Source organism: Pseudomonas sp. THAF187a (genome assembly GCF_009363395.1).
Lineage (GTDB): Bacteria > Pseudomonadota > Gammaproteobacteria > Pseudomonadales > Pseudomonadaceae > Aquipseudomonas > Aquipseudomonas khazarica.
This window is the reverse complement of record NZ_CP045349.1, coordinates 1197942-2106945: the sequence shown is the minus strand read 5'-3', so window position 1 is coordinate 2106945 and position 909004 is coordinate 1197942. Positions and strand designations below refer to the sequence as shown.

837 protein-coding genes, 11 tRNA genes, 1 other RNA gene, 12 pseudogenes and 4 riboswitches (2 of these 865 only partly in view) are annotated in these 909004 nt (G+C 64.6%); of the genes and pseudogenes, 337 read left to right on the top strand and 524 right to left on the bottom strand.

The features are described from left to right. The 26 genes from FIV02_RS09755 to mtnA all read right to left on the bottom strand — a co-directional run. Positions 1 to 906 carry the 5' portion of an NAD-dependent epimerase/dehydratase family protein gene (locus tag FIV02_RS09755; RefSeq protein WP_152488498.1) on the bottom strand. It extends 48 nt beyond the left edge of the window, so 906 of the gene's 954 nt are visible here — the first part of the coding sequence; it begins with the start codon at positions 904 to 906; the stop codon falls past the left edge of the window. Next, positions 899 to 1861, bottom strand: a complete 963-nt coding sequence (locus FIV02_RS09750; protein ID WP_152488497.1) for a glycosyltransferase — start codon at positions 1859 to 1861, stop codon at positions 899 to 901. The genes FIV02_RS09755 and FIV02_RS09750 overlap by 8 nt, the downstream gene beginning before the upstream one ends. After that, positions 1862 to 2986, bottom strand: coding sequence for a glycosyltransferase family 4 protein (locus FIV02_RS09745; protein WP_152488496.1), 1125 nt, complete (start codon positions 2984 to 2986; stop codon positions 1862 to 1864). A gap of 134 nt (positions 2987 to 3120) precedes the next feature. Then, positions 3121 to 4086 (bottom strand): glycosyltransferase family 2 protein, encoded by a 966-nt coding sequence (locus tag FIV02_RS09740; RefSeq protein ID WP_152488495.1) that lies wholly within the window; start codon positions 4084 to 4086, stop codon positions 3121 to 3123. A gap of 6 nt (positions 4087 to 4092) precedes the next feature. Then, positions 4093 to 4761, bottom strand: a complete 669-nt coding sequence (locus FIV02_RS09735) for a bifunctional 2-polyprenyl-6-hydroxyphenol methylase/3-demethylubiquinol 3-O-methyltransferase UbiG (protein ID WP_172979146.1) — start codon at positions 4759 to 4761, stop codon at positions 4093 to 4095. Position 4762: 1 nt separating this feature from the next. Then, positions 4763 to 5887 (bottom strand): glycoside hydrolase family 99-like domain-containing protein, encoded by a 1125-nt coding sequence (locus FIV02_RS09730; RefSeq protein WP_152488493.1) that lies wholly within the window; start codon positions 5885 to 5887, stop codon positions 4763 to 4765. Further along, positions 5884 to 6459: a DapH/DapD/GlmU-related protein gene (locus tag FIV02_RS09725; RefSeq protein WP_172979145.1), complete on the bottom strand. Its 576-nt coding sequence runs from the start codon at positions 6457 to 6459 to the stop codon at positions 5884 to 5886. Before FIV02_RS09725 ends, FIV02_RS09730 begins: the two co-directional genes overlap by 4 nt. A gap of 108 nt (positions 6460 to 6567) precedes the next feature. Next, a complete protein-coding gene (gene murJ, locus FIV02_RS09720; RefSeq protein ID WP_152488491.1) occupies positions 6568 to 8118 on the bottom strand; it encodes a murein biosynthesis integral membrane protein MurJ in 1551 nt (516 codons plus the stop codon). Then, a complete protein-coding gene (locus tag FIV02_RS09715) occupies positions 8115 to 9323 on the bottom strand; it encodes a glycosyltransferase (RefSeq protein ID WP_172979144.1) in 1209 nt (402 codons plus the stop codon). The genes murJ and FIV02_RS09715 overlap by 4 nt, the downstream gene beginning before the upstream one ends. Positions 9324 to 9373: 50 nt before the next feature. After that, positions 9374 to 9706 carry a nuclear transport factor 2 family protein gene (locus FIV02_RS09710; protein WP_152488489.1) on the bottom strand — a complete coding sequence of 111 codons (333 nt, stop codon included), beginning with the start codon at positions 9704 to 9706 and terminating at the stop codon, positions 9374 to 9376. Then, positions 9703 to 10833 (bottom strand): bifunctional 2-polyprenyl-6-hydroxyphenol methylase/3-demethylubiquinol 3-O-methyltransferase UbiG, encoded by a 1131-nt coding sequence (locus FIV02_RS09705; protein ID WP_152488488.1) that lies wholly within the window; start codon positions 10831 to 10833, stop codon positions 9703 to 9705. The genes FIV02_RS09710 and FIV02_RS09705 overlap by 4 nt, the downstream gene beginning before the upstream one ends. Positions 10834 to 10893: 60 nt before the next feature. Continuing rightward, entirely contained in the window at positions 10894 to 12459 is a 1566-nt protein-coding gene (locus FIV02_RS09700) for a phosphotransferase (protein WP_152488487.1), read from the bottom strand. Then, positions 12456 to 12812 carry a cupin domain-containing protein gene (locus tag FIV02_RS09695; RefSeq protein ID WP_107328384.1) on the bottom strand — a complete coding sequence of 119 codons (357 nt, stop codon included), beginning with the start codon at positions 12810 to 12812 and terminating at the stop codon, positions 12456 to 12458. Before FIV02_RS09695 ends, FIV02_RS09700 begins: the two co-directional genes overlap by 4 nt. Positions 12813 to 12823: 11 nt before the next feature. Next, positions 12824 to 13648 carry a hypothetical protein gene (locus tag FIV02_RS09690; protein ID WP_107328385.1) on the bottom strand — a complete coding sequence of 275 codons (825 nt, stop codon included), beginning with the start codon at positions 13646 to 13648 and terminating at the stop codon, positions 12824 to 12826. Continuing rightward, complete coding sequence (locus tag FIV02_RS09685) at positions 13645 to 14814, bottom strand: class II D-tagatose-bisphosphate aldolase non-catalytic subunit (RefSeq protein WP_152488486.1); 1170 nt, start codon at positions 14812 to 14814, stop codon at positions 13645 to 13647. The genes FIV02_RS09690 and FIV02_RS09685 overlap by 4 nt, the downstream gene beginning before the upstream one ends. Next, complete coding sequence (locus tag FIV02_RS09680; RefSeq protein WP_152488485.1) at positions 14811 to 15353, bottom strand: HAD hydrolase family protein; 543 nt, start codon at positions 15351 to 15353, stop codon at positions 14811 to 14813. The genes FIV02_RS09685 and FIV02_RS09680 overlap by 4 nt, the downstream gene beginning before the upstream one ends. A 129-nt stretch (positions 15354 to 15482) precedes the next feature. After that, a complete protein-coding gene (locus FIV02_RS09675; protein ID WP_218571705.1) occupies positions 15483 to 16928 on the bottom strand; it encodes a mannose-1-phosphate guanylyltransferase/mannose-6-phosphate isomerase in 1446 nt (481 codons plus the stop codon). A 981-nt stretch (positions 16929 to 17909) separates the two neighbouring features. Next, entirely contained in the window at positions 17910 to 18194 is a 285-nt protein-coding gene (gene ihfB / locus FIV02_RS09670) for an integration host factor subunit beta (RefSeq protein ID WP_003243558.1), read from the bottom strand. Positions 18195 to 18460: 266 nt separating this feature from the next. Continuing rightward, complete coding sequence (gene rpsA / locus FIV02_RS09665; RefSeq protein WP_047588966.1) at positions 18461 to 20143, bottom strand: 30S ribosomal protein S1; 1683 nt, start codon at positions 20141 to 20143, stop codon at positions 18461 to 18463. A gap of 148 nt (positions 20144 to 20291) precedes the next feature. Further along, a complete protein-coding gene (gene cmk, locus FIV02_RS09660) occupies positions 20292 to 20957 on the bottom strand; it encodes a (d)CMP kinase (RefSeq protein WP_037054123.1) in 666 nt (221 codons plus the stop codon). Further along, positions 20954 to 23194 carry a bifunctional prephenate dehydrogenase/3-phosphoshikimate 1-carboxyvinyltransferase gene (locus tag FIV02_RS09655; RefSeq protein ID WP_134678180.1) on the bottom strand — a complete coding sequence of 747 codons (2241 nt, stop codon included), beginning with the start codon at positions 23192 to 23194 and terminating at the stop codon, positions 20954 to 20956. The genes cmk and FIV02_RS09655 overlap by 4 nt, the downstream gene beginning before the upstream one ends. Further along, entirely contained in the window at positions 23191 to 24300 is a 1110-nt protein-coding gene (gene hisC / locus FIV02_RS09650) for a histidinol-phosphate transaminase (protein ID WP_134678181.1), read from the bottom strand. The genes FIV02_RS09655 and hisC overlap by 4 nt, the downstream gene beginning before the upstream one ends. Before the next feature lie 94 nt (positions 24301 to 24394). Further along, on the bottom strand, positions 24395 to 25489 hold the full coding sequence (gene pheA, locus FIV02_RS09645; protein WP_037054127.1) for a prephenate dehydratase: 1095 nt from the start codon (positions 25487 to 25489) through the stop codon (positions 24395 to 24397). 1 nt (position 25490) lies between these two features. After that, on the bottom strand, positions 25491 to 26576 hold the full coding sequence (gene serC, locus FIV02_RS09640) for a 3-phosphoserine/phosphohydroxythreonine transaminase (protein WP_037054129.1): 1086 nt from the start codon (positions 26574 to 26576) through the stop codon (positions 25491 to 25493). A 119-nt stretch (positions 26577 to 26695) separates the two neighbouring features. Continuing rightward, on the bottom strand, positions 26696 to 29467 hold the full coding sequence (gyrA, locus tag FIV02_RS09635) for a DNA gyrase subunit A (protein ID WP_152488484.1): 2772 nt from the start codon (positions 29465 to 29467) through the stop codon (positions 26696 to 26698). A gap of 224 nt (positions 29468 to 29691) precedes the next feature. After that, positions 29692 to 30768 carry an S-methyl-5-thioribose-1-phosphate isomerase gene (gene mtnA / locus FIV02_RS09630; protein ID WP_152488483.1) on the bottom strand — a complete coding sequence of 359 codons (1077 nt, stop codon included), beginning with the start codon at positions 30766 to 30768 and terminating at the stop codon, positions 29692 to 29694. 159 nt (positions 30769 to 30927) lie between these two features. Here mtnA and FIV02_RS09625 point away from each other — a divergent pair, with 159 nt between their 5' ends. From FIV02_RS09625 to FIV02_RS09605, 5 genes are all read left to right on the top strand, one after another. Further along, positions 30928 to 32268: a TRZ/ATZ family hydrolase gene (locus FIV02_RS09625; protein ID WP_152488482.1), complete on the top strand. Its 1341-nt coding sequence runs from the start codon at positions 30928 to 30930 to the stop codon at positions 32266 to 32268. A gap of 91 nt (positions 32269 to 32359) precedes the next feature. Then, positions 32360 to 33058: a bifunctional 2-polyprenyl-6-hydroxyphenol methylase/3-demethylubiquinol 3-O-methyltransferase UbiG gene (gene ubiG, locus FIV02_RS09620; protein ID WP_152488481.1), complete on the top strand. Its 699-nt coding sequence runs from the start codon at positions 32360 to 32362 to the stop codon at positions 33056 to 33058. Next, positions 33058 to 33729, top strand: a complete 672-nt coding sequence (gene mupP / locus FIV02_RS09615) for an N-acetylmuramic acid 6-phosphate phosphatase MupP (RefSeq protein ID WP_037054143.1) — start codon at positions 33058 to 33060, stop codon at positions 33727 to 33729. Before ubiG ends, mupP begins: the two co-directional genes overlap by 1 nt. Before the next feature lie 105 nt (positions 33730 to 33834). Next, positions 33835 to 34575: a YciK family oxidoreductase gene (locus tag FIV02_RS09610; protein WP_152488480.1), complete on the top strand. Its 741-nt coding sequence runs from the start codon at positions 33835 to 33837 to the stop codon at positions 34573 to 34575. A 241-nt stretch (positions 34576 to 34816) separates the two neighbouring features. Next, positions 34817 to 35743, top strand: a complete 927-nt coding sequence (locus FIV02_RS09605; RefSeq protein WP_152488479.1) for a GGDEF domain-containing protein — start codon at positions 34817 to 34819, stop codon at positions 35741 to 35743. A gap of 56 nt (positions 35744 to 35799) precedes the next feature. Here the strand turns inward: FIV02_RS09605 and rluB are convergent, their stop codons facing one another. Next, positions 35800 to 36915, bottom strand: coding sequence for a 23S rRNA pseudouridine(2605) synthase RluB (gene rluB / locus FIV02_RS09600; protein ID WP_152488478.1), 1116 nt, complete (start codon positions 36913 to 36915; stop codon positions 35800 to 35802). Positions 36916 to 37079: 164 nt separating this feature from the next. Between rluB and FIV02_RS09595 the strand changes: the two genes are divergently transcribed. Genes FIV02_RS09595 through gltS form a run of 3 tightly spaced genes read left to right on the top strand, consistent with a single transcriptional unit; the run spans position 37080 to position 40014 of the window. Next, positions 37080 to 37805 carry an IclR family transcriptional regulator gene (locus tag FIV02_RS09595; protein ID WP_152488477.1) on the top strand — a complete coding sequence of 242 codons (726 nt, stop codon included), beginning with the start codon at positions 37080 to 37082 and terminating at the stop codon, positions 37803 to 37805. A 20-nt stretch (positions 37806 to 37825) separates the two neighbouring features. Further along, positions 37826 to 38767, top strand: coding sequence for a formimidoylglutamase (gene hutG, locus FIV02_RS09590; RefSeq protein ID WP_152488476.1), 942 nt, complete (start codon positions 37826 to 37828; stop codon positions 38765 to 38767). 35 nt (positions 38768 to 38802) lie between these two features. Further along, entirely contained in the window at positions 38803 to 40014 is a 1212-nt protein-coding gene (gltS, locus tag FIV02_RS09585) for a sodium/glutamate symporter (protein ID WP_152488475.1), read from the top strand. 18 nt (positions 40015 to 40032) lie between these two features. On the opposite strand, the gene scpB is transcribed toward gltS, so the two are convergent. The 7 genes and pseudogenes from scpB to FIV02_RS09555 all read right to left on the bottom strand — a co-directional run. Beyond that, on the bottom strand, positions 40033 to 40830 hold the full coding sequence (scpB, locus tag FIV02_RS09580) for an SMC-Scp complex subunit ScpB (RefSeq protein WP_152488474.1): 798 nt from the start codon (positions 40828 to 40830) through the stop codon (positions 40033 to 40035). 81 nt (positions 40831 to 40911) lie between these two features. Continuing rightward, positions 40912 to 41805, bottom strand: coding sequence for a DUF4261 domain-containing protein (locus tag FIV02_RS09575; RefSeq protein ID WP_037054166.1), 894 nt, complete (start codon positions 41803 to 41805; stop codon positions 40912 to 40914). 43 nt (positions 41806 to 41848) lie between these two features. Continuing rightward, positions 41849 to 42562: a ScpA family protein gene (locus tag FIV02_RS09570; protein ID WP_167494400.1), complete on the bottom strand. Its 714-nt coding sequence runs from the start codon at positions 42560 to 42562 to the stop codon at positions 41849 to 41851. Positions 42563 to 42701: 139 nt separating this feature from the next. Continuing rightward, positions 42702 to 43877, bottom strand: coding sequence for a tryptophan--tRNA ligase (locus tag FIV02_RS09565; protein WP_037054170.1), 1176 nt, complete (start codon positions 43875 to 43877; stop codon positions 42702 to 42704). A 121-nt stretch (positions 43878 to 43998) separates the two neighbouring features. After that, positions 43999 to 44625, bottom strand: coding sequence for an L-threonylcarbamoyladenylate synthase (locus tag FIV02_RS09560; RefSeq protein ID WP_037054172.1), 627 nt, complete (start codon positions 44623 to 44625; stop codon positions 43999 to 44001). Continuing rightward, complete coding sequence (locus tag FIV02_RS25215; protein ID WP_371923277.1) at positions 44622 to 44684, bottom strand: CxxxxCH/CxxCH domain-containing protein; 63 nt, start codon at positions 44682 to 44684, stop codon at positions 44622 to 44624. Before FIV02_RS25215 ends, FIV02_RS09560 begins: the two co-directional genes overlap by 4 nt. Continuing rightward, positions 44672 to 45505 (bottom strand): annotated as a pseudogene (locus tag FIV02_RS09555) (PHP domain-containing protein); the annotation flags it as partial. The gene FIV02_RS25215 and the pseudogene FIV02_RS09555, both read right to left, overlap by 13 nt. Before the next feature lie 119 nt (positions 45506 to 45624). Here FIV02_RS09555 and FIV02_RS09550 point away from each other — a divergent pair. The 5 genes from FIV02_RS09550 (at position 45625) to FIV02_RS09530 (ending at position 48973) form a co-directional block, all read left to right on the top strand. After that, positions 45625 to 45924, top strand: coding sequence for a YciI family protein (locus FIV02_RS09550; RefSeq protein WP_037054175.1), 300 nt, complete (start codon positions 45625 to 45627; stop codon positions 45922 to 45924). Positions 45925 to 45965: 41 nt separating this feature from the next. After that, entirely contained in the window at positions 45966 to 46346 is a 381-nt protein-coding gene (locus FIV02_RS09545) for a translation initiation factor 2 (IF-2, GTPase) (RefSeq protein WP_152488473.1), read from the top strand. A 3-nt stretch (positions 46347 to 46349) separates the two neighbouring features. Then, the gene (locus tag FIV02_RS09540) at positions 46350 to 47027 is read left to right on the top strand and encodes a response regulator transcription factor (RefSeq protein WP_037054180.1); all 678 of its coding nucleotides are present in this window, start codon (positions 46350 to 46352) and stop codon (positions 47025 to 47027) included. A 138-nt stretch (positions 47028 to 47165) separates the two neighbouring features. Further along, positions 47166 to 47579 carry a Spy/CpxP family protein refolding chaperone gene (locus FIV02_RS09535; protein WP_152488472.1) on the top strand — a complete coding sequence of 138 codons (414 nt, stop codon included), beginning with the start codon at positions 47166 to 47168 and terminating at the stop codon, positions 47577 to 47579. A 65-nt stretch (positions 47580 to 47644) separates the two neighbouring features. Further along, entirely contained in the window at positions 47645 to 48973 is a 1329-nt protein-coding gene (locus FIV02_RS09530; RefSeq protein WP_152488471.1) for a HAMP domain-containing sensor histidine kinase, read from the top strand. 12 nt (positions 48974 to 48985) lie between these two features. On the opposite strand, the gene FIV02_RS09525 is transcribed toward FIV02_RS09530, so the two are convergent. Together FIV02_RS09525 and FIV02_RS09520 are read right to left on the bottom strand one after the other, a co-directional pair. Next, complete coding sequence (locus FIV02_RS09525) at positions 48986 to 49546, bottom strand: nitroreductase (RefSeq protein ID WP_152488470.1); 561 nt, start codon at positions 49544 to 49546, stop codon at positions 48986 to 48988. A gap of 116 nt (positions 49547 to 49662) precedes the next feature. Continuing rightward, positions 49663 to 50034 carry a YkgJ family cysteine cluster protein gene (locus tag FIV02_RS09520; protein ID WP_152488469.1) on the bottom strand — a complete coding sequence of 124 codons (372 nt, stop codon included), beginning with the start codon at positions 50032 to 50034 and terminating at the stop codon, positions 49663 to 49665. Between the two features lie 298 nt (positions 50035 to 50332). On the opposite strand from FIV02_RS09520, the gene FIV02_RS09515 reads away from it, so the two are divergent. Beyond that, positions 50333 to 51787, top strand: coding sequence for a TrkH family potassium uptake protein (locus FIV02_RS09515; protein WP_152488468.1), 1455 nt, complete (start codon positions 50333 to 50335; stop codon positions 51785 to 51787). A gap of 3 nt (positions 51788 to 51790) precedes the next feature. Further along, positions 51791 to 53245, top strand: coding sequence for a TrkH family potassium uptake protein (locus FIV02_RS09510; RefSeq protein ID WP_037054195.1), 1455 nt, complete (start codon positions 51791 to 51793; stop codon positions 53243 to 53245). An 18-nt stretch (positions 53246 to 53263) separates the two neighbouring features. On the opposite strand, the gene FIV02_RS09505 is transcribed toward FIV02_RS09510, so the two are convergent. Next, positions 53264 to 54277, bottom strand: a complete 1014-nt coding sequence (locus FIV02_RS09505) for an AraC family transcriptional regulator (RefSeq protein WP_037054198.1) — start codon at positions 54275 to 54277, stop codon at positions 53264 to 53266. A gap of 133 nt (positions 54278 to 54410) precedes the next feature. Between FIV02_RS09505 and FIV02_RS09500 the strand changes: the two genes are divergently transcribed. The 3 genes from FIV02_RS09500 (at position 54411) to FIV02_RS09490 (ending at position 56903) form a co-directional block, all read left to right on the top strand. Beyond that, complete coding sequence (locus FIV02_RS09500; RefSeq protein WP_152488467.1) at positions 54411 to 54728, top strand: Mpo1-like protein; 318 nt, start codon at positions 54411 to 54413, stop codon at positions 54726 to 54728. Positions 54729 to 54767: 39 nt separating this feature from the next. Next, on the top strand, positions 54768 to 55355 hold the full coding sequence (locus tag FIV02_RS09495; RefSeq protein WP_152488466.1) for an HD domain-containing protein: 588 nt from the start codon (positions 54768 to 54770) through the stop codon (positions 55353 to 55355). Between the two features lie 159 nt (positions 55356 to 55514). Then, complete coding sequence (locus tag FIV02_RS09490; RefSeq protein WP_047584563.1) at positions 55515 to 56903, top strand: adenylate/guanylate cyclase domain-containing protein; 1389 nt, start codon at positions 55515 to 55517, stop codon at positions 56901 to 56903. Between the two features lie 55 nt (positions 56904 to 56958). Here FIV02_RS09490 and FIV02_RS09485 read toward each other — a convergent pair whose 3' ends face one another. Continuing rightward, the gene (locus FIV02_RS09485) at positions 56959 to 57999 is read right to left on the bottom strand and encodes a glycosyltransferase family 1 protein (RefSeq protein WP_152488465.1); all 1041 of its coding nucleotides are present in this window, start codon (positions 57997 to 57999) and stop codon (positions 56959 to 56961) included. Further along, positions 57996 to 58814, bottom strand: a complete 819-nt coding sequence (locus FIV02_RS09480; protein ID WP_152488464.1) for a UDP-2,3-diacylglucosamine diphosphatase — start codon at positions 58812 to 58814, stop codon at positions 57996 to 57998. Before FIV02_RS09480 ends, FIV02_RS09485 begins: the two co-directional genes overlap by 4 nt. Before the next feature lie 134 nt (positions 58815 to 58948). Between FIV02_RS09480 and FIV02_RS09475 the strand changes: the two genes are divergently transcribed. From FIV02_RS09475 to FIV02_RS09465, 3 genes are all read left to right on the top strand, one after another. Further along, positions 58949 to 59713, top strand: coding sequence for an AraC family transcriptional regulator (locus FIV02_RS09475; RefSeq protein ID WP_152488463.1), 765 nt, complete (start codon positions 58949 to 58951; stop codon positions 59711 to 59713). An 86-nt stretch (positions 59714 to 59799) separates the two neighbouring features. Next, complete coding sequence (locus tag FIV02_RS09470; RefSeq protein ID WP_037054214.1) at positions 59800 to 60135, top strand: tRNA-binding protein; 336 nt, start codon at positions 59800 to 59802, stop codon at positions 60133 to 60135. Beyond that, the gene (locus tag FIV02_RS09465) at positions 60132 to 60983 is read left to right on the top strand and encodes a DMT family transporter (RefSeq protein WP_152488462.1); all 852 of its coding nucleotides are present in this window, start codon (positions 60132 to 60134) and stop codon (positions 60981 to 60983) included. The genes FIV02_RS09470 and FIV02_RS09465 overlap by 4 nt, the downstream gene beginning before the upstream one ends. A gap of 54 nt (positions 60984 to 61037) precedes the next feature. On the opposite strand, the gene FIV02_RS09460 is transcribed toward FIV02_RS09465, so the two are convergent. Both FIV02_RS09460 and FIV02_RS09455 read right to left on the bottom strand, forming a co-directional pair. After that, positions 61038 to 61538, bottom strand: coding sequence for a hypothetical protein (locus FIV02_RS09460; RefSeq protein WP_152488461.1), 501 nt, complete (start codon positions 61536 to 61538; stop codon positions 61038 to 61040). Positions 61539 to 61652: 114 nt separating this feature from the next. Beyond that, the gene (locus FIV02_RS09455; protein ID WP_134678199.1) at positions 61653 to 61937 is read right to left on the bottom strand and encodes a SelT/SelW/SelH family protein; all 285 of its coding nucleotides are present in this window, start codon (positions 61935 to 61937) and stop codon (positions 61653 to 61655) included. Positions 61938 to 62009: 72 nt separating this feature from the next. Here FIV02_RS09455 and FIV02_RS09450 point away from each other — a divergent pair, with 72 nt between their 5' ends. Further along, on the top strand, positions 62010 to 64196 hold the full coding sequence (locus FIV02_RS09450; protein ID WP_152488460.1) for a patatin-like phospholipase family protein: 2187 nt from the start codon (positions 62010 to 62012) through the stop codon (positions 64194 to 64196). 60 nt (positions 64197 to 64256) lie between these two features. On the opposite strand, the gene FIV02_RS09445 is transcribed toward FIV02_RS09450, so the two are convergent. The 4 genes from FIV02_RS09445 to recQ all read right to left on the bottom strand — a co-directional run bounded on the left by FIV02_RS09445 (position 64257) and on the right by recQ (position 70549). Then, the gene (locus FIV02_RS09445) at positions 64257 to 66293 is read right to left on the bottom strand and encodes a FimV/HubP family polar landmark protein (protein WP_152490102.1); all 2037 of its coding nucleotides are present in this window, start codon (positions 66291 to 66293) and stop codon (positions 64257 to 64259) included. Positions 66294 to 66627: 334 nt separating this feature from the next. Further along, a complete protein-coding gene (locus tag FIV02_RS09440; RefSeq protein ID WP_037054223.1) occupies positions 66628 to 67059 on the bottom strand; it encodes a MarR family transcriptional regulator in 432 nt (143 codons plus the stop codon). Between the two features lie 122 nt (positions 67060 to 67181). Further along, positions 67182 to 68342 carry a diguanylate cyclase gene (locus tag FIV02_RS09435; RefSeq protein WP_152488459.1) on the bottom strand — a complete coding sequence of 387 codons (1161 nt, stop codon included), beginning with the start codon at positions 68340 to 68342 and terminating at the stop codon, positions 67182 to 67184. 74 nt (positions 68343 to 68416) lie between these two features. Further along, positions 68417 to 70549 (bottom strand): DNA helicase RecQ, encoded by a 2133-nt coding sequence (gene recQ, locus FIV02_RS09430; protein ID WP_047587487.1) that lies wholly within the window; start codon positions 70547 to 70549, stop codon positions 68417 to 68419. A gap of 167 nt (positions 70550 to 70716) precedes the next feature. On the opposite strand from recQ, the gene FIV02_RS09425 reads away from it, so the two are divergent. The 4 genes from FIV02_RS09425 (at position 70717) to lapD (ending at position 74447) form a co-directional block, all read left to right on the top strand. Then, complete coding sequence (locus FIV02_RS09425) at positions 70717 to 71301, top strand: YecA family protein (protein ID WP_152488458.1); 585 nt, start codon at positions 70717 to 70719, stop codon at positions 71299 to 71301. A 37-nt stretch (positions 71302 to 71338) separates the two neighbouring features. Next, entirely contained in the window at positions 71339 to 71737 is a 399-nt protein-coding gene (locus tag FIV02_RS09420) for a YbaN family protein (RefSeq protein ID WP_037054230.1), read from the top strand. 72 nt (positions 71738 to 71809) lie between these two features. Continuing rightward, positions 71810 to 72490: a cysteine protease LapG gene (gene lapG / locus FIV02_RS09415; protein WP_047587481.1), complete on the top strand. Its 681-nt coding sequence runs from the start codon at positions 71810 to 71812 to the stop codon at positions 72488 to 72490. A 10-nt stretch (positions 72491 to 72500) separates the two neighbouring features. Next, the gene (gene lapD, locus FIV02_RS09410; protein ID WP_152488457.1) at positions 72501 to 74447 is read left to right on the top strand and encodes a cyclic di-GMP receptor LapD; all 1947 of its coding nucleotides are present in this window, start codon (positions 72501 to 72503) and stop codon (positions 74445 to 74447) included. Between the two features lie 60 nt (positions 74448 to 74507). On the opposite strand, the gene FIV02_RS09405 is transcribed toward lapD, so the two are convergent. Both FIV02_RS09405 and FIV02_RS09400 read right to left on the bottom strand, forming a co-directional pair. After that, positions 74508 to 74849 (bottom strand): hypothetical protein, encoded by a 342-nt coding sequence (locus FIV02_RS09405; protein ID WP_037054237.1) that lies wholly within the window; start codon positions 74847 to 74849, stop codon positions 74508 to 74510. A 69-nt stretch (positions 74850 to 74918) separates the two neighbouring features. After that, positions 74919 to 84347 carry a retention module-containing protein gene (locus tag FIV02_RS09400; RefSeq protein WP_152494741.1) on the bottom strand — a complete coding sequence of 3143 codons (9429 nt, stop codon included), beginning with the start codon at positions 84345 to 84347 and terminating at the stop codon, positions 74919 to 74921. Between the two features lie 447 nt (positions 84348 to 84794). On the opposite strand from FIV02_RS09400, the gene FIV02_RS09395 reads away from it, so the two are divergent. Genes FIV02_RS09395 through FIV02_RS09385 form a run of 3 tightly spaced genes read left to right on the top strand, consistent with a single transcriptional unit; the run spans position 84795 to position 89703 of the window. Beyond that, positions 84795 to 86150, top strand: a complete 1356-nt coding sequence (locus FIV02_RS09395; RefSeq protein ID WP_037053415.1) for a TolC family outer membrane protein — start codon at positions 84795 to 84797, stop codon at positions 86148 to 86150. A 22-nt stretch (positions 86151 to 86172) separates the two neighbouring features. Then, a complete protein-coding gene (locus FIV02_RS09390; RefSeq protein WP_134677990.1) occupies positions 86173 to 88332 on the top strand; it encodes a type I secretion system permease/ATPase in 2160 nt (719 codons plus the stop codon). A gap of 12 nt (positions 88333 to 88344) precedes the next feature. Further along, entirely contained in the window at positions 88345 to 89703 is a 1359-nt protein-coding gene (locus FIV02_RS09385) for an HlyD family type I secretion periplasmic adaptor subunit (protein ID WP_047584828.1), read from the top strand. 77 nt (positions 89704 to 89780) lie between these two features. Here FIV02_RS09385 and FIV02_RS09380 read toward each other — a convergent pair whose 3' ends face one another. From FIV02_RS09380 to FIV02_RS09370, 4 genes and pseudogenes are all read right to left on the bottom strand, one after another. Beyond that, positions 89781 to 90374: a tRNA-uridine aminocarboxypropyltransferase gene (locus FIV02_RS09380; RefSeq protein WP_152488455.1), complete on the bottom strand. Its 594-nt coding sequence runs from the start codon at positions 90372 to 90374 to the stop codon at positions 89781 to 89783. Positions 90375 to 90446: 72 nt separating this feature from the next. Then, positions 90447 to 91487, bottom strand: a complete 1041-nt coding sequence (locus FIV02_RS09375; RefSeq protein ID WP_371923276.1) for a methyl-accepting chemotaxis protein — start codon at positions 91485 to 91487, stop codon at positions 90447 to 90449. A gap of 243 nt (positions 91488 to 91730) precedes the next feature. Then, positions 91731 to 92012: pseudogene (locus FIV02_RS25210) on the bottom strand (PAS domain-containing protein); the annotation flags it as partial. 118 nt (positions 92013 to 92130) lie between these two features. Further along, positions 92131 to 93024, bottom strand: coding sequence for a LysR family transcriptional regulator (locus FIV02_RS09370; RefSeq protein WP_037053424.1), 894 nt, complete (start codon positions 93022 to 93024; stop codon positions 92131 to 92133). A gap of 246 nt (positions 93025 to 93270) precedes the next feature. On the opposite strand from FIV02_RS09370, the gene FIV02_RS09365 reads away from it, so the two are divergent. From FIV02_RS09365 to FIV02_RS09320, 10 genes are all read left to right on the top strand, one after another. After that, the gene (locus FIV02_RS09365; protein ID WP_152488453.1) at positions 93271 to 94113 is read left to right on the top strand and encodes a sugar phosphate isomerase/epimerase; all 843 of its coding nucleotides are present in this window, start codon (positions 93271 to 93273) and stop codon (positions 94111 to 94113) included. A gap of 6 nt (positions 94114 to 94119) precedes the next feature. Then, positions 94120 to 95157 carry an isopenicillin N synthase family oxygenase gene (locus FIV02_RS09360; protein WP_152488452.1) on the top strand — a complete coding sequence of 346 codons (1038 nt, stop codon included), beginning with the start codon at positions 94120 to 94122 and terminating at the stop codon, positions 95155 to 95157. A 42-nt stretch (positions 95158 to 95199) separates the two neighbouring features. Beyond that, complete coding sequence (locus FIV02_RS09355) at positions 95200 to 96000, top strand: ABC transporter substrate-binding protein (protein WP_152488451.1); 801 nt, start codon at positions 95200 to 95202, stop codon at positions 95998 to 96000. Between the two features lie 48 nt (positions 96001 to 96048). Further along, positions 96049 to 97563 carry an amino acid ABC transporter permease/ATP-binding protein gene (locus tag FIV02_RS09350; protein WP_150609182.1) on the top strand — a complete coding sequence of 505 codons (1515 nt, stop codon included), beginning with the start codon at positions 96049 to 96051 and terminating at the stop codon, positions 97561 to 97563. Continuing rightward, entirely contained in the window at positions 97560 to 98282 is a 723-nt protein-coding gene (locus FIV02_RS09345) for a class II aldolase/adducin family protein (protein ID WP_152488450.1), read from the top strand. The genes FIV02_RS09350 and FIV02_RS09345 overlap by 4 nt, the downstream gene beginning before the upstream one ends. A gap of 159 nt (positions 98283 to 98441) precedes the next feature. Then, positions 98442 to 99401 carry an agmatinase gene (gene speB / locus FIV02_RS09340; RefSeq protein WP_037053439.1) on the top strand — a complete coding sequence of 320 codons (960 nt, stop codon included), beginning with the start codon at positions 98442 to 98444 and terminating at the stop codon, positions 99399 to 99401. A 66-nt stretch (positions 99402 to 99467) separates the two neighbouring features. Next, positions 99468 to 100862 (top strand): YjiH family protein, encoded by a 1395-nt coding sequence (locus FIV02_RS09335; protein WP_152488449.1) that lies wholly within the window; start codon positions 99468 to 99470, stop codon positions 100860 to 100862. Between the two features lie 16 nt (positions 100863 to 100878). Further along, complete coding sequence (locus FIV02_RS09330) at positions 100879 to 102480, top strand: 5-guanidino-2-oxopentanoate decarboxylase (protein ID WP_152488448.1); 1602 nt, start codon at positions 100879 to 100881, stop codon at positions 102478 to 102480. A 201-nt stretch (positions 102481 to 102681) separates the two neighbouring features. Further along, on the top strand, positions 102682 to 104022 hold the full coding sequence (locus FIV02_RS09325) for a cytosine permease (protein WP_152488447.1): 1341 nt from the start codon (positions 102682 to 102684) through the stop codon (positions 104020 to 104022). A gap of 92 nt (positions 104023 to 104114) precedes the next feature. Beyond that, positions 104115 to 104846, top strand: coding sequence for an MBL fold metallo-hydrolase (locus tag FIV02_RS09320; RefSeq protein ID WP_152488446.1), 732 nt, complete (start codon positions 104115 to 104117; stop codon positions 104844 to 104846). Between the two features lie 18 nt (positions 104847 to 104864). On the opposite strand, the gene FIV02_RS24965 is transcribed toward FIV02_RS09320, so the two are convergent. Further along, on the bottom strand, positions 104865 to 104996 hold the full coding sequence (locus FIV02_RS24965) for a PA1414 family protein (RefSeq protein ID WP_256663112.1): 132 nt from the start codon (positions 104994 to 104996) through the stop codon (positions 104865 to 104867). Positions 104997 to 105088: 92 nt separating this feature from the next. Further along, positions 105089 to 106807: a bifunctional isocitrate dehydrogenase kinase/phosphatase gene (gene aceK, locus FIV02_RS09315; RefSeq protein ID WP_152488445.1), complete on the bottom strand. Its 1719-nt coding sequence runs from the start codon at positions 106805 to 106807 to the stop codon at positions 105089 to 105091. A 194-nt stretch (positions 106808 to 107001) separates the two neighbouring features. On the opposite strand from aceK, the gene FIV02_RS09310 reads away from it, so the two are divergent. Then, entirely contained in the window at positions 107002 to 107892 is an 891-nt protein-coding gene (locus tag FIV02_RS09310; RefSeq protein ID WP_152488444.1) for a DMT family transporter, read from the top strand. Between the two features lie 171 nt (positions 107893 to 108063). On the opposite strand, the gene cysK is transcribed toward FIV02_RS09310, so the two are convergent. Next, positions 108064 to 109035 carry a cysteine synthase A gene (cysK, locus tag FIV02_RS09305; protein ID WP_037053461.1) on the bottom strand — a complete coding sequence of 324 codons (972 nt, stop codon included), beginning with the start codon at positions 109033 to 109035 and terminating at the stop codon, positions 108064 to 108066. Between the two features lie 204 nt (positions 109036 to 109239). On the opposite strand from cysK, the gene FIV02_RS09300 reads away from it, so the two are divergent. The 3 genes from FIV02_RS09300 (at position 109240) to FIV02_RS09290 (ending at position 111831) form a co-directional block, all read left to right on the top strand. Next, a complete protein-coding gene (locus FIV02_RS09300) occupies positions 109240 to 110085 on the top strand; it encodes a MoxR family ATPase (protein WP_152488443.1) in 846 nt (281 codons plus the stop codon). 138 nt (positions 110086 to 110223) lie between these two features. Then, complete coding sequence (locus FIV02_RS09295) at positions 110224 to 110619, top strand: GFA family protein (protein WP_150609148.1); 396 nt, start codon at positions 110224 to 110226, stop codon at positions 110617 to 110619. A gap of 33 nt (positions 110620 to 110652) precedes the next feature. Then, positions 110653 to 111831: a VWA domain-containing protein gene (locus FIV02_RS09290; protein WP_152488442.1), complete on the top strand. Its 1179-nt coding sequence runs from the start codon at positions 110653 to 110655 to the stop codon at positions 111829 to 111831. 87 nt (positions 111832 to 111918) lie between these two features. On the opposite strand, the gene FIV02_RS09285 is transcribed toward FIV02_RS09290, so the two are convergent. From FIV02_RS09285 to FIV02_RS09265, 5 genes are all read right to left on the bottom strand, one after another. After that, a complete protein-coding gene (locus FIV02_RS09285) occupies positions 111919 to 112974 on the bottom strand; it encodes a DUF2167 domain-containing protein (RefSeq protein ID WP_152488441.1) in 1056 nt (351 codons plus the stop codon). Positions 112975 to 113116: 142 nt separating this feature from the next. Then, the gene (locus FIV02_RS09280; protein WP_134677975.1) at positions 113117 to 113641 is read right to left on the bottom strand and encodes a DUF2937 family protein; all 525 of its coding nucleotides are present in this window, start codon (positions 113639 to 113641) and stop codon (positions 113117 to 113119) included. 16 nt (positions 113642 to 113657) lie between these two features. Next, positions 113658 to 114431, bottom strand: coding sequence for a class II glutamine amidotransferase (locus FIV02_RS09275; RefSeq protein WP_037053469.1), 774 nt, complete (start codon positions 114429 to 114431; stop codon positions 113658 to 113660). Positions 114432 to 114435: 4 nt separating this feature from the next. Then, entirely contained in the window at positions 114436 to 114882 is a 447-nt protein-coding gene (locus FIV02_RS09270) for an HIT family protein (protein WP_047586609.1), read from the bottom strand. 63 nt (positions 114883 to 114945) lie between these two features. Beyond that, positions 114946 to 115419: a hypothetical protein gene (locus FIV02_RS09265; RefSeq protein WP_047586607.1), complete on the bottom strand. Its 474-nt coding sequence runs from the start codon at positions 115417 to 115419 to the stop codon at positions 114946 to 114948. A 101-nt stretch (positions 115420 to 115520) separates the two neighbouring features. Between FIV02_RS09265 and FIV02_RS09260 the strand changes: the two genes are divergently transcribed. The 4 genes from FIV02_RS09260 (at position 115521) to FIV02_RS09245 (ending at position 121396) form a co-directional block, all read left to right on the top strand. Beyond that, positions 115521 to 117557: a S9 family peptidase gene (locus tag FIV02_RS09260; protein WP_152488440.1), complete on the top strand. Its 2037-nt coding sequence runs from the start codon at positions 115521 to 115523 to the stop codon at positions 117555 to 117557. Continuing rightward, positions 117557 to 118921 carry a TIGR01777 family oxidoreductase gene (locus tag FIV02_RS09255; protein ID WP_152488439.1) on the top strand — a complete coding sequence of 455 codons (1365 nt, stop codon included), beginning with the start codon at positions 117557 to 117559 and terminating at the stop codon, positions 118919 to 118921. The genes FIV02_RS09260 and FIV02_RS09255 overlap by 1 nt, the downstream gene beginning before the upstream one ends. Before the next feature lie 239 nt (positions 118922 to 119160). After that, entirely contained in the window at positions 119161 to 120783 is a 1623-nt protein-coding gene (locus FIV02_RS09250) for a methyl-accepting chemotaxis protein (RefSeq protein WP_152488438.1), read from the top strand. 142 nt (positions 120784 to 120925) lie between these two features. Then, the gene (locus tag FIV02_RS09245; RefSeq protein WP_152488437.1) at positions 120926 to 121396 is read left to right on the top strand and encodes a Crp/Fnr family transcriptional regulator; all 471 of its coding nucleotides are present in this window, start codon (positions 120926 to 120928) and stop codon (positions 121394 to 121396) included. Here the strand turns inward: FIV02_RS09245 and FIV02_RS09240 are convergent. After that, positions 121393 to 121701: a hypothetical protein gene (locus tag FIV02_RS09240; protein ID WP_152488436.1), complete on the bottom strand. Its 309-nt coding sequence runs from the start codon at positions 121699 to 121701 to the stop codon at positions 121393 to 121395. The two genes, FIV02_RS09245 and FIV02_RS09240, sit on opposite strands and share 4 nt — an antisense overlap. A 75-nt stretch (positions 121702 to 121776) precedes the next feature. On the opposite strand from FIV02_RS09240, the gene FIV02_RS09235 reads away from it, so the two are divergent. Next, positions 121777 to 122127: a YajD family HNH nuclease gene (locus tag FIV02_RS09235; RefSeq protein ID WP_037053485.1), complete on the top strand. Its 351-nt coding sequence runs from the start codon at positions 121777 to 121779 to the stop codon at positions 122125 to 122127. Between the two features lie 3 nt (positions 122128 to 122130). On the opposite strand, the gene FIV02_RS09230 is transcribed toward FIV02_RS09235, so the two are convergent. From FIV02_RS09230 to rnd, 8 genes are all read right to left on the bottom strand, one after another. Next, the gene (locus tag FIV02_RS09230) at positions 122131 to 124668 is read right to left on the bottom strand and encodes a TonB-dependent receptor (RefSeq protein ID WP_152488435.1); all 2538 of its coding nucleotides are present in this window, start codon (positions 124666 to 124668) and stop codon (positions 122131 to 122133) included. Positions 124669 to 124766: 98 nt separating this feature from the next. Next, complete coding sequence (locus FIV02_RS09225) at positions 124767 to 125717, bottom strand: FecR domain-containing protein (RefSeq protein ID WP_152488434.1); 951 nt, start codon at positions 125715 to 125717, stop codon at positions 124767 to 124769. After that, positions 125714 to 126238: an RNA polymerase sigma factor gene (locus tag FIV02_RS09220; RefSeq protein ID WP_037053494.1), complete on the bottom strand. Its 525-nt coding sequence runs from the start codon at positions 126236 to 126238 to the stop codon at positions 125714 to 125716. The genes FIV02_RS09225 and FIV02_RS09220 overlap by 4 nt, the downstream gene beginning before the upstream one ends. 127 nt (positions 126239 to 126365) lie before the next feature. Further along, positions 126366 to 127592, bottom strand: coding sequence for a hypothetical protein (locus FIV02_RS09215; protein ID WP_152488433.1), 1227 nt, complete (start codon positions 127590 to 127592; stop codon positions 126366 to 126368). Positions 127593 to 127692: 100 nt separating this feature from the next. Then, positions 127693 to 128142, bottom strand: a complete 450-nt coding sequence (locus tag FIV02_RS09210; protein WP_047589724.1) for a YcgN family cysteine cluster protein — start codon at positions 128140 to 128142, stop codon at positions 127693 to 127695. A gap of 86 nt (positions 128143 to 128228) precedes the next feature. Further along, entirely contained in the window at positions 128229 to 129161 is a 933-nt protein-coding gene (locus FIV02_RS09205) for a D-2-hydroxyacid dehydrogenase (protein WP_152488432.1), read from the bottom strand. Between the two features lie 3 nt (positions 129162 to 129164). After that, positions 129165 to 129458, bottom strand: a complete 294-nt coding sequence (locus FIV02_RS09200) for a YcgL domain-containing protein (RefSeq protein ID WP_047589720.1) — start codon at positions 129456 to 129458, stop codon at positions 129165 to 129167. Beyond that, on the bottom strand, positions 129455 to 130588 hold the full coding sequence (rnd, locus tag FIV02_RS09195; protein WP_134677964.1) for a ribonuclease D: 1134 nt from the start codon (positions 130586 to 130588) through the stop codon (positions 129455 to 129457). The genes FIV02_RS09200 and rnd overlap by 4 nt, the downstream gene beginning before the upstream one ends. Positions 130589 to 130719: 131 nt before the next feature. On the opposite strand from rnd, the gene FIV02_RS09190 reads away from it, so the two are divergent. Then, a complete protein-coding gene (locus tag FIV02_RS09190; protein WP_152490101.1) occupies positions 130720 to 131781 on the top strand; it encodes an SMP-30/gluconolactonase/LRE family protein in 1062 nt (353 codons plus the stop codon). A gap of 42 nt (positions 131782 to 131823) precedes the next feature. Here FIV02_RS09190 and FIV02_RS09185 read toward each other — a convergent pair whose 3' ends face one another. Together FIV02_RS09185 and gdhA are read right to left on the bottom strand one after the other, a co-directional pair. After that, complete coding sequence (locus FIV02_RS09185; protein ID WP_150609132.1) at positions 131824 to 132504, bottom strand: spermidine synthase; 681 nt, start codon at positions 132502 to 132504, stop codon at positions 131824 to 131826. A gap of 92 nt (positions 132505 to 132596) precedes the next feature. After that, positions 132597 to 133934, bottom strand: a complete 1338-nt coding sequence (gene gdhA, locus FIV02_RS09180) for an NADP-specific glutamate dehydrogenase (protein WP_152488431.1) — start codon at positions 133932 to 133934, stop codon at positions 132597 to 132599. A 358-nt stretch (positions 133935 to 134292) separates the two neighbouring features. Between gdhA and FIV02_RS09175 the strand changes: the two genes are divergently transcribed. The 4 genes from FIV02_RS09175 to FIV02_RS09160 all read left to right on the top strand — a co-directional run bounded on the left by FIV02_RS09175 (position 134293) and on the right by FIV02_RS09160 (position 137929). After that, entirely contained in the window at positions 134293 to 135147 is an 855-nt protein-coding gene (locus FIV02_RS09175; RefSeq protein WP_152488430.1) for a sulfurtransferase, read from the top strand. Between the two features lie 200 nt (positions 135148 to 135347). After that, complete coding sequence (locus tag FIV02_RS09170; RefSeq protein ID WP_037053528.1) at positions 135348 to 135827, top strand: hypothetical protein; 480 nt, start codon at positions 135348 to 135350, stop codon at positions 135825 to 135827. A 152-nt stretch (positions 135828 to 135979) separates the two neighbouring features. Continuing rightward, positions 135980 to 137254 (top strand): OmpP1/FadL family transporter, encoded by a 1275-nt coding sequence (locus FIV02_RS09165; protein WP_037053532.1) that lies wholly within the window; start codon positions 135980 to 135982, stop codon positions 137252 to 137254. Between the two features lie 63 nt (positions 137255 to 137317). Next, positions 137318 to 137929 (top strand): response regulator, encoded by a 612-nt coding sequence (locus FIV02_RS09160; protein ID WP_037053534.1) that lies wholly within the window; start codon positions 137318 to 137320, stop codon positions 137927 to 137929. Here FIV02_RS09160 and FIV02_RS09155 read toward each other — a convergent pair whose 3' ends face one another. The 24 genes from FIV02_RS09155 to moaB all read right to left on the bottom strand — a co-directional run bounded on the left by FIV02_RS09155 (position 137930) and on the right by moaB (position 158809). Then, positions 137930 to 139678 (bottom strand): hybrid sensor histidine kinase/response regulator, encoded by a 1749-nt coding sequence (locus tag FIV02_RS09155; protein ID WP_152488429.1) that lies wholly within the window; start codon positions 139676 to 139678, stop codon positions 137930 to 137932. A gap of 12 nt (positions 139679 to 139690) precedes the next feature. Further along, on the bottom strand, positions 139691 to 140752 hold the full coding sequence (locus tag FIV02_RS09150) for a lipase secretion chaperone (protein ID WP_152488428.1): 1062 nt from the start codon (positions 140750 to 140752) through the stop codon (positions 139691 to 139693). A gap of 45 nt (positions 140753 to 140797) precedes the next feature. After that, positions 140798 to 141727, bottom strand: a complete 930-nt coding sequence (locus tag FIV02_RS09145) for a triacylglycerol lipase (RefSeq protein ID WP_152488427.1) — start codon at positions 141725 to 141727, stop codon at positions 140798 to 140800. Between the two features lie 126 nt (positions 141728 to 141853). Then, complete coding sequence (locus FIV02_RS09140; RefSeq protein WP_037053543.1) at positions 141854 to 142405, bottom strand: glutathione peroxidase; 552 nt, start codon at positions 142403 to 142405, stop codon at positions 141854 to 141856. A 62-nt stretch (positions 142406 to 142467) separates the two neighbouring features. After that, entirely contained in the window at positions 142468 to 142593 is a 126-nt protein-coding gene (locus tag FIV02_RS24960) for a hypothetical protein (protein ID WP_256663111.1), read from the bottom strand. Further along, positions 142590 to 143795: an MFS transporter gene (locus FIV02_RS09135; RefSeq protein WP_037053546.1), complete on the bottom strand. Its 1206-nt coding sequence runs from the start codon at positions 143793 to 143795 to the stop codon at positions 142590 to 142592. The genes FIV02_RS24960 and FIV02_RS09135 overlap by 4 nt, the downstream gene beginning before the upstream one ends. 58 nt (positions 143796 to 143853) lie before the next feature. Beyond that, on the bottom strand, positions 143854 to 144258 hold the full coding sequence (locus tag FIV02_RS09130) for a MarR family winged helix-turn-helix transcriptional regulator (RefSeq protein WP_037053548.1): 405 nt from the start codon (positions 144256 to 144258) through the stop codon (positions 143854 to 143856). A 73-nt stretch (positions 144259 to 144331) separates the two neighbouring features. Continuing rightward, the gene (locus FIV02_RS09125; RefSeq protein WP_152488426.1) at positions 144332 to 145063 is read right to left on the bottom strand and encodes an adenosylcobinamide-GDP ribazoletransferase; all 732 of its coding nucleotides are present in this window, start codon (positions 145061 to 145063) and stop codon (positions 144332 to 144334) included. Then, on the bottom strand, positions 145060 to 145632 hold the full coding sequence (locus FIV02_RS09120; protein WP_152488425.1) for a histidine phosphatase family protein: 573 nt from the start codon (positions 145630 to 145632) through the stop codon (positions 145060 to 145062). The genes FIV02_RS09125 and FIV02_RS09120 overlap by 4 nt, the downstream gene beginning before the upstream one ends. Continuing rightward, positions 145632 to 146687, bottom strand: coding sequence for a nicotinate-nucleotide--dimethylbenzimidazole phosphoribosyltransferase (cobT, locus tag FIV02_RS09115; RefSeq protein WP_152488424.1), 1056 nt, complete (start codon positions 146685 to 146687; stop codon positions 145632 to 145634). The genes FIV02_RS09120 and cobT overlap by 1 nt, the downstream gene beginning before the upstream one ends. Continuing rightward, entirely contained in the window at positions 146684 to 147205 is a 522-nt protein-coding gene (gene cobU, locus FIV02_RS09110; RefSeq protein WP_152488423.1) for a bifunctional adenosylcobinamide kinase/adenosylcobinamide-phosphate guanylyltransferase, read from the bottom strand. The genes cobT and cobU overlap by 4 nt, the downstream gene beginning before the upstream one ends. Before the next feature lie 54 nt (positions 147206 to 147259). Then, positions 147260 to 148711, bottom strand: a complete 1452-nt coding sequence (locus FIV02_RS09105) for a cobyric acid synthase (protein WP_152488422.1) — start codon at positions 148709 to 148711, stop codon at positions 147260 to 147262. After that, complete coding sequence (cobD, locus tag FIV02_RS09100) at positions 148711 to 149721, bottom strand: threonine-phosphate decarboxylase CobD (protein ID WP_150609114.1); 1011 nt, start codon at positions 149719 to 149721, stop codon at positions 148711 to 148713. The genes FIV02_RS09105 and cobD overlap by 1 nt, the downstream gene beginning before the upstream one ends. Next, positions 149714 to 150622 (bottom strand): adenosylcobinamide-phosphate synthase CbiB, encoded by a 909-nt coding sequence (cbiB, locus tag FIV02_RS09095; protein WP_152488421.1) that lies wholly within the window; start codon positions 150620 to 150622, stop codon positions 149714 to 149716. Before cbiB ends, cobD begins: the two co-directional genes overlap by 8 nt. A gap of 3 nt (positions 150623 to 150625) precedes the next feature. Beyond that, complete coding sequence (gene bluB, locus FIV02_RS09090; protein WP_134677949.1) at positions 150626 to 151279, bottom strand: 5,6-dimethylbenzimidazole synthase; 654 nt, start codon at positions 151277 to 151279, stop codon at positions 150626 to 150628. Next, positions 151276 to 152568, bottom strand: coding sequence for a cobyrinate a,c-diamide synthase (locus tag FIV02_RS09085; protein ID WP_152488420.1), 1293 nt, complete (start codon positions 152566 to 152568; stop codon positions 151276 to 151278). Before FIV02_RS09085 ends, bluB begins: the two co-directional genes overlap by 4 nt. Continuing rightward, positions 152568 to 153179 carry a cob(I)yrinic acid a,c-diamide adenosyltransferase gene (gene cobO / locus FIV02_RS09080; RefSeq protein WP_047592834.1) on the bottom strand — a complete coding sequence of 204 codons (612 nt, stop codon included), beginning with the start codon at positions 153177 to 153179 and terminating at the stop codon, positions 152568 to 152570. Before cobO ends, FIV02_RS09085 begins: the two co-directional genes overlap by 1 nt. A 179-nt stretch (positions 153180 to 153358) precedes the next feature. Then, a riboswitch (cobalamin riboswitch) is annotated at positions 153359 to 153569 on the bottom strand. Positions 153570 to 153604: 35 nt separating this feature from the next. After that, positions 153605 to 154258 (bottom strand): DUF799 domain-containing protein, encoded by a 654-nt coding sequence (locus tag FIV02_RS09075; protein WP_371923275.1) that lies wholly within the window; start codon positions 154256 to 154258, stop codon positions 153605 to 153607. A gap of 5 nt (positions 154259 to 154263) precedes the next feature. Continuing rightward, the gene (locus FIV02_RS09070) at positions 154264 to 154620 is read right to left on the bottom strand and encodes a DUF4810 domain-containing protein (RefSeq protein WP_256663110.1); all 357 of its coding nucleotides are present in this window, start codon (positions 154618 to 154620) and stop codon (positions 154264 to 154266) included. Between the two features lie 16 nt (positions 154621 to 154636). Continuing rightward, positions 154637 to 155305, bottom strand: a complete 669-nt coding sequence (locus FIV02_RS09065) for a CsgG/HfaB family protein (protein WP_150609101.1) — start codon at positions 155303 to 155305, stop codon at positions 154637 to 154639. A 373-nt stretch (positions 155306 to 155678) separates the two neighbouring features. Further along, positions 155679 to 156203 carry a C40 family peptidase gene (locus FIV02_RS09060; RefSeq protein WP_152488419.1) on the bottom strand — a complete coding sequence of 175 codons (525 nt, stop codon included), beginning with the start codon at positions 156201 to 156203 and terminating at the stop codon, positions 155679 to 155681. Positions 156204 to 156285: 82 nt separating this feature from the next. After that, positions 156286 to 156909, bottom strand: coding sequence for a C40 family peptidase (locus FIV02_RS09055; RefSeq protein ID WP_150609098.1), 624 nt, complete (start codon positions 156907 to 156909; stop codon positions 156286 to 156288). Positions 156910 to 157058: 149 nt separating this feature from the next. After that, positions 157059 to 158273, bottom strand: coding sequence for a gephyrin-like molybdotransferase Glp (gene glp, locus FIV02_RS09050; protein ID WP_152488418.1), 1215 nt, complete (start codon positions 158271 to 158273; stop codon positions 157059 to 157061). After that, positions 158270 to 158809, bottom strand: a complete 540-nt coding sequence (gene moaB, locus FIV02_RS09045; RefSeq protein ID WP_037053578.1) for a molybdenum cofactor biosynthesis protein B — start codon at positions 158807 to 158809, stop codon at positions 158270 to 158272. The genes glp and moaB overlap by 4 nt, the downstream gene beginning before the upstream one ends. Positions 158810 to 158875: 66 nt before the next feature. Between moaB and mobA the strand changes: the two genes are divergently transcribed. From mobA to FIV02_RS09030, 3 genes are all read left to right on the top strand, one after another. After that, complete coding sequence (mobA, locus tag FIV02_RS09040; RefSeq protein ID WP_150609094.1) at positions 158876 to 159460, top strand: molybdenum cofactor guanylyltransferase MobA; 585 nt, start codon at positions 158876 to 158878, stop codon at positions 159458 to 159460. 91 nt (positions 159461 to 159551) lie between these two features. After that, complete coding sequence (locus tag FIV02_RS09035; protein ID WP_037053581.1) at positions 159552 to 159773, top strand: YgdI/YgdR family lipoprotein; 222 nt, start codon at positions 159552 to 159554, stop codon at positions 159771 to 159773. A 122-nt stretch (positions 159774 to 159895) separates the two neighbouring features. After that, a tRNA-Pro gene (locus tag FIV02_RS09030) sits at positions 159896 to 159972 on the top strand. 94 nt (positions 159973 to 160066) lie between these two features. On the opposite strand, the gene FIV02_RS09025 is transcribed toward FIV02_RS09030, so the two are convergent. Beyond that, positions 160067 to 160303 carry a glutaredoxin family protein gene (locus tag FIV02_RS09025; protein WP_047592840.1) on the bottom strand — a complete coding sequence of 79 codons (237 nt, stop codon included), beginning with the start codon at positions 160301 to 160303 and terminating at the stop codon, positions 160067 to 160069. A 48-nt stretch (positions 160304 to 160351) separates the two neighbouring features. After that, the gene (locus FIV02_RS09020) at positions 160352 to 161530 is read right to left on the bottom strand and encodes a DUF5610 domain-containing protein (RefSeq protein ID WP_152488417.1); all 1179 of its coding nucleotides are present in this window, start codon (positions 161528 to 161530) and stop codon (positions 160352 to 160354) included. A 321-nt stretch (positions 161531 to 161851) separates the two neighbouring features. Between FIV02_RS09020 and FIV02_RS09015 the strand changes: the two genes are divergently transcribed. Both FIV02_RS09015 and FIV02_RS09010 read left to right on the top strand, forming a co-directional pair. Continuing rightward, positions 161852 to 163099, top strand: a complete 1248-nt coding sequence (locus FIV02_RS09015; RefSeq protein ID WP_152488416.1) for an OprD family porin — start codon at positions 161852 to 161854, stop codon at positions 163097 to 163099. 130 nt (positions 163100 to 163229) lie between these two features. Further along, the gene (locus tag FIV02_RS09010) at positions 163230 to 163502 is read left to right on the top strand and encodes a Rho-binding antiterminator (protein WP_037053586.1); all 273 of its coding nucleotides are present in this window, start codon (positions 163230 to 163232) and stop codon (positions 163500 to 163502) included. A 32-nt stretch (positions 163503 to 163534) separates the two neighbouring features. Here the strand turns inward: FIV02_RS09010 and FIV02_RS09005 are convergent, their stop codons facing one another. From FIV02_RS09005 to FIV02_RS08980, 6 genes are all read right to left on the bottom strand, one after another. Beyond that, positions 163535 to 164074: a DUF2058 domain-containing protein gene (locus FIV02_RS09005; protein ID WP_047592844.1), complete on the bottom strand. Its 540-nt coding sequence runs from the start codon at positions 164072 to 164074 to the stop codon at positions 163535 to 163537. A gap of 126 nt (positions 164075 to 164200) precedes the next feature. Beyond that, entirely contained in the window at positions 164201 to 165031 is an 831-nt protein-coding gene (mazG, locus tag FIV02_RS09000; protein ID WP_037053589.1) for a nucleoside triphosphate pyrophosphohydrolase, read from the bottom strand. Positions 165032 to 165124: 93 nt separating this feature from the next. Further along, the gene (gene relA / locus FIV02_RS08995) at positions 165125 to 167368 is read right to left on the bottom strand and encodes a GTP diphosphokinase (RefSeq protein WP_047592847.1); all 2244 of its coding nucleotides are present in this window, start codon (positions 167366 to 167368) and stop codon (positions 165125 to 165127) included. 133 nt (positions 167369 to 167501) lie between these two features. Continuing rightward, positions 167502 to 168860, bottom strand: coding sequence for a 23S rRNA (uracil(1939)-C(5))-methyltransferase RlmD (gene rlmD, locus FIV02_RS08990; RefSeq protein WP_152488415.1), 1359 nt, complete (start codon positions 168858 to 168860; stop codon positions 167502 to 167504). Further along, a complete protein-coding gene (gene cysM, locus FIV02_RS08985) occupies positions 168860 to 169765 on the bottom strand; it encodes a cysteine synthase CysM (RefSeq protein WP_037053597.1) in 906 nt (301 codons plus the stop codon). The genes rlmD and cysM overlap by 1 nt, the downstream gene beginning before the upstream one ends. A 122-nt stretch (positions 169766 to 169887) precedes the next feature. Continuing rightward, on the bottom strand, positions 169888 to 170850 hold the full coding sequence (locus FIV02_RS08980) for a siderophore ABC transporter substrate-binding protein (RefSeq protein WP_152488414.1): 963 nt from the start codon (positions 170848 to 170850) through the stop codon (positions 169888 to 169890). Between the two features lie 466 nt (positions 170851 to 171316). On the opposite strand from FIV02_RS08980, the gene FIV02_RS08975 reads away from it, so the two are divergent. Next, on the top strand, positions 171317 to 173401 hold the full coding sequence (locus FIV02_RS08975) for a TonB-dependent receptor domain-containing protein (protein ID WP_152488413.1): 2085 nt from the start codon (positions 171317 to 171319) through the stop codon (positions 173399 to 173401). Positions 173402 to 173530: 129 nt separating this feature from the next. Here FIV02_RS08975 and FIV02_RS08970 read toward each other — a convergent pair whose 3' ends face one another. Beyond that, positions 173531 to 174931, bottom strand: a complete 1401-nt coding sequence (locus FIV02_RS08970) for a sensor histidine kinase (RefSeq protein WP_152488412.1) — start codon at positions 174929 to 174931, stop codon at positions 173531 to 173533. Next, positions 174928 to 175638 (bottom strand): response regulator transcription factor, encoded by a 711-nt coding sequence (locus FIV02_RS08965; RefSeq protein WP_152488411.1) that lies wholly within the window; start codon positions 175636 to 175638, stop codon positions 174928 to 174930. The genes FIV02_RS08970 and FIV02_RS08965 overlap by 4 nt, the downstream gene beginning before the upstream one ends. Positions 175639 to 175753: 115 nt before the next feature. On the opposite strand from FIV02_RS08965, the gene FIV02_RS08960 reads away from it, so the two are divergent. From FIV02_RS08960 to FIV02_RS08945, 4 genes are read left to right on the top strand one after another with little or no spacing between them, the layout of a single operon-like run. Further along, positions 175754 to 178504 carry a response regulator gene (locus FIV02_RS08960; RefSeq protein ID WP_152488410.1) on the top strand — a complete coding sequence of 917 codons (2751 nt, stop codon included), beginning with the start codon at positions 175754 to 175756 and terminating at the stop codon, positions 178502 to 178504. A 9-nt stretch (positions 178505 to 178513) separates the two neighbouring features. Then, positions 178514 to 179509 (top strand): 2-hydroxyacid dehydrogenase, encoded by a 996-nt coding sequence (locus FIV02_RS08955; protein ID WP_152488409.1) that lies wholly within the window; start codon positions 178514 to 178516, stop codon positions 179507 to 179509. 27 nt (positions 179510 to 179536) lie between these two features. Beyond that, positions 179537 to 179968 carry a hypothetical protein gene (locus FIV02_RS08950; protein ID WP_047590002.1) on the top strand — a complete coding sequence of 144 codons (432 nt, stop codon included), beginning with the start codon at positions 179537 to 179539 and terminating at the stop codon, positions 179966 to 179968. Between the two features lie 2 nt (positions 179969 to 179970). Beyond that, a complete protein-coding gene (locus FIV02_RS08945; protein WP_047590001.1) occupies positions 179971 to 180369 on the top strand; it encodes an META domain-containing protein in 399 nt (132 codons plus the stop codon). 58 nt (positions 180370 to 180427) lie between these two features. On the opposite strand, the gene dinB is transcribed toward FIV02_RS08945, so the two are convergent. Beyond that, positions 180428 to 181486: a DNA polymerase IV gene (gene dinB, locus FIV02_RS08940; RefSeq protein WP_152488408.1), complete on the bottom strand. Its 1059-nt coding sequence runs from the start codon at positions 181484 to 181486 to the stop codon at positions 180428 to 180430. 80 nt (positions 181487 to 181566) lie between these two features. Next, positions 181567 to 182163: a TetR/AcrR family transcriptional regulator gene (locus tag FIV02_RS08935; protein ID WP_172979142.1), complete on the bottom strand. Its 597-nt coding sequence runs from the start codon at positions 182161 to 182163 to the stop codon at positions 181567 to 181569. Positions 182164 to 182359: 196 nt separating this feature from the next. Between FIV02_RS08935 and FIV02_RS08930 the strand changes: the two genes are divergently transcribed. From FIV02_RS08930 to FIV02_RS08920, 3 genes are read left to right on the top strand one after another with little or no spacing between them, the layout of a single operon-like run. Then, a complete protein-coding gene (locus FIV02_RS08930) occupies positions 182360 to 183820 on the top strand; it encodes an efflux transporter outer membrane subunit (protein WP_152488406.1) in 1461 nt (486 codons plus the stop codon). Beyond that, the gene (locus tag FIV02_RS08925) at positions 183820 to 184968 is read left to right on the top strand and encodes an HlyD family efflux transporter periplasmic adaptor subunit (protein WP_152488405.1); all 1149 of its coding nucleotides are present in this window, start codon (positions 183820 to 183822) and stop codon (positions 184966 to 184968) included. Before FIV02_RS08930 ends, FIV02_RS08925 begins: the two co-directional genes overlap by 1 nt. Before the next feature lie 29 nt (positions 184969 to 184997). Beyond that, positions 184998 to 186518 carry a DHA2 family efflux MFS transporter permease subunit gene (locus FIV02_RS08920; RefSeq protein WP_218571704.1) on the top strand — a complete coding sequence of 507 codons (1521 nt, stop codon included), beginning with the start codon at positions 184998 to 185000 and terminating at the stop codon, positions 186516 to 186518. A 120-nt stretch (positions 186519 to 186638) separates the two neighbouring features. Here FIV02_RS08920 and maiA (FIV02_RS08915) read toward each other — a convergent pair whose 3' ends face one another. The 4 genes from maiA (FIV02_RS08915) to FIV02_RS08900 all read right to left on the bottom strand — a co-directional run bounded on the left by maiA (FIV02_RS08915) (position 186639) and on the right by FIV02_RS08900 (position 191385). Next, the gene (gene maiA, locus FIV02_RS08915) at positions 186639 to 187286 is read right to left on the bottom strand and encodes a maleylacetoacetate isomerase (RefSeq protein WP_152488403.1); all 648 of its coding nucleotides are present in this window, start codon (positions 187284 to 187286) and stop codon (positions 186639 to 186641) included. A gap of 18 nt (positions 187287 to 187304) precedes the next feature. Beyond that, a complete protein-coding gene (gene fahA, locus FIV02_RS08910) occupies positions 187305 to 188615 on the bottom strand; it encodes a fumarylacetoacetase (protein WP_152488402.1) in 1311 nt (436 codons plus the stop codon). Between the two features lie 18 nt (positions 188616 to 188633). Next, entirely contained in the window at positions 188634 to 189941 is a 1308-nt protein-coding gene (gene hmgA / locus FIV02_RS08905) for a homogentisate 1,2-dioxygenase (protein WP_152488401.1), read from the bottom strand. A gap of 82 nt (positions 189942 to 190023) precedes the next feature. Beyond that, positions 190024 to 191385 carry an aromatic acid/H+ symport family MFS transporter gene (locus FIV02_RS08900; protein WP_152488400.1) on the bottom strand — a complete coding sequence of 454 codons (1362 nt, stop codon included), beginning with the start codon at positions 191383 to 191385 and terminating at the stop codon, positions 190024 to 190026. Between the two features lie 208 nt (positions 191386 to 191593). Between FIV02_RS08900 and FIV02_RS08895 the strand changes: the two genes are divergently transcribed. Further along, positions 191594 to 192508: a LysR family transcriptional regulator gene (locus FIV02_RS08895; RefSeq protein ID WP_152488399.1), complete on the top strand. Its 915-nt coding sequence runs from the start codon at positions 191594 to 191596 to the stop codon at positions 192506 to 192508. A gap of 47 nt (positions 192509 to 192555) precedes the next feature. Here FIV02_RS08895 and FIV02_RS08890 read toward each other — a convergent pair whose 3' ends face one another. Genes FIV02_RS08890 through FIV02_RS08875 form a run of 4 tightly spaced genes read right to left on the bottom strand, consistent with a single transcriptional unit; the run spans position 192556 to position 198618 of the window. Continuing rightward, positions 192556 to 193953, bottom strand: a complete 1398-nt coding sequence (locus FIV02_RS08890; protein WP_152488398.1) for a DUF1254 domain-containing protein — start codon at positions 193951 to 193953, stop codon at positions 192556 to 192558. 25 nt (positions 193954 to 193978) lie between these two features. Next, positions 193979 to 195370, bottom strand: coding sequence for a DUF1254 domain-containing protein (locus FIV02_RS08885; RefSeq protein WP_152488397.1), 1392 nt, complete (start codon positions 195368 to 195370; stop codon positions 193979 to 193981). 13 nt (positions 195371 to 195383) lie between these two features. Continuing rightward, positions 195384 to 196742, bottom strand: coding sequence for a DUF1329 domain-containing protein (locus tag FIV02_RS08880; protein WP_152488396.1), 1359 nt, complete (start codon positions 196740 to 196742; stop codon positions 195384 to 195386). 13 nt (positions 196743 to 196755) lie between these two features. Beyond that, positions 196756 to 198618 (bottom strand): DUF1302 domain-containing protein, encoded by a 1863-nt coding sequence (locus tag FIV02_RS08875; RefSeq protein WP_152488395.1) that lies wholly within the window; start codon positions 198616 to 198618, stop codon positions 196756 to 196758. A 326-nt stretch (positions 198619 to 198944) separates the two neighbouring features. On the opposite strand from FIV02_RS08875, the gene FIV02_RS08870 reads away from it, so the two are divergent. Beyond that, the gene (locus FIV02_RS08870) at positions 198945 to 199901 is read left to right on the top strand and encodes an AraC family transcriptional regulator ligand-binding domain-containing protein (RefSeq protein ID WP_152488394.1); all 957 of its coding nucleotides are present in this window, start codon (positions 198945 to 198947) and stop codon (positions 199899 to 199901) included. A gap of 13 nt (positions 199902 to 199914) precedes the next feature. On the opposite strand, the gene FIV02_RS08865 is transcribed toward FIV02_RS08870, so the two are convergent. From FIV02_RS08865 to FIV02_RS08845, 5 genes are all read right to left on the bottom strand, one after another. Next, positions 199915 to 200874: a LysR family transcriptional regulator gene (locus tag FIV02_RS08865; RefSeq protein ID WP_152488393.1), complete on the bottom strand. Its 960-nt coding sequence runs from the start codon at positions 200872 to 200874 to the stop codon at positions 199915 to 199917. A 46-nt stretch (positions 200875 to 200920) separates the two neighbouring features. Continuing rightward, positions 200921 to 201874, bottom strand: a complete 954-nt coding sequence (locus FIV02_RS08860) for a LysR family transcriptional regulator (RefSeq protein WP_152488392.1) — start codon at positions 201872 to 201874, stop codon at positions 200921 to 200923. Between the two features lie 213 nt (positions 201875 to 202087). Further along, complete coding sequence (locus tag FIV02_RS08855; RefSeq protein WP_152488391.1) at positions 202088 to 203014, bottom strand: hypothetical protein; 927 nt, start codon at positions 203012 to 203014, stop codon at positions 202088 to 202090. Positions 203015 to 203081: 67 nt separating this feature from the next. After that, entirely contained in the window at positions 203082 to 206444 is a 3363-nt protein-coding gene (locus FIV02_RS08850) for a YadA family autotransporter adhesin (protein WP_172979141.1), read from the bottom strand. Positions 206445 to 206657: 213 nt separating this feature from the next. Then, the gene (locus FIV02_RS08845) at positions 206658 to 207878 is read right to left on the bottom strand and encodes an EAL domain-containing protein (protein ID WP_172979140.1); all 1221 of its coding nucleotides are present in this window, start codon (positions 207876 to 207878) and stop codon (positions 206658 to 206660) included. A 611-nt stretch (positions 207879 to 208489) separates the two neighbouring features. On the opposite strand from FIV02_RS08845, the gene FIV02_RS08840 reads away from it, so the two are divergent. From FIV02_RS08840 to FIV02_RS08805, 8 genes are all read left to right on the top strand, one after another. Beyond that, positions 208490 to 208566, top strand: a tRNA-Met gene (locus tag FIV02_RS08840). Between the two features lie 115 nt (positions 208567 to 208681). Continuing rightward, a tRNA-Met gene (locus FIV02_RS08835) sits at positions 208682 to 208758 on the top strand. A 134-nt stretch (positions 208759 to 208892) separates the two neighbouring features. Next, positions 208893 to 209441, top strand: a complete 549-nt coding sequence (locus FIV02_RS08830; RefSeq protein ID WP_152488388.1) for a cytochrome b — start codon at positions 208893 to 208895, stop codon at positions 209439 to 209441. A gap of 95 nt (positions 209442 to 209536) precedes the next feature. Continuing rightward, the gene (gene rimO, locus FIV02_RS08825) at positions 209537 to 210859 is read left to right on the top strand and encodes a 30S ribosomal protein S12 methylthiotransferase RimO (RefSeq protein WP_152488387.1); all 1323 of its coding nucleotides are present in this window, start codon (positions 209537 to 209539) and stop codon (positions 210857 to 210859) included. Between the two features lie 73 nt (positions 210860 to 210932). Beyond that, a complete protein-coding gene (locus FIV02_RS08820) occupies positions 210933 to 211646 on the top strand; it encodes an rRNA pseudouridine synthase (RefSeq protein WP_152488386.1) in 714 nt (237 codons plus the stop codon). A gap of 43 nt (positions 211647 to 211689) precedes the next feature. Beyond that, positions 211690 to 211896 (top strand): hypothetical protein, encoded by a 207-nt coding sequence (locus tag FIV02_RS08815; RefSeq protein ID WP_152488385.1) that lies wholly within the window; start codon positions 211690 to 211692, stop codon positions 211894 to 211896. 10 nt (positions 211897 to 211906) lie between these two features. After that, a complete protein-coding gene (gene tsaA / locus FIV02_RS08810; protein WP_152488384.1) occupies positions 211907 to 212605 on the top strand; it encodes a tRNA (N6-threonylcarbamoyladenosine(37)-N6)-methyltransferase TrmO in 699 nt (232 codons plus the stop codon). 97 nt (positions 212606 to 212702) lie between these two features. Next, positions 212703 to 213476: an SDR family oxidoreductase gene (locus FIV02_RS08805; RefSeq protein WP_152488383.1), complete on the top strand. Its 774-nt coding sequence runs from the start codon at positions 212703 to 212705 to the stop codon at positions 213474 to 213476. Positions 213477 to 213522: 46 nt separating this feature from the next. Here the strand turns inward: FIV02_RS08805 and FIV02_RS08800 are convergent, their stop codons facing one another. Beyond that, on the bottom strand, positions 213523 to 213825 hold the full coding sequence (locus FIV02_RS08800) for a putative quinol monooxygenase (RefSeq protein ID WP_047587822.1): 303 nt from the start codon (positions 213823 to 213825) through the stop codon (positions 213523 to 213525). Between the two features lie 61 nt (positions 213826 to 213886). On the opposite strand from FIV02_RS08800, the gene FIV02_RS08795 reads away from it, so the two are divergent. Further along, on the top strand, positions 213887 to 214300 hold the full coding sequence (locus FIV02_RS08795; RefSeq protein WP_037056894.1) for a VOC family protein: 414 nt from the start codon (positions 213887 to 213889) through the stop codon (positions 214298 to 214300). A gap of 23 nt (positions 214301 to 214323) precedes the next feature. Here FIV02_RS08795 and FIV02_RS25205 read toward each other — a convergent pair whose 3' ends face one another. From FIV02_RS25205 to FIV02_RS08755, 9 genes and pseudogenes are all read right to left on the bottom strand, one after another. Further along, complete coding sequence (locus FIV02_RS25205) at positions 214324 to 215028, bottom strand: methyl-accepting chemotaxis protein (RefSeq protein WP_371923274.1); 705 nt, start codon at positions 215026 to 215028, stop codon at positions 214324 to 214326. Between the two features lie 201 nt (positions 215029 to 215229). Beyond that, positions 215230 to 215367 (bottom strand): annotated as a pseudogene (locus FIV02_RS25200) (hypothetical protein); the annotation flags it as partial. 1227 nt (positions 215368 to 216594) lie between these two features. After that, positions 216595 to 218055, bottom strand: a complete 1461-nt coding sequence (locus FIV02_RS08785) for a sodium-dependent transporter (protein ID WP_047587824.1) — start codon at positions 218053 to 218055, stop codon at positions 216595 to 216597. A 91-nt stretch (positions 218056 to 218146) separates the two neighbouring features. Then, positions 218147 to 218797, bottom strand: a complete 651-nt coding sequence (gene maiA, locus FIV02_RS08780; RefSeq protein WP_037056904.1) for a maleylacetoacetate isomerase — start codon at positions 218795 to 218797, stop codon at positions 218147 to 218149. A gap of 99 nt (positions 218798 to 218896) precedes the next feature. Beyond that, positions 218897 to 219883 carry a fumarylacetoacetate hydrolase family protein gene (locus FIV02_RS08775; protein ID WP_134678299.1) on the bottom strand — a complete coding sequence of 329 codons (987 nt, stop codon included), beginning with the start codon at positions 219881 to 219883 and terminating at the stop codon, positions 218897 to 218899. A gap of 78 nt (positions 219884 to 219961) precedes the next feature. Beyond that, a complete protein-coding gene (locus FIV02_RS08770) occupies positions 219962 to 221101 on the bottom strand; it encodes a homogentisate 1,2-dioxygenase (protein ID WP_037056909.1) in 1140 nt (379 codons plus the stop codon). Positions 221102 to 221105: 4 nt separating this feature from the next. Beyond that, the gene (gene hppD, locus FIV02_RS08765) at positions 221106 to 222191 is read right to left on the bottom strand and encodes a 4-hydroxyphenylpyruvate dioxygenase (RefSeq protein WP_047587829.1); all 1086 of its coding nucleotides are present in this window, start codon (positions 222189 to 222191) and stop codon (positions 221106 to 221108) included. 234 nt (positions 222192 to 222425) lie between these two features. Further along, positions 222426 to 222752, bottom strand: a complete 327-nt coding sequence (locus FIV02_RS08760; protein ID WP_047587832.1) for an antibiotic biosynthesis monooxygenase — start codon at positions 222750 to 222752, stop codon at positions 222426 to 222428. Beyond that, entirely contained in the window at positions 222749 to 223486 is a 738-nt protein-coding gene (locus FIV02_RS08755) for a CTP synthase (RefSeq protein ID WP_047587861.1), read from the bottom strand. The genes FIV02_RS08760 and FIV02_RS08755 overlap by 4 nt, the downstream gene beginning before the upstream one ends. A 95-nt stretch (positions 223487 to 223581) precedes the next feature. Here FIV02_RS08755 and FIV02_RS08750 point away from each other — a divergent pair, with 95 nt between their 5' ends. Further along, entirely contained in the window at positions 223582 to 224445 is an 864-nt protein-coding gene (locus tag FIV02_RS08750; RefSeq protein ID WP_152488381.1) for a LysR family transcriptional regulator, read from the top strand. A 772-nt stretch (positions 224446 to 225217) separates the two neighbouring features. On the opposite strand, the gene FIV02_RS08745 is transcribed toward FIV02_RS08750, so the two are convergent. The 5 genes from FIV02_RS08745 to FIV02_RS08725 form a co-directional block, all read right to left on the bottom strand. Beyond that, the gene (locus FIV02_RS08745) at positions 225218 to 226999 is read right to left on the bottom strand and encodes an ABC transporter ATP-binding protein (RefSeq protein WP_152488380.1); all 1782 of its coding nucleotides are present in this window, start codon (positions 226997 to 226999) and stop codon (positions 225218 to 225220) included. Beyond that, positions 226992 to 227624 (bottom strand): DsbA family protein, encoded by a 633-nt coding sequence (locus FIV02_RS08740; protein ID WP_152488379.1) that lies wholly within the window; start codon positions 227622 to 227624, stop codon positions 226992 to 226994. The genes FIV02_RS08745 and FIV02_RS08740 overlap by 8 nt, the downstream gene beginning before the upstream one ends. Positions 227625 to 227627: 3 nt before the next feature. Next, positions 227628 to 228566: a rhodanese-related sulfurtransferase gene (locus FIV02_RS08735; RefSeq protein ID WP_152488378.1), complete on the bottom strand. Its 939-nt coding sequence runs from the start codon at positions 228564 to 228566 to the stop codon at positions 227628 to 227630. A 274-nt stretch (positions 228567 to 228840) separates the two neighbouring features. Further along, entirely contained in the window at positions 228841 to 229134 is a 294-nt protein-coding gene (locus FIV02_RS08730; RefSeq protein WP_037056937.1) for a BolA family transcriptional regulator, read from the bottom strand. 11 nt (positions 229135 to 229145) lie between these two features. After that, positions 229146 to 229643 carry a DUF2059 domain-containing protein gene (locus tag FIV02_RS08725; RefSeq protein WP_047587844.1) on the bottom strand — a complete coding sequence of 166 codons (498 nt, stop codon included), beginning with the start codon at positions 229641 to 229643 and terminating at the stop codon, positions 229146 to 229148. A 277-nt stretch (positions 229644 to 229920) separates the two neighbouring features. Between FIV02_RS08725 and FIV02_RS08720 the strand changes: the two genes are divergently transcribed. The 3 genes from FIV02_RS08720 (at position 229921) to FIV02_RS08710 (ending at position 233021) form a co-directional block, all read left to right on the top strand. Then, entirely contained in the window at positions 229921 to 230931 is a 1011-nt protein-coding gene (locus FIV02_RS08720; protein ID WP_047587846.1) for a DUF2804 domain-containing protein, read from the top strand. Positions 230932 to 231016: 85 nt separating this feature from the next. Then, the gene (locus tag FIV02_RS08715; RefSeq protein WP_037056931.1) at positions 231017 to 232411 is read left to right on the top strand and encodes a class II fumarate hydratase; all 1395 of its coding nucleotides are present in this window, start codon (positions 231017 to 231019) and stop codon (positions 232409 to 232411) included. Beyond that, complete coding sequence (locus tag FIV02_RS08710; RefSeq protein WP_047587849.1) at positions 232404 to 233021, top strand: NAD(P)H-dependent oxidoreductase; 618 nt, start codon at positions 232404 to 232406, stop codon at positions 233019 to 233021. The genes FIV02_RS08715 and FIV02_RS08710 overlap by 8 nt, the downstream gene beginning before the upstream one ends. Positions 233022 to 233333: 312 nt before the next feature. On the opposite strand, the gene phnP is transcribed toward FIV02_RS08710, so the two are convergent. The 13 genes from phnP to phnC form a co-directional block, all read right to left on the bottom strand. Next, entirely contained in the window at positions 233334 to 234083 is a 750-nt protein-coding gene (phnP, locus tag FIV02_RS08705) for a phosphonate metabolism protein PhnP (RefSeq protein WP_047587851.1), read from the bottom strand. Next, positions 234074 to 234652, bottom strand: a complete 579-nt coding sequence (phnN, locus tag FIV02_RS08700; RefSeq protein ID WP_152488377.1) for a phosphonate metabolism protein/1,5-bisphosphokinase (PRPP-forming) PhnN — start codon at positions 234650 to 234652, stop codon at positions 234074 to 234076. Before phnN ends, phnP begins: the two co-directional genes overlap by 10 nt. Further along, a complete protein-coding gene (locus FIV02_RS08695; protein WP_152488376.1) occupies positions 234652 to 235797 on the bottom strand; it encodes an alpha-D-ribose 1-methylphosphonate 5-triphosphate diphosphatase in 1146 nt (381 codons plus the stop codon). The genes phnN and FIV02_RS08695 overlap by 1 nt, the downstream gene beginning before the upstream one ends. Then, the gene (phnL, locus tag FIV02_RS08690) at positions 235787 to 236503 is read right to left on the bottom strand and encodes a phosphonate C-P lyase system protein PhnL (RefSeq protein WP_037057166.1); all 717 of its coding nucleotides are present in this window, start codon (positions 236501 to 236503) and stop codon (positions 235787 to 235789) included. The genes FIV02_RS08695 and phnL overlap by 11 nt, the downstream gene beginning before the upstream one ends. A gap of 170 nt (positions 236504 to 236673) precedes the next feature. Beyond that, a complete protein-coding gene (gene phnK, locus FIV02_RS08685; protein WP_150609004.1) occupies positions 236674 to 237483 on the bottom strand; it encodes a phosphonate C-P lyase system protein PhnK in 810 nt (269 codons plus the stop codon). Continuing rightward, positions 237480 to 238349: an alpha-D-ribose 1-methylphosphonate 5-phosphate C-P-lyase PhnJ gene (locus tag FIV02_RS08680; RefSeq protein WP_037057161.1), complete on the bottom strand. Its 870-nt coding sequence runs from the start codon at positions 238347 to 238349 to the stop codon at positions 237480 to 237482. Before FIV02_RS08680 ends, phnK begins: the two co-directional genes overlap by 4 nt. Further along, entirely contained in the window at positions 238349 to 239425 is a 1077-nt protein-coding gene (locus tag FIV02_RS08675; protein ID WP_152488375.1) for a carbon-phosphorus lyase complex subunit PhnI, read from the bottom strand. The genes FIV02_RS08680 and FIV02_RS08675 overlap by 1 nt, the downstream gene beginning before the upstream one ends. Beyond that, on the bottom strand, positions 239425 to 240036 hold the full coding sequence (gene phnH, locus FIV02_RS08670) for a phosphonate C-P lyase system protein PhnH (protein WP_152488374.1): 612 nt from the start codon (positions 240034 to 240036) through the stop codon (positions 239425 to 239427). The genes FIV02_RS08675 and phnH overlap by 1 nt, the downstream gene beginning before the upstream one ends. Further along, positions 240036 to 240485 (bottom strand): phosphonate C-P lyase system protein PhnG, encoded by a 450-nt coding sequence (gene phnG / locus FIV02_RS08665; protein ID WP_150609000.1) that lies wholly within the window; start codon positions 240483 to 240485, stop codon positions 240036 to 240038. Before phnG ends, phnH begins: the two co-directional genes overlap by 1 nt. Before the next feature lie 11 nt (positions 240486 to 240496). Then, positions 240497 to 241219: a phosphonate metabolism transcriptional regulator PhnF gene (gene phnF, locus FIV02_RS08660; protein ID WP_080757062.1), complete on the bottom strand. Its 723-nt coding sequence runs from the start codon at positions 241217 to 241219 to the stop codon at positions 240497 to 240499. Between the two features lie 20 nt (positions 241220 to 241239). Then, positions 241240 to 242031 (bottom strand): phosphonate ABC transporter, permease protein PhnE, encoded by a 792-nt coding sequence (phnE, locus tag FIV02_RS08655; protein WP_037057140.1) that lies wholly within the window; start codon positions 242029 to 242031, stop codon positions 241240 to 241242. 195 nt (positions 242032 to 242226) lie between these two features. Further along, entirely contained in the window at positions 242227 to 243228 is a 1002-nt protein-coding gene (phnD, locus tag FIV02_RS08650) for a phosphonate ABC transporter substrate-binding protein (RefSeq protein WP_037057138.1), read from the bottom strand. Positions 243229 to 243282: 54 nt separating this feature from the next. Beyond that, on the bottom strand, positions 243283 to 244107 hold the full coding sequence (gene phnC, locus FIV02_RS08645; RefSeq protein WP_037057134.1) for a phosphonate ABC transporter ATP-binding protein: 825 nt from the start codon (positions 244105 to 244107) through the stop codon (positions 243283 to 243285). Positions 244108 to 244493: 386 nt separating this feature from the next. Here phnC and FIV02_RS08640 point away from each other — a divergent pair, with 386 nt between their 5' ends. Further along, a complete protein-coding gene (locus tag FIV02_RS08640) occupies positions 244494 to 244820 on the top strand; it encodes an Arc family DNA-binding protein (protein WP_037057131.1) in 327 nt (108 codons plus the stop codon). A gap of 70 nt (positions 244821 to 244890) precedes the next feature. Here FIV02_RS08640 and FIV02_RS08635 read toward each other — a convergent pair whose 3' ends face one another. The 4 genes from FIV02_RS08635 to mgtE all read right to left on the bottom strand — a co-directional run bounded on the left by FIV02_RS08635 (position 244891) and on the right by mgtE (position 250016). Then, positions 244891 to 246027 (bottom strand): sodium ion-translocating decarboxylase subunit beta, encoded by a 1137-nt coding sequence (locus FIV02_RS08635; protein WP_037057128.1) that lies wholly within the window; start codon positions 246025 to 246027, stop codon positions 244891 to 244893. Between the two features lie 10 nt (positions 246028 to 246037). Further along, positions 246038 to 247816 carry a sodium-extruding oxaloacetate decarboxylase subunit alpha gene (oadA, locus tag FIV02_RS08630; protein ID WP_152488373.1) on the bottom strand — a complete coding sequence of 593 codons (1779 nt, stop codon included), beginning with the start codon at positions 247814 to 247816 and terminating at the stop codon, positions 246038 to 246040. Between the two features lie 23 nt (positions 247817 to 247839). Next, entirely contained in the window at positions 247840 to 248091 is a 252-nt protein-coding gene (locus tag FIV02_RS08625; protein ID WP_047589573.1) for an OadG family protein, read from the bottom strand. A 482-nt stretch (positions 248092 to 248573) separates the two neighbouring features. After that, positions 248574 to 250016 (bottom strand): magnesium transporter, encoded by a 1443-nt coding sequence (gene mgtE, locus FIV02_RS08620; RefSeq protein ID WP_037057120.1) that lies wholly within the window; start codon positions 250014 to 250016, stop codon positions 248574 to 248576. 322 nt (positions 250017 to 250338) lie between these two features. Here mgtE and FIV02_RS24955 point away from each other — a divergent pair, with 322 nt between their 5' ends. Then, positions 250339 to 250827: a DUF4124 domain-containing protein gene (locus FIV02_RS24955; RefSeq protein WP_152488372.1), complete on the top strand. Its 489-nt coding sequence runs from the start codon at positions 250339 to 250341 to the stop codon at positions 250825 to 250827. Between the two features lie 44 nt (positions 250828 to 250871). On the opposite strand, the gene FIV02_RS08610 is transcribed toward FIV02_RS24955, so the two are convergent. The 38 genes from FIV02_RS08610 to FIV02_RS08425 all read right to left on the bottom strand — a co-directional run bounded on the left by FIV02_RS08610 (position 250872) and on the right by FIV02_RS08425 (position 309090). After that, a tRNA-Arg gene (locus FIV02_RS08610) sits at positions 250872 to 250948 on the bottom strand. A 70-nt stretch (positions 250949 to 251018) separates the two neighbouring features. Next, positions 251019 to 251095: transfer RNA gene (locus tag FIV02_RS08605), tRNA-Arg, on the bottom strand. Between the two features lie 110 nt (positions 251096 to 251205). Next, positions 251206 to 251282 (bottom strand) — tRNA-Arg (locus FIV02_RS08600). A 71-nt stretch (positions 251283 to 251353) separates the two neighbouring features. Then, positions 251354 to 251444, bottom strand: a tRNA-Ser gene (locus FIV02_RS08595). 61 nt (positions 251445 to 251505) lie between these two features. Continuing rightward, on the bottom strand, positions 251506 to 251691 hold the full coding sequence (csrA, locus tag FIV02_RS08590; RefSeq protein WP_003244478.1) for a carbon storage regulator CsrA: 186 nt from the start codon (positions 251689 to 251691) through the stop codon (positions 251506 to 251508). Positions 251692 to 251876: 185 nt separating this feature from the next. Beyond that, positions 251877 to 253115: an aspartate kinase gene (locus tag FIV02_RS08585; protein WP_047586507.1), complete on the bottom strand. Its 1239-nt coding sequence runs from the start codon at positions 253113 to 253115 to the stop codon at positions 251877 to 251879. A gap of 102 nt (positions 253116 to 253217) precedes the next feature. Next, on the bottom strand, positions 253218 to 255842 hold the full coding sequence (gene alaS, locus FIV02_RS08580; protein ID WP_152488371.1) for an alanine--tRNA ligase: 2625 nt from the start codon (positions 255840 to 255842) through the stop codon (positions 253218 to 253220). Positions 255843 to 256125: 283 nt separating this feature from the next. Then, positions 256126 to 257130: a low-specificity L-threonine aldolase gene (gene ltaE, locus FIV02_RS08575; protein WP_152488370.1), complete on the bottom strand. Its 1005-nt coding sequence runs from the start codon at positions 257128 to 257130 to the stop codon at positions 256126 to 256128. Positions 257131 to 257374: 244 nt separating this feature from the next. Next, on the bottom strand, positions 257375 to 258388 hold the full coding sequence (astE, locus tag FIV02_RS08570) for a succinylglutamate desuccinylase (RefSeq protein ID WP_152488369.1): 1014 nt from the start codon (positions 258386 to 258388) through the stop codon (positions 257375 to 257377). Positions 258389 to 258455: 67 nt separating this feature from the next. Then, on the bottom strand, positions 258456 to 258731 hold the full coding sequence (locus tag FIV02_RS08565; RefSeq protein WP_152488368.1) for a topoisomerase II: 276 nt from the start codon (positions 258729 to 258731) through the stop codon (positions 258456 to 258458). 19 nt (positions 258732 to 258750) lie between these two features. After that, positions 258751 to 260097 (bottom strand): N-succinylarginine dihydrolase, encoded by a 1347-nt coding sequence (gene astB, locus FIV02_RS08560; RefSeq protein ID WP_037048414.1) that lies wholly within the window; start codon positions 260095 to 260097, stop codon positions 258751 to 258753. Then, positions 260097 to 261560 (bottom strand): succinylglutamate-semialdehyde dehydrogenase, encoded by a 1464-nt coding sequence (gene astD / locus FIV02_RS08555; protein WP_152488367.1) that lies wholly within the window; start codon positions 261558 to 261560, stop codon positions 260097 to 260099. Before astD ends, astB begins: the two co-directional genes overlap by 1 nt. A gap of 63 nt (positions 261561 to 261623) precedes the next feature. Continuing rightward, positions 261624 to 262640, bottom strand: a complete 1017-nt coding sequence (astA, locus tag FIV02_RS08550; RefSeq protein WP_037048419.1) for an arginine N-succinyltransferase — start codon at positions 262638 to 262640, stop codon at positions 261624 to 261626. 81 nt (positions 262641 to 262721) lie between these two features. Next, positions 262722 to 263738, bottom strand: coding sequence for an arginine/ornithine succinyltransferase subunit alpha (gene aruF, locus FIV02_RS08545; RefSeq protein ID WP_150608980.1), 1017 nt, complete (start codon positions 263736 to 263738; stop codon positions 262722 to 262724). Between the two features lie 136 nt (positions 263739 to 263874). Next, positions 263875 to 265095: an aspartate aminotransferase family protein gene (locus tag FIV02_RS08540; protein ID WP_152488366.1), complete on the bottom strand. Its 1221-nt coding sequence runs from the start codon at positions 265093 to 265095 to the stop codon at positions 263875 to 263877. A gap of 335 nt (positions 265096 to 265430) precedes the next feature. Beyond that, complete coding sequence (gene argR / locus FIV02_RS08535) at positions 265431 to 266411, bottom strand: transcriptional regulator ArgR (protein ID WP_037048434.1); 981 nt, start codon at positions 266409 to 266411, stop codon at positions 265431 to 265433. A gap of 98 nt (positions 266412 to 266509) precedes the next feature. Continuing rightward, positions 266510 to 267274, bottom strand: a complete 765-nt coding sequence (locus FIV02_RS08530; RefSeq protein ID WP_037048436.1) for an ABC transporter ATP-binding protein — start codon at positions 267272 to 267274, stop codon at positions 266510 to 266512. A 28-nt stretch (positions 267275 to 267302) separates the two neighbouring features. Next, positions 267303 to 268001, bottom strand: a complete 699-nt coding sequence (locus FIV02_RS08525) for an ABC transporter permease (protein WP_047590917.1) — start codon at positions 267999 to 268001, stop codon at positions 267303 to 267305. 10 nt (positions 268002 to 268011) lie between these two features. Beyond that, on the bottom strand, positions 268012 to 268701 hold the full coding sequence (locus tag FIV02_RS08520) for an ABC transporter permease (RefSeq protein WP_037048443.1): 690 nt from the start codon (positions 268699 to 268701) through the stop codon (positions 268012 to 268014). Between the two features lie 186 nt (positions 268702 to 268887). Further along, positions 268888 to 269661: an ABC transporter substrate-binding protein gene (locus FIV02_RS08515; RefSeq protein WP_037048446.1), complete on the bottom strand. Its 774-nt coding sequence runs from the start codon at positions 269659 to 269661 to the stop codon at positions 268888 to 268890. Between the two features lie 475 nt (positions 269662 to 270136). Beyond that, positions 270137 to 270658: a type II secretion system protein M gene (locus tag FIV02_RS08510; protein WP_152488365.1), complete on the bottom strand. Its 522-nt coding sequence runs from the start codon at positions 270656 to 270658 to the stop codon at positions 270137 to 270139. Continuing rightward, the gene (gspL, locus tag FIV02_RS08505; RefSeq protein WP_152488364.1) at positions 270655 to 271794 is read right to left on the bottom strand and encodes a type II secretion system protein GspL; all 1140 of its coding nucleotides are present in this window, start codon (positions 271792 to 271794) and stop codon (positions 270655 to 270657) included. Before gspL ends, FIV02_RS08510 begins: the two co-directional genes overlap by 4 nt. Beyond that, entirely contained in the window at positions 271791 to 272765 is a 975-nt protein-coding gene (gspK, locus tag FIV02_RS08500) for a type II secretion system minor pseudopilin GspK (protein ID WP_134676198.1), read from the bottom strand. The genes gspL and gspK overlap by 4 nt, the downstream gene beginning before the upstream one ends. Further along, on the bottom strand, positions 272762 to 273439 hold the full coding sequence (gene gspJ / locus FIV02_RS08495) for a type II secretion system minor pseudopilin GspJ (RefSeq protein ID WP_152488363.1): 678 nt from the start codon (positions 273437 to 273439) through the stop codon (positions 272762 to 272764). The genes gspK and gspJ overlap by 4 nt, the downstream gene beginning before the upstream one ends. Then, positions 273436 to 273822: a type II secretion system minor pseudopilin GspI gene (gspI, locus tag FIV02_RS08490; RefSeq protein ID WP_152488362.1), complete on the bottom strand. Its 387-nt coding sequence runs from the start codon at positions 273820 to 273822 to the stop codon at positions 273436 to 273438. The genes gspJ and gspI overlap by 4 nt, the downstream gene beginning before the upstream one ends. Beyond that, positions 273819 to 274382 (bottom strand): type II secretion system minor pseudopilin GspH, encoded by a 564-nt coding sequence (gene gspH, locus FIV02_RS08485; RefSeq protein ID WP_256663106.1) that lies wholly within the window; start codon positions 274380 to 274382, stop codon positions 273819 to 273821. The genes gspI and gspH overlap by 4 nt, the downstream gene beginning before the upstream one ends. Before the next feature lie 7 nt (positions 274383 to 274389). Continuing rightward, positions 274390 to 274776, bottom strand: a complete 387-nt coding sequence (gene gspG / locus FIV02_RS08480; RefSeq protein WP_051800539.1) for a type II secretion system major pseudopilin GspG — start codon at positions 274774 to 274776, stop codon at positions 274390 to 274392. Between the two features lie 42 nt (positions 274777 to 274818). Further along, positions 274819 to 276036 carry a GspF family T2SS innner membrane protein variant XcpS gene (gene xcpS, locus FIV02_RS08475; RefSeq protein ID WP_037048462.1) on the bottom strand — a complete coding sequence of 406 codons (1218 nt, stop codon included), beginning with the start codon at positions 276034 to 276036 and terminating at the stop codon, positions 274819 to 274821. Positions 276037 to 276141: 105 nt separating this feature from the next. Continuing rightward, the gene (gene gspE / locus FIV02_RS08470; protein ID WP_152488361.1) at positions 276142 to 277629 is read right to left on the bottom strand and encodes a type II secretion system ATPase GspE; all 1488 of its coding nucleotides are present in this window, start codon (positions 277627 to 277629) and stop codon (positions 276142 to 276144) included. Positions 277630 to 277864: 235 nt separating this feature from the next. Then, positions 277865 to 283819, bottom strand: coding sequence for a calcium-binding protein (locus FIV02_RS08465; protein WP_152488360.1), 5955 nt, complete (start codon positions 283817 to 283819; stop codon positions 277865 to 277867). Positions 283820 to 284087: 268 nt separating this feature from the next. Next, the gene (locus tag FIV02_RS08460) at positions 284088 to 284540 is read right to left on the bottom strand and encodes a hypothetical protein (protein ID WP_152488359.1); all 453 of its coding nucleotides are present in this window, start codon (positions 284538 to 284540) and stop codon (positions 284088 to 284090) included. Further along, complete coding sequence (locus FIV02_RS08455) at positions 284537 to 288646, bottom strand: RHS repeat domain-containing protein (protein WP_172979139.1); 4110 nt, start codon at positions 288644 to 288646, stop codon at positions 284537 to 284539. Before FIV02_RS08455 ends, FIV02_RS08460 begins: the two co-directional genes overlap by 4 nt. A 284-nt stretch (positions 288647 to 288930) precedes the next feature. Beyond that, a complete protein-coding gene (locus FIV02_RS08450) occupies positions 288931 to 304119 on the bottom strand; it encodes an Ig-like domain-containing protein (protein WP_152488357.1) in 15189 nt (5062 codons plus the stop codon). Between the two features lie 293 nt (positions 304120 to 304412). Then, a complete protein-coding gene (locus FIV02_RS08445) occupies positions 304413 to 305219 on the bottom strand; it encodes a transglutaminase-like domain-containing protein (protein ID WP_152488356.1) in 807 nt (268 codons plus the stop codon). Continuing rightward, positions 305182 to 305892 (bottom strand): hypothetical protein, encoded by a 711-nt coding sequence (locus FIV02_RS08440; protein ID WP_152488355.1) that lies wholly within the window; start codon positions 305890 to 305892, stop codon positions 305182 to 305184. The genes FIV02_RS08445 and FIV02_RS08440 overlap by 38 nt, the downstream gene beginning before the upstream one ends. After that, complete coding sequence (gene gspD / locus FIV02_RS08435) at positions 305873 to 307684, bottom strand: type II secretion system secretin GspD (RefSeq protein WP_152488354.1); 1812 nt, start codon at positions 307682 to 307684, stop codon at positions 305873 to 305875. Before gspD (FIV02_RS08435) ends, FIV02_RS08440 begins: the two co-directional genes overlap by 20 nt. Continuing rightward, positions 307684 to 308256 carry a type II secretion system protein N gene (locus tag FIV02_RS08430; protein WP_172979138.1) on the bottom strand — a complete coding sequence of 191 codons (573 nt, stop codon included), beginning with the start codon at positions 308254 to 308256 and terminating at the stop codon, positions 307684 to 307686. The genes gspD (FIV02_RS08435) and FIV02_RS08430 overlap by 1 nt, the downstream gene beginning before the upstream one ends. Before the next feature lie 228 nt (positions 308257 to 308484). After that, on the bottom strand, positions 308485 to 309090 hold the full coding sequence (locus tag FIV02_RS08425) for a hypothetical protein (protein ID WP_152488352.1): 606 nt from the start codon (positions 309088 to 309090) through the stop codon (positions 308485 to 308487). Between the two features lie 434 nt (positions 309091 to 309524). Here FIV02_RS08425 and FIV02_RS08420 point away from each other — a divergent pair, with 434 nt between their 5' ends. Both FIV02_RS08420 and gspD (FIV02_RS08415) read left to right on the top strand, forming a co-directional pair. Further along, complete coding sequence (locus FIV02_RS08420; RefSeq protein ID WP_256663105.1) at positions 309525 to 310148, top strand: type II secretion system protein N; 624 nt, start codon at positions 309525 to 309527, stop codon at positions 310146 to 310148. Between the two features lie 4 nt (positions 310149 to 310152). Continuing rightward, entirely contained in the window at positions 310153 to 312096 is a 1944-nt protein-coding gene (gspD, locus tag FIV02_RS08415; protein ID WP_152488350.1) for a type II secretion system secretin GspD, read from the top strand. Between the two features lie 123 nt (positions 312097 to 312219). Here the strand turns inward: gspD (FIV02_RS08415) and FIV02_RS08410 are convergent, their stop codons facing one another. Both FIV02_RS08410 and FIV02_RS24885 read right to left on the bottom strand, forming a co-directional pair. Continuing rightward, complete coding sequence (locus FIV02_RS08410; RefSeq protein ID WP_152488349.1) at positions 312220 to 313923, bottom strand: amidase; 1704 nt, start codon at positions 313921 to 313923, stop codon at positions 312220 to 312222. Between the two features lie 146 nt (positions 313924 to 314069). Next, positions 314070 to 314261: a hypothetical protein gene (locus tag FIV02_RS24885; RefSeq protein ID WP_178114234.1), complete on the bottom strand. Its 192-nt coding sequence runs from the start codon at positions 314259 to 314261 to the stop codon at positions 314070 to 314072. A 167-nt stretch (positions 314262 to 314428) separates the two neighbouring features. Here FIV02_RS24885 and FIV02_RS08400 point away from each other — a divergent pair, with 167 nt between their 5' ends. Then, positions 314429 to 314818, top strand: a complete 390-nt coding sequence (locus tag FIV02_RS08400; RefSeq protein ID WP_037048476.1) for a GFA family protein — start codon at positions 314429 to 314431, stop codon at positions 314816 to 314818. 25 nt (positions 314819 to 314843) lie between these two features. Here FIV02_RS08400 and FIV02_RS08395 read toward each other — a convergent pair whose 3' ends face one another. Next, positions 314844 to 315548, bottom strand: coding sequence for a class I SAM-dependent methyltransferase (locus tag FIV02_RS08395; protein ID WP_152488348.1), 705 nt, complete (start codon positions 315546 to 315548; stop codon positions 314844 to 314846). 203 nt (positions 315549 to 315751) lie between these two features. Here FIV02_RS08395 and FIV02_RS08390 point away from each other — a divergent pair, with 203 nt between their 5' ends. Beyond that, positions 315752 to 316813, top strand: a complete 1062-nt coding sequence (locus tag FIV02_RS08390) for an AI-2E family transporter (protein ID WP_152490099.1) — start codon at positions 315752 to 315754, stop codon at positions 316811 to 316813. Between the two features lie 88 nt (positions 316814 to 316901). Then, the gene (locus FIV02_RS08385) at positions 316902 to 317714 is read left to right on the top strand and encodes an alpha/beta fold hydrolase (protein ID WP_152488347.1); all 813 of its coding nucleotides are present in this window, start codon (positions 316902 to 316904) and stop codon (positions 317712 to 317714) included. 123 nt (positions 317715 to 317837) lie between these two features. Here the strand turns inward: FIV02_RS08385 and FIV02_RS08380 are convergent, their stop codons facing one another. Both FIV02_RS08380 and FIV02_RS08375 read right to left on the bottom strand, forming a co-directional pair. Continuing rightward, complete coding sequence (locus FIV02_RS08380; RefSeq protein ID WP_037048481.1) at positions 317838 to 318047, bottom strand: 4-oxalocrotonate tautomerase family protein; 210 nt, start codon at positions 318045 to 318047, stop codon at positions 317838 to 317840. A gap of 69 nt (positions 318048 to 318116) precedes the next feature. Further along, a complete protein-coding gene (locus FIV02_RS08375; protein WP_152488346.1) occupies positions 318117 to 318851 on the bottom strand; it encodes an SDR family NAD(P)-dependent oxidoreductase in 735 nt (244 codons plus the stop codon). 115 nt (positions 318852 to 318966) lie between these two features. Here FIV02_RS08375 and FIV02_RS08370 point away from each other — a divergent pair, with 115 nt between their 5' ends. After that, positions 318967 to 319887 (top strand): LysR family transcriptional regulator, encoded by a 921-nt coding sequence (locus tag FIV02_RS08370; protein WP_152488345.1) that lies wholly within the window; start codon positions 318967 to 318969, stop codon positions 319885 to 319887. 12 nt (positions 319888 to 319899) lie between these two features. Here FIV02_RS08370 and FIV02_RS08365 read toward each other — a convergent pair whose 3' ends face one another. Both FIV02_RS08365 and FIV02_RS08360 read right to left on the bottom strand, forming a co-directional pair. Then, entirely contained in the window at positions 319900 to 320208 is a 309-nt protein-coding gene (locus FIV02_RS08365; RefSeq protein ID WP_037048490.1) for a chorismate mutase, read from the bottom strand. A gap of 102 nt (positions 320209 to 320310) precedes the next feature. Further along, positions 320311 to 322011, bottom strand: coding sequence for a sensor domain-containing diguanylate cyclase (locus tag FIV02_RS08360; protein WP_152488344.1), 1701 nt, complete (start codon positions 322009 to 322011; stop codon positions 320311 to 320313). A 335-nt stretch (positions 322012 to 322346) separates the two neighbouring features. Here FIV02_RS08360 and FIV02_RS08355 point away from each other — a divergent pair, with 335 nt between their 5' ends. Beyond that, positions 322347 to 324395: a TonB-dependent receptor gene (locus tag FIV02_RS08355; protein WP_152488343.1), complete on the top strand. Its 2049-nt coding sequence runs from the start codon at positions 322347 to 322349 to the stop codon at positions 324393 to 324395. A gap of 94 nt (positions 324396 to 324489) precedes the next feature. On the opposite strand, the gene FIV02_RS08350 is transcribed toward FIV02_RS08355, so the two are convergent. The 8 genes from FIV02_RS08350 to FIV02_RS08315 form a co-directional block, all read right to left on the bottom strand. Next, a complete protein-coding gene (locus FIV02_RS08350) occupies positions 324490 to 325629 on the bottom strand; it encodes a DUF1624 domain-containing protein (RefSeq protein WP_152488342.1) in 1140 nt (379 codons plus the stop codon). Between the two features lie 87 nt (positions 325630 to 325716). Next, the gene (locus tag FIV02_RS08345) at positions 325717 to 326040 is read right to left on the bottom strand and encodes a low molecular weight protein tyrosine phosphatase family protein (protein WP_134676215.1); all 324 of its coding nucleotides are present in this window, start codon (positions 326038 to 326040) and stop codon (positions 325717 to 325719) included. Next, positions 326037 to 326567, bottom strand: a complete 531-nt coding sequence (locus FIV02_RS08340; RefSeq protein WP_152488341.1) for a GNAT family N-acetyltransferase — start codon at positions 326565 to 326567, stop codon at positions 326037 to 326039. The genes FIV02_RS08345 and FIV02_RS08340 overlap by 4 nt, the downstream gene beginning before the upstream one ends. A 22-nt stretch (positions 326568 to 326589) precedes the next feature. Further along, positions 326590 to 327159 (bottom strand): DUF1285 domain-containing protein, encoded by a 570-nt coding sequence (locus FIV02_RS08335; protein ID WP_134676217.1) that lies wholly within the window; start codon positions 327157 to 327159, stop codon positions 326590 to 326592. 112 nt (positions 327160 to 327271) lie between these two features. Further along, on the bottom strand, positions 327272 to 327874 hold the full coding sequence (locus FIV02_RS08330) for a DUF4823 domain-containing protein (protein WP_152488340.1): 603 nt from the start codon (positions 327872 to 327874) through the stop codon (positions 327272 to 327274). 73 nt (positions 327875 to 327947) lie between these two features. Further along, positions 327948 to 328841 (bottom strand): radical SAM protein, encoded by an 894-nt coding sequence (locus tag FIV02_RS08325; protein ID WP_152488339.1) that lies wholly within the window; start codon positions 328839 to 328841, stop codon positions 327948 to 327950. Between the two features lie 98 nt (positions 328842 to 328939). Continuing rightward, positions 328940 to 329908: a GTP 3',8-cyclase MoaA gene (locus FIV02_RS08320; protein ID WP_047591247.1), complete on the bottom strand. Its 969-nt coding sequence runs from the start codon at positions 329906 to 329908 to the stop codon at positions 328940 to 328942. Positions 329909 to 329987: 79 nt separating this feature from the next. Next, positions 329988 to 330611 (bottom strand): TetR/AcrR family transcriptional regulator, encoded by a 624-nt coding sequence (locus FIV02_RS08315; protein ID WP_037048515.1) that lies wholly within the window; start codon positions 330609 to 330611, stop codon positions 329988 to 329990. A 75-nt stretch (positions 330612 to 330686) separates the two neighbouring features. Between FIV02_RS08315 and FIV02_RS08310 the strand changes: the two genes are divergently transcribed. Beyond that, a complete protein-coding gene (locus FIV02_RS08310; protein ID WP_152488338.1) occupies positions 330687 to 331820 on the top strand; it encodes an aminotransferase class V-fold PLP-dependent enzyme in 1134 nt (377 codons plus the stop codon). 256 nt (positions 331821 to 332076) lie between these two features. Here the strand turns inward: FIV02_RS08310 and FIV02_RS08305 are convergent, their stop codons facing one another. The 13 genes from FIV02_RS08305 to FIV02_RS08245 form a co-directional block, all read right to left on the bottom strand. Continuing rightward, positions 332077 to 332859 (bottom strand): TatD family hydrolase, encoded by a 783-nt coding sequence (locus FIV02_RS08305; protein WP_152488337.1) that lies wholly within the window; start codon positions 332857 to 332859, stop codon positions 332077 to 332079. Positions 332860 to 332968: 109 nt separating this feature from the next. Continuing rightward, entirely contained in the window at positions 332969 to 333325 is a 357-nt protein-coding gene (locus FIV02_RS08300; protein WP_003245164.1) for a PilZ domain-containing protein, read from the bottom strand. Positions 333326 to 333450: 125 nt separating this feature from the next. Beyond that, positions 333451 to 334443, bottom strand: coding sequence for a DNA polymerase III subunit delta' (locus FIV02_RS08295; protein ID WP_152488336.1), 993 nt, complete (start codon positions 334441 to 334443; stop codon positions 333451 to 333453). After that, positions 334436 to 335068: a dTMP kinase gene (tmk, locus tag FIV02_RS08290; protein WP_037048525.1), complete on the bottom strand. Its 633-nt coding sequence runs from the start codon at positions 335066 to 335068 to the stop codon at positions 334436 to 334438. The genes FIV02_RS08295 and tmk overlap by 8 nt, the downstream gene beginning before the upstream one ends. Positions 335069 to 335077: 9 nt before the next feature. Then, entirely contained in the window at positions 335078 to 336133 is a 1056-nt protein-coding gene (gene mltG / locus FIV02_RS08285; protein ID WP_047591261.1) for an endolytic transglycosylase MltG, read from the bottom strand. Positions 336134 to 336136: 3 nt separating this feature from the next. Next, positions 336137 to 336952, bottom strand: coding sequence for an aminodeoxychorismate lyase (gene pabC / locus FIV02_RS08280; RefSeq protein WP_152488335.1), 816 nt, complete (start codon positions 336950 to 336952; stop codon positions 336137 to 336139). After that, complete coding sequence (gene fabF / locus FIV02_RS08275; protein WP_037048531.1) at positions 336952 to 338196, bottom strand: beta-ketoacyl-ACP synthase II; 1245 nt, start codon at positions 338194 to 338196, stop codon at positions 336952 to 336954. The genes pabC and fabF overlap by 1 nt, the downstream gene beginning before the upstream one ends. 111 nt (positions 338197 to 338307) lie before the next feature. After that, the gene (gene acpP / locus FIV02_RS08270) at positions 338308 to 338544 is read right to left on the bottom strand and encodes an acyl carrier protein (RefSeq protein WP_003245177.1); all 237 of its coding nucleotides are present in this window, start codon (positions 338542 to 338544) and stop codon (positions 338308 to 338310) included. A gap of 196 nt (positions 338545 to 338740) precedes the next feature. Next, positions 338741 to 339484, bottom strand: coding sequence for a 3-oxoacyl-ACP reductase FabG (fabG, locus tag FIV02_RS08265; RefSeq protein WP_037048534.1), 744 nt, complete (start codon positions 339482 to 339484; stop codon positions 338741 to 338743). A 24-nt stretch (positions 339485 to 339508) separates the two neighbouring features. Then, positions 339509 to 340447: an ACP S-malonyltransferase gene (fabD, locus tag FIV02_RS08260; protein ID WP_152488334.1), complete on the bottom strand. Its 939-nt coding sequence runs from the start codon at positions 340445 to 340447 to the stop codon at positions 339509 to 339511. Between the two features lie 125 nt (positions 340448 to 340572). After that, a complete protein-coding gene (plsX, locus tag FIV02_RS08255) occupies positions 340573 to 341583 on the bottom strand; it encodes a phosphate acyltransferase PlsX (RefSeq protein WP_081876437.1) in 1011 nt (336 codons plus the stop codon). 3 nt (positions 341584 to 341586) lie between these two features. Then, positions 341587 to 341769, bottom strand: coding sequence for a 50S ribosomal protein L32 (gene rpmF / locus FIV02_RS08250; protein ID WP_037048542.1), 183 nt, complete (start codon positions 341767 to 341769; stop codon positions 341587 to 341589). 13 nt (positions 341770 to 341782) lie between these two features. Next, on the bottom strand, positions 341783 to 342310 hold the full coding sequence (locus FIV02_RS08245) for a YceD family protein (RefSeq protein WP_037048544.1): 528 nt from the start codon (positions 342308 to 342310) through the stop codon (positions 341783 to 341785). A gap of 109 nt (positions 342311 to 342419) precedes the next feature. On the opposite strand from FIV02_RS08245, the gene FIV02_RS08240 reads away from it, so the two are divergent. Further along, positions 342420 to 343001, top strand: coding sequence for a nucleoside triphosphate pyrophosphatase (locus FIV02_RS08240; RefSeq protein WP_152488333.1), 582 nt, complete (start codon positions 342420 to 342422; stop codon positions 342999 to 343001). 59 nt (positions 343002 to 343060) lie between these two features. Here FIV02_RS08240 and sppA read toward each other — a convergent pair whose 3' ends face one another. The 3 genes from sppA to rluC are packed head-to-tail and all read right to left on the bottom strand — an operon-like array spanning position 343061 to position 345669. Then, positions 343061 to 344038, bottom strand: coding sequence for a signal peptide peptidase SppA (gene sppA / locus FIV02_RS08235; protein WP_037048549.1), 978 nt, complete (start codon positions 344036 to 344038; stop codon positions 343061 to 343063). Beyond that, a complete protein-coding gene (locus tag FIV02_RS08230; protein WP_152488332.1) occupies positions 344028 to 344723 on the bottom strand; it encodes an HAD-IA family hydrolase in 696 nt (231 codons plus the stop codon). Before FIV02_RS08230 ends, sppA begins: the two co-directional genes overlap by 11 nt. Next, positions 344716 to 345669: a 23S rRNA pseudouridine(955/2504/2580) synthase RluC gene (gene rluC, locus FIV02_RS08225; RefSeq protein ID WP_047591277.1), complete on the bottom strand. Its 954-nt coding sequence runs from the start codon at positions 345667 to 345669 to the stop codon at positions 344716 to 344718. Before rluC ends, FIV02_RS08230 begins: the two co-directional genes overlap by 8 nt. Before the next feature lie 578 nt (positions 345670 to 346247). Here rluC and rne point away from each other — a divergent pair. Continuing rightward, positions 346248 to 349298 carry a ribonuclease E gene (gene rne, locus FIV02_RS08220; RefSeq protein ID WP_152488331.1) on the top strand — a complete coding sequence of 1017 codons (3051 nt, stop codon included), beginning with the start codon at positions 346248 to 346250 and terminating at the stop codon, positions 349296 to 349298. A 107-nt stretch (positions 349299 to 349405) separates the two neighbouring features. On the opposite strand, the gene murB is transcribed toward rne, so the two are convergent. The 8 genes from murB to FIV02_RS08180 form a co-directional block, all read right to left on the bottom strand. Then, on the bottom strand, positions 349406 to 350425 hold the full coding sequence (murB, locus tag FIV02_RS08215; RefSeq protein WP_152488330.1) for a UDP-N-acetylmuramate dehydrogenase: 1020 nt from the start codon (positions 350423 to 350425) through the stop codon (positions 349406 to 349408). After that, a complete protein-coding gene (locus FIV02_RS08210; RefSeq protein ID WP_152488329.1) occupies positions 350422 to 350886 on the bottom strand; it encodes a low molecular weight protein-tyrosine-phosphatase in 465 nt (154 codons plus the stop codon). The genes murB and FIV02_RS08210 overlap by 4 nt, the downstream gene beginning before the upstream one ends. After that, entirely contained in the window at positions 350886 to 351650 is a 765-nt protein-coding gene (gene kdsB, locus FIV02_RS08205; protein ID WP_152488328.1) for a 3-deoxy-manno-octulosonate cytidylyltransferase, read from the bottom strand. The genes FIV02_RS08210 and kdsB overlap by 1 nt, the downstream gene beginning before the upstream one ends. Next, entirely contained in the window at positions 351651 to 351836 is a 186-nt protein-coding gene (locus tag FIV02_RS08200) for a Trm112 family protein (protein ID WP_003245207.1), read from the bottom strand. A 20-nt stretch (positions 351837 to 351856) separates the two neighbouring features. Beyond that, entirely contained in the window at positions 351857 to 352861 is a 1005-nt protein-coding gene (lpxK, locus tag FIV02_RS08195; protein WP_152488327.1) for a tetraacyldisaccharide 4'-kinase, read from the bottom strand. After that, a complete protein-coding gene (locus FIV02_RS08190; protein WP_152488326.1) occupies positions 352862 to 353290 on the bottom strand; it encodes a biopolymer transporter ExbD in 429 nt (142 codons plus the stop codon). After that, complete coding sequence (locus FIV02_RS08185) at positions 353287 to 353919, bottom strand: MotA/TolQ/ExbB proton channel family protein (RefSeq protein WP_037048580.1); 633 nt, start codon at positions 353917 to 353919, stop codon at positions 353287 to 353289. Before FIV02_RS08185 ends, FIV02_RS08190 begins: the two co-directional genes overlap by 4 nt. Before the next feature lie 72 nt (positions 353920 to 353991). Continuing rightward, a complete protein-coding gene (locus FIV02_RS08180; protein WP_256663103.1) occupies positions 353992 to 356217 on the bottom strand; it encodes a DNA internalization-related competence protein ComEC/Rec2 in 2226 nt (741 codons plus the stop codon). Between the two features lie 126 nt (positions 356218 to 356343). Here FIV02_RS08180 and FIV02_RS08175 point away from each other — a divergent pair, with 126 nt between their 5' ends. From FIV02_RS08175 to FIV02_RS08165, 3 genes are all read left to right on the top strand, one after another. Then, the gene (locus FIV02_RS08175; RefSeq protein ID WP_047589826.1) at positions 356344 to 356868 is read left to right on the top strand and encodes a DUF2062 domain-containing protein; all 525 of its coding nucleotides are present in this window, start codon (positions 356344 to 356346) and stop codon (positions 356866 to 356868) included. A gap of 40 nt (positions 356869 to 356908) precedes the next feature. Then, entirely contained in the window at positions 356909 to 357718 is an 810-nt protein-coding gene (locus tag FIV02_RS08170; RefSeq protein ID WP_152488325.1) for an AraC family transcriptional regulator, read from the top strand. Between the two features lie 132 nt (positions 357719 to 357850). After that, positions 357851 to 358459 (top strand): LysE family translocator, encoded by a 609-nt coding sequence (locus FIV02_RS08165; RefSeq protein ID WP_152488324.1) that lies wholly within the window; start codon positions 357851 to 357853, stop codon positions 358457 to 358459. Positions 358460 to 358465: 6 nt separating this feature from the next. Here FIV02_RS08165 and FIV02_RS08160 read toward each other — a convergent pair whose 3' ends face one another. The 3 genes from FIV02_RS08160 to FIV02_RS08150 are packed head-to-tail and all read right to left on the bottom strand — an operon-like array spanning position 358466 to position 361663. Continuing rightward, positions 358466 to 359710: a lipoprotein-releasing ABC transporter permease subunit gene (locus FIV02_RS08160; protein WP_047589828.1), complete on the bottom strand. Its 1245-nt coding sequence runs from the start codon at positions 359708 to 359710 to the stop codon at positions 358466 to 358468. After that, on the bottom strand, positions 359710 to 360396 hold the full coding sequence (gene lolD / locus FIV02_RS08155) for a lipoprotein-releasing ABC transporter ATP-binding protein LolD (RefSeq protein WP_371923236.1): 687 nt from the start codon (positions 360394 to 360396) through the stop codon (positions 359710 to 359712). The genes FIV02_RS08160 and lolD overlap by 1 nt, the downstream gene beginning before the upstream one ends. A 19-nt stretch (positions 360397 to 360415) precedes the next feature. Continuing rightward, on the bottom strand, positions 360416 to 361663 hold the full coding sequence (locus tag FIV02_RS08150) for a lipoprotein-releasing ABC transporter permease subunit (RefSeq protein WP_047589830.1): 1248 nt from the start codon (positions 361661 to 361663) through the stop codon (positions 360416 to 360418). A gap of 234 nt (positions 361664 to 361897) precedes the next feature. Here FIV02_RS08150 and FIV02_RS08145 point away from each other — a divergent pair, with 234 nt between their 5' ends. The 3 genes from FIV02_RS08145 to FIV02_RS08135 are packed head-to-tail and all read left to right on the top strand — an operon-like array spanning position 361898 to position 363508. Beyond that, a complete protein-coding gene (locus FIV02_RS08145; protein ID WP_037049118.1) occupies positions 361898 to 362464 on the top strand; it encodes a PilZ domain-containing protein in 567 nt (188 codons plus the stop codon). Between the two features lie 19 nt (positions 362465 to 362483). Further along, a complete protein-coding gene (locus tag FIV02_RS08140) occupies positions 362484 to 362792 on the top strand; it encodes a hypothetical protein (protein WP_047589832.1) in 309 nt (102 codons plus the stop codon). After that, on the top strand, positions 362789 to 363508 hold the full coding sequence (locus tag FIV02_RS08135) for a glycerophosphodiester phosphodiesterase family protein (RefSeq protein ID WP_150608880.1): 720 nt from the start codon (positions 362789 to 362791) through the stop codon (positions 363506 to 363508). Before FIV02_RS08140 ends, FIV02_RS08135 begins: the two co-directional genes overlap by 4 nt. 185 nt (positions 363509 to 363693) lie before the next feature. Here FIV02_RS08135 and sthA read toward each other — a convergent pair whose 3' ends face one another. The 10 genes from sthA to FIV02_RS08085 all read right to left on the bottom strand — a co-directional run bounded on the left by sthA (position 363694) and on the right by FIV02_RS08085 (position 374140). Beyond that, positions 363694 to 365088: a Si-specific NAD(P)(+) transhydrogenase gene (gene sthA / locus FIV02_RS08130; protein ID WP_037048600.1), complete on the bottom strand. Its 1395-nt coding sequence runs from the start codon at positions 365086 to 365088 to the stop codon at positions 363694 to 363696. 97 nt (positions 365089 to 365185) lie between these two features. Next, a complete protein-coding gene (gene nqrM / locus FIV02_RS08125) occupies positions 365186 to 365416 on the bottom strand; it encodes a (Na+)-NQR maturation NqrM (RefSeq protein ID WP_037048601.1) in 231 nt (76 codons plus the stop codon). Continuing rightward, positions 365413 to 366336 (bottom strand): FAD:protein FMN transferase, encoded by a 924-nt coding sequence (locus FIV02_RS08120; protein WP_152488323.1) that lies wholly within the window; start codon positions 366334 to 366336, stop codon positions 365413 to 365415. Before FIV02_RS08120 ends, nqrM begins: the two co-directional genes overlap by 4 nt. Before the next feature lie 104 nt (positions 366337 to 366440). Continuing rightward, positions 366441 to 367664, bottom strand: a complete 1224-nt coding sequence (gene nqrF / locus FIV02_RS08115; RefSeq protein WP_037048607.1) for an NADH:ubiquinone reductase (Na(+)-transporting) subunit F — start codon at positions 367662 to 367664, stop codon at positions 366441 to 366443. Positions 367665 to 367679: 15 nt separating this feature from the next. Continuing rightward, positions 367680 to 368288 (bottom strand): NADH:ubiquinone reductase (Na(+)-transporting) subunit E, encoded by a 609-nt coding sequence (nqrE, locus tag FIV02_RS08110; RefSeq protein ID WP_037048611.1) that lies wholly within the window; start codon positions 368286 to 368288, stop codon positions 367680 to 367682. Beyond that, positions 368288 to 368962 (bottom strand): NADH:ubiquinone reductase (Na(+)-transporting) subunit D, encoded by a 675-nt coding sequence (locus FIV02_RS08105; RefSeq protein ID WP_172979207.1) that lies wholly within the window; start codon positions 368960 to 368962, stop codon positions 368288 to 368290. Before FIV02_RS08105 ends, nqrE begins: the two co-directional genes overlap by 1 nt. Further along, complete coding sequence (locus FIV02_RS08100) at positions 368959 to 369747, bottom strand: Na(+)-translocating NADH-quinone reductase subunit C (RefSeq protein WP_047589840.1); 789 nt, start codon at positions 369745 to 369747, stop codon at positions 368959 to 368961. The genes FIV02_RS08105 and FIV02_RS08100 overlap by 4 nt, the downstream gene beginning before the upstream one ends. After that, positions 369740 to 370951: an NADH:ubiquinone reductase (Na(+)-transporting) subunit B gene (locus FIV02_RS08095; protein WP_037048619.1), complete on the bottom strand. Its 1212-nt coding sequence runs from the start codon at positions 370949 to 370951 to the stop codon at positions 369740 to 369742. The genes FIV02_RS08100 and FIV02_RS08095 overlap by 8 nt, the downstream gene beginning before the upstream one ends. Positions 370952 to 370954: 3 nt before the next feature. After that, positions 370955 to 372292, bottom strand: coding sequence for a Na(+)-translocating NADH-quinone reductase subunit A (locus FIV02_RS08090; protein ID WP_152488322.1), 1338 nt, complete (start codon positions 372290 to 372292; stop codon positions 370955 to 370957). Between the two features lie 381 nt (positions 372293 to 372673). Beyond that, entirely contained in the window at positions 372674 to 374140 is a 1467-nt protein-coding gene (locus tag FIV02_RS08085; protein ID WP_047589845.1) for a glyceraldehyde-3-phosphate dehydrogenase, read from the bottom strand. Positions 374141 to 374271: 131 nt separating this feature from the next. Here FIV02_RS08085 and mfd point away from each other — a divergent pair, with 131 nt between their 5' ends. Further along, entirely contained in the window at positions 374272 to 377709 is a 3438-nt protein-coding gene (gene mfd / locus FIV02_RS08080; RefSeq protein ID WP_152488321.1) for a transcription-repair coupling factor, read from the top strand. 11 nt (positions 377710 to 377720) lie between these two features. Further along, a complete protein-coding gene (locus tag FIV02_RS08075; protein WP_037048640.1) occupies positions 377721 to 378242 on the top strand; it encodes a CsiV family protein in 522 nt (173 codons plus the stop codon). 61 nt (positions 378243 to 378303) lie between these two features. Here the strand turns inward: FIV02_RS08075 and FIV02_RS08070 are convergent, their stop codons facing one another. The 4 genes from FIV02_RS08070 to FIV02_RS08055 are packed head-to-tail and all read right to left on the bottom strand — an operon-like array spanning position 378304 to position 381346. Beyond that, positions 378304 to 379041: an S-methyl-5'-thioinosine phosphorylase gene (locus FIV02_RS08070; RefSeq protein WP_152488320.1), complete on the bottom strand. Its 738-nt coding sequence runs from the start codon at positions 379039 to 379041 to the stop codon at positions 378304 to 378306. A 10-nt stretch (positions 379042 to 379051) separates the two neighbouring features. Next, positions 379052 to 380050 (bottom strand): beta-N-acetylhexosaminidase, encoded by a 999-nt coding sequence (gene nagZ, locus FIV02_RS08065; RefSeq protein WP_047586412.1) that lies wholly within the window; start codon positions 380048 to 380050, stop codon positions 379052 to 379054. A gap of 11 nt (positions 380051 to 380061) precedes the next feature. Then, the gene (locus FIV02_RS08060) at positions 380062 to 380589 is read right to left on the bottom strand and encodes a L,D-transpeptidase (RefSeq protein WP_152488319.1); all 528 of its coding nucleotides are present in this window, start codon (positions 380587 to 380589) and stop codon (positions 380062 to 380064) included. A 49-nt stretch (positions 380590 to 380638) separates the two neighbouring features. Then, positions 380639 to 381346 carry a TetR/AcrR family transcriptional regulator gene (locus tag FIV02_RS08055; RefSeq protein ID WP_037048647.1) on the bottom strand — a complete coding sequence of 236 codons (708 nt, stop codon included), beginning with the start codon at positions 381344 to 381346 and terminating at the stop codon, positions 380639 to 380641. A gap of 227 nt (positions 381347 to 381573) precedes the next feature. Here FIV02_RS08055 and lexA point away from each other — a divergent pair, with 227 nt between their 5' ends. Together lexA and sulA are read left to right on the top strand one after the other, a co-directional pair. Then, positions 381574 to 382188 (top strand): transcriptional repressor LexA, encoded by a 615-nt coding sequence (gene lexA / locus FIV02_RS08050; RefSeq protein WP_037048649.1) that lies wholly within the window; start codon positions 381574 to 381576, stop codon positions 382186 to 382188. A 9-nt stretch (positions 382189 to 382197) separates the two neighbouring features. After that, a complete protein-coding gene (gene sulA, locus FIV02_RS08045) occupies positions 382198 to 382659 on the top strand; it encodes an SOS-induced cell division inhibitor SulA (protein ID WP_152488318.1) in 462 nt (153 codons plus the stop codon). Between the two features lie 64 nt (positions 382660 to 382723). On the opposite strand, the gene FIV02_RS08040 is transcribed toward sulA, so the two are convergent. The 6 genes from FIV02_RS08040 to fadB form a co-directional block, all read right to left on the bottom strand. Next, entirely contained in the window at positions 382724 to 382960 is a 237-nt protein-coding gene (locus FIV02_RS08040; RefSeq protein WP_037048652.1) for a hypothetical protein, read from the bottom strand. A gap of 80 nt (positions 382961 to 383040) precedes the next feature. Then, entirely contained in the window at positions 383041 to 383559 is a 519-nt protein-coding gene (locus FIV02_RS08035; RefSeq protein WP_152488317.1) for a DUF6586 family protein, read from the bottom strand. Positions 383560 to 383638: 79 nt separating this feature from the next. Next, positions 383639 to 386245 carry a type I DNA topoisomerase gene (topA, locus tag FIV02_RS08030; RefSeq protein ID WP_152488316.1) on the bottom strand — a complete coding sequence of 869 codons (2607 nt, stop codon included), beginning with the start codon at positions 386243 to 386245 and terminating at the stop codon, positions 383639 to 383641. Positions 386246 to 386487: 242 nt separating this feature from the next. Next, positions 386488 to 386730 carry a DUF1653 domain-containing protein gene (locus FIV02_RS08025; protein WP_037048657.1) on the bottom strand — a complete coding sequence of 81 codons (243 nt, stop codon included), beginning with the start codon at positions 386728 to 386730 and terminating at the stop codon, positions 386488 to 386490. Between the two features lie 76 nt (positions 386731 to 386806). After that, on the bottom strand, positions 386807 to 387982 hold the full coding sequence (gene fadA, locus FIV02_RS08020) for an acetyl-CoA C-acyltransferase FadA (RefSeq protein ID WP_152488315.1): 1176 nt from the start codon (positions 387980 to 387982) through the stop codon (positions 386807 to 386809). A gap of 30 nt (positions 387983 to 388012) precedes the next feature. Beyond that, positions 388013 to 390160, bottom strand: coding sequence for a fatty acid oxidation complex subunit alpha FadB (fadB, locus tag FIV02_RS08015; RefSeq protein WP_134676243.1), 2148 nt, complete (start codon positions 390158 to 390160; stop codon positions 388013 to 388015). A 467-nt stretch (positions 390161 to 390627) separates the two neighbouring features. Between fadB and FIV02_RS08005 the strand changes: the two genes are divergently transcribed. Both FIV02_RS08005 and FIV02_RS08000 read left to right on the top strand, forming a co-directional pair. After that, on the top strand, positions 390628 to 391449 hold the full coding sequence (locus FIV02_RS08005) for a hypothetical protein (RefSeq protein WP_152488314.1): 822 nt from the start codon (positions 390628 to 390630) through the stop codon (positions 391447 to 391449). A gap of 144 nt (positions 391450 to 391593) precedes the next feature. Beyond that, positions 391594 to 392043, top strand: a complete 450-nt coding sequence (locus FIV02_RS08000; RefSeq protein ID WP_037048672.1) for a universal stress protein — start codon at positions 391594 to 391596, stop codon at positions 392041 to 392043. Between the two features lie 60 nt (positions 392044 to 392103). Here the strand turns inward: FIV02_RS08000 and FIV02_RS07995 are convergent, their stop codons facing one another. Both FIV02_RS07995 and FIV02_RS07990 read right to left on the bottom strand, forming a co-directional pair. Continuing rightward, the gene (locus FIV02_RS07995) at positions 392104 to 392790 is read right to left on the bottom strand and encodes a hypothetical protein (RefSeq protein WP_047586426.1); all 687 of its coding nucleotides are present in this window, start codon (positions 392788 to 392790) and stop codon (positions 392104 to 392106) included. 17 nt (positions 392791 to 392807) lie between these two features. Then, entirely contained in the window at positions 392808 to 394733 is a 1926-nt protein-coding gene (locus tag FIV02_RS07990) for an ATP-binding cassette domain-containing protein (RefSeq protein WP_152488313.1), read from the bottom strand. 234 nt (positions 394734 to 394967) lie between these two features. Between FIV02_RS07990 and FIV02_RS07985 the strand changes: the two genes are divergently transcribed. Beyond that, a complete protein-coding gene (locus FIV02_RS07985; protein WP_134676245.1) occupies positions 394968 to 396896 on the top strand; it encodes a transglycosylase SLT domain-containing protein in 1929 nt (642 codons plus the stop codon). A gap of 74 nt (positions 396897 to 396970) precedes the next feature. Here FIV02_RS07985 and FIV02_RS07980 read toward each other — a convergent pair whose 3' ends face one another. The 3 genes from FIV02_RS07980 to yegS form a co-directional block, all read right to left on the bottom strand. Further along, positions 396971 to 397777 (bottom strand): MOSC domain-containing protein, encoded by an 807-nt coding sequence (locus FIV02_RS07980; RefSeq protein WP_047586432.1) that lies wholly within the window; start codon positions 397775 to 397777, stop codon positions 396971 to 396973. Positions 397778 to 397951: 174 nt separating this feature from the next. Continuing rightward, on the bottom strand, positions 397952 to 398884 hold the full coding sequence (locus tag FIV02_RS07975; RefSeq protein WP_037048692.1) for a chemotaxis protein CheV: 933 nt from the start codon (positions 398882 to 398884) through the stop codon (positions 397952 to 397954). A 98-nt stretch (positions 398885 to 398982) separates the two neighbouring features. Continuing rightward, positions 398983 to 399897 (bottom strand): lipid kinase YegS, encoded by a 915-nt coding sequence (gene yegS / locus FIV02_RS07970; protein WP_152488312.1) that lies wholly within the window; start codon positions 399895 to 399897, stop codon positions 398983 to 398985. Positions 399898 to 400072: 175 nt separating this feature from the next. Here yegS and FIV02_RS07965 point away from each other — a divergent pair, with 175 nt between their 5' ends. After that, positions 400073 to 400771: a pirin family protein gene (locus FIV02_RS07965; RefSeq protein ID WP_152488311.1), complete on the top strand. Its 699-nt coding sequence runs from the start codon at positions 400073 to 400075 to the stop codon at positions 400769 to 400771. Positions 400772 to 400808: 37 nt separating this feature from the next. Here the strand turns inward: FIV02_RS07965 and FIV02_RS07960 are convergent, their stop codons facing one another. From FIV02_RS07960 to FIV02_RS07950, 3 genes are all read right to left on the bottom strand, one after another. Next, complete coding sequence (locus FIV02_RS07960; protein ID WP_371923235.1) at positions 400809 to 402392, bottom strand: FGGY-family carbohydrate kinase; 1584 nt, start codon at positions 402390 to 402392, stop codon at positions 400809 to 400811. A 95-nt stretch (positions 402393 to 402487) separates the two neighbouring features. Continuing rightward, positions 402488 to 404065 (bottom strand): glycerol-3-phosphate dehydrogenase/oxidase, encoded by a 1578-nt coding sequence (locus FIV02_RS07955; RefSeq protein WP_152488309.1) that lies wholly within the window; start codon positions 404063 to 404065, stop codon positions 402488 to 402490. Between the two features lie 2 nt (positions 404066 to 404067). Next, on the bottom strand, positions 404068 to 405663 hold the full coding sequence (locus FIV02_RS07950; RefSeq protein ID WP_047589463.1) for an FAD-binding oxidoreductase: 1596 nt from the start codon (positions 405661 to 405663) through the stop codon (positions 404068 to 404070). 137 nt (positions 405664 to 405800) lie between these two features. On the opposite strand from FIV02_RS07950, the gene FIV02_RS07945 reads away from it, so the two are divergent. Next, positions 405801 to 406835, top strand: a complete 1035-nt coding sequence (locus FIV02_RS07945) for an AraC family transcriptional regulator (protein WP_152488308.1) — start codon at positions 405801 to 405803, stop codon at positions 406833 to 406835. Here FIV02_RS07945 and FIV02_RS07940 read toward each other — a convergent pair. The 7 genes from FIV02_RS07940 to FIV02_RS07910 form a co-directional block, all read right to left on the bottom strand. Then, entirely contained in the window at positions 406832 to 407440 is a 609-nt protein-coding gene (locus FIV02_RS07940) for a DoxX family protein (protein WP_037048706.1), read from the bottom strand. The genes FIV02_RS07945 and FIV02_RS07940 overlap by 4 nt on opposite strands. Positions 407441 to 407445: 5 nt before the next feature. Beyond that, positions 407446 to 408156 (bottom strand): DUF2063 domain-containing protein, encoded by a 711-nt coding sequence (locus FIV02_RS07935; RefSeq protein ID WP_152488307.1) that lies wholly within the window; start codon positions 408154 to 408156, stop codon positions 407446 to 407448. Next, positions 408153 to 408995 carry a DUF692 domain-containing protein gene (locus FIV02_RS07930; RefSeq protein ID WP_152488306.1) on the bottom strand — a complete coding sequence of 281 codons (843 nt, stop codon included), beginning with the start codon at positions 408993 to 408995 and terminating at the stop codon, positions 408153 to 408155. The genes FIV02_RS07935 and FIV02_RS07930 overlap by 4 nt, the downstream gene beginning before the upstream one ends. 16 nt (positions 408996 to 409011) lie before the next feature. Further along, positions 409012 to 409305 (bottom strand): hypothetical protein, encoded by a 294-nt coding sequence (locus FIV02_RS07925; RefSeq protein ID WP_037048714.1) that lies wholly within the window; start codon positions 409303 to 409305, stop codon positions 409012 to 409014. 260 nt (positions 409306 to 409565) lie between these two features. Continuing rightward, complete coding sequence (locus tag FIV02_RS07920) at positions 409566 to 409799, bottom strand: anti-sigma factor (protein WP_037048717.1); 234 nt, start codon at positions 409797 to 409799, stop codon at positions 409566 to 409568. Further along, positions 409793 to 410395 (bottom strand): RNA polymerase sigma factor, encoded by a 603-nt coding sequence (locus tag FIV02_RS07915; protein WP_037048720.1) that lies wholly within the window; start codon positions 410393 to 410395, stop codon positions 409793 to 409795. Before FIV02_RS07915 ends, FIV02_RS07920 begins: the two co-directional genes overlap by 7 nt. A 71-nt stretch (positions 410396 to 410466) precedes the next feature. Next, on the bottom strand, positions 410467 to 411588 hold the full coding sequence (locus FIV02_RS07910) for a beta-ketoacyl-ACP synthase III (protein WP_037049126.1): 1122 nt from the start codon (positions 411586 to 411588) through the stop codon (positions 410467 to 410469). Positions 411589 to 411830: 242 nt separating this feature from the next. On the opposite strand from FIV02_RS07910, the gene FIV02_RS07905 reads away from it, so the two are divergent. Then, positions 411831 to 413441 (top strand): FMN-binding glutamate synthase family protein, encoded by a 1611-nt coding sequence (locus FIV02_RS07905; RefSeq protein ID WP_152488305.1) that lies wholly within the window; start codon positions 411831 to 411833, stop codon positions 413439 to 413441. An 11-nt stretch (positions 413442 to 413452) separates the two neighbouring features. Further along, the gene (locus tag FIV02_RS07900; protein WP_152488304.1) at positions 413453 to 414232 is read left to right on the top strand and encodes an ABC transporter substrate-binding protein; all 780 of its coding nucleotides are present in this window, start codon (positions 413453 to 413455) and stop codon (positions 414230 to 414232) included. Here the strand turns inward: FIV02_RS07900 and FIV02_RS07895 are convergent. The 3 genes from FIV02_RS07895 to pnuC form a co-directional block, all read right to left on the bottom strand. Beyond that, complete coding sequence (locus tag FIV02_RS07895) at positions 414229 to 415176, bottom strand: IS481 family transposase (RefSeq protein ID WP_152488303.1); 948 nt, start codon at positions 415174 to 415176, stop codon at positions 414229 to 414231. The genes FIV02_RS07900 and FIV02_RS07895 overlap by 4 nt on opposite strands. A gap of 83 nt (positions 415177 to 415259) precedes the next feature. Then, positions 415260 to 416291: an AAA family ATPase gene (locus FIV02_RS07890; protein WP_152488302.1), complete on the bottom strand. Its 1032-nt coding sequence runs from the start codon at positions 416289 to 416291 to the stop codon at positions 415260 to 415262. Position 416292: 1 nt separating this feature from the next. Next, positions 416293 to 416865, bottom strand: coding sequence for a nicotinamide riboside transporter PnuC (gene pnuC / locus FIV02_RS07885; RefSeq protein ID WP_152488301.1), 573 nt, complete (start codon positions 416863 to 416865; stop codon positions 416293 to 416295). A 141-nt stretch (positions 416866 to 417006) separates the two neighbouring features. On the opposite strand from pnuC, the gene FIV02_RS07880 reads away from it, so the two are divergent. The 4 genes from FIV02_RS07880 (at position 417007) to FIV02_RS07865 (ending at position 420609) form a co-directional block, all read left to right on the top strand. After that, a complete protein-coding gene (locus FIV02_RS07880) occupies positions 417007 to 417759 on the top strand; it encodes a tetratricopeptide repeat protein (protein ID WP_152488300.1) in 753 nt (250 codons plus the stop codon). Between the two features lie 97 nt (positions 417760 to 417856). Further along, positions 417857 to 419293 (top strand): hypothetical protein, encoded by a 1437-nt coding sequence (locus FIV02_RS07875; protein ID WP_256663097.1) that lies wholly within the window; start codon positions 417857 to 417859, stop codon positions 419291 to 419293. Between the two features lie 12 nt (positions 419294 to 419305). Next, on the top strand, positions 419306 to 419782 hold the full coding sequence (locus FIV02_RS07870) for a DUF2247 family protein (RefSeq protein WP_152488299.1): 477 nt from the start codon (positions 419306 to 419308) through the stop codon (positions 419780 to 419782). Positions 419783 to 420204: 422 nt separating this feature from the next. Then, the gene (locus FIV02_RS07865) at positions 420205 to 420609 is read left to right on the top strand and encodes a hypothetical protein (protein ID WP_152488298.1); all 405 of its coding nucleotides are present in this window, start codon (positions 420205 to 420207) and stop codon (positions 420607 to 420609) included. 79 nt (positions 420610 to 420688) lie between these two features. Here the strand turns inward: FIV02_RS07865 and FIV02_RS07860 are convergent, their stop codons facing one another. Further along, positions 420689 to 421972, bottom strand: coding sequence for an NAD(P)/FAD-dependent oxidoreductase (locus FIV02_RS07860; protein ID WP_152488297.1), 1284 nt, complete (start codon positions 421970 to 421972; stop codon positions 420689 to 420691). 81 nt (positions 421973 to 422053) lie between these two features. After that, positions 422054 to 422812, bottom strand: a complete 759-nt coding sequence (locus FIV02_RS07855) for an SDR family NAD(P)-dependent oxidoreductase (protein WP_152488296.1) — start codon at positions 422810 to 422812, stop codon at positions 422054 to 422056. Between the two features lie 120 nt (positions 422813 to 422932). Here FIV02_RS07855 and FIV02_RS07850 point away from each other — a divergent pair, with 120 nt between their 5' ends. Beyond that, complete coding sequence (locus tag FIV02_RS07850; protein ID WP_152488295.1) at positions 422933 to 423838, top strand: LysR family transcriptional regulator; 906 nt, start codon at positions 422933 to 422935, stop codon at positions 423836 to 423838. A 24-nt stretch (positions 423839 to 423862) separates the two neighbouring features. Here FIV02_RS07850 and FIV02_RS07845 read toward each other — a convergent pair whose 3' ends face one another. Beyond that, entirely contained in the window at positions 423863 to 424288 is a 426-nt protein-coding gene (locus FIV02_RS07845; protein ID WP_152488294.1) for a 3-isopropylmalate dehydratase, read from the bottom strand. Positions 424289 to 424472: 184 nt separating this feature from the next. Between FIV02_RS07845 and FIV02_RS07840 the strand changes: the two genes are divergently transcribed. Then, on the top strand, positions 424473 to 424739 hold the full coding sequence (locus tag FIV02_RS07840; RefSeq protein ID WP_037048746.1) for a DUF2790 domain-containing protein: 267 nt from the start codon (positions 424473 to 424475) through the stop codon (positions 424737 to 424739). Positions 424740 to 424797: 58 nt separating this feature from the next. Here the strand turns inward: FIV02_RS07840 and FIV02_RS07835 are convergent, their stop codons facing one another. Next, on the bottom strand, positions 424798 to 425235 hold the full coding sequence (locus FIV02_RS07835; protein ID WP_134676266.1) for an HIT family protein: 438 nt from the start codon (positions 425233 to 425235) through the stop codon (positions 424798 to 424800). 173 nt (positions 425236 to 425408) lie between these two features. On the opposite strand from FIV02_RS07835, the gene FIV02_RS07830 reads away from it, so the two are divergent. The 3 genes from FIV02_RS07830 (at position 425409) to FIV02_RS07820 (ending at position 428155) form a co-directional block, all read left to right on the top strand. Continuing rightward, the gene (locus FIV02_RS07830; protein WP_152488293.1) at positions 425409 to 426110 is read left to right on the top strand and encodes a glutathione S-transferase N-terminal domain-containing protein; all 702 of its coding nucleotides are present in this window, start codon (positions 425409 to 425411) and stop codon (positions 426108 to 426110) included. A gap of 224 nt (positions 426111 to 426334) precedes the next feature. Continuing rightward, on the top strand, positions 426335 to 427534 hold the full coding sequence (locus tag FIV02_RS07825; protein WP_152488292.1) for an MFS transporter: 1200 nt from the start codon (positions 426335 to 426337) through the stop codon (positions 427532 to 427534). Between the two features lie 63 nt (positions 427535 to 427597). Next, on the top strand, positions 427598 to 428155 hold the full coding sequence (locus FIV02_RS07820) for a hypothetical protein (RefSeq protein ID WP_150608813.1): 558 nt from the start codon (positions 427598 to 427600) through the stop codon (positions 428153 to 428155). A gap of 72 nt (positions 428156 to 428227) precedes the next feature. Here the strand turns inward: FIV02_RS07820 and FIV02_RS07815 are convergent, their stop codons facing one another. Together FIV02_RS07815 and FIV02_RS07810 are read right to left on the bottom strand one after the other, a co-directional pair. Continuing rightward, positions 428228 to 429529 (bottom strand): SLC13 family permease, encoded by a 1302-nt coding sequence (locus FIV02_RS07815; protein WP_047585022.1) that lies wholly within the window; start codon positions 429527 to 429529, stop codon positions 428228 to 428230. A gap of 32 nt (positions 429530 to 429561) precedes the next feature. After that, the gene (locus tag FIV02_RS07810; RefSeq protein ID WP_152488291.1) at positions 429562 to 430392 is read right to left on the bottom strand and encodes an amidohydrolase; all 831 of its coding nucleotides are present in this window, start codon (positions 430390 to 430392) and stop codon (positions 429562 to 429564) included. A gap of 170 nt (positions 430393 to 430562) precedes the next feature. Between FIV02_RS07810 and FIV02_RS07805 the strand changes: the two genes are divergently transcribed. Continuing rightward, positions 430563 to 431300, top strand: a complete 738-nt coding sequence (locus FIV02_RS07805) for a GntR family transcriptional regulator (protein ID WP_152488290.1) — start codon at positions 430563 to 430565, stop codon at positions 431298 to 431300. 68 nt (positions 431301 to 431368) lie between these two features. On the opposite strand, the gene FIV02_RS07800 is transcribed toward FIV02_RS07805, so the two are convergent. From FIV02_RS07800 to FIV02_RS07790, 3 genes are all read right to left on the bottom strand, one after another. Further along, positions 431369 to 432679, bottom strand: coding sequence for a CitMHS family transporter (locus FIV02_RS07800; RefSeq protein ID WP_152488289.1), 1311 nt, complete (start codon positions 432677 to 432679; stop codon positions 431369 to 431371). A gap of 157 nt (positions 432680 to 432836) precedes the next feature. Continuing rightward, on the bottom strand, positions 432837 to 433580 hold the full coding sequence (locus FIV02_RS07795) for an SDR family NAD(P)-dependent oxidoreductase (protein WP_152488288.1): 744 nt from the start codon (positions 433578 to 433580) through the stop codon (positions 432837 to 432839). Positions 433581 to 433640: 60 nt separating this feature from the next. After that, the gene (locus tag FIV02_RS07790) at positions 433641 to 433988 is read right to left on the bottom strand and encodes a hypothetical protein (protein ID WP_047585030.1); all 348 of its coding nucleotides are present in this window, start codon (positions 433986 to 433988) and stop codon (positions 433641 to 433643) included. 411 nt (positions 433989 to 434399) lie between these two features. Between FIV02_RS07790 and FIV02_RS07785 the strand changes: the two genes are divergently transcribed. Continuing rightward, entirely contained in the window at positions 434400 to 435974 is a 1575-nt protein-coding gene (locus tag FIV02_RS07785; protein WP_152488287.1) for a sensor domain-containing diguanylate cyclase, read from the top strand. 43 nt (positions 435975 to 436017) lie between these two features. On the opposite strand, the gene FIV02_RS07780 is transcribed toward FIV02_RS07785, so the two are convergent. Further along, entirely contained in the window at positions 436018 to 436545 is a 528-nt protein-coding gene (locus FIV02_RS07780; RefSeq protein WP_152488286.1) for a DUF3087 domain-containing protein, read from the bottom strand. 86 nt (positions 436546 to 436631) lie between these two features. Further along, complete coding sequence (locus FIV02_RS07775; RefSeq protein WP_152488285.1) at positions 436632 to 437240, bottom strand: DJ-1/PfpI family protein; 609 nt, start codon at positions 437238 to 437240, stop codon at positions 436632 to 436634. Between the two features lie 86 nt (positions 437241 to 437326). Between FIV02_RS07775 and FIV02_RS07770 the strand changes: the two genes are divergently transcribed. After that, positions 437327 to 438661, top strand: a complete 1335-nt coding sequence (locus FIV02_RS07770; protein WP_152488284.1) for a PLP-dependent aminotransferase family protein — start codon at positions 437327 to 437329, stop codon at positions 438659 to 438661. On the opposite strand, the gene FIV02_RS07765 is transcribed toward FIV02_RS07770, so the two are convergent. Beyond that, the gene (locus FIV02_RS07765) at positions 438655 to 439512 is read right to left on the bottom strand and encodes an AraC family transcriptional regulator (protein ID WP_256663095.1); all 858 of its coding nucleotides are present in this window, start codon (positions 439510 to 439512) and stop codon (positions 438655 to 438657) included. The two genes, FIV02_RS07770 and FIV02_RS07765, sit on opposite strands and share 7 nt — an antisense overlap. Before the next feature lie 96 nt (positions 439513 to 439608). On the opposite strand from FIV02_RS07765, the gene FIV02_RS07760 reads away from it, so the two are divergent. The 3 genes from FIV02_RS07760 (at position 439609) to FIV02_RS07750 (ending at position 442329) form a co-directional block, all read left to right on the top strand. Beyond that, entirely contained in the window at positions 439609 to 440127 is a 519-nt protein-coding gene (locus FIV02_RS07760; protein ID WP_037048781.1) for a carboxymuconolactone decarboxylase family protein, read from the top strand. Between the two features lie 17 nt (positions 440128 to 440144). Then, positions 440145 to 440399, top strand: a complete 255-nt coding sequence (grxC, locus tag FIV02_RS07755; RefSeq protein WP_047585046.1) for a glutaredoxin 3 — start codon at positions 440145 to 440147, stop codon at positions 440397 to 440399. A 283-nt stretch (positions 440400 to 440682) separates the two neighbouring features. Beyond that, positions 440683 to 442329, top strand: a complete 1647-nt coding sequence (locus FIV02_RS07750; protein ID WP_152488283.1) for a methyl-accepting chemotaxis protein — start codon at positions 440683 to 440685, stop codon at positions 442327 to 442329. A 43-nt stretch (positions 442330 to 442372) separates the two neighbouring features. Here FIV02_RS07750 and FIV02_RS07745 read toward each other — a convergent pair whose 3' ends face one another. Further along, positions 442373 to 443821, bottom strand: coding sequence for a carboxylesterase (locus FIV02_RS07745; protein WP_152488282.1), 1449 nt, complete (start codon positions 443819 to 443821; stop codon positions 442373 to 442375). A 298-nt stretch (positions 443822 to 444119) separates the two neighbouring features. On the opposite strand from FIV02_RS07745, the gene FIV02_RS07735 reads away from it, so the two are divergent. From FIV02_RS07735 to FIV02_RS07715, 5 genes and pseudogenes are all read left to right on the top strand, one after another. Further along, positions 444120 to 444476: a metalloregulator ArsR/SmtB family transcription factor gene (locus tag FIV02_RS07735; protein WP_037048789.1), complete on the top strand. Its 357-nt coding sequence runs from the start codon at positions 444120 to 444122 to the stop codon at positions 444474 to 444476. 9 nt (positions 444477 to 444485) lie between these two features. Beyond that, a complete protein-coding gene (locus tag FIV02_RS07730) occupies positions 444486 to 445769 on the top strand; it encodes an arsenic transporter (protein ID WP_152488281.1) in 1284 nt (427 codons plus the stop codon). Between the two features lie 17 nt (positions 445770 to 445786). Next, the gene (locus FIV02_RS07725) at positions 445787 to 446257 is read left to right on the top strand and encodes an arsenate reductase ArsC (protein WP_152488280.1); all 471 of its coding nucleotides are present in this window, start codon (positions 445787 to 445789) and stop codon (positions 446255 to 446257) included. Between the two features lie 10 nt (positions 446258 to 446267). Next, positions 446268 to 446957: an arsenical resistance protein ArsH gene (gene arsH, locus FIV02_RS07720; protein ID WP_152488279.1), complete on the top strand. Its 690-nt coding sequence runs from the start codon at positions 446268 to 446270 to the stop codon at positions 446955 to 446957. Positions 446958 to 447036: 79 nt separating this feature from the next. Next, positions 447037 to 447369 (top strand): annotated as a pseudogene (locus FIV02_RS07715) (nucleotidyltransferase family protein); the annotation flags it as partial. Here FIV02_RS07715 and FIV02_RS07710 read toward each other — a convergent pair. Continuing rightward, the gene (locus FIV02_RS07710; RefSeq protein WP_152487592.1) at positions 447365 to 448312 is read right to left on the bottom strand and encodes an IS481 family transposase; all 948 of its coding nucleotides are present in this window, start codon (positions 448310 to 448312) and stop codon (positions 447365 to 447367) included. The pseudogene FIV02_RS07715 and the gene FIV02_RS07710 overlap by 5 nt on opposite strands. 79 nt (positions 448313 to 448391) lie before the next feature. Between FIV02_RS07710 and FIV02_RS07705 the strand changes: the two are divergent. Further along, positions 448392 to 448622, top strand: a pseudogene (locus FIV02_RS07705) (nucleotidyltransferase family protein); the annotation flags it as partial. Between the two features lie 373 nt (positions 448623 to 448995). Here the strand turns inward: FIV02_RS07705 and cyoE are convergent. The 9 genes from cyoE to FIV02_RS07660 form a co-directional block, all read right to left on the bottom strand. Then, positions 448996 to 449952: a heme o synthase gene (cyoE, locus tag FIV02_RS07700; protein ID WP_047585551.1), complete on the bottom strand. Its 957-nt coding sequence runs from the start codon at positions 449950 to 449952 to the stop codon at positions 448996 to 448998. After that, positions 449952 to 450287 (bottom strand): cytochrome o ubiquinol oxidase subunit IV, encoded by a 336-nt coding sequence (gene cyoD, locus FIV02_RS07695; protein ID WP_037048819.1) that lies wholly within the window; start codon positions 450285 to 450287, stop codon positions 449952 to 449954. Before cyoD ends, cyoE begins: the two co-directional genes overlap by 1 nt. Further along, positions 450288 to 450914, bottom strand: coding sequence for a cytochrome o ubiquinol oxidase subunit III (gene cyoC, locus FIV02_RS07690; protein WP_037048821.1), 627 nt, complete (start codon positions 450912 to 450914; stop codon positions 450288 to 450290). A 2-nt stretch (positions 450915 to 450916) separates the two neighbouring features. After that, positions 450917 to 452905: a cytochrome o ubiquinol oxidase subunit I gene (cyoB, locus tag FIV02_RS07685; RefSeq protein WP_037048823.1), complete on the bottom strand. Its 1989-nt coding sequence runs from the start codon at positions 452903 to 452905 to the stop codon at positions 450917 to 450919. 2 nt (positions 452906 to 452907) lie between these two features. Next, positions 452908 to 453825 (bottom strand): ubiquinol oxidase subunit II, encoded by a 918-nt coding sequence (gene cyoA / locus FIV02_RS07680; RefSeq protein WP_037048826.1) that lies wholly within the window; start codon positions 453823 to 453825, stop codon positions 452908 to 452910. A gap of 1078 nt (positions 453826 to 454903) precedes the next feature. Beyond that, positions 454904 to 455479: a DUF6436 domain-containing protein gene (locus tag FIV02_RS07675; protein ID WP_037048830.1), complete on the bottom strand. Its 576-nt coding sequence runs from the start codon at positions 455477 to 455479 to the stop codon at positions 454904 to 454906. Continuing rightward, positions 455476 to 455739 carry a hypothetical protein gene (locus FIV02_RS07670; RefSeq protein ID WP_047586290.1) on the bottom strand — a complete coding sequence of 88 codons (264 nt, stop codon included), beginning with the start codon at positions 455737 to 455739 and terminating at the stop codon, positions 455476 to 455478. The genes FIV02_RS07675 and FIV02_RS07670 overlap by 4 nt, the downstream gene beginning before the upstream one ends. 77 nt (positions 455740 to 455816) lie before the next feature. Next, a complete protein-coding gene (gene hrpA / locus FIV02_RS07665) occupies positions 455817 to 459860 on the bottom strand; it encodes an ATP-dependent RNA helicase HrpA (protein ID WP_152488276.1) in 4044 nt (1347 codons plus the stop codon). A 145-nt stretch (positions 459861 to 460005) separates the two neighbouring features. After that, entirely contained in the window at positions 460006 to 460494 is a 489-nt protein-coding gene (locus FIV02_RS07660) for an Lrp/AsnC family transcriptional regulator (RefSeq protein WP_172979135.1), read from the bottom strand. Between the two features lie 143 nt (positions 460495 to 460637). On the opposite strand from FIV02_RS07660, the gene FIV02_RS07655 reads away from it, so the two are divergent. Beyond that, positions 460638 to 461267: a LysE family translocator gene (locus FIV02_RS07655; RefSeq protein ID WP_152488274.1), complete on the top strand. Its 630-nt coding sequence runs from the start codon at positions 460638 to 460640 to the stop codon at positions 461265 to 461267. Positions 461268 to 461431: 164 nt separating this feature from the next. Here the strand turns inward: FIV02_RS07655 and FIV02_RS07650 are convergent, their stop codons facing one another. Further along, the gene (locus FIV02_RS07650; RefSeq protein ID WP_152488273.1) at positions 461432 to 462598 is read right to left on the bottom strand and encodes an MFS transporter; all 1167 of its coding nucleotides are present in this window, start codon (positions 462596 to 462598) and stop codon (positions 461432 to 461434) included. A gap of 95 nt (positions 462599 to 462693) precedes the next feature. Between FIV02_RS07650 and FIV02_RS07645 the strand changes: the two genes are divergently transcribed. After that, positions 462694 to 463587 carry a LysR family transcriptional regulator gene (locus tag FIV02_RS07645; protein WP_047586302.1) on the top strand — a complete coding sequence of 298 codons (894 nt, stop codon included), beginning with the start codon at positions 462694 to 462696 and terminating at the stop codon, positions 463585 to 463587. 125 nt (positions 463588 to 463712) lie between these two features. Here FIV02_RS07645 and FIV02_RS07640 read toward each other — a convergent pair whose 3' ends face one another. Both FIV02_RS07640 and FIV02_RS07635 read right to left on the bottom strand, forming a co-directional pair. After that, on the bottom strand, positions 463713 to 464582 hold the full coding sequence (locus FIV02_RS07640; RefSeq protein ID WP_152488272.1) for a GyrI-like domain-containing protein: 870 nt from the start codon (positions 464580 to 464582) through the stop codon (positions 463713 to 463715). Between the two features lie 128 nt (positions 464583 to 464710). Then, complete coding sequence (locus tag FIV02_RS07635; RefSeq protein WP_150608780.1) at positions 464711 to 465223, bottom strand: MarR family winged helix-turn-helix transcriptional regulator; 513 nt, start codon at positions 465221 to 465223, stop codon at positions 464711 to 464713. Between the two features lie 85 nt (positions 465224 to 465308). Here FIV02_RS07635 and FIV02_RS07630 point away from each other — a divergent pair, with 85 nt between their 5' ends. Beyond that, on the top strand, positions 465309 to 466211 hold the full coding sequence (locus FIV02_RS07630) for a DMT family transporter (protein ID WP_152488271.1): 903 nt from the start codon (positions 465309 to 465311) through the stop codon (positions 466209 to 466211). Further along, positions 466208 to 467380 (top strand): cyanate transporter, encoded by a 1173-nt coding sequence (locus FIV02_RS07625; protein ID WP_152488270.1) that lies wholly within the window; start codon positions 466208 to 466210, stop codon positions 467378 to 467380. The genes FIV02_RS07630 and FIV02_RS07625 overlap by 4 nt, the downstream gene beginning before the upstream one ends. Positions 467381 to 467392: 12 nt before the next feature. Here the strand turns inward: FIV02_RS07625 and FIV02_RS25195 are convergent. The 4 genes and pseudogenes from FIV02_RS25195 to fadD2 form a co-directional block, all read right to left on the bottom strand. After that, positions 467393 to 467983: pseudogene (locus FIV02_RS25195) on the bottom strand (methyl-accepting chemotaxis protein); the annotation flags it as partial. Positions 467984 to 468298: 315 nt separating this feature from the next. After that, positions 468299 to 469078 (bottom strand): annotated as a pseudogene (locus tag FIV02_RS25190) (cache domain-containing protein); the annotation flags it as partial. A 313-nt stretch (positions 469079 to 469391) separates the two neighbouring features. Continuing rightward, positions 469392 to 471080, bottom strand: a complete 1689-nt coding sequence (fadD1, locus tag FIV02_RS07615; RefSeq protein ID WP_152488268.1) for a long-chain-fatty-acid--CoA ligase FadD1 — start codon at positions 471078 to 471080, stop codon at positions 469392 to 469394. 404 nt (positions 471081 to 471484) lie between these two features. Continuing rightward, positions 471485 to 473173 carry a long-chain-fatty-acid--CoA ligase FadD2 gene (gene fadD2, locus FIV02_RS07610; protein WP_037048861.1) on the bottom strand — a complete coding sequence of 563 codons (1689 nt, stop codon included), beginning with the start codon at positions 473171 to 473173 and terminating at the stop codon, positions 471485 to 471487. 217 nt (positions 473174 to 473390) lie between these two features. On the opposite strand from fadD2, the gene FIV02_RS07605 reads away from it, so the two are divergent. From FIV02_RS07605 to codA, 5 genes are all read left to right on the top strand, one after another. After that, positions 473391 to 474341: an alpha/beta hydrolase gene (locus FIV02_RS07605; protein WP_152488267.1), complete on the top strand. Its 951-nt coding sequence runs from the start codon at positions 473391 to 473393 to the stop codon at positions 474339 to 474341. Beyond that, a complete protein-coding gene (locus tag FIV02_RS07600; protein ID WP_047587550.1) occupies positions 474338 to 474808 on the top strand; it encodes a MaoC family dehydratase in 471 nt (156 codons plus the stop codon). The genes FIV02_RS07605 and FIV02_RS07600 overlap by 4 nt, the downstream gene beginning before the upstream one ends. A gap of 207 nt (positions 474809 to 475015) precedes the next feature. Then, a complete protein-coding gene (gene codB / locus FIV02_RS07595) occupies positions 475016 to 476287 on the top strand; it encodes a cytosine permease (protein WP_150608770.1) in 1272 nt (423 codons plus the stop codon). Beyond that, positions 476284 to 477507 (top strand): PucR family transcriptional regulator, encoded by a 1224-nt coding sequence (locus FIV02_RS07590; RefSeq protein ID WP_152488266.1) that lies wholly within the window; start codon positions 476284 to 476286, stop codon positions 477505 to 477507. Before codB ends, FIV02_RS07590 begins: the two co-directional genes overlap by 4 nt. 12 nt (positions 477508 to 477519) lie before the next feature. Then, the gene (gene codA, locus FIV02_RS07585; protein ID WP_134676297.1) at positions 477520 to 478755 is read left to right on the top strand and encodes a cytosine deaminase; all 1236 of its coding nucleotides are present in this window, start codon (positions 477520 to 477522) and stop codon (positions 478753 to 478755) included. A 650-nt stretch (positions 478756 to 479405) separates the two neighbouring features. On the opposite strand, the gene FIV02_RS07580 is transcribed toward codA, so the two are convergent. The 4 genes from FIV02_RS07580 to ccoM all read right to left on the bottom strand — a co-directional run bounded on the left by FIV02_RS07580 (position 479406) and on the right by ccoM (position 482772). Continuing rightward, positions 479406 to 480257: an HlyD family secretion protein gene (locus FIV02_RS07580; protein ID WP_152488265.1), complete on the bottom strand. Its 852-nt coding sequence runs from the start codon at positions 480255 to 480257 to the stop codon at positions 479406 to 479408. A gap of 10 nt (positions 480258 to 480267) precedes the next feature. Further along, the gene (locus tag FIV02_RS07575) at positions 480268 to 480471 is read right to left on the bottom strand and encodes a DUF1656 domain-containing protein (RefSeq protein WP_152488264.1); all 204 of its coding nucleotides are present in this window, start codon (positions 480469 to 480471) and stop codon (positions 480268 to 480270) included. After that, positions 480458 to 482446: an FUSC family protein gene (locus FIV02_RS07570; protein ID WP_152488263.1), complete on the bottom strand. Its 1989-nt coding sequence runs from the start codon at positions 482444 to 482446 to the stop codon at positions 480458 to 480460. Before FIV02_RS07570 ends, FIV02_RS07575 begins: the two co-directional genes overlap by 14 nt. 209 nt (positions 482447 to 482655) lie before the next feature. Continuing rightward, positions 482656 to 482772, bottom strand: coding sequence for a cytochrome c oxidase subunit CcoM (gene ccoM / locus FIV02_RS25100; protein WP_017361612.1), 117 nt, complete (start codon positions 482770 to 482772; stop codon positions 482656 to 482658). 262 nt (positions 482773 to 483034) lie between these two features. Between ccoM and FIV02_RS07565 the strand changes: the two genes are divergently transcribed. From FIV02_RS07565 to FIV02_RS07550, 4 genes are read left to right on the top strand one after another with little or no spacing between them, the layout of a single operon-like run. Next, on the top strand, positions 483035 to 483676 hold the full coding sequence (locus tag FIV02_RS07565) for a TetR/AcrR family transcriptional regulator (protein ID WP_152488262.1): 642 nt from the start codon (positions 483035 to 483037) through the stop codon (positions 483674 to 483676). Continuing rightward, complete coding sequence (locus tag FIV02_RS07560; RefSeq protein ID WP_152488261.1) at positions 483666 to 484628, top strand: HlyD family secretion protein; 963 nt, start codon at positions 483666 to 483668, stop codon at positions 484626 to 484628. Before FIV02_RS07565 ends, FIV02_RS07560 begins: the two co-directional genes overlap by 11 nt. Continuing rightward, positions 484621 to 485559: an ABC transporter ATP-binding protein gene (locus tag FIV02_RS07555; protein ID WP_218571703.1), complete on the top strand. Its 939-nt coding sequence runs from the start codon at positions 484621 to 484623 to the stop codon at positions 485557 to 485559. The genes FIV02_RS07560 and FIV02_RS07555 overlap by 8 nt, the downstream gene beginning before the upstream one ends. Beyond that, positions 485556 to 486641, top strand: a complete 1086-nt coding sequence (locus FIV02_RS07550) for an ABC transporter permease (protein ID WP_152488260.1) — start codon at positions 485556 to 485558, stop codon at positions 486639 to 486641. The genes FIV02_RS07555 and FIV02_RS07550 overlap by 4 nt, the downstream gene beginning before the upstream one ends. Before the next feature lie 13 nt (positions 486642 to 486654). Here FIV02_RS07550 and FIV02_RS24795 read toward each other — a convergent pair whose 3' ends face one another. From FIV02_RS24795 to FIV02_RS07540, 3 genes are read right to left on the bottom strand one after another with little or no spacing between them, the layout of a single operon-like run. Beyond that, entirely contained in the window at positions 486655 to 486816 is a 162-nt protein-coding gene (locus FIV02_RS24795; protein ID WP_167494330.1) for a hypothetical protein, read from the bottom strand. Beyond that, positions 486813 to 487412 (bottom strand): alpha-ketoglutarate-dependent dioxygenase AlkB, encoded by a 600-nt coding sequence (locus FIV02_RS07545; protein WP_152488259.1) that lies wholly within the window; start codon positions 487410 to 487412, stop codon positions 486813 to 486815. The genes FIV02_RS24795 and FIV02_RS07545 overlap by 4 nt, the downstream gene beginning before the upstream one ends. A gap of 34 nt (positions 487413 to 487446) precedes the next feature. Next, positions 487447 to 487740 carry a hypothetical protein gene (locus FIV02_RS07540; protein ID WP_037048908.1) on the bottom strand — a complete coding sequence of 98 codons (294 nt, stop codon included), beginning with the start codon at positions 487738 to 487740 and terminating at the stop codon, positions 487447 to 487449. 324 nt (positions 487741 to 488064) lie between these two features. On the opposite strand from FIV02_RS07540, the gene rapA reads away from it, so the two are divergent. Beyond that, a complete protein-coding gene (rapA, locus tag FIV02_RS07535) occupies positions 488065 to 490908 on the top strand; it encodes an RNA polymerase-associated protein RapA (RefSeq protein ID WP_152488258.1) in 2844 nt (947 codons plus the stop codon). A gap of 138 nt (positions 490909 to 491046) precedes the next feature. On the opposite strand, the gene FIV02_RS07530 is transcribed toward rapA, so the two are convergent. Further along, positions 491047 to 492282, bottom strand: a complete 1236-nt coding sequence (locus tag FIV02_RS07530) for an RNA polymerase sigma factor (RefSeq protein ID WP_152488257.1) — start codon at positions 492280 to 492282, stop codon at positions 491047 to 491049. Between the two features lie 154 nt (positions 492283 to 492436). Here FIV02_RS07530 and FIV02_RS07525 point away from each other — a divergent pair, with 154 nt between their 5' ends. The 3 genes from FIV02_RS07525 to cmoB all read left to right on the top strand — a co-directional run bounded on the left by FIV02_RS07525 (position 492437) and on the right by cmoB (position 494875). Continuing rightward, complete coding sequence (locus FIV02_RS07525) at positions 492437 to 493075, top strand: lysoplasmalogenase (protein WP_152488256.1); 639 nt, start codon at positions 492437 to 492439, stop codon at positions 493073 to 493075. 91 nt (positions 493076 to 493166) lie between these two features. Beyond that, entirely contained in the window at positions 493167 to 493910 is a 744-nt protein-coding gene (cmoA, locus tag FIV02_RS07520; RefSeq protein WP_037048917.1) for a carboxy-S-adenosyl-L-methionine synthase CmoA, read from the top strand. Next, positions 493907 to 494875: a tRNA 5-methoxyuridine(34)/uridine 5-oxyacetic acid(34) synthase CmoB gene (gene cmoB, locus FIV02_RS07515; protein ID WP_152488255.1), complete on the top strand. Its 969-nt coding sequence runs from the start codon at positions 493907 to 493909 to the stop codon at positions 494873 to 494875. The genes cmoA and cmoB overlap by 4 nt, the downstream gene beginning before the upstream one ends. A gap of 3 nt (positions 494876 to 494878) precedes the next feature. Here the strand turns inward: cmoB and FIV02_RS07510 are convergent, their stop codons facing one another. Beyond that, a complete protein-coding gene (locus tag FIV02_RS07510) occupies positions 494879 to 495163 on the bottom strand; it encodes a hypothetical protein (RefSeq protein ID WP_152488254.1) in 285 nt (94 codons plus the stop codon). Positions 495164 to 495280: 117 nt separating this feature from the next. On the opposite strand from FIV02_RS07510, the gene FIV02_RS07505 reads away from it, so the two are divergent. Beyond that, positions 495281 to 496165 (top strand): LysR substrate-binding domain-containing protein, encoded by an 885-nt coding sequence (locus FIV02_RS07505; protein WP_134676304.1) that lies wholly within the window; start codon positions 495281 to 495283, stop codon positions 496163 to 496165. A 66-nt stretch (positions 496166 to 496231) separates the two neighbouring features. Here FIV02_RS07505 and pdxJ read toward each other — a convergent pair whose 3' ends face one another. From pdxJ to rpoE, 12 genes are all read right to left on the bottom strand, one after another. After that, positions 496232 to 496978, bottom strand: coding sequence for a pyridoxine 5'-phosphate synthase (gene pdxJ / locus FIV02_RS07500; RefSeq protein WP_037048930.1), 747 nt, complete (start codon positions 496976 to 496978; stop codon positions 496232 to 496234). After that, positions 496971 to 497660 carry a DNA repair protein RecO gene (recO, locus tag FIV02_RS07495; protein WP_047592070.1) on the bottom strand — a complete coding sequence of 230 codons (690 nt, stop codon included), beginning with the start codon at positions 497658 to 497660 and terminating at the stop codon, positions 496971 to 496973. Before recO ends, pdxJ begins: the two co-directional genes overlap by 8 nt. Before the next feature lie 54 nt (positions 497661 to 497714). After that, on the bottom strand, positions 497715 to 498614 hold the full coding sequence (era, locus tag FIV02_RS07490) for a GTPase Era (protein ID WP_047592068.1): 900 nt from the start codon (positions 498612 to 498614) through the stop codon (positions 497715 to 497717). Continuing rightward, positions 498607 to 499296, bottom strand: a complete 690-nt coding sequence (rnc, locus tag FIV02_RS07485) for a ribonuclease III (protein WP_152488253.1) — start codon at positions 499294 to 499296, stop codon at positions 498607 to 498609. Before rnc ends, era begins: the two co-directional genes overlap by 8 nt. Next, positions 499293 to 499670: a DUF4845 domain-containing protein gene (locus FIV02_RS07480; RefSeq protein ID WP_047592093.1), complete on the bottom strand. Its 378-nt coding sequence runs from the start codon at positions 499668 to 499670 to the stop codon at positions 499293 to 499295. The genes rnc and FIV02_RS07480 overlap by 4 nt, the downstream gene beginning before the upstream one ends. 88 nt (positions 499671 to 499758) lie before the next feature. Further along, positions 499759 to 500613 carry a signal peptidase I gene (gene lepB / locus FIV02_RS07475; protein WP_037048943.1) on the bottom strand — a complete coding sequence of 285 codons (855 nt, stop codon included), beginning with the start codon at positions 500611 to 500613 and terminating at the stop codon, positions 499759 to 499761. 6 nt (positions 500614 to 500619) lie between these two features. Further along, entirely contained in the window at positions 500620 to 502419 is a 1800-nt protein-coding gene (gene lepA, locus FIV02_RS07470) for a translation elongation factor 4 (RefSeq protein ID WP_152488252.1), read from the bottom strand. Positions 502420 to 502574: 155 nt separating this feature from the next. Further along, on the bottom strand, positions 502575 to 503966 hold the full coding sequence (locus FIV02_RS07465) for a DegQ family serine endoprotease (RefSeq protein WP_371923273.1): 1392 nt from the start codon (positions 503964 to 503966) through the stop codon (positions 502575 to 502577). A gap of 74 nt (positions 503967 to 504040) precedes the next feature. Beyond that, a complete protein-coding gene (locus FIV02_RS07460) occupies positions 504041 to 504487 on the bottom strand; it encodes a SoxR reducing system RseC family protein (RefSeq protein ID WP_037048951.1) in 447 nt (148 codons plus the stop codon). Beyond that, positions 504484 to 505446 (bottom strand): MucB/RseB C-terminal domain-containing protein, encoded by a 963-nt coding sequence (locus FIV02_RS07455; protein WP_152488250.1) that lies wholly within the window; start codon positions 505444 to 505446, stop codon positions 504484 to 504486. Before FIV02_RS07455 ends, FIV02_RS07460 begins: the two co-directional genes overlap by 4 nt. A gap of 8 nt (positions 505447 to 505454) precedes the next feature. Then, on the bottom strand, positions 505455 to 506027 hold the full coding sequence (locus tag FIV02_RS07450; protein WP_152488249.1) for a sigma-E factor negative regulatory protein: 573 nt from the start codon (positions 506025 to 506027) through the stop codon (positions 505455 to 505457). Positions 506028 to 506057: 30 nt separating this feature from the next. Further along, positions 506058 to 506639: an RNA polymerase sigma factor RpoE gene (rpoE, locus tag FIV02_RS07445; protein ID WP_037048967.1), complete on the bottom strand. Its 582-nt coding sequence runs from the start codon at positions 506637 to 506639 to the stop codon at positions 506058 to 506060. Positions 506640 to 507144: 505 nt separating this feature from the next. Between rpoE and nadB the strand changes: the two genes are divergently transcribed. Next, positions 507145 to 508776 carry an L-aspartate oxidase gene (nadB, locus tag FIV02_RS07440; protein ID WP_152488248.1) on the top strand — a complete coding sequence of 544 codons (1632 nt, stop codon included), beginning with the start codon at positions 507145 to 507147 and terminating at the stop codon, positions 508774 to 508776. On the opposite strand, the gene FIV02_RS07435 is transcribed toward nadB, so the two are convergent. Beyond that, positions 508730 to 509197, bottom strand: a complete 468-nt coding sequence (locus FIV02_RS07435) for a protein YgfX (RefSeq protein ID WP_152488247.1) — start codon at positions 509195 to 509197, stop codon at positions 508730 to 508732. The two genes, nadB and FIV02_RS07435, sit on opposite strands and share 47 nt — an antisense overlap. After that, positions 509181 to 509435 carry a succinate dehydrogenase assembly factor 2 gene (locus FIV02_RS07430; RefSeq protein ID WP_037048972.1) on the bottom strand — a complete coding sequence of 85 codons (255 nt, stop codon included), beginning with the start codon at positions 509433 to 509435 and terminating at the stop codon, positions 509181 to 509183. The genes FIV02_RS07435 and FIV02_RS07430 overlap by 17 nt, the downstream gene beginning before the upstream one ends. 144 nt (positions 509436 to 509579) lie before the next feature. Here FIV02_RS07430 and FIV02_RS07425 point away from each other — a divergent pair, with 144 nt between their 5' ends. The 3 genes from FIV02_RS07425 to FIV02_RS07415 all read left to right on the top strand — a co-directional run bounded on the left by FIV02_RS07425 (position 509580) and on the right by FIV02_RS07415 (position 512221). Beyond that, complete coding sequence (locus FIV02_RS07425; protein WP_152488246.1) at positions 509580 to 510521, top strand: folate-binding protein YgfZ; 942 nt, start codon at positions 509580 to 509582, stop codon at positions 510519 to 510521. 45 nt (positions 510522 to 510566) lie between these two features. Then, on the top strand, positions 510567 to 511403 hold the full coding sequence (locus FIV02_RS07420; protein WP_152488245.1) for an HDOD domain-containing protein: 837 nt from the start codon (positions 510567 to 510569) through the stop codon (positions 511401 to 511403). Positions 511404 to 511468: 65 nt separating this feature from the next. Next, positions 511469 to 512221 carry an ABC transporter substrate-binding protein gene (locus FIV02_RS07415; RefSeq protein WP_152488244.1) on the top strand — a complete coding sequence of 251 codons (753 nt, stop codon included), beginning with the start codon at positions 511469 to 511471 and terminating at the stop codon, positions 512219 to 512221. Here FIV02_RS07415 and FIV02_RS07410 read toward each other — a convergent pair. Together FIV02_RS07410 and FIV02_RS07405 are read right to left on the bottom strand one after the other, a co-directional pair. Next, entirely contained in the window at positions 512207 to 513601 is a 1395-nt protein-coding gene (locus FIV02_RS07410) for a sensor histidine kinase (RefSeq protein ID WP_152494740.1), read from the bottom strand. The two genes, FIV02_RS07415 and FIV02_RS07410, sit on opposite strands and share 15 nt — an antisense overlap. Beyond that, complete coding sequence (locus FIV02_RS07405) at positions 513598 to 514269, bottom strand: response regulator (protein ID WP_047592876.1); 672 nt, start codon at positions 514267 to 514269, stop codon at positions 513598 to 513600. The genes FIV02_RS07410 and FIV02_RS07405 overlap by 4 nt, the downstream gene beginning before the upstream one ends. A gap of 259 nt (positions 514270 to 514528) precedes the next feature. Here FIV02_RS07405 and FIV02_RS07400 point away from each other — a divergent pair, with 259 nt between their 5' ends. The 5 genes and pseudogenes from FIV02_RS07400 to FIV02_RS07380 all read left to right on the top strand — a co-directional run bounded on the left by FIV02_RS07400 (position 514529) and on the right by FIV02_RS07380 (position 519875). Then, a complete protein-coding gene (locus FIV02_RS07400) occupies positions 514529 to 515791 on the top strand; it encodes an OprD family porin (RefSeq protein WP_047592864.1) in 1263 nt (420 codons plus the stop codon). A gap of 32 nt (positions 515792 to 515823) precedes the next feature. Beyond that, positions 515824 to 516801, top strand: a pseudogene (locus FIV02_RS07395) (Bug family tripartite tricarboxylate transporter substrate binding protein). Between the two features lie 102 nt (positions 516802 to 516903). Further along, positions 516904 to 517347, top strand: coding sequence for a tripartite tricarboxylate transporter TctB family protein (locus FIV02_RS07390; RefSeq protein WP_037048992.1), 444 nt, complete (start codon positions 516904 to 516906; stop codon positions 517345 to 517347). A gap of 1 nt (position 517348) precedes the next feature. Further along, the gene (locus FIV02_RS07385; protein WP_037048995.1) at positions 517349 to 518869 is read left to right on the top strand and encodes a tripartite tricarboxylate transporter permease; all 1521 of its coding nucleotides are present in this window, start codon (positions 517349 to 517351) and stop codon (positions 518867 to 518869) included. Further along, the gene (locus FIV02_RS07380) at positions 518853 to 519875 is read left to right on the top strand and encodes an AbrB family transcriptional regulator (protein WP_152488242.1); all 1023 of its coding nucleotides are present in this window, start codon (positions 518853 to 518855) and stop codon (positions 519873 to 519875) included. The genes FIV02_RS07385 and FIV02_RS07380 overlap by 17 nt, the downstream gene beginning before the upstream one ends. 51 nt (positions 519876 to 519926) lie before the next feature. Here FIV02_RS07380 and FIV02_RS07375 read toward each other — a convergent pair whose 3' ends face one another. After that, complete coding sequence (locus tag FIV02_RS07375) at positions 519927 to 520808, bottom strand: RluA family pseudouridine synthase (RefSeq protein ID WP_152488241.1); 882 nt, start codon at positions 520806 to 520808, stop codon at positions 519927 to 519929. Between the two features lie 123 nt (positions 520809 to 520931). Here FIV02_RS07375 and FIV02_RS07370 point away from each other — a divergent pair, with 123 nt between their 5' ends. The 3 genes from FIV02_RS07370 to FIV02_RS07360 all read left to right on the top strand — a co-directional run bounded on the left by FIV02_RS07370 (position 520932) and on the right by FIV02_RS07360 (position 524517). After that, a complete protein-coding gene (locus FIV02_RS07370; protein WP_152488240.1) occupies positions 520932 to 521603 on the top strand; it encodes a COG3650 family protein in 672 nt (223 codons plus the stop codon). 147 nt (positions 521604 to 521750) lie between these two features. Next, the gene (gene gap, locus FIV02_RS07365; protein ID WP_037049004.1) at positions 521751 to 522770 is read left to right on the top strand and encodes a type I glyceraldehyde-3-phosphate dehydrogenase; all 1020 of its coding nucleotides are present in this window, start codon (positions 521751 to 521753) and stop codon (positions 522768 to 522770) included. A 130-nt stretch (positions 522771 to 522900) separates the two neighbouring features. Continuing rightward, positions 522901 to 524517, top strand: coding sequence for an NAD(P)/FAD-dependent oxidoreductase (locus FIV02_RS07360; RefSeq protein WP_152488239.1), 1617 nt, complete (start codon positions 522901 to 522903; stop codon positions 524515 to 524517). An 18-nt stretch (positions 524518 to 524535) separates the two neighbouring features. Here the strand turns inward: FIV02_RS07360 and FIV02_RS07355 are convergent, their stop codons facing one another. The 18 genes from FIV02_RS07355 to dinG all read right to left on the bottom strand — a co-directional run bounded on the left by FIV02_RS07355 (position 524536) and on the right by dinG (position 543263). After that, the gene (locus tag FIV02_RS07355; RefSeq protein ID WP_152488238.1) at positions 524536 to 524919 is read right to left on the bottom strand and encodes a hypothetical protein; all 384 of its coding nucleotides are present in this window, start codon (positions 524917 to 524919) and stop codon (positions 524536 to 524538) included. Continuing rightward, the gene (locus tag FIV02_RS07350; RefSeq protein WP_152488237.1) at positions 524916 to 525425 is read right to left on the bottom strand and encodes a GNAT family N-acetyltransferase; all 510 of its coding nucleotides are present in this window, start codon (positions 525423 to 525425) and stop codon (positions 524916 to 524918) included. The genes FIV02_RS07355 and FIV02_RS07350 overlap by 4 nt, the downstream gene beginning before the upstream one ends. Positions 525426 to 525533: 108 nt before the next feature. Next, the gene (locus FIV02_RS07345; protein ID WP_037049012.1) at positions 525534 to 525866 is read right to left on the bottom strand and encodes a Na+/H+ antiporter subunit G; all 333 of its coding nucleotides are present in this window, start codon (positions 525864 to 525866) and stop codon (positions 525534 to 525536) included. A 12-nt stretch (positions 525867 to 525878) separates the two neighbouring features. Then, on the bottom strand, positions 525879 to 526148 hold the full coding sequence (locus FIV02_RS07340) for a K+/H+ antiporter subunit F (RefSeq protein WP_037049014.1): 270 nt from the start codon (positions 526146 to 526148) through the stop codon (positions 525879 to 525881). After that, positions 526133 to 526636: a Na+/H+ antiporter subunit E gene (locus tag FIV02_RS07335; RefSeq protein ID WP_037049016.1), complete on the bottom strand. Its 504-nt coding sequence runs from the start codon at positions 526634 to 526636 to the stop codon at positions 526133 to 526135. Before FIV02_RS07335 ends, FIV02_RS07340 begins: the two co-directional genes overlap by 16 nt. Then, positions 526633 to 528138, bottom strand: coding sequence for a monovalent cation/H+ antiporter subunit D (locus tag FIV02_RS07330; RefSeq protein ID WP_152488236.1), 1506 nt, complete (start codon positions 528136 to 528138; stop codon positions 526633 to 526635). Before FIV02_RS07330 ends, FIV02_RS07335 begins: the two co-directional genes overlap by 4 nt. Further along, on the bottom strand, positions 528135 to 528464 hold the full coding sequence (locus FIV02_RS07325; protein ID WP_037049020.1) for a Na+/H+ antiporter subunit C: 330 nt from the start codon (positions 528462 to 528464) through the stop codon (positions 528135 to 528137). Before FIV02_RS07325 ends, FIV02_RS07330 begins: the two co-directional genes overlap by 4 nt. A gap of 1 nt (position 528465) precedes the next feature. After that, entirely contained in the window at positions 528466 to 531258 is a 2793-nt protein-coding gene (locus FIV02_RS07320; RefSeq protein WP_150608718.1) for a monovalent cation/H+ antiporter subunit A, read from the bottom strand. Between the two features lie 360 nt (positions 531259 to 531618). Further along, positions 531619 to 532080 carry a membrane protein gene (locus FIV02_RS07315; protein ID WP_047584369.1) on the bottom strand — a complete coding sequence of 154 codons (462 nt, stop codon included), beginning with the start codon at positions 532078 to 532080 and terminating at the stop codon, positions 531619 to 531621. 114 nt (positions 532081 to 532194) lie between these two features. Continuing rightward, a complete protein-coding gene (locus FIV02_RS07310; RefSeq protein WP_152488235.1) occupies positions 532195 to 533328 on the bottom strand; it encodes a glycerate kinase in 1134 nt (377 codons plus the stop codon). Positions 533329 to 533383: 55 nt separating this feature from the next. Next, positions 533384 to 534751: a GntP family permease gene (locus FIV02_RS07305; RefSeq protein WP_047590515.1), complete on the bottom strand. Its 1368-nt coding sequence runs from the start codon at positions 534749 to 534751 to the stop codon at positions 533384 to 533386. Positions 534752 to 534926: 175 nt separating this feature from the next. Continuing rightward, entirely contained in the window at positions 534927 to 536060 is a 1134-nt protein-coding gene (locus FIV02_RS07300) for a sugar diacid recognition domain-containing protein (RefSeq protein ID WP_152488234.1), read from the bottom strand. 97 nt (positions 536061 to 536157) lie between these two features. Further along, positions 536158 to 536682: a ProQ/FinO family protein gene (locus FIV02_RS07295; protein WP_152488233.1), complete on the bottom strand. Its 525-nt coding sequence runs from the start codon at positions 536680 to 536682 to the stop codon at positions 536158 to 536160. A 244-nt stretch (positions 536683 to 536926) separates the two neighbouring features. Next, complete coding sequence (locus FIV02_RS07290; RefSeq protein ID WP_152488232.1) at positions 536927 to 538207, bottom strand: PD-(D/E)XK nuclease family protein; 1281 nt, start codon at positions 538205 to 538207, stop codon at positions 536927 to 536929. A 140-nt stretch (positions 538208 to 538347) separates the two neighbouring features. Next, positions 538348 to 538995: a pyridoxamine 5'-phosphate oxidase gene (gene pdxH, locus FIV02_RS07285; RefSeq protein ID WP_047591956.1), complete on the bottom strand. Its 648-nt coding sequence runs from the start codon at positions 538993 to 538995 to the stop codon at positions 538348 to 538350. Between the two features lie 90 nt (positions 538996 to 539085). Further along, positions 539086 to 539739: an OmpA family protein gene (locus FIV02_RS07280; protein WP_150608704.1), complete on the bottom strand. Its 654-nt coding sequence runs from the start codon at positions 539737 to 539739 to the stop codon at positions 539086 to 539088. An 83-nt stretch (positions 539740 to 539822) separates the two neighbouring features. Continuing rightward, on the bottom strand, positions 539823 to 540968 hold the full coding sequence (locus FIV02_RS07275) for a serine hydrolase domain-containing protein (RefSeq protein ID WP_152488231.1): 1146 nt from the start codon (positions 540966 to 540968) through the stop codon (positions 539823 to 539825). A gap of 150 nt (positions 540969 to 541118) precedes the next feature. Beyond that, positions 541119 to 543263 (bottom strand): ATP-dependent DNA helicase DinG, encoded by a 2145-nt coding sequence (dinG, locus tag FIV02_RS07270; protein ID WP_152488230.1) that lies wholly within the window; start codon positions 543261 to 543263, stop codon positions 541119 to 541121. A 140-nt stretch (positions 543264 to 543403) separates the two neighbouring features. Between dinG and FIV02_RS07265 the strand changes: the two genes are divergently transcribed. Continuing rightward, positions 543404 to 543868 (top strand): CopD family protein, encoded by a 465-nt coding sequence (locus FIV02_RS07265; protein ID WP_150608700.1) that lies wholly within the window; start codon positions 543404 to 543406, stop codon positions 543866 to 543868. Positions 543869 to 543908: 40 nt separating this feature from the next. Here the strand turns inward: FIV02_RS07265 and FIV02_RS07260 are convergent, their stop codons facing one another. The 4 genes and pseudogenes from FIV02_RS07260 to FIV02_RS24950 form a co-directional block, all read right to left on the bottom strand. After that, a complete protein-coding gene (locus tag FIV02_RS07260; protein WP_047586064.1) occupies positions 543909 to 544670 on the bottom strand; it encodes a hypothetical protein in 762 nt (253 codons plus the stop codon). Continuing rightward, positions 544663 to 544968, bottom strand: coding sequence for a DUF1145 domain-containing protein (locus FIV02_RS07255; RefSeq protein WP_152488229.1), 306 nt, complete (start codon positions 544966 to 544968; stop codon positions 544663 to 544665). Before FIV02_RS07255 ends, FIV02_RS07260 begins: the two co-directional genes overlap by 8 nt. Positions 544969 to 545126: 158 nt before the next feature. After that, positions 545127 to 545861, bottom strand: coding sequence for an OmpA family protein (locus FIV02_RS07250; RefSeq protein ID WP_051800543.1), 735 nt, complete (start codon positions 545859 to 545861; stop codon positions 545127 to 545129). A 137-nt stretch (positions 545862 to 545998) separates the two neighbouring features. After that, positions 545999 to 546361: pseudogene (locus FIV02_RS24950) on the bottom strand (OmpA family protein); the annotation flags it as partial. A 427-nt stretch (positions 546362 to 546788) separates the two neighbouring features. On the opposite strand from FIV02_RS24950, the gene FIV02_RS07240 reads away from it, so the two are divergent. The 3 genes from FIV02_RS07240 to FIV02_RS07230 all read left to right on the top strand — a co-directional run bounded on the left by FIV02_RS07240 (position 546789) and on the right by FIV02_RS07230 (position 548953). Further along, positions 546789 to 547286, top strand: a complete 498-nt coding sequence (locus FIV02_RS07240) for a DUF6231 family protein (RefSeq protein ID WP_152488228.1) — start codon at positions 546789 to 546791, stop codon at positions 547284 to 547286. A 2-nt stretch (positions 547287 to 547288) separates the two neighbouring features. Continuing rightward, complete coding sequence (locus FIV02_RS07235) at positions 547289 to 547771, top strand: YchJ family protein (protein ID WP_037049069.1); 483 nt, start codon at positions 547289 to 547291, stop codon at positions 547769 to 547771. A 66-nt stretch (positions 547772 to 547837) separates the two neighbouring features. Next, the gene (locus FIV02_RS07230) at positions 547838 to 548953 is read left to right on the top strand and encodes a hypothetical protein (RefSeq protein WP_152488227.1); all 1116 of its coding nucleotides are present in this window, start codon (positions 547838 to 547840) and stop codon (positions 548951 to 548953) included. A 34-nt stretch (positions 548954 to 548987) separates the two neighbouring features. Here the strand turns inward: FIV02_RS07230 and FIV02_RS07225 are convergent, their stop codons facing one another. Further along, positions 548988 to 549566, bottom strand: a complete 579-nt coding sequence (locus tag FIV02_RS07225) for a hypothetical protein (protein ID WP_152488226.1) — start codon at positions 549564 to 549566, stop codon at positions 548988 to 548990. Positions 549567 to 549758: 192 nt separating this feature from the next. Here FIV02_RS07225 and FIV02_RS07220 point away from each other — a divergent pair, with 192 nt between their 5' ends. The 4 genes from FIV02_RS07220 to FIV02_RS07205 all read left to right on the top strand — a co-directional run bounded on the left by FIV02_RS07220 (position 549759) and on the right by FIV02_RS07205 (position 553537). Further along, a complete protein-coding gene (locus tag FIV02_RS07220) occupies positions 549759 to 550256 on the top strand; it encodes an LEA type 2 family protein (protein ID WP_080756995.1) in 498 nt (165 codons plus the stop codon). 5 nt (positions 550257 to 550261) lie between these two features. Further along, on the top strand, positions 550262 to 550456 hold the full coding sequence (locus FIV02_RS07215) for an SEC-C metal-binding domain-containing protein (protein ID WP_037049080.1): 195 nt from the start codon (positions 550262 to 550264) through the stop codon (positions 550454 to 550456). Between the two features lie 7 nt (positions 550457 to 550463). Next, positions 550464 to 550928, top strand: a complete 465-nt coding sequence (locus tag FIV02_RS07210) for a DUF2489 domain-containing protein (protein WP_152488225.1) — start codon at positions 550464 to 550466, stop codon at positions 550926 to 550928. 95 nt (positions 550929 to 551023) lie between these two features. After that, a complete protein-coding gene (locus FIV02_RS07205) occupies positions 551024 to 553537 on the top strand; it encodes a penicillin acylase family protein (RefSeq protein ID WP_152488224.1) in 2514 nt (837 codons plus the stop codon). A 247-nt stretch (positions 553538 to 553784) separates the two neighbouring features. On the opposite strand, the gene FIV02_RS07200 is transcribed toward FIV02_RS07205, so the two are convergent. After that, positions 553785 to 554477, bottom strand: coding sequence for an NUDIX hydrolase (locus tag FIV02_RS07200; protein WP_037049091.1), 693 nt, complete (start codon positions 554475 to 554477; stop codon positions 553785 to 553787). Between the two features lie 141 nt (positions 554478 to 554618). On the opposite strand from FIV02_RS07200, the gene FIV02_RS07195 reads away from it, so the two are divergent. From FIV02_RS07195 to nadE, 3 genes are read left to right on the top strand one after another with little or no spacing between them, the layout of a single operon-like run. Beyond that, positions 554619 to 555263 carry a nicotinamidase gene (locus FIV02_RS07195; RefSeq protein ID WP_047586569.1) on the top strand — a complete coding sequence of 215 codons (645 nt, stop codon included), beginning with the start codon at positions 554619 to 554621 and terminating at the stop codon, positions 555261 to 555263. Beyond that, positions 555260 to 556459: a nicotinate phosphoribosyltransferase gene (pncB, locus tag FIV02_RS07190; RefSeq protein WP_037049097.1), complete on the top strand. Its 1200-nt coding sequence runs from the start codon at positions 555260 to 555262 to the stop codon at positions 556457 to 556459. The genes FIV02_RS07195 and pncB overlap by 4 nt, the downstream gene beginning before the upstream one ends. Positions 556460 to 556469: 10 nt before the next feature. Beyond that, the gene (nadE, locus tag FIV02_RS07185; protein WP_152488223.1) at positions 556470 to 557297 is read left to right on the top strand and encodes an ammonia-dependent NAD(+) synthetase; all 828 of its coding nucleotides are present in this window, start codon (positions 556470 to 556472) and stop codon (positions 557295 to 557297) included. Positions 557298 to 557353: 56 nt separating this feature from the next. Here nadE and dcd read toward each other — a convergent pair whose 3' ends face one another. Further along, positions 557354 to 557920, bottom strand: a complete 567-nt coding sequence (dcd, locus tag FIV02_RS07180) for a dCTP deaminase (RefSeq protein ID WP_013714599.1) — start codon at positions 557918 to 557920, stop codon at positions 557354 to 557356. Between the two features lie 301 nt (positions 557921 to 558221). Between dcd and FIV02_RS07175 the strand changes: the two genes are divergently transcribed. After that, on the top strand, positions 558222 to 558434 hold the full coding sequence (locus tag FIV02_RS07175) for a cold-shock protein (RefSeq protein WP_037049100.1): 213 nt from the start codon (positions 558222 to 558224) through the stop codon (positions 558432 to 558434). Between the two features lie 403 nt (positions 558435 to 558837). On the opposite strand, the gene apbC is transcribed toward FIV02_RS07175, so the two are convergent. Next, positions 558838 to 559926, bottom strand: a complete 1089-nt coding sequence (apbC, locus tag FIV02_RS07170; protein WP_134676333.1) for an iron-sulfur cluster carrier protein ApbC — start codon at positions 559924 to 559926, stop codon at positions 558838 to 558840. A gap of 171 nt (positions 559927 to 560097) precedes the next feature. Here apbC and metG point away from each other — a divergent pair, with 171 nt between their 5' ends. The 10 genes from metG (at position 560098) to FIV02_RS07120 (ending at position 570394) form a co-directional block, all read left to right on the top strand. Further along, entirely contained in the window at positions 560098 to 562134 is a 2037-nt protein-coding gene (metG, locus tag FIV02_RS07165) for a methionine--tRNA ligase (protein ID WP_047593052.1), read from the top strand. Positions 562135 to 562155: 21 nt separating this feature from the next. Beyond that, the gene (locus FIV02_RS07160; RefSeq protein ID WP_152488222.1) at positions 562156 to 562923 is read left to right on the top strand and encodes a DUF4349 domain-containing protein; all 768 of its coding nucleotides are present in this window, start codon (positions 562156 to 562158) and stop codon (positions 562921 to 562923) included. 124 nt (positions 562924 to 563047) lie between these two features. Next, a complete protein-coding gene (rsxA, locus tag FIV02_RS07155; RefSeq protein WP_037049106.1) occupies positions 563048 to 563632 on the top strand; it encodes an electron transport complex subunit RsxA in 585 nt (194 codons plus the stop codon). After that, a complete protein-coding gene (rsxB, locus tag FIV02_RS07150; RefSeq protein ID WP_134676336.1) occupies positions 563629 to 564204 on the top strand; it encodes an electron transport complex subunit RsxB in 576 nt (191 codons plus the stop codon). The genes rsxA and rsxB overlap by 4 nt, the downstream gene beginning before the upstream one ends. Then, positions 564201 to 566852: an electron transport complex subunit RsxC gene (gene rsxC / locus FIV02_RS07145; RefSeq protein ID WP_256663088.1), complete on the top strand. Its 2652-nt coding sequence runs from the start codon at positions 564201 to 564203 to the stop codon at positions 566850 to 566852. Before rsxB ends, rsxC begins: the two co-directional genes overlap by 4 nt. Positions 566853 to 566988: 136 nt before the next feature. Continuing rightward, positions 566989 to 568020 carry an RnfABCDGE type electron transport complex subunit D gene (locus tag FIV02_RS07140; protein ID WP_152488221.1) on the top strand — a complete coding sequence of 344 codons (1032 nt, stop codon included), beginning with the start codon at positions 566989 to 566991 and terminating at the stop codon, positions 568018 to 568020. 2 nt (positions 568021 to 568022) lie between these two features. After that, positions 568023 to 568658 carry an electron transport complex subunit RsxG gene (rsxG, locus tag FIV02_RS07135; RefSeq protein ID WP_037055496.1) on the top strand — a complete coding sequence of 212 codons (636 nt, stop codon included), beginning with the start codon at positions 568023 to 568025 and terminating at the stop codon, positions 568656 to 568658. Next, positions 568655 to 569362, top strand: a complete 708-nt coding sequence (locus FIV02_RS07130; RefSeq protein ID WP_152488220.1) for an electron transport complex subunit E — start codon at positions 568655 to 568657, stop codon at positions 569360 to 569362. Before rsxG ends, FIV02_RS07130 begins: the two co-directional genes overlap by 4 nt. Before the next feature lie 101 nt (positions 569363 to 569463). Continuing rightward, positions 569464 to 570102: an endonuclease III gene (gene nth, locus FIV02_RS07125; RefSeq protein WP_037055492.1), complete on the top strand. Its 639-nt coding sequence runs from the start codon at positions 569464 to 569466 to the stop codon at positions 570100 to 570102. Between the two features lie 112 nt (positions 570103 to 570214). Beyond that, the gene (locus FIV02_RS07120; RefSeq protein WP_004423730.1) at positions 570215 to 570394 is read left to right on the top strand and encodes a PA3496 family putative envelope integrity protein; all 180 of its coding nucleotides are present in this window, start codon (positions 570215 to 570217) and stop codon (positions 570392 to 570394) included. A gap of 52 nt (positions 570395 to 570446) precedes the next feature. On the opposite strand, the gene gloA is transcribed toward FIV02_RS07120, so the two are convergent. The 3 genes from gloA to FIV02_RS07105 form a co-directional block, all read right to left on the bottom strand. Next, on the bottom strand, positions 570447 to 570839 hold the full coding sequence (gene gloA / locus FIV02_RS07115; RefSeq protein WP_037055490.1) for a lactoylglutathione lyase: 393 nt from the start codon (positions 570837 to 570839) through the stop codon (positions 570447 to 570449). Between the two features lie 92 nt (positions 570840 to 570931). Further along, entirely contained in the window at positions 570932 to 572149 is a 1218-nt protein-coding gene (locus FIV02_RS07110) for an argininosuccinate synthase (RefSeq protein WP_037055488.1), read from the bottom strand. A gap of 178 nt (positions 572150 to 572327) precedes the next feature. Then, a complete protein-coding gene (locus FIV02_RS07105) occupies positions 572328 to 573263 on the bottom strand; it encodes an OmpA family protein (RefSeq protein WP_037055486.1) in 936 nt (311 codons plus the stop codon). A 152-nt stretch (positions 573264 to 573415) separates the two neighbouring features. Between FIV02_RS07105 and pyrC the strand changes: the two genes are divergently transcribed. The 3 genes from pyrC to FIV02_RS07090 all read left to right on the top strand — a co-directional run bounded on the left by pyrC (position 573416) and on the right by FIV02_RS07090 (position 575532). Next, a complete protein-coding gene (pyrC, locus tag FIV02_RS07100; protein ID WP_152488219.1) occupies positions 573416 to 574462 on the top strand; it encodes a dihydroorotase in 1047 nt (348 codons plus the stop codon). Then, positions 574459 to 575133, top strand: coding sequence for a ribonuclease T (rnt, locus tag FIV02_RS07095; protein ID WP_047584482.1), 675 nt, complete (start codon positions 574459 to 574461; stop codon positions 575131 to 575133). Before pyrC ends, rnt begins: the two co-directional genes overlap by 4 nt. Before the next feature lie 180 nt (positions 575134 to 575313). After that, on the top strand, positions 575314 to 575532 hold the full coding sequence (locus FIV02_RS07090; protein WP_037055480.1) for a bacterioferritin-associated ferredoxin: 219 nt from the start codon (positions 575314 to 575316) through the stop codon (positions 575530 to 575532). 107 nt (positions 575533 to 575639) lie between these two features. Here the strand turns inward: FIV02_RS07090 and FIV02_RS07085 are convergent, their stop codons facing one another. After that, positions 575640 to 576008, bottom strand: a complete 369-nt coding sequence (locus FIV02_RS07085; protein ID WP_047584483.1) for a DUF5064 family protein — start codon at positions 576006 to 576008, stop codon at positions 575640 to 575642. 91 nt (positions 576009 to 576099) lie between these two features. Then, positions 576100 to 576417, bottom strand: a complete 318-nt coding sequence (locus FIV02_RS07080; protein ID WP_037055475.1) for a DUF2288 domain-containing protein — start codon at positions 576415 to 576417, stop codon at positions 576100 to 576102. A gap of 294 nt (positions 576418 to 576711) precedes the next feature. On the opposite strand from FIV02_RS07080, the gene FIV02_RS07075 reads away from it, so the two are divergent. From FIV02_RS07075 to FIV02_RS07050, 6 genes are all read left to right on the top strand, one after another. Then, positions 576712 to 577833 carry a branched-chain amino acid ABC transporter substrate-binding protein gene (locus FIV02_RS07075; protein ID WP_037055470.1) on the top strand — a complete coding sequence of 374 codons (1122 nt, stop codon included), beginning with the start codon at positions 576712 to 576714 and terminating at the stop codon, positions 577831 to 577833. A gap of 117 nt (positions 577834 to 577950) precedes the next feature. Continuing rightward, on the top strand, positions 577951 to 578874 hold the full coding sequence (gene livH, locus FIV02_RS07070) for a high-affinity branched-chain amino acid ABC transporter permease LivH (RefSeq protein WP_037055468.1): 924 nt from the start codon (positions 577951 to 577953) through the stop codon (positions 578872 to 578874). After that, positions 578871 to 580139 (top strand): high-affinity branched-chain amino acid ABC transporter permease LivM, encoded by a 1269-nt coding sequence (locus FIV02_RS07065; RefSeq protein WP_152488218.1) that lies wholly within the window; start codon positions 578871 to 578873, stop codon positions 580137 to 580139. Before livH ends, FIV02_RS07065 begins: the two co-directional genes overlap by 4 nt. Further along, positions 580136 to 580903, top strand: coding sequence for a high-affinity branched-chain amino acid ABC transporter ATP-binding protein LivG (gene livG, locus FIV02_RS07060; protein WP_037055463.1), 768 nt, complete (start codon positions 580136 to 580138; stop codon positions 580901 to 580903). The genes FIV02_RS07065 and livG overlap by 4 nt, the downstream gene beginning before the upstream one ends. 3 nt (positions 580904 to 580906) lie before the next feature. Next, complete coding sequence (locus tag FIV02_RS07055; protein WP_037055462.1) at positions 580907 to 581608, top strand: ABC transporter ATP-binding protein; 702 nt, start codon at positions 580907 to 580909, stop codon at positions 581606 to 581608. A 175-nt stretch (positions 581609 to 581783) separates the two neighbouring features. Then, a complete protein-coding gene (locus FIV02_RS07050; protein WP_152488217.1) occupies positions 581784 to 582644 on the top strand; it encodes a DUF6279 family lipoprotein in 861 nt (286 codons plus the stop codon). 16 nt (positions 582645 to 582660) lie between these two features. On the opposite strand, the gene ung is transcribed toward FIV02_RS07050, so the two are convergent. Further along, positions 582661 to 583350: a uracil-DNA glycosylase gene (ung, locus tag FIV02_RS07045; protein WP_152488216.1), complete on the bottom strand. Its 690-nt coding sequence runs from the start codon at positions 583348 to 583350 to the stop codon at positions 582661 to 582663. A 140-nt stretch (positions 583351 to 583490) separates the two neighbouring features. Between ung and FIV02_RS07040 the strand changes: the two genes are divergently transcribed. Then, positions 583491 to 584303, top strand: coding sequence for an HDOD domain-containing protein (locus FIV02_RS07040; RefSeq protein ID WP_152488215.1), 813 nt, complete (start codon positions 583491 to 583493; stop codon positions 584301 to 584303). Between the two features lie 96 nt (positions 584304 to 584399). Beyond that, positions 584400 to 584813, top strand: coding sequence for a PaaI family thioesterase (locus FIV02_RS07035; RefSeq protein ID WP_152488214.1), 414 nt, complete (start codon positions 584400 to 584402; stop codon positions 584811 to 584813). A 10-nt stretch (positions 584814 to 584823) separates the two neighbouring features. Here the strand turns inward: FIV02_RS07035 and FIV02_RS07030 are convergent, their stop codons facing one another. Beyond that, positions 584824 to 585705 carry an AraC family transcriptional regulator gene (locus tag FIV02_RS07030; protein WP_037055453.1) on the bottom strand — a complete coding sequence of 294 codons (882 nt, stop codon included), beginning with the start codon at positions 585703 to 585705 and terminating at the stop codon, positions 584824 to 584826. A 124-nt stretch (positions 585706 to 585829) separates the two neighbouring features. On the opposite strand from FIV02_RS07030, the gene FIV02_RS07025 reads away from it, so the two are divergent. The 6 genes from FIV02_RS07025 (at position 585830) to mmsB (ending at position 592869) form a co-directional block, all read left to right on the top strand. Next, positions 585830 to 587326 (top strand): CoA-acylating methylmalonate-semialdehyde dehydrogenase, encoded by a 1497-nt coding sequence (locus FIV02_RS07025; RefSeq protein WP_152488213.1) that lies wholly within the window; start codon positions 585830 to 585832, stop codon positions 587324 to 587326. A 97-nt stretch (positions 587327 to 587423) separates the two neighbouring features. Continuing rightward, positions 587424 to 588671, top strand: a complete 1248-nt coding sequence (locus FIV02_RS07020; RefSeq protein ID WP_047584491.1) for an ABC transporter substrate-binding protein — start codon at positions 587424 to 587426, stop codon at positions 588669 to 588671. A gap of 6 nt (positions 588672 to 588677) precedes the next feature. Next, complete coding sequence (locus tag FIV02_RS07015; RefSeq protein WP_152488212.1) at positions 588678 to 589841, top strand: isobutyryl-CoA dehydrogenase; 1164 nt, start codon at positions 588678 to 588680, stop codon at positions 589839 to 589841. An 18-nt stretch (positions 589842 to 589859) separates the two neighbouring features. Continuing rightward, complete coding sequence (locus FIV02_RS07010; RefSeq protein ID WP_047584493.1) at positions 589860 to 590678, top strand: enoyl-CoA hydratase; 819 nt, start codon at positions 589860 to 589862, stop codon at positions 590676 to 590678. Positions 590679 to 590778: 100 nt separating this feature from the next. Beyond that, positions 590779 to 591882, top strand: a complete 1104-nt coding sequence (locus FIV02_RS07005; RefSeq protein ID WP_152488211.1) for an enoyl-CoA hydratase/isomerase family protein — start codon at positions 590779 to 590781, stop codon at positions 591880 to 591882. 102 nt (positions 591883 to 591984) lie between these two features. Continuing rightward, on the top strand, positions 591985 to 592869 hold the full coding sequence (gene mmsB / locus FIV02_RS07000) for a 3-hydroxyisobutyrate dehydrogenase (protein WP_037055442.1): 885 nt from the start codon (positions 591985 to 591987) through the stop codon (positions 592867 to 592869). 99 nt (positions 592870 to 592968) lie between these two features. Here the strand turns inward: mmsB and FIV02_RS06995 are convergent, their stop codons facing one another. Together FIV02_RS06995 and FIV02_RS06990 are read right to left on the bottom strand one after the other, a co-directional pair. Then, positions 592969 to 593154 carry a DUF1145 domain-containing protein gene (locus FIV02_RS06995; RefSeq protein ID WP_152488210.1) on the bottom strand — a complete coding sequence of 62 codons (186 nt, stop codon included), beginning with the start codon at positions 593152 to 593154 and terminating at the stop codon, positions 592969 to 592971. 124 nt (positions 593155 to 593278) lie between these two features. Beyond that, a complete protein-coding gene (locus tag FIV02_RS06990) occupies positions 593279 to 595066 on the bottom strand; it encodes an alkyl/aryl-sulfatase (protein WP_047584507.1) in 1788 nt (595 codons plus the stop codon). Between the two features lie 96 nt (positions 595067 to 595162). Here FIV02_RS06990 and FIV02_RS06985 point away from each other — a divergent pair, with 96 nt between their 5' ends. Then, positions 595163 to 596083, top strand: a complete 921-nt coding sequence (locus FIV02_RS06985; protein WP_047584497.1) for a LysR family transcriptional regulator — start codon at positions 595163 to 595165, stop codon at positions 596081 to 596083. Positions 596084 to 596089: 6 nt separating this feature from the next. Here FIV02_RS06985 and FIV02_RS06980 read toward each other — a convergent pair whose 3' ends face one another. The 3 genes from FIV02_RS06980 to FIV02_RS06975 are packed head-to-tail and all read right to left on the bottom strand — an operon-like array spanning position 596090 to position 596893. Then, a complete protein-coding gene (locus tag FIV02_RS06980; protein WP_134676346.1) occupies positions 596090 to 596518 on the bottom strand; it encodes a hypothetical protein in 429 nt (142 codons plus the stop codon). A gap of 43 nt (positions 596519 to 596561) precedes the next feature. Continuing rightward, positions 596562 to 596714, bottom strand: coding sequence for a hypothetical protein (locus FIV02_RS24790; RefSeq protein WP_172979134.1), 153 nt, complete (start codon positions 596712 to 596714; stop codon positions 596562 to 596564). Beyond that, on the bottom strand, positions 596714 to 596893 hold the full coding sequence (locus FIV02_RS06975; RefSeq protein WP_037055432.1) for a hypothetical protein: 180 nt from the start codon (positions 596891 to 596893) through the stop codon (positions 596714 to 596716). Before FIV02_RS06975 ends, FIV02_RS24790 begins: the two co-directional genes overlap by 1 nt. 203 nt (positions 596894 to 597096) lie before the next feature. After that, positions 597097 to 597213: riboswitch (guanidine-I (ykkC/yxkD leader) on the top strand. Positions 597214 to 597265: 52 nt separating this feature from the next. Between FIV02_RS06975 and FIV02_RS06970 the strand changes: the two genes are divergently transcribed. From FIV02_RS06970 to FIV02_RS06960, 3 genes are all read left to right on the top strand, one after another. Beyond that, positions 597266 to 598327 carry a putative urea ABC transporter substrate-binding protein gene (locus FIV02_RS06970; protein WP_152488209.1) on the top strand — a complete coding sequence of 354 codons (1062 nt, stop codon included), beginning with the start codon at positions 597266 to 597268 and terminating at the stop codon, positions 598325 to 598327. A 173-nt stretch (positions 598328 to 598500) separates the two neighbouring features. Continuing rightward, positions 598501 to 598601: riboswitch (guanidine-I (ykkC/yxkD leader) on the top strand. A 179-nt stretch (positions 598602 to 598780) separates the two neighbouring features. Beyond that, on the top strand, positions 598781 to 599596 hold the full coding sequence (locus tag FIV02_RS06965; protein WP_152488208.1) for an ABC transporter permease: 816 nt from the start codon (positions 598781 to 598783) through the stop codon (positions 599594 to 599596). A 41-nt stretch (positions 599597 to 599637) separates the two neighbouring features. Beyond that, entirely contained in the window at positions 599638 to 600450 is an 813-nt protein-coding gene (locus FIV02_RS06960; protein WP_152490094.1) for an ABC transporter ATP-binding protein, read from the top strand. Between the two features lie 431 nt (positions 600451 to 600881). Here the strand turns inward: FIV02_RS06960 and FIV02_RS06955 are convergent, their stop codons facing one another. Together FIV02_RS06955 and FIV02_RS06950 are read right to left on the bottom strand one after the other, a co-directional pair. Continuing rightward, positions 600882 to 601817, bottom strand: coding sequence for a hypothetical protein (locus FIV02_RS06955; RefSeq protein WP_152488207.1), 936 nt, complete (start codon positions 601815 to 601817; stop codon positions 600882 to 600884). Then, a complete protein-coding gene (locus FIV02_RS06950) occupies positions 601814 to 602839 on the bottom strand; it encodes an isopenicillin N synthase family oxygenase (protein ID WP_152488206.1) in 1026 nt (341 codons plus the stop codon). Before FIV02_RS06950 ends, FIV02_RS06955 begins: the two co-directional genes overlap by 4 nt. 333 nt (positions 602840 to 603172) lie before the next feature. Beyond that, positions 603173 to 603272: riboswitch (guanidine-I (ykkC/yxkD leader) on the top strand. A 67-nt stretch (positions 603273 to 603339) separates the two neighbouring features. On the opposite strand from FIV02_RS06950, the gene FIV02_RS06945 reads away from it, so the two are divergent. From FIV02_RS06945 to FIV02_RS06900, 10 genes are all read left to right on the top strand, one after another. Further along, complete coding sequence (locus tag FIV02_RS06945) at positions 603340 to 604407, top strand: putative urea ABC transporter substrate-binding protein (RefSeq protein ID WP_152488205.1); 1068 nt, start codon at positions 603340 to 603342, stop codon at positions 604405 to 604407. Positions 604408 to 604478: 71 nt separating this feature from the next. Beyond that, on the top strand, positions 604479 to 605207 hold the full coding sequence (locus FIV02_RS06940; protein WP_150608656.1) for an urea amidolyase associated protein UAAP1: 729 nt from the start codon (positions 604479 to 604481) through the stop codon (positions 605205 to 605207). Between the two features lie 10 nt (positions 605208 to 605217). Then, complete coding sequence (locus FIV02_RS06935; RefSeq protein WP_152488204.1) at positions 605218 to 605853, top strand: urea amidolyase associated protein UAAP2; 636 nt, start codon at positions 605218 to 605220, stop codon at positions 605851 to 605853. 191 nt (positions 605854 to 606044) lie between these two features. Then, positions 606045 to 609671, top strand: a complete 3627-nt coding sequence (gene uca / locus FIV02_RS06930) for an urea carboxylase (protein WP_152488203.1) — start codon at positions 606045 to 606047, stop codon at positions 609669 to 609671. Positions 609672 to 610238: 567 nt separating this feature from the next. After that, positions 610239 to 611705, top strand: a complete 1467-nt coding sequence (locus FIV02_RS06925) for a sensor domain-containing diguanylate cyclase (RefSeq protein ID WP_152488202.1) — start codon at positions 610239 to 610241, stop codon at positions 611703 to 611705. After that, the gene (locus FIV02_RS06920; protein WP_152488201.1) at positions 611705 to 611911 is read left to right on the top strand and encodes a cysteine-rich CWC family protein; all 207 of its coding nucleotides are present in this window, start codon (positions 611705 to 611707) and stop codon (positions 611909 to 611911) included. The genes FIV02_RS06925 and FIV02_RS06920 overlap by 1 nt, the downstream gene beginning before the upstream one ends. 3 nt (positions 611912 to 611914) lie before the next feature. Continuing rightward, positions 611915 to 612607 carry a pseudouridine synthase gene (locus tag FIV02_RS06915; RefSeq protein ID WP_152488200.1) on the top strand — a complete coding sequence of 231 codons (693 nt, stop codon included), beginning with the start codon at positions 611915 to 611917 and terminating at the stop codon, positions 612605 to 612607. 393 nt (positions 612608 to 613000) lie between these two features. Continuing rightward, entirely contained in the window at positions 613001 to 613888 is an 888-nt protein-coding gene (locus tag FIV02_RS06910) for an alpha/beta fold hydrolase (RefSeq protein WP_152488199.1), read from the top strand. 85 nt (positions 613889 to 613973) lie between these two features. Beyond that, positions 613974 to 614047 (top strand) — tRNA-Gly (locus FIV02_RS06905). 313 nt (positions 614048 to 614360) lie between these two features. Further along, positions 614361 to 614903 carry a hypothetical protein gene (locus FIV02_RS06900; protein WP_152488198.1) on the top strand — a complete coding sequence of 181 codons (543 nt, stop codon included), beginning with the start codon at positions 614361 to 614363 and terminating at the stop codon, positions 614901 to 614903. 216 nt (positions 614904 to 615119) lie between these two features. Here the strand turns inward: FIV02_RS06900 and FIV02_RS06895 are convergent, their stop codons facing one another. The 8 genes from FIV02_RS06895 to FIV02_RS25185 form a co-directional block, all read right to left on the bottom strand. Beyond that, on the bottom strand, positions 615120 to 615527 hold the full coding sequence (locus FIV02_RS06895; protein WP_152488197.1) for a hypothetical protein: 408 nt from the start codon (positions 615525 to 615527) through the stop codon (positions 615120 to 615122). Positions 615528 to 615624: 97 nt separating this feature from the next. After that, positions 615625 to 615996 carry a M48 family metallopeptidase gene (locus FIV02_RS06890; RefSeq protein ID WP_152488196.1) on the bottom strand — a complete coding sequence of 124 codons (372 nt, stop codon included), beginning with the start codon at positions 615994 to 615996 and terminating at the stop codon, positions 615625 to 615627. Positions 615997 to 616086: 90 nt separating this feature from the next. Continuing rightward, positions 616087 to 616536, bottom strand: coding sequence for an SRPBCC family protein (locus FIV02_RS06885; protein WP_152488195.1), 450 nt, complete (start codon positions 616534 to 616536; stop codon positions 616087 to 616089). 727 nt (positions 616537 to 617263) lie between these two features. Beyond that, positions 617264 to 617878: a hypothetical protein gene (locus FIV02_RS06880; protein WP_152488194.1), complete on the bottom strand. Its 615-nt coding sequence runs from the start codon at positions 617876 to 617878 to the stop codon at positions 617264 to 617266. A 102-nt stretch (positions 617879 to 617980) separates the two neighbouring features. Continuing rightward, complete coding sequence (locus FIV02_RS06875) at positions 617981 to 618373, bottom strand: hypothetical protein (protein ID WP_152488193.1); 393 nt, start codon at positions 618371 to 618373, stop codon at positions 617981 to 617983. Positions 618374 to 618499: 126 nt separating this feature from the next. Next, positions 618500 to 618970, bottom strand: a complete 471-nt coding sequence (locus FIV02_RS06870; RefSeq protein ID WP_152488192.1) for an HAD family hydrolase — start codon at positions 618968 to 618970, stop codon at positions 618500 to 618502. A 90-nt stretch (positions 618971 to 619060) separates the two neighbouring features. After that, on the bottom strand, positions 619061 to 619468 hold the full coding sequence (locus tag FIV02_RS06865; RefSeq protein ID WP_152488191.1) for a lysozyme inhibitor LprI family protein: 408 nt from the start codon (positions 619466 to 619468) through the stop codon (positions 619061 to 619063). 588 nt (positions 619469 to 620056) lie between these two features. Then, entirely contained in the window at positions 620057 to 620395 is a 339-nt protein-coding gene (locus tag FIV02_RS25185) for a DUF6869 domain-containing protein (protein WP_371923272.1), read from the bottom strand. A gap of 2206 nt (positions 620396 to 622601) precedes the next feature. On the opposite strand from FIV02_RS25185, the gene FIV02_RS06860 reads away from it, so the two are divergent. The 4 genes from FIV02_RS06860 (at position 622602) to FIV02_RS06845 (ending at position 626783) form a co-directional block, all read left to right on the top strand. Next, the gene (locus FIV02_RS06860; RefSeq protein WP_152488190.1) at positions 622602 to 622829 is read left to right on the top strand and encodes a hypothetical protein; all 228 of its coding nucleotides are present in this window, start codon (positions 622602 to 622604) and stop codon (positions 622827 to 622829) included. A gap of 143 nt (positions 622830 to 622972) precedes the next feature. Beyond that, positions 622973 to 624106, top strand: coding sequence for a mechanosensitive ion channel family protein (locus FIV02_RS06855; RefSeq protein WP_152488189.1), 1134 nt, complete (start codon positions 622973 to 622975; stop codon positions 624104 to 624106). Between the two features lie 408 nt (positions 624107 to 624514). Next, positions 624515 to 625972 carry a sodium:solute symporter family protein gene (locus FIV02_RS06850; RefSeq protein WP_152488188.1) on the top strand — a complete coding sequence of 486 codons (1458 nt, stop codon included), beginning with the start codon at positions 624515 to 624517 and terminating at the stop codon, positions 625970 to 625972. A gap of 112 nt (positions 625973 to 626084) precedes the next feature. Then, positions 626085 to 626783, top strand: a complete 699-nt coding sequence (locus tag FIV02_RS06845; protein ID WP_152488187.1) for an endonuclease — start codon at positions 626085 to 626087, stop codon at positions 626781 to 626783. Between the two features lie 128 nt (positions 626784 to 626911). On the opposite strand, the gene FIV02_RS06840 is transcribed toward FIV02_RS06845, so the two are convergent. Beyond that, a complete protein-coding gene (locus FIV02_RS06840) occupies positions 626912 to 627109 on the bottom strand; it encodes a hypothetical protein (protein ID WP_152488186.1) in 198 nt (65 codons plus the stop codon). A 76-nt stretch (positions 627110 to 627185) separates the two neighbouring features. On the opposite strand from FIV02_RS06840, the gene FIV02_RS06835 reads away from it, so the two are divergent. Then, the gene (locus FIV02_RS06835; protein ID WP_152488185.1) at positions 627186 to 628706 is read left to right on the top strand and encodes a sigma-54-dependent transcriptional regulator; all 1521 of its coding nucleotides are present in this window, start codon (positions 627186 to 627188) and stop codon (positions 628704 to 628706) included. 153 nt (positions 628707 to 628859) lie between these two features. Here the strand turns inward: FIV02_RS06835 and sodC are convergent, their stop codons facing one another. Beyond that, complete coding sequence (sodC, locus tag FIV02_RS06830) at positions 628860 to 629399, bottom strand: superoxide dismutase family protein (RefSeq protein WP_037055370.1); 540 nt, start codon at positions 629397 to 629399, stop codon at positions 628860 to 628862. Positions 629400 to 629742: 343 nt separating this feature from the next. On the opposite strand from sodC, the gene gcvH reads away from it, so the two are divergent. The 4 genes from gcvH to gcvT all read left to right on the top strand — a co-directional run bounded on the left by gcvH (position 629743) and on the right by gcvT (position 635629). Next, the gene (gene gcvH, locus FIV02_RS06825) at positions 629743 to 630126 is read left to right on the top strand and encodes a glycine cleavage system protein GcvH (protein WP_037055368.1); all 384 of its coding nucleotides are present in this window, start codon (positions 629743 to 629745) and stop codon (positions 630124 to 630126) included. 9 nt (positions 630127 to 630135) lie between these two features. Beyond that, positions 630136 to 632988: an aminomethyl-transferring glycine dehydrogenase gene (gene gcvP / locus FIV02_RS06820; RefSeq protein WP_152488184.1), complete on the top strand. Its 2853-nt coding sequence runs from the start codon at positions 630136 to 630138 to the stop codon at positions 632986 to 632988. A gap of 193 nt (positions 632989 to 633181) precedes the next feature. After that, on the top strand, positions 633182 to 634435 hold the full coding sequence (gene glyA / locus FIV02_RS06815; protein WP_152488183.1) for a serine hydroxymethyltransferase: 1254 nt from the start codon (positions 633182 to 633184) through the stop codon (positions 634433 to 634435). 69 nt (positions 634436 to 634504) lie between these two features. Beyond that, positions 634505 to 635629, top strand: coding sequence for a glycine cleavage system aminomethyltransferase GcvT (gene gcvT / locus FIV02_RS06810; protein WP_037056998.1), 1125 nt, complete (start codon positions 634505 to 634507; stop codon positions 635627 to 635629). Between the two features lie 90 nt (positions 635630 to 635719). Here gcvT and FIV02_RS06805 read toward each other — a convergent pair whose 3' ends face one another. Beyond that, positions 635720 to 636334, bottom strand: coding sequence for an NADPH-dependent FMN reductase (locus FIV02_RS06805; protein WP_230622741.1), 615 nt, complete (start codon positions 636332 to 636334; stop codon positions 635720 to 635722). Between the two features lie 42 nt (positions 636335 to 636376). Between FIV02_RS06805 and soxR the strand changes: the two genes are divergently transcribed. Continuing rightward, complete coding sequence (soxR, locus tag FIV02_RS06800; protein ID WP_037056995.1) at positions 636377 to 636835, top strand: redox-sensitive transcriptional activator SoxR; 459 nt, start codon at positions 636377 to 636379, stop codon at positions 636833 to 636835. Between the two features lie 18 nt (positions 636836 to 636853). Here the strand turns inward: soxR and FIV02_RS06795 are convergent, their stop codons facing one another. After that, the gene (locus FIV02_RS06795) at positions 636854 to 637207 is read right to left on the bottom strand and encodes a 5-carboxymethyl-2-hydroxymuconate Delta-isomerase (RefSeq protein WP_152488182.1); all 354 of its coding nucleotides are present in this window, start codon (positions 637205 to 637207) and stop codon (positions 636854 to 636856) included. 482 nt (positions 637208 to 637689) lie between these two features. Here FIV02_RS06795 and FIV02_RS06790 point away from each other — a divergent pair, with 482 nt between their 5' ends. After that, the gene (locus FIV02_RS06790) at positions 637690 to 638949 is read left to right on the top strand and encodes an OprD family porin (RefSeq protein WP_152488181.1); all 1260 of its coding nucleotides are present in this window, start codon (positions 637690 to 637692) and stop codon (positions 638947 to 638949) included. A 133-nt stretch (positions 638950 to 639082) separates the two neighbouring features. On the opposite strand, the gene FIV02_RS06785 is transcribed toward FIV02_RS06790, so the two are convergent. Continuing rightward, positions 639083 to 640210, bottom strand: a complete 1128-nt coding sequence (locus tag FIV02_RS06785) for a M14-type cytosolic carboxypeptidase (RefSeq protein WP_152490093.1) — start codon at positions 640208 to 640210, stop codon at positions 639083 to 639085. Between the two features lie 144 nt (positions 640211 to 640354). Here FIV02_RS06785 and FIV02_RS06780 point away from each other — a divergent pair, with 144 nt between their 5' ends. Further along, a complete protein-coding gene (locus FIV02_RS06780; RefSeq protein WP_134677402.1) occupies positions 640355 to 640891 on the top strand; it encodes a tetratricopeptide repeat protein in 537 nt (178 codons plus the stop codon). An 80-nt stretch (positions 640892 to 640971) separates the two neighbouring features. Here FIV02_RS06780 and FIV02_RS06775 read toward each other — a convergent pair whose 3' ends face one another. From FIV02_RS06775 to FIV02_RS06760, 4 genes are all read right to left on the bottom strand, one after another. Then, a complete protein-coding gene (locus FIV02_RS06775; RefSeq protein WP_152488180.1) occupies positions 640972 to 641394 on the bottom strand; it encodes a nuclear transport factor 2 family protein in 423 nt (140 codons plus the stop codon). 16 nt (positions 641395 to 641410) lie between these two features. Further along, the gene (locus FIV02_RS06770) at positions 641411 to 642199 is read right to left on the bottom strand and encodes a DUF899 domain-containing protein (protein WP_152488179.1); all 789 of its coding nucleotides are present in this window, start codon (positions 642197 to 642199) and stop codon (positions 641411 to 641413) included. Between the two features lie 31 nt (positions 642200 to 642230). Further along, entirely contained in the window at positions 642231 to 642593 is a 363-nt protein-coding gene (locus FIV02_RS06765; RefSeq protein WP_037056978.1) for a YciI family protein, read from the bottom strand. A gap of 109 nt (positions 642594 to 642702) precedes the next feature. Beyond that, the gene (locus FIV02_RS06760; protein ID WP_037056975.1) at positions 642703 to 643419 is read right to left on the bottom strand and encodes a UTRA domain-containing protein; all 717 of its coding nucleotides are present in this window, start codon (positions 643417 to 643419) and stop codon (positions 642703 to 642705) included. A gap of 316 nt (positions 643420 to 643735) precedes the next feature. Between FIV02_RS06760 and FIV02_RS06755 the strand changes: the two genes are divergently transcribed. From FIV02_RS06755 to FIV02_RS06730, 6 genes are all read left to right on the top strand, one after another. Beyond that, positions 643736 to 644794: an ABC transporter substrate-binding protein gene (locus FIV02_RS06755; protein WP_037056973.1), complete on the top strand. Its 1059-nt coding sequence runs from the start codon at positions 643736 to 643738 to the stop codon at positions 644792 to 644794. Positions 644795 to 644980: 186 nt separating this feature from the next. Continuing rightward, complete coding sequence (locus tag FIV02_RS06750; RefSeq protein ID WP_152488178.1) at positions 644981 to 645787, top strand: alkaline phosphatase family protein; 807 nt, start codon at positions 644981 to 644983, stop codon at positions 645785 to 645787. Beyond that, positions 645784 to 646629 carry an ABC transporter permease subunit gene (locus tag FIV02_RS06745; RefSeq protein ID WP_152488177.1) on the top strand — a complete coding sequence of 282 codons (846 nt, stop codon included), beginning with the start codon at positions 645784 to 645786 and terminating at the stop codon, positions 646627 to 646629. The genes FIV02_RS06750 and FIV02_RS06745 overlap by 4 nt, the downstream gene beginning before the upstream one ends. Beyond that, positions 646616 to 647413, top strand: a complete 798-nt coding sequence (locus tag FIV02_RS06740) for an ABC transporter permease (protein ID WP_152488176.1) — start codon at positions 646616 to 646618, stop codon at positions 647411 to 647413. Before FIV02_RS06745 ends, FIV02_RS06740 begins: the two co-directional genes overlap by 14 nt. Then, on the top strand, positions 647410 to 648396 hold the full coding sequence (locus FIV02_RS06735) for an ABC transporter ATP-binding protein (RefSeq protein WP_037056963.1): 987 nt from the start codon (positions 647410 to 647412) through the stop codon (positions 648394 to 648396). The genes FIV02_RS06740 and FIV02_RS06735 overlap by 4 nt, the downstream gene beginning before the upstream one ends. Then, positions 648396 to 649049, top strand: a complete 654-nt coding sequence (locus FIV02_RS06730) for an HAD family phosphatase (protein WP_037056961.1) — start codon at positions 648396 to 648398, stop codon at positions 649047 to 649049. The genes FIV02_RS06735 and FIV02_RS06730 overlap by 1 nt, the downstream gene beginning before the upstream one ends. Here FIV02_RS06730 and FIV02_RS06725 read toward each other — a convergent pair. Next, positions 649036 to 649914 (bottom strand): LysR substrate-binding domain-containing protein, encoded by an 879-nt coding sequence (locus FIV02_RS06725; protein ID WP_047587649.1) that lies wholly within the window; start codon positions 649912 to 649914, stop codon positions 649036 to 649038. The two genes, FIV02_RS06730 and FIV02_RS06725, sit on opposite strands and share 14 nt — an antisense overlap. 142 nt (positions 649915 to 650056) lie before the next feature. Here FIV02_RS06725 and FIV02_RS06720 point away from each other — a divergent pair, with 142 nt between their 5' ends. Further along, the gene (locus FIV02_RS06720; protein WP_037056954.1) at positions 650057 to 650899 is read left to right on the top strand and encodes a bifunctional allantoicase/(S)-ureidoglycine aminohydrolase; all 843 of its coding nucleotides are present in this window, start codon (positions 650057 to 650059) and stop codon (positions 650897 to 650899) included. 191 nt (positions 650900 to 651090) lie between these two features. Here FIV02_RS06720 and ahpF read toward each other — a convergent pair whose 3' ends face one another. The 3 genes from ahpF to FIV02_RS06705 form a co-directional block, all read right to left on the bottom strand. Beyond that, on the bottom strand, positions 651091 to 652647 hold the full coding sequence (gene ahpF / locus FIV02_RS06715) for an alkyl hydroperoxide reductase subunit F (RefSeq protein ID WP_152488175.1): 1557 nt from the start codon (positions 652645 to 652647) through the stop codon (positions 651091 to 651093). A 256-nt stretch (positions 652648 to 652903) separates the two neighbouring features. After that, the gene (gene ahpC / locus FIV02_RS06710; RefSeq protein ID WP_037004971.1) at positions 652904 to 653467 is read right to left on the bottom strand and encodes an alkyl hydroperoxide reductase subunit C; all 564 of its coding nucleotides are present in this window, start codon (positions 653465 to 653467) and stop codon (positions 652904 to 652906) included. 155 nt (positions 653468 to 653622) lie between these two features. Continuing rightward, the gene (locus FIV02_RS06705) at positions 653623 to 654585 is read right to left on the bottom strand and encodes an NAD(P)H-quinone oxidoreductase (RefSeq protein WP_152488174.1); all 963 of its coding nucleotides are present in this window, start codon (positions 654583 to 654585) and stop codon (positions 653623 to 653625) included. A 128-nt stretch (positions 654586 to 654713) separates the two neighbouring features. Between FIV02_RS06705 and FIV02_RS06700 the strand changes: the two genes are divergently transcribed. Continuing rightward, positions 654714 to 656792, top strand: a complete 2079-nt coding sequence (locus FIV02_RS06700; RefSeq protein WP_172979133.1) for a carboxy terminal-processing peptidase — start codon at positions 654714 to 654716, stop codon at positions 656790 to 656792. A 101-nt stretch (positions 656793 to 656893) separates the two neighbouring features. Next, positions 656894 to 658651 carry a bifunctional diguanylate cyclase/phosphodiesterase gene (locus FIV02_RS06695; protein WP_037057446.1) on the top strand — a complete coding sequence of 586 codons (1758 nt, stop codon included), beginning with the start codon at positions 656894 to 656896 and terminating at the stop codon, positions 658649 to 658651. On the opposite strand, the gene FIV02_RS06690 is transcribed toward FIV02_RS06695, so the two are convergent. The 7 genes from FIV02_RS06690 to FIV02_RS06660 all read right to left on the bottom strand — a co-directional run bounded on the left by FIV02_RS06690 (position 658640) and on the right by FIV02_RS06660 (position 661795). Further along, a complete protein-coding gene (locus FIV02_RS06690; RefSeq protein ID WP_152488172.1) occupies positions 658640 to 659125 on the bottom strand; it encodes a tetratricopeptide repeat protein in 486 nt (161 codons plus the stop codon). The genes FIV02_RS06695 and FIV02_RS06690 overlap by 12 nt on opposite strands. Beyond that, the gene (locus FIV02_RS06685) at positions 659118 to 659483 is read right to left on the bottom strand and encodes a hypothetical protein (protein WP_037057444.1); all 366 of its coding nucleotides are present in this window, start codon (positions 659481 to 659483) and stop codon (positions 659118 to 659120) included. Before FIV02_RS06685 ends, FIV02_RS06690 begins: the two co-directional genes overlap by 8 nt. Continuing rightward, complete coding sequence (locus tag FIV02_RS06680; protein WP_152488171.1) at positions 659480 to 659803, bottom strand: helix-turn-helix domain-containing protein; 324 nt, start codon at positions 659801 to 659803, stop codon at positions 659480 to 659482. Before FIV02_RS06680 ends, FIV02_RS06685 begins: the two co-directional genes overlap by 4 nt. A 143-nt stretch (positions 659804 to 659946) precedes the next feature. After that, a complete protein-coding gene (locus tag FIV02_RS06675) occupies positions 659947 to 660378 on the bottom strand; it encodes a YkvA family protein (protein WP_037057442.1) in 432 nt (143 codons plus the stop codon). A 326-nt stretch (positions 660379 to 660704) separates the two neighbouring features. Continuing rightward, positions 660705 to 661439, bottom strand: a complete 735-nt coding sequence (locus FIV02_RS06670; protein ID WP_134677383.1) for an FKBP-type peptidyl-prolyl cis-trans isomerase — start codon at positions 661437 to 661439, stop codon at positions 660705 to 660707. 188 nt (positions 661440 to 661627) lie between these two features. Continuing rightward, positions 661628 to 661704: transfer RNA gene (locus FIV02_RS06665), tRNA-Asp, on the bottom strand. Positions 661705 to 661719: 15 nt separating this feature from the next. Further along, a tRNA-Val gene (locus FIV02_RS06660) sits at positions 661720 to 661795 on the bottom strand. Positions 661796 to 662090: 295 nt separating this feature from the next. Between FIV02_RS06660 and rdgC the strand changes: the two genes are divergently transcribed. Then, positions 662091 to 663011 (top strand): recombination-associated protein RdgC, encoded by a 921-nt coding sequence (rdgC, locus tag FIV02_RS06655; protein ID WP_037047431.1) that lies wholly within the window; start codon positions 662091 to 662093, stop codon positions 663009 to 663011. A gap of 82 nt (positions 663012 to 663093) precedes the next feature. Here rdgC and edd read toward each other — a convergent pair whose 3' ends face one another. Beyond that, positions 663094 to 664917, bottom strand: a complete 1824-nt coding sequence (edd, locus tag FIV02_RS06650) for a phosphogluconate dehydratase (RefSeq protein ID WP_152488170.1) — start codon at positions 664915 to 664917, stop codon at positions 663094 to 663096. A 130-nt stretch (positions 664918 to 665047) separates the two neighbouring features. Here edd and gap (FIV02_RS06645) point away from each other — a divergent pair, with 130 nt between their 5' ends. Then, positions 665048 to 666049, top strand: a complete 1002-nt coding sequence (gene gap, locus FIV02_RS06645; RefSeq protein WP_152488169.1) for a type I glyceraldehyde-3-phosphate dehydrogenase — start codon at positions 665048 to 665050, stop codon at positions 666047 to 666049. Between the two features lie 13 nt (positions 666050 to 666062). After that, positions 666063 to 666527: a methylglyoxal synthase gene (locus FIV02_RS06640; protein ID WP_134677377.1), complete on the top strand. Its 465-nt coding sequence runs from the start codon at positions 666063 to 666065 to the stop codon at positions 666525 to 666527. 8 nt (positions 666528 to 666535) lie between these two features. Here the strand turns inward: FIV02_RS06640 and arfB are convergent, their stop codons facing one another. Then, on the bottom strand, positions 666536 to 666949 hold the full coding sequence (gene arfB / locus FIV02_RS06635; RefSeq protein WP_152488168.1) for an alternative ribosome rescue aminoacyl-tRNA hydrolase ArfB: 414 nt from the start codon (positions 666947 to 666949) through the stop codon (positions 666536 to 666538). Positions 666950 to 667080: 131 nt separating this feature from the next. Here arfB and FIV02_RS06630 point away from each other — a divergent pair, with 131 nt between their 5' ends. Together FIV02_RS06630 and FIV02_RS06625 are read left to right on the top strand one after the other, a co-directional pair. Then, positions 667081 to 668145 (top strand): metal-dependent hydrolase, encoded by a 1065-nt coding sequence (locus FIV02_RS06630; RefSeq protein ID WP_152488167.1) that lies wholly within the window; start codon positions 667081 to 667083, stop codon positions 668143 to 668145. 45 nt (positions 668146 to 668190) lie between these two features. Next, positions 668191 to 670026, top strand: a complete 1836-nt coding sequence (locus tag FIV02_RS06625; protein ID WP_152488166.1) for an ABC transporter ATP-binding protein — start codon at positions 668191 to 668193, stop codon at positions 670024 to 670026. Positions 670027 to 670234: 208 nt separating this feature from the next. Here the strand turns inward: FIV02_RS06625 and FIV02_RS06620 are convergent, their stop codons facing one another. After that, positions 670235 to 671560 (bottom strand): DEAD/DEAH box helicase, encoded by a 1326-nt coding sequence (locus tag FIV02_RS06620; RefSeq protein WP_152488165.1) that lies wholly within the window; start codon positions 671558 to 671560, stop codon positions 670235 to 670237. 186 nt (positions 671561 to 671746) lie between these two features. Between FIV02_RS06620 and FIV02_RS06615 the strand changes: the two genes are divergently transcribed. Both FIV02_RS06615 and FIV02_RS06610 read left to right on the top strand, forming a co-directional pair. After that, entirely contained in the window at positions 671747 to 672160 is a 414-nt protein-coding gene (locus tag FIV02_RS06615) for an anti-virulence regulator CigR family protein (RefSeq protein ID WP_152488164.1), read from the top strand. A 98-nt stretch (positions 672161 to 672258) separates the two neighbouring features. Beyond that, complete coding sequence (locus FIV02_RS06610) at positions 672259 to 672828, top strand: dihydrofolate reductase family protein (protein ID WP_037047338.1); 570 nt, start codon at positions 672259 to 672261, stop codon at positions 672826 to 672828. 5 nt (positions 672829 to 672833) lie between these two features. On the opposite strand, the gene rarD is transcribed toward FIV02_RS06610, so the two are convergent. From rarD to FIV02_RS06590, 4 genes are all read right to left on the bottom strand, one after another. Further along, a complete protein-coding gene (rarD, locus tag FIV02_RS06605; RefSeq protein ID WP_152488163.1) occupies positions 672834 to 673721 on the bottom strand; it encodes an EamA family transporter RarD in 888 nt (295 codons plus the stop codon). Next, on the bottom strand, positions 673721 to 674584 hold the full coding sequence (locus FIV02_RS06600; RefSeq protein ID WP_152488162.1) for a carboxylate/amino acid/amine transporter: 864 nt from the start codon (positions 674582 to 674584) through the stop codon (positions 673721 to 673723). Before FIV02_RS06600 ends, rarD begins: the two co-directional genes overlap by 1 nt. 159 nt (positions 674585 to 674743) lie before the next feature. Then, a complete protein-coding gene (locus FIV02_RS06595) occupies positions 674744 to 675343 on the bottom strand; it encodes an FMN-dependent NADH-azoreductase (protein ID WP_152488161.1) in 600 nt (199 codons plus the stop codon). A gap of 135 nt (positions 675344 to 675478) precedes the next feature. After that, positions 675479 to 675793 carry a hypothetical protein gene (locus tag FIV02_RS06590; RefSeq protein WP_037047329.1) on the bottom strand — a complete coding sequence of 105 codons (315 nt, stop codon included), beginning with the start codon at positions 675791 to 675793 and terminating at the stop codon, positions 675479 to 675481. Between the two features lie 74 nt (positions 675794 to 675867). Here FIV02_RS06590 and FIV02_RS06585 point away from each other — a divergent pair, with 74 nt between their 5' ends. From FIV02_RS06585 to FIV02_RS06575, 3 genes are read left to right on the top strand one after another with little or no spacing between them, the layout of a single operon-like run. Next, positions 675868 to 676794, top strand: a complete 927-nt coding sequence (locus FIV02_RS06585; protein WP_037047327.1) for a LysR family transcriptional regulator — start codon at positions 675868 to 675870, stop codon at positions 676792 to 676794. Between the two features lie 10 nt (positions 676795 to 676804). Further along, positions 676805 to 677611, top strand: a complete 807-nt coding sequence (locus tag FIV02_RS06580) for an alpha/beta fold hydrolase (protein ID WP_152488160.1) — start codon at positions 676805 to 676807, stop codon at positions 677609 to 677611. A 5-nt stretch (positions 677612 to 677616) separates the two neighbouring features. Next, positions 677617 to 678171 carry a peptidylprolyl isomerase gene (locus FIV02_RS06575; protein ID WP_150608583.1) on the top strand — a complete coding sequence of 185 codons (555 nt, stop codon included), beginning with the start codon at positions 677617 to 677619 and terminating at the stop codon, positions 678169 to 678171. Positions 678172 to 678228: 57 nt separating this feature from the next. Here FIV02_RS06575 and fpr read toward each other — a convergent pair whose 3' ends face one another. Next, on the bottom strand, positions 678229 to 679008 hold the full coding sequence (gene fpr / locus FIV02_RS06570; RefSeq protein ID WP_037047321.1) for a ferredoxin-NADP reductase: 780 nt from the start codon (positions 679006 to 679008) through the stop codon (positions 678229 to 678231). A gap of 114 nt (positions 679009 to 679122) precedes the next feature. On the opposite strand from fpr, the gene FIV02_RS06565 reads away from it, so the two are divergent. Further along, positions 679123 to 680049: a LysR family transcriptional regulator gene (locus tag FIV02_RS06565; protein ID WP_037047319.1), complete on the top strand. Its 927-nt coding sequence runs from the start codon at positions 679123 to 679125 to the stop codon at positions 680047 to 680049. Between the two features lie 12 nt (positions 680050 to 680061). Here FIV02_RS06565 and erdR read toward each other — a convergent pair whose 3' ends face one another. Beyond that, positions 680062 to 680709, bottom strand: a complete 648-nt coding sequence (gene erdR / locus FIV02_RS06560; RefSeq protein ID WP_037047317.1) for a response regulator transcription factor ErdR — start codon at positions 680707 to 680709, stop codon at positions 680062 to 680064. A 203-nt stretch (positions 680710 to 680912) separates the two neighbouring features. Here erdR and FIV02_RS06555 point away from each other — a divergent pair, with 203 nt between their 5' ends. Continuing rightward, positions 680913 to 681839, top strand: coding sequence for a DMT family transporter (locus FIV02_RS06555; RefSeq protein WP_037047315.1), 927 nt, complete (start codon positions 680913 to 680915; stop codon positions 681837 to 681839). On the opposite strand, the gene FIV02_RS06550 is transcribed toward FIV02_RS06555, so the two are convergent. Together FIV02_RS06550 and FIV02_RS06545 are read right to left on the bottom strand one after the other, a co-directional pair. Next, positions 681799 to 682521 (bottom strand): tRNA-uridine aminocarboxypropyltransferase, encoded by a 723-nt coding sequence (locus tag FIV02_RS06550; protein ID WP_152488159.1) that lies wholly within the window; start codon positions 682519 to 682521, stop codon positions 681799 to 681801. The two genes, FIV02_RS06555 and FIV02_RS06550, sit on opposite strands and share 41 nt — an antisense overlap. Before the next feature lie 60 nt (positions 682522 to 682581). Continuing rightward, positions 682582 to 684279 carry an OmpP1/FadL family transporter gene (locus FIV02_RS06545; protein WP_152488158.1) on the bottom strand — a complete coding sequence of 566 codons (1698 nt, stop codon included), beginning with the start codon at positions 684277 to 684279 and terminating at the stop codon, positions 682582 to 682584. Between the two features lie 285 nt (positions 684280 to 684564). Between FIV02_RS06545 and FIV02_RS06540 the strand changes: the two genes are divergently transcribed. Further along, complete coding sequence (locus tag FIV02_RS06540; protein WP_037047310.1) at positions 684565 to 684966, top strand: quorum-sensing-regulated virulence factor family protein; 402 nt, start codon at positions 684565 to 684567, stop codon at positions 684964 to 684966. A 13-nt stretch (positions 684967 to 684979) separates the two neighbouring features. Here FIV02_RS06540 and FIV02_RS06535 read toward each other — a convergent pair whose 3' ends face one another. Then, the gene (locus FIV02_RS06535) at positions 684980 to 685174 is read right to left on the bottom strand and encodes a hypothetical protein (protein ID WP_037047308.1); all 195 of its coding nucleotides are present in this window, start codon (positions 685172 to 685174) and stop codon (positions 684980 to 684982) included. A 361-nt stretch (positions 685175 to 685535) separates the two neighbouring features. On the opposite strand from FIV02_RS06535, the gene FIV02_RS06530 reads away from it, so the two are divergent. Together FIV02_RS06530 and FIV02_RS06525 are read left to right on the top strand one after the other, a co-directional pair. Continuing rightward, complete coding sequence (locus FIV02_RS06530) at positions 685536 to 686939, top strand: MBL fold metallo-hydrolase RNA specificity domain-containing protein (protein ID WP_152488157.1); 1404 nt, start codon at positions 685536 to 685538, stop codon at positions 686937 to 686939. An 82-nt stretch (positions 686940 to 687021) separates the two neighbouring features. After that, entirely contained in the window at positions 687022 to 688101 is a 1080-nt protein-coding gene (locus FIV02_RS06525; RefSeq protein WP_047592716.1) for an LOG family protein, read from the top strand. A 72-nt stretch (positions 688102 to 688173) separates the two neighbouring features. Here the strand turns inward: FIV02_RS06525 and nadA are convergent, their stop codons facing one another. The 16 genes from nadA to aspS all read right to left on the bottom strand — a co-directional run bounded on the left by nadA (position 688174) and on the right by aspS (position 701481). Further along, positions 688174 to 689232 (bottom strand): quinolinate synthase NadA, encoded by a 1059-nt coding sequence (gene nadA, locus FIV02_RS06520; protein WP_150608573.1) that lies wholly within the window; start codon positions 689230 to 689232, stop codon positions 688174 to 688176. 141 nt (positions 689233 to 689373) lie between these two features. Beyond that, positions 689374 to 689449 (bottom strand) — tRNA-Lys (locus FIV02_RS06515). A 58-nt stretch (positions 689450 to 689507) separates the two neighbouring features. Next, positions 689508 to 690182, bottom strand: a complete 675-nt coding sequence (gene queC / locus FIV02_RS06510) for a 7-cyano-7-deazaguanine synthase QueC (protein ID WP_134677361.1) — start codon at positions 690180 to 690182, stop codon at positions 689508 to 689510. 2 nt (positions 690183 to 690184) lie between these two features. Next, complete coding sequence (queE, locus tag FIV02_RS06505) at positions 690185 to 690832, bottom strand: 7-carboxy-7-deazaguanine synthase QueE (protein WP_037047300.1); 648 nt, start codon at positions 690830 to 690832, stop codon at positions 690185 to 690187. A gap of 221 nt (positions 690833 to 691053) precedes the next feature. Next, positions 691054 to 691863 carry a tol-pal system protein YbgF gene (gene ybgF / locus FIV02_RS06500; protein ID WP_134677357.1) on the bottom strand — a complete coding sequence of 270 codons (810 nt, stop codon included), beginning with the start codon at positions 691861 to 691863 and terminating at the stop codon, positions 691054 to 691056. A gap of 6 nt (positions 691864 to 691869) precedes the next feature. Beyond that, entirely contained in the window at positions 691870 to 692367 is a 498-nt protein-coding gene (gene pal, locus FIV02_RS06495; protein WP_037047296.1) for a peptidoglycan-associated lipoprotein Pal, read from the bottom strand. Between the two features lie 55 nt (positions 692368 to 692422). Next, on the bottom strand, positions 692423 to 693721 hold the full coding sequence (gene tolB, locus FIV02_RS06490) for a Tol-Pal system beta propeller repeat protein TolB (protein ID WP_152488156.1): 1299 nt from the start codon (positions 693719 to 693721) through the stop codon (positions 692423 to 692425). Between the two features lie 5 nt (positions 693722 to 693726). After that, the gene (gene tolA, locus FIV02_RS06485; RefSeq protein WP_152488155.1) at positions 693727 to 694680 is read right to left on the bottom strand and encodes a cell envelope integrity protein TolA; all 954 of its coding nucleotides are present in this window, start codon (positions 694678 to 694680) and stop codon (positions 693727 to 693729) included. Next, a complete protein-coding gene (gene tolR / locus FIV02_RS06480; protein WP_037047288.1) occupies positions 694680 to 695132 on the bottom strand; it encodes a protein TolR in 453 nt (150 codons plus the stop codon). Before tolR ends, tolA begins: the two co-directional genes overlap by 1 nt. A gap of 15 nt (positions 695133 to 695147) precedes the next feature. After that, positions 695148 to 695843, bottom strand: a complete 696-nt coding sequence (tolQ, locus tag FIV02_RS06475; RefSeq protein ID WP_037047286.1) for a protein TolQ — start codon at positions 695841 to 695843, stop codon at positions 695148 to 695150. A gap of 20 nt (positions 695844 to 695863) precedes the next feature. Next, on the bottom strand, positions 695864 to 696298 hold the full coding sequence (gene ybgC / locus FIV02_RS06470) for a tol-pal system-associated acyl-CoA thioesterase (RefSeq protein WP_037047284.1): 435 nt from the start codon (positions 696296 to 696298) through the stop codon (positions 695864 to 695866). A 53-nt stretch (positions 696299 to 696351) separates the two neighbouring features. Beyond that, on the bottom strand, positions 696352 to 697404 hold the full coding sequence (gene ruvB / locus FIV02_RS06465; RefSeq protein WP_152488154.1) for a Holliday junction branch migration DNA helicase RuvB: 1053 nt from the start codon (positions 697402 to 697404) through the stop codon (positions 696352 to 696354). Between the two features lie 84 nt (positions 697405 to 697488). Next, complete coding sequence (gene ruvA / locus FIV02_RS06460) at positions 697489 to 698094, bottom strand: Holliday junction branch migration protein RuvA (protein WP_134677349.1); 606 nt, start codon at positions 698092 to 698094, stop codon at positions 697489 to 697491. 18 nt (positions 698095 to 698112) lie between these two features. Further along, entirely contained in the window at positions 698113 to 698637 is a 525-nt protein-coding gene (gene ruvC / locus FIV02_RS06455) for a crossover junction endodeoxyribonuclease RuvC (RefSeq protein ID WP_047592699.1), read from the bottom strand. 149 nt (positions 698638 to 698786) lie between these two features. Continuing rightward, positions 698787 to 699536 carry a YebC/PmpR family DNA-binding transcriptional regulator gene (locus tag FIV02_RS06450; RefSeq protein WP_037047274.1) on the bottom strand — a complete coding sequence of 250 codons (750 nt, stop codon included), beginning with the start codon at positions 699534 to 699536 and terminating at the stop codon, positions 698787 to 698789. Between the two features lie 169 nt (positions 699537 to 699705). After that, positions 699706 to 701481: an aspartate--tRNA ligase gene (aspS, locus tag FIV02_RS06445; RefSeq protein ID WP_037047271.1), complete on the bottom strand. Its 1776-nt coding sequence runs from the start codon at positions 701479 to 701481 to the stop codon at positions 699706 to 699708. Positions 701482 to 701673: 192 nt separating this feature from the next. On the opposite strand from aspS, the gene FIV02_RS06440 reads away from it, so the two are divergent. The 5 genes and pseudogenes from FIV02_RS06440 to FIV02_RS24785 all read left to right on the top strand — a co-directional run bounded on the left by FIV02_RS06440 (position 701674) and on the right by FIV02_RS24785 (position 705505). Next, positions 701674 to 702792: an HD domain-containing phosphohydrolase gene (locus FIV02_RS06440; RefSeq protein WP_152488153.1), complete on the top strand. Its 1119-nt coding sequence runs from the start codon at positions 701674 to 701676 to the stop codon at positions 702790 to 702792. Between the two features lie 299 nt (positions 702793 to 703091). Then, positions 703092 to 703562, top strand: coding sequence for a Dps family protein (locus FIV02_RS06435; RefSeq protein ID WP_037047267.1), 471 nt, complete (start codon positions 703092 to 703094; stop codon positions 703560 to 703562). Between the two features lie 96 nt (positions 703563 to 703658). After that, positions 703659 to 704726: a GGDEF domain-containing protein gene (locus FIV02_RS06430; protein ID WP_172979132.1), complete on the top strand. Its 1068-nt coding sequence runs from the start codon at positions 703659 to 703661 to the stop codon at positions 704724 to 704726. A gap of 173 nt (positions 704727 to 704899) precedes the next feature. After that, positions 704900 to 705157 (top strand): annotated as a pseudogene (locus tag FIV02_RS25095) (cold shock domain-containing protein membrane protein); the annotation flags it as partial. A 147-nt stretch (positions 705158 to 705304) separates the two neighbouring features. After that, positions 705305 to 705505 carry a cold shock domain-containing protein gene (locus FIV02_RS24785; RefSeq protein ID WP_230622853.1) on the top strand — a complete coding sequence of 67 codons (201 nt, stop codon included), beginning with the start codon at positions 705305 to 705307 and terminating at the stop codon, positions 705503 to 705505. 40 nt (positions 705506 to 705545) lie between these two features. Here FIV02_RS24785 and FIV02_RS06420 read toward each other — a convergent pair whose 3' ends face one another. After that, the gene (locus tag FIV02_RS06420; protein ID WP_037047258.1) at positions 705546 to 705752 is read right to left on the bottom strand and encodes a SlyX family protein; all 207 of its coding nucleotides are present in this window, start codon (positions 705750 to 705752) and stop codon (positions 705546 to 705548) included. Next, positions 705749 to 706180 (bottom strand): HIT domain-containing protein, encoded by a 432-nt coding sequence (locus FIV02_RS06415; RefSeq protein WP_037047255.1) that lies wholly within the window; start codon positions 706178 to 706180, stop codon positions 705749 to 705751. The genes FIV02_RS06420 and FIV02_RS06415 overlap by 4 nt, the downstream gene beginning before the upstream one ends. Before the next feature lie 655 nt (positions 706181 to 706835). Between FIV02_RS06415 and FIV02_RS06410 the strand changes: the two genes are divergently transcribed. Next, the gene (locus FIV02_RS06410) at positions 706836 to 708092 is read left to right on the top strand and encodes an OprD family porin (RefSeq protein ID WP_152488151.1); all 1257 of its coding nucleotides are present in this window, start codon (positions 706836 to 706838) and stop codon (positions 708090 to 708092) included. Between the two features lie 69 nt (positions 708093 to 708161). On the opposite strand, the gene FIV02_RS06405 is transcribed toward FIV02_RS06410, so the two are convergent. After that, positions 708162 to 708569, bottom strand: a complete 408-nt coding sequence (locus FIV02_RS06405; protein WP_134677430.1) for a PaaI family thioesterase — start codon at positions 708567 to 708569, stop codon at positions 708162 to 708164. 143 nt (positions 708570 to 708712) lie between these two features. Between FIV02_RS06405 and FIV02_RS06400 the strand changes: the two genes are divergently transcribed. After that, positions 708713 to 710428, top strand: a complete 1716-nt coding sequence (locus FIV02_RS06400) for a proline--tRNA ligase (RefSeq protein ID WP_037047250.1) — start codon at positions 708713 to 708715, stop codon at positions 710426 to 710428. A gap of 20 nt (positions 710429 to 710448) precedes the next feature. Then, positions 710449 to 711405, top strand: a complete 957-nt coding sequence (locus FIV02_RS06395; protein ID WP_037047249.1) for a hypothetical protein — start codon at positions 710449 to 710451, stop codon at positions 711403 to 711405. A 26-nt stretch (positions 711406 to 711431) separates the two neighbouring features. On the opposite strand, the gene FIV02_RS06390 is transcribed toward FIV02_RS06395, so the two are convergent. Both FIV02_RS06390 and FIV02_RS06385 read right to left on the bottom strand, forming a co-directional pair. After that, complete coding sequence (locus tag FIV02_RS06390; RefSeq protein WP_152488150.1) at positions 711432 to 712253, bottom strand: aldo/keto reductase; 822 nt, start codon at positions 712251 to 712253, stop codon at positions 711432 to 711434. Between the two features lie 61 nt (positions 712254 to 712314). Beyond that, complete coding sequence (locus FIV02_RS06385; protein ID WP_152488149.1) at positions 712315 to 712995, bottom strand: bifunctional 2-polyprenyl-6-hydroxyphenol methylase/3-demethylubiquinol 3-O-methyltransferase UbiG; 681 nt, start codon at positions 712993 to 712995, stop codon at positions 712315 to 712317. Positions 712996 to 713166: 171 nt separating this feature from the next. On the opposite strand from FIV02_RS06385, the gene FIV02_RS06380 reads away from it, so the two are divergent. Together FIV02_RS06380 and FIV02_RS06375 are read left to right on the top strand one after the other, a co-directional pair. Further along, complete coding sequence (locus FIV02_RS06380) at positions 713167 to 716265, top strand: transglycosylase domain-containing protein (protein WP_152488148.1); 3099 nt, start codon at positions 713167 to 713169, stop codon at positions 716263 to 716265. Positions 716266 to 716360: 95 nt separating this feature from the next. Further along, positions 716361 to 717245 carry an alpha/beta hydrolase gene (locus tag FIV02_RS06375; protein ID WP_047592682.1) on the top strand — a complete coding sequence of 295 codons (885 nt, stop codon included), beginning with the start codon at positions 716361 to 716363 and terminating at the stop codon, positions 717243 to 717245. A gap of 6 nt (positions 717246 to 717251) precedes the next feature. Here the strand turns inward: FIV02_RS06375 and FIV02_RS06370 are convergent, their stop codons facing one another. The 3 genes from FIV02_RS06370 to FIV02_RS06360 form a co-directional block, all read right to left on the bottom strand. Beyond that, on the bottom strand, positions 717252 to 717464 hold the full coding sequence (locus FIV02_RS06370; RefSeq protein WP_152488147.1) for a VF530 family DNA-binding protein: 213 nt from the start codon (positions 717462 to 717464) through the stop codon (positions 717252 to 717254). Between the two features lie 103 nt (positions 717465 to 717567). Beyond that, a complete protein-coding gene (putP, locus tag FIV02_RS06365) occupies positions 717568 to 719052 on the bottom strand; it encodes a sodium/proline symporter PutP (RefSeq protein WP_037047237.1) in 1485 nt (494 codons plus the stop codon). A gap of 411 nt (positions 719053 to 719463) precedes the next feature. Continuing rightward, a complete protein-coding gene (locus FIV02_RS06360) occupies positions 719464 to 720597 on the bottom strand; it encodes a GNAT family N-acetyltransferase (protein ID WP_152488146.1) in 1134 nt (377 codons plus the stop codon). 103 nt (positions 720598 to 720700) lie between these two features. Here FIV02_RS06360 and FIV02_RS06355 point away from each other — a divergent pair, with 103 nt between their 5' ends. Then, positions 720701 to 721306, top strand: a complete 606-nt coding sequence (locus tag FIV02_RS06355) for an inorganic diphosphatase (RefSeq protein ID WP_152488145.1) — start codon at positions 720701 to 720703, stop codon at positions 721304 to 721306. Between the two features lie 56 nt (positions 721307 to 721362). Here the strand turns inward: FIV02_RS06355 and FIV02_RS06350 are convergent, their stop codons facing one another. From FIV02_RS06350 to FIV02_RS06320, 7 genes are all read right to left on the bottom strand, one after another. After that, positions 721363 to 722292 carry a ParB/Srx family N-terminal domain-containing protein gene (locus FIV02_RS06350; protein ID WP_152488144.1) on the bottom strand — a complete coding sequence of 310 codons (930 nt, stop codon included), beginning with the start codon at positions 722290 to 722292 and terminating at the stop codon, positions 721363 to 721365. Between the two features lie 86 nt (positions 722293 to 722378). Beyond that, a complete protein-coding gene (locus FIV02_RS06345) occupies positions 722379 to 723677 on the bottom strand; it encodes an OprO/OprP family phosphate-selective porin (protein WP_150608549.1) in 1299 nt (432 codons plus the stop codon). A 157-nt stretch (positions 723678 to 723834) separates the two neighbouring features. Continuing rightward, complete coding sequence (locus FIV02_RS06340) at positions 723835 to 724167, bottom strand: YnfA family protein (protein ID WP_152488143.1); 333 nt, start codon at positions 724165 to 724167, stop codon at positions 723835 to 723837. A 9-nt stretch (positions 724168 to 724176) separates the two neighbouring features. Continuing rightward, positions 724177 to 724605, bottom strand: a complete 429-nt coding sequence (locus FIV02_RS06335) for a hypothetical protein (RefSeq protein WP_037047227.1) — start codon at positions 724603 to 724605, stop codon at positions 724177 to 724179. A 72-nt stretch (positions 724606 to 724677) separates the two neighbouring features. Beyond that, complete coding sequence (locus FIV02_RS06330) at positions 724678 to 725811, bottom strand: CynX/NimT family MFS transporter (RefSeq protein WP_152490092.1); 1134 nt, start codon at positions 725809 to 725811, stop codon at positions 724678 to 724680. A gap of 130 nt (positions 725812 to 725941) precedes the next feature. Next, complete coding sequence (locus FIV02_RS06325) at positions 725942 to 726754, bottom strand: SDR family oxidoreductase (RefSeq protein ID WP_037047221.1); 813 nt, start codon at positions 726752 to 726754, stop codon at positions 725942 to 725944. A gap of 119 nt (positions 726755 to 726873) precedes the next feature. Further along, entirely contained in the window at positions 726874 to 727203 is a 330-nt protein-coding gene (locus tag FIV02_RS06320) for a DHCW motif cupin fold protein (RefSeq protein WP_152488142.1), read from the bottom strand. 198 nt (positions 727204 to 727401) lie between these two features. On the opposite strand from FIV02_RS06320, the gene FIV02_RS06315 reads away from it, so the two are divergent. The 4 genes from FIV02_RS06315 to FIV02_RS06300 all read left to right on the top strand — a co-directional run bounded on the left by FIV02_RS06315 (position 727402) and on the right by FIV02_RS06300 (position 730822). Beyond that, positions 727402 to 727623 carry a DUF2061 domain-containing protein gene (locus FIV02_RS06315; protein ID WP_037047218.1) on the top strand — a complete coding sequence of 74 codons (222 nt, stop codon included), beginning with the start codon at positions 727402 to 727404 and terminating at the stop codon, positions 727621 to 727623. 169 nt (positions 727624 to 727792) lie between these two features. Next, on the top strand, positions 727793 to 729091 hold the full coding sequence (locus FIV02_RS06310; protein ID WP_047592665.1) for a serine/threonine protein kinase: 1299 nt from the start codon (positions 727793 to 727795) through the stop codon (positions 729089 to 729091). Beyond that, on the top strand, positions 729084 to 729851 hold the full coding sequence (locus FIV02_RS06305; RefSeq protein ID WP_047592663.1) for a VacJ family lipoprotein: 768 nt from the start codon (positions 729084 to 729086) through the stop codon (positions 729849 to 729851). The genes FIV02_RS06310 and FIV02_RS06305 overlap by 8 nt, the downstream gene beginning before the upstream one ends. Before the next feature lie 116 nt (positions 729852 to 729967). After that, positions 729968 to 730822, top strand: coding sequence for a pirin family protein (locus FIV02_RS06300; protein WP_152488141.1), 855 nt, complete (start codon positions 729968 to 729970; stop codon positions 730820 to 730822). A 6-nt stretch (positions 730823 to 730828) separates the two neighbouring features. Here the strand turns inward: FIV02_RS06300 and FIV02_RS06295 are convergent, their stop codons facing one another. Both FIV02_RS06295 and FIV02_RS06290 read right to left on the bottom strand, forming a co-directional pair. Next, complete coding sequence (locus FIV02_RS06295; RefSeq protein WP_037047201.1) at positions 730829 to 732010, bottom strand: patatin-like phospholipase family protein; 1182 nt, start codon at positions 732008 to 732010, stop codon at positions 730829 to 730831. Between the two features lie 35 nt (positions 732011 to 732045). Next, on the bottom strand, positions 732046 to 732978 hold the full coding sequence (locus FIV02_RS06290) for a lipid A biosynthesis lauroyl acyltransferase (RefSeq protein ID WP_152488140.1): 933 nt from the start codon (positions 732976 to 732978) through the stop codon (positions 732046 to 732048). 202 nt (positions 732979 to 733180) lie between these two features. Between FIV02_RS06290 and minC the strand changes: the two genes are divergently transcribed. The 8 genes from minC to FIV02_RS06250 all read left to right on the top strand — a co-directional run bounded on the left by minC (position 733181) and on the right by FIV02_RS06250 (position 740237). Then, positions 733181 to 733909: a septum site-determining protein MinC gene (minC, locus tag FIV02_RS06285; protein ID WP_150608539.1), complete on the top strand. Its 729-nt coding sequence runs from the start codon at positions 733181 to 733183 to the stop codon at positions 733907 to 733909. Positions 733910 to 734009: 100 nt separating this feature from the next. Further along, positions 734010 to 734825, top strand: coding sequence for a septum site-determining protein MinD (gene minD, locus FIV02_RS06280; protein ID WP_037047179.1), 816 nt, complete (start codon positions 734010 to 734012; stop codon positions 734823 to 734825). Next, positions 734822 to 735076 (top strand): cell division topological specificity factor MinE, encoded by a 255-nt coding sequence (minE, locus tag FIV02_RS06275; RefSeq protein ID WP_037047177.1) that lies wholly within the window; start codon positions 734822 to 734824, stop codon positions 735074 to 735076. The genes minD and minE overlap by 4 nt, the downstream gene beginning before the upstream one ends. Before the next feature lie 140 nt (positions 735077 to 735216). Further along, complete coding sequence (locus FIV02_RS06270) at positions 735217 to 735852, top strand: RluA family pseudouridine synthase (protein ID WP_037047175.1); 636 nt, start codon at positions 735217 to 735219, stop codon at positions 735850 to 735852. Between the two features lie 70 nt (positions 735853 to 735922). Next, positions 735923 to 737212, top strand: coding sequence for a M18 family aminopeptidase (locus FIV02_RS06265; RefSeq protein WP_152488139.1), 1290 nt, complete (start codon positions 735923 to 735925; stop codon positions 737210 to 737212). A 164-nt stretch (positions 737213 to 737376) separates the two neighbouring features. Continuing rightward, positions 737377 to 737964, top strand: coding sequence for a D-sedoheptulose 7-phosphate isomerase (gene lpcA / locus FIV02_RS06260; protein WP_152488138.1), 588 nt, complete (start codon positions 737377 to 737379; stop codon positions 737962 to 737964). Between the two features lie 241 nt (positions 737965 to 738205). Next, complete coding sequence (locus FIV02_RS06255) at positions 738206 to 739078, top strand: RNA ligase family protein (RefSeq protein ID WP_152488137.1); 873 nt, start codon at positions 738206 to 738208, stop codon at positions 739076 to 739078. Between the two features lies 1 nt (position 739079). Next, complete coding sequence (locus FIV02_RS06250; protein ID WP_152488136.1) at positions 739080 to 740237, top strand: AAA family ATPase; 1158 nt, start codon at positions 739080 to 739082, stop codon at positions 740235 to 740237. A gap of 7 nt (positions 740238 to 740244) precedes the next feature. Here the strand turns inward: FIV02_RS06250 and FIV02_RS06245 are convergent, their stop codons facing one another. After that, the gene (locus tag FIV02_RS06245) at positions 740245 to 740994 is read right to left on the bottom strand and encodes an AraC family transcriptional regulator (RefSeq protein WP_134677311.1); all 750 of its coding nucleotides are present in this window, start codon (positions 740992 to 740994) and stop codon (positions 740245 to 740247) included. 251 nt (positions 740995 to 741245) lie between these two features. Here FIV02_RS06245 and FIV02_RS06240 point away from each other — a divergent pair, with 251 nt between their 5' ends. The 3 genes from FIV02_RS06240 (at position 741246) to FIV02_RS06230 (ending at position 744927) form a co-directional block, all read left to right on the top strand. Beyond that, positions 741246 to 741950: a hypothetical protein gene (locus FIV02_RS06240; RefSeq protein WP_152488135.1), complete on the top strand. Its 705-nt coding sequence runs from the start codon at positions 741246 to 741248 to the stop codon at positions 741948 to 741950. 61 nt (positions 741951 to 742011) lie between these two features. Continuing rightward, positions 742012 to 744408 (top strand): endopeptidase La, encoded by a 2397-nt coding sequence (lon, locus tag FIV02_RS06235; RefSeq protein ID WP_037047164.1) that lies wholly within the window; start codon positions 742012 to 742014, stop codon positions 744406 to 744408. A gap of 126 nt (positions 744409 to 744534) precedes the next feature. Beyond that, entirely contained in the window at positions 744535 to 744927 is a 393-nt protein-coding gene (locus FIV02_RS06230; protein ID WP_037047429.1) for a protease inhibitor I42 family protein, read from the top strand. Positions 744928 to 745197: 270 nt separating this feature from the next. On the opposite strand, the gene FIV02_RS06225 is transcribed toward FIV02_RS06230, so the two are convergent. From FIV02_RS06225 to kdgD, 8 genes are all read right to left on the bottom strand, one after another. After that, positions 745198 to 745959, bottom strand: coding sequence for an ABC transporter permease (locus FIV02_RS06225; protein WP_037047162.1), 762 nt, complete (start codon positions 745957 to 745959; stop codon positions 745198 to 745200). After that, positions 745956 to 746885, bottom strand: coding sequence for an ABC transporter ATP-binding protein (locus tag FIV02_RS06220; protein ID WP_047591735.1), 930 nt, complete (start codon positions 746883 to 746885; stop codon positions 745956 to 745958). The genes FIV02_RS06225 and FIV02_RS06220 overlap by 4 nt, the downstream gene beginning before the upstream one ends. A gap of 239 nt (positions 746886 to 747124) precedes the next feature. Continuing rightward, entirely contained in the window at positions 747125 to 748063 is a 939-nt protein-coding gene (locus FIV02_RS06215; RefSeq protein ID WP_152488134.1) for a 2-hydroxyacid dehydrogenase, read from the bottom strand. A gap of 58 nt (positions 748064 to 748121) precedes the next feature. Next, entirely contained in the window at positions 748122 to 749540 is a 1419-nt protein-coding gene (locus FIV02_RS06210; protein WP_152488133.1) for an FAD-binding oxidoreductase, read from the bottom strand. Position 749541: 1 nt separating this feature from the next. After that, positions 749542 to 751098: a galactarate dehydratase gene (garD, locus tag FIV02_RS06205; protein ID WP_152488132.1), complete on the bottom strand. Its 1557-nt coding sequence runs from the start codon at positions 751096 to 751098 to the stop codon at positions 749542 to 749544. Positions 751099 to 751121: 23 nt separating this feature from the next. Then, the gene (locus tag FIV02_RS06200; protein ID WP_152488131.1) at positions 751122 to 752447 is read right to left on the bottom strand and encodes an MFS transporter; all 1326 of its coding nucleotides are present in this window, start codon (positions 752445 to 752447) and stop codon (positions 751122 to 751124) included. Between the two features lie 55 nt (positions 752448 to 752502). Then, a complete protein-coding gene (gene gudD / locus FIV02_RS06195; RefSeq protein WP_152488130.1) occupies positions 752503 to 753852 on the bottom strand; it encodes a glucarate dehydratase in 1350 nt (449 codons plus the stop codon). 100 nt (positions 753853 to 753952) lie between these two features. Beyond that, the gene (gene kdgD, locus FIV02_RS06190; RefSeq protein WP_152488129.1) at positions 753953 to 754864 is read right to left on the bottom strand and encodes a 5-dehydro-4-deoxyglucarate dehydratase; all 912 of its coding nucleotides are present in this window, start codon (positions 754862 to 754864) and stop codon (positions 753953 to 753955) included. A gap of 546 nt (positions 754865 to 755410) precedes the next feature. Between kdgD and FIV02_RS06185 the strand changes: the two genes are divergently transcribed. The 5 genes from FIV02_RS06185 to FIV02_RS06165 all read left to right on the top strand — a co-directional run bounded on the left by FIV02_RS06185 (position 755411) and on the right by FIV02_RS06165 (position 761363). Beyond that, positions 755411 to 756805, top strand: a complete 1395-nt coding sequence (locus FIV02_RS06185) for an enolase C-terminal domain-like protein (protein ID WP_152488128.1) — start codon at positions 755411 to 755413, stop codon at positions 756803 to 756805. 34 nt (positions 756806 to 756839) lie between these two features. Beyond that, on the top strand, positions 756840 to 757817 hold the full coding sequence (locus FIV02_RS06180; protein ID WP_037047135.1) for a tripartite tricarboxylate transporter substrate binding protein: 978 nt from the start codon (positions 756840 to 756842) through the stop codon (positions 757815 to 757817). Positions 757818 to 757883: 66 nt separating this feature from the next. Then, positions 757884 to 758393: a tripartite tricarboxylate transporter TctB family protein gene (locus FIV02_RS06175; RefSeq protein WP_134677295.1), complete on the top strand. Its 510-nt coding sequence runs from the start codon at positions 757884 to 757886 to the stop codon at positions 758391 to 758393. A 9-nt stretch (positions 758394 to 758402) separates the two neighbouring features. After that, positions 758403 to 759923: a tripartite tricarboxylate transporter permease gene (locus FIV02_RS06170; RefSeq protein WP_047588753.1), complete on the top strand. Its 1521-nt coding sequence runs from the start codon at positions 758403 to 758405 to the stop codon at positions 759921 to 759923. Positions 759924 to 760103: 180 nt separating this feature from the next. Continuing rightward, on the top strand, positions 760104 to 761363 hold the full coding sequence (locus tag FIV02_RS06165) for a hypothetical protein (RefSeq protein WP_152488127.1): 1260 nt from the start codon (positions 760104 to 760106) through the stop codon (positions 761361 to 761363). Positions 761364 to 761433: 70 nt separating this feature from the next. On the opposite strand, the gene FIV02_RS06160 is transcribed toward FIV02_RS06165, so the two are convergent. After that, entirely contained in the window at positions 761434 to 762579 is a 1146-nt protein-coding gene (locus FIV02_RS06160) for a mandelate racemase/muconate lactonizing enzyme family protein (RefSeq protein WP_152488126.1), read from the bottom strand. A 113-nt stretch (positions 762580 to 762692) separates the two neighbouring features. On the opposite strand from FIV02_RS06160, the gene FIV02_RS06155 reads away from it, so the two are divergent. Continuing rightward, entirely contained in the window at positions 762693 to 763598 is a 906-nt protein-coding gene (locus FIV02_RS06155; protein WP_037047125.1) for a LysR family transcriptional regulator, read from the top strand. 3 nt (positions 763599 to 763601) lie between these two features. On the opposite strand, the gene FIV02_RS06150 is transcribed toward FIV02_RS06155, so the two are convergent. Beyond that, complete coding sequence (locus FIV02_RS06150; protein ID WP_152488125.1) at positions 763602 to 764756, bottom strand: mandelate racemase/muconate lactonizing enzyme family protein; 1155 nt, start codon at positions 764754 to 764756, stop codon at positions 763602 to 763604. 309 nt (positions 764757 to 765065) lie between these two features. Between FIV02_RS06150 and FIV02_RS06145 the strand changes: the two genes are divergently transcribed. The 4 genes from FIV02_RS06145 to FIV02_RS06130 all read left to right on the top strand — a co-directional run bounded on the left by FIV02_RS06145 (position 765066) and on the right by FIV02_RS06130 (position 771647). Continuing rightward, positions 765066 to 766691: a methyl-accepting chemotaxis protein gene (locus FIV02_RS06145; protein WP_037047120.1), complete on the top strand. Its 1626-nt coding sequence runs from the start codon at positions 765066 to 765068 to the stop codon at positions 766689 to 766691. A gap of 145 nt (positions 766692 to 766836) precedes the next feature. Continuing rightward, positions 766837 to 767994, top strand: coding sequence for an efflux RND transporter periplasmic adaptor subunit (locus FIV02_RS06140; RefSeq protein ID WP_047588743.1), 1158 nt, complete (start codon positions 766837 to 766839; stop codon positions 767992 to 767994). Between the two features lie 194 nt (positions 767995 to 768188). Further along, the gene (locus tag FIV02_RS06135; RefSeq protein WP_047588741.1) at positions 768189 to 771248 is read left to right on the top strand and encodes a multidrug efflux RND transporter permease subunit; all 3060 of its coding nucleotides are present in this window, start codon (positions 768189 to 768191) and stop codon (positions 771246 to 771248) included. 171 nt (positions 771249 to 771419) lie between these two features. Further along, positions 771420 to 771647 carry a hypothetical protein gene (locus FIV02_RS06130; RefSeq protein ID WP_037047109.1) on the top strand — a complete coding sequence of 76 codons (228 nt, stop codon included), beginning with the start codon at positions 771420 to 771422 and terminating at the stop codon, positions 771645 to 771647. A gap of 160 nt (positions 771648 to 771807) precedes the next feature. Here FIV02_RS06130 and FIV02_RS06125 read toward each other — a convergent pair whose 3' ends face one another. After that, positions 771808 to 772437, bottom strand: coding sequence for an FKBP-type peptidyl-prolyl cis-trans isomerase (locus FIV02_RS06125; RefSeq protein ID WP_047588739.1), 630 nt, complete (start codon positions 772435 to 772437; stop codon positions 771808 to 771810). Positions 772438 to 772647: 210 nt separating this feature from the next. Here FIV02_RS06125 and FIV02_RS06120 point away from each other — a divergent pair, with 210 nt between their 5' ends. From FIV02_RS06120 to FIV02_RS06110, 3 genes are all read left to right on the top strand, one after another. Then, positions 772648 to 775137 (top strand): ATP-binding protein, encoded by a 2490-nt coding sequence (locus tag FIV02_RS06120; RefSeq protein ID WP_152488124.1) that lies wholly within the window; start codon positions 772648 to 772650, stop codon positions 775135 to 775137. Then, entirely contained in the window at positions 775127 to 776197 is a 1071-nt protein-coding gene (locus FIV02_RS06115) for an HD domain-containing phosphohydrolase (RefSeq protein WP_152488123.1), read from the top strand. Before FIV02_RS06120 ends, FIV02_RS06115 begins: the two co-directional genes overlap by 11 nt. Before the next feature lie 61 nt (positions 776198 to 776258). After that, positions 776259 to 777884, top strand: a complete 1626-nt coding sequence (locus FIV02_RS06110; protein WP_152488122.1) for a methyl-accepting chemotaxis protein — start codon at positions 776259 to 776261, stop codon at positions 777882 to 777884. Here the strand turns inward: FIV02_RS06110 and FIV02_RS06105 are convergent. From FIV02_RS06105 to FIV02_RS06080, 6 genes are all read right to left on the bottom strand, one after another. After that, positions 777875 to 778021, bottom strand: a complete 147-nt coding sequence (locus FIV02_RS06105) for a DUF2256 domain-containing protein (protein ID WP_152488121.1) — start codon at positions 778019 to 778021, stop codon at positions 777875 to 777877. The genes FIV02_RS06110 and FIV02_RS06105 overlap by 10 nt on opposite strands. Next, entirely contained in the window at positions 778018 to 779577 is a 1560-nt protein-coding gene (locus FIV02_RS06100; RefSeq protein WP_152488120.1) for a cryptochrome/photolyase family protein, read from the bottom strand. The genes FIV02_RS06105 and FIV02_RS06100 overlap by 4 nt, the downstream gene beginning before the upstream one ends. After that, positions 779574 to 779876, bottom strand: a complete 303-nt coding sequence (locus FIV02_RS06095) for a DUF6482 family protein (RefSeq protein ID WP_152488119.1) — start codon at positions 779874 to 779876, stop codon at positions 779574 to 779576. Before FIV02_RS06095 ends, FIV02_RS06100 begins: the two co-directional genes overlap by 4 nt. A gap of 128 nt (positions 779877 to 780004) precedes the next feature. Next, positions 780005 to 780502: a TIGR00645 family protein gene (locus tag FIV02_RS06090; protein ID WP_037047085.1), complete on the bottom strand. Its 498-nt coding sequence runs from the start codon at positions 780500 to 780502 to the stop codon at positions 780005 to 780007. A gap of 128 nt (positions 780503 to 780630) precedes the next feature. Next, the gene (locus FIV02_RS06085; RefSeq protein ID WP_150608517.1) at positions 780631 to 780984 is read right to left on the bottom strand and encodes a hypothetical protein; all 354 of its coding nucleotides are present in this window, start codon (positions 780982 to 780984) and stop codon (positions 780631 to 780633) included. Between the two features lie 164 nt (positions 780985 to 781148). Next, positions 781149 to 783641: a Lon protease family protein gene (locus tag FIV02_RS06080; protein ID WP_037047080.1), complete on the bottom strand. Its 2493-nt coding sequence runs from the start codon at positions 783639 to 783641 to the stop codon at positions 781149 to 781151. A 183-nt stretch (positions 783642 to 783824) separates the two neighbouring features. Here FIV02_RS06080 and FIV02_RS06075 point away from each other — a divergent pair, with 183 nt between their 5' ends. Further along, positions 783825 to 785465 carry a cation:proton antiporter gene (locus FIV02_RS06075; protein WP_150608513.1) on the top strand — a complete coding sequence of 547 codons (1641 nt, stop codon included), beginning with the start codon at positions 783825 to 783827 and terminating at the stop codon, positions 785463 to 785465. Here FIV02_RS06075 and FIV02_RS06070 read toward each other — a convergent pair. Continuing rightward, the gene (locus tag FIV02_RS06070) at positions 785458 to 785769 is read right to left on the bottom strand and encodes a TraR/DksA C4-type zinc finger protein (protein ID WP_037047077.1); all 312 of its coding nucleotides are present in this window, start codon (positions 785767 to 785769) and stop codon (positions 785458 to 785460) included. The two genes, FIV02_RS06075 and FIV02_RS06070, sit on opposite strands and share 8 nt — an antisense overlap. A 118-nt stretch (positions 785770 to 785887) precedes the next feature. Between FIV02_RS06070 and FIV02_RS06065 the strand changes: the two genes are divergently transcribed. Beyond that, positions 785888 to 787768 (top strand): DUF4105 domain-containing protein, encoded by a 1881-nt coding sequence (locus tag FIV02_RS06065; RefSeq protein ID WP_152488118.1) that lies wholly within the window; start codon positions 785888 to 785890, stop codon positions 787766 to 787768. On the opposite strand, the gene rtcR is transcribed toward FIV02_RS06065, so the two are convergent. After that, positions 787762 to 789363 carry an RNA repair transcriptional activator RtcR gene (gene rtcR / locus FIV02_RS06060; RefSeq protein WP_152488117.1) on the bottom strand — a complete coding sequence of 534 codons (1602 nt, stop codon included), beginning with the start codon at positions 789361 to 789363 and terminating at the stop codon, positions 787762 to 787764. The two genes, FIV02_RS06065 and rtcR, sit on opposite strands and share 7 nt — an antisense overlap. Positions 789364 to 789582: 219 nt before the next feature. Here rtcR and FIV02_RS06055 point away from each other — a divergent pair, with 219 nt between their 5' ends. From FIV02_RS06055 to FIV02_RS06030, 6 genes are all read left to right on the top strand, one after another. Then, complete coding sequence (locus tag FIV02_RS06055) at positions 789583 to 791133, top strand: TROVE domain-containing protein (protein ID WP_152488116.1); 1551 nt, start codon at positions 789583 to 789585, stop codon at positions 791131 to 791133. 678 nt (positions 791134 to 791811) lie between these two features. Next, on the top strand, positions 791812 to 793038 hold the full coding sequence (locus tag FIV02_RS06050) for an RtcB family protein (RefSeq protein ID WP_037047427.1): 1227 nt from the start codon (positions 791812 to 791814) through the stop codon (positions 793036 to 793038). A 4-nt stretch (positions 793039 to 793042) separates the two neighbouring features. After that, positions 793043 to 794386 carry a PBS lyase gene (locus tag FIV02_RS06045; protein ID WP_152488115.1) on the top strand — a complete coding sequence of 448 codons (1344 nt, stop codon included), beginning with the start codon at positions 793043 to 793045 and terminating at the stop codon, positions 794384 to 794386. 20 nt (positions 794387 to 794406) lie between these two features. After that, the gene (locus FIV02_RS06040) at positions 794407 to 795195 is read left to right on the top strand and encodes a nucleotidyltransferase domain-containing protein (protein ID WP_152488114.1); all 789 of its coding nucleotides are present in this window, start codon (positions 794407 to 794409) and stop codon (positions 795193 to 795195) included. Positions 795196 to 795256: 61 nt separating this feature from the next. Next, positions 795257 to 796279 (top strand): RNA 3'-terminal phosphate cyclase, encoded by a 1023-nt coding sequence (gene rtcA / locus FIV02_RS06035; RefSeq protein WP_152488113.1) that lies wholly within the window; start codon positions 795257 to 795259, stop codon positions 796277 to 796279. Between the two features lie 78 nt (positions 796280 to 796357). After that, positions 796358 to 796603, top strand: coding sequence for a hypothetical protein (locus FIV02_RS06030; protein WP_037047057.1), 246 nt, complete (start codon positions 796358 to 796360; stop codon positions 796601 to 796603). 27 nt (positions 796604 to 796630) lie between these two features. On the opposite strand, the gene FIV02_RS06025 is transcribed toward FIV02_RS06030, so the two are convergent. Further along, on the bottom strand, positions 796631 to 799546 hold the full coding sequence (locus FIV02_RS06025; protein ID WP_152488112.1) for an ATP-binding protein: 2916 nt from the start codon (positions 799544 to 799546) through the stop codon (positions 796631 to 796633). A 130-nt stretch (positions 799547 to 799676) separates the two neighbouring features. Here FIV02_RS06025 and ssrA point away from each other — a divergent pair. Continuing rightward, positions 799677 to 800033, top strand: a transfer-messenger RNA (tmRNA) gene (ssrA, locus tag FIV02_RS06020). 84 nt (positions 800034 to 800117) lie between these two features. On the opposite strand, the gene FIV02_RS06015 is transcribed toward ssrA, so the two are convergent. The 8 genes from FIV02_RS06015 to FIV02_RS05975 form a co-directional block, all read right to left on the bottom strand. Continuing rightward, positions 800118 to 800405: a DUF3892 domain-containing protein gene (locus tag FIV02_RS06015; RefSeq protein ID WP_152488111.1), complete on the bottom strand. Its 288-nt coding sequence runs from the start codon at positions 800403 to 800405 to the stop codon at positions 800118 to 800120. 65 nt (positions 800406 to 800470) lie between these two features. Then, a complete protein-coding gene (locus FIV02_RS06010; RefSeq protein WP_152488110.1) occupies positions 800471 to 801466 on the bottom strand; it encodes a tyrosine-type recombinase/integrase in 996 nt (331 codons plus the stop codon). Next, positions 801466 to 802743, bottom strand: coding sequence for a hypothetical protein (locus FIV02_RS06005; RefSeq protein WP_152488109.1), 1278 nt, complete (start codon positions 802741 to 802743; stop codon positions 801466 to 801468). The genes FIV02_RS06010 and FIV02_RS06005 overlap by 1 nt, the downstream gene beginning before the upstream one ends. Positions 802744 to 802921: 178 nt before the next feature. After that, positions 802922 to 803149, bottom strand: a complete 228-nt coding sequence (locus FIV02_RS06000) for a hypothetical protein (RefSeq protein WP_152488108.1) — start codon at positions 803147 to 803149, stop codon at positions 802922 to 802924. A 108-nt stretch (positions 803150 to 803257) separates the two neighbouring features. Beyond that, positions 803258 to 803656, bottom strand: a complete 399-nt coding sequence (locus FIV02_RS05990) for a hypothetical protein (protein ID WP_152488107.1) — start codon at positions 803654 to 803656, stop codon at positions 803258 to 803260. Continuing rightward, a complete protein-coding gene (locus FIV02_RS05985; protein WP_152488106.1) occupies positions 803649 to 804002 on the bottom strand; it encodes a hypothetical protein in 354 nt (117 codons plus the stop codon). The genes FIV02_RS05990 and FIV02_RS05985 overlap by 8 nt, the downstream gene beginning before the upstream one ends. Next, positions 803995 to 804210, bottom strand: coding sequence for a hypothetical protein (locus FIV02_RS05980; protein ID WP_152488105.1), 216 nt, complete (start codon positions 804208 to 804210; stop codon positions 803995 to 803997). The genes FIV02_RS05985 and FIV02_RS05980 overlap by 8 nt, the downstream gene beginning before the upstream one ends. Continuing rightward, the gene (locus FIV02_RS05975; protein ID WP_150608010.1) at positions 804207 to 804425 is read right to left on the bottom strand and encodes a helix-turn-helix domain-containing protein; all 219 of its coding nucleotides are present in this window, start codon (positions 804423 to 804425) and stop codon (positions 804207 to 804209) included. Before FIV02_RS05975 ends, FIV02_RS05980 begins: the two co-directional genes overlap by 4 nt. A 146-nt stretch (positions 804426 to 804571) precedes the next feature. Between FIV02_RS05975 and FIV02_RS24945 the strand changes: the two genes are divergently transcribed. Together FIV02_RS24945 and FIV02_RS05965 are read left to right on the top strand one after the other, a co-directional pair. After that, a complete protein-coding gene (locus FIV02_RS24945) occupies positions 804572 to 804844 on the top strand; it encodes a hypothetical protein (RefSeq protein ID WP_152488104.1) in 273 nt (90 codons plus the stop codon). Between the two features lie 57 nt (positions 804845 to 804901). Next, positions 804902 to 805474, top strand: coding sequence for a hypothetical protein (locus FIV02_RS05965; RefSeq protein WP_152488103.1), 573 nt, complete (start codon positions 804902 to 804904; stop codon positions 805472 to 805474). A gap of 153 nt (positions 805475 to 805627) precedes the next feature. On the opposite strand, the gene FIV02_RS05960 is transcribed toward FIV02_RS05965, so the two are convergent. From FIV02_RS05960 to FIV02_RS05920, 9 genes and pseudogenes are all read right to left on the bottom strand, one after another. Further along, a complete protein-coding gene (locus FIV02_RS05960; RefSeq protein WP_152488102.1) occupies positions 805628 to 805999 on the bottom strand; it encodes a DUF2513 domain-containing protein in 372 nt (123 codons plus the stop codon). Positions 806000 to 806131: 132 nt separating this feature from the next. After that, positions 806132 to 806974, bottom strand: coding sequence for a DUF4393 domain-containing protein (locus FIV02_RS05955; RefSeq protein WP_152488101.1), 843 nt, complete (start codon positions 806972 to 806974; stop codon positions 806132 to 806134). Positions 806975 to 806999: 25 nt separating this feature from the next. Beyond that, entirely contained in the window at positions 807000 to 807344 is a 345-nt protein-coding gene (locus FIV02_RS05950) for a threonyl-tRNA synthetase (protein ID WP_152488100.1), read from the bottom strand. Further along, on the bottom strand, positions 807337 to 807669 hold the full coding sequence (locus FIV02_RS05945) for an HNH endonuclease (RefSeq protein WP_152488099.1): 333 nt from the start codon (positions 807667 to 807669) through the stop codon (positions 807337 to 807339). Before FIV02_RS05945 ends, FIV02_RS05950 begins: the two co-directional genes overlap by 8 nt. Before the next feature lie 98 nt (positions 807670 to 807767). Beyond that, complete coding sequence (locus FIV02_RS05940; RefSeq protein WP_152488098.1) at positions 807768 to 808112, bottom strand: hypothetical protein; 345 nt, start codon at positions 808110 to 808112, stop codon at positions 807768 to 807770. An 818-nt stretch (positions 808113 to 808930) separates the two neighbouring features. Continuing rightward, positions 808931 to 809209 (bottom strand): annotated as a pseudogene (locus FIV02_RS24890) (hypothetical protein); the annotation flags it as partial. Positions 809210 to 809406: 197 nt separating this feature from the next. Beyond that, positions 809407 to 809961 (bottom strand): YbhB/YbcL family Raf kinase inhibitor-like protein, encoded by a 555-nt coding sequence (locus FIV02_RS05930; RefSeq protein ID WP_152488096.1) that lies wholly within the window; start codon positions 809959 to 809961, stop codon positions 809407 to 809409. Positions 809962 to 810021: 60 nt separating this feature from the next. Then, entirely contained in the window at positions 810022 to 810948 is a 927-nt protein-coding gene (locus tag FIV02_RS05925; RefSeq protein WP_152488095.1) for an AraC family transcriptional regulator, read from the bottom strand. Between the two features lie 117 nt (positions 810949 to 811065). Then, positions 811066 to 811962, bottom strand: coding sequence for a LysR family transcriptional regulator (locus FIV02_RS05920; RefSeq protein ID WP_152488094.1), 897 nt, complete (start codon positions 811960 to 811962; stop codon positions 811066 to 811068). A gap of 96 nt (positions 811963 to 812058) precedes the next feature. On the opposite strand from FIV02_RS05920, the gene FIV02_RS05915 reads away from it, so the two are divergent. The 5 genes from FIV02_RS05915 to FIV02_RS05895 are packed head-to-tail and all read left to right on the top strand — an operon-like array spanning position 812059 to position 815693. Continuing rightward, positions 812059 to 812730: an SDR family oxidoreductase gene (locus tag FIV02_RS05915; RefSeq protein WP_134677694.1), complete on the top strand. Its 672-nt coding sequence runs from the start codon at positions 812059 to 812061 to the stop codon at positions 812728 to 812730. 18 nt (positions 812731 to 812748) lie between these two features. After that, positions 812749 to 813867 carry an alkene reductase gene (locus FIV02_RS05910; protein ID WP_152488093.1) on the top strand — a complete coding sequence of 373 codons (1119 nt, stop codon included), beginning with the start codon at positions 812749 to 812751 and terminating at the stop codon, positions 813865 to 813867. Next, the gene (locus FIV02_RS05905; protein WP_218571702.1) at positions 813864 to 814355 is read left to right on the top strand and encodes a VOC family protein; all 492 of its coding nucleotides are present in this window, start codon (positions 813864 to 813866) and stop codon (positions 814353 to 814355) included. Before FIV02_RS05910 ends, FIV02_RS05905 begins: the two co-directional genes overlap by 4 nt. A gap of 36 nt (positions 814356 to 814391) precedes the next feature. After that, positions 814392 to 815198, top strand: a complete 807-nt coding sequence (locus FIV02_RS05900) for a glycine betaine ABC transporter substrate-binding protein (RefSeq protein WP_152488092.1) — start codon at positions 814392 to 814394, stop codon at positions 815196 to 815198. A 24-nt stretch (positions 815199 to 815222) separates the two neighbouring features. Continuing rightward, positions 815223 to 815693 carry an Atu1372/SO_1960 family protein gene (locus FIV02_RS05895; protein ID WP_152488091.1) on the top strand — a complete coding sequence of 157 codons (471 nt, stop codon included), beginning with the start codon at positions 815223 to 815225 and terminating at the stop codon, positions 815691 to 815693. A gap of 221 nt (positions 815694 to 815914) precedes the next feature. On the opposite strand, the gene FIV02_RS05890 is transcribed toward FIV02_RS05895, so the two are convergent. The 8 genes from FIV02_RS05890 to FIV02_RS05855 all read right to left on the bottom strand — a co-directional run bounded on the left by FIV02_RS05890 (position 815915) and on the right by FIV02_RS05855 (position 824431). Beyond that, complete coding sequence (locus FIV02_RS05890; protein ID WP_134677698.1) at positions 815915 to 816298, bottom strand: hypothetical protein; 384 nt, start codon at positions 816296 to 816298, stop codon at positions 815915 to 815917. 130 nt (positions 816299 to 816428) lie between these two features. After that, positions 816429 to 817634 carry a CmlA/FloR family chloramphenicol efflux MFS transporter gene (gene cml, locus FIV02_RS05885; protein ID WP_152488090.1) on the bottom strand — a complete coding sequence of 402 codons (1206 nt, stop codon included), beginning with the start codon at positions 817632 to 817634 and terminating at the stop codon, positions 816429 to 816431. A gap of 230 nt (positions 817635 to 817864) precedes the next feature. Further along, complete coding sequence (locus tag FIV02_RS05880; RefSeq protein ID WP_134677700.1) at positions 817865 to 818611, bottom strand: SDR family NAD(P)-dependent oxidoreductase; 747 nt, start codon at positions 818609 to 818611, stop codon at positions 817865 to 817867. 2 nt (positions 818612 to 818613) lie between these two features. Next, positions 818614 to 819429, bottom strand: coding sequence for an ABC transporter permease (locus FIV02_RS05875; RefSeq protein ID WP_134677701.1), 816 nt, complete (start codon positions 819427 to 819429; stop codon positions 818614 to 818616). Between the two features lie 13 nt (positions 819430 to 819442). Beyond that, entirely contained in the window at positions 819443 to 820606 is a 1164-nt protein-coding gene (locus tag FIV02_RS05870; protein ID WP_256663081.1) for an ABC transporter permease, read from the bottom strand. Between the two features lie 180 nt (positions 820607 to 820786). Continuing rightward, positions 820787 to 821827, bottom strand: coding sequence for an ABC transporter substrate-binding protein (locus FIV02_RS05865; protein WP_134677703.1), 1041 nt, complete (start codon positions 821825 to 821827; stop codon positions 820787 to 820789). Between the two features lie 175 nt (positions 821828 to 822002). Next, positions 822003 to 823106 carry an ABC transporter ATP-binding protein gene (locus FIV02_RS05860; protein ID WP_152488088.1) on the bottom strand — a complete coding sequence of 368 codons (1104 nt, stop codon included), beginning with the start codon at positions 823104 to 823106 and terminating at the stop codon, positions 822003 to 822005. Then, a complete protein-coding gene (locus FIV02_RS05855) occupies positions 823103 to 824431 on the bottom strand; it encodes an aminotransferase (RefSeq protein ID WP_256663080.1) in 1329 nt (442 codons plus the stop codon). Before FIV02_RS05855 ends, FIV02_RS05860 begins: the two co-directional genes overlap by 4 nt. A gap of 259 nt (positions 824432 to 824690) precedes the next feature. On the opposite strand from FIV02_RS05855, the gene FIV02_RS05850 reads away from it, so the two are divergent. The 5 genes from FIV02_RS05850 (at position 824691) to FIV02_RS05830 (ending at position 830548) form a co-directional block, all read left to right on the top strand. Further along, positions 824691 to 825581 (top strand): transketolase, encoded by an 891-nt coding sequence (locus tag FIV02_RS05850; RefSeq protein ID WP_152488086.1) that lies wholly within the window; start codon positions 824691 to 824693, stop codon positions 825579 to 825581. Further along, positions 825578 to 826576, top strand: a complete 999-nt coding sequence (locus FIV02_RS05845) for a transketolase family protein (RefSeq protein WP_152488085.1) — start codon at positions 825578 to 825580, stop codon at positions 826574 to 826576. Before FIV02_RS05850 ends, FIV02_RS05845 begins: the two co-directional genes overlap by 4 nt. Then, positions 826566 to 827858, top strand: coding sequence for an aspartate aminotransferase family protein (locus FIV02_RS05840; protein ID WP_152488084.1), 1293 nt, complete (start codon positions 826566 to 826568; stop codon positions 827856 to 827858). Before FIV02_RS05845 ends, FIV02_RS05840 begins: the two co-directional genes overlap by 11 nt. A 107-nt stretch (positions 827859 to 827965) precedes the next feature. After that, the gene (locus tag FIV02_RS05835) at positions 827966 to 828643 is read left to right on the top strand and encodes a GntR family transcriptional regulator (RefSeq protein ID WP_150608416.1); all 678 of its coding nucleotides are present in this window, start codon (positions 827966 to 827968) and stop codon (positions 828641 to 828643) included. An 84-nt stretch (positions 828644 to 828727) separates the two neighbouring features. Beyond that, positions 828728 to 830548 carry an ABC transporter ATP-binding protein/permease gene (locus FIV02_RS05830; RefSeq protein WP_152488083.1) on the top strand — a complete coding sequence of 607 codons (1821 nt, stop codon included), beginning with the start codon at positions 828728 to 828730 and terminating at the stop codon, positions 830546 to 830548. Between the two features lie 287 nt (positions 830549 to 830835). Here the strand turns inward: FIV02_RS05830 and FIV02_RS05825 are convergent, their stop codons facing one another. From FIV02_RS05825 to FIV02_RS05735, 19 genes and pseudogenes are all read right to left on the bottom strand, one after another. Further along, complete coding sequence (locus tag FIV02_RS05825; RefSeq protein ID WP_134677711.1) at positions 830836 to 831156, bottom strand: DUF2149 domain-containing protein; 321 nt, start codon at positions 831154 to 831156, stop codon at positions 830836 to 830838. Beyond that, positions 831156 to 831632: a MotA/TolQ/ExbB proton channel family protein gene (locus FIV02_RS05820; protein WP_152488082.1), complete on the bottom strand. Its 477-nt coding sequence runs from the start codon at positions 831630 to 831632 to the stop codon at positions 831156 to 831158. Before FIV02_RS05820 ends, FIV02_RS05825 begins: the two co-directional genes overlap by 1 nt. Continuing rightward, on the bottom strand, positions 831629 to 835483 hold the full coding sequence (gene cobN / locus FIV02_RS05815; RefSeq protein ID WP_152488081.1) for a cobaltochelatase subunit CobN: 3855 nt from the start codon (positions 835481 to 835483) through the stop codon (positions 831629 to 831631). Before cobN ends, FIV02_RS05820 begins: the two co-directional genes overlap by 4 nt. Further along, complete coding sequence (locus FIV02_RS05810; RefSeq protein ID WP_152488080.1) at positions 835483 to 837438, bottom strand: TonB-dependent receptor domain-containing protein; 1956 nt, start codon at positions 837436 to 837438, stop codon at positions 835483 to 835485. Before FIV02_RS05810 ends, cobN begins: the two co-directional genes overlap by 1 nt. Positions 837439 to 837977: 539 nt before the next feature. Then, positions 837978 to 838862: pseudogene (locus FIV02_RS05805) on the bottom strand (Rieske 2Fe-2S domain-containing protein); the annotation flags it as partial. Beyond that, on the bottom strand, positions 838862 to 840100 hold the full coding sequence (locus tag FIV02_RS05800; protein ID WP_152488078.1) for a helix-turn-helix transcriptional regulator: 1239 nt from the start codon (positions 840098 to 840100) through the stop codon (positions 838862 to 838864). The pseudogene FIV02_RS05805 and the gene FIV02_RS05800, both read right to left, overlap by 1 nt. 726 nt (positions 840101 to 840826) lie before the next feature. Beyond that, positions 840827 to 842029: an acetyl-CoA C-acyltransferase gene (locus FIV02_RS05795; RefSeq protein WP_152488077.1), complete on the bottom strand. Its 1203-nt coding sequence runs from the start codon at positions 842027 to 842029 to the stop codon at positions 840827 to 840829. An 8-nt stretch (positions 842030 to 842037) separates the two neighbouring features. Then, the gene (locus tag FIV02_RS05790; protein WP_150608407.1) at positions 842038 to 842508 is read right to left on the bottom strand and encodes a MaoC family dehydratase; all 471 of its coding nucleotides are present in this window, start codon (positions 842506 to 842508) and stop codon (positions 842038 to 842040) included. 10 nt (positions 842509 to 842518) lie between these two features. Beyond that, on the bottom strand, positions 842519 to 843304 hold the full coding sequence (locus tag FIV02_RS05785) for an SDR family oxidoreductase (RefSeq protein ID WP_152488076.1): 786 nt from the start codon (positions 843302 to 843304) through the stop codon (positions 842519 to 842521). A 149-nt stretch (positions 843305 to 843453) separates the two neighbouring features. Next, positions 843454 to 844338: an SDR family oxidoreductase gene (locus FIV02_RS05780; RefSeq protein ID WP_152488075.1), complete on the bottom strand. Its 885-nt coding sequence runs from the start codon at positions 844336 to 844338 to the stop codon at positions 843454 to 843456. Between the two features lie 45 nt (positions 844339 to 844383). Continuing rightward, positions 844384 to 845535, bottom strand: coding sequence for an acetyl-CoA C-acetyltransferase (locus FIV02_RS05775; protein WP_152488074.1), 1152 nt, complete (start codon positions 845533 to 845535; stop codon positions 844384 to 844386). A 3-nt stretch (positions 845536 to 845538) separates the two neighbouring features. Further along, positions 845539 to 846588, bottom strand: a complete 1050-nt coding sequence (locus FIV02_RS05770; RefSeq protein WP_152488073.1) for an acyl-CoA dehydrogenase family protein — start codon at positions 846586 to 846588, stop codon at positions 845539 to 845541. Between the two features lie 10 nt (positions 846589 to 846598). Continuing rightward, a complete protein-coding gene (locus FIV02_RS05765; RefSeq protein WP_152488072.1) occupies positions 846599 to 847765 on the bottom strand; it encodes an acyl-CoA dehydrogenase family protein in 1167 nt (388 codons plus the stop codon). An 8-nt stretch (positions 847766 to 847773) separates the two neighbouring features. Beyond that, positions 847774 to 848526 carry an enoyl-CoA hydratase family protein gene (locus FIV02_RS05760; RefSeq protein ID WP_152488071.1) on the bottom strand — a complete coding sequence of 251 codons (753 nt, stop codon included), beginning with the start codon at positions 848524 to 848526 and terminating at the stop codon, positions 847774 to 847776. Next, on the bottom strand, positions 848523 to 849626 hold the full coding sequence (locus FIV02_RS05755; protein WP_152488070.1) for a nitronate monooxygenase family protein: 1104 nt from the start codon (positions 849624 to 849626) through the stop codon (positions 848523 to 848525). Before FIV02_RS05755 ends, FIV02_RS05760 begins: the two co-directional genes overlap by 4 nt. Next, a complete protein-coding gene (locus FIV02_RS05750; RefSeq protein ID WP_152488069.1) occupies positions 849623 to 850519 on the bottom strand; it encodes an enoyl-CoA hydratase in 897 nt (298 codons plus the stop codon). Before FIV02_RS05750 ends, FIV02_RS05755 begins: the two co-directional genes overlap by 4 nt. Next, entirely contained in the window at positions 850512 to 851330 is an 819-nt protein-coding gene (locus FIV02_RS05745; RefSeq protein WP_152488068.1) for a CoA-transferase subunit beta, read from the bottom strand. The genes FIV02_RS05750 and FIV02_RS05745 overlap by 8 nt, the downstream gene beginning before the upstream one ends. A 10-nt stretch (positions 851331 to 851340) precedes the next feature. After that, positions 851341 to 852219: a CoA transferase subunit A gene (locus FIV02_RS05740; protein WP_152488067.1), complete on the bottom strand. Its 879-nt coding sequence runs from the start codon at positions 852217 to 852219 to the stop codon at positions 851341 to 851343. 9 nt (positions 852220 to 852228) lie between these two features. After that, entirely contained in the window at positions 852229 to 853122 is an 894-nt protein-coding gene (locus FIV02_RS05735) for a VOC family protein (RefSeq protein WP_152488066.1), read from the bottom strand. A 179-nt stretch (positions 853123 to 853301) separates the two neighbouring features. Here FIV02_RS05735 and FIV02_RS05730 point away from each other — a divergent pair, with 179 nt between their 5' ends. Continuing rightward, the gene (locus FIV02_RS05730) at positions 853302 to 854462 is read left to right on the top strand and encodes an acyl-CoA dehydrogenase family protein (protein WP_152488065.1); all 1161 of its coding nucleotides are present in this window, start codon (positions 853302 to 853304) and stop codon (positions 854460 to 854462) included. After that, positions 854459 to 855652, top strand: coding sequence for an acyl-CoA dehydrogenase family protein (locus FIV02_RS05725; protein WP_152488064.1), 1194 nt, complete (start codon positions 854459 to 854461; stop codon positions 855650 to 855652). Before FIV02_RS05730 ends, FIV02_RS05725 begins: the two co-directional genes overlap by 4 nt. Before the next feature lie 382 nt (positions 855653 to 856034). On the opposite strand, the gene FIV02_RS05720 is transcribed toward FIV02_RS05725, so the two are convergent. The 5 genes from FIV02_RS05720 to FIV02_RS05700 all read right to left on the bottom strand — a co-directional run bounded on the left by FIV02_RS05720 (position 856035) and on the right by FIV02_RS05700 (position 862571). Further along, the gene (locus FIV02_RS05720; protein WP_152488063.1) at positions 856035 to 856811 is read right to left on the bottom strand and encodes an SDR family oxidoreductase; all 777 of its coding nucleotides are present in this window, start codon (positions 856809 to 856811) and stop codon (positions 856035 to 856037) included. 74 nt (positions 856812 to 856885) lie between these two features. After that, a complete protein-coding gene (locus FIV02_RS05715; protein ID WP_371923271.1) occupies positions 856886 to 858433 on the bottom strand; it encodes a FadD3 family acyl-CoA ligase in 1548 nt (515 codons plus the stop codon). Positions 858434 to 858515: 82 nt separating this feature from the next. Continuing rightward, entirely contained in the window at positions 858516 to 859538 is a 1023-nt protein-coding gene (locus tag FIV02_RS05710) for a ferredoxin--NADP reductase (RefSeq protein ID WP_152488061.1), read from the bottom strand. A gap of 11 nt (positions 859539 to 859549) precedes the next feature. Beyond that, positions 859550 to 861301, bottom strand: coding sequence for an FAD-dependent oxidoreductase (locus tag FIV02_RS05705; protein WP_152488060.1), 1752 nt, complete (start codon positions 861299 to 861301; stop codon positions 859550 to 859552). A gap of 82 nt (positions 861302 to 861383) precedes the next feature. After that, positions 861384 to 862571 carry an acyl-CoA dehydrogenase family protein gene (locus FIV02_RS05700; RefSeq protein WP_152488059.1) on the bottom strand — a complete coding sequence of 396 codons (1188 nt, stop codon included), beginning with the start codon at positions 862569 to 862571 and terminating at the stop codon, positions 861384 to 861386. A 203-nt stretch (positions 862572 to 862774) separates the two neighbouring features. Here FIV02_RS05700 and FIV02_RS05695 point away from each other — a divergent pair, with 203 nt between their 5' ends. From FIV02_RS05695 to FIV02_RS05685, 3 genes are all read left to right on the top strand, one after another. Continuing rightward, positions 862775 to 863752 (top strand): flavin reductase, encoded by a 978-nt coding sequence (locus FIV02_RS05695; protein ID WP_152488058.1) that lies wholly within the window; start codon positions 862775 to 862777, stop codon positions 863750 to 863752. 123 nt (positions 863753 to 863875) lie between these two features. Further along, entirely contained in the window at positions 863876 to 866074 is a 2199-nt protein-coding gene (locus FIV02_RS05690; RefSeq protein ID WP_152488057.1) for an OsmC domain/YcaO domain-containing protein, read from the top strand. Between the two features lie 2 nt (positions 866075 to 866076). Beyond that, positions 866077 to 866658 carry an NTP transferase domain-containing protein gene (locus FIV02_RS05685; protein WP_152488056.1) on the top strand — a complete coding sequence of 194 codons (582 nt, stop codon included), beginning with the start codon at positions 866077 to 866079 and terminating at the stop codon, positions 866656 to 866658. A 7-nt stretch (positions 866659 to 866665) separates the two neighbouring features. Here FIV02_RS05685 and FIV02_RS05680 read toward each other — a convergent pair whose 3' ends face one another. After that, positions 866666 to 867550 carry a LysR family transcriptional regulator gene (locus tag FIV02_RS05680; protein ID WP_152488055.1) on the bottom strand — a complete coding sequence of 295 codons (885 nt, stop codon included), beginning with the start codon at positions 867548 to 867550 and terminating at the stop codon, positions 866666 to 866668. Between the two features lie 119 nt (positions 867551 to 867669). Here FIV02_RS05680 and FIV02_RS05675 point away from each other — a divergent pair, with 119 nt between their 5' ends. The 4 genes from FIV02_RS05675 to FIV02_RS05660 all read left to right on the top strand — a co-directional run bounded on the left by FIV02_RS05675 (position 867670) and on the right by FIV02_RS05660 (position 872193). Next, positions 867670 to 868368, top strand: coding sequence for a CoA transferase subunit A (locus FIV02_RS05675; protein ID WP_037047024.1), 699 nt, complete (start codon positions 867670 to 867672; stop codon positions 868366 to 868368). A gap of 153 nt (positions 868369 to 868521) precedes the next feature. Continuing rightward, entirely contained in the window at positions 868522 to 869178 is a 657-nt protein-coding gene (locus FIV02_RS05670) for a CoA transferase subunit B (protein ID WP_152488054.1), read from the top strand. Between the two features lie 147 nt (positions 869179 to 869325). Next, a complete protein-coding gene (locus FIV02_RS05665; protein WP_152488053.1) occupies positions 869326 to 870504 on the top strand; it encodes an acetyl-CoA C-acetyltransferase in 1179 nt (392 codons plus the stop codon). Between the two features lie 345 nt (positions 870505 to 870849). After that, positions 870850 to 872193, top strand: coding sequence for a short-chain fatty acid transporter (locus FIV02_RS05660; protein WP_037047010.1), 1344 nt, complete (start codon positions 870850 to 870852; stop codon positions 872191 to 872193). A gap of 113 nt (positions 872194 to 872306) precedes the next feature. Here FIV02_RS05660 and FIV02_RS05655 read toward each other — a convergent pair whose 3' ends face one another. The 3 genes from FIV02_RS05655 to FIV02_RS05645 form a co-directional block, all read right to left on the bottom strand. Further along, entirely contained in the window at positions 872307 to 874919 is a 2613-nt protein-coding gene (locus FIV02_RS05655; protein ID WP_152488052.1) for a LuxR C-terminal-related transcriptional regulator, read from the bottom strand. Between the two features lie 168 nt (positions 874920 to 875087). Then, positions 875088 to 876455, bottom strand: coding sequence for a DUF1329 domain-containing protein (locus tag FIV02_RS05650; protein ID WP_256663077.1), 1368 nt, complete (start codon positions 876453 to 876455; stop codon positions 875088 to 875090). 27 nt (positions 876456 to 876482) lie between these two features. Then, positions 876483 to 878276: a DUF1302 domain-containing protein gene (locus FIV02_RS05645; protein WP_152488050.1), complete on the bottom strand. Its 1794-nt coding sequence runs from the start codon at positions 878274 to 878276 to the stop codon at positions 876483 to 876485. Positions 878277 to 878516: 240 nt separating this feature from the next. On the opposite strand from FIV02_RS05645, the gene FIV02_RS05640 reads away from it, so the two are divergent. Beyond that, entirely contained in the window at positions 878517 to 878798 is a 282-nt protein-coding gene (locus FIV02_RS05640) for a hypothetical protein (protein WP_047585162.1), read from the top strand. A 6-nt stretch (positions 878799 to 878804) separates the two neighbouring features. Here the strand turns inward: FIV02_RS05640 and FIV02_RS05635 are convergent, their stop codons facing one another. The 5 genes from FIV02_RS05635 to FIV02_RS05615 form a co-directional block, all read right to left on the bottom strand. Continuing rightward, complete coding sequence (locus tag FIV02_RS05635; RefSeq protein WP_256663076.1) at positions 878805 to 879959, bottom strand: phosphatidylserine/phosphatidylglycerophosphate/cardiolipin synthase family protein; 1155 nt, start codon at positions 879957 to 879959, stop codon at positions 878805 to 878807. A gap of 246 nt (positions 879960 to 880205) precedes the next feature. Continuing rightward, complete coding sequence (locus FIV02_RS05630; RefSeq protein ID WP_150608345.1) at positions 880206 to 880526, bottom strand: amidase; 321 nt, start codon at positions 880524 to 880526, stop codon at positions 880206 to 880208. After that, positions 880523 to 881641, bottom strand: a complete 1119-nt coding sequence (locus tag FIV02_RS05625) for a serine hydrolase (RefSeq protein ID WP_152488048.1) — start codon at positions 881639 to 881641, stop codon at positions 880523 to 880525. Before FIV02_RS05625 ends, FIV02_RS05630 begins: the two co-directional genes overlap by 4 nt. 84 nt (positions 881642 to 881725) lie before the next feature. Then, positions 881726 to 882511, bottom strand: coding sequence for an MBL fold metallo-hydrolase (locus FIV02_RS05620; protein WP_037046995.1), 786 nt, complete (start codon positions 882509 to 882511; stop codon positions 881726 to 881728). 66 nt (positions 882512 to 882577) lie between these two features. Next, positions 882578 to 883468, bottom strand: coding sequence for an acyl-CoA dehydrogenase family protein (locus FIV02_RS05615; RefSeq protein ID WP_152488047.1), 891 nt, complete (start codon positions 883466 to 883468; stop codon positions 882578 to 882580). Positions 883469 to 883614: 146 nt separating this feature from the next. Here FIV02_RS05615 and olsB point away from each other — a divergent pair, with 146 nt between their 5' ends. Together olsB and FIV02_RS05605 are read left to right on the top strand one after the other, a co-directional pair. After that, a complete protein-coding gene (gene olsB / locus FIV02_RS05610; protein WP_037046991.1) occupies positions 883615 to 884346 on the top strand; it encodes an L-ornithine N(alpha)-acyltransferase in 732 nt (243 codons plus the stop codon). Between the two features lie 116 nt (positions 884347 to 884462). Further along, a complete protein-coding gene (locus FIV02_RS05605; protein ID WP_152488046.1) occupies positions 884463 to 885236 on the top strand; it encodes a lysophospholipid acyltransferase family protein in 774 nt (257 codons plus the stop codon). A 10-nt stretch (positions 885237 to 885246) separates the two neighbouring features. Here FIV02_RS05605 and FIV02_RS05600 read toward each other — a convergent pair whose 3' ends face one another. Beyond that, positions 885247 to 886095 carry a universal stress protein gene (locus tag FIV02_RS05600; protein ID WP_037046986.1) on the bottom strand — a complete coding sequence of 283 codons (849 nt, stop codon included), beginning with the start codon at positions 886093 to 886095 and terminating at the stop codon, positions 885247 to 885249. Between the two features lie 157 nt (positions 886096 to 886252). Between FIV02_RS05600 and FIV02_RS05595 the strand changes: the two genes are divergently transcribed. After that, on the top strand, positions 886253 to 888970 hold the full coding sequence (locus FIV02_RS05595) for a cation-transporting P-type ATPase (protein WP_152488045.1): 2718 nt from the start codon (positions 886253 to 886255) through the stop codon (positions 888968 to 888970). Positions 888971 to 888979: 9 nt separating this feature from the next. Here the strand turns inward: FIV02_RS05595 and FIV02_RS05590 are convergent, their stop codons facing one another. Further along, positions 888980 to 889564, bottom strand: coding sequence for an ACP phosphodiesterase (locus FIV02_RS05590; RefSeq protein WP_037046980.1), 585 nt, complete (start codon positions 889562 to 889564; stop codon positions 888980 to 888982). A gap of 126 nt (positions 889565 to 889690) precedes the next feature. On the opposite strand from FIV02_RS05590, the gene FIV02_RS05585 reads away from it, so the two are divergent. Together FIV02_RS05585 and FIV02_RS05580 are read left to right on the top strand one after the other, a co-directional pair. Then, the gene (locus FIV02_RS05585; RefSeq protein ID WP_037047412.1) at positions 889691 to 889993 is read left to right on the top strand and encodes a helix-turn-helix transcriptional regulator; all 303 of its coding nucleotides are present in this window, start codon (positions 889691 to 889693) and stop codon (positions 889991 to 889993) included. A 16-nt stretch (positions 889994 to 890009) separates the two neighbouring features. Beyond that, the gene (locus FIV02_RS05580) at positions 890010 to 891059 is read left to right on the top strand and encodes an alkene reductase (protein WP_152488043.1); all 1050 of its coding nucleotides are present in this window, start codon (positions 890010 to 890012) and stop codon (positions 891057 to 891059) included. Between the two features lie 105 nt (positions 891060 to 891164). On the opposite strand, the gene FIV02_RS05575 is transcribed toward FIV02_RS05580, so the two are convergent. Then, complete coding sequence (locus FIV02_RS05575; protein ID WP_152488042.1) at positions 891165 to 892013, bottom strand: ATPase; 849 nt, start codon at positions 892011 to 892013, stop codon at positions 891165 to 891167. Positions 892014 to 892515: 502 nt separating this feature from the next. Between FIV02_RS05575 and FIV02_RS05570 the strand changes: the two genes are divergently transcribed. Further along, entirely contained in the window at positions 892516 to 892803 is a 288-nt protein-coding gene (locus FIV02_RS05570) for a hypothetical protein (protein ID WP_037046969.1), read from the top strand. Here FIV02_RS05570 and FIV02_RS05565 read toward each other — a convergent pair. Further along, positions 892794 to 893795, bottom strand: coding sequence for an NAD(P)-dependent oxidoreductase (locus FIV02_RS05565; protein ID WP_152488041.1), 1002 nt, complete (start codon positions 893793 to 893795; stop codon positions 892794 to 892796). The two genes, FIV02_RS05570 and FIV02_RS05565, sit on opposite strands and share 10 nt — an antisense overlap. A gap of 105 nt (positions 893796 to 893900) precedes the next feature. Next, complete coding sequence (locus tag FIV02_RS05560; protein WP_134677731.1) at positions 893901 to 894800, bottom strand: LysR family transcriptional regulator ArgP; 900 nt, start codon at positions 894798 to 894800, stop codon at positions 893901 to 893903. Between the two features lie 93 nt (positions 894801 to 894893). Here FIV02_RS05560 and FIV02_RS05555 point away from each other — a divergent pair, with 93 nt between their 5' ends. From FIV02_RS05555 to FIV02_RS05505, 11 genes are all read left to right on the top strand, one after another. Beyond that, positions 894894 to 895307 (top strand): ACT domain-containing protein, encoded by a 414-nt coding sequence (locus FIV02_RS05555; RefSeq protein WP_047587431.1) that lies wholly within the window; start codon positions 894894 to 894896, stop codon positions 895305 to 895307. Further along, on the top strand, positions 895307 to 895909 hold the full coding sequence (locus FIV02_RS05550; protein WP_134677732.1) for a LysE/ArgO family amino acid transporter: 603 nt from the start codon (positions 895307 to 895309) through the stop codon (positions 895907 to 895909). Before FIV02_RS05555 ends, FIV02_RS05550 begins: the two co-directional genes overlap by 1 nt. A 40-nt stretch (positions 895910 to 895949) precedes the next feature. Next, a complete protein-coding gene (locus tag FIV02_RS05545) occupies positions 895950 to 896906 on the top strand; it encodes a LysR family transcriptional regulator (RefSeq protein ID WP_037046953.1) in 957 nt (318 codons plus the stop codon). Between the two features lie 89 nt (positions 896907 to 896995). Beyond that, positions 896996 to 897181 (top strand): hypothetical protein, encoded by a 186-nt coding sequence (locus FIV02_RS05540; protein ID WP_152488040.1) that lies wholly within the window; start codon positions 896996 to 896998, stop codon positions 897179 to 897181. Between the two features lie 134 nt (positions 897182 to 897315). Further along, the gene (locus FIV02_RS05535) at positions 897316 to 897543 is read left to right on the top strand and encodes a DUF2790 domain-containing protein (RefSeq protein ID WP_152488039.1); all 228 of its coding nucleotides are present in this window, start codon (positions 897316 to 897318) and stop codon (positions 897541 to 897543) included. A 401-nt stretch (positions 897544 to 897944) separates the two neighbouring features. Beyond that, on the top strand, positions 897945 to 901880 hold the full coding sequence (putA, locus tag FIV02_RS05530; protein ID WP_152488038.1) for a trifunctional transcriptional regulator/proline dehydrogenase/L-glutamate gamma-semialdehyde dehydrogenase: 3936 nt from the start codon (positions 897945 to 897947) through the stop codon (positions 901878 to 901880). Positions 901881 to 902316: 436 nt separating this feature from the next. Then, positions 902317 to 903744, top strand: a complete 1428-nt coding sequence (gene arcD / locus FIV02_RS05525; RefSeq protein ID WP_134677736.1) for an arginine-ornithine antiporter — start codon at positions 902317 to 902319, stop codon at positions 903742 to 903744. A 16-nt stretch (positions 903745 to 903760) separates the two neighbouring features. Beyond that, positions 903761 to 905011 carry an arginine deiminase gene (gene arcA, locus FIV02_RS05520; RefSeq protein WP_152488037.1) on the top strand — a complete coding sequence of 417 codons (1251 nt, stop codon included), beginning with the start codon at positions 903761 to 903763 and terminating at the stop codon, positions 905009 to 905011. 63 nt (positions 905012 to 905074) lie between these two features. Beyond that, positions 905075 to 906085 carry an ornithine carbamoyltransferase gene (locus FIV02_RS05515; RefSeq protein ID WP_037046943.1) on the top strand — a complete coding sequence of 337 codons (1011 nt, stop codon included), beginning with the start codon at positions 905075 to 905077 and terminating at the stop codon, positions 906083 to 906085. Positions 906086 to 906172: 87 nt separating this feature from the next. Further along, the gene (arcC, locus tag FIV02_RS05510) at positions 906173 to 907099 is read left to right on the top strand and encodes a carbamate kinase (protein ID WP_037046941.1); all 927 of its coding nucleotides are present in this window, start codon (positions 906173 to 906175) and stop codon (positions 907097 to 907099) included. A gap of 14 nt (positions 907100 to 907113) precedes the next feature. Beyond that, entirely contained in the window at positions 907114 to 907479 is a 366-nt protein-coding gene (locus FIV02_RS05505) for a DUF5064 family protein (RefSeq protein ID WP_037046939.1), read from the top strand. Between the two features lie 57 nt (positions 907480 to 907536). Here FIV02_RS05505 and lpdA read toward each other — a convergent pair whose 3' ends face one another. Both lpdA and FIV02_RS05495 read right to left on the bottom strand, forming a co-directional pair. Continuing rightward, the gene (gene lpdA, locus FIV02_RS05500) at positions 907537 to 908937 is read right to left on the bottom strand and encodes a dihydrolipoyl dehydrogenase (protein ID WP_152488036.1); all 1401 of its coding nucleotides are present in this window, start codon (positions 908935 to 908937) and stop codon (positions 907537 to 907539) included. A 15-nt stretch (positions 908938 to 908952) separates the two neighbouring features. After that, on the bottom strand, positions 908953 to 909004 hold the final stretch of the coding sequence (locus FIV02_RS05495) for an MFS transporter (protein WP_152488035.1). Its footprint extends 1148 nt past the window's final position; only the last 52 of its 1200 coding nucleotides appear in the window; its start codon lies beyond the right edge, outside the window; it ends in the stop codon at positions 908953 to 908955.

The following is a 909004-nucleotide window of genomic DNA, read 5'->3' as shown; positions in this document are numbered from 1 at the left end:
GAGCGGTCGCCAATCCAGCGTCTCGCACGTGTGCGAGATATCTACTTGCAGCGAGCCCAGCAAACGCTGAGCCATCGCTTTTCGCCCCAGCAACGCAGCACCAAACTGCAGGACACCGGCCGGCACGGGCACAAGGCGTGAAGGTCGCCCCATCGCCTCTCCCACCAGACGCAGCAACTCGGTCGTCGACAGATCTCGGCCGTCGCCAGCCAGAAAGACGTTATTGGCAGCGGCGGGATGACCTACGCAACGAACGATGAGGTCCACGAGGTTGTCGAGACCGATCAGTGTACGCCGATTGTGAATGGACCCAAGCGGCAGTGGAATGCCCTTCCCGACCCAGCGCATCAAGCTCCCGAAGTTACCCGGTGCCCTTGGGCCGTACACCAGGGGGGGACGAATGATCACCACCTCCATCCCTGTCTCCCGCTGAACCTGCCAAAGCCCCTGCTCAGCCTCCCATTTGGACTGGGCATATGGCTCCGCCGGATGCGGAAGATCTTCTGCGGTGAACGGCCGAGTATTGGCGTTTCCGTTGACACCGATAGAGCTGATGAAAACGAAACGCTTCACACCTGCGGCAGCAGCTTGACGAGCGAGTGTCAGCGCGCCGTCGACATTGGTCATACGCAAGCGTGCGAGTTGCTCGCCCGGGCTAACATGCGGCACATGGGCCACCGCAGCGGCATGCACGACGGCGTGGACACCCTGCAACGCCTGCGACCAGTCGGTATCGGCTTTCACCTCCCCTACCGACACCACCCTGACACCCTCCGCGAAAGGCTGCTTTAGCCTCCGAACAGACGCAACGACCTGCCACATGGGCTCAGCCACGAGACGGGCTACCAGCGCCGAACCGATAAATCCCGAAGCGCCAGTTACCAGCACTGTTCCGCGCTCAATCATTACCGGCCCCCTTGAGCATCAGCGCCCAGCAGATCAGGGCAAAGAACGCCTTGTCCCGCAATCGGCGTCGGCACTGCCAAGCACGCAACGACAAGCCGAACAGAGCAAAGCGATATGAGGTATCCAGACGAGAGATCAAAGGCAACTCCTGCGCATCCAGGATACTGGCGATCAAACGCACCTGGGCCAGCCACCAACCATTGAATACCTGCCTGGCTCGCGACTGCAGCGCCTTAACCCCGGTATTGGCACCAACCTGATTGTTCTCATGCTGGCGATACAACATCGAGGGCACAGGATCGATATACCAGCTATAGCCTTTGCTGCGAGCGAATGCGTAACAGAACCAGTCGTGCAAGGCGACGTGCTCGACACGCTCCTGGCAACCGAGCACGCACTGCTTGATCGCCTCCGCCAATGGTGCCGTCATCACGTAGGTGCAGCCGGGGCCTGCAGCTTCAAAGTGGTGATCCCACTTCATCTGCGCCTGGGATTTGTTCACCAGAACACGCCGCCCGTCGGGCCAGAAAGCCGTCACATTCGACGAGTAGCCATCACAACCACGAGACACGATATGGCGATGAGCGGTGTTGAGCTTGTCCGGCAGCCAGATGTCATCCTGATCGGCAAATGCGATGTAATCGAACGGTTCGAGGTCGACGTCACGCAACAGGCGGAAGAAGTTCTTCGCGGCACCGCCAAACACCTCTCCGTACGTCAACGGCACGACCCTCGGGTCAGTATCTGCAACATCGCACACCCAGGCATACGTGCCATCACTGGACCTGTCGGTGCTCACATACACCGTGACATCCACTCCAACCTGGCTGAGGATCGAATCAAGCTGTTCCGGCAGCCACTGCATGCCGTTGTATGCGGCAAGCAGAACGGCAAATCTGGGACAAGGGGAAGCGGACTCCTCCAGCACGCCTGCCTGGGCAAGCTCCGTACCCATTCAATGCACCTGCTGAAAAGGTTTGGGAGACATATGATTGAGGGCCTGCAAATCAGTCACCACGCGCTCAGATATCTCGCTATCGTCCACAACAACCAAACGCGATGTCGGCTCGATGCCCTCAGCACCAACGGGGGTGGAAACGACGGTTGCGCCGGCCTCCAGCATCTGCAGCACCTTTATCTTTACACCCGCACCGAATAACAACGGTGCGACACAAAGAGTTGCCGCCTGGAACGCTGGGGTGGGGTCGTCGACTGCCCCCGTAACCTTCACGCCCGGAACCAGTTTCCCCAATGCTCGCAAGAACAAACCAGGCGCAAGTCCGATCACCCATAATTGCGCATCAGGAAATACCCGACGAATTCTGCGCCACTTGAACAGAGCGAAATGAGTAATTGAGCGGCTGTTTTCAGGACGCCCCATGTTGCCAAAAAAGACCAGATTCGGCCCCGGTCCGAACTGAGCCAAAACGCTGGTGATTGAGCGAGCACCATCGACTTCCCCAACACCCAACCCCTGCACCCCCCATACCTCTGCACTACCGCCAAACTGCAGATGTCGAAGAAGTTGCTCATCTTTTTCCGACAGCAGGTAACAGCGCTTCACCTTGCTTAGCAGTGAAGCCTCGACCTTCTGCACCCAGGGAAACAACAGGCGCTTGAGCGGTGATCGAACAACCTTCTGACTGACAACGTCATGAACAAAATAGTGAACCGGTAACCTCTCAGCGTAACGTGCGAAACCAAGCGAAGAAGGGAAATCGATCCATAGCTCGGTAGGCTGATGCTGCTCAATGGCAACCTTCAGCGCGGCGACTGCCTGCGGCGATGTACGGGTGAAAAACCAAGGCGCTAGAACAGCACCGGAAAACACATGACGAAACAACCCCGCCAGCGCGGTCCAACGTGATGCCGGTACTTCTGTATAGGAATTGCACCAGGAATCCGCCGCAGCGTTCTTACGCTGATAACGGGGAGCGATGGCCAAGACATCCACTTGCGCGCCCTCATCTCGCAGGCGTCGCAACGTCTCGACACTGATGGCCTCGCCCGCACCAATATAACCACTGGCACCTGGATGAAAGGAGGTAACGAACAACACCTTGCGACGTGGCGTTAACATGCGGCCACCTCAATCAGACTTACAGCGAACAAAGCGTCCTCCCCTAGTACCCACATATCCGGCGACAGGCACTTCCGAGAAAAAGTTGCCATACAGACGACGAGATAAAATTATAAATTGCTACGGCGACGACGCTATCCACTAAACGTCCGACGACCAGCAATAATACACAGCACGTTCCAGGCTTTCTTTGCCTCGCCGCGCCGCAAACGATTTAACAATGCAACGAATAATCCGAGCCAGACCGTGACGATGTATTTACGATCATTCTTCCAGGTGTAGACCAGGCGATTTCTCAACACGTAAAAATCGGCCAAGAGCCCTCTTCCCCCGCCGGTGCTAGCGCCTTCCTTGTGATAGACCACGCTTGCTGTCGCCATGCCGATGGAGTACTTGCCACGCGCGCGACGAGCCAGATCTATTTCTTCGAAGTAGAGAAAATAATCTTCTTCCAACAGCCCGATATCCCTGAGCAAGCTGGTGCGGACAAACAACGACGCGCCAACGATGTAATCAATGTGCGTGTCCACTTCATCATCTTGGTAGGGCACCGCACTGCTCTGGTTTATCTTGTAGTGCCGGCTGATGGCCAGCCAGGGGTTGAAAACTCCGCCAAGACCTTGAATCAGACTACGGTCGTGGTGGTAGACCAATTTCGAACCACAGATACCGATGTCCGGCCGAGCCCGGCAGCGCTCGACTAATCGCTGCAGACTGTCGGGTTCGGCTTCGGTGTCGTTATTCAACAGCCAAACGAATTCGGCCTGCGGATCGGTCAGGGCGAGTCGTATGCCTACGTTGTTCCCTCCCGAGTACCCCAGATTGGCGCCGGTCTGAACCAGGTACAAAGCCGGCGGCGCCTCAGGCGACAGCTGCTCTGCCTCTTTACGCGTCAGTTCGCGCAAGGGATGCGCACGCAGATATGCATGATCGTCACGATGTGACTGTATCCAATCGCGAATGCACTCGTACGAGCCATCAGCGGAGCCGTTATCGCAGACAATTATCCGGAACGCTGCACCTTGCACGCCCATCAACGATTGCAGGCAGGCGATCGTGTCGTCTGCACCACGCCAGTTCAGCACCACGATATAAATCATGGACCGCTATGCCTCCGCCCCAGCACTGCGAACCTTGATCAGATACTGGTACTCGAACAGAGGCCTGCATAGCCCCAAGGTGGCCCAGTTCAGATAGCGGGTTTTACGGCCCTTCTCAAGGCCCGTAGAACTAACCGCCTCGAGAGTCAAGCCGGACGAGGTCATAAGCTCGATGGCAGTTTGCCTGGTAAAAAAGCGTAAATGAGTACGATCGAGAATCCCGGAGCTCTCGTACTGCCAGCGCCCCTGCAACAACAACGGCAACACCACGCGGAAATAACGCACATTAGGGATGCTCGTAATGATGCTCCCCCCTGGTGCGAGTAGATTGCCAATACGCGCCAGCGCTTTCCAAGGGTCGACAAAGTGCTCAAGCACATCGAGGCACAAGATCACATCGAAACCGCTGAAGCTCTCCGGCAGCGGAAGCGTTTCAAAATCGCCACAAAGCACATGATCGACCTTGCTTCTGGCCGCATCGGCAGAGTCGGCGAACAGCTCGATGCCATAGGTGCTCTGTGTATTGCCGAGGCTCTTCAACCAAGCCAAGGTATCGCCACGGCCGCAGCCAATTTCCAGGACCCGGTCAATATCAGCCGGCAGCAGCTGGGCAATTTCACCGCGGATATGTGAGTAGTAATCGCTGTTATCACCGGCGGTCATTTCTGCAAGCATCTCAGTTCTCCTCAGGTACCTGACCGAACACTCGGCGCACGGCCTCAAGAAAACTCTTGCCGTTTCGCAAATCCGGCTCGAGGTGACAGCCTTCCGCCCATTCGTTCCAGGCATTGATGAACACCAGCTGCTCCTCCTGCGGATAGTCCACTACACGACTGGCAGCATCACGCAGCCAGACCTCGAACAGTCGGGGATCATTGTTCTGAATGACCGTGGCTCCGGAACTACGCCTTGCTGAGTTATCCCAGCTGGGAATCACGCATGGAAACAAGCGCTGCGACGAACGCTCGGCAGCCATGGCGGTACGCGCCAGGGCGCGATAATCGAAACGATTCATTACTGCGAGTTCGGAGATACGATCAGTAAGTTTCAGACGGCGCAGCAGGTAGTTGATGGCACGTGGCACAAAGTTGCGCGCATAGCCCAGCGCGCTCTGGCGCAGCATCGTACGCGAATGAGGCTCGAACCCCACTAACGCATCAAACCCCAGCGCGGTGGTCTGTTCGTCGCTAAGGGTATGCATATGGCTACGGACCGCACACAGGTAAATGCCCGGCAGCCCCTGAGCTGCGGCCGCCTCACGCCAACGACTGATGGTAGTGGCAATGTCCGGGAACTGATCAATGCGGTAAATCAAGAATACTGGTTTGCCGGCCACCTTGATGTAACGACTATCAGCAAAGGCGCTGGCCAGATAAGCGAAATGCGCCTCGGGATCGTAGGTTTCCAGATCCTGGCCAATAAGGATCTCATGCTCTTGCCCGTCCCAGCGGCGACTCCACGTCTCGTTGGCCCAGCATACGCAGAACGGCAGGTCCGGCTGCTGTTCAGCCAGTACGGTTTCCAACGGACGCTCAAGCAGCAGCTGGCCATTGAACCAGTAGTGGTAATAGCAGAATCCACCTACGCCGTGCTCCCTGGCCATTTCCGCCTGAGCGATCTGGGTTTCCAGCAGCCGCAGATCATAAAAGCCCAGGTCAGCCGGAATATGCGGCTGGTAGTGCCCACTGAAACGCGGTTTGGCTTTGGCGACGTTGGTCCACTCCGTGAAGCCCTTGCCCCACCAACGATCGTTCTCGGGCGTTGGATGAAATTGTGGGAGATAAAATGCAATGGCTTTCATAAGGTCCCAGAGGTTTGCTTTTCCATGTGTTTAATCAATCTGGCAGGTGATCCTGCCACAACCGTGCATTCCGGAACGTCTCGGGTTACCACCGAGTTGGCACCGATAATGGCGTGATCACCAATAGTGACCCCCGATAGAATCACCACCCCCTCGCCGATCCAGACCCCGGAACCGATGCGCACTGGCCCCTTTGAATGGAGACGACGTTTGGCCGGAGGGACGGCGGGGTCCAGTGAATTCGTATCGCCGTGGGCATGGTCCGCGATGAATACCCGACTGGCAATTAACACATCATTGCCGATGCTGACTTCATCGATACAGCCCACGTGACAATGGTAACCGAACGACACCCGGTCACCGATCGTGATTCTGGGCGCGTAACGTTCTCCGGCGAACTCACAGAACGCTTCGATAATCAGCCCCGTTTCAGCAACAACCGATTGCCCCAGGCAAATACACTGCGGGTTGTGAATGCTGGCAACGGAGCGCAGATAGGTGCCCTCACCTACTGCGGAAAAACCACGCGCTCGAATGCTCCAGGCCATATAGGCAAAAAAACTGCTGAACAACCGGGGTAACCGGCCAGGTACGCACGCCGCAACCGCACGAGCAAGCACTCTGACAGATGATCTAGGAAGCGACATGCCAACTCTCCAACGGAATAAACATCGGCCCAGTCACTGCACGGACCTCCGTAACACCCAATGAGTGAACAGCGCTACAGAGTCCAGTCTGATCAGCAGACAAAGTGGGATGAATACCAACAAGAACAGACTGCAGGAGAACACCAGATAGAGCAGCGGCACCGAGACGACAAAGCTGATCAACGGCAGCACGCCCCAGACCACTAGCAAGGAGATCGCACTAGCAGCGATTACCTTGGACAGTTCCCCAAATACCGACCTGATCGGCGCCTGCGGCAAGTAAACCCATACAATAATGAAACCGAACGGAAGGAAATACAGGACCTCAACGAGCAGTTTGGCCGCTGGCAGGCCGATATAGCCAAACAACGCAACAGCCACGAATACAGACCCCATCATCGCCAAATGTCCCAGAGAGCCAAACAGCGAAGGCATTTTGGTTTTATGCAGAGCCAAGGAAACACGGCCGTTGATGGTAAAGAGCACAATGCATGGAATTACCAGCGAGAACACCTGCAAAGCGTGGGCGGTAATCGCGAGGCTCTCGGCCGAGTACTTTCCTCGACCCAGTAGCACAGAGGTTATTTCTGGTGAATTGAACGCCATCAATACGCTCAATGGCACCATGACCACCATTGCCACTTTCATGGCTACTGCATAGAGCGCACCCAGTGCATCCATCTGCTCGCTGGCCGCCAGCATAGACAGTCGCGTATTCAGCACCTCGATAACTGGCAAGGCAAGCAGCGCAATTGGCAGGGTGTAAATTTTCTGCGCGAATACCAGTGCGGTCAACTGTCCAGCGGGCAGGCCACTGGCGACATAGTCAAAAAAGAATACCGACATCATGCTAATAATGCTGGCCAGCCAGAAGGGCTTAACCACTCGCAGAAATTCAACCATGTCGCTTTTTGCGCCTAGCTGCGGTCTCGGCAAGCAACCGACGGTCTTCATACGCCAGAGTAGAAACGCAAATTGCACGATCCTCGACGCCGCCGCACTGATCGCCAAGCTTTCATAGCCAACGATACTCGCCATCGCCCAAACGCCCAGCACATTGACCGCCGGCTGCAAGACAATGCTTTGCGCTGCGGGAACAAACGCTTCTTTGGCCTGCAATAACACACGCAAGTAGTCGTTCAGCACGGTAAGAGCGAAGACAATCGAAAAATAGCGAAGTATCCGTTCGTTGTCAGCCAACAGTTCCAGATTGAATCGGGACACCACAGCGAATAAATGAACAGGGAAAAGCAGAATAATCACTGCCCCGCACACGGACAGAATCGCCAGATAGAACAGAAAGGCATTGGCAAAAGCACCGGCACGCGCCTGGTCCCCCGCGTGCACCAGCCGGATGTACAACGGAAGGAAGACTGCACTGAATACCGTGGTAATCAGCGCGGCAACCACCACCACAAACCCCGAGGCGAAAACAAAAACATCTGTTTGCGCCGTGGCACCAAACATATAGGCCACAAGCACAAAAGACAGATATGTAAGAATCGAGCCGGCCGCACTTATCGCCAAGTTACCCAGAGCGACAGAAAACAATGAGCGCTTGGGCAAGTCGCTTGCCGGTGTCATGGCCGCGGCAGCATCCGTTCGAGCGAGGCAAGAAACTTTGAATAGACCGAAGTACTGCTCAGTGTCGTATGGGCAATCTGATAACCCTGCTCAGCGATCTGCTCAAGTTCGTCGGCATGCTGTTGGTAGTAAGCAACCCGTTCCAGCAGATGCTCCAATGTGCCATCATACGCCACATAATGAACCCCAGGAACCATACCGATATCGCGGTACATTGGGTTATCCAACCCAAAATACGCAGCACCACAAGCCATTCCCTCGATAAAGCTGATACCTGGAAGATCGCAGACCTCCTCAGGCACGGCGAACATACGATAGGAATTGAAGAATTCAACAATGTCAGCATTGTAGTAGTTACGTTGCTGAACCAGGGCACGTGCCTCAGATGAATCATGCCCCTTGGCCTCCGAACCACAGACCTCTTGCACACGGCGGGACTCATCAAGGTCGTAGATAAATGAATCGACGAAATTAGAGAGCTCATTCTGCCGACCATAGATTTTTCGGCGCATTGGCTGCAATTCATTGTGCCCATAAAAATCAAAAAATTCGGTCGCTTTCATTTTATACGTGATCGACCCCGTCACCCCCAGTTTATTGGAGCGCGCCCTAAAATCTACTTTGCGTTGAAAGCGTGGAGCTGCGACGTAGGGCAAGAGCTGAAAATCACCAGAAACATTACCAAAGTACTTGTTAAAAAACGGGGAATTCCTCTTGAGATCATTCTCCGCAATAAGAAGATCCGGAGAAAGAATACGTAAATTCTCACTCCCCAGCCTAGGATTATAAGCAAAGTGAGTCATGTGAACGATTTTCAGAATGGAAAAACCAGACAATCGCTGAGCCAATAGCCTGCCTTGCTCAGCCACAGCAGTTGACTCATGAGTAAAACACCCATAATGCATTAAAAAAACAGCGTCCGCCTTATGCAACTGCTTAGACGTAAAAATCAAGCGAACCTTAAACAAATTAATTCTATTCAAAAGAGCCCAAAGAATAAGCCTTAAGGAATCTTTTAGCAGATCAACTAAACCCAGAATACCCGGCCGAAACCATAGTGCCGTCGAAATTGACGCAGAGCCATTTTCAGACAAATAATCAAACAACCCCGAGTATTTGTTTGGCAATTTTTGTCGGCTTAAGATTCGGCGCGTAGGATTTTTAAACCAAATATCGGAAAATGGCCGATAAAACACAATATTCATAAAGCTTCCAAAAAAAAGACAAACCATCCAGCAAGATTTTATCTTTTCAACTATCCCTTGAACGCTCTGATGGATAAGATCTTACCAACAGCATCAAACTCCAAAACGTCCATAACCAGAAGCGGCGCTCCACCATCAAACGAAATCTCCAGCTCAGCCGATACCGTACTACCATCCAAGTAAAGAGCGACGACAACCACATCGATAGTGCGGGAGCTAGCAAAAATCGAAGCTGTCGCTGCCAACACATCGTCGATACCTTGCCGACTGATCTCCCAATCTCGCAGAACTACGTTCGCTGCCAGAGACTCTCTTACGCCATTTATATCTCGAGAGGAAAATGCATTAAAATATTTGCCAGCCAGATCTTTTAGATTATTCACTGAAGAAACTCCGTTGTCGGATTGAGGGCCGTTATCTGCTCAATGATTTCCTGAGTAAAAGTACCTGCTCGAATGATTACAATAGGCCGATCGATCCCTACCAGAGCTGAAGGAAGCGCAACATTCAAATTGGTACCATAAAGACGCTTACCGGTCTTGTTTTTGTCATTATCTAGGACAGCCTTGATTCTCGAAACATCCAATCCAAAGCCAATCAAGTACTGAGCCTGCACATGCGCACCAAAGAGATATACGTCTCGCCCCTGCTCAAACGAAACCCTCTCGTTAATGGAGTCAATAAGCGCCTTATGGTAGCTGACATAATCGAGATAGAGCTTTTTGTTCTCCTGATACAACGAAGCACTTAATGTGGCACCCGATAATTCGTCATCACGGACCGCCGAATAGAAAATACTATGGTCATCTCTAAAATACTGTTTCTGCTCCAGGCGGAACCCATTACTGGCTAACAAAAAGTCTATATATTGCTCAGAAAGGTAGATCGTATGTTCAAAATTCAAGCAATTGGTGAATTTACGTTCAACCATAACCTTCATATTGGGCACAGAAAAGATCAGTCTTTTCCCAACCTCAATAAACTTTTTCAGGTCCCGCAAAAATTCAAGAGGCTCGTAAATGTGCTCAAACAAATGCGAGTGAACGACGGCATCGACCCCACCTTCGAGGGTAAAATTCGAATCAAAAAAACCTTTTAAAACGGTGGCCTTACACTCTGGGATAGGTGTTGGATTTGGCTCTAAAATTGTCCATGGAATCTGTTTCAGGCCCGCATACTTGACCGAAAGTATGCCATGCCCACCACCAACCTCTAGGACGGAAGCTGGTGAATAGCTCGCAATAAATTCAGCAAACGCCTGATGGTGAGCCTCCCAAGACGCACCAATAAAACCTGCTCCGTGCGACTCTGGGTAGAGAACCTCCAGAGGAACCAGTGGATTGAGCTGAATCATTCCACTGCTACGGCTAATATGAAATGACATATCAGCACAGACATCATCGGTTACGGGGTGTCTTACGCAGCCCATAAAAACTGGAAATTTCTCGAAACTGAACAACGGCTCAAGATCTTTCTCGCCCAGAATTACATCATGGTCACGGCGTATCATAATATTGCCCAATCCAATTTATATTAAGTAACGCATTAAAATTGTAAATCATAGCTAGACTTAGCTTGCCAGTTCGCTATGCAACATAGACTTGCCCAACGAATACAGCAGCAATGTATAAGGATGGTGGTGCAGCGGGGCAATATTCAAGTAAATAAGTGCCGTCAGGACACGAACCTTGCGGACGTCATAGCCATGATTCGCCAGCCACACTTCGAAGTAACGCTCGCAATCAACCAGCGACTGCCGACGATGTACATCAAATGCAATCTGGTCGGCCTGCCAGTCAGTATGGTACAGATCGAGATTGATCAACTCATGGTTGATGATCAGACCATGAAGTATCTTGGCCAAATCGTAGTAAACGTCACCGATGGTCAGGTCCCCGCCGAAGTCCTGCCGCCAGTCGAGAAAGACGAATTGTTCCTGCTCCGTCACGATAATGTTTTCAAAATGGAAATCACCGTGGAAGCGCCCTGGTAGCCCTTGCGCCAACCAGTTCCAGTCCACGCGACCCAGCAGATCACGCAGGGCTGGCATTGCTACGCCATTGATGGCCTCGGTACCATCCCCTTTACCGCAGGTGCTGTAGAACAGCTCCACGCGCTCCAGCGTCTTATCTCGATAAAAACGCAGGCAGTTTTCTTCAAACGCGCTTTTTTGCTCAGTGCTGAGCTGTTTGGCAGCCCAAAAACCTTGGCTGAACTCCAGCAACCGATGGAATCGGGGCAGCGTGACCACTTCGGAAAGTACCCGGCCCGTGACCTTGCCGTACCGATACATGTTCTCGCCGAAAGCCGTGATCTGCGGAACATAACCTTGTAGTTCCGCGACCCGTTTGATTCGGTTGGCGATAAACTTCTTGTCATCAGAGAACTTGATCACCGCATCACCAACGAACCAGATGGCCTCATTGGCCTTGTCTAGAATGTTCGGCTCATCCGGCTCGCGAAAATGTTCACGCGCAGCTGCAAGAGCTGGCAGGTTACCCGTGTCATGCCAGGTAAAACGCCGCGCCTTGATGCCGTGTTCGAGCAGCCGCCGCAGCCCGTAGGCCTCACCAGTGTCAATTGCCATGGAACCGCCCTGCTCCATGGCCAGCCAGAAGGCAGCAAAATCCTGAATACCGGCGAGCCCTATATACGGCTTATGGGTAGCAGGCTCACCAATACCCTTTTCACAGATATCAGCTACGTCATTACCCTTCAATGCCACGGTGCGGTAGGCGCTGATATCGTCAGCTTCGGCAAAACCCATCCAATTTTCATCGGGCGCAGGAATAGCCTCATCAGTCAGCGTATCGCAGGACATGAAGATGAAGGGTTGCTGCAAGTACTCACGACAGGCAAGCAGACTGAGCCCAAGACCCGAACCAGGCCCCTCAAAAGGCGCAACAACGGCAAAATGGAAGGTCCGCTCCGGATACGCCAGCTCAAGGTACTCCCTGACCAAGTGCCCTTTATGGCCTAGAGCGATAACGAACTCTACATCTTCAGGAAAGCGCTCTATGAGGTGAGACAGCGTCGGGCGGTTAGCAATACTGACCAGCGACTTGTTCAGAAAGCGAGTGAGCTCTCCCAGGCGAGATCCAGTGCCCGCGCATGGTATGCAAACCCGATAACTCATTGCGGAGCACGCTGGTAGTCATCGACCAGACGTACCACATCATCCATTTCTGGAGTGGAAGCTTCGAGGTATACGCTATCCTCAACACCCTCCATGCGATGAATGAGACCAGGCGGAATGGTGATGGTATCGCCGGCGCGGTACAGCTTTTCTTCCAGTGCGTCCTGGCTGGTACCCTGAACGATTTTCAGCACACCAGACAGCACATAGATCGTTTCTTTCTTGAAGTTATGGTACTGCAGACTGCAACGGTGACCGGCCCACATGGTCAATTTCTTGACCATGTACTTATCGTTGATTTCGACGACTTCTTCCTTGCCCCAAGGCTTTTCAATAACTTTGTATTCGCTCATGACTCGCTCACTCAAACTTTGTATTGGGCATATTCGGGGTGGAACTCAAAGAACTTGTCGTAGAAGCCTTTGACGTACTGCTGCATCGACCACTGGCTAGGAAAACCGTACTTACGGCGCATCCAACGGCGGCCTTCGGCGACGTACAGCTGAAGGTTCTCTTCGTACCCTTCGGTTTTGATTTCGTCCGCATGATCCAACAAATAGGACTCGTTCTCTCCCGCCCACACCTCGGCGGTAATGGCAGCCGCCCAGTCGTTGGCGTAAGCCTTAGCAATCAACTCATGCTCCGACCCATAACCACGGAAGTTGCTTCCGTCAAACAGAAAGTTCATCTCATCCGGTTCGTCGGTTTCGCAAATACTCTCAATGAACTGACGGCGCAATAAATAAGCGTTGTTATGAATAAACCAGAAATATTTGGTGGTTTCCTGCTTCAGCAACAGACGTTCGCCCCAGCGCTCGGAGCATGGCGAGAGAATACCAATACGCGGCTGCTCCGCAAGAATACGAAGCAGTGGCGCCAGGGTCGGCCCGGCCCGCAACTCTGTGTCGTTGGACAGCAGAAAGAACGCGTCATATTTGGAAAAACGTTCTTCCTTCAGCAACTGGACCAAGCCATAGTTCATACCGCGACTGTAACGCAGGCCATTCTGCATGACTTCCGGGCTATTGGCGTGCCAGGTGGCATGGCGGCTGAGCTTGTCAGCATCGGAGCCGGCTTCTACAACATAGATATCGGTCAACTCGCCATCGTGCTCAAGCAAATGTTCGTACAACCGATCAGTTACATCTGGCAGATTACGATTCAGGATGATGGTTGCGACTGATTTCATGCTGACCTCACCAGACGGAAGCTACGCAGATAGCGCAGGATACTGTTCTTGACCTGCTGCTTGAGATGCGCTTCCAGATCAATTTGTTTACGAGCCAGTAACTGGGCAGCCTCGACTTTCAACTCTTTGCACTCAGGTGTCGAAAATACATAGTGCCCAGCAATCAACGAGCGATCACGATCGGTGGCAGTAGTGCCATCAAGCATCCACTTATCCCACTTGTTCGACTCGTAAGCCAGTGCTAGAAAGCGTGTTGCCAGCTCATGAAGACCATTGTCCTCAAGCACTCCGACCAAAGCCTTGCTCTCTGCCACGCCAAATTCGGGTGCAACGTTGGCCGCGTGAATACCCAGACGCGGATGCCATTGCAACGCCTCATCGGAAAGATAATCGGTGTTGTGCTCTTTCATGAAGATGCCATGACGATTACAGATCTCAATCATCTTCGGCAGCTGGATTTCAGCAGGAATTTCATTGGCCACACGCACGGGTGAATCGAACGACCCCACGTTGCGCATTTCCATTACCCGTGTGCCGCATTGAATAACTACAAATGCGGGCGGATCAAACCTGTTCTTGCGACAAAACTTGTTGATCTCGTTCAGCGTGTAGTCGAGCTCTTCTTGAGAGTTCGTGCTTCCGCTCTGTTCTTCGGTGCCCACCTCGAAAATGATCTCACGATTATGCTGCTGCGCCTGTGACCAGCAATAATCGTAAAGATCAAACACGCGGTCCAGAACCTCATCAACATCTGGCTGACCATGGATATCAACACTGGGGTCGATGTGCAGCACCTGGAAACCCGCAGCAATGTCCGAGCGATAAGACGACTTAGCCGATTCCATAGCGCGGCGCAACCCTAACTGAGCGTCCTTCTCACGGGTATTCTGCCATGGGCCACCGTGATCACGCGCCAAGAGGATCTTGCCTTTCTTGTCCTTATCCGTGACATAACGAGCAAACTCTTCAGTGGTCCAGTTATTCACGTAGCCACCGCCAAACTCTTCCGAATCGATCTGACGCCGACTGGCAATCATCAGGATCGGAACCTCGTGCTCGTTGGCCAACTCGATGGTTGCATCAACACAGTTGACGCTCATCGGTCCAACACCGAGAAGTGTGCAGTGTCTTTTCTGCAAAAAAGATTGCAAGCGCTGATGAATCATACGGTCCACTCTCCAGAGAGTTTCTGCTGGGCGTTAGGCAGTTGCTCAGGGTTGAAAGGGGTAAAGAACTTTTCCAAGAGATGCAGAGCGGCCTCTGCAACGGCACGATCACCGCCCGATCGCTCAGTGATGTAGGAGGCATATGCCTTAGCATTTTTATCTGCATTGGCTGGCGCGATGCTATAACCGACCTTTGCCATCACATAGTGGTCAAAGATTCCGTCTCCCATATAAATGACAGACTCAAGGGGATAGCGCTCGGCGATCCACTCAGCACGACGCACCGTACTGACGATATCCAGCTCAAACCCCATATCGTCAACAATACGTTTTTTACTGATCGGAAAGCCTTTCTTGTCTCCAGTGACAAATCGGATATCTACGAACCCTTTAAGCAAAGACAGACCGTCATTGTCATCCGGGCCAAATATTTTCATGACCTTACCCTCGGCAGTGTACAAAAAATGCCCAGTAGTCATTACACCATCAACATCAAGAATAAAAACTTTCTTTTCAGGAAGCTTAAGTTCATCACCCATATAACCCTACCTCAACAGCCTGATAACACTATTGTTCGCACGAGAGACTTCTAATACCTAACGACCTTGCCAAATACTCCCTGTCCCTCAATTACTTTCACCTCTAGAACCTCAGTGATGAACAGCATGCTATCCCCGCCCATACTCATCATCATAACGAACAATGTCGTCCTCCCCGAGGTAGCTTCCGGACTGTACCTCAATAATCTCTAGAGGTGTTGAGCCGACGTTGGCGAGGCGATGCACTTCCCCCAACGGGATGTAGGTGCTCTGGTTTTCAGTAAGCAGCAGTGTTTCGTCCCCCCGCGTAATTTCCGCGGTACCTCGCACGACGATCCAATGCTCAGCTCGGTGATGATGCTTTTGCAAGCTGAGGCTCGCCTTGGGGTTGACCTGTATACGCTTGACCTTGAAGCGCCCACCTTCATCAATGCTGTCATACCAACCCCACGGGCGATGCACCTTCCGATGCAGGGCATGCTCTTCGCGTGACTGCTGGTTAAGCAGGGTCACAATCCGCTTAACATCCTGACAGCGCGTCCTGTCTGCAACCAGAACAGCGTCTGCCGTTTCAATCACCACAAGATTCTCGACACCGGCCAGCGCGACGAGACGACTACTGGCGTGTACAAGCGAGTTGCCGCTGTCGATTATCAACACATCACCATGAAGGGCGTTGCCCCGGTCATCCTTGGGTGACACTTTCCACACAGCGTCCCAGGCCCCCAAGTCACTCCAACCTGCATCCAGGGGCAGCATCCTTATGGGGAAATTACTTCCAGGGCACTTCTCCATGACAGCGTAATCAATCGACTCACTGGGAACTGCCGTAAAGAGCTCTTTATCAGGACGAATGAAAGCACCATCTATTCGCTTACCCTCCCAGCTCTTCCTGGATGCCTGGAGAATGTCCGGACGGAAAGCGCTCAACGCCTCTAACCATACGGAGGCCCTCAGTACGAATAAGCCTGCATTCCAGTAATAATCGCCTTCGTCCAGATAACGCTGGGCAGTTTCCTGATCAGGTTTTTCTACAAAGCGCTCGACAACAGATACCAATTCATCGTCGGGAGCTACCTTGATATAGCCATATCCCGTTTCGGGGCTGTCAGGAACGATACCGAGAATAACGATGTTGCCTTCAAGCGCAGACTCGGCTGCCTGAAGTATCGCAAGACGGAAAGCCTCGTTGTCGTTGATCGCTTGATCAGCCGGAGCCACCACCAAGACGGGATCCGCCCCCCCTTCACACGCCGCCAGCGCAGCCAAAGTGAGTGCCGGAGCAGTATTGCGCCCAACAGGCTCGAGTAGGAATGTTGCATCCTTGACCTCAAGCTCCCTGAGTTGCTCCTGGGCCAGAAAGCGGTGCTCATCATTGCAGATGATATAGGGAGAGCGAACCGCGTCGCTCGCCGCCGCTCCTCCCAGGAGCCGCCTTACAGACTGCTGGAACAAACTTTCATTGCCAGTCAGGCACAGGAACTGTTTCGGAAAACCTGACCGAGAAAGCGGCCACAAACGTGTACCTGCCCCACCGCAAAGCACGACTGGTTGAATGGAATTAACTGGCATCATGAAGCGGCGAACCTGAGTAATGGGTATTTCTTGAGGCAATGACAAACTGCTCCGCCGAGCCCCAAATCCAGAATGACATTGCGTTCATCAACGAAAGACGTGAACTGACTCCACCCTCATCCGCCATCGCCTCCTGATCGCATGGCAGCACTTCTGAACGACTTAAGGCCGGACGTGCTACACCGCAAACCACCCTGCGTCGTCCCATATGAGCAGGACAACCTCTGATGGTATGTACTTGCACACAAAAGTCATAGCGCTCTCCGTCATTTTCCACGTAGCCATCACCTGGGGCAAAACACCGACTCCGGCATAGGCGCGCCTTCCACCTGGCAACTGACGAGTAGCGCGCAGTACTTCCCATCGACCGACGTACCGCTGAGGCAACTGACAGCACGGTCGCCTGGAAAAAGGCCACTGCCGAGAGCCAGCACTTGCAAGGAGCGCCCCCAAGCGGCCGCCAGATCGATTCGAGACTACGTAAAAATTGTTGTTGATTGCGACCAACGCGCCCCTTGAGGGCGTATCCCCGAGCGAGCAGGAGAAACCTGCCTGATCGCTCAGCGCGGAGAATTTCACCATTCAAGCCGGTAGCATTACTACAGGGAGCACGCCCAACATGGTCGACACGAGCATGATCCATGCTCATGTTCCAGACGCCAGGTCAGGACAACTCGGTGGAGGGGGGCACAAAACCGTATGCTCATCATCTATCTGCCATCGATGGCATGAGCTTGTAGCACCTATGGCAGCAGCAAGATGAGGGTACCGCAAAGGTCAATCCCTTAACGACAGAAGCCTAAAGGGACTCGGCCCAGTAGTACGGGTTAGATTCAGCCTTTGCGGAAGCAATGTGGTCAGTAAGACTGGCCAACTAGGCAGCGATATGAAAACCCGCACATTTTCCCGGTTTTCTGTTATTTCGCAACCATGACAAAGGGATGACGCCGGCAAGCGGTTCAGCAGGCCCTGCGGATCAGGTCACTCGTCTTCGTTGACCCGATCCCGCAGCTCCTTGCCTGGCTTGAAATGCGGCACGAACTTGCCATCCAGACGTACCGACTGACCGGTTTTCGGGTTGCGCCCTACGCGCGGGGCGCGGTAGTGCAGGGAGAAGCTACCGAAGCCACGGATCTCGATGCGATCCCCTGTCGCCAGCGCCTGGGACATCTGCTCCAGCATGGTCTTGATGGCCAGCTCGACATCCTTGGAGGAGAGCTGACCCTGGTGAGTGACGATTCGTTCGATCAACTCCGACTTGGTCATGGTTTTCCCTTCTTTTTCAAGCGGCTAGAAGACTCGATGGATCGGTTTTAGCACGCTGGTCAGCTTTTGAACAGCCCAAAAAACAAGGTGTTAGCGCAATATCCGGATTGAGAGTTGATGACTCAGGCATAAGCGCCGCATCACGCACACATTCAGCGGGCGCAGCGAGTGCCGCCAGCCACTGCATGGCAACGGACCGATGAGCGCTGCAGAAACGAAAAAGGGCGGCCCGAGGGCCGCCCTTTTCTTCGATGAATTACCTGAACTTAGTTCTGGTTTTCCATCTGAGCACGGATCAGATCACCAATGGTGGTCGGGCCGGTGCTTTCAGCGTCTTGCTTGCTGCGCAGTTCCTTCATCGCATCCTTCTCGTCCTCGACGTCTTTCGACTTGATGGACAGGCTGATAACGCGGGACTTGCGGTCAACGCTGATGATCTTGGCTTCTACTTCGTCGCCTTCCTTCAGGACGTTGCGCGCGTCTTCAACGCGGTCACGGCTGATTTCGGAAGCTTTCAGAGTGGCTTCGATCTCGTTGCCCAGGTCGATGATGGCGCCCTTGGCATCCACTTCCTTCACAACGCCGCGGACGATGGTGCCCTTGTCGTTGAGGGAGACGTAGTTGCTGAACGGATCGTCTTCCAGCTGCTTGATGCCCAGGGAGATGCGCTCGCGCTCCGGGTCGACCGACAGGATGACGGTTTCCAGCTCGTCGCCCTTCTTGAAGCGACGCACGGCTTCTTCGCCGGCTTCGTTCCAGGAGATGTCGGACAGGTGAACCAGGCCGTCGATGCCGCCGTCCAGACCAATGAAGATACCGAAATCGGTGATCGACTTGATGGTGCCGGAGATCTTGTCACCCTTGTTGAACTGACCGGAGAAGTCTTCCCACGGGTTGGTCTTGCACTGCTTGATACCCAGGGAGATACGACGACGCTCTTCGTCGATGTCCAGAACCATGACTTCCACTTCGTCGCCGACGTTGACGACTTTCGACGGGTGGATGTTCTTGTTGGTCCAGTCCATTTCGGAAACGTGCACCAGACCTTCAACGCCTTCTTCCAGCTCAGCGAAGCAGCCGTAGTCGGTCAGGTTGGTGACGCGCGCCATGACGCGGGTGTTTTCCGGGTAACGGGCTTTGATGGCAACCCATGGGTCTTCGCCCAGTTGCTTCAGGCCCAGGGATACGCGGTTGCGCTCGCGGTCGTACTTCAGAACCTTGACGTCGATCTCGTCGCCAACGTTGACGATTTCGGACGGGTGCTTGATGCGCTTCCAGGCCATGTCGGTGATGTGCAGCAGACCATCTACGCCGCCCAGGTCAACGAACGCACCGTAGTCGGTGAGGTTCTTGACGATACCTTTGACCTGCTGGCCTTCCTGCAGGGATTCCAGCAGAGCTTCGCGCTCGGCGCTGTTCTCGGCTTCCAGGACACTGCGACGAGAAACGACAACGTTGTTGCGCTTCTGGTCCAGCTTGATGACCTTGAATTCCAGCTCTTTGCCTTCCAGGTGAGTGGTATCACGCACCGGACGGACGTCGACCAGGGAACCCGGCAGGAACGCGCGGATGCCGTTGACGTCAACGGTGAAGCCGCCTTTGACCTTACCGTTGATAACGCCCTTGACCACTTCTTCAGCGTTGAACGCAGCTTCCAGAACCAGCCAGGATTCAGCGCGCTTGGCTTTCTCGCGGGACAGCTTGGTTTCACCGAAGCCATCTTCAACCGCGTCCAGCGCAACGTGGACTTCGTCACCGACCTTGATGGTCAGCTCGCCTTGTTCGTTGAAGAACTGGTCGAGCGGGATGACGCCCTCGGACTTCAGGCCGGCGTGTACGGTAACCCAGTCACCGTCGATGTCGACCACGATACCGGTGATGATGGCACCCGGCTGCATGTCGAGGGATTTCAGGCTTTCTTCAAATAGTTCTGCAAAGCTTTCGCTCATGTTGATTCCTGTTGATCAAGGGCGGGGATTCGCCCAAACCACATTCCAGACCATGTGGGTTCGTTCATGTAAAAAGAGGCCTGCGGGACAAGGACTGGTCTCCCGCATGCCTCCTTGCGAGCTTTCCGACTTAGGACAGCCGGAGCTCTTACCCGGCGAGATCGCGCTCGGCGACCTCACGCAGAATTCGTTCTAGCACTTGCTCGATGGAAAGCTCGGTCGAATCCAGCAGGATTGCGTCTGCGGCAGGCTTCAGCGGTGCCACTGCGCGCTGGGTATCGCGCTCATCGCGCGCCCGAATCTCATCGAGAAGACTCGCGAGATTAACATCATCGCCCTTGGCCTTCAACTGCAGGTAGCGGCGGCGAGCACGTTCCTCGGCGCTGGCCGTGAGGAAAACCTTCAGCGGCGCCTCGGTGAACACCACCGTTCCCATGTCGCGGCCATCGGCGACCAGCCCCGGCATTTCCTGGAACGCACGCTGGCGCTGCAGCAGCGCTTCACGCACCGCCGGCAGCGAGGCGACCATGGAAGCGCCCGCCCCCACCTGCTCGTTGCGAATGGCGTCGGTGACCTCCTCGCCTTCGAGGATGATGCGTTTGTCGATGAACTGCACATCCAGATGCGCCGCCAGTTGCTTGAGCGCTTCCTCGTTGGTCAGGTCGATGCCGTGATTACCGGCGGCGAAGGCCAGCAGGCGATACAGGGCGCCGGAGTCGAGCAGGTTCCAGCCCAACTGCTTGGCCAGCAGCGCGCAGAGCGTGCCCTTGCCCGAGCCGCTCGGCCCGTCGACGGTGATGACCGGGGCGCTCATGCCTTGCCCTCTTCTGCCACGTTGATGCCCACTTCGGCCGCCAGGGCGAGGAAGTTGGGGAAGGAGGTGGCGACGTTGGCGCAGTCGTGAATGCGGATCGGCGCGCTGGCACGCAGCGAGGCGACGCTGAAGGACATGGCAATGCGGTGATCGCCATGCGCCCAGACCTCACCACCACCAATGGCGCCGCCTTCGATGACGATACCGTCCGGAGTCGGCTCGGCCTTGACGCCCAGCGCGACCAGACCATCGGCCATGACCTGGATACGATCGGACTCCTTGACCCGCAGCTCTTCGGCGCCGCGCAGCACGGTGCGGCCTTCGGCGCAAGCAGCAGCCACGAACAGCACGGGGAACTCGTCGATGGCCAGCGGCACCAGGTCTTCCGGGATATCGATGCCCTTGAGCCTGGCCGCGCGCACACGGATGTCCGCAACCGGCTCGCCGCCGACTTCACGCTGGTTCTCCAAGGTGATGTCGCCGCCCATCAGCTTGAGGATGTCGATCACACCGGTACGGGTCGGGTTGATGCCCACATGCTCGAGCACCAGCTCGGAACCCTCGGCGATGCTGGCAGCGACCAGGAAGAAGGCCGCCGAGGAAATGTCGGCGGGCACCTCGATACGGGTCGCACTGAGCTTGTGCCCGGACTCGACGCACGCCGTGGCGCCCTCGACGCTGACGGGATAGCCGAAGCCGCGCAGCATGCGCTCGGTGTGGTCGCGAGTCGGCGCCGGCTCGGTCACCGAGGTGCTGCCAGCGGCGTACAGGCCGGCCAGCAGCAGGCAGGACTTGACCTGAGCACTGGCCATCGGCATCTCGTATGCCATGCCGGTCAGGCGCTGACCACCCTTGATGGTCAGCGGCGGACGACCTTCCGGAGCGGTCTCGATCACCGCGCCCATTTCCCGCAGCGGCTTGGCCACGCGATTCATCGGGCGCTTGGACAGCGAGGCATCGCCGGTCAGGGTGGTATCGAACGGCTGCGCGGCCAGCAGCCCCGAGAGCAGGCGCATGGAGGTACCGGAGTTCCCCATGTACAGCGGGCCGGCCGGCGCCTTCAGGCCATTGAGCCCGACACCATGGATGGTCACGCGGCCATGATGCGGGCCTTCGATGACCACGCCCATGTCGCGAAACGCCTGCAGGGTAGCCAGGGCATCTTCACCCTCGAGGAAACCCTCGACCTCGGTCGTGCCTTCGGCCAGCGAACCCAGCATGATCGAACGATGCGAGATGGATTTGTCACCGGGTACGCGAATACGGCCGGCCAGCGAGCTACCGGGTTTTGCCAGGAAAATCAGATCGGTCGAGTGCATAGCGTCCACATAGGCCCTGCGGGCCAGAATTTTGCTGAAATGTTCGCGGGCCACGCGGGCGCGGGTGAACACGCCCAGCAGTTGATGCCCATCCCCAGCGTCGACCGCGTCGCGCAGAGCGTCGAGGTCGTCGCGAAACGTGTCCAGCGTACGCAGCACGGCCTCGCGATTGGCGAGGAAGATATCGTGCCACATCACCGGATCACTGCCGGCGATCCGCGTGAAATCGCGGAAACCACCAGCGGCGTAACGGAAAATCTCCAGGTTCTCGCTGCGCTTGGCCAGCGAGTCGACCAGGGTGAAAGCCAGCAGATGCGGGAGATGACTGGTCGCGGCGAGCACCTGGTCATGATGCTCCACCTCCATCACCTCGACAGCCGCCCCCAGCTCGCGCCACAGGCTCTCGACCAGTGCCACGGCTGACTCATCGCTGTGCTCGCAAGGCGTGAGGATGACCTTGTGCCGGCGGAACAAGCCGGCGTTGGCAGCCTCCACACCGCTCTGTTCGGAACCGGCGATCGGGTGCCCGGGCACCAGGCGCACGTGCTTGCCGGCGAACGCCAGGCGCGCGGCACGCACGACATTGCCCTTGGCACTGCCGACATCGGTCAGCACCGCCGTGCCGAGATCGAGCTTCGCCAGCTCGGCGAGCAGCTTCTCCATGGCCAGGATAGGCACTGCCAGCTGGATGACATCGGCCCCCTGACAGGCGGTGGCCAGGTCAGACTCGCAGCGATCGACCACCCCCAGCTGCACGGCCAGTCGCCGCGACTCGGCATCCAGGTCGACCCCCACCACTTCGCGACACAGGCCACGCTCACGCAGCCCCTTGGCGAAGGAGCCACCGATCAACCCGAGGCCCACCACCACGAGGCGGCCGATCTTAGGGGCATTCGATTGCACGGCCGTTACAGTCACGCCGAGAGCACCTTGGCCAGCGCCTCGAGGAAGCGCGCATTCTCCCTCGGCAAACCGATGGAAACGCGCAGGAAGTTCGGCATGCGGTAGCCCGCCATCGGCCGCACGATCACCCCTTCGCGCAGCAGCGCCTGGTTGATCGCGGCCGTGTCGCGCCCGAAGTCGACGGCAATGAAGTTGCCCTTGGACGGAATCCAGCCGAGCCCCAGGGCGCGCAAGCCGTCTTCCAGCTGCTGCATGCCGGCGTCATTGAGACGACGGCTCTCGGCCAGGTAGTCGCTATCGGCCAGGGCCGCGCAGGCGGCGGCCAGCGCCAGGCTGTTGACGTTGAACGGCTGCCGCACCCGGTTGAGCACGTCGGCGATGGCCGGCGAGCTGATCGCGTAGCCGACCCGCAGCGACGCCAGGCCATAGGCCTTGGAGAAGGTACGCGAGACCAGCAGATTGGGATAACGCGCCAGGTAGTCCAGACCATCCGGCAGCTCATCACCCTCGGCATACTCGATGTAGGCCTCGTCCAGCACCACCAGTACCGACTCCGGCACCTTGGCCAGGAAGGCTTCCAGCGCCTCGGGGCCGAACCAGGTACCGGTCGGGTTGTTGGGGTTGGCGATGAACACGACGCGGGTGTCGTCGTCGATCGCGGCGAGCATCGCGTCCAGGTCGTGACCATAGTCCCGGGCCGGCACGATCTTGCCCTGGGCACCGACAGCCTGGGTGGCGATGGGGTACACGGCGAAGGCGTAGTCGCTGAACACGGCATTGAGGCCCGGCGCCAGGTAGGCGCGAGCGACCAGCTCGAGGATGTCGTTGGAGCCATTGCCCAGGGTGACCTGCGCCGCATCGACAGCGTAGCGGCTGGCCAGGGCAGCCTTGAGGGTGAAACCGTTGCCATCCGGATAGCGGGTCAGCTCATCCAGTTCGGCACGAATCGCCGCCAGCACCTTGTCGCTGGGGCCCAGCGGGTTCTCGTTGCTGGCCAGCTTGACGATACCGGCCGGATCGAGCCCCAGCTCGCGGGCCAGCTCATCGACCGGCTTGCCTGGCACGTAGGGGGAAAGCTTCTGCACGCCTGGCTGGGCCAGGGTCAGGAAATCACAAGTCATCACAAACCTCGTTATCTCGACCGAGCAGAGGGTTTCGCAAGAGCGGCTTCGGTCGCCAATTCGCGGCTGAAGCCGCTCCTACACGAACCCTGGCTTACAGTACCGCCTTCGGATAGGAACCCAGCACCTTCAGCGCCACGGCCTCCTGAGCCAGTTTTTCCAGCACGTCCTTGATCAGCGGATCGCGATGGTGGCCGATGAAGTCGATGAAGAACACATAGGTCCACTTGCCGCTGCGCGACGGACGGGTCTCGATGCGGGTCAGGTCGATGCCGTTGTTGTGGAACGGCACCAGCAGCTCGTGCAAGGCACCCGGCTTGTTGCGCATGGAGACGATGATCGACGTCTTGTCGTCGCCGGTCGGTGGCACTTCCTGGCTGCCGATGATGAGGAAGCGCGTGGAGTTGTCCGGGCGATCCTCGATCTTCTCGGCCAGCTTGGTCAGGCCATACAGGTTGGCGGCCATGTCACCGGCGATGGCCGCGCTGTTCCACTCGCTCTTCACGCGCTTGGCCGCATCGGCATTGCTGGAAACCGCCACGCGCTCGACGTTGGGGTAATGCGCATCCAGCCACTTGCGGCACTGCGCCAGCGACTGGGCATGGGAATAGATACGGGTGATCTTGTCGGTCTTGGTGGTCTCGCCCACCAGCAGGTGGTGGTGAATGCGCAGCTCCACCTCACCGCAGATGACCATGTCGTGTTCGAGAAAGCTGTCCAGCGTGTGGTTGATCGCCCCTTCGGTGGAGTTCTCCACCGGCACCACGCCGAAGTTCACCGCGCCGGCGGCGACCTCGCGGAACACCTCGTCGATGGCGGCCATCGGCACGCTGACCACCGCGTGACCGAAGTGCTTCATCGCCGCCGCCTGGCTGAAGGTGCCTTCCGGGCCGAGGTAGGCGACTTTCAGCGGGTTCTCCAGGGCCAGGCAGGAGGACATGATTTCGCGGAACAGCCGCGCCATCTCCTCGTTGCCCAACGGCCCCTGGTTGCGCTCCATCACGCGCTTGAGCACCTGGGCTTCACGCTCGGGACGGTAGAAGACGGGCGACTCGCCCTCCTTCAGTTCCTTCATCTTCACCCGCGCGACTTCTTCGGCGCAGCGCGCACGGTCGCTGATCAGCTCGAGGATGCGCTCGTCGAGGTTGTCGATGCGAACCCGCAGCGCTTGCAGTTCCTGCTCGGACATGTCAGCCATGCTCCTTCTCGAACTCGACCATGTAGGCCACCAGCGCCTCGACCGCATCCAGGCCGACGGCGTTGTAGATGGAGGCACGCATGCCCCCCACCGAGCGGTGCCCCTTGAGGTTGAGCAGGCCACGCTCGTCGGCGCCGGCCAGGAACACCTTGTCCAGCTTCTCGTCGGCCAGACGGAACGGCACGTTCATCCAGGAGCGCGCATTGTGCGCGACCGGGTTGCTGTAGAAGTCGCTGTCGTCGATGGTCTTGTACAGCAGGTCTTTCTTGGCGCGGTTGATGCGCTCCATGGCCTCGACACCGCCCTGCTCCTTCAGCCACTGGAACACCAGGCCGGAGAGGTACCAGGAATAGGTCGCCGGGGTGTTGTACATCGAGCCGTTGTCCGCCGAGACCTTGTAGTCGAGCATGGTCGGGCAGCTCGAACGCGCGCGGCCGAGCAGGTCTTCGCGGACGATCACCACCACCAGGCCGCTGGGGCCGATGTTCTTCTGCGCACCGGCGTAGATCAGACCGAACTGCGAGACGTCCAGCGGACGCGAGAGGATGTCCGAGGACATGTCCGCCACCAGGGGCGTGTCACCCACCTGCGGAATCCAGTCGAACTGCAGGCCGCCGATGGTTTCGTTGCTGCAGTAATGCACGTAGGCGGCATCTTTCGACAGCTGCCAGTCGTTCTGCCCGGGAATGGCGAAATAGTCGTGCGCCTTGGCGCTGGCGGCGACATTGATGGCACCATAGCGACGCGCCTCTTCGATGGCCTTCTTCGACCAGATACCGGTCTCGACGTAATCCGCCACGCCGTCTTCCGGCAGCAGGTTCAGCGGGATCTCGGCGAACTGCTGGCTGGCACCGCCCTGCAGGAACAGCACCTTGTAATCACTGGGCACAGCGAGCAGATCGCGCAGGTCCTGTTCGGCCTGACTGGCGATGGCCACGTACTCGTCGCTACGGTGACTCATCTCCATGACCGACAGGCCCTTGCCCTGCCAGTCGAGCATTTCGGCCTGGGCACGTTGCAGTACAGCGGTCGGCAGCGCGGCCGGGCCCGCGCAGAAGTTAAAAGCTCGCTTGCTCACTTCTCTTCTCTCAATTCATTTCGATGGGTTCACCCCATCCTATGACCTGAACCTGCGATCTGTGGGAGGGGCTTCAGCGGCGACAGTCGCGGCTGAAGCCCCTCCCACGAGGCGCGTATCTATTCCTCGCTGCCTTCCTCGGCGTCGGTGAGCGGTGCCTCGGCGCCTTCTTCGGCGACCTCGACGCCCTCCTCACCTTCGAGCAGTTCGTCGTCCTCGACCGGCGTCGGCTCCTGCACACGCTCCAGACCGACCAGGGTTTCATCCTTGGCCAGCTTGATCAGCGTCACGCCCTGGGTGTTACGACCCGAGCTGGAGACTTCGTCGACGCGGGTACGCACCAGCGTGCCCTGGTCGGAGATCAACATGATTTCCTCGCCGTCCTGCACCTGGATGGCACCGACCAGCTTGCCGTTGCGCTCGCTGGTCACCATGCCGATGACGCCCTGGCCACCACGACCGCGACGCGGGAACTTGCCCAGGCCGGTGCGCTTGCCGAAGCCGCGCTCGGATGCCGTGAGGATCTGCGCACCCGACTCGGGGATGAGCATGGAGATCAGTTCCTGATCCTTGCCCAGGCGCATGCCACGCACACCGCGCGCAGTACGACCCATGGTGCGTACCTTGCTTTCGGCGAAACGCAGCACCTTGCCAGCGTCGGAGAACAGCATGACTTCCTTGGCGCCATCGGTGATCGCGGCGGCGATCAGGGTGTCACCCTCTTCCAGGCGCAGTGCGATCAGGCCGGCGCTGCGCGGACGGCTGAACTGCACCAGCGGCGTCTTCTTCACGGTACCGAAGGCGGTGGCCATGAAGATGTAGGCGCCTGTCGGCTCGGCGACCAGCTCGGGGGTTTCGCCCTCGACTTCCTCGACTTCCTCGACCTCGGCGACTTCGACGGCTTCGCCTTCGATCACCACGCCTTCTTCGTCCAGGTCCTCGTCGGCACCGGCGCTCTGCTGCAGGGCCTCGAGGTCGATCTGCAGCATGGCGGTGATGCGCTCACCCTCGTCCAGCGGCAGCAGGTTGACCAGCGGGCGGCCGCGCGCGGTGCGCGACGCCTCGGGGATCTCGAACGTGCGCAGCCAGTACACCTTGCCCTTGCTGGAGAACAGCAGCAGGGTGGCATGGCTGTTGGCGACCAGCAGGTGCTCGACGTAGTCCTCGTCCTTCACCCCGGTGGCCGACTTGCCCTTGCCGCCACGGCGCTGGGCCTCGTAGGCCGCCAGCGGCTGGCTCTTGGCATAACCGCCGTGGGAGATGGTGACGACGCGCTCTTCCTCGGTGATCAGGTCGGCGATGGTCAGGTCCTGACGCGAGGCGATGATCTCGGTACGACGGGCGTCACCGAACTCGGCCTTGACCTTCTCCAGCTCCTCGCGGATGACTTCCATCAGGCGCTCGGGGCTGGTCAGGATACGGATCAGCTCACCGATCAGGGCGAGGATTTCCTGGTACTCGGCCAGCAGCTTCTCGTGCTCCAGGCCGGTCAGGCGGTGCAGACGCAGCTCCAGAATGGCTTGCGCCTGTTCCGGCGACAGGTAGTACTTGCCGTCACGCAGACCGTATTGCTCGTCCAGCCCTTCCGGGCGGCAGGAGTCGGCGCCGGCGCGCTCGACCATGGCTTCCACCGCACTGGATTCCCAGGCCGTGGCAAGCAGGCGTTCCTTGGCCTCGGCCGGCGTCGGCGAGGCCTTGATCAGCTCGATCACCGGGTCGATGTTGGACAGCGCCACGGCCTGGCCTTCGAGGATGTGGCCACGCTCGCGAGCCTTGCGCAGCTCGTAGACGGTGCGACGGGTCACCACTTCACGGCGGTGACGGACGAACACCTCGAGCATTTCCTTGAGGTTCAGGGTCTTCGGCTGACCATCGACCAGCGCCACCACGTTGATGCCGAACACGCTCTGCATCTGGGTCTGGGCGTAGAGGTTGTTCAGCACCACGTCCGGCACTTCGCCACGACGCAGCTCGATCACCACGCGCATGCCGTCCTTGTCGGACTCGTCACGCAGCTCGGTGATGCCTTCGATCTTCTTCTCTTTGACCAGCTCGGCGATCTTCTCGATCAGACGCGCCTTGTTCAGCTGGTACGGCAGTTCGGTGACCACCAGCTGCTGGCGGTTGCCGGACTTGTCGATGTCCTCGACCTCGACGCGGGCACGGATGTAGATGCGCCCGCGACCGGTACGGTAGGCCTCGATGATCCCGGCACGGCCGTTGATGATGCCGGCAGTGGGGAAGTCAGGGCCCGGGATGTACTGCATCAGGTCATCGACGCTCAGCTCGGCGTTGTCGATCAGCGCCAGGCAGCCATCGATCACCTCGGTGAGGTTGTGCGGCGGGATGTTGGTGGCCATGCCCACGGCGATACCCGACGAGCCGTTGACCAGCAGGTTCGGCACCTTGGTCGGCATCACCGCCGGAATCTGCTCGGTGCCGTCGTAGTTCGGCACCCAGTCCACGGTTTCCTTGTCCAGGTCGGCCAGCAGCTCGTGGGCCAGCTTGGTCATGCGCACTTCGGTGTAACGCATGGCGGCGGCGTTGTCGCCGTCCACCGAACCGAAGTTGCCCTGACCGTCGACCAGCAGGTAACGCAGGGAGAAGTCCTGCGCCATCCGCACGATGGTGTCGTACACCGCGGTGTCGCCGTGCGGGTGGTATTTACCGATCACGTCACCGACCACACGGGCGGATTTCTTGTAGGGCTTGTTCCAGTCGTTGCCCAGTTCGCTCATGGCGTACAGCACACGACGGTGGACGGGCTTCAAGCCATCGCGCGCATCCGGCAGCGCACGCCCGACGATCACGCTCATCGCGTAGTCGAGGTAGGACTGTTTCAGCTCGTCTTCGATATTGACCGGGAGGATTTCTTTGGCCAGTTCGCCCATGAGAAGCCTGGTTCCTTTTTCTGGTGAAACTCCGCGTCATTCTTCCTGAACGCCATGGAGCACGTCGCGATAGCTTCGAGCCATCAGCGACTCACGACAAATCAACGAGTTATGTCACGATTCGATGCAGTGAAGGCGGCTGTGACCAGCCCCCCTGAAAACTGCCGGAGATTACCACAAAGCGTGCCGCACACCTACCCCGCGACAGGGAGCGCGCGGCGCACTCAGTGCAGGCGCTTGCGGCACATCAGTTGCGCCATCTTCGCGCTGTCCGGACGCTCGACCACGCCCTTTTCGGTCACGATGTAGTCGACCAGGTCAGCTGGCGTCACGTCGAACACCGGATTGACCGCATGCACATCCGCCGCCATCCGGTGCCCGGCAACATCCAGCAGCTCACGCCCATCGCGCTCCTCGAGCAGGATGTCCTCGCCGCTTTCCAGGTTCATGTCGATGGTCGAACTGGGTGCCACCACCATCAGCCGCACGCCATGGTGCATGGCGTTGACCGCTAGCTGATAGGTCCCGATCTTGTTGGCCACGTCGCCATTGGCAGTGATGCGATCGGCGCCGACTATCACCCAGGTGATGCCCTTGGTCTTCATCAGGTGCGCGGCCGCCGCATCGGCGTTGAGACTGACCGGCACGCCGTCGCCAGCCAGCTCCCAGGCGGTCAGGCGCGCGCCCTGCAGCCAGGGACGGGTCTCGTCGACATAGACATGCTCGACCAGCCCCTCCAGGTGCGCAGCGCGGATCACCCCGAGCGCGGTGCCAAAACCGCCGGTGGCCAGCGCCCCGGCATTGCAATGGGTCAGCAGCACCTGCGGATTGCCCTGGTGCTTGCGAATCAGCTCCATGCCGAGCTGCGCCATGGTCAGGTTGGCCTCACGATCACTGGCGTGAATGCCGACCGCCTCGGCCTCCAGCTGCTGCAGCGCCTGCTCGTCATCCTTGAGCCGCGCCAGGCGCTCGCGCATGCGCTGCAGGGCCCAGGACAGGTTCACAGCAGTAGGACGCGCCTGCTCCAGACGAGCGAAGTCGGCCTCCAGCGCAGCGCGCCAGTCACCGCCTGCCTGCAGCCTGGAGCGCGCCGCCAGCACCAGGCCATAGGCCGCCGCGATACCGATCGCCGGCGCACCGCGCACCACCATGTCGCGAATCGCATCCGCCACCGCTGCCGCGGAGTCGTAGCGCAGCCAGGTCTGCCGATGCGGCAACAGGCGCTGGTCGAGCAGATAAAGCGCACCATCGCGCCACTCGATCGCCTGGACCTTCTCCACCGCCAGCAATTGCTCGCGCATCGCGCACCCCACCCTTAACCATCAAAAAATCGCGGATTATACGCAGAGAAGCAGGCGCCAACCGAACAATCCAGCAGCCCCGGCGACTTCAAGCAACGCGCGTTCATCTATACACTGGCGGCCTTCCATGCAGCCTTCAAGCCAGACGGACACGCTCCCATGCCCCAAGCCCCTCTCGACCTTCTGCTCCTGCCGACCTGGCTGGTGCCCGTGGAGCCGGCTGGCGTGGTGCTGCGCGAGCACGGCCTGGGCATTCGCGACGGGCACATCGTGCTGATCGCCCCGCGCGCCGAGGCCCTGCGCCATCCCGCCAGCGAGGTGCGCGAACTGCCGGACTGCCTGCTCGCCCCCGGCCTGATCAACGCCCACGGCCATGCGGCGATGACCCTGCTGCGCGGCATCGCCGACGACCTGCCGCTGATGACCTGGCTGCACGAGCACATCTGGCCGACCGAGGGCAAATGGGTCGATGAGGCCTTCGTCCGCGACGGCACCGACCTGGCCATCGCCGAACAGATCAAGGGCGGCATCAGCTGCTTCTCCGACATGTACTTCTACCCGCAGACGGCCGTCGAGTGCGTGCACAAGGCAGGCGTACGTGCGCAGATCACCGTCCCCGTGCTGGACTTCCCCGTCCCCGGCGCGCTCAACGCCGCCGAGGCGCTGCGCAAGGGCCTGCAACTGTTCGACGACCTCAAGCAGCACCCGCGCATCCGCATCGCCTTCGGCCCGCACGCACCCTACACGGTCAGCGACGACAAGCTCGAACAGGTGCGCATGCTGGCCGACGAGCTGGATGCCGGCATTCACATGCACGTGCATGAAACCGCGCAGGAAGTGGCCGAGGCCGTCGCCAAGCACGGCGAGCGCCCCCTGGCCCGCCTGGCCCGCCTGGGCCTGCTCGGCCCGCGCTTCCAGGCCGTGCACATGACCCAGATCGACGACGACGACCTGGCCCTGCTGGTCGAGCACAACTGCAGCATCGTCCATTGCCCGGAGTCCAACCTCAAGCTGGCCAGCGGCTTCTGCCCGGTCGAGCGCCTGTGGCAGGCCGGCGTCAACGTCGCCATCGGCACCGACGGCGCCGCCAGCAACAACGACCTGGACCTGCTCGGCGAAACGCGCACCGCCGCCCTGCTGGCCAAGGCCGTATCGGGCTCGGCCACGGCCCTGAACGCCCACAGCGCACTGCGCATGGCCACGCTCAACGGCGCCCGCGCCCTCGGCCTGGATGCTCAGGTCGGCTCGCTGGAAACCGGCAAGCTGGCCGACCTCGTCGCCTTCGACCTCTCCGGCCTGGCCCAGCAACCGGTCTACGATCCGGTATCGCAGCTTGTCTACGCCAGCGCTCGCGACTGCGTAAAACACCTCTGGGTGGGCGGCAAGCAATTGCTGGACGAGGGCCGTCTGACCCGCATGGACGAGCGCGAACTGATCGCCAGGGCCAGGGACTGGGGCAGGAAAATCGGCAGAGGCTCGCCCGAACCTGCGACAAACTGACATACATTGAACGAACCCGCGCCGCCCCACGCCAGGACTTAAACTGGCAACATGACGGCGATACGCTTTCCATGCTTTGAAAGAGATGCTTATGAGCAACGTCGACCGCGCCGAAATCGCCAAATTCGAGGCCCTGGCACACCGCTGGTGGGACCGCGAGAGCGAGTTCAAACCCCTGCACGACATCAACCCGCTGCGGGTCAACTGGATCGATGAACGCGTCAGCCTGGCCGGCAAGCGCGTACTGGACGTCGGTTGCGGCGGCGGCATCCTCAGCGAGGCCATGGCCCAGCGCGGCGCGACGGTCACCGGCATCGACATGGGCGAAGCCCCGCTCTCCGTCGCCCAGCTGCACCAGCTGGAGTCCGGCGTCGAGGTCGAATACCGGCAGACCACCGCCGAAGCCATGGCCGAGGAAATGCCCGGCCAGTTCGACGTGGTCACCTGCCTGGAGATGCTCGAGCACGTACCGGACCCCTCCTCCGTGATTCGTGCCTGCCACAAGCTGGTCAAGCCGGGCGGCCAGGTGTTCTTCTCCACCATCAACCGCAACCCCAAGGCCTACCTGTTCGCCGTCATCGGCGCCGAGTACATCCTGCGCCTGCTGCCACGCGGCACCCACGACTTCAAGAAGTTCATCCGCCCCTCCGAGCTCGGCGCCTGGAGCCGCGCGGCGGGCCTCGAGGTCAAGGACATCATCGGCCTGACCTACAACCCGCTGACCAAGCACTACAAGCTGGAAGCGGATGTCGACGTCAACTACATGATCCAGACGCTGAGGAAAGACTGATGCGTTTGCGCGCAGTTCTGTTCGACATGGACGGCACCCTCCTCGATTCGGCGCCGGACTTCATCGCCATCACCCAGGCCATGCGCGCCGCTCGTGGCCTGCCGCCACTGGCGGACAAGGCCATTCGTGACCAGGTTTCCGGCGGTGCTCGCGCCATGGTCGCCTGCGCCTTCGACGAGGACCCGGATTCCGCGGCCTTCGAGACCCTGCGCCAGGAGTTTCTCGAGCGCTACCAGGAACACTGCGCGGTCCTGACGCGCCCGTTCGACGGCATCGAGGCACTGCTCGGCGACATCGAGCTGGCCCGCCTGCAGTGGGGCGTCGCCACCAACAAGCCGGTGCGCTACGCCGAGCCGATCATGCAACGCCTGAATCTCGCCGAGCGCTCGGCGGTGCTGGTCTGCCCGGATCACGTCAAGCAGAGCAAGCCGGCCCCGGACATGCTGCTGCTCGCCTGCCAGCAGATGAACGTCAAGCCCGAGGAAGTGCTGTTCATCGGTGATGACGCCCGCGACATCGAATCGGGTCGCGCCGCTGGCTGCCGTACCGCCGCCGTGACCTACGGCTATATCCACCCCGAAGACAACCCGCGCAACTGGGGGGCCGACGTCGTGGTCGACCACCCGCAGGAACTGCGCGCGGTGCTCGACCGCGCCCTGTGCGGCTGCTGACGCAGCCGCCGCACGCGCTACACCAGGCATGCTGCCTGCCCCCGTCTTTCGCTTTATCTTGAGACCTGCAGCCCGAGGCTTGCAGCTCGCCGAAGGAGATTGTTCATGTTCGATTACAGCGCCCGCCCAGACCTGCTCAAGGATCGCGTCATCCTGATCACTGGCGCCGGCCGGGGTATCGGTGCCGCCGCCGCCAAGAGCTTCGCGGCCCACGGCGCGACCGTGCTGCTGCTGGGCAAGACCGAAGCCAACCTGAGCCAGGTCTATGACGAGATCGAGGCGGCCGATCACCCGCAGCCGGTGGTGATCCCCTTCAACCTGGAAACCGCCCTGCCGCACCAGTACGACGAGCTGGCGGTGATGATCGAGAACGAGTTCGGGCGCCTCGACGGCCTGCTGCACAACGCCTCGGTCCTCGGCCCGCGCACGCCGCTGGAACAACTCTCCGGCGACAACTTCATGCGCGTGATGCACATCAACGTCAACGCCATGTTCATGCTCAGCAGCACCCTGCTGCCTCTGCTCAAGCTGTCGCAGGACGCCTCCGTCGCCTTCACCTCCAGCAGCGTCGGCCGCAAGGGGCGCGCCTACTGGGGCGCCTACGCGGTCTCCAAGTTCGCCACCGAAGGGCTGATGCAGGTGATGGCCGACGAACTGGACGGCATCAGCAACGTGCGCGCCAACAGCATCAACCCCGGCGCCACCCGCACCGCCATGCGTGCCCAGGCCTATCCGGGGGAAAACCCGGCCACCCGCCCGCTGCCCGAAGACATCATGCCGCTGTACCTCTACCTGATGGGGCCGGACAGCCAAGGGGTCAACGGTCAGGCCTTCGACGCCCAGTGACCCGCCCACTGCGGGCCGCAGGCACCTGCGGCCCGCCACATGACAGAAATCTGCCACCACCCTGCCCTGGCGGCAGCACATTGCCAGCATCGGCGTCAGACAACCGGCAAACGCTTGCCACGTGACATTTTTTCAACCAGCTAAGTGACTGACTTCACAGGAGTTTCAGCTCACTTGAACCACTTGGCATGATATTCGCTCTAACCCTCTCGTCGCACCATCGCGCCAGAGGTTCTGCTCCATGGTCCCCCCCAGCCGTTCCAACACCATCGATTTCGACGCGGCCAAGCTGCAGCGTCTCGGCTTCACCGGCAATCGCAACCTGCCGCTCAAGCCCGCCAGCCTTGTGGAGCTGTACCATCAGCTGAGCCTGCAACTGCAGACCAGCCTGGATGCGGAGCGCATCCTCAACCTGTTCTTCCGCGAAGTGCAGCGCCTGGTGCCACTCGACGCCCTGGCCTTCCAGCACCCGTCACAGGACCTGCGCCTGGAACTGGGGGAACGCGCACCGCACTCGGCCGGCTATCGCCTGAGCCATGAGGGGGAATACCTGGGCGAACTGATCTTCAGGCGCAAGCAGCGCTTCTCCGAAGAGGAGCTGATGCAGCTGGAGGCGCTGCTGGCGTGCCTGCTGTTCCCGCTGCGCAATGCCCTGCTCTACCGTACCGCCCTGCAGAGCGCGCTGCGCGACCCGCTGACCGACACCGGCAACCGCATCGCCATGGACCAGGTGCTGCAGCGCGAGGTGGATCTGGCCCGCCGCAACCTGCAGCCGCTGTCCCTGCTGATGCTGGACATCGACCACTTCAAGTCGATCAACGACAACCATGGCCACGCACTGGGCGACGAAGTGCTCAAGGCCGTGGCCCAGACCCTGAAGAACCAGCTGCGCAACATCGACATGGTGTTCCGCTTCGGCGGCGAGGAATTCCTGGTCGTGCTCTCGGGCACCAGTCGCGAAGGCGCGGCCCTGGTCGGCGAACGCCTGCGCTTCGCGGTGATGGAGCTGCAATGCCTGGACGCCGGTCGCCCCATCGACGTGTCGATCAGCCTTGGCTGCGCCTGCCTGCTGCCCGGCGAGTCGAGTGACAGCCTGCTGCGCCGCGCCGACAACGCCCTCTACGTGGCCAAGCGCGAAGGACGCAATCGCCTGTCGATGGCAGGCTGAACGCGCGCCACGCCGGCAATGAAAAAGGGACTCCATGGAGTCCCTTTTTTCATCACTCAGCGCTTGCGGCCGAAGCCTGGGCGCTGACCATCGCCAGTGGGCGAGCGCTTGTCCGGCCCTGCCGGGCGCGGCTTGCGGGCGGGGCGATCGGCGAGTTCGACCGCCGGGCGCGGCTGGCGCTTCTTGGTATCGCCTGGACGCTCGGCGACCGGCGTACCACGCCCGCCCTCACGGCGTTCATCGGCACCCTTGCGCGGCGCACGCCCCGGACGGGCCTCGCCAGCGGCTTCGTCCTTGGCCGGACGCAGCACGCGCTTGCCGCGCACGTCCACCGGCTTGGCCGACTTGCGCTGCAGGCGGTCGAGCTTCTCGCGGGTCTTTTCCTTCATCGCCGGCAACGCCTGCGGGGTGAGCCCGACTTCGGCGCTGAGGATGTCGACCTCGCGCTGATCCATCTCGCGCCAGCGCCCCATGGTCAGGTTGGAGGTCAGGAACACCGGGCCGAAGCGCACGCGCTTCAGACGGCTGACCACCAGCCCCTGGGACTCCCACAGACGGCGCACCTCGCGGTTGCGGCCTTCCATCACCACGCAGTGGTACCAGTGGTTGAAACCTTCACCGCCAGGCGCTTCCTTGATGTCGGTGAACTTGGCCGGACCGTCCTCGAGCATGACGCCCTTCTTCAGGTTCTCGAGCATTTCCTCGGTCACCTCGCCGCGTACCCGCACCGCGTATTCGCGGTCCATCTGGTAGGACGGGTGCATCAGGCGGTTGGCCAGCTCACCGTCGGTGGTGAACAGCAGCAGGCCGGTGGTGTTGATGTCGAGGCGACCGATGTTGATCCAGCGGCCTTCCTTCGGTCGCGGCAAGCGGTCGAAAACGGTCGGACGGCCTTCCGGATCATCGCGGGTGCAGATCTCGCCATCGGGCTTGTTGTAGATCAGCACGCGGCGTACCGAGCCGGCGATCTCTTCGCGCTTGAGCAGGCGCCCATCGAGCGCGATGGCGTCGTGACTGTCGACGCGCTGGCCGAGGGTCGCGGCAACGCCATTGACCTTGACGCGGCCTTCGCCGATCCAGGTCTCGATCTCACGACGCGAGGCCAGCCCCATGCGGGCCAGGACTTTCTGCAGTTTCTCGCCTGCAGGGCGTGGTTGTTCGTGTTCGTTCATCTGGGCACCTCCCGGTGTGACAAGGGTAGAAACGGGCGCGAATCATACGCCTGTGGGCTCCTGAAGCCTAGCAGGCCAGGCGCAAGCGGGGAAAATCGCTAAAAATTCCCACCCAGCGGGAAGCTGATTTCACTAGACGAAAAAAATCATCAAGGATGCCGAGCATGAACTATTCGAACCCCACCGACCGCCTGCTGCAGATTCTCGTCACCCTGGGCCGCTCGCCACAGGCGCTGTCGGCCAAGGAACTGTCGGCCAGCCTGGGCCAGCCGCTGAGCAGCACCTACCGGCACCTCAACACCCTGCTGCGCTGGGGTCTGGCCGAAGACCAGGGCCACGGCCGCTACCTGCCGGGACCGGCCTGCCTGCTGCTGGCCAAGCGCTTCGACCGCGACTCGACCCTGGTCAGCCTGGCCAAGCCCGAGCTGCGGCGCCTGGCCGAGCTGAGCAAGGAAAGCGTCGGGCTGATGCTGCCGAGCAACGGCCAGGTGATCTGCGTGGAGCTGATCGACAGCCCGCAGCCGCTGCGCTGCTGCTACCAGAAAGGCCTGGCCCAGCCGCTGCTGCACGGCGCCTCGGCCAAGACCCTGCTGGCTCACCTGGAGCCTACCGAGCTCGAGGCGCTGCTGACCCAGCAGGGGCTGGACGCCAATCAACACGCAGCGCTGCGCGAAGAGCTGGAGCAGATTCGCGCCTGCGGCTACAGCACCAGCCTGGGCGAAATCGACGAGGGCGTGTGGGGCGTGAGCGCCGCCCTGCTCGACAGCCGTGGCCGCCTGCACGGCGCGCTGAGCCTGATGGGCCCGGCCAGCCGCGTGCAGGCGCGCGCAGAGCAGCTGCAACGCTGGACCCTGGAGAGCGCCGCGCGAGTCAGCGCGCGCCTGGACTGAGACGAGAGAGAACGAACCCCATGCACGCACACCTGGACATGACCCCCTGGCAAGGCCGCATCGACGCCGGCGAAGGCAGCGGCGCCCGGCGCTGGCACCAGTGGGTACAGCCACTGGACCACGCGCCGCAGCCCCCAGGCGTGGCCCTGCTGGGCTTCGCCTGCGACGAGGGCGTGCAGCGCAACCAGGGTCGCCCCGGTGCCTGCGAAGGCCCGCTGGCCCTGCGCCGGGCCCTGGCCAATCTCGCCTGGCACGCGCCCCATGCCCTCTACGATGCCGGTGACGTGCGCTGCGAGGATGCCGACCTGGAGCAGGCCCAGCAGCGCTTTGCCGCCGATATCCGCCACCTGCTCGACGCCGGCCACCTGCCGCTGGGCCTCGGCGGCGGCCATGAGATCGCCTTCGCCAGCTACAGCGGCCTGGCCGATCACCTGGCCGAGCACGCCCCCGAGGCACGCATCGGCATCCTCAACTTCGATGCCCATTTCGACCTGCGCCACGCCGAGCGGGCCTCCTCGGGCACGCCGTTTCGCCAGATCGCCGAGCGCTGCGCGCGCCAGGGCCAGCCTTTCCACTACTGCTGCCTGGGTGTCAGCCGGCCCAACAACACCGCCGCGCTGTTCGCCGAGGCCGAGCGCCTCGAGGTGCGCTACCTGCTCGACCACCAGATGCATGCCGGCAACCAGGCGCAGATCGAGCAGACCCTGGAGCGTTTTCTCGGCGAGATCGACCAGCTCTACCTGACCCTGTGCCTGGACGTGCTGCCCGCCGCCCAGGCGCCCGGCGTCAGCGCCCCGTCCGCGCATGGCGTGGAACTGGCGCTGGTGGAGCGCCTGCTGCGCCTGGTCAAGGCCAGCGGCAAGCTGCGCCTGGCCGACATCGCCGAACTCAACCCGCGTCTGGACATCGACGCCCATACCGCTCGCTGCGCCGCACGCCTGGCCGCCTGCCTGCTCGAGTGACCCCTGCCACCGCCCACCCCTAGAGAACAATGACAATGATGACTCTGAACCTCGACGCCCTGACCACCACGGCGCTCGCCTTGCTGCTGCTCGGCGGCGGCGTGCTGCTCAAGCGCCACAGCCGCGTGCTGACCTTCCTCTGCGTACCGGCACCGGTGGTCGCCGGTTTCGGCTTCGCCCTGCTGATCTGGCTGCTGCGCAAGCTCGGCGTGCTCGAGCTGACCCTCGACACCGCCCTGCAAGGCCCGCTGATGGTGGCCTTCTTCACCACCGTCGGCCTCGGCGGCAGCCTCGGCCTGCTGCGCCACGGCGGCAAGACGCTGTTCATCTACCTCGGCGCCTGCTGGGCGCTGGCCATCCTGCAGAACCTGGTCGGCGTCGGCGCCGCCGGGCTGTTCAACCTCGACCCGCTGCTGGGCCTGATGGCCGGCGCGGTGTCGCTCGAAGGCGGCTTCGGTGCGGCGGCGGCATTCGGCCCGGTGGCCGAAGGGCTCGGCGCCCAGGGCGCGGCCACCGCGGCGCTGGCTGCGGCCACCTTCGGCATGGTCGCTGGCGGCCTGCTCGGCACACCGGTGGCACGCTGGCTGATCAGCCGCCACCAGCTGCGCCTGGACAGCCACAACAGCGCCGAGCTGAGCCAGCTCGAACGCGCCAGCCAGGGCAGCGTGGGCACGCTCGACAGCGCCACCCTGCTGCGCCTGCTGACCTGCATCCTGGTGATCATGGTGCTGGGTTTCTGGCTCGGTGGCGCGCTCGATGCGCACCTGGGCGTGGTCCTGCCGAGCTACGTCGGCGCCATGTTCGTGGCCATCATCGTGCGCAACCTGAATGACCGCATGCGCCTGCTGGAACTGCCCGACAGCGCCATCAGCACCCTGGGAGACGTCAGCCTCGGGTTGTTCCTGACCATGGCGATGATGAGCCTGAAATTCTGGGAGCTGGAACAACTCGGCCTGCCGCTGCTGGGCGTGCTGCTGATCCAGGTGGTGATCATGCTGCTGCTGACCGTGTTCGTGCTGTTCCGCCTGCTCGGCCGCGACTACGACGCCGCCGTGCTCTGCGCCGGCTTCATGGGCCACGGCCTGGGCGCAACGCCCAACGCGGTGGCGAACATGGGCGCGGTCTGCGAGCACTACAAGGTGTTTTCCTACAAGGCGTTCATCATCGTGCCGCTGTGCGGCGCCGTGCTGATCGATATCGTCGCGCTGCCGGCGATCACCTGGTTCATCAACGCCTTCGCCGGTTGATACAGCGGGCGGCGGACCTCAGTCGTCCGCCGCTGGCCGTGGCTCGGGCTCGGCCGCTTCCAGCGCCTCGGGTTCGGGCTCGGACTCCGGCTCGGGCAAGTCGTCGAAATCGGTCTTGAGCCCCAGCTCCATGGTGTCGAGTTCGGCCAGCAGGCTGCGGAAACTGGTTTCCTCCCGCGGCTCGGCGGCCTCGCCCTCCTCCTGCAGCGCCAGATCGGCGCGCGCCTGCAGCCCTTCCGGCACTTCCGCCTCGTCATCCAGCGCCAGTTGCGGCTCAGGCTCCAGCTCCCGCAGCGCGGCCAGCGGCGGCAGTTCGTCGAGGCTCCTGAGGTTGAAGTGATCGAGAAAGCCCTTGGTGGTGGCGAACATGGCCGGCCGCCCCGGGACGTCGCGATAGCCCACCACGCGAATCCACTCGCGCTCGAGCAGGGTCTTGGTGATGTTGCTGTTGACCGCCACGCCGCGTACATCCTCGATCTCGCCACGGGTGATCGGCTGCCGATAGGCGATCAGCGCCAGGGTTTCCAGCAGCGCGCGCGAGTAGCGCTGCGGCCGCTCCTCCCACAGCCGTCCGACCCAGGGGGCGAAGCGCTCACGCACTTGCAGGCGGTAGCCCGAAGCGACTTCCTTCAGTTCGAATGCACGCCCCTCGCAGCTGCGCGCCAGGATGCCCAGGGCCTCGCGAAAGACGCCGCTGTCCGGACGCTCGTGCTCCTCGAACAGCTCGAACAGGCGCTCCAGGGACATGGGCTTGCCCGCCGCCAGGAGCAGGCCTTCGAGCACGGTGGCAAGCTGGTGCGGATCGGACAGCGTCATGATCTGGCAAACCTGGGGGCAAGAAGTGAAAGGGGCCACATTAAATGCGGCCCGGCAGTCTAGCAAATGCCGAAGAGCGCTTCAGGCCGGATTGGCCTCGTGCGCCGCGATGATCTCGGCGACCAGCAGCGGGTCCGGCCCGTCGAGAAAGTATTCCTCGGCCAGCGGCGCCCGCAGGCGCATGAAGGCGTCCTCGCCGACCTGCAGGGTGTGCCCGGGGGCCATCTGCGCGCCGCTGCTCAGCAGGTAGCTCATCACGTTGTCGAACAGCTCCGAGTAGCGTTCGCCCTCATGATGCCCCTCGGCCAGCACGGCGAAGTCGGCGATACCGAACACGCCACCGCCGTAGGTACGCATCCAGGTGCCCTGCACGCCTTCGACGTCGTATTTGACGAAGCCGCAGTAGAGCGCGGTCAGCGGCATGCCGCGCAGCACGTCCAGGCTCTCGCGCCCCAGCCCCTGGTCATTGAAGATCGCTGCGGGCAAGGAGGTCCTGCCACTCTCGTTGAGCACCGCGATGGCACCGAAATGCGCCAGCGCACCGGCGACCGCGGCCAGCACCACGTACTGCTCCAGGGGGTCGTCGTCATGCCCGGCGTAGTACAGCAGGACATGGCTGGCATGGGCGCGCACCTCATCCTTGAGCGCCTGCGGGTAATGCGCGGGGGCCACGCAGGACTCCAGCGATTGCGCAGGGAACGGCGCATCGAAGCCGAGCAGTCGCACCACGTGCTCTCCCCAGCCGGCCAGGGCGAAGAACTGCTCGACTTCGTCGGACACCTCGCAGCTCGCTGCGGCCATTTCCGGGTGATAGGCACGCAGGACGCGGGTCAGCTCGTCCTGATCCAGCTGCAGCGCGGCCGGGAACAGCACCTGCAGGCTGACTCGCCCCTCGCTGGCGGGATTGGCGACCAGACGGGCCGGCTCTGCGGCAGCGTCGTCGCGGCGACCGAAGAAACGCGAAAAGATACTCACCTGAAACTCCCTTTGTTCAACGCTTCCCAGGACGACTCGCGCGTTACGCCTCCACATCCTGCTCGATGCGGGCTCGTACATGGATGGCGGCAAACGGCGCATTCTGCACCAGTTCGACCAGCGATTCCTTGATCAACTCGAGAATTGCCATGAAGGTCACAACCACGCCGAGCCGCCCTTCCTCCGCAGCGAACAGCTCGACGAAGGGCACGAACGCGCCGCCCTTGAGACGCTCCAGCACCTCGCTCATGCGCTCGCGGGTAGACAGCGCCTCACGGGTGACCTGATGGCTTTCGAACATGTCGGCACGGCGCAACACCTCGGCCATCGACAGCAGCACCTCTTCCAGGCTGACATCCGGCAGCAGCTTGCGCGCCCTGGCCTCGGGGGCATCCAGCCTGGGCACGATGACGTCGCGGCCGACTCGCGGCAGCTCGTCGAGGTCTTCGGCGGCCGCCTTGAAGCGCTCGTACTCCTGCAGGCGGCGGATCAGCTCCGCGCGCGGGTCATCCTCTTCGTCCTCGGTCTCGGTCGAGCGCGGCAGCAGCATGCGCGACTTGATCTCGGCGAGCATGGCAGCCATCACCAGGTACTCGGCGGCCAGTTCCAGGCGCACCGACTTCATCAGCTCGACATAGCCCATGTACTGCTTGGTGATTTCCGCGACGGGGATGTCGAGGATGTCAATGTTCTGCTTGCGGATCAGATAGAGCAGCAGGTCCAGCGGCCCCTCGAACGCCTCGAGAAACACCTCCAGGGCGTCCGGGGGGATGTACAGGTCCAGCGGCAGTTCGGTGACCGCTTCGCCATATACCAGGGCGAACGGCAGTTCCTGCTGGGCACCAGCCTGGTTGTCCATCGACGGCGTGACGGGTTCACTCACGGCGAGCGCTCCTTCAGCGGTAGTTCAGGCCCATGGCCATGCGCACCTCGGCCAGGGTGTCGCGTGCCTCGTCACGTGCGCGCTCGGCCCCTTCGGCGAGGATGCTGCGGACCAGGTCCGGGCTGTCCTCGTAGTCGATCGCACGCCGCTGCAAGGGCGCCAGCTCGCTCTGCAGCGAGGAGCACAGGCGGCTCTTGCAGTCGAGGCAGCCGATCGCGGCGCTGCGGCAGCCTTCGATGACCCAGTGCAACTGCTCGTCGCTGGAGTACAGCTGGTGCAGCGACCACACCGGGCAGCGCTGCGGCTCGCCCGGATCGTCGCGGTGCACGCGCGCCGGATCGGTGGGCATGCGCCGCAGTTTTTCCTCCAACTCGGCATCACTGTCGCGCAGGAATATCGCATTGCCGCTGGACTTGGCCATTTTCTGCCCGTCCAGGCCCGGCACCCGCGAGAACTCGGCGAGAATCGGCTGCGGCTCGGCCAGGATCACCTTGCCACCGCCCTCCAGATAGCCGAACAGGCGCTCCTGGTCCCCCAGGGTGAGGGTGCTCTGCTCCTTGAGCAGGGCGCGGGCGGTTTCCAGCGCCTGCGCATCGCCCTGCTCCTGGTAGGCCTTGCGCAGGTTGCTGTAAAGCTTGCCGAGCTTCTTGCCGAGTTTGCCGATGGCCGCCTCGGCCTTCACTTCGAAATCCGGCTCGCTGCCATACAGATGGTTGAAACGCCGTGCCACTTCGCGGGCGAACTCGATGTGCGGCAGCTGGTCCGCGCCGACCGGGACCTGCCCTGCCCGATACAGCAGGATGTCGGCGGCCTGCAGCAGCGGATAACCGAGGAAGCCGTAGGTGGAAAGGTCCTTGCCGGACTGACCGTCCTGCTGCTCCTTGTAGGACGGCACGCGTTCCAGCCAGCTCAGCGGGCAGATCATCGACAGCAGCAGGTGCAGCTCGGCGTGCTCGGGCACCTGCGACTGCACGAACAGCGTCGCCGAACTGGGGCTGACGCCGGCCGACAGCCAGTCGACCGCCATGTCCATGACGTGCTGGGACAGCTGACCGACCTCCGCGTACTCGGTGGTCAGCGCATGCCAGTCGACGATGCAGAAGAAGCAGTCGTACTCGTGCTGCAACCTGACCCAGTTCTTCAGCACGCCGTGATAGTGCCCGAGGTGCAGACGACCGCTCGGACGCATTCCAGAAAGCACCCGACGTTCGGAGTCGTTAAGGCTCAAACCGTTCTACCCAAAATCCAGACAAGGCCACGGAGTATAGGGCAGCAGCGGTCACAACGGAAAAGCCGCGTGACAGGCCGTCTCAGAGATCGTGAAACGGCGCGGGATCGCCGCAGCCGACCCGCACGACCTCGGGGCTGTCGTCCGCCAGATTGACCACGGTGGAGGCCTCCAGCCCGCCGAAGCCGCCGTCGATGATCAGGTCGACATGATGCTCGAGCACCTGGCGCATCTCGTACGGGTCGGACATCGGCAGCTCGTCGCCCGGCATGATCAGGCTGACGCTCATCAGCGGTTCGCCGAGCTGCTCCAGCAGCGCCAGGGCGATGGGATGGCTGGGCACCCGGATACCGATGGTGCGGCGCTTGGGGTGCAGGAGCATGCGCGGCACTTCGCGCGTGGCATTGAGGATGAAGGTATAGGGGCCGGGGGTGTGATTCTTCAGCAGGCGGAAGGCGGCGGTATCGACCTTGGCGAACAGGCCGATCTGCGACAGGTCGCGGCAGACCAGGGTGAAGTTGTGCTTGTCGTCGAGCTGGCGCAGGCGACGAATGCGCTCGACCGCATTCTTGTCGCCGATGGCACAACCCAGGGCATAGGACGAGTCGGTCGGATAGACCACCACGCCGCCGCCACGAATGATCTCCACGGCCTGTTTGATCAGGCGTGCCTGGGGGTTTTCCGGGTGCACCTGGAAAAATTGACTCACGCTTGCTCCCTGCTCATTGAGTGACAGCGGATGGCTGTGCATGTTCGAAGCGCTCCCAGAGCGCCGTCAGGTCATCGGGCAACGGGCGGTACATGCCCAGTTCGGACCAGTCGCCCGGCGCATGGAAATCGCTGCCGACACTGGCCATCAAGCCAAATTCACGCGCCAGGATCGCCAGGCCACCGACCTGCTCGGCCGGCTGCATGCCATTCACCACTTCCAGTGCATGCCCACCCAATGCCGCGAAGTCGGCCACCAGGCGTCGACGCTTACTGCGAGTAAAGTCGTACTGCCACGGATGCGCCAGGCTGATCCAGGCCCTGGCCGAACGCAAGGTGGCGAGGGTTTCCTCCAGCGTTGGCCAATGCTGTTTGACATCGCCCAGCTTGCCCGAGCCCAGCCACTTGCGAAACGCCTCGGCGCGGTCACGCACATGGCCGGCGCGCACGAGGAATTCGGCGAAATGCGGCCGCGCCGGCGCATTGCCACTGTCGCCCAGCTCCTGCTGCACGGCCCGGGCGCCCTGCAGCGCACCCGGCATGCCCTTGGCCGCCAGGCGCCGGTCGATTTCCTCGGCGCGCTGCCAGCGCCCATGGTGCAGGGCCTCGATGGCATCGCGCAGCGCCGGCGCCTCGCGCTCGAAGGCATAGCCGAGCACGTGGATGGTCGCACCACCCCAGGTGCAGGACAGCTCGATGCCGTTGATCAGGCGCATGTCCAGAGCAGTCGCCGCACGCCGCGCCTCGTCGAGGCCTTCCAGGGTGTCGTGATCGGTGAGCGCCAGCACCCGCACGCCACGCTCATGCGCCCGGGCCACCAGTACGGCGGGGGCCAGGGCGCCATCGGAGGCGGTGCTGTGGCAATGCAGGTCGACAATCATGGCGGCGCTTTCGTTGAGATTGATGTTTGTTATTATGCCCCACATCCGCGCCAACGCTGTCGCCGTATGGCGCAAATGCTTCATCCCTCCCCCGCTTCGACCCTGAATTAAGGATTGAGATGCTCTACGCCATCATCGCCACCGACGTCGAAAACTCCCTGGAAAACCGCCTGGCCGCGCGCCCTGCGCACCTCGCCCGCCTGGAACAGCTGAAGCAGGAAGGCCGCCTGCTGCTGGCCGGTCCGCACCCGGCGATCGACAGCAACGATCCGGGCCCGGCAGGTTTCAGCGGCAGCCTGATCGTTGCCGAGTTCGACTCTCTGGAAGCGGCGCAGAGCTGGGCCGACGCCGACCCGTACCGTGCCGCGGGCGTCTATGCCAACGTGCTGGTCAAACCCTTCAAGAAAGTGCTGCCCTGAACGGACAGCCGCCACGCTGCTCGCGTCTACAAGGAATCGCCATGCGCTCGATCCCGTTGTCCCTGCTGGTCGCCCTGGTGCTGATCAGCTCTGCGGCACAGGCAGAAGAGGAAACCGTTCCGCCTGCTCCTGCGCCAGTCAGCGTCGACGCCGACCACCAGGCGCTCGAACAGCGCCTGGCGCAAAGCGAACAACTGCGCAGCGAGCAAGAGGCGAGCAGCACCGTGCAGTTGCAGCGCCTGCGCCAGGAGAACCAGCGCCTGCGCATGCAGCTCAAGGAAAGCCAGGCGCAGGTGCAACCCAGCCTGCTGAGCGACACGCAGACCTGGTTCGCCCTGGGCGCCGGGCTCAGCCTGGTCTCGATCTTCGTCGGCGCGTTGCTGCGCGGCAATCGCAAGAGCCGCCGCGAGTGGATCAACTGAACCATGAGCCGACTGCTGCTGATCGACGACGACCAGGAACTCTGCGAGCTGCTCGCCAGCTGGCTGACCCAGGAAGGCTTCCAGGTCACCGCCTGCCATGAAGCCGGCAGCGCCCGCCAGGCCCTCGCCTCGCAGGCGCCCGACGCCGTGGTGCTGGACGTGATGCTGCCGGACGGCAGCGGCCTGGAGCTGCTCAAGCAGCTGCGCGGTGAACATGCGGAGCTGCCGGTGCTGATGCTCTCGGCCCGAGGCGAGCCGCTGGACCGCATTCTCGGCCTGGAACTGGGCGCCGACGACTACCTGGCCAAACCCTGCGACCCACGCGAGCTGACCGCCCGCCTGCGCGCCGTGCTGCGGCGCACGGCGCCCGCACCGGCGAGCAGCCAGCTGGAGCTGGGCGACCTCAGCTTCAGCCCCAATCGCGGCGTGGTCAGCATCGCCGAACATGACGTGCCGCTGACCCTGTCCGAGAGTCGCCTGCTGGAGGCTCTGCTGCGTCAGCCCGGCGAGCCGGTGGACAAGCAGGCCCTGGCGCAGCTCGCCCTGGGCCGCAAGCTGACGCTCTACGACCGCAGTCTGGACATGCACGTCAGCAACCTGCGCAAGAAGCTCGGCCCGCACCCGGATGGCCGCCCGCGCATCGTCGCCCTGCGCAGCCGTGGCTATTACTACGCCCCCTGAAGGCGCTGCCGGCGCTGCGTAAACAGCCTGCAACATCGCCTTTACCCAAGCTTTACCGTCGCCTGACCGCCCTTGACCTTGACCGCCGCATACTGAGCCCATCCGGTCGTTACCGGTTTCGAGACAAGGAGAATCACCATGCGCAAGACCCTCACCGCCCTGCTGTTCGCCGCGACCCTGCCGACCCTGGCTTTCGCCATGCCCATGGAAGACGGTGGCCCGCGTCATCACGACCGTGGCCCCGACATGTTCAAGGAGCTGAACCTGAGCAAGGAGCAGCGCCAGGAGTTCCGCAAGCTGATGGGCGAGCAGATGAAGAGTCATCGCGACATCACCAAGCGCTACCTGGACAAGCTGCCGGAAGCCGAGAAGCAGGCCATGAAGAAAGAGCTGGACAAGGCCCGCGCCGACCAGCACAAGGCCCTGCGTGACCTGCTCAACCCGGAACAGCAGAAGGCGTTCGACGAGCACCAGAAGAAGATGGAGGCACGTCGCGCCGAAATCGCCGAGTTCAAGGCCTGGAAGGCCGACAAGGACAAGAACGCCAACTGACATCCATCTCCATCGATCCGCCGCCGCGCCCTCTGGGCCCGGCGGCTTCTGCATGAGGACATCGCGTGCGTTCATTGTTCTGGCGCATCCTGGCGACATTCTGGCTGGCCATCGCCCTGGTGGCCGGCCTGTTCCTGCTGCTGGGCCGCGCCCTCAACCAGGACGCCTGGGTCCTCAGCATGCACCCGGGCCTGGACGGCCTCGACAGCGAGTGGGTCCGGCGCTATGAGCACGATGGGCAGGAGGCCGCCCAGGACTTCCTCGAACAGCGCAAGCGCCGCTACCGCATCGACACCCAGGTGCTCGGCGAAAGCGGACAGTCGCTGGTCAGGGGCACCTTTCCATCACGCGCCGCCGCCTTCGAGGCGCGCCAGCACGATGAACGACGCCTGCCCTGGCGCCGCCTGACGGCCGAGTACACCAGCCCGGAAAGCGGCGAGAGCTACCTGTTCATCTACCGTATCCCGCACCCCGAACTCGCCGCCTGGCACCGGGGCAGCCTGTTCTGGCCGCTCAGCGCGCTGGCGATCGCCCTGGTGGTACTGACGCTGTTCAGCCTGCTGCTGACGCTGTCGATCACCCGTCCGCTGGACCGCCTGCGCGGCGCCGTGCACGACCTGGGGCAGACCGCCTACCAGCAGAACAGCCTGGCGCGTCTGGCCACGCGCCGCGACGAACTGGGCCTGCTGGCCAAGGACTTCAACCGTATGGGCGAACGCCTGCAAGGACTGATTGGCAGCCAGCGCCAGTTGCTGCGCGACGTTTCCCACGAGCTGCGCTCGCCCCTGGCCCGCCTGCGCATCGCCCTGGCCCTGGCGGAACGGGCCAGCCCGGCAGAACGGGACAAGCTGTGGCCGCGTCTCAGCCAGGAATGCGATCGCCTGGAAGCACTGATCAGCGAGATCCTGGCCCTCGCCCGCCTGGATGCCGACACGGGTGCAGCGCAGCCGGTCGACCTCGCCGCCCTGCTCGACAAGCTGCAGGAGGACGCGCGCCTGACCGCTCCCGAACAGCGACTGCAGATCGACCTGGAACCGGGCATTCAGCTCATGGGCTGGCCGGACATGCTCGAACGTGCGCTCGACAACCTGCTGCGCAATGCCCTGCGCTTCAATCCACCCGAGCAGCCGGTGCTGATCCGGGTGCAGCGCCAGCAACAGCGCCTGCTGCTGAGCGTGCGCGACCACGGCCCAGGCGTTGCCGAGGCACACCTGCAGCAGCTGGGCAAGCCGTTCTTTCGCGCGCCGGGTCAGAGCGCAGCCGGGCATGGCCTGGGGCTGGCCATCGCCCGCCGCGCGGCACAGCGCCACAGTGGCGAGCTGCTGCTGGCCAATCACCCGGAGGGCGGCTTCATCGCCACCCTCAGCCTGCCGCTCAAGCAGCAGGCGGGCTGATCAGCGCAGCGCTCAGCCGTTCCAGGCGCTGACGAAATCCTCGAGCGCCGGCTCCGGCGCGCGACGCAGCTCGCGCTCCGCTGTGCCGAGGTAGAGATAGGCGATGATCTGCTCGTCCGCCGCCAGGCCCAGGCCCTTGCCGACATGCGCGTCGTAGGCCATGTCGCCGGTGCGCCAGACGGCACCGATACCCTGGGCATGAGCGGCCAGCAGCATGCCGTGCGCCGCACACCCGGCGGCGATCACCTGCTCGGACTCGGGAACCTTGGGATGCGCCTGGACCCGTGCGATCACCACCACCAGCAGCGGCGCACGCAGCGGCATGCCACGGGCCTTGCTCAGCGCCTCGGGCGTTGCCTGGGAATCCTTCACCTGCAGCGCCTCGGCGAACAATTCGCCCATGCGCCCACGCGCCTCGCCCTCGATGGTGAGAAAGCGCCACGGACGCAGTTGCCCGTGATCAGGGGCACGCAGGGCGGCGCGGAACAGCAGCTCACGCTGCGCCGCATCCGGCGCCGGGTCGACCAGACGGGGAACGGAAACACGGTTGAGCAGAGCGTCGAGAGCCTCCATCGGCCACCTCCTTGAAACGAAGAACGCGCATTCTCGGTGCTGCACGCTACAGGCTGCAAGCTCAGGCGGAGGCCTGAAGCCCGGCACTGCGGCGCAGGCGCTGCTGGAGGCGACTGTCAGGCGACCCGGTCGGGCGATATCACCGGCTTCACCGGTGGCGTCAGCGGCGGCAGCCCATGTGCCTTGCGGGCCTCGTCACAACGCGGGTTGTGCACGCCGTTCTCCCAGGAGGCCTGGAAGTCGCGGCAACTGCTCGAACGCTGCTCGTACAGGGTGCAGCGCACGCCGCAGCCGACATCGCCGAGCAGCTGGACACAACGTGCCGGCTTGCTCTCGGTGCCACGCATCGCGACATAGTGAGGGCTGATCTGGATCACCTGTTCATCGGGGACGCTGCCGCCAGCGGATTGGCATTCGCCCCAGAAGAAGGACACACGAAAGAACGCGCAGCAGGCGCCGCACGTGAGGCAGGGATTAGCTTCGGACATTTTGGGGAAGGACTCGGAAACCGACGGACGCCAGCAACGGACGGCTATTCTATGCGCGGCCATGCGCTTGTAAAGCCCCCTCCCCCAGCTCGCGAGAAAAGCGCTGCAAGCGGCCCTGCCCGGGCGCTGAGAGGCGCATGCGCGAGCACGCTGGAGAGGCTCGTTTACACTGTCCGCAAAGCGCGTTCTCGCCTGCCAGCGCCACGCCCGCCTGGTTTTCACCCAGCCGGGTTGCAGCGGTTTACAGCCGCCCGTCGGTGGGTAGAATGGCGCATTTCCAACCGCCAGAGCCCCCTACATGGCCTTGCCGACGCTGCGCATCATCGGATTCATCATCGGCATATTCCTGATTACCCTGGCGGTGAGCATGGCCATCCCCATGCTGACCCTGCTGATCTTCGAGCATCCCGAAGACCTCAACGCCTTCCTCTGGTCCAGCCTGATCACCCTGATTGCCGGCCTGGCGCTGGTCATCCCCGGACGTCCGCAGAACGCCCAGCTGCGCCCACGTGACATGTACCTGCTCACCACGGGCAGCTGGAGCGTGGTGTGCAGCTTCGCCGCGCTGCCCATGATGCTGATCGCGCACATCAGCTACACCGATGCGGTTTTCGAGACCATGTCGGGTATCACCACCACCGGTTCCACGGTGCTGACGGGGCTGGATCACCTGTCGCCAGGCATCCTCATCTGGCGCTCCATGCTGCAGTGGCTCGGCGGCATCGGCTTCATCGGCATGGCGGTGGCGATCCTGCCGCTGCTGCGCGTGGGCGGCATGCGCCTGTTCCAGACCGAATCGTCGGACTGGGGCGAGAAAGTGATGCCGCGCTCGCACGTGGCTGCCAAGTACCTGCTGCTGGTGTACGTGGCCCTCACCCTGCTGGGCATTCTGGCCTACTGGGCTGCCGGCATGAACCTGTTCGATGCCGTCAACCATGCCATGACCTCGATTTCCACCGGTGGCTACTCCACCTCGGACTCGTCGCTGGCCAACTGGCCACAACCGGCCGTGCACTGGACGGCCGTCGTCCTGATGCTGCTCGGCGGCATGCCCTTCATGCTCTACGTCGCCTTCGTCCGGGGCAACCGCCAGGCCTTGTTCAAGGATCATCAGGTGCGCGGCTTCATCGGTTTCCTGCTGCTGACCTGGCTGGTGTTCGGCACCTGGCTGTGGATCAACTCGGAATACGCCTGGCTGGACGCCCTCCGCATCGTCGCGGTGAACGTCACCTCGGTGGTCACCACCACCGGCTTCGCCCTCGGCGACTACACCACCTGGGGCAGCTTCGCGGTCCTGCTGTTCTTCTACCTGACCTTCATGGGCGGCTGCTCCGGCTCGACCTCGGGCGGCCTGAAGATCTTCCGCTTCCAGGTCGCCTACGTGCTGCTCAAGGCCAACCTGATGCAGCTGGTGCACCCACGGGCGGTGATCAAGCAGCAGTACAACAACCACAACCTGGACGAGGAGATCGTGCGCTCGCTGATCACCTTCTCCTTCTTCTTCACCATCACCATCGGCGTCCTCGCCTTGGCACTGACCCTGACCGGCCTGGACTGGGTCACCGCCCTGACCGGCGCCGCCACCGCGGTGTGCAACGTCGGGCCGGGCCTCGGCCCGATCATCGGCCCGGCCGGCAACTTCGCCAGCCTGCCCGACTCGGCCAAATGGCTGCTGTCCATCGGCATGCTGCTGGGCCGCCTGGAAATCCTTACCGTCCTGGTGCTGGTCACCCGCAGCTTCTGGAAACACTGATCGATGCCTCTGTCCAGCCTGCGCATTCTCGCCTTCATCAACGGCATTTTCCTCATCACCCTGGCGCTGAGCATGCTGGTGCCGGTGATCACCCTGCTGATCTTCGAGCAGCCACAGGGCATCAATGCCTTCCTCTGGTCCAGCCTGATCACCGCCCTGACCGGTATCGTCATGATCGCCCAGGGCCGACCGCAGCAGACCCAGCTGCGCCCGCGCGACATGTACATGCTGACGGTCTCGAGCTGGGTGATGGTGTCGATCTTCGCCGCCTTGCCGTTCATCTTCGCCGAGCGAGCGAGCATCACCGACGCCTACTTCGAGAGCATGTCCGGCATCACCGCCACCGGCGCGACGGTCTTCAGCGGCCTGGACGACATGTCGCCGGGTACGCTGATCTGGCGCTCGCTGCTGCACTGGCTCGGCGGCATCGGCTTCATCGCCATGGCCGTGGCGATCCTGCCGATGCTGCGCATCGGTGGCATGCGCCTGTTCCAGACCGAGTCCTCGGACCGCTCGGAGAAGGTCATGCCGCGCTCGCACATGGTCGCCAAGTACATGGTGCTGGCCTACGTCGGCCTCAGCGCCATCGCCGTACTGGCCTTCTGGCTGGCCGGGATGGGCCTGTTCGACTCGATCAACCACGCCATGTCGGCCATCGCCACCGGCGGCTTCTCCACCTCCGACTCGTCGCTGGGCAAATGGCAGCAGCCCGCCATCCACTGGGTCGCGGTGCTGGTGATGATTCTCGGCAGCTTGCCCTTCGTCCTCTACGTCACGGCGATGCGCGGCAATTACCGGCCCCTGCTGCGGGATGCCCAGGTGCACGGCTTCCTGCTCCTGCTGCTGGGCAGCTGGCTGGTGCTGGCCTGCTGGAAATGGATGACCACCGACCTCTACTGGCTCGATGCCCTGCGCCTGGTGGCGGTGAACATCACCTCAATCATGACCACCACCGGCTTCGCCGTCGGCGACTACCACCTGTGGGGCCCCTTCGCCAGCATGATCTTTTTCTACCTGGGCTTCGTCGGCGGCTGTTCCGGCTCGACCGCCGGCGGCCTCAAGGTGTTCCGTTTCCAGGTGGCCTACATCCTGCTCAAGGCCAACCTCAAGCAGCTGATCCACCCGCGCGCGGTGATCAAGCAGCAGTACAACCGCCACCGCCTGGACGAGGACATCGTTCGCTCGATCCTCGCCTTCGCCTTCTTCTACACCATCACCATCGCGACGCTGGCGCTGGCCGTGGCCATGTGCGGAGTGGACTGGATCACCTCGCTCACCGGCGCCGCCGCCATGGTCTCCGGGGTGGGCCCGGGGATGGGCGAGATGGTCGGCCCGGCAGGCAACTACGCCGGCATTCCCGACCTGGCCAAGTGGCTGCTGACCCTGGGCATGCTCCTCGGGCGCCTGGAGATCCTCACCGTGCTGGTGCTGCTGTTCCCCGCCTTCTGGCGCCACTGAGACGGTAGCCCGCCCCTGTCACTGGCCGGGCACACGCCGGCTGCGGTATTCCCCCGGCGTCTCGCCGAACCAGCGGCGAAACGCCCTGAAGAAGTTGCTGGGGTCGGCAAAGCCGAGCAGATAGGCGACCTCCAGCAGCGTCAGATCGACCTGCCCCAGGTACTGCTCGGCCAGCTCGCGGCGGGTGTCGTCGAGCAACTGCTGGTAGCTGGTGCCCTCCTCCTGCAGCCGTCGCTGCAAGGTGCGCTGCGACAGGTGCAGCGCCTGCGCCACCACCTCGCGTCGCGGCTCCCCCTGCGGCAACAGGCGGCACAGCACCTGGCGCGCCTGATGGGTCACCCGGCTGCTGCAAAAGCGCGCCAGGTACTCCCCGGCAAAGCGGTCGTGCAACTGCGCCAGGGCCTCGTTGGCGCTGGGCAGCGGGGCCTCCAGGTCGGCACGCTCGAAGATCAGCCCGTAGTGCTCGGCATTGAAGCGCAGCGGCGCCTGGAACACCTGCTGATAGGGCGCCAGGTCGGCAGGCGCCGGGCCTTGCAGGCGGATTTCACGCGGGCGGATGAGCTTGCCGGTCATCCAGCGACAGAATGCCAGGCAGTAGGCCAGCGAGGCCTCGGCGCTCTGCCGCGCCGGTGGCAGGCGGTCGCCATGGATGGCCAGGGTCAGTGCGTAACCGTCGGGCTGCGCCAGGAAATTCAGGTCGGCCCCTTCGCCGATGATGCGTTGGTAGCGCACCAGGCGGGTGAAGCCGTCGCGCAGGTTGCGGCTGGACATCAGCGCGTAACCCACCACATGGAAGGACGCAGGACGCACCACCTGCGCCATGTTCAGACCGATCGCCGGGTTGCCGGACAGGGCCACGGCGCGCTGCCACAGGCGGGTCATGCCATCTTGCGGAAAGCGCGCATCCGGGTCGTTCAGCGCGGCGTAGTCCATGCCCAGTTCGGCGAACAGCCCGGCACAGTCGACACCGCCCAGCTCCAGTGCCTGCACGATGGCCAAGGCCCAGTTGGAAGATGTGGTTCTTTCACTCATCGTCTTGTTCTTATGTAGATCAGGCCAGCAAGGTCAGAGTTGGCGGCCCAAGGATACTAGACTGGCACCTTAAGTCAGTGGCCCATGGAGACAGCCGCTCTAGACTGACACTGACAATAACAGGAGGTGCGCCATGACCGCCCAGACCACCGAACGCTTCCAGAGCTTCGCCGCGTTCTACCCCTACTACCTGCAGGAACACAGCAACCTGGTGTGCCGTCGCCTGCACTATGTCGGCAGCCTGCTGGTGCTGACGATCCTCGCCTACGCCCTGGCCACCCAGCAATGGCTGTGGCTGCTGGCCATGCCGCTGGCCGGCTATGGCTTCGCCTGGGTCGGCCACTTCGTCTTCGAGAAGAACCGCCCCGCCACCTTCCAGTACCCGCTCTACAGCCTGATGGGCGACTGGGTGATGCTGAAGGACGCCTTCACCGGGCGGATTCGCTTCTGACCCCGGCACCAATCCAGAACAACAAGAACGAGAACGACCATGAATAGCCGAGCCCGCTTCACCCACATGGAAGACGGCCAGGCCGAGGACTGGGCCATCATCGCCCAGGATTTCGCCGCCTATGCCGCCCAGCTGCCTGCGCGCATTCTCGACCACCTGCGCCTGCTCGATGGCGACTTCGGCGGCTTCCCCGTCGACCGCCTGACCCACTCGCTGCAGACCGCCACCCGCGCGCACCGCGACGGGCGTGACGAGGAATACGTGGTCTGCGCCCTGCTCCACGACATTGGCGATACCCTCGGCAGCTACAACCACCCGGATATCGCGGCGGCGATCCTCAAGCCCTTCGTCAGCGCCGAGAACCACTGGATGGTGGAGAAACACGGGATCTTCCAGGGCTACTACTTCTTCCATCACCTGGGCATGGATCGTCACCTGCGCGAGCAGTTCAAGGACCACCCGCAGTACCAGGCGACCATCGAGTTCTGCGCCCGCTACGATGCCGCCGCCTTCGATCCGGACTACGAAAGCCTGCCCCTGAGCTACTTCGAACCCATGCTGCAACGGGTCTTCGCCAGGCCGAAGAACTCCATCTACCTGGCGGCCATGGACGACGCGGACGCCTGACCGCCGGCCACTGTTACGCCACCGTTCGGCGGTCATGCTTGGCTGGCCGCCGTACCCTTGGTTATGATCCCTGCCCTGTAGAGCCTCTGGCTCAGGTCTTGCAGACCAGCCAGGCGTCCAGCAGAGACGCCAGAATTCCAGCAGGGACAGTTCCAGCAGATGAAGTCAGTCACCCTCAGCCGTGCCAACGGGCTGCCGACGCCGCCGTTGCGCGAATACTATTCGCGCGTGCTGGCCTATATCGCCACGGCCGCGGCCATCGCCGCCGGAACCTACGTCGGGCATTTCACCTACGATGTCCTCTGGATGGTGCCCTACGCGCTGCTCTACCCGCACCTGGCGCACAACCTCAGCCGCCGCTTCAAGCGCGACTATCCGCAACAGACCGACCTCACCCTGCTGTTCCTCGATGCCATCCACGCTGGCGCGGCCTGCGTGCTGCTGGGGTTCTCCACGGTACCCAGCCTGATGTTCATGCTGACCCTGTGCTTCAGCGCCCTGGTCATCGGCGGCCTGCGCTATCTGGGGCTGGCGCTGCTGGTCGCCGGTAGCGGCATGGCGCTGTGTGCGGCGCTGGTGGAGATCCACCCCAATACCAGCACGCCGACTCCCGTGGCCCTGGTCAGCATTCTCTTCGCCACCTTCTACATCTGCATCACCGCCTATTTCGTCAACCAGCAGGGATTGCGCCTGGCGCAGGTGCGCAGCGAGATCAAGCGCGAACAGGAAAAGGCCGCACGCCTGGCCCGCAACCTGGCCAAGTACCTGTCCCCGCAGGTGTGGGAGTCGATCTTCACCGGCAAGAAGACCGTGCGCCTGGAGACCCAGCGCAAGAAACTCACCGTGTTCTTCTCCGACATCAAGGGTTTCACCGAGCTCTCCGAAGAGCTGGAAGCCGAAGCGCTGACCGACCTGCTCAACACCTACCTCAACGAGATGTCGAAGATCTGCCTGAAGTACGGCGGCACCATCGACAAGTTCATCGGCGACTGCGTCATGGTGTTCTTCGGCGACCCCAGCAGCAACGGCGCCAAGAAGGATGCGGTAGCGGCGGTTTCCATGGCCATCGCCATGCGCAAGCACATGAAGGTGCTGCGCCAGCAGTGGCGTGCCCAGGGCATCACCAAGCCGCTGGAAATCCGCATGGGCCTCAACACCGGCTACTGCACGGTGGGCAACTTCGGCGCCGACACGCGCATGGACTACACCATCATCGGCCGCGACGTGAACCTCGCCAGCCGCCTGGAAAGCGCGGCGGAATCCGGCGAGATCCTCATCTCCCATGAGACCTACTCGCTGGTCAAGGACGTGATCATGTGCCGCGACAAGGGCCAGATCACGGTCAAGGGCTTCACCCGTCCGGTACAGATCTACCAGGTGGTGGATTTCCGTCGCGACCTGGGCGCCACCTCCAGCTACGTCGAGCACGAGCTGCCGGGCTTCTCCATGTACCTCGACACCAACGGCATCCAGAACTTCGACAAGGAACGCGTGATCCAGGCGCTCAACCAGGCGGCCGAGAAACTGCGCGACAAGGTCATTCTCTGAGGTGAACCCTCCGGGCAGCTGCGCTGCCCGGCCCCCGGCGTAGCCAGGACAGTGCCTAGAGCGCGGTATCCGCCAGGGCCTCGTCCAGCACCACCGGCTCACCGTCGATCAGCGGCTGCAGCGCCAGGAATTCCAGCGCCGAGGCGCGCCAGGACTGTGCCGCCGCCAGCTCGGCGCAACGCCCGCGATCCAGTTCCAGGGCCGCCAGGCAGGCCGCTCCCAGGTCCTCGTCCATCACGCCACTGAGTCCCTGCTGCAACACGTCCAGCGGCCCTGCGACGGGGAACGCGGCAACCGGCGTGCCACAGGCCAGCGCCTCCAGCATCACCAGGCCATAGGTATCGGTGCGCGAAGGGAAGACCAGCACCGAGGCGTCCTGATAAGCCTCGGCCAGCGCCTGGCCACGGCGATAGCCGAGAAAGCTCACCTGCGGGTAGCGCAGCTGCAGCGCTTCACGCTGCGGGCCATCGCCTACCACACGCTTCTCGCCGGGCAGAGCCAGGTCGAGAAACGCCTGCAGGTTCTTTTCCGGCGCGATACGCCCCACGTAGAGAAACACCGGCTGCGCCTTCGGCTGGCGCATCCCGTTCGGGCTGAACAGGCCGGTATCCACGCCCTTGCGCCACAGTTGCAGGCGCTGCAGGTCCCACCCGGCGAACTCTTCGCGCAGGCGTTCGGTGGTCACCAGCACCGCCTGGCTCGGGCGATGGAAGGCGCGCAGTAGGGCATAGCCCCAGCGCGGCGCGATCCAGGGCCAGCGGGTGCTGACATACTCGGGGAAGCGCGTGTGGATCGCCGTGGAGAAGGCCAGGTCACGCTTGACCAGCCAGCGCCGCGCCGCCCAGCCCAGCGGCCCTTCGGTCGCCAGGTGCACGCAGTCGGGGCGAAAGTCGCGAATCAGCGCGCCGACCCGCCAGAGATTCCACACCAGCGGAATCTCCGGGTAGGTCGGGCACGGCACGGAACGGAAGTCGGCGGGCGACAGCAGCTTGACCTGATGACCGAGGCCGCGCAGCTCGCTGATCAGCGCCGCCAGGCTGGTGACCACACCATTGACCTGAGGCGCCCAGGCATCGGAGACGATCAGTATTCTCATGCACTGGTCTCGAGCGCCACGGCCTGCGCGTCGCTGGCTCCGCGTGCCTGCGCCTCGGCCAGGCGGTAGAGCTCGATCTGCCCGTCCCAGTGCTCGATCAGTGCCGTGCAGGACTCCACCCAGTCACCGCAGTTCATGTACTCGACACCACTCACCTGGCGGATCTCGGCGTGGTGGATATGACCGCAGACGACGCCCTGCAGGCCACGTTTGACGCACTCGTGCGCGATGGCTTCCTCGAAGTCGCTGATGAAGTTCACCGCCGTCTTGACCTTGTGCTTGAGGTACGCCGACAGCGACCAGTAGCCGTAGCCCCAGCGGCTGCGCCAGTGGTTCAGCCAGCGGTTGAGGGTCAGGGTGAATTCGTAGGCCGAGTCGCCGAGAAACGCCAGCCAGCGGTGGTAGCGGGTGATCACGTCGAACTGATCGCCATGAATGACCAGCAGCTGGCGGCCATCGGCGGTGACGTGCACGGCCTCGTCCACCAGCTGGATGTTGCCCAGCAGCAGGCTCGAATAACGGCGCAGGAACTCGTCGTGGTTACCGGTGACGTAGATCACCTCGGTGCCCCGCTTGCTCATGGTCAGCAGGCGGCGAATGACGTTGGTGTGCGCCTGCGGCCAGTAGATACCGCCGCGCAGCTTCCAGCCGTCGATGATGTCGCCCACCAGGTAGATGCGGTCGGCGTGATAGCGCTTGAGGAAGGCCGCCAGGTGCTCGGCCTGACAGTCGCGAGTGCCGAGATGCACGTCGGAGATCCACAGGGTGCGGACACGTTGCTTGCGGGTGGGCTTGGCGAGCTGGGCGCTGGTCATGGGCTGCCTCCGGCTGGGTTTAGACGAGCTTGAGGCGTGGCGGTGAAAGGATTGTGACGGGCAAAAGACCGTTCGATGACGCAGCACGCCGTCGCCCCAAGGCGTTACACTCCTGCGTTCACCGAGGAACCGCCATGCTCCCTGCCCTGTCCCTGCGCCACTACAGCCATGAAGTGCTCTGCCACAGCCATGACCACGCCCAGTTGGTGTTCGGCCTGACGGGTGAGCTGCAGTTCGAGGTGGAGGGCCTGGGCAGCCGCGTGCTGCGTCATCACCTGGCGGTGGTACCGGCCGAGGCCCGCCACACCTGCGGCAGCCCGCGTGGCAGCCAGTGCCTGGTGCTGGACCTGCCAGCCAACGACTGGCTCGCACGGCAGCTCGGCCATCACGCGGACAACATCCAGCGCCTGCTCGAACGCCCCGGCGCCCTGCAGCTCGACCCGGCCCAGGGCCAGTTGCTCAACTGGCTGGCCAACGGCCCGATCAACGATGCGGTGATCGCCGGCCAGGGCGCCGCCCTGCTGCTCGGCAGCCTGGCGTGCCAGCAGCCCGCCGGCGAAGCGGCACGCTTGCCACTGTCGGCGCTTGACCACTACATCGAGCAGCATGTCGCCCATCCCTTGCAGGTTGCCGACCTGGCCCGACTGGCCGGCCTGTCGGTCGCCCGCTTCCATGCCCGCTTTCTCGCCGATACCGGGCGCACGCCCATGGAGCACATTCGCCAGTTGCGCCTGCAACGGGCCGAACAGCTGCTGCGCGACAGCGAACTGCCCGTCGGCGAGATCGCTGCCCGCGTCGGCTACACCTCGCAAAGTGCATTCACCGCCGCGCTGTCCCGCCACCTGGGCATGACCCCACGGCAACTGCGGCGCGATCGCCAGGCCCTGCACCACGGCTGAGAGCCTCGCGACAAAAGCCGTCACTCCCGCGACAGACAGCCATCGCCAGCCCCTCTAGACTGCGCGGCATCACCGAGGAGTACCCCATGCAAACCATCGAATGGCAGGATTTCGAAAAAGTGGAGCTGCGCGTCGGCACCATTCGCAGCGCCCGCCCCAACGAAAAAGCGCTGAAACCCGCCTACGTGCTGGAAGTGGATCTTGGCGAGCTGGGCATCAGAACCTCCAGCGCGCAGATCACCGCGCACTATGACTGCGACGGCCTGATCGGCCGTCAGGTGCTGTGCGTCTGCAACTTCGCCGCCAAGCGTATCGCCGGCGTGCGCTCCGAAGTGCTGGTCACGGGCGTCTACGACAGCGAAAACCGCGTGGTACTCGCCGGCTTCGACAAGCCGCTCGACAACGGTGCGCGTCTGGCATGAAGGAACGTAACGCCCTGCTGGCGATTCACCTGGGCGCCCTGCTGTTCGGCCTGTCGGGCATCTTCGGCAAACTGGCAGCGACCACACCGGACATGATTGCCGGCGGTCGCGCTTTCTTCGCCGTGCTTGCCCTCGGCCTCGCAACCCTGCTCTGGTGCCGCACCAACTCCTCTCGCCCCAGCTGGCCCCAACTGGCCCGGCTGGTGCTCGGCGGCCTGCTGCTCGGCAGCCACTGGCTGGCCTTCTTCGAGGCGGTGAAAATCTCCGGCGTGGCCATTGCCACCCTGGGCTTCGCCAGCTTCCCGGCGTTCACCGTACTGCTCGAAGGCACCCTGTTCCGCGAGCGCACACGCCCCGTCGAATTCCTCATGGTCGCCCTGGTGTGCCTGGGGCTGATCCTGGTGACACCCGAGTTCAGCCTGGGCAGCGATGCCACCGTGGGCTTGCTCTGGGCCGTCCTGTCGGGCCTGCTGTTCGCCCTGCTATCGCTGCTCAATCGGGCCAGCACGCATGGCCTCGACCCGATACAGGCGGCCCTGTACCAGAACGTCACCGTGCTCGTCGTGCTCATGCCCCTCGCGGCCCCGCTGGTGCCTAGCCTGCGCCCGCTGGACTGGCTCTGGCTGGCGATGCTGGGGATATTCTGCACGGGCCTGGCGCACAGCCTGTTCGTCGCCAGCCTGCGTGTGCTCAAGGCACGCACCACGGCGGTGATCTTCGCCCTGGAGCCGGTCTACGGGATTCTCTTCGCCTGGTGGCTGTTCAGCGAACAGCCCACCCTGCGCATGCTCGCGGGTGGCTTGCTGATCATCAGTGCCATCTTCGTCTCGGCACGGATGGCGCGCTGAGCCTGCCGGCATCAGGCTGCAGCGCGCAGCGACCCCGCCAAGGACGTCAGCCGCTCAGTTGACGCTGTAGCCACGCCCCGTCAGGCAGGCGCCCAGGGCGCGACGGTAACGCTCGGTGGAGTCGGCCCCCACCGGGCGGGTCGCCGTGGCGGGGTCGAAACCGCTCTGCCCCACCGCCCAGCTGTGGCACTCGTAGCGATCACGCCCCTGCAGCTCGGTGCTCTGGCCGTTGGCCGGGTAGGCGATCACTTCATAGCTGGCGACGCTGTTGCCCTGCACCGCAGGTGGCGGCGTGACCACGACGTAGCGCTGGGCATTGGCGTTCCACAGGTAATAGGTGCCAGCGGCGACGAAATACAGCGCGCTGCCGATCCACAGTTCACGGGCGCCGTCCGGCAGGCCGTGGCGATGTCCACCAGCCGGACCGGGACCCGCATTGCCCCAGCCCGGCCCACCAGGGCCACCCGAACCTCCAGGCCCAGGCGGACCGGCCAGGGCCTGGGTAGACAGCACCAGGGTCATCAAGGCCAGGATCATTGAACGTTGCAGCGACATGTTTCACCTCTTCACGTGACGGCCTGATCGGCCCGAGGCAAATTATTCGCGCGCCGCCGTGGCAGCGGGGTAAGCCCTGTGTAAAGAGGGGGTAAAACTCCTGATACACGGTTCTCAGGGACGGTCGTTGTGCCCCAGGTCACGCGCCGGATCGATCAGGTCGCGCACCCGCCGCTTGAGCTCCTTGGCTTCGGGAAAACCGCCGTCGGCCTTGCGCTCCCAGACCTGCTGGCCATCGCACAGGATGCGGAACACCCCTCCCGTGCCCGGCTCCAGGCTGACTCGTCCCAGCTCGTCGGAGAAGGTGCTGAGCAGTTCCTGGGCCAGCCAGGCGGCGCGCAGCAGCCATTGGCACTGGGTGCAGTAAGTGATGATGACTTCTGGCTTGTTATCGGACATGGAGAGGCTCTGGGACTGGACGGACGGTGCCTATAATAGCGGCCCTCGAATACGTCTCGCCCGGTATCTGTCATGCGCCGCCTGCTCTGCTCGCTGTTCTGTCTCCTCGCCCTTCACGGCCTGCCCAGCCACGCTGCCGAACGCGTCGGCCTGGTGCTCTCCGGTGGCGCGGCTCGAGGCCTGGCGCACATCGGCGTGCTCAAGGCGCTCGAGGAGCAAGGCATCCGCATCGACGCCATCGCCGGCACCAGCATGGGCGCCATCGTCGGCGGGCTGTACGCCGCCGGCTATTCGGTGGAAGAACTGGAGCGTCTGGCCCTGGAGCTGGATTGGCAGCAGGCGCTGTCCGATTCACCGCCACGCGAGGACATCCCCTTTCGCCGCAAGCAGGATGACCGCGACTTCCTGATCAAGCAGAAGCTCAGTTTCCGCGACGACGGCAGCCTCGGCCTGCCGCTGGGCGTGATCCAGGGGCAGAACCTGGCACTGCTGCTGGAAAGCCTGCTGGTGCACCGCAGCGCCACCCGCGACTTCGACAAACTGCCGATTCCCTACCGGGCCGTGGCCACCGACGTGGTCAGCGGTGAGCAGGTGGTTATGCGCAGCGGCCACCTGCCGCAGGTCATGCGCGCCAGTATGTCGATTCCTGCCGTGTTCGCGCCGACGGAAGTCGACGGCCGCCTGCTGGTCGATGGCGGCATGCTCAACAACGTACCGATCGACGTGGCACGGCAGATGGGGGTGGACCATGTCATCGTGGTCGACCTCGGCATGCCGCTGAAGCCGGCCGACGAACTGCATACCGTGGTCGATGTGATGAACCAGTCGATCAACCTGATGATGCGCAGGAACTCCGAAGAACAGCTGGCCACCCTGGTCGATGACGACGTGCTGATCCAGCCGGCGCTGGCCGGCTTCGGGGTCGCCGATTTCAATCGCGGCGAGCAGATGATCCTCGCCGGCTATCGCGCCACGCAGATCAAGGCCGAAAGCCTCGCCCGCCTGCGCACCAGCAACGCCGGCAGCCCGGCACTGGCCATGGCGCGCTCGCGCGAGCAGCGCAACCCGGTGATCCGTGAAATCCACGTGGAGAACGATTCCAAGGTCGGCGACGAGGTCATCCGTAGCCACATCCGCCAGCCCCTGGGCGAACCCCTCGACGTGGAGCGTCTGCAGAAGGACATGGGGACGCTGTACGGCCTGGACTACTTCGAGCGCGTGCAGTACCGCGTGGAGGCGCTGGACCAGCGCGGCAGCGCCCTGGTGATCGATGCCCGCGGCAGGCGCACCGGCACCGACTACCTGCGCCTGGGGCTGAACCTGTCCGATGACATGCGCGGCGACAGCGCCTTCAACATCGGTGCCAGCTACCGCGTCAACGGCATCAACACCCTCGGCGCCGAATGGCTCACCCGCCTGCAGCTGGGTGACCGCCAGGAGCTGTACAGCGAGTTCTACCAGCCGCTCGACGCCGGCTCACGCTACTTCGTCGCCCCCTACCTGTTCGGCGAGGCGCAGAACGTCGAGGCGATACTGGATAACGACCCCATCGCCGAATACCGCCTGGAGCGCTATGGCTACGGCCTCAATCTCGGCCGACAGATCGCCAACAACGGCGAGATCCGCTTCGGCATCGGCCAGGCCTGGGGCGAGGCCGACGTGCGCGTGGGCGAGCGTGACCTGCCCAGTTTCAGCTTCAGCGAGGGCTACTACGAACTGAAGTACTCCTTCGACACCCTGGACAACCTCGACTTCCCGATCAAGGGCGAAGACATCGGCCTGCTGTTGCGCCAGTACGACAAGGGCCTGGGCTCGGACGACGAGTACAGGCAGTGGCAGCTGGAGCTGAACAAGGCGCTGACCCACGGCCCCAACACCTGGCTCCTGGGTGGTCGCTACGGACGCACGCTGGACGAAGCCGAGGTGGTGACATCCGGCTTCATCCTCGGTGGTGCCCAGGAACTCTCCGGTTTTCGCCAGGACTCCCTGAGCGGGCAGAACATGGCCCTGGCGCGCATGATCTACTACCGCCGCCTGACGCAGAGCTCGCTGCTGCCACTGGACCTGCCGCTCTACCTGGGTTTCTCGCTGGAACGGGGCCGCGCCTGGAACAACGACAATGCCTTCGACAGCGGCTACATCAACGCCGCCAGTGTCTTCCTCGGCCTGGACACGCCCCTGGGGCCGCTGAACTTCAGCTACGGCTTCAACGACGAGCGCGAGAAAGCGCTGTACCTCAACCTCGGCAAGAGTTTCTGAGGCCAGTAACGACCAGGCCGCGCATGAGCGCGGCCTGGTCGGCTAGCACGGTGAATGGGCTCAGGCGATTTCCGCCAGCAACTGGCGAGCGGCCCGCTTCTGCTCGTCATCGCCCTGATCGATCACCTCGTTGAGGATGTCACACGCGGTGGCGACATCGCCCTGCTTGATGTACGCCAGGGCCTGATTGAGCTTGGCCATGTGCGCGGGGTTGCCGGCCAGGTGGTCGAAATCCCCCTGCAGCGCGGCGGTGGCATCGGCATCGCCGGCGAACGCATCGAGGAAGTTGTCGTCCAGCTGCTCCTCGTCGTCGAGCAGGACCATCTCCATCTCGCCAAACGCGCTCAGTTGCTCATCCTCGTGCGGCAGCTCGAAGACCTCCGGCAGCTCCTGCAGGTTGCTGGAGAACGACGCGTCGAGCTCAGGCTCGGCGGCCGCCTTGGGCTTGGCCTGGACGGTGGTCGAGAACGGGCTGACCAGGTCCCAGTCGGCATCCAGGGACAGATCATCGAGATTGAGCTGAAAGTCGGGCTCGGTGACCGGCTCGTCCGGTGCTGGCGCCACTGCCTGAACGACAGGCTCGCTCGGCTCGGGTTGCGCCGTCCGCAGGTTGGGATGCCTGGCTTGCAGGGCGTCGAGACGCGCCTCGTCGAACCCCTCGGCGCGCAGAACCGCTTCTTCGCGGGCGAAGGCCTGGCCATCGCCCTGCTGCGCCAGGACTTCCAGCAGGCGGAAGCGCAGGTCACTGCGTTGCGGCTCCTGCAGCAGCGCCTTGTTCAACTCGCCGCGCGCCTCGCTGAGGCGGCCATAGGCGATGTAGACGTTAGCCGCCTCCAGCGGATCGGTCGGTGCCTGCGGGCGCTGCACGACCGGGGCCGGAGTCACCTTGGCGGCCGGCGCCACGGCGGCGACAGGCGCGGCCTCGACGACCCTGGGGCGAGTCACAGGCTGCGCCTTGGCGGCAACCTGCACCACCGGCGAGGCCTTCTCGCGACGCCGGGCGGCCCAGAACAGCGCACCGAGCAGCAGCAACAGACCTGCGCCACCGGCGAGCAGCGTGGAGAACCAGCCACCTGTTTCCGTGGCCGGTGCCTGCGGCTCGGCCGGCACCTCGGCTGCGGGTTGCACGACAGGCGCTTGCGGCGTGCGCTCGGCGGCGAGCTCGGCCAGTTGTGCGTCTTTCGCCGCCAGCTGGTCCTGCAGTTGCTGAACCTGCAGCTGCAACTCGGCCAGGCCCTGCTGCAGTTGCAGGTTCTCGGCAGCCTGGCTGGCCAGTTCCAGATCGACCTGGCGCTGTTTCTCGGCCAGCAGTTGCAGGCTGTCCGTCTGCTCCGGCGTCGGCTCCAGCGCGGTCAGCGGCGCACTCACCGGCCCCTCGGCACTGAGGCTGCTCTCGGCAACGGGCTCCGCTGCTTGCTCCGCCACGGGCGCGGTCGGCGCGCTGGCCGCAGCGGCGCGCGCGGCATCGGGCAGCAGCAAGTCGGCACCGGCCTGCAGCAGGCCTGGGTCGCCGCCGATGAACGCCCCCGGATTGAGGGCAAGAATGCCTTCCATCAGCGCCTGCTGAGACAGCCCGCTGCCCTCCTCGCGCAGACGCGCCGCGATCGACCACAGGCTGTCGCCGCGCACCACCTGATGACGATGCCCCGCCACGGCAGCCGGCGGCGTCACGCTACGTATCGACGATGCCGGTACGGCCTGGCGAGGCGCCTGGGCAACGGGCGCCGCAGTGGAGGCTGCCACCGAGGAATAGGCGGAGGAGCCCGGCGGATCGAGCAGTACGGTGTATTCACGCAGCAACTGGCCGTTGGGCCGTGCCACCTCGACGATGAAGTTCAGATAGGGTTCACGGACCGGGCGACTGGACACCACCCGGATCACGCTGCGCGAGCCGCGCAACAGCGGTGTGAAGCGCAGGTCGTTGAGAAAGTACAGGCGCTCGACACCCGAGCGACTGAATACCTCGGCAGGCGCCAGGCCGACGCGTACGTCCTGCGCACCCAGGTCGCCGACCTCGAGCAACTCGATCTCGGCCTCCAACGGCTGATTCAACGCCGAATGCAGCGTAATATCACCCAACCCAAGCGCCGGTGCCATTCCCGAATAGAGAGCGGAACCCGACGCCAAACCCAACATCAACTGACGCACCCGAGCCATGTGACCTCCAGGGTTATCCAGGCTCGAACGCCGCCTCCTCGACTTCCTGTCCGGGCTTCCCTTGGCCGGGAGGCTGGCGCCCTCGAAAAACGCAAAGGACGATCAACAGAGTCCCTGTCCAGACCGTCCTGAATTGCATTATGGCTACTAATTCACAAAGTAGCGGATTAGGCGTCAGTTTGCCGACGAAAGCACAGTGCCATCAACCAACTTCAGTCAAAAGTAAGGCACAAAAAGCGCTTGACCGAGCGGGCATGAAAATGCCAACCAGGTCTCATTTCACCAGGTTGGCCAGCACCCGCGCGTGGACCTGCTGGCAGCGCCGCAGGTCGTCTTCGTCGATACCGGCGAAGACCTCATGGCGCAGTTGGGTGGAAATCGCTTCGATCTTCTCGATCAGCGGCTGCGCCTTGGGTTGCAGCGCGATCTTCTTGGCGCGGCGGTCCTCGGGTACCGCCACGCGGGTCACCAGTTCCTGACTTTCCAGGCTGTCGAGCAGGCGCGCCAGGGTTGGCCCCTCCACGCCCACGCTCTGCGCGAGCTCGCGCTGGGTGGGCATCTCAGTGAAGCGGGCCAGGTGCAGCAGCACCAGCCAGCGGGCCTGGGACAGTCCCAGGCCGACCAGGCGGCGGTCCAGTTCCGAGCGCCACGCGCGTGACAGTTGGGCGACTTGCATGGCAAAGCGATGTTGATCGGGGTAAGACATGGGCAAGCGAACTCATACAAAGGTAAAAAACTAATTATTAGCCAGCTAGCCATAACCCGACGCGCAGAGCAAGCGCGGATTTCGCCGGTCCGTTGCAGAATACGACGGCGACGCCCTCTGACTCAGGCCGCGACCTGATTGCGCCCGAACGCCTTGGCCTCGTAGAGCGCACGGTCCGCCTGCTCGTAGAGTTGCCCCAGTTCGGCCTGGACGCCCGGAGTCAGGCACGCGACGCCGATGGACATGGTCAGCACCTCGGCGCTGTCGGAGCCGCGATGGACGATGGCCGCCGCTTCCAGCGACTGGCGCAGGGCCTCGGCACGCTGCCGGGCCTCGTCGGCAGCGATGTCGAACAGCAGCAAGGCGAACTCCTCGCCACCCAGGCGCACGCCCATGTCCAGCGGGCGCCGTGCCGCCTGCTCGATGAGCATGCCCACGCGCTGCAGGGCCGCATCGCCGGCCTGGTGGCCGTAGCAGTCGTTGTAGGCCTTGAAGTGGTCGATATCGCACAGCAGCAGAGCCAGCGGCTTGCCGTCACGTTGCGCCTGGCGCCACAGGCGCTCGAACTGGCGGTTGAAGCTGCGCCGGTTGTGCAGGCCGGTCAGGCTGTCGTGATAGGCGAGCAGACGCATCAGTCGACTGACCAGAAAGTGCTCGCGCGATTTGTATTCGAGCAGGTAGCAACCGACGGCGCCGGTGAGATTGCCGAACGCAAGGAACAGCACATTGTTGATCAGCCTCGCCGCCGGCAAGCCGGCGAGCAGTTCCGCCACCACGTAAGCCGTCAGCACGACCAGCGAACAGGCGAGCGCCTCGCTCAGGCGCAGTCCCACCAGGAAATAGGCAGCCATGCTCACCAGCAGCAGCCCTTCGTAGGGATAGCCGGGATCGACCTGATGGACGATGCCGACGATCAGCGCGGCCCCCACGCCCAGGGTGAGGATACACGCCATGCTCAACGGCAGCAGCAGATGGGTATGGCGACGCTGCAGGATCAGTGCGGCACAGACCAGCAGGATGACCAGCACCACGAACCTCACGCCGAGCACCCAGGCGAGGTGCGACGCAGGCACCACCAGCAGGTCCAGCACCGCCAGTGCCAGCCAGATGACCATGGCGACACTCAGTGCGAAACGCTTGAGTTCGAAGCTGTCGTCGAGCAGGTGGGCGCGGTATTCACGCTCCAGCGCGCGCGAGAAGCGCAGACCACGAAACCCCAGGCTCAGCTGGTCTGCGTAGGGGCTCGGGCGGACTTCATCGAGCCAGGCGTGAAAGTTGGGCACTGCTACCTCGTCGTCAGGCGGCCTGCCCCACACCTTAGCCGCGTCATCGTGATGCCGCCAGAAACAGCCAACCGCTAGAGTTCGAACTCGGCCTGCAGGGCCGCGCGCACGCAGTACAGCACCGCCTCGTCGACCCGCCCGGCGAACAGCGGCGCGATCTCACTGACCGCCGGCAACTCGCCCTCACCGTCGAGGAAACTCTCCTGGATCTCGCCCAGCAGCTCTTCCGGCAGGTCCAGCGCCTGCTCCAGACTCAGTTGCTGCTGCGCGATGGCTTCGGCGAGCAGGCTGTAGACATTCTTCTCGCTGCAATTGAGCTGGCCGGCGATCTGCGCCGGGGTCATGCCGGCGCGTGCCAGGCTGACCAGCTCGTGACGCAGGTCCGCGACCGGCGCCGGTGCCTCGTCCTGGGCGTTGCCAGCCAGCACTTCGAGGAAGGCCTGACCATAACGCTCCAGCTTGCGCGCGCCCACGCCGCTGACCTCGGCCATCTCGCTCAGCGAACCCGGCTGACTGCGCAGCATCTCCAGCAGGGTGGCGTCGGGGAAGATCACATAGGGCGGCACGCTGTGCTCCTCGGCCAGCTTGCGGCGCAGGCTGCGCAAGGCTTCCCACATCTCCCGCTCATGCCCCTGCACCAGCTGGCTGGCCGCACTGCTGGAGGCCTTGACCGCCTGCGCCGGCTTGGGTTCGCGACGCAGTTGCAGGGTAACCTCGCCTCGCAGCAGCGGCCGGCAGCTCTCGTCCAGGCGCAGGCCACCGAAGCCCTCGAGGTCGACATCGGCCAGGCCACGCGCGACCAGCTGGCGGAACAGGGTGCGCCACTCGACCTCGGAGAAGCCCTTGCCCACGCCGAACACCGCCAGGTGCTGATGACCGGAGGCGCGGATCTTCTCGTTGTCACGCCCCAGCAGGATGTCCACCAAGTGGCCGACGCCGTAGCGCTGGCCGCTGCGATAGATGGCCGACAGCGCCTGCCGCGCCGGCTCGGTGGCGTCCCAGGTTTCGACGCCGTCGATGCAGTTGTCGCAATGCCCGCAGGGCTGCTCCAGCACCTCGTCGAAATAGGCCAGCAGCGCCTGGCGCCGGCAGCGGGTCTCCTCGCAGAGGGCCAGCATGGCGTCGAGCTTGTGCTGCTCGATGCGTTTGTGGCGCTCGTCGCCCTCGGAGTTGTTGAGCATCTGCTTGAGGAAGATCACATCCTGCAGGCCGTAGGCCATCCAGGCATCGGCAGGCAGGCCGTCACGCCCGGCACGACCGGTTTCCTGGTAATAGGCTTCCAGCGACTTGGGCAGATCCAGGTGGCAGACGAAACGCACGTTGGGTTTGTCGATGCCCATGCCGAAGGCAATGGTGGCCACCATGATCAGGCCTTCTTCATTGAGGAAGCGCTTCTGGTGGTAGGCCCGCAGCTCGTTGGGCAAGCCCGCGTGATAAGGCAGCGCCGGGAAGCCCTGGCTGCTGAGGAAATCGGCGACCTCCTCGACCTTCTTGCGCGACAGGCAGTAGACGATGCCGGCATCGCCCTTGCGCGCCGCCAGAAAGCCCAGCAACTGCTTGCGTGGCTGATCCTTGGGCTGGATGCGATAGAAGATGTTGGGCCGGTCGAAGCTGGAGAGAAAGCGCTCGGCATGCTCCAGGTGCAGGCGCTGGACGATCTCCTCGCGGGTACGCTTGTCCGCCGTGGCGGTCAGGGCGATGCGCGGCACCGCCGGGAACAGTTCGGCGAGCTGGCCGAGCTGCAGGTACTCCGGCCGGAAATCATGCCCCCACTGCGACACGCAGTGCGCCTCGTCGATGGCGAACAGGGCGATGTCGAGGCCCTGCAGGAAATTCAGCATCCGCGCCTGCACCAGGCGTTCCGGAGCCAGGTAGAGCATCTTGATCTGGCCACGGCGGATGCGATCGGCGATTTCGCGCTGCTCATCGGGGCTCAGCGTGGAGTTCAGCGCCACGGCCGCCACACCCAGCTCATCCAGCGTCGCGACCTGGTCGTCCATCAACGCGATCAACGGCGACACCACCACGGCCAGGCCGTCGCGCATCAGCGCGGGAACCTGATAGCACAGCGACTTGCCGCCGCCCGTGGGCATCAGCACCAGGGCATCGCCGCCACCGGCCACGCGCTCGATGATCGCGGATTGATTGCCGCGAAAGGCGTCGTAGCCGAAAACGTCTTTGAGAATGCGCTGGGCGTGGTCGAGCATGAAGGCCTCCGAATGAAGCCGGCTATTATGCCGCACTCTTGCCGGTGACGGTTCCTCACCCCGTCCGAAGCCGTTCTTTTTCTACCCCCTCGGACTTGCCGCTATGGCCGCAAGGCCCCGTGTAGACTAGAATCCAGCCTCGTTTAATCCTTCAAGGTAGCCCCACGATGTCCTTCGCTGAGCAACTGTCCCGCCTGCAAGCCTTCCTCGATGCCGACGAGCTGCACGAAGAAGCGCTGGACTATGTGGCCGCCCATGGCTACCTCACCGCCCTGTCGATCTGCCCGGACCAGGTGCCCGAGCGCGAGTGGATCGACGCCCTGTTCGCCGAGCCGCCGCATTACCGCAGCGACGCCGAGCGCGAAGAGATCGAAAGCACCCTGGTTCACCTCAAGGCGCATATCGCCCGTCAGCTGGCTGGCGAGGAAGAACCCGAGCTGCCCTGCGACCTGGACCTGGGCGACGAGCCGGACGACTCCGACCTGCGCGGCTGGTGCATCGGTTTCATGGAAGGTGTGTTCCTGCGCGAAGCCGTATGGTTCGAGGACGCCGAAGACGAAGTCAGCGAGCTGCTGCTGCCGATCATGGTCGGCTCCGGCCTGTTCGACGAGCAGCAGGAATTCTCCGAGATCGCCCGTGACCGCGACCTGGTCGACAGCATGATCGACCAGATCCCGGAATTGCTCACCGCCCTGTTCCTGCTGTGCCAGGCACCGGAAGAAAAGCCGGCGCTGCTCAAGCCCCGCCACTGATTGGCCACGGCCGGGGTCAACCCGGCTGTTTCCGCCCATGCCACGTGATATCCAGCCCAGTCGCCACCGCAGCGTCCGTTACCTGTTGCTGGGCATCGGCTGGCTGAGCGTGGCCCTGGGCGTCATCGGCATCTTCCTGCCGGTACTGCCCACCACCCCGTTCCTGCTCCTGGCCGCGGCCTGCTTCGTGCGCAGCTCACGGCGCTTCTACATCTGGCTGGTCACTCATCGGCACCTCGGCCCCTGGATTCGCGACTACCTCGAAGGCCAGGGCATTCCGCTCAAGGGCAAGGTCTATGCCCTGCTGCTGATGTGGGCGAGCATCGCCCTCTCCTGCTACCTGGTGCCGCTGCCCTGGGCGCGTGCCTTCATGCTGACCAGCGCCGTGCTGGTCAGCCTGTACATCCTCAAGCAGAAAACCCTGCGCACCCGCTGACGGCGTCTGGCGGCCGGCAGATTGCCAGCCCATCGCCTAGACTTCCTCGATCAGACCCAGAGACCCGACCCCATGCGACGGCTACGCGTTCAGGGATGGCGGTGGCGGCTGCTGATCCTCTCGATCGGCGGCGGGTTGCTGGCCGGCCTGTCGCTGGCGGACTGGGATTTCGCGCTGATTCTCAAGAATGCCGAGAGTCGCTACGGTAGCCTCGGCCCGGCGCGCGAACGCATCCTCGACTGGGAGGCGTTGATCAAGAGCAGCGCGGCGCTGACCGAGGCCGACAAGCTCAACGAGGTCAATCGCTTCTTCAACCGCAAGTTCCGCTTCGTCGACGACATCAAGCTGTGGCGCGAGAACGACTACTGGGCCACGCCGGTCGAGGCGCTGGTCAAGGGTGCCGGTGACTGCGAGGACTACTCCCTGGCCAAGTACTTCACCCTGCGCCGACTCGGCATTCCCAGCGAGAAGCTGCGCATCACCTACGTCAAGGCCCTGAACTACAACCAGGCGCACATGGTGCTGACCTACTACGCCAGCCCGACGGCCGAGCCGCTGGTGCTCGACAACCTGATCAACGACATCCGTCCCGCGTCTCAGCGCAAGGACCTGCTCCCGGTGTACGCCTTCAACGCCGAAGGGCTCTACCTGCCGGGTTCGAACGCCCGCAAGAGCGACTCGAAGAAGCTCTCGCGCTGGCAGGACGTCCTGAAAAAAATGCGTGCCGAGGGCTTCGCCGTGGGCGAAGGCTAGGAGGAAAGACATGTCTCTACTCAAGCAACTGTTCCTGGCCATCTGCCTGTTTCTCGTGGTGGCCTTCACCGGCAGCTTCGTGGCCAGCGTCGAGACCTCGCGCGAGCAACTGCTCAGCCAGCTGCGCTCGCACGCCCAGGACGCCGCCACCGCCCTGGGGCTGTCGATGGCACCGCATGTCGACGACCCGGCGATGCTCGAGCTGATGGTCAGTTCGATCTTCGACAGCGGTTATTTCGCCAGCATCCGCGTGGTCGACATCGCCGACGGCAAGGTGGTGGTCGAACGCAGCAACGACGCCCGGCCGGAGAACGTTCCGGGCTGGTTCATCGACCTGGTGAACCTGCAACCCGAGGGCGGCGATGCGCTGATCATGCGCGGCTGGGAGCAGGCCGCGCGGGTCGAGGTGCTCAGTCATCCGCAGTTCGCCCTGGCCAGGCTCTGGGACAGTGCCATCGGCAGCCTGCTCTGGCTGCTGCTCTGCGGCCTGGTCAGTGCCATCCTCGGCGGCTGGCTGCTGCGCACGCAGCTGCGTCCGCTGGACAACATGGTGCGTCAGGCACAGGCCATCACCCGTCGGGAGTTCCTCACCCTGCCACGGGTACCACGCACGCCGGAGCTCAAGCGCGTGGTACTGGCGATGAACCAGATGGTCGACAAGCTGAAGACGCTGTTCGCCGAGGAAGCCGCGCGCAGCGAGAAGCTGCGGGCCGAGGCCTACCAGGACAGCCTCACCGGGCTGGCCAACCGCCGCCAGTTCGATATCCGCCTGAACAATCAGCTGGTGCAGAGCGAACAGAACGCCGAGGGTTACCTGCTGCTGCTGCGCGTTAACGACCTCGCCGGCCTCAACCAGCGCCTGGGCGGACAACGCACCGACGCCCTGATCGAGGCACTGGGCGAACAACTGCGCAACCTGCTGAGCGCCCCGGGGCGCAGCAAGTGGCTGGCATCGCGCAACCGTGGCGGCGAGTTCACCCTGCTCGCCCCGGGCCTGAGCGGCGACGATGCGGACCACCTGGCGAACGAGATCAGCGACGCGCTGCACAGCCTGAAGCAGACCGGTGCCAGCGACTGCGAGCCGGTCGCGCACCTGGGCATCGCCGCCTTTCGCCCCGGCGAGCAGGCCACTGCGGTCCTCGGCCGCGCCGATCAGGCCCTGGCCCAGGCGCAGAGCCACACGGACAGATGCTGGGCACGCCTGGACGACTTCACGGCGCAGAGCAACCAGGGCCTGCACGACTGGCGCGGCTGGATCGACGACGCGCTGAACCAGGGCAAGCTGCAGCTGTATTTCCAGCCGGTAGCCGAATGCCACGGCGGCACGGTGATGCAGTACAAGGTACTGGCGCGCCTGCTCGACGCGCAGGGCGAGGCGGTCACTGCCGGCCGCTTCCTGCCCTGGATCGAGCGCCTGGGCTGGTCCACGCGCTTCGACCTGGCGATGCTCGAACACAGCCTGCAGCACCTGGCGCGACATCCCAGACCGCTGGCCCTGAGCCTGTCTGCGGCCACGCTGCGCAACGCCACGGACAAGGCCCGCCTGCTGGAAGTCCTCGCCCGTCATGCCGAGCTGGCGCACCTGATGACGCTGGAGATCGACGAACACTATCTGCCACCGCCTGCCGAGCTGGAGGCCCTGAGCCAGAGCATTCGGGGGCTTGGTTTCAACCTGGGGCTGCAGCACTTCGGTGGTCGTTTCAGCCTGATCGGCAACCTGACGCACCTGGGCCTGGCCTACCTGAAGATCGACGGCACCTACATCCGGGCCATCGATCAGGAAAGCGACAAGCGGCTGTTCATCGAAGCCATCTATCGCGCGACCAACAGCATCGACCTGCCATTGATCGCCGAGATGGTGGAAACACAGGGAGAGCTCGCGGTGCTGGCGGAACTTGGCATCCACGGGGCCATGGGCCGACTGATCGGTGCGCCCACACCCTGGAGCGATCGCTAGAGACCGGCGGCAGCGGCATGGCCCTCGTGTGCTGCGGGGCAGGCGCTGCAGTGCCGGGAATCAGACCAGATGGTGCTCGTCGTCGCCGAGCAGGCCGCTGAGACCTTCGATCTCGGCACGGGCGATGGCACGCTGGTCGAGCTTCTGGCGCGCCGCTTCAGGCAGGTCCGTGTAGCGAATGACACCGCGCTCCACCAGCACGCTGACGACGTCCTCGAGTACCCGCACCAGCTCCAGGTCGGATTGTTTCAGGCTATCCAGGCGGGCCTTGACCTCCTCCTTGGCGGCCAGCCAGTTGTGCAGTTCTTCGCTTTCGACTGCCAGGTTTTCCGTCATGCCCTCGAAGGGTTCGTATTCGACTCGCAGCAAACGCCCGGCGGCGTCACGCTGTACATAGACCATGCCTGCTCTCTCCCGGCCAAAAAAAACCCGCTACCTGAAAAGGTAGCGGGTCGATCATATAAGTGAAGGTCAGACCGTATCTACATTTAAAGTACCGTCATTGAGCATGGCCAGGATCACGCTACCGGTATCCCCCCCGGCACCGTATCCACCCACGCCGCTGTCACCCAGCAGGTTGACGTCCTGCAACACGATGGTCTGATCCGGGCTGCTGAAGTCGCCCGTGCCCATGGCACTGATCTTGATCGTCGTATCCCAGGCCGAAGTCCCCTGGCCGGGCAGCTCACTGGAGGTGATCTGCAGGTAGTCGAGCAGGTTGCCGATATCGCCGGAGGAGCCATTCTCGCCGACCAGCAGGTCGGAGAGATCCAGGCGATCACCGTCGCCCCCCGCGTTGAAGTTGCGCACGAAGTTGAGCACCGTATCGATACCCGTGTCGCCGTTGAGCCAGACGAAGGAGTCCTGGCCACTGCTGTTGACCAACGACCCACCGCTCATGGTGTCGTTGCCGCGACCGCCGATCAGCACATCGTTACCGCCGCCACCGTACAGCGTGTCGTTGCCCAACAGGCCGCCGAGCACGTTGTCCTGGTTGCCGCCAACGAGAGTGTCGTTGAAGTTCGAACCGATCAGGTTCTCGATACTGCTCAACTGATCACCCGAGGCCCAGCCACTCACGCTACCGCCACTGGCGTTGCCGGAGTTGTTCAGCGTGATGTTCACCCCACTGGTGGCATCGATGTAGCTGGCCGTGTCATTGCCATCGCCACCGTTGAGCGTGTCGCTGCCCGTACCGCCCACCAGGATGTCGTTTCCGTCACCGCCATTGAGCGTGTCACTGCCGCCATTGCCGATCAGGATGTCGTCACCACTGTTGCCGTTGAGAGTCCTGCCGCTGTCGCCATCGATGAGTATCTCGTCGAGGAAATCACCGTCCAGCGAACCGCTGGTGTCGACATCGAGGATCGTCACCTTGGCCTGTGCAGTCTGGCCTCCGGCCTGGCTCTGGTAGACGAAGGACTCACCATCGCTGGCCGACGACACCGCGACCGAGGAACTGCCGTGAACTGCCGTCAGGCCTGCAGTCGAGACGATGCTGGTGATCGCCTGGATCGAGCTGTTGGGCCCACCGTCATTGGCCAGCAGGGCCCAGTCCGGGATGTCGAAGCTGTTGCTGCGTGCGATCACATAGTCATCGCGCGCCACCATCGGGCCGTCCGCCGGATCGACCGTGATGGTCAGGTTCGCCAGGCCGCTCTGGTCGCCATCGTTGTCGATCAGGATGAAGCCGACCTGCTGGGTGGTGCCGCTACCCACGTTGGCGGCAGACACATAGCTGTACTCGCCCGTCGCCATGTTCACCGAGAGCATCGCCCCGGCGGCCAAGACCAGATTCAGGGTCATGCCATTGACCACACTGCCGTCCGAACCGGTGATGGTCGGGTTGACACCGACATTGAAGGTGTAGGTCACGCCATTGACCACCACCGACTTGACCCGCCCGCCATCGGCACCGAAGCCATTGACGCCGTCGGTCAGATTGCCGCTGATCGGTGTCGCCTGCGCGGTCTGGACCAGAACATCTTCCAGATCGGCGAAGTCGTTCACCGCGATGGCATTGGTGTTGCTCCCTGAAGTGCCATCGTAGGCGATCGGATCGAGCTGATCGTTGTTGCTGTAGTTGCCGGGGGGGTTGTCATTGACCTCTGCCGCCGGTCCCATGCCCAGGGCGTAGGACTGGATGTGCTGGGCATTGAGGAAGTCGATCCATTCGGCCTCCTCGGCAGGGTTGATACCCGCGCTGCCATCCGGCTGGTTCGGCACACCGTCCGACAGGAAGTACGAGACGTTCTGCAGCGGCTCGCCCGGGTTGTCGGTGAGCGTCAGCTTGCCAGCCGACTGCCAGGCACTCATCGCCGTGTCCAACGCGGCATCGTAGTTGGTCGTCGCACTGTTGGAGGATTCCGGGAAGCCGATCACCGCCGCCTTGGCAGCATCCACCGTCATCCAGGTGGTGCCGTAGGCAGCCGCGCCGCTGGCGAATGTCACCAACCTCACCTTCACGTCACCCATCGCCTCGTACTGCTCCAGCAGTTCGAGCACCGCCAGCTTGGCAGCCTCCAGGCGCGACAGACCGCCGAAGTCAGCGGAGCTGTTCATGCTGCCGGAAACGTCCAGCACCACCAGCAGGTTGGTGTTGACGTCGCCGGACGCCTCGCGGCTCTGGCTGAGGTTCTGGGCCAGCGGCGAGTCGTCATCCACGGAGATTTCCAGCACACCCTCGGCTGGCGAACCATTGCCGTCGACCATCTGGTAGTCGAACTCGAAGTTCAGGTTGTTCTCCACGCTCCCGGAGCCCGGGGCCGGATGGTCCAGAGGCTCGAACAGCTGGAACTGGAAGCCACCCGTTGCCGGATTGGTGAGCGTCACGGTGAACACCGGCTGTCCGCTGCCTTCGATCTGCGCGGTCAGCACCTGGCCATTGCCACTGACCACATACTCGACCGTCTGACCACCCGAGGTGATGCTCGGCAGGTCGTCCGTCAGCCAGGTGAAGCTGCCGAAGCCATCGCCACCGTAGTCGTAGCCCAGACTGCCGGTCACCGTGGTGGCAGCCCCGGCATCGTCCTCGACGCCACCGATGATGCCGCCGGACAGCCCTTCCTCGTCGACCAGGTCGAACGCGTAGCCGCCAGTCGGCGTGTCATCGACGAAGCAGACATCGAGCTGCGTGCTCACCGTATCGTTGTCGCCGTCGACGACATCGATCTGGAAGGACAGGTCGAGGTCTGGAGGCAGGAATGTCTGCTCCAGGGTGATTTCCTGAATCCGATAGTCACCGTCATTGGAGCCGAAGGTCAGCTTGATGAAGCCATTCAACAGCGACGCTGCCGAACCGGTGGTGAAGTCGGAATCGGCCAGGTTGAAGCTGAACAGCGAGCTCTCGGAGCCCTGGCCGGTGTAGGTACCCGCCGCCACCAGGACGTCGTTGCTGTCATAGGCCTGCCAGAACAGCTCGTCACCGGAGGACAGCTTCTGCACATCCACCTCCGCCGAGTAGACGGTGGCGCTGAAGGTCATGTGCAGCTCTTCGCCGACGTCGATGAGGTTGTTGCCACCGACACCGACCCCCTGTGTGGACGGATTGACCAGGCCGTTACCCGTCAGGGTGACCGCAAGGCCCTCGCCGCTCTCCACGTAGAAGGACGGCTGCGGCTGCCCCGCAGAGATGCCCGTCAGGTTGAAGTCGGCGGTGGTGACCGGACGCGAATTGACGATCTCCAGCTGGTAGTTGTTGCCGTTGCCGAGCGCATCGGGGTCGTCATACACGGTGAGGATGAAGAACGTCTCACCGCTGGCGTCACCGACCGTTGCGGTCAGCGTCGTCACGCCGTTCAGCTTGACCACGGTATAGAACAGGCCATCCGCGGTCGGCCCGCCATTGGCGGAGAGGTCGAAGCCACCGCCGTCACTGCCGTAGTCGGCTTCGATGACACCTTGCGTGACGTAGCCGTTGACCTCCTCGACTTCGGCGCACTCAGGCGGAGTCACGGTCGGGCCATCGTCGTCGAAGCTCAGGATCGAGCCTTGTTCGTCAGCCAGCACCAGGGTTTCCGAGGCGGTGATCTGGTCGCCATCGCCATCGGTGCGCACCACTTCGTAGGTCAGGCCCAGGCTGGCACCGTCGTCACCGAGCAGCAGGTTCAGCGCTTCGTCTAACGTGGTGGTGGTGCCGTCATGGCGGATCGCTTCGTACAGGGTGGTCTGCAGTTGCGGATTGGTCGCCGGGTCGATGATTTCCAGGCGGAAGACCACGTGGCCGTCGCCGTCCACACCCACCACATCGTCACCGTCCATCTGCAGCACGATGGCGCCGCCATCGGTGGCTTCCAGGTTGGTGCTCAGCTCGCCGCCCGCCGGGATGCCGCTGAAGTACAGGCTGGTGCTGACGCTGCCGGCACCGTCCTGGCCATAGTCGCCACTGGCGGTGAACAGACTGACCAGGCCGCCACCGCCCAGCGCGGTGGTCGAGCGACCCAGGTAGCCGCCACCGTCATCGCCGTTGCCATCGGCCGTTTCACCCGGGGCTGCACGATCCACGCCCAGGGTTTCATCCACTTCCATCGCCAGCAGATCAGCCGAGGCCCCTTGGGCCAGGCCAACGTTCTGGGTCGGGCCATCGTCGTCGAAGCTCAGGATCGAGCCTTGTTCGTCAGCCAGTATCAGGGTTTCCGAGGCGGTGATCTGGTCGCCATCGCCATCGGTGCGTACCACTTCGTAGGTCAGGCCCAGGCTGGCACCGTCGTCACCGAGCAGCAGGTTCAGCGCTTCGTCGAACGTGGTGGTGGTGCCGTCATGGCGGATCGCTTCGTACAGGGTGGTCTGCAGTTGCGGATTGGTCGCCGGGTCGATGATTTCCAGGCGGAAGACCACGTGGCCGTCGCCGTCCACACCCACCACATCGTCACCGTCCATCTGCAGCACGATGGCGCCGCCATCGGTGGCTTCCAGGTTGGTGCTCAGCTCGCCACCCGCCGGGATGCCGCTGAAGTACAGGCTGGTGCTGACGCTGCCGGCACCGTCCTGGCCATAGTCACCACTGGCGGTGAACAGACTGACCAGGCCGCCACCGCCCAGCGCGGTGGTCGAGCGACCCAGGTAGCCGCCACCGTCATCGCCATTGCCATCGGCCGTTTCACCCGGGGCTGCACGATCCACGCCCAGGGTTTCATCCACTTCCATCGCCAGCAGATCAGCCGAGGCCCCTTGGGCCAGGCCAACGTTCTGGGTCGGGCCGTCGTCGTCGAAGGTCAGGATCGAGCCTTGTTCGTCAGCCAGTACCAGGGTTTCCGAGGCGGTGACCTGGTCGCCATCGCCATCGGTGCGTACCACTTCGTAGGTCAGGCCCAGGCTGGCACCGTCGTCACCGAGCAGCAGGTTCAGCGCTTCGTCGAACGTGGTGGTGGTGCCGTCATGGCGGATCGCTTCGTACAGGGTGGTCTGCAGTTGCGGACCGGTCGCCGAGTCGACGATTTCCAGGCGGAAGACCACGTGGCCGTCGCCGTCCACACCCACCACATCGTCACCATCCATCTGCAGCACGATGGCGCCGCCATCGGTGGCTTCCAGGTTGGTGCTCAGCTCGCCGCCCGCCGGGATGCCGCTGAAGTACAGGCTGGTGCTGACGCTGCCGGCACCGTCCTGGCCATAGTCACCACTGGCGGTGAACAGGCCGACCAGGCCGCCACCGCCCAGCGCGGTGGTCGAGCGACCCAGGTAGCCGCCACCGTCATCGCCATTGCCATCGGCCGTTTCACCCGGGGCTGCACGATCCACGCCCAGGGTTTCATCCACTTCCATCGCCAGCAGATCAGCCGAGGCCCCTTGGGCCAGGCCAACGTTCTGGGTCGGGCCGTCGTCGTCGAAGGTCAGGATCGAGCCTTGTTCGTCAGCCAGTACCAGGGTTTCCGAGGCGGTGACCTGGTCGCCATCGCCATCGGTGCGTACCACTTCGTAGGTCAGGCCCAGGCTGGCACCGTCGTCACCGAGCAGCAGGTTCAGCGCTTCGTCGAACGTGGTGGTGGTGCCGTCATGGCGGATCGCTTCGTACAGGGTGGTCTGCAGTTGCGGACCGGTCGCCGAGTCGACGATTTCCAGGCGGAAGACCACGTGGCCGTCGCCGTCCACACCCACCACATCGTCACCATCCATCTGCAGCACGATGGCGCCGCCATCGGTGGCTTCCAGGTTGGTGCTCAGCTCGCCACCCGCCGGGATGCCGCTGAAGTACAGGCTGGTGCTGACGCTGCCGGCACCGTCCTGGCCATAGTCACCACTGGCGGTGAACAGGCCGACCAGGCCACCACCGCCCAGCGCGGTGGTCGAGCGACCCAGGTAGCCGGCACCGTCATCGCCGTTGCCATCGGCCGTTTCGCCCGGGGCCGCACGATCCACGCCCAGGGTTTCATCCACTTCCATCGCCAGCAGATCAGCCGAGGCCCCTTGGGCCAGGCCAACGTTCTGGGTCGGGCCGTCGTCGTCGAAGGTCAGGATCGAGCCTTGTTCGTCAGCCAGTACCAGGGTTTCCGAGGCGGTGACCTGGTCGCCATCGCCATCGGTGCGTACCACTTCGTAGGTCAGGCCCAGGCTGGCACCGTCGTCACCGAGCAGCAGGTTCAGCGCTTCGTCGAACGTGGTGGTGGTGCCGTCATGGCGGATCGCTTCGTACAGGGTGGTCTGCAGTTGCGGACCGGTCGCCGAGTCGACGATTTCCAGGCGGAAGACCACGTGGCCGTCGCCGTCCACACCCACCACATCGTCACCATCCATCTGCAGCACGATGGCGCCGCCATCGGTGGCTTCCAGGTTGGTGCTCAGCTCGCCACCCGCCGGGATGCCGCTGAAGTACAGGCTGGTGCTGACGCTGCCGGCACCGTCCTGGCCATAGTCACCACTGGCGGTGAACAGGCCGACCAGGCCACCACCGCCCAGCGCGGTGGTCGAGCGACCCAGGTAGCCGGCACCGTCATCGCCGTTGCCATCGGCCGTTTCGCCCGGGGCCGCACGATCCACGCCCAGGGTTTCATCCACTTCCATCGCCAGCAGATCAGCCGAGGCCCCTTGGGCCAGGCCAACGTTCTGGGTCGGGCCGTCGTCGTCGAAGGTCAGGATCGAGCCTTGTTCGTCAGCCAGTACCAGGGTTTCCGAGGCGGTGACCTGGTCGCCATCGCCATCGGTGCGTACCACTTCGTAGGTCAGGCCCAGGCTGGCACCGTCGTCACCGAGCAGCAGGTTCAGCGCTTCGTCGAACGTGGTGGTGGTGCCGTCATGGCGGATCGCTTCGTACAGGGTGGTCTGCAGTTGCGGACCGGTCGCCGAGTCGACGATTTCCAGGCGGAAGACCACGTGGCCGTCGCCGTCCACACCCACCACATCGTCACCATCCATCTGCAGCACGATGGCGCCGCCATCGGTGGCTTCCAGGTTGGTGCTCAGCTCGCCACCCGCCGGGATGCCGCTGAAGTACAGGCTGGTGCTGACGCTGCCGGCACCGTCCTGGCCATAGTCACCACTGGCGGTGAACAGGCCGACCAGGCCGCCACCGCCCAGCGCGGTGGTCGAGCGACCCAGGTAGCCGGCACCGTCATCGCCATTGCCATCGGCCGTTTCACCCGGGGCTGCACGATCCACGCCCACGGTTTCATCCACTTCCATCGCCAGCAGATCAGCCGAGGCCCCTTGGGCCAGGCCAACGTTCTGGGTCGGGCCGTCGTCGTCGAAGGTCAGGATCGAGCCTTGTTCGTCAGCCAGTACCAGGGTTTCCGAGGCGGTGACCTGGTCGCCATCGCCATCGGTGCGTACCACTTCGTAGGTCAGGCCCAGGCTGGCACCGTCGTCACCGAGCAGCAGGTTCAGCGCTTCGTCGAACGTGGTGGTGGTGCCGTCATGGCGGATCGCTTCGTACAGGGTGGTCTGCAGTTGCGGACCGGTCGCCGAGTCGACGATTTCCAGGCGGAAGACCACGTGGCCGTCGCCGTCCACACCCACCACATCGTCACCATCCATCTGCAGCACGATGGCGCCGCCATCGGTGGCTTCCAGGTTGGTGCTCAGCTCGCCGCCCGCCGGGATGCCGCTGAAGTACAGGCTGGTGCTGACGCTGCCGGCACCGTCCTGGCCATAGTCACCACTGGCGGTGAACAGGCCGACCAGGCCGCCACCGCCCAGCGCGGTGGTCGAGCGACCCAGGTAGCCGGCACCGTCATCGCCATTGCCATCGGCCGTTTCACCCGGGGCTGCACGATCCACGCCCACGGTTTCATCCACTTCCATCGCCAGCAGATCAGCCGAGGCCCCTTGGGCCAGGCCAACGTTCTGGGTCGGGCCATCGTCGTCGAAGGTCAGGATCGAGCCTTGTTCGTCAGCCAGTACCAGGGTTTCCGAGGCGGTGACCTGGTCGCCATCGCCATCGGTGCGTACCACTTCGTAGGTCAGGCCCAGGCTGGCACCGTCGTCACCGAGCAGCAGGTTCAGCGCTTCGTCGAACGTGGTGGTGGTGCCGTCATGGCGGATCGCTTCGTACAGGGTGGTCTGCAGTTGCGGACCGGTCGCCGAGTCGACGATTTCCAGGCGGAAGACCACGTGGCCGTCGCCGTCCACACCCACCACATCGTCACCATCCATCTGCAGCACGATGGCGCCGCCATCGGTGGCTTCCAGGTTGGTGCTCAGCTCGCCACCCGCCGGGATGCCGGTGAAGTAGAAGTTCTCGGTCAGGCTGCCAGGACCATCCTGGCCGTAGCCACCACCAACGGTGAACAGACTGACCAGGCCGCCACCACCCAGCGCGGTGGTCGCACGGCCCAGGTAGCCGGCGCCATCATCGTCGTTGCCATCGGCCGTTTCACCCGGAGCTTCGCGGTCGACACCCACGGTCTCATCCAGCTGCAGGTTAAGGCCCCGGCCCTCCATCTCTTCGTTGAGCCCGACGGTCAGCGTCGGGCTGTCATCGTCCACCAGAATGCTCAGGCTGCCCGTCGCCGGGGTGCCGTTGCCGTCGGTGATGGTGTAGTTGAACAGGTAGACGATGTCGTTCTCGTCGCTCCCCCCTTCCTCCGGTGCCGCATGGTCCAGTGCGGCCAGCAGGTCGAACTGGTAAGAGCCGGTCGCCAGGTCAGTGACCTGAGCGACGAATACCACGGTAGCCCCGGCGAAAGCCGTGAGCGTCAGGCCGTCTGCACTCACTTCATAGGTGAGCGGAACCCCGCCCGAGCTGATGCCCATCGCAGCCAGACCGGCAGTGGACCAGACGAACGCGCCAGGGCCGTCGGGGCCAAAGCTGTAACCCAGCACACCTGTGACCTGGGTGGCCTCACCATCCAGGTCGTTCACGCCGCCGACGATGCCGTCGGGCAGGCCTTCTTCATCCACCTGGTTGGAGGCGGTGCCACCGGTGGGAATGCCATCGACTGCCGGGTCGGCCAGCGCAATGGGTTCGGCTTCGGGGAATTCAGGGCCGCTGTTGAGGCCCTCGGTTGGATAACCGATGACCGGATCGAGTGCGCCGCCCACTTCGGTCAGCAGCACGAAGGAGTTGCCACCGCCGGCACCACCCGCGCCACCTGCACCGGCACCCGGACCGGCGGCGGTCGCCTCGCCCTGCAGGGTCGGGTCATCGCCAGCCTCGATCGCGGCCTGCAAGCGCTCGACGTCGGTCAGGTCATCGTCGGTGGGAGGCTGTGGCGCCTCGACCACCGGTGCCTGGGTTTCACCCCGGTACGCGAGCATCTGTGCGTCGAGCGTGATGCTGCTATCGCGGCCAAGGGTCAGTTGCTGACCGTTGGTCATGGAGACTGCCACGGCGCCGGTTGCTCCGGTCACCAGTTGCTCTCCTGCGTAGACGCGATCGCCCTCGCTGACAGGCCGGCGCGATCCGTCGCTCGCTACCGCGAAAACCTCGCCGACAACCTGACTGACGATACCGATGAGAGTAGCCATGATTCCATCCTCACTACAGCTGCCGACCACCGCCGACACGTACCTACCGAAAGGGTCAGAACACCTTTTCGAAGTCGGGGGACAAGCCCTGACAGCTGATTGAAATGGAACGGCGCAAAATCCAGAAAAACGCGACTGACAATAAAATGTCACCACAGCATGCGTCGAACTACTCCATCAGATGAATCCCCGATTTTTGATGCCTGACTGCTCACTGCAACTGCGCAACCCACGAAAAATGAGCACTTACGCAGCTAGCACCTTCAAACAATGTGCTGCTTTTCGCAGACTTCATAAGACTTTTTCCGAATAGGGGTTGTGAAAAAATCATCTTAGGTCCTCCGAAAGTTGTTCTTAGCTCTGATGTTACAAGCCTGAAACGGTTTGACAGGACAAAACGCCATTTTTATGGCGACAGGATAAGAACTTCAGTAAGGAGAAACGCCAATGCGCACCCTATCCCCTCTATGGAGCGCCATGCTTTTGGCGACGGTCTGCAGTCAGGCATACGCCATGAACCTCACGGAAGCGATCCAGAGCACGCTAGACAACCATCCGGAGATTCACGCCGCGACCAACAGCCGCCTGGCATCGGATGAGGATGTGAAATTCGCCAAGGGTGGCTACCTGCCGACCGTCGATCTGCTGGTCGGCTACGGCCGGCAGAACACCGACAGCCCCAGCACCCGTGACCTGGGCGACCACAACACGGAAACCCTCAACTACCGCAACGCGGAGCTGCGCCTGCGGCAGATGCTGTTCGACGGTTTCAACACGCCCAATGAAGTCGCCCGTACCGAGGCCGTGGTCAACTCCCGCGCCTATCGCTTGCTGGGCACCTCCGAAAGCCTCGCCCTGCGTACCGTCGAGGTCTACCTGGATGTGCTGATGCGCCGCGAGATGGTCTCCCTGGCGCGCAACAACCTGCAGGCGCACCAGCGCATCAACGACCAGATCGGGCTGCGCAGCCGTCAGGGTGTCGGCAGCACCGCCGACCTCGACCAGTCCGAAGCCCGTCTGGCTCTGGCGCAGAACAACCTCTATACCGAGGAGGTCAACCTGGCCGACGCCGAAGCCAACTTCTTCAGCGCGGTCGGTCGTCTGCCGGATCAGCTAGAGTCGCCCGCCACGATCAAGGGCAACATGCCGGAAGACCTGCTCGCAGCCCGGCAGACGGTGATGGACAACAACCCCTTCCTGAAATCGGCACAAGCCGACGTCCAGGCTGCCGAGAAGCAGTACGAAGTCGCCAAGTCGCCGTTCTACCCGCGCTTCGACGTGGAGCTGGCCACCTCGGCCGACGACAACGTGCAGGGTGACGAAGGCCACTACAGCACCTGGCGGGCCGCCGTGGTGATGAATTACAACCTGTTCAACGGCATGCGCGACAAGGCCCGCCTGCAATCCGCCGCGCACCAGATCAACGAGTCGATGGACATTCGCAACAACGCGCTGCGGGTGCTCAACGAGAACCTCTCGCTGGCCTGGAACGCCATGGAAAACGCGCGCCTGCAAACCCCCAAGGCACGTGACTATGCCGATTACACCGCACGTGTGCGCGAGGCCTATCAACAGCAGTTCAGCCTGGGGCAGCGCACCTTGCTCGACCTGCTCGACAGCGAGAACGAACTGTTCACGGCCAACCGCCGCTACACGGAAGTGCGCTATGGCGAAGAGTTCTCGATGTATCGCGTCGTTGCAGCGATGGGTGATCTGCTGCGTCAGCAGCAGGTCGTGGTCCCGGCGGAAGCGGTAGCCCTCACCGAGGTGAAGAGCGAGGCGCGCCTGCCAGAAATGAAGTAAGCCGTAGCGGCAGGAGTAGTAGATGACCACCATGGAACGGCCAGGACCGGCCAGCGATCCGCGGCTCAGCCACGATGATCCCCTGCTCGATGGCCTGCTGATTCTCTGCAGGCTGCATGGCTGCTCCGTCAGCCGCGGCACACTGAGTGCAGGCTTGCCCCTGCCGGAACAGCGCCTGAGTGCCGACCTGCTGCCGCGCGCTGCGGCGCGGGCCGGCCTGCAGGGGCGTCTGCTGCAGCGCAAGCTGGCCAGCATCTCGCCGCTCAGCCTGCCGGTGCTGCTGTTGCTCAAGGACGGCCGCAGCGCCGTGCTGCGCCAGTGGGGGCCGAAGCAGCAGGCGCAGATCCTGCCCTGCGAGACGGATGGCGGCGAACAGTGGGTCAGCCGCGAACAGCTGGCCGCCGAGTACAGCGGCCAGGCGTTCTTCGCCCGCCCACGGCATGAGCTGGAAGAAGCCCGCACTCCGCTGGTGCCGCGCATCGAGGCCTGGTTCCGCGACACCCTGAAGCTGTCACGCTGGCTCTATACGGACGCCGTGCTGGCCAGTCTGCTGATCAACCTGCTGGGCCTGATGGTGCCGCTGTTCGTCATGCAGACCTACGATCGCGTGGTGCCCAACCAGGCCACCGCGACGCTCTGGGTCCTGGCCATCGGCCTGTTGATCGGCACCGGCTTCGAGCTGTTGCTCAAGGTGTTGCGCGCCCACCTGCTGGACACGGCGGGCAAGAAGACCGACGTGGTGCTCTCGGCCACCCTGTTCGAGCGCATCACCGGCATGTCGATGAAAGCCAGGCCGGCTACCGTCGGCGGCTTCGCCCAGAGCATCCACGACTTCCAGGGGCTGCGCGACTTCCTCACCGCCGTGACGCTGACCAGCCTGATCGACCTGCCCTTCTCCCTGCTGATGCTGCTGGTGATCGGCCTGATCGGCGGCCCCCTGGTATTCATCCCGATGCTGGCGTTCCCGCTGACCGCGCTGTTCGCCTTCATCATCCAGGCGCGCCTGCGCGACACGGTGCAGAAGAGCCTGCAACTCGGCTCGCAGCGCCAGGCGCTGCTGATCGAGACCCTGGGCGGCCTGGAGATGCTCAAGGCCTGCAGCGCCGAGAGCGAACGCCAGCATCAGTGGGAGCAGACCCACGGCGCCCTCACCCGTCTGGACGCTCACGCCAAGTTCCTCGCCGCGCTGGCCACCAACGGTACGCTGTTCCTGCAACAGTTCGCCGGCATGGCCACCATAGTTGGCGGGGTGTACCTGATCATCGCCGGCAACCTCAGCGTCGGTGCGCTGGTGGCCTGCTACATGCTCGGCAGTCGTATTCTCTCGCCGCTGGGGCAGATCGCCGGACTGATCACCCGCTACCAGCAGGCGCGCCTGACCATGACCAGCACCGACGCGCTGATGGCCCTGCCGCAGGAACGCCAGGAGAAGCAGCGCCCGCTGGACCGCACCCAGCTCAAGGGGGCACTGGAGCTGCGCCAGATCAGCTTCACCTACCCGGGGCAGAGTGCGCCGGCCCTGAACAACGTCAGCCTGCGCCTCGGCGCCGGCGAGCGCCTCGGCATCATCGGCCGCAGCGGTTCGGGCAAGAGCACCCTCGCCCGTCTGCTGATGGCCTTCTATAGCGCGGACGAGGGGCAGATCCTCCTGGACAACCTCGACCTGCGCCAGCTCGATGTCGCCGACCTGCGCCACCAGATCGGCTACGTGTCCCATGACCTGCCGCTGCTGGCTGGCAGCCTGCGTGACAACCTGACCCTGGGCGCGCGCTACGTCGACGATTCGCGCATGCTCGAAGTGGCGGAGCTGACCGGCGTGGTCGAACTCGCCCGCCAGCATCCCCAGGGCTTCGACCGCCCCGTCGGCGAGCGCGGGCAATTGCTCTCCGGCGGCCAGCGCCAGGCGGTGCTGCTGGCTCGCGCCCTGCTCCTCGACCCGCCGATCCTGGTGCTGGACGAGCCCACCAGCGCCATGGACAACACCAGCGAAGACCTGCTGCGCCAGCGTCTGCAGCCCTATGTGCAGGGCAAGACGCTGATCATCATCACCCACCGTGCCTCCATGCTCAGCCTGGTCGAACGCCTCGCGGTCCTGGACAACGGCCGGGTCGTGGCGGATGGACCGAAGGAGTCGGTGATCGAAGCCCTGCGCAAGGGCCGCGTCGGCCCGGCCAGCCTGTAGGAGCGACCCGCAATGCAAGCGACGCAGAATCTCGGCAACTACCTCGGCAGCCTGCGCGAAAAGCGCCAGGACACCGAGTTCATGCCGGAAGTGGAAGGCGCCATTCTCGAGGACTCACCCTGGCTGACGCGGCTCACCGTGTGGTCGGTCTGCGCCTGCCTGCTGGCGGCACTGGTGTGGGCACACTTCGCCGTGCTGGAGGAAGTCACCACCGGCCAGGGCAAGGCCATCCCGTCGAGCAAGGTGCAGGTGATCCAGAACCTGGAAGGCGGCATCGTCAGCGAGATATTCGTCCGCGAAGGCCAGGTGGTGAACAAGGGCGACACGCTGCTGCGCCTCGATGACACCCGGTTTCTCTCCAACCAGGGCGAGACCGAAGCCGACCGCCTGGCCCTGATCGCACGCATCGAACGCCTCACCGCCGAAGCCGAGGGCCGCGCCCCGGCACTGCCGGAAGAGGTCAGCCGCGACGCTCCGCAGCTCGCCGAGGACGAACTGGCGCTGTACCGCTCGCGCCAGCAGCGCCTGGAGAGCGAGCAGCGCACGCTCGGCGAGCAGTACCGGCAGAAGGAGCAGGAGCTTGCCGAGTTCCGCTCCAAGGCCCAGCAGTACCGCTCCAGCCTGGGCCTGCTGCAACAGGAACTGAACATGTCGCAGCCACTGGTGGCCTCGGGCGCCATCTCGCAGGTCGAGCTGCTGCGCCTGCGCCGCAGCCTGGTGGAACAACGTGGCGCCCTGGAAGCGACCAACCTGGCCATTCCACGTGCCGAAGCGGCCATGGCGGAGATCAAGAGCAAGATGCAGGAGTCGCAGCTGGCCTTTCGCGCCGAGGCGTTCAAGGAGCTCAACGAGGTGCGCACCGAGCTGCAGAAGATCAATGCCACCAGCGTCGCGATCCAGGACAAGGTCACCCGCACCACGGTGACCTCACCGGTGCGCGGGGTGATCAAGCAGCTCAAGGTCAACACCATCGGCGGCGTGGTGCAGCCCGGTAGCGACATGCTGGAGATCGTGCCGCTGGACGACAGCCTGCTGATCGAGGCCAAGGTACGGCCGCAGGATGTCGCCTTTCTCCATCCGGGGCAGAAGGCCATGGTCAAGTTCACGGCCTACGACTACACCATCTACGGCGGGCTCAAGGCCAACCTGGAGCTGATCAGCGCCGACACCATCACCGACGAGGAAGGCAACAGCTTCTACCTGATCCAGGTGCGTACCGAGAAGAGCCACCTGGGCAGCGACGAGAACCCGCTGCTGATCATCCCCGGCATGGTCGCCAGTGTGGACATCATCACCGGCGAGAAAAGCGTGCTGGCCTACCTGCTCAAACCGGTGCTGAAGGCCCGCTCCGAAGCCATGCGCGAGCGCTGAGCCCCACATTCACGTAGCCCGGATGCAATCCGGGGCCGACCCCCGACAGCATCCGAACGCCGGCTAACCGCTCAGGCCTAACGCAGATGGTTGCGGGTAAAGACCTCCTCGCCCATCGCGGCGATCTGCCCGTCGATCAGCGCATCGAAGGGCTTCAGCAGCGCCTCGAAACGCTGCGGTGCCTCCAGCGCATCCAGCGCCGCGACGATCGCCTCCACGGTCGACAACGCCCCCTCTCCCGGAGCCTTACGCAGGCGATAGCGTGACGGCGCGACGCTGCCCAGGCTCACCCGTGGCAAGCCGGCCAGCAGCGGATTGAGGTGCAGCAGCTTGCGTGCCTTGCGCCAGGTGCCGTCGGGCACCACCAGCAGCAGCGGCTGCTCAGCGGGTGCATAGGCGGTCAGCGCCACGGCATCGTCGCCGGGAAACAGCAGGCAGGCCCGGTAACCGGGCTGTGCCAGCCACTGCGGCAGATCGTCGAAGACTTCCCCCACGCGCAGTTCGGCATTGGCCAGGCCGAGTGCCGCCAGGCGTGCAGTGTTGAGGGCGTGGCCAGCCTCGCTCGGGTGCTGCAGGATGAGCACGCGCGTACGGCTGTCGAGATCAGGAATCAGCGCGCACAGGCAATGGCCGAGCGGGCGCTGGCAGCGGGAGCAGGTTGGACGGGGCATGCCGCGCAGTGTGCCATGAACGCCACGCGCCGCGCAGCCCGGATGCATACCGGGCTGCACGCGACCTCTCGCTCAGCGGTTGAAGCGCTCCGCCAGGCTGTGCAGGTAGTCGGCCATCTGCTCCAGCTCGAGGCTGATGGATGCGCCCTGGTGGGCCTGACCGGCGCTGTGATCCGACAGCTGCGCGATCCGCGTGATCTGCCGGCTGATGTCGTCGGCGACGTGGCTCTGTTGCTCGGACGCGGCGGCCATCTGCTGACTCATCCCGGTGATGCGCGTGACGGCGGAGCTGATGCCCTCCAGCGCATCGCGCACCGACTCCACGCTCTGCACGCTGCCACGGGAAATGTCCTCGCCCTTGCCCGCCGTCACCACCGCGCGCTCGGCTCCCGCACGCAAGTCGGAAATGATCTGGTGAATCTGCTCGGTGGACTCCCGCGTGCGCGAGGCCAGCGAACGCACCTCATCGGCCACCACGGCGAACCCGCGCCCCTGCTCCCCGGCCCGGGCCGCCTCGATGGCCGCGTTGAGCGCCAGCAGGTTGGTCTGTTCGGCGATCGACGTGATCACATCGGCCACGCTGCCAATGGACTGAGTGGAGTTGGCCAGTTCGTTGACCGCCTGACCGATATCGCTCACCGCCTTGGCCATCTGGCGCATGGACTCCAGGCTCCCCACCGCCAGATCACGCCCCTCGCGCGCCAGGCGATCGGCCTCCTCGGCGGCATGCGAGGTGCTCTGCACGTTGTGCGCGACCTCCTGGATGGTCGCGGCCATCTGGTTGATGGCGGTCGCCGACTGATCCGTCTCGGCCCGCTGCTGGTCGAGCAGCTGCGAGCTGGAGCGCGACAGTTCGGCCGACTGCGACGCCCGCTTCTTGACGTTCACCCCGGCGTCTTCCAGCCGCGTGAGCGCCGTCTGCAGGCGCGCTTCCTCGCTGATCATCGCCATGTCCAGCAACGCCTGGGCACCGCGGTTGTCGCTGTAGGTCAGCGCCACCAGGGCACTGGTGAAGGCCTTGGGATGCTCGGCCAGCGTGCGCCGGATCAACTGCCGCTTGCTGTACAGCTGATAGGCGCCGAGGGCGAACAGGGTGACGATGACGAAGCCCATCAGCCAGAAACCCGACAGTATCCAGTGGGCCGCCAACATCAGGGCCGCAGCCATGATCAGCGGCCAGGAACGCACCAGGTCGTAGGTCCAGTACTCGAGCGCGGAAACCGGCGGCTTGCCCGAGCGCAGACGGGCATAGAGCTTCTCCGCCCGGCGCTTCTGCATCTCGCTCGGCACCGAACGCACCGACTCGTAACCGGACACCCGACCGTTCTCGTAGATCGGCGTGACATAGGCACTGACCCAGTAGTAATCGCCGTTCTTCGCCCGATTCTTGACGATGCCCATCCACGGCTTGCCCTGCTTGATGGTGTCCCACATGTGCCCGAAGACGCCTGGCGGCATGTCCGGATGGCGCACCAGGTTGTGCGGCTGACCGATCAGCTCCTCCCGGGTGAAACCGCTGATCTCGACGAAGGCATCGTTGCAGTAGGTGATCTTGCTGCTGAGATCGGTCGTGAAAATCAGGCGTTCTTCAGCAGGGAAAGTTCTTTCCCGCTGGGTCACGGGTAGGTTCTGGCGCATCGAGGCATCCCTGTTCGAGTTGGAAGTTGGTACAGACGTATGAATAAGTACTAGCACAGCGAAATCCCTGCGCCAGGTGTGGTTTCTACGTCTTTCGGAGAATAGAGGCGACCCTGTTTCAGATCTGATTCAGTTGCGTCTTCAACAGATCACGAAACGTCTGGATCAGCGGCTCACGCGTACGACCCCGGCGCAGGATCAGCGAGAAAGGTGCCTGATAACCGAAGGTCGCCGGTGACAGAACCCGCAGCTGGTTCTGCTCGACCCAGTGCTGGGCATAGTGCTCCGGCAGGTAGCCGATATAGGCCCCGGACAGCACCAGGATCAGCTGCGCCTCCATCGACTCCACCGTCGCGGCACTGTGCTTGAAGCCATGCCGCGCCAGCTCGGCCTGGCTCCAGTAGCCACGGCCCACCATGCGCTGCTGGGTGATCAGCTCCACCGGAATGCGCCGCTGACCGAACAGCGCATGCCGTTCGCTGCAGTACAGCCAGTGCTGCTCGCGGTACAGCGGCTGGTAGACCAGCCCGTTCATGCGTGTGGAGAAGGCGCCGATGGCCAGGTCGAGGCGGTTGTCCAGCACCGCCAGCTGCAGCTCGTAAGGGCTCATCACCGACAGGTGCAGGTGCACGCCTGGGTGCTCCTGGCTGTAGGCCCCGATCACCTCGGCCAGCGGCAGTGCCGGATCGCTGACGGTGGAGTCCAGCACGCCGAGATTGAGGGTACCGCGCAGCTCGCCCTTGAGCGCCGCCGAGTAGCGTTCGAACCCCTCCAGCTCCCCGAGCAGGCGCAAGGTCTCCTGATGGAACAACTCGCCCTTGCTGGTCAGGCTGAAACCACCACGCCCTCGATGGCAGAGCACGATGCCCAGCTGACTTTCCAGCTGACTCATGTAAGTGCTGATGGCCGACGTGGAGAGATTCAGCTCCTGCTGCGCCGCAGCGAAGCCCTGGTGACGGACCACGGCGACGAAGATCTTCAGCAGTTTCAGGTCGGGCAAGGCGAAGGACATGGGCGGCTACGGCAGTCGGTGGGCGGACAGTGTAGCGCCCTGCGCCGTCCAGACACATCCGCGATGACAGCCCATTAGTTCAGCGATTGCTGAACTGATTTTTTGCTCGCAACGATTTAACCGAGCCGAGCCCTGGGCAAACAATGCGGCCCATAACAAGGCGCCGGCTCGAATCGGACGCCACCGGGCACGACTCACGCCCCTTGCCAATCTGCCGCAGACCCTCGCCCTCTCCAGGAGACGGCCATGCGACTGGATATCTTCCGCTCCCTCTGGGGCTATCGCGGCAGTTGGCAACAAGCGCTCGACGAAGCGTTCAGCGCCGGCTTCGACGGCCTCGAGGCGCGAATCCCCGAAACCGCCGCGCAGCGCAGCGCCAATGCCCGCATCCTGCGGGACAACGACGCCCCCTACATCGCCACCCTGTTCACCTCCACGCCCGTACTGCCGCGGCAGAGCGACAGCCCGCAGGTGCACCTGGAAGACCTGCGCATGAAGCTCGACTGGGCCGCCGAACTCGGCCCGCGCCTGGTCAACGTGCTGCCCGGCAACGACCGCTGGGCACTCGGCGAGCAGGTCGACTTCTTCGCCCGCGCCGTCGAACTGGCAGACGCCAGCGACCTGCACGTCTGCTTCGAGATTCACCGGGGGCGCTCGCTGTACAACCCCTGGGTCACCCTCGAAGTGATTCGCCAGGTCCCCGAACTGCGCTTCACCAGCGACATCAGCCACTGGCTGGTGACCTGCGAGCGTCTGCTCGACGACCCCGCCGATGACCTCTCGGCCTTCGTCGAGCGGGTCGACCATATCCAGGCCCGCGTCGGCTACGACCAGGGGCCGCAGGTGCCGCATCCGGGTGCACCGGAATACGCCGAGCACCTCGCCTTCCACCAGCGCCACTGGGAGCGCATCTGGCGCAGCCAGGAGCAGCGCGGCCGCCAGGTCACCACGCTGACCCCCGAATTCGGCCCCGACGGCTACCTGCACCACCTGCCGTTCACCGACGTGCCGGTGGCCGACCTGTGGCAGCTCAACCAGTGGATGGCGCGCTGCGAGCGCCAGCACTTCCACCGTTTCACCAGCCGCTGAGGGCTCATGATGACCAGCAAGCACTTCACCGAAATTCCCGTGGTCGACATCGCCGGCCTGTTCAGCGGCGACCCTGCCGAGCGCAACGCCGTGGCCGCAGAACTGGGCCGTGCGGCACGCCAGGTGGGCTTCCTCTACATCAGCGGGCACGGCATCGAGCAGTCGCTCATCGATGGCCTGCACCAGGCGGCCGAGGCCTACTTCGCCCAGAGCCTGGACGACAAGATGCGCCATTACATCGGTGCCTCGGACAGTCACAAGGGCTTCGTGCCCGAGGGTGAGGAGCGCTACAGCGCCGGCAAGCCCGACCACAAGGAAGCCTTCGATATCGGCTTCGAAGTCCCGGCCGACAACCCGCTGGTACTGGCCGGCACGCCGCTGCTGGGGCCGAACCACTGGCCCGCCCTGCCCGGTTTCAGGGAGGCCGTGCAGGCCTACTATGCGCGCATCTTCCAGCTTGGCCGCACCCTGTTCCGCGGTTTCGCCCTGGCCCTGGGCCTGCCGGAGAACACCTTCGACGAGATGGCCAGCTTCCCGCCATCGAAGCTGCGCCTGATCCACTATCCCTGCGATGGCGAAGCGCAGGACGCTCCCGGTATCGGTGCGCATACCGACTACGAGTGCTTCACCATCCTGCTCGCCGACCGTCCGGGGCTGGAAGTGATGAACGACCTCGGCCAGTGGATCGACGCACCGCCGAAGCCGGGCACCTTCGTGGTCAACATCGGCGACATGCTCGAAGTCATGAGTGCCGGCACCTTCGTCGCCACTTCGCACCGCGTGCGCAAGGTCAGCCAGGAGCGCTACTCCTTCCCCTTCTTCTATGCCTGCGACTACCACACGCAGATCCGCCCGTTGCCGCAGTTCGAGGCAGCCGGTCAGGCCTACGAGACCATCAGCATCGGCGAGCACATGTGGAGCCAGGCGCTGCAGACCTACCAATACCTGAAGAAGCGCGTCGAGGACGGCCAGCTGCAGCTGCCCGAACGCGCCCGTCGCCCGTCCAGCTTCGGCCATCTGAAGCACCAGCTGAGCGCGCTGTGATTTCCCCCTGCCAACCCAACACCTGATCCGGAGATAACCACAATGGCAATCCGCAACCCGCTGCGCACCACCCTGCTGGCCCTCGCGTGCACCCTCGCCAGCAGCCTGAGCCAGGCCGCCGAAGCACCCAAGACCCTGTCCAGTGGCGAACTGAAGGTAGGCATGGAGATTTCCTACCCACCGTTCGAGTACTACGAAGGCGACAAGGTACTGGGCTTCGACCCGGAAGTGTCCGCTGCCCTGGCCAGACACCTGGGCCTGGAAGCGAGCTTCAGTGACATCAGCTTCCCCAACCTGATCCTCGGTCTCGACGCGGGCCGCTTCGACACCATCATCTCCGGCATGTACATCCTTCCCGAACGCCTGGAAAAGGCCGACGCCATTCCCTACGCCAAGACCGGCGCGGCGATCATGGTACGCAGCGACGCCGAGAAGAAGCCGGCCACCCCCGAAGACCTGTGCGGCCTGACCGTCGGCCTGCAGCAGGGCACTTCGTGGATTCCGGCACTGCAGAAGGTCTCCGACGGTTACTGCAAGGCGCAAGGCGCCGCCGCCATCACCATCAACCAGTACCCGACCACCGCGGAAACCACCCAGGCCCTGCTCTCCGGCCACATCCAGGCGCACCTGGAGATCGACGCAGCCTCGTTGCGCATCGTCGAACGCGCCAAGGGCCGCATCGCCATCAGTTCCAGCAGTGCGATCTATCCGCAGGTGCTGGGCATCTACGTGAAAAAGGGCAACGCCCAGTTGCTCGACGCACTGAAAGCCGCGCTGGACGACTTCAAGGCCAGTGGCGAGTACAGCGCGCTGCTGAAGAAATACAACCTGGAAGAAGCCTGAGAAACAGCCACAGGCGGCAAGCCGCCTGTGGCGCACCGGAGATGACACATGCCGTTCGAATGGAGCTATTTCTTCTCCCTGTTTTCCATGCCGGCCTTCTGGGCGGCATGCTGGACGGTGGTGAAACTCAGCAGCCTGGCCTGGCTGATCGGCCTGCTGCTGGGCTTCGCCCTGGCCAGTGCCAAACAGGCTGCCAGCCGCTGGCTCAGCGCACCGGCATCGCTCTACGTCTGGTTCTTTCGCAGCGTGCCGCTGCTGGTGCTGCTGATCTTCGTCTACAACCTGCCACAGCTGGTGCCCGCCAGCGGCAAGCTGTTGTCCAACCCCTTCTATGCCGGCCTGATCGCCCTGGTCCTGACCGAGGCGGCCTACATGGCGGAAATTCACCGGGGCGGCCTGCTCTCGGTGGCCAAGGGCCAACGCGAAGCGGCTCGCGCACTGGGCATCGGTCGTCTCGGCGCACAACGTCTGATCGTGGTGCCGCAGGCGTTCCGTATCGCCCTGCCGACCCTGACCAACGAGTACGTCACCATCGTCAAACTGACCTCGCTGGTCTCGGTGATCTCGCTCAGCGAACTGCTGCTGGTCGGCCAGCGTCTCTATGCGCAGAACTTCCTGGTGCTGGAAACCCTGGGCGCGGTAGCCGTGTACTACGTGCTGATCGTCAGCCTGTTCGGCTGGGGCCTGCAGTACCTCGAGCGGCATCTCGACCTCGCCAGACGCAAGCCGGGCACCCTCGGCGACGAGCAACTGGCCGGCCTGCGACGCGACCTGCCGGCGGCCGCCAGCCGCGAGGTCCAGGCCCGGACGCCCGGTACTCCGGCGGCGCTGCACCTGAGCAACATCCACAAGCACTATGGCAATCATCACGTGCTCAAGGGCATCGACCTGAGCGTCCAGCCTGGCGAGGTCATCTCCATCATCGGGCCCTCCGGCTCCGGCAAGACCTCGCTGATCCGCACCATCAACGGCCTGGAGAGCATCGATGAAGGCGAAATCGTGCTGTTCGGCGAGAGCTTCATCCAGGCCGGCGACCGCCCGGACAATCGTCGCCAGCGCGCAGGCGTGCGACGCATCGGCATGGTGTTCCAGAACTTCAACCTGTTCCCGCACCGCACCATCGCCGACAACGTCATGCTCGCCCCGCTCCATCACGGTCTGGGCACTCGCGTCGAACTGCGCAGGCAGGCGCTGGCCCTGCTCGACAAGGTCGGCCTGCTGGCCCATGCCGACAAGTACCCGCACCAGTTGTCCGGCGGCCAGCAGCAACGTGTGGCCATCGCCCGCGCGCTGGCGATGAAACCGCAGGTGATGCTCTTCGACGAACCCACCTCGGCACTCGACCCGGAGCTGGTCGGCGACGTGCTGGCGGTGATCCGCGACCTGGCCCGCGAAGGCATGACCATGCTCATCGTCACCCACGAGATGGACTTCGCCCTGTCCATCTCCGACCGCGTGCTGTTCATGGAGGACGGTCACGTTCAGCTCGACGCCTCGCCCGCTGCCATCCGCACCGGCGACCACCCGCGCGTACGCCGATTCATCGGCCTGGAGAACGCATGAACGATATCGCCACCCTGCGCCGCGACCTCGCCGCGGCCTATCGCCTGGCTGCCCTGTTTGGCTGGGACGACACCCTCTACACGCACTTTTCCATACGCCTGCCCGGCAGCGGAGAACCGCGCTTTCTGATCAACCCCTTCGGCCTGTTCTTCGAGGAGGTCCGCGCCAGCGACCTGATCGTGGTGGACATGCAGGGCAAGGTGGTCGAGGGCGACGCTGACTACAACGTCGCCGGCTTCACCATTCACAGTGCCGTGCACATGGCCCGTGACGACGCTCATTGCGTGATCCACACCCACACCCTGGCGGGCATGGCGGTTGCCGCGCAGGATGCCGGCCTGTTGCAACTCAACCAGATCAGCACCGAATTCCACCAGCGCCTGGGCTACCACGCCTACGAAGGCGTGGCGCTGGACCTGGACGAACGCAGCCGCATCCAGCGCTCGCTGGGCGACAACATCGCCCTGGTGCTGCGCCACCACGGCCTGCTCAGCGTCGGCGCCAGCGTCGCCGATGCCTTCTATGTCATGTACTACCTGAACCGTGCCTGCGAAATCCAGCTCGCCAGCACCGGCGGCGGCCAGGCCTGCAGCGAGATCCCGGAGCCGCTGTCGCGCCACGCCTGCGAACAGTTGCAAGGCGCCGAATGGCAGTGCCAGCTGCTGTGGCAGGCCTGGCTGCGCAAGCTCGATCGCCTCGATCCCGGATACCGCGACTGACACATCACCGTCGTCCGGGTGCAGCCAAACCCCCATGAATCGGGGGATCAGGCACTTACTTCAGACAATCCTGAAGTAAGTTTTTGCCCCTGCCGATTCTTCCCGACACCTGGCCGGCCAAGAATCCCGCCACAACCAGAACAAGCCTGAGGCCCTCCCATGGACAAGAAACTCCACCAGCCCCTGGGTGGCAACGAAATGCCACGCTTCGGCGGCATCGCCACCATGATGCGTCTGCCGCACATCCAGAGCGTCGAGGAAAAGCGCCAGCTGGACGCCGCCTTCATCGGCGTACCGCTGGACATCGGCACCTCGCTGCGCTCCGGTACCCGCTTCGGCCCGCGCGAGATCCGCGCCCAGTCGGTGATGATCCGCCCGTACAACATGGCCACCGGCGCCGCACCGTTCGACTCGATCAACGTGGCCGATATCGGTGACGTGGCGATCAACACCTTCAACCTGCTCGACGCCGTGCGCATCATCGAAGAGGCCTACGACGAGATCGTCGAGCTCGGCATCACGCCACTGACCCTTGGCGGCGACCACACCATCACCCTGCCGATCCTGCGGGCGCTGCACAAGAAGTACGGCAAGATCGGCCTGGTCCACATCGACGCCCATGCCGATGTCAACGACCACATGTTCGGCGAGAAGATCGCCCACGGCACCACCTTCCGCCGCGCTCAGGAAGAAGGCCTGCTCGACAGCCAGCGCGTGGTGCAGATCGGCCTGCGTGCCCAGGGTTACACCGCCGAGGACTTCAACTGGAGCCGCAAGCAGGGTTTCCGCGTGGTGCAGGCCGAAGAATGCTGGCACCAGTCGCTGGCTCCGCTGATGGCCGAAGTGCGGGAAAAGGTCGGCGGCGGCCCGGTCTACCTGTCGTTCGATATCGACGGCATCGACCCCGCCTGGGCGCCGGGCACCGGCACCCCGGAAATCGGCGGCCTGACCACCATCCAGGCCATGGAAATCATCCGTGGCTGCGAGGGCCTGGAGCTGATCGGCGCGGACCTGGTGGAGGTCTCCCCACCTTACGACACCACCGGCAACACCTCGCTGCTCGGTGCCAACCTGCTTTACGAAATGCTCTGCGTGATGCCTGGCGTCACAAAACGCTGATCGCCGAATCCGGGTGCCCTCGACGGCACCCGGAACATCCATACAACAACAATTCGGATGCCTGCCATGAATCATGATGAATCCATGCCCCTGCTCGACGACCAACCCGGCGCGAGCACGCCCTTCAGCCTGCGTCAGCTGCTGATCTTCCTGATCCCCTCGCTGCTCGGCGTACTGCTGTTTCTCACCCCCATCGTCTACGAGGAAAAGGTCACCATCGGTCTCGGCGTGATGGCCGATGCGCTCAAGGCGGCGTTCAACGACCACCTGCCGGCCATCGCCACCGCCCTGCTGCTGGCATCCGCCGCGCTCGGCCTGCTCGGCAGCCTGTTCAAGCCACGCTGGCTGACCCAGCGTCCGGCACTCAACGAACTGTTCAATCTGCCGCCGCTGTGGCTCGGCCTGCGTGTGCTCGGTGCGCTGTTCGCGGCGATGACCTTCTGGCAGTTCGGCCCTGAATGGGTCTGGGGCGCCAACACCGGGGGCGTGGTGCTCAAGGACCTGGCGCCGGTGCTGATCACCTTCTTCCTGGTGGCGGGGCTGATCCTGCCGCTGCTCACCGACTACGGCCTGATGGAATTCTGCGGCACCCTGGTGCGCAACGTGTTCCGCAAGATCTTCGGTCTGCCGGGGCGCTCGGCCATCGACGCCATCGCCAGCTGGCTCGGTTCCGGCACCGTCGGCGTGCTGATCACCGCGCAGCAGTACCAGAAGGGTTTCTACAGCGCTCGCGAAGCGGCGGTGATCGCCACCAACTTCTCCATCGCCTCAATCGCCTTCAGCCTGCTGATCACCAGTTTCATGAAGCTCGACCACCTGTTCGTGCCCTTCTACCTCACCGTGGTGGTGGCTGGCCTGGCGGCGGCGATCATCACCCCGCGCATTCCGCCGCTGTCGTGGAAGAAGGAAGAATACGTCGCCGGTGTCGGCAAGCAGATCCGCGAGGAAGTCCCGGCGGGTACCTCGCTGCTGCGCTGGGGCCTGGCCCAGGCCGTGCGTCGCGCCAACGCCAACCCGTCGCCGCTGCAGATGGTGCGCATCGGCGTGCACAACGTGGTCGACATCTGGCTCGGCCTGCTGCCGCTGGTGATGGCCATCGGCACCCTGTCGCTGGCCATCGCCGAGTTCACTCCGATCTTCAACTGGCTGTCCTACCCGCTGGTGCCGCTGCTCGAAGCCCTGCAACTGCCGGAAGCGGCCAAGGCCGCGCCGGCCCTGCTGGTAGGCTTCGCCGACATGTTCCTGCCGGCGGTGCTGGGCAAGGGCATCGAGAGCGAGCTGACCCGCTTCGTGGTCGCCTGCATCTCGCTGACCCAGCTGATCTACATGTCCGAGGTCGGCGTGCTGATCCTCAAGGCCAAGCTGCCGCTGAGCCTGCTGGAGCTGTTCGTCATCTTCGTCCTGCGTACCCTGATCACCCTGCCGATCATCGCCCTGATGGCGCACTGGATCGTCGGCTAAGCCACAAGGAGAGAGCATGACCACCTGCGGTGAGTTTCTCGTCAAGCAGCTCCAGGCCTGGGGTGTCGACACCGTGTTCGGCATCCCCGGTGTTCACACCGTCGAGCTGTATCGCGGCCTGCCCGGCAGCGGCATCCGCCACATCACGCCGCGCCACGAACAGGGCGCGGGCTTCATGGCCGACGGCTATGCGCGCGTCTCGGGCAAGCCGGGGGTGTGCTTCATCATCACCGGTCCGGGGATGACCAACATCCTCACCGCCATGGGCCAGGCCTATGCCGACTCGATTCCGATGCTGGTGATTTCCAGCGTCAACGAGCGCGAGCGCCTCGGCCTGGGCAAGGGCTACCTGCACGAGCTGCCCAACCAGCGTGCGATGACCGCGGGTGTCAGCGCCTTCAGCCACACGCTGATGAGCGTCGAGGAACTGCCCGGTGTACTGGCCCGGGCCTTCTCGGTGTTCGAGGGCGAGCGGCCACGCCCGGTGCACATCGAGCTGCCACTGGACATCATCACCGCCGACGCCTCGCACATGGCCCTGGCCCCACGTCCGGTGGTGCGTCGCCCGGCGCCCAACCGCACGCTGATCCGCGAGGCGGCCGGGTTGCTCAAGCAAGCCGAGCGTCCGCTGCTGCTGCTCGGTGGCGGCTGCGTCGCCGCCGAGGCCGAGGCCCGCGCCCTGGCCGCCGCCCTGGATGCACCGACGGCCCTGACCATCAACGCCAAGGGGCTGCTGCCGCCTGGCCATCCGCTGCTGCTCGGCAGCAACCAGTCGCTGCGTCCGGTACGCGACCTGGCGCTGGAAGCCGATGTGGTCGTGGCCATCGGCACCGAGCTGGGCGAAACCGACTACGACGTGGTGTTCGATGGCGACTTCCGCCTGCCGGGCCGCCTGATCCGCATCGACATCGACGCCCAGCAGCTGCACCGCAACTTCACCCCGCACCTGGCCATTCAGGGCGATGCGCGAGTGGCCATGCGCATGCTGCTGGCCGAGTTCAACCCACGCGAGGCCGACCCCGGCAGCCCCGGCGCTCGCCGCGCCCTGGCCGTGCAGGCCCGCCTGAACGAAGATATCAGCGGCTGGACGCACTACCGCGAGCTGTTCGCGACGCTGCTGCAGGCCCTGCCCGAGGCGCGCTTCGTCGGCGACTCGACGCAGACGGTGTACAGCGGCAACCACCTGGTGGAACTGGACGGCGCGCGGCGCTGGTTCAACTCCTCCACCGGCTACGGCACCCTGGGCTACGGCCTGCCGGCGGCCATCGGCGCCAAGCTGGCCGAGCCGAGCCGCCCGGTGATCAGCCTGATGGGCGACGGTGGCATCCAGTTCACCCTGCCCGAACTGGCCAGCGCCGTGGAAGCCGGCGTCGGCATCATCGTGCTGCTGTGGAACAACGCCGGTTACGGCGAGATCAAGCGTTACATGGAGCGCCGTGACATCGAGCCGATCGGCGTCGACATCTACACCCCGGACCTGCTGGCCATCGCCCGGGGCTTCGGTTGCGCCGCCGAGCGCGCCCGTGACCACGCGCACCTGGCCGAGCTGCTGCGCAGCGCGCCGGCAGACCGCCCGCTGATCATCGAAGTGCAGGAGGCCGCGCCCTTTCACCCCTGAGCGGATCGATCACGGCTGAAACCGCTCCTGCAGAATGCGACCGCTGCGTAGGGTGGATGAAAAAGGCCTCATCCGCCCTGCCCGATTGAGCCAACCCGTGGCCCCGCTTGCATCCGGGCCACGGACATAACAAGAAGATTGCGTTTCCTCACTGACTGCCACCCTACCAACACCAATAATCAAGCACCGGGGAGTCATTCCATGTTCAAGAACCTAAGCCAGCATTTCGGCCAGGATGGCCTCGCCCCCACGGACGCCAGCCATCGCAGCCTCGGCCTCGGTGGCACCATCGCCTTGTGGCTGGGCGCCAACGTCGTGGTCACCACCATCCTCACCGGCATGCTGCTGGTGCCCGACCTGCCGTTCAGCCAGGCCATGCTGATCGTGCTGATCGGCTCGGGGCTTGGCATTCTGCCGCTGGTACTGGTCGGCCTGATGGGCCAGCGCAGCGGCCTCACCACCATGGTCCTGGCGCGCGGCAGCTACGGCTCGCAGGGCGCCAAGCTGCCCTCGCTGGTCAATCTGCTGACCCTGCTGGCCTGGAGCTGGATCCAGGCACTGCTGGCAGGCATGAGCCTGAACTACGCCGTGGAGCACCTGACCGGCTACTCCAACCTGCCGCTGTTCACCATCCTCTGTGAAACCCTGGTGCTGCTGATCGCCCTGCGCGGCCACCTGGGCATCGAGCGGGTCGAGCGCTGGGCGGCCATCGGCATGCTGTTGCTGGCAGGCGCGGTGTTCTACGTGATGGGGCAGAAGTTCGAGTTCGCCAGCCTCCTGGCCATGCCGGCCGAGCCGCGCAACGACATCACCCCGGGGATCGCCTTCGATATCGTCATCGCCACCGCCTTCTCCTGGATTCCACTGGCAGCCGACTACAACCGCAACTGCCGCAGCCAAGGCGTGGCCGGTGTCGGCACCTGGGTCGGCTACGTGCTCGCCACCCTGCTGGCCATGGGCCTGGGCGCCACCGTATCGGGCTTCTCGGTGATGACCGGCATGGAACAGACCTACGACCCCGCCGTGCTGCTCGCCGGCTTCGGCTTCGGTCTGCCAGCGGCCATCGTGGTGTTCCTCTCGGTGATGACCACCAACGTCATGTGCGTCTACAGCGCCTCGCTGTCGTACCTCAACATCAGCCCGAAGACCCCGTTCTGGAAACCGGCGCTGTGCATCGGCGTGCTGTCGATCCTCGGCTCGCAGATCCCCGGCATTCTCGACAACTTCCAGAACTTCCTGCTGGTGATCGGCAGTGTGTTCATCCCCGCCTTCGCCGTGCTGATCGCCGACTACTTCCTGATTCACAAGGGCGACTACGCGGTGGACGAACTGCTCAGCGAGGATGGCGGCCGCTACCGTTACCTGGCGGGTTTCAACCCCGCCGCCTTCGTCGCCTACGGCTTCGGCGCCGTGCTGGCCTACTACTGGGGCTGGGTCTCGCCGCTGGCCTGGGGGGCATCGCTGCCGGTGTTCCTGATCACCGCCGCCAGCTATGCCGTGCTGCGCCGCTGGCTGCTGGTGCCTCGCGCGCAACTGGCGTAGCGTGATGAATGTCGTGGCGGGTTGCACCCGCCCTACTCGTCATACGAACCTGGAGGGCGGGTGCAACCCGCCAACGAGACACGTTTCCCGCCATGAAAATCGTCAGTCGCGACCGCTGGTTCGAGGTGGAACACCGCCACGATGGCATCTGCCTGATCCACGAGCCCTACGTGCGTCCCTTCTACCGCTGCAACATGTGGCACGTGCAGGGGCGCGAGCATGATGTGCTGATCGACTCCGGCTCAGGCCTGGTCAGCCTGCGCGAGCAGTTGCCCTGGCTGACCGAGAAGCCGCTGCTGGCGGTGGCCAGTCACTGCCACTTCGACCATATCGCCGGACATCACGAGTTCAGCGAGCGCCTGGTGCATCCGGCCGAGGCGGACATTCTCGCCGCACCGGACGGCGCCAACACGCTGGCTACCGACTTCGTCGGCGACGACATGTTCGAGGCGCATCCGGATTGCCCGCTGTGCTACGCCGAATACCGTGTGCGCGCCGCGCCGGCTACTCGTCTGATCGAGGATGGCGACGTTGTGGATCTGGGCGACAGGGTGTTGCAGGTGCTGCATACGCCCGGTCATTCGCCGGGCGGCATCAGCCTGTGGGAAGCGAGGACGCAGACGCTGTTTTCCGGCGATATCCTCTACGACGGCCCGCTGATCGAGGATGCCTACCATTCCAACCTGGAAGACTATGCACACAGCCTGATGCGCCTGCGCGACCTACCGGTGCGCAGCGTGCATGGCGGGCATTTCGCGAGTTTCTCCGGCGAACGCATGCGCGAGCTGATCGACGCCTGGTTCGACGCCCACCGGCTCGCCTGATGCGCTCGGACGCTGCAATCAGCGGCGCTGACGTGCCTCGCGACGCAGGCGCTCCTGCTCGGCCTCGCTGATGCGAATCGGCTGAGGTTGCGGGATGAGGCCAAGGGCCTGCAGCAAGGTATGCAGTTGTTCTTGCAGCTTGGCGAGCATGGGTACGACCTCCTGCCAAGTAGATGGGAGAGCACGCTGGCGTGCTCTCCTATGAGATTAGGCCTGGCAAGGCGGATTTCAACCAGGGCCGATCAAATCACCGGACTTTTGCGCCGATAGGGGAACACATCGATCACCTTGCCGGCACGGATCGCATCCTGCAGTTGCTTCCAGTAGTCGGCGTCATACAGGTTGCCGTGCAGCCTGCTGAACAGCTGGCGCTGCTTGATATCGGCGAACAGGAAGGGCGGAAACTCCTCGGGGAACACATCGTTGGGCGCCACCGAGTACCAGGGTTCGGCGCTCATCTCGTCCTCGGGGAAGCGCGGCGGTGGAATCCTGCGGAAGTTCACCTCGGTGAGAAAGCAGATCTCGTCGTAGTCGTAGAACACCACCCGGCCATGACGGGTCACGCCGAAGTTCTTCAGCAGCATGTCGCCGGGGAAGATGTTCGCCGCCGCCAGTTGCTTGATGGCCAGGCCGTAATCGTCCAGCGCCTCGCGCACCTGCGCCTCGCTGGCACTTTCCAGATAGAGATTGAGCGGTGTCATGCGCCGCTCGGTCCAGCAGTGGCGCACCAGCACGCTGTCGCCCTCCAGCACCACGGTCGAGGGTGCCACCTCGAGCAACTCGGCCAGGCACTGCGGCTCGAACTTGGCCCTGGGAAAACGAAAATCGGCGAATTCCTGGGTATCGGCCATGCGCCCGACACGGTCGACGCTCTTCACCAGGCGATACTTCTCGATCACCGTGTTGCGATCCACCGTCTTGGCGTGGGCGAAGCGGTCCTTGATGATCTTGAACACCGTGTTGAAGCCCGGCAGGGTGAACACGCTCATGACCATGCCGCGCACGCCAGGCGCCATCACGAAGCGGTCGTCGCTGCTGGCCAGGTGGCCGATGAGCGAGCGATAGAACTCGCTCTTGCCGTGCTTGTAGAAGCCGATCGAGGTATACAGCTCGGCAATGTGCTTGCCCGGCAGGATGCGCCGCAGGAAACCGATGAAGTCGGCCGGGATGGCGACATCGACCATGAAGTAGCTGCGGGTGAAGGAGAAGATGATCGACACCTCCGCCTCGTCGGTGATCGCCGCATCGACCTGAATGCCCTGCCCTTCGCGATGCAGCAAGGGAATCGCCAGCGGCCATTGCTCGTCGCGGGTGTAGATGCGCCCGACCAGGTAGGCGCCCTTGTTGCGATACAGCACCGAGGAAAACAGCTCGACGCACAGCTCCGGGTCCTTGCAGATCCAGTCCGGCAGGCTCGCCCGCAGCTGCGCTTCCAGGCGCTGCAGGTCACGCGGCAGGTCTTCGTAGGCGGCATCGAAGGCGTAGTCCTCGAAGATCGCCCGCAGCGCCTCGTCCAGCGCGCCGTCGGGCCGGTAGCGGCGGGTCTGCGCGGCGCCCGAGCGGCTGCGCAGCGATGGCCGCGTGGTGTGGATGAACATGCAGCCATCGCTGATCAGGTCATGGCTGAACAGGCTGCAGAAGATCGAGTTGAACCAGGTCTCCGCCAGCTCGTCGTCGAGGCGCAGGTCGATCAGCGCGATATAGGCACTCTTCACCAGCGGCCACTGGCTGGCCTCCAGCAGCGCGGCATCGAAGCCCTGCTGCAGACGCTCGCGTGTCTGCGCCACCTTGTCCTCGTAGAGGTTGATGCGCGCGGCCGAGGCCTGTTGCGCCTCCTGCCACAGCGCCTGCTCGAAGCGGGCACGCGCGCCATCGGTGATCTGGCGGAACTGCTCGCGATAATCGTCGAAGCCATCGAGGATCAGGCGGGCGATCCCGTCGGCCGGCCATTGCTGCCCCATGCGCATACCCTGTCAATGCGGTGAATGAGCCGAGCTTAGCCGACAAACCCGGCCCGGATGCAAGTCGCCATGCCGGCAAGGCGTTTGCCGCTTGCAGCCGGCCAGCTACGGCGCACTTCGAAAGCGCGATGCGGATTGCCAGAACGCCGTCCAGCGGCAACACTCTCGCCCCCACCCCTGCCGGATAATCCATCGTGCGCACCGCCGACCTGCTTCGCCTGCTGCTGCTCGCCGCCATCTGGGGCGCCAGCTTCCTGTTCATGCGGGTCGCCGCCCCCGTGCTGGGCAGCATGCCGACCGCCTTCTTCCGCGCCAGCTTCGGCACCCTGGGACTGCTGGCCCTGCTGTTGCTGCTGCGCACCGACTGGGACTTTCGTGGCAAATTCCGCATCTGCCTGGTGCTGGGAATGATCAACGCCGGCTTGCCATCGACCATGTACTGCCTGGCGGCGCTGATCCTGCCGGCTGGCTACTCGGCGATCTTCAATGCCACGACACCCCTGATGGGCGTACTGATCGGCGCGCTGTTCTTCCACGAGGGCATCACCCCGAGCAAGGCCGCCGGCGTGTTTCTCGGCCTGCTCGGCGTGGCGGTGCTGACCCGCACCGGCCCGGTCGCCTTCGACATGCAATTGCTGCTGGGTGCCGGTGCCTGCCTGGTGGCCACGACCTGCTACGGCTTCGCCGGCTTCCTCACGCGACGCTGGATCGGCCAGCAAGGCGGCCTGGACAATCGCCTGACCGCCTTCGCCAGCCTGGTCGGGGCCAGCCTGTTCCTGCTGCCGCTGTTCGCCGGCAGCCTCGCGCTGCAGGCACCGGCGAGCTGGGGCGGCATCGAGGTATGGCTGTCCCTGGCCGGTCTCGGCCTGCTCTGCACCGCCTTCGCCTATGTGCTGTATTTCCGCCTGCTCAGCGATATCGGGCCGATCAAGGCCAGCACCACCACCTTCCTGATCCCACCGTTCGGGGTGCTCTGGGGGGCGCTGCTGCTGGACGAGCCACTGAGCTGGGACTACCTGCCGGGCTGCCTGCTGATCGCACTGGCCCTGTGGCTGGTGGTACGGCCAACTACTGCCAGGGCCTAGCGTGGCTCGCGCCTCATCGGTCCAGCGCCCGGCAGCTCAGAGCACAGACGTGGAAGCGCCTGAGCGCACAGCCTGAGCGAGCGGATTCAGCCGCACGAAACACCGTGGCCATCAGCGCAGGCTGCGCCAATCATCCATGCGCAGCCACGGCAACGGCCCTCGCATGACGCGTTACTGCTGCAGTTCCTGCTCGGTGAACAGGCCGTCGAACAGCATCGAGGTCAGGTAGCGTTCACCGGAGTCCGGCAGGATCACCACGATGGTCTTGCCCTGCATGTCGGGCTTCTGCGCCAGGCGCACGGCAGCCACCATCGCCGCACCGCAGGAGATGCCGCAGAGAATGCCTTCTTCGCGCATCAGGCGCAGGGCCATGGCCTTGGCATCGTCATCGGCGACCTGCTCGACCTGATCGACCATGGCCAGATCGAGGTTCTTCGGCACGAACCCGGCACCGATGCCCTGGATCTTGTGCGGAGCCGGCTTGACCTCGTCACCGGCCAGGGTCTGGCTGATGACCGGCGAGCCCACCGGTTCCACCGCCACCGAGAGGATCGGCTTGCCCTGGGTCTGCTTGATGTAGCGCGATACCCCGGTGATGGTGCCACCCGTACCGACACCGGCCACCAGCACGTCGATGGCGCCGTCGGTGTCCCGCCAGATTTCCGGGCCGGTGGTCTTTTCATGGATGGCCGGGTTGGCCGGGTTTTCGAACTGCTGCGGCAGGTAGTAGTCGGGGTTGGCGGCGGCCAGCTCGTTGGCCTTCTCGATCGCGCCCTTCATGCCCTTGGCCGGTTCGGTCAGCACCAGCTCGGCGCCAAGCGCCTTGAGCACCTTGCGTCGCTCCAGGCTCATCGAGGCGGGCATGGTCAGCACCAGCTTGTAGCCGCGCGCCGCCGCGACGAAGGCCAGGCCGATACCGGTATTTCCGGAAGTCGGCTCGACGATGGTCATGCCCGGCTTGAGCACGCCGCGTTCCTCGGCATCCCAGATCATGTTGGCGCCGATGCGGCACTTGACCGAGTACGCCGGGTTACGTCCTTCGATCTTGGCCAGGATGGTCACGCCTTTCGGGCCCAGGCGATTGATCATCACCAGCGGCGTATTGCCGATGGCCTGGGCGTTGTCTGCGAAGATACGACTCATGATGGAAGTCCTTGCGGGCAGGAAAAACCCCAAGCCTATGCCGCCGCCCGCTGGCCGTCCAGCAGGCAGACCGAAAGCCGGGTGACCCGCCATTCAGTGACTGAATACTGCGTCTGCGTTCACAGCCACCAAGGCTGCGCGTTATAGTCGCGCTCTGAATTTCTGCTGCGGGCCGCCCCGCGCTATCGCTCCGAGGATTTTCCGATGAAGTTCGAAGGTACCCAGTCCTACGTCGCCACCGACGACCTCAAGCTGGCAGTCAACGCTGCCATCACCTTGCAGCGCCCGTTGCTGGTCAAGGGTGAGCCGGGCACCGGCAAGACCATGCTCGCCGAGCAACTGGCCGAAGCCTTCGGCGCCCGCCTCATCACCTGGCACATCAAGTCGACCACCAAGGCGCATCAGGGCCTCTACGAGTACGACGCGGTCAGCCGCCTGCGTGACTCGCAGCTCGATTCCGACAAGGTCCACGACGTTCGCAACTACATCAAGAAAGGCAAGTTGTGGGAGGCGTTCGAGTCCGACGAGCGCGTGATCCTGCTGATCGACGAGATCGACAAGGCCGACATCGAGTTCCCCAACGACCTGTTGCAGGAACTCGACAAGATGGAGTTCTACGTTTACGAGACCGACGAGACGATCAAGGCCAAGCAGCGCCCGATCATCATCATCACCTCGAACAACGAGAAGGAGCTGCCGGACGCCTTCCTGCGTCGCTGCTTCTTCCACTACATCGCCTTCCCCGATCGCGACACGCTGAAGAAGATCGTCGACGTGCACTACCCCAGCATCAGCAGCGAGCTGGTGGCCGAAGCGCTGGACGTGTTCTTCGACGTGCGCAAGGTGCCGGGCCTGAAGAAGAAGCCCTCGACCAGCGAACTGGTGGACTGGCTGAAACTGCTGATGGCCGACAACATCGGCGAAGCCGTACTGCGCGAGCGCGATCCGACCAAGGCCATCCCGCCACTGGCCGGCGCCCTGGTGAAGAACGAGCAGGACGTGCAGCTGCTCGAGCGCCTGGCCTTCATGGCACGCCGCGCTTCTCGCTGAGCGGCCTACCGCCCTTCTCCCGCTTCCGGGGTGAGGGTGGGAAACGCGAAGCACTGCGCCCACTTGAGCGCCCCAGGACCGAAAGGCCGTGGCGCCAGGCTGAGCCGGGAACCTAGCCCCCCCTGGAGCGTATGAACCATGCATCACGGCAGTTGTCTCTGTGGCGCGGTGAAGTACCGCATCGACGCGCCCATCAAGTCCGCGACCCATTGCCACTGCAGCCAGTGCCGCAAGGGACACGGTGCGGCCTTCGCCAGCTACGGCAACGTGCGACGTGAGCACTTTCACTTCACTCATGGGCTGGAGCTGGTCACCGAGTATCGCTCCTCTCCCGGAGTGGCCCGCAGTTTCTGCCGCCAGTGCGGCAGCAATCTGCAGTGGTTCGCTGACTACCCTCACCCTGACTGGGTGTCGGTAGCGCTCGGTACGCTGGATTCGGCGCTGGACGAAATTCCGCAGAAACACATCTATCCCGAGTCCAAGGCAGATTGGTACGCCATCGCCGACGGCCTGCCTCAGGAACGCCGCTCCTGAGGTCCATCAGATAAACAGCCGAGGGCACCTGTCATGCTGCTCAACCTATTCAACGAAATGCGCGCGGCCAAGGTGCCGGTGTCGGTGCGTGAGTTGCTCGACCTGATCAACGCGCTCAAGCACAACGTCGTGTTCGCCGACATGGACGAGTTCTATTACCTGGCGCGGGCGATCCTGGTGAAGGACGAGCGTCACTTCGACAAGTTCGACCGCGCCTTCGGGGCCTACTTCAAGGGCCTGGAAAACCTCAACGAACACATCGAGGCGATGATCCCCGAGGAGTGGCTGCGCAAGGAATTCGAACGTCTGCTGAGCGACGAGGAGAAAGCGCAGATCCAGAGCCTCGGCGGCCTCGACAAGCTCATCGAGGAGTTCAAGAAGCGCCTCGAAGAGCAGAAGGGAAAGCACGCCGGCGGCAACAAGTGGATCGGTACCGGCGGCACCAGCCCGTTCGGCTCCGGTGGCTACAACCCGGAAGGCATCCGAGTCGGCGATGCCGGCAAGCGCCAGGGCAAGGCCGCCAAGGTGTGGGACCAGCGCGAGTACAAGAACCTCGACGACCAGGTCGAACTGGGTACGCGCAACATCAAGGTGGCCCTGCGCCGCCTGCGCAAGTTCGCCCGCCAGGGTGCGGCCGAAGAGCTGGACCTGGACGGCACCATCGACCACACCGCGAAGGACGGCGGCCTGCTCAACATCCAGATGCGCCCGGAGCGCCGCAACACGGTGAAGCTCCTCCTGCTGCTGGATATCGGCGGCTCGATGGACGCCCACGTCAAGGTCTGCGAGGAGCTGTTCTCGGCGTGCAAGACCGAGTTCAAGCACCTGGAGTACTTCTACTTCCACAACTTCATCTACGAGAGCGTGTGGAAGAACAACATGCGCCGCACCAGCGAACGCACCTCGACCCTGGACCTGCTGCACAAGTACGGTGCCGACTACAAGGTGGTGTTCGTCGGCGATGCGGCCATGGCGCCCTACGAGATCACCCAGGCAGGCGGCAGCGTCGAGCACTGGAACGAGGAAGCCGGCTACGTCTGGATGAAGCGCTTCACCGAGAAGTTCAAGAAGATCATCTGGATCAACCCCTACCCCAAGGACACCTGGAACTACACCGCCTCCACCGGCCTGGTACGCGAGCTGATCGAAGAACGCATGTACCCGCTGACCCTGCAGGGCCTGGAAGACGGCATGAAGTACCTGTCCAAATAGCCCGGCTGCAACGAAAACGCCGCGACCCCTTCACAGGTGTCGCGGCGTTTTTCCTTGCCCGGAGTACCTCCGGGCCCGGCGTCGGAATCAGCGCTTGTCGGCATCGTCCGGCTTGTTCAGGTCCATCACCGTCTGCGCTGGTGTCTGCGGTGGTTCCTCCGGCTTGCGCTCGGCAGCCGCAGGCGCGGCCGGGGCGCTCTCCTCCACGCTCGGCGCAGGGTCTTTCTTGCGCAGGCCCAGGCGCTTGCCCAGCCAGCCGAACAGCACCACCGGGATGAACCAGAACTTCTTCAGCAGCACCAGCAACATGGCCACCAGGCCAGTCTTGGCCGCCACCTTGCCCGCCACCAGCGCACCCAGGCCGTAGGCCGCAACGGTATCCAGGTCCGGGTTGAACTCGGCGTAACGCTGGCCAGGATTGAACTCGGTAGCCGCCAGCACCGCCGGCACGTTGGCTTCGATTTCCGCCAGCTGGTCCATGTTGGCGACGAAGTTCAGCACCAGCACGCCCTTGCGACCCAGCACACGGATGTTGTAGTTGAGGGTGTTGATGTCGCTGTCGCCGAACTTCAGCTCCTTGGCCCAGTGCAGCTTCTTGCCTTCGGCGTCGTAGCGTGGCTCGGCGGCCCAGCCGACCAGCTGCACCGTCTCGTAGCCGTTTTCCTCGCGCCAGGCGTTGGACTCGCGCATGTCGGACTGCATGTCTTCGAGCATGTCGCCGTAGTCGATATCGGCGGCGTCCTCGTCGGAGACGTAGCCACTGTCCTCGTACTCGACCGTCACACCCCAGGACTCATCGGCCAGCGGCGAGATACCAGCCGGCAGGATCATCCCCAGTGGCGGCACGTCGTCCGGCGGATTGCCCCAGCCGTCCACCAGCAGGCGCTGGGCATTGTCACTGTCGAGAAACACCAGCGAATCGGGCAGGTTCAGCGTCGCCAGGTCATTGCCCAGCACCACGCGACCGCTCTTGAACTCCAGGCTGGCGACGAACGCTTCGGGACTGCTCCATTGCCCGTCTTCATCGACTTCGGCAACCGCAGCGGCAGGCTCCGGCTCAGCCGTGGAATCGGCATGGGCAACGGACAGGAAAGGCAGGACGGCAGCCAGCGCGGCTGCCAGGATCGAATCCTTGATCGGCATGGAAACTCCAGAGATACACTGAGGCGATTAAATGTAACGCCGTATTACATTAACACGCGCCACCCGCCGCGCAGGCGAACCAGTGCAAATTTCTGCGCGATGCCAGCCAGGGACAGCCGCCCTGCGCCCGTCTCCGTCCCGCTCAGCGCCAGTGTCGCTGCTGCGTCTGCCGGGTTCGTCCAGCGCCGGACATCCAGCCGAGCGTGAGGATCAGCAACTCGACCAGCCAGGCCAGCAGCAAGGCGCAGACCAGGCCCCAGAGAATCGCCTCCGGGGTGAACAGCACCTGGTAGCGGTACGCCTGCAGCGTCTCCTCGAACAGCCCGCGGTCGGCCCCCGTGGCCAGGTGCCAGGCCTGTTCGTACCAGGCCCCCTGCATGGCCTGCCATTCGCGCTCGAGCAGGGCCGCGCGCTCTACCAGGTGGGCGACGCTCTGCGCATCGCTGCGCATCACCGGGTCGTCACTCACGCGGTAGTGCGCCACCAGCGCGTCCATGTCGCCCTTGAAGAACTTGCTGGCGGTGTCCTGAAAGCCCTTGAGACTCTGTTGCGACTCCAGGCGATGCGCCTCGACGCGCTTGGCGTAATCATCGACGAACCCCGGTACCTGCACGCCCAGCAGCAGGCCGAAGGCGAACAGCGTCAGCCGCAGATAGCTTCTCAACATGCCTTGTTCCCCTCTCTCAGGCCTTGCCGCTGGCGACGCACTCGCCACGACGCCACAACCGCCACTCGCCCGGTTCGTAGCGTGACCATTGCTCATTGTCGGTCAGCGGTTCGGTGGCGATCACCGTGACCACGTCGTCAGGCGTGGTTTCCGCCTGGAAATCCACCTTCAGGTCGGCATCCTTGAGCTGCGCAGGGCCGAAGGGCGCACGCCGGGTGATGTGCGCCAGCTTGCTCGAACAGAAGCTGAACAGCCAGTCGCCATCGCTGAGCAGGCAGTTGAACACGCCGAGCTGACGATAGCTGGAACAGGCCGCGACCAGCACGGGCAGCAGCACCTCGACCGACACCGGCTCGGGAAAGGCCCGGCGCACACGATTGAGCAGGTCGCAGAAGGCCGCTTCGCTGTCGGTATCGCCGACCGGGCGATAGAAACTGCTGGAGCCGGTGAGCCCCGCCAGCTGGCCATTGTGCGCGAAGCACCAGTTGCGCCCCCACAGCTCGCGGCTGAACGGATGGGTGTTGACCAGGCACACCTTGCCGACGTTGGCCTGGCGAATGTGGCCGATCACCACCTCGCTCTTGATCGGATAGCGCTGCACCAGCTGCGCCACCTCCGACTCGCTGCTCGCCTGCGGGTCCTGGAAGATGCGCAAGCCCCGGCCCTCGTAGAAGCCGATGCCCCAGCCATCGCGATGCGGCCCGGTACGGCCACCGCGCTGCATGAGGCCGGTGAAGCTGAACACGATATCGGTCGGAACGTTGGCGCTCATGCCGAGCAATTCGCACATCGAATCAATTCTCCTTGGCGAGGATCAGGCGCAGGCGATCGGCTTCATCCTGCAGGCGCGCTTCGATGCGCTTGCGCCCCAGCGGCAGAAAACGCGTCAGCAGCCGCCAGAGCAATGCCGGCAGGTCACCCGGCCGGCGTGGAATCAGGTGCAGATGAAGATGGGGGACGTGCTGATTGGCGTCCGGGCCGTCGTTGAGCAACAGGTTGATGCCCTGGCCACCGTAGCCTGCCTGACGCAGCGCCGCAGCCACCCGCTCGGCCAGGGGCAGCAGGCGCTCAGCGAGCGCAGGCGGCAGATCGCGCAGAAAAGGCGCATGCCGGCGACTGACGATCAACACATGGGCCGGCCGCATGGGGAAGATATCCAGCAGCACGATGAAATCATCGTCTTCGTACAGGTGGTGGGCCGGCAGCCGTCGCTCGGCAATGGCGCAGAACACGCAATCCATCGAGCCTCCCTTGCACTGGGCCAGCCGGCCTTGCGCCTGCAGCGGCAGGCGCAAGGCGGCAGATCAGATACGCGGTTCCAGACGACCGGAACGGTCGTGGCCGTAGTCACGCAGCGGCAGGTCGTCGTCCTCTTCCATCCGCTCGCGCAGCGTACGCGAATCGTTGTCGACCTCACTCACCTGCTCCTCACGGCGACCTTGCCACCAGCGTTCGATGGGCCAGCGGATGGCGACGAAGAGCAGGTACAGGGCGAAGGCGATCAGGCCATACAGCGACAGGTCGGCCACCGCACGCCAGGCGTTGTTGCCGACCTTGAGCAGCAGGTCCATGGCGGTGACGGCAATCGCCGGGGCGAACAGCTCACGCGCCGGGTCGACGATGGTCGGACTGAACAGCAGCACGGCCACCAGCACCCGCAGCGGCTCACGCGCATAGCGCCACATCCAGGTGGTCATGCGCATCCACACCAGCAGGCAGCCCAGGGCGGCAACACCGTATGCGGCCCAGGCCATGAGGTAGTCGTTTTCGTTCATCATAAGCAGTCGCCGGCGTGGCAGGTGTGGCAAAGGGGCGCTTATGATAACGGCTTTTGCTCGCCCCGGCGCCCCTGTCGGGCACCCAGTTCTGGAGTTTCAGCATGTCCACTGCCCCTCGTGCCCGCCAGGAAGCCGGCACAGATCCCTACCGCTGGCTGGAAAACCGCGACAGCGAGGAGGTGCTGGCCTACCTGCAAGCGGAAAACGCCTACCTGGAAAGCACCCTGGCCCCGCAGCATGCCCTGCGCGAGCAGTTGTTCGAGGAGATCAAGGGGCGCATCCGCGAAACCGATCTGTCGCTGCCCACGCCCTGGGGGGACTATCTCTATTACCAGCGCACCACGGCAGGCGACGAGTACCCGCGCCACTACCGCTGCGCCCGCCCGGCGGGCGCTTCGCTCGAGGTCGACGCGGCCAGCGAGACGCTGCTGCTGGACCCCAACGAACTGGCCGCCGGCGGTTTTCTCTCGGTGGGCGCGTTCAGCATCAGCCCCGACCAGCGGCGCCTGGCCTACAGCCTGGATACCAGCGGTGACGAAATCTACCGCCTGTTCGTGAAGGAACTCGACAGCGGCGCGATACGCGAGCTGCCCTTCGACGACTGCGACGGCAGCATGACCTGGGCGAACGACAGCCAGACCCTGTTCTTCACCGAACTGGACGACACCCACCGCCCGTACAGGCTGCACCGCCACCGCCTCGGCGATGACGCGGCCGAAGCGGTGTTCGAGGAAGCCGACGGTCGCTTCTTCCTGCACTGCTACCGGTCCAGCTCCGAACGTCAGCTGATCCTGCAACTGGGCAGCAAGACCACCAGCGAAGTCTGGGTGCTGGACGCCGACACGCCGCAAGCAGCATTCGCCTGCCTGGCACCGCGCGAGGAAGGCCACGAGTACGACGCCGACCACGGCATGCTCGACGGCCAGTGGTGCTGGCTGATCCGCAGCAACCAGAGCGGCATCAATTTCGCCCTGTACCGCGCCGCCGAAGACCAGCCGCAACGCCCGCACTGGCAGCAGATTCGCGCGCACGATGCGCAGGTGATGCTCGAAGGCGCGACCCTGAATCAGAGCGCCATCGTCCTCGCCTTGCGCGAAGGCGGCCTGCCCGTGCTCGAGGTGCAGCCGCAGGGAGCGGCCAGCTACCGCGTCGCCCTGCCGGATGCCGCCTACAGCCTCTACGTGCAGGACGGCCTGGAGTTCCACAGTACGGTGATCCGCCTGCGCTACGAGGCCCTCGGCCGCCCTGCCCAGGTACGCCAGCTGGAGCTGGCCAGCGGCGAGCAGCAGGTGCTCAAGCAAACGCCGGTGGAAGGTCCGTTCGACGCCGACGCCTACGAGAGCCGCCGCCTCTGGGCCACCGCGGGTGACGGTACATTGGTGCCGATCAGCCTGGTGGCGCGCCGCGAGGTCTTCACCGCCGGCCAGCCGGCACCGCTCTATCTCTATGGCTACGGCGCCTACGGCGCGAGCCTCGACCCCTGGTTCTCCCACGCCCGCCTGAGCCTGCTGGAGCGCGGTTTCATCTTCGCCATCGCCCACGTGCGCGGCGGCGGCGAGATGGGCGAAGCCTGGTACCGTGCCGGCAAGCTCGAGCACAAGCAGAACACCTTCGACGACTTCATCGCCTGCGCCGAACGCCTGATCGCCGAGGGCCTGACCAGCCCCGCACGCCTGGCGATCAGCGGCGGCAGCGCCGGTGGCCTGCTGATCGGCGCGGTGCTCAACCAGCGCCCAGAACTGTTCGCCGCCGCCATCGCCGAGGTGCCCTTCGTCGACGTGCTCAACACCATGCTCAACCCGGACCTGCCGCTGACCGTCACCGAGTACGACGAATGGGGCGACCCCAACCAGCCCGAGGTCTTCGCCCGGCTGCAGGGCTACGCCCCCTACGAGAACGTCCGCGCCCAGGCCTACCCGGCCATCCTCGCCGTCGCCGGCTACAACGACAGCCGCGTGCAGTACTGGGAAGCCGCCAAATGGGTGGCCAGGCTGCGCGAGCGCAAGACCGACGACAACCTGCTGCTGCTCAAGACCGACCTGGACGCCGGCCACGGCGGCATGAGCGGTCGCTATCAAGGGATCCGCGACGTGGCGCTGGAGTACGCCTTCCTCTTGCGCGTACTGGATATCCGCTGATGCAGGGCCTGCTGTATCGCTGGCTGTTGCTGATGGGCGCGGGGCACGTGCTGCTGGGCATCGTGCTGGCCTTTGCCGCCCACCTGCCGCTGACCCAGGGGTACTTCGACTACCTGTACGCCGCCCGTGGCCTGCCCCTGCCGAGCCCCGAGCAGCAGGTGCCGCTGCGCACCCTGGTCGGCCTGTTCGGGCCCACCGTGGCCAGCTGGGGCCTGCTGTTCTGCGCGCTGCTGGTGATCTACCGTCGCCACGGCCTGGGCCTGATCAAACCCGTGCTGATCGCCGCCCTGCTGCTGTGGAGCCTGCTCGACAGTGCCTTCTCTATCGCCTTCGGCTTCACCCTGCACGCCTACCTCAACGGCGCGGCCGCTCTGGCCATGGGCATCCCGTTGCTGGCCCTGAGGCCCGCCACCCGGCCACGTTCGCCGGCGCTGACACTGCGCCATGACAGCGGGCGCCGCCTGCGTGTGCTGATCACCGGCGGCAGTGGTTTCATCGGCAGCCCGCTGGCCACGGCGCTGAGCCAGGCCGGCCATGAGGTACTGATCCTGACCCGCGACCTGGCCAGTCTCGGCCAGGTGCGCGGGCGCATCAGTGCGCTGACCGACCTGGCGCAGATCGCCAGCGATGAGCGCATCGACTGCCTGATCAACCTGGCTGGCGAGCCATTGGCCGGGCAACGCTGGAACCCTGCGCGCAAACAACGCTTCCTGAGCAGCCGGCTCGACACCACCGACGCACTGCTGCAACTGGTGCAGCGCCTGGAGCACAAGCCCGAGGTGCTGCTCAGCGGCTCCGCCGTCGGCTACTACGGGCACTGGCAGGACGAGCCGCTCGATGAAGACAGCGAGGCGCACGACGGTTTCTCCCATCGGCTGTGCGCTCAATGGGAAGCCAGAGCCCTGCAGATGCAGGCGCTTGGCCTGCGCGTGTGCCTGCTGCGTATCGGCATCGTCCTGGGTCGCGATGGCGGCCCCCTGGCCGAGTTCAAGCGCCCCTTCGAACTGGGTGTGGCCAGCCAGCTGGGCGACGGCCGGCAATGGATGCCCTGGATACACCTGGACGATGTTCTGGATATCTGCAGCTACCTGATGCACACGCCACTCAGCGGCCCGATCAACCTCACCGCCCCCGAGCCGGTCAGCCACCAGGACTTCTGCCAGGCGTTGCAGCGCCAGGTGCCCTGGGCGCGCCTGCGACTGAAGGTGCCGGCCGCGCTGGTACGCCTGCTGCTGGGCGAGATGGCCGACGAAGTCCTGCTCACCGGCCAGCGCGTGGTGCCGACCCGCCTGCTGCAGAGCGGCTACCGTTTCCGCTACCCGCAGCTGCAACCCGCACTCCAGCAGCTGCTCGCCAGGCGCTAGCCGCGCGCAGCGGCGGCCAAGGCTGGGCCAGCACCCTAAGCGGGTGCTGGCGCGGTTCTCTCTCTGACGTCAAAGCCCCGCCACACCTGGCCTGCTGCCACTTTTCAGCGACGAACGGTAACAAACCTGACCGTTCGACCAACTCGCCGCGCTGGCGGCGAAATCTGATCTAGGCTGAACGCACGGCGCTTGGCAATGGCCATGAGCCACCCTTTCCTGCTGCCAAGGAAGACCCTGCCATGAAGAGTTGGAAGATACGCACTCACCTGTTGCTGCTCGCCAGCGTTCTGCTCACCGCGCTGCTGGCCGTCGGCCTGCTCGGCCTGCATGGCCTCAAGACCACCGTCGGCGGCCTGCAGACCGTCTACTTGGACCGCGTGGTACCGCTGCGCGACCTCAAGCAGATTGCCGACCTCTACGCGGTGAACATCGTCGACGCCACACAGAAGGCGCGCAGCGGCACCCTCAGCGGCAACGCCGCGCAACAGATGATCGAGCAGGCCCAGCAGCGTATCGCCGAGATCTGGAAAGCCTACCTGGCCACCCAGCTGATCGCCGACGAGCGGCGCCTGATCGACGAGATCACCCCCCTGATGAGCAAGGCACAGCAGCCCCTTGAGCAGTTGCAGAGCCAGCTCATCCGAGGTGACCGGGGCGAAATCGAGCGCTTCGCCAGCAACGACCTGTACCCGTTGATCGACCCGCTGTCGGCCAAGTTTTCCGAGCTGATCGAAGTCCAGCTCGGCGAGGCCAAGCGCCAGTACCTGCTGGGTGAGGCGGCCTACGCCAGGAGCCTGCGCCTGAGCCTGTTGCTGCTGGTGGTCGCGCTGCTGCTGGGCAGCGTGCACGTGCTCTACTTCAGCCGCCTGCTCGGCCGCCAGCTGGGTGCCGAACCCGGTGAGCTGGAGGCGATCAGCGCCCGCATCGCCTCCGGCCGCCTCGACGGCGCGCAGCAGGACGGCGGTGGCAGCAGCGGCGTGATGAAGTCGGTGCAGGCGATGCGCCACGGCCTGCACGACGTGATCGGCAACATCGGCGAAGCCTCCGAGGAAATCGAGTGCGCCACCCTGCAACTGGCCGCTTCCTCCGAACAGGTGCTCAACAGCGCCAATATCCAGAGCGACACCGCAGCGGCGATGGCCGCCACGGTCGAGCAACTGGCGGTGAGCATCAACCACATCGCGGAGAGCGCCCAGCACACCCACGACCGCGCCCGCCAGGCCGGCGAGCTGACCGACAGCGGCCTGCAGGTGACCACCCAGGCCATCGAGGAAATCCGCCGCATCGCCTCGCTGGTGACGCAGTGCTCCGGCGATGTCGAGCAACTCGCCGCACAGTCCGGCAACATCGGCGCCATCGTCGACGTGATCCGTGGCATCGCCGAACAGACCAACCTGCTCGCCCTCAACGCCGCCATCGAGGCCGCCCGCGCCGGTGAACAGGGCCGTGGCTTCGCCGTGGTGGCCGACGAGGTGCGCAGCCTGGCCGCGCGCACCGCACAGTCCACCACCGAGATCGTCGCCCTGGTCGAGGCCATCCACAATGGCGTCTGCCAGGCCCGCGACAGCATGTCCGCCACCTGCTCGCGGGTGGACACCGGCCTGCAACTGGTGGAGAACAGCGCCACCACCATGGGCGAGATCCGCGTGGCACTGGACGAGTCGCTGCAGTCGGTGGGGCTCATCGCCACCGCCCTGCAGCAGCAACGCGCCGCCAGCGAACAGGTGGCGCAGAACGTCGAACAGGTCGCGCAGATCGTCGAGGAGAACTCCGCCGCGCAAGGCGGCATCGTCCAGGCCATTCGTGCCTTGCAGGGCATGTCCGAGCGCTTGCAGGGGGTGATGCGCCGCTTCAGTTTCTAGGGTGTCAGCGGGCGGCGCCGGTGAACGCGACGCCGCCCTGCCGGGTTTGCCTGCTGCCCGTCACATCGGCAGGAAGACGGGATTGGCAACGCCGAACGCAGACGCTAAGGTCGCCAGCTCGTTCTTTCAGCGTGACACCCCAATGTCCGATACCTCCCACCTGATCGACGCGATCCGCGACATGCTGCTCGACTGCGGCCTGTTCGACACCCTGGATCGCAGCGACGTGCAGACCGCCGCCGGCTACTTCAACCTCAATCGCATCAACGAGGGGACGGCGATCTTCAGCGAAGGCGACGCCGGTACCTTCATGTGCATCCTGGTCCAGGGCAGTGTCTCGATCCGCAAGAGCAATGCCAGCGGCGAAGAGGTCGAGGTGACCCGCCTGCGCCGTGGCCGAGCCTTCGGCGAGATGGCCGTGCTCGACGGCGAACGCCGCTCGGCCAGTTGCGTGGCCACCTGCGACTGCGTGCTGCTGTCGCTGGGCAAGGACGCGCTGGACAAGATGCTGCAGGAAAGCCCGAGGACGGCCGCCCAGGTGATCCGCGCCATCGCCGTCGGCATGTCCAGGCGCCTGCGCATGGCCGACGGGCGCCTGGTCAACCAGCCCTAGTCGGTCTTCCGCGTCTCGCTCGCGCCTGGGCTGCGGCGCTCGTTGCCACCCTGCTGATTGCGCTGCAACTGCTGCTGCAGCGACTCCAGCGGCAGGTCCTTCGCCGGTGCGGAGCGCGGCGCCGGCAACAGCGGCGCCAACCCCGAGCGCCCGGCAGGCGTCTGTGCCGGCCTTGCATAAGGCTGGCTGGTGGTGGGCTGCGTCGACGTTTCCGGCATGCGCAGCAGCGGTGCGGATTGCCCCTCGGCCAGGGCCTGCCCCGCGAGCAACAGCAGAGTGGCCAGCCAGGGCCTGACATGCTTCATCGAAGACCTCCTGCGCGATGCGCTTTCGTTCTATTCTGGCAACACCCACCCACGAACGTTCCAGTGAAACGACTCATGACCACCAGCAAGCTCGACAAGATTCTCGCCGAGGCCCAGCAGCGCCGCGAAACCAGCTACCGGGAAAAGGCGCTGCGCATGTACCCGCACTTCTGTGGCCGTTGCGGTCGCGAGTTCAGCGGCAAGCGCCTGAGCGAGCTGACCGTGCACCACCGCGACCACAATCACGACAACAACCCGGAAGACGGCTCCAACTGGGAGCTGCTGTGCCTGTACTGCCACGACAACGAGCACCAGCGCCAGGTCGACCTGCACTACCAGAAAGAGGAAGCGGCCAGCGCCGGCTCTGGCAGCAAGGTCACGCACAAGGGCCTGGCCGGCCTGGCGGATCTGCTGAAGAAGTCCTGATCGTCAGAAGAAGCGCGTCACGCTGATCTTGGCATTGCGCCCCTGGCTGTAGGCACCGTCGCCGCTCAGCGCCGGTCGATAGAAGCGGTTGAACAGGTTGTCCACGGTCAGGTTGACCCGCGTGCCCTTGAGCCCCTTCATCGTCGGCGCCCATTCCGCGAACAGCCGGTGGGTGTCGTAGCTGTCGTTGTCGTGCTGATCCCACACGCTCTCGCCGGAGACATCGTAGAAGTCGCTGGGCAAGCGGTCGGTCTTGCGCACGAACTCGCCCTGCCAGCCCATCAGCAGGTCCGCCTCGGGCACCTTCAGGCCCAGCGTCGCGACCCACTTCGCCGGCGGCACATCACGGGCCCAGACGTCCGGCCCCCAGGGGTTGCTGTAGGCACCGTCGTGCTTGCCGCTGACCCAGGCATAGGTGAGGCTGCCGAACAGGCGGTCGCTGTCGTAGTAGGTCTCCACCTCGAACCCCTTGAGCGTCACGCCCGGCAGGTTGCGGTAGTTGGACAACGGCAGGTATTCGCCGCACTTCGCGGAAATGGAGCCCCCCTCCGCAGCCTGGCGCTCGCAGGCGATGCTGCGCAGCTTGAAGATCTCGTCCTCGATCCGGTGGTGGAACACCGTCGTGCGAACCTGCAGGCTGTCGCCCTCGCGCAGCAGATTGCCGAGGCTGACCACGCTGCCTGCACGCAAGGCGCGGATACGCTCGGCGTCCAGGCCGCGACTGGTTCCGCCGATGGTCGTGCTGTTCTGCAGCTCGTACTGCTCGTCGATCACCGGCGCGCGCCAGGTCCGGGCGTAGTCGGCGAACAGGGCGAACTCGTCGGTGACCCGCCAGAACAGCGACAGGCGCGGCGACCAGCCCGTGTAGGTCTGCGCCCGATAGTCATGCCCGCGCTCGGGGTTGTTGTAGTTCGATGCCAGGTTTTCCTTGCCCTGGTTGCGCACCGTGTCGAAGCGCAATGACGGAGTGATGGTGAGGTCGCCCAGGGTGATCGCGTCCTGCAGGTAGGCACTGCGCGACGTCTGCGAGCCGCGCGGCATGAAGTAAGGCTGGAACCAGCCATAGTTGTACTGCGGACGGTTGTAGGTGGAACCCGGCAGGTACATCAGCACGTCCCGCTTGTGGCCGTGCCAGGCCACCCCTGCGGTCAGCTCGTGGCCGAGTACGCCGGTGTCGAAGCGACTGGTGTTGCGCAGCTCGACGACCCGGTCCTGATAGTCCGTGCGCATCCACTTGCCACCGGTGGCCAGCGAGTAGCTGGCATCCTCACCGCGCTCGTCGATCTGCTCGGTTTCGGACCAGGAGGCCTTCAGTTCGAGGTCGATCCAGGGGTTGTCCAGCGGCTGGTAGCGATAGCGGCCGGCCCAGGTGGTGTCAGTCACCTTGCGATCGGCCATCAGCCGGCGCATGGCCGCCTCCAGGCTGCCGTAGCGGTCGATGCTGTACTTGCTCGGCAACAGGAAGCTGGCCGCGCTGAAGGGGACGAACTCGTCACTGCGCGAACGCATGAACGTCAGGCCGAAGCTGTGCTCGTCGTTCGGGCGGAAGTTGCCCTTGAGCAAGGCGCCATCGAGTTTCTTGTCGGTGAACGGATAGCGCTGCGGGTACTCGTACTCGGGTTCGAGCTGGATGTTCCCGGCCAGCTTCATGTCGCGGCCATCGCGTGTGGTCAGGTAGGCCAGGCCGTCGAAGCGGGCATCCTCGCTGCGGCCGTAGACCGCGCCGCTGTAGAGCTTCTGCTGGTCGTTGCTGTGATAGCCGTACTTGAGCATGGCGCCCAGGTCACGTCCCTCCTCGAGCAGGTCCGGGGCGTCCTTCGTCTCCATGTGCACGGTACCGCCGAAGCCGCCGTTGCCGGTGAACACCGAATAAGGCCCCTTCTCGACCTCGATGCGCTTGATCAGCTCGGGCTCGATGAACACCGTACCCTGCTGGTAGCGCTCGAAGCCGCTCTTGGACGCGCCGTCGAGGCTGAACGGAACGTCCTCGGCATCACCCAGCCCCCAGATGTTGACCGTCTGCCCGCCCTGCTTGGACGACCCGCCCATGCTCACGCCCGGCAGCGTCTGCAGCAGGCTGGGAATGTTCTCCGCCTGCTGACGCTCGATCTCCTTGCGCGTCAGCGTCGAGCGCCCGACGCTGGCCGAGTCGACCTGGCGACCGTCGCCCACGATGCTGACGGAGCCCAGCTCGATGGCGTTGGCCTCGTTCGTCGAGACCGGCATGCGGCGCACCACGAAACTCCCCGCGGCCTCCACCAGCTCCAGGCCGCTGCCGCGCAGCAACTGCCGCAGCGCCTCGACGGGTTCGTAGCGCCCGCGCAGCGCGGGCCCCTGCAGCCCCTGGACCTGATCGCTCTCGAAGAAGATCTGCAGCTGCCCTTGCCGGGCCAGGGCCGTCAGCGCGCTGCCCAGGGGCTGCGCGGCCAGATCGAAATCACGTGGCTGCGCCTGGGCGGCTGCCCCCATCAGGCAGCCGATCATCAGGGCGGCACCGGTGCGGGAACGCCACCAGGCACTGGGCGAAATGCGGGTTTTCATGCGGGTCTCCACTGCTTGCAACACCACCACGGCATGAGGTGGTTGGCATGGAAGACGCTTAAATGAAAAATATCCGCATATGAGAATGAAAATATTTTTTAATCTGGTGTACTGATGAGCCGAACGCTGCCATCGTCCAGCGGCTCGACCTTCACCGGCAGGAGCACCGGCAAGGCACTGAGGAAGTCGTCGGGCCGCGCCAGATCGACGCTGCCGGACACCTGCCTGGCGGCCAGCGCGGCATCGCCGAACGACACCGGCGTCGCGCCGTACTGCGACAGCTCATCGAGCAGCTGTGCCAGTGGCCATTGCTGGAAGACCAGCCGCCCGGAGCGCCAGCTGGCCACTTCACCGTCGGCGACCCGCGAGCGCAGCAAGGTGCCCCGGCCGCCGTCGTAGACCGCGCGATCCCCTGCCAGCAGCTCGACCAGCGGGGCATCCGCGCGTGGCTGCAGGGCGACCCGCCCGCTCTCCACGCTCACGGCCAGCAGCTCGCGGCCACGGCGCACGTCGAAGCGCGTACCGAGCACCTGCACGCTCCCCTCCCCGGCCTGCACCCGGAACGGCCGTTGCACATCCCTGGCCACCTCGAAGAACGCCTGCCCCTGCACCAGCTCGACCTCGCGCCGCTCCGCCAGCAGGCGCACCTCCAGGCGCGTGTTGCGATTGAGATGGATACGGCTGCCATCCTCCAGGGTCACCTCGCGGGGCGTCTGCGGCCCGCTGACCAGGGTGAGCGCCCCATCCGGCGAGACATCCAGCCAGGCCGGCAGCAGCGCCAGCAGCACCAGGCAGGCGGCTGCCGCCAGCGAACGCCAGCGCCGCCGGGGCGCCGGGCGTTCAGCCGGAATCGGCGGCCTGGGTAGTTGGGCCATGTCCTGCCAGAGCAGCTGCAGGTCGGCGTACGCCTCGGCATGGGCGGGGTCGGCCGCCAGCCAGGCCTGCAGGTCGGCTTCGTCGCGGGCGCCGAAGGCATCGCCATGGCGCCGGGCGAACCAGAGGGCGGCCTGCTCGTCAGGCGACGTCGGGTCGACTCGATGCTCGCTCATTGCTCATCCTTCCCTGTGTCAGGCGTCAGTTGCTGCCGGCAATGCAGCAGGGCGGCGGCGATGTGTTTTTCCACCATGCTCAGCGAGATGCCCATGCGCTCAGCCACCTGGCTCTGCGACAGGCCCTCGAAGCGGTGCAGGATCAGCGCCTCGCGCCGTCGCGGTGGCAGGCCCTCCAGGGCACGGGCCAGCTGTCGCAGGCGCTGCTGCTGGTCGAGGCGCTCCAGTGGACTCGCTTGCGTGGCGGCGGTATCCGCGATCGCTTCCAGCGGCTCGCGCTGGCCCTGGCGCTGCTGGCGACGCCAGTGGTCACGCAGCAGGTTGCGCGCGATGTGAAAGAGAAAGGCGCGCGGCTGCTCGACGCCAGCGCGATCCCGCCAGCCCAGCCACTGGGCGAATGCGTCCTGAGCCAGATCGGCGGCATCGGCCTGGCTTTCCAGGCGTTTGCGGAAGAAGCGCGTCAGTTCCGTGTGGACGCTGCGGTAGACCGACGAGAAGGTGCCGCGAAACTGCTCATCCACGGGCGGCACCAGCGGGCGCGGTGCAACAGACTGCCTGCACGAGGCCCCCTAACTGCATGAGGCGCCCGAAGGCGCCAATTAATGATAATAAATATCATTTAATAGCAGTTATCGTATGCAGGTCAACTCAACGCAGCAGGCGCGTATCCAGCGTCTTCGACGGACCACCGATGACATTCTCGGTGATGTCGATGAAATCCTGGGTACTGACCCGGTCCAGGCGCATGAGCCCGCGGGTCACGTCGTCCAGTGACAGGTTGCCCTTGTCCTTGGTCTTCTGCCGAATCTCGCGGTCCAGTTCCTGCAGCAGCAGCACCGCACGCGCCGTCACCGGCCCGGTGGCGTGATCGGTGCGCAGGCTGTTGACCGGCTTGCTCCAGTCGATCAGCTGCTCGCGGATCTTCTGGTAACGCTCCTCGCTGATGCCGCCCGCGCGGCGCACCAGTTCGATGGCGTAGTACTCGGCCAGGCCCTCGGCGATCCAGTCGCTGCGCTCGCGCCCGTAGATGCGCCCGAAGACATGCACCAGCTCGTGCACCAGGGAGCTGGTGCCGTTCTCGCTGACCAGCGGACGATCGGCGTGCATGTAGTAGGAATTGGCCGCCGACAGGCCGCCACGCCACATCGGATCGCCGGCCCCGACGATCAGCAGCTTGTTCGGATCACGCGGGAATACCTGCTGCAACTGCGGCCAGACGAAGGTGAGGAAGGTCATGATATCCATGCGCCGCATGCCCTCGCCCACCGGCGCGGAGATGGCGACTTCGGTATCGCCCAGGCGCGTGCGCCGGGTGCCGAGCTTGCCGGCGAGCATCCAGCCGGTCGGGCGGTCGAACTTGCGCTGCGCATTGTCGACGCGAAAGCGGTTCTTGCCGATGCGTGGCCAACCGGTTTCCACGCTCTTCCAGCCCTTGGGCAGGTCGAACTGCAGGCGCGACACCAGTTCGGTCTTGTCCTGCTGATCGAGCTTGGCCGCCGGCACCAGGTCGTCGCCACGCAGCAGCACCCAGTCCTTGGTCATCCGCGCGTCATAGCGCCCCGACTTGCGCTCATGGTCGATCTGCACCCGGTAGCTGAGCACGCTCTTGCCCTTGCCCGGCTGCCACTTGCCGCGCCCGGCGACGTCCTGTGACCACTGGCCGTCGGTCTCGAAGTCGCTGTAGCGCCCGTCGTCACCCAGGTTGAAATCCAGGCTGCGGACGCGCTCCCCCTTCTCCAGGGTGATGCTGACCTCGGCCTGATCGCTGTCCGGCAGGAAGCGCACGCGATAATCCAGATCGACCTTCTGGGTCGCGGCGAAGGCCGGCAGGCTCAGAAGCAGCAGAGACGATAACAACGGCAAGCGAAGGGACATCGAGCAACACTCCTGGTGCGGGAACTGGCGGCATATGACCGCGACGCCCCGGGGCAATTCCATGGGCGCCCGACAGATTTGCCACGAAGTGGCGAGGCAATCAACCCGCGCGGAAGATCAGGTGCTCTTCCCAGTCGTCCTCGGCGACGCTGTTCTCGCTGAGCATGCGTCCAGCCTGGGAGATACGCTCGATATGCACCGCCTCCGGGTCACCGCATACCAGGTGATGCCACAGGGGCAGGTCCTTGCCCTCGCTGACCAGGCGATAGGCGCAGGTCGGCGGCAGCCACTGGAACTGGTCGGCCTGCGCCGGCGTGAGCTGGATGCAATCGGGCACGTGCCTGACCCGATTGGCGTAGTCGCTGCAGCGGCAGGTCTGCAGGTCCAGCAACTTGCAGGCGATGCGCGTGTAGTAGACGGCGCCGTCGTCTTCATCCTCGAGTTTCTGCAGGCAGCACAGGCCGCAACCGTCGCACAGCGATTCCCACTCGTTCTGGTCGAGTTGGGCGAGGGTCTTGCGTTTCCAGAAGGGTTCGACTTTGGCGGCCATGACGGCAGTATGGACTCGGCGGAGAAAAGCGCGGCAGTCTAGCTCGTGCGCCCGTCCGGGCCAAGCCGCGCGGGGCGAACGGCAGGTCAATAGCCGCGACTGAAGTCCACCTCACCGCGCAGGGGCGCTGCGGCCTGCCAGCGCGACAGGTTGTCGAGGAACAGCGCGCTCATCAGCAACGGGTCGGTCGGTGCCGAACTGTGCCCGGTCAGCAACAGGCGCGGTGCCGCCCAGAACGGATGCCCGGCCGGCAAGGGCTCCTCGCGGCACACGTCGATCACCGCCCCCGCCAGCTGCTGCCGTTCCAGCGCGGCCACCAGGTCGGCATCGACCACCGCCGTGCCGCGTCCGGCGTTGATCAGCAGCGCCTGCGGGCAGAAACGGGCGAACAGCGACGCGTCGTAGAGGTCACGGGTCGCGGGCGTGTCCGGCAGCAGATTGACCACGTAGTCGGCCCAGGCGCTCAAGCGGGGCAGCTCGTTCAGCGCCGCCACCTCGAGGAAGGGTGCCTGCTCGCGCGCCTGACTGGCCAGACCACGCAGTTCCACGCCGAACGGCGCGAGAAACTCGGCCACGGCCTGGCCGATGTCACCGCAGCCGACCACCAGCACCCGGCGCCCGCGCAGGCTGCGTGGCAGGCCGTTGTCCCACTGCTGCGCGACCTGCGCCGCCAGCCGGGCGAACAAGCGGCGTTCATGCGCCAGCATGTGCCCGAGCACGTACTCGGCCATGACCTGGCCGAAGATGCCGACGGCGCGGGTCAGGCGGTAATCACGTGGCAGGTCGGTCGCCAGCAGCGGCGTGATGCCGGCCCAGGTCGACTGCAACCAGTGCGGGCGCAAACCCTCGCGCAGCAGCGGCGTGAGCAGGTCCGGCTGGCCCAGCCAGACTTCGCACTGCCCGGCGGCCTCGCGCAAGCGCGCCGGCTCGGCGCTCGCCACCAGCTGCAGATCGGGGCACGCACTGCGGACCTGCTCGGCATACAGCGCGTGCTTGTCTTCGGCGATCAGCAGGCGCATGACTCAGACCGGATCGTTACGGCACAGCAGCTCATCGGGCAGGTGCTGGATGTAATCCTCTTCGGGCGGCGGCATCTGCAGGTGATAGCCCTGCTTCTCGAGGTTCTCCAGTACCTGGGCGATGTCCTCGCGCGCCAGCTGACGCTCGGGGCTGAGCACCAGGTCGAAGGCATGCGCGGGCGGGCCGAACACGGCGAGCAGACCTTCGGGCACGCGGGTCAGGGCATCGGCCTTGAGCACGTAGAGGTACATCTCGTTCTTGCGCGGGCTTTTGTAGATCGAGCAGATGCGTTTCACGCGGATTCTCCTTCGCTGGCCAGGCAGTCGAGCAGCGCCTGGCCCATCAACTCCCGGCGCCAGCCGCGCAGGGAATCGGGCAGTTGGTACGGACCGTTGGGGAAACCCGTTTTCAGCAGGGCTTCCAGGGTTTTCTTGCGCAGCATCAGCTCCGGCACGATATCCAGGCGCTCGCCCTCGCGCTGGCCGACGGCGCGCAGTTTCTTCAGCAGTGCCGAGGCCTCGATCGGCAGCGGCTCGGGCAACGCCTCGGGCCATTGTTCGGGCGGCAATGCCGCCGCATCGCGAATCAGCTGCAGCAGGGTTTCACCATCCTGACGCACGGTCTTCGGGTGCATGTCCTCGATGCGCGCCAGGGCGACCAGGTTGTCGGGCTGCGTACGCGCCAGCGGCCACAGCGAATGCTCGCGCAACACACGATTGCGCGGCTGGTTGCGCGCACGCGCCTGCCGCTCGCGCCAGGCACACAGGGCGCGCAGCACCGCCTGCTGCTGACGGGAAAGCTTCCAGGCCAGCTTGGCATCGCGCCAGGCGTCTTCCGGATCGACTTCGCGGTGCAGGTTGCCCACCAGTTCGGCACCGTCCTCCAGCACCCACTCGACCTTCTGCGGCGCCAGGCGGGCGGACAGGGCGCGGTACACCTCCACCAGATGCAGCACATCCTCGGCGGCATAGCGCACCTGCAACGCCGACAGCGGCCGCTGCAACCAGTCGGAACGGGTCTCGCCCTTGGGCAGCTCGATGTCGAGCAAGGCCAGGACCAGGCGCGAATAGCCCATGGAGAAACCGAGATTGAGATAACCGGCCGCCAGTTGCGTGTCGAACAGCGGCGCCGGCAGGCTGCCGGTCAGGCGCAGGAACACCTCCAGGTCCTCGCTGCACGAATGCAGCACCTTGACCACGCTGGGCGCTTCGAGCAGCGCGGCGAATGGCGCCCAGTCGCTGATGCGCAGCGGGTCGATCAGGTAGGCGCCGTCGCCGCCGCTGACCTGCAGCAGCCCGGCGATGGGATAGAAGGTGTCGACGCGCATGAACTCGGTGTCCAGCGCGACGAAGGGCAGCGTCTGCCAGACGGCGCAGTGCTCGGCCAGGCTGGCGTCGTCGAGAATCCAGTGTATGTCGTTAGCCACGCGGCTCTCCCATGAACAATGGCGCGCAGTATATATGCCCTGGCCACTCGACGGGCAGCGAGCTGCCGCCGGAGGCTCGATCTGTGTAACCTGTGCCGCGCATCGCCCTCCGACACGGAAGAACAACAATGCTGAAGAAACTGCTCGCCCTGCCCGTCCTGCTGTTGCTCGCGGCAGCGCTCTACCTGGCGCTCACGCCCAGCCCCATCGACCCCTTGCCCTGGGAAGCGCCCGAGGCACCACCGATGACCGCTGTACTGGAGCCCAACGACACCCTGATGAAAGCCGAGCTGCTGGCGCGCGGTCAGATCCACGGCCCGGAGGACACCGCAGTCGATGCCCAGGGCCGGGTGTACGCAGGCCTGCATGATGGACGCGTCGTCCGCGTGCTGGCCGACGACAGCGTGGAAACCTTCGCCGATACCGGAGGCCGCCCGCTGGGCATGGACTTCGATGCCGCCGGCAACCTGATCCTCGCGGATGCCTACAAGGGCCTGCTGCGCATCGATCCGCAGGGCCGCATCGAGGTGCTGAGCACAGAGGCCGACGGCCTGCCCTTCGCCTTCACCGACGACCTGGATATCGCCAGCGACGGCATCATCTACTTCAGCGACGCCTCATCGCGCTTCCAGCAACCGGACTACCTGCTCGACCTGCTCGAAGCGCGCCCGCATGGACGCCTGCTCAGCTATGACCCGAGCACCGGCGAAACCCGCGTGCTGCTCGATGACCTGTACTTCGCCAATGGCGTGGCGCTGTCGGCCAACGAGGACTTCGTGCTGGTCAACGAAACCTATCGCTATCGCATCACCCGTTACTGGCTCAAGGGCGAGCGGGCCGGTCAGCATGAGGTGTTCATCGACAACCTGCCGGGCCTGCCGGACAACCTGCAAGGCGACCGCAAGGGCACCTTCTGGGTGGCCCTGCCGACGCCGCGCAAGGCGGATGCCGACTTCCTCCATCGCCACCCCTGGCTCAAGGCGCAACTGGCCAAGCTGCCGCGCGCACTGTGGCCGAAGGCGATTCCCTATGGCTTCGCCATCGCCCTCGACGAGAACGGCAAGATCGTCCGCAGCCTGCATGACACCAGCGGCACGCACCTGCGCATGGTCACGTCGGTGAAACCGGTGGGTGACTACCTGTACTTCGGCAGCCTGGACAACGACCGCATCGGCAAGCTGCCGCTTCACTGAGCGACGAAGCGGCCCTGCCCGTTGCAGGCACGGGCCGCTTGTTCAGACCTTCCGGGCGATCCAGATGGTGTGCCGCGTGCCGCGATTGCCGTGGGCATACACCTGCACCGCCTCACCCTTGAAGCCCGCCTTGCGCACTTTCTCCGAGAAGGCCCGGTCGGCGCTGGACGACCACACCGCCAGCATGCCCCCGGGGCGCAGCGCCCTGGCGCACTGATACAGTCCGGGCATGCTGTACAGCCAGTCATTGCCCTTCTGGGTCAGCCCTTCCGGGCCATTGTCGACATCCAGCATGATCGCGTCGTAGCGTTGCTCGGCAGCCTGCAGCAGCTTGGCGACGTCCTCCTGAATGATCAGCGCACGCGGGTCGCGCAGCGGATGACCGGCTTTCGCGCCCAGCGCGCCACGGTTCCACTCGACCACTCCCGGCACCAGCTCGGCGACCTCGACCTCGGCGTCAGCCCCCAGGTGCTGCAGAGCCGAGGCCAGGGTAAACCCCATGCCCAGGCCGCCAATCAGCACCCGCGCCTGCGGGCGCCCGGCAATCTGCTTGCAGGGAATCGCGGCCAGGGCATCTTCCGAGCCGTGCATGCGTGTATTCATCAGTTGCCCGCCATCACCGCCGGCAATCTTGATGACGAAATCGTCCCCGTATTCGAACAGGTTCAATGCACCGTCCGTACCCGGGATCGGAGCGGTGTCGAGCAAAACGAAGCGTTTCATGCGGAGCGCAAACCTGCGTGACGAGCGATAAGGCAGGCAGCATGCCTGAATCGCTCGCCCGGCACAGCAACGTCATCTGCAGCGGGGGGCGCTCAGACCACACCCTGCGCCAGCATGGCGTCGGCGACCTTGACGAAGCCGGCGACATTGGCGCCCTTGACGTAGTTGATCCGGCCATTCTCCTCGCCGTGGTGCACGCAGGCGTGGTGGATGTTCTGCATGATGCCGTGCAGGCGCTCGTCCACCTCACCGGCACTCCAGTGCAGGCGCATGGCGTTCTGGCTCATTTCCAGGCCGCTGGTGGCCACACCACCGGCGTTGGAGGCCTTGCCCGGTGCGTAGCAGATGCCGGCCTCGAGGAACAGGTCCACGGCCTCCAGGGTCGAGGGCATGTTGGCGCCTTCGGCCACGCAGATGCAGCCGTTGCCCAGCAACGCACGGGCATCCGTGCCGTTCAGCTCGTTCTGCGTCGCACAGGGCAGCGCGATGTCGCACGCCAGGTTCCATGGGCGCTGCCCCGCGAGGAACTGCAGGCCATAGTGCTCGGCCATCTCGCGCAGCCGACCGCGACGCACGTTCTTCAGCTCCATCAGGTAGTGCCACTGCTCGGCGCTCAGGCCGGCCTCGGCATACAGCGTGCCCTCGGAATCGGACAGCGAAATGACCCGACCGCCCAGGTCCATGACCTTCTGCGCCGCGTACTGGGCGACGTTGCCGGAGCCGGAGATGGCCACCCGCTTGTCTGCGAAACCCTGCCCGACGCGCTTGAGCATCTCCTGGGCGAAGTACACGCAGCCGTAGCCCGTGGCCTCCGGGCGGATCAGGCTGCCGCCGTAGCTCAGGCCCTTGCCCGTCAGCACCGAGGTGAACTGGTTGGAGAGACGCTTGTACTGGCCGAACAGATAGCCGATCTCACGAGCGCCGACACCGATGTCACCGGCCGGCACATCCAGGTCGGCGCCGATGTGGCGGTACAGCTCGCTCATGAACGACTGGCAGAAGCGCATCACCTCGCCTTCGCTGCGGCCCTTGGGGTCGAAGTCCGCACCGCCCTTGCCGCCGCCCATGGGCAATGAGGTCAGGGAGTTCTTGAACACCTGCTCGAACGCGAGGAACTTGAGCACGCCGAGGTTCACCGAAGGGTGAAAGCGCAGGCCACCCTTGTAGGGCCCGATGGCGCTGCTCATCTGGATGCGAAAGCCGCGATTGACCTGCACCTGGCCGCGATCATCCACCCAGGGCACGCGGAACAGGATGGCCCGCTCCGGCTCGACCATGCGCTCGAGAATGCCGGCATCGCGATAACGCGGGTTGGCTTCGAGGAAGGGCCACAGGCTGCGCACCACCTCCTCCACCGCCTGATGGAATTCTGGCTGATCAGGATCGCGCTGTTTCAGGCGCGCCAGGAAAGAATCGACGGACAACGACATGCGGCACCTCGACGCCACGCAGACAAAGTGGCCGGCACTCTATCAGGCGAAAAGGCACCAAAACAGATCAAAATGTCGCCCTGATGAAACTTTAAGGTGCACAGCGACATGAAACAGCAATGGATCGCCGGTTTACAGGTGCCTGCAGCGCCCTTATGCGCACCAAAAATACACATCAGGTTGCACTATTTTTGCCCGAAGGTTCACAAGGCGGCGCGACGGAGCAGGTTCGCGCCTTGCGCGATGGGTTGCAGGCCCGGCATGAAATGGCTCCTTCCTGGCGGGACATCGAACTGCGTGCGCCGGATTGGCCAGGCGGTATGATGCCGGCAAACGCGTACACGACACCGGAGGCTCCATGCCACTCGCTCAACTGATCAGCGCGCAACAGCTTCGCCAACGTCTGGGCCAGGAGAACCTGCTGCTCCTGGACTGCCGCTTCGCCCTCGAAGACCCGAGCTACGGGCGCCGCAGCTACCTCGACGGGCATCTTCCCGAGGCGCATTTCGTCGACCTGGAGCAGGACCTGTCCGCACCTGTGGTCAAGGGCGTCACCGGTCGCCATCCGCTGCCGGACCCCAGCACCCTGGTCGAACGCCTGCGCGCCTTTGGCCTGCGCAGCGACAGCCAGGTGGTGCTGTATGACGATGGCCCCGGTGCCTACGCCGCACGCGCCTGGTGGCTGCTGCTCTGGCTCGGCAAGCGCGATCACCTGTACCTGCTCGATGGCGGCCTCAAGGCCTGGCGCGAGGCCGACTTCGAGCTGACCACGGCGCAGCCAGACAGCACCCCCGGCGATTTCCCCGCGCAACCCGACAGCAGCCTGCTGCTGAGCGCCGAACAACTGGCGGCACGCCTGGACAATCCCGACCTGACCCTGCTCGATGCCCGCGCACTGCCGCGCTTTCGCGGTGAAGTCGAGCCGCTCGACCCGGTTGCCGGGCACATTCCGCGGGCCCAGTGCGCGGCCTTCACCGACAACCTCGGGGCCGATGGCCGCTTCCTGCCCGCCGCCGCGCTGCGCGAACGCTTCGACGCGCTGCGCGGCGAGCGCCCGCTGGACGACCTGGTGGCCTACTGCGGTTCCGGCGTCACCGCCTGCCACAACCTGTTCGCCATGAGCCTCGCCGGCTACCCGCTGGCCGCGCTGTATGCCGGCTCCTGGAGCGAGTGGATCACCAACCCGGCGCATCCGATCGCCACCGGCGACTGAGCCCTGGCGCTAAGCACCAAAGGAAATATGCCCAATAACTGAAATCCGGAATCAATTTAAAAAACAGCCCTTTACGGCTGAAATATCGCACTAGACTTGAAAATGAGCGGCTAACCCCGCTCCCGGTGGGGCCTTTATCGAAGAGCCACTAGAACAGCTGCCACGCGCCCGGCCCCACCGGCACCTTTCGCGAGGATGCCATGGGAATAGCCGCCTGCGACCTCAGCCAGCATGTGATCCGCCCTACCCTGCTCTACCTGCAACGTCACAGCGCAACGGCCGAAGCCCTGCTGCTGGGTGCCGCGGCCTGTCAGTCGGACCTCGGCAGCGCACTCGACACCCCGCACGGCCATGGTCTCTATCGCATCAGCGAGCAACGCCACTTGGCGCTCTGGGACCAGCACCTGGCCCGTGACCCGGAGCTGGCCAGCCGGGTACGCGGCCTGGCCAGCCAGCACGCCTTCCTCGAGGCCCCGCACCTGGAGCTGACGGTCAACCTGCGCTACGCCACGGCCATCGCCTGGCTGCTGGTGGAAGCCGAGCAACTGGAGCTGCCGGCGGCCGACGACGTCCCCGCCCTGGGGCGGATCTGGTGCAAGGTGTTCCAGCCCTGCGGGCGCCAGACCGACTTTCTCGATGCCTGGCACCGGCACATCGACCAGGTCAGCCAGGTAGCCTGACCGATCGGACATGAAAGCATTGCGCCCATATCTGCGCAAAATTCAGACAATTGTCCGACAATGCACTCTATTTCGGGAACTTAAGCGCCTTGGCACAGGTCAGGAAAAACTGTAGCGTGCTCCCCCCTCGCCCCACCACAGGAGCTTCCCCCGTGAGCAAACGCCTTCTCAAGACAGGCCTGGCCGTCGCCATCACCGCCACGTCGAGCCATGGCTTCGCCAGTGGCTTCACCCTCAACGAGCAAAGCATTTCCGGTATGGGCACCTCGTTCGCAGGGCGCTCGTCGTCCGCCGATGACGCCAGCACCGTATTCGGCAACCCGGCCGGCATGTCGCGCCTCAAGCGCAGCGAGGTGTACTTCGGCGCCGCAGCCATTCATGCCAAGACCGATATCAGCCATGCCAGCGCCAGCGCCGGCCCGCTCTCCCTGTCGGGCAGCAACGATGGCGACATGGTGCCGACCACCGGCGTGCCCATGGGTTACTTCGTCAAGCCACTGGATGACAAGGTCGCATTCGGCCTCGGCATCTATGCGCCCTTCGGCCTGATGACCGACTACGAGAACGGCTTCCAGGGGCGCTACTACGCCAACAAGAGCTACGTGCGCGTGATCACCATCCAGCCGACGCTGAGCTATCGCTTCAACGACCAGCTGTCGGTCGGTTTCGGCCCGACCTTCAACCATATCGAAGGCGAGCTCAGTTCTTCCCTGCTCAACCCGCTGAGCCCCGGCCGCAACGATGGCGAGGTGAGGGTCAAGGGCGACGATACCGCCGTCGGCTTCAATGCCGGTGTGCTCTACGAGTTCAGCCCCCGCACCCGCGCCGGCCTGACCTATCACTCGCGCGTGAAATACGAGCTGGAAGGCGACACCCGGGTCTCCGCCAGCGGTGCACTGGCCGGCCTGTCTGGCAAGTACGACGCCAGCCTGGACCTGACCACGCCCGAGTCGGTGGACCTGTCGATCACCCATGACCTCACCGACGCCCTGACGCTGCACCTGGGCAGTACCTGGACGCGCTGGAGCCGCTTCAAGGAAATCCGTGTGGAGAACGATGCCGCCACGCTGCCGGCGAACCTCTCCACCATCGTCGAGGAGCAGAACTGGCACGACACCTGGGCCCACGCGATCGGCCTGTCGTACCGGGTCAGCCCGCAATGGACGCTGCGCACCGGTATCGCCGTCGACCAGTCGCCGATCAACAACACAGACCGCTCGCCGCGCGTGCCGTCCGGCGACCGCACCATCTTCAGCCTTGGCGCCGGCTGGAGCCCGACCCAGGACATGACCATCGACGTGGCCTATTCCTACCTGCAGGAAGAGACGGTGGACGTGAACCACCAGAGCTCGACCCGCGGCAGCTACAGCGCGCGCTACAAGAACAGCGCTCACGGCCTGGGGGCATCGCTCAGCTACCGCTTCTAATCGACGCCCGGCATTGGCTAAACTCACGCGGCAGAACAACAAGAAAAGCCGCGTGAGTACATCATGACTGCCCTCTGCACCACCCTGCCCGAACACCTCCGCCTGTTGCTGGTCGACGACCACCGCATCTTCCTCGATGGCCTGTCCCTGGCCCTGTCGCCCCTCAGCCAGAACCTGCTTATCCACACCGCGCACAGCGCCGCGGAGGCGGAACAGTGCCTGCGCCAGCATGCATACGACCTGATCCTGCTCGACCTGCGCCTGCCTGACGAACCGGGCCTGGAGCTGTTGCAGCGCTGGCTGTCCCGGGGCGAAAGCACACCGGTGGCCATCCTCAGCGCCAGCGACTCGTCACTGGATGCCCAGGCCGCGCTGGCCGCCGGCGCCCTCGGTTTCATTCCCAAGAGTGCCGACGGCAACGCCCTGCGCCAGGCGGTGACGCGCGTTCTGCTCGGTGAAACGCTGCCGGCGCCGAGCAATGCCTCTCCGCTCACCCCGCGCCAGCTGGAAATCCTCCAGCTGCTGGCCGAAGGCCTGCCGAACAAGGCCATCAGCCGCCAGCTGGGGCTGGCCGAAGACACGGTGAAGACCCACCTCAAGACGCTGTTCGAAACCTTCGCCGTGCACACCCGTACCGCCTGCGTCAGCGCCGCCCGGCAGCGCGGCTGGCTGTGATCAGCTGACGGCCTGGCGCACCTGCAACTGGGTCGCCAGCACCTGACGCAGGCGGGCCGGCAGCAGCGGCTTGGCCAGCGGCATGACATGCGCCGGCAGGCAGCGCTCATGCAGCTCGGGGCTCAGGTCGGCGCTGATCAGCAAGGCCGGCAGCATCTGCCCGGCCGCCTCGCGCAAGCGCTCGATGGCCTGCAGGCCATCCTCCCGCCCGCCAAGGCGGTAGTCGCTGATCACCAGCTGCGGCACTTCCCGGCTTGCCGCCTGCAGCGCCGCCGTCAGGTCGGCACAGGCCTGTACCTCGCAGCCCCAGCGGCGCAGCAGGCCGGCCAGTGCCTCGCGCCCGGTAGCGTCGTCCTCGAGCAACAGGACCCGCCCGCGCAACGCCGTCGTCCCCTCACCGCGCGCGACCGGCAGCGGAATCCCGGCAAGCGGCAGACGCAGAACGAAGCGCGCCCCAGCGCCAGGCCGTGAATCCAGGCGCAGCGGGTGATCCAGTACCTGCGCCAGCTGCCTGACGATCGCCAGGCCGAGCCCCAGCCCGCGCTCGGCGTTGCGCCCGGGGTTGTCCAGCTGACGAAACTCTTCGAACACCAGCGCCTGCTCGGCCTCGCTCAGGCCCCGACCATCGTCCGCTATCTGCAGCACCACGGCATCGCCGTCAGCCCGTGCGGTCACCTGCAGGTGCCGAGCCTGCGCGTGCAGCAGCGCGTTGTTGAGCAGGTTGCGCAGCAGGCGTTCCAGCAGCAGCGGGTCACTGCACACCCCCAGCTCAGCGCACTGCAGGTCGAGTTGCAGCCCCTGCTGGCGTGCCTCCGGGGCCAACTCGGCGAGCAGACGTTCGAGCAGCGGGCGCAGCGCGAAGGCATGTGGCCGCGCCTGCACACCACCCGGCAAGGTCAGCCGGGTGTAGTCGAGCAACGACTGCAGCAGGCGCCCGAGCTGCTCCACTGATGCGGCCAGGCGCGCACTGATACGCCGGGTCTGCTGGTCACCGCCCTGCTCCACCAGGTGTTCGGCATACAGGCCCATGGCATTGAGCGGCTGGCGCAGATCGTGACTGGCCGCCGCCAGCAGCCGCAGCTTGCGTGCGTCATCGGCCTCTGCCCGCTGGCGCGCCAGATCCAGCAGACGCAGGTTGAGCCAGGCGCCGCGCTGGCCATGTTCCTGCATGTAGGCGCCGACCGTACCGATCAGGTTGGCGCAGAACAGGAACAGCCCCTGATAGGCCAGTGCACCACCGGTTTCGCCGAACACCGCGCCAAGGCCGACGAACAGCAGGCAGAAGCTCCAGCTGCACAGGCTGATCGCGCGAAACGACAGCCCCAGCAGCGCATAGCCGAACAGCAGGATGAGAAACAGGCCGTCATAGGGCATCGCCACGCCCTGCAGCCAGCACAGGTGCACGATCAGCGCGACGCTGACGCCATTGATCCAGTAAGCCGCCGCATAGACCGGCGGCACCCAGGCGAGTGGCGCAGCGGCACGGCGACAGTAGAGAAACGACAGCAGGACAGCCGTCAGCGCCAGCACCCGCAACGGCAGGACCGACAGGCTGACCGGCAGCGGCATGAGCAGGAAGTCCAGCAGTGCATAGATCACCTGGAACAGCGCGGCAGTGGCGGCGATCAGCGGCAGGCGCCGACGAATGCGCTGCACCCGGTGTTCGGCGAAGCCCGCCTCCAGCGGTGCGACGAAGCGCAGCGAACGATGGCCACGGCGCTGCTGGGCCAGCAACTGCTGCTCGCTCAACGCAGACGCTCCTCAGGGCGCGCCCGGCGACTCCAGCTGTTTGGCGGCGATGGCGTCATAGGTTTCCACACGGTATCGGTCTTCACTGGCGAACAGCCGCTCACGCAACTGGCGCTGCAGTTGCTCGCCATCCGTCGCACTCAGCCCCTGGCCCTGCAGGCCAGCCAGTTCGCTGCGGTAGGCCTGGTAGCGCTGCTGCCAGTCACGCTCGCGACGCTGCTCGACCAGCAGGCGCTGCACGGTATCCGGATCATAGGTCATCGCCAGGAACTCGCGCACCTGTTGCTCGTCCGCCCCGTCGCGCCACAGCTGCTCGCTGTGCTGCAGCTGCTGCAACGCCAGTTGCTGGCGCTGTTCGCTCTCGCGCAGCGCCGTCGGCAGGCGCTCGCGCAACTGTTCGAGCAGTTGTGCACGCTGCCCCGCGTCGAGGTCGTCGCGCTGCTGCAAGGCCAGGCTGTCCAGGGTGTAGCGGGCGTAGGCCTGCTCCGCACCGAACAGCGCCTCCTGCGCCGCCGCGGAAAAATGGCCGCAGCGCAGCTCGTCGAGCTGAGCGAGGGCCGCCTGCAGCACCTGCAGCTGTGCCTGCGGATCGGCTTGCTGCCTGCTCTGCAGCGGCTGCTGCAGCAACGCCATGCTGGCGCGCTTGTAGTCCAGGTAGTCACCCAGCAGGCCGATCAGCTGGCCGAGGGCCGGTTCCTCCAGACGAGCGCCGGCGTCGGCCAGCAGCACCTCGATCACCGCATCGAGACCGGACTGGTCGACGGCACTGAGGAAGTAGTCGAAGTAATCGCGCACGGCCAGGTCCAGCACCAGGTTGCCGGCCGCGTCGCTGCGCAGCTGGCCATCCACCGTGGTGCCGGCCAGGCTCGGCAGCGCCGTGGCGGCAGGTACCTGGGCCATGCCGGAACCCCGCGCGGGGGCCACCGGCACCTCAGGCGACTGCACGGGCGCAGCGCCGGGCTCAGCGCGCGCGGCAGGTGTTGCTGGCGGCAGCGGGGCGGGCCAGCGCCAGTAGAACGTGAGGCCGCCGGCCAGGAGCACGGCAGCCAGGGAAAAACCGAGGAATCTGGACATGTCGCCTCGCTGCGGCGGAGCCAGGCCCCGCCGCACTCTTCAGGATCAGACGCCCTTGTTCTTCAGGCGGTTGGCATGCTGGCGATACAGCGACACCGGTTCGGTCCAGCCGCGAATCCCGAACAGGTGGTTGATCGCGTCGACGTGATTCATGTTGTAGCTGTCGCCGATCACCTGCCCCAGGTAGGTCGAGCAGACGCCGACCAGGCCGTCGTTCTTCTCGCTGCCGAAGACCAGGCCGGTGAACGCCAGGAACGGGTCGGCCGCGTCGAACACGTTGGTGTAGGCCGAGTTCCCCGTCCACGAGTAGTAGCGGATGCTGTAGCCACGAACGTTCTGCACCTCACTGGACTTGGCGCAGTAGCTGCTGCTGTTCACACCCCAGGGATGGCGCGCATTGAGCGCGGTGGTCCCGGCCGTGGTCAGCGTGGCCAGGGCGTCGATGCCGCTCTGCGGATTGCTCGAGCCGGAGAGCAGGTTGATCAGGGCGCCCAGCGCGTTGGCGATGGCATTGGCACCGCCTTCGATGCCGCTGCCAGGCGGGATCACGCCACGCACCACATCGGCCACCTTGGAGCCCTTGTTGACCCCGTTGACCGAGGTGACCGACGCCACCAGGTCAGGGCGCAGCGACGCCGCCACCCGTGAGGTCGGCGAGCCCTGGCTGTGGCCGATCAGGTTGACCTTGCCACCACCGGCCGCCGCCCAGGGCACGATCTGCCGCGCCAGCTCGGCGCCACGTTGCTCGCTGTCGTTGAACGCAGCGACGCTGGCGACATAGACCCGGGCACCGTCACGTTCGAGGTTCCAGGGGATGGTGTGGAAGTAGTTGACCAGGCCGCCGATGGTGTTGAAGCCGGTCACGCCGTGCACCAGCACGATCGGGTACCTGGTCCTGGTGTAGTCGCCCGCCTGGGCCTCGACGGCGCCGAGCAGAGCGAGGGTGGCGATGGCAGCGGTATAGACGCGACGCATGGGTGCCTCCTTATTGTTCTTGTGGGCACGCCGGGGAACTGCGTCCGGCGCCTGGCCAGTCTAGGCAGGCGAGCGGATGCGGCCCATCGCCCAGATGGGTGAAGGGCCGTACAGCGAAGAGTGGGCTCAGGGTTGCGAGGCGATGGCCTTTTCCACGGCGGCGATCAACTCGGGATCGTCCGGCTTGGTCAGGCTGGAGAAGCTCGCCACCACCTTGCCCTGACGGTCGACCACGTACTTGAAGAAGTTCCAGCGTGGCTGCCGGCTCTGCTCGGCGAGACCCTTGAACAGGGCGATGGCGTCATCACCGGACACCGGCTGCGGTTCGGTCATGGTGAAAGTGACGCCGTAGTTGACGTAGCAGACGGTGGCGGTTTCCGCGCTGTCGTCCGACTCCTGGCGAAAGTCGTCGGAGGGCACGCCAAGCACTTCCAGGCCCTGGTCCTGGTAACGCTGGTACAGCGCTTCGAGACCTTTGAACTGCGGCGTGAAACCGCAGAAGCTGGCGGTGTTGACCACCACCAGCGGCTTGCCGGCGAACTGACAGAGATCGACGCTGGCGCCCTTGCTGCGCAGCTTGGGCAGTTCGCCCTGCAACAGCGCCGGGCATTCGGCGGCCAGCAGGGGCAGCGCGAGGCTGGAGAGCAGCAGGGAGCAGGCGATGTGACGCAGTGACATGGCAGGAATCTCGGACGATGATGCGATCCGTTCACGCTACTCGCAGGCCGCGCCTCAGGCAACTAGCAGATGCCGACGCCCAGTTGCAGCAGGGCCAGGCCACCCTGGCGCCAGCCCCACCAGGCCAGGGCCAGGAGCGCCCCCAGGCCCAGTGCCACGGCCGCGCAGAGCGTGACCTTGCTGCTCACGCCGGCACCGCCTGCAGGCGGGCCACCGGCACCTCGCGCACCGGCCAGTTCAGCGCGGCAGCCATCACGCTCAGGCCGATGGAAATCTGCCAGACCAGGTCGTAGCTGCCGGTATGGTCGTACAGATAGCCCCCCAGCCAGCCGCCCAGGAACGAGCCGATCTGGTGGAACAGGAAGACGATACCGCCCAGCATCGACAGGTTGCGCACACCGAACAGCGTCGCCACGGTGCCGTTGGTCAGCGGCACCGTCGACAACCACAGCAGGCCCATCGCGATGCCGAACAGGTAGGCGCTCCACTGCGTCAGCGGTGCTACCAGGAACAGGCTGATGACCACCCCGCGCAGCAGGTACAGGGCACTGAGCAGACGTGGCTTGGCCATGCGCCCGCCGAGCCAGCCAGCGATGTAGGTACCGAAGATGTTGAACAGCCCGACCAGGGCCAGCACTGTGGTGCCGGTCAGCGCCGGCAGGCCGTGATCCACCAGATAGGCCGGCAGGTGCACGGCGACGAACACCACCTGGAAGCCGCAGACGAAGAAGCCCAGCGCCAGCAGCCAGAAGCCGGAGTGGCTGGTGGCTTCACGCAGCGCCTCGACCAGCGTCTGCTCCGGACCGTTGCTGGCCGGCGGCGGAGTCTCCCGGATCATGGCCGCCAGCGGAATCATCAACGCCACCAGCAGCCCCAGCGCCAGCAGGGCGGACGACCAGCCCAACCAGCCGATCAAGCCCAGGGAGCCCGGCAGCATGGCGAACTGGCCGAAGGAGCCGGCCGCGGCGGCAATGCCCATGGCCATGCTGCGTTTTTCCACCGGTACGGCGCGGCCCACCACGCCGAGAATCACCGAGAACGAGGTGCCGGACAGGCCGATACCGATCAGCAGGCCGGCGCTGAGCGACAGGCTCAGCGGCGAATCGGCCATGCCCATGAATATCAGCCCGAGCATGTACAGCACACCGCCGATGACCACGGCCTTGCGTGCCCCGAAGCGATCGGCCAGCGCCCCGGTGATCGGCTGCGCCAGGCCCCAGATCAGGTTCTGCAGGGCGATGGCGAAGGCGAACACTTCACGTCCCCAGCCGAACTCGGCGCTCATCGGCGGCAGGAACAGGCCGAAGCCATGCCGGGTGCCGAGCGACAACGCGAGAATCAGCGATGCGCCGAGCAACAGCCAGGTGGAAGAACGCCATGCAGTTGTCATTGTTGTCTCCAGCGAGCGGCCGTCAGTGGCCGCATGGGCAGTAAAAATCAGTCGACCCTCAGGCCAGGGCTTCCAGCAGTTGCATCAGTTCGGCACGCCGGCCCTCACCCAGTTGCAGGTTCAACTCCTGCTGCACCTGCTCCCAGAGCGGCAGCGCCTGGGCGATGCGTCGCTCTCCGGCATCGGTGAGGCTGACCTCACGGGCACGCAGATCGCGCGCCTCGCTCAGCTGCAGCAACGCCTGCTCCTCGAGCACCCGCAGATTGCGCCCCAGGGTGCTGCGGTCCAGCCCCATGGCCTCGGCCAATGCGGAAATGCTCGGCTGGCCGAGACGCTGGACATGCCGCAGCAGGGAAAACTGTGCGGCGCCCAGGCCGACGGCAGCGAGTGCGTCGTCATAGCGGCGGGTCACGCCGCGACTGGCGCGGCGCAATTGGGTACAGAGGCAAGAGGTCGGCAACATGGATACAGGTATATACCCGCATCACCGATTCACACTCATACAGTTACAGGGCGTGTCGGCATAACAGTTGCGCTCAGAGGCTCAACGCGAGGACCAGCAGCATGCCGCACTCGGCCAGCTCGACCAGCGCGCCGGCGGTGTCCCCCGTCGTGCCGCCCAGGCGACGCAGCAACGCGCGACGCGTCCAGGCGAACAGCAACAAGGCGCTGGCCACGGCAAGCAGCGCCGGCCAGCCGAACGCCAGCATCAGCAGCAGATGCGCGGCCAGCACCCAGGGCAGTTGCTGGCGCGGTGCATGCTCGACCAGCGCCTGCCCCAGGCCGCCGGCGCGCACGTAGGGCGTGGTCACCAGCAGCAGCGGCAGCAGGCTGCGCCCCAGCCAGGGCAGCAGAATCAGGCAGGCGCCCTGCCCGGCCTGCAGCAGCGTCAGCAGCGCGGCGTACTTAAGCAACAGCAGCAGCACCAGCACGACCACGGCAATCGGTCCGCTGCGCGGGTCCTTCATGATCGCCAGGGTCCGCTCGCGGTCGCCGAAACCACCCGCCCAGGCGTCGGCGGTATCGGCCAGGCCGTCCAGGTGCAGCCCGCCACTGAGGCCGACCCAGAGGGCCAGAATGATCGCTGCCTGCAGCGCCATCGAGGTCTGCCCCAGCAGCAGGTGCGCGCCCCACAGCAACACGCCGAGGAGCAGCCCCACCAGCGGATACCAGAGCAGCGAGCGCCCCACCTGCGCGGGCGTCGGCATGCCGGGAAGACTGACCGGCAGGCGGGTCAGGAACTGCAGCGCGATCAGGAATGCACTCATGGCAACTCCAGCCACTGGCCATCGGCAGCGAGGCGCAGGCGGAAACGCTCGGCATAGCCGACGTTGACCTGCAACAGGTCCTTTCTGGGTAGGCCACGCACCCGCGCCAGCAGCAGGCGCATCACCCCGCCGTGGGTCACCAGCAGCAGGCGCTGACCGTCATGCGCCTGCACCAGGCGCTGCAGGCTGCCCAGCACCCGCGCCTCGAAGCGCGGCAGGGGTTCACCATTGGGCGGCGTGAAGGCATAGGGGTCGGCCCAGAATTGCCCGAGTGCCTCGGCATCGCTGTGCATCAGCTCGGCGGCACTGCGCCCTTCCCAGTCGCCGAAGTGCAGCTCCTGCAAGTCGCGCTCGTAGTCCAACGGCAGCGCCCGGGCCGCCGCCAGCTCTTCGGCGAAACGCGCACAGCGTTGCAACGGCGAACTGATCAGGCGATCCCAGGGGCCCGCCTCCTGCACGGACCTGCGCAACTGCGCCCAGCCCTGCTCGGTCAGGGCATCGTCGAGGCTGCCACGCAGCCCGCCGCCCTGCTCGGTCTCGCCGTGGCGCAACAACTCCAGGTACAGCATCAGGCCGGTTTCTCCGCCACGGCCGCCTCGGCGAAGGTGGCCATCTGGCCATGCAGCGCGCAGGCCATGCGCAGCAGCGGCACCGCCAGCGCCGCACCACTGCCCTCGCCGAGACGCAAGCCCAGCTCCAGCAGAGGCTCGGCGCCCAACGCCTGCAGCACACGCACGTGCCCCGGCTCGGCGCCATGGTGGGCGAACAGCAGCCAGTCACGGCACCCCGGATTCAGGCGCACCGCCAGCAGGGCCGCGACGCTGCAGATGAAGCCGTCGACCAGCACCACCACGCCCTGCTGCGCCGCCGCGACATAGGCACCGACCAGCGCGGCGATCTCGAAACCGCCGAGGTGCAGCAAGGCCTCCAGCGGCCCGTCGAGTCGCTGCCGATGCAGCGCCAGCGCCGCATCGATGACCCGCGCCTTGTGCGCCACACCGGCGGGGTCCAGCCCGGTACCGGGGCCGGCCAGTTCGCTCGCCGGGCACTCCAGCAGCCAGCAGGCCAGCGCCGCCGCCGCCGTGGTGTTGCCGATGCCCATCTCGCCACCGACGAACAGGTCGCAGCCGGCGCCGCGCGCACGCTCGATGCTGTCGCGGCCGGCCTCCAGGCAGATCAGCGCCTGGGCCAGGGTCATGGCCGGCTCGCGCGCGAAGTTCTGCGTACCGGCGCCGACGTGCAGGTGGCGCACGCCCGGCAATTGCGCCAGCGGCTCGGCAGTGCCCAGGTCGATCACCTCCAGCGCCGCGTCCAGTTCACGCGCCAGCACGCTGATCGCTGCGCCGCCGCCGACGAAGTTGGCCAGCATCTGCCCGGTCACCGCCTGCGGATAGGCGGAAACCCCTTCGGCCACCACGCCATGGTCGCCGGCGAAGATGGCGATCCACAGTTTTTCCAGGCCCGGCCGCTCGCGGCCCTGCAACGCGGCCAGATGAATGGCGATGTGTTCCAGCCGACCCAGCGAGCCCGTGGGCTTGGTCAATTGCTGTTGCCGTGCTTCGGCCTTGCTTCGCGCAACCCGATCACTGGGCTGACAAGGCCCCTGCCACCAGTGCAGACTCATAGCGCTTCCCCCTTCAGAACCATGGGCAGGCCAGCCACGCTGAACACCACGCGCTGGCTGCGCTCGGCCAGCGCCTGATGCAACCAGCCGGCCTCATCGACATAACGGCGGGTCAGCTCACCCAGCGGCACCACCCCCAGTCCGCTTTCGTTGCTGACCAGCAGGATGCGCCCAGGCAACTGCCCGATGCAGGCCAGCAGCGCCTCGCGCTCGACCGTCAGCCGCTGCGTATCCTCGAGCAGCAGCAGGTTGGTCAGCCACAGCGTCAGGCAATCCACCAGCAGGCAACGATTCGGCGCCGCCTGCTCGCGCAGCACGCGGGCCAGCGCCAGCGGCTCTTCGACCAGGGCCCAGTGCCCAGGCCGGCGCGCCCGGTGCTCGGCGACGCGCGCCGTCATCTCGCCGTCGAGCGCCTGGCTGGTGGCGACGTAGACCACCTCCAGGCCCGACTCGTCGGCCAGTTTCTCGGCCAGGCGGCTCTTGCCGGACCGGGCGCCGCCGAGGATCAGTTCAAGCATTTCCACTCCGTAAGGTGCGCGCTGCGCACCGTTCAATAGCTCTGCCGCGCGGCCCTACTCCAGGCCGCACAATGCCCTGAGCCTGGCGCTATCCAGGTGCTGTTCCACCTGGTCGGCCAGGCGTTCGATGTCACGCTCGCGCAGGGCCTGGTAATCCACGTGCTGCACCTCGCGCAAGCCGGCCCAGCGCAACAGCGCCGCCAACGCCGCCGGCTGTTCGAACAGGCCATGCAGGTAGGTGCCGAGGACTTGTCCATCGGCGCTCAGCCCCCCGTCGCCGCGCCCGTCCTCGAGCCGTACGGCGCCGTTGAGTCCCGGCCCCCGGCTGACCCCGGCATGGATTTCGTAGCCGCTGACCTCGGCCTGCTCCAGGCACAGCTGGCCACGTACGTTGCGCAGCTGTTTCTCCGGCTCCAGCAGCGTCTCGAAATCCAGCAGGGCGAGGCCGTCGCTGCTGCCAGCGGCACCCTCGAGGCCATGCGGGTCATGGATCTGCCGGCCGAGCATCTGCAACCCGCCGCAGATGCCCAGCAGCTTGCCGCCGTAGCGCAGGTGCCGGGCGATGGCCGCATCCCAACCCTGCTCGCGCAACCGCGCCAGATCGGCGCGCACGCTCTTGGAGCCGGGCAGAATGATCAGGTCGGCCGGCGGTATCGCCTGCCCCGGCCCGACGAAGCTCAGTTGCACCTGCGGATGCAGGCGCAGCGGATCGAAATCGGTGTGATTGCTGATGCGCGGCAGCACCGGCACCACGACGCGCAGGGCCTGTTCGTCCTTGCGCTGCTGGCGGGTGTCGACGGCGTCCTCGGCTTCCAGGTGGAAGTCCATCAGGTACGGCAGCACGCCAAGCACCGGTTTGCCGGTGCGCTGCTCCAGCCAGTCCAGCCCCGGCTTGAGCAAGGCGATGTCGCCACGAAAACGATTGATCACGAAGCCCTTGACCCGCGCCTGCTCGCTCGCACTGAGCAGCTCCAGGGTGCCGACCAGATGGGCGAACACGCCGCCCTTGTCGATATCGGCGATGAGGATCACCGGGCAATCCACCGCTTCGGCAAAGCCCATGTTGGCGATGTCGCCGGCACGCAGGTTGATTTCCGCCGGCGAGCCGGCCCCCTCGACCAGTACCAGTCGGTAGCCCTCGACCAGCCGCGCGTGGGACTCCAGCACCGCCGCCATGGCCACTGGCTTGTAGCCGTGGTAGCTCAACGCCTGCATGTTGCCGATGGCACGCCCGTGGATGATCACCTGGGCGCCCATGTCGCTGTTGGGCTTGAGCAACACCGGATTCATGTCGGTATGCGGCGCCAACCCGGCGGCCTGGGCCTGCACGGCCTGCGCCCGGCCGATCTCGCCACCGTCGGCGGTCACCGCCGAGTTGAGCGCCATGTTCTGCGGCTTGAACGGCACCACGGCGACGCCCTGACGCCGCGCCCAGCGGCACAGGGCGGTGACCAGCGTGCTCTTGCCGGCATCGGACGTGGTGCCCTGCACCATCAGCGTGGTCATCAGGGCGTCTCCTCGAGATTGGCCAGCATCGGCGCGCACTCCAGCAGGCCCTGCTCCAGGCGCTGCCAGCCACACTCGTCCGCCGGCAGACCGAAGCGCAGGCTGTCCAGCTCGGCGAACAGGCGCACCAGGATGCCGCGCCGCGCCAGCAGCTCGGCACAGGGCACCGCCCGCCGCGTGCAGCAGAACTGGAACAGCGCCGAGCCGCCGGTTGGCGGCATGCCGCAATCGCGCAGCAACGCGGCCAGGCGCTCGCCGTCGACCTGCAGGCGTTCGCGCTGGCGGCGCTGGCCCTCATGGTCGTTGAGCAGCGTCAGGGCCACGCTGCGCGCCGGGCCGCTGACCGCCCAGGGACCGAGCAGGCTTTCCAGCTCGTCCAGCAGCGCCTGCGCCGCGAGCACGAACCCCAGGCGCAGGCCGGCCAGGCCGAAGAACTTGCCGAACGAGCGCAACAGGATCAGCCCCGGCATGTCGCTGTACGCCGCCAGGCTGTGCTGTGGGGTGCAATCCATGAAGGCTTCGTCGACCACCAGCCAGCCACCGCGCTCGGCCAGTTGGTCATGCCAGTCGAGCAGGCGCGCCGGTTCGATCAGGCGCCCCGTCGGGTTGTTCGGGTTGACCAGCAGCAGCACATCGAGCTGCGGCAGGGCACGGTGCACCGAACCCTCGCTGAGCCTGGTAATGCGATGCCCTTCGCGTCGCCAGGCCGCCGCATGCTCGGCATAGGTGGGGGCCAGAATGCCGACATTGCCTGGCTTGCGCAGACGCGGCAGGGCCTGGATCGCCGCCTGCGACCCCGCCACCGGCAGCAGGCTGGCGGCACCGTAGTAGTCGCGCGCCGCCTGCTCCAGGCCATCGTTCACCTCAGGCAGCCGCGCCCAGGCAGAACCGGGCACGGCGGGCAGCTCCCAGCCGTAGGGCGCCACACCGGTCGACAGGTCCAGCCAGTCTTCCAGGGCAATCCCGTAACGCTGCGCCGCGGCGCGCAGCCGACCACCATGCTCAAGCAATCCCTACCTCCCACAGCGTCAGGCACAGCAGCCACAGCGCTACGCCGGCAACGACCCGATTCATCGCCCGCTCGATATCTCGCGCTCGCGGAGCCGGCCCCTCGCCCAGTCGTGGACGCTCATGCACCTCGCCGTGATACTCCGCCGCACCGCCCAGGCTGACGCCCAGGCTGCCGGCCCCCGACGCCATCACCGGGCCAGCATTGGGACTGTCCCACATCGGCGCCTGTCGACGCCAGCAGCGCAGCGCCAGGGCCACGTTGCCGAACAGTGCGTAGGTCAGCGCCACCAGGCGCGCCGGGATGTAGTTGAGGACATCGTCGATCTTCGCGGCGGCCCAGCCGAAACGCTCGAAGCGCTCGTTGCGATAGCCCCACATGGCATCGAGCGTATTGCTCAGGCGATACAGCACGACGCCGGGCGCCCCCGCGACGATGAACCAGAACAGCGCGGCGAATACCGCGTCTGAACCATTCTCCAGGACCGATTCGGTACCGGCGCGCGCCACGCCCGTCGTATCCAGCGCGGCGGTGTTGCGGCTGACCATCCAGCCCACGCGTTCACGCGCGAGCGACAGGTCACCCAGGCGCAGCGCCTGCGCCACCGGCAGCGCATGCTCGTACAGGCTGCGCAGCCCGAGGGCGAAGTACAGCGCGAAGATATCCACCGCCCAGACCAGGGAGGTCACCTGGGTCAGCAGCCAGGTGAGCAGTGTCAACGGCAGCACCGCCAGGCACCAGGCCGTGACACCGTGACTGCGCCAGCCACCGCCGGCCGGATTGAAACGCTGTTCGAGGCGGCTGGCCAGGCGCCCGAAGGCAACCAGCGGATGCGCCCGGCGTGGCTCGCCCAGGGCGGCATCCAGAGCAACGCCCGCGCAGGTGATCAGGGCCAGGCTCATCGCTCAGTCACCACGGACACCCCAACGGTTCTCGAACAACAGCTCCGCCAGTGGTCGCGGCGTCGCCCAGCCCTGCTCCACCAGCATGGGCTTTTCATAGAACGCCTCGACCGGCCCCAGGCACAGCAGCGCGACCGGCTTGCTGCCTGCGGGCATGCCCAGCAGCTCGGCCAGCGCAGCGGGATCGAACAGCGACACCCAGCCCAGCCCCAGGCCTTCGGCGCGTGCCGCCAGCCACAGGTTCTGGATGGCGCAGGCGACCGAGGCCATGTCCATCTCCGGCAAGGTGCGTCGCCCGAAGATGTGCTTCTCGCGGCCGTCCATCAGCGCCACCGCGAGCAGCTCGGCACAGTCACGAATGCCCTCGACCTTCAGACGCATGAACGCGTCCGAGCGCTCGCCCAGGGCTTCGGCGGTACGCACCCGCTCCGCCTCCACCAGTTCATGCGCCTGCTGGCGCAGCTGCGGATCGCTGATGCGCAGGAAGCGCCAGGGCTGCATCAGGCCGACGCTGGGCGCGTGGTGCGCGGCCTCCAGCAGGCGTGCCAGCACCTCGGGCGGCACCTGGCCACCGGCAAAGTGGCGCATGTCACGGCGCTCGCCAATGGCGCGGTACACCGCCGCACGCTCCAGCGCAGAGAAGGCGTGATCGCTCATGGACGCAACAGCGCGGCGGCCGCCTCCGGATTGGATGGCAGGTAGAAATGGATGTAGCTGGCGGTGAGCCGGCCGAGCCGATAGACCGCCTCGGCCACCGGCTTGCCATTCGGGCAGCGCGCCTGCGCGTGCGGCGTGAGCGGGCTGTCCAGCCGTGAGTGGTGATAGGTGTGACCGCGCAGCAGGCCTTCCGCCAGCTCGACTTCCTGCAACGCCAGCGCGGTCAGGCGCGGCTGCAGGGCCGCGCTGCCGGCAAGCAGGCCGAGCATGCGGCCACTGGCGCCCTGCTTGTCACGCAGCTCATCGAGCAGGTAGAGCATGCCGCCGCATTCGGCGAGCAGCGGCTTGCCGGCCTGGTGATGGGCACGAATCGCCGCCGCCATGGCCTGGTTGGCTTCCAGCTCGGCGAGGTACAGCTCGGGGTAGCCACCTGGCAGGTAGAGGCTGTCCACCTCGGGCAAGGCGCTGTCGGCGAGCGGCGAGAAGTAGCGCAGCTCGGCGCCCAGCATCTGCAACAGGTCGAGGTTGGCCTGGTACAGGAAGGCGAATGCCGCGTCCCGCGCCACGCCGATGCGCACGCCGGCAAGCAGGGAGCCTGGCTCATCGATCACTGGTGCGGCGAAGCTCACTGACGGCGGCAAATCGACGTCGGCACTGGCCGCCAGGGCATCGGCGGCGGCATCCAGCCGGGCATCGAGATCGGCCAACTCGGCGGCCTGCACCAACCCCAGGTGGCGGCTGGGCAGTTCCACCGCCGCGCTGCGTGGCAGCGCACCGAACCAGCGGATCGTCTCCGGCAGGGCATCACGCAGGATCTCGCCGTGGCGCGTGCTGGCGACGCGGTTGCCGAGCACGCCGGCAAACGGCAGGTCCGGTTGGAAGGTAGCCAGGCCATGGGCCAGCGCGCCGAAGGTCTGCGCCATGGCGGCGCCATCGATCACCGCCAGCACCGCTACGCCGAAGTGACGCGCCAGGTCGGCCGCCGAGGGCTTGCCGTCGAACAGGCCCATCACGCCTTCGATCAGGATCAGGTCGGCCTCGCCGGCGGCCTGCCACAACAGGCGGCGACTCTCGGCCTCGCCGACCATGGCCAGGTCGAGCTGGTACACCGGCGCGCCGCTGGCACGGGCATGGATCATCGGGTCGAGGAAGTCCGGGCCGCACTTGAACACCCGCACCCGCCGCCCCTGGCGCGTATGCAGGCGCGCCAGCGCAGCGGTGACAGTGGTCTTGCCCTGACCGGAGGCCGGCGCGGCGATCAACAGCGCCGGACATTGACGTGCGCTCATCAGAATTCGATGCCCTTCTGCGCCTTCACCCCGGCCTTGAACGCATGCTTGACCAGGTTCATCTCGGTGACCGTATCGGCGGCCTCGATCATCTCCGGCAAGGCGCCCCGCCCCGTCACCACCACATGCTGCAGCAGTGGCCGGGCTTCGATATCGGCCAGTACCGTGGGCAGGTCGAGATAACCGTGCTTGAGGGCGATGTTCAGCTCGTCCAGCACCACCAGGCCGACAGACTCGTCGGCGAGCAGGCGCCGCGCCACATTCCAGGCGTCCTGCGCCTTGGCGATGTCACGCTGACGGTCCTGGGTCTCCCAGGTGAACCCCTCGCCCATCACGTGATAGCTGACTTCCTCGGGGAAACGGCGGAAGAAGCTTTCCTCCCCGGTGCTGGCTGCGCCCTTGATGAACTGCACCACGCCGACCCTGATGCCATGCCCGAGGGCCCGGGCGACCATGCCGAATGCGCTGCTGCTCTTGCCCTTGCCATTGCCGCTGTGCACCAGCAGCAGACCGTACTCGTCCTGGGCCTGGGCGATCTTCTCGTCGATCAGGGCTTTCTTGCGCTGCATGCGCGCCTTGTGGCGCTCATCACGTTCGACGGACTCGCTCATGCTCTGCTCCTGTACATCACGCGCCGGCAAGGTCGTGCACGGCGCGAACGGCAACCAGAAGAAGAGACGACGATGCGCACGTCCCATCCAGGCGCCAATGGCTGGTCGGGCATGCGGAAGACAGAAAACACGAACGCCCCGGTGCAACCGGAGCGCTGGCCGGACAACGCCCTCCGCGATGCCGTGAAACTGCGACAGGCCGGTCTCCGGGCTCGTGAGCGAACCAAAGGTTCAACGCCGCGCCTTCCCGTGCACTGCACAGTGGCCTATAGCGGCGTACGACTCACCTACCGTTGCGGGGGCAGCGCCGGCATTGGAACCGGCTTCCCTGTTTCACCCTATCGACCGCCGCTGGCGGCGATTCAGGGCACCTGAAGCAAGGCGCGCAGGTTAGAGGCTGTCCGCCCTGCGCGTCAACGCTCAGCTCAACGAGCCGCCTCGGGGCGCGCGCGCGGGCCTGGCAGGATGCCATTGGTGGTATTGCTCGACAGCAGACGCACGCTGGTGATACCGGCAATCTCGTGACCACGGTCGCTGAGGGTGTTCACCACCTGGTCGACCAGCGCCACGATCAGCATGCCAACCAGGCCACCGCCATTGTTCTGCTGCTGCTCGGCGCTGCTGGCACGGGCCGAGCCCTCCCACAGCAGCTTGCCGCTACGCAGATCGACCAGCTTGGCCGTGGCGGTAACCGCCACCTCGCTGGTGATGATCTTGTAGCTGCTGCCGTACTCGGTCACGTCCAGGTACAGCACGCTGTCGGCACCGAAGATTTCCCGCAGTTTCTCGGGCGAGGCCTGACGGACCTCCTCGGCATTCATCAGGCCATTCTGCTTGAAGGTCTCGTCGACCAGGCCCACCGGCATCACGTAGTAGCCGGCCTCGCTGAGCGGCAGAGTGACCTGCGAATAGAGGCTGTAGGAAGCTTTGACATCCGGCGACTGGTTGACCGGAGGCAGCACCAGGATCGACGCCGGCTTGCTCTCGAGGAAAGCGGTGTAGTCATAGCTCTTGGGGGTCGCGCAGCCGCCCAGGGCGGCGAGCAGAGCACCGATTGCCAGCACTCGCAGGGAAGACAGCATGTTCATTGGTCGAATTTCCGCATGAGAAAGTCCATGTAGGTGGCGGACTCGGGGTACAGCGCCTTCTCGGTCTCGAACTCCTGGCGTACCTGATCGAGCTTGCCGGCATCGGCATAGAGCATGCCCAGGTGCGCATGGAAACCGGGCGGCAGCGCACGGTCGGCGGCACGCGCCTGCTGCACGCTGGCCTCCAGCGCAGCGATCTGCTCCTCGGTGCTGCTCGTGCCATCGAAGCGCTGGTAGACCTGCTGCTGGTAACCATCCCAGTAGTACAGGGGCTGCGGGCCAGCGGCACAGCCCGCCAGCAGGCCGAGCAGCAGGATTGCGGACACCGTGGTCCATCGGCGTGAAACGATCATGTTCGTCATGTCCTTATTACTTGGCGGGGTGCCACGCGCCACTGTCGACGCCATTGACCAGGTTGTTCACCGCCTCGCGGATCGCCAGGTCGAGCACCTTGCCATTGAGGGTGGAGTCATAGCTGGCAGTACCACCGAAGCCGACGATCTCCCGATTGGAGAGGCTGTATTCACCGGCGCCCTGCGTGGAAAACACCACCTCGGACGTCTTCACATCGACGATGTTGAGGTTGACCTTGGCATAGGCGATCTGCTGCTTGCCGCGGCCGAGAATGCCGAACAACTGATGGTCACCGACTTCCTTGCGACCGAACTCGGTAACGTCGCCGGTCACCACGTAACTGGCACCACGCACCTGTTGCGCCTGCTTGGAGAAACCGGACTCCTGCTGCAGTTCGGCGAGGTTGTCGCGATCGAGCACGTTGAAGCGGTTGGACTGCTGCAGGTGCGTGATCAGAATGGTCTTGGCCTGGCCACCCAGACGGTCGACGCTGTCGGTGAAAATACCGCGCATGTAGCTGGACCGGTTGTCGAACTTGCCCACGGAAATAGGGCTACGCGGGCCGGAGTAGGACAGGTTTGCCGTGTTTACCTTGGCGACTTCCAGCGTACGGGACTGCTCTGTCGCACAACCGGCGAGCAGCATGAACAAACCGGCGAGACCACCGGCAAGGATCTTTTTCATACAAACCTCATTTGGAATGACTGATACGCCCATTCAGCACATGCCGACAGACAATGAGGCAGGAACACGTCAGCCGAAGCGTATTGACGAGACAGGAGAGACGAAGAAAGAGAAGAAGTCTGTCCATGACGTTCGGCCCCACGAAACCAGGGCCTCGGTGCATCCTGCAGGCGCGGCGATTCTAACGGGACAATCGGCGTTTTGCCATCTATTGGCCATCAGATTGCGATCATGCGGACCAGCGCCTCGAGAGCGACTTGTCTGTGCTGGGTCGTCAGGCCATACCGGGCACGAGCGAACACCCGGAAGCCACCCGCCAGGAACACCTCATACAGTCTGGACAGCCCTGCCCTGACCGACCGTCGCCCACCGCTCAGGGGTTGTGCGCCAGCTCCGGCGTGATGACCCGCTTGGCATCGAGATAGACACGCTGCCAGTAGACGTTGTCGAGGCTGTCCAGGCGCACGGTGCCGCCGCTGGACGGCGCATGCACGAAGCGGCCCTCGCCGACATAGATGCCGGCGTGACTGACGCTGCGCCCGCCGTTGGTGGCGAAGAACACCAGGTCGCCACTTTGCAGGGCATCGCGGCGGACATCGGGGGTGCGCATGGCACTGAGCTCACGCGTCGAGCGAGGCAGGCTGATACCGGCGGCGTCGCGGTAGACATAGCCGATCAGGCCACTGCAATCGAAGCCGCCCTCGGGCGTGTTGCCGCCATAACGGTAAGGCGTACCGACCAGGCCGAGCGCACGAAACAGGACATCCTCGGTACCGCCCTGATAGGCCGAGGAAGCGCTTGGCGGTGTGTAGACGGGCTGGGGAGCGGGAGCGTGGCTGCTGCAGGCACTCAGCAGCAGCGTGAAGGAAACGAGGGCAACACGGGTCGTGACGGGCATGAGCGAGGCGATCCTGAGCCTGGACAGGCTCTACTCTGCCGCCTCGGGCGTGGTGGCGCAACCCTGCGGTTACGCCGCTCCCTCAGGGATGGGCCTTGGTCGAGGCCTGCTCGTCTTCTGTCGAAGCCAGCGCCAGCACGCGCTTGGCCTCCATGTAGCTGCGCTTCCAGTAGCTGTCGTCCAGGCTGTCGATGCGCACGCCACCGCTGCGGCTGCTGCTGGAATGGATGAACTGGTCATCGCCCAGGTAGATGCCGGCGTGGCTGACGCGACCACGACCCCGGTTGTTGAACAGGATCAGGTCACCCGGCTCCAGGTCGGCACGCGCCACCTTGGGCGCATCCAGCTTGATCAGCTCGCGGGTGGAGCGCGGCAGCTCCAGACCCACTTCTTCGCGGAACAGGTAGCCGACGAAGCCGCTGCAATCGAAACCGGACTGTACCGAGGTGCCGCCGTAGCGATAGCGGGTGCCAATCAGCGAACGCCCGAGATCGAGCAGGCTGTCGGCCAACTGCGGCATTTCATAGGGTTTGTCGTCGACCAGTGCGGCAACGTCATCCTCTGCCGGCTCGCTCTGCTGAGCCTGTACAGGGGCGGCGGGCCGGGCCGAGGTTTCGCCGCTCTGCGGCTGCGGCGCATGGCCCGCGCAGGCGGCGAGGAACAGGGTGAGTGCAACAGGCACGAGGGGTGCGAAGCGCTTCAGCATGGGCACGACCGTGTCGAGGGAATTCATATAAGTGCGCGACTATGCCCTCTATATGACCCATTTGCAAATTCTATCGTTGCAATTGTGACTCCGTAGTCTCGCCACACCATCTAACGCGCCCAGCCAGGCAATGGTCGGGCGCGTGTTGCTCAGCCCAGAATCTCGCTCAGCGGGATGAAACGCAGCATGTCCCCTTCGGCGAGGGTGCTGCCCTCCATGACTTCCGCCAGGCCCTCGGCCCAGGCCGCACTGCGCAGCACGCCGGAACTCTGATTGGCGTAAGGCACCACCCGGCCATGCTCCAGCCGCGCCCGCAGGTACTCGCGGCGCATGCCCGGCTTGCTCCAGGTGAAGCCCGCCGGCAGCGGGAAGCCCAGCGGCTCGACCCGCTGAACGCCAAGGCGGCGCAGCATGTAGGGGCGCGCGAGCAGGCCGAAGGTGACCAGCGTCGAGGCCGGATTGCCCGGCAGGCCAATTACCGGCACGCCCTGGTAATGACCGAAGGTCAGCGGCTTGCCCGGCTTGATCGCCAGCTTCCACAGCGCCAGCTCGCCCGCCTCGCGCAGGGCCAGGCCGAGGAAGTCAGCCTCCCCGACGGAAACGCCACCGGTGGACAGGATCAGGTCGACCTCGCCCAGGGCACCCAGCGCCGCGCGGGTACGCGGCAGGTCGTCCGGCAGAATCCCGGCGTCGGTCACCGCACAGCCCAGGCGTTGCAACCAGGCGATCAACAGGCGTCGGTTGCTGTTGTAGATCTGCCCCGGCCCCAGTGCCTGGCCTGGCTCCACCAGCTCATCGCCGGTGGAGAGCACCGCCACGCGCAGACGCCGGCGCACCGGCAGTTGCGCCACGCCAAGCGATGCCGCCAGCCCCAGTTCGACCGGGCCCAGACGGGTACCTGCCGGCAGCACGCACTCGCCCCTGCGCGTTTCCTGGCCTTGCGCACGCACGTTCTGGCCGACCCTCAGCGTTTCGCGGAACACGGCCCGCCCGGCATCGTCCAGGTCGACGTTCTCCTGCATTTCCACCGTGTCGGCACCCTGCGGCAGCGGCGCACCGGTGAAGATCCGCGCACAGCTGCCCGGCTGCAGCGGCTCGGGCGCCGACCCGGCCTGAATGCGTTGACTCACGGGCAGCGCCTGGCCATTCCAGTCGGCCAGGCACAGGGCATAACCGTCCATGGCGCTGTTGGCCCAGGGCGGCAGATCCAGCGCCGCGATCAGCGGCTCGGCCAGCACGCGGCCATCCGCCTCGGCCAGCGCGACCGACTCGATCTGTTCCACCGGCGCCGCGTCGGCCAGCGCCAGAAGGCGCTCCAGTGCCGCCTCCATGGGCAGCAGGCCGGGCTTGTCGCCAGCACTCATCCGCGCGTCTCGCAGGCGCCGACCTCTTTCAGGTGCGGCACGAAGTTGCACGGACGATGACGCGCATCCAGCTGCTCGGCGAGGATGCCGTCCCATGCAGTACGACAGGCGTTGGTCGAACCCGGCAGGCAACAGACCAGCGTACCGTTGGCCAGGCCGGCCAGCGCGCGCGACTGGATGGTGGAGGTGCCGATATCGGCCACGGATATCTGCCGGAACAGCTCGCCAAAACCATCGACCTGCTTGTCCAGCAGACAGGCGACGGCCTCGGGAGTACTGTCACGCCCAGTGAAACCGGTGCCGCCGGTGATCACCACGACCTGCACCTGATCCTCGGCGATCCAGGTCGCGACCTGGGCGCGGATGCGGTACAGATCGTCCTTGAGCAGGACGCGCGCCGCCAGCTGGTGCCCGGCAGCGCTCAGGCGATCGACCAGCAATTGCCCGGAGGTATCGGTATCCAGAGTGCGCGTGTCGCTGACGGTCAGTACGGCAATGTTCAGCGGCACGAAAACCGCGTCGGCCTTGTGGTTCATGGCAGGCATCCAATTGGTAGACAATGGGCGACGTTATATCACACCGCCCGCCCCGGAGACCGCCGCATGCCTACGCCCAATGCCCTTGCCAACTGTTCGGTGCTGTTGCTCTCCGGTGGTCGCGGGCAACGCATGGGCGGGCAGGACAAAGGCCTGCTGCACTGGCACGGCCGCCCGCTGATCGCCTGGCTGCATGAACTGGCCAGGCCGCTCAGCGATGACCTGATCATTTCCTGCAACCGCAACAACGAGCGCTATGCCCCCTACGCCGACCAGCTGGTGGCCGATCAGGAGCAGGATTTCCAGGGCCCCCTGGCGGGCATCCGCGCCGGCATGGCCGCCGCTCGCCATCCACAGATGCTGGTACTGCCCTGCGACGCCCCCCTCGTCGACGCAGCGCTGCTCGACGCCCTGCTCGCGCAGGCGGGCAGCCGGCCGGTGGTCGTCCGCCAGGGCGCGTACTGGCAACCGCTGTTCTGCCTGCTCCCCACTCACCTGCGGGACGACCTCGAGCGCGCCTGGCAGTCGGGTGAGCGCAGTCCCCAGCGCTGGTTCGGCAGGCTCGACCCCATTGCCGTCGACTGCCCGCTGGACGACCCACGCCTGGCCAACCTCAACACGCCGGAAATTCTTGCCGCCACCGCACGCTGACGCTGAAACCGACGCCCTCAGCGGAACTCATGCGGCCGTTTCACGTCAGAGCGAAGGTATGGCACCCCATTCGTACCCAAGGAGACAGACCATGACCAAACGGACCCTTCCCGCCCTGCTGCTGGTGATCGGTTTCGCGGCCCTCGCCGGTTGCGCTTCGCCGTCGGTGATCACCCTCAACGATGGCCGTGAGATCCAGACCGTGGACAAGCCGACATATGACGAAGAGTCGGGCTTCTACGAGTTCGAACAGCTCGATGGCAAGCGCGCCACGATCAACAAGGATCAGGTTCAGACGGTCAAGGAACTCTGAGGCGAGGCGCTACCGACACGCACCTGGCACCAAGCCTGAACGGATGATGGCCATGCCGGCCGGAAGTTTTTTCAGGCTAACCCCTTGTGCAGTAAAAGTTTTTCGGTAGAATACGCCTCATTCGGAGTGTAGCGCAGCTTGGTAGCGCGTCTCGTTCGGGACGAGAAGGTCGCAGGTTCGAATCCTGTCTCTCCGACCAAATCAAAAACCCGCCTGTCAAGGCGGGTTTTTTTATGCCTGGCATTCCTGCCAGCCGCAGATCGGTACGGCGTCAGCTCGCTGCCAGCGGGCCTTCAGCGCAGAAAGGCCACCACTTCCTCGGCATCGAACGGCCAGTTCAGCTCAGCGCCGGTATCGCAGCGGCGCAGCACCGGAATGCGCAGGCCGTACGACTCGACCAGCCCTTCATGCTCGGCGATATCGATCAGCTCGACCAGCAGGCCGTTCTCGACGAACGGCATGAGCAGCGCCTCGGCCACCTCGCACAGATGGCAACCCAGGGTTCCGAAAAGTTGGCATTCAGGCTTCATGAGCGCACCTCACTGTCAGCAAGGTGCGCAGTCTAGCACCGCGCGGCATCAGCTCGCGTCGTCGCCACTCTCGCCAGCCTCGCCAGCCTCGCCAGCCTCGCCAGCCTCGCCAGCCTCGCCGGCGAGCAGCGACTGCAGGCCGTCGAGCAGGTTGCGGTTGAGACTGTCGGCCTTCTCCAGGCGCGGCAGGTCGAAGCGCTCGTCGAGCGAGAAGCCACCCTTGAGCAGATCCTTGAGCATGCCACCGGCATCCTGAGCCAGGTCGCCAGCGCTGCGCAGTGCATCGAGCAGGCCCTGGGCGTAGTCCTGCAAGCCGCTGTTGACCGCACTGGCGCCCTGCCCGCCCACGGCGCCGTAGGCATCGGTGGCCTGACGCACGCTGGTCTGGGTCAGGCGCAACGACATCGATGCCAGCTGCTCGCCGTCCATGTCCAGCGCCATGGCGCGGTCGAAGGCTCCAGACAGATCACCGGCATAGAACTTGTCGGAGAGGTCCTGCACCTGGCTGAACAGCTTTTCCAAGGCCTTGATCTCGTCATCGTCCAGCTCACCTTCCACACTGACCTGCCAGCCGCCGATCTGCAGGCTGCCGGACTGACTGCTGGCCACCAGGCTACTGGAACTGCCGTCGCTCGCCGCGGCGAAGCTGCTTTGCGACCAGCTGGCCGAAGCCTGTGCCACGGAGACACGCAGGCGATCGCCATCGCGCGTGGTGATGGCCAGGTCGAAGGTTTCCGCCTGCGCACTGAAACGCTCGCTGTAACCAGCGACCGCAACGCTGTCCGCGGTGCTCGGGGTTGCCGCGCCAAAGCGCTTGTCGAGATCGCCCAGGCCATCCTGGATACGCGAGTAGGTGTCATCGATGTCACTGGCCACCTGGCCACCCAGCACACCCATGCCATCGAGAATCTTGCGGGCATCGGCGAAACCCTTCTCGATACCTTCGCGCGCCTGCGCCAGCAGTTGCTCCAGCCGGGCCGGATCAGCCCCGGCCGCGGCCTCGCTCTGCAGGCGCTGCTCGACGAAGCCAAGCACACGCCCCGCCACCTTCTCCGGCGTGTAGTCGTCACGCTTGCCATTGAGCGCCCCGGGCTGCAGCCCCAGCTTGTCGGCGAGACGGTTGGCCAGCGTCGCCTGTGCATCGGCGGCGTTGTTGCGCGCAGCGGCCGACTGGCTGGCATGCGCGGTGCGTGAAGCGGCGGAGTTGAAGGAGCTCAGAGGATTCATGACCGGGTACCCAGGCAGGTGATCTGCCGAACTTAACGGCCGCGCAGCAGCAAGCTTTAGGGCTGATCGACCAACGGTTGGCGGTTTTTTCTCGCTGCCCGTGCACTCAACGGCGCTTTCCCGATCGGCGGTCGAAGCGCGAAAGGCGCCCGTCACCACGCGCTAGAGCCTCGCAGCCCTGAAAGCCCCGGCAGGCCCCAGGCCCCGCCAGACTAAAGTCTTACAGTCGCCGAATAACCGAAGTGCTTTATTTCATGGCGCCGTAACGGGTCGGTCACAGAGTGGCCGCCCGCTAATAACAACAACGAGGAGACAACAATAATGAGCAAGACTCCCCTCGCCCGCGCCGTGGCCCTCGCCACGCTGGGCGCCAGCCTCACACTCCCCGGCCTGGCACAGGCCGACTTCATCGGTGACAGCAAGGCCACACTCGAACTGCGCAACTTCTACATGAACCGCGACCTGCGCGACACCACCGCCGCGCAGCAGTCCAAGCGCGAAGAATGGGCGCAAGGCTTCATTCTCAAGGCCGAATCAGGCTTTACCGAAGGCACCGTGGGTTTCGGTCTGGACGCTTATGCCGGCCTGGGTCTGAAGCTCGACTCCTCGGACGAACGTGCCGGCACCAACCTGCTGCCCAACGGTTTCGGCGATGAAGGCCCGGACGAATATTCCGAGGCGACCGGCGCGGTCAAGGTGCGCATCTCCAAGACCATCGGCAAGGTCGGCGGCCTGATGCCCAAGCTGCCGATCGTCTCCTCCGGCGACTCGCGTCTGCTGCCGCAGGTGTTCACCGGTGGCATGATCACCTCGCAGGAACTCGCCGGACTGACCGTCAACGGCGGCCAGCTGCGTGAAGTGAACTTCCGCAACTCCACCGACAGCCAGGACATCACCGCGAGCAACGTCGGCGGCAAGAGCGACCGCTACAACTTCGCCGGCGGCGACTACAAGTTCAACGGCGGCAATACCACCGTCGGCCTGTGGTACGGCGAGCTGGAAGACATCTACGACCAGAAGCTCTACAACCTGATCCACGTGCAGCCCATCGGCGACTGGAAGCTGGGCGCCAACCTGGCCTACTTCGATTCCCAGGACAACGGCCGCAAGCTCGGCGGCGACGTGGACAACGACCTGACCTCGGTCAACCTCTGGGCCGGCATCGGTGCGCACACCTTCCGCCTGGGCTACCAGAAGGTCGGCGGCGACAACGCCTTCCCCTTCCTCTCCGAAACCGATCCTTACATCGTCAACTACCTGCAGATCCTCGACTTCACCCGCAAGGACGAGAAATCCTGGCAGGCCCGCTATGACATCAACTTCGCCAGCTATGGCGTCCCGGGGCTGAGTGCGTTCGTTCGCTATGTGACCGGCGACGGCTTCGATGGCGTGGGTGGCGCGAGCGGCAAGGAATGGGAACGCGACGTGGACATCAGCTACATCATCCAGGAAGGTCCGCTGAAGAACCTGGGCGTGCGCTGGCGTAACGCGATGGTGCGCTCCAACGCGAGCATCGGCGACCTCGACGAGAACCGCCTGATCGTCAGCTACACCATTCCCCTGCTGTAACCGCCCCGGCACCGACGAAGCGCCGCGACCTGCTGCAGGTCGCGGCGCTTTTCATGGCGAAGAAGACGGCAGAGCGTGCTGCTCGAGCGGTTCCCGGCTAGGCTCAGCGCAGAGCACGAGGAGTGACGCGATGGACGACTACCAACCGCTGGCCTGCGACCTCTACGACTACCTGGAGATCGCCTGCCTGCATGGCTATCAGCTGGACGTGGAGCTGGTCGACGGCACGCGCCTGCAAGGCCGCGCGCTGACCACGGAAACCGCGGCGAGCAAGGAAGAGTTCCTGCTCCTGCGCACGGCCGACGGCGAACAGCGCCTGCGCATGGATCGCCTGCTGGCGATCACACCGCAGGACGCAGGCGCCAGCTTCGGCCGCGTGCTGCTGGGCGGCAAGCGCTGCTGAGCGCTACGCGCCCGACACCCCGCGCCGAAGCGTCACCACATCAGATCGTCAGGAATCTGGTAGGCCGCGTAGGGATCGTCGGCATCCGGCTCTTCGACATGGGTATTGAGCAGGACGATGCGCGAGGCATCGCGCTCCTGGATCTTCAGCGCCGCCTCGCGCGGGATGACTTCATAACCGCCGCCGTGGCGCACGATGGCCAGCCAGCCGTTGGACAGCTTGTTGCGCACCATGTTGTTGACCGGCAGGCGCTTGACCTTCTTGTCGTCGACGAAGTTGTAGTAGTCCTCGCCATCGAGCTTGGGCAGGCGCGAGCGCTCGATCAGTTGTTTGATCTGCGCCACACGGGCCTTCTGCTCGGCCTTCTCCTGCTGCTGACGATTCAGCTCCTGGTCGCGCGCCGCCTTCTCCGCCTGCGCCTGCAGGGCCGCCTGGCGGGTGCTGTCATCCAGCTCAGCCTGCCCCTTGTGCGCCAGACGTTTCTGCTTCTGCTGCTGCTTGCCAACCTGCTTGGCCTGTTTTTCATTGACCAGCCCGGCTTTGAGCAGCTGGTCGCGCAGGGAAAGACCCATGACTAAAGATCCCGAACATGATGTTGTTGCAGCGGCGCGCGGCACCGCCATTTCGAAGCGCCCAGCATAATGGCTAACCGGCCCTGGCTCCAGCCGCACGGGCCGGATGCATGCCGGGATACCTGATCAGCAACCGGGCGCCAGCTTCTCCAGCTTCTTCGCTTCGCCCCAGAGCGCGTCCAGCTCCTCCAGCGAGCAGCCATCCAGACGCCGTCCGGCTTCGCGCACGCTCTGCTCGATGAAGCGGAAGCGCCGCTCGAACTTGCCATTGGCGGCGCGCAGCGCAGCCTCGGGATCGACCTTGAGGTGACGCGCCAGGTTGGTGACGACGAACAGCAGATCGCCGATTTCCTCGGCCACCGCCTCGGCATCGTTCTCGCTCATGGCCTCCAGCACTTCGTCCAGCTCCTCGCGCACCTTGTCCACCACCGGCAGGGCCTCGGGCCAGTCGAAGCCGACCTGCGCCGCACGCTTCTGCAGCTTGGCCGCGCGGCTCAGCGCCGGCAACGCGGTCGGCACGTCATCGAGCAGGGACAGCTGCTCGGGCACGGCGGCCTTCTCGGCGCGCTCCTCGGCCTTGAGCTCCTCCCAGCGCTGCTTGACCGCCGCCTCCTGCAGCCTGGCTGCATCCGGCGCGCCATACAGGTCGCCGTCGGGAAACACGTGCGGATGCCGGCGGATCAGCTTGGCGGTGATGCCATCGACCACCCTGGCGAAGTCGAAACGCCCCTCCTCCTGCGCCAGCTGGCTGTAGTAGACCACCTGGAACAACAGGTCGCCGAGCTCCCCCGGCAGATGCGCGAAGTCACCGCGCTCGATGGCATCGGCGACCTCGTAGGCCTCTTCCAGGGTGTAGGGCACGATGCTCGCGTAGCTCTGCTTGAGGTCCCAGGGGCAGCCGTGCTGTGGGTCACGCAGGCGCGCCATGAGGTGCAGCAGGTCGTCGAGTTGGTACATGGAAACTCCTGGGCGGCAAGCTGAAAGCTTCAAGCCACAAGAGAAAGCGGCGGGTCGCCTTTCTCTTGCAGCTTGTTGCTCGAGGCCTGCCGCTCAATTGGCGCGGTGACGGCGCGCCTCGATGATGTTGGGCAACTGGCCGATACGCGCCAGCAGGCGGCCGAGCGCATCCAGGCCGGGGATCTCCACGGTGATCGACATGGAGGCGGTGTTGTCCTCCTTGTTCGAGCGGGTGTTGACCGCCAGCACGTTGAGCTTCTCGTTGAGCAGCACCTGGGTCACGTCACGCAGCAGACCGGAGCGGTCGTAGGCCTTGATGACGATCTCCACCGGGTAGGTCTGCACCGGCACCGGGCCCCAGCTCACCTGGATCATCCGTTCCGGCTCGCGCCCGGCCTGTTGCAGCGCCGTCGGGCAGTCCTGGCGGTGAATGGTGACGCCGCGCCCCAGAGTGATGTAGCCGACGATGGGATCGCCCGGCAGTGGCTGGCAGCAACCGGCCATCTGCGTCAGCAGGTTGCCGACCCCCTGGATCTGGATGTCGCCACGCTTGCCCGGCTTGAAGCCCTGGGCCTTGCGCGGGATCAGCTCGAGCTGCTCGCTGCTGCGCTCCGGCTCGACCAGCTGCTGGGCCAGGTTGACCGCATGGGCCAGGCGCACATCGCCTGCGCCCATGGCCGCGAACAGGTCCTCGGCGGTCTTCAGGTTGGCCTTTTCCGCCAGCTTGTCGAAGTCCACGCCGAGCAGCGCCAGACGTGCCAGCTCGCGTTCGAGCAGTTGCTTGCCGGCCGCGACGTTCTGGTCGCGGTCCTGCAGCTTGAACCAGTGCACGATCTTCGCCCGCGCCCGGCTGGTGGTGACGTAGCCCAGGTTGGGGTTGAGCCAGTCGCGGCTCGGCGAGCCCTGCTTGCTGGTGATGATCTCCACCTGCTCGCCGGTCTGCAGGCTGTAGGTCAGCGGCACGATGCGCCCGTTGATCTTGGCGCCACGGCAGTTGTGGCCGATCTCGGTGTGCACGCGGTAGGCGAAGTCCAGTGGCGTGGCGCCCTTGGGCAGGTCGATGGCATGGCCGTCGGGCGTGAACACGTAGACCCGGTCCGGCTCGATGTCGACGCGCAGCTGCTCGGCCAGGCCGCCGATGTCGCCCAGTTCCTCGTGCCACTCGATGACCTGACGCAGCCAGGAAATCTTCTCTTCGTAGTGGTTGGAGCCGGATTTGACGTCGGTGCCCTTGTAGCGCCAGTGTGCGCAGACGCCCAGCTCGGCCTCCTCGTGCATGGCGTGGGTGCGGATCTGCACCTCCAGCACCTTGCCTTCCGGGCCAAGCACGGCGGTGTGCAGCGAGCGGTAGCCGTTCTCCTTGGGGTTGGCGATGTAGTCGTCGAACTCCTTGGGAATGTGCCGCCACAGGGTGTGCACGATACCCAGCGTGGTGTAGCAGTCGCGCACCTCCGGCACCAGCACACGCACCGCGCGCACGTCGTAGATCTGGCTGAACTGCAGGCCCTTGCGCTGCATCTTGCGCCAGATCGAATAGATATGTTTCGCCCGGCCGCTGATGTCGGCCTTGATGCCGGTGGCTTCCAGCTCCTGACGCAGGTGATCCATGGCGTCGTTGATGTACTGCTCGCGATCCAGACGACGCTCGTGCAGCAGCTTGGCGATCTGCTTGTACTGGTCGGGCTCCAGGTAACGGAAGGACAGGTCCTCCAGCTCCCACTTGATATGGCCGATGCCGAGGCGATGGGCCAGCGGCGCATAGATGTCGAACACCTCGCGCGCCACCCGCTGGCGCTTCTCTTCGTCGGCCTCCTTGACCGCGCGAATCGCGCAGGTGCGCTCGGCCAGCTTGATCAGTGCCACGCGCACGTCGTCGACCATGGCCACGAGCATCTTGCGCAGGTTCTCCACCTGCGTCTGCGAGCCGACCACCACCGATTCGCGCGGGTTGATACTGGCGCTGATCGCCGCCATGCGCAGCACGCCTTCGATCAGCTTGGCCACCACCGGGCCGAAACGCTGGTGCACCGCGGCCAGGGTAATCTTGCCCTCGCGTACGCCGCGATAGATGATCGCGGCGACCAGGGAATCCTGATCGAGCTTGAGATCGGCGAGGATTTCCGCGATGTCGAGGCCGGCACGGAAGGTCGAGCCGCCTTCGCTCCAGTGATGCGGGGTGGTGTTGGCCTGCTGCTCCAGATCGCGGGCGAACTCGCAGGCCTCGTGCAGTGCCTGACGATCCAGCGCCGGGTCGACGCTGGTGACATGATCCAACCAGGCCTCGAGATTGATGCTGCCGTCATCGTTGACTGGCTGATGCGCTCTCACCTGAACCATCGTCTTACCTTCCCTACGGTGCGCATACGCCGCACCGAGCAGTCGCCGGCCTTCTCTGAGCCGGTCGGATTAACTGAAAGAACGTGCATCCTGCACATCCCTGCGACACCGAACGTGCCGCCTTGTCCCGAACCTAAGGCTCGGCTATCTCGAATAACGCCATCGCCTCGACATGCGCGGTCTGCGCGAACATGTCGAGAATCCCGGCACGTCGCAGGCGGTATCCCTGCCGGACCAGTTCGGCGGCATCGCGCGCCAGGGTGGTCGGGTTGCAGGATACATAGACCAGGCGCCGGGCGCCCAGCTCGCGCATGCCGCGCACGACCTGCAGCGCACCGTCGCGCGGCGGGTCGAGCAGCACCGCGGAGAAACCGCCGCGCGCCCAGGCCTCGTCGGCCAGCGGCTTGGACAGGTCGGCACGGAAAAAGTGCGCATTGCCCAGGCCATTGTTCGCGGCGTTGGCGGCGGCTCGCGCCACCATCGCCTCGACCCCTTCCACGGCCACCACCTCGGCAGCCTGACGCGCCAGCGGCAGGGCGAAATTGCCCAGCCCGCAGAACAGATCCAGCACCCGTTCATCCGCCTGCACTGCCAACCAGTCTAGCGCCTGCGCGACCATCGCCTCGTTGACCGGACCGTTGACCTGCACGAAATCCCCGGGGCGATAGGCCAGTCGCAGCTGCCAGCGCGGCAGCTCGAAGCCCAGTTCGGCGGCCGTGTCGTCCGCCTGTGGCTGCCCGTCGCCCTGCAACCAGAGCTGCGCGGCATGCTCGCGGCAGAAGCGGCGCAGACGGGCCAGATCGGCATCGGTCAGCGCTGCGGTATGCCGCAGCAGGACGGCTTCGGCGGTGCCACTGAACAGCTCGACGTGACCGACTGCCTGGGGTTTCTCCAGGCTGTGCAGCAGCGCCGGCAATGCCTGGAAAATGGGTTGCAAGGGCTGTACCAGTACCGGGCAGTCGTCGATGGCGACGATCTCCTGGCTGGCCTCGGCGCGGAACCCGACCTGCAGCTGACGCGCCTTGGCATCCCAGCGCACGGCAACGCGTGCCCGGCGCCGGTAGCCCAGCTCGGGGCCGACCAGCGGCGCCGCCCACGCCTCCGGCTGCACGCCACCCAGGCGCGACAGCTGCTCGGCCAGCGTGCGCTGTTTCAGGGCAAGCTGCTCGGCATGAGGCAGGTGCTGCAGGTTGCAGCCGCCGCAGCGCTCGGCATGCGCACAGGGCGCGACACGTCGTTCGCTGCTGGCGGCGATGATGCGTTCGGCACGGGCCTCGACGGTCTGGCTGCGCGCGCTCAGCACCCGCGCCTCGACCTCTTCGCCAGCCAGGGCACCGCTGACGAACCAGGTACGCCCGGCCTCGAAGGCGATGCCGCGACCGTCACCCGCCAGCCGCTCGATGGTGAGTTTCTGCTTCTTGCCGACCGGTACCTGCGTCGCCCGACTGCCGCCACTGGGCTGGAAGCGCAGGTTGGAGCTGCGTCTGGCCATCAGTTCGTCGGTTCTTCGTAAACGCCAGTGGACAGGTAGCGGTCGCCGCGGTCGCAGATGATCGCCACCAGCACGGCGTTCTCCACCTGCTGCGACAGGCGCAGCATGCCGGCCACCGAACCGCCGGAGGAAACGCCGCAGAAGATGCCTTCTTCACGCGCCAGACGCCGCATCACGTGCTCGGCCTCGGCCTGGCCCATGTCCATCACCTGATCGACACGCTCGGCCTGGTAGATCTTCGGCAGGTATTCCTGCGGCCAGCGACGGATGCCGGGAATGGCCGAGCCTTCCTGCGGTTGCAGGCCGACGATCTGGATCGCCGGGTTCTGCTCCTTGAGGTAGCGCGAGGTCCCCATGATGGTGCCGGTGGTGCCCATCGAGCTGATGAAGTGGGTGATGGTTCCGCCGGTCTGGCGCCAGATTTCCGGGCCGGTGCCGCTGTAGTGCGCCTCGGGGTTGTCGCCGTTGGCGAACTGGTCGAGCACCTTGCCACGGCCTTCGGCCTGCAGTTTCTCCGCCAGGTCACGCGCGCCCTCCATGCCCTCCTCCTTGCTGACCAGAATCAGCTCGGCGCCGTAGGCGGTCATCGCCCACTTGCGCTCGGCAGTGGAGTTGTCGGGCATGATCAGGATCATCTTGTAACCCTTGATCGCCGCCGCCATCGCCAGGGCGATGCCGGTGTTGCCGCTGGTGGCTTCGATCAGGGTGTCGCCTGGCTGGATGTCGCCACGCAGCTCGGCACGGTTGATCATCGACAGCGCCGGGCGATCCTTGACCGACCCGGCCGGGTTGTTGCCTTCCAGCTTGACCAGCAGGGTGTTGCTGGTCTCGCCAGCCAGGCGTTGCAGGCGCACCAGAGGCGTATTGCCGATGCAGTCGGCGATGGTGGGGAATTGCAGGCTCATGGGGTGTGCGAATCCAGACTGACGCAAAGGGGCGTCATGATACGCCGAACCCGTGGCTTCATCACGCCATGATCCATGTCAGGGCGTGATGAAGCCGATGCCCGCAGCGGCAGGCGCTGGCTTCACGGCACCGCCGCGAAATCCTCCAGGGTCTTCATCAGTCCCTGATAACCCCCCGTGGCGATGTACCAGGTGGCCGGATCGAGATAGAACACCCGGCCCTCGGTCCAGGCCGTGCTGGCGGCGACAGCCGGGTGCGCGGCGAGCGTCTGCGCCGCCTTGCCCTCGCCACCGGTCGCGGCACCGCGATCCAGGATCACCAGCCAGTCCGGCTCGGCCTGCAGGGCGGCAGCCAGGCGCGCCTTGTGCCGTTCGCGCAGTTGCATGGCCTCCGGCGAACCGGGCGCCGGGCGGCCCTGCGACAGGGATGCCGGGTCGACCGGCGGGGCAACGGACGTCGTGCCCAGCACCTCGGCGAGCATGCCGAAACGCTCGCCTGGCGCATGCACCATCAGCGCATCGTTGACGGTGAACAGCGTCAGCGTAGCGAGCCCCTGGCTCTTATCGTGCGTCGCCGCCAGCGCCTGCTGCAGCTCGGCATCCAGCCGGGCGGCCCGCGCCTGGCGGTCGAAGATGTCGCCCAGCAGCCGCAGACTCTGCCGTACCCCGGCGACGAAGGCATCCGGCGCGATGCTCAGGTCGAGGGTCGGCGCCAGCTGCGCGAGTTTCGCGTAAGCGCCACTGGAACGCCCGGCAATGATGATCAGGTCCGGGCGGAGGGCTTCCAGCGCGGCGTAGTCCGGCTCGAACAGGGTGCCGACATTGACCGCCTCACGCCCCGCGTAGGCGTCTTTCAGGTACTCGGGGCCGGCCATCTGCGGCACCCCGGCCGCCGACACGCCGAGTGCATCCAGCGTATCCAGGGTGGCCAGGTCGAACACGGCAACCCGTTTGGGAACCTCGTTCAGCGTCAGGCCACCCTGCGCATGATTGACCGTCAGTGGATAGGCGCCATGGGCAGACGCCAGGGCCAGCAGGGCGAACGCGGCGACCAGGTAGGTCACGGCGGAGCGAAGCGACGACATCTCACTCTCCTCGTTGCAATGGACAGGTAGCGGGCGCGTACGCCGCATGCGGGCGTCGCCTCGGCTACATGCGCCCCGCCCAGGCGCCGTCGAGGGTACAGCAGCGATTTCGCAATTGATATTGAGCCGCATTCGGATTTACACCTCGCCGGAACCAGGCCCACGAGCCCTCTGCCGTGCAGGGCTGCCGGGGTGCGCGGAATTTACAAAGTGCAAATGTATAGTTTGTAAATCACATTTACTCGCAGATGAGTATTCATATCATTTGCAACCTGTCCGCAGCTTACCGGCAGATTGCCAGCGGCAAGACCTGCCCGGACATGGGCGCCCAAGCAGCACTCGCCCGTATCGCGTCACGCCTCCGAACAGCCGCCGGGACGATCTGCCCTGCGCCGCCGGAGCAGCGCCGTCGTTCTGCAAGCACGCCGACACCCGGGCCATCCTGATTTCCGTAGGAGCTATTCGCATGTCACGCACGCGCCACCCGTTCACTGCTCGTTGCAACCCACAGTTCCAGAAAACCCTGCTGGCCGTCGCACTGACCTCGGTCGCCTGCACGACCGCCGCCGCGCAGGCATCCGATCAGGTGAAGCTCAATGACGTGGTCGTGACCGCCTCGGGCTTCGAGCAGAGCATCAAGGATGCGCCGGCCAGCATCAGCGTGATCTCGGCCGAAGAACTGAAGAAGCGCTCCTATACCGATGTCACCGATGCGCTGAAGAATGTCGCCGGCGTGCAGATCGCCGGGGGCGGCGTCGAGCGCTCGATCATGATCCGCGGCATGACGGCCGGCTATACCCTGTTCCTGATCGATGGCCGTCCGGTGCAGGGCAACGACGCCTTCGGCCTGAATGGCAGCCAGGCGGGCACGCCGATCAACTTCCTGCCGCCGATCGAGGCCATCGAGCGTATCGAGGTCATCCGCGGCCCGGCATCCTCGCTCTATGGCTCCGACGCCATGGGCGGCGTGGTCAACATCATCACCAAGCGGATCCACAACGAGTTCGGTGGCAGCATCACCGCCGAATACTCGATGGCCGACAGCAAGAACGACGTCAACGAGGATGGCTACCAGACCAGCGCCTACCTGAATGCGCCGCTGATCCGCGATGCGCTGTCCCTGCAGCTCAATGGCTCGTTCCTGCACCAGGATGAGAGCCACCTCATCGGGGAGGACGACAGCGGCGCCACCGACCCACGCTACAGACGCAGCAACGCTGGCGGCAAGCTGGGCTGGAACATCGATGAACAGAACCTTGTTACCTTCAACTACAACGAGGGCCGCCAACGGCGCTGGGCCAACCCCGGCAAGAGCCTGCCCCAGGCGGACGACGCCACCTTCACCGACTCCATCCAGCGCACGTACGCGATCACCCACGAAGGCCGCTACGGCAACCTGCTGAGCGACAGCTACATCAATTACGACCACTCCGAGAACCTCAGCCGCCTGAACGCCACGACCGGTGAAGGCATCGAGTACAGCGTGCTGACGGCCAATACCCAGGCGACCTACTTCGCCGGCTCGCACGCCCTCACCGCGGGCCTGACGCACAAGTACGAGAAGCTCGAGGACGGCGCCAGCAGCGGGCTGCGCGAGCCGGTGGTGGCGGACGCCAACGCGGTGGTGGAGATGGATCGCTACCAGAACTCCCTGTTCCTGGAGGACAACTGGAGCCTGACCGATGCCCTGACCCTGACCCTGAGCGGTCGTTTCGATGACAACCAGGCCTATGGCAGCGAGTTCAGCCCGAAGGTCTACGCGGTCTATCGCCTGAATGACAATTTCACCCTCAAGGGCGGCGTGACCACCGGCTACAAGGCGCCGGCCCTGCGCCAGAGCGCCACCGACTACGGCGCCACCTCGAGGGGCGGGGTGATCATCGGCAACCCCGATCTGATCCCGGAAACCAGCGTCAACCGCGAACTGGGGATAGGCTACGAGAACTTCGACCTGGGCCTCAGCAGCACCCTGACCGTCTACCAGATCGACTACGAGGACAAGATCAACCGCACCGGCCGCATCTGCGCCCAGAACGTCGCCTGTACCTACAACGGCACCACCTATCCCGCCCACCAGTACGGGTATACCGCCTACGAGAACGTCGACGAGGCCGAACTGAGAGGCGTCGAGTTCACCCTCGACTACCAGATTCTCGACAACCTCACCTACCGCCACAGCTACACCTACACCAGCACCGAGCAGAAGTCCGGGCAGTACAAGGGAGAGCCGCTCAACGACGTGGCCAAGCACATGTTCAATGCCTCGCTGGACTGGCAGGCGAGCGAGAAACTGAACCTGTGGACCCAGATCAACTACCGTGGCGAGACCTCCGGTCGCTGGCAGACCGGCACCAGCGGCTCCAGCAGCAACGGCGTGACCTACCCCGCCTACACCTTCGCCGACGTCGGCCTGGTGTACAAACCCAGCCGCGACCTGAGCCTCAAGTTCGGTATCTACAACGTCACCAACAAAGAGGTCACCACCGATGAGGACTTCGCCTACAACCTCGATGGCCGGCGCTACGTGTTCGGCCTGACGCAGAACTTCTGAGGCGACGGGACCCGCCCTGCACGCAGGGCGGACGTCCATGCACAGACGCATCGTCAAGCCGTCGCCGGGTTCGAGTGGCGGCCGCCGTATCCAGGTCGATAACCGGCTGGCGCAGCCCAGTCAGGTGAGTCAACCGAGCGCCGAATTCGCCCGGGCCGCCACTGGCGCCTGCTGTTGAGGTGCGGACTCGCCTGGGTCCGCCGGCAGGCGCAGATGGATGCGCAACCCCGCTTCCGGGCTCTCTGCCCACAACTGGCCGCCCTGCAGTTGCACCATGCTGCGCGCGATGGCCAGGCCGAGGCCGTAGCCATCGCCACCTGGGCGCGCCGCGTTGAGGCGGGTGAAGGGACGAAAGATCGCTTCCAGCGCCTGTTGCGGTACACCTGGCCCCTGGTCCTCGACGCACAGCCACCAATGATCCCCTTCGCGCCGACCGCTCAGGCGCACCACCCCGCCCTCGGGGGAGTGGCGAATCGCGTTGCGCAACACGTTCTCCAGCGCCTGCGCCAGGCCGTTGAGGTGCCCGCGCACGACGCAGTCGGCTGGCAGCTCGCAGGGTAGTCGCTGGATGTCCCAGCCCGACTCGAAGCCGGCATTCTCGCGCAGCACTTCCCAGAGCCGGCCGATATCGATCGGCTCCAGCGGCAGGCTGGGCCGTTCGGTATCCAGCCAGACCAGCTCGAGGGTGTCGCCGATCAGCTTCTCCATGCCGTCGACCTCACGCTCCAGGCGTTGGCGCAGGGCGACGATATCCTGCTCGTGCTCGCCGGCGACACGTAGACGGCTCAGCGGCGTGCGCAGCTCATGCGACAGGTCACGCAGCAGCTGACGCTGAAAGGTCAGCGTATTCTGCAGGCGCCCGGCCATATGATCGAAGGTCCGCGCCAGCTCTCCCAGCTCATCCTGGCGCCCGCCCACCCCCGGACCGACCCGGGCATCCAGGTCGCCGGCACTCAGTGCCACCGCCTGGCGGCGCAGGATCGCCAGCGGCGCGATCAGCACGCGGTACAACAGCAGGCCGAGCAATACCGCGAGCACGGCCGGCAGCACCCGCTGCAGCAGGACTTCCCAGATATCGTTGTAGCGACGCGGGTTCAGGCGCTGCGGCAGCTCCATGATCAGGCGCGCCTGGTCGTCGCTGAACGGAATGGAAAACGCCGGTGTGCCCCCGGGACGTCCGACGGAGAAATCGAGCGCACGCACGAAATCCAGGCGCTGCCGCGCCTCCCCGTCCAGCGGCTGCGAGGACAGCGAACGCAGCTCGGCGTCGACCACCACCGCCCAGACCTGCTCGCGTTCACGCAATGCCCGCAGAAAACCATCGACGCCCTCGGCCCCGTCTTCACGCCAGGCACGCTCGGCGGCATGCGCATAATCGCCGAGCACCGCCTTGGTCGAGTCAGACAGGTAGGAAGTGTTCTGCAGCAGGAGGCGACCGATATCGACATGCAGGCCGACCAGCAACAGGCAGAACAGCGCCAGTGCACCGCTCAGTTTCCACAGCAGCGAGTGCCGCCCCGGCAGGCTCATGGGCTGACCTGCACCATCACGTAGCCCTTGCCCCAAGCGGTGTCCACCCGCGCATCGGCATAGCCGATGGCCTGCAGCTTGCGGCGCACGTGGCTGACATGCATGTCCAGGCTGCGATCATGCTGGGCATAGGCGCGACGCAACGCCTGCTGATAGAGGAAGGGCTTGCTCAGGACTTCCTCGCGGTTGCGCCAAAGCAGTTCCAGCACCCGGTACTCGCTGGGTGTCAACCCGGCCCACTGCCCGGCATGCGAGACATCGCTGCGCCCCTCGTCGAAGCTCAGCCCCTCGTCGCTCCTGGGGGCCTGCTGCTCGTACCGTTCGTAGGCCACGCGGCGCAGGATCGCTTCGATCCGCACGCTCAGCTCACCCAGGCTGAACGGCTTGGGCAGATAGTCGTCCGCCCCCTGGCTGAAGCCGGCGATGCGGTTCTGCTCGTCACCCAGCGCCGACATCAGCAACACCGGCACCCGGCGACGCTGGCGCAAACGCTGCAGGGCCTCCAGGCCGTTGGTGCCCGGCAGCATGATGTCCATCAGCACCAGGTCGAAGTCCTCGCGCTCGGCCAGGCTCAGCCCCTCGCTGCCATCGTGGCTCAGGGTCACCTCATAGCCGCGGCGCATCAGGTCGGCCTGCAGGTGGCTGGCCAGCAGAGGGTCATCTTCGACGGCGAGAATGCGGGCAGACACGGGAGAATGAGCCATCATCGGGGACCACGGAATAAAATGAGAATAATTCTACCTCCTAAACGACAACCGCTCACCTGAAGATTCCGTCGCGCCGAATCGCTACACTGCCCGGATGTCATTACGGAGAGACATCGTGTTCAAGGATCTCGGCATCAAAGGGCGTGTACTGCTGCTCACCCTGCTTCCCACCAGCCTGCTGGCTCTGGTCCTGGGCGGCTATTTCACCTGGGTGCAGCTGTCCAACCTGCAGGCGCAACTGCTGCAGCGTGGGGAGATGCTGGTCGAACACCTGGCGCCCTTGGCCGCACCGGCCCTGCAGCAACAGAACAAGGCCCTGCTCGAGCGCATCGCCCAGCAGGCGCTGGACCACCCCGACGTGCGCGTGGTCAGCTTCCTCGCACCGGAGCGCACGGCCCTGGCGCACGCCGGCCCCAGCATGCTCAACCCCGCCCCCGACAGCCAGACCGAGATCAGCCTGCTCAGCGGCCAGGACGCCACGCGGTTCCTGCTTCCGGTCTACGACCAGCACCTGGTGCTCAGCGACGTGAGCGAAACGGAAAAGCCTCCGCAGCTGCTCGGCTGGGTGGAACTGGAGCTGTCGCACCAGGGCACGCTGCTCAGCGGCTACCGCAGCCTGTTCGCCAGCCTGCTGCTGATCGTCGGCGGCCTGGCCGTCACCGCCCTGCTCGCCCTGCGCATGAGCCGCACCATCAATGAACCGCTGCGTGCGATCAAGGCCGGTGTCGCCCAGCTCAAGGACGGCAACCTGGAAACCCGCCTGCCGCCACTGGGCAGCCACGAGATGGACGAGCTGGCAGCCGGCATCAACCGCATGGCCGAAGCCCTGCAGAATGCCCAGGAAGAGCTGCAGCACAGCATCGAACAGGCCACCGAGGACGTCCGGCAGAACCTGGAGACCATCGAGATCCAGAACATCGAACTGGACTTCGCCCGCAAGGAGGCGCTGGAAGCCAGCCGCATCAAGTCGGAATTCCTCGCCAACATGAGCCACGAGATCCGCACGCCGCTCAACGGCATCCTGGGCTTCACCAACCTGCTGCAGAAAAGCGAACTCAGCCCGCGCCAGCAGGACTACCTGACGACCATCGAAAAGTCCGCCGACAGCCTGCTCGGCATCATCAACGAGGTCCTCGACTTCTCCAAGATCGAGGCGGGCAAACTGGCGCTGGAGTCGATTCCCTTCAATCTGCGCGATTTGCTCCAGGACACCCTGACCATCCTCGCGCCCGCCGCCCACGAGAAGCAGCTGGAGCTGGTCAGCCTGATCTATCGCGACACCCCGCTGGCCCTGCGCGGCGACCCGCAGCGCCTCAAGCAGGTGCTCACCAACCTGGTCAGCAACGCGATCAAGTTCACCCACGAAGGCACCATCGTCATGCGCGCGATGGTCGAGGACGAAAGCCCCGACAGCGCGCAATTGCGCATCAGCGTGATGGACACCGGCATCGGCCTGTCGGACGAGGAGCTGCGCGCGCTGTTCCAGGCCTTCAGCCAGGCCGACAACTCGCTGACCCGGCAGACCGGCGGTACCGGCCTCGGCCTGGTGATCTCCAAGCGCCTGATCGAACAGATGGGCGGCGAAATCGGCGTCGACAGCACCCCGGGTGAAGGCTCGGAGTTCTGGATCAGCCTGGCGCTGCCCAAGGCGCGCGACGATGCCGAGGACCTGCCCCGTACCGCGCTGCTCGGTCATCGCGTGGCCATTCTCGAAAGCCATGAACTGGCACGTCAGGCCCTGGCCCACCAGCTGGAGGACTGCGGTCTGGAAGTGGAGAGCTTCGCCGATGCCGGCGCGCTGTTCGATGCCGTCTGCACCCAGCAGCATCAGACGCGACCGCTGACCCTGGCCGTCCTGGGCATCACCGCCGGGCAGATGCCACCCGACACCCTCGGCCAGCGCATCCAGGAACTCGACCGCCTTGGCTGCAAGGCCCTGGTGCTCTGCCCGACCACCGAGCTGGGGACCTTCCACAGCACGCTGCCGGATGCCTACACCCAGCTGCAGGCCAAGCCGCCCTGCACGCGCAAGCTGCACAAGGCGCTGGTCGAACTGGTCAACCCGCAGCGCCCGCTCAACGAACCGCTGCTGATCAACGACACGCGCCGGCCGCACATCCTCTGCGTCGACGACAACCCGGCCAACCTGTTGCTGGTGCGCACCCTGCTCGATGACATGGGCGCCCAGGTCACGGCGGTGGACAGCGGCTACGCGGCGATCGATGCGGTCAAGCACGGCAATTTCGACCTGGTATTCATGGACGTGCAGATGCCCGGCATGGACGGCCGCGAGGCCACGGAAGCCATCCGCTACTGGGAGAACGAACAGGGGCACAGCGCCACCCCGATCATCGCCCTGACCGCCCATGCCCTGGCCAACGAAAAACGTGCCCTGCTGCAGAGCGGCATGGACGACTACCTGACCAAACCGATCAACGAACGCCAGTTGGCCCAGGTGGTGCTGAAATGGACCGGCCTGAACCTGCGCAACCAGCCGGCCAGCAAGGCCGCCCCGCCGGCGCCGGCGCAATCCCAGAGCAAGGTGCTCGACGCCGAAGAAGGGCTGCGCCTGGCCGCTGGCAAGGCCGACCTGGCCGCAGACATGCTGAGCATGCTGCTGGCCGGCCTGCCGGGTGATCGCCAGGCCATCCGCCAGGCCCGGGAGGCCGGCGAGCGCACGGCGCTGATCGAGCGCGTGCACCGCCTGCACGGCGCGACACGCTACTGCGGCGTGCCGCAACTACGCGCGGCCTGCCAGCGTAGCGAGACGCTGCTGAAACAGGATGACCCGGAAGCGCAGCAGGCCCTGGACGAGCTGGATGCCGCCATCTCCCGCCTGACCGAAGCCGCGGCGCAGAGTGCCTGAGGAACCGCCATGCGTATCTGTCTGTTCAGCAGCAAACCCTACGACCGGGAATCCTTCCTCGCGGCCGGCGCGCCATCCGACTGGCAGCTGCACTTTCACGAGGCGCGCCTGACCCTGGACAGCTCGGCGCTGGCCGCTGGCAGCGAGGTGGTCTGCGCCTTCATCAACGACGAGCTGTCCGCCCCGGTGCTGGAGCGCCTGGCCGCCCAGGGCACACGCCTGATCGCCCTGCGTTCGGCCGGCTACAACCATGTCGACCTGCAGGCGGCGCAACGCCTGGGGCTGCCGGTGGTGCGGGTGCCGGCCTATTCGCCGCACGCGGTGGCCGAACACGCCGCTGCCCTGGTGCTGGCCCTGAACCGACGCATCCATCGCGCCTTCAACCGTACCCGCGAAGGTGATTTCTCCCTGCATGGGCTGACCGGTTTCGACCTCCACGGCAAGACCGTGGGCGTGGTCGGGGGCGGCAAGATCGGCCAGGCCTTCGCCCGCATCATGCACGGCTTCGGCTGCCAGGTACTGATCTACGACCCCTACCCGCTAGCCGGGCTCGAGGCCCTCGGCGCCCGCCAGGCCACGCTCGATGAGGTGATCGCCGGCAGCGACATCCTCAGCCTGCACTGCCCGCTGACCGAGGCCAGCCACCACCTGATCGACAGCGCCCGCCTGGCACAGATGAAACCCGGCGTGATGCTGATCAATACCGGCCGTGGTGCGCTGGTCGACGCACCCGCGCTGATCGCCGCGCTGAAGAGCGGCCAGCTCGGCTACCTGGGGCTGGATGTCTATGAAGAGGAATCCGAGCTGTTCTTCGAGGACCACTCCGACCGCCCGCTGCAGGACGACACCCTGGCCCGGCTGCTGACCTTCCCCAACGTCATCATCACCGCGCATCAGGCCTTTCTGACCCGCGAAGCGCTCGGCGCCATCGCCCGCACCACGCTGGACAACATCGCCGCCTGGGTCGCGGGCACGCCGAGCAATGAGGTCAAGGCCGGCGCGTGATAGCATGCCGGCTGATCCGGAGGACCCATGGCCGAACACGATTTCCGCTACACCCTGCTCAACCCGCAACACACCCTCACCGAATGCCGCGCGCTGGCGCCGGGCCGCTACCAGGTCACCGGCAACGGCGGCTCGATCCAGGCCAACGACGTCCTGCTGGTCACCCTCAAGGGCAGCCGTGACCTGCACATGCGCCTGCAGGTGGAGAAGGTCCGTCACCTGATCAATCCGCCCGGCCAATGGCTGGCCGTGTGCAAAGGCCCGCAGTTCAAGGAGCTGGCCATTCACAACTGGCAGGTCAACTGCGATGGCTGCGGCAAGCAGCTGGATTTCGAATTCGCCGTCGACGCGGCGCTTGGCAAGGCCGCCCAGGCCCCGGCTGCCGAGGCGCGCATCGCCGAACTGGGCTGGCGCAACGACGCCGGTCGTCATCTGTGCCGCACCTGCCAGGAGGCCTGACCATGCACCGCGCCCTGCCCCTCGCCCTGCTGACGACGACGCTGGTCGGTTGCGCCAGCGATGCACCGCAACTGGAAACCGAGCACAGCTACCGCGTCGAATGGATCGGTGAACGCCCGCTGATCGACCGCAGCCACCTGACCATCACCTTCGCCGCCGACGGTCGTGCCCACGGCAACGCGGGCTGCAACCATTGGTTCGCCGGTTACACGCTGGCTGGCGAACACCTGCGCTTCGAGGCCCCCGGCAGCACGCGCAAGCTGTGCGCCCCGGCCCTGATGGAGCAGGAACAGCGCTTCCTCGCCGCATTGGGCCAGGTGCAGCGCTGGGACTTCAACGCCATCGGCCAGCTGCAACTGTGGCCGGCCAGCGGCAAGCCGATCCGCCTCTGGGCCGAGTGAGGCCACTGTAGGCGGCGTTCAGCGACAACGCCGTTGTCGCTGAGCGCCCCGCTCCCTGTCAGGCGAACAGATCCAGCTGTTCCTGGCGCCCACGCATGTCGTGCAAGCGAACGCCGACCCCAAGCAGACGCACGGGCCTTTCGCCCCGGGCGAAGGCGTTGCTCAGCAGCAGCCGGTAGCTGTCCAGATCGAGACTGGCGCCCGCCTGCTCCAGGGTGGTCTGGGTGAAGTCGTGGAACTTGACCTTGACGAAGGGCTTGTCCGGCCGATAGCTGGCGTCCAGACGCAGCAGGCGACCGTTCATCTCCTCGAGCAGCGCCGGCAACCTCTGCAGGCAACTCTCCAGGTCCGGCAGATCCTGATCGAAGGTGTGCTCGACGCTCAATGACTGGCGTCGGCTGTCCACCTGCACGGCGCGCTCGTCGATGCCATGCGCCAGACGCCACAGGCGCTCGCCGAAACTGCCAAACTCACGCACCAGCGCCAGCTTGTTCCAGTCGCGCAGGTCCATGCAGGTGCGGATGCCCAGACGCGTCAGCTTGTCCGCCGTGACCTTGCCGACCCCGTGCAGCTTGTTCACCGGCAATTCGGCGACGAAGTCGTCGACCTGATCCGGCGTGATGACGAACAGCCCGTTGGGCTTGCGCCAGTCACTGGCGATCTTGGCCAGGAACTTGTTCGGCGCCACGCCCGCCGATACGGTGATGTGCAGCTCCTGCGCCACGCGCCGACGGATTTCCTGGGCGATGCGCGTGGCACTGCCGGAAAAATGCGGCGAGTCGCTGACATCGAGATAGGCCTCGTCCAGCGACAGCGGCTCGATCAGATCGGTGAACTGGCGAAAGATGGCGTGGATCTCACGGGAAACCGCGCGATAGGCCTCGAAACGTGGTTTGACGATCAGCAGGTCAGGACACAGCTTCAGCGCATGTCGCGAGGACATCGCCGAGCGCACACCATACGCCCGCGCCTCGTAGTTGCAGGTGGCGATCACCCCACGCCGATCAGCAGAACCGCCCACCGCCAGCGGGCGGCTGGCCAGGCTCGGGTCGTCGCGCATCTCGATTGCCGCATAGAAGCAGTCGCAGTCGACGTGGATAATTTTTCGCTGGCTCATAGGGCGTCGATTTTACGTGCATGCCCCCATGAAAGACGACAGCTGAATACCGCCCTTCATCCCTGCGCAGCAGCCCCGGATCAGGCACGGTACGCGCGCAGGAAGGTATCCACCGCCGCCGCCACCGCCTGCCTGAAGTCAACGACGGCCGGTTGCGCGCCACACAGCAGCGGGTCCTTGATGCCCGCCTCGAGCAACCCCTTCAGGTGCAGGGCCGCCAGGTCCGGGTCAGCGGCGCGAAGAACCTGCTGCGCCATGAAGCGAGCCAGGTAGGCACTGATGGCGATTTCCGCACGGCGCGGACCATTGTCGAAGAGCGCCTTGTACAGCTCGGGATTTCCGTTCTCCACGATGGTGCAGCGGGTGACTGCCAGGCACTCCGGGGAGGTGATAATGTCGACGTAGGCCTCGCCGAAGCGCTGCAACGACTCAGCGACGTCTGCACTGCCGTCATCCAGGATGCCCAGCAGTGCATCGCATTGTGCCTCCACCGACTCGAGCATCACCGCCGCGAACAGCTCTTCCTTGGATTTGAAGTAGCTGTAGAGAGTCGCCTTGGAGCCACCGACCTTGTTCGAGATCATCGCCATACTGGTGCGCTCGTAGCCGATCTCCTGGAAGATTTCCCGCGACGCGTCGATTATCGACTGGCGCCGCTCGTTGGTTTTCACCCTCATTACCACCTCACCTTCAAACTGCTGAGCCTGCGCGAGCATCGGGACTCATGCTTCCCCTTGACGCATCGCTGCCTGGTGACAGGTACCTGCGGTGCAAGGCACCCACCGTCTTTTCTGAACCGAACTGTACATTCTTATTGACGGCCCAGGCCAGCCTCTATATTAATACCGTACAGTTCATTTATAGGAGGCACTCATGAGCCGCCACAGCCCTTCGCATCCCCTGACCACGGCATGCGGATCGATAGTCCTGACGGTCGGGCTGACCATGCTGCCCGGTTGCGAGAGCATTCCTGATCTGGGCCCCGAGCCCTCGCCGGCGAAAGCATCGGCCTTCGACTCGAACGCAAGCCTGCCCGACGCCGCTGGCGCGTGGCCCGTGGAAGGCTGGTGGAAACGCTTCGACGACGCTCAGTTGAATGCCCTGATTGCGGAGGGACTGGCGGGATCACCCGATATTGCCGTCGCCGCTGCACGAGTGCGGGCGGCGGACGCGCTGGCACAACAGGTCGGGGCCGCACTGCTGCCCAGTGTCGGGGCAGAGGCCAGCGCCGGAGGCGTGCAGCAGAGCGAGAACATGTCGCCTCAGCCGCAGTTCGTGCCCAATGGCATCGACGATGTTGGCCAGGTGAATGCGACCTTCAGTTTCGATATCGATCTGTGGGGACGCAACCGCGCCGCACTTGCCGCCGCAACGTCCGAAGCTGAGGCGACGCGCATCGATGCGGCACAGGCTCGGCTAATGCTGAGCACCGAAATAGCCTCCGCCTATGCGGATCTCGCCGCCTATCACAATGCGCTGGACGTCGCGAACAGGGCCGTCCAGGTGCGCACCGCCAGCGCGACCCTGACCAGGGACCGCGTGCGCACCGGGCTCGAAAACCGAGCCTCGGAGAAACAGGCTGAAAGCCGCGAAGCCTCTGCGCATGCGGACGTGGAAACCCTAAACGAAGCACTCGCGACGACGCGCAATCGCCTCGCCGCCCTGCTCGGCGCGGGACCTGATCGTGGCCGGCACATCACTCGACCAACCCTGGCGTCACCGCGACTCGCCCTCCCCGCCGACGCCGGGATCGAGCTGATCGGCCGCCGCCCCGACATCGCTGCGGCGCGTCTGCGTGCCGAAGCAGCCGCGAAGCGAATCAAGGTCGCGCGCACCGAGTTCTATCCAAACGTCAACCTGTCGGCTCTGGTCGGCGTCCAGTCGCTGGGCATTTCGACACTGTTCGGTTCGGGTTCCAGCTACGGCAATGCGGGGCTCGCGATCAGCCTGCCGATCTTCCAGGGCGGGCGATTGCAGGGGCGCTACCGAGGTGCCCGTGCCGACTACGACGTGGCGGTCGCAAGCTACGACGGCACCCTGGTCGCAGCCCTGCGCAGCGTCGCCGACATCGTCGCCGTGCGTGCGGCGACCGACCGCCAGCTCGCCAGCCGCCACGACGCTGCGGAGGCGGCGCGAGAAGCCGCCAGGCTCACGGGACTGCGTTATCGGGCGGGGCTCGACAACCAGATCGTCCACCTGACGGCAGAAGACAGCATGGTCGCCCTCGATCGCTCGGTGGTCGAGCTCGAGGGCCGCAGGTTACAGCTCGATATCGCTCTGATCCGCGCACTCGGCGGCGGATACCAGGAGCCCCAGACAGTAGGGAAAAGATGATGACTCAAGAAACGACGAACACCCTTGAGGATGCACCAGCAGCACTGGAAGCGCAGAACCTGGCGAAGCGCAAAAGACTGTTCCCGCTGCTATTGCTCGTGATCCTGCTGATCGCCGGGCTCTTTGCCGCCTGGTACGTCATCACCCAGCAAGGACGAGTGCGTACCGACAATGCCTATGTGGGTGCCGACTCCGCGCAGATCACCGCCCTGGTCGCGGGTCCCATCCAGGCCGTTCCCGTGGCGGACACCCAGGAGGTCAGGAAGGGCGAGATCCTGGTGGTTCTCGACGATGCCGAATATCAGGTGGCCGTCGCTGAAGCCAGGGCGGCACTGGCGCAGGCCCGCCAACACTACCGGCAGGCGGAGGCCAGCACCAGTGCGGCGCAGGCCCGCGTAACGGCGAGGGATGCGGAGATACTGCAGGCGAAAGCCCAGCTGCGCGACAGCAAGGCGGCAGTCGAGCGTACACGCGCCGAACTCGCCCGGCGAGAGAGCATCGCCGGAACCGGGGCGGTCTCTGCCGAAGACCTGACGGCGGCGCGCACGGCGTACCAGTCGGCACTGGCCGCACGTGACCTTGCCGAGGCGGCGATCAATTCCGCACAGGCGGTTCGCGGCTCCGCCGACGGCGACTTCGGGGCGGCCGAGGTCCTCACGCTCGGGCTGACCATCGACACCTCGCCGAATGTCGCCATGGCCAAAGCACGGCTCGACAGAGCGGAGCTCGATCTGTCACGGACCGTCATCCGCGCGCCGTTCGACGGCGTCGTCACCAACAAGCAGGTGCAGGTTGGCGAGCGTGTTGCTGCAGGCGCACCGCTGATGATCGTGGTGCCGGTGGCCAGCGTCTATGTCGATGCCAACTTCAAGGAAAGCCAGTTCGAGCGCCTGCGTATTGGACAGCCCGCCGAGCTGACCTCGGACTACCACGGCAGCGGGGTCACCTACCGGGGCACTGTCGTCGGCTTCAACGGTGGCACGGGAGCGGCCTTCGCGCTGATCCCTGCACAGAATGCGACCGGCAACTGGATCAAGGTGGTGCAACGCCTGCCCGTGCGAATCGCCCTGGAACCCGATGACCTGAAGGCCTATCCGCTGCGCGTGGGGTTGTCGATGGACGTCACTGTCGATACACGCGGAGAGTAGCCATGAGCAGCACTGCATCTGCCGAAGCCATGGCCATCACGCCCCAGCCGCTGCAAGGCATACGCCTCGCGGCCGCGGCTTTCGCGCTCGGGCTGGCCAACTTCGTCGTCGTCCTCGACACCACCATTGCCAACGTCGCGGTGCCGCATATCGCCGGTGGGCTGGCCGCCTCCGCGACGCAGGGAACCTGGGTGATCACCAGCTACGCGGTTGCCGATGCCATCGCCGTCCCCCTCACCGGCTGGCTCGCCATGCGCTTCGGCACGGTTCGCTGGTTCCTGTTCTCCATCATTGGCTTCGGCCTTTTCTCGCTGCTGTGCGGCCTTGCCCAGTCGATCGAGCAGTTGCTCGCGTTCCGTGTCCTGCAGGGGTTTGCCGGGGGCCCGCTGATGCCGCTCTCGCAGATTCTGCTGATGCAGATATTTCCCAAGGAGAAGGCTGGAGCGGGCCTGGGCATCTGGGCGATGACCACCACCACCGCGCCGATTCTGGGCCCCATTCTCGGCGGCACGCTAAGCGACAACTGGTCCTGGCCCTGGATCTTCTTCATCAACCTTCCGGTGGTCGCCATCGTCGTCATGGGTTGCCTGGCGTTCATGAAGCCGTTCGAGACCCGACGCATCAAGGCACGGATCGACGTCATCGGGCTGATCCTGCTCGTCCTGTCGGTGGGCTCGTTCCAGATCATGATCGATGAAGGTCGCCTGCAGGACTGGTTCAGCTCGAACCTGATCATCGTGCTCGCCATCGTCGCCGCCATCTCCTTCGCTGCGTTCGTACTCTGGGAGTTGACCGCGAGCAACCCGGTGGTCGACCTGCGCGTGTTCCGCCATCGCGGTTTCACCTTCGCCGCGCTCGCCATGTCGCTGGGGTTCGCCGCCTTCTTCTCGCAGGTGGTACTGACGCCGCTCTGGCTGCAGCAGACGGCAGGCTATACCGCGACGCATGCCGGCTATGTCGTCGGTTGGCTGGGCTTCTTCGCCGTCCTGACCTCGCCCATCGCCGCCGGTCTGATCGGCAAGGTCGATCCACGCGTCACGATCTCGATCGGCCTGCTCTGGATGGCGTTCGTCTCGACCCTGCGGGCGGACTGGAACACCGATGTCGGCTACTGGACGCTGGTCATGCCCCACCTTCTGCATGGTCTGGGCATGTCCCTGTTCTTCGTCGGGCTCAGTGCCCTCGCCGTCAGCAGCGTTCCTGAAAAGGAGCAGACATCCGCCGCTGGCCTGCTCAGTTTTCTTCGCACGCTCGCCAGTGCCATCGGCACGGCAGTGGCGATGACCGCCTGGGATTGGCAGGGCCGCACGTCTCGCTCCGAGCTGACTGCGAGTCTGAACGACCCTGAAGGGGCGATGAGTCTGCTGCAGCAGGCGGGTCTGAGCTTCGAGCAGGCACGTGTAGCGCTCGAACAGCTGGTCGAAGTGCAGGCTGCGACGCTGGGAGTGCTCAACCTCTCCATGGCCGCCGCCGTCGGCTTCGTGCTGGCCGCCATCGCGGTGTGGCTGGCGCCCAAGCCCAGGAGCGTGACACTGGGCAGCGGCCACTGAGGCAAGCGGCCAACCGGCACATCAGAAGTGGTAACCGATGTTCAGGTTGGTCCGCAGCATCCGTTCGTCACGGTGCGTGGCGATGGTGCCGGTGCCACGTTTCCCTCGCCGGATGGCCGCTCACTCGGCGTCCGGCTGCGCCTCGGGGGCGGCCGACTGGAAAGGCTCCAGCTGCCGGCACTGCTCGACGATCCGCCGTATCGTCGGATAGGCGCTCAGCGGCACCCTGAAACGCTCGGCATTGAAGACCTGCGGCAGCAGGCAGCAATCCGCCAGCGAGGGCGTGTCGCCATGGCAGAAGCGACCGGTGTCGGGGGACTCGGCCAGCATGCGTTCCACGGCGCTGAAGCCACGTTCGACCCAGTGCCGATACCAGGCGTTGCGGCCGTCGGCATCGACATCGAGTTGCCGCTCCAGATAGCGCAACACCCGCAGGTTGTTCAGCGGGTGGACCTCGCAGGCGATCGTCTGAGCCAGCGCCCGCACGCGCGCGCGCCCCAGCGGATCTGCCGGGAGCAGTGGCGGCTGAGGATGGCACTCGTCCAGGTACTCGATGATGGCCAGCGACTGCACCAGGGTCGCATCGCCATCGCTCAGGACAGGCACCAGCTCATTCGGGTTGAGCGCGGCGAAATCGGGCACATGCTGCTGGCCACCGTCCTTCAGCAGGTGCACCGGCACAGCATCCCAGGCCAGCCCCTTGAGGTTGAGCGCGATACGCACGCGGTACGACGCCGAGCTGCGGAAATAGGTGTAGAGCTTGAGCACGCTTCAGGCCCCCATCGCTCAGGCCAGCGCCGGCAGCAAGGTGGCCGCGCACTCGCCAAAGCCGATGCGCGCAGCGCCAGCCCTCTCACACCAGCCGCGCAGTTCCATGCGATCGCCATCCTCCACGAAGGTGCGCTGCTCACCATTGGGCAGCACGACAGGCTGCTTGCCGCCCACCGTGAGCTCGATCAGCGCGGCCGCCTGGTCGAGCGTCGGGCCGGACAGCGTGCCGGTGCCCAGGATGTCGCCCGCGCGCAGGTTGCAGCCATTGACCGTGTGATGCGCGACCATCTGCCCCAGGGTCCAGTAGGCGTGGCGGTAGTTGGTGGCACTCAGCCGCGTGGCGACCTGCTCTTCGGCGCGCATCCGCGCCGTCTGCATCAGGACTTCCAGCTGGATGTCGAGCGCGCCTTCCTCACGGTCGCCAGGGGCGTTCAGGTAAGGCAGCAGCTCTGGGTCCTCGGCGTCACGTACGGGTGGTGCGGTGCGGTATGGGGCCAGCGCCTCCAGGGTGACGATCCATGGCGACAGCGTGGACGCGAAGTTCTTGGCCAGGAACGGACCGAGCGGCTGGTATTCCCAGGCCTGGATGTCACGCGCCGACCAGTCGTTGAGTAGCGACACGCCAAACACATGGCTCTCGGCCTCGGCCAGGGGAATGGCATGGCCATGGGCGTTGCCCCGCCCGATGTACACCGCCAGCTCCAGTTCGATGTCCAGCTTCCTGCTGGCCGCGAAGACCGGTGCGCTGGCGCCTGGCGGCAGGATCTGCCCGCAGGGACGATGGAAGTTCTCGCCGGACACGATCAGGCTGGAGGCACGCCCGTGGTAGCCGATGGGAATCCATTTGTAGTTGGGCATCAGCGGGTTGTCGGGGCGGAACAGCCGCCCGATGTTGGTCGCATGGTGCACCGAGGTGTAGAAATCGGTGTAGTCGCCGACCTGCGCCGGCAGGCTGTATTCGGCATCGGCCTGCGCGACCAGGCAGCGATGCAGCACAACGGCCTCGCGTGCTCCGGGGCGCAGCGCCCGCGACAGTGCCAGACGCAGGTCGGACCATGCCGCCGGGCCCATGTCCATCAAGCGGTTCAGGCTGGCCTCGCCTGCGGCGGCGGCCGCATCACCGCTGAAGATGCCGGCGGCGAAGGCGGCGTGCATGTCGAGAATCTGCTCGCCGATGGCGACGCCGCCGCGCCAGGGTTCGTCGCTGCCGCGGCGGCGGAAAACCGCGAACGGCAGATTCTGGATGGGGAAGTCGCTGCCCTTCAGGTTGGCGGACTCGACCCAGCTGACGAGCGAGGGGTCATGGGTTTCGTTCAAGGTAACCATGTGTCGATTGTCCTGCGCTTACTTGCGGTCCGGGTTGAAGTGCTTTTTCAGGCCCTGCCAGCACTGTGCGTAGTCGCGCTGCAGTTGCGGCGACTGCATCGCGTAGGGCGTGGGGATCAGGGGCATCGGCGTCTCGAACATGAAGGCCATCGTGTCCTTGATGTAGTCCGGCTGATCGATGTTGCGCGTGGATGAGCTCTCGAAGGTCTCGGCGTCGGGCCCATGGCCGGTGAAGCGGTTGTGCAGGCTGCTGCCGCCCGGGGCGAAGCCCCCGGCCTTGGCGTCGTAGACACCGTGAATCAGGCCCATGAACTCGGACGCCACATTGCGGTGGAACCAGGGGGCGCGGAAGGTATGCGCCATCGCCAGGGTACGCGGTGGGAAGATCACGAAATCCAGGGTGCCCAGCCCCGGCACGGCAGTGGGCGCGGACAGGACCAGGAAGATGCTCGGGTCCGGGTGGTCGTAGCTGATCGAGCCGATTGCGTTGAAGCGCCGCAGGTCGTACTTGTACGGGACATGGCTGCCTTGCCAGGCCACGACATCGAACGGCGAGTGGCCCATCTTCGCGCGCCACAGGTTGCCGCTGAACTTGGCGATCAGCTCGTGCTCACCCTCGACGTCCTCGTACCAGGCGACAGGCGCCTGGAAATGCCGCGCCGCTGCCAGGCCATTGGAGCCGATCACACCCAGGTCCGGCAGCCTCAGGTCCGCACCGAAGTTCTCGCAGATGTAGCCGCGCGCACTGCCATCCGGCAGGCCGACACGAAAACGGACGCCGCGCGGGATCAGCACGACCTCCTGCGGCTCGGCGTCGATCAGGCCGAACTCCGTGGTGATGTGCAGGCGGCCTTGCTCCGGCACGATCAGCATCTGCGCATCCGCGTTGTAGAAGGCACGCCGACCCATCGACTGATTCGCCGCATACAGATGCACCGCGATATCGACGTTGCCGGCCATCGTGACCATGCCCTGGAGGAAGTCCGTAGGCTCGCTCGGCAGCGGCAATGGGTTCCAGCGGAACTGGTTGGGCGAAGCCTCGGTGTCACTGAAATCACTGACCAGCTGGCCGTTGTCGATGCGCTCGAATGGCTGGTGCATCGACGACGGCCGGATGCGGTACAGCCAGGAGCGCCTGTTGAGATGGCGCTGCGCCGTGAATGCCGTCCCCGAGAACTGCTCGGCGTACAGCCCATAGGGGCACTGCTGCGGCGAGTTCTGTTCGCTTGGCAGTGCACCTGCCAGCGCCTCGCTGCTGAACTCGTTGCCGAAGCCGTGCAGGTAGCACAGGTCGTCACGGGTTACGGAATCAGGTTTGACGGTCATGATTTCACTCCTTCAATGCGAGATGACGACCTGCCCCGCCAGGCGGCCGTCAGGAACGTGGAGCAGAGGCTGGCTCCGGCCATCAGTGCACGATGTCGCCGTCGACCCGTGCTGCAGGTGCAGACGCAGTACCTCCCGTATGGGCGAACAGGAACAGCATCAACGCGGCGATCACCGTGGGGACGGCCATCGCCAGGAAAATCTCGCTGTTGCTCCACTCGAACTGGATCAGCAGGCCGCCGAGCACGGGACCGGCGATGGAGCCCCAGCGCCCGATGCCCAGGCTCCAGCCCAGGCCGGTGGAACGCAGCGCGGTCGGGTAGTAGGTCGCGGCCAGGGCGTTGACCGCCGGCTGGCCGCCGATGATGCAGAAACCGGTCACCGTCACCACGAGGAACAGCAGGGGCAAGCCGATGCCCGGCTGCCCGATGAGCGCGATGCTGAGTGCGGCAAGGGCGAAGCACGGCACCAGTACCTTGAAAAAGCCGATGCGGTCGATCACCGGCCCCATCAGCAAGGTGCCGAGCACACCCCCGACCTGCAGCGTGGTGCCCACCATGACGGCCGTCGAGGTGGACAGGCCGGCACTGGTGGCGATGGTCGGCAACCAGCTCGAGAGGAAGTACAGGTTCAGCAGGTTCATGAAGTTCACCACCCACAGCAGGACAGTCGCCACGCCGCGTCCCTCGCGAAACAGCTCCACGACCGGGGCGCTACCCTGCGCGGTCTCCGCCAGGGCATAGCGGGTACTGCCATCCACTTTCAGCGAGGGGTCGATCCTGCGCAGCGTCCTGCCCACTTCATCCAGGCGTCGGCCCTTGACCACCAGAAACTGCATGGACTCGGGCACGAACACGTACATCAGCGCCGCGATCAGCAGCGGGAAGATGCCGCCGAGATAAAACACCGACTGCCAACCCCAAAGGGGAATCATCCACGCCGACACCAGGCCTCCCAGCACAGCGCCGATGGTGTAACCGCAGGACACCAGCATCATCAGGGTGACGCGCTTGTTCCGGGGGCTGAATTCGCCCACCAGCGCCAGTGCGTTCGGCATGATGGCGCCGAGGCCAAGGCCGGTGACGAAGCGGATAACCTGCAACTGGCCAATGCTCGTCACGTGAGCCGTCACCAGCATGCACAGCGAGAAGAACACCGTGGCCCAGATGAGTACGGGGCGGCGGCCGATCTTGTCGGCCAGCACGCTCAACGTCAGCGAACCCACCAGCATGCCGAAGAGCCCTGCGCCGAACACCGGCCCCAGCTCGGCCTTGCTCACGCCCCAGTCGGCAATGATGGCCGGGGCCACGTAGCCCATCGACTGCACGTCGAAGCCATCCATGACCACGGTGAGCCCCACCATCATCAGGATCAAGAGCTGGCTGCGGCTGAGCCTGTTGCTGTCGATGACCGAAGGAATATCGATGGTCTGCACGGCGCTCATACGCGAGGTCCTTGTGCAGATGACGCTTGCTCGAGGAACGGCGATGGACCGCCAGTGTCACGGCGTTCAGGGCAGGTGCGCCCTGCATTGCCCGGCGTTGGATCATTGAACATGACTTGTCTCCGCTTAACCGAGATACGTGTACATTGGATAATCGATGCACTTATCGGACAAATTGTATTTTTCGATCCACTTATCGGGACAAGCGATGAATGTCACCTTGCGCCAGTTGCGCGCCTTCGTCACGCTGGCCAAGCTCGGGAGCTTCACCGAAGCCGCCACGGCCCTGCACATCACCCAACCCACGCTCAGTGGCCTGATCAAGGAGCTCGAGCAGGCGCTGGGGGTGCAGATCGTCAACCGCACGACGCGCAAGGTAGAGCTGTCCAGCGTCGGCAAAGAGTTCCTGCCGCTGACCGCACGCATCCTTCAGGACCTCGACGAAGCACTTCGGGCCATCACGGATATCAAGGAACTCAAGTCGGGTACCGTGCGCGTCGCGGCGCCTCAACTGATGGCCTGCACGCTGCTCACCGATGTGGTCAGCTCGTTCTCGCAGCTGTACCCAGGGGTCGACGTGCGCCTGTCCGACAGCCTGGTCGAGGACGTGCTGCCGAGGGTACAGGGTGGTGAAGTGGATTTCGGAATCGGCCCGGAGCGCACGGAAAACCGGGACATCGCGGCGCACCTGCTGTTCGACATGCCCTTCGTCGCCGTGCTGCCACAACAGCATCCGCTTACCCGGCATGAGCACCTGACCTGGGCGGAGTTTCTGGGCCACCCGCTCATCTCTCTGGAAGGCGAGTACACGCAGATCCTCCGCCGGGAACTGCACGCGGCGTCGGACCAGCTCAACTACGCGCCGGCGAAGGAAGTCTCCTTCATGACCACGGCGCTGAGCATGGCCAGCGCCGGCCTGGGTGTAACGGTATGCCTGCCCTATGCACGCTCCCTGCTCAGCCTCTACCAGCTGCAGACCCGGACCCTGAGCGAGCCCACGGTGCGCCGCAAGTTCCACCTGCTGGTGCGCAAGGATCGTGTGATCTCACCCGCCGCCCAGGCTTTTTTCGACTACCTGCTGGCCTACGTCGCGCAACAGAAATGGGGTTCCATGGCGCAGTAACGAGGCCATCGTGCCCATGCGATGCGACGCTACCGGCGTGTCGGTCCTCACAGGCGCTCGATAGCCGGCATGTGCCACTGACCGTCGAGCAGGCGCCGCTCCGGCAGGTAGATGCGCCCGGTCAGGCTGAACGGCCCGCTGGCTGGAATCGGCAGCCAGTTGCCCTGCTGCTCGGCGGCCGGCGTCTCGTGCTGCAGCCACAGGTCGAGCGAGCCGTCGGCGTTGTAGCGCAGCGGGTCGCGGTCACCCAGCGCATAGCGACCCTGCGGGTTGGCGATCAGGTAACCGTCACCGTCATAGGCCGTCACCGACCAGAACGCCCTGGCCGGCGGCAGCTCACCGGCGGCGAAATGCAGGCGGTAGCGTCGTCCCCCCTGCAGCGGCTGGCCCTGGCCATCGAGATTGGCGTTCGGGTAGATCGCGTCGGCTGCCAGGTTCGCACCGAAACCCACCATCGCCACCACCGCGCGCAGCCCGTAATCCGTGCCGTAGTCGCCGATGTGCAGCGGTGCTTCGCGCCAACCGTTGACCAGCCCTTGCGGGTCCTGCAGCGCCCGTTGCATCTCGCGCCCGGCCAGCCAGATACCCAGGCGCACGGCCTGTCGCTGCAGCCAGTTCCACTGCGGCGCTGCGCCAGCGTGTACGCCGAGCTGGCGCAGCTCGGCGACGGCGGCGCTATCGGCAGGCGCAGCGGGATTGTCCTGCAGCAGAGTGGCCAGGCGAGCGAAGAAGTCCTGCGCGCTCAGCGCCCGCATCTGGTACAGCGGAGATGGCCTGGAACTCTGCGGCATGGCGAATGGCAGCGCCGGGCTGGCGCTACCCTGCTGCCAGTCCTGCAGGCTGCGCAAGCGCACGCTGGCCTGGATCGCGTGCACGCTCGGGTAGTCGGCCTTGCCGTTGGTCTGGATACGTCCCAGCAACCAGGCGAGACGCGTCGGTGAACGCAGCAGGGTCAGCCCTGCCGGCACCTGCCCGTCCCAGTGCGGGCCGACCAGCAGGAAGCTTCCGCCCTGGCTGCCGAGCGTGCGACTGCCAAGGCTGGCGAAGACGTTGCTCCAGGCATCGAGAAACTGCATCAGCAGGTAGCGCTGGCTGGCCGGCACCTCGAACACCCAGGGCCCGGCATCCAGATCCAGCCAGGCCTGGGTGTAGAGGGTGTCCACGTTGGGACGCACGAACACGCGGTAGTCCGCGTCGGGAAAGGCCGGCATGTGCAGCAGGCGATTGGCCGGCGCGATGTCGCTGACGAAGTCGTGCCGGGTAAGGTCAGCCAGCACCAGCGGATAGCCGAACACATAGCCGCGGGCCGCCAGGCCCAGGGTTTCGCGCTGGCTCCACGCCAGGCCGCCGCTCAGCAGCGCAGCCAGCACGCCCAGAAGCAGCAGGCGACGCCACAGCGTACACGGTTTACGCAGAAGGCAGGGGGACAGCTTCAACTCGTTCATGAACGTTTTTCCGTATTCAGGTTGCTCATGGCAAACGCTGGATGGCCGGCGGCACCCACTGTTTGTCCAGCACCGACGCCTTGGGCCAGTACAGGCGCAGGAACAGGCTGAAATCCTCCGCCGGGGCCGGCAGCCAGTTGCTCAGCTGTTCGGGCGCCTGGGGCTGCTCGTGCTGCACGTACAGATCGAGCGAGCCATCGGCGTTGTAACGCAGGTCGCTGTCACCGCTGAGGGCATAGCGCTTGAGCGCATTGGCACTGAGAAACTGCTGGCCGTTGTACAGGGTCAGCGACCAGAAGGCGCGCACCGGCGGCAGTTGCTCCTTGCCGAAGTGCAGCACGTAGCGATGCGCGCCCGTGAGCGGCTGGCCCTGCGGGTCATTCCACAGGTTGGGGTAGATCGCGTCCGCCGCCAGGTTGGCGCCCAGGGCGACCTTGGCCACGATCGCCCGCTGCTCGTAGCGGGTGCCGTAATCGCCCAGGTCGTAGCCGATCCGCCAGCCGTTGTAGGTCGGCAACTGTTCCAGCACTTGCTTGCTGTTGGCCATTACCTGCAGCACCTTCTCGTAACCAAGGGCACTGCCGAGCCGCTGCAAGGGTGACAGGCGCGCCAGGCAACCAGGGCCGAACAGGCCGGTAGCCCGGATGCGCTGCATCATCGGCGCATCGGCGGCGCTCGGCGGGTTGTCCTTGAGTAACTGGCAGAAGGTGGCGAAGAACTCGTCCTGGCTCCAGCTGGCGACCTGGCGATCCGGTGACGGGCTCAGCGCCAGTCGCGGCAGCTCGACCATGGCCACCGGCGCCGCCGCTCCAGCCGGCTGTCCCTGCCAGGTGCTCAGTGGCATCAGCCTGAAGCGCTCCTGCAACTGGGTGACCGCCTGGTACTCCTGCTGATTGGCGGTTCTGATGCGGCCGATCAGCCAGGCCAGCTGGGTCGGCACCCGGATCAGTTCCAGCCCGGCGGGTGTCTCGCCCTGCCAATCCGGCCCGGCCACCAGATAGCGCCTGGCGGCCGTGCCGATGGTGCGGGTGCCGGGGCTGGTCACCACATTGCTCCAGGCATCCATGATCTGCATCATGTAGAAATGCCCACGGGTATCGGGAATCTCCATCACCAGCGGCTCGCGGCGCAGGTCGAAGTGGCTGATGCTGTAGAGCGTGTCGATGTTCGGCGACACCACGCCATTGAACTCCGGATCAGGGAAGCGCTTGGCGTGGTTGAAGCGGTTCATCGCACTGGTGCCGATCAGCATCTGGTGCTGCTTGGTGACCTCCATCATCACCAGAGGGAAACCGAACAGGTAGGCCTGCGCGGTGTCCCTGGCCTGCTGGATCAGGTTGTAGCCAGCCAGACCCACGCCCCCCAGCACAGCGGCAGCGATGCCCAGCCCCAGGCGCCATTTCTTGTTCAGTGACATGTCAGGCTCTCCTTCAGCGGACGCCGGCATTGCGCAGCGCAGTTGGGGTGTACTCGGCGGCCAGCGCTTCGAAGCCGAACTCCAGGCCGCCGCGCTCCTCGTTGCGCATGCCCGAGGCGATGTAGCGACCATTGAGCAGGTCATACAGCGCCTCGATGCCCATCCAGGGAATCTGCTGGTCGTAGCGGTAGCTGCTGTAGCCCTCACCGACGCGCCACAGCGTACCGCGTGCGTCGTAATGGTCGGCCAGGGCGATCTGCCAGGTATCTTCATCGATATACAGCTCGCGCTTGGCATAGATGTGGCGCTGCCCTTCCTTGAGCGTGGCCTGCACCACCCAGACGCGGTGCTTCTCGTAGCGGGTCAGGTCGGAGTTGATGTGCCCGGGCTTGACCAGGTCGGCGTACTTCAGCTGCGGCGAATCGAGCTGGTAGTTGTTGTAGGGGATGTAGATTTCCTTCTTGCCCAGCAGCTTCCAGTCGTAGCGATCCGGCGCGCCGTTGAACATGTCCAGGTTGTCCGCCACGCGCTGGCCTTCGGAGGCCGGATAGGGGCCGTCGTAGGCCACCTGCGGGGCGCGCCGCACACGCCGTTGGCCGGCACTGTAGAGCCAGGCCATGCGCGGCTCCCTGACCTGATCGAGGGTCTCGTGGACCAGCACCACGTCACCGGAAAGACGCGCCGGCGCGGTCACCATCTGTTTGTAGTAGAACAGCACGTTGCCCGGGTTCTGCGGGTCATAGCCCTTGATCTTGTCGCGATAGCTGAGCTGCTGCCGGAAGTGCACCGGGGTGAAGGTGCCACTGGCCAGCGGCGTGGCCTGCACGTGAGTGCGCCGGGCACTGCCACCGCGGTAGCGGGTGATGTGGTTCCACAGCACTTCCAGCCCGCTCTGCGGGATCGGGAAGGGATAGGCGGTGTCGAGGTCCTGCAGACCATTGCCCCCTTCCACCAGCCTGGCCTGGCGCGCGTTGCGGGCAATGGCCTGGTAGACCTGGTCCGGCAAAGCGGCACTGCGGTGGGTGGGGAAAACCCGCAGGCGATAGCTGTCCGGGTAGCGCTTGAGCATCGCCATCTGCCCGGCACTCAAGTGCTCGCGGTGCTGCTCGGCGTTCTGCGCCGTGATGACCAACAGCGGCTGCTCGGCTTCGAATGGATTGCTCAGGAAGCCGGCGGCATCGAGGCGGCCGGCATCCTTCGGCAGGCCACCCGTCCACTCCGGAATCGAGCCGTCGGCATTGCCGGCGCGCTCCGCGCCGACCGGGGTCAGGCGGGTGCCGAGCGTGGCGGCTGCTTCGGCGGAGACGGCTGCCTGCGCGTTGCCACAGATCAGGGCGGCCAGTACGGCAAGGATCAGAGGTGTCTTGTTCATGTTCGGTCTCCGCTCAGAATGACACGCCAACGCTCAGCGCCACGAAATCGCGGTCCACGTTGACGTTGTAATCACCGCCGAAAAAGTCGGTGTACGACAGGCTGGCGCTGTAGGTGCTGAGGTAGCTGGCGTCGACGCCCAGGCTGATGGCCTTGGCCCCTTCGTTGAAGCCCGGCTCCGGGCCGTAGCCGCTGACATCTTGGGACCAGGCCAGATTGGGGTTGAGCTGGACACCGGGGATCAGGTTGCTGAACTCCCAGATCGCCCGCACCCGATAGCCCCAGGCATGGCGTGTGGTGAAGCCTTCGTCGGTGCAGTTGCCTGGCGAACTGGCGTTGGTGGCACCGGTGCAGATGGCATTGTCGGGGTACAGCTCACCCGCCCCGTAGAGCGTGCTGCGGCCATAACGCACGCCACCCTTGCCCTCCAGCCCGCCGACCCAGGTGCTGGCGACCTCACCGACCAGTATCAGCCGGTCGGCACCCATCACCTGATCGAAGAAATGCGTGGCGGTGATCTGCGCCTGGGTGACTTCCTTGCGGCGGTAGCCATAGATGTCCATGTCGTTGCCCAGCACTGTGTCGCCGGAGCTCACCAGCGGCGTGGCGGCGCCCGTCCCGAGCACTGCCAGCACCTGGTCCAGCGGGTTGATCTGCACCGGCATGTTCGGCCGGTAGCTGATCTCGCCCGCCAGCGTGGTACCGCTGTCCAGGCTGGTATTGAAGCTCAGGCCATAGAGGCGGATGTCTTCCGGAAAGGCGGCGAAGTAACGCGCGCTTCCCAGGCGGTATGCCTGCACCAGGCCCTGCCCCGCAGCACTGCCGATGAAACCGGCGCAACCCGGCCCGGGAATGCCGAGGTTGCCGCACAGCTGCGGAGCGAAATCGAGATTGCGGGTGTTCGGCCCGGTCGTGGTGCTGAAATACGGCTGACGGCTGTGGTAGTTGATGAAGTAGCCGGCGAATTCACTGTTCAACTGTGGGGCGAACCAGCGCAACGCCACTCCCCACTGGCCGCTGTCACGCGCATCGCGGTCGGCACTGCGCGGCACCTTGACGCCTTCCCCCGTCAACTCGATGCCGAACGGGGCAAGCGCCGCCTGGGCGGTGGCGTTCTGATCGAGAGCCGGCCCCGTGTGCAGCTGATCGCAGCCCTCGGCGATCACGTCGTTCTGGGAGAAGAAGGTGCCGCAGTTGTCGACCACGGTCTGATCCCACTCCAGCTGATAGAAGCCCTCCACAGAGAGGTCATCGGTGATGTTCTGCGACAGGTAGAACAGGTTCACCGGTATCAGGCCTTCCTTGATTTCCGCACCCGGGCGGCGGACTGCGGCAACGTCCAGCGGATTGATGCTGTTGATGCCTCCCTGGATGAAGGTGCTCTCGCCCCAGCTGACCACCTGCTTGCCAAGGCGCACCGCGCCCGGCAGCTCGCCGATCAGGTAGTTGTGATAGATGAAGGCATCGAGCAACTGGGCGCCAGCGGACTTGGCCCCCGCCTTCGCCTCGCGGTCGTCGATTGCCTTGTACTCACGATGCTCGTCCTTGAGCTCGACGTCGTACCAGTACTTGCCGCGCAGGAACACACCGCTGTCGCCGTACCTGAGTTCCAGGTCGTGAACGCCCTTGAAGATCTTCGAGAAGGTCTTGCCCTGCTCGAAGTTGCGCCGACCATCGTCGCCGCTGTGGTAGACGATCAGTTCCGGCTTGGGGTTGCGCAGCGCCCAAGCCGCGCCGACCGAGAGGTTCGAGTCGAACTGGCCTTCGATTTCGCCGAGCTGGAAGGTCAGCGCCGATGCTGGCAAGGAGGCGAAACTGGCAAGACTGGCGGCAACGGCAAGGCGTGCCTGCCGCCAGGGCAGATGATGGGCGTTCATGGGGTGGGTACCTCTTGTTCTTGTAGGTTGCAACAGACGGTTCTTCCGCAGCTCGCAGCTCGAGTCGAGCTCGGCCGGTCGATCCGCAAACCGTGACGCCCCGACGACTTCGCTCGGTTGACGAGCGTCGCCATCACTGTTGTAGGCAGGGGTCCATGGAAATCGATGGCGTCTGGACGCAGCTCGTAACGAGCCTGGGCCACAACGACGCATGTCGGGTTTTCGGTGAGTAGGTGCGTGCTCCTGACAGGTTCTTGCCGGTTTGCCCAACTGGGCGATACACGGATAATGAAAGCCTGTAGAGCTCACTCAGTGGCAGGCGCGAAATGGACAGAATTCCCTTAAGAGTGGCCAATCTGCAGCGCTATCACCGCGGCGCACTGGGAGAGGTACTGGAACGCTACCTGCGTGGCACTCAGCGCTGCCGCGAGGGCGACTACAGCATGTTCACCCTGGAGCAACTGCTGGCCGAAGCGCAGCGTCATGACCCTGCCATCGGCCTGAACCTGTTCGCCCACTTCAGCGCACAGGATCGCCACATGCTGGCGCATGCCTGCAAGTACTGCGCGAACGTCGACGAAGCGCTGCGTTTCTGGGCCCGTTATGCGCGGCTGGCATCGGACATGGACAATGTGCGCTATGTCGAGGAGCAGTCCGGCGCCGCGCTGGAGGTGTGGGTAGAGGCACCGGAAACGCTGGCGCGCTTCACCGTCGAGCACTACTTCACCATGTGCATCACGCTGGCCAACGAGACCAACTCAGGCCAGCTGCGCCCCATACGGATCGATTTCGCTCATGCTCGCCCGAGCTATCACGAGCACTATGGACGGATCTTCGGTGAATCCGTGCGCTTCGGCTGTCCAAGCAACCTGCTGGTCTACGCGAGTGAAGACCTGAAGGTACCGCTACAGACTCGTCATGCCGGGATGTTCGAGGTGATCTGCCAGGAGCTGGACCGCTGCCTGGCGCGCCAACACCAGCTCAGCGGCTGGGCAGGCAAAGCAGCCCAGAGCATGCGCCGCACACTGAGTGAGGGGCGCGTGCCCGGACTGGAGGAACAAGCCAGTGCCTTGCACCTGAGCTCGCGGACGTTGCGCCGGCGCCTGGAACAGCAGGGGCTGAGCTTCCGCCAGTTGCTCGACCTGGTACGCCTGGAGCTGGAACAGCAACTGCAGTTGCAGGGCGTGGCGCCTGCGGAGATTGCCACCCGCCTGGGCTACAGCGATCTCGATGCCTACCAGCATGCGCGGCGGCGTTGGCGAGGGGATGAGCCCCAGACCTGACACCAGCAACGCTCTAGGGTGTCGCCCCCCGCCCTGCATTACCGATCACCGCGAGGTCGTGCGGACGCAGGTGCAACTTGGCGTCGTTGCTCATCATCTGAAAGGCCCAATCGACAAAGGTCCGGACCCTGGCCGACAGAAAGCGACTGGCCGGATAGACGATGTGCACCGGCTGCGGCCGCAGGTGCCACTGAGGCAATACCGGAACCAGGCGGCCCTGCCTCACCAGATGCTCCACGGCAAACGGAGAGGCAGGCGTGATACCAGCGCCCATCGTGGCGGCGGCAACTGCGGACTCCGGGTCATCCAGCAGCAGCCTCGGCGTGCGCTTCAGATCGTACGCGGATGCACCCGAGCGCAGGAACCAGGGCCTGGGCGTATTGGTTCTCGGGTCGAACCAGCCCACCAGGTCGGCCCGCTCGAGCACCTCTGGCTCTGCAGTGGGCCCGAAATCCTGCATGTAGCCCGGACTGGCATAAAGGCCGGCATGCACATCCATCACGTGGAGCGCACTGAGCGAAGAGTCATCGACAGGACCTCCGCGGATGGCACAATCGATTCCGTCTTCGAGCAGGTTTCTCACCTGATGGTGGGCACCGAGCAATACCTGTATCTGCGGGTAGCGATCGCGAAACTCGATCAGCTTCGGAGACAGTATCCACCGGCTGAACGCCGTCTGCGTCTCCACTCGCAAGCGTCCCTTGGGCGAACTCGTCACGCCCATGACGCGCGCCTCGAGCTCCTCGATGCTGTCCAGCACCTGCCGGCACTGTTCGGCATACGCCAGGCCATCGGCAGTCAGGCTGATGGCCCGGCTGGTACGGTTCAGCAAGCGCACACCCAGCGCTTTCTCCAGATCGGCGACCCGCTGGGACACCCGGGCCTTGGGTATGCCGAGTACATCGGCAGCCCGGCTGAACGATCCGTGCTCGACCACACAGCTGAAGGTCCTCATCGCACTCAACTTGTCCATATGAGTCACCTTGAACGACAACGATAGACAGGCAAGGGACGCCGCCTCACCCAGGGCGCCGGTCCGGCGCCAATTGGGCGCGTGCCTGGGGAGACCGGGGAAATGCCCCGTCCGGGCACATCACTTCAACGGCCCAATCGACGAAGGCCCGAACCCGAGCCGAAAGATGGCGGCTGGTCGGGTAGACGATATGCACCGGCTGCGCCTTGAAATGCCATGCCGGAAGCACGGGGACCAACTGCCCCTGGCTGATATAGCCTTCCACGGCAAAGCGCGGAGCGAGGGTTATCCCGCCCCCCACCAGCGCCGCAGAAACCGCAGACTCTGGGTCGTCGAACACCAACCTGGGCGACTTCTTCAGGTCGTATTCGGCATCCTCCGAGTGCAAGCACCAGGGTTTTGCAGCATTCGACTCGGAGTTGAACCAGCCGAGCAAGTCGGCTTGCTCCAGCCCCCCCGGGGAATCCAGCACACCGAAGCGCTCCAGGTATCTCGGGCTTGCATACAGCTGGAACGACACATTCATGAGGTGGCGGGCGATGAGTGAGGAGTCGCTGAGGTGCCCCCCTCGTATGGCACAGTCGATGCCGTTTTCCAGCAGATGCCGAGTCCGATCATAGCCCCCCAGATGCAGCTGGATCATGGGATAGCGGCGACGAAACTCGGCTAGCCGGGGAGCGATAATCCAACGACAGATCGAGGTCTGGGCATCCACCCGCAGGTAGCCTTTCGGAACATTGACCGCACCGCTCATGCTCGCTTCGAGTTCATCGACATCGTCCAGGATCTGCCGACATCGCTCCACGTAGGCCGCACCGTCGACGGTCAGCTTCATGACCCGCGTGCTTCGCTGCAGAAGCCGTACTCCCAGCTCGCTCTCCAGGTCGGATACGAGTTGTGAAATCCGCGTACTGGGAACACCGAGGGAGTTGGCGGCCTGACTGAACGAGCCCAGGTCCACCACCCGGCAGAGGATGCGCATCGCGCCAAACTTATCCATAGGAGCCACTCCACGCGCTCAAGGGTCAGGGTTAGGCGGCCTTGCCTACAGTGGGGTGATACTTCCTCAGGTCAAGCGTAGTCCAGGTGCAAAGTGGGGATGACACGCGGAGCAAGGGGTGTCGGGTACGGCCGCAATACGCGGCAGCAGGATGGTTTCCAGGGCGACACCGTTTCATCTCGGGATAAGGCGCGGTGCTGCCGCAGGAATACCTCAAGGCTGTTGCTCGACACTCGGCGCCAGCAAACCATCGATCGCCGGTTCGAAGTAGGCCACCTGCAACGGATAGGCCTGCCCCATCAGCTCACCCTGGCCGTACCAGATCACGCCATTCTGGCGCAGGGTCATGCCGTCACGGCCGTACTCGAACAGACTGCCCACCGAGCTGCTGAAGGCGAAGCGATCAGTGTCCATCTGCAGCAGCTTGTACGTGGAGCCCGCCGGTGGCAGCTGCGCCTCAATGCACTCGAGATAGACCGACGCGAGCCTCTCGAACAACTGCGTTGCCTGCTCGCGGTACTCGTTGACCGTAAGGCCAGGACGACGCTGCAACTCGGCAGCGATCAGCACAAACACATCGGCGTTGGCGCGTGCCGCCGCCAGCTTGAGCGGCAGCACGTTGGCAAGACGGGCGCTGTCGACCTGCAGGACGGGCTGGCTACCCTGTTCGGGCGCCTTGCTCTGCGTCTCAGCCTGAGGGACAGCCACCGTCAACTCGGACACGTCCACCGGCGACAGCACCGTGGTCGCCAGGTATGCGGCACAGGCAGAGGCCTGCGCAGAGCGGTCAGAATTGACCAGCAACGACAGGTCGTGACCGTGCTTGGGAACATGGGCCACATCGACATGCTGTTGAGCGAGAAATGCGTTGACCTGCTCCTGCTTGGCCTGTCCACGCGCCAATCCACATACCTGCATCATCACGGCATGGTTGCGTTGCCCGGCGAAGGTCGGCGACAACGAAAACACGGCATCCTGAATGATCGGCAGCGCCGGAATGTTCACCCAGTTGCGCGGAACGGATGCTGTGGCGGGTTGCTCGCTCCGGCAGCCAGCGAGACTGCTCAGCATCAGCAGAAGGGTGATGCCGATGGGGCGCAGCAGCGGGCTTTTCCCGCTCGGAACGGTCATGTTCAGCATAGGTGCCTCTGGTTCTCGAATGTTGGAAAGTCCGGGCTACAGCGGATCTGCGCGAAGGAAAGAAAGGTCACCACTGGTAGCCGACACCGACCGACAGCCCCAGCTCGCCCTGGCTGTTGGTGTTGCCCTGCAGCTTGGTCACCCAACTGCCACTGTCGGAAATGCGCGACACACCGATGGCCAGGGCGGACTGGCCGCGATAGCTGCTCAGCCCCGCCGCAGTCATGCTGGCGCCCGGGACGTAGGGCTGCGGCAGGCTGGCCATTGCCATGGCACCGGCAATCCCGGCGCTGAGGATGTCGTCCTGCTTGCGCAGGTCGCTCTTCAGTTCGGCAAAACGCTGGTCGGTATAGCTGTTGGCGTTGCTGGTGATGCCGTTGATGCTGCTGTTCAGCTGAGCGAGGTTGACCGCATCCGTGTCCCGAGTGCCGGCCGCGACGTTGGTGATCTGGCGCTCCGCGCCGGCGCTGCCGACCGAGACACTGTTGTCACGATCCGCTACCGAGTTGCTCCCCAGGGCCACGGAATTGTCCCGGATGGCGCTGGCGCTGGTGCCAATGGCGACGCTGTTGCCAGCCGACGCCACGGCTCCCGAGCCACCGGCGACCGAGTTCAGCCCCTCAGCCTTGGGCGCGACCGGAGCATTGCTCTGATTGACCCGAAACATGCCGGCATCACCGCGCTCGACCTGGGTGACACGCGCATCGATGATCTGCACCTCGTTCGTTACCTGGCTCACATCGCCAGTGACGGCGGCGATCTTCTGGTCGACGCCCTTGAGCTGGGCGACGTTCACCGCATCGCTGTCCTCGGAGCCGGCAGCCACCCCGGTGATCTGGCGATTCCCTGCGGCAGTGCCGACACCGACTTCACCCACGGAAGTCTGCGTTTCGCTCAGCGCGAAGGCGGCGTAGTTCGCCTGTGCCCCGCGATCAGCCAACGAGCCTGCCCCCAGCGCCACCGAATTGGCCTGGCTGGCACTGGCATTGGCGCCAATGGCCACGCTGCTGTCGCCAGTCGCCTGGGCAGCGCTGCCCACGGCTGTCGCACCCTGGCCCGACGCCTCGGCCTCGTTCCCCATTGCCACGGCACTGGAACCGCTGGCCCGGGCATCGGGCCCCACAGCGACCGAGTCCGTACCACTTGCCACCGCGTCGGCCTTGTTCGAGCTGGCGCGAAAGTACTTGATGCCGCCGCCATTGTTGAGCGTGGCCAGGGATCCCTCGAGCGTGCTGACCCGACCATCGATCAGGGTGATCTGCTGGTTGGTCTCGTTGAGCTGGGACAGGTTGACCGCATCGCTGTCATTCACACCGCGAGCGACGTTGGTGAGCGTGGTGCCACCGCGTCCGGTGAGGCTGTCGTAGGCGCTGCCCGCCAGGGTGATGGTGTTGTAATCGATGGTTCCGCCACCGTTGAGGTCGTACTTCACCGAACCACCGCTGGCAGCGTTCAGTTGAGCGACGGTGGCGGCATCGCTGCCATTCACGCCGGCCGCAAGATTCACGATGCGGGTGCCGGCAGCGTCGATGCCGCTGACGGTGAGACTCGGCCCTCCCACGATGCTCAGGCCATTGCTGTCGAGCAGGGCGTTCCCGGCGGACAGCGATGTCACCGCAAGGTCATCGCTCAGATCGAAGGTCACCTCCTCACGGCCGTTGCGGGTCGTATGAGCGATGACCAGGTTGCCATCGGCGTTACCCAGGTTGACCTCACCACCTGGCGCCACGTTACTCGCGCCCCCTACTCCGGCACTCAGTCCCCACCCTGCATAGGCCGCCGTGCTGACGCTGCGCAACTGCGCCACGTTGACCGCATCACTGTCTTCGGTGCCGGCAGCCACACCGGTGATCTGACGAAAGAGCCCGTTCCCAGCGTCGCCCACGGCCAGCGCCCCGGAGGTGCTTTCAGTCGCGGCGATGCGCGCATCCAGGCGGTCGATGGCATTACTGGCCGGGTTGTAGCCCGCCATTCCCATGCCGGTATCCGCGATGGAGCCATTACCCAGGGCTATGCCTCCGGCCACTGTGACATCAGCCACATTGCCGATCACGAAAGCGTTGGCCACATCCAGGTCGTTGCCGTTACCGATGATGCGACTACCGGTAGCCGTTGCCTGCAACTTGCTGTCGTTGCCAAACACCCCTGCATTGTCGGCACGGATGTCGTTGTCGTTGCCCAGCGAATAGGACCCCGTCCCGGAAACGGTCGTCGGGTCGCCAATGGCACCGGACTTGCTGCCACTGACCCGGTTGCCGAAACCGATACTGATCGCTCGACCGCCTGACGCCTGCGCATCGGTACCGATGGCGATGGCATTGCTCGCGGATGCCCTGGCCTGATAGCCAACCGAAACGCTGCTCCACGCCTCGATCCCGGAGCCGGCACGAACGCCCAGGGCGATATTGGCGACACCCGTCACGTTATTGCCGGCCTGCAACCCGATGGCAACGTTGTTGTCGCCCGTTACACCCTGCCCGGCCCGATAGCCTGTCGCGACATTGGCACTGCCGGTCGAATCCCTGCCTGCATCGTTTCCACCGGCGAAGTTGTAAGACCCCACCAGATTGATTCCGGCATCCAGACCAATGGCGGTATTGGCATCGCCGGTGACATTGTGACCAGCCCAGGCACCGAATGCCGAGTTGTAATCGCCGACCACCCTGTTCGAGGCGAAATGCCCCATGCCGGTATTGCTTTGTCCCTCGCTGTAGGACCCCGCATCGAAGCCGACGAAGGCGTTGTCGATACCCAGCAGCTGCTGACCCGCACTCTGCCCAACGAGGATGTTTCGCTCGCCCACCGCTCCCGACCCGGCCAGCGTGCCGATGACGACCATGCCATCGGACTGGGCCTGCGCCTCACCTCCCAACGCCAGGCTGGATGAACCAACGGCATTGGCATAGGCACCAAGGGCCACGGAAGACTCGCCCAGTGCCTGGGACTCCCCTCCCAGGGCCATCGCATTCAGTGCCATGGCCTGAGCGCTGGTACCGAGGTAGATGGCGTTGCCAGCCATCGCCTGGCCTTGCATGCCGATGCCAATCGAGTTGGAGCCAGCGGACAGGCTGGAATTACCCCCGATATTGATCGCATTGATATTGCTGGCCTGGGACTGCGAGCCGATGGCGATACCGCCCATGCCGGTGACCGTCGCGGTACTGCCAATGGCAATGGCCGCATCCTCGCAAGCGTTGGCTCCGTCCCCGATCGCGATGCGGTCATCGGCAGACGTCACGCAGTCGGTAGCGCCTGCCACCTCATAGGCCTCAACCGAGGGAAGAGAGACGACGCCGCCAATCAGCCCAATGACCAGCAGCCCACGCTGTACAACAACCGAACGGGACAGGCTGCAACGCATTCCCCACGCGGATGCAACCCTGACAGGCCCGCAAAAGATATTCCAAACAACGTATTCAATTGGACTCATAAGTTCCCTTATCGAGAGAAACTCTCTATCTATCTGCAACACCAATAAGGGCCACTCCGACCAACATGAAGTTGCGCATTGAAATTCGAGACGAACAGGCGCCTTCATTCACGCAACAACAAGCCATTCGACTTGAACTCGCCAGACGGCAACTGCCAAGCCTGAAAGGTTTACAAGAGGGATCGTGCAGAATCTGCCACTAGTCAGGAGCACTCATAACGACGAACTCCGAATAAAAAGAGGATGACGCGACCAACTCGGCCACAACTGAGGAGCCTTGAATATATTTCCCTGCGCCCAGGCTGCAGATGTTCCTCTGGCCAAGGCAAGGTCTTCTTCGTTCTCGACACCCTCGATGACGACATCCGGCGCGAACGTTGATGAAATGCTGACCAGATTATTCAGCACTTCCGCAGACCGTTCGTTTTCGCGCGCCCGATGAAGATAGCCCGCATGGATCTTTATGATATCCGGCTGAACGCGCCTGACGAAATCCAGTGTCGTGAACCCCGAACCGAAATCATCTATTGCGATCCTGCATCCCAACACTTGTAGACGTCGAACAAAGTCAACCGCTGTTTCAGGATGGAGCATCGGCAAGTACTCGGTAATTTCCACCGTCAGCCTGGACGCCAGATCCGGTTGCAGCGCCAGCAATTCCATAATGGATATCCACCAGGAGTCATCCACCGCACTGCTCGAGGATATGTTGCAGCCAAGCTTCACCTGAGGCTCCTGGCGCAACATAGCCAGCAGGCTCAACACCACGCTGCGATCAAGACGACGAATCAAGCCCAGCTTCTCCAGCGTGCTTATCGTCTCCTCCCCTGTGGTGGCGCGCTGCGTGAAAGTCTCGACGGAGCGCAACAGGCCTTCTTCGTACAGTGCCTGCCGCCCCTCGCCAAGCGAGACCACCGGCTGGAAGGCAAGCGCGAAATCCTGCCTGCCCAGCCCCCGGTAGAAGGAAGCCGCGAACTCCATATCACTCTCGTAGGAGAGCCGCCAGTCAATGGAACACTGCACTTCCGGCAATGGCATCGGCGCTGGCGGAGACATTTGATTGATTTCCGCAAGCGACGGCGTACCAAACAGATCGAGCGTGACAAAGCCGACCGAGAGCACCGGAAATATTGCAATGCCCTCTATTTCAAATGGCGGAGCACTCAGAATCAATTGCCACCGTTCAAGTTCCTGCAAGGCAAGGCAATAACTGGTTGGAAAGCCCACATGCATATGCATGAGAAAAGCGCCTTCGCCGACCATGGAGATAATCGCGCCCCGGCTATGCCCACGAAATGAAATCTCGTTGACCAGGGCATGCACGAAATCGTCGCCATAAACCGTGCGAACATGTTCGAGATTTCGCAACACGACAAAGATATGCGTAAACCCGGCAAGCCCTGTGTCAATGCAAGAATCACCCAACTTAGACATCTCTATCCTCCCTGGCCATTCCCGCCTCGTTTCGTCTGACATCCAAGCCTGTTGTCATAACCACTGGCAAAAGTTGTTTCATACAGGGCAGCACTTCCCCAGGCCGGCAAGACATAAACAGAGATGCCTCACAACCCGCCTAGCACGATTCAGGATTTGTTTCAGTTCACGGTAATTACTTTCAAATTCACCATCAATATCGAAAACCGAGAATCACCGTTAAACATTGTTGAACAAACGACCAGCGCTTGCGTCAAGTCAGACTTCGCGCTGCGCTACCTGCACAAGAACCTGTTTGATGCCCCAGCGTGAGAGGACCTTGGGGGCAGAGGCGCCTCGACAGGGTTCTGGTGATCCGCGCCGGTGAGCCACCTATGGCTTCAGCGTCACACCAGGCTGTTGCCGACCGCCGGCTGGAGTGGCGCCCATGCAGCGGGGTTGAACAAGCACCTGGATTCGCTGTGCAGAACCCGCCTCGAGGCCTCGCCCAGCCTGGCCTGGAACCCTGAAGCCCAACGAGCGTTTGACGCTAAGCATCTGAGTTGAAAACAGTTTTCTAGCAAATAGCGGTTGACAGGAAGATATCTGCCGGTAGAATGCCGCCCCACAGACGCGGGATGGAGCAGTCTGGTAGCTCGTCGGGCTCATAACCCGAAGGTCGTAGGTTCAAATCCTGCTCCCGCAACCAGCTTCACGGAAAGGCCACTCAATGAGTGGCCTTTTTGCTTTGGCGAAAAATTAACTTTTTCGATCAAAAGCAACAAATCGATTGACAACCTCTCAAGCAAGCGTAGAATTGCCGGCGCGGGATGGAGCAGTCTGGTAGCTCGTCGGGCTCATAACCCGAAGGTCGTAGGTTCAAATCCTGCTCCCGCAACCACCTTCAGAAAAAGGCCACTCATCGAGTGGCCTTTTTCGTTTCCGGCATTGACCTCCCTCAGCTTCGCTTAAGGCAATCGGCCTATTCTTGGCGTACCTGCCACAGACGCAGGACATTGACCGAGGAAAGCCTGAATGAACTGGAAGAACACCCCACCACGCTATGGAAGCCTGTCCATTGGCCTGCACTGGCTGATGCTGATCCTGATCGCCGCCGTCTACGCCTGCATCGAACTCAAGGGCAACTTTCCCAAGGGCAGCGATACCCGCGAACTGCTCAAGCAATGGCACTTCATGCTCGGCCTCGGCGTTTTCGCTCTGGTCTGGCTGCGCCTGCTGGCCCGGGCCCTGGGCAGCACACCGGCGATCGTACCGCCGCAGCCATCCTGGCAGGCACTAGCCGCGAAGCTGATGCACCTGGCGCTGTACGCCCTGATGATCGGCGCACCGTTGGCCGGCTGGCTGATCCTCAGCGCCGCCGGTAAACCCATCCCCTTCTTCGGCCTCGAGCTTCCCGCACTGATCGGCCCGGACAAGGCACTGGCCGGGCAGATCAAGGAGCTGCACGAGCTGGGCGGCACCGCCGGCTACTGGCTGATCGGCCTGCATGCCGTCGCGGGTCTGTACCATCACTACGTGATGCGCGACAACACCCTGACGCGCATGCTGCCCGGACGCAATTGAGGTGAAGACGCCTCTGGTCAAGCGCCCTGAGCGCCGCTAGAATTGCGCACTTTTTGATCAGAGGCGCCCGCAGGCGCCCGTAGAGGTTAGCCCGCATGCCCACCGCCACACCCAAAGTCGGTTTCGTCTCTCTTGGCTGCCCCAAGGCGACCGTCGACTCCGAACGCATCCTGACCCAGCTGCGCATGGAAGGTTACGAGATCGTGCCGACCTACCAGGATGCCGACGTGGTGGTGGTCAACACCTGCGGCTTCATCGACAGCGCCAAGGCCGAATCCCTGGATGCCATCGGCGAGGCGATCGCCGAGAACGGCAAGGTGATCGTCACCGGCTGCATGGGCGTGGCCGAGAACAGCATCCGTGACGTGCACCCCAGCGTGCTGGCCGTGACCGGCCCGCAGCAGTACGAGCAGGTGGTCAGTGCGGTGCACGAGGTGATTCCTCCGAAAACCGAGCACAACCCGCTGATCGATCTGGTGCCGCCACAGGGCATCAAGCTGACACCGCGTCATTACGCGTACCTGAAGATTTCCGAAGGCTGCAACCACAGCTGCAGCTTCTGCATCATCCCGTCGATGCGCGGCAAGCTGGTCAGCCGCCCGGTCGGCGACGTGCTCAGCGAAGCCGAGCGCCTGGTCAAGGCCGGCGTGAAGGAACTGCTGGTGATCAGCCAGGACACCAGTGCCTACGGCGTGGACCTGAAGTACAAGCTGGACTTCTGGAACGGGCAGCCGGTCAAGACCCGCATGCTCGAACTGTGCGAGGCCCTGTCGGCCATGGGTGTATGGGTGCGCCTGCACTACGTCTACCCCTACCCCAACGTTGACGACGTGATCCCGCTGATGGCGGCCGGCAAACTGTTGCCCTACCTCGACATTCCTTTCCAGCACGCCAGCCCGAAAGTGCTCAAGTCGATGAAGCGCCCGGCCTTCGAAGACAAGACCCTGGCCCGTATCAAGAAGTGGCGCGAGATCTGCCCCGAGCTGACCATCCGCTCCACCTTCATCGTCGGCTTCCCGGGCGAGACCGAGGAAGACTTCCAGTACCTGCTCGACTGGCTGACCGAAGCCCAGCTCGACCGTGTCGGCTGCTTCCAGTACTCGCCGGTGGAAGGCGCCCCGGCCAACGACCTGGGCCTGGAGCCGGTGCCGGATGACATCAAGCAGGACCGCTGGGAGCGCTTCATGGCGCACCAGCAGGCCATCAGCTCGGCACGCCTGCAGGCCAAGATCGGCCTGGAGATGGACGTGCTGGTCGACGAAGTGGACGGCGAAGGCGCCGTCGCCCGCTCCTGGGCCGACGCTCCGGAGATCGACGGCAGCGTGTTCATCGACTCCACCAACGTGAAGCCCGGTGACAAGGTGCGCGTGCGCATCGTCGATGCCGATGAATACGACATGTGGGGCGAGCTGGTCTGAGCCTCCTGCCTGCAAGCCCCGCCTCGGCGGGGCTTGTTCTTTCTATCCCCCATTTGCCTGTCCGAGCCCTGCCATGAGCGAACCCACCCGTCTGTCCAAACGCGTCATCGAACTGCTCGGCTGCTCGCGCCGCGAAGCCGACCTGTACATCACCGGCGGCTGGATCAGCGTCGACGGCCAGGTGATCGAGGCGCCGCAACACAAGGTGGACGAGCAGCAGCGCGTGGAGCTGCTGCCCGGTGCCAGCCTCGATCCGGTGGAGCCGGTCAGCCTGCTGCTGCACGTCCCCGCCGGCAGCAGTGGCGGCGCCCTGCTGCGCCTGCCGACGCGTGACAACCATTGGGAGTCCGATCCGCACGCACAGCGCATCCTGCACGGCCACTTCCTGCGCCAGGAACAGAGCCTGCCACTGCAGAACGGCGCCAGCGGCCTGGTGGTGCTCAGTCAGGACTGGCGTGCCCAGCGCAAGCTGCGCGAGGACGGCGCCAGGCTGGAACAGGAATACCTGGTCGAGGTCAGCGGCGAGATGCCCGCCAACGGCCTGGAGCGTCTGAAGAAAGGCCTGCTGCACAGGGGCGTGCAATACCCGCCGTGCAAGGCCAGCTGGCAGAGCGAGCAACGCCTGCGCTTCGCCCTGAAGAACCCGGCGCCGGATCTGCTGCGCACGCTGTGCACTGCGCTTGGCCTGCAGGTACGGGAGATGAAGCGCATCCGCATCGGCGGTGTGCCGATGGCCAAGCTGCCGCTCGGGCAGTGGCGCTACCTGGGCGACAAGGAACGCTTCTGAGGCCGTGTTAGGCTGTGCCCATCACGCTCTGGAGACCACCATCATGCGTACCCTGCTCCTCACCGCCCTGCTTGCCCTGAGCCTGCCCGGCCTCGCTGCGCCAGCGCCGTTCTTCCTCTGGCAGAGCAAGAGCGACGGCCACCTGACCTGCGCCCAGACCAGCCCGGGCGAAGGCTGGATCCGCTTCACCGGGCCGTTCCGCGATGCGGGCTGCCGGGTGGCGTATGACGCCCCGGTCAGCAGGCGCTGAGAGTCGGGCCATGCAGCACCTGGTTTCCCCGGTCGGTATCGTCCACTCCTGCTTCAAGGAAAAGTTCGCCATCCCGCGCCAACCGCATCTGGCCCCCGCCGCACGCGGCGTGCTGGAGCTGCTGCCGCCCTTTGATCAGGGTGATGCCGTGCAGGGGCTGGAACAGGTCAGCCATGTCTGGCTGCTGTTTCTTTTTCACCAGGCACTGGAAGACAGGCCGCGCCTGAAGGTGCGCCCGCCGCGCCTGGGCGGCAACCAGTCGGTGGGCGTGTTCAGCACCCGCGCCACCCATCGCCCGAATGGTATCGGTCAGTCCGTGGTGCGCCTGGAACGGGTCGAACCAGGGCGCCTGCACCTGTCCGGCATCGACCTGCTCGACGGCACACCGGTGCTGGATATCAAACCCTACGTGCCCTACGCCGACAGCGTGGCCGAGGCGCACAACGGCATGGCCGACGCGCCACCGCCACTGATTCCGGTGGACTGGCAGGACGCCGCCCTGCAGCAGGCACAGCAGCAGGCCCTGCGCCTTGGCGAACCCCTGGTGGAGCTGATCGAACAGTGCCTGGCCCAGGACCCGCGCCCGGCCTACCAGCAACCCCAGCCGGACCGGCGCTACGGCGCGCGCTTCTGGGACCTGGACGTGCACTGGCACTACCCGGAGCCGGGGCGAATTCGGGTACTCGATGTGCAGACGGCCGCCACCTGATCAGACACATGAGCAGGCATTTCGGTTGGCAATGATGCCTGCTTTACCTGCTGCAACGCCCTAGGGTGAAGGCCTCAATATCCTGCGAGGCCTTTTCATGCATCCGTACTTTTCTCTTGCCGGGCGTACCGCCCTGGTCACCGGCGGCACCCGCGGCATCGGCCTGATGATCGCCAAGGCCTTCGTCGAAGCCGGCGCCCATGTCTATGTCTGCGCACGTGACGGCGAGGCCTGCGCACAAACTGCCACCGATCTGTCGCAGCTCGGCCAGTGCACCGGCATCGCCGCCAACCTGGCCAGCGAAGAAGGCGTGCAGGCGCTGGCCCGGGAGCTGGGCGAACGCATCCAGCGCCTGGATATCCTGGTCAACAATGCCGGCACCACCTGGGGCGCGCCGCTGGAGAGCTACCCGGCCAAGGGCTGGGAGAAGGTCATGCAGCTCAACGTCACCTCGGTGTTCGGCTGCATCCAGCAGATGCTGCCCCTGCTGCGCGAGGCTGGTTCGGCAGCGTGCCCGGCGCGGGTGATCAACATCGGTTCGGTGGCCGGGATCAGCGCCATGGGCGAACAGGCCTATGCCTACGGACCGAGCAAGGCCGCGCTGCATCAGCTGTCACGCATGCTGGCCAAGGAACTGGTGAGCGAGCATATCAACGTCAACGTGATCGCTCCGGGGCGCTTCCCGAGCAAGATGACCCGCTTCATCACCGAGGATGAGGCCGCCCTGGCCGCCGATACCGCCGTGATTCCGATGCAGCGCTGGGGCCGTGAGGAAGAGATGGCCGCCCTGGCCCTGACCCTGGCCGGCAGCGCAGGTGCCTACATGACCGGTACGGTCATCCCCATCGACGGCGGTTTTCATCTGGGCTGAAGGCTGTACCGGCGGCCGCGCTGCGCATGACGCAGCCGTGCGCCCTTCAGCGCGACGGATTGAGCGCCAGCATATCGGCCTCGATAGCGTCCTGACGCTCGATCAGTGGCTCCACCAGCGGGCGGCTGGCCAGGAAATGCGCAGTATGCGTATGCACCTCGAAAGCCGCCTCGTCGACATACACCTCGTACAGCCAGACCAGATCGGGATCGCTGCGGTCACGCATCAGGTCGAAGGTCAGGCAGCCCGGCTCATCACGCACCGAGGCGGCGGCATTGACCTGCATGGCAGACATGAACGCGTCGAACCGGCCAGGCTTGAGTCTGGTCTTGAGCAATAGCACGTACACTGCACCCTCCAATATGTTTTATATTTGAAGAATTATTGTATACATAATGGAGTGCAAAGAAATGCTCGAACGCCCGTCCCGCCTCAATGGCCTGCGCCACCTGGCCCTGCTGGTACCCAACCTGGAAGCCTGCGAGCGTTTCTATGTGGATGTGCTGGGCATGCAAGTGCTGCACCGCGCCAACGAGGACCTGGTCTACCTGACCTGTGGCAACGACAACCTTTCGCTCGGCCGCGCCTACGCCGAGAGCCATGGCGTGCCGCTGGTCGATCATTACGGTTTCATCGTCGACAGCGTCGAGGAGCTGGATGCCTGGTACCACTACCTCAAGGCCTGCGGCGTGACACTGCTGGACAGCCCGTTCGAGCATGGCGACGGCGCGCGCAGCTTTCACCTGCTGGACCCTGCCGGCAACAAGGTCCAGCCGCTCTATCACCCGGCGATATCGGGCCAGCGCTTCAGCCCGGCTGCCTGATCAGGCAGCCGCAAGCGGGTCACTCAGGTACGGAACTGCCCGACCAGGCCCTGCAGTTCCACGCCCAGACGCGCCAGCTCGGCACTGGAGGAAGCGGTCTGCTCGGTCGCCGTGGCGCTCTGCTCGCCGATGTCGCGCACCCGGGTGACGCTCTCGTTGATCGCCTCGGCCACCGCGCTCTGCTCTTCGGCAGCCGCGGCGATCTGCTGGTTCATCTGCTCGATGGTGCTGACCGCCTGCGTGATGCGCCCCAGGGCATCCCCCGCCTCGCCGGCCAGCTCCACGGTGCGGCGGGTCAGGTCGCGGCTGCTGTCCATCTGCTGCACGGCGTCCTTGGCCATGCGCTGCAGGCTGGCGATCAGGGTCTCGATTTCCTCGGTGCTGTCCTGCGCACGCTTGGCCAGCGCCCGTACCTCATCGGCGACCACCGCGAAGCCGCGCCCCTGCTCACCGGCACGCGCCGCCTCGATGGCAGCATTGAGCGCCAGCAGGTTGGTCTGCTCGGCGACGTTGCGGATCACCTCCAGCACGCTGCCGATGCGTGCGCTCTCCTTGTTCAGCGCGGCGATGGCCTCAGCGGAGTGCTCCACTTCACCGGCCAGGCTGTCGATCTGCTCGACGGCCTGCTGCACCACGCGATTGCCCTGCTGCGCCTCCAGGTCCGCGTCACGTGCGGCCAGCGAAGCCTGCTCGGCGTTCTGCGCCACTTCCTGCACGGTGGCGGCCATCTGGTGCATGGCCGTGGCGGTCTGTTCGGTTTCCAGCTTCTGCGTCTGCACACCGGCGCTGGTCTGCGCGGTGATCGCCGACAACTGATCGGCCGCTGCCGCGATCTGCCCGACGCCACCGCCGATGCGCCCCACCAGATTGCGCAGGCTCAGGGTCATGCCCTGCATCGCCGCGAGCAGTTGCCCGACCTCGTCGCGGCGGTCCTGCGGGATGTCCTGGCTGAGATCACCGGAGGCGATACGCTGGGCGAAGCTCACGCTCTGGCGCAGCGGGCCGACGATCAGGCGGGTGATCAGCAAAGCGGCGCAGATACCCAGCACGATGGCCGCAGCGCCCATGACGCCGAGCATCAGCAAGGCACGCTGACTGCCACCGAGCATGCTTTGCTCAGCGCTGACCTGGGCCGACTCGGCCAGGTCGACCACCGAGCGCGCGCGCTCGATCATGGCCTTCTCGGTCGTATGGTTCTGTTCGCGCAGCTGCTGGTAGTAGAGGAAGGAGCGCTGGTACAGGGTCAGTGCCTGCAAGGCGGTATCGATGGCCGCCTTCTGATCGTCGTTGAGCCAGACGGTGAGGCTGCGGGCGACGGTCTGCAGGTCTTCGCTGACGTACTCCCACTCTTCCAGCGCCTTGGGTGAGCCGTCGATGATGTAGAGGCTTTCCTGGCCGCGCAGATCGAGCATGCGCTTGCTCAGGCCGGAGGCGGTTTCCGCCAGGGTCAGCGGATCGCTGCCGCGCAGCCGGTCACCTTGCAGGCGCAGTTCGCGCACGGCGTCATACATGTCCAGTTCGATCACTTCGAACTGGTCGCGCGCCTCGGCGGCAGCGGTGCGCATGTCCTGGCGGGCTTCGCGCGCCTTGCCCTGCTGTTCGACGTAGTTATCGAACTGCTTGAGGTATTCGGCGGTGGCCTGCTGCATGGTCTGTACGCGGCTGCTTTCCACGCTCTGCTGGGCCAGTTGCTCGAGCATGCCCTGCACCTTGCGCAGGCTCTCGCGTACACGCTCGGCGCTCTCCGGGCTCTGCTCGATGGCGAAGTTGCGCTCCAGACGACGCGCCTGGAGGATTTCCTGATTGACCTGCGCCAGCTGGCCGACCTGCGCGTGCCCCTGGAGCACGGCCTGGACAGCGAGATAACCACTGCCGGTCATGGCGGCGGTGAGCAGCAGCACGAGACCGAAACCGATGAGGAGTTTCTTGCCCACGGCAAGGTTGGCAAACAGACGCGCGGCAGGCTTGAACATATGGGGGTCGCTCCAGTTCTTCTTATTGCAGTCGCACCTCGTGGGGGCGACCTGATCGACTGAACAGGCAACTGCTGTGCCATGCCGAGAACAACCTATCGGCAGGCACCTGGCACCGCTTGAGTGCTGGCAATTGGCCAAACGCACAGTCTGAGGATAGCCACTGTCCGCTCGCCGGCAGGCGCATTTCGGCAAATATCCGCTTACTGGCGCCGAATAACTGGCGACTTCCCGCCCCCTCTGCCGCGCGCCACACGGCAAATGAAAAAGGCGCAGCTCCATCAGAAGCTGCGCCTTGGCTGACACCCTACCTGCCTGTGTTCAGCGGCCGGCAAGCACCGGCATCACGCGTGGACGCAATACCTCACCCACCACGGCCAGAGCGCCGATCGCACCGGCGATCCAGTACCACTGCGCGACCGGGTCGAACAGCAGCCAGCCCAGCGCATGCAGGAACACCACCATGATCAGCACGGGGCTGACGTAGCGCACCATGAACAGCCACAGCGCATAGCCGGCCGGCGGCAGGTCGAGCTCGTCGCGCATGATCTCGCCACGCAGCGCATAGCCCGCGAGAATCACCATGAAGATACCGCCCAGGGGCATCATCCAGCGCGAGGTCAGGTAGTCCAGCCAGTCGAAGAAGTTCTTGCCCAGCGGCGTCCAGCCGGACAGCAGGTTGAACGACAGCATCGCCAGCAGGCTGATCAGCAGCAGCACCGCCCCGGACACCATGGCGGCGCGCAGGCGACTGACGCCGTGCTTCTCGTTCAGGTAGGCCACGGTGGCCTCGATCATGGAGATCGCCGAGGTCAGCGCAGCGATCGAGACCATGGCGAAGAACAGCACGCCGAAGGCCGTGCCGAACGGCATCTGCTGGAACGCCAGCGGAAGGCTCATGAAGATCAGCCCCGGGCCCGCACTCGGGCTCATGCCGTTGGCGAAGATGATCGGGAAGATCGCCAGGCCGGCGAGCAGCGCCACGCAGGTGTCGCAGATGGCCACCATGAAGGTGGTGCGGGCGATGGACTGGCCGTCAGGGATGTAGGAGCCGTAGGTGAGGATTGCCCCGGAGGCCAGGCTCAGGGTGAAGAAGGCATGGCCCAGCGCCGCCAGCAGCGCTTCGCCCGTGATCTTCGAGGCATCGAAATGGAACAGGAAACCGAAGCCGGCGCTGAAGCTGCCGCTGGTCAGGGCGTAGCCGACCAGCACGATGAGCATCAGGGCCAGGCCCGGCATCATCCAGCGCACCGCATTCTCGATGCCCTTCTGCACGCCCTTGGCCACGATCCACAGGGTCAGCAGCGCCACCAGCACGCTCCAGCCACCCAGCTGCCAGGGGTTGGCGTTATGCGCCTCGAACACCCCACCGAGCGCTTCCACGCTGGTGGCCGCCAGGGAACCGTCGAGCATCTTCCAGGTGTAGGCGAAGGCCCAGCCAGCGACGACCACGTAGAAACACAGGATCATGAAGCCGGCGAGCATGGACATGCCGCCGACGGCCTTCCACAGCGGGCTGCCGTTGTTCTCGCGCACCACGCGACCGATGGCGTCGATGGGGCTGCCACGGCCACGCCGGCCGATGGCGATCTCGGTCATCATCACCGGAATGCCGATGGCCAGGATGCACGCCAGGTACATCAGCACGAAGGCACCGCCGCCGTACTCACCGGTGATATAGGGGAATTTCCAGATGTTGCCCAGGCCGACGGCCGAGCCGGTTGCTGCGAGGATGAAGCCCCAGCGCGAGAGCCAGAGATTCTTCGGTTTTTCACGAGTCATGCGTCACCTGTTTGTTTTTATCTGTGACGGGATCGGACCCGCCGTGCTTGTGGCACGGCGGAATGCAAGGCTTGGATGAAAGCCGGAGGTGTCACTGAGCGTCGGGCTGCACCTCCGGGGCGGCCAGTCGGAAGGCCTCCAGGGGTTCGCAGCGCGCCGCCATGGCGACAATGCGTGGGTACGCGGCAAGGTCACAGTTAAAACGCCGCGCATTATACAGCTGCGGGATCAGACAGGCTTCCAGATAACCCGGATGCGCGCCGAGCGACAGGCGCCCGTCGAACGGCGCCAGCCCTTCCTCCACCGCGGCCAGGCCCAGCGCGACCCAGTGCCGGTACCAGGCGTTCTTCGCCGCGTCATCGGCGCCCAGCTGGTTGCCCAGGTATTGCAGCACGCGCAGGTTGTTCAGCGGATGCACGTCGCAGGCGATGTGCAGGGCCAGCGCCCTGACCTGCGCACGTTCGGCCGGATCGGCGGGCAACAGCGAGGGTACCGGGAAGATCTCTTCCAAGTACTCGAGGATCGCCAGCGACTGGGCGATGCGCACGCCGCCATTCTGTTCGTCGACCAGCAGCGGCAGCAGGCCCTGCGGGTTCAGTGCGCGGTATTCGGCGGCATGCTGCTCGCCACCGTCACGCAGCAGGTGCACCGGCAACTGCTGGTAGGCCAGGCCCTTGAGATTGAGGGCGATACGCACGCGGTAGGCGGCGCTGGAGCGCCAGTAGCCATAGAGTTTCAACATTGCGAATTCCTTTCGAAACGCAACCTGCGTGGGAGCGGCTGCAGCCGCGATTCAACCGAACATCGCGGCGAAAGCCGCTCCTGCAGTCGCGCCGATGGATCAGCGGGCGTCGTAACGCTCCACCACCTGATCGATGGCACCGAAGATGGTCTGGCCGCTGGCGTCGAACATCTCGATACGCACCCGGTCACCGAAGGCCAGGAAAGGCGTCTTCGCCTCGCCCTGTTCGACGATCTCCAGCATGCGTTTTTCCGCGAGGCAGGAAGAACCAGCGCTGCGGTCGTAGTTCGACACGGTGCCCGAGCCGATGATGCTGCCGGCCCCCAGCGGACGGGTCTTGGCGGCATGGGCGACCAGGGTCGGGAAGTTGAAGGTCATGTCCACGCCGGCGTTCGGCTGGCCGAACAGCGCGCCGTTGATGTGCGACACCAGCGGCCGATGCACCTTGCCATCCCTCCAGCTGTCGCCCAGTTCGTCCGGGGTCACGGCCACCGGCGAGAAGCTCGACGACGGCTTGCTCTGGTAGAAACCGAAGCCCTTGGCCAGTTCGCCGGGGATCAGGTTGCGCAGCGACACGTCGTTGACCAGCATCAGCAGGCGGATGTGGCCCGCCGCTTCGGCCGGCGTGGCACCCATCGGCACGTCGTCGGTGACCACCGCCAGTTCGGCCTCCAGATCGATGCCCCAGGCTGCGTCGGCCAGGCGAATCGGGCTGTGCGGTGGGATGAAGGCATCGGCACCGCCCTGGTACATCAGCGGGTCATGCCAGAAGCTTTCCGGCATCTCGGCGCCGCGGGCCTTGCGTACCAGCTCCACGTGATTGACGTAGGCACTGCCATCGGCCCAGTGGTAGGCACGCGGCAGCGGGCTGTGACAGGCCGCCTGGTCGAAGGCGAAGGCGCCCTCCTCCATACCGTCGTTGAGACGCTGATAGACCGCCTCCAGCCTGGGCCGCAGCGCGTTCCAGTCGTCCAGTGCGGCCTGCAGGGTGGCGGCGACCTGCGGCACGCGCACGGCGCGGCTCAGGTCACGGGAGACCACGACGAGAACACCGTCACGGCCCTGATTCAGTGATGCGAGTTTCATGCTTGCTACCTATTCGTCTGTTGGCGTGCGGGCAGCCCCGCTCCCTCTCGCGGGAGCGGGGCGATCGATGCCCGCCCCTTAACCCTGGGTACCCGGCGCGCGCCAGGAATTGACGTACTCGGGCACGTCCACGGCTGCGGCGGCCTCGCCCACCTCCAGCGCACGACGGGTGTCGATCATCACCGCCACCTCGTCGATGAAGGTCGCCGGATCGACCTGGCTTTTCTTCAGCGCCTTGGGATGCGGGCCATGGGGGAAGCCGCACGGGTGCAGCGTGACCATGCCCTGCTCGATGTTGTCGCGGCTGAAGAAGTTGCCACGGTGGTAGAACAGCACCTCGTCGTAGTCGTCGTTGTTGTGGAAGAACGGCACCTTGAGCGCGCCCGCATCGGACTCCACCGGGCGTGGGGTGAAGGTGCAGATCACGAAACCGTTGGCCACGAAGGTGGTGTGCACCGACGGAGGCAGGTGGTAGCGATGGCTGATCAGCGGGCGTATGTCGCGCCAGTTGAGACGCACCACGGTGTTGTCGCCATGCCAGCCGACCACGTCCAGCGGGTTGTAGGGATAGGTCACGGTACTGATCTGGTCGCGCCGCTTGATGCGGATCTGCCAGGTGTTCTCGTCCTGCTGCGCCTTGAAGGCATCATCGATGTGCGGATGTTCCAGCACCGCCGGGTCGAAGATCGCCTGCGGGCCGAGCAGGCCCTTGTCCGGCAGCTGGTAGGCACCGTCGGTGTTCTCGATCAGCAGGAAGTAGCTCGGCGTGCTCGCCTCGATGCGCCAGGCGGTCCCGCGCGGTATCAGCAGGTAATCGCCGTCACGGTACGGCAGATGGCCGAAGTCGCAATACAGGTGCCCGGCCCCTTCATGGACGAACAGCAGCTCGTCGCCATCGGCGTTGCGCACCAGGTGGCGCATGGCGCCGTGGGTACGCCAGACGCGCAACTTGACGTCGGCATTGTGCAGGGTCAGCGGCGCAGCCAGCGGGCAGTCTCGCTCGCTGGGCACCTCGTTGAAGTCGAAGGCGTGCGGGCGCAGCGGCCCTTCCCAGTCGATCCAGCCCGTCGGCGCATGCTTGTGATGCAGGTGCGCGGTGGGGCCGAAGAACCCCTCGCGGCCCATCTCGCGCTCATAGGTGTCCTGCGGCAGGTCGCAATGCGCCTGCCGCGAACAGTCGCCCTCACGCAGGGGAAAGCTGATCCATTTGCGGCTCATGGAATCACTCCTCGGCCTTGATCACGCCGCGCCGCAGCTGGTCCTCTTCGATGGATTCGAACAGCGCCTTGAAGTTGCCCTCGCCGAAGCCCTGGTTACCCTTGCGCTGGATGATCTCGAAGAAGATCGGGCCGATCACCGTGTTGGTGAAGATCTGCAGCAGGATGCCGTCATCGCCCGGTGCGCCATCGATCAGCAGGTTCAGCTCGCGCAGCTGGTCCAGTGGCTCGCCATGACCGGCGACGCGGCTGTCGACCTTCTCGTAGTAGGTCTCCGGGGTGGTCATGAAGTCCACGCCATTGGCGCGCAGCTGGCGCACGGTGGCGTAGATGTCGTCGGTGCTCAGGGCGATGTGCTGGATACCCTCGCCATGGTATTCGCGGATGAATTCCTCGATCTGCGATTTGTCGTCGGCCGACTCGTTGATCGGGATGCGGATCTTGCCGCAAGGCGCGGTCATGGCGCGGGAGAACAGGCCGGTGAGCTTGCCCTCGATATCGAAGTAGCGAATCTCGCGGAAGTTGGCGATGCGCTCGTAGAAGCCGGACCACACGTCCATCTGGCCGCGACGCACGTTGTGGGTCAGGTGGTCGATGCACTGCAGGCCGACGGCATTGTCGTTGGGGCTACGGCCCTCGATGTACTCGAAGTCGACGTCGTAGATGTTCTTGTCGCCATAGCGATCCACGAGGTACAGCAAGGAGCCGCCGATGCCCTCGACACAGGGGATGTTCAGTTCGCCGAAGTTGGCGTGGCTGCCGACCAGCGTGGCGCCCTGCTGCTCGACGTAGGCGGCCGCCTGGGCCGCATTCTTCACGCGGAACGCCATGGCGCAGGCACTCGGCCCGTGTTTCTCGCCGAAGGCACGGACATGACCGGTAGGGCTGCCATTGAGGACGATGTTGATGTCGTTCTGCTGGAACAGCCAGACTTCCTTCGAACGATGCTTGGCGGTTTCGGTAAAGCCCATGGCCGTGAACAACTGACGCAGTTGCTCGATGCCTTCGGCGCTCGGTGCGGTGAATTCGACGAACTCGAAACCGTCGGTCCCGATGGGGTTGTGCTGCTCGATCTTGGCCACGGCGTTCATTCTGCCTCCTGATTGTCATTGTTATGGCAAGCGCACGAATGCGTTGCGGACAACCTCATGACAACCGAGCGCAGAGCCGCTCTCAAGATGGCTTGCGGCATCTCGCCGCGGTGGCCGAGTGCAGCAATGGCAATTATTCCTTACAGCCCTGAAAACCTGGCGGGCGGAGCATCCACAGCCCCGTAAAACGTAAGCTTTTATTTACAGCGTGGTGAGTGGGCTTGCCGCTGGCCGTCAGTCCGGGCGCGCGAAAGCGTAGGCGCGCTCCACCTTGGCCACGCGCGTGACGAAAGCCGAGTACCAGGTGCTGCGTCCCTGCTCGCGGACCTGCGTGTGTTCGGCATGCTCGCGCCAGGCGCGAATGGCCTCCTCGCTCTGCCAGTACGACAGGGTGATCCCCAGCCCGTCGCTGCGCGCCGACTCCACGCCGAGAAAGCCAGGCTGCCGGGCGGCCAGTTCGAGCATGCGCTGCGCCGCCTCGGCGTAGCCGGCATCGACCGGCGTCCGCTGCGAGGTGAACATCACCACGTAATAGGGTGGTTCCGGCGTGGCCGCGATCACGAAGCCTGCTCCAGATGGGCCTCGTGCACCGATTGCACCGCGCAGGCCCCGACCAGCCCGGCCACCAGCGGCGGCAGACGCCCTTGCAGCGCGGCCCGCTCGGGCTGGAACAGGGTCGCGATGAAGAACGGATGGTCCTCCAGCTCGATGGCGCGCACCGCGCCGGCCTCGTCATGCCCGGAGGCCTTCAGCGCCTGCGCCATCAGCGGCTCGACGAAGGCATCGACCAGGCCATAACGGCACAGGTACTGCTCGCTGATTTCGCGCACACCGTACAGCTCGGCGATACGCGATCCCGAAACCAGGTGCACACGCTCGCTGACATCCTGCAGGGCACAGGCCAGCGGCGCGATCAACGGCGTCTGCGCCTGCGGCGACAGCTCGGCGTGTTCGGCATCCGCCCAGCCCAGGCGATTGCGCGCGTATTCGAGCAGCGCATGCTGGAAACCACCGCAGGTGCCGAGGAATGGTACGCCCTGCTCACGGGCGAAGCGGATCGCACGCAATGCCCCATCGGCACTGACATAGGGGCTGCCCGGTACGCACCAGATGCCGTCATAGGCCATCAGGGCCGCATCGTCGACGATGCTGTCGGTGCCCAGCCAGTCGTGTTCGACCGCCACGCCCAGGGCTTCGGCAGCCAGCCGCAGCGCCTCGGGAATGGCCCGGTGCGCGGTGATCGCCGCATTGAATTCACCCACCAGGGCGACCCTGACTCGACACTTGCTGTACATGCGCATCTCCCCCTCTTGCATGGCGGTTTACCTGCCACTATAAGAGGGCGCTTACGCAATAATAATTGGCAAACTGACAAGCAGGAATTGCAGCGATGCAATATCAGATCGACCACGCCGACCTTTCCCTGGTACTCGCCCTGGTGCGTGGCCGCTCCCTGGCCCGTGCCGCCGAACTGCTGCAGGTGGACGTCTCGACAGTGTTTCGCGCCGTACGGCGCCTGGAGGCCGCACTGGGCGTGGCGCTGTTCGAGAAAAGCCGGCGCGGCTACGAGCCCAGCGAGACCGCGCGGGCCCTGGCCGAGCAGGCCGAGCACGCCGAACAGGCACTGGACGCCGCCCGCGTGGCCCTGGAACAGGGCAAGCACGTGGTCAGTGGCACGGTGCGCCTGACCTGCACCGACGCGGTCCTGAGCAGCCTGCTGCTGCCGGCACTCGCGCGCTTCATGCCCAACTACCCGGCACTGTCGCTGGAGCTGGTGACCTCCAACGACTTCGCCAACCTGAGCAGGCGCGATGCCGACCTGGCGCTGCGTCTGACCAACCAGCCACCGGAGCACCTGGTTGGCCGGCGGCTGGCGAAGGTGTCCTACGTGGTCTGCGCACGTGACGACGGGCAGGACCGCAGCGACCTGGCGCGGCAGAGCTGGATCGCCCCGGACGAGTCGATGCCGGACCACGCCACCGTGCTCTGGCGCCTGCGCGAGTTGCCCGGGGTCATGCCCAGCTACCGCTGCAGCAGCATGTACGCCGTGTCTCAGCTGACCCGTGCCGGGCTCGGCGTTGCCGCCCTGCCCGACTTCGTCCTGCGCAGCCAGCCCGACCTGCGGGCGCTCAGCGAACCCCTGGCCGGCTGCGACACCGAACTCTGGCTGCTGACCCGCCCCGACTGCCGCGCCTTGCGCTCGGTGCAGACGCTGTTCGAGGAACTGGGCAAGGCGCTGAAGACCAGCGCCTGAGACAAGCACTCGCAGATGTCCGCCTGCACCGCACCCCGGATTGCATCCGGGCTACGAAGCGGTAGCCCGGATGCAATCTGCGGGGATCGGGTGCGCAAAAGAGCATCGCGGCTGAAGCCGCTCCTACGACGCTATTGCACGAAGCAGAGCAGCCGGACACCCCACGTGGGAGGGGCTTCAGCCGCGACAGGCCAGTGCCCGCGGGTATCCGTCTGCACAGCGCCCCGGATTGCATCCGGGCTACGAAGCGGTAGCCCGGATGTAATCTGCGGGGATCGGGTGCGCAAAAGAGCATCGCGGCTGAAGCCGCTCCTACGACGCTACTGAACGAAACAGAGCAGCCGGACACCCCATGTGGGAGGGGCTTCAGCCGCGACAGGCCAGTTCCCGCGGGTATCCGCCTGCACGGCGCCCCGGATTGCATCCGGGCTACGAAGCGGCACCCCGGATGCAATCTGCGGGGGTCGGGTACGCAAAAGAGCATCGCGGCTGAAGCCGCTCCTACGACGCTCCTGAGCGAAACAGAGCAGCCGTACACCCCACGTGGGAGGGGTTTCAGCCGCGACAGTCCAGTTCCCGCGGGTATCAGCCTGCACGGCACCCCGGATTACATCCGGGCTACGTGATTCGAGCCGCGTTGTAGCCCGGATGAAATCCGGGGCCTCAGTGGTAGCGGTCAAGTCAACATCGTCCACCTGCAGGAGCGGCTGGGCGGCATTCCGCTGCAGCCGCGAAACCCCGCTTGCAGCACCGCGCCAAAGCCCCTGCCGGCTCAGCCCTGCTGCAGGTGCCCGTACAGCTTGGCGTACAGCCCGCCCTCGGCGATCAGCTGCTGGTGGTCGCCATCCTCGGCGATGCTGCCGCCATCGAACACCAGCACGCGGTCGGCCTGCTTCACCGCACTCAGACGGTGGGCAATGATCAGCGTGGTGCGCCCCTCGAGGAACTGCGCCAGGGCTTCGTGCAGGGCATATTCGGTCGCGGCGTCCAGCGCCGAGGTGGCTTCGTCGAGGATCACCACCTTGGGCTCGGCCAGCACCATGCGGGCAATCGCCAGGCGCTGGCGCTGCCCGCCGGACAGGCGCACGCCGCTGCGCCCGACCACGCTGTCGAGGCCCTGCGGCAGCAGCGCGATGGTGTCGGCCAGCTGGGCGATACGCAGCGCCTGCCAGCAGGCTTCGTCACTGCGCTCGCGGCCCATCGTCAGGTTGGCGCGCACCGTATCGTTGAACAGCGCCGGATGCTGCAGCACCACGGCGACGTTGTCGCGCACGCAATCCAGGCCGATTTCCTCCAGGCTGCTGCCGCCGAAGCGAATGGTGCCGGCCTGCGCCGTGTACAAGCCGAGCAGCAGCTGCACCAGGGTGCTCTTGCCGCCGCCCGAGGCGCCGACGATGGCCACCTTCTCGCCGGGGCCGATGGACAGATCGAGTCGATCCAGCACCGGTTCGTCACCATAGGCGAAGGTCAGCCCCTGCACCTCGATGCCGACGGTGTCGCGGCCCTTGAACGGGTCGACCTGGCCGACGTACTGCGGCTCGTCCTGGCGCGCCAGCAGCTCGTTGATGCGCGTCAGCGCACCGCCCGCGGCATAGAAGGCGTACTGCAGGCTGAGCAGCTGCTCGACCGGGCCGATCATGAACCACAGGTAGCTGAAAACGGCGAGCATCTGGCCGATGGACAGGTCGGAGAACAGCACGGTAAGCATCGCCGCCGCGCGGAACACATCGATACCGAACTGGAACAGCAGGCCACTGGCGCGGCTGGACGCATCGCTCTTCCACTGCGAGGCCACGGCATAGTCACGCACCTCGCGGGCACGACCGCCGAGACGCCCGAGGAAATACCCCTGGCGGTTGCCGGCGCGCACTTCCTGAATCGCTTCCAGGGTTTCGGTCAGCGCCTGGGTGAAGCGCGAGGTGCTGTCGTTCTCCAGCTTCTTCAGGTGCTTGACGCGCTTGCCCAGCAGCACCGTGGCGTAGATCACCAGCGGGTTGAACAGGAGGATCAGCAGCGCCAGCTGCCAGTGCATCCAGATGAGGATGGCCGACGTGCCGAGCAGGGTCAGCATCGCCACCAGAAAGCGGCTCAGGGTCTCGCCGACGAACTTGTCCAGGGTGTCCAGGTCGGTGACCAGGTGGGTGGTCACGGTGCCGCCGCCCAGGCTCTCGTACTCGCCGAGGGAAATGCGCTTGAGGCGCTCGATCAGGCGCACGCGGATGCGATAGACGATGTCCTTCGACAACCTGGCGAACAGGCGCGCCTGCAACACGTTGAAGATCAGCGCGGAGCTGCGCAGCAGCAGGGTCAGCAACAGCATCAGGCCGATGTAGCCGGCCGCCGTTTCCCAGCCGGCGGGCAGGAAGCGGTCCATCACCTGGAGCGCGGCGTTGCCATCATGCAGCAGCACTTCGTCGACCAGCAGCGGCAACAACAGGGGAATCGGTACGCTGCACAGGGTCGCCAGCACCGCCACCAGGTTGGCCAGCAGCAGCGCCTTCTTGTGACGCAGGGCCAGGCGCCGAATCTGCGCCCAGCTCAACCTATCAGGCATGGCCGGCACGCTCCAGCCAGCGTCCCAGCAGGGGTGAAAGGGCTTCCAGCGGCTGATAACCGTTGGTCAGCAGCGCCAGCTGGCCGTCGCGCTCGGCGAGCAGGGTGGGAAAGCCGGCGATGCCGAGGTCCTGCACCCAGGTGAAGTCGGCCAGCGTGGCATCGTGCATCGCCTGGCTGTCGAACGCCTCGGCGAACTCGATGCGCGGGATGCCCGCCTGCTCCGCCAGTTGCACCAGCACGCCAGCCTGTGTGACATCAGCACCCTCGGTGTAGAAGGCCTGCTGGATCAGCTTGAGCAGTGTCCAGGCACTGTCCGCATCCAGGCTGCGTGCGGTGACCAGGGCGCGACAGGCCGGCTCGGTGTCGTACACCAGGCCCTCCGGCAGGCCACGCTCGAAGTCGAACAGCTGCCCGGTGCTGGCATTGACCGCCTGCCAGTACCCCAGGTAACGCACTCGCGCTGCCGCATCGACCGCAATCCGGTCACGCCGCAGGCCACCTACCACGATCTGCAACGCCACACCGGCTGCGGCGGCCTGCTCGGCAAGCGCTTCGGCGACGGGCGCAAAGCCCCAGCACCAGGAACACATCGGGTCCATCACGTAGAGCAGGCGGCTGGTCATGCATCAGGCCTCGTTCAGTTGGCGGGGGTCTCGGCCAATCGGGTGTGGCTGGTTACGCTGACGCGCCAGCTCGATCTGCTTCTGCCGCTCGCGCGCGCCTTCACGGGTCTTCTCCGGCAGCGAGTCCCAGCAATGCGGGCAACTGACGCCAGGGCTGTAGAACTCGGACTGGCGCTCTTCCACGGAAATCGGCGTGCGGCAGGCATGGCACTGATCGTAGTCGCCTTCCGACAGGTCGTGGCGCACGGTCACGCGGTTGTCGAAGACGAAGCAGTCGCCCTGCCACTTGGTCTCTTCCTGCGGTACGTCCTCGAGGTATTTGAGGATGCCGCCCTTGAGGTGGTACACCTCCTCGAAACCTTCGCCGAGCATGTAGCTGGAGGCCTTCTCGCAGCGGATGCCGCCGGTGCAGAACATCGCCACCTTCTTGTGCTTGCTCGGGTCGAAGTGCTGGCGGATGTACTCGGGAAACTCGCGGAACGTCTTGGTCCTGGGGTCGATCGCACCCTCGAAGGTACCGATCGACACCTCGTAGTCGTTGCGCGTATCGATCAGCAGCACCTCGGGGTCGCTGATCAGGGCATTCCAGTCCTTGGCCTCGACGTAGGTACCGACACGCTGATTGGGATCGACGCCCGGCACACCGAGGGTGACGATCTCCTTCTTCAGCTTGACCTTGGTGCGATAGAACGGCTGTTCGTCGCAGTAGGATTCCTTGTGGTCGATATCGGCCAGACGGGCATCCTGGCGGAACCAGGCGAGCAGCGCATCGATGGCCGCGCGGGTGCCGGAAACGGTGCCGTTGATGCCCTCTTCGGCGAGCAGCAGGGTGCCCTTGATACCGTTGTCGAGCAGGGTTTTCAGCAGGGGTTCGCGCAGCGCCTGATAATCCGTCAGGGAGACGAATTTATACAGCGCCGCCACGACGATCTTGTCTGTCATGAACAGTTCTCTCAGTAGTCGCCCACGTAAAGGGCGGACCGGGTGACATGAAAAACGCCGGCATGGGCCGGCGCGGGGGCGATTGTAGCAAAGCGGTCAATCAGCGGGGAAAGTTGGCGACAGGGCGCGACAGCCTGCCGCGTAGCCCGGATGCAATCCGGGAATGCTCGCCGCCCCGGATTGCGTCTTCGGCTAGCCCGGCATTGACCTGTTTGAGCGCAGCGCCACCCGGGAAATCTGCGGCAATGCTGCCGCAGGTTTCATCCGGGCCAGGTCAATGCCCGCCGCGGCAGGTCGGCGAAGCGGGCGCCGTGCCCTGCGCGGCCCACTCCTCCGGGGTGTAGGTGTGCAGCGCCAGCGCGTGGATCTGGCCCATCAACTCACCGACCGTGGCATAGACCTTCTGATGCCGCTTGACCGCGTTCAACCCGGCGAACGCCGGGCTGACGATCACCGCCTTGTAGTGGGTTTCCAGGCCACGGCTGTGCATGTGGCTCTCGTCCAGCACCTCGAGGTGCTCGGGCTGCAGCCCGGCCAGGGCGGTGACGATCAGGTCTTGCTTGGACATCTTGGGCTCCATCAGGGCTGTTTCGGCAGGCCGAGCTCGTTGCTCATGTCGGCCAGCAGCTTGTTCACTTCAGGCACGGCGGTTTCCAGCTTGCCCTGGGTGATCTGTGCCGATTGCGCCGTCAGCATCGGCATCTTCTGCAACACCTTCTGCCCCAGCGGCGACTCGTAGAAACGGATCAGCTCCTTGAGCTCCTTCTCGTCGAAGTTGCTGGTGTAGAGCTTGACCATGTCCGGCTTCAGCTTGTCCCAGCCCACGGCCTTGTCCAGTGCGGCATTGGCCTTGGCCTGGTAGCTCTCCAGCACGGCCTGTTTGCCTTCCGGCGCCTGGGCGAAACGCTGGGCGAACATCTGCTGCACCTGGCCGTACACCGGCACGGTCAGCTTGTCAGCGTGGGCCAGCTTGAGGAAACGCTCGGCATCGGCGGCATGGCTGGCGGCATCGGCCATGGCCAGGGACGAGCCGGCGGCGAGCAGTACGGCGGCACACAACTGGTGGAAACGGGGCATGAGAGGTTCCAACGGTGATGAATGAGTCTGGGTAGACTACGGTGCCGGCATTTTGTGCCCTGCGCCAATTTCGCTCAAGCGTCGCGAACTGTGCGCTGGCTCACAGCCGTGTTGCCCACCGGCGCACCCACTGGTCAGTTGCCAAAGTGCCAGTACTTGCTCATGCTTGGGCAGGCTCGGCATTCTGTCTGCCTCCAGCCATTATCTCCAGCAAGGCGTGCGCACCCTACGACACGGCAATTGATCGCCAGCCCGCGCACAAACATGGATGTGCTCGATGAACAGCTTCGCCTCACATGCGCCCTTTCGGCTCCAGCCGCTCTGCGACAGCAAGGGCAAGCTGCTGGACGAAGCCATTGGCTGGTCCAATCGCCCCCTCGTCGACTGCGCCCTGCGGGGTCATGCCGGACGGCGCAAGCGCTGGAATCACTGGTGCATCACCACCCCGCAGTGGATGCTCTCGCTGACCCTGGCCGATCTCGACTACCTCGGCTACGGCGCCGCCTACTTCCTCGACCTGGAAAGCGGCCAGGCAGTGGCCCACACCCAGCTCCGCCCCTTCGCCCTCGGTTGCCAGCTGCCCGACCTGCCCCTGGAAAGCCACTCCTTCAGCCACTCCCGGCTGCAGCTGCGCATCGACGAGCACTCCGGCCGCCTGCGCCTGACCGCTGCGGCGCCCGATATCGGTGGCCAGCCCATGCAGGTGGCGCTGGATATCCAGCGCCCGGCCCACCTGGAATCGGTCAATCTGGTCGCGCCCATGCAGAATGGCGGCTTCCACGCCACCAGCCGGCAACTGGGACTGCCCACCGCCGGCAGCCTGCAACTGGGGCGCAAGCACTACAGTTGCACGCCGGGGCAGAGTTTTGCCGCCCTCGATTTCGGCCGGGGCGTCTGGCCGCTGAACAGCTACTGGCAACGCGCCGCGTTCGCCGCCGCTGGCGGCATCGCCGGCAACTTCGGTTCAGGCTGGCTGGACCACAGCGGCCTGTCGGAAAACTCGCTGTGGTTCGGCGGCGAAGTGCAGCAACTGGGCAGTCCGATGCATATCGAGCGGACCTCCCACGCGCCCCTCACCCCCTGGCGCCTGGACAGCGAAGACGACCGCGTATCCCTGCGCTTCGCTCCACGCCAGCTGCACAAGGCCTGCCCCAAGATCGGCCCGTTCCATGCCAACACCGTCCAGCACTTCGGTCATTTCACCGGCGTGCTGCGCGGGCCCAAGGGCGAGCGGGTACCGGTGGACGGCGCGCTGGGCTGGCTGGGAGAGACTCACGCCCGCTGGTAATCGGGGCGATAGAGAAGTTGCGGAACCAGTCTCCGGCAGCGCGACCTAAACTGCCAGCACCCTCGCATTTGCCCCGGAGAACGCCATGAGCCGCACCGAAACCGACAGCATCGGCCCCATCGAAGTCCCCACCGACGCCTACTGGGGCGCGCAGACCCAACGCTCGCTGATCAACTTCGCCATTGGCCAGGAACGCATGCCGCTGGCCGTGCTGCACGCCCTGGCCCTGATCAAGAAGGCCGCTGCGCGGGTCAACAGCCGCAACGGCGAACTGCCAGCCGACATCGCCCGACTGATCGAGCAGGCCGCCGACGAAGTGCTCGAAGGCCAGCACGACGCGCAGTTCCCGCTGGTGGTCTGGCAGACCGGCAGCGGCACGCAGAGCAACATGAACGTCAACGAGGTGATCGCCGGCCGCGCCAACGAACTGGCTGGCGGCCAGCGCGGCGGCAAGACCCCGGTGCACCCCAACGACCACGTCAATCGCGCGCAGAGCTCCAACGACTGCTTCCCCACCGCCATGCACATCGCCGCGGTGCAGGACGTTCGCCATTGCCTGCTGCCGGCCCTGGCCGAACTGCGCGACGGCCTGCAGGAGCAGGCGCAGCGCCACGCCAGCCTGGTCAAGACTGGGCGCACGCACATGATGGACGCCACGCCGATCACCTTCGGCCAGGAGCTGTCCGCCTTCGTCGCCCAGCTCGGCCACGCCGAGGCCGCCATCCGCGCAGCGCTGCCTGCGGTGTGCGAACTGGCCCAGGGCGGCACCGCCGTCGGCACCGGCCTGAATGCCCCGGCCGGCTTCGCCGAAGCGATGGCCGCCGAACTGGCGGCGCTGTCCGGCATGCCGCTGACCAGCGCCCCGAACAAGTTCGCCGCCCTCGCCGGCCATGAGCCGCTGGTGCAGCTTTCCGGCGCGCTGAAGACCCTGGCCGTGGCCCTGATGAAGCTGGCCAACGATCTGCGCCTACTGGGTTCCGGGCCGCGCGCCGGTCTCGCCGAGGTGCGCCTGCCCGCCAACGAACCGGGCAGCTCGATCATGCCCGGCAAGGTCAACCCGACCCAGTGCGAGGCGCTGTCGATGCTCGCCTGCCAGGTGCTGGGCAACGACAGCACCATCAGCTTCGCTGCCAGCCAGGGTCATCTGCAGCTCAACGTGTTCAAGCCGGTGATCATCCACAACCTGCTGCAGTCGATCCGCCTGCTGGCCGACGGCTGCCGCAACTTCCAGCAGCACTGTGTCGCCGACCTGCAGCCGGACGCCGCGCAGATGGCCGCCCACCTGGAGAACGGCCTGATGCTGGTCACCGCGCTCAACCCGCACATCGGCTACGACAAGGCCGCCGAGATCGCCAAGAAGGCCTACAACGAAGGCAGCACGCTGCGCCAGGCCGCGCTGCAGCTCGGCTACCTGAACGACGAGCAGTTCGACCAGTGGGTACGCCCACAGGACATGCTCGGAGCCGGCTGGCATGAGTGAGGGCAAGAGCGGCGCAACGCCGCTGGAAGGAGACGGCAAGCGCATCCTGCTGATTCTCGGCTCGCCGAAGCAGGACAGCCTCTGCCACGCCCTGGCCGAAGCGTTCAGCCACGGCGCACGCGGCAAGGGACACGTGGTGCGCCAGCTCAGGCTCGGGGAAATGCAGTTCGATCCGATACTGCGCGACGGTTATGACCAGAGCCAGAACCTGGAACCGGACCTGCTCGAAGCGCAGCGCCTGATCCACTGGGCCGAACACCTGGTGTTCGTCTACCCCGTCTGGTGGGGTGGCGTGCCGGCCTTGCTCAAGGGCTTCTTCGACCGCGTGTTCCTGCCCGGCTTCGCTTTCAGGTACCGCAATCGCTCGCAGCTCTGGGACAAGCTGCTCAGCGGACGCAGCGCCGACCTGCTGGTGACCATGGACACGCCGCGCTGGTATTTCCGCTGGATCTACGGCGCCCCGGCGCATCGGCAGATGGTGCGCACCATTCTCGGTTTCTGCGGTATCAGGACCCGTCGCCTGAGCGAGTTCGCCCCGGTGCGGCCATCCACCGAAGAGCAGCGCCAGGGCTGGCTGCGCAAGGCCGAAATACTGGGCGCCCGAACCTAGGGTGGATGACGCTCCACCTATCCACCACAGCGATTCGCTGCCGAGCACCCACCCCCGCACATCCCCGGATTGCATCCGGGCTACGCGCAAGATTTACGGATGTATCAGACCGTAGGGTGGATGACGCTCTACCCATCCACCACAGCGCTTCGCTGCCGAACACCCTCACCGCGCATACCCCCGGATTGCATCCGGGCTACGCGCACGATTTACGGATGTATCAGGTCGTAGGGTGGATGATGCTCTACCCATCCACCACAGCGATTCGCTGCCGGACACCTACACCGCGCATACCCCCGGAGTTTATCCGGGCTACAGCACCAGGCCGTCACTGGCCAGGCTGACGCCTGCCGGCAAGGCATCGGGGTGGTCCAGCAGCCAGGCATCGAAGCTGTGACCGATGTGCGTCAGCACCGCATGGGCCGGCTGCAGGCGAGCGATGATCTCCAGCGCGCGGGTCAGGTCGTTGTGATTGCGCGGCGCCACCGGTTGCGGCGCGGTGGAGCAATCGAGCACCAGCAGATCCAGCGGCGCCCGCTGCAGCTCGGCGCAACTGGCTTCGGGCACTCCGACGGTGTCGGTGAGGTAGGCGATGCGCCTGCCCTGCCCCTGCAACAGGTAGCCGAAGGTCGGCCTGGAGTGGGTCAGCGGCACGGCAGTGACGGTCAGCTCGCCCAGCTGGCGACGCTCGAAGGCCGCGAAGGGCTGGCTGAAATCGAGGATGCCGGGGTGCTTGTACAGATCGGCCAGACCCTCCGGGTCATCCGGGCCATGCACCGGGATCACCAGGCCCTGGCCCCAGCGCAGGTGCAGCAGCCCCTGGGCGTGGTCGGCGTGGTAATGCGTCTGCAGGATGCCATTGAAGCTGTGCGGCGGAAAGCGCTCGGTCAGGTCGCTCAGGCCGCTGTCGATCAGCCAGCGCTGCGCCCCGCATTCGATCAATGCCGAACAGGGCCGGCGGCGGCGTGACGGGTAGACCTGCGCCGCGTCGCAGGCTGCACAGCTGCAGTTGTACACCGGCACCTGGCGGGCATCGCCGGTGCCGAGCAGGGTCAGGCGCATTGGCGCGCCTCGTCGAGCAATTGCAGCAGGCGGCTGACGGTCTGTGGCAACGGCCCGGAGTTGTCCAGCACGCAGAGTGGTTGCCCTGACGCTGCAACGCCCTCCTGGCCCCCGGCGGCGAAGCTGCGGCTGCGCGCCAGGCGCTGCTCGATCTGCTCCGGCGTCTCCCGGCCACGGGCCAGCAGGCGTTGGCGCAGCACTGACTCGTCGACCCGCAGGAGGATCGCCAGCAGTTGCGGGTAGCGCTGACGGGCAGCCTCGAGATGGCCGCGCGAACCGTTGATCAGCACGTCCTGCCCGCTGTCCAGCCAGGCGTCGATCTCAACCGGGATGCCATAGGCCAGGCCGTTGGCACACCAGCTCAGGGCGAAGGCACCCTCGCCTTCCAGGCGCTCGAATTCGGCCGGGGTCACGCCCACGGCGTCCTCGCCCACCGACTCGGCGCTACGGGTGATCACCCGCCTGGCGAAACGGCAGCCGTGCGCCTCCAGCGGCGCACGCGCGGCCTGCAACAGGCTGTCCTTGCCCGAGCCCGAAGGCCCCATCAGATAGATCAACCTGCCCTGCATCAGAACACCCTTCGTGCTTGCCGCCATACCTGCTGGATCACCGGCTGTTCGCCATGCGCCCTGGCCTGCAGCAGGTCGGCGCGCAACCCTACGCGAATCTCGCCACGGTCGTCCAGGCCGGCCGCCCTGGCCGGTGCGCGGCTCACGGTGGCGATGGCCGCAGGCAGATCATAGTCGTTGTCCTGCCCCGCCAGCAGCCAGGCGGCGTGCAGCAGGCTGGCCGGATAGTAGTCACTGGAAAGGATATCCAGCACACCGTGACGCGCCAGTTCGGCGGCGGCGATATTGCCGGAGTGCGAACCGCCTCGCACCACGTTCGGCGCCCCCATCAGCACCTTCAGGCCCAGTTGGTGGCTGGCCTCGGCCGCCTCCAGGGTGGTCGGGAACTCGGCGATGGCCATGCCGAAGTCGGCCGACTCCTGCACATGGGCCAGGGTGGCGTCGTCATGGCTGGCCACCGAGATGCCCCGGCCATGGCAGTCCTCGACGATGGCGCGGCGCTGGCGGTCGCTGTACTGGCGCGAATTGGCGATCTGCTCCTGGAGGAACTCCTCCATCTCCGCCGGGCTCAGGTGGTACTTGCCCATGTAGTACTCGCGATACTTCTCCACCTTGGCGAACTGGCGCTGGCCCGGCGAGTGATCCATCACCGACACCAGCGACACCAGCGGGTGCTCCACCAGATCGCGATAGAGGCTCAGCGCATCGGGGTGGCACAGCTCGCAGCGCAGGTGCAGGCGGTGCTCGGCGCGGGTCTGCCCGGCCGTCTCGGCGGCGGCGATGGCCTCGATCATCGCCGGCAATTGCTGCATGCGCCGACCACGCGGGTTGATGTCACCGATAGACAGCGCATCGAACACCGTGGTGATCCCGGCGGCCACGATCTGGGCGTCGTGGGTGAGCACCGCCGACGCCGACGGCCAGTCCACCCCGGGACGCGGGCTCATGTGTTTCTCCAGGTTGTCGGTGTGCAGTTCCACCAACCCCGGCAACAGGTAGTCACCCCCCAGGTCCTGGGCCTGCGCCAGCTGGCTGGCGCCCTCGTCGACAGCGGCGATCAGCCCGTCGCGCAGCAGCACGGAGCCGAGGAACTCGCGATCGGCGGTGACGATGCGGGCATTGCTGAGAATCTGTTCAGACGACATACACGTACTCCGGTTGCGCCGCGGCGGCGCTCATGTCCAGGTAACGATCGGCCACCGCCTCGCGGGCAGCACGGTCGTGGAAGATGCCGATCAGTGCGCTGCCGGCGGCCTTGGCCTCTGCGATCAGCTGCAGCACCACCTGGCGGTTGGTCTCGTCCAGCGAGGCGGTGGGCTCGTCGAGCAGCAGCAGCGGCCACTCGACCATGAAGCCGCGGGCGATATTGACGCGCTGCTGCTCGCCGCCGGAGAAGGTGCCCGGCGCCAGTTGCCAGAGCGCCTCGGGGATGTTCAGCCGGGTCAGCAGCGCCTTGGCCCGCGCCTCGGCATCGCTGCGCGCCCAGCCGCGCGACAGGGCCGGCTCCATCACCACGTCCAGGGTCGAGACCCGCGGGATGACCCGCAGGAACTGGCTGACGTAGCCCAGGCTCTGCCGGCGTACCGCCAGCACCTGGCGCGGCTCGGCGCCGACCAGCTCCACCGCTTCGCCCTGATGACGGATGCGGATGCTGCCGCCGGCAGCCAGGTAGTTGCCGTACAGGGTGCGCAGCAGGGTCGACTTGCCTGCGCCGGACTGGCCGTGCAGCACCAGGCACTCGCCGCCGCGCACGCTGAAGTTCAGGTCACGCAGCACCTGCAGGACGACGCCGTTCTGCTGGTGCAGGGTGAAGGTCTTGCTGAGGCCGGTGACCTCGATCAGGTTGTTCATACACACCTCGAATACGCTAGGCACGGTCTGCCCCCTCCCCCAGTCGCGGGAGAGGGGAGAAACGCCCATCTGTCGTAGGGTGGATGGCGCTTTATCCATCCACCGGTGGTGATTCGCTGGTGGATGAGAAGAGCGTCATCCACCCTACGTTTCCCCAGTGCGCGGCACGTTCAGGGCTGCAGCACCGACGACACCAGCAGCTGCGAATAGGGATGCTGCGGATCGTCGAGGATCTGGTCGGTCAGCCCCGCTTCCACCACATGCGAGCGGCGCATCACCATCAGTCGGTCGGCGAGCAGCCGCGCCACCGCCAGGTCGTGGGTGACGATCACCACCGCCAGGTCCAGCTCGCGTACCAGGCCGCGCAGCAGGTCGAGCAGGCGAGCCTGCACCGACACGTCCAGCCCGCCGGTCGGCTCGTCCATGAACACCAGGCGCGGCGCGGAGACTAGGTTGCGGGCGATCTGCAGGCGCTGCTGCATGCCGCCGGAGAAGGTGCGCGGCAGGTCGTCGATGCGTGCCGGGTCGATCTCCACCTGGCTCAGCCAGTCGAGCCCGGCGGCGCGCAGCTCGCCGTAATGGCGCACGCCCTGGGCCATCAGCCGTTCGCCGATGTTGGCGCCGGCCGACACCGCCATGCGCAGGCCGTCACGCGGGTTCTGCTCGACGAAGCCCCACTCGGTGCGCAGCAGGGTGCGCCGCTCGGCTTCGCTGGCGCTGTAGAGGTCGAGCCATTGCCCCGTGCGACCGCGATAGCGCACCGCGCCGCGATCCGGCAGGCAGCGCCCGGACAGCAGGCTGAGCAAGGTGGACTTGCCCGAACCGGACTCGCCGACGATGCCCAGCACTTCGCCGGGATAGAGGTCGAAGCTCACGCCCTGGCAGCCCTTCTCCGGGCCGTACAGGCGGGTCAGGTCACGCGCCGAGAACAGCGGCTCGGCCGTTTCCAGGGCAGGTTGCAGACGTTCGGCGGCGCTCATTGCAGGCTCTCCTCGGTGCGCTGGCGGCAGTAGTCGGTGTCGGAGCAGACGTAGCGCTTGCTGCCGGCGTCGTCGACGATCAGCTCGTCGAGGAACGACTCGCTGCTGCCACAGAACGCGCAGCACTCGTCCCACTGCTGCACGGCGAAGGGGTGATCCTCGAAGTCCAGGCTGACGACACGGGTATAGGGCGGCACCGCGTACAGGCGCTTCTCACGGCCGGCACCGAACAGCATCAGTGCCGGGCTCATGTCCAGCTTGGGGTTGTCGAACTTGGGGATCGGCGACGGATCCATCACGTAGCGCTCGTCCACCGTCACCGGGTAGGCGTAGGCCGTGGCGATGTGGCCGAACGTGGCGATGTCCTCGTACAGCTTCACGTGCATCACCCCGTAGTCCTCCAGCGCATGCATGGTGCGCGTCTCGCTCTCCGACGGTTCGATGAAGCGCAGCGGCTCGGGAATCGGCACCTGGTAGACCATGATCTGCCCGGCTGCGAGCGGCGTTTCCGGAATGCGGTGGCGGGTCTGGATGACGCTGGCCTCCCGCGTGCGCTCGGTGGTGGCGACACCTGCGGTACGCGCGAAGAAGCGACGGATCGAGACCGCGTTGGTGGTGTCGTCGGCGCCCTGGTCGATGACCTTGAGCACGTCGTCACGACCGAGAATGGCGGCGGTCAGCTGCATGCCACCGGTGCCCCAGCCATAAGGCAGCGGCATCTCGCGGCCGCCGAACGGCACCTGGTAGCCGGGGATCGCCACGGCCTTGAGCAGGCCGCGACGGATCATGCGCTTGGTCTGTTCGTCCAGGTAGGCGAAGTTGTACGCGGACGCCTCGCGGGCGCCGCTGGTGGTCGAAGGGTTCATCAGCGGTTCTCCTCTGCCGGCGCCTGGCGACGCAGCTTGCGGATCAGTTCCAGTTCGGCCTGGAAGTCGACGTAGTGCGGCAACTTCAGGTGCGAGACGAAGCCGGCGGCCTCGACGTTGTCGCAGTGCATCAGCACGAATTCCTCTTCCTGCGCGGGGCCTTGCACCTCCTCGCCGTACTCGCCGGCGCGCAGGGCACGGTCGACCAGCGCCATGCCCATGGCCTTGCGCTCGGCGTAGCCGAAGGCCAGGCCGTAGCCACGGGTGAACTGCGCCTGCTCGGGACTCTCGCCGACGAACTGGTTGACCATCTCGCACTCGGTCACTTCGATGTCGCCCAGCGGCACGGCGAAGCCCAGCTCGCCCGGCGTCATCCACACCTCGATGTCACCGATGCGGATCTCCCCGGCGAAGGGGTGGTTGCGCCCGTAGCCGCGCTGGGTGGAATAGCCCAGCGCCAGGAGGAAGCCCTCGTCACCCCGCGCCAGTGCCTGCAGGCGCTCGGCGCGGCTGGAGGGGAACGCCAGCGGCTCGCGGGTGATGTCCGGCACCGGCGCGGCATCGTCCTGTTCGCGCGCCATCAGCCCCTCCTCGGCGAGGAAATCCAGCACCCGCGGGCAGGGCCTCGGCTCGTCCTGCGCGCCGGACGGCGGCGGCGGATACTCGCCCTCGGCCAGCAGCGCGAAGTCCAGCAGGCGATGGGTGTAGTCGAAGGTCGGGCCGAGCAGCTGGCCGCCGGGCAGGTCCTTGAAGGTCGCGGAGATGCGTCGCTCCAGCTGCATCTGCGTGGTGTTCAGCGGCTCGCTGGCACCGAAGCGCGGCAAGGTGGTGCGGTAGGCGCGCAGCAGGAAGATGGCCTCCATCAGGTCACCTGCGGCCTGCTTGATGGCCAGCGCGGCCAGTTCTTCGTCGTACAGCGAGCCTTCGCTCATCACACGGGCGACGGCCAGTGGCAGTTGCTGGCGAATCTGCTCCACCTCCAGTTCGGCGATGCTGCTATCGCCGCGACGGCGGCTGGCCAGGAGCTGGTGGGCGTTGTCGATGGCGCGTTCGCCACCTTTGACGGCGACATACATCAGGCGGCCTCCTCGGTTTCGATCAGCACATGGGTGCTGCGCGGCAGGCCGATGACCTCGGCGCCTGCAGCGAAGAAGCAGTCCAGCCCGCGCGGGAATGCGCTACGGGCCTGGCGCTGCGGCCAGAAGCCGGCCGGCAGCTGCAGGCTGACGCTGCGCACGTCCTTGATGCCCGGCCCGCGCCAGCGCAGGGCCGCGCCGGCGTGCAGGTCATCGAGCTGGATCAGCAGCGTGCAGGACTGGTCGGGGTAACGCTCGCTGCCGTTGTCGAAGTCGGACAGGTCGACCAGCTCGCTCTCGTCGAGCAGGGCGAACAGAGCGATCTCGCGGTCGTCGACGATCGGGCAGCCGCAGTGAAAGGCCAGGTTGGCGCGAATCAGTGGCGTATCGAAACGCGGTGCCAGCCACAGCGGCGTGTCACTGTCGAGAAAGGCCAGGCACAGGCCATAGGTGGCCGGTGCCAGATCACCGAGTGGGTGAGCGCGATCCATGGCGCGCGGCTGTCCTGGCTCGGCCAGGGCATTGAGTGCGGCGCGAAAACTGACCTGGGCATCCAGCACCGGGTCATCGAAAGCCGGTTGCAGCCAGTGCGAGCTGTGCGGCGTGTTCATCAATCCTCTCCTCTGACCAGGGTGAAGAACTCCACCTGGGTGGTGGCGGTGCGGGCGGCCCGGGCCAGGCGCTGTTCGCGCTGCTGGCGGGCCAGGGGTTCGATCAGGTCGCTGAGCCAGCGGGCCTGGTCGCTGCCCTGCAGATGGGCATCGGCCAGGGCCGCCAGCTCGGCGCGGCGCTTGTCGCGGCCGGCCAGGTAGCTGTAGCCGGTACGGCCGTCAGCCAGGCGCACCACGCAGCGCGTGACGGTCATCTCGCCCAGGTTGAAGGCGCTGCCGGTGCCGCCCATGCGCCCGCGCACCAGGGTCATGCCCACCTCGGGCGCGCGGATCAGTTGGTAGGCGCTATCCCTGAGCGCCGCTTCATGGGCATCGAGGGCCTGGCCGGCGCGGGCCAGCACCCCCATCCAGCGCTGGCGCGCGACGGTGTTCGAGTCAAGGTCGTTCATGCGGGTCTCCATCAGGTCGCTACCTGGTACTGGAAGCGGTCGGCGCGGCTGCTGGACTGCGCCAGCTCCACCGCTCGACCAGAAGGATCGCGGGACAGGGTGAGCACGCTGAGCAGCGGCGCATGGCGCGGCATCAGCAGATGCGCGGCCTCCTCGCGGCTGGGCAGGCGCGCGCCGATCAGGCTGAAGGTGCGCACCAGCGGCAGGTCGCGCTCGGCCAGGTACTGGCGCAGCGAGCCACCCTGGTAGTCCGCCAGCAGCGGCGCCAGGCTGGCGCAGAAGCGGTGGCGAATCAGGCTCAGCGGCTGGCCGTCGAGCAGGCGCAGGGTGGCCAGTTCGATCAGCTCGCTGCCATCGGGCAACTGCAGATGACGGCACTCCTCGCTGCTGCCGGTGCGGCACAGGCGCTCGATCAGGCGTGCCTCGACCCGGTGCCCGAGGGCCGACAGCGACTGGCTGAAGGCGCTGCCCGCCTCCACGGGATAGACCAGCGGCCTGGCCAGCACCTGGGTGCCCTTGCCCTGACGGCGCAACAGGCGGCCTTCGAGGACCAGTTCGTCCACCGCCCGGCGCAGGGTGTGGCGGTTGACGGAAAAGCGCGCGGCCAGTTGCATCTCGCCCGGCAGGTAGTCGCCCGGGCTCATGCGCTGCAGTTCCTCGCGCAGCACGCCAGCCAGTTCGCGGTACAGCGGCTCGTTTTGTCTAGACAAGTTCATCGTTCGAAAAGGGCGCACACAGGCGCCCTCCTTCTCCTTCAGATAAAGAGCTTGCGCAGGCGTTGAGAGAGGATGTCGATGGAGCTCACCACCAGGATGATCACGATCAGCACGGCGCAGGTCTGGCCGAACTGGAAGCCGCGAATGGCCTCCCAGAGGATCACGCCGATACCACCGGCACCGACCATGCCGACCACCGTGGCCGAACGCACGTTGGACTCGAAGCGGTACAGCGAGTAGGAGATCCACAGCGGCAGGACCTGCGGGATGACCCCGAAGATCACCTCCTGCAGCGCGCTGGCACCAGTGGCACGCACGCCTTCCACCGGGCCCGGGTCGATGGCCTCGACCGCCTCGGCGAAGAGCTTGGCCAGCACCCCGGTGGTGCTGATGAACAGCGCCAGCACGCCGGCGAAGGGGCCGAGGCCGACCGCGACGACGAAGAGCATGGCGAAGACCATTTCGTTGATCGACCGGCAGGCGTCCATCACCCGGCGTACCGGCTGGTAGACCCACCAGGGCACGATGTTCTCGGAACAGAGGATGCCCAGCGGGATGGCGCAGACGATGGCCAGTACGGTGCCCCACAGGGCGATCTGTACGGTGACCACCATCTCCTTGAGATAGTGCCGCCAGTTGCTGAAGTCCGGCGGGAAGAAATCGGCGGCGAAGGTGGACATGTTGCCAGCATCGCGCACCAGCGCCAGCGGGTTCATTTCCGCGCCCTGCCAGGACCAGGCAAGCACGGCGAAGAACAGCCCCCAGCCGATCAGCTGCAGCCAGCTGCGCTTGCCATCGGCGATCGGGGTGGCGGTGGTCAATGTAGTCATGGGTAACTCTCGATCACTCATTCAGAACCTGTTCACAACCTGCTGCGCGTCGGCCCTGTTGCTGCAAAACCGGGCTCGGAGTGCTCTCGCCTGTATCTGCGGGGGCCGCCATCGGCGTTGCAGGGATCCAGCTCGTAAGGTCATGGACAGGTTCGCGGAACGAGCCGTCCCGCCAGGGCGGGACGGCTCTCGGGGTCAGCCGGCGCTGGCGCCACTCTTCTTCTCGAGTTCGGCCATGCGTTGCTGCAGCTTGGCCAGCTCGGCATCCAGCTCCTTGAGCTGAGCCTGCTTGTCGGCCTCGTTGAGCGTGGTGCTGTTGGCCACTTCGGTGCGCTTCTTGAACAGCTCGAGCTGACGGATCGGCAGCAACTGGTCGTTATCCGAAGCGCGGAACTGGCCCCACTGCAGACCGGCGAGCACCTTCTTCTCCTCCGGCTTGGCGCCGTAGGTCATGAAGAAATTGCGCAGCTTGTCGCGGGTTTCCTGAGGCAGGTTCTTGCGCCAGACGATGGGGTCGGACGGAATCAGCGGCGACTTCCAGATGACCTTCAGCTGTGCGGCCTTGTCCGGTGCGGTGACTTCCAGGCGCTCCATCCCTTCGCTGTTGAAGGTGCCGACATCGACCTGCTTGTTGGCGACCGACAGGGCATTGACCTCATGGCTGCCGTTGAGCGAGCGCTTGAAGATCTTGCCGGCGTCGGCGTTGTTCTGGGCGAACACGTAGTAGCCCGGCACCAGGTAGCCGGAGGTGGAGTTCGGATCACCGTTGGCGAAGGTCAGGTTCGCGGCATTCTTGAGCATGTCCTCGACCGAGTTGATCGGGCTGTCCTTGTGCGCCACCAGCAGGCTGTAGTAGCCTTGGGCGCCGTTGGCGGCGACGGTCTGGGCGAAGATCTCGCCACCGGCACGGTCCACCGCTTCCATGGCCGACTTGTTGCCGTACCAGGCCACGTCGACCTTGTCGAAGCGCATGCCCTGGATGATCCCGGCGTAGTCAGGAGCGAAGAAGGCGTTGATCTTCACGCCAGTCTGCTTGCTCATGTCGGCCAGGAAGGGATCCCACATGGATTTCAGGTTCTGCGAGGACTCGGTGGAGATGATGCCGAAGTTGAGTTCCTCGGCAGCCTGGGCCGAGCCCAGCAGGGAACCGGTTACGAGCGCAGAGGCAGCCAGCACCTGGCCGATGCGTTTGAACATGGAGCACACTCCTGTTGCGGGTTGGCGTTGTTGTTTCGAATGGAGGCAGCGGCGTCAGGCCTTGGCCAGTGCCAGGGGACGCTCCAGCGCACGCGGGCGCTGGCCTTGCGGCAGCAGCAGACTGATGTCGAGGTCGCCGCCGTAGAGGTCGTTGAGGAAATCGGGATTGAAGTCCTGGGTCGGGCCGTCGAAATGAATGCGCCCGCCCTTGAGGGCCACCGCGCGCTGGCAATAGCGCACGGCGTAGTCGACTTGATGCAGGGTCACCACCACGGTCTTGCCGTCGCGGCGATTGATGTCGGCGAGAATCTCCATCACCTTGCGCGCCGACTCGGGGTCGAGCGAGGCGATGGGTTCGTCGGCGAGAATCACCTCGGCCTGCTGGCACAACGCTCGGGCGATCGCCACCCGCTGCTGCTGGCCACCGGACAGGGTCGAAGCCCGCTGCGCGGCGAATTCGGCGAGGCCGACGCGCTCCAGCGCGTCCATGGCCCGCTGCTTCTCCTCGGCGCTGAACAGGCTGAGGCTGCCACGCCAGCGCGGCATGCGCCCCAGGCCGCCAAGCAGCACGTTCTGCAGCACGCTGAGGCGACCGACCAGGTTGAACTGCTGGAAGATGTAGCCGATGTCGGCGCGCAGACGGCGCACATCGCCGCTCAGGCGACCTTCGGCCTGCACCTGGCGGCCGAGCACCTCGATGCAACCATCGTCGCCACGCGCCAGGCCGGCCAGGTGCCGCAGCAGGGTCGACTTGCCCGAGCCGGACGCCCCGATCAGGGCGACCATCTCCCCTGGCTGCACGGAAAGCGCCAGGTCGAACAGGGCCTGCTTGCGCCCGAAGGTCTTGTTGAGACGGTCGACTCGAATGGCTGCGCTCATATGCTGGCTCTCTACTATCATTGTCGATATGAGAAGGCAGCACCCGGCTGCCATCTGGTGTAGACCAAGGTAGCCAGAGCCTGTGTCAGCCCAGTGAACCGGGGATGACAATTGAGTGACCGAAACTTTAAATTTCAAATACCGAGCACAGCACGAACGCGACTTCTGCCGAATACTGCGCAATTCTGACAGTCGGTGCTGGCATAAAGCCTCCACCTGCACCACAATGCGACACGTATTTGGCGTCAAGGAACTGTTCAGATGACCGAATGGTCATAACGACGCAGAACGCGGTACCGGTTGAACGGCTAGTGCGAAACACTGTCAAACCGGTGACAATCTCGACACTGACCACCAGTATCGCTCCCTGAACTAACCGGTAATGTATGCGCCCTATGAAACAGGCTACTTATTCCAGCCGCACGGCTGACAAATTCGTCGTTCGCTTGCCAGATGGCATGCGTGAGCGTATCGCTGACGTAGCACGCAACCATCACCGCAGCATGAACTCTGAAATCATCGCCCGTCTGGAGCAGAGCATGCTTCAGGAAGGCGCTCTGGATGAGGATCTCAGCCTGCGTCTCGACAGCCCCGAGCTGAGCCTGCACGAGCGTGAGCTGCTGCAGCGCTTCCGCCAGCTGTCGCGCCGTCAGCAGAACGCCCTGGTCGCGCTGATCGCCCATGACGTGGAAATGGCCGCCGAAGAAGCCTGAAGCGAACCCATGAAAAAAACCGGCCTTGAGCCGGTTTTTTTATGCCTGCGACACGACGGTCGCCTGTCGGTCAGCCGACGAAGCTGAGCAGCACCCCCGCCGCCACCGCCGAACCGATCACCCCCGCCACGTTCGGACCCATGGCGTGCATCAGCAGGAAGTTCTGCGGGTTGGACTCCAGCCCGACCTTGTTCGAGACCCGCGCAGCCATCGGTACAGCGGATACCCCGGCCGAACCGATCAACGGATTGACCTTGTTGCTGCTGAACAGATTCATCAGCTTGGCCATCAGCACACCGGCCGCGGTGCCGGCACAGAAGGCGACCATGCCCAGCAGCAGGATGCCCAGGGTCTTGAGCTGCAGGAAGGCTTCCGCCGACAGCTTGGAACCCACGGTCAGGCCAAGGAAGATGGTGACGATGTTGATCAGCGCGTTGCGCGAAGTATCGGCCAGGCGTTCGACCACACCGCACTCACGCAGCAGGTTGCCGAGGGCGAACATGCCGATCAGCGGCGCTGCGTCCGGCAGCAGCATGCCGATCAGGATGCACAGCACGATGGGGAAGATGATCTTCTCGGTCTGCCCCACCGGACGCAGCTGCTGCATCACGATCGAGCGCTCTTCCTTGGTGGTCAGGGCGCGCATGATCGGTGGCTGCAACAGCGGCACCAGGGCCATGTAGGCGTATGCCGCGACGGCAATGGGGCCGAGCAGGTCAGGCGCCAGCTTGGAGGTGACGAAGATCGAGGTGGGCCCGTCCGCCCCACCGATGATGGCGATGGACGCAGCCTCCTTGAGGGTGAACTCCATGCCCGGAATACCCAGCGCCGTGATCGCCAGCGCCCCCATCAGGGTGCCGAAGATACCGAACTGCGCCGCGGCGCCGAGCAGCAGGGTCTTGGGGTTGGCCAGCATCGGCCCGAAGTCGGTCATGGCGCCGACACCGAGGAAGATCAGCAGCGGGAAGATGCTGGTCGGCAGGCCCACTTCGTAGATCAGGTGCAGGAACCCCGCGCCTTCGGCCATGTTGGCCACCGGGATGTTCGACAGCAGCCCGCCGAAGCCGATAGGCACCAGCAACAGCGGTTCGAAGCCCTTCTTCACGGCCAGGTAGATCAGCAGCAGACACACCGCGATCATGAAGGCCTGGCCAGGTTCCAGGTGGTACAGGCCGGTGCTCTGCCAGAGCTTGAGCAGCTTTTCCATGGCGCGCCCCTCAGCCGATGGTCAGCAGGCTGTCGCCCACCGCCACCGCATCACCGACCTTGACGTTGACCGCCCCGACCGTGCCGGCCTTGAAGGCGCGGATTTCGGTTTCCATCTTCATCGCTTCGAGGATGATCACCAGTTGCCCCTCCTCCACGGCCTGGCCTGGCTGCACCAGCACCTTGAAGATGTTGCCGGCCAGTGGCGCCGCCTGCGGCTCGCCAGCGCCGGCAGTCACCGCTGCTGCTGCCGGCGCAGCGCTCGACGCGCCACCGACGGGCTTGAGCCCCTCGATGTCGCCGCCTTCGTTGACCTGCACGACGAAGGCCTTGCCGTTCACCTCGACGGTGTAGACCTCGGGCTTGCCCGGCTCGCGGGCCAGGCTTTCCTTGCCGGTCGGCACCGGCTCGAAGGCGGCCGGATTGCCACGGTTTTCCAGGAACTTCAGGCCGATCTGCGGGAACAGGGCGTAGGTCAGCACATCGTCGATGGCGTCGGCGGCGAGCTTGATGCCCTTCTCCTGAGCGATGCCCTTGAGCTCGGAGGTGAGCTTGTCCATCTCGGCCTCGAGCAGGTCGGCGGGACGGCAAGTGATCGCCTCGGCGCCATCGAGCACACGCGCCTGCAACTCGGCATTGAAGGCTGCCGGCGCCGCGCCGTACTCGCCCTTGAGCACGCCGGCGGTTTCCTTGGTCACGGACTTGTAGCGCTCGCCGGTGAGCACGTTGATCACCGCCTGGGTGCCGACGATCTGCGAGGTCGGCGTCACCAGCGGAATGAAGCCGAGGTCTTCGCGAACCCGGGGTATCTCGGCCAGCACCTGGTCGAACTTGTCCTGGGCGCCCTGCTCCTTGAGCTGGCTCTCCATGTTGGTGAGCATGCCACCCGGCACCTGGGCGACCAGGATGCGCGAGTCGACGCCCTTGAGGTTGCCCTCGAACTTCGCGTATTTCTTGCGCACCTCACGGAAGTAGGCGGCGATTTCCTCGAGCAGTTCCAGGTCGAGCCCGGTATCGCGCTCGGTGCCCTGGAACATCGCCACCACCGATTCGGTAGGCGAATGGCCGTAGGTCATCGACAGCGAGGAGATTGCCGTGTCGACGTTGTCGATACCGGCCTCCACCGCCTTGAGAATGGCCACCGAGGACAGCCCCGCCGTGGCGTGGCACTGCATGTGGATCGGGATCGCCAGGCTGCTCTTCAGGCGCGACACCAGCTCGAACGCGGTATAGGGCGTGAGAATGCCGGCCATGTCCTTGATGGCCACCGAGTCGGCGCCCATGTCCTCAATCTGCTTGGCCAGGTCGACCCACATCTGCAGGGTGTGCACCGGGCTGGTGGTGTAGGAGATGGTGCCCTGGGCATGCCGCCCCTGCTGCTTCACGGCCTTGAGGGCCGTTTCCAGGTTGCGCGGGTCGTTCATCGCATCGAAGACACGGAACACGTCGACGCCATTGACCGCCGCACGTTCGACAAACTTCTCCACCACGTCGTCGGCATAGTGCCGGTAGCCCAGCAGGTTCTGCCCACGCAGCAGCATCTGCTGACGCGTATTGGGCATCGCCTTCTTCAGCTCGCGGATGCGCTCCCAGGGGTCTTCGCCGAGGTAACGAATGCAGGCATCGAAGGTCGCGCCGCCCCAGGACTCCACCGACCAGAAGCCGACCTGATCGAGCTTGGGCGCGATCGGCAGCATGTCTTCGAGGCGCAGGCGGGTCGCGAGGATCGACTGATGGGCGTCACGCAGCACCACATCGGTAATGCCGAGTGCTTGTTTTACGGCTGTCATACAGGTACTCCCTCTGAACCTGATCAACCGCGACGCGCGCGGTGCTGGGCAATGGCGGATTGAATGGCGGCCAGCGTCTGCGCATCCGGCTCGTGACTGGCCGGCCTGGCAACGGATACCGGGGTGGGGGCTGCAGCAGCGGGCGCTGCGAAGACGCCAATCATGCGTGACATCAGGCTGACCACACCGACCAGCAGTACCAGAAAGGCAAACACGAAACCCATGCCGAACAGCATGAGCTCGACACCCTCGAGAAGAAGTTCACTGGGGGTCATCTTGGCTCCTTTTGGCCAGCAGCTCATGGGCTGCATTCGTTATCGATTAGGAGCGTCCGGGGTCAGCGCCTGGACAGAGCTGCCGAACCTTAGCCTGAAACGCGCGTTTGAGGCAAACCTCCAGCCGGCCTGAAATACCTGATATGTAGTGTTTTTCTCACAAGCACTACCAAAGGAGGAGAAGCGCCCCGAAACGCCGCCTGAACCAGGCCACCCCACCTCCCGCGCCACGTCGGGGTTGGACGAGCGGAAGCGCATGACCGACGCGGACCTCAGGCAGTGCATCGTCGCGCATCCAGGCAGCGACAATCTGACGCCGGGCGCCACTGCCGGCGACGGCCCATACCAGGCTGCCAGGGGCAGCAAGTGCCTCAGGTCATCGCTCGACGGGAGTGGCAAGCGACTGCCAGGACCGGCAATCGCGGCAGGGGCAGACGGCTCGCAGCACACGAACCGTCCGAATGGCCGGGCGGTGGCGCGATCTACAGCAGGAAGATCGACGCCATGCCCAGGAAGATGAAGAAACCGCCGCTGTCGGTCATGGCGGTGATCATCACGCTGGCGCCCATGGCCGGGTCGCGCCCGAGGCGCGCCAGGGTCATGGGGATCAGCACCCCCATCAGCGCCGCCAGCAGCAGGTTGAGCGTCATCGCCGCCGTCATCACCACACCCAGCGACCAACTGCCGTAGAGGGAGTAGGCGACGCCGCCGATCACCCCGCCCCAGAGGATGCCGTTGATCAGGGAAACCCCCAGCTCCTTGCGCACCAGCCGCGCGGTGTTGCCGGTGCTGATCTGCCCCAGCGCCATGGCGCGCACGATCATGGTGATGGTCTGGTTACCGGAGTTGCCGCCGATGCCAGCCACGATGGGCATCAGTGCCGCCAGCGCCACCAGCTTCTCGATGGAGCCCTCGAACAGGCCGATCACCCGCGAGGCGAGGAAAGCCGTCACCAGGTTGATCGCCAGCCAGGCCCAGCGGTTGCGGACCGACTTCCACACCGAGGCGAAGATGTCTTCCTCCTCGCGCAGACCGGCCATGTTCAGCACTTCGCTTTCGCTTTCCTCACGGATCAGGTCGACCATCTCGTCGATGGTCAGACGGCCGATCAGCTTGCCGTTCTTGTCCACCACGGGCGCGGAAATCAGATCGTAGCGTTCGAAGGCCTGAGCGGCGTCGTAGCCGTCCTCGTCCGGGTGGAAGCTCACCGGATCGTCGGCCATGACTTCGCCGACCTGCTTCTCCGGATCATTGACCAGCAGGCGCTTGATCGGCAGGACACCCTTGAGCACGCCGTCGTAGTCGACCACGAACAGCTTGTCGGTATGGCCCGGCAGCTCCTTAAGGCGGCGCAGGTAGCGCAGCACCACCTCCAGGCTGACGTCCTCGCGGATGGTGACCATCTCGAAGTCCATCAGCGCGCCGACCTGATCCTCTTCGTAGGACAGGGCCGAACGCACGCGCTCACGCTGCTGCGCATCGAGCGATTCCATGAGTTCATGGACGACGTCGCGCGGCAGTTCGGGGGCCAGGTCGGCCAGCTCATCGGCGTCCAGGTCCTTGGCCGCCGCGAGAATCTCGTGATCGTCCATGTCGGCGATCAGGGTTTCCCGTACGGCGTCGGAGACTTCCAGCAGGATGTCGCCATCGCGCTCGGCCTTGACCAGCTGCCAGACGGTCAGACGGTCGTCGAGCGGCAGGGCCTCGAGGATGTGGGCGATGTCGGCGGGGTGCACATCATCGAGCTTGCGCTGCAGCTCGGCGAGATTCTGTCGGTGTACCAGGCTCTCGACCCGGTCATGGTGCTGGCCTTCCTGACGGTGGGTCAGGTCCTCGACCAGCTTGTGCCGATGCAGCAGTTCGACCACCTGCGCCAGGCGATCCTGCAAGCTTTCCTGCGGCTTTTTGGCTTCTACTTCAGTCATAGCGCGCTCCACCCCCAGTTGGCGGGCACGCCAAAGGGGATCAATCAGGTGTTACACGATTGTGCGATGGGAGTATTGAGTAACTACTGGGTAAGTCCATGGTGGTATTCCACAAGCCCCGGCGGGGCTGACGCGGCGAATGATAACACCGCAGAACCGCTTTGTACGTGACAAAAGCGCGGCAAGAACAATTGCTTGCATCGCAAACTTCGATCCCGCGTGAAAACCTGAGTCAGTGACGCCAGTCACTAGGCCCAGGACACCCTGACGAAAGAGAAATAACCGCTTAAGCTGGCCCGGTGAACGTCAAGGAGGACGAATCATGCGAGGACTGCACATCGCGGCGCTGTGCGCTGCCGCCCTGCTCCACCCTATTCAAGACAGCTCGGCCACCAGCGTGTTCCGTTGCGAAGACGCCAACGGGCAGATCACCTTCACCCGCCACGGCTGCGCACCCGAGCAGACGCAGTACAGGCAGGAGGTGCGCAACCACTCCCCCGGCAGCGGCAAACCCATCCCCCTGGCCGTCCCCAGGGCGCGCACCGCGACACCCACGACGCGCTCCAGGGCGCCCGTGATCGTCGGCGAGCAGGATGACGGCTGCGGCAACCTGCTCAGCAGCAGCGAAAAGCGCCAGGCGATCATCCGCCGCGAGGTGCGCAGCGGCATGAGCAGCGCCGACGCGGAAAGCAGCCTGGGCAAGCCGGACAGGATCACCCGGCAGAACGGCAGGCAGCGCTATCACTACCGCGACAAGCGCGGCGACAACCAGCTGATCAGCTTCGACGAGGCCGGCTGCGTGAAGAAATGACGCGCAAAGAAAAAGGGCCTGCATCGCTGCAGGCCCTTTTGGTATGGCGGACTCAGGAGGATTCGAACCTCCGACCGCTCGGTTCGTAGCCGAGTACTCTATCCAGCTGAGCTATGAGTCCGGTCGGTGCTTTTATACCAGATCACCTCTGGTTGACGCATGACCCCGCATCGCTGCAGTGCCATTCGATATGGCGGACTCAGGAGGATTCGAACCTCCGACCGCTCGGTTCGTAGCCGAGTACTCTATCCAGCTGAGCTATGAGTCCGTTGCAGATCACTCGAAAGCCACTGCGCTTTCGTGCGACCCTTGGCGCTTTTAGACCAGATCACCGCTGGTTGAAACAAAATGGCTTGCAGCGATGCAAGCCATTGAATATGGCGGACTCAGGAGGATTCGAACCTCCGACCGCTCGGTTCGTAGCCGAGTACTCTATCCAGCTGAGCTATGAGTCCGGTCGGTGCTTTTATACCAGATCACCTCTGGTTGATCCGCCAGCCCGGCTTGCACCCGGCTCGCTGAATAATGGCGGAGAAGGGGGGATTCGAACCCCCGACACCCTTTTGAGGTGTACTCCCTTAGCAGGGGAGCGCCTTCGGCCACTCGGCCACCTCTCCGCAACACGGGGCGCATGATAAACATGTTTTCCCCGTTTGCAAACAAAAATTTGTAGAAAAATTAGTGGCTTGGTTCGTCACCCTTCTCTTTCTGGATGCGTTGGTAGATTTCCTCACGGTGCACGGCAACCTCTTTGGGCGCATTGACGCCAATGCGCACCTGGTTACCTTTCACGCCCAACACGGTGACAGTCACATCATCACCGACCATCAGGGTCTCTCCGACCCGGCGAGTCAGAATCAGCATTCCTTTCTCCTCACGGATTACATTTTCAGGACAACAGTCTGCAAAAAAGAAAATGGTGCCAGCTTCCTGCTTGTTCAAGCCTGGAAACCTCCACCCAAGTATTGACCAGCCCGCGCAGAAAGAAAGTTCCCGCCTGCCAGTCAAAAAAACGAAAGGCGCGGAACCAGCCGCGCCTTTCGGATAGATCACTCGCCCTGTCGAGCCGGGGCGTCGAGCTCGAAAGCCGTGTGCAGTGCACGCACGGCCAGCTCCAGGTACTTCTCTTCGATCACCACGGAAACCTTGATCTCGGACGTGGAGATCATCTGGATGTTGATGGTTTCCTTGGCCAGTGCCTCGAACATGCGGCTGGCCACGCCTGCGTGAGAGCGCATGCCGACGCCGACGATGGACACCTTGGCGATGTCGGTGTCGCCGACCACTTCGCGAGCACCCAGCTCGTCCGCAGTCTTCTGCAGGACGTTCAGGGCATTGTTGTAGTCGTTGCGGTGCACGGTGAAGGTGAAATCGGTGGTGTTATCGTGCGCCACGTTCTGCACGATCATGTCGACTTCGATGTTGGCAGCGCTGATCGGGCCGAGAATCTTGAAAGCCACGCCCGGCAGGTCCGGCACGCCACGGATGGTCAGCTTGGCTTCGTCGCGGTTGAAGGCGATGCCGGAAATGATCGGCTGTTCCATGGATTCCTCTTCATCAAGGGTAATGAGGGTGCCCGGCCCCTCCTGGAAGCTGTGCAGGACGCGCAGCGGGACGTTGTACTTGCCGGCGAACTCCACCGAACGGATCTGCAGCACCTTGGAGCCCAGGCTGGCCATTTCCAGCATTTCTTCGAAGGTGATCTTTTCCAGGCGCTGGGCCTTGGGCACCACGCGCGGGTCGGTGGTGTAGACGCCATCGACGTCGGTGTAGATCTGGCACTCGTCGGCCTTCAGGGCCGCAGCCAGGGCCACGCCGGTGGTGTCGGAACCGCCACGGCCGAGCGTGGTGATGCTGCCGTGCTCGTCGACCCCCTGGAAACCGGCGACGACGACGACACGCCCGGCCTTGAGGTCAGCGCGAATCTTCTGGTCATCGATCTGCAGAATGCGCGCCTTGTTGTAGGCGCTGTCGGTGAGGATGCGCACCTGGCTGCCGGTATAGGACACCGCCGGCACGCCGCGCTTGATCAGCGCCATGGCCAGCAGAGCGATGGTCACCTGCTCGCCGGTGGACACCATGACATCCAGTTCGCGCGAGACCGGTTCGCCGTCGGTGATCTGTTTGGCCAGATCGATCAGGCGGTTGGTTTCACCGCTCATGGCGGAAACCACCACGACGATGTCGTCACCGTTCTCGCGGAATTTCTTCACCTTGTCGGCCACCTGCTGGATACGCTCGATGGTGCCGACGGAGGTGCCCCCAAACTTCTGTACGATCAAAGCCATTTCAAAAAGCCGCCTGAATCCTCGAAGGGCGCCCATTAAACCCGCATCGGGTCATACTGCCAAGGCCCGCCGGACGCACTGCGGGCCCCGCTTTCTCACTCGTTACGAAGCCTGCTCGACCAGGGTAGCGGCCAGGGCCAGGGCCTCGTCCAGTTTGCCGGCATCGACGCCGCCGCCCTGGGCCATGTCCGGACGACCACCGCCCTTGCCGCCCACGGCTGCTGCAGCCTGACGCATCAGGTCACCGGCCTTGAGCTTGCCGGTCAGGTCCTGGGTGACACCGGCGACCAGCACCACTTTCTCGTCGAACACGCCGCCGAGCAGGATCACCGCGCTACCCAGCTTGTTCTTCAGCTGATCGACCAGCGCCAGCAGCGCCTTGCCATCCAGGCCGTCGAGACGCGCCGCCAGCACCTTGGTGCCCTTCACGTCCACCGCCGAGGCAGCCAGGTCGTTGCCCGCCGCGCTGGCGGCCTTGGCCTTGAGCTGTTCCAGCTCCTTCTCCAGCTGACGGTTGCGTTCCAGCAGTGCGGACAGCTTGTCCAGCACGTTGTCGCGATTGCCCTTGACCAGGGAAGCGGCTTCCTTGAGCTGCTCCTCGGCACCGTTCAGGTAGGCCAGCGCTTGCGCGCCAGTGACCGCTTCGATACGGCGCACGCCGGCGGCCACACCGCCTTCGCTGACGATCTTGAACAGGCCGATGTCGCCGGTGCGAGCCACGTGGGTACCGCCGCACAGCTCGACGGAGAAGTCGCCGCCCATGCTCAGTACACGCACCTGGTCACCATACTTCTCGCCGAACAGGGCCATGGCGCCCTTGGCCTTGGCCGTCTCGATATCGGTGATTTCGGTTTCCACCGCCGAGTTCTCGCGCACCACGCGGTTGACGATGTCCTCGAGCTGCTTGAGCTGCTCGGGCTTGATCGCCTCGAAGTGGCTGAAGTCGAAGCGCAGGCGCTGGCTGTTGACCAGCGAGCCCTTCTGCTGCACGTGATCACCGAGCACGATGCGCAGGGCTTCGTGCAGCAGGTGGGTAGCGGAGTGGTTCAGTGCCGTGGCCTGGCGCACCTCGGCCTCGACTTCGGCCTTGACGCTGGTGCCGACGTTGAGCCCGCCGCGTACCACCACGCCGTGATGCAGGAAGGCGCCGCCAGCTTTGGTGGTGTCGCGCACGTCGAAACGCACGCCGGCACCTTCGAGGTAACCGCAGTCACCGACCTGGCCGCCTGACTCGGCGTAGAACGGGGTCTGATCCAGCACCACCACGCCCTCCTCGCCCTCGGCGAGGCTGTCCACCGCAGCGCCGGCCTTGAACAGGGCGATGATCTGGCCACTGCCGCTGGTGCCTTCGTAACCAAGGAAATGGGTGTCGGTGTCGACCTTGACCAGGGTGTTGTAGTCCATGCCGAAGGCGCTGGCGGAGCGGGCGCGCTCGCGCTGCGCTTCCATCTCGCGCTCGAAGCCTGCTTCATCCACCGACAACTCGCGCTCACGGGCGATGTCGGCGGTCAGGTCGACCGGGAAGCCGTAGGTGTCGTACAGCTTGAACACCACGTCGCCGGGAATGACCTTGCCTTTCAGCTCGACCAGGTCCTGCTCGAGGATCTTCAGGCCCTGCTCCAGGGTCTTGGCGAACTGCTCTTCTTCGGTTTTCAGCACGCGCTCGATGTGCGCCTGCTGCTGCTTGAGCTCGGGGAAGGCCTCGCCCATCTCGGCCACCAGGGCGGCGACGATCTGGTAGAAGAAACTGCCCTTGGCGCCCAGCTTGTTGCCGTGACGGCAGGCGCGGCGAATGATGCGGCGCAGCACGTAGCCACGGCCTTCGTTGGACGGCGTCACGCCATCGGCGATCAGGAAGCTGCAGGAACGAATGTGGTCAGCCACCACCTTCAGCGACGCCTCGCCGGCGTTGGCGCAGCCGATGGCCTTGGCGGAAGCGGCCAGCAGGTTCTGGAACAGGTCGATCTCGTAGTTCGAGTTGACGTGCTGCAGCACGGCGCTGATGCGCTCCAGGCCCATGCCGGTGTCCACGCTTGGCGCCGGCAGCGGGTGCAGCACGCCATCGGCAGTCCGGTTGAACTGCATGAATACGTTGTTCCAGATCTCGATGTAGCGGTCGCCGTCTTCCTCGGGCGAACCGGGCGGGCCGCCCCAGATGTGCTCGCCATGGTCGAAGAAGATCTCGGTGCACGGACCGCACGGGCCGGTGTCACCCATCGCCCAGAAGTTGTCGGAAGCGTACGGCGCACCCTTGTTGTCGCCGATGCGGATCATTCGCTCGGTGGGAACGCCGACTTCCTTGGTCCAGATGTCGTAGGCCTCGTCATCGGTGGCGTAGACGGTGACCCAGAGTTTTTCCTTGGGCAGCTTCAGCCACTTCTCGGAGGTCAGGAACTCCCAGGCGTAGTGGATGGCATCGCGCTTGAAGTAGTCGCCGAAGCTGAAGTTGCCCAGCATTTCGAAGAAAGTGTGGTGGCGCGCGGTGTAGCCGACGTTTTCCAGGTCGTTGTGCTTGCCGCCGGCACGCACGCACTTCTGGCTGGTGGTGGCGCGGGTGTAGGCACGCTTCTCCAGGCCCAGGAAGCAGTCCTTGAACTGGTTCATCCCCGCGTTGGTGAACAGCAGGGTCGGGTCGTTCGCCGGAATCAGCGAGCTGGAAGCGACACGGGTGTGCCCTTTTTCTTCGAAGAAGCTCAGGAAGGCTTCACGGATTTCTGCGCTTTTCATAGGGGTCATCCACGGAATCAGGCGGCCACGACAGAGCCGGCGAAGCAGACGACGCGAGAACGTGGCGAGCGACGGTCAGGCAAGGCAGGAAACGACAACGCATGCAACGTCGGCACATCCGTGGTTGCGGATGCCGAACGAGCATTTCGATGCCGTTTCCAACGCAGCATGGCCGAGCGCGGCCGTTGTCACGCAGTCTGCAAAGGGACGCATTATATCGGTCCATTCGCCCGCGGCTAGTGCCTTGTTGATAGCCGACCGCTATGGGCGGTCGGCAGCAGGATCAATGATCACGGAAAGCGGCGAATGCCTCGATCACCCGCTCGACGCCCTCGGAACCGACATCCAGATGGGTAACCAGGCGCAGACGCGGCGCCGCGCTGACGACAATGCGCCGCTCGGCCATGAAGGCGCCGACCTGGCTGGCACGCTCGCCGAGCTGCACGTAGACCATGTTGGTCTGCACCGGCTCGACGCTGTAACCCAGCGCACGCAGCGCCTCGCCCAGGTGCGCCGCCTTGGCGTGGTCCTCGGCCAGGCGCTCGACCTGATGCTGCAGCGCATAGAGGCCGGCCGCCGCCAGCACGCCGGCCTGGCGCATGCCGCCACCGACCATCTTGCGCAGGCGCCGCGCCCTGGCGATCAGCGCGGCGCTGCCGCACAGCACCGAGCCGACCGGCGCCCCGAGGCCCTTGGACAGGCACACCGAGACGGAATCGAAGTGCTGGGTGATCTCGCGCGCCGGCACGCCCAGCTTGACCGCCGCGTTGTACAGGCGGGCGCCATCCAGATGCAGGCTCAGGCCCCGCCGGCGCGTCAGTTCACGCGCCGCCGCCAGGTAGTCGAGCGGCAACACCTTGCCCTGCATGGTGTTTTCCAGGGCCAGCAGACGCGTGCGGGCGAAATGGAAGTCATCCTGCTTGATCGCTGCCTCGACCCGGCCCAGGTCCAGCGAACCATCGGCCTCGCCTTCGATCGGCTGCGGCTGGATCGAACCGAGCACGGCGGCGCCGCCACCCTCGTACTTATAGGTGTGCGCCTGCTGGCCGACGATGTACTCGTCTCCGCGCTCGCAGTGCGCCATCAGGCCCAGCAGGTTGCTCATGGTCCCGGTGGGAACGAACAGCGCCGCCTCGAAGCCCAGCTCCTTGGCCAGCCAGGCTTCCAGATGGTTGACGCTGGGGTCTTCACCGTAGACGTCATCGCCCAGTTCGGCGGCCATCATGGCTTCGCGCATGGCGGCGGTGGGTTGGGTGACGGTGTCGCTACGCAGGTCGATCAGGGGCATGGCAGGCTTTCCCGTTCATTGGCGAAAGGGCCATGCTAAAGAGGTCGCGAAGGGGGCCACAAGATACAGTTGGCGCAAAATCCGGCGGAACGGCGAGCGAGCCGACTGTCCTTGCTGACAGTCGGCGTGTGGCCAGAGGGAGAGGCGTATCGCGGCTGAAGCCGCTCCTACGGGATGCGGCGTTTGACCCAGGTGCGGCTTCAGCCGCGATGCCGCCCGGATACCCAGGCAGATGGCGCGCTGGCTACACCAGGCTGGCACCGTCGTCCGGGACGATGAGGATGCCGGCGCGCAGGCCGTTCTTGACCCTGGGGTTGGGGAAGATGATGCGGGCGCCCTGCTCTTCCACCAGCCAGCGGGTGTCGGCGATGTCCTCGGCGAGCAGATAGCCCGGCTTGAGCTCGGTGAAGTTCTCGATATCCGCAGGCAGGTGCAGCTGGAAGCTGTCACTGTGCTTGATGATCTCCCGCGACACGGCGAACAGCTGCAAACCATCCAGGGTCGGTTCGCCGTTGACCACCTCACGCCCCTCGATCAGCGCCTGCAAGGCGTTCTCCAGCAGATCGAGATTGACCAGCTGGTTCTGCCCGAACGCACGCGCCTTGCCCAGTTCCAGGGTAAAGGCCTCGGCCCCGAGCTGCGCATAGGTGTAGGCACTGAAGGTGATGGACGGCTTGTTCTGCAGCAGCACGGCCTCGATCCCGGCGGCGCGCAGACGCTCCAGCTCTCGCCGCGAATGGGCGCGACCCTCCTGCCAGGGGTAGAGAGCGAACTGCTCGATCTTCGAACCGCGAATCGCGGTATGCAGGTCGTAGTGCAGGCGCGTGCGGCCCGTTTCCTTGCCGAAGAAGGTGGCCGACAGATGCTCCAGGTCACAGGCACGAATGGCCTCGAAACCACTGGATTGCTCATGGCGACCGCTGAACAGGCGGTTGATGTCCTGCTCGACGAAACGCTCGCCACGGCGCATGGCCTCGGGATTGCCGAACAGGAAGAGAATGCGTGCGGCCGGGCGCAGCTCGTTGCGTGCGATGCCGCGCAGCAGACGATCGAGCATCTCGATCGGCGCGGTCTCGTTGCCGTGAATACCGGCGGACAGCAGCAGATCGAGGCCGTTGTCACGCGCCGCTGGCGGGGTCACCTCCAGCGCGCCTTCATCCAGCCAGCGCAGGCGCGTGCCATCGGGGGTCAGTTGAATCTTCGCCGACGGCTCGTGGCCGGCCAGGGTCAGTTCAAGCAGCTTGCCGAGGACCAGCATGGCGACTCCTTGCTTTACAGCACTTCGTGCAGGCGCGAGCGGCAGCCGCGCCTACATGGCTCGACGATCAGTGGTTGCAGTCGGGGCCATGGACATGATCGTCATCATCGTCCGCCGGCTCCATTTCCAGCTGCAGGCTGACCAGGTTGGTGGCCTGCGGACGCAGCAGCAGGTTGGCATACTCGGTATCCCCCTCCTCCACGTCGACGCCGATCAGCAACTGATCGCCAACGGCCTGAACCCAGAGTTCCTTGCCCTGCCAGACCACCGCAAAGCGGGTGCAGGACGTCTCCAGCTGGGTGCCGTCGTTATCTTCGAGAATCAGTTGCAGCGCGTCGCTCATAAAATCTCCGGGGTTGGGGTCAGTTCAGTTGGAAAGGATAGACCGAGCCCAGTTTAAGGATCTGCGTCAGTTCATCCAATGCCGTGCGGCATTCGCCGAGCAATTGCGGATCGGCAAGATCGGCCTCGCTCAGGCGATCGCGATAGTGCTTGTCGACCCAGGCCACCAGGGTGTCATGCAGCGCGTGGCTCATCACCACGCCCGGATTGACCGCCGCCAGCTCCTGCTCCTTGAGCGCCACGCGCAAGCGCAGGCACGCCGGGCCGCCGCCATTCTGCATGCTCTGCTTGAGGTCGAACACGCGCACCTCGCGGATCGGCCCGCCGCTGGCGGTCAGTTGCTCGAGGTAGCGCCAGACGCTGGCATTGTTGCGACATTCTTCCGGCACCACCAGCAGCATGCTGCCATCGGCGCGTGTGAGCAGTTGGCTGTTGAACAGGTACGAACGCACCGCATCCTGCACGCTCACCGCCGAGCCCGGCACGCAGACGGCCTGGAAGTTGCCGCCGCGCCGCGCCAGTTTGTCGCCCAGTTCGGCCAGCACCTTGTCGGTCTCGAGGAAGGCGTCCTGGTGGTAGAACAGCACCTCGCCGTTGCCCACCGCGATCACATCGTTGTGGAACACGCCCTGATCGATCACCGCCGGGTTCTGCTGGGCGTAGACCACGCCCGCGTCACTCAGCCCGTGCAGGCGCGCGACCGCCTGGCTGGCCTCCAGGGTCTGCCGCGCCGGGTAGCGCGCCGGCGCCGGATAGCGCGTATCGAAGGCACTGCGCCCGTAGACGAAGAACTCCACGCCGGCGTCGCCATAGCCCTTGCAAAAACGCGTGTGGTTGGCCGCGCCCTCGTCACCGAACTGCGCCACCGCCGGCAACGCCGGGTGGTGGGCGAAGTGCGCGTCGTTGGCGAACATGGCCTGCAGCACGCGACTGGTGGTCGGGTGCTCGATACTGCGGTGGAACTTGCAGTTGAGGTTGGCAGCGGTGAAGTGCACGCGACCATCGGCCGTGTCGGCACTGGGGCTGACGGTGCAGGAGTTGGCCGTCCACATGCTCGATGCCGAGCAGCTCGCCACCAGCAGCGGCATGGCCTCGCGCGCGGCGCGGGCGATGACCTCGGCGTCGCTGCCGGTAAAGCCCAGGCGTCGCAACGCGCCGACATCCGGACGTTCCTGCGGGGCCAGCACGCCCTGCTTGAAGCCCATGTCCATCAGCGCCTTCATCTTGGCCAGCCCTTGCTTGGCGGCCTCCCTGGGGCTGGATACCACCTGGCTGTTGCTCTGCGATGCCACGTTGCCGTAGGACAGACCGCCGTAGTTGTGCGTCGGCCCGACCAGGCCGTCGAAGTTCATTTCATAGGCGGACATCACAGGGTCACTCCCGGGGTCAGGGTCGCAGGCAGGGCCAGGGTCTCGCTCTCCAGCGACGCCACCGGGTAAGCGCAGTAGTCGGCCGCATAGTAGGCACTGGCGCGATGGTTGCCGGAGGCGCCGATGCCGCCGAACGGGGCACTGCTGGCAGCGCCGGTGAGCTGCTTGTTCCAGTTGACGATGCCGGCACGGCTATGCAGCCAGAACTGCTCGTAGCGGGCCCGCGAATCGGACAGCAAACCGGCAGCCAGGCCATAGGCCGTCGCATTGGCTTCCTCGATGGCCGCGTCGAAATCGGCGTAGCGGACCACCTGCAGCAACGGGCCGAAGAATTCTTCGTCCGGGCGTTCGGCCACGGCGGTGACATCCACGATGCCGGGCGTCAGCAGCGCCGCATCGGCCTGCGGCTGCGTCATCGCCAGCAGCACGCTGGCGCCCTTGGCCTGCAGATCGGCCTGTGCCTGCATCAGCTGTGCGGCGGCCTGCAGGGAAATCACCGAGCCCATGAAGGGCGCCGGCTGCTCGTCGAAACGCCCCACCCGGATCTGCCCGGCGACCTGCACCAGGCGCGCCAGCAGGGCATCGCCCCAGGCGCCCTGCGGCACCAGCAGACGGCGCGCGCAGGTGCAGCGCTGCCCCGCGCTGATGAAGGCGGATTGCACGATGGTGTAGACGGCGGCATCGACATCGGCCACCTGATCGACGATCAGCGGGTTGTTGCCACCCATCTCCAGCGCCAGGATCTTGTCCGGGCGTCCGGCGAACTGCGCGTGCAGCAGGTTGCCGGTGCGGCTGGAGCCGGTGAAGAACAGGCCATCGATACCGGGATGCCCGGCCAGGGCCACGCCGGTTTCACGGCCGCCCTGCAACAGGTTGAGCACGCCTGCCGGCAGACCGGCTTCGATCCAGCATTGCAGGGTCAGCTCGGCCACCCTGGGCGTCAGTTCGCTGGGCTTGAACAGCACGCAGTTACCGGCCAGCAGCGCCGGCACGATATGCCCGTTGGGCAGGTGCCCGGGGAAGTTGTACGGACCGAATACCGCCACCACGCCATGCGGCTTGTGCCGCAGCACCGCCGTGGCATCGGCCAACGGACCACTCTTCTCACCGGTGCGCTCGCGATAGCTCTGGATGGAAATGGCCACCTTGTTGACCATGCTGGTCACCTCGGTGGCGGCCTCCCACAGGGGCTTGCCGGTCTCTTCACCGATCGCCCGCGCCACCTCGTCGGCACGCGTCTTCAGGCAGGCAGCGAAACGCTCCAGCACGGCGATACGCCCGTCCAGCGAATGCGCGGCCCATAACGAGAACGCGCCACGCGCGGCGCTGACAGCCGCATCGACCTGTGCGGCAGTGGCGCCCTGGCCTTCCCAGACGACGGCCTGGCTGACCGGGTCAAGCGACTGCAGCGGCTCGCCCTGACCGGGCTGCCACTGACCTGCGATGTAATGAGTGTTCATCTTGTTCTACCACTCCCAGCATTCAGCGGCGGCCGTCGAGAGCCACCGCGCAAAACAGAAATCTCAGCCGTGCGCCGCCAGCGGCACGGCGCGCACCTGATCGCCCGCCGACAGGCGCAGACGCTTGGCCGTCAGCGGATCGACCACCAGGGTACCGGCCGCCAGGCGTGCCGGCGCGGCGGTGATGCGGCAGTCCTGGCGCTTGCGGTTGTGCACCAGGAAGGGTTCGGCGTCGTCCCCCGGCGTACCGATGGCCAGCACCAGGTTCTGACTGTCGCGTACGGCGCGAATCTTCGCGGTTTCCGCCTCGATGGCCGGCCCGGCATCGAAGATGTCGACGTAGCCCTGGTAGCTGAAACCCTCGGCCTTGAGCATGGCCAGTGCCGGCTCGGTGTCCGGGTGCACGCGACCGATCACCCCGCGCGCGTCCTCGGAGAGGAAGCAGGCATAGAGCGGGAACTTGGGCATCAGCTCGGCGATGAAGGCCTTGTTGCCGACACCGGTGAGATAGTCCGCCTGGGAGAACTCCATCTTGAAGAAGTGCCGGCCCAGGCTTTCCCAGAACGGCGAACGCCCACGCTCGTCGGACACACCGCGCATCTCGGCGATCACCTTGTCGCCGAACAGCTCGCGGAATTCGGCGATGAACAGAAAGCGCGCCTTCGACAGCAGGCGACCGTTGAGGCCAGTGCGGTAACCGGCATGCAGGAAAAGCGAGCACAGCTCGGAGTTGCCGGTCAGGTCGTTGGCCATGAACAGGGTCGGCACCTGGCGATGGATGTTCAGCTCCTGCGAGGCGCTGACGGTCAGGCCCACACGGTAGTTGTACCAGGGCTCGCGCAGGCCCACGGCGCCGGCGACCGCCGAGATGCCCACCACCTTGCCGGCATCGTCCTCGAGCACGAACAGGTAGTCGGCATCGGCCCGTTCGGCCTCACCGCGAAAGGCCTTCTCCGCCCAGCCGACCCGGTGCGCCAGGCGCGCCTCGTTGGCCGGCAGCGTGGTCAGGCCAGCGCCGGTACTGCGAGCCAGGTCGATCAGGGCCGGCAAGTCGGCACTGCGCACGGGACGAACGATCATAAATCCTCCAGATTCCTCGAGAGTGCCGACGGCACCCTCACCCGCCCCGAAGGGCGCCCTCTGCTACCGGAGCAGGGCCTGTTAAACCGCGACCAACCTGACGCTGGCACCTTCACCGACGCCCAGCGCCTCGGCCGCCTCCGCACTGAGCAGCACGGGCTTGCCGGGCACCCAGTCGAGATCGGCGACGATGGCGCGGAAATCCTGCAGCTGGCCGTTGCTCACCAGGTACTGGCGCCCGCCGCCCTCGGCCTCACCGATCTTCACCGGCACCAGGCGGCTCTGCGCGATGCTGCGAATGCCCGAGGTGCGCGCGTGCAGGGTCGGACCACCGTCGAAGATGTCGATGTAGTGGTCCGTCTCGAAGCCTTCACGCATGAGGATGTCGAAGGTGATCTGCGCACGCGGATGCACCTGGCCCATCGCCTCCTGCGCCTCGTCCGAGAGCAGCGGCACGTAGATGGGGTAATGCGGCATCAGTTCGGCGAGGAAGGTGCGGCTTTTCAGCCCGCACAGGCGCTCGGCCTCGGCGTAGGTCATGTCGAAGAAGTTGCGCCCGACCGCATCCCAGAACGGCGAATCACCGCCCTCGTCGCTGTGGCCGACGATCTCCACCACCACCGCGTCGGCGAAGCGCTCCGGGTGGCCGGCCATGAACAGCAGGCGACCGCGCGAATTGAGTTCGGCGAAGGCGCTGCCGACCAGCGGCCGCTCGACGTAGAAGCTGGTGAGCAGGCTGTTGCCGGTCAGGTCGTGACAGAGCGACAGCACGTGGATCTTGTTGTGAATCTTCAGCTCGCGCGAGTTGTGCACGAAGGTTTCATTGCGAAAGCTGTAGAAGGGTTCGGAATAGCCGGCCGACGCGACGATGCCGGAGCAGCCGACCAGGCGACCGCTCGCGCTGTCTTCGAGCACGAAGAAATAGCTTTCTTCACCGTTGAAGCTGACCTCGGCGGCGAAGGACGCCTCCGAGGCGGCGATCTTGTCGCCCAGCCGGCCTGCGTCGTCCGGCAACGAAGTGACCCCCACCGGACTGTCAGCAGCCAGTCGCTGCACATCCGCCAGGTCCGCCATTTGCGCAGGGCGCATCACCAGCATGGGTCACTCCTTCTAAACACAGAATCGTTGCGACAGGCAGGCCGACGACCTGCCCGACGGATCGGCGATGAAACGGGAGGGTCCTGGCCAGCCGCTGTCGCGACCAGCCCCCCTCCCGGTATCAGCCCGCAAACACTCAGGCCGCCGGCAGTTTGCTCAGCGCTCGTTCGAAACGCGCCAGGCCTTCCTCGATGTCGGCATCGTCGACCACCAGGCTCGGGGCGAAACGCACCACATCCGGCCCGGCCTGCAGAATCATCAGGCCTTCGGCCGTGGCGGCGTCGAGCACCTGCTTGGCCTTGCCCTTCCAGGCATCGTTGAGCACGCAACCGAGCAGCAGGCCCATGCCACGTACCTGCTCGAACAGGCCGTACTGCTTGCCCAGCGCCTCGAGGCGGACCTTGAACTGTTCGCTCTTGGCCTGCACGCCGTCCAGGGTCTGGCGGGTATTGACGATATCCAGCACGGCCTCGCCGACCGCACAGGCCAGCGGGTTGCCGCCATAGGTGGTGCCATGGGTGCCGGGAACGAAGTGCTTGGCCAGGTCGGTGGTGGTGAGCATCGCCGCGATGGGGAAACCACCGCCCAGGCTCTTGGCGCTGGACAGGATGTCCGGCACCACGCCGTAGTTCATGTAGGCGAACAGCTCGCCGGTACGGCCCATGCCGCTCTGCACTTCATCGAAGACCAGCAGCGCGTCGTGTGCGTTGCACAGCGCGCGGGCGCCCTCCAGATAGGCCTTGTCCGCCGGCAGCACGCCGCCCTCGCCCTGCACGGGTTCCAGCACCACGGCGCAGGTCTTGTCGGAAATGGCCGCCTTCAGGGCGTCCAGATCGTTGTAGGGGACATGGGTGATGCCCTGGATCTTCGGCCCGAAACCATCGGAATACTTCGGCTGGCCGCCCACGCTGACGGTGAACAGCGTCCGCCCGTGGAAGCTGTTGATAGCAGCGATGATCTCGTGCTTCTCCGGACCGAAACGGTCATGGGCGACACGCCGGGCCAGCTTGAACGCGGCCTCGTTGGCCTCGGCGCCGGAGTTGCAGAAGAACACGCGCTCGGCGAAGGTCGCCTCGACCAGCTTCTTGCCCAGGCGCAGCGCCGGCTCATTGGTGAACACGTTGGAGATGTGCCACAGGGTATTGGCCTGTTCGGTCAGAGCCGCGACCAGCGCCGGGTGGCAATGACCCAGCACGTTGACCGCGATGCCGCCGGCGAAGTCGATCAGCTCTCGCCCGCTCTGATCCCAGACTCGCGAACCCAGACCACGCACGGGCACGAAGGCGGCAGGGGCGTAGTTGGGAACCATGAACTGGTCGAAATCGGCGCGTTGCACCGCATCGTGCTGAACGGACATCAAAGCTCTCCTGATGAGAAGTACCAGTCGCAGACCGGCGACAAAGCGCCCGAAACGACAGGGAATGCAAGGATTGTAGGGACTGAAACGGGGGCGGCATTGCCGCCATGCGACAACTTCTTACAGCGCCACCCCGGGTTTTCCGCGGGTTGTCGCCCAAGCGACAGAAAGCATCGGAAAGGCGCAGTTTAATCGCAGATCGTCGCCCGGAGCACGTGGCCGGAAAAAATCTCCGCAGGCTGACCGGCCGGTATCGAAATCATCGCCGGCGTGGCCACTGAGCACCCGGCAAGCGCGCTGGAGATCGCCCGGATGCCTCCGGGCGAGCGCCCGTGTCAGCCACGCTCGACCGGGGTGGAGGTCAGCTCGAAGGGGCTGTTGCTGCGGCGCTGATTGCGATCGTCACGCGGCGTGGCGCCGAAGAAGTTGCGGTAGGCGCTGGAGAAATGCGGCCCCGAGGAGAAGCCGCAGGACAGGCCGATCTGGATGATCGACTTGCTGGTCTGCATCAGCAGCTGGCGCGCCTTGTTCAGGCGCAGTTCCAGGTAGTACTGACTGGGCACGCGATTGAGGTACTGCTTGAAGATACGCTCCAGCTGCCGGCGCGAGACGCAGACATGCTGGGCGATCTCGTCGGTGGTCAGCGGCTCCTCGATATTGGCCTCCATCAGCAGCACGGCCTGGGTCAGCTTCGGATGGCTGGAGCCGAGGCGATTCTGCAGCGGAATGCGCTGGCGCTCGCCCCCTTCACGGATGCGCTCGACCACCAGCTCCTCGCTCACCGCACCGGCCAGTTCGGCGCCGTGGTCGCGCGCCAGCACCGCCAGCAGCAGGTCGAGCACCGCCAGGCCGCCACACGCGGTGAGCCGGTCACGGTCCCAGTCGAACAGGTGACTGGTGGCGATGACTTTGGGGAAACGTTCGGAGAAATCGTCCTGCCAGCGCCAGTGCACCGCCGCACGGTAGCCGTCGAGCAGACCCAGCTGGGCCAGCGGATAGACCCCAGCGGACAGGCCGCCGATCACGCAGCCTCCACGCACCTGCTGCTTGAGCGCAGCGGCCAGGCCGGCAGAGACCTGGGCCGGCGGCGTATCGGCCAGCAGAAACAGCTTGTCCAGGCCATCCAGATGCCCGGCCCAGGGCTCGCCCGGCAGGCGCCAGTCACCCGCGACCAGTGGTTCGGCCTGGAGGAAAACCAGCTCGTACACCACTTCCGGGTGGACGCGCTGGGCGACACGCAAGGCTTCCTCGGCCAGGGACAGGGTCAGGGCCTTGGTGCCGGGCCAGTAGAGAAAGCCGATTCGATGGGGGGTCATGGGTCTATGTTCAGGTTTGCCTTGCACCAGTTCAGGGCGTCTGCAAAAACCGGCAGCGGTCTCGAGCGCACCCTAAAAGGGCAAAGTCTAGCTGCTTATTATTTGAGGCTACCGGAAAGGAACTGCTTGAGACGCTCGGATTGTGGATTGACCAGCACATCCTTCGGACAGCCGCGCTCTTCCACCAGGCCCTTGTGCAGGAATACCAGCTGGTTCGACACCTCACGGGCGAAGCCCATCTCGTGGGTCACCACCACCATGGTGCGACCTTCGGTCGCCAGGTCCTGCATCACCTTGAGTACCTCGCCGACCAGCTCCGGATCGAGCGCCGAGGTCGGTTCGTCGAACAGCATCACCTCCGGCTCCATGGCCAGGGCACGGGCGATGGCCACGCGCTGCTGCTCGCCGCCGGACATGTGCGCCGGATAGGCATCCTTGCGATGGGCCACGCCAACCTTGGCCAGGTAGTGCTCAGCCTTGTCGCGGGCCTCGGCCTTGCTCACGCCGAGCACGTGCACCGGCGCCTCCATCACATTCTCCAGGGCACTCATGTGCGACCACAGGTTGAAATGCTGGAACACCATGGCCAGGCGCGAGCGCATGCGCTGCAACTGCCTGGCATCGGCGGCGCGCAGCGAACCGTCCTTGGCCGGCACCAGCTTCAGCTCTTCGCCGTTGAGCAGGATCTTGCCGGCGTGCGGCTGCTCCAGCAGGTTGAGGCAGCGCAGGAAGGTGCTCTTGCCCGAACCACTGGAGCCGATGATGCTGATCACGTCGCCCGCCTTGGCCGACATCGACACGCCCTTGATCACCTCATGGCTGCCGTAGCGCTTGTGCAGGTCCTGAACTTCGAGTTTGTACATGTTCGGGTTCTCTTGAATCGTCATGGCATCAGCCCTTGCGCGGGGCCATGTAGGCCAGCCAGCGGCGCTCGGCCAGCTTGAACAGGCGCACGAGGATGAAGGTCAGCACCAGGTAGAACAGGCCGGCGGTGATGTAGGCCTCGAACGGCAGGTAGTACTGCGAGCTGACGGTCTTGGCAGCGCCGGTGATGTCGATGAGGGTCACCACCGAGGCCAGGCTGGTGGTGTGCAGCATCATGATCACTTCATTGCTGTACTGCGGCAGCGCCCGTCGCAATGCCGACGGCAGCAGGATGCGCCGATACAGCTTGCCGCGCGACATACCCATGGCCTTGGCCGCCTCGATCTCGCCGTGCGGCGTGGCCTTGAGGCTGCCCGCCAGGATCTCGGCCGTGTAGGCACTGGTGTTGATGGCGAATGCCAGGCAGGCACAGAAGGTGGCGCTGGACAGGTAGGGCCACATGAAACTCTCGCGCACGGCCTCGAACTGGGCCAGGCCGTAGTACAGCAGGTACAGCTGCACCAGCATCGGCGTGCCACGGATCACGTAGGTGTAGAGCCAGGCCGGGAAGTTGACCAGCGCCTGCTTGGACACCCGCATCACCGCCAGCGGCACCGCCAGCAGCAGGCCCACGGCCAGGGCGATGAGCAACAGCTTGAGGGTCACCAGCACGCCACCGAAGTACAGCGGCAGGCTGTCGAGTACCACGTTGTAATCGAAAAGCATGGTGACTCCCTCAGATCTCGGCGGCTTTGACGCCGACCGAATAGCGGCGCTCGAGATAGCGCAATACCAGCAGCGACACGCTCGTGATCACCAGGTACACCGCCGCCGCCAGGAGGATGTAGGTGAACGGCTCGCGGGTCGCGTCACCGGCGCTCTTGGCGCGGGCCATCATGTCCTGCAGACCGACCAGGGAGATCAACGCAGTGGCCTTGACCAGCACCAGCCAGTTGTTGGTCAGGCCGGGAATCGCCAGGCGGATCATCTGCGGCACGAGGATGCGGAAGAACACCCGCAGCGGGCTCATGCCATAGGCCATGCCCGCCTCGCCCTGCCCCTTGGGGATGGCCATGAAGGCACCGCGGAAGGTCTCCGACAGGTAGGCGCCATAGATGAAGCCCAGGGTGCCGACACCCGCCACGAAGGGATTGATGTCGATGTAGTCCTCATAGCCCAGCAGCGGGGCGATGCGGTTGACCAGGTCCTGGCCGCCGAAGAAGATCAGCAGGATCAGCACCAGCTCGGGAATCCCACGGATCACCGTGGCGTAGGTCTCGCCCATCAGCGCCAGCCACCTCACCGGCGACAGACGGAAGGCCGCACCGAGCAGGCCGAGCGCGATGGCGACCGCCATCGACAGCAACGCCAGCGACACGGTAAGCCAGGCACCCTCGAGAATGGTCGAGCCGTAGCCTTGAAGCATGCGCCAATACCTCTCAGGCACCACGATGGCGCCATCTAGCACAAAGGAAATTCATGTCGCCCGAGCGACCGACAACGCCTGAGCGCCAGCGCGGGCGAGCCGCCAGCCGGTCGCTACAGGATGAACCAAGAAAAAAGTGGCACAACCTCCGGGAAGGTTAGTGCCACTTTGTCCATCTGCGATCGCTTACTCGCCGTAAACGTCGAAGTCGAAGTACTTGTCCTGCACGGCCTTGTACTTGCCATTGGCGCGAATGGCCAGGATGGCAGCACTGATCTTGTCGGCCAGCGCCTTGTCGCCCTTGCGCACGGCGATGCCCTGGCCTTCGCCGAAGTATTTCACGTCGGTGAAGTCCGGGCCGGTGAAGGCGAAGCCCTTGCCGGCGTCGGTCTTGAGGAAGCCGTCATCGATGTTCACCGAGTCGGCCAGGGTGGCATCCAGACGACCGGACTGCATGTCCAGGAAGATTTCGTTCTGCGAGCTGTAACGCACGACCTCGATGCCCGCCGGAGCGAACAGGTCGGTGGCGTAACGGTCGTAGACGGACGAACGCTGAACGCCGACCTTCTTGCCTTTCAGGTCGACCAGCGGGTCCTTGACCTCGGTGCCGGCCTTCATCGCCAGCTTGGCCGGCGTTGCATAGTACTTGCCGGTGAAATCGACGGATTTCTTCCGGTCTTCGGTGATCGACATGGACGACAGCACGGCGTCGAACTTGCGGACCTTGAGGGCCGGGATCAGGCCATCGAACTCCTGCTCGATCCACTTGCACTCGACCTTCATCTCTTCGCACAGGGCGTTGCCGATGTCGTAGTCGAAGCCGGAGATCTGGCCATCGGGAGTCTTGAATGCGAAGGGAGGGTAAGCCGCTTCGATACCGATGCGCAGCGGTTTCTCGGCCATGGCCAGAGGCGACATCAGGGACAGCGCCAGGGCGCCGAGCAGTGCGATCTTCTTCATTCTTTGCTCCTTCGAATTGGGTATGGCATCGATGGCAGTGAGGGGCCCGGGCCTTGTAAGGATTGTAGAAGGCGGTGCAGCGTCATCCGTGTAGGACGAGCGACGAAAGGGCCTTGGCTGGGTGAGCGGCATTCTAGCGGCAGCCAATGAGGCGATATTTCCTTAATGCGACAAGTAATTACAGAAGCACAGGAAGCGCCGAGGGCAGATATTGACAGCTCGCAAAAGGAGTGATCAAGCAGAAAAGGGTAAACGGATAATCTCAGCAAGACTCAGGCCAGAAAGCATCAAACGCCCACAGCATGGGCACTGGAGACGCCGCGCAGTTTTCCCGCACGCCCGCGACGGCACCTTATCGGCGCATCGGCGTTTCCTATGCGCCCAATCGGGTGCGCGATGTTACCTGTCGGGACAGCGGGCGTGCCCGCTGCGCCATCAAGCCCTGCCGGCACGCGCAAGCGAACCCGCGCCACCGTCACTCGCCGGCACGCAAGCTCAGCCGCGCCATCACGCGATTCTCCTCGGCGCGGTCCAGCCCGGCCTCCTCCACGCGCACGCCCTGCCCCTCCAGTGTCTCGATCCAGCGCAGCAGCTGGGCAAAGGCCACCGGTTGCAGGTTGACCTGCACGGCGCCGTAGCCCTCGGCATCCAGGCGCTCGATCACCACGCCCTGCTCCGCAGCCGTTGCCGTGACCAGGCCCTGCAGGCGCTCCGGGTCGAGGCTCGCGCGCGGTTGCGGGTCCCGCCCGCGCAGCTGTGGCGCGCGGCTCTGCAGGTAGGCATACAACGCCCGCTGCTCCTCGAACGCGGCACGCGCCGCCTGCGCATGGCGCTGCGCGGGCTGCCACAACGCCAGGTAGAACAGCACCAGCAACAGGAACAGGCCCAGCGCCAGCAACGCCAGGCGATCACGCGACGGCAGCACCTGCCAGCGCTGCGCCAGGGGTGAACGCTGCCAATGCTGCTGCAACTTCTCGCTCATCGCCATGCCGCTCATCCTCCGATCACCACACGTGCGCTGACGCCCTGCGCCTCACGACTGGCCGAGCCCATCTGCACCGACAGACCGGCCTGCTGCAGGCGCTCGCGCAGCCCTTCCAGTTCGGCGAAGCCGGGCGCCTGCAATTGCAGTGACAGGTCGCCACGCACCGCGCTGTAATCGAGCTGATTGACCTGCACCTGCGGTTCTCCCTCGGCGTACAGCGCGGCAGACACCTCGCCAAGCAGACCGAGCAGCGCGCTGCCTGCGGTCGACGACTGCGCCAGGTGCTGATCCAGCTGCGCCCTCAGGTTGATCAGCTTGCTGTCCTGCGGAAACAGTTCGCGATACAGCGCCTCACTGGAGGCCGCGTAGGCATCAGCCTCACGCTGCAGGTACCAGCCTTGCGCCAGATTGAACCCCCATTGCAACAGCACACAGAGCGCCAGCACGGCCGCCAGCGGGCGCCAGCGCTGCCAGCCGTCATTACCCTGACGCAGCGCGAACGCCCCCTGTGCCAGGTCGATACCGCCGCCCTGCTCGACCAGCCACAGGTGCGCATCCTCGAGCGGGTGCTGCTCATCGTGCGGCTCGGGCGCTGACTGCTCGGCCGCCACCCTGACCATTCGCGGCTGCGGGCACGACTCGGCCAGCGCAGACCAGTCGGCGGCCTGCACTGCCAGCCGCCAGGGTGCCTCGCCCCCCAGCACCCAGCGCGACTGCAGCCACAGCAGCTGGCTGCCCTGATGCGGCAGCATGTCGGCATCCATGCGGATCGCCTGCGGCGGTTGCGCGGCGAACAGCGCCAGGCAGTCACGCAGCCAGTCTGCACGCAGCGCATAGACGCGATGACGACCATCGGCCAGTTGCTCGCCCAGCGCCAGATGCATCGATTCGACATCCTCGGCGAGCAGCTCCTCCACCGCGAACGGCAGTGCCTGGCGTACCCAGCGCGCCTTCTGCGTGGGCAATTGCACGGCGCAGGCGGTCACCGCCTCCACCGGCAGCACCAGCTGCCAGTGCGCCGGCAGGTCCGACAAGGCATCGGCCAGGCTCAGCGTCCGGCTCTCGCCTGGCGCGACCCACTGCACCGGCAATTCCGGCGAGACTCCCTGGCAGGCCTCGGGCGGCAGAAAAATCCATAACGGCTTCATTCTTGCTCTTCCTCAACGGGCTCCGGCGGCATGCCGCCCTGCCCCAGATCACGCGCCAGGACACGAACCTGGCCATCATTGCCGCGCTGCAGCAGGCTGCGCAAGACCACCCTGCGCTCGCCCAGGCTGACCTCGCTGAACACCTCGAAATACTGGCTGCCGACCGCCAGGCCCTGCGCCACCTGCTCCCCCAGCCCGGCAAGCGCAGGCTGGGCAGCGAAGGCAGCCGGGCTGGCGTAGCCCTCCGAGCCCCGCGCCGCGATCAGCGACAGCGCCGCATCCGGGCTGAGGCCATCGGACAGGGTAGAAAGCACCATGGCGCTGGCGGTGTTGACGTTGAGCAACGTGCCGCTGGGCAGCGCACTGACGAAGGGCAGCAGGCGGCGATAGTCGGCCTCGTCCATCTCCAGCAACAGGCGCAACTCGGAAACGTCACTGATCTCGCGATTGGCGCTGCGATAAGGCGGTGCAGCCAGGAGGTACTGAGCATCCTCGGCGCCGTTACCACCCAGCGTCTCGCTGTCGCGATCCAGCCAGTCGAGCAAGCGCTCGGCGTAAGGCTTGCCGATGTCCAGGCGCAGCAACAGACGGCGCAAGCGCATGACCGCCAGCTCGTTGGGCCGGCCCTGGCTCACCAGATTGTTGAGATTGAAGCGGCCGCTGGGGTCGACGATGCGCACACGCAGCTCCCCGCCCTCATCCAGCGGAAAGGGCGGCAATGGCCTGGCCCAGGGTTCCAGCAGGTGGTCCACCGGTTGCCGCGGATCACCCTGGCGCAGATCCCGTTCGAGCATCGCCTTGGCCAGGGTCTCGCCACCCAGCGCGTAGTGCCAGGCCTGGGTCACGTGCAGCTGATTGGCGCTGCTGCGGATCGACAGCTGCTGACGGGCGATCAACCCGGCGCAGACCACCGTGACCACGGCCACCACCAGCAGCACAGTGATCAGCGCGACACCCTGCTGGCGCCTCATGACTGCGGCTCCTCGCCCTGCTCGCCTTGCTCCCCCTGCGGCGGCGCCGGCTGCCCCTGCGCCGGCAGATCCGGCAGGCGCAACAGACGCCGCAACTCGCCATAGCGCCGGTGCTGCAGGCGCAGCTCCAGCGCACGCGGCAGCTCGGTGAACGACGCATCGCCAGTGGCATTGGCCGGCGGCCAGTCAGGCTGCCACTGGCCGTCCTTGTCCAGGTAGCGCAGGCTCAGCGACTCGACGCCGTCGAGCGCCTGCTGCACCTGTGGCGCGCTGTCCTGGGCGCGGTCGAGCACCCGCCAGTAGCGACGCTGCCATTGCTCGCCACTCAGTTGCCAGCGCACCCGCTGCACTTCGGCACGCGGCTGGCCCAGTGGATTGCGCCAGCCGGCACGGCTCAGCTCCAGCGCCGTGGCATCGGCCAGGTCGCTGTGCAGTGCCGGCTGCGGGTCGCCAAAGGCATCTCGAATCGGCCGCACCGTGACCTGCCGCAGGTCACGCTCGAACGCCGACAACGCCCGCGTCAGCTCACGGAGCTGACGCTCGTGTTCACGGGTCACGGCATCGGCACTGAGCACGCTGTCGAGCATGCGGTAGGTCGCCAGCCCCAGCAGCGCAAAGATGGCGATGGCGATCAGCAGCTCCAGCAGGGTGAAACCGCGCTGCCCGTACCTCATCGCGGCACCCCGAGAAAACCGCTGAAGCTGACCACGGCCCGCTCGCGCAGATCACTCCGGGCGCCGCGCTCATCGACCGCGACCCACAGCGTCACGCGGCGCATGGCCGGCTCGCTGGTGGCCTCGATCTCGCTTTGCCACGACCAGCGGCGCCCGGCGAACTCCACCTGGCCCTGATCTCGGCCGTCGGCGGGCGGTGTTTCGGCCAGTTGCAACTCCGTCATACGGTTGTCGGCCACCCACATGGCCAGGGTCTTGTCCTCCAGCTGGCTGGCGGTGCGCACGCTGCGCGCACTGGCGGTCAGCACGCTGGCGGCGACCAGGGCGAAGATGGCCAGGGCCACCAGCACCTCGAGCAGGGTGAAGCCTCGTGCCGATTTCATCCGGCACGCCCCGCGCCCAGTTCCTCGACACGCGGCAGCGTGAAACCGTCGCTGGAGAGCTGCATACGCAGGCCATCACGGCGTCGTTCAGCGAGACGCAGGCGGAACGGGGTCAGCTCGCCACTGGACAGAATCAGCAACTGCGGCGCCGCCGCATCCGCCTCGCCCGGCAGCGTAGGCTCTTCGCCCTCCAGTTCGAGCGTCAGCTCGGCCCACTCCGGCAGACGATGGGCCTGGCGGTCCAGCGCCTGCCATTCGGCGCGTTGCGAGTCGTAGCGCAGCACACGGTAACCTTCGCGGGTAAAGCTCAGGCCATACTCGCGGTTATCCAGCACCGCCTCGTCGAGCAGCACGCCGATCAATCCACTGAGGCGCTCGGCCTCGCCACGCAGTTCACGCGCCGGACCGGCGATGCCCGTGCTGAACACCGCGAGGCCGATCAGGCTGCCGAGAATCACCAGCACCACCAGCAGCTCGATCAGGGTGAACCCGCGCTGGCCATGCGCCACGAGCGCCTGTGCGCTGCGCGTGCGAGGGCGCCAACAGGTGAAGGCCAGCATCGGCAGCTCAGAGGTCCCAGTTACCGATATCGGCGTTCAGCTCACTGCCGCCCTGCTTGCCATCGGCGCCGAACGAATAGAGATCGAAGGCCCCCTTGGTGCCGGGCGCCAGGTACTGATAGGGATTGCCCCAGGGATCGACGGGCAGACGCTTGAGGTAGCCGTCCTTGTTCCAGTTCTTCGCCGGCGGGTTGCCGCTCGGCTTGCTCACCAGCGCCTCCACACCCTGCTGGGTGCTGGGGTAGTTGTGATTGTCCAGCTTGTACATGTCCAGTGCGGCACCGATGGCGCGGATGTCGTTCTGCGCGGCAGTGACCTTGGCCTGGTCCGGCCGGCTCATCACCTGCGGCACGACCAGCGCCGCCAGGATGCCGAGGATGACCACCACCACCATGATTTCGATGAGCGTGAAGCCCGCCTGAGATTTTCTCACCTGCTATCCCACCATTTGGTTCAAAGAAAGAATCGGCAACAGGATGGCCAGCACGATCACCAGCACCACTGCCCCCATGAAGACCAGCATGAACGGCTCGAACAACCCGACCAGCAGGGCGATCTGCGCGCTGAGGTCGTTTTCCTGGTTCTTCGCCGTACGCGCCAGCATCTGATCCAGCTCCCCGGAGCGCTCGCCGCTGGCGATCATATGCAACATCATCGGCGGAAACTGCCCGGTCGCCTCCAGCGAACGGGTCAGGCTACCGCCCTCACGGACCTTCTGCGCCGCCACCAGCACCTCGGCGCGAATCACCCGGTTGCCGATCACCTCGCCGGCAATCGCCAGCGCCTCCACCAGCGGCACGCCGCTGCGGGTGAGGATCGCCAGGGTCGAGGCGAAGCGTGCGCAATCGGTGGCGCGGCCCAGCCCCCCCAGCAGCGGGATGCGCAACAGGAAACGATGCCAGCGCAGGCGAAATGCCTCGTCACGCAGCGCGGCACGCAAGGCGATAACCGCCAGTACCAGCGCCACCACCGCCAGCAGCCCCCAGGCCTTGACCCAGTCACTCAGGGCGATGAGCCCACGGGTCAGTGCCGGCAGGGTCTGCCCGGAGTCGACGAAGACCTTGACCACGTCCGGCACCACGTAGCCGAGCAGAAAACCGACGATCAGCAACGACGCGCACATCAGGATCACCGGATAGAGCAGCGCCAGTTGCACCTTCTGCCGCGACTGCTGGCGCTGCTCGGTGTAGTCCGCCAACTGTTCCAGCACCGGCCCGAGATGCCCGGCGTGCTCGCCAGCGGCCACCGTGGCGCGATACAGCTCGGGAAACGCTGCGGGAAACTCCTTGAGGCTGGCGGCCAGGCTGTGCCCCTCCAGCACCCGCGCGCGCACCGCCAGCAGCATGCCCTGGATGCGCGAACGGGTGGATTGCGCGGCGGCGGCGCGCAACGCCTCTTCGATGGGCAGCGCCGCCTGGATCAGCGTCGCCAGCTGGCGGGTGACCAATGCCAGGTCACGTGCCGACAGACCACGGGCAAAGCCCAGGCGCACCTGGCCAGCGCCCTGCTCGCGACTGCGCGTGGCCTTGACCTCGAGCGGCGCCAGCTGGCGTTCACGCAGCAGCTGCCGCACCTGCCGGGCGCTGTCGGCCTCCAGCACGCCCTTCTGCTGGCGGCCACTGCCGTCCAGGGCGATGTATTCAAAGGCGGCCATCGGCAAATCGCTCCCGTCGTTCCCGTGGAAGCGGCTTCTGCCGCGATCTGCGCCGACCCGCAGCCGAAGCCGCCGCTACAGCCGATGCCCATATCACGCTCGCCATCATTCCTCTCGCGTCACGCGCAACACTTCCTCGACCGTGGTCACCCCTTCCAGCACCTTGCGCCGACCATCGTCGCGAATGCTCGGCCCCAGGGTGCGGGCGTGGCGGATCATGTCCTGTTCGGCAGCGCGGCTGTGCACCAGGCTGCGCATGGTCTCGTCGAACACCACCAGCTCGTAGATACCGGTACGCCCACGATAGCCCTGCTGATGGCAGTGCGCACAGCCACGGGCGTGGTACAGCGTCGGCGCCTGATCGAGCGACGCCCCCAGCAGCGCGCACTCGGCCGCATCGGCGCTGTAGGGCTCCTTGCATGCCGGACAGAGCACCCGTACCAGGCGCTGCGCCAGCACGCCGAGCAGCGATGACGACAGCAGGAAGGGCTCCACGCCCATGTCCACCAGACGGGTGATCGCGCCGATGGCACTGTTGGTGTGCAGGGTCGAAAGCACCAGGTGACCGGTCAGCGACGCCTGCACGGCGATCTCGGCGGTTTCCTTGTCGCGAATCTCACCGACCATCACCACGTCCGGGTCCTGGCGCAGGATGGCGCGCAGGCCACGGGCGAAGGTCATGTCCACCTTGGTGTTGACCTGGGTCTGGCCGATGCCTTCGAGGTGATACTCGATGGGGTCCTCGACGGTGAGGATGTTGCGCGTGTGGTCGTTGAGGCTGACCAGGCTGGCATACAGCGTGGTGGTCTTGCCCGAGCCGGTGGGCCCGGTGACCAGCAGGATGCCATGCGGCTTGCGCACGGTGTCTTCCATCAGCGCACGATCTTCGCTGCGCATCCCAAGGTGCTGCAGCGACAGGCGCCCGGCCTGCTTGTCGAGCAGGCGCAGCACCACCCGCTCGCCGTTGGCCGACGGCAGCGTGGACACGCGGATGTCCACCTCGCGCCCCCCCACCTTGAGCGAGATACGCCCGTCCTGCGGGATACGTTTCTCGGCGATATCCAGCCGCGCCATCACCTTGACCCGCGAGACCAGCAAGGTCGCCAGCTCGCGCTTGGGTTCGAGCACTTCACGCAGGATGCCGTCCACGCGAAAACGCACCACCAGGCGCTTCTCGAAGGTTTCCAGGTGAATGTCGGAGGCGTTCTCCTTGATCGCTTCGCCGAGAATCGCGTTGATCAGGCGGATGATCGGTGCGTCGTCCTCCTGTTCCAGCAGGTCCTCGGTTTCCGGCACCTGATCGGCCAGCGACGCCAGATCGAGGCTGCCGCCGATGTCCTCGGCCAGCTGCATGGATGCGGAGTCATGCTGATAGGCCGCCCCCAATGCCTGGGCGAACTCGCTGGCGCTCATCGCCTGCAGCGGCAGGCTGCGCCCGGCGAAACGCTGCGCCTCGGCCAATGCCACCAACTCCGCGTCGGAGCGATAGCCCAGGCTCGGTGATCCATCAGTACTCAGCATCACGACCCCATGACGCTTGGCAAAGCTGAAAGGTAAACGCCGCACAAGAGTTTCCGTCAACATCGCATCCATGATCGATAGCCTCTGCCGGGCTAAACCCGGCAGAGGCATTAGAGTTTCCAGCTGCTGATTGTCTTATTTTGCCGAAAGAAGAGCCACAGGGCTAAACAGGTTAAGCGGAGTGAGCTCCCGTCCGCACTAATTCAGCGGACTGCATACCTGCCAATCAGCAGCATTCTGTATACGCAGGCTCGTACCGACATACTCCGTGGACATCCAAGCGCGATGCCCACGGAGCTGGTCATCACTACGGCATTACCCAGGCTTCGTTCAACGCTTTCACAAGCCGTTCCTGATCGGCGGCCTTACGCTTACTGGACATGCGGTTCATACCCTTCATGACTGCCAGCAATGCATCCACACGCTCCACCGGCAAATAAGCGCCATCCTCACGCTCGATGCGAGCAATACGATTACCTGGCTGGCTGAACCATTTGACGATGGTGATTCGGTCAGTCGCCCCCTCGAACAGCAACTGCAGATTGCTACCGCTTTTCACCAACCAGATCTGTTGTGGCTCCAGTGCCAGATGCATGACCAGCCGATCATGATCATCGACCAAGCCGCGATCCTCGATGAAATCACGCCCTCCCTCATAGTGGTAAACATCACTACCCGCTCCACCATACAGATAGTCGTTGCCCATGCCTCCGCGCAGCACATCGTCACCTGGGCCACCGTACAACTGATTGCTCTTGCTGTCGCCCAGCAGAACGTCGTTACCAGCGCTCCCGAACACCGGACTGTTGGAAAACGCCTGGATGTGCGCGATGTTACGCAACTCGCTCTCGGAGAAATCAAAGGTCCGCCTAACGCCTCTGGCACTCTTGGCATGAATCACATTGGCGCCATCCCGGCCATCGATGAGCTCCAGGCGATAGTTGCCATCGAAGCGTTCAAGCTTGATGACATCGTCGCCATCACTACCGAGGATGCTGTCGCTCCCCTCACCGCCGACGAATGTGGTGATTCCGGATTCGGCAGAAACCAGAAAGATATCGTCTCCCCCCTGCCCGTCCAGGATGCTGTTTCCAGAGCCAACCTTGAAGAAGTCCGCCTCCTGGCTGCCGGTAATCTGGTCATTCCCTCCTGCGCCATCGATGAGTGCAATAGCCTGCAGATGGATGCCGGAGAAATTGAGCACATCCTTGCCAGCAGTACCGCGAATGATGTTGTAGCCACCATTGCCGTCGACCTCTTCGATCGAGTTGGCCGCAGAGAACTTGTTGAGCAGCAAGACATCGTCACCTGCGCTACCCAGCAAACGGTCATGACCAGGGCCACCATTGTATTCGTTGAGTTCGCTTGCCTCGCCTCTGAACAAGAACGTGTCATCGCCCGGGCCACCGTTCAATCGGTTGCGCCCGGCACCACCGTCTATCACATCGTTGCCCGCGCTACCGGTGATGACATCATCGCCTGCGCCACCCTCGATCACGTCGATATTGATGAGTTCGGTCTTGCTGAAATCCAGGGTGTTGTCGTTGTCATCACCACTGATGACATTGCGCCCCCCACCACCATCGATACGTTCGACGGTGAACCCTTTGGCGAAGTAGCTCAAGCCGATACGATCATCCTCATCGCCCCCCAGAATCTGGTCGGAGCCTGAGCCTCCGCTGATCTTGTCGAAGCCTTGATCCTGCCCCGACACCAGGAAGGTATCATCGCCGCCCTCGCCATAGAGTTCGTCATTGCCAGGACCGCCAACGATTACATCACTTGCCCGACTCCCTCGAATCAAGTCATCTCCACTCAATCCATGAATGGACTCGATATTGCGCAGCTCGGTCTTGCGGAAATCCAGGCTGTCAGGTCCTGCCGTTCCCTCGATACGGTTGACACCACCGCTACCGTCTATGAGTTCGACATGGTACTTGCCGGTGAACCGGGTCATGCGAATGACATCATCACCTTCACCACCAAGAATACGGTCGTGGCCACTACCGCCGATGAAATGCTTGGGTGACGGGTCGTTACCCTCGACGATGAACGTGTCATTGCCCGAACCACCATCCAGCGTATCTTCACCGGCTCGACCGATCAGCACATCGTTGCCGCCCCCACCCACCAGGTGATCGTCGCCAGCGCCACCACTCAGGATGTCGTCCTTGCTGGTACCAACCAGTTCACCACCGGCATCGCCCAGCTCGCTGACTGGCGCCAGAGCCCCCGGCTCGATCGTCCAATGCAAACGGTTGAACTGCACAGGCTGATCTGCCGGCTGACTGAGGACGATGCGATCGGGACTCTGGCTCCGAATACCGGTAAGCACTTTGTCGAAACGCACACGACTGGCGCCCGAGAGAACGATATCCCCCCCCTGCACCGACGCACTTGCAGTGGCGCTGAGCAGGGCTGCGCCAGTATTGAGCAACTCAGGCCGCAAGGTGATGTCGACCATGCCATCGGCACGGACTGCACTACGAGAAATCACCTGGTAATGGCACACGAACAACGTCTGGCCTTCGACTTCATTGTCCATGGTCGTCAGCACGACATCCTGAGGGTCCAGCCCATCGAAATCAGGGTCGCTGCTGTGCAAAGGCAATAACTGAAGCCCCACAGGTTGAGCCCCATCGATGGCGCAGTCATCGACACCCTGGACGCGGATGCGCTGCGGGGTCTGCCAATTTTCCGCCGTGAAATAGAGGAACGGCGGATCATTGAGCACGCGAGCCTCACTCGGATCATCGACGGCCAAGTTGAGAGTCACGCTGGCCCCCGGCATTGGTTGACGGTCGAGACTCACCTCGATCTCGGCTACCACCTCACCGTACTCATCCAGTTCCAGACTGGACAGCGGGGTAACTCGCACCTCAGGTGCCGGCTGCTGCACGGTGATCGAACAACAGGCTTGCGCCCACACTTCGCTGGTGTCGTCGCGTATCACCGCCTTGATCCGGTAAGTACCTGGCTCGACGCCTGCCAGGGACCACTCGAAACGGTCCGCATCACCGTCAGCGTCTTCATCCAGACCTGAGGCGATCAACACGTCATTGGCATACAGATCGATCTTCGCAGAGCTATCCGGATCCGCATCGACCCACTGGATGACAACCATGCCGCCACTCAAGACCCGATCTCCGTCCGGCTGCACGAAGCTCAGGGAGGGGGCATCATCAACACCGTTCTCGTTGACGAAGAAACGCAACTCCTCACTCCAAGCCGAATACAGCCCCGTGGAATCCAACGCCCGTACACGCCAGCGATACCAGCTGTTGTCCGTCAATGTCAGAGAGGGAGTCCAATACGCTTCCCCCACAAGCTGGCTGGCCATAGGACTCTCGCCGGCGTCGCTGTACAGCTCGAACTGATAGCTGACCGCATCACCATCAGGGTCACGCACAGGGTGTACGGAAAACCGCGGCCGGATCACTTCGACCCAGGCGCCAGGGGCCGGATTATCGACGACCGGCAGCGCGGGTGACTCCTGGAACTGGTTGACCTGGAAGCTGCCAGCCAGCCACTCCGACTCCAACTCACCATCGCTCGCTCGCGCGCGCCAGTGATACACGCGGTTTTCCTGCAACGCCTGCGGCACCTGCCACTGGATACCCTCGGCGCTAGCACTGAACCAAGCGGAGTCGAGGCGTTCTGCGCCGTCGAAACGCTCGTTGTCGTCCAGCTGGATACGATATTGCAACGGTCGACGCTCAGGGTCGGTAGCTGCATCCAGGCGCAACACCACCCCTTCACTCTCGGCGATACGCTGCCCCTGCAGCGGCCAGGCCAAACCAGGCGTACTTGGCGCCTTGTTACTCAGGCTGACACCAAAGAGGCTCGGCTCGCTGGCCGTGATGGCGCCATGTGGGTCGCGCGCGTCGACCAACCAGAAGTAGAACTTGCCGTCCTCCAGTTGTACGGGCACTTGCCAGCTCGTCACCCCATCGGGGCCAGGCAGCAATCCGCTAACCTCGGCCAGGGGTTGCTTGAAGTCATCGTCGTCTTCACCAAACACCCGTACCCGATACGTCAGCGGGTCTTCGTCCACGTCCTGACTGCTGTTGAAGCGGAACACGGGCTGAGTATCAGCCACCAAGCCCATGGGTGTCGGATTGAGCAGCACAGGCGCACTGGGAGCGTCATTGGCGGTATTGATGAAGAAACGGCCGTTCAACCATTCACTACTGCCCTTGTCGTTGCTGACCCTGACCCGCCAGTAATAGCGACGGTTGTCATGCAGATCAGCTTCCGGCTCCAGCTGATCGGCCTTGACCACCCACTCGGTGCTATTGCTTCCAGGGTTGATCCCCTCGGATCGTGCCAGCAGCTCGCTCATACCCTCATCGGCATACAGCTCGAACCAATAGTGCAGCCCCTGGCCATTGTCCTGAGTCGGGCTATTGGATACCCGCAGAGCCGGGTACAGGTCACTGACCTGGGCATTGTCGGCAGGGCTCAACAACTGCGGCGGCAACGGCGTGGCATCGGCCACCTTGGGGTCGGTACGATTGAGGAACTCATCCAGATCGGAAACCCCGTCACCGTCGAAATCACCGGAGCCATCACGGTCCAGATTGCCGAAGTGCTCCAACTCCCAATCGTCATCCAGACCGTCGCCGTCGCTGTCACCCTGACGAAACACCTGAATGCCAACCGGCAGGCTGGACTCCAGCAAACCGTCACTGGCCTTGAAGTTCACCACATAGCGCCCGGCCTGACCCTGCAACGGCGCCCAGAGAAAAGTACCGCGCCCCTGACCTTCATCCTTGAAGCTGGCACCCGTGGGCAGCCCCTCGACCGAGAGCATGGGGACAGTGCCATTGGGATCACTGGCACGAACCAGAAAACCTACCTGCCCGCCTTCATGCACACTACGATCCGAGATGTACTGAAATACCGGGGCCTTGGGTTCCTGGCTCAATTCACCGAACTCGACACTGTACTGAGCATCCGGCTGAGTTTCGAAGATATTGAGGTAGTAATTGAACGTACGGCCGTCACCTGCACGCTCCTTGCTCAACCAGGCGTTGTAAGGCGACAGTGGCAGACCATTGCTGCGCAGTACACGCTGCAAACCCTTGGTCCCCTGATAGGGATCCGTCACTCGCACATAACCAAAACCTGGCTGAACGTCGACGTCCAGCGTGCGCAGTGTAGAAGCGCCAGACAGGTTGCCGCTCAGGCGCTGCACAGGCGAGCAATCCAGGCAGGGCGCGTTGTCCGCCTGGCCGGTCCGGTCGGATTCGAAGACATAGAGGTCATCCCCGACCATGGCGAGAAAATCACGCACTGCGTCGCGAGCCGGCAAGTCGACCAGCACGTCACGCAACAGAAAACGCGCGTGGGCCGCGTCGAGCAGAGAGGTCAGGCGGCCGCCAAGTTCATCGGGGTGACTGAAGGAGGCGCTGAAATCGATGAACTCACCGGACAGAGTACTTTCCATGATCCAGCGCCCATGCCGATTGCTGCCGGGGGCGATCTGACCGAAATCCAGCAACAGCGTAGGCGCAGCAGGTGCTTCATCGACAAAACTGTTGGTGATGCGGAAATTGATTGCCAGGCCCAGCTCGTTACCGATGATGCGTGGCTGCGCCGACTCCAGCTTGACACCCTTTACCTCGCCACGGCCACTATTGTGGATGCGCACGCCCAGGGTGTATGGCTCTGGCGCCTCGATCTCGGGGGTAAAGGCGTCGTCGGCGATCACCTCACGGGTGAGGAAGTAATCCAGGGTCAACTGAGGTTGGGGTTTGACCGTGATGGTGTCGGGGGTCACCGTCATCGACTCGACCTTGCCGCCGGCGTTATAGCTCAGGGCGGCGCCAACGTTGTAGCGCTTGCCGTCGATACCCTCACCCGCCGCACCGGCTGTGGGGATGATCAGCCAACGCAGCACGCCACTGGCCTTGGCCGGCACTTGGCCATTGGTCACCGAGCCGTCTGCCCCTGACTGAACACTATTGACGTTCTGCGAGTCGTCCAGGCGGATAAAGAAGGCGGCATCCGTAGCGTTGGGGTCGGAGCTGGCCTTGATCACGTTGCCCTGATCGTCCTCGAACGACACCTGCACCTGCAACTGATCCAGGGCAATGCTATCCAGGCCGTTATTGATGCGCATGGTGGCCTCGAAGGCCTGGCGCTCGAAGCTCAGCTCCTGGGCGATCTCGATCAATACCACGGCGCAGAGCTGATCCTCCGCCCAGGCCCCCACACTCCAGAGCGCCAGCAAACCGGCCATCCATTGCTTAACCATCATTCCCCCAACTCCCCAATGGCGGGCAATAGGCCCACCGAATTTAAAAGCGATGATATGTAGGAAGGTTCAAAGACCCGCCATCCAACAGGCACTACGATCACTGTGACCGCCATAAAACCGTAGGGCGGGTTAATCCAGTAGCGGCGAAACTCGGCAAGCTATTTCTACCGCAGCGTCAACTCCGAGAACATGGCTGTTAATCGTGGCCTGTCTCCGTTTACCAGTACCAGCAATCAATCAGCGCGAGTCACGACCCGCCATACTTGGCTCATGGCTGCAATGATCGCCTGTAATAGTATCGCGACACTGAACTAGACTCGGAAATATCCACCCAGAATAAATCAGGATCAATCCAATTAAATATCTGAAACCCTAGGTCACCACCACGCCAAAGAATAACGCTCTGCTCTCCTTCAGTAGAGATTACATCATAAGAAAAACTCGCATCATAAGGTTCAATATAACCCTTCCTCCCCATAGAGGCGCACTCACCGCCCCTCAAAAAATAACGCCCCTTACCATCAGAAAACTCAAGACCTGATAGCTCCGCAGTGCACTTAAAAATATCAACCTCCACCTCATCTCGACTTGAAAAATTCTGATCAAAGGAGAAAGTTAACGACCCATCCACCACCCAAACCCCATCCAACTTCCATGGCAAAGAAAAGCAATAACCAGAAAAACCAAAGAACAATAAAAAGCAAAATACTAACTTATTCATACACACAACCCTGCTTGCCATTTTTCAAAAGTACAATTAGGTGTTAACTCATCTGGAGGTGGAGTCCCATTTCCAGATGGATCAGATGGATCAGATGGATCAGATGGATCAGATGGATCAGATGGGCCTCCACCACTCACACAGTTCGAAAGCGCGCCATATTTCGATTCACATTTCACAATACAAGGCCCAGCAAGTAGAGGTTTTCTCCCACACAAAGTGCGACATGCTTTTAACTTAACTAGACAAGGATCATCAACACAAGGCTCCAAACCATAAGGATCAGAAAACCTTACAACCATACTCTTCACATAGATATATCGATCATTTATGCGGCCAAGCAGGTCTGAACTGACCGTGTTGGTAGCTATTCCCCAAACACCAAGCTCTTTATAATCTTTCAATATCCCAATCGGATCACTCTGCACATATCGACCAATTTGCGGGTCATAGTCCCTGAAGTAGTTCTGATACAGCCCCGTTTCTTCGTCGAAGTACTGCCCCGGAAACTTCAGCTTATTATCGATAGTGTTGAGCTGGATTTGCGTCTCTCCAAACGCCTGCGCCTTGGCCCGCCAGGTCACTTCCCCGCTCTTCTCGAACGCCACTTCCGGTGCGCCCAGATGACTGGTGCCGAAGTAACTCACTGCCCATACCTGGGTGTCATTGCGCTGGGCTCGAGTAAACAACGGCTGGCTCATCCAGGGCGCGGTCGGATCGTAGGCATATTCCTGTTTGAGGTTGCCTTGCTGGTCGTATACCCCTACCAGCCCTTCTTCGCTGTAGAGGAAGTAAGTGGTCTGGTTGCTCGGTAGCAAGGTCTTGCTGATGCGCTGGCCCAGGGGGTTGTAGGCGTATTTGACCAGCGGCTGGCCGTTCTTCTGCACTGCAACCAGGCGTTCGCGGCTGTCGTACTGGTACTGCCAGTGGTCGATGCTGCCGCTCTGGACCAAACTGCCGTTTTCCTGCAGCGCGCCCTTTTCGATCAGGTGGCCATCGGCGTTGTAGCGGTAGCCGATGCCGTCATGGCTGGCCAGTTGGTTATGGGCGTTGTATTGCCACTGGCCGATATCCAGTTCGGCTTTGCTGGTTTTTTCATCCAGCCGGTTTCCCACGCCGTCGTAGGCGTAAGCTTCATTGCGTCTGCTATCGCCCTCGGGGTATTGCGCTTCGGTCAGGCGGTAGAGTTTGTCGTAGCCATACTGCTGGGCACCACTCTCAGTCTCGATGGCGGTGATATTACCCACCGCATCGTACTGGTAGCGGTGGCTCTGGATCGGGTTGCCCGCCTGGTCGCTGAGGATACGGCTGGTGTAGCGCAGTAGACCGTCATGGACGATCTGCAGGGCGCTGCCGCCCGGGTAGAGGATGTTCTGCGGCTGCATCCAGTTGTAGTTACCCAGACTGATGCTGCCCTCCCCCGGTATGCTCAGACCGCTCAGTTGGCCATGGGCGCTGTAGCCGTAACTGTAGGTCTGTTGTTCCGGGTTGGTATAGCTCGCCTTGCGCCCATTGGCGTCGTAGCTGTAGGCGAGGGTCTTGCTGAACGCTGGGCTGGCCGTTTTGTAGGTAACAGTCAGTTGAGTCACTCGCCCGAGCACATCGTGCTGGTAGACCGCCTTGCTCTCCTCATCCTCGTAGCTCGTTAGGCGGTTCAGGTCGCTATAGCTGTAGGTGGTAGTGCGTTCGGCGTAACCATTGTTCGCCTGGCCGGCATTGACGAAGTGCTGGGTCTGAATCAGGCGATTGCCATCGTCGTATTGGTACTGACTGACTCGGCCATCCGGGGTGATGCTCTGCTTGAGATTGCCCACCGCGTCGTAGCTGTAGCGGCGTTCGGTACGCGGGGTGCTGTCATCACCTGGTTTGATCTCGGCGATCACTGCGTCGCGGGTATCGTGATGGAACTGGGTGACGCGCCCGGCGGGGTCGGTGACCTGGATCAGGTTACCCCGTTTGTCGTAGGCAAAGCGGGTGATGCCGCCTTCGGCATCGATACTGCTGGTCAGCCGGCCCTGGGCGTCGTAGCCATTGCCGGTGGGATTGTTGGCGGCATCCAGGTGTTGTTCCAGCAGGCCGTTGGCCAGGTAGCGGTAGTGCTCGGTCTGGCTTTTGTCGGTGTCGCCTTCGCGGTATTCCTGGGTCTGGCTTTGGATGCGTTCGCGACTGTCGTACTGGTAGCGCTCTTTGTAGGTCGGATAGTCGATGCCGCTCAGGCGGTCCTTGTCGTACTGGTACTGGATGCGGTTGTCAGCGGCGTCCTGCTGGCTGAGCAAACGGCCGCGGGCGTCGTACTGGCGCTGGCTTCTGTTGCCCAAAGGGTCGATCACCGCCACCAGGCGCTGGTTGGCGTCGTATTCGAACTCGGTCTTGGCGCTGGCGGCGTCGGTGATGCTGATGGGCAGGCCGGCGGCGTTATAGGTGGTAACCATGGCCGCGCCGTTAGAGGCGAGGGTCTGGGTGCGCTGGCCCAGTTTGTCGTACTGGTAGGTAACCGTCTGATCAAGCGGCGTGGTCAGGCTGGTGAGGTTACCAGCGGCGTCATAGCTGCTGGTCCAGGTCTTACCCAGGGCGTTGGTCAGGGTCAGCACATTGCCCAGCACGTCGTGGGTGTAGCTGGTGCCGTGGTTGAGCGGGTCGATGCTTTTGCTGCGGTTGCCCTTGGCGTCGTACTGGTACTGCCAGGTGGCGGCCGGGGTCTCGCCGCTGGCCGGAGTGCTCTGCTCGGTCAGTTGGCCCAGGGCGTTGTAGACGTAGGTGGTGGTGCTGGCTTCAGGGGTGCCGGCGGCGTCGATGCGCTCGATCAGGTTGCCCTGGGCGTCGTAGCGGTACTGGGTCTTGTTGCCGCGCTCGTCGATTTCTTCGCTGACGCGGTTGGTGCGTGGGTCGTAGCTCTTTTTGACCTCACTGCCATCGGCGTACTGGATGCGGATGACCTGGCTGTACTGGTTGTACTCGGTGGTGGTGCGGTTGCCCTGGGCGTCCTGCTCGATCATCTGCGCCACATAGGGCGACGGCGCCCTGCCCTGGCGTTGGGAGATCTCGCGGGTCACGGCCAGGCTGCGACCGGTCAGGCGGTAGGCTTCGGCGATCTTGCTGACGTCGCTGGAGCGGTCGGAGAGCAGGTACTGGCGGATCAGTCGGGTTTCCCCAGCTTCCTGCTGGCGCACCAGTTGGCCCAGGCGGTCGTACCAGCGTTCCTTGACCAGGCCGGCCTGGTCGATCTGCCGTACGTAGTATTCTTCGCTGTTCTGGTCGTAGCCGTAGCTGTATTTGATCCAGCGGCCGTCGGGCTGTTTGATCTCCTGCACGCTGTCGCTCTTGCCTAACACGTAGGTGGTGCGCTGGCCCAGGGGGTCGGTGTAGCCGGCAAGGCCGTTGCCGTCGTAGTGGTATTGCCAGCGCTGGCCGACCACGTCGATCACCGCGCTGAGGCGCTCGCCGCTGTACTCGTAGCGGACTTCGCGGCCGCTGTAGTCGCGAACAGAGGTAAGGTTGGCGCCGGTGTAGGTCAGGGTCACCAGTTGCTCGCCGTGGTGATCCTTGACCCCGATCGCCCGCCCTTCATCGTCGCGCACCAGGTTGACCCGATGGCCCTGGCGGTTCTGGTAGCCGGTCATGCGTCCTTGGGCATCGTAGTCGACACGGTTACCCTGCACGTCTTCCCAGCGGTAACCGGCCAGGCCGCGCTGCAACGCGGTAAGGCGGCGCTTGGGCAGGTTGTTGAAGGTCACGTCCTGGCCCTGCACCGTGCTGTTGGCACGCAGGTAGCTCTGCCCGCCGCGCACCACGGCGTAAGGACGGTCGGCATTGAGGCTATCGGCAGCGCCACCCGGGGCGCTGGGGTCGGCCGGGCCGAGTATCTTCAGGTCCTCCCAGCGCTCGTTCCACACCCACTGGCCGTTCTTCCAGCTGCGCAGCATGCGGATCGGGCTGCCCAGCGCCTGCACCTGCAGATCCAGCACGTCAAGCTGCAGCGCCTCGGTGTTGTAGTGAGGGCCGCGGTACTGGTGATCCAGGCCGGGTTTGGCCTGCAACGCGCCGCTGAACAGGGCCAAAGCCGCCCCCAAGCAAAGGCCCAAGCGGCCAAAAACCTTGCGATCCAATCCTTTCTCCTTGTTAACGGGCATGCCGCGAGAGGCACCCCGAATGATGAAAGCCTGCGCGGCATGCCCCTCATCCGGCGCTTCGCGCCACCTTCTCCCGGTGGGAGAAGGGCATCAAAGAGGGCGTCGCTACGCGACTTTCACGCTAGCCGTAGGGGCGCTATATAAGCCAGCACAGCTGAAAACCCGGGCGGGTAGAGCCGCCCTTTCCAAAAGTCCGTATAAGCCTGTGAATCTCGTTGAGGCGCGGGCCTAACGGCGGGTCTTGACCCGCCGCCCTACGTTTAATCGCCGCCGCCGTTACCGCCGCCGCAATTGCCGTTGTCGCAATCTGGTGGTGGTACGCACTGCTTGGTCGAGGTCAAGGGGGTCGGCCGCGGAATGAAACCATTCCCCCATGAACCGCCCCAACCGCCCCAGCCGCTGGCACCACCACCACCGATACTGCCACCACCACCGCCGCCACAGCTTCCGGTACGCCCATTCGCGCTCCAAGCCACATTGGCTCGCCCCGGAATGATCTGGCCATTGACGCACTGGCTTTCGTAGTTCACCACACCCTGGTAATTGAAACTCCAGCAGCCGGCCGCTCCGTTGAGCTCGTCATCCGGGTCGAAACTCTGCAGCGCCACGATGCGATATGGCACCACCAGCACATCTCCCGCTTCCAGCGTCTCCGGCACCGTCCGTAGGTATTCGATACGCGTGCGCGCATCCCCCGTCGGCAAGCTCGCTTGCACCTTGTCGGCACGGATCAATCCGTAGTTCGTAAGCGTCAACTCACCCTGGAACACATCTCCCTTGCGCATCATCGGCAGGTTGATCGACAACGGCTCGATCATCACCAACGCGGTCGGGACGTTGGTCTTGAACGTCGCGTTGAGGATGATTTCGTAGCGATCCTCGACGGTGATTTCCTTCACCGACCACTCCACGGTGACCAGTTTGCTCATCAGGAAAACCCGCTCATCGCCGACTACACCCGGCTTGATCCACAGCTGCCCCGACAGATCATCGTGATCCCACGCAGAGATACGGTAGCTGTATTCACCGGCAGGAATGTTCTCCAGCAGTACCTGGCCACGATCATCGGTGGTCGCACTGAACTCACTGCTCAGTACGTTGCGGTTCTGCAGCTTGATCTTGGCGCCCTTGAGCCCCAAAACCCGCTGCCCCTGCTCGTTCAACGTGCCGGTGTAGATGTCTTCCACCTGGAAAATCACCCCACCCTGCCCTGACTGGGTAACCGATGCACTCATCGGCACATTGGCCACCGGCGCGTTATCGCTTTCGATGCGCAGGGTGAAGTAGTAGTCGCCTTCCGCCACGGCGGCGTCGGGACTGAACGCGACCCCTATCAACTGACTGGCACTCACAGGCAAATCGCCCAAACGCTCAGCAGTTCGCAGGCTAACCCAGCCAGGTGCTGCGCCGCCCTGCTCATCGAGCAGGCTGACGCGAACGTTGCGCAGCACATCCTGACCCGGGTTGCTAAGGGTTACCTGCTCAACCTGCTCAGCCTCACGCGAGACGCCGGTTCGGATCTGCGTCGGAGCGACTCGGACCAACGGCTGGGCTTGCACAAGCTTGTACTGGATACGCACCTGCCCTATAGGCCGCTCCAGACCGTCGGCGACGATGCGATAATCCAGCAACCCAGACTCAGCCGCGCCGTTGTCCCCACTGATGCGCAGAGTCAAATTGCCGCGTTGCTTGGCAATCAGGTTGAGCGCACCACCCTGCTGCACCTTGAGCCCTGTCGGCAAGCCGCTGCTGCCGTCAGGTTGTACATATTCCAACCTGACGTTCGCCAGCGGTGAGTCATGGCCCGCCTCCACCACCACCGTGACGGTTTGCTCATAGTTACGCGGGAAGCTGGTATTCACCGACGCAGGCGAGAACGCAGCGCCCTGCACCAGGAAGCGTCCATGTTGCGGACGCAGCTGGATACTTGGGTGAATCAACGACAGCAAGTACTCCCCGGAGTCGCTGGAGGCCGTATCGAACACATACTCAAAGACACCTTGCTCGTCGGTATTGACGCTCACCACGTGCTCGAAGCCTCGGACGTTGAGCACCAGCTTCAGCGCCACTCCTGCTAGCGGTTGGGCATCATCACGCCCCAATGCTCGGCCACGAATCGTCACGCTGTCACCCGCCTGCACTTGCTCTGGGCTGATCGCGGTGATTTCTCCTCGATAGGGGGCTTCCACCAGGCTCAACTCATGACTGCTACGCAGACCACCCAACTTCAGCTCACCTGGTAGCCCAGTCTGATAGTGAAGGAAGTCCGCTTCCAGTCGCACACGTACTCGATCCGGTGCAGCCACCGGTACATCGATGCTGAATGGCCCGGTTTCCAGCACGTCATAGCCCCCTACCCGAGCGACAGTTCGCCCGTCGCGGACAGTGATCAAGCCATTGCCCACGGAGGCTTTGACCGACTGACTCGCCAGCACGTTGCCCTGCAAGTCTTCCAGTATCAGGCGCATCTCGTCCGATACTTGGTTGCCGTTACTGCGCGCAGTGATCAACTCCGTTGCGATGGCGCTAGGGTTCTCCAGACGGACACGAACACTGCCACTACCACCACGAGTGAACTCGTCGGGCAACAACTGCACCAACAGGGTGTTCTCACCTGCAGTGATCGTCTCATTGCGCTGAATGCTGACCGACTCACCCTCTTGTGGTGCCTGCACTATCTCCACACTCAGCGGTACGACACCTGGCAGATCTTTATATCCAGCAACCACGACCGCTACTTCGGACACAGAACCAGCACCAACATCGAAGTAGTCGGACAGATGCTGCTTGACCTGCCCTTCGCTGCTGACGTCGACACGCAAACGCAAACGTTTGACAGCAACGGAGCCACTGTTAAGAACTCGGTAATGGAGCTGATTGAAAACACCTCGCTCGAGTTTTTGCTCAGCTCGCAGCTCTGCTTTCAGAGCAGGTAACAACAACGTATGTGGCAAGCTCTCCACACCCTGAGCATCGACAGCCGTCACGCTGTACTGACGCTCGGCACTAAAGGGCAGCGCGACACGGTGATCAACGAAACTGGTGCTCGTAATCAAGGTCTCGTTGAGCTTCTCCGAAGAGGTGCCGGCATAGACGTTGTAGCCGACCACATCCTGACCAGAGTGGTCCCACTGCAACTGTGGCGCCTGCCCTTCAGCCAAGTGGACCGACAGGTCACGTACCGGTAGCAGACCGGCATTGAGGTACACACTTGTCGCCGGTGCCGACTCATTACCAGCAGCATCCACTGCCGTCACGGTATAGGCATGCTCGACATCAGACGGGCGACTATCCAGTGCAATGCGCTCCGGAATATCACTCTGCAGCGGAGCGAGCCCCTCGATATCGATAGGCTGATCCTGCCCGACATTGGCACGATACAGGTTGTAGCTAACCACCTGGCCTGCCTCGGGAGCCAACCAGCGCAATACGATTCCTGCACCGTTGAGCTCGATGGACAGATCAGTCGGTGCCCCCGGCGCTTGGCTCAGCACGTCCACCTTGATCGAATCACTGGGCAGACTGACCGCCTCTTTATCATCGTGCTCGCGGATACTGGCCACACGATAGTGGTAAGCCCCATCGGCCAACCCCGCAACCGGCAGGTTGTCCTCGAAGGCCTGTTCACGCACACGCCCCAGGGCGACGAAGTCGCTATCAGCATCACCACGACGATACACCTGGTAGGCGCTTGCCTCCGCCACCTCTTTCCAACTCAGAGCCACTCGCCCCGCCGACAACGCCTTACCGCTCAAGCCTTGAGGGATATCCAGTGGCGGCAGGTCTCCCTTATACACCTGAAAATCACGGCGTCCCAGAATGCGCTCACTGGTATTACCAAGGTCATCGCTGGCCCGATAATCGAAGCTCAGAAGCTGGACACTCTGCTGCCCCGCGTCGACTGGTAAACGGAAACGTCCGGTGTAGATGGGTGCCCCTGGCTGCGACTGGGCATCCAGGCTCAGAGCAAGCGGGCCAGGCTGGCTGACCAATGCCTGGCCATCGAGGCGTGGCGTCAGCTCTGGCAATGCGATCGGGTCCTTGCTCAGGCGCAGAACAACCTGAACCTCTCGCCCCTGATTGCCGTCGACCAGATTTTCCACCGGGCTTTCTGGCAACAGCGACAGCTGCTGCAAGTCAGGCCCCTGTGTGTCCACACGCAAGGTCTTGCCCTCAACAACCTCCGTTCCTTCATTACCCACTGGGTCATGCGCAGAAACCCGCGCATAGAGCAACCCGGACGGTACGGCAGCGCTCAGATCAAAACTCCCGAGGTAAGACAGCGGATCATTCGCCGCCTGAGTCAGACGCACAGGAATCGATGCCCCCTGCGGTACATCCAGGCTGAAGAAGGGAGCGTTACGAAGCGCCTCACTCATGCGCAGGCGGACGTCCACACGCCCAGGCGCAAAGCGTCCATCACCGGAGACCTGCCCCAGACTGCTGTATAGCGCCTCTTCCACCTTGGGTGGTGTGCTGTCTGCAGTAACCGACTGCGGCACCGACAAGGCACTTTGCGAGCCAAGCGTGTTGACGCTGCTGACACGGTAATAGTAGGTGCCATCAGCCGTTGTCTGATGCTGGTAGCTGGAGCTGGTCAGTGCCTTGCTGTTGAGTTTGCTCACCCCTGCATCAGTCACCGAGGTGAACGGCTGGTTGGCCGCGTACAGGTCGTAGCCCGACACTCCGTTCACAGCAGCCCAGCTCAGGTTCACGATACCTTGTGCCTTGGCGATGGCCTGAAGACTCCCTGGCGTATCAGGCAAGGCGCTGTCCAGATTGACGCGCAGTGGTTCACTCGCCGCACCGAACTGCTCCCGACTACCGTAACGCAGGCGTGCGGTAAGTTGGTTATCACCTTCTACCAGGGTCAAAGGCACCTGGGCCTGACCACTGCCGTCAAGCACGACCAAGTCACCCAAGTCGCTACCGTTGTGGCTGATTTGAGCCAGGCTGTTGGCCTGGCCACGAACGATCAGCACCTGCTGCGGCGCATTGGTCTTGCTGGCCTTGCTCTGCAGACTCAGGCTCGGAGCCGCTGGCGGAGCCAGCTCAACCTGCACGGCCACTTCAAGCTGTGATTGGTTATCGAGGGTGTCGTACAGACTCACTTGCAACTGGTGGGGACCATCAGCCACCTGAACCAGACTCCAGGCCTGACGGTAATAGTCACCTGCCCGAGTCGCCATGCCCATGGGTTGCCCGTCAAGGCTCAACTCGACGCGACCAATGCCAGATTCGTCCTTGGCCTGAATCCTCAGCTCACCCAACTGAGCCAGCACACCACCTGCACGAATATCCTGATTCGATGATCCATCATGCCAGGTCAGAGCAGTCAGCTCCGGTCCGTCCGAATCGGCAACAGGCTTGACGCTGAGCGACTGCACTTGCGGATTCTCTCCACCAGATGCATTCACCACCGTAACTGCTACGTGGTAAGCCTTGTTATTCAGCAAGCCGCCGATCGACGTGCTGACCTGCCCTACCCCCACCTTGGCTTTGGGCGACATGCCTTGAATGGAAGTGAACGGCTCATCTGCCACATACAACCTGTAGCCACTGACCCATTCGCTTGGCTGGACGGCTTTCCACTGTGCCTCAAACCGATTGGAGAGCGCTTGCAGTTGCAGATCCTGCGGATTACCCAACCAGGTGATACCTGGATTGCGTACTCCTGCACTCTCGTTGCCATCTCCATCTACAGCGACCAATCGCAGTGGATGAGCCGAACCCGCCGCGAGCCCCGTGAGGCTATAACTCAAGCCATCAACGAGGGCAGGCAGCGGAAGATCGATGCGCTGTACGCCACCGTCACCGACATAGAGCACATAACCCGAAAGATCACCCGCGAGGTTGACACTGGCTTGCCAGCTCAGCTCGAGCCGATCCTCAAAGGAGCGCACATTGAAGCCGCTCGCGTCTGCAGGAGGCTGGATATCTTGTGGAGTTGCCGCTTGAGATAGCAGCTCATCGACCAGCAAGCCTTGCTGATCCACCGCAACCACTGCGAAGTGTCGCGTTTCTGCGCGCGGCAAGTTCTTCACCACGGCCTGACGCGTTCCTCCAGGCACCGTCATCGTAAGTTGCGCTTCGGCAACACGAGTGAACGGCTGAACGGCTGAATAGATGCGGTACTGCTGGATATCGTTGCCGTTGGCGACTTCATCGTAGTTCGGCCATGCCAGCTTGACTTCGGTACCGCTACCCTGAGGGTCGATACTGAAAAGAACCGGCCCTGGAGCTTCATTGTCGAAACGCACCTGAATGGAGGTACGCGGGCTCACGTTACCCGCTACATCTCGCTGCTCGAGGGTAAACAGGTTATCACCCGGCACCAGATTGATATCCCAGTTCCAGTTGGTGCCACCTCCCGACATGCTACCAACGGCCTGCTCGGCGGCATTACGCAAGATCAACGAGCTTCCGTTTTCCTTGGTAATGCTCAACCGCAGTACATTGACCGTGGTAACGGCAGGGTATGCCGCCAACACAGGTGCCAATGGAGGGGTGTAGTCAAGCGCGAAAGAAAAGGTCGTGGTACTCAGGTTACCGGCCCGGTCTTTCAAGCTCACAGCAACACTGTACTGTCCCTCCAGAAGGGTGCTGCTAGGCGTCAAGCGAAGCGTGTTGCCTTCCAGGCTCAACTGTCCGGCTATCAGGTCGTTGCCACGTTTGAGTACCAGGCTGCTGTTGGCGAAGTCCAACCCACTCCCAGCCTCGACGAAGCGAACCCAGACAGAGTCCGGCACAGTATTGATAGATCCGCCATGGGAATACTGCTGGAAGCTCGGGCGCGTACTATCGACACTCAGCTTCACCACACTTGCGGGAGACAGATTGCCTGCCGCATCGCGTGCTTGAATCTGCAGGTCGCTGTCACCCTCGACAGGAACGTAGTCACTGATCGTCCAGGCACCGTTGCCGAGCGCAACTTGCACAACCCCATTGACCAGAATGGCTGTTTGCGACTCTCGCTCGCCAGTCAGGGTGACACGGCGAACATTGATAGAGTTGATCGCAGGAGCAACCAATGGGCTTGTGACTACAGGCGCCAATGGTGCCTGACGGTCGATCACGAACTGGCGTACGAATACATCACCCGGCTCGTCTTCGATACCGTTGCCGTTCTGATCCATGCCGCGTCCCTGAACCGAACGAATACCTGGCCCAACGCGAAGCTCATATAGACCATCACTCAACACCGACTCCAACTCGAAGCGGTAGCGCACGCTGTTCAGGGCAGTGATCGACTGAATGGGCACAGCGCCTTGAGGCCCACTCAACGCTACAGCACTGGCAGTGACCGTTTCGGGGTCGACGGCATTAATGAAATCGACGGTGAAGGCATTGATCTCACGACCGATAGAGCCATCGACGTCGGCTCCGGCAACGGCGGTCGAGACCACACGATTCTCCAGGTGTAGCGAACCCTGCTCGGCTGCTGTAGCACTACCACTGCGAACACCACCCGCAACGCTGATCTGACTCAGTACATCGAAACCCTGGAGCCCGGCGTAATAAATAGCGATACGCCCGCCGCCACCGGAGCCACCAGAGTTACGGCCGGCACCGCCATTGGCTTGAATGCGCGTAGTCGCGCTCCCCAGCAACACTTGCGTGTCGACCCACAAGGAGCCGCCTGCGCCGCCGCCAGCAGTAGAATTGCTCGGGTACGCTTCACCATTGGCGAGTAGCTGCCCATCCAGATGCAAGGAGCGCGCTACCAGCTTCAACGCACCACCGCCACGGACCATGCCCGAAGTCCCGCTACGGCGACCGCCCATACCGAAGGTGACCGGCGTCAGATAGTCGCCATATACCGCATTCGTCTGGCAACCACCGTAAGACCCGCCCAAGCCACCGTGGCTGCCCCCACAATAGCTGGCTACGTCGGCACCGGGCATCAGCCCTTTGGCACTGACATCGATACGCGAGCTGGCATCGACTTCGATCTCATCGGCGGTCAGAGTGATGCCCTGGGTGAAGGTCTCCGATGCAGCTGGCGTGGTAATCACCCCACCATTGATCAAGCGTATTTTTTGCCAGCTTCTATCATCCGAAAGCTCTATGGTGTAGTTATCCACCAGGAGCTCGTCCACAGTCTGGTTGAAGGAGCCGCTGAGCTGCAGGGTCGCACCGCTGAAACGGTAACTGCTCGTGCTCAAAGCAAAGCCTGCCTGATTCCAGAGACCAGCGTCCAAACGGAGATCGGCGACGTTCAGGTCAGCTCTTTGCAGCAAATGGCTACCAGCGGCCTGCACCAGCCCTAGCTGACCAGCCAAGAGTTCGACATTGGCATGGTTGACGGTCAGTTTTTCTTTTAACTCACCTTCACTGCCCAAATCGAGCAAGGTTGTAGCAGCCCTGGTTCTATCTACGCCGGTATTGTCGATAATCAGCTCGGCCTGATCACTGCTCCTATCGTTCAGATAGAGAGTTCCCGCGCCGCCCTGCTGGTAGTTCCAACTCAAGCCTCCACGAACTTGCAACCGCTGCAACAAAGTCGCGCGATCTACTTCCTGGAAATGCACGGCAATACGCCCACCACCACCGCCACCACGAGTGCAAGTACCGCAAGTACTCGTACCACCACCATTGGCCTGAATCTTCGCCTCGCTACCCAGCTCGATTGCATCGACGCGTAGCAGCAACGATCCACCACTTCCAGAACCTTGGCTCGAAACGTATTGACCGTTGGCCAGGAGCTGGCCGTCCAACTTTAGCGTCCCTGCGCGCAGCTCAAGCGCACCGCCGCCGCGGGTGAACGTATTACTCCCTCGACCACCGCTACCAAAATCAGTCGGCTCACGGAAGTCGCCATAAGACTCGTTGGTCGAGCCGTTATAAACACCACCACTACCGCCATAGCTGCCGCCAGTGTATGTGCCAATAGCTGTGGTGCCCAACTGCCCTTTGCCGCTGACATCGATCCGTGAACTTGCATCCACTTCGATCTCATCGGCAGTAATCACTACAGCCTGGGTGAAGGAATCTGAAGCCACGGGCGTGGTGATCAATCCTCCATTCAACACTCGCACCTTGCGCCAGGTTGCGTTCTGATTGAGTGCAACGGTGAAACCATCCACGATCAGGTCAGTTTGTACACCACTGAAGGCTCCGCTCAGGTCCAGTGTGCTGCCATCGAAGGTATAACGCTCAGCATTTAGCGCATGGCCAGCCTGAATCCAACTACCGCCTGCCATCAGCAGGTCTGTAACGGCAATATCTCGCACCTGAGTCAGTTGGCTATTGTTCGCTTGCAAGAGCAATACTTCGGCAATATTTAGCGAAGCAGTGCTGTCAGCAAAGGAAACTTCGCCAAGCTTGGATCCGACCAGCTCAATATTGGCATTGATCACTGTTAGTTTATCGGCGAACTCAGCATTGTCGCTCACGTCTAGCAGAGTCGTTGCAGCCCTGGCCTTGTCTATGCCGGTGTTATCAACGATCAGTTCGGCCTCTGCGGTAGACTGATTATTTAGATATACCGTACCGGCGGCACCGTGTTGTTCACTTCCATAAGGCCATGGAGTTGTTTTTCCACCCACAGCACTGATTACAGTTGACGCAGTCTTCTGCCACTGTTTGTAGTTAATCGCTATTCGTCCTCCACCACCTGCACCAGCGTAGCAACAATCTGATGCCCCCCCTCCTTTAGCCTCGATCTTGGCTTCAGCCCCCAAAACCAGTTCATCTACATTTAATAGCAATGCCCCACCACTACCGGAGCCGTGGGTATAAGACGTTTGGCCATTGGCTAGCAGCTGGCCATCGAGCTTCAGTTTAACTGCACTCAGCTCAAGGGCACCGCCACCACGAGTGAACGTATTGCTTCCCCCTCGACCACCAGTGCCTAAATCCCTTGGCTGACGAAAATCACCATAGGGAGCATTAGTCAATCCCGTTTGAGAAGTACCACCACTACCGCCATAACTACCGCCGGCGTATATACCAATAGCTGTAGTACCCAACAGCCCTTTGCCGCTGACATCGATCCGAGAGCTAGCATCCACCACAACTTCATCAGCAGTGATAGTGATACCTTGAGCAAAGTCAGCAGCAGCCTCCAGACTGGTAACCACACCGCCGTTAAGCACATGCATTCTTTCCCAGACCGTATCCCCACCCAAGATCAACGTATAATTATCAACCTCTAGATTGACACCATCACTAAGGTCAGTACGAAAAAGCTTGCTATCGACGTTATGCACTTGAGTATTGGCAAAGTCACCACGAAGCAGGACCTGAGCGTTATTTAGAAAAATCGCACCTGAATAATTAATTTCACGAAGATCTAGATGACTTACAGGGGCACTGGCAGAGCCCCCCGTGTTATTGAATACCAGTTCCTCTGCACCGTTCTGCAGGTTCTTCAGGTAAACCGAGCCCGCTGCTCCCGGCTGCGCATGCTTGGACAGCCCACCTCGCGCCAGAACCTGCTCATGCAGCGTCCCCTGCTCCAGCGTCTCGAAGTAAATAGCAACACGGCCACCGCCACCACCGCCGTAGGTGGTATCACTGCTCGAGCCGCCACCATCAGCCTCGATCCGCGCCCCATCCCCAAGACTCAGCGATTTCACCTTCAGCAGAAGGGAGCCACCACTACCAGAACCGTAGTTAATAGCGTGCTGACCGTTGGCACGAATGGCGCCATCCAGCTTCAGCACATTGGCTACAACGCTGAGAGAGCCGCCACCTCGCGTGAAACTGTTGTTTACATAACGGCCGCCAGTACCAAAATCCTTCGGCTCACGAAAATCGCCATACGCCGCGTTAGTGGACCCCGATTGATAACGACCGCCCTGGCCACCGTAACTACCACCTGCGTATGTGCCAATGGCTGTAGTACCCAGCAGCCCCCTGCCGCTTACATCGATCCGTGCACCGGCCTCTACTTCTATTTCATCCGCAGTAATACTGATGCCCTGGACAAAGCCGCTCGATGCTTCAGGCGTGGTAATGACACCACCATTGAGCACATGCACCTTCGACCAACTGCCACTACGATCCAGCTCGAAGGTATAACCATCCACCACCAACTCGTTCTCAGCGTTGCGGTAGCTTCCAATCAAACGCCCATTGGTGACATCAACATCCGAGAAGACTGCATCGCCCTGCACTGTAAGGGTGGAGCTGATCAGCGTGACCTTGCTGCGGTAATCCGTGCCATCGTCCAGAACTAACAAGGCGGAAGGCGCGCTATCAGGAACCCCCGTGTTGTTGAACACCAGTTCCTCTGCACCGCTCTGCAGGTTCTTCAGGTAAACCGAGCCCGCTGCTCCCGGCTGCGCATGCTTGGACAGCCCACCTCGCGCCAGAACCTGCTCATGCAGCGTCCCTTGCTCCAGCGTCTCGAAGTAAATAGCAACACGGCCACCGCCACCACCGCCGTAGGTGGTATCACTGCTCGAGCCGCCACCATCAGCCTCGATCCGCGCCCCATCCCCAAGACTCAGCGATTTCACCTTCAGCAGAAGGGAGCCACCACTACCAGAACCGTAGTTAATAGCGTGCTGACCGTTGGCACGAATGGCGCCATCCAGCTTCAGCACATTGGCTACAACGCTGAGAGAGCCGCCACCTCGCGTGAAACTGTTGTTTACATAACGGCCGCCAGTACCAAAATCCTTCGGCTCACGAAAATCGCCATACGCCGCGTTAGTGGACCCCGATTGATAACGACCGCCCTGGCCACCGTAACTACCACCTGCGTATGTGCCAATGGCTGTAGTACCCAGCAGCCCCCTGCCGCTTACATCGATCCGTGCACCGGCCTCTACTTCTATTTCATCCGCAGTAATACTGATGCCCTGGACAAAGCCGCTCGATGCTTCAGGCGTGGTAATGACACCACCATTGAGCACATGCACCTTCGACCAACTGCCACTACGATCCAGCTCGAAGGTATAACCATCCACCACCAACTCGTTCTCAGCGTTGCGGTAGCTTCCAATCAAACGCCCATTGGTGACATCAACATCCGAGAAGACTGCATCGCCCTGCACTGTAAGGGTGGAGCTGATCAGCGTGACCTTGCTGCGGTAATCCGTGCCATCGTCCAGAACTAACAAGGCGGAAGGCGCGCTATCAGGAACCCCCGTGTTGTTGAACACCAGTTCCTCTGCACCGCTCTGCAGGTTCTTCAGGTAAACCGAGCCCGCTGCTCCCGGCTGCGCATGCTTGGACAGCCCACCTCGCGCCAGAACCTGCTCATGCAGCGTCCCTTGCTCCAGCGTCTCGAAGTAAATAGCAACACGGCCACCGCCACCACCGCCGTAGGTGGTATCACTGCTCGAGCCGCCACCATCAGCCTCGATCCGCGCCCCATCCCCAAGACTCAGCGATTTCACCTTCAGCAGAAGGGAGCCACCACTACCAGAACCGTAGTTAATAGCGTGCTGACCGTTGGCACGAATGGCGCCATCCAGCTTCAGCACATTGGCTACAACGCTGAGAGAGCCGCCACCTCGCGTGAAACTGTTGTTTACATAACGGCCGCCAGTACCAAAATCCTTCGGCTCACGAAAATCGCCATACGCCGCGTTAGTGGACCCCGATTGATAACGACCGCCCTGGCCACCGTAACTACCACCTGCGTATGTGCCAATGGCTGTAGTACCCAGCAGCCCCCTGCCGCTTACATCGATCCGTGCACCGGCCTCTACTTCTATTTCATCCGCAGTAATACTGATGCCCTGGACAAAGCCGCTCGATGCTTCAGGCGTGGTAATGACACCACCATTGAGCACATGCACCTTCGACCAACTGCCACTACGATCCAGCTCGAAGGTATAACCATCCACCACCAACTCGTTCTCAGCGTTGCGGTAGCTTCCAATCAAACGCCCATTGGTGACATCAACATCCGAGAAGACTGCATCGCCCTGCACTGTAAGGGTGGAGCTGATCAGCGTGACCTTGCTGCGGTAATCCGTGCCATCGTCCAGAACTAACAAGGCGGAAGGCGCGCTATCAGGAACCCCCGTGTTGTTGAACACCAGTTCCTCTGCACCGCTCTGCAGGTTCTTCAGGTAAACCGAGCCCGCTGCTCCCGGCTGCGCATGCTTGGACAGCCCACCTCGCGCCAGAACCTGCTCATGCAGCGTCCCTTGCTCCAGCGTCTCGAAGTAAATAGCAACACGGCCACCGCCACCACCGCCGTAGGTGGTATCACTGCTCGAGCCGCCACCATCAGCCTCGATCCGCGCCCCATCCCCCAGACTCAGCGATTTCACCTTCAGCAGAAGGGAGCCACCACTACCAGAACCGTAGTTAATAGCGTGCTGACCGTTGGCACGAATGGCGCCATCCAGCTTCAGCACATTGGCTACAAGGCTGAGAGAGCCGCCACCTCGCGTGAAATTGTTGCTTACATAACGGCCGCCAGTACCAAAATCCTTCGGCTCACGAAAATCGCCATACGCCGCATTAGTGGACCCCGATTGATAACGACCGCCCTGGCCACCGTAACTACCACCTGTGTATGTGCCAATAGCTGTGGTACCCAGCAGCCCCCTGCCACTTACATCGATCCGTGAAACAGAATCAACAGATATGGACTCGGCAGCAATCTGCAGAGTCTGCCCGACCTGAGCAGTGATGACTCCCTGGTTACGGACAACGACAGATTCGAAATCATGATGACCTGAAATGGTCAGTTCTGCGCCGTCAACGATCAGCCTTTTACCATCCAGACTGGAATCATAAGCCCCAACAAATCGATTGATATCAACCAGAACATCACCGACTTCGATAGAGAACTCATAGACGCGCTCTTCACCCAGAGCAACCCCGGCGTTAGAACTTAGCGAAGCGTCAAACACGACCCGATAGCGTCCATCCCTGATACGAGACTCGAATTCAAGTCGTAAATCACGCCCCTGCCCTAGCGCCTTGACAGGTATTTCAACCTCAGCATCTGAATCGGCATCAGAAGCCAAGTAAAGCTTCACCAGTCCGCTGTCCAGGACCTTCGCAGGAGAGTTTTGATCAGTCAAAGGGGCACTAAAAGAAAAACTTAACTCTTTCAGACTACGCTCATACACGGAGGGCAAAGAGTCAGTAACCAAATTGAAAGAGCTTATGCTTGGTTTACCGAAAGCGACACCTTGATCCAGTGCACGATACAAATTCTGACACCCGACATCGTCACCAGAACAGTCGTACCTTATCCGCTCAACAGCTTGCTCCATAGGAGCTAGATAAGAGAGCCCATCCCGACCATAGCTATACCCAGGAGTACCATTCAAAATTCCAAGAACATTTTCTGCTCTTTCATAATTAAGATAGTGCGATCTGCTATCATCTTCTCCCTTGACGTAATAGCTCGCCTCCGCATTAAGGCTTTCTCTTCTCGTGATCTCGGGATATAGAAACGCAACAAAAGATGATTCATCCTGCCACACACTATACAAACCATCCGACCATCGCTGACTTTGAAGCGGATAGTATCCAAATGCAGCCATCATCAATACAGCACGCGTCATCGTACTATCGACTGAACCGTCCTCTAACTCGGGATTAGAACAGGACAGCTCATTCTCAACAACACTCTTACGCGCCAAAACCGAAGAGCGGCTGGCATGCAGCTGCTCGGCTTTCGGCAAGACCATCCTGGTTGGCTGTAGGGGCATGAACTCATGCCATGCGTCATTACGGACAACAATCAATTCATCTATGTCACCCTGAAAACCGCTGACATTCTCTTTCACAAGCTCCGCTTTGGCACTTGAAGAACAGTTACCAAGGGTGATATCCAAACCAGACAGACTGCTGACACCATCAGGTACCTCAAGAGCCCATATCTTTTTCAACCCCAAGTACACTTCAACTTCGAAGGGAGCAAAGACAATAAAAAGGCCATCCGAAGGCTTATCAAGCTCAGCCGCTATATGTTCAGAGCGGCTAACGCCATTCTCATCGACGTATGCGCGTAGCCCACCATCACCAAACAAGAGCGCAAACCTGTTACCAACAGAAAACAAGCACTGCCATTCAGGTGCGGCTTCGCCCCAACGATAATTAAAATACCCACCCAGAACGACATCAGAGGACAGCCCCTCCAGAAAACCGGTAAACAAGCTAAGTGAACCCTGACCATTCAGGCGCAACGCTTTACCGGCATGTTCCCCCAAAAAACTAGGTACTGTAACTGGCTCACCACCAAGATACCTTAGCGACTCATATCCAACCTCGTTGAGACTTCCATCCTCCGCCGAAGCCAGGTTATCGGCAGAAAAATAAACCATAGGATTCAAGAGCCTCAGCTGATCTGAAATCTCTGCTGAAACCGCTACCGCAGAGCTCATCCAAAGCATGCTTAAAAGTACAAATTTCTTGAAAAGCAGAGCCTTGCGCAGAACAGATCCGACCGAGCAAACTGCAAGCCCGACAAGACGGCTCAAACACAGCCCTACCTTAGAGAAAAAAGCAAAAATAGTTTGATGCATGCAATTGAAATCCCTTCAGACCAAGGATCATCCTTGATATTTTAAGAACCGTTACAAACGTTTATTTTATAAAGCCTGCACTTCATAGCTGTTCATTGCGGCCGCGATAGCCGCAATATGCGCCCAGCACCGTCAAAATCCCTCTTGCACTGCACTTGTACGCCAATACCACTCAGCACGACACCGACAAGAACAAGCAGTCAGCACAGGAAAAATATGCGAAGAAAATCACCCAGCAAGGTGAGACAAGAAACAGTCCATTCGACGAGTCCTTTCATACAATCCCTTCGCTCTTACTGCAAAAACAACTTCAAGCTTGGCGAGTCCGTGAAAAGCGGCTGAAGCGATAGCTGCCGGGTGTTGCTATAGAACAGCACCCCCAGATAACGGCTGTCTTTCGGGGCGCCAAGCAGCCTTCTGGATGAGTCGAAGACTAGCCATCTGCCATTATCTCGATATTCAATCCAGTTATGCAATCCAGAAGCACTTATACGGTGCTGTTCGTTGGGTACTACTGCCCCTAAAATTCTTCGAACTGTGACGCCATTCCGCTCAAGCAACTCCCCCGCCAGCAGCATGTGCTCAGTGCAATCCCCCCCACCCACTTGCAATGCGTGCTCAGCCCCCTCGACACCTCGACGTATGCCGAAAAACGCAATGTGCTCAACCATCCAGGCAAAGATTCGCTCAACCCGCTCACGCCTGGGATAGATTGCAAATGACTTAGCTAACCGCCGCAACTGTTCAGACGGCTCTTGGATCAAGTCAAAGGATGCCTCTGACGTCCAAGCCTCATCCTGACCCTCAATACCAGGCTGCCACTGCATACTTATACGTTGCGACTGGTATGGCCCCAACTCTTCATGCTGGAGGCAATATTCTCTTGAACGCATTCGCACAGGACTTGAAGCTTCAATACGCCAGTCACTGACCCGCCCGTTTAGCGAAAGCGGTTTTAGACCGCACACCTCAGCCGCCGGCAGCACACCAGCACTGTCGTTTTGCAAGCGCAGAACAAGTTCGAACCTCTCGCCAGCCTGAGCGGAGCCGCACAACAATGCACTAATCACAGTAATAATTAAGTTGGCGCGCCTGGTCATCTGCCGAGATGCTCACATATTTATTCAATGTATCGCGCACCTGCTCAACCTTATCGAATGACAGGAAGACGCCGGGCAATGGATTATTCGAGAAAAACTCAAAAAACCGCTGCTGATAATCTCTGGACACGAAAAGCACTACTGGCTCGAAAACACGCTGCTGCTTGTCAATCAGTTGTGCAGCCACTTCTGCCGGATCGACTGATGGGAGTTTTTCCAATCCCCGCCCTACCACCACCTTGCCCTGACCAACGAACATCCCGGACAACTCACCGCTCAATAGGTTGGCCGCCACATCCTCCGCCCCCACCAATAGCCAGTCCCAAGCTGGAGCGCCTTGCTTGGCCTGCAACCATTCGCGCCCACCAAACAGTATGTTCGCGTTGTAAAGGCCAGCTTCTTGCATCTCAGAACAAACACGCCGCACCGACAGCATGTCATAGCCTGCGAACAATAACGTCTGAGAAACTCGCCCGCTCTGCAAGCGTGCCAAAAGCGAACCACTCGACACTGACCAAGCACCTTGCACGCTACCCTCGCCATCTACATCGATGAGCTGCTGCGATGCCTGACTGACCCAGCATCCGGGAATGGGTAACGCGGAAGCACTGGCATCCCCCCAAAGCGACAACAGCGATGCCGCCACCAGACACTTAACGCGCTTCGAAGTCATAACCCATTCGCTCGGCTGCTTGATCGATATAGCGATAACGCCCACCTGTCACCAACTGCGCATCATCATTGCTGCGGATGATCCTAGGTTGAATGAAGATCATTAGATTGTTCTTCGTCTTGTTTTTCTTATCACTGCGAAATAGCGCCCCAATGATAGGGATACGCCCCATGAACGGCACCTTGGCATCACCACCTTGCTGCTCATCCGATATAAGCCCGCCCAACACCAGCGTCTGCCCATCCTCCACCAATACTCGAGTCTTGACAGAACGTGTATTGGTAATGATGTCTTGCGCCTGAGCGACACGTGCATTGGAGACACTGGATATTTCCTGCGTGATATCCAATGTAACAGCGTCACCCTCATTGACTTGGGGCTTGATTGTCAGGGTGATACCCACATCTTTCCGCTCAATGGTCTGGAAGGGATTATCAACCGGAGTGGCAGCACTCGTAGAACGTCCGGTAACGAAAGGAACATTCTGACCGACGACAATCTTGGCCTCTTCATTATCCAAAGTAACCAGATTGGGTCGGGAGAGGATATTCAACGAATCACTGGTTTCCAGCGCGGTGAACAGGCCCCGTAACGAGCCGTTTCGATAGAAACCTAATGCAAGGCCACTCACCAAGTTAGGCGCTTCATCTATCGCTCCCGCCCCCGCACTATCCCGATATAGAGTTCCGCCATACCAACCATCACCACCTTTAGCGCTGGCGCTGCTCCGCCATTCAACCCCTAACTCACGCCCCTCACTTTCAGACACCTCTACAATCACAGCCTCAACCAGGACTTGAGCGCGGCGAATGTCCAGTTTCTTGATGATGTACTCTACGGCATCGATCACATCAGGCGGTCCACTGACAACCAGAGCATTGGTCGCTTCACTGGCCTGAATGTTCACTTCGACGGACGACTCCTGAGCGTTGAGCCCCTGCTTTTGAATGCTACTGCTCAGGCTCTGCACTACCGGCAGTATGTCTGCAGCGCGCAGATAGTGCAGATAGAACACCTTGGTATTACCCACACCTTGCACTTTGCGATCCAGCCGCATAACCACGTCATGCACCTGTCGCCGTAGAACCTCCTCACCAGACACCACGATGCTGTTGGTTCGCACGTCGGCACCAATCGAGAAGAACCCCTCCGGTGTATCGGCCTTTGGCTTGGGGAAAAGACCATTGAGCATGGCCAGTATGTCCTGAGCATTGGCATACTTCAGGGCAAAGACATCCGTCGTCACTTCCCATGCCTGATCAAGACGCGCGACCAGATCATCGATCTTGGCGATGTTTACAGCACGGTCAGCAACGATAATGTAATTACGATCCGGATAAGCAGCGATATAGGCCGACTGTGGAACCATCGGCTTGAGTAGATTGACCAGTTGAATGGCCGAAACATTGTTCAATTTGAACAACTTGATAACGTTATCCCCAGCCGTAGCGTTACGCTCATTGACCGGTATGCTGGAGGACTTGGCATCCACTTCGGGAACAACCTTATAAACGTTATTCTCCTTGATGAGCGCAAACCCATGCACGCTGAGCACTGAACTCAACAACTGATTAAGGTCCTCTGCAGGAATCGCCTCACTGGTCACCACGGTGACCTTGCCCTTGACTCGGGGGTCGATCACGATGTTCTTGCCCGTCTGGTCGGCTACCCACTCAATCAAGGTGCGGATGTCCGCATCCTTCATGTCCAGATCAAGTCCAGCAGGCTTCTCCTCTTCCGCATATAGCGCCACGCTGAACAACAACGCACACAACAACGCTCCCCAACGCATCAAATTTCCCCGTTTGCCAGCGCTTGCAATTTATTGAGTTTTTCCGTCAGCTTCTGCTGGCTGATCGGATTCATGGCAGGTGGTGCTGCCGGTAACCTGGCGACCTGTTCAGCAGCCGCTCGATGAAGAGCTGGCTGCTGCCGCTCCTCTAGACTTACGCTTTCCAATGCACCATTACGTTTGATCAGAACACGGCGTACCTGCACATCGACCAACTCGACGCCAGGCATTAACTGATCGCCTGGATAGTAGAGCTTGTGACTGTTTTCACTCTGAGCGATCACAGCAGCCGAACGTCCCTGTTTGCCACCTACATAACTGGCTACCAGTTTGAGCGACAACGCGCTTTCCTTGACAGGGGCAACGGCAGTCTCTGACTTGATCGTACCGAACAGATTGACCAATTCGACGTGATCCGGCTTGTTACTCTGCGCAGGAGAATCCATAGTCAGGACTGCCGGCAATGCTTCTGTTGACAGATCGTGCTGCCATAGAAAAAAGGCAACGCAATAGGCAGCGGATATGAAAAACAGCCCCGTAAGAAGCAGCCACGGCTTTAGTCGCTCAATCATACGAGAGTGCAATCCCGACATAACCCCACCATATAAACGCCCCCCCTAAAAGTAATCAGGTGTCCGTGCATCAAAATAAAAAATCCAACACCCGACTATGAAACAACACCTCTGAGCACACCACGAAAACTATAAGCTCCAGGCCATCGACCGATTAGAACTTGGCCCAACTCAATACTTACTCGACACCCAGACAGGCACCCTCAACAATGTTCTTATGGTGATACGTCACGACAAAAATCCAACCTGCGACTCGTAGCACTTATTGATTTCGCTACCGCCCGTGCATGGGCCACGGATGAACTGGCCGTAGTGGTTGTATTCCGTGTTGGCGCGCCGCCCCACTGAATCGGTGCAGCCTGCCAGGCCCTTACTGTCGTAGTGGTGCTTCCAGAGCAGGTCCAATACGCCGTTCACCGTAATCAGGTTGTCGCCGGTGTAGCCCAGGATCAGCCGTTCATCGTCTTGATGTTCCTTGACATCGCCCCCCAGCCCTTCGTCGTCGCGCATCAGGCTGGCCTTGATGTCATTGCGGCTCTGATAACCGGCTATGCGGCCCTGGGCTCCGGAGTCGATACGTTTGCCGAGCACGCTCCCCCGGCGATGGTCCGCCAAGCCCCACTGCAAGGCCATTGGACGACGCTTGGGCAGATTGTCGAGGGTGATGTCCTGGCTCAGCGCGGCATTACTCGCACGTAGGATATCGGGCGCAAGAGCACTCGCACCGAGCACATTCAAACCCGGTACATCAATCTGCAGCATCTCGGTGCTGTAGTGCGGGCCTCGATAGGGGTGATCAATGCCAGGATTGAGCAAACCTACGTAGCTGAACAAGCATGCGATGCTTGTAAGCAGGCAAAGCGGAAGGTAACGAAGGAGAGTGCATCCCATGCAGAGTTCCTTTCCATGCCCCAGAGATTCATCTGGGCGATCCATCGGTCTTCGGGAGGAGAAATAGGGCGCCGAGTCTACCCTGAAGGCTAATTGACAGTACAACCCAGTCGTCACTTTTACGACAAGTCCTAGATTTTTCCTTGCTTCCTCAAAGGATGCTGGATGAGATGCAAGCACACTGCGAAACCTTCACAGCGAACACATCATTCTCGGCATGTCAGTCCGGTTGCAACCCTCAACAAGCTCAACGTCCAGGCTTTCACGGATTTCAAGCCCCCTTAAGGGGGATGTCAAAAGCACACATCTTGCTATGATCACTCCCGCTGATCACCGCAGAACAAGAACTTGATGGAGTGATGCACTTGTCCCATGCGATGAATCGATATCGCACCCTGATGCCCCCCTTGCTCGGTCTGCTTGCATTGATACTCGTCAGTAGTGCTTTGGCGTGGCAGAGCGCCGACTTGCTGCGCCTGGTACGCGGCCAGGTGCAGCCAACCCCTGAGCAAGCCGACTCCGGCCAGGTGCAGCACGGCCAGGCCCCCGTCGGCCAACTGTTCGGCGCCCCTCGGCAGGCCGATAGCGGCCCGGCGCCGACCACCAATCTGCAGCTGACCCTGCTCGGCAGCTTCGTGCACAGCGACCCGCAACGCTCCAGTGCGCTGATCCAGCCCCAGGGCGAGCATGCCCAGCGTTATGCCGTCGGCATGGAAGTGAGCGATGGCGTGCGTGTGGACGCCATCTATGCCGATCGCGTCGAGCTGCTGCGCAACGGGCGCCGCGAGAGCCTCGGGTTCCCGCGCCAGCAGAGTGGGCAGTACAGCTATACCCCACCGTTCGAAGCGACGCAGGAAGACCCGCAACAACAACTCGAACGACTCGACCAGGACAACCTCGAACAACTGCGCCAGCGCATGCAGATGCTGCGCGAACAGATGGAAGCCTCCGGCACACTGCCCGAAGAAACGCCCCCCGATCAGCCCATGGAAAGCGACTGAACCGATGCCTGTTCTCCGAAGCCGACTGACACTCGCCCTGATAGCCGCCAGCCTGGCCAGCACACCCTTGCCGCTGCTTGCGCAGATCGAACAGGTGCCCAGCAGCGCCAACCAGCAGGAAGAAAGCTGGACCATCAACCTCAAAGGTGCGGACATCCGCGAGTTCATCGACCAGATAGCCGCCATCACCGGGCAGACCTTCGTCGTCGACCCGCGCGTGAAGGGCCAGGTCAGCGTGGTGTCCAGCACCCCGCTGGGCCTCTCCGAGGTGTACCAGCTGTTCCTCTCGGTGATGGCCACCCACGGTTTCAGCGTACTGACCCAGGGCGACCAGGCGCGCATCGTGCCCAATGCCGAAGCCAAGGCCGAAGCCGGTGAAGGCCGGGCCGCACCGGACCGCCTGGAAACCCGGCTGATCCAGGTGCAGCACGTGCCGGTAGCCGAACTGATCCCGTTGATCCGCCCGCTGGTACCGCAGTACGGTCACCTGGCTGCCGTCACCTCGGCCAACGCGCTGATCATCAGCGACCGCAGCGCCAACATCGCACGCATCCAGGACCTGATGCGCCAGCTCGACCAGAGCGGCGCGCAGGATTTCAGCGTGGTCACCCTGCAACATGCCTGGGTGATGGACGCCGCCGAGGTCCTCAACACCGCCATCGCCCGTGGCCAGGCCAAGGGCAGCGGCGCTACCCAGGTGGTGGCCGATGCCCGCACCAACCGCCTGATTCTTCTCGGCCCGCCGGACGCCCGCACCAAGCTGGCCGACCTCGCCCGCTCACTGGATACACCCACCAGCCGCTCGGCCAACACGCGGGTGATTCGCCTGCGTCACAACGACGCCAAGGCCCTGGCCGAAACCCTCGGGGAAATCTCCGAGGGCTTGAAGAGCCAGGAGACCGGCGAGACCAGCGACAAGCAGTCGAACATCCTCATCCGGGCCGACGAGAGCCTCAACGCCCTGGTGCTGCTGGCCGACCCGGATCAGGTCGCCACCCTCGAGGACATCGTCCGTCAGCTCGACGTGCCGCGCGCGCAGGTCATGGTCGAGGCGGCCATCGTCGAAGTTTCCGGCGACATCACCGATGCCGTGGGCGTGCAATGGGCGGTGGATGCACGTGGTGGCCGTGGCGGCCTGGGCGGGGTCAACTTCGCCGGTACCGGGCTGTCCGTCGGTTCGGTGCTGCAGATCCTGCAGAACGATGAAATACCGGAGAACACCACCCTCCCCGACGGCGCCATCATCGGCGTTGGCAGCGACCGCTTTGGCGCGCTGATCACCGCACTGTCGGCCAACAGCAAGAGCAACCTGCTGTCGACGCCGAGCCTGCTGACCCTGGACAACCAGAAGGCGGAGATCCTCGTCGGGCAGAACGTCCCCTTCCAGACCGGTTCCTACACCACCGATGCCTCTGGCGCGGGCAACCCCTTCACCACCATCGAGCGCAAGGACATCGGCGTCACCCTCAAGGTCACCCCGCACATCAACGAAGGCGCCACCCTGCGCCTGGAGATCGAACAGGAGATCTCCTCCATCGCGCCGAGCACCGGGCTCAATGCCCAGGCGGTGGACCTGGTGACCAACAAGCGCTCGATCAAGAGCACCATCCTCGCCGACGATGGCCAGGTGATCGTGCTCGGCGGCCTGATTCAGGACGACGTCACCGAAGCCGTTTCCAAGGTGCCATTGCTGGGTGACATTCCACTGATAGGCGGGCTGTTCCGCTCCACTCGCGAGTCGCACATCAAGCGCAACCTGATGGTCTTCCTGCGCCCCACCGTGGTACGCGACGGCGCCGGCCTGGCGGCGCTGTCCGGCAAGAAGTACAGCGATATCCGCATCATCGGCAATGGCAGCAGCAACGGCGGCCGCCCCAGCATCCTGCCCAGCCAACCTGCGCAACTGTTCGATGGCCAGGGCGCGCCGGCGGTGGATTTGCGCCAGTAAGGGTATCGCCTGCCACGTTAGCGCCGGCAGCTTCTACGGCCATCGCGGCTGAAGCCGCTCCTACGACCAGCGGTGCCGCCCCCCTCTCCCGCTTGCGAGAGAGGGGCCTCCCGGCACCGCGCATCACCCCAGCGGCGGCGTGCGCGGTGGCACCTGGCGTTTGCTGCCAGTGGACTCGTAAGCAGCCGCCAGCTGCAGCAAAGCCGAGTCGTCATAGGCGCGGCCTGCGAAGGTCAGGCCCACTGGCATGCCGATATCGGCCATCACGCCCATGGGCACGGTCACGGTCGGCACACCCAGGTGACGAATCGCCAGATTGCCGTTGGCCACCCACACGCCATTGCTCCAGGCGATGTCGGCGGATAGCGGGTTCACATCGGCATCCGCCGGGCCGACATCGGCAACGGTGGGGAACAGCACGGCATCCAGCCCCTGTTGTGCCATCCAGTCCTCCAGATCGATCTTGCGCGTGTGTTCCAGGCCACGCAGTCCATCAGGCAGCGTGGCGATCTGGTCCCAGGGCTTGATGCCGCGCTTGGCCATCTTGACGTACTCGTCCATGCCCGCCGCCAGATCGCCCTCGCGATTGGGCAGCGTACCGGGGTCATGCGGGAAGATCTGCGGCCCATCGACATCGGCCAGGCGCTGCAGCTGCGGATCGCCGTTGGCCTGCAGGAAGTCGTCGAAGGCCCAGCCGCTCAGCTCCCACAGCTCGTCATGCAGGAACTCGGGCGTGACGATACCCCGGTTGAACACCGTCGGTGCCCCCGGGCGATCGCCTTCGCAGTTGGACACCAGCGGGAAGTCCACCTCCACCACTTCGGCGCCGGCAGCTTCCAGCGCCTGGCGGGCCGCCTCCCACAGGGCGATCACCGATGGCCGAGTGTGGATGCGCTGGCCGGTCGGACCACCGATGCCCGGCGACTCGCTGGTGCCGGCTTCCTCGTCCTTGTTGATGAACATGCGCGGCACGCCCAGGCGCTTGCCAGCCAGCACATCGGCCTTGGCTGCCAGCGCCAGGTAGGATTGCGGACGCACAGCGGAGGCTTTCGGGATCGGCACCCAGGGCTGCAAACGCCACAGGTCGCCACGCGTGTCGGCGTCATCGGCCACCACCACGTCGAGTACCTCGAGCAGGTCGGCCATGGTCCGGGCATACGGCACCACCACGTCCATGGTCGGCGTCAGCGGCCAGTTGCCGCGCACCGAGATCACCCCGCGCGACGGCGTGTAGGCGCACAGGCCATTGTTCGACGCCGGGCCGCGCCCGCTGGACCAGGTCTCCTCGGCCAGGCCGAACGCGGCGAAGCTGGCAGCGGTCGCCGTACCGGCGCCGTTGGACGAGCCCGAGGCGAACGGCGCCGTCAGGTAATCCGCGTTGTAGGGGCTCTCCGCGCGGCCGTATACCCCGCGCTGCATGCCGCCGTTGGCCATCGGCGGCATATTGGTCTTGCCCAGGCAGATGGCGCCGGCGGCACGCAGACGCTCGACGGTGAACGCATCACGTTGTGCCACCAGGTCCTTGAAGGCCGGGCTGCCGGAAGCCGCCGTCAGCCCCTTGACCAGGTAACTGTCCTTCGCGGTATAGGGAATGCCGTCCAGCGGGCCGAGCGTTTCACCACGCGCACGGCGCGCATCCGACGCCTCGGCTTCCTGCAGTACATCCGGGTTGCGCACGACCACGGCGTTGAGCCGGGTCGCCGTGGCGGGCCCGTTGTAGGCCTCGATACGCGCCAGATAGGCCTTGACCAGTTCGACCGCAGTGGTGCGGCCGGACTCCAGCGCGGCGCGCAGCTCGGCGATGGAAACTTCGGTTACCTCGATCATGCTGTCATCTCTCGCAGAAGGCGGGACCTGCCAGCAGCATGGCCCCGTTACGCAATACGACGTGTCCACGGTCAATGCTGAAACCGCGACACTCTGCCGCCGATGATACAGGGCAACGGATTGCGACAGGAGCGGGCCGGCAGAACTCAGTCTCCGCCGCCACCACCATCACCGCCACCACAGTCGCCACCGAAATCGCCGAAGAAGCTGCCGCCGCCATCCACACCCGGGCCTCCCCCGTCACCCGAGTGGTTCGCGCCTGAGGACTTCCTGCGCATGGCCCGCAGCAACAGCAGCAGAAAGACGATGAACGCGCCGATCACCAAGTAGAACCCCATCAGCCTGCCTCCATGTCCCTATTCAGCACTGGATGATAGCCCATGCGATTGCCCGCTCGGCGGACAGGTTGAGACGCCGGTCGCAGAAGCGCCGAGCCATTGCGCACCTCAGTTGCCTGCAACTTTGCTAGGGTCACAGGCGATAGCCAACGAGCGGAGACCCTCACATGCCACAGATCACCGGCGGCTGCCTCTGCGGCCAGGTACGCTTCAGCACCAGCGCCCAACCCTATCGGGTCGGCGTCTGCCACTGCATGGACTGCCGCAAGTACCACGGCGCACTCTTCCATGCCTCGGCAATCTTTGCCCAGGACACCGTAACCCTGAGCGGCGAAACCGGCCAGTATGGCGGCCGCCATTTCTGCCCGCGCTGTGGCTCGTCGGTGTATTCGCGCACGGCCGATGAGATCGAACTGAACCTGGGCTCGCTGGATGCGCCGGACCAGTTCACCCCCACCTACGAGCTCTGGACCATCCGCCGCGAAGCCTGGCTACCGCCCTTCCCCTTCGCCCGCCATTACCCGCGCGACCGCGAGAGCAGCACGCGCCACGAATAGCGTCGAGCGCCCATGAGCCCTGCCCTCAGGCATCCGCAGCGCGCTGGCAGCCCCAGCCGTGCATCAACCCGGCCTGGAAGAACTGCACCGGTGCCGCGAAGCCGGCGGCCTGGATGATGCCGGCCACCTGCTGCGCCGGCAGCACCGCCACGTCTCGCGCGTAGGCATTGCGTACGCGCTCGAGCATCTGCGGCTGAACGCCGGCACCGGACATCAGCGTCATCCAGTTACGCAGCAGCACCTCGTAGGCCGGCGCGTGGATATCCGCGGCCAGGTCCGCATTGGCCAGCAGCCCGCCCGGCTTGAGCCGCTGCGCGATCTGGCGGAAGAAGCGCGTGCGCGCCTGCGGCTCCAGCAAGAACTGCGAGACCAGGAAGCAGGTCGCGCCGTCATGCACCGGCTCATCCGCCAGCGTGTCGAGATAACCCGCATGAAACTCGCAACGCTGCGCAAAGCCCTCGCGCTGCGCACGCTGGCGACAGACATCGAGCATCGCCTCGGAAGGGTCCAGCGCCGTGAACCGCCAGCCAGGAAAGCGCGCGGCCAGGTGGCCGATCTCCGCACCGGTACCCGCGCCCACGCAGAGCACCCGCGCATCGGCCGGCAGCTCGGCGAACAGTGCATCGAGCAGCAGATAGAGCGCCTCGCGAATCGGCGCCATCCCGGCCCATTGCTGGTCATAGCCCGCCGCCTGTTGATCGAACAACGCCCTGAGTTCCTCGTCGCGCATGGCAAACCCTCCGTTTGGCCTGATGAATGATCGCGCTCACACCTTCCAGTATCCCAGAGCTGTCAAGCCCCCATGGCCATGCGCCTTGGCGGCAGTCGTATGCAGCCGTGGCAAGGCAGCAAGACCGGTCAGCAGTGGATTCGCGGGCACTTTGCCGACGTTTGCGGGGACTAACTGGCATGCCTCCGCTGAACGAAACCAAGATGCGCAACCCGACCTTCGAACAGAAAGCCTTCATCCTCCTGCTCGCGCTGGTGACCATCGCCTTCTTCTGGATACTCCTGCCGTTCTACGGCGCCGTGTTCTGGGCGATGGTGCTCGCCGTGGTGTTCGCCCCGCTGCAGTCACGCCTCAATCAGCGCTGCAACGGCAGGCGCAACCTGACCGCCCTGCTGACGCTGACCATCTGCCTGCTGGTGGCGATCCTGCCGGTGATCTTCATCACCTCGGCGGTGGTGGCCGAGGGCACCAGCCTGTATGAACAGCTGGAGTCCGGCGAACTGGATTTCGGTGCCTACGTGACCAGCACCCTGCGCGCGCTGCCGCCGCCGATGCAGGAGCAACTGCAGCGCTTCGGCATCGCCAACCTCGACGGCCTGCGCGAGCAGATATCCAAGGGCGCCACGACCGGCAGCCAGTACCTGGCGACCAAGGTCTTCGCCATCGGCCAGGGCACCTTCGAGTTCTTCATCAGTTTCGGGGTGATGCTGTACCTGCTGTTCTTCCTCCTGCGCGACGGCCAGGAGCTGGTGCGCAACATCCGCGTCGCCATCCCCCTGGCCGACAGCACCAAGCGCCGCCTGCAGATCAAATTCACCCGCGTGGTACGCGCCACGGTCAAGGGCAATGTCCTGGTCGCCGCAGTCCAGGGCGCGCTCGGTGGCTTCATCTTCTGGACGCTGGGCATTTACAGCCCGCTGCTGTGGGGCGTGCTGATGGCCTTCCTGTCACTGCTGCCAGCCGCTGGCGCCGGCATCGTCTGGGCCCCGGTCGCGGTCTACCTGCTGCTCAGCGGCAGCCTGTGGCAAGGCATCATCCTCACCGCCTTCGGCGTGCTGGTGATCGGCCTGGTGGACAACATCCTGCGCCCCATACTGGTGGGCAAGGACACCCGCCTTCCCGACTACCTGATCCTCGTCTCCACCCTCGGCGGTCTCGCCCTGCTGGGTCTCAACGGCTTCGTCATCGGCCCACTGGTGGCCGCACTGTTCGTGGCCAGCTGGAATCTGCTGGGGCCAAAAAAGAAGGTCAGGTTGCCGGAGTGAAGACATCGTCGCAGTGAGGCCGTTTGCCCTGGCGCGCAGTCTTCGCGACAGTGATAAAAAGAAGCCCTCACACTGCCCGGTACTCGAAATGGAATTCACGGAATACGGAACACCTGCTGGCAAACCCGTCGTTTACTTCCATGGGGTGCCCGGCTCACCGTACGAGAGTGCGATCCTCGAGGCACCGGCGCGCGAACTGGGGCTGCGTGTTCTCTGCTTCGATCGCTTCGCCATCGACCGCTCGATAACCGGCACCGACTACTACCGGCAGATCGCCCAGTCGATCGACGAGACCGTGCAGGGCGCGCCGGTCGACTTCATCGCGTTCTCCCTCGGGGCTCATGTCGCACTGGAGGTCAGCGCGCTCATGTCCGGACAGGTTGCTCGGCTGCATCTCGTTGCGGCGGCAGCTCCTCTTGATGCCGGGGATTTCGTCGATGAGATGGCCGGCAAGGCCGTCTTCTCGCTGGCCAGGCACAGCCCGATCTTGTTCCGCTGGCTGGCCAGGTGGCAGGCGCTGCTGGCTAGGCGAGCACCGCACATGCTGTTTCGAATGCTGTTCGCCAGTGCCCGAGGCCAGGACGAAGCGCTGGTGCAATCGCCCGACTTCAGCGTATTCATCCAGCGCGTGCTGCGGCGAGGCTTCGCCTGGGGCGTCACCGGCTACACACGGGATGTTCGGCAGTACCTGCAACCCTGGTCAGCCAATCTCTTCGCCCGCCAGGGAACTGTGTTCCTGTGGCACGGCACGGAGGACAACTGGGCGCCCATCGGCATGGCGGAGTACCTGGCCGAGTGCTTTCCGAAAGGGGCACAGGTCGAGCGCCTGGATGGGCTGTCCCACTATTCCTGCCTGTACGCCGCTGCACCGAGAATCTGTGCGCAACTCGCCCACGAGTGAGGCCGCTGCGAACGAGCAGCCCGTCTTGTGGCCGTCAGATGAACAATGCCGGTCATCCGACCGGCATTGTCTGCTCGCAGGCGGGTGGCCAGGACCGCCAAGCTCCTGGCCAGCGCGCCTGGATCACGTCCTGGATAACCCGGCGCGGTACTCGGTGGTGGTGATTCCGGCATAGCCCCAGTTATCGGTGTCGACTTCCTCGATCACGATGTGAGTGAGCTCGGGCTTCTTGTTCAGAACACGCTCCAGGGTCTCGGTGATTTCCTTGATGACCTGGGCTTTCTGTTCGCGGGTGACGCCATCGCGGGTGATGCGTACGCTGACGAAAGGCATGGTGATGCTCCTGTGGTTGGGGAAGGGATCTGCTGGCGGTGGCACGGCAGTGGCCGCGTCATCCGCCCGTTACCATTTGCCGCTGCTCATGCCGCCATCGACCGGCAGCACCACGCCCGTGGTGAAACTGGCGCCAGCCAGGTACAGCACGGCCTCGGCGATGTCCTCGACCTGCCCGATGCGTCCTGCCGGTTGCAGGCCCTTGAGGAATTCATGAGTCGCCGGATCGTGCATCGGTGTCTCGATGATGCCAGGTGCCACCGCGTTGACCTGGATATTGTGCGGCGACAGCTCCAGCGCCAGTGCGCGGGTGACTTGGTTGAGGCCGCCCTTGATCAGTACCGGCAGCGCGGCGGGCACGTCGATATTGGCCTGCAGCGCAATGGCCGCGGTGATGGTGATGATCTGCCCCTGACGACGCTCGATCATGTGCGCCGCAGCCGCCTGGGAGGCATAGACCACGCCCTTGAGGTTGGTCTCCAGCAGGCTGTCGATATCCTCCGGGCTGTAGTCGAGGAAAGGCTTGGGCAGGAAGAAACCGGCGTTGTTGACCAGCACATCGACCTGGCCGAACGCTTCGATGCCGGCATCGATCAGCTGGCGAGCGGTCTGCGGCCGGGCGATATCGCCTGCCACGCCAACGAAACCGGCGGGGCTGCCCAGTTGCGCCCTGGCCTGCTCCAGCCGCTCGGCGCTGCGCGCGTTGCCCACCACATTGAACCCCTGGGCGAGGAAGGCCTTGGCCAGGCCGAAGCCGATGCCGCTGGAGGCACCGGTGATCACTACCGTTCTGTTGTTGCTCATGTCGCTTCTCCCGCTGAGAAGGCGCCCTGGGCGCCGTTGGGAGAACTATATTTTTGCCATGAAAGCAGATAAATATGACTTCAATAACTTCAGTTGATACACGGTGTAATCAATCATGCCGCGCCAATTCGACGATGTACTGCTTGGCAGCATCGAACTGTTCTGCCTCGCTGCCGAGCTGGGCAGTTTCACCGCAGCAGGGCTGGCCGCGGGCGTGACGCCGGCGGCGGTCAGTCGCTCGATCGGCCGGCTGGAGGAACGCCTGGGCTCCAGACTGTTCTTGCGCACGACCCGCAGCATTCGCCTGACCGAAGGTGGCCGTGGCTACTACGAGCAGTGCCGCCAGGCGTTGACCCAGCTGGTCGAGGCGGAGCGCGCGGTCAGCGGCCAGCAGCAGGAACCCTCGGGGACGCTGCGCATCAGCCTGCCCACCACCTATGGGCACCACCGTATCCTGCCGCTGATGCCGGAGTTTCGCCGCCGCTACCCCAAGGTGCAGGTCGATATCCACCTGGGCAATCGCAACATCGACTTCGTCGCTGAAGGTTACGACCTGGCCATCCGCGTGCGCGCGCAGCCGGATTCGAGCCTCATCGCACGGCCGCTGGAAGACGCCCGCCTGGTGGTGGTGGCCACTCCCGACTACCTGGCACGCGAAGGCGTCCCACAGACGCTGGACGACCTCGAGCGGCACGACTGCATTCAGTTCGAGCTGCCCAGCAGCGGGCGGCGCATCACCTGGCTGTTCAACGATGACGGCGAGCAGCGGGAGGTCGTCAGCGCCGGGGGCTGCACCTGTTCGGACGATGTGCTGGGTGGCGTGACCCTGGCCAAGCACGGCGCCGGGTTGTTCCAGACCTACCGCTTCATCGTCGAACGCGAACTGGCCGAGGGCTCGCTGGTCGAGGTGCTGCAAGCGTTCGCCGGGCGCTCGCGGCCCTTCACCCTGCTCTATCCGAGCGGCAGGCACATGCCGTTGCGTCTGCGCGCCTTCATCGATTTCATCATGGACAAGCAGCGCCAGTGGAGCACCTGAGCCTTGCCCACCTCAGACGGCGCCAGCCTCGGCGCCGAGCGCGGCATGCGTACGCAGTTCCTCGTCGATGAATGCGGCAATCATCGCGCGGTACACCTGCTCGACCACCTCGGCCGAGGCCCCGCGTTCACTGGCGAGCGCCCGCACCTTGGCGATGACCTGCTCGACGCGTGCCGGGGCACGTACATCGGCACTGTCCTTCTTGAACCGCGCCGCCTGCGCGACGAAACCACCGCGCCGGGCGATGAGCTCGACCATGGCGCGGTCGATTTCATCGATACGCTGGCGCACGTCCTCGAGAGAGCTGCATTGCACGTCCATATGATGATGTCCTGTGGTGATTCACGTCGGGGCCATCACGTTAGTGAGCTGACGGCCAGACGTCCAGCGCAACGCCCTGCGACGCGACACCGGCAGCCGGCTTCAGTGGTACTCGATGCGGTTGCGCCCGCCGCGCTTCGCGCAGTACAGGGCGATGTCGCTACGTGACAGGGCGGCCTCGACGTTGCTGTCGTTGGCGGTGAGCGATGAGATACCCACACTGACGGCCAGGAATATCTGCTCGCCGGCATGCAGGATCGGCGTCCTGGCCAGCTCGCTCTGGATGCGGGTGGCGAAATGCGTGGCCTGTTGCTGGTCGGTCTCGCCGAGCACCACGGCGAACTCTTCGCCGCCCAGGCGTCCGGCGGTATCGCTCTTGCGCAGCTGCGCGCCGAGGATGGTGGCGAAGTGGCGCAGTGCCTGGTCGCCGACGTTGTGCCCCCAGCGGTCGTTGATGGTCTTGAAGTAGTCCAGGTCGAACATCAGTATCGCCGCACTCTGGCCCGAACTGCGTTGCAGGCGCGCCAGCTCGATCTCGAGCTGGCGCATGAAGTGACGGCGATTGGCGAGCTGGGTAAGGAAGTCGGTGGTGGCGAATGCCTGCAGCTCGGCCTCGATCTGCTTGCGCTCGGTCACATCGGTCATGAAACCGTGCCAGAGCACGCTGCCGTCGCCCTGGCGACGCGGGCAGGCCTCGACCTCACACCAGACCACCTCGCGCCCCGGTACCTGCACGCGGAATTCGTGGTGCCAGGGCGTCAGCTGTTCGGCGCAGCGCGTGAAGGTGTCCAGGAAGGCGTCCTGATCATCCGGATGGACGACCGTCGTCAGCGCCTGGGCATCCTGCATCAACTGCGTGGCGCTGAGGCCACAGATCGCTTGCGCACCGGCACTGACGTAGGTGAAGGCAGGCTCGCCCTGCAGCGGGCGCAGGAACTGGAAGACCATGCCGGGTATCTCGTTGGTGAGGTCCGTCATCAGCTCGACGGTCTGCTGCACCTGATCGGACAACCGCCGTATGGCGGTGATGTCGGTGGTGGTGCCGATCATCCGCAACGGCTGGCCATCGCTGTCACGCTCGACCACCTTGCCACGGCTGCACACCCACTTGTACTGACCATCCCGGCAGAGCAGCCGGTGCTCCACTTCATAGGCGTCGGTGCGCCGCTCGAGGTGTGCCTGGATGGTCGCACGCACGTAGTCGAGTTCGGACGGATGAACCCGCGTGTAGCTCTCTTCGATGCGGTTGCCGATTTCATGGTCGGCATAGCCCAGCAATGCCTTCCAACTGCTGGAGTAGTGAATCTCGCCGCTGCTGACGTTGCGGTCCCAGATGCCGGTGCCACTGCCGGCGATGGCCAGCGCCATGCGCCGTTCGCTCTCGCGCAGGGCCGCCAGTTCATGCCGTTGCCTGGCGTCCTTCGCCTCCCGCTCCAGCAGATCGAGCGCCAGCCAGGCGAACTCCTGCAGGGCCTGTTCCTGGCTGGCGTCCAGCAGCCGATGGCTCTCATCGAGCAGATAGAGGCAGCCGAGCTGCCCGCCCTGACACGCCAGCAACGGCCAGACCACCAGGATGCGCAGGTGTTTGATCTCAGCGAGTGGACCGGCCTCGCGGGCATCCGCGATCTGCCGTCGTTGCGTATCGCTCAGCCCGGCACTGGCCCAGATACGGCGCGTGCGCCCCTCGCCCGCGACCAGCACGCAGGCCGGTACAGCGAAGTGGGCACAGATCAGGCGGACCATTCCGTCGAACCGCTCGTCATTGGCGCTGGCAGTTGTATTGATCGACCCCAGGGGCTGCATAGGACGTCTGCTTCGCTTGGACCGCACAAGACATTGATAGTGATACGCCATTAGTGCGCTGGCGTCTAATCGTTCGTCAGGCGCCGGCCCGGGGAGCATTCCCGCGCCAGGCACTCGCCAAGTGGTCATGGACGCGGAGCGGTCCCCTGCCCCGAGCAGGAAAGCGCTCTATCTCGGCTATTGCACCAATGCCGGGAGACTCATGGATGGTCGAATGCAAATAATTTGTTATGGTATAACATCTACATTCGCGCACTTCAGCGAACGCACCGAACGGCCCATCCGTGATCGGCCATGCGCACCTCCCTCCCAGAAACGCAGTACTAGGATCCCCGATGAAAACCACCTCGGCCTCCCTCGCCGTTCTGTCGGCGCTGGCATCGACCGACCTCCACGCCGCTCGCCCCAACGACGCCAGCGTTTCCCTTGGCGCCGTCTACGTGACCCCCGAGAAACGGAATGCTCTCGGCACCGAACGCATCCTCACCTCGGTGGACGTGATGGGCAGCGAGCGCATCGAACAACAGAACGTGAGCAACAGCTGGGAACTGCTCGGCCAGATGCCCGGCATCCAGCTGACCGAAACGCGCATGGGCGCCGAGTCTGGCAAGGCAACCTTGCGCGCCTTCAATGGCGAGGGCTACATCAACGGCATCAAGGTGCTGATCGACGGTATCCCGAGCAACGTCAACAGCGGCAATCAGCGCTTCATCGACATGCTGTTCCCGCTCAACATCGACTACATCGAAGTGGTGCGCGGCACCAACGATCCGCGCTACGGCCTGCACAACATCGGTGGCAACATCAACTTCGCCACGCGCCAGGGCGGCAACTACACCGACGGCCGCGTCACCTACGGCAGCTTCGATACCCGGGAGGTGCAACTGGCACTGGGCCGCGAGGAAGGCAACTTCGCGCAGAACTACATCCTCGCCAAACAGGACAGCGAAGGCTTCCGTGACCACAGCCGCTCCAACAAGTACTCGCTGGGAGGCAAGTGGTTCCTCAGCGACGACGCGCAGGCCTTCAGGCTCGGCCTGGTCGCCCGCCTCTATCACCACCAGGCTGAAGAGCCGGGCTTTCTCACCGCCAGCCAACTGGCCGCCAGCCGCACGCAGTCACCGGAGAAGAACGGCAACGACGACAGCGACCGCGACATGAAGCACCTGAGCCTGCATGCCGACATCCGCCTCGCTGACGCACTCGAGCTGAGCAACAAGCTCTACTACAACAGCTACGACGATGACCGCCGGGTAACCTTCAGCGACTACCAGCCCGGCAACGCCCCGCGCCAGCGCCGCCTCTGGAACGAGCGCCAGACAGGCGTGCTGAGCAACCTGACCTGGCGCGCCAATGACCTGCTGACCCTCGACGGCGGCATCAACCACGAGCAGCAGAACAACGAGTACCAGCGCTATCGGTTCAACCATGGCGTGCCCACGAACTTCGATGCCACGCCAGCACGCGTACAGAATGACGAGCGCTACACGCTGTACAACAGCGGTGCCTACGTGCAGGCGATCATCCAGGCCAGCGAGCAGCTGCAGATCATCCCTGCCTACCGGGTGGACCGGTTCTCCGGCAGCAGCGAGATGCCCGGCGGGGTGAAGGCCGAACTGCAGGACTACGGCTGGATTCGCCAGCCCAAGCTGAGCGTCGTCTACAGCCTGAGCGAGGACATCAACCTGTACGCCAACTGGGGGCGCACCTTCCAGATCCTCACGGGCTCGACCAACCCCGCCTACCTGACCGCCGGACAACCGCGCTACAGCCCGTCGATCAACACCGGCAAGGAAATCGGTATCAAGTTCAAGCCATTCGCGGACAGCGAAGCACGCATCGCCGTGTGGCAGCAGGACGCCACCGACGAGGTGGCCAACATGCCGGCAACCGGCACCAACGTCGGCCTCGGGGAAACCCGCCGGCGTGGCGTCGACCTGCAGATCAATGCCTCCCTGACGGATCGCTGGAGCGTCTGGGCATCCCATTCCTATCAGGAAGCCAAGGTGATCAGCGCGTACTCCGGCGGTGAATCGCTGGCCGGCAAGGAGGTGTTCTCCACGCCGCGCTACATCAGCAACCTGGGCACCGACTACCAGTTCGACCACGTCTGGCGCATCGGCCTGCAAGCCCGCGCGCAGGGTGACTACTACATCGACGAACACAACGCCCAGGGCAAGTACGGCGGCTTCGCGGTGCTCGATGCCAGCATCCACTACCAGATCGACGACAGCACCAGCCTCGACCTGCAACTGAAGAACCTGACGGACCGCGAATACGAGTACGTGTGGTTCGACAACTTCTTCTGGGGCGGTGACGACCAGGCGATGTTCTCCCCGGCACCAGGTCGCTCGGCGTACCTGTCGATGAACATCAAGCTGTAGCGCCGCGTGCCGGAATCGCCGATCCGCAGGGTCGGCTTGCCGGCGCCTGCGATACGTGCCACCTCGCACCGCCGCCCGCTGACGGCGTGGGTGATCAGAGATACTTCAGCCAGCGCATGTCCCGCCGCCGCGCCTTGAGCCGGGCGAACCAGCGCGTCGGGGCGAACAGCAGCAGCGCGAGCGCCAGCGTCATGAGCCAGAGCCAGTGCACCGCAGCGAAGCCGAAGTAATGCCCCTGGTTGCTCCCCCAGATCGCCAGGGCCGCGATGTAGAGCAGCTTCAACACGTACAGGTGCAGCAGGTAGAAGAACATCGGCGCACTGCCGAACACGGCCAGCGTGCCCACCATGCGCCCGTCGTTGCGCCGCTCGAAGGCCGCCAGCAGCAACAGACCAAGCCCCAGCGTCAACGCCAGGAACAGCAGTGACGGCGGGTACTTGGTGAGGTTGAACAGACCCATCAGGGTCTGCATGCCCGTCGCCTCGACCGCCCAGGGTTTCTCCCCGTAGCCATTGAGCAGACGCAGCACCACGAACAGCCCCAGCGCGGCGCAGCCGGCGACGCGCAGGTAGCGGCTCCGCTGCTGCGGCGTGCAGGTGCCGCGAAACCACGGACCGATTGCATACCCCAGGGCGATCACCCCGATCCACGGCAGCAGCGGATAGGACGTGCGCAGGCGCACGGAGTCGCCCAGCTGGATCCAGCCACGCTCATGCAGCACCGCCCAGGGAATGTGCAGCGCCGACTGCGGGTCGACATGCAGCCCATCGAGCAGGTTGTGCCCCGCCACCAGCAGCAGCCCCAGGCCCGCCAGCCAGGCCCTGGGCAGCCACAACAGCAGCGCCAGCGCCAGCATGCTCAGGCCGATGGCCCAGATGACCTGCAGGTAGATGACCGCGGGCGGAAACTGGAAGGTCCAGGCGAAATTGACCAGGGTGAACTCCAGCACCAGCAGAAAGAGACCGCGCTTGAACAGGAAGGCACTGGTCGCCGCCCGGCTCATCTGCTTCTCGCCGTATAGAAACGCCGAAAGCCCGGTCAGCAGGATGAACACCGGCGCACACAGGTGCGCCAGGGTGCGGCTGAAGAACAGCGCCGGATCGGTGCTGCTCACGTCCATCGGGTCTGCGACCTGCTGATGCAGGTAAAAGGTTTCGCGAACGTGATCGAGCAGCATGAGGAGGATGACCACGCCGCGCAGGGCGTCGATCGAGTGCAGACGTGAGGAGGACATGGACGGCTTCGGCAGGGGCTGAATGAAACGTAATACTGTAACTTTTCAGCCACTCCCGGTGCCAGCGAAACCGTCAGGCGTGCGCGATCAACGCAGCAGTGCCGGTACCTTGCGCTGCAACAGCTCGATCAGCTCTGGCTGCATGTAGGCATAGTCGTCGGGGATATCCAGGCAGATCACCCGCTTGCCCGCCAGCGCCTGCCGGTACTGGCGCGTCAGCTTGCTGCGGTGGTTCTTCTCCATCACCAGGATCACCGTCGCCCAGTCGAGCTGCTCCGCCGAGACGCGCACCTCGGCGTCGGGAGCCAGCCCGGCCGAATCGGTCTCGATGTCCGGCCAGTCAGCGAATACCCGTTCGGCCGTGGGGCTGCGCAGACGATTGCGGCTGCAGATGAACAAGGCACGGATCACTCGCCGGACACCTGCTCGTAGAGTTCGACCGGTTCCACCTTGCCCTGGCTACCGCAGGCGGCGTGGCCCAGACCGAGGTGACGAAAGCCGGCCTTGAACAGCACGCGCCCGGACTGCGGATTGCGCGCCAGGTGGCTGGCATGCAGACGGCGCAGGCGCAGGTGGCGAAAGGCGAAGTCCACCAGCGCATTGCACGCTTCGCTGGCATAGCCGCGACTCCAGTACGGCACGCCGATCCAGTAGCCTACCTCGGCCTCGCCACGGCTGATGTCCTTCAGCGCCATGCAGCCGACCAGCTTGCCGCTGTCGGCCTCGGTGATGATGAAGTTGGCCGCGGCTCCGCTGGCCCACTCCTCTGCGCAGCGCTCGATCCAGCGTTGCGCCAACTCGGGCGGATAGGGATGGGGAATGCTGCGGGTGACGTCGGCGATACGAAAGTCGCCGGCCAGGCGCTGCACCTCGCTGGCATCCTCGGGTTGTGGCGTGCGCAGCAGCAGGCGCTGGGTTTCGATTCGCGGCTCATCCATTTTGCCACCTCGTCAGGACTGTTCAGGCCGGCACGGGGCCGATGGGGTAGAACTGCCCATCACTCCACACGCCCAGCCAGGGTTCTCCGTCGACCTCGCGCTCGACCGCCAGTTCCACCAGCTGGTAGAACACGTTGCGGTGAATCAGCGCCTCGAGGTTACGCCGTACCAGAATGTAGGGCGAGGGTTCGAGTGTCGCAGGATCGATCTCCACGCGAATAGGGTGCTCGGCGCCGCCAACCACCTCGTCCTCGACGTTGGTGGTGAAGCGCAGGCGCTGCGACTCGCCCTCCCCCTCGACCTGCAGGGTGACGGCCACGAAGGGCGCATCCTCGACCTGGATGCCGACCTTTTCCACCGGCGTGATCAGGAAATAATCGTCGCCATCGCGGCGAATGATGGTGGAGAACAGCCTCACCATCGGCTTGCGGCCGATTGGCGTGCCCAGGTAGTACCAGGTGCCGTCGCGGGCGATGCGCATGTCGATGTCGCCACAGAAGTCCGGGTTCCACAGGTGCACCGGCGGCAGGCCCTTGCCTTCGCCCTTGGGAATCTGCGCCAGCAGGTCACCCGCTTTGCCTGGATCGCTCATGCTCTCTCCTCGTCCGTTTCCGCGAACGATCAAGGATACACCCTGGGGCCGGCTTTGACCTCGAAGGCCTGCGGCTGACTGGCAGGGCGCGCCCGGCGCCCCGTGCAACGGATCAGCGGCCGAGACCGATCAGGCTGCGCGCATAGTCGTGCAGCGGCGGGCCGATCAGGTCCTGGGGCTGGGCGTCATAGAACGTCAGGAAACCGCCACGACTGCGGATGCGCGCGGTGTCCACCAGGTAGCGGGTGTTGGTCTCGATCAGCATCAGCTGGATCGACGCGCGGTCGGTGCCGAGGCGATCCAGCGCCTCCTGATCCGTCCATTCATCCTCGTTGCCGATGCGGTCGTCGCTGTAGGCGAAACGGCTGTAGAGCAGGTAATGGGCGCCTGCCGCACGGGCCTCGGCCATGGCCTCTTCCAGGCCCAGCGGCTGTTTGGCGCGACGCACCAGCGGGAAGTATTCGACGAAGCCCTTGAAGGCCTCCTCCGCCACCACGTTGGGACGCGGATAGCCATGTCCCGGCGGCACGAAATGGCCCTGGGCGATGTAGATGAAGGAGTCCTGCTGCAGGCGCCGCGAGGCCATGCGCTCGGTGCGGCCGTGGTCGAGAACGCCGGCATCGCGCAGGTGGTACTCGGCACCATCGGCCAGGTCACTCACCTTCATGCAGCCAGCCAGGCCCAGCAGCGCCACCAGTAGAAACAGGTTACGCATGAATCGATCCTCCTCATGCCGGTGACGGAAAACCGGCGGATGAGGCATAGATGCAGATTCTGCGCCAGGCTGTTCAAAGCCCCCGCTGCCACTCCTGGCGCAAGTTCGCCTGCTGCGGTTGCTCGATGGCGCTGCGCACCTGGGCCAGCAGGCGCGCCTTGTCACGACCGAGGTTGCCCTTGAGCACCAGGTAGTTGGAGGCATGATCACTGCGAAACACCGTGTGCTGCAGCTCGAGCCCGGCGAGCAGACGCTCGACCTCACCGAACAGCTGTAACTGGCTCAGCGGGCGGTAATCGGCGAACTGCTCACGAAAGCGCGCCTCGCCCATGGGAAAGCTGACCACCAGGGTGGACAGGTATTCGGGCTGCGCCTCGTTCATCAGTCGCGCCGAATTGTCTGCGTGCTGATCGCTGAGCGCCTGGCCGCCGAGCCCGTTGAGAATCATCACCGAGCGGGTGATGCCGGCCTGGCCGAGCTTGTCCAGCGCGCTGAGGCTGGAGTCGAAGGTTTCCCCCTTGTTGACCCGCGCCAGCACCTCGTCATCGCCGGACTCGCAGCCGACATAGGCCATCTTCAGGCCGGCATCGGCCAGCTCCTTGAGTTCCTCGACCGATTTCTTGCGCAGGTTGCGCGGCAGGCAGTAGCTGGAAACCCGGCGCACCTCAGGCATGTGCTCGCGGATGGCCTGCAGAATGGCCAGCAGGCGCCTGGTCGGCAGCACCAGGGCGTCGCCATCGGCGAGGAACACCCGGTTGACGATCAACTGCTCGCCTGCGCGACGGATCTCCTCCAGCACCTGTGCCTCGTCCCGCGCGCGGAATTTCTTCTGCGCGGCGGTGTACATCTCGCAGAAGGTGCACTGGTTCCAGGAGCAGCCGTTGGTGACCGGCAGGATCAGTGACTGCGCCTCGCTCGGCGGACGGAAAACCGGCTCGATGTAATCGATGGAGAAACGGGCAGACATTCGCGGCACACTCGCAAAGGGAAAGCCCGCACAGTCTATATGGCTGCGGCGTGACTGCCGAGCCACGCCGCGCGCAGCGCTTCAGCGGCTGCGGCGTGTCAGCCGCCGATGATCTTCATCACCGTGACGCCACCGGAGAACGCCAGGTCCTGCTTGTCGCCCAGCGCCTTGACCAGCAGCCGCTGCAAGGCCGGCAAGGCCTGGTGACGCGGCTTGTCCAGCAGATCACCGACGAAGTGGCGGTTGCTCGACGACAGGCAGCCGTGCAACCAGCCGGTGGACGACAGGCGCAGGCGCGAGCAGGTCCGGCAGAACGGCACGCTTTCGTTGGCGATCACCCCGAAATGACCGGCGCCAGGAATGGCATAGCGCATCGCGGTGGCATCCACCGGCGCACTGGCCTGCACGTACTGGTGGCGGCCGCCGATCAGCTCGAGCAATTCGGGCAGCCCCACGAACTGCTGGTTGAAGGCATTGGGGTCGCGCGCCAGGTGGCCCATGCGCATCAGTTCGATGAAACGCAGCTCGAAACCTCGCTCCAGGCAGTACTCCAGCAACGGCAGCACCTGATCGAGATTCTGTCCGCGCAGCGGCACCATGTTGACCTTGATCTTCATCCCGGCCTCACGCGCCGCTTCCATGCCGGCGAGCACCGTGGCCAGGTCGCCACCCCGGGCGATACCACGGAACGCATCGGCATCCAGGGTATCGAGCGAGACGTTGAGACGACGAATGCCGCACTCGACCAGCAGCGGCAGCTTGCGCTCCAGCAACTGGCCATTGGTGGTCAGGCTGATGTCGTCGAGGCCGAACTGGCTGACCTGACGCAGGAAGGGCTCCAGGCGCGTGCTGACCAGCGGCTCACCACCGGTGATACGCAGGCGCTCGATGCCGGCGGCTTCGATCAGGTAAGCCACGCCACGCGCCATGGCGTCGGCAGAGAGTTCATCCTGTGCGGCGACCAGGCGCTTGCCGTTCGGCACGCAGTAGGTGCAGGCATAGTTGCAGGCGGCGGTCAGGCTGACGCGGAGGTTGCGGAAGCGTCTGCCCTGGCGATCGACGATCATGGAGAACTCCAGTGGAGGAATGGGCTGGAGTATATCGCCATGTCGGCCACGGGACATTCCCATGGCCGACATGCAAGGGTCAGGCGTCGCGCTTGCGCTTGTTGCCCATGCGCACGCCGATGTCCATGAGGAACTGGAAGAAGCCTTCCTGATCTTCGAGCACGTTGCTCCAGAACGGCGAGTGATACAGCGCCACGGCGCCGTGCACCAGCGCCCAGGCGGCGCAGTAATGGAAGTACGGCGGCACGTCTTCCAGCTTGCCTTCGGCGATGCGGCCCTTGATCAGCTGGGTCAGGCGCTCGAAGTTGGAAGCACGGATCTTGTGCAGCTGCTCGACCATGTCCGGCACCTGGTTGCCCTTGACCACCTTCTCTTCCAGGCGGTCGAACAACCGGTAGCGCTGCGGATCACGCATGCGAAACTCGAAGTAGGCACGCGACAACGCTTCCTTGTCGCGATCGACATCGGCCGAATGCAGCAGCTCGTTGAGATCACGCTCGTAGTCGAGCATCAGGCGCAGGTAGATCTCCGCCTTGGACTTGAAGTGCTTGTAGATAGTGCCTTTGCCGATACCGACCGCGTCAGCGATCATCTCGACGGTAACGCTGTCTTCACCTTGCTCGAGGAAGAGTTTCAGCGCGGTATCGAGAATTTCTTGTTCGCGGCGACGGAATTCGCGGACCTTACGGGGTTCTTTCTGCATAAAGGGACTACGGGGTCAAAAATCGAAGCGGCCTATTATGCCCAAATGTAGCCAAATTGCACGGATCATCCGACCATGTACGTGTTTCATGATGAGTTTCCCCAGGAAGAAGGGCTGCGTTATCTCAACCATGCGGCGGTCGCACCCTGGCCGAAACGCAGTGCTGAAGCGGTTCGGCGGTTCTCGGAAGCGAACGTGGCCCACGGCGCGCGTGACTATTCCGACTGGCTGAAAGTCGAGCGTAGTCTGCGCGAACGCCTGGTGCGTCTGATGAACGCACCGAGCACAGGCGATATAGCCCTGGTCAAGAACACCTCCGAGGCGCTGTCCTTCGTCGCCTTCGGGCTGGATTGGCGCGCAGGCGATCAGGTGATCATCAGCGACGAGGAGTTTCCCTCCAACCGCATCGTCTGGCTCGCCCTGGCCTCCCGGGGCGTCGAGGTGATCGAGGTCGGCCTGAGCGGAGGCGACCCGGAAGGCGCCCTGCTCGCGGCCATCGGCCCGCGCACCCGCCTGCTCTCGGTCAGCGCGGTGCAGTTCGCCAGCGGCCTGCGCCTGGACCTGCCACGCCTGGGCCAGGGCTGCCGCCAGCACGGCGTGCTGTTCAGCATCGATGCCATCCAGCAGCTCGGCGCCCTGCCCTTCGACGTGCAGGCCTACGACTGCGATTTCGCCATGGCCGACGGGCACAAGTGGATGCTCGGCCCCGAAGGCCTGGGCGTGTTCTATTGCCGCACGGCGGTACGTGATCGCCTGCAGCTGCACGAGTACGGCTGGCACATGCTGGAACACGCCGGCGACTACACCCGCCAGGATTGGCAGCCGGCGCGCAGTGCCCGGCGCTTCGAATGCGGCAGCCCGAACATGCTCGGCACCTTCGCCCTCGACGCGAGCCTGTCGCTGCTCGAGGCGGTCGGTATGCTACGGGTCGGCGAATGCCTGGAACAACGCGTGCAGCAGTTGAGCGAGGGCATTGCCAGACTGCCGGGCGCCACGCTGCACAGCCCGCTCGCGGCACAACGCCGGGCCGGCATCCTCAACTTCAGCCTGGCCGGTTGGGACAATGCGGCGTTACATCAGCGCCTGCGCGAGGATCAGATGATCTGCGCGCAACGCGGGCTCGGCGTGCGCCTGTCGCCGCATTTCTACACCTCGCAGCGGGTCATCGAGGAGACGCTGAACCTGCTGGCCCAGCTGGCAAAAGGGTGAGGACTCAGCAGCGCCCGGGGTATTCCAAATCTGTTTAAAAAACACACGATTTGCTCTGGACGCCCGGCCAGCATGGCCAATACTGAAAGTTACTGACGCGCGGCATCTCCCCCCAAGTGCCCCGTCAGCCGAGGTACCGTGGACCGCGTACCTTGATTTACTCCTAATGGTCTTGACCCGGATTCATCCCCCAGAGTCCGGGTTTTTTTTGTCTGCCGTGCGGCCGCCGCGCAGGCGCTCCGGCCATGCCTCGACCTCAGGCGACGCCGGCCAGCGGGAACAGTCGCTTGAAGTTGCTGGAGGTCTGCTCGGCCAGGGTCTCGTAGCTCACGCCACGCAGCACGGCCAGGTACTCGGCGACCTCGCGCACGTATTGCGGCAGGTTGGGCTTGCCGCGATGCGGCACCGGCGCCAGGTAAGGCGAATCAGTCTCCACCAGCAGGCGATCGGCCGGCACCTGACGGGCGACCTCGCGCAGCGCTTCGGCATTGCGGAAGGTGACGATGCCGGACAGCGAGATGTAGAAGCCGATGTCCAGCGCCGCCCTGGCCATTTCCCAGTCTTCGGTGAAGCAGTGCAGTACGCCGGCCTGCGGCAGCGCGGCTTCGCGCAGCAGCGCCAGGGTATCGGCACGGGCCTCGCGGGTATGCACGATGACCGGCTTGCCGGTGATACGCGCCGCCTCGAGGTGCAGGCGGAACGACGCCTGCTGCAGGCCGGCGGACTCGGGCTCGTAGTGGTAGTCCAACCCGGTTTCACCGATGGCCACCACCTTCGGATGCGCCAGTTCGCCCAGCAGCCAGTCGAGTGCCGGCGCCGCGCCCGGCTCTAGGTCCAGCGGGTGTATCCCCACCGAGCAGTCGACATCCGCGTAGCGCTCGGCCAGGCCTTTCACGGTCGCGGCGTTGTCGGCACTGACGCCGATGCACAGAAAATGTCCCACGCCAGCGGCGCGTGCCGCGTCCAAGGCAGCATCCAGCGAACCGCCATGGGCGGCGAGGTCGAGACGATCAAGGTGGCAGTGGGAGTCGATCAGCACAGCGGGAAACTCGGGCAAAGGGAAAGCCCGAATTGTAATCGAAAGCGGACGCTGACTGCCTGACCGGCAGGTGCCTGGCCGCGACGAGGCAGGTTCGCGGCCGGCTGCATTACATCGTGTGGGTCGGGCGGTCGGACTTCAGCGCACCGGCGAGGTAGGTCTCGATCTTGTTGCGTGCGGTGTTGTCACCGTCGTTGAACTGCACCCCGACCCCGGCAGCGCGGTTGCCCTGGGCGCCTTTCGGGGTGATCCACACCACCTTGCCGGCGACCGGGATCTTTTCCGGCTCATCCATCAGGTTGAGCAGCATGAACACTTCGTCACCGAGCTTGTAGCTCTTGTTGGTGGGGATGAAGAGACCGCCATTCTTGATGAAAGGCATATAGGCCGCATACAGCACGGACTTGTCCTTGATGGTCAGGGACAGGATTCCGTTACGGGGCCCAAGATTGGGTGGCAGGCTCATCAGCGCATTCCTAGCGTTTATTGCTTAATGGTTGATTCTAGGGCCTGTTCATGCTGCTACGCAAACCAGCGCATGGCCCACAGCCAGCAGAATGTGACGCCCTGCCGAATCCGACGGCTGCCGGGTCAGCCTCGCCCCGTGGCAGGTAGCGCAGCCCACTGCACCAGCAGGGCTTCGAGCAGCAGTACGCGATTGAGGTTGGCCTTGCCCATCACCTTCTGCCGCTGCGCCAGCAACCACTCCTGGATGGCCAGCACCTTGTCCTGCGCGGTCTTGTCCGCCAGGTACTGCACCACCTTGCGCATGTCGGCCTGGCCCAACCCCTCCTCGTCCCGGGTCAGCTGGTAACGCAGCATGAGCTGCGCCCAGTCGCAGAACCAGTCGAACAGCAGATTCAGCGGCAGCGCGTTCCAGCTCTCGGCCAACTGGCTGGGCGATACCTGCTGCTTGAGCAGCTTCTTCACGCCCTCCACCGCCTGGGCGCGCTGTTCGCGCACGCCCTGCGCGTGCATGCGCAGCGCCGCCAGGGGCGAGCCCGCAGCGAGGGTCAGCAGATCGGCACGTTCCTCGTCGCCCAGCTCGGGCAACGCCTGAGCCAGCCAGACCAGGCTCACGGCCTCGCTCGGCAACGGACAGGCCTGCTGCACGCAGCGGCTCTTGATGGTCGGCAACAGGCGACTGGGCTGATGGCTGATCAGCAACAGCACGGTGTTGCCGGACGGCTCTTCCAGGCTTTTCAGCAGTGCGTTGGCAGCATTCAGGTTCATCGCCTCGGCCGGCTCCAGCAACACCACCTTGCGCCCGCCGAGCTGCGCGGTCTGCACCACGAACTCGACCAGCTCGCGAACCTGGTCGACCTTGATCGGCTTGTCCGCCTCCTCGGGTTCGAGGACGAAGTTGTCAGGATGGGTGCCCGCCGCCAGCAGGTGACAGGACTTGCAGTTGCCGCAGGCATCCAGCCCGTTCGGGCTTAGGCACAGCAGCCGCGCCATCAGCCGCTCGGCCAGGGCGCGCTTGCCGATCCCGGCCGGGCCGTGCAGCAGATAGGCATGGGCATGCTGTGCGCGCCCGGCCAGCTGCTGCCAGAGATTCTCCTGCCAGGGGTAGACCTCAGCCACGGCACGCCTCCAGCAGACTCGGCAACAGGGCATCTATATCGGCCTGCACCTGCGCCAGGCTCTGCCCGGCATCGAGCACCCGATAGCGCTGTGGCGACTGTTCGGCACGCGCCAGGTAGGCGTGACGCACCGACTCGAAGAAGCTGCGCTGCTCCTGCTCGAAACGATCCAGGCGACCACGGGCAGCGGCGCGGGCCAGGCCGACCTCCACGGGCAGGTCGAAGATCAGCGTCAGGTCAGGACGCAGCTCACCCTGCACGAACTGCTCGAGTTGCGCGATGCGCGCCGTGGACAGACCGCGCCCACCGCCCTGGTAGGCGTAGGTGGCGTCGGTGAAACGGTCGCACAACACCACGCTGCCCCTGGCCAGGGCCGGGCGAATGACCTGCTGCAGATGCTGGGCGCGCGCGGCGAACACCAGCAGCAGCTCGGTATCGGCCGCCATCGGCTCGTCACTCGGCGCCAGCAGCAGCTCGCGAATGCGCTCGGCCAGCGGTGTTCCGCCAGGCTCGCGGGTGAGCAGCACGTCGACGCCCTGCTCGCGCAGACGTTCGGCGAGGTACTCGCGGTTGGTGCTTTTACCGGCACCTTCCGGGCCTTCCAGGGTGATGAACAGACCGGTCACGGATTGCCCTTATTCAGTTTCGGCCGCCGCGCTGGGCGCGGGGCTGGAGCGATAGTCGGCGCGGCGCTTGAGCTGGTACTCGCGCACGGCGCGATTGTGCTCGGCCAGGCTATTGGAGAACACGTGGCTGCCGTCGCCCCTGGCGACGAAATACAGCGACTTGCCTTCACGCGGGTTGAGCGCGGCATGAATGGCTTCGCGGCCGACCATGGCGATCGGCGTCGGCGGCATGCCATCGATGGTGTAGGTGTTGTAAGGCGTCGGGGTACGCAGATCGGCACGGGTGATCCGCCCCTTGTAGCGCTCGCCCATGCCGTAGATCACGGTAGGGTCGGTCTGCAGACGCATGCCGATGCGCAGGCGCCGCACGAACACACCGGCGATCTCGCCACGCTCTTCGGGTACGCCGGTTTCCTTCTCGATCATCGAGGCCATGATCAACGCATCGTAAGGCTCGCGATAGGGCAGCCCCTCGGCGCGCTGCTGCCATTCCTCGGCTAGCACGGATTCGAGGCGGGCATTGGCCTGCCTGAGCAGGTCCTCGTCGCTCATGCCACGCACGAAACGGTAGGTATCGGGGAAGAAACGCCCTTCCGGGTTCTGCCCTCCGAGGCCCAGGCGCTCCATCAGCTCGTCGTCGGAGAGATCGGCCAGGCGCTGCTGCAGACGCTCCTGGCGCGCCAGTGCAGCGCGGACCTGACGGAAGTTCCAGCCCTCGACCAGGGTCATGCTGTACTGCACCACCTCGCCGCGCCGCCACAGGTTCAGCACATCCTGGGCCGTCTGCTCGGGCAGCAGGCGGTATTCGCCGCTGTGCAGCGCCGGAGCACGCAGGTTGAAACGCCAGTACAGGCGCAGCCAGAAGGCATTGTCGATCACCCCCTCGGCTTGCAGGCGATTGAGCAGGCCGCCGGGTGTCGCGCCCGCAGGCACTTCCAGCAGCAGCTCGTCATTCAGATGCAGGGGTTGCTCGAGCGCCCTCTGCTGTTGCCAGGCGGCAACCACTACCAGCAGCGCAGCCAGTAGCACGCCGCACTCGAGCAGCACCAAGATCTTGCGTAGCACCAGTTATTTACTCAATAGGTCGCGAACGATGGCCTGCAGTTTACGGGTGAGCGGCCCGACCGGCCAGTATCGTTCCTGCAGCGCCCGTACCGGCCAGATGCCGTAGAGGCTGTTGCAGAGAAAGACTTCGTCCGCCGCCAGCAGTTCGTCGTGGGAAATGTCCCGTGATTCGATGGGCAGACCGAGGCGCTCGGCCTGATGCAGGATCTCGGCACGCATCACCCCCGCCACGCCGCAGCGCGACAGCTCGGCGGTCAGCAAGCGCCCCCCGACAACCAGGAACAGGTTGCTGTAGACGCCCTCAATCACCCGCCCCGTACAGTCACGCATCAGGCCTTCGGCGCAGTCGGCATCCTGCCATTCGGCACGTGCCAGCACCTGTTCGAGGCGATTGAGGTGCTTGAGCCCGGCCAGCAGCGGCTGCTCGGCCAGACGGGTCGCGCAGGGGAACAGGCGCACGCCCTGCTCGGCATGCTCGGCTGGGTAGTGCGGCATGGGCGCCGCCTGCAGGATACGCAGAGGCTGGCAAGGCTGTGGCGGCGCATAACCGCGCTGCCCCTGGCCACGGGTAACGGTGAGCTTGGCCACGCCGTCACCGAGCTGCGCGGCGAACGCCTGCAGCTCGTGCTGCATCAGGGTCATGTCGAGCGCGATGGACAGGCGCCGACAGCCTTGCGCAAGACGCGCCATGTACCGCGCCAGCAGCGTGATCTGCCCGCCACGCACGGCGATGGTCTCGAACAGACCATCGCCGTAAGCCAGGCCACGGTCGCGAACCGACAACTGCTCGCCGGGCGCGCCGTTGACCCAGCTCAGCATCAGCCGTGGAACCGACGGAACAGCAGCGAGCCGTTGGTGCCGCCGAAACCGAAGGAGTTCGACAGGGCGATCTCGATCGGCATGGCCTTGGCCTGGTGCGCCACGAAGTCCAGGTCGCAGCCTTCGTCCGGCTCGTCCAGGTTGATGGTCGGCGGTGCGACCTGATCGCGCAGCGCGAGGATGCTGAAGATCGCCTCCACCGCACCGGCGGCGCCCAGCAGGTGGCCGGTCATCGACTTGGTCGAGCTGACCGACAGCTGATAGGCATGCTCGCCGAACACGCTCTTCAACGCAGCCGCTTCGGCGAGATCGCCGGCCGGGGTGGAAGTGCCGTGAGCGTTGACGTACTGCACCTGGTCAGCGTTGATACCGGCATCGCGCAGGGCGTTGGCCATGCAGCGAGCGGCACCGGCGCCATCCTCGGGCGGCGAGGTCATGTGGAAGGCGTCACCGCTCATGCCGAAGCCGATCAGCTCGGCATGGATGGTGGCACCGCGCGCCTTGGCGTGCTCGAGCTCTTCCAGCACCAGCGCACCGGAGCCATCGGACAGCACGAAGCCGTCACGGCCCTTGTCCCAGGGACGACTGGCCCTGGTCGGCTCGTCGTTACGCGTGGACAGCGCACGCGCCGCGCCGAAGCCGCCCATGCCGAGGCCGCAGGCCGCCATCTCGGCACCACCGGCGACCATCACGTCGGCTTCGCCGTAGGCGATGTTGCGCGCCGCCATGCCAATGCAGTGGGTGCCCGTGGTGCACGCCGTGGCGATGGCGTAGTTCGGCCCCTGCAGACCCAGGTGGATCGACAGGAAACCGGAAATCATGTTGATGATCGAGCCCGGCACGAAGAACGGCGAAATGCGCCGTGGCCCCTGCTCGTGCAACGATTTGCAGTTGTTCTCGATATTGGTCAGGCCGCCGATGCCGGAGCCCATGGCCACACCGATACGCTCACGATTGGCGTCGGTGATATCCAGGCCGGAATCACGCACAGCCTGGAAGCAGGCAGCGAGACCGTACTGGATGAACAGGTCGAGCTTGCGCGCCTCCTTGGCGGAGAGGTACTCCTCGACGTTGAAGTCCTTGACCGACCCGCCAAAACGGGTGGAGTAGGCGGACAGGTCCATGTGTTCGATCAGACCGATGCCACTGCGCCCGGCCAAAATGCCCTGCCAGCTGCTCGGCACATCGTTACCCAGCGGCGACAGCATGCCCATACCGGTAACCACGACGCGTCTACGCGACACAGCAATCTCCTCTTGTTCTACTCAGGCGCTGCATGCGCCCTGCACGTAAAGAAAAGCCGCACGCCTGTTTAGGGCAGTGCGGCTTTTCTCGGTCAGAAAGCTGACGGTGACTTATTGCGCGTGGGCAGTCACGTAGTCGATGGCTTCCTGAACGGTGGTGATCTTCTCTGCTTGCTCGTCCGGGATCTCGGTCTCGAATTCTTCTTCGAGAGCCATCACCAGCTCAACGGTGTCAAGAGAGTCGGCACCCAGGTCTTCGACGAAGGAAGCGCTGTTGGTAACTTCCTCTTCTTTAACGCCAAGTTGCTCGGCAACGATTTTCTTGACGCGTTCTTCGATGGTGCTCATACCTTGTTTTCACTCCTAATTGGACAAATCCAGGCAGCTGGTAGCGGCCAAGTGTATAGAAAGGGTTTTTAGCATTTCAAGCTGAATGCCGGGGAGCCCCCAGGAACACTTCAACGATCTGTCTATAAACCTGTTGCAGCTTTATAACGGATTTTAGACAGCGACTATGACAGTTTTCTGATGGCTCGCGTCACATTCAGCTCATGTACATACCGCCATTCACCGGGATAGTAGCCCCGGTGACGTAACCTGCGCCATCGGAAGCCAGGAAACCGACCACCTTGGCGATCTCTTCGGCCTGCCCCAGACGACCCAGCGGAATCTGCGTCAGCAGCGCATCGCGCTGGGCTTCCGGCAGCTCGCGAGTCATGTCGGTGTCGATGAAACCAGGAGCCACCGAGTTGACCGTGATACCACGGGAACCCACTTCACGCGCCAGTGCGCGGCTGAAACCTTCCAGGCCGGCCTTGGCAGCAGCGTAGTTGACCTGCCCGGCGTTGCCCATGGCCCCAACGACGGAACCGATGTTGATGATGCGCCCGAAACGCGCCTTGGTCATGCCACGCAGCACGGCCTTGGACAGGCGGTAGAGGCTGTTCAGGTTGGTATTGATGACGTCGAACCACTCGTCGTCCTTCATGCGCAGCATCAGGTTGTCACGGGTGATACCGGCGTTGTTGACCAGGATCAACGGCTGGCCAAGATGTTGCTGGATATGTTCGAGGGTGCTGGCAACGGATTCGTCGTTGCTCACGTCGAGCACCAGGCCGGCGCCTTCGACACCATTGGCCTTCAGGGTTTCGGCAATACGCTCGGCGCCCGAGGCGCTGGTGGCGGTACCGATGACGATGGCGCCCTGACGGCCCAGCTCCAGAGCGATGGCCTGGCCGATACCACGGCTGGCGCCGGTGACCAGCGCGACTTTACCTTGCAGACTCATGTGCTTCTCCTTTCCAAAACCGTTTCAAGCCAGCGCAGCGCGAGCTGCAGCGAAGGCGTCGGGGGTATCCAGGTTGTGGGTATTGATACCCTTGACGCAGCGCTTGTTCAGACCGCCGAGCACCTTGCCCGGGCCGCACTCGACCAGATCGGTCACGCCCTGCTCGGACAGACGCACGATGGACTCGACCCAGCGCACCGGGCTGTACAGCTGAGCCAGGAGGTCGGCCTTCAGGGTGGCCAGATCGGATACCACGGCAGCACTGACGTTCTGCACGAGCGGAATCTGCGGGGCCTGCCAGCTCAGCGCCTCGACCGACTCGGCGAAACGCTCGGCGGCGGGTTTCATCAGCGCGCAGTGCGACGGCACGCTGACCGGCAGCGCCATGGCGCGCTTGGCGCCACGCGCCTTGCAGGCCTCGATGGCGCGCTCGACGGCAGCGGCGCTACCGGCAATCACCACCTGACCCGGGGCGTTGAAGTTGACCGCGCTGACCACGTCACCTTGCGCCGCCTCGGCACAAGCGGCCAGCACGTCGGCGTCCTCCAGACCGAGAATCGCCGCCATGCCGCCCTGCCCGGCCGGCACGGCCTGCTGCATCAGCTGGCCACGGCGCTCGACCAGTTTCACGGCATCGGCGAACGTGATGCTGCCAGCGGCAACCAGCGCGGAGTACTCACCCAGGCTGTGACCGGCGACGAATGCCGGCTTGGCGCCGCCCTCGGCCTGCCACAGACGCCACAGGGCGATGGAGGCCGTGAGGATGGCCGGCTGGGTCTTGTCGGTCTGGTTCAGTTGCTCTTCCGGACCTTGCTGGGTCAGCGCCCAGAGGTCGTAACCGAGGGCTTCGGAAGCCTCGCCGAAGGTATCGAGCACCAGCTTCTGCTGGGCACCGTGATCGGCGAGCATGGCCAGGGCTTGCGAACCCTGACCGGGGAAGACGAATGCGAGGGATGCAGACATGAATAAGTCCCTTGAGTCGAAAAACCAGCGCCAGGCGAGCCTGGCGCAGCAAACTGACAGTTGGATGACAGGCTACGCGCCGCGGTCACATTCCGGCCCCGTCACACAGCGAAAACGCGACGAGTCTACAACAACAAGTCCTCGAGTCGACCATGCAGTCGCTGCGGCAGATTCTCCTGCACCTCGCGCAGCGCGCAGCGAATGGCGCTCTGGAAACTCTCCTGGCCGGCGGCGCCATGGCTCTTCACGACAATGCCCTGCAGCCCGAGAAAACTCGCGCCGTTGTGCCGTGCGGGCGCCAGATCGGCCTTGAGGCGACGCAGCAGCGGCATCGCCAGGGCGCCGATGGCCTGGGCGAACAGCCCCTCCCTGAACAGCGCCTCGACCCGCCCGGTGACCATTCGCGCGAGCCCCTCGCTGGACTTGAGCAGGATGTTGCCGACGAAACCGTCGCACACCACCACGTCGGCCTCGCCGCGATAGACACCGTCACCTTCTATGTAGCCGACGAAGTTCAGCCCATGCGCCTGCTGCAGCATGCTGGCGGCGAGCTTGACCTGCTGGTTGCCCTTGATGTCCTCCGTGCCGACATTGAGCAGCGCCACCCGTGGCCGCGCGATACCCAGCGTCTCGGCCGCGACCGCGCCCATGATGGCGAACTGGTAGAGGTGCTCGGCGCTGCAGTCGACGTTGGCGCCCAGGTCCAGCAGGTAGCAATGGCCCCGCTCGGTGGGTATCGGACTGACCATGGCCGGCCGATCGATCCCCGGCAGGGTCTTGAGCAGATAGCGCGACAACGCCATCAGCGCACCGGTGTTGCCGGCACTGACGCAGGCGTGCGCCTGACGCTGCCGCACCAACTCCAGCGCCACGCGCATCGAAGCATCGGGCTTGCCGCGCAGTGCCTGAGCCGGACGCTCGTCCATGGCAATCACTTCACTGGCGTGATGAACCTGCAGGCGCGCGCGATCGACGCCGGACTGGCGAGCGAGCTGTTCTTCGATGAGGGGAGCTTGACCGACGAGGGTCAGGTGTAGCGAGGGGAACTCGGCCAGCGCGGAAATGCAGGCCGGAACAATGCAGTGGGGACCGAAGTCCCCACCCATTGCATCAATCGCGATGATCGAGGCGGACAAGGATTACTCGTCAGCGCCCTTGTCGATCACTTTACGACCGCGGTATACGCCTTCCGGAGAAACGTGGTGGCGCAGGTGAACTTCACCGGTGCTCTTCTCTACGGACAGGGCGCTGGCCTCGAGTGCGTCGTGCGAACGGCGCATATCGCGGGCGGAACGGGATTTTTTGTTCTGCTGAACAGCCATAACTCATTAACTCCTAAACGTTTGGGTCACGCTTTAACTGCGCCAATACACTGAACGGGTTGGACCGCGATACCTCGTCCTCGCCCGGCTCGGGCTCATCGAGACCGTCCGGCTGCTGGCAATCACCTGGGGCGTGAGCAGGAACGATCGGCAGGGCGAGAAGCAATTCATCCTCGACCAGACCGAGCAGCTCCAGCGGCTCCTCACCCACTTCCAGCACGTCGTAGCCCTTCGGCAAGGACTGAGTGTTCGCTCCAACCCGGACCACCGCGTATTCACATTCGCTGCGGATGGGTAGCGCGACCAGCTCCAGACAACGCTGGCAGACCATTTTGACCTCAACCTCGAGCTCACTGCGGATCACCACAGTTTTCTGCTCGTCACGCCCGAAGTGAAACTTCGCCTGCACCGCGCCCGCCGTATCGGCAAGCGGGTCGCAGAGACGCGGCAGGCTGGCCAGTTCGAGCTGCCCTTCAAGGGTAGCTTCGCGGTCGGCGAGCTTGCGCGGATCAACGTGAGGTGGAATCGGCCCATTCAACATAGGCGCAGCATTCTAGGGATGCACCCTGCCCGTGTCAAAGGAAATTGAGCCTGTATTCACCCAGGCACGACCAGTAGAATTTCTCGCCCACTTATATAAGGAAGAGAACATGCCCGCGCTGCTGCTCGCCTCCAGCTCGCCCTACCGCCGCGAACTGCTCGACCGCCTGCAACTGCCCTTCACCTGGCAGTCGCCGAGCATCGACGAAACCCGCCTGGCAGACGAAACCGGCATCGACCTGGTCAGGCGCCTGGCCGAGACGAAGGCCCGCGCACTGGCCGACCAGCACCCCGACCACCTGATCATCGGCTCGGACCAGGTCGCCATCCTCAGCGACGGCCAGATTCTCGGCAAACCCCATGACCTGCCAAGGGCCCAGCAGCAACTGCGTGCCGCCAGCGGCAGCAGCGTCACCTTTCTCACCGGCCTGGCCCTGCTCGACACCGGCAGCGGCCGATGCCAGGTCGACTGCGTTCCCTTCACCGTGCATTTTCGTCCGCTCGATGACGGACAGATCCTGCGCTACCTGCAGCGCGAACAACCTTTCGACTGCGCCGGCAGTTTCAAATCCGAGGGTCTGGGCATCAGCCTGTTCCGCAGCACGCAAGGCGAAGACGCCACCAGCCTGGTCGGCCTGCCACTGATCCGCCTGGTGGACATGCTGCTCAACGAGGGCGTCGAGATACCGTAGGGCGGGCGCAAGCCGCCGACCGAGACTGGCGGGCCACACCCGCCCTACGGGAGCATTCCTCAGCGCAGTGTCGGCCCCTGGAAGCCCATCCACAGCGCGATACGATCCGCCACACTGGTACCCAGACGCTTGGCGAAGCGATCGAACGGCGTGTCACGCTGGGTGTAGTCGACCATTTCCTTCTCGCCGATCACCTCGCGCGCCACATAGCTGGCACTGCCCAGGGCATCGATCAGACCCAACTGCAGAGCCTGCTCGCCGGACCAGATCAGGCCGGAGAACAGCTCGGGATGCTCATCCGCCTTGAGTCGCTCACCCCGCCCCTTCTTCACGCTGTCGATGAACTGACGGTGCGTGGTTTCCAGCACAGTCTTCCAGAAGCGTGTTTCCTCTTCCTTCTGCGGCTGGAACGGGTCGAGAAAGGCCTTGTGCTCGCCGGAGGTGTAGACGCGACGCTCGACACCCAGCTTCTCCATGGTATCGACGAAGCCGAAACTGGCCGCCGTGACCCCGATCGAGCCGACCAGACTGGCCTTGTCGGCGTAGATCTCGTCCGCCGCACTGGCGATGTAGTAGGCGCCGGATGCCCCGAGATCGCTGATCACCGCGTAGACCTTGGTCTGCGGGTACTCGCCACGCAGGCGACGAATCTCGTCATAGATGTAGCCCGACTGCACGGGACTGCCGCCCGGGCTATTGATACGCAGGATCACACCCTTGGTGTTGCTATCCTCGAACGCCGCACGCAGGCTGCCCACCACCTTGTCGGCACTGGCTTCCTCACGGTCGGCGATCATGCCGCGAATCTCGATCAGCGCCGTGTGCGCCGTCGTGGTCGAGGCCGACTTCAGGTCGAGCGCCGGCAACACCAGCGCCAGCGCACCGAACAGATAGATGAAGGTCAGCAGCTTGAAAAAGATCCCCCAGCGCCGAGACCGACGCTGCTCCTGCACGCTTGAAAGCAGGGTTTTCTCAAGCAGTTTCCAGCTCTTGGCATCCTCGCCCGACGACGACGATGACTTCCACTCATCCGACATGCTCACTCACCTCTGAAGGATGCTGCGCAGGGCGGCCTTCCAGCCACGCGCGCAGCTCATTGAACTCGTTGATTGCCAAACGCGGCGCACATTCACGCAGAACCGACAATGGCTGGGCACCGAAACCGACCGCTACCGCGTCCATTCCGGCATTGCGCGCCATGAGCAGATCGAAGGTCGAATCCCCCACCATCAACGCCCGCTCGGGCTGCACCCGGCAATGCGCAAGAATCTCGTGCAGCATCAGCGGATCCGGCTTGCTCGCCGTCTCGTCAGCGCAGCGGGTGATGTCGAAGTAGTCCAGCCAGCCCTTGTCCGCCAGCACCCGATGCAGCCCCTTGCGCCCCTTGCCGGTCGCGACCGCCAGACGATAGCCCTGCTCGCGAAAGACTTCGAGCGACTCGCGCACGCCATCGAACAGCGGCGACGGCTCGGTTTCCAGCGTCAGGTACTGCTCGCTGTAGGCGCGCCGAATGGCTTCGATGCGCAACGGTTCATCGAGTTCCGGATAGAGCGTGCCGATCGCCACCCCCAACTCCAGACCGATGATGCCGCGCACCGCCACATCGCTGCAGCGCGGCACGCCAGTGATATCGGCAGCGCGATGCATGGCCTCGACGATGCGGCCGATGGAGTCGACCAGCGTGCCATCCCAATCGAAGACCAGCAGTTGATAGTCAGGCACTCAGACGCTCCAGGGTCCTGGCCCACACCTCGTCCACCGGTGCCTCGAGCTTCAGCACGCCACCATCCGGCAGCGGCACATGCAGCTCGTAGGCATGCAGGAACAGGCGCTTGCCGCCCAGCTCGCGAATCTCGCGCGTGAATTCGTCATCGCCGTACTTGGAATCACCGGCGATGGAGTGCCCGGCATGCTTGGCATGCACGCGGATCTGGTGGGTACGCCCGGTGACCGGCTTGGCCTCGACCAGGGTGGCGAAGTCACCGAAGCGGCGCAGCACGCGGAACAGCGTCAGCGCCTCCTTGCCTTCCCCATCAACCTCGACCATGCGCTCGCCGGAACGCAGGTTGCTCTTCTGCAGCGGCGCATTGACCTGTTTCTTGGCCGTCGCCCAGTGCCCGCGCACCAGCGCCATGTAGCGCTTGTCGACGCCATCACCGCGCAGCGCTTCATGCAGATGACGCAGCATGCTGCGTTTCTTGGCGATCATCAGCAGACCCGAGGTATCACGATCCAGGCGGTGCACCAGCTCCAGATCCTTGGCATCGGGGCGCAGCTGGCGAAACGCCTCGATCACCCCATAGTTCAGGCCGCTGCCACCATGCACGGCGATACCCGCCGGCTTGTTCAGCACGATCAGCGCCTTGTCCTCGTAGACGATGGCTGCTTCGAGGCGCTCCAGCAGGCCCTGAGCCAGCGGCTCGGGCTCATCGCGCTCGGCCAGGCGCAACGGCGGCACCCGCACCACGTCGCCAGCCTGCAGCTTGTACTCGGGCTTGATGCGCCCCTTGTTCACGCGCACCTCGCCCTTGCGCAGGATGCGGTAAATCAGGGTCTTGGGCACGCCCTTGAGCTGTGTCCGGAGGAAATTGTCGATGCGTTGGCCGGCGAGTTCCGGTGCAACCTCGATCAGCTGGACGCCGGAGGTTGGAGAGGCAGGAGTAGTCATCGCGCAATCATAACAATTTTTTATGGAATTGAAGCACTTAATCATTGCTGCTATAGTCGCGAACGCCGCCAAAAGTGGCCTGGCTTGCGGATGATCGCCAAACTTGCCATCCCCTGCCCGCGCAACCCTTTCAGGACGTGAGGCCGTCCGACGGATTGTTCAGTGTTAGAAGGCCGCAAAAGGCCGTGAAGAATTCGGAAACAACGCCTTGAGTATGATGCGCGACTCGCCCAGTGGGGCGGTCGCGGTAACTGACAACCGCTGCGGAATCCGCGCGCGGCACCCGATTTTCAGCGATACGTGTAGGGTGGAGATGTACAACTGTCGGACTGCGTAGCTCATAGCTTGATCAAAGACGCCTCATCTCGTCCGCTTCCGCCAGTTGATTCCTCCTCCTGACTGAGTGCTTTCTGTCACCACAGCAAGCAGGAGACGTCCGTCGCGACCGCGGCCCTCGATGGCCGACCGTCGCTAGACAGTGGAACGATTTACGACCGTTTCTGACGCGCCTGACACCGACTCTGATAGTCGTGTGTGCCTAACGTGGCTTCCGCTAGCCCGGAGCCCATTGGTACCACATGAAAAGAATGCTGATTAACGCGACTCAGCCCGAAGAGTTGCGTGTTGCCCTGGTAGATGGCCAAAAACTCTACGACCTGGACATCGAGTCCGGCGCCCGCGAACAGAAGAAGGCCAACATCTACAAAGGCCGCATCACTCGCGTCGAACCCAGCCTTGAAGCCGCCTTCGTCGATTTCGGTTCCGAACGTCACGGTTTCCTCCCCCTCAAAGAAATCTCTCGCGAATACTTCTCCAAGGCCCCTGAAGGCGGCCGCGTCAATATCAAGGACGTACTCAAGGAAGGCCAGGAAGTCATCGTCCAGGTCGAGAAGGAAGAACGCGGCAACAAGGGCGCGGCCCTGACCACCTTCATCAGCCTGGCCGGCCGCTACCTGGTCCTGATGCCGAACAACCCGCGTGCAGGTGGCATCAGCCGCCGCATCGAAGGCGAAGAGCGCAACGAACTGCGTGAAGCGCTCAATGGCCTCGACGCTCCGGCCGACATGGGCCTGATCGTGCGCACCGCCGGTCTGGGCCGCTCCAGCGAAGAAATGCAGTGGGACCTCGATTACCTGCTGCAACTGTGGAGCGCCATCAAGGAAGCCTCCACCAGCCGCCCTGCCCCGTTCCTGATCTACCAGGAATCCAACGTCATCATCCGCGCCATCCGCGACTACCTGCGCCAGGACATCGGCGAAGTGCTGGTCGACAGCGTCGAAGCCCAGGAAGAAGCCCTGTCCTTCATCCAGCAGGTGATGCCGCAGTACGCCAGCAAGATCAAGCTGTACGAAGACAGCGTGCCGCTGTTCAACCGCTTCCAGATCGAAAGCCAGATCGAAACCGCCTTCCAGCGTGAAGTGAAGCTGCCGTCCGGCGGCTCCATCGTCATCGACCCGACCGAAGCCCTGGTGTCCATCGACATCAACTCGGCGCGCGCCACCAAAGGCAGCGACATCGAAGAAACCGCCCTGCAGACCAACCTGGAAGCGGCCGAGGAAATCGCCCGCCAGCTGCGCCTGCGTGACATCGGCGGCCTGATCGTCATCGACTTCATCGACATGACCCCGGCGAAGAACCAGCGCGCCGTGGAAGAGAAAGTCCGCGAAGCCCTGGAAGCCGACCGCGCCCGCGTTCAGGTTGGCCGCATCTCGCGCTTCGGCCTGCTGGAAATGTCCCGTCAGCGCCTGCGTCCGTCCCTCGGCGAGACCAGCGGCATCGTCTGCCCGCGCTGCAACGGTCAAGGCATCATCCGCGACGTCGAATCCCTGTCGCTGGCCATCCTGCGCCTGATCGAAGAAGAAGCGCTGAAGGATCGCACCGCCGAAGTCCGCGCCCAGGTACCAATCCCGGTCGCCGCCTTCCTGCTCAACGAGAAGCGCAACTCGATCACCAAGATCGAACTGCGCACCCGCGCGCGCATCGTGATCCTGCCGAACGATCACCTGGAAACGCCGCACTTCGAAGTCCAGCGCCTGCGTGACGACAGTCCGGAAGCCCTGAGCAGCCAGACCAGCTACGAAATCGCCGCCACCACCGAGGCCGAGGACGCAGCCGCCCACCCCGCCGCTGCCACCCGCACCCTGGTTCGCCAGGAAGCCGCGATCAAGGCCGCACCGCGCAGCAACGCGCCGGTCGCCGCCGAGCCGCAGGCGCAAGCGCCGCTGGCCCCCGTCAGCGCACCGGAGCCGAGCCTGTTCAAGGGCCTGGTGAAGTCGCTGGTCAGCCTGTTCGCCGGCAAGGAAGAAGAAGTCCAGCCGGCGGTGGTCGAGAAGAAGAGCAAGGAGCGTCCGCCGCGCGAAGAGCGTCGCAACGGTCGCCAGCAGAGCCGTAACCGCGGCGGTCGCCGTGGTGACGACGAGCGCAAGCCTCGTGAAGAGCGCGCCCCGCGTGAAGAGCGTCAGGCCCGCGAGCCCCGTGAAGAGCGCCAGCCGCGCGAAGAGCGTGCTCCGCGTGAAGAACGCGCACCGCGCGAAGGCCAGGAGAACCGTCGCGAGCGCAAGCCGCGCGAAGAGCGTGCCCCGCGTGAAGAGCGCGTGCGCGAACTGCGCGAGCCGCTGGACGCTGGCAACGAGCAACGCGACGAGCAGCGCGCCGAGCAGCGCGCCGAGCGCCAGCCACGCGGCGAGCGCCAGGAGCGTCAGCGTCCGCCACGCGAGGAGCGTCAGCCGCGCGCCGAGCAGACCGAGGCCGTACAGGACGAAGCGCTGCCGAACGAAGAGCAACTGCAAGACGACGAGCAGGGTAACGGCGAAGGCGAGCGCCCGCGTCGTCGCTCTCGCGGTCAGCGTCGCCGCAGCAACCGTCGCGAGCGTCAGCGTGATGCCGATGGCAACCTGATCGAGAGCGCCGAGAACAGCGAAGCCGCCGGCAACGATGCCCAGGCCGCCACCCCGGTCGCAGTCGCCACTGCCGCAGCGGTCGTTGCAGAAAGCGTCGACAGCAGCGAAGCCGTCGCCAGCGAAGCGCCGGCCGCAGAAGTGCCAGCAGTCGAGGCCGCCGAGGCTGAAGCGCCTGCCGCACAGCCGGTCGAGGCGCCAGCCGAAGCCCCAGTGAGCGACGTGGTCGAGAGCGCTGTGGTCGCCGAACCGGCGGTCGAGGCAGCCCCTGCCGCTGCAGCCGAAGAGCCGGCAGCCGTCGAAGCCCCTGCTGTCGAGCCGGTTGCACAGCCCGAGCCGGTCGTCGAAGCCGCCCAGGAACCTGCTCCGGCAGTAGCCGAGGAAGTCGCTCCGGCAGCGGAAGCAGTTCCGGCCAATGCCACCGGCCGCGCCTCGAACGACCCGCGCGAAGTGCGTCGTCGTCAGCGCGAAGCCGAGCGCCTGGCCCGTGAAGCCGCCGAAGCGGCCGCCGCCGCACCGGCCGAGCAGAACGAGCCGGCAGTCGTGGAAAGCGCCCCGGTTGAAGAGCCGAGCGCCACTGCAAGCGAAAGCGAAGAGGCAGCCCCTGCCGTCGAGCCGAGCGCTGAAGCAGCCCCTGCTGCCAGCGAGCAGGTTGCGAGCGAAGCGGTAGAACAGGCACAGCCGGAAGAAGAAGCGGCCGCCGAGAAGGAGGAGATCAAACCTCAGGTTTGATCCTCCGGCGGTACGCAAAAAGGGGATGCCTAGGCATCCCCTTTTTCATGTCCGCTTTCCGTCACCGCGAGTGAAGTGCCTGGAGCAGCGCATGCTCCAGGAGCGCGTCAGAGAACGTTGGGTTCGATTTCCAGGGCGACGCCGAATCGCGCCAGCACATCGCCCTGGATGCGCTGCGCCAGGGCCAGCAGTTGCGCGCCCGTGGCGTGGCCATGGTTGACCAGCACCAGCGCCTGCAGGCGATGCACTGCGGCATCCCCGTCACGAAAGCCCTTCCACCCTGCCCGCTCGATCAGCCAGCCGGCCGCCAGCTTGACCAGGCCATCGCCCGCCGGGTAGCTGACCAGATCGGCGTGCTGCGCACGAATGCGCTCGGCCAGCTCGAACGACACCACCGGGTTCTTGAAGAAGCTGCCGGCGTTGCCCAGCTCGGCCGGGTCCGGCAGTTTCTCGCTGCGAATGGCGCAGATCGCCCGACTGACATCGCTCGCCGTCGGCGCCTCGATCCCCATCTCGACCAGGCGCTGGCGCACCGGGCCATAGTCCAGACGCAGCGCGGCCTGGCGAGCCAGGCGAAAACGCACGCGCAGGATCAACCAGCGCCCGGCCTCACGCTTGAACAGGCTGTCGCGGTAGGCAAAGGCACACTCCTCCAGCGCGAACTCGCGCAGCTCGCCGCTGTGACGATCCAGCGCGGTCAGCCCGACGAACAGGTCCTTGACCTCCACGCCATAGGCACCGATGTTCTGCATCGGCGCAGCACCGACGGTGCCGGGAATCAGGCTGAGGTTCTCCAGGCCGCTGAAGCCCTGTGCCAGGCTCCACTGCACGAACGGATGCCAGGGCTCGCCGGCCTCGGCCTCGACCAGCACCTGCTCGCCAGCATCGTCGAGAACCCGCAGGCCACGACTGGCCATGCGCAGCACCAGCGCCTCGACATCGCCCGTCAGCAGCAGGTTGCTGCCACCGCCGACCACCAGCAGGGGCAGGCCCCGTTGTTCGGCCAGGCTCAGCGCCTCGCGCACCTCGGCATCGTCATGCGCCTCGGCGAACAGCCGCGCACGCACATCGACGCCAAAACTGTTGAACGGCTTGAGCGACATGTCGCTCTGCAGGTTGAGTGTCACAGGCGCCCCTTGATCTCGATCAGCAATGCATCGCAGGCCTGCTCGATCAGGTCCAGCACCTGCTCGAAGCCATCCTCACCGCCGTAGTACGGGTCCGGCACCTCGTCCAGAGCCAGGTCGAAACGACGCAGGTACAGATCGAGCTCGGCACGGGCGCCGGCCGGACGCAGCGCCTGCAGATTGCGCAGGTTGCTCTGGTCCATGGCCAGGATCAGGTCGAAGCGCTGAAAGTCCGCGACCTCGACCTGGCGTGCACGCTGCGCCGACAGGTCATAGCCGCGACGCTGCGCCGCCTGGCGGGTGCGGCTGTCCGGCGCCTTGCCCACGTGCCAGTCACCAGTGCCGGCGGAATCCACCTGCACCTGCCCTTCCAGACCGACTGCGCGCAGCTTGTGACGGAAGACGCCTTCGGCGGTGGGCGAGCGGCAGATGTTGCCCAGGCAAACGAAGAGAACCTTCATCAGGCCCCCAGCAGGTGACGAACCCGTTCCAGGTCTTCGGCGGTATCCACACCGGCGGCCGGCGCTTCGAGGGCATCGGCGACATGGATGCGCACACCGTTGTAGAGCGCGCGCAGCTGCTCCAGGCACTCGGTGTCTTCCAGCCAGCACGGACCCCAGGCGACGAAGTCATGCAGGAAACCGGCACGGTAGGCGTAGATACCGATGTGACGGCGGTACGGCACGCCTTGCGGCAGCACGTCGCGGTCCTTGGCGAAGGCATCGCGCGCCCAGGCCAGCGGCGCACGGCTGAAGGTCAGGGCCAGGCCGTTCTTGTCGGCCACCACCTTGACCACGTTGGGGTTGAACAGCGCCGCGACGTCCTCGATCGGCTCCGCCAGCGTGGCGATGCCGGCCTGCGGATTGGCCGCCAGGTTGGCCGCCACCTGATCGATGATCAGCGGCGGAATCAGCGGTTCGTCGCCCTGCACGTTGACCACGATGGCATCGGCGGACAATCCGAGCTGGGTGGCGACCTCGGCCAGGCGGTCGGTGCCGGAGTTGTGATCCTCGCGGGTCAGCAGCACCTCGGCGCCGAACGCGCTACAGGCCTCGACGATGCCGGCGTCGTCGGTGGCGATCACCACCCGGCTGGCCGAACTCTTCCGAGCCTGCTCCCAGACATGCTGGACCATGGGCTTGCCGGCGATGTCCTGCAGCGGCTTGCCTGGCAGGCGGGTGGAGGCGTAACGGGCGGGAATGACGACAGTGAAGGCAGCGCTCATTTACTTGTCCAGACGCTCGTCAGTGGTCAGGGTACGGGCTTCGCTCTCCAGCATCACCGGAATGCCGTCGCGAATCGGGTAGGCCACGCCGGCGCCCTTGCTGATCAGTTCGGTCTTGTCTTCGGAGAGCTGCAGCGGGCCCTTGCAGATCGGGCAGGCGAGGATATCGAGCAGTTTGAGGTCCATGACGCAGTCCTTGGATGGGGTTACGAAGACCCCGGTATGAGACGGGTCAGCTCCGCATCCAGCCAGTCGACGAAGGCCTGCGTAGGCACGGCATCGACAGCCAGATACCACCAGTCGGCGGCGGCGAAGGCCCGGCATTTCACCGCATCCTTCTCCGTCATCAGCAGCGGCAGCGATGGCTCGAAGCTGAGCTGCGCCAGATCGTACTGGGCATGGTCGGCGAAGGGGTGCGGAACCGGCCGCCAGTTTAGCGCTTCGAGGGTATTGAAGAAACGCTGCGGATTGCCGATGCCGGCCACTGCATGCACCGCCTGCCCCGCCGGAAAATGTTCGAGCGCGACGCGCTCGCCGCTGGCCAGATTGACCAGCGCACTGGGCTGCAGCTGGAAGGCGTAGCCGTCTGCGCGATCCGCCTCGGCGCCGTTGTACAGCACCGCATCGACCGCCTGCAGACGCTCGGCAGGCTCGCGCAGCGGCCCCGCCGGCAGGCAGCGGCGATTGCCCAGACCGCGTGCGGCATCGATCAGCACCAGCTCCAGGTCGCGCGCCAGGCGATAGTGCTGCAGGCCGTCGTCGCAGAGGATCAGGTCCAGCGGCTCCTCGGCCAGCAGCGCCCGCACGGCGCGACTGCGGTCCGGGTCGATCATCAGCGGCACATCCGTGCGCTGCACGATCAACAGCGGCTCGTCACCGGCCTCCGCCGCAGGCTGCTCGGCACGCACCCGCCAGGGCAGGCTCGGCGGCGTGGCGCCGTAGCCGCGGCTGACCACGCCGACCCTGAGGCCGCGAGCCCGGCAATGTTCGATGAGAAAGAGGATCAACGGGGTCTTGCCGGTGCCGCCGACGGTGACGTTGCCCACCACCAGCACCGGCACGGGGGCGCGGTAGATGTCACCCTCGCCCGCCAGGAAACGCGCGCGCTTGCCCTGCACCACGCGGCGGTACAGCCACTCCAGCGGGCGCAACAGCGCCAGCGCCGGGTGGCCGCGGTACCAGGCCTCGAGCAAGCGATCGGCGGCGCTCAATCAGGGCGCTTCCTGTGCTTCCACCGTGGTCATGCGCAGGTGTGCGAAGCCCAGCTTGCCGGCGGCATCCATGGCCGTGATCACCGCCTGATGCGGGGTCTTGCCATCGGCGCTGATGATCAGCGGCAGGCTGTTGTCACCGCCGGACTCTTTCTGCAGCGCCGCCATCAGGTTGCTCAGGTTGCTTTCCAGCAGGGCCTTGCCGTTCACCGAATAGGCGCCGTCGGCAGCGATCAGCACTTCGACCTGCTTGAGCTCGGTCTGCTCCGGTGGCGTGCCACTGACCGCCTCGGGCAGGTCGACCTTGAGCTGGGTCTCACGGGTAAAGGTGGTGGTGACCACGAAGAACAGCAGCAGGATGAACACCACGTCGATCAACGAGGCCAGGTTGATCTCGACGTTCTCCCGCGGTTTGCGCCGGAATTTCACGCCTTGCCCTCGCCCAGGTCGACGTCACGGTCACCTTGCACCATCTCCACCAGCTTGATCGCCTCCTGCTCCATGCCCACCACCAGCTCGTCGACACGACGTTGCAGGTAGCGGTGGAAGAACAGCGCCGGGATCGCCACGATCAGGCCTGCCGCAGTGGTGATCAGCGCCTTGGAGATACCGCCGGCGAGCATCGGCGCATTGGCCATGCCCGCGCCCATGAAGGAGCTGAAGATTTCGATCATGCCCAGCACGGTACCGAGCAGGCCGAGCAACGGTGCGATGCCGGCGATGGTGCCGAGGGCGTTGAGGTAGCGCTCCAGATCATGAATGACGCGGGCGGCGGCCTCTTCGATGCACTCCTTCATGATCTCGCGACCATGCTTGGAGTTGGCCAGGCCAGCAGCCAGGATCTGCCCGAGCGGCGAATGCTCACGCAGCTCCTTGAGCTTCTGGTTGTTCAGTTTCTTGTCCTTGATCCAGCGCCATACCTGGGCCAGCAGATTGGCCGGCGTGACGCGGGCGGGCCGCAGGGTCCACAGGCGCTCGGCAACGATACCGGCAGCAGCGATGGAACAGAGAATGATCGGCAGCATCATCCAGCCGCCAGCTTTGACCAGTTCCCACACGGTAGAGATTCCCCCTCGAAAAAGTGGCGCCACTCTAGCATAGGGTGGGTCACCCGCCGACCGCCGCCGTTCTCATTTTTCCCGCCAGAAGCGTGCCTCGCTTCGCAACCCGCGCGGTGCGAGCCACTTGCCCAGGCGCAGATGCAGCGCACCGGCATACGCGGTGTCATGCACCGCCACGCCCGCCGCCTGGTAACGCGCCAGCACCTGCGGGTGCGGATGGCCGAAGGCATTGTGCCGGCTGCGCGTGATCAGCACGTGCTGCGGCCCGACCGCGTCGATGAAGCGCTGGCTGGAGGAACTGCGGCTGCCGTGATGCGGAGCCAGCAGCCAGTGCGACGCCAGCGGGAAGCCCGATTGCACCAGCGCCTGTTCGGCCGCCGCATCGATGTCGCCGGTCAACAGCAAGCGCTCCCCCTCAGCCTCCACCTGCAAGACGCAGGAACGCGGGTTGCCTGGCGCCGCCTGCGGCCATTGCCACAACCTGAAGGTCACGCCATCCCACTGCCAGCTGCGCCCGGACTCGCAGGCCTCGGCAGCCAGGCTTCGCGCGAGACGCGCCGGCTCGCCACTGATGACCCGCGCCACCGGCATGCCAGCCGCCACGGCCGTCGCCCCACCAGCATGATCGTTGTCGGCGTGGCTGACCAGCAACAGGTCGAGCCGCCGGAGGTTCAGCGCACGCAGCGACGGCAGGACGATACGTTCGCCGCTGTCGAAGTCGCCGAAGCGCGGCCCGGCGTCGTACAGCAGGCTGTGCTCGCGGGTCCGCACCAGAACCGACAAGCCCTGGCCGACATCCAGGACCCAGACGTCGGCCTGCCCGTCCTCGGGCCCTTGCGCCGATACCAGCAGCGCGGGCAGCAGCAGCGCCAGCCCCGGCAAGCGCAGTGGCACACCGGCAGGCAGCAACAGCAACGCGGCCCCCAGCGCCGCCAACGACCAGACCCACCACGGCAACTCGCTGGGCAACCAGGCGGGCAACCAGCCGGCGATCAGGCCGAGCAGCGCGAAGAGCAGCTGCAATGCCCCGCCGGCCAGCCACAGCAAGCCCTCGCCGAGCAGAGGCACCGGCAACAGCAGCGTACCGAACAGCGCCAGCGGCACCACCACCAGCCCTACCCAGGGCACGGCGAGCAGATTGGCCAGGGGCCCGCTGCTGCTGACCGGCAGCCCGAGGATCAACATCATCGGCAACAGGCCGATCGCCGTAGTCCATTGCGCACGTGTCAGCCCGCGCCACCAGCCCCAGGTACCCAGCCGCCCGGCAAAGGCCAGCGCAAGCACGGCGACCGCCGAGAACGACAGCCAGAAGCCCGGCTGCAGGGACGCCAGCGGCTCCAGCAACAGCACCACCAGCAGAGCCGCCAACAGCGGCCAGGCAGCGCCCAGGTGACGAAAGCGCAGGCGCCACAACAGCACCAGGGCAACCATCACGCAGGCCCTGCGCACCGGCACCTCGAACCCGGCCAGCAGGCCATAGATCAGCGCGCCGCCCAAGGCCAGCGCGCAGGCGCAAGGCAACCACGGCAGGCGCTGCGGCCAAACCCCGAGCCTGGCCAGCAGCGCCACCAGTCCATAGAGGAAACCGGACAGCAGGGCGATGTGCTGCCCGGAGATAACCATCAGGTGGACGGTGCCGGTGTGCTGCAACAGACGCCAGTCCTCCGCCGTCAGGCCGGAGCCATCGCCGAGCACCAGTGCGGCAATGCCGCCCTGCCGTCCCCAGGCGGGCACCGCCAGCAGGCGCTGGCGCAGGGCGTCGCGCCAGCTGCCCAGGCCAGTGGCCGGGGCCAGGCGCTCCCCCGACTTGATCGTCCCCGTGGCGCCGATGCGCTGGGCCAGCAGCCAGGCTTCGTAATCGAAACGCTGCGGATTGACCAGGCCATGGGGACGCTTGAGATTGACTGCCAGACGCCAACGCTCGCCAGCCAGCACCGGTGGCCCGCCATACCAGGCCAGGCGCATCCTGGCGGGCAGTTCGGCACGCCGTGAACGGGCGTCCTGCAACTGGAAGCGAAGCACACCGTCGGCCGCTTCCGGCAAGCCGACCACCTGCCCTTCCAGCCACAGGGTGCGCCCATCCAGCGCCACGCCCAGGCGATCATCCAGTGCCCATTGCGCGGAGCAGCAGGCCCAGGCCAGCCCCAGCAGGAAGAAGCCCAGGGGATAGCCCCGCGAGAACAGCAGCGCGAGCGCGCAAGCGGCCATGAGCAGCAGCATCCCGGCGGACGGCAGGCCCGGCAGAAAGCGCAACGCCAGCAAACCCAGGGCCAGCGCCAACATCCCTGTACGCATCGAGCCTCCCTGCTCGTCGAGCTCAGCCGAGCGCATCCGGCGCTCAACTTAGGTCACAATATGGAAACGCTGACGATGACGAATCCGTGCATAATATCGGCGCTTTTGCCTGCCCAGAGACTCTTCATGCCGCGTCGTTTATTCAAGCGCTACTTGCCCAACCCCGACAGTATCAAGGGTAACAAGTCCCTGCGCTTTCTCGGCAAGCTCATCCACGACCCCAATCTCTGGCACCTCAACCGCCATTCGGTCGCCCGTGGCATGGCCATCGGCCTGTTCTGGGCGATGATCCCCATGCCCATGCAGATGCTGGCCGCCGCTGCGGTGGCGATTCCCCTGCGGGCGAACCTGCCCATTTCCATCGGCCTGGTCTGGCTGACCAACCCGATCACCATGCCGCCGGTGTTCTACTGCACCTACAAGTTCGGCGCCTGGCTGAGCAACTCACCCGCCGTGCGCATGCCCAGCCACCTCAGCCTGGAGTGGATCACCGCCGAGCTGTCGATGCTGTGGAAACCGTTGCTGCTGGGCTCCTTCGTGGCGGGCCTGATCCTCGCCGTGCTCGGTTACGTGCTGACCATGGCGTACTGGCGCTGGTGGGTGCAGCGCAGCTGGCGCAAGCGCCAGGAACGTCGCCGCCAGCAGCAGTAATCTCAACCAGGCGCAGCATGGCGCCAGGAGACGGATACGCATGAACGAGCCGGGCTTTCGCATACGACGCCTGAGCGGGTTGGGCGTGGAGATCGTCGAGGCCGACTCCGACCGCAGCTTCGCACGCCATATCCACGAACAGTTCGGCATCGGCCAGATCCTCCAGGGCGCCCAGCGCTCGGCCAGCGGCCGGGGCCAGGTACAGGCGCAAGCCGGCGACCTGATCTCGCTCAACCCCGGTGAAGTCCACGATGGCGCACCACTGGGTGGCAACGCCCGGCGCTGGCGGATGCTGTACTTCGAGCCCGAGCGGATCGCCCAGGCCTTCGCCGACATGGCCAGTGACGGCGGCCCGACGCCCAGCGAACTGGCCTATCCGGTACTGCGCAAGCGCCAGGCCAGCCATGCCTTCGCGGCGCTGTACCGGGCCATCGCCCAGCCAGGCATGCCAGCGGCGCAACTGGCCGGCGAGCAGACCCTGCCGGTGCTGCTCGCGCACCTTCTGGAACAGCGTCCGGGCAAGCCTCTGGCCGCCGGAAACGGTGCCAGCCGAGCCAAGGCGCTGATCGACGACGACCCCATGGCCCCCCTGACGCTGGCGCTGCTGGCGGAGCAGGCGCAGCTCAGCCGCTTCCAGCTGGTGCGCGCCTTCTCCCGCCTGACTGGACTGACGCCCCACGCCTACCTGCTGCAACGACGCCTGCTCAAGGCGCGCCAGCTGGTAGCCGCCGGCCTGCCCCTGGCCGAGGCTGCAGCCACTGCGGGCTTTGCCGACCAGAGCCACATGAGCCGCCACTTCGTGCGCTGCTTCGGCTTCACCCCAGGACTGTACGCCCGCCCGGGACGCTGAGCACCCCTGCAATTTCGTTCAAGATCGTCCGGAACACGACTCGACAGACTGCGGGCTCACTCGTCACAGGGAAAGCCCCATGCACAGGCACGATCGCAACACAGGCCCGAACGACCAGGGAGGGCCGGCGGCATGAGCCTCGAATTTCTTCTCACTTCGCTGCTGGTGGTGGCCTCGCCAGGCACCGGCGTGGTCTACACCATCGCCGCCGGCCTGGCACAGGGCTGGCGCGCCAGCCTGATAGCGGCCTTCGGCTGCACCCTGGGCTGCGCGCCACATGCCCTGGCCGCCGTCAGCGGGCTGGCCGCCCTGCTCTACGCCAGCCCCCTGGCGCTGCAAGCACTCAGCTACGGCGGCGCGCTCTACCTGTTGTGGATGGCCTGGGGCATGTTGCGTGAACAGGGTCCGCTGCAGCTGCAGGCGCATCAGGGCGCACGCTCGAACGCCACGCTGATACGCTCGGGCGTCGCGCTCAATCTGCTCAACCCCAAGCTGTCGATCTTCTTCCTGGCCTTCCTGCCGCAGTTCCTCGAGCCCGGCCAGGCGCATGCCATGCAGCACCTGCTGACACTCAGCGGGCTGTTCATGGCAGTGACCTTCGCCGTATTCAGCGTCTACGGGCTGTTCGCCGCAGCGCTGCGCCAGCACCTGCTACAGCGCCCGGCAGTGCTGCGCACGCTGCGCTACCTGTTCGCCGCCGCCTTCGCCGTGCTGGCGCTGCACCTGGCCGGGTGGTGGTGAGGCGGCTCACTCGTAGCGCAGGGCTTCGGCCGGCTGTACCTGGGCGGCGCGCCAGGAGGGATAGAGCGTGGCAAGGAAGCTGAGCAGCAGCGCGGCGGAACAGATCAGCGCCACGTCCAGCCACTGCAACTCCGAAGGCAGGCTGCTGATGAAGTACACATCGGAACTCAGCACCTGCTGCCCTGCGAAGGATTCCAGCCAGGCCACCAGCGCACTGACGTTCAGTGCGGCCAGCACGCCGAACACGGTGCCGAACAGGGTGCCGACCAGGCCGATCACCGAACCCTGCACCATGAAGATCGCCATGATCTGCCGTGGCGTGGCGCCCAGCGTACGCAGGATGGCGATATCGCCGCCCTTGTCGGCGACCACCATGATCAGCGTGGCGATGATGTTGAACGCCGCCACAGCGACGATCAGCAGCAACAGCAGGCCGATCATGGTCTTCTCCATCTTCATCGCGCTGAACAGGCTGCCCTGCGTGTGGGTCCAGTCATCGGCGCGGTAGCCACTGCCCAGCTCGGCCACCAGTGCCTTGGACACCTGCGGCGCCTGGTAGAGGTCCTTCAGCGCCAGGCGGATACCCGGCACCGTGCCCTCCGGCAGGCGCTGCATGCTGGCGGCATCGGCGACGTTGATCAGCGCCAGCGAGCTGTCCAGCTCGGCGCCGACCTTGAAGATCGCCGCCACGTTCAGACGCTGCATGCGCGGCGTGACACCACCCGGTGCGCTGCTCAGCTCGGGAATGATCAGCGTCAGCTTGTCGCCGACCTGCAAGCCGAAACGGCGCGCGGTGATATCACCGATCACCACGCCGAACTCGCCGGGCTGCAGGTTGTTCAGGCTGCCCTGGCGGATATGGCCGGGCAGGATCGACACCTTGCCCTCCTGCGCCGGATCGATGCCGTGAATCTGGATCGGCTGCATCACCCCACGGTGCGAGAGCATGCCCTCCAGCTCGGCATAGGGCGCAGCAGCCAGCACCTGCGGATTGGCCATGGCCTTGTCCGCCAGCGCCTGCCAGTCGGCCACCGGCTGCTCACCGTAGAGCATGGCGTGCGGCACCATGCCGAGGATGCGCGAGCTCATTTCCCGCTGGAAGCCGTTCATCACCGAGAGCACCACGATCATCGCCAGGACACCCAGGCCCAGGCCGATCATCGAGGTCAGCGAAATGAAGGAGATGAAATGATTGCGGCGCTTGGCCCGTGTGTAGCGAGCGCCGATGAAGATACTCAGCGGACGAAACATCAGATGCTCACCAGTTTGCCGTCCTGCAGGCTCAGCACGCGATCCATCTGCCGGGCCAGCTGCATGTCGTGGGTCACCACCAGGAACGCGGTGTTGGAGTCGCGGCTCAGCTCGCGCATCAGCTCCTGAATACCTTCGGCGGTGTGCTGGTCGAGGTTGCCGGTGGGCTCGTCGAGCAGCACCAGGCCCGGACGGTTGACCAGCGCGCGGGCAATCGCCACACGCTGGCGCTCGCCGCCGGACAGTTCGGCCGGCTTGTGATTGAGGCGATGGCCCAGACCGACGCGTTCGAGCAGCTGGGTAGCACGCTCACGTGCCTCGGCGATCGGCGTCTTGCCGATCAGCAGCGGCATGCAGGCGTTCTCCAGTGCGGTGAACTCCGCCAGCAGGTGGTGAAACTGGTAGACGAAGCCCAGGGCGCGATTGCGCAGCAGGCCGCGTGCCGTCTCGCTCAGTGCCGACAGCTGCTCGCCGGCCAGCCAGACGCTGCCCTCGCTCGGCGTATCCAGGCCACCGAGCATGTTCAGCAGGGTGCTCTTGCCCGAACCGGAGCTGCCGACGATGGCGACGCGTTCGCCGGCCAGCAGTTCCAGCTCCAGACCATCGAGCACGACCACCGACTCGGGGCCCTCGTCGTAGCGCTTGCTCAGGTTGCGGCAGCTGAGCACGGCATTTTGCTGTTTCATGGCGTTCTGACTCATGGATTCACTCATAACGCAGGGCCTCGGCGGGCTGGGTACGCGCGGCGCGCCAGGCCGGATACAGGGTGGCGAAGAAGCTCAGCAGCAGCGCCGCGGCACAGACCATGACCACGTCGGCGCTCTGCAGCTGCGAAGGCAGGTAATCGATGAAATAGACATCGGCGTTGAGAAACTTGATGCCCAGCAGCTTCTCGATGGCAGCGATCAGGCTGCTGACATTCAGTGCGGCGACGATGCCTAGCAGCGCACCGATGAGGGTGCCGACCACGCCGATGACCGTGCCCTGGACCATGAAGATGGCCATGATCTGCCGTGGCGTGGCGCCGAGGGTGCGCAGGATGGCGATGTCGGCCTTCTTGTCGCTCACCACCATCACCAGGGTGGAGATGATGTTGAACGCGGCCACCGCGACGATCAGCAGCAACAACAGGCCGATCATGGTCTTCTCCATGCGGATGGCCTGGTAGAGGTTGCCGTGGGTGCGGGTCCAGTCGCGTGCATAGAAATCGCCGTCGAGGGTCTGGGCGATTTCCCAGGCACTGCGTGGTGCCTGGAACAGATCATCGAACTTCAGGCGCAGACCCTGCACCTGGCCGGGCTGCCAGCGGTGCAGGCGGGCCAGGTCGCTGATGTTGGCCAGCGCCAGCGCGCCGTCGATCTCGCCGGCGCCGACATGGAAGATACCGGTGATGGTGAAGCGCTTCAGGCGCGGGAACATGCCGGCCGGCGTGACCGTCACCTCGGGCGCGACGAAGGTGATCTTGTCACCCAGTTTCACCCCCAGCTTGGCCGCTGCCTTGTCGCCGATGACCATGGCGAAATCGCCGGGGCGCAGGCTGTCCAGGCTGCCCTGCTGGAAGAAGCCGTCGATGATCGACACCTTGCGTTCCTGCTCGGGGTCGATGGCATTGATCAGCACCTTCTGCACCTTGCCGTCATGCGTCAGCAGGCCCTGCATCTGGGTGAAAGGCGCCAGGGCCTCGACCCGCGGATGCTGCTTGACCTGGCTCGCCAGGGCCTGCCAGTCGCTGACCGGCGTCGCCGACTCGATGGTGGCATGGGGAATCATGCCGAGTACGCGCGTACGCATCTCATGGTCGAAGCCATTCATCACCGACAGCACCAGGATCATCACCATCACCCCGAGGGTGAGGCCGAGCATGGACGTCAGGGAGATGAAGGAGACGAAGTGGTTGCGTCGCTTGGCCCGCGTGTAACGCGTACCGATGAATACGAACAGAGGTCTGAACATGTCGGAGAGATTCGGGAGAAAGAAAAACGTCCTTGTGGCGGGGCCTGATCAGCGGCCTTACACTCAGAAACAAGTCAAAGTCCGCTGCGCAACGAGCCTGCTGCGTTGAAGTCGACTCGGGGCGCCGGTTTACCCAGGTAAACGGCACGACCTCGGCGACTCTCGCCTTGCCTGCATCCAGCTCGCGAGACTTTCAACAGGGTCTTCGACCACCACTGCTTTCATGGGTTCGCCATGTCGACAAACGATGTAGATGATCGCCGCGAATACTATCGCATCGAAGATACGATCGCACTGGAATTCACCCTGCTGGCAGGCGCCGAAGCCCAGGCCAGCGACGAACTTCACGATCCGTCGCCGCTGTTCAACCTGCTCAGCGACCTGCACCTGATGGACTTCGAGTCGCAGCACCTGCTGCGTCACATCAGCGAGCGCGACCGCACCCTGGCCAACTACCTGAAGGTGATCAACAAGCGCATCGACCTGCTCGGCCAGGCCGTCGCGCAAAGCCTGCTGCGCGATATCGGCGCGCCCCGCCAGGTGTCGCTGTCCGAGGGTGGCATCAGCTTCAACCATGCCCAGGCCGTCGCGCCGGGCAGTCACCTGGCGATCAAGATGGTGCTGATGCCCCAGGCCCTCGGCCTGTTGCTGCGGGCCCAGGTCGTGCACTGCAGCCAGCGCGCCAATGGCCAGTACGAGATCGGCACGGAGTTCGAAGCGTTGACCGACGCACAGCGCCAGTTGCTGGCCCGGCATATCCTGCAGAAACAGGCTCTGGAACGTCGCCAGGCCCGCGAATGAACGCCGCCAAGGAATCCCTATGTACCGTCTTGCCCTGCTGATCGCCCTGCTCGCCCCCGTTACCCTTCACGCTGAAACCCTGGCCATTCCCGTCGGCAGCCAGGGCAGTGACATCGACGCCCGCAACCTGCCGAAGCTGGGCGAGTCCAAGCGCTCGGTACTGGAACGCTTCGGCCTCGCGGACGAGGAGCACAAGCCCGTCGGCCAGCCACCCATCACGCGCTGGGATTACCGCGATTTCAGTGTCTATTTCGAATACGATCACGTGATCGACAGCGTGCGCCATCATCAGCCGCGCTCCCCTGACACCGCCAAGGAGCAACAGTGACTCTCATCTACGGCCATCGCGGCGCCAAGGGCGAAGCCCCGGAAAACACCCTCGCCAGCTTCCAGCGCTGCCTGGAGCATGGCGTCAGCCGTTGCGAACTGGATCTGCACCTGTCACGCGACGGCGAGCTGATGGTGATCCACGACCCGACCCTCAAGCGCACCACGGGCCTGCGCGGCAAAGTGGTCGAGCACGATGCCGCCGAACTGGTGAAGTACGATGCGCGCAAGGGCGGTCCGGGCTGGGTGCGCCCCTGCCCGATTCCGCGCCTGGCGGAGCTGTTCGAGCAATGCCCGTTCGAACACTGGCAGCTGGAGGTGAAAAGCGCCTCGAAAGTACGCTCGGCACGCACCGTACTGGCCATCGCCGAACTCGCCGAACGCTTCGGCCTGCGCGAGCGCATCACCATCACCTCCAGCTCGCGCGAAGTGCTCAAGGCCGCTCGCGAGCTGACTCCGCACCTGCAGGTGGGCCTGGTCGCCGAGTACGCCTGGCTCGACCCGCTCAAGGTGGCGGCGCACTACGACTGCCACCTGCTGGCCCTGAACTGGACGCTGTGCACCCCGGAGCGCCTGCTCAAGGCGCAGAAGCAGGGCCTGCACGTGTCGGTGTGGACGGTCAATGAAGCCGCCCTGATGCGCCGCCTCGCCGACTTCGGCGCCGACAGCATCATCACCGACTTCCCGGAACTGGCGGTACAGACGCTGCGCAGCTGAAGCGTAAGATGGCGGGTTGCACCCGCCCTACAGCTTGCGACCGACATGAAAAAACCGGCCCATGAGCCGGTTTTTTCGTTGCTGCCGCCTGAGACGCTAGAAGCTCTCCCGATTCGGCCAGCGCCACTCGGAAGCCACTACCCAGCCTGACTCCCCGACCGGCTCAGGCCGCCGGCCGGAGCCGCTCAAAAAAGCCGGTTGAGGCCGTCGAACGCTGCGACGCGATAGGCCTCGGCCATGGTCGGGTAGTTGAAGGTGGTATTGATGAAGTACTTGATGCTGTTGGCTTCACCCTTCTGGTTCATGATCGCCTGACCGATGTGGACGATCTCCGAGGCCTGGTAGCCGAAGCAGTGCACACCCAGCACTTCCAGGGTTTCACGGTGGAAGAGAATCTTCAGCATGCCCACCGGTTCGACCGAGATCTGCGCACGGGCCATGCCCTTGAAGAAGGCCTTGCCCACTTCGTACGGCACCTTGGCCTGGGTCAGTTCACGCTCGTTCTTGCCGATCGAGCTGATCTCCGGAATGGTGTAGATACCGGTCGGCACGTCATCGACGAAACGCCAGCTGCCATTGTCGACGATGCTGCCAGCGGCGGAACGGCCCTGGTCGGCGGCGGCACTGGCCAGGCTCGGCCAGCCGATCACGTCGCCCGCGGCGTAGATGTTGCTCACCTCGGTGCGGTAGTACTCGTCGACCTGGATCTGGCCACGGCTGTTGACGCCGATGCCGATGTTCTCCAGCCCCAGCTGATCGGTATTGCCGGTACGGCCGTTACACCACAGCAGGGCATCGGCCTTGATCTTCTTGCCCGACTTCAGGTGCAGGATGACGCCGTTCTCCAGCCCCTCGATGCGCTCGTACTCCTCGTTGTGACGAATCAGCACGTTGTTGTTGCGCAGGTGGTAGCTCAGCGCATCGGAGATTTCCGAGTCGAGGAAGCTCAGCAGCTGGTCGCGGTTGTCGATCAGGTCGACCAGCACGCCCAGACCGCTGAAGATCGAGGCGTATTCGCAGCCGATCACCCCGGCTCCGTAGATGATCAGGCGGCGCGGGGTATGCCCGAGGCTGAGGATGGTGTCGCTGTCATAGATGCGCGGGTGGCGGAAGTCGACGTCCGCCGGGCGGTACGGACGCGACCCGGTGGCGATGACGACCTGCTTGGCGACCAGTTTCTCCACCACGCCATTGAGGCATACCACCTCGATGGTCTGCTCGTCGGCGAAGCTGGCCGTGCCGAAGTAGGTGTCGATACGGTTGCGTGCGTAGTAGCCGGTGCGCGAGGTGACCTGCTTGGCGATGACCTTCTCGGCGCTCTTCAGCACGTCAGGGAAGGAGAACCAGCGCGGCTCACCGATCTGGCGGAACATCGGGTTGGTGTTGAACTGCATGATCTGCCGCACCGAGTGGCGCAGCGCCTTGGACGGGATGGTGCCCAGGTGGGTGCAGTTGCCGCCGACCAGCGGACGGTTGTCCACCACGGCCACCTTGCGCCCGGCCTTGGCCGCGTTCATCGCCGCGCCCTCGCCTGCAGGCCCAGAGCCCAGCACCACCACATCGTAGTTGTAGACCGCCATGTTTACTCCTTCAGATCAGGCCGGAGCGCTTGTGGCGCACCCTCGGCGGGGCCGGCAGTGGATAACGGCTGCCGGCTGTCAATCCATACCGCCTGACTCAACGCTTGCTTGCGTCGTAAGCCAGGTCGGTGTTCGGCGCATCGGCCTTGTCGCGGTTGACCTCTTCGCACTTCTCGCGGCTGCCACCACAGATCGAGCATTCTTTCTCGATGCCCAGGTTGGCGATGCCGCCGCAGGAACCGGCGATGGGTTTACGCCCCATGATCACACCGACGGCCATCATGCCGACGACCAGAACCATGGTCAGAAATACAACCAGAAACGTCATTGCTCATCTCCTGCAGCGAATAGCTGCTCGAATGCGGCCGTGCCATGTGTGACGAAGCCCTCGCCCTCACGCGTCACGAAAAACGCCGCGATACCGTTGCGCTCGGCGAACGCCATGCCGGCGTCAGGCCCAAGCACCATCAATAGGGTAGACAAGCCATCGGCGCGCAAGGTCGATCGGTCGGCCACGGTGACCGCAGCCAGCGTATGGCTGACGGGGCGCCCGGTGAGCGGATCGAGCGTATGCGAGTAGCGCTGCCCATTCTCCTCGAAGTAGTTGCGATAATCACCCGACGTGGAGATACCGTAACCATCGAGTTGCAGCACGCGCTGGGCCACGCGCTTGTCGTCACGCGGTGCCTCCAGGCCGATGCGCCAGTGGCTGCCATCGGGCTTGAAGCCAGCCGCCTTGAGCTCACCCGTGGCTTCGACCAGGTAGCTGGTGACGCCCAGCTCGCGCAGGCGCGCGACGATGCGTTCGACCGCATAGCCGGCGGCGATGCTGTTGAAGTCGACCTGCACGTCGGCGTCCTTGCACAGCTGCTCGCCATCGATGCGCAGGTGCTGCTGACCGACGCGCTGACGCACCTCGGCGAGCTTCTCCTCGCTCGGCACGGCCTCGCCCTGCCCTCTCGGGCCGAAGCCCCAGAGGTCGAGCAGCGGTTCGAGGGTCAGGTCGAAATAGCCCTGGCTCTCTTCGTGCAGGCGATCGCCGGCGCGCACCAGGTCCAGCACAGCCTGCGGCATGGTCTGACAGGCCCCGGCCGGTGCACGGTTGAACTGCTCGATCAGCGAGTCGTCACGGTAGGTGGACATCTGCAGGTCGATCTCGGCGAGGATCGCCTCGGTCGCGGCCTTGAGTTCGGCTTGTGGCGCGACACCTTCACTGCGGACGTATTTGATCGAATAGGTGCTGCCCATGGTCGGGCCACCGAACTCTTCGATCCGTTCAGAATGCAAGCAGCCCGTTAGGGCTGCCGCCAGGGCGACAGCGATAACGGGCTGAAGTACAGCTGACCTCATGCTTAGCCGCCGAAGTCGTCGAGGAGGATGTTCTCCGGCTCGACGCCCAGGTCGGTCAGCATCTTGATCACGGCAGCGTTCATCATGGGTGGGCCGCACATGTAGAACTCGCAGTCTTCCGGAGCCGGGTGGTCCTTCAGGTAGTTCTCGTACAGCACGTTGTGGATGAAGCCGGTGAGGCCGGTCCAGTTGTCTTCCGGCTGCGGATCGGACAGCGCCAGGTGCCACTGGAAGTTCGGGTTCTCGGCCTGCAGCTGGTCGTACTCTTCGTTGTAGAAGGACTCGCGCATGGAGCGCGCGCCGTACCAGAAGCTGATCTTGCGCGTGGACTTCAGGCGCTTGAGCTGGTCGAAGATGTGCGAACGCATCGGCGCCATGCCGGCACCACCACCGATGAAGACCATCTCGGCATCGGTGTCCTTGGCGAAGAACTCACCGAAAGGTCCGTACACGGTGATCTTGTCGCCCGGCTTGAGGCTGAACACGTAGGAAGACATCTTGCCCGGCGGCAGATCGTCCTTGCCCGGAGGCGGCGAGGCGATACGGATGTTGAACTTCACCAGGCCGCGCTCTTCCGGGTAGTTGGCCATGGAATAGGCACGGATCACGGTCTCGTCGACCTTGGACACGTACTTCCACTGGTTGAACTTGTCCCAGTCGCCGCGGTACTCCTCCTGGATGTCGAAGTCCTTGTAGTTGACGGTGTGCGGCGGGCATTCCAGCTGCACGTAACCACCGGCACGGAAGTCGACGTTCTCGCCTTCCGGCAGTTTCAGCGTCAGCTCCTTGATGAAGGTGGCGACGTTGGGGTTGGACTCGACGGTGCACTCCCACTTCTTGACGCCGAAGACCTCTTCAGGGACTTCGATCTTCATGTCCTGCTTGACCGGGGTCTGGCAGGACAGACGCCAGCCCTCGCGGGCCTCGCGCCGGGTGAAGTGCGACTCTTCGGTGGAGAGCATCTCGCCGCCGCCGGACTCGACGACGCACTTGCACTGCGCGCAGGTGCCGCCGCCGCCGCAGGCGGAGGACAGGAAGATGTTGTTGTCGGCCAGGGTCTGCAGCAGCTTGCCGCCGGCCGGTACCACGATGGTTTTTTCGCCGTTGATCTCGATGCTCACGTCACCGCTGGACACCAGCTTGGCGCGAGCGGCGAGGATGATCAGCACCAGCGCAAGGACGATGGCGGTGAACATGCCGATGGCGAGGAAGATTTCGTAATTCATCTGTTCATCCTTTCCTTACAGCTGCACGCCGGAGAAGGACATGAAGCCCAGCGACATCAGACCGATGGTGATGAAGGTGATGCCCAGACCCTGCAGGCCAGCCGGTACATCGCTGTACTTGAGCTTCTCGCGGATGCCCGCCAGCGCGGCGATGGCCAGCGCCCAGGACACGCCCGCGCCGACACCGTAGACGGTGCTTTCGGCCAGGTTGTAATCACGCTCGACCATGAACAGCGAGCCACCCATGATGGCGCAGTTTACGGTGATCAGCGGCAGGAACACCCCCAGGGCGTTGTAGAGCGACGGCACGTACTTATCCAGGGTCATTTCCAGGATCTGCACGATCGCCGCGATCACGCCGATGAAGGTCAGCAGGCCAAGGAAGGACAGGTCGACGTCAGGCAGACCGGCCCAGGCCAGGGCACCATCCTTGAGGATGTTGGAGTAGATCAGGTTGTTCACCGGCATGGTGATACCCAGCACCACGACCACGGCGATGCCGAGGCCGATGGCGGTTTCCACCTTCTTGGAGATGGCGATGAAGGTACACATGCCGAGGAAGAACGCCAGCGCCATGTTCTCGACGAACACCGCACGGACGAACAGGCTGATGTAATGTTCCATTAATAGGCCTCCTTGCTGGATACCTGAGGCGCCATCTTGTAGGCATTGGACTCGACCTGGTCTTTCTTCCAGCTACGAATGGCCCAGATGAACAGGCCGATCAGGAAGAACGCCGAAGGCGGCAGCAGCAGCATGCCGTTGGGCTGATACCAGCCACCGTCGTTGACCACGGAAAGGATCTCGTAGCCCATCAGCTTGCCGGCACCGAACAGCTCACGGATCACGCCCAGGGCGATCAGCATGGCGCTGTAGCCCAGACCGTTACCGATACCGTCGAAGAACGACAGCACGGGCGGGTTCTGCATGGCGAATGCTTCGGCACGGCCCATCACGATGCAGTTGGTGATGATCAGGCCGACGAACACCGACAGCTGTTTGGACAGGCTGAAGGCATAGGCCTTGAGCACCTGATCGACCACGATCACCAGGGAGGCAATGATCACCATCTGCACGATCATGCGGATCGAGCCGGGGATCTGGCTGCGGATCATCGAGATGAACAGGTTGGAGAACGCCGTGACCAGGGTCAGCGCGGCGGACATCACCAGCGCGGTCTGCAGGTTGGACGTGACCGCCAGGGCCGAGCAGATCCCGAGGATCTGCAGACCGATGGGGTTGTTGTTGAAGATCGGGTTGAGCAGGACTTCTTTAATAGTCGGCTGCGACATGATCAGGCCTCCCCTGCGCGCAGGTTAGCGATAAACGGACCGAAGCCGTTCTGGCCGAGCCAGAACTTCAGCAGATGATCCACCCCGTTGCTGGTGAGCGTGGCACCGGCGAGCGCGTCGACCTGATGGGTCGCTTGCGGGCTCTGCGGGTCGACACCACCCTTGACGACCTGCACGGCGAGCTTGCCGTCTTCGTCGAACAGGGTCTTGCCCGGCCACTGGCCTTTCCATTTCGGGTTGTCGACTTCACCACCGAGGCCCGGCGTCTCGCCGTGCTGGTAGAAGCCCATGCCGACCACGGTGTTGAGGTCGCCCTTGACCGCGATGAAGCCGTGCAGGGTCGACCACAGGCCATAGCCACGCACCGGCAGGATCAGGGTTTCCACCTGGCCATCCTTCTCCACCATGTACACGGTGGTGTAACGCTCCTGGCGCTTGATCCCGGCAATGTCCTCGCTACCGCTGAGCACGGTGGACAGCTTGGGATCCTTGGCCGCCTTGAGCGGGTCGAAGGTGATCGGGTCGAAGGCATCGGAGAACTTGCCGGTTTCCAGGTCCACCAGCTTGGCGGTGATGGCACCGTCGAACACCTGCTTGACCTGCGCCGAGGACATGCCCGGCTGGGCCAGGCCGGCGATCGCCAGGATGCTGCGCTGCTTGTCCAGCAGGCGGTTCTCGACCTGGGTCGGTTTCAGTGCGATGGCCGCGCCGGCAACGAATACCGAACACACGAGGCACACCAGCACGGCCACCGTCAGCGTGCGGACGGTGGATTCTTTTTGACTAGACATTGCGTGCCAGCCTCCGCTTGATATTGGCCTGAACGACGAAGTGGTCGATCAGCGGTGCGAACAGGTTGGCGAACAGGATCGCCAGCATCATGCCCTCGGGGAAGGCCGGGTTGACCACACGGATCAACACCACCATCACGCCGATCAGGGCACCGAAGATCCACTTGCCGGTGTTGGTCATGGACGCCGATACCGGATCGGTGGCCATGAAGAACATGCCGAAGGCGAAGCCGCCGACGACCAGATGCCAGTACCACGGCATGGCGAACATCGGGTTGCTGTCCGAGCCAATCAGGTTGAGCAGCAGGCTGAGGCCGATCATGCCCAGCATCACGCCGACGACGATGCGCCAGGAAGCGATGCGGGTCAGCAGCAGCACCAGGCCGCCGATGGCGATGGCCAGGGTGCTGGTCTCGCCCAGCGAACCGTGAATGGTGCCGACGAAGGCGTCCATCCAGGTGATGCCGTTGTTGATCACGTTCTCGATGCCGCCGGACGCCGCCAGGCTCAGCGAGGTCGCGCCAGCGAAACCGTCGACGGCGGTCCAGACCGCATCACCCGACATCTGCGCCGGGTAGGCGAAGAACAGGAAGGCACGACCGGTCAGCGCCGGGTTGAGGAAGTTCTTGCCGGTACCGCCGAACACTTCCTTGCCGATCACCACGCCGAAGCTGATGCCCAGGGCGACCTGCCACAGCGGAATGCTCGGCGGCAGGATCAAGGCGAACAGCACGGAGGTGACGAAGAAGCCTTCGTTGACCTCATGACGACGGATCGAGGCGAACAGCACTTCCCAGAAACCGCCGACGATGAAGGTCACCGCGTAGACGGGCAGGAAGTAGGCTGCGCCCTGGATGAAGTTGTCCCACAGGCTGCCAGGATCGAAGCCGGCCAGCGAACCGATCAGCGCGAAGCGCCAGCCTTCCTGGGCCGCCAGCAGCTCGGGGCTCTGGGCGAAGATCAGGTTGGCCTGGTAGCCGGTGTTCCACATGCCGAAGAACATGGCCGGGAAGGTGCACAGCCACACGGTGATCATCATGCGCTTGAGGTCGATGCCATCACGCACGTGAGCGGTGGTCTTGGTCACGCTGCCAGGACGGTAGAAGAAGGTGTCGATGGCTTCGTAGAGGGCGTACCACTTCTCGTACTTGCCGCCCTTCTCGAAGTTGTGCTCGATCTTGTCGAGGAATGCACGAATACCCACGGATTAACCCTCCTTCTCGATACGGGCGAGGTTGTCCCGCAGGATCGGGCCATATTCATACTTGCCGGCGCACACGTAGGTGCACAGCGCCAGGTCTTCTTCGTCGAGTTCGAGGCAGCCGAGCTTCTGCGCCATCTCGGTATCACCGACGATCAGGTAGCGCAGCAGCTGGGTCGGCAGGATGTCCAGCGGCATCACGGCTTCGTAGTTGCCCACCGGTACCATGGCGCGCGGGCTGCCATTGGTGGTGGTGGTGAAGTTGAACAGCTTGGCGCCGGCCAGCTTGGAAACGAAGATGTTCAGCACCGAGTGCTTGTTCACCCCGGCACGCAGGTAGTGCAGCATCTCGCGGTCATTGCCCTCGCCCAGGCAGGACACCTGGTTGTGGTAGCGACCGAGGAAGGCGAACGCGCCCTGGGCGGTACGCCCACCGAACACGGAGCCGGAAATCACCCGGTTGAAGCCGGGCTTGAGTTCACCGGCGGTGAGCTCTTCCAGGCTGGCGCCCAGACGGGTACGCAGCAGACGCGGCTGCTCGGCGACCGGGCCACCCAGCGCGACGACGCGCTCGACGAACAGCTGCCCCGTGGTGAACAGCTTGCCAACGGCGATCACGTCCTGATAGCCGATCTGCCAGACGCTCTTGCTGGCGCTGACCGGGTCGAGGAAATGAATGTGGGTACCTGGCAGACCGGCCGGGTGCGGGCCGGCGAAGGCCTCGCTCTGCACCTTGGCCAGGCTCTCGCCGGGCAGGCTGACGCCATCGGCCTTGCACAGGAAGACCTTGGCCAGGTTACCGAGAACCTTCAGGCCATTTTCGAAATCAGCGGCATATTCGCCAATGATCACCGCCGGATCGGCGGCCAGCGGGTGAGTATCGACCGCGGTCACGAAGATCGAGCTGGGTACCGCATCCAGGGCCGGCACCTTGCTGAACGGACGGCTACGCAGCGCAGTCCACAGGCCGGACTGCTGCAGGTTCTCGCGAACCTGCTCGTCACTCAGCGCTTCGAGCTGGTCGGCAGCGTACTGGGCGAAGGTTTCCTGCTCATCGCCGTCGATATCGATGACGACCGATTGCAGGACACGCTTCTCGCCACGGTGAATGGCACTGATAACGCCAGCAGCGGGGGCGGTGTAACGCACGCCGGGTGTCTTCTTGTCGGTAAACAGCAACTGACCGAGCTTGACTCGGTCACCGACCTGCACTTCCATCGTCGGCTTCATCCCGTGATAGTCGAAGCCGATGACGGCGACACTGCGCACGGGCCTTGCGGCCTCGATACGCTGTGCCGGCGCACCCGTTATGGGCAAATCGAGCCCATGCTTTAGTTTGATCATAGGTTTGCCTAACCACTGATTTAGAAAGCTTTTTATAAGACAGGGGGCAACGCCCGCAGACCCAATAGGATCAACCACCTCGGCATGTCGCTGAGGTGCATAAGGGTGCCGGTCCTGGGTAAAAAATCTGCTCGATTATAAAGATGGCCCCCTGGACTGGCCACCCAAGTGCTTGCTTTTTTTGACCCTCTGGTAACAGCAAGCAACACTTCACGTGCCGCCAGGCATCAACCAGACGCAGCGGACAGACGATGTACATACGACCATCGTCCAAGCGCCGCCACCTGCCCCACCCTCGAATACGCGCCGCGAGCGACCAGCCAGCGGCGGCCGCGCATAAAAAACGGGAGCCGAAGCTCCCGTCTTGTCACACCCCGGCGCTTAGCGCGGGAAAGCAGGCGGGTTGACCCCGGCCATGTCTTCCATCACTCGCACCACCTGGCAGCTGTAACCGAACTCGTTGTCGTACCAGACGTACAGAACGACGCGGTTATCGTTGGCGATGGTCGCCTCGGCATCGACCACACCAGCATGACGCGAGCCGACGAAGTCAGTGGACACCACTTCCTGCGAGCTGACGAAATCGATCTGCTTCTGCAGGTCCGAGTGCATGGCCATCTGGCGCAGGTACTCGTTGATCTCTTCGCGGCTGGTGGCCTTCTCCAGGTTCAGGTTGAGGATGGCCATCGACACGTTCGGCGTCGGTACGCGAATGGCGTTGCCGGTCAGCTTGCCCTTCAGCACCGGCAGTGCCTTGGCGGCAGCGGTGGCGGCGCCGGTCTCGGTGATCACCATGTTCAGCGCAGCACTGCGACCACGACGACTGCCCTTGTGGAAGTTGTCGATCAGGTTCTGGTCGTTGGTGTACGAGTGAACGGTCTCGACGTGGCCGTTGACGATGCCGAACTTGTCATTGACCGCCTTGAGCACCGGCACGATGGCGTTGGTGGTGCAGGACGCGGCGGAGATGATCTTGTCGTCCGCGGCGATTTCGCCGTGGTTGATGCCGTGCACGATGTTCTTCAGCGCGCCCTTGCCCGGCGCGGTCAGCACGACGCGGTCGACGCCCGGGCACTTCAGGTGCTGGCCGAGGCCTTCGGCATCACGCCATTTGCCGGTGTTGTCCACCAGCAGGGCGTTCTTGATGCCGTACTGGGTGTAGTCGATGGACGCCGGATCGTTGGAGTAGATGATCTGGATCAGGTTGCCGTTGGCAGTCAGGGTGCTGCTGGCTTCATCGATGGTGATGGTGCCATTGAACTTGCCGTGTACCGAGTCGCGGCGCAGCAGGCTGGCGCGCTTGACCAGGTCGTTCTCGGCGCCCTTGCGCACGACGATGGCACGCAGACGCAGGCCGTCGCCACCACCGGTCTTCTCGATCAGGATGCGCGCCAGCAGGCGGCCGATGCGACCGAAGCCGTAGAGCACCACGTCGGTGCCTTCACGGGCAGCGCCGTTCTGCTTGCCCACGACCTCTTCCAGCTCGTCCTTGACGAACTGTTCGACGCCGCGGCCAGCGCCTTCGGCCTTGAACTTGGCAACCATCTTGCCCAGGTCCACGGAAGCGGCGCCCAGCTTGAGCTCGCTCATGGCCTTGAGCATCGGGAAGGTGTCGTGTACCGACAGTTCGGCCTCGTCAGCCAGGCGGTGACGGGCGAAACGGTGAGCCTTGAGGATGTCGATGACCGAACGGTTGATCAGGCCACGGCCATAGATCGAGGTCACCACATTGTTGTTGCGATAGAGCTGACCAATCAGCGGAATCATCGCTTCCGCGAGGGCTTCACGATCGATCCATTCACCGAGACACTGGTCGGGCTTCTGAGTCACGGGCAGTACCTTCCACATGTAGGGGCTGAAAAAAGGGGCTACATTATGACGGCGCTCGCGTGCGGGAGCAATGCGCGCCTGTCGCGACTGACATTGACCCCAAAGCCCCGCTACAATTCCCGGCCTTTTGTCACGACCGCGAGCCGCCCGTGTCCGTACTGCGTCTTCCGTCTCTGCCGGCCAGTGCCGGCAAACAGCAATGGGGCAACCTGCCTGGCGCCGCCCTTTCCCTGGCGATTGCCGAGGCCGCCAGCACTGCCGAGCGTTTCACCCTGGTCCTGACCGAGGGCAGCCAGAGCGCCGAGCGCCTGCAGGAGGAACTGGCCTTCTTCGCCCCCAGCCTGCCGGTGCTGCATTTCCCCGACTGGGAAACCCTGCCCTACGACGTCTTCTCGCCCCACCAGGACATCATCTCCCAGCGCATCGCCACCCTGTATCAACTGCCGCAGCTGAAGCGCGGGATACTGGTAGTGCCGATCAGCACTGCCCTACACCGCCTGGCGCCGAAGAACTTCCTGCTCGGCAGCAGCCTGGTGCTGGATGTCGGCCAGAAGCTGGACGTGGAGCAGATGCGCACGCGCCTGGAGGCCGCCGGCTACCGGTGCGTCGACACGGTCTACGAACACGGCGAGTTCGCCGTGCGTGGTGCGCTGATCGACCTCTACCCGATGGGCAGCGAAACGCCCTACCGCATCGACCTGTTCGATGACGAGATCGAAACCCTGCGCACCTTCGACCCCGAGACGCAGCGTTCGGTGGACAAGGTCGAGTCGATTCGCCTGCTGCCGGCACGCGAGTTCCCGCTGGAGAAGAAGGCCGTCACCGATTTTCGCGGGCGCTTTCGCGAACGCTTCGACGTCGACTTCCGCCGCTGCCCGATCTATCAGGATCTGTCTTCCGGTATCACCCCGGCGGGCATCGAGTACTACCTGCCGCTGTTCTTCGAGGCCACCGGCACCCTGTTCGACTACCTGCCGGGCGACACTCAGGTGTTCTCGCTGCCGGGCATCGAGAAAGCCGCCGAGCAGTTCTGGCTGGACGCGCGCAACCGCTACGAGGATCGCCGCGTCGACCCGGAGCGCCCGCTGCTGCCGCCCGCCGACATCTTCCTGCCGGTGGACGACTGCTTTGCCCAGCTGAAAAGCTGGCCACGGGTGGTGGCCAACCCCGAGGACATCGAACCCGGTGTCGGCCGCACGCGCTTCGACGCCCGCGCCCTGCCCGACCTGGCGATCCAGGCCAAGGCCGGCGAGCCACTGGCGGCGCTGCGCCGCTTCATCGAGGAGTACCAGGGCCGTGTGCTGTTCTGCGCCGAATCGGCCGGGCGCCGCGAAGTGCTCCTGGAGCTGCTCGCCCGCCTCAAGCTCAAGCCCAGGGAGGTCGATGGCTGGCCGGCCTTCGTCGCCAGCGGCGAACGCCTGAACATCTGCATTGCCCCGCTGGACGAAGGCCTGCTGCTCGATGACCTGGCGCTGATCGCCGAGAGCCCGCTGTTCGGCCAGCGCGTGATGCAGCGTCGCCGCCGCGAGAAGGGCCGCGAAGGCGGCGACAACGTGATCAAGAACCTCACCGAGCTGCGCGAAGGCGCACCGGTGGTGCATATCGACCACGGCGTCGGCCGCTACCTGGGCCTGATCACCATGGAGTTCGACGGCCAGGCCGCCGAGTTCCTCGCCCTGCAATACGCCGACGAGGCCAAGCTCTACGTTCCGGTGGCCAGCCTGCACCTGATCGCCCGCTACAGCGGCAGCGACGATGCCCTGGCGCCGCTGCACCGGCTGGGTTCGGAAACCTGGCAGAAAGCCAAGCGCAAGGCCGCCGAGCAGGTACGCGACGTCGCCGCCGAACTGCTCGACATCTACGCCCGCCGCGCCGCCCGCGAAGGCTTCGCCTTCCAGGACCCGGCGGTGGACTACGCCACCTTCAGCGCCGGCTTCCCCTTCGAGGAAACCCCGGACCAGCAGGCGGCGATCGATGCCGTGCGCGGCGACATGCTGGCCGGCAAGCCGATGGACCGCCTGGTCTGCGGCGACGTCGGCTTCGGCAAGACCGAGGTGGCCATGCGCGCCGCCTTCATCGCCGTGCACAGCGGCAAGCAGGTGGCGGTGCTGGTGCCTACCACCCTGCTCGCCCAGCAGCACTACAACAGCTTCCGCGACCGCTTCGCCGACTGGCCGGTGAAGGTCGAGGTGATGAGCCGCTTCAAGAGCGCCAAGGAAGTCGAAGGCGCCGTGCAGCAACTGGCCGAAGGCAAGGTGGATATCGTCATCGGCACCCACAAGCTGCTGCAGGACGACGTGAAGTTCCACAACCTGGGCCTGGTCATCATCGACGAGGAACACCGTTTCGGCGTGCGCCAGAAGGAACAGCTGAAGGCCCTGCGCAGCGAGGTGGACATCCTCACCCTCACCGCCACGCCTATCCCGCGCACTTTGAACATGGCCGTGGCCGGCATGCGCGACCTGTCGATCATCGCCACCCCGCCGGCGCGGCGCCTGTCGGTGCGCACCTTCGTCATGGAGGAGAACAAGCCGACCATCAAGGAAGCGCTGCTGCGCGAACTGTTGCGCGGCGGCCAGGTGTACTACCTGCACAACGATGTGAAGAGCATCGAGAAGTGTGCCGCCGACCTCGCCGAGTTGGTGCCGGAAGCGCGCATCGGCATCGGCCACGGGCAGATGCGCGAGCGCGATCTGGAACAGGTGATGAGCGACTTCTACCACAAGCGCTTCAACGTGCTGGTGGCCTCGACCATCATCGAGACCGGCATCGACGTGCCCAGCGCCAACACCATCATCATCGAACGCGCCGACAAGTTCGGCCTGGCCCAGCTGCATCAGCTGCGTGGCCGCGTCGGCCGCAGCCACCACCAGGCCTATGCCTACCTGCTGACGCCGCCACGCAAGAGCATGACCGAAGACGCGCAGAAGCGCCTGGAAGCCATTGCCGGAGCCCAGGACCTCGGCGCCGGCTTCATCCTCGCCACCCACGACCTGGAAATCCGTGGCGCCGGCGAGCTGCTCGGCGACGGCCAGAGCGGGCAGATCCAGGCAGTGGGCTTCACCCTGTACATGGAAATGCTCGAGCGTGCGGTCAAGGCCATCCAGAAAGGCGAACAACCCAACCTCGACCAGCCACTGGGCGGCGGCCCGGAGATCAACCTGCGCGTGCCCGCGCTTATCCCCGAGGACTACCTGCCCGACGTGCACGCGCGCCTGATCCTGTACAAGCGCATTTCCTCGGCCTCCGACGAAGACGGCCTGAAGGAACTGCAGGTCGAGATGATCGACCGCTTCGGCCTGCTGCCCGAGCCGACCAAGCACCTGATGCGCCTGACCCTGCTCAAGCTGCAGGCCGAGAAGCTGGGCATCACCAAGGTCGACGCCGGACCGCAGGGCGGCCGCATCGAGTTCGCCGCAGAGACCTGCGTCGACCCGCTGACGCTGATCAAGCTGATCCAGGCCCAGCCCAAACGCTACAAGTTCGAAGGCGCCACCGTCTTCAAGATCCAGGTGCCGATGGAGCGCGCGGAAGAGCGCTTCAACACCCTGGAAGCCCTGTTCGAGCGCCTCGCGCCCACCACCTGAAGGACCTGACCATGCGCCCACTGCACCTGATCGCCCTGCTGCTCTGCCTGTTGGCACCGAGCGCTTTCGCCGAACGCCTCTACCAGGTCGAGCTGCTGGTGTTTCGCCAGGCCGGCGAACCCGTGATCGCGCCGAAGATCGCCCCCGACGACTGGGCCGGCACCGCCCTGCCGATCGACGGCAACGAACGCGCCACCGCCCTCAACAACGAGGCCGCCAAGCTCAACCCCGGCAACGGTTATCAGGTCCTGCTGCACAAGGCCTGGAGCCAGACGCTGGGCGGCACCCCGAGCCGCGTCGCCGTCAGCACTGGCGACGGCCACTTCGGCCACTACCCGGTCGAAGGCACGCTGACCTTCACCCAGGAACGCTTCGCCGACCTGGACCTGGAGCTGTGGATCAACCACTTCAGCGCCGACGGCCTGCTCGACAGCAGCGAGCACATGAAAGTCGCCCAGCGCCTGAAGGACAACAGCCTGACCTACCTGGACCACGGCAGCCTCGGCGCGCTGGTACGCATCAGCCCGCTTTGAGGGCATGACGCAAAAGGGCCGCTGAGCGGCCCTTTTTTCATTGCAGCGATCGAGGCAGCAGCTAGGCGCTCAGCACACGCGCCAGCACGCCCTTGACCGTGCCCATCCCCTGCTCCAGCACGCGCTCGATCTCGGCCATGGTGATCAGCCCCGGCGCCTTGCCCGCAGCCGGATTGACCACCAGCGCCAGGCAGGCATAGGGCAGCGCCAGCTCACGCGCCAGGGCCGCCTCGGGCATGCCGGTCATGCCGACCAGGTCGCAGCCATCGCGCTCCATCCTGACGATTTCTGCCACAGTCTCCAGGCGTGGCCCCTGGGTGCAACCGTAGACGCCCTGACTGCTGCAGGCCGCCCCCTCGCTGCGCAGCGCCGCGATCAGGCGCTCACGCAGGGCCTCGTCATAGGGATGACTGAAATCCACATGGGTCACATGCTCCAGCTCACCCTCGAAGAAGGTGTGCGCGCGCCCGGCGGTGTAATCGATGATCTGGTGCGGCACGCAGAAATGCCCGGCGCCCATCGCCGCGTGAATACCGCCGACCGCGTTGACCGCGACGATGGCACTGGCGCCAACCTGCTTCAGTGCCCAGAGATTGGCGCGGTAGTTGATCTGGTGCGGCGCAATGCGGTGTGGCTGGCCATGCCGGGCGAGAAACAGCACGTCGCGCCCGGCATACTCGCCCCGCAGGATATCGGCCGAAGGTGCCCCGTAAGGCGTCTCCACGGAGACCGCCTGACGGATCTCGAGGCCCGGCAACTGGGTCAGGCCAGTGCCGCCGATGATGGCAAGAACGCTCATGGTGCCCTCCTCAATCCAGCAACTGAGCGGTTCTGAGTGCGGCCACCGCCCGCGACCAGCGCGGCGCCTGGCGATAGTCGGTGCACGCATGAGCACGCCCGCGCATCCGCTGCAGCCGTTCGGCCGGCTGCACCTGCAAACGCTGCAGTGCGGCGAGGGCCAGCTCGGCCGAGCCACGATCGTTGCACACCAGGCCCATGTCGCAACCGGCGCTGAGCGCCGCCTCGATACGCTTGCCCGCGTCCCCGGCGACATGCGCCCCGGCCATGGACAGGTCGTCGCTGAAGATCACCCCGTCGAAACCCAGCTCACCGCGCAGGATGTCCTGCAGCCAGCGGCGAGAGAAACCGGCCGGCTGCTCGTCCACCTGAGGGTAGATCACATGCGCCGGCATCACTGCATCGAGCTGGCCGGACAACTGCCGGAACGGCTGCATGTCACAGGCACGAATGTCCTCCAGGCTGCGCTCGTCGACGGGGATAGCCACGTGGGAGTCGGCCTCGGCCCAGCCATGTCCGGGGAAGTGCTTGCCGGTCGCCGCCATGCCCGCCTGCTGCATGCCACGGATGAACGCCGCAGCCAGCTGCGTGGCACGCTGCGGGTCTCCCTCGAAGGCACGACTGCCGACCACCGCGCTGCGCTGATGATCGAGGTCGAGTACCGGCGCGAAGCTGAGATCCAGGCCGACGGCCAGTACCTCGGTCGCCATCAGCCAGCCGCAGTGCTCGGCCAGCTCCTCGGCGTTGTGATTGTCGGCGATGGCGCGCATCGCCGGCAGGCGCAGGAAGCCCTGGCGCAGGCGCTGCACCCGTCCGCCTTCCTGATCCACAGCGAGCAGCAGGTCCGGGCGCACGGCACGAATGCTCTGGCACAGCTCGCGCACCTGGCGCGGCGATTCGATATTGCGGGCAAAAATGATCAGGCCACCCACCTCGGGCTGGCGCAGCATCTGGCGATCCTCGGCGGTCAGCCAGGTGCCAGCGACATCCATCATCAATGAGCCTTGCATGCAGGTATTCCTTACTGAAAATCGTGGTCCGCAGCCCACTGCGGGCATGGCGCCTCGTCGATACGCACCCGGCAATGCACGGGCACGCGCTCGAACAGCGCCAGCATGTCGGTATTACGCAGCCGGACGCAGCCATGAGACAGCGGCGCGCCCATGGGTTCCGTATCCGGCGTGCCATGCAGATAGATATAGCGACGAAAGCTGTCCACCTCTCCCAGGCGGTTGCGCCCGGGCTCCAGGCCGCTGAGCCAGAGAATGCGGGTGAGGATCCAGTCGCGGTCGGGAAACTGCTGATGCAGCTGCGCGGACCAGACCTCACCGGTCCAGCGCCTGCCGCGCAGCACGGCGGCCAGCGGCAGGCCAGCGCCGATCTTCGCCCGTACCTGGTGCAGGCCACGTGGCGTGCAGCCAGAGCCGTTGCGCTCACCGGGGCCGTTCAGCGCCGTGGAGACAGGCAGGCGCAGCAGCACCTGGCCGGCACCAAGGCCATAGAGGGTCTGGTCAGCGAGAGAGATATGCAGCAGATCGAGATCGGACATGGGCCGCTAGCTTAGCCGAAGGGCCAAGCCAAGCCCACCTGCCCCGGCATCAAACCTTGGGCGTAGCGCTGGGCGTCTTGCTGCGGGGCTTGAGCTGAGCACCTGCCAGCGCGGGATCGTCGACACCGGAGTCCGAGCGCATGCCGGCGGCCAGGAATGGCACCATCATCCTCATCACCTGCTCGATCGAGGTATTGACGCCGAAATCGGTCTCGGCCATGGCGCGCAGCGCCTTGATCCCGGACATGCTGAACGCCGCCGCGCCGAGCATGAAGTGCACGCGCCAGAACAGCTCCAGCGGCGGAATGCGCGGCGCGGTTTCATGCACCAGCAGCATGTAGCGACGGAACACCTTGCCGTAGACCTCTTCCAGGTACTTGCGCAGGTGCCCCTGGCTCTGGCTGAAGGCCAGGCCGAGCAGACGCATGAAGATGGAGAGGTCGTTGCCGCTGCGCGGCTTGACCGCCAGTGCCTGCTCGACGAGCAGTTCCAGCAGCTCCTCGAGCGTGGCCTGGTTTTCCGTCTTCGCCTGGCGACGGTCGAGTTCCTTCTCCAGGCTGGTACAGAACGGCCCGAGGAAACGCGAGAACACCGCCTGGATCAGGGCCTTCTTGGAGCCGAAGTGATAGTTGACGGCTGCCAGGTTGACCCCCGCCTTGCTGGTGATCAGACGAAGCGAGGTCTCGGCGAAACCTTTCTCCGCGAACAGCTGTTCTGCAGCATCGAGAATGCGTTCAACGGTTTCCGACTGGGCCATGAGCTATCACCTGACAAACACTTGTTTGAAACATACGTTTCAGCGCATCGAAATGTCAAGCCGCATGAGCCGTCTTTTGGCCGGCTGGTCACAGCTTATAACAGCACAGACGTCAATTGACCCGTGCGGGTAACACGCGGCGCGAGCGGCGCATGAAAATTGGCCGTTGCCAAGCCCGCCTTACTGTATATAATCCCAGTCACTGTATAAAAAGACAGAGCCCAGCCATGCTGAAACTGACGCCCCGCCAAGCCGAGATTCTTGCCTTCATCAAACGCTGCCTGGAAGACAACGGCTACCCGCCCACCCGCGCGGAGATCGCCCAGGAACTGGGCTTCAAGTCGCCCAATGCCGCCGAGGAGCACCTCAAGGCCCTGGCCCGCAAGGGGGCGATCGAGATGACCCCGGGCGCCTCCCGTGGCATTCGCATCCCCGGTTTCGAGGCCGGCGCAGCGAACGAAGACGAGGGCCTGCCGGTCATCGGCCGGGTGGCCGCTGGTGCGCCGATTCTCGCCCAGCAGCACGTCGAGGAATCCTGCCAGATCAACCCGACCTTCTTTCAGCCCAAGGCCGACTACCTGCTGCGCGTACGCGGCATGAGCATGAAGGACATCGGCATCTTCGATGGTGACCTGCTCGCCGTGCACACCACTCGTGAGGCGCGCAACGGCCAGATCGTCGTCGCCCGCATCGACGACGAAGTGACGGTCAAGCGCTTCAAGCGCGAAGGCAACAAGGTCTGGCTGATTGCCGAGAACCCCGAGTTCGCCCCGATCGAGGTCGACCTGGAGCACCAGGACCTGGTCATCGAAGGTTTGAGTGTCGGCGTGATTCGCCGCTAAGGAGACGCCATGCACATGCAGCAGTCGTTCGAACGTTCACAGCTCCCCCTGTTCAACGCCTTTCTCGCCGACACCCCGCACGAGGCACCTGCCGAAGCCGGTGTGGTCGACGATCAGGCATTCAGCGAGCTCGCCCTTCGCGGCACGGCCGGCCACTGCCTGCATTTGCTGGCACCGATCCTCCGCGAACTGAGCCAGAACCAGGATGCACGCTGGCTGACGCTGGTCGCACCGCCTGCCAGCCTGACCCAGACCTGGCTGCGTGACGCCGGCCTGAATCGCGAACGCATCCTGCTGCTGCAGCCACGCCAGGGGCAGGACGCCCTAGAACTGGCCGAGGAAGCGCTCAAGCTGGGCCGGAGCCATACCGTCATCAGCTGGCTGCACCCTGTCGAGCGCAGCACCCGCCAGCGCCTGGCGCAGGCCGCGCAGACCGGCGGTGCGCAGAGCCTGAACATCAGCCTGGGCTGACGCTTCGCAGAAACGCAAACGGGGCTCCACTGGAGCCCCGTTTTCGTTGATTCATCGCCGTCGATCAGTGCAGGACGCGAGGTTCATCTTCTTCGCCGACGAAGTCGCCCTCGGCCATGCGCCCGGCCATCTGCACACCCACGTTCAGCATGGCCTTGGCCACTTCGATGTGCTGCCCCTGCAGAAAGGCCTTGGCGTCAGCGGAGAAGTCCAGAGTGACCAGGGCCTCTTCATCTTCTGCGCGGCGCAGGGCGATACGCCCATCGGGCAGTTCGACGATTTCCAGGAAGGATGTAGGCATGGCTCAGTCTCTGTGCAAAAACACGACATTGTAACAGTCAGTCGGGGTCACCCCCAGCCCACTGGTCCAGTTAAACCCGATCAGCACTCACTGAGGCCTTCGCGGAAGCGCAGCACCAGGGTCTTGAGCTGCTGACGCCAGGCGTCGATGTCGTCGACGCTCAGCTCCACCGGCTCCTCACCGACACTGACCGCCGTGATCAGCGGCATCGCCGGGTCGACCTTGGCCTTGCGCTCCTCACGCGGCGGCTGGAACAGCGCGGCATAGGCGGCCAGCAGTTGCGCCAGCCAGGTTTCACGCTGCTGAGCCAGCTCGACCAGCTCGGCCAGCTCGGGGCTGGGCGCGCCATCGAGCACCGCCTGCTGGACGAAGGCCTCGACACGCGAAGGGGCCGCGTCGCTCACGCGGTAGTAACCGGCGATCTCGTGGCACACGCCGAGAAGCGCACCATACAGATGGAACAGCGTCGCCTCGCGCTCGGCCTGCACCAGCGCCTGCACGTTGAATGCGGCGGAGCCTTCGGCCTTGCGCCAGTTATCCAGGGCGATACCGGCGAAGAAGATCTTCTGGTTGGTGCGGGTGTAGATTTCTTTGGCCATTGCGGCGACCTCCACTGCAGATCGAGCCATGGTACGCGCGCCGGCCGCTGCCGGCGCGCATTTCGTCAGGACGCTGAACTCAGCGCTTGTCCTCGACCTTCCACTTGCCGCCATCGAAGAAGGCGCGCCAGCCGGTCGGCTTGCCGTCGACCTCGGACTGCACGTACTGCTCCTTGGTCTTGCGGCTGTAGCGAATCACCGCCGGGCGACCGTCCGGGTCCTTCTGCGGGGCATCGCAGAGGAAGTGGTACTTGGGATCGATCTCCTGCTTGTGCGGCACGATTTCCAGCACCAGCGGAGCGCGGGTCTCGCGGTTCTTCGGGAACTGGCTGGCGGCGAGGAAGAGGCCCGAGGCGCCGTCGCGCAGCACGTAGGTGTCATCCACCTTCTCGCACCTGAGTTCCGGCATCTCCACCTTGTCCATCTTCGGCGGCGCCGCCTCGCCGTTCTTCAGCAGCTTGCGGGTGTTCTTGCAGCTGGCATTGGTACAGCCGAAGAACTTGCCGAAACGGCCGGTCTTGAGCTGCATCTCGCTGCCGCACTTGTCGCATTCCAGGCTCGGGCCTTCGTAGCCCTTGATGCGGTACTGGCCCTGCTCGATCTCGTAGCCGGTGCAATCGGGGTTGTTCCCGCAGATATGCAGCTTGCGGGTTTCATCCAGCAGGTAGGCATCCATCGCCGTGGAACAGATCGGGCAGCGATGCTTGCCCAGCAGCACGCGGGATTCGGACTCGCCCTCGTCGTCCGCGGCGATCTCGTCGCCCGGCACCAGGTTGATGGTGGCCTTGCAGCGCTCCTTCGGCGGCAGCGCATAGCCGGAGCAGCCGAGGAACACCCCCGTGGAGGCGGTACGAATCATCATCGGCCGGCCGCACTCGCGGCAGGGGATGTCGGTCAGGGTCGGTTGGTTGGCACGCATGCCACCCTCGCCCGCTTCCGCCACTTCGAGCTTCTTCTTGAAGTCGGCGTAGAACTCGTCGAGCAGATGCTTCCACTCGCGCTCGCCCTGGGCGACATCATCCAGATGCTCTTCCATGGTGGCGGTAAAGCCGTAGTCCATGAGGTTGGCGAAGCTCTCGTCGAGACGCTCGGTGACGATGTCGCCCATCTTCTCGGCGTAGAAGCGACGGTTGTGCACCGTCACGTAGCCACGATCCTGAATGGTGGAAATGATCGCCGCGTAGGTGGACGGCCGGCCGATGCCACGCTTCTCCAGCTCCTTGACCAGGCTCGCTTCGGAGTAGCGCGCCGGCGGCTTGGTGAAGTGCTGGCTGGGGTCGAGCTGGATCAGCTTGAGGCCCTCGCCTTCCTTCATTTCCGGCAGTACGTCGTCTTCACCGGGCTTGCTCTGCTGCGGCAGCACACGGGTGTAACCGTCGAACTTGAGGATGCGGCCCTTGGCACGCAGCTCGAAATCGCCTGCCGCCACGGTGACGCTGGTGGACAGGTATTCGGCCGGTGGCATCTGGCAGGCCACGAACTGGCGCCAGATCAGGTCATACAGGCGCTCGGCATCACGCTCCATGCCGGACAGCTGGGTCGGGCGCAGGTTGACGTCGGACGGACGAATCGCTTCGTGCGCCTCCTGAGCGCCCTCCTTGCTCGAGTAGAGGTTGGGCTTGCCCGGCAGGTACTTGTCGCCGTACTCGCTGCCAATGAAGCCACGCACCATCTCCACGGCGTCGGCGGACAGGTTGGTCGAGTCGGTACGCATGTAGGTGATGTAGCCGGCCTCGTACAGACGCTGGGCCATCATCATGGTCTTCTTCACACCGAAGCCCAGGCGGTTGCTCGCCGCCTGCTGCAGGGTGGAGGTGATGAAGGGCGCCGAAGGCTTGCTGCTGGTCGGACGGTCCTCACGCTTGGCCACGCTGTAGCTGGAAGCCTTGAGCTTCTCCAGCGCGGCCATGGCCTGGGCCTCGTTGACCGGTTTGAAGGCCGCACCCTTCTCGCGCACCACCTCGAAACGCACCTTGGCGTTCTTCGCGGTACCGAGGTCGGCGTGCACTTCCCAGTATTCTTCCGGCACGAAGGCGCGGATCTCTTTCTCGCGCGCCACCACCAGCTTCACGGCCACCGATTGCACGCGACCGGCAGACAGACCACGCGCGATCTTCGCCCACAGCAGCGGCGAGACCATGTAGCCCACCACGCGATCGAGGAAGCGCCGTGCCTGCTGCGCGTTGACGCGGTTGATATCCAGGTCGCCGGGCCTGGAGAAGGCTTCCTGAATCGCCTTCTTGGTGATCTCGTTGAACACCACGCGCTTGTAACGGGCGTAATCGCCGCCGATGGACTCGCGCAGGTGCCAGGCGATGGCTTCCCCTTCACGGTCCAAGTCGGTCGCGAGATAGATGGTGTCGGCATCCTTGGCCAGACGACGCAGTTCGTCGATCACCTTTTCCTTGCCGGGCAGGATCTCGTACTTGGCCTTCCAGCCATGCTCGGGGTCGACCCCCATGCGCGCGAACAGCTGACGTTTGGCCTTCTCCTTGGGCGACAGCGCCGGGGCTTCGCCGGCGGCCTTGCCGCGCTTGGCAGGCTCCTTGTTGGCGCTTGCCGAGCCACTGGTAGGCAGGTCACGGATGTGGCCGATGCTCGACTTCACCACGTACTGGTTGCCCAGGTACTTGTTGATGGTCTTGGCCTTGGCCGGGGATTCCACGATGACCAGCGATTTGCCCATGGATCAGAAAATTCCTGAATTGCGAAATATAGAAGGCACGGAGCCGAGGGTGTTTACAAAGCAGCGAGCGAAGGTCAGGCAAGGCGAAAACAGTCGAGAAAGTGCTGTGTACGAGCTGTACATGAGCATTCTGAGGCTGGTTTCAACGCGGCATGGCCGAGTGCAGCAATTTGCAGACGCCCTCTAAGGCCCCGCTATATATAGTGGCGACCAAGCGAAGGTCAAGCGCAGGGTCTGCGCAGTCAGACTTGATGCGCCCCAATCGGGCTGACTTCAGCCTGAATCAAAGCAAAGCGTGGAACGCGCTTGCCGTCCACCTCGACCTCCTCGCAGAACATGCTCAGCGGTCGCACCCAGAGGCCGAACTCGCCGTACAGCGCCTGGTAGACCACGACCTCTTCCTCGCTCTCGGAATGCCGCGCCACACCGAAGACACGGTACTGCGGGCCTTTGTAATGGCGATAGAGTCCTGACTGCAACTGCATTGAAAGGGTTCCCGAAGTGAAAAGCCGTAAAAAGCAAAACCGGGGCACTGGGCCCCGGTTTCGTGTCCGCTAGCGCTTAAACGCGCTCGAAGACGGTGGTGATGCCTTGGCCAAGGCCCACGCACATGGTGGAGACACCCAGGGTGCCGCCGTTCTGCTTCATGACGTTGAGCAGGGTACCGGAGATACGGGCCCCGGAACAACCGAAGGGGTGACCCAAGGCGATCGCGCCGCCGTGCAGGTTGACCTTCTCTTCCATCTTGTCGAGCAGTTTCAGGTCCTTCAGCACCGGCAGGGCCTGTGCGGCGAAGGCTTCGTTGAGCTCGACGAAATCGATGTCGGCCATGCTCAGACCCGCGCGCTTGAGCGCCTTCTGAGTGGACGGCACCGGGCCGTAACCCATGATCGCCGGATCGACACCGGCAACGGCCATGGCACGCACCACGGCCATCGGCTGGATGCCCAGGTCCTGAGCACGCTGGGCGCTCATGACGATCATGCAGGAGGCGCCGTCGGTGATCTGCGAGGAGGTACCGGCAGTCACGGTGCCGCCTTTCGGGTTGAAGGCAGGCTTCAGCGCAGCCAGGCTCTCGAGGGTAGTTTCCGGACGAATGGTTTCGTCGAAATCGTACATCTTGAGGAAGCCGTTCTCGTCGCAGCCTTGCATCGGGATGATTTCATCCTTGAACTTGCCTTCGACGGTGGCCTTGTGTGCCAGACGGTGCGAACGCTCACCGAAGGCGTCCTGCTGCTCGCGGCCGATGCCGTGCATCTTGCCCAGCATCTCGGCGGTCAGGCCCATCATGCCGGACGCCTTGGCGGCGTACAGCGACAGGTGCGGGTTCGGGTCGACACCGTGCATCATGCCAACGTGGCCCATGTGCTCCACACCACCGACGACGAACACGTCGCCGTTGCCGGTCTGGATCGCCTGCACGGCAGTGTGCAGCGCGCTCATGGACGATCCGCACAGACGGCTGACGGTCTGGCCGGCGCTGGTGTGCGGGATCTGGGTCATCAGCGACGCCATGCGCGCGATGTTCCAGCCCTGCTCCAGGGTCTGGTTGACGCAGCCCCAGATCACGTCCTCGACCTCGGCCGGATCGACCTTGGCGTTACGCTCCAGCAGCTTGCTGATCAGGTGCGCGGACATGGTCTCGGCGCGGGTGTTGCGGTGCATGCCGCCCTTGGAACGACCCATCGGGGTACGACCGAAGTCGACGATCACTGCATCTCTAGGATTCAGGCTCATAAATTCACTCTCGCTCTAGTCGTTGCGCGCTTAACCGAAGAACTTCTGGCCGTTGGCGGCCATTTCGCGAAGCTTGGCGGTCGGGTGGTACAGCGCGCCCAGGTCGGCGTACTTGTCGGCCAGGGCGACGAACTCGGCGACACCGATGGAATCGATGTAGCGCAGCGCACCGCCACGGAAGGGAGGGAAGCCGATGCCGTAGATCAGGCCCATGTCGGCCTCAGCTGCGGTGTCGACGATGCCGTCTTCCAGGCAACGAACGGTTTCCATGCACAGCGGGATCATCATGAAGTTGATGATGTCCTCGTCGGTGACTTCACGCTCTTCGACCACGATCGACTTCAGCAGCTCGTAGGCAACCGGGTCGGAGACCTTCTTCGGCTTGCCGCGCTTGTCGGTCTCGTAGGCGTAGAAGCCCTTGCCATTCTTCTGGCCCAGGCGGTCGGCCTCGTACATCACGTCGACGGCGGTCTTGCCTTCCACGGCCATGCGGTCCGGGAAGCCTTCAGCCATCACGTCACGGCCGTGGTGACCGGTGTCGATGCCGACCACGTCGGACAGGTAGGCCGGGCCCATGGGCCAGCCGAACTTTTCCATCACCTTGTCGATGCGCACGAAGTCGACACCGAAGCCCAGCAGCTTGGAGAAGCCGCCGAAGTACGGGAACAGCACGCGGTTGACCAGGAAGCCGGGGCAGTCGTTGACCACGATCGGGTTCTTGCCCATCTTCTTGGCGTAGGCAACGGTGGTGGCCACGGCCACTTCGCTGGACTTCTCGCCACGGATGACTTCGACCAGCGGCATCATGTGCACCGGGTTGAAGAAGTGCATGCCGACGAAGTTTTCCGGACGCTTGAGCGCCTGGGCCAGCAGGCTGATGGAGATGGTCGAGGTGTTGGAAGCCAGGATGGCGTCCTCACGCACGACGCCTTCCACTTCGGCCAGCACGATCTGCTTGACCTTGGGGTTCTCGACCACAGCTTCGACGACGATGTCGACGTTGCCGAAATCACCGTAGGACATGGTCGGACGGATGGCGTTGAGCGCCTCGGCCATCTTCGCCGGGGTCATGCGGCCCTTCTCGACGCGCTTGCCGAGCAGCTTGGAGGCCTCGTTCAGGCCCATCTGGATACCCTCTTCACGGATATCCTTCATCAGGATCGGCGTGCCCTTGGAAGCCGACTGGTAGGCGATACCGCCGCCCATGATGCCGGCGCCGAGTACGGCAGCCAGTTTCACGTCACGCGCGATTTCGTCGTGGTGCTTGGCCTTCTTCTTCAGCTCCTGGTCGTTCAGGAACAGACCGATCAGGCTCTCGGCAACCGAGGTCTTGGCCAGTTTGACGAAGCCGGCGGCCTCGACTTCCAGCGCCTTGTCACGGCCGAAGTTGGCGGCTTTCTGGATCGACTTGATCGCCTCGACCGGTGCCGGGTAGTTCGGGCCGGCCTGGCCAGCGACGAAGCCCTTGGCGGTCTCGAAGCACATCATCTGCTCGATGGCGTTGAGCTTGAGCTTTTCCAGCTTGGGCTGACGCTTGGCCTTGTAGTCCAGCTCGCCAGAGATGGCGCGCTTGACCAGGTCCAGCGCGGCGTCCTTGAGCTTGGCAGGGGCGACGACGGCGTCGACGGCACCAACCTTCAGGGCGTCGGCAGCCTTGTTTTCCTTGCCCGAAGCGATCCACTCGACCGCGTTGTCGGTACCGATCACGCGCGGCAGGCGCACGGTGCCGCCGAAGCCCGGGTAGATGCCCAGTTTGACTTCCGGCAGACCGATCTTGGCGGTCTCGCTCATCACACGGTAGTCACCGGCCAGGCACATCTCGAAACCGCCACCCAGGGCGATGCCGTTGATGGCGACGACGGTCGGCACGGCGAGGTCTTCGAAATCACTGAAGATCTTGTTGGCTTCCAGGTTGCCAGCCACCAGCTCTTCGTCGGGCAGCTTGAAGTTGTCGACGAACTCGGTGATATCGGCGCCGACGATGAATACGTCCTTGCCACTGGTGACAATCACGCCCTTGATCGAACCGTCAGCCTTGATCGCGTCGACGGAGGCGCGCAGCTCGTTGAGGGTAAGACGGTTGAATTTGTTGACGGACTCACCCTTGAGGTCGAAATTCAATTCGACGATGCCGCTCTCAAGAGCCTTAACCGTGATGGCTTTACCTTCGTAAATCATCAACTGATCTCCACGGTATGGAAGCTGAACAGTACACATCGGAGCCAACCGGCAGGCCTGCCCGCGGCACAGCCGTCGAGCATAGCCCCAATCGGTACGACACACCCGCCGACGCGATATTCGGGCTGTGTTGGCGCGCCTGACCAGGCAAACGCTCAATTCATACGCCCGTTTGATTTGGGTGTGCACACCTTCGGGGAAAAGCCCGCGCTTGTCAATTGGCCTCGTTTCGACGTTTTCCCGACGATTTGCGCAAGCCTGGTCACGCGCGGCCTCCAGCGGGTCTCGATAAATAGCGTCAATATCGTGCCATTGCCGGTGTTTTCGCGTTTGTTGCAGGCAAGCCCGACTCCCTAGCCAAACGCCGACGCTCCGGGTACAGTCGTCTCACTTTCGGCTGGCACAGCGCCACCCGTGAGCACTACAACAACAAATCGAGCCCCACGATGGGCCACACGGAGTCGCCAATGTCGAGCCGCCGTTCGCTTGCATTCCCCCTGAGCGCCCTGCTCGTTCTGCTGTTCACGTTGCTTTCCTCTCCCTTGCTCAATGCCGCGCCGGCCGATGACCTGCTGCGCCTGCACCAGCTGCGCCTGGCGATGCAGAAGAGCCTGGGCGACTTCTACATGTACAACGGCATGGAAGGCGACCAGCGCTATGCGCGGATGATCGGCGAATCACTGCAGGACGTGCAGTCGCACCTCAGCGCCCTGGGCGACATGCCCGGCGACGCCAGCAGGGCCCTGCGCGCGCAGCTGCTGAGCAACTGGCAGAGCTACCACGCCTCGCTCCAGGCACTGATGGAAGCCATGCGCACCAAGGGCTACACCGACCTGCAGCCGGTTGCCGACCTCGCCGACAGCAATCAGCGCCTGATGGCCATCAGTCAGGAGCTGTATCAGAAGATTCAACAGGAGAGCGGCCACAGCGTTCCGCCGCTCACCCAGAAAAGCCGCGAGCAGAGCCTGCTGATGCAGAACATCGCCCTGGACTATGCCTCGCGCAGCGCCTCGGTCGGCGCCAGCTTCTTCGGTGGTGGCGAGGAGCGGGCAATCGACGAGCTGGCGGGTGAGTTCGCCAGCAAGCTGGACAGTCTCAGCAGCGCGCAGCAGAACACGCCGGAAATCAGCGCTGCGCTGAACACCATCGAGACCAAATGGCGTTACATCGAGAAATCGCTGCGCAACTACAACGAAAATACCGTACCTTTCCTGATCAGCAAGTATTCCGACAGCATCATCGAAGGCCTCGAAGGCGTATCGGCGCAATATGCCGCCAGCCAGCACTGATGCCCCGCATTCCGGCCTGCCTGGCCACCTCCGCCCGGTGCTCGCACTGGGCTTTTTCTTTTCCCTGCCATGATCGGTCGCCCTATCGCATGCAATGGGGCCATACTTGATACAGCGCTATTTGCCTTTCACGAGGAGTTCACCATGCCCTACCAGCATATTCTGGTCGCCGTAGACCTGACCGACGAATGCGACCCCGTGGTGGTTCGCGCACAGAAACTGGCGCAGGCCAGCGGAGCGAAGATGTCCTTGGTGCACATCGTCGAGCCCATGGCCATGGCCTTCGGTGGTGACGTGCCGATGGACCTGTCGATGCTGCAGCAACAGCAGTTCGAACAGGCTCGCGAGCGCCTGGACAGCTTCTCCGGCAAGTACCCCGAGCTCGCCGCGGACCAGCGCCACCTCGCCTACGGCCAGCCACGCCAGGAAATCCACCGTCTCGCCGAAGAACAGGGTTGCGACCTGATCGTGGTCGGCAGCCATGGCCGCCACGGCCTGGCACTGCTGCTCGGCTCGACCGCCAACGACGTGCTGCACGGTGCGCCCTGCGACGTGCTCGCGGTGCGCCTGAAGAAGCCGGAAAAACACGCCTGATCCTGTATCCCGCGCTCATCGCTGAGCTGCGGGAGATCACAACTGGCGGCGCTTCGTTGCTCAGTCGAACGAATCGCCGGCACTCATGACCAGCGGACGGATCTTCTGCAGCTGAGTCTCCAGCGATACCGTCATGCTCGACGACATGGAGAAGAAGGTGAGGAAGGCCTTGAGGTTCGAATCACCCTCGCAGGTGTCGTGGATGCGCTGCCAGAACGCCTGGTTGACCAGCTTCAGTTGCTGGAACAGGCGCACCAGCCCCTTGAGTTCCCAATCGGCCAGACGCCCTTCACGCATGTTGAAGTACTGCCGTGTGAGGTAGAGCGACACCGCGCGCAGGATGAACTCCTGGTTGTTGGCGAACGGCAGGTGATGCTGCGCCATGGGCCGCAGGCGACCCAGCAGCGGGCAGGCGCTGGTGGCCATGATCACCCCCAGCAGCGCACGCAGCCCCTCCTCCAGGCCCAGGTGCTTGGTGTACTCGCGCTCCGGCGTGCGAACCCAGACACTGGCTTTCTTGAACGCCGGCAGGCCGCGAAAATCCTCGATCACCCGATGCAGGTCGACCGCCGCCGGGCAGTTGCTGAACTGCTCGCGGCTGAGCGGGCAGTTGCTGCACTGCTGGTGCCCGAGACGCGTCCAGGCAGGTGCCTGCTGAGCCTCCTCGGGGTCGTACTCCCGGTTCAGCTCGATCCGATAGCTGAACTGATGATTGTCATCCAGAGTAATGCGGTACTCGATGGCCATGCCTGTTCGTTCCTTCGTCAGCCTTCCAGCTCTGCCCAGCGCTCGATCAACCTGTCCAACTCCTTCTGCAGGTCATCGAGACGCGCCAATACGTCCGTGGTGGTCTGCACCGGCTGCTGATAGAAGCCGGGATCCGCAATCCGTTCCTGCAACGCGGCCATCTCCTGCTCCAGGGCATCGATCTGCCCGGGGATCGCTTCGAGTTCGCGCTGCAGCTTGTAGCTGAGTTTCTTCTTCGCCGGCTCGCTGCTTTCCTGAACCGGTTGTGGCGCCGCTGCCGCCGGCGCCTCGACGACCGCGCTGGCCAGCTCGGCCTTGCCCGACTTGCTCTCGCCAACACCGAGCAGGCGCGGCGAACCACCCTGGCGTAGCCAGTCCTGGTAGCCACCCACGTACTCGCGCACCTTGCCCTCGCCCTCGAACACCAGGGTGCTGGTCACGACATTGTCGAGGAAGGCACGATCGTGGCTGACCATCAGCACCGTACCAGGGAAGTTAAGCAGGACTTCTTCGAGCAGTTCCAGAGTTTCTACATCCAGGTCGTTGGTCGGTTCATCGAGCACCAGCAGGTTGGCCGGTTTGCTGAACAGCTTCGCCAGCAACAGTCGTGCCCGTTCACCTCCAGAGAGCGCCTTCACCGGGGTGCGCGCCCGCTGCGGACTGAACAGAAAGTCGCCCAGGTAGCTCAGCACGTGGCGGTTCTGCCCATCGATGCTGATGAAGTCGCGCCCTTCGGCGACGTTGTCGATCACCGTCTTCTCCGGCTCGAGCTGGTGACGCAATTGGTCGAAATATGCCACTTCCAGCTTGGTGCCCACTTCGATGCCACCACTGCTCGGCTGCAGGTCACCCAGCAGCAGCTTGAGCAAGGTGGTCTTGCCGGTGCCGTTGGCGCCCAGCAGGCCGATGCGGTCGCCACGCTGCAGCACCATGGAGAAATCCCTGACCAGGAACGGACCGCCGGCATGGGCGAAACTGACGTTCTCCGCCACCATGACCTGCTTGCCGGACTTGTCCGCCGTCTCCAGCTGGATGGTGGCCTTGCCCTGACGCTCGCGACGTTCGGCGCGCTCGGCACGCATCGCCTTGAGCGCACGCACGCGGCCTTCGTTGCGCGTACGGCGTGCCTTGATGCCCTGGCGAATCCACACTTCCTCCTGGGCCAGACGCTTGTCGAACAGCGCGTTGGCGGTTTCCTCGGCGGCGAGCTGCTGCTCCTTGTGCACGAGGAAGCTGGCGTAGTCACCATTCCAGTCGATCAGCCCGCCACGATCCAGCTCGAGGATGCGCGTGGCCAGGTTCTGCAGGAAGGAGCGGTCGTGGGTGATGAACAGCACGGCGCCGCCGAAGTCCTTCAGCGCTTCTTCGAGCCAGGCGATGGCGCCGATATCCAGGTGGTTGGTCGGTTCGTCGAGCAGCAGCAGATCCGGCTCGGAAACCAGCGCCTGCGCCAGCAGCACGCGGCGGCGCCAGCCACCGGACAGCTCGGCGAGGGTCTTGTCGGCAGGCAGTTGCAGGCGGCTCAGGGTGCTGTCGACCAGTTGCTGCAAACGCCAACCGTCCTTGGCTTCCAGCTCCTGCTGGACGTGCATCAGTTGCTCGAGATCGTCATCGCCCGAGATGTGCTGCGCCAGGTGGTGATAACGCGCCAACAGCTCGCCGACTCCGGCCAGGCCTTCGGCGACCACGTCGAACACCGTGCGCTCGTCGGCACGCGGCAACTCCTGCGGCAACTCGCCGATCTTCAGCCCGGGCGTCCGCCAGATTTCGCCGTCATCCGGCATCTGGTCGCCCTTGACCAGGCGCAGCATGCTCGACTTGCCGGTACCGTTGCGGCCGATGATGCACACCCGTTCGCCCCGTGCGATCTGCCACGACACCCCGTCGAGCAGGGGCATGGCGCCATAGGCGAGGGATACGTCAGCGAACTTGAGCAGGGTCATGGGCATCTCCAGAAACAGGGGGCGCATTCTACCCGAGATGCAACCGGGCTGTTGCCGTTTCGCGCCGGCAACGGCATCCACCCGGATGCCGCCCGAGCGCCCCGGTGCCGCTTTTTTGCCGCATATGTCCGTCCGGCGCTGCGCCATTCACCCTGCCTCGATGAAGCGCTAAGCTAGACGTATGCAACAACACGGACCGTGTTGCCCAATCACCCGCTTGCCCCTGGATATACCATGCGCAGTCGCTTTCTCTCCGTAATTTCCTGCCTGATTCTCACCTCCGCCGGCGTCGCCAGCGCCGAAGCCGCCAGCCTTGCCCAGCAGCGCCAGTACTACGACGAAGCCAAGCGCGCACTGGCCAAGGGCGACAGCGGTCCCTACCGCACCTACCAGACAGCGCTGCGTGACTACCCGCTGACGCCCTACCTGACCTACGACGACCTGACCAGCCGGCTCAAGTCCGCCAGCAATGCCGAGATCGAGAAGTTTCTCGCCGAGCATGGCGACCTGCCGCAAGCCAGCTGGATGAAGCTGCGCTGGTTGCGCATGCTGGCCGAGCGAGGCGACTGGAAACCCTTTCTCGCGCACTACGATCCGGCGATGAACTTCACCGAACTGGACTGCCTCTACGGCCAGTACCAGATGACCCATGGCCAGGTCGCGGAAGGCAATGCCACGGCCGAGAAGCTCTGGCTGGTGGGCAAGTCGCAACCCAATGCCTGCGACCCGCTGTTCGAGCGCTGGACGGCCAACGGCCAGCTCACGGAGAGCCGCCGCTGGCAGCGCACCAAGCTGGCCGTCGAGGCCGGCAACTACGGTTTGGCCAACTACCTGGTCAAGGGTCTGTCCACCCTCGGCACCCACGGCAAGCTGTTGCTCGAGGTGGCGCAGAAACCGCAAACCCTGAAGCAGACCGCACGTTTCGCTCCGGCCGACGAGGCAATGGGCGACGTGGTCGGTCTCGGCCTGCGCCGCCTGGCCCGGCAGAGCCCGGAAGACGCCCTGCCGCTGCTGGACAGCTACGCGCAGCGCATGAAGTTCTCCGAACAGGAGAAGGTCGCCATCGCCCGGCAGATCGGCCTGACCCTGGCCAAGCGCTTCGATATGCGCGGGCTGCAGGTGATGGCCAAGTACGACCCGGAACTGCGCGACAACAGCGTCAGCGAGTGGCGCGCACGGCTGCTGCTGCGCAACGCTCGCTGGGATGAGGCCTACCAGCTGACCCAGCGCATGCCCGCCGAGCTGGCCAGCAGCAACCGCTGGCGCTACTGGAACGCCCGCAGCCTGCAACTGGCCCAGCCCAACAGCCAGCAACCGGCCGTGCTGTTCCAGGCACTGGCCAAGGAGCGTGACTTCTACGGCTTCATGGCCGCCGACCAGGTCAAGGCCCCCTACCAGCTGAACAACCAGCCGCTGCACATCGACCCCAAGGTCATCCAGAAGGTGCGCAACACGGCCGGCATCCGCCGCGCCATGGAATTCCACGCCCTGGGGCAGATCGTCGACGGCCGACGCGAGTGGTACCACGTCAGCCGCCTGTTCAGTCGCGATGAACTGGTGGCCCAGGCACGCCTGGCCTACGACATGGAGTGGTACTTCCCCGCCATCCGCACGATCAGCCAGGCCCAGTACTGGGACGACCTGGAAGTGCGCTTCCCCATGGCGCACCGGGATGACCTGGTGCGTGAAGCCCGACGCCGTGACATCCATTCGAGCTGGGTATTCGCCATCACCCGCCAGGAGAGCGCGTTCATGGCCGACGCCCGCTCCCATGCCGGCGCGATGGGCCTGATGCAGCTGATGCCGGCCACCGCCCGGGAAACCGCACGCAAGTTCGGCATTCCGCTGTCCTCGGCGAAGCAGGCGATCAACCCGGAGACCAACATCCAGCTGGGCGCCGCCTACCTGAGCCAGGTGTATGGCCAGTTCAACGGCAACCGCGTGCTCGCCTCGGCGGCCTACAACGCCGGCCCAGGCCGCGTGCGCCAGTGGCTGCGCGGCGCCAATCACCTGAGCTATGACGTCTGGGTGGAGAACATCCCGTTCGACGAGACCCGCCAGTACGTGCAGAACGTGCTGTCCTACTCGGTCATCTACGGCCAGAAGCTCAATGCGCCCCACCCGCTGGTGGCCTGGAACGAGCGCTTCTTTGACGACCAGTGAAACCGCGTGCGCTGCAAGCCATGAGCGCTGAACACAGCGCTGCGGCTTGCAGCCTGAGGCTCATGGCCTGCTGCTTATTCCAGCACCTCGACCGGCATGCCCACCTGCAGCTCGCCTACGCCGCGCGGTAGCAGGTTCTGACCGAAGTACACATCGCCATCGCGCTCACGGTAGGTCTTCAGCGTGGCCAGCGGTTCACGCTGGGCATGGCGCTCGCCGGTCTGCGGATCGACGGTGGTGAGGATGCAGCGCGAGCAGCCCTTGGCCACGTCGAACTCCACCTCGCCAATGCGAATGCGCTTCCAGCTGTCTTCCGCGTAGGCCTCGCTGCCGGTGACCACCAGGTTGGGGCGAAAGCGCAGCATCGACAGTGGCTGGCCGACACGCCGCGACAGATCGTCCAGCGACGCCTGGCCGATCAGCAGCAGCGGGAAACCATCGGCGAAGGCCACCCGGTCCCCTGGCTGCGCATAGGCGGTATCGACCTGGCGGGTACGCTCGTCTGGCACCTGTACCAGGCGACAGGACTTGCCCAACAGCGCACTGAGCCAGGCGGCCGCTTCGTCGCCGGCATCCGGCACGCGCAGGCTGTCACGCCAGACGGTCACACCGCGCAACGCCTGATCCGGCTCGGGAAGCGCGACGCACAGATCCTCGACCCCGGCCGCGCTGAGCGTCAGGCCGCCACGGCCGTCGTACAGAGCACTCAACTGGCTCATCTGCGGCAGCAGGCGTTGCGTGATGAAGCGACCGTTGTCGGCATCGACCACCATCCAACGGCGGTCGCCATTGAGCCCCAGGCCATCGACCGCGCTGCGCTGCAGCGCCTCGCCGCGCCCGGACTTGAGCGGATAGCGGTACAGCTCCGAAAGACTCGGCATGGGTCAGCTCCCTGTTGGCAAAACGCCGTTATACGAGCTGACGCCGATGCTCACAAGCACCAGGCTGCAGGAAACAGGGTAAACCCGGGTAGCGGGTTGGCGGACGGGCAGCGTCAGCGCCAGACGGTCGCCCCGCCCGCGCCGCGACGCAAGGACGAAACCTGGCGTGTAGCCCTAGCGGGGCTCGTCGAGCTCCAGGCGCGTGCGGATCACGTCCACCAGCTTGTCCGGCTGGAACTTGGAGAGGAAACCGTCGCAGCCGACCTTCTTCACCATGGCCTCGTTGAAACTGCCGGACAACGAGGTGTGCAACACCACGTAGAGGTCCTTGAGGCGCGGGTCGCTGCGAATCTCGCTGGTCAGCCGGTAGCCGTCCATTTCCGGCATCTCGGCATCGGTGAAGACCATCAGCAGTTTGTCGGTCATCACCTCACCACTGTCGGCCCACTTCTTCAGCAGGTTGAAGGCCTTGAGGCCGTCGCTGGCCATGTGCAGGCGAATGCCCAGCTGGGTCAGGGTGTCACGCAGCTGGCTGAGCGCCACGCTGGAGTCGTCGACCAGCAGGACCTCACGCCCACGCGCCTTCTCCAGCAGCGGGTCGGCCAGCTTCTCGGCCGATACCTTGGTGCTCATCGGCACGATCTCGGCCAGAACCTTCTCCACGTCGATCACCTCGACGATCTGCTCGTCGACCTTGGTGATGGCGGTCAGGTAGTGCTGCCGGCCGGCACCGCCAGGGGGCGGTTGGATCGACTCCCAGTTGAGGTTGAGGATGCGGTCGACGCTGCCGACCAGAAATGCCTGCACGGAGCGGTTGTATTCGGTGACGATGATGGTGCTGCGCTCATCCGGCACCAGCGGGCGCATGCCGATGGCCTGAGACAGGTCGATCACCGGCAGGGTCTGACCACGCAGGTTGACCACGCCACAGACGAAGCGATGGCGCTGGGGCATCAGCGTCAGCTTGGGCATCTGCAGGACTTCCTGCACCTTGAACACGTTGATCGCGAACAGCTGCCGGCCGCCCAGGCGGAACATGAGGATTTCCAGGCGGTTTTCGCCGACCAGTTGCGTGCGTTGATCTACTGAATCAAGAATGCCGGCCATCATGCGCTCCCGTGGTGTTTAGTGAGTCTAGCCTGCCATTAGGGTTATCGGCGAGCGGCCGGCAGACTGTAGCATTGCTGGCGCTCAGCCATCATGCCTCAGCCCTCTTCACCTGACCAGCGACCGAGTAGCGGGGAATGCTCCGGCAGGTGCAGACGCAGGGCAGCAGGCACCGCGTCGAAACGCAGGCGCTCGCTCGTCATCGGCTCGCCATCGAGGTTGAGGTCGAGCCCCTCGCTGGCCTCGACCTCGACCCAGGGCAGGCGAGCGTTGATCGCCACGCTCTGCAGGCCGCGCATGCCACCCGACAGCAGGGTGCCCAGGGTCGTCACCACATCCTGCGCGGCCGGTACGATGCAGACGTCCAGCAGGCCGTCGTCGACCCTGGCCTGCGGGCACAGTACATGGCCGCCGCCGGCCTGACGGCCGTTGCCGATGCCCAGCGCGAGAAACTCCCCCTGCCAGTCGAAGTCCGGCCCGTGGAAGCGCCCCGTGGCGGCGCGCACCTCGGAAAAGCGGCTGAGCCCGGTGAGCAGGTAGGCGGCGCCACCCAGCACCTTCTTCAGTTCTTCCGGCGTGTTGGCGGTGACGTTGGAGCCGAAGCCGCCCGTGGCCATGTTGAGGAAGGCGCGTTCGCCCGCCATCCCGACATCCACACTCACCGGCTCGACCTCCAGCAGCGCCAGCGCAGCGGCGGGGGCCAGGGCGATACCGGCGGCGTGGGCAAAGTCATTGGCGGTGCCCAGTGGCAGCAGCGCCAGGCTCGCCTCGCTCCGTGCCCTGACCAGCGCCTCCACCACATCGCGCAGGGTGCCATCGCCACCGCCGGCGAGCAGCGTCCGATAGCCGGCCGCCAGCCCTTCCTCGACCAGTCGTTCGGCGTCACCGCCTTCCCAGGTCAGGCGCACCGCCAGGTCCCAGCCACGCTCGCGCAGGCCGTTAACCGCCGCCCTCACCTCTTCGTTCAGTGCCTGTTTGCCATGCAGGATCAGCCAGGCCTTGCGCTCGCCCATCGCACTCCTCCTTGAAGGGTTCAGCGAAAGCCTAGTGCTTGGCCTTCGCGAAAATAATCGAATAAATCGATGTTAATGCCAAAAATATTGCGCTTTAAAATCGATTAAACCAAATGGATCATGCCGCCATCGACACTGCCCGGGACTCAGCCCTGGCGTGACAGGAGGATTGACCATGATTGACGTACGTCCGTTCGAACAACTCGGTGGCGCCCACCACGGCTGGCTCAATGCCCGCCACCATTTTTCCTTCGCCGAATACTACGATCCGCAGCGCATGAGCTGGGGCAACCTGCGTGTCTGGAACGACGACGAGATCGCGCCGCACTCGGGCTTCCCGCCCCATCCGCATCGTGACATGGAGATCATCACCTATGTCCGCAAAGGGGCGATCAGCCACGAGGACAACCTGGGCAACAAGGGCCGTACCGAGGCCGGCGATGTGCAGGTGATGAGCGCCGGCACCGGGATCGCCCACAGCGAGTACAACCTGGAGGATGAGACCACCAAGATCTTCCAGATCTGGATCCAGCCGACCCAGGCGGGCCTGCCGCCGTCCTGGGGCGCCAAGCCGTTTCCCAAGGGAGATCGCTCCGGAGCCTTCGTCACCCTGGCCAGTGGCTACGAGGAAGATGTCGACGCCCTGCGCATCCGCACCGATGCGCGACTGCTAGCCGCCACGATCAAGGCCGGACAGACTGCCGAGTACCGCCTGCAGCCGGGGCGCAAGGCCTATCTGGTCGCGGCCAGCGGCGCCTTCAGCGTCAACGGCGTGGCCGCCAAGGCACGTGACGGGGTGGCCATCGCTGAGGAAACGCAGCTGCGCGTCGAAGCGCAGGAAGACAGCGAGATCGTGCTGGTGGACGTCGCCTGAGGCCATTTGGGGGCGACGCACCTCCTGGCTTGCAGCCCTAGGCCGGATAGCCGGTGATCTTGCGGATGCGCTGGTACAGCGGCCTGAGCTGGCGATACATGCGCTGGTAGACCTGCGTGTAGAGCTGCTCGTAGGTGCGCTGCGCCGCCGGGTCGGGCTCGAAGACCTGGCCGACGCGGGTCATCGCGGCGATGGCGGCCGCATAGTCGGCATGCAGGCCAAGGCCCACGGCGCAGTTGATCGCCGCCCCGAGGCCGCTGGTTTCGTACAGATGCGGGCGCTCTGCCGGCAGGCCGAAGATGTCGGCGGTCAGCTGCATCGCCGCATCGCTCTGCGAACCACCGCCGGACACGCGCAGGCGCCGGATCGGCGTGCCGGCACGCTTCTCGATGCGCTCCTTGCCCTGGCGCAGGGCATAGGCCAGCCCTTCGAGGATGGCGCGATACAGGTGCGCGCGCGTGTGCACGTCACCGAAGCCGATGATCGAGCCCTTGGCCTCCAGTCCGGGCTCCCGGATGCCGGGGGTCCAGTAGGGCTGCAGCATCAGGCCCATGGAGCCGGGGGGCACGGCGTTGACCAGTTCGTCGAACAGGGCCTCGGGCGCCACGCCCAGAGCCTCGGCGCGCTGCATCTCACGCAGGCCGAACTCGCGCTTGAACCAGCTGACCATCCAGAAACCGCGATAGATCATCACCTCGGTATTGAAGTGATCCGGCAGCGCTGCCGGGTACGGCGGAATCAGCGCGATGGTCTCCAGATAACGACTGCGGGTGGTGTTGATGGTCGCCGTGGTGCCGTAGGAGAGGCACGCGGTGCTGGCGTCCAGTGCGCCGGAGCCGAGCACCTCGCAGGCCTTGTCGGCACCTGCGGCGATCAGCGGCAGCCCCTCGGGAATACCGGTGTGACGACTCGCCTGCGCCGAGATGCTGCCCAGGCGCTCGCCCGGTTTGAACAGCTCGGGCAGCTGTTCCCGGCGTACCGCCAGCGCCTGCCATTTCCAGTCCCGCGGCGCAGCCCAGCACAGGCGCTTGTAGTCGAACGGCAGGTAGGCCACGCAACTGCTGGTCGAGTCGACGAAACGACCACACAGACGATGGGTGAGAAAGCCCGAGAGCAGCAGCACCTTGTGCGTGCGGGCGGCGATCTCCGGTTGCTGCTGGGCGACCCAGTTGACCTCGGCCTGGCCACGGAAGTGATCGACCGCCTCCTCGGCACGGGCCAGTTTGAACAGCCAGCCCCACGGCCCCTTGATGCGCTCCCGGACCTCGGCACGACGCTGGTCGAGCCAGAGGATCGTCGGGCGCAGCGGCGTGCCCTGCTCATCGACATGAATGACGCTGCCACGCTGCGTGGTCACCGCCACGCCCCTGATCAGGCTGCGGTCGATGTCCGCCTGCTGCCAGAGCAGCCGACAGGCCTCGCCCAGGCTGGCCCAGTAGTACTCCGGGTCCTGCTCGGCCCAGCCCGGCTGGCTGGAGAAGTACGGGTCGAGCTCCACCTTGCCCTTGGCGAGCAGGTTGCCGGCGGTATCGAACAGCAGCGCACGCACGCTCTGGGTGCCGTTGTCGATGCTCAGCAGGTAGCTTGGTTCGCTCAAGGTGTGATCCTTCTTGTCAGGCATGTGGCTGCGTGGCCGGCTGCATACCGGGCGCGGCTTCTTCGTTTGTCCCGGTTCGCGTCCGGGCTGCCAGCGGCGGCCAGGCCACCACTGGATGATCAGGCTGGCGGCAAGCTGTAGCAGCGTTGCCAGAGCGCCAGGTAGTTCGCTTGTTCCTGCTGCCAGCGCTCGTCGCTCCAGCCCAGGCGTGGCTGGCACAGCGCACGTATGCGCGGCAACTCGGCACGCCCGCCTTCGGCCAGCAACAGGCCCAGACGGGTACGGCGCAGCAGCAGGTCGTCCAGGTGCAGCACCAGTTCGCCGTCGGCGGCCCAGGCCAGCTCGGCCCACAGGGTGTCGGTGCCGGCGACGCACGCCTCACCCAGGGCTTCGATTCGCCGCAGCACCTCGCCCAGCTGGCGACCATGGCGACCGGCCAGACGCCGCTGCTGCGCCGGGCTCAGCGACGCCATGGACGGCAAAGCTTCAGCGCGGAACACCGCACAACCGCGGTCGTCGACCGTCTTGCCGACGAAACCGGCGCAGGCCCGCAGCACCTCCAGCGCCAGCAGCCGGAAGGTCGTCAGCTTGCCGCCGGCCAGAGTCACGCACCCCGGCTCGACCCACAGCGCATGCTCGCGCTTCTCGTCCGAGGGCTTCAGGCCGACGGCGCCGTCACTCACCACCGGACGCACGCCGGCCCAGGTCGCCAGCACGTCGGCGCGGCCGACCAGGGCCTGGGGAAACTGCTGGGCACAGGCCGCCAGCAGGTAGTCGACCTCCGCGTTGCTGATGGCCGCGTCGTCATCCAGCGCCCCATCATGATCCAGGTCGGTGGTGCCGATCACCGTCGCCCCCTCCCAGGGGAAGACGAACACCGGCCGACCATCGTCCGCGTGCATGAAACTGAAGGCGTGGGCCACCGGCAGGCGCCAGCCCGGCAGCAGCAGATGGCTGCCGCGCAGCGGGCGGATCCGCCCATTGCCCGGCGTACGCAGGCAGTCGGCCCAGGCCCCGGTGGCCTGCGCCACGGCGCGACTGCGCAGCGGGTAGCGCGCGCCCGTCTGCGTATCCTCGGCGAGCACACCGACGACCTGGTCCGCCTCGCGCAGCAGCTCGACCACGCGCATGCCGTTGAGCGCCTCGCCACCGTCGCTGCGCGCCTCACCCAGCACACGTTGCACCAGGCGCGCATCGTCGGTCACCGCGTCGAAGAAACGCGTGCCACCCAGCAGGCCGTCCTCGCGCAGGCCCGGCGCCAGGTAGCGCAGTTGCTGCAGCGGGTAGAACAGGTGATTGCGCTTGCCGGCCAGGGCGTCATACAGGCTCAGCAAGCCGCCGAAGACCCTGGGGCCGGGAAAGCCGCCACGATAGTGCGGCATGACGAAACTCAGCGGCTGCACCAGCCCCGGTGCCTCGCCCAGCAGGCGCTGGCGCTCGCGTACCGAATCACGGGTCAGCGCCAGTTGCCCCTTGGCGACATAGCGCAACCCGCCGTGGACCATTTTCGACGAGCGACTGGAGGTGCCCCAGGCGAAGTCACGCTGCTCCAGCAGCAGGCAACGCCAGCCACGCCGGGCGGCCTCGCGCAGGATGCCGGCGCCGCAGATGCCGCCGCCGATCACCAGCAAGTCCCAGTCGCGCGCCGCCAGCTCGGGCAGGGCACGTTCGCGCCAGGCGGCGTTCCAGGCTTCCATGATCAGTCCTGCAGAAGCACGCCGGGAGCCAGGCGCTGTTCAGGATCGAAATGCGCGGACAGCTTGCGCAACGTGGCCATGCCCAGCTCGCCCTTCTCCTCCACCAGGTACGGCGCATGGTCACGCCCGACGCCATGCTGGTGGCTGATGGTGCCGCGATTCTCGGCGATGGTGCGGCTGGCTGCAGCCTTCAGGCGCTGCCAGCGCGACAGGGCCTCGGCGTAGTCGCTGCCCGGCCGGAACACATAGGTGGTGTAAATGCTGGAGCCCTCGCCATAGACGTGCGACAGGTGGGTGAACACATGCACGCGCTCACCGTCGCCGACCAGCTCTTCGCGCAGGCTGGCTTCGACCTTGTTCAGCAGGTTGTCGACGTTCGACCAGTCGGTGGCGGTTTCCAGGGTGTCGACCAGATAGCCGCCCTCCCACAGACCATGGCGCAGGTACGGGAAGCGGAAGCGATTCTGCTCCCACTTCTTGCCCAGCAGGGTGCCGGTGAACACCCCGCCGAAGCCCTTCAGCAGGCGCCGCGCCTGTTTCAGCGAGGCGGCGTTCTGCACGCGGCTGCCGGTGACGCCGAAGGTCAGCATGCACTTGCCGTCACGGGCGCCGCGCAACGCCAGGTACTTTTCCAGCAGGGCGATCTGCTGCGGATGCCCGGCCAGCGCCAGCTGGGTACGCGACTCGATGGCATTGGACAGGCGCAGCATGGACAGGGGGACGCGCGCCTGGGCCAGCTGGCGCACGGCGCTCAGTGCCTGCTGCCAGTCGGGCAGGAAGACACTATAGAAGCGCTCCTGCTCGGCCAGGCGGCTGATGCGCACGCGCACTTCGGAAATCACTCCGAAGCGCCCTTCCGAGCCCAGCACCAGCTCGCGCAGGTCGGGGCCGGCGGCCGAGGCCGGGAAGGTGGGAATCTCCAGGGTGCCGGCGAAGGTTTCCAGCTTGCCGCCAGCGAACAGTTGCTCGATGCGCCCATAGCGCAGGGACTGCTGACCACTGGAGCGACTGGCCACCCAGCCGCCGAGGGTCGACAGCTCCCAGGACTGCGGGAAGTGCCCCAGGGTGTAGCCGCGTGCGCGCAACTGGCTCTCGACCTGCGGGCCATTGGCGCCGGGGCCGAAGGTGGCGATGAGGCTGTCTTCGTCGATGTCGAGCAGACGCGTCATGCGCTCCAGCGACAGGGTCAGCACGGGGCGCTCGCCGGCTTGCGGATTGATGTGCCCGGCCACCGAGGTACCGCCGCCATAGGGAATCAGCGTGACGTCGTGCTGCTGCGCCCAGGCCAGCAGCTCGCGAATCTGCTCGGCGCTCTCCGGGCAGGCGACGCCATCGGGAAACAGGCCGAAATCCCCGGAGCGCATGGCCAGCCAGTCCGGCAGGCTCTGCCCACGGGCGTGGCGCACGCGCATCTCGGCGTCCTGGCTGATCGACGGGTGCGGCGCCAGGCGCGACGGCGGCACACTGGCCAGTACCTGTGCCAGGCTGGCATCGGCCAGACGCTGCCCTGGCCCGATCAGCTCGGCGAGAAACGCCTCGCCATGTGCCGGCAGTTCCACTTCGGTCGACTCGTCACCCCATCCGTTCCAGCGTCGCATTGCGTTCCCCATTCCGATCAGCACTGATGGCTGCCTATACTAGCCAGCCGTCGTCCGCCGTCACTGTCGGATTGTGACAGGCGCTGTCGCCAATCAAGACAGGCAGAGCACCCTTTCACCCAGAACAAGAAGAACCCATGGAAAACCTCGGCTACACCTCGGTTCCCGCCCTGCTCAAGTACCTGCGCCAGGCCGAGCACCTCGGCCTGGACATCGATCGCGCGCTGGCGGCGGCCGGCATCGATGCGCGCGACCTGGCCGACAATGGCAAGCGCATGCCCAGCGAGGTGCATGAGCGTCTGCTGGAACACCTGATGAGCGTTTCCGCCGACCCGCTGTTCGGCCTGCACGCGGCGCGCTTCGTGCAGCCGGGTTCCTGGAGCGTGCTCGGTTACATCGCCATGAACTGCGCCACCCTGGGCGAAGCCATGAGCCGCATCGTGCCCTACGAGAAACTGGTGGGTGACATGGGCACCAGCCGTATCGAAGCGGCCGAGGACCATGTGCGCCTGATCTGGAGCTGCCGTCATCAGGGCCCCGAGGTGCGGCGACACATGGTGGAGAACGTGCTCGCCTCCTGGCTGCTGTACGCACGCTGGATCGCCGACTCCGAGCACTCGCCACGCGAGGTGTGGTTCGAGCATGCGCAACCGGCCGGCACCACGCTCGACGACTACCAGCAGCTGTTCGGCTGCCCGGTGCTGTTCGAGCAGCCATGCAATGCGCTGCTGGTGCCGCTGGACTACCTGGGCGTCGCGTTGCGCCAGGCCGACGCCAACCTGCTGCGCACGCTGGAAGAACACGCGCTGACCCTGATGGCCGGCCTGGACGATGACGAGCCGCTACCGCGACGGGTGAAGAATGCCCTGCGCCTGCTGCTCAAGGATGGTCTGCCACGCAAGGAACGGGTGGCCGAGAAGTTCGACATGACGGTGCGCACCCTGCAGCGCCATCTGCAGCAGGCCGGCACCAGCTACCAGCAGATACTCGACGAGCTGCGCCAGGAGCTGGCCGAGCACTACCTGCTGCGTAGTGACCTGGCGATCCAGGACATTGCCTGCTACCTGGGTTTCACCGAGTCGCGCTCCTTCCACCGCAGTTTCAAGAGCTGGACCGGGCAAACGCCGGGGGAGTTTCGCGAGAACCGGCGCCGTGACAACCCGCTCGCCTAGGCGGACGCACGCGGCGTGCGCCACTGCCGCGCCAACCAGTAATCCAGACTGAACCAGCGCCCCGCCCCACTGAAGAACAGCGCGACCAGCATCACCAGGTAGGTGACGGCGAACTCGATGCCGTTGTTCAGCACCACGAACTTGCCGCTGCTCGTCAGCCAGTCATAGTTGCCGTGTTCACGCAGGATGGCGCGTGCGCGTTCCAGCTTCTGCGCAGCCGCCAGCACACGTTCGTTGGCGAAGGGCGCGGAAGGGTCGGCGATCGCCTGCCAGCCGTAGGGCCAGTGCACGGCACAGATCGCCACCAGCATGGTGACGATCAGCGGAATGCTGATCCAGCGCACCGCCAGGCCGAACAGCAGCAGAATGGCGCCACCGGCCTCGCTCAGCGCCGCGGCCCAGGCCAGCAGCTCGGGGAATGGCAGGCCAAGCCCCCAGTCCGGGTTGCCGAACCAGGCCGCCGTGGCACCGATATCGGCCAGTTTCTGCGTACCGGCCATCCAGAACACCGGCACCAGGTACAGGCGCAGCAGCAGCGGGCCGAGGAAATCCAGGCGCCGGGAATACTCCAGCGCATCCTGGAAACGATTGAGCAAAGCGATCATGACGGTCAGTCCTCGGTATAGGGAAACCAGATGTCGCGCGCCTGCCAGTCTTCCAGCAGCGCACGGGCGTTAGCGAAATAGCTGCGGTCGGCGGCCAAGCCTGCAGCCGTGGCCAGAGCCAGCTGCGCCTGCAGCGGTGGTTCGCCGGCCTGCAGGCGCAGCGCCAGCTGGTAGGCGAAGGGCGTCAGCTGCATGAAGCGCACCTGATCCTTGCCATCCCGCCAGACCAGCAGGCAGGTCGGCTCGTCAGGCGGCAGCGCAGGGCGATGTTCAGCACCGATGCGCTGGACCGGCCACACATAGGCCAGCGGCCAGGCCAGCGGCGACCAGCCGCGTTGCGGCAGCTGCGCTTCGCTGACATCCAGCGCCAGCTCCACCCATTCGTAGTGCGCCAGCTCCAGCATGAACGACGGGTCGTCAGGCTCAGAGCGGTAGCCCTGCTGCAACCAGGCGATGAACTCCTGACTGATTTCCAGGAAATAGGGGGTAGCGGCACGGTGCTCGGCGAGAAAGCCGCGCACCAGGCGTTGCCAGCGCTCGGCACCGAGCACGCCGCGCAGCACCGGAAAGGCACCGCTCACCAGGCTGGCGACATTGTTGAAGAACAGCTCCTCGTAGATCGCCATGCGCTCGGCGGCGATCCCCGGCAGCAGCCCGTGCGCATCGGGCTGACGGATGCGCGCGGCGAAATCGCGCTGCAGCTCGATCCCCTTCATGTGCCATACCTGTCGAGAGGTGCCGCGGCCTGCTGCAACGCACGGATGTGCGCCAGCTCGGCATAGAGTTCGGCCAGCGGCGGGAAGTTGAAGTCGCGCTCCAGCAGCGTCGGTCGCACGCCATGCCGCGCGTAGGTGGCACGCAGCAGGGCCCACACCGGGTCGATCACCGCGGCTCCGTGGGTATCGATCTTCAGGTCGTCGGCCTGGTCGTAGTGACCGGCCACATGCAGGTAGGCGATGCGCTCGCTGGGCATCGCCGCGATGTAGGCATCGGCATCGAAGCCGAAATTCAGGCTGTTGACGTAGACGTTGTTGACATCCAGCAACAGCTGGCAGTCGGCCCGCTCCAGCACCGCGCAGACGAACTCTGCTTCCTCCAGCTCGCCCGGCAGGCGCGCATAGGCCGAGACGTTCTCGATGATCAGTGGCCGTTCCAGCACGTCCTGCACGATGCGCACGCGCTCGGCGATGCGCAGCACCGACTCCTCGGAGAACGGCAGCGGCATCAGGTCGTAGAGCTGGCCCTCGTCGGCACAGGCCGACAGGTGCTCGCTGTAGGCCAGCACGCCGTGCGCATCGAGAAAACCCTTGATGGCGTGCAGCAGGTCCAGGTCCAGCGGTGCGAAGCCACCCAGGTTGAGGGAAAGACCATGGCACAACAGCGGCCGGCGCTCGCTCAGGGCCCGCAGCTGCTTGCCCAGGCGCCCGCCAACGCCGATCCAGTTCTCCGGCGCAACCTCCAGGAAGTCGGCGCCGCTGGCGGCATCGGCGCTCAGCTCGGCCAGCAGGCCGCGGCGCAGGCCAAGCCCGGCGCCGCTGAGAGATGCGAGTTGCATGATCCGTCCCTCGCCCTTACTCGCTCTTCTCGCCGCCGCACTTGCCTTCGCCGCATTTGCCTTCGGCGTCGGCCTTCTTCTCGGCGCCGCACTTGCCCTCGCCGCACTTGCCTTCCTGATCGGCCTTCATCTCGCCACCGCACTTGCCTTCGCCACAGGAACCTTCCTGGGCCTTCTCGGCAGCTGCCAGGCTGTAGCCGCTGGCCAGTTCCTGCGCGGCGAACGGGTTGCTCGCAGCGTGCGCGGTGAACGCCACGGAAGTCAGCAGTGCAGCGCCCAGGGTGGCAGTCAGGGTATTGAGTTGTTTCATGGTGCATCTCCATCGGTTCGATTGACGGGGCCGGATTGGCGCCCTCGCAGCAATGGACGAGGCACAGGTGCGGACGTTACAGCGGAGGGTGAAAACTTTTCCCTGGCCAGGAGGCAATGCGCGTTGAGCAGGTGCGCGACTGTCGATTACCGGCTATCCAGGAGGTCGCGGCTGAAGCCCCTCCCACAGCGGCGACGCGGGGGATGAATGGTGGTGAAAGGGAGAAAGAAAAGAAAAACCCGGATCACTCCGGGTTCGCTTCAATCGTCGTCGCGGCGCGTCTGCGCCAGACGCTCGGACAGAGCCTCGAGTTCGGGCAGCTCGCCCTCCGGCATCTGTCGGATCACCGCCTGGGTCAACTTCATCTGCCGGATGAAACGCCGGCAGTTACCGCACATGGCCAGGTGCGCGCGCACCGCGATACGCTGGCGCAGGGTCAGTTGGCCGTCGAGAAAATCGCTTGAGTGAGCGACCAGTTCCTTGCAGGTCAGCATTGGCCTGTCTCCTCGAAATGTTCCAGAGTGGCGAAGACTTTCAGGCGTGCTCGATGCAGCAGCACACGCGCATTGGAGAGCGAGATGTCGAGAAGATTACAGATCGCCTCCAACTCCAGCCCCTGCCGCTCGCGCAATATCAGGACGCTGCTCTGCAATTCCGACAGGCTGGTCAGCGTATGCTCCAGGCACTCGCGCAGCTCGTCCTCGGTCAGCAACGCCTCGGGGCTGTCCTGATGCCAGGCGTGGGGCGCCAGCAGCCAGTGGCCATCGTCGGCGAAGCGCTCCTCGCCGATGGTGCCGTGGGGCGCTGGCAGGTCGTCGAGCAGCACCTCGCGGCGATTCTGCTTGAGACGGGTCTTGGCGGTATTGGCGGTGATGGTCAACAGCCAGGTCTTCAGGCTGGCACGCCCCTCGAAGCCGCTGAGACTGCGCACCACCGCGAGCCACGCGTCCTGCACCACCTCATCGGCGTGGCGGCTGCCGACGATGGCGTAGGCCACCGCCCGCATCGCGCCCTGATAGCGAGCGACCAGCTCGCGATAAGCCTTCTGCTCACCGGCGAGCAGACGATCCAGCAGTTCGGAATCGGACATAGAACTCCCTAGGATGAAGCCTGAGCGCACGCATGAACGCCCCGCGCGCGTCAGGCATTCTTAAAGAGAGTTCAACGCTTGCGCAAAATTACACTGCCGATCGAATAACCGGCACCGAAGGAGCTTAGAACACCCAGGCTGCCTGCGGGCAGATCGTCCTGGTTCTTGTGCAGGGCGATAACCGAACCGGCCGAACTGGTGTTGGCGTAGGTGTCGAGAATCACCGGCGCCTCATGCGGCTCGGCATCACGGCCCAGCAGCTTGCGAGCGATCAGCAGGTTCATGTTGAGGTTGGCCTGGTGCAGCCAGAAGCGCTTGACGTCGCTGACGTTGAGCTGGTTTTCCGCCAGGTGCGCGGCGATCAGCTCGGCGACCATCGGGCAGACGTCCTTGAACACCTTGCGGCCTTCCTGCACGAACAGCTTGTCGCGAGTGCCCACGCCCTCCTCCGCCGCACGGTTGAGGAAACCGAAGTTGTTGCGGATGTTGTTGGAGAACTGGGTCAGCAGCTTGGTACCGACCACGTCGAACTGATGCTTGGAGGTGGCCTGGTCGGCGCGCTCGATGATCACCGCCGTGGCGGCATCACCGAAGATGAAGTGGCTGTCCCGGTCACGGAAGTTCAGGTGGCCGGTGCAGATTTCCGGGTTGACCATGAGAATGGCGCGGGCCTGGCCGGTCTGGATCGCGGTGGTCGCAGCCTGGATGCCGAAGGTGGCCGACGAGCAGGCCACGTTCATGTCATACCCCCAGCCCTCGATGCCCAGGGCCGCCTGCACTTCGATGGCCACCGCCGGGTAGGCGCGCTGCAGGTTCGAACAGGCGACGATCACCCCGTCGATGTCGGCGACGGTCTTGCCGGCACGCTCCAGCGCCTGCTTGGCAGCGCCCACGGCCATCTCGCAGAGGATGCCCCATTGCTCGTTGGAACGCTCGGGGATGCGCGGCACCATGCGCTGCGGGTCGAGGATGCCGTCCTTGTCGATGACGAAGCGGCTCTTGATGCCCGACGCCTTCTCGATGAAACCACTGCTGGACTCGCTCAGCGCCTCGACCTCGCCACGGGCGATGGCCTCGGCGTTGTCGGCGTTGAACTGCTGCACGTAGGCATTGAAGGATGCCACCAGTTCGTCGTTGGAAATGCTGTTGGCCGGGGTATAGAGGCCGGTACCACTGATCACGACGTTATGCACGGTCATTCCTCTTCTTGGCCGCCAAGGACGGCCTCAGGCAGTAGGACTGCAACGATTGCGCAGACCCAAAAAACGGGGGATAAGGGCCAAGCTCTGGCGATGGTTGGCTCCGGGCCACTGAGTGTGCCACAGGGCGTGGCCATTCGTCCTCAGCCTTTGCAGAGTGTCTATACGGGCAAAAAATGACCAGATAAAGCCGCCTGGTCTAAAGTCTAATTATGTTCCGCATCATGGGAGACCGCATGAACCTGTCCTTGCTCAGCCGCTACGCTTTCTTTGCCTTCTGCGTGCTGTTTACCCTGGGCAGCCTGCCCTTCCTCGATCACGAGTGGCTGGGAGCCTTCACCCTGCTCGGCGCCGTGCTCAGCCTGATCGGCATCGGCGACCTGCTGCAGAAGCGCCATGCGGTGCGCCGCAACTACCCGATCCTCGGCAATATCCGCTACCTGGTCGAGGGCATCCGTCCGGAAATTCGCCAGTACCTGCTCGAAGGCGACGCTGAACAGCTGCCCTTCTCGCGCTCGCAACGCTCGCTGGTCTACTCCCGGGCGAAGAACGAAGGCGCCGACAAGCCCTTCGGCACCCTCAGCGACGTCTACCAGAGCGGCTTCGAGTTCATCAGCCACTCCATGCGTCCGGCGCCGCTGACCGACCCCTGCAGCTTCCGCGTGGAGATCGGCGGGCCGCAATGCCGCCAGCCTTACTCGGCCTCCCTGTTCAACATCTCGGCGATGAGCTTCGGCTCGCTGAGCGCCAATGCCATTCGAGCCCTCAACGAAGGTGCGAAGCTCGGCGACTTCTACCACGACACCGGCGAAGGCAGCATCAGCCCCTATCATCGCGAGCATGGCGGTGATCTGGTGTGGGAGCTGGGCAGCGGCTACTTCGGCTGCCGCACCTCGGACGGCCGCTTCGATGCCGAACGCTTCGCTGCCCAGGCCTGCACCCCGCAGGTGAAGATGATCGAGATCAAGCTCAGCCAGGGCGCCAAGCCTGGCCATGGCGGCATCCTGCCCAAGCACAAGATCACTGCGGAAATCGCCAGCACACGCGGCATCCCGATGGGCGAGGATTGCGTGTCCCCGTCGCGCCACAGCGCATTCTCCACGCCGACCGAGCTGCTGCAGTTCATTGCCCAGCTGCGCGAGCTGTCGGGCGGCAAGCCGGTGGGCTTCAAGTTCTGCCTGGGTCACCCCTGGGAGTTCATGGGCATCGTCAAGGCCATGCTGGAGACCGGCATCCTGCCGGACTTCATCGTCGTCGACGGCAAGGAGGGCGGCACCGGTGCCGCGCCGCTGGAGTTCACCGACCACCTCGGCGTGCCACTACGCGAAGGCCTGCTGTTCGTGCACAACACCCTGGTCGGCAGCAACCTGCGCGACAAGATCAAGCTCGGCGCCAGCGGCAAGATCGTCAGCGCCTTCGACATCGCCCGCGTGCTGGCCATCGGCGCCGACTGGGCCAACTCGGCGCGCGGCTTCATGTTCGCCATCGGCTGCATCCAGTCGCAGTCCTGCCACACCAACAAGTGCCCGACCGGCGTCGCCACCCAGGACCCACTGCGCCAGCGCGCCCTGGTGGTCGAGGACAAGGCCCAGCGCGTCCACAACTTTCACCGCAACACACTCAGGGCGCTGGCCGAGATGCTCGCTGCCGCCGGCCTCGACCACCCCGCACAGATCGATGCCAAGCATCTGGTGCAGCGCATGTCCGCCACCGAGATCAAGCTGTTCGCCCAGCAACACGTCTTCCTCGCAGCGGGCGAGCTGGTCAGCGGCGAAATCAGTGGCGAGTTCTATGAACGCATGTGGAACATGGCGCGGGCGGACAGCTTCGAACCCGCCCTGGCCTGAGCGATAGCAACATGTCCGAGCAGATACCGCACCGACGCCAACGCTGCCCTGCGCTGACGCGTCTGTGCCTGCTCGGTACCCTGCTGCTGGCGGTCGGCGTTGCCGCCTTCGCGCAGGAACAGCGCCCACTGCGGTTCGCCGTCATCGAGGGCTGGGCCATGCCGATGATGCAGTTCGTCGACGGCCAGACGACCACTGGCATTCTCTATGACCTCTATATGCACCTGGCGCAAAAGGTTGGCCGCGACGCCGAGCTGGTGCTGATACCACGCCTGCGCGCGCAAAGCGCCCGGGCTCGAGGCGAAATCGACGTACACTGCTACGTCAACCCGTCCTGGCACCAGGACTCACACCACCAGTACATCTGGAGTCAGCCCCTCTTGGTCCACCACGACTTGATCGTGGGGCGCAGCGCCGAGCCCGACTTCACCCTGGAGAAACTTCACGGCCAGCGCCTGGGCACGGTCCTGGGTTTCAACTATCCCGGTCTGCAGGCGCTGTTCGACAGTGCCCGGGTTCACCGCGAGGATGTTCGCACCCAGGCCCTGGTGATGGAGAAACTCGAGGCCGGTCGCTACCGCTATGCGGTCAGCAACAACCTGTCCCTGGACTGGTTCAACCGCCATCGGAGCAAAGCCGAGCGGTTGCACGCGCTCGGTGAAATCAGCAGCGACCTGATCTACTGCCTCGTTCGCGACGCCCCGGACGTACCGACGCAAGCGCTCCTGGGCGCACTGGTGCAGATGAAGCAGGACGGCGAGCTCGAGGCCATCCTCGCCCGCTACCGCTAGGTGTGTAAACCCAGCACGTTGTTCAGTGGAAGCGGCGCTCTGCTGATTGGGGGCAGGTATCCGAGGCTGGCGTGCAGTCGGTGCCAGTTGTAGTGATGCAGCCAGGGCAGCAGGTGCGCTGCTCGCTGCTGTGAAGTGTCGTAGCTACGGGCATAGGCCCATTCACGCAGGCTCGTTTGGATGAAGCGCTCGGCCTTGCCGTTGGTGCGTGGCGTATAGGGCTTGGTACGGATGTGTTTCAGCCCGAGCCGAGCACACAACCGTTGAAACGCCCGGGACCGATAGCAGGCGCCGTTGTCTGTCATGACGCGCCGAAAGCAAATGTTCAGCCCGCGGTAGTAGCGCAGTGCTTGCAGCAAGGCCCGGCAGGCGCTGCTGCCACGCTCATCCGGATGCAGGCTGGTGAACGCCAGTCGGGACGCATCGTCGATAGCCACGTGCATGAACTCCCAGCCGGCGCCGTCGGAGCACTGCTGACGGTCGCCAGTGACTCGATGTCCGGGTTTCCAGAAGCGGCCAAGCTTCTTGATGTCCAGGTGCAGGAGATCGCCAGGATTGGCGTATTCATAACGCACCACCACAGGCGCGGGTTCCAGCTCAGCCAGCCGATGAAAGCCGGCCTGCTTGAGGCGGCGGGCCACGGTACTGACGGCCAGGCCGAGTATCTGGGCGATCTGCCGGTAAGTCTTGCGAGAGCGACGTAGCTCGATCAGTTGCTCGACCAGAGCGATTGCCGTGGCATGGGGGCATGAGTGCGGACGTGATGAACGATCCATCAGGCCGATCTCACCCTCTTCACGAAAGCGTCTGAGCCACTTGTAGGCTGTACGTACACTGACGCCAGCGGCTTGTGCCGCATCTTCGACTCGTAGGCCGTTGAGCATGCGCTGCACGAGAAGGGCTCGACCTCGCGGGGTAAGACGGGCATGTTTATGCAGGTTCATCCGGGGCTCCTGGAAGGCTGTGTTGGTCGCACTTCCAGAATTCCGGGAATGCCCCGGATGAACAACCTACTGAGAGATCACAACTAGGCGTCGGCCAGCACCTGCAGCACCTGCTCGACGCGCTGCGCCAGGCTGCCGGCAAGACGCGTGAACGCCCAGCCGCGCTGCTGCAGCGCCTGTTCATACCACTGGTTCTGGCGCCTCCGGAAGGTCTCGTCCTGGCGCGTGCCGTCCTGCACGAAGGGGAAGTCATCGGCGCACAGGAACACGTGGTGATAATGCCGCCGGGCAAGCTGCTCCAGCTCGGCCTCGGCGCGCCCGAACAGCTCGCGACAATAGAACAGCGTGGTCAGTGGTGTGGTGTCGCAGACCAGGTAGCGCTGACAGTGCCCGGCCAGTTCCCGCTCCCGCGCGACCTGGGTGCGACCGATCCGCAGCAGGTCGTCGTAGCCCAGCACACCGCCCTGCTGCTCCCACAACTCTCGACCGTACTCGGCGGCATGGCGCGTACCCAGCGCCTCGGCCAGCGCCAGGCCGAGGCTGCTCTTGCCGGTGGACTCGCCGCCGAGCAAGGCGATGCGCTCGACGAAGTCCGCGTAGACCTGTGGCGCCAGGTACTCGCGCAAACCGTGGACATCGGCGCGCAGACGCGTACCGGACACCGGCACCGTGACGCGTGCACGGTCGATCTCGACATGCTGCACCGGCCGCCCGAAGCACCTGGCCAGATGCGTAGCGAAACCATCGCCATAGGCTTCGCTGGTGAACACCGCATCCACCGGACGGCCGAGCACGGCCAGGCAGAAATCGGCGACGAACTGGCGCTGCGCCGCAGCGGGTGCCGATTCATGGGGAAGCTCCGCCAGCGCCACGCCTCGGGCACGCTGCTCGTCGACCCAGTCGGCTGTCACCACCCAGCTGCGCAGGTGTGGAAAGCGCGCCTGCAACCAGCGCGCGCGCCGCTGCGGCGCGCAGCCGGGCAACTCCGGGTTCGACCAACTGAGCAGCACCAGGTGCTGGCACTGCATCTGCGCCTGGCGGATCAGCCACTCGTGCCCCAGGTGCAGCGGCGCGAACTTGCCCACCACCAGGCCGCAGGCGAATCGCTGGCGCATGTCAGGCCGCCTGCGCCTCGGCCGCCAGTTCACGGCGCCAGCAGTACAGGCCATACCAGGCGTTGAACCAGAACAGCACGTAGATGAAGGCCGTCAGGTACAGCTCACGCGAGACGAACAGCGGCACCGCCAGGGTGTTCACCAGCAGCCAGCCGTACCAGGTCTCCAGCTTGCGGCGCATCAGCAGCAGTTGCGCCAGCACGCTGAAGGTCAGCACCAGCGAGTCGATGAAGGGCGCGTAGGCATCGGTGAAGTGATGCAGCAGCGCGCCGTACGCCAGGGCGACGACCACCGCGAGCGACAGCGCCAGGCACAGTTCTCGCCAGGATGAGCGAACGATGGGCAGCGCCGTCCCGCTGCGCCCGTAGAGCCAGCTCCACCAGCCCAACAGGCTGGTGGCGATGAAGAACAGCTGCAGGGTGACGTCCGCGTACAGCTGCACGCTGAAGAACAGCCAGCCGAACAGCACGCAGCCGACTAACCCGACGGCCCAGGTGTGCACCGAATTGCGTGCAGCCAGCAACACCGAGAGCAGGTAGAACAGGTTGGCGAAGATCTCCAGCGACGACGGCATGCACGCATCCTCAACGGCAGCGAATCAGCCGCGCAGCCTATCACGTGACGTACCCCACAGCCGTGCATGGATCACCTGACAACCATGGCGATCCATGCTCTGATAGCCGCCCCTCCGCACTCCAAAGGACTGGACCGCACCATGCCCCTGCTCGCCCTGCTGATCATCGCCTGCCAAGTCACCTGCGGCCTCCACGTGGTACGCAGCGGCCAGGATCGCTACTGGCTGTACCTGATCATCGCCCTGCCCGGCATCGGCTGCCTGATCTACTTTCTCGGCATCATGCTGCCGGAGCTGCTCGGCAGCCGCCGTGGCCGCCGCGCGCTCGGCAAACTGCACGACAGCATCGATCCGCAGCGCCACCTGCGGGCCCTGCGCGATGAACTGGAGATTCGCGACACCCGCGACACCCGCGTGAACCTGGCCGACGAACTGCTGCGCATGGGGCAGGCGCAAGAGGCCGCCCAGCACTACCAGCAAGCCTTGCGCGGCATTCACAGCGACGCCCCGGACATCCTCCTCGGCCTGGCCAGGGCCCGCTTCGCCCTGGGCGATTTCGCCGGCTGCCAGGCGAGCCTCGACCAGCTGATCGCGCAGACCCCCAACTTCCGCTCGGCCGACGGCCACCTGCTGTATGCCCGCGCCCTGGAGGCCCAGGGCAACGACCTCAAGGCCGAAGAGGAATACCGGGTGCTCGGCAGCTACTGCACCAGCCCCGAGGCGAACTATCGCTACGCCCTGCTGCTGCGCCGGGTCGGCCGCGAGCGCGAAGCCGTCGAACTGCTGGAGCAGATCCAGACCCACGCGCGCCGTTCCGCCCGCCACTACCGGACCCTGCACCAGGAGTGGCTGGAGCTCAGCCGCAAGGCACTGCTCGAGCTGCAACGCGACTGAACGGCTCGCCATTATTTGCGTGCATCGTTCACAAAAAACGGACGTCGCGCGCCGTTGCGCAAGACTTTGCGCATGGGTCATTGGTTAGCATCTGCCGTTGACGAAGGAACCTGCCGGCAGATGCCGGCCGCAGCATGGATGCCACAGGATGAGCGGCTACGTCCCCAATAATCGCAACGAACGTCCGGCTCCGGCACCGGAGCCCTACAACGGCGACTTCGACCGCCAGCCTGCGAGGCAGCTCGAAGGCGCTGCCGCCCAAGCCAACCGCTGCCTGGTCGGGCTGCGTTTCGTCTGGGACAACGGCGAATGCATCGGCGCCAACCTGCCCTATAGCCTCACGCCCAGCAGCGGCGGCGCCGTAAGAGGCAGCCTGGATGCCCGTGGCGGCCTGGTCCAGAGCCTCCCTGCCGGCGAATACGAAGCCCAGTTGCTGGCCGATAGCGACGTCGACAGCGATATCAGCAGCGCTCGCGCCGAGCTGCAGGCCGTGCTCGACGAGATCCTCGCGGCGGAGCGCGCCGAAGCCGCTCGCCTGCAAGCCATTCAGGATCAGCGCAGCGCAGTATCCAACTACCTGCATCGACGACTCGCAGCGGGAAAGGGATTCTTCCTTGGCGCCTGGGGACTGCTGAAGACCGTCAAGGAATACTCCGACCTGATCAACCCGTTCACCATCTTCAGCAACACCCTGCGCAGTGCCTGGCAGGCACGCGCCAGCGAGGGAGAATCCTGGCTGGCCGCCTACAACCGCCAGTTCAGTGCGGAGCAGCACCGTGAGCTGGTCGAAGCCCTGGGCTTCGACCCCAGCAGCATCACCCGCGAACAGCTGGCCGAAGCCTACGAGCTGGCCTGCTTCATCTACGAGGACGATCCCAGCAAAGCCATGCTGGGCCGCTTCGCCGTGGACTATGCACAGGCGCAGAACGCCGAGGAAGTGGCCGAGTTCAGTGGTGGCGTGCTGTTCGAAATCGTCCTCTCCGCCCTGCTGATCGTCTTCACCGCCGGCGTCGGCCTGGCCGCGCGCGGCGCGGCGTCGGTAAGCTATGTGGACAAGCTGACCCGCCTGGGCAATGCCCTGAAGCGCCTGAGCGCCGCGTTGAAGCGTGCAAGAATCAGGCGCGGGGGCAAGACAAGAGGGACAGGGACCGGGGCGCGAACGGTTGAGGTGGAACGCCCGAAGAGCCTCACTCCATCGACCGTGGATACCCCACCCACAACGCCAAGAAAACCTGTAATCGTAGAGAATGAGATTCTTGGAAAAGAACGGACTGGCAGCGCCAACAAAACAGACCCGACACATAGCTTCAACGATCTGATCGACAACTACGCAGGCGATGCTCAAAAATTCGAGATACCGACCAAAGGCCCTGGTGGCGTAACGGTAAGAACGTCAGAGCTCTATCAGATAGAAGGCAGCCTAAATGGCAAAGACGGTGTTTTCGAGTGGATTGTCGACCAGGACCGGGTCACTCATAGACGCTTCATTCCCGGTGGAAAAATAACCGGCTTTCCCAACCAGGTCCCCAGATAGCAAGGGATGATCATGAACAAATATCTCGCCGAACTCGCCAAGCTCAACCTGATTGACTGGCCAACTCTTGCGCTCGGAATAGACAACGGCTGGATCGATAAAGACGCGATATCGAGTTACGCCTTCGAACGCCTCCATCACGGTGAAACCGACGGAGACATAGCGCTGTTGGCCGGAAGCGACGCGCTTAGCGAAGACGAAGTGTCCGAGCTACTGGCAACACTGTGCAAAAAAAACAGCATCAGCACTCAGGAAGCCAATCCACTTGCCCTCGAAAAATGGCGACTGGCAATACTTTCAGAACTCCAGAACTCCTCGCTTCCCCCTGAAGAAAAACTCGAACGGTTACAGGAGCTCTACGCTGACTTCGGTTACCCAGAGGACATGGCCTCTTGCAGCATCTACGCCCAAGACGGAGCAGACCCCCTGGACGCACTACAAAAGACCATCAACACTCTTGAACAGCGCCTCACCTCCAGCAACGGATGAATTCATTCGTTACGCTCTAGACACTGTCCTTGGCGCCACAACGGCCATCGAACCTCCGATGGTGAATACGGACACAGCAAGAAACCTGACATATTCATCATGACGGGATGCGATGGATGGCAGAAGGCGCAACGACGAGTACGCAAGACGATTGACGAAAAGTGAATGTGAAACACCAGACAGAAATCATCATCGTCGCCCCGAAGAACCTGATCGTGATTCAGGATCAGTTCATCTCCCTGCCATTCACAGGCCAATGACATGTCGATCGACTACCCGTTCTATCCAGCCGCCCTGCCGTATACGTCCGTCATGGCATCGATTGATTTCAGGACGCTGGCAGACAGGAAACATGTCGTTCAGGGCGAGACAGACAGCAGCAGCCTGCTAGCTGTGTAAACCCAGGACGACCACACTGCGCAATGAGCCGTTCGATCAATTTTTTCCTCAAACGAACAGTCCCCGAGCGCGAGATTGTCATACGGCTCAACCGAGAGATCCCCGATGGGGTCGAGTCGCTCGACTATCCCAGGGAGCATGCGGCCATCTTCCTTCAATACGCTGACCACGAGGCCGAGTTCCAGCAGAGCCTGGGGCTCTCCTGGGCGTCGGATGAGCTGAGCCTTGATGACGTGCAACTGGCCATCCAGCTGGCCAATGCCCTGTCCACAGAGGTCCTGCTGGAACCTGAACACCTGGCTCTGCCTGATGGCTACACCTGGTGCCTGGCGACGATGGACAAGCAGCTGTATGCAGTCGACACCATCGACGTCGAAGATGGGATCGCTGTGAAACCGTATGCCCGGAAGATTCTGCTCACTGTCTGAAAGAGGCCATCGACTGGTTCCAGGAAACCTACCCCGATATCTGATCAGCGCAAGCGCTTCTCTGGCACCGCGCTGCTGGCTACTCCCACGCCTCCCGCTCGCCCTTCCAGGCATGCAGCGCCCGTTGCTGCGTCCCCTGCCACAGCCAGCCATTGCGTGCGCCCACCAGGGTGCTGACCGCATGCTGGCGACCGAAGCGATTGTGCCGCGCCAGCATCAGGGCGATATCGCGCAGCACGGCCAAGGTGCCGCTGTTGGACTGGAACAGCGGCGTCAGCAGGCGGCTGGCCTGACGGTAATACCGCAGGTGATCGCGACGGGCATAGCCGTAGCCGGCGAACAGTGCGTTCCAGTCGAGCGTCTCCTGGGCCGCATCGGAAGCGTCACCCAGGGCATCGGCCAGGGCAGCGGCATCGACCAGCGCCATGTTGGCGCCCTGCCCCAGCTGCGGACTCATGGCATGCGCACAATCGCCGATGGCGAGCACGCGAGCGTCGTGCCAGCGCTGCATGCGCACGTCCGCGTAGGCGGCCAGCGTCAGCTGCGCGGGATCGTCGATCTGCTGCAGATAACCGTGCGCGGCCTCGCCGGCCAGGCTGCATACGCGGCGTTTCCAGGCCTCCAGGCCGTGCTGAAGCCAGGCCTGGTGCTCGCTCAACGGCAGACTCCAGAACAGGCTGGTCAGGGCGCGGCCAGGCGCCTGGTGCGTCGCCCCCGTCGGCATCAGGCCGAACATCTCGCGGCAACCGCGGTACCACTGGCGCAACTCCCCGGACTCGCCGGACGCCGCAGTCGGCAGCATGCTCCACAGCGCACCCCAGGGATAAGGCCGCGCCCATTGGCGCACCTGCATCTGCGCGCGCAGGCTCGAACGCGTGCCATCGGCGAGGATCAGTGCAGCGCAATCGCCCAGGGGCTGCTCGGCGCCCTGCTCATCCTGCCGCACGAGTCGAACATGCCCGGCCGCCTGCTCGAAGCGGCTGACGCTCACGCCGGTTTCCATCTGCACGCCGGCACGCTGCGCGGCCTTGAGCAGGGCCGTCATCAATACGCCACGGTGAATGCCAAGGCCGAAGCTGCCTGGCTGCCAGTCGTCATAGCGGGTATCGAGTATCACCCGCCCCTTGCAACTGGTGCCGTACAGACGGCTGACAGGCGCGCCTAATGCGGTGCACTCGGCCAGCAGCCCGAGCCGCTGCAGCACCGCCAGGCCGGAAGGCTGCAGCAGGATGCCGGCGCCCACCGGCTGCAGGTGCTCGACCCGCTCCAGCAGGCGCACGGCGAAGCCCTGGCGGGCGAGAAAAATGGCCGTGGCGAGGCCGGCAGTGCCGGCCCCCACGATTGCGATCGGTAGTCCCTTCAAGGCTGTTCTCCCTGTTCTGGCCGGGAGATTCTAACCGCCGCGAGCGCCTGCTGGCGGGAACTGCCACGCAAGCGAGATGGTTCAGAGGAACATGCCGCCCGATGCCTCGATGCGCTGACCATTGATCCAGCGGCCGCCATCGCCGAGCAGCGCGGCGACGGCGGCGCCGATGTCATCGGGCAGGCCGGCCCGGCCCAGTGCGGTATTGCCGGCGACGAAGGCATTGAGCTCGGAGTTGTCGCGCACCGCGCCGTGACCGAAGTCGGTCTCGATGGCACCGGGAGCCAGCACGTTGGCGCTGATGCCGCGTGGGCCAAGCTCCTTGGCCAGGTAGCGCGTCCACACTTCGATGCCGCCCTTCATCGCCGCATAGGCGCCGTAGCCAGGCAGGGTGAAACGGGCCAGGCCGGAGGATACGTTGAGAATCCGCCCGCCATCGGCCATCAGCGGTAACAGGCGCTGGGTGAGAAAGAACGGCCCCTTGAGCTGGACCTTCAGCAACTCGTCGAACTGCGCTTCGCTGATTTCAGCGAGTGCGGCATGGATGCCGATACCGGCGTTGTTGACCAGAAAATCGAAACGCTCGGCAGCGAAGGTCTCGTGCAGGCCCTGCGCCACGCGCTGGGCGAAGTCGGCGAAGCTGCTGCTGTCACTGACATCCAGTTGCAGCATCAGGGCCCGCCCGCCCTGCGTCTCGATCTCGCCGACCAGTTGCTGCGCTTCCTCGGCCTGGCTGCGGTAGGTGCCGATGATGTCCACGCCCTGCGCCGCCAGGTGCTTGGCGGCACTGCGGCCGAGACCACGGCTGGCGCCGGTGATGAGTGCGATCTTGCGCGTCATGGTGAATCTCCTGTGACAGGTGGTGAAGGTTGATCACAGGTTATTGCTCGTATAAATACTGATAAATCCAGAAAAACAGGAAATACTGATCGCCATCAGCGAACAATCGGGATTGCCACCATGAACAAGCTGGAGTTGTTGCGCACCTTTCAGCGTGTCACCGAACTGAGCAGCTTCACCCAGGCCGCCGACAGCCTCGGCCTGCCTCGCTCCACGGTATCGGAGCAGGTCCGCGACCTGGAGCGCCTGGTCGATGCGCGCCTGTTGCACCGCACCACACGCCGGGTACGTCCGACGCAGGATGGCCAGATGCTGTACGAACGCGCCCGCGAGCTGCTGGCGCAGATGGACGAACTGGAGAACCTGTTTCGCCAGGACGCCCATGCCCTGAGTGGACGACTGCGCGTGGACATGCCCACGGCGATCGCCCGGCGCCTGGTGGCACCGCGCCTCGATGAGTTTCTCGCCCGGCATCCGGCGCTGGAGATCGAACTGGGGTGCAGCGACAGGCGGGTCGATCCGCTTCGCGAGGGCTTCGATTGCGTGCTGCGCGTCGGCGTCAACGAAGACGACAGCCTGGTCGCCCGGCCACTGGGGCATCTGTCCATGGTCAACTGCGCCAGCCCGGCCTACCTGGCCACGCACGGCATGCCCGAGCAACTGGACGACCTCGCCGGACACAGCCTGATTCACTACGTGACAGCCTTTGGCGCACGCTCGGACGGCTTCGAGTTCCAGCGCGACGGCAAGCTGCATTCGCTGGCCATGGCGGGTCGGGTCACGGTGAACAACATCGATGCCTACGAAGGGGCCTGCCTGGGTGGCCTGGGCATCATCCAGGCGCCGCTGGTCGGCATGCGCGTGCACCTGCGGGAGGGACGTCTGCTGCGCCTGCTGGATGAGTGGGTCGCCGCGCCGATGCCGGTGAACCTGGTGCACCCGCACGGGCGTCATCTGCCACGGCGGGTGCGCGCCTTCATGAACTGGCTGGAACAGCTGCTGGCCGAGGAACTCGACGCGGCTTGAACCGCCAGGATCAGGCCAGCCGAGTCAGGGCGTATCGGCGCGGATATCGAAGCCGCCGCGGTTTTCGCTGAGGATGCGCAGGTCATGGCTTTCCCCGGCCTTCACCGGCACCGCCACTTCGCGCAACAGGCGGCCCATGCCGCACAGCGTGTCGTCCATCCGGTCCGGGGTGATACCCACCACCCTCGTACCTGCCGGCACCTGGAAGGTCGCGCGCTCTCCGACACCGATACGCGCGGCGACCTGGCGATCGACCTCGATGGCCACGTAGCAGCCACCGCCCATCATCCCGAAATCGCGGGTGACCACGATCTCTCCACCGCTGGCCTGCGTTTCCTGAAAGGCCAGCAGGCGATCTTCCGGCACCGGGCGAATGTTTTCCGGGTCACCTCGAAACGACGAACAACCCGCCAGCAACAGCAGCGGCAAAGCGATGAGCATCGAACGCATGAAGCCCTCCATGGGCAAATGAGTGCTGCCTGAGTATTGGGGTTGGCGCGCGTGCGGGCAAGGTATCGATGGCAACGATGTCCAGTAGCACAAGCATCGATTTCTGCAATGAAAGGCGCGGTGTTTTCATGGCTCCCGCCCCCAGCGCCACCCTCGACGGCGCCACTGACCGGAGACCATCAGCATGAAAATCGCAGCCATCACCGCCACCCTCATCGCCGCATTCGCCCCCATCGCCTTCGCCAACGAGAAGGCCCCGGCCAGCGCCCGGGTGGACGTGAAGCAATACCAGTACGGCATGCAACTGGACATCGACCAGGTCCTGCAGCGCACCGACAACAGCCGCGAGAGCGGTGTCGTGCCCAGCGTCATGGTCTACCGTGACAGCCAGGGCGATGTGCACGCCGTGCGCTTCCTGGAATGGGGCGGCCAGACCAACCAGAACGGCTGATCCCGCTGCTGCATGCACGCTGCCCCGGCCGAGTCGCTCGTCCGGGGCAGCGGCCGTTTCAGCCTTGCAGACGCTTGACCAGACGAGCCTGCAACGCCTCGAGCTCGGCCGGATCGGCCTTGCTGGCCGCGTGAATGCCCAGCCCTTCGCCGTCGAAGCGCGGGATCACATGCATGTGGATGTGGAACACCGTCTGCCCGGCTGGCGCGCCATTGAACTGCGCCACCTGCACGCCCGCCGGCTGCAGCTCGTCGACGATGGCCTGGGCGAGCTTCTTCACCACGGCCATGACCTTGGCCAGGCTGGCCTCGTCGATCTCCAGGATGTTGCGCGCCGCCGCGCGCTTGGGAATCACCAGGCTGTGGCCTCTGGACTGCGGGAACAGGTCGAGGAAGGCCAGCACATCGTCGTCCTCGTACAGCGTGTAGCAAGGCAGGTCGCCGCGAATGATCTGGGCGAAGATGTTCTGCGAGTCGTAGGTACCGTGCAGGCTCATGCCAATGGGCTCCGGGTGAAGGAAAGCTCGCACCATACCGCCTTGCTCGCACACAGGGAACCGGGCAGGATCGCTCGAGTCGATGACTACTAGCAGGCGCATCGATTTCAGTCGCTGTCGCCACTCGTGTTCTGATCGCCCCCCTCTTCAGGCCCATCCGACATGGAACCCACATGACCGACCTCAGCCCATTCCACATCACCCGCAAGTGGCCCGCCCAGCATCCCGAGCGCTTGCAGCTCTATTCGCTGCCCACGCCCAACGGCGTCAAGGTCTCGATCATGCTGGAGGAGATCGGCCTGCCCTACGAGCCGCATCTGGTCAGTTTCGACAGCAACGATCAGCTCAGCCCCGAGTTCCTCTCGCTGTCACCGAACAACAAGATTCCCGCCATCCTCGATCCGGACGGGCCGAACGGCCACCCGCTGCCGCTGTTCGAGTCCGGGGCGATCATGCTCTACCTGGCCGAGAAGACCGGCCAGTTGCTGCCGCAGGACCCCGCTGCCCGCTACCAGGCGATCCAGTGGCTGATGTGGCAGATGGGCGGCCTGGGCCCGATGTTCGGCCAGCTCGGTTTCTTCCACAAGTTCGCTGGCAGCCAGTACGAAGACAAGCGCCCGCTCGAGCGCTACGTCGCCGAATCGGCGCGCCTGCTCGGCGTGCTCGACCAGCACCTGCAAGGGCGCGACTGGATCGTCGGCGAGTACAGCATCGCCGACATCGCCGTGTTCCCCTGGATTCGCAATCTGGTGGGGTTCTACGAGGCTGGCGAACTGGTGCAGTTCGAGCGTTTTGCCAACGTGCGCCGCGTACTCGATGCCTTCCTCGCGCGTCCGGCCGTGCAGCGTGGCCTGAGCATCCCGGCACGCGCCTGAGGGTTGCGGGAGCCGGCCCCACGGCTCCCGCCGCACGCGCACGTGGAAGATTGCCCAGCGGCGTGAGCGCCCGCGTGCGGGATGCACGAGCCACGCGCAGGCGAAAGCCGCAAAAATGCCCGACCACTCGTCTCCAAGCCCCGAAATAGAGCGGTTGCAAATACCCAAGTCGAGCGCTGGGAGATTATAATCCCGGCCCAGCTTCCTCCCCTCCCAGGTTCCGCATGCACAAGCCTTCCTCCGACGCCGCGACGAGTCTGTCGCCGGGCGCGATCCTTCTCATTCAACTTGCCCTGGCCCTCGGCGGCTTCGCCATCGGTACGGGCGAGTTCGCCATCATGGGCCTGATGCCCAACGTCGCCCAGGACCTGGGAGTCAGCGAGCCGCAGGTCGGCCACGTGATCAGCGCCTATGCCCTCGGCGTGGTGGTCGGCGCACCGGTCCTGGCCCTGCTCGGTGCTCGTCTGCCACGACGCATCCTGCTTCTGCTGCTGATGGGCTGCTTCGCCCTGGGCAACTTCGCCAGCGCCCTGGCACCGACCTACGAGCCGCTGCTGATCTTCCGCTTCATCGCCGGCCTACCGCACGGTGCCTACTTCGGCGTGGCCATGCTGGTGGCCGCGTCCATGGCCCCGCCGCACAAGCGCGCCAAGGCGGTGAGCCGGGTGCTGGCCGGCCTGACCGTGGCGATTCTGATCGGTAACCCGCTGGCCACCTGGCTCGGCCAGTTCATGAGCTGGCGCTACGCGTTCGCCCTGGTCGGGGTGATCGCCATCACCACCATCGCCATGGTGGCGATCTTCCTGCCGACCGACCCGAACGAGCAGCGCAGCAGTCCCTCGGGCGAACTGCGCGCCTTCAACCGCGCGCCGATCTGGCTGGCGCTGGGCATTGGCGCCATCGGCTTCGCCGGCATGTTCTGCGTGTTCAGCTACATGGCACCGACCCTGCTCCACGTGACGGGCGTCGGCCCCGGCTGGATTCCGCTGGCCATGGGCGTGTTCGGTGCCGGTTGCATCGTCGGCAACAGCGCCGGCGGCTGGCTGTTCGACCGCCTGCGCCTGCGCGCGGTGGCCTGGATCCTGGCCTGGAGCACCCTGGTCCTGCTGGTCTTCCCCTTCGCCGCGCACAGCCTGTGGACGGTACTGCCGGCGATCTTCGCCCTCGGCACCATGATCGCCCTCGGCCCGGCGCTGCAAACCCACCTGATGGATGTCGCCACCGGCGCACAGACACTGGCCGCGGCCTCCAACCATGCCGCGTTCAACGTCGCCAATGCCCTCGGCCCCTGGCTCGGCGGCCTGGCCATCAGCGCCGGCATGGGCTGGACCATCACCGGCTACATTGGCGCCGCCACCGCCATCGGCGGCCTGGCACTGTTCGTCTGGGCGTGGCGGGTACAACAGAAGGACGGCCACATCTGAGAGGTGCACGATGGTGAGCCGGCAGGTATCTTCTAGCCCCCGCCCACCATCCCGTACCGCCCGATGATGACCCCACTGCTGCGTTCCACCCTGTTCGGCACCGCCCTGCTCAGCGCCCTGACGGCTCAGGCCCAGGTGCAGGTCGAAGCCAATGCCGGGATGCTGGCGGCGAAGATTTCCGAGGAGATCGCTCCGGGCGACTACGAGAAGCTGCTCAAGGGCTTGCGTGCCAATCCGGGCCAGTACAAGCGCAAGGTCGTCCTGCTCGACAGCGTTGGCGGCAGCGCACCGGAGGCCATCCGCATGGGTCGCCTGCTGCGGGAAACCGGTTTCGACGCGCTGGTGCCGTCATCCGGCCTGTGCCAGGGCAGTTGCGTCTACCTGCTTGCCGCCGGCCGCAAACGCACCATCAACGGTTACGTCGCCCTGCGTCGCCCGCCCTTCCCGGCCGGTGACTCGGCGCAGGCACAGGCCGCCCATGGCAACCAGCCACTCAGCCCGGCCCGGTACTTGCGTGACATGGGGATCGACGTGCGCCTGGCGGAGGACATCTACCAGGTCGCCCCCGGCCAGTTGCGCCTGCTGAGCCAGGATGAACTGAAGCGCTACCGCCTGAACTAGGCTGCGCCAGCCCTGGCGGCGCAGCCTGCGGAGCGCGGCGCCTGAGCGAGGTCAGGCGCCGTTGGGGCGGCGTCAGAACAGGAAGGTCAGCGCCAGGTTGAACAGCATCGCAGCGACGAAACCGATGGGCGCGGCGCGCAGCAGCAGTTGCGAGAACAGCGTGGCCCGCGTCTTCTCGTCGGTGCAGGAGCCCAGCAGCAGGCTGCCGCCGGAGGAGAACGGCGAGATGGAGGTGGCCTGAGCACCGACCACGATGGCGATGAAGATGATCATCGGATCGATCGACATCGACGCCGACAGCGGCAGCACCATGGGGAACAGCGCCGGCGTCACCACACCGAGGGTACTGGCGAAGATCGACATCAGCGCGGCCACCACGCCGAAGGCCAGCGGCACCAGTACCGGCGGGATGTTGCCGCCGATCCAGGACGCCAGGGCATCGATGGTGCCGGCCTTGATCGCCACGCTGATCAGCATGCCCACCCCGCAGATCATGATCAGCGTGGCCCAGGGCAGCGAGGCGATGGCCTTGCGCTCGTCACCCAGCTTGAGCAGCAGCGCGATCACCGAGAACACGCTGGCGATCAGGCCGATGTCCACCTTGCTGTTGATGAACCTGACCGTGGCGTTGTCCGGGAAGGCCAGCAGCGCCAGCGGTGCGGCGAGCACCAGCGCCATCATTAGCACGGTGAGCAGCAGGGTCAGTTTCTGTTCGCGGTTGAAGGCGTCCGGCAGGTCGGCATTGATCACCGCATTCTTCAGGTTGCGGCCATGGCCACCGAGGAAGACGAACACGGAGATCACCAGCAGCGGGATCACCGCCGTGCTGGCGAAGATCGCCAGTGCGTTGACGAAGGCCTCGCTCTCCGGCATGCCGGCGGTGGTCATCAGGCCACGGAAGATGATGCCGCTCTGGCTGGAGACGAAGTTCGCCCCGCCCAGCGCACCGTAGTTCACCGCCATGCCGCCGAGGATCAGGCTCATGCCGGTGCGCTGGCACAGCAGCAGAGTCAGCGGCGCCATGAAGGCCAGCACGGTGTAGTAGCCCGCGCCCATGGCCGCGATCAGCCCCGAGGTCAGGAAGATGGCATACGGCAGCAGGTGCGGTACGCCGCGGCAGCGATAGAGCAGATGCCCGGCGAGCTTCTCCAGGGTGCCGTTGACCGTGGCGAAGCTGTAGAACAGGCAGACCGAGAAGATCACGAAGAAGATCTTCAGCGGCCACATGCCGATGATCTCGCCCGGGCTCATGCCCATGCCGAAACAGCCCAGCAGGTAGGCGAAGGCGATGGCGAACAGGCCGATGTTGATCTTGGTGGTGTAACCCAGCGCGACAGCGAGAACGATCGCGGCGACGACGAGCAGGCTCATCATGGTTTGACTCCTTGTTGTTCTGGTGCAGGCGGTTACGCGTGAGCGAAACCGAACAGCGTTGCGGGGTTGTCCACCAGAACGCGACGGCGCTCCTCGGGGTCGGGCAGAAGGGCCTCGAGCAGCGCGAACTGCTCATCGTAGCGGGTCTGCGACTCGAACTGGGTATTCGGCCAGTCGCTGCCCCAGAGGAAGCGGCCGACGCCGCCGCAGGCCTCGCGCAGACGCGCCTCGATGGCCCGCGCACGGGCCAGATCGGACTGGCTGCGGTAGGCGGCCGACAGCTTGATCCAGACCGGCGCCTGGCCGAGCAGGTCGAAGAACGGCGCATGCTGCGGGTCATCCAGCTGCACGCTCGCGGCGGGCAGGCCGAAATGGTCGATCACCACGGTCACCCCGGACTCCAGAATCGCCGGTACCACCAGCGCCAGGTCCGCGAAGCCGCGCTGGATCTCCACCTGCCAGCCACGCCGGGCCAGGCGCCGGAACAGGCCGCTCCAGGCCGGGCCGGTGTAGTCCTCCAACAGCTTGCCGATCAGGTTCAGGCGAATACCGACCACGCCAGCGGCAGCCAGCTCATCCAGTTCACCGTCGCTGATCTGCGCATCGACCACCGCGACACCGCGCAAGCGCTCGGGGAAGCGCTGCAGCGCCGCGACCATGTAGTGATTGTCGGTGCCGAGAAAGCTCGGCTGGATCAACACCCCGTGGGACAGGCCGCAGGCATCCAGGTGGGCCAGATACTGTTCCACCGTGGCGTCGTAGTCGGGGCTGTAGCGGCGACCGGCAACCATGGGCAGATCACGCCGGAAGATGTGCGCGTGGGTGTCTATGCCGGTGATGACGGCATTGGGCATGGGCGTCACGAAGCGATACCTCTGTCGATTATTGTTCGAGCCGACCTTGGCAGCAGCTCTTTTTATACAGACATTCAGTCATATATATGAATAGATGACTGTATAGATACAGATCGACTGCTGTCAACGCACGGCCCAGTGGTAAAGTGACGACCGGTTGAAATTCGGATTTGAGGTTTATGAGCAGCACGGCTCTGGGACACGACGAACGCCTGCCGCTGTATCAGCGGCTGCGTGACGAGATGCTGGCGAAGATTGCCGCAGGCGAATGGCTGCCGGGCGAAGCCATCCCCACCGAAGCGGAGCTGACCCGCCAGTACGGCGTGGCGGTGGGAACGGTGCGCAAGGCCGTGGAAACCCTGGTTGCCGAGGGCTTGCTGCTGCGCGCCCAGGGGCGCGGTACCTTCGTGCGTCGACCGAACTTCGACGGCTCGCTGTTTCGCTTCTTCCGCCAGGTCAGCGCCAGCGGGCAGCCGCAGGTACCGGAGAGCCGCATTCTCGACTGCCGGCTGGCCTCCGCCGATGCCGCCGCGGGCCAGGCCCTGAAGCTGGCCGACGGTGAACAGTGCGTGCACCTGCAGCGTCTGCGCCTGATCGACGGGCGTCCGCTCTTCCACGAGCGCATCTGGCTACCCGCCTCCCGCTTCGAGGCGCTGCTGGATGTCGCGCCAGCCGACTTCCCACCGCTGCTCTACCCCTTCTACGAACAGCACTGCGGCCAGCGCATCGCCTCCGCCCAGGAGACCCTGACGGTGTCCGCCGCCGACGACGAGCTCGCCGCGACCCTGGACGTCGCCTGCGGCAGCCCCGCCGTGGCCATCGAGCGGACCGCGCTCGGCTACGACCGCACGCCACTGGAATACCGCCTGTCACGCGCGGCGGCGGAGAACTTCCGCTACCAGGTGGACATCAGCTGAGGACAGGGCTGACCGGTGCAACACGCCCGGGCCAGCCCGGGCGTGAGTGACGCACGCACCCGACTAGGCTAGAACAGCCCCAGTGCCCAGGCCGCGCCGAACAGCACCAGCGAGAAGCCCCACATCCACCACAGCGAGTAGCGGATGTGGCGGCCGAGATCCAGCCCGGCCAGGCCCAGCGCCAGCCACAGCGCCGGCGAGAACGGGCTGATGAAGGTGCCGATGATATTGCCGATGGTCAGCGCATAGACCACGCTGGCCGGCTCGACACCCTGGCCGCCGACCACCTCCAGCGTCACCGGCAGCAACCCGAAGTAGTAGGCATCGGTACTGAGCATCAGCTCCATCGGCAGGCCGAACAGGCCGAGCACGATATGCATCTGCCCCACCAGCGGTGCCGGCAGCACCTGCGCCAGGTCCTGAGCGATGGAGGTGAGCATGCCGGTGCCGGTGAGGATGCCGAGCATCGAGCCCGCCGCCAGGATGATCATGCCCATGCTCAACGCCGCCGGGGCGTGCGCCGCGATGCGTTGCATCTGCGCCTTGCCGCCGGGGTAGTTGACCAGCAGCGCCAGGCACAGACCGATCATGAAGATGTAGCCCGCCGGCAGCACGCCGGAGAACAGCGCGACCAGCACCGCGAGGAACAGCGCCGAGTTGGCCCACAGCAGGCGGGGCCGCTCCAGCTCACGCTCCTCGGCTGTCGGCTCGTGCAGGTCACTGCTGGTTTCCACCAGCACGCCTTCGCCGGCCGACCGCCCGGCTGCGATACGGCGCTGCTCGCGCCAGCCCAGCAGCGCGGCCAGGGTGATCAGCAGCACCACGCCGATGGCCTGGATGCTGATCAACGGACGCCACAGCTCGGTGACTTCGATGCCGGTCACCGCCGAAGCGCGTCCCAGCGGCCCGGCCCAGGGCAGCATGTTGAAGATACCGGCGCCAAGCGCCAGCAACAGCAGCATCAGGTAGGGGCTCATGCGCAGTTGCTTGTACAGCGGCAACAGCGCGGGAACGGTCAGCAGGAAGGTCGTCGCGCCGGCGCCATCGAGGTGCGCCAGCATGCCGATCACCGCCGTGGCCACGGTCACCGCGATGACGTTGCCACGCGTCAGCCGCACCATGCCGCCGATCAGCGGGCGGAACAGACCGGTGTCCTGCAGCACGCCGAAGAAGGTGATGGCGAACACGAACATGGTGGCGATCGCCGTCACGCGGCCGATGCCATCGGTGAAGAAACCGGAGATGGCCTCCGGGCCGAAGCCGGCAGCCAGTGCTCCCAGCAGCGGCACGACGATCAGGGGCAGGACAGGCGACATGCGCCCGATAAGCAGCAGCATAACCAGGCTGCAGATGGTCAACAGGCCAATCAGGGTCAACAAACCACTTCTCCTCTTTTTCTTGTAGGCACGACAACGGCGCGGGCGGAGGCTAAGGCGCCAACCTTTCAGCAACCTTTAAGCGCCGTCTCGGAAGAGGAGGAAATGTCAGTGGATATGTCGCCTGACGAGGCGCCACGGCGGGCGCCCCGCAGCCGGCTTACTGCAGGGTGTAGCCCTTGTCCACCACCCAGTCCTGGCCATGCACGCCGCTGGCGCCGTTGCCCAACTGGAACAGCACCACCTCGGCAATGGCCCGTGGCGTGAGGAACTCGCCGTCGACCAGGCGCCGGGTCACCTCGCCGGCCACCCCGGCCAGTGCATCCTCGGCCAGGCCCAGGCTGCTCCAGATCGGCGTGGCGGTTGGCCCTGGCGACACCAGATTGAGCCGCAGCCCTTCGCTGGCGTGCTCCAGCGCCAGGCTGCGGACCAGCGCCGACAGCGCCGCCTTGCTGGCGATGTAGCCGCCCAGCCCGGCAAAGCCGAGCTGGCGCAGGAAGGTACTGATGAACACCACCGAAGCGGGCCTGGCCAGGTGAGGCCTGAGCACCTGGAAGGTGTTGATCGCGCCGGCACCGTTGACCTGCCACTGCTGCTCGAACGCCTGCATGTCGCAACCGGGCGCCAGGCGGGCAATACCGGCATTGGGTACCAGGCAGTCGACCGGGCCCAGGCGCCCGGCGCGCTCGGCCAGGCCATGCAGCGCCTCGATGTCGGTGACATCGCCCGCGCACCAATGCAGCTGCTCGGGATACAGCGCCTGCAATGCAGGCAGACCTCCCAGGCTCCGCGAGAACGCCATGACCCGCGCGCCGCGTTGCAACAGCAACTCACACACCGCCAGCCCGATACCCGAACTCGCCCCCGTGACGACCGCCAGGCGGCCCTGAAAACTCGTATTCATGAAGATCCCCGAAGAAAGAAGAGCGTGAGCGCCGCGCCAGTCCGCCGCAGCGCAATCGACTTACTGCGCCAGCAAACGGATGCCGTGCATGTCCACCTGCTGGCCGACGTCGAAACGTGCGTTCGGTGAGCGCACCCACTGCTCACGACCATCCTCATGACGCACCACATAGGCCGTCCCGCTGTGTCCCGTGGCGTCCTGCACCTGGGCGCCGGACCAGCCGCCGAACAGGGCACCGACCACGGCGCCGACCGGGCCGCCCGCCGCAGCACCCAGCATCAGGCCGGACAAGCCACCGAAACCGGCGCCCACCGAGTTGTCTGCGCGCTCGGCCAGCACCTCGGCGGCCTGCGCGCTACTGACGGCCAGCAGGCCAAGGGAAAGTGCAAGCAAGGCAATGTGTTTCATCTGTGTTCTCCTGTAATGGGCATTGCGCCTGGAGACAGTCAGATTGCGTGCCATTTATTTTTTTATTGAAAAACAAGTAGATAGAAAATCCAATGTCATTACGACTCTATCGACATGGAGTCATTACGATTCCTGAATGAGTCAAATTGACTTCAATCACGCTACCTTGAGCCGCGCTCGCGTGCTGAGGGATGCACGCTGGACAGAGAGACGCACTTTGCATGCGCCGCACAATCACCATGCAAATTAGAAATACACTTAATAAGTACACTTAACACCCGCCCGACCCCGTTCATATCGGTGATATGTATCAGTGACAAAAACCCAGGATTGGGCAACTATTCGATGATACTTCGTCAGTGTCATTTCCCTGCTGATCCAACACGTCGAGTTTCTGATGCCGAGTCGCCGATGCACAAGTTAACCCTGCGCACCCTTATTCTTCTGTTCGCACTGGCTTCGGCAATAGCAACACTTATCAATGCCTTTCTCGTGACCTATACGGTACAAAAGCGCGCGCTGGTCGAAACCGCTCTGGAGAGCAATCGCGCCTATGCCGCCAAGTTGGCCGAGATCATCAACGACAACCTCAATAGCGATCTCGCCCGGCTCCGCTACAGTGCAACGCTCATGGGCCAGTCCTTCAACGACCCCGCACAGATGGCTCGGGAGGCCAGGCGCCTGTTGCATCAGGACAGCAGTTTCAGTTCGCTGCTGGTTGCAGATCACGAGGGCGTGGTTATCGCAGCAGAACCGGCAGACCTGAATATCACCGGCAAGACGTTGCGCTCGCTTGATCCACTGGTGGAAAAACGCCCACTGGTCAGCCCGGCGTTTTTCTCGATTGCCGGCAATCTCGTGGTGTTTCTGTCATACCCGATTCGCAATGACGCCGGTGAATACCTCGGTGTTATCGGCGGGACGATTCATCTGAACAAATCCAACTCGCTGCACGACATCATCGGCAAACACTTTCACCGCGATGCCTCATCCGTTTATCTGGTCGACCAGAGTCGACGCCTGCTCTATCACACCGACCCCGACAGAATCGGAGAGCAGATAAACGACAACGCCATCATCGATGCCGCGCTGAACTCGGACAACGGAACGCTGCAAGCGGGCAACTCACAGGGCATCGAGATGCTTGCCGGCTACGCCAGGGTGCCGCAGAGCCAATGGGGCATTGTCGTTCAGCAGCCCCTGCACAATGTGCTCAGCACCCTGCAGGAGCTCATGCACAGACTGATCATCGGCATGATCCCGATGTGTGTGATCGGCCTGAGCCTTATCTGGTGGGTCGCCTCGCGCATCAGCCGCCCGCTGAGGAAACTGGCCGACTACGCACAGCAGCCGGACACCGCGGACAACATTCAACGGATCGAACAAGTCGACGCCGGGTATTACGAAGCCGTGCAGCTCAAGCGGGCGCTCATCACTGGCGTGAGGCTGCTGCAGACCCGCATAGGGCAGCTCAACGTGCAGGCACAGAGCGACGCGCTGACCGGTCTGGCCAACCGCCGTGCGATGGATGAGACCCTGACACTCTGGCAGGAAACCGGAAGGCCCTTCGCCGTTCTGGCAGCCGACATCGACCACTTCAAAAGGATCAACGACCAGTTCGGTCACGATGTCGGCGACCTGACGCTGAAAAGCGTCGCCACCAGCCTGCGTCAATGCTTGCGCAGCGCCGACCTGCCCTGCCGAGTTGGCGGCGAGGAATTCCTCATTCTGCTGCCGGATGCGTCGCTCGCGGTTGCAGCCGATGTAGCCGAGCGCATTCGCGCCACCATCGCCGCGACACCGATAGAAGGTGCCGGGCACGTCAACATTTCCCTGGGTGTCGCCCACTGGCACGGGCACCAGGAAACGCAGAGCGCCGTGCTCAAGCGCGCCGACGAGCTGCTGTACACGGCAAAACGCACTGGCCGCAACCGCGTCGTGGTGCAGAAGGCGAACACCCCGATGGAAGTGCCGGAACCCGGCTGAAGGCGAGGCCTGCAAGCCCGGGGCGAAGCTCGCGCCCCTGCCCCTACTGGATCCCCTTGACCTGCTCCAGCCATGCGGGGTCGAGTCGCGTCTGCTCCAGCTCCAGCCCACGCTGCAGCATGACGTCCCGGTGTGCGTCGATCTCGTGCACCATCTGGCTCAGCTCGCTGCTGTTGCCGTCGAGCTGATGCATCTGGGTCACGCCCAGGTGGTAGAAGCGCAGCAGTTTCATCGCGGTTTCATCCCCCTGCGCCACCCCTGCCCTGACGTGATGCATGACGTTGGTGATGCGCATCAGGCTGCGCTTTAGCCGCCAGCCATAGACCGCCGCCGCCATCCATTCGCGGTGCCAGAACTGCTGGCGCACCAGCACCACCGTGAGGACGAAACCGAGCGCGACGCCAAGCAGGTTCCAGCGGAAATTGTCGGCACCGCCCGGCTCGCCGAACAGTTGCACGCTGAGGGTGGCCAGCAACATGGCGAGCGCGACGAAGATCAGCGCGACCAGCGCGGTACTGCGGCGGGTCTGCTGACGGTAGTGCTCGGGACTGATGGGGGTGATTTCGAACATGCGCGAGGGCTCATGAAACTGGGGCGAGGCGCGATGGTACGACAGCTTGCCCGGCCGACACGAATCCCGCGGGCAGCGCGGGCACCTCAGGTCGCGTTCGGCAGGTAGCGCCCGATGGCCGCCATGGCGGTGGCCAGGTACTGCTCCTTCTCGCCCACCGGCGCGATGTAGTGCAGCGCCTCGCGCGCCTGATCGACACCCGCCAGGCGCGCGGCGACCCAGGCCGCAAGATAGACCGATGCCAGGCAACCGCCCGCCGTGGCGACGTTCTCCCAGGCGAAGAACGGCTGGTCGAGCACCCTGATCCCAGCCTCCTGCACCCAGGGCTTGCTGGTCAGGTCGGTGCAGGCCGGCACATCGTCGAGCAGCCCGAGCCGGGCCAGGATCAGCGCGCCGGAACACTGCGCCGCCAGCAGTTGCCGCGCCGGATCGAGACGCAGCTGGGCCAGCAGCGCCGGGTCCGCTACCACATCGCGGGTACGCATGCCGCTGCCCACGATCACCGCGTCGGCCGCGCTGGCCTGCTGCAGATCGATCTGGCCGTCGATCACCAGGCCGTTCATCGATGTCACCCGCGCATCCGGGCTGGCGATGCTGACACGCCAGCCCGGCTGACGAATGCGCTTGAGGATGGCGAAGGCGATCAGCGAGTCGAGTTCGTTGAACGCGTCGAAGGTGAGAATGGCGATGTGCATGGCGACTCCGTCAGTACAGGTGGGTTGCCAGCCAGCTTCGGCGCACGGATCATTACAATCAAATTATTGTCATGGATACAGCCGCCATGCCGCTGGCACGCTACAAACAGATCGTCGATCGCCTGGCCGACGACATTCGCCGTGGCGTGCTGGCACCCGGCACGCGCCTGCCCACCCATCGCGAGTTGGCCGCAGACCACGGCATCGCGCTGGTCACCGCCTCGCGGGTCTACGCCGAGCTGCACGCCATGGGTCTGGTCAGCGGCGAAACCGGACGCGGCACCTTCGTCCGCGAGACGACCCTGGCGCCCGGACACGGCATCGATCAGCAGGCGACCGCCAGCGACCTGCTCGACCTCAACTTCAACTACCCGACGCTGCCCGGCCAGGCCGACCTGCTGCGCCAGGCCTTGCGCCAGTTGGCGCTGTGCGGTGACCTGGACGCGCTGCTGCGCTATCAGCCGCATGCCGGCCGTCCCCATGAGCGTGCGCTGCTGGCCCGTCACCTGAGTAGCCAGGGCCTGCCTGTCAGCGCCCGGCAGGTGCTGATCGTCAGTGGTGCCCAACATGGCCTGGCGACGACCGTGCAGGCGCTGCTCAGGCCGGGCGACGTGGTCGCGGTGGACGCCCTCACCTACCCCGGTTTCAAGACGGCGGCCGAAGCGCGCGGCCTGGAGCTGCTGGCCATTCCCTGCAGCGCCAGCGGCCCCGACCTGGAGGCGCTGGCGCGGCTCTGCGAGAAGCGCCGGATACGGGCGATCTACAGCATGCCGACCCTGCACAATCCGCTGGGCTGGGTGCTCGACCTGGCGCAGCGCGAGCGGCTGGTGAAGATTGCCCGGCAGCATGACCTGCTGATCATCGAGGACGCCGCCTATGCCTTCCTGGCCTCCTCGGCACCACCGCCACTGGCCGCGCTGGCGCCCGAACGCACGGTGCATGTGTCCGGTTTCTCGAAGAACATCGCCACGGGCCTGCGGGTGGGTTACCTGAGCGCGCCCGAAGCCTGGGTCGCCGCGCTGGAGCGCAACATCCGTGCGACCACCTGGAACACGCCCGGCGTGATGAGTGCACTGGTCTGCGCCTGGATCGAAGACGGCACGCTGGCCCGCCTGGAAAGCGAGAAACGCCGAGACGCCCAACGCCGCCAGGCGCTGGCTCGACGCATGCTGGCCGGCTTGCCCCTGGTGGGGCATGAGGCAGGCTACTTTCTCTGGCTGCCGCTAGCGGAGGATGTGCGCGCCGATCAGGTGGTTGCGCGCCTGCTGCAGGCGCGCGTCGCGGTATCGAGCGCCGAGCCGTTCAGCACCTCGGAGCAGGTACCGCACGCCCTGCGCCTGGCCCTCGGTTCGCTGCCCCTGGAGCAGTTGCAGACGGCCCTGGGCAAGGTCAGGCAGGCCATCGCGCACTTCGCCTACTGAACGCCCTGGCGCAGCCACTCGCTGGGGCTGAGACCGACCTTGCGGCGAAAGGCACGGGCCAGCGCCGAGGGGCTTTCATAACCGACCTCGTCGGCGATCAATGCCATGGGCCGGCCTTCGCGCAGGCGTTTCTGCGCCAGGCTGACGCGCCAGCCGACCAGATAATCCGCCGGAGTGGCGCCGACCACCTGATGGAAGTGCGTGGCGAAGCTGGCCCGCGACATACCCGCCAGCGTCGCCAGTTCGGCCACCGACCAGCCATGCTGCGGCCGCTCGTGCAGTTGATTGAGCGCACGTGCCAGGCGCGGCTCGGCCAGCCCCGCCATCATCCCGGACGCCAGCTCGCGGCTGTTCATCAGATAACGCAGCAGCTGGATCACCATCAGTTCGAACAGGCGGTTGAGCACCAGTTCGCGCCCGCAGTCGTCGCCTGCCGCCTCGGCGAACAGCCAGTCCAGGCAACCGTTCAGGCTCGGCAGCTCGCGCAGGGGTTTGACGATGGCGCCGGGCAGCGCCCGCGCCAGCGGGTTGTCGAAACCACCATCGAAGGCCAGGGTCGCACAGACCAGCTCGGCGCCATCGGCCTCGCTGGCACTCATCCGATGCAGGCGAGGCCGCGCCACCAGCATCAGGCTCGGCTCCTCGAGACGCAGCTCATGGCCGTCGCTGTCGCGAAAGCTCAGGCGCCCCGCCCGCAGCAGATGGATGTGGCCATGCGCCTCGTTGGCGCCATAGCTGTTGGTGCCGCAGAAACCACCGCGGTGAAAGGTACTGGCATGCAGGTTGAAGTGATGCAGCAGGCTGGACAGGCGATCCACGGGCACCTCGCATTTCTGGACGATCTGTCGCATAAGATCGACGATCTGAATCCGAAAAGCCAGATCGCTCCACTAGCATGGCTCCAGGCTTGAAACACAGGCTCCCCCAACCAAGACTGGAGAATCACCATGACTCGCATCACCGCACTGCCGTTCGAACAGACCGCCGCCAGCGCCCAGGCGCAACTGGAAGGCATCCGCAAGGGGCTCGGCTTCGTGCCCAACACCTTCGCCACCCTGGCCCATGCACCCGCCGCCCTGAGCGGCTACCTCGCCCTGTCGCAGGCCCTGGGCAAGGGCACGCTCGATGCCAGGGCGCGCGAAGTGGTGGCGCTGGCCAGCTCGCAGGTCAACGGCTGCGAATACTGCCTGGCGGCGCACACCCTGTTCGGCAGCAAGGCCGGCCTCAGCGACGCGGATATCCGCAGTGCCCGCGACGGCGAGCTGGATGCGGTGGCGCGCCTCACCCGGCAGGTCATCGACCACCGAGGCCGCCTCACTGACGCACAGCTGCAGGCCGCGCGCCAGGCCGGACTGGCCGACGCGGCCATCGTCGAAGTGGTGGCCAACGTCGCGTTGATGACGCTGACCAACTACCTCAACAACCTGGCCGAAACCGACGTCGACTTCCCTCCGGTCGCGGTCTGATCACCCCGAGGTGCACCATGCAGAACGTAACGCTCTATACCAGCGATCACTGCCCCTACTGCCTCAATGCCAAGGCGCTGCTGAAGCGCAAGGGTGTGACCTACGACGAGATCGACGTGGGCCGCTCCCCCGGGCGCCTGGCCGAGATGCTGCAACGCAGCAAGCGTCGCAGCGTGCCGCAGATCTTCATCGGCCAGCACCACGTCGGCGGCTTCGACGACCTGGCCTCGCTGGACCGCGCCGGCCAGCTGGATGCCCTGCTGCAGGCCTGACCTGGAATGCGCCGCAAGCCCTCTTGCGGCGCATTCTGCATCTCCGTCTCGCGGCCTTCCCCGCCGCACAGGCGCACGCTCACGCCGGCTCGGCGAGCACACCCTCGCGTGCCACCGCGCAGGTTCTGGTCTCGCTTGCCGTCGCCCGCCACGAACGGGCAAACAAAACCTCCCGAACCGCCCTCATGTTCTGTGGCGTCGCGGCCGATACAACAACGGCAATACTGGCCGGTCATGGTGACCGGCTGCTGCGCTGCATATGTTCTCGGACCGGAGCCTTCCCATGCGTCTCGACGCCCTCTCGCTGAAAACCCGCCTGATCGTGGCGGTGGCCATCCCCTGCATCGCCCTGCTGCTGGTGGCGCTGACCAGCCTCAACAGCATGTCCAGCATGCACCGCGATACGGAAGTGCTCTACCTGAACACCGCCGCCCCGATGCGCGCCATGGCCGAAGTGGCCTCACGCATTCCGCGCATGCGCGTCGGCCTCGACATGATGCTGCTGCAGGACACCCCACTGCGTGACGAGCGCGGGGTGAAGTCACGCGTCCAGGATGCGCGCAACGAAGACATTCCGGAAATGCGCGAAGCCATGCGCCAGGCGGTGGCCGCACAGGTCAACCCGGAGCGCAAGGCCCAGGCGCAGCAGCTGCTCGACCAGTTCGAGAGCATGGTCAGCAACGAGCTGAACCCGATGCTCGCCGCCTTCGATGCCGGCGACATGGCCAAGGCCCAGCAGATTTATCGCGACCAGTACGCCAAGACCTACGGCGTGATGCGCCAGGGCGCCAACCAGTTGCTCGACGTACTGCTGCAGCAGGCCGAGCAGCAGAACCAGCACAGCACTCGCAGCTACGACAGCGGCCTGACTCGCCAGATCGCCATCATCACCATCGGCCTGCTGGTCTCGATGATCATCTCCTGGCTGATCGTCATCCAGCTGCGCCGTCGCGTGGCGGTGCTGCAGAACAGCCTCGGCCAGGCCGCCGACAACCTGGCCCTGAACACCCGTATCGACCTGCCCGGCCAGGACGAGCTGAGCGAGATCGCACGCAGCTTCAACCAGTTCATCGACAAGGTCCACGGCGCCATGCGCGAGCTCGCCGACAACTCGCGTCAGCTGTCGAGCATGGCCCGCGACGTGGCCGAACGCGCCAGCCTGACCCAGAGCAACTGCACCGCGCAGAGCGACCGCACGGTGCAGGTGGCCACCGCCATCAACGAGCTGGGCTCGACCGTCAACGAGATCGCCCGCAACGCCGAGAACGCGGCGGAGGTCGCCCGCGAGGCCACCCAGCATGCCAGCGACGGCGGTGCCGTGGTCGGCCAGGCGCAGCAGCAGGTCGACGCCCTCAACGGCGAGCTGGAACAGGCCGCCCAGGTGATCGAAGCGCTGGCCGCGCAGACCGAGGCCATCAGCACCACGCTCAACACCATCCGCAGTATTTCCGAACAGACCAACCTGCTCGCCCTCAACGCCGCCATCGAGGCCGCCCGCGCCGGCGAACAGGGCCGTGGCTTCGCCGTGGTGGCCGACGAGGTGCGCACCCTGGCCAGCCGTTCGGGCGCCTCCACCGAGGAGATCCAGCAGGTCATCGACCGCCTGCAGAACGAATCACGCTCGGCGGTCGAAGCCATGGCCAAGGGTCGACGCCAGAGCGCCCTGGTGGTCGAGTACGCGAGCAAGGCCTCGGCGGCGCTGGAACAGATCAACAGCCATATCGGCCAGATCAGCGATCAGAACATCCAGGTGGCCACGGCCACCGAGGAACAGTCCAGCGTGGTGGAAGACATCAACCGCAACATCGTCGACATCAACGAGCTGACCGTCGGCACGACCCATATCGCCGACCAGCTGAGCCAGGCCAGCAGCGACCTGCAGGCGCTGTCCACGCAGCTGGACGGCCTGGTCGGTCGCTTCCGCCTGTAACCCTGCGGCCGGGTGGACAGGCCGGCGCTGTCCACCTCCCGGCCTAACGCAGGCGCTGGTCGATGCGCTGCTGCAGGTAGTCGTAGAACGGGTTGGATGTCGCCCGCTGCAGGCTGTCCAGCCCCACCACCAGCACGCCGTGCTCACCGCGCGGCGCCAGGGTACCGAGCGAAACGCCATAGGACTCGCCCGCGACCGGGTCGCTGCCGTACAGCGGGTCGCCAGGCGGGAATGGCAGGGCCACGTGCGACAGCGAGAACAGCTGGCTCGGGTACTCGACCCCCAGCGCCTGGTGCTCGACCTGCTGGCTGCCGCTGGCCACGCGCCGCGCCTCGACCTCGCGCCCCTGATCGGCGGCCACGCCGACCACCGTCAGGTCGTAGTTGCGCCTGGCCGAGGGCAGCAGCGCCTCGAGCAGGTCGCTCATGTCCGCACGCAGCAACGAACTGGCCGCACGCGAACGGTTGATATCGAACACCACCAGCTCACTGCCATTGTCCGGCAGGCGCTCGAACAGCTGACGCACCACCGCCGGGGTGCTCACCGTGCTGTCGGCCAGCGACTGGAACGCCAGCACCGGCGGCAGGCGCTGCAGGCGGCCGGAGGTCCCGGCGGCGTCGAAGGCATGCTGCACCTCGCTGGTCAGCTCATAGGTCTGCCGCGCCGCCTGCACCGGAAAGGAGTTGTACTTGAACGGGTTGAACTCCGGCAGCACGTTCATCCATGCCGACTTGGCGAACGCCGGCAGCACCGCCGGCAAGGCCGCCAGCCCGGCATAACGGGCGTAGCTGGTGACGCCGATCATCGGCGAGATCAGCACCAGTTGCCGGGGCATGGCCAGGCGCTCGTCCTCCAGCGCCGCCAGGCTGTAGCGCAGCGCCAGCGCACCGCCATTGGAGTAGCCGAGCAGGTACAGCGGCGCGTCCGGCACCTGACGGCGCGCCTCGCGCACCGCCAGCCGTGTGGCGGCCAGCCACTGCTCCCAGCGGGCATCTGTCAGCGCCGCCGGCACGCTGCCGTGACCCGGCATGCGCGGCACCACGGCGAGCAGGCCCTGTTCGCTCAGGTGCTGCGCGATATGGCGCAGGCTGTAGGGCGAATCGGTCAGGCCGTGCAACAGCACCACCACACCGCGCACCTCGCCCTGCGGCTGCAGGATGAAGGAGCGGTTCCAGTCGTGCGGCAGGTTGCCGGGATACACCGGGCTGTCACTGGCATAGCGACTGTAGCGGGCGGTCCCGGCCCGGGTGACCGGCTCGACCAGCTCGCGCTCGAGGCGCTCGAACAGCGCCGCCTCGGCGGCCAGGTAGGCCTGCCAGTCGGCGGCGTCCAGCTGGTCTACATCCAGCTCCTGCGGCACCAGACGGTGCCAGGGTTGCAACTCGGGCAATGACGACAACCCGGCAATGCGCACGCCGAGCAGAGCGACCACGATCAACAGCACCACCACCAGCGTCCAGGCCATAACGTTACGCATGCGCGGTAAACGCATGAGGCGCCTCCCTCGAAAGTATCCAACCGGGAAAATCCGTCCCGGCGACCGGCCCATCGGACCTTAGGCTCTGTACGAAAAGTCGTCGAGCGAAGGTCAGGCAAGGCGAGATCGCTCGAAGAAGCGCAGTTTACATGCTGTAAATGAGCATTCTGAGAGCGATTTCAACGCAGCATCACCGAGCGCAGGCACTTTTCGTACAAAGCCTAGAGCAAAGCCGGCCTCGACCACCACCGTGGTTGCCCACCACATATGGAATTACGTATATTCGCAAAACCATATATGCGAGAAACCGCGCATGCCTGCCCCGCTCTCTCCAACCGAACTGTTCAAGGCCCTGGCCGACGAAACCCGCGCACGCGCCGTGCTGCTGATCGTCGAGCAGGGCGAGCTGTGCGTCTGCGAGCTGGTCTGCGCACTGGGCGACAGCCAGCCGAAGATCTCCCGTCACCTGGCGCAGCTGCGCAGCTGCGGGCTGCTGCAGGACCGCCGCCAGGGGCAGTGGGTGTACTACCGCCTCGCCCCGGACCTGCCCCAGTGGATAGGTGAGGTGCTCGCCGCCACCCTGACAGCCAACCGCAGCTGGCTGGAGCAGGACTGCACACGCCTCGCCAACATGGGCGAGCGCCCTGCCCGCCTTGCCACCTGCTGCTGAGATACCTGCATGCTGATCGCCGCCGCCATCTTCGTCTTCACCCTGATTCTGGTCATCTGGCAACCACGCGGCCTCGGCGTCGGCTGGAGCGCCTCGCTGGGCGCGCTGCTGGCGCTGCTCGCCGGGGTGGTCAGCCTGGGCGACATCCCGACCGTGTGGCAGATCGTCTGGAACGCCACGGCGACCTTCATTGCCGTGATCATCATCAGCCTGCTGCTGGACGAGGCCGGCTTCTTCGCCTGGGCCGCACTGCACGTGGCGCGCTGGGCCAATGGCAGCGGCACGCGCCTGTTCGCCTTCAGCATCCTCCTCGGCGCCGGCGTCTCAGCATTGTTCGCCAACGACGGCGCGGCGCTGATCCTCACCCCCATCGTCATATCCATGCTACTGGCCCTGCGCTTCTCGCCGGCCTCGACCCTGGCGTTCGTCATGGCCGCCGGCTTCATCGCCGACACCGCCAGCCTGCCGCTGGTGGTGTCGAACCTGGTCAACATCGTCTCGGCGGACTACTTCGACCTGGGCTTCGCCCGCTATGCGGCGGTGATGGTGCCGGTCAACCTGGTCAGCGTGGCGGCTACCCTGGGCATGCTCTGGCTGTTCTTCCGCCGCGACATCCCGGCGCAGTACGCGGTGGACAGCCTGCCGGCACCCCGCGAGGCGATTCGCGACCCACGCACCTTCTTCGTCGGCTGGATCGTCCTGCTGGTGCTGTTGCTCGGCCTGTTCGCCCTGGAACCACTGGGCGTGCCCATCAGCGCCATCGCCGCCGTGTGCGCGGCGGTGCTGTTCGCCATCGCCGCGCGCGGCCGCCATATCGCCACCGGCAAGGTCCTGCGCGAGGCGCCCTGGCAGGTGGTGATCTTCTCCCTGGGCATGTACCTGGTGGTCTACGGATTGAGCAACGCCGGCCTGACCGCCAGCCTCACCGGGCTGCTCGAGCGCTTCGCGCAGTACGGCGTGTGGGGCGCGGCACTGGGCACCGGGCTGCTCAGCGCGCTGCTCTCCTCGATCATGAACAACATGCCCAGCGTACTGATCGGCGCCCTGGCCATCGACGCCAGCCAGGCCAGCGGGGCCGTGCGCGAGGCGATGATCTACGCCAACGTGATCGGCTGCGACCTGGGCCCGAAGATCACCCCCATCGGCAGCCTGGCCACCCTGCTCTGGCTGCACGTCCTGGCACGCAAGGGCATCCGCGTGACCTGGGGCTACTACTTCCGGGTGGGCATCGTCCTCACCCTGCCGATCCTGCTGCTCACCCTTGCCGCTCTGGCCGTGCGCCTGAGCCTCTGACCTCGCGGAGCCTTCCGATGAAAATCCTCTTCATGTGCACGGCCAACAGCTGCCGCAGCATCCTTTCCGAGGCGCAGTTCAACCACCTCGCGCCCGCCGGACAGCTGGCGGTGAGCTCCGGCAGCTTCCCACGCGGCGCGGTGCTGCCGCGCACCCTGCTGACCCTGCGCGAGGCCGGCATCGCCACCGAGGGCCTGAGCAGCAAAGGCAACGATGCCTTCGTCGACAGCCCACCGGACATCGTCATCACTGTGTGCGACAAGGCCGCCGGCGAAGCCTGCCCGGTGTACTTCGGCCCGGCGCTGAAGGCCCACTGGGGGCTGGAAGATCCGTCCCACGTGGAAGGCGACGAGGCCAGCATCGACGCCGCGTTCCAGGCCACCCTGGCGCATATCGAACGGCGCTGCCGTGCCTTCCTCGCCCTGCCCCTGGCGGACATGAGCCGCGACGAGCTGCAACAGGCGATCAACCGCATTGGCCAAGAGTGAAGACGCACGCATGAGCGACGACCTGCCCAACCTCGACCTCGACCTGCTGCCGGCCCAAGGCAGCGACTCAACCCCGGCGCCGCGCATCCTGCTGCTGTACGGTTCCACCCGGCCGCGCTCGTTCAGCCGTCTGCTGGTACAGGAGGCCGCACGCCTGCTGCGCCACCTCGGCGCCGAGGCACGCATCTTCGACCCATCCGGCCTGCCACTGCCCGACGACGCACCGGTGGAACACCCCAAGGTGCAGGAGCTGCGCGATCTGATGCAGTGGTCGGAAGGCCAGGTGTGGTGCTCACCGGAGCGCCATGGCGCCATGTCGGCGGTGTTCAAGGCGCAGATCGACTGGGTGCCGCTGGCCCTCGGCGCCCTACGCCCGACCCAGGGCAAGACCCTGGCGGTGATGCAGGTCTGCGGCGGCTCGCAGTCGTTCAACGTGGTCAATCAGCTGCGCGTGCTCGGCCGCTGGATGCGCATGTTCACCATCCCCAACCAGTCGTCGGTGCCCAAGGCCTTTCTCGAATTCGGCGACGACGACCGCATGAAGCCCTCCCCCTACTACGACCGCCTGGTCGACGTGATGGAAGAGCTGATGCGCTTCACCCTGCTGCTGCGCGAGCACCCGGAACTGGTGGATCGCTACTCCGAACGCAAGGAGTCGGCCGAAGCCTTGATGCAGCGGGTCAACCAGCGCGAGATCTGAAGCGCATGGCAGGCACCTTGCGGCGGAAGCCGGCTCCAGGGTGTGGAGCAGCGACAGGCCGCGCTGCTAGGCTGCGCGCATGAACCTGACCACTCGACTCCAGGCGATCATCTGCGCCGACCCGCAGCGCCTGCGCATCCTCCGGCTGGTACGCGAACTCGACCTGCCGGACTGCTGGGTGGCCGCCGGCTTCGTGCGCAGCGCGGTCTGGGATCACCTGCACCAGCGCAGCGACGCGCCGCTGCCAGCGGACATCGACGTGATCTGGTTCGAACGCAGCCAGGCCTCCGCTGCGCGCGATATCGAACTGGAGCGGCTCCTGCGCCACGGGGAGGAACGACTGCAGTGGTCGGTGAAGAATCAGGCGCGCATGCACCTGCGCAATGGCGACGCACCTTACGCCTCGGCTAGCTGTGTAAACCCAGCACGTTGTTCAGTGGAAGCGGCGCTCTGCTGATTGGGGGCAGGTATCCGAGGCTGGCGTGCAGTCGGTGCCAGTTGTAGTGATGCAGCCAGGGCAGCAGGTGCGCTGCTCGCTGCTGTGAAGTGTCGTAGCTACGGGCATAGGCCCATTCACGCAGGCTCGTTTGGATGAAGCGCTCGGCCTTGCCGTTGGTGCGTGGCGTATAGGGCTTGGTACGGATGTGTTTCAGCCCGAGCCGAGCACACAACCGTTGAAACGCCCGGGACCGATAGCAGGCGCCGTTGTCTGTCATGACGCGCCGAAAGCAAATGTTCAGCCCGCGGTAGTAGCGCAGTGCTTGCAGCAAGGCCCGGCAGGCGCTGCTGCCACGCTCATCCGGATGCAGGCTGGTGAACGCCAGTCGGGACGCATCGTCGATAGCCACGTGCATGAACTCCCAGCCGGCGCCGTCGGAGCACTGCTGACGGTCGCCAGTGACTCGATGTCCGGGTTTCCAGAAGCGGCCAAGCTTCTTGATGTCCAGGTGCAGGAGATCGCCAGGATTGGCGTATTCATAACGCACCACCACAGGCGCGGGTTCCAGCTCAGCCAGCCGATGAAAGCCGGCCTGCTTGAGGCGGCGGGCCACGGTACTGACGGCCAGGCCGAGTATCTGGGCGATCTGCCGGTAAGTCTTGCGAGAGCGACGTAGCTCGATCAGTTGCTCGACCAGAGCGATTGCCGTGGCATGGGGGCATGAGTGCGGACGTGATGAACGATCCATCAGGCCGATCTCACCCTCTTCACGAAAGCGTCTGAGCCACTTGTAGGCTGTACGTACACTGACGCCAGCGGCTTGTGCCGCATCTTCGACTCGTAGGCCGTTGAGCATGCGCTGCACGAGAAGGGCTCGACCTCGCGGGGTAAGACGGGCATGTTTATGCAGGTTCATCCGGGGCTCCTGGAAGGCTGTGTTGGTCGCACTTCCAGAATTCCGGGAATGCCCCGGATGAACAACCTACTGAGAGATCACAACTAGCGACGCGATGCGCTATTGGCCGGAGACAGCGACGGCGGTGGCCGTGCGACTGGATGAGCAGGGAGAGGTTGAAGTCGCCGCGCCACTCGGCCTGGAGGACCTGTTCGGCCTCATCGTGCGACCGGCCGGAAGGTTCAAGGACGAGAAACAGCCGATCTACCAGGAGCGGCTGCGCAGCAAGAACTGGCTGGCCACCTGGCCGCAGCTAAAGGTACTGCCGTAGGGTGGATCACGCTTCACCGATCCACCGGCTGGTGGATGTAAGGAGCGACATCCACCCTACGGGCTGGCCGCAGCTGAAGGTGCCGCCGTCCGGTGGATCGCGCTGCATCGATCCACCGGCTGGTGGATGTAAAGAGCGACATCCACCCTACAGGCTGGCCGAGGCTGAAGGTGCTGCCGTAGGGTGGATCACGCTTCACCGATCCACCGGCTGGTGGATGCAAAGAGCGACACCCACCCTACAGGCTGGCCGCAGTTGAAGGCGCTGCCGTAGGGTGGATCACGCTTCACCGATCCACCGGCTGGTGGATGTAAAGAGCGACATCCACCCTACAGGCTGGCCGCAGCTGAAGGTGCCGCCCTCCCCGTCCCGATCAGATACCGGCCACCACCGCGCAGATGCCCTGCGCACTGGCGGCGAACTGGCTGCACAGGTGGTTGATGGAGGTCACCAGCACCTGCTCCGGCGCGGAGATGAAGTCCACCGACATCATCACGCTGAGCATGGTGATGGTGACGATGGAGAAGGTGAACAACTTGCGCGCCCACACCGTATCGTCGACGGCCTTGTATCCCGATACGCCCATCCACAGCCAGTAGGCACCGCTCAGCGCGGCGACCACAAAGTAGCTGTAGCCGGCGTAACCGCTGAGCGTCAGCATCAGGGTCGCGACCACGAAGGCGGCGATGTACAGCACGATCTGCCGCTTGGCAGCCGAGATCCCCTTGATGACGGGCAGCACCGGAATGTTTGCGGCCTGGTAGTCATTGAAACGGAAGATGGCGATGGCATAGGAATGCGGCATCTGCCACAGGCTGAAGATCAACAACAGGATGGCCGCGCCAGCATCGAACTCGTTGCTGACCGCGCAGTAGCCGACCACGGGCGGAGCCGCCCCCGACAGGCTGCCGACCAGGGTGCCGTACACCGAGCCGCGCTTGAGCCACAGGCTGTAGAGGCCGACGTAGACCACGAAGCCCATCAGCACCAGCATCACCGCGAGGGTGTTGCTGGCGGCATACAGCACGGCCACACCGGCGACGCCGAGCACGCAGGCATAGACGATGGCGTGTGCAGGAGACACCAGCCCCTGCGCCAGGACCCGGTTGCGGGTCCGCTCCATCTTCTGGTCGATGTCCCTGTCGATGTAGTTGTTGAACACGCAGCCTGAGGCGATCACCAGCGCAACCCCCAGCGCTGTCGCGAGGAACAGCGTCAGGTCGGCATCGCCACGCGAAGCCAGGAAGAACCCACCCGTCACGGAAATCAGATTGCCGAAGACGATGCCTGGCTTGGCGAGGTTGAGGTACTGCTTCAGGAGCGCCAGCATCAGTTGATCATCATGTGATAGTGCATGCTCCACATGATCCAGACCGACAGGCCCACGACGAACGCGATGATCAACACGGTGAAGATCATCGATACGACGTTCCAGCGGCCTTCCGCGTCGGTCTTCATGTGCAGGAAGTACACGAGGTGGACGAGAACCTGCACCAGGCCGAAGATCACCACGGTGATCAGGGTCGCGCCACGGCTCAGGCCCAGCACTTCAGGATGCATGACCAGGGCGAAGGGGATCACGGTAAGGATCACCGAGAGGATGAAACCGCTCAGGTAATCCTTGAAACCCACGGCGTGCGCCGCGTGATTGTCTTGATGAGCCATTTACAGCACTCCCATCAGGTAGACGACGGTGAAGACGCAGATCCACACCACGTCGAGGAAGTGCCAGAACAGGCTGAGCAGTCCGACCCGCGTCTTGTTGGTGTCGGTCAGGCCACGGCTGCCGACCTGCAGCATCAGCACCAGCATCCACAGCAGGCCGGCACTGACGTGCAGACCGTGGGTGCCGACCAGGGTGAAGAAGGCCGACCAGTAGGCGCTGGTCTGCGGCCCGGCCCCTTCATGGATCAGGTGACGGAACTCGTACAGCTCGATGCTGATGAAGCTCACCCCGAACAGGAAGGTGATGCCCAGCCAGCGCAGCACCGCGGCCTTGTCGCCCCGGTAGGTGGCGAGCATGGCCATGCCGTAGGTGATGCTGGAGAACAGCAGCGCGAAGGTTTCCACCAGCACCAGGTGCAGGCCCGGACGGAGCATCTCCTTGGCGGTGGGGCCACCGGCGAAGGCGTTGCTCAGCACCGCGAAGGTGGCGAACACCGTGGCGAAGATCAGCAGGTCGGTCATCAGGTAGACCCAGAAGCCGAACAGCTTGATGCCACTGCTGTCGTGGTGGTGCTCATGGCCGTGGCCATGAGCGTCATGTGGATAGTGGGGTTCGTATGCGGTCATGGTTATGCCTGTACCACTGCGTTGGCTTTGGTTTGATGGTGCGCCTGCTCGATCCGCGCGATCTCTTCGGGCTGCACGTAGTAGTCGATGTCCTCGTCGTAGGAACGCACGATGAAGCTGACCACGGCACCGACCAGACCGACGATGGCGAGCCACCAGATGTGCCAGATCATGGCGAAGCCGAAGGCGATGACGAACGCCGACACGACCAGGCCGTTGCCGGTGTTCTTCGGCATGTGGATCGGCTCGTAGTGCTCGGGCGCCGGCATCAGCTCGACGCCGTTCTTCTTCGCCTCATAGAAGGCGTCGATCTTGTCCGCCGTCGGGATGACCGCGAAGTTGTAGAACGGCGGCGGCGAGGACGTTGCCCATTCCAGGGTACGGCCATCCCACGGATCGCCCGTGACGTCGACGTTGTCCTTGCGTTTGATGTAGCTGGTGACGAACTGCACCACGGTGAAGACGATACCGATGCCGATCAGCACCGCACCGACCACGGCCACCTGCACCCACGGCACCCAGGCCGGGTTGTCGAAGTGGTTCAGGCGACGGGTCATGCCCATGAAACCGAGCACGTACAGCGGCATGAAGGCGAAGTAGAAACCAATCAGCCAGCACCAGAAGGAGTAACGGCCGAAGCGATCGAGCAGCTTGAAGCCGAAGGCTTTCGGGAACCAGTAGATGATGCCGGCCAGGTAGCCGAACACCGCGCCACCGATGATCACGTTGTGGAAGTGGGCGATCAGGAACAGGCTGTTGTGCAGCACGAAGTCCGCCGCCGGCACCGCCATCAGAACGCCGGTCATGCCGCCGATGGAGAAGGTCACCAGGAAGCCCAGGGTCATCCAGGTCATGGCGTTGAGTTGCAGACGGCCACGGAAGATGGTGAACAGCCAGGTGAAGATCTTCACCCCGGTGGGGATGGCGATGATCGAGGTCATGATGCCGAAGAAGGCGTTGACGCTGGCACCGGAACCCATGGTGAAGAAGTGGTGCAGCCACACCACGAACGACAGCACGCCGATCGCCGCAGTCGCCCAGACCATCGAGGCATAGCCGAACAGGGTCTTGCGCGAGAAGGTCGCCACCACTTCGGAGAACACGCCGAACGCCGGCAGGATGAGGATGTACACCTCCGGGTGACCCCAGATCCAGAACAGGTTGGCGTACATCATCGGGTTGCCGCCCAGTTCATTGGTGAAGAAGTGGAAATCCAGGTAGCGGTCGAGCGACAGCATCGCCAGGGTCGCGGTCAGCGGAGGGAAGGCGCCGCAGATCAGGATGCAGGTGATCAGGATGGTCCAGGTGAAGATCGGCATCTTCATCAAGCTCATGCCCGGAGCACGCATCTTGAGGATGGTGGCGATGAAGTTGACCCCGGTCAGGGTCGTCCCCAGTCCCGATAGCTGCATGCTCCAGATGTAGTAGTCCATGCCCACGCCGGGACTGTACTGGATGCCTGACAACGGTGGATAAGCCACCCAGCCGGTCTTGGCGAACTCGCCCAGGCCCAGCGACAGGTTGATCAGCAGCGCGCCACCGACGAACAGCCAGAAGCTCAGCGAGTTCAGGTAGGGGAAGGCCACGTCACGTGCGCCGATCTGCAGCGGCACGACGATGTTCATCAGGCCGGTGACCAGTGGCATGGCCACGAAGATCAGCATGATGATGCCGTGAGCGGTGAAGATCTGGTCGTAGTGCTCGGGCGGCAGGTAGCCCTGCCCGTCACCGTGGGCCATGGCCAGGTGGGTACGCATCATGATCGCGTCGGCAAAGCCACGCACCAGCATGACCAGCGCAACGAGGATGTACATCACGCCGATTTTCTTGTGGTCCACCGAGGTGAGCCACTCGCTCCACAGGTAGCCCCACTTCTTGAAGTAGGTCACCGCGGCGAACACTGCCAGACCACCCAGCGCGACGATGGCGAGGGTGATCATGATGATCGGCTCGTGATACGGCACCGCATCCAGAGTCAGTTTTCCAAACATATTCACTCCTGCACCTCCGCTGCTTCGCGCATGGCCGTGCTGTGGGAATCCTTCAGGGTCACGTACTGGCCGATCACCTTGTTGAACAGGTTCGGCTCGACCTGGCCGAAGTAGCGGATCGGGTAGATCGGGTAGCGGTGGTTGACCATCTCGCCGGGCTCGCCCACCTGCTTGAACGCCGCGAAGTCCATGACCTCGGGCGACTGCCTGACCTTGTCGACCCACTGCGCGAAGCCTTCATCGCTGACCGAGTGGGTGGTGAAGCGCATGGCCGAGAAGCCCTCGCCACTGAAGTTGCCGGACTGGCCGAAGAACTCGCCCTGTTCGTTGGCGATCAGGTTGAGCTGCGTGCGCTGGCCGCCCATGGCATAGATCATCCCGCCGAGCTGCGGGATCGACAGCGCGTTCATCACCGTGTCGGAGGTGATGTGGAAGGTCACCGGAGTCTTCTCCGGGATCACCAGCTCGTTGACCACGGCAACGCCCTGATCCGGGTAGATGAACAGCCACTTCCAGTCGAGCGAGACCACCTCGATGTTGAGTGCCGGCTTGTCCGATTCGATCGGGCGGTAGGGGTCGAGCGAGTGCGAGGTTTTCCAGATGATGACCGCCAGTACCGCGACGATGATCAGTGGAACACCCCAGACGACCAGTTCGATCTTGTGCGAATGTGCCCAGTCGGGCATGTAGGTGGCCTTCTCGTTCGACTCGCGATAACGCCAGCCAAACAGGAAGGTCATGATGATCACGGGTACGACCACGATCAGCATGAGTCCGATGGAGATCAGGATCAGGTTGCCCTGCTCGACACCGATCTGCCCTTTCGAGTTGAACAGTGCCCAGTCACATCCACCGAGCGCTGAGCAGGCGATCGCCATCAGCAACCAGCGCACACAACGATGGTATTTCTCTTCTTTCATGTCACGACCTTCAACTGAGTGATGTCCCACATTCGGCTTCAGTCGCCGTGCGGCCCATCGAGCAAAAGGCCGGCAGCGGAAACTCTGAGCTTGAGCATCCGTGCAAGCGAAACGGTAAAACCGTGGGACGGGCGATCTTGAGGGCTGGGGCGCGCCCGCACAATTCATTAGCAACCTACTCATGAGCAAACTGACAGCCTCTTGCCGACATGTTTCGCAACAAATACGCAATGTTTTGAAACACCTTGCTGCGAGAACGCAGCAAAGACGCGCAGGGGTGCGACAAATGATCACACCCGCGTTTTAGAGCTGTTTGTCAGCAAATTGACAGGAATCATTGACATGCAAGATGCCGGCAGCTGACGGCGCCACAGCGCTTGACATCGAGGAAATTTCGGGATTCTCGAATGCGCACGCGAAGCGCGTCAGCCCTGCAGAAAGCCGGGCCTGGAACGGCGCTCGCATCGAGGGACGGGGACGACTGGCGGCGTAGCCCGGAAGCAATCCGGGGCCACCACGGTCGGCAAAAAGCATCGCGGCTGAAGCCGCTCCCACGGGACCGCTGACCACCTGCACCCGCCGCCTCAGGCGCGAACTACCATGGGAGCATGCCCCAGCCGCCGCCAAGCACCTGTAGGAGCGGCTTCAGCCGCGATCGCGCTACCTGCCCAGCCCACATGCAAAGCAGGACGACCCCTGCCCGCCCCGGATTGCATCCGGGCTACGCAATGGCAGCCGGCAGGGGCGCTTCTGTGAGGATGTCTCAGCCACCCAGCACTGGGTGAACACGCAGCCGAACGCCCCAGCCGCCGCCACACACCTGTAGGAGCGGCTTCAGCCGCGATAGCCCTATCTGCCGAACCCGCATGCAAAGCATGTACGGACCCCATGCCCGCCCCGGATTGCATCCGGGCTACGCAATGGCAGTTGGCAGGAGGGACTCCTGTGGGAGGCGCTTCTGTGGGAGGGGCTTCAGCCGCGACCAGCCTCACGGCCGGAGCGAAACGCCGCCCAAGCCTCAGGATGCCCACTCACAAGCCACCGCCCTACTCCCGCCCCCCGCAGCCTGCCATCGCCACTACTTCCAGGCGCAGTAGCAGCCCACGGCCAGACCGCTGGCCAGCGACACATGGCGCCCCTGGGTCAGCGCATCAAGCACCGGCTCGACGAAACTGTTGCTGGAGTTGCACACCAGCCCCTCGCTGTAGGGGCCGGCATAGGCCAGGTTGCCATCGCGGTCCCAGATCGCCAGGGCCGGGCTGGCCGGCAGCGACTCCATGCCCTCGATGCCGGGCAAGGGTTTCATCCGCCCACGCAGGAAGGGCGCGATCTCACCCTTGCTGCCGGGTTTCTGCACGCTGTAGAACTCGACATCGGCATTGCGGTGCAGACCGATCAGGTAGCGCAGGTGCGCATCGGTCTCCGCGTTGCAGGGGCAGTCAGGGTCCCAGAAGTGCACCACGCGAATCGGCCCCGGGCCTGCCAGCGAGGCGGGAAGCTTCAGGCCGTCCTGGCTGAAGATCACCGTCTGCTCCGCATAGGGACGCAGGTAGGCGGCGCCGCTGAGCCACCAGATCAGCACCACGAGCCCCAGCGCCAACACGCAGAATCCCACCACGAAGTGCTTGAAGCTCAGGCGTTGCAGCAGACTCATGGCTGATGGCCGAACTTGCGCTGGAACTGCTTTTCCATTTCCTGGCAGCTTTCCACGGTGAAGCTGCGCTCCGTGGCATCGGCGCTCTTCCAGCAGGCTTCGATCGCCTCGCGCTCGGCGGCTTCGATCTCGCCATCCTGCGGACGCGTCATGATGTAGATGAGACCGACGAACACCAGCACGACGAACAGCAGACCCGCCAGGAACAGGCCGAGGCAGCCACGGCGCCCCAGCCCGACGTTTTCATCATTCACGCTCATGCTTCTCTCTTTGCCAATTCACAGTGGATGCATCCTGTCCGTTCGGCGATGCGGACATCGCCGAACGGCACCGACCTTCAACCCTCGACCAGCATCCACTGCTTGTTCAGGCGCTTGTCCGAAACCGCCATCTTCGTCCCCAACTGCTGGGCGAACAGCGACACGCGATACTCCTCCAGCATCCAGCGGTACAGCACCAGCTGCGGGTCGCGCTTGCCCTCCTGGAGGTGCTTGGCGGTGCGCGCCTGGTACTGCTCCCAGTAGCCGCTCAGCTCAGCGGTCCACACACGGTCGCGCTGCACCTGCGCGCCAACCTTGTCCAGGCGCTGCTCGATGGCCTTGAGGTAACGCGGTACTTCCTTGAGCCACTCGCCCGGCGTCTCACGCACGAAGCCGGCGTAGACCAGGTTGCCCAGTTGCTGCTTGATATCGTTGAGCGCCATGGCCTGGGCCAGATCGATCTTGCCCTTGAAGCGCTTGAGCAGACCGTGGTGCAGCTTGAGGATCTCCAGCGCCAGGCGGGCGATGCGTTCGGCATGCGCCGTCCAGTCGCCACGCTTGCGCTCGGCCAGTTGCGCCAGGGCCGCACCGTCACGCGGCAACGTCACTTCGCCGTCGAGGATGCAGGCATCCAGGCTGGCCAGCAGAATGTCCTCGACCAGCGCCTCGACGCGGCCGATATCCCGATACAACAGGCCCAGCTCGGTCAGCCCCGGCAGCTTGCCGCGCAGGAACTTGGCCTGCTCGCTCAGCTGCTGCAGCAACAGACGCTGCAGGGCACGGCGGTGCTGATAATCGGCCTCGGCCTGAGTCGGGAAGCGCCCTTCCTTGACCACCCCGGCCTCTTCCACCAGCGCCGGATAAACCGTCATGGAAAGCCCGGCGATCTTTTGCTGTGCCTTCTCGGCGACTTCGGCGAAGGCCTTGGCCTCGACCGTCTTCGGCGCCTTGTCCTGCTGCGGGATGGCCAGCGCGGCCTGGCTGGCCTCGGCGAAACGCGCGGTCAGCTCGGCCAGGTCACGGCCCTCGCCGAGGAACTTGCCACGCGCATCGACCACCTCGATGTTCATCTTCAGGTGGCTCTCCAGACTGTCGGCCGCTTCCGCCCAGGCCTCGTCGGAGACCCGCGCGCCGGTCATGCGCAGCAGCTCGGCGCCCAGCGCGTGCGGCAGCGAACCCTGGCCGAAGTGCAGCTTGTCCAGCGCCGCACCGACGAAATCCGGCACCGGTACGAAGTTCTTGCGCAGCGCCTTGGGCAGGCCACGCACCAGCGCCACGCACTTGGCCTCCAGCAGGCCTGGCACCAGCCAACCCAGGCGCTCGGGCTGCAATTGCGGCAGCAGCGGCGCCGGCACGCGCAGGGTCACGCCGTCACGCGGGTGATTGGGCTCGAAGTGATAGGACAGCGGCAGTTGCAGCTCGCCGATGTGCAAGGTGTCCGGGTACTGCGCGGCGGTCACCTCCCTGGCATCGCGGGCCAGGGCGTCCTCCTCGCGCATGATCAGGAGCTGCGCATCGCTGGCGCTGCCCTTCTTGTACCAGCTCTCGAAACTGGCGGCCTGGTAGATATCCTGCGGGATGCGCGCCTCGTAGTAGCCGAACAGGGTCTCCTCGTCGGCGAGGATGTCGCGGCGGCGCGACTTCGCCTCCAGCTCGTCGAGGCGTTCGAGCAACTGGCGGTTGGCGGTCAGGCAGCGCACGCGGCTGTTGATCTCGCCACGCACCAGGCCCTCGCGAATGAACATCTCGCGTGCCACCGGCGGATCGATGGGGCCGTAGTGCACGGGCCGGCGACCGACGATGATCAGCCCGTAAAGGGTGACCTGCTCGTAGGCCACCACCTGGCCGCGCTTCTTCTCCCAGTGCGGTTCCAGGTGGTTCTTCTTCACCAGATGCGCCGCCAGCGGCTCGATCCAGTCCGGCTCGATCTTCGCCACCATGCGCGCGAACAGCTTGGTGGTTTCCACCAGTTCGGCCGCCATCACCCAGGTGGGCTTCTTGCGCCCGATCACGCTGGACGGATGGATCCAGAAACGCCGCTGACGCGCACCGAGGTAGTCGCCCTCTTCGGTCTTCTGGCCGATCTGACTGAGCAGACCGGCGAGAATCGCCTTGTGCACGGCGGCGTAGTTCTTCGCCCGCACAGCCGCCTCGCTGGCCTCGGCCTGCTGGCGGGCGATGGCGTTGACGCGGGTGTCCCTGGTCGGCGTCGGGCTTTGAGTCTTTTCGTAGGGTGGATGGCCGGAGCCATCCACCTGGGTGGACGCGCTATCCGCCTTGCGTGCGCCTTTGCCGCTCAACTGCAGATCACGGGCGATCAGCACCAGTTGCCGGTGCGCATCGCGCCATTCGCGCAGGCGCATGTAATTGAGGAAGTTCTTCTTGCACCAAGTGCGTAGCGGGTTGCTGCCCAGTTCCTGGCGTTTTTCCTCGAAGCCGCGCCACAGGTTGATCAGCGCGGCGAAGTCGGAATCCACGTCCTTCCATTGCGCGTGCGCCTGATCGGCCGCCTGCTGGCGATCCATCGGCCGCTCACGCGGGTCCTGCACCGACAGCGCGGCGGCGACGATGAGAATTTCCTCCAGGCTGCCCTGCCTGGCGCCTTCCAGCACCATGCGCCCCAGGCGTGGGTCGATGGGCAGGCGCGCCAGTTGCCGGCCGATGGGGGTCAGCTGGCTTTCGCGGTTGACCGCCGACAGCTCCTGCAGCAGGTTGAAGCCATCGCTGATGGCCTTGCCGTCTGGCGGCTCGATGAAGGGGAAGTCCTCGATGCTGCCCAGGCGCAGGTGCAGCATCTGCAGGATCACCGCCGCCAGGTTGGTACGCAGGATCTCCGGGTCGGTGAACTCGGGACGGCCGAGGAAATCCTCCTCGCTGTACAGGCGGATGCAGATGCCCGGTTCGACCCGGCCGCAGCGGCCCTTGCGCTGGTTGGCGCTGGCCTGCGACACCGCCTCGATGGGCAGGCGCTGGACCTTGGCGCGGTAGCTGTAGCGGCTGATGCGCGCCGTACCGGAGTCGATCACATAACGGATGCCCGGCACCGTCAGCGAGGTTTCCGCGACGTTGGTGGCCAGCACCACCTTGCGCCCCGGCATGGGCGCGAAGATCTTCTGCTGCTCGGCCGGCGTCAGCCGCGCATACAAAGGCAGCACCTCGGTAAAACGCAGATTGGCCTTGCGCAGCACCTCGGCGGCCTCGCGAATCTCACGCTCGCCGGGCAGGAATACCAGCACGTCGCCCGGGCGCTTGCCGACGCTCTGTTCGTGTGCGGCGATCTCGTCCAGCGCGGCGAGGATGCCCTGGTCGACGGTGAGGTCATCGAGCAGGCTCTCGCCCTCCTCGTCCACCTCGGCCGCCAGCGGCCGGTACCAGGTTTCCACCGGGTAGGTGCGACCGGACACCTCGATGATCGGGGCGTCATCGAAGTGCTTGGAAAAGCGCTCCAGATCGATGGTCGCCGAGGTGATGATCAGCTTGAGATCCGGGCGACGCGGCAGCAGGGTCTTCAGGTAGCCGAGCAGGAAGTCGATGTTGAGGCTGCGTTCGTGCGCCTCGTCGACGATGAGGGTGTCGTACTTTTCCAGAAAGCGGTCGTGCTGGGTCTCGGCGAGCAGGATGCCGTCGGTCATCAGCTTGATCAGCGTGCCGTCCTTGCTCTGATCCTCGAAGCGCACCTGATAGCCCACCAGCTCGCCCAGCGGCGTGCCGATTTCTTCCGCCACGCGAGTAGCGACACTACGCGCCGCCAGACGACGCGGCTGGGTATGACCGATCAGCCCATGCACGCCCCGGCCGAGCTCAAGGCAGATCTTCGGCAACTGGGTGGTCTTGCCCGAACCGGTCTCGCCGGCGATCACCACCACCTGGCTCTTTTCCAGCGCGGCCTTGATCTCGTCGCGCTTGGCCGCAATCGGCAGCGCATCGTCGTAACGCATCGCCGGGATGCTGCTGCGCCGCGCTGCGACCTTGTCGCTGGACGCCTGAAAACGCTCCAGCCACTGCGCCAGCTTGGCCTCGTCGGGCTGCTTCTGCAGCTCATGCAACTGCCGGCGCAAGCGATGACGCTCGGCGATCATGACGTGGTCGAGATTGTTCTGCAGGGTGGCGATGTCAGTCATCTGGATCGGGGCAATCAGGGCAAAGGCGGGATTGTCGCAGATTCCGCCCCACGACGTGCAGGTCAGGCCACAAGGCGGCACGTGCCACGTGGCAGCTGCCGCCGCCATTGGTGCCGAAGCGTCGTGCTGACGACGCGGCCTGCAGTCAGGCCCCGCCGCTGGCCTGCGGCAGATGCCCGAGCGGCAATGCGGTCTGATCCTTGACCGTCGCGATGGCGAAGTTGCTGCGAATGTCGCTGACGCCTGGCAACTTCAGCAGGGATTCCAGCAGGAAGCGCTCATAGGCCCTGAGGTCCTGGACGACCACCTGCAGCAGGAAGTCCGACTCCCCCGACACCAGATGGCAGGACACCACCTCGTGCAACGCGCTGACGGCCTGGCGAAAGGCCGTGGACGTCTCGTCCTGGTGGCGCTCGACCTTGACGCCGACAAATACGGTCAGCCCCAAGCCGATGCCGTCGCGGTCCAGATCGGCGTGATACCCCCGGATGATGCCGGCTTCCTCGAGCAGGCGTACCCGTCGGAGACAGGGCGACGGCGACAATCCCACTTCCTCGGCGAGCTGCACGTTGGTCAGCCTGCCGTCGCGCTGCAGGGCCGCCAGTATTCGTCTGTCCAGATTATCCAGTTTCATAATTGGCATACTCTTAATTCTATACGCACATCACTGGCATGATATGCCAATTATCAAGACGCAAGAGGCCAAATTAGCAACTCCACGAAATCACCCTGACTGTATGCTTTTTTGCCTGGGTCATCGCAGGGTTGAGTGTGAATATGACGAACCTCGAGTTGTTCATCGGTGCATTGGTCGTGGTGTACGTGGTTCCCGGTCCGGACATGGTGCTGGTGTTGCAGACGTCCAGCATGCAAGGCCGCTGGCACGCCGTGGCGACGGCTCTCGGCCTCGCCCTGGCGCGGGCAGCGCATGTCTTGCTGGCGGCGATCGGCCTGGCCGTACTGTTGAAAACCGTCTCCTGGGCATTCGACGTGGTCAGGCTGGCAGGTGCGCTGTACCTGATCTGGCTGGCCGTGAAGATCGCTCGTGCCCCATCGCTGATCGCTGAGGCCTGCGCGCCGTTGCCTGCATCTTCCACCAGGGCCTATGGCGCTTCCGCCTGCCGCGGGCTGCTGACCAACATCAGCAACCCCAAGGCGCTGCTGTTCTGCTCGGTGCTTCTGCCACAGTTCGTCGATGCCAGTGCCGATGTGGCCGGCCAGTTCCTCGTGCTGGGTAGCGTGCTGGTGCTGACCGGCCTGCTTTTCGATCTGCTGTACGCCATGCTGGGCGCGGCGCTCGGGCATTGGATGCGCCGCTATCCACTGCTGCAGGTGGTGCAGCGCTGGACCTTCACCACCTTGCTGATGGGGTTCGGCCTGCGCCTGGCCATGGCGACGCGGCCCTGATGAACGCCTGGCCTTCAGATCGGCAAACGGTGGATGAAAACAGCGTCATCCACCCTACGGCGCCCTCGGGTAGGGTGGACAACGCGAAGCTTGTCCACCGCTCCTGCGCAACGAAAAAGGGGGCAGACCGGTTCAGTCTGCCCCCTTTTCTATCGCCGCCCTTGTTAGGCCACCGCAGCCGCTCCCGCCCTGGAACGCCAGGCAAACCCCAGCACCATCAGCAGCCCCAGCCCCGCCATTGCCGCGCCGGCCAGGGAGATTGCCGGATAGCCCAGCCCGACCTTGATCACCGCGCCGCCCAGCGCCGCGCCGATCGCGTTGCCCAGGTTGAAGGCACCGATATTCACCGCCGAGGCCAGGTTGGGCGCGTCCTTGGCTGCCTCCATCACGCGCATCTGCAGCGGCGGCACGATGGCGAAGCTGGCGATGCCCCAGATCAGGATGGCCACGGCAGCCGGCAGCGGCCAGCGCATCAGCACGGTGAACGCCAGCAGCACCAGGATCAGTGCACTCAGCGAGACGATCAGGGTGCGGTCGACCGAACGGTCCGCCGCCTTGCCACCCCACATGTTGCCCAGCGTCAGGCCCACGCCGTACAGCACCAGCATGGCTGTGATGAAAGCGGTCGAGGCATGGGTTTCGCTGCTGAGGATCGGTGCGATATAGGTGAATACGGTGAACATGGCACTCGACCCGACCACCGTCAGCGCCAGCGCGGCCAACACCGGGCCTCGGCCCAGCACGCGGATTTCGGCCAGCACGCCATCGCTCTTCGGCAGCGGCACGTTGGGCAGGGCGAACCACAGCGCCAGCATCGCCAGGACGCCAAGGCCGGTAATGCCCCAGAACGCGGTGCGCCAGCCGAACACTTCGCCAAACCAGGCGGCCAGCGGCACGCCGCCGATGGTCGCCAGGGTCAGGCCCATGAACATCGCCGCCACCGCGCCGGCGCGCTTGTCCGGCGCCACCACGCTGGCGGCGACGATGGAGCCGACGCCGAAGAAGGCGCCATGATTCAGCGAGGTCACCACCCGGGCAGTCAGCAGGGTGTAGTAGTCGGTGGCCAGGGCCGACATCAGGTTGCCCAGGGTGAAGATGGTCATCAGGCCGATCAGCAGGTAGCGCCGGGGAATCCTGCCGGTGGTCAGGGTCATCAGCGGCGCACCGAGCAGCACGCCCAGCGCATAGGCGCTGACCAGCAGCCCGGCGGCAGGAATGGAAACGCCGAGATCGGCGGCGATACCCGGCAACATGCCCATGGGCGAGAACTCGGTGACGCCGATGCCGAAGGCACCGATGGCGAGTGCAACAAGGGGTGGATTGATACGCATGCAAAGGCTCCTCATCTATGCCGCGAATGCTAGGATCCAAACCTTGAACGCGGTAGATGGCATTTCTGGCAAACACCTTTGCCTATGGAGCACAAATGGATTTCAACGGCAGGTCAGGCGAAATGCTCGTGTTCGTCACCGTCGCGGAGCAAGGCAGCCTGTCGGCCGCCGCTCGCGCACTGGGGCTGACACCTTCGGCCGTCAGCCGGATCATCGCGCGCACCGAACAACGGCTCGGCACCCGCCTGCTGCTGCGCACCACCCGCGCGCTCACCTTCACCGCCGAGGGTGAAGCCTACCTGCGCGGCGCGCGGCGCATCCTCGCCGACCTGGCGGAAGTCGAAGAGGCCATTGCCGATCAGGGCGTACCACGGGGCCGCCTGCGTGTGAGTGCAGCCCTCGGCCATGGCCGGATGACCATCGTGCCGCTGGTGGCGGCCTTCATTGCCCGCTATCCGAACATCACCGTCGACCTGTCCCTGGGCGACGAGGTGGTCGACATTCTCGGCGGCCAGGCCGACGTGGCGGTGCGTTTCGGCCACCTGCCCGACAGCCCGCTGACTGCCCGCCGCATCGGTGAAACCGGCCAGGTGGTGGTGGCCTCCCCCGCTTACCTGGAACGCCATGGCACGCCGCAGCAACCGGAAGACCTGCTGCAGCACAACTGCCTGCGCTTCAACTTCCGCCGCGCCGAGCCCAACTGGCCCTTCATCCGCGAAGGCCAGGGGTTTTCCCTGAAGGTCTGCGGCAACATCGCATGCAGCAGCGGCGAGGCGCTGGCGCAACTCGCCCGCGAGGGTGCGGGCATCACGCGCATCGGCGAGTTCAGCGTGACCGAGGACCTGCAACGCGGCGATCTCGTGCCGCTGCTGCAGGCCTTCAACCCCGGCGACCGGGAGCCGATTCACGCAGTGTTCGTCGGCGGCACCGCCATGCCGGCGCGGGTGCGGGTATTCGTGGATTTCCTGGTTGAACAGCACAGCATGTGAACGGCCGAGGCACAGGCTGGCACCCAAGCAGAGCATGGGAACCAGCCCGTAGACAGCGCCTGACGAAGGTTAAGCGCAGCTCTCGGCCGACAGCTCAGTCAAGCGTTGATGCTTCCTCGTGATCGCTAACGCAACGGCACATAGATATCCGTTTGCCACTGGTCCTTGGGCGTCTCGGGGTACACGCTCAGGTATTCAAAGAACAGCGGCTGGTCGCGCAGTTCCTCGCCGCTGTTCGGCAGCCAATCGCGGTAGATCGGATAGATCGTCTCACCGATATGATCCGGGGAGCCCGCATGCCGCACCACGGCATAACGCCCACCCGGTATTGTCAGCTCACGAATGTTGAATTCGTTCACGGCCACGGTCTCTCGAATCTCGCCGCAAATGGCGAAGCGAAATTCGTGCGCGGGCGTGGTATCCGGGTTGCCGTATGGGATGCCGAAGGAGCGGTTCGATTCCACCGGCGATTGCCCGCTTTGCATGCGCCACTGGATGAAGGTATCGACGCTCCGGTCGACCAGTTCGGGAGGGCCGCAATGCTCCAGAGCGGCGACTCGCACAGGGGAGATATTCACGATTTGTACTTGCATGGCAACAGTCCTTGAAAAATGAGGGATGACGAAGACCGTATTCCACACATGCCAACTGGGTGCCTTTCTGAACGCGCGGGGCGACATGCCAAACGCTCGCCTGAACGCCCGGCTGAACGCTTCAGGGCTTTCAAAACCCGCCTGGAGGGCAGCGTTCAAGACCGAAAGCTCTGCTCGGGCCAGCAAACCATGGGCAGCGCGCCGCAGTCGCATCAGTTGCACATAACGTGAAACCGGTACGCCAACGAACGCGCCGAACTGTCGATGGAAGTGAAACGGCGAAAAGCTGGCCACCTGACTCAGCGCGCTGACCGAGAGATCGCCATCGAGGTGGGCATCGATATAGGCGAGCACGGCATCAAAACGCTGTGTGTAAGCAGAGGACGGTGATCGAGCAGACACGGTGCATAGATTCCTGAAATACGGTGAGCGCCAGCGTAGGCAATGGCGCCCCTCCCGCGCCTAGCCGCACTTGCTCAGTTGGCTCGTTGCCCTCTCCCCAAGGCGGCGCAGAAGCGCAGCCGCACCACCTAGCCCTGCGCCTCCTCCTCGCGCGCCTTGACCCCCGCCAGCAACTTGCCATGCAACGCATGCAACGTTCGCTGCTCGTCGGCGGTCAACCCTGCAAGCACGCGCTGCAGGTTGGCCACGTGCGCCGTGATGATGCCGTCGATCAGCTCGAAGCCCGCCGCCGTCAGCGCCACCAGGACACCGCGACGGTCGCTGGGATGCTTGCGCCGCTCGATCAGGCCGGCCTTCTCCAGGCGATCGATGCGGCTGGTCATGCCCCCCGAGGAAATCATCGCGCTCTCGTACAGCGCAGTCGGCATCAACGCATAGGGTTCACCCGAACGGCGCAGGGTAGCGAGCAGGTCGAACTCACCGGCCTGCAGGCCATGCTCGGCGAAGAACGGCAGCAGGTGATCGCGGCTGATCAGCAGGCTCAACTCCCCCAGGCGGCCAATGACGGCCATGGAGAAAGCATCGAGATCGGGTCGTTGCTGCTGCCACTGCTCGGCAGCCAGTTGTGCGCGGTCTTGCATGTCGCCCTCGATTTATCTTGCCATCAAGATACTTTTCAAAAAGAATGTCGCCATCGTAACGTATTCACGCCAAGGAGGCATCCCCATGCCAGGTTCACGCTCCAGATCATTTCTGGCCCTGTCACTGCTGTTCACCATCGGCGCGCTGATGGGACTGACCACCAATCTGGTGAAGATCGCCGGCACGCAGGGCTGGCCACCTCTCGCCTACCTGCTGTGGAGCCTGCTCGGCAGCGGCCTGCTGCTGCTTGCGCTGAGCTGGCTGCGCGGTGAGCGGCCCGGCCTGGGCGCCACCTCGCTGCGCTACTACCTGGCCTCCGGGCTGCTCAGCATCACCCTGCCCAATGGCCTGATGTTCAGTTCGATCCCGCACGTCGGCGCCGGCTTTGCGGCCATGTGCCTGGCCTTTCCGCCCCTGGTCACCTACCTGCTGGCCCTGGCCCTGCGCATGGAGGGCCCCAGCCGGATTCGCCTGCTGGGCATCTGCGTCGGCCTGCTCGGCAGCGTGCTGCTGGCGCTGGGCAAGCTGCACAGCGGCGACAGCCCCTACCTGTGGGTGCTGGCGGCGCTCTGCGTGCCGGTGTTCCTCGCCCTGGGCAACATCTACCGTTCCCGCTACTGGCCACAAGGCGCCAGCCCGCTGTCTCTGGCGCCCGGCATGCTGCTCGGCGGCGCCTTGCTGCTGGCCCCCCTGAGCGGGCTGGGGTTCGATCTGCAACCCCGTCTGCACGCTGCCAGCGCGATCGCTCTGCTGGCCGTACAGACGGCCCTGTTCGCCATGGTCTACGCGCTGTTCTTCATGCTGCAGAAGCTCGCCGGCGCGGTGTTCCTCAGCCAGATAGGCTCGGTGGCGGCGATCATCGGCGCGGCCATGGCCATCGGCCTGTTCGGTGAGAACGGCAGCCTGTCGATGCTGCTGGCCGCCGTGTGCATCGTCGGCGGCGTGCTGCTGGTCGCCTCGCGCGGCACCAAGGAGGCCCAAGCATGAAACGCCAGGCTCTGTTACTGCTCGCCATCGTCCTGCTCGGCCTCAACCTGCGGCCGGCGCTGGCCGCCATCGGCCCGCTGCTCGACCGCATCCAGCTCGACACCGGACTGGATCACGTCGCCGCCAGCCTGCTGACCAGCGTGCCCGTGGTCATCATGGGGCTCGGGGCGCTGGCCTGCGGCCCTCTGCGCAGGCGCCTTGGCGACAACGGCGGGATTCTGCTCGGTGTGCTGCTGATCGCCCTCGCCTCGCTGCTGCGTGGTCTGTTGCCCGCAGCCTCTACGCTGCTCGTCAGTGCGGTGCTGGCCGGCGCGGGCATCGCCTTCGTCCAGGCCCTGCTACCCGGTCTGATCAAGTCGCGCTTCGCCGCCGACAGTGGCCGCCTGATCGGCTTCTACAGCTGCGCGATCATGGCCGGTGCTGCGTTCGGTGCGGCCTTCACCCCCTGGCTGGCCCAGTCGCTGGGCTGGGCCTGGGCCCTGGCAGGCTGGACGCTGCCCGCCCTGCTGGCGGCAGCGGTGTGGCGTCGCGCCGCGCCCTCCGCTGGCGCAAGCGCCGTCGCCAGCGCCCCGCCGCTGGTGACCTGGCGCTGGCCCCGGGCCTGGCTGCTGATGAGCTTCTTCGGCATCGGCACCGCCGGCTACACCCTGGTGCTGGCCTGGCTGCCGCCCTACTACACCGCCCTGGGCTGGAGCGCCCAGGCCAGTGGCCTGCTGCTGGCCGCGCTGACCCTGTGCGAGGTCGTCGCCGGTCTGCTGCTATCCAGCCTGCTGCCGCGCTTTCCTGACCGCCGGCCGTTGCTGGCGGCGGTACTGCTGTCGCTGCTGGCCGGCCTGATCGGCCTGCAGCTGGCGCCGGAAACCCTGGTGGTGCCCGTCGCCCTGCTCCTGGGTGTCGGTATCGGCGGTCTGTTCCCGCTGTCGCTGGTGGTGGCCCAGGATCACCTGGACGATCCGCGGCAAACAGGGGATCTGCTGGCTTTCGTCCAGGGCGGCGGCTATCTGATCGCGGCATGCGCACCGCTGCTGGCGGGTCTGCTACGGCACTACAGCACGGACCTGAGCCTGAGCTGGCAGCTGATGGCGCTGGCCACCCTGGTGCTGATGGTCATGGCCATGCGCTTCAACCCGCCCCGGCAACAGCGTCCGCTGGACGCGCTGACGGACTGAGGCGCCCGCTACTCAGACTCGGAACTGGCCGACCAGGCCCTGCAGGCGCCCGCCCAGGCCGTCGAGATCACGAGCGGCCTGCGCGCCCTGCTCCGCATCGCTGGCGACCTCGTCCACCGCGACGGCAATCTGGTGCACGCTGCGGTTGATCTCCTCGGCCACGGCGGTCTGCTCCTCGGCGGCACTGGCGATCTGCGCGTTCATCGAGTTGATGGTGCCGATCAACACCGCGATGCTGTCCAGCGCCTCGCCGGCGTGGCTGGCCTGCTCGCGGGTGCTCTCTCCCATCTGACTGGCGCGCTGCATCGCCGCCACGGCCTCGCCCGTGGCATTCTGCAGACGGTCGATCATGCCCTGGATCTCGCCAGTGCTCTGCTGGGTACGGCTGGCCAGGGCGCGGACCTCATCGGCCACCACGGCGAAGCCTCGCCCCGCCTCGCCGGCTCGCGCAGCCTCGATGGCCGCATTGAGCGCCAGCAGGTTGGTCTGGTCGGCGATCGCACGAATCACCTCCAGCACGCTGACGATGCCCTGTACGTCGCGACGCAGGCTGTCCAGCGACTCGCTGCTGCTGCGCACCTCGCCGACCAGGTCGTGGATGTGGGCGATGCTGCCATCCACCACGCGCTTGGCATCCTGGCCCTGCTGGTCGGTCTCGCGCGCCGCCTCGGCGGCACGCTGGGCACTCTGCGCCACCTCGTGGGCCGCAGCGGACATCTCGTTGATGGCGGTGGCGACCTGATCGGTCTCCTGACGCTGCCCGGCCATCGCCTGTTCGGAGCGCTGCGCCTGACTGGACACGCCACCGACCAGACCGAAGAGCTGATCGGTGGTCACCGATACCTGCTGCACCAGCGCATGAATCTTGGCGACGAAGGCGTTGAACGAACTCGCCAGCTCGCCCAGCTCATCCTGGCTGGTGACTGGCAGGCGCTGGGTCAGGTCGCCCTCCCCGGCCGCCATGTCATCGAGCTTGCTCTTGATCAGCTGCACCGGCTTGGTGATCGACGCCGCCAGCGGCAGGGACAGCAGGGCCAGCACCAGCAGCAGGCCGATCGCGGAGCCGGCCATGACCATCAGCAGGCGGTCGACGCTGTGCTGGAACTGCCCCCGCGCCGCCTGGACATCCCGCTCGACCCCGTCGAGATTGACCGAGGTGCCGAAGACCATCTTCCACTTGGGCAGGTAGTGCGAGTAACCGACCTTGGCCACCAGCACCTTGCCGTCGCCCAGCACGAAGCTGTAGTCGACGTAGTGGCTGCTATCCATACCGGCTCGCACCAGCTCGCGAATGGCATAGACGCCATTGGGGTCGCGGTAGCCGCTGAAGTCCTCGCCGATGCGGTCGTTGGTATTGCCCTGCAGCACGCGATGGACGTTGCTGTCGTAGCCCCAGAAATAGCCATCCGCCCCGTAGGACAGGCGCTTGAGTACCTCGACGGCCTGGGCGCGCGCGTTCATGTCGCCATCGGCGGAGGCCTGGTACAGCGGATCGATCGCGTTGACCGCCAGTTCCACGTACTGCTTGATCTCCGCCTTGCGGTCCGCCACCAGCTTGGCTCGGGTCTGCGCCTCCTGCTGGTCGGCCAGATTGCCGAGGACGACGAACGCGATGGAACTGAGCAGCAGGGTCAACAGGCAGATAGGACCAAACGCCAGCAGCAGCACTTTGGAACGCAGACGCAGAGAGAAGATCATGGGCAGTACACCTTTACCGGCGCTTTGATGTTATAGAGCCGGCATATTGCCAATATGACGGCGTCAAAAAAACAGAGAAAAGCAAAAACTGGTATGACCAGCCTCGTCTCATAATGGAATGACTATCCCGTATCTGGTCACGGAGTGCCTGATCAGGATCAATGGTCATGCCGGCAGCAGCGCATCTCGCTGGTGCCTGCGATCCTCTCGGGGCGGCCTGCACCGCCGCGTGCACGGCCGGCAGGATTGCCTGCCAGGAATGACGGGCAATAAAAAACCCGCCGTAGCGGGTTTTTCGTTCAACGCGGTCGCGTCACTTCTTGCCCAGTTTCTTCAGCTCTTCGTCACGCAGCTCGCGGCGCAGGATCTTGCCGACGTTGGTGGTGGGCAGCACGTCGCGGAACTCCACGGCCTTGGGCACCTTGTAGCCGGTCAGGTTGGCGCGCATGTGCTCCATCACCTGTTCCTTGGTCAGGCTCTCGCCCGGCTTGACCACCACGAACACCTTGATCGCCTCGCCGGACTTCTCGTCCGGCACGCCGATGGCCGCGCACTGCAGCACGCCCGGCAGGGTCGCCAGGACGTCTTCCAACTCGTTCGGATAGACGTTGAAGCCGGACACCAGAATCATGTCCTTCTTGCGGTCGACGATACGCAGGTAGCCGTCTTCCTGGATCAGGCCGATGTCACCGGTCTTCAGCCAGCCGTCGGCACCGAGGATCTCGTCGGTCGCTTCCTGGCGCTGCCAGTAGCCCTTCATCACCTGCGGCCCTTTCACGCACAGCTCACCGATCTCGCCGATGGCCAGGTCCTGGCCTTCGTCGTTGATGGTCTTGCACAGGGTCGAAGGCAGCGGAATGCCGATGGTGCCCAGCTGGATGGCGCTGAACGGGTTGACCGTGGCCACCGGGCTGGTTTCGGTCATGCCGAAACCTTCGCAGATGGCGCAGCCGGTGACTTCCTTCCAGCGCTCGGCCGTGGCCAGTTGCAGGGCCATGCCGCCGGAGAAGGTCGCCTTCAGGCTGGAGAAGTCCAGCTTGCGGAAGTCTTCGTTGTTGCACAGGGCAACGAACAGGGTGTTGAGGCCGACGAACCCGGTGAAGCGGTACTTGGCCAGGTCCTTGACCACCGACGGCAGGTCGCGCGGGTTGGTCAGCAGGACATTGTGGCCACCGATCAGCATCATCGCCATGCAATGGAAGGTAAAGGCGTAGATGTGGTACAGCGGCAGCGGCGCGATCAGCACCTCGCACCCCTCATCGAGGTTGGCGCCCATCAGCTCCTTGACCTGCAGCATGTTGGCGACCAGGTTGCGGTGCGTGAGCATCGCGCCCTTGGCCACACCAGTGGTACCGCCGGTGTACTGCAGCACGGCGATATCGCCGTTGCTCGGCTTGGCTTCGTTGAAGCTCTGGCCACGGCCCTTGGCCAGGGCGTCATTGAGCTTGATGGCGTGCGGCAGGTTGTAGGCCGGCACCATTTTCTTCACGTGCTTGATCACGAAGTTGACCAGCAGACGCTTGAACGTCGGCAGCATGTCGCCCACTTCGGTGACCAGGACGGTCTTCACCCCGGTCTTCGGCACCACCTGTTCGGCCAGGTGCGCCATGTTGGCCAGGCAGATCAGCGCCTTGGCGCCGGAGTCGTTGAACTGATGTTCCATTTCCCGCGCGGTGTACAGCGGGTTGGTGTTGACCACCACCAGGCCGGCACGCATGGCGCCGAAAACCACGACGGGGTACTGCAGCACGTTGGGCAGCTGCACGGCGATGCGATCGCCCGGCTTGAGGTCGGTGTGCTGCTGCAGATAGGCCGCGAAATCACCGGAGAGCTGGTAGATCTCGCCGTAGGTGAGCGTCTTGCCCAGGTTGCTGAAAGCAGGCTTGTCGGCGAAGCGTTGGCAGGACTCTTTCAATACCGCGAGGATGTTCGGGTACTGGTCGGGATTGATTTCGGCAGCGACCCCAACGGGATACTTGTCCTTCCAGAAGTTTTCGGTCATGGAAGCCCACTCCTAAGCAACAGCTGATCTTCACCGCGCGCAGGCGGTTGTTTGTTGTGTGTTTAGCTCGCTTTCCCGCTGGCCAGGGGCCCGGAAGCGCGCCGAGAGTAGCAGCTTTACCGGAGGCTCACCAGCACCAAGCATGGCCTGCGGAGTCAGAAAAATGACCAGAAAACACCATCCAGTCACAACCCAACTTTCGCTCTGAGAATTGAACAAAGGCCTCTAGCTCGGCTTTTGCAGCGCGCAGAGCCTAACCTGAACAGGCATCAGGCACAGTGCTGGGCTCGACGAAACGAGGCATGCCACCCTGCTGGTGGTTACCAAATCACAACAAATGCTCCGCCGTGCTGGCGGACAGAGGCGGGAAAACCTCTCCCCCGACCCAGGGGAGAGGTTTCGGCTCAGGCGATGTCGCGCAGCTCGCGACGCAGGATCTTGCCCACCGGCGTCATCGGCAGGGCGTCCTTGAACACGATGTGCTTGGGCACCTTGTAGCCGGTGAAGTTTTCCTTGCAGTAGGCCTTGAGCTCTTCCACGGTCACCCCGCCATCGCGCGGCACCACGAACAGCTTGACCACTTCCCCGGACTTCTCGTCCGGCACGCCGATAGCCGCACAGCTGGCGACCTTCGGGTGCGCCATGACCACGTCCTCGATCTCGTTGGGATACACGTTGAAGCCGGAGACGATGATCATGTCCTTCTTGCGGTCGACGATGCGCACGAAGCCATCCGGGTCGATCACGGCGATATCGCCAGTCTTGAACCAGCCGTCGGCATCCAGCACCTCGGCCGTGGCCTCCTCGCGCTGCCAGTAGCCCTTCATCACCTGCGGCCCCTGGATGCACAGCTCGCCACGATCGCCCAGGGGCTGCTCGTTGCCCTCGTCGTCGATCACCTTGAACGCGGTACCCGGCACCGGAATGCCGACAGTGCCCAGGCGCGCCTTGTCGCCATAGGGATTGGTACTGGCGACCGGTGAAGTCTCGGTCAGGCCGTAGCCCTCCACCACGGTGCAACCGGTCATCTGCTGCCAGCGCTCGGCGGTGGCCTTGACCAGTGCGGTACCGCCGGAGTTGGTGACCTTGAGGTGGGAGAAATCGAGGTTCTTGAACTCGGGATGATCCATCAGCGCGACGAACAGGGTATTCAGGCCCAGCAGGGCGGAGAACTTCCATTTGCCCAGTTCCTTGACGAAACCGGGGATGTCGCGCGGGTTGGTGATCAGCACGTTATGGTTGCCGTTGACCATCATGCACATGCAGTTCGCGGTGAAGGCATAGATGTGGTACAGCGGCAGCGGCGCGATCATGATCTCCTGGCCCTGCTTCATCAGCGGCGTGCCGTCCGGGCCGAGCTGCGACAGGCAGGCATCGACCTGCAGCATGTTCGCCACCAGGTTGCCGTGCGTGAGCATCGCGCCCTTGGCCACGCCGGTGGTGCCACCGGTGTACTGCAGCACGGCGACATCCTCGTGGCTGGCGGTGACCGGCGCCAGCGCCTGGCCATGCCCCTGCCTGAGCACCTGCTTGAAGGCGATGGCCTGCGGCAGGTGGTAGTCGGGCACCATCTTCTTGACCTTCTTCACCACGGTGTTGACCAGCCAGCCCTTGAGGCTCGGCAGCAGGTCACCCATCCGCGCTTCGATCAGGTACTCGATCTCGGTGTCCGGCAGCACTTCCTGCACCAGCTTGCCGAACATGTTCAGGTACACCAGCGCACGCACGCCGGCGTCCTTGAACTGGTGGCGCATCTCGCGCGCGGTGTACAGCGGGTTGGTGTTGACCACGATGAGGCCGGCGCGCATGGCACCGAACACGGCGATCGGGTACTGCAGCACGTTGGGCATCTGCACGGCGATGCGGTCGCCCGGCTTGAGGTCGGTGTGCTTCTGCAGGTAGGCGGCGAAGGCAGCGGAGAGACGGTCCAGCTCGGCGTAGGTCAGCGTGACACCGAGGTTGCTGAAGGCAGGGCGGTCAGCGAAACGCTTGCAGGAGCGCTCGAAGACTTCGATCACCGACTTGTAGCTGGACAGGTCGATATCGTTGGGCACGCCAGGGGCGCGTTTGTCGTTCCAGAAATCAGGTTGCATTGTTCTTGTCCTCTTCCCCTGAAGTGATCTGACTGGCCGGAAAGTAGCAGCTTAGAGCTGAACCGCAAATAGCTCGAAGGCGTCATTGATGGGCTGAATTTCGCAATAAATGTAGCGATTCGTAACCGATCTTTGGCATTCGCGAATAAACCGCGACGCTTTGCCTGATGACGAGCAAGGTGCACAATGCCGCCAACCTTCGGCACAAGGATTCGCCATGCGCCACGACGCCTTCACCCTCAACGCCAGCGACGGCCTGCCGCTGCACGTCAACCACTGGTACGGCGATGAGCCACCCCGTGCGATGGTCATGCTTACCCATGGCATGGCCGAGCACAGCCTGCGCTACGAACGGCTGGCCGAAGCCCTGGTGGCGGCGGGCTTCGCCCTCTACGCCCTGGACCAGCGCGGCCATGGCCGCACGGCCGAACGCGGCACCCTGGGGCATTACGCCGACGAGGACGGCTGGAGCAAGGTCGTCGGCGACCTCTCCACCCTCAATCACCACATTCGCCAGCAGCATCCGCACACGCCGATCTTCCTCTTCGGCCACAGCATGGGTAGCTACATCGGCATCGCCTACCTCATGGGCCACAGCTGCAGCCTGCAGGGCGCCGTGCTTTCCGGCTCCAACTACCAGCCCGTGGCGCTGTACAAGGCGGCACGCCTGATCGCCGGCTTCGAACGCTGGCGCCTGGGCGCGAAAGGCCGCAGCAAGGTCATCGACTTTCTCTCTTTCGGCTCGTTCAACAAGGCGTTCAAGCCCAACCGCACCGCCTTCGACTGGCTCAGCCGTGACCCGGCGGAAGTGGACAAATACGTGACCGATCCGCTGTGCGGGTTCGTCTGCACCACGCAGTTGTGGTGCGACCTGCTCGACGGCCTGCAGCACATCACGCCCCCCGCCAACCTGGCGCAGATCGATGCCGACCTGCCGCTGCTGGTCATCGGCGGCTCGCGTGATCCGGTCAGCGACGGCAAGCGCCTGGGTGACCTGGCTGGCGCCCTGCGTGAGGCCGGCGTGCGCGACGTGCAACTGAAACTTTACCCCGAGGCCCGCCACGAGCTGCTCAACGAGAGCAACCGCGACGAGGTCACCGCCCATCTGATCGACTGGCTGCAACAGGCATTGAGCCACGGTCGCAAGCCCACTCAGGAGTGTTCATGACCCAGGTAACCAACATCCCCTACGAGGCGCTCGAAATCGGCCAACAGGCCAGCTTCGAAAAGCAGGTGGAAGAACGTGACGTGCAGCTGTTCGCCGCCGTGTCCGGCGACAACAATCCGGTACACCTGGACGCCGCCTTCGCCGCCGAGACGATGTTCAAGGAGCGCATCGCCCATGGCATGTTCACCGGCGCGCTGATCAGCGCCGCCATCGCCTGCAACCTGCCAGGCCCGGGCACCATCTACCTCGGCCAGCAGCTGAAGTTCACCCGTCCGGTGAAACTCGGCGACACCCTGACCGTGAAACTGGAAGTGCTGGAGAAGCTGCCGAAGAACCGCGTGCGCATCGCCACCCGCGTGTTCAACCAGGACGGCAAGCAAGTGGTCGACGGCGAAGCCGAAGTGCTCGCCCCGGGCGCCGAGCAGACCGTCACCATGCCGCCGATGCCGCAGGTGACCGTCGCCTGATCCGCTGCACACTGGTGCGCGGCAGCAGCGCCGCGCACCACTTTTGTTCTACACTCACAAGCCTTGAGCGATCTGGCACTCCAGAAGTGCAATTCCTTGTGCACATTGCACAAACCCCTTTGACTAGCTCGCCAAGCGGCCATGCCCGCTGACTCTGGCACGTCCCCTGCTATCGCCAAGGCCTACCCCCCTACCGGAGCCAGGTCCATGAGCAACGCCACCCCCGATAGCGACTACCCTCTGAGCGAGGTCCCCAGCGGCGCCCGCAAGGGGCTGTTCTCCACCGCCATCCTGCTGTTCGGTTTCACCTTCTTCACCGCCACCATGTTCGCCGGCGGCAAGATCGGCATGGCCTTCGACTTCACCACCCTGCTCTGGGCAGCGGTAATCGGCAACCTGCTGCTGGGCCTGTACGCGGCCGCACTGGGTTTCATCGCCTGCCGCAGCGGCTTGAACTCGGTGCTGATGGGGCGTTTCTGCTTCGGCGAAGTGGGCAGCAAGCTGTCCGACATGCTTCTGGGTTTCACCCAGATCGGCTGGTACGCCTGGGGCACGGCGACCGTCGCCATCGTCCTGGTGAAGATCCTCGGCCTGCCGGAGGGCCTGACCATCCCGCTGATGGTGCTGTTCGGCTTCGGTTTCTGCCTCACCGCCTTCGTCGGCTACAAGGGCCTGGACCTGCTCTCGCGCGTCGCCGTGCCGGCCATGCTGGTACTGCTGGTGGCGTCGCTGTGGATCGCCACCCGTGACGTCGGCGGCCTCGCCGGGCTGCTGGCAGTGGAGCCGTCCGAAAGCATGAGCCTGAGCGTGGCCATCACCCTGGTGTTCGGCACCTTCGTCAGCGGCGCCACCCAGGCGACCAACTGGACCCGTTTCGCCCGGAGCGGCCGCGTCGCGGTGCTGGCCAGCCTGCTCGGCTTCTTCATCGGCAATGGCCTGATGATCGTCGCCGGTGCCTACGGTGCCATCGTCTACCAGCAACCGGACGTGGTCGAGGTGCTGGTGCTGCAGGGTCTGTCCATGGCCGCCGTGATCATGCTGTTTCTCAACCTGTGGACCACCCAGGACAACACCATCTACAACTTCGCCGCCGCCGGCTGCAACCTGCTGCGCACCGGCAAGCGCAAGACCGTGACCCTGGCCGGTGCCGGCATCGGCACGCTGCTGGCCATCGGCGGCATGTACGAACTGCTGATCCCCTTCCTGATCCTGCTCGGCTCGATCATCCCGCCGATTGGCGGCGTGATCATGGCCGACTACTTCTACGCTCACCGCGCACGCTACCCGAAACTGGCCGACGCCCGCCTGCCGGCCTTCAACTGGGTCGGCCTCGGCGCCTACCTGATCGGTGCGCTGAGCGCCTACTTCTCGCCCTGGGTCGCGCCACTGGTCGGCATCGCGGTGGCGGCGCTGGCCTATGTCGCACTGTTCGAGCTGAACAAGGCACTGGCGGGCCGTCAGCAGGTCGCCGGCGCGTGAGCCTGACCGTCGCCGACGTACTCGCCCTGCCGGATCTGGCCAGCATGCGCCTGCGTGCAGGCCAGGCCGGACGCGACAATGCCGTGCGCTGGCCCTACGTGGCCGAGAACGAGGGCATTGCCGACTGGGTGATGGGCGGCGAACTGATCTTCGTCACCGGCATCAACCATCCGCGCGACGAAGCCAACCTGCTGCGTCTGGTGCGCGAGGGCCACGAGCGCATCGTCGCCGGCATGGTCATCCTCACCGGCGCCGAATACATCCAGGTGATCCCGCCCAGCGTGATCGCAGAGGCCGAGCGCCTGGGCCTGCCGCTGATCGAGCAGCCCTATGCCCTGAAGATGGTGGTGGTCACCCAGGCCATCGGCACCGCGCTGGTCCATGCGCAGCAACTGGGCCGCTCGCGCCAGCACGTGCTGGAGCAGGTGCTCGATGGCGACTACCAGTCGCTGGACCTGCTCCTGCAGCGCGGCGACAGCCTCGGCCTGGCGCTGCACGTGCCGCGTCAGGTGGCGCTGCTGCGCCTCGACGGCAGCGAGCAGCTGTTCGGCGACCTGGCCGGCGAAGACGCCGAGCGCCAGCTGCAGAGCCGCCAGCAACTGCTGCAACGACGCCTGGAGCAGAGCCTGGGCGAGCGTGGCGAGGCGCTGCCACTGGTCAGCCAGGGCCGGCACTGGATCGCCCTGCTGCCCTGCCCCACGCCACAGGATGAAGCGCGCAACCGCCAGGTGATGACCGCACTGCTCGACGAGCTGCGCCCGCAACTCGGCCCGCTGCGGCTGTTTCTCGGCCTCGGCAGCGCCGGCTGCGACGCCCCGCGCTTCGCCCAGGGCCTGGGTGAGGCGCGCCAGGCACTGGCCGTGGCGCAGCGTTTCCCGGAGCGCCTGGGGCTGTGCAGTTTCAACGAGCTGGGCGTGCTGGAGCTGCTGGGCGCGATCCGCGATCGCAGCCTGCTCGACCGCTTCGTCGAGCGCGTGCTCGGCCCGCTGATCGGCGACGACTCGCGCCACCAGCCGGTGCTGATGCCGACGCTGGAGGCCTGGTTCGCCGAGAACGGCAACCTGGCCCTGGCCGCGCAGCGCCTGAACGTCCACCGCAATACCCTGAGCTACCGTCTACAGCGCATCGAAGCGCTGACCGGCTGCTCCTTCGATACCCCGCACGACCGCCTGAACATCAGCGTCGCGCTGCTGATCCGGCGCCTGTCGTCGCCTGCCTGAGAGGAACCCAGCATGATCATCCACAACGCCCGCCTGCGTGGCCGCGACGGCCTGTACCGCATCACCCTGAACGGCGCCGAGATCGCCGCCATCGACATCCAGACCGCCAGTGCCACCCCGGCGGCGGACGACCTCGACGCGGCCGGCAACCTGGTAGTGCCGCCATTCGTCGAACCGCACATCCACCTCGACGCCACGCTGACCGCCGGCGAGCCGGCCTGGAACATGAGCGGCACGCTGTTCGAAGGCATCGAGCGCTGGGCCGAGCGCAAGGCACTGGTGACCCATGAAGACACCAAGACCCGCGCCAAGAAGACCATCGACATGCTGGTCGACCACGGCATCCAGCACGTACGCACCCACGTCGACGTCACCGACCCGACCCTGGCGGCGCTCAAGGCCATGCTCGAAGTGCGCGAGGAAACCCGCCACCTGATCGACCTGCAGATCGTCGCCTTCCCCCAGGAAGGCATCGAGTCCTACGCGAACGGTCGCGCCCTGATGGAGCAGGCCATCGAACTGGGCGCCGACGTGGTCGGCGGCATCCCGCACTTCGAGAACACCCGCGACCAGGGCGTGTCGTCGATCAAGTTCCTCATGGAGCTGGCCGAACGCAGCGGCTGCCTGGTGGACGTGCACTGCGACGAGACCGACGACCCGCAGTCGCGCTTTCTCGAGGTGCTGGCCGAGGAAGCCCGCGTGCGTGGCATGGGCGCGCGCGTCACCGCCAGCCACACCACGGCCATGGGTTCCTACGACAATGCCTATTGCTCCAAGCTGTTCCGCCTGCTGAAGATGAGCGGCATCAGCTTCGTCTCCTGCCCCACCGAGAGCATCCACCTGCAAGGCCGCTTCGACACCTACCCGAAACGCCGTGGCCTGACCCGCGTGGCCGAGATCGACCGCGCCGGGATGAACGTCTGCTTCGGCCAGGACTCCATCGTCGACCCCTGGTACCCGCTGGGCAACGGCAACATCCTGCGCATCCTCGAGGCCGGCCTGCATATCTGCCACATGCTCGGCTACGACGACCTCAAGCGCAGCCTGGACCTGATCACCGACAACTCGGCGCGCGCGCTGAACCTGGGCGAACGCTACGGCCTGGAAATCGGCCGCCCGGCCAACCTGCTGATTCTCTCGGCACCGGACGACTACGAGATGGTGCGCAGCCAGGGCCACGCACTGGTGTCGGTGCGCCACGGCAAGGTGCTGATGCGGCGTACCCCGGCCAGCATCGAACGCAGTTGATCACGTTCCTTGGCACGTAGGGTGGATGACGCCCCATCCATCCACCAGCGCATCACCCCGTAGCCGGGCGTTGCGCAAAGCGACACCCAGGCGCCAGGAACAGCGCCCAGGCGGTGGACACGCTTCACGTTGTCCGCCCTACGCACCTCGCCGTAGGGTGGATGACGCTCTATCCATCCACCAGCGCATCACCCCGTAGCCGACCGTCGAGCGAAGCGACACCCAGGCGACAACAACCACGCCCAGACGGTGGACAAGCTTCGCGTTGTCCACCCTACGCACCTCGCCGTAGGGTGGATGACGCTTTATCCATCCACCAGCGCATCAGCCCATAACCGGCCGTCGGGCGAAGCGATACCCAGGCGACAACAACCGCGCCCAAGCGGTGGACAAGCTTCGCGTTGTCCACCCTACGCACCTCGCCGTAGGGTGGATGACGCTCCATCCATCCACCAGCGCATCACCCCGTAGCCGGCCGTCGAACGAAGCGATACCCAGGCGACAACGACCACGCCCAGACGGTGGACAAGCTTCGCGTTGTCCACCCTGCGGACCCAGGCACGCAACAGCGGTACCGTGGGAGGGGCTTCAGCCGCGACACCCCATGAAGAGCTCGCGGCTGAAGCCGCTCCTACAATTGCGAGAGCGCCCTACTCCACCCGTACGCTGGCGGTCATGCCGGCACTCAGGGCGATGTCTTCGGGCAGGCTGGTCAGCTTGATGCGCACCGGAATGCGCTGCGCCAGGCGCACCCAGTTGAAGGTCGGTTCGACATCCGCCAGCAGTTGCCCATCCGGGCTGGCGTTGCGGTCGGTGATGCCACGGCTGATGCTCTCCACCTCACCGCGAATCTCGTCCGTGCCGCCCATCAGCCAGACCTCGACCGGCGCGCCGACCTGGATGCGCGGCAGCTTGGTTTCCTCGAAATAGGCCTGCACGTAGAACGACCGGGTGTCGACCAGGGCCATCACCGCCTGCCCGGCCTTGACGTAGTTGCCCTGCGCCAGCACCAGGTTGGTCACCTGGCCATCGCGTGGTGCACGCACTTCGCTGCGCGCCAGGTTCAGCTCGGCGATACGCAGGTCGGCCTGCGCCTCGCGGTACTCGCCACGCGCCATCTCGGCGCTGATCTTGGCGTTGTCCAGCAGTTCGGCGCTGATCGCCTTGGCGCCCAGACGCGAGCGGCGCAACGCCTCGTGCTCACGCAGGCTGAGCTGCTGGCGGCGGATGTCCACCACGGCCTGGGCCTTCTCCACCGCAGCCTGGTAGCGATCGCGGTCGATGGTCATCAGCAGGTCGCCGGCCTTGACCTGCTGGTTGTCGCGCACCTTGAGTTCGAGCACCCAGCCGGACACGTCCGGGGCGATGGTCACCACATCCGCGCGCACCCGGGCGTCACGCGTCCAGGGCGAATACATGTAGTGCTGCCAGATCCACGAGCCGGCGAAGATCGCCGCCGCCACCATGGCCAGGGTGATACCGACACGAATGGTCGAATGCATGCTTCTCTCCTCAACGCGCCAGGACGGCCATCACGGCCGCCAGGACGCAGACATATAGGGCACAGTCGAACAGGGCCTCGTGCCAGATCCAGCGCGTCAGCCCGATGCGCTGCAAGCCGAGGCGCAACGCGCCGGTCAGCAGCAGCGCCAATACCGCGTAGATCGCCATGGGGCTCAGCAACACGCCGCCCAGCGACCACTCATGCAAGCCCATGGGCTTCTCCTCTCAGGTGACACCACTGGCGCCAGCCGTTCTGCAATTGCGACAGGGCGGCATCGGCCAGGCGCCGTTCGATGCTCGGCGCCAGGGCAGCCAGCGCCTGGCGCAGCTCGGTCGCGGGCGCATCCAGCGCATCCCGACGGCCCGGCGTCGGGCCCCGCTCCAGCACCTCGTCCAGCTGCTGCAGGAAACGCTGTTGCGCCTGCGTCAGGTCGGCGTCGACATGCGCCAGGCAGGTGCGCAGGTGCAGCAGCTCGTCACCCAGATCGAGCCCGGCGACACCATCGTCCCAGCGGCTGCGCGCACGGTCCGGTCGTGCCGGGTAGTGCCGCGCCAGCTGCAACAGGCGATCGGCCATGCGCCCGCCGAACCAGTTCTCCGCACGCCCCAGGTCACGCCGGGTCAGGCGGCCGAGATCGAGCAGGATGGCCTGCATCAGGCGCCGGCCATGCCACACCGGGTCACGCAGGCCGATCAGCTTGAAGGCCAGCACCGCACAGCCCACGCCCAGCAGCATGCCGGGGGCCTCGTTGAGGAAGTAGGCCACGTCATAGCCGACACCGGCCGGCGGCAGGCAGAGCACGATCAGGTGCAGGCAGAACGAGGTCGAGGTCGCCGCCAGCGCTGGCTTGGCCATGCCCAGGACGCCGAAGAACAGTGGCACCCCGAGCGCCAGGGCGAGCATGGGGAAACCGTCGATCTGCGGCATCAGGATCTGCCCGACGAAGAACGCCACCGGCAGCGCATAGAAAATGCCGCGCAGGAACATCATGCCAATTGCCGGTGCCGCCTCCAGCCGAGCGAACAGGCTGCAGACCACCGCGCCGAGCAGCATTGCACCGATCGCGTGGGTCCAGCCGGTGGCCATCCAGAATGCGGCCAGCGCCAGAAAGGTCAGGCCGCTGCGCGCGCCATAGACCAGCGCCGTCTGCCAGTCGTAGTGCCAGGACAGCGCTCGCGGCGCATCCTCCGGTGCCTGGCCCTGCTCCACCGCCTGCAGCGCGCGACGAGCCTCAGCGACGCGCAGCAGGAGAACGGCCAGGCGCTCCAGGCACAGCTGCTGGGTGGCGCTCAGGGTCTCGTCCAGCGCCGCCTCGCGCAGGCGAGCGAGCAGTTCGGAGAGTTCCCCGGGCTGTGCCTGCAACTGCGCCTGCACCTCCTGCAGCCAGGGCACTACCCGCTGCGCCTCGTCGGCACCGAGCTGTCGCCATTGCCGAGCCACGCCACGGGCCAGGCGCAGCATGCCGAGCAGGTCGCGACTGAGTACGCGCAGGGCGATGGCCCGCTGGCGCCCCCGCTCGCCCTCGAACCAGGCATGTTCGCGCTGGGCGTCCACGGCGACGATACGCGCCAGCACTTCCAGCAGGCCCTGGCGCGAGTCGCCCTCCTCCCCGGCCAGGGCCTGGCACACGGCCTTGACGCCGGCCAGCCAGGTGTCGCGCGCCTGCTGTACCAGCTGCCGCTCGACCCGCTGCGGCCAGAGCAGGGCGCTGCTCAGCGTGGCGCAGACCAGCCCCAGGCAGATCTCGGTGGAGCGGGCGATGGCTTCGTCGAAGATCACATGGGGCTTGCCGATGGCCGGCAGGCCGATGATCGCCACCGTGTAGCCGGCCAGGACGAAGGAGTAGGCCCAGGCGCTGCGCAGCATGGTCGAAACGGCGGTACAGAGCGCCAGCCACAGGGCGAAGGCGAGCAGGAACAGCCAGGGTGTCTGGGCGAACAGGGCCATCATCACCACGGCCATGAAGGTGCCGACCATGGTGCCGAGCAACCGCGCCAGGCCCTTCTGCACCACCATGCCGGACAGCGGCTGGGCGACGATGAAGGCCGTCATCAGCGCCCATTGCGGCTGTTCGAGGCCGAGCCGCAGCGCGAGCCATAGCGCCAGCCCGCCGCCAAGCAATGTCTTGACGGCGAACTGAACAGCCTGGGCACTGGGCGCCAGGAAAGCCTGCAGGGAATCTCGCATGGACAGGGATTCGGAACGTGACGATTTGAAGATAGACGACGGCTCGAGCGAGCAGCCAAACAAAGCCAATTATTAGCTAGCTATCTAATTTCGTCCAGCCCCCCCTGCCCAACTTTCCCTGCCAGGAGACCGTCAACCGGAATGACAGGCAAAAAAATGGGCGACCGAAGTCGCCCGAATTGCCTTGCGTGCCCAGTTGACCGGAAGGATCAGCTCTGCTTGCGCTTGTGAGCATCCTTCCAGATGAAGTAACCAACACCCCCGAAGAACGCGACCATCAGAAGAACGGTGCCGACTCCGGCGAGAACCACTGTATCGACGAACATGGCTGCCTCCTGTTGTGCCTGTCTGTCTGGGATGGCTTCACGTTATCAGCGCCAGCCCCGGCACCATTGATCTGGATCAATGCTCGCCACCCCCTCGCCAGGCGGTTGCCCGGGAAACTGATCCAGGTCAACGAAACCACCCCAACGCAGCGCGCCAGTGCCCCTTGCAGAGGGCCGGCGCCCCGCTCGTCGACATCGCGGCTGGCGCTTGCACAAAAATTAATTGAGTGTTTAATTAATAATTTTCCAGGACCTTCCAGCCATGCCCCGCCCACGCACTCCAGGTCGTCCCAGCGGTGAAGCGCAGCAGCGCGAACGCCTGCTCGACGCTGCCTGCCAACGCTTCGCCCAGCAGGGCATCCAGGCCAGCAGCCTGCGCGGCATCGCCGAGGCCGCGCAGGTGACACCGGCACTCATCCACTACTACTTCGGCAACAAGCCCAAGCTGACCCAAGCAGTGATCGATGAGCGCCTGATGCCCGAGTTCGAGCGCCTCGCCGGATGCCTGGAGCAAGCCGGCGATACCCCGCTGGAACAGGTCCGCACGCTGGTCACCGAACTGGCGGCCATCGTGGCGAAACATCCCTGGCTCCCGCAGCTGTGGGCGCGGGAAGTGCTCACCGAAGGGGGCGCCCTGCGCAGCCTGCTGACCCAGCGCATCGCTCCCTTGCTGCCGCTGCGCCTGGCCCAGCGTTTCGCTGCGGCGCAGCAACGCGGCGAGCTGCACGACGGCATCGACCCTCGCCTGCTGGTGGTCTCGCTGATCGGCGCCACCATGCTGCCCTACGCCGCCGCTCCGCTCTGGCGCGGCATCTTCGCCAGCGCCGAGATCGCCGACCAGAGGATGGTCGAGCACACCCTGGCGCTGTTCGCCCATGGACTGGAGGTACCTGATGGCCATTGATCGACGACTGCTCTGCCTGCTGCTCGTGCTGCCATTGACCGCCTGCAACGAACCGGCGCAGCAACCGCTGCTGGGCACCCTGGAGTGGGACCGCATCGGCCTGCCTGCCGAGGTCTCGGAGCGCGTGCTGGAGTGGAAGGTCAGCGAAGGCGAGCAGGTCGTGTCCGGCCAGTTGCTGCTGGAGCTCGACCCGCGCCGGCTGGACGCCCGCGTCCGTCAGGCCGAGGCCGAGCTGAACCAGGCCAACGCCCGTCTGGAAGAGCTGAGCAACGGCGCACGTATCGAACAGATCCAGGCCGCCAGCGCCAGCCTCCAGCAGGCCAGGGCCGAACGTGACGAAGCCGTGCGCGACGAACGCCGCATCAGCGCCCTGTATGCCCGTGGCCAGGTGGCCGTGGCCGAGCGTGACCGCGCCCGCGCCACCCGCGACCGCCTGGTGGCCGCCAGCGAGGCCAGCGCCGCCCGCCTGCGCGAACTGACCAACGGCACCCGCCCGGAGCAGGTCGAACAGGCCAGCGCCGCCGTCGAAGCCGCCACCGCGCAGTTGGAGCGGCTGCGCCTGGACCGCGAGCACCTGAGCCTGCACGCGCCGCGCGCCGGTCGTGTCGACGCCCTGCCGTTCCACCCCGGCGATCAGCCACCGATGAACGCGGAACTGGTCAGCCTGCTGGTCGGCGAGGCGCCCTATGCGCGCCTGTTCGTACCCGCCTCGGTACGCCCGACGCTGGCCGTCGGCGCTACCCTGCGGGTCCGGGTCGAAGGTCATGAACGACCGCTGCAGGCACGCATCCGCAGCATCGCCAGCGAAGCCAGCTTCACCCCCTACTACGCCCTCAACGGTGATGACGCCAGCCGCCTGACCTACCGCGCCGAAGCCGTGCTGCTGGGTGACGAAGCCCGCGATCTGCCAGCCGGCCTGCCGCTGCAGGCGGAGCGAAGCGACGATGAGTGAGACGGTGATCCGCGCCAGCGGCCTGAGCAAGCGCTTCGGCGATCTGACCGCCGTCGACGGCCTCGACCTACGCGTCGAACGCGCCGAGGTGTTCGGCTTCCTCGGTCCCAACGGCTGCGGCAAGTCGACCACCATCCGCATGCTCTGTGGTCTGCTGCTGCCCAGCGCGGGAGAGATCGAGGTGCTGGGCTACCGGATTCCGCAGGATGCCGAAGCGCTCAAGCGACGCATCGGCTACATGACGCAGAAATTCTCGCTGTACGAGGACCTGACGGTGGCCGAGAACCTCGACTTTCTCGCCAGCATCCAGGGCCTGGGGCGGGCGCAGGCACGCAGACGGGTCGCGGAACTGCTCGAGCGCTACTGGCTGGGCGACCTGCGTGACCGCCTGTCCGGCACCCTCAGCGGCGGCCAGAAACAGCGCCTGGCCCTGGCCGGCGCCGTGCTGCACGAGCCCGACCTGCTGCTGCTCGACGAACCGACCAGCGCCGTCGACCCGCAGTCGCGCCGGGAATTCTGGGACTCGCTGTTCGAGCTGGCCGAAGCCGGCACGACCCTACTGGTCTCGACCCATTACATGGACGAGGCCGAACGCTGCACGCGCCTGGGCATACTCGACAGCGGGCGACTGGTCGCCGACGGCAGCCCCGCCGAGCTGATGGCGCGCCTGCCCGGACAACCGCTGCTGGTGGAATGCGCCCAGCCGCGCCAGGCGCAACGGGCGCTGCAAGGCCTGCCGGCGATCTATGCCAGCGCGCAGATCGGCGCCTCGCTGCGTCTGCTCAGCGCCACCGACGATGCCCGCGAGCAGGTCGAACGGCGTCTGGCCGAGGCTGGCGTGCAGGCACGGGTCCGCGCGACCGAAGCGAATCTGGAGGATGTCTTCGTCGCCGTGACGCGCCGCCCCGACATTCAGGGAGCAAAGCCATGAACCTGCGTCGACTGGCTGCCATCGTGCTCAAGGAACTGCGCCAACTGCGCCGCGACCGCCTGACCTTCGCCATGATCGTCGGCATCCCCGTCATGCAGCTGGTGCTGTTCGGCTATGCCATCAATCTCGACGTGCGCGGCCTGCCCAGCGCCGTGCTCGATCAGGCCAACACGGCCCACTCGCGCGAAGTGGTGGCCGAGATCGGCGCGAGCCAGGTGCTCGACCTGCGCTACCGGCTGTCGAGCGAACAGCAACTGCAGACGCTGTTGCGGCAGGGCGAGATCAGCGCCGCGCTGGTCATCCCCGCCGATTTCGAGACGCGCCTGGCCCGCCCCAACCCCGAGCGCACGCCCCTGCAACTGGTGGTCGACGGCTCCGACCAGGTGGTCCAGGCCTCGGCGCGGCAACTGGCGAGCTACCCGCTACCCGGTTGGCACGCCACGCCGTCGATGACAGTGGTGAACTTCTACAACCCCGAACGCCTGGCGCCCCTGAACACCGTGCCCGGCCTGATCGGCGTGATCCTGACCATGACCATGGTGCTGTTCACCGCCATCGCCCTGGTGCGCGAGCGCGAACGCGGCAACATGGAGATGCTCATCACCACGCCGGTCTCGCCCTGGGAGCTGACGCTGGGCAAGGTGCTGCCGTTCGTCGGCATCGGCCTGGTGCAGGTGACGGTCGTCCTGCTGGTCGGCTGGCAACTCTTCGCCGTGCCGGTGCGCGGCTCGCTGCTGGCGCTGTACGCGGCGTCACTGCTGTTCATCTTCGCCAGCCTGACCCTTGGCGTCTTCATCTCGACGCTGGCGCGCAGTCAGTTCCAGGCGATGCAGATGGCCTTCTTCACCTTCCTGCCGCAGATATTGCTGTCCGGTTTCATGTTTCCCTTCGCCGGGATGCCCAAGGCCGCGCAGTGGCTGGCCGAGGTGCTGCCGCTGACGCATTTCCTGCGCCTGGCGCGCGGCATCATGCTGCGCAACGCGACCCTGGCCGAACTCTGGGTGGAGGTGCTGGCACTGAGCGTCTTCACCCTGGCGATGCTGGTGATCGCGGTATCCCGCGTGCGCAAGCGCCTGGACTGAGCAGGCTGGCGGCTCAGCGTTTCTTCGGCTTGCTCTTCGACTTCTTCTTGCCCTTGCCCAGCGGCAGGACCTGCTCGAAGACCTGACGCATGTCGTTGAGGCGCTTGTCGTTGAGGTCGTGGATACGCTTGTCGCGCTCGGCGGCGAAGTCGATCAGTTTTTCGTCATTGCTCATAGCGGAAACCGGATCAGGCGAAAGGTCAGATTCAGGCGCGGCGCGCAGGCTTGGCGCGTCTTCGCCACTTGATGTTGCCAATGATGCTGGGTCGGCCCGCGCATGACCAGTAGCGAGCCATGCTCCAGGGTCAGCGAATGCTCGATGCGCGTGGCGCCCACGCGGCGCAGGTCGAAGCGCCGGCTGCCGCCCAGGTTGAGCGAGGCGATCAGCGGCTCGCGCCCCAGTTCGGGCTCGGCGTCGCTGTGCCAGCCCATGGAGTCCTGGCCGTCGCGGTAGTAGTTGAGCAGCACGGCGTTGAGCGCCTGCCCCACCTCGGCCATGAGCCGCTGACGGATGTCGTCGAGCAGCGCCGTCCACGGCAGCGGCTCGTGCACCTTCCCGGAATAGCGATAACGTGCCTCGGGCTCGCCATACCAGGCGGTCAGGCGCGGCGTGCGGTGGTAACGCCCATGGATGAACAGCTCAGGCTGCTGCCAGGGCGTCTGCTCGACCAGCGCCTGCAGCCAGCGTTCGGCCAGCGCCGCGTCCACCCAGCCAGGCAGGTAGTCCAGCTCGGCATCGGCGATAGCGGATAACGGGTCGGCGAACAGCATGAAGATCTACACAGCAAGAAATGAAAGGAGTGTCTCAGACTTCCACATCCACCCACAGCCCCTGCCGTGGCAGATCACCCAGCGCCTCCTGCATCTCCTCCGGCTCGGCCTCGGCGAGTTGCTCCGGGGTGTAGCCTCGCCGCTGGCGGCGGCGCTGCTCTTCGCGCAGCAGTTCCTCGGCTTCCTGCGGGTGCCGCTTGTCCAGGCTCAGCGCACTCTCCTTGGCGCTCTCCTCGGCCGGGGTCACCGGTGGAATCTCGGGCTTGGGCTTGATCACGTCCTGCGAGGCAGTGACCGGCACCAGGCTGTGGGGGATCGGTGGCAGCATGCAACAGCACCTCCTTTGTAAGGCTGTCGGCCCCGTCATCCGCGACTTTAGCAGGCCGTTGAAAGGCTACCAGCGCTGCCATTGCTGCGTTAAAAACAGGCTCGTGCGCGAGCCCGATCAAAATGCTCACTTACAGCAGGCAAACTCCGCTTCTCGCCTGTTCTTGCCTTACGCTGGCTGCCTCGCCTGCGTTTTTCGACGGCCTGTTAGCCGGTGCTCACTACACTTTCGACTGACGGGCACTGCGATAGTGCCACGAGCGCTTTGGCCGTGGCGCGGCATCCGTTACCATAGCCGGCTTTTTCACGCGGGAGACAGACAGGCATGGCGCAATATCAACCGGGGCAACGCTGGATCAGTGACAGCGAAGCGGAACTGGGTCTGGGAACCATCCTTACCGAGGAAGGCCGCCTGCTCACCGTGCTCTACCCGGCCACCGGCGAAACCCGCCAGTACGCCACGCGCAATGCCCCGCTGACCCGCGTGCGCTTCGCACCGGGTGACGAGATCACCCATTTCGAAGGCTGGAAGCTGACCGTGCAGGAGGTCGAGGACATCGACGGCCTGCTGGTCTATCACGGCCTCAACGCCCAGCATCAGCCGGTCACCATGCCGGAAACCCAGCTGTCGAACTTCATCCAGTTCCGCCTGGCCAGCGACCGCCTGTTCGCCGGCCAGATCGATCCGCTGTCCTGGTTCGCCCTGCGCTACCACAGCCTGGAACACAACAGCCGCCTGCTACAGTCGTCCCTCTGGGGGCTCGGTGGCGCCCGCGCCCAGCCGATCGCGCACCAGCTGCACATCGCTCGCGAAGTGGCCGACCGTATCGCCCCGCGCGTACTGCTGGCCGACGAAGTGGGCCTGGGCAAGACCATCGAGGCCGGCCTGGTGATTCATCGCCAGCTGCTCTCCGGGCGCGCCGGGCGCGTACTGATCCTGGTGCCGGAAAACCTGCAGCACCAGTGGCTGGTGGAGATGCGCCGCCGCTTCAACCTCGACGTGGCCCTGTTCGACGCCGAGCGCTTCATGGAAAGCGATGCCAGCAACCCCTTCGAGGATTGCCAGCTGGCGCTGGTCGCCCTGGAGTGGCTGAAGGACGACGAGAAGGCCCAGGACGCGCTGTTCGCCGCCGGCTGGGACCTGCTGGTGGTCGACGAGGCGCATCACCTGGTCTGGCACCCGGAGCGCGTCAGCCCCGAATACGCCCTAGTCGAGCAGCTGGCCGAGGTCATCCCCGGCGTGCTGCTGCTCACCGCCACCCCGGAACAGCTCGGCCAGGACAGTCACTTCGCCCGCCTGCGCCTGCTCGACCCCAACCGTTTCCATGACCTGGAGGCCTTCCGCGCCGAAAGCAGCCAGTACCGCCCGGTTGCCGAAGCGGTGCAGGAGCTGCTCGATCAGGACAGCCTCAGCGCCCAGGCACGCGATGCCATCGGCGGCTTCCTCGGCGACGAAGGCCGTGAGCTGCTCGATGCCATCGACGGCGGCGACGACGAAGCCCGTGCGCGCCTGGTGCGCGAGCTGCTCGACCGCCACGGCACCGGCCGCCTGCTGTTCCGCAACACCCGCGCCGCAGTACAGGGGTTCCCCGAGCGCGAGCTGCACGCCTACCCGCTGCCGAGCCCGGACGAGTACCTCGAGCTGCCGCTGGGCGAGCATGCCGAGCTGTACCCCGAAGTCAGCTACCAGGCCCAGGACGAGATCGACGACGAGCAGCGCTGGTGGCGCATCGACCCGCGCGTCGAGTGGCTGATCGACAACCTGAAGATGCTCAAGAAATTCAAGGTGCTGGTGATCTGCGCCCACGCCGAGACCGCGCTGGACCTGGAAGACGCCCTGCGCGTGCGCTCCGGCATCCCGGCCACGGTGTTTCACGAGGGCATGAGCATCCTCGAGCGTGACCGCGCCGCCGCCTACTTCGCCGACGAGGAATTCGGCGCGCAGGTGCTGATCTGTTCCGAGATCGGCTCCGAAGGCCGCAACTTCCAGTTCGCCCATCACCTGGTGCTGTTCGACCTGCCGGCCCACCCGGACCTGCTCGAGCAACGCATCGGCCGTCTCGACCGTATCGGCCAGAAGCACCGCATCCAGGTGCACGTGCCGTACCTGGAGAACAGCCCGCAGGAGCGCCTGTTCCAGTGGTATCACCAGGCGCTCAACGCCTTCCTCGCCACCTGCCCGACCGGCAACGCCCTGCAGCATCAGTTCGGCCCGCGCCTGCTGCCGATGCTGGAGAACGCCGACGACGGCGAGTGGCAGCAACTGGTCGACGAGGCCACCGCAGAGCGCATCCGCCTCGAAGGCGAGCTGCACAGCGGCCGTGACCGCCTGCTGGAACTGAACTCCGGCGGCGCCGGCGAAGGCGAGGCGCTGGTAGAGGCGATCCTCGAACAGGACGACCAGTTCACCCTGCCGATCTACATGGAAGAGCTGTTCAACGCCTTCGGCATCGACAGCGAAGACCACTCCGACAACGCCCTGATCCTGCGCCCCAGCGAGAAGATGCTGGATGCCAGCTTCCCCCTCGGCGACGACGAGGCGGTCACCGTCACCTACGACCGTGACCAGGCCCTGGCCCGCGAGGACATGCAGTTCCTCACCTGGGAGCATCCCATGGTGCAGGGCGGCATGGACCTGGTGCTGTCCGGCTCGATGGGCAACACCGCCGTCGCGCTGATCAAGAACAAGGCGCTGAAGCCCGGCACCGTGCTGCTCGAACTGCTCTACGTCAGTGAAGTGGTCGGCCCGCGCAAGCTGCAGCTCGGACGCTTCCTGCCGCCGGCCGCACTGCGCTGTCTGCTCGATGCCAACGGCAACGACCTGGCGCCGAAGGTCGGCTTCGAGACCCTCAACGACCAGCTGGAAAGCGTGCCACGGGCCAGCTCCAACAAGTTCGTCCAGGCTCAGCGCGACGTGCTGGCCAAGCAGATCAACGATGCCGAGGCCAAGATCATGCCGCGCCATGTCGAGCGCGTGGCCGAAGCCAAGCGGCGCCTGGTCGCCGAGCTGGACGAGGAACTGGCGCGCCTGGTCGCGCTCAGCGCGGTCAACCCCAACGTGCGCGACAGTGAAGTGGCCGCCCTGCGCGAGCAGCGCGAACAGAGCCTGGCGATGTTCGACAAGGCTGCCCTGCGCCTGGAAGCGATCCGCGTGCTGGTAGCGGGCTGACACGGCCTCGTCCCGGCGCAGGGTGCGCAATGCGCCCCCTGCGCCAGCACACTGGCCCGGATGCAATCCGGGAACGCTCGCCAACATGAGTCCTCGGATCGCATCCGGGCTACGGACTGACTGGCTCTCGGGTGCGCCCTACAGGCTGCCCAACTCCTCCAGCCGCTTCTGCAGAAACTGCCGGTCCGCCCCCTGCTGCGCCAGCGCCAGGGCCTGGCGATAGGCCGCAATGGCCTGATCAGTGCGCCCCAGCCGCCGCAGCAGGTCGGCCCGTGCGGCATGCAGCAGGTGGTACCCATCCAGCTCGCCGCTGGCCAGCAGGCGCTCGACCTCCATCAAGCCGACTTCCTCGCCCTCGTGCATGGCCAGGGCCACGGCCCGGTTGAGGGCGACCACCGGCGACGGATTCAGCCGCAGCAGCTCGTCATACAGGCCAACGATCTGCGCCCAGTCGGTCTCCTCCAGGCTGGCCGCCTCGGCATGTACCGCAGCGATCGCCGCCTGCAGGCTGTAGGGCCCGAAGCGACGGGAATGCAGGGCCTGCAACACCAGCGCCTCGCCTTCCGCGATCAGCTCGCGGTCCCACAGGCTGCGGTCCTGCGCCTCCAGCAGGATCACCTCGCCATCGGCAGCACTGCGCGCCTGGCGTCGAGACTCGTGCAGCACCATCAGCGCCAGCAGCCCCTGCACTTCCGGCTCGGGCAGCAGCTCCAGCAACAGCCGGCCTAGGCGGATGGCCTCATCGGACAGCTGGCTGCGGGTCAGCGAATCGCCGGAACTGGCGAAGTAACCTTCGTTGAAGACCAGGTAGATCACCCGCAGCACCGCCTCCAGGCGCTCGGGCAGCTCGTTGCGCCCCGGCACTTCGTAAGGAATGCGCGCGTCGCGGATCTTTGCCTTGGCCCGCACGATACGCTGGGCCAGGGTCGAGGGGCTGGAGAGGAATGCGCGGGCGATCTCCTCGGTGCTCAGGTCGCAGACCTCACGCAGGGTCAGCGCCACCTGTGCGTCGCTGGCCAGCGCCGGGTGGCAGCAGGTGAAGATCAGCCGCAGGCGATCGTCTTCCAGCAGCTCGACCTCCTGCGCATCGTCCTCGCCCGGCACGTCGATCCGCTCGTCCAGGGGCTGGAAGCGGCGTTGCCGCCGCAGGCTGTCGATGGCGCGAAAGCGGCCGGCGGACACCAGCCAGGCTCGCGGATTGTCTGGCACGCCCTCACGCGGCCATTGCTCCACCGCACTGCGAAACGCCTCGTGCAGGGCCTCTTCGGCCAGGTCGAAGTCGCCCAGCAGACGGATCAGCGTCGCCAGCACACGGCGCGACTCGTCGCGGTACAGGCGTTCGATCAGCTCGGTGATGGGGGGCGATATCGACATGCGCGTCTCCAGGGCAGGTGCATACGTTGCCCAATCCTGCCGGCGGCGTCGAGCCTCGGCACGATCCGCCCCTCCATTTGGCACCCGCTGCATTGGCAGCCAGGGTCGCGCTGGGCATAGTCGCGCCATCGAAGATCACCAAGGGAGTCCTGTTATGCGTTGGTTGCTGCTGGGTCTGGCGGGTGCTGCGGTATTTCTCTATGGCCGTGTCAGCGGCGACGCGCAGCTCAGCCTGCTGAGCAAGGGCATCCCGGTCATCGCCCTGCTGTTCTGGCTGCGCCAGGCGCCTCCTGGCACCTACCGTCGCTGGATCGGCATCGGCCTGGTGTTCTCCCTGGCCGGCGACATCCTCCTCGACTGGCCCGGCGACCTGTTCGTGTTCGGCCTCGGCGCCTTCCTGCTGGGCCATCTCGCCTACGTGCGCGCCTACTGCTCCGACAGCCGCCAACCGGCCCTGGCCGCACTAATGCTGGCGCTGATTGCCGGCGGGGCGATGTTCGCCGTGCTGGCCAGCAGCGGTCTCGGCGAGCTGCTGATCCCGGTTGCCTGCTATGCCACGGTGATTTCCCTGATGCTCTGGCGCGCCCTGGCGCGGATCGGCCACCGCGCCATTGCCGCGCGCTCCGCCGGCCTGGCCGCCGCCGGTGCCGCGCTGTTCGTGATTTCCGACAGCCTGATCGGCATCGACCGCTTCGTCATGAGCTTCGACGCCGCGCCCTACGCCATCATCCTCACCTACTGGCTGGGCCAGTGGGGCATCACTGCCTCGGCGTTCGCCCGCAGCAAGGCCTGACAACAAGCCCGACGCGCCGTCAGGAAAGCCCTGACGGCTGGGCCGCACTTGGCTAAAATGCCGGCCTTTTCCGCTACCCGTCGCAATCGCCGTGAGCCAAGAATCCGACCGCCTGTTCGCCCAGCCCCTGGCCGATGTGCCCGACTTCGTCTTCAACGAGGACGTCGTGCGGGTCTTTCCCGACATGATCAAGCGCTCGGTGCCGGGCTACCCGACCATCGTCGAGAACATCGGTGTGCTCGCCGGCCAGTTCGCCCAGGCGCATACCACGCTGTACGATCTCGGTGCATCGCTCGGCGCGGTGACCCAGGCGCTGCGCCGGCACGTGCGCAGCGACGGTTGCCGGGTGATCGCCGTGGACAACTCGCCGGCCATGGTTTCGCGTTGCAGCGAATACCTGCACGCCCAGGACGCCATGTTCCAGGAGCTGCTGCCGGTTGCAGTGATCGAGGCCGATATCCTAGCCCTCCCCCTGCAACCGACTTCGCTGGTCACGCTCAACTTCACCCTGCAGTTCATCCCGCCGGAGCGCCGCCTGGAGCTGCTCACGCGCATCCGCCAGGCGCTGCTGCCGGGCGGCGCGCTGATCCTCTCGGAGAAGCTGCGCTTCGAGGACGAAGCCCAGCACGAACTGCTCACCGAGCTGCACGTTGCCTTCAAACGCGCCAACGGCTACAGCGAGCTGGAGATCGCGCAGAAGCGCAGCGCCATCGAGAACGTGATGAAACCCGACAGCCTCGAGCAGCATCGCGAACGTCTGCTGGCGGCAGGGTTCAGCAAGGTGGTGCCCTGGTTCCAGTGCCTGAACTTTGCCTCCCTGGTGGCCCTGCCATGATGCGCGATCTGGATCTCGACGCGCTGCAGGCACAACTGGCCGGCACCCCGCTGCAGGACTGGGCCTGCTCACTGCCCGGCCAGCTCGATGCCAAGCTGGCCATAGGTCATGGCGACCTGGCGCGCTGGTACGGCGCGGTGCAGGCTCTGCCTGCGCTGACGGCGAGCGACATCGAACTCGACCAGCGCTTCGCGTTCGACGGCCCTTGCGACGAGACGAGCCGCGCCCAGTTGCAGGGCGCCCTGCAAGGCCTGATTCCCTGGCGCAAGGGGCCTTTCGAACTGTTCGGCGTGCACATCGACACCGAATGGCGCTCGGACTGGAAATGGCAGCGCGTCGCGCCGCATCTGGACCTCGCCGGCAAGCGCATCCTCGACGTGGGTTGCGGCAACGGCTACTACATGTGGCGCATGCTCGGCGCCGGCGCGGACAGCGTGGTGGGCATCGACCCCAACTGGCTGTTCCTCTGCCAGTTCCTGGCGATGAAGCGCTACCTGCCGGACCAGCCGGTGTGGCACCTGCCGCTGGCCTTCGAGGAGCTGCCAGCCAGGCTGCAGGGCTTCGATACGGTGTTCTCCATGGGCGTGCTCTACCACCGCCGCTCGCCCATCGATCACCTGCTCGACCTCAAGGATGCATTGCTCAAGGGCGGCGAACTGGTGCTGGAAACCCTGGTGGTGGAAGGCGACGTCGAGCAGGTGCTGGTGCCCGAGGACCGCTACGCGCAGATGCGCAATGTGTGGTTCCTGCCGTCGGTGCCGGCACTGGAGCGCTGGCTGCGCCGTGCCGGCTTCGAGGACGTGCGCTGTGTCGATGTCAGCACCACTTCGGTGGAGGAGCAACGCGCCACCGAGTGGATGCGCTTCCAGTCGCTGCCGGAGTTTCTCGATCCGGCCGACCACAGCCGTACCGTCGAAGGCCTGCCGGCACCGACCCGCGCCGTGCTGATCGCGCGCAAGCCCTAACCCTCAGCGTGGCCGGTTGCACCCGCCCTGCGGGCGCAGCCAACGTGCCCGCCGCTGTGCGATCGAGCGCAGCGGTTCAGCCGCCCCCTGCTCGACCACACCACGGGCGCCGCCCAGACGGATGCGCCCCTCGATGTCCTGGGCCAGCAGGCGGCGCATGCGGCGGCGCCAGAACCAGGCGCCGATCCAGTCGACGATGGCATTCTGCAGGTCCAGCGGCCACATGGCCGGCATGTAGAACTCGGGCATGGCTGGGCTCGGCTTGTCGTGATGGTTCGAACTTTTCATGGCGTTTCCTCCTTCTGCGCTGCCGGGTCGTACCGGGCTTGCGATCAGGATGAAACGCGCCTATCGTTCAAGCAAACGACAAATTTCAAATCATCGATTAAGTAATATTTAACGATCATGAACGCGACCGCCCCCCTGTCATTGCCACTGCTGGAAAGCGATGTGCTGCGTACCTTCGTCGCCATCGCCGACAGCGGCAGCTTCACCCGCACCGCCACCCAGGTGTTTCGCAGCACCGCGGCGGTCAGCCTGCAGATCAAGCGCCTGGAGGAAACCCTCGGCCAGCGCCTGTTCACCCGCGAAGCCAGGCGCGTGCACCTGACGGCCGAAGGCGAGCTGCTGCTGGGTTATGCCAGGCGCCTGCTCAAGCTCAACGAGGAAGCGGTAGCGCGCTTCCTGACGCCGACCCTGACCGGCCGCGTGCGCTTCGGCACGCCGAACGACATCGGCGACCGCGTACTCCCCGGCGTCCTGACCCTGTTCGCGCGCAGCCATCCGGCCGTGGAGGTCGAGGTCAATGTCGGGCGCAGCGTCGATCTGGTGGCGAAACTGGATGCCGGCGAGCTGGACCTGACCCTGATCAACGCGGGCAACGATGGTCTGGACGACTCACGCGGTGACGTCATCTATTCCGAGGAACTGGTCTGGGCCGGTCGCGATGGCGGCCTGGCGGTGCAGCGCTCGCCACTACCGCTGGCACTGGCCAACCCGGGTTGTGCCTGGCGCCGGACCGCGCTCGACGCGCTGGACCGCCAGGGCCTGAGCTACCGCGTCGCCTACTCGTGCGAGCAGTGTGCCGGACAGGAGGCGGCGATGACTGCCGACCTGGCCATCGCCCCCTTCCCCCGCAGCCTGGTCAAGCCTCCTCTGCGCCGCCTGGGCGCGGAACAGGGCCTGCCGGCGCTGGGCGAATACCACATCAAGCTGATTCGCGGCCATCAGCACAACGATGCCATCGAGGCACTGGCCATGCAGATGACCCAGGCGTTCAGCCAGGGCTGAATCGAAAGCACTTCAGCGGCGACAGGCTATGGAAAGTCGCGGCTGAAGCCCCTCCCACAACGTCCGCTAGCCGCGCTCGGCCGCCGCGACGATCAGCGCCTTCATCTCCGCGACCGCCTGCTTGAAGCCGACGAACAGCGCATGGGCGACGATGGCGTGGCCGATGTTCAGCTCGTTGACCCCAGGGATCGCGGCCACGGCTTCAGCGTTGTGGTAGTGCAGGCCATGGCCGGCATTGACGATCAAGCCGTGGTTCAAACCGCAGATTACCCCGTCGCGGATGCGTGACAGCTCCTGGGCCGCCTCCTCCGCCGTGTGAGCATCGGCGTAGCGGCCGGTGTGCAGTTCGATGACCGGGGCGCCGACGCGCATGGCCGCCTCGATCTGCCGCTCCTCGGCGTCGATGAACAGCGACACCTCGCAACCGGCCAGGGACAGGCGCTCGACCGCCGCGGCAATGCGCGCCTCCTGCCCGGCCACGTCCAGGCCGCCCTCGGTGGTCAGCTCCTGGCGGGTTTCCGGCACGAGGCAGACATGCGCCGGGCGGATCTGCTCGGCGAAACCGAGCATGAAGTCGGTGACGCCCATCTCGAAGTTCATCCGTGTCTGCAGCACATCGGCCAGCACACGCACGTCACGGTCCTGGATGTGCCGGCGATCTTCGCGCAGGTGCACGGTGATACCGTCGGCACCGGCCTCCTCGGCATCCAGTGCGGCCTTGACCGGGTCCGGGTAGCGCGTACCGCGAGCCTGGCGCAGGGTGGCGACGTGGTCGATGTTCACGCCGAGCAGAATACGATTGGCCTCAGTCACGCTTGGACTCCTTGAGCGTCATGAAAAGTTCGCGGCTGACCAGTGGTCTGCCGCCAAGATGGGGTGCCAGTGCCTGGCGCATCAGGCGCTTGGCGGCAGCCAGCGCACCCGGTGTGTGCCAGTCCGCTTCGGCCATGGCCAGCAACTCGCGGCCCTGGAATACCCCAGGCTGCAGTTGTATCACCTGCACCAGGCCGACGTCCTGCTGCCAGCGGTACAGCGCAGCGGGGTCGATGGGCTGGTCATGCTGATCACGATCGAGGGCGAAACCATAGCCCAGCTCGTCCAGCAGGCGCCATTCGAATGCGCGCAGCAGCGGCTCCAGGGGCCGGCCGGCAGCCAGCGCCTGCAGGGTCAGGCCATAGTGGTCGAGCATCGCGGGGTGCGGATCCTCGGCGGGCAGCAGGCGGATCAGCAGTTCGTTGAGATAGAGCCCGGAGAACAGCGCCTCCCCCGTCAGCAGCAACGGGATGCCGGCGCTTTCCAGACGGCCGACGGTCTTCAGCTCGCCACGGCCACGCAGTTCGAGATCGAGCGGCGCGAACGGACGGGCGATACTGCCGACCTTGCCGCGCGCGGCTCTCAGTACCGCACGGATGCGCCCCTGAGCGGTGAAGAAATCCACCAGGGCGCTGCTTTCCTTGTAGGGACGGCTATGCAGGACATAAGCGGCAAGGTCCAAGCTGCAAGCCTCAAGCGCGAGCTATGGCGCAGCGCATGGCGTGCAGCCCGCGGCTCAATCCAGGTAGCCCAGCGAACGCAGCGCGCGCTCGTCGTCGGACCAGCCGCCTTTGACCTTGACCCAGAGATTGAGCATCACCTTGGAATCGAACATGGTTTCCATGTCCTTGCGCGCGTCCTGGCCGATGCGTTTGATGCGCTCGCCCTTGTCGCCAATGATGATCTTCTTCTGCCCGTCGCGCTCCACCAGGATCAGGCCGTGGATGTGCAGCACGCGGCCTTCCTGCTTGAACTCCTCGATCTCCACGGTGATCTGGTACGGCAACTCGGCACCGAGCTGACGCATGATCTTCTCGCGGATCAGCTCGGCCGCCAGGAAACGGCTGGAGCGGTCGGTGATCTGGTCTTCCGGGTAGAAGTGCTCGGACTCCGGCAGGCGCTCGCCCACCAGCGCTTCCAGGGTGTCGAGATTCTGCCCCTGCAACGCGGAGATCGGCACGATCTCCGCCTGCGGCAGTTGCTCGGCCAGCCAGTTCAGGTGCGGCAGCAGCTCGCTCTTGTCTTCCAGACGGTCAGCCTTGTTCACCGCGAGCAGGATCGGGCACTTGACGTGCTGGACCTTCTCCAGCACCAACTGGTCCTCGTCGGTCCAGCGCATGCGGTCGACCACGAACACCACGACATCGACATCCTTCAGCGCCGTGGAGGCGCTACGGTTCATGTAGCGGTTGAGCGCCTTGTCGTTGTGCTTGTGCAAGCCGGGCGTATCGACGTAGACGGCCTGCACATCACCCTCGGTCTTGATGCCGAGCATGTTGTGACGGGTGGTCTGCGGCTTGCGCGAGGTGATCGCCAGCTTCTGTCCGAGGATGTGGTTGAGCAGCGTCGACTTGCCCACATTGGGCCGGCCGACGATGGCGACGTAACCACAGCGGGTCACGGGTGCATCAGTCATTGCCATTCTCCACCCCGAGGGCGATCAGCGCCGCAGCCGCAGCGACCTGCTCGGCGATACGCCGGCTGCCGCCCTGGCCCAGGGTCTTTTCATTGAGCAGGGCCACCTGGCACTCGACCATGAAGGTACGGCAGTGCGGCTCGCCCTGAATGTCCACCACCTCGTAACGAGGCAGCTCGCAGGCGCGCGACTGCAGGAACTCCTGCAAGCGCGTCTTCGGGTCCTTGTTGGTATCGACCAGGGTCAGGCCATCCAGCTCGCCGGTCAGCCAGTCCAGCACGCGCTCGCGGGCCGCATCCATGCCGGCATCCAGATAGATCGCGCCGATCAGGGCTTCCAGCGCATCGGCGAGGATCGACTCGCGGCGAAAACCACCGCTCTTGAGCTCCCCCGAGCCCAGGCGCAGGTATTCGCCCAGCTCGAAACCGCGCGCCAGCACGGCCAGGGTCTCGCCCTTGACCAGACGGGCGCGCAAACGCGACAACTGACCTTCGCGCGCCTGCGGGAAGCGCTCGAACAGCGCCTCGCCGGCGACGAAGTTGAGAATGGCATCACCGAGAAATTCCAGCCGCTCATTGTTGCGGCCGGCGAAACTGCGATGGGTCAGGGCCAGGATCATCAGACCCTGGTCCTTGAAGCTATAGCCGAGCTTGCGCTCGAGGCGGGACAGATTGGGACTCACGGCATCCGTACACGAAATTCTTTGTCGAAATTCACCACCAGGTCGAGGTTCTCGATCAGCGGCTCACGTTTTTCATACTTCAGGTGGACCCGGAACTCGTTGTTCTCCACCTTCACTTGCATCACGTCACGCAGGTTCAGATCGCGAATGCTGTTGACCTGCATGCCACGGTCGACGTGGCTGTAGAACTCGCCAACGGTGCGCACTTGCGCAGCCTGATCGGTCTCCACCGAGGTAATGATCTTTTCCATCGACATGTAGTCGAGATAATGCGGCAGGACCTTGAAACCGGTGCTGGCGAAGAACGCCACCACGGCCAGAGCCACCAGCCAGCCCAGAATGGAAAGCCCCTGCTGCGAACGCGCGAAAGTCATGTTCATCCCCCAATAAACGGTCTTGTTGTAGCCTCGTGGCTAGAACTATTTATAGCCTGCGGCGCTGCCTTGAACAGCGCGCCAGTACTCAATGAATCAGGCCGACCCGCGAGAAGTTGGGCAGATTGCCGGTTTTCGGCTCCGGCCAGCTCATCCAGATGGCGAAGGCCTTGCCGACGATGTGGTCGTCCGGAACCATGCCCCACAGCTCCTGAGGGATGTTGCGATCACGCCAGAAGCGACTGTCGTTGGAGTTGTCGCGGTTGTCGCCCATCATGAAGTAGTGCCCTTGCGGCACGACCCACTCACCGCCCGGATCACGCCGCATGCGGGTCATTTCCTTGCGGATGGTGTGCTCGACCTGTCCCAGGCGCTCCTGATAGAGAACCGCGCTGCCCAGGCTGCCCGGCTCCTCGCCCAGCAGCTTCTCGGCCACCGGCTCACCGTTGATGAGCAGACGCTTGCCCTGGGTGTACTGGATGCGATCACCCGGCAGCCCCACGACACGCTTGATGTAGTTGATGCTCGGATCGCTGGGGTAACGGAACACCATCACGTCGCCACGCTGCGGGTCATCCACCTCGATGACCTTGGTGTCGATGACCGGCAGACGAATGCCGTAGGCGAACTTGTTGACCAGGATGAAATCGCCCACTTCCAGGGTCGGCTTCATCGACCCCGACGGAATCTGGAAGGGTTCCACCAGAAACGAGCGCAGTACCAGCACGATGGCCAGCACCGGGAAGAACGACTTGCCGTACTCGACCAGCAAGGGTTCCTTGCTCAGGCGCTCCAGCACCCTGTCGTCAGGATCGTCGACCCGCCCCTGGTACGCCGCAATCGCCGCACGGCGGCGCGGAGCCAGCAGGATCAGATCGATCAGGGCCAGGAAGCCGCAAACGGCAACCGCGATAACCAACAGGAGCGGGAAATTGATCGACATAGAGCCTTAGCTATCCAACCTGAGCACCGCAAGGAAGGCTTCCTGTGGGATTTCCACGTTGCCGACCTGCTTCATGCGTTTCTTACCGGCCTTCTGCTTCTCGAGCAGCTTCTTCTTACGGCTCACGTCGCCGCCGTAACACTTGGCCAGTACGTTCTTTCTGAGTGCCTTGACAGTGGTTCGCGCGATGATCTGGCCGCCGATGGCTGCCTGGATCGCCACATCGAACATCTGTCGAGGAATCAGTTCCTTCATCTTCTCGGTCAACGCGCGTCCCTTGTACGCCGCGTTGTCACGGTGCACGATCAATGCCAGGGCATCGACCTTGTCGCCATTGATCAGCACATCCAGCCTGACCAGGTTGGCCGACTGATAGCGATCGAAATGATAGTCCAGCGAGGCGTAGCCACGGCTGGTCGATTTCAGACGATCGAAGAAGTCCAGCACCACCTCGTTCATCGGCAGGTCGTAACGCACCTGAACCTGAGAACCGAGGAACTGCATGTCACGCTGCACGCCACGCTTCTCGACGCACAGGGTAATGACGTTACCCAGGTGCTCCTGCGGCACCAGGATGGTCGCCGTCACGATCGGCTCGCGGAAATCGGCGATGGACGAGACATCCGGCAGCTTGGACGGGTTGTCGACGGTGATGGTCTCACCGGTCTTGAGCTCGAGTTCGTAGATAACGCTCGGCGCGGTGGTGATCAGGTCCAGGTCATATTCGCGCTCCAGGCGCTCCTGGATGATCTCCATGTGCAGCATGCCGAGGAAGCCGCAGCGGAAGCCGAAGCCCAGTGCATCGGAGCTTTCCGGTGCGTACTGCAGCGACGAGTCATTGAGGGTCAGCTTCTGCAGCGCCTCACGGAAGTCCTCGAAATCGTCGGAGCTGACCGGGAACAGGCCCGCGTAGACTTGCGGCTGGATCTTCTTGAAGCCCGACAGCATCTCGACCTCTGGGGTCGAAGACAGGGTCAGGGTGTCGCCGACCGGCGCACCATGAATGTCCTTGATGCTGGCGATGATGAAGCCCACTTCACCGGCCTTGAGGTCAGCGGTGGCGGTGTGTTTCGGGGTGAATACACCGACGCTGTCGACCAGGTGCACCTTGCCGGTGGACTTGACCAGAATCTTGTCGCCCTTCTTCACCCGGCCCTGGCGCACGCGCACCAGCGACACGACGCCCAGGTAGTTGTCGAACCAGGAGTCGATGATCAGCGCCTGCAGCGGCGCCTCGATCTCGCCCTCGGGCGCGGGGATGGTATGCACCAGGCGCTCGAGCACCTCGTCCACGCCCATGCCGCTCTTGGCGCTACAGGCCACGGCTTCGCTGGCGTCGATACCGATGATCTTCTCGATCTCGTCCTTGACGCGCTCCGGATCGGCCTGCGGCAGGTCCATCTTGTTCAGCACCGGCATGACCTCAAGGCCCTGCTCGATGGCGGTGTAGCAGTTGGCAACCGACTGCGCTTCCACGCCCTGGCCGGCATCGACCACCAGCAGCGCACCTTCGCAGGCCGCCAGCGAGCGACTGACTTCATAGGTGAAGTCGACGTGACCGGGGGTGTCGATGAAGTTCAGCTGATAGACCTTGCCGTCCTGCGCCTTGTAGTGAAGCGTGACGCTGTGGGCCTTGATGGTGATGCCGCGCTCACGCTCCAGATCCATGGAGTCCAGGACCTGAGCCTCCATTTCACGCGCGGTGAGACCGCCGCAGAGCTGGATAAAACGGTCAGCCAGGGTGGACTTGCCGTGGTCAATGTGGGCAATGATGGAAAAATTGCGGATATGACTCAGGTCACTCACAGATCAACACTCGAAGAGGGCACGGGCAAGACGCTTGCCGAAAATAGCCGCGGATTGTACCCGATCCCTCGCAACCACGTCACGTCTGCTGCAGCGCCTGGCGTACACGCAAAAAGGGCGCCCGAAAGCGCCCCTGTTCAGCCTCGCCGGAAGAATTACTCCGCCAGCTTGAAGGTGATGAAGCTGGCGCGCCCCTGACGCAGCACGCGCATGGAGACCGACCGGTTCTTCGGCAACTCCTGCGCCACCTGGGTAAAGGTACTGGTGGAGTCGATGGCCTGGTTGTTCAGGTGCGTGATCACGTCACCCGGACGCAGGCCGATCATCGCGGCCGGACCATTGAGCACTTCCTTGACCACCACACCGCCTTTCAGGTCGAGGCCTTTCTTCTGCTCGGCAGTCAGCTCGACCACCGTGACACCCAGGCGGTTGTTGCTGCGCTCGCCACCCTGAGCCGGGTCGCCGGCGGCCAGCTCCTGCCCTTCTTCCGGCAGCGTACCGATGGTCACGTTGAGCTTCTTGCGCGAACCGTCGCGCACCACGTCCAGCTCGGCCTTCTCGCCCGGCTTCAGACCACCGACCAGATGCGGCAGGTCCGCGGACATGATGATCGGCTTGTCATTGAGATTGAGGATGACATCGCCAACCTGCAGCCCGCCCTTGTCGGCCGGGCCGTCTTCCAGCACCTGCGCGACCAGCGCACCGGCCGGCTTGTCCAGACCGAAGGATTCGGCCAGGTCCTTGTTCACTTCCTGGATGACCACACCCAGCCAGCCGCGCGTGACCTTGCCATCCGCCTTGAGCTGGTCGGCGACCTGCATGGCGACTTCCATGGGAATGGCGAACGACAGGCCCATGAAACCGCCGGAGCGAGTGAAGATCTGCGAGTTGATGCCGACGACCTCACCCTTGAGATTGAACAGCGGGCCGCCGGAGTTGCCCGGGTTGATCGCCACGTCGGTCTGGATGAAGGGCACGTAGCTGTCGCTGGGCAGGCTGCGGCCCTTGGCGCTGACGATACCGGCCGTCACCGAGTGATCGAAACCGAACGGCGAACCGATGGCCAGCACCCACTCGCCGACCTTGAGTTCCTCGGACTTGCCCAGGCGCACGGTCGGCAGGTTCTTGCCTTCGACCTTGAGCAGCGCCACGTCACTGCGCGGGTCGGCGCCGATCAGCTTGGCCTCCAGCTCACTGCGGTCGGACAGGCGCACGATGATCTCGTCGGCGTCGGCGACCACATGATTGTTGGTCATGATGTAGCCGTCCGGCGAGATGATGAAGCCGGAACCCAGCGATTGCGCCTCGCGCTGACGCCCGCCCGGATTGCGCGGCACCTGCGGAATGCTGCGCTCGAAAAACTCGCGGAACATCGGCGGCAGGCCTTCCAGATCGGGCAGCCCGGACTGCCCGGCAACGGCGCGCTCAGGCACCTTCTGGCGCGTACTGATATTGACCACCGCAGGCGAGGCTTCCTCGACCAGCGGCGTGAAATCAGGCAGATCGGCCTGCGCCACCAGACTTTGCCCCCACAACAGGGCGGCCATCAACACCGGCACAACGGACTTGATATTTCTCATCGGCTACAACTCCAGATGCAGAATGAAATACACGCAGGAAATCACGGGCTGGCAGCCAGCAATGCGCGCAGGACAACAGGTTGCAATTGGGGATCATCGGCGACCCTGGACGCTCGCCAGCGTACCAGCAGCCAGGAAACGCACAGACCGGCAAGGCCGGAGAGAATGCACAGAGGTTCGGATAGCCCTGCGGCGTCGGCTGCCAGGGCGGCAGCCATGAGGCCCAGCAAGGGCAGCAGGTAGACAAGCAGAGAGCTGCGCACCAGCAGCTCTTCGCGGACGCCGATCACCACGGCGTCGCCAACATTCAGATGCAGCGTGGACAGCGCGCGCACATGACCGCGCTCACGCCCCACGCCCAAGCGTTCCATCACGCCCTGCCCGCAGGCAGCATTGGCCGAGCAACTGGAGCAGGTACTCCGGCGTAGCGTCTCGACCCAGACGGCGCCGGGCTCGAGCGCCACTACACGCCCCTGTTCCTCGATCATTGGCTGGCCTGTTCAGGCGCTCCTGTTTCAGGCGCGCCCGCGCGCATGGACAGCGCGATGCGCTCGGCAGTCCCCAGGGGAATCTCCCCCACCACCGTGACCATCACGTCACCCGCCTCGGTGCTCATGCGCCGCGACACGGCGACGGTCGGGCCCAGCTGGCTGCGTGCGTCTTCGACGACACGACCGTTCAGCGGCTCGAGAAAGACCGAGAAGCGAGCCAGACCATCGCCGTACATCAAGTAGGCAACGCTGGCATCGGAAGACGGTTCGTGGCGCAGCTGTGCCATGTTGAGGGTGAAGCCTGGCGGCAGCCAGTCGGAACGCCAGCTGCCTTCGGCCAGATTGTCGACGGGGCGAATGCGCACCGGACGACAGCGCGAACTGGGCTGCAGGGCCTCGGCTTCCGGCGTCATGACATCGAGCTGGGTGAACTGGAAACGCTCAAGCAGCTGGCCGCGCTCGTTGAGCAGCAAGGACTTCAACGGCAGACCGGTCTCCCGATCCAGGTGCAGTTCGAAGCCATAACGGTGCTGGTCCTTGGGTGCCAGCACCAGAACCACGGCGCTGCGATCAGCGATACGCGACTGGCCCACGACACGAATGTCGTACCAGTTGCTCAGCTGATCGGCATCCAGATGGCGAGCGGGCCAGGTCTGGCCTTCGCTGACCTGATCGACCAGCGCACCGCTGACGCACTGCGTCTGTCCATCGACCTTCAGCACCTCCTGCGCCGGACCGTCCAGCTGCAGAAGGCGCTCACGCACTTGTCCCCCATCCTCCACTTTGTGCCAGACGGCATGACTGGAGAAACTACCGTTACGTTCATAGATAAACGTACCCTGAAAACTTTGCTGACGCTCCGCCTCGGCTAGGCGTCCAAGCAAGTCCTGAACCTCAGAGGCATGCACCGGCAACGCCAGCAGACCACTGAGCAGACAGAGGGGAATCGCGCGCATGTGACTCCTTAGCGGTTTTCCAGACTGGCGGCCCGGGCGTAAGGCAGAGCGGTTTCACCACCCCCCATCACGGCCTGCTGCGCATGTTGACGCAGGTAGTCGGGCAGACGCTGATCATGCCAGCTTACGGTGCCAACCTTGGCAGGCTCACCGGCTTCCTCGCTGCTGTTGTAGCCGGCGAGCAGTGCAGGCCCCTGGACCTGCGGCGCCGAGAGCACCGGAGAAGCGTCTTGCTGGGCCAGCTGATTACCCGTCAGCTCGTCCTGGTTGTAGAAGCGCACACCAGCCAGCACGGCGACCGTCACGGACGCTGCCACGGCGACACGACCGACGCTGCGCCACATGGGGGTCTTGCGCGCCGGAACCGCTTCATCGGCCAGCGCTGCGGATACCGCAGCAGCGATGTCCAGCTTCGGCACCAGCACCTCGCGATGCATGGCCGCCCTGGCCAGTTGATAGCGCGACCAGGTGTCACGCAGCTCGCTGCCTTCGCTGGCTGCGAGCACACGCCGCAATTCCAGTTCGTCCGCTTCGTTATCCATCACCGCGGACAGCGATTCCTGCAGGGTTTCACGACTCATGGCGTACCTCTCTTGGCTATCGCCGCTGCCTTAGGCTTCCTGCAACAGAGGTTGCAGGGACTTATCAATTGCCTCACGTGCACGGAAGATCCGTGAACGCACCGTACCCACCGGACATTGCATGACGCTGGCAATGTCTTCGTAACTCAAGCCTTCGAACTCGCGCAAGGTCAGTGCCGTACGCAGGTCGTCCGGCAGCTGGGCGATGGTTCGATGCACGGTGGCCTCGATCTCGTCGCGCAGCAGTGCCCGCTCCGGTGACTCGATGTCCTTGAGGCCGTGATCACCATCATAGAACTCCGCGTCATCGCTACTGACATCACTATCTGGCGGCCGGCGACCGCGCGACACCAGATAATTCTTCGCCGTGTTGATGGCGATGCGGTACAGCCAGGTATAGAACGCGCTGTCACCGCGAAAGTTTCCAAGCGCTCTGTAGGCCTTGACGAAGGCCTCCTGAGCGACATCCTGAGCCTCGTGGGTGTCGTGCACGAATCGCACGATCAAACCGAGGATCTTGTGCTGATACTTCAGCACCAACAGATCGAAGGCGCGCTTGTCACCGCGCTGCACTCGCTCGACCAGCTGCTGATCGTCTTCCTGGGTTAGCATGCACTCTCCTCATGACGCTTGGAGGAGGCTTGCGCCCGTAAGCGAATCAGCTTGCCAAGATAGACTCGGGCCTTACGCAAAAGTTCTCCCCTCCAAGCAAGCTTTCCCGCAGAGTTCTCTTCTCTCTGCCAGAAATGGCGCCAGCGGAACCTTTCCGCCAGCGCGAATAATCTTATCGCCGCCCATCCGACCTCCTCGACAACGCTCGGAGGCAGGCACGCGCACGCGTCCTCCCTTATATGGGCGACCCTCTATGGAACCTTACCGACTAAGAAAGTTCCCGAGCACTGCGGTCGGTCATAAGGCCTGTTCATAACCTCTCGAGCCAGAGCGCTGCCGACAGGACAGACGCACCGCTTCGATCCACTCAGCCAGACGAACGCCCGGCGGATCGACGCCCACGAAGAGCGCATTGCAGCAGGGCGATCCCGAGCAGGCCATGGGCGGCTATTGTGCCGTCGCCCCTCTCTATATACTAGGACTCGCTTTCACGCGGAACTCGGACATGAGCTTACATTTCCAGCACGACGTTCTGGTCATCGGCAGCGGTGCCGCCGGCCTGACCCTAGCCCTTACCCTGCCTTCCCATCTGCGCATCGCGGTCCTGAGCAAAGGTGACCTGTCCAATGGCTCGACCTATTGGGCGCAAGGTGGCGTTGCCGCCGTACTGGACGATACCGACACGGTCGAATCGCACGTGGCCGACACGCTCGACGCCGGTGCCGGCCTGTGCCGCGAGGACGCCGTGCGCTTCACCGTCGAGCACAGCCGCGAGGCCATCCAGTGGCTGATCGACCAGGGCGTGCCCTTCACCCGTGAAGACGAAACCGCACTGGAAGACGGCGGCTTCGAGTTTCACCTGACGCGCGAGGGCGGCCACAGCCACCGCCGCATCATTCATGCCGCCGATGCGACCGGCGCCGCGATCTTCAACACTTTGCTGGAACAGGCCCGCGGGCGCTCGAACATCGAGCTGCTGGAACAGCGCGTCGCCGTCGACCTGATCACCGAGCGCAGGCTCGGCCTGGAGGGTGAGCGCTGCCTGGGCGCCTACGTGCTGGACCGGACCCGTGGCGAGGTCGACACCTTCACCGCCCGCTTCGTCATTCTCGCCACCGGCGGTGCAGCCAAGGTCTATCTCTATACCAGCAACCCCGATGGCGCCTGCGGCGACGGTATCGCCATGGCCTGGCGCGCCGGCTGCCGCGTCGGCAACCTGGAGTTCAACCAGTTCCACCCCACCTGCCTGTATCATCCGCAGGCCAAGAGCTTCCTGGTCACCGAGGCGGTGCGCGGCGAAGGCGGACTGCTCAAGCTGCCCAACGGCGAGCGTTTCATGCCGCGCTTCGACGAGCGCGCCGAACTGGCGCCCCGCGACATCGTCGCCCGTGCCATCGACCATGAAATGAAGCGCCTCGGGATCGACTGCGTCTACCTCGACATCAGTCACAAGCCCGCCGAGTTCATCAAGAGCCACTTCCCCACGGTGTACGAACGCTGCCTGGGCTTCGGCATCGACATCACCCGGCAAGCCATCCCGGTGGTGCCCGCCGCGCATTACACCTGCGGCGGCGTGGTCGTCGACCGCTGCGGCCGCACCGACGTTCCCGGGCTGTATGCCATTGGCGAAACCAGCTTCACCGGTCTGCACGGCGCCAATCGCATGGCCAGCAACTCGTTGCTGGAGTGCTTCGTCTACGCCCGTTCGGCCTGCAACGACATCGTCGCCAACCTGAACCGGGTCGACATGCCCTGCGACGTCCCCTGCTGGGACGCCAGCCAGGTGACGGACTCCGACGAGGACGTGATCATCGCCCACAACTGGGACGAACTGCGGCGCTTCATGTGGGACTACGTGGGCATCGTGCGTACCAACAAGCGCCTGCAGCGCGCGCAGCACCGGGTGCGCCTGCTGCTGGACGAGATCGACGAGTTCTACAGCAACTACAAGGTCAGCCGCGACCTGATCGAGCTGCGCAACCTCGCCCTGGTCGCCGAGCTGATGATCAATTCGGCCATGCGCCGCCACGAGAGCCGTGGCCTGCATTACACCCTGGACTACCCCGAGCAGCTGGCCGAAGCCCGCGATACTATTCTGACGCCGACGCCACAGGCTCAGCCCAGCGCCTGCGACTGAACTTCAGACGCAGGCGCAGGCGTCGATGCTGCTCGGTCGGCAGCGCGTCGCGGGGGATGCACAGCCCGCGACTGAAGCGTTGCCCCGGCAGGCGATAACGCAGAACCACCAGCAGCGGCAGCGCAATGCTGTCCGGGCGCAGCTGCACGGCCTGCCAAGTGCCATCCGCACGCCGCAACGACCAGCCGAATGCATCGCGGCGCACGCCGACGAAGCTCTGTGGCGATGACAACAGGATGTGGCGCGGCAGCACCCAGGCCGCATGCACCAACAGCAGCGCGCAGATCGACAGCTTCGACCAGGGCGGCAGGTCGGCCAGCCAGGGCGCCGGCATGGCCAGCGCCAGGACCAGCAGATAGAGCCTCAGCAGCCAGCGTGACGGCCGCCACTGACACTCGAATACGTCACTTGGGTTGGACACGATCCAGGATCATGCGCACCATGCGCTTGAGATCGGCGTCTTCCGGCTCGCCACGCTGCATGAACCAGCCGAACATGTCCTGATCCTCGCACTCCAGCAGCTTGCGGTAGCGCGCCTGATCCTCGGCGTCCAGGCTGGGGTACACCTCCTGGACGAAAGGCACCAGCAGTACGTCCAGCTCCAGCATGCCACGACGGCTATGCCAGAACAGGCGATTCAGTTCAGTTTGCTCAACCATGCAACGGACTCCTCGAACGAGGGCCGCAGTATAACGGTGAATTGCGCCGCTGTTCACCGCGACGAGGCGCAATTGCGCTGACAAGGCCTATCACGCCCTCTATGATGACGCCCCTGACCTTTATCCAGTGATTCGACTTGCATCATGGCCGATAGCGCGTATTTCACCCTCCTCGATCACGAAGGCGTTCTCGCCGTGCGCGGCGCCGATGCCGCCAAGTTCCTGCAGGGGCAGCTGACCTGCAACCTCAACTATCTCGACGCCCATCTGTCCAGCCTGGGCGCCCGCTGTACGCCGAAAGGACGCATGCTCTCCAGCTTCCGCATCGTGCCGGTCGCTGACGGCTACCTGCTGGCGATGGCACGCGAGCTGATCGAAGCCCAGCAGGCCGAGCTGCACAAATACGCGGTGTTTTCCAAATCCAAGCCCGCCGATGAGAGCGCGGCCTGGGTGCGCTTCGGCCTGGCCGGCGGGAACGCCGCACTGAGCGAGCTGGGCATCGAGCTCGGCGAGCAGGCGGATGCCGTCGCCAGCAGCAGCGAACTGCTCGCGGTTCGTCTTGGCGACGGCCGCGCCGAACTCTGGGCGCCGCACGCCGAGTCCGAGCGACTGCTCGCCGTACTGGGCAAGCACCTGCGCCAGGCGCCGCTCAACGACTGGCTGCTGGCGCAGGTCCGCGCCGGCGTCGGCCAGGTGTTCGGCGCGACGCGCGAGCTGTTCATTCCACAGATGATCAACCTCCAGGCGCTCGGCGGCGTGAGCTTCAAGAAGGGCTGCTACACCGGCCAGGAGATCGTCGCGCGCATGCAGTACCTCGGCAAGCTCAAGCGCCGCCTGTACCGCCTGCGCCTGGTCGGCGCAGTGCTACCGGCCGTCGGCAGCGAGCTGTTCTCCCCGGTCCACGGCTCCAGTGTCGGAGAAGTGGTGCTGGCCGCGCAGGCTGACGAAGACATTGAGCTGCTCGCCGTACTGCAGGAAGATGCAGTCAATGACGGTCGCATTCACCTCGGCAGCAACGAGGGCCCGGCACTGGCCCTGCTCGACTTGCCCTACCAGCTGGATGCCGACAAGGAAATCCAGCGCTGACTAAACTTCCCGGCGCCACACCGGTTCGCCTAAGAGAGCCTTTTGATGAGCAAGCTTGCCGAAAAAGTCCAACAGGATCTGATCAACGCCATCGAGAACGATGAGCTGGTACTGCCAACCCTGCCCGAAGTGGCACTGAAGGTTCGCGAGGCCGCAGAAGACCCCAATGTCGGTATCCCGCAGATCAGCAAGGTGATCGGCAACGATGCCGCTCTGACCGCGCGTATCATCAAGGTGGTCAACAGCCCGTTGCTGCGCAGCAACAAGGAAATCACCGACCTGCAGATGGCCGTCGCCCGCCTGGGCATCAACTACACCTGCAACCTGGCCACCGGCCTGGCGATGGAGCAGATGTTCCAGGCCACCAGTGACGTGGTCGACCGCAAGATGCGTGAAGTGTGGAACAAGAGCACCGAAATTGCGGGCATCTGCCACGTTCTGTGCCGCCACTACACCCGCCTGATGCCGGACCAGGCGACCCTCGCCGGCCTGGTTCACCAGATCGGCGTGCTCCCGATCCTGACCTACGCCGAAGAACACAACGAGCTGCTGGCCGATTCCATCAGCCTCAACCATGTGATCGAGCAGATTCACCCGATCATCGGCGACAAGATCCTGCGCACCTGGGAGTTCCCCGAGCCGATCGCCATCGTCCCCAGCCAATACCTGGACTTCACGCGCAACTCGGCCAAGGTCGATTACGTCGACATCGTCCAGGTCGCGACCCTGCAGAGCTACCTGGGCAGCGAGCACCCCTACACCCAGCTCGACTGGAGCAAGGTGCCGGCGTTCGCCAAGCTGGGCCTCGACCCGCAGGTCGACATGCAGGCCGACGAAGACCTCTCCGCCGCCATGGAAGCGGCCATGGGCATGCTGCAGTAAAAGCATCTCGCCATGGATGGCATATCGCCTCTACACTCAGGTCACTCGCCTGAGGAAGTAGAGCCATGCGTTACGCATTTCTCCTGCTCGTCCTGCTGTTCGGCAACCTCCACGCCGCTGATCGCGTCCGCCTGACCAACGGTGAGTGGCCCCCCTACCTGGGCGAAAGCCTTCCCCATCACGGCGTCGCTTCGCGCATCGTCGAAGAGGCCTTCGCCTCGCAGGGCATCGCGGTGCAATGGGAGTTCCACCCCTGGGCACGCTCGCTGAAGATGGCCGAGCAGGGCCTGCGCGACGGCAGCGCGGTGTGGCTGAACAACCCGCAACGGCAGCAGCACTTCCATGTCAGCGCGCCGGTCGTGGAGAGCGGCTACTACCTGTTCCACCGCAAGGACGACGCATTCGACTGGTCCGACATCGATGACCTGCGCGGCCTGCGCATTGCCGGCACGCGCGGCTACGACTACGGCGAAGCCTTCCAGCGTGCCGAAGCGGCCGGCGACCTCGAGGTCATGCGCCTGACCAGTGACGAACAGGGACTGCGCCAGCTGCTGGCCGGGCGCGTCGACCTGTTTCCCGTGGACAAGGTGGTCGGCTTCGACCTGCTCTACCAGCACTTCAGCCCGGCCGAGCGCCGGCGCCTGAGCTTTCACGCCAGGCCACTGCGCAGCGACAGCCTGCACCTGCTGCTTTCGCGCGAGGTGCCGGGCAATGCCGAGCTGATGGCGCGCTTCAACCGGGGTCTCGAGCAGCTCCGTGCCAGCGGCAAGATCTCCCAGTACCTGCTGGAGATTCAGCAGCCGCTAAGCCTCTACTAGCAGCGGAAACTCGACCCGCACCAGCAGGCCGTGCGGCCGGGCCTGGTGCAGGCTGATGCGGGCCTGGTGGGCACGGCAGATCTCTCCGACGATGGCCAGCCCCAGGCCGGCACCGTTGCCCTGTGCGCTGCGCCTGTAGAAGCGCTCGAAGACCTTCTCGCGCTCGGCCTCGGGAATGCCCGGACCATCGTCCTCGACCTCCAGCACGGCCGGAGCCACTGCGCGGATCACCAGGTTGCCGCCGGCGGGGGTATGCGCCAGCGCGTTGTCCAGCAGGTTGTTCAGCAATTCGTTGAGCAAGGTTGGCTCGCCATCGATCCAGACTGGCTGCTCGGCCTCCAGCGCCAGCGCCACCCCACGGGCATGCGCCAGCGGCGCCATGGCCAGCGCCAGGTCGCGGGCCAGCTGGCTGAGATCGATGCGCTGCGCACCGCCCTCGGTGATGGCGCGTGCACCACTTTCGATCCGCGCCAGGGACAGCAGCTGATTGGCCAGCAAGGTCAGGCGATCCCCCTGCAGCGCCACCTCCTCCAGCGTCCTGCGCCACTCTTGCGCATCCTCGGCGCGCAAGCCCAGGGTGATGCGCGCCTTGAGCGCGGCCAGCGGCGTGCGCAGCTCATGCGCCGCGTCGGCGATGAATTGCGACTGGCGCTCGAACAGGCCTCTCAGCCGCTCGTTGAACTGGTTCAGGGTCTCCACCAGCGGCAGCACCTCGCGGGGCAAGCCGCTGTCGTGCAGGGGCTGCAGATCATCGCTGGTACGCTCGGCCACCTCCCGACGCAACGCCTCCAGCGGTCGCAACGCCAGGTTCACCGCCAGCCAGACCAGCAGCAGCGCACTGATCGACAGCAGGCCCATGCGCCACAGCGTCCCCACCAGCAGCTCGCGGGCCATGCGCTCGCGCGCGCCCTGGGTTTCGGCCACGCGAATCTCGGCGATACCGTTCAACTGCGGTTCGCTGACCGGCTGCAGCAGGCTGACCACGCGCACGCCCTGATTGCGGTACTCGGCGTCGTAGAAATGCGCCAGCGCCGGGTAGTCGTCGGTGCGCGGCGTGCCCTTGGGCGCGGCTGGCAGGTCTTCGTAGCCGGATACCTGATGCCCCTCGAGGTCGAGCACCTGGTAGTAGATGCGCCCGGCACTGTCATAGGCGAAGGTGTCCAGCGCCACGTAAGGAATGTTGGCCCTGAGGCGCCCGTCCTCGGCGTAGAGGCCGTCGGCCACGGCACGTGCCGACGCCAGCAGGGTACGGTCGTAGGCCTCGTCGGCGGCGCGCCGCGCGCTCCAGTAGGCGCTGAGGCTGCTCAGCAACAGGATGACCGACAACAGCAGAGCCAGACGCCGCAGCAGGCGCCCGCGCAGGCTGAAGCCACGGCTCATGCCTCGACCGCCTCCAGCAGGTAGCCGAGACCGCGGAAAGTGACGATGCGCACGGCGCTGCCTTCGAGCTTCTTGCGCAGGCGATGGACGTAGATCTCGATGGCGTCGGGGCTGGCATCCTCGTCCAGACCGAATACCTGCGCGGCCAGCTGTTCCTTGCTCATCACCCGGCCCGGTCGGGCGATCATCGCCTCCAGCACTGCCTGCTCGCGGGCGGTCAGACTGAGCGCCTCGCCCTTCAGGCTGAAGCGCCGCGCCCCGAGGTCGTAGACCAGCTCGCCACAGCGCTGCAGCTGTTCGCCACCCAGCACGCTGCGCCGCAGCAACGCCTTGACCCGCGCCTCGAGCTCGCTCAGCTCGAAGGGTTTGGCCAGATAATCGTCGGCGCCGAGGTTGAGGCCATGTACGCGGTCCTTGACCTCGCCACGCGCGGTCAGCATCAGCACCGGCAGGGTCTGCCCGCGATCACGCAAGCGCGCCAGCACGGCAAAGCCGTCGAGGCGCGGCAGGCCGATGTCGAGAATCGCCAGCGCGTACTCCTCGCTCGACAGCGCCAGGTCGGCGGCGACGCCATCGTGCAGCACGTCCACCGTCCAGCCCGCGCCTTTCAGGGCCTGGGCCACGCTTTCCGCCAGTTGCGGATGGTCTTCGACCAGCAGGATACGCACCGCCACCTCCAGCTGCAGCATCGTTAGAGGCGCGCAGTGTAGCGCCCTCGACGCCGCTGTGAATTGCCCAGTTGCCAGGTTTCGTCGCCACCGCCAGCTGCGCGGACGCCCCCGCCAGCACCACCGGAAAAAACTTTCAGCCATGAAAGCCTGCTGAAAGCTTGCCCTCATAGCATCGCTTCAAGGTGGCTCGATCCACCTGCTCAAGCGACCTTGCAGTGGTGCCAGGTCGCAACAAGAACAAAAACGGAGACCACACATGTACGCAGCCTCACGTCAGGCCCTGCCGCCTGTCCGCCTGCTCTGCCTGGCCATCGCCGCCAGTGCGACCCCGCTCGCCAACGCCGCCTTCATCGAAGACAGCACCGCCAGCCTCACTGCCACCAACATCTACCTCAATCGTGACTTCCGCGAAGGTTCCGGACAGAACAAGCGCGAAGAATGGGGTCAGGGCTTCCGTCTCGACCTGCAGTCCGGTTACACCGAAGGCACCGTCGGTTTCGGCGTCGATGCCATGGGCCTGCTCGGCCTCAAGCTCGACTCGGGACGCGGCCGCACCGGCACCGACCTGCTGCCGGTGCATGATGACGGGCGTTCGGCCGACGATTTCAGCCGCCTGGGCCTGACCGCCAAGATCAAGGTGTCCGCCACCGAGCTGCGCTATGGCTCGCACGTGCCGGAGCTGCCCGTGGTCAAGGCCAGCGACAGCCGCCTGCTGCCGCAGGTCTTCGAGGGCGGCCTGCTGACTTCCTCCGAGCTGGAAGGCCTGACCTTCACCGGTGGTCGCCTGGACAAAGTCATCGACCGCGCCTCCACCGACGACGAAGACCTGGTGCTCAACAGCAAGAACCGCCGCTTCGCCGGTGGCATCCAGGCCGACCACCTGGACCTGGCCGGCGCCGACTACAAGTTCGCGCCCGGCTTTACCGGCCGCTACTACTACGCCGATCTGGACGACATCTACCGCCAGCACTTCCTCGGCCTGCTGACCAGCCACAAGCTCGGTGCCGGCACCCTGAACAGCGATCTGCGCCTGATCTACAGCGACGACACCGGCGCCGCCAAGGCGGGCAAGGTGGACAACCGCGCGATCAACGCCATGCTCAGCTACGGCATCGGTGCGCACAAGTTCGGCCTGGGCTTTCAGGACATGAGCGGCGACACCGGCTTCGCCTACATCGACGGCAGCGATCCGTTCCTGGTCAACTTCGTGCAGATCAACGACTTCGCCAACGCCGACGAGCGTTCCTGGCAGGCGCGCTACGACTTCAACTTCGCCAGCGTCGGGGTTCCCGGCCTGACCTTCATGACCCGCTACATCCGTGGTGACGATGCGCGCATCGCCGGCAGCGACGAGCGTGGCGGCGAATGGGAACGCGACATCGAGTTCAAGTACGTGGTGCAGAACGGCCCGCTCAAGGACCTCTACGTCCGCGTACGCAACGCCAGCTTCCGCTCCGACTTTGCCCGCGATGCAGATGAAAACCGCGTCATCGTCGGCTACACCCTGCCCATCTGGTAACCCACAATAAGATTCTCCAGGAGAACCCAATCATGAAATCTGCCCTGACCCGCGCCGCACTGGCGGTTTCCTGCCTGGCCTTCGCCGGCCAGCTGCTGGCTGCCGAACCCAAGCGTCCCGAATGCATCGCACCGGCCAAGCCCGGCGGCGGCTTCGACCTGACCTGCAAGCTGGCCCAGAGCGGCCTCAAGGACACCGGCCTGCTCAAGGCGCCCATGCGCGTCACCTACATGCCGGGTGGCGTCGGCGCCGTTGCCTACAACGCCGTGGTCGCCCAGCGCGCCAAGGACCCGGGCACCATCACCGCCTTCTCCTCCGGTTCGCTGCTCAACCTGGCCCAGGGCAAGTTCGGTCGCTACGACGAACATGCCGTCCGCTGGCTGGCGGCGATCGGCACCGATTACGGCGCCATCACCGTACGCGCCGATGCGCCCTGGCAGACCCTCGGCGAGCTGGTCGAGGCGCTGAAGAAAGACCCGGCCAGCGTGGTCTTCGGCGCCGGTGCGACCATCGGCGGCCAGGACTGGATGCAGACCGCACTGATCGCCCGCGCGGCCGGCATCGACCCGCAGAGCCTGCGCTACGTGGCCTTCGAAGGCGGCGGCGAGACCCTGACCGCGATGCTCGGCGGTCATGTGCAGGTCACCTCCAGCGGCCTGGGCGAAGTCACCCCGCAACTGGCGGCCGGCAAGGTGCGCATCCTCGCCGTGCTGTCCGACGAGCGCCTGCCGGGCAAGCTGGCGGACATTCCGACCGCCAAGGAGTAGGGCTACGACATCAGCTGGCCGGTAATTCGCGGCTTCTACATGGGCCCGCAGGTCAGCGACGAGCAGTTCGCCTGGTGGCAGGGCCAGTTCGAGAAGATGCTGGCGCGTGACGACTTCGCCGCCCTGCGCGAACAGCGCGACCTGTTCCCGCTGTCGCTGACCGGCGACGAGCTCAACGCCTTCGTGCTCAAGCAAGTGCAGGACTACAAGGCCCTGGCCGGCGAATTCGGCCTGGTCCAGTAACACGCCTGTGCAATCCGCGCCCTGCCGAGGGCGGCGCTGAGCACCCCACCCGGGTCATGTTCAGCGTTGCCCTCCGGCCTGGCGCTTCCGAGGTAAATCACCATGTACGTTCGCCTGTTCTCCGCGGTCTGGCTGCTTCTGTGTGCCTGGCTCGCCGTCATTGCCTGGGGCTTCCAGGCGCCTTTCGCCTATGACCCGGTAGGCCCACGGGCCTACCCGCTGCTGCTGCTGGCCCTGATGGGCGCCGGCAGCCTGTGGCTGGTGTTCAAGCCGGGCATGCTCGAACAACGCCTGGACCTTCCCACGGCGCTGCGCAGCGCGCTGTGCGTGGTGGTTCTGCTGGCCTATGCGCTGACCTTCGAGCCGCTCGGCTTCGTCATCAGCACCAGCCTGGCCACCTTTGCCCTGGGCCTGCTGTTCACCGGCCGCCCGCTGCCCTGCGCGGTCAGCGCGGTAGCGATGGGCGTGCTGCTGTACGTGTTGTTCGATCTGCTGCTGGACGTGCCCCTGCCGCTCGGCCTGCTTGAAGCCTTCGTGGAGAGCTGAAATGGAAACCCTTAACTTCCTGATGCAGGGCTTCGGTGTCGCCACGCGCCCAGACAACCTGCTGGTGGCGCTGTTCGGCGCCTTCGTCGGCACCGTGGTCGGCCTGCTGCCGGGCCTCGGTCCGATCAACGGCGTGGCCCTGCTGCTGCCCCTGGCGTTCGCCCTCGGCCTGCCGCCGGAAACCGCACTGATTCTGCTCGCCGCCGTCTACCTGGGCTGCGAGTACGGCGGGCGTATCTCCGCCATCCTGCTCAACGTGCCGGGCGACGCCGCGGCCATCATGACCACCCTCGACGGCTACCCGCTGGCGCGCCAGGGCAAGGCGGGCATCGCCCTGTCGCTGTCGGCGGTCAGCTCCTTCATCGGCAGCATCGTCGCCACCTGCGGCGTGGTGCTGTTCGCGCCGCTGCTGGCGAAGTGGGCCGTGGCCTTCGGCCCCGCCGAATACTTCGTGCTGATGGTGTTCGCCATCGCCTGCCTCGGCGGCATGGTCGGCGACAAGCCGGTCAAGACCCTGATGGCCGCCCTGATCGGCCTGGCCCTGGCCACGGTCGGCGTGGACTCGACCACCGGCGTCTATCGCTTCACCTTCGACAGCGTCAGCCTGTCCGACGGCATCCAGTTCGTCATCGTGGTGATCGGCTTCTTCAGTGTCAGCGAGGTCCTGCTGATGCTGGAGAAGACCCATGGCGGGCAGAAGGCGGTCAAGGCCAGCGGCCGCCTGCTGTTCAACTTCAAGGAGTTCTGCCAGACCTTCTGGACCATGATCCGCAGCGCCCTGGCCGGCTTCGTCATCGGCACCCTCCCCGGCGCCGGCGCCACCATCGCCAGTGCCATGACCTACATGACCGAGAAGCGCATGGCCGGCAGCAAGGGCCGCTTCGGTGACGGTGACCTGCGTGGCCTGGCAGCCCCGGAGGCCGCCAACAACGCTTCGGCCTGCGGCTCGCTGATCCCCATGCTGACCCTCGGCGTACCGGGCTCGGGCACCACGGCGGTGATGATCGGCGCCCTGACCCTGTACAACATCACGCCCGGCCCGCTGCTGTTCGAACAGCAGCCCGACGTGGTCTGGGGCCTGATCGCCTCGCTGTTCATCGGCAACGTCATCCTGCTGGTGATGAACATCCCGCTGGTCGGCCTGTTCTCGCGCATGCTCAGCGTGCCGAACTGGGTGCTGGTGCCGGCGATCACCGTGGTCAGCATGGTCGGCGTCTACGCCGTGCACAGCACCACCTTCGACCTGGTGCTGATGATTCTCCTCGGCGTGTTCGGCTACATCCTGCGCAAGCTCGACTTCCCGCTATCGGCGCTGATCCTCGGCTTCGTCCTCGGCGAGCTGATGGAAGACAACCTGCGCCGCGCGCTGTCGATCTCGGCCGGCGACCTGGGCATTCTCTGGGGCAGCCCGATCACCCTGGTGCTGTGGGCACTGGTCGCGCTGATGCTGGCGTTGCCGGGCATCCGCTGGGTGCGTCGTCGCCAACAGATCAAGGCCGGGGCTGATGCCGCTGCCGCGTGATCTCTGGGTAACGCCGCTGGCCGGTGCGGTCGGCGGCTACCTGGCCAGCCTCGCCGGCTGGCCCCTGCCCTGGATGGTCGGCTCGCTGCTCGCGGTGATCGCCCTGCGCTGCCTGACCAACCGTGCCTTCAGCGAACTCCCCGGTGGCCGCAAGACCGGCCAGTGGCTGGTCGCCAGCGGCATCGGCCTGCACTTCACCAGCGAAGTGCTGGAGCAGGTGCTCAGCCATCTGCCGATCATCGTCATGGGCGCCTTCGGCACGCTCCTGCTCAGCCTCATCGGCATCGCCATCCTCCGTCGTGCCGGCGTCGACCGCGCCACCGCGTTCTTCGCCAGCATGCCGGGCGGGGCCAGCGAGATGGTCAACCTGGCCCTGCGCCACGACGCCCAGCCGGCACGGGTGGCCGCAGCGCACAGCCTGCGCCTGCTGCTGGTGGTCCTGCTGATTCCGGCGCTGTTCACCTGGGGCCTACCCGCTGTCAGTGCACCGGCGCGCGTGCCAGTGGACTGGACCTGGCTGATCGTCCTGCTCGCTGCCGGCGCGGTGCTGGCCCTGGGCTGGGGGCGCCTGAAGCAACCCAACCCCTGGATGCTTGGCCCGCTGACCGCCTGCGCCGTGGCCAGCGCCACCTTCGACCTGCACCTGGGCCTGCCGCCAGGCCTCGGCCAGCTCGGTCAGTGGCTGATCGGCAGCGCGCTGGGCTGTCATTTCGACCGCGCCTTCTTCCGCAGCGCCCCCGGTTTCCTGGCCCGCGTACTGCTGTTCACCCTGCTGGCGATGCTGGTCGCCGCTGCGCTGGGTGAAGGGCTCGGCTGGCTGGCCGGCGAGGATCACCTGTCACTGATGCTGGGCATGATGCCTGGCGGCATCACCGAGCTGTGTCTGACTGCCGAGGCCCTGCAGCTCTCGGTGGCACTGGTCACCGCGCTGCAGGTGTTGCGGCTGTTTCTGGTGATGTTTCTCGCCGAGCCGCTGTTCAAGCTCTGGTGCAAGCGCCACGTCTAGGCCGTGGTGCTTGCACTGCCGCTTCGCCCAAGTGGCTGCCCCGGCGCCCCGCTACCACTGCAGATGCAGCTGGCTGTCGAACGTACGGGGCTGACCACTGAGCGGGTCGACGAAGCGCAGACCACGGGCCAGCAGCTTGAGCGGCTGGCTGTAGTCATCCGCCTGGTGGCGCGACTCCAGCAGGTGCGGATAGAAGTCGTCGCCAACGATGGGCGCGCCCAGCCCGGCCAGGTGCACCCGCAGTTGATGCTTGCGCCCAGTGACCGGCGACAGACCGTAGCGCCATAGCGCGCCACGGCGCTCGAGCACCTCGATCCGCGTTTCGCTGTTGGCCTCGCCGGCGACCTCCTGCATGCGGAAGAAGGGCTCGCCAGCGACCATCCGCGAACGGTGCACACAGGGGAACTGCAGATCGGTCAGCGCCGGGGCAATGGCCTCGTAGCGTTTCTCCACCTGCCGCTCGCGAAACAGCGCCTGATACAGCCCGCGGCTGGCCGGGTCGACCGAGAACAGCACCAGGCCGGCGGTCAGTCGGTCGATGCGGTGAATCGGCACCAGGTCAGGATTGCCGGTGCGCCTGACCAGACGCGCCAGTAGGGTCTGCTCGACATACTCGCCAGCCGGCATCACCGGCAGGAAATGCGGCTTGTCGGCGACCAGCAGGTGCTCGTCCTGCCACAGCACCTGCTCTTCGAAGGGAATCGGCGTCTCGTTCGGCACCTCACGGAAGTAGCGCACCTTGAGGCCGGCGCGATAGGGGTGCTCGGCGTCGATGGGCTTGCCTTCGCCATCCAGCACGCGGCCGCGCGCCATGCGTTGCAGCCACACCGCCCGCTCGATGGCGGGAAAGTGCGCGCACAGGCAGTCGAGTACCGTCGCCCAGTCGCCCTGGGGCAGGTGAAGCGTACTGGGGCGCATGGCAGGGCTGGGCATTACGGGGGCTCGCATCGGTCCGGACGGGCGAATTAGGCCGCAGTCACCGCGTTCAGTCAAAGCAAACGGCTTGAGCCGGCGTCACGCTGTAGCTATGGTGGCCGCTTCGCTTCGGAGGCCTGCATGTCCATCACCCGTTCCCTGCTCAGCAGCATCGCCCTACTCCCGCTTCTGACCGCCTGCCAGGTCTACACCGGCAAGCCGGAAGGCCCGCCACCGGCCACCCGCCTGCAGGGCCAGGTACAACTGGAGAACGGCCAGCTGCTGTTCAGCCCCTGTCAGGAACAGCGCCGCTTCCTCCTGGTCGACGGCGGCAACACCGGCATCGAGCATGAAGCCAGGCAGCTCGCCAGCGATGGCCAGGGCGAGCTGTTCGCTGACCTGGCCGGCCAGCTGGGTGGCAGCCAGGGCCAAGGCAACGATGGCCGCTTCGAGGTCAGCCAGCTCTACCGCCTGCAGGGTGAAGGCCATGGCTGCGAAGACCTCAACTTCAAGCGCCTGACCTTGCGCGCCAGCGGCAACGAACCGTTCTGGCAACTGGAGGTCGGCAGCAAGGGCCTGGTCCTCAACCGTCCCGAGCATGAGCCGCTGGCCCTGCCCTACCTGGAAGAACAGCTGCCGGAAGGCCGTCTCAACTTCAGCAGCGAGGCCAACGGCCAGCGCCTCGAGCTGTGGGTCGCGCCGCAGCGCTGCGTCGACGGCATGAGCGGTGCGGTGAACCACCTCAGCGCGGAACTGCGCCTGGATGGCCAGGTGCTGCGTGGCTGCGCGCACTTCGGCGCCATGCGCAACTGATCGCACTGCCCGCGGCACGGATGCTGACGGCTGAGCGCAGGTCCTGGCTCAGCCGACTGCCCGTGTGATCTTTTGCCACAATCGAAAGCAGGCGCACCCCGCTCCCTCCGCCTAAGCTCAAGGCAGCATCGCAGGAAGGAGACCACCATGCTACGAGTAGCCCTCAACGGATATGGGCGCATCGGCCGCGCACTCACGCGCGCTCTGGTGCAGCGCGATCTGCAGCAACGCATCCGCCTGGTCGCGATCAACGACCTCGGCGACTACCAGACCCTCACCCACCTGACACGCTTCGACTCCACCTTCGGCCGCTTTCCCGGCGAGGTGGAACTGCATGGCGAGCAGCTGCACCTCGGTGGCCAATCGATCCACCTGCTCAGCGAGCGCGAGGCGTTCAACCTGCCCTGGAACCGTCTGGGCGTGGACCTGGTGCTGGAATGCTCGGGCAAGTTCAAGAAGCGCGCACAAGCCGAGCAGCACCTGACCGCCGGCGCGCAGCGCGTGCTGCTCTCGCACCCGCTGGAAAGCGCGGACCTGACCGTGGTCTATGGCGTCAACCACCAGTTGCTGAGCAACCAGCAGCAGATCGTCTCCAACGCCTCCTGCACCACCAACTGCCTGGCGCCGCTGGCCAAGGTGCTGCACGAGGCGGTGGGCATCCGCCAGGGGCTGGTCAACACGGTGCATGCCTACACCAACGACCAGAACCTGCTGGACAAGGCCCACAGCGATCTCTATCGCGCCCGCGCCGCCGCGCTGTCGATGATCCCCACCAGCACCGGTGCCGCCCGGACCATCGGCCTGGTGCTGCCGGAGCTGTCCGGGCGCCTCGACGGCCTCTCGGTGCGCGTGCCGACCCCCAACGTGTCGCTGCTCGACCTGACCTTCAACGCCGAGCGTGCGACCAGCCGCGAGGCGATCAATGCCGCGCTGCAGAACGGTGCCAAGGCCATGACGCCGGGCGTCATGGAGTGCAACGAGGCGCCGCTGGTTTCCACCGACTTCAACGCCTACCCGGTCTCCTGCGTGGTCGATCTCAACCACACCCGCGTGCAGGACGACCTGGTCAAGGTGCTGGCCTGGTACGACAACGAATGGGCATTCGCCAACCGCATGCTCGACGTCCTGCTGTACTGGCATCACCTGAGCCGCGACAGCCAGCGCTGAACCTCGCAGCGGCGCTTGCGCCGCTGCGACCATGCCGATGCCGGGCGACGACCGGCACACGGCGATCCTGTACAATCGCCGCCCTCGTTACCCCCTGCCGGATCACCACCGGCCCTGCTGGATACCTGCCATGATTCGTCTCACCGAACTGAAACTGCCCCTCGACCACGCCGACGACGCCCTGCGCCCGACCATCGTCCAGCGACTGGGCATTGCCGATAGCGAGCTGCTCGCCTTCACCGTGTTCAAGCGCAGCTACGATGCCCGCAAGCGTTTCGGCGACATGCCGTTCATCTACATCGTCGACTGCGAGGTGCAGGACGAAAGCGCCCTGCTCGCCCGCCTCGAAGGTGATCGCCACGTCGGACCGGCACCGGACATCCGCTACAAGCCCGTCGGCCAGGCGCCTGCCGGTGGCCTCGACGAACGCCCCATCGTGGTCGGTTTCGGCCCCTGCGGCATCTTCGCCGCACTGATCCTGGCCCAGGCGGGGCTGCGCCCCATCGTCCTGGAGCGCGGCAAGGAAGTTCGCCAGCGCACCAAGGACACCTGGGGGCTGTGGCGCAAGAACGTGCTCGACCCGACGTCCAACGTGCAGTTCGGTGAAGGCGGCGCCGGTACCTTCTCCGATGGCAAGCTCTACAGCCAGATCAAGGACCCGAACCATCACGGCCGCAAGGTGCTGGAAGAGTTCGTCAAGGCCGGCGCGCCGGACGAGATCCTCTACATCAACAAACCGCACATCGGCACCTTCCGCCTTACCGGCGTGGTCGCCACCATGCGCGAGGAGATCAAGGCGCTCGGTGGCGAAGTGCGCTTCCAGGAGCGCGTCAGCGACCTGCTGATCGAGGACGAGCAGCTCAGCGGCGTCGTGCTGGAAAGCGGCGAACAGCTGCGCAGCCGTCATGTGGTGCTGGCCCTCGGTCACAGCTCGCGTGACACCTTCCGCATGCTCCACGCCCGAGGCGTGTTCCTGGAGGCCAAGCCGTTCTCGGTGGGTTTCCGTATCGAGCACCCGCAGTCGCTGATCGACAACGCGCGCCTGGGCAAGTACGCCGGTCACCCGAAGCTCGGCGCCGCCGACTACAAGCTGGTGCACCACGCCAGCAACGGCCGCGCGGTGTACAGCTTCTGCATGTGCCCGGGTGGCACCGTGGTCGCCGCCACCTCCGAGCCGGAGCGCGTGGTCACCAACGGCATGAGCCAGTATTCGCGCAACGAACGCAATGCCAATGCCGGCATCGTCGTCGGCATCACCCCGGAGCAGGACTACCCCGGTGGCCCGCTGGCCGGCGTGGAGCTGCAGGAGCGCCTGGAGTCGCACGCCTATGTGCTCGGCGGGCGCAACTACGAGGCACCCGGGCAGCTGGTCGGCGACTTCATCAAGGGCACGCCGTCCACCGCGCTGGGTGAGGTGCAGCCGTCCTACAAGCCGGGCGTGCGCCTGGGCGACCTGGCACCGTCGCTGCCGGACTTCGCCATCGCGGCGATCCGTGAGGCCATCCCCGCCTTCGCCAAGCAGATCAAGGGCTTCGACCTGCATGACGCGGTGCTCACCGGCATCGAGACGCGCACCTCCTCCCCCGTGCGCATCACCCGTGGCGCCGACATGCAGAGCCTGAACCTGAAGGGCCTGTATCCGGCCGGTGAAGGCGCCGGCTATGCGGGCGGCATCCTCTCCGCCGGGGTCGACGGCATCCGTGTCGCCGAGGCCGTGGCCAGGGACATGCTCGGGCTGGAGCGCTGAACAGGGGCCCGGCCGGACTCAGCCGGGCGACCTGAAGCGTAGCGCCAGCAGGCATGCCGGCAGCGCCAGGACCAGCACGCCGACAGTGACCACCAGCAGGCTGCGCAGCGGCATGCTGGTGAAGAGGTTGACCCAGTACAGCGTCCACAGCGACAGGCAGGCGCAGCAGCCGACCAGGCCACTGCGTCGGCTGCGGCAACTCATCAGCCAGATCGCGTTGAACAGCGCCAGGGCGGCGAAGAGATACAGCGAATGCTGCAACTGCACGCCGTAGCCGATATCGCGGCGGAGCGTGCCGAGCAGCTGTCGACAGACCTCGAAGGCGCCGCTGTAGAGCAGTGCTGCCAGCACCAGCTGCGCGCCGACGAGCAAGGCGATAGCGCCGCCACGCCGCGCGTTCAAGCGTCTTCGACGCGCAGGCAACAGAGGGTCGAGCGGCGCGAACCGTGCGGACGCCGTTGCGGGTCGGCGTAGGTGAGCAACTCGACGAACCCCGCCTTGCGCATCATCCCTGCCGAGGCGGCATTCTCCTCGTGGCGATCGATGTAGATGTCGCGCAGCCCATCCTCCAGCAGCCCTTCGACCACGCCACGCAACAGGCGTGAGCCCAGCCCCTGCCCGGCCTGCCGAGCGTGCACCACGGCCTCGCAGATGTAGGCATGCACCTGGCCCGAGCGTGACGGCGGCTGATGCGCGGCGAAGCCATCGGTCAGGCGATGACTGACGAAGCCCTGCAGCACACCCTCCTGCTCGGCCAGCAGGGCCCTCGTCTCGCCGCCGGCGATGGCTGCCAGGTGGGCGCGCACCTCGGCTTCGGGCAGGTGGTTCCAGGGGTTTGGTCCATGCTCCAGCAACAGCTCGCACATGGCCTCGATGTCCGCTGCGGTCGCAGCGCGCAACTGCATCATGATGTTCACCTCGCCTGAGTCAGTGGCCGGCGCCAGGTGCTGCTAGCCAGGGGCTAAGTCTAGGGCCTGCGTGCAAGGGTCTACAGGCACAGTCGCGGGTGAAAACTGTCACTGCTCCCAGGGGCGGCCACGGGTCTGCTCGCTCAGGCGTACCTTCTGCTGCAGGGCCGCCTTGGCCAGCATGTGGGCGCTGACCGGCGCGGTGATGAACAGGAACAGGGTGATGAGCAGCTCATGCAGGCTGATGCCCTGGCCCCGCGTCCCGAAGTAGATCAGCGATGCGATGACCATGCCGCCCACACCCATGGTGGTGGCCTTGGTCGGCCCATGCAGGCGCATGAAGAAGTCCGGCAGGCGGTACAGGCCGATGGCGCCGACCAGGGCGAACAGGCTGCCGAGCAGCAGAAACAGGGCGACCAGGCCCTCGATCCAAGCGTTCATGCTGTCTCTCCTCTACTCGATGATGTCGCCGCGCAGCAGGTACTTGGCCACTGCCACGGTGCCGATGAAGCCCATCACCGCGATCAGCAGCGCCGCTTCGAAATACAGGTCCGAGCCCAGCCAGATGCCGAACAGCACCAGCAGGGCGATGGCGTTGATGTACAGGGTGTCCAGCGCCAGGATGCGATCGGGCATGTCCGGCCCCTTGATCAGCCGGGCCAGGGTCAACACCAGTGCCAGGCCCATGATGGCCAGGCAGATCGGAATCACGTACGCGAGCATGCGAACACCTCCAGCAGTGGTGCTTCGTAACGGGTCTGGATGCTGCGCACCAGCGCGGCTTCGTCATCCACGTTGAGGCCGTGGATCAGCAACGTGCGCTTGTCGTCGCTGAGGTCGGCGGAGACCGTTCCGGGCGTCAGCGAGACGATGCTGGCGAGCATGGTCAGCGCCAGCTCGTCGTCCAGCTTCAGCGGCACCTCGACGAACGCCGGGCGCATGCGGCTGGCCGGGCCGAGAATCAGCTTGGCCACTTCCAGGTTGGCGACGACGATGTCGCCCAGCACGCGCAGCAGGAACAGGCACAGCTTGACCGGCTTGCGCACCTGCGGCGGGTTGATCCAGAACACCTGGCTGACCAGCGGAATCAGCCAGCCGAGGAAGGCCCCCAGCAGCCAGTGGCCGAAGCTGAAGTCGTTGACCAGCAGCAGCCAGACACCGAGCAGGCACAGGCTCAGCAGAGGATGGGGCAGCCAGCGACGCCCGTTCATGCGCCACCTCCGCTGTGCAGGATCATGTGATAGCTCTCCAGGTCATGCAGTTGCGTCACCATGGCGCCGATGTAGTCCAGCACGGGCGCGGCGCAGGCCACCAGCAGCGGGCTCATCAGCAGCAGGCCGATGGCGGCGAGCAGGCGGCCGTTGTCCAGCTCGGCGCTGTCCAGCTGGCTCAGCCCGACACGCCAGAACAGGGTGCTGCCGGCGCGGCTGAGACTGACCAGGGTCACCAGGCCGCCGATCAGCACCACCGGCCACAGCACGGCGGCTTCCCAACCGGACCCTGCCGCCTTGAGCAGCAGCAGCTTGCCGACGAAGCCCGAGAGCGGCGGCAGGCCGGCCACGGCGATGGCGCCGGCGAAGAACAGCGCCCCCAGGATGTACGGATTCTGCAGCGCCGGCCCCTGGATTAGCTGCGCTTCCTTGATCCCGCGCTGGCGGCTGACCAGATCGGCGATCAGGAACAGCGCGCCCGCCACCCAGGTACTGTGGATCAGATAGAACAGCGCCGCCTGCAGTGCCTCGGGCGTGCCCAGAGCCATGCCGGCGAGCAGCGTGCCCACCGACAGCACCACCAGGTAGGCCAGCATGCCCTGCAGCGTCACCGAGGCGAACGCGCCGACGGCGCCCAGCGCCAGGGTCAGCAGGGCCAGCGGCCACAGCCACTCCTGGACCAGGTGCGAGAGGTTGCCGCTCTCGTCCCCGAAGACCAGGGTGTAGACCCGCAGAATCGAGTACAGACCAACCTTGGTCATGATCGCGAACAGCGCCGCCACCGGCGCGGTCGCCGAGGCGTAGGCACGCGGCAGCCAGAAGTACAGCGGCAGGAACGCGGCCTTGAGGCCGAACACCACCAGCAGCAACATGCTGGCCGCGCCGATCAGCGGCGCATGGTCGGCGCCGGCAGCGGCGACGCGCAGCGACATGTCGGCCATGTTCAGCGTGCCGGTGACGCCATACAGCACGCCCACGGCGATCAGGAAGAACGCCGAGCCGACCAGGTTGAGCACCACGTAGTGCAGCCCGGCACGCACGCGATCCTTGCCGCCACCGTGCAGCAGCAGCGAGTAGGACGCGATCAGCAGAATCTCGAAGAACACGAACAGGTTGAACAGGTCGCCGGTGAGGAACGCCCCGTTGATACCCAGCAACTGGAACTGGAACAGCGCATGGAAGTTGCGACCGCGCTCGTCGTCGCCACGCATCGCGTAGAGCACCGCGAACAGCGCCAGCACCGATGTCACCACCAGCATCAGCGCACTGAGGCGGTCCAGTACCAGCACGATGCCGAACGGCGGCTGCCAGTTACCCAGGGCATAGACCTGAATCGTGCCCTGGTCGGCCAGCGCCAGCAGCCAGAAGCTCAGCGGCACCAGCAGTGTGGTCACGCCGACCGACAGCACGCGCTTGCGCGGCATGTCCAGGCGAGCGGCCACCAGCAGCAGGCTGCCGGCCAGCAGCGGCAGAAGAATGGGAAGGATCAACGCATGATTCATCGATGCTGCTCCCGGCCATCGACATGGTCGGTGCTCAGTTCACCGACGCTGCGCAGGGCCAGCACCACGACGAACGCGGTCATGGCGAAACCGATGACGATGGCGGTCAGCACCAGCGCCTGGGGCAGCGGGTCGACATAGCGGCTGCCCTGCCCGATCACGCTGGACGCACCGCCCTGCAGGCGTCCCATGGCGAAGAGGAACAGGTTGACCGCGTAGGAGATCAGGGTCAGCCCCATGACCACCGGAAAGGTGCGGGCTCGCAGCAGCAGATACACGCCGCTCGAGGTCAGGATGCCGAGCGCCACGGCAAACAGCGCTTCCATATCAGAGTACCTCCTGTCCGGGCTTTTCCTGGGTCAGCTTGCCCAGGTTGGCGAGGATGAGCAGGGTCGACCCGACCACAGTCAGATAGACGCCCAGGTCGAAGAGCATGGCCGTGGCCAGCTCGATCTCACCCACCAGTGGAATGTGGAAATGGCCGAACGCCGAGGTCAGGAACGGGCGCTCGAACAGCCAGCTGCCCGCCCCGGTGGCCGTGGCGATGAGCACGCCGCCACCGGCCATGCGGTGATAGTTCAAAGGCAGGCGCGACTGCGTCCACTGCACGCCGCTGGCGACGTACTGCAGGATCAGCGCCACGGCCGTGATCAGGCCGGCGATGAAGCCGCCGCCCGGCAGGTTGTGGCCACGCAGGAAGATGAACACCGAGATCAGCAGCGCCATCGGCAGCAGCACGCGTGACAGCGTGGCGAGGATCAGCGGGTGGCGGTCACGCGCCCAGCTGCGGCCCTCGGCGTCGGCGTTGGGCTGGAACAGGCGCAGGCCGTCGAGCATGGCATAGATGCCCACCGCCGCGATGGCCAGCACGCTGATCTCGCCCAGGGTATCGAAACCACGGAAGTCCACCAGGATCACGTTGACCACGTTGGTACCGCCGCCACCGGAGACGCTGTTGGCCAGGAAGTAGTCGGCGATGCTCGTGTACGGGCGGGTCAGCACGGCGAACGCCAGCATGGCCACCATCACCCCGCTGCCGATGGCCAGGCTGAAGTCGCGCAGGGCGCGCATGCTGCTGGACTCGACGCGCGTCTGCGCCGGCAGGAAGAACAGCGCCAGCATCAGCAGGATGATGGTCACCACCTCCACCGACAGCTGGGTCAGCGCCAGATCCGGCGCCGAGTAGCGGGCGAAGGCCAGCGCCACCATCAGCCCCACCACACTGAGCATTACCAGCGCGGCCAGGCGCTGGCGGTGGAAGATCACCGTGGCCAGCCCGGCCATGACCATGATCGCCAGGCCCAGCGCGGTGATGCCGTCGATCGGCTGCATCGGCACCGAGCCACTCAGCTCCGGCAATGGCCCCAGCGCCAGCACCACCACCACGATGGCAGCGCCGAGCAGGTAGGCGATGTAGCGTTGCAGCGAACCGTTCTCCAGGCGACGGGTGAACGCCGTGGCGCTGACGAACAGGCTCATCACCATGCGCTCGAAGACCAGCTTGGCATCCACCCGGGGCATCCCGGCGTACCAGCGGAACAGCGGCTTGCGCAGGGCATAGACGAGAACACCACCCACCAGCGCGACCACGCTCATGATCAACGGCAGGTTGAAACCGTGCCAGATCGACAGGCTGTACTCGGGCAGGTCGCCACCCAGGGTGGCGGACGCGGCAGACGCCAGCAGCGGGGCCACGGTGTAGGCCGGTACGACGCCGACCAGCAGGCAGAGGAACACCAGCACTTCCACCGGCACCTTCATGTAGCGCGGCGGCTCGTGCGGCGGGTACTTCGGCAGGTCGATCGGCTCGCCGTTGAAGAACACGTCATGAATGAAGCGCAGCGAGTAGGCCACCGAGAAGACGCCGGCCAGGGTCGCCGCCGCCGGGATCACCCAGTTGAAGCTGCCGAGCAGGTGCTGGTGCAGCGTCTCGGTGAAGAACATCTCCTTGCTCAGGAAGCCGTTGAGCAACGGCACCCCGGCCATCGCCGAGGCCGCCACCATCGCCAGCATCGCCGTATGCGGCATGTACTTCCACATGCCGTTGATACGCCGCATGTCGCGGCTGCCGGTCTCGTGGTCGATGATGCCGGCGGCCATGAACAGCGAGGCCTTGAAGGTGGCGTGGTTGATGATGTGGAACACCGCCGCCACCGCCGCCAGGCGCGTATCGAGGCCAAACAGCAGGGTGATCAGGCCCAGGTGGCTGATGGTGGAATAGGCCAGCAGGCCTTTGAGGTCATGCTGGAACAACGCCAGGGTGGCCCCCACCAGCAGGGTCGCCAGACCGGTCAGGCTGACCAGGTAGAACCACCACTCGGAACCGGCCAGAGCCGGATACAGACGTGCCAGCAGAAACACCCCGGCCTTGACCATGGTCGCCGAGTGCAGGTAGGCCGAAACGGGCGTCGGCGCCGCCATGGCATGCGGCAGCCAGAAGTGGAACGGGAACTGCGCCGACTTGGTGAACACGCCCAGCAGCACCAGGATCAGCGCGACCGGATACAGCTCATGGGCACGAATCGCGTAACCGGCTGCCAGCACCTGGGACAGCTCGAAGCTGCCCGCGATATGGCCGATCAGCAGGATACCGGCAAGCAACGCCAGACCGCCGCCACCGGTGACCGCCAGGGCCATGCGTGCGCCCTTGCGAGCGTCGGAACGTGCCCCCCAGAAACCGATCAACAGGAAGGACGAAAGGCTGGTCAGTTCCCAGAACACCAGCATCAGCAGCAGGTTTTCCGACAGCACCACGCCGAGCATGGCGCCCATGAACAGCAGCAGGAAGCCGAAGAAGCGCCCCATCGGCTCGCTTTTGGACAGGTAGTAGCGTGCGTAGAGGATCACCAGCAGGCCGATGCCGAGAATCAGCAGGGCGAAGAGGAAGCCCAGACCGTCGAGACGCAGGCTCAGGTTCAGCCCCAGTTGCGGCAGCCATTCCAGCTTGACGCGCAGGACCTCGCCGGCGAACACGCCAGGCTGCAGGCTGAACAGCAGCACCAGCGCCACCAGCGGCGGCAGCGCGGCGGCCACGGCGCACGCCGAGCGGCCCAGCCGCTCGGCCAGCACCGGTAGAAAAACGCCCAGAAACGGCAAGGCTATGATCAGCGCAAGCGCCATCGGCAAAACCCCTTTAGCAGGCACGCCAGTCGACCACGACCAGCGACGAGAATTGGAGTCGCAACTCCCTGACGGTGACGAACCCCGCACCACAACGAATCAGCTAAGTCGTTGTCGCGACAAGAATAACCGCCGATTATCCATACCTATCGGCGCATCGTCATGCATTGAATTATTACTAAACGCACCAGCAGGTGAATACGCGTCTTTCTCTATCACCGCTCTGCGCCGCGCCTATCAGCCGTTGCGGATAGCAATGCGGGGCATCGCTGACCGCCACACGACGGCGCGTCGTCCAGTATGGCAGGCACAAAAAACCGGAGCGGCCCGAGGCAGCTCCGGTCGCTTGAAACGGCGTCCTCAGTGAGCGACGCGACTGGTTCCGTTGACGGTCATGATGCGCACGCGCTCGCCGACACGGAAGATCTCATTGGGCTCGACTTCCTGCACATAGGCGCGCAGGGTGCCGTCGTCTTCGCGCACGGTGATCTCCACGCCCTGGGTACGGGTCAGGCCTTCCTCTGCGGCTGCACCGAGCAGGCCGCCCGCCACCGCACCGATCACCGCCAGCACGGCGCTGCCGCGACCGCCGCCGAGACCACTGCCGCCAACGCCACCGATCACCGCACCCGCACCCGCGCCGATGGGCGTCTTGGTGCCTTCGATCTTCACCGGTCGCAGCGACTCGATGGTGCCCATGCGCACGGTCTGTACCGCGCGCGCCTCGTCACGGCTGTAGGTATCGCCAGTCAGGCTCGATGCGCAACCGCCTAGGGCCAGCATCGCCGCCAGCGAAGTCATGAGCAGAGTGGGTTTACGCATAGCAATTCCTCCAGAGATATCTCGATCCATTAGACGCCGGGCACGCGCAACTGTCACGGCAAAGCCTGAACAATAGTAGCCTCAGACAGACAGAGTTCAGTTAGGTTCGTGGCGCTACGCCCGCGCCAGGCGCCAGAGCCTGGCGATATCCGTGGTGCGTGCCTGCAGCTCGGCGGCGGCGCCGGCCATGGCCTGCTCCAGCGACAAGGGCCCCGGAGCGAGGCTGAACGCGGCTTCGATGCCGGCGTCATACAGCGCCTGGTAGTCGTCACCCAGGCTGCCGGACAAGGCGATCACCGGCACGCCGGCGGCACGCGCGACGCGGGCCACGCCGACCGGCGTCTTGCCGTGCAGCGTCTGCGCATCCATCCGCCCTTCCCCGGTGATCACCAGGTCCGCCCCCTGCACGGCAGCCGCCAGCCCGGACAGCTCGGCCACCAGCTCGATGCCCGGACGGAAGCCGGCCTTGAGGAACCCCCGCGCGGCGAACCCCAGGCCACCGGCGGCGCCCACACCGGGGAACTCGGCGTGATCCTCCCCCAGGGTCGACGCGGTGACGCGGGCAAAACGCCCCAGCGCCTGATCGAGCTGCGCCACATGCTCGGGCGTCGCGCCCTTCTGCGGCCCGAATACCGCAGAGGCGCCCCGCGGACCGCAGAGCGGGTTGTCGACATCGGCAGCGACGTCGATCTGCACGTTCAGCAGGCGCGCATCCAGGCCACTCAGGTCCAGCTGGTCCAGCTCGGCCAGGGCAGCGCCGCCCGGCGCCAGGTCGCGCCCCTGCGCATCGAGAAAGCGCATGCCCAGGGCCTGCAGCAGGCCGACGCCGGCATCGTTGGTGGCGCTCCCGCCCAGGCCGAGGATGATGCGCGTGGCGCCGGCATCGAGGGCCTCGCGGATCAGCTCGCCGGTGCCGTAACTGCTGGCCAGGCGCGCATCACGCTGCTCGCGCGGTACCCAGTGCAGGCCGCTGGCCGCCGCCATCTCGATGACGGCCGTGCCCTCCCCCAGCCAGCCCCAATGGGCCACGACCGGTTCGCCCATGGGGCCCCGGACCCGGCACTCGCGGCGCTCACCGCCGACGGCGGCGAGCAGCGCATCAACCGTGCCCTCACCGCCATCGGCCATTGGCCGCAGCAGGCACTCGGCGTCGGGGAATACCTGCTGCCAGCCACGGGCGATGGCCGCGGCGACATCGGGCGCACTGAGACTCTCCTTGAAGGAGTCGGGAGCGATGACGATTTTCATGACTAGAACCTCGGAAGGAGGCGGGTGCGCCGCAGCCACCCGCCGGTAGAGCGGATTACAGCAGAACCAGGCTGAGCAGCCACACCGCTGCCATGCCGGCCAGGCCCTGGATCAGGGTCGCCATGGTCTGGGCGCGATACGCGGTGGCGACTTTCATGCGGCTGAACTGGGTCACCACCCAGAAGAAGCTGTCGTTGGCATGCGAGACGGTCATCGCGCCAGCGCCGATGGCCATCACGGTGAGCACCCGGCCCATCTCGCTGTCCAGGCCCAGGTTGCCCAGCAGCGGCGCGACCATGGCCGACGTGGTGACCAGCGCCACGGTCGAGGAACCCTGGGCGCTTTTCAGCGCGGCTGCCACCAGGAACGGCATGAACAGCCCGATGCCCAGGGCCGACAGGGTGTCGCCCAGGTAAGCGGTCAGCGCCGTGGCCTTGAGCACGGCACCGAAGGCACCGCCGGCACCGGTGATCAGCAGGATCGGCGCCGCTTCCTTGAGGCCGTGGGCGACATGGTCATGGAACTGCTGACGCTTGCCTTCCCCCTTGAGCAGGGTGCAGGCCAGGGCCAGACCGACCAGCAAGGCGGCGACCGGCTGGCCGAGGAAGCTCAGCACGTCGAAGAACGCGCCGGTGCCGAAGGGCTTGCTCGGGAACGCCGCGAGCGAGCCCAGGCAGATCAGCAGGATCGGCACGAAGATCGGCGAGAACGCCTGCCAGGCGCTGGGCAGCTTGCCGTAGCGGGCGCGCAGGGCGTCGAAGTCGACATCCTCGGCGAGCAGCTCGCTGGGCGCTTCCTCCAGCAGTTCATGGTCGTTCTGCTTGAGGAACCGGTTGGCCCACAGCATGCCGGCCACGGCGGTGACCGCAGCGACCAGCAGGCCGACCAGGATCACCAGCCCCAGGGAGGCTTCGAGGCCCAGGTTACCGGCTGCGGCGATCGGCCCTGGCGTCGGCGGCACGAAGGTGTGGGTGGCATACAGACCTGTCGCCAGCGCCACGCTCATGGCCACCACCGAGACTTTCATGCGCGCCGCCAGGGCATTCTTCAGCGAGTTGAGAATGACGTAGCCGGAGTCGCAGAACACCGGGATCGATACCAGATAGCCGATGATCGACATGGTCAGCGTGGGGAAACGCTGGCCCAGCAGACGGATCACCGTCTCGGCCATGGTGATCGCCGCGCCACTGCGCTCGAGGATCACCCCGATGATGGTACCGAGGACGATGACGATACCGATGTAGCCGAGAATGCCGCCGAACCCGGCGGTCATGGTCTTGATGATTTCGTTGCCAGGCAACTGATAGGCGAAGCCGGCGATCAGGGCAGCGGCCAGCAATGCCAGGAAGGGGTGCAGTTTCAAACGGGTAGTGGACAGCACGATGAACGCGATCAGTGCCACCAGAATCAGGACCAGGCCCATGACCAGTCTCCTCATTGTTGTTATGGCGGGCGCGACGCCCGAGTGGAAGTGCCGACAGGCGCCTCATTGTGGCTCAGCCACCACTCCCCTCGCCCTGTGCGCAGGCACCAAAACAACGCTGACGAACGCCGGCGGCCTGTGCGGGCGCACAAAGCCGCATCGCCCTGCCGGCCGCCTATTCGCTCGTCGACGCCGGTGCCAAGGCCTCCGGCTCCAGCAGGCCCAGGCCCAACGATAGCTGCAGGCGCTGATCCAGGCGATTGAGGTCCAGGCCACTCAGCTCGGCGATGCGCTCCAGGCGGTAGCGCAAGGTATTGCGGTGAATGCCCAGTTCCTGGGCACAGGTCTGTACCTGACCGTCATGCGCGCACCAGGCCTCCAGGGTGGTGCGCAGCGTACCCTGGGGGTCCTGCGCCAGCACGCTGCGCAAGGGGGCCAGCCAGCCCTGCAGCAACCAGCTGTGGCGCTGGGCGTACAGCAGGGTCGGCAGGCGCAGCTCGTCCAGGCGCAACAGCCGGCGCTCGGGGAAGCGCGCCTGACCGTAGGCCTGCAGGTCACGCAGGACCAGGCTGGCCTGGCGCAACTCGGCCAGGTCGTGCAGCGGATCGCTGAGTGTCAGGGAGCGCACGCCCCATTCGCGCTCGTCGGCCTGGGCCAGCCAGGCCCGGTCATCCCGGCTCGCACTGAACGGCCGGCACCAGAGCAGCTCGTCACGTCCAAGCGGGGCGATCAGGTGATCGTTCTTGCCACCGAGGCTGGCCAGCAGGCGCGCCTGGCGTGGCAGCGGGTCGCCGTCGGCGTCGAGCTGCAGCAGGCAGATCTGCCGCGGCCAGGAGAGCTGCAGGGCGAGGCGCTCGGCATCGGCTTCGAGGCTGGCGAGGCGCAGCTGGGGGTCAAGCAACTGGCGCAGCCAGGCCTCCTGCTGATGGCGCTGCCAATGCCGTTCTGCCTGCAGCACCCGGTGCTCGACGAGCATCTCCGCGGCCATGCGCACCAGCTCGGCGTAGGGCCTCACGAGTTCGGGCTCGCCGGTGATGCCGAGCACGCCAATCAGGCGCTCGGCGTGGAGCAGCGGCAGGTTCACCCCGGGCTTGACCCCACGCAGGCAGGCGGCCGCCTGCGCGTCGATCTCCACCACGCGACGATTGGCCAGCACCAGCTGCGCGCCCTCGTGCCGCGTATGCAGGCGACTGGGGTCTCCACTGCCGATGATCATCCCCTGCGCATCCATGACGTTGATGTTGTGCGGCAGGATGGCCATGGCGCGGTCGACGATGTGCTGCGCCAGGGTGGAATCGAGTTCGAGCATCGGAAGCGGCCTCGCGATTGAGGCCGTCATTGTAGGCACATCAGCGGCGCTTCACGATGCGCCGCAGAACCCGAGGCAAGCCCGGGTTGCCGGAGCTTTACGCCTCGTCAGGCTGCGCAGCGGCCTCGGCGGCCTCGTCAGCCGCCGGCGCCTTCGCCTTGGCCTGGGCGCGCCGGGCCTCCATGCGCTGCCGACGGGCCTGCTGCCGGGCATGCAGCGCCTGCGCCGCCGTCACCATGCCGACCGGCTGGCCCTGGAGATCCAGGCGCGGCGCGTTCTCGATCATCGCGGACCAGTAGCGCCCGCCCCGGCACCAGGCGGCGATGCCCAGCTTGAGCTGCTCGAGGCTGATGCCGAGCAACGCCAGATGCTGCTCGGCATCCTTGAGGATGCCCTCTTTCAGCGGCACCTTGGGCGCTGGATTGACCGGGAAGGCCAAGGGGAAATGCTTCTGCAGTCGCCAGATCGCCTCGACGGCCGGATCCTGCTCGCGTGCCTTGGTTTTCGGTGCCCTGGTTTTCTGCGGTGCCTTGCGCTTCTGCGGCTTGGCACTTTCAGGTTCGGCCTGCTGTTTTTCCGCCCGCAGGCGGTCACGCAGTTCGGCTAATTGTTCAAAACCCATCGTTCAGTTCACAGCGCTCTGGTTGATTCGTGGCGCAAGGGTATCTCATGTGCTCCTCGCATACAGCCCCATTGGCAGCCGGCATGCTCGGCGGTAGCTGTGAAGGCGGGGCGAAATCGCTGGCATACGTGAATAAGGTAGCACGCAGACCGGCTGCAACCGGCCAAGAGCGGTCACCCTGCGCCCACATAGCTAGACCGCTTCAGTCAGCTCATTGTGCAGGCTTGAACTGACCTCCCCTGAGCTATGTAATAGCCTTGAGCAAACGTATGGAGTGTTCATCAAGCTTCCGTACGAGCTCTGAAACGCTGAGGCCTTTATCTAGAACAACTCGGCGTCGGTCAGTACTCTGATGCTTGGCAAAGCGTGTATCGAATACCTTCAGACACTCTCGGAGTTCCTCGGCCTCCTCCTCAGAATTTGCGTGGCCCTTGTCCAAAATCAGTGCAACGTCGCATCTTGATTTAGAGCTATCGGAGTAGCTGACACTGAAGTAAACCGGCCACCAGTTCTCCCCTTCGTATTTCTCCCAGCCCGGCGGACATATATCCAGCCAAGCACGGGAGTGGGCGATATTCTCACGCTTCAAACGAGGCACTTTCGCTGCAATTGTCTCCTTGATTGAAGCCATGCCTTGGGTTTCACGTAGAAGAGAAATAGCAGCTTTGTTCTGCAGCATAAACAGCTTTTGGGTATCGCTGCGGCTCTCAATCCAATTCTTCTCAAGGCGACCAGTAGAGGACTCAAGCAGCTGCTTGATAGCTGCTCCATGCGATTCATGAAGCTCTGCAGCAAGCGTTATGGCTCGCTGGCTTGCCGGACTCTCCCAGTCCGTCTGCCGATTGCAGTAACTGACAACAAGCCGAGCCGCAGCATTACCGCGCTCAACATGGAGCAGCGCCCTGTCAGCAGATGCCTTCAACCAGTCGTAGCCAAGGTGTAGCCAATAGCTGTTTGAAGGGCGATCAGACCAGTCATCACCCGCAAACTGCCGGTCCAAGGCAATGAATACACTGCTGTAATCTCGGAGGTGTGCGTTACTGGTGATAGCCTCCATCCAACTATCACGGTAACCGTCTAGTTGGTCACTGCGATGGGTAGCGCCTGCCTTATTCTCAATCAGCAGAACGAACTTGTTGGCTGGGTCAATCACAAACAGATCCACTCGCTCCGATGCTTTCATACCCAGTTCACGGGCGGTAAATACCGTGCCAAAACTTGAGGTGCGAATCCGGGAAGGCGTCCACTCAGCAAAGAAACGTGCTGTAGTTCCTCTGCGATCGAGTCCGCAACCTTGCGAAGCTGCTTGAGCAGCGCCTAGGAGCAAGTCACTGAGAATTTGATCGCCTTGACCGTGCCCTTCGCGAGGGTCAAACATCCAGGCGAGAAGGTCTGAGTGCTGGTTTTCGCTCAGAGAAATAACATCAAGGATGTCGTCCCCCGTTTTAAGGACTTCGCACAATTCCGACAGCTTTTTATCTCCCAGGAGAAACTCTATGGCCTCGTGTACGGCTCCTGCTTCCATGCGTGCATGCTCGCTAGATGGTTATTCCGACAAATGTTACATGAAATTTGCAGACTGGCAGCTTTTGGCCGATAGCAGCCCCCCTCTCCAGACCAAGCGCTTTGCTACTCAGTCAACGAGCCCTGCCCCCTGCGCGCCCCTCAGGGCGCCAGGCGTTCGCGAATCCAGGCCTCGCCCTGCAGGCGGTAGTTGAGTCGGTCATGCAGGCGGCTCGGGCGGCCCTGCCAGAATTCGATGCGCTCGGGCAGCAGGCGATAGCCACCCCAGTGTGGCGGGCAGTGCGGGGCCTGGTTGAGAAAGCGCCGTTCGGTTTCCGCGAGCAGCCCTTCCAGCTCGGCGCGATCACGGATCACCCGGCTCTGCGGCGACGCCCAGGCGCCGATACGGCTGCCCAGCGGACGCACCTGATAGTAACCATCGGACTCGGCGGGAGTGACGCGCTCTACCCGACCTTCGATGCGCACCTGGCGTTCCAGGCTGGGCCAGAAGAACGTCATGGCGGCGAACGGGCGCGCCGCGAGCTGGCGCCCCTTGGCACTTTCGTAGTTGCTGAAGAAGGTGAAGCCGCGCTCGTCGAGGCCCTTGAGCAGCAATACACGGCAGTGCGGCCGGCCCTGCTCGTCCACGGTGGCCAGGGTCATGGCGTTGGGTTCGACCGGCAGTTGCTCGGTCTTCACGGCATCGTCGAACCACTGACGAAACAGGGTGAAGGGTTCCAGCGGGGCCTGGGCTTCGCTCAGGCCGTCGCGGGTGTAGTCACGGCGCATATCGGCCAGTGTCTGGGTCATGGCAGTTCCTCGGGGCGCCTGCCGCAACCCTCGGCGCTGTTGCCAGCAGGTTGCGGATACACCCTCAACAGGTGGGAAATGCCGCCAAGCTTACTCTGACTTGCCCAGTTTTCCTTGATCTGCGGCAGCTACCTTGGGCCCATCCTTCAGGTCGGCCTTGGCCGGCTGGCTGTACTTGGCGATCAGCCCCTGCATGGTGTCGCGCGAGGTCAGGAGGATTTCCACACGACGGTTGAGCGCACGCCCGGCTGCGCTGTCGTTGGCGGCACGCGGCATGTCCGAACCCAGGCCCATGACCTGCAGGCGGTTCTGCTTGAGGCCGCTGAGGCGGAAGATGGAGGTCACGGCACGCGCGCGCTGCTGGCTGAGGTCGCGGTTCAGCGAGGCATCGCCGCTGCTGTCGGCGTGGCCGAGTATCACCACGGCGATGTCGTTGTCGGCCTCGAGCAGCTTGGCGACCCGGGTGATCGGGCCCAGGCTGGCCGGCAACAGCATCTGCGGACGGTCCGGGTTGAACGAGCCCTTCACCGGCGCGGTGACGACCAGCAGGTTGTCGCGCCGCTCGAACTCGAATGCGCTGTCCTTGACGGCATCACGCACGCGCGGCTCGTACTCGTCGAGCCAGGCACGGGTCACCTGCGGTGGCGGCATCACGGCCGCCTTGGCGACCTCTTTCTTCTCCGAGCCCGCGCAGCCGGCAATCAGCAGGCAGCAGGTAAAGGCAAAAATCTTGTTGGCGCGCATGAAGCCCCCGAGGTCGCACAAGTTTCTAATGGTCGGTTTGTTATGGGTGGTACTGAACGAATGGCGCAAGTCTAGCCGCTCGATCAGATACAGTCCGCAACCCGTTGCGCAAGTTTCTGCGCTCGAGGGTCCATCAAGACGAACGGTCCTAGATTATTGATGACGAAGCCGAATGCGAGGTCGCGCTGCGGATCGGCAAAGCCGCTGGAACCGCCGGCACCGGGGTGGCCGAAGGCGCCGGCGCCCATGCCGTAGGTCGCATTGGCTACCTCGGGCTGGTCGAGCATGCAACCGAGGCCGAAACGGGTGTGGGTCAGCAGGGTCTTGTCCTCACCCAGGCTGTGCTCGCGGGTCATTTCGCCGAGCAGCTCACTGTCCAGCAGGCTGCCGTCGAGCAAGCCGGCATAGAAGCCGGCCAGGCTGCGGGCATTGCCGTGGCCATTGGCCGCCGGCTGCTGCATGCGCCGCCACTCCGGCTTGTTGGTGCTGGTCATGATCGATGGCGGATTGGTGAACGAGCGCGTGCTCATGGCGCTGGCATCGCTCATCATCACCTTGAGCAGGCGCTGCGCGGCGGCATCGCCCAGGTTGCCCTTGCCGCGGGCGATGTGCGCGACGCGATCGAACTCGCTGTCGGCCAGGCCGACATGAAAATCCAGGCCCAGCGGCCTGGCGATGCGGGCGGCGATGCTCTCACCCGGGCCACGCCCTTCCACCCGACGGATCAGCTCGCCGATCAGCCAGCCATAGGTGATGGGCGCATAGCCGTGCCCCTCGCCCAACGACCACCAGGGCTGTTCGGCGGCCAGCGCGGCGGTCATGGTCTGCCAGTCATAGAGGGCTTCGGCCGGCAGCGGCTGGCGCAGCGCCGGCAAACCGGCCTGGTGGCAGAGCATATGGCGCACGCTGATGCGCTCCTTCCCGGCGGCGGCGAACTCCGGCCAGTAGCGCGCCACCGGCGCATCCAGGTCGAGCTTGCCCTCGCCCACCAGTTGCAGCGCGACGACCGCCGCGAAGGGTTTGGTGCAGGAGAACAGGTTGGCGATGGTGTCGCTGTGCCAGGCCTGCTGGCCGTCCTTGTCCATCACCCCGGCCCACAGGTCCAGCACGGTTTCGCCGCCAATCTGCACGCAGAGCGCCGCGCCGCGCTCCTGGGAGTCCTCGAACAGGCTGGCGAAGGCATCCCTCACCGCCTCGAAACGCAAGTCGAAATAGCCCTGAACCTGCACATCTGTCTCCTTGAACGAAATTGCCTGCATTGTTCCAGCCCCCGCCGCCGTTGGGAACCGCTGGCCGTCGATGTTACGCGGGGCACGCAGGCGACTCGGCGCGGGCTCGCACTCTTCCGGACCCGCGCGCTACAGCCGACAGTCAGGCGCTCACTGGATTTCCCGACGAAAGGGGGGCAAGGCATTGAGAATCGCCTTGCCGTAGCGCTGGGTCACCACGCGTCGGTCCAGCAGGGTGATGGTGCCGCGATCGGCCTCGGTCCGCAGCAGGCGGCCGCAGGCCTGTACCAGGCGCAGCGACGCATCCGGCACGGCGATTTCCATGAACGGGTTGCCCCCCCGCGCCTCGATCCACTCGGCCAGCGCGGCTTCGACCGGGTCATCGGGCACGGCGAAGGGAATCTTGGCGATCACCACATGCTCGCAGTAGGCACCGGGCAGATCGACGCCCTCGGCGAAGCTGGCCAGGCCGAACAGCACGCTCTCCTCGCCGGAGTCGACACGCGCCTTGTGCTTGTTCAGCGTCTCCTGCTTGGACAGGTTGCCCTGGATGAACACCCGCTTGCGCCAGTCGCGATCCAGGCCGTCGAACACGTCCTGCATCTGCTTGCGCGAGGAGAACAGCACCAGGGTGCCGCGACTGCCCGCGACCAGCGCCGGCAACTCGCGCACGATGGCTGCGGTGTGCACGGCCGCCTCGCGCGGGTCGGCCTTGAGATCGGGCACGCGCAACACGCCGGCATCGGCGTGGTGGAAGGGGCTCGGCACGATGGCGGTGACCGCCACCTTGGGCAGCCCGGCACGCATGCGGTAGCGGTCGAAGGTGCCCAGCGCGGTGAGCGTGGCCGAGGTGACCAGGGCACCGTGGGCGACGTTCCACAGGTTGCGGCGCAGGGTCTCCGCCGCGAGGATCGGGCTGGCGTTGACTTCGATGTCGAACAGCGCGCCACTGTCGGCCAGGGTCAGCCAGCGCGCCATCGGCGGGCTCTCTTCCGGGTCTTCGGCGGTGAAGGCCAGCCACAGCTCCCAGTTGCCCTTGGCGCGCGCCATCAGGCTGCCGAACAGCGGGTACCATTCCTCGGCCTGGTGACTGGCGATGCCGACCGCGCCCTCGCCGTCCATCGCTTCCTTGAGCAACTCGGTAACGCCGGTGAACAGGTCGTTGAGCTTGGAGAAACCTTTCTTCAGCTCCAGCCCCAGCTCGGTCAGGTGCTCCGGCACCACCCCACCGACGAAGCGGTGGCGCGGGCGCTCGCGCCCTTCCATGTCCTCACCGGCCTTGAAGTCGGCAACCTCTTCGCAGGCGCTGAACATGAACTGCTGCTGGGTTTTCAGCTCGCGCGCCAGCTCCGGCACCTGCTCGATCAGCCGGCCCAGGTCACCCGGCAGCGGGTTCTGCGCCAGCAGCTTGGTCAGGTTCTTGTCGATCTGCGTGAGCCAGTCGGCGGTCGAACGCAGGCGGGTGAAGTGAGCGAAGTGGCCGATGGCCTTGTCCGGCAGGTGATGACCTTCGTCGAACACGTAGATGGTTTCGCGCGGGTCGGGCAGCACCGCACCGCCACCGAGCGCGAGGTCAGCCAGCACCATGTCGTGGTTGGTGACGATCACGTCGACCTTGCCCATGCCTTCGCGGGCTTTGTAGAAGGCGCACTGCTGGAAGTTCGGGCAATGCCGGTTGGTGCACTGGCTGTGATCGGTGGTCAGCTGCGCCCAGCGGCTGTCGTCCAGCTCTTCGGGCCAGCTGTCGCGGTCGCCGTCCCAGCGGTTGCCGGCGAGTTTCTCGATCATCGCGGTGAACAGCTTCTGCCCCTGCTCGTCGACGTCGATGCGGAAGCCTTCCTCTTCGAACAGCTGCGCCGTGGCGCTCTGCGCGGCGCCGTCCTGCAGCAGGTGATCGAGCTTGGACAGGCACAGGTAGCGACCACGCCCCTTGGCCAGGGCGAAACTGAAGTTCAGCCCGCTGTTGCGCAGCAGGTCGGGCAGATCCTTGTGCACGATCTGCTCCTGCAGCGCCACGGTGGCGGTGGCGATGACCAGACGCTTGCCCGCCGCCTTGGCCGTGGGAATCGTCGCCAGGCTGTAGGCCACCGTCTTGCCGGTGCCCGTACCCGCCTCCACCGCGACCACGGCGGGATCGCCCAGGCGCTTGCCCTCGTCGTCGCTCCTGATGGTGCCGAGCACCTTGGCGATTTCGGCGATCATCAGGCGCTGACCGTAGCGAGGCTTGAGTGACTTGGCCTCGAGGAAGCGCGAGTAGGCGCCCTGAATCTGGGACTTGAGTTCGGTACTGAGCATGGATTCTGAAACGAAAAAGGCTGGATAAATTTTCAGTATTCGCGGAGCGGCCGCTATCATAACGCGGCAATCGATCTGGCGCAGACTCCCGTGCACATCGGGCAGCTCGAGCCGTCAACCGAACCCTCTGGAGACCCTGCATGACCCCCTACGCCCCACTCTACGCGCTACACCTGCTGGCCGCCGTCATCTGGGTGGGCGGGATGTTCTTCGCCTGGATGATCCTGCGCCCGGCAGCGGTCGACGCACTGGAGCCGCCTGCCCGCCTGCGCCTGTGGCTGAACGTGTTCAAGCGCTTCTTCGTCTGGGTCTGGCTGGCGGTACTGCTGCTGCCGCTGAGCGGCGTGGGCATGCTGCACCTGAGCTACGGCGGTTTCGACGCGGCGCCGCGCTACGTGCACATCATGATGGGGCTGTACCTGGTGATGCTCGCCCTCTTCCTGCGTATCCAGGCCCTGCTGCTGCCGGAGCTGCGGCGCGCGGTGGAGGCCGAGAACTGGCCCGCCGGCGCTGAGGTACTGGGGAAGATCCGCAAGATCGTCGGCAGCAACCTGCTGGTCGGCCTGGCGCTGATGACGCTGGTGGCGATGCGCCCGAGCTTCTGATCGAACCGGCTGCCTGCAGGGCGCAGGCAGCCCGCGCCCCTCAGAAACGAAAGACCTGCACGGCGCCACTGCGCCCTGCAGCGCCGGCGCGCCCCGGCTGGCCGGGGTTGCCGTCGGCGGCGCCATCGACGCCATAGAGCAGGCAGTCCCTGGCCGCGCCACCGTGGCCAGGCCGCCCTGCAGCGCCAGCCACGCCACCCTCGCCGCCGTCGAGCAACACCTGCAGGCGCTCGACCTCGACATGGTGCGGCACTTCCAGCACCACGTTGCCACCCGCCGCGCCGGCATGCCCGTCGGTGCCGTCCTGGCCATCGTAGCCGGCACTGGCCTGGCCCCAGGTACAACCACCCGGCTTGCCATGGGCACCATCGAGCCCGGCGTAACCCGGCGCACCGCGACCGCCACGCACGTCCAGGGTCAGGGACTCGAACGTCAGCTTGTGCAGTTTCAGCTTGATTTCCCGCCCAGGCGTGGCGGCCTTGCTGTAGGTGCCTGCGGCGCCCTTGGCACTGATCCAGGCGCCGGCGCCGACATCGGCATCCTGCACCTCCAGGCGCAGCGGCTGATCGCTCGGCGCCACGCCGATGCGTGCCTCGCGCCCCATCAGCAGGGTGCCGACACGCAGCTCGGTGACCTTCGCCGGAATCATCAGCGTCGCGTGATCGGCGACCTCCAGGCGGTCCAGCCGCAGGGCGGCGCTGGCCACAGGCAGGCGCATCAACGCATTGGCAGGCACCTTGACCTGGCTGTCAGCCAGCGCGACGCCAGTGCACAGGCACAGCAACAGGGCGAGCTTACGCATGCGCAGCCTCCTCGACCGAGACCGTCTCGACGGGAGCGGGCTGCTTCGTCGCTTTCATCGGATACAGGTGGAAGATGCCGAACAGCAGCACCTGCAGCCGGTCACCCCAGGGGTTGGCCCGCCCGACCAGCAGGCTCGCGAACAGCCACAGCTGCAGCGCATGCACGAGCAGCATGGCAGCGGCCAGCACAAGAAGCAGTTGCTCGAACGGTGCACCGAAGCGCTTGGCCAGCGCCGCGCCACACACCACCCAGAACACCAAGACCAGCGCCTTGCCCACGGTCAACAATGACTTCATCCCGCCCCCATGCTCGCGACTTTCTGATAGCGCAGCACGTTAACCGGTCGCAGCGCCGACCACCAGCGGCAAGGGTCTTTTTCCGGGACTTTGTCAGGCGTTGGCCCAGACGGACGTGCCCCCGGGGCGAATGCACCGGGGGCACCAGGTCGTATCGATCAGCGGGAAACGTACAGCTCGACTCGACGATTTTCCGCACGTCCGGCATCGCTGCCGTTGTCCGCCACCGGCTGGCTCTCGCCACGCCCTTCGGTGCTGAGCTTGTCGGCTGGCACCCCCTGGGCGACGAGGAAGTCGGCGACACTGCGCGCACGACGTTCGGACAAGCCCTGGTTGTACGCATCGCTGCCGACGCTGTCGGTGTGCCCGACAACCTTGACCGCGACCAGGTTGGCGCCTGTCAGTCGCGTCGCGACATCCGCCAGCAAGCGTTTCGCCTCGCCCGTCAGCTCGGCGGAGTCGAAGGCGAACAGCACGTTGCCCAGATCGCTGAGCACGATGACTTCGTCCTGAGCCTGCGGCTCCATGGGTGGTTCCTCGGCGACACTGGCCGGGTACTGCGGCAGCGGGCAACCGTTGTGGTGGACCGGCGTTCCAGCGGGTGTGCCCGGGCATCGATCACGCCGATCGAACACGCCGTCGTCGTCTTCGTCGCCGTCCTGCGCATAACAGATGATGGTACCCAGTACCGCACCGGCCACGGCGCCGCCTGCTGCCCAGGTAGAACTCTCGATTGCACCAAGGCCGCCACCGGCCAGGGCTCCAATCGCACTGCACAGGGGCCAGTTCCCTTGATTGAGCGGCGCGTCTCCCGTACTGGAAGTCGTGGCACAACCAGAGAGAACACTGCTGACCAAGAGAAAAGGTATGACCTTCAGAAGGTGGGTTCTCATGGTGGTGTCTCCTGTGTACCGGCGTTATGCCGGTATACAGGAGTAAAGACGGCAGGCGGGGATCACACAAGAACGAGCCCGGTCGGTTACACACCGACCGGGCTCGTTCGCATCTGCCGTCTACGGGGCGAAGCGCCTTACGGCTGGGCTTCGACCTCGGCTTCCACGCGACGGTTGATGGCGCGGCCATCAGCAGAAGCGTTGTCGGCGACCGGGCGGCTTTCGCCATAACCCACGGCTTGTACGCGGCTGGACTCGACACCGTACTGGTTGACCAGCACGTCACGAACGGCACCGGCGCGGCGCTCGGACAGACCCTGGTTGTAGGCATCGCTGCCCACGGAGTCGGTGTGACCTTCAACCACGGTGCTGGTCTGCGGGTACTGTTTCATGAAGTCGGCCAGCGCCTTGATGTCGCCGTAGCTTTCCTGCTTGACCTGCGCCTTGTCGAAGTCGAACTTGACGTCCAGCTCGACGCGTACGGCTTCGGCCGGCTCAGGCGCCATCTCTTCGACGACGACTTCCTCGACGACTTCGACCTGCTGCGCCTCGGCACCGTGGACCCAGCAATAGGCCGCGCCCATGCCGGCGCCAACCAGCGCACCGCCACCCGCCCAGCTCGAGCTCTCGATTGCCCCTAACGCGGCACCACCCACACCACCGACGGCTGCGCAGGTGGGCCAGTCGGTTTTCTGCAGACCGGCACAACCGGTCAGCAGGGTACTAGCCAGAATCAGGGGTACAGCGTTCCTTGTGATACTCATACTTTAGGTCTCCAATGTTCATCGGCCCATAACCGACTCAATAGTAGTAAAGACACGAGTTGTACAATCCGCCAGCTATAGCGCATAGCACGGATAATTTTCTCTCACTCTAGGCCTGATATCGACACCACGTTAGTCTTTGCAGACTTTTCGAGGAAGTTCGATGACTGCCAGCCTTAGCTCCCGTACTCCACAGCAGGCGATTGCCGCACTGCTAGCCCGTTATACACCCGAGAAGCTGTTGCTGCTCGGTGCCAGCGAGCTACCCGCTGTCGATGCCTTCAAAGAGGCGCATCCGCAGTGTCAGGTCACCACCGCAGCGGCTGCGCCCCTGGCGCCGGAACTGGCCGCACAGCGTTTCGACCTGGCCCTGCTGGTCGACTGCCTGGAGCACTTGCCCAAGCGCGAGGGACTGCAACTGCTCGGTGGCATCCGCAACCTGAACGCCAGCCGGGTCGCCGCGCTGGTCGATCTGCAGGCGGGCGACTGGCGGGAAACCGACTTCTTCGCCCTGGCCATGCAAGCCAGCGAACAGTTCCAGCGCGAGGGACAGACCCTGCATCTGTTCACCTATGATCTGCTCGATTACAAGCAAGTTCCCGACTGGTTGAACGCAAAGTTCTGGGCCAATCCACAAAATTTCGGCAAATACTGGTGGTGACGATGGACCCACTCGATCCCAACTGCCCATGCGGCAGCGGCAACCCGCTGAGCCAGTGCTGTGGCCACTATCACGGCGGTACCCCCGCGCCCTGCGCCGAGCTGCTGATGCGCTCGCGCTACAGCGCGTACGTCCTGGGCCTGGTGGACTACCTGGTGGCGACCACCCTGCCCGCCCAGCAACAGGCACTCGACCGCGACGCCATGGCAGCCTGGAGCGCACAAAGCACCTGGCTCGGCCTCGAGGTGGAGAAGCGCGAAGTGTTCGGTGGCAAGCCCGAGCACGCCCAGGTGACCTTCGTCGCCCGCTGGCACGATGACAACGGCGAGCACAGTCATCGCGAATGCTCGGCCTTCGTCCAGGTCGACGGCCGCTGGTATTTCATCGACCCGACCGTGCCCCTGAAGGCCGGGCGCAACGACCCCTGCCCCTGCCAGGGCGGCCAGAAATTCAAGAAGTGCTGCGCCCCTTTCCTGAGCGCCTGACTGGCGTTCTCCGCGCTTTCTGCTTGAGTTGAAGCGTCCGCAAGGACACTCAACAAGGAGAGAGCCATGCACAAGAAAAGTGGTTTGACGGTCATTCTGGCGAGCCTGCTCATAGGTTGCGCCACTCAGCCCGGCGGGCTGCAGGGGGAATCCGTGGACCTGGGCGACAGCCAGCGCGTCAGCCGGCTGTTCGCCTACCCGAACAACTGCAACGTGATCTGCTATCGCGACTGGACGCTGGAGCAGACCGTCGAGCACTACCTGCGCCAGAGCCTCGATCGGGACGGTTATCCGCAGGCCAGCGTGAGCGTGGTCCGCCACGGCGAGCGCATCCTGGCCGATTTCAAGGGCGCTCCCGACGGCTATGGCAAGCCGCTGCAGCAACTGCTCGATGCCGGGGACCTGGCCTACAAGGGCGCCAGCCAGCTGAACAGCGACGGCAAGTGGCAGTACAACTGGTACTTCTTCCTGCCCCTGGGCATGGCACTGGAGAACCGCAAGAGCGTCGAGCTGCTGCACTTCCCGCCAGACTATTCGCTGACCCAGGCGCAGGACTATCTGCGCTCCAACACCACCGATCGCTGGGCGTCGCTGCTCAGCTACAACGGCGTGCCGGTGCAGCAGACGCCGGCCTACCAGACCATCGTCGACATCGCGCCCATCGCGGCGCCGGCCAGCGCGGGGAGCACGCTGGAAGGCGTGTACAGCTACTTCAACACCTACCAGCAGCGCATGGTCGGCGAGCTCACCGCCGGCAAGGGTGACGGTACCCTGCCCATGGTTGCCTTCGGCAGCCCGGTGCGGAACTGGATCAAGCAGCAGTACGGCGTGACCCTGCCGGTGCTGGGGCTTGGCCAGATCACCTCGGCGCCCGGGCAGCAGACGTCGGTTCTCGGCGCCAACCACCCGAGCTACATCTGGTACGCGGCAGACCCGGACAACAACCAGGGCAGCGAAGCCAAGGCCAACGCCACCGGCATCAAGGTCATGGGGCAGGACCTCAGTGCCGCCTGCTGGCAGGCCGGCATGGGGCAGAACCCGGGCAATGACCCGCAGCAGACGCTGACCAGTTGCACCCAGAAATGGCAGGTGACGGACAAGCAGCAGACCTGCGAACTGTTCTTCATCACCGTGCGCAACCTCAAGCCCGAGGACGCCAAGGCCCAGTGCAAGGCTGGCTGAAACGACAGGGCCCGCACATGCGGGCCCACTTCTCTTATTCCTGCAGCTTGAGGTGTGACGTATCCGGCGGTGGCGCCGCCGCGTCGGCCTTGGCCTGCCCCATGTCACTGCCCACCGGCGCCAAACTGAACTGCGACAGGTCCACGCGCGGCGCCTCGGCATCCGGCTTGGCGTCCTGCAGATCCGCCCCGACCGGGGCGATGCCGAAGTCCGGGGCATCCACCTCGCTGAACGCCGCCATGTATTCGTCACGCGGCGCCACCTGCAGTCGCCCCGCCGTGGCCCCGCCAGACGCCGCGGCCGCGGCCGCAGCAGGTGCCGCAGGTGCCGCAGGTGCCGGTTCGGCGGGCGGTGGTGGAGCCAGTTCGACTTCCTCGATCGGCATATCCATGTCGATCACTTCGACACGGGCCCCCGCCCGCTCCAGGGTCGATCGGTACTTCTCCGCCGCCGCAGCGTCGAGGTTGTTCTTGATCACGATGCGACGCCCGGAAAACAGCTGGGCGATCCGCTGGGTATCGGCCTGGAACAACTTGGCCATGTTGGCCTTGACCAGCTCCAGTTGCGCCCCCGGCACCAACTGCCCGGAGAAGGCGATCTCGTAGCGACTCATGGTCACACTCCTGTCCTATTCACGACTCAGTATGGCGCAGGTTGTTTTGCGCTGACACTGCCGGCTTCTCATCCGTGCATCACGCTTTACAAATGTTCAACGGGCAACGGCGGTATCTCCTTGAAAATAATGACTCACCCCAGTTGCAGCCAAGCGCTTGCTTGTTACACTGAGCCGCAATGGGGGTATGAAATGTTTTCTCAGGCGCAAATGATAAGAATTATCAGCCTACTGATGTTTTTTGGCCTTGCTTCAGGCCTCGCAGGATGCTCCACCTGGATGACGGGTGGATTCAAGGACCCGGATGTCCGACTCATCAAGGTGGACGTAATCAAGGCCAGGCTGCTCGAACAAGAGTTCCTCCTGCGCTTTCGCATCGACAATCCCAACAGCGTCAGCCTGCCGGTACGCGGTCTGGAATACGCGGTCACCCTCAACGACATTCCCCTGGCCGACGGTTCCGCCAGTGAATGGTTCACCGTGCCCGCCAATGGTCATCACAGCTTCGACGTGCCGGTGCGCACCAACCTGTGGCGCCATGTTCGCCAGGTGGTGAAGATGCTGGAAAAACCCGACCAGCCGATCCGCTACAGCCTCAAGGGTGAAGTGAAGACCGGCATGCTCTTCAGCCGCAGCGTGCACATGTCGCGCAATGGCGAGATAATTCCCGGCGATTTCATCCCGGAGTAACCCTCATGAGCAACCAACCCCACGTCCACGGCCCTGACTGCAACCATGACCATGATCACCACGACCATGGCCATGTCCACGGCCCGCATTGCAACCACGGCCATCAGGAGCCGGTGCGCAACGCCCTGAAGGACGTCGGCCGCAACGATCCCTGCCCCTGCGGCAGCCAGAAGAAGTTCAAGAAGTGCCACGGCGCCTGAGCCGGGCATGCACGCCGTGACCCTGCCCCTGCTGCTCGCCGGCCTGTTGCTGATCGCCGCCCTGGCCGCCTATGCCTGGCACCTCTGGCGCCGCGTCTGGGCCCGGCAACAGGCCCAGGAGGAGGCTCGCCAGGAACGCCAGGAGCGCCTCGGTGGTGACCTGAACATCCTCGCCAGCAGCCTGCTCGACGAGCAGCTGCCGCTGATCGAGGGCGCCATCCGCATCAAGGTGCTGCTCGACAACTACGACAGCGACCTCAGCAACGACAGCCGCTGCCAGGTGTTCCACCTGCTCTTCGAGGCGACCACCGACGTACCGACCCATGCGGCCTGGAAGGCGCTGGACAAGGAGCAGCGGCGGCGCTTCGAGAAGCGTTTCAACGAGCTGGAGCTGCAGCACAAGGCCGCCGCCCGCACGGCCGCGCGCTGGCTGCTCGATGACGGGCTCAAGCGCGCTCAGCCGAACGCCTGAGCCCTCTTGCCAGGTCGCAACGGCCTCTTTACCTTGGCGACTTCGTGGCCGGTCGACACCCGACCGGCCTCATCCCCTGTCCAAGGATATCCGCCATGCGCACGCTGGCCCGCCTGACCCTTGCCGCATCCCTGACCACGCTCGGTGGCTGCCAGTCACTGCTCAACAGCCGCTATGCCGACAGCGTGCCGCCGACCCGCGGCATCGAGCGCATCCAGGGCGTGGCGGAAAGCGCATCGGTGCGGCGCAATGCCCTCGGCATGCCGCTGATCGAATCGGGCACCTTTCACGACGCGCTGTTCACCCTGGGCTACGTGCACGCCGGCGACCGCCTCAGCCAGATGGTCGGCATGCGCCTGCTGGCTCAGGGCCGCCTGGCGGAAATGGCCGGCCCGGGCGTGCTGGAGATGGACCGTTTCATGCGCGCGGTCAACCTCAGGAAGAGCGCGGAGCTGCTCTACGCCGACGCCTCGCCGCGCCTGAAACGCTTCTTCGAGGTCTATGCACGCGGCGTCAATGCCTACCTGTTCCGCTACCGCGACCGCCTGCCGATGGACCTGGCGGAATCCGGCTATCGCCCCGAGTACTGGAAACCCGAGGACTCGGTGCTGCTGTTCTGCCTGCTGAACTTCGGCCTGTCGGTGAACCTGCAGGAGGAAATCGCCGCGCTGACGATGGCCCAGCAGGTCGGCGTCGACAAGCTGCCCTGGCTGCTGCCGATCTATCCGGATGAGCCGCTGCCCTTCGCCGAAGCGGAGAAACTCGCCGGCCTCGATCTCAAGGGCCAGCTGCCCGGTCTGCAGGCGGTCGCCCGCAGCGCCGCGCAGATCGCCGAGCAGCACATGCTGGGTGTCGCGGCCTCGAACAACTGGGCCATCGCCCCCGAGCGCAGCCGTGGCGGCAAGAGCCTGCTGGCCAACGACACGCACCTGCCGCTGAGCATGCCGTCGCTGTGGAATTTCGTGCAGATCCGCTCGCCCAAGTACCAGGCCGCCGGTGTTTCGCTGGCCGGCGTGCCGGCCGTGGTGGCCGGGTACAACGGCAAGCTGGCCTGGGGCATGACCATGGTCATGGGCGACAACCAGGACATCTACCTCGAACGCATCAAGCGCGAGGGCAGTCGCCTGATGTACCAGGCCGACGGCCAGTGGCTGCCGGTGATGGAGCGCCAGGAGACCTTCTTCATCAAGGGCCAGCGTCCCATCCGCGAAACCCTGTACGAGACTCGCAACGGCCCGCTGCTCAACTCGGTACTGGGCGAGCGCAAGCACATGCTCCAGCCTCTGCCCTTGCAGACTGGCTACGGCCTGGCCCTGAAGACCACCCAGTTCGAGCGCGACAAGAGCCTCGACGCCTTCTTCGACCTGTCCCGTGCGCAGTCGGTGGATGCCGCCTTCGAAGCCACCCGGGAAATCCGCGCGATGCCGCTGAACATCGTCTTCGCCGATGCCCAGCACATCGGCTGGCAGGTCACCGGTCGCTACCCGAACCGGCGCGAAGGCCGTGGCCTGCTGCCCTCCCCCGGCTGGGACCAGCGTTACGCCTGGGACGGCTACGCCGATCCGATGCTGCATCCCTACGACCAGGACCCGCCGCAAGGCTGGCTGGGCACCGCCAACCAGCGCAGCGTCGAGCCCGGCTATGGCATGCAGTTGTCCAGTTCCTGGTTCTACCCGGAACGCGCCGAGCGCATCGCCGAACTGGCGGGCAACGGCCGTCACGATGGCCGCAGCATGATCGCCATGCAGTACGACCAGAGCTCCCCGTTCGTCGCCAAACTGCAGGCGATGTTCAACGACCCGTCCATGCACGAGCCGCTGCGCCAGGCGATCGCCGCGCTGCCCAGCGGCCAGCGCGAGCGCGCCGATGAAGCGCTGCGGCGCCTGCTGGCCTTCGACGGCAAGCTCACCGCCAGCTCGGCCGATGCGGCCGTCTACGGTGCATTCATGCAGGAGAGCGCCCGGCAGACCTTCCTCGACGAACTGGGCCCGGAAGACAATCCGGCCTGGCAGGCCCTGGTGGAAACCGCCAACCTGTCCTATTCGGCGCAGGCCGACCACCTGCTCGGCCGTCCTGACAGCCCGTTCTGGGATGACATCCGCACCCCGCAGAAGGAAGACAAGCCGGCCATCCTGGCGCGCAGCCTGGCCGCCAGCATCACGCTGCTGGAAAACCGCCTGGGCAGCGAACGCCGCAACTGGCAGTGGGGCAAGCTGCACACCTACGAATGGGTCACCGACACCACACGCCTGGCGCCCTACATGAGCGCCAGCCAGCGCGCCAGCATCAACGCCCTCAAAGGCTACCTGGATCGCGGCCCCTACCCGGCCGGTGGTGACCACGGCACCCTGAACGTCGCGGCCTACCCCTGGGGTCAGGACTTCACTACCTTCCTGATCCCGGCCATGCGCATCGTCGTCGACTTTTCCGCCGATGAGCCGCTGATCGGCGTCAACAGTTCGGGGCAGTCCGGCAACCCGGCCAGCCCGCACTACGCCGATGGCATCGAGGCCTGGCTCAAGGGCGGCTACATGAGCTTCCCGTTCAAGGCGCAGAACCTGGACAAGGTCTATGGCAGCCAGCGTCTGCTGCTGATGCCGGGCAAGTGATGACCGTTCGTCGGCTGACGCTGAACCTTTTCCTCAGCGCCAGACTCTGAGTAATCGACTTACTCCATAGATCATCGATTTAAGGCGCCCTTGGCGCCTTTTCTTTTGCCTGCAGAAAAAAAGATGGCATTTCTGCATCAGTGGATTGAACTTCTCGCTCGAAGCAGGCTCTGAACCTGTGCATCGATTGAAATGCTCCCCTGGCGCCCATGGCGCCTATTTTTTTGCCCGCAATCAGGCAAGCCCTCTACGCCAGCAGGCTGCGGTCGAAGATGAAGGCCTCTCCCGCCTGCGGACGATGTTCCAGCAGATGCTGTGGCCGCCCCATCTTCGGGTAGTTCTTCTCACCGGTATCGGCGATCCAGCCCTGCGCCTTCATCCGCTCCAGACGCCCACGCAGGGTGGTGTGCTGCACCGGCTCGCCCAGGCAGGCCTGAAACGCCGCCAGTGCCTCGGTCACGGTGAAGCGTGATACCAGCAGGTACAGCGGCAACGAGCTGTATACCGATTTGCCCTGCAGGCGTTCGGCGGCCAGGCGCACCAGTTGCGCATGATCGAAGGGCAACGCCTGCTGCCCGCTGAGAACCGCCTGCAGGTCGACGAAACGCAGGTCGTCGTCTTCCGGCTCGACGTCCGCCGCCAGCAGTGCCAGGTAGCAGGTGCTCAGCGACCAGCCACGCGGGTCGCGCACGCCATTGCCGACCGTCGCCACCTGCTCCAGGTAGTGCGGCCGCAGCCGCGCCTTGTCCGCCAGCGCCCGCTCGGCGGCGGCATCCAGGCTGGCATCGACGCAGCGACCATTGACCAGCACACCAGGCAATGCCCACTGCCCCGCATAAGGCTCACGCTGACGGCGAATCAACAACACCTGCAGCGCCCCCGCCTCACTCAGGCGCAAGGCCACGATATCGACCCCGGCAAGAACCTCCACTGCACTCATCCTGTCACCTGCTCCTCCGTGTACTTATTTCATCTTGACCAATAAGGCGGTTTTTTTCACGTGGAAAATCAGATAAACGCTTGACTACATATTTCATCAGATGGAATATGTAGTCACTTACACGCAGAAAGGAGGCACACCATGAAGATCGCCAGCTTCGACGTCGATGCCCAGAAAGGCTTCACCCCGCTGTGCCCCAACGAGCTGCCGGTGCCCGAGGGCGATGCCATCGTGCCGGCGCTCAATCAGCTGGCCGCACGGGCGCAGCTGCGCATCGGCAGCAAGGATGCGCACAGCCCGCAGGCCGCCTGGGTCGTCGACAGCCACGCGGAGATGCTGCGCCCCCTGCCCCTGGCCAATGCCGACCTGACCTGGGTCAGCCACTGCGTACCTGGCACCCCCGGCTTCGAACTGCTCGACGGCCTGCCCGCGCCGCTGGACTATGACTACTTCGTGTGGAAAGGCGTGGAACCCGACCTGCACCCCTACGGCGCCTGCTACCACGACCTGGCCGAGAAGCGCAGCACGGGCGTGATCGAGTTTCTCCGGCACAATGGCGTCGAGCGTGTACTGGTCGGCGGCCTGGCGCTGGATTACTGCGTCAAGACCACCGCGCTGCAACTGCGCCGTGCAGGCTTCGAGGTGATCGTCTACCTGCCCGCCTGCCGCGCCATCGCCGAAGAAACGGCCGTGCCGGCCTGCCGCGCGATGAACGACGCCGGCATTACCCTCGCCGCCAGCCAGGAAGAGCTGGATGCGATCCTGACTCTGGAGACCCAAGGATGAGCGACAGCATTTTCGCCGACCGTATCGTGCAGAACCTGCTCGACACCGACCTGTACAAGCTGACGATGATGCAGGCGGTGTTGCACAACTACCCCAATGCCGAGGTGGAATGGGAGTTCCGCTGCCGCAACAGTGAAGACCTGACCCCCTACCTGGCCGAGATTCGCTACCAGTTCGAGCGCCTCAGCGAGTTGAGCCTGACGGTCGACCAGCTGGCCTTCCTCGAGCGCATCCCGTTCATCAAGCCGGACTTCATCCGCTTCCTCAGCTTGTTCCGCTTCAACCTGCGCTACGTGCACACCAGCATCGAAGACGGCCAGCTGAGCATCCGCCTGCGCGGCCCCTGGCTGCACGTGATCCTCTTCGAAGTGCCGTTGCTGGCCATCATCAGCGAAGTGCGCAACCGCTATCGCTACCGCGAAGTGGTGCTGGAGCAGGCCGCCGAGCGCCTCTACGAGAAAATCGACTGGTTGCGCAGCGAGGCCAGCGACGACGAGCTGGCCGGCTTCCAGCTCGCCGACTTCGGCACCCGCCGGCGCTTCTCCTACCGTGCGCAGGAGCAGGCCGTGCGCATCCTCAAGCGCGACTTCCCCGGGCGCTTCGTCGGCACCAGCAACCTGCACCTGGCCCGCGAGTTCGAACTCAAGCCCATCGGCACCATGGCCCACGAATGGCTGATGGCCCACCAGCAGCTCGGCCCGCGCCTGATCGACAGCCAGAGCGCCGCACTGGACTGCTGGGTCCGCGAGTACCGGGGCCAGCTGGGCATCGCCCTGACCGACTGCATCACCATGGACGCCTTCCTGGCCGACTTCGATCTGTACTTCGCCAAGCTGTTCGACGGCCTGCGCCACGACTCGGGCGACCCGCTGGTCTGGGCGGAAAAGGCCATCGCCCACTACGAGAAGCTAGGCATCGATCCGCTGAGCAAGACCCTGGTGTTCTCCGACGGGCTCGACCTGGAGAAGTCGCTGCGCCTCTACCGTGCACTTTCCGGACGAATCCACGTAAGCTTCGGGGTCGGCACCAACCTGACCTGCGACATCCCCGGCGTCGAGCCGATGAACATCGTGATCAAGATGATCGCCTGCAACGGCCAACCCGTGGCGAAGATTTCCGACACGCCCGGCAAGACCCAATGCCGCGACGAGAATTTCGTCAGCTACCTGAAACACGTCTTTCGCGTGACCCAGTGAGGACCCAGACATGAGCAACCGCCAAGCCGAAATCGCCGCCGCCCTCGACGTGGTGCCGCCGTTCGCCGACGACGCCGCGCTGAACGCGGAAATCGAGCGACGCAAGACCTTCATCAAGCACGTGCTCAAGCAATCCGGCCTCAAGGTGCTGGTGCTGGGTATCAGCGGTGGCGTCGACTCCCTCACCGCCGGGCGCCTGGCGCAGCTTGCGGTCGAGGAACTGCGCACGGAAACCGGTGACAGCGCCTACCGCTTCATCGCCGTGCGCCTGCCGCACAACGCTCAGCACGATGAGCAGGATGCCCAGGACTCGCTGAAATTCATCCGCGCCGACGAGGACGACACCGTGAACATCGCCGGCGCGGTCAACGGCCTCGGCGAGCAGGTCACCCACCTGCAGAAGCTGAACGACGCCCGCCGCGACTTCGTCGTCGGCAACGTCAAGGCGCGCATCCGCATGGTCGCCCAGTTCGCCATCGCCAACGCCAACAACGGCCTGGTGATCGGCACTGACCACGCAGCCGAGGCAGTGATGGGCTTCTTCACCAAGTTCGGCGATGGCGCCTGCGACCTCGCCCCGCTGTCCGGCCTGGTGAAAAACCAGGTACGCGCCATCGCCAGGCACCTGGGGGCGCCGCAACACCTGGTGATGAAGACCCCGACCGCCGACCTGGAAGAACTGCGCCCGGGCAAGCCGGACGAGGAAGCGCATGGCGTGACCTATGCCGAGATCGACGCCTTCCTGCATGGCGAGGCCGTCAGTGACGAGGCCTATGCCACCATCGTGCGCACCTACGACAACACCCGCCACAAGCGTGAGCTGCCTCTGGTACCCTGAGCAACGGGCATGAAAAAGCCGGGCAAGCGCCCGGCTTTTTCATGCCTGCGAAAACATCAGGCCTTGGGCAGTGTCACGCCGGTCTGGCCCTGGTACTTGCCGCCACGGTCACGGTAGGAGACCTCGCAGGCCTCATCGGACTGCAGGAAAAGCATCTGCGCCACGCCTTCGTTGGCGTAGATCTTCGCCGGCAGGTTGGTGGTGTTGGAGAACTCCAGGGTCACGTGGCCTTCCCATTCCGGTTCCAGCGGCGTGACGTTGACGATGATGCCGCAGCGCGCGTAGGTGCTCTTGCCCAGGCAGATGGTCAGCACGTCACGCGGAATGCGGAAGTACTCGACGGTGCGGGCCAGGGCGAAGGAGTTCGGCGGGATGATGCAGACGTCGCTCTTGATGTCGACGAAGCTCTTCTCGTCGAAGTTCTTCGGGTCTACCACGGCGGAGTGAATGTTGGTGAACACCTTGAATTCATCCGCGCAGCGCACGTCGTAGCCGTAGCTGGAGACACCGTAGGAGATCACCCGGCTGGCGTCGGCGCCACGCACCTGGCGCTCGACGAAGGGCTCGATCATGCCGTGTTCCTGGGCCATGCGGCGAATCCACTTGTCCGATTTGATGCTCATGGCGAAGGGTCCTGAGTGGGCGATTACGAAAAAGTGAGCGCATCTTACCGATGCGCGCGCCACGCATCAAAGATTGCCCGCCGAGCGCTTGGTCATTATTTGCAAAAAAAGCTGCATCGACCATTCGCACTTGGCGATAAAAACACGTATGGTGTGCCCACTGTGCTGCATGTGTCACCGCGAATCGCTACTAGATGCCTAGATTTCGATCCAAACATCGTCCGACTCCTAGTACTCGTTGCACTCAGTCCCGGCCTGGGCTTTTCCAGGGCTGCTATTACTTTTGTTAGGAGACATCAACATGTCCAATCGTCAGACTGGCACCGTCAAGTGGTTCAACGATGAGAAAGGCTACGGCTTCATCACTCCGCAATCCGGTGACGACCTGTTCGTTCACTTCAAAGCCATCCAGGCCGACGGCTTCAAGACCCTGAAGGAAGGCCAGCAGGTTTCCTTCGTGGCTACCCGTGGCCAGAAAGGCATGCAAGCTGAAGAAGTTCAGATCGTTGGTTGATCTGCGCTTTTGAGCTGCTGAAAAAGCCCCGCCTAGTGCGGGGCTTTTTTGTGCCTGTTTGCACGCCCTGTGGGAGCGGATCGATGCGCGAAATTCGTGGCTGAAGCCGCTCCTACAAAAGCGGCAGCCCAGGGTGGCTGAGGCGCGCAGCGAAGCCCATCAATCCGTGGAAGCAGGCCAGCACCGCAAGCGTCGGCGCTACCCTCTCCCGCTTGCGGGAGAGGGGCTGGGGGAGAGGGGGATGCTGGCGGCGCCGCACTGCGGAAGCACCTACAGTGTTGCCCCCAGCGCCCCGAAGGGATACGAGAGCCAAAACCGCCGCGCCGAGCGCCCTCTCCCGCCCTTCGGGCACCCTCTCCCATGAATGGGAGAGGGTCAGCAGATGGCTACTGCGCAGCCGCTCTCAATCATCACTGATTTCGATGCTCGGCATGCTCGGCTTGCCGGCCTGGGCGATGCGCGCGCCCACCTTGCGTGCCAGCTCCTGATAGATCATGGCGATCTGGCTTTCCGGATCGGCCACCGTGGTCGGCTTGCCGTCGTCGGCCTGCATGCGGATGGCCATCGACAGTGGCAGCGATGCCAACAACTCGACGCCGTACTGCGCAGCCAGCTTCTCGCCGCCGCCTTCGCCGAACAGATGCTCGGCATGGCCGCAGTTGGAGCAGATGTGCACGGCCATGTTCTCCACCACGCCGAGCACCGGGATGTGCACCTTGCGGAACATCTCCACGCCCTTGCGCGCATCCAGCAGGGCCAGGTCCTGCGGCGTGGTGACGATCACGCTGCCGGCCACCGGCACCTTCTGCGCCAGAGTCAGCTGGATGTCGCCGGTGCCCGGCGGCATGTCCACCACCAGGTAGTCGAGCTCATTCCAGGCGGTCTGGGTGATCAGCTGCAGCAGCGCACCGCTGACCATCGGCCCGCGCCAGACCATCGGCGTGTTGTCGTCGGTGAGAAAGGCCATGGACATCACCTGCACGCCATGGGCTTCGAGCGGCACGAACCACTTCTGCTCCTTGACCAGCGGCCGGGTACCCTCGGCGATACCGAACATGATGCCCTGGCTCGGGCCATAGATGTCCGCATCGAGAATACCGACCCGCGCGCCTTCGCGGGCCAGCGCCAGCGCCAGGTTAGCGGCGGTGGTGGACTTGCCCACGCCACCCTTGCCCGAGGCCACCGCGATCACGTTCTTCACCCCTTGCAGGGCCGGCACCTGGGCCTGCCCCTGGTGCGAGTCGATCACGCAATCGACCTGCACGCGCGCACTGTCGACGGCGTCGAGGTTCTCCAGCGCCATCTGCAGCATCTGCGCCCAGCCGTTCTTGAACAGGCCGGCGGCGTAACCGAGCTCCAGGCGCACGGAGACCCGCCCGCCCTGGATGTCGACCTCACGCAGACAGCCGGCGCTGACCGGGTCCTGATCGAGGTGGGGGTCGGTGAACTGACGCAGACAGGCTTCGACCGCTTCGCGGGTGACGGCACTCATGCAAGAACTCCAGAAGGCAGGCAGGAAATCAGAGCGTCATCTTAACAGCAGCCACGGGCCGCGAGCGTCACGCCGCGAGCAACAACGACGCTCGTTGTCGCTGGTGGCTTGCAGACTGTCGCTGCTTTATAGTTGCTGACTTCCCTCGTTTTACCAGTGCAGCCGATCACCATGACCGAAGCCCGCAAGATCCTCGTTACCAGCGCCCTCCCCTATGCCAACGGTTCGATCCACCTCGGCCACATGCTCGAGTACGTACAGACCGATATGTGGGTGCGCTACCAGAAACTGCGCGGCAACCAGGCCATCTACGTCTGTGCCGACGACGCCCACGGCTCGGCCATCATGCTGCGCGCCGAGAAGGAAGGCATCACGCCCGAGCAACTGATCGACGGTGTGCGCGCCGAGCACATGGCCGATTTCGCCGAGTTCGGCGTGGCCTTCGACAACTACCACTCGACCCACTCGGAAGAGAACCGCGAGCTGTCGTCCTCGATCTACCTGGCGCTGCGCGACAAGGGCCACATCGCCACGCGCGCGGTCACCCAGTACTTCGACCCCGAGAAGGGCATGTTCCTCGCCGACCGCTTCATCAAGGGCACCTGCCCGAAGTGCGGCACCGAGGACCAGTACGGCGACAACTGCGAGAAATGCGGCGCCACCTATTCGCCGACCGAGCTGAAGAACCCGAAGTCGGCCATCTCCGGCGCCACCCCGGTGCTCAAGGAGTCGCAGCACTTCTTCTTCAAGCTGCCGGACTTCGAAGCCATGCTCAAGCAGTGGACCCGCTCCGGCGCCCTGCAGGAGGCGGTTGCCAACAAGATCGCCGAATGGCTCGACGGCGGCCTGCAGGAGTGGGACATCAGCCGCGATGCGCCCTACTTCGGCTTCGAGATTCCCGATGAACCGGGCAAGTACTTCTACGTCTGGCTGGATGCGCCGATCGGCTATATGGCCAGTTTCAAGAACCTCTGCTCGCGCCGCCCGGAACTGGACTTCGACGCCTTCTGGGGCAAGGACTCCAGCGCCGAGCTGTATCACTTCATCGGCAAGGACATCGTCAACTTCCACGCCCTGTTCTGGCCAGCCATGCTCGAAGGCGCCGGCTACCGCAAGCCGACCGCCGTCAACGTGCACGGCTACCTGACCGTCAACGGGCAGAAGATGTCCAAGTCGCGCGGCACCTTCATCAAGGCGCGCACCTACCTGGACCACCTGAACCCGGAATACCTGCGTTACTACTACGCCAGCAAGCTGGGCCGTGGCGTCGATGACCTCGACCTGAACCTCGAGGACTTCGTGCAGAAGGTCAACTCCGACCTGGTCGGCAAGGTGGTCAACATCGCCAGCCGCTGCGCCGGCTTCATCCACAAGGGCAACGGCGGCCTGCTGGTCGCCGCCGACCCTGAGCCGGAGCTGTGGAACGCCTTCCGCGCCGCCGCGCCGAGCATCGCCGAGGCCTACGAGGCGCGCGACTTCTCCCGCGCCATGCGCGAGATCATGGCGCTGGCCGACCGCGCCAACGCCTGGATCGCCGACAAGGCCCCCTGGGCCCTGAACAAGGTGGAAGGCAAGCAGGCCGAGGTGCAGGAAATCTGCGCCCTGGGCATCAACCTGTTCCGTCAGCTGGTGATCATGCTCAAGCCGGTGCTGCCGCAGCTGGCCGCCGACGCCGAGGCCTTCCTCAATGTCGCCCCGCAGACCTGGGCCGACCTGGCGCTGCCGCTGGCCAACCACCAATTGAACCCGTTCAGCCCGCTGCTGACCCGTATCGAACAAGCGAAGATCGACGCCATGACCGAAGCCTCCAAGGAAGATCTGGCCGCCGAAGCCGCCAAACCACAGGGCAACGGCGAGCTGGCCAAGGACCCGCTGGCGGCCGAGATCAACTTCGATGCCTTCGCCGCCGTCGACCTGCGCATCGCGCTGATCGAGAAGTGCGAGTTCGTCGAGGGCGCCGACAAGCTGCTGCGCCTGTCGCTGGATATCGGTGACGAGAAGCGCAACGTGTTCTCCGGCATCAAGTCCGCCTACCCGGACCCGAGCAAGCTGGAAGGCCGCCTGACCCTGTACGTCGCCAACCTGGCGCCGCGCAAGATGAAGTTCGGCATCAGCGAGGGCATGGTCCTGGCGGCCGGCCCCGGCGGTGAAGATATCTACCTGCTCAGCCCGGACAGCGGCGCCAAGCCGGGCCAGCGCGTCAAGTAAGCCACACGCCAGGAGGCCTCGATGAAACCATGGATGGCGGCAACGCTTGCGTTCGTCCTGGCGGGTTGCTCAGACCCGTCGGGCCTGCCGCAGGGCGGCGCCCTGCAGGGCGAACGCAACAAGGCCGACAGCTACCTGGCCTATGAACACCATGTGGCCATCGAACTGCCCGCCGAACGTATCGGCGAGCGCCTCGCGGCTACCCGCGAGGCGTGCCTGAGCGAGCGCTTCGGCGCCTGCAGCCTGATCACGGCGCAACAGAGCAGCGGCCAGGCGCCGCGTGGCGAACTGACCCTGCGCATCGTCCCCGATGGCGTCGAGGCCATCACCCAGCTCGCCAGCGCAGACGGTGAACTGACCAGCCGCACCACCCACGCCGAGGACCTGGCCCAGGCGGTTGCCGACAACCGTCGCCAGCACGAGCAGTTGCTGCGCCAGCAGCGCACCCTGCAGCAATTCGAGAAACGCGACGACCTCGCCGTCGCCGACCTGCTTGCCCTGGCCCGTGAACAGGCCGCCCTGGAAGTGCAGCTGCAGGCCATCGCCCAGGACGCCGCCCAACAACAACGGCGCCTGGACACCAACCTGCTGACCCTGCGCTTCAGCAGCCCCTACGAGCGTTCGCCCCTGGGGCGCATTGGCGAAGCGTTCTCGCGCCTGCAGGACAACCTCGCCGAAGGCACCGCCAACCTGATCGAGTTCATCGGCTACAGCCTGCCCTTCCTCATCGTGCTGTTCCCCGTGGCCCTCGGCCTGCGCAAACTGTGGCGACGCCTCACCCGTCACTGAGTCCAGCTGTGACGAATGGTCGCCAAGTGCAGGCGATTCGCCGCATGCGGCTTGTATGGCCAGGGCTGCTTCCCGATAATAGGCGCCCTTTTCCTAAGGCCTTTGCGCATTCGACGGCAACCCGATGACCGAACTCGTCCTGATCATGGTCAGCGCCATCCTGGTCAACAACTTCGTGCTGGTGCAGTTCCTCGGCCTGTGCCCGTTCATGGGCGTGTCGAAGAAGATCGAAACCGCCATCGGCCTGTCGCTGGCCACCACCTTCGTGCTGACCCTGGCGGCCATGTGCAGCTACCTGGTGCAGCAATACGTGCTGAAACCGCTGGACCTGGAGTTCCTGCGCACCATCAGCTTCATCCTGGTGATTGCCGTGACCGTGCAGTTCACCGAGATGGTGGTGAACAAGACCAGCCCCCTGCTGTACCGCGTGCTGGGCATCTTCCTGCCGCTGATCACCACCAACTGCATCGTGCTCGGCGTGGCCCTGCTCAACGCCAACAAGAGCGAGTTCACCTTCATCACCGCCACCGTCAACGGTTTCGCCGCCGGCCTGGGCTTCTCCCTGGTGCTGGTGCTGTTCGCCGCCATGCGTGAGCGCATCGCCATCGCCGACGTGCCCAAGTCCTTCCAGGGTGCGGCCATCGGCATGATCACCGCCGGCCTGATGTCGCTGGCGTTCATGGGCTTCTCCGGGCTGATCAAGCTATGAGCCTGGTCCTGGTCGCGATCGCCGCGCTGCTCGCGCTGTGCCTGATCGCCGGCGCCATCCTCGGCTTCGCCGCCGTGCGCTTTCGCGTCGAGGGCGACCCCATCGCCGAGCAGATCAACGCCCTGCTGCCGCAGACCCAGTGCGGCCAGTGCGGCTACCCCGGCTGCAAGCCCTACGCCGAGGCCATCGCCGGCGGCGACAAGATCAACAAGTGCCCGCCCGGAGGCGAGGCGACCATCGCCGCCCTGGCCGACCTGCTCGACGTCGAGCCGGAGCCACTGGACGCAGTGGAAGGCGAGAAGCCGCAGATGGTCGCCTTCATCCGTGAGGCGGAGTGCATCGGCTGCACCAAGTGCATCCAGGCCTGCCCGGTGGACGCCATCGTCGGCGCGGCGCGGCAGATGCATACGGTGATCGTCAGCGAGTGCACCGGCTGCGACCTGTGCGTCGAGCCCTGCCCGGTGGACTGCATCGACATGCTCGAAGTCGGCAGCACGGTGCAGAGCTGGAAATGGGACAAGCCACTGGCGCCCGGCCAGCTGATCGCCAGTGACCGGGAGCAGGCCGCATGAGCGCCGTACTGAAAGACCCCATGAAGATCTGGGACATCCCCGGCGGCATCCATCCGGCCGAGCACAAGGACCTGTCCAACCGCACGCCGGTCCAGGCGCTGCCCCTGCCCAAGCGCCTGGTGCTGCCGCTCGGCCAGCATATCGGCGCCGCCGCCGAGCCCTGCGTGGCGGTCGGTCAGCGCGTGCGCAAGGGCGAGAAGATCGCCGAGGCCAACGGCTTCGTCAGCGTGCCGCTACACGCACCGACCTCCGGCACCATCGCCTGCATCGGCGAGCAGCCCTACCCACATGCCTCCGGCATGCTGGCGCCGGCCATCGTCATCGACAGCGACGGCCTGGATGAGTGGCTGCCACTGACGCTCCCCGCCGACTACCGCAGCCTGGAGCCCGGCGAACTGCTGACGCTGATCCGCGAGGCCGGCATCAACGGCCTGGGCGGCGCCGGCTTCCCCACGGCGGTCAAGCTCACCGCGCGGCCGACACAGAAGATCCACACGCTGATCATCAACGGCACCGAGTGCGAACCTTACATCACCGCCGATGACGTGCTGATGCGCGAGCGCGCCGCCGACCTGGTGGCCGGTATCGCCGTGCTGGCCCACCTGATCCAGCCGGAGCAGGTGCTGATTGGCATCGAGGACAACAAGCCCGAAGCCGCCGCCGCCGTGCAGGCCGCCTGCGCCGGGCACGATTTCCAGGTACGGGTGTTCCCCACCAAGTACCCGTCCGGCGGCGAGAAGCAGCTGATCCAGATTCTCACCGGCGTCGAGGTGCCCAGCGGAGGGCTGCCGGCCGATATCGGCATCCTCTGCCAGAACGTCGGCACCTGCGTGGCCATCCATGACGCCGTGCTGCTGGGCAAACCGCTGATCTCGCGCATCACCACGCTCACCGGCGCCGCGCTGGCGCGGCCCGGCAACGTCGAGGCGCTGATCGGCACGCCCGTCCGCGAGCTGCTGGCCTTCGCCGGGCTCGACCAGGGCAGGCTCAATCGCCTGATCATGGGCGGACCGATGATGGGCTTCACCCTGCCCAGCCTTGACGTGCCGCTGATCAAGACCAGCAACTGCCTGCTCGCCAGCACCGCCGAGGAACTGCCGGCACCACCACCCGCCATGCCCTGCATTCGCTGTGGCGAATGTGCCGAGGCCTGCCCGGCCAGCCTGCTGCCGCAGCAGCTGCATTTCTTCGCCCTGGGCCAGGAACACGAGCAGCTCAAGGCGCACAATCTGTTCGACTGCATCGAATGCGGCGCCTGCGCCTACGTCTGCCCGTCGAGCATCCCGCTGGTGCAGTACTACCGCGTGGCCAAGGCGGAGATTCGCGAGCTGGAGCAGAAGCAGCTCAAGGCCGAACACTCCAAGCAGCGCTTCGAGCAACGCCAGGAACGCCTGCGCCGCGCCGAGGAGCAGAAGGAAGCCGAACGCAAGGCCCGCGCCGAGAAAGCCGCGCGCGCCAAGGCGGCGCAGGCCGAAGCGCCTCCGGCAGCAGCAGCCTCGCCAGCGGATGAAGCGCTGAAGAAACTCAAGATCGAAGCCAGCATGGCCCAGGTCGCGCTGAAGAAGGCGGAAAAGCAACTGGCCGCCCACGACACCGCCGAGCTGCAGGCGCAGGTCGCCGAGCTGCGCCGTGCCGCCGAGGCCGCGCAGCAAGCGCTGGCCGAGGCCCAGGCTGCCGCCCCCGCGCCCGCACCGAAAGCCGCTGGCGACGAGGCACTGAAGAAGGCCAAGATCGAAGCCGCCATGCTCAAGGCCCAGCTGCGCAAGCTGGAGAAGCTCGACAGCCCGGACGACGAACAGCAGGCCGAAATCGCCCGCGTGCGCCAGCAGCTGGAAGCCGCTGAGAAGGCCCTGGCCGAACTGGACAGCGAGAAGCCCGCTGCCGCTGCCAAACCCGCCGGCGACGAGGCACTGAAGAAGGCCAAGATCGAAGCCGCCATGCTCAAGGCCCAGCTGCGCAAGCTGGAGAAGCTCGACAGCCCGGACGACGAACAGCAGGCCGAGATCGTCCGCGTGCGCCAGCAGTTGGAAGCCGCCGAAAAGGCCCTGGCCGAACTGGACAGCGCGAAACCCGCTGCCGCTGCCAAACCCGCCGGCGACGAGGCGCTGAAGAAGGCCAAGATCGAAGCCGCCATGCTCAAGGCCCAGCTGCGCAAGCTGGAGAAGCTCGACAGCCCGGACGATGAACAGCAGGCCGAAATCGCCCGTGTACGCCAGCAGCTGGAAGCCGCTGAGAAGGCCCTGGCCGAACTGGACAGCGAGAAGCCCGCTGCCGCCGCCAAGCCCGCCGGCGACGAGGCGCTGAAAAAAGCCAAGATCGAGCTGGCGATGAAGCGCGCCGAACTGAAGAAGGCCGAGAAGGCCGGCAGCGACGAAAGCGCGCTGCAACCACTGCGCGATGCCCTGGCCGCAGCCGAGCAGGCCCTGCATGCCGCCGAGGAGAACTCGGACAAACCGGCACCGCAACTGGTGCGCACCGAGCGCCCCGGCGTGGATGCCGAGCAGAAGGCGCTGAAGACCGAAGTCGCCTTCGCCCGCGCCGACCTGCGCAAGCTCGAACGTGACGACAGCGCCGCAGCCGATGCACTGGAGCAGGCACGCAGCCGCCTGGCCGAGGCCGAACGCAAGCTGGCCGAATACCAGACGTAACGATCGCCCCGGATGAGATCCGGGCGACATGACGACAGCCCAGAGCATCCGGGCAACACAGACCACCGTAGCCCGGATGCAATCCGGGGAATGAATACCCACTGCGATCAACACGAACGCAGTAACAGGAGCGCCGATGGCCCTGCCCCGCATCACATCGCCCCACGCCACGGGCAGCAACCGTACCCAGCAGGTCATGCTGCAGGTGCTGCTGGCCACCGTGCCGGGCATCTTCGCCCTGACCTGGCTGTTCGGCATCGGCACCCTGTTCAACCTGGTCTGGGCCAGCCTCTGCGCACTGGGCTTCGAAGCCGCACTGCTGGCCGCACGCAAGCGCCCGCTGGCATTCTTCCTCAAGGACTACAGCGCCCTGGTCACCGCCGTGCTGCTGGCCGTGGCCCTGCCGCCCTACTCGCCCTGGTGGCTGACGCTGGTCGCCTGCGGCTTCGCCATCGGCTTCGGCAAGCAGCTCTACGGCGGCCTCGGGCAGAACCCGTTCAACCCGGCCATGGTCGGCTACGTGGTGGTGCTGATTTCCTTCCCCGTCGACATGACCAGCTGGCCCGCACCGCACGGCGTCGCCGCGCTGGACGGGATCAAGCACATCCTTGGCCTGGCCAGCCTGCCCGACGGCTGGGCGCAGGCCACCGCACTCGACGCCCTGAAGGTCAACAAGAGCCTGACCATCGACGAACTGTACGCCGTCAACCTGGCCTTCGGTCGCTTCGGCGGTGCGGGCAGCGAAGCGGTCAACCTGGCCTTCCTCGCCGGCGGCCTGTACCTGCTGCACAAGCGCCTGTTCACCTGGCACGCACCGGTGGGCATGCTCGCTGCGCTGTTCGTCATGAGCCTGCTGTTCTGGAACGGCAGCGGCTCCGACTCCAATGGCTCGCCGCTGTTCCACCTGCTCACCGGCGCGACCATGCTCGGCGCCTTCTTCATCGTCACCGACCCGGTATCCGGCGCCACCAGCAATCGTGGCCGGCTGGTGTTCGGCATCGGCGTCGGCGTGCTGGTCTACGTGATCCGCACCTGGGGCGGCTACCCGGATGCGGTGGCCTTCGCGGTGCTGCTGATGAACCTCGCGGCACCGACCATCGACTACTACACGCGGCCGCGCAGCTACGGCCATCGCAAGCCCAACAGCGGCTTCAAGCTGGGAGAATGAGCATGCTGCCGGAAATCAGCCGCTCGATGCTGAAGAACGCCCTGGTGCTTGGCCTGTTCGCCATCGCCACGGTGGGCAGCGTCGCCTTGCTGCAACAAGGCACCGCCGAGCGCATCGCCAACGCCGAGCGCGAGGCGCAGGTGCGCGCCCTCGCCGAGATCCTGCCGGCCGGCAGCTACGACAACCACCTGCTGGACAATCGCATCGAACTCGACGCGCCGGAACTGGGCCACCGCAGCCCGCAGTCGGCCTACCTGGCGTTCAAGGACGGCCAGCCCAGTGCGCTGATCCTGCCGGTCACCGCGCCGGACGGCTACAGTGGCGCCATCCACCTGCTGGTGGGCATCTACGCCGACGGTCGCCTGGCCGGCGTGCGCGTGCTCAGCCACAAGGAAACCCCCGGCCTGGGCGACCGCATCGAGCTGGCCAAGAGCGACTGGATACTCGGCTTCGCCGGCAAGTCCCTGAGCGATCCCGACGAGGAAGGCTGGGCGGTGAAGAAGGATCGCGGCGACTTCGACCAGTTCGCCGGTGCCACCATCACCCCGCGTGCCGTGGTCAAGGCCGTGCACGGCGCCCTGCGCTACTTCGCCAGCCATCGCGCCCAGCTGCTGGGCCTGACGGAGGATGAACGATGACCAGCTATCGCGACATCACCCTCAACGGCCTGTGGAAGAACAACCCGGCGCTGGTGCAGCTGCTCGGCCTCTGCCCGCTGCTCGGGGTGAGCAACTCTACGGTCAACGCCCTCGGCCTGGCGCTGGCCAGCGCCGTGGTGCTGATCTGCTCCAACACCGCCGTGTCGCTGGTGCGTGGGGTGGTCAACACCGCCGTGCGCCTGCCGGCCTTCGTCATGATCATCGCTGCACTGACCACCTGCATCGAACTGCTGATGCAGGCCTACACCTACGAGCTGTACCAGATCCTCGGCATCTTCATCCCGCTGATCACCACCAACTGCGTGATCCTCGGCCGCGCCGACGGTTTCGCCGCCAAGCACGACCCGGCGCGCGCCGCCTATGACGGCCTGATGATGGGCCTCGGCTTCGGCGTGGTGCTGGTGCTGATCGGCTCGATACGCGAGCTGCTCGGCACGGGCGCCCTGTTCGCCAACATGCACTTGCTGTTCGGCCCGGTCGCGGCCGACTGGAAGCTCACCCTGGTGCAGGACTACCGCGGTTTCCTGCTGGCCATCCTGCCGCCGGGCGCCTTCATCGTCCTGGGCCTGCTGATCGCCGGCAAGAACCGCATCGACCAGATCGCCGCCGAACGGGCCAAGGCCGCTGCGCCCGAGGCGCCAGCACAGAGCCGCCGCGTGCGGGTCACCGGAGTCATCGAGTGATGGCGCCCAGGTGAGCGACAAACCCTAGCCCGGATACAATCCGGGAATGCCGAAACCACCCGCCCAGGATTGCATCCGGGCTACGCCAGAACCCCTGAGCCATGAACGCAGCCAAACGCCTGGAAATCTTCCGTCGCCTGCACGAGGACAACCCCGAGCCGAAGACCGAGCTGGCCTACAGCAACCCCTTCGAGCTGCTGGTGGCGGTGACGCTCTCGGCCCAGGCCACCGACGTCAGCGTCAACAAGGCCACGGCCAAGCTGTTCCCGGTGGCCAACACGCCGGAGGCGATCTACGCCCTCGGCGTCGAGGGCCTGTCCGAGTACATCAAGACCATCGGCCTGTACAACAGCAAGGCGAAGAACGTCATCGAGGCCTGCCGCATCCTCATCGAGAAGCACGGCAGTCAGGTACCGGACAACCGCGAGGACCTCGAAGCCCTGCCCGGCGTGGGCCGCAAGACCGCCAACGTGGTGCTCAACACCGCCTTTCGTCAGTTGGCCATGGCCGTGGACACGCACATCTTCCGCGTCAGCAACCGCACCGGCATCGCCCCGGGCAAGAACGTGCTGGAGGTGGAGAAGAAGCTGCTCAAGTTCGTGCCCAGGGATTATCTGCTCGACGCCCACCACTGGCTGATCCTGCATGGGCGCTACGTCTGCACCGCGCGCAAACCGCGCTGTGGCGCCTGCCGCATCGAAGACCTGTGCGAGTACAAGGCCAAGACCTCGGACGATTGATCGACCATAGAATCCGGCGATCTTCTGATTGAAAAAATCTTTTTTACCCGCTCAATTTTTGCCGCTATAAGGTGCGCAAATGGCCCCTGGTAATGGGCCTGGAGTGGAATAGATGAGCACAGACAAAGAAGACCTCGAACTGGACGAAGACTTTGTCGCGGACGATGCAGACGATGCCGAGCCTGCGGTGGAAGTTGCCAAGACCAACCTGACCAAACGCCGCATCATCGACAACTTCCTCGAAGAGCGCCGCCTGCACAAACAGCTGGCCGAATACGACTTCGATATCTGAAGCCGCACGAAAAAGCCCCGCAGACGCGGGGCTTTTTTCATCGACGCGGCAATCAGTCGCGACGCGAGGGCGAGAGCAGCTCGACCTTGTAGCCGTCCGGGTCCTCGACGAAGGCCAGGATGCTCGTCCCATGCTTCATCGGCCCCGGCTCACGGGTGATCTTGCCGCCGCGCGAGCGGATATCCTCACAGGCCTTGTAGACATCTTCCACTTCCAGGGCGATGTGGCCGTAGCCGCTACCCAGCTCGTAGCTGTCGACGCCCCAGTTGTGGGTCAGTTCGATCACGCTGTTATGCGCCTCGTCGCCATAGCCGACGAACGCCAGGGTGAACTGGCCGTCCGGATAGTCCTTGCGGCGCAGCAGGGTCATGCCCAGCACTTCGGTATAGAAGGCGATGGACTTGTCCAGGTCGCCGACACGCAGCATGGTGTGCAGCAGTCTCATGGCTGTTCTCCTCATCGGCCCGCTGTTACCGGGCCCAGAATGACGAACCCCGGCGCGTGGCCGGGGTCGTTTGACACGCTGCAAGCAGTCTATCAGAGCAGCTTGCGGCCCTTGCCTGCGGCGATGCGCATGCGCAGGGCGTTGAGCTTGATGAAGCCCGCCGCGTCCTGCTGGTTGTAGGCGCCGCCGTCTTCCTCGAAGGTCGCGATGTTGGCGTCGAACAGCGAGTCGTCGGACTTGCGGCCAGTGACGATGACGTTGCCCTTGTACAGCTTCAGGCGGACCACGCCGTTCACGTTGGCCTGCGAGGCGTCGATCATCTGCTGCAGCATGACGCGCTCCGGGCTCCACCAGAAACCGTTGTAGATCAGGCTGGCGTACTTCGGCATCAGCTCGTCTTTCAGGTGCGCCACTTCACGGTCGAGGGTGATCGACTCGATGGCGCGGTGCGCCTTGAGCATGATGGTGCCGCCGGGGGTCTCGTAGCAGCCACGGGACTTCATGCCGACGAAACGGTTCTCGACGATATCGAGACGGCCGATGCCGTTCTCGCCGCCGATGCGGTTCAGCTCGGCCAGCACCTGCGCCGGGCTCATGTCCTTGCCGTCGATGGCAACGATGTCACCGCCACGGTAGGTCAGCTCGATGTAGGTGGGGACGTCCGGCGCCGCTTCCGGCGACTTGGTCCAGCGCCACATGTCTTCTTCGTGCTCGGTCCAGGTGTCTTCCAGCACGCCGCCCTCGTAGGAGATGTGCAGCAGGTTGGCGTCCATGGAGTACGGCGACTTCTTCTTGCCGTGGCGCTCGATCGGGATGGCGTGCTTCTCGGCATAGTCCATCAGCTTCTCGCGCGACAGCAGGTCCCACTCGCGCCACGGCGCGATGACCTTGACGCCCGGCTTCAGCGCGTAGGCGCCCAGCTCGAAACGCACCTGGTCGTTGCCCTTGCCGGTGGCGCCGTGGGAGATGGCGTCGGCGCCGGTCTCGTTGGCGATCTCGATCAGGCGCTTGGCGATCAGCGGACGGGCGATGGACGTACCCAGCAGGTACTCGCCTTCGTAGATGGTGTTGGCACGGAACATCGGGTAGACGAAGTCGCGGACGAATTCTTCGCGCAGGTCGTCGATGTAGATTTCCTTGACGCCCAGCGCCTGTGCCTTGGCACGGGCCGGCTCGACCTCTTCGCCCTGACCGAGGTCGGCGGTGAAGGTCACCACTTCACAGTTGTAGGTATCTTGCAGCCACTTGAGGATCACCGAGGTGTCCAGGCCACCGGAATAGGCCAGAACTACCTTTTTGACGTCCGCCATGCCATCACTCCACGGGTTGTACGGTAAAACCCGTGATTCTACTGACCCTGCCGGTCAATTTACAGAGGCGCGACAGCTTGTGATGACGAAGCGACGAGGATAAGCGGTCATTTTCCGGCCGTGGACGCCGGCGGCCACCCTCGAGCGGACTCGCGGCCCCGCCGTGGTGCCGCATGTCTCAGGAGGGCGTGCTGCCTGCGGGGTCGGCAGCCGGACTCGCCGGCGTGGTCTGTGGCGCCGCTTCCGGCACGGGCACGCGGTCCAGGCGCAGGGTCGCCCGGCGGTTCCTGGCGCGGTTGGCCTCGCTGTTGTTCGGCACCAGCGGATAGCGCTCGCCGTGGAAGCGCACGGTAATCTGCTCGGCCGGGATGCCACCTGCCTTGAGATAGTCCTGCACGGCCAGCGCGCGACGGCGCGAGAGATCGCGATTGGTCAGGCGATTGCCGGTGTTGTCGGCGTGGCCGTCGATCTGGAAGCTGTTGATGCTGGGGTCGGCCTTGACGAACTCGAGAACGATGTCGAGCTTGGCCCTGGCCATCGGATCCAGGTCGATGCCGCCGCCGGGGAAACCGATCTGCGCCTGGCGGATCTGGTCGAAGTTGACCGGCAGCAACTTGGCCGTACAGGCCTGGTAGTCATCGTAGGCCTGGTGAAACTTCACCGGCAGCAGGCGCACCTCCAGGCGCTCCCCACCATTGAAGGTACGGTGGCGCACCACTGGGCTGCGCCCTTCCAGCAGGCCGCTGAGCAGGCGCGCGCCCTGCTCCTGCGAGGTGTTGAACGGCACCTCGCCCTGGCCGACGCTGACCACGCCCAGATTGATGTCCTCGCGTCCGGGCTGCCACGGCGCCGCAGCCGCCAGCAGGGTCGCCGAGCCGGCGCCCATCCAATGTTCACGGGCCTTCAGGCGGAACGTCACCTGCTCACCGGCGCGGCGCACGAACTCGCCGCTGCCGAAGTTGCTGATCGGCTGGCTCAGGCGGCACTCGAACTGATCACCCTCGACCTTCCACTCCACCTTCTCCAGCCGGGTCTGGAAGCTGATGGCATGCGCCGGCAGGCACAGAGGCATGCCAGCCAGCAGGCTGATCAGGATGAAATAGGGCGCACGCACGGCAGGCTCCAGGGCGGTTCACGGCATTCTCTGCTGATATCGGTCAGCCGCGCGAAAACTTGACCCCTGCGCGTGATTGTCACGTCGGCGCAAGCGCGAACAGCTGCTTTTCAGGTACCATGCGGCCACGTTTTACCCGCCTGGAAGCCTCCATGTCCGACCGTCTGACTCTTCTGCGTCCCGATGACTGGCACATCCACCTGCGCGACGGCGCGGTGCTGCCACACACCGTCGGCGATGCCGCGCGCACTTTCGGCCGCGCCATCATCATGCCCAACCTGGTACCGCCGGTGCGCAATACCGCCGAGGCCGACGCCTACCGCCAGCGCATTCTGGCCGCACGCCCGGCCGGCAGCCGTTTCGAGCCGCTGATGGTGCTCTACCTCACCGACAACACCAGCCCCGAAGACGTGCGCGCGGCCAAGGCCAGCGGGTTCGTGCATGCGGCCAAGCTCTACCCGGCCGGCGCCACCACCAACTCCGACTCGGGCGTGACCAGCATCGACAAGATCTTCCCGGCCCTGGAAGCCATGGCCGAAGTCGGCATGCTGCTGCTGGTGCACGGCGAAGTGACCCGCGCCGAGATCGACGTGTTCGACCGCGAGAAGATCTTTATCGACGAGCACCTGAGTCGCGTGGTCGAGCGCTTCCCGACGCTCAAGGTGGTGTTCGAGCACATCACCACCCGTGACGCCGTGCAGTTCGTCGAGGCCGCCTCGGCCAACGTCGGCGCCACCATCACCGCCCACCACCTGCTGTACAACCGCAACCACATGCTGGTCGGTGGCATTCGCCCGCACTTCTATTGCCTGCCGATCCTCAAGCGCAACGTGCACCAGGAAGCCCTGCTCGACGCCGCCACCGGTGGCAACGCCAAGTTCTTCCTCGGCACCGACTCGGCGCCGCACGCCAAGCATGCCAAGGAAGCCGCCTGCGGCTGTGCCGGCTGCTACACCGCCTACGCCGCCATCGAGCTGTATGCCGAGGCCTTCGAACAGCGCGGCGCGCTGGACAAGCTGGAGGCCTTCGCCAGCTTCCACGGCCCGGACTTCTACGGCATGCCGCGCAACAGCGAAAGCATCACCCTGGTGCGCGAGGAATGGACCGTACCGGCCAGCCTACCGCTCGGCGAGAACAGCGTAGTGCCCCTGCGCGCCGGCGAAACCCTGCGCTGGAAGCTGCTGGAGGCCCAGGCATGAGCGAAGACAACTACGACGACGAACTGGACCCGAGCCTGCCGGCCGGCCCACGCTCGCCGATGGCAGCGCGCTTTCGTGGCTACCTGCCGGTCGTGGTGGACGTGGAGACCGGTGGTTTCAACAGCGCCACCGACGCGCTGCTGGAAATCGCCGCCACCACCATCGCCATGGACGAGACGGGTTTCCTCTATCCGGATCACACCCACTTCTTCCGCATCGAGCCCTTCGAGGGCGCCAACATCGAACAAGCGGCCCTGGAGTTCACCGGCATCAAGCTCGATCACCCGCTGCGCATGGCGGTGAGCGAGGACCATGCCCTGGGGGAAATCTTCAAGGGCATTCGCAAGTCGATCAAATCGGCCGGCTGCAAGCGCGCGATCCTGGTCGGGCACAACAGCAGCTTCGACCTCGGCTTCCTCAATGCCGCCGTGACGCGCTGCGGCATCAAGCGCAACCCGTTCCACCCCTTCTCCAGTTTCGACACCGCCACGCTGGCCGGCCTCGCCTATGGCCAGACCGTACTGGCCAAGGCCTGCCAGGCTGCCGGTATCGAGTTCGACGGCAAGGAGGCGCACTCGGCGCGCTACGACACCGAGAAGACCGCCGAGCTATTCTGCGGCATCGTCAACCGCTGGAAGGAAATGGGCGGCTGGGACGAGTTCGACCACTGATCCCTGCCTCCGTATGCGTATCAAAAAACCGGCACCTGCCGGTTTTTTCATGCCTGGAAAATGCGCGGCCTGCGCCGTTCGTCAGGAGGCGCGAGCATTCGCAATCGATCTTTGACAAGCATTCTCATTAACATTAGTATCCGACTCATCGAACAGAACCACCAAGGCGAGCCTTGCCCCATGTACGTCTGCCTCTGTGAAGGTGTCACCGATACACAAATCCGCGATGCGGTTTACGAAGGCTGCTGCAGCTATCGTGAAGTCCGCGGCTCGCTCGGCATCGCCAGCCAGTGCGGCAAGTGCGCCTGCCTGGCCAAGCAGGTCGTTCGCGAGACCATCGCCGAAGTGCAAAGCAGCCAGGCCTCCCTCGCCTACCCTGCCGGCTTCGTCGCCGCCTGACACAGGCCCCGCACACAAAAAACCGGATCTCAGCATCCGGTTTTTTTATGGCCTGTGGTCAGCGAGCCGCCGCGTCGGTCGACGCAAATGCCCCCGCATCCGACGTGCTACAGACCATCACGCTCCAGGTGATCGAAGTTCACCGCATCCCCCGGCTTGGTGTGCAGCTTGGCGCGAATGTCCTCGAAGATCGCGTCGTACTCTTCGTGCTCGCGCATGATCGGGCTGTGGTTGGGGTGCAGGCCATGCTTGGCCACCAGGCGGGAGATCACGCTGGCGAAATTGAACGCCGTGTCGCGGTGCATTTCGAAGACTTCCTCGAAGGCCTTGCCATCGATCTCGCCAGCCAGGCGTCCGTGCAGCATCGGGCCTTCCTGCGCGTCCTGACGCACCTCGTAGTGGAAGTCGATGCTGTAGCCGGGCTGACCATCCAGACCAGGCAGCCTGCTGCGATGCAGATGACCGGGTTCGAACATGCTTGCTCTCCTTATCGATTGCGCTGGCAAAGTACCGAGGAACGCGCCCGGACAGTCTAGACCGGGACCTACAGCGCTGCCGCGCGACATTTCAGTGCAGCGTCGACTGCCCTGCCCTCTCCTGAACCAGCACCCAGGGCGCGACCACCACGGCCCAGAGCTGCGGATCACGCGTCAGCAGATCTTCGGCCTGTGCATCTTCGAGCTTGCTCAGCAGCCCCTGGTTCATCCACTCGGCAACCTTGGCCTGGTCGTTCTCCGCCACGGCCTGCGCGATCGCCACCAGATCCTGCGCCCCGTCGACCCAGAGCAGCGCGCCCCGGGCGAAGAATGGCTGCAGCTCCTGCCAGGTGATGGCCGCTGTCTCGCCGAGCAGCTTGGCATAGAGGGTGCTAGATTGTTCCGTCATGGTGTGCCCCGTGTCGATGGCGGTAAGTGCAGGCGCGCATGATAACGTCGAGCGTTGCCCTGGCAACTGCGCGACGCTCGCCAGCCGACCCAGGCCACGCCGTTTTTCTATACATTTCTTGCATTTAAGCGACAACCCCGTGTTTCGCCTCCCGCTGCCGGCTTTTCAAGGCGCAAATCCGCGCTCTACACTGTTCCGGTACAGTTGCCGGGGGCATTACCGGGATCAAGGACCCGGTTCTGCAGCTTCGGCCGCAAGAACTACAACAATGAAAAACACAAGACTGGAGCATTCATGAACAAGGCTACTAAGCAGATTTCCAAACTGTTCGCGGCAATGGCACTGGCGGGGGCGGCCAGCTACTCGATGGCAGCCGACACCATCAAGATCGGCCTGGCCGGTCCGGTGACCGGTGCCGTCGCACAGTACGGCGAGATGCAATTCATCGGTGCCAAGATGGCCATTGAGCAGATCAACAAGGCTGGCGGCGTGAACGGCGCCCAGCTCGAAGGCGTGGTCTACGACGACGCGTGCGATCCGAAGCAGGCCGTGGCCGTTGCCAACAAGATCGTCAACGACGAAGTCAAGTTCGTGGTTGGCCACCTGTGCTCCAGCTCCACCCAGCCGGCCTCCGACATCTACGAAGACGAAGGCATCCTGATGATCACCGCGGCTTCCACCAGCCCGGACATCACCGCTCGTGGCTACGAGCTGGTCTTCCGTACCATCGGTCTGGACAGCCTGCAGGGCCCGACCGCCGGTAACTTCATCGCCGACCACATCAAGCCGAAGAGCGTTGCCGTCATCCACGACAAGCAGCAGTACGGCGAAGGCATCGCCACCGCGGTCAAGCAGACCCTGGAAGGTAAAGGCGTGAAAGTCGCCATGTTCGAAGGCATCAACGCCGGCGACAAGGACTTCTCCGCGCTGATCGCCAAGCTCAACCAGGCGGGTGTCGACTTCGTCTACTACGGTGGCTACCACCCGGAACTGGGCCTGCTGCTGCGCCAGACCAAAGAGCGTGGCCTGAACGTCAAGTTCATGGGTCCGGAAGGCGTGGGTAACAAGGAAATCTCGGCCATCGCCGGCCCGGCTTCCGAAGGCCTGCTGGTCACCCTGCCGAAGTCCTTCGACCAGGATCCGAAGAACCAGGCTCTGGTCGAGGCCTTCAAGGCCAAGAACGAAGACCCGAGCGGCCCGTTCGTGTTCCCGGCCTACGCTGCCGTTCAGGTCATCGCTGAAGGCATCGAGAAAGCCGGCGACACCGATACCGCCAAGGTAGCTGCCGCCCTGCGCTCCAACAGCTTCGACACCCCCACCGGCACCCTGGCCTTCGACGAGAAGGGCGATCTGAAGGACTTCAGCTTCGTGGTGTACGAATGGCACCAGGACGGTTCCAAGTCCGAAGCCAAGTAAGCTTCCCGCCTGAACCCAAAGCCCACTGCAGCCTGCAGTGGGCTTTGTTTATTAGAAGAATTCCGGCCTCGCGCTGCGCCACAAGCGCCGCTTTACGCGCTGCCCAGGAGTTAGGCTATGCCTGATCTTTATCACTACCTGCAACAGCTGCTCAATGGCCTGACCATTGGCAGCACCTATGCCCTGATCGCCATCGGCTACACCATGGTCTACGGCATCATCGGCATGATCAACTTCGCCCACGGCGAGGTTTACATGATTGGCGCGTACGTCGCCTTCATCGTGATTGCTGGTCTCTCCATGTTCGGTATCGAAGCCGTACCCGTGATCATGATCGGCGCGTTCGTCGTCACCATGATCGTTACCAGTGCCTACGGTTACAGCATCGAGCGGGTGGCGTACCGTCCCCTGCGCGGCGGCAACCGTCTGATTCCGCTGATCTCCGCGATCGGTATGTCGATCTTCCTGCAGAACGCCGTGCTGCTCTCGCAGGACTCCAAGGACAAGGCCATTCCCAGCCTGCTGCCCGGCAACTTCATCCTCGGTGAAAGCGCCACCAACGGCGTGGTCGTCTCCTACATGCAGGTGCTGATCTTCATCGTCACCTTCGTCGCCATGATCGGCCTGACCCTGTTCATCTCCCGCTCGCGCCTGGGCCGTGCCTGCCGCGCCTGCGCCGAAGACCTGAAGATGGCCAACCTGCTGGGTATCAACACCAACAACATCATCGCCCTGACCTTCGTCATCGGCGCCGCCCTGGCGGCCATCGCCTCGGTGCTGCTGGGCATGCAATACGGCGTGATCAACCCGCACCTGGGCTTCCTCGCCGGCATCAAGGCCTTCACCGCTGCGGTACTCGGCGGCATCGGCAGCATCCCCGGCGCGGTACTCGGCGGCCTCCTGCTCGGCGTGGCCGAAGCCTTCGGTGCCGATATCTTCGGTGATCAATACAAAGACGTGGTCGCATTCAGCCTGCTGGTCCTGGTGCTGCTGTTCCGTCCCACTGGCATCCTCGGCCGTCCGGAGGTGGAGAAGGTATGAGCACCTCCAGCGTGAAGAACCTCAAATCGGCGATTTTCAGCGCCCTGCTGGTGCTGATCATCGCCTACCCAGTCCTGGGTCTGAAACTCACCACCGTCGGCATCAGCCTGGAAGTGCACGGCGCCACCGCGTACGAGCTCTGGTGCATCGGCGGCGCTGCGGCGCTGATCTTCGTGTGGCAACTGCTGCGTGATCGCATCACCCCGGCCTGGGCCAAACGACCGAGCTTGCCCAGCGGCGGCCAGGTCGGCAATTTCCTCACCCTGCCCTCCACCCAGCGCTGGATCATCCTGGCCATGCTGGTGGGCGCTCTGGTCTGGCCGTTCTTCGCCAGCCGCGGCGCGGTGGACATCGCCACGCTGATCCTGATCTACGTGATGCTCGGCCTCGGCCTGAACATCGTGGTCGGCCTGGCGGGCCTGCTCGACCTTGGCTACGTCGGCTTCTACGCGGTCGGCGCCTACAGCTACGCGATTCTCTCGCACTACTTCGGCCTGAGCTTCTGGATGTGCCTGCCGATCGCCGGGATGATGGCCGCCCTGTTCGGCTTCCTGCTCGGCTTCCCGGTGCTGCGCCTGCGCGGCGACTACCTGGCCATCGTGACCCTGGGCTTCGGCGAGATCATCCGCATCCTGCTGCGCAACCTCACCGACCTGACCGGCGGCCCGAACGGTCTGAGCATCGCCAACGAGAACAAACCGACCCTGTTCGGTCTGTCCTTCGAGCGTCGTGTGCCGGCCGACATGCCCACCTTCCACGGCTACTTCGAGATCGCCTACAACTCGCAGTACAAGGTGATTTTCCTCTACCTGATCGCCCTGCTGCTGGTGTTGCTGACCCTGTTCCTGGTCAACCGCCTGCTGCGCATGCCGATCGGTCGCGCCTGGGAAGCCCTGCGCGAGGACGAGATCGCCTGCCGCGCGCTGGGCCTGAACCCCACCGTGATCAAGCTCTCGGCCTTCACCATCGGCGCCAGCCTGGCCGGTTTCGCCGGCAGCTTCTTCGCCGCCCGTCAGGGTCTGGTGACACCGGAGTCCTTCACCTTCATCGAGTCGGCGATGATCCTCGCCATCGTGGTGCTCGGCGGCATGGGCTCGCAGCTCGGCGTGATCCTCGCGGCCATCGTCATGGTGATGCTGCAGGAGATGCGTGAGCTGAGCGAGTACCGCATGCTGATCTTCGGCCTGGTCATGATCTTCATGATGATCTGGCGCCCGCAAGGTCTGCTGCCGATGCAACGTCCCCACCTGGAGCTGAAGCGATGAGCCGCACGATTCTCGAAGTAAGCGGCCTGACCATGCGTTTCGGCGGCCTCCTGGCCGTCAACGGGGTGGGCCTGAACGTCAAGGAAAAGCAGGTGGTCTCGATGATCGGCCCGAACGGCGCCGGCAAGACCACCGTGTTCAACTGCCTGACCGGTTTCTACCAGCCAAGCTCGGGCAGCATCCGTCTCGACGGCGAGGCCATCGAAGGCCTGCCGGGCCACAAGATCGCCCGCAAGGGCGTGGTGCGGACGTTCCAGAACGTACGTCTGTTCAAGGACATGACCGCGGTGGAGAACCTGCTGATCGCCCAGCATCGCCACCTCAACACCAGTTACCTGGCCGGCCTGTTCAAGACGCCCAGCTTCCGTCGCAGCGAACGCGAGGCGATGGACTTCGCCGGCTACTGGCTGGAGAAGGTCAACCTGGTGGAGTTCGCCAACCGCGAGGCGGGCACCCTCGCCTACGGCCAGCAACGCCGCCTTGAGATCGCCCGCTGCATGATGACCCGTCCGAGCATCCTCATGCTCGACGAGCCGGCTGCCGGCCTCAACCCGCGCGAGACCGAAGACCTGAAGGAGCTGATCGGCATGCTGCGTGACGAGCACAATGTCACCGTGCTGCTGATCGAGCACGACATGAAGCTGGTGATGAGCATTTCCGACCACATCTACGTGATCAACCAGGGCACTCCCCTGGCCGACGGCACGCCGGAGCAGATCCGCAACAACCCGGACGTGATCAAAGCCTATCTGGGGGAGGCGTAATCCATGCTGAGCTTCAACAACGTCTCCACCTTCTACGGCAAGATCCAGGCGCTGCACGATGTCAGCATCGATGTGCAAGCCGGCGAGATCGTCACCCTGATCGGCGCCAACGGCGCCGGCAAGTCCACCCTGCTGATGACCCTGTGCGGCAACCCGCGCGCCACCAGCGGCAGCATCCGTTATCTGGGTGAAGAGCTGGTGGGCATGGACACCCCCGAGATCATGCGCAAGAGCATCGCCATCGTGCCGGAAGGCCGTCGCGTATTCGCCCGCCTGACCGTCGAGGAGAACCTGGCCATGGGTGGCTTCTTCGGCAACAAGGCGGACAACCAGGAGCAGCTGGACAAGGTCCTGCACCTGTTTCCGCGCCTGAAGGAGCGCTTCGCCCAGCGCGCCGGCACCATGAGCGGCGGCGAACAGCAGATGCTCGCCATCGGTCGTGCGCTGATGAGCAAGCCCAAGCTGCTGCTGCTCGATGAGCCGTCGCTGGGCCTGGCGCCGATCATCATCCAGCAGATCTTCGACATCATCGAGCAACTGCGCGAAGACGGCGTGACCGTGTTCCTGGTCGAGCAGAACGCCAACCAGGCGCTGAAGCTGGCTGACCGTGGCTACGTGCTGGAGAACGGCCATATCGTCATGCAAGGCAGCGGTGAGGATCTGCTCAACGACCCGAAGGTACGCGACGCCTACCTCGGCGGCTGAGCCGGACTGCCGTACCCGAAACCGCCCTCCGGGGCGGTTTTTTCATGCCTGGACGACAGGCTTGCAACGCGCGCGCACCTGCCGGCCAGCGAACTGTTTAGCGGATATGTCCGCCCTCTTGCATCCGCTTCGCCGCGTATTAGTCTCAACGACTCTACCCAGGCGGACCCCGCTCATGCGCAAGTCCCTGCTGCTGTTGCTCGCCCTCACCGTTGCCCTCGGCGCCTGCAGCCGTGCCGGCCTGGCCTACCGCAACCTGGACTGGATCATCCCCTGGAAACTGGGCGACTACGTCGAGCTGAGCCGCGAGCAGGGCGCCTGGCTGGAACCCAGGCTGCAGCGGCACCTGACCTGGCATTGCAGCGTGGAGCTGCCGCACTACCTCGACTGGCTGCAACGCAGCCGCCAGGCCCTGGCCGAGCGCGACGCCGAACTGATGCTCAGCCAGCTGGACGGCTTCGAGCAGGCGATGCAGCGCATCGCCGTGGAAATCACCCCGAGCACCGTCGAACTGCTGCGCGGCCTCAACCCGCTGCAGGTCGAGCGCCTGTTCGCCGAGCTGGAGGAGCAGAACCGGAAGCTGCGCGCGACCTTCCTCGAGCCGCCACTGGACGAGCAGATCAGCCTGCGCGCCGAACGTATGAACGAGCGCCTGCAGCCCTGGTTCGGCGACCTCGAGCCGGCCCAGCGTGAACGGGTACTGGCCTGGGCCCGGAGCCTGGGCGCGCAGAATCAGGTCTGGCTGGACAACCGCCTGGCCTGGCAACAGGCACTGCGTGACGCCCTGGAAGCACGACGTAGCGACGACTTCGCCGCGCGCATCAGCGCCTTGCTGCAACAGCGCGAACGCTTCTACACCGAGGCCTATCGCGCCAGCTACCAGAGCAACCGCGAGGCCATGGCCGGCATGCTCGTGGATATCGTCGCCACGGCGGACGCGCGCCAGCTGCAACGCGCCGACGAACGCCTGGACGCGCTGCGTGCCGACCTGGCCGCCCAGCAGTGCCGCAGCGACGACACGCTGGCCAGGCGCTAGGCGGGCTGGCAGCGCTTCAGAGCGCGGGCAGGCGCCAGTCGATGGGGGTCATGCCGTTCTGGCTGAGGAACTGGTTGCAGCGGCTGAAATGGCCGTTGCCGATGAAACCGCGATGCGCGGACAGCGGCGACGGGTGCGGCGAGCGCAGCACCAGGTGCTTGGTCGGGTCGATCAGGCGCTGCTTGCTCTGCGCATGGCTACCCCAGAGCAGGAAGACCAGCCTGGGCTGCCGCTCGCTGACCAGCTCGATGACCCGGTCGGTGAAATGCTGCCAGCCCTTGCCCGCATGCGAACCGGCATTGGCACGCTCCACGGTCAACGACGTGTTGAGCAGCAGCACGCCCTGATCGGCCCAGCTCTGCAGGTAGCCGTGCGCCGGGATGTCGATGTTCAGGTCGCGCTTCAGTTCCTTGTAGATGTTCACCAGCGACGGCGGCGTCTGCACCCCCGGTTGCACCGAGAAGCACAGACCATGCGCCTGCCCCGGACCGTGGTAGGGGTCCTGGCCGATGATCACCACCTTGACCTGCTCCAGCGGCGTGGAGTTGAGCGCATTGAAGATCAGCGGGCCAGGTGGGTAGATCTCCTTGCCGGCCGCCTTCTCCGTTCGCAGGAACTCGCCCAGCTCCTTCATGTAGGGCTTGTCGAACTCGTCGCGCAGCGCCTCTTTCCAGCTGGCCTCGAGTTTGATGCGGTCATCGGTCATGCCTGTTTCCTGCCTGAATCCTTACAAGTGCAGGCACGCTAGAGAAGGGGCCAGGGCAAGTCAAGGAAGACGATTGCGGCAAGGCCGGGGATGCTTTGCTAGCCTTTCGAACACAGCCACTGACGAATGAATGGAACTCGATGCCGACCACCACCGATACCTTGCGCCTGGCACTCCTCAACCGTTTTCTCAAGGGCGAAGCCAAGATACCGCAGATGCCGGAGGCCGCCGTACGTATCCGCAAGCTGCTGGACGACCCGCACACCTCGCAGGAACAACTGGCGCGGGTGATCAACGGCGACCCGCCACTGGCGGCGTATCTGATGCAGTTCTCCGCCGCGCCGCTGCTGCGCGGCAACCGCCCCTGCACCTCGCTGCGCGACCTGCTCGGCCGCCTCGGCACCCGCCAGCTGGCCGACCTGGTGCTGGGTTTCAGCCTGCAGCACCTGTTCACCAGCGACGACGCGGCGCTGCAGCAGGCGTTTCGCACGCGCTGGCGCAACGCCCGTGAACGCGCCGCCTACTGCGCCGTACTGGCACAGACCGTCGGCTTCTCCATGGATGACGCCATGCTCGGTGGGCTGCTGCAGGATATCGGCAGCCTGCCCCTGTTGTCGGAGCTGGAACACTGGCCGGAGCTGCCGCGTGACAGCGCCTCGCTGAATGCCCTGTGCGAGCAGCTCTCCGGCGACATCGGCGCGCTGATCCTGACCCGCTGGCAACTGCCGTCGGCAGTCATCGAATGCGCCCGCCTGCATGGCCAGTGGCAGCGCGAGCACGAACACAGCGCCGACCTGGCCGACCTGGTGCTGCTGGCCAGCGCCCTGCAGTCGGGCAGTACGCCGGATGGCCTGCTGCCGGCCCAGGTCAAGCTGGGACTAGAGCGCCCATTGGACGAACTGCGCGCGGAACTGGCCGAAGGCCTGAAACTGTGGAAGCGCCTGCTCGCCTGACACTCGGTCATGGCGCCTCATCAGGTCGGTGGATACAGCTTGCCCAAGCCCAGGGGCAGGCCGAGACTCTCCCGCACACCCCGTGCAGGAGGTCACATGAGCGATTCGAACGGCATCAGCCGCGAGCGTCTGGAACAGGCGCTCGCCCACTCCACCTTCGCCCAGTTGCTCGGCGCCGAACTGCTCGAGTTCGCGCCGGGCCGGGTCAGCCTGCAGGTACCCAGCCGTCCCGACCTGTGCCAGCACCACGGCTACCTGCACGGTGCAGTGGTCGGTTTCATGGTCGACAGCGGCTGCGCCTGGGCCGCCGCCTCGATGGTCGGTGACGTGGTCACCAGCGAATACAAGCTCAACCTCCTCGCCCCTGCACTTGGCGAACGCCTGCTCTGCCGCGCGGAAGTGCTCAAGGCCGGCCAGCGCCAGGCGGTCTGCCGAGCGGACGTGTTCGCCGTGAAGGACGGCCAGGAAAAGCTGGTGGCTACCGGCCTGGCGACCATCGCACGGGTCTAGCAGGCCGCGACTACCCCAGGTGCAGCGCCCGGTAGTGACTGGGCGCCATGCCCACCACCTTGCGAAACAGACGCGAGAAGTAATAGGCGTCCTCATAACCCAGTTGCTCCGCGACCTGGCGCACCTCGACATCGCCACGGTCGAGCAGGCGGCAGGCCAGGGCCATCTTCAGCTGGATGAAATCCTGGATCGGCGCATGCCCGGTCAGGGCCCGATAGGTCTTGGCGAAATGGAAGCGCGAGAGGTGGAAGTGCTCGGCCAGCTCATCGAGGTTGAGGCTGCCGTGCAGGTGCTCGCGCATCACCGCGTGCACCGCCTCGATATCCAGCACCCGCCCCGATTTGAGATTGACCCGCGCCGGCAGCACCGCCAGCGAACTGAGCATCGCCTGTAGCCGATGCGCTGCATGGATGAATGGCAGCGCGTTCAACCCCTGCCGCTGCAGCCCCAGCAGCGCCTCGAAGTCCCCCAGCAGGCGTGGCTGGACGCCGATACGGCGCAACGGCTGGCTACCCAGCAGGTCGAGGAAGTCCTGGCTGAGCGCCCCGTCGAAGTGCACCCAGTAGATGGTCCAGGGGGCGTCGGCATCGGCGCCGTAGGCATGCGCGGTGTTCCTGGGCAGCAGCAGCAGATCGCCAGCACCGACCTCGAATCGTCCATCCTCGCCGTGCAGCCAGCCTTTGCCCGAGCGGCAGTAGATCAGCAGGTCATCCTCCGGCTGCGCACGGCTCATGCGGTGTCCGACCGCTTCGGGGTAGAAACCGATGGCCAGCGGGTAGCAGCCAGCACTCAGCGGATGGCGCGCCAGCAGGCGGCGCAGACGCGGCGGCGTGATGAAGCGTTGCCCACCCAGCGGCAACGGCCAGTTGGAGGTTTCCACGCGCAAGCCCATGCTGATCGCATCCCGAGGCAGTCGACGAATCCCAAGATCGTCCATCCTTCGACCAAGATCGTCAATCCACAAGGCCGTTCCCAGCCGCTATAAAAGACCCGGACAAGAACTACAGGAGGCGAACATGCCCCAGACCCTGCCGCAACTGATCGACGGCCAATGGCGCACCAGCCAGGCTCACGAACTGATCGAAGTCACCGACCCGACCACCCAGGAAGTGATCGCCCTGGCGCCCAAGGCCACGGCCGAGGAAATCGAGACTGCGGTAGCCGGCGCACAGCAGGCCTTCCTCGCCTGGCGTGAGGTCCCGGTCTCGGAGCGAGCCCGCTTGATGCTGCGCTATCAGCACCTGCTCAAGGAGCATCACGACGAACTGGCGGAAATCCTCGCGCGGGAAACCGGCAAGACCTTCGCCGATGCCAAGGGCGACGTATGGCGGGGCATCGAGGTGGCCGAGCATGCCGCCAACATCGCCAGCCTGATGATGGGCGAGACGGTGGAGAACGTCGCCCGCGAGATCGACACCGCCAGCTGGATCCAGCCGCTGGGGGTGTGCGTCGGTATCACCCCGTTCAACTTCCCGGCGATGATTCCGCTGTGGATGTTCCCGCTGGCCATCGCCTGCGGCAACGCATTCATTCTCAAACCGTCCGAACAGGACCCGATGACGCCCAACCGCCTGGCCGAACTGTTCCTCGAAGCCGGCGCACCGGCCGGCCTGCTGCAGGTACTGCATGGTGCACGCGAGCAGGTCGATGCCCTGCTGGTGCACCCGCTGGTGCGCGCGGTGTCCTTCGTCGGCTCGGTGACGGTGGGCCAGCATGTGTATCGCACCGGCACCCAGCACCTGAAGCGCGTGCAGGCCTTCGCCGGGGCGAAGAACCACATGGTGGTCATGCCCGATGCGCCCAGGGAGCAGGTCATCAGCAACCTGCTCGGCGCCAGTTGCGGGGCCGCCGGCCAGCGTTGCATGGCAATCAGCGTGGCGGTGTTCGTCGGTGAGGCGAAACACTGGATCGACGACCTGGCCGAACAGATGGCCGCGCTGCGCCCCGGCCACTGGCAGGACAGTGGCGCCGCCTATGGTCCGCTGATCAGCCCGCAGGCCCGCCAGCGCGTGCTGCGCCTGATCGAGGAAGGCAAGGCCGAAGGTGCCGAGTGCCTGCTCGATGGTTCGCACTGCGTGGTCGACGGTTATCCGCATGGCAACTGGGTCGGCCCGACCCTGTTCCGCGGCGTGACCAGCAGAATGAGCCTGTACCGCGAGGAAATCTTCGGCCCGGTGCTGGTGTGCATGGAGGTGGACACTCTGGAAGAGGCCATCGCGCTGATCAACGCCAGCCCCTACGGTAACGGCACCAGCCTGTTCACCCGCTCCGGCGGCGCCGCTCGGCATTTCCAGCATGCGATCGAGGTCGGTCAGGTGGGCATCAACGTGCCGATCCCGGTGCCGCTGCCGTTCTTCTCCTTCACCGGCTGGAAGGGTTCGTTCTATGGCGACCTGCATGCCTATGGCAAACAGGCGGTGCGCTTCTATACGGAGACCAAGACAGTGACCAGCCGTTGGTTCGACGACACAGCGCTGGGCGACGGGCCGAACATGACCATTTCTCTGAAATGAGAACCGGGTAACGTGTCTTTAGACCAATAGACGATCACCCGAACTGGACAAGCGGCGTAAAAGGGTTCTCAGCAGAACAAGAACAAGGAGAACTGCAATGCGCCAACTGTCTGCCATTCTGGCCCTGTGGGCCGCTGTCACCGCCTGTGCGCAGGCTGCCGAGCCGATCACCCTGGGGCTCAACTACCCGCGCACGGGACCGTACAAGGAGGAGGGATTGGCGCAGATGCGTGGAGCCCTGCTGGCCATCGACGAGCTGAACGCCCAGGGCGGTGTACTGGGCAGGCCCTTGCGCCTGTCCAGCAAGGACACTGCCTCGCGTCCGGCCAAGGCGGTGAAGAACGTCGACAAGCTGGCCGCCGAAGGCGCCGCGATGCTCTTCGGCGGCTCCTCCAGCGCGGTGGCCATCGCCGCCGGCAAGCGCGCCAAGGAGCACGGCCTGCTGTATTTCGGCACCCTCACCTACTCCAACGACACCACCGGCAAGGATGGCCAGCGCTACATGTTCCGCGAGTGCAACAACGCCTGGATGAGTGCCAAGGTGCTCGGCCAGTACCTGAGCAAGACCTTGCCCAACAAGCGCTATTTCTACGTGACCTCCGACTACACCTGGGGCCACACCACCGAGGCCTCGCTGCGGCAGGCCACGGGCACCGACAACGCCGGCCAGCATGCAGGGGTGCGCGTGCCCTTCCCCGGCGCCCGCCTGGCCGACTATCAGGATGCCCTGACCCAGGCCGCCTCCAGCAATGCCGAGGTACTGGCGCTGGTGCTGTTCGGCGAAGACCTGGTGCGCGCCATGCGCATCGCCAAGGACCTGGGGCTGACCGAGCGCATGCAGATCATCGCGCCCAACCTGACCCAGAGCATGGTCGAGCAGGCCGGACCGGACCTGATGCAGGGCGTGATCGGCACCGAACCCTGGACCTGGCGCGTCCCGGCGCTGGAGAAGTCCACGCGCGGCGAAGCCTTCGTGCAGTCGTTCAAGACCCGCTACGAGATGTACCCGTCCAGCTCTGCCGCCTCGGCCTACAGCATCGTCCAGCAATGGGCCGATGCCGCCAAGCGCGCCAACAGCCTGGACAGCGAAGCGCTGATCAAGGCGCTCGAAGGCCACCGCTACAGCCTGCTGAAAGACGAGCAGCAATGGCGCGCCTTCGACCACCAGAACCTGCAGACCGTCTACGCGGTACGGGTCAAACCACGCGAGGACGTGCTCAAGGACCCGCTGAAACAGGACTACTTCGAAATCGTCGACCGCCTCGACGCCAGCACGGCGCTGCCCAGCCTCGCCGAGTGGCAGGCCGAGCGGCGCGCCGGCGGCCAACCCCTGACCTTGCAATGAGATGCCATGGACTTCGAACTCAGTGATGAACAACGCCTGCTGACCGACAGTGCCCGCGCCTTCGCCGCGCGGGAACTGGCGCCCTACGCCGCCGACTGGGATCGCGACCAGCACTTCCCGGTCGAGGTGATCCGCCGTGCGGCCGAACAGGGCTACCTGGCCCTTTACATCGCCGAGGAGGACGGCGGCCTGGGGCTGTCGCGTCTGTCCAGCGCACTGATCTTCGAGCAACTGGCGGCCGGCTGCGTGGCCACCACCGCCTACCTGACCATCCACAACATGGCCACCTGGATGCTCGCCAGCTTCGCCGACCAGGCGCTCAAGGACGCCTGGCTGCCCGGGCTGGTCAGCGGCCGGTCGCTCGCCTCCTATTGCCTGACCGAGCCGGACGCCGGCTCCGACGCCGCCAGCCTGCGCACACGGGCGCGGCGCGACGGCGACGACTACCTGCTCGACGGCAGCAAGTGCTTCATCTCCGGCGCGGGGGCCAGCGACGTGCTGATCGTCATGGCACGCACCGGCGAGGATGGCGCCCGGGGCATCTCCTGCTTCCTGGTGCCGGCCGACGCCCCCGGCGTGCGCTACGGTCGCAACGAGGACAAGATGGGCTGGAAGGCACAGCCGACCCGCAGCATCACCTTCGACGGCGTACGCATCCCCGCCGGCAACCGCATCGGCCCGGAAGGCGAAGGCTTCGTCTACGCCATGAAAGGCCTCGACGGGGGCCGCCTGAACATCGCCAGCTGCTCGCTTGGCGCCGCCCAGGCCGCACTGGAGCAGAGCCTGCGCTACGTTGAGGAGCGCAAGCAGTTCGGCAAGGCGCTGAGCGAGTTCCAGGCGCTGCAGTTCAAGCTGGCCGACATGCTCACCGACCTGACCGCCAGCCGGCAGATGGTACGCCTGGCCGCGCACAAGCTCGATCATGGCCACGGCGAAGCCAGCCTGTACTGCGCCATGGCCAAACGCTTCGCCACCGACCACTGCTTCGGCGTATGCAACGAAGCCCTGCAACTCCACGGTGGCTATGGCTATCTGAATGACTATCCACTGGAGCGCTGGGTGCGCGATGCACGCGTGCACCAGATTCTCGAAGGCACCAACGAAATCATGCGGGTGATCGTCGCCCGCCGCCTGCTGCAGCAGAGCGGCATGCTCGATCGCCTGCTCTGAAACCTGCAGGAGCCCCTCATGACGACCGCAATCGAAACCTACAAATCCGGCATCTTCGACCTGACCCACAAGCTCACCGTGGAGAAGCACGGGCACACCGCGCTGATCACCATCAACCACCCGCCGGCCAACACCTGGGACCGCGATTCGCTGATCGGCCTCAAGCAGGTGGTCGAACACCTCAACCGCGACGACGAGGTCTACGCCCTGGTGGTGACCGGACAGGGGCCGAAGTTCTTCTCCGCCGGCGCCGACCTGAACATGTTCGCCGACGGCGACAAGGCCCGCGCCCGGGAGATGGCCAGGCGCTTCGGCGAGGCCTTCGAGACCCTGCGCGATTTCCGTGGGGTATCCATCGCCGCGATCAACGGCTATGCCATGGGAGGCGGCCTGGAATGTGCCCTGGCCTGTGATATCCGCATCGCCGAGCGCCAGGCGCAGATGGCCCTGCCGGAAGCTGCCGTGGGCCTGCTGCCCTGCGCGGGCGGCACCCAGGCACTTCCCTGGCTGGTGGGCGAGGGCTGGGCCAAGCGCATGATCCTCTGCGGCGAACGCATCGACGCCGACACCGCCCTGCGCATCGGCCTGGTCGAGCAGGTGGTCGACAGTGGCGAAGCACGCGGCACGGCCCTGCTGCTGGCCGCCAAGGTGGCGCGGCAAAGCCCGGTGGCGGTGCGCACCATCAAGCCGCTGATCCAGGGGGCCCGCGAACGCGGCTCGAACACCTGGCTGCCCGAGGAGCGCGAGCGCTTCGTCGACCTGTTCGACGCCGACGACACCCGCGAAGGCGTCAACGCCTTCCTGGAAAAACGCGACCCGCAGTGGCGCAACAAATAACCGCACAAATAGCTCGTAGGGTGGATGTCGCCTTTCACATCCACCATTACCCCATCCGGTGGATGGATAGAGCGCCATCCACCCTACGCGGGAAAACCTCATGAACCTGCAATTCGAAGAACGCCCCAGCCTGCACGGCTATCGCATCGGCATCGCCAGCCTGGACGCCGAGAAAAGCCTCAACGCGCTGTCGCTGCCGATGATCGAGGCACTCGACGAGCGCCTGAAAGCCTGGGCCGAAGACCCGACCATCGCCTGCGTGATGCTGCGCGGCAACGGCCCCAAGGCCTTCTGTGCCGGCGGCGACGTGGTCCAGCTGGTGCACCAGTGTCGCGAGCACCCCGGTGAAGTCCCGCCCCTGGCGCGCCGCTTCTTCGCCGACGAGTACCGCCTCGACTACCGTATCCACACCTTCCCCAAACCCTTCATCTGCTGGGCCCACGGCCATGTGCTGGGGGGCGGCATGGGCCTGATGCAGGGCGCCGGCATCCGCATCGTCACGCCGAGCAGTCGGCTCGGCATGCCGGAGATCAACATCGGCCTGTACCCGGACGTCGGCGGCAGCTGGTTCCTCGCCCGCCTGCCCGGCAGGCTCGGCCTGTTCCTCGGCCTCACCGCCGCCAGCATCAACGCCCGCGATGCGCTGGACCTCAACCTGGCCGACCGCTTCCTGCGCGATGACCAGCAGCAGGCGCTGCTCGAAGGGCTGGTGCAACTGAACTGGCGCGAGCAGGCCCAACTGCAGCTGCACAGCCTGCTGCAGGCCCTGGAGAACGAAGCCCGTGGCGACCTGCCGGCGGCGCAGTGGCTGCCTCGCCGTGAACGCCTCGACGCACTGCTCGATGTCGCCGAGCCAGCCGCTGCGGTCCAGGCCCTCAGCACCCTGCAGGGCGACGACGATGCCCTGCTGGCACGGGCGGCGAAAACCCTGGCCGGCGGCTGCCCGCTGACCGCGCACCTGGTCTGGGAACAGATCCGCCGCGCCCGTCACCAGTCGCTGGCCGACGTGTTCCGCATGGAGTACGCCATGAGCCTCAACTGCTGCCGCCACCCGGAATTTCCGGAAGGCGTGCGCGCGCGCCTGATCGACAAGGACCACAGCCCGAACTGGCACTGGCCGGATGTCGCCGCGATCCCCGCTGCCGTGATCGCCGCGCACTTCGCTCCGGCCTGGGAGGACGAGCACCCGCTGGCCGACCTGTAGCCAGAAGAAACACGTAGCCCGGATGAAATCCGGGGAGGCCGGACCATCAGCCCCACCCGCACGCCTCGAACGCCGCACGGACAACAACAAGGAGATGCCAGAATGACCCAGATCGCCTTTATCGGCCTTGGCCATATGGGCCTGCCCATGGCTCGCAACCTGCTCAAGGCAGGCTACCCGCTGAAAGTCTTCGACCTGGTGCGCAGCGCCGTCGACACCCTTGCCGGCGAGGGGGCGATAGCCGCAGTCAGCGCCAGCGCCGCCGTCGATCAGGCCCAGGTGGTGATCAGCATGCTGCCTGCCAGTCGCCATGTGGAAAGCCTCTACCTGGGGCGCGACGGCCTGCTCGAGCAGCTGCCGGCCGGCAGCCTGGTGGTCGAGTGCTCCACCATCGCCCCGGAGTCCGCGCGCAAGGTGCATGCGGCGGCGCGCGAACGCGGTATCGAGCTGCTCGATGCGCCGGTGTCCGGCGGTACCGCAGGCGCCGCCGCTGGCACCCTGACGTTCATGGTTGGCGGTGCCGCCGAGGCCCTGGAAAAGGCCCGGCCGCTGCTCGCGGTCATGGGCCAGAACATCTTCCACGCAGGCCCGGAGGGGGCCGGCCAGGTTGCCAAGGTGTGCAACAACCAGGTGCTGGCGGTGCAGATGATCGCCACCGCCGAAGCCATGGCCATGGGCGTGGCCAACGGCCTGGACCCCGCCGTGCTGGCCGAGATCATGCGGCAGAGTTCGGGTGGCAACTGGACGCTGGAGAAGTACAACCCCTGGCCTGGGGTGATGGAAAACGCGCCGGCGTCGAAAGGCTACAGCGGCGGGTTCATGGCCGAGCTGATGGCCAAGGATCTCGGCCTGGCCCAGGAAACGGCCAGCCACCATGGCAACAGTGCCCCGATGGGTGCGCTGGCCCTGCAGCTCTACCGCCTGCTGCTCAAGCAGGGCAAGGGCAAGCAGGACTTCTCGGTGGTGCAGCAGCTGTTCGTGGAGTGATGCCCTGCGGGAGCCGGCGTGCGAGTGAGGTCGCTCACCGGCACATCGCCTCCCGCACGCAGCGCGATCACCTCAGGCGCCTCCTCGTCGCGATCGCGTTCAACGCAAGCGCTGCAGGTGCAACAGACCGAACAGCAGCATCTCGGCAACGTGCGCCAGCAGTACCGCCAGCGCCAGCCAGTTGACCCAAGCGCCCAGCGGCGCAGCGAAGGGATAGAGCAGGTTGAGCAACGCCACCAGCCAGAACATGGCCAGGGCGCCCTTGGCGAAGGACAGCAGGTTCATCGTCAGTCTCCGAGTGGATGAACCCGGAGTGTGCCGGGCCTGACGCCGTCCGAACGCCTCTCTTTCGACTGGCGTGGCCCTGCCCCAGCGGCGATTCGCCGGGGCATGGCAGCAGCCAGATCGGCTAGCGCAGGGTCAGCCCGAAGGCTTCGTCGGTGAAGTCGAAGCAGCTGAGGAAGCGGCGGATGTCCAGCAGGTTGCCATCGACCTTCACATCCCCCAGCAGCGCGCCCTTGACCAGGCCCCCCTCGCCGGTCAGCAGGGTGTCCATGAAGCTCTTGTCCATCGACAGGCGCAGTTCGGTGCCCTCGGGAATGCCCTTGTGCAACTGCGCAACGCCACGCCGTACTTCCAGCGCCCACTGCTCTCCGACATCGGGGAAGCTGAAGCCCAGGGTCATTTCCACGTCGCCGGCCTTCTCCGGGTCGATGCGCGTCACCCAGTTCTGCAGGAAGCTCTGCGGGGTGAAGCTGCGCACCATGTCCGGCGAGAGGAACACCTTGCGCATCTCGATCGAACGCTGGCTGATCTCGTCACCGTCGAGCTTGCCCTCCAGCTCCATGGCGCTCATCAGGTACCAATTGCGCCAGTTGATGTTCATGCTGGCGTAGCCCAGCTTGCGGAAGCTGCGCGCCTTGATATCGCGCGCCAGCTGGTCGTCGTGATCGACACGGATGGCATAGCCGGCCAGCTCGGCGGCCCACTGGTAATCACCCTTGAGGTAGGCGTTGCCGGCCTCCAGCAGCAGCTTCTCGCGCCCGCCCATCATGGCGATCAGGCGCTCGGCCTTCTGCCGTGGCGGCGTCGGGTCGAGGTCCACCGGGTCGCCCTGGAACCAGCCCAGGTAGCCGTTGTAGATCTGCCGCACGCTGTGCTTCACCGTGCCGTAGTACTCACGCAGGTAAGGCGTGTAGCCCGCCAGGTGCGGCGGCAGCTTGACCTTCTCCACCAGTTCGTCCGGCGTCAGCCCCTTGTTCATCCAGCGCACGGTCTGGTCATGAATGTAGGCGATGCCGTCGCGGGTCATGCGCAGCACTTCCTCCACCGCGTCCTGACCGCTGACCGGGCGACCGTGCAGCGGCACCATGTAGTCGGCCCGGTAGGCGCGCAGCTTGTCCAGGCTGTCGACCCACTGCACCGGGTCGCGGAACTTGGTACCGCGCAAGGTGTGGATGTTCGGCAGCGTCGGCCCCTGGTCCACCTCGGCGCTGATCAGCACGCGATTGGCCGGCAGGTAGAGCACGATCTCGTCCGGCGCCTCGCTGGGGACATGCAGGAACTGCACGTCGAGCCCGGCGATGGTGGTGTCGAGCTTGTCCGCGAAGGTCACCGTCGGGGCGATGAAGGTGGAAGGCTCCGGGGTGACCAGCGGGCCGATGCCGCCGTTCATGTCCTGCTCGTCCTGCGCCTCGAGGAAGGAGCCGAAGCTGTAGGCCGAGCGCACACCGAGAATCGGCCCGACCAGTGCGCCCTGGGCCACGACGTTGGCCAGCAGGGTGTCGTGGGCGTAGATCTGCACGTCGCCGGACTCGACCTGCTCGCGCGTGACGAACGCCTGCACGCCGTTGATATGGTCCGGATGGAAGTGGGTGTAGACCACCGCCTTCACCGGCTTGTCGGTGATCTTGCGGAACTCGGCCATGATCTTGCGCGACTCGCTGACCGACTCGCCGGTGTCGACGATGATCAGCCCCTCCGGCGCCTCGATCATCACCACGTTGCCGAGCTGCCAGCCCACGGCGGAATAGACGTTGTCGGCGACGCGGTAGAGCTGCTGGGCGAAGACCTTGGTGTGGGCCGCCAGCTCGGCATTGATGCTGGGCTCGATGCGCTCGGCCGGCAGCTCGGCATAGGCGCTCAGGGGCAGGGAGGCGGCCAGCAGCAGGCCGCTCAAGCGAAGGAATGTGCTCATGGCGATGGACGTCTTGTTGTTGGAGTGCTGGCAGGTTGGCAAAGCCTGTTCGATAATTCCAATGCATTCGAATAAGCAAGTTGATGCACAACGCACATGAACGATCTACGCCAGCTTCGCCACTTCGTCGCGCTCGCCGAACACCAGCACTTCGCCCGTGCCGCTGCCGCCGTGCACCTCAGCCAGCCTGCCCTGAGCCGCAGCATCCAGGCCCTGGAGAGCCAGCTCGGCTGTACCCTGGTGGATCGCCACAACCGTGGCGTCACCCTCACCGCCCATGGCCGGCTGGTGCTGGAGCATGCCCGGCGCCTGCTGGCCGGCAGCCTGGCGTTGAGCAACGCGGTCAACCAGCTGGGCAACCTGCAGGCCGGCGAGCTGCGCCTGGGCGCGGGCCCCTACCCCGCCGCCAGGCTGGTACCGCAGGCGCTCGGTCAGTTGCTGCAGCGCTATCCGCGCGTACAGGTGAAACTGAACATCGCCAACTGGCTGGAACTGCGCGACGCGCTGCTGGAGTCGACCATCGAGCTGTTCGTCGCCGACATCCGCGAACTGCAAGACGATGCGCAACTGCACATCGAGCCGCTACGGGTACACCACGGCGTACTGTTCTGCCGCCCGGCTCACCCTCTGCTGCAACGGCGCGAGCTGAGCCTCGGCGACCTGCTCGACTTCCCCCTGGCCGGCACGCAGTTGCCGCACGTGGTCGAACGCAGCCTGAGCGCTGCCAGCGGCCGTCTGCAGCCGCTGAGCGTGGAGTGCGACAACTTTCTGGTGCTCAAGCGCCTGGTCGCGGGTAGCGACGTGCTGAGCATGGCGCCCTGGGACGTGATTGCCGAAGAAGTTCGCAGCGGTCAGCTCTGCCTGCTGCCCATGCAGGCGGAAGGGCTGCACCAGCACTCGGCCTATGGCCTGGTCAGCCGCGCCGGCCACAGCCTGTCGCCAGCGGCGCAGGCCATGGTCGAGGCGATTCGTCGGGTCGATGAGCAAACCCCGCACAGCGAAACCGTGCGGGGTTGAACGGGACTACCAGCGGCGCTCGTTGCTGCGCCGCTGCTCGCTGTAGCTGCGCCCATTGGAGTAGCGCTGCGGGGTGCTCCGCCCGGTGTCCCAGCCGCGCAGGACCTTGACGCCACGCTGTTCCTGGCGCCGCGCGTCACGCTGCCTGTCATGGCGTGGCTGCTCGTGACGCTTGTAGTCGTCGCGGTAGTGCGGCGCATAGCCATAGCGTTGACGCGGTTGCGGCGCCGGCACATAGCGGGGTGGCGCCTGGTACTGGCGACGGCGGTCGTCGTAGTAATAGCGCGACGTCACGTATACCGGTGGCGAATAGTCGTGACGGTAGCCGTTGTAGTAGGCGTGATTGCGGTAGCCGCGATCGTGGTCGTAGCCATACACCGCACAACCGCCGAGCGGCAGGATCAGCAACGTGGCAAGCAGGATTCTGTAGAACATGGGAGCCTCCACAGGGGAAGCGGGCCAGTGGCCCGGAAGCGGATCAGCAACGACCCTTCTTGGCCTGCCCCGGAGGGCAGTGCGAAGGACCACCACCGTCACCGATATCGACGCCGATACCTGGCAACCGCAGGCTGCAGCCCGACAGACCGGTGGCCAGGCTGGCGGCCAGCAACAAGGTGCAGAGGGTTTTCATCAGCAACTCCCCTTCATGCGATGCCCCGGCGGGCAGAAGTAGCCGCCGTTGGAGTGGCCGCGGCCATCCAGATCGACACGAATCACGTCAGGGTCACCTACCCGCGCATGCACGCCCGGCGCGCTGAAGCTGCAGCCGCCCAGCAGCAACGCCAATGTCATCACAGTCAAACCACGCATATTGGAATACTCCTCGATTTCCAGAAGGCTGCTGGACAGGCAGCGGCCCGGTGGTCACGGCGCTATTCAGCATGACTGTTCGACAATATGGACTGAGTCACGTTCCGTGCAGCCGAGTGACCAGGATCACAGGCCCGTCACGTTCGCTGGCACACTCCTCGCTTAGCATGGCCCGCAGCGGGAAAGCGTGGCGCTGCCTCAACACAATGGCCGACTAGGGTTCCGGCTCGTCCGATGACGAGTGGCTGGTCCGAGAGTGGGCGACCTCATCAGCGGCGGGGAGCCGCGAGGTTACACGGCGGGACAAAAGCCCGGGAGAACGCGCAGCACGGCTGTCTGCTTTCCCGCGTCCGCCAACCAACCGAGGTCCCTATGCCCATTCGCCCGCTACTCACCGCCCTGCTCTGCGCCTGCCTGCTCAGCGCTCCGACGGCCCAGGCCGCGCCGAAAACCTTCAAGCTCTGCTGGTCGGTCTTCGCCGGCTGGATGCCGTGGGACTACGCCGCCAAGCAGGGCATCGTGAAGAAGTGGGCCGACAAGTACGGCATCGACATTCAGGTGCAGGAAGTGCCGGATTACGTCGCTTCCATCGAGCGCTACAGCGCCGGACAGTTCGATGCCTGCACCATGACCAACATGGATGCCCTGACCATCCCCGCCGCCGCCGGCACGGACAGCACCGCGCTGATCATCGGCGACTTCTCCAACGGTGCCGACGGCCTGCTGCTGCGCGGCAGCGGCAAGAGCATCCGCGACCTCAAGGGCAAGACCGTGCTGCTGGTGGAAAACTCGGTCTCCCATTACCTGCTCAGCCGGGCACTGGAATGGGGCCTGCTGGACGAGCAGGACGTGACCATCAAGCATGTCTCCGACAGCGAGATCGCCGACGCCTTTCTCTCTGGCCAGGGCGATGCGGTGATCACCTGGAACCCGATCCTCTCGGAAATCCAGCGCAAGGCGCAGGTCAGCATGGTGTTCACCTCCAACCGGATACCGGGCGAGATCCTCGATCTCACCGTGGTCAACAGCCAGACCCTGGCCCAGCATCCCGAGTTCGGCCGCGCGCTGACCGGCGCCTGGTTCGAGACTCAGCGCCTGCTAGGCCTGCCGACGGCTGCCGGACGCGCAGCCCGAGCACAGATGGCCGCCGCGGCGGGTACCAGCGCCGAGGACTTCGAGGACCAACTGGGCACCCTGCGCTCGTTCTATTCGCCACGCAGCGCCCTCAACTTCGCCCGCACCGGCAAGATGCCGGACCTGATGCGACGCGTCGCCCACTTTGCCGATGCCCATGCCCTGCTGGGCAAGCGTGGCCAGGGCCTGACCAACCTGGGTATCGAGTTCAGCGGTGAAAAGACCATCGGCAACCCGCAGCGCGTCCTGCTGCGCTTCAACCACGCCTACATGCAGCTGGCTGCCGACGGCGCCCTGTAGCGCCCCAGCAGGCGGCACGCCAGCCGCACCACGCACCAGCACGGCGCAGCCTGCCCTCGACGAGCCGCAGCGCAGCGCCAAGCGCCGCACCTTGCGGCGCATGGCACGATGTTCGCTAAGAACATCGGGTGCAGGAACAACCCCGGCCAGCCGGGACCGCGGCACCACAATTTGCAATAGCCGGCTAGGGTTCCGGCTCGCCACAGGCGAGTGACTGGTCCGAGAGCTGGCGACCTCCAGCGAGGTTACACGGCGGGACAAAAGCCCGGGAGAACGCGCCCCATCCGTGGGGAACCGCCGCGAACTCCTGTCCGCCACCGTCAAACTGGAGGTTCATCATGGCTACGCCCCACTCGCACCAGCGGCACCCTGCCGCCTACCGGACAGCCGTCAGCGGCGTCGTCGCGCTCTAGCCGTGCACGCCCTTCGCTACAGGCCCGACGAGGACTCTCCATGCGCCTGATCAACCGCCATCCGGACCGCAGCGGCCGCCTGCTGCTGATCCTGCTGCCCTTCGCCCTGCTGCTGTTCGTCTACTTCAGCACCTCGACCACACGCCTGGCCGAGAACCCCAACGACAAGCTGCTGCCCAGCGCCAGCCAGATGATCGATGCCGTCGACCGCCTGGCCTTCAGCGAAGACAAGCGCACGGGCAACTACCTGTTCTGGCAGGACAGCGCCTCCAGCCTCACCCGCCTCGCCATCGGCCTCGGCGTGGCGGCGCTGGCCGGACTGGTGCTGGGCATCGCCGCCGGCAGCGTGCCGCTGTTCGGCGCGCCGCTGTCGCCGATGCTCACGGTGCTGTCGATGATTCCCCCCCTGGCCATCCTGCCGATCCTCTTCATCGTCTTCGGCCTGGGCGAGCTGTCCAAGGTGATGCTGATCGCCATCGGCATCACCCCGTGCATCGCCCGCGACATCGAACAGCGTGCGCGGGAAATTCCAGCCGAACTGCTGATCAAGGCTCAGACCCTCGGCGCCAACTCCTGGACGCTGATCCTGCGCCTGGTGCTGCCGCAACTGATGCCGCGCCTGTTGATCTCGCTGCGCCTGATGCTCGGCTCGGCCTGGCTGTTCCTGATCGCCGCCGAGGCCATCGCCAGTACCGACGGCCTCGGCTACCGCATCTTTCTGGTCCGCCGCTACATGGCCATGGACGTGATCCTGCCGTACGTCGTCTGGATCACCCTGCTGGCCTGGCTGATGGACCTGGGCCTGCGCCAGGTGCTGCGTCTGTGCTTCCCCTGGCACGCAGGAGGCAAGGCATGACCCTGTTCAGCCAACACATCGTCCCGCTGAGTGAACCCGCCATGAGCGAACCCCGTACCGCCGCCAGCCCGTCGCCAGGCGCCTTCATCGAAGCGCGCCACCTGTGGCAGGAGTACGGCGACCAGGTGGTGCTGGAACGCCTCAACCTCAGGGTCGAAGAAGGCGAGTTCTGCACCCTGGTCGGTGCCTCCGGCTGCGGCAAATCCACCTTCCTGCGCATGCTGCTCGGCCAGGAACGCCCCAGTCGCGGCGAGCTCCTGCTCGGCGGTGCCCCGCTCCCCAACGAGCCGGACCCGAGCCGTGGCGTGGTCTTTCAGCGCTATTCGGTGTTCCCCCATCTGAGCGTGCTGGACAACGTCGCCCTGGGCCTGGAGCTGCCGCGCGCGCCCGTACTGGGGCGCCTGTTCGGCGCAGCCAAGCGCGAGGCCCGCGAGCGTGCCGCCAGCATCCTAGGCCGGGTCGGCCTCGGCCATGCCCTGGACAAATACCCCAGCGCGCTCTCGGGCGGCATGCAGCAGCGCCTGGCCATCGCCCAGGCGCTGGTGATGCAACCGCGCATGCTGCTGCTCGACGAACCGTTCGGTGCCCTCGACCCCGGTATTCGCAAGGACATGCACGCCCTGCTGCTGGAGCTGTGGCAGGAAACCCGCCTGACGGTGTTCATGGTCACCCACGACCTGTCGGAAGGCTTCAGCCTCGGCACCCGCCTGCTGGTATTCGACAAGGTGCGCCACGACCCGCAGGCCCCCAACGCCTATGGCGCGCGTATCACCTACGACATTCCGCTGAACGCCGCACGCCGCGCGCAGGCGCAGCTGCCCAGCGAAGTGGCCGAGCGTATTGCCGCACGCTGATCGTCCGCCCCGAGCACGTTGCCGATCAGTTCAACACCGTAGCCCGGATGAAGTCCGGGGATTCACCGGGACATCGCCCCGGATTGCATCCGGGCTACAACCGAGCACCATACGCTGATCGTCCGTAGGAGCCCGCTTGCGGGCGATCCATCGCTGGTACTGCAAATCGCCCGCAAGCGGGCTCCTACCCCAGGCACATTGCCGATCAGCTCATCACCGTAGCCCGGATGAAATCCGGGGATTCACCGGGACACCGCCCCGGATTGCATCCGGGCTACCCAGCCGAGCGCCATACGCTGATCGTCCGTAGGAGCCCGCTTGCGGGCGATCCGTCGCGGCTAAAGCCCCTCCCACGACTCGTGGCGGACTCCGCCCCGTGGGAGGCGCTTCAGCGGCGAGCTTTTCAGCACCGCATCACGCAGCACCGATGGCTAGCTCAACACCTCGAGATAACGCGCCAGCGTCTCCTGCTCCGTGGCGAACCACTGTTGCGCTTCGCTGCTGCTCGGCGTCGCGAGGTCGGCTTGCCAATCCGGCTCGAGGGTATCGACGATGAAGGTACGCACCCGCGCACGGCCATCCTGCGGATGGTGCAGGTACTGGCGGACGCGCCCCTGCACCGGTGGCTCGAAACCCTCCAGGGGCAGCACCTGGCCGACGCGCGCCGGCACGGTGGACAGTTGCACGCGGTACTCGCCCTGCGCATCGATGCTGGCCAGCGAGGTTTCGCAGTCGAGCAGCGCCGCCAGGGCCGCAGCGTCGCCACAGGCCTGCGCCACCCGCTCACGCAATAGCATGCTCGACGGCCGCGGCTCGAGCGCTCGCCCCTGCACCCAGCCAAGCTGCTCGCCGCAGACGATCAGGCCGCCCCCACGGCGCAACACCTGGCCGGTTTCGCCGTCGCATTCTTCCAGCAGGCGCAGGCCGATCAACGGCCCCCTGCCGGCCTGCAGGCGCCAATCTTCGACATAGGCGCCCGTGGTGCCGAACTCGATCATGCAGTTGCCGATGCGCTGCAGCCGCGCCGGCTCCGGCCAGCGGTTGTGCAACTGCAGCGAGACCCCGCCGCGCCAGCTGAGCATGCCACCCTCCCAGAGGCTGTCGGCCACCCAGCCTTCGTGATTGGCCAGCACGCGCAGCTCGGTGGCGTCATAGTCCTGCCAGGCGCGCCCCGGCAATGGCGGCCCCTCCGGCAGGCGCAGGTCGATGGTGAAGGTGCGGCTCTGCAACCAGTGCACCTGGGTGCGTTCATCGCTGCGGCCATCGGCGAAACTGATGGTGCGTCGGCGAAAGTGCCCGAGCATCCAGTCCGGCACGCCGCCCTCGACGCGCATCGGGTGGCGTGCCGCCAGTTCGAACAGGTTCATGCCGTCACCTCCCGGCGCCCCTGGCCGAAGCTGGACAGGCCCAGCGTGCCATCGGGGAGCTGCAGCGTGCCGTCTTCCAGACGCTCGCGCAGGTAACGAAAGGTCTGCGCGGTCTGTGCGAACAGGTGATCGCCGCAGCTCACCGGCTGGTACACCCGCTCACCCCGGGGCGCCAGGCCGGCAATCGGCGCGATGCGCGTCGGGTAGTCGCAGGCGCAGAACAGCGGGAAGGCGAAACGCTCCTCGCTGACCTTGCGCACGCGGTGCGAGGTGGCGACGAACTGGCCGTTGCTGAGCACCTCGAGCATGTCGCCGATGTTGATCACGAAGGCGTCCTCGATCAGCGGCACGTCGATCCACTGCCCGTCGCCGTTGAGCACCTGCAGCCCCTCGGCAGTCGGCAGCAGAATGGTGAAGCACTCGTAGTCGGTGTGCGCGCCGATGCCGGGGCGGTCCGCCACCGGGTCGGGGTCGAGCGGATAGTGGATCATGCGCAGCTGGCTGGTGGGGTGGCGGGTGATACCGACGAAGGTGTCCTCGGCCAGTCCCAACGCCAGGGCGAAACCGCGAAACAATGTGTCGCCCAGCGCCAGCGCGGCGCGGTAGTAGGCGCTCACCTCGCGCTTGAAGTCGGCCGAGTCCGGCCACTGGGTCGGCCCCAGCAGCGGGTAGACCTGCACCGCTTCGGTGTAGTCGTAATTGACGTCGTAGGCTTCCTTGAGGTCCTGGCTGCCACCGGCGAACTGCTCCTCGCCTTCCGGCACGTAGCCACTGTGGTTGCTCGACTGACCGATGTAGAAGCGCATCTTTTCCGCCAGCGGCCGGGCGAAGAAGCTGCGCGCCTGGCGGATCAGCCCCTGGCGCAGCTCGCGGGCAATACCGTGCCCGCTGATCTGCAGAAAGCCGACGTCGCGCGCGGCGCGGCCGAGCTCGTCGGCCACGCGCTGGCGCGCGGCCAGATCGGCACAATTGAGACCGGAGATATCGACAAGCGGAATGGACGTGAAATGGGTATGCGCCATGGCAAGCTCCCTTGAACAAGTGAGTTACCTGGTCGTCCAGACAAGCAGCGGAGTCGGGTCGTCCCGAAGGCGCCGGCGAGGCCGCCTCTGCAGCCAGGCTGGTAGCGATTTCCATGCCACCGCCACGGGACGCCGGGAAGCGTATTTCACGCGTCGCCCGCCCTCGAACGGTGCAGCGGACGCCGAAGCAGCCCCATCAGGCAGCACCGATGCCGCCCGGCCCGGCCGCCAACCCGTGGTTCACCGCGTTTGCCGACCTGGCACGCAATTCGCTACGACCTCAGCGTGCAGGTTCCAACCGGGATTTCCCGGAATCGCGGCACCACAATTTGCGAAATGGATGACTAGGGTTCCGATCCGCCCAGGCGGGTGACTGGTCCGAGAGTCATCGACCTCCGATGAGGTTACACGGCGGGATAAAAGCCCGGGAGAACGCGCCTTTCGAACGCTTCGAAACGTGCCGCGACTCCTGCCCGTACTCATCAAGACTGGAGGTTCCAATGCGCAAGTACCGTCTGCTCTCCTTCGCTGCCGCCGGCCTGGCCGCAGTACTCAGCTTCAGCGCCCACGCCGAGAAGAAAGACAGTTTCAGCGTCTGCTGGACGCTCTACGCCGGCTGGATGCCCTGGGGCTATGCCAGCACCTCCGGCATCATCGACAAATGGGCGAAGAAATACGGCATCGACATCGACGTCGTGCAGCTCAACGACTACGTCGAGTCCATCAACCAGTACAGCGTCGGCCAGTTCGACGGCTGCACCATGACCAACATGGACGCCCTGACCATTCCGGCCGCTGGCGGCGTCGACTCCACCGCCCTGTTGGTCGGCGACTACTCCAACGGCAACGACGGCCTGCTGATCAAGGGCGAAGGCAAGACCCTGGCCGACCTCAAGGGCATGCCGGTGAACCTGGTCGAGCTGTCGGTCTCCCACTACTTCCTCGCTCGCGCTCTGGAAAGCGCCGGCATGAGCGAGCGCGACGTGACGGTGGTGAACACCTCCGACGCCGACATCATCGCCGCCTACACCACGCCCGGCGTGGAGGCCGCCGCTACCTGGAACCCGATGCTGGCGGAAATTCTCGCCCAGCCGGGCAGCACCCAGGTCTTCGACTCGTCGAAGATTCCCGGCGAAATCCTCGACATGATGGTGGTCAACACCCAGACCCTGAAAGACAACCCGGACTTCGGCAAGGCCCTGACCGGCGCCTGGTTCGAGATTCTCGAACTGATGCAGGCCGGCACCGTCGAGAGCAGCGAAGCGCTGAGCGAAATGGCCAAGGCCTCCGGGACCGACCTCGCCGGCTACCAGTCGCAGCTGGCCACCACCAAGCTGTTCTACACGCCGCAGGAGACCCTGGACTTCATCACCAGCCCGGCGCTGCCGGAGACCATGACCAAGGTCGCCAGCTTCAGCTTCGAGCACGGCATCCTCGGTGAGGGCGCACGCAGCGCCGATGCCATCGGCATGACCTTCGCCGGCGGCGTCAGCACGGGCGACAGCGCCAACATCAAGCTGCGCTTCGACCCCAGCTACGTGCAGATGGCCGTCGACGGCAAGCTCTGACGCCATCCCATCGCAACGATGATCAGGCGCCCTCTGGCGCCTGACGCTCCGGCTTTGATTCCGAGGTTCCCATGCACACTGCCCTTACCCTGCGCCCGAGCCTGTACGAAGAGACCGTACCTGGCGGCGGGCATACCTCCTTCATCCTCAAGCGCGGGCAACTGCTGCGCATCACCGACATCGAGGGCGGCGCCAACGTCAGCCTGCTGCTGTTCAACGCCGGCGAAAAGAGCGAGCGCCTGAACCTGCCGGACACCCTCAAAGGCCAGCACACCGCCAAGCTCACCGCCGGCCATTGCCTGTACTCGGACATGGGCAGGGTGCTGGCCGCGATCACGGCCGATACCTGCGGCTGGCACGACAGTTTCGCCGGCGTGCTCAACGCCGCCGAGACGCTGGAGAAGTACGGCCAGGGTCGCTACCAGGAACTGCGCAACGGTTTCTTCCGCAACGGCATGGACAACCTGCTGGTGGAGATGGGCAAGTGGGACCTGAACCTGCAGGACCTGCTGATGAACCTCAACCTCTTCAGCCGCGTGGATGTCGACGCCGCCGGGGCCTTCCACTTCCAGCCCGGCAACAGCCAGGCCGGCGACTACATCGAACTGTACGCGCCGATGGACACCCTGGTGGTGCTCACCGCCCTGCAACACCCGATGGACCCGAACCCGCAGTACGCGCCCAAGCCCGTGCAGCTGAGCTGGAGCAAGGTCGCCAGCGACGGCATCAGCGTACTCTGCCGCACCTCGCGCCCGGAGAACGGTCGTGCCTTCCACAACACCGAACGCCAGTACATCTGAGGGTGCCGACATGAGCCTGACCGCAAGCAACCTGCATCCCGAAACCGCCGTCTACCGCCACACCATCCCGGCGGGCGAGCCCTACCTGTTCGAGGTCAGGGCCGGGCAGACCCTGCGCCTGCACGACCTGGAAGGCAACCAGGCGATCGACACCCTGTTCTTCGCCGCCGCCAACCCGCGTGAGCGCTTCGACCCGCAGCGCACCCTGCGCAAGCAGAACCGCGTCTACCTGAGCACCGGCACCGTGCTCTACTCCAACCTCGGCAACCCGCTGCTGACCATCACCGCCGATACCTGTGGGCGCCACGACACCCTCGGCGGAGCCTGCGCGCAGGAGAGCAACACCGTGCGCTACGCCCTGGACAAGCGCTACATGCACAGCTGCCGCGACAACTTCCTGCGCGCCAGCCTGCACGACGGCCGCCTGAGCAAGCGCGACATCGGCGCCAACATCAACTTCTTCATGAACGTGCCGGTCACGCCCGAAGGCGGCCTGACCTTCGAGGACGGCATCTCCGCGCCCGGCAAGTATGTCGAGATGAAGGCCGAGACCGATGTCATCGTGCTGATCTCCAACTGCCCGCAGCTGAACAACCCCTGCAACGGCTGGAACCCGACGCCCGCCGAAGTGCTGGTGTGGGATTGATTGATGCACTCCCCTCTCCCGCTTGCGGGAGAGGGGCCGGGGGAGAGGGTCATGTCATCAACCGCCCCTCTCCCCAGCCCTCTCCCATGAATGGGAGAGGGAGACAAGCCAGCCGGATTTTCCGCCACGGACGACCGTGGCGCATGACCAATGACGGCGGGACGGCCCGCCATGACCTTCGAGGGTCACCCATGTTCGAAAAACTGCTGATCGCCAACCGTGGCGCCATCGCCTGCCGCATCCTGCGCACCCTGCGTGAACTGCAGGTCGGCGGCGTGGCCGTGTACTCCGAAGCCGACGCGGCCAGCCTGCATATCCAGCAGGCCGACGAGGCCTTCTCCCTGGGTGAGGGGCCGGCGACGCAGACCTACCTGGTGGTCGACAGGATTCTCGCCATCGCCAGGGCCAGCGGCGCCACGGCGATCCACCCCGGCTACGGCTTTCTCTCCGAGAACGCCGCCTTTGCCGAAGCCTGCGACGCGGCCGGCATCGCCTTCGTCGGCCCGACGCCCGAGCAACTGCGCGTGTTCGGCCTCAAGCACACCGCCCGCGCGCTGGCCAGGCAACACGGCGTACCGATGCTCGAAGGCACCGAACTGCTGGAGAACGTGGCGGCGGCGCTGGCCGCTGGCGAACAGGTCGGCTACCCGGTGATGCTGAAAAGCACCGCCGGTGGAGGCGGCATCGGCATGCGCGTCTGCCGTTCGGCCGAGGAGCTGAGCGACGCCTTCGACGCCGTCAAACGCCTGGGGCAGAACAACTTCAGCGACAGCGGCGTGTTCATCGAAAAGTACATCCAGCGTGCCCGTCACCTGGAGGTGCAGGTGTTCGGCGATGGCCAGGGCGAGGTGATCGCCCTCGGCGTGCGCGACTGCTCGGTGCAGCGCCGCAATCAGAAGGTGCTGGAAGAAACTCCGGCGCCGAACCTGCCCGCCGGCATGGCCGATGCACTCTGCGCGGCAGCGATCAAGCTGGCCAAGGCGGTCGACTACCGCAGCGCCGGCACCGTGGAGTTCGTCTATGACAGCGAGGCGCAGCGCTTCTACTTCCTCGAAGTGAACACTCGCCTGCAGGTCGAGCACGGCGTCACCGAACAGGTCTGGGGCGTCGACCTGGTGCGCTGGATGATCGAACTGGCCGCCGGTGACCTGCCGCCACTGAGCGAACTGGCCGGCGGGCTGCGCCCCAGTGGGCATGCCATCCAGGCACGCCTGTATGCCGAGGATCCGGGCCGGGACTTCCAGCCCAGCCCCGGTCTGCTCACCGCCGTGGCCTTCCCGCCCGCCGATGGCAAGGCGCTGCGCATCGACACCTGGGTCGAAGCCGGCTGCGAGATTCCGCCCTATTTCGACCCGATGATCGCCAAGCTGATCGCCTGGGCCCCGACCCGCGCACAGGCCAGTGCCGCGCTGGACCAGGCCCTGGCGGATTCCGTGCTCTACGGCGTGGAATGCAACCGCGACTACCTGCGCCAGATTCTGGCCGACGCCCCCTTCGCCAGCGGCTCACCCTGGACACGCTGCCTGGAAGGCCTGGTCTACCAGGCCAGCACCTTCGACGTGCTCAGCGCCGGCACCCAGACCAGCGTGCAGGACTACCCCGGCCGCCTCGGCTACTGGGCCGTGGGGGTGCCGCCCTCCGGGCCGATGGACGACCGTGCCCTGCGCCTGGGCAACCGCCTGCTCGGCAACGACACCGCAGCAGCCGGCCTGGAAATCACCATGAGCGGCCCGACCCTGCGCTTCAATTGCGATGCCGTGGTGGCCGTCACCGGCGCCGATATCCCGCTGAGCGTCGACGGCGCCGCGCAACCGATGAACACGGCCCTGCTGATCCACGCCGGCAGCACCCTGGCCCTCGGCACTATCGCAGGCAGTGGCGCGCGCAGCTACCTGAGCGTTCGCGGCGGCATCCAGGTGCCGGACTACCTGGGCAGCAAGAGCACCTTCACCCTCGGCCAGTTCGGCGGCCACGGCGGCCGTGCCCTGCGCGCCGGCGACGTCCTGCACATCCTGACGCTGAACGAACGCAGCGCAGGCGCACGACTGCCTGCCGAGCTCTGCCCGGCCCTGCCAGCGCTGCGCGAACTGCGGGTGATCTACGGCCCCCACGGCGCGCCGGAATACTTCACGCCAGCCTATGTCGACAGCTTCCTCGCCACCGACTGGGAAGTGCACTTCAACTCCAGCCGCACCGGCGTGCGCCTGATCGGGCCGAAGCCCGAATGGGTGCGCGACAGCGGCGGCGAGGCCGGCCTGCACCCGTCGAACATCCACGACAACCCCTATGCCATCGGTGCGGTGGACTTCACCGGCGACATGCCGGTGATCCTAGGCCCGGACGGTCCCAGCCTGGGCGGCTTCGTCTGCCTGGTGACCATCATCGAGGCCGACCTCTGGCAGCTCGGCCAGCTCAAGGCCGGCGACAAGGTGCGCTTCGTGCCGGTGGAGATCGCCACGGCACGGGAGCTTGCCAAAGCCAGTGCAATCGAGTGCACCACACTCCGTAGGAGCGGCTTCAGCCGCGATATAGCTGGCACACCAATCGCGGATAAATCCGCTCCTACAAGCTCCCCTATCGTGCTCGACCTAGGCGAAGCCGACACCCGCCTGGTCGCGCGCCTGTCCGGCGACACCCACCTGCTGCTGGAGATCGGCCAGCCGGAGCTCGACCTGGTCCTGCGTTTCCGTGGCCACGCGCTGATGCAGGCACTGGAGGCCAAGCGCCTCGACGGCGTGATCGACCTCACCCCGGGCATCCGCTCGCTGCAGCTGCACTACCAGCCGGAAACCCTGCCCCTGCAGACGTTGCTCGACATCGTCGCCGGCGAATGGGACGCGGTCTGCGCCGCGCGCGATCTGCAGGTGCCGTCGCGCATCGTCCACCTGCCGCTGTCCTGGGACGACCCGGCCTGCCAGCTGGCCATCGAGAAATACATGACCACCGTGCGCAAGGACGCCCCCTGGTGCCCGAGCAACCTGGAGTTCATCCGCCGCATCAACGACCTGCCGAACCTCGACGAGGTGTATCGCACCGTATTCGACGCCAGCTACCTGGTCATGGGCCTGGGCGACGTCTACCTGGGGGCCCCCGTGGCCACGCCGCTCGATCCACGTCATCGCCTGGTCACCACCAAGTACAACCCGGCACGCACCTGGACGGCGGAGAATTCGGTGGGCATCGGCGGCGCCTACATGTGCGTGTACGGCATGGAAGGCCCCGGCGGCTACCAGTTCGTCGGCCGTACCCTGCAGATGTGGAACCGCTACCGCGAGGTCGCGGCCTTCGACGGCAAGCCCTGGCTGCTGCGCTTCTTCGACCAGATCCGCTTCTACCCGGTATCGGCCTCCGAGCTGCTGCGCATCCGCCGCGACTTTCCGCTCGGCCGCTTCGACCTGCGCATCGAGCACAGCGAACTGGCGCTGGCCGACTACCAGCAGTTCCTCGCGGATGAGGCCGATGGCATCGCCGCCTTCCGCCACCAGCAGCGTGCAGCCTTCGACGCCGAGCGGCAGCGCTGGATCGACAGTGGCCAGGCGCATTTCGAGGTCGAGGAAGCCGCACCGGAGCAGGCGGAAGACGCTCCGCTCGGCGTCGGTCAGCACGCCATCGAAAGCCACGTGGCCGGCAACCTCTGGCAGGTGCAGGTCAGCGAAGGCGCACAGGTTCAGGCAGGTGACGTGCTGGTGATTCTCGAATCGATGAAGATGGAGATCCCGCTGACCGCCCCCATGGCCGGCACCGTGCGCGAAGTGCGCGTGCAACCGGGCTCGCCGGTGCGCGCCGGGCAGCGCGTGGTGGTCCTGGACGAAGCCTGAGATTCGCCGCTGAAGCCCCTCCCACAGCCCCCTGTGGGAGGACTTCCACCACAACCGCCGACCCCGTCCCGTAGGAGCGGCTTCAACCGCGATTCCTCTGCAAACCCGCCCACACGAATACCCGTGGAAGAAGCTCCAGCCAAAACCTCCCGCCCCATCCCGTAGGAGCGGCTTCAGCCACGATTCCTCCGCAGCCCCGCCCACACGAATACCCGCGGAAGAAGCTCCAGCCACAACCACTCGCCCCCTCCCGTAGGAGCGGCTTCAGCCGCGATTCTTCTGCAAACCCACCCACACGAATACCCGTGGAAGGAGCTCCAGCCCCAACCTCCCGCCTCACCCGTAGGAGGGGCTTCAGCCGCGACCGCCTCCTGGCAATCAACACCGTCATCTCCACCGCCATCGCATCCACTCTCGCAGCCCCGCCCCGAACGCGATCCAGAAGCGAAATGCCCGCAACTTCCAGATTTCACCCACACCACACAACGCTCATCGCCACCGATCACAACTGGCGCTCCCCCTACCCGGCAAGCTAGCATCACGCCATCAGATTGCCCCGGGTTACCCATGTCACTGCCTCCCACACGGCACACGCAAGCCTCGTTGGTGTTGTTGCTCCTGTTCCTGCTCGGCAGCGGTTTTCTCACCACTTCGCTGCTGAGCTACTACGCCTCGCGCGACTCGATTCGCGACAGCATCATCAACACCGAGCTGCCGCTGACCTCCGACACCGTCTACTCGGAGATCCAGAAGGACCTGGTGCGCCCTATCCTCATCTCCTCGATGATGGCCCGCGACACCTTCCTGCGTGACTGGGTACTGGCCGGCGAACAGGACACCGCACAGATGACGCGCTACCTGCGCGAAGTCCAGGAACACTATGGCGCCTTCACCAGCTTCTTCGTCTCCGACAGGAGCAGCACCTACTACCAGTCCAAGGGGGTGCTCAAACGGGTCAAACCGGATGAACCACGCGACGTCTGGTACTACCGCGTGCGCATGCAGCCGGAGCCCTACGAGATCAATGTCGACGTCGACATGGCCAACGCCGACCGCCTGACCATCTTCATCAACTACAAGGTGGTCGACTACGACGGCAACTTCATCGGGGCCACGGGCGTCGGCCTGGCCGTCGATGCGGTGGTCAAACTGATCGACGACTACCAGCAACGCTACGAGCGCAGCGTCTACTTCGTCGACACCACCGGACGCATCACCCTTACCGGTGCGCAGGGCGGGCCGCAGGGGACGAAGGTCGGTGACTCGCTGGCCGACATCCCCGGCCTGAGCGACATGTTGGAGAAGCTGCCCAGTCCGCAGAGCGGCCGCTTCGAGTATCAGGAGCATGGCCGCGAGCACTTCCTCAACGTGCGCTACATTCCCGAGCTGGAGTGGTACCTGTTCGTCGACAAGCACGACAAGGCCCTGGCCGGCATCCGCCAGGGGCTCTACATCAACCTGCTGCTGTGCCTGCTGGTCACCGCCATCGTGCTGACACTGGTGAGCCTGGCGATCCGCCGTTACCAGCAGCGTATCGCCGCCCTGGCCACCACCGATGTGCTCACCGAGCTGCCCAACCGCCGCGGCTTCGACATCCTCGCCGAGCAGGCCCTGCAGGAAGCCCTGCGCGAGCAGAGCCCGCTCTGCGCGGTGCTGCTCGACCTCGACAACTTCAAGCTGATCAACGACGAGCATGGCCACCTCGCTGGCGACGAAGTCCTGCAGCGTTTCGCCCGGCAACTGCGCGACAAGCTGCGCCAGTCCGACATCCTCTGCCGCTGGGGTGGCGAGGAGTTCATCCTGCTGCTGAAGAACACCGACCGCCAGGCCGCCCATGACCTGGCCGAAAAACTGCGCCAGCAATGCGCGGAACAGCGCTACGCCATTGCCGACCAGACGCTGCAGGTCACCGCCAGCCTCGGTCTCAGCCAATGGCAACCGGGCGAGAGCCTGCATAGCCTGCTCGGTCGCACCGACCGCGCGCTGTACCGCGCCAAGCAATCCGGGCGCGACCGCGTCTGCGTCGAACAGTGATGGATACCCAGCGCTGTCCGCTGTGCGGCAAGGCCAATCGTTGCAGCATCGCCGCGGGGCGCAGCGACGAACCCTGCTGGTGCTTCGGGGCGCAGATCGATCCCGCCGCACTCGAACGCCTGACGCCCGAGCAGCGCGACATGGCCTGCCTGTGCCCGGCCTGCGCCGGCGCAGTGGATGCCGCACAACGCGCTGAACGGGACTGAGCCATGCGCCTGGACCGTTTCCTCAGCAACTTCCCGCGCTTCAGCCGCCAGGACAGCCGCCTGCTGGTCAGCGCCGGACGAGTGCGGGTGGATGGCGCAGTGGTGCGCGACCCGCGTAGCGAAGTCCGTGACTTCCAGCGCGTGGAACTGGACGACGAACTGCTGCAAGCGGGCCGCAGCGCGCGCTACTGGATGCTGCACAAACCGGTCGGCGTGGTCAGCGCGACCGAGCACGAGGAACACCGTACCGTGCTCGACCTGCTCGACGAGCCGGACAAGCACGACCTGCACCTGGCCGGCCGCCTCGACCTGGGCACCAGCGGCCTGCTGCTGATCACCAACGATGGCCGCTGGTCACGCCGCATCACCCAGCCGCAGCAGCGCAAGCCGAAGGTCTACCACGTCACCACCGAACAGCCGATCACCGACGAATACGCCGAGGTCTTCGCCCGCGGGCTGTACTTCGCCTTCGAAGACCTCACCACCCTGCCCGCCCAGCTCGAACTGCTGGACAGCCACCGCGCCCGCCTGACCCTGTTCGAGGGGCGCTACCATCAGGTCAAGCGCATGTTCGGTCACTTTCGCAATCGCGTCGTCGCATTGCACCGCGAAAGCATGGGCGAGATCGTCCTCGATCCGCAGCTCGCCCCCGGCCAGTACCGCGCCCTCACCGCCACGGAAATCGCCAGCGTCTGATTGCAGCGCAGTGTCGAAACCTGACTAGCCGACCAACGGTGCCCACAATGGGCGATAAAGATGTGACTCGCCCTTGCATGGCTGCAAGGTAGCTGCTTGAATCGAGCCATAAGTCTTTAGATGACCAGCTGGTCACGACAAGACAAGCTCGTGTTCTTACAGTTGCTGACGCTCTGCGCCGACTGGATTCCTGCCTGGTAACACCGCCCTCTCCCGACCGTGAAACGGTCTGGAGCGCTCGTCTGTTTCGATCCTAACTGCTTGAAATTCCTATACTTATAAAAATCTCTTGCCTGACATGAAGCTGTCACGCTCAGGCGCTTTTCTGACTGCTCAATCAAATGCGAACGGCCACCCGCTCGCCTTGACCCATTTGCGCCAGGAGGAAACGACATGAGGCCAGAAACCGCAGTCGTCGAGATCAACAGGAAGCATAAGGTTCACACGGAGTTCTACGGCAATCCGGCAGCAAGCAAGACCATCATCCTGGTCAATGGCTCTCTGGCGACCACGGCCTCGTTCGCGCAAACGGTCAAATACCTGCAGCCCCAGTTCAACGTGGTGGCCTTCGATCTGCCCTACGCCGGGCAGTCGAAGCCGCACAACAGCGACTTCACGCCGATCAGCAAGGAGGACGAGGCCACCATCCTGCTCAAGCTGATCGACCACTACGGCGCCCAGTACCTGATGTCCTTCTCCTGGGGCGGCGTCGCCTCCATGCTCGCCCTGGCCCAGCGCCCTGCCACGCTGGAGAAGGCCGCCATCTGCTCCTTCTCGCCGATCCTCAACGTGCCGATGCTCGACTACCTGCACAAGGGCCTGCGCTTTCTCAATGCCGTGGACCGCGACAACATCGCCCTGCTGGTCAACAGCACCATCGGCAAGCACCTGCCGTCGCTGTTCAAGCGCTTCAACCACAAGCACGTCAGCACCCTGGACGAACACGAGTACCGGCAGATGTACGCACACATCAAGCAGGTGCTGAATATGGAAGCGCACTGCAGCATGGAGTGCCTGCAGGCCATCGACATCCCGCTGCTGTTCGTCAACGGCGACCGCGACGAATACACCTCGGTGGAAGATGCCTGCCTGTTCGCACAGCACATCGACAACGCCCAGTTCGCGGTGATCGACGATGCCGGGCACTTCCTCGACATGGAGCACAAGGCTGCCTGGCTGCAGACCCAGCGCGTATTGCTGGACTTCTTCAACGCCCCCAGCAAACGCCTGCAACTGCCGGCCAAAGGCGACCTGCGCGACCTCCAGGCCATCGCGGTATGACGGCCCGCAAGCGCGGAGCGGCTGCATCTGTCGCAACGCTTCGCGCTTCATTTCTGTGCCGAGTTCCGGTATAAAGGCACCCGCTGCGGGTGTCGTATAATGGTAATACCCTAGCTTCCCAAGCTAGAGCCGTGGGTTCGATTCCCATCACCCGCTCCAGACAGCCAAGAAAAGCCCCGTCATCACTGACGGGGCTTTTTCGTTTTCGGCGTTTGGCAGACTTGACCCCAATGATTCAGGCTAGGAAAAATGTCTGCCTGACGGCCAACCAGAAAATGAATCGCCTCTTCCCTTCTCCTCGAGCGATAGCCGACGTACAGGTGAGGAGCCACCTTCAATGGCCGGCTAGCGGGAGGAGCACGACGGAGATCGGCCAAACTAGATCAGGCGACGACGACGCTAACCGAAGAATGGGTTAGCCCTCGCGGGATAACGGCCATTCTTCTTTTGGCAACTTTCAGCCGAGGGCTGCATGCGCAAGCGATTAGTAAAACTTTCTTTCACAGTCCTGCTATTTGTTGGAGTGCTAGGACTATACCTTGCCTTTTATGGCCCTTTCAAAATAAGCCTCACAGGGTTTGTCATTGCAAGCATGATTACCGCGATCATTGTTTATTTTGACGTCACTCTCAGAGGCAACACTTATAACATCCACGACCGGCTGAGCGCTCCAAACTTAATTATTTGCACTATCCTTTACTTCACACTTTCAGGATGGGTATTGGTCAGAGCAGGACATGAATTAATCAGCGAACGCCAAATTAACACAGGACTTTTCAGCACATCTGTAAGAGGCGGCTACAAAGCAAAGCTCTGTAGACAAGGTATTACTATTCGCGAACCAGTTGAATTCTCAGGATTACAGCTTTGTTTATCACATCAAGTTTTCTCAAACGCTATACACGATGCTGAGGTTGATCGCCTGACGCGTCTACGGCGGATTGTCTTTGGCCTTGACGTCTCGCTACTCGGGAAAAAAATATTCTTACCAACAAAAGTAAAAAATGGGGCGTGAGGATGGTGCACAGCAGGTCGACCACAGCAGCCTGGTCAACTATGAGCTAATCGATAGTTAACCCACTCCATAAGGGATCGCGCCCCAAAAAGCAGCTAAACACGGGGATGCCCGAGCAAAATTAAACCCTGTGCGAGCAAAGCAGTTCAAATAGTAACGTCTGAATTAAGCCAACCTACTAAGCGGGCCTGGCTTGAATGAATTGCTAGCCCCCAGTCAGTAGCGTTTGAAATCGAACGCGTACTCTTTCCGCCATGTGCCGTCCTGGCGGTTGAACGCAATAAGAATATTTTCCATCTCTTCTATTGTCTCAGGTGGATTGATAATTACGGCATCTACTCGGTCGTAGCGATCCCTGTACATTGCGGAAAGACCATGCTCAGGATCAAGGCTGCCACCGACCTCCATTGAGATACCCGGTGAAGTGACGACAACAACCTGATGAAATCCATTGATCCAATCAACGCTTCGCAGTACTGATTGAATGGCATCATTGGAGATTGTGGGGTACGAAACGACGGGGTCATCTCCGAAGTTCGAGATGACATGAATACCTACCTTTGACTCAGCAGGGTCTGATTGCCAAGAGTTAGTCTGGGCAGGGGAACTGATTGGCAGGAGCATTGTAAAGAGACTGGTTAGAAATCGTTTCATAGTAGGGCCTAACATTTAATTAAAGAGCTGTTTTAGTCGGTTCCGAGCGAGCGACTTGAAGCATTTGCTATGCGTGCTGTGCAAGCATTTTCCTGGCTTCATTTTGCACGGACTCATAGCTTGGATACTCAGACTGCATTCTGGACACATGCTGCCATTGCTTGATTGCACGGCCTTTTTTACCTGACTTAAAAAGTGCTTTTGCTAAGAATAGGCGGGCATCACCTTCGCAATAGTGAGGTTTCAGTGAAATTCCTTTTTCTAAAGCTTCAATGGATTGCTTCCAATGGCCGCATTTTTGAAGGCAAACTCCAAATGCGATGAAGTGCCGAGGGTCGTTAGATTTCTTAATTATTTCTTTGTAAGTCGAAATTGCCGTTTTATGTTCGCCTCTGGACTCTAGCTCCATAGCTTTTTTGTAAAGTTCTTCGCTATCCATAGTGACTCGCATAACAAGTAAGCTAACGAACTGCCAAAAGCACAGCCTTTGTACGCCCAGCGGACGAAGTGAGCGACGTTGAGCGCATTATTAGGAACCTTGCTCGCAGAACTTCTTGAAGCCGGCAAGCCTGGCCTTGACTATTCTTTTGAAATAAACACTTGCCACATATTCTGAGAGTATGGGTATTGCCCATTTCTTGGTTTTGATTGAGTAGCGAAACTTTACTTTTGTTGAGCTGACGGTAATGGGCTTGAAAACCCAGCTACCACCGAAGCTTTTGATGAACGCTGGGCCTTTGGTCATGACTATGGCTGCCGTTGTAGGTGGGGCAACCTGAACAAACTCAACCTCCATTGTTAAGCCGGATTTAGCGACTATGAGTGACTTAACCCCGATGCCTACCTCGGTTGCATTACCCAGAAGTTCTATCTTCTCAGGAAAGGGATCCCACTGATACCTAACTGAATAGTCCTGAGATGCAGCATAGACAGCCGCTGAGGGGGCGTTGATGATCAGTTCGTACTCGACCAGGGCCATAACAGTGTCTAGCGCCTAAGTAAGGGGGGACGAAGTATACAGTGAGCGACTGGAGCAATCCGCCATGCTTTACTGGCAGTTTGGAAAAAAGGGGACAGATTTATTTTTAGACCAGTGGCACTGTACCATAAATAAATCTGCCCCCTTTTCCTGAGCTAATACGTGGAATTACACATCGAACGGCCACTTATTAAGCCTATCAAGATAACTCCGACTGACTAATTCCCAGTGCATTAGCGTCGTCATGAAGCTTGTACTTTCACTTGACCATTCAGGCAACCCCAAAACTCACCACCAAACAGAAACCATAGTTCCTTATTTGTTCTTTCAGAATTTTGAGCCTCAACCCTGAAGACCAATTGTAAGCTATCCACTATTGGGAAGGGGCTTTTTTTTGCGACAACTGGCTCAATGGCTACTACCTTATAACTGTTTTCTAGTAACCACTTTCTAATATGGTTAGGCCCTCGACTATACATGCAAAAGGCCCAGGCTAAGCCCGGAATTATATATAGCACGCCAAAAGACATGAGCATCACGCAACCCTGCGCGTCATGGCCAAACTGACTAGCTACAATTGTACTTGCCGCTATTATCGAACACCTAATTAAGTTCTTCATTTTATGCCAGACGCATCGGAGAAAAGGGGACAGATTTATTTTTAGACCAGTGGCGCTGTACCATAAATAAATCTGTCCCCTTTTCCTGGTCGCCGTGCAGCCGATTGTTAGGGCTTGGCTGGCCAACGATGCAACCCCCATTTTAATTCACCGTTCTCTACTCTACGACCACCACACCTAGGATAACCTGGGGGAACACATGCGATATTCTGCATTGAAGCCTGAATCTCAAAGCGACCAAAGATACCTTTTAGCTTATTATGCTCAGGGTTTAGTTCGAAAAGAGAGAAATAGATCAGCTCGCCAAGCGATTTGCATAGCCACTCTTCAACTTCCTCATCTTCACCCAAAGGAGTAGTAAAGGTTATGGATTCTGCCATTTCTTTAAGGCTGGCGTACTGTCTTATAGACCAACTACAGAACTCAAGAATATCGTCTGCATAGCATTGGTCAATAACATAATCCATATCTTCTTTAGAAATGGACTCCTCTTCTTCGTCTGAAATTTGATCGTATAAAAATTTAGCCGCTAGGCTTCCAAGCTTATGAACAACAAGACCGGGGTGTTCACCACTACCGCCACCAAGAATAAGATTATTTGGAGTAGCACTAAAGTCATAGTCACCCCATTTATTTCCCTCAATAACTTGGAGTGAGCGATAAATAGGAAGATATCCTAATGATCCAATATATTCGTGATCGTAAGAATCAATATAACTCATAAGCTTCCAACTTTGATGGCCCTAACGATTAAGCTAACGGGCGGCCAAAAGCGCAGCTTCTGGACGTCCGGCGAACGGAGTGAGCGACAGTTGAGCGCATTGTTATACGCCAGTTCGACGCTGCGCTTTTTCATTGGTTTCTAGCCGCTTTCCGCCTTTGTATGAAGCATATGAGCCGTAGAAGAAAGCAAGGCCCAGTACTGCAAAAATAGTGACGCCATAATTGCTTCCAGTGATGACCGGTGCAATGCCAATGATTAAAAACACCAGGCCGCATATGAAGTTAAAGATTGCGCCATTTTTGTATGTGTTACTTATTTTCTTAATGCTTTGCTTTGATAGGGATAGGTATTCTTCAAGGTCAGTGACGGCTTGCTCGCATGAATTTTTACATGCGCAGATTCCGTTCACTAGGGAAAGGCAATCACGGCATATTGCCTTGTAGCAATTCTTACAAGTTGCTACGGCCTGAATTTCATGGTTGTGGCACTGCATGATTGCTCCTTACGTATAACGCCTAGTAGAAAAAAGGGGACAGATTTATTTTTAGACCAGTGGCGCTGTACCATAAATAAATCCGTCCCCCTTTCCTGGTCCCGGTTCTAGGAATACGCCAATGGGTTATGAACGCAGAGTTGCAATTAAGCGTTTAGGATTACGTAGTAGATCCAGGCTATCCAGAATGTTTAAAGAAACAACGTCAGCGCAGGCCAGTGTCGCTGCTGAAGCACCTTCTCTTTGAATTAATGCAACACCGACAGCAGCTGATTGCAGCATTTTCCTATCGTTCATGCCATTGCCAATTGCGAAAACGTTTTCTGCGCCTAGCGCAGAGATAAATTCAAACTTTGCTTCTGCCTGGTATTCAAGTGGGATAATTTTTAGTTTCACGGGCAGATCGGAAAGCTGGTTTTCTGCAATGCCAAAAGTGTCGGCTGTGATAACGTAAATATCTACATCAAGTGCAAGTGCGGTAAGTGAGTCGCGCACGCCAGGTAACAGCACGCCATCTAATGCGAGAGTCCCGTTATAGTCACATACGACGTGGCTAATCTGTAGGTCTCTAAATCCTGGAATATGTATTTCTATCATGTACTGATTGAACCTAACGTTTGGTTAAGGGGCGGGCTTTAGCCCGTCCCAGTGAGCGAAGCGAACGGTTTGAACCAGCTGTTATGCGCACTACCACGCACAACCGTTACAGCCTTTTTTGAAATTATAGCTTTCTAACTGCTCAAGCCTGTCAAGTGTTCTACGTGTCAGGCAGATGCTGCGACTAGAAGAAACTAGATTATCGTTTTCCTTTCGTGGCTCGTAAAAAGTACAGTCAGCATCTCGAAATTTTACCCATAGCCGCTGCGCGGCTACTAAGTTCTTTCTACTCTCAAGATCAAGAGAATTACTCAACTTTGAGTATTGATCATTTAGCTCTTGATCCGCTTTTCTGTAAAGGGTAGAGAAGCAGCCGGATATTTGTTTATAAGACATATATTCGCCGCACTCTTTCTCTCCTGATCTCAAGTCTTGTGAGTCAGCAAAAGAAAATTGGGTGCAAATTATTGCCAGCATGAAAGCTATTGTTGTGCGCATGCTGATTCCTTGGTGTCATAACGTTTGGTTAAGGGGCGGGCTTTAGCCCGTCCCAGTGAGCGAAGCGAGCGACTTGAACCATTTGTTAGAGGGCATGACGCCGCGACCTCAGCAGGTGGATACAAATTAGCATTGGAATGACTACACCAATAGCGGTGTTTACGCTCATTATGCCGATTGCGCCTGTAATGCTTGTGGTGAAGGGCTGCCCGACTATGTCGATGTATAGGTAGTACCACAAGCTTATTATTGGGTACGCCGTGAAGAACATAACGCCAGCCGCTGGGGCAAAGCAAAGCCAAACGAGCTTGTTCCCGAGCTTATAGTTTGTAACTGCGAGCACAAAATACAGTGTTGTTGCTGAAAGGGCTATTAGCGCTCTGCTTATATATCCTTGATTAAGCCAACTGCCTGATGCCAGTAGCAAGGCAACACACCAGAAGGCTTGGTGGTAAAGCGCTGTCTTTGTGCTTTTGGTGCGGACATCCGATGTCACTAGAATAACCTCTAACGATTAAGCTAACGAGCGGCCAAAAGTTCAGCTTTTGGACGCCCAGCGAACGAAGTGAGCGGTAGTTGAGCGAATTGTTAGAGCCCAACACCTTTGCTTTTGAGCCGGTACTGTTGAGTGAGGCTATGCCATTTTGGGTAAGCAGGGGAGCTAGAACTTAACCATACGCACGCCAATGCCTGACGCACTTTCTGTGAGGTTTTCGCTGGTAGTTCCAGCGCGTCTGCTGCTGAGCCCCCAACCCTTGTAAGTAGATCCTCCAGAGGACCTGCTGCTACATAAGCTAGCTCTGCATCGTTGGCAGCTGCTTCAATCAGCGCTAGGCAGAGCGGGAGACCACACTCTAGGTCGTGCACTGCATCATCGACAGCTTCCCATGCCGAGGAGAGTGTTTTGTCTTTGGTTCGGTAGTGCATGAGATATGCAGAGACTAATTCAGGCAGCGCATCCATTGCTTTGGGCTCTAAGAGGGAAAAAAGGGGGCAGGGAAAAAAGGGGACAGATTTATTTTTAGACCGGTGGCACTGTACCATAAATAAATCTGTCCCCTTTTCCTGTTCGACTCAAGACACCCACTCCAGACGCTCTGGTAGGCTTCCCGACTTGTACGCAACTGCTACCTTTCGTGCAGCCCTGGCAAAGAATACTTCTCTGGTGTCTTTGGTCATGGAAATTGATTCCGTCTGCTTGTCTAGGCGGAGTTCGCCATCCTCGCTAGGGAAAGCTGAGTCGTAAAAACGGAACGTAGCCTCACTATCCGTTTCGCTGAGTTTCTCAATAAGAATGTGGAACGCCATTTGAGGTTTGCCTAACAGTGATTAGATAGTCTTCTTCACTAACACATTAGTAGAGCCGGCGGTATAACTACGCACTGCAGGGTGCAACCATCCATAAGAAAAAAGGGGACAGATTTATTTTTAGACCAGCGGCGCTGTACCATAAATAAATCTGTCCCCTTTTCCTCCTAAGTGAGCGACAGTTGAGCGCATTGTTAGGCGGCGCACCAACATTTTAGTTATTTTCATGGTGAAGTGTCTGTTTTTATTATGTTTAGCATGCCGCCATATAGCATGCCAGCGCACCACGCATTGGTTAGCCCTGTAAGCATGACCGGGGCATAAAAGTCATCTACACCCTCAGCTATTTCTTTAGTAAGACTGGCCAAACGCTTTGTGCCGATACCAGGTATTTCGCCGGAAGTTAAATTCTGTGACCATGCCGCTAGTGCCAGTTCTGCAGTCTGGGCAGTCACCTGCTTTATGTATGTCCCACCGCGGTATTCCCAGATGACCGTGTACGTACTCATAAAGAGCCTAGCTATTAATTAGGCGACATTGCTGTCGCATAACACACCTTGACGATGTCGGATAACGTTCCTTGTCATGCAGCAATGCCTTGATTCGCTTGAATACAAGAAGAAGGAACGCGACTCTGAGTTGACGGAAAACGACAACGCAGCCGATCAGCCAAGGCAACGTAATGGCCAGACGCTACTGGCAGGCTTGAAAACTGTCCAGACGGCGTGTCGAAAAAGTGTCGAGATCACTGCAAGAGAAAGCGGAGAAATGCCGCACTGGACAGCCTGGAAGGCCAGAAAAGCCGGGCTTTGCGGATCACTGCGTGGGGCTGGAAAGGGTTCGATTCCCATCACCCGCTCCAGACAGCCAAGAAAAGCCCCGTCATCACTGACGGGGCTTTCTCGTTTCTGGTGTTTGGCCAACCTGAACTCAAGCACTCAGGCTAGAAGAGATGCCTGCGTTAAGGTCAACCAGAGGACAAATCCCCCCCTTTTCCCGGATGCTCCCTCAACGCACCGACGAAAATCTACCTTCATCCCCCCGTGGTTAGCAGGCAGTAGCTAGACGCCGATGTGCCCTAACTCACGCCCCCAGCGGCGTCGGCCTGAATGAATTACTAGGCCGCCCCGGTCTGTGTACGGCCAACCTTGAACCTACTTTGGGAGAAGGCACTTGGCAGCAATGAACGCTACTGCGCCTGAAAGAGGTACCAGCAAGAGCGTGACTCCAAGCCCACCGAAACGGCAGGCGAGCGCCGGCAGAGTGAAGGCATCGCTACAGGCAATACGTGAGATGAAATCCAGATGGTTCGTGACCCACCACAACGTCAGAAACGAGACCAGCAACCCAATGGCCACTGAGACGGCTGTTCTCATCAAAAGCTTGGAGTCGTTCATGCGGTCTGACGTCCGAGATGCAAGGGAAAAGGGATAGAACTGTTTATAGGCAGCTCAGCCGACAACAAAACTAATCGAAGCCTGCCCCAACGCGACATAGCGATCACCCAGGAAGCAGCTAGATGCTGGTATGCCCGAGCACATCAAGCCAAATGCGGGTGAAGTATTCGAATGGCAACGCTTGCTCAAGGGGCAGGCTTCAGCCCACCCCAGCAAGCGACGCTAGCCACAGCAGCCAGACATGTCTAGCCACCCCGTGTCAAAAATGGCGAAGGGCAAGGAAGATTCCGCACTGATCGCGCAAGGCGTGTGAAGCCTCACGCACGGATGACGGCCAGGGACCTGGAGGATATTCGACGCTGCCAGTCGTCGCTGCTGTTTCGATATGATGGCGGCCGTTACCGCATGCCGAGAAATGGAATTCCCTCATGAACGATCGCCAGTTCCTCACCAGACGCAGCATCCACCTGTGCCGTCTGATCCTGCTGACACTGGCCATCTACAGCGGATGCGAGATGCTCATCGAGCTTTGGCACAACGAGTACTCTGCGGCGCGGAGCAATCTCGCAGCGATGATCCTGCTGCTGTTTTTCTGGTCGCTTGAGCCACTGACCAACAGCCTGCAGAAATCCAGTTCATCACCGGAGCAGCGATAGATTCGCGGAGTACGTCCGAGGCGTTCCTGCCATCTGCCATGTCGCCAAGGCTGCTGAGAAGCGACTGCCCTCCCCATTCATGGGAACTTCTGCCCCCCAGGGCCTACAGAAAACTATGTGTCTTTTTCTGGAGGCCCCTGGCGATGGAGCAATGGAATATCTGGCTGGACCAAGAGTTCTGGCTCAACGTGGCGATCGTCGTGGTTGCCACCGCGCTGATCTACAGCGTGTTGCGTACCCTGGTCAGTACCCTGCACAAACGACTCAAGGCCTGGTCGAAGGGGCAGGACGGCAGCTGGCCAAACTTCCTGGCGGCGGTGATCGGCCGCACCAGCCGCTCGTTGCTGCTGGCCTTTTCCTTGCTGCTGGCGTTGCGCCTACCGGAGCTGCCCGACGGCTGGCAGAGCGCGCTGAGTCATACCTGGTTCGTCGCCCTGGCCCTGCAGGTGGCGCTGTGGGTCGATAGCGGCGTGCGCCTGTGGTCACGCAGTCTGCTGATGAGCAAGAACGGCGGCCACTACAACCCGGTGATGACCACCATCATCAGCATCATGGTCCTGATCGTGGTGTGGTCGGTGATGCTGCTGTCGATCCTGGCCAACCTGGGGGTGGATATCACCGCGCTGGTGGCCAGCCTGGGCGTCGGCGGTATCGCCGTGGCACTGGCAGTGCAGACGGTGCTCAGCGATGTGTTCGCCTCGCTGTCGATCGGCGTCGACAAGCCGTTCGAAATCGGCGATTTCGTGGTCTTCGGCGAGGTAGCCGGGACCATCGAGCACATCGGCCTGAAGACCACGCGCATCCGCTCCCTCAGCGGTGAGCAGGTGGTCTGTGCCAACGCCGATCTGCTGCGCCAGGTGGTGCACAACTACAAACGCATGGACACACGCCGCATCGTCTTCAAGTTCGGTATCAACTACGACACGCCGAGCGACAAGGTCCGCCAGGTGGCCGAGGCGGTCGGCGATATCGTCCGGGCCACGCCCAAGGCCAGGTTCGACCGCGCGCATTTCCTCGGTTTCGACGAAAGCCAGCTGACCTTCGAAGTGGTCTATATCGTCCTGACCTCGGACTACAACCAGTACATGGACATCCAGCAGGAGATCAACCTGCAACTGCTCGATGCCTTGCGCGACCTGGACGTGCGCTTCGCCCTGCCCCGTCGCGACCTGCGCCTGGTGGGCGAACGCACGCCAGTGATCAAGGTCGCCGGCATGCCGCAGCAGGTCGACAACGGTGAAACCCGTGAGGATCAGCGGCTGCCCCGGTTCAGCTAGGCAGTGCGGACAACGGCCCAACTGATGGCGCGGGGTGGGCGCGCCAGTCAAGGGGGCCGCCACGCCTGCCCGAGCCTTCAGCGACGGCGACTGGGCCGCTTCGTAAAATATCAACAACGCCTGCCCGGCAGCACCGACGCGCCCCCTTGATTGCCTGTATTGCCCGCTCTTGGGGCTCATCGTTTGTCGATTTTCTGCCCAGCAGGCTTTTATCTGTTTGACATATTTTACGTTTTTGGCAGACTGCCCGCCCATTGCGGCAAGTGGCCGCGAACCCGCAGCGGCATCTGCCGTGGCGGTTTCGCTCGCCAGCCGTGACACGCCATGAAAACAACAATTCTGTCGGTCCAGGCGGCCTAGCGGGCACTGCCCACGCCGGACGACGGGCGAGCCACTGGTATCCACCCCATGCTGATCTGGTTTGTTGCGATCTACCTGCTGTTCACTGTCGGTGTCGGCTTCTATGCATCCACCCGTGTCAAGAACGCCAAGGACTTTGCTGCCGGCGGCAGGAGCATGTCCTTCCCCCTGGTCGCGGCCATGGTGTTCGCCACCTGGTTCGGCTCCGAAGCCCTGCTGGGCATACCGGCCACCTTCATCGAAGACGGTTTCGCCGGCATCGTCGAAGACCCGTTCGGCTCCTTCGGTTGCCTGATGCTGGTCGGCCTGATCTTCGCCCGCCCGCTGTACCGCATGAACCTGCTGACCATCGGCGACTTCTTTCGCAAGCGCTACGGCCCGCACGTGGAGATCTTCACCAGCCTGGTGATCATCGGCTCGTACCTGGGCTGGGTGGCGGCGCAGCTGACCGCCCTCGGCGTGGTGTTCAACGTGCTTTCCGACGGGTCCATCAGCACCACGCAGGGGATGCTGATCGGCACCGGCATCGTGCTGCTCTACACCCTGTTCGGTGGCATGTGGTCGGTGGCGCTGACCGACTTCATGCAGATGATCATCATCGTCCTGGGGCTGGTCTACCTGACCTGGCTGATCGGCGACATGGCCGGTGGCGCCGATGTGGTGATCAGCCACGCAGCGGCCGAAGGCAAGTTCACCTTCATGCATGCCTTCGAGCCACGGGATATCGTTGCCTTCATCGCGGCAGCGGTGACGCTCATGCTCGGCTCGATCCCGCAGCAGGACGTGTACGCCCGCGTCATGTCGGCCAGGACCGAGAACATCGCCGCCCGCGCCTCCATGGCCGGCGCGGTGTTCTACCTGTCGTTCTGCATGCTGCCGATCTTCCTCACCTACGCCGCTTCGCTGATCGACCCGGCGATGGTGCAGCGCTGGCTGGCCGAGGATGCGCAGATGATCCTGCCGCACCTGATCATGGAGCGCACGCCGCTGTTCGCTCAGGTGATGTTCTTCGGTGCCCTGCTGTCGGCGATCATGTCCACCGCCTCGGGTACCCTGCTGGCGCCGTCGGTGACCTTCACCGAGAACATCCTGAAGAACTTCGTGCCGGCCATGAGCGACCGCCAGTTCCTGCTGGCCATGCGTATCAGCGTGGTGGCCATGACCATCGCCACCTCGGTGTTCGCCCTGCACTCCACGGCGAGCATCTACGAGATGGTCGGCAATGCCTACAAGGTGACCCTGGTGGCCGCGGTGGTGCCGCTGTTCGCCGGCCTGTTCTGGAAGCGTGCGACGACCCAGGGCGCACTGTTCGCCATCGGCCTGGGCCTGGCGAGCTGGATCATCCTGGAACTGACCTATCAGGAAACCGACTTCTGGCCGCCGCAACTGGCGGGTCTGCTGCTCAGCCTGCTGGGGATGGTGGTGGGCTCGCTGATACCGCAGTTCAGCCGTGATCGCGGCGAGAGCGTGCAAGGCATCACAGCGGCAGCCTCGAGCAACGCCTGAAGAACGCAGGGCCCCTCACTGTATGAAAGGGCCCTTTTCCACTACATAAGCCATTGAAAAACATCGCTTTTCATCTTCACACGAGACATGTCGGCGGCTAATCTGCCGCCCCATGATTCGACGCCTACTCCCCCTGCTCTGCTGTTTCGCCAGCCTCTCCCTCCACGCCGCACCTGCCACCTTTGCCGAGGCCAAGCGCCTGGCCTGGCCGCTGTACGCCAAGCAGTCGACCGAGTTCTATTGCGGCTGCAAATACAGTGGCAATCGCGTGGACCTGCATTCCTGCGGCTACACGCCGCGCAAGAACGCCAATCGCGCTCGGCGTATCGAGTGGGAACACATCGTCCCGGCCTGGGTAATCGGCCATCAGCGCCAATGCTGGCAGAAAGGTGGGCGCAAGAACTGCGCCGCCAATGATACCCAGTTCCGCAAGGCCGAGGCCGACCTGCACAACCTGGTGCCGAGCATCGGAGAGGTGAACGGCGACCGCAGCAACTACAGCTTCGCCTGGCTGCCGCAGAAACCGCACCAGTATGGCCGCTGCCAGACGGTGGTGGACTTCAAGGCGCGCAAGGTGATGCCACGTCCGGCGATTCGCGGAATGATCGCACGCACCTACTTCTACATGGCCGACCGCTACAAGCTGCGGCTGTCAAAGCAGGATCGACAGCTCTACCAGGCGTGGAACAAGGCCTACCCGGTAGAACCCTGGGAGCGCCAGCGCAATCAGCGGGTGGCGTGTGTCATGGGTTGGGGCAATTCCCATGTGAGCCAAGTGGACATGAGCCGCTGCGCGCGCAAGCGTATCTAGTTCCTGGGGTAAGCGCGCCTCCTGGAGGTCGCGGCTGAAGCACTCCCACGCATCTACGCCTCGGTAGCCCAGGTGCACCCCAGGGGCACCGCCTGGCGTCGCTTCCCGGATTACATCCGGGCCAGGGTCTACTCCGCCAAGCGCTGCAACTCGCGCCGCACCATGCTGGCGAACTCCGGGGGACTAAGCTGGTACAGCTCCTGCGCTACCCAGGACAGCCAGTGCCCCTGCAGTTCGGCCTTGCGCGCCAGCAGGCGCCGAGCCTCGGCTGCAGCACGGGCCTGATGCTCACGGTGGTAGTCAGCGCGGCCTGGTTTTTCTGTCATCACTCTGTTGTCCTTTTCCTCAGCACGGGTGGAGCAGGCATAATCGCCGCCTGTTCGCCCATTTCGACCTTCATCAATGCGCATCCACGTCAGCTTCATCGACCGCGTCGGCATCACCCAGGAAGTCCTGGCGCTGCTTGGCGGGCGCAATCTGAACCTCGATGCGGTGGAAATGGTACCGCCGAACGTCTACATCGACGCGCCGACGCTGAGCGCCGAGGTGCTGCAGGAACTGCAGGGCGCCCTGTTGCAGGTGCATGGCGTGCGCAGCGTGGAAGTGGTGGACATCCTTCCGGGACAGCGCCGCCGCCTGCAGCTGGACGCCCTGCTCGCCGCCATGCCCGACCCGGTGCTGGCAGTGGACGATCGCGCCACCGTGCTACTGGCCAACCCGGCACTGGTCGACCTGTGCGGGCGCGCCCCCGAGGGGCAGAGCATCGCCTCATTGTTCAGTGACGAGGCGCTGCAGCAATCGCTGCTCGGCGCCGGCTTCCACCAGCCGCTGCGCGAGGTGCACTTCGCCGGCCAGCCCCTGCTGCTCGATGCCCAACCGATCACCGAGGATGGCCGTCTCACTGGTGGCCTGCTCACCCTCTATGCTCCCAGCCGCATGGGTGAACGCCTGGCGGCCCTGCATCACGACCACGCGGAAGGGTTCGATTCGCTGCTCGGTGAATCGGCGCCGATCCGTGCGCTCAAGGCCCGCGCCCTGCGTGTCGCCTCGCTCGACGCGCCGCTGCTGATCCACGGCGAAACCGGCACCGGCAAGGAGCTGGTGGCGCGCGCCTGCCACACCGTCAGCGTGCGTCGCAGTGCGCCCTTCCTGGCACTGAACTGCGCCGCCCTGCCGGAGAACCTGGCCGAGAGCGAGCTGTTCGGCTATGCCCCCGGCGCCTTCACGGGCGCCCAGCGCGGCGGCAAGCCGGGGCTGCTGGAGCTGGCCAACCAGGGCACGGTGTTCCTCGATGAGATCGGCGAAATGTCGCCCTACCTGCAAGCCAAGCTGCTGCGCTTCCTCAGTGACGGCAGTTTCCGCCGCGTCGGTGGCGATCGCGAAGTGAAAGTGGACGTGCGCATCCTCAGCGCCACCCATCGCGACCTGGAGCAGATGGTCACCGAGGGCAGCTTCCGCGAAGACCTGTTCTACCGCCTCAACGTGCTCAACCTAGAAGTGCCGCCGCTACGCGAGCGGGGCCAGGACATCCTGCTGCTGGCCCAGCACTTCATGGCCCAGGCCTGCGCGCAGATCCAGCGCCTGCCCTGCCGCCTGGCGCCGGCCACCTTCGCCGCGCTGCTGGCCGGGCGCTGGCCGGGCAACGTGCGCCAGTTGCAGAACGTGATCTTCCGCGCGGCGGCCATCTGCGACAGCAACTGGGTGGAGATGGACGACCTGGATATCGCCGGCACCGAAGTGGCGCCCAGGGTCGACGGGGAAGTCGGCAGCCTGGAACAGGCGATGGACGACTACGAACGCGCGCTGCTGGAGAAACTCTACGCCAGCCATCCCTCCAGTCGGCAACTGGCTGCACGCCTGGGCACCTCGCACACCGCCATCGCCAAGCGCCTGCGCAAGTACGGCATACCCGGCAAGCACTGAGCCCACGCCCGGCAAGCGCAGCGCCCCGCTGGGCGAACCAGCCGCCAGCCTCGAACACGATCTTCCGCTGGATCATGCGGCGCACGGCAGTTGCGCTGCCTGGCCGCGCGCCGACTGGCGCCGCTGACCCAGCCTGAAACCGCCCGAGTGCGGTCAGCTGGCCGGTGCCTTGATCACCCCGCAGGCAACGCGTGCACCGCCACCGCCCAGCGGCTGCGGGTGGTCCGCGTGGTTGTCGGAGCCGGCGTGGATCATCAGTGCATGATCGCGCAATGCCTCCAGATGCTCGAGCCGTGGTGCCAGCACCGGCTGGCTGGCACTGCCATCCGCCCCGACGTAGAGAGCAGGCAGGTCGCCGAGGTGAGCGTCATCTTCCCAGGGGAAGCCATGGCGCCCGGCCTCGTTCGGGTCCCAGTGACCGCCTGCGGCTCCGGCCGGTGTCAGCTTGCCGTCCGCCTCCACCGCGTCGCAGCTGGCCTTGGCATGTACATGGAAACCATGGATGCCCGGCTCCAGGCCCTTGAGGTTCGGGGTGAAGACCAGGCCGTGAGCGGACTCGCTGATGGTCACGGTACCCACCGCCGCACCCGGTCCCTTCTCGGTCGCCTGTTGCATGGTCACGGTGATGGTCTCGCTGGCCTGTACGGAGGCGGCACCGAGCAGTGCGAAGGCCAGGGGAATCAAAGGTTTCATGAGAGTTCGAGCTCCTTGTCGATTAACGGTCTGCATAGGGACCTGCCGAGGTGATCAGCGGTTCCGGACAAGCAGCGTATCGAAATCATTCCACTGTAACGAATACGCAACAAACAGGCAGAAGCCGCAGTGCGCCTGGCGCGACGCAAACTTTTCCATTTACGACGCGACAATCCGTATCGATAACGTTCCAGAACAACCTAGACCATTTTGCACAAAGCACCAGAAAACAATTTAAGCCTTTGATTTTATTGATATTTTTAATACTGGCACTGGCATTGCTAACACTCCATCACCTGCCCGCCACCTAGAAGCGGACACCTTTACCCTTTGAGGAGTTGACATGAGCGAGTTGCGTTTCACCGCCGATCACGAATGGCTGCGTCTGGACAACGATGGTCTGGTAACCGTCGGCATCACCCATTACGCCCAGGATGCGCTCGGCGATGTGGTCTATGTGCAACTGCCGGAAGCCAAGTCCTACGCCCAGGGCGAGGAAGTGGCGGTACTGGAGTCGGTCAAGGCTGCCAGCAACATCGTCATGCCGCTGGACGGCGAGATCGTCGAACTCAACGGCGACCTGGAAGGCAGCCCCGAGCTGGTCAACGAATCGCCCCTGGACAAGGCCTGGTTCTTCCGTATGCGCCTGGCCGACAACGCCGTTCTCGCCGACCTCCTCGACCAGGCCGGCTATGATCGTCTGTTGAATGCCAACGCCGACGCCTGAGTGACCGCCATGACCAAGCTCGATACCCAGAACGAATTCATCGCCCGCCACATCGGCCCGCGCGATGCCGATACGGCTGCCATGCTGCAGCTGCTCGGCTATGACTCGGTCGACGCGCTGACCGACAGCGTGATCCCCGAGAGCATCAAGGGCACCAGCATCCTCGGCGAACAGCCGGGCCTGTCGGAAGCCGACGCCCTGGCCAAGATCAAGGCCATCGCCGCACGCAACCAGCAGTTCAAGAACTTCATCGGCCAGGGCTACTACGGCACCCATACGCCGAGCCCGATCCTGCGCAACCTGCTGGAAAACCCGGCCTGGTACACCGCCTACACCCCGTACCAGCCGGAGATTTCCCAGGGCCGCCTGGAAGCGCTGCTGAACTTCCAGACCCTGATCAGCGACCTCACCGGCATGCAGATCGCCAACGCGTCCCTGCTGGATGAGGCCACCGCAGCCGCCGAGGCCATGACCTTCTGCAAACGTCTGTCGAAGAACAAGGCCAGCAACACCTTCTTCGCCTCCCAGCACTGCCACCCGCAGACCCTCGACGTGCTGCGCACCCGTGCCGAGCCGCTGGGTATCGAAGTGGAAGTCGGCGACGAAGCCGCCATCAGCGATGCCAGCGCCTACTTCGGCGCGCTGCTGCAGTACCCGGCCAGCAACGGTGACATCTTCGACTACCGCGCCCTGGTCGAGCGCTTCCACGCCGCCGGCGCCCTGGTGGCCGTGGCCGCCGACCTGCTGGCTCTGACCCTGCTCACCCCGCCGGGCGAGTTCGGTGCCGACGTCGCCCTGGGCAGCGCCCAGCGCTTCGGTGTCCCGCTGGGCTTCGGTGGCCCGCACGCCGCCTACTTCGCCACCCGCGATGCATTCAAGCGTGACATGCCGGGCCGCCTGGTCGGCATGTCGGTCGATCGCTTCGGCAAGCCGGCCCTGCGCCTGGCCATGCAGACCCGCGAGCAGCACATCCGCCGCGAGAAGGCCACCAGCAACATCTGTACTGCCCAGGTGCTGCTGGCCAACATCGCCAGCATGTACGCCGTGTACCACGGCCCGAAAGGCCTGACCGAGATCGCCCAGCGCGTTCACAGCTTCACTGCCATCCTCGCCCTGGGCCTGACCAAGCTGGGCCACAGCGTCGAGCAGCAGCACTTCTTCGACACCCTGAGCATCAAGACCGGCGCCAAGACCGCCGAGCTGCATGCCAAGGCCCGTGCTGCGGGCATCAACCTGCGCGAGATCGACGCCGAGCGCCTGGGTCTGTCGCTGGACGAAACCACCGACCAGGCCGCCGTCGAGGCGCTGCTGGCGCTGTTCGCCGGTGAGCAGGCCGCCCCTGCCGTCAGCGACCTGGCCGCACAGATCGCCAGCCGCCTGCCGGAAGGCCTGCTGCGCCAGTCGGCGATCCTTGCCCACGAGGTGTTCAACCGCTACCACAGCGAAACCGAGCTGATGCGCTACCTGCGCAAGCTGGCCGACAAGGACCTGGCGCTGGACCGCAGCATGATCCCGCTGGGCTCCTGCACCATGAAGCTCAACGCCGCCAGCGAGATGATCCCGGTGACCTGGCCGGAGTTCGGCAATCTGCACCCCTTCGCCCCGGTCGAGCAGGCAGCCGGTTACAGCCAGCTGACCAGCGAACTGGAAGCCATGCTCTGCGCTGCCACCGGCTACGATGCCGTGTCGCTGCAACCCAACGCGGGTTCCCAGGGTGAGTACGCCGGCCTGCTGGCCATCCGTGCCTATCACCTGAGCCGTGGCGACGATCAGCGCGATATCTGCCTGATCCCGCAATCGGCCCACGGCACCAACCCGGCAACCGCCTCCATGGCCGGCATGCGCGTGGTGGTGACGGCCTGCGACGCACGCGGCAACGTCGACATCGCTGACCTCAAGGCCAAGGCCGAAGAGCACAAGGATCGTCTCGCCGCGATCATGATCACCTACCCGTCCACCCACGGTGTGTTCGAGGAAGGCATCCGCGAGATCTGCCAGATCATTCATGACAACGGCGGCCAGGTGTACATCGACGGCGCCAACATGAACGCCATGGTCGGCCTCTGCGCCCCGGGCCAGTTCGGCGGCGACGTCTCGCACCTGAACCTGCACAAGACCTTCTGCATCCCGCACGGCGGCGGCGGTCCGGGCGTCGGCCCGATCGGCGTCAAGTCGCACCTCGCTCCCTTCCTGCCCGGCCACGCCAACATGGCCCGCAAGGAAGGTGCGGTCAGCGCCGCGCCGTTCGGCAGCGCCAGCATCCTGCCGATCACCTGGATGTACATCACCATGATGGGCGGCAATGGCCTCAAGCGTGCCTCGCAGATGGCGATCCTCAACGCCAACTACATCGCCCGTCGCCTGGAAGAGCACTACCCGGTGCTGTACTCCGGTGAAGGCGGCCTGGTGGCGCACGAGTGCATCCTCGACATCCGTCCGCTCAAGGACACCAGCGGCATCACCGTCGACGACGTGGCCAAGCGCCTGATCGACTTCGGCTTCCATGCCCCGACCATGTCCTTCCCGGTAGCCGGCACCCTGATGATCGAGCCGACCGAGAGCGAGTCCAAGGAAGAGCTGGATCGCTTCTGTGACGCCATGATCGCCATCCGCGAGGAAATCCGCGCGGTCGAGCAAGGCCGCCTGGACAAGGACGACAACCCACTGAAGAACGCCCCGCACACGGCTCTGGAGCTGGTCGGCGACTGGCACCACGCCTACAGCCGCGAGCAGGCCGTGTACCCGCTGGCGAGCCTGATCGAGGCCAAGTACTGGCCGCCGGTCGGCCGCGTGGACAACGTCTACGGCGACCGCAACTTGGTCTGCGCCTGCCCGTCCATCGAGGCGTACCAGGACGCGTAATGAACCTCCCCTCTCCCGCTTGCGGGAGAGGGGCCGGGGAAGAGGGTAAAGCGGTTGTCTACGCTGCCCCTCTCCCTGACCCTCTCCTCAAGGGGAGGGGGGACGGTTCAATGCCAGCCTCCCCTATTTTTCGGCTCTCCTCACCGGGGCGGGCCGAGTGCATCCCGAGAAAAACGATAAAGAGGGCCTCACCATGTTCAGCAAGCACGACCAACTGCAGGGTTATGACGATGCCCTGCTCGCGGCGATCCAGGCCGAAGAACAGCGCCAGGAAGACCACATCGAGCTGATCGCCTCGGAGAACTACTGCAGCCAGCGCGTCATGCAGGCGCAAGGCAGCGGCCTGACCAACAAGTACGCCGAAGGCTATCCGGGCAAGCGCTACTACGGTGGCTGCGAGCATGTGGACAAGGTCGAGGCGCTGGCCATCGAGCGCGCCAGGCAGCTGTTCGGTGCCGACTACGCCAACGTCCAGCCGCATTCCGGTTCCTCGGCCAACAGCGCCGTCTACCTGGCGCTGCTCAATGCCGGTGACACCATCCTCGGCATGAGCCTGGCCCACGGCGGCCACCTGACCCACGGCGCCAAGGTGTCGTCCTCGGGCAAGCTGTACAACGCGGTGCAGTACGGCATCGACGAGAACGGCCTGATCGACTACGACGAGGTCGAGCGCCTGGCGCTGGAGCACAAGCCGAAGATGATCGTCGCCGGCTTCTCGGCTTATTCGCGCGTGCTGGACTTCGCCCGTTTCCGCGCCATCGCCGACCAGGTCGGTGCGTTGCTGTTCGTCGACATGGCTCACGTCGCCGGCCTGGTCGCCGCCGGCCTGTACCCGAACCCGGTGCCCTTCGCCGACGTGGTCACCACCACCACGCACAAGACCCTGCGCGGCCCACGTGGCGGCCTGATCCTGGCCAAGGCCAACGAAGAGATCGAGAAGAAGCTCAACTCCGCCGTGTTCCCCGGTGCCCAGGGTGGCCCGCTGATGCACGTCATCGCGGCCAAGGCGGTGTGCTTCAAGGAAGCGCTGGAGCCTGGCTTCAAGGCCTACCAGCAGCAGGTGATCGACAACGCCCGCGCCATGGCGGCGGTGTTCGTCGAGCGTGGCTATGACGTGGTTTCCGGCGGTACCGACAACCACCTGATGCTGATCAGCCTGGTCAAGCAGGGCCTGACCGGCAAGGCGGCCGACGCGGCGCTGGGCGCTGCCCACATCACCGTGAACAAGAACGCCGTGCCGAACGACCCGCAGTCGCCGTTCGTCACCTCCGGTATCCGCATCGGTACCCCGGCGGTGACCAGCCGTGGCTTCAAGGAAGGCGAATGCCGCACCCTGGCCGGCTGGATCTGCGACATCCTCGATGACCTGGAAAACCCGGCCGTGATCGAGCGCGTCCGTGGCCAGGTGGCCGAGCTGTGCGCCACCTTCCCGGTCTACGCTGACTGATAACCGACGAACAACGGGCCGCGCTGCGGCCCCTACCGGTGCGCTCGGCGCACCCAACAGGAACTCGACATGACCACTGAAACTCTCGCCAAGACTCCCCTGCACGCCCTGCATATCGAACTCGGCGCGCGCATGGTGCCCTTCGCCGGCTACGACATGCCCGTGCAGTATCCGCTGGGCGTGATGAAGGAACACCTGCACACCCGTGACGCCGCCGGCCTGTTCGACGTGTCGCACATGGGGCAGATCCTGCTGCGTGGCGAGAATGCCGCGCGCGCCCTGGAAACCCTGGTCCCGGTCGACATCATCGACCTGCCGGCCGGCATGCAGCGCTACGCCATGTTCACCGATGCCAACGGCGGCATCCTCGACGACCTGATGGTCGCCAACCTGGGTGACGACACCCTGTACGTGGTGGTCAACGCGGCCTGTAAGGATCAGGATCTGGCCCACCTGCAGCAACACATCGGCGACCAGTGCCAGATCGAGTGCCTGTTCGAGGAGCGCGCCCTGCTCGCCCTGCAAGGCCCGAAAGCGGTCGACGTGCTGGCCCGCCTGGCACCGGAAGTGAGCAAGATGACCTTCATGCAGGTCGCCCGCGTACGCCTGCTGGGCAGCGACTGCATCGTCAGCCGCAGCGGCTACACCGGCGAAGACGGCTTCGAGATTTCCGTCGCCGTCGAACAGGCCGAAGCCCTGGCGCGCAGCCTGCTGGCCGAAGTGGAAGTCGAGGCCATCGGCCTGGGCGCACGCGACTCGCTGCGCCTGGAAGCCGGCCTGTGCCTGTACGGCCACGACATGAGCAGCGCAACCACGCCGATCGAAGCCAGCCTGCTGTGGGCCATGTCCAAGGTCCGCCGCGAAGGCGGCGAGCGCGCCGGCAACTTCCCGGGCGCCGAGCGCGTGTTCGCCCAGCAACAGCAAGGCGTGGCGCGCAAGCGCGTGGGCCTGCTGCCGCAGGAGCGCGTACCGGTGCGTGAAGGCGCGGAAATCGTCGATGCGGACGGCAAGGTGATTGGCCAGGTCTGCAGCGGCGGCTTCGGCCCGACCCTCGGCGCACCAGTGGCCATGGGCTACGTAGACGCCAGCCATGTCGCCATCGACAGCGACGTCTGGGCCGTGGTGCGCGGCAAGCGCGTGGCCATGAAAGTCGCCAAGACCCCGTTCGTGGCGCAGCGCTACTACCGCGGCTGACCCGCGTCCTGCGCCCTCCTCCGTATCCGGCAGAGGGCCAGCCGCAGAAAGGGAGAACCCGCCAGGTGCACGTGGCGGGTTTCACCCGCCCTACCCCCTGATCCGCTCATAGGGCACCCGTTCGCGCCCCGCGCGCAGCGTTTGCGCCCACCAGTTCAGCTGCACCAGGGTGTGTGCCAGCGCCGAGTTGGCATGCCGGGGTTCGCGCAGCGCGCCGCGCTCATCGAACTGTTCCCAGGCATTGGTGAAGCTCACCGAGCCGCGTACCGTCATCGCGTGCAACTCTGCCAGCACCTGGCGCAACTGCTCCACGGCACGCAGCCCTCCCGACACCCCGCCATAGCTGACGAAGCCCACCGGCCGCGCATCCCAGGACGCCGGCACTTCATCGATGAACTGCTTGAGCGCCGACGGATAGCCGTGGTTGTACTCCGGCGTGACGATGAGAAAGGCATCTGCCCGCAACAACTGCTGCAGCGACTGATGACGCTGCTGTGCGGTGGCCGGCGCCTCATCGGGCTGGCGGAACATCACGGCCGGATCGACCAGACTCAGCTCGAACTCGCTGCGTTGTTCGATCTGCTCGCGCGCCCAGGCCACCACCTGGTCGCAGAAGCGCTCCTCACGCACACTGCCGTAGATCAGTACCAGACGAATGCGGTCCTGCATGGGAATACCCTCGGTGTTGTCTATCCAGGCCAGCAAGGGTAAAACCTCAACTTAACATGAGGTCAACAGGATTCTTTCATGACAGCGCCACGCTGCATCCACGAACGCCCGCTCAGCGTCGGCGAGGTCGCCGAACGCAGCGGCGTGACGGTATCTGCCCTGCACTTCTACGAGTCCAAGGGCCTGATCCAGAGCCAGCGCAACGCCGGCAACCAGCGGCGTTACCGACGCGATGTGCTGCGCCGCGTGGCGATCATCAAGGTGGCGCAACGCCTTGGTGTGCCACTGGCCGACATCGGCACGGCACTGGACAGCCTGCCCAGCGACCACCTGCCCACGGCCGCCGACTGGCAGCGGCTGTCGGCGCAATGGCGCAACGACCTAGACGCGCGCATCAGGCAGCTGACACGACTGCGCGACCAGCTCACCGGCTGTATCGGCTGCGGTTGCCTGTCGATGCAGGACTGCCCGCTGCGCAACCCCCAGGACACCCTGGGCCAGCAGGGCACGGGCGCACGCCTGCTGGAAGTCGACTGACGGCCTCGCTCGAGCGCACTAGTCGTCCTGGCAGTTGCGCCGGTTGCTGAACAGCTCGCGCTGCATCTCGCGCATGTCCAGGGAAATCGCCGGAACCTGGGGCAAGTGCTGCACCAGTGCACGCACGATGCGGCGCGACAGGGCCCGTTTGTCCTCATCGCTGCGCCCGGACAGCAGGTAGAAGATCAGGTGCACGAAAGGCCCCGGCTCGCCCCCGACGCAATGATGCTCGTGGAGGCTCAGGCGCACCTTGATCTCGTCCGGGCGGAACAGGCCACTGGCGGCCGCCTGCTCATGCACCAGTTGCAACAGCGCCTGCGGCGCAATCAGCTCAGCCACCTCGCGGGCCGCTTCGATCAGGCAGTGGGGCATGGGCAAGCGCCTCGACATCGGGAACGTCGTCATACGTTATCACACAACGATATCGATACCAGCAGATTGCCCCGAGCCCCCTGGAAAGGCCTGCCCGTACCTGGATAGCGCAGACAAACCGCAAGATACGGGGAGAAAGCCCCTCAGACTTTCGTCTAGCCATGCGTTGACAAGCGACAAAAAGGCTGTCGATAATCCGATCAGTTGTATGACGACATATGACAAACAATAACAACAAGAATCAGGGCTAGGACATGACCACTCTCGCCTCTTCCCCAGCGCAGCAGCGCCTCACCTGCTCGGCAGCCATCGCCACCACACGCCACAGAAGCGGATTCGCCGGAGGCTGACCCCAGCCACCGGCAATGACCGGTCGCTTCAGGCCGGCCTGCCCTGCGGGGCACTTCAACCACCAACCCGACATGCAGGCTGCCACCAGCCCGCAGGGGACGGTTCGTTCAAAAACTGGGAGCACAACAACAATGACTGCACGCAACACCCTTCCCCTGGCGCTGCTCGGCAGCACCGCACTGGCGCTGATCCTGCCTGCCACGACGCATGCCGCCGGCTTCATCGAGGACGCCAAGGTCTCGCTGAACCTGCGCAACTACTACTTCAACCGCAACTACCTGAACGGCACCGATCCGCGGATCCAGGGCGAACGCCAGGGCCAGGCCGAAGGCTGGACCCAGAGCTTCATCCTCGATGCCCGCTCCGGCTATACCGAAGGCACCGTCGGCTTCGGCCTCGATGTGCTCGGCCTGTACAGCTTCAAGCTCGATGGCAACCGTGGCGCCGCCAACACCAACCTGATGCCCATCCATGACGATGGCGAAGCCGCTGACCAGTTCGGCCGCACGGCCGTGGCCGCCAAGGCCAAGATATCCAAGACCGAGCTGAAGGTCGGCGAATGGTTCGCCGTACTGCCGATCCTGCGCGCGGACGACGGTCGCTCGCTGCCGCAGACCTTCCAGGGCGCCCAGCTGACCTCCAGCGAGATCGAGGGTCTGACCCTGTACGGCGGCCAGTTCTGGAAGAACAGCCAGCGTCATGACGCCAGCCGCGAAGACATGTCCTTCGGCGGGGTGAAAGGCGACGACTTCAACTTCGGCGGCGGTGAGTTCCGCTTCAATGACAACCGCACCATGGTCGGCGCCTGGCATGCGCGCCTGGAAGACGTCTACCAGCAGAGCTTCCTGCAGCTGACCCACAGCCAGCCGGTGGGTGACTGGGTGCTGGGCGCCAACCTCGGCTACTTCAACGGCAAGGACGAAGGCGCATCGAAGGCCGGCGACCTGGACAACAAGGTCTACCAGGGCGCGCTGTCGGCGAAGAAAGGCAACAACACCTTCCAGGTCACCTACCAGCGCCTGAGCGGTGACACCAAGTTCCTGCGCATCGACGGCGCCAGCGGCGGCTCGCTGGTCAACGATGGCTACCTGTCGGCCTTCGACAACCCGCAGGAGCGCTCCTGGCAGCTGCGTCACGACTACAACTTCGCCGGCCTCGGCATTCCCGGCCTGACCCTGATGAACCGTTACACCAGTGGTTCCAACATCCACACCGGCGGCCGTACCGACGCCGAGGAATGGAGCCGCGAGACCGAGCTGGCCTACACCATCCAGGAAGGCACGCTGAAGAACCTGAACGTGCGCTGGCGTAACTCCAACGTCCGCCGCGACGTTGGCCAGGACCTGCACGAGAACCGCCTGATCATCAACTACCCGCTGTCGATCCTGTAATTTCCGACGCCTCACTGCGTCCTATCGACTCCTGTGTGTTTACGGCACTTTGCGCCCGTCCTCGTGACGGGCTTTTTTTCATTCATTTCAGGCGCTGCAGCGGCGCCGCCCGTGCCGTTCGCCGGTTCCTCCTTCAGCGCAAGCGTTCGACCATCTGCGCCAGCACCGTCAACACATCCCGCCCCAGCCTCTTCGAACGGGCGCCATTCCAGCCGGTACCCGGCTGCGGGCTGTCATCGTGATCCTTGAACGGCATCTCGATGGTGAACGACAGGCAGTCGAACGCCTCGCCTACGGCGTTGCAGGCCAGGGTCAGGTTGGCCTGGCCGGGCTGGCTGCGCGGGTAGCCGAAACGGGTCTGGAACTCGGCGCCGATGCCGACCAGACGGCTGCGGAAATCTTCCTCCAGGGCGGCCAGGCGCGGCGTGTAACTCGGGTTGCCCTCGCAGCCGGCCGTGAACACGTGGGGAATTTCCTCGTCGCCATGGATATCCAGGAACAGGTCGACGCCAATGCGCTGCATGTGCTGCAGCACGAACAACACTTCCGGGCTGTGCTCGGAGTTGGCCGACTGCCAGGCGCGGTTGAGGTCCTGCCCGGCGTAGTTGGTGCGCAGATGCCCCCGGTAGGCGCCATCCGGATTCATGTTCGGCACCAGGTACAGTTCGGCCTCGGCCAGCAGCGCGGCGATCTCGGCGTCATCGGGGTCCTGCAGGCGCTCGATCAGCCCCTCCATGAACCACTCGGCCATGTGCTCGCCGGGATGCTGCTGGGCGATGATCCACAACTTGCGCGGCGCTGCTGCCTGGCCGCCGATACGCAGCAACTGGATATCGCGTCCCTCCAGGCTGCGACCGCAGGCTACCAGCTCGGCACCACGCTCCAGCGCCGCACCGACCAGGCGCTCATGGCGTGCCCGCGGATAGGGTTCGAAGTAGGCGAACCAGGCCTGCTCGCCCTCGGCCTGCAACTCGAAGTGCAGCTGCCCGTCGGCGAAACGCGTGGGTACGCGAAACCAGTGCTGCTGGTCGTAGCTGGCCACGGCCTGGTAACCGTCCCAGGCCTGGTTGTAGGCCGACTGCCCGGCGTTGGTCAGGCAGAAACCATGACGCTGGCCGACCTGCAGGCCGTCGACCTGAAAGTGGAACCACTGAAAATGATGGCTGTTGAGATCTGGCCGCATGGCCAGCAATACTCGCTGCGGGTCACTGGAATCGATGACCTGGATATTGCCGCTGTCGAAATCCGCACTGATCTTCATGACTGCCTCGCCGACGAAACCGGCCATCAGGATTGCAGCTAGTCGCTCAGGTGTGAAGTCGTCAGTGCATGAACGGTGCGAAGCGAACTATGGTGAACGACTCGGGCCTAACGCCATCACACGTCAAACAAGGAGTCCGCCGCCATGCCCATCTTGCCCCCCTTTCGTCGCGCCGCCGTCGCCCTGCTCGCCCTGGCGCTGCTGGCCGGCTGTGCAGGGCGCAGCCCGGACTCCGGCACCGCCCCAAAGGACTCGCAGACCGGCCAGCCCGCCGCCCAGACGCAGCAGGAGCAGCTGCGCCAGCAGGCCGAGCGCGGCGACCTGGACAGCCAGTTCCAGCTCGGCAGCAGCTATTTCGTCGGCCAGCCGGAGAAGAATCTCAAGCAGGCCGAGTACTGGTGGAAGCGGGCTGCCGACAAGGGCCATGCGATGGCGGCGGTGAGCCTGGCCTACCTCTACACCGGGCGCGACGCGCCGGAGTTCGCCAACCAGCGCGACATGCTCAAGTACCTCAACCAGTCGGCGGCGGCCGGCAACCCCATGGCCCAGCACGTGCTCGGCAATCTCTATCGGCGTGGCGAAGGCGGTGTGCCGCGTGATCCCGACCAGGCCCTGCGCCTGTACCAGAGCGCCTGCGCGCAGGACTACCAGGCCTCCTGCGCGGCGCTGGGCCGGCAGTGAGGCGTCGCAGCGCGGCCACACGTGCCACGCTTCGCCTGCGGGTGTCGCCACGGTGACCGCGCCTGAGCCCGCATGCGGGCTCAGGGCTGCAGATCGAACAGCGCCTTGCCACTCTCCATGTCGCAGGGTGCGGAGAAGTGCTCGTGGAAGATCAGCCAGCGGCCAGCCTGGCGCCGCAGGCACTGAGTCACGCGCATCCAGCAGGTTTCCAGCTCCCCCTTGTCATTGCTGCCACCGCAGTGCAGCAGGTAATGGCTGACCGCGAGATCAGCGCTGACGTTGAAGCTCGGCTCATGCGGATCGAAGCGCCCCTCGCCGCTGCACATTTCCATGCAGGCCTGCCAATGCGCCTGATACGCCGGGCGCCCCTGGAGGCGCAACGGGCCCACGGCGTCATAGGCGACCACATCCTCCACGTAGTGACTCATGATGCGCGCCACATCCTTGCTGCGGCAGGCTTGGGTCCAGCTGTTCAGTGCGTCTTGCAGTTCGGACTGACTCATGGCGTTGCTCCTTCGCTCAGGTTCGGGCCTTGTGGGCGCAGCAGTCGTGCGCAGGCGCACGCTGCTCGTACTCGTCGTGCAAACGGGTCCAGTCGAGGCCCTTGCCATCCAGATCCGGCATGCCGTCCCAACCCTCGCCGCGACCAAAAGGCGTGAGGTCGAGGAAATGGAAGCTGCCCATCAGCATCTCCACGCCCCGGCCATAACAGGAATAGGTGTGATAGATCTGCCCGCCGTCGCGCAGGAACACGCTCAGTCCGTGCTGCTCGCCCTGGACGTGGTAGCCCTGCCCCAGGCGCAGCAGCTCCTCCTTGTCGCGGTAGTTGTACTGCACCGGCGCGACCTGCTCGTCGGTGGTGGCGTGGTAGTCGTAGTTGAAGCGGCTGCCATGGGAGCTGTACCAGGGCAGCGACCAGCCCATGCGTTGCCTGAAGGCTTCGAGATCGGCCAGCGGCGCGCGCGAGACCAGCACCAGGTTGGTGTCGCGTTGATGCAGGTGGGACTGATGGCCGATGCTGTCCACCAGGCTGGAACACCCGGCGCAGCCCTTGCCACGGTCCATGTGATACATGAAGTGGTAGACGATCAACTGGCTGCGGCCGTCGAACAACGCCTCCAGCCCGACCTCGCCTCGCGGCCCCTGGAAACGGTAGTCCTCCTCCACCCGCACCATGGGCAGGGCGCGACGGGCACGGTTGAGCGCATCACGCTGGCGGGTCAGTGCCTTTTCCTGCTCCAGCAATGCCTTGCGGGCGGCCAGCCATTGCTCACGCGTGGCGACCTCGGGGACAGGGTGACGATCCATGACGGTTCTCCTGTGGCTGAACGACAGCGACTCAGTGCTGCGCGGCGGGGTCGATATCCAGGTCACGTACCGGTCGCACCTCGACGCAACCGACACGGGCAGCGGGAATGTGGCCGGCGAGCTGAAGCGCCTCATTGAGATCGCGCGCCTCGATCAGATAGAAGCCGGCCAACTGCTCCTTGGTTTCCGCGAACGGCCCATCGGTGATCGTCAGCCGGCCAGCGCGCATGCGCACCGTGGTGGCAGTCTGCACCGGCTGCAGCGCCTCCGCCGCGAGCATGCGCCCGCTGCCCTGCACCTGCTGGGCGTAGGCGTGGCACTCACTGTCATGGGGGCTGTCGGGGGAGCTGTGCAGCTCCTGCTCATTGGCATAGACGAGGCAAAGGTATTTCATGTCGCGCTCCAGTTCCTTGGCGGTGGGTACTGGATAGTCGAACGCGACGACGCCGTTTCGACAATGGCCGAAAAAACAGCGTCGAAGCCGACGAACGGTCAGGCGCGAACTACTGCGGCACCTCGACGCTGACGTGGATCGCGTCGTGACGCCAGAACTCCAGGTCGCAGTCGATGATGCGCCCATGCTGGTCGCGATTGACCCGGGTGACCCGCAGCGCCGGGCTGCCTGGCGCCACCCGCAGGCTGGCCGCTGCCTCGGCGTGCAATGCGGTGGGCACCATGTCGAAGCGTACCCGGCCGTAGTGGATGCCGTACTCGCTGGCATACAGGTCGGTCAGCGAGCGCGTCAGGTCGAATTCGAGAATGCCGGGGAAGTAGGCCGGGTTCAGGTAATGCTCGACGTACAGCACCAGACGCCCGTCGATGCGCCGCGCCCGACACACCTGGTAGACGCTGGACAGCGCCGGCAGCTCCAGCAACTGGCAGACCTGCGCACTGGCCGGCATCAGCCTTGCGCTGAGCACCTCGGTGGCGGGCACCCGCCCCTGTTCGGCGACCATGGCATGGAAGTGGGTGCGGACCAGCGGGTTGTAAGACACCCGCTGCGGAGAAACGAACCAGCCACGGCGTTCCTCGCGGTACACCAGCCCCTGGGCCTCCAGCTGACCCAGGGCCTCACGCAGGGTGATGCGGGTGGTGTCGAACAGTTCGCTGAGCTTGCGCTCGGCCGGCAACTTGCTGCCGGACGGCAACAGGCCCCGGTCGATCTGCTCCTGCAATGCGCGGCAGATGATGGTGACCGCTCGCGGCGCTTCATCGCGCATCAATTTCTCCCCTTTTGGACTAGTCCAGCCCCAACACGGGGCACACGTCATTCGCTCGAATGGGTGACAAGACTAGGCAGTCTAGATGACTGATAGATGACAGCTATGCTGCAAGCATGCCGCATGCCACCACGACCTTCGTGCACAACCCGTTAAATCAGTTACTTATCCATGGTCTACGCTTGCTGAGCGCGCCATCCGTACAGGCCTAGACATCTGCAGCTGGCAAACGGACATAAAACTGTCATCGAAGGCGCTTAGATTGGCTCGGGTATTGCTGATCTAGACCAACACACACACCGCAAAGGAGTTTCCGATGAAACAACTGCTGCTGGCTTCTCTGATGGGTTCTGCGATTGCCCTCGCCACTTCCGCCATGGCTGCAGGCACCGACCTGCAAGCGCTGGAAAAAGCCGCTCGCGCCGAAGGCGCGGTCAATAGCGTGGGTATGCCCGACAGCTGGGCCAACTGGAAGGACACCTGGAACGACCTGAATAGCAAGTACGGCCTCACGCACTCCGACACCGACATGAGCTCGGCCCAGGAGATCGCCAAGTTCGCCGCCGAGAAGGACAACGCCACCGCCGACATCGGCGACGTAGGCGCCGCCTTCGGCCCCATCGCCGTGCAGCAGGGCGTGACCCAGCCCTACAAGCCGAGCACCTGGGAGCAGATTCCGAGCTGGGCCAAGGATGCCGACGGCCACTGGATGCTGGCCTACACCGGCTCCATCGCATTCATCGTCAACAAGCAACTGGTCAAGGACGTACCGAAGTCCTGGGCCGACCTGAAGAACGGCAAGTACCGCGTCGCCATCGGTGACGTCAGTGCCGCCGCCCAGGCCGTCAACGGCGTACTGGCTGCAGCCATCGCCAACGGCGGCGACGAGAAGAACATCCAGCCGGGCCTGGACTTCTTCGCCAGCATCGCCGAACAGGGCCGCCTGTCGCTGTCCAACCCGACCATCCAGACCCTGGAGAAGGGCGAAGTGGAAGTGGGCGTGGTGTGGGACTTCAACGGCCTGTCCTACCGCGACCAGATCGACCCCAGCCGCTTCGAAGTGCTGATTCCGTCCGATGGCTCGGTCATCTCCGGCTACAGCACCATCATCAACAAGTACGCCAAGAACCCGAACGCGGCCAAGCTGGCGCGTGAGTACATCCTTTCCGACGCCGGCCAGATCAACCTGGCCAAGGGTAACGCCCGGCCGATCCGCGCCGAGCACCTGACCCTGCCGGCCGACGTGCAGGCCAAGCTGCTGCCCAACGAGCAGTACGCCAAGGTCCAGCCGATCAAGGACGCTGCGGCCTGGGAAGCCACGTCCAAGGCGCTGCCGCAGCTGTGGCAGGAGCACGTCATCATCAACATGGAGTGATAGGTTGAGGCGCAGGGTGGACCGGGGCGCTTAGCTGACGCTCCACCCGTCCACCATTCGACACCCCGGATGGTAGATAAAAAGAGTGTCATCCACCCTGCGCACGACAAACGCCGCTCCCTCAGGCAGTACCTGTAGGAGCGGCTTCAGCCGCTAAGCGCTTCCATCGTTTTCAGGATTTCCCCCATGCCTTCCAAGGTCATCCTCGTCGTGCTCGACGGCCTCAGCCATTCGGTCGCACAACACGCCATGGGCCATCTGCATGCCTGGTGCCAAGCCGGGCGGGCGGCCTACTACCGCCTGGACTGCGAGCTGCCGGCGCTGTCGCGCCCGCTCTACGAATGCATCCTTACCGGCGTACGCCCGATCGACAGCGGCGTGGTGCACAACGACGTCTCGCGCCTGTCGCGTGAGCACAGCCTGTTTCATTACGCGCGCGATGCCGGCCTGACGACCGCCGCCGCGGCCTATCACTGGGTCAGCGAGCTGTACAACCGTTCGCCCTTCGTCGCCGTGCGCGATCGCCACACCAGCGATCCGAGCCTGCCGATCCAGCACGGCCATTTCTACTACGCCGACCACTACCCGGACTCGCACCTGTTCGTCGACGCCGAGAGCCTGCGCCTGCAGCACGAGCCGGACCTGCTGCTGGTGCACCCGATGAACATCGATGACGCCGGGCACAAGCACGGCCTGGACAGCCCGCAGTACCGCAACGCGGCACGCATGGCCGACGTGCTGCTGGCCGACCACCTGCAGAACTGGGTCGATGCCGGCTACCAGGTGCTGGTCACCGCCGACCACGGCATGAACGTCGACCGCTCGCACAACGGCCTGTTGCCGGAGGAGCGCCAGGTGCCGCTGTTCGTCATCGGCGACGCCTTCAGCCTCGACGCGGCCGCCCGCCCACGGCAGGTCGAACTGTGCGGCAGCATCTGCCAACTGCTCGGTGTGCCCCATGACAAACCCTACTGCGCGGAGCTGTTGAAATGAGCGCGCCGTCTTCCCTGCGACGCTGGTTACCGCTGCTGTGCCTGCTGCCTTTCGCCGTGTTCTTCCTGGTGTTCCAGGTCGCGCCGCTGGTGTGGGTGGCGGTCAACAGCCTGAACGGCCCCAATGGCTGGGGCCTGGGCAATTTCGAGAAGATCTTCGCCTCCAAGTTCTACCTGCAGGCGATCAAGCACAGCCTGCAGATCGCCTTCTGGTCGAGCCTGTTCGGCATGGCCATCGCCATCCTCGGCAGCTACTCGCTGCGCCAGGTGGACTCGAAGCTGCGCGACTTCGTCATCGCCTTCTCCAACATGACCAGCAACTTCACCGGCGTGCCGCTGGCCTTCGCCTTCATCATCCTGCTCGGCTTCAACGGTGCGCTGACCCTGCTGCTGATCCAGGCCGGGCTGATCGACGGTTTCAACCTCTACTCGAAGAACGGCCTGATCGTCCTCTACACCTACTTCCAGATTCCCCTGGGCGTGCTGTTGCTCTACCCCGCCTTCGACGCCCTGCGCCAGGACTGGCGCGAGTCGGCGGCGCTGCTCGGCGCCGGCACCTGGGACTTCTGGCGCCACATCGGCCTACCGGTGCTGACCCCGGCCCTGCTCGGCACCTTCGTCATCCTCCTGGCCAATGCCCTGGGCGCCTACGCCACGGTGTACTACCTGACCACGGGCAACTTCAACGTGCTGCCGATCCGCATCGCGTCCCTGGTCGCCGGTGACATCTCGCTGGACCCGAACCTGGCCAGCGCCCTGTCGATGATCCTGGTCGGGCTGATGGTGCTGATCACCATCGTTCACCAGCTGCTGCTGAAAAGGAGCAACCATGTCACGCGCTGACGCCCCTGCCGCCAGCCTCTACCACCGTGTCGTGGTCTGGCTGCTGTTCCTCATCCTGCTCCTGCCGCTGGCCGGCACTCTGCTCTACTCACTGTCCACCAGCTGGTCGGCGACCATCCTGCCGGATGGCCTGACACTGAAGTGGTACGCCGCCCTGTGGAGCGACGAGCGCTTCCTGCGCGCCTTCGCCCAGTCGCTGCTGGTCTGCGTCGGCGCCCTGGCGCTGTCGGTGATGCTGATCCTTCCGCTGATGTTCGTGGTGCACTACCACTTCCCCAGGCTCGACACGCTGATGAACGTGCTGATCCTGCTGCCGTTCGCGGTACCGCCGGTGGTGTCCTCGGTGGGCCTGCTGCAGCTCTATGGCTCCGGCCCGCTGGCGATGACCGGCACGCCGTGGATCCTGTTCGGCTGTTACTTCACCATCGCCCTGCCGTTCATGTACCGCGCCATCAGCAACAACCTGCAGGCGATCAACCTGCGCGACCTGATGGACGCTGCCCACCTGCTCGGCGCCAGTACCTGGAAGGCGGCCTTTCTGGTGGTGCTGCCGAATCTGCGCAAGGGCCTGATGGTGTCGCTGTTCCTCTCCTTCAGCTTCCTGTTCGGCGAGTTCGTCTTCGCCAACATGCTGGTCGGCACCCGCTATGAAACGCTGCAGGTGTACCTGAACAACATGCGCAACAGCAGCGGCCACTTCAACAGTGCGCTGGTGATCTCCTATTTCTTCTTCGTCCTGGTCTTCACCTGGGCGGCCAACCGTTTGAACAGGGACAAGGCATGAGCTTCCTGAGCATCCAAAACCTGCATAAAAGCTACGGCGACACCCGCATCTTCAGCGACATCAACTGCGAGATCGCCCAGGGCGAGTTCGTCACCCTGCTCGGCCCCTCCGGCTGCGGCAAGTCCACCCTGCTGCGCTGCATCGCCGGACTGACCGGCGTCGATGGCGGGCAGATCATCCTCGGCGACCAGGACCTGGTGCCGCTGACGCCGCAGAAACGTGGCATCGGCATGGTGTTCCAGAGCTATGCGCTGTTCCCCAACATGACCGTGGCGCAGAACGTCGCCTTCGGCCTGCGCATGCAAAAAGTGGCCAGGGCCGAGAGCGACAAGCGCGTGCAGGAAGCCCTGGACATGGTCGAGCTGGGCGAGTTCGCCACACGCTACCCGCACCAGCTTTCCGGCGGCCAGTGCCAGCGCGTGGCCCTGGCCCGCTCGCTGGTCACCCGCCCGCGCCTGCTGCTGCTCGACGAGCCGCTGTCGGCCCTCGACGCCCGCATTCGCAAACACCTGCGCGAGCAGATCCGCGCCATCCAGCAGGAACTGAACCTGACCACCATCTTCGTCACCCACGACCAGGAAGAGGCGCTGACCATGAGCGACCGCATCTTCCTCATGAACGCCGGCAAGATCGTCCAGAGCGGCGACGCCGAGACTCTCTACACCGCCCCCGTGGACGCCTTCGCCGCCGGTTTCATCGGCAACTACAACCTGCTCGAGGCCGATGCCGCCAGCCGCCTGCTGGAGCAGACGGTGAGTTCGCGCGTGGCGATTCGTCCGGAAGCCATCGCCTTCGCCGAGCATGGCATCGGCGCGAAAATCGTCAGCCACAGCCTGCTGGGCAACGTCGTGCGCTACCGCATCGACGCCCGCGGTGTGGAGCTGTTCGTCGACGTGCTCAATCGCTCGGCGGATGAACTCTACAGCTGCGGCCAGCAGGTCAGCCTGCAGATCGATGTCGGCGCAATCCGGGAGGTGGCGTGATGGCCCTGGTCATATTCGATCTGGACGAAACCCTGATCCACGGCGACTGCTCCACCCTGTGGACCGAGGAAATGGTGAAGATCGGCTGGGCCGATGGCGATTCCTTCATCAGCCACGAGCAGGAGCTGATGCGCCAGTACGCCAGCGGGACCCTGGCCATGGAGGACTACATGGCCTTCACCCTGTCGCCGCTGGTCGGGCGCACGCCCGAGGAAGTCGCCCACGTGGTCGAGCCCTTCGTCGAGGACGTGATCGAGCCGATCTTCTACAGCGACGCCAGCCGCTGCCTGGCCCGGCACCGCGAAGCCGGCGACCGCCTGCTGGTGATCTCCGCCTCGGCGCACTTCCTGGTCAGCGCGATTGCCGAACGCTTCGGCATCGGCGAAGTGCTGGCCATCGACCTGGAACAACAGCGGGGCTTCTACACCGGACGCACCGAAGGCGTGCTGACCTATCGCGAAGGCAAGGTGACGCGCCTGCATGCCTGGCTCAGTGAACAGGGCGAAAGCCTGGCCGGGGCCGCCTTCTACTCCGACTCGCGCAACGACCTGCCGCTGCTGCAACTGGTGGAAAAGCCCTTCACCGTCAACCCGGACCCGGTCCTGCGCGCCCACGCCGAACAGGCGGGCTGGCCGATCCTCAACTGGCGCTGAGCGCGCCAGCCGGGGCCTGCATGATCCCTTCGCACGCCTCGATCAACGCCGCCGCCAACTCACGCGCATAACCGGGCAACTGGTTGCGCGCGTGCAGGGCCACCTCCACCGGTGCCACGGCGGCAAAGCCTTCGGCGGCCCCCAGTTCGCGGTGCGCCGCGGTGATCAGGCGGCGCGGCAGCAGAGTCAGGCCCAGGCCGCCTTCGGCCGCCGCGCTGACGCCCGGCAGGCTGCTGCTGACATAGGCGATGCGCCAGGGCTTGCCCATGGCATCCAGGGCGTGGGTCATTTCCAGGCGATACAGGCCATTGGGCGGGAACACCGCCAGCGGCACCGGGTTGCGCGCCAGCACCGGCCGTGCGCGGCTGTCCAGCCAGGCCAGGGGCTCGGCCCAGCTGGCCAGCCCCTTGGCGCTGCCGGCGCGCTGCTTGATCAGCGCCAGATCCAGCTCGCCGGCGTTGAACGCACGCCACACGTCGTGACTGAGGCCGCTGGTGATCTCCAGGCGGATGCCAGGGTGCGCGTCGGCGAAATCCGCCAGGTAAGGGGTCAGGCTGTTGGCCGCGAAATCGTCCGGCACGCCAAGCCGCACCTCACCCTCCACCGCACTCTGGCCCAGCGCGAGCAGCGCTTCGTCCATCAGCGCAACGATGCGATTGGCATAACCGAGCAGGCGTTCACCTTCGGTGGTGGTCACCACGTAGCGGCCGCTGCGGTCGAGCAGCTCGGCGCCGATCTGCTCCTCCAGGCGCCGCACCTGCTGGCTGACCGTGGACTGGGTCAGGTGCAGGCTGGCCGCGGCACGGGTGAAGCCACCGGTCTGGACCACGGCGAGAAAGCTGCGCAACAGCACGGGATCGAGCATATCGACACCTATCATGAAAACCACTGACAGGGATTCTACTATTTAATTTCCGAATCCAGGCGCAAATTCCTATAGTGCATGGGAGACCGTTTTCCGCGCCGGGTCGATCCCGGTGCCTTTCACCCGCCGAGGCAATCTCTCGATGAGCAAATCGCCCTACTACTACGCCCCGCATGGCGGCCATCCCGGTCAGGAGCAACTGCTGACCGATCGCGCCATGTTCACCGAAGCCTACGCCGTGATCCCCAAAGGCGTGATGCGTGACATCGTCACCAGCCATCTGCCGTTCTGGGACAACATGCGCATGTGGGTCATCGCCCGCCCGCTGACCGGTTTCGCCGAAACCTTCTCGCAGTACATCGTCGAAGTCGCCCCCAACGGCGGCAGCGACAAGCCCGAGCTGGACCCGAGCGCCGAAGGCGTGATCTTCGTCGTCGAAGGCGAGTGCAACCTGACCCTGAACGGCACCCGGCATGCCCTGCGTCCGGGCAGCTACGCCTTCATCCCGCCACAGAGCGACTGGTCGCTGCGCAACAACGGCAGCGAAGCGGTGCGTTTCCACTGGCTGCGCAAAGCCTACCAGCCCGTCGAAGGCGTGCCCTACCCGGAAGCCTTCGTGACCCACGAGCAGGACATCGAGCCGATCGTCATGCCGGGCACCGAAGGTCGCTGGAGCACCACGCGCTTCGTCGAAATCAGCGACATGCGCCATGACATGCACGTCAACATCGTCAACTTCGAGCCGGGCGGCGTGATCCCCTTCGCCGAGACCCACGTCATGGAACACGGCCTGTACGTGCTGGAAGGCAAGGCGGTGTATCGCCTCAACCAGGACTGGGTCGAAGTCGAGGCCGGTGACTTCATGTGGCTGCGCGCCTTCTGCCCGCAGGCCTGCTACGCCGGTGGCCCGAGTCGCTTCCGCTACCTGCTGTACAAGGATGTGAACCGCCAGATGCCGCTGACCCTGGGTGGCCTCAAGCGCTGAGCGCAGGAGTGACTCTAGCCGTGGGCTGACGAACCGCCCCGGATTGCATCCGGGCTACACAACCGTAGCCCGGAGGAAATCCGCGGCATGCAGCATGAACACCTGCAGCTTCGGCCGCGAGGCAGTCACCGCAATACGCCCATGACGACAAAGGCCACCTTCGGGTGGCCTTTGTCGTTCCAGCGCGCTGATCAGCTGTGACGGATCAGGTGATCGAAGGCGCTCAGCGAGGCCTTGGCACCCTCGCCCACGGCGATGACGATCTGCTTGTACGGCACGGTGGTGACGTCACCGGCAGCGAAGACGCCCGGCACGCTGGTCTGGCCCTTGGCATCGACCACGATCTCGCCGAAGCGGTTGAGCTCGAGGGTGCCCTTGAGCCAGTCGCTGTTGGGCAGCAGGCCGATCTGCACAAAGATGCCTTCCAGTTCGACCGTGTGCAGCGTTTCGCTGGTGCGGTCCTTGTAGACCAGCGCGTTGACCTTCTGGCCATCGCCCTTGACCTCGGTGGTCTGCGCACTCTTGATCACGGTCACGTTCGCCAGGCTGTACAGCTTCTTCTGCAGCACGGCGTCGGCACGCAGGGTGTCGGCGAACTCCAGCAGGGTCACATGGGCGACGATCCCGGCCAGGTCGATGGCCGCCTCGACGCCGGAGTTACCGCCACCGATCACTGCCACGCGCTTGCCCTTGAACAGCGGGCCGTCGCAGTGCGGGCAGAAGCACACGCCCTTGGCCTTGTACTCCTGCTCGCCGGGCACTCCCATCTCGCGCCAGCGTGCGCCGGTGGAGAGGATCACGGTCTTGGCCTTGAGCGAGGCGCCATTCTCGAACTGCACCTCGTGCAGGCCGCCTTCGCCATTGGCCGGCACCAGCGCGGAGGCGCGCTGCAGGTTCATCACGTCGACTTCGTATTCCTTGACGTGTTCTTCCAGGGCGCGCACCAGCTTCGGCCCTTCGGTTTCCTTCACCGAAATGAAGTTCTCGATCGCCATGGTATCGAGCACCTGGCCACCGAAACGCTCGGCAGCGATGGCCGTGCGGATGCCTTTGCGCGCAGCGTAGATGGCCGCCGAGGCGCCAGCCGGGCCACCACCGACCACCAGCACGTCGAAGGCTTCCTTGGCGCTCATCTTCTCGGCGTCGCGGCTGCCGGCCTTGGTGTCGATCTTGGCGAGAATCTCCTTCACTTCCATGCGGCCGGAAGCGAATACCTCGCCGTTCAGGTAGATGCTCGGCACGGCCATGACCTGGCGACGCTCGACTTCTTCCTGGAACAGCGCACCGTCGATGGAGACGTTGCGGATATTGGGGTTCAGCACTGCCATCAGGTTCAGCGCCTGGACCACGTCCGGGCAATTCTGGCAGCTCAGCGAGAAATAAGTCTCGAACTCGAAACGGCCTTCGATGGCCCTGATCTGGGCGATGGTATCGGCGTCCAGCTTCGACGGGTGACCACCGACCTGCAGCAGCGCCAGCACCAGCGAGGTGAACTCATGGCCCATGGGGATGCCGGCGAAGGCGACGCCGGTGTCTTCGCCCGGACGATTCAGGGCGAACGAAGGACGACGGGCATCGCTGCCATCGGTCTTCAGGGTGATCTTGTCGGTCAGGCCGACGATGTCGTTGAGCAGGCCAAGCAGCTCCTGGGATTTCGCGCTGTCATCGAGGGACGCGACGATCTCGAACGGCTGGGTGACCTTTTCCAGGTAGGCCTTCAACTGGGCTTTAAGATTGGCATCCAACATGGCGAACAGTCCTCAGAAACAAAAAATTCGGGCAATAAAATGCCCGGACGGATCGCGCCCGGGCATCGGGCACCACAAGGGCCGGTGATGGCCCAAACAGCGCAGGTAGCAAGTGCAAAACGGGTTTCAGAGCGTCGCGAGCGACGGCCAGGCAAGAGCGTAATCCGATGACGGCGCGGAATGTACTGACGTACATGACAAGCCCGAGTCCGATTACCCCGCTGCCTGGCCGAGCGCAGCAGCTCTGAAGCCGTTCTTAGATCTTGCCGACCAGGTCCAGCGAAGGAGCCAGAGTGGCTTCGCCTTCTTTCCACTTGGCCGGGCAAACCTGACCCGGGTTGGCGGCGGTGTACTGAGCGGCCTTCAGCTTGCGCAGGGTCTCGGACACGTCACGGGCGATTTCGTTGGAGTGGATTTCCAGGGTCTTGATCTGGCCTTCCGGGTTGATGATGAAGGTGCCGCGCAGCGCCAGGCCTTCTTCCGGAATGTGCACGCCGAAGGCGTTGGTCAGCTGGTGGGTCGGGTCACCGATCAGCGGGAACTGAGCCTTGCCAACGGCCGGCGAAGTTTCGTGCCAGACCTTGTGCGAGAAGTGAGTGTCGGTGGTCACGATGTAAACCTCGGCACCCGCCTTCTGGAACTCGGCGTAGTTGTTGGCGGCGTCTTCGATCTCGGTCGGGCAGTTGAAGGTGAAGGCAGCCGGCATGAAGATCAGCACGGACCACTTGCCCTGCAGGGACTGCTCGGTCACTTCGACGAACTCACCAGCGTGGAAAGCGTTGACCTTGAACGGTTGAACTTGAGTATTGATGAGGGACATCTCTGACTCCTTCTGAGGTTTCTGTGAGGGTTGAAAATTTACGGTTGCTATCTTAGCTACCTAACGGAAAAAAGCTTATTGATTACGGCCATGATATCGATTGATTGCACCAATCGATAACGAAGCCCGCGCCAGACGCGGGCTACAGCCCTGGCTCAGGCCAGGTCGGGATCGATCAATAGCGCCAGTTTACCTGCGACTTGGTTACCAGCGAGTGTCTCGAACGCCACTTCGCTGTCTTCGATCGCAAAAGTGCGCTCCAGTTGCGGCTGCAATCGGCCTTCGGCGAACAGCGGCCAGACCTGCTGCTGCAGGTCATGCAACAGATCCGCCTTGAACTGATCGTCGCGGTTGCGCAGGGTCGAACCGATCAGCTGGATGCGCTTGCCCAGCACCTGCGCCAGGTCCAGCTTGGCCTCGCGCCCGCCCATCAGGCCGATGTTGATCCAGCGCCCGTCACGCGCCAGCAGCTCCAGGTTGAAGGCCGCGTACTGGCCACCGACCGGGTCGAGGATCACGTCGAACGGCCCGAAATCGCTGAGTGCCTGAAGATCTTCGCCACGCAGCGCGCCGCCCTGGGCGCCGAGCCCTTCGCAGTAGGCCAGCCGCTCGGCGGAGCCGACGCTGACCCAGCAGGGGCTGCCGAACGCCTTGCACAGCTGGATCGCCGCCGAGCCCACACCACTGGCACCGGCATGCAGCAGAACCTTCTCGCCAGGATGCAGGGCGCCGAGTTGAAACAGGTTGAGCCAGGCCGTGGCATACACCTCGGGGACCACGGCGGCCTCGACCAGGCTGAGGCCCTCGGGCACCGACATGGCATGGCGTGCATCGACCACCACCTCTTCGGCCATACCGCCGCCCGCCAGCAGGCAGCAGACCCGATCACCCACCTGCCAGGCGCTGCCGGCGCCTACTTCGGTGACCACGCCGGAGCACTCCAGGCCCAGAGCCTGGCTGGCCCCCGGCGGCGGCGGGTAGAGCCCCGCGCGCTGCAGCAGATCGGCCCGATTGAGCCCTGCCGCGGCGACCTTCACTCGAATCTGCCCCGCGTCGCAGGCCTGGGTGGGTTGTTCCAACCACTCCGCACGCCCTTCGACGCCTTGCAATGCCTTCATGCTGCCTCCATAGTGCAAGTGAAACGAGCCTCGCGCCTTGCGCGAGGCTTTCGTCTAGCGCCAACGGAACCTGGCGCCCTCAGATACGGCCTAATATGCGTTATCACCTGCCACTACGTCGAATCCGCATGAAACGCTCTCTAGCAAGTACCGCCCTCGCCCTAGTACTCGGCTTCAGTGCCCTGCCGCTGGCGGCCAAGACCACTCCAGCGACCAGCTGGGACTACCTGCAGCCGGACCGCGATCAGGTGATTGCCAGTCTCAACGTCGTGGAACTGCTCAAGCGCCACCACTACAACAAGCCGCCGCTCAACGACGAGCGCTCGATCAAGATCTACGACAACTACCTGAAGTTGCTCGATCCATCGCGCAGCTACTTCATGGCGTCGGACATCGCCGAATTCAACCAGTGGCGCAACCAGTTCGACGACCTGCTCAAGAGCGGCAACCTCGAACCGGGCTTCGCCATCTACCGCCGGCACCTGACGCGCCTGCAGGAGCGCCTCGACTTCGCCCTGGCCGAGCTGGCCAAGGGGGTCGACAAGATCGACTTCAGCGTCGACGAGGACCTGCAGGTCGACCGTGAGAAAGCGCCCTGGGCGAAGGACCGTGCCGAGCTCGACGACCTGTGGCGCAAGCGCGTCAAGGATGAAGTGCTGCGACTGAAGATCGCCGGCAAGGAAACCAAGGACATCCAGGAGCTGCTGACCAAGCGCTACAAGAACCAGCTCAAGCGCCTCAAGCAGACCCGTGGCGAGGATGTGTTCCAGGCCTACATCAACGCCTTCGCCACCACCTACGACCCTCACACCACGTACCTGTCGCCGGACAACGCGGAAAACTTCGATATCAACATGAGCCTCTCGCTCGAAGGTATCGGCGCCGTGCTGCAGAGCGACAACGAGCACGTCAAGGTGGTGCGCCTGGTACCCGCCGGCCCGGCGGAGAAGAGCAAGCAGATCGCACCGGCCGACAAGATCGTCGGTGTCGCCCAGGGCAACGACGAGATGGTCGACGTGATCGGCTGGCGTCTGGACGAAGTGGTCAAGCTGATTCGTGGCCCGAAAGGCTCCACGGTGCGCCTGGAAGTCATTCCGGCCAGCAACCCGCCGAGCGACCAGACCAGTAAGGTGGTCACCATCACCCGCGAGGCGGTGAAGCTCGAAGAGCAGGCGGCGAAGAAGAAGGTCCTGCACCTCAAGCAGGATGGCCGCGACTACAAGCTCGGGGTGATCGAACTGCCGGCCTTCTACCTCGACTTCAAGGCCTTCCGCGCGGGCGACCCCAACTACAAGAGCACCACGCGTGACGTGAAACAGCTGATCGACGAGCTGCGTGCCGAGAAGGTCGACGGCCTGGTCATCGACCTGCGCAACAACGGCGGTGGCTCCCTGCAGGAAGCCACCGAGCTGACCAGCCTGTTCATCGAGCAGGGCCCGACCGTACTGGTACGCAACGCCGATGGCCGCGTCGACGTACTGGCGGACGAGAACAAGGGCATCTACTACAACGGCCCCCTGGCCGTACTGGTCAATCGCCTCTCGGCCTCCGCCTCGGAGATCTTCGCCGGCGCCATGCAGGACTATCACCGCGCGCTGATCCTCGGCGGCCAGACCTTCGGCAAGGGCACGGTGCAGACCATCCAGCCGCTCAATCACGGCGAACTGAAGCTGACCCTGGCCAAGTTCTACCGTGTATCGGGGCAGAGCACCCAGCACCAGGGCGTGCTGCCGGACATCGCCTACCCCGATGTGATGCACACCAAGGACATCGGTGAGAGCGCCCTGCCCGCCGCCATGCCCTGGGACAGCATCCGCCCGGCGATCAAGCCGGAACTGGACCCGATCAAACCGTTCCTCACCCAGCTGCAGAGCAAGCACGACCAGCGCACTGCGCAGGATCCGGACTTCCTCTTCACCCGCGCCAGCATCGACCTGTCGAAGCAGCTGATGGCCGAAACCACCGTCAGCCTCAACGAAGCCAAACGCCGTGCGCAGCAGGCCGCCATCGAGGCCAAGCAGCTCAAGCTGGAGAACGATCGCCGCGTGGCCAAGGGTGAGAAGCCTCTCGCGGAACTGGCCAAGGAAGACGAAGACGCCCTGCCCGTTGAAGACAAGGGCAAGCCGGAAGACGACGCCTACCTGTCCGAGTCCGGCCACATCCTCATCGACTACCTGAGCCTGAACCCGTCCCTGGCCATCCATTGACCAGGGATTAGGGAACGTCATCAAATTGTCATCGAACTGTCGTGAAATGCAGGGGCCGGCTAAAAAGCCGGCCTCTTCGTTTCCGGCAGATCGAGAACACCATGACCGTCACCGAGCAGTTGAGCGCCTTGGGGAACATCCTCGCTCACGGCGACCTCAGTAGCCTGTTCCAGCCCATCGTCTCGCTTTCCGAGCAGCGCATCCTTGGCTACGAGGCGCTGACCCGTGGCCCGTCCAACAGCCCGCTGCACTCGCCCCTGACCCTGTTCGCCGTCGCCCGCCATGCCGGCCGCCTGAGCGAGCTGGAAATGGCCTGTCGCAAGAGCGCGTGCCGGGGTTTCAGCGCGCTGGGGCTGGAGGGCAAGCTGTTCCTCAACGTGTCTCCCGAGTCGCTGCTCGACCCCAGCCACCAGCCTGGGCGTACCCTGAAGCTGCTGCAGACCTTCGGCATACCGCCCAGCCAGGTGGTGATCGAGCTCACCGAGCAGTCGCCGACCGAAGACTTCGCGCTGCTCGACAATGCCCTGCACCACTACCGCGCCATGGGCTTCTCCATCGCCCTGGACGACCTTGGCGCCGGCTATTCCAGCCTGCGCCTGTGGTCCGAGCTGCGCCCGGACTACGTGAAGATCGACCGCCACTTCATCGACGGCATCCACCAGGACGCGGTGAAACGCGAGTTCGTCGGCTCGATCCTGAAGATGGCCGAGGCCTCGCGCGCACAGGTCATCGCCGAGGGCATCGAGCTGACCGAAGAGCTGACCGTACTGGCCGAGATGGGCGTCGATCTGGTGCAGGGCTACCTGCTGAGCAGGCCGCAGGAAAAACCGCCACGGGACGCCCGCCAGTTGCTGCCACAGCTGCAGAGCACGCAGCACAGCAGCCTCAACGAGGACAACCATGACCTCAGCGCCCTGCTCAACGAGCAGCCCGCCGTCGACCAGCGCACCGCCATCGCCGAGGTGCTGGATCTGTTTCGTGCCCAGGCCAATCTGAACTCACTGGCGGTGCTCGACGAGCAGCAACAACCGGTAGGTATCGTGCACCGCCATTCGCTCTCCGAAGCGCTGCTGAAGCCCTTCGCGACCGACCTGTTCGCGCGCAAACCGATCAGCCGCCTGATGAGCCAGGACTTTCTTGCGGTGGAACTGAAGCAATCGCTGCAGAAGGTCAGCCGCCTGCTCACCAGCCGCGCACGGCAGCGCATCGAAGAGGACTTCATCATCATCCAGGGTGGCCGCTACCTCGGCCTGGGGCGGGTGATCGACGTGCTCAAGCTGATCACCGAACAGAAGCTGCAGCAGGCACGTCATGCCAACCCGCTGACCCTGCTACCGGGTAACGTGCCCATCCAGCAGTGCCTGAGCCGGCTGCTGCAACAACAGCGGGAAGCGGCGGTGTGCTACGTCGACATCGACAGCTTCAAGCCCTTCAACGACCTCTACGGCTACGCCAAGGGCGACGAGGTCCTGCTGTGCCTGGCACAGTGCCTGAACGAGCGGGTGGACCCGGCGCGCGATTTCGTCGGTCATATCGGGGGCGATGATTTCATGCTGGTGCTCGGCTCGACCGACTGGCGCGAAAAGCTCGGTCGCCTGATCGAGGACTTCCAGAGCCAGTGCCGCCGCTTCTACCGCGAAGAACACCTGCAGGCCGGCTGTTTCGTCGCCCACAACCGTCACGGCCAGCGCCAGGAATACGCCCTGCTGTCGCTGTCCATCGGCGTGGTGCACGTGAGCAAGGAAGACTGCCTGCAGCTCGACGCCTCGCGCCTGGCGGAACTCGCCTCCGAAGCCAAGCGCCACGCCAAGGCCGTGCCCGGCTACAGCCTGCACATCCTCGCCGGATCAGCCAGCTGAAACCTGCGTCTCCTGCGCCAGCGCGGCATGGTGCTCGGCCAGGGCCCGATCAGGCGTGACGCCCGGTGCGCCGTCGAGATACACCTGGCTCAGGCGCCGCGCTGCCAGCGGATGGCCAGCTGCCAGCGCCATCTCCCACCAGCGCACCGCCTGCACGCCGTCCGGCGCCTGTCGCGTGTCACCCTGCAACGCCTGCACACCCAGCTGATAGGCGGCCTTGCCGTCGCCGCCGCTGGCAGCCAGGCGCAACAGCCTCAGCCCCTCCTCGCGCGCACCGAGGCCCTGACCGCGAAACAGCAGGATATGCCCGTAGAAGCTTTGCGCCGGGGTATCGCCCAGGTTGGCCATGCGCCCGTACTGGCCCTGCATCCACTGCCACAGGCGCGGCTGGCGCAGCGTCCACGACCAGTGAAACAGGCGCCGGGCCAACCAGTAGCCCAGGCGCGCGCGCACCTGCCAGAGCAGCCTAGACATCGACGGGATAGTCGAATTCGAACACCCGGACCACCTCTGCGGCATGCCAGGATGCGGCCGCCACGCCATCGGAGGCTCCGCTGAAGCGCCCCAGGCGCATCACGCAGTCGAAGAAGCCGGTACGCGGCAGACGGCTGGCCCCCTGGCTGATGACCAGCGCGCTGCGCAGTGGCCGTTCGGCACGGGCATCCAGCGCCGCCAGATGCTCCAGCGCTGCGGTCAGGGTCTGCATGGCCGGTGTCGGCAGGTCGAGGCGCTCGATCAGCGCACGGTAGGTAAGCAGATGGCGCTGCCGGCGCGCATCATCGAGTTCGTCAAGCAACGCCTGCCAGTGTTGGCGACTGATACGTACGCTCAAGACCAGCCCTCCAACCCCAGCGACCATGCCAGGGACCTCAGGATGGCCGCATCCGGTTGACGCTCGCCACGCTCGATCATCGCCAGATAGTGCGGGCTGATACCGACACTGCGCGCCAGCGCCTCGGCTGTCAGCCCCTTGCCTTCACGCAGTGCCCGCAGTTGATCGAGCCCGGGCTTCACGGCCTCCGGATCAGGCTGTTCGCGACCAGATTCGACGGCAGGCTGGTGTCCTGCGGCCTGCAGCAGGGCCTGATAATCGGCCCAGGGCAGTACCGCGTACTCCGGCTCACCATCGCGGGCAATGATTTGCACACTCATGAGTCTCTCCGTTGGAAAGCAGGACCGATGGCCTCGATCCTTTCCTTGCAAGCGGCCATCTTAACAGGGCCAAGCCGCCTGGGGCGTGATCCGTGCAGACACTCCACGCAGCGCGCCGCGTCTCGCCGCACAGGCGCCCGCGATCAGGAATGCAACGGCTCGGCCGGCAGGTGCTCGATGAGCGCCAGCTTCTCCGGGGCCTGCCTGGCACGCCAGGCCTTGAATGCCTCGAGCTCCCCCTGCCAAGTGCGCATCACCCAGGCCAGCACGGCCAGGTCATCGACGAAACCCACCCCCACCAGCCAGTCGGGAATGGCGTCCAGCGGGGTGATGAAATACAGCAGCGCGGCGACCACCATCAGCAACGCCTGGCGGCTGATCTGCCGGTATTCCCCCTTGAACCAGGCCAGGCTCAGCGCGCGCAACAGCTGCAGGTCATCCTTCAGCGCGGCGAAGCGCTGGCCCTGCGGGGTGCGCTTGTCACCCAGCGCGCGCAGCAACTCAGGCAGCCGCCCCTCACGAAGAAAACGGGCCGCCAGCGGCAGGTAACGCGTCAGTTTCCACGGGGTTTTCATCGGACCTCCTCGGCAAGCCAGGCGCTGCCTGGGCTTGCTTCGCTTATCCACCGAAGCTGTGGATAAATCTGTGCAAAGACTTTCGACAAGCTTATCAAAGCCCCGTGGCATGGGGCCTGGGCTCAGATCGGGCATTTTTTATACAGCCCATAAAATCCATGAAAATCAACGAGTTGCCGATTGACATGAACAGCTTGCAAGGGTAGCGCACGCTTGTTAGGAACCTTTCCCACAATGTGCATAAGCGTAACACTGCAGGTGCCAGCCAAGGCCCGGAAACGACAACGCCCCGTCAAGACGGGGCGTTGTCATGAAGCCATGCAGTGTTACTGCGCTGCCGGCTCGGCTGGCTCAGCCGGTTCTGCCGCCTGATCCTTGATACCGATCAGCTCCAGGTCGAACACCAGCACCGCGTTGGCCGGAATGGCCGGGGACGGGCTCTGCTCGCCATAGGCCAGTTCGCTGGGGATGTACAGTTTGTACTTCTCACCCACGTGCATCAGCTGCAGGCCTTCGACCCAACCCGGGATCACGCCGCCGACCGGCAGGTCGATGGGGCTGCCACGTGCGACGGAGCTGTCGAAGACGCTGCCATCGGTCAGCTTGCCTTCGTAGTGAACGGTCACCACGTCGCTTTCCTTCGGCTGCGCGCCATCGGTCTTCTTGATCACTTCGTATTGCAGGCCGGACGGTGTGGTCACGACGCCTTCACGCTTGCCGTTCTCTTCGAGGAATTTCTTGCCGGCTTCGGCCGCTTCCTTGTTCAGCGCGGTCATGCGCTCTTGCGCACGGTTCTGCAGGAAGGAGAAGGCCTCGATCATGTCCTCGTCCTTGATGCGCGGCTCCTTCTTCGCCAGCGCGTCTTCGATGCCCTGGGCGACGGCCTTGGAATCCAGATCGTCCATGCCTTCCTCGGACAGACTGCGACCCATGTTCAGGCCGATGCCGTAGGAGGCTTTCTGCGCGGGGCTCTTGAGTTCGACTTCGCTGGTTTGCGAGTCGCAACCGGCAAGCACCAGGCCCACCAGGGCAACCGCTGCCGCCAAACGATGCTGTTTCATGCTTGTTCCTTGTAGATGCGCCCGAAGGCCGTCGTGTGAAAGCGCGAGCTTATCAGTACGCCGCGATCACTGGCTACGGCATAGGAGCCGTGCAATGCGCATAAGTTCAAGCAAACAAAGGATTTTTTCGAAGAGATTCGGCGGGCGCCGAAGCATTGTCACAGGAGGGGATGAAGCGAGGAGAAGAATGGCGCAGCGGACGGGACTCGAACCCGCGACCCCCGGCGTGACAGGCCGGTATTCTAACCGACTGAACTACCGCTGCGCGTAACTGCGAGATTGGTGGGTGGTGACGGGATCGAACCGCCGACCCTCTGCTTGTAAGGCAGATGCTCTCCCGGCTGAGCTAACCACCCATTCGCTCTCGAAGTGGGGCGCATTCTAGAGAGCGATCCGCACCTTGGCAAGCCCCCTTTGCAAAAAAATTTACCGGCCCAGCAAGAACTTAGGTGAGACCAGCGAATTTTCTCGACGCACCGTGGTCAGGGTTGGCCTGAGCCCGCCAGCGGAGAATAATGCGCGCTCTGTGCCGAGTGGACGAATCCCTGTCCATCACCTTCATCCGTCGCGGTGCGCCTCCTTTCTCATGCGGGAAAGGTTCATGGATGGCGCCACCCCGCGACCTCAACACCAATGGAGAGTCACCTGCTCATGTGGTTTCGTAACCTGCTGGTCTACCGCCTCACTCAGGACATCCCGTTCGACGCCGACGCGCTGGAAGCCGCACTGTCCGGCAAGCAGGCCCGTCCCTGCGCCAGCCAGGAGCTGACCACCTATGGCTTCACCGCGCCCTTCGGCAAGGGTGCCGATGCCCCGCTGGTGCATGTCAGCGGTGACTTCCTGCTGATCGGCGCGCGCAAGGAAGAACGCATCCTGCCGGGCTCGGTGGTGCGTGACGCGCTGAAGGAGAAGGTCGACGAGATCGAGAACACCCAGATGCGCAAGGTGTACAAGAAGGAGCGCGATCAGATCAAAGACGAGATCGTCCAGGCCTTCCTGCCTCGCGCCTTCATCCGCAAGTCCGGCACCTTCGCGGCCATCGCGCCGAAGCAGGGCCTGATCCTGGTCGACAGCGCCAGCGCCAAGAAAGCCGAGGACCTGCTCTCCACCCTGCGCGAGGCCATCGGCTCGCTGCCGGTACGTCCGCTGTCGGTGAAGATCGCACCGACCGCCACCCTGACCGACTGGCTGAAGAACCAGAGTGCCGCCGAAGGCTTCTTCGTGCTCGACGAGTGCGAGCTGCGCGATACCCACGAAGACGGTGGCGTGGTGCGCTGCAAGCGCCAGGACCTGACCAGCGAGGAAATCCAGCTGCACCTGTCCACCGGTAAGCAGGTCACCCAGCTGTCGCTGGCCTGGCAGGACAAGCTGTCGTTCGTGCTCGACGACAAGCTGACCATCAAGCGCCTGCGCTTCGAGGACGTCCTGCAGGAGCAGGCCGAGCAGGACGGTGGCGATGACGCCCTGGCCCAGCAGGATGCCAGCTTCGTGCTGATGATGATGACCCTGGTGGAGTTCCTCCCGGAGCTGTTCACCGCACTGGGCGGCGAAGAGATTCCGCAAGGCATCTGATAACCCGCCGGGTGGATGACGCGTCTTTCATCCACCACCCGGACAGGCGGTGGACACGCTTCGCGTTGCCCACCGCACCTGTTCAGGTCAAGGATTCGAGGCTCTCGGTGAAGGCGCTGGCGCCCTGCTCCGCCGTGCTGAAGCTGTGACGCATGAAAGCGAACAGCTCGCGCCCGCAGCCACTGGCCGGCGCCGGCCTGGCCGCCAGTTCGCGGGAAGCCAGCTCGGCGTCTGCGACTCTCAGGAGCAGTTCACCGCTGCGACCATCGATACGCAGCACGTCGCCATCGCGCACCCGCGCCAGCGGCCCGCCGTCGAACGCTTCCGGACACACATGGATGGCCGCCGGAATCTTGCCGGAGGCGCCGGACATGCGCCCGTCCGTCACCAGCGCCACCTTGAAGCCCCGGTCCTGCAGCACACCGAGGTAAGGCGTCATCTTGTGCAGCTCCGGCATGCCGTTGCTGCGCGGTCCCTGGAAGCGCACCACGGCAACGAAATCGCGCTCCAGCCTGCCGGCCTTGAAGGCTTCCACCAGCTCCAGCTGGTCCTCGAAGACCAGCGCCGGCGCTTCGACCACCTGATGCTCCGGCGCCACCGCAGACACCTTCATCACCCCACGCCCCAGGTTGCCCTGCATCAGGCGCAGGCCACCCTCGGCCGAGAAGGGCCGGGCCACTGGACGCAACACGCTTTCCTCGAGGCTCGCACCCGGCCCGTCACGCCATACCAGTTTGCCGGCTTCGAGGAAGGGCTCGCGGGTGTAACGCGACAAGCCGCGCCCGGCCACGGTATTGACCTCTTCGTGCAGCAGGCCGGCATCCAGCAGTTCACGGATGAGAAAGGCCATGCCGCCGGCAGCCTGGAAGTGATTGATGTCGGCCTTGCCGTTGGGATAGACGTGCGCCAGGGTCGGTACCACCTCGGACAGGTCGGCCATGTCCTGCCAGGTCAGCAGAATCCCGGCGGCACGGGCGATGGCCGGCATGTGCAGGGTGTGATTGGTCGAGCCGCCCGTCGCGTGCAGGGCGACGATCGAGTTGACCAGGCAGCGCTCGTCGACGATCTCGCCAATGGGCATGAACTGGCCGCTCTGCCGGGTCAGGCGCGTGACCTGCTGCGCGGCCTCGCGGGTCAGGGCATCACGCAGCGGCGTGCCCGGATTGATGAAGGAGGCGCCCGGCAGATGCAGCCCCATCACTTCCATCAGCAGCTGGTTGGTGTTGGCGGTGCCGTAGAAGGTGCAGGTGCCCGGCCCGTGGTAAGCCGCCATCTCCGCCGCGAGCAGCTCGTCACGGCTCGCCTTGCCCTCGGCATAGCGCTGCCGCACGTCGGCCTTTTCCTTGTTGGACAGGCCCGAGGTCATCGGCCCTGCCGGGACGAACAGCGACGGCAGGTGACCGAAGCGCAGCGCGCCCATCAGCAGGCCCGGAACGATCTTGTCGCATACCCCCAGGTACAGCGCGGCATCGAACATGTTGTGCGACAGCGCCACCGCGCTGGCCATGGCGATCACCTCGCGACTGGCGATACCCAGCTCCATGCCCGGTTCGCCCTGCGTGACGCCGTCGCACATGGCCGGCACGCCACCGGCGAACTGCCCGACCGAACCCAGCTCGCGCAGGGCCTGCTTGATCTGCTCGGGGAACCGCTCATACGGCTGATGCGCCGACAGCATGTCGTTGTAGGCGGACACGATGGCGACGTTGGCCGCATCCATCAGCCGCAGCGTCTGCTTGTCGTGCCCGCTGCAACCGGCAACGCCATGGGCGAAGTTGGCGCACTGCAGCTTGCCGCGCTGCGGCCCTTCGCTGGCCGCCGTGCGAATCATCTCGAGGTAGCGCTGGCGCGTGGCTCGGCTGCGCTGGATAAGACGGTCGGTCACTTCGACAACACGGGGATGCATGAGGAATCTCCAGGTTAACAGCTAGCGCATATTTATATTTACAACAAAATTCTGCCACTCATTGGGCTTGATTTCCACGACAACGGGAATAATCTTGTAATTCTAACAACAAAATTACGAGACCCTCACCATGACGCTACGAATCGCCATCAATGGTTTTGGCCGCATCGGTCGCAACGTGCTGCGAGCACTCTATACCCAGAACTACCGCCAGCAGCTGCAGGTCGTGGCGATCAACGACCTGGGAGACAGCGCGATCAACGCCCACCTGCTGCAATATGACAGCGTACACGGGCATTTCCCCGAAGAGGTGCGGGTCGATGGCGAAAGCCTGTGGATCAAGGGTGACCGCATCGCCGTCAGCGCCATCCGCAACCCCGCCGACCTGCCGTGGCGGGCACACCAGGTCGACGTGGTGCTCGAATGCACCGGGCTGTTCACCGAACGCGACAAGGCCGCCGCACACCTGGCCGCGGGTGCGCGCAAGGTGCTGATCTCGGCCCCGGCCAAAGGGGCCGATGCGACGCTGGTCTACGGGGTCAACGACGAGGTCCTGACGCCGGCCATGCAGATCATCTCCAACGCCTCCTGCACCACCAACTGCCTGGCGCCCGTGGCTCAGGTGCTGCAACGCGAACTGGGCATCGAACAGGGCCTGATGACCACCATTCACGCCTACACCAACGACCAGAACCTTTCCGACGTCTATCACAGCGACCCCTATCGCGCGCGCTCGGCCACCCAGTCGATGATCCCGACCAAGACCGGCGCCGCCGAGGCTGTCGGCCTGGTCCTGCCGGAGCTGGCGGGCAAGCTCACCGGCATGGCGGTGCGGGTGCCGGTGATCAACGTCTCGCTGGTCGACCTGACCCTGCAGGTCAAACGCGACACCGACGCGAGCGAGGTCAACGCCCTGCTCAAGGCGGCCAGCGAACGCTCGCCGGTGCTCGGCTACAACGCGCTGCCGCTGGTGTCCTGCGACTTCAACCACAATCCGCTGTCGTCGATCTTCGATGCCAACCACACCAAGGTCAGCGGCCGGCTGCTCAAGGTCATGGCCTGGTATGACAACGAGTGGGGCTTCTCCAACCGCATGCTGGACAACTGCCTGCTCCTGGCGCGCATGAACTGAAAGAGGAGGTTCGATGAGCCGCATCAGCTTCACCCAGGCGACCTTGCCCGCTCGCAAGCGCATCGCCCTGGTCGCCCACGACCACTGCAAGAGCTTCCTTCTCGACTGGTGCGAGCGCCAGCGCGAGCGGCTGCGCCAGCACCAGCTGCTGGCGACCGGCACCACGGGCCTGCTGCTGGGCCAGCGCCTGGAGCTGCCGGTGGAAAGCATGATCAGCGGCCCACTGGGCGGTGACCAGCAGATCGGCGCACGCATCGCCGAGCAGCGCGTGGACATGCTGGTGTTCTTCTGGGACCCGTTCGAACCGCAGCCGCACGACCCCGACATCAAGGCCCTGTTGCGCGTCGCCGCGGTGTGGAACATTCCGGTGGCGTGCAACGAGAGCAGCGCCGATTACCTGCTCAGCAGCAGCCTGATGGAGCGCGAGCACAGCTACCGCATTCCCGACTACCAGACCTACCTGGCCGGACGCAGCTGAGCAACGCGCTAGAAATCCACCTTGCCGCGCCCCGCCTTGATCGCCCCACGCTTGCTCTTGCCATCGAGGCGGCGCTTCTTCGAACCCAGCGTCGGCTTGGTCGGGCGGCGCTTCTTGTCCACCTTGACCGCATGACGGATGAGTTCGAGCAGTCGCTCCAGCGCATCGGCGCGGTTCTGTTCCTGGGTGCGGTACTGCTGCGCCTTGATGATCACCACGCCGTCTGCGGTGACGCGGCTGTCGGCAAGCCCCAGCAGGCGTTCCTTGTAGAACGGCGGCAGCGACGAAGCCTGACTGTCGAAGCGCAGGTGCACGGCACTGGACACCTTGTTGACATTCTGCCCGCCGGCGCCCTGGGCGCGAATGGCGGTCAGCTCGATTTCATCGAGCAGGAGGTGGACGCTGTTGGACAAGATCAGCATGAGCAGGGTTTCTGGATGAACATGCGCATCAGGATACCTCTGCGGTCTGTAATCTTTGCTTGAAATTTCCCCACGCCACGCCGGCAGCACCTCGGCTAACGTAGCGGCCTCTACTCTTGCGGAAGCACACGATGGACTCCATAACCCAGGCGGTACTCGGCGCCAGCATCCAGGGCGCACTGCTCGGCCGCTGGCAGGGACGCAAGGCTCTGCTCTACGGCGCCATGCTCGCCACCGTACCCGATCTGGACGTGATCATGGAGTACGGCGACGCGGTGGCCAACATGACCTACCACCGAGGTTTCAGCCACTCGCTGTTCGTGCTCAGCGGCTTCGCCCTGCTGCTGACCTGGCTGGCCAGGGGCTTTCGGCCTCATCCCGGCTACTCGGCCCAGCGCCTGCTGCTGACCCTGTGGCTGGTGCTCGTCACCCACCCGCTGCTGGATGCCTTCACCAGCTATGGCACGCAGCTGTTCTGGCCGCTGACGCCGACACCCACGGCCTGGTCCAGCCTGTTCATCATCGACCCGCTGTATACCGTGCCGCTGATCGCGGCCGTGGTCATCAGCCTGTTCACCGGGCTACGCGAGCAGAGCTGGCGCGTGCCCGCCGTCGCCCTGGTCCTGTCGACGCTGTACATCGGTTTCAGCCTGACCGGCAAGTTCATGGCCGAACAGCGCGTGGAGCAGGAACTGGCGCGCCAGGGCATCCAGGCAGAACGCCTGTTCGTCACCCCGACGCCGTTCAACACCCTCCTCTGGCGGGTGATCGTGCTCGACGGCGAGGACTACCACGAGGCCCTGGTCGGCTGGCTCGACGACGACACGCCCCACCTGCAGCGCCTGCCACGCGGTACGCAGCTGCGCGAACAGCTCGCGGGCTCGGCCATGCACGAGCGCCTGGACTGGTTCACCGGTGGCGTGCTGCGCTATGACCAGGTCGGCGATCACCTGATCGTCACCGACCTGCGCCTGGGCATGACCGGGTTCCATCCGTTCCGCTTCGATTTCGCCCACCTGCGCGACGGTCGCTGGCAGCTACAGGAACACATCGCACGCCTGCCCTTCGAACGCGGGGAGATCGAGCACCTGAACCTGCTGCTCAAGCGCATCTGGCAACCCGAGCTGGACGTGCCGCTGCTGGCCTGGGCCAGCGAACTGCAGAAACCACTTTTGACTGAGACTCGCTCGCACTAAGGGCGTAGTATCGGCATCCCTCCATGCCGAGGCAGGATGCCTGCAATGTTGTTTCGCCGCTTCGAGTCGTTGATCGACGTCTTCAAACCCAGCCCGGACATCGCGCCACCGCCGGGCATGCTGCGCTTCTACGGCCACTACCTGAAACAGGTGTGGCCGCTGATGGTCGCGGTGCTGATCGTGGGCTTCTTCGCCGCCGTGATCGAGGTGGCGCTGTTCAGCTTCCTCGGCCAACTGATCGACATGGCGCAGGCCAGCACGGATGCCGGCAGCTTCTTCGCCGAACACCGCGACGCACTGCTGTGGATGCTGCTGGTGGCGCTGGTCATCCGCCCCCTGGTGTTCGGCCTGCACAACCTGCTCACGCATCAGGCGGTCAACCCCGGGCTGACCAACCTGATCCGCTGGCAGAACCACCGCTACGTACTCAAGCAGAGCCTGAGCTTCTTCCAGAACGACTTCGCCGGTCGCGTCGCCCAGCGCGTGATGCAGACCGGCCCGTCGCTGCGCGACTCGGCCATGCAGGTGATCGACGCGCTGTGGCACGTGGTGGTCTACGCCGGCAGCGCGCTGTACCTGTTCGCCGCCGCCGACCTGCGCCTGGTGCTGCCGCTGGCCCTGTGGATCGTCGGCTACAGCGCCGCGCTGTGGTACTTCGTACCGCGCATCAAGGCGCGCTCGGCCGCCGCCTCGGCCGCGCGCTCCAAGGTGATGGGCCGCGTGGTCGATGGCTACAGCAACATCGCCACGCTCAAGCTGTTCGCCCACTCGCAGGAAGAGGAAAGCTACGTACGCGAAGCCATGCAGGACCTGCTCGACAAGTTCCGCCTGCAGTCGCGCACCATCACCGCCCTGGACTTTCTCATCACCTGCCTCAACGGCGTGCTGATCGTCGGCACCGGCGCCCTGGCGCTGTGGCTGTGGAGCCAGGCGCTGATCAGCACCGGCGCCATCGCCCTGGCGCTCGGCCTGGTGATCCGCATCAACAACATGGCCGAATGGATCATGTGGGTGGTCAACGGCATCTTCGAGAACGTCGGCACCGTGCAGGACGGCATGCAGACCATCGTCCAGCCGCGCCAGGTCGCCGACCGCGAGGATGCCACGCCGATTCAGGTGCCGCACGGCGGCGTGCGCTTCGAGAACATCCACTTTCACTACGGCAAGCGCGGCGGCGTGATCAGCGGCCTGGACATCGGCATCCGCCCCGGCGAGAAGATCGGCCTGGTCGGCCCGTCGGGGGCCGGCAAGTCGACCCTGGTCAATCTGCTGCTGCGCCTCTACGACCTGGAGAGCGGACGCATCCTGATCGACGGCCAGGACATCGGCACGGTGACCCAGGAAAGCCTGCGCGCGCATATCGGCGTCGTGACCCAGGACACCTCCCTGCTGCACCGCTCGATCCGCGACAACCTGCGCTACGGCAAGCCCGATGCCAGTGACGACGAGCTCTGGGAGGCGGTGCGCAAGGCACGCGCCGACAGCTTCATCCCGACGCTCGACGACAGCCTGGGCGGGCGCGGCATGGACGCCCAGGTGGGCGAGCGCGGCGTCAAGCTCTCGGGCGGCCAGCGCCAGCGCATCGCCATTGCCCGCGTGCTGCTCAAGGACGCACCGATCCTGGTGCTGGACGAAGCCACCTCGGCGCTCGATTCGGAAGTGGAGGCGGCCATCCAGGAAAGCCTGGACAGCCTGATGCAGGGCAAGACGGTGATCGCCATCGCCCACCGCCTGTCGACCATCGCGCGCATGGACCGCCTGGTGGTGATCGACAAGGGGCAGGTCATCGAAACCGGCAGCCACGCCGAGCTGATCGCCCATGGCGGCCTGTATGCGCGCCTGTGGCAGCACCAGACCGGCGGTTTCGTCGGCGTTGAATAAACACGAGGACAGGCGGCAGGGTGGATGACGCTCTTTTCATCCACCATTGCGCGCACCGCTCGGTGGACGGATGAAGCGTCGTCCACCCTACGGAATCCCCCGCCGCCGGCTTCTGCGCCCGATGCAAACGTAGGGTGGATGACGCTCTTTTCATCCACCACTGCGTTCACGCGCGGTGGACGGGTGAAGCGTCGTCCACCCTACGGAATCACTCTGCGGCTGGCTTCTTGCGCTTGAGCGGTGCGCTGCCGTCGGCGCTGACCAGTGCGGAGGGTTTGCCGGCCGGGCGCGGGCCGCTCTTGCGCTTGGGCGCGGCGGCTTTCTTCGGCTCTTTCTTCTCGGCCTTTTTCTTCTTGCTGCCGGCGGCCTTGCCCGAGGCCTTGAGGTTCTTCGGCCCCTGGTAGACGCCCTTGAGTTCCTTGACGGTGCGGCGTTCGAAACGCTGCTTGAGGTAGCGCTCGATGCTCGACATCAGGTTCCAGTCGTTGTGGCAGATCAGCGACACCGCCAGGCCCTCGCCACCGGCACGCCCGGTGCGGCCGATGCGGTGCACGTACTCGTCACCGGAACGCGGCATGTCGAAGTTGATCACCAGGTCCAGGCCATCGACGTCCAGACCGCGTGCCGCCACGTCGGTGGCGACCAGGACCTTGACCGCGCCCTGGCGCAGACGCTCGATGGCCAGCTTGCGGTCCTTCTGGTCCTTCTCGCCATGCAGCACGAAGGCCTTGACCCCGGCCGCCACCAGCTTGCCGTAGAGGCGATCGGCCTGCACCCGGGTATTGGTGAAGACGATGGCCTTGTCATAGGTCTCGTTGGCCAGCAGCCAGTCGACGAGCTGCTCCTTATGGTAATTGTGGTCGGCGGTGATGATCTGCTGACGGGTGCCTTCGTTGAGCTGGCTGACGCTGTTGAGCATCAGGTGCTGCGGCTGCTTGAGCACCTTGGCGACCATATCCCGCAGCCCGTTGCCACCGGTGGTGGCGGAGAACAGCAGGGTCTGGTGCGGCCCGCAGGACTCGGCCAGACGCTGGGCGTCCTCGGCGAAGCCCATGTCGAGCATGCGGTCGGCTTCATCGAACACCAGCACCTCGACCTCATCCAGCGGCAGGTTGCCGGCATTGGCATGTTCGATCAGACGGCCAGGCGTGCCGATGAGGATGTCGATCTTGCGCATCAGTGCGGCCTGCACCTTGAAGTCCTCGCCGCCGGTAACCAGTCCGGCCTTGAGGAAGGTGAACTGGGCGAAGCGCTCGACTTCCTTGAGCGTCTGCTGCGCCAGCTCGCGGGTCGGCAGCAGGATCAGCGCACGGATGCTCAGACGCTGCCTGGAGTTGCCATCGCCGAGCAGGCGGTTGAGCAGTGGCAGGACGAAGGCGGCGGTCTTGCCGCTGCCGGTCTGGGCGATCACTCGCAGGTCCTTGCCCTCCAGCGCAGGAGGAATCGCTGCGGCCTGTACCGGCGTCGGCTCGACGAATTTAAGCTCGGCCACGGCTTTCAGCAGGCGTTCATGCAGGGCGAATTGGGCAAACACGGGGGCACTACCTCGAGAAATCGACAAAACGGTGCATAGCCTAACGGTTTCCGGCGTCCGGGCCGAATTTCTTTGCACTCGGCCAACGATAGTCGATGCGTTCGCCGCTACGCTTTCCTACCGGCGGGTGGAACCGAGCGCACCCGCCGGGAGTCAGATTGATATCACTCCAGAGGAGTTTCTCTCATGTTCATGAAGCCTCACTCAGCGGTAGCCTTGAGCCTCTGCGCGCTGCTGGCGGCCTCCCCGGTCCTCGCCAGCCCGCCACCGGGCAAGGGCAAGCAGGGTCACCAAGGCCAGCAGGAAGACGTGCGAATCGACCTGCGTGGCCCGAGCGTCGATATCGGCCGGGTACGTATCGTCCTCGGCGACAACCGCCAGTTGATCGGCCCGACCTCGTCCCTGCCACCCGGCATCGCCAAGAACCTGGCTCGCGGCAAGCCGCTGCCGCCGGGCATCGCCAAGAACTTCGACAGCCGCCTGAACGCGCGCCTGCCGCACTACGATGGCTACGAATGGAAGCAGATCGGTACCGACGTGGTGCTGGTGGCGGTCGCGACGGGCATCGTCTACGAAATCCTGCGTAACGTGCTGGACTGAGTGGTCTTCCGACGGTCTGCCGACAAGCGGTATGGCCACTGACGAACTTGTCTCCACGGCATCGCTCAAATCGTCAGATGGCCAGCCGAGAACGCACCATGAGCCCGTCACTGATCTATCACGTCACCTCCAGCCTGGACGGCTACATCGCCCGCCCCGATGGCCACATCGACTGGTTCGCTTCGCTGCGCCAGGCCGATGAGGAATACAGCTTCCAGTACTTCTACTCCGGTATCGATGCACTGCTGATGGGCCGCGGCACCTATGAGGCGCTGCTCAAACGCGGTGGCGCCTGGCCCTACCCCGGCAAGCCCTGCGTGGTGCTCACCCGCCTGCCCCTGCCGCGCGCCTCGGACGAGGTGCAACTGACCCACTGCACCCCCGCTCAAGCGGTCGCCGCCCTGGGGGAAGCCGGCTTCCAGCGTGTCTGGCTGGTCGGTGGCAGCCTGCTGGCGGGCAGTTGCTACACCGCCGGGCTGATCGACGAAGTGGTGATCAACCTGGTGCCCCACCTCCTCGGCGCCGGCATCCCGCTGCTGGCGACGGGCATGGAGCGCAGCCTCACGCTCAGCGATCAGCGCCGCTTCAACAGCGGCACCCTGCAGGTGCACTACAAGGTGCAGAACCCCGCCTCGCAGCAGTCGCCCTCGCGCATCAACGCGGCCTGATCACCTCAGGTTGGCGTTTTGCGCAGCAGACGCGCGCTGTCCCAACCGACCAGTAATACGGCTGCCCAGATCGGCAGGTAGGTCAGCCATTGCCCGGCATCGAAGGTCTCCCCCAGCACCAGCAGTGCGACGGCGAACAGCAGCACCGGCTCGACATAGCTGAGAATGCCGAACAGCCCCAGCGGCAACAGCCGGCTCGCCGCCATCATCGCGGCGAAGGCCAGGGTGCCGACCAGCGCCATGCCCGGTACAAGCAACCACAGCGCGGGCCGATTGGCAAAGGCATCCACGGGGCCATGGGCGACGATCAGCCAGATCGCCAGCGGCGCCAGCAGCAGCATCTCGAGCACGAAGCCGGACAGCGCATCGAAACGCATCCAGCGGCGCAACATCATGTAGGGCGGGTAGCCGAGCGCAGTCACCAGCGTCAGCCAGGAAAACGCCTGGGTGCGCCAGAGCTCATGCAGCACGCCGAGCACGGCGCAGGTCACCGCCAGTCGCTGCAACGGGCGCAGGCGCTCGCCGTAGAACACCCGCCCGGTCAGCACCAGGGCAAGCGGCAGCAGGAAGTAGCCCATGGACACTTCCAGCATGTGCCCCGCCAACGGCGCCCAGACGAACAGCCCCCACTGCACGCCGATCAGGGCCGCCGCCAGCGGGCAGGCGGCCAGCAGCAGCGGCTCGCGGCGCAGACGCACGAACGTCTCGCGCAGCAGCGCGGTCTGCCGGGCCAGCAGCACCAACAGCAACACCAGCGGAATGGACCAGAGCACGCGCTGCGCGAACACCTGTATGCCGTCCAGCGGCGTCAGCCATTGCACGTAGCCGGGCAGCACGGAGAACAGCACCGAGGCGCCGACGGACAGCGCCACACCGCGCCCGGAAAGCTGCATCAGTCAATCCTCGCCGGCCTGCGCCCCAGGCCCGCCAACGGCAGCGACAGGGCGATGACCGCGCCACCGATGGCCAGGCGCAGCAGATCGGCGTCATGGTTCCAGATCAGCAGGTTGACCAGCAGGCCGGCCGGCACCAGGGCGTTGTTCATCACCGCCAGGGTGCCGCCGTCGACCAGGCTGGCGCCCTTGTTCCACCAGTACAGACCCAGGCCGGAGGCAACCACGCCGAGCCAGCCGAGCACGCCCCATTGCAAGACGCTGCCCGGTAGCCGCTCGCCATTGCCCAGCAGCAGGAAGGCCGGCAATGCGATCAGCAAGGCGCCGAGGTAGAAGAAGCCGAAACGCCGGTACTGTGGCTCGCTCGAGGGAAACTTCAGCAGCAGGTGCTTGTACAGCACCTGGCCGGCGGCGAAGGTGAAGTTGGCCACCTGCAGCAGCAGGAAGCCCAGCAGGAAGCTGCTGCTGATCCCGTCATAGCGGATGATCCCGGCGCCCAGCACGGCCACCAGGGCGGCGAGCAGCGCCCAGGGGTTGAAGCGGCGGTTGAGCGCATCCTCGATCAGCGTCACGTGCAACGGCGTGAGGATGGTGAACAGCAGCACCTCCGGCACCGTCAGCACCGAGAAACTGAGGTACAGGCAGACGTAGGTGATGCCGAACTGCAGCGCACCGATCACCAGCATGCCGCGCACGAAGGCCGGAGCGTGACCGCGCCAGCGGGTCAGCGGCAGGAACAGCAGGCCGGCGATGACGATGCGCGTCAGCACCGCGAAATAGCTGTCGACCCGACCGGCCAGGTACTCGCCGATCAGACTGAAGGAAAAGGCCCACAGCAGGGTCACTATCAGCAGATATCGCACAGCCACCTCCGAAGGAAGGCGGCGACCTTAGCGCGTTCGCCGGCAGCGGACAATGCATGCCCGGCCAGCGCCCGGCCGGACATACAAAAAAGCCGGCCACCTCGTAGCGAAGCGACCGGCGCAACACGCCCGTGGACGGGCGCTCAGGAGAGAGTGGGATCAGGCGACCTCGGCCACCTTGGCCCTGGCCTGGGCCAGGCCCTTTTCGCTGAACTCGGCACCCAGGTTCAGGCCTTCGGCGTGGATGAACTGCACATCGTGGATACCGATGAAGGCCAGCGCCTGACGCAGGTAGGGCTCCTGGTGATCCAGCGCACTGCCGGCGTAGATACCGCCACGGGCAGTCAGCACGAAGGCGCGCTTGCCGGTCAGCAGGCCCTGCGGGCCGGTCTCGGTGTACTTGAAGGTGACGCCGGCGCGCAGCACGTGGTCCAGCCAGGCTTTCAGGGTGCTGGGGATGGCGAAGTTGTACATCGGCGCCGCCAGCACCAGCACATCGGCTGCCAGCACTTCGTCGGTGAGCAGATTGGAGCGCGCCAGGGCGGCCTTCTCCGCCTCGCTCTGCTGCTCGCTCGGCGTCATCCAGCCGCCCAGCAGCGTGGCGTCGAGGTGCGGCACCGGGTCGACGGCCAGGTCGCGAACCTGGATCTGGTCGGCCGGGTGAGCGGCCTGCCAGTTGGCGATGAATTGCTGGGTCAGCTCACGGGAGACCGAGCCTTGTTGGCGCGCGCTGCTTTCGATAACGAGAATACGGGACATACCTGAGGCTCCATCGAGGTGGGTAGGAATCGATGGAGCACAGACTAGGTCCACAACATTCGATTAAAAAGCGCAAATATCCGCTTACATATATCGACAAAGTTGATTTATGGATGGGCCGGGTCTAGGCTCTGGTTACTTCAGGCCACAGGTCAGGTCGACCCGCAGGCGAATCACGCTGCGGCTGAACTTCACCGTCATGTTGTTGCTGGCCCCCGGTGTCAGCACGGCTCGCCGCGTACGTGGCGCTTCCGGGCCGTTGCGGAACACGGCGCTGCATTCTGCTTCACTCTCGCCGTAGTTGTAGAGCACCAGCGCTGCCATGTTGTGATCGATTTCCTGAGTGGTAGCCGATACCTCGGCGCCGTTCAGCTGTTTCTCCACATCGATCGGATAGGCGTGGGCAGCCAGGGGCAGCAGGGCGAACAACAGGCAGAAGATTTTTTTCATCGGTGCTCTCCATCATCGGAGCGCCAGTGTAGGTCGAGATCGCCGGCGATGACAGCCGGTAACAGGACAGTGTCATGAAAGCTCCCCGTGTAACCCTGGACCAGTGGCGTACCTTGCAGGCGGTCGTCGACCAGGGCGGTTTCGCCCAGGCCGCCGAGGTGCTGCATCGCTCGCAATCGTCGGTGAGCTATACCGTGGCGCGCATGCAGGAGCAGCTCGGCGTGCCGTTGCTGCGCATCGACGGGCGCAAGGCGGTGCTGACCGAGGCCGGCGATGTCCTGCTGCGCCGCTCGCGGCAGTTGGTCAAGCAGGCCAGCCAGCTGGAAGACCTGGCCCACCACATGGAACAGGGCTGGGAGGCCGAGGTGCGCCTGGTGGTCGACGCCGCGTATCCGACGGCGAACATAGTCCGCGCGCTGACCGCCTTCATGCCGCAGAGCCGTGGCTGCCGCGTGCGCCTGCGCGAGGAAGTACTGTCCGGGGTCGAGGAAGTGCTGCTGGAAGGCACCGCCGACCTGGCCATCAGCGCGCTGAACATCACCGGCCACCTGGGCATCGAACTCGGCGAAGTGGAATTCGTCGCCGTGGCCAACCCCGAGCACCCCTTGCATCGCCTGCAACGGGAACTGAGCTTCCAGGACCTCGAGGGCCAGATGCAGGTGGTGACCCGCGACAGCGGTCGCCTGCAGCCACGCGACGCCGGCTGGCTCGGCGCGGAACAACGCTGGACCGTGGGCAGCCTGCCGACCGCGCGGACCTTCGTCAGCAGCGGCCTGGGCTTTGCCTGGCTGCCGCGCCACCTGATCGCGCGTGAACTGCAGGAGGGCCTGCTCAAGCCCCTGCCGCTGGCCCAGGGCGGCCTGCGCAAGCCTCGCTTCTTTCTCTACAGCAACAAGGACCGGGTCCTGGGCCCGGCCACGCAGATTCTCATCGAACTGATCAAGAACTTCGACGCCGCGCCGCTGGACGCTCCGTTCGCCGCGCCGCAGTCCAGCCACTGAGAGCCGCCCCATGCCCTACTTCGACAACGATGGCTGCCAGCTGCACTACGAGGACTACGGTCACGGTACGCCGCTGCTGCTGGTGCACGGTCTGGGTTCGAGTACGCGCGACTGGGAGTACCAGATTCCCGCTCTCAGCCCGCACTACCGAGTCGTCGCCCTCGACGTGCGCGGGCATGGCCGCTCGGACAAACCGCGCGAGGCCTATAAGATCGCCGACTTCGCCGACGACGTGGCCGCGCTGATCGAACACCTGCAGCTGCCCGCCGTGCACCTGGTGGGCATTTCCATGGGCGGCATGATCGGCTTCCAGCTCGGCGTCGACCGCCCCGAGCTGCTGCGCAGCCTGACCATCGTCAACAGCGCCCCCGAGGTGAAGGCCAGGAGCGCGCGTGACTGGCTGGAGGTCGGCAAACGCTGGACGCTGTCCCGCCTGCTCAGCCTCGACAGCATCGCCAAGGCCCTGGCCAGGCTGCTGTTCCCCAGACCGGAGCAGGCCGACCTGCGGCGCAAGGTGGAGGAACGCTGGCCACAGAACGACAAGCGCGCCTACCTCGCCAGTCTCGACGCGATCATCGGCTGGGGCGTGCGGGAACGCCTCGCACGCATCACCTGTCCTACGCTGGTCATCACCGCGGACCGCGACTACACCCCGGTTGAACGCAAGCGCGAATACGTGGCAGAAATGCCTGACGCGCGCTTGCTGGTGATCGAAAATTCGCGCCACGCCACACCACTGGATCAACCTGAACGCTTCAATAGCGCCCTGCTCGCCTTTCTCGGTGAAGCAGACACCACTGCCAACAAGGAAAACTGACCATCATGCTCAAGCAACTCGTTATCGCCGCCGGCGCCCTGCTGCTGTCGACCAGCCTGCTGGCTGCGGAAAACCCCAAGGTACTGCTGACCACCAGCATGGGCGAAATCGAAGTGGAACTGGCCGCCGACAAGGCGCCGATCAGCACGCAGAACTTTCTCAAGTACGTGGACAGCGGCTACTACAACGGCACCCAGTTCCATCGCGTGATTCCCGGCTTCATGATCCAGGGCGGCGGCTTCGATGCCGACCTGCGCCAGAAGGACACCGACGCACCGATCAAGAACGAGGCCGACAACGGCCTGCACAACGTGCGCGGCACCCTGGCGATGGCCCGCACCCAGGTACGCGACTCGGCCACCAGCCAGTTCTTCATCAACCACAAGGACAACGCCTTCCTCGACCACGGCTCGCGTGACTTCGGCTATGCCGTGTTCGGCAAGGTGACCCGTGGCATGGAGGTGGTCGACAAGATCGCCCAGGTGCCGACCGGCAACCGTGGCATGCACCAGAACGTCCCCCGCGAGCCGGTGCTGATCATCGACGCCAAGCGCCTGTAAGCCGCGCACCAACGAAAAAGCCGCCCGATGGGCGGCTTTTTCGTTTACCAGAGGCGCTTACTTCTCGACGAAGGCGCGCTCGATCAGGTAGTCACCCGGCTCACGCATGCGCGGGGAGATCTTCAGGCCGAAGCTGTCGAGCACTTCGGCGGTCTCGTCGAGCATGCTCGGGCTGCCGCAGATCATGGCGCGGTCGTCCTGCGGGTTGATCGGCGGCAGGCCGATGTCGGCGAACAGCTTGCCGCTGCGCATCAGGTCGGTCAGGCGGCCCTGGTTCTCGAACGGCTCGCGGGTGACGGTGGGGTAATAGATCAGCTTGTCACGCAGGGCCTCGCCGAAGAATTCGTTCTGCGGCAGGTGCTCGGTGATGAACTCGCGATACGCCACTTCGTTCACGTAGCGCACGCCGTGCACCAGGATCACCTTCTCGAAGCGCTCGTAGGTTTCCGGGTCCTGGATCACGCTCATGAACGGCGCCAGGCCCGTACCGGTGCTGAGCAGGTACAAGTGTTTGCCAGGGTTCAGGTCATCGAGCACCAGCGTGCCGGTAGGCTTCTTGCTGATGATGATCTCGTCGCCTTCCTTGAGGTGCTGCAGCTGCGAGGTCAGCGGGCCGTCGGGCACCTTGATGCTGAAGAACTCCAGGTGCTCTTCCCAGTTCGGGCTGGCGATGGAGTAGGCACGCATCAGCGGGCGACCATTGTCCTGCTGCAGGCCGATCATCACGAACTGGCCATTTTCGAAGCGCAGGCCCGGATCGCGGGTGCACTTGAAGCTGAACAGCGTATCGTTCCAGTGGTGGACGCTGAGCACGCGCTCGACGTTCATATTGCTCATGATGATCTTTCCTCGGGAAGCACAGCGCCTTCGGCGCGATTGCGCGGCATTTTATTCGCGGCAACAATATCTGTTAAGTGGATTATCAAGATATAGGTTATCGGTTATATCGATATGCGATTTACTCTCAGACAACTCCAGGTATTCGTCGCGGTCGCCCAGCAGGAGAGCGTCTCGCGCGCGGCGCAGTCGCTGGCGCTTTCGCAGTCCGCCACCAGCACCTCACTGACCGAGCTCGAACGCCAGTCCGACTGCCAGCTGTTCGACCGCGCCGGCAAGCGCCTGGCGCTCAATGCCCTGGGGCGCCAGCTGCTGCCGCAGGCGGTGGCGCTGCTCGAACAGGCACGCGAGATCGAACGCCTGCTGGGCGGCAAGAGCGGCTACGGCTCGCTCAACGTCGGCGCCACGCTGACCGTGGGCAACTACCTGGCCACCCTGCTGATCGGCAGCTTCATGCAGCAGCACCCGGAGTGCCGGGTGAAACTGCAGGTGCACAACACCGCCCACGTGGTACAGCAGATCGCCCACTACGAGCTGGACCTGGGCCTGATCGAAGGCCACTGCCAGCACCCGGATATCGAGGTGCAACCCTGGGTCGAGGATGAACTGGTGGTGTTCTGCGCACCGCAGCACCCGCTGGCGGCACGTGGCACGGCGAGCCTGGAGGAACTGACCTGCGAGGCGTGGATTCTGCGCGAGCAGGGCTCGGGCACCCGGCTGACCTTCGATCAGGCCATGCGTCATCACCCGCGCAAGCTGAATATCCGCCTGGAGCTGGAGCACACCGAGGCGATCAAGCGCGCCGTGGAGTCCGGCCTGGGCATCGGCTGCATCTCACGTCTGGCCCTGCGCGACGCCTTTCGGCGCGGCAGCCTGATGCCAGTGGAAACCCCCGAGCTCGATCTGCGCCGGCAGTTCTATTTCATCTGGCACAAGCAGAAGTATCAGACGGCCGCCATGCGTGACTTTCTCGAGCAGTGCCGCGCGCTGACCGCCGGGGTGGCCCGCAGCGACCAGATCGTCCTGCCGGCCATCGTCTGAGCCTGGGGCCCGTCAGCCTGGAATCGACTCCATCTGCTGCAGCAGCAGCGCCGCCTGGGTGCGCGTGCGCACGCCGAGCTTGCGGAAGATCGCCGTGACATGCGCCTTGACCGTCGCCTCGGAGACGTTCAGCTCATAGGCGATCTGCTTGTTCAGCAAGCCTTCGCAGACCATGGTCAGGACCCTGAACTGTTGCGGGGTCAGGCTGGCGAGCCCGGCACTGGCGGCCTTGGCCTCCTCGGAAACCGGGGCGCTCTCCTCGGCCATCGGCGGCCACCAGGTATCGCCGTCGAGCACCTGGCGCACGGCCAACTGCAGGGTCTCCAGCGGGCTGGACTTGGGAATGAAACCGCTGGCACCGAACTCGCGGGAGCGGTTGACCACCGAGGCTTCCTCCTGTGCGGAGATCATCACCACCGGAATCTGCGGGTATTGCCCGCGCAGCAGGACCAGGCCGGAGAAACCGTAGGCACCCGGCATGTTGAGGTCGAGCAGGACCAGATCCCAATCACTCTTGTCGGCCAGGCAGGCCTCCAGCTCAGCGATGCTGGCAGCCTCCACCAGGCGCACATCCGGCCCCAGCCCCAGGGTCAGTGCTTGTTGCAGCGCGCTGCGAAACAGCGGGTGGTCATCGGCAATCAGGATTTCATAGGCGGCCATCGGCAGATCCTGCTCTTGTTATGAGTGGCACTGAGGTGAGTATGACAGTGCTTATTGGCTGACGACCCGCTCAAGACTGTTCATCCATCACGACAGACTCCCCACTCGGACCGACGGCGGCGCCCAGCATGCCGAGCTGTGACGGGGTGGTCAAGTTCAATGCTTTGCGGCAGGATGCGCAGCTTTCCTGCCGAGAAGCTCCGATGCGAAGCCAAGCCCTGCGCGCCGACCTGTTGATGCTGATTACCGCGATGATCTGGGGCAGCGCCTTCGTCGCCCAGCGTCTGGGCATGGATAACATCGGCCCCTTCCTTTATACCGGCCTGCGCTTCGCCCTCGCCTGCCTGGCCCTGCTCCCGGTACTGATGCTGCTGCAACGCCGCCAGAAACGCCCCGCCGCACCCTTGAATCGCAACCTGCTGCTGGGGGGCATCGTCATGGGCCTGGCCCTGTCGCTGGGCATCAACCTGCAGCAGGTCGGCCTGCTGTTCACCACGGTGACCAACTCCGGCTTCATCACCGGGCTCTACGTGATCGTGGTGCCGATTCTCGGTCTGCTGATCGGCCAGCGCAGCAGCGCCGGTATCTGGCTGGGCGCCAGCCTCGCCGTGGTCGGCATGTTCCTGCTCAGCGTCGGCGAGGGCTTCACCGTGGCCTCCGGCGACTGGCTGCAACTGGCCGGCGCCTTCGTCTGGGGTATTCACGTGCTGCTGGTGGGCTTCTTCGCCAGCCGCCATGACCCGTTGCGCCTGGCGCTGATCCAGTTCATCACCTGCGCGGTGATCAGCCTGCTGCTGGCCCTGGTGTTCGAGACGGCCACGCTGGACGGCATCCTCGCGGCCGCCCCGGCCATCGTCTATGGCGGCTTGTTCGGCGTCGCGGTGGGCTTCACCTTGCAGGTGGTCGCGCAGCAACATGCGATCGCCTCGCATGCGGCGATCATCCTGTCCCTCGAGGCGGTGTTCGCCGCCATCGCCGGCGCCCTGCTGCTGGGCGAGATGCTGGCGCCACGCGGTTACCTGGGTTGTGCCCTGATGTTCGGCGGCATGCTGCTGGCCCAGTTGTGGCCGAAGCCGCTGCCGGCCGCGCTCAGCGATAGCCCTGCAGGCGCTGATGCAACGCGTCGTTGAGGTCGAGCGGCAAGCGCCGCTTGGCTGCCAGGTAGTGCTGACTGAAGGCATCCAGGTATTCGTCCAGGGCCTCGCCCGCGCGCGAGTCGCCTGCCAGCTCCAGGCACATGGCCGCCACTTCGGCGGTGCACAGGTGCTCGCCGCGCGTGGAGCGACGCAGGCGATAGCGTGACAGCTGCGCCGGGGTCAGGCTGAGTACCGGCAACGCGTCCAGGTAGGGGCTCTTGCGAAACATCTTGCGGGCTTCGGTCCAGGTGGCATCGAGCAGCACGAACAACGGCCGCTTGCCGGGCGCCAGCTGCACCTCCTCCACCACGCGCTGCGGCGCCACGTACTCGCCGGGAAAGACCAGGTAAGGCTGCCATTGCGGGTCGGCCAGCAGCGCGAGCAGCGCCGGCTCCACCGCCGTGCGCGTCCAACCGAAGGCATGGGTTTCGGGCACCACGTCAGCGATCAGCCAGCCCGTGTTGCTCGGTTTGAGCGCCTCGATGTCATGCATCACCAGGCACATGGCGGCATTCGCCTGCACCTGCGGACGCCAGGCGCACAGGCAGTAGTCCGGCTGCACGCGGCAATGCGGGCAACGCTCGGCACGGGAACCGCGCGCAACGAAGGGTTTCAGGCTGCGTGCCAGGCGTTCTGCACGCAGACGGGCAACGGCATGTGGGGCGGGATGGCTCATGAAGGCGATAACGGCGAAAGGGGGCGCAAGTCTAGCACCCCCATCCGCCGCCCAGGCGCCTCAGAAGCGGTGGTTCAACGCCAGGCCGATGAAGTGGATGCGCGTTTCGTACTCGCCACGGAAGTTGCCGCCGTTGCCGGTGCAGCGCACTCCGCTGTCCTGATACAGGCCTCCGGCCCCCGGCGCCCAGCCGGCCGGAGAGCAGCCATCCTGGTAATCCATCTTGCCGCTGGAGAACTGCACGTAGCTGTAGGCCAGGTCCACCGAGGTATCGGGGGTCATCCTGTAGTTGGCACCGAGCGACAGCCAGTAGCGATCCGCATCGGGGAATGCCGGGTGGCGCAGCTGCGGCGAGTTGACGGGCGAACGGTCGTAGGCGACCCCGCTGCGCAGGAGCAGGTCGTCGCTGTACTGGTAGTTCATGCCCAGGGAGATCTTGTAGGTGTCCTTCCAGTCCTGCTCGACGTTCAGATCCCCCTCGGTGACGCCGTTGAAATAGGGATAGCCGGCCACCTGATCGATGCCGATGCGCACCTCGTCCAGTCGCGAATGACGGGTGAAGGTCAGGTCCGCCATCAACGCCACCCTGTCGTTGAGCTGATGGAAGACGTTGAAGGAGAGCATTTCCGGGGTGTCGATCCTGGTCTTGGCCCTGGAGTTCGGGTGCAGCCTCGTCGCCGCGAAGTCGCCCGCGTTCACCCAGTTGCCTTCGTCGAACAACTGCTGAAGCGCCTCTGCAGGCGGAACGTAGATGTTGAAGATGGGGATAGTGAATCCACCTGCCAGCGACGTATCCGGGGAGGGAACGCCCCCTTGCACATCGGCAAAACTCCATTTGGTCTCACCTTCCAGGGTGTGCTTGATGTTGGAGCGATAGGACACCCCGAAGCGCGTCGACTCGGTGGGCTCCCACAGGTAGCCGATGTTCCAGCCGAATCCCCAGTCGTCGCCCTTGACGCGAAAGTAGCCATCGCCCTGGACGTTGTCGGCGAAGTTGCCGGCCACGCAGTCGACGAAGCCATCCCGGTCGGCCACGCCGTTGCACGAGCGGATTTCCTCGGGGACGGGAACACCGGCGATGCCTCCGACTATAGGCCCCAGAATGGGGCTGGCGGCATTACGGGTGTCCTGGTAGTTGGCGTCGACGAACTGCCCCGCCAGTTGCCTCGACGCCCCCTTGACGTCCGCCGCACCGCGCTGGATCGACTTGATGTACTGCGCCGACACGCCGAAGCCGATGCTGTGATGCTCGTTGAAGCGAAAGCCGATGCTCGGGTTGAACGTCACCGTTTCCAGGCTGGCCGACTGGATGGCGTAGCGCCCGGCCCAGTCCTCCTTGTAGTCCAGCTTGGCACCGAACGGCGTGAAGATGCCCAGGCCGATCGTGACCCGGTCATTGATCTCGTGAGAGATGTAGAAATTGGGCGCGGCGGCAGCATCCGGGAGAAACTCGCCCGCATCCCCCGATAGCGGATTGCCGAACACGTCCGTGCTGCCCTTGTCCTCGTAGTCACCATCGGGCAGCAGGATGGTCAGGCCGGACGTCACCTGCGTACCCTTGAGTCGGGTCAGGCCCGCCGGGTTGTAGAAAATGGTCGAAGGATCGGCCGCCTCGGCGCCATTGGCATGCGCGGAACCCTGCGCCGCCACCGACTGCGAACCAAAGTGATAACCGGATGCCTGTACCTGCGTAACGGGCGAAACCAGTAGACTGCCGACCATCACATGCGATGGCCAACGCCGATAGAGTCTTGTCATTGTTATTCTCCTGCACGCTGCTTGAACACCCAGCAGCCAACGCCTCATTCGCGACAGACTTCAGGCAGGTCTGCGCAGGCGGCGTCCGACTGCAACGCGGCTCAAGGTTGAGACGTGCAGGACTGGCCGATGATCCCCGGCCTTTGGTCGTGATGGCGGAAGACAGCGTTTGGCCAGCATGTGGCCGTCGGTAACACCGCTGGCAAAGGGGCCAGTGGCCATTTCGCGAACATTCGTGCGGGGGCCCTGTCCAACCCTCGTCCAAGCTTTCAGGAGTCACACCCCATGTTGCGTTACATCCTTCCCGCTCTCGCGCTCAGCCTGATGCTGCCGACCGCCCAGGCCGCTTCGCTGAAGGAAATGGAATTGACTCGGACACTGGAACAGGTCGCCCGGCAGAGCAGCGAAGGCACGCCACGCGCGATCAACGAGGACATTCTCGACCAGGGCTATACGGTGGAAGGTCACACGCTGATCAACCACCTCAGCGTGCGTCCGGCGCATGCCGCGCAGATGCGTGGCAACCCGGACACCGTTCGCTCGCAACTGGCGGCGAGCGTCTGCCGCAACCCGGGCTATCGCAAGCTGCTGGCCGATGGCGCGCAGCTGCGCTACCAGTTCAGCGAATACCGCAGCAACCGCCCTGTGACCGTCGAGGTCTTCGACAAGAGCGACTGCGGTATCTGAGCGAACGCCTCGCTCAGCCCCTCTCCGCTCGGCGCTGCGCGTCATCCGCGCGCAGCTCGGCGAGCAGTGCCTCCATGTAGCGCGAGCGACGCACACCGCCCTCCAGACGTCGCAAGCATTCGTCCTCGAGGCTCAGCTGGTTGGTGCGTGCTGCCTGTTGCAGCATGTCGTAGAGCTCCGCCTCGACCTGCAGAATCAAACTGGGCATACCTGCCCCTCCCTTCCTGTTCACCTCACAGCAGACTCGACGCCGGCAGCGAGGTTCCCCTTCCCTGCCCTGGTCGCTTGCAGATGGCGCGCCTGTAGTCGCCAGGACACGCTGGGCGGAGTCGCTCGCCCCCCGGCGCGGGCGTCGCTGCGCAGCAGCCGCACAGATGAATCGGCCCCGCATCCAACAAGTAAATCAGACGGCCGAACGCAGCCCGGCCACTCGGACGAACGGCAGCCCGGCGGGATGACTATGCTGAGTGAAGGTAGCGCTGCGCGCCCGGACGTCGGCTGATCTGCGTCAACCCTCGCCACGCGCAGAGCCGGCAGACTCGAGCCATCACCACGACAAGGATAGAACCATGGCCCTGCTCACCTTCATCGGCGCGATCCAGCAAGTCACCGGCTCCTGCTACCTCGTGGAAAGCCGCGACGGCGCCAGGGTACTGCTCGAATGCGGCATGCATCAGGGCCGCCGCCAGGAGCAGGAACAGAACCACAGCCGCTTTCCGTTCGACCCCAGCAGCCTGGATGCTGTGGTCATCTCCCACGCCCACCTCGATCACAGCGGCCTGCTCCCGCGCCTGGTGGCGGAGGGTTACCGCGGCCCGATCCACGCCACCGAAGCCAGCTGCGAGCTGCTAGAACTGATGCTGCTGGACGCCGCCTTCCTCCAGGAAAAGGACGCCGAGTGGGAAAACCGCTGGCGGGCGCGCCAGGGCAAGCCTGCCGTTCAACCGCTGTACACCCAGGCCAACGCGGAGCAGGCGCTCAGCCAGCGGCGACCGCATGCCTACGGCGAAGCGATCGAGGTCGCCAAGGGCATAACGGTGACCCTTCACAATGCCGGCCACATTCTCGGCTCGGCGATCGTCGAGATGCAGGTGGAGGATCATCACCTGCAGCGCCACCTGGTGTTCTCCGGCGACCTGGGCAACACCTGCTCGCCGCTGATGCAGGCGCCTGCGCACCTGAACCGGGCGGACGTGCTGCTGATGGAGTCGACCTACGGCGACCGTGACCACCGCTGCAGCGAGGACACCCTGGAAGAGCTGGCCGCGATCCTGCAGCAGGCACACAACGAAGGGGGCAACGTCCTGATTCCGTCGTTCGCGGTCGGCCGCACCCAGGACCTGATCTACTACCTCGGGCGCTTCTACCAGGAGGGCCGTCTGCCGCAGCAGGCGGTATTCCTCGACAGCCCCATGGCCATTCGCGCCAACGCCATCTACAGCCGCTTCCACGACCAGTTCGCCGCTCCGGATCGGGCGGCACTGGCGGCCAAGGGGGTGAAACGCATCGAGGATTGGCTGCCCGTGCTGCGCTGCACGCCAACGGCCGAGGAATCGATGGCGATCAACCGGATCAAGAGCGGCGCGATCATCATCGCCGGTGCCGGTATGTGCAATGGCGGGCGCATCGTCCATCACTTCAAGCACAACCTCTGGCGCGAGAACTGTCACCTGATCTTCCCCGGCTTCCAGGCCAAGGGCACGCTCGGCCGCCTGATCGTGGAGGGCGCCGAGACGGTCAAGGTGCTGCACCAGCGCATCGCGGTGAAAGCCAAAGTACATACCCTCGGCGGCTTCTCCGCCCACGCCGGGCAGTCGCAGCTACTCGACTGGGCCAGCCAGTTCGAGCACCACCCGGAGCTGTACCTGGTGCACGGTGAACTGGAGAAGATGCAGGCGCTGCAGCAGGCCCTGCGCGAACGGCTGAACTGGATCGCCAACATTCCCGAACCCGGCGAGCAGATCGCCCTGTAGCACCGACAGCGAAACGCCAACCTGGCTGTGGCAAGCTGTGGGCATGTGAACCGGGAACCCGCCGGACCAGAGGAGAACGCGCATGCCCTATGAACCGGATGACTATCTGTCGCGTCACGTGCAGACCAGCGAAGTCGACCTGAGCAGCAGGGTCGACGAACTGGTGGCACTGGCCGCGCCAGGCAACAGCCCCAACCTGCCGCTGTACCGGGAAATGTTCACCACCGTGATCCACATGGCCCAGGCGGATCGCAACCGCTGGGACGCCAAGATCATGCTGCAGACGCTGCGCGAGATGGAGCATGCCTTCGGTGTGCTGGAGCAACTGAAGAGGCGCCGCAAGGTCACGGTATTCGGCTCGGCACGCACCCCTGCCGATCATCCGCTGTATCAGCAGGCTCGCGAACTGGGCGCCTTGCTGGCGCGACGCGACCTGATGGTGATCACCGGCGCCGGTGGCGGCATCATGGCGGCGGCCCACGAAGGTGCCGGTAGCGAGAACAGCCTGGGCTTCAACATCACCCTGCCCTTCGAGCAGACGGCCAATGCCACGGTGCGCGGCAGCCACCAGTTGCTGTCGTTCCACTTCTTCTTCCTGCGCAAGCTGTTCTTCGTCAAGGAGGCGGACGGCCTGGTCCTCTGCCCGGGCGGCTTCGGCACGCTCGACGAAGCCCTGGAAGTGCTGACGCTGATCCAGACCGGCAAGAGCCCACTGGTCCCCGTGGTGCTGCTCGACCAGCCGGGCGGCAGCTACTGGAAAGACGCGCTGGGCTTCATTCGCCGCCAGCTCGAAGGCAACGGCTACATCCTGCCCACGGATCTGAACCTGCTGCACCTGGTCCACAGCGCCGAGGAAGCGGTGGACGAGATCGCGCGGTTCTACCGCAACTTCCACTCCAGCCGCTGGCTGAAGGACCGCTTCGTGATTCGCCTCAACCACCCGCTGAGTGACGCGGCACTGGCGCAGCTGCACGACAGTTTCGCCGGGCTGTACAAGGAAGGTGGCTTCGTCCAGCAAGCGTACTGCGAGCAGGAGCGCGACGAGCCGGAACTCTGCCACCTGACTCGTCTGGCATTCGCCTTCAACGGCCGGGACTACGGCCGCTTGCGCGCGCTGCTGGACTTCGTCAACGAGCCGGCGAACTGGGCATCACGCCCGTAGCGCGGATGCAATCCGGGTGACACACAGCAAAAAGCCCAGCACTGGCTGGGCTTTTTCGTTGGTAGCGCAGGCTCAGGCGTTGCCTGCCACCTTCATGCGCGCCGCCTGGGTGAAATCGAGCATGCGCTTGAGCGGCTTGATCGCCTTGGGAATCAGCGCCGGGTCGACATGAATCTCCCCGGAACCTTCGCGCAGCCCGGTCAGCACACGCTCCAGGGTGTTCATCGCCATCCACGGACAATGCGCGCAACTGCGGCAGGCCGCGCCATTGCCGGCCGTGGGCGCCTCGATGAAGGTCTTGTCGGGGCACAGCTGCTGCATCTTGTAGAAGATGCCGCGGTCGGTGGCGACGATGAAGGTGGAGTTCGGCAGGGTCTGCGCGGCCTTGATCAGCTGGCTGGTGGAACCCACCGCATCGGCCAGCTCGACCACGTTCTGCGGCGATTCGGGGTGCACCAGGATGGCGGCATCCGGATACAGCGCCTTCATGTCCAGCAGCTGCTTGGACTTGAATTCCTCGTGGACGATACAGGCACCGTCCCAGAGCAGCATGTCGGCGCCGGTTTCGCGCTGGATGTAGTTGCCCAGGTGCTTGTCCGGCGCCCAGATGATGGTCTCGCCGTTGTCCATCAGGCTCTCGACGATTTCCAGCGCGCAGCTGGAGGTCACCACCCAGTCGGCACGCGCCTTCACCGCCGCCGACGTGTTGGCGTAGACCACCACGGTGCGCTCCGGGTGCTGGTCGCAGAACGCGCTGAACTCGTCTACCGGGCAACCCAGGTCGAGCGAGCAGGTCGCTTCCAGCGTCGGCATCAGCACGCGTTTTTCCGGATTGAGGATCTTCGCCGTCTCGCCCATGAACTTGACCCCGGCCACCACCACGGTCTGCGCCGGATGCTGATTGCCGAAACGGGCCATCTCCAGCGAGTCGGAGACGCAGCCCCCGGTCTCCTCGGCCAGCGCCTGGATCACCGGGTCGCAGTAGTAGTGCGCCACCAGTACGGCGTTCTGCTTCTTCAGCTCGGCGGCGATCTCACGGCGATAGAAGGCCTCCTCTTCGGCCGTCAGCGGCTTGGGCTGCTTGGCATCGAGGTGGGCCTGAACCAGAAGGCGTTCGGAAATCTGCGACATATCTCAAACCTGTGGCGCTCGTACGCGAGCCGCGAGTATACACCCTGCTCTGCGCAGCCACTGCCACAGTCAGGACACGGACCTGGCCGGGGGCTTTTTCAGGGCAAAAAAAAGCCAGTCTTGCGACTGGCTTTTGCGATTTGGTGGGTCGTGTAGGATTCGAACCTACGACCAATTGGTTAAAAGCCAACTGCTCTACCAACTGAGCTAACGACCCAACGCGAGGCGCATGATACTGATTTAATTCAGGAAATCAACACTCTGCGAAAAATTTTTCAGAAATAGCGGGTAGCGTCGGGCACACCGGCCGCTACGAAACCGGCCGCACGCAGCCGGCAGCTGTCGCACTTGCCGCAGGCTCGGCCGTCGTCATCGGCCTGGTAACAGGACACCGTCAGCGCATAATCCACACCCAGGCGCATGCCGGCCTGGATGATTTCGCCCTTGCTCATCTGCTGCAGCGGAGCGCGAATGCTGAAGCCCTGCCCCTCTACGCCGGCCTTGGTGGCCAGGTTGGCCATGCGCTCGAAGGCCTCGACGAACTCGGGCCGGCAATCGGGATAGCCGGAATAGTCCACGGCGTTGACGCCGATGAAGATGTCGCGTGCTCCGAGCACCTCGGCCCAGCCCAGGGCAAGCGCCAGGAACACCGTGTTGCGCGCCGGCACATAGGTGGCCGGGATGCCCTCGGTCGGTGATTCGGGCACGGCGATGCTGCTGTCCGTCAGAGCCGAACCGCCGATGCCGTTGAGATTGAGGCCGATGACCTTGTGCTCGACAACGCCCAGCTGCTGCGCCACGCGCTCGGCCGCCTGCAGCTCGGCGCGATGGCGTTGCCCATAGTCGAAACTCATGCTGTAGCAGCTGTAGCCCTCGGCCTTGGCCATGGCCACCACCGTGGCCGAATCCAGGCCGCCGGAGAGAAGAATTACCGCTTTCTTGTCACTCATGCTCAATGTCCCGGCTCGTCGTTCCAGAGAATCTTGTGCAGCTGCAGCTGCAGGCGTACCGGCAGGTTGTCCGTCACTATCCAGTCAGCCAGCGCACGCGCATCGACCTGCTTGTGGCTGGGCGAGAACAGCACCTCGCCGGCACGCGCTGCCAGGTCGTGCTGGATCAGCCTGGACACCGCCCAGTCGTAGTCCTCGCGCGAGCAGATGACGAACTTGACCTGGTCGTTGCGCGTCAGCCATTCGATGTTCTCGTAGCGATTGCGCTGCACCTCGGCCGAACCTGGGGTCTTCAGGTCGAGCACCTTGCTCACCCGCGGATCGACGGCCGAGACATCGAGCGCGCCGCTGGTTTCCAGCGACACCTCGTAGCCGGCGTCACAGAGTTGCTGCAGCAGCGGCAGGCAATTGGGCTGGGCCAGCGGTTCACCCCCGGTGACGCAGACATAACGCGGTTTGTAGGCCGCGACCTGGGCCAGGATGCTGTCCAGGCTGACGACTTCGCCGCCACTGAAGGCATAGGCGGTGTCGCAGTACTGACAGCGCAGGGGGCAGCCGGTCAGGCGCACGAATACCGTCGGCAGGCCGGCGGTACGCGTCTCGCCCTGCAGCGAGTAGAAAATCTCGGTGATGCGCAGGGTTGCTTGCATAAATAGCCACGGGCGTGATGACGAAACAGGCCATCCGCCTCCGTTGCGGGAAAGACGATGGATACAGGCAGTAAAGCCCGATCCGGCAATGGCGCCAGCGCAGGAACATCAGCCGAGCTGAAACCCCGCGCGCGACGCGCCGCGCATTCTAAAGGAAGTCGCTCGCGCAGATAAGCAAAACCCGCGACAAGCGCGGGTTCGTGGCCAAGCGATGGTGCGCCTTACAGACGCTGCAGGTCACGCTGCGCCAGTTGTGCGGCAGAGCTGCCCGGATACTGGGCGATCACCTGCTGGAGAATGCCCCGCGCCTTGTCGTTGTTACCCAGGCGACGCTCGACGTCGGCCAGCTTGAACAGCGAATCCGGCACCTTGGAATGGCTGGGGTAGGCCTGGCTGACCTTGGCGAAGGCCTTGCCGGCAGCCTGCAGGTCACCCTTGGCCAGGTTCACTTCACCCAGCCAATACTGCGCGTTGCCGGCGTACTGGCTGTTGGGGTAACGATTGAGGAACGCCGTGAATGCCTGCGACGCCTTGTCGAAGTCCTTGGCCTTGATCAGGTCGAAGGCGGCGTCGTAGTAGAGCTTTTCCTTGGCCGGATCGGCCGCCTCGGCGCTGCCCTGCTGCTGAGCGGCAGGCGGCGTCGGGGTGTCGTTGGCGTTCACCGCGCCATCGGCAGAATTCTGTGCGGGAGTACCACCGGCAGCGGCGCCGGAGGAAAGGCGTTGATCCAGATCCTGGTAACGCTCCAGGCCTTCCCGTTTGAGGCGCTGGATTTCATTCTGCTGTTCTTCCAGCATGCCACGCAGCTGGGCGATCTCCTGCTGCATCTGCTGCAGCTGATTGAACAGCATGCCCTGCGCCGATACCTGGGCACCTGCCCCGGTACCGGCGGAGGCGCCGGCCGTACCATAACCCGCCGGAGGATAGCTGCTGCCTTGCATGGAGCTGCTTTCCAGCACGGGAACTTCCGCCATTGCCACGAGTGGCAAGGCGAGCGTCAGAACGGTCAGAGTACGGCGGCACTTAAGCATGGCAAATTACTTGCGCAGCTCTACGCGACGGTTCTGAGCCCAGGATTGCTCGTCGTTGCCAGTGGCAACCGGACGCTCTTCACCGTAGGAAACCAGCTCCAGCTGAGCCGGGGAAACGCCCTGCAGAACCAGGTAGCGCTGAACGGCCTTGGCACGACGCTCGCCCAGAGCCATGTTGTACTCGCGGGTACCGCGCTCGTCAGCGTGGCCTTCCAGAACGACGCGGTTGCCGTTGGCTTTCAGGTCCTTGGCGTGTACGTCCAGAGCGCGCATGGCTTCGGCTTTCAGGTCGGAGCTGTCGTACTCGAAGTAGAAGGTGGTGATAGCGCGCAGGGCCGCTTCTTCGCTCAGGCTGCCGTCGACAGCACCGGTGTTGGCGCCGTAGCCAGCGTTCGGGTCTACTGCGCCTTCGCCAGCAGCGTCACCGCCTTTGGAGGAGCAACCTACAGCAACGGCGAGAGCCAGGGACAGCGCAGCGAACTTACCGAATTTCAGCATTTCCATCATGTAACTCCTAATGAACCCCAGTTGTGTTAAGCAAGATTGGTGAAGCGCCGCATCAGTTCAGGTAAGGGGACCAAGAAGGCTCTCGAACTTCGCCTTGAGCGGTAGGAAGAGGGAGCCTCACGCGTCCATTGGTGGACGCCAACATCAAGACTCCCCGGCCCTGCTGGCGGGTGGCGTAGATTAGCATGGCGCCATTTGGCGCAACAGTGGGCGACTCATCCAAACTTGTGTCGGAGAGTATGCGCAGACGGTTGGTTTCAAGGTCCTGGGCGGCGACCTTGAACACGGTGAAACCGTCTTGGCGATGAATCATGACCAGCGTCTTCTCGTCAGCCGACAATTTCGGGTTGGCGTTGTAGTTACCGACGAAGGTGACTCGTTCTACCGCACCGGAATTGATGTTGGTTTTATAGATCTGCGGCTTACCCGCACGATCCGAGGTGAAGTACAGGGTCTGACCGTCCTTGCCCCAGAAAGGTTCGGTATCGATGGCATAATGATTCGTCACGCGGCGAATCTGCCGGCTGCCCATGTCCATCACGTAGATTTCCGGGTTGCCATCCTTGGACAGCACGAACGCCAGGCGCGCGCCGTCCGGCGACCAGGCCGGCGCGCCATTGAGGCCTTCGAAGTTGGTGATCTGCTCGCGGCGACCGGTATCGATGTGCTGTACGAAGATGCGCGGACGCCGCTGTTCGAAGGACACATAGGCGATACGACGACCGTCGGGCGCGAAGGACGGCGACAGGATCGGCTCACGCGATTGCAGCAGGGTCACCGCGCGCGCGCCGTCATAGTCGGAACGCTGCAGGGTGTAGCGGGTGTTGTTGGTGCCCATGCGCTCAGCGGTGACGTAGAGCAGGCGAGTCGAGAACGCACCCTTGACACCGGTGAGCTTCTCGAACGACTGGTCGGCGATGTAATGCGCCATGTCGCGCAGCTGATCGGTGCCACCGCCGACGTTGCCGGTCACCACCTGCTGTTCGGTGTTGACGTTGAACAGCGCGTACTGCACCTGCAGGCGTCCACCGTTGGGCACGATGTTGCCGACCAGCACGTACTGCGCGCCGAGGGCTTTCCAGTCGCGGTAGATGACTTCGCTGGCCTGGGTCGGCAGGCTGATCATGTTCTGCCGCGGAATCGGCTCGAAGTAACCGGAGTTGCGCAGGTCGTTGCCGATGATCTCGGCCATGTCCTGGGGCAGCACGTTGCCGCCCTGCCAGCCGAACGGGACGACGGCGATCGGCGTGGCGCGGTCGGCGCCATGCGAGATCACCAGCGGGTCGGCTGCCTGGACGCTGCCGGCCAGTATGACCAGCCCCAGCAGGGCGATACGAATCAGGGTATTCACAGAGCTCAATCCTCCGGTTTGAAAATGACGCGGCGCTGCCTGTACAGACGATCGAAGGTAGCGCGATCCAATTGTTGCATCTCGGGAATACGACCAACGTTACGCACGGCGGCCACCGCCGAACTGTCGAAGGCGGCATCGCCGCTGGAGCGCGATACGCTGGCATTGGTGACGGTGCCATCGGGCAGCATCTGGATCAGCAGTTCGACACTCATACCGCGACGCGCCGACATCGGACGCTGCCAGTTCTCGGTAATCAGCTTGATGATCAGATCGTCGAGGTTGCCCGCGACCTGGTCACCATGGGTTTCGGCCAGCGCCTGCTGGTTCTGCACGTTGTCGGAAAGCAGCTCGGCCAGTGCAGCAGCCTTCTGCTCCTCGGCAGCCTTGCGCTTGGCATCCTCGGCCGCTTTCTTCTTCGCGTCCTCGGCTGCCTTCTTCTTCGCTGCCTCGGCAGCGGCGGCCTTCTTCCTGGCCTCCTCTGCCGCTTTTTTCTTGGCCTCTTCAGCCGCCTTCTTCTTCGCTTCTTCCTCGGCGCGTTTCTTGGCGATATCCGCCTGGCGCTTCTGCTCGGCGGCTTTATCTGCCTCGGCCTTCTTCGCAGCTTCGGCCTTGACCGCCTCAGCTTTGGCCTGCTCGGCCTTCTTTTGTTCCTCAGCCTTCTTGGCTGCGGCGACTTTCTGCTCCTCGGCTTTCTTCTGCTCCAGACGCTCCGTCTCGAACTGCGGCGCCGAGGTCTTCTGCGCCTCGCCCGCCACCTTCTGCGTGGTCTGGGTGGTGGCCTGGCTCTGCGACTTCAGCTGATACAGCGTAGCCTGCACCACCGGACGCGCCGGCGGCAGCTCCGGGCTGAAGGCGAAGCTGACGAACAGCATGGCGAACATCAGGACGTGCAGACCCACGGCCCAGACGATGGGCCAGAAGTAGCTTTCCGATTGCGAACGCTCGGTTTGCTGCATCAGGGGGCCTCGGTAATCAATCCGACGTTACCGACGTCGGCCTGTTGCAAACCGCCCATGGCCGCCATCACGGTGCCGTAGTCCACCGCCTTGTCACCGCGCACGAAGACCTGCACCTGCTTACCCTGGCGACGGTTCTCGGCAATGATCGCCGTGACGGCCTGGGTCATTTGCTCGAGCGTGGAGGCGCGCTCCTGCTCGGTGTCGACGTCCACTTCGCTGCCCATGTTCCAGTAGTAGGTCTTGTCGGCCTTGATGGAGATGGTCAGCACCTGGGCGTCGTTGTCCTGCGGCAGCACTTCACTGCTGACCTTCGGCAGGTCGACCTTGACGCCCTGGTTGAGCATCGGCGCAGTCACCATGAAGATGACCAGCAGCACCAACATCACGTCGATGTAGGGCACCACGTTCATCTCGGCGACCGGTTTGCGTCTGTTGCGAATTCTCGCCATGGCTGAAACCTGCCCTTAGTCTTCCGAGGTGTGCACTTTGCGGTGCAGGATGGCCTGGAACTCGTCGGCGAAGGTGTAGTAGCGGCCGATCAGCATCTCGCCGCGCGCCGAGAAACGGTTGTAGGCGATGACCGCAGGAATCGCGGCGAACAGGCCGATGGCCGTGGCGATCAGTGCCTCGGCGATACCCGGAGCGACGGTGGCCAGGGTGGCCTGCTGCACCTGGGCCAGGCCACGGAAGGAGTTCATGATGCCCCATACGGTACCGAACAGGCCGATGTAGGGGCTGGTGGAACCGACGGTGGCGAGGAACGGCAGCGCGGTTTCCAGCTTCTCCTCCTCACGCGAGATGGCCACGCGCATGGCGCGCGAAACGCCATCCATCACGGCGTCCGGGTCGACACCCTGCTGCTGACGCAGGCGCGAGAACTCCTTGAAGCCGGCGCGGAAGATCTGCTCCAGGCCCGAGTCCGGGTCCGGGTTGCTGCCTGCCTGGCGATAGAGCTTGGACAGGTCGATGCCGGACCAGAAGCGGTCCTCGAAATTGTCCAGCGCACGCTTGGCGGCACGCAGGGCACTGCTGCGCTGGAAGATCATGACCCAGGAAATGACCGAGGCGGCCACCAGGGTAAGCATCACCAGCTGGACCACCAGACTGGCATTGCTGATCAGACTCCACATCGACATATGGTCAACGGCGTTAGCTTCCACGCTTACTCTCCTGCTGCAATTTAAGTCCGCGCCTGCGTCCCGGCGAACGCGTGTCGCAGGGTTTCGGGGATGGCCCGGGGTTTCAAGTTGTCGGCGCGCACACAGGCCACCAGGAACTGCCCTTCGCAGAGCAGCGCATCATCCGCAGCCCGCCTGACCTGTTGACGAAAACGCAGGCTGGCACGGTTCAATTCGATCACATCGGCGCTGATCAGCAGCTCGTCATCCAGTCGGGCCGGGGCGTGGTAACGCGCCTCGGCCGAATGCACGACGAACAACAGGCCCTCACCGGCCAGCGTCGACTGGGCATAACCCAGCTCACGCAGGCGCTCGGTGCGAGCCCGTTCCATGAATTTGAGGTAGTTGACGTAGTAGACGATACCGCCGGCGTCGGTGTCTTCGTAATAGACCCGACAGCGGTGGCTGAACGGCTGGACTCCGTTTGGCGCGCGCATACTCTATTCCTCGGCCTTTCGCTTGCCAATCCGGCCTGGTAACAATTTTTTCGTCATTCGTCGCCCGCCGTGAACAGGTCGGTGGCAGGCGGCTCGGCCTGGCGTGACGGCGTGTTGAGACCGAAGTGCTGGTAGGCATGCCGCGTCACCACACGCCCACGCGGGGTGCGCATCATGTAGCCCTGCTGGATGAGATAGGGCTCGAGCACATCCTCGATGGTGTGGCGTTCCTCGCCGATGGCTGCCGCCAGGCTGTCGAGCCCGACCGGGCCACCGTCGAACTTCTCGATCATCGCCAGCAGCAGGCGACGGTCGGAGTGATCGAAGCCTCGCTCGTCGACATCCAGCAGGTTCAGCGCCTGGTCGGCGATCAGCTGGGAGATCTGCCCGGAACCGCGCACTTCGGCGAAGTCACGCACCCGGCGCAGCAGGCGGTTGGCGATGCGCGGCGTGCCCCGGGCACGACGGGCGATCTCGTAGGCACCCTTGGCTTCGATGGGCAGCCCCAGAATGCCGGCGGAGCGCGAGACGATGGTGGCCAGGTCGTCGACGCCGTAGAACTCCAGGCGCTGGACGATACCGAAGCGGTCACGCAACGGGTTGGTCAGCATGCCGGCACGGGTCGTGGCGCCGACCAGGGTGAACGGTGGCAGATCCAGCTTGATCGAACGTGCGGCCGGGCCCTCGCCGATCATGATGTCGAGCTGGAAATCCTCCATGGCCGGGTACAGCACCTCCTCGACCACCGGCGACAGGCGGTGAATCTCGTCGATGAACAGCACATCGCCGCTTTCCAGGTTGGTCAACAGCGCCGCCAGATCACCCGGACGCTCCAGCACCGGGCCCGAGGTGCTCTTGATCGAACTGCCCATCTCCTGGGCGATGATGTTGGCCAGGGTGGTCTTGCCCAGGCCGGGCGGGCCGAAGATCAGGGTATGGTCGAGCGCTTCCGCCCGCCCCCGCGCGGCCTGGATGAACAACGCCATCTGCTCGCGCACGACGGGCTGCCCGCTGTAGTCGGCCAGCCGCAGCGGCCGAATGGCGCGGTCCTGCTGCTCTTCACGCTCGCGCGGGCTGGAGGTGATCAGGCGATCGGCTTCGATCATCGAGGTGTTCCACTAAGAGTCCATTGAATTGCGGTGCAGCGTTTTCCACCGGTAAACCGGTGGATGAAAACGGCGTCATCCAGCCTACGCCATGCCGCGCAGTGCGCGTCGGATCAAATCTTCGCTGCTCATGCCATCCTCCTTGACGGCGGCAACCGCTCGACTGGCTTCCTGCGGCTTGTAACCGAGGGAAATCAGCGCGCTGACCGCATCGTTCTCCGCGCTTGAGACTGCCTGGGCCAGTTGAGGTTCCACCACCAGGGGCGCAATGGCAGGGATCGACTCCCAGGCCTTGAAGCGATCCTTGAGCTCCACCAGCAGGCGCTCGGCAGTCTTCTTGCCAACGCCGGGCACCTTGGTCAACGCCGCCGTGTCCTGCGCTTGCACACAGCGCACCAACTCGTCGACCTCCAGCCCCGACATCAGCGCCAGCGCCAGCTTGGGGCCGACGCCATTGAGGCGGATCAACTCGCGGAACAGCTCGCGGTCACGCTTTTCATAGAAACCGTAGAGCAGATGCGCATCCTCACGCACCACCAGATGCGTGTGCAGGGTCACCGTCTCACCCTGCGCCGGCAGACGATAAAGGGTCGTCATCGGTACTTCCAGTTCGTAACCGACGCCATTCACATCCAGAAGCAAATGCGGCGGCTGTTTCTCCGCCAGGGTGCCGCGCAAACGTCCGATCACCAGAGATTCCTTAACAGGTTATAAACGAAGACGACCGCCGCGCCGCTTGGCGCTGGCCAGCCCATGGGGAATGAGACTTTGCCGGTGGTGGGCATGGCACAAGGCAATGCCCAGGGCATCGGAGGCGTCGATCTGCGGTTTCTGCACCAGCTTGAGCAGGTGCATGACCATCATCTGCACCTGCTGCTTGTCGGCTGCTCCGGTGCCGACCACGGCCTGCTTGACCTGGGTGGCGGTGTACTCGCTGATCTCCAGCCCCGCTTCGGCGGCCGCGACGATGGCCGCACCGCGCGCCTGACCGAGCTTGAGCGCCGAGTCGGCGTTACGCGCCATGAACACCTGCTCGATGCCCATGGTCATGGGCCCGTAGGTGGCGATCACCTCGCTGACGCCACGAAAGACGATCTGCAGGCGCTCGGCCAACGCCCCGTTGCCGGTACGGATGCAGCCGGAAGCGACGTATTCGCACCCCCGTCCGGTGTCGCGTATCACGCCATAGCCGGTGATGCGCGAGCCGGGGTCGATGCCAAGGATCAGGGTCATGTCAGCAACTGTCTATTTATCCAGTTCGCGAGTATACGGCGCGACCCCGGCGCCGTCATCCGCCGGCCCCGTGAAAAGCCGATGGCCCGACAAAAAAGCCGGAAACGCTGTGCACGCTTCCGGCTTTCTGACCTGCACGAACGGGCAGCTCAGCCAAGCTGCTCCATGATCTCGTCCGCGACCTCGGCGTTGTGGTAGACGTTCTGCACGTCGTCCAGGTCTTCGAGCATGTCGATCAGCTTGAAGACCTTCTGCGCGGTCTCCAGGTCATCGATCGGCGCGCTGATCGAGGGAATCATGGCGATTTCCGCCTCTTCACCCTTGAAGCCCGCAGCCCCCAGCGCCTCGATCACGGCATGGAACTCGCTGAAGCTGGTCGACACCAGCGCGGCGCCCTCCTCGCCCATTTCCACGTCATCGGCGCCGGCCTCGAGCGCGGCTTCCATCAGTTCATCCTCGTCCACACCCGCAGCGAAGCTGATCTGCCCCTTGCGCTCGAACATGTAGGCCACGGACCCGTCGGTGCCGAGGTTGCCACCGCACTTGCTGAAGGCATGACGGACTTCGGCGGCGGTCCGGTTGCGGTTGTCGGTCATCACCTCGACGATGATCGCCACGCCACTGGGCGCGTAGCCCTCGTAGCTGAACTCGACGACGTTGTCGGCTTCGTTGTTGCCGGCACCACGGGCGATGGCACGGTCGATGACATCACGCGACATGTTGTTGGTCAGCGCCTTGTCCACGGCCAGGCGCAGCCGCGGGTTATCGGCAGGAATCGGGCCACCGTGCTTGGCGGCCACGGTCAGCTCGCGAATCAGCTTGGTGAAGATCTTGCCGCGCTTGGCGTCCTGACGCCCCTTGCGGTGCTTGATGTTGGCCCATTTGGAATGACCAGCCATAACTCACTCCATCTTTTTCAAAACAAACTACAACCGGCACAAGCCGAGATGAGAACCGTCGCGAGCGCAGGTCAGGCAAGGCGGGAAGAGGTGAGAAAGCGCAGTTTGCTGAAGCAAATGAGCATTTCGAACCTCTTTCCGACGCAGCATGACCAGGCGCAGCAGGTTATCACTCGGCTTTGGGTTGCTCGCGCAGGCGGATGTGTAGCTCGCGCAGCGACTTGGCGTCCACCAGACCTGGCGCCTGGGTCATGACGCAGGCCGCGCTCTGGGTTTTCGGGAAGGCGATCACTTCGCGGATCGACTGCGCGCCGGTCATCAGCATCACCAGGCGATCCAGGCCGAAGGCCAGGCCACCGTGGGGTGGTGCACCGAACTTCAGTGCGTCGAGGAGGAAGCCGAACTTCTCTTCCTGCTCTGCTTCGCTGATGCCCAGCACCTCGAAGACGGCCTGCTGCATCTTCTTGTCGTGGATACGGATCGAACCGCCACCCAGTTCGGTACCGTTGAGCACCATGTCATAGGCGCGCGACAGCGCGGCGCCCGGGTTGGCCTTGAGTTCTTCCGGGCTGCACTTGGGCGAGGTGAACGGGTGGTGCATGGCGGTCAGGCTGCCATCGTCGTTTTCCTCGAACATCGGGAAGTCGACGACCCACAGCGGTGCCCACTCGCAGGTCAGCAGGTTCAGGTCGTGACCCAGCTTGATGCGCAGCGCGCCCAGTGCCTCGGAGACGATCTTGGCCTTGTCGGCGCCGAAGAACACGATATCGCCGTCGACGGCACCGACGCGATCGAGGATCACGTTGATGTTGTCCAGCGGGATGTTCTTGACGATCGGCGACTGCAGGCCTTCGACACCGGCGGCACGCTCGTTGACCTTGATGTAGGCCAGGCCCTTGGCGCCGTAGATGCCGACGAACTTGGTGTAGTCGTCGATCTGCTTGCGCGGCATGCTCGCCCCGCCCGGTACGCGCAGCGCGGTGACGCGGCACTTCGGATCGTTGGCCGGGCCGGCGAAGACCTTGAATTCGACGTCCTTGAGCTGGTCCTCGACATCCACCAGCTCCATCGGGATGCGCAGGTCCGGCTTGTCCGAACCGAAGCGACGCATGGCCTCGGCCAGGGTCATGTGCGGCAGCGTGTCGAACTCGACGTCCAGCACTTCCTTGAACAGGTTGCGCACCATGGTCTCGGTGATGTCCATGATGTCTTTTTCATCGAGGAAGCTGGTCTCGATGTCGATCTGGGTGAATTCCGGCTGACGGTCGGCACGCAGGTCTTCGTCGCGGAAGCACTTGGCGATCTGGTAGTAACGGTCGAAGCCGGCGACCATCAGCAGCTGCTTGAACAGCTGCGGCGACTGCGGCAGGGCGAAGAAGCTGCCGGCGTGGGTGCGGCTCGGCACCAGGTAGTCGCGAGCGCCCTCCGGCGTGGCACGGGTCAGGATCGGCGTTTCCACGTCGAGGAAGCCGTTGTCATCGAGGTAACGGCGGATGCTCGAGGTGATGCGCGAACGCAGCTTGAGCTTCTCGGCCATTTCCGGACGACGCAGGTCGATGAAGCGGTAGCGCAGGCGGGTTTCCTCGCCCACGTCGGTGTACTCGTTGAGCGGGAACGGCGGGGTTTCCGCTTCGTTGAGGACCTCCAGCTCGTAACCCAGCACTTCGATGGCGCCACTGGCCATGTTGGCGTTGCGCGCGCCTTCCGGACGCAGACGCACCTTGCCGGTGATCTTCACCACGTATTCGCTGCGCACGCGGTCGGCCTTGGCGAAGGTCTCGGCACGATCCGGATCGAACACCACCTGGGCCAGGCCTTCACGGTCACGGATATCGAGGAAGATCACCCCGCCATGGTCGCGACGACGGTGTACCCAGCCGCAAAGGGTGATTTCCTGGCCATCCAGGCTCTCGTTCAACTGGCCGCAATAGTGGCTGCGCATCATGATCGTGTTTCGCTTCTCTAAGGTCTGGGATAGGTCAGGCAGCCCCCAACGCCTTGGGCAGGAGCCACATCGCGGCGAACGTCCACGCCGCGCTTCGATAAAGAGCGGGATTATATAGCGTAAATCGCCGAGACGCAGCCGCCCGGCAAGAGCCTTCTATAATGAACGGGGCCGCCACCGTGGAGAATCGCCATGGCCACGCCCCACCACACCGATTTGTCCAGCGACCTGCTGGAAGACTTCCGGCTCGACGCTGCGGAGCAGTTCCCGCGCTGCGAGCAGCTGCTGATCGAGCTGGAGCAGGCACCGAGGAGCACGGAGCGGCTGCGCGAGCTGTTTCGCCTGATACATACGTTCAAGGGCAATCTCGGTTACGTCGACCTCAACCAGCTGATGCCATTGCCGCAGGCGATGGAAGACGTGCTCGACGCCCTGCGTTCGGGACGCCTGAGCTTCGACAGCCTGCTGGGCGACATCCTCCTGCTCTGCCTCGATCACCTGCGCGCCCTGGTGGACCAGGCACTCGACGGAGCGGACGCGCCCCTGAGCGCGGCCCAGCTCGATGCGCTGTGCCAGGCCCTGCACGCCCTGGCCATGGCCCCCGCCGGACAACAGACCGAGGTGCGCCGCGAACTGCTGCTGCACATGGACCCGAGCACCCGCCTGCAAGCGCCCGAGGCAGCCGAACCCAGCCAGACCGAAGCGCTGCTGGTTCGCCACGGCATCGCCATCCACCCCGACCTGCAGTTCTTCTGCGCCCTCACCGAGGCCGCTGAGCAACGTTCCAGCTACTGGCAAGGACGCAACCTGCGCCTGCTCGAACTGGCACTCAGCATGAACGCGGCCGGCGCCAACGCGGAACGTCCCGAGCAACTGGCAGCCGCCGTGTGCCTGCATGACCTCGGCATGGCCTTCCTGCCCCTGGATCTGCTGCACAAGCAAAGCCACTTCAGCCGCGAGGAGCGGCGCCTGATGCAAGGCCACCCGCGCCTGGCCAGCGAACTGCTCAAGCGCATGCCCGACTGGGCTGCGGCCATGGAGATCGTTCTGCAGCACCAGGAACATGCGGACGGCAGCGGCTACCCCAAGGGGCTGCGGGAAATGGAGATCACCCCAGGCGCACTGATCCTGCACATCGTCGACACCTTCGATGCCCGCACTCACGAACGCGCGCATCAGACCCTGAGCAAGCGTCCGCTACTGCGCGCCATTCTCGAGATCAACAACCTCGCCGGCCAGCAGTTCAGCCGTCACTGGGTGGAGGTGTTCAATCGCACGCTGCAACAGCGCCCCGGCCTGGCGCACCCCTGATCGCCGGGGCAGAGCCATAGTGCTGTTCACATGGGAAGTGGTCGGACGCGATCAGCCCCCTCTCCCCCAGCCCCTCTCCCATGAATGGGCGAGGGGAGCCAAACCTGTGCAAGCTTGAACGAACAGCATCAGGCGCAGAACCAGGCCATTTGGCCATAAGAAATGAACTGTGCGCGCTCGATAGCTTCTAAACATCGCTTTCATTGACAGAAGCCAAGATTATTCTCGGATCGCGCATGTTAGGCTCGTCCCAACATTGCGGAACAGACTTCCCCAGGCCACCTGAAAGGAGAAAGATCATGGAAATCAACATCGGAATCGCTGAACAGGATCGCGCCGCCATCGCCGAAGGCCTCTCGCGCCTGCTGGCCGACACCTACACCCTGTACCTGAAGACCCACAACTTTCACTGGAACGTCACAGGCCCGATGTTCAACACCCTGCACCTGATGTTCGAGGGGCAGTACACCGAACTGGCCCTGGCAGTGGATGCGATCGCCGAGCGTATTCGCGCACTGGGCTTCCCGGCCCCTGGCACCTATGCCGCTTACGCCCGCCTCTCCTCGATCAAGGAAGAGGAAGGCGTTCCCAGCGCGCAAGAGATGATCAAGCTGCTGGTACAAGGCCAGGAAGCCGTCGTACGCACCGCACGCAACATCTTCCCGCTGCTGGACAAGGTCAGCGACGAACCCACCGCCGACCTGCTGACCCAGCGCATGCAGGTGCACGAGAAAACCGCCTGGATGCTGCGTAGCCTGCTGGCTGCCTGAACATCCCTGAGGCCCGGTAATCCGGGCCTTTTCATTAGGCACGCTGCCTCGCTCTGATCTATGCTCTGGCCAATCGCCAATGAGTTCCCGCGCCCCATGAGTCAACCAAGCAAGCCGCCAAGCATCATCGAGCTGTATCCGGAGGAAACCCGCAAGGCGGCTTCGCTGCTGAAGCAGGCCGTCCCCCTGATGATGCGCCACGACATACCGCCGAATCCGGTGCACTATGCACTGTGGTACACCTACAGCCGGGGCAGCGAACCGGAGCTCAATCGGCGCATGGACAAGGCGGTGGAAGACTTCGATGTCTTCCCGACGGAGACCGCAAGCCGGCTGTTCCGCGACTACATCATCCGCGGCGAGCTGGAAGAGGCGCGTGCCGGCCAGCAGCAGGTGATCGAACTGGTCGATGACATCGAAGACGATGTCTCGCACAGCGTCATCGGCAGCCAGCACTACCAGCAGAGCCTGAGCCAGGGCCTCAGCGCCCTGCAGGAACCGGTCATCGACGACCTGCCCAGCGTCCTCAGCGACCTGCAGGAAAGCACCCAGCTGATGCAGGACCAGCAGGAGAAGTTCCTCTATCGCCTGCGCGCCGCCCAACAGGAGATCACCCATCTGCGTGGCCAGCTGGAGCGCGCGCACATGGCCGCGACGCTGGACAGCCTGACACGCGTCTTCAACCGCCACGCCTTCACCCGCCTGCTGGAGCGCGCTCTCGCGGAGTCCCAGCAGGGCCTGGCGCTGGTGATCCTGGATATCGATCACTTCAAGCAGTTCAACGACCAGTACGGCCATCCGCTCGGCGACCGGGTACTGCAGCATGTCGGCCAACTCCTGCGCGACCTTCTGCCTCCCGGTGCCTTTGCGGCACGCTACGGTGGCGAGGAATTCTGCGTGGTACTGCGCGACTGCAAGGGTTTCAGCGAAGTGATCGAGTTCGCCGAGCAGCTGCGCAACAAGATCCAGTCGCTGCGCATCAAGGTCAGGCGCACCGACCAGGTCCTGGACAGCATCACCGCGTCGTTCGGCTGCGCGATGGCCGAGGCGGAAGACGACTTCGAGTCGCTGCTGACCCGAGCGGACGATGCGCTCTACCAAGCCAAGCGCAGCGGCCGCAACCAGGTCCACCCCGCCAAGAGCGAAACAATGCTAAGCGCTTGATTTGAGAAGCCCCCGCCTTTGCTGTTAAATAGGACGGCACGCCGCATTATCACCCTGCGGCGGCGCCGACCTTGCTCCACAGGCGCCCAGGATGACCGTTCGACTGGCCATCCACAGCGTGCGCTCCCTCCGCAACACCTTGAGTCATCATTCAATCAGTGAGTTCGTCCAACATGTTGAAGATTGCCCATTTCGTGACAGGGTTTGCCGCCCTGCTGCTGTCTGCCGTCCCCGGTTTTTCCAGTGCGTTCCTCGCCACACCCGATGCCATCTACCTGACCCTCATCGGCCTGCTCAACCTGCTTGCCGCAGCGCAACAGAACACGCCTGCCCCGCGCCAGCAACTGGCCAACCTGTCATCGGCACTGCTGATCCTGGCGGCCGTGGTGCAGAGCCTGATCCTGCTTGCCCCGCTACCCAACATCGGCGGCCAGCCGGCGATCTGGCTGCCGCTGCTGACCATCGGTATCGCGGTAGCCTTCCAACTGACCGCCCAGTTGAACCCGCAACCGCGTGACAGCCAGCCACGCGCCGTCGCACAGCACAGCGCCAGCCAGGAAGACCGCGAGACCGGCACGGTGAAGTGGTTCAACACCTCCAAGGGCTTCGGCTTCATCTCCCGCGATTCGGGTGAGGATATCTTCGTGCACTTTCGCGCCATTCGCGGTGAAGGCCACCGCGTCCTGATCGAAGGCCAGCGCGTGGAGTTCTCGGTGATGCAGCGCGACAAAGGCCTGCAGGCAGAAGATGTGATCGCGGCAGCACCCTCACGGCGCTGAAGACGACAAGAAAAAGCCCGGGAAACCGGGCTTTTTCATATCAGTAGTGCGGTGGCGGCGCTTCGTCCTCGGCAATGCCGACCTGGCCGTTCAACTCCTCCTGGCGACGCGCCAACGCTGTCAGTTGCAGCTGCATGCGCTCGATGCGCCTGTTCTGCTCGACCAGCTCGTCGCTCAGCGCCTGGATGGTGTCGTCCTGGAAGGCCAAACGACTTTCCAGCTCCATGATTCTGGCTTCCAGGCTCATGCCAGGCCTCCGGCAAACTGGAAGTCCTCGGTCAGCACCAGACGCAACTTGTCGATGATCTGGCGTATCTGCGCGTCCTCGTAAGGCCTGGCCGGCTGCCGCCCCCAGACGGGTGCCGGCCACGCCGCGTCATCACGCCGCCGCACGATGACGTGCATGTGCAGCTGGCTGACCACGTTACCCAGCGTCGCCACATTCATCTTGTCGGCGGCGAAGGTATCCTTGAGGGTCTCGGCCAGCAACGAAGTCTCCTGCCACAACTGACGCTGATCGGCGCCATCAAGCTGAAAGATCTCGCTGACCTCTTCACGCCGGGGCACCAGAATGAACCAGGGGTAGCTGGCGTCGTTCATCAACAGCAAGCGACAGAGAGGAAAGTCTCCGACCAGCAGGCAGTCCTGCTGAAGACGTGAATCCAGGGTGAACATGATGTTTTCCTCCTTTACCCGACCCTATCAAGCTTAGCGCCAGCCACACCCGGCGCGATGGCGCGCAGCATACGCAGGGTCGCGCGACAATTCACCCGCCAGCGTCGCACCAGCACAAGGCACGTCACAGGCACCCGCACCGTCGGCGTGCACCATTTTGTTTCCTCCCGTAATACCTCGCCTCAAGCGTTACCGCGACGCCTCACCACAGTGCACCCTTCGCACCGGGAGAAAACGCCGCCACCGCCCACGCAGGCGACAGGCAAGCCCACAGAATGCAACGCCCACGCAGCCGCGCGTGGGGTTCGCACCGGGAAATCAGGTTTTTGCAGAATCCCTGGCGTTTTGAGCACGACTTTTGCTAACTGTCAGAGCAATGCCCGGCACGCCGTGCAGTCGATCAATAACAGCGGTACCAGGCAACCCAGAACCGCGAGAGCGTCGGCATAACGCAACGCAAGTGAAGATCTACAGATTTGCGACATCCTTCATTACGCCATGCGACACCGTTCTGAACGAACCCGCAATGAATAGACTGCAACTATCGCCAATATTGGCTGCGTGCTATAAGTTACCGCCGACACAAAAAGAAAGAGCCGCCCATACAATAAAATAGTGGGCAGCGCAACTCTTCTAAACCAAAGGAGCAATCACGATGCAAGTGATGAAGTGGAGCGTAATCGCCCTGGCAGTCGCCGCGGGCACTTCCCAGATGGCAGTGGCATCCAGCCAGTCCGAGTCGAACGGTTTGATCGAAGATAGCAGCTTCAACATCTTCAACCGTGCCCTGTACATGAACCGTGACTTCCGTTCTGGCGGTCCTCAGCGCAACGCTCAGAGCTACCGTGAAGAAACCGGCCTGGGCATCCGCCTGCTGTTCGAATCCGGCTTCACCCAAGGCACCGTAGGCGTCGGCTTCGACGCTCACTCCCTGAGCAGCATCAAGCTCGACGGCGGCCGCGGTCATCGTGGCAACGGCCTGTTCGACAAAGCTGGCGATGGCCACAGCGAAGACACCCAGACCGAAGTTGGCGGCGCTATCAAGTTCCGTATTTCCGATACCGTTCTGAAGTACGGTAATCAGGAAGTAGCCAGCCCGGTATTCTCCACCGACGACAGCCGTCTGCTGCCGGAAGTTGCTACCGGTACTCTGGTAACCAGCAATGAAATCGCCGGCCTGGAACTGACTGCTGGTCGCTTCACCGCGATGAGCAGCCAGGTCAGTACCGACCGCGACACCTTCGGCCTGAAGGAAATCAACATCCTCGGCGCCAGCTACAGCATCACCGACGATCTGAGTGCTGCCCTGCACTACTCCGACGCCGATGACAACTTCAAGAAGTATTACGTCAACCTGAACTACAACCTGCCGCTGGCAGATGATCAGGCACTGAACTTCGACCTGAACGGCTACCGCACTCGCGGTCAAGGCAAAGAGCTGTTGGGCGAGATGGACAACAACATCTGGAGCCTGGCGGCTGCCTACTCCATGGGCGCCCACAAGTTCACCGTTGCGCACCAGCGTTCCAGCGGCGACACCGGCTATCGCTATGGCGATATCGATGGCGGCGGCACCATCTGGCTGTCCAACTCGGTTCAGTACTCCGACTTCAACGGCAAGGACGAGACCTCCTGGCAGGTTCGTTATGACATCAACATGGCGAGCTACGGCATTCCTGGCCTGAGCTTCATGACCCGCTACATTGTTGGTGACAACATTGATGTGGTTGGCGTTGACTCTGACGCTTCCGAGCGCGAGCTGGACATCGAAGCCAAGTACGTGATCCAGGAAGGCGCTGCGAAGGACCTGTCCTTCCGTATCCGTAATGCGTTCTACCGCGCAGACAACGACTACGACGGCGACATCAATGACTTCCGCCTGATCGTCGAATACCCGCTGAGCGTTCTGTAACGACTGCGTGATTCGACAACAAAGAAACCCGGCCTAGGCCGGGTTTCTTTTTATGGGCAGGATGCTGCGTCAGATCGGCAACGCATATGTCCCGGTCACGTGGGCCACCAGCTCAGCCTCGTTCCCCGCCGAATACAGCGAAACCTCACAGACGGCCTGGCGCCGGCTCAGGCGCAGGATGCTCGCCTCGGCCAGCAGGTCCACCGGCTGAGGTTTGACCAGGAAGTTGATGTTGAGATTGGAGGTCACCGCCATCTCCACGCGCCCCAGACGCCCCAGCACCACGGCGTACATCGCCGCATCGCCCAGCGCCATGATGGTCGGCCCCGACAAGGTGCCGCCCGGACGCACCAATTTGGCATGAAAGGGAACCCGCGCCAGTACCCCCGCCTCGTCGAGCCGGTCGATACGCAGGTCGATGTCCTCGGCCATGGGCAACCCGGCCCGAATCAATGTCTGAACCTCACGCGCAGTCAGTCCCACAGCATCGCCCTCCTGGATTAACGCAGCGCCGCGCCCAATGCCGGTCGCAGTACCTGCAACCGTCCTGTACGCCACTGTACAGGCACCGTACAATGCCGGCCTATTCCAAGCCCTAGCAACCGACAGAACGGCCAAACATGCGTACCAGTCAGTTCCTGCTCTCGACCCTGAAAGAAACTCCCTCCGATGCCGTGGTGATCAGCCACCAGCTGATGCTGCGTGCCGGCATGATCCGCAAACTGGCCTCCGGCCTGTACACCTGGCTGCCGATGGGCCTGCGCGTGCTGCGCAAGGTTGAGAACGTGGTGCGCGAGGAAATGAATGCCGCCGGTGCGCTGGAAGTGCTGATGCCGGCCATCCAGCCCGCCGAACTGTGGCAGGAATCCGGTCGCTGGGTGCAGTACGGCCCCGAGCTGCTGCGGGTTCATGACCGTCATGACCGCGAGTTCTGCGTCGGCCCGACCCACGAGGAAGTGATCACCGATCTGGCGCGCAACGAGCTGAACAGCTACAAGCAGCTGCCGATCAACTTCTACCAGATCCAGACCAAGTTCCGTGACGAGATTCGTCCGCGCTTCGGCCTGATGCGCGGCCGCGAGTTCATCATGAAGGACGCCTACTCCTTCCATGCAGACCAGGCGTCGCTGCAGGAAACCTACGACCGCATGCACCAGGCGTACTGCAACGTGTTCAGCCGCCTGGGCCTGGACTACCGTCCGGTGCAGGCCGACACCGGCTCCATCGGCGGCACCGGCTCGCACGAGTTCCACGTGCTGGCCGAATCCGGTGAGGACGACATCGCGTTCAGCACCGTCTCCGACTACGCCGCCAACATCGAGAAGGCCGAGGCCGTGCCGCGTGAAAGCGCGCGCGGCGCCGCGACCGAGGAAATGCGCCTGGTCGATACCCCGGACACCAAGACCATCGAAGCGCTGGTCAACGGTTTCGGCCTGGCCATCGAAAAGACCATCAAGACCCTGGTGGTGCACGCCGCCGAGGAAGGCAAGCTGATCGCGCTGGTGGTACGTGGTGACCACGAGCTGAACGAGATCAAGGCCGCCAACCTGGAACTCGTTGCCAGCCCCCTGCAGATGGCCAGCGAGGCCGAGATTCGTGCCGCCATCGGCGCCGGCCCCGGCTCGCTGGGCCCGGTCAACCTGCCGATTCCCTGCGTGATCGACCGCAGTGTCGCCCTGATGAGCGACTTCGCCTCGGGCGCCAACATCGAGGACAAGCACTACTTCGGCGTCAACTGGGAGCGCGACCTGCCCCTGCCCGCCGTCGCCGACCTGCGCAACGTCCTCGCGGGCGACCCCAGCCCGGACGGTCAGGGCACCCTGGAGATCAAGCGCGGCATCGAGGTCGGGCACATCTTCCAGCTGGGCACCAAGTACAGCGAAGCGATGAACTGCCAGGTACTCGGTGAGAACGGCAAACCGGTGACCCTGAGCATGGGCTGCTACGGCATTGGCGTATCGCGTGTCGTGGCCGCCGCCATCGAGCAGAACTTCGACGAGCGTGGCATCCGCTGGAACGACGCCCTGGCGCCCTTCCACATCGCCCTGGTACCACTGCGCTACGAAACCGAGCAGGTGCGCGAAGCCACCGACAAACTGTATGCGCAACTGACCGCAGCAGGCTTCGAGGTGCTGCTCGACGATCGCGACAAGAAAACCAGCCCCGGCATCAAGTTCGCCGACATGGAGCTGATCGGCATCCCCCATCGCGTGGTGGTCAGCGATCGCGGCCTGGCAGAGGGCAACCTCGAGTACAAGAGCCGCGCCGAAACCGAGCCGCAAGCCGTACCGCTGGCGGAAATCCTGTCCTTCCTGCAAGCCCGTATCAGCCGCTGATCACGTAGCACCGAGACATCATGCACACGAGCAACAACCTTCGCCTGACTGGCGCCGCACTGTGCGGCGCCCTCTTTCTCAGCGGCTGCGCCAACCAGCTCCCCCAGCGCAGCGAGCATGAGGAGCGTATCGAACGCAAGCTGCTGGATCACCAGCTGCAGATCGATACGGGCGAGCCCAAGGTGTTGGAGCTGCCGCAACGGCGTATCCGCGTGCATGACCAGAAGAGCTACGAAGTCACCGCATTCGAGGTCACGCGCCGTTACGACCGCTACACGCCCTATCAGCCCTGGCGCGAGCTTTACGAGGTGCCGGTGGGGGCCGTCGCGGTCGTGGCCGGCGTCGGCGCCAACGTGCTCAACGTGGTGCTGCTCGGCAGCCTGCCGGAAACCGCGACACGCGACTGGATCAGCTACGGCATGGCGGGCCTGAATCCGTTCATGAACGTGGAATCCAACGGCCGTGCAGAGCAGAACCTGGCGAGCATCGAGGAGCTGCAGCGCGACCGGCGCATGGAGTACACCAACCTGCCCTGGGCCGAACGAGCGGTGCAGGTCCAGGCCGGGGAGCAACGCTTCGAGCTGCTTACCGACAGCACCGGCGTGCTGCGTCTCAATCTGCTGGACAGCCCGTTCACCGAGCAGGACATCACGCGACTGAACCTGTTGCAGCTGAGCGTCGAGGAGCGCCTGGGCGACGACCTGGCCCGCGCCGAGACGACCCTGATGGTCAGCCACACCCTGCGCGGCAAGCTGCGCGAGGCGCACGACCTGATCTTCGACGACCTCGAAGGCGATGATGTCGCCCAGTGGGTGCACCGGGTCAAACGCCTTTCCGATCTGGGCCTGGAGGAAGAAGCCAGCGAGCTGGAGCAGAGCCTGATCGAGCTGACCCGCAACGACCCCGAGCTGCAGGATGCCTTCCTCAAGGCTCTGCTCAAGGATGCCGGGCGTCTGGCCGCCGACCCGGCCAACTGACCACCGGTTTGCCCCGCTCCGGGGCGCTAGACCATCTCCAGCGGACGCTTGCGCTGCGGCGGCGCGAAGGCCGCATCCAGCGACTCCAGGTCGTGCGTATCGAGGACAATGGCAGCCGCCGCCGCATTGTCGCGCAGGTGCGCGCTGCCAACCGCCTTGGGAATGGCGATCACCCCGTCCTGCCTGAGTGTCCAGGCCAGCGCCACCTGGGCCGGCGTCACCCCATGCCGCTCGGCGACCGCGCACAACGCAGGCGCCTGCAGCAACGCCCCCGCCTGGCTGAGCGGGCAGTAGGCCATCAACGGCATCGCAGCACGCTGCTGCCAGGGCAGCAGGTCATATTCGATGCCGCGTGCCTCGAGGTTGTACAGCACCTGATTGGTGCTGCAGCCCGGCTGATCCAGCTCCAGCAGATCGTCCAGGTCGAAGTTGGAAACACCCCAGGCGCCGATCTTGCCCTGTTCGCGCAAGCGCTCGAAGCCTGCCACGGTTTCCGCCAGCGGATAACGCCCACGCCAGTGCAGCAGATACAGGTCGATACGTTCGCAGCCAAGGCGCTTGAGGCTGCGCTCGCAGGCCGCCTGCACACCGTCCAGGCTGGCATTGTGCGGGTACACCTTGCTGACCAGGAACACCTCGTCACGACGCCCGGCCATGGCTTCTCCCACTACCTGCTCGGCACCACCCTCGCCATACATCTCGGCGCTGTCGATCAGCGTCATGCCCAGATCCAGCCCCTCACGCAGCGACGCGACCTCGCGCGCACGCTGCTGCCGGTCTTCCCCCATGCGCCAGGTGCCCTGCCCGATCACCGGTACCCGGGTACCAGCCAGTTCAATCTTGCGCATCGACAGATCCTCGAGTGATTGAGCGCGCGGCTCACTACCGTGCCATGGCCGACGAGCCGGTTCAGAGTGGCTTGAGCAGAAGCAGCAGGGAAACCGGCTGGACGCTTTCGGGGTGCAGAGGCTCCTGCAGCCATTCCAGGCGCCAGCCGGTCTCGCCGAACAGCGTCAGCCAGGATTGCAAGGTGCGGAAGAACCAGGGCATGGGCGCCTGAAAGCCCTCGCCAAAACCGGCGAAGTCCTCCACCCGCCAGCCATCCTGGTAGGGTTCGCCATGGCTGGCGCGCCAGGGGTGCAAGGTCTGAATCAGCAGGCTGCCGCCAGGTGCGAGCAGGGCATGCAGACTGCGCAAGACCGGCTGCAGGGGCTCCTCCAGCAAGGCGAAATTGCACACCAGCACCTCGAAACGCCCGAGCTGCTCGGCATGCTGATCCAGCTCGGCATAGCCACAGACACGGTACTGGCTGCGCCCGTCGCAGGCGGCACGAGCAGCTTCGATCAAGGGTGCGGAGGCATCCACGCCGACCGGCTCGATACCATGTTCGGCCAGCCCCCGGCACAGCCAACCCTCGCCGCAACCGATGTCCAGCACACGCCTGGGCTGCAGCGCCAGCACCGCCTGGATGATGGCGGCATCGGTGACCAGGCGACGGCTCTCGATGCGCTGCTCGCGCACGGCGGCAGCCCAGGCATCGGCGTTGGCCTGCCAGCTCTGTTGAAGCTGTTCTCGATGATCGCGCTGCATGCGGGGCCCCCTGCATCTTGCGTTGCAGCGAGTCTAGCAGCCCTGTTGGCGGAGCAATACCGCAGGCGCCATCGACTAAGCTGTAGTGCATGAGTGGCGACGAGCGCAGTGCTGCCGGCACGCGAGCACTGGTGCAGTTCACATGAGGCCGACAGGCCAGGCCGGTGGTATATGGGCGCATCATGGCAATCCAACCCGCAGCACGGTGTCCTGGTCCGCTCGCCCGACCTGCAGGACCCGTCTGGTGCGCCGACCAGCAAGCGTCGCTGGCGCACCTACCTCTATCTCCTGCTGACCTTGCTGGTGCTGCTCGGCACGGCGCTGCTGGTATACGAATCGCGCAGCGCGCACTTCCAGTCACGCGAGCTGAGCCGCTATGCGGCCAGCCTCGGCTACCAGGTCGAACCCGGCCCCAGCGAACGCATCGTCTACCCGTCCGATGGGCCGTTCGACAAGCGCCAGGGCTATGCCTACCTGCCGCTGATGCTGGAGCGCCTGCAGCAGCGCGACTACCTGATCAGCGAGCAGTCGCGCTTCTCCGACGCACTGCTGGCCTACACCCGCCGCGGCCTCTTCCCGCCGTTCACCGAGAAGAGCCAGAGTGGCCTGAGCATCAGTGACTGCCGTGGCAGCCCCTTCTACACATTTCTCTATCCGCGCCAGGGCTATGCCGATTTCGCCAGCATTCCGCCCCTGGTGGTGAACAGCCTGCTGTTCATCGAGAACCGTCACCTGCTCGACCAGGCGCAACCGCTGGCCAACCCGGCGGTGGACTGGCCACGCTTCGCCATTGCCGCACTGTCCCAGGTGGGCAAGGTGCTCGACCTTCAGGACCAGTCGGCCGGCGGCAGCACGCTGGCAACCCAGCTGGAGAAGTACCGTCACTCCCCGGACGGGCTGACCCTGTCCGCCGGGGAAAAGCTGCGGCAGATGATTTCCGCCAGCGTGCGCGCCTACCAGCAGGGGCCGCAGACGCTGGAGACGCGCCAGCGCATCGTGCGCGACTACCTCAACAGCGTGCCGCTCTCCGCTGCGCCAGGCCATGGCGAGGTACACGGCCTGGCGGACGGCCTGCGCATCTGGTACGGGGCGGACTTCGAACGCAGCAATGCGCTGCTCGATCCCGCCCGCTCGACCGAGGCCAGCCTCGCCGAACGTGGCCTGGCGCTGCGCCAGGTGTTGTCGCTGATGATCGCCCAGCGCCGCCCGTCCTATTACCTGGCCCAGGGCCGGCACGACCTGGAGGACCTGACCGAGAGCCACATCCGCCTGCTGGCCAGTGGCGGGCTGATCGACCACGACCTGCTGGACGCCGCCCTGGGCCAGCGCCTGATCTATCGGGACTGGCAACTGGAGCCCAACCTGCGCGTGCAGGAGAACGACAAAGGCATCAGCGTCGCCCGCTCGCGCCTCTCCAACCTGCTGGGCATGCCGTTCTACGATCTCGACCGCCTCGACCTCGCCGCCAGCAGCACCCTGCAGTACGACCTGCAGCAGCAGGTCAGCCACTACCTGCAGCAGCTGGCCGAACCGCAGTTCGCCGGGCAGATCGGCCTGTTCGGCGAGCGCCTGCTGTCCCCGGAGAAGACCGCGGAGGTGCGCTACAGCTTCACCCTGTTCGAGCGCACCGCGACCGGCAGTCGGGTGCGGGTGCAGACCGACAGTACCGACCAGCCGTTCGATATCAACGAGGGCAGCAAGCTCGAACTGGGCTCGACCGCCAAGCTGCGCGTGCTGGCCACCTACCTGGAGATCATCGCCGAGTTGCACCGGCAGCACGCAGGCAAGACCCCGGCCGAGTTGCGTGAGGTGGACATCGCCCGCCAGGATCATCTGAGCCGCTGGGCGGTCGACTACCTGCAGGCCAACCCGCAGGCGGATCTGGCCGGCATGCTGCAGGCGGCGCTGGAGCGGCGCTACTCGGCCAATCCCAACGAACGCTTCTTCACCGGCGGCGGCCTGCACAGCTTCGGCAACTTCCGCCGCGAGGACAATGGCCGCAACCCGACCCTGCGCGAGGCCCTGCGCGAGTCGATCAACCTGCCCTTCGTACGCCTGATGCGCGATCTGGTGCGCTACAGCACCTACCAGAACAGCGCCGAGCTGCTCAAGGACGACAAGGACCCGCGCCGCCTGAAATACCTGCAGCGCTTCGCCGACCGCGAAGGACGCACCTTTCTCCTGCGCTTCTGGCGCAAGTACCAGGGCCAGCCCGAGCAACAGCGCCTGGAGACCTTCATCAGCGGCCTGCGCCAGACATCGGTGCGCCTCGCCGCCGTGCACCGCTATCTGCTGCCGCACGCCGACGAGGCCAGCTTCGCCGCGTTCCTGCGCGCCCAGCTGCCGCAGGAACGGCTCAGCGAGCAGCGCATCACACGTCTCTACCAGGACTACGGGCCTGGCGCCTACAGCCTCCCCGACCAGGGCTACATCGCCCGTGTGCACCCGCTAGAGCTGTGGCTGCTGGGCTACCTGATCGACCACCCGCAGGCCAGTTTCAACGACGCCGTCGCCGCCAGCGTCGACGAGCGCCAGGAGGTCTACGGCTGGCTGCTGCGCAGCCGCCACAAGAGCGCGCGCGACAGTCGCATCCGCATCATGCTGGAAGTCGAAGCCTTCTCCGACATCCATCGCCGCTGGCAGAACCTGGGCTACCCCTTCCAGCATCTGGTGCCGTCGCTGGCCACCGCGCTGGGCAGCTCCGGGGATCGGCCGGCAGCGCTGGCGGAGTTGATGGGCATCATCCTCAACGACGGCATTCGCCAGCCCGTCCTGCGCATCGATGCGCTGCACTTCGCCGCCGACACGCCCTACGAGACCCGCGTCGAACGCGATACCCGCGGCGGTAGGCGGGTGATGGCCTCCGAAGTCGCCGCCGCGTTGCGCGACGCCCTGTCCCAGGTGGTGGAGGGAGGAACCGCGCGCCGGCTGCAGGGCAGCTTCCAGCTGCAGGACGGCCACAGCCTGACACTCGGCGGCAAGACCGGCACTGGTGACAACCGAGTCGAGAGCGTTGGCGCCGGCGGCCGGGTGATCAGCTCACGGGCGATGAACCGCACGGCCACCTTCGTGTTCTTCCTCGGCCCGCGCCATTACGGCACGCTCACCGCCTTCGTGCCGGGGCGCGAAGCCGAGCGCTTCACCTTCACCTCGGCGCTGCCGGTGCAGGTGCTCAAGGGCATGGCGCCGATACTCGCGCCCTATCTGGAGCCAGGCAGCGCGACCGGATGCCAGGCGCCCCTGAGCGCCCCTCGGATCAGCAGGCGGTAACACCTGGTAACCAGCGCGGGGGCAGGCGCAGGAAACCCGGCAGCGCCTGTGCAGTCCATGGCAGCACCACCGTCTTTCTTTCGTGAGTGTCGCCCATGCCCCTGTCCTGGCTGGCCCTGCTGCGCCGTCGTCGCCTGAGCCTGATCATCCTCGCGTGCCTGCTGGCATTGCTGCCGATAGGCTGCGCCAAACTGGAGCAGACCGAGCGCGAACTGGTGTTCCGTATCGAGCCGGGCACCGCCCGCTGGTTCAATGGCCTGCCGGCCGGGCTCGAGGACGTGCAACTGCAATCACCCGAGCTGACGGCCGAGGAAAGCCTGCATGCCTGGTGGTGGCCCGCCAGCCGGCAGGACGCGCCAACCCTGCTCTATCTGCACGGCTCTCGCTGGAACCTGACAGGCCAGCTGTTTCGCATCGAGCAGCTGCATGCCATGGGATTTTCGGTGCTGGCCGTGGACTACCGCGGTTTCGGTCAGAGTCGTGGCGCGCTGCCCTCCGAGCGCAGCGTCTACCAGGACGCCGCCATCGCCTGGCAGCACCTGGCTCGCCTGCAACCCGAGCCGGGCAAGCGCTTCATCTACGGCCACTCCCTCGGTGGCGCCGTGGCCGTCAACCTGGCCCATGAACTGGCCAGTGAACACAGCAGCGCACAAGCCGGCGGGCTGATCGTCGAATCCAGCTTCACCAACCTCGGCGACATTGCCGCTGCGGTCACCCATACCTCGCTGCCCGTGCGATGGCTGCTGTCGCAGGATTTCGACTCGCTCGGCAAGATTGGTGCAGTCGGTGTCCCGGTGCTGATCGCCCACGGCCGTGATGATCGCTACGTGCCGTCGCGCTTCAGCGAGGAGCTGTTCGCCGCGGCCAGTGAACCCAAGCAACTGCTGCTGATCGACGGCGCCAACCACAACAACGGCCTGCGCATGGCCGGTGCGAACTACCGTCAGGCGCTGCAGACACTTGGCCTGTCGCCCAACTGAGCGGACTCAGGACTTGAACTGCTGGAGGTAGAGCTGCTCGACCTTGGCACGGGCCCAGGGCGTCTTGCGCAGGAAGGCCAGGCTCGACTTGATGCTGGGCTCATGCTTGAAACAGCGCACATCGATCTGCCGCGCCAGGCCATCCCAGGCCAGGCGTTCCACCAGTGCGCCGAGAATCGCCTGCAGGGTCAGGCCGTGGAGAGGGTCGTTGCTGGTCATGCGGACATCCGTTGCGAAATGGCAGACGCCTACCTTAACGCCAGCGCAAAGAAAAAGGCGATGACTGTCTGCCAGTCATCGCCTTCGGCTACAGCCAGCGCATTTACGCCGACTTGTATTCCTTCTCTGCCTCATCGAAGCGGCTGAGCATCGACTGGCTCGGTGCCTGACCGATGCGGCTGAAGATCACGATCGCCAGGGTGGCGAGGATGAAGCCCGGGATGATCTCGTACAGCCCCATGCCAATCCAGTTCTTCCACACGATCACGGTGGTGGCACCAACCAGCATGCCGGCCAGCGCGCCATTGCGCGTCATGCCTTTCCACAGCAGCGAGAGGATCACCACCGGACCGAAGGCTGCACCGAAGCCGGCCCAGGCGTAGGACACCAGGCCAAGTACGCGGTTTTCCGGGTTGGCGGCCAGGGCGATGGCGACCAGCGCGACCAGCAGCACCATGCCGCGGCCGACCCAGACCAGCTCGGACTGCGAAGCGCCCTTGCGCAGGAATGCCTTGTAGAAGTCCTCGGTCAGCGCACTGGAGCACACCAGCAGCTGGCAGCTCAGGGTGCTCATCACCGCGGCCAGGATGGCGGACAGCAGGATACCGGCGATCCAGGGGTTGAACAGCAGCTTGGACAGCTCGATGAAGACGCGCTCCGGGTTCTCGCCGACCGGGCCGGCCAGTTCAGGATGCGCGGAGAAGTAGGCGATGCCGAAGAAACCGACGGCCACGGCACCGGCCAGGGTCAGGATCATCCAGGTCATGGAGATGCGACGGGCAGCCGGGATCGACTTGACCGAGTCGGCGGCCATGAAGCGCGCCAGGATGTGCGGCTGGCCGAAGTAGCCCAGGCCCCAGGCCATCAGCGAGATCACGCCGATGAAGGTCGCGCCCTTGAGCATGTCGAAGTGGCTCGGGTCGACCGCCTCGATGGCGGTCATCGCCGGATCGAAGCCACCGGTGCCGATCAGCACGAATACCGGCGTCAGGATCAGGGCGAAGATCATCAGGGTGGCCTGCACGGTGTCGGTCCAGCTCACCGCCAGGAAGCCACCGATGAAGGTGTAGGCGATGGTCGCTGCGGCACCGGCCCACAGGGCGGTTTCGTAGCTCATGCCGAAGGTGCTTTCGAACAGACGGGCGCCAGCCACCACGCCGGAGGCGCAGTAGATGGTGAAGAACACCAGGATGACCACTGCCGAGAAGATGCGCAGGATGCGGCTGTTGTCTTCGAAGCGGTTGGTGAAGTAGTCGGGCAGGGTCAGGGCGTTGCCATTGTGCTCGGTCTGCACGCGCAGGCGACCGGCGACGAACAGCCAGTTGAGGTAGGCACCGATGACCAGGCCGATGGCAATCCAGCTTTCGGAAATACCGGCAACGAAGATCGCGCCCGGCAGGCCCATGAGCAGCCAGCCGCTCATGTCGGAGGCACCTGCGGACAGCGCGGTCACGAAGCTGCCGAGGCTGCGGCCACCCAGGATGTAATCGGAAAGGTTCTTGGTACGCAGATAGGCGATCAGGCCGATCAGTACCATGGCTGCGATGTACACCACGAAGGTGACGAGCATTGGAGTACTAGCTGTCATTGGGGGGCTCCCCTCTCGTTTGTTGTTCTCGGGCACCGAGCCCTGAAGGCATGGTGCATCCGCCTGTGCGGATGCGGGCTCCGGTCTCTTTTCCTCGTCACACCGATGCCGGGTGAGCACGATCAGGAAGCACGCTTCCCGATCTCCCTGGCTGACGCCTGCGGCCACCGAATCGCGTCACGACCGTGCTGCAATCACGCAACGCCCCTGGCTATGGGTCTAGCCCAGCAACGCTGGTCTGACCAATACATAAGGGTAAAAACGGTCGTAACGAAAGTGAAGGGCGGAATTTAGTGGCAGAACCGAACGGGCTTCTTGCCAAAAGCTCTGGAGTTTTTGCAGAAACCTACGCCCCGGGGAACTTCCGGCGAACGGCAGCTGCATGCCCGCCGGCACTACCTGAGCGACTGGTCAACTCTCGCCGGCATGGCGAAACGGCAGGTAGCTGCGTGCTTCTTCGGCATAGGACAGCACGCCGGAACGCTCCTGCACGAGGAAGTCGGTGACGGCAGCACGCAGCCCCGGATGGCAGAGATAGTGCCAGGAACGCGTGATGACCGGTTCGAAACCACGGATCAGCTTGTGCTCCCCTTGCGCGCCGGCATCGAAGCGCCGCAAGCCTTCGGCGATGGCCAGTTCCATGCCCTGGTAGAAGCAGGTTTCGAAATGCAGCCGGTCGAACTCGGCCAGGCAGCCCCAGTAGCGGCCATAGAAGGTATCCCCGTCCACCAGGCTGAATGCCATGGCCACCGGCCGACCGCGCAGCTGCGCGAACACCAGGCGAATCATCTCCGGCATGCGCTCGGCCAGCAGGCTGAAGAAGGCCCGCGTCAGATAGGGCGTCTGCCCCCGAACGTGATAGGTGTTGGCGTAGCAGTGGTAGACGAAGTCCCACTCCTGCTCGCTCAGCTGGTGGCCCAGGCGTCGCTCGAACTCGATGCCCTGCCCCGCGACCTGCTCACGTTCCTTGCGCAGTTGCTTGCGCTTGCGCGAGCTGAGCGCGTCGAGAAAGTCCTGAAAGTCACGGTAACCGCGATTGTTCCAGTGAAACTGGCAGCCCAGGCGCTCCAGCCAGCCGTCACGGCCGTTCAGCAGCGCATCGCATGCCGGGCTGGTGAAGTTGATGTGCAGGCTCGACACCCCCTGCGCCTCCAGCTCGGCCGTCAGCTCATCGAGCATCGCGCCCGCACAGCGGGGCTCACCCAGCAGCCGCGCACCGGCAACCGGCGAGAACGGCACGGCGCCCAGCAACTTCGGGTAATAGGCGATCCCGGCGCGCCGACAGGCATCGGCCCAGGCGTGGTCGAACACGTACTCGCCATAGGAATGCCGCTTCAGATAGGCCGGCAACGCCGCCCTCACCTGCCCCTGGTCATCGCACCAGAGACGATGCGACGGCTGCCAGCCACTGTCGCCCCCGACACTGCCGCTGTCTTCGAGAGCGCTGTGAAATGCATGCCGCAGAAACGGCTGAGCACCAGGCAACAGGGCGTCCCAGGTATCGGCAGAGAGCGCGTGAAGTGAATCGAGGGTGGTGACGGGCATGACAACGAATCCCAGAAGCGAGGTTGCAATATATCTCTAACAATGCGCCCGCAATATGAGAAGGCCAACCTTTATAACCTTCAGCTCTGCAAAGGAGTCATCCATGCAAAAGTCCCTTCTCGCCCTTGGCGTCGCCATGCTTCTCGGTAGCGGTGCCGCACTCGCGCAGCAGTCGATCACCCACCCGTTTCACGCGAGCCAGGCGAAGGATGCTCCGAACAACGTTCACATGGCGGTGGAAATTCCCGCAGGCAGCTTCACCAAGTATGAGATCAACGAGGAAGGCCTGGTGTTCGTCGACCGCTTCCAGTCGATGCCGGTCGTCTACCCAGCCAACTATGGTTCCCTGTCTCGCACCCTGGGTGGCGACAATGACCCGCTGGATGGTCTGGTACTGACTCGTGAGCCGTTGCACCCGGGCGTGCTGATCAAGTTCCGCCCCATCGGCTACCTGAAGATGATCGATGGCGGCGAGCACGACGAGAAGATCATCGGCGTCCCCAGCAGCGATATCGACCCGACCTACGACAACATCAAGGACATCGACGACCTGCCGGCCATCGAGCGCCAGCGCATCGAGGCGTTCTTCCGCGTCTACAAGCAGCTGCCGGAAGGCCGCAAGAAAGTCGAGCTGAATGGCTATGGCAATGCCGCCGAAGCGCGGCAGATGATCCAGACGGCGCTGGACAACTACAAGAAGCAGAACTGAGCCGAGCAAGCGCAGAAGAAAGCCCGGCCCAGCGCCGGGCTTTTTCGTTACAGGCCTCAGCTTCCCTCGGTCAGCGCCTTCTTGTAACGGGTGGCATAGTTCAATTTGCGTCCAGCGACCTTGTTCAGCTCCTTGCGGTCGATGGACGAGTAACCGCCCAGCTCGCGCGCCTTGAAGCCGCTGTCACCGACGATCTCGTCCGGGGCCAGCGCCACCATCTTCTTCGCGGCGGCCTCGACGGCGTCCCGGTAATCGCCACGATCACTCAGGTCATAACCTTCCAGCGGCATCACCGAGCGCAGCCAGTTACCCCAGTAGAACTCGAGAAACTCGGGGGCCACCTCTCCAGAACGCGGCTTGTCGTAAGCGACCTCGCGGGTGAAGTACACCAGCGCACGATAAGGGTCGTTGGCCAAGTGCTGGAGCCCCAGCTGAGCAGGTATCTGCTGCGGGTCGATGCTTCGCCCATTGCCATCCTTGAGCCATACCTTGCGTGCCTGCGCCATGCGCTGCCAGAAGCTGGCCATGTCGGCACTGTCGCTGAAGTTATCGGTAACGCGCACCCACATGTTCAGGTCGGCGCCAGCATCGGGATACTCCATCAGCACGGTGAAGGTGTGATGGCCATCGGTCAGGAACAGCTTGCCCTGCGGACCGATCACGACGGTTTTCATCTCGCTGCTGCGAGTGCCTACCGCGCTCTGGCAGCTGAAGCTGTCCGGCTTGTGCAGGTCTGCATCGCCAGGCACCCTGGCGCTCTCGCCCTGGCCGTTGGCCTCGCAGTACTCATCGAACAGCTTGTTGCGCTCATTGGCGAAGCGCCCGAGCTTATAGAAAATCTGGTCATAGCCCACTGCTGCCTGAGTCGGATGCAAGGACGTCAGCGGCACCTGGAGCAATTCGCCCGGTTTGGCCGCACTGTAATCCTGCGCCAGGGCAATGGCGCTGAAACCGATCGATAGCAGCAGAGCGGTAGTCTTACGCATAGCGCTTTTCCATCAATACAAAGGAATAAAAAAGCCCCGCGAAACGCGGGGCTCGAATCAGGAGCAACACTTCAAGGGAGTGAAGCTTAGAAGACGTACTGCAGGCGACCTACGATGGCCTTACCGTCGTCCTGTACATCTTCGCCGTTGACTTGGCTGGAGGTATCCAGGTTGTCGACCTCATAGTCGACGTAGTTCAGGCTCACGCGCACCGCCGGGTTCACGAAGTAGTTCACACCCAGCACCATGGCCTTGGTTTCGAACTCCTTGCTGGCGTCATCAGCCACCAGACCAGCGATACCCAGGTTGGCCGGGATAGCATTGGCGTCAGAGTCGACGGTGGAGCTTTCGTAACGGGCAAAGATTTCCCAGGAGCCGTTCATGTTGTCCGGCTTGTCCCACTTGCCATCGGCAGCCTTGTACTGACGCACGCCGTTGAACATGTAGGAAACCTGACCGTAGTAGCCGTTGATATCGACGTCGGAGTTGGCACCACCAGCGGTTTCACCGCTGATCTGGCGCTGGAAGTACTCGGCCTGGGCACGGAAAGCACCGAACTGCGCGCCGGACTCCAGAACCCACTCGTTGTCTTTGTCTGCAACGGTGACGTCACCCAGGGTCAGGCGGAAGTCATTGTCGCTGCGGATGCCCATGCGGGTACGTGCGCGGGCACGTTCGTCATCGGCTTCGGAGTTGTGGTAGTTGGCCGCCAGGTGGATGACATCGGTGCCGTTGAGGTACGGCGCCCAGTGGGCACGCAGGGTGTAACCGTAGAGCTCGTTGTTGTCGTCGCTCTCGTATTTGTCTTCGTAGGTGGCGACCTGAGCCATCAGACCGTAGTTATCGCCGGAGTGCTTGATGTTCACACCGAACTGAGTGTCCTCGTCACCGTTCAGGTAGTCGTACATGAACGGACGCTCGATGGCGGTAATCCAGGACGAACTGGTGGTGTTTTCCAGACCGTAGTCCACACCGAAGCGGCCAACGGTGATCTTGGCGAAGTCCAGGCCCTTGTACGCGATGAAAGCACGGTCGACGCTGGTGTCGTCGTACTCGTCGTAGCTGACACGCAGGCCCCAGTCCCAATCGCTATAGGCAGTGCCTTCCAGACCGAACTCACCACGACGGATGAAGGTGTTGAAGGTATCGTCGAACGGCTGGTTCTGATCGGCAGCCATCAGACCATCGAAGTTGGTGGCATCCCACTGCAGCTTGCCGCTCAGCTTGAAGCTGAACGCCTTGTCGGTGGTAGCGACTTCCAGGCCACCTTTGGTCTTGATCACGAGGTCGGCGCCATCAGTGGTAACAGTACCGGCGAAAGCCTGGGCGGAGACGGCCAGAGCCAGAGCGCTGGCTGCGAAACCGGCGAAGTGCTTACGGATCATCGAGGATTCCCCTGTTGAACTTTAAGTGTTGAAAACACCCGAGCGATGGGCTCGTTCGTGTTGGGGGAATCTTGGCGGGGGGTTATTTCAGCTCAGTTGCCGATATATAAAGATTTGATTACAGCGGAACTTTTTACTTCCACTGCTTATAAGCGGATCAGGGGCTCTGGATGCGCGGCCCGAGCAGGATGATCGCGGCACCCGCCAGGCACAGCGCTGCACCCAGCCAGTCGCTGAGTAGCGGCCGACTCTTCTCGACCAGTGCCAGCCACGCCAGCGAGGCGACGATGTAGACGCCGCCATAGGCCGCATAGGCGCGCCCGGCGAAGGCGGCTTCGACGCGGGTCAGCAACAGGCCGAACAGTGCCAGGCTGAACAGCCCCGGCACTATCCACCAGGCACTGCGGTCGAGCCGCAGCCACATCCAGAAGGCGTAGCAGCCCGCGATCTCGAACGCGGCCGCGAGCAGGAACCACAGGTAATTGATCATCGCCCCAGCCTAGCCGCGCAAGGCACCTTCGCGCTCCCAGGCACACCGCACGCGCAGGGAACCCTCCTGCGGGCTGTGAAAGCCACTGTCGGACTCCCAGCGGAAGGTGTGCATACCGTTGAGCTCGGTTTCCAGATGGACCACCGCGCTGGCCCAGTACAGACGCTTGAGCAGCGCCTCGAAGGCCTCGATCCACAGGTTCCATTCGTACTCCACCGCGCCGTAGCTGGCGCCGAAGTGGATCACCTGGGTCTGGTAGAGCCCCGCCCCCGGCAGTTCGCAGAAGGAGAACATCTCGCGACCAAGAAACGGCCAGAGTTCACCGGCCGGCAGTTCGGCGAGCACGCCATGGTTGGTTTCACGACGCAAGCGACGTAGCTCGGGATCATCCGAGGGCCAGTCGCGGATACAGCCATAGACGATGGATTCTGACTCCACACCGGCACTCCTGAATAAGCAGAAAGCCTTCTAACACAGCCTGCCAGGGCAAGAAAGGAACTGGCGCGAATTCTAGCGTTGCCGGCGTCGACCGCGCCCCAGCAGCCAGGCCATCAGGATCATCACCAGAGCCAGGGCCGTGAGTACCATGAACGGCAACTGGTAGCTGCCGGACAAGTCCCGCGCCAGACCGGTGAGAATCGGCGTCAGGCAGCCGAGACCATATCCGGTGAAGAGCATCATCGCGGTCCAGCGGCTGACCGCCAGCGGCGAGCCTGCCTCGTACAGCGGCAACACCAGCGACAGGGCGAAGGAGCCACCCAGGGAGAAACCCATGATCACCGCCCACAGTTCCGGCACCACGCGTGGCAGGAAGGTGATCATCGCCAGACAGCTGCAGGTGATCACGCCGCAGGCCAGCAACAGCTGATAGCGTGCGTCGTAGCGCTGCGCCAGCCAGGGCAGCAGGAAGGAGCTGGGCAGGCCCATCAGCATGATGAAGCTCAGCAGCGAGTTGCTGTGCAGCATGCTCAGGCCCGCTTCGTGGTAGCGCGCCACGGCCCAGGTCGCGATGGCGTAGAACAGGCCGGCCTGAATCGCGAAGAAGCCGCTGATCAGCCAGGCGCGCGGCTGTCGCCAGGGCAGCCCGCCGCCTTCGCGCTCCTCCGTGCTACCGCTCTGGTTGGGCAGGCACAGCCAGAGCATCACCCCAAGCAGCGCCGGCAACGCCCACACGGCAAGCCCCAGGTGCCAGGCGTCACCGAACAGCTGCGTCGCCGGTGCGGTCAGCACGGCACCACCGGCGCCGCCGATGGCCATGCCCAGCGAGTACCAGCCCACCACACGGCTCATCTGACCGGCGAAATGGCGCTTGATGAAACCGGACAGCAAGGGCCCGGCGACTGCAATGGCGGCGCCCAGGGCAATGGCACTGCCGATCAGCACGGCGCTCTGGTGCGCGGCCAGACGGGCCAGCAGGGCCAGGCCGATCAGGGCCAGGCAGAGCATGATGGTGCGCTCCAGCCCCCAACGCACGGCCAGACGGGGCGCCAGCGGAGCCAACAGGCCCATGCACAGCACCGGCAGTGCCGTGGTCAGGCTGATGAAACCGCGACTGAGCGACAGTTCGTCGGCGATGCGTTCGATGAGAGGCGCGAGGGAGGTGATGCCGGGGCGCAAATTGATCGCCGCCAGCACCAGGGCCATCAACAGCAGGGCCCGAGAGGCTGGTTTCACGGTGTATCCAAGGTCAGGGCGGCAGGCAGGCCGGGGCCGTCACCCTACCCCCGCAGACCTTGCCAGGCAAGCCTGCAGGGGCAAATAACTGACCTGTTGGTCAGCTGACGGATCGGGCCTTGCCGCGCATCTTCTCGGCCATGCCGGCCATCTCGTCGTAGAGCGCCTGCGGGTTCTTCTGCTTCAGCGCCCAGGCCATGCGCCCCATCTCGTGCGGCAGGATCATGAAGCTGCCCTTGGCCAGCTCGTCATGGATGTAGCCGGCGATGTCCGCCGCGCTGATCGGCGAGCTTTCCAGCAGCTTGCCGACCTGGGCCTTCATCGCCGGGGTCGGGCCACGGAAGGAGTCCAGCAGGTTGGTCTGGAAGAACGACGGGCAGACCACATGCACACCGATCTCCTGCTGCCGCAACTCCACCAGCAGGCTCTCCGACAGCGCCACCACGCCGGCCTTGGCCACGTTGTAGTTGCTCATCGCCGGCCCCTGCATCAGCGCCGCCATCGAGGCGATGTTGACGATCTTGCCCTTGCTCTTCTCCAGCAGCGGCAGAAACGCCTTGCAGCCCTTGACCACGCCCATCAGGTTGATCGAGATCTGCCAGTCCCAGTCCTCCAGCGACAGCTCGCTGAAGAAGCCACCGGAAGCCACCCCCGCATTGTTGACGATGATGTCGATGCCGCCGAACTGCTCGTCGCAGGCCTGCGCCAGTGCTGTCAGCTGGCTGTAGTCACGCACGTCACAGCGGCGCGTGAAGCCGTCGCCGCCGGCCTCGCGCACCAGCTTGAGGGTTTCCGCCAGGCCAGCCTCGTTGACGTCCGCCAGCGCCAGGCGCCAGCCATCGCGAGCCCAGCGCAAGGCAATCTCGCGCCCCAGGCCGGAACCGGCCCCCGTGATCATCATGCGGTTTTGCATAGCGAACCTGCCTTACATGTCCTGTGGGAATGCCAGAGAGTGTAGCGAGGAAGACCGGGGACACCGCCCTCCATCAGACTCATGAATAGGCAAGGCAAATTGCCACGGCGGGCGAGGGTTCAGTCGACCACGAACAGCCGTGCCCCCTGTTCGGTGAAGGAGCGGTGCGCCTCGGCGTCGTCAGCCACCTGGTAGCTCATCCCCGGACCCAGCACGAAGACGCGGCCATCCTCCAGTTCGGTGTGCAGCTCGCCCTCCAGGCACAACAGCACATGGCCCTTGCGGCACCAGTGGTCGGCCAGATAGCCCGGTGAGTACTCGACCATGCGCACCCGCACCTCGCCAAACTGGCAGGTTCTCCAGCGCGCGAGACCGGTTTCGCCCGGGTGCTCGGTTGGCGTGACGGCGGACCAGTCGGTGATGCCGAAGGCGATATCGCGGATGTGCATGAACCGGGACTCCCTGTGATGAAGAGCGGCACTCTAGCGCGCCGCAGGCAAGCGGGAGAAGTGAATAGGCGGGCGCTTTCACACGAGAACCTTTCATGCGCGCAGGCTATCGAGGCCATGGACACAGCGCATTTCACCACACGCCCGTAGCGTACTAACCTGAGCCTCATCGGTAAATGATTCTCATCGAGGTGCACCATGCTCAAGACCCTGACCTTCACCATCATGCACTTCTGCATCGCCTTCGGCGTGGCCTACCTGTTGACCGGCAGTATCGCGGTCAGCGGCCTGGTGGCTGCAGTGGAGCCGCTGTGCAACTCGGTCGGCTTCTACTTCCACGAGAAAGTCTGGGCACGCCTGGAGCAGCGCAAGCGCGAGGACTCGATTCCCAAGCACGCCTGGTTGCATCACCACGCATGACGCCGGCATCCGCCTACCCCGAGAGCGACACCCGCAGGCGGCGAAAAGGACGCTGGACAGACCGACTCGATGTATCTTGTTGACGGCAACGTGGCACTTTGCCCGACTTGCTGCTGTCATAAGCGAGCGCTTCAATCCCGATGTTCGCTTATTAAAAGGGACTTACCACATGCCCAGCCTTGCCCGACTCGCCGCCCTGCTCGGCGGCCTGGTCTTCTGTGTCTCCGCGACGGCCGCCGATGTGGACGCGCAAAGCTACGGCTATCCGCTGGCCAACCCGTTCGAGGCGACCATCGCCACCACACCGCCCGAACTGCGCCCTGCCCTGCCGGATGACCGTGATATCGACCAGAGCGACTACTCGGTTCGCCTGCGCCCGGACCGGGAGTTCGAACTGCTGGACAACTTCTGGCCGGTGACCAAGCTGCAATACCGCCTGGCCGAGCAGAAGGGCCGCGCGCCGCTGATCTTCATCATCTCCGGCACCGGCGCCAGCTACGCCAGCAGCATCACCGAGTACCTGAAGAAGCTGTTCTACGGCGCCGGCTTCCATGTCGTACAGCTGTCCTCGCCAACCAGCTACGACTTCATGGCCGCCGCCTCGCGCTTCGCCACGCCAGGCTACAGCCCGGACGATGCCGACGACCTGTACCGGGCGATGCAGGCGGTGCGCGCCCAGCACCCGAAGCTGCAAGTCAGCGAATACCTGCTCACCGGCTACAGCCTCGGCGCGCTGCATGCCGCCTTCGTCAGCCAGATCGACGAAACCCGCCGCGCCTTCGACTTCAAGCGCGTACTGCTGCTCAACCCGCCGGTGAACCTCTACACCTCGGTGAGCAACCTCGACAAGCTGGTGCAGACCCGGGTGCAGGGCATCGACAACAGCACCAACTTCTATGAACTGGTACTGGGCAAGCTGACCCGCTACTTCAACGACAAGGGCTACCTCGACATCAACGAGGCGATGCTCTACGACTTTCAGCAATCCAGGGAAAAGCTCTCCGACGAGCAGATGGCCATGCTCATCGGCACCTCGTTCCGCTTCTCCTCCGCCGATATCGTCTTCACCTCGGACCTGCTCAACCGGCGCGGGCTGATCACCCCGCGCGATTACCGCATCACCGAAAGCACCAGCCTCACCCCGTTCTTCCAGCTGGCGCTGCGCTGCGACTTCGATTGCTACATCGCCGAGCAGCTGATGCCCATGTGGCGTGCCCGCTACGACGGCGGCAGCCTCAACCAGCTGATCGAACAAAGCAGCCTCTATGCCCTCGAGGACTACCTCAGGGGCAGCGACAAGATCGCCGTGATGCACAACGCCGACGACCTGATTCTCGGCCAGGGCGACATCGGTTTTCTGCGTCGTACCTTCGGCGAGCGCCTGACCCTGTACCCGCGTGGCGGGCACTGCGGCAACCTCAACTACCGCGTCAACAGCGACGCCATGCTGGAGTTCTTCCGTGGCTAAGCACAGCACTCTGATCATCGCCCTGCTGCTGGCCAGTGCACACGCCTGGGCCGGCGAGGTCGACGCCGACGGCTTCACCAATCCGCTGCAGGACCTGAAATTCAACCCCGGACTGGACCAACAGGAGTTCGAACGCGCCTCCAGCGACGCACTGCGGGTCTATGACCCGCTGGAACCCTGGAACCGCCGCGTCTACCACTTCAACTACCGTTTCGATCAGTGGGTGTTCCTGCCGGTCGTCAACGGTTACCGTTACGTCACACCGAACCTGGTGCAGACCGGCGTACACAACTTCTTCAGCAACCTGGGTGAAATTCCCACCCTGGCCAACAGCCTGCTGCAACTGAAGGGACAGCGGGCGATGAACAGCACGGCACGCCTGCTGTTCAACACCATTCTCGGCATCGGCGGCATCTGGGACCCGGCCACGCACATGGGCCTGCCCAGGCACTCCGAGGACTTCGGCCAGACCCTCGGCTACTACGGTGTACCTGCCGGCCCCTATCTGATGCTGCCGCTGCTCGGCCCATCCAACCTGCGCGACACCGGCGGGCTGGTGATGGACTACAGCCTCGAAAGCGCGGTCAACTACCTCGACGTGGCAGATGCCAGTAGCGACAACCCCGGCATCACCGCGCTGCGCGTGGTAGACACGCGCGCCAACACCAGCTTCCGCTACGGCCAGCTCAACTCGCCATTCGAGTACGAGAAGATCCGCTACTTCTACCATGAGTCGCGCAAACTCAAGATTGCCGACTGAGATACCCGCGCCAAACATCGATCAGTTCGATATGTAGCGCGGGAAAATTGCGACCATCGATCGACATGATCGGCATAGCATGGGCTCATTCCTCGCCTCGAACGGAGCCCATTGCCATGACCCAACAGCGCCGCATCATCAGCATCCAGCCAGGCCAGCCGGCCTCCGACGGCGCCGGCGTGCGCCTCAACCGTGTGATCGGCGGACCTGGCCTGGAGCGCTTCGACCCGTTCCTCATGCTCGACGAATTCGCCACCGACAATCCCGACGACTATATCGCCGGCTTCCCGCCGCATCCGCACCGTGGCTTCGAGACCATCACCTACATGCTCGAGGGGCGCATGCGCCATGAGGACCACCTCGGCAACGTCGGCCTGCTTGGCAGCGGTGGCGTGCAGTGGATGACCGCTGCACGCGGCATCATCCACAGCGAAATGCCCGAGCAGGAGTCCGGCGCCATGCGCGGCTTCCAGTTGTGGCTCAACCTGCCAGCCAGGGACAAGCTGGGCGAAGCCGGCTACCGCGACATTCCGGCCGCCGACATTCCACGCCTCGTCACCCGCACCGGCGTGGAGGTGGTGGTGATCGCGGGTGAGTTCGACGATGGCGAACAGCGCCAGGTCGGCGCCGTGCAGCGCCCGCATACCCAGCCACAGTTGTTCGACCTGCGCCTGGCGCCCGGCAGCCAGGTCGCACCGCGCCTGACCGATGGTCAACGGGTGATGCTGTACGTCTACGAAGGTCAGTTGCAGCTCGCCGCTGCCAGCACGCAGACGGTCGGCGCCGGTCGCCTGATACGCCTGTCCGACGAAGGCCAGCTGCAACTGGCCAGTGACCAGGGTGCGGGGGTGCTGCTGATCGCGGGCACGCCACTGAACGAGCCCATCGTGCAGTACGGTCCGTTCGTGATGAACAGTCGAGAAGAGATCGAACAGGCGTTGCGCGACTTCCGTGACGGCGTGCTGGCGTAACGCGCGTCAGGCGGACTGCGTCAGCTCGGTGAGACCGAGGAAGCGACTCAGCTCGGCCTTGCGCGCCATGGCGTCCTGGTAGCCCAGTTCGATCAGTTCGCTGCAGTAGCCGGGCTCGAACAACAGGTAGCTGAGCACCCCGGCGCCGCTGGTCTTGGTCGCCCCCGGACCACGCAGGAACAGGCGCAGCGCGCGGGGCAGCTCACGCTGGTGGCGCGCCGCGATCTGATCCAGCGGCTGGCTCGGGGCGATCACCAGCACGTCCACCGGGTTCAGCCCCAGGCCCCTGGGCCGAAGCTCGGGCGGCACCAGTTCGCTCATCTGGTTGAGCCGCTCGAGCAGCTCGATATCGGTTTCCAGGTTGTCGATGAAGGTGCTGTTGAGCATGTGTCCGCCGATCTGCGCCAGGCTCGGTGGCCGGTTGCTGGAGACCCGTGGTGCCGGCGCCTCCGATTCGCCCTGGGTATTGCCGCTGACACCGATCACCAGCACCCGGCTGGCACCCAGGTGCAATGCCGGGCTGATGGGCGCCGCCTGCCGCACAGCGCCGTCGCCGAAGTACTCACGGTGGATTCTCACCGGCGGGAAGATCAGCGGGATCGACGCACTGGCCAGCAGATGTTCGAGGTTCAGGCGGGTAGGAATGCCGACACGGCGATGGCGAAACCAGGGGTCGATGGTCGCCCGCCCCTGGTAGAAGGTCACCGCCTGGCCACTTTCGTAGCCGAATGCCGTGACGGCGATCGCCCGCAAGCGGCGATGGCGCACTGCGGCCGCGATGCCGGAGAAATCCAGCTCACGGGCCAGCAACTCGCGCAACGGGGAGCTGTCGAGCAGCGCCACCGGGATGTCGCGCCCGATACCCAGCAGGCTGTGCCCCACGAAACGCGCAGCCTGGCGCAGCACGCCCGGCCAGTCGCTGCGGTACACCATCCGCGTATGAAAGCCCTGCCAGACCGAGGTGAGACGGCGCACCGCCTCACCGAACTGCAACGCACCGCAGGCCAGGCTGACCGCATTGATCGCCCCCGCCGAGGTGCCGACGATGACCGGAAAGGGGTTGTGCGAGGCATCGGGCAGCAGATCGGCAATGGCCGACAGCACACCCACCTGATAGGCCGCCCGCGCCCCGCCACCGGAAAGAATCAGCCCGGTAACGGGCTCGTGAGGGTGGGCAATGACGGTCATCGGGCGGTCCTGTTTTTCGTTGCAGTATAGATGGGCTACTTGCGCGTCCCGTACAGCTTCGGTTCGCCCTCGGGACGCGTCTTGAAGCGTCGGTGCGCCCACAGGTACTGCTCGGGGCAGACACTGACGACCTGCTCGATCCACTGGTTGATGCGCAGGCAATCGGCCTCTTCGCTGTCCCCGGGGAAATCGGCCAGCGGCGGATGGATCACCAGGCGATAACCGCTGCCATCGGCCAGGCGCTGCTGGGTGAAGGGCACCACGCGTGCCTTGCCCAGGCGCGCGAACTTGGTGGTGGCAGTGACCGTGGCGGCCGGTATGCCGAACAGCGGCACGAAGATGCTCTGCTTGCGCCCGTAGTCCTGGTCCGGCGCGTACCAGATGGCCCGGCCGGCACGCAGCACCTTGAGCATGGCGCGAATGTCCTCGCGCTCGATGGCCGTGGCGTCGCGGTTGTGCCGCTCACGCCCACGGCGCTGGATGAAATCGAACAGCGGGTTGTCATGCTCGCGGTACATACCGTCGATGGTGTGCTGCTGGCCCAGCAGCGCCGCACCGATCTCCAGGGTGGTGAAGTGCACCGCCATGAGGATCACGCCCTGCCCAGCGGTCTGCGCCTGCTGCAAATGCTCCAGCCCCTCGACATGTGCCAGGCGGGCCAGGCGCGATCGGGGCCACCACCAGCTCATGGCCATCTCGAAGAAGGCGATGCCGGTGGACGCGAAGTTCTCGCGCAGCAGCCGCTCGCGTTCGGCCGCGCTCTTGCCCGGGAAACACAGCTGCAGGTTGCGCTCGGCGATCTGCCGGCGCGGGCCGGCCAGGCGGAACATCAGCCAGCCCAGCAGACGCCCGAGCTGCAGTTGCAGGCGATAGGGCAACTGCACCACCAGCCACAACACGCCGAGACCCAGCCACAGTGGCCAGAAGCGCGGGTGCAGAAAGTAGGCGCGAAAGCGGGGGCGTTCCATGTAGCGGGTCCGGTCACAGGCAGGGCCGCGCATTCTACCCCACTTTGCCGGCCTGACTCGCCAACCAGCCGCACGCCATGCGAACGCTGTCAGGGTTTGCCGGTCAATGTCCTGCAACCGGCCTTCGAGTTGCGGTGCGCAGTCGATACCGCTATAAGTCCGGCAACCTTTCGTAGTGCTGCAGAAGTCTCCTCTTTCGACCATGAGCCAAGCCGATCTCCTCGCCCAAGACCCCGTATTCCAGCTCAAGGGCAGCATGCTGGCCATCACCGTGATGGAGCTGGCCCACAACGATCTCGAACGCCTCGACGCCCAACTGACGGAAAAGGTCGCCCAGGCCCCGGCGTTCTTCAGCAACACCCCGCTGGTCCTGGCGCTGGACAAGCTCCCGGAAGGCGAAGGGCAGCTGGATCTGGCCGAACTGATGGCCGTCTGCCGTCGCCATGGCCTGCGCACCCTGGCCATACGCGCCTCCCGCGAGAGCGACGTGGCCGCCGCCGAAGCCCTGGACCTGCCGGTGCTGCCGCCGTCCGGCGCGCGCGAACGCCCGCTCGACCCGGCGCCGAAGAAGGTGGAAGAGAAACCCGCCGAGCCCGAGCACAAGCCCAGCCGCATCGTCACCACACCGGTGCGCGGCGGGCAGCAGATCTATGCCCAGGGTGCGGACCTGATCGTCCTCGCCCCGGTCAGCGCCGGGGCGGAACTTCTCGCCGATGGCAACATCCATGTTTACGCGCCCATGCGCGGCCGCGCCCTGGCAGGTATAAAGGGCAACGCCAAGGCACGCATATTCTGTCAACAGATGGGCGCCGAAATGCTGTCGATCGCCGGCCATTACAAGGTCGCCGAAGACCTGCGACGTGACCCGCTGTGGGGGGATGCCGTCCAGGTCAGCCTGTCGGGTGACGTGTTGAACATCACCCGCCTTTAACGGATACTGCGGCCATTTTTCAGGGACACAGAAAGGGCATCTGGAAGCCTTAAATGGCCACGGATTCCCGCGTTATCTTCTTTTTTTGGGGTGAATCACCTTGGCCAAGATCCTCGTAGTCACTTCCGGCAAGGGTGGCGTCGGTAAAACCACCACCAGCGCTGCCATCGGCACCGGCCTCGCCCTGCGCGGGCACAAGACCGTCATCGTCGACTTCGACGTCGGTCTGCGTAACCTCGACCTGATCATGGGCTGCGAACGCCGCGTGGTGTACGACTTCGTCAACGTCGTCAACGGCGAAGCCACCCTCACCCAGGCCCTGATCAAGGACAAGCGCCTGGAAAACCTCTACGTGCTGGCCGCCAGCCAGACCCGTGACAAGGACGCGCTGACCCAGGAAGGCGTCGAGAAGGTCATCGCCGAGCTGTCGGAGAACTTCGAATACGTGGTCTGCGACTCGCCAGCCGGTATCGAGAAAGGCGCGCACCTGGCGATGTACTTCGCCGACGAAGCCATCGTCGTGACCAACCCGGAAGTGTCCTCGGTGCGTGACTCCGACCGCATGCTCGGCCTGCTGGCGAGCAAGTCGCGCCGCGCCGAGAAAGGCGAGGAGCCGATCAAGGAGCACCTGCTGCTGACCCGCTACAACCCCGAGCGCGTCACCAAAGGCGAAATGCTCGGCGTCGAGGACGTCGAGGAAATCCTCGCCATCCGCCTGCTCGGCGTCATTCCCGAGTCGCAGGCCGTGCTCAAGGCTTCCAACCAGGGTATCCCGGTCATCCTCGACGACCAGAGCGATGCCGGCCAGGCTTACAGCGACGCTGTCGACCGCCTGCTGGGCAAGGACATGCCGCATCGCTTCCTCGATGTGAAGAAGCAGGGCTTCCTGCAGCGCCTGTTTGGAGGTCGAGAATGAATATTTTCGACTTCTTGCGTTCGCGCAAGAAGGAAACCACAGCATCCATCGCCAAGGAACGCCTGCAGATCATCGTGGCCCACGAACGTGGCCAGCGCAGCCAGCCCGACTACCTGCCTGCCCTGCAGCAGGAGCTGGTCGCGGTGATCCGCAAGTACGTCAACATCGACCAGAAGGACGTGCAGGTCGCTCTGGAAGACCAGGGCAGCTGCTCGATCCTGGAACTGAACATCACCCTGCCGGATCGTTGATCGACACCGGCGGCGCTCACGGCGGCTTCGGCCGCCGTGTTCATTTGTAGCAACACGCACCTGCATGAGCGGACCATCCGCGTCGCTTGCGCAGGCCAGACACATCGCGAATCCGTTCGCTCCGACACCAGCCACAGCCCATGCCGCTAAGCCAGATCGAAATCATTCACCAGGACGCCGCCCTGCTGGTGATCAACAAGCCCACCCTGCTGCTGTCGGTGCCTGGCCGCGCCGAGGACAACAAGGACTGCCTGGTCACCCGCCTGCAGGAAAACGGCTACCCCGAGGCACGCATCGTCCATCGGCTGGACTGGGAAACCTCCGGGATCATCGTGCTGGCGCGCGACGCCGACAGCCACCGCGAACTGTCGCGGCAGTTCCACGACCGCGAGACCGAAAAGGCCTATACCGCACTGTGCTGGGGCCAGCCCACGGCAGACAGTGGCAGCATCGACCTGCCCCTGCGCTACGACCCACCGACCAAGCCGCGCCATGTCGTCGACCACGAACTGGGCAAGCACGCCCTGACCCACTGGCGCATTCTCGAGCGCTGTGGCGACTGGTGCCGGGTGGAGCTGACGCCGATCACCGGGCGCTCACACCAGCTGCGCGTGCACATGCTGTCCATCGGCCACCCGCTGCTCGGCGACCGCCTCTATGCGCACGAACAGGCCCTCGCCGCCCACGAGCGCCTGTGCCTGCACGCCAGCATGCTCGCCCTCACCCACCCGCAAAGCGGCGAGCGCATGCGCTTCGAGTGCCCGGCGCCGTTCTGACCTGCCGGTTACGTCTCTGCCAAGCCGGGGTAAAACGGTTAAACTGCGCCATCGCTGTCTGGAGCCATGCATGCGCGAAGAACTCAATATCGGGCTGATCGACTTTCTCAACGCCTCCCCCACGCCTTTCCACGCGACCACCAGCCTGGCCATGCGCCTCGAAGCGGCTGGTTATCGCCACCTGGACGAACGCGCGACCTGGCATCTCGAGACCGGCGGCCGCTACTACGTGACCCGCAACGACTCGTCGCTCATCGCCTTCAAGCTGGGCAAGCGCCCGGCCCTCGAAGGCGGCCTGCGCCTGGTCGGCGCCCACACCGACAGCCCCTGCCTGCGGGTGAAACCCAGCCCGGAACTGCAGCGCCAGGGCTACTTCCAGCTCGGCGTGGAGGTCTACGGCGGCGCCCTGCTCGCCCCCTGGTTCGACCGCGACCTGTCGCTGGCCGGCCGCGTCACTTACCGGCGCGACGGCAAGGTGGAAAGCCAGCTGATCGACTTCTACCAGCCGATCGCCGTGATCCCCAACCTGGCCATCCACCTCAACCGCGAGGCCAACCAGGGCTGGGCGATCAACCCGCAGACCGAGCTGCCGCCGATTCTCGCCCAGCTCGCCAGCAGCGAGACCGCCGACTTCCGCGCCCTGCTCGCCGAACAGCTGGCCATGGAGCATGACTTCAACCCGGACGCGGTACTCGACTACGAGCTGAGTTTCTACGACACCCAGAGCGCCGCCGTCGTCGGCCTCAACCAGGACTTCATCGCCAGTGCGCGCCTGGACAACCTGCTGTCGTGCTACGCCGGCCTGCAGGCGCTGATCGACTCCAACGACGAAGAAACCTGCGTACTGGTGTGCACTGATCACGAAGAGGTCGGCTCCTGCTCGGCCTGTGGCGCCGACGGCCCCTTCCTCGAACAGGTACTGCGCCGCGTCCTGCCGACAGGCGAGGGTTTCGTCCGCACCATCCAGCGCTCGCTGCTGGTCTCGGCCGACAACGCCCATGGCGTACACCCGAACTACGCCGACAAGCACGACGGTAACCACGGCCCGAAACTCAACGCCGGCCCGGTGATCAAGATCAACAGCAACCAGCGCTACGCCACCAACAGCGAGACCGCCGGCTTCTTCCGCCACCTGTGCCTGGAGAACGAAGTACCGGTGCAGAGCTTCGTGGTGCGCAGCGACATGGGCTGCGGCTCGACCATCGGCCCGATCACCGCCAGCCAGCTGGGCGTGCGTACGGTCGATATCGGCCTGCCCACCTTCGCCATGCACTCGGTTCGCGAACTCGCCGGCAGCCATGACCTGGATCACCTGGTGAAGGTCCTGACCGCGTTCTACTCGAGCCCCGAGCTGCCCTGAAACCTGTTGAAATCCGCTGCGTTTCAGCCCTGCCGTGTTGCACCGGCTGAAGCGCCAGCCCGGTCGAAATGCCGATTTACAACGCGTAAACTCCGCTTTCTCGCCAGCTTTCGCCTTGCATGGCTCTGGCTCGCGAAACTGCCAAAGAGGTTCCAAGACCTGCCATGATCGAACATATCCGCAACAGCCTGCAGGAAGCCCAGCGCGCGCTGGAAGCCTTCCTCGGCAACGAACAGACCCTGGCCAACATCCAGCGTGCTGCCGAGCTGCTGGTCGAGAGCTTCGAGCACAAGGGCAAGGCCTTCTCCTGCGGCAATGGCGGCTCGATGTGCGACGCCATGCACTTCGCCGAGGAGCTGACCGGACGCTACCGCAGGAACCGCCCCGGCATCGCCGCCGTGTCGATCAGCGACCCCAGCCACATCAGCTGCGTGGCCAATGACTTCGGCTACGACTTCATCTTCTCGCGCTACATCGAGTCGCACGGCCGCGAAGGCGACGTGCTGATCGCCATCAGCACCAGCGGCAAGAGCCCCAACGTGGTCAAGGCCGCCGAAGCCGCCAAAGCGCTCGGCGTGAAGGTGATCGCCCTGACCGGCAAGCCCGGCTCGCTGCTGGAAGACCTGGCCGACGTGTGCATCTGCGCCCCCGGCGGCGACTTCGCCGACCGTGTGCAAGAACTGCACATCAAAGTGCTGCACATCCTCATCGAGCTGATCGAACGCAAGCTGAGCCCGCAGAACTACGCCTGAAACGCCCTTCTTGCCCCTGGCCGTGCTTGACAACCGGCCAGGTTGGCGTTTGAATGCGCGCCCTTCGCTATTCAACCTATCTCCCAAGTGGTGAACGACGTGCCCTGCACCTGCCAACTCGCCTGATACCGACGACGGTCCATCGCGCCTGATGGCTGCCCGCGCACCTGCGCGGACGCTTCCCACGCCCTGCTGCTCGAGTCCTGTCGTCGGTTTTCCCTGATACCCAAGGAGAAAACCCATGAACATGGATTCATCGTGCAATCTGCACAACCTCGAACTGCACAAGTACCCACGTACACCGCATTTGCAAGGCTCGCGACTGCAGCCTGGCGACAGCAACGCCGACCAGGTGCGTTACCACGAACTGCATGGCCAGTGGCTGGTGGTCGAGGAAAAACTCGATGGCGCCAACGCCGGCATCAGCTTTTCCAGCGCCGGAGAGCTGTTGCTGCAATCGCGCGGCCATTACCTCACCGGCGGCGGCCGCGAGCGGCAGTTCAATCTGTTCAAGCAGTGGGCCGTGGCCCACGAACGCTGGTTACTGGAACGCCTGGAAGACCGCTACGTGCTGTTCGGCGAATGGCTGCACAAGAAGCACTCGGTGTTCTACGACCAGCTGCCGCACTACTTCTGTGAGTTCGACATCTGGGACCGCGCCCAGGGGCTGTACCTCTCCACCGCAGCAAGGCGCCACCTGCTGCAGGACGGCCCGGTGCTGTCGGTACCGGTACTGCATGAGGGCCCGGCGCCCAGGCGCCTGGAAGACCTGCTGGAGCTGGTCGGCCATTCGCTGGCCAAGTCCGCGATCTGGCAGGAAACCTTCGAGGCAGCGGTGGCGCGTGAAGGACTGGACCTGCCTCGTGCCTGGCGTCAATGCGATCGCTCCAGCCAGATGGAAGGGCTGTACCTCAAGGTGGAAGACGAGCACTGCACCCGCTCTCGCCTCAAATGGGTTCGCCAGGACTTCGTCCAGGCGATCCTCGACGCCGACCAGCACCACACCAGCCAGCCTTTCATCGCCAACCAGCTGGCCACGCTGGCCGATCTTTATTCCCCTCGCCTGGCCCTGGACTGGAACGGCCCGCGTGAGGGTTATTCAGGGAGTTACTGAGATGGACATTCAACACTTGCAGCGCCTGGTGCCCGACGCGGGCCAGCGCTTCGACCCGGCAGCCTGCCTCGCGGCCATTCCGGCCCTCAACCGGCTGGCCGAAACCCCGCAGGACGCCCATTACCATGCAGAGGGCAATGTCTGGATTCACACCTGCATGGTGGTCGAGGCGCTGCTCGAGCAGCGCGCGTACCAGCAAGCGACTGACGCGCAACGCTTCGTGCTGTTCTTCGCCGCCCTGCTGCACGACATCGCCAAACCGGATACCACGGTGATCGACAGCGAAAGCGGACGCATCGGCCAACCCGGCCACTCGCGGCGCGGCGCAGTGGACACGCGCCTGCTGCTCTGGCGCGCGGGCGTACCATTCGAGTGGCGCGAGCAGATCTGCCGGATCATCGCGGTGCACCAATTGCCGTTCTTCGCCCTGGGCGACTCGCGTAGCGGCCACAGCGCCGAGTTCATCCTTCACAAGCTGTCGTGGGAGTTGCCGGTGTGGATGCTCTGCGCGGTGGCCGAGGCCGACATGCAGGGCCGCGATTACATCGGCAAGGCCGCCGTACTCGACGACATCGAACTGTTTCGCCAGCTCGCCGCCGAGGAAGGCTGCCTGCACGGCCCGCGTGCCTATGCCGACGACTACACCCGCGTGCAGTACCTGCGCGGCGCCCGCGTGCATCCGGACTACGCCCTGCATGAGCCCTCGGGCTCGCAGGTGATCATGCTGTCCGGCATGCCCGCCAGCGGAAAGAATACCTGGGTCGAGCAGCAGCACCCGCAGCTGCCGGTGGTGTCCTTCGACGACGCACGCCAGCAGCTGGGCCTGCGCCACGGCGAGAACGAAGGCGCCGCAGCGCACCATGCAATCGAACAGGCCAAGGCGCTCCTGCGCGAACAACGCCCGTTCGTATGGAACTCCACCCACTTGTCGGCACAGATGCGCAAGAAGACACTCGACCTGCTTTACGCCTACCAGGCTCAGGTCGAGATCGTCTATCTGGAGATGCCCGAAGCGACCATCTTCCAGCGCAACAGGCAGCGCGATACCAGCCTGAGCAATGAAGCGCTGCGGCGCATGCTGTTCAAATGGGAAGTACCGCTACCGACCGAGGCACACCGGGTACGCTACTGCACACAGGACGCAGAGCGCAGAAGGTGAGGTGACTTCAGGCGGCACGTACCCGCTTGGGCGTCAGCCCCAGGTAGCGGCGCATCGCGGTGGTCAGGGCGCTCTGGCTGGAGAAGCCGCACTCTTCGGCGACCCGTACCAGCGGCAGGTTGCTCTCGCGCAGCAGGCGGGCAGCCCGGTCGAGACGGGTCTTGAGCAGGTACTGGTGCGGGGTGAGGCCGACGCTGTCCTTGAACTGCGCATGGAAGTGGCTCGGACTCAGGCACATCACCTGGGCCAGCTCGGCAACGCTGATGCGCCGCGCCAGGTGCTCGCCGATGTAGTGATCGAGGCGCTGCAGGTCCAGCGCGCCCTGCGCCGGACGACGCTGTTCTCCGAACAGCCGCAGGTGCAGCGCACGCAGCAGCACGCCGCCGATCGAACGCGCCAGGATCGAGTCGCTGCCGTAGCGCTCCAGCTCGGAGCCGGCGTAATTGAGCAGGTTCTGGAAGTCGACATCGAGCGCCGGGTAGCAGGGCTTCTCGAACAGGCGGTGAAGCAGTTCGAGGTCCTCGCTGGGCGTGTCCTGCTCGTCCAGGTCGAGAATCAGCATGCGATTCTCGCCCATGCCGGCGAACTGATGAGCCGCATCCCCGGGCACCAGGCAGGCACGCATGCGGCAGACCTCCCCACCACGGCCACCGACCTCGAATTCGGCACGACCGACCAGGGACATCACCAGTTGATGATGATCATGGGCATGTTCATGGGCCTGTTCATCCAGGCGGATCACACGGGCTTGCAACATAACGGCAGACTGACAGCACGAAACAAGGGTTGCACTTTACTCTTTTCCGCAAGAAAACGCCGCAACCACCCATCAGCAACAAGGTTGCACCTTTAGCAACCCAGGCACTATCAGGTACCCCAGGTGCGGTCGCCTGCTCCATTTCCGTGCATTGCGACAGGCGCGTACGGCCGGAATCCGCCCCTTCTGCGGCTGGCAGGGGAGTTGCTTCATCGAAGGATGAACCTGCACGCCGCCCCCCACGAGCCTCCATGAGTCATGCCGCCCTCTTCGCCGTCGCCCTGTTGATCACCCTGCTGGCCTTGAGCTTCTGGCTGACCCAGCGCCAGGAGGCCCGCCAGCAGTCGGCACGCCTGCAGCAGCACAGGCAGGTCGCGCAGCGCTGCCTGGACCTGCTCCAGGCACTGCAGCTGCATCGCGGGCTGGGAGCCATGCAGGGTGCCGGGAACCTCGAGCAGCGCACGCAAGTGGCCCGGCAGCTCGACGACCTGTGGCTGAACTGGCCCGGCGCCAGCCTGCAGCTGCCAGCCCTGCAGCAGGACTGGCCGCAGCTACGGCGCAAGCCCGGCGACTTCGACGCGCATTGCCGCCTGATCGAAGCCCTGCTGGCGGTGATCGAACAACTCGAAGACCGCCTCTATCGTCACGACCAGCCTGCCATCCGCGGTCTGGGCGAAGCCTGCCGTTCGCTCGAGGACCTCTCTCGCCTGCGCGGCCTGGCGGTTCGCGCAGCGAGCTACGAGCGCTGTCCGCCGGGGCTGCAGATGCAGCTGCGCTTTCTCTGCGAGCGCCTGCTGAGCCAGAAGCAAGCGCCGCCGTTGCAGGCCCTGATCGAGCGCCTGCAGACCGAGCTGATCGAGTCCTCTCAGGTGCAACTGAGCCCGGATGACTGCTTCGCCCTGCTCACGCCGTTGATCGAACAACGCCTGCAGGGTATTCGCCTGGGCCTGGATTGAAGCGTTGAAAACCTGGCGCTGCCGCCCCATGTAGCAAGCAACGTGCAAGCAAAGGTGCTCCATGAACGATCAGGACATCCACCCCGAAGCAGTCGACGAAACCGTACAGCCTGGCGCGACCGGCCTGGTTCTGCCCGCGCAGCGACTGCCGGACAAGCTCTACATCATCCCCATCAACAACCGCCCGTTCTTCCCGGCGCAGGTCCTGCCGGTGATGGTCAACGAGCACCCATGGGGGCGCACGCTCAAGCGCGTGGAGAATACCGAGCACAAATCCCTGGCGGTGTTCTACGTCGACACGCCGCCCGACGAGCACGGCGAGTTCGACCTCGACAGCCTGCCGGAGCACGGCACGCTGGTGCGCCTGCACCATGTCAGCGAGGAAGGCGGCAAGCTGCAGTTCGTCGCCCAGGGCCTGACCCGCGTGCGCATTCGTGGCTGGCTCAGCCGCCGTGGCCCGTACCTGGCCGAGGTGGAGTACCCGCAGGCGCCTGCCGATCCGCGCGACGAGGTCAAGGCCTACGCCATGGCGCTGATCAACGCGATCAAGGAACTGCTGCCGCTCAACCCGCTGTACAGCGAAGAGCTGAAGAACTACCTCAATCGCTTCAGCCCCAACGAGCCGTCGCCGCTCACCGACTTTGCCGCCGCCCTGACCACCGCCTCCGGCCATGAGTTGCAGGAGGTGCTGGACACCGTGCCCATGCTCAAGCGCATGGAGAAGGTGCTGCCGCTGCTGCGCAAGGAGGTCGAGGTCGGCCGCCTGCAGAAGGAGCTGTCAGCCGAGGTCAACAAGCAGATCGGCGAGCGCCAGCGCGAATTCTTCCTCAAGGAACAGCTGAAGCTGATCCAGCAGGAGCTGGGCATCAGCAAGGACGACAAGAGCGCCGACCGCGAAGAGTTTCTCGCCCGCCTGGAAGGCAAGACCCTGACGGCCGCCGCGCAGAAGCGCATCGACGAAGAACTGAACAAGCTGTCGATCCTGGAGGCCGGCTCTCCGGAGTATGCCGTCACGCGCAACTACCTCGACTGGGCCACCGCCCTGCCCTGGGGCATCCAGGGCCAGGACAAGCTCGACCTCGGTCACGCGCGCAAGGTGCTGGACAAGCACCATGCCGGCATGGACGACATCAAGCAGCGCATCACCGAGTTTCTCGCGGTCGGCGCCTTCAAGGGCGAGATCGCCGGCTCCATCGTGCTGCTGGTCGGCCCGCCCGGCGTGGGCAAGACCAGCATCGGCAAGTCGATCGCCGAATCCCTCGGCCGGCCGTTCTACCGCTTCTCGCTGGGCGGCATGCGCGACGAGGCCGAGATCAAGGGCCACCGCCGCACCTACATCGGCGCCATGCCCGGCAAGCTGGTCCAGGCCCTCAAGGAAGCCGAGGTGATGAACCCGGTGATCATGCTCGACGAGATCGACAAGATGGGCACCAGCTACCAGGGCGACCCGGCCTCGGCGCTGCTGGAAACGCTGGACCCGGAGCAGAACGTCGAATTCCTCGATCACTACCTGGACCTGCGCCTGGACCTGTCCAAGGTGCTGTTCGTCTGCACCGCCAACACCCTCGACTCGATTCCCGGGCCGCTGCTCGACCGCATGGAGGTGATCCGCCTGTCCGGCTACATCACCGAGGAAAAGCTGGCCATCGCCAAGCGCCACCTGTGGCCGAAGCAGCTGGAAAAGGCCGGCGTACCGAAATCACGCCTGGGCATCAGCGATGCCGCCCTGCGCGCGGTGATCGAGGGCTACGCCCGTGAAGCCGGCGTGCGCCAGCTGGAGAAACAGCTGGGCAAGCTGGTGCGCAAATCCGTGGTGAAACTGCTGGACGACCCCGAGGCGAAGATCCGCATCGGTGCCAAGGACCTGGAAGAGGCCCTCGGCATGCCGGTGTTCCGCAACGAGCGGGTACTGGCGGGTACCGGGGTGATCACCGGCCTGGCCTGGACCAGCATGGGTGGCGCCACCCTGCCGATCGAGGCGACGCGCATCCACACCCTCAATCGCGGCTTCAAGCTCACCGGGCAGCTCGGTGACGTCATGAAGGAGTCGGCGGAGATCGCCTACAGCTACGTCAGCTCGCACCTGAAGCAGTTCGGCGGCGACCCGAGCTTCTTCGACCAGGCCTTCGTCCACCTGCACGTGCCGGAAGGCGCCACGCCCAAGGACGGTCCCAGCGCGGGGATCACCATGGCCAGCGCCCTGCTTTCCCTGGCACGCGACCAGGCGCCGAAGAAAGGCGTGGCCATGACCGGTGAGCTGACCCTCACCGGCCAGGTCCTGCCGATCGGCGGTGTGCGCGAGAAGGTCATCGCGGCGCGCCGGCAGAAGCTGCATGAGCTGATCCTGCCGGAAGCCAACCGCGGCAGCTACGAAGAGCTGCCCGACTACCTCAAGGAAGGCCTGACGGTACACTTCGCCAGACGCTTTGGCGACGTGGCCAAGGTGCTTTTCGAATAGCCGCTGACGGCCAGCTTCAAGCTGCAGGAAAGAGCGGCGCGCGCTTCGGCTTGTCGCGTGCAACCTGTAGCTTGAGGCTTGCTCGTGCGGCTATGCTGAGCCAGGTTTCATCGATTGGAGTTCATCATGCACGCCCCCTTGCGCCTGCTCACCCTGTCCGCCCTGGCACTGCTCACGGCCTGCGCCCATCAGTCCGGCACGCTGGAGCTGAAGAAGGATCGGCAGTGCCCACTGACGCTGACCAAGGGCCAGTTGCTGATTCTCAGCCTGCCCAGCAACCCCACCACCGGCTTCCGCTGGATGCTCCGCGACACGGCGACGAACGTGCTGCAAAGCCTTGGCCCGGAGGTTTACACCAACCCGGAGGATGCCGGTCTGGTGGGCGCAGGCGGTATCTCCACCTGGCGCTTCAGCGCCCGCGAGCCGGGCGAGGGACGCCTGCTGCTGACCTACCAGCAGCCGTGGGAGCCGAGCGTACCGCCCGCGGATACCTTCGACTGCGAACTGCGGGTGAAGTGAGACAGACGACTGCTCAGGCTGGATCGCGCCTTGTCGATCCGGCCGGGTGGTGGATGTGAAAAGCGACATCCACCCTACGCCGTCTGTGAGAGGGCTTCAGCCGCGACGACTCGCAGGGCGGGTGCAACCCGCCACCTATTCATGGCGGGTTTCAGCCGCCCTACCGGCTGAGCATGAGCAGGGCATGATGCCCTCGCGCCCTCGTTTCGCGGCTGCAGCCGCTCCTACAGTTTGAGGCTCGCACGACGTTAGCCGAGTACAGGCGCGGCATCAGCTCTTGAGGCGGTAACCGCTCTTGAAGATCCAGCCCACCAGGGCGATGCACAGCAGCAGGAAGCCCAGCACCATCGCCAGGCTGACGCCGACGTTGACGTCGGACACCCCGTAGAAGCTCCAGCGGAAGGCACTGATCAGGTACACCACCGGATTGAACAGGGTCACCGTCTGCCAGGTCGGCGGCAACATGCTGATGGAGTAGAAGGCGCCGCCCAGGAAGGTCAGCGGCGTGACGATCAGCGCCGGCACGATCTGCAGCTTCTCCCAGCCATCGGCCCAGACGCCGATGATGAAGCCGAACAGGCTGAAGGTCAGCGCCGTGAGCAGCAGAAACGCCACCATCCACAGCGGGTGCTGGATCTCGAAGTCGACGAACAGCCGCGCCGTGATCAGGATCACCACGCCGAGGATCACCGACTTGGTCGCCGCCGCACCGACGTAGCCGATGAGAATCTCCAGGTAGGAGACGGGCGCCGAGAGAATCTCGTAGATGCTCCCCGAGTACTTGGGCATGTAGATGCCGAACGAGGCGTTGGAAATGCTCTCGGTCAGCAGCGCCAGCATGATCAGCCCGGGAATGATGAAGGCGCCGTAGCTCACCCCCTGCACCTGGGTCATGCTCGAGCCGATGGCCGAGCCGAACACCACGAAGTACAGCGACGTGCTGATCACCGGGGTGGCGATGCTCTGCAGCAGGGTGCGCCAGGTGCGCGCCAGCTCGAACAGGTAGATGGCCTTGATGGCATACAGGTTCATGCGCGCGCCTCCTTGATCAGACCGACGAAGATCTCCTCCAGCGAACTCTGGCTCGACTGCAGGTCCTTGAAATCGATGCCGTGCTGCGCCAGATCACGCAGCAGTTCGGCGATGCCGGTGTTTTCGTGCTGGGCATCGAAGGTGTACACCAGCGCATGGCCCTGGTCCGCCAGTTCCAGGCCGTAGCGCGCCAGCTCGGCCGGCACGCAGGACAGCGGCTGCTGCAGTTGCAGGGTCAGCTGCTTCTTGCCCAGCTTGTGCATCAGCACCTGCTTGTCCTCCACCAGCACGATCCTTCCGGCGCTGATCACCCCGATGCGATCGGCCATTTCCTCGGCCTCCTCGATGTAGTGGGTGGTCAGGATGATGGTCACGCCGCGCTCGCGCAGGCGCCGCACCATGTTCCACATATCGCGGCGCAACTCGACGTCGACACCGGCGGTGGGCTCGTCGAGAAAGAGGATCTGCGGCTCATGGGAGAGCGCCTTGGCGATCATCACCCGGCGCTTCATGCCGCCGGACAGCTCCATGATCTTGGCGTTGCGCTTGTCCCACAGCGAGAGGTCCTTGAGCAGCTGCTCCAGGTAGGCCGGATCGGGCTTCTTGCCGAACAGGCCACGGCTGAACTTGACCGTGGCCCACACGGTTTCGAACACGTCGCTGACCAGTTCCTGCGGCACCAGGCCGATCTGCGAGCGGGCCGCACGGTAGTCGCGGACGATGTCCTTGCCACCGACCAGCACCCTGCCCTCGCCGGGGTTGACGATGCCGCAGATGATGCTGATCAGGGTGGTCTTGCCGGCACCGTTGGGGCCGAGCAAGGCGAAGATCTCGCCCTGGCGAATGTCCAGGTCGATACCCTGCAGGGCCGGGTGGCCCGATGCATAGGTTTTGTTCAATTGTTCGATGGTAATGACCGACTGCACGGTGACTGATCCCTTGCCTGCGGAAAACACCGCAGTCTACAGGGCTTGTGCGGCCCGATCATCGCGCGGCATGAAAAACGGCGCACTTGTGGTGCGCCGGGATGCAGCAGGAGAGGAAAGAAACGATCGCCGCGCTTGTGGCGCGGCAACGATAGGCCAGGCAGCGATTGCCAACCCGGCGTATTCAGGACCATAGGCCGGGTGAAACCCGCCGCCCTGGTTGGCGGGTTGTAGCCGCCCTACAACGGAGTCAGCAGCGTGCCGGTGTCGATATAAGCACGCAGGTTGTCCAGCACCAGGTCGGCCATCTGCTGGCGTGTCTCGACACTGGCACTGCCGACGTGCGGCAGCAGTACCACGTTGTCCAGCTCGCGCAGCGCCGCCGGCACCAGGGGTTCCTGCTCGTAGACGTCCAGACCGGCCCCGGCGATCACATTGTTCTGCAAGGCGTCGATCAGCGCCGGTTCGTCCACCACCGAACCACGCGCCACGTTGATCAGGAAACCATCGCTGCCCAGCGCCGCGAGCACCGCCGCGTCGATCAGGTGATGGGTCGCCTTGCCGCCGGGGCAGGTCAGCACCAGGAAGTCCGCCCAGCGCGCCAGCGCCAGCAGGTCCGGCTCATGCTGGTAGCTGCTGCCCGCGACCGGGCGCCGGTTGTGGTAGCGCACCGACATGGAGAAGCCCGACGCCCGCAAGGCCACCGCCTCGCCGATGCGCCCCATGCCGACGATGCCCAGACGCTTGCCACTGACCCGCCGCCCCAGCGGGAACGCCGCACCGTTCCAGGCACCGCTGCGGGTAAAACGGTCGGACTCGCTCAGGCGCCGGGCGCTGTCGAGCATCAGGCCAAAGGCCAGGTCGGCGACACAGTCGTTGAGCACATCCGGGGTGGTGCTGATGGCGATGCCGCGATCACGCAGCAGCTCCAGCGGATAGGGGTCGTAGCCAACGCCGAAACTGCTGATCGCCTCGAGATTGGGCAGCAGCGCCAGTTGCTCGGCGCTGCAACCGAAGCGCGCCGACGACACCAGGTAGCGAAACCGCTCGCCCTGCTCACGCAGGAAAGCCAGCGGATCGGCCTGCTGCCACAGGGCGCAGACCTCGTACCGCTCGGCCAGCTCACGATTGAAACGCTCGCTCAGCGGCGCGACTTGCAACACTCGAACCTTGCTCATGATGCCTCCTCTCTCGTCGGTCTGTGGACGCCGTCAGCGGCGTGGATATCGGTCGGGTTCACAACAGCTTGCCCGGGTTCATCAGCCCGGCGGGATCGAGTGCCTGCTTGATGCTGCGCATCAGCTCCAGTTCCAGCGGCGCCTTGTAGTGCTGCGCCGCCGCACGCTTGGATTGCCCCAGGCCATGCTCGGCACTGATGCTGCCGTCATCCTCCAGGGTCGAGTCATAGATCACCCGCATGATCGCCTCGGCCTGGGCCTTGAAGGGCGCATCGTCGCTGCCGGGCGGCTTGCTGATGTTGTAATGCAGGTTGCCGTCGCCGACGTGACCGTAGGCCACGACGCGCACGCCGGGAAAGGCCTGCTGCAGCGCCCGGTCGGTACGCGCGATGAAGTCGGGGATGCGGCTGACCGGCACGCTGATGTCGTGCTTGAGGCTCGGCCCCTCGTGGTTCTGCGCCTCGGAAATGCCTTCGCGCAGCGCCCACAGGGCCTCGACCTGGGCCTGGCTGCCGGCGACCACGGCGTCGAGCACCAGCGCCTGTTCGAAGGCTTCGCCCAGGCCCTGCTCCAGCAGGTCGTTCAACGCGGCATCGGGCTGGGTGTCGCTCAGCTCGATCAGGACGTACCAGGGATGCCCCTCGGCGAAGGGATCGCTGGCGCCCGCGACATGGCGCAGGACGAACTCCAGGCTTTGCCGCGACATCAGCTCGAAGCCGGTCAGGCGGTCGCCGCACAGCCCGCGCATCTGCCCGAGCAACGTCACGGCTGCCTGCGGACTGGGCAGGGCGACCCAGGCGGTGGTCAGGCTGCGCAGCGCCGGGAACAGCTTGAGCACGGCAGCCGTGATGATGCCGAGCGTGCCTTCGCTGCCGATGAACAGCTGCTTGAGGTCGTAGCCGGTGTTGTCCTTGCGCAGGCCGCGCAGGCCATCCCAGATGCGCCCGTCAGGCAGTACCACCTCCAGGCCGAGCGCCAGGTCGCGCATGTTGCCGTAGCGCAGCACGGCCGTGCCGCCGGCGTTGGTCGCCAGGTTGCCGCCGATCGTGCAGCTGCCTTCGGCGCCCAGCGACAGCGGGAACAGACGACCGACCTCGGCTGCCGCGTCCTGCAGCTGCTGCAGGATCACGCCGGCCTCGACGGTGATGGTGGCGTTGGCCACATCCACCTCGCGGATGCGCTTCAGACGGGTCAGCGACAGCACCATCTGCGCCCCCGACGCATCCGGAATCGAGCCGCCACACAGGCCGGTATTGCCGCCCTGCGGCACCAGCGCGACGCCGGCCTGCGCGCACAGGCGAACCGCCGCCGCGACCTCCTCGGTCGTGCCCGGGCGCAACACCGCCGCAGCCTGGCCACGGTAGGCGTTGCGCCAGTCGCTGAGGTAGCTCTGCATGCGCTCGGCATCGGTGATCAGGCCGGCCTCGCCCAGTGCGTCGCGCAGGGCCGGGAGCAGGTCTTCGGGAAGTCGTGTCATCTCAGGTCACCGGCGCCGGGTTGAAGAGCACCAGGTCATTGTGCAGGCGCAGGCGCTCGGCACAGGCCTGCTTGCGGCCACTGGCGATGTCCAGGTAGAGCTGGAAGATGTACCAGCCCATCTGTTCCAGGGTCATGCGTCCGGAGAGGATCTGCCCGGCGTCGACGTCGATCAGGTCGGGCCAGCGCTCGGCCAGCTGGGTGCGCGTGGCCACCTTGATCACCGGCACCATGGACAGCCCGTAGGGCGTGCCGCGCCCGGTGGTGAAGATATGCAGGTTCATCCCCGCCGCCAGTTGCAGCGTGCCGCAGATGAAGTCGCTGGCCGGCGTGGCGCAGAACCATAGGCCCTTGCCGCGAATGCGCTCGCCCGGCGCGACCACCCCGGCGATCGGGCTGTTGCCGGACTTGGCGATCGAGCCCATGGCCTTCTCGACGATGTTGTTCAGCCCGCCCTTCTTGTTGCCCGGCGTGGTGTTGGCGCTGCGGTCGGCCATGCCGCGCTGCAGGTAGCGGTCGTACCAGTCCATCTCGCGGATCAGCGCATCGGCCACCTCGACGCTGGCGGCACGCGGAGTGAGCAGATGGATACCGTCACGCACCTCGGTGTTCTCGCTGAACATCACCGTGGCGCCGGCGCGCACCAGCAGGTCGGCGGCCACACCGAGCGCCGGGTTGGCGGTGATGCCGGAGAAGGCGTCGCTGCCGCCGCACTGCATGCCCACCACCAGCTCGCTCGCGGGCACCGTTTCGCGGCGGCGCAGGTCGAGGACCTGCAGGCGCGCCTCGATCATGCCCATGATCTGCTCGACCATGCCGGCGAAGCCGCTGCCGGAGTCCTGCAGGCGGAACAGCCAGTCCTCCTCGTCCATGCCGTTGGTCAGCAGGTCGCCATCCATCAGCTGGCTGGCCTGCAGCTTCTCGCAGCCGAGGCTGATCACCAGCGCCTGGCCGGCGAAGTTGGGATTGCGGCTGATGTTGTACAGGGTGCGGATCGGCACCACGGCATCCGGCGCATTGATCGCCACGCCGCAGCCATAGCTGTGCGACAGCGCCACCACGTCATCGACGTTGGGGTACCTGGGCAGGAGTTCCCGGCGCACCCGCTCGACCACGTGATCGAGCACACCGACCACGCACTGCACGGTGGTGGTCACGCCAAGGATGTTACGGGTGCCGACGCTGCCGTCCGGGTTGCGGAAGCCCTCGAAGGTGTAGCCTTCCAGCGGCTCGCCGGGTACGGCCTTGATGGTCGCCTTGGGCAGATTGTCCAGCAGCGGCGGCTCGGGCATGCGCAGCACCTGCTCGGTAACCCAGCTGCCAGCGGCGATGGGCTCGAGGGCATAGCCGATGACCTCGCCGTAGCGCACCACCTCGCCGCCTTCGGCGATGTCCTGCAGCGCCACCTTGTGGCTCTGCGGAATGCCGCAGGTGGCCGTCAGGCCATCGTCGAAGCGGCCGCCGGCGGCCACACCCTGGTCGTTGACCACCACGCCGACGTTGTCGCTCGGGTGCAGGCGGATGTAACGGGGCGAATCCTGATGGGGAATCAACTGCATGGATGGGTTCTCCTGTTTTGCGCTCAGGCCGCCGCGCTGTGGCCATCGGCCGGCAGCTCGAGCCTGTGAATACGACCGACGATAAGGGTAAAGCCGACAACCGCGAGCAGGGCATTGGCGCCGACGTACAGCAGCGCGCCGTCGAACGAGCCGGTGAGGCTGACCAGGTAGCCGATGATGATCGGCGTGGTGATCGCCGCCAGGTTGCCGAAGGTGTTGAACAGCCCGCCGCACAGGCCGAGGATCTGCCGGGGCGCGGTGTCGGCGACCAGCGTCCAGCCCAGCGAGCCCAGGCCCTTGCCGAAGAAGGCCAGGGTCATCAGCGCCACCACCGCGGCGTCGCTCTCGACGAAGATGCACAGCACCAGGCTGCACGACAGGAGCAGGCCGAACACGCTGGGCAGCTTGCGCGCCAGGGTCAGCGAATGGCCACGGCGCAGCAGGCCGTCGGACAGCAGCCCGCCGAGCACGCCGCCGATGCAGCCACTGATGGCCGGCACCGCGGCGGCGAAGCCGGCACCGACGATGCTCATGCCGCGAGCCTGGATCAGGTACACCGGAAACCAGGTGAGGAAGAAATAGGTGATGGCGTTGTTGCAGTACTGCCCCAGGTAGATGCCGAGCAGGGTGCGCTGGGTCAGCAGCAGGCGCAGGTGACGCCACTGCGGGCCGCCGGCGCCACTGCGCTGGTCGAGGTCGACCAGCGCCCCGCCCTGCTCCAGCAGCTGCAGCTCCGCCGCGCCCAGCAGCGGATGCTCGCGCGGGACGTACAGGTTCTTCAGCCACAGCAGCGACAGCGCCAGGCCCAGGCAGCCGAGAATGATGAAGACGAATTGCCAGCCGAGGGCCTGCACCACCCAACCCATCAGCGGCGCGAACAGGGCCGTGGCGGCGTACTGCGCCGAACCGGCGATGGCCGTGGCGGTGGCGCGCTCGGCCGAAGGGAACCAGGACGCCGTGACCCGGGCGTTGCCCGGAAAGCACGGCGCGCCGGCGAACCCCACCAGCAGGCGCAGGAGGAACAGACTGCTGACGGCCCAGGTGGTCGGCAACCAGCCGACGAACCCCTGCAGCAGGGTCAGCAGCGACCAGGCGAACAGCGCCAGGGTGTAGACCGGCTTGGTGCCGAAACGGTCGAACAACCAGCCACCGGGAATCTGCCCGATCACATAGGCCCAGCCGAACGCCGAGAAGATATAGCCGAGGGCTACCGCATCGATACCCAGGCCGGCCTGCAGGGCAGTACCGGCAATGGACAGGCTGGAGCGGTCGGCAAAGGTGACCGTGGTCACCAGGAACAGCATCAGCAGGATGCGGTAACGCACCCGGCCGGATTGGGCGGCTTGCATCTGGACGACTCGCGGCAGGCTGGCAAAGCCCGGCCTCGGGGCCGGGCCTGCCGATTCAACGCACCAGGCAGGGCTTCTTGTTGTTGAAGCTCCAGCCCGGAATCAGGTACTGCATGGCGCTGGCGTCGTCGCGCGAGCCCAGGCCCCTGGCCTTGTACAGCTCGTGCGCCTGCGCCAGCGCATCCCAGTCCAGCTCCACGCCCAGGCCTGGGGCCTTCGGCACCTGTACCAGGCCACCTTCGATGCGCAGCGGGTTGCGCGTCAGGTGCTGGCCGTCCTGCCAGATCCAGTGGGTGTCGATGGCCGTGACGCGTCCCGGCGCCGCAGCGGCGACATGGGTAAACATGGCCAGGGAGATGTCGAAGTGGTTGTTGGAGTGCGAGCCCCAGGTCAGTCCCCAGTCGTTGCACATCTGCGCCACGCGCACGGAACCGGCCATGGTCCAGAAATGCGGGTCGGCCAGGGGGATGTCCACCGATTGCAGGGAGATGGTGTGGCCCATCTGCCGCCAGTCGGTGGCGATCATGTTGGTCGCGGTCGGCAGGCCGGTGGCGCGACGGAACTCGGCCATCACCTCCCGTCCGCTGTAGCCGTTCTCGGCGCCACAGGGGTCCTCGGCATAGGCCAGCACACCATGCAGGTCGCGGCACAGGGCAATGGCTTCGTCCAGCGACCAGCCGCCGTTGGGGTCGAGGGTCACACGCGCCTCCGGGAAGCGCGCCGCCAGGGCGCGAATCGCCTCGACCTCGGCCTCGCCATGGAGCACGCCGCCCTTGAGCTTGAAATCGTTGAAGCCATAGCGGGCGTGCGCGGCCTCGGCCTGACGGACGATGGTCTCCGGGGTCAGCGCGGTCTGGTTGCGCACACGGAACCATTCGTCATCGGCCTCGGCCTCGTCGCGGTAGCCGAGATCGGTCTTGCCCTTGTCGCCGACGAAGAACAGGTAGCCGAGCATCTCCACCGCGTCGCGCTGCTGGCCCTCGCCGAGCAGCGCCGCCACCGGCACGCCGAGGTGCTGGCCGAGCAGGTCGAGCAACGCCGACTCCAGCGCGGTGACCGCGTGGATGGTGATGCGCAGGTCGAAGGTCTGCAGGCCACGGCCACCGCTGTCGCGGTCGGCGAAGGCACGGCGCACCTGGTTGAGCAATGCGTTGTAGTTGCCGACCGGCTGGCCGACGAGCAGCGCGCGGGCGTCTTCGAGGGTCTTGCGAATGCCCTCGCCGCCGGGGACTTCGCCGACACCGAGGTGACCGGCGCTGTCCTTGAGAATGAGGATGTTGCGGGTGAAATACGGACCATGGGCACCGCTCAGGTTGAGCAGCATGCTGTCCTGACCGGCGACCGGTACGACTTGCAGCTCGGTGATCAGCGGGGTGCCGATGGCGGCAGGCGTCTGTGAATTCATCAAGGTTACCCTGTTGTTCTTATGGGGTTCGACGAACAGCGGGCCGTTGCCCCGTTCGAGGGGACAACGGCATGCGGGGGCCCTAGGGCACCCGTGGCGCTTACTGCGCGCCTTGCGCTTCGATCAGCTTGGCCAGCGCTTCGTATTCTTCCGGCAGCAGGTCGGTCAGCGGCGCACGCACCGGGCCGGCATCGTAGCCGACGATCTTGGCACCGGCCTTGACGATGCTCACGGCGTAACCGGCACGGCGGTTGCGGATATCCAGGTACGGCAGGAAGAAGTCATCGATCAGCTTGCCGACGGTGGCGTGGTCATCGGCGGCAATCGCCTTGTAGAAGGCCATCGCGGTTCTCGGGATGAAGTTGAACACCGCCGACGAATAGACCGGCACACCCAGGGCCTTGTAGGCAGCAGCATAGACTTCGGCTGTCGGCAGGCCGCCAAGATAGGTCAGGCGCTCGCCCAGGCGGCGACGGATCGACACCATCAGCTCGATGTCACCCAGGCCATCCTTGTAGCCGATCAGGTTCGGGCAGCGCTCGGCGACCTGCTCCAGCAGGCTGGCATTGAGGCGGCAGACGTTACGGTTGTAGACCACCACGCCGATGTTCACCGACTTGCACACCTGCTCGACATGAGCGGCGACGCCCTCCTGAGAAGCTTCGGTCAGGTAGTGCGGCAGCAGCAGCAGCCCCTTGGCGCCCAGGCGCTCGGCTTCCTGAGCCATCTGGATGGCCACGCGGGTCGGGCCACCCACGCCGGCGAGGATCGGCACGCTCTTCTCGCAGGTATCCACGGCCGTCTTGATCACGGCGCTGTACTCGCTCGGCGCCAGGGAAAAGAACTCGCCGGTGCCACCGGCAGCGAACAGGGCGGATGCACCGTAGGGTGCCAGCCACTCCAGGCGGCGCACGTAGCCCGCCTGATGGAAATCACCGGCAGCATCGAAGTCGGTCACGGGGAAAGACAGCAGACCGGAGGAGAGGATGGACTTAAGTTCTTGTGGATTCATTATGCGAACACCCTGTAAAGCGAGTTGTGAGGAATGACGTCAGCCGCAGCTGTAGAGATACGTTATCGTACAACAATAAAAAAAACACCAGTTTTTATACCCTCCGTTCGTCGCACATCCCGGTGCCATTTCCCTCATCCCCGGAAAAACCTGCCCTAGACGGCAAAGCCAGACGTAAACAGGTCCCGACCCATAGGTCAAGGCAGATGGCAACGCAATCATCGAGACGCATGAGGAGCGTTGACAGGCCAGGAACAGGCTGGTACTAATTTCACCAAGTCATACGACAACCTATGACATTCCAATAAAAACAAGCGAGGCCCAGGTCATGTCATCGACCGTCACTGCCGCTCACCTCCTCTGCGCCAGCGCCTGCGTTGCAGCCAGCGATTGCCCGCAGCGTACGCCCCAAGCCGGCTTCGCGGCCATCTTCGCCCCTGCTCTCACGCCTTGCAGCCCTGCGCCCCTGCCGGCCGCGCTGCTCGACTGAACCGCCCCCTTGCCATAGCGGCCGAGGGCCGCGCCCAGTTCGGAGCCCCTGCCAAGATGTACGAAGCCTCCTCCACCAGCACGCCACATGTCATCGAGATGCAGGTCATTCCTGTTGCCGGCCATGACAGCATGCTGCTCAACCTGTGCGGCGCTCACGCCCCCTACTTCACGCGCAACCTGGTGCTGCTCAGGGACAACGCAGGCCGTGTCGGTTGTGGTGAAGTCCCTGGCGGCGAAGGTATCCGCCAGGCGCTGGAGCGCTGCCGCGAGCTGGTGCTCGGCCAGCCGGTCGGGCGCTACAACCGCGTGCTCAATCGCCTGCGCCAGGCGATCGCCGGGCCGGGCAAAGGGCCGCAGACCACCCAGCACCAGGTCACCTCGGAATCCGAAGCACGGGTGCTGAAGCAGCCCCACGAAATCAACCTGCGCCTGGACAACGTGATCACCGCCGTCGAGGCGGCCCTGCTCGACCTGCTCGGCCAGCATCTCGACGTCCCCGTCGCCGAGCTGCTCGGCAGCGGCCAGCAGCGCGACCGCGTGCCGATGCTGGCGTACCTCTTCTACATAGGCGAGCGCCAGCGTACCGACCTGCCCTACCTCAGCGGCCAGGGTTCGAGCGATGACTGGTACCACCTGCGCCACCAGGCCGCGCTGACGCCCGAGGCGATCGCCCGCCTGGCCGAAGCCGCGCATGCCCGCTATGGCTTCAACGACTTCAAGCTCAAGGGCGGCGTGATGCACGGCGCCGAAGAGATGGACGCCATCCGCGCGATCAAGGCACGCTTCCCGGATGCGCGCGTGACCCTCGACCCCAATGGCGCCTGGTCGCTGGAGCAAGCCATCGCCCTGTGCCAGGGTCAGGGTCATGTGCTGGCCTATGCCGAAGACCCCTGCGGGCCGGAGAACGGTTACTCGGGCCGCGAAGTGATGGCCGAGTTCAAGCGCGCCACCGGCATTCCCACCGCCACCAACATGGTCGCCACCGACTGGCGCCAGATGGGCCACTCGCTGCGCCTCGAAGCCGTCGACATCCCGCTGGCCGACCCGCACTTCTGGACCATGCAGGGCGCCGTGCGCCTCGGCCAGGTGTGCGAGGAATTCGGCCTGACCTGGGGCTCGCACTCCAACAACCATTTCGACATTTCCCTGGCCATGTTCACCCATGCGGCAGCCGCCGTGCCGGGCCGCGTCACCGCCATCGACACGCACTGGATCTGGCAGGAAGGCAGCGAGCGCCTGACCCGTGAACCCTTGCAGATCGTCGCGGGTCAGGTGGAGGTCCCCGACAAGCCCGGCCTCGGCATCGAGCCGGACATGGAGCGGATCATGGCCGCCCACGAGCTTTACAAGAAAGTGGCCAATGGCGCGCGTGACGACGCCATGGCCATGCAGTACCTGGTTCCGGGTTGGCAATACGACCCGAAACGTCCCAGCCTCGGCCGCAACTGACTCAAGCGGCTTTCATCCACACCGGAGTATTCCAATGAAAAAAACATTCCGCGCCTCCCTCCTTTCTGCCCTGGTCGGCATCGGTGCCCTGGTCACCCACGCCGCGACGTTCGCCGATGAGGTCAACTGGCCGACTCGTCCGATCCAGGTGGTGGTCATCGCCAACCCCGGCGGCGACACCGACTTCAATGCCCGCACCATGGCCAAGTACTTCAACCAGATCACCGGCAAGACCATGGTCGTGACCAACGTCGCCGGTGGTGGTGGCACCCTGGCCGCCGAACAGGTCAAGGGCGCCGCAGCGGATGGCAACACCATTCTCTTCACCCACCCGGGCCAGCTGATCGTCAACGAAGTGGCCGGGCTCACCGAAGACAGCTACGAGACCTTCGACATCGCCTGCATCGCCGGCGTCGACAAGAGCACCGTGTTCGTCGCCTCCAAGCAGTCCGGCGTGACCAGCATGCAGGACCTGGTCGACAAGTCGAAAGCCAACCCCGGCAGCATCACCTACGGCACCGAGATGGGCAGCTTCTCGCACATCCAGGGCCTGATGCTGGAGAAACTGACCGGCGCCAAGCTGAAGATGGTCGACGGCGGCACCGTGTCCGACCGCGTGGTCGGTATGCTCGGCGGCCGCCTGGACATGGGCGCGATCACCTACGGTTCGGTGCAGGACTACGTCAAAGGAGGCCAGATGGTCGCCCTGGGCCAGCCCAACGCGGAGCGCAACGCCATGCTGGGCGAGGTGCCGACCCTCAAGGAGCAGGGCCTCGACATCACCATGGACAAGCCCTACGTGGTCGCCTTCCCGAAAGGCACCGATCCGGCCATCGTCAAGAAGATGTCCGACCTGATGAAGCAGATCACCGAAGTGCCCGCGTACGCCGAGGACCTGAAGAAGTTCAAACAGCCGGTATCCTACTTCGCCACCGAGGATGCGAAAGCGATCCTGGCCAAGACCCGCGAAGACTTCATGCAGTTCAAGGATGACCTGCGCAAGGCCAAGTAAGCCCTAACGCAACACCGGCCCGTGTCGATCCGGCCGGTGTTGCACCTCAGAACATCGAGGTACGCGATGAACACCCTGAACAAGAAAGAACTGCTCATTGGCGTCGCCATGCTCGGCGCCAGCCTGGCCTATCTGGTGATGGCCAAACAGCTGCCAGGCCATGAAGGTGTGGACGCCGCCACCGTTCCCACCCTCCTGGCCGGATTCCTGTCGCTGCTGGGCGTCATGCAACTGATCAGTGCCTTTTCCAGCAAACCCCGTGTGGCAGGCGAAACGCCAAGCCAGCCTGCGGGCAAGAACGAAGAGCCGGCACCCGGCATCATCGAACCGAAGACCGTCATCAAGACCCTGCTGCTGATCCTGGGCTACATCGCCCTGCTCGGCCCCGTGGGCTTTCCGCTGATGACCGTGGTCTACCTCTACCTGCAGTTCATCGTGCTGACTCCGGTGAACCAGAAGATTCGCCACCTGAGCTACCTGCTGATTGCCGTGGTCAGCTCCGCCGCCATTTTCCTGCTGTTCCGCGAGGCCTTCGATCTGATGCTGCCCGCTGGCCTGCTGAACAACTTCCTCTGAGGATCGACCATGCTCGAATTACTCCAGCAAGGCTTCGGTGCCGTCTTCTCCATCCATATCCTGATGCTGATGGCCGTTGGCGTGGCCATGGGCATCGTCTTCGGTGCCGTACCGGGGCTGTCCGCCACCATGGCGGTGGCGCTGTGCCTGCCGCTGACCTTCACCATGGGACCGCAGGCGGGCCTTTCGCTGCTGGTGGCGCTGTTCATCGGGGCGACCTCGGGCGGCCTGATCTCGGCAATCCTGCTGAAGATTCCCGGAACGCCCTCCTCCATCGCCACGGTGTTCGACGGCGGCCCGCTGATGGAGAAAGGCGAAGGGGTCAAGGCGCTCGGTGTCGGCATCGTCTTCTCCTTTCTCGGCACCATCTTCAGCATCGTCGCGCTGATGTTCATCGCGCCGCAGCTAGCCAAGGTGGCGCTGAGTTTCGGCCCGCACGAATACTTCGCCATCGCCGTGTTCTCCCTGACCCTGATCGCCACCCTGTCAGCCGGTTCCATGGTCAAGGGCCTGTTCGCCGGCGCCCTGGGGATCGCCGTCTCCACGGTCGGCATCGCCCCCGTGGAGGCCATCCGCCGCTTCACCTTCGGCATCAATGAACTCAACGGTGGCTTTTCCATGCTCACCGTGATGATCGGCATGTTCGCCGTGGCCGAGATCATCAAGCTTGCCGAGAGCGGTCGCCATGCGGTGCAGGGCAAGGCCAGGTCGGTGAGCATGAAGAACATCAAGGGCTTCGGCTTCTCGCTCAAGGAGTTCCGCGAGCAACTGCCCAACGCCGCCCGCTCCGGAGCGATCGGCCTGGGCATCGGCATCCTCCCCGGCATCGGCGCCGGCACCTCCAACCTGGTGTCCTACATCATCGCCAAGAAGCGCGCCAAGGATGGTGATACCTACGGCAAGGGCAACATCGGCGGCGTGGTGGCCAGCGAAACGGCCAACAATGCCGGGGTCGGTGGCGCCATGATGCCGCTGATGACCCTGGGCATCCCCGGCGACACCGTGACCGCGATCATGCTCGGCGGCTTCCTGATTCACGGCATCCAGCCCGGTCCGCTGCTGTTCATCAGCCAGGGGCCGCTGGTGTACACCATCTTCGCCGCGCTGATCGTCGCCACCTGCATGATGCTGTTCATGGAGTTCTACGGCCTGCGCCTGTTCATCAAGCTGCTCGACGTGCCCAAGCACATCCTCCTGCCGATCATCCTGGTGCTCTGCGTGGTCGGTGCCTTCGGCCTGTCCAGCCGCCTGTTCGACGTCTGGTCGATCCTGCTGTTCGGCCTGCTCGGCTACGGCTTCGTCAAGGCCGGCATGCCGGCGGCGCCGTTCATCATCGGCTTCATCCTCGGGCCGATGGCGGAGACCAACCTGCGCCGGGGCCTGATGCTGTCGGACGGCAACTTCGCCGACTTCTTCACCAACCCCATCGCCGGCACCTTCCTCGGCCTGGCCCTGGCATTCGTGCTCTGGCAGGTGTTCAGCGCGCTGCGCCCGAAGCCCAGCGCGATCAACGAGATCCTCCGCACCTGAGACGGGGCGTTGAACACAAGAGGCCGCACACGCGGCCTCTTTTTTGCCCTGCCTCGACGGCAGGCGGGGCGCCCTGCGCTCAGCTAGCCGGTACAGGTCGTATTGTTCGGGAACAGGCAGCATCGGATAATGCCGCCAGAGCACCAACGCTCCCAATCGAAGATATGGAAAGTCTGTTCGATGAACCGCATAAACCGCACCGCCCTTCTCGCCTCAACCCTGCTGCTGTCCTCCACCGCACACGCCAGTGATAGCGGACTGTCCGATACGCTCAAGGCATTCGCCAACTGTGATGCCAGCTTCTTCTCGAGCATTCAGGCCCACAGTAAAACCTGGGAGCAATACGTACCGATCGAGCGTGCAGGCGAGGTTGCCTGGATTGCAGTTGAAAACCGAGCCCGTCGCTCGGCGAACTCCGTCCCAGTGCGCCACACGCCGGAGGTCGCCGGTATAAAGCTACTGTCCTACTCGGACGAAAGCTCTGACCTCGGGACGATGGGCTACTACCTGTTCTGGGGTTTCATCGCAGAAGGCAGCGCGGAGGACGTCGCTCGACAGCTCGGCAAGCTGATGGATCACCCCGAACGCTTGCAATCACTTGGCCCGACCTACGTTCGCAGTGAAATCAAGGATGGCAATCGCTGGCAGATGATCCCGCCGATCCCCGGAGCCCCGGGCACCAAGCGCCTCGAGCGGGTGCTGCTGATTGAGCCGGTAACCGGGCAAAGCGCCCAAACCCGCATCAGTTGTTCCCTGCAGGGTGCCGTCGATGCCGCGACCCTCGCAGCGTTACGCCCGGACATTCCAGCGACTGACTACCCCCAGGAAGTGCCTGATACGTCCATGGACAGCGTGGCGTTACCGGAGGGCCTGACCAACGCGATTGACGCTCCTCTCCTGCAGCCGAAGTTCAAGTCGTTGCGCTATACGTACCGGTCACAGACAAATGGCAACCAAGCACCTTCTTCGGTATCGATAGCACTCGATGCCGAAGGATCGCTACTGAGAAAGAAAGAAACCTACAGCGAGACTTTTCATGTCGACCGTCTCGTCAAAGCGGACCTCGTCCAACTGAAGGCAAAGATGAACGGCATGGGAGTCAGCAACGTACTCGTGACCCAGACGCTGGAAGCTGCAATCCCTGCAAGCTGGAGCAGCGGTCAGGTCCTGAGCGCAAGAATGCACCATGAAAACGTTCCCCCAACCCCTCAGGACGAACCCGTGAACACCTTTCTGGAGTGCAAGGTAGGCGGACGCTTTCCTGCCCGCCAGGTATTCGAGTCGCTCTCCGGAGACGCCATCGAACTCGAGTGCAACCAAGGGAACTACCAAACCACCCGCGCCTTCATCGAGGATCTCGGTGTCGCCATGACACTGAAGTCGGTTTCGGATTCCAGCGAAAACGACTACACGATCACCTCACTGGAGCTGATCCGCTAGCAAATGCCAACGGCGTTGGTCAGCCAGGAGGAGCACCACAGGCGTTGGCGCTCCTCCTGTCCTGCCATCATCAACCGCGCTGTCCGATTTCCGCCTGCTGCACCGTCCAGCCGCCGACCCGCTCACTGAGCGTCAGCCCCAGCCCCGGGCGCATCGGCACCTGCATGCAGCCATCGGCGATCTGCAAGCGCTCCTCGAACAGCGGCTCCAGCCATTCGAAGTGCTCGACCCAGGTGGCGTGCTCGTAGGCGGCCGCCAGGTGGATGTGGATCTCCATGACGAAATGCGGCGCCATGACCATGCCGCGCCGGCGCGCCGCCTCGGCCACCTGCAGGAATGGCGTGATCCCACCGACACGCGGGGCGTCGTGCATGATCACGTCCACCGCGCCCTGCTCGACGTAGGCACAGGCCTCGGCCGCGCTGCTGAGCATCTCGCCGCTGCCAACCGGCGTGACCAGCTGCGCCGACAGCGCGGCGTGCCCCGCCAGATCGTGGGCGTCCAGCGGCTCCTCGATCCACACCAGGTTCAGCTCCTCCAGCGCCTTGCCCATGCGCAGCGCCGTGGTGCGGTCCCACTGCTGGTTGACGTCGACCATCAGCGCGACGTCATCGCCCAGCGCCTGGCGCAAGGCCTGCACGCGGCGCAGGTCTGCGGCCTGGTCCGGCTGGCCGACCTTGAGCTTGACCCCACCGATGCCGCGCGCCAGCGACTGGCCGGCACGCTCGATGACCTCCTCGATGGGGGCCTGCAGGTAGCCTCCGGAGGTGTTGTAGCAAGGCACCGCCTCGCGCTGGGCGCCGAGCAGCTTGGCCAGCGGCAGCCCCGCACGGCGCGCCTTGAGATCCCACAACGCGCTGTCGAACGCCGCGATGGTCTGCACCGCCAGGCCGCTGCGACCGATGGAGGCACTGGCCCAGCTCAGCTTGCTCCACAGCCGGGCGATATCGTTGGGGTCCTCGCCGATCAGCAGCGGCGCCAGTTCCAGCGCCTGTACGTACTGCGCCGGGCCGCCGGTACGCAGGGTGTAGGTGAACCCCAGGCCGTGCTGGCCCTGTTCCGTCTGCAGCTCGACGAACAGCAGGCTGACAGCCGCCAGCGGCAACTGGCGCCCGGTGGACACCTTGGCATCGCTCACCGCCCGCGCCAGCGGCAGCTCGACGGAACGCAGACCGACCCAGCGCACGGGGTCGGGGTTGTAATGCTCGATACTCATCCTCTTCTCCTCGATCAGGGCCGGCAAGGCAGCGCCGGCCCGTCGATGATGGACGCGAGAATTGATACAGGTCTAATCTACTTACCCACTCCATTGATACCTGAATTAGATCAATGTTCGACCTGTCCCAGCTGCGCTGCTTCACCACCCTGGCGGCGGAACTGAACTTCCGCCGCGCCGCCGAACGCCTGCACATGACCCAGCCCCCGCTGAGCCGGCAGATCCAGCTGCTCGAGCATCAGCTCGGCGTCAGCCTGTTCACCCGCAGCACGCGCTCGGTGGCGCTGACGGCGGCCGGCCGGGCCTTCTTCGTCGAAGCCCAGGCCCTGCTCGACCAGGCCCACCGTGCGGCACAGAGCGCCCGCCTGGCGGCCATCGGCGAAAGCGGTTCGCTGAACATCAGCTTCGTCGCCAGTGCGGTCTACGACCTGCTGCCGCACGCCGTGAGTTGCGCCAGGCGCGAGCGCCCCGGCGTGGAAATCGCCTTGCTGGAGATGAGCACCTTCGAGCAGGTGCAGGCCCTGCGCGCCCGCCGCGTCGACCTGGCCATCGTGCGGGCGCCCCTGCAACAGCCCGGCCTGAACAGCGAATGCCTGCTGCGCGAACCCTTCGTCCTGGCCGTGCCGGCCGAGCATCCCCTGGCCCACGCACGGCAACCGAAGGTGCAGATGCTGCATGAGCAGCCGTTCATTCTTTATGCCCATACCGCGTGGCAGCCGTTCAACGAACTGCATACCGGCCTGTTCCGGGCCAGCGGTATCCAGCCGCAGTTCGTCCAGTCGCTGGGCTCGACCCTGGCCATACTGTCACTGGTCAACGCCGGCATGGGGCTGGCACTGGTGCCGCGCAGCGCCAGCGCCATTCGCTTCGCACAGGTGCGTTTTCGCGACCTGGCGCTGCCCGCCGGAATCTGCGGCGAACTGCACCTGGCCTGGCGCGACGACAATGACAACCCCGCGCTGCCCGCCGTGCTCGAGGCCGTGCGCCAGGCGGCGCGCGACCTTCACCCGCAAACCTGAGCCTCAGGCGCGCTGGCCGACCTCGGCCTGCTGCACCGTCCAGCCCGCGACCTGCTCGCTGAGGCTCAGCCCCAGCCCCGGACGGCTCGGTACCCGCATGCGCCCGTTCTGGATCTCCAGACGCTCGTTGAACAGCGGCTCCAGCCACTCGAAGTGCTCGACCCAGGGCTCGCGGACATGGGTGGCCGCCAGGTGCACGTGCAGCTCCATGGCGAAGTGCGGCGCCAGGCTCATGCCGGCCTGCTCGGCCAGCGTCTGTATGCGCAGGTAGGGGGTGATACCGCCGACGCGCGGCGCATCGGGCATGAGGAAGTCGGCGCCACGCTGGCGGATGAACTCCCAGTGCTCGGCCGGGCTGGTGAGCATCTCGCCGGTGGCGATCGGCGTATCGAACTGACGCACCAGCTCGGCATGGCCTTCGGCGTCGTAGCAATCCAGCGGCTCCTCGATCCAGATCAGGTCGAAGGGTTCGAGGCGCCGGCACATGCGACGGGCCAGCGGCCGGTCCCACTGCTGGTTGGCATCGACCATCAGCGGGAAGCTCTCGCCCAGGTGCTCGCGCACCGTGCTGACGCGGTGGATGTCCAGCGCCCAGTCGGGCTGGCCGACCTTGAGCTTGATGCCGCCGATGCCCTTCTCGCGGGAGAGCTCGGTGTTCTTCAGCAACTGCTCGAGCGGCGTATGCAGGAAACCGCCGGAGGTGTTGTAGCAGCGCACCGAGTCACGCTGCGCGCCCAGCAGACGCGCCAGCGACAGGCCGGCGCGGCGTGCCTTGAGGTCCCACAGGGCGACGTCGAAGGCGCCGATGGCCTGCGTCGCCAGCCCGCTGCGGCCGACCGAGGCGCCGGCCCAGCAAAGCTTGTCCCAGAGCCTGGCGATATCACTGGGGTTCTCGCCGATCAGGTTCGGCGCCACTTCCAGGGCGTGGGCGAACTGGCCGGGACCACCAGCGCGCTTGGAGTAGCTGAAACCCAGGCCGCGATGACCGTCGCGGGTTTCGATCTCGGCGATCAGGATGGCGATCTCGGTCATCGGCTTCTGCCGTCCGGTGAGCACCTTGGCATCGCTGATCGGGTTGGCCAGCGGCAGCGCCACGGAGCGCAGGTTCAGCCAGGTGATGCGGTCGTCGTCGGCATGTGGAATGGAGCGTTCGGTCATTGCGTGTTCCTCGTGCTGGACCCCGACGCCCCGGATGGGCCGCCAGATAATGGGCAACCCGAGCCAGATTATGATGATTGCGCAATCATTCAAGCACCCGTCAGAGCAGGTCCTGACGGCCTGCTCTGACCCGGGTCGACGCAACAATCCGATGAAAGCAAAGTGCCATCCTTGACTGACCTGTCTATACTCCAGCCATCGGCCTCCCTCAGGCCGGTACGACGCCAGGAGAGAGGGATATCCATAAGACTGACATCTGCGACCGTCAGGCTGGCAAACCCCAACGCTAGACCTCCGAGGCATGCCACCATGTTTCTGCAAAAATCTCTGCGCGCGCAGATTCTCGCCCTGCTCGGCGGCAGCCTGGCGCTGATCCTCATCACTGCCCTGGCCTGTTTCAGCTTTCTCTCCAACGGCATTCATTCCTACCGTGGCCTGCTCGATGGCCCGGTGGAGTCCTCGCGCCTGATCGACTCTGCCAACGTCGAGTTCAAGATCCAGGTGCAGGAATGGAAGAACGTGCTCCTGCGTGGTCAGGACAGCGCCAACCTGCAACGCTACTGGAGCCAGTTCGAAGAACAGGAGCGCAAGGTGCAGGACATCCTCGGCAAACTGGTTCAGGTAGCCGCTGCCGACCCGGCCCTGAAACAGCAGGTCGAACGTCTGCGCAGCGAGCACCAGGCACTCGGCGCCAACTACCGCAAGGGCCGTGATGCCTTCGTCGCTGCCGGTGCCGACGCCAAGGCCGGCGACGCGGCGGTCAAGGGCATCGACCGCGATGCCAGCGACCAGATGACCGCGCTGGTCGAGCAACTGCGGCAGAACAGCCTGAGCCAGGCCGAACAGATCAACAGCAGCGCCACTCGCACCATTCTCAGCGGCACCATCGTGATGCTCGGCGCCGCCCTGGTCATCGCGGTGTTCAGCCTGTGGCTGGTCAACCGCAACCTGATCATCCCCATTCGCCATCTGATCGGTCACGTCGATCAGCTCAGCCACGGCCAGTTCGGACAACGTGTGGAAAGCACCCGCCAGGACGAACTGGGCCTGCTCGCACGTGCTGCCAACAAGTTGCGTGATTTCCTCGCCAGCACCACCGAGCGCCTGCACCACAGCACGCAGAACCTCGACAACGCCAGCAGCGAGTTGAACGCCATCGCCTCGCGCATGACCGAAGGCGTCAGCGAGCAGTTCGAACGCACCGATCAGGTCGCCACGGCGATGCACGAGATGTCCGCCACCGCGCAGGAGGTGGCCCGCCACGCTGCCGACGCCGCCCATGCCGCCAACGATGCCGACGACTCCGCACGCCAGGGCGGCGCGGTGATGCAATCGACCATCGCCACCATCACCGACATCCGTGGCGAAATCGCCAGTACCGCCGAGGTGATCCGCCGCCTGGAGAACGACAGCGGCCGTATCGGCAAGGTGCTCGAAGTGATCCGTGGGATTGCCGAACAGACCAACCTGCTGGCCCTCAACGCCGCCATCGAGGCCGCCCGTGCCGGCGAGCAAGGTCGCGGCTTCGCGGTGGTCGCCGACGAGGTGCGTCACCTGGCCCAGCGCACGGCCGAGTCCACGGCGGAGATCAACCAGATCATCGACACCGTGCAGACCGGGGCACTAAATGCGGTGCGCGCCATCGAGAGCGGCCAGCAGCGCAGCGAACAGGGGGTGACCCAGGTCACCGAGGCCGGTGCCATGCTGCAGCGCATCACCGACGCGGTGGAGGCGATCCGTGACATGAACCATCAGATCGCCACCGCCGCCGAGGAGCAGACCTCGGTGGCCGAGGACATCTCGCGCAACCTCACCGAGCTGACCGCCATCGCCAGCGCCAACCAGGACAACGTCGAGCGCACGCAGATGGCCAGTCATAACCTGCGCGAAATGTCCGGGGAACTGGGCGACGTCACCCGCCGCCTGGGCTCCTGAGCCCTTCCCGCATGCCGGCGCAGGGATGCGCCGGCCAACTGTTCGAGCAAACTTGACGAGACGCTTTGACAGCGGCGGTATCTGGCACTAAGGTCCCCTTCTTGCCTATTCCCAGGCCTCCCCCTGCTCGCCAAGGAAACGGAATATGTTGCTCCGTCGCATGCTCATCATGCTCGGCGTCGTACTGCTCGTGGTACTCGCCCTCGCCGCCTACAAAGGCTTCTCCATCTACCAGCAGATCCAGATGTTCTCGGCCCCGCAGCCGGCCATCAGCGTGTCCGCAGCGCATGCCGAAGAGCAGCCGTGGCAAGGCCGCCTGCCCGCCATCGGCACCCTCAAGGCATTCCAGGGCGTCGACCTTGCCGCAGAAGTGGAAGGCATCGTGCGCGACGTGATGTTCGAGTCCGGGCAGAAAGTGACCCAGGGCCAGCCGCTGATCCAGCTCGACAGCGAAGTGGAGCGTGCCAGCCTGGCCACAGCCGAGGCCGAACGCAGCCTGGCGCAGGTCGAGTTCGAGCGCGGACGCAGCCTGGTCAGCCGGCAGAACATCTCCAAGAGCGAGTTCGACCGCCTGTCCTCGACCCTGCAGAAGGCCAGCGCCAGCGTCGCCCAGTTCAAGGCGCAGCTGGAGAAGAAGCGCATCAGTGCGCCATTCGCCGGCACCATCGGCATCCGCCAGGTCGACACCGGCGACTACCTCTCGCCAGGCGCCACCATCGCCACCCTGCAGGACCTGTCACGCCTGCATGTCGACTTCTTCCTCCCGGAGCAGCGTGCGCCGCAGCTGCAGGTCGGTCAGCCGGTCAAGCTGAGCGTCGCCGCCTATCCGGGGCAATCCTTCGACGGTCGCATCAGCGCGATCAACCCCAAGGTGGAGAACGAGACGCGCAACCTGCAGGTGCGTGCCACGCTGAACAACCCGGACGAGAAACTGCTGCCGGGCATGTTCGCCAACCTGGAAGTGCTGCTGCCGGATGACCAGCCGCGCGTCGTGGTCCCGGAAACCGCCATCACCTACACCCTGTACGGCAACTCGGTGTACGTCATCGCCGAGAAGAAGGGCGAGGACGGCGAACCGGTCAAGGATGCCGACGGCACCACGCAACTGGCCGTCGAGCGCCGCTTCGTCGAGACCGGCGAGCGCCGTGACGGTCGCGTGGTGGTCAGCAAGGGCCTGCAGGCCGGCGAGCAGGTGGTCACCTCCGGCCAGCTCAAGCTGGACAACGGTGCCCACGTGGCCATCGTCGACGACCAGGCGCAGCAGCTCGGGACAGACGAACCGGCTGACGCCACCGCGCAGTGACTTCGTCTCCGTTGTAATGCTGTTCGATTGAGCGTGCGTCGCGCCGGGCCCCTCCGAGGAGGGACCCGACGAGGGGAACCGGGTAGCGCCACGATGCTCCCGCACCCCGGCCCCGCCCCCACGAACTGGGAGCGGCGCAGAACGTGCGCAACTGTTGATAGACAGGCCGCCGCAGGGCGGCCAAGGAAACCCTTATGGCTTTTACCGATCCCTTCATCCGCCGCCCGGTGCTGGCCACCGTGGTCAGTCTGCTGATCGTCCTGCTCGGTTTCCAGGCGTTCAGCAAGCTGGTCATCCGCCAGTACCCGCAGATGGAGAATGCCCTGATCACGGTGACCACCTCCTACCCCGGAGCCAACGCCGAGACCATCCAGGGCTACATCACCCAGCCCCTGCAGCAGAGCCTGGCCAGCGCCGAAGGCATCGACTACATGACCTCGTCGAGCCAGCAGAACCTGTCCACGATCTCCATCTACGCGCGTATCGGCGCCAACAGCGACCGCCTGTTCACCGAACTGCTGGCCAAGGCCAACGAGGTGAAGAACCAGCTGCCGCAGGATGCCGAGGACCCGGTGCTGTCGAAGGAGGCCGCCGACGCCTCGGCGCTGATGTACGTCAGCTTCTACAGCGACGAGCTGTCCAACCCGCAGATCACCGACTACCTGTCGCGCGTGATCCAGCCCAAGCTGGCCACCCTGCCCGGCATGGCCGAGGCGCAGATCCTCGGCAACCAGGTATTCGCCATGCGCCTGTGGCTGGACCCGGTGAAGATGGCCGCCTATGGCGTTACCGCCGGCGACCTAAACAGCGCGGTGCGCAAGTACAACTTCCTCTCCGCCGCCGGCGAGGTGAAGGGCCAGTACGTGGTCACCAGCATCAACGCCAGCACCGACCTGAAGTCGGTCGACGCCTTCGGTGCCATCCCGGTGAAGACGGTCGGCGACACCCGCGTGCTGGTGCGTGACATCGCCCGCGTGGAGATGGGCGCGGCCAACTACGACTCGATCAGCTCCTTCGATGGCATCCCCTCGGTGTACATCGCCATCAAGGGCACCCCCAGCGCCAACCCGCTGGACGTGATCAAGGAAGTGCGCAAGGCCCTGCCCGAGCTGGAAGCGCAGCTACCGCCGAACCTCAAGGTGGCCATCGCCTACGACGCCACCCAGTTCATCCAGGCCTCCATCGACGAAGTGGTGAAGACCCTGGCCGAGGCCGTGCTGATCGTCATCGTCGTGGTGTTCCTGTTCCTCGGCGCCTTCCGTTCGGTCCTGATCCCGGTGGTGACCATTCCGCTGTCGATGATCGGCGTGCTGTTCTTCATGCAGCTGATGGGCTACTCGATCAACCTGCTGACCCTGCTGGCCATGGTGCTGGCCATCGGCCTGGTGGTGGACGACGCCATCGTCGTGGTGGAGAACATCCACCGCCACATCGAGGAAGGCAAGACCCCCTTCGATGCCGCCATCGAGGGCGCCCGCGAGATCGCCGTGCCGGTGATCTCGATGACCATCACCCTGGCCGCCGTGTATGCGCCGATCGGCTTTCTCGAAGGCCTGACGGGGGCGCTGTTCAAGGAGTTCGCCCTGACCCTGGCCGGTGCGGTGATCATCTCCGGCATCGTCGCCCTGACCCTGTCGCCGATGATGTGCGCCAAGCTGCTGCGCCACGAGGAAAACCCCTCGGGCCTGGCCCATCGCCTGGACATGATCTTCGACAAGCTCAAGCAGCGTTACCAGAAGATGCTGCACGGCACCCTCAACACCCGTCCGGTGGTGGTGGTGTTCGGCCTGATCGTCATGGCACTGATCCCGGTGCTGCTCAGCTTCACCCAGAGCGAACTGGCGCCCGAGGAAGATCAGGGCATCGTGTTCCTCTTTGCCAACGCACCGCAGCCGACCAACCTCGACTACGTCAACGCCTACACCAACCAGTTCGTGGAGATCTTCAAGACCTTCCCCGAGTACTACTCGTCGTTCCAGATCAACGGCTTCGACGGTGTGCAGTCGGGCATCGGCGGCTTCCTGCTGACGCCCTGGGACGAGCGCGACCGCACGCAGATGGAGATTCTTCCCGAGGTGCAGGCCAAGCTGAACCATATCCCCGGCCTGCAGATCTTCGGTTTCAACCTGCCGTCGCTGCCGGGTACCGGTGAAGGCCTGCCGTTCCAGTTCGTGATCAACACGCCGAACGACTACGAGTCGCTGCTGCAGGTGGCCGAGCGGGTCAAGGCGCGTGCGCAGGAGTCGGGCAAGTTCGCCTTCCTCAACATCGACCTGGCCTTCGACAAGCCGGAGATCGTGGTCGACATCGACCGCGAGAAGGCCGCGCAGATGGGCGTGTCCATGGAGGACCTCGGCAGCACCCTGGCCAGCCTGCTCGGCGAAGGCGAGATCAACCGCTTCACCATCGACGGACGCAGCTACAAGGTGATCGCCCAGGTCGAGCGCGCCTACCGCGAGAATCCGGGCTGGCTGGACAACTACTACGTGCGCAGCGAGAGCGGCAGCATGGTCCCGCTGGGTACGCTGATCACCCTCAGCGATCGCGCCCGACCGACCAAGCTCAAGCAGTTCCAGCAGCTCAACTCGGCAATCATCGAGGGCGTGGCCATCGTCAGCCAGGGCGATGCCATCGACACCATCACCGCCATCGCCCGGGAAGAGGCGCCACGCGGCTACAGCTTCGACTACGCCGGTGCCTCGCGTCAGTACATCCAGGAAGGCAGCGCGCTGTTCGTCACCTTCGCCCTGGCGCTGGCGATCATCTTCCTGGTGCTGGCGGCGCAGTTCGAGAGCTTCCGTGACCCGCTGGTGATTCTGGTGACCGTGCCGCTGTCGATCTGCGGCGCGCTGATCCCGATCTTCCTCGGTTTCTCGACGATGAACATCTACACCCAGGTGGGCCTGGTGACGCTGATCGGCCTGATCAGCAAGCACGGCATCCTCATCGTCGAGTTCGCCAACCAGCTGCGTCACGAGAAGGGCCTGCCCCTGCGCGAGGCCATCGAGGAGGCAGCGGCGATCCGCCTGCGCCCGGTCCTGATGACCACCGCCGCGATGGTGTTCGGCATGCTGCCGCTGATCTTCGCCACCGGTGCCGGTGCGGTGAGCCGCTTCGACATCGGCCTGGTGATCGCCACCGGCATGAGCGTCGGCACCCTGTTCACCCTGTTCGTCCTGCCCTGCGTCTACAGCCTGCTGGCCAAGCCGGACGCGCAGCCACAGGCGCAGGCCGAGGCCTCGCCCGCTCACTGATCGCCCCGTGGGAGGGCTCCGGCTGCGCCTGTCGCGGCCAAAGCCTTCCCGTCGGCGCCCCTGCCAGCCAGCTGCTGATTCACCCAACCGACAGAAGGTCGCAATTAATCCTTGCTATTTGCGTAATAGGAATTATTCTCAGTTACGTAAAGACGGCCAAGGAGAACTGCCATGACCTACCTGATCGATGCCTGGCTGGATCGGCCACATCCCTACCTGCGTATCCTCAACCGCCAGACCGGCGAAGTCTGCGCCGTGCTGGAAGAAGATGCGCTGGACGAGCTGCGTGACCAGGGTGACCTGGACCTGCACGAACTGAGTTCGAGCGAGCCCATCGTGCTCAAGGAGCTGGTGCGCAGCCTGTTCCTGTTCTGCTATGCCAGGGCCTTGCGACCCTGAGCGACATGTCGAGCGCCAGCCCTGGCGCCTAAACGCAAACGGGGCGCCCTGTCACCAGGGCGCCCCGTTTCGTTGCAGCCGCGCAGGATCGACGACGTTTCACCCTTGCACCGTGATCACGATGCAAGGCTAACGCCAGCGACCCGCCTGCGGATGGCGCTTACAGGATGTCGAGCAGCTCGACGTCGAACACCAGCACGCTGTGCGGCGGAATGCTGCCGACGCCCTGGGCGCCATAGGCCAGCTCGCTCGGCACGTGCAGGCGCCACTTGCTGCCGGTACCCATCAGTTGCAGGGCCTCGACCCAGCCCGGAATCACGCCGCCCACCGGGAATTCAGCCGGCTGGCCACGCTCGTAGGAGCTGTCGAACACGGTGCCGTCGATCAGGGTGCCGTGGTAATGGGTACGCACCTGGTCCTCGGCCGACGGCTTGGCGCCCTCGCCCGCCACCAGCACTTCGTACTGCAGGCCGGACGGCAATACGGTCACGCCTTCACGCTTGGCGTTCTCGGTCAGGTAGGCACGGCCTTCGCCAGCAGCCGCTTCGGCCTTGGCAGCGGCTTCGGCCTGCATGATCTCGCGGATGACCTTGAAGCTGGCCCCCAGCTCGGCCTCGGAAACGCGACTGGCCTGGCCGGAGAAGGCATCGGTCAGACCGGCGAGGATGGCCTGCAGGTCGACGCCCGGCGGCGGGTTGTCGCGCAGCTGACCACCGAGTTGACGACCGATGCCGTAACTGACGCGGCCCTCGTCGGAGGACAGATCGGGGCTGAAGGTGAATTCGGACATGAAAAGGCTCCGCTTGGGGCTACAAAAAGGTCGGCCAGCCTAGCACAGAACAGGATTCGACCGGACGCCGCGCCAGCCTGCCGAACGCAAATGGCCAGCTCGCCCTCGGTGCCACGCATTTGCTACTACCTTTAGCTAAGCCTCACTTAAGAAAAGGACAGATATCATATTGATATCATTCGTTCGCTTCCCCGCGCAGGAGAGTGCGTCATGCAAGATAGCTCTCGCGTCAGTCTTCGGACATGGATATGGCGTGCTTTCGCTCAAACGGCCCTGATCCCGCTGATCCTGGTGGAAACCGTACTCATCAGCGTCTATCTGATCAGCAACGTCTCCATTCGTGATGCGCAGATGTCCCACCTGCGCGAGACCGCACTCAACGACCTGCAAAGCGCGGCCGAACAGGAAGCCCATCTGTTCGAAAGCGAACTGGGCCATATCTCGCGGCTGACATCCACCTACGCGGCGCTGACCCAGCAGACCCTGCACGACCAGCGACCTGTCGCCCCGGCCGAACTGGCCGTCACGTCCAGTGGCGTGCGCTACAGCGCCGAGGATGACGGCGGCTCGGCGTCCTTCTACTCCAACGTCACGCCGCTGCAGCAGCAGGACCTGAGCAAGGTCGCCCGACTCGCCCAGCTCGACCCGCTGATGCGCGAAACGGTGCAGCAGAACCCGCTGGTCGCCAGCATCTACTTCAACAGCTGGGACAGCTACAACCGCATCTACCCCTGGTTCGACACGTCGCAGCAGTACCCTCACGACATGGTCATCCCGGACTTCAACTTCTATTACCTGGCGGACGCCGCGCACAACCCCGCGCGCAAGGTCGAGCTGACCGACATCTACCTCGACCCGGCAGGCCAGGGCTGGATGCTCTCCGCCATCGCCCCGGTGTTTCGGGGCGACTTCCTCGAGGGAGTGGTCGGCCTGGACGTCACCGTGAGCAAGCTGCTCGAACATATCCAGGGCCTGGACGTGCCCTGGGGCGGCTACGCGGTGATCGTCAGCAACGAGATGAACATCATGGCCTTGCCTCCGGCCGGTGAAACGGATTTTGGCCTCAGCGAGCTGACCACACATTCCTACGATGACGCCATCAGCTCGGAGCTGTTCAAGCCGGAAGATTTCAACCTGCTGAAGCGCAACGACACCATGGCCCTGGCGAAACGCATCGGCGAGCGCAGCAATGGCGTCCTCGCCATGTCACTCAACGGACAACCCAAACTGGTGGCCTGGGCCAGTATCCCGGCGACGGGCTGGCACCTGCTGGCGATCGTCGACGAGAGCGTGGTGTTCAGCCAGACCAATGCCCTGGCCAGCCACTACCGCGACATCGGCTACTTGCTGATCGCCGGCCTGGTGCTGTTCTACCTGGTGTTCTTCGCCTTCATGTGGGGCCGCGCCCGCAAGTTGACCGAGCGGCTACGCCAGCCCATCGGCGGCATCGTCACCATGCTCCGTGAAATCGGCCAGGGCAACTGGAAGCCGAAGCGCCCGGCGACCACCATCGCCGAGCTGGAAACCATCATCGACGACGTCGAATCCATGGGCCAGCAACTGGAGCGCAATGCCACCCAGCTGCAGCGCGCCACCCATGAAGCGCAGGAGGCCAGCCTGGCCAAGAGCCAGTTCATCTCCAGCATGAGCCATGAGCTGCGTACCCCGCTCAATGCCATTCAGGGCTTCGCCCAGCTGATGCGCATGCAACAGGCACCGCAAGACGTCCAGGAGACCGACTACCTGGAAGAGATTCTGCTGGCCAGCCGTCACCTCAACCAGCTGGTCGGGGACATTCTCGACTGGTCCAGCCTGCAGAGCGATCAACCGCGCCTGGAGTTGCGGAAGGTCGACGCCGTCGAGCTGATGCACGAGTGCGCGGACCTGGTCGCCCCGGAAGTCGAAGCACACGGCCTGAGCCTGCAGGTGTCGCTGCCGAGCGAGCCCCTGCCGGTGCTGGCCGATCAGCGGCGCCTGCGCCAGGTACTGTTGAACCTGCTCTCCAATGCGATCAAGTACACCCCCGCCGGAAGCATCACCCTGAGCTGCCAGGCCCAAGATGAACAGGTCCGACTGATGGTCAGCGACACCGGCATGGGCATCGCCAGCGAGCTGCAACCGCTGCTGTTCGAACCGTTCCAGCGCCTCGGCCAGGAGAACGGCGCCATCCAGGGCACCGGGATCGGCCTCTCGCTGTGCAAGGAGTACGCCGCCCTGATGAACGGCGAGATGGGCCTGGAAAGCGAGCCCGAGCAGGGCAGCCGCTTCTGGATCAGCCTGCCCCGCTACAGGGAATCCGAACGCACCGCCACGGAGCAGCCGCACAAGGCCAGAGCCCGCGTCTATCACGGCGACCTGGATGAGCGTAACCGCGAACTCGTCAGCCTGGCGCTGTCGGACTCCGACCTGCTGCAGTTCGACGATGGCCGCGAACTGCTGACAGCATTGCGCGCCCAGCGCCCCGACGTGCTGCTGTTGAGCGTGGACATGCACGGCCTGGACGGACGCGAACTGCTGCGCACGCTGCACCAGAGCCCCGAGCTGGCAGACCTGCCAGTCGTGCTGCTGAGCCGTGAGGACCAGCTCGAGGAGCTGGTGGGGCTCGGCGTCAGTGCCCTGCTCGCCGTGCCCATCGACCCCAACGAGCTTTACCAGCTGGTCCGAGACCTGACTGGCCAGGAGACACCGCATGCTCTCTAAGGACTTCCAGCAATCACGGGTGGTCATCGTCGACGATGTGGTCGCCAACAGCCGCCTGCTCGAATCCAGCCTGAAGGCCTTCGGCCTGCGCAACACCATCAGCTTCTCGGATTCCGCCGCTGCGCTGGAATGGCTGCAGCACAACCCCTGGAGCCTGCTGCTGCTCGACCTGGACATGCCCGCCCCCAACGGCTTCGATATCCTGCGTGCACTGTCCGGTCGCGACCGCAGCACCAATCCGATCATCATCATCACCGCCCTCAGCGATACGGCCAGCCGGCGTACCGGCCTGGAGCTGGGCGCCAACGACTACCTGAGCAAGCCGGTCGACCTGCCCGAGATGATCCTGCGCGTGCGCAACAGCCTGCAGATGAACCAGGCGACCCTGGCCCTGCACGAAGCCAACCGCACCCTGGAACAACGCGTGCGCGAGCGCACCGCGCAACTGACCCTGAGCTACGGCGCGGTGGTGCGTACCCTGTCGCGCGCAGCGGCCTACCGTGACAACGAGACCGGCAACCACATCATGCGCATCGGCGAGTCCGCCGCGCTGATCGCCCAGGCCCACGGCATGGACCCGCACTGGGTCGAGCTGATCCGCCAGGCGGCACCCATGCACGACGTCGGCAAGATCGGCATAGCCGACGAGATCCTGCTCAAGCCCGGCAGGCTCAACGATGACGAGCGGCAGCTGATGCAGCAGCACCCGCAGATCGGCCACGCCATTCTTTCCGACCAACATGCCTCGGAACTGACCGCCCTGGCAGCGGAGATCGCCCTGAGCCACCACGAGAAATGGGACGGCAGCGGCTATCCTGAAGGTCTGAAAGGCGAGGCGATACCACTCTCCGGGCGCATCGTCGCCATCTGCGACGTCTACGACGCCCTGCGCATGGCGCGCCCCTACAAGGCTCCCTGGCCACGGGAGAAGGCGCAGGCCTTCATCCGCGAACAGTCGGGCAAGCACTTCGACCCGGCCCTGGTCGCCATCGTCGAGGGGCTGTACGAGCAGATAGAGGCCCTGCAGCAGAACCTCAGCGACGCGCCACAGGCGAAATGACCTTCGCGGATCAGGCCTGGCAAGGCCTGGCCACCGCCATCACAACTCGGGTACCGCCAGCATGAACTTCAGATCCATCTCCATCGCCCCGCGCGCCGCAATAGGATTTGGCTTGATTGCGTTACTGGTGTTCGCGCTGGGGGGCTTCGCCCTGCAGCAGATGCGCAGCATGCATGCCCACTCCAGCGAGGTCGAGGACAACTGGATACCCAGCCTCAATACCCTCGGCGACGTCACCCAGGACGTCCTGCGCCTGCGTGCACTGACCCTGCGCATGGCGTTGAGCGACGACGCCCAGCAACTGCAGGCGAGCATGCCGCTGGCCGACGAGTTGCTCGCCGACCTGGAGCAGGCCCAGCAACGCTACGAAACCCTGATCAGCTCGAGCGAGGAGCGCGCCCAGTTCGATCGCTTCAAGGGCGCGGAAGCCAGTTATCTCGCCCTGCGCAAGCAGCTCGTCGAGGACCTGCGCCAGGGTGATCGGCAGAAGGCTCACAGCGTACTTGGCGGCAGTTTCAACGAGCAGTCCGACGCCATGGTCGCTGCCCTCAACGCCCTGACCGCGCTGAACCGCCAGGGTGCGTCAGCAGCGGCACAATCCTCCGGCGCCGTGTACAGCCATGCCCTGCGCGGCACCGTGCTGGCCATGGCCCTGGCGGCCATCGCCACGGCGATCCTCGCGACGCTGCTGACGCGCAGCATCGTCAGGCCGTTGGCCGAGGCCGTGCAGGTGGCCGACTCGGTGGCGGGCGGCAACCTGACCCTGAGCTTCGACACCCGGGGCAACGACGAACCGGCCAGGCTGCTGCTGGCCCTGAAGAGCATGCAAGGCAACCTGCGCGGCACCATCGAACAGATCGCCGATGCCTCCGACCAGCTGGCCTCCGCCGCCGAACAACTCAGCGCCGTGACCGAGAACACGGCGCTCAACCTGCACCAGCAGAGCCAGGAGATCGACCAGGCCGCCACGGCCGTCACCGAGATGAGCACGGCGGTGGACGAGGTGGCGCGCAACGCCGCCAGTGCCTCGGCAAGCGCCAACGCGTCGGGCCAGGTCGCCCAGCAGGGCAGCGAGCGCATCGCCCAGACGCTGTCGTCGATCAGCCAGCTGGCCAGCAACGTGGATGGCACCTCGAGCGACTTCGGTGAACTGGCCGACAAGATTCGCGGCATCAGCAAGGTGCTGGATGTGATTCGCGGCATCGCCGAACAGACCAACCTGCTCGCCCTCAACGCCGCCATCGAGGCCGCGCGTGCCGGTGAGGCGGGCCGTGGCTTCGCCGTGGTCGCCGACGAGGTCCGCGCGCTGGCGCACAAGACCGGCCAGTCGACGCGGGAAATCGAAACCATGATCGGCACCGTGCAGAACGATACCGAGCGTGCGCTGCATGCCATGGAGTCGAGCAACGGCCTGGCCCAGCACACCCTCGATATCGCCCAGGGCGCCGGCAGCGCGCTGCAGCAGATCATCCAGTCGATCGCCGAGATCGGCGAGCGCAGCCTGGTGATCGCCAGCGCGACCGAAGAGCAGGCCCACGTTGCCCGCGAGGTGGACCGCAACCTGGTCAACATCCGTGACCTGTCGCTGCAGAACTCGGCCGGCTCGGAACAGACCAGCACCGCCAGCCGCGCCCTGTCGAACCTGGCGGCCGACATGCAGGGCATGGTCGCGCGTTTTCAGGTCTGAGCGGCAGAGCGGCGTGCACGGCGGCAGCGCTCGGAGCAGTAGCGCACCTCGTCCCAGCAGCGTGCCCACTTCTTGCGCCAGGTGAAGGGCAGGCCGCAGCACGCGCACAGCTTCACCGGCAGCTCACCCTTCTTCACAGCATTTCTCCGGCATCCAGCCGCGCCAGCAAGCGTTCCCCCCAGTCCCAGAGCGCCTGTTGCCGGGCGTCGTCCATGCGCGCCAGGTTACGGTAGACCATGCCCATGCGCGGGTTGCGCTGCAGCGGTTCGCGGTGACGCATGAGGAAGTGCCAGTACAGCGCATTGAACGGACAGGCCGACTCACCGGTGCTCTCGCTCACCTTGTAACTGCAGCCCTGGCAGTGATCGGACATGCGCTTGATGTACTGACCACTGGCGCAGTAGGGCTTGGAGCCGAGGTAGCCGCCATCGGCGTGCATCACCATGCCCAGGGTATTGGGCAACTCGACCCAGTCGAAGGCGTCCATGTACACCGCCAGGTACCAGTCGCAGATGGCCTTGGGCGCGATACCGGCGAGCAGGGCGAAATTGCCGGTGAGCATCAGCCGCTGGATGTGGTGCGCATAGGCGTGCCGCAGGGTCTGGCCGATCGCCTGGCGCATGCAGTTCATGCGCGTCTCGCCGGTCCAGTAGAACGCCGGCAACGCACGCGAGTTGCCGAATGCATTGCCTTCGGCATAGTCGGGCATGCGCAGCCAGTAGATGCCGCGCACGTACTCGCGCCAGCCGATCAGCTGGCGAATGAAGCCCTCGGCCGCGTTCAGCGGCACATCCCCTGCGCGGTAGGCCGCCTCGACCTCGGCGCAGATCCGTCGTAGGTCGAGCAGGCCGATGTTCAGCGCGGCACTGATGCGCGAGTGAAAGAGAAACGGCTGGTCGTCGGCCATGGCGTCCTGGTAATCGCCGAAGTCGGCGAGGCCCCGGACGAGGAAGTGCTGCCAGAGACGCTCGGCCTGCTCCGCCGTCACCGGATAGTCGAAGCCCTCCAGGCTGCCGTAATGGTCGGGGAAGCGCTGCGCCACCAGCGCCAGCACCTCACGGCTGATGGCGTCCGGCTCGATCCGCAACGGCGCAGGCGGCTGCACCTCGCGCGGCAACGCCTTGCGGTTGTCTGCGTCGAAGTTCCAGGCGCCGCCCTCGGGCGTACCGTCCGGGTTGAGCAGCAGACCGTTGCGACGACGCATCTCACGGTAGAAGTACTCCATGCGCAGCTGCTTGCGTCCCTGCGCCCAGTCGGCGAAGGCCTCCCGGCTGCAGAGAAAGCGCGAGTCGGCATGCCAGTGGATCGGCACGCCGCAGTGGCGCAGCGCCTGTTCCAGGCGCCAGTCGCCGCATTCGGTCAGGTGCACTTCGGCAGGATCGAGCTGCTGCGTCCAGCGCAGCAGTTCGCCCGGCAGCGAGCCACTGTTGTCCACGTCGTCCAGGGTCACGTAATGCACCTGCAGCCCCTGCTCGCGCAACTGCTCGGCGAAATGGCGCATGGCGCTGAAGATCAGGGCGATCTTCTGCGGGTGGTGCGGCACATGGCTGGCCTCCTCCATTACCTCGGCCAGCAGCAGGTGATCGCGCTGCGGGTCGATGTCCTGCAACGCACCAAGGCCCGGCGTCAGCTGGTCCCCCAGGATCAGCACCAGCCGGCGCACACCCGGCTCGCGCGTGAACGAGGCAGTCACCAACTGGAACGGAAGGCGATGGGCACGCGCAGGCTGTTGTCAGCCGATGGCATGCCGCACATCTCGTCGTGCACCGAGCTGTGCACCAGGAAGAAGGGCAGCGCCGGCATTTCCTGCAGGACGTCCCGTGCGTGCTCGACCGAGCGCAGGTTCAGCGTGCTGCCGCGCGGGTCGAGAATCGGATGGCTGCGGCCGTCCATCTGCGCTTCGAGCAGATAGATACCGCCTTCCAGGGAAATCAGGTTCAGTTCATCGATACGCCCGGCCTGGGCGTGGATAGACAGATCATGCAGAGTCATCAGGTCGGCCTCCTGGTTAAACTACACAAGAACCTATACAAAATTTATTCTTGTACAACACAGGAAAAACTCAAACCTGAAAAGCAGACCGCCCGTCATGTTCGGACGGGCGGTCGGGGGCGTGCGGGTCAGTCGTGCTTGGGCTTGGTCAGCTTGTCCAGATAGCCCATGGCGAAGGCGGATGCGACGAACGTCATGTGAATGATCACGTACCACTTCAGCTTCTCGTTCTCGATCTGCTGGGCATCCATGAACATGCGCAACAGGTGAATCGAGGAGATCGCCACAATGGAGGCGGCAACCTTCATCTTCAGCGAGCTGGAGTCCATCTTGCCCAGCCAGTCGAGTTTCTCCTTGCCTTCATCGATGTCCAACTGCGAGACGAAGTTCTCGTAGCCGGAGATCATCACCATCACCAGCAGGCCGCCGACCAGCGCCATGTCGATCAGCGACAGCAGGACCAGGATGAGTTCCGACTCGCTCTTCTCGAACACGTGCGGAAGGATGTGGAAGATTTCCTGGAAGAACTTCAGCGACAGGGCCAGCAGCGCGAGCGACAGGCCGAAGTAGATAGGCGCCAGCAACCAGCGCGAGGCATACATCGCGTTTTCGAGTAAGCGTTCCATGTGTGGCTCACAGAAGGAAAAGAAAAACGGCGGCGAGTATAACCAGCAGCCGGCCGCAGCAGAAGCATCGGTGAAATTGTGGATAACCCTCTGGACCGGGGCCTGGGCAGCCCTGGGGGCGCTGCCGCTCAGCTCTGCCCGTCGGTCTCGGGATGACGCTGGAAGGACCCTGGCAGGCTGTAGCGCTCACCGTTGACGCGGCGCAGCTCGGCCTGCAGGTGCACGCGCCAGATCGGCGGTTCGCTGCACTCGACATATCCCTGCACGAACAGGCTCTCGGCGATCGCCTCGAGCACGTCCTCAGCGACGAAAGGCCCATGGAACGGGCCCTGGGCCCGGATCGCAGAAGGTTGCGCCCCCGACATCCCGGCAGCGCAGAGCAACGTCCAACGTCCGTTGTCTCCTGCCAGTGGCCTGATGATGCATTCGATGCGGGTCACCAGGCCCAGGCATTGGCGGGTAAGGCAGAGGCTGCGCGACATGACGACGACCCTCGCAGAATCCAGACCTCAGCCTACACCCCGAACGCTTGCACTGTGAAGCCAAAGTTATTCACGCAATCTGTGGATAACTCTGTGCATGACGGGTGAGCAAGAAGCCGGGGGCAGCTACCCCAGGCGATCCGGGACAGTCGTGCAAGATTCGATCAGCTGGCGCCGCCCTCCTCCTCGCCCTTCTTGCGTCGGGGTGCCTTGGCCGGTTTGGCGGCTTCGGCCTTGGCCTTCTCGACCTTGGCTTTCTCGGCCTCGACCGGCTTGCTCTCTTCCTCCAGGCCGATCTCGGCGATATCGCGCAGGCGCTCGACCACCCGGGCGTTGACGCTGCCCTTGGGGAAACGGCCCTTCTCGTCGGGGTGCCCGGCCGGCTCGCCGACTAGCAGGCTCAGGGCCTCGTCGACATGGCGCACGGCGTAGACGTTGAACTGGCCGGCGCGCACCGCCTGCAGCACACGCTCGTCGAGCATCAGGTTGGCGACATTGGAATGCGGGATGATCACCCCCTGCTCGCCCGTCAGGCCACGCGCTTCGCAGAGCCGGAAGAAGCCCTCGATCTTCTCGTTGACCCCGCCGACCGCCTGCACTTCGCCGAACTGGTTGATCGAACCGGTGATGGCGAAGCACTGCTTGAGCGGCGTGCGCGACAGCGCGGAGATCAGCGTGCACACCTCGCCCAGCGAGGCGCTGTCGCCATCGACGTAGCCATAGGACTGCTCCAGGGCGATGCTCGCGGAAATCTCCAGCGGGAATTCCTGGGCATAGCGACTGCCGAGGAAGCCGGTGAGGATCATCACCCCCTTGGAGTGGATCGACTGGCCGAGGCTCACCTCGCGCTCGATATCGACGATGCCGCTGCCGCCGGGATAGACGGTGGCGGAAATACGCGCCGGCACACCGAAGTCCGAGTCGCCGACGGCCAGCACAGTGAGGCCGTTGCACTTGCCCACGGCAGCGCCGCTGGTATCGATGAGGATGATGCCGGCCAGCATGTCATCGATGATCCGCGCCGAGACCCGGCCGGTGCGGGTCGCCTTGGCCTTCAGCGCACGCTCGATATGGCCGACCTCGGTGATGCTTTCACCGGCCAGCTGACGGATGAAGTCGGCCTCGCTGACCAGCTGGAACAGATCGCCAATCCGCGCCGACAGGCGCCCCTGGTGCTCAGCCAGACGCGCACTGTAGGTGGCCAGGCGTGCCACGGCCGCGCCGGTGAGCGGCGCCATGCCCTCTTCCGAGGTGCGGGTCTTCATCAACTGGGCGAACTGCTCCAGGCTGTCCTCGGCCAGCGGGATGTCCTCGTCGAAGTCGACCAGCACACGGAACATCTCCTGGAAGTCCGGATCGTGATCCTGCAGCGCGTAATAGAGCTGGCGCGAGCCGATGATCACCACCTTGAGCTGCAGCGGGATGACCTGCGGATTGAGGGTCACGGTGGCAATGCGGCCCAGGTCGCCCAACGGCGACTCCATCTTCAGCTGGCGCGAATGCAAGGCACGCTTCAGCGCCTCCCAGACGAAGGGCTCGCCGAGCAGCTTCTCCGCCTCGACCACCAGGTAGCCGCCGTTGGCCCGGTGCAGAGCACCGGGACGCAGCTGCCGGTAGCTGGTGTACAGCGCCCCCTGGTCGGAGCTGTATTCGATACGGCCGAACAGGTTGTCGTAGGTCGGGTGCGACTCGAACACCACCGGCGCGCCGCCATTGGCGTGATGGCCGACCACCAGGCTCGGGCAGTACATCTCCTCCAGCAGCTTGCGCAGCTGCGGGTCGGCCTTGTCCACATCCACCAGCTGCTCGACCGCGGTCTTCAGCAGGTTGACCTGCATGGCCTGCAGGTAGGCGCAGACACCGGCGTTCTCCGCGTACTTCTCCGACAGCGGCGCCAGCAGCGGCTGCAGGGCCACGGTGATGGTCTCTTCGTTGAGCTGACGCAGCAGGTTGCTCGATTCGCGCTTCCACTGCGGCAGGCTTGCCAGTTCTTCGTTCAGGCGCTCTTCCAGCTCGGCGATATCGGCATGGAAGCGCTCGCGGTCGGCCTCCGGCAGCTGGGCGAACTCGGCCTCGTCCAGCGCCTTGCCGTCCGCCATCGGGGTGAAGGCGATGTTGCTGCTGTCGCGGTACAGCGCCACGCCCTTCTCCAGCGCCAGGCGTTCGATCACGTCCAGCGCCTGGTCGTAGCGCTTGTTGAAGCCACGGTCGATGGCGCTCTTCTTCTGCTGGTAGGTCGGCGTCTCGAACACCGCCGGGAAGGTGGCCAGCAGGTTGTCGATCAGCTGATTGATATCGGCGATGAAATCGCCGGCAGTGCCGGCAGGCAGCTCCAGGGCGCGCGGCTCGCGTGGCTCGTCGAAGTGGTTGACGTAGACGCGGTCGGCCGGGGTGTCCATGCGCTTGGCTTCCGCCTTGAGGTAGCGCTGGACGAAGGAGAAGCGCCCGGTACCCGGCTCGCCCATGACGAACACATTGTAGCCCGGGCGCGGCATGGCCACGCCGAACTGCAGGGCCTCGACCGCGCGCGCCTGGCCCAGCACGCCGCGGAAGGGTTCGAGATCATCGGTACTGTCGAAATTGAACTGCTCGGGAGCGAAGGGGCGGGTCAGTGATTCGGGGGCAAGGCGCAAAGCATCGAGGCTACGCTTGGACATTGGCGATCCTTATAGCGGGCGGAGTCTTCCGCAAAACATGGGGTGATTCTGGGCCTGTGGCGCGAAGAGGATCAAGGCTTGATTCAAGGCAATGCGCAAAAACGGTGCTGCGATAAGCTGCCATGCATTGCCCCACCAAGCCTGCACCATCGACAGGCAGCCCCACCACAAGGAACCTTGCCTATGAGTGCCTTTCAGGAAATCGCCGCCCTGCTCAGCCTGTCCGCGCTGCTCGGCATGCTCGCCGTGAAGCTGCGCCAGCCGCTGATCATCGCCTACATCCTGGTCGGCATTCTCGCCGGCCCGGCGGTGATGAACCTGTCGGGCGATCACAGTTCCATCAGCCTGCTGTCGGAAATCGGCATCACCGTGCTGCTGTTCGTCGTCGGTCTCAAGCTGGACATGCACCTGGTACGCACTCTGGGTGCGGTGGCCCTGGCCACGGGCCTGGGGCAGCTGGCCTTCACCATCCTCGCCGGCCTGGCCCTGTGCCGCCTGCTGGGCCTGGACTGGACGAGCGCCGGCTACGTGGCCGTCGCGCTGACCTTCTCCAGCACCATCATCATCGTCAAGCTGCTGTCGGACAAAGGCGAGATCGACTCGCTGCACGGGCGCATCGCCATGGGTTTCCTCATCGTGCAGGACATCGCCGTGGTGCTGGCGATGCTGGTGATCAGCCTGTACCAGCCGGCCAGTGGCGAGCACACGGGCCTGTCACCGCTGGCCCTGATCGGCGCGCTGCTGGCCAGCCTGCTGGTGCTCTACCTGCTGATGCGCTTCGCCCTGCCCCGCCTGCTGACCCCCATGGCCCGCTCCCCCGAGTTGCTGATGCTGGTGGCGATCGCCTGGGGCACGCTGCTGGCGGGCGGTGCCGAGGCACTTGGCCTGTCCAAGGAGCTGGGCGCGTTCATCGCCGGTTTCTGCCTGGCCTCCACGCCGCTGCGCGAGGCGATCGCCAGCCGCCTGACCAGCCTGCGCGACTTCCTCCTGCTGTTCTTCTTCCTGCACCTGGGCATCCAGCTGGACTTTTCCTACCTGCACCAGCAGATCGGCAGTGCCGTGCTGCTGTCGCTGTTCGTGCTGATCGGCAACCCCCTGATCGTCATGGCCATCATGGGCGCCATGGGCTACCGCAAGCGCACCGGTTTCATGGCCGGGCTGACGGTGGCGCAGATCAGTGAGTTCTCCATCATCTTCGTCGCCATGGGCATCAGCCTCGGCCACGTGGGCGGAGCGGCACTGGGATTGACGACCCTGGTGGGAATCATCACTATCACCCTGTCCACCTACATGATTCTCTACTCGCAACCGCTGTTCGAACGCCTGTCCCCCTGGCTCGGGCTGTTCGAGCGGCGTGTCGCCCACCGCGAGAATGCCGAGGACAACGCCCCCGCCCAGGCGCAGCCGGAAGTCATCGTCTACGGCCTCGGTCGCTACGGGCGCGAGCTGGCGCACCGCCTGCAGGAGGGCGGCCTGCGCGTACTGGGCGTGGACTTCGACCCACAGGCGCTGGCCAGCGCCCGCCAGGCCGGCCTGGCCGTGTGCTACGGCGATGCCGAGGACGCCGACTTCATCGCCCACCTGCCCCTGCAGCAGGCCCGCGCGCTGGTCAGCACCATCCCCCAGCGCGAGGTCAACGCATTGCTGCTGCGCGCCGCGCGCAGTGCCGGCTTTCGCGGCAGCGTGACCCTCAGCGCCTTTCGCGAGGGCGACCTGGAAGCCTTCAATCGCGCCGGCGCGGCCAGCGTCCTGCAACCCTACATCGACGCCGCCGACTCGGCCGCGCGGCGTCTGCTGCAGGAAGTCGAGGCGCCGCTCAGTTGAACTCGGCGCAGTGCAGGCAGTACTCGGCGACCGGCATGGCGGCCAGGCGCGCCGCATCGATCGGCTCGCCACAACACAGGCATTCGCCATAGCGCCCTTCGGCCAGCCGCTGCTGCGCCTGGCGCACTCGCACCAGCCCCTGCTCGGCCTCGGCCAACAGGGCCTCCAGCACTTCATCGTTCTGCCGTTGCTGCGCCTGCTCGGCGAAATCGGCCGAATGGGTGCGCCCAAGATCGCGGCGAATCGCCTCGGCGCGGGTCGTATAGTCGCGCTGCAGCGCGTCCAGCACATCTCGATGAGCCATGAGCCCTGTCTCCTTGGGAGTGAGGAATCGCCAGTGTGATCCGCCGCGCACGGCGCAAGACTGACGCCGATCAGCACTTGCGCGAAATGCGCTCATCGACTGCCTTGACACCCAGCGCATGGCTGACCAAAGCTCGGCCATCCTCATAACCAGAAGAACAGTGCCCTTGAAACGGATATTCGCCGTCATCGCCCTGAGTCTCAGCCTGCCCCTGCATGCCGCCAGCCTCGAACGACTGGCTGACGATCCCTACTGGATCGCCCTGGGCCATTACGAAACCGGCAAACTCGGTGGCTGGCGCAGCTACGTCGACGACGACGATTTCTTTCTCGCGGAACACGGCGCCAGCGACCCGGCAGCCGAACTCCAGGCGACCGTCAATGCGCTGTACCAGCCCGCCGAGCTGGGCGACCGCCACCCACAGTGCGTCTACCCGGCGCGCACGCGCTGGCTCAAGGCGCAGCTGCAACTGAACGACCTGCCCACCCCGGACTGCGCCGAGTACCGCACGTGGATCGCCGACGTGAACCCACACAGCACAGTGCTGGTGTTCCCGGCGGCCTACCTGAACAGCCCGTCGTCGATGTTCGGTCATACCCTGCTGCGCATCGACCAGCCCGACATCGACAGCCACAACACCGCCTTGCTCAGCTACGCGCTGAACTTCGGAGCCTTCATCGAAGGCAACGACAACAGCATCCTCTATGCCTGGCGCGGGCTGATGGGGGGTTACCCCGGTTTGTTCGCCCTGGTGCCGTACCGCGAGAAACTAAGCGAGTACAACCGGCTGGAGAACCGTGACCTGTGGGAGTACCGGCTCAATCTGACGCCGGAAGAAACCACGCGCATGGTCGAGCACGTCTGGGAACTCAAGCAGATCCGCTTCGACTACTTCTTTTTCGACGAGAACTGCTCCTACCGCCTGCTGGAACTGCTGGAAATCGCCCGCCCCGGCATCGAGCTGACCGAGCACTTTCCGCTCACCGCCATCCCCACCGACACCGTGCGTGCGGTCAAGGACGCCGGGCTGATCGAGCGCATCGACTATCGCCCGTCGCGTGAGCGCGAGCTGCTGGAGCGTGCCGCCCCGCTGGACGCCGACGAGCAGGCCTGGGTACTGCGCCTGAGCCAGGACCCGGCGCAACTGGACGACGCCGCCTTCACCGCCCTGCCCGCCGAGCGCCGCGCCCTGATGCAGGACGCGGCCTTCCGCCTGGTGCGCTACCACGCCAACGACGAAGAGCGCAGCAGCAACGCCCAGCGCAGCTTCCAGCTGCTCGGCGCCATCAGCCGCAATCCGCCGCCGGCACTGAACGTCGAGCGCCCGCCGCTGCCCGAGGAAGGCCACGAGTCTCGGACCTGGCAGCTGGCCGGCGGCAGCCGCGACGATCGCGCCTTCGCCGAGTACGGCCTGCGCATGGCCTACCACGACCTGAACGACAACCTCGACGGTTTCCCGCTCGGCGCACAGATCGAGATTCTCCAGCTCAAGCTGCGTCAGTACGAGAACAACCACTGGCAGCTGCAGCGCCTGGACCTGGCCAACATCCGCTCGCTGACTCCGCGCAACGCCTTGCTGCAACCGCTCTCCTGGCAGGTCGGTGGCGGGCTGGAGCGGGTGCTGGGTGAAGACGGCGATACTCCGCTGGTCGGTCATCTCAGTGGCGGTGCAGGCGCCAGCTGGCAACTGCACGACAACCTGCTCGGCTTCGCCCTCGGCACCGCGCGCCTGGAATACAACGAGGACTTCGCCACCGTCATCGCCCCCGCGCTGGGCTTCAACACCGGCCTGCTCTGGCGCAACCCCATGGGCAACCTGACCCTGGAGGCGGCTGGCGACTACTTCCACAATGGAGAGGTGCGCCGCCGCCTGTCACTCAACCAGCAGTGGGAAGTCTCGCGCAACCTCGGCCTGCGCCTGAGCGCCCAGCGTGAGTTCAGCCAGCTCGCCAGCCCGGTCAACGAGGTGCAGCTGGAGCTGCGCTGGTATCACTACTGACGCAGCGCCTGCCAATCCAGGCCGAAGCGCGCCAGGTACTTGCGCAGGCGGTCAGCATCGTTGGGTTGCGCCTTGGCCAGGCGTGATACCTGATACAGGCGTCTGCCCGCTTCCGACAGGCTGTCGGCCTGGCGGCACACCTCGATCACCGCCTGCAGCTGCAGACGGTCGAACAGATCGAGGCCGGCAGCCTGCTCCCCGAGCAGGTCGCCCAGCGCGTCCTGCTGCTGGGCCAGCCCCCAGGCCCGCCGCAGCCGCGTGATTTCCTCCTCGACCTGCGCCTCGTCGATACGCCCGCTGTCGGCCAGGGTGGCCATGCGCGTGATCGAGGCCGACAGCTCGCGGAAGTTGCCCTGCCAGGCCGCCTCGCCCGAGCTGGCAAACGCCAGGTAGCGGCGCCGTGCCTCCAGGTTGAAGCGCACCATGCGCCCCTGCTCGCGAGCATGACGCTCAAGCTCGAAGTCGATGTTCGGTTCGATGTCCTCACGCCGCCCGGCCAGGCCCGGCAGCTCGAAGGTCCACAGATTGATACGGGCGTAGAGGTCCTCACGGAACAGGCCCTCGGCGACCCGCGTACGCAGGTCGCGGTGAGTGCCGGCGATCAGCAGAAAGTCGCTGCTTACCTCCTTGTCCGAGCCCATCGGGAAGAAGCGTTTTTCCTCGATGGCCTTGAGCAGCATGGCCTGCTCGTCGAGACCCAGCTCGCCGATCTCGTCGAGGAACAGCATGCCGCCATCGGCCGCGCGCAGCAGGCCGTCGCGGGCGTTCTGCGCACCGGTGAAGGCGCCCTTGATATGGCCGAACAGCGCCGACATCGCGCCATCGCCGCGCAAGGTGGCGCAGTTGACCTCGACGAAACGTCCCTCGACCAGATGGCGACTGCGCTTGAGTTCGCACACGCGGCGGGCGAGGAACGACTTGCCGGCGCCGGTCGGGCCGATCAGCAGCATCGGCGCCGATGAGCGCAACGCGACCCGTTCGATCTGCTCGATGCTGCGGTTGAAGGCGTCATTGCGCGTGGCGATGCCGGACTTGAGGAAGGCCAGGCTTTCCAGGCGTTTGCTCTGAAAGCGCGAGGCGATGCGGTCATAGCGCGACAGGTCGAGGTCGATCAGTGCATGGGTGCCGGTGACCTGCGCCGCCTCATCACGCTTGCGCGCCGGTGAGGTCTGCACCAGGCGCGCCGGCAGATAACGCGCCTCGGTCAGCAGGAACCAGCAGATCTGGGCCACGTGGGTACCGGTAGTGATGTGTACCAGGTAGTCCTCGTGCTCGGTATCGAAGGCATAACTGCTGGTGAAGTCATGCAGCGCGCCATACACCTCCTCGAAATCCCAGGGGTTGCGCAGGTGCATCGGCTGCAGACGCACCTCGGTCTCCGGGGAAATCTGCCGGATGTCGGCGCGGATGCGCTCGGCCAGGCTGAGGTCGCGTGCATCGGTACCGTGAATCAGTTCCAGGCGATCGATCAGCAGATCGGCCTGCTGACACAGACCGATGCTCGGCCGCCACTTGTTCCAGCGGTTGGCGCCCTTGCCGACCCGGTCCAGGGTCGCGCCGATGAAACCGATGGCGACCGTGCGCTTTCCATTCATATCCGCCGCCTCAAAAACTATCCATAAAGATAAACAACGATATCATCAGATATGAAAATTGCAGAGCGCGCCGTCGAGAGCTTTTCCCTTACGAGCAAGAAATTAAAATTAAATCCTTATAAATCAATTAGTTGAAATTTAATCGCCACAAAAAAACGAAACCTGGCACAGCCGCTGCAATAGTCCTGGCACAACGGATAAACACAGCGAGACGCCACGATGGCCAACTTCAATCTGTTCAACACCCGGGCCGCGCAACTGCCGGCCAGCGACACCCTGAATCAGCAGCAGGCACCGGCTTATGCCTACACGCCCAAGCACAAGCTGGCTCAGCTCGCCGTCACCGGCTGCCTGAACCAGACCTTCTACGCCGAGGCTGAAACGCAGCTGGCCGAAGTGCTGAAGCTGGTCGCCGAACTCGACGCCCGCTACGTGGCCAAGGCCGCACTGTACGCCCGCAAGAAAGGCCACATGAAAGACATGCCGGCCCTGCTGCTGGCAGCCCTGGCCGCCCAGCGCTCGAGCCTGGTGCCGGCGCTGTTCGAGCAGGTGGTGGACAACGGCAAGATGCTGCGCACCTTCGTGCAGATCCTGCGCAGTGGCGTGACCGGGCGCAAATCGCTCGGCTCGCAGCCCAAGCGCCTGGTGCAGAACTGGCTGAACGCGGCCAGCGAACGCCAGCTGCTGCAGGCGGCGATCGGTAACCAGCCGTCACTGGCGGACGTGGTGAAGATGGTTCACCCCAAGCCGAGCGAAGCCTGGCGCGAAGCCTTCTTCGCCTGGCTGATCGGCAAGCCGGCCGATGCCGCCGCCCTGCCGCCGCTGACCCGTGCCCTGCTGGCCTTCCGCAGCGGCGCCAGCAGCGAGCTGCCGGACGTGCCGTTCCAGCTGCTCGGCAACGAGACGCTGAACGCCGAGCAATGGGCTGAGCTGGCCGGACGCATGGGCTGGCAGGCTCTGCGCATGAACCTCAACACCCTGCTGCGCCATGGCGCACTGGCGGTCGAGGGTTGCGCAGAGCGGGTCGCACAGCGCCTGGCCGACGCCGAAGCCGTGGCCAAGGCACGGGTTTACCCGTACCAACTGCTGGCGGCCTACCGCATGACCGGCGACGGTGTGCCGCTGGCCGTGCGCGAGGCGCTGCAGGACGCCCTGGAACTGTCGCTGGCCAACGTGCCGGCGCTGAGCGGCAACGTGGTGGTGTGCCCGGACGTGTCCGGCTCGATGCACAGCCCCGTGACCGGCTACCGCCAGGGCGCGACCACGGCGGTGCGCTGCATCGATGTCGCGGCGCTGGTGGCGGCGGCAATCCTGCGCAAGCAACCGCGTGCTCAGGTACTGCCGTTCGAGAACAAGGTGGTGAAGGTGGCGCTCAACCCGCGTGACAGCGTGATGAGCAACGCGCAGAAGCTGGCGGCGGTCGGCGGTGGCGGCACCAGCTGCTCCGCGCCGCTCAAGCAACTGGCCGACGCCAAGGCCAAGGTGGATACACTGGTTCTGGTTTCCGACAACGAATCCTGGATCGACGCCCGCCGCCACGGCGCCACCGAAACCCTGCGGCAGTGGGAGCGGATCAAGCACATCAACCCGCAAGCGCGGCTGATCTGCATCGATCTGCAGCCCTACGGCACCACGCAGGCGGCGGACCGCAAGGACATCCTGAATGTCGGCGGCTTCAGCGACGCGGTGTTCGATGTGCTGGCACAGTTCGCCAGCGGCCGCTTCGGCGCCGGCCACTGGGTCGACGCCATCGAGCAGATGGAGTTATGACAACGCGCCCGGCCCATTGCGGCCGGGCACACAGATCAACGATTTCGAGCGCATTCGAATGCCGATGGGACTACATCCAAGACGTCTCATCACACCCTTGTCGACTGCGCACGAAGGCACGAATGCCAGTGGCTGTACATTGGTTATGCCGGGTTCGATACCGGCCCGTGGCAACACGGAACAGTCACTCATCTTGTCGTGCCACCTGATTCAGAGTTTTGCGACGAATGCCGGTGGAACTACACCCTTCCACGGTCGAGATGCGGGTTCGAATCCCGTCGACTCCATCACTGCGGGGTCGTAGTTCAATGGCAGAACACGAAAACGTTTCACCACTCCTTGTCGTCGCATCTTTTTTGGCCCGCCACGGCGGGCCGGCAGCGAATGCCACGGGTACTACATTGGGTCGCGGGTTCGAATCCCGCCAGCCGCAAGGCTGTAGCTCAGTCGGTAGAGCAAATGTGCCCGTTATCTCGTCGCTGCGCGGAGGCCCGGCCTCCACTTTTTTGCTTGACCCGGCGAATGCCGGTGGAACTACAGAACGTGAAGGTTGCGGGTTCAACTCCCGCCCCGGCAACGGGTAGCTCAATGGGATAGAGCAGCGCGCATGTTTCACCACCTCTAGTCGCCGCACTGCACACACGCCGGATGACCGGCACGAATGACGAGTGAATGACGATGCAAACCAAGACTTACAACCTGCTGGAAGTGGCCAACGGCAAGCCGATCAAGCTGTGGACGCAAGGTGTCCCGGTCGAGGAGGACGCCAAGCAGCAGTTGATGAATACGGCGAAGATGCCGTTCATCTTCAAGCACCTGGCGGTGATGCCGGACGTGCACCTGGGTAAGGGCTCGACCATCGGCAGCGTGATTCCCACGGTCGGTGCGATCATCCCGGCGGCCGTTGGTGTGGATATCGGTTGCGGCATGATCGCCGCGCGCACCACGCTGATGGCCCACGACCTGCCGGATAACCTGGCCGGCCTGCGCGCCGCCATCGAGAAGGCCGTGCCGCACGGCCGTACCTCCGGCCGCGGCGCCCGCGATAAAGGTGCCTGGGAGAACGTGCCGGAGCTGACCGACCACGCCTGGTCGGCGCTGAGCGAGCGCTTCAAACTGATCACCGACAAGCACCCGAAGCTGGAGAAGACCAACAACCGCAAACACCTGGGAACCCTGGGAACCGGCAACCACTTCATCGAGGTCTGCCTGGATGAAGCCAATCGCGTGTGGTTCATGCTGCACAGCGGATCACGCGGCGTGGGTAACGCCATCGGTAACCTGTTCATCGAACTGGCCCAGGCCGATATGCGTCAGCACATCGCCAACCTGCCGCACCGCGACCTGGCCTACTTCGAAGAAGGTAGCCAGCACTTCAACGACTACGTCGAAGCCGTGGGCTGGGCGCAGGACTTCGCCAAGCAGAACCGCGCACTGATGATGCACGCGGTGATCGCGGCGGCACGAGGCGTGATCAGCAAGCCGTTCGACGTGGCGCTGGAAGCGGTGAACTGCCACCACAACTACGTGCAGAAGGAGCGCCACTTCGGCGAAGAGGTGCTGGTAACGCGAAAAGGTGCGGTGTCGGCGAAGAAGGGTGAGCTGGGGATCATCCCCGGTTCCATGGGGGCCAAGAGCTTCATCGTGCGCGGCCTGGGGAACGAGGACGCATTCTGCTCCTGCAGCCACGGCGCCGGCCGAACCATGAGCCGTACCAAGGCGAAGAAGCTGTTCACCGTGGACGACCAGATCAAGGCCACGGCCCACGTCGAATGCCGAAAGGACGCCGACGTGATCGACGAAATCCCGATGGCCTACAAGGACATCGACCAGGTAATGGACGCCCAGCGCGAGCTGGTGGAAGTGATGCATACCCTGCGACAGGTGGTATGCGTGAAAGGATAGGAAAATGAAGTACCTGAACGACTGGCTGGAGCGGCTGAAAAGCCGCGCCCCCGCCGCAGATTACGGGGAGAACTGGCGCCTGCAGGAAGCGCAGAGCGCCCTGCGCCAGGGCCACACAGAGGGCGACTGGGCAAGACTGAGCTGCCACCGCAATGGCCTGGTGCGCGAGGCCGCCGTACGCGAACTCGGCGAGCAACCCTCGCCCGAGGCGTTGACGGCGCTGCTCGAACGCCTCAACGACTGGGTACCGCAGATACGTACCCTGGCCAAGGCGGCGCTGCAGCGCTACCTCACCAGCGAGCACGCCGCCGAGTTGCTGTACGCCCTGCCCCAGCTGATGGCACTGGCCGGGCGCCAGCGTGACGACCATGCTCCAACCCTGGCCGCCGCCCGCCTGGCACTGCAGGCCTGCTCGGTGCGCAGCCAGGTGGAAGCCGCCTTCGCCAGCAGCCAGGGGCAGGCGGCGCGTTTTCTCTTCGCGCTGCTGCTCGAAGTCAGCGACACCCCTGCCCGGCTGCTGGAGCGAGCCCTGGCGCACCGCGAAATGACCGTGCGCCAGCAAGCGGTGCTGGCCTGCCAGGCTCTGCCAGATGAACAGGCCATCGCGCTGCTGCAAGAAGCCCTGCACACACCCGGCGCCAGCGTGCGGGTAAAGGCCATGCATGCCCTGCTGCAGCGCCTCGACGACCCACGCGAACTGCTGCGTCGTGCACTGCTCGATGCCTCGCCCGCCATGCGCAGTCTGGCACTCTGGGCGGCGCCACGCTGGCAGCTGGACGCCCGCCAGGTACTGAGCGGCCGTCTGCAACAAGCGCTGCCAGAGAGCAAGCGCGAGTGGCTCATGGTCCTCGGCCTGGCCGCCGACCTGGATACGCGCCTGGCGGACGACTGGCTGCAAGCCGCTCTGCGCGCCCCGCAAAGCAGCGTGCGCCTGGCCGCTGTCAGCGCCCTCGGTGACACGCAGTTGAACGAGCAACTGGCCGCTCTCGATGACCCGGCAGACAAGGTCTTCGCCATGGCCGTGCGCAGGCTCAGCCAGCAGCCCTGGTCAGCGATGGCCGAGGCACTGGATGCCCGCCTCGACCGCCAGCAGCTGTCGCCCGCGCGCCACAGTGCGCTGATGCACCTGCGCCCGCGCTGGCAGCAACTGGCTTACCTGCTGCGCCGCCTGGACAGCCGCGAGGCTGACCAGCACTGGCTGGAGCAGATCGCCCAGTGGTGCCAGCGGCAAGGGCTGATGGTCGACCCGAGCACAGGCCGAGAGGAACGCATGCAACTGCTGGAGCGACTGCAAACACTGGAACAGCACGGCCAGCTGCCGCCAGGTTGCTACGCACGCCTGGCATGAAGGACAAAAGGATGAATGAAATGAACCTGCAACAACGCCACCCGCTCAGCGACGCCATGCGCGCTCGGGTGCTGGAAGAACTTGAGCGCATAGAACGCGAGCACAACGTCAAGGTGCTGTATGCCTGCGAGTCGGGCAGCCGCGCCTGGGGCTTCGCCTCGCCCGACAGCGACTACGACGTACGCTTCGTCTACGTGGAAAAACCGGACTGGTTCATCCAGGTCGACACACCACGCGACGTGATCGAGCGGCCGCTGGACGACGAGCTGGACGTCAGCGGCTGGGAGCTGCGCAAGACCCTTGGCCTACTGCGCAAATCCAACCCGACGCTGCTGGAATGGCTCGACTCACCGTTGGTGTATCGCCAGGAAGACGACGCCACGGCGCGCCTGCGCGAACTGGCCGAGCTGTTCTACAGCCCGCCTGCGGCGCGTCATCACTACCTGTCGATGGCCAGGAAGAATTTTCGCGGCTACCTGCAGGACGAGACGGTGCGCTTCAAGAAGTACTTCTACGTGCTGCGCCCGCTGCTTGCCGTACGCTGGATCGACCAGGGCCGCGGCCGCCCGCCGATGACCTTCGCCGACCTGCTGCAGACGGTGGACGACCGCACCCTGCTGGCGGAAGTCGACGAGTTGCTGGAGCTCAAGCGCAGTGCTGACGAGTCGGCCTACGGCCCACGTCGCCCGGCGCTGCATGCGTTTATCGAAGCGCAGCTGGAGCAGGCGGTAGCGAGCCTGCCACGCACCCGAGCGGACGATAGCGTGCTCGATACCTACCTGCGTGAGACAGTCGAGCGATACGCCTGAATGATCATGCCCTCGCGCTGCAAGGGCATGATCAGCGAACACAAGGACACAAGGACACAACATGAACACGGATTTCCTCGAACTGGACGGCGCCATCGGTGGCGGCCAGATTCTGCGCAGCGCGCTGAGCCTGTCGATGCTCACCGGCCAGCCGTTTCGCATCCACAACATCCGCGCCAAGCGCAGCCGGCCGGGCTTGCTGCGCCAGCATCTGACCGCAGTGAATGCCGCCGCGCAGATCTGCTCGGCCAACACCTGCGGTGTCGAACTTGGCTCGCAGAGCCTGAGCTTCGTACCGGGGCCGATTCGCGGTGGCGATTACCGTTTCGCCATCGGCACTGCCGGCAGCTGCAGCCTGGTGCTGCAGACGCTGCTGCCCGCCCTGCTGCAGGCCGACGCACCGAGCCGCATCCACCTCAGTGGCGGCACGCACAACCCGCTGGCACCGCCTTTCGAATTTCTCGCGCACAGCTGGCTGCCACTGCTGCAGCGCATGGGCGCACAGGTCGAACTGCAGCTGCTGCGCCACGGCTTCGTGCCGGCCGGCGGCGGTGAACTGGCCCTGCAGATCACCCCTGGAACCCTGCAACCGCTGCACCTGAGCGGCCCCGGCGAACGCCTCGGCCAGCAGGCACGGGCACTGCTGGCCGACGTGCCGGGGCATGTGGCCGAGCGCGAGCTGGCGCGGGTCGGCAAGCGCCTGAAATGGCCGACCGAAGACCTCAAGGGGGTGTGGCTGGAGCGAGACATCGGCCCCGGCAACATACTGCTGCTGGAGGTCACCTGCAGTGATGTCACCGCCGTGTTCAGCAGCGTCGGGCAGGCCAGCGTGCGCGCCGAACAGGTGGCCGACCAGGCCATCGAACAGGCGCGCACCTGGCTCGGCAGCGGCGCCGCCGTCGAGGAGCACCTGGCCGACCAGTTGTTGCTGCCACTGGCCATGGCAGGTGCCGGCAGTTTCACCACGCCACACGTCAGCGAACACCTGAGCAGCAACATCGAGGTCATCCAACGCTTCCTGGATATCGATATCCAGTGCTGCAAGTCGGACCGCAACGTGCAAGTACAGGTGCTGCGACGCTGACCGCGTTGCTGTCGACAATCAGCCACTGGCCCAGGCTCTCCTATACTGAGATTCCCGCCCCCTTCCAGGAGAGCCATCATGCGCCGTACGCTCATGTTTCTCGTCGCTGCACTGATCAGCCTGCCGCTCTGGGCCATGCACTGCCCTCAGGACATGGCCAAGATCGATGCCCTGTTGCAAAGCGAACCGCCGACCGACCCCGAGGTACTGGCGAAGGTGAAGGAGTTGCGCGCCGAGGGCGAAGCCCTGCACAAGGCGGGCGATCACGCCGAATCGGTCAAGGTGCTGGGCGAAGCGCTGGACCTGCTGTCCGCCAGCGAGTGACACCCCTGGGCGCGATGCGTGAGCCTGCTAGAAACCGCTGTATAGCAGGCTCAACGCCAACTGACGCACTTCCTGCAGGTCCACCGGTTTGCTCAGGCAGGCCGCGGCGCCACGCGCCCGGGCGTCCTCGAACAGCCGGTCATCGGCCACCGCACTGATCACGATCACCGGTATGTTGCGCAACCTCGGTTCCAGGCGCATGGCATCCAGCACGTCCAGGCCACTACCGTCCGGCAGGTCGATATCCAGCAGCACTAGCGCCGGTTCGCTCTCCTGCAATACGGCCAACGCACTCTTGCAGGAGCTGACGCCGCGAACCTCGGCGAACTCCCGCAACGAGGCCTGCAGAATCCGCATGCAGGCCGGGTGATCTTCGACGCACAACACCTGAACCAGGCTCTGCACGGTCTGAGGCGCGGCCTCATGGCTCTCGTCGCCCAGCGCGTCCGGGCTGGCCGCGCTGGGCAGATCGAGCCAGAAGCAGCTGCCGACGCCCGGCTCGCTACGCAGGCCGATCTCGCCATCCATCAGGGTGGCCAGCTCGCGGCAGAGCACCAGCCCGATACCGGTACCGGGAATATTCGAGCTCTCACGCCCCAGTCGCTGGAACGGCTGGAACAGTTGCGCCTGCTGTTCGCTCGACAACCCCGGCCCGGTGTCGTCGACCCACAGCCGCACGCAGTCGGCGCGCACCTCGTACCCCATGCGAATCATCCCGCGCGGGCTGTTGTACTTGATCGCATTGGAGAGCAGGTTGAGCAGAATCTGCCGTACTCGCCGCGGATCGCCCTGCACGAACAGGGGCGGATCCGCCGGGTCCATGACCTGCAGGTGCAGCTGTTTCTGCTGCACCTCCGGCTGCACCAGCTCGGCACAGCCACTGAGCAGCGTACCGATGTCGATCGCCTGCAACTGCAGCTGCTGACGCCGGCTCTCGATACTGGACAGGTCGAGAATGTCGTCGACCAGCGAGGTGAGATGGCGACTGGCGCTGACGATTTCCCGCGAATAGTCGGTCTCCAGGCGGGCATCCGCCTTGTCCTGCGCCTCCATCTCGATCAGTTGGGCAAAGCCATGGATAGCGTTGAGCGGCGTGCGCAGCTCATGGCTCATGCTCGACAGGAAGCGACTCTTGGCCTGGCTGGCCGCAAGCGCCTCCAGGCTGGCATGCCGCAACTCCTCCTGAACCTGCTTGAGCCGGGTGATATCGACGTGCGTACCCGCGATGCGCAGCGGCCAGCCGCTCTCGTCCCGGGCCAGGACCTTGCCCCGGCTGAGCAGCCAGAGGTATTCGCCACGGCAGTCCAGGTAGCGGTATTCGGCATCGAAATGCTCATCGCCATTGTCGGCGAACTGCTTGCGCAAGTGACGCAGGCGCTCGAGGTCATCCGGGTGCACACGCTGGTTGAACTCGCTCAGCGTCAGGTGCGTGCCACCCAGGCCGAAACGGCGAACGAAGCGCTCGCTGAGCTCGATGGTCAGGGCCCGGCTATCGATTTCCCAGAGGCTTTCCGTGGTGCTATCGAGCACCAGCTGCAGGATGCTCTGGGCTTCGAGCCGCTCCTGCTCGCTGGCCTTGAGCTGCTTGCCAGCCCGCTGCATGGCATCGGCGAGGCGCCGCACTTCATGGATGTGGCTGTCCGGCGCGACGGGCAGATCCCTGCCTTCACCCAGGCGGGTCGCCATGTCGACGATACCGGAGATGGGCTTGGCCAACTGATCGCTCAGATGCCGCGAGCGGAGCCACATCAATGCGAAGAACAACAGATAGAAGGCCAGCAGCCCGGCGATCAGCAGGTAGCCGATCTGCATGTAACGCTCGGACAACTGGTTGGTATCGTGAAACACCTGCTCCTCGTCCACCACCAGCAGCAGGCGCCAGCCGGTCTGCGGAATCTCGCTCCAGGCCACCAGCTGATTGCGCCCGCCCAGCAAGACTTCCTGCACGCCACCTGGGCCCTCGCTCATCGCCTCCAGCAGCGGTTCCATGCCCTCACGCTTGGCCAGATTGAAATCCTCGGGCTTGAGCACCTCGCGGCGCACCGCCTCCTCGTAGGAGTACTGGGTCAGCTCGCGCAGGCCGAAGTCCAGCTCCCCCGCTTCGGGGAGCGCCATGATGTTGTAGTCATGGCTGACCAGCATCGCATAGCCCCGCCAGGGCACGTTGAGCTCGGCGATTTCGCTCAGCACCTGGCCGACCGTGACATCCAGCCCCACGACACCTTCGAGAAAGCTCGCGCGGTAGACTGGGGCGATGACCGACATCGTCCAGCCCAGGCCCGCCGGGTCCAGATACACGTCGGTCCATACCACCTTGCGCTCGGGGTTATGCCTGGCGTCGGCAAGGTAATAGAAGTTGTAATCGGGTATCACCATGTCGTGGGGATACTGCGCCGGCGTGTCGAACCAGGGATAGATACGGTTGTAGCTGTCCCAGCTGTTGAAATACAGCGCCGCCACCAGCGGGTTGGCGTGCCGGATCGAACGCATCAGCGGGTCCACCTGCGACAGGCGCATGACCTTGGCGTGGTCCTGTTGCGCCAACGGCGTGCTGTTGGCGTAGAACGAAGCAGCCCGACCATCGTCACTGCGGGTATAGAACACTCCGGAGTCGGTCAGCGCATGGCGCGCCCGTTCGAGGTCATCGGCCTGGAAACGGGAGTCGAGCAGCGCGTCATGCGTCGCATCGCGATAGACCTGCAGCAGCGACTCGATGGAGCGCAGGCGACCATCGATGATCTGCCCCTCGCGCAACGCGGCGCTGGCCAGGTCCTTGACCGCCGTTTCCTGCAGGTGGCTGATCTGCGCATCACGAATGGCCTGATTGCTCAGCAGGTACACCGCAATCAGCACCGACTCCACCAGAATCAGCGGGATCAGCGCGCTTTGCACGAACGCTCGCCAGATCCACTGACGCAGAGGGTGGCGGCTAGAACTCGGCATTGCGGCTCCTTTCCATGGGCAGGCAGGCGGATGCGGGACGCCATCATAGCCTCCTGAGATGGAATCCGCAGTCGACGCCGAGGAACCTTTACCGTAAACTCCGCGTCCTAGATGTAACCACGAAGGTTTTGGGGCCGATTAGGATTCGACGCCGGTAACGAAACTTGAGGGGCATGCCGAGTAGGTGACAGTTCTCGTAAATCCGCTGCCACAATTTGATAGTTGCCAACGACGACAACTACGCCCTGGCCGCCTAAGGGCGCCAGCTGACCCTAGGGGATGCCTGTAAACCCGAAGATCTGGTCAGTCATATAGAACAGGATCGCCGCCAAGTTCGCTGCAGACGTAACGGCTAAAACTCATGCAGCTCGCTCCAAGCACCCTGCCACTCGGGCGGCGCGGAGTTAACTCAGTAGAGATGGCTAAGCATGTAGAACCAATAGCGGAGAGCTGGCGGACGGGGGTTCAAATCCCCCCGGCTCCACCAAATAAACCCCTGATTTTCCTAGAGAAAGTCAGGGGTTTTTCTTTGGGTGTCGAAAAAACGTCGAAGCTTATGACGAAAAACTACTCAGAATTCCGGAAGCTTGCCCAGATTATCCTTTAGCTTGCTATTCGGATCGGTAGTCAGAAATTCGTCCTCAAGCACGTGGACATGCGCCCCCTGCGTCCAGTTGCCCTCTGCATTCTTAACAGAGGTACAGAATGTCGCCTTCCTCATATTGATGAGATCAGCAACAAAGCCTCTAGCTACCGTTCTCCCAGGCCCTAGTTTATTAGGGTACTTACGGTGAGCCCTAACGTAGGTAATGTGCTGATCATTAGTACTTACAGCGGTGATCCAAAAATCATAAGCCATGCAAACCTCCATTTGCGGGACATCCGCTAGAGGTACATGGGGTAGTGGCTATCCAATATCAACCCCTAGTGATTTGGGTAATGAGCTAATGGCCCAAATCTCACCGCATCCTGTAGATGATCTGGCGCCAGATGCGCGTAGCGCATGGTCATGGCCAGGCTGGAGTGACCCAGGATTTTCTGCAGGGTGAGGATGTTCCCGCCGTTCTGGATGAAGTGGCTGGCGAAGGTGTGGCGCAGGGCGTGGGCGGCCTGCCCTTTCGGTAGGCGGATGGTCGTCCTGGCCAGGGCGCGACGGAACGAGGTGATGGCCGAGTTTGGCTGGCCGTGTTGCTTCCAGTGTCTGACGATCTTGGCTTCCAGCTCTGCAGTGATCGGCACCGAACGTACCTTGCCGCTCTTGGTTCCGCTGAAGGTGATCACGCTGTTACGTAGCCCGGTCGGTTTCAGCTTTTCAGCCTCTGACCATCGAGCCCCCGTGGCCAAGCAGATCAACGCGATTATCTCGACGTGCGGGTTGTCACAGCCGCGACGTATCTCTTCCAGCAGCTCGGCGATCTGGTCAGTGGTCAACCAGGACAGCTCCCGTTCCTGCACCTTGAGCGGCTTCACCAGGGCGAGCGGATTGGCGTAGTCGATCACACCCAAGCCACGCAACTCGTTGTACACCGCACGCAGATAGCCCAGCTCGTTGTTCAGCGTCTTGGGTGAGGCACCCTCCCCTAGCCTGATCCGGCGATCCTGGGCGTAGGTTTGCGGGTCGAGCTTGCTGCCCAGGGGACTGCGCAGGCGCTTGGCCAGAGCATCGAGCTTGCTACGGCGGCGTTCACCATCGCGCAGGGAATGTCCGTGCAGATCGAACCAGAGGCCAACCAGCTCGGCGAGCGTGCGACGGTCTTTCGGCCTGGGCGACCAATCCGGATTCTCGACAACCTTGGCCCTGCAGGACGCTTCGAAGCGCTGCGCTTCGCCCTTGGTCTTGAACGTCTTGCGGAAACGCTTGCCCTTGATGGGCTCCACGTCGACTTTCCAGCGCCCGTCCGGTAGCTGATCGATGGCCATCAGACGGCCCGGCCCCACCTGACGTGGCGTTCCTCAAGGATGCCCTTGATGTGCTTGTACAGTGCGTCTTCGTCCATGCCCTTGGCGGCATAGTGATCACGGATTACCGGCCAGCACTCCCAATCCTTGAGCCGGTAAAAGCCCTTTCTAGCGCCCACTCGCTCCCGTGCCAGCAGGCTTACGAAGTTTCCCAGGAACAGCTCCACGTTCTTCCCCGAGAAGCCGCGAGACGTCTTGTAGCTGCGCCTGTAGTCGGTGTCGTCCAGCAGGGAGTCCACCGGCAGATCGACGCGGGCGTCATCGCGGATCAGTGTCCAGATGGGTTCGAAGTACCCAGGGCGAGCCAGCAACTTGAACTGGCGTAGACCATAGCGCCACAGGCCATCCAGATGCGGGGCGAAGGCGGCGAAGCTGTTGGTATCGATGGCGTCGCCGGTGTGCAGATCCACCGAGCCACTGGCGAACTGCTGGATGATCGAGTGGTGATAGCGCAGCTCTACGCGCCATACATCCTGGGCCGGGTTGTAGTTGTCCGGGTCGCCTTCGTCGAAGCTGTCGCGACGTCGCCAGACGCCTTCCCAGTAGTCGAGCTTGTCCGCCGCGCGGGCCTGCTCGGTCTTGTTGTAGATCGCCAGTTGCACGCCACCGGCCGAGCCGAACATGTAGGTCTCGCCACGGCCATAGACGCTGCTTTTGGTCTCCCAGGTGATTTCCTTGATACCGGAGATATCGCGGGCGGCACGGGCGCGGCAGTGCATGCGGGCGACCATATCACTGGGTGGGGTCCAGCCTTGCAGATCCAGGGCGAGGTGGACCGCGCATTGGTTGCGTTCGATGTTGGTGAGGATCTGCTCGGCATAGAAATCCATGCGGGCTTGCAGGCGCTCAGGCGACAGGCTGTCGATGGCGTGGGGGGACACTTCGATCTTGAGGTGTGGGCCGATGTTCTCCAGCTTGGCGTTGAAGTTCTTCACCAACAGGATGAACCCGAGATCAGCATTCTGGAGCTTGTACTGGTAGCCCGAATCCTTGCCGACCCGTCCGGCATGCCAGCGCTCTCCCGCGAAGTCGACAATGGCGCCGGGCTTGTTAAACAGCCCCATCAGCTCGGGGCGGATCAGGCCGCGGTAGAGCTGGCGGACGGTATCGACGCCGCAACGCAGCAGGCGTACCCGGCACAGATCGACAATCTGAGCCGTACCAGGGTCAACGAAGATTCGGCCTTCGGAGCTGTTCTCTCCGTTGAAGTCGAGGCGGGCGAAGTCTTTGATGCTCATGCTGGGTTTCCTTACTGGCCATTACTTGCCAGTTCATTCTTGGTTTATCTGACGTGTTACAGGGGCGTCAGCGGCGTTCGCGCGCCGCTCGCCTCGCTCTGAACTAAACCGCTCGCTCGCTGCGCGCTGCGCCCCCGACGCAGCCGAACCCGTCTCGGCTGCGCCGAGACACACACGGCTACGTCAGGGGCTTGCACTGCTCTTTTCCTTTTCTCATCCAGTTGTCGGGGTATTCCGCTTGGGTCTGGCGGTCGATCAGGCAGGCCTGCTTCTGGAAGTAGGCCGGCACCTGGGGGCGGTCGAAGGGAGGGATGCTGGCGAACCAGAGGAAGGCGCTGAGCAGCACCAGGAACACAAGGTGGAGGGCGTCAGCGAAGTGCAGCGGGCTGGCGTTGAGGGGCGACACCAAGGGCCTTGCCCTTGTCATCCCACTCTTGCCGCCGAGGGCTCGGGAGCGCGGGGCGGTGAAGCTACCCCACTCTCCCGTGGTCAGGCTCGTTTTCATGGCGTGGGGTCAAGGGTGCGCTGCGCCCGTGCTTCCGTTCGCCGGAACGGTGGAGCTGTTCCGACGAGCCGGGAGCGCGGCCCCTGACCCGGAACCATCGGCGGAATGGGTCAGGGTCATGCGGTCCAGTACGTTGCCGGAACCATGCCGGTCGCGGTGCCGCATCGCCCTGATAGAGCAAATGTCATCGAAGTAGAACTCGTTCGGATTGCCCGTGCTGGAACTGACCTCGACGGCCAGGAAGCAGGGTTCCCCTTGCCGGCTGTCCCTCGGGATCATCACGCCGGCGATGTAGGCACACTGCCAGAAGGACTCGGTATCGCCTTGCCACATCAGCTCCAGCAGAACGGTTTGCCCGACATAGCTCAGAGCCGTGGGCGTATCCAGGATGATGCCGCGCTTAGACATGGTGGCGCTCTCCTTGCGAGGGGGCCGCTTGAGCCTGGATCAGCTGCGGCAGCGGCAGGCGTTCCAACAGCTTGCCGGGGGCGTGGCGATCGCGGGTGCGAACGGCTCTCAGCGTGCGGATGTGGGCGAAGAACAGCTCTTCCGGATAAGGCGCCTCATCGGTCGGGCAAACGACCATGAAGCAGCCATGCGAGTACACGCCGTCCAGGGGCAGCATCAGGCCGACGATGTGGAACAGCGACCAGATGGAATCGGCGTAGTCGTCCCAGGTCTGTTCGATCAGAACGGTCTGGCCGATGAAGCCAATGGCCGTGGCTGCGTCCAGGGTGATTCCGCACTTAGACATGGGCGTAGTCCCCCTCTTTGAACTCGGTCTTGCCCTTCTCCAGATCAGCCCGCAGGCGGGCGAGGTTGACCATGCGGAAGTCGGCCAGCTTCATGCTCGGGATGGTCTTGCTGTCCACCCAGTCGATGACCTCTTCGACAGACACGCCGCTCAGCTCGGCGAAGGTCTTCACGCTGCACAGGTCCAGGCTGTCGTCACGCTTGCTCATTCTTCCCACTCCTCTTCCAGCAGCTTCTGAGTGAGCAGCGCGACGTTCACCATCACGTGGCGCCCGACCTTGCGGTGCGGGATGTAGCCGTTGCGCATCCAGCCGCGAACCGTGTCGTGGTCTTCACTCATGCGAATCCAGTTTGCGAACTCCCGCCACGGCATCAGCGGGGGCGGGCTCACAAGGTCTTTCAGCGTCAGGGGGATTCCTTCCATCGCAGTGGCCTTTGTTGCACTATGTTGGTCTTTATTGCGCTACGTCTTGGCCAACCTGCAGCGGATGCAAGACGTAACCTACAGTCGTAATATACAACGACGATAGGTGGCATTTGTATATTACATTTGTAGATTACTAGAATTTTATGGAATCAATAGACGACCGCGTTAGAGCTCTTGTTGATAAGGCAGGGCTAGACGAGCTGGTGAAGAAGACCGAGATCAGCGGGACGCGGTGGAGAACCGTTCGCTACGACAAGCGAACCAGGATCAGCACACAGGAGGTAGAAGCACTGACGCTTCTGTACCCCTCCTACGCTCTGTGGCTGGCCAGTGGTGCTATTGCACCCGAGAGCGGCCAGACCAGCCCCGAGTACGACGAGGCCAACCGAAACTTGACCGATCAACACGCGGGATAGCGATCACCCAGGAAGTAGCCAAGCGCTGGTATGCCCGCAAGGAAGGGAGATTCAAGGATGAAGGCTGACAGAGACGACGCCCCGGAATGGCTGACCAGCAAACCGCGTAAACGCGGCAACATGGGCGCAGTAATAGCAGGGGTGATAGGCATGGTCGTCACCCTTGGGGCGCTCACACTGGGCGGCCAAGCGTTCATGAAGAACACCGTAAAGAACCTGGCTGCGAACAGTCAGCAGACGAAGCCTAAACCGGTTGCAGAAATCACCCGATCAGAGCCAACGCCCAGGAACGACTGGGACAAGATCGTGGAAGAGCAGGCAAGGCGAGACGCAATGTCTCGACAGCAAAAGCCAGAGCGACAGAGCGGCTTAACTACTCCAGTGCCCAAGCAAACCGTATTCAACGATCAGAACTACACTCCGAAGGGCGCGATAAACCTTGTCGACGCGAGAGAGTGGGGCACCGCCGAGCCATACGAGCAAACCCGAAAGCGCCAGGCGGAACAGAAGATCATGGTGATAGGTGAGCAGAACAGGCCAGAGGACTGGATCTGCTCATATGCCGGGAAAGATGGAAGCCTAAGGCAGCGTGACTGTAAATCGCGGTATCAGTTGAATAATAGGAACTGACGCGGAGCTAGGGAAAGAGCCATCAAATGTCGAGCGGATTTATTGTGCTCGCATGTCAGAAGTAAATTAGTTCCCCTTTCCTTTTTAACGATTATGCTAAGGGGCGGGCTTTAGCCCGTCCCAGCGAACGAAGTGAGCGGTTTGAGCGACTTGTTAGGGGAATGCCCCGAGTGCGGATGTAACCACTCGCTGCGCCAGCTCATTGATTATGTTGAAAGAAAGCGAAAGGCTTTTTTCTTGAGCGTGAGACTTAATTTTTGCCCAGACCGTTTCTGAGCGTATTTTCTCTAGAAACTCATGACCTGCCCATGACAGCTCAAATGGTATGACATAAATTGGACGGTCACTACTAGATGACTTAACTGGTTCGCAGAATATTAGTCCTGCATCATGCAGAAGGACGCAATGATATTTAATGAGTGTTTCGGAGTAGCCCTCTATAGGCGGAACCTGAACATGCTTAGGATCAGTTTTCTCTTCAAAGAAGAAAAGTAATTTTCTGACCAGCTCCATATCTCTTTTCATTGCGTTCTCTCACTCAGTGATGAGCAGTTTCCCTAACGCTTCAATATGGGGCAGCCGAAACAGAGCGAAGCGGCGAGTAGGCTGTCCCAGCCCGCGATTTTTGCGGGCGACATGATTGACTTGTTATGCGATTTAGCCGCGCGCTCTCTTGTCAATAACACAAGCATTTATAAATTGCCTTCCCATCCCAGTGACTTCTATATATTTTTGTTCAAACTCAATACTGAGGTCTTCGTTGTTCTCAAATTGCTTTTTAAGCTGCTCTATGCTCGGATCACTAGTCAGGCTTTCATATGCCTTTGGATTATTGATCCTTCGACCTGATGGTATTCCCAGGAGGCCAAGGCGACACAAATTATCAAGGTAATTTGTTGTTAGCTGGGGATGTTTGCAATTTGCTAATTTGCCGATCTCGCTAAAATTGCGATGAAGTATGTTGAATCCGCCTTGTTTCTTTAAATTCAACTTAACATCGACCATTGGGAACTGTTGGACGCCAACAAATAATTTTAATATCAACCCCTCATCTGGCGAGATATTCTTAATGATATCTACGAATGCTGGGTGAGCCTCCAATACTGTTTTTGAATCTAGCGAGTTAGCGATTAAGTTGGCAAAAAGATCCTGAAGCGTTTCGTCATGCCCAGTGAACTTAAGGGCTTCTATTGCGGGGCCGGCAACATTCGGAGGGGGAGTAGATATTCTTTCTTCGGGTACTTTTTCAAGTTTTTCGGCTACTTTGTTTTCTAAAAAGTCACTTATTTTGTCGTAGCCCCAAACCACAAGTGATATTGGTGCCAAGGCAACATTTACTGCCTTTCCTACTGTGCCGAGTGCTTTACCTGTCTCTTTGGCAAAGGGCTGAACTGCATCTTGATATATGGGGACGGCTTTGGTTAACGCTGTTACAGAGTCAATGGTCTGCTTAATAATTCCGCCAGTTGCTTCTTTCTCTTCGTTGCTTTCGTCAGTCATGATACTTCCTTATTCGCATAACGCCTCAAGAAGCGGCGCGATTTTCAGCGTCCGCCTTACTTGACTTATTAGAGTTATTTTCAGCTTTATTGAAGGTTAGATCGTTATATGCCGACTGAACTGATACAACCAAAACAGCTAGCCCAGAAATCAATATGTATAAATCTATGTTTGTTAGGTACTGTTTTAACTCAATGAAAAATGTACTCAAAATTAGTAATCCTCCACACACTATACCGCTAGCTTGAAGGATTGAGCTGACCATAACTTGGTGATTGAATTTGGTTTTAGATGCATGGCAGTTATATGCATAAATCGCTACAAATATAAGCCCTAAAACAGCAGAAGGTATAAAGATGACTTTATCCATCGATATTCTCCTTCTTGCTTTTATTTGCGGCGTCGCCCATAAACAACCCAACTAGTCCGCCTATGATGGCTCCGGCTGGCCCCCCTATTGATGCACCTAAAATAGCACCGCCAATACCTGCACCGGCTAGCCTATTGTTTTCGCTCGCATGTAATTCTTTGTGACAGTTAGCGCATAGTAATGTAAGGTTTTTGACGTCATCAGAACCTCCCTTACCTATTGGTTTGATATGTGTAAGCTCCAAGCGTTCTTGATCCAATGTTTTGCCACACATTGAACAATGTCTTCCGTTCTTCGCTAATAATTGTTTTCCCTTATCGTCCATTACTCACCTTTTTTCATGGATAACTCTAACGCCTCAATAACCTGCGCAGCTTTTCTACGTCCGGCGCCGAAGGCGCGAAGTTGATTGACTTGTTATGTTCATAAGATTTTTTTCTTTAGTTCGGCCGCCTTTGCGTCAAACTCATCTTGTGTTAATACACTTTCATCCAACAACTTTTTATACTCAAGCAACTCCTGGCGCGCTTTTTTTTGAGAGAAGTCCTTACTTACTTTACCTAAAAATGAAGATCCAGAATTACTACCTATTTTAGAAGGCAGATTTACTCCGAGGAGTATCAACAAAGTAGTTACACCTGCATATATCATTCCGCCGTAGGCAAGAAATTCACCTGGGCCTCTGATCTTGGCAAAATCATGCAAACATGCCCCAACAACAAAAATGGCTCCGCCTACGAGAGCGTGAAAGAGTATTTTCTTAAACATCTATGATTCGACCTTGGCAAACATAACTATAAATTAGGCGACATTGCTGTCGCATAACATCCCCAGTAATGTCTGATAATCAACTATAATTCGGCGCAAGCCTTTGATTTATCACGTATCAAAGGTGAGAAACGCGACAGTCTCAGGTTGGAAAAGCGACACAAAAGACCTTCAGAACAGGGGCGTGATGGCAAGAAGCTAGCCATAGCCGCCGAACCTGTCTAGCTGGAGTGTCGAAAAAGTGTCGAAATCAACGGGCGACAGAGTGCCGCAATGGGCAGAAGAGAAGTGGCGAAAGCTCCGATTTTGCTAGCGCTGGGCAAGGAAGGGCGGTAACGGGCAGCGGTTCAAACGGGTTCAAATCCCCCCGGCTCCACCAAATAAACCCCTGATTTTCCTAGAGAAAGTCAGGGGTTTTTCTTTGTAATGCAAGCCGATGTTCTCCCCTCTGTAGAGCAAGACCCTGCTGGTGAACTACACCATCAATCCGCAGGGTTTCTTCTGAACCAGAAACGGCACGCCCACCTAGCCAACATGACCTGGATCGCTGCGCGTAGAGAGCAGGCTCAAAGCTTGCCCTCCGAACCGCGGTAGCGGGTGCCCTGAACATTGCCATCCGCATCTGAGAGGCAGGACCAGTGAGCGTCTGCCCCCGGAACCCTGACCATCACCCCGATACCCGCTTCGGCACTCATGACATCGATGACAGACAACGAGTTCTGGGCCACCCCCGTGGTTTTCGCAACTGCCGCCAGACACGCCTGCTCGGCCTTGCTTGGCCCCTTGCTGGGGACCACGCCAGACGATGCCGAGGCATCCTGACAGACACCATGAACGCCGTGTTTCGCTGTATAGGAAACACTCATGCTCTGATCCGGGTTCTGCATGAGCGAGATGGTGACGCCGTCATGTGAGGCCTCGTAATAGCTGTCGCTGAATTTCTTCAGCTTGGCTTCCTTGCCATTCACATAGACGGGGCCACCTTGATCGGCATGCACCTCGATCGAACCGGGGCAGCTGTAGTTCAACAGAGGAACTCCGGCTTGCGCCATGCCGGAAGCAAGCAGTGCGATACTCGCGACAAGATGAATGTTCATGGGATTGGCGTCGTCCTCGGCAGGGATTGGAGCAATTGAAATCCAGCCTCTCCAAACGTCGGAAATCATTCTCGAGCCAGGCTGGATCCGCCCTCAGGAATCTAGCATGGAATCGATCCAGCCCGACGCCAGCCGGCAAATGGCAAGCTGCGGCAGCGGCCGGACCACTCTGCGCAAACCCGTGTGCAGCCCTTCGCTCAACGTCCGTAAGTGGCCGTCACGCTCGCACTGGCCAGCTTGTTGAAATGCACGAGGAAGCCGATCAGCGCTGGCGAGGCGTTCGCCAATGGCGGCTCCAGCTTTTCCACCTTCAACGCATGCACGGTGAACACATAGCGGTGCGGTTTGTCCCCCTGCGGCGGGCAGGCGCCACCAAAACCGGCCGAGCCGTAGTCGCTGACGCCCTCTACCGCCCCCTCCGGCAGCGCTTGGCCAGCCTTCTGGCCAACGCCCTCAGGCAGCGACGAGGTGCTTGCCGGCAGGTCATAGAGGACCCAATGCCACCAGCCCGACCCTGTGGGTGCATCCGGGTCGTATGCGGTAACCACGAAGCTTTTCGTCCCGGCTGGCGCGCCACTCCAGGACAACGCCGGCGAAAGATTGTCACCACTACAGCCGAAGCCGCTGTATACGTGCCGTTCGGACAGGGTTCCCCCATCCGCGAACGACGAACTGGTCAGCGTGAAATCTGCAGCCCTGACCAATGCAGGTAGGCAGACGAAAGCAAGAGCGACAGCGATCACAGAGCGCATCGGAGAGATTCCTTGACAGTATTCGACGGCGGCAATGATCCCGCCGCGTAACCTGCCCCGCTACGCCAAACGCTCCAGATGCGCGCCATTCTGCGCCAAGCGTTGGCGCATCACCGAGGGCGCGAATCCCCAGCGCGCCTGGAAGGCCGCGCTGAAGCGGCTGTGCGACTCCCAACCACAATGCAGGGCGATGTCGTTGATGGAGCGCTGGGTACTCTGCAGCAGGACCAGAGCGGTTTCCAGGCGCACCTCGCGGACCAGTCCGGCGAGGGTGAATCCCGACCCCGCGAGACGTCGGCGCAGCGTCGAGGCGCTGGTATGGAAAACCTCGGCGAGACGTTCGATTCTCCAGTCCTCTTCAGGCCGCAGAGCGATGAGGCGGCGGATACGCTCCGCCCAGGAAATCTGCTCGACGGGCTTGAGACGCACGCCACGCTCACCCAGAACAAGCAACAGTTCGATCACCCGGTGGCGCTGCAGCAAAGGAGAAACCGTCGCCGCCTCCAGGGCCAGCGCAGTGCGCTCGATGACCTCGCTCAGTTCACCGTCAAGGTCCATGGTCCTGGCTGCGGACAGCTCGTCCCGCACCGGCGGCAGGATCGCCGCAACCGCCCTGACAGGTTCGTCGGAAAAGGCCAAGGCCAGCGCCTCGTAACACGACTCGTCAGCAGGATCGTTGAGCACGTCCCACTGGGTTCCCCGTGCCAGCACCACCACTTCGTTCTTCGATACGCTGAGGGTCCCGGTCGGTGCGATGAGCGCCTTGCGACCACGGCGCACCAGCACCAGAAGGTCCTCGCGGATCGACAGGGTTCTCACACGATGCCTGGCGCTGCTGGCAATGCGAATGACCTGAGCCGGCGCGGAAGCGATATCAGTAACGGGAGTGGACACGAGGGACAGTTCCTTTTCGGTTTGTTTCGCCAGCAATGGCTTTCGCAGCCGCGCTGCGCCTCGGAAGGCAGTGGTCACATACACATCACGCATGGCGGGCGGGCGGCACCGGGCTTCGTCTGAAGGGCTGTTCGCGCTGCCAATCTACTGGGTGTACCGTCGGAAAGCCAAGCCAGGGCACTTGCCCACTCTGGCAACGGCCCGCTCTGGCTAGGTTCGGTCATCGGCGGCAAGCTCCGTGGCGATCGCCTCGATCAGCGCGCGTACGCGGCGCGGCTGGCTGCGCGTCCCCGGGTAGACGATCTGCAGGGCCGTACGTGCCGCACTGTATGGCGCCAGGACTTCAATCAGCCGTCCGCCATCAAGGTCGGCCTGCACGTCCCAGACCGATTTCAGGCACAGACCATGGCCCTGCAGCGCCCAGCGCCTGACCAGTTCGCCATGGTTGGCCATGCGCCGGCTGCGGACGGCGACCGAGTAGGGCTTGCCGTCGACGAGAAACGACCACTGGTGATCACTGTTGATGCCGAAACGCATGACGATGCAGTCATGCCCGTGCAGTTCATCGGGGTGCAACGGCATGCCCATGCGCTCGAGGTAGCTAGGCGCGGCGCATACGACGCGCCGGTTCTCGCCGATGGGTTTGACCTTCAGGCTGCTGTCCGCCAGCGTGCCGTAGCGCACGGCAAAATCGAGGCCCTGGCTGACCAGGTCGACGAAGCCGTCGGTGAGGTTGAGCTCGACGCTGACCTCGCGGTGCTGGTCGAGAAAGCGGTCGACAATCGGCACGATGCGCGCCTGCCCCAGATCGACCGGAGCACTCAAGCGTACCGGTCCACTCAGGCTCTGCGCACCAAGACGCACCCGACTGTCCAGTTCCTCCGCTTCGGCCAGCAGGCGGCGGGCGCCCTCGGCGAGCGTCCGGCCTTCGTCCGTCAGGCTGATCGAGCGCGTGGTGCGGGTCAGCAACGCCACGCCATAGTGCGACTCCAGTGCGGCCAGCCGCTCGGACACCGAGGCGGGCGAGAGCCCCAGCTCACGCCCGGCTGCAGAAAGCCCGCCCTTCTCGATGATCAGCAGGAACAGCTCCAGGTGGTTGAGCATCATTCGTAATACCCGAAATATCTTTTCGATTATTGCTGGATTTTAAGCCTGCAGCGCAAAGCATAAGGTACCCCCATCGTTCATCGAAGGGGAAGCACCGTGAACTTCACCGAGCAAAGCACCAGCGTCATCGTCGGCGGCCATACGGGTATCGGTCGGGCACTTGCGGATGCACTCCGGGAGCGCCCGGGTCGGGTGCTGGTGGCCAGCCGCCGCAGCGGCCTGGATGTCACCGACCCGAGCGCCGTGGAGCGCTACTTCGAGGCCATCGGCACTATCGACCACCTGATCTTCACCGCCGGCTCACAAGCGCCGGGCGGGCAACTGCTCGACATGGACCTGAGCACGGCGAGGGCCGCCTTCGACACCAAGTTCTGGGGCAGCCTGGCCGTGGCCAAGGTAGGCGCACGGTACCTGCGCGCGGGTGGCAGCCTGACGCTGACGAGCGGCTTCCTGGCACGCCGCGCCGTGCCCGGCACCTTCGTCAAGACGGCGATGAACGCAGCGCTCGAAGCCGTCGCCAAGGTGCTGGCACGTGAACTGGCGCCATTGCGGGTGAACGTCGTCAGCCCTGGCCTGACCGACAGCGAGGCCTATGCCGGCATGGCAGAGGACGCACGCCTGGCCATGCTGCAACGCGCGGCCAACAACCTGCCGGTCGGCCGCGTCGGCAGGCCGCAAGACCTGGCCCAGGGCTACCTGCTGGCCATCGACAACCCCTTCATGACAGGTGCGGTCATCGATATCGATGGCGGCGCACTCATCAACTGATCCCACGGAGAAACGTCCATGTCCGACTCTCGCAAACTCTTCGACCCGGTCCGCGTTGGCAATCTGGAACTGGCCAACCGCCTGGTGATGGCACCGATGACGCGCGCACGCAGCACGCAGCCCGGTGACGTGCCCAACGCTCTCAATGCCAGCTACTACGCGCAGCGTGCCAGCGCCGGGCTGATCGTCTCGGAGGCCACGCAGATCTCGCCACAGGGCAAGGGCTACTCGTTCACCCCCGGCATCCACAGTGCCGAGCAGGTGGAAGGCTGGCGCCTGGTGACCCGCGCCGTGCACCAGGCCGGGGGGCGCATCTACCTGCAGCTCTGGCACGTCGGGCGCATGTCGCACCCGGACTTCCATGACGGGCAACTTCCGGTCGCGCCCTCGTCCGTCGCCTTCGACGGCGCGATCTGGAAAGTCGACCCGCTCACCGGCGAGGGCGGCATGCACCCCTGCCCCATCCCGCGAGCACTCGAGCGCGAGGAAATACAGGCAATCGTCGAGGATTACCGCGTCGCCGCCAGGCATGCCATTGCCGCCGGCTTCGACGGTGTCGAGGTGCACGCGGCCAATGGCTACCTGATCGACCAGTTCCTGCGCACCACCTCCAACCTGCGCAGCGACGAGTACGGCGGCTCGCGGGAAAATCGCCTGCGCTTTCTGCGTCAGGTGATCGACGCAGTGGCCGACGAAGTCGGCGCCGCGCGCACCGCCATTCGCCTGGCTCCGTTCCTCACCGCGCGTGGCATGGCCTGCCCGGACATCCTGCCGACCATCCTCGATGCGGCCAGCTACCTGGACGCCAGGCAGATCGCCTACCTGCATCTGGTCGAGGCCGACTGGGACGACGCCCCCGAATTCACCGAGGCGTTTCGCCAGGACATCCGCCAGCGTTTCCGCGGCCCGATCATCGTCGCCGGCAAATACGATCAGGCACGCGCCGAGTGGGTGCTAGGCAAGGGCTATGCCGATCTGGTGGCCTTCGGCCGCCCGTTCATCGCCAACCCCGACCTGCCCCGCCGCTATGCCGAGAACCTGCCGCTGGCTGACTTCGAGCCGAGCAGCCTGTTCGGTGGCGATGCGCGCGGCTACAGCGACTATCCCGCGTCGCCGGTCCAGGAGCAGGCGCTGTGAGCCCGCAGGCCCACCAGGGCACCGGCCTGCCGGCGGGCAACCTGCTGGGGCTCGATCACTTCACCCTGCGTACCAGCCGCCTGGAGGAGACGGTCGAGTTCTTCACCTGGGTGATCGGCTTGAGCGACGGTCCGCGACCGGCGTTTCGCTTCCCCGGACGCTGGCTGTACGTCGGCGCCCATCCGGTGCTGCATCTCGTCGCCGTGACCGCCGACGACCGCCAGCTGCAGGCCTACCTGGGCGAGCAGGAGGGTACCGACGGCAGTGGCTGCGTCGACCACATCTCGCTGCGCGGCACGCACCTGGCCGAGACGCAGCAGCACCTGCTCAACCTCGGCCAGACGTTTCGCGAGCGCATCGTGCCGCAGATCGGCGAGCACCAGCTGTTTCTCGAGGATCCCAACGGCGTGACCATCGAGCTGATCTTTCCCTACCGCCCGGAGAACGCCGTGCTGGGCGAAGCCATGCCGCGACCGGACATCGGCTGATGTGATGAGCCGCCGTGGCGGCAAGGAGCACCTTGAATGATCCACCTGGGCATCACCGACCTGACCTTCCACCACGCCACCGGCGCCGTGGTCGCTGCGCTGCTCGAACACCTGGGGTACTCGGTGCGCTGCAGCCATGCGCCGCACGAGGAGAACTTCGAACGCCTGCGCCAGGGCCGGATCGACATGCTGGCCTCGGCCTGGCTGCCGTCCAGCCACGGCCTGTACCTTGAGCAGGTGCAGCGGAGCGTGGCTACCCGCGAGCTGGGCCTGCACTACCAGCCCTATGCCCTGTGGGGCGTGCCGGACTACGTGCCGCAGAGCGAGGTCGCCGAGATCGCGGACCTGCTGCGCCCGGCCGTGCGCGCACGAATGACGCCGGTGATCCAGGGCATCGGCCCTGGCGCCGGGATCACCCGTTTCTCGCAACAGATACTGCAGGCCTATGGCCTGACCGACGCCGGCTACCGCTTCCTCACCGGCACGCAGGCGCAATGCATCGAGGCCATCGAGAGCGCCATCGCCGAACGCCGCTGGGCGGTGGTACCACTGTGGCAACCACAGTTTCTGCATGCGCAGCATCGCCTGCGCGAACTGCATGAGCCGCTGGGCCTGCTCGGCGGCATCGACCGCGCGGTGCTGCTGGCCCGAGAGGACCGTCTGCAGCACTTCAGCCCGCAGCACCTGCAGGTGCTGGACAACATCCGCCTTAGCAATGCCCAGGTCGCGGAGCTCGACCTCGCCATCAACCGTGGTGGCCTGCAGCCGCAAGCCGCCGCGCAGGCCTGGCTGGCCGCCAACCCACGCACATTCGGCCAATGGCTGGAGCCGATCGACGGCTGAGCCATCCCATCAGAGGAACGCCCCATGCACGACACCCCCGAAACACGCCTGGCCACACTCGGCCTGCAACTGCCCGAGCCCGCGCCGGCGCTCGGCAACTACCTGCCCTGGTGCATCGCCGGCGATACCTTCATGACCTCGGGGCAGTTTCCCTGGTTCGCCGGCGGCGTCAGGTATCGCGGCCAGCTGGGCCGCGACCTGGACCTCGAACAGGGTTACGCGGCCTGCTCGCTGGCGGCGCTCAACGCCATCGCGCAGCTCAAGCAGGCGCTCGGCGAACTGTCGCGGGTGCGCCAGATCGTGCGCCTCGAAGGGGTGCTGAACGTAGCCGAGGGAGTGACCGAACACCCCAAGGCGCTGGATGGCGCCTCCGACCTGATCACCCGTGTATTCGACCGCCAGGGACAGCACACCCGGATGATCTGGACCAATCCGGTGATGCCGATGGACAGCGTGTGCATGGTCTATCTGTTCGCCAGGGTCGAGCCGCACTGACCCGTTCCACCTCTGACGCCGCCTCAGCGTCTGACCGAGGCGCCTGCCAGGCCTGCTCCCCCGCTCGGGGGCAGGCAACGCTCCCCCCCTATCGACTGACGCCAAGAGCCCGGGCAAACCGCACGGCCAGCCACGGCGGAGTCCGGCTGATCCAGCGCAGTCGCCTGCTCATGAGGGAAAGGTTCAGACGCCAGGACGCTGGCCGCACCTGCGGCAGCGCGCTAGTCGAGACTCCACGGCCCTATCGTCACCCCGATGCCGTCATCACCGCAGTCGAGCGGGAATTGCTCGCCGCGCCGCAGGAAGTTCTGCTGCTCTCGCCGGCAGCGCTCGGCATCTCGTTTCACCATCTGTTCAAGACCGCTATTGCCCGTCATCAGCTGATGACGCGCATCAGGCTCCTTGACGGTAATCCAGGGTTGGGGGTCCCTGATGTTGAACTTCTCCGCAGGCGGATCAGCCTGCACTGACGTTTCGCCCTCGACAGCAGGCAGCTCCTCAGGCTTCACACTGTAACGGCTGAAGATCGAGTCATCGGGCAAATCAGTGGCCAGCGCATTACCCGCCAGCAGCAACAGGACACTTCCCCAGGAACGACAATTCATCACACACCTCACAACAACTTCTATCCATTCATCACTCAGCTTCGAGTGAGCATAATCAGGCACCGCCCTCACCCCCTGCGGGTTGATTCATGCAAGGTCGGCAATGCATGAATCAACCCGCAGGGCCGAATCAGCTCCGCCCGCCGATGCGCCCAGGGCGCCGGAGCAGAGACAGGCCGAGGGTGATCGCCGCCATGAGCATGCAATACACCGCTATCGGCCACGCGGTACCACCTGGCGTCAGCAAGATGATGAGCGTGCCAATCCCGCCCAGGAGCACACCGCCCAGGCAGAAGTAAACCGCTGTGGCAGTGCCGGCGATATGATCGAGCCCACGTAATGCACCATTGGGGCCGACAGAAACCGCCGCAGAGATTCCCACGCCTATGAGCCACATCGGGCCAATGAAGCCCGTGACCGACTCCCGGATCAGTGATTCTCCAGCAACCAGCAGCAGGGCACCAGCGATGAGACAGCCCATCCCCGCGCGAAGAATGACGATTTCCCCGACACGCCGCACCAGCCGCCCGATCACCTGAGCCGCGATCATCATCACGATTGCGACCGTGCCGAATACCAGACTGAACTCGAACGCAGACAGCTGCTGTCGCTCCATCATCACCCAGGGGGCGACCGAGAAGAAGACGAAGAAACTGCCCATCCCGGCACTGTAACCGAGGGTATAAAGCCAGAACCCGAAGGACTTCAGAGGCACGAACAGCTGCCGCCAGCTCAGGCTGCCCGTTCTGGCCCGCCGGGTCTCTGGCCAGAGCAGCCAGGCTGAAACGACCGCCCCGAGCATGGCGACAGCGAGCACCAAGAAGATCGCCCGCCACCCCAGCCATGCCGCGACCGAAGTCCCCAGCAATGGTCCCAGCGCGGGCACCATCGCCAGCATGGAGCCCAGCAAGCCATAGATGACGCTGCCCTCGGGACGCTTGGCATAAACGTCGCGCACGGTGGCAAATACCGCGACCAGACAAGCCGATGCCCCGGCCGCCTGGAGCGTACGCAGCGCCAGGAATGCCGCAGGCGACGAGGCCAGGGCGAGCCCGACCGAGGCCAGGAGGTAGGTCATGCCACCGAGCAACAGCACGGGGCGTCTGCCGAAATGGTCGGACAGCGGCCCAACTATCAACTGGCCCGCCCCCAGCACGACCAGGTAAACCGTCAGGGTCAACTGAATGGTACTGGCGCTGGCATTCAGCGCCTGGGCCATCGAGGGAATAACGGGCAGATACATGTCCATCCCCAGCGACGCGATCAGGTCGAAGGGGGACAACAGAAGCAGCGTGACGGCGAGAGAGTATCGCCAGGTAAGATCTTTTGAGCGCACGAAGCCATCTCCTTGAGCGAGAGGTTTGGCTGCGGTCTCATCATGTGAAGAAGCCAGAAGAGCACCGCAACAACCGGAAAGAAAGGTTGCTGCGGCTTACTTGACGGCTTGCTTGGCGGTTCTCATTGGCGTTCATTCCCGATGCGATGGGCTAGCGTATCACCGCCCCATCGAGCGGTGAAGCACGAGCCGCAGCGCTCGGCAGCCCCATCGCGCTCCAGTTGAACGGCTCAGACCACTGGCGGAATCCTGGGTGTGAGCAACCCCGCGGTTTCACCACCATCGATGGTTAGCGAGGTGCCATTGACATAACTGGACGCGGGAGAAAGCAGCCAGACGATCGCATTGGCCACCTCGTCAGGCCGGGCCAGTCTGGCGGCAGGAATGCGCGCGCTCAACGCCGCCACCTTGCCGGCATCCGCGACGACACCACTCATCATGCGCGTGGCAATCTGCCCTGGACACACGGCGTTGAAGCGCACCTGCGCGCCATACTCCAGGGCCAGTGCCTGAGTCAGGCCCAACAACGCCGCCTTGCTTGCACAGTATGTGGCGAGCCCCTGCTCCCCCGTCTTGCCGGCGATCGACGAGACGTTCACGACCGCCCCGCCGCCCTTCTGCAGGCCGGGCAGCGCATGCTTGATGAAGAAGAAGGCGGAGCGCGTGTTGACTGCGAACATGGCGTCCCACTCTTGCTGCGTGGTTTCGTGAAATGCCTTGCGCCCTGCCATGCCTGCATTGTTGACCAGCCCGCTGAGTGCTCCATCACCAAGCTCCAGCGCCTTGGCCACGACCGCCGCGCAGTCTTCCTCGTTGCGCACGTCGCCAGGGACGAACGTGCTCGCTGGCAGGCGTTCTTGCAATGCCGCCCCGGCCTCTGCGTCGCGGCCGCTGAACACCACCTTGCAACCCTGACCGGCCAGCAACTCGACGGTCGCGGCGCCGATGCCATGGGTGCCACCTGTGACGATATACATAATCATGATTTCCGTTGGTTGTTGCGCTGGGCGCGCAAGGTGAGGAAGGTCGTGCTCAGAAGGCCGGCAATACCGACGACGAGCAAGAAGGTCGACATGGCCAGAATCGACGGATCGATGGTGTCGCGGATGCCGTCGAACATCTGCCGGGGCAAGGTCCGCTGACTTGGCCCGCCGATGAACAGCGTTACCACGATTTCATCGAACGAGGTCATGAAGGCGAACAGTGCGCCGGACACTATGCCGGGCGCGATGATCGGAACGGCGATGCCCACGAACGCGCGCGCAGGGCTTGCGCCGGCCATGGCCGCGGCTTTCAGCAATGTCATGTCGAACCCCTGGAGGCTGGCCGCCACACTGATCAGCACGAACGGGGTGGCCAGCACGGTATGCGCGAGAATCAGCCCCGTCATCGTTCCCGTCAGGCCCAGCTGGCCGAACAGAAAGTACATACCCAGCCCGGAAATGACCGGCGGGAAGATCATGGGCGAGATCAGCAGGCCGAGCAGACCGCCAGGCACAGGCAGGTTGCGTCTGGCAAAGGCCAGCGCGGCCAGGGTCCCCAGTACCGTGGCCAGGGCGGTCGAGGTCGCCCCGACTACGAGGCTGTTGCTCAGCGCACTCATCCATGGGCCACTGGTGAAGACGCGCTCGTACCATTGCAGGGAAAACCCTGGCAACGGGTACGACAGAAATGAACCGCTGCTGAACGAGATCGGCACGACCGCCAGCAAGGGGCCGATCATGAACAGGCTCATCAGCAGACCGAACGACAGATGCGCTTTGCGCATGATCGAGGCAAGCAAAAAATGACGCATGGCAATGGCTCCCCTAACGCAATCCGGCGATCTGGCGGATGCCCACCAGGCGCGCCGCCAACAGATAGATGACCATGACGCAAAGAATCAGCATCAGTCCGAGCGCCGAGGCCATGCCCCAGTTGACGGTCGTGTTGGTGTAGAAGGCAATGAAGTAACCAAGCATCTGCTCACGGGCGCTGCCCACCAGCGTGGGGGTCACGTAGTAACCAGCGGCCACGATGAAGGTCAGCAAGGTGCCGGAGCCAATGCCGGTGAGGGTCATCGGCAGATAGACATGGACGAACCCGCGCAATGGGTGCGCGCCCAGCGATGCCGAGGCCCGCATGAAGTGCGGCGGGATGCTCTTCATGACGCTGTACAGCGGCAGCACACTGAATGGCAGCAGGATATGGACCATGACGATGTACACCCCTGGCAGGTTGAAGATCATCGCGATGGGCTGATCGATCAGTCCCGCGTGCAGGAGCAAGGTGTTGACGATGCCCTTTTGCTGCAGCACCACGATCCAAGACGTTGTCCTGGCGAGCAGTGACGTCCAGAACGGCAGCATCACGGCAAGGAGCAGCAGGATCTGCATCGGACGGGGCGCGCTGACCATCAGGGCAGCGAAGGGAAAACCCAGCACCAGACAGAGCAAGGACACCACCAGGGCGATTTTCAGCGTCTTCAGGATCAGGCTGACGTACACACGCTGATTCTCGTCAGCCAGTGCGACGCCCTCAGCGGTCTGCTTGAGGTCGACGGCCGCCAGCAGGTAGTAGGGCGTGTATGCCGGTGAGGCACGCTGGAAGTCGCTCCAGAACTTCGCGGAAATCCAGCGCGGATCGATAGCCGCAAAGCGTGCCTGTGCACTGCTCGCTGTCGAGGACGGGCCTCTCTTGTAGTGACGCGCAGTCTTCATGACCAGCGCACGATAGCCACTGCTCTCGTAGTTCAGGCGCCGAGCCGCTTCGCCGATGACGGCAATGCTCGGTGCCTGGAGAAAATCCTGCTCGAGGGCGATGAAAACTCCTTCCGCAGGAACGGCGTGCGGCGTCACGCTCTTCTGTTCCTCCAGCGCCGCCAGCGTGCGGGGGAACGCCTGAATCACTTCCGGGTTGCTGACGGCCCGGTACAGCATCATGCCAATCGGCAGCGCGAAGAAAACGGCGGTGTAGGCCAGCAGCGGCAGCACCAGCAAGACGGAGAAAACCTGCTTGCGTCGACTGGAACGCTGATGCGCGGCTACCAGCGCGACAGCTTCTGCCGGCGCTGCAGCGGTCGAGGATATGGACATAGTCAAACTTACCTTGCGCGAATGCGTCTGAGCAGTGCCATCGCCATGACGGCCGATGGCACGTTCGTCAAGCCAGGGTTACTGCGCGACCCAGCGGGTGAAGCGAGCCATCAGGTCTTCTTCGTAGTTGACCCAGAACGGGGTATCCAGCAACAAGGCGTCTTTCATGTTGGCCGGGGCATTGGGCAGCGTCTGCACGGTTCTGGCATCCAGCGCGGCACTGGCCTTGCTGTTGACGATTCCATAGGGAATGGCATGGGCAAAGTCCTCCTGGGCCTGGCGACTGAGGATGAAGTCGAGAAGCCGGTAACTCTGCTCCAGGTTCGGCGTGCCCTTGATGATCGTCCAATAGTCCATGCTGTAGAGCTGCTGCTGCCAGATCAGCGGAAACTGACTGCCCTGCTGATTGGCGATGGCGATCCGCCCGTTGTAGGCCGCCGTCATGGCCAGATCACCGGCAGCCATCCACTCCAGAGGCTGCGCGCCGGTTTCCCACCATTGAATGTAGGGTTTGATCTCGTCCAGCTTGGCGAACGCACGATCCTGGCCTTGCTGGGTGGCCAGCACCTTGTAGACGTCCTGCGGCGCCACGCCGTCCGCCATCAAGGCAATTTCCAGGGTCATGCGTGCCTGTTTGCGCAAGCCGCGCTTGCCTGGCCACTTCTGCACATTCCAGAAATCCGCCCAGCTTTTCGGGCCGTCAGCAGCGAACTTCTTCTGGTCATAGGTCATCACCTCGGACCAGACGAAAGCGCCGACACCGCAGGTCGAGAACGCTTCGGGGTCTACCTCGGGCGCATTCTTGAGTCGCTTGAGATCGAGTTCCTCGAGCAGTCCCTGCTCACAGGCCAGTTCCATCTCGTTCTGGTCCATCTGTACCAGATCCCAGGTGGGGTTCCCGGACTCGACCATGGCCTTCTGTTTGGCCAAGCCACCGCCGTAGGTGTCCTGGACGATCGGCAGGCCGCTTTGCGCGGTGAAAGGTTTGAAGTAGGCCTTGTCGAAGGCCTCCTGCGTGACGCCCCCGAAACCGACGGCCGTGAGGTCGCGAGCTTGAGCGATGGTGCTGATTGCACTCACGAAAAGGACAGTGACGAACTGTTTCTTCAACGATGACATGATGCTGTTCTCCTGCGGAGCTAGAGCGGGTTGTGCCAACAAGGCGGAAATTGGGCAGGAGATGTGCTCAGGTCGAGCGATCAAAACTGGACATGCGATAACCCTCTTGTTGTTGTAGGTGGGTGGTGCTTCGGGTGGTGCTTCGGGTGGTGCGGTGTAACCGGGTGTGGATTTCTCAGCCTGCTGCGAAGATGTGGGCGTCCTGCGGCCTCCAGGTGAAGCCGATGCTCTGACCATCACGCAGTGCCCTGACCGCCGCGTCGTTCGGGGTCTTGACGATCACCGTTTCGCCATTGGCCAACCTGAGGTGCACGCGCAGGTGATCCCCCAGGTAGACACGATCGGCGAGCGTTGCCTGGTAACGCGATTCGTCGCTGTGACACAGGCGGATGTTCTCGGGGCGGATCAGCAGATCGACTCGCTGGGTGAGCGCCAGAGGCGCTCCAGCCGCCATGCCGCGCACGACGAAACCGGCCTCCAGGGCGACGTCGAGCTCCGCGCCCTGGCGCTCCAGCGGCCGGCCTCGCAGCACGTTGTTCTCACCGATGAAGGTGGCGACATAAAGATTTTCCGGACGCTCGTAGAGCGAAGTCGGGTCTCCGATCTGGGCGATGTCCCCCTGATGGAAGACGGCGACACGGTCCGACATGGTCAGCGCTTCGCCCTGATCGTGGGTGACGTAAACCACGGTCACCCCCAGATGCCGATGCAGCTGCTTGATCTCGTACTGCATGTGCTCACGCAGGTTCTTGTCCAATGCCCCCAGGGGCTCATCCATCAGGATGACCTGTGGCTCGAAAACCATGGCGCGGGCCAGTGCCACACGCTGCTGCTGGCCGCCGGAGAGCTCGGCAGGACGGCGAGCCTGCATCCCGTGCAACTGCACCATGTCGATGGCGCGCTTTACCTTCTGCTCGATCTCGCTGCGGCCAAGGCCCCGCATCTTCAGCGGATAGGCCAGGTTTTCAGCGACGCTCATGTGTGGGAACAACGCGTAGTTCTGGAACACCATGCCCATACCGCGCTGGTGGGCCGGGACGTTCTGGATCGGTTTACCGCCCATGCGGATCTCGCCACGGGTTGGCGTTTCGAAGCCGGCCAGCATCATCAACGTGGTGGTCTTTCCTGAGCCTGACGCACCGAGCAGCGTCAGGAACTCGCCCTGCGCGATGCTCAGATTGAGGTCCTGGATGACCAGGTTCTTGCCGTCGTAGCTCTTCTGCACGTGGCATAGCTCGATCAGCGGCGACTGATCAGGGAACTGCGAGACACTGTTCATGGGCGTTGTCCGTTGGCGTGGTAGACCTCATCGAGCGCGGCGCGCAAGCGCGCAACCATTTCGCGGATCTGCTCCGCGTCGATGATGTAGGGCGGCGCCAGGGCGATGGCGTCCCCCATGTTGCGAACGATCAGGCCATGCCGGCGAGCGGCGAGCTCGACCTGGGCGCCGATGGCCAGACGAGCCGGGAATGACGCCCGCGACGCTTTGTCCTCGACCAGTTCCAGCCCGGCGACCAGGCCGATGCCGCGTATCTCGCCGATCAGCGGGTGGTCGAGCAGGGGCGAAAGGCTCTGATGCAGCTCGCGTCCCATCGCGGCCGTATGCAGTGGCACGTTCATCTCGCGATAGATGTCCAGCGCTTCCAGCGCGACGGCTGCCGCTACCGGATGCCCCGAGTAGGTGAAGCCATGGCCGAAGCCATCCAGCTCACTGCTCTGCTCCTCCAGCACGGCATAGACCGCCGCGCTGACGAGCACACAGGAAATCGGCTGGTAGCCTGCGGACAGGCTCTTGGCACAGGCCATCAGGTCAGGCGTGAAGCCCATCGTCTGGTGCCCGAACCACTGCCCCGTCCGGCCGAAGCCGCAGATGATCTCATCGGCCAGCATGAGGATGTCATGGCGTGCCAGCAGCGCCTGGACTGCGGCGAAGTAGCCCGTCGGCGGAACGATGACGCCCCCCGCGCCCATGATGGGTTCACTGATGAAAGCGGCAATGTTCTGAGGCCCTTCGGCCTCGATGCGCTTCTCCAGCTGGTTGACCAGGCGCGCACAGAACTCGGCATCGGACTCACCCGCTTGCCCATTGCGGTAATGGTGCGGGCAATCGACATGGATCACCCCGTCAAGCGGCAGGCCAAAGGCCGCATGCATGTTGGGCAAACCGGACAGGGACGCGCCCATGACAGTGGAACCATGGAAGCCTCTCTGGTGAGCGATCACCTTGCGCTTCTGCGGATTGCCCCTGGCCCGGTGGTAGGCCCAGGCCATCTTGATCATCGAATCGTTGGCTTCGGAGCCGGAGCAGGCAAAGAACACCTTCGCCTCGGGCATCTTCGCCAGCTCGCAGATGCGCTCGGCCAGGCGCGCAGTCACCGCCGGCACCCGATGGTTGAAGGTGTGGTAGTAGGGCAGCGTCTCCAGCTGGCGCTGTGCGGCGCCGGCCAGACGCCGGTTGGAAAAACCCAGGCTCGCACACCACAGGCCCGACATCCCTTCGATGTATGCCTGGCCATGCTCATCGATCACATGCACCCCGTCTCCTCGCTCGATCACCAGCGGTCCCTGCCGCTGGTGCCGGCGCATGTTGGTTTGCGAGTGCAAGTGATAGCGCCTGTCGACCTGGGCAATGGTGCTTGTCGGGGGCGTGTGCAGTGACGGCATCGCAGTGATCTCCACGCTAACAGATAACTTATAAATTATGCATTGCATATCCGACGCAAGACTCGACCTGCTCGGCCTGGCTGTCCCGCTGCGGAAAAAAGTACAACCCACCGCTTGTTCATGCAAGATATATCTTATAAGTTATTTGAAGAGCATCGTTAACCGACCGTATCCACAACAACAACCAGGAACTGCAGCCATGCCGATTGCGCCTTCCGCTCACGCTCACACAGCGCCCCCAACGGACCTGATCCCAGAACAGATCGCCTACCTCCAGGAGCGCGCGCAGTTCGTGCGTCTCGAAACAGTGCGACTGATCTCGATTGCCAAGGTCGGCCACTACACATCGGTCTTTTCCTGCGCGGAGATCTTTGCCGCGCTGTACTACGACGCCATGCGCCTGCGCCATGGCGAGCCCAAGTGGGACGGGCGAGACCGATTCCTGATGGGCAAGGGGCACGCCGCCGTCGGCCTGTACCCGATCCTGGTCGACTGGGGGTTCTTCGATAAATCCGTGCTGGATGGCTACACCCGCCTGGGCAATCCGCTGGGTGATCACCCGGACATGCGCAAGGTGGCGGGCGTGGATTTCAGCTCCGGTTCCATCGGCCACGCACTGTCTGGCGGTTTTGGCATGGCCATGGGCGCACGCCTGCAAGAGCAGGCATTCGACGTCTACGTGCTGCTGGGCGATGGCGAGATGCACGAAGGCCAGGTGTGGGAAGCCGCAATGGCTGCAGCGCACTACAAGACCGCCAACCTGATCGCGATCATCGATCGCAATGGCTATCAGCTCGACGGCAAGGTCGACGACATCATTGGCATCGAGCCGCTAGGTGACAAATGGCGGGCCTTCGGCTGGGAGGTGCACGAAGTGGATGGTCACGACGTCGCCGCTGTCGCCCGCCTGCTGCGCCAGCTGAAAGCGGATGAGCAACGCGAGAAGCCGGTATGCGTGATTGCCAAGACCGTGAAGGGCAAGGGCGTCGAGTACATGGAAACCGAGCCGGGCTGGCACCTCGGCTGGCTCGCAGAAGAGGACGAGCGCCTGGCCATCGAAGAAATCAAAGCCCGAGGAGGTGTGCAATGAACGCTCCAGTAAGCCCGGACAGCTGGCAGTACCGTCAGATCAATGCCCGTGCCCCCGGTTTGAACTACCTCTCCAACGGCCTGATCGATCTCGTCGCCGCCGGTCACAAGATCGCGGTGGGCACCGCCGACCTGCAGTATTCCAACGGTTTGAATCGGTTCGCCGAAAAGCACCCGGAGCTGTTCATTCAGTTTGGTATCTCCGAGCAGAACATGGTCACCGCCGCAGCCGGGATCGCCACTACTGGCAGCATGCCCTTCGTGGCCACGTTCGCCTCGTTCCTGGCGCTGCTGTGCTGCGAGCAGATCCGCATGGACGTGGCCTACTCGGCGCTGCCGGTGCGACTGATCGGCCACCACGCCGGTATCAGCCTCGGTTTCTACGGCACCTCGCACCACGCCACAGAGGACCTGGCGATCACCCGTGGCATTGCCGACCTCACGGTGGTCGCGCCGGCTGATGGTCCGCAGCTGGCCGCCGCTATTCGTGCATCGATCCATCATCCACAGCCCATCTACTTCCGCATTGGCCGAGGGCAGGAGCCGAATGTCTATCCGGACGACGTCGTCTTCGAGTTCGGCAAGGCCATCGTCCATGCCCAGGGGCACGACCTGACACTGATTGCCACGGGCAGCATGCTGCACCCCACACTGGCAGCGGCCGAGGCCTTGCGCGCCAGCGGGCTTGCGGTCGGGGTGATCGACATGCACACCATCAAGCCGCTCGATCGCGAGGCCGTGCTGCACGCCGCGCGTCAATGCCCATTGTTGATCACGGTCGAGGAGCACAACGTGCTGGGCGGCCTTGGCGGGGCTGTCGCGGAAGTGCTCGCCGATGTCGGCCAGGGTACCCGCCTGGTACGCCATGGGATCCATGACGAATACAGCCTGATTGCACCGCCTACCCACCTGTACCGGCACTACCGGCTCGATGCGGCCGGGATTGAGGCCGTCGCGCGCGAGGCACTGGCCAAAGGGGGCAAGCATGAGCGTTGATCTCAATGTCGCCCTGAGCGAACGCGCCCGGCAGGTCCTGCCGGGCGGGCACCTCAGCCCCAGTCGCAAGCTGGGACAACCCTATGCCTTCGTGCGTGCCGAGGGTGCGTACCTGTACGACGCCAACGGCCAGCGCTACACCGACTATCACTGCGGTTTCGGCGCTCATGTGCTGGGCCACGGTATCGCGTCCATTCGCGACCGGGTCTTCGAAGTCAGTCAGCGCATAGACCTGATTGGTGCCGGAATCATCGACCTGGAAGTGGAAGCCGCCGAGGCGCTGGTGCGCCTGATTCCCTGTGCGGAGCAGGTCGCCTTCTGCAACAGCGGGTCCGAGGCGACCTACCATGCCCTGCGCCTGGCGCGCGCGGTGACCGGGGCGCAGCGGATCATCAAGTTCCAGGGTGGTTATCACGGCTGGCATGACTATGTCGCCATGAATGGCCAGAGTGCTGCGGAAAAGCTGGACGGCTACGACCCCATGTCGGACGGCATACTGTTCGATGCTGCACGCCATACCGTCATTCTTCCGTACAACGATGCCGACGCCGTGGAGCACTACCTCAAGGCCAACCCCGGCCAGGTCGCGGCCATCATCGTCGAGCCGATCGCGCACAATATGGGCGCGGTCGCCGCCACGCGGGAGTTCCTCCAGGCACTGCGGCTGCTCAGCAGCGAACATGGGGTGATCCTGATCTTTGACGAGGTGATCACCGGTTTTCGCCATGCCCTCGGGGGCTATCAGGCACTGATCGGTGTCACACCGGATCTGGCGACCTTCGGCAAGGCAGCCTCGTCCGGCTATCCGGTCGGCTTCGTGGCCGGACGCCGGGATCTCCTCGAACGCGTCGGCCGCAGTGGCGAACGTGGCGTGTTCATGGGCGGGACGTTCAACGGCACGCCCTCCACACTGGCGGCCGTACTGGCGACAATCGACGCACTTTCGCAGCAGGGTGTCTACGAGCGCTTGTTCGCCCTGGGTGATTACCTGCGCAGTCAGCTGGACGGGATCATCGAACGACTGGGCATCGAGGCCCAGAGCGCCGGATTCGGCTCCGTATGGCTGCTGTATTTTTTCAGCGGGCCGTACCGCCAGTACCGCGACCTGCTCGCCAATGATGACGAGCTGGATCTGGCGCTGCGCCGGCGCCTCATCGAACAGCGGCAGATCTTCCAGCCCCTGCAGTTGAAACGCCTGTACCTGTCGGCCAGCCACACCCGGGAAATCGTTGACGATACGCTGGGGCTGATCGAGGACAATCTGCGCAGCCTGCGTCGCTGACGTGCCATCGCTCAGGCAGGACGCCGACGGCGGATAAATCATCTGGCAATAGGTTATATTTTATAAATGGTGCGAAACGCACCATTTATGGATCAATGGAGTCAGACGTGCAGATTCAACCGCTGGAACAAGGAAATTTGTCGGCCCGGGCTTACTACTCGATTCGCGAAGGGCTGATTGCCGGCAACTTCAAGCCTGGCGAGCGTCTGGTCATGCAAGATCTTGCCGAGCGCCTGGGCACGAGCGTGACGCCCGTGCGCGAGGCATGCCTGCGCCTGGTCAGCGAGCGCGGCCTGGAACTGCGCTCAGGCCGCTTCGCTATCGTGCCCACGCTGACGCTGAGTCGTTATATCGAGGTTCGCACCATCCGCATTGCCCTGGAAGGCCTGGCCGCCGAGTTGGCGACTCGCCACGTCACAGCCGAGAACCTGGCAACGCTGGAAACGCTGCACGCCAGATTCGAAGAGGCCGAGCAGCAGAACGACGCCGTCGCCGCCATGCAGTACAACCGAGAATTTCATTTCACGCTGTACCGGCTGTCCGGCATGGAGATGCTGACCGCGCAGATCGAGGGGCTGTGGGTTTCCATGGGACCTATCTTGAATCTGTTCTACAGCAAGGGGCACAACACCTACCTCGGCGCCAGTGCTCATCTGACGCTCATGGATGCCCTGCGCGAGAAGAAGCCCGCCAAGGCGCGCAAGGCAATCGCGGACGACATCCTGGGGGCCAGCGACAGCATCATCGAATTCATCGACGGCCGCGAAAGGACCGAACAGCGTTAACCCGCCCGTCCATGTGACCCGGCACCTGTCCAGCCCACGCCCTGGGCCTGAGACATCTCATTCTCATCCTCACGGATCTACCTTATGGATATGGATTGGAGTCAGGCCCTGCAAGAGAGCCTGAGTTGGCTTGCAGTGGCGACTGTCGTCACCTTCATCGTGTTCGCCGGAGCCTCGGCCATGGCCATTCGCTGGACCCGCTGGGGTCGTCAGTTCTGGCAGATAGCCGGCCCCTACCTGAGCCCGCGAAACAGCTGGAAACCCTTGCTGGTGTTCGCCGTGCTGTTGGTACTGGCGCTGTTCGCGGTGCGCATGAACGTGCTCTTCTCATTCTGGTACAACGGCTTCTACAGCGCGCTGCAGGCCCTGGATCAGAAGGCGTTCTGGTTTCTCCTCGGCGTCTTCGCGGTCCTGGCGACCATCCATGTGCTGCGCGCCCTGTTCAACTACTACGTGACCCAGGCCTTCAGCATCCGCTGGCGGATCTGGCTTACCGAGCGCCTCACCGCCGACTGGATGAACGGCGACGCCTACTATCGCGGGCAGTTCCTCGACACCCCGGTGGATAACCCCGATCAGCGCATCGAGCTGGATGTGAATGCCTTCGTCAACTACTCGGTAAGCCTCAGCCTCGGTGCCGTCAGCGCACTGGTATCGCTGGTCGCCTTCACCGGCATTCTCTGGGGCCTGTCGGCGCCACTCAGCGTCGCCGGCGTGGAAATCCCCCGGGCGATGGTGTTCGCCGTCTACATCTACGTGATCATCGCCACCTGGATCGCCTTCCGCCTCGGTCGGCCGCTGATCCGCCTGAACTTCCTCAACGAGAAGCTGACCGCGAACTTCCGCTACGCCCTGATGCGCCTGCGCGAGTACGCGGAGAACGTAGCCTTCTACCAGGGCTCGGCCATCGAGCGTGGCACCTTGCTCGGCCGCTTCTCGGCACTCATCGGCAATGTCTGGGCACTGGTCTACCGGAGTCTGAAGTTCGACGGCTTCAACCTCGCCGTGAGCCAGGTGGCAGTGGTCTTCCCCTTCATCCTGCAGGCACCGCGCTTCTTCAGCGGCGCGATCAAGCTGGGCGACGTGATGCAGACCTCCCAGGCCTTCGGCCAGGTGCAGGACTCGCTGTCATTCTTCCGTTCCTCCTATGACACCTTCGCCCAGTATCGCGCCACCCTCGACCGTCTCACCGGCTTCCTCGACGCCAACCAGCAATCACGCGAGCTGCCAAGCGTGACGCGAATCGCCCAGAGCGAGGCGCTGGACATCGTCGGCATGCAGGTGCAGCGCCCCGACGGCCATCACCTGTTGCAGGACCTGAATCTCAACCTGCGACCCGGCCAGGCCCTGCTGATCAAGGGCCCATCCGGCAGCGGCAAGACCACCCTGCTGCGAGCCCTGGCCGGCCTGTGGCCCTACGCCGAAGGTGAGGTGCGCTGCCCCGCGGGCAGCAACGCGCTGTTCCTTGCCCAGCGTCCCTACCTGCCGCTGGGCGACTTGCGCAGCGCCATTGCCTACCCCGCCAGCAGTCTGCCTGGAGACGACGAGCGCCTGCAGCAGGCCCTGCGTCAGGTCAATCTGGCCCACCTGACAGACCGACTGGACCTGAGCAACGATTGGTCGCGCATTCTCTCGATCGGTGAACAGCAACGCCTGGCCTTCGCTCGCGTACTGGTCAACCGGCCACGCATCGTGTTCCTCGACGAATCCACCTCGGCCATGGACGAAGGCCTGGAGCATGCCCTCTATTCGCTGCTGCGCCGCGAGATGAGCGACAGCGTGCTGGTCAGCGTCGGCCACCGCGCCACCCTGTCCAGGTTCCATACGCACCGCCTGGAACTGGACGGACAAGCCGCCTGGTCGCTGACCGAGCAGGCTGCGCACGAGCCGCCTGCCTTGAGTTGAGTACGCGGGTGCAGGCATGCCATTGGCCGATCAGCCCGTACCTGCATGCAGCAGGAAGCCAGTGCCCGCATCGACGGTGCTGGCTACGCTGGGGCGCTGCCCCCTCGTAGCCTGACGAGCGCCTTGACAGCGGGTGAGCCAGAGGCAGGCGGACCGCGCCCAGGCCTGTCGCCGAACCGTCGTGGCGAGGAGCCCATGGCCGGCCCACTCATCAACGACACGACCGCCGACCGACCCGGGCTGACAGCTCAAGCAGCGCAAGCCTGCATACCCCGTGGGACAGCCGTCTACTCGGCTCTCTCCTGCTCTGGCACATAGATCATCCGGCCGTCTGCCAGGCGATAGGTCACACCGGCCTTGGTGCCCTGCCCTTCGCCGATACTGCCATTGGATTCGTAGCGCTTAAGCTCCTCGCCATCTTTCACCAGCATGCGCATGTCGGCTTCACCGGGGTTTTCGATGACCACGACCTTGTCCTGGCTGAAGGGATTGAGCGGGTTCTGCACGATGACCACCAGCAGGATACCTATAACGACCAGAAACAGGTCGATCAGGTTGACCATCGAGATGATCGGATCGTCCGCCTCGTCATGTTCGAGAAAGCGCATCAGGCCTGCTCCCACGCACGCTCGATGCTACGAAGTTCCTGCAGCAGCCAACGACGGCGAACGGTAAGGATGAAGAAGGTGATGCTGGCGCTGAGCAGGGCGACGATCACCGAGGAGAACGCCACCACCATGTTCTCGCCAATGCCCTGAGCGTCGTTGCGGGTCAGCGCCAGTAGTGCAGGCCCCATCGGAATCATGGTGGCCACCAGGCCAAGCATCGGTGCACTGCGCGAGGTGATCCGCAGCCACTCCAGCTGCTTCATGATCCAGAGTTCAAGATCATCGCTGCTGCCGCCATGTTGCTCGTACCACCTGGCCAGCCTCGACTGGTAGCTAGCACGGTGACGTTGCCAGGCTTCCAGCGCGAAAGCGCCCAGAGCAAAGCAGGCATAAGCCAGCGACGCCAGGATCAAGAGCATGACGGGAACGAGGAAAAGCCGGGTGATTTCGTAGATGCTGGTTTCTAGACCGTTCATAACGCAGGTTCCGTCATTCGAGAATTTGTAAGACCCTGCCGAATGGCACCGGCCATGAAGCAGGCAAACAGCAGGGCGAAGCCGAGCCACAACAGCCACCGAGGTTGCTCATCGCCCTGGGCGGGCATCACCTCCTCGAGCACCTGACCGCTGACAACCTGAGCGGCAGCCCCTGCATCCGACGACGGAGTGTTCTGGCCAGGGCTGTGCAAGCCGAAACCTGCGGCCAGCTGTTCGCTGAACTGCCGGGTAAGCGCTTCCCCAACCTCACCCGCCTCTGTACTTGCCAACTGCTGACGGCGCTCGACCAGCTCGCGGCGGGTCTGCTCGCTGGCATCCCAGTAGCCTTTGCGGATGGCCTCGAGCATGCGCTCGATGAGTTGAGCCTGAGCCGTTGGGTTGTGCTGCTCGAACCAGGCGTCGAGACCAAGCTCGCGCTTGTCCATGACGTAGGTGTCATGAATCGCCTGCCACTGATCATCACGCACCATGGTGCGATCGGTGGCCTGCCAGCCCCACAGGTTATTCACCAGGTTGAGCATCTCCAGCGTGCCGGCGTAGCCCTCCTTCTGCATCTCACCGATCCACTGCGGATTCAGGTAGCGACCACGCAGCTCGGTCGCGAGGAACCGGGCGGCGCCCGTGGTGCGCGGCTCGCTCTTGCGCAGATCGGCTATGTACAGCACCGGACTGCGGCCATCGAGATGCCGCACCGCAGCCGAGAGACCACCGAGAAACTCGAAGGGGTGATCGGTGGACAGCAGCCCATTGAGTTCGGACGAACGTGACATCACGGCGGCCTCAACCCCCTTGAGCTGCTCGGCGAACAGATTGCCGCCCTCCAGCTTCACACCCCAGGCTTGCGCACCGTACCCATATTGCAGGCGCTGCAAAAACTGCTGGCCGAGCGCCGCATCGTCATCCCATTTCGTCGAGTCCAGGGCCAGCTTGGAAACGCCGCTACCATAGTCGCCCGGTTCGTTGCCAAACACGCGCAAACGTGACAACTGCTGTGCCTGTTCGGCGGACACACCCTGCGCCTGCAAGCGCACGGCCAGCGCCCGGCTGTTCGCGGCAATGACATTCCCAGGCTCGTCCAGCTCAGCCAGACGATCGGCCGCATCTGCGAGCAGGCGCATGAAGCCGTCGAACTGATCCCGGTACACGCTGGTGACCTGCAAGACGGCGTCGATACGTGGTCGTCCCAGTTCGCCGGCGGGAATGATATCCAGCGCCACTACCCGGCCACCGTCATCCCACACCGGGCGAAGGCCCATGGCATGCAGCACCTGGCTCTCGACAATGCCCAGGTGCCTCAACGCCTCCGACGACCACAGGCTGAACGCCAGCTTCTGCGGCGCCTGCCCCTCATGGTCCGCGCGGTACTGGCCGATCAGCTGCGCCAACGCCTCCTCACCCGCCGCATAGGCCGCCCGTGTCGGCACCTTGTCAGCCTCGAAGGCATAGAGGTTGCGGCCACTCGGCACATCGGGATTGCGGACCGGGTCGCCGCCCGCCCCCGGCGCGACGAAAGCGCCGGACAGTCCTGCCAACAGTGCTTCCAGTTCCTGCGTATCGGCAAGCTGTCGATCCAGTTCGATGCCCCTGTCGATCAGCTCACGCAGTTCGGCAGACTCGATCGTCTCCGCGGCCACGCCATCCCTGAGATAACGCTGCAGGGTTCGGTAAGGCAGTGAGTTCTGCAGTTCACGGTAGTCGCTGGCGAATACCTCGTCGGGGTCGAGCCCCAGCGCCTGGTAGTACGCCTTACCCAGCTGCTGCATCACCGTACTCAGCCGATGTTCGGCCGATGCCGGCTCACCGAAGGTATGTAACCCAAGCGGCGTGGCGCCGCGTGCAAGTTCGTGCAAGTGATCATGCAGGACGGCGAAGAATGCCGGGAAATCCGCACGCATCGACGCCTCATCCCAACCCAGGTCGGTCTGCATGTCCATGGCCACGACCGCCGTCCATATCTGCTCGGCGGTTTGCTCGCGTACGGCGCCTTCGTCCAGCTGTTGGTATTCGTGGATCGTCTGGTGCAGATCGCGCAGCTCGTCATAGAGGCCGGCCGGTGCGAAGGCCGGCGTCTGATGGCTGATGGTGACGGCGCGCCCCCTGCGCCTGGCCTGAATGGCCTCGCCGATGTTGTCCTGGATATAGGGATAGAAGACCGGCAGGTCGCCGACGGCGAGAAAGGGATAATCATCGGCGGACAAGCCGCGATCCTTTCCTGGCAGCCACTCCTGTGTACCGTGGGTGCCGAAGTGGATCAGCGCATCGGCGCCGAAGCGCTCGCGCACCAGCTGGTAAGCCGCCATGTAGAGATGGTCCGGCGGCACCTTGCTATCGTGGTAGGCCTCGCCTGGCCGCCCCGCTCTCGGTGGCTGCGGTAAAAGCAGCAACGTGCCCAGGTGCAAGGCCGGGATCACGAACTGCATGACGCCATCGACCTCGCGCAGTGCCCAGTGTTGCGCCGGCTCGCCCCAACGGGCGGTCAGCGCATCGCGCGTCGCCAGCGGCAGGCGCGCGAACCAGGCCTGGTAATCCTTCAATGGCAGCGTGTCGGCCAGCCCCTCGCGCAGCAGTTCATCCAGGGTTTCCGGGCGGTAGTAACCCGCCAACAGGCGTTGAGCGGCATCGATCAGATCGGCCTCCGATGTCGCGGGCACCTCGTATCCCGCGCGGCTCAGGGCCGCACTCAACGCAGCCAGGCTGGCGGGCACGTTGAGGTGAGACGCAGCGACGTTCCGTTCACCGTCCGGGTGATTCCAGAACATCAGCGCGAGTCGTTTGTCCTGCGCTGGCAATTGACGCAGGCGAATCAGCCGATCCAGCTTGTCGAGCAGCGCTTCGGCCTGACCGGGCATGAGCCTCGGTTCCCCCTCCTCCAGTGCGCTGATCACCAGCGGATCGCTCATGCCCCAGCTTTCCGGAACGCTGAGAAAGGTCGACGCCGCGCGTGCCTCCATGCCACTGGTCTGAGCCTGCCACTGCTGCTCGCTACCGCCGCGATGAGCGAATGTCTGCAGCACCGGCACACCGAGCTGCAGGAACTCCTGCTTTCGCGCCGGACCGTTCTGCATGTGCTGGAGATTCACCAACGCCTGCAGGTCGGCAGTGGCGAATAGCTCAACAAGCGCATGCGGGTTGGCATCATCGAACCAGAACACCAGCGGCAACTGCCCATGTCGTTCGCTGCGTTCGATGAGCTCGTCGATGGCCTGCAACTGGGCATCGGCAATGGCACCGCGGTGAATGGCGAACGCCACCCGTGGCGCGGTTGGCTGCCAGCGTTCACGCCCCCACTCGAGATAGTCATCGAGCGTGGCGAATGGCGACGGCGCATCAGGATGATAGAAACCGGTTTTCGGCAGTTCGACAGGAGCCGGTAAATCATCGAAAGGCAGACCCGCCTTCCTGCGCTGAGTCAGCGTGAACAGTTGTTTGAGGTTGGTCTCGCCCCCATTGCCGTAGTAGCCGATCAGGCGCATCGCCAGCGGCGGCGGCAGGTTGCCATAGGCCGGCGGACCGCCACCGACGCGAATCCAGGGCACGGGCAAACGTTCCAGTACGTCGCCCAAACGCTGCTGCACTGCCTGCAGGTCGGACGGACGCGGCGTGTCCATGATCAGCAGATCGACCGCCGCCAGCCACTCACCATCAGGTGCCTGTTCGGCACCACTGCGCAGGCTGGAAAATTCGACGCCCTGCTGCTTCGCCCAGGCAGCGAGACGCGCATGCTTGCCAGCCAGCACGAAGTCGCTGCTGAGCATGCGTACCTGTGCAGGCTCGGCAGCGGCCTGCAGGCTCCAGCTCAGGCAGCAGAGCAGAAGGATCAGGCCACGCATCAGAACGTGGCAACCAGGCCGACGTGATAGGTGCGCCCGGGCTCGGCATAGACGAAGCGCTCACTCTGATCCGCCAGGCGTTCGTCACCGATGTTCTCGATACCGCCGCGCAGCGTCAGGTTACTGCTCAGCTTCTGGCTCATTTCCAGATGCCACAGGCTGTAGGCCGGCAGCGAGTAGGCCACGTTGCTGCTGTAGGTCAGCTGGCTTCCAATGTACTCGGTGCGCAACTGAGCCTCGAAGGTGGACGTCGGCTGCCATTGCAGCACGCTGTTGGCAAGATGTCTGGAACGGTCTCCCAGGCGCTGCCCGAGCGTGCGGTTGCGCGCATCCAGGTAGGTGTAATTGAGCTTCCAGCTCAGCGTGCTGCTCAGATCCACCCCTGCGCCCAACTCGACACCGCGGATACGGGCCTTGTCCACGTTTTCGTAGTTACGCAGCTCACGCCCACGCACACCGCAGCTGGCTACGCAGACCGTCTGGATCAGATCCTCCACGTCATTCTCGAAGAGCATGCCGCTCAGCGACCAGCCCTGTGCCTGGTAATCCGCGCCCAGCTCATAGGACGTATTGGTTTCCGGCTGCAGATCGGGGTTGCCGACGATGGTGAATCGACCGCCGCCGCCGACGGCAGAGTAGCCCGGCGACAACTGTTTCAGGCTTGGTGCCTTGAAGCCTTTGCCGACGCCAGCGCGCAGGGTCAGCTGATCGTTGAGATGGTGCAGCAGGTAGACACGCGGGCTGTTCTCCCAACCGAACTGCTCGTGCTTGTCGAAGCGGCTGCCCAGTGTCAGCGACCAAGCGGGACTGAAAGCGATCTCGTCTTGCAGGAAGACCGCGCGATGCAGTGCCTCATCCTCGCCCCGAGCGTTGACCGAACGATCCTCCAGCTCCTCCTTGCGCCACTCGCCACCAACGGTCACCCGATGCATATCGAGCAACGGCACACTCAGATTGCCGTCCACCACGCTGTCGGTCAGACGCTGCGGGCTGCTGGGGACTGCCCCGCCACTGCGGGAGTTCTTGCGCTCCAGCTGATTGCGATAGGCACGCAACTGACTGCTGCCCCACAGCCAATCACCAGAGTGCGCCAACGACCAGCGTTCCCGTTCGATGATGTCAGTGGCCTCGTAGTCCCTCGATGCGCCACCACCCGTTTCGCTATTGCGCCAACGCCGCTCGCGTCCGCTTTCGTATCCGAAGTCGATGCGCTGCGCGTCGTCCGGCGTCCAGCTCAGCGTTGCACCGCCGCTGTTGCCGTTACGACCTTCCAGTTCGGAAAGATTGCGACTGTCGAAGTCTGGCGTTTCCTGCTGACGCTGGCTCTCGGCATTGAGTACCAGCCCCAGCACACCCGGCAACAGGGGGCCGCTGACGTACCCTCCCGCCTGGTGCGTTTGCCCACCCAGGCCATCCTCACGAACGCCCCCCTCGACGAAACCACTACCCAGCCAGGTGTCGGTCGCCTTGCGCGTGATCACGTTGACCACGCCACCCAGCGCTTCGGAACCGTAGAGTGAAGACATAGGCCCACGTACCACCTCGATGCGTTCGATGGCCTCGACCGGCACCCAGCCCAGGTCGAAATCGGAGTGGGCGATGGCTCCGGCTGATGGACTGATGCGCTTGCCGTCGATGAGCACCAGGGTGTGCTCGCTGGACATGCCGCGAATGCTGATCCCCCGGCGACTCATACCGATGCCGTTGAACTGCAAGCCTTCGCTTCCACGCAGTGCGTCCTCGAGATCTCGCACGGGGCGCCTGCTCAGATCCTCAGCAGTGATGACAGCGACACTGGCCGGCACATCCTTCAGCGCACGCTTGGTACTGGTGGCGCTGACCACCGTTGGTTCCAGCATCAGCACCTCGGCCTGACCGCCAAGCGGTAAAAAGCTGAATGCAAGCAACGACAAAGAACGGCGCGGCGCAAAGCGACGCATCTTCAAGACTGGCATAGCGATCCTTCCAACGGGCAGATCTGCGATCTGATTGGCGATTGTTGTGAGACAGGGTGAGGTAAAAGGCTGTAAATGCAGCTCAATTGAAATGCAATGTTATTTCATAACATCATTTCGGTCAAAAAATACTCACCCAATCCAACCGAGCCCGCCGTGCCCGACGCTCAGCCCTCAACATCTGCCTGAGGAGAAGGGCCTATTGGCGCTGACTTACCACGACCAAACCGGCCTTCAAGGACATCATGCGAGGTACCGCGGATTGACTTCCTCCTTTCGAGTCTGAGCCTGAAAGAAGGCCGACACTGGGCCGTAATCCTGTTCACATAGCAAGTGGTCGGACGCGACTAGTCCCCTCGCCCCTGTGGGGAAAGCGTTAGGGCGGGCCGCGTCCGGAGAGGGGGACACTGGCAGTTTTGCGGCATTTTCAGCCCTCTCCCCCAGCCCCTCTCCCATAAATGGGAGAGGGGAGCCAAACCTGTGCAACCTTGAATACACAGCATTACGACACTGGTCCGGCCCCTTCAGGTATGCCGCGCTCAGGCCTTGCCCAGGTCCACGGTGACGATCTCGCGGCGCTCGGCCATGCTGGCCGGAACCTTGTCCTCGTCCGTGAAGAACTGCTGGTACCACTCGCGCAACGGGTAGACCGGGCCGTCGGTCTCGGCCAGTACCGGTTTGTCGATGCGAACCTTGTTCTTCCAGATCGCCACATCCTGATAGAAGGAGTCGCGGTTGCCGTTGACATAGCCCAGCGCCACCTGGCGATTCTGCTCCTCGGTGTAACCCGGTACACGCTTGACCATGCAGCCGAAGCGCAGCAGGAAGCTGTTGGGTGTGATCGGCACATGGCTGTTGAGCAGCACGGCATGGATCTGCTGGCCGCCGAATTCAGAACTGATGCGCGTAAAATGCGTCGCCGGACCGTAGTAGGCGGAGTCGGCTTCCAGTCCGCCACCCAGGAACTGCGAGTCACCGCGAAAGCGCTGGTGGCCGATGTGGCCTTCGAAGACGTTGGAGAAATGGACGGCGGGCGTACTGTGAACCGGCCCGAAGTGCTGGGCATCGACCAGGTTGTCGACCAGCTCGCGCGGGTTGGTTTCGATCAGCATGGTGTCGATGTTCCACTCATGGATCCACTCGTCGCTGTCCATTTCCGCCAGGTGCGGAATGACGACGCCATCGCGCGGAGGATTACCCTCTGGGTTGTTCCACACGAACAGCAGATTGTTCTCCTCGCAGGTCAGCCAGCTCCGGGGCCTGGCCTTCGGCGGAATGCGCTTGCGGTAGGGAATCTCCACGCAGCAGTTGCCGCCAGCATCGTACTGCCAGTGGTGGAAGGGACAGACCACGCGGTCGTTCTCGACGGCGCCATGGGACAGGTCGGCGCCCATATGCGGGCAGTAGGCATCGAGGATATGGATCAGACGCCGGAGAGACGCCGCCCCGCCGGGTTGACGGCCCCACCCGCGCACGCAACCGCTTGCGTTCGGGTCAGCGCGACCACGCTGTTGAGCATGATCCGCACCAGCTCGGTTTGCCGGCGCACGCCGGTTTTCGAGAAGATCGAGCGCAGATGGGCTCGGGCCGTATTGCGGCGGATGTTCAGCGCCTCGGCAGCCTCTTCCAGAGACAGACCATTGGCCAACTCCAGGGCCAACGCGGTTTCCGCCGGTGTCAGGTTGAACAGCTGCTTGGTCACGAGGCTGCTGGCCTGGGACTTGCCGACGGCATCCCGGATATAGACCAGCGCCGTGGGCCGCCCCTTGCCCTCGACCAACTCCTGGGAGGGTATGGTCTCGACAACGAGGCCGAAACTCACCTGCCCGGACGGGCGTGAAATGGACATCACCTCGGCCCTGTCCGCGCCAGCCACACCCTGGCGCATGGCAGCACCGCGCAGAACCCGCTGCAGCTCCCGGTTGTCACTCGGATAGGTCGCCTCCAGACGTCCGCCAACCAGTTTCAGCCCGTCATTGCTGCTGAGGATCTCCTGAGCAACCGGGTTGAGTTCCAGAACCATGCTGCTCTCGTCCAGGACCATGGTGGCGATCGACAAGCGCCCGATCGCCTGGGAATACAGACTGCCGAGAGATGCACTGCGATCAAACTGGGAATACACATGAACCGCTCGCCGAATATGTGGCAGAAACAGTTCGCAGAGCTTGCGCTCATCCTCGGAAAAGCGCGGGCTGGACTTGGGGCGGCTGATGCGAAAACGCAGAAGCCCGCCATCGGGCGTGGTGATATTTGCCAACAGCGAGTCGAACACATTGTGGGGCTGGCAATACAGCAGGTAAAAGGTCGAACGCTCCCATTCACTGTCGCTCATCAGGTCCGCAATGGTGAAAACCTCATTGGGCGCGAGATTGGTAAAGGGAGCCGCCTGGTCGTGGTAGCTGATGAAAAGCACTTCGCCACTGAGATCTCCTACGCCCTCGACCTCGCCCGAAACGATCATCGGGGCCAGTTCAGGCTCATCGGTCGCACGCATGATCAAGGTCACAAAGTTGGCCTGAAACAGTTGCCGGAGCTGATTCAGGGCCTCGCCCAAGGCACGAGGTTCGAACGCGGCGTCATACATGCTACTGATGATCCTGTCGTACTGAGCCACGTTGAGTCCGACTCTTTCCAGCATCTGATCTTGCGTCGTGGAGCTCATGGTCACACCTCACAGAGCAGGTCCGGCCTGTCATTTGTTGTTATCAAGCGTTTCGGCTGACAGGCAGCACGCATCTCCCGAAACGGTTGGCTACACAAACTCCTTACCCCCCCCCTCATATCTACACCCAAACCCAACTGCCAACGGCCAGAGGGCGACGGACGGGATCGTAGAAAGCCAGGTGCAGCAACTTCATCGCACGCGAGCCTCAGCGACATGCCTGAAAAACCCCATGAACGTATCCGTACGGCATCAGGTCGCAGTCACCGGCAAGGGAGCAGGATGCGATGTGCGAAGCCCCCAGCCACGCAGGCCATGCGCCGAATACCAACGCCACTGCCATTTTCTCGTCAACTAGCGCAGGGACGCCCAGAACGCCCCCATCTGCTCGGGCACAGGCGGATATGGAAGAGCGTGCGAGCTGGCGCTGGCGTAAGGAAGCGGTGCGGGTGCAGCGCTATCGGGAAGCATCTGGTCGCGTGCCGTGAGCAGGCAGATCGCAGCGACAGACAAGAGCAGGACGACAGCCTTGATCCTGCATGAACTGGGAGATAACGGGCTACGTGGGACAGTGAACATAGCAGTACCTCTGTTGTTCTTGTTCTATCCACCCGACGGCTGCGACACCGGTAAACGGGGGGGATGACTCGATCTTCTGACCAGGAAACGGCACCAGCATCGTCCAAACGGACTAGACGACACCCTGCTGATCCCATGCGCGCACGCTCATGGCAACTCGAACAGACCGGCAGCGCCCATGCCGCCGCCAATGCACATCGACACCACGACATGACGGGCACCCCGCCGGCGCCCCTCCAGCAGCGCATGGCCAACCATCCGCGAACCGGACATACCGAACGGATGGCCGATGGCGATGGCCCCGCCGTTGACGTTCAGGCGGTCATTGGCAATCCCCAGTGCATCACGGCAGTGCAACACCTGACAGGCGAAGGCTTCGTTGATTTCCCACAGGTCGATGTCCGCGACGCTCAAGCCGAAGCGCCTGAGCAACCTGGGTACGGCATGCACCGGGCCGATGCCCATCTCCTCCGGCGCACAGCCGGCGACGGCTATGCCACGGTAGATTCCCAGCGGCGTCAGGCCACGGCAGCGGGCTTCATCGGCACTCATCAGCAGGCAGGCACTGGCACCATCGGAGAACTGCGAGGCGTTGCCAGCGGTGACGAACTCGCCCTGCCCCACCCACTTGCCGTCCTTCCACACCGGCTTGAGCGCGGCCAGGTCCTCGAGCGTGGTACTCGGGCGGTTGCACTCGTCGCGCTCGACCAACACCGCTTCATGGCCGCTCGGGTTGCCCTGCTTGTCGAAGCACAGCTTGTCGGCGTGCAGCGGCACGATTTCCTCGGCGAAACGTCCGCCCTGCTGGGCCGCCGCCGTGCGCTGCTGACTCTGCAGGGCATACTCGTCCTGCGCAGCACGGCTGATGGCGTAGCGGCGCGAGACGATCTCGGCCGTTTCGATCATCGGGATATAGGCACTCGGCATCACCTCGAGCACCGCCTGGGACTGCGCACGATAGGTGTTCTTGTGCGGTGTCTGGGTCAACGACAGCGACTCCACTCCGCCGGCGATGGCGATATCCAGCTCGCCGCTGAGAATGCTCCTGGCCGCCACGCCGATCGCCATCAACCCGGAAGCGCACATGCGGTCCAGCGCCATGCCCGGCACACTGTGCGGCAGGCCGGCGGTGTAGGCACACAGACGGCCGATGTTGTACGCCTGGGTACCCTGCTGCACCGCAGCGCCCATGATCACATCGCCGACCGCAGCGCCCTCGACGCCGGCGCGTTCGAGCACGGCCCGTACCACATGGCCACCGAGCACCGGTGCCTCGGTGTCGTTGAACGAACCACGAAAGGATTTGGCCAGCGCGGTACGCGCAGTGGCGACGATAACGGCTTCAGTCATCAGGGCTCTCACTCGGGAATGGGGTTGAAGGTGTAGCGGCTGAGGGTGTCGACCACACAGCCCGGGCGCTCGCTGCCCTCGATCTCGACGGTGATGCGCACCAGGAACTGCACGGCAGCGCCAACCCGCTCGGCCCCCAGCACCTCGCCACGCCCGCGCACCCGCGCGCCGACCCTGACCGCTGCGGGAAAGCGCGTGCGCTCGCTGCCGTAGTTCACCCCCATCGCCAGGTTCTCGATGCGCATCAGCTGCGGCATGAACAGGTTGGCCAGCGACAGGGTCAGGTAGCCATGCGCGATACAGGCACCGAACGGGCCCTCGGCGGCGCGCTGCGGGTCCACATGAATCCACTGGTGATCGCCGGTGGCCTCGGCGAACAGGTCGATCCGCTCCTGGGTGACGGTGATCCACTCGCTGTGGCCCAACTGCATCCCGACAGCGCCCAGCATTTGCTCCGCACTCTTGAATACCTTGCTCATCCGCACCTCCTCAGGCGTGCTGCGAACTGACCGAAAGCACTTCGCCCACCAGGTACGAGGCGTAGTCACTGGCCAGAAAGATCATCACGTTGGCGACTTCCCAGACCTCCGCCGCACGGCCGAAGGCCTCACGGCTGGCCAGTTGTTCCAGCAGTTCCTGGCTGGAGGCTTTCTTGAGGAAGTCATGCAGGGCAATGGACGGCGCCACGGCATTGATACGCACGCCGTGCTCGGCGGCTTCGACCGCGCTGCAGCGGGTCAGCGCCATCACCCCGGCCTTGGCGGCGGCGTAGTGGGCCTGCTCCTTCTGCGCCCGCCAGCCAAGCACCGAGGCGTTGTTGACGATGGCACCAGCGCCGCGTTTCTCCATGTGCGGTAGCATCGCGCGGGTCATGCGGAAGGTCCCGTTGAGGGTCACGTCGACCACTCGCAGCCAGTCGTCATCGCTCATTGCGCTGAGCCGTTTCTGCCCGCCGAGACCGGCGTTGTTGATCAGTACATCGACACCGTCCAGGGCCTGCTCGGCAGCGCTCACCAGGGCCTGCACCTCGTCCTCCACCGCCACATTGCACAGCTGCCCATGGATGGCCTGCAGACCGGTCTCCGCCTTGAGGCGCACGACCGCATCTTCCAGGCGACGCGGATGGATATCGGAAATCATCAGGGCACGGCAGCCTTCCTCGGCGCAGCGCCTGGCGGCGGCATAGCCGATGCCGGCGCCAGCCGCTGCGGTGATCAGCACCGACTTGCCAGCCAGCAGCTGGTGGCCCGGAACGTAGGGGGGAGCGTGTTTCACGGCAAGACCTCGGCAGTAGACGACATGCGAGCAGATTTAACGGCCCCACCTTGCCCCGCGCATCGTCAAAACGGACGGTACGCCAGCGGAGAACGAGGTCTTGCGAACAGCCCTCGGGGCGGTCTTGCGAAGGTTCGAGGGCGGCCGGCTCAGCTGCCGTAGACCTTCTGCGCCGGCACCTCGAGCGCCAGCAGCTGGGCCATGGCCTGGCCGATCTCTGCAGGAGCCCAGCGCGCGCCCTTGTCCACCCCGGCGGTGCTGCGCCAGCCGTCGGCGATGGAAATCCGCCCGCCCTCGGACTCGAACACACGACCGGTGACATGCGCGGCCGCCTCATGGGCCAGCCAGGCCAGCAGGCTGGACACGTTCTCCGGTGCCCAGTAATCGAAGCTGCCATCCGTCGGCGCGGCCATGCGCGCGGCCATGGATTCGACGGCGCTGGTCATACCAGTACGTGCAGCCGGTGCCACGGCGTTGGCCGTGATGCCATAGCGTCCCAGCTCGGCCGCCTGGTTGAGCGTCAGCGCGGCGATACCGGCCTTGGCTGCGGCGTAGTTGGACTGGCCGATGGAACCCTGCAGACCGGCACCGGAGGTGGTGTTGATGATGCGCGCGTTGACCGCCTTGCCGGCCTTGGACAGGTCGCGCCAGTAGTGCACGGCGTGCGCACTGATGCAGAAGTGCCCCTTGAGGTGCACGCTCATGATCGCGTCCCACTCCGCCTCGGTCATCGAGGCGAACATACGGTCGCGGTTGATGCCGGCGTTGTTAACCACCACGTGCAGGTCGCCGAAGCAGTCGATGGCCTGCTTCACGGCGTTTTCACTGTCGCCGTAGTGGGTGATGTCGGAGGCGTTGGCCACCGCCTTGCCACCGGCGGCGATGATCTCCGCGACCACCGCCCGCGCTGCGGCCAGGTTGATGTCGTTGACCACCACGCAGGCACCCTCGCCAGCGAACACCCGTGCATGGGCGGCGCCCAGGCCAGCGCCTGCGCCGGTGATGATGGCCACCCGGCCGTTCAGGATTCCCATCTTCAATTCTCCCGGATTCGTCGCGGCAGGCTCTGCCAGAAGCCCTTACAGGCGTTGGATGATCGTCACGTTGGCCAGCCCGCCGCCTTCGCACATCGCCTGCAGGCCGTAACGACCACCGCTGCGCTCCAGTTCGTGCAGCAGCGTGGTCATCAGCCGCGCGCCCGTGGCGCCGAGCGGATGCCCCAGCGCGATGCCGCCGCCATTGACGTTGGTCCTGGCGGGGTCGAAGTCCAACTCCTTGGCCCAGGCCATGACCACCGAGGCGAAGGCCTCGTTGATTTCCACCAGGTCGATCTCGGCCATGCGCATGCCGGCCTTCTTCAGCGCGTGGCGGGTCGCCTCGATCGGCGCCGTCAGGTGCCAGATCGGATCGTCACCGCGCACGCTGAGGTGGTGAATGCGCGCCCGAGGTGTCAGGCCATAGCGCTCGAGCGCGGCATCCGAGACCACCAGCAAGGCGGCCGACGCATCGCAGGTCTGGCTGGATACCGCCGCCGTGATGCTCGGGAAGCTCGGATCGACCGGTTCCAGGCTGGCCATCTTTTCCAGCGTGGTGACACGCGGCGTCTCGTCCTGGCTCAGGCCTTCGCAGGCCAGCACCTCGCGCGCGAAATGACCGGCCTCGATGGCCGCCAGGGCACGACGGTGGCTTTCCAGCGCGAAGCCTTCCATGTCGGCGCGGCTGATCTGCCAGTGATCGGCGATGCGCTGGGCAGCGTAGAACTGGCTGACCGGCTGATCGGCGAAGCGGGCACGCCAGCCGGCGCTGCCGGAGAACGGGTCAGGGAAGCCCAGCGGCTGGCCGGCGAGCATGGCCGAGGAGATCGGGATCTGGGTCATGGTCTGCACGCCACCGACCGCGACGACGTCCTGGGTGCCGCTCATCACGGCCTGCGCAGCGAAGTGCAAGGCCTGCTGCGATGAGCCGCACTGGCGATCCACCGTGGTACCAGGCACACACAGCGGCAGGCCGGCGGCCAGCCAGCTGGTGCGCGCGATATTGGCAGCCTGCGCACCGATGGTGTCGACGCAGCCGAAGATCACGTCATCGTATTCATCGGCTGGAATGGCGTTGCGCTCGACCAGCGCCTTGAGCACATGGGCGCCGAGATCGATGGCGTGCACATGAGCCAGACTGCCCTTGCGCCTGCCGGTGGGCGTGCGCAACGCATCGACGATATAGGCCTGGGTCATGACTCACTCCTCGAAGGTGCTGCCCGGCAGCAATGCCGCGCCGAGCAGGTGCTGGTCGACGCGGGTCTTGTGCAGGGCTCGGTCGCCCCAGGCGTTGTCCAGTGCCCAGGCACGCTTCATGAACATCTGCAGGTCCACTTCCCAGGTGTACCCCATGGCGCCGTGCACCTGAATGCCGTGCCGCGCCGCCATCCAGCTGGCCTCGCAGCAGGTCAGGCGGGCGTGGGAGATGCGCACGTCGACATCCGCCTCGTCCCTGGCCAGGGCATGGGCGGCGCGGTACAGCACCGGCTTGGCGAACTCGATCCGGGCCGCCACGTCGGCCAGCTGGTGCTTGACCGCCTGGAAGCTGCCGATCGGCTTGCCGAACTGCTTGCGCTGGGACACGTAGTCGACCGACAGATCGAGCATGCGCTGGGCCAGCCCCACCAACTGCCCGGCCACCGACAGTGCGCCCCGGTTCAGGGTCTGCGCCCACAGCACAGCGCCCACGCCGGCACCGGCGATGCGCGTCTCGGCGCTTGGCGTCCACTTCACGTCGTACAGGCGACGCGAGACATCGATGCTGCGATTGGCCTGCAACTCCACCTGATCAGGGCGCAGGGCATGGACTTCGTTGTCATGCGCCAGCAGCAGCAGGTCGGCCATGTGCGCGTCGGCCACCCAGGGGTTGACCGGGTGGCCGACGGCCACGCGGATACTCCCCGCGGCGATCTGCGCCAGCCAGTGATCGCTCTGCCCGCTGGCCGGCAGGCCGCTGAGCAGGCCCGCAGCGAGGTAGGCGGTATCGCCCAGTGAATCCGGAATGGCGTAGTAGCCAAGCTCCTGGGTCATCAACGCCCAGGCCATGTCATCCATGCCCAGGCCACCGCAGGCTTCCGGCACGGACAGCGCGGTCAGGCCCTGTTCGGCAATCTTGCCGCGCAGATCCGGGCTGCGGCCTGCATCGGTTTCCCAGATTTCACGGAGCATCTCCGGCGCCGCCTCGGTCATCAGAAAGCGGCTGATGGCGCCGCGAAACGCCAGTTGATCTTCGGTAAAGGTGAAGTTCATCGCCCGCTCCTCACTTCGGCAGGCCGAGCATGCGCTCGGCAATGATGTTGCGCTGGATCTCGTTGGTGCCGGCATAGATCGGACCGGCCTGGGCGAACAGGAAGCCCTCCAGCCAGCCGCCCTCGTCGGCGCTCAGCAGCGGCGCGCCGCCGCGCAACTCGCCACGGGCACCGAGGATGCGCATGGCGGTCTCGTTGATCAGCAAGTCCAGCTCGGACCAGACGATCTTGTTGATGCTGGATTCGGCGCCGATCTTCTCGCCCCGGCTCAGCCGCCCCACGGTGTGGTAGGCACCCAGGCAGTAGGCCTCGGCGCCCATCCAGGCCCGCGCCACCGCATCGCGAATGCTCGGGTCACGGTCGACCAGCGCCTTGTTGCGGCGATACAGCTCGACCAGGCGCCTGGCGCTGGACTGGAAGCGCGCCGGCGAGCGCAGCAGCAGGCCGCGCTCGAAGCCGGCCGTGGCCATCGCCACCTGCCAGCCTTCGCCCTCGTCGCCGATGCGATTGAGCGCAGGCACACGCACGTCATCGAAGAAGATCTCGGCGAAGGCATCCTGGCCATCCAGGGCCTTGATCGGGCGAATGCACACACCGCGAGCATCCAGCGGCACCATCAGGAAACTCAGGCCATGGTGACGGCTGGACGCGGGATCGCTGCGAAACAGGCCGAAGGCCATGTCGGCGAAGCTGGCCCGGGTCGACCAGGTCTTCTGGCCGTTGAGCACGTAGTGGTCGCCGTCACGGATCGCCCTGGCGCTGATCGCGGCCATATCGGAGCCGGCGTTCGGCTCGGACCAGGCCTGAGCCCACATGATCTCGCTGGAGGCGGTACGCGGCAGGAAGTCACGCTTCTGCTCGTCGCTGCCAAACTCCATCAGGGTCGGCCCCAGCAGCAGCTGGCCGTTGATGTTGACGCGCATCGGCGCACCGGCACCGTAATACTCTTCCTCGAAGATCAGCCACTCGATCAGGTCGCAACCGCGCCCCCCCAGGTGCTCGGGCCACATGACCATCGAATAGCGCGCCTCGAACAGCTTGCCTTCCCAGGCGCGGTGCTGTTCGAAGCCTTCGCGGGTGTCGTAGCTGAGCAGCTTCTGCTCGGGCAGGTTGGCGGCGAGCCAGTCGCGCACTTCGGCGCGAAAGGCCTTTTGCTTGGGGCTGTAGATCAGGTCCATGGAATGCCTCAGAACTTTGCTTGGCGTTTTTCGACGAAGGCGCGGCGGGTTTCTGCCGAGTCGGCCTCGCTGTAGGCCTGCAGGGTGAAGCCCTGCTCCCAGCGGTACTTGTCTTCCAGGTTGCCGTCCTCGATACCGTTGAGGGCTTCCTTGGCGATGCGGATCATCGCCGGGCTCTTGGCGGCGATCCTCGCGGCGATTTCCATAGCTGCGTCGCGCAAGCGCTCACGCGGCACCACGCGCTCGATGAAGCCGTAGCGTTCGGCCTCACGCGCACCGATCCTGTCGCCGGTGAAGAACAGGTAGCGCACCTTCTGGACCGGGAACAGGCGCTGCAGGTGAGCCCCGCCGCCCATCGCACCGCGATCGACCTCGGGCAGGGCGAAGCTGGCACACTCGGAGGCCACGACGATGTCGGCCGCGCCGGTAATGCCGATGCCACCGCCAAGGACGAAACCATGCACCGCGACGATCACCGGCACCGGACAGCGGTGCACGGCCTTGAAGGTCTCGTAGTTGCCACGGTTGACCTCGACGATCAGCTCCGGATGCTGCTCCAGCTCCTTGATATCGACACCGGCGCAGAAGCCACGGCCTTCGGCGCGCAGGACGATGACGCGGATCTGCGAGTCGGCGCCAAGAATGTTGAGGGTGTCGGCCAGCGCCTGCCACTCGTGGCTGTCCAGCGCATTGACCGGCGGTTTGTCGATGACCAGTTCGGCCACGCCCTTGTCGACGCGGGTGGTAAAGGCATTGCTCATTGGCGGACTCCTGCACGTTCGAGCGTGGGCGGGGCGTGGCGCTGGTACAGCTCGGCGAGGCAGGCCTCGGCCTGCGCGACGATCTCGGAAATGATGGTTTCGCAGCTGGCCAGCTGGTCGATGGTCGCCGCCACCTGGCCAGAGGGCAGGATGCCCTCGTCCGGCCGGCCGTCCTGCATGGAGCGTTTCAGCAGCACCGGCTGGTTGGCCGCCATGACGGCCTGCGCCAGCGCCTCCGGCTCCTCCCTGAGCACCTTGAGCAGCACCGCGAGCATGTGCACGCCGCTCATGCCGGTCTGCTGCTTCCAGCTCCAGGCACTGCGCAGGGCGATCAGCAGGCGGCCCAGGCCGCTGGCGTTCTCCAGGCGATTGATGAACGCGTTGTCGATCATGCGGTGGCGCATGCCGTCGACGGCCAGGGTCACGCGAACCTGCTGTGGATCCTTGACCCGGAGGTAGCGCTCAAGGGTGCTGGCCGGTGTCGGTGACTCCCGGCTCATGAGAAAACGCGTGCCCATGGCGATGCCGCAGGCACCGGCAGCCAATGCTGCAGCCAGGCCACGTCCGGTGGCAAAGCCCCCGGCGGCGATCACCGGCACGTCGACCGCGTCGAGCACCTGCGGCAGCAGGATGGAGCTGGGCACGCCACCGGTGTGGCCGCCGCCCTCGCCGCCCTGGACGGTGATCAGGTCGGCGCCCATCTGCACCGCCTTGATCGCATGCTTGGCCGCACCGACGGTGGGGATGCAGAGTATTCCGGCATCCTTGAAGCGCTGCACGGTGCCGGCATCCGGGCCGCGGCCGTAGCTGACCGCCTTGAGGCCGAAGTCGATGGCCAGGTCCACGCAGTCGGCGGCGTTCTCCTGGAACATGTGGAAGTTCAGGCCGAAATTGCGGCTGCCGGTGGCGGCGATGACCCGCTCGATCTCGCTGCGGGTCTGCGCCGTGTTCAGCGTGGCCGCGGCGAGAAAGCCGAAGCCACCGGCACGCGTGGTACCGATCACCAGGTTGGCATCGGCCACCCAGCCCATGGCTGTCTGCACCACCGGGTAACGGCAGCCCAGACGCCGGGTCAGTTCGCTCTGCAGCCAGGCGCTCATCCGGCCTCTCCTGCGGACTTCCTGTTGGCCGCGACCATGGCCCTGGCGTCATAGCCGCCCAGCTTGTCGCCAGACACCAGCTCATTGTGGGTGTGGGCGAAGTGATGCCAGGCGAACACCGCGTCCATGGCCGTGCGCTTGCCGGCCAGGTCCTCGACGTGGTTGATCGCCTGCTTGGTCAATGCCAGGCCCATGCGCGGCTGCCTGGCGATCCGGCCCGCCAGCTCGTAGGTGGTGGCCTCCAGCTCGGCACGCGGCACCACCCGGTTGACCATGCCCACGTCGTAGGCACGGCCTGCCGACATGCGATCGCCGGTCATGAGAAATTCCTTGGCGATGCGCGGGTTCATCTCGTAGGGATGCGCGAAGTACTCCACCCCCGGAATGCCCATCCGCACCACAGGGTCCTGGAAGAAGGCATCGTCGCTGGCCACGATCAGGTCGCAGACCCAGGCCAGCATCAGCCCACCGGCGACGCAGGCGCCCTGGACCATGGCGATGGTCGGCTTGGGCAGCTCGCGCCAGCGCCGGCACATGCCCAGGTAGACCTCCTGCTCGCGCACGTAGAGGAACTCGCCACCGGGCTTGTTGCTGTGGTCCCAGAGCAGCTGGGTGCGCTCGAACACCTTGTTGATGTCGCGCCCCGGCGTGCCGATATCGTGCCCGGCGGAGAAGTGCTTGCCCTCGCCACGCAGGACGATGACCTTGACCGCGTCATCATTGACCGCGCGCTTGAAGGCCTCGTCCAGGGCGTAGGTCATCTGCGAGTTCTGCGCATTGCCGAAGGTGCTGCGGTTCATGCTCACGCTGGCGATCCCATCGGCCACGGCATAGCTCACCGGGCTGTCGGTCTCGTAGACGCTGCTATCCACCCGCTCGATAAATTCACTCATCTGCTGCTCCCGATCGGGCCTGGCGAATGCCCGGCGGATTGCCCTTGAGCTGCTTGCTGCGCAAGTCGTGCGGGTCGAGGCGGCGGATCAGCGCCAGCTGCTCTTCCGTCGGGTGCGGGGTCTCGCCCATGTTCGGCGCCTCGCGCAACGGGAAGCCGGTGTTTTCCTGGACCTGCTCGAAGCTCACGCCCGGATGCAGGCTCAAGACCTGCGCGGCGTTGTCCGGGCCGTTGAAATCCATCACGCACAGGTCGCTGAGGACGATACCGAGCGCCATCAGCGTGCGATTCATGCCCGGCTGCCAGCGCGCGGAGTCGAGGCCGACGCCGGAGACCATGTCCACCTCGTGCACCAGGGCACGCAGCGAGTGGCTGGGCAGGAAGAAGGAGTTGCGGTGGTTGATGCTGTTGCCCGGCAGGCCGCGCACACCGAGCATGGCGATCTTCGGCTGGTGATAGTCGGGGCCGACGACGGACAGGTTGCTCTGGCCGAAGCGGTCGACCTGGGTCGGGCCGATCATGGCGTGACGCCGCCCACCCCAGACACACTCGAAGACCCGCTCGAAGCCCATGTAACCGGAGTACTTCGGCACATGGTCGCCACGCGGGCCGAGCGGAATCGGCTCTTCGACCAGAAAGCACTCGCTGTCCGTCATCAGCAGTTCCGGGCTGTGGGTCAGCTTGGCCAGACTGGCCCCCAGGCGCGGCAGCACGCCCAGCCCCGAGGCCAGCACCTCGCCATTGCCGCGCCAGGCTTCGCTGGCCGCGACGATCAGCAGTTCAGCGAGAGAAAACTCCTTGGCAACACTCATGGCGCTCTCCTCAGAACAGCGGTTGGGCAAGGCTGGACAGGCGCTCGGCGCCACCGTTCAGGGCCTGGTAATCGGCCTCGCTGACGTGCACGAACTCGTCCATGTAGGCGGCCCAGCCGTTGTCGCCCTCGGCCGACTCGGCGTAGCGTTTCATGTGCACCAGGTCCCAGCCGTAGTCCGGGGCGCAGGTGGTCGGGTGCGCACCGAAGGGGGCATGCACCACACCAGTGACCAGGTAGCGCTCGAACAGGTTGAAGCGCGCCTGCTCGGCGGTCAGCTCGAAGCGATCGCGGAGGCGCTCGCAGGACACCACGCACTGCGCCGAGGCACGGGCCATCAGGTGGTCGAAGTAGGCGTCGTTGCCAGTGGTCAGGGTGTTGCCCAGGCGATCGGCTTCGTTGACATGCAGGAAGCTGATGTCCAGGTTCAGCGCCGGCATCGCCAGCAGCACCTCGCCGTCGGCGTAGGGCGAGGTGATGGTCCTGATCTCCGGGTTCAAGCGGGTGACATCGGTAGCCAGCCCGCAACGGGTCGGCAGGAACGGCAGGCGCATGCCGGCAGCACGCAAGCCCCACTGGAACATGCCCTCGTCCAGTTCCATCAGTTCCCTGAGCTGACCGCTCTGGCGGCATTTGCGAAACCAGGGTTCGAGCGGAATGGCATCCAGGGTGGCGAAGCCGAAGACCAGCTTTCTCACCTTGCCGGCGGCGCACAGCATGCCCATCTCCGGGCCGCCGTAGCCGACCACGGTGAGGTCCTTGACGTCAGAGCGCAGGATCTCGCGGACGATGCTCATCGGCTTGCGCCGCGGCCCCCAGCCACCAAAACCGACCGTCATGCCATCGCGCAGCAGCGCCACGGCCTGCCGGGTTGTCATCTGTTTGTTCATGTCGATTCCTTACTGCTGGCGCCCGACCGAGAAGTCGTGCCCCCAGATGCTGACGCGGGTGAACTCGAGGACGCTGTGCGCCGTCCAGTCCAGTTGCAGGCCACCGTAGCCGTACTCCAGATCGAAGCCGGACGGGGTCTGCATGTAGAAACTGGTCATGCGATCGTTGAGGTGCTGGCCCAACGTCGCCGACAGCGGGGTGCCCTGAGCCCGCATGCGGTCATGGGCACGACCGACCTCGGTCATCGAATCCACTTCGACCATCGCGTGCACGCAACCGCTGGCCACCGGGTACTCGGCGAACGCCAGGCTGTGATGGCGCGCATTGGCACAATGCAGGAAGTGGATGCGCACCGCCGGGGCATCGGGGGCCGGACGGAAGTTGAAGATGTCGGAGAGCCGGAAGCCCAGCACATCGCGGGCGAACGCCAGGGTTTCGTCGAAGTTCGGCGCGGGCAACACGGTGTGGCCCAGGCCCATGTCGCCGGTGACGAAGCGCGGCACCCCCTGCGGCGAAACGAACGGCTGGCAGTCGGAGCGATGCCCCCAGCACAGCTCATGGCGATTGCCGGACGGGTCGATGACCACGGCCAGTGCCTGCACACCGCGCTGCTCGATCTCCTCTGCGCTGCCCAGCACATAGGTCACCGCGCGCGCCTCCAGCACCTGCAGGGCATGGCTGAAGGCAGCGGCGCTGGCCAGCTCCCATCCCGAGGCCAGGTAGCGGCGCTCGTCGCCCTCGACGATGAGCATGCGAAACGGACGCTCGTCCATCTTCACATACAGGCCACCTTGCGGCGCTGAGCTCACCGGCATGCCGAGCACATCCTCGGCGTAGCGCCGCCAGTCGCTCAAGTTGCCGACCTGAGCCACGAAGTAACTCAGCCCGAGGATCTCGATCATGTCCCTGCTCCTGAAGTGGTCGTTGCATGACAGGGGCCATTGTGCGAAGCGCCCCGCGCCGCTTCATCGTCCGTTGAGACTAAGGCCGATGCCTTGCCTGCTAGTCCTTTTTGGGGATTCGCCGACGCGGACGCCCGAGCAGACTCATGAGCGATAGAGGTCGACTCCAGGAGCCTGCAATGGACTTCGCGTTCAGCGACGAGCAATTGATGATTCAGCAAAGCGCCGCCAGCTTTCTCGCCAAGGCGTCCGCCTCAGCAGCCGTGCGCCAGGCCATGCTCAGCGCGGAGGGTTTCTGTCCCGTGGTCTGGCGCCAGATCGCCCAGGAGCTGTACTGGCCAGCGCTGATCGTGCCGGAGCAGTACGGCGGCCTGGGTCTGGGCTTTGTCGAACAGGCCATTCTGCTCGAGCAGATGGGCCGTTACCTGCTCTGCGCGCCGTTCCTCTCCAGCGCCTGTCTGGCCACTCCGGCCCTGTTGCTGGGCCGCAACGAAGCGCTGCGCGAACAGCTGTTGCCGGAGCTGGCAGCGGGCAGCCTGCGCGCCACCCTCGCCTACCAGCACGCACGCGGCGACTGGCGCCAGGCCCGGCAACCGCAGGCACGCGCGCAGAACGACGGCTGGCGGCTCAGCGGCCAGTACGACGCCGTGCTGGATGGCGCGCAGGCCGATCTGCTGCTGATCGCCTGCCAGCTGGACGATGAGCGCCTCAGCCTGTTCGCCGTTGCTGCCGACCAGGCCGGCATCAGCCGCGAGACGCTGCCGACGATGGACCAGACCCGCCGCCTGGCGCGCATCCGGCTCGACGACGTGCCGCTCAGGGCCGCGCAGTGCCTGAGCCCGGTGGGCCACGCCGCCGAACTGCTGGACAAGGTGCTGCAGATCGGCGCCATCGCCCTGGCCTGCGAGCAGGTCGGTGGCGCCCAGCAGAGCCTGGACCTGACCCTCGCCTACATCGCCGAGCGCAAGCAGTTCAACCGTTCCATCTCCAGTTTCCAGGCCATCAAGCATCGCTGCGCCGATCTCATGCTGGCCATCGAAAACGCCCGTTCAGCGGCCTACTACGCCGCCTGCGTGGCTCATGAGGCGCTGGCGGCGGAAGGCGACGCCGGGCTCGCCGGCGAGCTCGGCGAAGCGGCGGCCATCGCCAAGAGCGAAGCCAGCGAGGCCTTCATGCGCAGCGCCGGCGAGTCGATCCAGCTGCACGGCGGGGTCGGTTTCACCTGGGAATATGACCCCCACCTGTACTTCAAACGCGCCCGCGCCAGCGAGCAGATGCTGGGTAACCCCAGCTGGCACCGCGAGCGCCTGGCCACCCTGATCCTGGAGTCACAGCCATGAAAATCGGATTCAGCCCCGAGGATGAAGCCTTCCGCGCGGAGGTTGCCAGCTGGCTCGACGAGCATCTGCAAGGTCCCTTCGCCATCCTGCGCTTCCGCGGTGGCCCGGGGGACGAGCACGCCTACCCCGAAGAGCGCAAGGCCTGGGAACGGGAAATGGCCAAGGGCGGCTGGATCGGCCTGGGCTGGCCCAGGGCACTGGGCGGACGCGAACTGTCGATCAGCCAGCAAGTGATCTTCCATGAGGAGTATGCCCGCGCCGGCGGCCCCGGCCGCATGGGCCACATCGGCGAAGGCCTGATCGGCCCGACGCTGATCGCCATGGGTAGCCCCGCGCAACAGCAGCGCTTCCTGCCCGGCATTCTCAAGGGCGAGGAATTCTGGTGCCAGGGCTACTCGGAGCCGAGCGCAGGCTCCGACCTGGCAAGCGTCAAGACCCGCGCCCAGCTCGACGCCGAGGGCCGCAACTGGCTGATCAACGGGCAGAAGGTGTGGACCTCGCTGGCCCATGAGTCGCACTGGTGCTTCGTGCTGGCGCGCACCGAACCCGGCAGCGTCGGCCACCACGGCCTGAGCTTCCTGCTGGTGCCGATGGATCAGCCGGGCATCGAGGTCCAGCCGATCCAGCAACTCACCGGCACCAGCGAGTTCAACGAAGTGTTCTTCGCCGATGCCGTCAGCGCAGCGGAACACATCATCGGCCAGCCCGGCGACGGCTGGAAGGTGGCCATGGCCCTGCTCGGCTTCGAGCGGGGCGTTTCCACCCTCGGCCAGCAGATGCTGTTCCGGAACGAACTGGACGAGGTGATCCGCCTGGCCAAGGCCAACGGCGCCGCCCGGGACGCGCTGATTCGTCAGCGCCTGGCCCAGGCCTGGGCAGGCCTCAAGGTGCTGCGCTACAACTCGCTGCGCATGCTCTCCGGCCCCCAGGATGGCAGCCTGCGCCGCGAGGCGATGATCTACAAGCTGGCCTGGTCGACCTGGCACCTGGAACTGGGCAAGCTGGCCATGGACGTGCTCGGCGACCAGGCCGAACTGCTCGAGACGGCGCCTTACGGCCTGTCACGCCTGCAGTCGCTGTTTCTGTTCACCCGCTCCGACACGATCTATGGCGGCAGCAACGAGATCCAGCGCAACATCATCGCCGAGCGCGCCCTGGGCATGCCACGCGAGCCCCGCGTGCAGGCCTGAACCAAGCCCACCTTGGCGGTAATGCTGTTCACATGAGAAGTGGTCGGACGCGATCAGTCCCCTCGCCCACTTGAGGAGAGGGGGAGACCGGCAGTTTTGCGGCATTTTCAGCCCTCTCCCCCAGCCCCTCTCCCATGAATGGGAGAGGGGAGCCAAACGGGTGCAACCTTGAATGGACAGCTCTACGCCTCGGCGGGCTCGACGGCGCGGCCTTGAGCAACTCGGCGACCACTTCGTCGGGGATGCTGGCCAACATCGGGGGGGTTCTCCTGCCCGTTTCTGAGTTCAAGACACGGGCAGCGAAAGGCGCGACCCGCTGGCCTGCATGCTCGAATGGCCACACGCCAGAGACATCGTCCGACGGGACTAAAGCGCTCGCGACTCAGGCGTTGGCGGCAGCCAGGAACGCAGGGCGCTCACCGCCGCCATGCAGCAGCAGGTTGCAGCCACTGGCATAGCTGGCCAGCGGCGAGGCGATATAGACACAGGCCGCACCGATGTCCTCGGGGTTGGCCAGGCGCCCGGCCGGAATGGTGGCACTGACGGCGGCGATGCCTGCCTCGTCGCCATAGTGCTGGTGCGACTGCTCGGTGCGTACCAGGCCCGGGCTGACCGTGACCACGCGGACCTTCGGCGCCCACTCCACGGCCAGGGAACTCGCCAGCGACAGGATGCCGGCCTTGGCCGCACCGTAGACGGCAGTCAGCGGCGACGGGCGCAACGCGCTGATGCTGCCGATGAACAGGATCACGCCGCCCTCGGCCTGCTCCTGCATGATCGCGTTGGCCTGCTGCGCCACATTCAGCGGGGCGATCAGGTTCAGGCGGATGATGCTTTCGCTGAAGCGTGGCGAAACGCTGGCCGCCTCGGCAGGCGGGCTGCCACCGGCATTGTTGACGACCACGTCAAGCCGCCCGAAGTCGCCAAGCACCTGGGCGAACAGACACTGCAGCGACGCCACCTCGCGTACATCCACAGCGATGAAGTGAGCACTGCGGCCGTCGACCTGCGGCAGCTGCTCCGGCGCACTGCGGCCACACACCACCACCTGCGCACCGGCGGCGAGAAAGCTGCGACTGATGCCCGCCCCGACCCCCTTGGCCCCGCCCGTGATCAGCACCACCTTGCCGTGATAATTCAGGCCTGTCTGGATATCCATGAGCAGCTCCCCTTGCGATCAGGCCTGACTCTAGACGTTCGCCGGCACTGCCTCGTCGTCTGAACGGACGATGATCACCCCGTCGCCACGGCGGCGCGCAGCCGGTTCTTGTCCACCTTGTTCGATGGATTGAGCGGTAGCGCGTCGAGAAAACGCACGAAGCGCGGCACCTTGTAGTTGGCCATGCGCTCGCGGCTCCAGGCGATCAGTTCCGCTTCGTCCAGCTGCGCCCCGACGCGCCGCACCACGCAGGCGCAGCCGACCTCGCCCATCCGGGAGTCCGCCACACCGATCACCGCCACCTGGGCGATCGCCGGGTGTTCCAGCAAGCCGGCCTCGATCTCCGCCGGGTAGCAGTTGAACCCACCCACGATGAACATGTCCTTGAGCCGATCGGTGATGCGCAGGTTGCCGGCTTCGTCCAGGCTGCCGACGTCGCCGGTATGCAGCCAGCCCTCGTCATCGATGGCTTCGCGGGTCGCCTCGGGGTTCTGGAAGTAGCCCGGCATGACATGGAAGCCACGCAGGCAGATCTCCCCGCAGGCACCGGCCGCGACGGCACGGTTGCCGGCATCGCGAATGCTCACCTCGGTGCCGGCAATCGGCTGGCCGCTGGTGCTGGCGATGACCCGCGCATCGGCTTGCGGATCACAGATGGTGGCCAGGCCACCGCACTCGGTCAGGCCATAGGCGGTGGTCACCACGCGAAAGCCCAGCTCCTCGCGCATGCGCTGGATCAGCACCTCCGGGATGGCCGAGGCACCGGTCACCGCCACCCGCAGCGATGACAGGTCTGTCTGCGTCAGCTGCGGATGTGCCAGCATCGACAGGTACAGGGTCGGCGGGCCGGGCAGCACGCTGATGCGCTCCTCGGCGATGCGCCGGAACACCGCCTCGGCATCGAATACCGGGTGCGGCAGGATGGTCGCGCCGGCCAGCAGGCAGGTCATCCAGCCGGCCTTGTAGCCAAAGGCGTGGAAGAACGGATTGACGATCAGATAACGGTCGCCCGGCACCAGCCCCAGCACCTTGCCGAACTCGCGAAAGGCCCGGGTGACCTGGCCGTGGGCACTCATCACGCCCTTGGGCTTGCCGGTGGTGCCGGAGGTGAACAACAGGTCGCTGAGGTGCTCGGGGGTCAGCGATTCGGCCCGCTGCCGGGCGATGCGTTCCTCGACGAGGCGCCCGCTGGCGAGAAACTCGCTCCAGCTCAGCGTGTCAGGCAGCGCCTGGGGCTGGTCGCCGAAGACCACCTGGCACGCCAGCCCCTGCGGGCGACAGGGCGCCAGCAGCGCCGGGTAGTCGACACCGAGGAACTCCCCCTGAACGAACAGGATGCGCGCGCCGCTACGTTCGAGCACATCGGCCGCCTCCGGGCCCTTCATGCGGGTATTGACCGGCACCAGCACCGCCCCCGCACACTGGATGCCCAACGCGGCGATGATCCACTGACGACCGTTCGGCGCCCACACGGCGACCCTGTCACCTGGCTCGATACCGCAGGCGATCAGGGCCCGCGATACCTCCAGCACCTGGCCCGGCAGCTCGGCGTAGTCGATGATCCCGCCCTCGTCCTCGATGGCGGGACGGCCGGCATGCACACGTGCAGCCTCGAACAGCATGGCCGGAATCGAGCTGGCAGACGCCACCTCAGGCGCCGGCATCGTGATGGTCTGGGTCATTGCAACAGGCTCGGCTGACGAATCATTCAGGAAAGCGGATATGCAGCACATCGCTGGTCGGCACCGCCTGACAGCAGAGGATCCAGCCCTCGGCCAGCTCGGTGGCGTCCAGCACATCGTTGACCAGCAACTGCGCACTGCCCTGTTCCAGGGTGCACATGCACGAGGCGCAGCCGCCGACGCGACAGGAACTGGGCGGCTTGAGACCGGCACGCTCCATGGCCTGCAGCAGGGTTTCGCCGCGCTGGCAGTCCAACTCGTGGTGCGCGCCGTCGAGCGCCACGCGCACCTGCGCGGCGACCACCGTGTTGATGCTGGCCAAGGGCAAGCTCTCCCCCTCGCCGGGCAAGGATACGAAGCGCTCGATGTGGATACGCCCCCTGGGCACGCGCAACCGCTGCAGCGCATCGCTGGCGGCGTCCATGAACGGCCCGGGGCCACAGATGAAGGCCTCGGCATGGGCCAGCGGACGGGCCAGTTCGGCGAGTTGCTCGACCTGCGGGATACCCTGCAGCGAGTCCAGCCAGTGCACCACCTGCAGACGCGACGGATGAGCGCTGGCCAGAGCCTTGAGCACATCCCGGAAGATCACCGAATCCTGATCGCGGTTGGCGTAGATCAGCAGAATGCGCCCCTGGCCGACCAGCAGCGCCGAGCGCAGGATCGACAGCAGGGGCGTGACGCCGCTGCCGCCGCCGAACAGCAGCAGATCGCCATTCAGGTCACGGGGCACGAAGACCCCGCCCGGGGCCATCACCTGCAATTCGTCGCCGGCCTCGACCGCATCGCACAGCCAGTTCGAGGCCCGCCCGTCGACCACGCGCTTGATGGTCACCCGCAACGGCTCGTCGGCCAGCGGCGTGCTCGAGAGCGAGTAGCAGCGCGGCAGCCAGCCCTCTTCATGCGGCACGCGCAGGGTCAGAAACTGCCCGGGCTGATAGCGGAATTGCTCAGCCAGCTCGGCCGGCACATCGAATACCAGGGAACGGGCATCGGCCGTTTCCTCGACCACCTGCTTCACGCGCAGCACCCTGTAGTCACTCATTCGATGCTCACTCATCTCGTGCCTTCGTTCAGACCCGCAGCCGCCACCCCCTGCCCCTGCTGCGCGGCCAGGTGGCGGGCGGCGATGTAGGCGAAGGTCATGGCCGGGCCCAGGGTGCCGCCAGCCCCCGGATAGGTGGTGCCCATCACCGATGCCGAGGCGTTGCCGATGGCATACAGACCGGCAATCGGCTGACCGCTTTCATGCAGCACCTGGGCATGCTCGTTGGTGAGCAGCCCGCCCTTGGTCCCGATGTCGCCGGCATCGATGCGCATGGCATAGAACGGCGCCTTGCGCAGCGGCGCCAGGCAGGGGTTGGGCTTGACGTTGACGTCCCCGTAATAGCGATCGAAGACATTGCCGCCACGGCCGAAGTCGCGGTCGTGGCCGTCCTGGGCAAAGCCGTTGAGCCGCTCGACGCTGGCCTGCAGGACGCCCGCATCCATGCCGAGCCGGGCGGCCAGCTGCTCCAGCGAATCGGCCTTGTAGTAGAGGTTGTCGAGCCACTGCGCCGGGAGGCGGCTGTCCGGCATGATCTGCGCGGGCATCAACGGGCCCATGGCGTAGTGGAAGCGAAAATGTGCGTCGAAGATCACCCAGGCCGACAGCTGCTCGGGGCCCTTGCCTCGATTGTTGCGGTACATGGCATCGACGAACTCCAGGTAGGGCGCCGCCTCGTTGACGAAGCGCCGGCCCTGCTGGTTGACCACGATAGCGCCAGGAAACGCGCGCTCGACGAACAGCGGCCGCGCCTTCTCTTCGCCCGGCACGGAGATGGTCGGCGTCCACCAGCACCAGTCCATCAGGTCGGTCGCAGCCCCCTGCGCCTGCGCCGCCCGCAATGCGGTGCCGGTGTTGTTGCCCGGCGGCGTGGCACTCCACTCGCGGCGGCTCGGCTTCGGCAGATAGCGATCACGCAGTGCCTGGTTCTGTTCGAAGCCGCCACTGGCGAGGATCACCCCGAGTCGCGCGCCGATCAGCTGCTCCTGGCCGTCACGCATGAGCTTGACGCCAACGACGCGGCCGTCCTCGACCTGCAGGTCCTGAACGTCGCAGCCGAGCCACAGCGGCACGTCGCGATCCATCAGCGAACGACGCAGCGAGGCCATCAGCGAGCCGCCCAGCGCCGTACGCCGATCCAGCTCGCTCTTGCGTCGCCACTTGAAGTCGAGCCTGTAGCGCAGCAGCAACCCCAGCACCATCAGGCGCCAGCCGAAGCTGCGCGACATGGCCCTGTGCGCTTGCCGCGCGGTCCATGAGACCTTGCCCATCAGCAGGGTGGTGATCGAGGCCGGCCGCATGTTGTGGAATTCCTCTTCGAGCACGCTGGCATCGAAGATCTCCGGGTCCAGCGAGCGACCGCCGGGCAGCGAGCCGGGTAGATGCGGGTAGTAATCGGGGTACTTCTCGGCCACGGCATAGCGCACGTGACTGCAGGCTTCCAGTTCACGCAGCATCTTCGGCGCCTGCTCCAGGTAGGTACGCAGGCGCTTATCGGCGACGCGCTCGCCTACTGCGGCCTTGAGATAGGCCCAGGCCTTCTCCGGGCTGTCGTTACCGCCCTTGGCAGTGAAATGATGGTTGTTGGGAATCCAGATGCCGCCACCGGAAATGGCCGAGGTGCCGCCGAACTGCTGGCTCTTCTCCAGGACCAGCACGGAGAGCCCCTGATCGGCGGCGAACACCGCTGCCGTCATGGCCCCCGCCCCGGAACCCACGATGATGACGTCATAGCTGATCTGTGGCTGTTCGTGAATGCTCATTGTTGTGATGCCTTGGCCGAAGGGAAACACCGGCAACCACGGCTGCCGTCTTGCAGCGGGCCTGGCGATCCAGGCCCGCTGCTCACACGAAGGGGTCCGGATTGGGCAGCCCCAGCTGCACCGCACCGTAGCTACGGCCATAGGCCATGTAGTTGTTGGCGATATGCCCGCGCGCCTGGTGCAGGTCGCGGAAGATGCGCGCCACCGGATTGCTGTCGTAGAGCCCGGAGGCGGCCATGTTGCGCAGCAGCTCGCTGACCTTCTCGGCGCAGATGTTGGTGACGTAGGAGGACTGATAGCGGTACTGCAGACGCATCTCGACATCCGGGTACTCGCCCGCCTCGGCCAGCGCCAGCAGTTGCGCGTAGTTGCGCATCAGCACCAGCTTGAGGCTGTCCACGGTGTTCAGCGCGTCGGCCACGGCGATCTGCGCCATCGGGTCCTCGGCGGTCCTGGCGCCATGCTTGCCGACATGTTGCGCGGCACTGGCGCAGTACTCGTTGATCGCCCCCTGCAACGCACCGATGGCCGCCGTGGACACCGCACGGGCGAAGACCTGGGCGAAGGGGATGGCGTAGATCGGGCTGGTGTTGAGGCGTCGCCCCGGGGTGGCCTCCAGGGCCGAGTTGTTGGTGCGCTGGACACGATGCGCCGGGACGAACACGTCCTCGACCACGATGTCATGGCTGCCCGTGCCACGCAGACCCAGCACCTCCCAGTTGTGCTCGATGCGGTAGTCGCTTCTGGGCAGCAGGAACGTACCGTGCTCGGCCGGCATGTCAGCGTCCGCCGGCAGGATGCCCCCCAGAAAGCACCAGCTGCAGTGCTCGCTGCCGCTGGAGAAGCCCCAGCGCCCGCTGATGCGATAGCCGCCCTCGACCGGCGTCACCTTCGCCACCGGCATGTAGGTCGAGGAAATCAGCGTGTCGCTACCCTGTTCCCACACGTCACGCTGCGCCTCCACCGGATAGCGGGCCAGCTGCCAGGGGTGCACGCCGATCACACCATAGATCCAGGCAGTAGACATGCAGCCTTCGGCAAGCGTCATCTGGATCTCGAAGAAGGTGCGCGGATCGACCTCGTGACCACCGAAGGCCTTCGGCTGCAGCACACGAAAGAGACCCAGCGCCTGCATCTCCATCACGGTCTCGACCGGCACCTTGAAGTCACGCTCGGCCTTGGCCGCACGCGCCTTGAGCCTGGGCACCAGGCTGCGTGCACGATCGATCAGTTCGAGTTCCACAGGCGTCTTGTCTCGCATGCCAGTCATCCGTCGGCTCTCTCTTGGTAGGGCGCAGTTGCGCGGGCCTGGACAGATGATCGGCCGCCGCCGGACGTTGCTCATCGTCAAAGTGGACTACGTCAGGCGTCGACTCGGGTCTTGGCGAAACTGCCACTAGTCCATTGAGACGATGTTGATGCCGCCAGCACTCTCGATACTGCAATCATGAAACCCTGCTCAACGAGCCCGACATGACCGCACATCGATGCTTCGACCCCCAGGCCTTCCGCACGGCCCTGGGCACGTTCACGACCGGCGTGACCATAATCACCAGCTGTAGCGAAGAGGGAGAGGTGGTCGGCATTACCGCCAACAGCTTCAACTCGGTGTCCCTCAATCCACCGATGGTGCTGTGGAGCCTGGCCAAGAGCGCGCGCAGCCTGCAGACCTTCAGCAAGGCCAGGCACTGGAACGTGCATGTGCTTTCCACCGAGCAGGAGGAGCTGTCCGGACGCTTCGCCCGCCAGGGTGAAGACAAGTTCGCCGGTGTCCGCCTGGATAACGGCCTCAGCAACGCCCCCCTGCTGCAGGACTGCACCGCGCGCTTCCAGTGCCGCACCGCCTTCCAGTACGAGGGCGGCGACCATGTGATCTTCGTCGGGGAGGTGCTCGCCTTCGATCACAGCGAGCGTGCACCGCTGGCCTTCCAGCGTGGCCAGTACGCCCTGACCACGCGCAAGCCACCTGAAGAGCTGCGCCTGGGCTGCGAGCCACCACCGGAGTGCAGCTACACCGAGGACCTGCTCGGCTACCTGCTCGGCCGCTCGCACTATCAGTTGCTGCACGCGCTGCGCCGTCAGCTGCCGTCACGACAGCTCGACGAGCATGCCTTCTTCGTGCTGTCGGTGCTGTGCATTCGCGACGGCCTGAGTCTGGATGAGCTCAACGCCTTCGTCTCCTACACCGGCAAGCCTGTGCAGACCACGACGCTGCTGTTTCTCGAGCGCCAGGGGCTCATCGCGAGCGAACGCAAGGGCGCTGAGACGCTGTACGTGCTGACGGCCAAGGGTCGGGAGTGCTCGCTGGAGGAAATAGCCCTGGCCAAGGCGGTCGAGGAGGAGGTCTCCTCGCGCCTGGGCAGCAGCGACGTCGAGGCGCTGAAGGTACTGCTCAAGCGCCTGATCGCCAGCACCGACTGTGGCGTGCCCGATCTCTGGGGGCCTCGCTGAGGCCTGGGCTTTACTGCCCATCGCGCATGCACCGCGCATCGAACCATCCGCTTGCCGATACAGACTTCCCCCGGAAAACCCGGATAATGGCGGCCATTTCGTTTCGCTTGCTGGTGCCGCCCCATGGAAATCAAGGTCAACTTTCTCGACAACCTTCGCCTCGAAGCCAAGTTCGATGACTTCACGGTGATCGCCGATCAGCCGATCCGCTACAAGGGCGACGGCTCGGCGCCGGGACCGTTCGACTACTTCCTCGCCTCCTCGGCGTTGTGCGCGGCCTATTTCGTCAAGCTGTACTGCCAGACGCGGGACATCCCCACCGAGTACATTCGCCTGTCGCAGAACAACATCGTCGACCCGGAGAACCGCTACGCGCAGATCTTCAAGATCCAGGTCGAGCTGCCGGCCGACATTTCCGAGAAGGACCGCCAGGGCATCCTGCGCTCCATCGACCGCTGCACGGTGAAGAAGGTGGTGCAGCAGGGCCCCGAGTTCATCATCGAGGAAGTCGACAACCTCGACGCGGACGCCCAGGCGCTGCTGATGCCGGTGTCCGACAGCACGACCTACATTCCGGGCAAGGACCTGCCGCTGGAACAGACCATCGCCAACATGTCGGGCATCCTCGCCGACCTGGGGATGAAGATCGAGATCGCCTCCTGGCGCAACATCGTGCCCAACGTCTGGTCACTGCATATCCGTGATGCGCAGTCGAACCTGTGCTTCACCAACGGCAAGGGTGCGAGCAAGGAAAGTGCCCTGGCATCGGCACTGGGCGAGTTCATCGAACGGCTCAACTGCAACTTCTTCTACAACGACCAGTTCTGGGGCGAAGACATCGCCAATGCCGCGTTCGTCCACTACCCCGACGAGCGCTGGTTCAAGCCGGGGCCGAAGGATGCACTGCCGGCCGAGATCCTCGACGAGCACTGCCTGGCCATCTACAACCCGGATGGCGAGCTGCGCGGCTCGCACCTGTTCGACACCAACTCGGGCAACAGCGCACGCGGCATCTGCTCGCTGCCCTTCGTGCGCCAGTGCGACGGCGAGACGGTGTACTTCCCGTCCAACCTGATCGAGAACCTGTACCTGTCCAACGGCATGAGCGCCGGCAACACCCTGGCCGAAGCGCAGGTGCAGTGCCTGTCGGAAATCTTCGAGCGCGCGGTCAAGCGCGAGATCCTGGAGAACGAACTGGCCCTGCCGGACGTGCCGCAGGAGGTGCTGGCCAAGTACCCGGGCATCGTCGCCGGCATCCAGGGTCTGGAAGAACAAGGCTTCCCGGTGCTGGTCAAGGACGCCTCCCTGGGCGGCGAGTTCCCGGTGATGTGCGTGACCCTGATGAACCCGCGCACCGGTGGCGTGTTCGCCTCCTTCGGTGCCCACCCGAGCCTGGAAGTGGCGCTGGAGCGCAGCCTCACCGAGCTGCTGCAGGGGCGCAGCTTCGAGGGGCTGAACGACCTGCCGCAGCCAACCTTCGACAGCCTGGCACTGACCGAACCGAACAACTTCGTCGAGCACTTCATCGACTCCAGCGGCGTGGTGTCCTGGCGCTTCTTCAGCGCCAGAAGCGACTTCGAGTTCGTCGAGTGGGACTTCTCCGGCGAAGGCTCGGAGTCCAACGAACAGGAAGCCGCCACCCTGTTCGGCATCCTCGAGGACCTGGGCAAGGAGGTCTACATGGCCACCTACGACGACCTCGGCGCCAACGCCTGTCGCATCCTGGTGCCGGGCTATTCGGAAATCTACCCGGTGGAAGACCTGATCTGGGACAACACCAACAAGGCGCTGCTGTTCCGCAAGGACATCCTCAACCTGCATGCCCTGAGCGACCGTGAACTCAAGTCGCTGCTGCGCAACCTCAACAACAGCGAGGTCGACGACTACACCGACATCAGCACGCTGATCGGCATCGAGTTCGACGACAACACGGTCTGGGGCCAGCTGACCATTCTCGAACTGAAGCTGCTGATCAACCTGGCGCTGAACAAGTACGACGATGCCAAGGAACTGGTGGAGATGTTCCTGCAATACAACGACAACACCGTCGAACGCGGGTTGTTCTACCAGGCCGTCAATGCCGTGCTGGAGATCCAGCTGGACGACGAACTGGAGCTGGCCGACTACGAGCACAACCTGCGCCGCATGTTCGGCAGCGAACGAATGGATGCGGTGATCGGCTCGGTGCAGGGCAGCGTGCGTTTCCATGGCCTGACACCGACCAGCATGCAGCTCGAAGGGCTGGACAAGCACCTGCGCCTGATCGACAGCTACAAGAAGCTGCACGCCGCCCGCGCCAGGGCGGCCGGGCTGGCCGGCTGAGCATGCGCGCCGAACGCGTCGCGGCGCTGATGCTGGCGGCCGGTTACAGCCGCCGCTTCGGCAGCGACAAGCGTCGCCAGCTGCTCGCCGACGGCCGCTCGCTGCTCGCCGCCAGCCTCGCCCTGCCCTGCGCCCGGCTGGACGAGGTCTGGCTGGTGCTGCGCCCGGACGAAGCCGTGGTGCAGCTGGGCCTGTCCGACCGCGTCAGGCTGGTGCAGCACCCGAGCACGACCCAAGGCATGGGCCACAGCCTGGCGGCCGGCATCGCGCGACTGCAGGCCGAATCGTCCGCGCAGGCCGTGGCGATCTTTCTCGCCGACATGCCGCTGATCCGACGGGACAGCCTGGATGCCCTGCTGGCGCAGGCCAGCGCGAGCAGCATCGTGCAACCCAGCCATCGCGGCAGCCGCGGCCACCCGGTACTGATCGGCCGCGACTTCTGGCCACAGCTTGCCGCACTGAGCGGCGATGCCGGCGCACGCAGGGTGCTGCAGCGCAACGCCGAGGCCGTGCAGATCGTCGAACTGGACGACCCCGGCGTGCTGCAGGACGTCGATACCCCAGCGGACCTCCCTCAGCTCTAGCGCCAGCTCACGTCCCGCGCTGACGCAGCAGCACCTCGCTCAACGCCTGCGCCGCGCTGGACAGCTGATGCCCGGCCAGGTACAGCAGACCCACGCGGCGCGAGACCTGCGGCTCGCTGAGCGGCAGGCAGCGGGCGCCGAGGTCTTCCATCTGCTGGCGACACAGCTGCGGCACCGCGCTGACGCCCAGGCCTTCGGCGACCATGCGTCCGACCGTCACCAGCTGGTGGCTCTCGAACGCCACCGGCAGCTTGCCATGCCGGGCGATCACGCTGTCTTCCAGCAGCAGGCGGACTGCCGAGGGCCGCTGCAGGGTGATGAAGGGCTGCTCCAGCAGCTGCGCCCAGGTCAGCGCGGACTGCCCGGCCAGTTCGCTGCCGGCCGGCACCACGGCGACGAAGCGATCGTCGTACAGCGCGGTGAACTGCAGGCCATCGAGGGTCGCCGGCTCGAAGGCGATACCCAGTTCGACACGGCCATCGCGCACCATCTCCATCACCTGCTCGTTGATCACGTCATGCACCGCCACGTTGACCCGCGGATAGGCATCGCGGAACGCGCGCAACGCCGCCGGCAGGCGGTTGCCGGCGAACGACGGCATGGCCGCCACCGCCACCTTGCCCATCTGCAGGGTGAAGTGCTGGCGCAGCAGATCCTCGGCGTTGTCCCAGTCGGCCAGCAGGCGCACGGCGATCGGCAGCAAGGTCTCACCTTCAGGGGTCAGCGCCACGCTGCGGGTGGTGCGTACCAGCAACTGGCCGCCCAGGGACTGCTCCAGGTTCTTGATCGCCAGGCTCAGCGCCGGCTGCGACAGGTGCAGGCGCTCGCAGGCCTGGGCGAAGCTCAGGCTCTGCGCCACGGCGAGAAAGGCGCGTAGCTGCTTGACGGTCATTGATTTATTTACCTGATCAATCAAGAGGAAAAACAAACTTAACAAATAAGCCCGCAGCGATGAAGCTTGGACACAGCCTGGCAGTGCTCCTGCCCCACAACAACAAGAGGCAGCCTCGAATGAGCGGACTCGACAAACGCGTCGGCAGCTATGAAGAAGCCCTGCACGGCCTGCAGGACGGCATGACCGTACTGGCCGGCGGCTTCGGCCTGTGCGGCATCCCCGAGAACCTGATCGCGGAGATCCGTCGCCGTGGTGTGCGCGACCTCACCGTGGTCTCCAACAACTGCGGTGTCGACGGCTTCGGTCTCGGCGTGCTGTTGGAAGACCGGCAGATCCGCAAGATGATCGCCTCCTACGTCGGCGAGAACGCCCTGTTCGAACAGCAGCTGCTCAGCGGCGAGCTGGAAGTCGAACTCACCCCGCAAGGCACCCTGGCCGAGAAGCTGCGCGCCGGTGGCGCCGGCATTCCTGCCTTCTTCACCGCCACGGGCTACGGCACGCCGGTCGCCGAGGGCAAGGAAGCGCGCGAGATCGACGGCCGTCACTACATCCTCGAACCGGCCATCACCGGCGACTTCGCCATCGTCAAGGGCTGGAAGGCCGACCATTTCGGCAACGTGGTCTACCGCCACACCGCGCAGAACTTCAACCCGGTGGTCGCCAGTGCCGGACGCATCACCGTGGTCGAGGTGGAAGAGATCGTGGAACCCGGCGAACTCGACCCGACGCAGATTCACACCCCCGGCATCTACGTCGACCGGCTGATCTGCGGCACCTTCGAGAAACGTATCGAAAAACGCACCCTGCGCAGCTAGCAGGTTGCTGAACGACGTCAGCGAGGCAGTCGAGACAAGGCCGGAACAGGCGGACAAGCGCAGTTCACGCGCAGTGAATCAGCACCTTGAGCCCGTTTTCAACGCCGTCGGCCACGCAGGCAGTTCTTCAGCAGCCGCCAAGAGGATAAGAGCATGGCACTAACCCGTGAACAAATGGCCCAGCGCGTCGCCCGCGAGCTGCAGGATGGTTTCTACGTCAACCTGGGCATCGGCATTCCCACCCTGGTGGCCAACTACGTGCCCAAGGGCATGCAGGTGATGCTGCAATCGGAAAACGGTCTGCTCGGCATGGGCGCCTTTCCGAGCGAGGACGAAGTCGACGCCGACATGATCAATGCCGGCAAGCAGACGGTCACCGCCGTCAAGGGCGCGGCGATCTTCGACTCGGCGCAATCCTTCGCCATGATCCGTGGCGGCCATGTCGACCTCACCGTGCTCGGTGCCTTCGAGGTGGACGTGCGCGGCAACATCGCCTCGTGGATGATCCCCGGCAAGCTGGTCAAGGGCATGGGCGGCGCCATGGACCTGGTGGCCGGTGCCGACAACATCATCGTCACCATGACCCACGCCTCCAAGGACGGCGAGTCCAAGCTGCTGGAACACTGCAGCCTGCCGCTGACCGGTTGCGGCTGCATCCGCAAGGTGCTGACCGACCTGGCCTACCTGGAGATCGAGGACAACGCGTTCGTCCTGCGCGAACGAGCCCCCGGGGTCAGCGTCGAGGAAATCGTCGCCAAGACCGCCGGCAAGCTGATCGTCCCCGAACACGTGCCGGAAATGAGCTTCTAAGTTGTCTACCGTTCCGTAGGCGCCACCACGCACGGCGTCTACGGAACGTTTTTCTACATGGCGGGAGGCACTTCAGCGGCGAGCCTGTCTCGTCGCGGCTCAGCCCCTCCCACGCTACGCGGCCCATCAGCCGAGAGGAGTCATCCCATGCAAGACGTCGTCATCGTCGCCGCCACCCGTACCGCCATCGGCAGTTTCCAGGGCAGCCTGGCCGAGGTCCCCGCCCCCGAGCTCGGCGCCATCGTCATCAGGCGCCTGCTGGAGCAGACCGGCCTCGACGCCGCCCAGGTCGATGAAGTGATCCTCGGCCAGGTGCTCACCGCAGGTTCCGGGCAGAACCCCGCACGCCAGGCCGCCATCCGCGCCGGCCTGCCGCACGCCGTGCCGGCGATGACCCTGAACAAGGTCTGCGGCTCGGGCCTGAAAGCCCTGCACCTGGCGACCCAGGCCATCCGCTGCGGCGACGCCGAGGTGGTGATCGCCGGTGGCATGGAGAACATGAGCCTGTCGCCCTACGTATTGCCCAAGGCCCGTACCGGCCTGCGCATGGGCCATGCGCAGATGCTCGACAGCATGATCGTCGACGGCCTGTGGGACGCCTTCAACGACTACCACATGGGCATCACTGCCGAGAACCTGGTGGAGAAATACGCTATCAGCCGTGAAGCCCAGGATGCCTTCGCCGCTGCCTCGCAACAGAAAGCCTTGGCCGCCATCGAAGCCGGTCGTTTCGATGCCGAGATCACCCCGGTGCTGATCCCGCAGCGCAAGGGCGACCCGCTCGCCTTCGCCCGTGACGAGCAGCCACGCGCCGGGACCACCGCCGACAGCCTGGCCAAGCTCAAGCCCGCCTTCAAGAAGGACGGCAGCGTCACCGCCGGCAATGCCTCCAGCCTCAACGACGGTGCCGCTGCGGTGCTGCTGATGAGCGCCACCAAGGCGCAGACACTGGGGCTGCCGGTGCTGGCGAAGATCGCCGGCTACGCCAACGCCGGCGTCGATCCGGCGATCATGGGTATCGCCCCGGTATCCGCCACTCGCCGCTGCCTGGACAAGGCCGGCTGGAGCCTGGCCGACCTGGACCTGATCGAAGCCAACGAAGCGTTCGCTGCACAGGCGCTGGCGGTGGGCCAGGAGCTGGGCTGGGATGCCGACAAAGTCAACGTCAATGGCGGCGCCATCGCCCTTGGCCACCCCATCGGTGCTTCGGGTTGCCGCGTGCTGGTCAGCCTGCTGCACGAGATGATCCGCCGCGACGCCAGGAAAGGCCTGGCCACCCTGTGCATCGGTGGCGGTCAGGGCGTGGCGCTGGCCATCGAGCGCTGACGCGCAGGGTGGATCACACCCTGCAGACTGCAACAGCGTGGCCCAGATGCGATCCGGGGAGGACCACCCGGCCTGCATCCGGGCTACGTCAAACAGCTCGGCCTCGTGCCGGGCTTTGTCATATCCACTGCAACGCCCAGGCGAAGCCAACCCCAGAGTGCCTGGTCAAAGCCCCAGAACATGTTCGAAGCCTCGCGAGCGGGAGGCATGCAAGGCAAAACAGGCGCAGAAGCGGAGTTTACGAGCAGTAGATGAGCATTCTGAGCAGTTTTTAACCCCGCAGGCCCGACGCGCAGCAGGTTTTCAACAGGCTCTTACACAACCATAAGAAAGAGGCGTCCCCCCATGTTCAACACCCTCACTCGCATGAGCGTGAGCCTGGTACAGAAGTACCTGCCCTCACCTTTCGTGTTCTCCGCATTGCTCACCCTGGGTGTGCTGCTGGCCGGCATCTTCTCTACCGGCCAATCGCTGCCGGCCATGGTGCAACACTGGAGCGGCGGTTTCTGGACCCTGCTCGGCTTCGCCATGCAGATGGCCCTGATCTTCGTCACCGGCCACGCCCTGGCCAGCGCCCCGATCATCAACCGCCAGCTCGACCGTCTGGCCGGCGTCGCCCGCACACCAGGACAGGCAATCGTCATGGTCACCCTGGTGGCGCTGCTCGGCTGCTGGGTCAACTGGGGTTTCGGCCTGGTGATCGGCGCCGTGTTCGCCCGCGCCCTGGCGCGCAAGGTGGATGGCGTCGACTACCCGCTGCTGGTGGCCTCGGCCTACTCGGGCTTCCTGGTCTGGCACGGCGGCCTGGCCGGTTCGATCCCGCTGTCGATGGCCACGGGCGGACCGGACCTGGCGCGGATCACCGCCGGCATCCTGACCGAGCCGGTGAGCATCGCCGAGACCCTGTTCAGCCCGCTGAACCTGACCATCGTCGCCCTGCTGGTGATCGGCCTGCCGCTGCTCAACCGCGCCATGCACCCGCGCCAGGGGGCCAAGGTGGCCGACCCGGCCAAGCTGGTGGAATCCCGTGCCGAACTGCCGGCGCGTGAAACCCCGGCACAGCGCCTGGACGACAGCCGCATTCTCGGCCTGGCCCTGGTGGCCATGGCGGGCATCTACCTGTTCAACCACTTCGCCAACAAGGGCTTCGTCCTCGGCCTGGACGTGGTGATCGCGATCTTCCTGTTCTGCGGCCTGCTGATGCACGGCACCCCGGAGCGCTACATGCGCGCCGTGGATGAGAGCGTGCGCGGCATCGGCGGCATCGTCCTGCTGTTCCCCTTCTACGCCGGGATCATGGGCATGATGATGGGTGCCAACGCCGACGGCATCTCCCTTGGCCGGCAGATCACCGAGACCTTCATCTCCTGGTCGTCGGCCGACACCTTCCCGCTGCTGGCCTTCCTCAGCGCGGGCGTGGTCAACGTGTTCGTGCCGTCCGGCGGTGGCCAGTGGGCCGTGCAGGGACCGATCATGCTGCCGGCCGCCCAGGCCCTGGGCGTATCCCCGACCGTGACCGCCATGGCGATCGCCTGGGGCGATGCCTGGACCAACATGATCCAGCCGTTCTGGGCCCTGCCGCTGCTCGGCATCGTCGGCCTCGGCGCCCGTGACATCATGGGCTACTGCCTGATCATGCTGCTGTACTCCGGCGTGGTGATCTGCGGCGCCTTCTACTTCATCGGCTGAGCCTTCAGCCTGGTTCCGGCTCGCGATCGGCGCTCCCCGACGCCTCGCGAGCTGGAGCATTGCGAGCCTGCTTCTAACGCAGCAGCGCCCACGCGCAGCAGGCTGTGCCGAACTCAATCGCCCATCAGCCCCTGCGCCTTGGCCATCGCCACGGCCTGCGTGCGTCGTTGCACGCCGAGCTTGACGTTGATCCGCCGGGCATGGGTCTTGACCGTGTGCAGCGAGATGAACAGGCGATCGGCGATCTCCTGGTTCGACAGCCCCTGGGCAATCAGCTGCAGCACCGCCAGCTCGCGCGAGCTGAGCAGCGCGGTTCCGGCACTGGCCGGCTCATCGACCGCAGGTGCCGGCTCGAACAGGCGCTGATACAGGCTGCTGCCCGCTTCCCCCGGCAACACCCGCTCGAGCCACTGCGCCTGACGCTGCTGCAGTTCCTGCAACGGCCGTAGCAGACGCAGTTGTCGCGCCTCATCGATCGCGACCCGCAGCAGGGCCTCGGCCGCACTCTCCTGCTGCTGGTGCAGCAGGCACTCCACCAGGGCGATCCGGCACTCGCAGGCCAGGCTGCGGTGGCCGGACAGCTGACATTCGTCGAGCAACAGGCGCAGCGCATGCTCGGCGGCGGCCCGATGGCCGAGCAACAGGTCGCTGACCGCCAGGTGCAGACGCAGGCGCGGCAGCAGATCGTAGAAACCCGAGGGCGCCAGCTGCTGGCGTTGCTGCAGCTGCTGCAAGGTCTGGGTGAACACCTCGCGCGCCCTGCCGACCTGGTCCTGGCGCAACAGCAGGCGGCCACTCTGCAACTGCAGCACGCCGCGATAGCGCACCTCGGGCACGTGCGACCACTGCATGGCCCGCTCGGCCTTCTGCAACCACTGGTAGGCCTCTTCCAGGTCGCCGCGCGACTCGGCCAGTTCCAGCAAGCCCAGATAACCGGAAATGGTGTAGGCGTCCCCGCAATACTCGGCCTCCTGCAGCCCGTGGCGGTAGGCGAGCTGCGCGGCCTCCTCGAGGCCCTGGCGCGCCAGCAGGCTGGCCCGTAATAGCAGCAGACGCCCGACCACCGGGCTGTGACTGAAGCCGTCACGCAGTAGCGCCAACGACTGCTCGGCCAGTTCGGCGGCGCGCCCGGCCTCGCCCTGCATTTCCAGCAGCAGGCAGTGATCGGTGTTGAGCAGTGCCTCGTAGATCAGGCTGCCATGCAGCCGCGACAGGCGCAGCCCTTCGTCCAGCGCCTGCTGCGCCTGGGCCAGGGCATTCTCCGCGAGGTACTGCTGGGCCAGCGCCTGGTAGCACAGGATGCGCTGCGACCAGCCGCTCTCGTCCAGCGCCTGCAACGCCTCCAGGCAGTGCTGGCGGGCGTCGCGGCGGCCGCACTGGCGCGCCAGCACGCCACTGAGGGCCTGCCACTGGGCCAGCAGCTTGCGCTGGCGCCGGGCATCGGGCTGCGGCAGGAAATGCGCCAGCGCCTGGGTGCACTCAGCGGCCTCGTCGAAGCGTGCGCAGATGATCAACGCCCAGGCCTGCAGCACGATCAGCCGCGGCGAACTGGCGAACAACCAGGCAGGCAGCTCCTCGCGCCACTGCAGGAACTGCGCGACCGAGTGCCCCTGCAGCAGCTGCTCCTGGCTGAAGCGCTGCAGGTAATTGACCGCCACTTCGATCTGCCCGGCCTGCAGCGCGTGCTCGACCGCCTCGCGAATGTCGTCGTGCTGGGCGAACCACTGGCAGGCCCGCACGTGAACCGAGGCCGACGGCGGTGCGCCCGGCAACTGCCGCAGTACCTGGGCCAGCGGGTACCAGAGGCGAAACCAGCTGCCGCTGCTGTCCAGGCTGCGCAGGAACAGCTGACGCCGCTGCAACCCGTGCAGCAGGTCGCTGCCGCGCCCCTCCAGCAGGTGTTCGCAGAGCGAGGCGGAGAAGCGCGGCAACAGTGCCAGGGCGTGCAGATCACCGAGCAGCTCCTCGTCCAGTTCGGCGAGCACCTCGCGCTGCACGTAGTCGCGCAGCAGCGGACACCCCGACTGCAGGCGCTGGCGGAGCGCTGCTTCATCGGCATCGAGCAGCAGCAGACGAATCGCCGCCAGCCAGCCTTCGCTGAACTGCAGCAGGGCCTGGCGCAGGTCGTCAGGCAGTGGCAACTGCAGGGTCGCCAGCAACTCGTCCAGGGCTTCGCCATCCAGCGCCAGATCCTCGCCCTGCAGCTCGAGCAGGTCACCCTGCAACAGCAGGCGCGGCAGGTTCCAGCCCGGGGTGCGGCGGCACGCGACCCACCAGGTCACCTGCGCGGGCGCGGCGGCGAACAGCCGGTCGAGGCAGGCATCGAGTTCGCCATCCTCGGCGCGCGGGTAATCGTCGATGAATATCCACAGGCGGCCGCTGCGCTGGTGCAACAGCTCGAGCAACGCGGCTTCGCTGTGCTCGTCGGCCGCCAACGGCTGCTGCAGGGCCGCAGCCAGGCGCTTGCACAGTTGCGCGGCGCTCAGCGCACGGCCACCCAGGTCGAGCCAGAGCGGTTCGATCGTGGCGGGTGTCATGCGCGCGCACTGGCCGAGCAGCACGCTCTTGCCCGCACCAGCCGGGGCGCGCAGCAGGCGCAGGCGCGATTCACTGGCCAGCAGGCGTTGCACCAGGGCGGGACGAGGCACCACGCAAGGTGGCAGCCGGGGCAGGTCGACAGGTCGCGTCTGCAGCGCACCCTGACGGGCGATGGCGAGGGTAGGCATGGCAGCGGTTCTCTCTGTTGTCATTGTTGAACCACTCGCAGATGGTACCCCGCCCATCTGCCATGGCCACCCCATGACGCTTATGGGGCGAGATTCACGCAACCGCGGCCCGATGCAAAAAAGCCGGTGTCACGGGCAGTGACACCGGCTCGTTCAACGCAGGCTCGCTCAGCGCACGCCGGCGTTACGCAGGGCCGCAGGCGTGAAGTCCTTGGCCGAGGCCTGGGTGCCGTACTGCACCGAGGTCTTCTCCTCGTTGGCCATGCCGATGGCGATGTAGCGTCCGGCGATGATGTCGTACAGCGCCTCGAACGCGTAGACCGGGACCTTCTGCGCATAGTGCTGCATGAGCATGGCCTCGCCGACGCGCCACAGCTGGCCACGCCCGTCGTAGTGCTCGGACAGGGCGATCTGCCAGGAGTCCTCGTCCACGTAGAAGCGGCGCTTGGCGTAGATGTTGCGCTCGCCCGCCTTGAGCGTCGCCTCCACTTCCCAGACCCGGTGCAGCTCGTAGCGGATCAGGTCCTGATTGACGTGACCGGCCTTGAGGATGTCCTCGTACTTCACCTGGGGCATGGCCACGCGGTAGTTGTTGTAGGGGATCAGCATTTCGCGCTTGCCCACCAGTTTCCAGTCGTAACGATCCGGTGCACCGTTGAACATGTCGAAGTTGTCCGAGGTACGCAGGCCGTCAGCGGCAGTACCCGGACCGTCGTACGCCACCTGCGGCGCCCGGCGCACGCGGCGCTGTCCGGCGTTGTACAGCCAGGCCATGCGTGGTTCCTTCACCTGATCCAGCGAGTCGTGCACCAGCAGCACGTTACCGGCCAGACGCGACGGCGCGGTGACCCGCTGCTTGAAGAACAGCAGCGCGTTCTCCGCCTTGTCCGGGTCGATGTCCGGGATGTTCTCGGGGAACGCCACCTCGTCCTCGAAATGCACCAGGGTGTAGGCCCCGTTGGTCTGCGGCGACGCCTGCACGATGCTGCGCTTGAGGTTGCCACCGCGATAGCGGGTGATGTGGTTCCACACCACTTCCAGGCCGTTCTGCGGGATCGGGAAGGCGTAGTAGCGGCTGTCGGTGAAGTCGGTCAGGCCGTTGCCGCCATCGCGCAGGCCGGTCTTCAGCGCGCTGGTCCTGGCCGCGGCGTAGATGCTGTCGGGCAGCGCCGAGCTGCGGTGGGTCGGGTACACCGCCATGCGGTAGCTTTCCGGGTAGCGCTTGAACATCGCCAGTTGCCCGGCAGACAGCTGCTCGCGGTACTGCTCCAGGTTCTGCGCGGTGATGGTGAACAGCGGCTGCTCGCTGGCGTAGGGGTCACTGAGAAAACCGCGCGCGTCGACCTGCCCGGCATCGCTGGCCAGGCCACCGCTCCAGGCGGGGATGCTGCCGGCGGCGTTGCCGGCCATCTCCGCGCCCAACGGCGTCAGGCTGCTGCCGAGCTTGGCCGCCTCGTCCGCGCTGACCGCCGCCAGCACGCTGCTGGCCAACAGGCTCAGGGAAAGTGCGCCGAGCATCTTCAGGGTTGTATTCATCTGCATTCCTCAACTGATCCTGATGGCCTAGAAGCTCACGCCGAAGCTGAGCGCCAGGAAGTCGCGGTCCACCGCGACGTTGTAATCCCCGCCGAAGAAGTCGGTGTACGACAGGCTGGCGGTGTAGGTATTGCGGTAGTCGGCGTCGATACCGATGCTCACGGCCTTGGCACCCTCGTTGAACAGGCCGTTGGGGCCGTAGCCGTCGACGTCGTGCGACCAGGAGATGTTCGGCTTGAGGTTCACCCCGGCGATGGCGTTGCTGTACTCCCAGATGCCGCGCACGCGGTAGCCCCAGGAGGTGCGGGTGACGAAGCCATGGGTGTCGCCACGGAAACCGTAGGCGCCGAACAGCGAGTCACGCCCGTAGCGCAGGTCTTCGCGGCTCTCCAGGCCACCGACGTGGGCCATGCCGACCTCGCCCACCAGGGTGAAGCGTCCGGCGCCCATCACCTGATCGAAGAAGTGGGTGAAGGTGGTCTGTAGCTGGGTGACCTCCTTGCGCCGGTAACCGATGTTGTCCTGCCCTGCCCCGGCCGAGACCGGCGCGGTGCCGGGCGCGATGGGGTTGAGCAGGCTCAGGGTCATGTCGGTGGTGTTGATCTGCAGCGGCATGTTCGGCCGGTAGCTGACCTCGCCGCTCCAGGCGGTGCCGGTCGGCAGGGTGGTGGCGAAACTCAGGCCGTAGAGGCGAATGTCTTCCGGGTACTCCAGGAAGTACTTGCCGTTGCCCAACATCACGCTCTGCGCGAGACCAGCCCCCGAGCCGGGAGAGATGCCATTGGCAGTGGCGATGATGTTGGGCAGCGCGGCCAGCGTCGCCAGGCTGGCATTCTGCGTGCCGACGATGGGTGTGCGGCTGTGATAGTTCATGAAGTACGCGCCGTACTCGGTCTCGTCACCCAGCCAGCGCAGGGCCACGCCCCACTGGCCGCTGTCACGCGCATCGCGATCCCCCGCACGCGGCAGGATCAACCCTTCGGAATCCACCTGGAAACCCTGGCCGAAGGCCGCTGCCACCGGTTGCAGCGGCGCGATGGCCGGCGAACCGATGTGATAGCCGCTGTCGCAACCGTCGGCGGCGACGTCGGCGGTGGAGAAGAAGGTGCCGCAGTTGTCGATCACCGTCTGGTCCCACTCCAGCTGGTAGAACGCCTCCATGCTCAGCTGGTCGCTCAGGCTCTGCGACAGGTAGAACATGTTGACCGGGATCAGGCCTTCCTTGAGCTCGGCCCCTGGCCGGCGGAAGGCGGCCACGTCGATGGGGTTGATCGAGTTGATGCTGTTGCCGATGAAGGTGCTCTCACCCCAGCTCACTACCTGCTTGCCGAGCCGCACGGTGCCTGGCAGGTCACCGATCGTGTAGTTGTGGTAGACGAAGGCGTCGAGAATCTCGGCGCCGGCGGACTTGGCGCCTTCCTTGCGGTTGTGCTCGTCGATGTCCTTGAACAGACGGCTCTCGTCCTTGAGTTCGAAGTCGTACCAGTACTTGCCACGCACGAAGACGCCGGTGTCGCGATAGCGCAGCTCCAGGTCATGGGTGCCCTTGAAGATCTTCGAGAAGGTCTCGCCCTTCTTGAAGTTCAGGCGACCGTCGTCGCCGGTCTGCGCCTGCCCCTGACCGCCGTTGTTCGGCCCGATCAGGTCGCGGTCCGGGCTGCGCATCGACCAGCTGGCGCCGATCGACAGCGAGCTGTCGAACTGCCCTTCGATCTCGCCGATGTTGAAGGTGACGGCCTGCGCCTGCGCGGCGAAACCGACGGCGACGGCCAAAGCCAAGGTGTGCGGCTGGAATAGTCCGGGCCCTGTTGTTCTTGTCATGCGGGTCTCCTGAAGTGGGGTACAGCTGCTGGGAACCCTACGCAGCGACCGCGACCCGGTTAAGCGCACCAAGGAGGGATTTCATCTGTCGCTCGAAAGGATGAATGGCGCCCTGCAACGGGCCTGTGCGCGGTGACCCAAGCGCGATGAATGACGGACCATCAAAGGGACGGGGAACTTTCCCCCGGGCGACCGAGCAGGCATGCTGCGCACCTACGCATCACGGGAGCGACACGATTCATGGAGATACTGCTGAAACTCTGCGCCTCGCTGGCCCTCGCCATGGGCGCGATCTTCGCCTTCCTGCCCGGCGCGTTCGGCCTGCTCAACTTTCGCAACGAACAGCGCCAGGCCTGGCTCAGGCACCTGGCAACGCTGAGCTGGTGGCTGCTGCTGCTCGCCCATCCGCTCGCGCTGTACCAGCTGTGGCAGGCCGATACCCCCTATCGCTGGCTGTTGCTGCCGGTGGGCCTGCACCTGCTGTTCTTCGGTGTGTTCGGGCGCAACGTCAGCACGCGCTGAAGCGCTTCAGCGCCAGCGGTCCAGCAGGTTCACCGCCAGCCGATCCAGCCAGCCCCACAGGCGTTGCTGGGCGCGGCGCCACCAGGGCCTCTGCTGCCAGTCGTCGAGGGTGATCTCGCGGCTGACGGCGAAATCCTCGATGAAGCACGCCGCCACCGCCTGGGTGAAGCCCGGATCGAGTGCCTCGACGTTGGCGTCGAGGTTGAAGCGCAGGTTCCAGTGATCGAAGTTGCACGATCCGACACTGACCCAGTCGTCCACCAGGACCATCTTCAGGTGCAGGAAACGGGGCTGGTATTCGAAGATGCGCACGCCTGCCTTGAGCAGCTTGGGGTAGTAGCGCTGGCCGGCGAAGCGCACTGGCGGGTGATCGGTGTGGCGGCCGGCCAGCAGCAGGCGCACCTCGACGCCGCGCGCCGCCGCCCGACGCAGCGCTCGGCGAATCTTCCAGGTGGGCAGGAAGTACGGCGTGGCCAGCCAGACGCGCTGGCGGGCCCCTCGCAGCGCCCGTAGCAGGGACAGCAGGATGTCACGGTGCTGGGCGGCATCGGCGTAGGCCACGCGGCCCAGGCCGAGCCCCGCCGGCGGGCAGTCCGGCAGGCTCAGCGCCAGCGGCTGGTGCCGCGGACGCCAGGCGAAACGCGCCCGCCACTGGTGCTCGAACAACTGCTGCCAGTCGCCCACCAGCGGCCCTTCGATCTCCACCATGACTTCGTGCCAGGGGCTGCGCGACTCGCTGGGCAACCAGAACTCGTCGGTGGCACCCGTGCCGCCGACATAGGCCAGGCGGCCATCCACCAGCACCAGCTTGCGATGATCCCGATGAAAGTTGCGCACACCACGACGCCAGCGCAGCGGGTTGTACCAGCGCAGCTCCACCCCAGCCGCCAGCAGGCGCTCACGCGCCGGCGCTGCCAGCCCCGCCGCACCGTAGGCATCGAACAGGCCGCGCACCCGCACGCCACGGGCAGCGGCCCGGCACAGCGCGTCGACCAGGCGCTCGCTGCACTGGCCATCCTCGATCAGGTACAGCTCCACCTCCACCTGCTGCGCGGCTGCGGCGATCGCGGCCAGCATGCGCGGGAAGAACACCGCACCATCGAGCAGCAGCTCGAAACGGTTGCCCGCCCGCCAGGGATAGATGGTGCCGCGCGACGCCACGCTCAGCGCCCCCGGCCGCTGGACAGGATGCTTGGCCCCTGTGGCAAGAGGAACGCCCGCAGCGCCCCGTTACAGGCGGTGACGACAGACAATGAGGGGAACGGCGAATGGCGCATGAGGGCTCGGAAAACGGCATGACCGGTCGGCCACGATAGCCGCCATGGGCCGCCTTGCAAAGCCCGCGCGCCCGCGCCTCGCCGCCCGCTGGCGCAGCCCCTGGAGCGCGCCGTCAGGCCGCGTCAGGTGTCACTCGTTGGGCAGCAGTTGGCAGCCCTGGCGCGCGCCCAGCCACGCGGCGCTGTGGGTACGGCCCAGGCCGCTGGCGGTCACGCGCCTGGCGTCTTCGTCGTCGAGCAGGCTGCTGATCGGCACGTATTGCTGCACGTAGCCTTCGCAATAGGCCGCCGGGTTGCCGCTGACGTAACGGCAGGAGCAGTACTCCTTGGCCGTGTAGGCGCCGATGATGTCGGGGAAGGCCGCCAGGTGCTGGCGATTCGCCCAGGCCCAGGCCAGCAGCACGAGGAGCAGCAGGGCCAGCACGCTGAGCAGCGGATGACGACGGATCATGGCTGTACCTCCGCGGCGAAGGCCGCCTGCACGCGCTTGAGCAATTCGTTGTGCTGGAAGCTGCCGTCGCGGTCATCGGCATAGCGCACCACCACCAGGTTCTCTTTCGGCATCACGTACAGGCCCTGCCCCCAGTGCCCCAGCGCGGCGACCGTATCGCTCGGTGCGTCCGGCCACGGTCGCGGCCGGCCCGGCAGCTCGGGGTTGAGCCACCACTGACCGCCGGGTACGGCATCACCCGGAGCGACCCCCTGCGCCATGTAGGCGGCGAAGGGCGTGGAAACGAAATCGACCCAGGCCGACGGCAGCAGCTGCCGCTCGCCCCAGCGCCCGCCGCGCTGCATGAGCAGGCCGATGCGCGCCAGGTCACGGGCGGTCATGTAGGCGTAGGACGAGGCGATGAAGGTCCCGCTGGCATCGCGTTCCCATGCCGCGCTGGTGATGCCCAGCGGCTCGAACAGCGCGGTCCAGGGATAGTCGGCGTAGGCCTGCTGCCCGAGCATGCCGCGCAGGGTGGCGGCCAGGACATTGCTGTCGCCGCTGGAATAGCGGAAGCGCGTACCGGGCGCGGCGTCGGCCGCATGCGCAGCGGCGAACGCGGCCATGTCGCCACGCCCCCGGGTGTAGAGCATGGCCACCACCGACGACTTCAGCGGCGCGTATTCGTAGTCCTCCTGCCAGTCCAGACCCGAGGCCCAGTTGAGCAGGTGTCCCATCTTGATCTGCGGGTGCTCGGCCATCGCCGGGTAGTACTGCGCGGCCGCTGCATCGAGCCTGAAACGTCCCTCGCCATAGGCCACGCCGAGCACGGTGGCGAAGACGCTCTTGGCCATCGACCAGCTCAGGTGCGCGGTCTGCGCCGTGGTCGGATCGGCGTAGCGCTCGTAGACGATGCGGCCATCGCGCACCACCAGCAATGCGTCGGTACGAATGCCCGTGCGCTGGGCATCGTCACGTTCGGGGAAGGCATAGCGCTCCAGCTCGGCGAGGGCTGGCGTCTGCGCCGCAGCCTGCACCTGCCAGTCGGGCTGCGGCCAGTTTTCCGCGTGGGCGGCGCCGGCAAGCAGGCTGAAGCCGAGCGTCAGGCTCAGGCGGCGAAGAGAACGGATCGACATGGCGGGCCTCGGTTTAATGACCGAGGCGCACCCTAGCATGCCGGCCACGACAGCTTGAAGCGCCTATTGCGCCATCTGCCGGACTCATCGGGGCAGGCAGTAATCCTCGGGGCCCATCAGGTCGAGGCCACACTCGAGGTTCTCGATCCAGTAGAGGAAGGCGCTGATCATCTCCGCCCCCACGAAAGGCCGGCCGTGCTGCGGCACGATCATCGCCACATCCATCTCGCGCACCATCGCCGCCCACAGGCGGCAGGCCTTGTTGCCGGCCATGTAGCGACGGTGGAAGCCCTCCATGTTCGGCACATGGTTGACGAAGTCACGCACCGGCGTGGCGTCGTCGACCATCGACGCGCCCATGTCGCCGGAGAAGAGGATCTTGCTCACCGGGTCATACAGCTGGAAGTTGCCCACCGAGTGGAGGAAGTGCGCGGGCACCGCCTTGAGCTTGCACTTGCCCAGCGGGATGCTCTGGCCACGGTCCGGCAACGCGATGATGCGGTCGTAGGTATTGATGCCACGGCTCAGGGCCAGGTAATTGGCCGTCAGGTGCGGCAGGAAGCGGGCCCACAGCTTGGAGCAGATGACCCGTGCGCTGGTGTGCAGCAGCCACTTGTCCAGGGACGCGATGATGTCCGGGTCCTGGTGCGAGGCGAAGATATAGGTCAGGTCCTGCACGCTGATGTGCTTGGACAGCTCCAGCGACAAGGGGGTGTACGTCAGGTCACCGCCCGGATCGAGCAGCAGGTACTGCTCGTTGTCGGTGATCAGGAACTGGTTGGATTGCACGCCCTCGCCGCTGACCAGGTCATCGAACATCAGGCATTGGTGGCTGCCGTTATCGAACAGCACGATGGGCTCGCGGCGCATGGAAACCTCTCGGGAAAAACGCGAGGCCACATTAATCCCATGCCCAGGGGCCGGCACTGATATGGATCAACAGCCGGCGACAATCCGTCGCGCTTTCTCCAGGCGCTTGCTGCGCGCCGCCTCGGCAATGCGCAGCAGGCCCTGGTCGCGCTGCCACAGCCCGGCCCAGTGCGCCGGGCCGGCGGCCAGCGCCGCATCCAGTTCGCCGGCCAATGCCTGCTGCTCGGCGAACAGGCCGGCCAGCAACAGGTGCGTAGTGGCCGCATTGGGCGCCTGCCGCGCCACCTCGGCGCAACCGGCCAGCAAGGCCTGCAGACGCAGCAGCAGGGGTTCGGGCCAGGCGCATTCACGCCCCACGCCGGACAGCCACGCGGTCACGGCGGTCAGCACGTGCAGATCCTCCAGGGTGCGGAAGGGTTTGACGTAGTCGTCCCAGCCATCGCCGGCCAGACGCTCGCCCTGCGCCTGATCCAGATGCAGGCGGGCATGGCCGATATCAGGCATCAGCGGCAACGCCGGCAAGGCTTCGATGCGTACACCCGGTGCGCCCTGGCGAACCACGCCGAGGGCCAGGCGCGGCGACTCGTCCGCCGCCTCCTCGCGAGCAGCCACCAGCAGCCAGTCGGCGCACTCGGCGGCGGTGACGAAGTCCTTGCGGCCACTGACGTACAGGCCGTAGATGCGCGTGCTCATGTCCGCCGGGCGGGTGCTGCGGTTCTCCGTCACGCACAGGGCGCCGGCCGTCCACGGCGCTGCGGGCCAGAGCACCCGCAGCGCCGCCTGGTAGCCGGCAAGAAAGGCCAGGCCCGGCGTGGCCGCGCGCAGGCCGCCGACCAGCGCCAGCTCGAACGGAGCCGGCGTCCCCCCCAGGCTGGCCAGCAAGCGGCCATACCAGTCCTCCAGGCCCTGCTCCGCAGACAGACGCTCGACAGGCTGAAACAGGCTCGACCAGAGCATCGCAGATCTCCTTCGGCAGCGCCTCGGGCGCCGTCACATAAGCATCAAAAAAGCGTCACGGTGATGACACCACACCGACCTAGCCTGAGCTTGCCCAACAAGATCGACCGGCTGCAAGTAGCCAGCCGGCACACGGAGGATCAGGCATGACTCAAACCGCTCGCCGTCTGCAGGCCGAACGCCTGCAAGGCCCCGCCGCCCTGCGTGAAGCTCAGGCCTTGCGCTACCGCGTGTTCAGCGCGGAATTCGACGCCAAGCTCAACGGTGCCGAACTGGGTCTGGACATGGACGACTACGACATTCACTGCCGCCATATCGGTGTGCGCGACATGCAGAGCGGTGAGCTGGTGGCCACCACCCGCCTGCTCGATCACCAGGCCGCTGCCGGCCTGGGCCGCTATTACAGCGAGGAAGAATTCGCCCTGCACGGCCTGACCAGGCTGGAAGGTCCGGTACTGGAGATCGGCCGTACCTGCGTCGACAGTGCCTACCGCAACGGCGCCACCATCGCCGTGCTCTGGGGTGAGCTGGCCGAGGTCCTCAACGAGGGCGGCTATCGCTACCTGATGGGCTGCGCCAGCATTCCCATGCAGGACGGCGGCATCCAGGCGCAGGCGATCATGCAACGCCTGCGCGAGCGCTACCTGTGCACCGAGCACCTGCGCGCCGAACCCAAGCACCCGCTGCCGCAGCTGGACCTGCCGGGCAACGTCATCGCCGAGATGCCGCCGCTGCTCAAGGCCTACATGCGCCTGGGCGCGAAGATCTGCGGCGAGCCCTGCTGGGACCGCGACTTCCAGGTGGCCGACGTGTTCATCCTGCTCAAGCGCGACGAGCTGTGCCCGCGCTACGCCCGCCACTTCAAGGCCGCGGTCTGAAACGCGCTGGCGGCGGCGCGCCCTGCCCGCCGTCGCCGGCAGACAATCCGGCCGGCCATCGCCAAACGCCGTCATCCGTGGATAATGCCGGCACTCGTTTTCAAGCGGAGGCCTCGATGGCCAAACTGCGTCTTTCCCTGCGCCTCTTTCATCTGGCTCTGGTGATCGCCTTCGGCGCACTGCTGGCCGGCATCGTCAGCCTGTGCGAGCGCGTCGCCCGGCATGACCTGATGCCCTTGCGGCAACGCCTGACCCGCTGGTTCCTCGCGCGCCTGGGCGGCGCCCTGCCCTTTCGCGTGACGGTCGCCGGCGAGCTGCCCGCGCAGCCGATGCTGTGGGTGGCCAACCACGTGTCCTGGACCGACATCCCGCTGCTCGGCGCCCTGCAGCCGATTTCCTTCCTGTCCAAGGCGGAAGTGCGTGCCTGGCCGGTGGCCGGCTGGCTGGCGCACAAGGCCGGCACCCTGTTCATCCGCCGCGGCTCGGGCGACAGCAACCTGATCGGCCAGCAGATCGGTCGTCACCTGCAGCAGGGTCACAACCTGCTGATATTCCCCGAGGGCACCACCACCGACGGCCTGGCCGTGCGCACCTTCCATGGCCGCCTGCTGAGCAGCGCCATCGACAGCGGCGTCGCCCTGCAGCCCGTGGCCATCCGCTACCTGCGCGCCGGCCAGCCCTGCCCGGTGGCGCCGTTCATCGGCGACGACGACATGCTCTCGCACCTGCTGCGCCTGCTTTCCAGCCCGGCGGGCGAAGTCGAGATCCGTCTCCTCGAGCCGATCCCCAGTGCCGCGCGCAGCCGCAACGAACTGGCGCGCCACAGCCAGGCGATCATCGCCAGCGCCCTGCAGGCGGACCTGCCGCCGGGTCAGGCCGAAGCGGCCTGACCCGACACCCTCAGGCGGCTGGCGGAACGATCAGCGCGTCGCTGTCGATCGTCGCCAGCAGGCGGTTGGCCACGCTGCCCAGGAAGAAACGCGAAACGCCCTCGCGCGCATGCGTGCCGAGCACCAGCAGATCGCCGCCGGACTGGCGCAGGGCGTCGCCGACCACACCCTCGGGCGAACCGATCTGTACCAGCAGGCGTTCGTGATCGAGGTTCACCCCGACTTCGGCCAGCCGCTCGCTCACCTGCTGACGCTGCACGTCCCGCTGGTCCTCCAGCACCTCGGCGCTGATCCCGACCTCCATCACCGCACCGGCGGCCACCGGCTCGACCGCACTGGCGACATGCAGCTGCTCCGGCACCAGCAGGCCCAGCTCACGCGCGCGCACCAGGGCCTGTTGCGCGGTCCGCGAGTGGTCCATCGCCAGCACCGCATGGCGGTATGCATGCGTCACCGGACCGTTGACCCGCAGCACCGGCAGATGGCTGCTGCGCACCACCCGCTCGAGCGTGGTGCCGGAGAAGAAATCACGCAGCGGAGATTTGCGGTGCGCCCCGACCACCAGCAGGTCGGCGCCCATGCCCTGGGCACTCTCGACGATGACCACGTCCGGTTCGCCGGTGCCGACCAGCACCTGCGGGCGGCAACCCGCCTGCTCGGCCAGTCGCTGCGCCTGGCTCTGCAACAGGGTCTCGGCCTGCTGCACCTGGCGCTGGACGATCTCGACCGGCGCGTCGTCATCGATCACATGCAGCAGGCACCACTCGCCACCGCCCTGCTGACGGATCAGTTGCACGGCGCGCTGCACCGCATGCGCCGAGCGCTCGGACAGGTCGGTCGCTACCAGAATCTTGATCATCTCGTTTCCTCCATGCGTTTAACACCGAGTTACATTCAAGCCTCTCCTGACCCGCCACTCGTTGATGCAAGTCAGGTCGGGGGCGGTAAAGCCAACTAGGGTATCCCTGACGATTCGCTCGGCCGACGGATGCGGCCCACCGCAGGAGACACGCCCCATGGGCAACCGCCCCTCTGAACATAGTGACCGCGCCTGGCACGAATTGACTGCACAGCAGGCCCTCGATGCGCTGCACAGCACGCCGGGCGGGCTCGACAGCGAGCAGGCCCGGGTGCGCCTGCAGCAGCACGGCGCCAACCGCCTGCCGCCCCCGCAGAAGCGCGGCCCGCTGCTGCGCCTGCTCTACCAGTTCCACAACGTGCTGCTGTACCTGATGCTGGGCGCCGCGCTGATTGCCGCCCTGCTCGGCCACTGGGTCGACACGGCGGTGATCCTGGCGGCGGTGCTGATCAACGTGGTCATCGGCTTCATCCAGGAGGGCAAGGCCGAGAATGCCCTGAACGCCATCCGCGACATGCTCTCACCCCACGCCATGGTGCGCCGGGACGGCGAGCGCCACGAGATCAATGCCGAGCAGCTGGTTCCCGGCGACGTGGTGCTGCTGGTCTCCGGCGACAAGGTGCCGGCCGACCTGCGCCTGCTCAGCGTGAAGAACCTGCTGGTGGAAGAAGCGGCGCTGACCGGCGAATCGGTACCGGTGGAAAAGTCCGTGGCGCACTGCCGCCAGGACGCCGCCCTGGGTGATCGCCGCTGCATGGCCTACTCCGGCACCCTGGTCAGCAGCGGCCAGGCCAGCGGGCTGGTGGTCGCCACCGGCGCGGACACCGAGCTGGGCCGCATCGGCGCCATGCTGCAGCAGGTACAGGCGCTGTCCACCCCGCTGCTGCGGCAGATCGAGCAGTTCAGCCGCTGGCTGGCCGTGATCATCCTGGTCCTCGCCCTGGCCACCTTCATCCTCGGCACGTTCTGGCACGGGCAGAACCCCGGTGACATGTTCATGATGGTGGTGGCGCTGACCGCCTCGGCGATCCCCGAGGGCCTGCCGGCCATCATGACGGTGATCCTCGCGCTCGGCGTCCAGCGCATGGCCGGGCAGAACGCCATCGTGCGGCGCTTGCCGGCCGTGGAGACCCTGGGCTCGGTGACAGTGATCTGCTCGGACAAGACCGGCACCCTGACCCGCAACGAGATGACCGTAAAACGCGTGGTCAGTGCCGAGCGCGTCCTCGACGTCAGCGGCGTCGGCTATGCACCGGAAGGCGCCTTCCATCTGGACGGCCAGCTGCAGGAACCCGACCACGCCCTGCTGGAAACGGCGCGTGCGGCGCAGCTGTGCAACGACTCCCACCTGCAGCAGGACGAGCATGGCCACTGGCGGCTGCACGGCGACCCCACCGAAGGCGCGCTGCTGACCCTGGCGCTCAAAAGCGGCCTCGACATCCAGGCGCTGCAGGCGCAACTGCCGCGCAGCGATGCGATTCCGTTCGAGTCCGAGCATCGCTTCATGGCCACCCTGCATCACGACCACGCCGGCCAGGGCCTGGTCTACCTCAAGGGCGCCCCCGAGCGTCTGCTGGACATGTGCGCCAGCCAGCGCCTGGCCGATGGCAGCGATGCCCCGCTGGACGCCGACTACTGGCGACGCCAGGCCACCGACCTGGCCGCCCGTGGCCTGCGCCTGCTGGCCCTGGCCAGCAAACCGGCGGCGTCCAGCCAGCGCACCCTGAACTTCAGCGACGTGGAGACGGGCCTGACCCTGTTGGCGCTGGTCGGCATCATCGACCCGCCGCGAGAGGAAGCCATCGCCGCCGTCGCCGAATGCCAGCAGGCCGGCATCCGGGTGAAGATGATCACCGGCGACCACGCCGAAACCGCGCGCGCCATCGGCGCCCAGCTGGGCATCGGCATCGGCCTGCCGGCGATGACCGGCGCCGAGCTGGAGCTGCTCGACGACCGCCGCCTGCGCGAGGTGCTGCCTGGCGTGGAAGTCTTCGCCCGGGCCAGCCCCGAGCACAAGCTGCGCCTGGTACAGGCCATGCAGGACAGCGGTGAGGTGGTGGCGATGACCGGTGACGGCGTCAACGATGCCCCGGCGCTGAAACGCGCCGACGTCGGCGTCGCCATGGGCCACAAGGGTACGGAGGCGGCCAAGGAGGCCGCCGAGGTGGTGCTCGCCGACGACAACTTCGCCACCATCGCCGGCGCCGTGCGCGAAGGCCGGGCGATCTACGACAACCTGAAGAAATTCATCCTCTTCGCCCTGCCGACCAACGGCGGCCAGGCGCTGATCGTAATCTTCGCCATCCTCTTCCAGGCCGTGCTGCCGCTGACCCCGGCCCAGGTGCTGTGGATCAACATGGTCACCTCCTGCACCCTGGGGCTGGCTCTGGCCTTCGAGCCCAGCGAGCGCGGGCTGATGCAGCGCGCCCCGCGCGCCCCCGACGAGCCGCTGCTGTCGGCCTTCTTCGTCTGGCGCGTGCTGATGGTCTCGGTGCTCATCGCCAGCGCCGGCATCGGCCTGTTCCTCTGGGAGCTGGAACTCGGCAACAGCGTGGAAAGTGCCCGCACCATCGCGGTCAACGCCGTGGTGATGTGCGAAATCTTCTACCTGTTCAACAGCCGCAGCCTGCTTGGCCCGGTGCTCAGCCGCGAGGGGCTGCTGGGCAACCCGGCCGTGCCGCTGACCATCGCCCTCTGCCTGGTGCTGCAACTGCTGTTCACCTACGCGCCGCCGCTGCAGGGCGTGTTCGGCTCCGAGAGCATGAGTGCCGACGAATGGCTGCGGGTGCTGCTCGCCGGGGTGACGCTGTTCGTCGTCGCGGAACTGGAGAAATGCCTGGTGCGGCGCTGCGGCCTGCATGCCCGGGCGACCTGAGCGGCGACGCTAGCGCACAGCGTTCAGCTCGGCCTCGGCAAAGGCCATCAGCTCGGGGTAGAAGGCACGAAAGTCGTCGCTGAGCGGCACGTACAGCCGCTCCAGCTCGACCAGGCTGCCGTCGAGCAACTGCGGTCGTGAAAGACGCCGCTGCATGCCGGCAATCACCTGCTCGAGCACGGCGAACTCGCGATAGCTGCCGAGCCAGTCCTGCGCCGCCATGCGCGGCGCCATCAGCGCCAGACGCCCCGGCAGCGCCGGCTCGGCGGCCAGTACCCGGTACACCTGCCCGGTGAACTGCTGCAGCGGCTGTTCGGCATAGTCCTGCCAGTCGCGCGCCAGGCAGTGGTCGAAGAACAGGTCCAGCAGCATGCCCGCCATGCGCCGTCGCTCGAGCGGGAAGCGCGCCCGTGCGCGCGCCTGCAGCGGATGGCTGTCGGTGAACGCATCGATACGTCGATGCAGGCGGATGGCGGCTTCGATATCGGCGGGCCACTGGCCGTTCAGCGGCCCTTTGACGAAGTCGCCATACAGGCTGCCGAGCAGTTGCGCTCGCGTGTCGCCACCCAGGTGCAGATGAGCCAGATAGTTCATGCCACGAGCTTAGCGCCAGACGCCGGACAATCGAAGCCGTCGATGGCGACTATCGGGACAATCGATCTGTATATCGACTCGAAGCGATATAAGGTTCGCCACATGACGATACACACCGACAGCACGATGGACATCGACCTCGACGCCATCATCAAGGCCCTCGCCCACCCCGTACGCCGCGACATTCTCGACTGGCTGAAGGAACCCGAGCGCCACTTCCCCGAGCAGGAGCACCCGCTGGAAATCGGCGTGTGCGCCGGCAAGATCTTCCTGCGCACGGGGCTGTCGCAATCCACCGTCTCCGCCCATCTGACCACCCTGCAACGCGCCGGTCTGGTGACCAGCCGCAAGGTCGGTCAGTGGCACTTCTTCAAACGCAACGACGAGCTGATCCAGGCCTTCGTCGAGCGTCTCGGCCAACAACTCTGAACCCGGAGGTAACACCATGCCCACTCTGTTCGACCCTATCCAGATCGGTGATCTGCAACTGGCCAACCGCATCATCATGGCCCCCCTGACCCGCTGCCGCGCCGACGAAGGCCGCGTCCCCAACGCGCTGATGGCCGAGTACTACGTGCAGCGTGCCTCGGCCGGCCTGATCATCAGCGAAGCCACCGCCGTCACGCCGATGGGCGTCGGCTACCCGAACACCCCCGGCATCTGGTCCGACGAGCAGATCCGTGGCTGGAGCAACATCACCCACGCCGTGCACGCCAACGGCGGCAAGATCGTGCTGCAGCTGTGGCACGTGGGTCGCATCTCCGACCCGATCTACCTCGACGGCGAGCTGCCGGTAGCGCCGAGCGCCATCCAGCCGGCGGGCCACGTCAGCCTGGTGCGTCCGCTGAAGAACTTCGTCACCCCGCGTGCCCTGGAAACCGAAGAGATCGCCGATATCGTCGAGGCCTACCGTCAGGGTGCCGAGAACGCCATGGCCGCCGGCTTCGACGGCGTGGAAATCCACGGTGCCAACGGTTACCTGCTCGACCAGTTCCTGCAGAGCAGCACCAACCAGCGTACCGACCGCTACGGCGGCAGCCTGGAAAACCGTGCCCGTCTGCTGCTGGAAGTGACCGACGCCGCCATCTCCGTATGGGGCGCAGGCCGCGTCGGCGTGCACCTGGCGCCGCGTGCCGACGCCCACGACATGGGCGACGCGAACCGCGCCGAGACCTTCGGTTATGTCGCCCGTGAGCTGGGCAAGCGCGGCATCGCCTTCATCTGCGCCCGCGAGAAGGAAGACGACGACAGCCTGACGCCGCAGCTGAAGCAGGCATTCGGCGGCGTGTTCATCGCCAACGAGCGCTTCACCAAGGACCAGGCCAACGCCTGGCTGGCCGGCGGCAAGGCCGACGCGGTGGCCTTCGGTGTGCCGTTCATCGCCAACCCGGACCTGCCGGCGCGCCTGGAACAGGATGCCGCCCTCAACGAGCCGCACCCGGACACCTTCTACGGTTCCGGCCCGGTTGGCTACATCGACTACCCGCGCCTGTAATCGCCAGCCAGGTCCCTCCCACGGCGTGACACCTGTGGCAGGGGCTTTGCCCGCGACCAAGAAAAACGCCCCGCAATGCGGGGCGTTCGTTTATCCGGCGTAGCCTCAGCGCCGATCGATCTGCTGCTGCAGGTTGACCATCTGGCTCTGCAGCGTATTGATGTTGCGCGTCATCTGCGCGCGGAAGGCATCGAACTCGGCGGTGTTCGGACCGGCGCTGGCAGCCGGACGATTGTCCAGCTCGCTGCGCAGTACCAGCAGGTCCTGCTCCAGGCTGCGAATGGCCTGGCTCGGGTCGCCCTGCTTCTGCAGCGTCTGGACATCGCCAGCGAGGCTCTTGATACGGCTGTCGAGCTTGTCCAGCGCCGCCTGCGTCGCCTTGGCATCACCCTGCGCCGCCTTCAGTGCCGCCTGCTCGCTGGCCAGCGCCTGCACCCGCTTGTCGAGCTCGGCACTGGCGCCAACGCCGCTCTTCAACTCGCTGCCCAGCTGCTCGACGCGCTTGTCCAACGCGGCCTGTGCGGTCGCGCCCTGCTGCTGTTGCTTGGCCAGTTCGGCCAGGCGGTTTTCCAGTTGCTTGACCTGCAACTTGAGCGCCTCGCTGCCGCTGGTGACGCTGGACTCGGTGGCCACCACCTTGCCGGAAATGTCCTGGATGCGTCCGGCAGCTTCCTCGCTGATGCGCGCGAAGCTCTCCTGGGTCGCCACCAGGCGCTGCTCCATCAGGCCGATCTGCTGCAGGCTCCACCAGCCCAGCCCGGCCAGGGCGAAGCTCAGCGCACCAACCAGTGCCCACAGCGGCCCGGTGCTGGCGCCCTTCACCACCGGCGCCTTGGCGCTGCTGGCGCGGGGGCTACGCGGCGCGGGTTCGTCATGCAGGTCGGCGTAATCCTCGCGGCGCTCGGGGGTCAGGCTGGGTAGGTTGTCGAGCTCGTCGTTGGCGTCGTTGCGCATGGTCAAACCTATGGGGGAAAGGGGTGAACGAAACTGCCGCGCAGTATACCGATTCGCCACTGGCTCATCAGCGCCGCGCCAGGGAGGTGCGCGGCGCACCGACGAAGGGCGCGACAGGGCCATCGACCCGCCTCCGGCCCAGCAGTTCCGCGAAATTTGAACTGGTACGCACTTTGCTTTTCCAGTTGTCGTGGGCACGCCGACCCGGTGTCGCTCACAAGCCAGCAGGCGGCCTGAAAGTTCTGCAAAGCACGAAAAGGAGTCGGTTCCAGGTTCTGGCGAGCCAGAGCGATGCAAGGCGCAGACAGATGATCTGGCGCCGTTCACCAACAGTGACGGCAGCCTGACGTTCCAGCCTGTTTGCAACGCGGCAACGCCCACGCTCGATCGACCGCGAACGGACTCGACGCAGTGTCCCAGCCAGAGGACGAGGGCTGGCGCGATCACGGATGGCGACGGACGCCGCAGACCGTGATCCTTCAACCAACCGGGGGAAGTGGCAATGGAACTGAACAAAGAAGTACTGGACTGCATGAAGACACTGCGCCGCCGTCTGCGCGACGAGCTGGCGGTCGACATCCGCCTGAGCCAGAGCGATGTCATCAGCGCCATGCTCGACGGCAGCCTGCAGTCCAACGACGAGGAAACCCGCCGCCTGGGCCAGCGCCTGGCCGAGCTGTCCGATCAGCCACGGCGGGCCACCGTCACCCCGCTGGCCACCGTCGAAGTGCCGGTCGGCGAAGCGACCGGCTCCGTGCGCATCTACCGCGGCCAGCGCATCTACGCCTGATCGCCACACTGCACCTGCCACCAGGTGCAGAACTCATCCAGCGCATCCCACAGGCTCGCCGTCGGCTGGTAGTCGAGGAACTCACGTGCGCGATCGATGTTCAGCGAGAAGTCCCTGGCCATCACCGCCACGCCGAGACGAAACAGGCCCGGCTCGGGCCGGCCCGGCAGTATTCGGCAGATGCCCTCGTTGAGCGAGGCGGCGGCATGGGCCAGGGCGAACGGCATGTGCCGCGTGACCGGTGGCAGCTCCAGCCGGCGCAGCACGTAGTTGACCACGTCCCACAGCGGCACCGGCGTACCGTTGCTGATGTTGTAGACCTGCCCCAGCGCCGGGCCGCTGACCTGCAGCGCGCTGAGCAAGGCCGCGTTGAGGTTGTGCACGTTGGTGAAGTCGACCTTGTTCAGGCCATTGCCGATGATCGCCAGGCGGCCCTTGCGCTGCATGCCGATCAGTCGCGGGAAGATGCTGGTGTCACCGGCGCCGGTGACGAAGCGCGGGCGCAGGGCGATCACCTCCAGGCCGAATTCCTGGGCGCCGAACACCTGCTGCTCGGCCAGGTACTTGGTCTTGCCGTAATAATGATCGGAAAAACGCTTGGGCACCTGCTCTTCGCGGATATCGACGTGGGCGCGACCATCGAAGTAGATCGACGGTGAGGACAGGTGCACCAGGCGCCGTACCTTCTGCTTGAGGCAGGCCTCGATGACGTTCTCGGTCACCGTCACGTTGGCCTGGTGGAAATGCGCGTAGTCGCCCCAGACGCCCACCGCGCCCGCACAGTGCACCACCGCCTCGACATCCCGACACAATGTCCGCGCCAGCTCGGCATCGCCCAGGTCGCCCTGGACGAACTCGGCGCCACGCTTGATCAGGTGCTGCACGCCATCCGCACGCCGGCCGTTGACCCGCACCGTCAGGCCCTGTTCGAGCGCGAAACGAGCGAAACGCCCACCGATGAAACCGCTCGCGCCGGTGACCAGAATCCTCATCGCATCCCCCTGTCGTTCTTGTGTTTGCCGCACTCTAGCAGCGCCAACCCGGCGTCGCCCTGTCGCAGGCGGCCAGAACAGCGACCTGCCAGGCCGCGCACGGCGTCAACGCCCGGCCGGCGTCACCAGCACGGTGGCCGCCGCACGCTGCAGCTGTTGCGTCAGCCCGGCCAGGAGCTCACCACCGTTGCGCCAGTGATGCCAGTACAGCGGCACATCGATGCAGCGCTCGGGCAACAGGTCCACCAGCCTGCCGCTGGCCAGTTCCTCGCGTACCTGCAACTGCGGCACCAGGCCCCAGCCCAGGCCGGCCTCGGCCATGCGCACGAACCCCTCCGAAGACGGACACAGGTGATAGGCGAAGGCACCGCTGACGCCCAGTTCGGCCAGGTAGCGATGCTGCAACTGGTCGTCCGGCCCATAGACGATAGCCGGTGCGCGGGCCAGCGCAGCGGGGCTGACGCCCGAGGAGAAATGCCGGGCGATAAACGCCGGGCTGGCCAGGGCGCGGTAGCGCATCGCCCCGAGGGCCAGGCTGCGCGCCCCGGCCACGGGACGTTCGGCGGCGCACACGCAACCGGCCACCTCGCCGGCACGCATGCGCTTGAGGCCGACGTCCTGGTCCTCCACCACCAGGTCCATCAGCACCCGCTGGCTGGCGCAGAATTCGGTGGTGGCCGCCGCCCACCAGGTGGCCAGGCTGTCGGCGTTGATGGCGATCCGCAGGCGCTCGGGAGCGCTCTGCTCGTCCAGCCCGGGGACCTGGCCCTGCAGGTCGCGTTCGAGCAGGCGCACCTGCTGCACGTGGTTGAGCAGACGGCGGCCGATCTCGGTGGGCGCAGGCGGCAGCGCGCGCACCAGCACCGGTTGGCCGACCCGCGCCTCGAGCAGCTTGATGCGCTGCGACACGGCCGACTGCGACAGCCCCAGCACCTGCGCGGCGCGCTCGAAACCGGCCTGCTCCACCACCGCGGCCAGAGCCGCCAGAAGTTTGTAGTCGAACAATCGATTTTCCTAATGACTGATCAGCAATATTTGTTTCTCTTATACATCCAGGCTCAGCAGAATCGCCAGCATTCACTCGATCAGGAGCCCGCCATGTCCGGCGAAACCAACCTCGCGCGACTGCTGCAGAGCATGACGCCGCACCTCAACCCCGGTCAGTACGTATTCTGCTGCGTCGCCGCCGATCACGACTGCAGCGCCCTGCGCCCGCTGGCCAGCGTGCAGGAAGCCGAAGGCCTGACCCTGGTGCTGCCACGGGAAAGCGCCGATGCCCACGGCCTGAGCTACGACTACGTCGCGGCCTGGATCACCCTGCAAGTGCATTCGTCGCTGGCGGCGGTGGGCCTGACCGCATCCTTCTCCGCCGCCCTGGCGCAGGCCGGCATCAGTTGCAACGTGGTCGCCGGCTTTCACCACGACCACCTCTTCGTGCCCAGCGAACGCGCCGAACGGGCACTGTCCACCCTGCGCGCCCTGGCGGCGTCCTCCCTGCCGGAATCCGCCTGATGTGGCAGAGCTACAGCAACGGCCTGCTGGTCGCCATCGGCCTGATCATGGCCATCGGCGCGCAGAACGCCTTCGTCCTGGCGCAGAGCCTGCGCCGCGAGCATCACCTGCCGGTGGCAGCCCTGTGCATCCTCTGCGATGCGTTGCTGGTCGCGGCCGGGGTCTTCGGCCTGGCCACCCTGCTGGCACAGAGCCCGACGCTGCTGGCCATCGCCCGCTGGGGCGGTGCGGCCTTCCTGATCTGGTACGCCAGCCAGGCGCTGCTGCGCGCCGTACGCCCCCAGGCGCTGCAGGCCAGCGGTAGCGAGCCGCGCTCGTTGCGCGCGGTGATGCTCGCGGCGCTGGCGGTCACCCTGCTCAACCCGCACGTCTACCTCGACACGGTGCTGCTGATCGGTTCGCTGGGCGCCCAGCAGCCCCAGCCTGGCGCCTATGCAGCCGGCGCCGCCAGTGCCTCGCTGCTGTGGTTCAGCGCCCTGGCGCTCGGCGCGGCGTGGCTCGCCCCCTGGCTGGCCCGCCCGCTGACCTGGCGCCTGATCGACCTGGGGGTCGCGGCGATGATGTTCGCGGTGGCGGCACAACTGATCCTCGGCGCGCTGTAATCGCGCATAATGCCCCTGGCTCATTACGCCAGGAGCAACAATGGATACCTTGCATGGCATGCGCGTGTTCGTTCAGGTGGTCGAGCGCGGCAGCTTCACCGCCGCGGCGCAGGCGCTCGACCTGTCCACGGCACAGGTGTCACGGCTGATCGCCGACCTGGAGCAGCACCTGCAGGCGCGCCTGCTGCAGCGCACCACGCGGCGCCTGGCCCTGACCGAAACCGGCGAACGCTACCTGGAGCGCTGCCGGCAGATCCTCGAGCAGGTCGACGAGGCCGACGCCGAAGCCCGCGGCGCTCATCAGACCCCCAGCGGTCGCCTGCGCGTGCACACCATGACCGGCCTCGGCCTGCAGCACGTCACCCCGCTGATCGCCCGCTACGCCGAGCACCACCCCCAGGTCGTGGTGGAGCTGACCCTGGCCCAGCGCACCCCCGACCTGCTCGAAGACGGCCACGACGTGACCATCGCCTTCGCCCGTGACCTGCCGGACTCGCAACTGGTCGCGCAGCACCTCGGGGCGATCCACAGCGTGATCTGCGCAGCCCCCAGCTACCTGGCCCAGTACGGCATCCCCGAGCAGCCGCAGGACCTGCAACGGCACCGTCACCTGCGCCTGACCGACCCGCTGTATCGCGGTCAGTGGGATTTCGGTGACGAACAACTGGAGGCCCTGCCGAGCGAATGCTTTCAGGTCAACGTCGCCGAGGCACTGGTCAAGGCCGCCCAGGCCGGCATGGGTTTCTGCCTGCTGCCGTCCTTCGTGGCCAGCCAGCCGCTGCGCGAGGGACGCCTGCTGCGCATCCTCCCACAACACCGCCTGCGCGCGCTGAACATCTACGCGATCTATCCGTCGCGGCGCTTCCTGGATGCCAAGACCCGCACCTGGGTCGAATTCCTCAAGGCCGAACTGCCGCCTCTGCTGCAGGGCGACGAGGCCATACTGGACGACCCGCAGCACTGGGCGACGGCGGAGAAATTGTTGCGCAAGGGGTAAGGGTCATTCACCCGGAACGCGCTTTTTCGCCTGTGCACGCCTCATTAGGATGGCTTCGAACCCACGAAGAATCCCACGAGGATCACCCCATGAAAAACCTTATGACTGCCGCCGCCCTCTCCCTCAGCACCCTGCTCGCCGCTCAGGCCTGCCTGGCCGAAGAGTCGCCCGCCTTCATCGCTCACCAACAGGCGCAGCTGCAACAGCAGCACGAGGCAAATGCCGAGCGTCACGCGCAATCGACCCACGCGCAGCAGGCCGACCAGCAAGGCTGAAGCCCCCGCTCCACCCGGCGCTGGCCTCCTCCCCTGCTCCTGGCCAGCGCCCCTCGGGCCGGCACGCCGGCCCTCTTTAGCACCACCTTCAGCACCACCTTCAGCACCACCTTCAGCACCATATCGAGGTCATCATGAAAGCGATCGCCTGCCTGCTGGCGCTGGGTTGCAGCATCGACCTGGCCCAGGCCGAAACGGCCGAGCACTATCACTACGGCATGCAACTGGATATCGCCCGGATCGTCAGCCAGACCCTGCCCCAGGGTTGCGACGTCGGCGAAGCCCGCCTGGTCTACCTGAACTCCCAGGGCGAGCGACACACGCTGATCTATCAGCGCATCGGTGAAAACTGCACCGGCTGATCCTCCCTCCTGCAACGGGCACACGCAGCCCGTCACCCCGCCCCGGCAAACTCATCAGCGCGGTCTACCCTGAAAGAACGGCAGCCCTGCCGAAGCGGGTACAACCCCGGTTGCACCTGAAGCAGGCCGACCCGCGCTCGCCCGGCTGCCAGGCCGCGACCCAGGGCGCGCCGCTGCGTGCACCCTCGAGGTGCAAGAGCAGCGAGCCCTGACGTTCGTCGCCCCGGAGCATTTATTGGTTGCACCTGGTTGCACCTTGCATATTCTCAGGTTTAATCTCCCGCAGCTTTTCTGTTGCCCGCCATCCCTGGCAGCAACCCTTCGGGCCGTCGCAGGCGACGTCAAAGATTGCCCAGGCAATTTTTCTACCGTGCATAACCTGATAACAAGTAGGACTCCTCATGGCTACCACCACCCTTGGCGTAAAACTCGACGATGCCACCCGCGAGCGCTTGAAGAAGGCCGCCCAGCAGATCGACCGCACTCCGCACTGGATGATCAAGCAGGCAATCTTCAACTACCTGGAGCAGGTCGAGAGTGGTCTGACGCCCGCCGAGCATGCCGGCCTGGCCGCAGCCGCCGGTGAGGAAGCCCTGGAGTCGCTGAGCGAACAAGGCCTGCAGGTGTTCCTCGACTTCGCCGAGAGCATCCTGCCGCAGTCGGTGCTGCGCGCCGCCATCACCAGCGCCTATCGCCGCCCGGAAACCGAAGTGGTGCCCATGCTGCTGGAGCAGGCGCGCCTGACCAGGGAGCAGGCCGAGGCCTCGCAGAAGCTGGCCCTCGGCATCGCCGAGAAGCTGCGCAAGCAGAAGAACGCCAGCGGCCGCCAGGGCCTGGTGCAGGGCCTGCTGCAGGAGTTCTCGCTGTCGTCGCAGGAAGGCGTGGCGCTGATGTGCCTGGCCGAAGCGCTGCTGCGCATTCCGGACAAGGCCACCCGTGACGCCCTGATCCGCGACAAGATCGCCAACGGCAACTGGAGCCAGCACCTGGGCCAGAGCCCGTCGATGTTCGTCAACGCGGCGAGCTGGGGCCTGCTGATTACCGGCAAGCTGGTCTCCACCCATAACGAAGCGGGCATGACCTCGGCGCTCAACCGCATCATCGGCAAGAGCGGCGAGCCGGTGATCCGCAAGGGCGTGGACATGGCCATGCGCCTGATGGGCGAGCAGTTCGTCACCGGCGAGACCATCGCCGAAGCCCTGGCCAACGCCGCCACCCTGGAAAGCAAGGGCTTCCGCTACTCCTACGACATGCTCGGCGAAGCCGCGCTGACCGAAGAAGACGCCAAGCGCTACCTGGCCTCCTACGAGCAGGCCATCCATGCCATCGGCAAGGCCTCGCATGGCCGTGGCATCTACGAAGGCCCGGGCATCTCGATCAAGCTCTCGGCCCTGCACCCGCGCTACAGCCGCGCCCAGTACGAGCGCGTGATGGAGGAGCTGTACCCGACTCTGCTGAGCCTGACCCAGCTGGCCAAGCAGTACGACATCGGCATCAACATCGACGCCGAGGAAGCCGACCGCCTGGAGCTGTCGCTGGACCTGCTCGAGCGCCTGTGCTTCGAACCGAGCCTCGCCGGCTGGAACGGCATCGGTTTCGTCATCCAGGCCTACCAGAAGCGCTGCCCGTACGTGATCGACTACGTCGTCGACCTGGCCAAACGCAGCCGCCACCGCCTGATGATCCGCCTGGTCAAGGGCGCCTACTGGGACAGCGAGATCAAGCTGGCCCAGGTCAACGGCCTGGAAGGCTACCCGGTGTACACCCGCAAGCCGTACACCGACGTGTCCTACATCGCCTGCGCACGCAAGCTGCTGGCCGCGCCGGAAGCCATCTACCCGCAGTTCGCCACGCACAACGCCCACTCGCTGTCGGCCATCTACAACCTGGCCGGGCAGAACTACTACCCGGGCCAGTACGAGTTCCAGTGCCTGCACGGCATGGGCGAGCCGCTGTACGAGCAGGTGGTCGGCAAGATTGCCGATGGCAAGCTGAACCGTCCGTGCCGCATCTATGCGCCGGTGGGCAGCCACGAGACCCTGCTCGCCTACCTGGTACGCCGCCTGCTGGAAAACGGCGCCAACACCAGCTTCGTCAACCGCATCGCCGACCACAGCATCTCGCTGAAAGACCTGGTGCTGGACCCGGTGGTCCAGGTCGAGCAGATGGCGGCCCAGGAAGGCACCATCGGCCTGCCGCACCCGCGCATCCCCATGCCGCGTGACCTGTACGGCCAGCAGCGCCTCAACTCCTCCGGCCTCGACCTGGCCAACGAACACCGCCTCGGCTCGCTGTCCTCGGCACTGCTGTCGACCGTCAACCACAGCTACCTGGCCGAGCCGATGCTGGGTTGCGATGGTGCAACCCCGGGCGAGCCGGAGCCGGTACGCAACCCGGCCGACCACCGCGACCTGGTCGGCCACGTACGTGAAGCCAGCATCGCCGACGTCGACAGCGCTATCCTCTGCGCCATGGCCAGCGGACAGATCTGGCAGTCCACCCTGCCGGCCGAGCGCGCCGCCGTGCTGGAACGCGCCGCCGACCTGATGGAAGCCGAGCTGCAGCAACTGATGGGCCTGCTGGTGCGCGAATCCGGCAAGACCTTCGCCAACGCCATCGCCGAAGTGCGCGAAGCCGTGGATTTCCTGCGCTACTACGCGATCCAGGCGCGCAGCTTCGGCAACGACAGCCACCGCCCGCTGGGCCCGGTGGTGTGCATCAGCCCGTGGAACTTCCCCCTGGCCATCTTCAGCGGCCAGGTCGCTGCGGCGCTGGCCGCCGGCAACACCGTGCTGGCCAAGCCGGCCGAGCAGACCCCGCTGGTCGCCGCCCAGGCTGTGCGCATCCTCCTCGAGGCCGGCGTGCCTGCAGGTGCCGTGCAGCTGCTGCCGGGCCGTGGCGAAACCGTCGGTGCGCGCCTGGTGGGTGACGAGCGCGTGCGTGGCGTGATGTTCACCGGTTCCACCGAAGTCGCCGGCATCCTCCAGCGCAACATCGCCGGCCGCCTGGATGCCCAGGGCCGTACCATTCCGCTGATCGCCGAGACCGGCGGCCTCAACGCCATGATCGTCGACTCCTCGGCACTGACCGAGCAGGTGGTGATGGACGTGGTGGCTTCTGCCTTCGACAGCGCCGGCCAGCGCTGCTCGGCCCTGCGCGTGCTGTGCGTGCAGGATGACGTCGCCGACCGCGTGCTGACCATGCTCAAGGGCGCCATGGCCGAGTACAGCCTGGGCAACCCGGAGCGCCTGAACACCGACATCGGCCCGGTGATCGACGCCGAAGCCAAGGCGGGCATCGAGACCCACATCCAGAAGCTGCGCGAGAAAGGCCGCAAGGTCACCCAGCTGGCGCGCGCCAACGGCGAAGAGATCAAGCGCGGTACCTTCGTCGTGCCGACCCTGATCGAGCTGGACAGCTTCGATGAAATGAAGCGCGAGATCTTCGGCCCGGTGCTGCACGTGGTGCGCTACCAGCGCGCCGACCTCGGCAAGCTGCTGCAGCAGATCAACGACAGCGGCTACGGCCTGACCCTCGGCGTGCACACGCGCATCGACGAGACCATCGCCCAGGTGGTGGGCACAGCCAAGGTCGGCAACCTGTACGTCAACCGCAACATGGTCGGCGCCGTGGTCGGTGTGCAGCCGTTCGGCGGCGAAGGCCTGTCCGGCACCGGCCCGAAAGCCGGCGGCCCGCTGTACCTGTACCGCCTGCTGTCGACCCGTCCGCAGGAAGCCGTTGCCCAGTACCTGCAACAGGCCGACGTGCAGACCCTGCCCGCGCCGAGCGAGCTGGACAAGCTGCGCGCCGCCTTCGCCGAGTGGGCAGGCCAGCAGGAGCCGGCCATCGCCGCCCTGTTCGAGCAGTACCGCAGCCTGTCGCAGAGCTACAGCAGCCACCTGCTGACCGGCCCGACCGGCGAGCGCAACAGCTACACCCTGCTGCCGCGCGAGCACGTACTCAACCTCGCCGACGAGCGCGGCGACCTGCTGGCCCAGCTGGCCGCCACCCTGGCGGTCGGCAGCCGGGCGATCTGGCTGGAAAGCCAGCGCGCGCTGTACAGCGAACTGCCGAAGGAGGTGCAGAAGCACATCCAGCTGGTGGCCGACTGGAACAGCATCGACGTGGAGCTGGATGCCATCCTGCACCATGGCGATTCCGACCAGCTGCGCGCGGTGAGCGAGCAGGCTGCGCAGCGCAAGGGCGCCATCATCGGCGTGCACGGCCTGAACAAGGGCGAGACCGACATCGCGCTGGAGCGCCTGCTGGTCGAACACGCCCTGAGCGTCAACACCGCGGCGGCGGGTGGCAACGCCAGCCTGATGACCATCGGCTGATCGCCGGCGTCATCACCGAGTCGCACCGTGGAAAGCCTGCTGAAAGCTTTCCACGGCATGCTGCAACCACGGCGCGACTGCCTGCAGGGGCTACCCGCCCGGCGCCGTGTTCCTTCCCGATAGGCCTCCGGGCCCGCGTACGCCTACCCGGCAAACGCACCAGGCGGGGTCACCCACCCCGCCTGCCCCTCCCCACGCATGCGAAAAGTTTTCATTTCGCCATCATTGCGTTGTCAAGAAAACTGACTAGTGTCTGATCAGGCTGACGCCTGCAAAGCGTCGGACCGAGCTGCAGTCCTGCCTCGTCGCACGTGCTCGACAACGCCTGAAACAGGGATGTGCGTTGACGAACCTGGTCCATTGATTCAAGTCAGGATGCTGTGCTCGTCAAACGCGCTCAATACCAATGTCCCCACGTGACATGGAGGTAATTGAGATGTCTGATTCGACGCAAAAACTCCGCCTCGGCGCCCTGATCGCGCTGGTGGTCGGCTCCATGGTCGGTGGCGGTATCTTTTCCCTGCCGCAGAACATCGCCGCCAGCGCCAGCGCCGGTGCCACCCTGATCGGCTGGCTGATCACCGGGGTCGGCATGCTCACCCTGGCATTCGTCTTCCAGACCCTGGCCAACCGCAAGCCCGAACTCGATGGCGGGGTGTACGCCTACGCCAAGGCCGGTTTCGGCGACTACATGGGTTTCTCATCGGCCTGGGGCTACTGGATCAGTGCCTGGATCGGCAACGTCAGCTACATGGTGCTGCTGTTCTCCACCCTCGGCTACTTCTTCCCGGTGTTCGGCGAGGGCAACACCCTGCCGGCGGTGATCTGCGCCTCGATCCTGCTGTGGCTGCTGCACTTCCTGGTGCTGCGTGGCATCAAGGAAGCGGCCTTCATCAACACCGTCACCACCATCGCCAAGATGCTGCCGCTGGCGCTGTTCATCATCATCGCCGCCATCGCCTTCAAGCTCGACGTGTTCACCAGTGACTTCTGGGGACGCGGCAACAGCGACCTGGGCAGCGTGATGGACCAGGTGCGCAACATGATGCTGGTCACCGTCTGGGTGTTCATCGGCATCGAGGGGGCGAGCATCTTCTCGGCCCGCGCCGAGAAGCGCAGCGACGTCGGCAAGGCCACGGTGATCGGCTTCGTCGGCGTGCTCCTGCTGCTGGTCCTGGTCAACATCCTGTCGCAGGGCATCATGGCCCAGGCCGAGCTGGCCGGGCTGAAGAACCCGTCGATGGCCGGCGTGCTGGAGCAGGTGGTCGGCCCCTGGGGTGCGCAGCTGATTTCCATCGGCCTGATCGTCTCCCTGGCCGGAGCGCTGCTGTCGTGGACACTGCTGTGCGCCGAGATCCTCTTCGCCAGCGCCCGCGACCACACCATGCCGGAGTTCCTGCGCAAGGAGAACGCCAACCACGTTCCGGCCAACGCGCTGTGGCTGTCCAACGGGCTGATCCAGCTGTTTCTGATCATCACCCTGTTCAACGCCTCCACCTACCTCAGCCTGCTGTACCTGGCCACCTCGATGATCCTGGTGCCCTACTTCTGGTCCAGCGCCTACGCGGTACTGCTGGCCGTGCGTGGCGAGACCTACGAGAACGCCGCCGGCGAGCGCAACAAGGACCTGTTGATCGCCCTGGTTTCCACCCTGTACGCGGTCTGGCTGCTGTACGCCGCGGGCGTGCAGTACCTGCTGCTTTCGGCTCTGCTCTACGCCCCAGGCGCGATTCTCTTCGCCAAGGCCAAGCACGAACTGGGACAACCCATTTTCACCGGCGTCGAGAAGCTGATCCTCGTCGCCGTACTGATCGGTGCCGCCATTGCAGCCTACGGGCTCTACGACGGTTTCCTGAGTCTCTAGGAGAAGGAGTTCTTTCATGAGCAAGAAACCCCTCGGCGTTCATTCCGAAGCCGGCAAACTGCACAAGGTAATGGTCTGCTCGCCGGGCCTGGCGCACCTGCGCCTGACCCCGGCCAACTGCGACGAACTGCTGTTCGACGACGTGATCTGGGTATCGCAGGCCAAGCGCGACCACTTCGATTTCATGACCAAGATGCGCGAACGGGGCGTCGACGTCGTGGAAATGCACAACCTGCTGGAAGAGACCATCAGCAACCCCGAAGCGCTGAAGTGGATTCTCGACCGCAAGATCACCGCCAACAGCGTCGGACTCGGTCTGCTCAGCGAAGTGCGCGATTTCGTCGAAGGCCTGGAGCATCGGCGCATCGCCGAGTTCCTCATCGGTGGCGTCTCCGGCGCCGACCTGGCCAGGCACAAGAACTCCGAGGCGGCGAAGATGTTCAACGCCTACCTCGGCGAGTCCAGCTTCATCTTCCCGCCGCTGCCCAACACCCAGTTCACCCGCGACACCACCTGCTGGATCTACGGCGGCGTCACCCTCAACCCCATGCACTGGCCGGCACGCCGCCAGGAAACCCTGCTGGCCAGCGCCATCTACAAGTTCCACCCGGACTTCGCCGGCGAACAGTTCGACATCTGGTATGGCGACCCGGACAAGGATCACGGCTCGGCCACCCTGGAAGGCGGCGACGTCATGCCCATCGGCAACGGCACCGTGCTGATCGGCATGGGTGAGCGCACCTCGCACCAGGCCATCGGTCAGGTCGCCCGCGCGCTGTTCGCCAAGGGCGCGGCGAACAAGGTGGTGGTGGCCGGGCTCGGCAAGTCCCGCGCCGCCATGCACCTGGACACCGTGTTCAGCTTCTGCGACCGCGACCTGGTGACCATCTTCCCGGAAGTGGCCAACTCGATCGTGCCCTTCACCCTGCGTCCGGACGAGAGCCGCCCCGGCGGAGTCGACGTGCGCCGCGAGGAAAAATCCTTCCTCGACGTGGTCGCCGAATCGCTCGGCCTCAAGCAACTGCGCGTGGTGGAGACCGGTGGCGACGCCTATGAAGCCGAACGCGAGCAGTGGGACGACGGCAACAACGTGGTCTGCCTGGAGCCCGGCGTGGTCATCGGCTACGACCGCAACACCTACACCAATACCCTGCTGCGCAAGGCCGGGGTCGAGGTCATCACCATCAGCGCCAGCGAACTCGGGCGTGGTCGTGGCGGTGGCCACTGCATGACCTGCCCGATCATCCGCGACCCCATCGATTACTGATCGAGCCGGCCCCGGCGGCCATCCGCCACCGGGGCGTTCGACCGCCCACAAGGAGAGAGAACCATGGCTTTCAACATGCACAACCGCAACCTGCTCAGCCTGATGCACCACAGCACCCGGGAGCTGCGCTACCTGCTCGACCTCTCGCGCGATCTCAAGCGCGCCAAGTACACCGGCACCGAGCAGCGACACCTGCAGCGCAAGAACATCGCGCTGATCTTCGAAAAAACCTCCACCCGCACCCGCTGCGCCTTCGAGGTGGCCGCCTACGACCAGGGCGCCAACGTCACCTACATCGACCCCAACTCCTCGCAGATCGGTCACAAGGAAAGCATGAAGGACACCGCCCGCGTGCTCGGGCGCATGTACGACGCCATCGAGTACCGCGGCTTCCACCAGGAGATCGTCGAGGAGCTGGCGCAGCATGCCGGAGTGCCGGTGTTCAACGGCCTCACCGACGAATACCACCCGACGCAGATGCTCGCCGACGTGCTGACCATGCGCGAGCACAGCGACAAGCCGCTGCATGACATCGCCTACGCCTACCTGGGCGATGCACGCAACAACATGGGCAACTCGCTGCTGCTGATCGGCGCCAAGCTCGGCATGGACGTGCGCATCGCCGCTCCCAAGGCCCTGTGGCCGAGCGACGAGCACGTCGCCGCCTGCAAGCGCTTCGCGGAAGAGAGCGGCGCGCGCCTGCTGCTCACCGAAGACCCGAAGGAAGCGGTCAAGGGCGTGGACTTCGTGCACACCGACGTGTGGGTGTCCATGGGTGAACCGGTGGAGGCCTGGGGCGAGCGCATCGAGGAGCTGCTGCCCTATCAGGTCAACGCCGAGATCATGAAGGCCGCGGGCAATCCACGGGTCAAGTTCATGCATTGCCTGCCGGCCTTTCACAACAGCGAGACCAAGGTCGGCAAGCAGATCGCCGAGCAGTACCCGCACCTGAAGAACGGCATCGAGGTCACCGAAGAGGTCTTCGAGTCGCCGTGGAACATCGCCTTCGAGCAGGCGGAAAACCGCATGCACACGATCAAGGCGATCCTGGTCGCGACCCTGGCGGATATCTGACAAATGGCACCTGCAGGATCGGGCTTGCCAGCAAGCCCGATCCTGCGCAAAGCCGGGCGCCCAGGCGCCCGGACCAAGGAGAACAGTATGCGACTCGTCATCGCTCTGGGCGGTAACGCCCTGCTTCGTCGCGGCGAAGCCATGACTGCGCAAAACCAGCGTGACAACGTGCGCGTTGCCTGCCAGCAGATCGCCAAGGTCGCTCCCGGCGTCGAGCTGGTGATCGCCCACGGCAACGGTCCGCAGGTTGGCCTGCTGGCCTTGCAAGGCAACGCCTTCGACGCCGCCAACCCGTACCCGCTGGACGTGCTCGGCGCCGAAACCGAGGGCATGATCGGCTACATGATCGAACAGGAGCTGGGCAACCTGCTGCCCTTCGAGGTGCCCTTCGCCACCATCCTCACCCAGGTCGAGGTGGACAGCGCCGACCCGGCGTTCAAGCACCCGACCAAGCCCATCGGCCCGGTCTATGCCCGGGAGGAGGCCGAGCGCCTGGCCGCCGAGAAAGGCTGGAGCATTGCCCCGGATGGCGACAAGTTCCGCCGCGTGGTGGCCAGCCCGCGGCCGCAGCGCATCTTCGAGATCCGCCCGATCAAGTGGCTGCTGGAAAAAGGCAGCGTGGTGATCTGCGCCGGCGGCGGCGGCATCCCGACCATGTACGACGGCGACCAGCTGCGCGGCGTCGAGGCGGTGATCGACAAGGACCTGTGCTCGGCGCTGCTGGCCGAACAGCTGAATGCCGACCTGCTGGTGATCGCCACCGACGTGGACGGCGCCTACGTCGACTGGGGCAAGCCGAGCCAGAAGGCCATCGCCGAAGCCCATCCCGATGCGCTCGAGGACCTCGGTTTCGCCGCCGGCTCCATGGGGCCGAAGGTACAGGCCGCCTGCGAGTTCGCCCGCAACACCGGCTGCGTCGCGGTGATCGGCTCGCTGGAAAACATCGAAGCCATCGTCCAGGGCCGCTCCGGCACACGCATCAGCATGGCCTGCGACGGCATCGTCCATCGCTGAAGGAGGACCGCAGCATGTTCACCCCCGGCCACCTGCACCGTGACAACCTCGACCGCCCCGACGCCTTGCGCCACATCCCGCCGTTCTCGGTCGACTTCTACTACGAAGTACGCCAGGACCCGCAACAGGGACCGATGCTGCACATGCGCCTGGCCGGCAACGTACGCGGCAAGCCGTTCGAGGAGGAGTTCGAACTGCACCGCGACGTGGCCTTCAATTTCGCCAGCGTGGCCACCCGCGCCGCCGCCCGCCATGGCCTGCCCATCAACGCCAGCCCGGTGATGCGCGGCCACGACGAGTACGACAAGGTATTCGCCGACATCCGCGCCAAGCTGCACACCCGGCCAGGCGAACCGGTCAACCTCGACCACGTGCTCTGAGGCCCCCTCGGGCACCGGCGCGGCGTCCCTTGGGGGCAGTACACTCGGCGATGGGCGTCACGCCTGCATCGTCCAGCCGTGCACGCCCATCGCGGCCTGGCGCCCGGCTTCCGAGCGGGTCGGGTGCGGGTGGCAGGTCAGGGCGATGTCTTCGGCCGAGGCAGAGAACTCCATGGCAACGCAATACTCGCCGATCAGCTCGCCGACGCTCGGGCCGATCATGTGCACGCCGAGAATCTGGTCGGTGTTGGCATCGGCGATGATCTTCACGAAACCTTCGGTCTCGTGGTTGATCTTCGCCCGGCTGTTGGCGCTGAAGGGGAACTTGCCGACCTTGTACGCACGCCCCTCGGCCTTCAGTTCCTCCTCGCCCTTGCCGACGCTGGCCACTTCCGGACGGGTGTAGATCACCCCGGGGATTACCCCGTAGTTGACCTCGGCCGCATGCCCGGCGATGCGTTCGATGCAGGCCACCGCCTCGTCCTCGGCCTTGTGCGCTAGCATCGGCCCAGAGGTGACATCACCGATCACCCAGACACCGGGCACAGCGCTGTGCTGCCTGTCGTTGCCGAGCATGCCGCGCTGGTCGGTAGCGAGCCCCACGCTCTCCAGCCCCAGGCCACGGGTGTAGGGGCGGCGACCGATGGCCACCAACACGTAGTCGGCGTCCAGGGTCTCCTGCGCCCCGCCGGCAGCCGGCTGCAGACTCAGGCTCACGCCGCGCTTGTCCGAACGGGCCGCCGTGACCTTGGTGCCGAGCTTGAAGCTCATGCCCTGCTTGCCCAGGGTGCGCTGCAGCGTCCTGGCGGTCTCGCCGTCCAGGCCGGGGCAGATGCGATCGAGGTATTCCACCACCGTAACCTGGCTGCCCAGGCGACGCCATACCGAGCCCAGCTCCAGGCCGATCACCCCGGCACCGATCACCACCAGGTGCCGGGGCACCTCGGGCAGCGACAAGGCACCGGTGGAATCGAGGATGCGCTGGTTGTCGATCTCGACGCCCGGCAATGGCGTCGGCTCGGAACCACTGGCGATGACGATGTTCGTCGTCTCGAGCAGGCGCTCGCCGCCCTCGTGCAACCTGACCTGTACTCGTCCGGGGCCGTCGATGCGCGCCCAGCCCTTGACCCATTCCACCTTGTTCTTGCGAAACAGGAATTCCACACCCTTGGTCAGCGCTTCGACGCTGTCGGCCTTCTGTTTCATCATCTGCTTGAGGTTGAGCGTCGGCGTGACCTCCACGCCCAGGGCACTCAGTTCGCCGGCGGCCGCCGCTTCGTATAGCTCCGAGGCATGCAACAGCGCCTTCGAGGGCATGCAGCCGACATTCAGGCAGGTGCCTCCCAGGGTTTCGCGCCCCTCCACGCACGCCACCTTCAACCCCAGTTGCCCGGCACGGATGGCCGCGTTGTAGCCGCCAGGGCCGGCGCCGATGATGACTACGTCATAGCTGCTCATAGCTTGTTCCTCGGATCAGGGAAGTTTGCCGGCCAGCGCAGTCGTGACGACCGGACGTGCCCGCAAG

What these genes read in the sequence shown, in the direction of transcription:
- FIV02_RS09750 (WP_152488497.1), bottom strand. Translation starts at nt 1,861, where the DNA reads ATGGGTACGGAGCTTGCCCAGGCAGGCGTGCTGGAGGAGTCCGCTTCC.
- FIV02_RS09745 (WP_152488496.1), bottom strand. Translation starts at nt 2,986, where the DNA reads ATGTTAACGCCACGTCGCAAGGTGTTGTTCGTTACCTCCTTTCATCCA.
- FIV02_RS09740 (WP_152488495.1), bottom strand. Translation starts at nt 4,086, where the DNA reads ATGATTTATATCGTGGTGCTGAACTGGCGTGGTGCAGACGACACGATC.
- FIV02_RS09735 (WP_172979146.1), bottom strand. Translation starts at nt 4,761, where the DNA reads ATGCTTGCAGAAATGACCGCCGGTGATAACAGCGATTACTACTCACAT.
- FIV02_RS09730 (WP_152488493.1), bottom strand. Translation starts at nt 5,887, where the DNA reads ATGAAAGCCATTGCATTTTATCTCCCACAATTTCATCCAACGCCCGAG.
- murJ (WP_152488491.1), bottom strand. Translation starts at nt 8,118, where the DNA reads ATGACACCGGCAAGCGACTTGCCCAAGCGCTCATTGTTTTCTGTCGCT.
- FIV02_RS09715 (WP_172979144.1), bottom strand. Translation starts at nt 9,323, where the DNA reads ATGAATATTGTGTTTTATCGGCCATTTTCCGATATTTGGTTTAAAAAT.
- FIV02_RS09705 (WP_152488488.1), bottom strand. Translation starts at nt 10,833, where the DNA reads ATGATACGCCGTGACCATGATGTAATTCTGGGCGAGAAAGATCTTGAG.
- FIV02_RS09700 (WP_152488487.1), bottom strand. Translation starts at nt 12,459, where the DNA reads ATGAGTTATCGGGTTTGCATACCATGCGCGGGCACTGGATCTCGCCTG.
- FIV02_RS09695 (WP_107328384.1), bottom strand. Translation starts at nt 12,812, where the DNA reads ATGAGCGAATACAAAGTTATTGAAAAGCCTTGGGGCAAGGAAGAAGTC.
- FIV02_RS09690 (WP_107328385.1), bottom strand. Translation starts at nt 13,648, where the DNA reads ATGAAATCAGTCGCAACCATCATCCTGAATCGTAATCTGCCAGATGTA.
- FIV02_RS09685 (WP_152488486.1), bottom strand. Translation starts at nt 14,814, where the DNA reads ATGATTCATCAGCGCTTGCAATCTTTTTTGCAGAAAAGACACTGCACA.
- FIV02_RS09680 (WP_152488485.1), bottom strand. Translation starts at nt 15,353, where the DNA reads ATGGGTGATGAACTTAAGCTTCCTGAAAAGAAAGTTTTTATTCTTGAT.
- FIV02_RS09675 (WP_218571705.1), bottom strand. Translation starts at nt 16,928, where the DNA reads ATGATGCCAGTTAATTCCATTCAACCAGTCGTGCTTTGCGGTGGGGCA.
- ihfB (WP_003243558.1), bottom strand. Translation starts at nt 18,194, where the DNA reads ATGACCAAGTCGGAGTTGATCGAACGAATCGTCACTCACCAGGGTCAG.
- rpsA (WP_047588966.1), bottom strand. Translation starts at nt 20,143, where the DNA reads ATGAGCGAAAGCTTTGCAGAACTATTTGAAGAAAGCCTGAAATCCCTC.
- cmk (WP_037054123.1), bottom strand. Translation starts at nt 20,957, where the DNA reads ATGAGCGCCCCGGTCATCACCGTCGACGGGCCGAGCGGCTCGGGCAAG.
- hisC (WP_134678181.1), bottom strand. Translation starts at nt 24,300, where the DNA reads ATGACTTGTGATTTCCTGACCCTGGCCCAGCCAGGCGTGCAGAAGCTT.
- pheA (WP_037054127.1), bottom strand. Translation starts at nt 25,489, where the DNA reads ATGTCCGAGCAGGAACTGCAAGCGCTGCGGGTTCGCATCGACAACCTC.
- gyrA (WP_152488484.1), bottom strand. Translation starts at nt 29,467, where the DNA reads ATGGGCGAACTGGCCAAAGAAATCCTCCCGGTCAATATCGAAGACGAG.
- mtnA (WP_152488483.1), bottom strand. Translation starts at nt 30,768, where the DNA reads ATGCGCGAGCAATTGCTGGCGGTGGAGAAGGTCCAGGCGATCGAGTGG.
- FIV02_RS09625 (WP_152488482.1), top strand. Translation starts at nt 30,928, where the DNA reads ATGCCCCAAGCCCCTCTCGACCTTCTGCTCCTGCCGACCTGGCTGGTG.
- ubiG (WP_152488481.1), top strand. Translation starts at nt 32,360, where the DNA reads ATGAGCAACGTCGACCGCGCCGAAATCGCCAAATTCGAGGCCCTGGCA.
- mupP (WP_037054143.1), top strand. Translation starts at nt 33,058, where the DNA reads ATGCGTTTGCGCGCAGTTCTGTTCGACATGGACGGCACCCTCCTCGAT.
- FIV02_RS09610 (WP_152488480.1), top strand. Translation starts at nt 33,835, where the DNA reads ATGTTCGATTACAGCGCCCGCCCAGACCTGCTCAAGGATCGCGTCATC.
- FIV02_RS09605 (WP_152488479.1), top strand. Translation starts at nt 34,817, where the DNA reads ATGGTCCCCCCCAGCCGTTCCAACACCATCGATTTCGACGCGGCCAAG.
- rluB (WP_152488478.1), bottom strand. Translation starts at nt 36,915, where the DNA reads ATGAACGAACACGAACAACCACGCCCTGCAGGCGAGAAACTGCAGAAA.
- FIV02_RS09595 (WP_152488477.1), top strand. Translation starts at nt 37,080, where the DNA reads ATGAACTATTCGAACCCCACCGACCGCCTGCTGCAGATTCTCGTCACC.
- hutG (WP_152488476.1), top strand. Translation starts at nt 37,826, where the DNA reads ATGCACGCACACCTGGACATGACCCCCTGGCAAGGCCGCATCGACGCC.
- gltS (WP_152488475.1), top strand. Translation starts at nt 38,803, where the DNA reads ATGATGACTCTGAACCTCGACGCCCTGACCACCACGGCGCTCGCCTTG.
- scpB (WP_152488474.1), bottom strand. Translation starts at nt 40,830, where the DNA reads ATGACGCTGTCCGATCCGCACCAGCTTGCCACCGTGCTCGAAGGCCTG.
- FIV02_RS09565 (WP_037054170.1), bottom strand. Translation starts at nt 43,877, where the DNA reads ATGCGTCCGAGCGGTCGTCTGCACCTCGGGCACTATCACGGCGTGCTG.
- FIV02_RS09550 (WP_037054175.1), top strand. Translation starts at nt 45,625, where the DNA reads ATGCTCTACGCCATCATCGCCACCGACGTCGAAAACTCCCTGGAAAAC.
- FIV02_RS09545 (WP_152488473.1), top strand. Translation starts at nt 45,966, where the DNA reads ATGCGCTCGATCCCGTTGTCCCTGCTGGTCGCCCTGGTGCTGATCAGC.
- FIV02_RS09540 (WP_037054180.1), top strand. Translation starts at nt 46,350, where the DNA reads ATGAGCCGACTGCTGCTGATCGACGACGACCAGGAACTCTGCGAGCTG.
- FIV02_RS09535 (WP_152488472.1), top strand. Translation starts at nt 47,166, where the DNA reads ATGCGCAAGACCCTCACCGCCCTGCTGTTCGCCGCGACCCTGCCGACC.
- FIV02_RS09525 (WP_152488470.1), bottom strand. Translation starts at nt 49,546, where the DNA reads ATGGAGGCTCTCGACGCTCTGCTCAACCGTGTTTCCGTTCCCCGTCTG.
- FIV02_RS09520 (WP_152488469.1), bottom strand. Translation starts at nt 50,034, where the DNA reads ATGTCCGAAGCTAATCCCTGCCTCACGTGCGGCGCCTGCTGCGCGTTC.
- FIV02_RS09515 (WP_152488468.1), top strand. Translation starts at nt 50,333, where the DNA reads ATGGCCTTGCCGACGCTGCGCATCATCGGATTCATCATCGGCATATTC.
- FIV02_RS09510 (WP_037054195.1), top strand. Translation starts at nt 51,791, where the DNA reads ATGCCTCTGTCCAGCCTGCGCATTCTCGCCTTCATCAACGGCATTTTC.
- FIV02_RS09505 (WP_037054198.1), bottom strand. Translation starts at nt 54,277, where the DNA reads ATGAGTGAAAGAACCACATCTTCCAACTGGGCCTTGGCCATCGTGCAG.
- FIV02_RS09500 (WP_152488467.1), top strand. Translation starts at nt 54,411, where the DNA reads ATGACCGCCCAGACCACCGAACGCTTCCAGAGCTTCGCCGCGTTCTAC.
- FIV02_RS09495 (WP_152488466.1), top strand. Translation starts at nt 54,768, where the DNA reads ATGAATAGCCGAGCCCGCTTCACCCACATGGAAGACGGCCAGGCCGAG.
- FIV02_RS09490 (WP_047584563.1), top strand. Translation starts at nt 55,515, where the DNA reads ATGAAGTCAGTCACCCTCAGCCGTGCCAACGGGCTGCCGACGCCGCCG.
- FIV02_RS09485 (WP_152488465.1), bottom strand. Translation starts at nt 57,999, where the DNA reads ATGAGAATACTGATCGTCTCCGATGCCTGGGCGCCTCAGGTCAATGGT.
- FIV02_RS09480 (WP_152488464.1), bottom strand. Translation starts at nt 58,814, where the DNA reads ATGACCAGCGCCCAGCTCGCCAAGCCCACCCGCAAGCAACGTGTCCGC.
- FIV02_RS09475 (WP_152488463.1), top strand. Translation starts at nt 58,949, where the DNA reads ATGCTCCCTGCCCTGTCCCTGCGCCACTACAGCCATGAAGTGCTCTGC.
- FIV02_RS09470 (WP_037054214.1), top strand. Translation starts at nt 59,800, where the DNA reads ATGCAAACCATCGAATGGCAGGATTTCGAAAAAGTGGAGCTGCGCGTC.
- FIV02_RS09465 (WP_152488462.1), top strand. Translation starts at nt 60,132, where the DNA reads ATGAAGGAACGTAACGCCCTGCTGGCGATTCACCTGGGCGCCCTGCTG.
- FIV02_RS09460 (WP_152488461.1), bottom strand. Translation starts at nt 61,538, where the DNA reads ATGTCGCTGCAACGTTCAATGATCCTGGCCTTGATGACCCTGGTGCTG.
- FIV02_RS09455 (WP_134678199.1), bottom strand. Translation starts at nt 61,937, where the DNA reads ATGTCCGATAACAAGCCAGAAGTCATCATCACTTACTGCACCCAGTGC.
- FIV02_RS09450 (WP_152488460.1), top strand. Translation starts at nt 62,010, where the DNA reads ATGCGCCGCCTGCTCTGCTCGCTGTTCTGTCTCCTCGCCCTTCACGGC.
- FIV02_RS09445 (WP_152490102.1), bottom strand. Translation starts at nt 66,293, where the DNA reads ATGGCACCGGCGCTTGGGTTGGGTGATATTACGCTGCATTCGGCGTTG.
- FIV02_RS09440 (WP_037054223.1), bottom strand. Translation starts at nt 67,059, where the DNA reads ATGTCTTACCCCGATCAACATCGCTTTGCCATGCAAGTCGCCCAACTG.
- recQ (WP_047587487.1), bottom strand. Translation starts at nt 70,549, where the DNA reads ATGCTCGACCACGCCCAGCGCATTCTCAAAGACGTTTTCGGCTACGAC.
- FIV02_RS09425 (WP_152488458.1), top strand. Translation starts at nt 70,717, where the DNA reads ATGTCCTTCGCTGAGCAACTGTCCCGCCTGCAAGCCTTCCTCGATGCC.
- FIV02_RS09420 (WP_037054230.1), top strand. Translation starts at nt 71,339, where the DNA reads ATGCCACGTGATATCCAGCCCAGTCGCCACCGCAGCGTCCGTTACCTG.
- lapG (WP_047587481.1), top strand. Translation starts at nt 71,810, where the DNA reads ATGCGACGGCTACGCGTTCAGGGATGGCGGTGGCGGCTGCTGATCCTC.
- lapD (WP_152488457.1), top strand. Translation starts at nt 72,501, where the DNA reads ATGTCTCTACTCAAGCAACTGTTCCTGGCCATCTGCCTGTTTCTCGTG.
- FIV02_RS09405 (WP_037054237.1), bottom strand. Translation starts at nt 74,849, where the DNA reads ATGGTCTATGTACAGCGTGACGCCGCCGGGCGTTTGCTGCGAGTCGAA.
- FIV02_RS09400 (WP_152494741.1), bottom strand. Translation starts at nt 84,347, where the DNA reads ATGGCTACTCTCATCGGTATCGTCAGTCAGGTTGTCGGCGAGGTTTTC.
- FIV02_RS09395 (WP_037053415.1), top strand. Translation starts at nt 84,795, where the DNA reads ATGCGCACCCTATCCCCTCTATGGAGCGCCATGCTTTTGGCGACGGTC.
- FIV02_RS09390 (WP_134677990.1), top strand. Translation starts at nt 86,173, where the DNA reads ATGACCACCATGGAACGGCCAGGACCGGCCAGCGATCCGCGGCTCAGC.
- FIV02_RS09385 (WP_047584828.1), top strand. Translation starts at nt 88,345, where the DNA reads ATGCAAGCGACGCAGAATCTCGGCAACTACCTCGGCAGCCTGCGCGAA.
- FIV02_RS09380 (WP_152488455.1), bottom strand. Translation starts at nt 90,374, where the DNA reads ATGCCCCGTCCAACCTGCTCCCGCTGCCAGCGCCCGCTCGGCCATTGC.
- FIV02_RS09375 (WP_371923276.1), bottom strand. Translation starts at nt 91,487, where the DNA reads ATGGGCTTCGTCATCGTCACCCTGTTCGCCCTCGGCGCCTATCAGCTG.
- FIV02_RS09370 (WP_037053424.1), bottom strand. Translation starts at nt 93,024, where the DNA reads ATGTCCTTCGCCTTGCCCGACCTGAAACTGCTGAAGATCTTCGTCGCC.
- FIV02_RS09365 (WP_152488453.1), top strand. Translation starts at nt 93,271, where the DNA reads ATGCGACTGGATATCTTCCGCTCCCTCTGGGGCTATCGCGGCAGTTGG.
- FIV02_RS09360 (WP_152488452.1), top strand. Translation starts at nt 94,120, where the DNA reads ATGATGACCAGCAAGCACTTCACCGAAATTCCCGTGGTCGACATCGCC.
- FIV02_RS09355 (WP_152488451.1), top strand. Translation starts at nt 95,200, where the DNA reads ATGGCAATCCGCAACCCGCTGCGCACCACCCTGCTGGCCCTCGCGTGC.
- FIV02_RS09350 (WP_150609182.1), top strand. Translation starts at nt 96,049, where the DNA reads ATGCCGTTCGAATGGAGCTATTTCTTCTCCCTGTTTTCCATGCCGGCC.
- FIV02_RS09345 (WP_152488450.1), top strand. Translation starts at nt 97,560, where the DNA reads ATGAACGATATCGCCACCCTGCGCCGCGACCTCGCCGCGGCCTATCGC.
- speB (WP_037053439.1), top strand. Translation starts at nt 98,442, where the DNA reads ATGGACAAGAAACTCCACCAGCCCCTGGGTGGCAACGAAATGCCACGC.
- FIV02_RS09335 (WP_152488449.1), top strand. Translation starts at nt 99,468, where the DNA reads ATGAATCATGATGAATCCATGCCCCTGCTCGACGACCAACCCGGCGCG.
- FIV02_RS09330 (WP_152488448.1), top strand. Translation starts at nt 100,879, where the DNA reads ATGACCACCTGCGGTGAGTTTCTCGTCAAGCAGCTCCAGGCCTGGGGT.
- FIV02_RS09325 (WP_152488447.1), top strand. Translation starts at nt 102,682, where the DNA reads ATGTTCAAGAACCTAAGCCAGCATTTCGGCCAGGATGGCCTCGCCCCC.
- FIV02_RS09320 (WP_152488446.1), top strand. Translation starts at nt 104,115, where the DNA reads ATGAAAATCGTCAGTCGCGACCGCTGGTTCGAGGTGGAACACCGCCAC.
- FIV02_RS24965 (WP_256663112.1), bottom strand. Translation starts at nt 104,996, where the DNA reads ATGCTCGCCAAGCTGCAAGAACAACTGCATACCTTGCTGCAGGCCCTT.
- aceK (WP_152488445.1), bottom strand. Translation starts at nt 106,807, where the DNA reads ATGGGGCAGCAATGGCCGGCCGACGGGATCGCCCGCCTGATCCTCGAT.
- cysK (WP_037053461.1), bottom strand. Translation starts at nt 109,035, where the DNA reads ATGAGTCGTATCTTCGCAGACAACGCCCAGGCCATCGGCAATACGCCG.
- FIV02_RS09300 (WP_152488443.1), top strand. Translation starts at nt 109,240, where the DNA reads ATGAAGTTCGAAGGTACCCAGTCCTACGTCGCCACCGACGACCTCAAG.
- FIV02_RS09295 (WP_150609148.1), top strand. Translation starts at nt 110,224, where the DNA reads ATGCATCACGGCAGTTGTCTCTGTGGCGCGGTGAAGTACCGCATCGAC.
- FIV02_RS09290 (WP_152488442.1), top strand. Translation starts at nt 110,653, where the DNA reads ATGCTGCTCAACCTATTCAACGAAATGCGCGCGGCCAAGGTGCCGGTG.
- FIV02_RS09285 (WP_152488441.1), bottom strand. Translation starts at nt 112,974, where the DNA reads ATGCCGATCAAGGATTCGATCCTGGCAGCCGCGCTGGCTGCCGTCCTG.
- FIV02_RS09280 (WP_134677975.1), bottom strand. Translation starts at nt 113,641, where the DNA reads ATGTTGAGAAGCTATCTGCGGCTGACGCTGTTCGCCTTCGGCCTGCTG.
- FIV02_RS09275 (WP_037053469.1), bottom strand. Translation starts at nt 114,431, where the DNA reads ATGTGCGAATTGCTCGGCATGAGCGCCAACGTTCCGACCGATATCGTG.
- FIV02_RS09270 (WP_047586609.1), bottom strand. Translation starts at nt 114,882, where the DNA reads ATGGATTGCGTGTTCTGCGCCATTGCCGAGCGACGGCTGCCGGCCCAC.
- FIV02_RS09265 (WP_047586607.1), bottom strand. Translation starts at nt 115,419, where the DNA reads ATGATGAACGAAAACGACTACCTCATGGCCTGGGCCGCATACGGTGTT.
- FIV02_RS09260 (WP_152488440.1), top strand. Translation starts at nt 115,521, where the DNA reads ATGTCCACTGCCCCTCGTGCCCGCCAGGAAGCCGGCACAGATCCCTAC.
- FIV02_RS09255 (WP_152488439.1), top strand. Translation starts at nt 117,557, where the DNA reads ATGCAGGGCCTGCTGTATCGCTGGCTGTTGCTGATGGGCGCGGGGCAC.
- FIV02_RS09250 (WP_152488438.1), top strand. Translation starts at nt 119,161, where the DNA reads ATGAAGAGTTGGAAGATACGCACTCACCTGTTGCTGCTCGCCAGCGTT.
- FIV02_RS09245 (WP_152488437.1), top strand. Translation starts at nt 120,926, where the DNA reads ATGTCCGATACCTCCCACCTGATCGACGCGATCCGCGACATGCTGCTC.
- FIV02_RS09240 (WP_152488436.1), bottom strand. Translation starts at nt 121,701, where the DNA reads ATGAAGCATGTCAGGCCCTGGCTGGCCACTCTGCTGTTGCTCGCGGGG.
- FIV02_RS09235 (WP_037053485.1), top strand. Translation starts at nt 121,777, where the DNA reads ATGACCACCAGCAAGCTCGACAAGATTCTCGCCGAGGCCCAGCAGCGC.
- FIV02_RS09230 (WP_152488435.1), bottom strand. Translation starts at nt 124,668, where the DNA reads ATGAAAACCCGCATTTCGCCCAGTGCCTGGTGGCGTTCCCGCACCGGT.
- FIV02_RS09225 (WP_152488434.1), bottom strand. Translation starts at nt 125,717, where the DNA reads ATGAGCGAGCATCGAGTCGACCCGACGTCGCCTGACGAGCAGGCCGCC.
- FIV02_RS09215 (WP_152488433.1), bottom strand. Translation starts at nt 127,592, where the DNA reads ATGTCCCTTCGCTTGCCGTTGTTATCGTCTCTGCTGCTTCTGAGCCTG.
- FIV02_RS09210 (WP_047589724.1), bottom strand. Translation starts at nt 128,142, where the DNA reads ATGGCCGCCAAAGTCGAACCCTTCTGGAAACGCAAGACCCTCGCCCAA.
- FIV02_RS09205 (WP_152488432.1), bottom strand. Translation starts at nt 129,161, where the DNA reads ATGCGCCTGCTGATCGCCGAAGACAAGCACGCGCTGTATGCCGAGCAG.
- FIV02_RS09185 (WP_150609132.1), bottom strand. Translation starts at nt 132,504, where the DNA reads ATGAAACGCTTCGTTTTGCTCGACACCGCTCCGATCCCGGGTACGGAC.
- gdhA (WP_152488431.1), bottom strand. Translation starts at nt 133,934, where the DNA reads ATGTCGTTGTCCGTCGATTCTTTCCTGGCGCGCCTGAAACAGCGCGAT.
- FIV02_RS09175 (WP_152488430.1), top strand. Translation starts at nt 134,293, where the DNA reads ATGCCACTCGCTCAACTGATCAGCGCGCAACAGCTTCGCCAACGTCTG.
- FIV02_RS09170 (WP_037053528.1), top strand. Translation starts at nt 135,348, where the DNA reads ATGGGAATAGCCGCCTGCGACCTCAGCCAGCATGTGATCCGCCCTACC.
- FIV02_RS09160 (WP_037053534.1), top strand. Translation starts at nt 137,318, where the DNA reads ATGACTGCCCTCTGCACCACCCTGCCCGAACACCTCCGCCTGTTGCTG.
- FIV02_RS09150 (WP_152488428.1), bottom strand. Translation starts at nt 140,752, where the DNA reads ATGTCCAGATTCCTCGGTTTTTCCCTGGCTGCCGTGCTCCTGGCCGGC.
- FIV02_RS09145 (WP_152488427.1), bottom strand. Translation starts at nt 141,727, where the DNA reads ATGCGTCGCGTCTATACCGCTGCCATCGCCACCCTCGCTCTGCTCGGC.
- FIV02_RS09140 (WP_037053543.1), bottom strand. Translation starts at nt 142,405, where the DNA reads ATGTCACTGCGTCACATCGCCTGCTCCCTGCTGCTCTCCAGCCTCGCG.
- FIV02_RS09135 (WP_037053546.1), bottom strand. Translation starts at nt 143,795, where the DNA reads ATGACAACTGCATGGCGTTCTTCCACCTGGCTGTTGCTCGGCGCATCG.
- FIV02_RS09130 (WP_037053548.1), bottom strand. Translation starts at nt 144,258, where the DNA reads ATGTTGCCGACCTCTTGCCTCTGTACCCAATTGCGCCGCGCCAGTCGC.
- FIV02_RS09125 (WP_152488426.1), bottom strand. Translation starts at nt 145,063, where the DNA reads ATGAGTGCATTCCTGATCGCGCTGCAGTTCCTGACCCGCCTGCCGGTC.
- FIV02_RS09120 (WP_152488425.1), bottom strand. Translation starts at nt 145,632, where the DNA reads ATGCTGTACCTGGAGTTGTTGCGCCACGGCGAGACCGAGCAGGGCGGC.
- cobT (WP_152488424.1), bottom strand. Translation starts at nt 146,687, where the DNA reads ATGAGTCTGCACTGGTGGCAGGGGCCTTGTCAGCCCAGTGATCGGGTT.
- cobU (WP_152488423.1), bottom strand. Translation starts at nt 147,205, where the DNA reads ATGCTTGAACTGATCCTCGGCGGCGCCCGGTCCGGCAAGAGCCGCCTG.
- FIV02_RS09105 (WP_152488422.1), bottom strand. Translation starts at nt 148,711, where the DNA reads ATGACCACGCTGATGGTGCAGGGCACCACGTCCGATGCCGGCAAGAGC.
- cbiB (WP_152488421.1), bottom strand. Translation starts at nt 150,622, where the DNA reads ATGAGCCTGGCCCTGATCACCTGCGCGGGCGTTGCTCTGGATGCCGCC.
- bluB (WP_134677949.1), bottom strand. Translation starts at nt 151,279, where the DNA reads ATGAGCGATCACGCCTTCTCTGCGCTGGAGCGTGCGGCGGTGTACCGC.
- FIV02_RS09085 (WP_152488420.1), bottom strand. Translation starts at nt 152,568, where the DNA reads ATGAGCGCACGTCAATGTCCGGCGCTGTTGATCGCCGCGCCGGCCTCC.
- cobO (WP_047592834.1), bottom strand. Translation starts at nt 153,179, where the DNA reads ATGAGCGAGTCCGTCGAACGTGATGAGCGCCACAAGGCGCGCATGCAG.
- FIV02_RS09070 (WP_256663110.1), bottom strand. Translation starts at nt 154,620, where the DNA reads ATGATCGTTTCACGCCGATGGACCACGGTGTCCGCAATCCTGCTGCTC.
- FIV02_RS09065 (WP_150609101.1), bottom strand. Translation starts at nt 155,305, where the DNA reads ATGAAAAAGATCCTTGCCGGTGGTCTCGCCGGTTTGTTCATGCTGCTC.
- FIV02_RS09060 (WP_152488419.1), bottom strand. Translation starts at nt 156,203, where the DNA reads ATGCCCGTCACGACCCGTGTTGCCCTCGTTTCCTTCACGCTGCTGCTG.
- FIV02_RS09055 (WP_150609098.1), bottom strand. Translation starts at nt 156,909, where the DNA reads ATGCTGAAGCGCTTCGCACCCCTCGTGCCTGTTGCACTCACCCTGTTC.
- glp (WP_152488418.1), bottom strand. Translation starts at nt 158,273, where the DNA reads ATGAGTGCTGGCGACAAGCCCGGCCTGCTGCCCATGGAGGCGGCACTG.
- moaB (WP_037053578.1), bottom strand. Translation starts at nt 158,809, where the DNA reads ATGAACCACAAGGCCGACGCGGTTTTCGTGCCGCTGAACATTGCCGTA.
- mobA (WP_150609094.1), top strand. Translation starts at nt 158,876, where the DNA reads ATGCCTACGCCCAATGCCCTTGCCAACTGTTCGGTGCTGTTGCTCTCC.
- FIV02_RS09035 (WP_037053581.1), top strand. Translation starts at nt 159,552, where the DNA reads ATGACCAAACGGACCCTTCCCGCCCTGCTGCTGGTGATCGGTTTCGCG.
- FIV02_RS09025 (WP_047592840.1), bottom strand. Translation starts at nt 160,303, where the DNA reads ATGAAGCCTGAATGCCAACTTTTCGGAACCCTGGGTTGCCATCTGTGC.
- FIV02_RS09020 (WP_152488417.1), bottom strand. Translation starts at nt 161,530, where the DNA reads ATGAATCCTCTGAGCTCCTTCAACTCCGCCGCTTCACGCACCGCGCAT.
- FIV02_RS09015 (WP_152488416.1), top strand. Translation starts at nt 161,852, where the DNA reads ATGAGCAAGACTCCCCTCGCCCGCGCCGTGGCCCTCGCCACGCTGGGC.
- FIV02_RS09010 (WP_037053586.1), top strand. Translation starts at nt 163,230, where the DNA reads ATGGACGACTACCAACCGCTGGCCTGCGACCTCTACGACTACCTGGAG.
- FIV02_RS09005 (WP_047592844.1), bottom strand. Translation starts at nt 164,074, where the DNA reads ATGGGTCTTTCCCTGCGCGACCAGCTGCTCAAAGCCGGGCTGGTCAAT.
- mazG (WP_037053589.1), bottom strand. Translation starts at nt 165,031, where the DNA reads ATGTACCAACTCGACGACCTGCTGCACCTCATGGCGCGCCTGCGTGAC.
- relA (WP_047592847.1), bottom strand. Translation starts at nt 167,368, where the DNA reads ATGGTTCAGGTGAGAGCGCATCAGCCAGTCAACGATGACGGCAGCATC.
- rlmD (WP_152488415.1), bottom strand. Translation starts at nt 168,860, where the DNA reads ATGGCCAGACGCAGCTCCAACCTGCGCTTCCAGCCCAGTGGCGGCAGT.
- cysM (WP_037053597.1), bottom strand. Translation starts at nt 169,765, where the DNA reads ATGAGCCTGCAATTCCCCACCATCGCCGACTGCATCGGCAATACGCCT.
- FIV02_RS08980 (WP_152488414.1), bottom strand. Translation starts at nt 170,850, where the DNA reads ATGTCGTCGCTTCGCTCCGCCGTGACCTACCTGGTCGCCGCGTTCGCC.
- FIV02_RS08975 (WP_152488413.1), top strand. Translation starts at nt 171,317, where the DNA reads ATGTCACGCACGCGCCACCCGTTCACTGCTCGTTGCAACCCACAGTTC.
- FIV02_RS08970 (WP_152488412.1), bottom strand. Translation starts at nt 174,931, where the DNA reads ATGAGCCTGCCGGGGCGGCACTCGCTGCTGTGGAAACTGAGCGGTGCA.
- FIV02_RS08965 (WP_152488411.1), bottom strand. Translation starts at nt 175,638, where the DNA reads ATGATGGCTCATTCTCCCGTGTCTGCCCGCATTCTCGCCGTCGAAGAT.
- FIV02_RS08955 (WP_152488409.1), top strand. Translation starts at nt 178,514, where the DNA reads ATGCGTATCTGTCTGTTCAGCAGCAAACCCTACGACCGGGAATCCTTC.
- FIV02_RS08950 (WP_047590002.1), top strand. Translation starts at nt 179,537, where the DNA reads ATGGCCGAACACGATTTCCGCTACACCCTGCTCAACCCGCAACACACC.
- FIV02_RS08945 (WP_047590001.1), top strand. Translation starts at nt 179,971, where the DNA reads ATGCACCGCGCCCTGCCCCTCGCCCTGCTGACGACGACGCTGGTCGGT.
- dinB (WP_152488408.1), bottom strand. Translation starts at nt 181,486, where the DNA reads ATGAGCCAGCGAAAAATTATCCACGTCGACTGCGACTGCTTCTATGCG.
- FIV02_RS08935 (WP_172979142.1), bottom strand. Translation starts at nt 182,163, where the DNA reads ATGAGGGTGAAAACCAACGAGCGGCGCCAGTCGATAATCGACGCGTCG.
- FIV02_RS08930 (WP_152488406.1), top strand. Translation starts at nt 182,360, where the DNA reads ATGAGCCGCCACAGCCCTTCGCATCCCCTGACCACGGCATGCGGATCG.
- FIV02_RS08925 (WP_152488405.1), top strand. Translation starts at nt 183,820, where the DNA reads ATGACTCAAGAAACGACGAACACCCTTGAGGATGCACCAGCAGCACTG.
- FIV02_RS08920 (WP_218571704.1), top strand. Translation starts at nt 184,998, where the DNA reads ATGGCCATCACGCCCCAGCCGCTGCAAGGCATACGCCTCGCGGCCGCG.
- fahA (WP_152488402.1), bottom strand. Translation starts at nt 188,615, where the DNA reads ATGGTTACCTTGAACGAAACCCATGACCCCTCGCTCGTCAGCTGGGTC.
- hmgA (WP_152488401.1), bottom strand. Translation starts at nt 189,941, where the DNA reads ATGACCGTCAAACCTGATTCCGTAACCCGTGACGACCTGTGCTACCTG.
- FIV02_RS08900 (WP_152488400.1), bottom strand. Translation starts at nt 191,385, where the DNA reads ATGAGCGCCGTGCAGACCATCGATATTCCTTCGGTCATCGACAGCAAC.
- FIV02_RS08895 (WP_152488399.1), top strand. Translation starts at nt 191,594, where the DNA reads ATGAATGTCACCTTGCGCCAGTTGCGCGCCTTCGTCACGCTGGCCAAG.
- FIV02_RS08890 (WP_152488398.1), bottom strand. Translation starts at nt 193,953, where the DNA reads ATGAACGAGTTGAAGCTGTCCCCCTGCCTTCTGCGTAAACCGTGTACG.
- FIV02_RS08885 (WP_152488397.1), bottom strand. Translation starts at nt 195,370, where the DNA reads ATGTCACTGAACAAGAAATGGCGCCTGGGGCTGGGCATCGCTGCCGCT.
- FIV02_RS08880 (WP_152488396.1), bottom strand. Translation starts at nt 196,742, where the DNA reads ATGAACAAGACACCTCTGATCCTTGCCGTACTGGCCGCCCTGATCTGT.
- FIV02_RS08875 (WP_152488395.1), bottom strand. Translation starts at nt 198,618, where the DNA reads ATGAACGCCCATCATCTGCCCTGGCGGCAGGCACGCCTTGCCGTTGCC.
- FIV02_RS08870 (WP_152488394.1), top strand. Translation starts at nt 198,945, where the DNA reads ATGGACAGAATTCCCTTAAGAGTGGCCAATCTGCAGCGCTATCACCGC.
- FIV02_RS08865 (WP_152488393.1), bottom strand. Translation starts at nt 200,874, where the DNA reads ATGGACAAGTTGAGTGCGATGAGGACCTTCAGCTGTGTGGTCGAGCAC.
- FIV02_RS08860 (WP_152488392.1), bottom strand. Translation starts at nt 201,874, where the DNA reads ATGGATAAGTTTGGCGCGATGCGCATCCTCTGCCGGGTGGTGGACCTG.
- FIV02_RS08855 (WP_152488391.1), bottom strand. Translation starts at nt 203,014, where the DNA reads ATGCTGAACATGACCGTTCCGAGCGGGAAAAGCCCGCTGCTGCGCCCC.
- FIV02_RS08850 (WP_172979141.1), bottom strand. Translation starts at nt 206,444, where the DNA reads ATGAGTCCAATTGAATACGTTGTTTGGAATATCTTTTGCGGGCCTGTC.
- FIV02_RS08845 (WP_172979140.1), bottom strand. Translation starts at nt 207,878, where the DNA reads ATGTCTAAGTTGGGTGATTCTTGCATTGACACAGGGCTTGCCGGGTTT.
- FIV02_RS08830 (WP_152488388.1), top strand. Translation starts at nt 208,893, where the DNA reads ATGAACTGGAAGAACACCCCACCACGCTATGGAAGCCTGTCCATTGGC.
- rimO (WP_152488387.1), top strand. Translation starts at nt 209,537, where the DNA reads ATGCCCACCGCCACACCCAAAGTCGGTTTCGTCTCTCTTGGCTGCCCC.
- FIV02_RS08820 (WP_152488386.1), top strand. Translation starts at nt 210,933, where the DNA reads ATGAGCGAACCCACCCGTCTGTCCAAACGCGTCATCGAACTGCTCGGC.
- FIV02_RS08815 (WP_152488385.1), top strand. Translation starts at nt 211,690, where the DNA reads ATGCGTACCCTGCTCCTCACCGCCCTGCTTGCCCTGAGCCTGCCCGGC.
- tsaA (WP_152488384.1), top strand. Translation starts at nt 211,907, where the DNA reads ATGCAGCACCTGGTTTCCCCGGTCGGTATCGTCCACTCCTGCTTCAAG.
- FIV02_RS08805 (WP_152488383.1), top strand. Translation starts at nt 212,703, where the DNA reads ATGCATCCGTACTTTTCTCTTGCCGGGCGTACCGCCCTGGTCACCGGC.
- FIV02_RS08795 (WP_037056894.1), top strand. Translation starts at nt 213,887, where the DNA reads ATGCTCGAACGCCCGTCCCGCCTCAATGGCCTGCGCCACCTGGCCCTG.
- FIV02_RS25205 (WP_371923274.1), bottom strand. Translation starts at nt 215,028, where the DNA reads ATGGCCGCCACCGTGCAGGAAGTGGCGCAGAACGCCGAGCAGGCTTCG.
- FIV02_RS08785 (WP_047587824.1), bottom strand. Translation starts at nt 218,055, where the DNA reads ATGACTCGTGAAAAACCGAAGAATCTCTGGCTCTCGCGCTGGGGCTTC.
- maiA (WP_037056904.1), bottom strand. Translation starts at nt 218,797, where the DNA reads ATGTTGAAACTCTATGGCTACTGGCGCTCCAGCGCCGCCTACCGCGTG.
- FIV02_RS08775 (WP_134678299.1), bottom strand. Translation starts at nt 219,883, where the DNA reads ATGAAACTCGCATCACTGAATCAGGGCCGTGACGGTGTTCTCGTCGTG.
- FIV02_RS08770 (WP_037056909.1), bottom strand. Translation starts at nt 221,101, where the DNA reads ATGAGCCGCAAATGGATCAGCTTTCCCCTGCGTGAGGGCGACTGTTCG.
- hppD (WP_047587829.1), bottom strand. Translation starts at nt 222,191, where the DNA reads ATGAACGCCGTGGCCAAGATCGAGCAGCACAACCCCATCGGGACCGAC.
- FIV02_RS08755 (WP_047587861.1), bottom strand. Translation starts at nt 223,486, where the DNA reads ATGTACAGCAAGTGTCGAGTCAGGGTCGCCCTGGTGGGTGAATTCAAT.
- FIV02_RS08750 (WP_152488381.1), top strand. Translation starts at nt 223,582, where the DNA reads ATGCAATATCAGATCGACCACGCCGACCTTTCCCTGGTACTCGCCCTG.
- FIV02_RS08745 (WP_152488380.1), bottom strand. Translation starts at nt 226,999, where the DNA reads ATGCCTGATAGGTTGAGCTGGGCGCAGATTCGGCGCCTGGCCCTGCGT.
- FIV02_RS08740 (WP_152488379.1), bottom strand. Translation starts at nt 227,624, where the DNA reads ATGACCAGCCGCCTGCTCTACGTGATGGACCCGATGTGTTCCTGGTGC.
- FIV02_RS08735 (WP_152488378.1), bottom strand. Translation starts at nt 228,566, where the DNA reads ATGACAGACAAGATCGTCGTGGCGGCGCTGTATAAATTCGTCTCCCTG.
- FIV02_RS08730 (WP_037056937.1), bottom strand. Translation starts at nt 229,134, where the DNA reads ATGTCCAAGCAAGACCTGATCGTCACCGCCCTGGCCGGGCTGCAGCCC.
- FIV02_RS08725 (WP_047587844.1), bottom strand. Translation starts at nt 229,643, where the DNA reads ATGCCCCGTTTCCACCAGTTGTGTGCCGCCGTACTGCTCGCCGCCGGC.
- FIV02_RS08720 (WP_047587846.1), top strand. Translation starts at nt 229,921, where the DNA reads ATGAACAGCTTCGCCTCACATGCGCCCTTTCGGCTCCAGCCGCTCTGC.
- FIV02_RS08715 (WP_037056931.1), top strand. Translation starts at nt 231,017, where the DNA reads ATGAGCCGCACCGAAACCGACAGCATCGGCCCCATCGAAGTCCCCACC.
- FIV02_RS08710 (WP_047587849.1), top strand. Translation starts at nt 232,404, where the DNA reads ATGAGTGAGGGCAAGAGCGGCGCAACGCCGCTGGAAGGAGACGGCAAG.
- phnP (WP_047587851.1), bottom strand. Translation starts at nt 234,083, where the DNA reads ATGCGCCTGACCCTGCTCGGCACCGGCGATGCCCGCCAGGTGCCGGTG.
- phnN (WP_152488377.1), bottom strand. Translation starts at nt 234,652, where the DNA reads ATGCAGGGCAGGTTGATCTATCTGATGGGGCCTTCGGGCTCGGGCAAG.
- FIV02_RS08695 (WP_152488376.1), bottom strand. Translation starts at nt 235,797, where the DNA reads ATGTCGTCTGAACAGATTCTCAGCAATGCCCGCATCGTCACCGCCGAT.
- phnL (WP_037057166.1), bottom strand. Translation starts at nt 236,503, where the DNA reads ATGAACAACCTGATCGAGGTCACCGGCCTCAGCAAGACCTTCACCCTG.
- phnK (WP_150609004.1), bottom strand. Translation starts at nt 237,483, where the DNA reads ATGAGCGCCGCCGAACGTCTGCAACCTGCCCTGGAAACGGCCGAGCCG.
- FIV02_RS08680 (WP_037057161.1), bottom strand. Translation starts at nt 238,349, where the DNA reads ATGAACCCTTCGACCACCAGCGGCGCCCGCGAGGCGTCCGCGTACAAC.
- FIV02_RS08675 (WP_152488375.1), bottom strand. Translation starts at nt 239,425, where the DNA reads ATGTATGTCGCCGTCAAAGGTGGCGAACGCGCCATCGACAACGCCCAC.
- phnH (WP_152488374.1), bottom strand. Translation starts at nt 240,036, where the DNA reads ATGAACACGCCGCACAGCTCGCACTGGCTGCAACCGGCTTTCGATGAC.
- phnG (WP_150609000.1), bottom strand. Translation starts at nt 240,485, where the DNA reads ATGAACGACCTTGACTCGAACACCGTCGCGCGCCAGCGCTGGATGGGG.
- phnE (WP_037057140.1), bottom strand. Translation starts at nt 242,031, where the DNA reads ATGACTACATTGACCACCGCCACCCCGATCGCCGATGGCAAGCGCAGC.
- phnD (WP_037057138.1), bottom strand. Translation starts at nt 243,228, where the DNA reads ATGTTCAAACGCATCGGCCAGGTGCTGGCTGCCTCTGCGCTCGTAACC.
- phnC (WP_037057134.1), bottom strand. Translation starts at nt 244,107, where the DNA reads ATGAGCGCAGCCATTCGAGTCGACCGTCTCAACAAGACCTTCGGGCGC.
- FIV02_RS08640 (WP_037057131.1), top strand. Translation starts at nt 244,494, where the DNA reads ATGCGCCCTATGAAACAGGCTACTTATTCCAGCCGCACGGCTGACAAA.
- FIV02_RS08635 (WP_037057128.1), bottom strand. Translation starts at nt 246,027, where the DNA reads ATGGAAAAGCTGCTCAAGCTCTGGCAGAGCACCGGCCTGTACCACCTG.
- oadA (WP_152488373.1), bottom strand. Translation starts at nt 247,816, where the DNA reads ATGACAGCCGTAAAACAAGCACTCGGCATTACCGATGTGGTGCTGCGT.
- FIV02_RS08625 (WP_047589573.1), bottom strand. Translation starts at nt 248,091, where the DNA reads ATGACCCCCAGTGAACTTCTTCTCGAGGGTGTCGAGCTCATGCTGTTC.
- mgtE (WP_037057120.1), bottom strand. Translation starts at nt 250,016, where the DNA reads ATGACTGAAGTAGAAGCCAAAAAGCCGCAGGAAAGCTTGCAGGATCGC.
- FIV02_RS24955 (WP_152488372.1), top strand. Translation starts at nt 250,339, where the DNA reads ATGCGAGGACTGCACATCGCGGCGCTGTGCGCTGCCGCCCTGCTCCAC.
- csrA (WP_003244478.1), bottom strand. Translation starts at nt 251,691, where the DNA reads ATGCTGATTCTGACTCGCCGGGTCGGAGAGACCCTGATGGTCGGTGAT.
- FIV02_RS08585 (WP_047586507.1), bottom strand. Translation starts at nt 253,115, where the DNA reads ATGGCTTTGATCGTACAGAAGTTTGGGGGCACCTCCGTCGGCACCATC.
- alaS (WP_152488371.1), bottom strand. Translation starts at nt 255,842, where the DNA reads ATGAAAAGCGCAGAAATCCGTGAAGCCTTCCTGAGCTTCTTCGAAGAA.
- ltaE (WP_152488370.1), bottom strand. Translation starts at nt 257,130, where the DNA reads ATGCCCCTGATCGACCTGCGTAGCGACACCGTCACCCAACCCACCGCC.
- astE (WP_152488369.1), bottom strand. Translation starts at nt 258,388, where the DNA reads ATGCTGGTCCTCGGCAAGCTGCTTGAACTGACCCTGGCCGGCCACGAG.
- FIV02_RS08565 (WP_152488368.1), bottom strand. Translation starts at nt 258,731, where the DNA reads ATGAGCGACGCGCTGCAACTGATTCTCGAAGATAACGACGGCACCCAG.
- astB (WP_037048414.1), bottom strand. Translation starts at nt 260,097, where the DNA reads ATGTCCGCCTATGAAATGAACTTCGACGGCCTGGTCGGGCCGACGCAC.
- astD (WP_152488367.1), bottom strand. Translation starts at nt 261,560, where the DNA reads ATGAACACTCATTACATCGCAGGTCAGTGGCAGCCCGGTCAGGGCGAG.
- astA (WP_037048419.1), bottom strand. Translation starts at nt 262,640, where the DNA reads ATGATCGTTCGTCCCGTGCGCAGTGCCGACTTGCCGGCCCTGATCGAC.
- aruF (WP_150608980.1), bottom strand. Translation starts at nt 263,738, where the DNA reads ATGCTGGTGATGCGCCCTGCGCAAATGGCGGACCTGGCGGATGTGCAG.
- FIV02_RS08540 (WP_152488366.1), bottom strand. Translation starts at nt 265,095, where the DNA reads ATGTCCGTTCAGCACGATGCGGTGCAACGCGCCGATTTCGACCAGTTC.
- argR (WP_037048434.1), bottom strand. Translation starts at nt 266,411, where the DNA reads ATGACCCCCCATCGAATCGGCTTTCTCTACTGGCCCGGCACCAAGGCC.
- FIV02_RS08530 (WP_037048436.1), bottom strand. Translation starts at nt 267,274, where the DNA reads ATGTACAAACTCGAAGTTCAGGACCTGCACAAGCGCTACGGCAGCCAT.
- FIV02_RS08525 (WP_047590917.1), bottom strand. Translation starts at nt 268,001, where the DNA reads ATGCTTTTCGATTACAACGTGGTACTCGACAGCCTGCCGCTGTACTTC.
- FIV02_RS08520 (WP_037048443.1), bottom strand. Translation starts at nt 268,701, where the DNA reads ATGCTTCAAGGCTACGGCTCGACCATTCTCGAGGGTGCCTGGCTTACC.
- FIV02_RS08515 (WP_037048446.1), bottom strand. Translation starts at nt 269,661, where the DNA reads ATGAAGAAGATCGCACTGCTCGGCGCCCTGGCGCTGTCCCTGATGTCG.
- FIV02_RS08510 (WP_152488365.1), bottom strand. Translation starts at nt 270,658, where the DNA reads ATGAGCGGCATGGCGATGAGCGAGAAGTTGCAGCAGCATTGGCAGCGT.
- gspL (WP_152488364.1), bottom strand. Translation starts at nt 271,794, where the DNA reads ATGAAGCCGTTATGGATTTTTCTGCCGCCCGAGGCCTGCCAGGGAGTC.
- gspK (WP_134676198.1), bottom strand. Translation starts at nt 272,765, where the DNA reads ATGAGGCGCCAGCAGGGTGTCGCGCTGATCACTGTGCTGCTGGTGGTG.
- gspJ (WP_152488363.1), bottom strand. Translation starts at nt 273,439, where the DNA reads ATGAGGTACGGGCAGCGCGGTTTCACCCTGCTGGAGCTGCTGATCGCC.
- gspI (WP_152488362.1), bottom strand. Translation starts at nt 273,822, where the DNA reads ATGAAATCGGCACGAGGCTTCACCCTGCTCGAGGTGCTGGTGGCCCTG.
- gspH (WP_256663106.1), bottom strand. Translation starts at nt 274,382, where the DNA reads ATGCTGGCCTTCACCTGTTGGCGCCCTCGCACGCGCAGCGCACAGGCG.
- gspG (WP_051800539.1), bottom strand. Translation starts at nt 274,776, where the DNA reads ATGGTGGTGGTGGTCATCCTCGGCATCCTGGCGGCGCTGGTCGTGCCG.
- xcpS (WP_037048462.1), bottom strand. Translation starts at nt 276,036, where the DNA reads ATGGCCGCCTTTGAATACATCGCCCTGGACGGCAGTGGCCGCCAGCAG.
- gspE (WP_152488361.1), bottom strand. Translation starts at nt 277,629, where the DNA reads ATGGATGCGATGTTGACGGAAACTCTTGTGCGGCGTTTACCTTTCAGC.
- FIV02_RS08465 (WP_152488360.1), bottom strand. Translation starts at nt 283,819, where the DNA reads ATGATGGTTAAGCAATGGATGGCCGGTTTGCTGGCGCTCTGGAGTGTG.
- FIV02_RS08460 (WP_152488359.1), bottom strand. Translation starts at nt 284,540, where the DNA reads ATGAATAAGTTAGTATTTTGCTTTTTATTGTTCTTTGGTTTTTCTGGT.
- FIV02_RS08450 (WP_152488357.1), bottom strand. Translation starts at nt 304,119, where the DNA reads ATGCATCAAACTATTTTTGCTTTTTTCTCTAAGGTAGGGCTGTGTTTG.
- FIV02_RS08445 (WP_152488356.1), bottom strand. Translation starts at nt 305,219, where the DNA reads ATGACCAGGCGCGCCAACTTAATTATTACTGTGATTAGTGCATTGTTG.
- FIV02_RS08440 (WP_152488355.1), bottom strand. Translation starts at nt 305,892, where the DNA reads ATGACTTCGAAGCGCGTTAAGTGTCTGGTGGCGGCATCGCTGTTGTCG.
- gspD (WP_152488354.1), bottom strand. Translation starts at nt 307,684, where the DNA reads ATGCGTTGGGGAGCGTTGTTGTGTGCGTTGTTGTTCAGCGTGGCGCTA.
- FIV02_RS08430 (WP_172979138.1), bottom strand. Translation starts at nt 308,256, where the DNA reads ATGATTGAGCGACTAAAGCCGTGGCTGCTTCTTACGGGGCTGTTTTTC.
- FIV02_RS08420 (WP_256663105.1), top strand. Translation starts at nt 309,525, where the DNA reads ATGAATCGATATCGCACCCTGATGCCCCCCTTGCTCGGTCTGCTTGCA.
- gspD (WP_152488350.1), top strand. Translation starts at nt 310,153, where the DNA reads ATGCCTGTTCTCCGAAGCCGACTGACACTCGCCCTGATAGCCGCCAGC.
- FIV02_RS08410 (WP_152488349.1), bottom strand. Translation starts at nt 313,923, where the DNA reads ATGATCGAGGTAACCGAAGTTTCCATCGCCGAGCTGCGCGCCGCGCTG.
- FIV02_RS24885 (WP_178114234.1), bottom strand. Translation starts at nt 314,261, where the DNA reads ATGGGGTTCTACTTGGTGATCGGCGCGTTCATCGTCTTTCTGCTGCTG.
- FIV02_RS08400 (WP_037048476.1), top strand. Translation starts at nt 314,429, where the DNA reads ATGCCACAGATCACCGGCGGCTGCCTCTGCGGCCAGGTACGCTTCAGC.
- FIV02_RS08395 (WP_152488348.1), bottom strand. Translation starts at nt 315,548, where the DNA reads ATGCGCGACGAGGAACTCAGGGCGTTGTTCGATCAACAGGCGGCGGGC.
- FIV02_RS08390 (WP_152490099.1), top strand. Translation starts at nt 315,752, where the DNA reads ATGCGCAACCCGACCTTCGAACAGAAAGCCTTCATCCTCCTGCTCGCG.
- FIV02_RS08385 (WP_152488347.1), top strand. Translation starts at nt 316,902, where the DNA reads ATGGAATTCACGGAATACGGAACACCTGCTGGCAAACCCGTCGTTTAC.
- FIV02_RS08380 (WP_037048481.1), bottom strand. Translation starts at nt 318,047, where the DNA reads ATGCCTTTCGTCAGCGTACGCATCACCCGCGATGGCGTCACCCGCGAA.
- FIV02_RS08375 (WP_152488346.1), bottom strand. Translation starts at nt 318,851, where the DNA reads ATGAGCAACAACAGAACGGTAGTGATCACCGGTGCCTCCAGCGGCATC.
- FIV02_RS08370 (WP_152488345.1), top strand. Translation starts at nt 318,967, where the DNA reads ATGCCGCGCCAATTCGACGATGTACTGCTTGGCAGCATCGAACTGTTC.
- FIV02_RS08365 (WP_037048490.1), bottom strand. Translation starts at nt 320,208, where the DNA reads ATGGACGTGCAATGCAGCTCTCTCGAGGACGTGCGCCAGCGTATCGAT.
- FIV02_RS08360 (WP_152488344.1), bottom strand. Translation starts at nt 322,011, where the DNA reads ATGCAGCCCCTGGGGTCGATCAATACAACTGCCAGCGCCAATGACGAG.
- FIV02_RS08355 (WP_152488343.1), top strand. Translation starts at nt 322,347, where the DNA reads ATGAAAACCACCTCGGCCTCCCTCGCCGTTCTGTCGGCGCTGGCATCG.
- FIV02_RS08350 (WP_152488342.1), bottom strand. Translation starts at nt 325,629, where the DNA reads ATGTCCTCCTCACGTCTGCACTCGATCGACGCCCTGCGCGGCGTGGTC.
- FIV02_RS08340 (WP_152488341.1), bottom strand. Translation starts at nt 326,567, where the DNA reads ATGGATGAGCCGCGAATCGAAACCCAGCGCCTGCTGCTGCGCACGCCA.
- FIV02_RS08335 (WP_134676217.1), bottom strand. Translation starts at nt 327,159, where the DNA reads ATGAGCGATCCAGGCAAAGCGGGTGACCTGCTGGCGCAGATTCCCAAG.
- FIV02_RS08330 (WP_152488340.1), bottom strand. Translation starts at nt 327,874, where the DNA reads ATGCGTAACCTGTTTCTACTGGTGGCGCTGCTGGGCCTGGCTGGCTGC.
- FIV02_RS08325 (WP_152488339.1), bottom strand. Translation starts at nt 328,841, where the DNA reads ATGTCTGCCCGTTTCTCCATCGATTACATCGAGCCGGTTTTCCGTCCG.
- FIV02_RS08320 (WP_047591247.1), bottom strand. Translation starts at nt 329,908, where the DNA reads ATGATCGTCGATCGCCAGGGCAGACGCTTCCGCAACCTCCGCGTCAGC.
- FIV02_RS08315 (WP_037048515.1), bottom strand. Translation starts at nt 330,611, where the DNA reads ATGCAGAAAGAACCCCGTAAGGTCCGCGAATTCCGTCGCCGCGAACAA.
- FIV02_RS08310 (WP_152488338.1), top strand. Translation starts at nt 330,687, where the DNA reads ATGTACGTGTTTCATGATGAGTTTCCCCAGGAAGAAGGGCTGCGTTAT.
- FIV02_RS08300 (WP_003245164.1), bottom strand. Translation starts at nt 333,325, where the DNA reads ATGAGCCTGCCACCCAATCTTGGGCCCCGTAACGGAATCCTGTCCCTG.
- pabC (WP_152488335.1), bottom strand. Translation starts at nt 336,952, where the DNA reads ATGCTGAGCTGGGTCAACGGCGCGCCCGGCGAGCAGTTGTCGGTTCGC.
- acpP (WP_003245177.1), bottom strand. Translation starts at nt 338,544, where the DNA reads ATGAGCACCATCGAAGAACGCGTCAAGAAAATCGTTGCCGAGCAACTT.
- fabG (WP_037048534.1), bottom strand. Translation starts at nt 339,484, where the DNA reads ATGAGTCTGCAAGGTAAAGTCGCGCTGGTCACCGGCGCCAGCCGTGGT.
- fabD (WP_152488334.1), bottom strand. Translation starts at nt 340,447, where the DNA reads ATGTCTGCATCCCTCGCATTCGTCTTCCCCGGTCAGGGTTCGCAAGCC.
- rpmF (WP_037048542.1), bottom strand. Translation starts at nt 341,769, where the DNA reads ATGGCTGTTCAGCAGAACAAAAAATCCCGTTCCGCCCGCGATATGCGC.
- FIV02_RS08245 (WP_037048544.1), bottom strand. Translation starts at nt 342,310, where the DNA reads ATGTTGAATGGGCCGATTCCACCTCACGTTGATCCGCGCAAGCTCGCC.
- FIV02_RS08240 (WP_152488333.1), top strand. Translation starts at nt 342,420, where the DNA reads ATGCCCGCGCTGCTGCTCGCCTCCAGCTCGCCCTACCGCCGCGAACTG.
- sppA (WP_037048549.1), bottom strand. Translation starts at nt 344,038, where the DNA reads ATGTCGGATGAGTGGAAGTCATCGTCGTCGTCGGGCGAGGATGCCAAG.
- rluC (WP_047591277.1), bottom strand. Translation starts at nt 345,669, where the DNA reads ATGACTACTCCTGCCTCTCCAACCTCCGGCGTCCAGCTGATCGAGGTT.
- rne (WP_152488331.1), top strand. Translation starts at nt 346,248, where the DNA reads ATGAAAAGAATGCTGATTAACGCGACTCAGCCCGAAGAGTTGCGTGTT.
- FIV02_RS08210 (WP_152488329.1), bottom strand. Translation starts at nt 350,886, where the DNA reads ATGAAGGTTCTCTTCGTTTGCCTGGGCAACATCTGCCGCTCGCCCACC.
- kdsB (WP_152488328.1), bottom strand. Translation starts at nt 351,650, where the DNA reads ATGAGCGCTGCCTTCACTGTCGTCATTCCCGCCCGTTACGCCTCCACC.
- FIV02_RS08200 (WP_003245207.1), bottom strand. Translation starts at nt 351,836, where the DNA reads ATGGACCTCAAACTGCTCGATATCCTCGCCTGCCCGATCTGCAAGGGC.
- FIV02_RS08180 (WP_256663103.1), bottom strand. Translation starts at nt 356,217, where the DNA reads ATGCGTACAGGGATGTTGGCGCTGGCCCTGGGTTTGCTGGCGTTGCGC.
- FIV02_RS08175 (WP_047589826.1), top strand. Translation starts at nt 356,344, where the DNA reads ATGCCGCGTCGTTTATTCAAGCGCTACTTGCCCAACCCCGACAGTATC.
- FIV02_RS08170 (WP_152488325.1), top strand. Translation starts at nt 356,909, where the DNA reads ATGAACGAGCCGGGCTTTCGCATACGACGCCTGAGCGGGTTGGGCGTG.
- FIV02_RS08165 (WP_152488324.1), top strand. Translation starts at nt 357,851, where the DNA reads ATGAGCCTCGAATTTCTTCTCACTTCGCTGCTGGTGGTGGCCTCGCCA.
- FIV02_RS08160 (WP_047589828.1), bottom strand. Translation starts at nt 359,710, where the DNA reads ATGTTTCGTCCGCTGAGTATCTTCATCGGCGCTCGCTACACACGGGCC.
- lolD (WP_371923236.1), bottom strand. Translation starts at nt 360,396, where the DNA reads ATGAAACAGCAAAATGCCGTGCTCAGCTGCCGCAACCTGAGCAAGCGC.
- FIV02_RS08150 (WP_047589830.1), bottom strand. Translation starts at nt 361,663, where the DNA reads ATGTTCAGACCTCTGTTCGTATTCATCGGTACGCGTTACACGCGGGCC.
- FIV02_RS08145 (WP_037049118.1), top strand. Translation starts at nt 361,898, where the DNA reads ATGTCGACAAACGATGTAGATGATCGCCGCGAATACTATCGCATCGAA.
- FIV02_RS08140 (WP_047589832.1), top strand. Translation starts at nt 362,484, where the DNA reads ATGTACCGTCTTGCCCTGCTGATCGCCCTGCTCGCCCCCGTTACCCTT.
- sthA (WP_037048600.1), bottom strand. Translation starts at nt 365,088, where the DNA reads ATGGCGGTCTACAACTACGATGTGGTGGTGCTGGGCTCTGGGCCTGCA.
- nqrM (WP_037048601.1), bottom strand. Translation starts at nt 365,416, where the DNA reads ATGACGTTTCTGGTTGTATTTCTGACCATGGTTCTGGTCGTCGGCATG.
- FIV02_RS08120 (WP_152488323.1), bottom strand. Translation starts at nt 366,336, where the DNA reads ATGGGCAGCACCTATTCGATCAAATACGTCCGCAGTGAAGGTGTCGCG.
- nqrF (WP_037048607.1), bottom strand. Translation starts at nt 367,664, where the DNA reads ATGAATTACGAAATCTTCCTCGCCATCGGCATGTTCACCGCCATCGTC.
- nqrE (WP_037048611.1), bottom strand. Translation starts at nt 368,288, where the DNA reads ATGGAACATTACATCAGCCTGTTCGTCCGTGCGGTGTTCGTCGAGAAC.
- FIV02_RS08100 (WP_047589840.1), bottom strand. Translation starts at nt 369,747, where the DNA reads ATGTCTAGTCAAAAAGAATCCACCGTCCGCACGCTGACGGTGGCCGTG.
- FIV02_RS08090 (WP_152488322.1), bottom strand. Translation starts at nt 372,292, where the DNA reads ATGATCAAACTAAAGCATGGGCTCGATTTGCCCATAACGGGTGCGCCG.
- FIV02_RS08085 (WP_047589845.1), bottom strand. Translation starts at nt 374,140, where the DNA reads ATGTGGAAGGTACTGCCCGTGACTCAGAAGCCCGACCAGTGTCTCGGT.
- FIV02_RS08075 (WP_037048640.1), top strand. Translation starts at nt 377,721, where the DNA reads ATGCGCCCACTGCACCTGATCGCCCTGCTGCTCTGCCTGTTGGCACCG.
- FIV02_RS08070 (WP_152488320.1), bottom strand. Translation starts at nt 379,041, where the DNA reads ATGAGCGTTCTTGCCATCATCGGCGGCACTGGCCTGACCCAGTTGCCG.
- nagZ (WP_047586412.1), bottom strand. Translation starts at nt 380,050, where the DNA reads ATGCAAGGCTCATTGATGATGGATGTCGCTGGCACCTGGCTGACCGCC.
- FIV02_RS08060 (WP_152488319.1), bottom strand. Translation starts at nt 380,589, where the DNA reads ATGTCCGATCTCGATCTGCTGCATATCTCTCTCGCTGACCAGACCCTC.
- FIV02_RS08055 (WP_037048647.1), bottom strand. Translation starts at nt 381,346, where the DNA reads ATGGCCCAGTCGGAAACCGTTGAACGCATTCTCGATGCTGCAGAACAG.
- lexA (WP_037048649.1), top strand. Translation starts at nt 381,574, where the DNA reads ATGCTGAAACTGACGCCCCGCCAAGCCGAGATTCTTGCCTTCATCAAA.
- sulA (WP_152488318.1), top strand. Translation starts at nt 382,198, where the DNA reads ATGCACATGCAGCAGTCGTTCGAACGTTCACAGCTCCCCCTGTTCAAC.
- FIV02_RS08040 (WP_037048652.1), bottom strand. Translation starts at nt 382,960, where the DNA reads ATGCCTACATCCTTCCTGGAAATCGTCGAACTGCCCGATGGGCGTATC.
- FIV02_RS08035 (WP_152488317.1), bottom strand. Translation starts at nt 383,559, where the DNA reads ATGGCCAAAGAAATCTACACCCGCACCAACCAGAAGATCTTCTTCGCC.
- topA (WP_152488316.1), bottom strand. Translation starts at nt 386,245, where the DNA reads ATGGGCAAATCGCTGGTCATCGTGGAATCCCCGGCCAAGGCCAAGACC.
- FIV02_RS08025 (WP_037048657.1), bottom strand. Translation starts at nt 386,730, where the DNA reads ATGCAGTTGCAGTCAGGACTCTATCGCCATTACAAAGGCCCGCAGTAC.
- fadA (WP_152488315.1), bottom strand. Translation starts at nt 387,982, where the DNA reads ATGAGCCTGAATCCTAGAGATGCAGTGATCGTCGACTTCGGTCGTACC.
- fadB (WP_134676243.1), bottom strand. Translation starts at nt 390,160, where the DNA reads ATGATTTACGAAGGTAAAGCCATCACGGTTAAGGCTCTTGAGAGCGGC.
- FIV02_RS08005 (WP_152488314.1), top strand. Translation starts at nt 390,628, where the DNA reads ATGTCGAGCCGCCGTTCGCTTGCATTCCCCCTGAGCGCCCTGCTCGTT.
- FIV02_RS08000 (WP_037048672.1), top strand. Translation starts at nt 391,594, where the DNA reads ATGCCCTACCAGCATATTCTGGTCGCCGTAGACCTGACCGACGAATGC.
- FIV02_RS07995 (WP_047586426.1), bottom strand. Translation starts at nt 392,790, where the DNA reads ATGGCCATCGAGTACCGCATTACTCTGGATGACAATCATCAGTTCAGC.
- FIV02_RS07990 (WP_152488313.1), bottom strand. Translation starts at nt 394,733, where the DNA reads ATGACCCTGCTCAAGTTCGCTGACGTATCCCTCGCCTATGGCGCCATG.
- FIV02_RS07985 (WP_134676245.1), top strand. Translation starts at nt 394,968, where the DNA reads ATGCGCAGTCGCTTTCTCTCCGTAATTTCCTGCCTGATTCTCACCTCC.
- FIV02_RS07980 (WP_047586432.1), bottom strand. Translation starts at nt 397,777, where the DNA reads ATGCCGAGTCTTTCGGAGCTGTACCGCTATCCGCTCAAGTCCGGGCGC.
- FIV02_RS07975 (WP_037048692.1), bottom strand. Translation starts at nt 398,884, where the DNA reads ATGGCCGGCATTCTTGATTCAGTAGATCAACGCACGCAACTGGTCGGC.
- yegS (WP_152488312.1), bottom strand. Translation starts at nt 399,897, where the DNA reads ATGGGCGAGCGCAAGGCCTGGCTGATCCTGCATGGCAAACAGGCACTG.
- FIV02_RS07965 (WP_152488311.1), top strand. Translation starts at nt 400,073, where the DNA reads ATGATTGACGTACGTCCGTTCGAACAACTCGGTGGCGCCCACCACGGC.
- FIV02_RS07960 (WP_371923235.1), bottom strand. Translation starts at nt 402,392, where the DNA reads ATGCCTGACAAGAAGGATCACACCTTGAGCGAACCAAGCTACCTGCTG.
- FIV02_RS07955 (WP_152488309.1), bottom strand. Translation starts at nt 404,065, where the DNA reads ATGGAAGCCTGGAACGCCGCCTGGCGCGAACGTGCCCTGCCCGAGCTG.
- FIV02_RS07950 (WP_047589463.1), bottom strand. Translation starts at nt 405,663, where the DNA reads ATGCGACGCTGGAACGGATGGGGTGACGAGTCGACCGAAGTGGAACTG.
- FIV02_RS07945 (WP_152488308.1), top strand. Translation starts at nt 405,801, where the DNA reads ATGGAAAACCTCGGCTACACCTCGGTTCCCGCCCTGCTCAAGTACCTG.
- FIV02_RS07940 (WP_037048706.1), bottom strand. Translation starts at nt 407,440, where the DNA reads ATGATCGCTTTGCTCAATCGTTTCCAGGATGCGCTGGAGTATTCCCGG.
- FIV02_RS07935 (WP_152488307.1), bottom strand. Translation starts at nt 408,156, where the DNA reads ATGAAGGGGATCGAGCTGCAGCGCGATTTCGCCGCGCGCATCCGTCAG.
- FIV02_RS07930 (WP_152488306.1), bottom strand. Translation starts at nt 408,995, where the DNA reads ATGCAACTCGCATCTCTCAGCGGCGCCGGGCTTGGCCTGCGCCGCGGC.
- FIV02_RS07925 (WP_037048714.1), bottom strand. Translation starts at nt 409,305, where the DNA reads ATGAAACAACTCAATACCCTGACTGCCACCCTGGGCGCTGCACTGCTG.
- FIV02_RS07920 (WP_037048717.1), bottom strand. Translation starts at nt 409,799, where the DNA reads ATGCTGACCTGCAAGGAACTGGTCGCTCACTCAAGCGATTTTCTCGAC.
- FIV02_RS07915 (WP_037048720.1), bottom strand. Translation starts at nt 410,395, where the DNA reads ATGTCCGATTCCGAACTGCTGGATCGTCTGCTCGCCGGTGAGCAGAAG.
- FIV02_RS07905 (WP_152488305.1), top strand. Translation starts at nt 411,831, where the DNA reads ATGAACCTGTCCTTGCTCAGCCGCTACGCTTTCTTTGCCTTCTGCGTG.
- FIV02_RS07900 (WP_152488304.1), top strand. Translation starts at nt 413,453, where the DNA reads ATGTCCGAGCAGATACCGCACCGACGCCAACGCTGCCCTGCGCTGACG.
- FIV02_RS07895 (WP_152488303.1), bottom strand. Translation starts at nt 415,176, where the DNA reads ATGAACCTGCATAAACATGCCCGTCTTACCCCGCGAGGTCGAGCCCTT.
- FIV02_RS07890 (WP_152488302.1), bottom strand. Translation starts at nt 416,291, where the DNA reads ATGCGCCAGCGATTCGCCTGCGGCCTGGTGGTGGGCAAGTTCGCGCCG.
- pnuC (WP_152488301.1), bottom strand. Translation starts at nt 416,865, where the DNA reads ATGCCGTCGTCGCTGGAGATCTTCGCCAACCTGTTCTACCTGCTCTCG.
- FIV02_RS07880 (WP_152488300.1), top strand. Translation starts at nt 417,007, where the DNA reads ATGCCCCTGCTCGCCCTGCTGATCATCGCCTGCCAAGTCACCTGCGGC.
- FIV02_RS07870 (WP_152488299.1), top strand. Translation starts at nt 419,306, where the DNA reads ATGAACAAATATCTCGCCGAACTCGCCAAGCTCAACCTGATTGACTGG.
- FIV02_RS07865 (WP_152488298.1), top strand. Translation starts at nt 420,205, where the DNA reads ATGAGCCGTTCGATCAATTTTTTCCTCAAACGAACAGTCCCCGAGCGC.
- FIV02_RS07855 (WP_152488296.1), bottom strand. Translation starts at nt 422,812, where the DNA reads ATGACGCGCAAGATCGCACTCATCACCGGCGCCAGCCGTGGTCTCGGC.
- FIV02_RS07850 (WP_152488295.1), top strand. Translation starts at nt 422,933, where the DNA reads ATGAACAAGCTGGAGTTGTTGCGCACCTTTCAGCGTGTCACCGAACTG.
- FIV02_RS07845 (WP_152488294.1), bottom strand. Translation starts at nt 424,288, where the DNA reads ATGCGTTCGATGCTCATCGCTTTGCCGCTGCTGTTGCTGGCGGGTTGT.
- FIV02_RS07840 (WP_037048746.1), top strand. Translation starts at nt 424,473, where the DNA reads ATGAAAATCGCAGCCATCACCGCCACCCTCATCGCCGCATTCGCCCCC.
- FIV02_RS07835 (WP_134676266.1), bottom strand. Translation starts at nt 425,235, where the DNA reads ATGAGCCTGCACGGTACCTACGACTCGCAGAACATCTTCGCCCAGATC.
- FIV02_RS07830 (WP_152488293.1), top strand. Translation starts at nt 425,409, where the DNA reads ATGACCGACCTCAGCCCATTCCACATCACCCGCAAGTGGCCCGCCCAG.
- FIV02_RS07825 (WP_152488292.1), top strand. Translation starts at nt 426,335, where the DNA reads ATGCACAAGCCTTCCTCCGACGCCGCGACGAGTCTGTCGCCGGGCGCG.
- FIV02_RS07820 (WP_150608813.1), top strand. Translation starts at nt 427,598, where the DNA reads ATGATGACCCCACTGCTGCGTTCCACCCTGTTCGGCACCGCCCTGCTC.
- FIV02_RS07815 (WP_047585022.1), bottom strand. Translation starts at nt 429,529, where the DNA reads ATGATGAGCCTGCTCGTCGTCGCCGCGATCGTTCTCGCTGTCGCGCTG.
- FIV02_RS07805 (WP_152488290.1), top strand. Translation starts at nt 430,563, where the DNA reads ATGAGCAGCACGGCTCTGGGACACGACGAACGCCTGCCGCTGTATCAG.
- FIV02_RS07795 (WP_152488288.1), bottom strand. Translation starts at nt 433,580, where the DNA reads ATGAATACGAGTTTTCAGGGCCGCCTGGCGGTCGTCACGGGGGCGAGT.
- FIV02_RS07790 (WP_047585030.1), bottom strand. Translation starts at nt 433,988, where the DNA reads ATGAAACACATTGCCTTGCTTGCACTTTCCCTTGGCCTGCTGGCCGTC.
- FIV02_RS07785 (WP_152488287.1), top strand. Translation starts at nt 434,400, where the DNA reads ATGCACAAGTTAACCCTGCGCACCCTTATTCTTCTGTTCGCACTGGCT.
- FIV02_RS07780 (WP_152488286.1), bottom strand. Translation starts at nt 436,545, where the DNA reads ATGTTCGAAATCACCCCCATCAGTCCCGAGCACTACCGTCAGCAGACC.
- FIV02_RS07775 (WP_152488285.1), bottom strand. Translation starts at nt 437,240, where the DNA reads ATGCACATCGCCATTCTCACCTTCGACGCGTTCAACGAACTCGACTCG.
- FIV02_RS07770 (WP_152488284.1), top strand. Translation starts at nt 437,327, where the DNA reads ATGCCGCTGGCACGCTACAAACAGATCGTCGATCGCCTGGCCGACGAC.
- FIV02_RS07765 (WP_256663095.1), bottom strand. Translation starts at nt 439,512, where the DNA reads ATGCGACAGATCGTCCAGAAATGCGAGGTGCCCGTGGATCGCCTGTCC.
- FIV02_RS07760 (WP_037048781.1), top strand. Translation starts at nt 439,609, where the DNA reads ATGACTCGCATCACCGCACTGCCGTTCGAACAGACCGCCGCCAGCGCC.
- grxC (WP_047585046.1), top strand. Translation starts at nt 440,145, where the DNA reads ATGCAGAACGTAACGCTCTATACCAGCGATCACTGCCCCTACTGCCTC.
- FIV02_RS07750 (WP_152488283.1), top strand. Translation starts at nt 440,683, where the DNA reads ATGCGTCTCGACGCCCTCTCGCTGAAAACCCGCCTGATCGTGGCGGTG.
- FIV02_RS07745 (WP_152488282.1), bottom strand. Translation starts at nt 443,821, where the DNA reads ATGCGTTTACCGCGCATGCGTAACGTTATGGCCTGGACGCTGGTGGTG.
- FIV02_RS07735 (WP_037048789.1), top strand. Translation starts at nt 444,120, where the DNA reads ATGCCTGCCCCGCTCTCTCCAACCGAACTGTTCAAGGCCCTGGCCGAC.
- FIV02_RS07730 (WP_152488281.1), top strand. Translation starts at nt 444,486, where the DNA reads ATGCTGATCGCCGCCGCCATCTTCGTCTTCACCCTGATTCTGGTCATC.
- FIV02_RS07725 (WP_152488280.1), top strand. Translation starts at nt 445,787, where the DNA reads ATGAAAATCCTCTTCATGTGCACGGCCAACAGCTGCCGCAGCATCCTT.
- arsH (WP_152488279.1), top strand. Translation starts at nt 446,268, where the DNA reads ATGAGCGACGACCTGCCCAACCTCGACCTCGACCTGCTGCCGGCCCAA.
- FIV02_RS07710 (WP_152487592.1), bottom strand. Translation starts at nt 448,312, where the DNA reads ATGAACCTGCATAAACATGCCCGTCTTACCCCGCGAGGTCGAGCCCTT.
- cyoE (WP_047585551.1), bottom strand. Translation starts at nt 449,952, where the DNA reads ATGCTGGCGCTCCTGAAGCAGTACCTCAACCTCGCCAAGCCAGGCATC.
- cyoD (WP_037048819.1), bottom strand. Translation starts at nt 450,287, where the DNA reads ATGGCTCATCAAGACAATCACGCGGCGCACGCCGTGGGTTTCAAGGAT.
- cyoC (WP_037048821.1), bottom strand. Translation starts at nt 450,914, where the DNA reads ATGACCGCATACGAACCCCACTATCCACATGACGCTCATGGCCACGGC.
- cyoB (WP_037048823.1), bottom strand. Translation starts at nt 452,905, where the DNA reads ATGTTTGGAAAACTGACTCTGGATGCGGTGCCGTATCACGAGCCGATC.
- cyoA (WP_037048826.1), bottom strand. Translation starts at nt 453,825, where the DNA reads ATGAAAGAAGAGAAATACCATCGTTGTGTGCGCTGGTTGCTGATGGCG.
- FIV02_RS07675 (WP_037048830.1), bottom strand. Translation starts at nt 455,479, where the DNA reads ATGAGTCTGCTGCAACGCCTGAGCTTCAAGCACTTCGTGGTGGGATTC.
- FIV02_RS07670 (WP_047586290.1), bottom strand. Translation starts at nt 455,739, where the DNA reads ATGAGCGTGAATGATGAAAACGTCGGGCTGGGGCGCCGTGGCTGCCTC.
- hrpA (WP_152488276.1), bottom strand. Translation starts at nt 459,860, where the DNA reads ATGACTGACATCGCCACCCTGCAGAACAATCTCGACCACGTCATGATC.
- FIV02_RS07660 (WP_172979135.1), bottom strand. Translation starts at nt 460,494, where the DNA reads ATGAAACTGGATAATCTGGACAGACGAATACTGGCGGCCCTGCAGCGC.
- FIV02_RS07655 (WP_152488274.1), top strand. Translation starts at nt 460,638, where the DNA reads ATGACGAACCTCGAGTTGTTCATCGGTGCATTGGTCGTGGTGTACGTG.
- FIV02_RS07650 (WP_152488273.1), bottom strand. Translation starts at nt 462,598, where the DNA reads ATGCGTATCAATCCACCCCTTGTTGCACTCGCCATCGGTGCCTTCGGC.
- FIV02_RS07645 (WP_047586302.1), top strand. Translation starts at nt 462,694, where the DNA reads ATGGATTTCAACGGCAGGTCAGGCGAAATGCTCGTGTTCGTCACCGTC.
- FIV02_RS07635 (WP_150608780.1), bottom strand. Translation starts at nt 465,223, where the DNA reads ATGCAAGACCGCGCACAACTGGCTGCCGAGCAGTGGCAGCAGCAACGA.
- FIV02_RS07630 (WP_152488271.1), top strand. Translation starts at nt 465,309, where the DNA reads ATGCCAGGTTCACGCTCCAGATCATTTCTGGCCCTGTCACTGCTGTTC.
- FIV02_RS07625 (WP_152488270.1), top strand. Translation starts at nt 466,208, where the DNA reads ATGAAACGCCAGGCTCTGTTACTGCTCGCCATCGTCCTGCTCGGCCTC.
- fadD1 (WP_152488268.1), bottom strand. Translation starts at nt 471,080, where the DNA reads ATGACCGAAAACTTCTGGAAGGACAAGTATCCCGTTGGGGTCGCTGCC.
- fadD2 (WP_037048861.1), bottom strand. Translation starts at nt 473,173, where the DNA reads ATGCAACCTGATTTCTGGAACGACAAACGCGCCCCTGGCGTGCCCAAC.
- FIV02_RS07605 (WP_152488267.1), top strand. Translation starts at nt 473,391, where the DNA reads ATGCGCCACGACGCCTTCACCCTCAACGCCAGCGACGGCCTGCCGCTG.
- FIV02_RS07600 (WP_047587550.1), top strand. Translation starts at nt 474,338, where the DNA reads ATGACCCAGGTAACCAACATCCCCTACGAGGCGCTCGAAATCGGCCAA.
- codB (WP_150608770.1), top strand. Translation starts at nt 475,016, where the DNA reads ATGAGCAACGCCACCCCCGATAGCGACTACCCTCTGAGCGAGGTCCCC.
- codA (WP_134676297.1), top strand. Translation starts at nt 477,520, where the DNA reads ATGATCATCCACAACGCCCGCCTGCGTGGCCGCGACGGCCTGTACCGC.
- FIV02_RS07580 (WP_152488265.1), bottom strand. Translation starts at nt 480,257, where the DNA reads ATGCATTCGACCATTCGTGTCGGTATCACCCTGGCCATGGTGGCGGCG.
- FIV02_RS07575 (WP_152488264.1), bottom strand. Translation starts at nt 480,471, where the DNA reads ATGGGCTTGCATGAGTGGTCGCTGGGCGGCGTGTTGCTGAGCCCCATG.
- FIV02_RS07570 (WP_152488263.1), bottom strand. Translation starts at nt 482,446, where the DNA reads ATGCGAGATTCCCTGCAGGCTTTCCTGGCGCCCAGTGCCCAGGCTGTT.
- ccoM (WP_017361612.1), bottom strand. Translation starts at nt 482,772, where the DNA reads ATGTTCGTCGATACAGTGGTTCTCGCCGGAGTCGGCACCGTTCTTCTG.
- FIV02_RS07565 (WP_152488262.1), top strand. Translation starts at nt 483,035, where the DNA reads ATGCCCCGCCCACGCACTCCAGGTCGTCCCAGCGGTGAAGCGCAGCAG.
- FIV02_RS07560 (WP_152488261.1), top strand. Translation starts at nt 483,666, where the DNA reads ATGGCCATTGATCGACGACTGCTCTGCCTGCTGCTCGTGCTGCCATTG.
- FIV02_RS07555 (WP_218571703.1), top strand. Translation starts at nt 484,621, where the DNA reads ATGAGTGAGACGGTGATCCGCGCCAGCGGCCTGAGCAAGCGCTTCGGC.
- FIV02_RS07550 (WP_152488260.1), top strand. Translation starts at nt 485,556, where the DNA reads ATGAACCTGCGTCGACTGGCTGCCATCGTGCTCAAGGAACTGCGCCAA.
- FIV02_RS24795 (WP_167494330.1), bottom strand. Translation starts at nt 486,816, where the DNA reads ATGAGCAATGACGAAAAACTGATCGACTTCGCCGCCGAGCGCGACAAG.
- FIV02_RS07545 (WP_152488259.1), bottom strand. Translation starts at nt 487,412, where the DNA reads ATGCTGTTCGCCGACCCGTTATCCGCTATCGCCGATGCCGAGCTGGAC.
- FIV02_RS07540 (WP_037048908.1), bottom strand. Translation starts at nt 487,740, where the DNA reads ATGCTGCCACCGATCCCCCACAGCCTGGTGCCGGTCACTGCCTCGCAG.
- rapA (WP_152488258.1), top strand. Translation starts at nt 488,065, where the DNA reads ATGGCGCAATATCAACCGGGGCAACGCTGGATCAGTGACAGCGAAGCG.
- FIV02_RS07530 (WP_152488257.1), bottom strand. Translation starts at nt 492,282, where the DNA reads ATGTCGATATCGCCCCCCATCACCGAGCTGATCGAACGCCTGTACCGC.
- FIV02_RS07525 (WP_152488256.1), top strand. Translation starts at nt 492,437, where the DNA reads ATGCGTTGGTTGCTGCTGGGTCTGGCGGGTGCTGCGGTATTTCTCTAT.
- cmoB (WP_152488255.1), top strand. Translation starts at nt 493,907, where the DNA reads ATGATGCGCGATCTGGATCTCGACGCGCTGCAGGCACAACTGGCCGGC.
- FIV02_RS07510 (WP_152488254.1), bottom strand. Translation starts at nt 495,163, where the DNA reads ATGAAAAGTTCGAACCATCACGACAAGCCGAGCCCAGCCATGCCCGAG.
- FIV02_RS07505 (WP_134676304.1), top strand. Translation starts at nt 495,281, where the DNA reads ATGAACGCGACCGCCCCCCTGTCATTGCCACTGCTGGAAAGCGATGTG.
- era (WP_047592068.1), bottom strand. Translation starts at nt 498,614, where the DNA reads ATGACTGATGCACCCGTGACCCGCTGTGGTTACGTCGCCATCGTCGGC.
- FIV02_RS07480 (WP_047592093.1), bottom strand. Translation starts at nt 499,670, where the DNA reads ATGACTTTCGCGCGTTCGCAGCAGGGGCTTTCCATTCTGGGCTGGCTG.
- lepB (WP_037048943.1), bottom strand. Translation starts at nt 500,613, where the DNA reads ATGTCGATCAATTTCCCGCTCCTGTTGGTTATCGCGGTTGCCGTTTGC.
- FIV02_RS07465 (WP_371923273.1), bottom strand. Translation starts at nt 503,966, where the DNA reads ATGGCCGCCCTGTTGTGGGGGCAAAGTCTGGTGGCGCAGGCCGATCTG.
- FIV02_RS07460 (WP_037048951.1), bottom strand. Translation starts at nt 504,487, where the DNA reads ATGATCGAGGAACAGGGGCGTGTAGTGGCGCTCGAGCCCGGCGCCGTC.
- FIV02_RS07455 (WP_152488250.1), bottom strand. Translation starts at nt 505,446, where the DNA reads ATGCGCGCGATTCCCCTCTGTCTGCTCAGTGGTCTGCTGGCGTTGCCG.
- FIV02_RS07450 (WP_152488249.1), bottom strand. Translation starts at nt 506,027, where the DNA reads ATGAGTCGTGAAACCCTGCAGGAATCGCTGTCCGCGGTGATGGATAAC.
- rpoE (WP_037048967.1), bottom strand. Translation starts at nt 506,639, where the DNA reads ATGCTAACCCAGGAAGACGATCAGCAGCTGGTCGAGCGAGTGCAGCGC.
- nadB (WP_152488248.1), top strand. Translation starts at nt 507,145, where the DNA reads ATGAGCTTACATTTCCAGCACGACGTTCTGGTCATCGGCAGCGGTGCC.
- FIV02_RS07430 (WP_037048972.1), bottom strand. Translation starts at nt 509,435, where the DNA reads ATGGTTGAGCAAACTGAACTGAATCGCCTGTTCTGGCATAGCCGTCGT.
- FIV02_RS07425 (WP_152488246.1), top strand. Translation starts at nt 509,580, where the DNA reads ATGGCCGATAGCGCGTATTTCACCCTCCTCGATCACGAAGGCGTTCTC.
- FIV02_RS07420 (WP_152488245.1), top strand. Translation starts at nt 510,567, where the DNA reads ATGAGCAAGCTTGCCGAAAAAGTCCAACAGGATCTGATCAACGCCATC.
- FIV02_RS07415 (WP_152488244.1), top strand. Translation starts at nt 511,469, where the DNA reads ATGCGTTACGCATTTCTCCTGCTCGTCCTGCTGTTCGGCAACCTCCAC.
- FIV02_RS07410 (WP_152494740.1), bottom strand. Translation starts at nt 513,601, where the DNA reads ATGAGCCGTGGCTTCAGCCTGCGCGGGCGCCTGCTGCGGCGTCTGGCT.
- FIV02_RS07400 (WP_047592864.1), top strand. Translation starts at nt 514,529, where the DNA reads ATGTACGCAGCCTCACGTCAGGCCCTGCCGCCTGTCCGCCTGCTCTGC.
- FIV02_RS07390 (WP_037048992.1), top strand. Translation starts at nt 516,904, where the DNA reads ATGTACGTTCGCCTGTTCTCCGCGGTCTGGCTGCTTCTGTGTGCCTGG.
- FIV02_RS07385 (WP_037048995.1), top strand. Translation starts at nt 517,349, where the DNA reads ATGGAAACCCTTAACTTCCTGATGCAGGGCTTCGGTGTCGCCACGCGC.
- FIV02_RS07380 (WP_152488242.1), top strand. Translation starts at nt 518,853, where the DNA reads ATGCCGCTGCCGCGTGATCTCTGGGTAACGCCGCTGGCCGGTGCGGTC.
- FIV02_RS07375 (WP_152488241.1), bottom strand. Translation starts at nt 520,808, where the DNA reads ATGCCCAGCCCTGCCATGCGCCCCAGTACGCTTCACCTGCCCCAGGGC.
- FIV02_RS07370 (WP_152488240.1), top strand. Translation starts at nt 520,932, where the DNA reads ATGTCCATCACCCGTTCCCTGCTCAGCAGCATCGCCCTACTCCCGCTT.
- gap (WP_037049004.1), top strand. Translation starts at nt 521,751, where the DNA reads ATGCTACGAGTAGCCCTCAACGGATATGGGCGCATCGGCCGCGCACTC.
- FIV02_RS07360 (WP_152488239.1), top strand. Translation starts at nt 522,901, where the DNA reads ATGATTCGTCTCACCGAACTGAAACTGCCCCTCGACCACGCCGACGAC.
- FIV02_RS07350 (WP_152488237.1), bottom strand. Translation starts at nt 525,425, where the DNA reads ATGATGCAGTTGCGCGCTGCGACCGCAGCGGACATCGAGGCCATGTGC.
- FIV02_RS07345 (WP_037049012.1), bottom strand. Translation starts at nt 525,866, where the DNA reads ATGAACGCTTGGATCGAGGGCCTGGTCGCCCTGTTTCTGCTGCTCGGC.
- FIV02_RS07340 (WP_037049014.1), bottom strand. Translation starts at nt 526,148, where the DNA reads ATGCTCGCGTACGTGATTCCGATCTGCCTGGCCATCATGGGCCTGGCA.
- FIV02_RS07335 (WP_037049016.1), bottom strand. Translation starts at nt 526,636, where the DNA reads ATGAACGGGCGTCGCTGGCTGCCCCATCCTCTGCTGAGCCTGTGCCTG.
- FIV02_RS07330 (WP_152488236.1), bottom strand. Translation starts at nt 528,138, where the DNA reads ATGAATCATGCGTTGATCCTTCCCATTCTTCTGCCGCTGCTGGCCGGC.
- FIV02_RS07325 (WP_037049020.1), bottom strand. Translation starts at nt 528,464, where the DNA reads ATGGAAGCGCTGTTTGCCGTGGCGCTCGGCATCCTGACCTCGAGCGGC.
- FIV02_RS07320 (WP_150608718.1), bottom strand. Translation starts at nt 531,258, where the DNA reads ATGGCGCTTGCGCTGATCATAGCCTTGCCGTTTCTGGGCGTTTTTCTA.
- FIV02_RS07315 (WP_047584369.1), bottom strand. Translation starts at nt 532,080, where the DNA reads ATGCGTAAACCCACTCTGCTCATGACTTCGCTGGCGGCGATGCTGGCC.
- FIV02_RS07310 (WP_152488235.1), bottom strand. Translation starts at nt 533,328, where the DNA reads ATGAAAATCGTCATCGCTCCCGACTCCTTCAAGGAGAGTCTCAGTGCG.
- FIV02_RS07305 (WP_047590515.1), bottom strand. Translation starts at nt 534,751, where the DNA reads ATGGGCCTGGTCCTGATTCTGGTGGCACTGATCGCGTTCATCGTGCTG.
- FIV02_RS07300 (WP_152488234.1), bottom strand. Translation starts at nt 536,060, where the DNA reads ATGCTCGAACTCGATTCCACCCTGGCGCAGCACATCGTCGACCGCGCC.
- FIV02_RS07295 (WP_152488233.1), bottom strand. Translation starts at nt 536,682, where the DNA reads ATGGGTTTTGAACAATTAGCCGAACTGCGTGACCGCCTGCGGGCGGAA.
- FIV02_RS07290 (WP_152488232.1), bottom strand. Translation starts at nt 538,207, where the DNA reads ATGGAAGCAGGAGCCGTACACGAGGCCATAGAGTTTCTCCTGGGAGAT.
- pdxH (WP_047591956.1), bottom strand. Translation starts at nt 538,995, where the DNA reads ATGACCCAGACACTGGCCGATATGCGCCGTGACTACACCCGCGACGGC.
- FIV02_RS07280 (WP_150608704.1), bottom strand. Translation starts at nt 539,739, where the DNA reads ATGCGCGCCAACAAGATTTTTGCCTTTACCTGCTGCCTGCTGATTGCC.
- dinG (WP_152488230.1), bottom strand. Translation starts at nt 543,263, where the DNA reads ATGCTCAGTACCGAACTCAAGTCCCAGATTCAGGGCGCCTACTCGCGC.
- FIV02_RS07265 (WP_150608700.1), top strand. Translation starts at nt 543,404, where the DNA reads ATGACCCCCTACGCCCCACTCTACGCGCTACACCTGCTGGCCGCCGTC.
- FIV02_RS07260 (WP_047586064.1), bottom strand. Translation starts at nt 544,670, where the DNA reads ATGCGTAAGCTCGCCCTGTTGCTGTGCCTGTGCACTGGCGTCGCGCTG.
- FIV02_RS07255 (WP_152488229.1), bottom strand. Translation starts at nt 544,968, where the DNA reads ATGAAGTCATTGTTGACCGTGGGCAAGGCGCTGGTCTTGGTGTTCTGG.
- FIV02_RS07250 (WP_051800543.1), bottom strand. Translation starts at nt 545,861, where the DNA reads ATGAGAACCCACCTTCTGAAGGTCATACCTTTTCTCTTGGTCAGCAGT.
- FIV02_RS07240 (WP_152488228.1), top strand. Translation starts at nt 546,789, where the DNA reads ATGACTGCCAGCCTTAGCTCCCGTACTCCACAGCAGGCGATTGCCGCA.
- FIV02_RS07235 (WP_037049069.1), top strand. Translation starts at nt 547,289, where the DNA reads ATGGACCCACTCGATCCCAACTGCCCATGCGGCAGCGGCAACCCGCTG.
- FIV02_RS07230 (WP_152488227.1), top strand. Translation starts at nt 547,838, where the DNA reads ATGCACAAGAAAAGTGGTTTGACGGTCATTCTGGCGAGCCTGCTCATA.
- FIV02_RS07225 (WP_152488226.1), bottom strand. Translation starts at nt 549,566, where the DNA reads ATGAGTCGCTACGAGATCGCCTTCTCCGGGCAGTTGGTGCCGGGGGCG.
- FIV02_RS07220 (WP_080756995.1), top strand. Translation starts at nt 549,759, where the DNA reads ATGTTTTCTCAGGCGCAAATGATAAGAATTATCAGCCTACTGATGTTT.
- FIV02_RS07215 (WP_037049080.1), top strand. Translation starts at nt 550,262, where the DNA reads ATGAGCAACCAACCCCACGTCCACGGCCCTGACTGCAACCATGACCAT.
- FIV02_RS07210 (WP_152488225.1), top strand. Translation starts at nt 550,464, where the DNA reads ATGCACGCCGTGACCCTGCCCCTGCTGCTCGCCGGCCTGTTGCTGATC.
- FIV02_RS07205 (WP_152488224.1), top strand. Translation starts at nt 551,024, where the DNA reads ATGCGCACGCTGGCCCGCCTGACCCTTGCCGCATCCCTGACCACGCTC.
- FIV02_RS07200 (WP_037049091.1), bottom strand. Translation starts at nt 554,477, where the DNA reads ATGAGTGCAGTGGAGGTTCTTGCCGGGGTCGATATCGTGGCCTTGCGC.
- FIV02_RS07195 (WP_047586569.1), top strand. Translation starts at nt 554,619, where the DNA reads ATGAAGATCGCCAGCTTCGACGTCGATGCCCAGAAAGGCTTCACCCCG.
- pncB (WP_037049097.1), top strand. Translation starts at nt 555,260, where the DNA reads ATGAGCGACAGCATTTTCGCCGACCGTATCGTGCAGAACCTGCTCGAC.
- nadE (WP_152488223.1), top strand. Translation starts at nt 556,470, where the DNA reads ATGAGCAACCGCCAAGCCGAAATCGCCGCCGCCCTCGACGTGGTGCCG.
- dcd (WP_013714599.1), bottom strand. Translation starts at nt 557,920, where the DNA reads ATGAGCATCAAATCGGACAAGTGGATTCGCCGCATGGCCCAGGAACAC.
- FIV02_RS07175 (WP_037049100.1), top strand. Translation starts at nt 558,222, where the DNA reads ATGTCCAATCGTCAGACTGGCACCGTCAAGTGGTTCAACGATGAGAAA.
- apbC (WP_134676333.1), bottom strand. Translation starts at nt 559,926, where the DNA reads ATGAGTGCCGTCACCCGCGAAGCGGTCGAAGCCTGTCTGCGTCAGTTC.
- metG (WP_047593052.1), top strand. Translation starts at nt 560,098, where the DNA reads ATGACCGAAGCCCGCAAGATCCTCGTTACCAGCGCCCTCCCCTATGCC.
- FIV02_RS07160 (WP_152488222.1), top strand. Translation starts at nt 562,156, where the DNA reads ATGAAACCATGGATGGCGGCAACGCTTGCGTTCGTCCTGGCGGGTTGC.
- rsxA (WP_037049106.1), top strand. Translation starts at nt 563,048, where the DNA reads ATGACCGAACTCGTCCTGATCATGGTCAGCGCCATCCTGGTCAACAAC.
- rsxB (WP_134676336.1), top strand. Translation starts at nt 563,629, where the DNA reads ATGAGCCTGGTCCTGGTCGCGATCGCCGCGCTGCTCGCGCTGTGCCTG.
- rsxC (WP_256663088.1), top strand. Translation starts at nt 564,201, where the DNA reads ATGAGCGCCGTACTGAAAGACCCCATGAAGATCTGGGACATCCCCGGC.
- FIV02_RS07140 (WP_152488221.1), top strand. Translation starts at nt 566,989, where the DNA reads ATGGCCCTGCCCCGCATCACATCGCCCCACGCCACGGGCAGCAACCGT.
- rsxG (WP_037055496.1), top strand. Translation starts at nt 568,023, where the DNA reads ATGCTGCCGGAAATCAGCCGCTCGATGCTGAAGAACGCCCTGGTGCTT.
- FIV02_RS07130 (WP_152488220.1), top strand. Translation starts at nt 568,655, where the DNA reads ATGACCAGCTATCGCGACATCACCCTCAACGGCCTGTGGAAGAACAAC.
- nth (WP_037055492.1), top strand. Translation starts at nt 569,464, where the DNA reads ATGAACGCAGCCAAACGCCTGGAAATCTTCCGTCGCCTGCACGAGGAC.
- FIV02_RS07120 (WP_004423730.1), top strand. Translation starts at nt 570,215, where the DNA reads ATGAGCACAGACAAAGAAGACCTCGAACTGGACGAAGACTTTGTCGCG.
- gloA (WP_037055490.1), bottom strand. Translation starts at nt 570,839, where the DNA reads ATGAGACTGCTGCACACCATGCTGCGTGTCGGCGACCTGGACAAGTCC.
- FIV02_RS07110 (WP_037055488.1), bottom strand. Translation starts at nt 572,149, where the DNA reads ATGGCGGACGTCAAAAAGGTAGTTCTGGCCTATTCCGGTGGCCTGGAC.
- pyrC (WP_152488219.1), top strand. Translation starts at nt 573,416, where the DNA reads ATGTCCGACCGTCTGACTCTTCTGCGTCCCGATGACTGGCACATCCAC.
- rnt (WP_047584482.1), top strand. Translation starts at nt 574,459, where the DNA reads ATGAGCGAAGACAACTACGACGACGAACTGGACCCGAGCCTGCCGGCC.
- FIV02_RS07090 (WP_037055480.1), top strand. Translation starts at nt 575,314, where the DNA reads ATGTACGTCTGCCTCTGTGAAGGTGTCACCGATACACAAATCCGCGAT.
- FIV02_RS07085 (WP_047584483.1), bottom strand. Translation starts at nt 576,008, where the DNA reads ATGTTCGAACCCGGTCATCTGCATCGCAGCAGGCTGCCTGGTCTGGAT.
- FIV02_RS07080 (WP_037055475.1), bottom strand. Translation starts at nt 576,417, where the DNA reads ATGACGGAACAATCTAGCACCCTCTATGCCAAGCTGCTCGGCGAGACA.
- FIV02_RS07075 (WP_037055470.1), top strand. Translation starts at nt 576,712, where the DNA reads ATGAACAAGGCTACTAAGCAGATTTCCAAACTGTTCGCGGCAATGGCA.
- livH (WP_037055468.1), top strand. Translation starts at nt 577,951, where the DNA reads ATGCCTGATCTTTATCACTACCTGCAACAGCTGCTCAATGGCCTGACC.
- FIV02_RS07065 (WP_152488218.1), top strand. Translation starts at nt 578,871, where the DNA reads ATGAGCACCTCCAGCGTGAAGAACCTCAAATCGGCGATTTTCAGCGCC.
- livG (WP_037055463.1), top strand. Translation starts at nt 580,136, where the DNA reads ATGAGCCGCACGATTCTCGAAGTAAGCGGCCTGACCATGCGTTTCGGC.
- FIV02_RS07055 (WP_037055462.1), top strand. Translation starts at nt 580,907, where the DNA reads ATGCTGAGCTTCAACAACGTCTCCACCTTCTACGGCAAGATCCAGGCG.
- FIV02_RS07050 (WP_152488217.1), top strand. Translation starts at nt 581,784, where the DNA reads ATGCGCAAGTCCCTGCTGCTGTTGCTCGCCCTCACCGTTGCCCTCGGC.
- ung (WP_152488216.1), bottom strand. Translation starts at nt 583,350, where the DNA reads ATGACCGATGACCGCATCAAACTCGAGGCCAGCTGGAAAGAGGCGCTG.
- FIV02_RS07040 (WP_152488215.1), top strand. Translation starts at nt 583,491, where the DNA reads ATGCCGACCACCACCGATACCTTGCGCCTGGCACTCCTCAACCGTTTT.
- FIV02_RS07035 (WP_152488214.1), top strand. Translation starts at nt 584,400, where the DNA reads ATGAGCGATTCGAACGGCATCAGCCGCGAGCGTCTGGAACAGGCGCTC.
- FIV02_RS07030 (WP_037055453.1), bottom strand. Translation starts at nt 585,705, where the DNA reads ATGGGCTTGCGCGTGGAAACCTCCAACTGGCCGTTGCCGCTGGGTGGG.
- FIV02_RS07025 (WP_152488213.1), top strand. Translation starts at nt 585,830, where the DNA reads ATGCCCCAGACCCTGCCGCAACTGATCGACGGCCAATGGCGCACCAGC.
- FIV02_RS07020 (WP_047584491.1), top strand. Translation starts at nt 587,424, where the DNA reads ATGCGCCAACTGTCTGCCATTCTGGCCCTGTGGGCCGCTGTCACCGCC.
- FIV02_RS07015 (WP_152488212.1), top strand. Translation starts at nt 588,678, where the DNA reads ATGGACTTCGAACTCAGTGATGAACAACGCCTGCTGACCGACAGTGCC.
- FIV02_RS07010 (WP_047584493.1), top strand. Translation starts at nt 589,860, where the DNA reads ATGACGACCGCAATCGAAACCTACAAATCCGGCATCTTCGACCTGACC.
- FIV02_RS07005 (WP_152488211.1), top strand. Translation starts at nt 590,779, where the DNA reads ATGAACCTGCAATTCGAAGAACGCCCCAGCCTGCACGGCTATCGCATC.
- mmsB (WP_037055442.1), top strand. Translation starts at nt 591,985, where the DNA reads ATGACCCAGATCGCCTTTATCGGCCTTGGCCATATGGGCCTGCCCATG.
- FIV02_RS06995 (WP_152488210.1), bottom strand. Translation starts at nt 593,154, where the DNA reads ATGAACCTGCTGTCCTTCGCCAAGGGCGCCCTGGCCATGTTCTGGCTG.
- FIV02_RS06990 (WP_047584507.1), bottom strand. Translation starts at nt 595,066, where the DNA reads ATGAGCACATTCCTTCGCTTGAGCGGCCTGCTGCTGGCCGCCTCCCTG.
- FIV02_RS06985 (WP_047584497.1), top strand. Translation starts at nt 595,163, where the DNA reads ATGAACGATCTACGCCAGCTTCGCCACTTCGTCGCGCTCGCCGAACAC.
- FIV02_RS06980 (WP_134676346.1), bottom strand. Translation starts at nt 596,518, where the DNA reads ATGTTCTACAGAATCCTGCTTGCCACGTTGCTGATCCTGCCGCTCGGC.
- FIV02_RS24790 (WP_172979134.1), bottom strand. Translation starts at nt 596,714, where the DNA reads ATGAAAACCCTCTGCACCTTGTTGCTGGCCGCCAGCCTGGCCACCGGT.
- FIV02_RS06975 (WP_037055432.1), bottom strand. Translation starts at nt 596,893, where the DNA reads ATGCGTGGTTTGACTGTGATGACATTGGCGTTGCTGCTGGGCGGCTGC.
- FIV02_RS06970 (WP_152488209.1), top strand. Translation starts at nt 597,266, where the DNA reads ATGCCCATTCGCCCGCTACTCACCGCCCTGCTCTGCGCCTGCCTGCTC.
- FIV02_RS06965 (WP_152488208.1), top strand. Translation starts at nt 598,781, where the DNA reads ATGCGCCTGATCAACCGCCATCCGGACCGCAGCGGCCGCCTGCTGCTG.
- FIV02_RS06960 (WP_152490094.1), top strand. Translation starts at nt 599,638, where the DNA reads ATGAGCGAACCCCGTACCGCCGCCAGCCCGTCGCCAGGCGCCTTCATC.
- FIV02_RS06955 (WP_152488207.1), bottom strand. Translation starts at nt 601,817, where the DNA reads ATGAACCTGTTCGAACTGGCGGCACGCCACCCGATGCGCGTCGAGGGC.
- FIV02_RS06950 (WP_152488206.1), bottom strand. Translation starts at nt 602,839, where the DNA reads ATGGCGCATACCCATTTCACGTCCATTCCGCTTGTCGATATCTCCGGT.
- FIV02_RS06945 (WP_152488205.1), top strand. Translation starts at nt 603,340, where the DNA reads ATGCGCAAGTACCGTCTGCTCTCCTTCGCTGCCGCCGGCCTGGCCGCA.
- FIV02_RS06940 (WP_150608656.1), top strand. Translation starts at nt 604,479, where the DNA reads ATGCACACTGCCCTTACCCTGCGCCCGAGCCTGTACGAAGAGACCGTA.
- FIV02_RS06935 (WP_152488204.1), top strand. Translation starts at nt 605,218, where the DNA reads ATGAGCCTGACCGCAAGCAACCTGCATCCCGAAACCGCCGTCTACCGC.
- uca (WP_152488203.1), top strand. Translation starts at nt 606,045, where the DNA reads ATGTTCGAAAAACTGCTGATCGCCAACCGTGGCGCCATCGCCTGCCGC.
- FIV02_RS06925 (WP_152488202.1), top strand. Translation starts at nt 610,239, where the DNA reads ATGTCACTGCCTCCCACACGGCACACGCAAGCCTCGTTGGTGTTGTTG.
- FIV02_RS06920 (WP_152488201.1), top strand. Translation starts at nt 611,705, where the DNA reads ATGGATACCCAGCGCTGTCCGCTGTGCGGCAAGGCCAATCGTTGCAGC.
- FIV02_RS06915 (WP_152488200.1), top strand. Translation starts at nt 611,915, where the DNA reads ATGCGCCTGGACCGTTTCCTCAGCAACTTCCCGCGCTTCAGCCGCCAG.
- FIV02_RS06910 (WP_152488199.1), top strand. Translation starts at nt 613,001, where the DNA reads ATGAGGCCAGAAACCGCAGTCGTCGAGATCAACAGGAAGCATAAGGTT.
- FIV02_RS06900 (WP_152488198.1), top strand. Translation starts at nt 614,361, where the DNA reads ATGCGCAAGCGATTAGTAAAACTTTCTTTCACAGTCCTGCTATTTGTT.
- FIV02_RS06895 (WP_152488197.1), bottom strand. Translation starts at nt 615,527, where the DNA reads ATGCTCCTGCCAATCAGTTCCCCTGCCCAGACTAACTCTTGGCAATCA.
- FIV02_RS06890 (WP_152488196.1), bottom strand. Translation starts at nt 615,996, where the DNA reads ATGGATAGCGAAGAACTTTACAAAAAAGCTATGGAGCTAGAGTCCAGA.
- FIV02_RS06885 (WP_152488195.1), bottom strand. Translation starts at nt 616,536, where the DNA reads ATGGCCCTGGTCGAGTACGAACTGATCATCAACGCCCCCTCAGCGGCT.
- FIV02_RS06880 (WP_152488194.1), bottom strand. Translation starts at nt 617,878, where the DNA reads ATGAGTTATATTGATTCTTACGATCACGAATATATTGGATCATTAGGA.
- FIV02_RS06875 (WP_152488193.1), bottom strand. Translation starts at nt 618,373, where the DNA reads ATGCAGTGCCACAACCATGAAATTCAGGCCGTAGCAACTTGTAAGAAT.
- FIV02_RS06870 (WP_152488192.1), bottom strand. Translation starts at nt 618,970, where the DNA reads ATGATAGAAATACATATTCCAGGATTTAGAGACCTACAGATTAGCCAC.
- FIV02_RS06865 (WP_152488191.1), bottom strand. Translation starts at nt 619,468, where the DNA reads ATGCGCACAACAATAGCTTTCATGCTGGCAATAATTTGCACCCAATTT.
- FIV02_RS25185 (WP_371923272.1), bottom strand. Translation starts at nt 620,395, where the DNA reads ATGCACTACCGAACCAAAGACAAAACACTCTCCTCGGCATGGGAAGCT.
- FIV02_RS06860 (WP_152488190.1), top strand. Translation starts at nt 622,602, where the DNA reads ATGAACGATCGCCAGTTCCTCACCAGACGCAGCATCCACCTGTGCCGT.
- FIV02_RS06855 (WP_152488189.1), top strand. Translation starts at nt 622,973, where the DNA reads ATGGAGCAATGGAATATCTGGCTGGACCAAGAGTTCTGGCTCAACGTG.
- FIV02_RS06850 (WP_152488188.1), top strand. Translation starts at nt 624,515, where the DNA reads ATGCTGATCTGGTTTGTTGCGATCTACCTGCTGTTCACTGTCGGTGTC.
- FIV02_RS06845 (WP_152488187.1), top strand. Translation starts at nt 626,085, where the DNA reads ATGATTCGACGCCTACTCCCCCTGCTCTGCTGTTTCGCCAGCCTCTCC.
- FIV02_RS06840 (WP_152488186.1), bottom strand. Translation starts at nt 627,109, where the DNA reads ATGACAGAAAAACCAGGCCGCGCTGACTACCACCGTGAGCATCAGGCC.
- FIV02_RS06835 (WP_152488185.1), top strand. Translation starts at nt 627,186, where the DNA reads ATGCGCATCCACGTCAGCTTCATCGACCGCGTCGGCATCACCCAGGAA.
- sodC (WP_037055370.1), bottom strand. Translation starts at nt 629,399, where the DNA reads ATGAAACCTTTGATTCCCCTGGCCTTCGCACTGCTCGGTGCCGCCTCC.
- gcvH (WP_037055368.1), top strand. Translation starts at nt 629,743, where the DNA reads ATGAGCGAGTTGCGTTTCACCGCCGATCACGAATGGCTGCGTCTGGAC.
- gcvP (WP_152488184.1), top strand. Translation starts at nt 630,136, where the DNA reads ATGACCAAGCTCGATACCCAGAACGAATTCATCGCCCGCCACATCGGC.
- glyA (WP_152488183.1), top strand. Translation starts at nt 633,182, where the DNA reads ATGTTCAGCAAGCACGACCAACTGCAGGGTTATGACGATGCCCTGCTC.
- gcvT (WP_037056998.1), top strand. Translation starts at nt 634,505, where the DNA reads ATGACCACTGAAACTCTCGCCAAGACTCCCCTGCACGCCCTGCATATC.
- soxR (WP_037056995.1), top strand. Translation starts at nt 636,377, where the DNA reads ATGACAGCGCCACGCTGCATCCACGAACGCCCGCTCAGCGTCGGCGAG.
- FIV02_RS06795 (WP_152488182.1), bottom strand. Translation starts at nt 637,207, where the DNA reads ATGCCCCACTGCCTGATCGAAGCGGCCCGCGAGGTGGCTGAGCTGATT.
- FIV02_RS06790 (WP_152488181.1), top strand. Translation starts at nt 637,690, where the DNA reads ATGACTGCACGCAACACCCTTCCCCTGGCGCTGCTCGGCAGCACCGCA.
- FIV02_RS06785 (WP_152490093.1), bottom strand. Translation starts at nt 640,210, where the DNA reads ATGAAGATCAGTGCGGATTTCGACAGCGGCAATATCCAGGTCATCGAT.
- FIV02_RS06780 (WP_134677402.1), top strand. Translation starts at nt 640,355, where the DNA reads ATGCCCATCTTGCCCCCCTTTCGTCGCGCCGCCGTCGCCCTGCTCGCC.
- FIV02_RS06775 (WP_152488180.1), bottom strand. Translation starts at nt 641,394, where the DNA reads ATGAGTCAGTCCGAACTGCAAGACGCACTGAACAGCTGGACCCAAGCC.
- FIV02_RS06770 (WP_152488179.1), bottom strand. Translation starts at nt 642,199, where the DNA reads ATGGATCGTCACCCTGTCCCCGAGGTCGCCACGCGTGAGCAATGGCTG.
- FIV02_RS06765 (WP_037056978.1), bottom strand. Translation starts at nt 642,593, where the DNA reads ATGAAATACCTTTGCCTCGTCTATGCCAATGAGCAGGAGCTGCACAGC.
- FIV02_RS06760 (WP_037056975.1), bottom strand. Translation starts at nt 643,419, where the DNA reads ATGCGCGATGAAGCGCCGCGAGCGGTCACCATCATCTGCCGCGCATTG.
- FIV02_RS06755 (WP_037056973.1), top strand. Translation starts at nt 643,736, where the DNA reads ATGAAACAACTGCTGCTGGCTTCTCTGATGGGTTCTGCGATTGCCCTC.
- FIV02_RS06750 (WP_152488178.1), top strand. Translation starts at nt 644,981, where the DNA reads ATGCCTTCCAAGGTCATCCTCGTCGTGCTCGACGGCCTCAGCCATTCG.
- FIV02_RS06745 (WP_152488177.1), top strand. Translation starts at nt 645,784, where the DNA reads ATGAGCGCGCCGTCTTCCCTGCGACGCTGGTTACCGCTGCTGTGCCTG.
- FIV02_RS06740 (WP_152488176.1), top strand. Translation starts at nt 646,616, where the DNA reads ATGTCACGCGCTGACGCCCCTGCCGCCAGCCTCTACCACCGTGTCGTG.
- FIV02_RS06735 (WP_037056963.1), top strand. Translation starts at nt 647,410, where the DNA reads ATGAGCTTCCTGAGCATCCAAAACCTGCATAAAAGCTACGGCGACACC.
- FIV02_RS06730 (WP_037056961.1), top strand. Translation starts at nt 648,396, where the DNA reads ATGGCCCTGGTCATATTCGATCTGGACGAAACCCTGATCCACGGCGAC.
- FIV02_RS06725 (WP_047587649.1), bottom strand. Translation starts at nt 649,914, where the DNA reads ATGCTCGATCCCGTGCTGTTGCGCAGCTTTCTCGCCGTGGTCCAGACC.
- FIV02_RS06720 (WP_037056954.1), top strand. Translation starts at nt 650,057, where the DNA reads ATGAGCAAATCGCCCTACTACTACGCCCCGCATGGCGGCCATCCCGGT.
- ahpF (WP_152488175.1), bottom strand. Translation starts at nt 652,647, where the DNA reads ATGTTGGATGCCAATCTTAAAGCCCAGTTGAAGGCCTACCTGGAAAAG.
- ahpC (WP_037004971.1), bottom strand. Translation starts at nt 653,467, where the DNA reads ATGTCCCTCATCAATACTCAAGTTCAACCGTTCAAGGTCAACGCTTTC.
- FIV02_RS06705 (WP_152488174.1), bottom strand. Translation starts at nt 654,585, where the DNA reads ATGAAGGCATTGCAAGGCGTCGAAGGGCGTGCGGAGTGGTTGGAACAA.
- FIV02_RS06700 (WP_172979133.1), top strand. Translation starts at nt 654,714, where the DNA reads ATGAAACGCTCTCTAGCAAGTACCGCCCTCGCCCTAGTACTCGGCTTC.
- FIV02_RS06695 (WP_037057446.1), top strand. Translation starts at nt 656,894, where the DNA reads ATGACCGTCACCGAGCAGTTGAGCGCCTTGGGGAACATCCTCGCTCAC.
- FIV02_RS06690 (WP_152488172.1), bottom strand. Translation starts at nt 659,125, where the DNA reads ATGTCTAGGCTGCTCTGGCAGGTGCGCGCGCGCCTGGGCTACTGGTTG.
- FIV02_RS06680 (WP_152488171.1), bottom strand. Translation starts at nt 659,803, where the DNA reads ATGAGTGTGCAAATCATTGCCCGCGATGGTGAGCCGGAGTACGCGGTA.
- FIV02_RS06675 (WP_037057442.1), bottom strand. Translation starts at nt 660,378, where the DNA reads ATGAAAACCCCGTGGAAACTGACGCGTTACCTGCCGCTGGCGGCCCGT.
- FIV02_RS06670 (WP_134677383.1), bottom strand. Translation starts at nt 661,439, where the DNA reads ATGAAACAGCATCGTTTGGCGGCAGCGGTTGCCCTGGTGGGCCTGGTG.
- rdgC (WP_037047431.1), top strand. Translation starts at nt 662,091, where the DNA reads ATGTGGTTTCGTAACCTGCTGGTCTACCGCCTCACTCAGGACATCCCG.
- edd (WP_152488170.1), bottom strand. Translation starts at nt 664,917, where the DNA reads ATGCATCCCCGTGTTGTCGAAGTGACCGACCGTCTTATCCAGCGCAGC.
- gap (WP_152488169.1), top strand. Translation starts at nt 665,048, where the DNA reads ATGACGCTACGAATCGCCATCAATGGTTTTGGCCGCATCGGTCGCAAC.
- FIV02_RS06640 (WP_134677377.1), top strand. Translation starts at nt 666,063, where the DNA reads ATGAGCCGCATCAGCTTCACCCAGGCGACCTTGCCCGCTCGCAAGCGC.
- arfB (WP_152488168.1), bottom strand. Translation starts at nt 666,949, where the DNA reads ATGCTGATCTTGTCCAACAGCGTCCACCTCCTGCTCGATGAAATCGAG.
- FIV02_RS06630 (WP_152488167.1), top strand. Translation starts at nt 667,081, where the DNA reads ATGGACTCCATAACCCAGGCGGTACTCGGCGCCAGCATCCAGGGCGCA.
- FIV02_RS06625 (WP_152488166.1), top strand. Translation starts at nt 668,191, where the DNA reads ATGTTGTTTCGCCGCTTCGAGTCGTTGATCGACGTCTTCAAACCCAGC.
- FIV02_RS06615 (WP_152488164.1), top strand. Translation starts at nt 671,747, where the DNA reads ATGTTCATGAAGCCTCACTCAGCGGTAGCCTTGAGCCTCTGCGCGCTG.
- FIV02_RS06610 (WP_037047338.1), top strand. Translation starts at nt 672,259, where the DNA reads ATGAGCCCGTCACTGATCTATCACGTCACCTCCAGCCTGGACGGCTAC.
- rarD (WP_152488163.1), bottom strand. Translation starts at nt 673,721, where the DNA reads ATGCAGCTTTCCGGGCGCGGTGTGGCGCTGTCCGTCGGCGCCTCGGTG.
- FIV02_RS06595 (WP_152488161.1), bottom strand. Translation starts at nt 675,343, where the DNA reads ATGTCCCGTATTCTCGTTATCGAAAGCAGCGCGCGCCAACAAGGCTCG.
- FIV02_RS06590 (WP_037047329.1), bottom strand. Translation starts at nt 675,793, where the DNA reads ATGAAAAAAATCTTCTGCCTGTTGTTCGCCCTGCTGCCCCTGGCTGCC.
- FIV02_RS06585 (WP_037047327.1), top strand. Translation starts at nt 675,868, where the DNA reads ATGAAAGCTCCCCGTGTAACCCTGGACCAGTGGCGTACCTTGCAGGCG.
- FIV02_RS06580 (WP_152488160.1), top strand. Translation starts at nt 676,805, where the DNA reads ATGCCCTACTTCGACAACGATGGCTGCCAGCTGCACTACGAGGACTAC.
- FIV02_RS06575 (WP_150608583.1), top strand. Translation starts at nt 677,617, where the DNA reads ATGCTCAAGCAACTCGTTATCGCCGCCGGCGCCCTGCTGCTGTCGACC.
- fpr (WP_037047321.1), bottom strand. Translation starts at nt 679,008, where the DNA reads ATGAGCAATATGAACGTCGAGCGCGTGCTCAGCGTCCACCACTGGAAC.
- FIV02_RS06565 (WP_037047319.1), top strand. Translation starts at nt 679,123, where the DNA reads ATGCGATTTACTCTCAGACAACTCCAGGTATTCGTCGCGGTCGCCCAG.
- erdR (WP_037047317.1), bottom strand. Translation starts at nt 680,709, where the DNA reads ATGGCCGCCTATGAAATCCTGATTGCCGATGACCACCCGCTGTTTCGC.
- FIV02_RS06555 (WP_037047315.1), top strand. Translation starts at nt 680,913, where the DNA reads ATGCGAAGCCAAGCCCTGCGCGCCGACCTGTTGATGCTGATTACCGCG.
- FIV02_RS06550 (WP_152488159.1), bottom strand. Translation starts at nt 682,521, where the DNA reads ATGAGCCATCCCGCCCCACATGCCGTTGCCCGTCTGCGTGCAGAACGC.
- FIV02_RS06545 (WP_152488158.1), bottom strand. Translation starts at nt 684,279, where the DNA reads ATGACAAGACTCTATCGGCGTTGGCCATCGCATGTGATGGTCGGCAGT.
- FIV02_RS06540 (WP_037047310.1), top strand. Translation starts at nt 684,565, where the DNA reads ATGTTGCGTTACATCCTTCCCGCTCTCGCGCTCAGCCTGATGCTGCCG.
- FIV02_RS06535 (WP_037047308.1), bottom strand. Translation starts at nt 685,174, where the DNA reads ATGCCCAGTTTGATTCTGCAGGTCGAGGCGGAGCTCTACGACATGCTG.
- FIV02_RS06530 (WP_152488157.1), top strand. Translation starts at nt 685,536, where the DNA reads ATGGCCCTGCTCACCTTCATCGGCGCGATCCAGCAAGTCACCGGCTCC.
- FIV02_RS06525 (WP_047592716.1), top strand. Translation starts at nt 687,022, where the DNA reads ATGCCCTATGAACCGGATGACTATCTGTCGCGTCACGTGCAGACCAGC.
- nadA (WP_150608573.1), bottom strand. Translation starts at nt 689,232, where the DNA reads ATGTCGCAGATTTCCGAACGCCTTCTGGTTCAGGCCCACCTCGATGCC.
- queC (WP_134677361.1), bottom strand. Translation starts at nt 690,182, where the DNA reads ATGAGTGACAAGAAAGCGGTAATTCTTCTCTCCGGCGGCCTGGATTCG.
- queE (WP_037047300.1), bottom strand. Translation starts at nt 690,832, where the DNA reads ATGCAAGCAACCCTGCGCATCACCGAGATTTTCTACTCGCTGCAGGGC.
- ybgF (WP_134677357.1), bottom strand. Translation starts at nt 691,863, where the DNA reads ATGCTTAAGTGCCGCCGTACTCTGACCGTTCTGACGCTCGCCTTGCCA.
- pal (WP_037047296.1), bottom strand. Translation starts at nt 692,367, where the DNA reads ATGGAAATGCTGAAATTCGGTAAGTTCGCTGCGCTGTCCCTGGCTCTC.
- tolA (WP_152488155.1), bottom strand. Translation starts at nt 694,680, where the DNA reads ATGCAGCAAACCGAGCGTTCGCAATCGGAAAGCTACTTCTGGCCCATC.
- tolR (WP_037047288.1), bottom strand. Translation starts at nt 695,132, where the DNA reads ATGGCGAGAATTCGCAACAGACGCAAACCGGTCGCCGAGATGAACGTG.
- ybgC (WP_037047284.1), bottom strand. Translation starts at nt 696,298, where the DNA reads ATGCGCGCGCCAAACGGAGTCCAGCCGTTCAGCCACCGCTGTCGGGTC.
- ruvB (WP_152488154.1), bottom strand. Translation starts at nt 697,404, where the DNA reads ATGATCGAAGCCGATCGCCTGATCACCTCCAGCCCGCGCGAGCGTGAA.
- ruvC (WP_047592699.1), bottom strand. Translation starts at nt 698,637, where the DNA reads ATGACCCTGATCCTTGGCATCGACCCCGGCTCGCGCATCACCGGCTAT.
- FIV02_RS06450 (WP_037047274.1), bottom strand. Translation starts at nt 699,536, where the DNA reads ATGGCTGGTCATTCCAAATGGGCCAACATCAAGCACCGCAAGGGGCGT.
- aspS (WP_037047271.1), bottom strand. Translation starts at nt 701,481, where the DNA reads ATGATGCGCAGCCACTATTGCGGCCAGTTGAACGAGAGCCTGGATGGC.
- FIV02_RS06440 (WP_152488153.1), top strand. Translation starts at nt 701,674, where the DNA reads ATGGCCACGCCCCACCACACCGATTTGTCCAGCGACCTGCTGGAAGAC.
- FIV02_RS06435 (WP_037047267.1), top strand. Translation starts at nt 703,092, where the DNA reads ATGGAAATCAACATCGGAATCGCTGAACAGGATCGCGCCGCCATCGCC.
- FIV02_RS06430 (WP_172979132.1), top strand. Translation starts at nt 703,659, where the DNA reads ATGAGTCAACCAAGCAAGCCGCCAAGCATCATCGAGCTGTATCCGGAG.
- FIV02_RS06420 (WP_037047258.1), bottom strand. Translation starts at nt 705,752, where the DNA reads ATGAGCCTGGAAGCCAGAATCATGGAGCTGGAAAGTCGTTTGGCCTTC.
- FIV02_RS06415 (WP_037047255.1), bottom strand. Translation starts at nt 706,180, where the DNA reads ATGTTCACCCTGGATTCACGTCTTCAGCAGGACTGCCTGCTGGTCGGA.
- FIV02_RS06410 (WP_152488151.1), top strand. Translation starts at nt 706,836, where the DNA reads ATGCAAGTGATGAAGTGGAGCGTAATCGCCCTGGCAGTCGCCGCGGGC.
- FIV02_RS06400 (WP_037047250.1), top strand. Translation starts at nt 708,713, where the DNA reads ATGCGTACCAGTCAGTTCCTGCTCTCGACCCTGAAAGAAACTCCCTCC.
- FIV02_RS06395 (WP_037047249.1), top strand. Translation starts at nt 710,449, where the DNA reads ATGCACACGAGCAACAACCTTCGCCTGACTGGCGCCGCACTGTGCGGC.
- FIV02_RS06390 (WP_152488150.1), bottom strand. Translation starts at nt 712,253, where the DNA reads ATGCGCAAGATTGAACTGGCTGGTACCCGGGTACCGGTGATCGGGCAG.
- FIV02_RS06385 (WP_152488149.1), bottom strand. Translation starts at nt 712,995, where the DNA reads ATGCAGCGCGATCATCGAGAACAGCTTCAACAGAGCTGGCAGGCCAAC.
- FIV02_RS06380 (WP_152488148.1), top strand. Translation starts at nt 713,167, where the DNA reads ATGGGCGCATCATGGCAATCCAACCCGCAGCACGGTGTCCTGGTCCGC.
- FIV02_RS06375 (WP_047592682.1), top strand. Translation starts at nt 716,361, where the DNA reads ATGCCCCTGTCCTGGCTGGCCCTGCTGCGCCGTCGTCGCCTGAGCCTG.
- FIV02_RS06370 (WP_152488147.1), bottom strand. Translation starts at nt 717,464, where the DNA reads ATGACCAGCAACGACCCTCTCCACGGCCTGACCCTGCAGGCGATTCTC.
- putP (WP_037047237.1), bottom strand. Translation starts at nt 719,052, where the DNA reads ATGACAGCTAGTACTCCAATGCTCGTCACCTTCGTGGTGTACATCGCA.
- FIV02_RS06360 (WP_152488146.1), bottom strand. Translation starts at nt 720,597, where the DNA reads ATGCCCGTCACCACCCTCGATTCACTTCACGCGCTCTCTGCCGATACC.
- FIV02_RS06355 (WP_152488145.1), top strand. Translation starts at nt 720,701, where the DNA reads ATGCAAAAGTCCCTTCTCGCCCTTGGCGTCGCCATGCTTCTCGGTAGC.
- FIV02_RS06350 (WP_152488144.1), bottom strand. Translation starts at nt 722,292, where the DNA reads ATGCGTAAGACTACCGCTCTGCTGCTATCGATCGGTTTCAGCGCCATT.
- FIV02_RS06345 (WP_150608549.1), bottom strand. Translation starts at nt 723,677, where the DNA reads ATGATCCGTAAGCACTTCGCCGGTTTCGCAGCCAGCGCTCTGGCTCTG.
- FIV02_RS06340 (WP_152488143.1), bottom strand. Translation starts at nt 724,167, where the DNA reads ATGATCAATTACCTGTGGTTCCTGCTCGCGGCCGCGTTCGAGATCGCG.
- FIV02_RS06330 (WP_152490092.1), bottom strand. Translation starts at nt 725,811, where the DNA reads ATGGCCCTGGTGCTGGCGGCGATCAATTTGCGCCCCGGCATCACCTCC.
- FIV02_RS06325 (WP_037047221.1), bottom strand. Translation starts at nt 726,754, where the DNA reads ATGCAAAACCGCATGATGATCACGGGGGCCGGTTCCGGCCTGGGGCGC.
- FIV02_RS06320 (WP_152488142.1), bottom strand. Translation starts at nt 727,203, where the DNA reads ATGCACATCCGCGATATCGCCTTCGGCATCACCGACTGGTCCGCCGTC.
- FIV02_RS06315 (WP_037047218.1), top strand. Translation starts at nt 727,402, where the DNA reads ATGCTCAAGACCCTGACCTTCACCATCATGCACTTCTGCATCGCCTTC.
- FIV02_RS06310 (WP_047592665.1), top strand. Translation starts at nt 727,793, where the DNA reads ATGCCCAGCCTTGCCCGACTCGCCGCCCTGCTCGGCGGCCTGGTCTTC.
- FIV02_RS06300 (WP_152488141.1), top strand. Translation starts at nt 729,968, where the DNA reads ATGACCCAACAGCGCCGCATCATCAGCATCCAGCCAGGCCAGCCGGCC.
- FIV02_RS06295 (WP_037047201.1), bottom strand. Translation starts at nt 732,010, where the DNA reads ATGACCGTCATTGCCCACCCTCACGAGCCCGTTACCGGGCTGATTCTT.
- FIV02_RS06290 (WP_152488140.1), bottom strand. Translation starts at nt 732,978, where the DNA reads ATGGAACGCCCCCGCTTTCGCGCCTACTTTCTGCACCCGCGCTTCTGG.
- minC (WP_150608539.1), top strand. Translation starts at nt 733,181, where the DNA reads ATGAGCCAAGCCGATCTCCTCGCCCAAGACCCCGTATTCCAGCTCAAG.
- minE (WP_037047177.1), top strand. Translation starts at nt 734,822, where the DNA reads ATGAATATTTTCGACTTCTTGCGTTCGCGCAAGAAGGAAACCACAGCA.
- FIV02_RS06270 (WP_037047175.1), top strand. Translation starts at nt 735,217, where the DNA reads ATGCCGCTAAGCCAGATCGAAATCATTCACCAGGACGCCGCCCTGCTG.
- FIV02_RS06265 (WP_152488139.1), top strand. Translation starts at nt 735,923, where the DNA reads ATGCGCGAAGAACTCAATATCGGGCTGATCGACTTTCTCAACGCCTCC.
- lpcA (WP_152488138.1), top strand. Translation starts at nt 737,377, where the DNA reads ATGATCGAACATATCCGCAACAGCCTGCAGGAAGCCCAGCGCGCGCTG.
- FIV02_RS06255 (WP_152488137.1), top strand. Translation starts at nt 738,206, where the DNA reads ATGAACATGGATTCATCGTGCAATCTGCACAACCTCGAACTGCACAAG.
- FIV02_RS06250 (WP_152488136.1), top strand. Translation starts at nt 739,080, where the DNA reads ATGGACATTCAACACTTGCAGCGCCTGGTGCCCGACGCGGGCCAGCGC.
- FIV02_RS06245 (WP_134677311.1), bottom strand. Translation starts at nt 740,994, where the DNA reads ATGTTGCAAGCCCGTGTGATCCGCCTGGATGAACAGGCCCATGAACAT.
- FIV02_RS06240 (WP_152488135.1), top strand. Translation starts at nt 741,246, where the DNA reads ATGAGTCATGCCGCCCTCTTCGCCGTCGCCCTGTTGATCACCCTGCTG.
- lon (WP_037047164.1), top strand. Translation starts at nt 742,012, where the DNA reads ATGAACGATCAGGACATCCACCCCGAAGCAGTCGACGAAACCGTACAG.
- FIV02_RS06230 (WP_037047429.1), top strand. Translation starts at nt 744,535, where the DNA reads ATGCACGCCCCCTTGCGCCTGCTCACCCTGTCCGCCCTGGCACTGCTC.
- FIV02_RS06225 (WP_037047162.1), bottom strand. Translation starts at nt 745,959, where the DNA reads ATGAACCTGTATGCCATCAAGGCCATCTACCTGTTCGAGCTGGCGCGC.
- FIV02_RS06215 (WP_152488134.1), bottom strand. Translation starts at nt 748,063, where the DNA reads ATGAGCAAGGTTCGAGTGTTGCAAGTCGCGCCGCTGAGCGAGCGTTTC.
- FIV02_RS06210 (WP_152488133.1), bottom strand. Translation starts at nt 749,540, where the DNA reads ATGACACGACTTCCCGAAGACCTGCTCCCGGCCCTGCGCGACGCACTG.
- garD (WP_152488132.1), bottom strand. Translation starts at nt 751,098, where the DNA reads ATGCAGTTGATTCCCCATCAGGATTCGCCCCGTTACATCCGCCTGCAC.
- FIV02_RS06200 (WP_152488131.1), bottom strand. Translation starts at nt 752,447, where the DNA reads ATGCAAGCCGCCCAATCCGGCCGGGTGCGTTACCGCATCCTGCTGATG.
- gudD (WP_152488130.1), bottom strand. Translation starts at nt 753,852, where the DNA reads ATGAATTCACAGACGCCTGCCGCCATCGGCACCCCGCTGATCACCGAG.
- kdgD (WP_152488129.1), bottom strand. Translation starts at nt 754,864, where the DNA reads ATGAATCCACAAGAACTTAAGTCCATCCTCTCCTCCGGTCTGCTGTCT.
- FIV02_RS06185 (WP_152488128.1), top strand. Translation starts at nt 755,411, where the DNA reads ATGTACGAAGCCTCCTCCACCAGCACGCCACATGTCATCGAGATGCAG.
- FIV02_RS06180 (WP_037047135.1), top strand. Translation starts at nt 756,840, where the DNA reads ATGAAAAAAACATTCCGCGCCTCCCTCCTTTCTGCCCTGGTCGGCATC.
- FIV02_RS06175 (WP_134677295.1), top strand. Translation starts at nt 757,884, where the DNA reads ATGAACACCCTGAACAAGAAAGAACTGCTCATTGGCGTCGCCATGCTC.
- FIV02_RS06170 (WP_047588753.1), top strand. Translation starts at nt 758,403, where the DNA reads ATGCTCGAATTACTCCAGCAAGGCTTCGGTGCCGTCTTCTCCATCCAT.
- FIV02_RS06165 (WP_152488127.1), top strand. Translation starts at nt 760,104, where the DNA reads ATGAACCGCATAAACCGCACCGCCCTTCTCGCCTCAACCCTGCTGCTG.
- FIV02_RS06160 (WP_152488126.1), bottom strand. Translation starts at nt 762,579, where the DNA reads ATGAGTATCGAGCATTACAACCCCGACCCCGTGCGCTGGGTCGGTCTG.
- FIV02_RS06155 (WP_037047125.1), top strand. Translation starts at nt 762,693, where the DNA reads ATGTTCGACCTGTCCCAGCTGCGCTGCTTCACCACCCTGGCGGCGGAA.
- FIV02_RS06150 (WP_152488125.1), bottom strand. Translation starts at nt 764,756, where the DNA reads ATGACCGAACGCTCCATTCCACATGCCGACGACGACCGCATCACCTGG.
- FIV02_RS06145 (WP_037047120.1), top strand. Translation starts at nt 765,066, where the DNA reads ATGTTTCTGCAAAAATCTCTGCGCGCGCAGATTCTCGCCCTGCTCGGC.
- FIV02_RS06140 (WP_047588743.1), top strand. Translation starts at nt 766,837, where the DNA reads ATGTTGCTCCGTCGCATGCTCATCATGCTCGGCGTCGTACTGCTCGTG.
- FIV02_RS06135 (WP_047588741.1), top strand. Translation starts at nt 768,189, where the DNA reads ATGGCTTTTACCGATCCCTTCATCCGCCGCCCGGTGCTGGCCACCGTG.
- FIV02_RS06130 (WP_037047109.1), top strand. Translation starts at nt 771,420, where the DNA reads ATGACCTACCTGATCGATGCCTGGCTGGATCGGCCACATCCCTACCTG.
- FIV02_RS06125 (WP_047588739.1), bottom strand. Translation starts at nt 772,437, where the DNA reads ATGTCCGAATTCACCTTCAGCCCCGATCTGTCCTCCGACGAGGGCCGC.
- FIV02_RS06120 (WP_152488124.1), top strand. Translation starts at nt 772,648, where the DNA reads ATGCAAGATAGCTCTCGCGTCAGTCTTCGGACATGGATATGGCGTGCT.
- FIV02_RS06115 (WP_152488123.1), top strand. Translation starts at nt 775,127, where the DNA reads ATGCTCTCTAAGGACTTCCAGCAATCACGGGTGGTCATCGTCGACGAT.
- FIV02_RS06110 (WP_152488122.1), top strand. Translation starts at nt 776,259, where the DNA reads ATGAACTTCAGATCCATCTCCATCGCCCCGCGCGCCGCAATAGGATTT.
- FIV02_RS06095 (WP_152488119.1), bottom strand. Translation starts at nt 779,876, where the DNA reads ATGACTCTGCATGATCTGTCTATCCACGCCCAGGCCGGGCGTATCGAT.
- FIV02_RS06090 (WP_037047085.1), bottom strand. Translation starts at nt 780,502, where the DNA reads ATGGAACGCTTACTCGAAAACGCGATGTATGCCTCGCGCTGGTTGCTG.
- FIV02_RS06085 (WP_150608517.1), bottom strand. Translation starts at nt 780,984, where the DNA reads ATGTCGCGCAGCCTCTGCCTTACCCGCCAATGCCTGGGCCTGGTGACC.
- FIV02_RS06080 (WP_037047080.1), bottom strand. Translation starts at nt 783,641, where the DNA reads ATGTCCAAGCGTAGCCTCGATGCTTTGCGCCTTGCCCCCGAATCACTG.
- FIV02_RS06075 (WP_150608513.1), top strand. Translation starts at nt 783,825, where the DNA reads ATGAGTGCCTTTCAGGAAATCGCCGCCCTGCTCAGCCTGTCCGCGCTG.
- FIV02_RS06070 (WP_037047077.1), bottom strand. Translation starts at nt 785,769, where the DNA reads ATGGCTCATCGAGATGTGCTGGACGCGCTGCAGCGCGACTATACGACC.
- FIV02_RS06065 (WP_152488118.1), top strand. Translation starts at nt 785,888, where the DNA reads ATGGCTGACCAAAGCTCGGCCATCCTCATAACCAGAAGAACAGTGCCC.
- rtcR (WP_152488117.1), bottom strand. Translation starts at nt 789,363, where the DNA reads ATGAATGGAAAGCGCACGGTCGCCATCGGTTTCATCGGCGCGACCCTG.
- FIV02_RS06055 (WP_152488116.1), top strand. Translation starts at nt 789,583, where the DNA reads ATGGCCAACTTCAATCTGTTCAACACCCGGGCCGCGCAACTGCCGGCC.
- FIV02_RS06050 (WP_037047427.1), top strand. Translation starts at nt 791,812, where the DNA reads ATGCAAACCAAGACTTACAACCTGCTGGAAGTGGCCAACGGCAAGCCG.
- FIV02_RS06045 (WP_152488115.1), top strand. Translation starts at nt 793,043, where the DNA reads ATGAAGTACCTGAACGACTGGCTGGAGCGGCTGAAAAGCCGCGCCCCC.
- FIV02_RS06040 (WP_152488114.1), top strand. Translation starts at nt 794,407, where the DNA reads ATGAACCTGCAACAACGCCACCCGCTCAGCGACGCCATGCGCGCTCGG.
- rtcA (WP_152488113.1), top strand. Translation starts at nt 795,257, where the DNA reads ATGAACACGGATTTCCTCGAACTGGACGGCGCCATCGGTGGCGGCCAG.
- FIV02_RS06030 (WP_037047057.1), top strand. Translation starts at nt 796,358, where the DNA reads ATGCGCCGTACGCTCATGTTTCTCGTCGCTGCACTGATCAGCCTGCCG.
- FIV02_RS06025 (WP_152488112.1), bottom strand. Translation starts at nt 799,546, where the DNA reads ATGCCGAGTTCTAGCCGCCACCCTCTGCGTCAGTGGATCTGGCGAGCG.
- FIV02_RS06015 (WP_152488111.1), bottom strand. Translation starts at nt 800,405, where the DNA reads ATGGCTTATGATTTTTGGATCACCGCTGTAAGTACTAATGATCAGCAC.
- FIV02_RS06010 (WP_152488110.1), bottom strand. Translation starts at nt 801,466, where the DNA reads ATGGCCATCGATCAGCTACCGGACGGGCGCTGGAAAGTCGACGTGGAG.
- FIV02_RS06005 (WP_152488109.1), bottom strand. Translation starts at nt 802,743, where the DNA reads ATGAGCATCAAAGACTTCGCCCGCCTCGACTTCAACGGAGAGAACAGC.
- FIV02_RS05990 (WP_152488107.1), bottom strand. Translation starts at nt 803,656, where the DNA reads ATGTCTAAGCGCGGCATCATCCTGGATACGCCCACGGCTCTGAGCTAT.
- FIV02_RS05985 (WP_152488106.1), bottom strand. Translation starts at nt 804,002, where the DNA reads ATGTCTAAGTGCGGAATCACCCTGGACGCAGCCACGGCCATTGGCTTC.
- FIV02_RS05980 (WP_152488105.1), bottom strand. Translation starts at nt 804,210, where the DNA reads ATGAGCAAGCGTGACGACAGCCTGGACCTGTGCAGCGTGAAGACCTTC.
- FIV02_RS05975 (WP_150608010.1), bottom strand. Translation starts at nt 804,425, where the DNA reads ATGGAAGGAATCCCCCTGACGCTGAAAGACCTTGTGAGCCCGCCCCCG.
- FIV02_RS24945 (WP_152488104.1), top strand. Translation starts at nt 804,572, where the DNA reads ATGGAATCAATAGACGACCGCGTTAGAGCTCTTGTTGATAAGGCAGGG.
- FIV02_RS05965 (WP_152488103.1), top strand. Translation starts at nt 804,902, where the DNA reads ATGAAGGCTGACAGAGACGACGCCCCGGAATGGCTGACCAGCAAACCG.
- FIV02_RS05960 (WP_152488102.1), bottom strand. Translation starts at nt 805,999, where the DNA reads ATGAAAAGAGATATGGAGCTGGTCAGAAAATTACTTTTCTTCTTTGAA.
- FIV02_RS05955 (WP_152488101.1), bottom strand. Translation starts at nt 806,974, where the DNA reads ATGACTGACGAAAGCAACGAAGAGAAAGAAGCAACTGGCGGAATTATT.
- FIV02_RS05950 (WP_152488100.1), bottom strand. Translation starts at nt 807,344, where the DNA reads ATGGATAAAGTCATCTTTATACCTTCTGCTGTTTTAGGGCTTATATTT.
- FIV02_RS05945 (WP_152488099.1), bottom strand. Translation starts at nt 807,669, where the DNA reads ATGGACGATAAGGGAAAACAATTATTAGCGAAGAACGGAAGACATTGT.
- FIV02_RS05940 (WP_152488098.1), bottom strand. Translation starts at nt 808,112, where the DNA reads ATGTTTAAGAAAATACTCTTTCACGCTCTCGTAGGCGGAGCCATTTTT.
- FIV02_RS05930 (WP_152488096.1), bottom strand. Translation starts at nt 809,961, where the DNA reads ATGCGCTCTGTGATCGCTGTCGCTCTTGCTTTCGTCTGCCTACCTGCA.
- FIV02_RS05925 (WP_152488095.1), bottom strand. Translation starts at nt 810,948, where the DNA reads ATGCGTGATGTGTATGTGACCACTGCCTTCCGAGGCGCAGCGCGGCTG.
- FIV02_RS05920 (WP_152488094.1), bottom strand. Translation starts at nt 811,962, where the DNA reads ATGATGCTCAACCACCTGGAGCTGTTCCTGCTGATCATCGAGAAGGGC.
- FIV02_RS05910 (WP_152488093.1), top strand. Translation starts at nt 812,749, where the DNA reads ATGTCCGACTCTCGCAAACTCTTCGACCCGGTCCGCGTTGGCAATCTG.
- FIV02_RS05900 (WP_152488092.1), top strand. Translation starts at nt 814,392, where the DNA reads ATGATCCACCTGGGCATCACCGACCTGACCTTCCACCACGCCACCGGC.
- FIV02_RS05895 (WP_152488091.1), top strand. Translation starts at nt 815,223, where the DNA reads ATGCACGACACCCCCGAAACACGCCTGGCCACACTCGGCCTGCAACTG.
- FIV02_RS05890 (WP_134677698.1), bottom strand. Translation starts at nt 816,298, where the DNA reads ATGAATTGTCGTTCCTGGGGAAGTGTCCTGTTGCTGCTGGCGGGTAAT.
- FIV02_RS05880 (WP_134677700.1), bottom strand. Translation starts at nt 818,611, where the DNA reads ATGTATATCGTCACAGGTGGCACCCATGGCATCGGCGCCGCGACCGTC.
- FIV02_RS05875 (WP_134677701.1), bottom strand. Translation starts at nt 819,429, where the DNA reads ATGCGTCATTTTTTGCTTGCCTCGATCATGCGCAAAGCGCATCTGTCG.
- FIV02_RS05865 (WP_134677703.1), bottom strand. Translation starts at nt 821,827, where the DNA reads ATGTCATCGTTGAAGAAACAGTTCGTCACTGTCCTTTTCGTGAGTGCA.
- FIV02_RS05860 (WP_152488088.1), bottom strand. Translation starts at nt 823,106, where the DNA reads ATGAACAGTGTCTCGCAGTTCCCTGATCAGTCGCCGCTGATCGAGCTA.
- FIV02_RS05850 (WP_152488086.1), top strand. Translation starts at nt 824,691, where the DNA reads ATGCCGATTGCGCCTTCCGCTCACGCTCACACAGCGCCCCCAACGGAC.
- FIV02_RS05845 (WP_152488085.1), top strand. Translation starts at nt 825,578, where the DNA reads ATGAACGCTCCAGTAAGCCCGGACAGCTGGCAGTACCGTCAGATCAAT.
- FIV02_RS05840 (WP_152488084.1), top strand. Translation starts at nt 826,566, where the DNA reads ATGAGCGTTGATCTCAATGTCGCCCTGAGCGAACGCGCCCGGCAGGTC.
- FIV02_RS05830 (WP_152488083.1), top strand. Translation starts at nt 828,728, where the DNA reads ATGGATATGGATTGGAGTCAGGCCCTGCAAGAGAGCCTGAGTTGGCTT.
- FIV02_RS05825 (WP_134677711.1), bottom strand. Translation starts at nt 831,156, where the DNA reads ATGCGCTTTCTCGAACATGACGAGGCGGACGATCCGATCATCTCGATG.
- FIV02_RS05820 (WP_152488082.1), bottom strand. Translation starts at nt 831,632, where the DNA reads ATGAACGGTCTAGAAACCAGCATCTACGAAATCACCCGGCTTTTCCTC.
- cobN (WP_152488081.1), bottom strand. Translation starts at nt 835,483, where the DNA reads ATGCGTGGCCTGATCCTTCTGCTCTGCTGCCTGAGCTGGAGCCTGCAG.
- FIV02_RS05810 (WP_152488080.1), bottom strand. Translation starts at nt 837,438, where the DNA reads ATGCCAGTCTTGAAGATGCGTCGCTTTGCGCCGCGCCGTTCTTTGTCG.
- FIV02_RS05800 (WP_152488078.1), bottom strand. Translation starts at nt 840,100, where the DNA reads ATGAGCTCCACGACGCAAGATCAGATGCTGGAAAGAGTCGGACTCAAC.
- FIV02_RS05795 (WP_152488077.1), bottom strand. Translation starts at nt 842,029, where the DNA reads ATGACTGAAGCCGTTATCGTCGCCACTGCGCGTACCGCGCTGGCCAAA.
- FIV02_RS05790 (WP_150608407.1), bottom strand. Translation starts at nt 842,508, where the DNA reads ATGAGCAAGGTATTCAAGAGTGCGGAGCAAATGCTGGGCGCTGTCGGG.
- FIV02_RS05780 (WP_152488075.1), bottom strand. Translation starts at nt 844,338, where the DNA reads ATGGGAATCCTGAACGGCCGGGTGGCCATCATCACCGGCGCAGGCGCT.
- FIV02_RS05775 (WP_152488074.1), bottom strand. Translation starts at nt 845,535, where the DNA reads ATGACCCAGGCCTATATCGTCGATGCGTTGCGCACGCCCACCGGCAGG.
- FIV02_RS05770 (WP_152488073.1), bottom strand. Translation starts at nt 846,588, where the DNA reads ATGAACTTCACCTTTACCGAAGATCAACTGGCGTTTCGCGGCGCCATC.
- FIV02_RS05765 (WP_152488072.1), bottom strand. Translation starts at nt 847,765, where the DNA reads ATGGACCTGATCTACAGCCCCAAGCAAAAGGCCTTTCGCGCCGAAGTG.
- FIV02_RS05760 (WP_152488071.1), bottom strand. Translation starts at nt 848,526, where the DNA reads ATGAGCAATGCCTTTACCACCCGCGTCGACAAGGGCGTGGCCGAACTG.
- FIV02_RS05755 (WP_152488070.1), bottom strand. Translation starts at nt 849,626, where the DNA reads ATGAGCGCCTGGCTGCAGAGCGAACTGACCCGGCGTCTGGGCTGCCGT.
- FIV02_RS05750 (WP_152488069.1), bottom strand. Translation starts at nt 850,519, where the DNA reads ATGAGTGAATTTATCGAGCGGGTGGATAGCAGCGTCTACGAGACCGAC.
- FIV02_RS05745 (WP_152488068.1), bottom strand. Translation starts at nt 851,330, where the DNA reads ATGAGTGTTGCCAAGGAGTTTTCTCTCGCTGAACTGCTGATCGTCGCG.
- FIV02_RS05740 (WP_152488067.1), bottom strand. Translation starts at nt 852,219, where the DNA reads ATGAACAAACAGATGACAACCCGGCAGGCCGTGGCGCTGCTGCGCGAT.
- FIV02_RS05735 (WP_152488066.1), bottom strand. Translation starts at nt 853,122, where the DNA reads ATGATCGAGATCCTCGGGCTGAGTTACTTCGTGGCTCAGGTCGGCAAC.
- FIV02_RS05730 (WP_152488065.1), top strand. Translation starts at nt 853,302, where the DNA reads ATGGACTTCGCGTTCAGCGACGAGCAATTGATGATTCAGCAAAGCGCC.
- FIV02_RS05725 (WP_152488064.1), top strand. Translation starts at nt 854,459, where the DNA reads ATGAAAATCGGATTCAGCCCCGAGGATGAAGCCTTCCGCGCGGAGGTT.
- FIV02_RS05720 (WP_152488063.1), bottom strand. Translation starts at nt 856,811, where the DNA reads ATGGATATCCAGACAGGCCTGAATTATCACGGCAAGGTGGTGCTGATC.
- FIV02_RS05715 (WP_371923271.1), bottom strand. Translation starts at nt 858,433, where the DNA reads ATGCTGTTCGAGGCTGCACGTGTGCATGCCGGCCGTCCCGCCATCGAG.
- FIV02_RS05710 (WP_152488061.1), bottom strand. Translation starts at nt 859,538, where the DNA reads ATGAGTGACTACAGGGTGCTGCGCGTGAAGCAGGTGGTCGAGGAAACG.
- FIV02_RS05705 (WP_152488060.1), bottom strand. Translation starts at nt 861,301, where the DNA reads ATGAGCATTCACGAACAGCCACAGATCAGCTATGACGTCATCATCGTG.
- FIV02_RS05700 (WP_152488059.1), bottom strand. Translation starts at nt 862,571, where the DNA reads ATGACTGGCATGCGAGACAAGACGCCTGTGGAACTCGAACTGATCGAT.
- FIV02_RS05695 (WP_152488058.1), top strand. Translation starts at nt 862,775, where the DNA reads ATGACCGCACATCGATGCTTCGACCCCCAGGCCTTCCGCACGGCCCTG.
- FIV02_RS05690 (WP_152488057.1), top strand. Translation starts at nt 863,876, where the DNA reads ATGGAAATCAAGGTCAACTTTCTCGACAACCTTCGCCTCGAAGCCAAG.
- FIV02_RS05685 (WP_152488056.1), top strand. Translation starts at nt 866,077, where the DNA reads ATGCGCGCCGAACGCGTCGCGGCGCTGATGCTGGCGGCCGGTTACAGC.
- FIV02_RS05680 (WP_152488055.1), bottom strand. Translation starts at nt 867,550, where the DNA reads ATGACCGTCAAGCAGCTACGCGCCTTTCTCGCCGTGGCGCAGAGCCTG.
- FIV02_RS05675 (WP_037047024.1), top strand. Translation starts at nt 867,670, where the DNA reads ATGAGCGGACTCGACAAACGCGTCGGCAGCTATGAAGAAGCCCTGCAC.
- FIV02_RS05670 (WP_152488054.1), top strand. Translation starts at nt 868,522, where the DNA reads ATGGCACTAACCCGTGAACAAATGGCCCAGCGCGTCGCCCGCGAGCTG.
- FIV02_RS05665 (WP_152488053.1), top strand. Translation starts at nt 869,326, where the DNA reads ATGCAAGACGTCGTCATCGTCGCCGCCACCCGTACCGCCATCGGCAGT.
- FIV02_RS05660 (WP_037047010.1), top strand. Translation starts at nt 870,850, where the DNA reads ATGTTCAACACCCTCACTCGCATGAGCGTGAGCCTGGTACAGAAGTAC.
- FIV02_RS05655 (WP_152488052.1), bottom strand. Translation starts at nt 874,919, where the DNA reads ATGCCTACCCTCGCCATCGCCCGTCAGGGTGCGCTGCAGACGCGACCT.
- FIV02_RS05650 (WP_256663077.1), bottom strand. Translation starts at nt 876,455, where the DNA reads ATGAATACAACCCTGAAGATGCTCGGCGCACTTTCCCTGAGCCTGTTG.
- FIV02_RS05645 (WP_152488050.1), bottom strand. Translation starts at nt 878,276, where the DNA reads ATGACAAGAACAACAGGGCCCGGACTATTCCAGCCGCACACCTTGGCT.
- FIV02_RS05640 (WP_047585162.1), top strand. Translation starts at nt 878,517, where the DNA reads ATGGAGATACTGCTGAAACTCTGCGCCTCGCTGGCCCTCGCCATGGGC.
- FIV02_RS05630 (WP_150608345.1), bottom strand. Translation starts at nt 880,526, where the DNA reads ATGATCCGTCGTCATCCGCTGCTCAGCGTGCTGGCCCTGCTGCTCCTC.
- FIV02_RS05625 (WP_152488048.1), bottom strand. Translation starts at nt 881,641, where the DNA reads ATGTCGATCCGTTCTCTTCGCCGCCTGAGCCTGACGCTCGGCTTCAGC.
- FIV02_RS05620 (WP_037046995.1), bottom strand. Translation starts at nt 882,511, where the DNA reads ATGCGCCGCGAGCCCATCGTGCTGTTCGATAACGGCAGCCACCAATGC.
- FIV02_RS05615 (WP_152488047.1), bottom strand. Translation starts at nt 883,468, where the DNA reads ATGCTCTGGTCGAGCCTGTTTCAGCCTGTCGAGCGTCTGTCTGCGGAG.
- olsB (WP_037046991.1), top strand. Translation starts at nt 883,615, where the DNA reads ATGACTCAAACCGCTCGCCGTCTGCAGGCCGAACGCCTGCAAGGCCCC.
- FIV02_RS05605 (WP_152488046.1), top strand. Translation starts at nt 884,463, where the DNA reads ATGGCCAAACTGCGTCTTTCCCTGCGCCTCTTTCATCTGGCTCTGGTG.
- FIV02_RS05600 (WP_037046986.1), bottom strand. Translation starts at nt 886,095, where the DNA reads ATGATCAAGATTCTGGTAGCGACCGACCTGTCCGAGCGCTCGGCGCAT.
- FIV02_RS05595 (WP_152488045.1), top strand. Translation starts at nt 886,253, where the DNA reads ATGGGCAACCGCCCCTCTGAACATAGTGACCGCGCCTGGCACGAATTG.
- FIV02_RS05590 (WP_037046980.1), bottom strand. Translation starts at nt 889,564, where the DNA reads ATGAACTATCTGGCTCATCTGCACCTGGGTGGCGACACGCGAGCGCAA.
- FIV02_RS05585 (WP_037047412.1), top strand. Translation starts at nt 889,691, where the DNA reads ATGGACATCGACCTCGACGCCATCATCAAGGCCCTCGCCCACCCCGTA.
- FIV02_RS05580 (WP_152488043.1), top strand. Translation starts at nt 890,010, where the DNA reads ATGCCCACTCTGTTCGACCCTATCCAGATCGGTGATCTGCAACTGGCC.
- FIV02_RS05575 (WP_152488042.1), bottom strand. Translation starts at nt 892,013, where the DNA reads ATGCGCAACGACGCCAACGACGAGCTCGACAACCTACCCAGCCTGACC.
- FIV02_RS05570 (WP_037046969.1), top strand. Translation starts at nt 892,516, where the DNA reads ATGGAACTGAACAAAGAAGTACTGGACTGCATGAAGACACTGCGCCGC.
- FIV02_RS05565 (WP_152488041.1), bottom strand. Translation starts at nt 893,795, where the DNA reads ATGAGGATTCTGGTCACCGGCGCGAGCGGTTTCATCGGTGGGCGTTTC.
- FIV02_RS05555 (WP_047587431.1), top strand. Translation starts at nt 894,894, where the DNA reads ATGTCCGGCGAAACCAACCTCGCGCGACTGCTGCAGAGCATGACGCCG.
- FIV02_RS05550 (WP_134677732.1), top strand. Translation starts at nt 895,307, where the DNA reads ATGTGGCAGAGCTACAGCAACGGCCTGCTGGTCGCCATCGGCCTGATC.
- FIV02_RS05545 (WP_037046953.1), top strand. Translation starts at nt 895,950, where the DNA reads ATGGATACCTTGCATGGCATGCGCGTGTTCGTTCAGGTGGTCGAGCGC.
- FIV02_RS05540 (WP_152488040.1), top strand. Translation starts at nt 896,996, where the DNA reads ATGAAAAACCTTATGACTGCCGCCGCCCTCTCCCTCAGCACCCTGCTC.
- FIV02_RS05535 (WP_152488039.1), top strand. Translation starts at nt 897,316, where the DNA reads ATGAAAGCGATCGCCTGCCTGCTGGCGCTGGGTTGCAGCATCGACCTG.
- putA (WP_152488038.1), top strand. Translation starts at nt 897,945, where the DNA reads ATGGCTACCACCACCCTTGGCGTAAAACTCGACGATGCCACCCGCGAG.
- arcD (WP_134677736.1), top strand. Translation starts at nt 902,317, where the DNA reads ATGTCTGATTCGACGCAAAAACTCCGCCTCGGCGCCCTGATCGCGCTG.
- arcA (WP_152488037.1), top strand. Translation starts at nt 903,761, where the DNA reads ATGAGCAAGAAACCCCTCGGCGTTCATTCCGAAGCCGGCAAACTGCAC.
- FIV02_RS05515 (WP_037046943.1), top strand. Translation starts at nt 905,075, where the DNA reads ATGGCTTTCAACATGCACAACCGCAACCTGCTCAGCCTGATGCACCAC.
- arcC (WP_037046941.1), top strand. Translation starts at nt 906,173, where the DNA reads ATGCGACTCGTCATCGCTCTGGGCGGTAACGCCCTGCTTCGTCGCGGC.
- FIV02_RS05505 (WP_037046939.1), top strand. Translation starts at nt 907,114, where the DNA reads ATGTTCACCCCCGGCCACCTGCACCGTGACAACCTCGACCGCCCCGAC.
- lpdA (WP_152488036.1), bottom strand. Translation starts at nt 908,937, where the DNA reads ATGAGCAGCTATGACGTAGTCATCATCGGCGCCGGCCCTGGCGGCTAC.